The 800,372-nt window shown below is 41.3% G+C and carries 635 protein-coding genes, 9 tRNA genes, 2 rRNA genes and 11 pseudogenes (2 of these 657 cut by a window edge); 335 read left to right on the top strand and 322 right to left on the bottom strand.

Going from position 1 to position 800,372, the window contains the following annotated elements:
- Positions 1-14 carry the end of a serine/threonine-protein kinase gene (locus tag NOS7524_RS14805; RefSeq protein ID WP_015139285.1) on the top strand. It extends 1,777 nt beyond the left edge of the window, so 14 of the gene's 1,791 nt are visible here — the last part of the coding sequence; its start codon lies beyond the left edge, outside the window; the stop codon is at positions 12-14.
- A 2-nt stretch (positions 15-16) separates the two neighbouring features.
- On the opposite strand, the gene NOS7524_RS14810 is transcribed toward NOS7524_RS14805, so the two are convergent.
- Positions 17-1,486, bottom strand: coding sequence for a S8 family peptidase (locus tag NOS7524_RS14810; RefSeq protein WP_015139286.1), 1,470 nt, complete (start codon positions 1,484-1,486; stop codon positions 17-19).
- 697 nt (positions 1,487-2,183) lie between these two features.
- Here NOS7524_RS14810 and NOS7524_RS14815 point away from each other — a divergent pair.
- A complete protein-coding gene (locus NOS7524_RS14815; RefSeq protein WP_015139287.1) occupies positions 2,184-2,414 on the top strand; it encodes a DUF433 domain-containing protein in 231 nt (76 codons plus the stop codon).
- On the opposite strand, the gene NOS7524_RS30750 is transcribed toward NOS7524_RS14815, so the two are convergent.
- Positions 2,411-2,641, bottom strand: coding sequence for a hypothetical protein (locus NOS7524_RS30750; protein WP_235622346.1), 231 nt, complete (start codon positions 2,639-2,641; stop codon positions 2,411-2,413). The two genes, NOS7524_RS14815 and NOS7524_RS30750, sit on opposite strands and share 4 nt — an antisense overlap.
- Here NOS7524_RS30750 and NOS7524_RS14820 point away from each other — a divergent pair.
- On the top strand, positions 2,547-2,786 hold the full coding sequence (locus NOS7524_RS14820) for a DUF5615 family PIN-like protein (protein ID WP_235622455.1): 240 nt from the start codon (positions 2,547-2,549) through the stop codon (positions 2,784-2,786). The genes NOS7524_RS30750 and NOS7524_RS14820 overlap by 95 nt on opposite strands.
- A 436-nt stretch (positions 2,787-3,222) precedes the next feature.
- On the opposite strand, the pseudogene NOS7524_RS14825 reads toward NOS7524_RS14820, so the two are convergent.
- Positions 3,223-3,483: pseudogene (locus NOS7524_RS14825) on the bottom strand (tetratricopeptide repeat protein); the annotation flags it as partial.
- A 29-nt stretch (positions 3,484-3,512) separates the two neighbouring features.
- The gene (locus NOS7524_RS14830) at positions 3,513-3,704 is read right to left on the bottom strand and encodes a hypothetical protein (RefSeq protein ID WP_041555336.1); all 192 of its coding nucleotides are present in this window, start codon (positions 3,702-3,704) and stop codon (positions 3,513-3,515) included.
- A 101-nt stretch (positions 3,705-3,805) separates the two neighbouring features.
- On the opposite strand from NOS7524_RS14830, the gene NOS7524_RS14835 reads away from it, so the two are divergent.
- Complete coding sequence (locus NOS7524_RS14835) at positions 3,806-4,099, top strand: hypothetical protein (protein ID WP_235622347.1); 294 nt, start codon at positions 3,806-3,808, stop codon at positions 4,097-4,099.
- A gap of 171 nt (positions 4,100-4,270) precedes the next feature.
- Here NOS7524_RS14835 and NOS7524_RS14840 read toward each other — a convergent pair whose 3' ends face one another.
- The 4 genes from NOS7524_RS14840 to NOS7524_RS14855 form a co-directional block, all read right to left on the bottom strand.
- Positions 4,271-5,032 (bottom strand): choice-of-anchor W domain-containing protein, encoded by a 762-nt coding sequence (locus NOS7524_RS14840; protein WP_015139289.1) that lies wholly within the window; start codon positions 5,030-5,032, stop codon positions 4,271-4,273.
- 882 nt (positions 5,033-5,914) lie between these two features.
- Positions 5,915-8,596, bottom strand: a complete 2,682-nt coding sequence (locus tag NOS7524_RS14845; protein WP_015139290.1) for a peptidase domain-containing ABC transporter — start codon at positions 8,594-8,596, stop codon at positions 5,915-5,917.
- A complete protein-coding gene (locus NOS7524_RS14850) occupies positions 8,545-9,303 on the bottom strand; it encodes a peptidylprolyl isomerase (RefSeq protein WP_015139291.1) in 759 nt (252 codons plus the stop codon). Before NOS7524_RS14850 ends, NOS7524_RS14845 begins: the two co-directional genes overlap by 52 nt.
- 243 nt (positions 9,304-9,546) lie before the next feature.
- Positions 9,547-10,344, bottom strand: a complete 798-nt coding sequence (locus NOS7524_RS14855; protein ID WP_015139292.1) for a TIGR00297 family protein — start codon at positions 10,342-10,344, stop codon at positions 9,547-9,549.
- A gap of 422 nt (positions 10,345-10,766) precedes the next feature.
- On the opposite strand from NOS7524_RS14855, the gene NOS7524_RS14860 reads away from it, so the two are divergent.
- Positions 10,767-11,198: a VOC family protein gene (locus NOS7524_RS14860; RefSeq protein WP_015139293.1), complete on the top strand. Its 432-nt coding sequence runs from the start codon at positions 10,767-10,769 to the stop codon at positions 11,196-11,198.
- Here the strand turns inward: NOS7524_RS14860 and NOS7524_RS14865 are convergent.
- Positions 11,128-11,796 (bottom strand): esterase/lipase family protein, encoded by a 669-nt coding sequence (locus NOS7524_RS14865; RefSeq protein WP_041555784.1) that lies wholly within the window; start codon positions 11,794-11,796, stop codon positions 11,128-11,130. The genes NOS7524_RS14860 and NOS7524_RS14865 overlap by 71 nt on opposite strands.
- Before the next feature lie 395 nt (positions 11,797-12,191).
- Between NOS7524_RS14865 and NOS7524_RS14870 the strand changes: the two genes are divergently transcribed.
- A complete protein-coding gene (locus NOS7524_RS14870) occupies positions 12,192-12,617 on the top strand; it encodes a hypothetical protein (protein WP_015139295.1) in 426 nt (141 codons plus the stop codon).
- A gap of 58 nt (positions 12,618-12,675) precedes the next feature.
- Here the strand turns inward: NOS7524_RS14870 and NOS7524_RS14875 are convergent, their stop codons facing one another.
- Together NOS7524_RS14875 and NOS7524_RS14880 are read right to left on the bottom strand one after the other, a co-directional pair.
- Positions 12,676-13,755 carry a tetratricopeptide repeat protein gene (locus NOS7524_RS14875; protein WP_015139296.1) on the bottom strand — a complete coding sequence of 360 codons (1,080 nt, stop codon included), beginning with the start codon at positions 13,753-13,755 and terminating at the stop codon, positions 12,676-12,678.
- A 32-nt stretch (positions 13,756-13,787) separates the two neighbouring features.
- A complete protein-coding gene (locus tag NOS7524_RS14880; protein WP_015139297.1) occupies positions 13,788-14,495 on the bottom strand; it encodes a 16S rRNA (uracil(1498)-N(3))-methyltransferase in 708 nt (235 codons plus the stop codon).
- Positions 14,496-14,721: 226 nt separating this feature from the next.
- Between NOS7524_RS14880 and NOS7524_RS14885 the strand changes: the two genes are divergently transcribed.
- From NOS7524_RS14885 to NOS7524_RS14900, 3 genes are all read left to right on the top strand, one after another.
- Positions 14,722-16,011, top strand: a complete 1,290-nt coding sequence (locus NOS7524_RS14885; protein ID WP_015139298.1) for a sensor histidine kinase — start codon at positions 14,722-14,724, stop codon at positions 16,009-16,011.
- 431 nt (positions 16,012-16,442) lie between these two features.
- Positions 16,443-17,594 carry an FIST signal transduction protein gene (locus NOS7524_RS14895; RefSeq protein WP_015139300.1) on the top strand — a complete coding sequence of 384 codons (1,152 nt, stop codon included), beginning with the start codon at positions 16,443-16,445 and terminating at the stop codon, positions 17,592-17,594.
- A 15-nt stretch (positions 17,595-17,609) separates the two neighbouring features.
- On the top strand, positions 17,610-18,647 hold the full coding sequence (locus NOS7524_RS14900; RefSeq protein ID WP_015139301.1) for a sensor histidine kinase: 1,038 nt from the start codon (positions 17,610-17,612) through the stop codon (positions 18,645-18,647).
- Positions 18,648-18,762: 115 nt separating this feature from the next.
- Here NOS7524_RS14900 and NOS7524_RS14905 read toward each other — a convergent pair whose 3' ends face one another.
- Both NOS7524_RS14905 and NOS7524_RS14910 read right to left on the bottom strand, forming a co-directional pair.
- Positions 18,763-20,325, bottom strand: a complete 1,563-nt coding sequence (locus NOS7524_RS14905) for an NAD(P)H-quinone oxidoreductase subunit N (protein WP_015139302.1) — start codon at positions 20,323-20,325, stop codon at positions 18,763-18,765.
- 179 nt (positions 20,326-20,504) lie between these two features.
- Positions 20,505-22,949, bottom strand: coding sequence for an ATP-dependent helicase (locus tag NOS7524_RS14910; RefSeq protein ID WP_015139303.1), 2,445 nt, complete (start codon positions 22,947-22,949; stop codon positions 20,505-20,507).
- A gap of 133 nt (positions 22,950-23,082) precedes the next feature.
- Between NOS7524_RS14910 and NOS7524_RS14915 the strand changes: the two genes are divergently transcribed.
- Positions 23,083-25,746, top strand: coding sequence for a U32 family peptidase (locus NOS7524_RS14915; RefSeq protein ID WP_015139304.1), 2,664 nt, complete (start codon positions 23,083-23,085; stop codon positions 25,744-25,746).
- A 45-nt stretch (positions 25,747-25,791) separates the two neighbouring features.
- Here the strand turns inward: NOS7524_RS14915 and NOS7524_RS30755 are convergent.
- Positions 25,792-25,983: pseudogene (locus NOS7524_RS30755) on the bottom strand (transposase family protein); the annotation flags it as partial.
- Positions 25,984-26,189: 206 nt separating this feature from the next.
- Entirely contained in the window at positions 26,190-26,510 is a 321-nt protein-coding gene (locus NOS7524_RS14920) for an ArsR/SmtB family transcription factor (RefSeq protein ID WP_015139305.1), read from the bottom strand.
- 80 nt (positions 26,511-26,590) lie between these two features.
- On the opposite strand from NOS7524_RS14920, the gene trxA reads away from it, so the two are divergent.
- From trxA to NOS7524_RS14945, 5 genes are all read left to right on the top strand, one after another.
- Entirely contained in the window at positions 26,591-26,923 is a 333-nt protein-coding gene (trxA, locus tag NOS7524_RS14925) for a thioredoxin (protein WP_015139306.1), read from the top strand.
- Positions 26,924-27,162: 239 nt separating this feature from the next.
- Entirely contained in the window at positions 27,163-27,828 is a 666-nt protein-coding gene (locus tag NOS7524_RS14930; protein WP_015139307.1) for a nitroreductase family protein, read from the top strand.
- Positions 27,829-28,071: 243 nt separating this feature from the next.
- A complete protein-coding gene (locus NOS7524_RS14935) occupies positions 28,072-28,770 on the top strand; it encodes a glutathione binding-like protein (RefSeq protein WP_015139308.1) in 699 nt (232 codons plus the stop codon).
- 290 nt (positions 28,771-29,060) lie between these two features.
- On the top strand, positions 29,061-29,552 hold the full coding sequence (locus NOS7524_RS14940) for an orange carotenoid protein N-terminal domain-containing protein (protein ID WP_041555786.1): 492 nt from the start codon (positions 29,061-29,063) through the stop codon (positions 29,550-29,552).
- Positions 29,553-29,984: 432 nt separating this feature from the next.
- A complete protein-coding gene (locus tag NOS7524_RS14945; RefSeq protein WP_015139310.1) occupies positions 29,985-30,512 on the top strand; it encodes an orange carotenoid protein N-terminal domain-containing protein in 528 nt (175 codons plus the stop codon).
- A 150-nt stretch (positions 30,513-30,662) separates the two neighbouring features.
- Here the strand turns inward: NOS7524_RS14945 and shc are convergent, their stop codons facing one another.
- A complete protein-coding gene (gene shc, locus NOS7524_RS14950; RefSeq protein ID WP_015139311.1) occupies positions 30,663-32,579 on the bottom strand; it encodes a squalene--hopene cyclase in 1,917 nt (638 codons plus the stop codon).
- A gap of 181 nt (positions 32,580-32,760) precedes the next feature.
- On the opposite strand from shc, the gene NOS7524_RS14955 reads away from it, so the two are divergent.
- From NOS7524_RS14955 to NOS7524_RS14970, 4 genes are read left to right on the top strand one after another with little or no spacing between them, the layout of a single operon-like run.
- Complete coding sequence (locus NOS7524_RS14955; RefSeq protein WP_015139312.1) at positions 32,761-33,990, top strand: glycosyltransferase; 1,230 nt, start codon at positions 32,761-32,763, stop codon at positions 33,988-33,990.
- Between the two features lie 29 nt (positions 33,991-34,019).
- Complete coding sequence (locus NOS7524_RS14960; protein WP_015139313.1) at positions 34,020-34,847, top strand: DUF4351 domain-containing protein; 828 nt, start codon at positions 34,020-34,022, stop codon at positions 34,845-34,847.
- Positions 34,848-34,882: 35 nt separating this feature from the next.
- Positions 34,883-35,710 carry a DUF4351 domain-containing protein gene (locus tag NOS7524_RS14965; RefSeq protein ID WP_015139314.1) on the top strand — a complete coding sequence of 276 codons (828 nt, stop codon included), beginning with the start codon at positions 34,883-34,885 and terminating at the stop codon, positions 35,708-35,710.
- A gap of 34 nt (positions 35,711-35,744) precedes the next feature.
- Complete coding sequence (locus NOS7524_RS14970; RefSeq protein ID WP_015139315.1) at positions 35,745-36,590, top strand: DUF4351 domain-containing protein; 846 nt, start codon at positions 35,745-35,747, stop codon at positions 36,588-36,590.
- A gap of 17 nt (positions 36,591-36,607) precedes the next feature.
- Here the strand turns inward: NOS7524_RS14970 and NOS7524_RS14975 are convergent, their stop codons facing one another.
- From NOS7524_RS14975 to NOS7524_RS30060, 11 genes are all read right to left on the bottom strand, one after another.
- Positions 36,608-39,226: a chloride channel protein gene (locus NOS7524_RS14975; RefSeq protein ID WP_015139316.1), complete on the bottom strand. Its 2,619-nt coding sequence runs from the start codon at positions 39,224-39,226 to the stop codon at positions 36,608-36,610.
- 132 nt (positions 39,227-39,358) lie between these two features.
- Positions 39,359-40,666, bottom strand: coding sequence for a TldD/PmbA family protein (locus tag NOS7524_RS14980; RefSeq protein ID WP_015139317.1), 1,308 nt, complete (start codon positions 40,664-40,666; stop codon positions 39,359-39,361).
- Positions 40,667-41,022: 356 nt separating this feature from the next.
- Entirely contained in the window at positions 41,023-41,886 is an 864-nt protein-coding gene (locus NOS7524_RS14990) for a Tab2/Atab2 family RNA-binding protein (protein ID WP_015139318.1), read from the bottom strand.
- Between the two features lie 71 nt (positions 41,887-41,957).
- Positions 41,958-43,337: an IS110 family transposase gene (locus NOS7524_RS14995; protein ID WP_015139319.1), complete on the bottom strand. Its 1,380-nt coding sequence runs from the start codon at positions 43,335-43,337 to the stop codon at positions 41,958-41,960.
- Between the two features lie 310 nt (positions 43,338-43,647).
- Positions 43,648-43,899 (bottom strand): hypothetical protein, encoded by a 252-nt coding sequence (locus NOS7524_RS15000; protein WP_015139320.1) that lies wholly within the window; start codon positions 43,897-43,899, stop codon positions 43,648-43,650.
- Positions 43,892-44,551, bottom strand: a complete 660-nt coding sequence (locus NOS7524_RS15005) for a hypothetical protein (protein WP_015139321.1) — start codon at positions 44,549-44,551, stop codon at positions 43,892-43,894. Before NOS7524_RS15005 ends, NOS7524_RS15000 begins: the two co-directional genes overlap by 8 nt.
- Entirely contained in the window at positions 44,548-44,781 is a 234-nt protein-coding gene (locus NOS7524_RS15010; protein WP_015139322.1) for a hypothetical protein, read from the bottom strand. The genes NOS7524_RS15005 and NOS7524_RS15010 overlap by 4 nt, the downstream gene beginning before the upstream one ends.
- A 118-nt stretch (positions 44,782-44,899) precedes the next feature.
- Positions 44,900-45,088: a hypothetical protein gene (locus NOS7524_RS15015; RefSeq protein ID WP_015139323.1), complete on the bottom strand. Its 189-nt coding sequence runs from the start codon at positions 45,086-45,088 to the stop codon at positions 44,900-44,902.
- Positions 45,089-45,515: 427 nt separating this feature from the next.
- Positions 45,516-45,749 (bottom strand): hypothetical protein, encoded by a 234-nt coding sequence (locus NOS7524_RS15020; RefSeq protein ID WP_015139324.1) that lies wholly within the window; start codon positions 45,747-45,749, stop codon positions 45,516-45,518.
- Complete coding sequence (locus tag NOS7524_RS15025; protein ID WP_015139325.1) at positions 45,746-45,928, bottom strand: hypothetical protein; 183 nt, start codon at positions 45,926-45,928, stop codon at positions 45,746-45,748. Before NOS7524_RS15025 ends, NOS7524_RS15020 begins: the two co-directional genes overlap by 4 nt.
- Positions 45,929-46,200: 272 nt before the next feature.
- Entirely contained in the window at positions 46,201-46,359 is a 159-nt protein-coding gene (locus NOS7524_RS30060) for a hypothetical protein (protein WP_015139326.1), read from the bottom strand.
- Positions 46,360-46,430: 71 nt separating this feature from the next.
- On the opposite strand from NOS7524_RS30060, the gene NOS7524_RS15030 reads away from it, so the two are divergent.
- The 4 genes from NOS7524_RS15030 to NOS7524_RS15040 all read left to right on the top strand — a co-directional run bounded on the left by NOS7524_RS15030 (position 46,431) and on the right by NOS7524_RS15040 (position 48,428).
- Positions 46,431-46,832 (top strand): hypothetical protein, encoded by a 402-nt coding sequence (locus NOS7524_RS15030; protein ID WP_015139327.1) that lies wholly within the window; start codon positions 46,431-46,433, stop codon positions 46,830-46,832.
- Between the two features lie 130 nt (positions 46,833-46,962).
- On the top strand, positions 46,963-47,292 hold the full coding sequence (locus NOS7524_RS28755; protein WP_015139328.1) for a hypothetical protein: 330 nt from the start codon (positions 46,963-46,965) through the stop codon (positions 47,290-47,292).
- A 42-nt stretch (positions 47,293-47,334) separates the two neighbouring features.
- Positions 47,335-47,988 carry a hypothetical protein gene (locus NOS7524_RS15035; RefSeq protein WP_015139329.1) on the top strand — a complete coding sequence of 218 codons (654 nt, stop codon included), beginning with the start codon at positions 47,335-47,337 and terminating at the stop codon, positions 47,986-47,988.
- On the top strand, positions 47,985-48,428 hold the full coding sequence (locus tag NOS7524_RS15040) for a hypothetical protein (protein ID WP_015139330.1): 444 nt from the start codon (positions 47,985-47,987) through the stop codon (positions 48,426-48,428). The genes NOS7524_RS15035 and NOS7524_RS15040 overlap by 4 nt, the downstream gene beginning before the upstream one ends.
- 160 nt (positions 48,429-48,588) lie before the next feature.
- Here NOS7524_RS15040 and NOS7524_RS15045 read toward each other — a convergent pair whose 3' ends face one another.
- The gene (locus NOS7524_RS15045) at positions 48,589-49,167 is read right to left on the bottom strand and encodes a tyrosine-type recombinase/integrase (protein WP_015139331.1); all 579 of its coding nucleotides are present in this window, start codon (positions 49,165-49,167) and stop codon (positions 48,589-48,591) included.
- Positions 49,168-49,384: 217 nt separating this feature from the next.
- Here NOS7524_RS15045 and NOS7524_RS15050 point away from each other — a divergent pair, with 217 nt between their 5' ends.
- From NOS7524_RS15050 to NOS7524_RS15085, 8 genes are all read left to right on the top strand, one after another.
- Complete coding sequence (locus NOS7524_RS15050) at positions 49,385-49,714, top strand: hypothetical protein (RefSeq protein ID WP_015139332.1); 330 nt, start codon at positions 49,385-49,387, stop codon at positions 49,712-49,714.
- A complete protein-coding gene (locus NOS7524_RS30460; RefSeq protein ID WP_015139333.1) occupies positions 49,714-50,157 on the top strand; it encodes a hypothetical protein in 444 nt (147 codons plus the stop codon). Before NOS7524_RS15050 ends, NOS7524_RS30460 begins: the two co-directional genes overlap by 1 nt.
- A 12-nt stretch (positions 50,158-50,169) precedes the next feature.
- Entirely contained in the window at positions 50,170-52,278 is a 2,109-nt protein-coding gene (locus NOS7524_RS27850) for a hypothetical protein (protein WP_015139334.1), read from the top strand.
- A complete protein-coding gene (locus NOS7524_RS15065; RefSeq protein WP_015139335.1) occupies positions 52,279-53,139 on the top strand; it encodes a hypothetical protein in 861 nt (286 codons plus the stop codon).
- A gap of 130 nt (positions 53,140-53,269) precedes the next feature.
- Positions 53,270-53,848 carry a hypothetical protein gene (locus tag NOS7524_RS15070; RefSeq protein ID WP_015139336.1) on the top strand — a complete coding sequence of 193 codons (579 nt, stop codon included), beginning with the start codon at positions 53,270-53,272 and terminating at the stop codon, positions 53,846-53,848.
- Positions 53,848-54,111 (top strand): hypothetical protein, encoded by a 264-nt coding sequence (locus NOS7524_RS15075; protein WP_015139337.1) that lies wholly within the window; start codon positions 53,848-53,850, stop codon positions 54,109-54,111. Before NOS7524_RS15070 ends, NOS7524_RS15075 begins: the two co-directional genes overlap by 1 nt.
- Positions 54,112-54,116: 5 nt before the next feature.
- A complete protein-coding gene (locus NOS7524_RS15080; RefSeq protein WP_015139338.1) occupies positions 54,117-54,602 on the top strand; it encodes a hypothetical protein in 486 nt (161 codons plus the stop codon).
- Positions 54,603-54,604: 2 nt separating this feature from the next.
- Entirely contained in the window at positions 54,605-55,036 is a 432-nt protein-coding gene (locus NOS7524_RS15085) for a hypothetical protein (RefSeq protein ID WP_015139339.1), read from the top strand.
- 279 nt (positions 55,037-55,315) lie between these two features.
- On the opposite strand, the gene NOS7524_RS28760 is transcribed toward NOS7524_RS15085, so the two are convergent.
- The 5 genes from NOS7524_RS28760 to NOS7524_RS15110 form a co-directional block, all read right to left on the bottom strand.
- Complete coding sequence (locus tag NOS7524_RS28760; protein ID WP_015139340.1) at positions 55,316-55,633, bottom strand: DUF6464 family protein; 318 nt, start codon at positions 55,631-55,633, stop codon at positions 55,316-55,318.
- Between the two features lie 103 nt (positions 55,634-55,736).
- Positions 55,737-57,830 carry a response regulator gene (locus tag NOS7524_RS15095; protein WP_015139341.1) on the bottom strand — a complete coding sequence of 698 codons (2,094 nt, stop codon included), beginning with the start codon at positions 57,828-57,830 and terminating at the stop codon, positions 55,737-55,739.
- A gap of 4 nt (positions 57,831-57,834) precedes the next feature.
- Positions 57,835-58,407 carry a chemotaxis protein CheB gene (locus NOS7524_RS15100; RefSeq protein ID WP_015139342.1) on the bottom strand — a complete coding sequence of 191 codons (573 nt, stop codon included), beginning with the start codon at positions 58,405-58,407 and terminating at the stop codon, positions 57,835-57,837.
- Positions 58,407-59,237, bottom strand: coding sequence for a CheR family methyltransferase (locus tag NOS7524_RS15105; RefSeq protein ID WP_015139343.1), 831 nt, complete (start codon positions 59,235-59,237; stop codon positions 58,407-58,409). Before NOS7524_RS15105 ends, NOS7524_RS15100 begins: the two co-directional genes overlap by 1 nt.
- Positions 59,238-59,338: 101 nt before the next feature.
- On the bottom strand, positions 59,339-62,968 hold the full coding sequence (locus NOS7524_RS15110) for a response regulator (protein ID WP_015139344.1): 3,630 nt from the start codon (positions 62,966-62,968) through the stop codon (positions 59,339-59,341).
- 585 nt (positions 62,969-63,553) lie between these two features.
- Between NOS7524_RS15110 and NOS7524_RS15115 the strand changes: the two genes are divergently transcribed.
- Both NOS7524_RS15115 and NOS7524_RS15120 read left to right on the top strand, forming a co-directional pair.
- Positions 63,554-64,258, top strand: coding sequence for a CAP domain-containing protein (locus tag NOS7524_RS15115; protein ID WP_015139345.1), 705 nt, complete (start codon positions 63,554-63,556; stop codon positions 64,256-64,258).
- A gap of 152 nt (positions 64,259-64,410) precedes the next feature.
- Positions 64,411-65,064, top strand: a complete 654-nt coding sequence (locus NOS7524_RS15120; protein ID WP_015139346.1) for a CAP domain-containing protein — start codon at positions 64,411-64,413, stop codon at positions 65,062-65,064.
- Positions 65,065-65,324: 260 nt separating this feature from the next.
- Here the strand turns inward: NOS7524_RS15120 and NOS7524_RS15125 are convergent, their stop codons facing one another.
- A complete protein-coding gene (locus NOS7524_RS15125; RefSeq protein WP_015139347.1) occupies positions 65,325-65,615 on the bottom strand; it encodes a DUF5132 domain-containing protein in 291 nt (96 codons plus the stop codon).
- 222 nt (positions 65,616-65,837) lie between these two features.
- Here NOS7524_RS15125 and NOS7524_RS15130 point away from each other — a divergent pair, with 222 nt between their 5' ends.
- Positions 65,838-66,683, top strand: coding sequence for an alpha/beta fold hydrolase (locus tag NOS7524_RS15130; RefSeq protein WP_041555793.1), 846 nt, complete (start codon positions 65,838-65,840; stop codon positions 66,681-66,683).
- 62 nt (positions 66,684-66,745) lie between these two features.
- Here the strand turns inward: NOS7524_RS15130 and NOS7524_RS15135 are convergent, their stop codons facing one another.
- The 5 genes from NOS7524_RS15135 to carA all read right to left on the bottom strand — a co-directional run bounded on the left by NOS7524_RS15135 (position 66,746) and on the right by carA (position 70,771).
- Positions 66,746-67,048, bottom strand: coding sequence for a DUF1816 domain-containing protein (locus NOS7524_RS15135; RefSeq protein WP_015139349.1), 303 nt, complete (start codon positions 67,046-67,048; stop codon positions 66,746-66,748).
- Positions 67,049-67,146: 98 nt separating this feature from the next.
- A complete protein-coding gene (rlmB, locus tag NOS7524_RS15140) occupies positions 67,147-68,109 on the bottom strand; it encodes a 23S rRNA (guanosine(2251)-2'-O)-methyltransferase RlmB (protein ID WP_015139350.1) in 963 nt (320 codons plus the stop codon).
- A 98-nt stretch (positions 68,110-68,207) separates the two neighbouring features.
- The gene (locus NOS7524_RS15145) at positions 68,208-68,687 is read right to left on the bottom strand and encodes a Mini-ribonuclease 3 (protein ID WP_015139351.1); all 480 of its coding nucleotides are present in this window, start codon (positions 68,685-68,687) and stop codon (positions 68,208-68,210) included.
- A gap of 331 nt (positions 68,688-69,018) precedes the next feature.
- On the bottom strand, positions 69,019-69,420 hold the full coding sequence (locus NOS7524_RS15150; RefSeq protein WP_015139352.1) for an STAS domain-containing protein: 402 nt from the start codon (positions 69,418-69,420) through the stop codon (positions 69,019-69,021).
- Positions 69,421-69,604: 184 nt separating this feature from the next.
- Complete coding sequence (gene carA, locus NOS7524_RS15155) at positions 69,605-70,771, bottom strand: glutamine-hydrolyzing carbamoyl-phosphate synthase small subunit (protein WP_015139353.1); 1,167 nt, start codon at positions 70,769-70,771, stop codon at positions 69,605-69,607.
- 444 nt (positions 70,772-71,215) lie between these two features.
- Between carA and NOS7524_RS15160 the strand changes: the two genes are divergently transcribed.
- Positions 71,216-72,298 (top strand): retropepsin-like aspartic protease family protein, encoded by a 1,083-nt coding sequence (locus NOS7524_RS15160; RefSeq protein WP_041555340.1) that lies wholly within the window; start codon positions 71,216-71,218, stop codon positions 72,296-72,298.
- Here NOS7524_RS15160 and trpD read toward each other — a convergent pair.
- A complete protein-coding gene (gene trpD / locus NOS7524_RS15165; RefSeq protein ID WP_015139355.1) occupies positions 72,228-73,310 on the bottom strand; it encodes an anthranilate phosphoribosyltransferase in 1,083 nt (360 codons plus the stop codon). The genes NOS7524_RS15160 and trpD overlap by 71 nt on opposite strands.
- Before the next feature lie 80 nt (positions 73,311-73,390).
- Positions 73,391-74,278 (bottom strand): DNA adenine methylase, encoded by an 888-nt coding sequence (locus NOS7524_RS15170; RefSeq protein WP_015139356.1) that lies wholly within the window; start codon positions 74,276-74,278, stop codon positions 73,391-73,393.
- 61 nt (positions 74,279-74,339) lie between these two features.
- On the opposite strand from NOS7524_RS15170, the gene NOS7524_RS15175 reads away from it, so the two are divergent.
- Complete coding sequence (locus tag NOS7524_RS15175) at positions 74,340-75,035, top strand: cytochrome b/b6 domain-containing protein (protein WP_015139357.1); 696 nt, start codon at positions 74,340-74,342, stop codon at positions 75,033-75,035.
- A 50-nt stretch (positions 75,036-75,085) separates the two neighbouring features.
- On the opposite strand, the gene NOS7524_RS15180 is transcribed toward NOS7524_RS15175, so the two are convergent.
- The 5 genes from NOS7524_RS15180 to NOS7524_RS15200 form a co-directional block, all read right to left on the bottom strand.
- Complete coding sequence (locus tag NOS7524_RS15180) at positions 75,086-75,493, bottom strand: type II toxin-antitoxin system VapC family toxin (protein WP_015139358.1); 408 nt, start codon at positions 75,491-75,493, stop codon at positions 75,086-75,088.
- Positions 75,490-75,753 carry a hypothetical protein gene (locus tag NOS7524_RS15185; protein ID WP_015139359.1) on the bottom strand — a complete coding sequence of 88 codons (264 nt, stop codon included), beginning with the start codon at positions 75,751-75,753 and terminating at the stop codon, positions 75,490-75,492. The genes NOS7524_RS15180 and NOS7524_RS15185 overlap by 4 nt, the downstream gene beginning before the upstream one ends.
- Before the next feature lie 33 nt (positions 75,754-75,786).
- Complete coding sequence (locus NOS7524_RS15190) at positions 75,787-76,905, bottom strand: hypothetical protein (protein ID WP_015139360.1); 1,119 nt, start codon at positions 76,903-76,905, stop codon at positions 75,787-75,789.
- 78 nt (positions 76,906-76,983) lie between these two features.
- Entirely contained in the window at positions 76,984-80,379 is a 3,396-nt protein-coding gene (locus NOS7524_RS15195) for a virulence factor SrfB (protein WP_015139361.1), read from the bottom strand.
- Between the two features lie 58 nt (positions 80,380-80,437).
- Positions 80,438-82,990, bottom strand: coding sequence for a dynamin family protein (locus NOS7524_RS15200; RefSeq protein WP_015139362.1), 2,553 nt, complete (start codon positions 82,988-82,990; stop codon positions 80,438-80,440).
- Between the two features lie 800 nt (positions 82,991-83,790).
- On the opposite strand from NOS7524_RS15200, the gene NOS7524_RS15205 reads away from it, so the two are divergent.
- From NOS7524_RS15205 to ylqF, 3 genes are all read left to right on the top strand, one after another.
- Positions 83,791-86,589 carry a GAF domain-containing protein gene (locus NOS7524_RS15205; RefSeq protein ID WP_015139363.1) on the top strand — a complete coding sequence of 933 codons (2,799 nt, stop codon included), beginning with the start codon at positions 83,791-83,793 and terminating at the stop codon, positions 86,587-86,589.
- A gap of 47 nt (positions 86,590-86,636) precedes the next feature.
- Positions 86,637-87,014 carry a VOC family protein gene (locus tag NOS7524_RS15210; protein WP_015139364.1) on the top strand — a complete coding sequence of 126 codons (378 nt, stop codon included), beginning with the start codon at positions 86,637-86,639 and terminating at the stop codon, positions 87,012-87,014.
- A 91-nt stretch (positions 87,015-87,105) separates the two neighbouring features.
- The gene (gene ylqF / locus NOS7524_RS15215; RefSeq protein ID WP_015139365.1) at positions 87,106-87,990 is read left to right on the top strand and encodes a ribosome biogenesis GTPase YlqF; all 885 of its coding nucleotides are present in this window, start codon (positions 87,106-87,108) and stop codon (positions 87,988-87,990) included.
- A 13-nt stretch (positions 87,991-88,003) separates the two neighbouring features.
- On the opposite strand, the gene NOS7524_RS15220 is transcribed toward ylqF, so the two are convergent.
- Positions 88,004-89,488, bottom strand: coding sequence for a VanZ family protein (locus tag NOS7524_RS15220; RefSeq protein ID WP_015139366.1), 1,485 nt, complete (start codon positions 89,486-89,488; stop codon positions 88,004-88,006).
- 543 nt (positions 89,489-90,031) lie between these two features.
- Here NOS7524_RS15220 and NOS7524_RS15225 point away from each other — a divergent pair.
- Positions 90,032-91,672 carry an adenylate/guanylate cyclase domain-containing protein gene (locus NOS7524_RS15225; protein ID WP_015139367.1) on the top strand — a complete coding sequence of 547 codons (1,641 nt, stop codon included), beginning with the start codon at positions 90,032-90,034 and terminating at the stop codon, positions 91,670-91,672.
- A gap of 167 nt (positions 91,673-91,839) precedes the next feature.
- Here the strand turns inward: NOS7524_RS15225 and adhE are convergent, their stop codons facing one another.
- The 3 genes from adhE to pflB all read right to left on the bottom strand — a co-directional run bounded on the left by adhE (position 91,840) and on the right by pflB (position 98,257).
- On the bottom strand, positions 91,840-94,512 hold the full coding sequence (gene adhE, locus NOS7524_RS15230; protein WP_015139368.1) for a bifunctional acetaldehyde-CoA/alcohol dehydrogenase: 2,673 nt from the start codon (positions 94,510-94,512) through the stop codon (positions 91,840-91,842).
- An 82-nt stretch (positions 94,513-94,594) separates the two neighbouring features.
- Positions 94,595-95,398 (bottom strand): pyruvate formate-lyase-activating protein, encoded by an 804-nt coding sequence (gene pflA / locus NOS7524_RS15235; RefSeq protein ID WP_015139369.1) that lies wholly within the window; start codon positions 95,396-95,398, stop codon positions 94,595-94,597.
- A 630-nt stretch (positions 95,399-96,028) separates the two neighbouring features.
- Complete coding sequence (gene pflB / locus NOS7524_RS15240) at positions 96,029-98,257, bottom strand: formate C-acetyltransferase (RefSeq protein WP_015139370.1); 2,229 nt, start codon at positions 98,255-98,257, stop codon at positions 96,029-96,031.
- 279 nt (positions 98,258-98,536) lie between these two features.
- Here pflB and NOS7524_RS15245 point away from each other — a divergent pair, with 279 nt between their 5' ends.
- From NOS7524_RS15245 to NOS7524_RS15260, 4 genes are all read left to right on the top strand, one after another.
- Entirely contained in the window at positions 98,537-99,079 is a 543-nt protein-coding gene (locus NOS7524_RS15245) for a DUF1622 domain-containing protein (RefSeq protein ID WP_015139371.1), read from the top strand.
- A 261-nt stretch (positions 99,080-99,340) separates the two neighbouring features.
- On the top strand, positions 99,341-100,705 hold the full coding sequence (locus NOS7524_RS15250; protein WP_015139372.1) for an NAD-dependent succinate-semialdehyde dehydrogenase: 1,365 nt from the start codon (positions 99,341-99,343) through the stop codon (positions 100,703-100,705).
- A gap of 99 nt (positions 100,706-100,804) precedes the next feature.
- The gene (locus NOS7524_RS15255) at positions 100,805-102,448 is read left to right on the top strand and encodes an acetolactate synthase large subunit (protein ID WP_015139373.1); all 1,644 of its coding nucleotides are present in this window, start codon (positions 100,805-100,807) and stop codon (positions 102,446-102,448) included.
- Between the two features lie 630 nt (positions 102,449-103,078).
- A complete protein-coding gene (locus NOS7524_RS15260; RefSeq protein ID WP_015139374.1) occupies positions 103,079-104,029 on the top strand; it encodes a class I SAM-dependent methyltransferase in 951 nt (316 codons plus the stop codon).
- A gap of 25 nt (positions 104,030-104,054) precedes the next feature.
- Here the strand turns inward: NOS7524_RS15260 and NOS7524_RS15265 are convergent, their stop codons facing one another.
- Positions 104,055-105,587, bottom strand: a complete 1,533-nt coding sequence (locus NOS7524_RS15265) for a phytoene desaturase family protein (RefSeq protein ID WP_015139375.1) — start codon at positions 105,585-105,587, stop codon at positions 104,055-104,057.
- 134 nt (positions 105,588-105,721) lie between these two features.
- Here NOS7524_RS15265 and NOS7524_RS15270 point away from each other — a divergent pair, with 134 nt between their 5' ends.
- A complete protein-coding gene (locus tag NOS7524_RS15270; protein WP_015139376.1) occupies positions 105,722-106,915 on the top strand; it encodes a serine/threonine protein kinase in 1,194 nt (397 codons plus the stop codon).
- On the opposite strand, the gene NOS7524_RS30465 is transcribed toward NOS7524_RS15270, so the two are convergent.
- The 3 genes from NOS7524_RS30465 to NOS7524_RS15280 form a co-directional block, all read right to left on the bottom strand.
- On the bottom strand, positions 106,899-107,087 hold the full coding sequence (locus NOS7524_RS30465) for a hypothetical protein (protein ID WP_216087493.1): 189 nt from the start codon (positions 107,085-107,087) through the stop codon (positions 106,899-106,901). The genes NOS7524_RS15270 and NOS7524_RS30465 overlap by 17 nt on opposite strands.
- 75 nt (positions 107,088-107,162) lie before the next feature.
- Positions 107,163-107,831: a peptide-methionine (S)-S-oxide reductase MsrA gene (msrA, locus tag NOS7524_RS15275; protein WP_015139378.1), complete on the bottom strand. Its 669-nt coding sequence runs from the start codon at positions 107,829-107,831 to the stop codon at positions 107,163-107,165.
- 132 nt (positions 107,832-107,963) lie between these two features.
- Positions 107,964-110,141 (bottom strand): hypothetical protein, encoded by a 2,178-nt coding sequence (locus NOS7524_RS15280; protein ID WP_015139379.1) that lies wholly within the window; start codon positions 110,139-110,141, stop codon positions 107,964-107,966.
- Positions 110,142-110,234: 93 nt separating this feature from the next.
- Between NOS7524_RS15280 and NOS7524_RS15285 the strand changes: the two genes are divergently transcribed.
- Positions 110,235-111,629 carry a proton extrusion protein PcxA gene (locus NOS7524_RS15285; protein ID WP_015139380.1) on the top strand — a complete coding sequence of 465 codons (1,395 nt, stop codon included), beginning with the start codon at positions 110,235-110,237 and terminating at the stop codon, positions 111,627-111,629.
- Between the two features lie 105 nt (positions 111,630-111,734).
- Here the strand turns inward: NOS7524_RS15285 and NOS7524_RS15290 are convergent, their stop codons facing one another.
- Positions 111,735-113,027 carry an RNA-guided endonuclease InsQ/TnpB family protein gene (locus tag NOS7524_RS15290; protein WP_015139381.1) on the bottom strand — a complete coding sequence of 431 codons (1,293 nt, stop codon included), beginning with the start codon at positions 113,025-113,027 and terminating at the stop codon, positions 111,735-111,737.
- A gap of 30 nt (positions 113,028-113,057) precedes the next feature.
- On the opposite strand from NOS7524_RS15290, the gene tnpA reads away from it, so the two are divergent.
- Entirely contained in the window at positions 113,058-113,471 is a 414-nt protein-coding gene (tnpA, locus tag NOS7524_RS15295) for an IS200/IS605 family transposase (protein ID WP_015139382.1), read from the top strand.
- Between the two features lie 102 nt (positions 113,472-113,573).
- Here the strand turns inward: tnpA and NOS7524_RS15300 are convergent, their stop codons facing one another.
- The gene (locus NOS7524_RS15300) at positions 113,574-116,756 is read right to left on the bottom strand and encodes an efflux RND transporter permease subunit (RefSeq protein ID WP_015139383.1); all 3,183 of its coding nucleotides are present in this window, start codon (positions 116,754-116,756) and stop codon (positions 113,574-113,576) included.
- A 334-nt stretch (positions 116,757-117,090) separates the two neighbouring features.
- The gene (locus NOS7524_RS15305) at positions 117,091-118,449 is read right to left on the bottom strand and encodes an efflux RND transporter periplasmic adaptor subunit (RefSeq protein ID WP_015139384.1); all 1,359 of its coding nucleotides are present in this window, start codon (positions 118,447-118,449) and stop codon (positions 117,091-117,093) included.
- A 308-nt stretch (positions 118,450-118,757) separates the two neighbouring features.
- On the opposite strand from NOS7524_RS15305, the gene yhdJ reads away from it, so the two are divergent.
- Together yhdJ and NOS7524_RS15315 are read left to right on the top strand one after the other, a co-directional pair.
- Complete coding sequence (yhdJ, locus tag NOS7524_RS15310) at positions 118,758-119,645, top strand: adenine-specific DNA-methyltransferase (protein WP_015139385.1); 888 nt, start codon at positions 118,758-118,760, stop codon at positions 119,643-119,645.
- Positions 119,626-120,780: a hypothetical protein gene (locus NOS7524_RS15315; protein ID WP_015139386.1), complete on the top strand. Its 1,155-nt coding sequence runs from the start codon at positions 119,626-119,628 to the stop codon at positions 120,778-120,780. The genes yhdJ and NOS7524_RS15315 overlap by 20 nt, the downstream gene beginning before the upstream one ends.
- Positions 120,781-120,845: 65 nt before the next feature.
- Here the strand turns inward: NOS7524_RS15315 and NOS7524_RS15320 are convergent, their stop codons facing one another.
- Positions 120,846-121,238 (bottom strand): hypothetical protein, encoded by a 393-nt coding sequence (locus NOS7524_RS15320; protein WP_015139387.1) that lies wholly within the window; start codon positions 121,236-121,238, stop codon positions 120,846-120,848.
- A gap of 146 nt (positions 121,239-121,384) precedes the next feature.
- Here NOS7524_RS15320 and NOS7524_RS15325 point away from each other — a divergent pair, with 146 nt between their 5' ends.
- The 10 genes from NOS7524_RS15325 to NOS7524_RS15370 all read left to right on the top strand — a co-directional run bounded on the left by NOS7524_RS15325 (position 121,385) and on the right by NOS7524_RS15370 (position 135,975).
- Positions 121,385-122,059, top strand: a complete 675-nt coding sequence (locus NOS7524_RS15325) for a response regulator transcription factor (protein WP_015139388.1) — start codon at positions 121,385-121,387, stop codon at positions 122,057-122,059.
- An 84-nt stretch (positions 122,060-122,143) separates the two neighbouring features.
- Positions 122,144-123,421: a sensor histidine kinase gene (locus tag NOS7524_RS15330; RefSeq protein WP_015139389.1), complete on the top strand. Its 1,278-nt coding sequence runs from the start codon at positions 122,144-122,146 to the stop codon at positions 123,419-123,421.
- A gap of 117 nt (positions 123,422-123,538) precedes the next feature.
- Positions 123,539-125,056, top strand: a complete 1,518-nt coding sequence (locus tag NOS7524_RS15335; RefSeq protein ID WP_015139390.1) for a dolichyl-phosphate-mannose--protein mannosyltransferase — start codon at positions 123,539-123,541, stop codon at positions 125,054-125,056.
- A 567-nt stretch (positions 125,057-125,623) separates the two neighbouring features.
- Entirely contained in the window at positions 125,624-127,927 is a 2,304-nt protein-coding gene (locus NOS7524_RS15340) for a sensor histidine kinase (protein WP_015139391.1), read from the top strand.
- On the top strand, positions 127,875-128,321 hold the full coding sequence (locus NOS7524_RS15345) for a response regulator (RefSeq protein WP_015139392.1): 447 nt from the start codon (positions 127,875-127,877) through the stop codon (positions 128,319-128,321). Before NOS7524_RS15340 ends, NOS7524_RS15345 begins: the two co-directional genes overlap by 53 nt.
- Before the next feature lie 168 nt (positions 128,322-128,489).
- Positions 128,490-129,647, top strand: coding sequence for a hybrid sensor histidine kinase/response regulator (locus tag NOS7524_RS15350; RefSeq protein ID WP_015139393.1), 1,158 nt, complete (start codon positions 128,490-128,492; stop codon positions 129,645-129,647).
- Positions 129,648-130,291: 644 nt separating this feature from the next.
- Entirely contained in the window at positions 130,292-130,996 is a 705-nt protein-coding gene (locus tag NOS7524_RS15355) for a helix-turn-helix domain-containing protein (RefSeq protein ID WP_235622348.1), read from the top strand.
- Entirely contained in the window at positions 130,890-133,595 is a 2,706-nt protein-coding gene (locus NOS7524_RS15360; protein WP_171815376.1) for an ABC transporter transmembrane domain-containing protein, read from the top strand. The genes NOS7524_RS15355 and NOS7524_RS15360 overlap by 107 nt, the downstream gene beginning before the upstream one ends.
- A 31-nt stretch (positions 133,596-133,626) precedes the next feature.
- On the top strand, positions 133,627-135,150 hold the full coding sequence (locus NOS7524_RS15365) for an HlyD family efflux transporter periplasmic adaptor subunit (RefSeq protein ID WP_015139396.1): 1,524 nt from the start codon (positions 133,627-133,629) through the stop codon (positions 135,148-135,150).
- A 69-nt stretch (positions 135,151-135,219) separates the two neighbouring features.
- Positions 135,220-135,975 carry a peptidylprolyl isomerase gene (locus NOS7524_RS15370; protein WP_015139397.1) on the top strand — a complete coding sequence of 252 codons (756 nt, stop codon included), beginning with the start codon at positions 135,220-135,222 and terminating at the stop codon, positions 135,973-135,975.
- A 190-nt stretch (positions 135,976-136,165) separates the two neighbouring features.
- On the opposite strand, the gene NOS7524_RS30070 is transcribed toward NOS7524_RS15370, so the two are convergent.
- The 10 genes from NOS7524_RS30070 to NOS7524_RS15405 form a co-directional block, all read right to left on the bottom strand.
- Positions 136,166-136,318 (bottom strand): hypothetical protein, encoded by a 153-nt coding sequence (locus NOS7524_RS30070; protein ID WP_015139398.1) that lies wholly within the window; start codon positions 136,316-136,318, stop codon positions 136,166-136,168.
- A 38-nt stretch (positions 136,319-136,356) separates the two neighbouring features.
- Positions 136,357-136,512, bottom strand: a complete 156-nt coding sequence (locus tag NOS7524_RS30075; RefSeq protein ID WP_015139399.1) for a hypothetical protein — start codon at positions 136,510-136,512, stop codon at positions 136,357-136,359.
- A 543-nt stretch (positions 136,513-137,055) separates the two neighbouring features.
- The gene (locus tag NOS7524_RS15375; protein ID WP_015139400.1) at positions 137,056-137,688 is read right to left on the bottom strand and encodes a PEP-CTERM sorting domain-containing protein; all 633 of its coding nucleotides are present in this window, start codon (positions 137,686-137,688) and stop codon (positions 137,056-137,058) included.
- 492 nt (positions 137,689-138,180) lie between these two features.
- Entirely contained in the window at positions 138,181-138,345 is a 165-nt protein-coding gene (locus NOS7524_RS30080) for a hypothetical protein (protein WP_015139401.1), read from the bottom strand.
- A 24-nt stretch (positions 138,346-138,369) separates the two neighbouring features.
- The gene (locus NOS7524_RS15380) at positions 138,370-139,620 is read right to left on the bottom strand and encodes a nif11-class peptide radical SAM maturase 3 (protein WP_015139402.1); all 1,251 of its coding nucleotides are present in this window, start codon (positions 139,618-139,620) and stop codon (positions 138,370-138,372) included.
- 87 nt (positions 139,621-139,707) lie between these two features.
- The gene (locus NOS7524_RS15385; protein WP_015139403.1) at positions 139,708-140,055 is read right to left on the bottom strand and encodes a Nif11-like leader peptide family natural product precursor; all 348 of its coding nucleotides are present in this window, start codon (positions 140,053-140,055) and stop codon (positions 139,708-139,710) included.
- A gap of 14 nt (positions 140,056-140,069) precedes the next feature.
- Positions 140,070-140,510: a hypothetical protein gene (locus tag NOS7524_RS15390; protein ID WP_015139404.1), complete on the bottom strand. Its 441-nt coding sequence runs from the start codon at positions 140,508-140,510 to the stop codon at positions 140,070-140,072.
- Positions 140,511-140,548: 38 nt separating this feature from the next.
- Positions 140,549-140,815, bottom strand: a complete 267-nt coding sequence (locus NOS7524_RS15395; protein ID WP_015139405.1) for a hypothetical protein — start codon at positions 140,813-140,815, stop codon at positions 140,549-140,551.
- A gap of 358 nt (positions 140,816-141,173) precedes the next feature.
- Complete coding sequence (locus NOS7524_RS15400) at positions 141,174-141,392, bottom strand: hypothetical protein (protein ID WP_015139406.1); 219 nt, start codon at positions 141,390-141,392, stop codon at positions 141,174-141,176.
- A gap of 453 nt (positions 141,393-141,845) precedes the next feature.
- Positions 141,846-143,885: an elongation factor G gene (locus NOS7524_RS15405; protein ID WP_015139407.1), complete on the bottom strand. Its 2,040-nt coding sequence runs from the start codon at positions 143,883-143,885 to the stop codon at positions 141,846-141,848.
- A gap of 279 nt (positions 143,886-144,164) precedes the next feature.
- Between NOS7524_RS15405 and NOS7524_RS15410 the strand changes: the two genes are divergently transcribed.
- The 3 genes and pseudogenes from NOS7524_RS15410 to NOS7524_RS30760 form a co-directional block, all read left to right on the top strand.
- The gene (locus NOS7524_RS15410) at positions 144,165-145,091 is read left to right on the top strand and encodes a tetratricopeptide repeat protein (RefSeq protein WP_015139408.1); all 927 of its coding nucleotides are present in this window, start codon (positions 144,165-144,167) and stop codon (positions 145,089-145,091) included.
- 168 nt (positions 145,092-145,259) lie between these two features.
- Positions 145,260-145,544: pseudogene (locus NOS7524_RS15415) on the top strand (phosphate-starvation-inducible PsiE family protein); the annotation flags it as partial.
- Between the two features lie 129 nt (positions 145,545-145,673).
- Positions 145,674-145,931: pseudogene (locus tag NOS7524_RS30760) on the top strand (phosphate-starvation-inducible PsiE family protein); the annotation flags it as partial.
- 37 nt (positions 145,932-145,968) lie between these two features.
- Here the strand turns inward: NOS7524_RS30760 and NOS7524_RS15420 are convergent.
- The 5 genes from NOS7524_RS15420 to NOS7524_RS15440 all read right to left on the bottom strand — a co-directional run bounded on the left by NOS7524_RS15420 (position 145,969) and on the right by NOS7524_RS15440 (position 155,906).
- On the bottom strand, positions 145,969-146,340 hold the full coding sequence (locus NOS7524_RS15420; protein ID WP_015139409.1) for a hypothetical protein: 372 nt from the start codon (positions 146,338-146,340) through the stop codon (positions 145,969-145,971).
- A gap of 88 nt (positions 146,341-146,428) precedes the next feature.
- Positions 146,429-146,692, bottom strand: a complete 264-nt coding sequence (locus NOS7524_RS15425; protein ID WP_041555343.1) for a hypothetical protein — start codon at positions 146,690-146,692, stop codon at positions 146,429-146,431.
- A gap of 256 nt (positions 146,693-146,948) precedes the next feature.
- A complete protein-coding gene (locus NOS7524_RS15430; RefSeq protein ID WP_015139411.1) occupies positions 146,949-150,224 on the bottom strand; it encodes an alkaline phosphatase D family protein in 3,276 nt (1,091 codons plus the stop codon).
- A gap of 212 nt (positions 150,225-150,436) precedes the next feature.
- Positions 150,437-153,817: an alkaline phosphatase gene (locus tag NOS7524_RS15435; protein WP_015139412.1), complete on the bottom strand. Its 3,381-nt coding sequence runs from the start codon at positions 153,815-153,817 to the stop codon at positions 150,437-150,439.
- 538 nt (positions 153,818-154,355) lie between these two features.
- A complete protein-coding gene (locus tag NOS7524_RS15440; protein ID WP_235622349.1) occupies positions 154,356-155,906 on the bottom strand; it encodes a mechanosensitive ion channel family protein in 1,551 nt (516 codons plus the stop codon).
- Here NOS7524_RS15440 and NOS7524_RS29515 point away from each other — a divergent pair.
- The 4 genes and pseudogenes from NOS7524_RS29515 to NOS7524_RS15460 all read left to right on the top strand — a co-directional run.
- Positions 155,875-156,474 carry a hypothetical protein gene (locus tag NOS7524_RS29515; RefSeq protein ID WP_235622350.1) on the top strand — a complete coding sequence of 200 codons (600 nt, stop codon included), beginning with the start codon at positions 155,875-155,877 and terminating at the stop codon, positions 156,472-156,474. The two genes, NOS7524_RS15440 and NOS7524_RS29515, sit on opposite strands and share 32 nt — an antisense overlap.
- Positions 156,475-156,529: 55 nt before the next feature.
- Complete coding sequence (ahcY, locus tag NOS7524_RS15450) at positions 156,530-157,807, top strand: adenosylhomocysteinase (RefSeq protein WP_015139414.1); 1,278 nt, start codon at positions 156,530-156,532, stop codon at positions 157,805-157,807.
- Between the two features lie 509 nt (positions 157,808-158,316).
- A complete protein-coding gene (locus NOS7524_RS15455) occupies positions 158,317-158,964 on the top strand; it encodes a hypothetical protein (protein ID WP_144050874.1) in 648 nt (215 codons plus the stop codon).
- Between the two features lie 15 nt (positions 158,965-158,979).
- Positions 158,980-159,423: pseudogene (locus tag NOS7524_RS15460) on the top strand (tyrosine-type recombinase/integrase); the annotation flags it as partial.
- A 9-nt stretch (positions 159,424-159,432) separates the two neighbouring features.
- On the opposite strand, the gene NOS7524_RS15465 reads toward NOS7524_RS15460, so the two are convergent.
- From NOS7524_RS15465 to NOS7524_RS15480, 4 genes are all read right to left on the bottom strand, one after another.
- Positions 159,433-159,741 carry a hypothetical protein gene (locus NOS7524_RS15465; RefSeq protein WP_015139415.1) on the bottom strand — a complete coding sequence of 103 codons (309 nt, stop codon included), beginning with the start codon at positions 159,739-159,741 and terminating at the stop codon, positions 159,433-159,435.
- Positions 159,742-159,753: 12 nt separating this feature from the next.
- Entirely contained in the window at positions 159,754-160,056 is a 303-nt protein-coding gene (locus NOS7524_RS15470; protein WP_015139416.1) for a hypothetical protein, read from the bottom strand.
- 209 nt (positions 160,057-160,265) lie between these two features.
- Positions 160,266-160,460 (bottom strand): hypothetical protein, encoded by a 195-nt coding sequence (locus NOS7524_RS15475; RefSeq protein WP_015139417.1) that lies wholly within the window; start codon positions 160,458-160,460, stop codon positions 160,266-160,268.
- Between the two features lie 329 nt (positions 160,461-160,789).
- On the bottom strand, positions 160,790-161,158 hold the full coding sequence (locus tag NOS7524_RS15480) for a hypothetical protein (RefSeq protein WP_144050875.1): 369 nt from the start codon (positions 161,156-161,158) through the stop codon (positions 160,790-160,792).
- A gap of 74 nt (positions 161,159-161,232) precedes the next feature.
- Between NOS7524_RS15480 and NOS7524_RS15485 the strand changes: the two genes are divergently transcribed.
- Positions 161,233-162,048 (top strand): hypothetical protein, encoded by an 816-nt coding sequence (locus NOS7524_RS15485; RefSeq protein WP_015139420.1) that lies wholly within the window; start codon positions 161,233-161,235, stop codon positions 162,046-162,048.
- Between the two features lie 239 nt (positions 162,049-162,287).
- On the opposite strand, the gene NOS7524_RS15490 is transcribed toward NOS7524_RS15485, so the two are convergent.
- On the bottom strand, positions 162,288-164,285 hold the full coding sequence (locus tag NOS7524_RS15490) for a plasmid replication protein, CyRepA1 family (protein WP_041555348.1): 1,998 nt from the start codon (positions 164,283-164,285) through the stop codon (positions 162,288-162,290).
- A 76-nt stretch (positions 164,286-164,361) separates the two neighbouring features.
- Positions 164,362-164,526, bottom strand: coding sequence for a hypothetical protein (locus NOS7524_RS30085; protein ID WP_015139422.1), 165 nt, complete (start codon positions 164,524-164,526; stop codon positions 164,362-164,364).
- 248 nt (positions 164,527-164,774) lie between these two features.
- On the opposite strand from NOS7524_RS30085, the gene NOS7524_RS31200 reads away from it, so the two are divergent.
- Complete coding sequence (locus tag NOS7524_RS31200; RefSeq protein WP_015139423.1) at positions 164,775-165,431, top strand: hypothetical protein; 657 nt, start codon at positions 164,775-164,777, stop codon at positions 165,429-165,431.
- Between the two features lie 834 nt (positions 165,432-166,265).
- On the opposite strand, the gene NOS7524_RS15500 is transcribed toward NOS7524_RS31200, so the two are convergent.
- Positions 166,266-166,778 carry a hypothetical protein gene (locus NOS7524_RS15500; protein ID WP_015139425.1) on the bottom strand — a complete coding sequence of 171 codons (513 nt, stop codon included), beginning with the start codon at positions 166,776-166,778 and terminating at the stop codon, positions 166,266-166,268.
- Between the two features lie 634 nt (positions 166,779-167,412).
- Here NOS7524_RS15500 and NOS7524_RS15510 point away from each other — a divergent pair.
- The 6 genes from NOS7524_RS15510 (at position 167,413) to NOS7524_RS15535 (ending at position 172,863) form a co-directional block, all read left to right on the top strand.
- Positions 167,413-167,844 (top strand): hypothetical protein, encoded by a 432-nt coding sequence (locus NOS7524_RS15510; protein WP_015139427.1) that lies wholly within the window; start codon positions 167,413-167,415, stop codon positions 167,842-167,844.
- Positions 167,845-167,905: 61 nt separating this feature from the next.
- Positions 167,906-168,412, top strand: coding sequence for a hypothetical protein (locus tag NOS7524_RS15515; protein ID WP_015139428.1), 507 nt, complete (start codon positions 167,906-167,908; stop codon positions 168,410-168,412).
- Between the two features lie 157 nt (positions 168,413-168,569).
- Complete coding sequence (locus tag NOS7524_RS15520; RefSeq protein ID WP_171815377.1) at positions 168,570-169,607, top strand: hypothetical protein; 1,038 nt, start codon at positions 168,570-168,572, stop codon at positions 169,605-169,607.
- A gap of 15 nt (positions 169,608-169,622) precedes the next feature.
- Positions 169,623-171,140, top strand: coding sequence for a hypothetical protein (locus NOS7524_RS15525; RefSeq protein ID WP_015139430.1), 1,518 nt, complete (start codon positions 169,623-169,625; stop codon positions 171,138-171,140).
- 375 nt (positions 171,141-171,515) lie between these two features.
- Positions 171,516-172,097 carry a hypothetical protein gene (locus NOS7524_RS15530; RefSeq protein WP_015139431.1) on the top strand — a complete coding sequence of 194 codons (582 nt, stop codon included), beginning with the start codon at positions 171,516-171,518 and terminating at the stop codon, positions 172,095-172,097.
- A 25-nt stretch (positions 172,098-172,122) separates the two neighbouring features.
- Positions 172,123-172,863: a phage major capsid protein gene (locus NOS7524_RS15535; RefSeq protein ID WP_015139432.1), complete on the top strand. Its 741-nt coding sequence runs from the start codon at positions 172,123-172,125 to the stop codon at positions 172,861-172,863.
- Between the two features lie 93 nt (positions 172,864-172,956).
- Here NOS7524_RS15535 and NOS7524_RS15540 read toward each other — a convergent pair whose 3' ends face one another.
- Entirely contained in the window at positions 172,957-174,192 is a 1,236-nt protein-coding gene (locus tag NOS7524_RS15540; RefSeq protein WP_015136751.1) for an IS110 family transposase, read from the bottom strand.
- 228 nt (positions 174,193-174,420) lie between these two features.
- On the opposite strand from NOS7524_RS15540, the gene NOS7524_RS15545 reads away from it, so the two are divergent.
- The 14 genes from NOS7524_RS15545 to NOS7524_RS15615 all read left to right on the top strand — a co-directional run bounded on the left by NOS7524_RS15545 (position 174,421) and on the right by NOS7524_RS15615 (position 185,763).
- Positions 174,421-174,666: a hypothetical protein gene (locus NOS7524_RS15545; protein ID WP_041555349.1), complete on the top strand. Its 246-nt coding sequence runs from the start codon at positions 174,421-174,423 to the stop codon at positions 174,664-174,666.
- Positions 174,667-174,673: 7 nt separating this feature from the next.
- The gene (locus tag NOS7524_RS15550) at positions 174,674-175,018 is read left to right on the top strand and encodes a hypothetical protein (protein ID WP_015139434.1); all 345 of its coding nucleotides are present in this window, start codon (positions 174,674-174,676) and stop codon (positions 175,016-175,018) included.
- Positions 175,019-175,025: 7 nt separating this feature from the next.
- Positions 175,026-175,343 carry an HK97 gp10 family phage protein gene (locus tag NOS7524_RS15555; RefSeq protein ID WP_015139435.1) on the top strand — a complete coding sequence of 106 codons (318 nt, stop codon included), beginning with the start codon at positions 175,026-175,028 and terminating at the stop codon, positions 175,341-175,343.
- Positions 175,340-175,816, top strand: coding sequence for a hypothetical protein (locus NOS7524_RS15560; RefSeq protein WP_015139436.1), 477 nt, complete (start codon positions 175,340-175,342; stop codon positions 175,814-175,816). Before NOS7524_RS15555 ends, NOS7524_RS15560 begins: the two co-directional genes overlap by 4 nt.
- Positions 175,813-176,460: a hypothetical protein gene (locus tag NOS7524_RS15565; RefSeq protein WP_015139437.1), complete on the top strand. Its 648-nt coding sequence runs from the start codon at positions 175,813-175,815 to the stop codon at positions 176,458-176,460. Before NOS7524_RS15560 ends, NOS7524_RS15565 begins: the two co-directional genes overlap by 4 nt.
- 8 nt (positions 176,461-176,468) lie before the next feature.
- Positions 176,469-177,197 carry a phage tail sheath protein gene (locus NOS7524_RS15570; protein WP_015139438.1) on the top strand — a complete coding sequence of 243 codons (729 nt, stop codon included), beginning with the start codon at positions 176,469-176,471 and terminating at the stop codon, positions 177,195-177,197.
- A complete protein-coding gene (tnpC, locus tag NOS7524_RS15575; protein ID WP_015138459.1) occupies positions 177,115-178,587 on the top strand; it encodes an IS66 family transposase in 1,473 nt (490 codons plus the stop codon). The genes NOS7524_RS15570 and tnpC overlap by 83 nt, the downstream gene beginning before the upstream one ends.
- Positions 178,588-178,719: 132 nt before the next feature.
- Entirely contained in the window at positions 178,720-179,820 is a 1,101-nt protein-coding gene (locus NOS7524_RS15580) for a phage tail sheath subtilisin-like domain-containing protein (RefSeq protein WP_015139440.1), read from the top strand.
- A gap of 21 nt (positions 179,821-179,841) precedes the next feature.
- Entirely contained in the window at positions 179,842-180,303 is a 462-nt protein-coding gene (locus tag NOS7524_RS15585; RefSeq protein WP_015139441.1) for a hypothetical protein, read from the top strand.
- A 12-nt stretch (positions 180,304-180,315) separates the two neighbouring features.
- Positions 180,316-180,729: a hypothetical protein gene (locus NOS7524_RS15590; protein WP_015139442.1), complete on the top strand. Its 414-nt coding sequence runs from the start codon at positions 180,316-180,318 to the stop codon at positions 180,727-180,729.
- A 222-nt stretch (positions 180,730-180,951) separates the two neighbouring features.
- On the top strand, positions 180,952-182,970 hold the full coding sequence (locus NOS7524_RS15600; protein ID WP_015139443.1) for a hypothetical protein: 2,019 nt from the start codon (positions 180,952-180,954) through the stop codon (positions 182,968-182,970).
- Between the two features lie 64 nt (positions 182,971-183,034).
- Positions 183,035-183,823, top strand: a complete 789-nt coding sequence (locus NOS7524_RS15605) for a hypothetical protein (protein WP_015139444.1) — start codon at positions 183,035-183,037, stop codon at positions 183,821-183,823.
- Between the two features lie 3 nt (positions 183,824-183,826).
- Positions 183,827-184,321 (top strand): LysM peptidoglycan-binding domain-containing protein, encoded by a 495-nt coding sequence (locus NOS7524_RS15610; protein WP_015139445.1) that lies wholly within the window; start codon positions 183,827-183,829, stop codon positions 184,319-184,321.
- Positions 184,318-185,763: a septal ring lytic transglycosylase RlpA family protein gene (locus NOS7524_RS15615; protein ID WP_015139446.1), complete on the top strand. Its 1,446-nt coding sequence runs from the start codon at positions 184,318-184,320 to the stop codon at positions 185,761-185,763. Before NOS7524_RS15610 ends, NOS7524_RS15615 begins: the two co-directional genes overlap by 4 nt.
- Here NOS7524_RS15615 and NOS7524_RS30090 read toward each other — a convergent pair.
- The gene (locus NOS7524_RS30090) at positions 185,760-185,897 is read right to left on the bottom strand and encodes a hypothetical protein (protein WP_171815344.1); all 138 of its coding nucleotides are present in this window, start codon (positions 185,895-185,897) and stop codon (positions 185,760-185,762) included. The two genes, NOS7524_RS15615 and NOS7524_RS30090, sit on opposite strands and share 4 nt — an antisense overlap.
- 45 nt (positions 185,898-185,942) lie before the next feature.
- On the opposite strand from NOS7524_RS30090, the gene NOS7524_RS15620 reads away from it, so the two are divergent.
- The 15 genes from NOS7524_RS15620 to NOS7524_RS15690 all read left to right on the top strand — a co-directional run bounded on the left by NOS7524_RS15620 (position 185,943) and on the right by NOS7524_RS15690 (position 199,959).
- Positions 185,943-187,310 (top strand): IS4 family transposase, encoded by a 1,368-nt coding sequence (locus NOS7524_RS15620; RefSeq protein WP_041555549.1) that lies wholly within the window; start codon positions 185,943-185,945, stop codon positions 187,308-187,310.
- A gap of 25 nt (positions 187,311-187,335) precedes the next feature.
- A complete protein-coding gene (locus NOS7524_RS31100) occupies positions 187,336-188,814 on the top strand; it encodes a peptidoglycan DD-metalloendopeptidase family protein (protein ID WP_015139447.1) in 1,479 nt (492 codons plus the stop codon).
- Positions 188,814-189,545: a phage baseplate assembly protein V gene (locus NOS7524_RS15630; RefSeq protein WP_015139448.1), complete on the top strand. Its 732-nt coding sequence runs from the start codon at positions 188,814-188,816 to the stop codon at positions 189,543-189,545. The genes NOS7524_RS31100 and NOS7524_RS15630 overlap by 1 nt, the downstream gene beginning before the upstream one ends.
- A gap of 5 nt (positions 189,546-189,550) precedes the next feature.
- Positions 189,551-190,297, top strand: a complete 747-nt coding sequence (locus tag NOS7524_RS15635) for a D-Ala-D-Ala carboxypeptidase family metallohydrolase (RefSeq protein ID WP_015139449.1) — start codon at positions 189,551-189,553, stop codon at positions 190,295-190,297.
- A gap of 436 nt (positions 190,298-190,733) precedes the next feature.
- Positions 190,734-191,066 carry a lysozyme gene (locus NOS7524_RS15640; RefSeq protein WP_015139450.1) on the top strand — a complete coding sequence of 111 codons (333 nt, stop codon included), beginning with the start codon at positions 190,734-190,736 and terminating at the stop codon, positions 191,064-191,066.
- A gap of 6 nt (positions 191,067-191,072) precedes the next feature.
- Positions 191,073-192,254, top strand: coding sequence for a baseplate J/gp47 family protein (locus tag NOS7524_RS15645; protein WP_015139451.1), 1,182 nt, complete (start codon positions 191,073-191,075; stop codon positions 192,252-192,254).
- Between the two features lie 22 nt (positions 192,255-192,276).
- Positions 192,277-192,957, top strand: coding sequence for an NUMOD3 domain-containing DNA-binding protein (locus NOS7524_RS27860; RefSeq protein ID WP_015139452.1), 681 nt, complete (start codon positions 192,277-192,279; stop codon positions 192,955-192,957).
- Positions 192,957-193,565: a phage tail protein gene (locus NOS7524_RS15655; protein ID WP_015139453.1), complete on the top strand. Its 609-nt coding sequence runs from the start codon at positions 192,957-192,959 to the stop codon at positions 193,563-193,565. Before NOS7524_RS27860 ends, NOS7524_RS15655 begins: the two co-directional genes overlap by 1 nt.
- A gap of 35 nt (positions 193,566-193,600) precedes the next feature.
- Positions 193,601-194,989 (top strand): hypothetical protein, encoded by a 1,389-nt coding sequence (locus NOS7524_RS15660; RefSeq protein ID WP_015139454.1) that lies wholly within the window; start codon positions 193,601-193,603, stop codon positions 194,987-194,989.
- Between the two features lie 20 nt (positions 194,990-195,009).
- Positions 195,010-196,149 (top strand): phage tail protein, encoded by a 1,140-nt coding sequence (locus NOS7524_RS27865; RefSeq protein ID WP_015139455.1) that lies wholly within the window; start codon positions 195,010-195,012, stop codon positions 196,147-196,149.
- A gap of 11 nt (positions 196,150-196,160) precedes the next feature.
- Positions 196,161-196,556: a hypothetical protein gene (locus tag NOS7524_RS15670; protein ID WP_015139456.1), complete on the top strand. Its 396-nt coding sequence runs from the start codon at positions 196,161-196,163 to the stop codon at positions 196,554-196,556.
- A 5-nt stretch (positions 196,557-196,561) separates the two neighbouring features.
- Entirely contained in the window at positions 196,562-197,908 is a 1,347-nt protein-coding gene (locus tag NOS7524_RS15675; RefSeq protein WP_015139457.1) for a WD40/YVTN/BNR-like repeat-containing protein, read from the top strand.
- Positions 197,909-198,007: 99 nt separating this feature from the next.
- Positions 198,008-198,871 carry a hypothetical protein gene (locus NOS7524_RS15680; RefSeq protein ID WP_015139458.1) on the top strand — a complete coding sequence of 288 codons (864 nt, stop codon included), beginning with the start codon at positions 198,008-198,010 and terminating at the stop codon, positions 198,869-198,871.
- Between the two features lie 46 nt (positions 198,872-198,917).
- Positions 198,918-199,415: a hypothetical protein gene (locus tag NOS7524_RS15685; RefSeq protein WP_015139459.1), complete on the top strand. Its 498-nt coding sequence runs from the start codon at positions 198,918-198,920 to the stop codon at positions 199,413-199,415.
- An 88-nt stretch (positions 199,416-199,503) separates the two neighbouring features.
- Entirely contained in the window at positions 199,504-199,959 is a 456-nt protein-coding gene (locus tag NOS7524_RS15690; protein ID WP_015139460.1) for a hypothetical protein, read from the top strand.
- Positions 199,960-200,255: 296 nt separating this feature from the next.
- Here NOS7524_RS15690 and NOS7524_RS15695 read toward each other — a convergent pair whose 3' ends face one another.
- Complete coding sequence (locus NOS7524_RS15695; RefSeq protein WP_015139461.1) at positions 200,256-201,281, bottom strand: hypothetical protein; 1,026 nt, start codon at positions 201,279-201,281, stop codon at positions 200,256-200,258.
- 42 nt (positions 201,282-201,323) lie between these two features.
- Positions 201,324-201,473 carry a hypothetical protein gene (locus NOS7524_RS30095; protein WP_015139462.1) on the bottom strand — a complete coding sequence of 50 codons (150 nt, stop codon included), beginning with the start codon at positions 201,471-201,473 and terminating at the stop codon, positions 201,324-201,326.
- A gap of 450 nt (positions 201,474-201,923) precedes the next feature.
- Here NOS7524_RS30095 and NOS7524_RS15700 point away from each other — a divergent pair.
- Positions 201,924-201,996, top strand: a tRNA-Ala gene (locus tag NOS7524_RS15700).
- 34 nt (positions 201,997-202,030) lie between these two features.
- Here the strand turns inward: NOS7524_RS15700 and NOS7524_RS29520 are convergent.
- A pseudogene (locus NOS7524_RS29520) lies at positions 202,031-202,117 on the bottom strand (DUF2887 domain-containing protein); the annotation flags it as partial.
- 92 nt (positions 202,118-202,209) lie between these two features.
- Between NOS7524_RS29520 and menB the strand changes: the two are divergent.
- Positions 202,210-203,043: a 1,4-dihydroxy-2-naphthoyl-CoA synthase gene (gene menB / locus NOS7524_RS15705; RefSeq protein WP_015139463.1), complete on the top strand. Its 834-nt coding sequence runs from the start codon at positions 202,210-202,212 to the stop codon at positions 203,041-203,043.
- A gap of 129 nt (positions 203,044-203,172) precedes the next feature.
- Here menB and NOS7524_RS15710 read toward each other — a convergent pair whose 3' ends face one another.
- Together NOS7524_RS15710 and NOS7524_RS15715 are read right to left on the bottom strand one after the other, a co-directional pair.
- The gene (locus NOS7524_RS15710; protein WP_015139464.1) at positions 203,173-203,487 is read right to left on the bottom strand and encodes a hypothetical protein; all 315 of its coding nucleotides are present in this window, start codon (positions 203,485-203,487) and stop codon (positions 203,173-203,175) included.
- A 508-nt stretch (positions 203,488-203,995) separates the two neighbouring features.
- Positions 203,996-204,568, bottom strand: coding sequence for a DUF721 domain-containing protein (locus tag NOS7524_RS15715; protein ID WP_015139465.1), 573 nt, complete (start codon positions 204,566-204,568; stop codon positions 203,996-203,998).
- Positions 204,569-204,692: 124 nt separating this feature from the next.
- Here NOS7524_RS15715 and NOS7524_RS15720 point away from each other — a divergent pair, with 124 nt between their 5' ends.
- From NOS7524_RS15720 to NOS7524_RS15745, 6 genes are all read left to right on the top strand, one after another.
- A complete protein-coding gene (locus tag NOS7524_RS15720; RefSeq protein ID WP_015139466.1) occupies positions 204,693-205,904 on the top strand; it encodes an SPOR domain-containing protein in 1,212 nt (403 codons plus the stop codon).
- A gap of 132 nt (positions 205,905-206,036) precedes the next feature.
- Entirely contained in the window at positions 206,037-206,762 is a 726-nt protein-coding gene (locus tag NOS7524_RS15725; protein WP_015139467.1) for a PspA/IM30 family protein, read from the top strand.
- A 144-nt stretch (positions 206,763-206,906) separates the two neighbouring features.
- The gene (locus NOS7524_RS15730; protein ID WP_015139468.1) at positions 206,907-207,686 is read left to right on the top strand and encodes a PspA/IM30 family protein; all 780 of its coding nucleotides are present in this window, start codon (positions 206,907-206,909) and stop codon (positions 207,684-207,686) included.
- 708 nt (positions 207,687-208,394) lie between these two features.
- The gene (locus NOS7524_RS15735) at positions 208,395-209,948 is read left to right on the top strand and encodes an efflux RND transporter periplasmic adaptor subunit (RefSeq protein ID WP_015139469.1); all 1,554 of its coding nucleotides are present in this window, start codon (positions 208,395-208,397) and stop codon (positions 209,946-209,948) included.
- A 154-nt stretch (positions 209,949-210,102) separates the two neighbouring features.
- On the top strand, positions 210,103-213,294 hold the full coding sequence (locus tag NOS7524_RS15740) for an efflux RND transporter permease subunit (protein ID WP_015139470.1): 3,192 nt from the start codon (positions 210,103-210,105) through the stop codon (positions 213,292-213,294).
- A gap of 171 nt (positions 213,295-213,465) precedes the next feature.
- Complete coding sequence (locus NOS7524_RS15745; RefSeq protein ID WP_015139471.1) at positions 213,466-214,284, top strand: SirB1 family protein; 819 nt, start codon at positions 213,466-213,468, stop codon at positions 214,282-214,284.
- A gap of 51 nt (positions 214,285-214,335) precedes the next feature.
- Here NOS7524_RS15745 and NOS7524_RS27870 read toward each other — a convergent pair whose 3' ends face one another.
- Positions 214,336-219,081: an NB-ARC domain-containing protein gene (locus tag NOS7524_RS27870; protein WP_015139472.1), complete on the bottom strand. Its 4,746-nt coding sequence runs from the start codon at positions 219,079-219,081 to the stop codon at positions 214,336-214,338.
- Between the two features lie 238 nt (positions 219,082-219,319).
- Between NOS7524_RS27870 and NOS7524_RS30100 the strand changes: the two genes are divergently transcribed.
- From NOS7524_RS30100 to NOS7524_RS15775, 5 genes are all read left to right on the top strand, one after another.
- Entirely contained in the window at positions 219,320-219,457 is a 138-nt protein-coding gene (locus NOS7524_RS30100; protein ID WP_171815378.1) for a hypothetical protein, read from the top strand.
- Between the two features lie 356 nt (positions 219,458-219,813).
- Positions 219,814-220,254 (top strand): hypothetical protein, encoded by a 441-nt coding sequence (locus tag NOS7524_RS15760; protein WP_015139474.1) that lies wholly within the window; start codon positions 219,814-219,816, stop codon positions 220,252-220,254.
- Positions 220,255-220,329: 75 nt separating this feature from the next.
- Positions 220,330-220,701 carry a hypothetical protein gene (locus tag NOS7524_RS15765; protein WP_015139475.1) on the top strand — a complete coding sequence of 124 codons (372 nt, stop codon included), beginning with the start codon at positions 220,330-220,332 and terminating at the stop codon, positions 220,699-220,701.
- Positions 220,702-220,836: 135 nt separating this feature from the next.
- On the top strand, positions 220,837-221,325 hold the full coding sequence (locus NOS7524_RS15770; protein ID WP_015139476.1) for a hypothetical protein: 489 nt from the start codon (positions 220,837-220,839) through the stop codon (positions 221,323-221,325).
- Positions 221,326-221,362: 37 nt separating this feature from the next.
- On the top strand, positions 221,363-221,860 hold the full coding sequence (locus NOS7524_RS15775; RefSeq protein WP_015139477.1) for a hypothetical protein: 498 nt from the start codon (positions 221,363-221,365) through the stop codon (positions 221,858-221,860).
- 58 nt (positions 221,861-221,918) lie between these two features.
- On the opposite strand, the gene NOS7524_RS27875 is transcribed toward NOS7524_RS15775, so the two are convergent.
- Positions 221,919-223,001: a hypothetical protein gene (locus tag NOS7524_RS27875; protein WP_015139478.1), complete on the bottom strand. Its 1,083-nt coding sequence runs from the start codon at positions 222,999-223,001 to the stop codon at positions 221,919-221,921.
- Positions 223,002-224,148: 1,147 nt separating this feature from the next.
- On the opposite strand from NOS7524_RS27875, the gene NOS7524_RS15785 reads away from it, so the two are divergent.
- The 3 genes from NOS7524_RS15785 to NOS7524_RS15795 all read left to right on the top strand — a co-directional run bounded on the left by NOS7524_RS15785 (position 224,149) and on the right by NOS7524_RS15795 (position 227,848).
- Positions 224,149-225,573 (top strand): HlyD family efflux transporter periplasmic adaptor subunit, encoded by a 1,425-nt coding sequence (locus NOS7524_RS15785; RefSeq protein ID WP_015139479.1) that lies wholly within the window; start codon positions 224,149-224,151, stop codon positions 225,571-225,573.
- 205 nt (positions 225,574-225,778) lie between these two features.
- Positions 225,779-226,957: an ABC transporter permease DevC gene (gene devC / locus NOS7524_RS15790; protein WP_015139480.1), complete on the top strand. Its 1,179-nt coding sequence runs from the start codon at positions 225,779-225,781 to the stop codon at positions 226,955-226,957.
- A gap of 156 nt (positions 226,958-227,113) precedes the next feature.
- Complete coding sequence (locus tag NOS7524_RS15795) at positions 227,114-227,848, top strand: DevA family ABC transporter ATP-binding protein (protein ID WP_015139481.1); 735 nt, start codon at positions 227,114-227,116, stop codon at positions 227,846-227,848.
- Positions 227,849-227,917: 69 nt separating this feature from the next.
- Here the strand turns inward: NOS7524_RS15795 and NOS7524_RS15800 are convergent, their stop codons facing one another.
- Complete coding sequence (locus NOS7524_RS15800) at positions 227,918-228,730, bottom strand: hypothetical protein (protein WP_015139482.1); 813 nt, start codon at positions 228,728-228,730, stop codon at positions 227,918-227,920.
- A 105-nt stretch (positions 228,731-228,835) separates the two neighbouring features.
- Between NOS7524_RS15800 and NOS7524_RS15805 the strand changes: the two genes are divergently transcribed.
- The 4 genes from NOS7524_RS15805 (at position 228,836) to NOS7524_RS30105 (ending at position 231,765) form a co-directional block, all read left to right on the top strand.
- Positions 228,836-229,648: an HAD family hydrolase gene (locus NOS7524_RS15805; RefSeq protein ID WP_015139483.1), complete on the top strand. Its 813-nt coding sequence runs from the start codon at positions 228,836-228,838 to the stop codon at positions 229,646-229,648.
- A 247-nt stretch (positions 229,649-229,895) separates the two neighbouring features.
- Positions 229,896-230,354 (top strand): orange carotenoid protein N-terminal domain-containing protein, encoded by a 459-nt coding sequence (locus tag NOS7524_RS15810; protein ID WP_015139484.1) that lies wholly within the window; start codon positions 229,896-229,898, stop codon positions 230,352-230,354.
- Positions 230,355-230,643: 289 nt separating this feature from the next.
- Entirely contained in the window at positions 230,644-231,582 is a 939-nt protein-coding gene (locus NOS7524_RS15815; RefSeq protein WP_015139485.1) for a phosphoribulokinase, read from the top strand.
- 24 nt (positions 231,583-231,606) lie between these two features.
- Positions 231,607-231,765, top strand: coding sequence for a hypothetical protein (locus NOS7524_RS30105; RefSeq protein WP_171815379.1), 159 nt, complete (start codon positions 231,607-231,609; stop codon positions 231,763-231,765).
- 414 nt (positions 231,766-232,179) lie between these two features.
- Here the strand turns inward: NOS7524_RS30105 and NOS7524_RS15820 are convergent, their stop codons facing one another.
- Positions 232,180-233,043 carry a DUF6671 family protein gene (locus NOS7524_RS15820; protein WP_015139487.1) on the bottom strand — a complete coding sequence of 288 codons (864 nt, stop codon included), beginning with the start codon at positions 233,041-233,043 and terminating at the stop codon, positions 232,180-232,182.
- Positions 233,044-233,194: 151 nt separating this feature from the next.
- Between NOS7524_RS15820 and speB the strand changes: the two genes are divergently transcribed.
- A complete protein-coding gene (gene speB / locus NOS7524_RS15825; protein WP_015139488.1) occupies positions 233,195-234,235 on the top strand; it encodes an agmatinase SpeB in 1,041 nt (346 codons plus the stop codon).
- 120 nt (positions 234,236-234,355) lie between these two features.
- On the opposite strand, the gene NOS7524_RS15830 is transcribed toward speB, so the two are convergent.
- Complete coding sequence (locus NOS7524_RS15830; protein WP_015139489.1) at positions 234,356-266,623, bottom strand: tandem-95 repeat protein; 32,268 nt, start codon at positions 266,621-266,623, stop codon at positions 234,356-234,358.
- Between the two features lie 1,112 nt (positions 266,624-267,735).
- On the opposite strand from NOS7524_RS15830, the gene NOS7524_RS15835 reads away from it, so the two are divergent.
- The 4 genes from NOS7524_RS15835 to NOS7524_RS15850 all read left to right on the top strand — a co-directional run bounded on the left by NOS7524_RS15835 (position 267,736) and on the right by NOS7524_RS15850 (position 271,428).
- Positions 267,736-268,476 (top strand): hypothetical protein, encoded by a 741-nt coding sequence (locus tag NOS7524_RS15835; protein WP_015139491.1) that lies wholly within the window; start codon positions 267,736-267,738, stop codon positions 268,474-268,476.
- A gap of 128 nt (positions 268,477-268,604) precedes the next feature.
- Entirely contained in the window at positions 268,605-269,252 is a 648-nt protein-coding gene (locus tag NOS7524_RS15840) for a cohesin domain-containing protein (protein WP_015139492.1), read from the top strand.
- A gap of 695 nt (positions 269,253-269,947) precedes the next feature.
- Positions 269,948-270,391, top strand: a complete 444-nt coding sequence (locus tag NOS7524_RS15845; RefSeq protein ID WP_015139493.1) for a hypothetical protein — start codon at positions 269,948-269,950, stop codon at positions 270,389-270,391.
- A gap of 695 nt (positions 270,392-271,086) precedes the next feature.
- Positions 271,087-271,428, top strand: a complete 342-nt coding sequence (locus tag NOS7524_RS15850) for a helix-turn-helix transcriptional regulator (RefSeq protein ID WP_015139494.1) — start codon at positions 271,087-271,089, stop codon at positions 271,426-271,428.
- 105 nt (positions 271,429-271,533) lie between these two features.
- Here the strand turns inward: NOS7524_RS15850 and NOS7524_RS15855 are convergent, their stop codons facing one another.
- The 3 genes from NOS7524_RS15855 to NOS7524_RS30990 form a co-directional block, all read right to left on the bottom strand.
- A complete protein-coding gene (locus NOS7524_RS15855; protein ID WP_015139495.1) occupies positions 271,534-272,214 on the bottom strand; it encodes a polysaccharide deacetylase family protein in 681 nt (226 codons plus the stop codon).
- Between the two features lie 109 nt (positions 272,215-272,323).
- Positions 272,324-273,616, bottom strand: a complete 1,293-nt coding sequence (locus NOS7524_RS15860; RefSeq protein ID WP_015139496.1) for a glycosyltransferase family 4 protein — start codon at positions 273,614-273,616, stop codon at positions 272,324-272,326.
- A 628-nt stretch (positions 273,617-274,244) separates the two neighbouring features.
- Positions 274,245-274,376: a hypothetical protein gene (locus tag NOS7524_RS30990; RefSeq protein WP_268742014.1), complete on the bottom strand. Its 132-nt coding sequence runs from the start codon at positions 274,374-274,376 to the stop codon at positions 274,245-274,247.
- On the opposite strand from NOS7524_RS30990, the gene NOS7524_RS15865 reads away from it, so the two are divergent.
- Together NOS7524_RS15865 and NOS7524_RS15870 are read left to right on the top strand one after the other, a co-directional pair.
- The gene (locus NOS7524_RS15865) at positions 274,351-275,484 is read left to right on the top strand and encodes an ISAs1 family transposase (RefSeq protein WP_041555354.1); all 1,134 of its coding nucleotides are present in this window, start codon (positions 274,351-274,353) and stop codon (positions 275,482-275,484) included. The genes NOS7524_RS30990 and NOS7524_RS15865 overlap by 26 nt on opposite strands.
- A 414-nt stretch (positions 275,485-275,898) precedes the next feature.
- A complete protein-coding gene (locus NOS7524_RS15870; RefSeq protein WP_015139498.1) occupies positions 275,899-279,828 on the top strand; it encodes a DUF2157 domain-containing protein in 3,930 nt (1,309 codons plus the stop codon).
- Between the two features lie 292 nt (positions 279,829-280,120).
- Here NOS7524_RS15870 and NOS7524_RS15875 read toward each other — a convergent pair whose 3' ends face one another.
- The 5 genes from NOS7524_RS15875 to NOS7524_RS15895 form a co-directional block, all read right to left on the bottom strand.
- Positions 280,121-281,356: an LL-diaminopimelate aminotransferase gene (locus tag NOS7524_RS15875; RefSeq protein ID WP_015139499.1), complete on the bottom strand. Its 1,236-nt coding sequence runs from the start codon at positions 281,354-281,356 to the stop codon at positions 280,121-280,123.
- Positions 281,357-281,413: 57 nt separating this feature from the next.
- Positions 281,414-282,802 carry a hypothetical protein gene (locus tag NOS7524_RS15880; RefSeq protein ID WP_015139500.1) on the bottom strand — a complete coding sequence of 463 codons (1,389 nt, stop codon included), beginning with the start codon at positions 282,800-282,802 and terminating at the stop codon, positions 281,414-281,416.
- Between the two features lie 152 nt (positions 282,803-282,954).
- A complete protein-coding gene (locus NOS7524_RS15885) occupies positions 282,955-283,659 on the bottom strand; it encodes a PEP-CTERM sorting domain-containing protein (protein WP_015139501.1) in 705 nt (234 codons plus the stop codon).
- 254 nt (positions 283,660-283,913) lie between these two features.
- Positions 283,914-306,962, bottom strand: a complete 23,049-nt coding sequence (locus tag NOS7524_RS15890; RefSeq protein ID WP_015139502.1) for a PKD domain-containing protein — start codon at positions 306,960-306,962, stop codon at positions 283,914-283,916.
- 234 nt (positions 306,963-307,196) lie between these two features.
- Entirely contained in the window at positions 307,197-307,943 is a 747-nt protein-coding gene (locus NOS7524_RS15895) for a hypothetical protein (protein WP_015139503.1), read from the bottom strand.
- A gap of 662 nt (positions 307,944-308,605) precedes the next feature.
- On the opposite strand from NOS7524_RS15895, the gene NOS7524_RS29530 reads away from it, so the two are divergent.
- The 6 genes from NOS7524_RS29530 (at position 308,606) to NOS7524_RS15925 (ending at position 316,438) form a co-directional block, all read left to right on the top strand.
- Entirely contained in the window at positions 308,606-308,770 is a 165-nt protein-coding gene (locus tag NOS7524_RS29530; protein WP_235622352.1) for a hypothetical protein, read from the top strand.
- Between the two features lie 359 nt (positions 308,771-309,129).
- Positions 309,130-310,131 (top strand): helix-turn-helix transcriptional regulator, encoded by a 1,002-nt coding sequence (locus tag NOS7524_RS15905; RefSeq protein ID WP_015139504.1) that lies wholly within the window; start codon positions 309,130-309,132, stop codon positions 310,129-310,131.
- A 149-nt stretch (positions 310,132-310,280) separates the two neighbouring features.
- Complete coding sequence (locus NOS7524_RS15910; RefSeq protein WP_041555356.1) at positions 310,281-312,872, top strand: TonB-dependent siderophore receptor; 2,592 nt, start codon at positions 310,281-310,283, stop codon at positions 312,870-312,872.
- Positions 312,873-313,001: 129 nt separating this feature from the next.
- Entirely contained in the window at positions 313,002-313,991 is a 990-nt protein-coding gene (locus NOS7524_RS15915) for an iron-siderophore ABC transporter substrate-binding protein (protein ID WP_015139506.1), read from the top strand.
- On the top strand, positions 313,984-314,370 hold the full coding sequence (locus NOS7524_RS15920; RefSeq protein WP_015139507.1) for a DUF1636 family protein: 387 nt from the start codon (positions 313,984-313,986) through the stop codon (positions 314,368-314,370). The genes NOS7524_RS15915 and NOS7524_RS15920 overlap by 8 nt, the downstream gene beginning before the upstream one ends.
- A gap of 271 nt (positions 314,371-314,641) precedes the next feature.
- Entirely contained in the window at positions 314,642-316,438 is a 1,797-nt protein-coding gene (locus NOS7524_RS15925) for an ABC transporter ATP-binding protein (protein ID WP_015139508.1), read from the top strand.
- A 122-nt stretch (positions 316,439-316,560) separates the two neighbouring features.
- On the opposite strand, the gene NOS7524_RS15930 is transcribed toward NOS7524_RS15925, so the two are convergent.
- From NOS7524_RS15930 to NOS7524_RS15945, 4 genes are all read right to left on the bottom strand, one after another.
- Complete coding sequence (locus NOS7524_RS15930) at positions 316,561-317,559, bottom strand: ABC transporter substrate-binding protein (protein ID WP_015139509.1); 999 nt, start codon at positions 317,557-317,559, stop codon at positions 316,561-316,563.
- Positions 317,560-317,740: 181 nt separating this feature from the next.
- Entirely contained in the window at positions 317,741-318,715 is a 975-nt protein-coding gene (locus NOS7524_RS15935; protein WP_015139510.1) for a sucrase ferredoxin, read from the bottom strand.
- A gap of 227 nt (positions 318,716-318,942) precedes the next feature.
- A complete protein-coding gene (locus tag NOS7524_RS15940; RefSeq protein ID WP_015139511.1) occupies positions 318,943-321,156 on the bottom strand; it encodes a TonB-dependent receptor in 2,214 nt (737 codons plus the stop codon).
- Between the two features lie 25 nt (positions 321,157-321,181).
- Positions 321,182-322,549: an IS4 family transposase gene (locus NOS7524_RS15945; protein WP_041555549.1), complete on the bottom strand. Its 1,368-nt coding sequence runs from the start codon at positions 322,547-322,549 to the stop codon at positions 321,182-321,184.
- Between the two features lie 45 nt (positions 322,550-322,594).
- Between NOS7524_RS15945 and NOS7524_RS30110 the strand changes: the two genes are divergently transcribed.
- Positions 322,595-322,732 carry a hypothetical protein gene (locus NOS7524_RS30110; protein ID WP_171815344.1) on the top strand — a complete coding sequence of 46 codons (138 nt, stop codon included), beginning with the start codon at positions 322,595-322,597 and terminating at the stop codon, positions 322,730-322,732.
- 252 nt (positions 322,733-322,984) lie between these two features.
- On the opposite strand, the gene NOS7524_RS30115 is transcribed toward NOS7524_RS30110, so the two are convergent.
- The 7 genes from NOS7524_RS30115 to NOS7524_RS15975 form a co-directional block, all read right to left on the bottom strand.
- The gene (locus tag NOS7524_RS30115; RefSeq protein ID WP_015139512.1) at positions 322,985-323,161 is read right to left on the bottom strand and encodes a hypothetical protein; all 177 of its coding nucleotides are present in this window, start codon (positions 323,159-323,161) and stop codon (positions 322,985-322,987) included.
- A 72-nt stretch (positions 323,162-323,233) separates the two neighbouring features.
- The gene (locus tag NOS7524_RS15950) at positions 323,234-324,253 is read right to left on the bottom strand and encodes a helix-turn-helix transcriptional regulator (protein ID WP_015139513.1); all 1,020 of its coding nucleotides are present in this window, start codon (positions 324,251-324,253) and stop codon (positions 323,234-323,236) included.
- A 51-nt stretch (positions 324,254-324,304) separates the two neighbouring features.
- Positions 324,305-325,123 (bottom strand): ABC transporter ATP-binding protein, encoded by an 819-nt coding sequence (locus tag NOS7524_RS15955; protein ID WP_015139514.1) that lies wholly within the window; start codon positions 325,121-325,123, stop codon positions 324,305-324,307.
- Positions 325,124-325,190: 67 nt separating this feature from the next.
- Positions 325,191-326,231, bottom strand: coding sequence for a FecCD family ABC transporter permease (locus NOS7524_RS15960; RefSeq protein ID WP_015139515.1), 1,041 nt, complete (start codon positions 326,229-326,231; stop codon positions 325,191-325,193).
- Complete coding sequence (locus NOS7524_RS15965; RefSeq protein WP_015139516.1) at positions 326,228-327,259, bottom strand: FecCD family ABC transporter permease; 1,032 nt, start codon at positions 327,257-327,259, stop codon at positions 326,228-326,230. Before NOS7524_RS15965 ends, NOS7524_RS15960 begins: the two co-directional genes overlap by 4 nt.
- Positions 327,260-327,748: 489 nt before the next feature.
- A complete protein-coding gene (locus NOS7524_RS15970; RefSeq protein WP_015139517.1) occupies positions 327,749-329,575 on the bottom strand; it encodes an ATP-binding cassette domain-containing protein in 1,827 nt (608 codons plus the stop codon).
- Positions 329,576-329,690: 115 nt separating this feature from the next.
- The gene (locus NOS7524_RS15975) at positions 329,691-331,472 is read right to left on the bottom strand and encodes an ABC transporter ATP-binding protein (protein ID WP_015139518.1); all 1,782 of its coding nucleotides are present in this window, start codon (positions 331,470-331,472) and stop codon (positions 329,691-329,693) included.
- Between the two features lie 324 nt (positions 331,473-331,796).
- Between NOS7524_RS15975 and NOS7524_RS15980 the strand changes: the two genes are divergently transcribed.
- The 20 genes from NOS7524_RS15980 to NOS7524_RS16070 all read left to right on the top strand — a co-directional run bounded on the left by NOS7524_RS15980 (position 331,797) and on the right by NOS7524_RS16070 (position 357,784).
- Entirely contained in the window at positions 331,797-332,840 is a 1,044-nt protein-coding gene (locus tag NOS7524_RS15980) for a helix-turn-helix transcriptional regulator (RefSeq protein ID WP_015139519.1), read from the top strand.
- Between the two features lie 426 nt (positions 332,841-333,266).
- Positions 333,267-335,855 carry a TonB-dependent siderophore receptor gene (locus tag NOS7524_RS15985; RefSeq protein ID WP_015139520.1) on the top strand — a complete coding sequence of 863 codons (2,589 nt, stop codon included), beginning with the start codon at positions 333,267-333,269 and terminating at the stop codon, positions 335,853-335,855.
- A gap of 29 nt (positions 335,856-335,884) precedes the next feature.
- Positions 335,885-336,856 (top strand): iron-siderophore ABC transporter substrate-binding protein, encoded by a 972-nt coding sequence (locus NOS7524_RS15990; protein WP_015139521.1) that lies wholly within the window; start codon positions 335,885-335,887, stop codon positions 336,854-336,856.
- 300 nt (positions 336,857-337,156) lie between these two features.
- A complete protein-coding gene (locus NOS7524_RS15995) occupies positions 337,157-338,170 on the top strand; it encodes a helix-turn-helix transcriptional regulator (protein ID WP_015139522.1) in 1,014 nt (337 codons plus the stop codon).
- Positions 338,171-338,345: 175 nt separating this feature from the next.
- Positions 338,346-340,931 carry a TonB-dependent siderophore receptor gene (locus NOS7524_RS16000; protein WP_015139523.1) on the top strand — a complete coding sequence of 862 codons (2,586 nt, stop codon included), beginning with the start codon at positions 338,346-338,348 and terminating at the stop codon, positions 340,929-340,931.
- Positions 340,932-340,969: 38 nt separating this feature from the next.
- Positions 340,970-341,974 (top strand): iron-siderophore ABC transporter substrate-binding protein, encoded by a 1,005-nt coding sequence (locus tag NOS7524_RS16005; RefSeq protein ID WP_015139524.1) that lies wholly within the window; start codon positions 340,970-340,972, stop codon positions 341,972-341,974.
- 501 nt (positions 341,975-342,475) lie between these two features.
- The gene (locus tag NOS7524_RS29535; protein WP_144050878.1) at positions 342,476-342,685 is read left to right on the top strand and encodes a hypothetical protein; all 210 of its coding nucleotides are present in this window, start codon (positions 342,476-342,478) and stop codon (positions 342,683-342,685) included.
- A gap of 72 nt (positions 342,686-342,757) precedes the next feature.
- Complete coding sequence (locus NOS7524_RS16010; RefSeq protein WP_015139526.1) at positions 342,758-343,759, top strand: helix-turn-helix transcriptional regulator; 1,002 nt, start codon at positions 342,758-342,760, stop codon at positions 343,757-343,759.
- Between the two features lie 207 nt (positions 343,760-343,966).
- The gene (locus NOS7524_RS16015) at positions 343,967-346,591 is read left to right on the top strand and encodes a TonB-dependent receptor domain-containing protein (protein WP_015139527.1); all 2,625 of its coding nucleotides are present in this window, start codon (positions 343,967-343,969) and stop codon (positions 346,589-346,591) included.
- Positions 346,592-346,684: 93 nt separating this feature from the next.
- Complete coding sequence (locus tag NOS7524_RS16020) at positions 346,685-347,614, top strand: iron-siderophore ABC transporter substrate-binding protein (RefSeq protein ID WP_235622353.1); 930 nt, start codon at positions 346,685-346,687, stop codon at positions 347,612-347,614.
- Between the two features lie 8 nt (positions 347,615-347,622).
- On the top strand, positions 347,623-348,612 hold the full coding sequence (locus NOS7524_RS16025; RefSeq protein ID WP_015139529.1) for a sucrase ferredoxin: 990 nt from the start codon (positions 347,623-347,625) through the stop codon (positions 348,610-348,612).
- Between the two features lie 757 nt (positions 348,613-349,369).
- Complete coding sequence (locus NOS7524_RS16030; RefSeq protein ID WP_041555359.1) at positions 349,370-349,900, top strand: hypothetical protein; 531 nt, start codon at positions 349,370-349,372, stop codon at positions 349,898-349,900.
- Between the two features lie 2 nt (positions 349,901-349,902).
- Entirely contained in the window at positions 349,903-351,333 is a 1,431-nt protein-coding gene (locus NOS7524_RS16035) for a chlorophyll a/b binding light-harvesting protein (protein WP_015139531.1), read from the top strand.
- A 15-nt stretch (positions 351,334-351,348) separates the two neighbouring features.
- Positions 351,349-351,861 carry a flavodoxin FldA gene (fldA, locus tag NOS7524_RS16040; protein WP_015139532.1) on the top strand — a complete coding sequence of 171 codons (513 nt, stop codon included), beginning with the start codon at positions 351,349-351,351 and terminating at the stop codon, positions 351,859-351,861.
- 180 nt (positions 351,862-352,041) lie between these two features.
- Positions 352,042-352,794, top strand: a complete 753-nt coding sequence (locus NOS7524_RS16045) for an alpha/beta fold hydrolase (protein WP_015139533.1) — start codon at positions 352,042-352,044, stop codon at positions 352,792-352,794.
- Positions 352,795-353,100: 306 nt separating this feature from the next.
- Positions 353,101-354,135: a chlorophyll a/b binding light-harvesting protein gene (locus tag NOS7524_RS16050; RefSeq protein WP_015139534.1), complete on the top strand. Its 1,035-nt coding sequence runs from the start codon at positions 353,101-353,103 to the stop codon at positions 354,133-354,135.
- A gap of 131 nt (positions 354,136-354,266) precedes the next feature.
- Positions 354,267-355,229 (top strand): photosystem II protein, encoded by a 963-nt coding sequence (locus NOS7524_RS16055; RefSeq protein WP_015139535.1) that lies wholly within the window; start codon positions 354,267-354,269, stop codon positions 355,227-355,229.
- A gap of 117 nt (positions 355,230-355,346) precedes the next feature.
- On the top strand, positions 355,347-355,631 hold the full coding sequence (locus NOS7524_RS16060; protein WP_015139536.1) for a hypothetical protein: 285 nt from the start codon (positions 355,347-355,349) through the stop codon (positions 355,629-355,631).
- A 94-nt stretch (positions 355,632-355,725) separates the two neighbouring features.
- Complete coding sequence (locus tag NOS7524_RS16065; protein ID WP_015139537.1) at positions 355,726-355,962, top strand: DUF7219 family protein; 237 nt, start codon at positions 355,726-355,728, stop codon at positions 355,960-355,962.
- Positions 355,963-356,173: 211 nt separating this feature from the next.
- On the top strand, positions 356,174-357,784 hold the full coding sequence (locus tag NOS7524_RS16070; protein ID WP_015139538.1) for a WD domain, G-beta repeat-containing protein: 1,611 nt from the start codon (positions 356,174-356,176) through the stop codon (positions 357,782-357,784).
- A gap of 6 nt (positions 357,785-357,790) precedes the next feature.
- Here the strand turns inward: NOS7524_RS16070 and NOS7524_RS30120 are convergent, their stop codons facing one another.
- A complete protein-coding gene (locus tag NOS7524_RS30120; RefSeq protein ID WP_171815344.1) occupies positions 357,791-357,928 on the bottom strand; it encodes a hypothetical protein in 138 nt (45 codons plus the stop codon).
- A 45-nt stretch (positions 357,929-357,973) separates the two neighbouring features.
- On the opposite strand from NOS7524_RS30120, the gene NOS7524_RS16075 reads away from it, so the two are divergent.
- The 3 genes from NOS7524_RS16075 (at position 357,974) to NOS7524_RS16085 (ending at position 361,331) form a co-directional block, all read left to right on the top strand.
- A complete protein-coding gene (locus tag NOS7524_RS16075; protein ID WP_041555549.1) occupies positions 357,974-359,341 on the top strand; it encodes an IS4 family transposase in 1,368 nt (455 codons plus the stop codon).
- Positions 359,342-360,133 (top strand): WD40 repeat domain-containing protein, encoded by a 792-nt coding sequence (locus NOS7524_RS16080; RefSeq protein WP_015139539.1) that lies wholly within the window; start codon positions 359,342-359,344, stop codon positions 360,131-360,133.
- 418 nt (positions 360,134-360,551) lie between these two features.
- Complete coding sequence (locus NOS7524_RS16085) at positions 360,552-361,331, top strand: exosortase-dependent surface protein XDP2 (RefSeq protein WP_041555360.1); 780 nt, start codon at positions 360,552-360,554, stop codon at positions 361,329-361,331.
- Positions 361,332-361,464: 133 nt separating this feature from the next.
- On the opposite strand, the gene ftnA is transcribed toward NOS7524_RS16085, so the two are convergent.
- The 9 genes from ftnA to NOS7524_RS16130 all read right to left on the bottom strand — a co-directional run bounded on the left by ftnA (position 361,465) and on the right by NOS7524_RS16130 (position 367,453).
- Positions 361,465-362,019 carry a non-heme ferritin gene (gene ftnA / locus NOS7524_RS16090; RefSeq protein ID WP_216087494.1) on the bottom strand — a complete coding sequence of 185 codons (555 nt, stop codon included), beginning with the start codon at positions 362,017-362,019 and terminating at the stop codon, positions 361,465-361,467.
- Positions 362,020-362,264: 245 nt separating this feature from the next.
- Entirely contained in the window at positions 362,265-362,486 is a 222-nt protein-coding gene (locus tag NOS7524_RS16095) for a FeoA family protein (protein ID WP_015139542.1), read from the bottom strand.
- 1 nt (position 362,487) lies between these two features.
- A complete protein-coding gene (locus tag NOS7524_RS16100) occupies positions 362,488-364,002 on the bottom strand; it encodes a ferrous iron transporter B (RefSeq protein ID WP_235622354.1) in 1,515 nt (504 codons plus the stop codon).
- Positions 364,003-364,026: 24 nt separating this feature from the next.
- Positions 364,027-364,560, bottom strand: a complete 534-nt coding sequence (locus NOS7524_RS16105; protein WP_235622355.1) for a FeoB small GTPase domain-containing protein — start codon at positions 364,558-364,560, stop codon at positions 364,027-364,029.
- A gap of 235 nt (positions 364,561-364,795) precedes the next feature.
- Positions 364,796-365,209 (bottom strand): putative toxin-antitoxin system toxin component, PIN family, encoded by a 414-nt coding sequence (locus NOS7524_RS16110; protein WP_015139545.1) that lies wholly within the window; start codon positions 365,207-365,209, stop codon positions 364,796-364,798.
- A complete protein-coding gene (locus NOS7524_RS16115) occupies positions 365,206-365,445 on the bottom strand; it encodes a hypothetical protein (RefSeq protein WP_015139546.1) in 240 nt (79 codons plus the stop codon). Before NOS7524_RS16115 ends, NOS7524_RS16110 begins: the two co-directional genes overlap by 4 nt.
- Positions 365,446-365,665: 220 nt before the next feature.
- Positions 365,666-366,163 (bottom strand): molybdenum cofactor biosynthesis protein MoaE, encoded by a 498-nt coding sequence (locus NOS7524_RS16120; RefSeq protein ID WP_015139547.1) that lies wholly within the window; start codon positions 366,161-366,163, stop codon positions 365,666-365,668.
- Positions 366,164-366,220: 57 nt separating this feature from the next.
- Positions 366,221-366,658, bottom strand: a complete 438-nt coding sequence (locus NOS7524_RS16125) for a cupin domain-containing protein (RefSeq protein WP_015139548.1) — start codon at positions 366,656-366,658, stop codon at positions 366,221-366,223.
- Between the two features lie 3 nt (positions 366,659-366,661).
- Complete coding sequence (locus NOS7524_RS16130; protein ID WP_015139549.1) at positions 366,662-367,453, bottom strand: cysteine hydrolase family protein; 792 nt, start codon at positions 367,451-367,453, stop codon at positions 366,662-366,664.
- An 81-nt stretch (positions 367,454-367,534) separates the two neighbouring features.
- Here NOS7524_RS16130 and NOS7524_RS16135 point away from each other — a divergent pair, with 81 nt between their 5' ends.
- From NOS7524_RS16135 to NOS7524_RS31000, 5 genes are all read left to right on the top strand, one after another.
- Positions 367,535-368,932: an amidohydrolase gene (locus NOS7524_RS16135; RefSeq protein ID WP_015139550.1), complete on the top strand. Its 1,398-nt coding sequence runs from the start codon at positions 367,535-367,537 to the stop codon at positions 368,930-368,932.
- Between the two features lie 336 nt (positions 368,933-369,268).
- Positions 369,269-370,477, top strand: coding sequence for a NupC/NupG family nucleoside CNT transporter (locus NOS7524_RS16140; protein ID WP_015139551.1), 1,209 nt, complete (start codon positions 369,269-369,271; stop codon positions 370,475-370,477).
- Between the two features lie 148 nt (positions 370,478-370,625).
- A complete protein-coding gene (locus NOS7524_RS16145) occupies positions 370,626-371,150 on the top strand; it encodes a GrpB family protein (RefSeq protein ID WP_015139552.1) in 525 nt (174 codons plus the stop codon).
- Positions 371,151-371,574: 424 nt separating this feature from the next.
- Positions 371,575-372,186 carry an IS110 family transposase gene (locus NOS7524_RS30995; RefSeq protein WP_216087495.1) on the top strand — a complete coding sequence of 204 codons (612 nt, stop codon included), beginning with the start codon at positions 371,575-371,577 and terminating at the stop codon, positions 372,184-372,186.
- Positions 372,186-372,809, top strand: coding sequence for an IS110 family transposase (locus NOS7524_RS31000; RefSeq protein ID WP_268742009.1), 624 nt, complete (start codon positions 372,186-372,188; stop codon positions 372,807-372,809). Before NOS7524_RS30995 ends, NOS7524_RS31000 begins: the two co-directional genes overlap by 1 nt.
- A 383-nt stretch (positions 372,810-373,192) precedes the next feature.
- Here the strand turns inward: NOS7524_RS31000 and NOS7524_RS16155 are convergent, their stop codons facing one another.
- Positions 373,193-373,387 (bottom strand): hypothetical protein, encoded by a 195-nt coding sequence (locus NOS7524_RS16155; RefSeq protein WP_015139553.1) that lies wholly within the window; start codon positions 373,385-373,387, stop codon positions 373,193-373,195.
- A gap of 296 nt (positions 373,388-373,683) precedes the next feature.
- On the opposite strand from NOS7524_RS16155, the gene NOS7524_RS16160 reads away from it, so the two are divergent.
- Positions 373,684-375,498 carry a tetratricopeptide repeat protein gene (locus tag NOS7524_RS16160; protein WP_015139554.1) on the top strand — a complete coding sequence of 605 codons (1,815 nt, stop codon included), beginning with the start codon at positions 373,684-373,686 and terminating at the stop codon, positions 375,496-375,498.
- Here the strand turns inward: NOS7524_RS16160 and NOS7524_RS16165 are convergent.
- The 3 genes from NOS7524_RS16165 to NOS7524_RS16175 all read right to left on the bottom strand — a co-directional run bounded on the left by NOS7524_RS16165 (position 375,493) and on the right by NOS7524_RS16175 (position 378,042).
- Positions 375,493-376,458, bottom strand: a complete 966-nt coding sequence (locus tag NOS7524_RS16165) for a hypothetical protein (protein WP_015139555.1) — start codon at positions 376,456-376,458, stop codon at positions 375,493-375,495. The two genes, NOS7524_RS16160 and NOS7524_RS16165, sit on opposite strands and share 6 nt — an antisense overlap.
- Positions 376,445-377,359 carry a hypothetical protein gene (locus tag NOS7524_RS16170; RefSeq protein ID WP_015139556.1) on the bottom strand — a complete coding sequence of 305 codons (915 nt, stop codon included), beginning with the start codon at positions 377,357-377,359 and terminating at the stop codon, positions 376,445-376,447. The genes NOS7524_RS16165 and NOS7524_RS16170 overlap by 14 nt, the downstream gene beginning before the upstream one ends.
- Positions 377,360-377,553: 194 nt before the next feature.
- Complete coding sequence (locus tag NOS7524_RS16175; protein ID WP_235622356.1) at positions 377,554-378,042, bottom strand: hypothetical protein; 489 nt, start codon at positions 378,040-378,042, stop codon at positions 377,554-377,556.
- 401 nt (positions 378,043-378,443) lie between these two features.
- On the opposite strand from NOS7524_RS16175, the gene NOS7524_RS16180 reads away from it, so the two are divergent.
- The 3 genes from NOS7524_RS16180 to ftsH3 all read left to right on the top strand — a co-directional run bounded on the left by NOS7524_RS16180 (position 378,444) and on the right by ftsH3 (position 382,105).
- On the top strand, positions 378,444-379,232 hold the full coding sequence (locus NOS7524_RS16180) for a hypothetical protein (protein WP_015139558.1): 789 nt from the start codon (positions 378,444-378,446) through the stop codon (positions 379,230-379,232).
- A 155-nt stretch (positions 379,233-379,387) separates the two neighbouring features.
- Positions 379,388-380,176, top strand: coding sequence for an aminotransferase class IV (locus NOS7524_RS16185; RefSeq protein WP_015139559.1), 789 nt, complete (start codon positions 379,388-379,390; stop codon positions 380,174-380,176).
- An 87-nt stretch (positions 380,177-380,263) separates the two neighbouring features.
- Positions 380,264-382,105, top strand: a complete 1,842-nt coding sequence (ftsH3, locus tag NOS7524_RS16190; protein WP_015139560.1) for an ATP-dependent zinc metalloprotease FtsH3 — start codon at positions 380,264-380,266, stop codon at positions 382,103-382,105.
- 230 nt (positions 382,106-382,335) lie between these two features.
- Here the strand turns inward: ftsH3 and pgeF are convergent, their stop codons facing one another.
- Positions 382,336-383,106 (bottom strand): peptidoglycan editing factor PgeF, encoded by a 771-nt coding sequence (pgeF, locus tag NOS7524_RS16195; RefSeq protein ID WP_015139561.1) that lies wholly within the window; start codon positions 383,104-383,106, stop codon positions 382,336-382,338.
- A gap of 69 nt (positions 383,107-383,175) precedes the next feature.
- Here pgeF and NOS7524_RS16200 point away from each other — a divergent pair, with 69 nt between their 5' ends.
- A complete protein-coding gene (locus NOS7524_RS16200; RefSeq protein WP_015139562.1) occupies positions 383,176-383,988 on the top strand; it encodes a biotin--[acetyl-CoA-carboxylase] ligase in 813 nt (270 codons plus the stop codon).
- A 100-nt stretch (positions 383,989-384,088) separates the two neighbouring features.
- Positions 384,089-385,819 carry a peptidoglycan DD-metalloendopeptidase family protein gene (locus NOS7524_RS16205; RefSeq protein WP_015139563.1) on the top strand — a complete coding sequence of 577 codons (1,731 nt, stop codon included), beginning with the start codon at positions 384,089-384,091 and terminating at the stop codon, positions 385,817-385,819.
- 86 nt (positions 385,820-385,905) lie between these two features.
- Here NOS7524_RS16205 and NOS7524_RS16210 read toward each other — a convergent pair whose 3' ends face one another.
- Positions 385,906-386,583: a riboflavin synthase gene (locus tag NOS7524_RS16210; RefSeq protein WP_015139564.1), complete on the bottom strand. Its 678-nt coding sequence runs from the start codon at positions 386,581-386,583 to the stop codon at positions 385,906-385,908.
- A gap of 337 nt (positions 386,584-386,920) precedes the next feature.
- Here NOS7524_RS16210 and NOS7524_RS16215 point away from each other — a divergent pair, with 337 nt between their 5' ends.
- The 5 genes from NOS7524_RS16215 to NOS7524_RS16235 all read left to right on the top strand — a co-directional run bounded on the left by NOS7524_RS16215 (position 386,921) and on the right by NOS7524_RS16235 (position 392,661).
- Positions 386,921-387,418, top strand: coding sequence for a bifunctional nuclease family protein (locus NOS7524_RS16215; protein ID WP_015139565.1), 498 nt, complete (start codon positions 386,921-386,923; stop codon positions 387,416-387,418).
- A 178-nt stretch (positions 387,419-387,596) separates the two neighbouring features.
- Positions 387,597-388,727 (top strand): aldo/keto reductase, encoded by a 1,131-nt coding sequence (locus NOS7524_RS16220; protein WP_015139566.1) that lies wholly within the window; start codon positions 387,597-387,599, stop codon positions 388,725-388,727.
- Between the two features lie 356 nt (positions 388,728-389,083).
- Positions 389,084-390,232 carry an AAA family ATPase gene (locus NOS7524_RS16225; RefSeq protein ID WP_015139567.1) on the top strand — a complete coding sequence of 383 codons (1,149 nt, stop codon included), beginning with the start codon at positions 389,084-389,086 and terminating at the stop codon, positions 390,230-390,232.
- A 2-nt stretch (positions 390,233-390,234) separates the two neighbouring features.
- Positions 390,235-390,885, top strand: coding sequence for a DUF3226 domain-containing protein (locus NOS7524_RS16230; protein ID WP_015139568.1), 651 nt, complete (start codon positions 390,235-390,237; stop codon positions 390,883-390,885).
- Between the two features lie 102 nt (positions 390,886-390,987).
- Positions 390,988-392,661 carry a glycosyltransferase family 39 protein gene (locus tag NOS7524_RS16235; RefSeq protein ID WP_015139569.1) on the top strand — a complete coding sequence of 558 codons (1,674 nt, stop codon included), beginning with the start codon at positions 390,988-390,990 and terminating at the stop codon, positions 392,659-392,661.
- A gap of 113 nt (positions 392,662-392,774) precedes the next feature.
- On the opposite strand, the gene NOS7524_RS16240 is transcribed toward NOS7524_RS16235, so the two are convergent.
- On the bottom strand, positions 392,775-393,860 hold the full coding sequence (locus NOS7524_RS16240) for a RuBisCO accumulation factor 1 (RefSeq protein WP_015139570.1): 1,086 nt from the start codon (positions 393,858-393,860) through the stop codon (positions 392,775-392,777).
- 231 nt (positions 393,861-394,091) lie between these two features.
- Here NOS7524_RS16240 and NOS7524_RS16245 point away from each other — a divergent pair, with 231 nt between their 5' ends.
- From NOS7524_RS16245 to NOS7524_RS16255, 3 genes are all read left to right on the top strand, one after another.
- On the top strand, positions 394,092-395,048 hold the full coding sequence (locus NOS7524_RS16245) for a response regulator (protein WP_015139571.1): 957 nt from the start codon (positions 394,092-394,094) through the stop codon (positions 395,046-395,048).
- Between the two features lie 67 nt (positions 395,049-395,115).
- Positions 395,116-395,802 carry a bifunctional demethylmenaquinone methyltransferase/2-methoxy-6-polyprenyl-1,4-benzoquinol methylase UbiE gene (gene ubiE, locus NOS7524_RS16250; protein ID WP_015139572.1) on the top strand — a complete coding sequence of 229 codons (687 nt, stop codon included), beginning with the start codon at positions 395,116-395,118 and terminating at the stop codon, positions 395,800-395,802.
- Positions 395,803-395,983: 181 nt separating this feature from the next.
- Entirely contained in the window at positions 395,984-397,219 is a 1,236-nt protein-coding gene (locus tag NOS7524_RS16255; protein WP_015139573.1) for a DUF445 domain-containing protein, read from the top strand.
- A gap of 84 nt (positions 397,220-397,303) precedes the next feature.
- On the opposite strand, the gene NOS7524_RS16260 is transcribed toward NOS7524_RS16255, so the two are convergent.
- Complete coding sequence (locus NOS7524_RS16260; protein ID WP_015139574.1) at positions 397,304-398,788, bottom strand: hypothetical protein; 1,485 nt, start codon at positions 398,786-398,788, stop codon at positions 397,304-397,306.
- 339 nt (positions 398,789-399,127) lie between these two features.
- Here NOS7524_RS16260 and NOS7524_RS16265 point away from each other — a divergent pair, with 339 nt between their 5' ends.
- From NOS7524_RS16265 to NOS7524_RS16275, 3 genes are all read left to right on the top strand, one after another.
- On the top strand, positions 399,128-400,525 hold the full coding sequence (locus NOS7524_RS16265; protein WP_015139575.1) for an amidase: 1,398 nt from the start codon (positions 399,128-399,130) through the stop codon (positions 400,523-400,525).
- A gap of 909 nt (positions 400,526-401,434) precedes the next feature.
- Positions 401,435-402,331 (top strand): bile acid:sodium symporter family protein, encoded by an 897-nt coding sequence (locus NOS7524_RS16270; RefSeq protein ID WP_015139577.1) that lies wholly within the window; start codon positions 401,435-401,437, stop codon positions 402,329-402,331.
- Between the two features lie 338 nt (positions 402,332-402,669).
- Positions 402,670-403,392 carry a TerC family protein gene (locus tag NOS7524_RS16275; protein WP_015139578.1) on the top strand — a complete coding sequence of 241 codons (723 nt, stop codon included), beginning with the start codon at positions 402,670-402,672 and terminating at the stop codon, positions 403,390-403,392.
- Between the two features lie 272 nt (positions 403,393-403,664).
- Here NOS7524_RS16275 and ndk read toward each other — a convergent pair whose 3' ends face one another.
- Entirely contained in the window at positions 403,665-404,114 is a 450-nt protein-coding gene (gene ndk, locus NOS7524_RS16280; protein ID WP_015139580.1) for a nucleoside-diphosphate kinase, read from the bottom strand.
- A gap of 219 nt (positions 404,115-404,333) precedes the next feature.
- On the opposite strand from ndk, the gene speA reads away from it, so the two are divergent.
- Positions 404,334-406,346: a biosynthetic arginine decarboxylase gene (speA, locus tag NOS7524_RS16285; protein WP_015139581.1), complete on the top strand. Its 2,013-nt coding sequence runs from the start codon at positions 404,334-404,336 to the stop codon at positions 406,344-406,346.
- A gap of 121 nt (positions 406,347-406,467) precedes the next feature.
- Here the strand turns inward: speA and NOS7524_RS16290 are convergent, their stop codons facing one another.
- On the bottom strand, positions 406,468-407,634 hold the full coding sequence (locus NOS7524_RS16290) for a sugar phosphate nucleotidyltransferase (protein WP_015139582.1): 1,167 nt from the start codon (positions 407,632-407,634) through the stop codon (positions 406,468-406,470).
- A gap of 234 nt (positions 407,635-407,868) precedes the next feature.
- Positions 407,869-408,699, bottom strand: a complete 831-nt coding sequence (locus NOS7524_RS16295; RefSeq protein WP_015139583.1) for a segregation/condensation protein A — start codon at positions 408,697-408,699, stop codon at positions 407,869-407,871.
- Positions 408,700-409,185: 486 nt separating this feature from the next.
- On the opposite strand from NOS7524_RS16295, the gene NOS7524_RS16300 reads away from it, so the two are divergent.
- The gene (locus NOS7524_RS16300; protein ID WP_015139584.1) at positions 409,186-410,358 is read left to right on the top strand and encodes a baeRF7 domain-containing protein; all 1,173 of its coding nucleotides are present in this window, start codon (positions 409,186-409,188) and stop codon (positions 410,356-410,358) included.
- An 11-nt stretch (positions 410,359-410,369) separates the two neighbouring features.
- On the opposite strand, the gene NOS7524_RS16305 is transcribed toward NOS7524_RS16300, so the two are convergent.
- Positions 410,370-412,688, bottom strand: coding sequence for a putative PEP-binding protein (locus tag NOS7524_RS16305; protein WP_015139585.1), 2,319 nt, complete (start codon positions 412,686-412,688; stop codon positions 410,370-410,372).
- Between the two features lie 551 nt (positions 412,689-413,239).
- Between NOS7524_RS16305 and NOS7524_RS16310 the strand changes: the two genes are divergently transcribed.
- The gene (locus NOS7524_RS16310) at positions 413,240-413,716 is read left to right on the top strand and encodes an MgtC/SapB family protein (RefSeq protein ID WP_015139586.1); all 477 of its coding nucleotides are present in this window, start codon (positions 413,240-413,242) and stop codon (positions 413,714-413,716) included.
- Between the two features lie 58 nt (positions 413,717-413,774).
- Here the strand turns inward: NOS7524_RS16310 and NOS7524_RS16315 are convergent, their stop codons facing one another.
- Positions 413,775-414,704 (bottom strand): DMT family transporter, encoded by a 930-nt coding sequence (locus NOS7524_RS16315; protein ID WP_442789478.1) that lies wholly within the window; start codon positions 414,702-414,704, stop codon positions 413,775-413,777.
- 206 nt (positions 414,705-414,910) lie between these two features.
- Between NOS7524_RS16315 and NOS7524_RS16320 the strand changes: the two genes are divergently transcribed.
- The 3 genes from NOS7524_RS16320 (at position 414,911) to NOS7524_RS16330 (ending at position 415,987) form a co-directional block, all read left to right on the top strand.
- Positions 414,911-415,261, top strand: a complete 351-nt coding sequence (locus NOS7524_RS16320; RefSeq protein WP_015139588.1) for a hypothetical protein — start codon at positions 414,911-414,913, stop codon at positions 415,259-415,261.
- Between the two features lie 182 nt (positions 415,262-415,443).
- A complete protein-coding gene (locus tag NOS7524_RS16325) occupies positions 415,444-415,653 on the top strand; it encodes a DUF2281 domain-containing protein (protein WP_015139589.1) in 210 nt (69 codons plus the stop codon).
- Positions 415,640-415,987: a type II toxin-antitoxin system PemK/MazF family toxin gene (locus tag NOS7524_RS16330; RefSeq protein ID WP_015139590.1), complete on the top strand. Its 348-nt coding sequence runs from the start codon at positions 415,640-415,642 to the stop codon at positions 415,985-415,987. The genes NOS7524_RS16325 and NOS7524_RS16330 overlap by 14 nt, the downstream gene beginning before the upstream one ends.
- 38 nt (positions 415,988-416,025) lie before the next feature.
- Here the strand turns inward: NOS7524_RS16330 and NOS7524_RS16335 are convergent, their stop codons facing one another.
- From NOS7524_RS16335 to hemW, 7 genes and pseudogenes are all read right to left on the bottom strand, one after another.
- Positions 416,026-417,588, bottom strand: coding sequence for a phytoene desaturase family protein (locus NOS7524_RS16335; RefSeq protein WP_015139591.1), 1,563 nt, complete (start codon positions 417,586-417,588; stop codon positions 416,026-416,028).
- An 821-nt stretch (positions 417,589-418,409) separates the two neighbouring features.
- Positions 418,410-419,966, bottom strand: a complete 1,557-nt coding sequence (locus NOS7524_RS16345; RefSeq protein ID WP_015139592.1) for an alkaline phosphatase D family protein — start codon at positions 419,964-419,966, stop codon at positions 418,410-418,412.
- A 132-nt stretch (positions 419,967-420,098) separates the two neighbouring features.
- Positions 420,099-422,720, bottom strand: a pseudogene (locus NOS7524_RS16350) (amino acid adenylation domain-containing protein); the annotation flags it as partial.
- Between the two features lie 162 nt (positions 422,721-422,882).
- The gene (locus tag NOS7524_RS16355; RefSeq protein ID WP_015139594.1) at positions 422,883-424,268 is read right to left on the bottom strand and encodes an ATP-grasp domain-containing protein; all 1,386 of its coding nucleotides are present in this window, start codon (positions 424,266-424,268) and stop codon (positions 422,883-422,885) included.
- Positions 424,269-424,271: 3 nt separating this feature from the next.
- Positions 424,272-425,105, bottom strand: a complete 834-nt coding sequence (locus NOS7524_RS16360) for an O-methyltransferase (protein ID WP_015139595.1) — start codon at positions 425,103-425,105, stop codon at positions 424,272-424,274.
- Between the two features lie 82 nt (positions 425,106-425,187).
- Positions 425,188-426,429: a sedoheptulose 7-phosphate cyclase gene (locus tag NOS7524_RS16365; RefSeq protein WP_015139596.1), complete on the bottom strand. Its 1,242-nt coding sequence runs from the start codon at positions 426,427-426,429 to the stop codon at positions 425,188-425,190.
- A 1,083-nt stretch (positions 426,430-427,512) separates the two neighbouring features.
- Positions 427,513-428,691: a radical SAM family heme chaperone HemW gene (gene hemW, locus NOS7524_RS16370; RefSeq protein ID WP_015139597.1), complete on the bottom strand. Its 1,179-nt coding sequence runs from the start codon at positions 428,689-428,691 to the stop codon at positions 427,513-427,515.
- Between the two features lie 251 nt (positions 428,692-428,942).
- Between hemW and NOS7524_RS16375 the strand changes: the two genes are divergently transcribed.
- A complete protein-coding gene (locus NOS7524_RS16375) occupies positions 428,943-430,019 on the top strand; it encodes a PIN/TRAM domain-containing protein (RefSeq protein WP_015139598.1) in 1,077 nt (358 codons plus the stop codon).
- Between the two features lie 231 nt (positions 430,020-430,250).
- On the opposite strand, the gene NOS7524_RS16380 is transcribed toward NOS7524_RS16375, so the two are convergent.
- Entirely contained in the window at positions 430,251-430,868 is a 618-nt protein-coding gene (locus NOS7524_RS16380) for a PAP/fibrillin family protein (protein ID WP_015139600.1), read from the bottom strand.
- 111 nt (positions 430,869-430,979) lie between these two features.
- Here NOS7524_RS16380 and psb34 point away from each other — a divergent pair, with 111 nt between their 5' ends.
- Positions 430,980-431,150 carry a photosystem II assembly protein Psb34 gene (gene psb34 / locus NOS7524_RS29540; RefSeq protein WP_015139601.1) on the top strand — a complete coding sequence of 57 codons (171 nt, stop codon included), beginning with the start codon at positions 430,980-430,982 and terminating at the stop codon, positions 431,148-431,150.
- A gap of 394 nt (positions 431,151-431,544) precedes the next feature.
- Here psb34 and NOS7524_RS16390 read toward each other — a convergent pair whose 3' ends face one another.
- Both NOS7524_RS16390 and NOS7524_RS16395 read right to left on the bottom strand, forming a co-directional pair.
- Positions 431,545-432,828: a vWA domain-containing protein gene (locus NOS7524_RS16390; RefSeq protein ID WP_015139602.1), complete on the bottom strand. Its 1,284-nt coding sequence runs from the start codon at positions 432,826-432,828 to the stop codon at positions 431,545-431,547.
- Positions 432,829-434,082, bottom strand: a complete 1,254-nt coding sequence (locus NOS7524_RS16395) for a vWA domain-containing protein (RefSeq protein ID WP_015139603.1) — start codon at positions 434,080-434,082, stop codon at positions 432,829-432,831. It abuts the gene before it with no gap.
- Between the two features lie 250 nt (positions 434,083-434,332).
- On the opposite strand from NOS7524_RS16395, the gene NOS7524_RS16400 reads away from it, so the two are divergent.
- The 3 genes from NOS7524_RS16400 (at position 434,333) to NOS7524_RS16410 (ending at position 436,709) form a co-directional block, all read left to right on the top strand.
- Positions 434,333-434,995, top strand: a complete 663-nt coding sequence (locus NOS7524_RS16400) for an ATP-dependent Clp protease proteolytic subunit (RefSeq protein ID WP_015139604.1) — start codon at positions 434,333-434,335, stop codon at positions 434,993-434,995.
- Positions 434,996-435,234: 239 nt separating this feature from the next.
- Positions 435,235-435,828 (top strand): ATP-dependent Clp protease proteolytic subunit, encoded by a 594-nt coding sequence (locus tag NOS7524_RS16405; RefSeq protein ID WP_015139605.1) that lies wholly within the window; start codon positions 435,235-435,237, stop codon positions 435,826-435,828.
- A 251-nt stretch (positions 435,829-436,079) separates the two neighbouring features.
- A complete protein-coding gene (locus NOS7524_RS16410; RefSeq protein ID WP_015139606.1) occupies positions 436,080-436,709 on the top strand; it encodes a J domain-containing protein in 630 nt (209 codons plus the stop codon).
- 97 nt (positions 436,710-436,806) lie between these two features.
- Here NOS7524_RS16410 and NOS7524_RS16415 read toward each other — a convergent pair whose 3' ends face one another.
- A complete protein-coding gene (locus NOS7524_RS16415; RefSeq protein ID WP_015139607.1) occupies positions 436,807-438,138 on the bottom strand; it encodes an aromatic ring-hydroxylating dioxygenase subunit alpha in 1,332 nt (443 codons plus the stop codon).
- A 245-nt stretch (positions 438,139-438,383) separates the two neighbouring features.
- Here NOS7524_RS16415 and NOS7524_RS16420 point away from each other — a divergent pair, with 245 nt between their 5' ends.
- Entirely contained in the window at positions 438,384-438,644 is a 261-nt protein-coding gene (locus NOS7524_RS16420) for a MoaD/ThiS family protein (protein WP_015139608.1), read from the top strand.
- Between the two features lie 49 nt (positions 438,645-438,693).
- Here NOS7524_RS16420 and NOS7524_RS16425 read toward each other — a convergent pair whose 3' ends face one another.
- The 5 genes from NOS7524_RS16425 to NOS7524_RS16445 all read right to left on the bottom strand — a co-directional run bounded on the left by NOS7524_RS16425 (position 438,694) and on the right by NOS7524_RS16445 (position 450,088).
- Positions 438,694-441,462 (bottom strand): isopeptide-forming domain-containing fimbrial protein, encoded by a 2,769-nt coding sequence (locus tag NOS7524_RS16425; protein WP_015139609.1) that lies wholly within the window; start codon positions 441,460-441,462, stop codon positions 438,694-438,696.
- A gap of 82 nt (positions 441,463-441,544) precedes the next feature.
- Positions 441,545-445,285, bottom strand: coding sequence for a hypothetical protein (locus NOS7524_RS16430; protein WP_015139610.1), 3,741 nt, complete (start codon positions 445,283-445,285; stop codon positions 441,545-441,547).
- Positions 445,282-446,811, bottom strand: coding sequence for a DUF11 domain-containing protein (locus tag NOS7524_RS16435; RefSeq protein ID WP_015139611.1), 1,530 nt, complete (start codon positions 446,809-446,811; stop codon positions 445,282-445,284). Before NOS7524_RS16435 ends, NOS7524_RS16430 begins: the two co-directional genes overlap by 4 nt.
- A gap of 150 nt (positions 446,812-446,961) precedes the next feature.
- Positions 446,962-447,528: a DUF11 domain-containing protein gene (locus NOS7524_RS16440; RefSeq protein WP_041555813.1), complete on the bottom strand. Its 567-nt coding sequence runs from the start codon at positions 447,526-447,528 to the stop codon at positions 446,962-446,964.
- Positions 447,529-447,535: 7 nt separating this feature from the next.
- Entirely contained in the window at positions 447,536-450,088 is a 2,553-nt protein-coding gene (locus tag NOS7524_RS16445) for a beta strand repeat-containing protein (RefSeq protein ID WP_015139613.1), read from the bottom strand.
- An 811-nt stretch (positions 450,089-450,899) separates the two neighbouring features.
- On the opposite strand from NOS7524_RS16445, the gene thrC reads away from it, so the two are divergent.
- Together thrC and NOS7524_RS16455 are read left to right on the top strand one after the other, a co-directional pair.
- The gene (gene thrC / locus NOS7524_RS16450; protein WP_015139614.1) at positions 450,900-452,204 is read left to right on the top strand and encodes a threonine synthase; all 1,305 of its coding nucleotides are present in this window, start codon (positions 450,900-450,902) and stop codon (positions 452,202-452,204) included.
- A 95-nt stretch (positions 452,205-452,299) separates the two neighbouring features.
- Positions 452,300-452,575: a MoaD/ThiS family protein gene (locus tag NOS7524_RS16455; protein WP_015139615.1), complete on the top strand. Its 276-nt coding sequence runs from the start codon at positions 452,300-452,302 to the stop codon at positions 452,573-452,575.
- An 879-nt stretch (positions 452,576-453,454) separates the two neighbouring features.
- Here NOS7524_RS16455 and NOS7524_RS16460 read toward each other — a convergent pair.
- The 4 genes from NOS7524_RS16460 to NOS7524_RS16475 all read right to left on the bottom strand — a co-directional run bounded on the left by NOS7524_RS16460 (position 453,455) and on the right by NOS7524_RS16475 (position 458,202).
- Positions 453,455-453,895: a hypothetical protein gene (locus NOS7524_RS16460; RefSeq protein WP_041555059.1), complete on the bottom strand. Its 441-nt coding sequence runs from the start codon at positions 453,893-453,895 to the stop codon at positions 453,455-453,457.
- A 33-nt stretch (positions 453,896-453,928) separates the two neighbouring features.
- Complete coding sequence (locus NOS7524_RS16465; RefSeq protein ID WP_015139616.1) at positions 453,929-455,464, bottom strand: tyrosine-type recombinase/integrase; 1,536 nt, start codon at positions 455,462-455,464, stop codon at positions 453,929-453,931.
- On the bottom strand, positions 455,454-456,503 hold the full coding sequence (locus NOS7524_RS16470) for a tyrosine-type recombinase/integrase (RefSeq protein WP_235622358.1): 1,050 nt from the start codon (positions 456,501-456,503) through the stop codon (positions 455,454-455,456). The genes NOS7524_RS16465 and NOS7524_RS16470 overlap by 11 nt, the downstream gene beginning before the upstream one ends.
- Positions 456,504-456,831: 328 nt before the next feature.
- On the bottom strand, positions 456,832-458,202 hold the full coding sequence (locus NOS7524_RS16475; protein WP_015139617.1) for a cytochrome P450: 1,371 nt from the start codon (positions 458,200-458,202) through the stop codon (positions 456,832-456,834).
- Between the two features lie 109 nt (positions 458,203-458,311).
- On the opposite strand from NOS7524_RS16475, the gene NOS7524_RS16480 reads away from it, so the two are divergent.
- From NOS7524_RS16480 to NOS7524_RS16490, 3 genes are all read left to right on the top strand, one after another.
- Positions 458,312-458,944 (top strand): ParA family protein, encoded by a 633-nt coding sequence (locus NOS7524_RS16480; protein WP_015139618.1) that lies wholly within the window; start codon positions 458,312-458,314, stop codon positions 458,942-458,944.
- Positions 458,944-459,504: a hypothetical protein gene (locus tag NOS7524_RS16485; protein WP_015139619.1), complete on the top strand. Its 561-nt coding sequence runs from the start codon at positions 458,944-458,946 to the stop codon at positions 459,502-459,504. Before NOS7524_RS16480 ends, NOS7524_RS16485 begins: the two co-directional genes overlap by 1 nt.
- 212 nt (positions 459,505-459,716) lie before the next feature.
- Positions 459,717-461,420, top strand: coding sequence for a hypothetical protein (locus tag NOS7524_RS16490; protein ID WP_015139620.1), 1,704 nt, complete (start codon positions 459,717-459,719; stop codon positions 461,418-461,420).
- A gap of 295 nt (positions 461,421-461,715) precedes the next feature.
- On the opposite strand, the gene NOS7524_RS16495 is transcribed toward NOS7524_RS16490, so the two are convergent.
- On the bottom strand, positions 461,716-462,522 hold the full coding sequence (locus NOS7524_RS16495; protein ID WP_015139621.1) for a M15 family metallopeptidase: 807 nt from the start codon (positions 462,520-462,522) through the stop codon (positions 461,716-461,718).
- A 101-nt stretch (positions 462,523-462,623) separates the two neighbouring features.
- On the opposite strand from NOS7524_RS16495, the gene NOS7524_RS16500 reads away from it, so the two are divergent.
- Together NOS7524_RS16500 and NOS7524_RS16505 are read left to right on the top strand one after the other, a co-directional pair.
- The gene (locus tag NOS7524_RS16500) at positions 462,624-463,550 is read left to right on the top strand and encodes an AEC family transporter (RefSeq protein WP_041555364.1); all 927 of its coding nucleotides are present in this window, start codon (positions 462,624-462,626) and stop codon (positions 463,548-463,550) included.
- A gap of 50 nt (positions 463,551-463,600) precedes the next feature.
- The gene (locus NOS7524_RS16505; protein ID WP_015139623.1) at positions 463,601-464,065 is read left to right on the top strand and encodes a hypothetical protein; all 465 of its coding nucleotides are present in this window, start codon (positions 463,601-463,603) and stop codon (positions 464,063-464,065) included.
- A gap of 1 nt (position 464,066) precedes the next feature.
- Here the strand turns inward: NOS7524_RS16505 and NOS7524_RS16510 are convergent, their stop codons facing one another.
- Positions 464,067-464,465: a nuclear transport factor 2 family protein gene (locus NOS7524_RS16510; protein ID WP_015139624.1), complete on the bottom strand. Its 399-nt coding sequence runs from the start codon at positions 464,463-464,465 to the stop codon at positions 464,067-464,069.
- Positions 464,466-464,687: 222 nt separating this feature from the next.
- Between NOS7524_RS16510 and NOS7524_RS16515 the strand changes: the two genes are divergently transcribed.
- The 4 genes from NOS7524_RS16515 (at position 464,688) to NOS7524_RS16530 (ending at position 468,155) form a co-directional block, all read left to right on the top strand.
- On the top strand, positions 464,688-466,049 hold the full coding sequence (locus NOS7524_RS16515) for an aromatic ring-hydroxylating dioxygenase subunit alpha (RefSeq protein WP_015139625.1): 1,362 nt from the start codon (positions 464,688-464,690) through the stop codon (positions 466,047-466,049).
- Between the two features lie 119 nt (positions 466,050-466,168).
- The gene (locus NOS7524_RS16520) at positions 466,169-467,356 is read left to right on the top strand and encodes a class I SAM-dependent methyltransferase (RefSeq protein ID WP_015139626.1); all 1,188 of its coding nucleotides are present in this window, start codon (positions 466,169-466,171) and stop codon (positions 467,354-467,356) included.
- A gap of 2 nt (positions 467,357-467,358) precedes the next feature.
- Complete coding sequence (locus NOS7524_RS16525; protein WP_015139627.1) at positions 467,359-467,721, top strand: hypothetical protein; 363 nt, start codon at positions 467,359-467,361, stop codon at positions 467,719-467,721.
- A gap of 8 nt (positions 467,722-467,729) precedes the next feature.
- Positions 467,730-468,155 (top strand): YybH family protein, encoded by a 426-nt coding sequence (locus NOS7524_RS16530; protein WP_015139628.1) that lies wholly within the window; start codon positions 467,730-467,732, stop codon positions 468,153-468,155.
- 82 nt (positions 468,156-468,237) lie between these two features.
- On the opposite strand, the gene NOS7524_RS16535 is transcribed toward NOS7524_RS16530, so the two are convergent.
- The gene (locus NOS7524_RS16535) at positions 468,238-469,038 is read right to left on the bottom strand and encodes an aspartyl/asparaginyl beta-hydroxylase domain-containing protein (RefSeq protein WP_015139629.1); all 801 of its coding nucleotides are present in this window, start codon (positions 469,036-469,038) and stop codon (positions 468,238-468,240) included.
- A gap of 292 nt (positions 469,039-469,330) precedes the next feature.
- On the opposite strand from NOS7524_RS16535, the gene NOS7524_RS16540 reads away from it, so the two are divergent.
- Positions 469,331-470,824 carry an amidohydrolase family protein gene (locus NOS7524_RS16540; protein WP_015139630.1) on the top strand — a complete coding sequence of 498 codons (1,494 nt, stop codon included), beginning with the start codon at positions 469,331-469,333 and terminating at the stop codon, positions 470,822-470,824.
- Here the strand turns inward: NOS7524_RS16540 and NOS7524_RS16545 are convergent.
- Complete coding sequence (locus NOS7524_RS16545) at positions 470,821-472,269, bottom strand: NHLP bacteriocin system secretion protein (RefSeq protein ID WP_015139631.1); 1,449 nt, start codon at positions 472,267-472,269, stop codon at positions 470,821-470,823. The two genes, NOS7524_RS16540 and NOS7524_RS16545, sit on opposite strands and share 4 nt — an antisense overlap.
- A 101-nt stretch (positions 472,270-472,370) precedes the next feature.
- Between NOS7524_RS16545 and NOS7524_RS30125 the strand changes: the two genes are divergently transcribed.
- Positions 472,371-472,514 (top strand): hypothetical protein, encoded by a 144-nt coding sequence (locus NOS7524_RS30125; protein ID WP_015139632.1) that lies wholly within the window; start codon positions 472,371-472,373, stop codon positions 472,512-472,514.
- A gap of 97 nt (positions 472,515-472,611) precedes the next feature.
- Here NOS7524_RS30125 and NOS7524_RS16550 read toward each other — a convergent pair whose 3' ends face one another.
- From NOS7524_RS16550 to NOS7524_RS16555, 3 genes are all read right to left on the bottom strand, one after another.
- Positions 472,612-472,938 carry a PMC2NT domain-containing protein gene (locus NOS7524_RS16550; protein ID WP_015139633.1) on the bottom strand — a complete coding sequence of 109 codons (327 nt, stop codon included), beginning with the start codon at positions 472,936-472,938 and terminating at the stop codon, positions 472,612-472,614.
- Positions 472,935-473,102, bottom strand: a complete 168-nt coding sequence (locus NOS7524_RS30130; protein ID WP_015139634.1) for a hypothetical protein — start codon at positions 473,100-473,102, stop codon at positions 472,935-472,937. Before NOS7524_RS30130 ends, NOS7524_RS16550 begins: the two co-directional genes overlap by 4 nt.
- A 192-nt stretch (positions 473,103-473,294) precedes the next feature.
- Positions 473,295-475,436 (bottom strand): NHLP bacteriocin export ABC transporter permease/ATPase subunit, encoded by a 2,142-nt coding sequence (locus NOS7524_RS16555; RefSeq protein WP_015139635.1) that lies wholly within the window; start codon positions 475,434-475,436, stop codon positions 473,295-473,297.
- A gap of 307 nt (positions 475,437-475,743) precedes the next feature.
- Here NOS7524_RS16555 and NOS7524_RS30135 point away from each other — a divergent pair, with 307 nt between their 5' ends.
- The 4 genes from NOS7524_RS30135 (at position 475,744) to NOS7524_RS31005 (ending at position 478,080) form a co-directional block, all read left to right on the top strand.
- Positions 475,744-475,896, top strand: a complete 153-nt coding sequence (locus NOS7524_RS30135; protein WP_015139636.1) for a hypothetical protein — start codon at positions 475,744-475,746, stop codon at positions 475,894-475,896.
- A 481-nt stretch (positions 475,897-476,377) separates the two neighbouring features.
- Positions 476,378-477,334, top strand: a complete 957-nt coding sequence (locus NOS7524_RS16565; protein ID WP_015139638.1) for a terpene synthase family protein — start codon at positions 476,378-476,380, stop codon at positions 477,332-477,334.
- A gap of 46 nt (positions 477,335-477,380) precedes the next feature.
- Positions 477,381-477,551, top strand: coding sequence for a hypothetical protein (locus tag NOS7524_RS30140; protein ID WP_015139639.1), 171 nt, complete (start codon positions 477,381-477,383; stop codon positions 477,549-477,551).
- 406 nt (positions 477,552-477,957) lie between these two features.
- Positions 477,958-478,080 (top strand): hypothetical protein, encoded by a 123-nt coding sequence (locus NOS7524_RS31005; RefSeq protein ID WP_015139640.1) that lies wholly within the window; start codon positions 477,958-477,960, stop codon positions 478,078-478,080.
- 334 nt (positions 478,081-478,414) lie between these two features.
- Here the strand turns inward: NOS7524_RS31005 and NOS7524_RS16570 are convergent, their stop codons facing one another.
- The 6 genes from NOS7524_RS16570 to NOS7524_RS16595 all read right to left on the bottom strand — a co-directional run bounded on the left by NOS7524_RS16570 (position 478,415) and on the right by NOS7524_RS16595 (position 486,457).
- Complete coding sequence (locus NOS7524_RS16570; protein ID WP_442789479.1) at positions 478,415-480,547, bottom strand: NHLP family bacteriocin export ABC transporter peptidase/permease/ATPase subunit; 2,133 nt, start codon at positions 480,545-480,547, stop codon at positions 478,415-478,417.
- 358 nt (positions 480,548-480,905) lie between these two features.
- A complete protein-coding gene (hisS, locus tag NOS7524_RS16575) occupies positions 480,906-482,294 on the bottom strand; it encodes a histidine--tRNA ligase (protein ID WP_015139642.1) in 1,389 nt (462 codons plus the stop codon).
- Positions 482,295-482,429: 135 nt separating this feature from the next.
- The gene (locus tag NOS7524_RS16580) at positions 482,430-482,876 is read right to left on the bottom strand and encodes a DUF3598 family protein (RefSeq protein WP_015139643.1); all 447 of its coding nucleotides are present in this window, start codon (positions 482,874-482,876) and stop codon (positions 482,430-482,432) included.
- 139 nt (positions 482,877-483,015) lie between these two features.
- Positions 483,016-484,434 carry an aldehyde dehydrogenase family protein gene (locus NOS7524_RS16585; protein ID WP_015139644.1) on the bottom strand — a complete coding sequence of 473 codons (1,419 nt, stop codon included), beginning with the start codon at positions 484,432-484,434 and terminating at the stop codon, positions 483,016-483,018.
- Between the two features lie 182 nt (positions 484,435-484,616).
- Complete coding sequence (locus NOS7524_RS16590; RefSeq protein ID WP_015139645.1) at positions 484,617-485,660, bottom strand: nitrilase-related carbon-nitrogen hydrolase; 1,044 nt, start codon at positions 485,658-485,660, stop codon at positions 484,617-484,619.
- A 26-nt stretch (positions 485,661-485,686) separates the two neighbouring features.
- The gene (locus NOS7524_RS16595; RefSeq protein ID WP_015139646.1) at positions 485,687-486,457 is read right to left on the bottom strand and encodes a Red chlorophyll catabolite reductase (RCC reductase); all 771 of its coding nucleotides are present in this window, start codon (positions 486,455-486,457) and stop codon (positions 485,687-485,689) included.
- Between the two features lie 150 nt (positions 486,458-486,607).
- Between NOS7524_RS16595 and NOS7524_RS16600 the strand changes: the two genes are divergently transcribed.
- Complete coding sequence (locus tag NOS7524_RS16600) at positions 486,608-487,468, top strand: isocitrate lyase/PEP mutase family protein (protein WP_015139647.1); 861 nt, start codon at positions 486,608-486,610, stop codon at positions 487,466-487,468.
- Between the two features lie 183 nt (positions 487,469-487,651).
- Here NOS7524_RS16600 and acsF read toward each other — a convergent pair whose 3' ends face one another.
- Together acsF and NOS7524_RS30145 are read right to left on the bottom strand one after the other, a co-directional pair.
- The gene (gene acsF, locus NOS7524_RS16605) at positions 487,652-488,728 is read right to left on the bottom strand and encodes a magnesium-protoporphyrin IX monomethyl ester (oxidative) cyclase (protein WP_015139648.1); all 1,077 of its coding nucleotides are present in this window, start codon (positions 488,726-488,728) and stop codon (positions 487,652-487,654) included.
- Positions 488,729-488,793: 65 nt separating this feature from the next.
- The gene (locus NOS7524_RS30145; RefSeq protein ID WP_015139649.1) at positions 488,794-488,958 is read right to left on the bottom strand and encodes a hypothetical protein; all 165 of its coding nucleotides are present in this window, start codon (positions 488,956-488,958) and stop codon (positions 488,794-488,796) included.
- A 249-nt stretch (positions 488,959-489,207) separates the two neighbouring features.
- On the opposite strand from NOS7524_RS30145, the gene NOS7524_RS16610 reads away from it, so the two are divergent.
- From NOS7524_RS16610 to NOS7524_RS16630, 5 genes are all read left to right on the top strand, one after another.
- Positions 489,208-489,921 carry a biliverdin-producing heme oxygenase gene (locus NOS7524_RS16610; protein WP_015139650.1) on the top strand — a complete coding sequence of 238 codons (714 nt, stop codon included), beginning with the start codon at positions 489,208-489,210 and terminating at the stop codon, positions 489,919-489,921.
- Positions 489,922-490,360: 439 nt separating this feature from the next.
- Entirely contained in the window at positions 490,361-491,743 is a 1,383-nt protein-coding gene (hemN, locus tag NOS7524_RS16615) for an oxygen-independent coproporphyrinogen III oxidase (RefSeq protein WP_015139651.1), read from the top strand.
- Between the two features lie 330 nt (positions 491,744-492,073).
- Complete coding sequence (locus tag NOS7524_RS16620; protein ID WP_015139652.1) at positions 492,074-492,346, top strand: GlsB/YeaQ/YmgE family stress response membrane protein; 273 nt, start codon at positions 492,074-492,076, stop codon at positions 492,344-492,346.
- Positions 492,347-492,468: 122 nt separating this feature from the next.
- Positions 492,469-493,161, top strand: coding sequence for a manganese catalase family protein (locus NOS7524_RS16625; protein ID WP_015139653.1), 693 nt, complete (start codon positions 492,469-492,471; stop codon positions 493,159-493,161).
- 158 nt (positions 493,162-493,319) lie between these two features.
- Positions 493,320-494,048, top strand: coding sequence for a DUF3891 family protein (locus tag NOS7524_RS16630; protein ID WP_015139654.1), 729 nt, complete (start codon positions 493,320-493,322; stop codon positions 494,046-494,048).
- A 424-nt stretch (positions 494,049-494,472) separates the two neighbouring features.
- Here NOS7524_RS16630 and purH read toward each other — a convergent pair whose 3' ends face one another.
- Positions 494,473-496,011: a bifunctional phosphoribosylaminoimidazolecarboxamide formyltransferase/IMP cyclohydrolase gene (gene purH / locus NOS7524_RS16635; RefSeq protein WP_015139655.1), complete on the bottom strand. Its 1,539-nt coding sequence runs from the start codon at positions 496,009-496,011 to the stop codon at positions 494,473-494,475.
- Positions 496,012-496,304: 293 nt separating this feature from the next.
- Between purH and NOS7524_RS16640 the strand changes: the two genes are divergently transcribed.
- The 4 genes from NOS7524_RS16640 (at position 496,305) to NOS7524_RS16655 (ending at position 504,339) form a co-directional block, all read left to right on the top strand.
- Positions 496,305-497,480 (top strand): GNAT family N-acetyltransferase, encoded by a 1,176-nt coding sequence (locus NOS7524_RS16640; RefSeq protein WP_015139656.1) that lies wholly within the window; start codon positions 496,305-496,307, stop codon positions 497,478-497,480.
- 155 nt (positions 497,481-497,635) lie between these two features.
- Positions 497,636-498,550 (top strand): DMT family transporter, encoded by a 915-nt coding sequence (locus tag NOS7524_RS16645; RefSeq protein ID WP_041555815.1) that lies wholly within the window; start codon positions 497,636-497,638, stop codon positions 498,548-498,550.
- 296 nt (positions 498,551-498,846) lie between these two features.
- Positions 498,847-500,544: an alpha/beta hydrolase gene (locus NOS7524_RS16650; RefSeq protein ID WP_085999912.1), complete on the top strand. Its 1,698-nt coding sequence runs from the start codon at positions 498,847-498,849 to the stop codon at positions 500,542-500,544.
- Between the two features lie 1,611 nt (positions 500,545-502,155).
- The gene (locus NOS7524_RS16655; RefSeq protein WP_015139659.1) at positions 502,156-504,339 is read left to right on the top strand and encodes a GumC family protein; all 2,184 of its coding nucleotides are present in this window, start codon (positions 502,156-502,158) and stop codon (positions 504,337-504,339) included.
- A 1,197-nt stretch (positions 504,340-505,536) separates the two neighbouring features.
- On the opposite strand, the gene NOS7524_RS16660 is transcribed toward NOS7524_RS16655, so the two are convergent.
- Positions 505,537-506,121, bottom strand: a complete 585-nt coding sequence (locus NOS7524_RS16660) for a J domain-containing protein (RefSeq protein WP_015139660.1) — start codon at positions 506,119-506,121, stop codon at positions 505,537-505,539.
- Between the two features lie 26 nt (positions 506,122-506,147).
- On the opposite strand from NOS7524_RS16660, the gene NOS7524_RS16665 reads away from it, so the two are divergent.
- The 3 genes from NOS7524_RS16665 (at position 506,148) to NOS7524_RS16675 (ending at position 508,151) form a co-directional block, all read left to right on the top strand.
- Positions 506,148-507,245 (top strand): tocopherol cyclase family protein, encoded by a 1,098-nt coding sequence (locus NOS7524_RS16665; protein WP_015139661.1) that lies wholly within the window; start codon positions 506,148-506,150, stop codon positions 507,243-507,245.
- Between the two features lie 33 nt (positions 507,246-507,278).
- A tRNA-Arg gene (locus tag NOS7524_RS16670) sits at positions 507,279-507,352 on the top strand.
- A gap of 295 nt (positions 507,353-507,647) precedes the next feature.
- A complete protein-coding gene (locus NOS7524_RS16675) occupies positions 507,648-508,151 on the top strand; it encodes a YdcF family protein (protein WP_041555365.1) in 504 nt (167 codons plus the stop codon).
- Between the two features lie 105 nt (positions 508,152-508,256).
- On the opposite strand, the gene NOS7524_RS16680 is transcribed toward NOS7524_RS16675, so the two are convergent.
- From NOS7524_RS16680 to NOS7524_RS16715, 8 genes are all read right to left on the bottom strand, one after another.
- Positions 508,257-508,550 (bottom strand): DUF2288 domain-containing protein, encoded by a 294-nt coding sequence (locus tag NOS7524_RS16680; RefSeq protein WP_015139663.1) that lies wholly within the window; start codon positions 508,548-508,550, stop codon positions 508,257-508,259.
- Positions 508,551-508,649: 99 nt separating this feature from the next.
- Positions 508,650-509,687 (bottom strand): AI-2E family transporter, encoded by a 1,038-nt coding sequence (locus NOS7524_RS16685; RefSeq protein ID WP_015139664.1) that lies wholly within the window; start codon positions 509,685-509,687, stop codon positions 508,650-508,652.
- Between the two features lie 94 nt (positions 509,688-509,781).
- On the bottom strand, positions 509,782-510,420 hold the full coding sequence (locus tag NOS7524_RS16690) for a lysophospholipid acyltransferase family protein (RefSeq protein WP_015139665.1): 639 nt from the start codon (positions 510,418-510,420) through the stop codon (positions 509,782-509,784).
- 103 nt (positions 510,421-510,523) lie between these two features.
- Complete coding sequence (gene fabD, locus NOS7524_RS16695) at positions 510,524-511,405, bottom strand: ACP S-malonyltransferase (RefSeq protein WP_015139666.1); 882 nt, start codon at positions 511,403-511,405, stop codon at positions 510,524-510,526.
- Between the two features lie 184 nt (positions 511,406-511,589).
- The gene (locus NOS7524_RS16700) at positions 511,590-512,582 is read right to left on the bottom strand and encodes a beta-ketoacyl-ACP synthase III (RefSeq protein ID WP_015139667.1); all 993 of its coding nucleotides are present in this window, start codon (positions 512,580-512,582) and stop codon (positions 511,590-511,592) included.
- Between the two features lie 117 nt (positions 512,583-512,699).
- Positions 512,700-513,725, bottom strand: a complete 1,026-nt coding sequence (plsX, locus tag NOS7524_RS16705) for a phosphate acyltransferase PlsX (RefSeq protein ID WP_015139668.1) — start codon at positions 513,723-513,725, stop codon at positions 512,700-512,702.
- A 337-nt stretch (positions 513,726-514,062) separates the two neighbouring features.
- Positions 514,063-515,544, bottom strand: coding sequence for a leucyl aminopeptidase (locus tag NOS7524_RS16710; RefSeq protein WP_015139669.1), 1,482 nt, complete (start codon positions 515,542-515,544; stop codon positions 514,063-514,065).
- A 150-nt stretch (positions 515,545-515,694) separates the two neighbouring features.
- Positions 515,695-516,369 (bottom strand): ABC transporter ATP-binding protein, encoded by a 675-nt coding sequence (locus NOS7524_RS16715; RefSeq protein WP_015139670.1) that lies wholly within the window; start codon positions 516,367-516,369, stop codon positions 515,695-515,697.
- Between the two features lie 280 nt (positions 516,370-516,649).
- Between NOS7524_RS16715 and NOS7524_RS16720 the strand changes: the two genes are divergently transcribed.
- From NOS7524_RS16720 to NOS7524_RS16730, 3 genes are all read left to right on the top strand, one after another.
- A complete protein-coding gene (locus NOS7524_RS16720) occupies positions 516,650-517,594 on the top strand; it encodes a Sll0314/Alr1548 family TPR repeat-containing protein (protein ID WP_015139671.1) in 945 nt (314 codons plus the stop codon).
- 117 nt (positions 517,595-517,711) lie between these two features.
- Positions 517,712-518,164, top strand: coding sequence for a DUF3531 family protein (locus NOS7524_RS16725; protein ID WP_015139672.1), 453 nt, complete (start codon positions 517,712-517,714; stop codon positions 518,162-518,164).
- Between the two features lie 8 nt (positions 518,165-518,172).
- Positions 518,173-518,604, top strand: a complete 432-nt coding sequence (locus NOS7524_RS16730) for an NUDIX hydrolase (RefSeq protein WP_015139673.1) — start codon at positions 518,173-518,175, stop codon at positions 518,602-518,604.
- Positions 518,605-518,804: 200 nt separating this feature from the next.
- Here NOS7524_RS16730 and NOS7524_RS16735 read toward each other — a convergent pair whose 3' ends face one another.
- The 8 genes from NOS7524_RS16735 to der all read right to left on the bottom strand — a co-directional run bounded on the left by NOS7524_RS16735 (position 518,805) and on the right by der (position 528,982).
- Positions 518,805-521,486, bottom strand: a complete 2,682-nt coding sequence (locus NOS7524_RS16735; RefSeq protein WP_015139674.1) for a DEAD/DEAH box helicase — start codon at positions 521,484-521,486, stop codon at positions 518,805-518,807.
- A gap of 135 nt (positions 521,487-521,621) precedes the next feature.
- The gene (gene proC / locus NOS7524_RS16740; RefSeq protein WP_015139675.1) at positions 521,622-522,434 is read right to left on the bottom strand and encodes a pyrroline-5-carboxylate reductase; all 813 of its coding nucleotides are present in this window, start codon (positions 522,432-522,434) and stop codon (positions 521,622-521,624) included.
- Between the two features lie 91 nt (positions 522,435-522,525).
- Positions 522,526-523,119, bottom strand: coding sequence for a cell division protein SepF (locus NOS7524_RS16745; RefSeq protein ID WP_015139676.1), 594 nt, complete (start codon positions 523,117-523,119; stop codon positions 522,526-522,528).
- Positions 523,120-523,492: 373 nt separating this feature from the next.
- The gene (locus tag NOS7524_RS16750) at positions 523,493-524,161 is read right to left on the bottom strand and encodes a YggS family pyridoxal phosphate-dependent enzyme (RefSeq protein ID WP_015139677.1); all 669 of its coding nucleotides are present in this window, start codon (positions 524,159-524,161) and stop codon (positions 523,493-523,495) included.
- Positions 524,158-524,436, bottom strand: coding sequence for a transcriptional coactivator PipX (gene pipX / locus NOS7524_RS16755; RefSeq protein WP_015139678.1), 279 nt, complete (start codon positions 524,434-524,436; stop codon positions 524,158-524,160). Before pipX ends, NOS7524_RS16750 begins: the two co-directional genes overlap by 4 nt.
- Positions 524,437-525,038: 602 nt before the next feature.
- A complete protein-coding gene (locus tag NOS7524_RS16760; RefSeq protein ID WP_015139680.1) occupies positions 525,039-526,475 on the bottom strand; it encodes an anthranilate synthase component I in 1,437 nt (478 codons plus the stop codon).
- A 146-nt stretch (positions 526,476-526,621) separates the two neighbouring features.
- Positions 526,622-527,545 carry an energy-coupling factor transporter transmembrane component T family protein gene (locus NOS7524_RS16765; protein ID WP_015139681.1) on the bottom strand — a complete coding sequence of 308 codons (924 nt, stop codon included), beginning with the start codon at positions 527,543-527,545 and terminating at the stop codon, positions 526,622-526,624.
- 75 nt (positions 527,546-527,620) lie between these two features.
- Positions 527,621-528,982, bottom strand: a complete 1,362-nt coding sequence (gene der, locus NOS7524_RS16770; protein WP_015139682.1) for a ribosome biogenesis GTPase Der — start codon at positions 528,980-528,982, stop codon at positions 527,621-527,623.
- Between the two features lie 214 nt (positions 528,983-529,196).
- On the opposite strand from der, the gene NOS7524_RS16775 reads away from it, so the two are divergent.
- Positions 529,197-530,072, top strand: a complete 876-nt coding sequence (locus NOS7524_RS16775) for a metallophosphoesterase (protein ID WP_015139683.1) — start codon at positions 529,197-529,199, stop codon at positions 530,070-530,072.
- Positions 530,073-530,361: 289 nt separating this feature from the next.
- Here the strand turns inward: NOS7524_RS16775 and NOS7524_RS16780 are convergent, their stop codons facing one another.
- Positions 530,362-531,447, bottom strand: coding sequence for an aromatic ring-hydroxylating dioxygenase subunit alpha (locus NOS7524_RS16780; protein WP_015139684.1), 1,086 nt, complete (start codon positions 531,445-531,447; stop codon positions 530,362-530,364).
- A gap of 318 nt (positions 531,448-531,765) precedes the next feature.
- On the bottom strand, positions 531,766-531,960 hold the full coding sequence (locus tag NOS7524_RS16785; RefSeq protein ID WP_015139685.1) for a heavy-metal-associated domain-containing protein: 195 nt from the start codon (positions 531,958-531,960) through the stop codon (positions 531,766-531,768).
- A gap of 220 nt (positions 531,961-532,180) precedes the next feature.
- Here NOS7524_RS16785 and NOS7524_RS16790 point away from each other — a divergent pair, with 220 nt between their 5' ends.
- Positions 532,181-532,759, top strand: a complete 579-nt coding sequence (locus NOS7524_RS16790) for a thioredoxin family protein (protein ID WP_015139686.1) — start codon at positions 532,181-532,183, stop codon at positions 532,757-532,759.
- A 310-nt stretch (positions 532,760-533,069) separates the two neighbouring features.
- Here NOS7524_RS16790 and NOS7524_RS16795 read toward each other — a convergent pair whose 3' ends face one another.
- The 4 genes from NOS7524_RS16795 to NOS7524_RS30150 all read right to left on the bottom strand — a co-directional run bounded on the left by NOS7524_RS16795 (position 533,070) and on the right by NOS7524_RS30150 (position 534,877).
- Entirely contained in the window at positions 533,070-533,597 is a 528-nt protein-coding gene (locus NOS7524_RS16795; protein ID WP_235622359.1) for a cytochrome b, read from the bottom strand.
- Between the two features lie 281 nt (positions 533,598-533,878).
- Positions 533,879-534,124, bottom strand: coding sequence for a DUF6737 family protein (locus tag NOS7524_RS16800; RefSeq protein ID WP_015139688.1), 246 nt, complete (start codon positions 534,122-534,124; stop codon positions 533,879-533,881).
- Positions 534,125-534,163: 39 nt separating this feature from the next.
- The gene (locus NOS7524_RS16805) at positions 534,164-534,640 is read right to left on the bottom strand and encodes a hypothetical protein (RefSeq protein WP_015139689.1); all 477 of its coding nucleotides are present in this window, start codon (positions 534,638-534,640) and stop codon (positions 534,164-534,166) included.
- Positions 534,641-534,733: 93 nt separating this feature from the next.
- On the bottom strand, positions 534,734-534,877 hold the full coding sequence (locus NOS7524_RS30150) for a hypothetical protein (protein WP_171815380.1): 144 nt from the start codon (positions 534,875-534,877) through the stop codon (positions 534,734-534,736).
- A gap of 504 nt (positions 534,878-535,381) precedes the next feature.
- Between NOS7524_RS30150 and NOS7524_RS16810 the strand changes: the two genes are divergently transcribed.
- On the top strand, positions 535,382-536,146 hold the full coding sequence (locus tag NOS7524_RS16810) for a D-Ala-D-Ala carboxypeptidase family metallohydrolase (RefSeq protein ID WP_015139690.1): 765 nt from the start codon (positions 535,382-535,384) through the stop codon (positions 536,144-536,146).
- Positions 536,147-536,486: 340 nt separating this feature from the next.
- Here the strand turns inward: NOS7524_RS16810 and coaE are convergent, their stop codons facing one another.
- Together coaE and NOS7524_RS16820 are read right to left on the bottom strand one after the other, a co-directional pair.
- Positions 536,487-537,077 (bottom strand): dephospho-CoA kinase, encoded by a 591-nt coding sequence (gene coaE, locus NOS7524_RS16815; protein ID WP_015139691.1) that lies wholly within the window; start codon positions 537,075-537,077, stop codon positions 536,487-536,489.
- Positions 537,078-537,328: 251 nt separating this feature from the next.
- On the bottom strand, positions 537,329-541,027 hold the full coding sequence (locus tag NOS7524_RS16820; protein ID WP_015139692.1) for an NB-ARC domain-containing protein: 3,699 nt from the start codon (positions 541,025-541,027) through the stop codon (positions 537,329-537,331).
- A gap of 261 nt (positions 541,028-541,288) precedes the next feature.
- Here NOS7524_RS16820 and pgr5 point away from each other — a divergent pair, with 261 nt between their 5' ends.
- The 6 genes from pgr5 (at position 541,289) to NOS7524_RS16850 (ending at position 546,503) form a co-directional block, all read left to right on the top strand.
- Positions 541,289-541,486, top strand: a complete 198-nt coding sequence (pgr5, locus tag NOS7524_RS16825; protein ID WP_015139693.1) for a cyclic electron transport protein PGR5 — start codon at positions 541,289-541,291, stop codon at positions 541,484-541,486.
- A gap of 92 nt (positions 541,487-541,578) precedes the next feature.
- Positions 541,579-542,286: an NADH-quinone oxidoreductase subunit NuoB gene (nuoB, locus tag NOS7524_RS16830; protein ID WP_015139694.1), complete on the top strand. Its 708-nt coding sequence runs from the start codon at positions 541,579-541,581 to the stop codon at positions 542,284-542,286.
- Between the two features lie 30 nt (positions 542,287-542,316).
- Positions 542,317-543,270: a hypothetical protein gene (locus NOS7524_RS16835; RefSeq protein WP_216087496.1), complete on the top strand. Its 954-nt coding sequence runs from the start codon at positions 542,317-542,319 to the stop codon at positions 543,268-543,270.
- Positions 543,271-543,312: 42 nt separating this feature from the next.
- On the top strand, positions 543,313-544,365 hold the full coding sequence (locus NOS7524_RS16840; RefSeq protein WP_041555817.1) for a class I SAM-dependent methyltransferase: 1,053 nt from the start codon (positions 543,313-543,315) through the stop codon (positions 544,363-544,365).
- A 77-nt stretch (positions 544,366-544,442) separates the two neighbouring features.
- Complete coding sequence (locus tag NOS7524_RS16845) at positions 544,443-545,096, top strand: Coq4 family protein (RefSeq protein WP_015139697.1); 654 nt, start codon at positions 544,443-544,445, stop codon at positions 545,094-545,096.
- Between the two features lie 24 nt (positions 545,097-545,120).
- On the top strand, positions 545,121-546,503 hold the full coding sequence (locus tag NOS7524_RS16850) for a cytochrome P450 (protein WP_015139698.1): 1,383 nt from the start codon (positions 545,121-545,123) through the stop codon (positions 546,501-546,503).
- A 71-nt stretch (positions 546,504-546,574) separates the two neighbouring features.
- Here NOS7524_RS16850 and NOS7524_RS16855 read toward each other — a convergent pair whose 3' ends face one another.
- Together NOS7524_RS16855 and NOS7524_RS16860 are read right to left on the bottom strand one after the other, a co-directional pair.
- Positions 546,575-547,066 carry an LOG family protein gene (locus tag NOS7524_RS16855; protein ID WP_015139699.1) on the bottom strand — a complete coding sequence of 164 codons (492 nt, stop codon included), beginning with the start codon at positions 547,064-547,066 and terminating at the stop codon, positions 546,575-546,577.
- A gap of 90 nt (positions 547,067-547,156) precedes the next feature.
- The gene (locus tag NOS7524_RS16860) at positions 547,157-547,759 is read right to left on the bottom strand and encodes a hypothetical protein (protein WP_015139700.1); all 603 of its coding nucleotides are present in this window, start codon (positions 547,757-547,759) and stop codon (positions 547,157-547,159) included.
- Between the two features lie 116 nt (positions 547,760-547,875).
- Between NOS7524_RS16860 and NOS7524_RS30155 the strand changes: the two genes are divergently transcribed.
- A complete protein-coding gene (locus NOS7524_RS30155) occupies positions 547,876-548,031 on the top strand; it encodes a hypothetical protein (protein WP_171815381.1) in 156 nt (51 codons plus the stop codon).
- 40 nt (positions 548,032-548,071) lie between these two features.
- Positions 548,072-549,250, top strand: coding sequence for a phosphoserine transaminase (locus NOS7524_RS16865; protein WP_015139701.1), 1,179 nt, complete (start codon positions 548,072-548,074; stop codon positions 549,248-549,250).
- 149 nt (positions 549,251-549,399) lie between these two features.
- On the opposite strand, the gene NOS7524_RS16870 is transcribed toward NOS7524_RS16865, so the two are convergent.
- Positions 549,400-550,659: an FAD-dependent hydroxylase gene (locus NOS7524_RS16870; protein ID WP_015139702.1), complete on the bottom strand. Its 1,260-nt coding sequence runs from the start codon at positions 550,657-550,659 to the stop codon at positions 549,400-549,402.
- Between the two features lie 143 nt (positions 550,660-550,802).
- Here NOS7524_RS16870 and NOS7524_RS16875 point away from each other — a divergent pair, with 143 nt between their 5' ends.
- Positions 550,803-551,642: an Rpn family recombination-promoting nuclease/putative transposase gene (locus tag NOS7524_RS16875; protein WP_015139703.1), complete on the top strand. Its 840-nt coding sequence runs from the start codon at positions 550,803-550,805 to the stop codon at positions 551,640-551,642.
- 280 nt (positions 551,643-551,922) lie between these two features.
- Here NOS7524_RS16875 and NOS7524_RS16885 read toward each other — a convergent pair whose 3' ends face one another.
- Entirely contained in the window at positions 551,923-552,678 is a 756-nt protein-coding gene (locus tag NOS7524_RS16885; protein WP_015139704.1) for a YebC/PmpR family DNA-binding transcriptional regulator, read from the bottom strand.
- Between the two features lie 293 nt (positions 552,679-552,971).
- Here NOS7524_RS16885 and NOS7524_RS16890 point away from each other — a divergent pair, with 293 nt between their 5' ends.
- From NOS7524_RS16890 to NOS7524_RS16895, 3 genes are read left to right on the top strand one after another with little or no spacing between them, the layout of a single operon-like run.
- The gene (locus tag NOS7524_RS16890) at positions 552,972-554,267 is read left to right on the top strand and encodes an ABC transporter substrate-binding protein (protein ID WP_015139705.1); all 1,296 of its coding nucleotides are present in this window, start codon (positions 552,972-552,974) and stop codon (positions 554,265-554,267) included.
- Positions 554,268-554,289: 22 nt separating this feature from the next.
- Positions 554,290-554,481: a hypothetical protein gene (locus NOS7524_RS29555; RefSeq protein WP_144050881.1), complete on the top strand. Its 192-nt coding sequence runs from the start codon at positions 554,290-554,292 to the stop codon at positions 554,479-554,481.
- 35 nt (positions 554,482-554,516) lie between these two features.
- Positions 554,517-556,385: a tetratricopeptide repeat protein gene (locus NOS7524_RS16895; protein WP_041555367.1), complete on the top strand. Its 1,869-nt coding sequence runs from the start codon at positions 554,517-554,519 to the stop codon at positions 556,383-556,385.
- A gap of 293 nt (positions 556,386-556,678) precedes the next feature.
- Here the strand turns inward: NOS7524_RS16895 and NOS7524_RS16900 are convergent, their stop codons facing one another.
- Positions 556,679-557,515 (bottom strand): fasciclin domain-containing protein, encoded by an 837-nt coding sequence (locus NOS7524_RS16900; RefSeq protein WP_015139707.1) that lies wholly within the window; start codon positions 557,513-557,515, stop codon positions 556,679-556,681.
- A 731-nt stretch (positions 557,516-558,246) separates the two neighbouring features.
- Here NOS7524_RS16900 and NOS7524_RS16905 point away from each other — a divergent pair.
- The 4 genes from NOS7524_RS16905 to rpiA all read left to right on the top strand — a co-directional run bounded on the left by NOS7524_RS16905 (position 558,247) and on the right by rpiA (position 563,461).
- Complete coding sequence (locus tag NOS7524_RS16905; protein ID WP_015139708.1) at positions 558,247-559,038, top strand: glutathione S-transferase family protein; 792 nt, start codon at positions 558,247-558,249, stop codon at positions 559,036-559,038.
- A 77-nt stretch (positions 559,039-559,115) separates the two neighbouring features.
- A complete protein-coding gene (locus NOS7524_RS16910; RefSeq protein ID WP_015139709.1) occupies positions 559,116-560,855 on the top strand; it encodes a helicase HerA domain-containing protein in 1,740 nt (579 codons plus the stop codon).
- Positions 560,856-561,451: 596 nt separating this feature from the next.
- On the top strand, positions 561,452-562,435 hold the full coding sequence (locus NOS7524_RS16915) for an RNA polymerase sigma factor, RpoD/SigA family (protein ID WP_041555821.1): 984 nt from the start codon (positions 561,452-561,454) through the stop codon (positions 562,433-562,435).
- 315 nt (positions 562,436-562,750) lie between these two features.
- Positions 562,751-563,461: a ribose-5-phosphate isomerase RpiA gene (gene rpiA / locus NOS7524_RS16920; RefSeq protein WP_015139711.1), complete on the top strand. Its 711-nt coding sequence runs from the start codon at positions 562,751-562,753 to the stop codon at positions 563,459-563,461.
- A gap of 63 nt (positions 563,462-563,524) precedes the next feature.
- On the opposite strand, the gene NOS7524_RS16925 is transcribed toward rpiA, so the two are convergent.
- Positions 563,525-564,247 carry a type 1 glutamine amidotransferase gene (locus NOS7524_RS16925; RefSeq protein WP_015139712.1) on the bottom strand — a complete coding sequence of 241 codons (723 nt, stop codon included), beginning with the start codon at positions 564,245-564,247 and terminating at the stop codon, positions 563,525-563,527.
- Between the two features lie 307 nt (positions 564,248-564,554).
- Between NOS7524_RS16925 and NOS7524_RS16930 the strand changes: the two genes are divergently transcribed.
- The 3 genes from NOS7524_RS16930 to NOS7524_RS16940 all read left to right on the top strand — a co-directional run bounded on the left by NOS7524_RS16930 (position 564,555) and on the right by NOS7524_RS16940 (position 567,779).
- Positions 564,555-565,826, top strand: a complete 1,272-nt coding sequence (locus tag NOS7524_RS16930; RefSeq protein ID WP_015139713.1) for a serine hydrolase — start codon at positions 564,555-564,557, stop codon at positions 565,824-565,826.
- 654 nt (positions 565,827-566,480) lie between these two features.
- A complete protein-coding gene (locus NOS7524_RS16935) occupies positions 566,481-566,843 on the top strand; it encodes a four-helix bundle copper-binding protein (RefSeq protein ID WP_015139714.1) in 363 nt (120 codons plus the stop codon).
- Between the two features lie 138 nt (positions 566,844-566,981).
- Positions 566,982-567,779 (top strand): hypothetical protein, encoded by a 798-nt coding sequence (locus NOS7524_RS16940; protein WP_015139715.1) that lies wholly within the window; start codon positions 566,982-566,984, stop codon positions 567,777-567,779.
- A gap of 224 nt (positions 567,780-568,003) precedes the next feature.
- On the opposite strand, the gene NOS7524_RS16945 is transcribed toward NOS7524_RS16940, so the two are convergent.
- From NOS7524_RS16945 to NOS7524_RS16955, 3 genes are all read right to left on the bottom strand, one after another.
- The gene (locus NOS7524_RS16945; protein WP_015139716.1) at positions 568,004-569,113 is read right to left on the bottom strand and encodes a glycosyltransferase family 4 protein; all 1,110 of its coding nucleotides are present in this window, start codon (positions 569,111-569,113) and stop codon (positions 568,004-568,006) included.
- 125 nt (positions 569,114-569,238) lie between these two features.
- A complete protein-coding gene (locus tag NOS7524_RS16950) occupies positions 569,239-570,024 on the bottom strand; it encodes a PIG-L deacetylase family protein (protein WP_015139717.1) in 786 nt (261 codons plus the stop codon).
- A 460-nt stretch (positions 570,025-570,484) separates the two neighbouring features.
- Positions 570,485-572,578, bottom strand: a complete 2,094-nt coding sequence (locus tag NOS7524_RS16955; protein ID WP_442789480.1) for a hypothetical protein — start codon at positions 572,576-572,578, stop codon at positions 570,485-570,487.
- A 1,057-nt stretch (positions 572,579-573,635) separates the two neighbouring features.
- On the opposite strand from NOS7524_RS16955, the gene NOS7524_RS16960 reads away from it, so the two are divergent.
- The 3 genes from NOS7524_RS16960 (at position 573,636) to NOS7524_RS16970 (ending at position 577,300) form a co-directional block, all read left to right on the top strand.
- A complete protein-coding gene (locus NOS7524_RS16960) occupies positions 573,636-574,805 on the top strand; it encodes a glycosyltransferase family 4 protein (RefSeq protein WP_015139719.1) in 1,170 nt (389 codons plus the stop codon).
- Between the two features lie 92 nt (positions 574,806-574,897).
- Positions 574,898-576,028: a glycosyltransferase family 1 protein gene (locus NOS7524_RS16965; protein ID WP_015139720.1), complete on the top strand. Its 1,131-nt coding sequence runs from the start codon at positions 574,898-574,900 to the stop codon at positions 576,026-576,028.
- Positions 576,029-576,145: 117 nt separating this feature from the next.
- Complete coding sequence (locus NOS7524_RS16970; RefSeq protein WP_015139721.1) at positions 576,146-577,300, top strand: glycosyltransferase; 1,155 nt, start codon at positions 576,146-576,148, stop codon at positions 577,298-577,300.
- 317 nt (positions 577,301-577,617) lie between these two features.
- Here the strand turns inward: NOS7524_RS16970 and NOS7524_RS16975 are convergent, their stop codons facing one another.
- The 6 genes from NOS7524_RS16975 to NOS7524_RS17000 form a co-directional block, all read right to left on the bottom strand.
- A complete protein-coding gene (locus tag NOS7524_RS16975; protein ID WP_015139722.1) occupies positions 577,618-578,907 on the bottom strand; it encodes a Glu/Leu/Phe/Val family dehydrogenase in 1,290 nt (429 codons plus the stop codon).
- Between the two features lie 184 nt (positions 578,908-579,091).
- Complete coding sequence (locus NOS7524_RS16980) at positions 579,092-580,591, bottom strand: carotenoid oxygenase family protein (protein WP_015139723.1); 1,500 nt, start codon at positions 580,589-580,591, stop codon at positions 579,092-579,094.
- 176 nt (positions 580,592-580,767) lie between these two features.
- Complete coding sequence (locus NOS7524_RS16985; protein WP_015139724.1) at positions 580,768-582,177, bottom strand: folate/biopterin family MFS transporter; 1,410 nt, start codon at positions 582,175-582,177, stop codon at positions 580,768-580,770.
- A 122-nt stretch (positions 582,178-582,299) separates the two neighbouring features.
- Complete coding sequence (locus tag NOS7524_RS16990; RefSeq protein ID WP_041555822.1) at positions 582,300-583,460, bottom strand: beta-ketoacyl-ACP synthase; 1,161 nt, start codon at positions 583,458-583,460, stop codon at positions 582,300-582,302.
- Positions 583,461-583,569: 109 nt separating this feature from the next.
- On the bottom strand, positions 583,570-584,352 hold the full coding sequence (locus NOS7524_RS16995; RefSeq protein ID WP_015139726.1) for a peptidylprolyl isomerase: 783 nt from the start codon (positions 584,350-584,352) through the stop codon (positions 583,570-583,572).
- 127 nt (positions 584,353-584,479) lie between these two features.
- Positions 584,480-585,076, bottom strand: a complete 597-nt coding sequence (locus tag NOS7524_RS17000) for a photosystem I assembly protein Ycf4 (protein ID WP_015139727.1) — start codon at positions 585,074-585,076, stop codon at positions 584,480-584,482.
- Between the two features lie 562 nt (positions 585,077-585,638).
- Here NOS7524_RS17000 and psbD point away from each other — a divergent pair.
- From psbD to NOS7524_RS17015, 3 genes are all read left to right on the top strand, one after another.
- Complete coding sequence (gene psbD / locus NOS7524_RS17005; RefSeq protein WP_015136834.1) at positions 585,639-586,694, top strand: photosystem II D2 protein (photosystem q(a) protein); 1,056 nt, start codon at positions 585,639-585,641, stop codon at positions 586,692-586,694.
- Positions 586,678-588,066 carry a photosystem II reaction center protein CP43 gene (gene psbC / locus NOS7524_RS17010; protein WP_015139728.1) on the top strand — a complete coding sequence of 463 codons (1,389 nt, stop codon included), beginning with the start codon at positions 586,678-586,680 and terminating at the stop codon, positions 588,064-588,066. The genes psbD and psbC overlap by 17 nt, the downstream gene beginning before the upstream one ends.
- Positions 588,067-588,362: 296 nt before the next feature.
- The gene (locus NOS7524_RS17015; protein ID WP_015139729.1) at positions 588,363-588,548 is read left to right on the top strand and encodes a PCP reductase family protein; all 186 of its coding nucleotides are present in this window, start codon (positions 588,363-588,365) and stop codon (positions 588,546-588,548) included.
- A 91-nt stretch (positions 588,549-588,639) separates the two neighbouring features.
- Here the strand turns inward: NOS7524_RS17015 and NOS7524_RS17020 are convergent, their stop codons facing one another.
- Both NOS7524_RS17020 and NOS7524_RS17025 read right to left on the bottom strand, forming a co-directional pair.
- Complete coding sequence (locus NOS7524_RS17020) at positions 588,640-589,476, bottom strand: SWIM zinc finger family protein (RefSeq protein WP_015139730.1); 837 nt, start codon at positions 589,474-589,476, stop codon at positions 588,640-588,642.
- 81 nt (positions 589,477-589,557) lie between these two features.
- Positions 589,558-592,812, bottom strand: coding sequence for a DEAD/DEAH box helicase (locus NOS7524_RS17025; protein ID WP_015139731.1), 3,255 nt, complete (start codon positions 592,810-592,812; stop codon positions 589,558-589,560).
- Positions 592,813-592,935: 123 nt separating this feature from the next.
- Between NOS7524_RS17025 and NOS7524_RS17030 the strand changes: the two genes are divergently transcribed.
- The 3 genes from NOS7524_RS17030 (at position 592,936) to NOS7524_RS17040 (ending at position 596,252) form a co-directional block, all read left to right on the top strand.
- Complete coding sequence (locus NOS7524_RS17030; protein ID WP_015139732.1) at positions 592,936-593,481, top strand: GNAT family N-acetyltransferase; 546 nt, start codon at positions 592,936-592,938, stop codon at positions 593,479-593,481.
- A 101-nt stretch (positions 593,482-593,582) separates the two neighbouring features.
- Positions 593,583-595,739 carry a polyribonucleotide nucleotidyltransferase gene (locus NOS7524_RS17035; RefSeq protein ID WP_015139733.1) on the top strand — a complete coding sequence of 719 codons (2,157 nt, stop codon included), beginning with the start codon at positions 593,583-593,585 and terminating at the stop codon, positions 595,737-595,739.
- Between the two features lie 249 nt (positions 595,740-595,988).
- A complete protein-coding gene (locus tag NOS7524_RS17040; RefSeq protein WP_015139734.1) occupies positions 595,989-596,252 on the top strand; it encodes a DUF3146 family protein in 264 nt (87 codons plus the stop codon).
- Positions 596,253-596,422: 170 nt separating this feature from the next.
- On the opposite strand, the gene NOS7524_RS17045 is transcribed toward NOS7524_RS17040, so the two are convergent.
- Positions 596,423-596,899 carry a Fur family transcriptional regulator gene (locus NOS7524_RS17045; protein WP_015139735.1) on the bottom strand — a complete coding sequence of 159 codons (477 nt, stop codon included), beginning with the start codon at positions 596,897-596,899 and terminating at the stop codon, positions 596,423-596,425.
- Between the two features lie 422 nt (positions 596,900-597,321).
- Between NOS7524_RS17045 and NOS7524_RS17050 the strand changes: the two genes are divergently transcribed.
- Positions 597,322-597,669: a hypothetical protein gene (locus NOS7524_RS17050; RefSeq protein WP_015139736.1), complete on the top strand. Its 348-nt coding sequence runs from the start codon at positions 597,322-597,324 to the stop codon at positions 597,667-597,669.
- A 57-nt stretch (positions 597,670-597,726) separates the two neighbouring features.
- Here the strand turns inward: NOS7524_RS17050 and NOS7524_RS17055 are convergent, their stop codons facing one another.
- From NOS7524_RS17055 to NOS7524_RS17075, 5 genes are all read right to left on the bottom strand, one after another.
- Positions 597,727-598,230, bottom strand: a complete 504-nt coding sequence (locus tag NOS7524_RS17055) for an FHA domain-containing protein (protein WP_015139737.1) — start codon at positions 598,228-598,230, stop codon at positions 597,727-597,729.
- 200 nt (positions 598,231-598,430) lie between these two features.
- Positions 598,431-600,932, bottom strand: a complete 2,502-nt coding sequence (locus tag NOS7524_RS17060; RefSeq protein ID WP_015139738.1) for a heavy metal translocating P-type ATPase — start codon at positions 600,930-600,932, stop codon at positions 598,431-598,433.
- A 136-nt stretch (positions 600,933-601,068) separates the two neighbouring features.
- Positions 601,069-601,239 (bottom strand): hypothetical protein, encoded by a 171-nt coding sequence (locus NOS7524_RS17065; RefSeq protein ID WP_235622360.1) that lies wholly within the window; start codon positions 601,237-601,239, stop codon positions 601,069-601,071.
- Positions 601,240-601,369: 130 nt separating this feature from the next.
- Positions 601,370-601,645, bottom strand: coding sequence for a TM2 domain-containing protein (locus NOS7524_RS17070; protein WP_015139740.1), 276 nt, complete (start codon positions 601,643-601,645; stop codon positions 601,370-601,372).
- Between the two features lie 806 nt (positions 601,646-602,451).
- Positions 602,452-604,029 (bottom strand): CPBP family intramembrane glutamic endopeptidase, encoded by a 1,578-nt coding sequence (locus NOS7524_RS17075; protein ID WP_015139741.1) that lies wholly within the window; start codon positions 604,027-604,029, stop codon positions 602,452-602,454.
- Between the two features lie 276 nt (positions 604,030-604,305).
- Here NOS7524_RS17075 and NOS7524_RS17080 point away from each other — a divergent pair, with 276 nt between their 5' ends.
- The 3 genes from NOS7524_RS17080 to NOS7524_RS17090 all read left to right on the top strand — a co-directional run bounded on the left by NOS7524_RS17080 (position 604,306) and on the right by NOS7524_RS17090 (position 608,866).
- The gene (locus NOS7524_RS17080; RefSeq protein ID WP_015139742.1) at positions 604,306-604,671 is read left to right on the top strand and encodes a hypothetical protein; all 366 of its coding nucleotides are present in this window, start codon (positions 604,306-604,308) and stop codon (positions 604,669-604,671) included.
- A 416-nt stretch (positions 604,672-605,087) separates the two neighbouring features.
- Positions 605,088-606,863 carry a WD40 repeat domain-containing protein gene (locus tag NOS7524_RS17085; protein ID WP_015139743.1) on the top strand — a complete coding sequence of 592 codons (1,776 nt, stop codon included), beginning with the start codon at positions 605,088-605,090 and terminating at the stop codon, positions 606,861-606,863.
- A 287-nt stretch (positions 606,864-607,150) separates the two neighbouring features.
- The gene (locus NOS7524_RS17090) at positions 607,151-608,866 is read left to right on the top strand and encodes an alkaline phosphatase D family protein (RefSeq protein WP_015139744.1); all 1,716 of its coding nucleotides are present in this window, start codon (positions 607,151-607,153) and stop codon (positions 608,864-608,866) included.
- A gap of 49 nt (positions 608,867-608,915) precedes the next feature.
- Here the strand turns inward: NOS7524_RS17090 and NOS7524_RS17095 are convergent, their stop codons facing one another.
- Positions 608,916-609,500, bottom strand: a complete 585-nt coding sequence (locus NOS7524_RS17095) for an alpha/beta hydrolase (protein WP_015139745.1) — start codon at positions 609,498-609,500, stop codon at positions 608,916-608,918.
- A 74-nt stretch (positions 609,501-609,574) separates the two neighbouring features.
- On the opposite strand from NOS7524_RS17095, the gene NOS7524_RS31010 reads away from it, so the two are divergent.
- Positions 609,575-609,706 carry a hypothetical protein gene (locus NOS7524_RS31010; protein WP_268741965.1) on the top strand — a complete coding sequence of 44 codons (132 nt, stop codon included), beginning with the start codon at positions 609,575-609,577 and terminating at the stop codon, positions 609,704-609,706.
- On the opposite strand, the gene ftsH is transcribed toward NOS7524_RS31010, so the two are convergent.
- A complete protein-coding gene (ftsH, locus tag NOS7524_RS17100) occupies positions 609,703-611,640 on the bottom strand; it encodes an ATP-dependent zinc metalloprotease FtsH (RefSeq protein WP_015139746.1) in 1,938 nt (645 codons plus the stop codon). The genes NOS7524_RS31010 and ftsH overlap by 4 nt on opposite strands.
- A 191-nt stretch (positions 611,641-611,831) precedes the next feature.
- Here ftsH and NOS7524_RS17105 point away from each other — a divergent pair, with 191 nt between their 5' ends.
- Positions 611,832-612,023 carry a hypothetical protein gene (locus NOS7524_RS17105; RefSeq protein ID WP_015139747.1) on the top strand — a complete coding sequence of 64 codons (192 nt, stop codon included), beginning with the start codon at positions 611,832-611,834 and terminating at the stop codon, positions 612,021-612,023.
- 89 nt (positions 612,024-612,112) lie between these two features.
- The gene (locus NOS7524_RS17110) at positions 612,113-613,252 is read left to right on the top strand and encodes an AI-2E family transporter (RefSeq protein ID WP_041555824.1); all 1,140 of its coding nucleotides are present in this window, start codon (positions 612,113-612,115) and stop codon (positions 613,250-613,252) included.
- Positions 613,253-613,257: 5 nt separating this feature from the next.
- On the opposite strand, the gene NOS7524_RS17115 is transcribed toward NOS7524_RS17110, so the two are convergent.
- Positions 613,258-615,033 (bottom strand): SWIM zinc finger family protein, encoded by a 1,776-nt coding sequence (locus tag NOS7524_RS17115; protein ID WP_015139749.1) that lies wholly within the window; start codon positions 615,031-615,033, stop codon positions 613,258-613,260.
- A gap of 275 nt (positions 615,034-615,308) precedes the next feature.
- Here NOS7524_RS17115 and lpdA point away from each other — a divergent pair, with 275 nt between their 5' ends.
- The 4 genes and pseudogenes from lpdA (at position 615,309) to NOS7524_RS17135 (ending at position 619,000) form a co-directional block, all read left to right on the top strand.
- Positions 615,309-616,736 (top strand): dihydrolipoyl dehydrogenase, encoded by a 1,428-nt coding sequence (lpdA, locus tag NOS7524_RS17120; RefSeq protein ID WP_015139750.1) that lies wholly within the window; start codon positions 615,309-615,311, stop codon positions 616,734-616,736.
- 145 nt (positions 616,737-616,881) lie between these two features.
- Positions 616,882-617,772 carry an indole-3-glycerol phosphate synthase TrpC gene (gene trpC, locus NOS7524_RS17125; protein WP_015139751.1) on the top strand — a complete coding sequence of 297 codons (891 nt, stop codon included), beginning with the start codon at positions 616,882-616,884 and terminating at the stop codon, positions 617,770-617,772.
- Between the two features lie 166 nt (positions 617,773-617,938).
- A complete protein-coding gene (locus NOS7524_RS17130) occupies positions 617,939-618,166 on the top strand; it encodes a DUF5340 domain-containing protein (protein ID WP_015139752.1) in 228 nt (75 codons plus the stop codon).
- Between the two features lie 107 nt (positions 618,167-618,273).
- A pseudogene (locus NOS7524_RS17135) lies at positions 618,274-619,000 on the top strand (pyridoxal-phosphate-dependent aminotransferase family protein).
- Between the two features lie 215 nt (positions 619,001-619,215).
- Here NOS7524_RS17135 and NOS7524_RS17140 read toward each other — a convergent pair.
- The 6 genes from NOS7524_RS17140 to petM form a co-directional block, all read right to left on the bottom strand.
- Positions 619,216-619,443: a DUF2949 domain-containing protein gene (locus NOS7524_RS17140; RefSeq protein ID WP_015139753.1), complete on the bottom strand. Its 228-nt coding sequence runs from the start codon at positions 619,441-619,443 to the stop codon at positions 619,216-619,218.
- Positions 619,444-619,943: 500 nt separating this feature from the next.
- Positions 619,944-620,465, bottom strand: a complete 522-nt coding sequence (locus NOS7524_RS17145) for a DUF192 domain-containing protein (protein ID WP_041555368.1) — start codon at positions 620,463-620,465, stop codon at positions 619,944-619,946.
- A gap of 326 nt (positions 620,466-620,791) precedes the next feature.
- A complete protein-coding gene (gene nblR, locus NOS7524_RS17150; protein WP_041555369.1) occupies positions 620,792-621,478 on the bottom strand; it encodes a response regulator transcription factor NblR in 687 nt (228 codons plus the stop codon).
- A 198-nt stretch (positions 621,479-621,676) separates the two neighbouring features.
- Entirely contained in the window at positions 621,677-622,594 is a 918-nt protein-coding gene (locus NOS7524_RS17155) for an NAD(+) kinase (protein ID WP_015139756.1), read from the bottom strand.
- A gap of 167 nt (positions 622,595-622,761) precedes the next feature.
- Positions 622,762-623,745, bottom strand: a complete 984-nt coding sequence (locus NOS7524_RS17160) for an SDR family oxidoreductase (protein ID WP_015139757.1) — start codon at positions 623,743-623,745, stop codon at positions 622,762-622,764.
- Between the two features lie 198 nt (positions 623,746-623,943).
- Positions 623,944-624,048, bottom strand: a complete 105-nt coding sequence (gene petM, locus NOS7524_RS17165) for a cytochrome b6-f complex subunit PetM (protein ID WP_015139758.1) — start codon at positions 624,046-624,048, stop codon at positions 623,944-623,946.
- Between the two features lie 267 nt (positions 624,049-624,315).
- Here petM and pdxA point away from each other — a divergent pair, with 267 nt between their 5' ends.
- Together pdxA and NOS7524_RS17175 are read left to right on the top strand one after the other, a co-directional pair.
- Complete coding sequence (pdxA, locus tag NOS7524_RS17170; protein ID WP_144050951.1) at positions 624,316-625,389, top strand: 4-hydroxythreonine-4-phosphate dehydrogenase PdxA; 1,074 nt, start codon at positions 624,316-624,318, stop codon at positions 625,387-625,389.
- Between the two features lie 240 nt (positions 625,390-625,629).
- On the top strand, positions 625,630-626,076 hold the full coding sequence (locus tag NOS7524_RS17175; protein ID WP_041555370.1) for a hypothetical protein: 447 nt from the start codon (positions 625,630-625,632) through the stop codon (positions 626,074-626,076).
- Positions 626,077-626,484: 408 nt separating this feature from the next.
- Here the strand turns inward: NOS7524_RS17175 and NOS7524_RS17180 are convergent, their stop codons facing one another.
- Positions 626,485-627,189 (bottom strand): response regulator transcription factor, encoded by a 705-nt coding sequence (locus NOS7524_RS17180; protein WP_015139761.1) that lies wholly within the window; start codon positions 627,187-627,189, stop codon positions 626,485-626,487.
- 537 nt (positions 627,190-627,726) lie between these two features.
- On the opposite strand from NOS7524_RS17180, the gene NOS7524_RS17185 reads away from it, so the two are divergent.
- Positions 627,727-630,126, top strand: a complete 2,400-nt coding sequence (locus NOS7524_RS17185; protein WP_015139762.1) for an NACHT domain-containing protein — start codon at positions 627,727-627,729, stop codon at positions 630,124-630,126.
- A 212-nt stretch (positions 630,127-630,338) separates the two neighbouring features.
- The gene (locus NOS7524_RS17190; protein WP_015139763.1) at positions 630,339-630,794 is read left to right on the top strand and encodes a rhodanese-like domain-containing protein; all 456 of its coding nucleotides are present in this window, start codon (positions 630,339-630,341) and stop codon (positions 630,792-630,794) included.
- Between the two features lie 235 nt (positions 630,795-631,029).
- Here NOS7524_RS17190 and NOS7524_RS17195 read toward each other — a convergent pair whose 3' ends face one another.
- The 4 genes from NOS7524_RS17195 to trpB all read right to left on the bottom strand — a co-directional run bounded on the left by NOS7524_RS17195 (position 631,030) and on the right by trpB (position 634,694).
- Positions 631,030-631,659: a ribonuclease H-like domain-containing protein gene (locus NOS7524_RS17195; protein ID WP_015139764.1), complete on the bottom strand. Its 630-nt coding sequence runs from the start codon at positions 631,657-631,659 to the stop codon at positions 631,030-631,032.
- Positions 631,660-631,728: 69 nt separating this feature from the next.
- On the bottom strand, positions 631,729-632,274 hold the full coding sequence (locus NOS7524_RS17200; RefSeq protein ID WP_015139765.1) for a CAP domain-containing protein: 546 nt from the start codon (positions 632,272-632,274) through the stop codon (positions 631,729-631,731).
- 187 nt (positions 632,275-632,461) lie between these two features.
- Entirely contained in the window at positions 632,462-633,190 is a 729-nt protein-coding gene (locus NOS7524_RS17205) for a CAP domain-containing protein (protein ID WP_015139766.1), read from the bottom strand.
- Positions 633,191-633,452: 262 nt separating this feature from the next.
- Complete coding sequence (gene trpB / locus NOS7524_RS17210; protein ID WP_015139767.1) at positions 633,453-634,694, bottom strand: tryptophan synthase subunit beta; 1,242 nt, start codon at positions 634,692-634,694, stop codon at positions 633,453-633,455.
- A 212-nt stretch (positions 634,695-634,906) separates the two neighbouring features.
- Between trpB and NOS7524_RS17215 the strand changes: the two genes are divergently transcribed.
- Positions 634,907-635,254 carry a translation initiation factor gene (locus NOS7524_RS17215; RefSeq protein ID WP_015139768.1) on the top strand — a complete coding sequence of 116 codons (348 nt, stop codon included), beginning with the start codon at positions 634,907-634,909 and terminating at the stop codon, positions 635,252-635,254.
- 120 nt (positions 635,255-635,374) lie between these two features.
- Positions 635,375-635,533 (top strand): YqaE/Pmp3 family membrane protein, encoded by a 159-nt coding sequence (locus NOS7524_RS28035; protein WP_015139769.1) that lies wholly within the window; start codon positions 635,375-635,377, stop codon positions 635,531-635,533.
- A gap of 266 nt (positions 635,534-635,799) precedes the next feature.
- Here NOS7524_RS28035 and NOS7524_RS17225 read toward each other — a convergent pair whose 3' ends face one another.
- Positions 635,800-636,411: a class I SAM-dependent methyltransferase gene (locus tag NOS7524_RS17225; RefSeq protein ID WP_015139770.1), complete on the bottom strand. Its 612-nt coding sequence runs from the start codon at positions 636,409-636,411 to the stop codon at positions 635,800-635,802.
- On the opposite strand from NOS7524_RS17225, the gene NOS7524_RS31015 reads away from it, so the two are divergent.
- The 4 genes from NOS7524_RS31015 to NOS7524_RS17240 all read left to right on the top strand — a co-directional run bounded on the left by NOS7524_RS31015 (position 636,396) and on the right by NOS7524_RS17240 (position 639,318).
- Complete coding sequence (locus NOS7524_RS31015) at positions 636,396-636,518, top strand: hypothetical protein (RefSeq protein WP_268741966.1); 123 nt, start codon at positions 636,396-636,398, stop codon at positions 636,516-636,518. The genes NOS7524_RS17225 and NOS7524_RS31015 overlap by 16 nt on opposite strands.
- 452 nt (positions 636,519-636,970) lie before the next feature.
- Positions 636,971-637,456: a hypothetical protein gene (locus NOS7524_RS17230; RefSeq protein WP_015139771.1), complete on the top strand. Its 486-nt coding sequence runs from the start codon at positions 636,971-636,973 to the stop codon at positions 637,454-637,456.
- Positions 637,457-637,638: 182 nt separating this feature from the next.
- On the top strand, positions 637,639-638,040 hold the full coding sequence (locus NOS7524_RS27880) for a hypothetical protein (RefSeq protein ID WP_015139772.1): 402 nt from the start codon (positions 637,639-637,641) through the stop codon (positions 638,038-638,040).
- Between the two features lie 93 nt (positions 638,041-638,133).
- Positions 638,134-639,318: an AGE family epimerase/isomerase gene (locus tag NOS7524_RS17240; RefSeq protein WP_015139773.1), complete on the top strand. Its 1,185-nt coding sequence runs from the start codon at positions 638,134-638,136 to the stop codon at positions 639,316-639,318.
- A 121-nt stretch (positions 639,319-639,439) separates the two neighbouring features.
- On the opposite strand, the gene NOS7524_RS17245 is transcribed toward NOS7524_RS17240, so the two are convergent.
- Positions 639,440-641,641: an HAD-IIB family hydrolase gene (locus NOS7524_RS17245; RefSeq protein ID WP_041555371.1), complete on the bottom strand. Its 2,202-nt coding sequence runs from the start codon at positions 641,639-641,641 to the stop codon at positions 639,440-639,442.
- 653 nt (positions 641,642-642,294) lie between these two features.
- Between NOS7524_RS17245 and NOS7524_RS17250 the strand changes: the two genes are divergently transcribed.
- Positions 642,295-643,554, top strand: coding sequence for a cation:proton antiporter domain-containing protein (locus NOS7524_RS17250; protein ID WP_051039202.1), 1,260 nt, complete (start codon positions 642,295-642,297; stop codon positions 643,552-643,554).
- 379 nt (positions 643,555-643,933) lie between these two features.
- Here NOS7524_RS17250 and NOS7524_RS17255 read toward each other — a convergent pair whose 3' ends face one another.
- The 3 genes from NOS7524_RS17255 to NOS7524_RS30165 all read right to left on the bottom strand — a co-directional run bounded on the left by NOS7524_RS17255 (position 643,934) and on the right by NOS7524_RS30165 (position 645,938).
- The gene (locus NOS7524_RS17255) at positions 643,934-645,535 is read right to left on the bottom strand and encodes a TROVE domain-containing protein (protein WP_015139776.1); all 1,602 of its coding nucleotides are present in this window, start codon (positions 645,533-645,535) and stop codon (positions 643,934-643,936) included.
- 37 nt (positions 645,536-645,572) lie between these two features.
- Positions 645,573-645,714: transfer RNA gene (locus NOS7524_RS30160), tRNA-OTHER, on the bottom strand.
- An 83-nt stretch (positions 645,715-645,797) separates the two neighbouring features.
- Positions 645,798-645,938, bottom strand: a tRNA-OTHER gene (locus NOS7524_RS30165).
- Between the two features lie 624 nt (positions 645,939-646,562).
- On the opposite strand from NOS7524_RS30165, the gene NOS7524_RS17260 reads away from it, so the two are divergent.
- Entirely contained in the window at positions 646,563-647,306 is a 744-nt protein-coding gene (locus NOS7524_RS17260; RefSeq protein ID WP_015139777.1) for a hypothetical protein, read from the top strand.
- A 67-nt stretch (positions 647,307-647,373) separates the two neighbouring features.
- Here NOS7524_RS17260 and NOS7524_RS17265 read toward each other — a convergent pair whose 3' ends face one another.
- A complete protein-coding gene (locus tag NOS7524_RS17265; protein ID WP_015139778.1) occupies positions 647,374-648,522 on the bottom strand; it encodes a quinone-dependent dihydroorotate dehydrogenase in 1,149 nt (382 codons plus the stop codon).
- 85 nt (positions 648,523-648,607) lie between these two features.
- Between NOS7524_RS17265 and NOS7524_RS17270 the strand changes: the two genes are divergently transcribed.
- Positions 648,608-651,499 (top strand): GAF domain-containing protein, encoded by a 2,892-nt coding sequence (locus NOS7524_RS17270; protein ID WP_015139779.1) that lies wholly within the window; start codon positions 648,608-648,610, stop codon positions 651,497-651,499.
- Positions 651,500-651,721: 222 nt separating this feature from the next.
- On the opposite strand, the gene NOS7524_RS17275 is transcribed toward NOS7524_RS17270, so the two are convergent.
- The 3 genes from NOS7524_RS17275 to ndhC are packed head-to-tail and all read right to left on the bottom strand — an operon-like array spanning position 651,722 to position 653,332.
- Positions 651,722-652,249 carry an NAD(P)H-quinone oxidoreductase subunit J gene (locus tag NOS7524_RS17275; protein ID WP_015139780.1) on the bottom strand — a complete coding sequence of 176 codons (528 nt, stop codon included), beginning with the start codon at positions 652,247-652,249 and terminating at the stop codon, positions 651,722-651,724.
- The gene (locus NOS7524_RS17280) at positions 652,242-652,979 is read right to left on the bottom strand and encodes an NADH dehydrogenase subunit K (RefSeq protein WP_015139781.1); all 738 of its coding nucleotides are present in this window, start codon (positions 652,977-652,979) and stop codon (positions 652,242-652,244) included. Before NOS7524_RS17280 ends, NOS7524_RS17275 begins: the two co-directional genes overlap by 8 nt.
- Complete coding sequence (gene ndhC / locus NOS7524_RS17285) at positions 652,970-653,332, bottom strand: photosynthetic/respiratory NAD(P)H-quinone oxidoreductase subunit C (protein ID WP_010997983.1); 363 nt, start codon at positions 653,330-653,332, stop codon at positions 652,970-652,972. Before ndhC ends, NOS7524_RS17280 begins: the two co-directional genes overlap by 10 nt.
- A 195-nt stretch (positions 653,333-653,527) precedes the next feature.
- On the opposite strand from ndhC, the gene NOS7524_RS17290 reads away from it, so the two are divergent.
- The 6 genes from NOS7524_RS17290 (at position 653,528) to NOS7524_RS28805 (ending at position 655,861) form a co-directional block, all read left to right on the top strand.
- A complete protein-coding gene (locus tag NOS7524_RS17290; RefSeq protein WP_015139782.1) occupies positions 653,528-653,863 on the top strand; it encodes a rubredoxin in 336 nt (111 codons plus the stop codon).
- A 152-nt stretch (positions 653,864-654,015) separates the two neighbouring features.
- On the top strand, positions 654,016-655,038 hold the full coding sequence (locus NOS7524_RS17295) for a photosynthesis system II assembly factor Ycf48 (protein WP_015139783.1): 1,023 nt from the start codon (positions 654,016-654,018) through the stop codon (positions 655,036-655,038).
- A gap of 103 nt (positions 655,039-655,141) precedes the next feature.
- Positions 655,142-655,390, top strand: a complete 249-nt coding sequence (gene psbE, locus NOS7524_RS17300; protein WP_015139784.1) for a cytochrome b559 subunit alpha — start codon at positions 655,142-655,144, stop codon at positions 655,388-655,390.
- A gap of 9 nt (positions 655,391-655,399) precedes the next feature.
- Positions 655,400-655,537, top strand: a complete 138-nt coding sequence (gene psbF, locus NOS7524_RS17305) for a cytochrome b559 subunit beta (protein WP_015139785.1) — start codon at positions 655,400-655,402, stop codon at positions 655,535-655,537.
- 9 nt (positions 655,538-655,546) lie between these two features.
- Positions 655,547-655,666, top strand: a complete 120-nt coding sequence (locus NOS7524_RS28800) for a photosystem II reaction center protein L (RefSeq protein WP_010997988.1) — start codon at positions 655,547-655,549, stop codon at positions 655,664-655,666.
- 72 nt (positions 655,667-655,738) lie between these two features.
- Positions 655,739-655,861 carry a photosystem II reaction center protein J gene (locus NOS7524_RS28805; RefSeq protein WP_015139786.1) on the top strand — a complete coding sequence of 41 codons (123 nt, stop codon included), beginning with the start codon at positions 655,739-655,741 and terminating at the stop codon, positions 655,859-655,861.
- Positions 655,862-656,040: 179 nt separating this feature from the next.
- On the opposite strand, the gene psaI is transcribed toward NOS7524_RS28805, so the two are convergent.
- The 10 genes from psaI to NOS7524_RS17355 form a co-directional block, all read right to left on the bottom strand.
- Positions 656,041-656,151 carry a photosystem I reaction center subunit VIII gene (gene psaI, locus NOS7524_RS17310; RefSeq protein WP_015139787.1) on the bottom strand — a complete coding sequence of 37 codons (111 nt, stop codon included), beginning with the start codon at positions 656,149-656,151 and terminating at the stop codon, positions 656,041-656,043.
- A gap of 108 nt (positions 656,152-656,259) precedes the next feature.
- Positions 656,260-658,797 (bottom strand): hypothetical protein, encoded by a 2,538-nt coding sequence (locus tag NOS7524_RS17315; RefSeq protein WP_015139788.1) that lies wholly within the window; start codon positions 658,795-658,797, stop codon positions 656,260-656,262.
- A 216-nt stretch (positions 658,798-659,013) separates the two neighbouring features.
- Positions 659,014-659,673: a flagellar motor protein gene (locus tag NOS7524_RS17320; RefSeq protein WP_015139789.1), complete on the bottom strand. Its 660-nt coding sequence runs from the start codon at positions 659,671-659,673 to the stop codon at positions 659,014-659,016.
- 34 nt (positions 659,674-659,707) lie between these two features.
- Positions 659,708-661,321: a hypothetical protein gene (locus NOS7524_RS17325; RefSeq protein ID WP_015139790.1), complete on the bottom strand. Its 1,614-nt coding sequence runs from the start codon at positions 661,319-661,321 to the stop codon at positions 659,708-659,710.
- Between the two features lie 64 nt (positions 661,322-661,385).
- A complete protein-coding gene (locus tag NOS7524_RS17330) occupies positions 661,386-664,643 on the bottom strand; it encodes a tubulin-like doman-containing protein (RefSeq protein WP_015139791.1) in 3,258 nt (1,085 codons plus the stop codon).
- Positions 664,644-664,659: 16 nt separating this feature from the next.
- The gene (locus tag NOS7524_RS17335) at positions 664,660-665,805 is read right to left on the bottom strand and encodes a hypothetical protein (protein ID WP_015139792.1); all 1,146 of its coding nucleotides are present in this window, start codon (positions 665,803-665,805) and stop codon (positions 664,660-664,662) included.
- A 338-nt stretch (positions 665,806-666,143) separates the two neighbouring features.
- A complete protein-coding gene (locus NOS7524_RS17340) occupies positions 666,144-666,389 on the bottom strand; it encodes a hypothetical protein (RefSeq protein WP_015139793.1) in 246 nt (81 codons plus the stop codon).
- Between the two features lie 2 nt (positions 666,390-666,391).
- Entirely contained in the window at positions 666,392-667,240 is an 849-nt protein-coding gene (locus NOS7524_RS17345) for a hypothetical protein (RefSeq protein ID WP_015139794.1), read from the bottom strand.
- Positions 667,241-667,399: 159 nt separating this feature from the next.
- Positions 667,400-668,176: an RNA polymerase sigma factor SigF gene (locus NOS7524_RS17350; RefSeq protein WP_015139795.1), complete on the bottom strand. Its 777-nt coding sequence runs from the start codon at positions 668,174-668,176 to the stop codon at positions 667,400-667,402.
- A gap of 753 nt (positions 668,177-668,929) precedes the next feature.
- Entirely contained in the window at positions 668,930-669,763 is an 834-nt protein-coding gene (locus NOS7524_RS17355; protein WP_015139796.1) for a photosystem II manganese-stabilizing polypeptide, read from the bottom strand.
- 390 nt (positions 669,764-670,153) lie between these two features.
- Between NOS7524_RS17355 and NOS7524_RS17360 the strand changes: the two genes are divergently transcribed.
- On the top strand, positions 670,154-670,516 hold the full coding sequence (locus NOS7524_RS17360; protein ID WP_015139797.1) for a hypothetical protein: 363 nt from the start codon (positions 670,154-670,156) through the stop codon (positions 670,514-670,516).
- 37 nt (positions 670,517-670,553) lie between these two features.
- Here the strand turns inward: NOS7524_RS17360 and NOS7524_RS17365 are convergent, their stop codons facing one another.
- Together NOS7524_RS17365 and NOS7524_RS17370 are read right to left on the bottom strand one after the other, a co-directional pair.
- Positions 670,554-675,539 carry an nSTAND1 domain-containing NTPase gene (locus NOS7524_RS17365; RefSeq protein ID WP_015139798.1) on the bottom strand — a complete coding sequence of 1,662 codons (4,986 nt, stop codon included), beginning with the start codon at positions 675,537-675,539 and terminating at the stop codon, positions 670,554-670,556.
- A 235-nt stretch (positions 675,540-675,774) separates the two neighbouring features.
- Positions 675,775-677,106: an ATP-binding protein gene (locus tag NOS7524_RS17370; RefSeq protein ID WP_015139799.1), complete on the bottom strand. Its 1,332-nt coding sequence runs from the start codon at positions 677,104-677,106 to the stop codon at positions 675,775-675,777.
- A 376-nt stretch (positions 677,107-677,482) separates the two neighbouring features.
- On the opposite strand from NOS7524_RS17370, the gene NOS7524_RS17375 reads away from it, so the two are divergent.
- From NOS7524_RS17375 to ftsZ, 3 genes are all read left to right on the top strand, one after another.
- The gene (locus NOS7524_RS17375) at positions 677,483-678,337 is read left to right on the top strand and encodes a cell division protein FtsQ/DivIB (protein WP_015139800.1); all 855 of its coding nucleotides are present in this window, start codon (positions 677,483-677,485) and stop codon (positions 678,335-678,337) included.
- Between the two features lie 713 nt (positions 678,338-679,050).
- Entirely contained in the window at positions 679,051-679,308 is a 258-nt protein-coding gene (locus NOS7524_RS17380) for a hypothetical protein (RefSeq protein WP_015139801.1), read from the top strand.
- 331 nt (positions 679,309-679,639) lie between these two features.
- On the top strand, positions 679,640-680,929 hold the full coding sequence (ftsZ, locus tag NOS7524_RS17385; protein WP_015139802.1) for a cell division protein FtsZ: 1,290 nt from the start codon (positions 679,640-679,642) through the stop codon (positions 680,927-680,929).
- Between the two features lie 495 nt (positions 680,930-681,424).
- On the opposite strand, the gene gshB is transcribed toward ftsZ, so the two are convergent.
- From gshB to cofG, 10 genes and pseudogenes are all read right to left on the bottom strand, one after another.
- Entirely contained in the window at positions 681,425-682,405 is a 981-nt protein-coding gene (gshB, locus tag NOS7524_RS17390; protein ID WP_015139803.1) for a glutathione synthase, read from the bottom strand.
- Positions 682,406-682,534: 129 nt separating this feature from the next.
- A complete protein-coding gene (gene grxC / locus NOS7524_RS17395) occupies positions 682,535-682,798 on the bottom strand; it encodes a glutaredoxin 3 (RefSeq protein WP_015139804.1) in 264 nt (87 codons plus the stop codon).
- Between the two features lie 386 nt (positions 682,799-683,184).
- Positions 683,185-683,898 (bottom strand): hypothetical protein, encoded by a 714-nt coding sequence (locus tag NOS7524_RS17400; RefSeq protein ID WP_015139805.1) that lies wholly within the window; start codon positions 683,896-683,898, stop codon positions 683,185-683,187.
- Positions 683,899-684,150: 252 nt separating this feature from the next.
- Positions 684,151-685,737 carry a GTPase HflX gene (hflX, locus tag NOS7524_RS17405; RefSeq protein WP_083882618.1) on the bottom strand — a complete coding sequence of 529 codons (1,587 nt, stop codon included), beginning with the start codon at positions 685,735-685,737 and terminating at the stop codon, positions 684,151-684,153.
- Between the two features lie 275 nt (positions 685,738-686,012).
- Complete coding sequence (locus NOS7524_RS17410) at positions 686,013-686,561, bottom strand: DUF4334 domain-containing protein (RefSeq protein WP_015139807.1); 549 nt, start codon at positions 686,559-686,561, stop codon at positions 686,013-686,015.
- Positions 686,562-686,756: 195 nt separating this feature from the next.
- On the bottom strand, positions 686,757-687,119 hold the full coding sequence (locus tag NOS7524_RS17415; RefSeq protein ID WP_015139808.1) for a type II toxin-antitoxin system PemK/MazF family toxin: 363 nt from the start codon (positions 687,117-687,119) through the stop codon (positions 686,757-686,759).
- Positions 687,120-687,139: 20 nt separating this feature from the next.
- Positions 687,140-687,430 (bottom strand): DUF2281 domain-containing protein, encoded by a 291-nt coding sequence (locus NOS7524_RS29565; RefSeq protein ID WP_015139809.1) that lies wholly within the window; start codon positions 687,428-687,430, stop codon positions 687,140-687,142.
- A gap of 53 nt (positions 687,431-687,483) precedes the next feature.
- Positions 687,484-689,049, bottom strand: coding sequence for a tetratricopeptide repeat protein (locus NOS7524_RS17425; RefSeq protein ID WP_015139810.1), 1,566 nt, complete (start codon positions 689,047-689,049; stop codon positions 687,484-687,486).
- A pseudogene (locus NOS7524_RS17430) lies at positions 689,046-690,370 on the bottom strand (ATP-binding protein). Before NOS7524_RS17430 ends, NOS7524_RS17425 begins: the two are co-directional and overlap by 4 nt.
- 391 nt (positions 690,371-690,761) lie before the next feature.
- Positions 690,762-691,751 carry a 7,8-didemethyl-8-hydroxy-5-deazariboflavin synthase subunit CofG gene (gene cofG / locus NOS7524_RS17435; protein WP_015139811.1) on the bottom strand — a complete coding sequence of 330 codons (990 nt, stop codon included), beginning with the start codon at positions 691,749-691,751 and terminating at the stop codon, positions 690,762-690,764.
- 223 nt (positions 691,752-691,974) lie between these two features.
- On the opposite strand from cofG, the gene psbA reads away from it, so the two are divergent.
- From psbA to NOS7524_RS17450, 3 genes are all read left to right on the top strand, one after another.
- A complete protein-coding gene (psbA, locus tag NOS7524_RS17440; protein WP_015139812.1) occupies positions 691,975-693,057 on the top strand; it encodes a photosystem II q(b) protein in 1,083 nt (360 codons plus the stop codon).
- A 229-nt stretch (positions 693,058-693,286) separates the two neighbouring features.
- A complete protein-coding gene (locus tag NOS7524_RS17445; RefSeq protein WP_235622362.1) occupies positions 693,287-693,970 on the top strand; it encodes a hypothetical protein in 684 nt (227 codons plus the stop codon).
- 4 nt (positions 693,971-693,974) lie between these two features.
- Entirely contained in the window at positions 693,975-694,835 is an 861-nt protein-coding gene (locus NOS7524_RS17450) for a hypothetical protein (protein WP_015139815.1), read from the top strand.
- Between the two features lie 148 nt (positions 694,836-694,983).
- Here the strand turns inward: NOS7524_RS17450 and NOS7524_RS17455 are convergent, their stop codons facing one another.
- Entirely contained in the window at positions 694,984-695,484 is a 501-nt protein-coding gene (locus tag NOS7524_RS17455) for a hypothetical protein (protein ID WP_015139816.1), read from the bottom strand.
- A 168-nt stretch (positions 695,485-695,652) separates the two neighbouring features.
- On the opposite strand from NOS7524_RS17455, the gene aroC reads away from it, so the two are divergent.
- The 5 genes from aroC (at position 695,653) to NOS7524_RS17480 (ending at position 699,696) form a co-directional block, all read left to right on the top strand.
- The gene (gene aroC, locus NOS7524_RS17460) at positions 695,653-696,741 is read left to right on the top strand and encodes a chorismate synthase (RefSeq protein WP_015139817.1); all 1,089 of its coding nucleotides are present in this window, start codon (positions 695,653-695,655) and stop codon (positions 696,739-696,741) included.
- 211 nt (positions 696,742-696,952) lie between these two features.
- Entirely contained in the window at positions 696,953-697,207 is a 255-nt protein-coding gene (locus tag NOS7524_RS17465) for a SemiSWEET family sugar transporter (RefSeq protein ID WP_015139818.1), read from the top strand.
- Positions 697,208-697,386: 179 nt separating this feature from the next.
- Positions 697,387-699,024, top strand: coding sequence for a B12-binding domain-containing radical SAM protein (locus NOS7524_RS17470; RefSeq protein WP_015139819.1), 1,638 nt, complete (start codon positions 697,387-697,389; stop codon positions 699,022-699,024).
- Between the two features lie 11 nt (positions 699,025-699,035).
- On the top strand, positions 699,036-699,224 hold the full coding sequence (locus NOS7524_RS17475) for a CPXCG motif-containing cysteine-rich protein (RefSeq protein ID WP_015139820.1): 189 nt from the start codon (positions 699,036-699,038) through the stop codon (positions 699,222-699,224).
- 19 nt (positions 699,225-699,243) lie between these two features.
- Positions 699,244-699,696: an SRPBCC family protein gene (locus NOS7524_RS17480; protein ID WP_015139821.1), complete on the top strand. Its 453-nt coding sequence runs from the start codon at positions 699,244-699,246 to the stop codon at positions 699,694-699,696.
- 104 nt (positions 699,697-699,800) lie between these two features.
- Here the strand turns inward: NOS7524_RS17480 and NOS7524_RS17485 are convergent, their stop codons facing one another.
- From NOS7524_RS17485 to NOS7524_RS17510, 7 genes are all read right to left on the bottom strand, one after another.
- Positions 699,801-700,307 (bottom strand): YceD family protein, encoded by a 507-nt coding sequence (locus tag NOS7524_RS17485; RefSeq protein WP_015139822.1) that lies wholly within the window; start codon positions 700,305-700,307, stop codon positions 699,801-699,803.
- A 126-nt stretch (positions 700,308-700,433) separates the two neighbouring features.
- Entirely contained in the window at positions 700,434-700,955 is a 522-nt protein-coding gene (locus tag NOS7524_RS17490; protein ID WP_015139823.1) for a Jag family protein, read from the bottom strand.
- Between the two features lie 3 nt (positions 700,956-700,958).
- Positions 700,959-702,101 carry a membrane protein insertase YidC gene (gene yidC / locus NOS7524_RS17495; protein ID WP_015139824.1) on the bottom strand — a complete coding sequence of 381 codons (1,143 nt, stop codon included), beginning with the start codon at positions 702,099-702,101 and terminating at the stop codon, positions 700,959-700,961.
- Positions 702,102-702,267: 166 nt separating this feature from the next.
- Positions 702,268-702,651 (bottom strand): PH domain-containing protein, encoded by a 384-nt coding sequence (locus NOS7524_RS17500; RefSeq protein WP_015139825.1) that lies wholly within the window; start codon positions 702,649-702,651, stop codon positions 702,268-702,270.
- On the bottom strand, positions 702,638-703,060 hold the full coding sequence (gene rnpA / locus NOS7524_RS17505; protein WP_015139826.1) for a ribonuclease P protein component: 423 nt from the start codon (positions 703,058-703,060) through the stop codon (positions 702,638-702,640). The genes NOS7524_RS17500 and rnpA overlap by 14 nt, the downstream gene beginning before the upstream one ends.
- Before the next feature lie 25 nt (positions 703,061-703,085).
- Positions 703,086-703,220: a 50S ribosomal protein L34 gene (gene rpmH, locus NOS7524_RS28810; RefSeq protein ID WP_015139827.1), complete on the bottom strand. Its 135-nt coding sequence runs from the start codon at positions 703,218-703,220 to the stop codon at positions 703,086-703,088.
- A 127-nt stretch (positions 703,221-703,347) separates the two neighbouring features.
- Complete coding sequence (locus NOS7524_RS17510; RefSeq protein WP_015139828.1) at positions 703,348-703,860, bottom strand: DUF2808 domain-containing protein; 513 nt, start codon at positions 703,858-703,860, stop codon at positions 703,348-703,350.
- A 762-nt stretch (positions 703,861-704,622) separates the two neighbouring features.
- Here NOS7524_RS17510 and NOS7524_RS17515 point away from each other — a divergent pair.
- The 5 genes and pseudogenes from NOS7524_RS17515 to NOS7524_RS30170 all read left to right on the top strand — a co-directional run bounded on the left by NOS7524_RS17515 (position 704,623) and on the right by NOS7524_RS30170 (position 709,044).
- The gene (locus NOS7524_RS17515) at positions 704,623-705,780 is read left to right on the top strand and encodes a Re/Si-specific NAD(P)(+) transhydrogenase subunit alpha (RefSeq protein WP_015139829.1); all 1,158 of its coding nucleotides are present in this window, start codon (positions 704,623-704,625) and stop codon (positions 705,778-705,780) included.
- A 106-nt stretch (positions 705,781-705,886) separates the two neighbouring features.
- Entirely contained in the window at positions 705,887-706,180 is a 294-nt protein-coding gene (locus NOS7524_RS17520; protein WP_015139830.1) for an NAD(P) transhydrogenase subunit alpha, read from the top strand.
- Positions 706,177-707,583 (top strand): NAD(P)(+) transhydrogenase (Re/Si-specific) subunit beta, encoded by a 1,407-nt coding sequence (locus NOS7524_RS17525; RefSeq protein ID WP_015139831.1) that lies wholly within the window; start codon positions 706,177-706,179, stop codon positions 707,581-707,583. Before NOS7524_RS17520 ends, NOS7524_RS17525 begins: the two co-directional genes overlap by 4 nt.
- A 326-nt stretch (positions 707,584-707,909) precedes the next feature.
- Positions 707,910-708,632, top strand: a pseudogene (locus NOS7524_RS17530) (IS1 family transposase).
- A 247-nt stretch (positions 708,633-708,879) separates the two neighbouring features.
- Positions 708,880-709,044, top strand: a complete 165-nt coding sequence (locus tag NOS7524_RS30170) for a hypothetical protein (protein WP_171815382.1) — start codon at positions 708,880-708,882, stop codon at positions 709,042-709,044.
- A 273-nt stretch (positions 709,045-709,317) separates the two neighbouring features.
- Here NOS7524_RS30170 and NOS7524_RS17535 read toward each other — a convergent pair.
- The 12 genes from NOS7524_RS17535 to NOS7524_RS17595 form a co-directional block, all read right to left on the bottom strand.
- Positions 709,318-709,389 (bottom strand) — tRNA-Thr (locus NOS7524_RS17535).
- 59 nt (positions 709,390-709,448) lie between these two features.
- Positions 709,449-709,531, bottom strand: a tRNA-Tyr gene (locus tag NOS7524_RS17540).
- A gap of 242 nt (positions 709,532-709,773) precedes the next feature.
- A complete protein-coding gene (locus tag NOS7524_RS17545; protein WP_015139832.1) occupies positions 709,774-711,591 on the bottom strand; it encodes an ABC transporter ATP-binding protein in 1,818 nt (605 codons plus the stop codon).
- Between the two features lie 109 nt (positions 711,592-711,700).
- Positions 711,701-712,519: a DUF6816 family protein gene (locus NOS7524_RS17550; protein WP_015139833.1), complete on the bottom strand. Its 819-nt coding sequence runs from the start codon at positions 712,517-712,519 to the stop codon at positions 711,701-711,703.
- A 112-nt stretch (positions 712,520-712,631) separates the two neighbouring features.
- Positions 712,632-713,036: a ChuX/HutX family heme-like substrate-binding protein gene (locus NOS7524_RS17555; RefSeq protein ID WP_015139834.1), complete on the bottom strand. Its 405-nt coding sequence runs from the start codon at positions 713,034-713,036 to the stop codon at positions 712,632-712,634.
- A 39-nt stretch (positions 713,037-713,075) separates the two neighbouring features.
- On the bottom strand, positions 713,076-714,035 hold the full coding sequence (locus NOS7524_RS17560; protein WP_015139835.1) for a PhoH family protein: 960 nt from the start codon (positions 714,033-714,035) through the stop codon (positions 713,076-713,078).
- Between the two features lie 339 nt (positions 714,036-714,374).
- Positions 714,375-714,551, bottom strand: coding sequence for a 30S ribosomal protein S21 (gene rpsU, locus NOS7524_RS17565; RefSeq protein WP_015139836.1), 177 nt, complete (start codon positions 714,549-714,551; stop codon positions 714,375-714,377).
- Positions 714,552-714,738: 187 nt separating this feature from the next.
- Positions 714,739-715,164 (bottom strand): KH domain-containing protein, encoded by a 426-nt coding sequence (locus NOS7524_RS17570; RefSeq protein WP_041555374.1) that lies wholly within the window; start codon positions 715,162-715,164, stop codon positions 714,739-714,741.
- Positions 715,127-715,387, bottom strand: a complete 261-nt coding sequence (rpsP, locus tag NOS7524_RS17575; protein ID WP_041555828.1) for a 30S ribosomal protein S16 — start codon at positions 715,385-715,387, stop codon at positions 715,127-715,129. Before rpsP ends, NOS7524_RS17570 begins: the two co-directional genes overlap by 38 nt.
- Positions 715,388-715,758: 371 nt before the next feature.
- On the bottom strand, positions 715,759-717,228 hold the full coding sequence (ffh, locus tag NOS7524_RS17585; protein WP_015139839.1) for a signal recognition particle protein: 1,470 nt from the start codon (positions 717,226-717,228) through the stop codon (positions 715,759-715,761).
- 182 nt (positions 717,229-717,410) lie between these two features.
- Complete coding sequence (locus NOS7524_RS17590) at positions 717,411-718,796, bottom strand: aminopeptidase P family protein (protein ID WP_015139840.1); 1,386 nt, start codon at positions 718,794-718,796, stop codon at positions 717,411-717,413.
- A gap of 21 nt (positions 718,797-718,817) precedes the next feature.
- Positions 718,818-719,069, bottom strand: a complete 252-nt coding sequence (locus NOS7524_RS17595; RefSeq protein ID WP_015139841.1) for a hypothetical protein — start codon at positions 719,067-719,069, stop codon at positions 718,818-718,820.
- Positions 719,070-719,214: 145 nt separating this feature from the next.
- On the opposite strand from NOS7524_RS17595, the gene NOS7524_RS17600 reads away from it, so the two are divergent.
- From NOS7524_RS17600 to NOS7524_RS17625, 6 genes and pseudogenes are all read left to right on the top strand, one after another.
- Positions 719,215-720,015 (top strand): PhzF family phenazine biosynthesis protein, encoded by an 801-nt coding sequence (locus tag NOS7524_RS17600; protein ID WP_015139842.1) that lies wholly within the window; start codon positions 719,215-719,217, stop codon positions 720,013-720,015.
- Between the two features lie 112 nt (positions 720,016-720,127).
- Positions 720,128-720,442, top strand: a pseudogene (locus NOS7524_RS17605) (DUF4332 domain-containing protein); the annotation flags it as partial.
- A gap of 159 nt (positions 720,443-720,601) precedes the next feature.
- Positions 720,602-720,853: a hypothetical protein gene (locus NOS7524_RS17610; protein ID WP_015139844.1), complete on the top strand. Its 252-nt coding sequence runs from the start codon at positions 720,602-720,604 to the stop codon at positions 720,851-720,853.
- Positions 720,854-721,178: 325 nt separating this feature from the next.
- On the top strand, positions 721,179-722,351 hold the full coding sequence (locus NOS7524_RS17615) for a phosphotransferase (RefSeq protein ID WP_015139845.1): 1,173 nt from the start codon (positions 721,179-721,181) through the stop codon (positions 722,349-722,351).
- Positions 722,352-722,479: 128 nt separating this feature from the next.
- Positions 722,480-723,583, top strand: coding sequence for a T3SS effector HopA1 family protein (locus NOS7524_RS17620; RefSeq protein WP_015139846.1), 1,104 nt, complete (start codon positions 722,480-722,482; stop codon positions 723,581-723,583).
- 392 nt (positions 723,584-723,975) lie between these two features.
- A complete protein-coding gene (locus tag NOS7524_RS17625) occupies positions 723,976-725,211 on the top strand; it encodes an IS110 family transposase (protein ID WP_015136751.1) in 1,236 nt (411 codons plus the stop codon).
- A gap of 433 nt (positions 725,212-725,644) precedes the next feature.
- Here NOS7524_RS17625 and NOS7524_RS17630 read toward each other — a convergent pair whose 3' ends face one another.
- The 15 genes from NOS7524_RS17630 to NOS7524_RS29575 form a co-directional block, all read right to left on the bottom strand.
- Positions 725,645-726,427, bottom strand: a complete 783-nt coding sequence (locus NOS7524_RS17630) for a peptidylprolyl isomerase (RefSeq protein WP_015139847.1) — start codon at positions 726,425-726,427, stop codon at positions 725,645-725,647.
- Positions 726,428-726,595: 168 nt separating this feature from the next.
- Positions 726,596-728,140: an HlyD family efflux transporter periplasmic adaptor subunit gene (locus NOS7524_RS17635; protein ID WP_015139848.1), complete on the bottom strand. Its 1,545-nt coding sequence runs from the start codon at positions 728,138-728,140 to the stop codon at positions 726,596-726,598.
- 130 nt (positions 728,141-728,270) lie between these two features.
- Positions 728,271-731,396: a peptidase domain-containing ABC transporter gene (locus NOS7524_RS17640; protein WP_015139849.1), complete on the bottom strand. Its 3,126-nt coding sequence runs from the start codon at positions 731,394-731,396 to the stop codon at positions 728,271-728,273.
- Between the two features lie 80 nt (positions 731,397-731,476).
- Entirely contained in the window at positions 731,477-732,076 is a 600-nt protein-coding gene (locus NOS7524_RS17645) for a helix-turn-helix domain-containing protein (protein WP_015139850.1), read from the bottom strand.
- Between the two features lie 1,248 nt (positions 732,077-733,324).
- Entirely contained in the window at positions 733,325-734,068 is a 744-nt protein-coding gene (locus NOS7524_RS17650; protein WP_015139851.1) for a peptidylprolyl isomerase, read from the bottom strand.
- A gap of 1,402 nt (positions 734,069-735,470) precedes the next feature.
- Positions 735,471-735,950, bottom strand: coding sequence for a HetP family heterocyst commitment protein (locus NOS7524_RS17655; RefSeq protein WP_015139853.1), 480 nt, complete (start codon positions 735,948-735,950; stop codon positions 735,471-735,473).
- Positions 735,951-736,004: 54 nt separating this feature from the next.
- Positions 736,005-736,265, bottom strand: coding sequence for a hypothetical protein (locus NOS7524_RS30480; RefSeq protein WP_015139854.1), 261 nt, complete (start codon positions 736,263-736,265; stop codon positions 736,005-736,007).
- Positions 736,266-737,188: 923 nt separating this feature from the next.
- Positions 737,189-740,353, bottom strand: a complete 3,165-nt coding sequence (locus NOS7524_RS17665; RefSeq protein ID WP_015139855.1) for a cysteine peptidase family C39 domain-containing protein — start codon at positions 740,351-740,353, stop codon at positions 737,189-737,191.
- A gap of 995 nt (positions 740,354-741,348) precedes the next feature.
- Positions 741,349-742,029, bottom strand: coding sequence for a hypothetical protein (locus NOS7524_RS17670; RefSeq protein ID WP_015139856.1), 681 nt, complete (start codon positions 742,027-742,029; stop codon positions 741,349-741,351).
- A 216-nt stretch (positions 742,030-742,245) separates the two neighbouring features.
- The gene (locus NOS7524_RS17675) at positions 742,246-747,900 is read right to left on the bottom strand and encodes a hybrid sensor histidine kinase/response regulator (protein ID WP_015139857.1); all 5,655 of its coding nucleotides are present in this window, start codon (positions 747,898-747,900) and stop codon (positions 742,246-742,248) included.
- Positions 747,901-748,015: 115 nt separating this feature from the next.
- Complete coding sequence (locus NOS7524_RS17680) at positions 748,016-750,913, bottom strand: methyl-accepting chemotaxis protein (RefSeq protein WP_015139858.1); 2,898 nt, start codon at positions 750,911-750,913, stop codon at positions 748,016-748,018.
- Between the two features lie 16 nt (positions 750,914-750,929).
- Positions 750,930-751,460: a chemotaxis protein CheW gene (locus NOS7524_RS17685; RefSeq protein WP_015139859.1), complete on the bottom strand. Its 531-nt coding sequence runs from the start codon at positions 751,458-751,460 to the stop codon at positions 750,930-750,932.
- 13 nt (positions 751,461-751,473) lie between these two features.
- The gene (locus tag NOS7524_RS17690) at positions 751,474-751,839 is read right to left on the bottom strand and encodes a response regulator transcription factor (protein WP_015139860.1); all 366 of its coding nucleotides are present in this window, start codon (positions 751,837-751,839) and stop codon (positions 751,474-751,476) included.
- A gap of 213 nt (positions 751,840-752,052) precedes the next feature.
- Positions 752,053-753,207: a response regulator gene (locus tag NOS7524_RS17700; protein WP_015139862.1), complete on the bottom strand. Its 1,155-nt coding sequence runs from the start codon at positions 753,205-753,207 to the stop codon at positions 752,053-752,055.
- Positions 753,208-753,372: 165 nt separating this feature from the next.
- Positions 753,373-753,573, bottom strand: a complete 201-nt coding sequence (locus NOS7524_RS29575) for a hypothetical protein (RefSeq protein ID WP_144050885.1) — start codon at positions 753,571-753,573, stop codon at positions 753,373-753,375.
- Between the two features lie 34 nt (positions 753,574-753,607).
- On the opposite strand from NOS7524_RS29575, the gene hmpF reads away from it, so the two are divergent.
- Positions 753,608-755,359 carry a pilus motility taxis protein HmpF gene (gene hmpF / locus NOS7524_RS17705; protein WP_015139863.1) on the top strand — a complete coding sequence of 584 codons (1,752 nt, stop codon included), beginning with the start codon at positions 753,608-753,610 and terminating at the stop codon, positions 755,357-755,359.
- 41 nt (positions 755,360-755,400) lie between these two features.
- On the opposite strand, the gene tilS is transcribed toward hmpF, so the two are convergent.
- From tilS to NOS7524_RS17735, 6 genes are all read right to left on the bottom strand, one after another.
- A complete protein-coding gene (tilS, locus tag NOS7524_RS17710; RefSeq protein ID WP_015139864.1) occupies positions 755,401-756,408 on the bottom strand; it encodes a tRNA lysidine(34) synthetase TilS in 1,008 nt (335 codons plus the stop codon).
- 79 nt (positions 756,409-756,487) lie between these two features.
- Positions 756,488-756,817 carry a KGK domain-containing protein gene (locus tag NOS7524_RS17715; RefSeq protein ID WP_015139865.1) on the bottom strand — a complete coding sequence of 110 codons (330 nt, stop codon included), beginning with the start codon at positions 756,815-756,817 and terminating at the stop codon, positions 756,488-756,490.
- A 250-nt stretch (positions 756,818-757,067) separates the two neighbouring features.
- Positions 757,068-758,129, bottom strand: coding sequence for a c-type cytochrome biogenesis protein CcsB (ccsB, locus tag NOS7524_RS17720; protein WP_015139866.1), 1,062 nt, complete (start codon positions 758,127-758,129; stop codon positions 757,068-757,070).
- 156 nt (positions 758,130-758,285) lie between these two features.
- Complete coding sequence (locus tag NOS7524_RS17725) at positions 758,286-759,974, bottom strand: DUF3352 domain-containing protein (protein WP_015139867.1); 1,689 nt, start codon at positions 759,972-759,974, stop codon at positions 758,286-758,288.
- Between the two features lie 626 nt (positions 759,975-760,600).
- Positions 760,601-761,230, bottom strand: coding sequence for a chorismate lyase (locus tag NOS7524_RS17730; RefSeq protein WP_015139868.1), 630 nt, complete (start codon positions 761,228-761,230; stop codon positions 760,601-760,603).
- Positions 761,231-761,435: 205 nt separating this feature from the next.
- Positions 761,436-761,516, bottom strand: a tRNA-Leu gene (locus NOS7524_RS17735).
- 399 nt (positions 761,517-761,915) lie between these two features.
- On the opposite strand from NOS7524_RS17735, the gene accC reads away from it, so the two are divergent.
- Positions 761,916-763,259 carry an acetyl-CoA carboxylase biotin carboxylase subunit gene (gene accC / locus NOS7524_RS17740; RefSeq protein ID WP_015139869.1) on the top strand — a complete coding sequence of 448 codons (1,344 nt, stop codon included), beginning with the start codon at positions 761,916-761,918 and terminating at the stop codon, positions 763,257-763,259.
- Between the two features lie 201 nt (positions 763,260-763,460).
- Positions 763,461-764,087, top strand: coding sequence for a Uma2 family endonuclease (locus NOS7524_RS17745; RefSeq protein ID WP_015139870.1), 627 nt, complete (start codon positions 763,461-763,463; stop codon positions 764,085-764,087).
- A 187-nt stretch (positions 764,088-764,274) separates the two neighbouring features.
- On the opposite strand, the gene NOS7524_RS17750 is transcribed toward NOS7524_RS17745, so the two are convergent.
- Positions 764,275-764,568: a YggT family protein gene (locus tag NOS7524_RS17750; RefSeq protein ID WP_015139871.1), complete on the bottom strand. Its 294-nt coding sequence runs from the start codon at positions 764,566-764,568 to the stop codon at positions 764,275-764,277.
- Positions 764,569-764,862: 294 nt separating this feature from the next.
- Here NOS7524_RS17750 and psbX point away from each other — a divergent pair, with 294 nt between their 5' ends.
- Positions 764,863-764,982 carry a photosystem II reaction center X protein gene (gene psbX / locus NOS7524_RS17755; protein ID WP_015112477.1) on the top strand — a complete coding sequence of 40 codons (120 nt, stop codon included), beginning with the start codon at positions 764,863-764,865 and terminating at the stop codon, positions 764,980-764,982.
- On the opposite strand, the gene NOS7524_RS30175 is transcribed toward psbX, so the two are convergent.
- Positions 764,941-765,156: a hypothetical protein gene (locus NOS7524_RS30175; protein WP_171815333.1), complete on the bottom strand. Its 216-nt coding sequence runs from the start codon at positions 765,154-765,156 to the stop codon at positions 764,941-764,943. The two genes, psbX and NOS7524_RS30175, sit on opposite strands and share 42 nt — an antisense overlap.
- 77 nt (positions 765,157-765,233) lie before the next feature.
- On the opposite strand from NOS7524_RS30175, the gene NOS7524_RS17760 reads away from it, so the two are divergent.
- The 3 genes from NOS7524_RS17760 (at position 765,234) to NOS7524_RS17770 (ending at position 767,378) form a co-directional block, all read left to right on the top strand.
- Entirely contained in the window at positions 765,234-766,139 is a 906-nt protein-coding gene (locus tag NOS7524_RS17760; RefSeq protein ID WP_015139872.1) for a Ycf66 family protein, read from the top strand.
- A gap of 54 nt (positions 766,140-766,193) precedes the next feature.
- Complete coding sequence (locus NOS7524_RS17765; RefSeq protein WP_015139873.1) at positions 766,194-766,754, top strand: TolB family protein; 561 nt, start codon at positions 766,194-766,196, stop codon at positions 766,752-766,754.
- 99 nt (positions 766,755-766,853) lie between these two features.
- Positions 766,854-767,378 carry a TolB family protein gene (locus NOS7524_RS17770; RefSeq protein ID WP_015139874.1) on the top strand — a complete coding sequence of 175 codons (525 nt, stop codon included), beginning with the start codon at positions 766,854-766,856 and terminating at the stop codon, positions 767,376-767,378.
- A 102-nt stretch (positions 767,379-767,480) separates the two neighbouring features.
- Here the strand turns inward: NOS7524_RS17770 and NOS7524_RS17775 are convergent, their stop codons facing one another.
- Positions 767,481-768,470 carry a succinate dehydrogenase/fumarate reductase iron-sulfur subunit gene (locus tag NOS7524_RS17775; RefSeq protein WP_015139875.1) on the bottom strand — a complete coding sequence of 330 codons (990 nt, stop codon included), beginning with the start codon at positions 768,468-768,470 and terminating at the stop codon, positions 767,481-767,483.
- A 1,362-nt stretch (positions 768,471-769,832) separates the two neighbouring features.
- Here NOS7524_RS17775 and NOS7524_RS17780 point away from each other — a divergent pair.
- Both NOS7524_RS17780 and NOS7524_RS17785 read left to right on the top strand, forming a co-directional pair.
- The gene (locus tag NOS7524_RS17780) at positions 769,833-770,270 is read left to right on the top strand and encodes an AbrB family transcriptional regulator (protein WP_015139876.1); all 438 of its coding nucleotides are present in this window, start codon (positions 769,833-769,835) and stop codon (positions 770,268-770,270) included.
- Between the two features lie 253 nt (positions 770,271-770,523).
- Entirely contained in the window at positions 770,524-771,321 is a 798-nt protein-coding gene (locus tag NOS7524_RS17785; RefSeq protein ID WP_015139877.1) for a CPBP family intramembrane glutamic endopeptidase, read from the top strand.
- 81 nt (positions 771,322-771,402) lie between these two features.
- Here NOS7524_RS17785 and NOS7524_RS17790 read toward each other — a convergent pair whose 3' ends face one another.
- Both NOS7524_RS17790 and NOS7524_RS17795 read right to left on the bottom strand, forming a co-directional pair.
- The gene (locus tag NOS7524_RS17790) at positions 771,403-772,347 is read right to left on the bottom strand and encodes a heme o synthase (RefSeq protein WP_015139878.1); all 945 of its coding nucleotides are present in this window, start codon (positions 772,345-772,347) and stop codon (positions 771,403-771,405) included.
- Positions 772,348-772,851: 504 nt separating this feature from the next.
- The gene (locus NOS7524_RS17795; protein ID WP_015139879.1) at positions 772,852-773,835 is read right to left on the bottom strand and encodes a COX15/CtaA family protein; all 984 of its coding nucleotides are present in this window, start codon (positions 773,833-773,835) and stop codon (positions 772,852-772,854) included.
- 403 nt (positions 773,836-774,238) lie between these two features.
- Here NOS7524_RS17795 and NOS7524_RS17800 point away from each other — a divergent pair, with 403 nt between their 5' ends.
- The 3 genes from NOS7524_RS17800 to NOS7524_RS17810 all read left to right on the top strand — a co-directional run bounded on the left by NOS7524_RS17800 (position 774,239) and on the right by NOS7524_RS17810 (position 777,871).
- Entirely contained in the window at positions 774,239-775,321 is a 1,083-nt protein-coding gene (locus tag NOS7524_RS17800) for a cytochrome c oxidase subunit II (protein ID WP_015139880.1), read from the top strand.
- Between the two features lie 93 nt (positions 775,322-775,414).
- Positions 775,415-777,133, top strand: a complete 1,719-nt coding sequence (gene ctaD / locus NOS7524_RS17805; RefSeq protein WP_015139881.1) for a cytochrome c oxidase subunit I — start codon at positions 775,415-775,417, stop codon at positions 777,131-777,133.
- A gap of 117 nt (positions 777,134-777,250) precedes the next feature.
- Positions 777,251-777,871: a cytochrome c oxidase subunit 3 gene (locus tag NOS7524_RS17810; protein ID WP_015139882.1), complete on the top strand. Its 621-nt coding sequence runs from the start codon at positions 777,251-777,253 to the stop codon at positions 777,869-777,871.
- 216 nt (positions 777,872-778,087) lie between these two features.
- On the opposite strand, the gene NOS7524_RS17815 is transcribed toward NOS7524_RS17810, so the two are convergent.
- From NOS7524_RS17815 to NOS7524_RS29090, 3 genes are all read right to left on the bottom strand, one after another.
- Complete coding sequence (locus tag NOS7524_RS17815) at positions 778,088-779,158, bottom strand: WD40 repeat domain-containing protein (protein ID WP_015139883.1); 1,071 nt, start codon at positions 779,156-779,158, stop codon at positions 778,088-778,090.
- Positions 779,159-779,272: 114 nt separating this feature from the next.
- Positions 779,273-779,569, bottom strand: a complete 297-nt coding sequence (locus NOS7524_RS17820) for a hypothetical protein (RefSeq protein WP_015139884.1) — start codon at positions 779,567-779,569, stop codon at positions 779,273-779,275.
- 315 nt (positions 779,570-779,884) lie between these two features.
- Positions 779,885-780,055, bottom strand: a complete 171-nt coding sequence (locus tag NOS7524_RS29090) for a chlorophyll a/b-binding protein (RefSeq protein ID WP_015139885.1) — start codon at positions 780,053-780,055, stop codon at positions 779,885-779,887.
- A 310-nt stretch (positions 780,056-780,365) separates the two neighbouring features.
- On the opposite strand from NOS7524_RS29090, the gene ald reads away from it, so the two are divergent.
- Positions 780,366-781,457, top strand: a complete 1,092-nt coding sequence (gene ald / locus NOS7524_RS17830) for an alanine dehydrogenase (RefSeq protein WP_015139886.1) — start codon at positions 780,366-780,368, stop codon at positions 781,455-781,457.
- A gap of 294 nt (positions 781,458-781,751) precedes the next feature.
- On the top strand, positions 781,752-783,119 hold the full coding sequence (locus tag NOS7524_RS17835) for a DNA cytosine methyltransferase (protein ID WP_015139887.1): 1,368 nt from the start codon (positions 781,752-781,754) through the stop codon (positions 783,117-783,119).
- Here NOS7524_RS17835 and NOS7524_RS17840 read toward each other — a convergent pair.
- Together NOS7524_RS17840 and NOS7524_RS17845 are read right to left on the bottom strand one after the other, a co-directional pair.
- Complete coding sequence (locus tag NOS7524_RS17840) at positions 783,116-783,922, bottom strand: TdeIII family type II restriction endonuclease (RefSeq protein WP_015139888.1); 807 nt, start codon at positions 783,920-783,922, stop codon at positions 783,116-783,118. The two genes, NOS7524_RS17835 and NOS7524_RS17840, sit on opposite strands and share 4 nt — an antisense overlap.
- A gap of 8 nt (positions 783,923-783,930) precedes the next feature.
- The gene (locus tag NOS7524_RS17845; RefSeq protein WP_015139889.1) at positions 783,931-784,167 is read right to left on the bottom strand and encodes a helix-turn-helix domain-containing protein; all 237 of its coding nucleotides are present in this window, start codon (positions 784,165-784,167) and stop codon (positions 783,931-783,933) included.
- A 408-nt stretch (positions 784,168-784,575) separates the two neighbouring features.
- Between NOS7524_RS17845 and cynS the strand changes: the two genes are divergently transcribed.
- Together cynS and NOS7524_RS17855 are read left to right on the top strand one after the other, a co-directional pair.
- Entirely contained in the window at positions 784,576-785,016 is a 441-nt protein-coding gene (gene cynS, locus NOS7524_RS17850; RefSeq protein ID WP_015139890.1) for a cyanase, read from the top strand.
- Positions 785,017-785,049: 33 nt separating this feature from the next.
- A complete protein-coding gene (locus NOS7524_RS17855; RefSeq protein WP_015139891.1) occupies positions 785,050-785,955 on the top strand; it encodes a DNA-methyltransferase in 906 nt (301 codons plus the stop codon).
- A gap of 62 nt (positions 785,956-786,017) precedes the next feature.
- Here the strand turns inward: NOS7524_RS17855 and NOS7524_RS17860 are convergent, their stop codons facing one another.
- On the bottom strand, positions 786,018-786,230 hold the full coding sequence (locus NOS7524_RS17860; RefSeq protein ID WP_041555376.1) for a hypothetical protein: 213 nt from the start codon (positions 786,228-786,230) through the stop codon (positions 786,018-786,020).
- Positions 786,231-786,830: 600 nt separating this feature from the next.
- Here NOS7524_RS17860 and NOS7524_RS17865 point away from each other — a divergent pair.
- Both NOS7524_RS17865 and NOS7524_RS17870 read left to right on the top strand, forming a co-directional pair.
- Positions 786,831-787,991 (top strand): SGNH/GDSL hydrolase family protein, encoded by a 1,161-nt coding sequence (locus tag NOS7524_RS17865; RefSeq protein ID WP_015139893.1) that lies wholly within the window; start codon positions 786,831-786,833, stop codon positions 787,989-787,991.
- 46 nt (positions 787,992-788,037) lie between these two features.
- Positions 788,038-788,400 carry a DUF4864 domain-containing protein gene (locus tag NOS7524_RS17870; protein WP_015139894.1) on the top strand — a complete coding sequence of 121 codons (363 nt, stop codon included), beginning with the start codon at positions 788,038-788,040 and terminating at the stop codon, positions 788,398-788,400.
- A gap of 72 nt (positions 788,401-788,472) precedes the next feature.
- Here the strand turns inward: NOS7524_RS17870 and larE are convergent, their stop codons facing one another.
- Together larE and hrmK are read right to left on the bottom strand one after the other, a co-directional pair.
- Positions 788,473-789,303, bottom strand: coding sequence for an ATP-dependent sacrificial sulfur transferase LarE (gene larE / locus NOS7524_RS17875; RefSeq protein ID WP_041555831.1), 831 nt, complete (start codon positions 789,301-789,303; stop codon positions 788,473-788,475).
- Positions 789,304-789,381: 78 nt separating this feature from the next.
- Entirely contained in the window at positions 789,382-791,187 is a 1,806-nt protein-coding gene (gene hrmK, locus NOS7524_RS17880) for a hybrid histidine kinase/response regulator HrmK (protein ID WP_015139896.1), read from the bottom strand.
- Positions 791,188-791,378: 191 nt separating this feature from the next.
- Here hrmK and NOS7524_RS17885 point away from each other — a divergent pair, with 191 nt between their 5' ends.
- Positions 791,379-792,245: a branched-chain amino acid ABC transporter permease gene (locus NOS7524_RS17885; protein ID WP_015139897.1), complete on the top strand. Its 867-nt coding sequence runs from the start codon at positions 791,379-791,381 to the stop codon at positions 792,243-792,245.
- Positions 792,246-792,266: 21 nt separating this feature from the next.
- On the opposite strand, the gene NOS7524_RS17890 is transcribed toward NOS7524_RS17885, so the two are convergent.
- Complete coding sequence (locus NOS7524_RS17890; RefSeq protein WP_015139898.1) at positions 792,267-792,401, bottom strand: photosystem I protein PsaX; 135 nt, start codon at positions 792,399-792,401, stop codon at positions 792,267-792,269.
- Positions 792,402-792,589: 188 nt separating this feature from the next.
- Entirely contained in the window at positions 792,590-793,492 is a 903-nt protein-coding gene (gene lipA, locus NOS7524_RS17895; RefSeq protein WP_015139899.1) for a lipoyl synthase, read from the bottom strand.
- 219 nt (positions 793,493-793,711) lie between these two features.
- On the opposite strand from lipA, the gene NOS7524_RS17900 reads away from it, so the two are divergent.
- Entirely contained in the window at positions 793,712-794,344 is a 633-nt protein-coding gene (locus NOS7524_RS17900; protein ID WP_015139900.1) for a response regulator, read from the top strand.
- A 149-nt stretch (positions 794,345-794,493) separates the two neighbouring features.
- Here the strand turns inward: NOS7524_RS17900 and cydB are convergent, their stop codons facing one another.
- The 3 genes from cydB to nadC form a co-directional block, all read right to left on the bottom strand.
- Positions 794,494-795,507, bottom strand: coding sequence for a cytochrome d ubiquinol oxidase subunit II (gene cydB, locus NOS7524_RS17905; RefSeq protein WP_015139901.1), 1,014 nt, complete (start codon positions 795,505-795,507; stop codon positions 794,494-794,496).
- A 139-nt stretch (positions 795,508-795,646) separates the two neighbouring features.
- Positions 795,647-797,092 (bottom strand): cytochrome ubiquinol oxidase subunit I, encoded by a 1,446-nt coding sequence (locus NOS7524_RS17910; protein WP_015139902.1) that lies wholly within the window; start codon positions 797,090-797,092, stop codon positions 795,647-795,649.
- Positions 797,093-797,141: 49 nt separating this feature from the next.
- Complete coding sequence (gene nadC, locus NOS7524_RS17915) at positions 797,142-798,008, bottom strand: carboxylating nicotinate-nucleotide diphosphorylase (RefSeq protein WP_015139903.1); 867 nt, start codon at positions 798,006-798,008, stop codon at positions 797,142-797,144.
- Positions 798,009-798,317: 309 nt separating this feature from the next.
- Here nadC and NOS7524_RS17920 point away from each other — a divergent pair.
- The 4 genes from NOS7524_RS17920 to NOS7524_RS17935 all read left to right on the top strand — a co-directional run.
- Positions 798,318-799,805, top strand: a 16S ribosomal RNA gene (locus NOS7524_RS17920).
- Between the two features lie 119 nt (positions 799,806-799,924).
- Positions 799,925-799,998 (top strand) — tRNA-Ile (locus NOS7524_RS17925).
- 86 nt (positions 799,999-800,084) lie between these two features.
- A tRNA-Ala gene (locus NOS7524_RS17930) sits at positions 800,085-800,157 on the top strand.
- A gap of 174 nt (positions 800,158-800,331) precedes the next feature.
- Positions 800,332-800,372: ribosomal RNA gene (locus NOS7524_RS17935) — 23S ribosomal RNA — on the top strand; it runs 2,779 nt beyond the window's last position.
- Together the 16S and 23S rRNA genes with 2 tRNA genes alongside form the textbook arrangement of a ribosomal RNA operon.

Raw genomic sequence — 800,372 nt, forward strand, 5'->3', positions numbered from 1 at the left:
CTAAAAAGTGTTAAAATTAGAGGCTGGGGTTAGAGGGTAGTAAGTTTTGATAGTCTTGTAATTGTTTGACAATTTCACGGATTAATCTGCCAAAATCCAGGTTATTGTCACCATTATTAATATCGGTGGGGCTGTTAGCGAAGATGTGAACAGGTGTGCTGTCATAATACTGGAATGCAAACTGAACTTGGGAAGTTGTTGTTGTGTAATTGCCTCCCAGACTTGAGTTATTTGTGATAGTGTTCCCATCTGGGAAAGACTTAATGTAGAAACTAAAATTATTGGTGAATGGACTATTTGCCGGGAAAGTTTTAAAGAATTCGTCGAGAAAAGGATTGAAGTTGAACCCAGAGTCTGTGGTTGGTGTATTGTTGCTACCGTTATTACCTGCTGTGCCTGTAATGATTTGTCGTATTTGACTTTCAGTCAGAGTGGGATTAGCACTGAGCATCAAGGCAACGACACCAGCAACGAAAGGAGATGCCATAGATGTACCGCTATAATTAGCGTACTCATTACCGGGTATGGTGGAATAAATACTTTTCCCTGGAGCCGTGACATAAGCTAGTTCATTGCTACCAGCACGGTTAGAGAAGTCTGTAAAATTAGCATTTTTATCTACAGCACCAACAGCGATTCCTGATTTATCAGCATAGCGGGCAGGATACCCTGGTAATGAGCCGCCATCATTGCCTGCTGCCATGACAACAATTACCCCTTTACTGCTGGCGTATTCAATGGCAGATTTGAGAGTTCGACTGGAAAAATCACCGCCCAAGCTGAGGTTAATTACATTTGCGCCATTATTGACAGCGTAGTATATACCATCTGCGATCGCGCTATAGGAACCCGAACCAGAACTATTCAAAACTTTCACAGGCATAATTTTGGCGTTGTAAGCCACACCAGTCACACCATAACCATTATTCTCCCCCGCAATAACCCCAGAAACGTGTGTACCATGTCCGTTATCGTCTAGGGTGTTGTTATTGTTACCGTCAAAGTTCCATCCTTGAAAATCATCTACATAGCCATTGCCATCATCATCTATGCCATTACCAGCAATTTCTCCACTATTAGTCCAGATATTATTTCTTAAATCATTGTGGTTGTAGTCCACGCCAGTATCAATAACTGCAACCACAATTCCATTGCCTGTATATCCATTTCCCCACACTGCCGGGGCATTGATCATATCTAATCCCCAATTATTACCCCCAAGGTTGGGAACATCACTAAAGGGACTCTGCCCAATCGCGCCAGAGACTGCTTTAGAAGCATCAATTAAACCAAAGCCATTGTTGGAGTTATAGTTGCTAGTGCTGGTAGCGGTAGCACTAGCATCTGTTGCTGCCACAAAGCTACTACGATTATTCAGTTGTGAACTATAGTTATTCTGTGTATTAAAAGTATCTAATGAGGAGAGATATGTAGAACTTTGCCCGTCAAAAGAATTAGATTTTATGCTCACATCATCATTGGGCATAGGTATTTTCTCCTCAAATAGAATGTCTGTTTTTTGGCAGCATTAATTTTTAAAACCTTATGTCACAGGTTTTAAGGAATAAATTTGCCCTCTTAGCCCATAATTACTATGAAATAAATTAGTAAAATGCTGTGTTTTTTACCAAATCTTATTCAATAACTTTTAATAGTTTATTCGCTTTAATTATGTTTCATCTATACAGAAGTACCACTAATTAGATATAAACTGAATTTCCGGCTTTATGCTGATTGTCTTGAGTGTTGTTTTGAGGGTTGTAACAGCTAGAAAAAGTCAACATTTCAAAACAAACAATGTGCATCAAATATCCAGATAATAGACTATATAAAATGTTGGATAAAAAATTGTCATGGCAACTACAAATAACCACAAGCCGATATTCATATTGGGTTACGTTGCGCTTAAACCGAGCTACATTTAATGTATAAAATTAGCTGTGATAATTTACTACGAATACGTAAGCGATCGCAAACAGTACAATCACTGTCAGGGATATCTGAGGACAAGCCGCTTTTCTACGTTCGCGCAGCGTCAGCTTTAGCATAGCTTACAGTCTGTAGTCATCTCTCACCCTTCACAGGCAATGTCTCTGAAACACGCACCTCATTCTATAATTTAGAGAGAGTAATAACCTTCACAACACTACAGATCACAATCTATACAACTACAAGATAATTTTATGTTAGGTCTGGATAGAATTAGCTTTGATCGTAATATTATGGCTGGACAAGCCTGTATTCGTGGGATGCGGATTCCCGTTTCTCTTATCGTTAACTTGGTAGCTAATGGCAAAGCTATGGACGAGATTTTAGAAGAATATCCTGATTTAGAACCAGATGATATTCGTCAATCTCTACTTTACGCAGCGTGGTTGACTCAAGAGCGAGTCTATTCCTTCCAAAGTGCTTAAAATTTAATTATGAAGTTTTTGGCTGACATGGGAATTTCATCACGCACTGTAATTTGGTTGCGTAGTCGTGGTGATGATGTGGTGCATTGACGCGATGAAGGTTTACAAAGACTACCAGATAATGAGATTTTAATTAAAGCCCGTACAGAAGAAAGAATTTTATTAACTGTAGATTTAGATTTTGCCCAGCTTTTAGCTGTTAGTGGGGATAATTTACCCAGTGTCATTTTGTTTAGATTGGGTAATGAAAACTACGATGCAATCAATGAACGTTTGACACAAGTTTTACGTGAATGTGAGGAAGATTTAGAGTTAGGTGCAATTATTTCTGTAAGTAATGAAACTTTCCGCGTTAGAAGATTACCAATATAGGCACAATTAAACTGATATCAGATTTAGGTTCAGCCTCACCACACTATAGCAATCCGATTTGATTACTAAAATTATCTGCGTGGTGCGCTTCGCGCAGCGCCAGCGCAGGCTACGCCAACAAAAATCATATAGGAGTCCTATATCATTCTCATTTGAAACAGGAACATTCTCACTTGAAACAAGAACATTCTAGTTTGGAACATGAAACTTTGAGTTCAGAACATGAAACTTCGAGTTCAAAACACGAAACTTTGAGTTCAGAGCATAAAACTTCAAGTTCAGAACGCGGAACTTCAAGTTCGGAACACAAACGTTCTCACTTGCAACAGGAAACTTCGAGTTCAGAACAGGAAAGTTGGAGATGAGAACATCAAAGTTTGTGTTTGAATGTAGAAAAGCATCGCCACCAGCATCGCGTATTCAAGAATGAACCTGATTATTCTGGCTGTGAGTTTAAACGCTCACACAAATCTGCTAAATTTTTACGACAAGTAAAAGTATTAGGATGATTTGATCCTAAATTTTGCTCATAAATATTCAAAGCTTGCTTTAATAGGTGTTCAGCTTCCCTGTGTCTTCTTTGGGAGTTGTAAAGTACAGCCAGATTGTTAAGGTTGAGTGCCACATTAGGATGTTCCTCACCCAATCTGTGTCGTTGTAATTCTAACGCTTCTTGATATAAGGGTTCTGCTTTGTTGTATTCACCTTGAGATTCGTAAAGTCCGGCTAAGTTATTATTTTATACACCTGCGCCATGCGCTTTGTGAAGGCTTCCTCACCAATATCAATATCGCTTGCTAGTTTTGCTTCACCTTTATCTGTGTTTTCAACTTTCAACCGAGCTAAAAAGGCTGCTGTTTGCTCTGGGGATAACTCATGAGTAGCAGCTTCTTGTCGTAAAAACTCATCCCATTGCATACACAGCCTGAGAAAACTTTGCTTGATTCTACTTATCTTACACCTTGCTTCTACTTCGTCTCTATTTTTCAGGAATCTCCGGCTTTATGGGCAGAAATACTATGAAAACAGTTAATCAAACCGAGGTTCACGCCATGAATACTACTCTTGCAACTGCTACCAAATCTCAGCCATCTACCCAAACCTCCCAGTTAATCACCACATCTTCGCCAACTATTGAGCAACCTTCTGCTTGGATGCGCCATGGTTATAGCCCTACGGAAATCATCCTCGCAGCCGCAATTTTGACTTCTTTGTTGATGGGGGGAGTTGCAACTGTAATTATGGCGATGACTGGGTTAGTCAAAACTTTAGCCCCAGAGATAGTTAATCAAAGCAACCAAAAAAGAAAATAATTTATTTGTCAAGTCCAACATTTTCACGCTGAACCCTTATCCCGCCTAGAACTTAAGTTCTAGGCTAATAGCAAAAGTCCACTATAAGTGGACTAGATGGAGTCTTTCTTTTAGTCCTCTTTTATAGGACTTGCGCTATTAGACTCGGAATTAATATTTACCAGAAATCTCTTAATTAGTAAATTTCCTTCGATAAATTGCAAAAGCGTGTGCCATCATACCTGTCAACACTACACCTATTGTGCTAGGTTCTGGTATTGGTGTATAGTTACCTACTTTAATTTGAGCAGCTAATTGAGAACGTCCTGGTGCAATACCTGTCCAACTTAATTGTGTTTGACCAGTTAGGGTAAAAGAATTTGATATACCTTTAATGGCTAGGTAATCAACATCACTAATGGTTGAACCTGAAGAAGATAAATTACCTATAGATATGTTATTCAATTTAAGGTTACTCAGTGATATGGAACTACTATTACTATTATTCCTTTGATTAGCAAAGGTGCGGATAAACATAGAATTCACGTTACCACTAAATTCTTCAGATGTTAAGGTGAAATTTTGGGATGTATCAAAAACTTGGTAAGTCACTTTGTTGCCTGTGTATTCTAGGCTGAAATTCCATGTTTTTCCATTACCCCAATTCAAATTCTCCGCATCAACAGGTGTACCATTTTCGTCATTGATACCTAACTCTCGTTCAGCAATATTAATGGAATTATTACCGATGCGGCTTTCAGCTACGAATAACTCTGTAAATACATTTTGCTGAATTAGTGATCTAAAATCGTGATCATCAAAATCTGAGTCAGCATCTTGAGAAGATAAAGGAATGATGCTAATTGCTTTTGCTGGCTGGGGTGCTATCAATAATCCCAAAGTCAGTAAGCCCAAAACAAAAGATATCTTTCTAGAAATGTTGAAGCTTGACATTTTTTCCTAAGTTCCTGCAAACACATAAAAATTGTGTTAACTGAACATTCAAACACAATATCAACAGCACACAGATATTAGTTCACATTCTTACCTAGGGTAATAAATACTTACACACAGCCAGACTGTGATTATCGTGTTTAATATGAGTATTTAGCCGAGCCACAAAATTAGAGAAATAATATACAGTTGAAGTTAGAACAAATTCTCATAGTTTGTCAATAACATTTTTTTAATTTTATAAATACTTGATATAAATATGTTATTAGCTGGCTGATAAGTAAGTCAGGGGTAAAATTCATAAGTAGATAACAAACAATTTAGAAGGATAATTAGAGTTTAATCTATACATTGGGAAATACAAATATAAGCTGTGTAATAGCTAGCAATACACAGCCTCTTTCCTCAATTGAGAGGATAAAATTATCGATTTTATTTCATATTGAGAGAATAAAAATTCTTGAACATAGGTTGGGTTAATCACAGCGCAACCCAAAATAGATAGAACTTATATAGGACTCGTATTTGATTTCTGAAAAAAACTCAGTACACCCCTACTCTCTCCTTTCCTATTGCCTATTGCCTATTGCCTATTGCCTGGCTACGCAGATAATTTTAGAAATCAAAGCGGATTCCTATACCAATTTAAAATTCAAAATTAAAAGTTCTGAGAAATCTTGACTTTACAGAGGTTTCAGGATTTGGATCTGTTTCATAGTTTTGATGAATCAGTATTACATAATCGCAAAGGCTTTATGTTCATTGCGATCAAAGGAGTGCGATCGCAATGACAAAAATAGGGTATTGTGGGGTAATCTTTGCTTAAGTCTTGACGAATATTGGTGTTGGGTCTCCTTCCGTCAACCCAACCTAAACCTGATATTACACGTTTGCTTGCTGGCGTTGATACAGTGACCAGTACAAACCCTTTTGCTGCAATAATTGTGCATGAGTACCATGTTCAGCAATGACACCGCGTTCCAAGACTAAAATCTGATCTGCTCGTTTCAAAGGTGCAAAGCGGTGAGCAATCAAAAATACAGTCCGGTTAGCGGAAACTTTTTGCAGATTTTGCAATACCTGCTGTTCAGTTTCACTATCTAAGGCACTGGTGGCTTCATCTAAGATTAAAATCGGTGCATCCGAGAGAAACAACCTTGCCAAAGCAATCCGTTGTCTTTGTCCCCCAGATAAAGCTGTACCCCGTTCCCCAACGTTAGTTTCGTAACCATAAGGTAGTTGACTGATGAAGTCATGGGCTACAGCCATTCTGGCAGCTTCTACTACTTGTTCAGCAGTAATGTTGGGATTGCCCAGGGTGATATTTTCCAAGATAGAACCGTTAAATAAAAAGTCTTCTTGGAGAACTACACCAATTTGTTGTCGCAGTGAAGATAAATCTGCACTCTTAATATCAAATCCATCAATGAGAATCCGTCCTGATTCAATTTGATACAGTCGTTGCAATAGTTTAGAAAGGGTACTTTTACCAGAACCACTACGTCCGACAATGCCCACAAATTGTCCTGGTTCGACATGAAAGGAAATGCCCCTTAACACAGGTTCAGTATTAGCTTTATAACGGAAAAACACCTGTTCAAAAGTAACTTGTCCTTTCAGGGGTGGTAATACTAACCCTGTCCCCATTTCGGCTTCTGGGGCGACGTTGAGAATATCGCCAATTCTGTCTACTGAGAGTAGAACTTGTTGCAGATTTTGCCACAATTGGACTAAGCGCAACAGTGGACCTGTTACCCTTCCAGATAACATTTGAAAAGCTACAAGTTGCCCAACTGTCAGCTTTTGTTCAATAACTAATTTTGCGCCAAACCAAAGGATTAATAGGGAAGAAAAATTAGTAAGAAAGTCACCAATATTACTACTAATATTGGAAGTAGTAGAAGCTTTAAACCCAGTACGTACAAATCTAGCAAATAACCCTTCCCAGCGATCGCGGGCTACGGATTCAGCCGCATGGGCTTTGACAGAATGGATACCAGTGATTGTTTCTACTAAAAATGACTGACTATCGGCACTCCGGTTAAAGGTTTCGTTTAACCAGTTCCGCAAAATCGGTGTCGCCACTATCGTCAAGGTAGCGAACAATGGCAACACTGCCAACGCCACAAAGGTAAGCGAAATATTGTAGTAAAACATCAATGCCAGATAAACCACAGCAAAGATGCTATCTAAAATTACCGTTAATGCTGTACCTGTAAGAAACTGGCGAATTTGTTCCAGTTCTTGGACTCTGGCGACGGTATCCCCCACGCGCCGTGACTCAAAATAAGCCAAGGGCAACCGCATCAGATGGCGAAATAACTGGGCTGATAAACTTAAATCTAAGCGCCGGGCTGTATGGGTAAAGATAAATAGCCGGAGAATTCCGAGTATAGACTCAAATAAAGCGATAAACAACAGCGCGATCGCCATGACATCGAGAGTGGGTAAACTCTCTTGCACCATGACTTTATCAATCACCACCTGGGTAATCAGTGGTGTGCCTAAACCCAATAGCTGCAAGGTAAAAGAAGCCAGTAAAACTTCTCCTAACAGTCCCCGGTATTTCCAAACGGCTGGAATAAACCAACTCAGGTTGAATTTTTCTTGCTGGGATATCAGTTCTACTTGCCACAACCTACCATCCCAGAATTGATCAACCACCGATTGGGGCAGACTTTCACAAATACTATCAGGATGGAGGGGATTAGCGATAATTAAGCGATCGCCTTTGACACCATAGGCTACCACCCAAGTAGGTTTATCAGGTAAGTCCGATTGCCACTGTAATAAAGCCGGAAACGACAATTGCCGCAATTCTTCCCAACTGACTTGCAACCGCCGCAGCACTAAACCCAACTTTTCCCCTGCTTCTACCACCTGCTTCGGGTTCTGCCCCCGCAGTTGGCGTTGTACCCATTCCAGTTTGACAGGGTTATCTAACTGTTGGGCTGCCATTGTTAAACAAGCAGCAGCCGTATTCCACCCAGCTACAAAAGGATAATTTTGGGCAACTGGCGTAGGAGTTTGGGGAATTGCTCCCGGTTCTGGCAAAGGCTGCTGTGAAACATAAGGCTGGTATTCTGTCCCCTCAGTAGCGATTTCTGGATTTTCCTGTTTTACCGGATTTAACCAAAAATTTTCGATCTCCGGGGTAGATATTTCTGCCCACAGTTTCGTATCCCAACAAACTACTACTACCTCTTTACTAGCCGCTACAGCCTTATAATCCCCTGGTAATTTTTGTAAATCGCCAAACCAGTCTCCCGCCTGTAAGGCTGCTAAAGGTTGACCGGTATCTTCTTCCCGTAAGCGCACCTTACCAGCAATAATAAAAAACTGATAACCTCCCGTTTCATTTGACCAAATTTTTTCACCGAGTCGATATTGGCGGGTTTCTAAACGATGTTCTAATTGGGATTTTTGCTCAGGATTGAGCAGGTTCAGAGGTGGTTGATTCCAGGGTATAGCAGCTAGCAATTTTTTTCTTAGAGATTCATTATCCTGAAGTTTTAACTCACTTGTAATTTGACTGTCAGCTTTTGAATTTTCTCCGCTAGCCATTTTTCAAATAATTCGTTTTGTAGTGCTTGTTTTAGTTGAGTATCTTCTAGAGACGCTGGTAAAAATTGTTCTACGCGAAACAAACCATAACGTCCGTCGAGTTCTATCGGCCCTACGACTTGCCCAGGATTGGCAACATCAATAGCAGCCCTTAAGACATCTGGCATCGTTCCCCGGCTAATTGGTCCCATCATGCCGTTGACAATGCGATCGTCTGCTAGTGAATATTCCTTAGCTAATTGCTCAAAATTTCCTCCTTCTTCGATTTGTATTTGTAACTCCTCTGCTAGTTCTCGACTATCAACAACAATCCGCGAAATCACCACCCGATCTAAAAAGATTTTCCGTTCAATAAAATATTCTGAAAGTTTCGCTGCTGTCACTAAAGTTTTGAGTTTTTCTACCTTAAAGTTGAAAGCAATTGATGCGTGGAATGTTGCGTAATCTGTACCATTTTGCTGTAGCCATGCTTGAAAAGCTTGGGGGTCAGCAAGTTGATTTTTTAGGCGAAAATCAATCACGGTCTGTTCAGTTGCGGCTGGATTAATTTCAATATCATCTCGCGTGCTAATTTCTTGCTCAATCACATACTGACGAAGGACATCACCAATAAATTGAGCTAGTTTCCCTGAAGTTTGCAGATATTTTACTGTCTTTTCTACAGAAATTGGCTGGTCATCAATGCTCAAAAATGATAAAGTTTCCATGAACTAACCTGGTAAAAACAGCTAAAATTTTATAAACTAAAAATAAGGAATGGCAACTGTTAACAATAAAAATTGTTTTATTAATACAATTTTCTATTTTGACTGATATTTTTTGCCATAGGCATAACAGTCAAATTCAGCCATGAAGCCGAAAGTGACTCTCAAAATAATTGGGTAAACGCTAAGAAAATTAACGATTCAAGAGTGCTGAGGAAAAAATACTAGCCTCTAGCCTTGATCTACTTATGCAGTCACACTCATCCAAATAAATGCGAATAACATAGCGGCGATCGCACCAATAAAAGTGTTAATAATATTAACTACTTCATTCGTCAGCCAAGTATATTTAGCTTGCAGAGTTGCCCCAATCACACTTTCTAAATTGGTAGCAATGAAAGCTGCCAAAATACACCAAGCAATTCCCAAGGGTTGTAGCAAACCGACACCCCAACCTACAATAGCGATCGCAATTGAAGCCACCACACCCGCTAAAGTACCCTCTAAACTTACCGCCCCCTCTGTACCTCTCGGCACTGGTTGCAGTGTCGTAATTAAAAAGGTACGTTGACCATAGGCTTTACCCACTTCACTAGCACAGGTATCAGACAGTTTGGTGCTGAAACTGGCGACATAGCCTAATAAAAGCAGGGATTGGGGATTGGGAATTGGAGATTGGGGATTGGGTAAGAGGAGTCCGGCATTAATTAATCCGAATCCTACAGCACACAACGCGCCAGTCAAAGCAGAACCCCAGACATTTTCCGGGCCTCTTGCGCCGGAACGCTTCTCGGCAATGCCTTCCGCTTCTTTTTGTGCCATGCCAATGCGTGTCACACCAGAACCAACTAAAAAATAGAACATTACTACTACATATCCCTGCCAACCTAGAGTTCCCCAAATCAATACGCCCAGTAACCAAGCGTGGAGTAATCCCGCAGGGGTCAGCAGCTTTTTAGGAGCAAACCATACTAAACTCAATAAAATTGTGTTCAGTCCTACTCCCACTAACCAAGGATTGGCAGAGTTTAAAAATGAGAACATCAGCCGTGAACCAAGAGTAGTTTTGCCAAGATATCAACAGAATAGCGAATTTTAGACCTGACGGCAGAATTTAGCATTCAGAACTCAGAATATCCTGCTGGACTAGCTACAAGCTGTATATCTCGAAGTTTTCGTTTCTGTAACTTACTCAGTGACAAACTACTATATTTGCTTGATTGTCTTTACCCCCTCATCCCTCAAGTGCATTGTTTATATTCACTTTACGGGTAGAAAAAGAAATCAACAGGCAAAACAGCAAAAAAATTATGTTCAGGTTTTACACTTCTCGTGAGGTTTTATGAATCTTTACAGCATCATCTGATCCCAACACCGTCACCAGAATATAAGTTAAGTTAATCTAAAACTGTATTCCAGTTAACTACCATCAGGAATACAGCATTTTTCCCTACTCCCCAAACCCTATGAATCAAACTTTATTTCACCTCGCATTTCCCGTCACCGATATTGCTCAGGCCAAAGCATATTATGTTGATGGCTTAGGCTGCATACCCGGACGTGAAAACCCCCAAGCCCTGATTCTTAATCTTTATGGTCATCAATTAGTAGCTCATCTCACCAAAGAACCTGTAACACCTCAGCGTACTATCTATCCCAGGCACTTTGGTTTAATTTTTACTCAAGAAACAGACTGGGAGGAACTCTTACAACAAGCACAACAAAAACAGCTTTTGTTTCGTGAACTCCCGAAAAATCGCTTCGTTGGTTCTCCCTTAGAGCATCGCACTTTCTTTTTAGAAGATCCGTTCTATAACTTAATGGAGTTTAAATATTATCGCCACCCAGAGGCGATTTTTGGTAGCTATGAATATACGCAGATTGGTGATAGGACTTAACTGGTTCTGCCAAGGCTGCTGCTACAGATGCTATACACCGGGAGTCTGTCAACATCCATGAATGTAATGCTACGGGAATGATGACTTCTTTACCTACGGGCATTTTAGAACTATGCGTAGGAATAATCATTAAATCATAAGGTGTCCAAATAGAAGTAAAGTTCAACTGCTGCAACATCACAGCATCAGTATTTAAATCTTTGAGAAAATCACTGTTCGGACGCATTTGCACGCATCCAGGATTCTGGGAAGCGTAGGCAACGACAGTACCATAATGTGGTGAAGAAATTGTAATGAACCGTTGCACACGGTTAATTCCTCCCAATCGTTGGATATAGTAACGGCTGACAATTCCACCCATACTGAAGCCGACTATATCTAGGGGTTGTTCGGGTGGAAAAGTTTTGGCAATATAGTCAGCTAGTTGCTGTGCCAATACATCTAGACCAACTTCACCCCTATTAGGTAGTAAATCCAGTGAATACACAGGCCAACCCTGTTGTCCTAAAAAAATAGCCATTTGATCAAATACAGCTTCTGTATCGGTAATGCCATGTACCAACAAGACGGCATTACGCTGCTGGTTTTTCGTTTTCATTTTCCAATTCATCTACATCAAGCCTGTAGAAAATGTAACTGAGTCTAATCCCCGTCTGTAAGCGGATTATGACACTCTTTTGACTGGTTGAGAATACTACCATTGATATTAACCATTGATACCCATCCAAGAAAGCAATGTTAAATTTTGTTAAGCATTCTTTCAGAATCTTGCTCTAAGTTAGGGTAAAATTTAATAATTAATCTTCAGTAGTTGCAGCTTGTAAGTGCTGGTAAGCAAGAGTCCGAAACCTTTACTTTTAGTATTAAGCTGGATTAAAAACAAACCAATCAAGTTTGTTGAATGAATAGCTAATAGTCAAAAAAGTTAGTATTCTGACGTAATTTTTAACATTTCAGTCAACTTTACAAATACAGAACTCAGGAGCTAGTCTAATGTTCGGTTTTCTCAAAAATTTATTTGCTGGCATCGTTAGTTTCATTACTGGTTTGCTACCTGGTAAGAAAAATGGTGGTTATTACTTACAAATCGATGATGAAACTGTTACTGAACCAAAACCAGCAGCACCTAAGACAGAAACAACCAATGGTACAAAAGCTACTCTAGCCGCAGAACCTGCTACACCAGCCCCAACTCCTAAACAGCCAGCTAAAGTAGAAGCTGCCACAAATGGCAAAGCTGCTCCAACTGAACCTACACCAGCACCAGTGGCTAGTACCAAAACAACTGCACCAACTGAAACGACATTTGCACCTAAATATTTAGCGCCTTCAGGTGCTGGCTCTAATGGTCGTCGTCGTCCGGGAGCAAATATGAATAACTTTTTGGACATGGCCAGTCAAGTTAAAACTCCTGGCTAGGATTTCTCAGTAAAGAAATATCTCTTCACTGTTAAAGATGCCCTACGCCCTTACATCCCTACACCCCCATACCCCTTTTCATAAAAATTAGCCCGCTATAGAGATGAAATGCTGAGTCCCAATTAGTCTTATCCCTACGAAACAGACGGATATGAGATTGGATGTTACTCAGCATTTCTGTTTGTTCTAGGACTGTTTCGGCAAAGGGTGTGAACTCTGACAAAAGTGGAACTTGTGATAGATAGTGTTGCATCCAGTCTAGTAAGGCATTCCAATTAATTCTGATGGTATTTTGGCTCGCTACAGAAGTAATTTCTATACCTCTCTGGAATTCATAGCTATGATCAGATATGCGTAAAATGCAGCGTCTTTCTGGTAAGTGTAAATCACAAAATTGTGCGTAGTCCTGTGTTTGGGTTTTGCGTTCTAGTTTGCGGTTGGCATTGACATCTACAACTTCTTCAAAAATCGGCAATAACCCCATGACTCGCGCTGTTACTTCTGACCAATCAAAGGTCAGAGTACCAAGTTGATTTAACTGGTTGCAGCAACTAACGGTAGGTTTGGGCTGAGATTCTAAGAAATATTGAACTTGAAAAACTTGTATTTGTGCGATCGCAGTTAGACTTGTCCACAAGCAAGGAATCCCCGCTTGCTGTAACTGCATACCGTAAAATTTGAGTTCGCCGATTCTCCCTGTCCGATAAAATTTCCAACTGCGGCTAGGGAGTAACAATTTAGCAGTGTAGGGGTCTAACTGCATAACCTGGGCAAATTTTGGTGCTAGTTGGTTTTTTTGGTCATGACTGAGGGGTTCTAAAATTAATACCCCTGGTTCAGTATCGTTTGGTGTGGCTGTGGCTTGGGCGATCGCTCTTTGTCTTTCCTCTCGCTCAATTTCTTGTAGTCTTTGTAACCCTTGCCGCGCTTGCGCCACAATTTTGTTATTCGTGGTACTCAAAAGTAGTTGCCGATAAGTTTTATCTGCATCTCGGCGTTTCCCTGAAACTTCTTGTAGTCTGGCTAGATAAAACTGCACCCAAGGGTTGTCCGGAGATTCTCTGAGGAGCTGTTTGAGTAATTTTGCAGCTGTTTGATAATCCTTACGCTCAAAAGCGATCGCCACTTGCTCAATCATGAAATATTTTCTGCACGCTGGAGATAAATCCTTTATACTTCACAGACTGCGGTAATTAGGGATAATGCGACGATGGGGGCGGTGACTGCTCGTAAGATGCGACGACCAAGGGATACTGGTTGAAATCCAGCTGCGATCGCTCCTTCCACCTCTGCGGCTGTCCAGCCCCCTTCCGGCCCCGTAGCAATTACAATCTCTCCACTAATCTGAGTCAGGGCATTTTGGAGATGCACCAACTCACCCCGCGCTTCACAAATATAGCGGTGAGTGGCTGTATTATTAGTGACAGCGTGACTAAAAGCCACAGGTTCTAAAATTGTCGGCACAAAAGCCCGTTCTGATTGTTCTGCGGCTTCATTAGCGATGCGTCGCCAACGTTCCAGTTTTTGGGGGCTAGGGTTTAGTAAAGTGCGATCGCTCAACACAGGTGCAATACAAGCTACTCCCAACTCTGTACAACACCGCACCACTTCATCAAAGCCGCTACCTTTAGGTAAGGCAATCATTAAAGTAATGGCTACAGGTAACTCAGTCTCCACAATTAGCGGTTCTAAAACCTGTGCTTGTTCCCCTGCTATCTTTGCTAACCACCACTTACCCCGCCCATCCATAGCAATGAAATGCTCACCCTCATATAAGCGCAACACCCGTCTTAAATAGTGTTGTTGCTCCGGTGTGAGTAAAATTTGCTCTTGCTGGATTTGAGTAGGTGCGATCGCAATTCGTTGTAGTTGAGCCATGTTAGCAGTCTGCTGAGATTTCTGGAATTATTAGCGTAGTTAGGTGACAGGTTACAGTTTACAGGGGACAGGAAAGGAAGAGGATCAGGTGTAGTGAATTTTGATGCACTAGCGCAGGCTACGTCAAGAAAAATCAACTGATGAATATTTTGGAAATTAGCTGCTCAAACTGTTGTTTTGGCTGTTTTTCTGGGCAAGATAACTATAAACTTGAATTTCTATAAAAATGCTGCCTACATCAACCGCAAATAACTTAATTTTAGTTGTAGATGATACTCTTACTAATCTAGAAATTATCTCTATTGCACTGACTGAGGAGGGATTTGATGTAGCTACAGCGATTAATGGAGAAACAGCTTTACAGCAGATTGCATCGCGATTACCAGATTTAATTTTATTAGATGTGATGATGCCCAGAATGGATGGCTTTGAGACTTGTAAAAACTTAAAGAATAATCCAGTTACTCAGGATATTCCAGTTATCTTCATGACTGGAATTACAGATACAGAAAGTAAGGTGAATGCTTTGAGTTTAGGAGCAGTTGATTATATTACTAAGCCTTTTCATAAAGCAGAGGTCTTAGCTCGGATCAAAGCACATTTACAATTGAGTATTTTAACTAAAAATTTAGAACAAAGGGTAGTAGAACGAACGGCTGAACTGGATCAAGCATTGCGAGAATTACAAGATTTTCAAGTCCAGTTGATACAACAAGAAAAAATGTCTGTGTTGGGTCAATTAGTTACAGGAGTGGCTCATGAGATTAATAACCCAGTTAGTTGCATTTATGGCAATTTAGGTCATGCCTTCACATATTTCCAAAATATGATCAATCTCATTGACCTTTATCAATATTACTATCCTGAACCAGTGACAGATATTCAAAACCAAATGATAGAAATGGATTGGGAATATGTGCGTTCTGATTTACCCAATGTAATTTTTGCTATGAAAGAAGGGATTCAACGCATTCGAGATATTAGTAGTAGTCTCAGAATTTTTTCGAGGTCAGATACAGAAAATAAAGCGGAGTGCAATATTCATGAATGTATCGATAGCACTCTGTTAATTCTCAAACATCGTCTTAAAGGATCTGAAAATTGTTCACCTATTGAAGTTATTAGAAATTATGGTGATTTACCATCTATACAATGCTTTCCTGGACAATTGAATCAGGTATTTATGAATATTTTGGCTAATTCGATTGATGCCTTGGAGGAGCCTAGTTATAAATATAGTGTAGATAATCCCCGGCAAATTTTTATTCATACCTTCCTAAGTAAAAATAAAAATCAAGTTTTTATTAAAATTAAGGATAATGGTATTGGAATGTCAGAGGAAATTCAGCAAAAGATTTTTGAGTATTTATTTACTACTAAAACTGTCGGTAAAGGTACAGGATTAGGATTAGCGATCGCTCGTCAAATTATTGTGCAGAAACATCAGGGTACTTTAGAGGTAAATTCTCTCATTGGTAAGGGTTCGGAGTTTACAATTACAATCCCGACAGCATAGCTTTTTCATAGCTCAACATCTACATACAGTAGATTCGATGTTTATGAGGTACAGCAACTAATTGAAAAAAGTAATGAGTAATAAGTAGTGAGTAATAAGTAAATTTCTTACTCATTACTCATTACTCATTACTCATTACTCATGATGTACCTCACTTACTTCAAAAGTGCTGTAGGATTTCTGCACTATCTAGACTTCGCTTTCATCAAAAGTGAATTTTCTCCCCAAATTTGGGAACTCTATGCTTATATAGGAATCCTATTTGATTTTTGTTGGCGTAGCCTGCGCTGGCGCATACAAATTCAGTACCAATTGAAAAGGTTGATTCCCTACTCCCAGCCTACGCAAGTCAGTATGGCTACACTTCTGGTAAGGGATACAACAATCAAAGCGGATTACTATAAAGGCTGATTCACCAGAGAGCTAAATTGATGTTTAAGATAGTAGTTGGCCATAGCAATGACCCAGACTCATTAGCAGGAGTTGAGGAAGTAATTCAGCAATGCAATAATTCCCTAACTGGAGATATTCCCCAAGCCGGAATTCTATTTACTGCGATTGACTTTAACCATCCTCTCATCCTGCAACAAATTTATCAGGCTTTTCCAGGAATTGAGTTAATTGGTGGAACTACGGATGGAGAAATTTCATCGGTATTAGAGTTTCAACAAGACTCAATTACTTTAATGTTGTTTTGTTCAGATGAAATAGAAATTTTTGCAGGTGTGGGACAGAAAGTTTCTCTAGATCCCATTATCGCTACCCGGCAAGCTGTAGAACAAGCAAAAGCCAAAACGACTAAAGTCCCTCAACTTTGCTTAACCCATCCAGAAAGTCTGACTACGAGTGGAGTTTCCATATTAAATGGCTTAAAACTGGCTTTAGGAGAAAAATTTCCCATCTTCGGTGGTTTAGCAGCCGATCAATCAAAATACCAAAATACTTATCAATTTTTTCAAACACAAGTCCTCAGTGATTCTGTACCAGTTCTATTGTTTTCTGGGAATGTTCTATTTTCTTACGGTGTAGCTAGTGGTTGGTTGCCCATTGGTAAAACTAGCAAAGTTACTAAAGTAGAGAAGAATATAGTCTATGAAATTGATGATAAACCAGCTTTAGACTTCTACCGCCATTATCTAGGTACGCTACCACCTTCAATGGAATATCCCCTAGCAGTATTTGATGAAGAGGGAGTAGGTTTCTATCTCAGAGCGCCAATCGCCCATGATGAAACAACAGGTAGTATTACATTTTTTGCAGATATTCCTGAGCAAGCAACTATCCAAATTGCCGAAGCAGGACATCAGGATATTTTGGCAGCTACGAACGCATCATTTATGAATGCCATAAATAATTATCCAGGAAAAGAGCCAGCAGGTGTGCTATTTTTTTCCTGTGTAGCGAGGCGGCAAATATTGGGTATGAAAACTCAACAAGAATACCAGAACACTAAAAATTATTTTGATAAGTTTATTCCTGCTTGTGGTTTCTATTCTAATGGCGAAATTTCCCCGATAAATTACACTGGCAAAACGCAATTTCATAATGAAACATTCGTAACTTTAATTTTAGGCAATCAGTAAACATTTACTAAAATTATGAATTGCGAACAGGAAATCCAAAAGCTGGAAAAAGCTAATAGAATATTACAAAAAAAAATAGAACGATCAGAAGCAGACCGAATCCAGTTAGAAGAAACCAATAGAAAAAAAGAATCATTACTCAAAAAAGTAATTGATGAACTGCAAGAGTCACAAACCCAGTTAGAACAAAGAACTATAGAACTAGAAAAGACATTAATTAACCTTCAGACAATGCAGGACAAAATGTCTGTTTTAGGTAGCCTAGTTTCAGATGTAGCTCACGAGATTAACAATCCTGTGGGTTTCATTATGGGCAACATTACTCCTGCTATGGAATATATTGGTGATTTGTTATATCTCATCGAACTTTATCAACAGTGTTATCCCGACCCACCAAAAGTAATCCAAAAACAAATTGATCTGATGGATTTAGAATATGTACGTGAGGATCTACCCAAACTCATTACTTCTATGAAAGAAGGTACTGATCGCATTAACAATCTCAGTGCTAGCTTGCGAAACTTCGCGCGATCCGACACAGAATCCACACTGCTTTTTAATATACATGAAGGAATTGATAGCACTCTTGTAATTTTGAAACATCGGTTAAAAGCTAATCAGAATCGCCCAGAAATTCAAGTAATTAAAAACTATGGAAATCTTCCGATAATCAAGTGTTTTCCTGGGCAATTGAGTCAGGTATTTATGAATATTTTTGCTAATGCAATTGATGCTTTAGAAGAGTCTAATCATGGGCTAAGTTTTGCAACAATTGAAGAAAAACCAAATAAAATTATTATTCAAACCGATTTCAATTCTCAGAATAATTTTGTTGTAATTCGCATTAAAGATAATGCTTTAGGTATACCGAAAGCAGTGAAGACCAAAATTTTTGAACATTCATTTACTACTAAACCTGTAGGCAAAGGTACGGGTTTAGGGTTAGCAATTGCTCATCAAATTATTGTGCAGAAACACGGCGGTACTATAGAAGTTGAATCTACATTGGGAGAGGGTTCGGAGTTTATCATTACCCTGCCTATGAATTTGTGAAAATTAAGTTCGTAGTGAGGACTTTATTCCTCTCTACGAGACGCTGCGCGAACACTACAAACAAAAATGGCTAATAGTCGCAAGCTATTAGCCATTTGTGTAACAGCAGATAAATCTACAAACCTTCTGCTGGATCAGCAGGTACTGCACTTACCTTTGTACTGACTACAGATGTGGTTTGTAAGATAGGGGTATTGGTGACAGAATTATTTGCCAAAGTAAATAGAGGATTTGACAAAATTCCGGCGAGGGAAGTAGCAATTAAAGTGACTATCAACCCTACTTGCAAAGGTCTAAATCCAGGCAAATTCCAACGTATTTCGGGATAGTTTTTCACTACGTCAGACATTTCTTGGGGTTCTTTGACTACCATCATCTTAACTACGCGGATGTAGTAGTAGATGGAGACAACACTGGTAACTAGACCTAGTAAGACTAACCAGTAAAGACCTGCTTGCCAACCAGCCCAGAATAGGTAAATTTTGCCGAAAAATCCAGCTAGAGGCGGAATACCACCCAAGGATAACAGGGAGAGACTCAGTCCGAGTGTGAGCAGTGGGTCTTTTTGATATAACCCAGAGTATTCGGCAATTTGGTCGGTTCCTGTCCGTAGGGAGAACAGAATTACGCAGGTAAAGCCGCACAGGTTCATGAACAAGTAAACCAGCAAGTAAAAGATCATGCTGGCGTAACCTGCATCAGTCCCAGCAATCAAGCCAATCATCACAAACCCAGCTTGGGCAATGGATGAATAAGCTAGCATCCGTTTCATACTGGTTTGGGCAAGGGCGACAACGTTACCCAAAATCATACTGAGAACAGCTAAAGCTGTGAACACAAACTTCCATTCCTCAGCGACGAGGGGGAAGGCTGTAGTTAGTAAGCGGATAGCAAGGGCAAATCCGGCTGCTTTGGAACCAACGGATAAAAAGGCGATCACTGGGGTAGGTGCGCCTTCATAAACGTCTGGTGTCCACTGGTGGAAAGGTGCAGCAGAGATTTTAAACCCAATACCTGCGATGACAAATACTAGGGCAATCACCAAACCCAAGGATTGACCAACATTAGCTTGAGCAATACCGTTGGCGATCGCACTTAGTTCTGTTTGACCACCGGAGAGTCCATACAGCAATGATACACCGTACAAAAATACTGCTGTACTGGAAGCTCCAATCAACAGATATTTGAGCGCCGCTTCATTAGAGCGGGGGTCACGCTTGGTATAACCTGTCAACAAATAAGAGGAAATACTCAGGGTTTCTAGTGAGATGAAAATCATCACCAATTCACTAGCTCCAGAGACAAACATCCCTCCCAGAGTAGCGGTCAACAAAATTGCGATGAATTCTGCTAAAGCGGTGCCACTCTGTTCAATGTAGCGAATTGACATCAGTATAGTGACTGCGGCTGACAAAGCAACGATACCGCGAAAAACAATACTGAGGTCATCACCGTTAAAGCCACCGCTAAAAGAGATGGGATTAGTAGCATCCCATTGGAAGCAAAGGGCGACAATCGAAGCAAGTAAACCTGCGATCGCTAGATAACCAATCCAGCGTGAGGATGTGCGCCCTAAAATCAAATCAACGATCAAAACCCCCATGAGGGTGATAATGACAATTCCCTCTGGTAAAATCGTTCCCGCATTTAATTGGGATGCAAGATTAGCAAAATCCATGAGATATATAGGTTTTGGCGATTAGACATCAAGGCTAACTGTGTTCACTCTAGCAATTTTTCTTGGCCAAAGTTGCATTAACTTATATTTTGGGGGATTGGGGACAAATCAATTCAAAATTCAAGAATGCTTGGGGATTGGGGACTGGGGACTGGGGATGGGGGAAAACTTCTACACGCCTACACCCCACTCTCAGGAAACTGACGCTTCAAGGCTGAGAAAACTGGACACGCAGCTTGTTCTTGTAGATTTTCTGGTTTACTCCAAGTGAAGGGGGCTTTTTGTGCGGCGGACATCCACAATAATTGTTTGGCTCTGGTCATGGCTACGTAGAGTAAACGATACTCCTCGGCGGTTTTGAGGTGCTTGGCTTGCTCCCAGGCTTGGGTGACTTCGGGGATGCTGTCTTCACCGTGGAGTGCAGCCCGAATTTGGGCGCGAGCTACTTCTGATAGTGTAAAGTCACCTAAAAACTGGCTTTGGGGAGGAACCCAAAACCGTCCAGGAATTAGATTTTCATGGAGAAAGGGAATAAATACATAGTTCCAATCCAATCCTTTGGCTTTGTGCATGGTAATAATTGTTATTTGACCAGCACGGGTGTAACGGGCTTCTGCATCTTCGGTTTCCACTGGTTCAAATCTTTCCGAACTGACAATTTCACTTAAAACGGCCAGCATTGCCCCCATTGAATTATTACCAGCTATTTGCTTGTTGACTCGTTCTGAGAGTTTGTCAGCAGTCGCTAGTTCGGCTTGATCATAATTTAATGTCAAAGCCAAGAAGGAAATTAACTGATACAAAGGCAGTTCCAAACGAGCGCGGAGTAAGCTACGACAGAGGTGAGAAGCTTTTTGGACTGGTTCTGGCTGGGGTGCAGCTAAGGGGCCGGGATAGAGAAATTCTTCTGGGAGACTAGCGAGGGCGTTCAAGTCTTGGGTGGGAATTAACTGACGCTGTACCAATACTTCCAAAGCGGCTTTTAGATAATCGGGGGAATGGGGGCGATCGCAAAATTGTAGCAGTGCCAAAATTTCCTGGGGAACATGGGAACGGCGATCGCTTTCTCCCACATCAAAGATTGTAATTTTATGCTCTTGACATATAGGCTCTAGTGCTTCAGCTAACCACCGTCCCTGACGATTTTCTCGCACCAAAACCGCCGCACTTTTACTGAAATCTTCGGTTAATAACTCAATCACTCTTTGACCAAGTAATTCCACTGTGTGATGAATGTCACGGGGCGTATATAGTTCTAAGCCTCTACCTACTGGTGCGGGGTTGACATCAACTTGGTTGACTGGGCGGATAGTTTGTAGACTAAAAGGACTAGGGAGATGGGGAGACTTTTGATTTTTAGCCCCATAAAAACTATTTACCCATTCCAGAGCAAAATTAGCGGCTGCAATAATCATGCCGGTACTGCGACCAGCTTGATCCATTGTTGCTAGTCTGGCAGAGCGATCGCACTGTTGGCAAAATTCCCGAAAATAAATCGGATCAGCCGGGGTAAAAGTCGAGTTAATCGCTTGGTTAGGATCACCGACGCGGATAAGGTTGATGGGGGAGTGGGGACTGGGGATTGGGGACTGGGGAGTTGGGACTGGGGATTGGGGATTGGGGACTGGGTAAAAGTTGTTCTCCTCGGCTCCTCTGCTCCCCTGCTCCCCTGCCCCCCTGCTCCCCTGCTCCCCTGCTTCACTGTGACTGGCCAAAATCTCTAATAGCTGCGTCTGCAATGGACTAGAATCTTGGGCTTCGTCTTCAAAGACGGCGAAGACTTGGCTTTGCTCGATACGGCGGGCGCTGTCGTTTTCTAGGACGCGCAGGGCGGCTAAAATCATGTCGTCGTAGTCAATGAAGTCACGCGATCGCATCAGGTTTTGATATTCCTCATACAATCCGGCGGCTATAGTTAAAATTTCATACGCGTCTGTGGTTTGTTGACTCCATTGCCGCAATTTTTCTGGTAAAATGCCCGAACTTTTGGCTTCATGAATGACTGTAGTTGCTAAGTCTGGTAAAACTTCGGTTCTTAGCACCGATTGACGACGTAACCTTTCAGTTTCTTCGCCGTCAAATTGCTGTCCTTCCAACAACTGAGCATAAAGCCTGGGGTGATTGGCAATCCATTGTTCTACGGCGGTGCGAATAAAGCGGTGGCTTTGATTGGGTGTAATGAGGGTGACGTTTTCTAACTCTAAACCTGATAAATCAGGGTGACGATTGGCAATATTTAAAGCTAGACCATGCAGGGTATAAACAGCAAAACCAGTTTGAGGTAAAGATAATTTTTTTAAGTAATCACGAATTTTTAATTTAATATTAGCAGCCGCCGAGCGCGTAAAAGTTACTACCACTAACTGACGGCGAGCCGATGGGCGTGATTGAGTAGCATTTTGATATTGCCGAGCGATCGCGATCGCTGCTGCTGCCGCCATCCCCGTAGATTTACCAGCACCAGGAACCGCAGAAACAGCCAATGGCCCTGATTGCCAATCAGCCATCTGTTGTTGTCCAGGGCGCAAAGTCTTGCGAATGTCTAAAATTTTCTCTTGTAAAGCCGCCACCAGTGAAGGTTGAGCCGATGGCGATGCAGTAGCAGTAACATTACTTTCTAGCATAGCTGTATGGAGCGAAGAAGCAAGGGATAAAAACTAATAACTATTGACTGTGGACTATTGACTATTACCCACACCTAACTGTCTTTAATTTAGATAAAATCACTATGGTGATACTTAACCTAATCTAAACCTAATGGAAATTGCCCGCTCACAAAATCCCCAATCATCGTTTCAACGTCCTGAAATCCTTGCACCTGCTGGTAACTGGGAGTGTGCTAAAGCGGCTGTAGAAAATGGGGCGGATGCAATTTATTTTGGTTTAGATCGGTTTAATGCCAGAATGCGGGCGCAAAATTTTACTGAGGCGGATTTACCTCAATTAATGGCATTTCTGCACCGTCGAGGTGTAAAGGGTTATGTCACTGTCAATACCCTAATTTTCCCTAAAGAATTAGCCCAAGCACAGCAATATCTCCGGACAATTATTGCTGCTGGGGTGGATGCGATCATCGTTCAAGATGTGGGGATTTGTCGTCTGATACGTCATCTATCACCGGATTTTCCGATTCACTCCTCTACGCAAATGACAATCACCAGTGCGGCTGGAGTAGACTTTGCTAAGTCTCTCGGTTGTCATTTAGTGGTGCTGGCGCGTGAATGTTCCCTCAAAGAAATTAACAAAATTCAGCAGCAGATTGCCCAACGTTCAGCGACTTTACCGCTAGAGGTATTTGTTCACGGTGCTTTATGTGTGGCTTATTCCGGGCAATGTTTAACCAGTGAAGCTTTAGGTGGACGTTCCGCAAATCGGGGTGAATGCGCTCAAGCTTGCCGGATGCCCTATGATTTAATCGCTGATGGGGAAATTGTAGACTTAGGCGATCGCAAATATTTACTCAGTCCCCAAGATTTAGCCGGGTTGGAAGTATTACCAGAGTTAGTCAAGTCCGGCGTAACCAGTCTCAAAATTGAAGGTCGGCTGAAAGCGCCAGAGTATGTTGCTAATGTCACCCGTGTTTATCGCCAAGCATTAGATCGGGTGATGGAAAAATTGCAAAAACCTAACCCCTTAACCCCCTTCCCTACTAGGGAAGGGGGAATAAAAGCTACCCTGGCTGTGTCGGAGAGAGAGCGGAGGAGAGGTCAAGAAAGCTACAACTTGGAGATGGCGTTTTCTCGTGGACTTTATACGGGTTGGTTTGAGGGGATTAATAATCAAGAGTTGGTTCATGCGCGATTTGGGAAAAAGCGGGGGGTTTATTTAGGTGAAGTTATCCGCATTCGCAATGAACAGGTGATAGTGAGGCTAGAAGCACCCCTGAAAGCTGGGGATGGAGTGGTGTTTGACTGTGGTCATCCAGAGGCTAGGGAAGAAGGTGGTCGAGTTTATGGAGTCATACAGAAAGGTGAAGATGCAGTTTTAACCTTTGGACGAGGTGATTTGAACTTCCGCCGGATTCATGTCGGTGATAAGCTGTGGAAAACCAGCGACCCGGAATTAGATAAACAACTGCGTCAGAGTTTTGCCGGGGATAATCCCCAATTTCAGCGTCCGATTGACGTGGAAGTTTATGGAGAGGTGGGTGAGTTATTGGTGGCGATCGCACGCGATGAACTTGGTAACATCATACAGGTACAATCAGAAATTTTACTGGTAGAAGCACACACCAAACCTCTAGATACAGACCGCCTCAAAGAACAGTTTGGTCGTTTGGGTAACACCCCTTTCTGTTTGGGAACATTAACTAATCATCTCAGTGGCGCTGTGATGTTACCCGTGAGTGAATTAAACCGGATGCGCCGAGAAATCGTCACCCAGTTAGAAGACTTACGCAGCCAACCCCAACGCTGGCAATTAAATCATCACGCCTCCTTCCAAGACCTACTTCCCCCTAAATCCCCCACATCCCCCACATCCCCCACACTCATCGTCCTAGTCCGCAACCTCAAACAACTCCAAGCCGCCCTCAAAACTGGTGTAGAAACCCTTTACTGTGAATTTGAAGACCCCCGTGCCTATCGGGAAGCAGTCAGGTTAGTAAATGAAGTGAGACAAGGGCGACAAGGTAGCACTTCCCCCACCTTGCGAGAAGCTAACACTACATCTCCCCCCTCCCCACTCCCCACTCCCCACTCCCCACTCCCCAGCATCTGGGTCGCTCCTCCCCGCATTACCAAACCTGGGGAAAACTGGATTTTGCAACAAGTCCGGGCTTCTCAAGCAGATGGCTATCTGGTGAGGAACTACGACCAACTAGAGTTTTTCGCCGCAGACCATTGTATTGGTGATTTCTCTCTTAACGTTGCCAACCCCTTAACAGCAGGCTATTTCAAACAGCATTTTGGTTTGGAACGGCTAACAGCATCCTATGACTTGAACGTTAACCAACTGGAAGATTTACTCACAAGTTGTTCACCCCAATGGTTTGAGGTGACAATTCATCAACATATGCCAATGTTCCATATGGAACACTGCGTTTTTTGTGCTTTTCTCTCGGCAGGGACAGACTATACAAACTGTGGCAGACCTTGTGAAAAACATGAAGTGAAATTAAGAGACCGAGTAGGCAGTGAACACATTTTGCTAGCAGATACAGGTTGCCGCAACACTGTATTTAATGGTACTGCCCAAACTGGAGCAGAATACGTACAGCGCCTGATAGACTTGGGATTGGGTCAGTTCCGCATTGAATTTGTCAATGAAACCCCAGAACAGGTGAGTAAAATCATACAGCGTTATCAACAATTACTCCAAGGTGAAATTACAGGTTCTCAACTCTGGCGCGAGTTGAAATTACACAATCAACTGGGTGTCACTCGTGGCCCTATGGGCGTGGCTACGGCTGGTATTCATTAGGTGACAGGTGATAGGTGACAGGTGACAGTAGACCTCTTGCACGAATCAAGAAAACAGGGCAAGTTCATAGTTGAGAAGCCAGGCAATCAAGTTGCAACGTAGACCAAAACGTTTTCTGCGATTACGATATTATTCTTTGAGGATGCGAAAAATCTTCAATCGGCGGTTGATATGTTCACCAACAACACGTAGTTGAGCTAAATTGCGATTATGCTGACGTTCAGGAGTGGATAAATTACGTAAATTTCTTACTCATTACTCATTACTCATTACTCATTACTCATTACTCATTACTCATTACTCATTACTCATTACTCATTACTCATTACTCATGATGTACCTCACTTACTTCAAAAATGCTGTAAATCAAAACATTACATAAAACCATGTAGAGATGTAGCAATGCTATGTCTCTACATGGTGTTTCGGAAATGCTTATTTGTCTATTGACACACCAACATCGGTGGAGCCGATCGCAATACTGCATCTAGTAACCCTGGAAACAGTGCTTCTAAATCTTCTTTCCTTAACTTGTTAATGTGCTGTGTCCCTTCCTTACGGCTCAAGACAACCCCTGACTCTCTGAGGATTTTAAAATGATTAGACATAGTAGACTTCGCGATCGCAAAATCAAAGTCAGCACAACATTGTTCTCCCTTGGTGGCTAGCAATCTCACAATCTCTAGCCGTACAGGATCACCAAGTGCATACAGCACTCCTGGTAAAGATATATTTTTTCGGTCTGGATGATATAAAAATTTCATATTTGCATTATCTCTTAAATTGACGTATATTTTAATTATTCGATATTATCGAACAAATGAATTAAATCAGGAGGACAACTATGTCATCCGTCACAAATGTTACAGAAGCCACATTTAAACAAGAAGTGCTGGACAGTGAAATTCCAGTATTGGTGGATTTTTGGGCCCCTTGGTGTGGGCCTTGTCGGATGGTAGCCCCAGTTGTCGATGAAGTTGCTAGCGAATACGCAGGACAGGTAAAGGTGGTGAAGCTGAACACAGATCAAAATCCCACTGTTGCCAGTCATTATGGAATTCGTAGCATTCCTACACTAATGGTATTTAAGGGGGGGCGGCAAGTCAGTACAGTTGTGGGGGCAGTTGCCAAAACCAGTCTGACTAAAACTTTAGTACAGCATATTCAGCAAGAGTAATACATCTGGTGGGCAATGCCCACCTCTACAAAATGAAAGGCAATAGGCACTCTTGCAATAGGTAATAGGCAATAGCCAATTGTGACTAAATTGCTATACTCTACTGGCAGAGCAGCTGGAATTAAAGAAGTTTTCACTACTGAATATGAAACAAGATGCTGAGGCTAGTGTTTTGACTAAAAACTCAGAAATCTTGCAGAGCTTCATGTCGTTAAATCCAACAATCTTAGGAGAATCTCATGAGTACAATCACCCAAATTCAACCTCTAGATGTACCTAAAGCTATTATTCAACGTCGCTCAATCAAAACTTTTAAAACCGATTCCATAGCGCCAGAACTGCTCAAACAATTAGTAGAGTTAACCGTAGCTGCACCTAGTAGTTTTAATATCCAAGACTGGCGGATCATTCTGGTTCAAGATGAGGCGCAAAAAGCGGCTTTATCAGCTGCCTCTTGGAATCAAAAGCAAATTATTGAAGCTCCAGTTACCTTTGTTTTCGCAGCCGATCCCACCGTTGGAGAAGGAGACTTAACCCCAGTATTTGAAAAAGCGTTGCAAACTGGCGCGTGGAACGAAGGCACTGTCAATTATTTTAAAAATGCTATTCCCCAATTTCAAGCAGGCTTAGGAGACAAACGCCGAGAATATGCCATTAAAGACGCAATGATTGCCGCGACTCATTTAGTCCTAGCCGCAGAAAGCCTGGGACTATCTACCTGTTTTATGAATGGTTGGATTGAAGAGAAAGTCAAAGAAGTAATTGGTGCAGCCGAAAATCCTGATTTAGCGATCGCAGTTTTAGTTCCTGTAGGCTATGCTGCCGAACCCCGCTTAGATCCCGGTCGCTTGCCATTATCTTACAACGTTTCTATAGACACAATTAATCATCCCTATCAAGGGTAATTTGCGAGTGCTGAGTCGGGAGTGGGGAGTATAAGGATAATTTCAATTATTATTTGTTCTCCTCATTCCCAGTCCCCAGCGCCCTTTCAAGGGACTTCCAGAGAAAACAATATTCCAAATGTAGGGTGCGTCAGTATGAATAATTTTTCGGTGTAGTTAGGTTTTCTGACACTGACACACCCTACTAAACTGTCAATTCTGGATAATTTATTTTTTGGTATTCCCCAACCAGGAGACATCACCATGATTGACCTATATTATTGGACAACACCTAACGGCCACAAAATCACTGTTTTTTTAGAAGAAGTCGGTTTACCTTACAACATCATCCCTATCAATATCGGCGCTGGCGACCAGTTTAAGCCAGAGTTTCTCAAGATTTCCCCCAATAATCGTATCCCAGCCATTGTTGACCATGAACCAACAGGAGGGGGTGAACCAATTTCTGTGTTTGAATCTGGTGCGATTTTGTTGTATTTGGCGGAAAAAACCGAGAAATTAATCCCCCAAAACCTGCGGGGACGCATGGAAGTTTTGCAATGGCTATTCTGGCAAATGGGGGGTTTAGGGCCGATGGCTGGACAAAATCACCACTTTAGCCAGTATGCGCCTGAAAAGATTGAGTATGCTATTAACCGCTACGTCAATGAAACAGCACGTTTATATGCCGTGTTAGATAAGCGATTAGCAGATAGAGAATTTGTTGCTGGGGATTACTCCATTGCAGATATCGCGGCTTATCCTTGGATAGTACCCCATGAGCGTCAAAGCCAAAACTTGGATAATTTCCCCAACCTCAAGCGTTGGTTTGAAGCAATTCAAGCGCGTCCAGCCGTAATTCGCGCCTATGAGAAAGCAGAAGCTTTCAAAAATCAGGCACTAGATATCGAAAAGTCGAGGAATGTGTTGTTTAACCAGTCTGTCAACACAGTCAGGTCATAGACATCTTTGAAAAATAATGTAGAGACGTAAAATGTAGAAACTTAGTAGTGCTGCGTCTCTACTAAATTCATCTATCCTAATCAGGATAATATATATTTTTTTGTATTACTTCACGAGTAAAAGTATTTCTGAATATTGAGCAAATAGTCTGAATAATCAGTTTATTTCAATCCTACATTCTGCTGTATGATTATGCTTTTTGATTAATACACCTATATCCCTAGTAGGGTTCAAAACCTCATTTATTCTTGTTACGGTTGCTAATGAAATTAATGCCAACCGTAATCATTATGACTTATACACAAACCAGCGATCCCACTATTCGTGAATATGTCCAAGCATGGCAAAAATTAGATGTAGATGAACAGCTTGCTTTGTTTTGGTTTATTTACAAAGAAATGGGTGGTGCAATTACACCAGCAGCCCCTGGTGCTAGTACAGTTTCTCCAGAAATTGCTGAAGGTTTATTTAATCAAGTCAAAGAATTAAACCACGAACAACAATTACAATTACAACGTGACTTGATTAGAGGTGTAGATAACCAAATTAGTCGTGAATACGGCTCTTTAAGTGATACCACCAAACTATTATTTTGGTATCGTTTAGCTCAAGGTATGGAAAATACAACTATTGTTCCCATGCCTCCTAACTACCAACTTTCATCTCAAACAAAACAACTGCTGGACAAAATTAAAGCATTGTCTTTTGAAAAGCAAATCAATCTTTTCCGTGATTACATTTCACCAATGGGTGCAGAACCAAAAGCCGGGGCAGAGATTTAGGTAAGCTTGCCTAGTTTTTGAGAAACACAGGGGATAGGTGACAGGTGACAGGTGACAGGTGACAGTGAAGAGGGAATAGGAGTGTTTCTTAGGAGATAAATAAGTAAACACAGAGAAAGATTATTATTTTTCTCTGTGTTTAATAGGTTGCTCTTTAGTTTAAATGCACCCTAAATAACGCCCTTTGCTTTGTATTTCATAATTTAAGTTGATTAACTTATTAATCCATCTGTCTTTTGACTGGTTTAATAATCCTAATTTTTGGAGTAATAGTCTATCTTTTTATAGTGTCTCAAATACACCTAAAATTTTTAACCTAAACGAAAGTATAGTTAATTTCTATTACATTGATTACGCTGTGAATTTTGTTACTCAATAAATAGCAATTAATTGTGTTTTTTTTAATAAAAACCTGACATGAAGGAGAGATTTATGACTTCTACAAATGTTAATCCTGTAGCACAAGCGGTATCTAGTTTTAAAAATTTAGATATAGACGATCGCCTGGTAGTATTCGGTTCATTGTTTGGCAAAATTTCCGAGACAGTATCTACCACTGATATAGACAAGTTATCAACACAAAAAGCTGCGGATTTAGTAGCCCAAATTCAGCAACTTTCACCTGAAGAACAAGTCTATGCCTTGCGTGATTTGTTACCAGCCTCTAGAAATGATCAAAATGAAACCATGCTTGACCCCCATCCTAGTAAAGCAATGGTAGAACTGGCTCAAGGTGGTAGTAAAATTCCCACTGGTGAGTATGGGGCAATGAATGCTGAAGGTAAATTAGCTTTTTGGTATTTCTTAGGGCAAAGATTAGGCAGCACTATCATTGACATACCACGGGATTACACACCTTCACCACAAGCCACGGAATTAATTAATACCGTGAAATCTTTAAATACTAATGATTTAGTGTCTTTCCTGAAACAAGTTTTACAAACTAAAGTCAAAGCATAAAGAATTAAGTGTTGCTGATTGGGGGGACAGGGATTTTGCCTTGTGTCCCCTTTTTTTAGGGCAGAGTCAAGAATAAATATCCACTCCCCACTCCCCACTCCCCACTCCTCCGAACTTCTGAGCGGAGGAAACCTCCGCTCAGAGTTCTCTCTACTCCCTACTCCCCATCCCTTGATACTTACCTAGGGCAATCAATGGAAAATACTGCTGATAGAAGTGATATTTCAGATAAAAGTGGCAAGGAAAACCTGTACCTGTAAAGTCTGCCTCAAACCAGCTACCATCGGGTTTTTGAGTTGATACCAAATAGCTAATTCCTTTCTCAATCGCTTCATGGGCAAATGTACCAGTGGCTTCACCTGCTGCTATTAATCCAATTAACGCCCAAGCTGTTTGAGATGCGGTACTGCGTCCTTGGCCTTTGAGGCTGGGATCATTGTAACTGCGACAAGTTTCACCCCAACCACCATCTGAGTTTTGACAGCTAACTAACCAAGCTGCACCTTGTTCGATGTTACGTCTATACTTTTGGGGTGCGATGACAGCTAAAGCTGAGAGAACGCCACTCGTACCATAAATGTAATTTACTCCCCAACGTCCAAACCAACAGCCTTCCAGTTCTTGTTCGTTAAGAAGATAATTTAATGCCCGTTCTAGGTTATGAGGTGCAATGGATAAGTTACATATACCTAGCATTTCTAAGACTCTGGCGGTGACATCGGCGGTGTTGGGGTCAATCATGGCTTTCAAGTCGCCGTAGGGTATGGCGTTGAGCCAATCTTGGTCATTATCGATATCAAAAGCCGCCCAACCGCCGGGTTTACACTGCATAGATGCCACCCATTGGATAGCGCGATCGCACGCCTTCTGTTTTAATAATTCATTAGGTAACTTCGCCGCATATAGTGCCATCACCACGACAGCCGTATCATCCACATCTGGATAAAAACGATTGTCAAACTCAAACGCCCAAGCTCCCGGCTTACCTTGGCGATTTTTTACCGTCCAATCCCCATAATCGAGGATTTGCTTTTGTAATAACCATTCTCCCGCCTTGACTATCGCCGGATGATCCGGTGACATCCCAGAGTCAACAAACGCCCGCATCACCCAAGCTGTATCCCAAACTGGGGACACACAAGGCTGAACCCGGTAACTATCTTCTGTTTCGATGGCAAAATTATCAATGGCTTGCAAACCCCTTTCAACTATGGGGTCACTAGATTCATAATCCAGACACCGTAAAGCCAGCATCGAATTCAGCATGGCGGGGATAATTCCTCCCCAATCGCCTGTAGCTTCTTGCCGTTCTAAAATCCACTGTTCTGCGGCTTTGATACCTTCTGCTCTAAAAGGAATGAAATTTAAACTTTCTGCAAACTTAAATCCTTCATCTAGGGTGAGGAATAAATCTGTCCAGTCGCCATTGCGGGGTAATTCCCACCGGACATTTTCTCTACCTTCAGCGTATAACTCATCAAGATTGATGCCGGGTTTAGTGACAAAAACAGGTTTACGGTCAAAGACAATCAACAACGGCACAGTGCTAGACCGCGCCCAACTAGACATTTCGTAGATATTGACGGGGAATTCTTTCGGTAATAGCATCACCCAAGCTGGGAGAGAAGGCAAACCACGCCAGTCATAACAACCCAATAAAGCCAGGTGAAACTTTGTAAAGATGCGGGTTTTGCTGATGCCGCCCCGTTGGATAATAAAATCTCGCGCCCGGATCATATCTGGGTCAGTGGCAGGGACACCCAGTAACCTCAGCGCCATGTACGCCTCAACCGATGTGCTGAGTTCTCCGCCATCGTCATAGAATAATTCCCAACCGCCATGCTGCCGTTGTTGGGAACGCAGATATGCTGCAACTTTGTGTAGAGGTCTAGTTTTGTCTGTACCCCAAATTTTATGGAGTAAAACCACCTCAGCCGTGATGGTGACATTAGACTCTAGCTCTGCCCACCAGTAACCAGCCGGATTTTGCAGGGATAACAGATATTGTTGACTAGCTGCGATCGCTTCTGCAAGTTGATTGACTTGTACCCTGTCTTGTGTTTGCATCAAATACTACTCAAGATTTAGCTATGAACACAGCAGTACGGTGAAAAAATTTACCGCAATTATGAAATATTGTATGGTGTTTGAGGGATTTGAGGAAGGAAGGGGACAGGTGACAGGTGACAGAGGGAGCAGGGGAGAAAATCCCATGCCCAACGACTATTGACTATTGACTAGGAGCAACATGGGTGCATTTATCTTGGGAATAACATTATTATCTTTATTGATTTGGTTGGGATTGTTAACTTTGCGGGGGCAGTTTTGGCGGGTAGATCAGCAACTTGAGACGGTTGAACCTGTATTAAAATCCTTACCTACGGTGTGTGCAGTAGTTCCGGCGCGTAATGAGGCGGAATTGTTACCGATGACCATGCGATCGCTTTTACTGCAAGACTACCCTGGTGAGTTTCATATCTTCTTAGTAGATGATCATAGTACAGATGGTACAGCCGCCTTTGCTGAAGGTGTTGCCCACGCTGTAGATAGAGCCAAACAATTACAAATTATCCCTAGCGCATCCCTACCCCCTGGTTGGTCTGGTAAACTCTGGGCAGTTGAACAAGGCATTCAAAACGCTAAAACATTATCACCTGATTATTTTTTCCTCACTGATGCCGATATTGAACATGATGTCAATAATCTGCGGCGACTGGTTGCTAAAGCTGAACAAGAAAATTTAGATTTAGCTTCAGTCATGGTAAAACTCAGATGTCAAAGCTTCTGGGAAAAACTGTTAATCCCTGCATTCGTGTTTTTCTTTCAAAAACTCTACCCCTTTCGTTGGGTAAATAACCCCAAAAAGAAAACTGCGGCGGCGGCTGGAGGTTGTATTTTAATTCGCGCCACAGCCTTAGAACAAATCGGCGGTATCCAAGTCATCCGCCAAGCTTTAATTGATGACTGCGCTTTGGCTCAAGCTGTTAAGGGGACTGGGGATTGGCGATTGGGGATTGGCGACTGGAGACAAAGTAGAGTCACTCCCCCATCTCCCCCCACTCCCTCCCAAAAAATCTGGCTCGGCTTGAGTTCCCTAACGCGCAGCCTGCGTCCTTATCCATCTCTGCAAACAATTTGGGATATGGTGGCGCGGACTGCATACACGCAATTAAATTATTCTCCTTGGTTACTGTTGGGAACTGTGGCGGCGATGACTTTGATTTATTTGCTTCCGCCTGTGAGTTTTATCATAGGTGTATTGTTGAGTAATCAATTAATTGCACTCACAGGTTTATGCACATGGTTATTGATGACTTTGGCTTACTTCCCGACGATTCGTTTTTATAGATGTTCACCTATGTTTGCTTTTAGTTTACCTGCGATCGCATTTCTCTACACCCTGATGACAATAGATTCTGCATTACGTCATTGGCAAGGACGCGGCGGCGCGTGGAAAGGTAGAGTTTATCCAGGATAATCAATCAAAATCAGGTGTAATTTTGAGCAATGGCTGACTATGATAATCTGTGTAAAATCCTCGCCGAAACCTACCCCCGTGATTTTGCGCGGTGGCTATTAAATCAAGAACCACAAAAGATTAGTATCCTCAAAACCGAATTGAGTATCGAACCCATACGCGCTGATGCTGTGACATTTCTGCAAACAGACAATCGCCTTTTACACCTAGAATTTCAAACTACAATTAAATCCCGAACACCAATTGCTTTACGAATGCTTGATTACTACGTCAGATTAACTCGTAAATATCAAGTTCCAGTGACACAGGTAGTGATTTTCTTGCAAGAAACAAGGGACGAAATCGCTTTTACCACAGAATATATCAGCGAAGTCACCACCCACCGATATCAAGTCATCCGAATGTGGGAACAAGATTCAGCAATATTTTTAGGTAATTTGGCACTATTACCGTTAGCACCGTTGACACGAACAGATTCAGCCCAAGTGTTGTTATCCCAGGTAGCACAGGAAATTGCTAAAATTCCAGATATCGAGACGAGAAGAAATACAGCAGCTTACACAGAGATTTTAGCAGGGTTGAAGTTTGAAAAAGATTTGATTCATCAATTATTGAGCGAGGATATTATGCAAGAGTCAGTCATTTATCAGGATATTTTGCACAAGGGTGAACAAAAGGAAGCCTTGCGTTTTTTGCAGCGTCAGTTAACTCGGCGATTTGGAGAAATAGATTCATCAATAATTGAGCAGATGCGGGTTTTATCTACTGAACAGTTAGAAGTATTGGGAGAAGAGTTTTTAGATTTTGTTAATGTGTCTGATTTAGTAGCTTGGCTGGAGCAGAATATTAGCAATTGAAGATACTCAATCAAAATCAGGTGTAATTTTGAGCAATGGCTGACTATGATAATCTGTGTAAAATCCTGGTCGAAACATATCCCCGTGATTTTGCGCGGTGGCTATTAAATCAAGAACCGCAAAAGATTACCATCCTCAAAACCGAATTGAGTATCGAACCCATACGCGCTGATGCTGTGACATTTCTGCAAACAGAAAATCGCCTTTTACACCTAGAATTTCAAACTACAATTAAATCCCGAACACCAATTGCTTTACGAATGCTTGATTACTACGTCAGATTAACTCGTAAATATCAAGTTCCAGTGACACAGGTAGTGATTTTCTTGCAAGAAACAAGGGACGAAATCGCTTTTACCACAGAATATATCAGCGAAGTCACCACCCACCGATATCGAGTCATCCGAATGTGGGAACAAGATTCAGCAATATTTTTAGGCAATTTGGCACTATTACCGTTAGCACCGTTGACACGAACAGATTCAGCCCAAGTGTTGTTATCCCAAGTAGCACAGGAAATTGCTAAAATTCCAGATATCGAGACGAGAAGAAATACAGCAGCTTACACAGAGATTTTAGCAGGATTGAAGTTTGAAAAAGATTTGATTCGTCAATTACTGAGCGAGGATATTATGCAAGAGTCAGTCATTTATCAGGATATTTTGCACAAGGGAGAACAAAAAGAAGCCTTTCGTTTCTTACAGCGTTTATTAAGTCGGCGATTTGGGGAAATAGATTCATCAATAATTGAGCAGTTGCGGGTTTTATCTACTGAACAGTTAGAAGTATTGGGAGAAGAGTTTTTAGATTTTGCTAATGTGTCCGATTTAGTAGTTTGGTTGGAGCAGAATATTAGCAATTGAAGATACTCAATCAAATCAGGTGCAATTTTGAGCAATGGCTGACTATGATAATCTGTGTAAAATCCTCGCCGAAACTTATCCCCGTGATTTTGCGCGGTGGCTATTAAATCAAGAACCACAAAAGATTAGTATCCTCAAAACCGAATTGAGTATCGAACCCATACGCGCTGATGCTGTGACATTTCTGCAAACAGAAAATCGCCTTTTACACCTAGAATTTCAAACTACAATTAAATCCCGAACACCAATTGCTTTGCGAATGCTTGATTACTACGTCAGATTAACTCGTAAATATCAAGTTCCAGTGACACAGGTAGTGATTTTCTTGCAAGAAACAAGGGACGAAATCGCTTTTACCACAGAATATATCAGCGAAGTCACCACCCACCGATATCGAGTCATCCGAATGTGGGAACAAGATTCAGCAATATTTTTAGGCAATTTGGCACTATTACCGTTAGCACCGTTGACACGAACAGATTCAGCCCAAGTGTTGTTATCCCAGGTAGCACAGGAAATTGCTAAAATTCCAGATATCGAGACGAGAAGAAATACAGCAGCTTACACAGAGATTTTAGCAGGGTTGAAGTTTGAAAAAGATTTGATTCATCAATTATTGAGCGAGGAAATGATGCAAGAGTCAGTCATTTATCAGGATATTTTGCAAAAAGGTGAGAAACAAGGAGAAAAAAAAGGGGAACGAAAGGAAGCCTTGCGTTTCTTACAGCGTTTATTAAGTCGGCGATTTGGGGAAATAGATTCATCAATAATTGAGCAGTTGCGGATTTTATCTACTGAACAGTTAGAAGTATTGGGAGAAGAGTTTTTAGATTTTGCTAATGTGTCTGATTTAGTAGCTTGGCTGGAGCAGAATAGTTAGTCAATAAACATTCATGCCTAAGTGTCAATTGCCCCTCTGACTAAAATTACTGTACTATCCACACCGGAGGCGATCGCTTCTGGTATATTACCTTTGATGGCCTGTTGCAATAAGCCGTCACGGGAAGCACCCAAAACCACCACATCAAAGCCTTCATTTTCTACTAAGTTAATTACTCCCTCAGCTACAGAATCAGCTTGTACTGGGGTTGCAACCACTGTACTCGCCAATTGACGGCGACGCATCAATTGACGGATGGCTTGTTCAATCACTTGCATATCAGGCTTAAATTCTAATGGTTTAAACACCCGCGTCAAACAAATCTGCGGGTGTTCTCCCAAAGTGACTAAAGCTGGTAATAATTTAATGGCTAGTATGGCGTTGGGGCCTCCAGCCATTGGGACTAGCCAACGGTTGAATTGGGGACTGGGGACTGGGGACTGGGGACTGGGGACTGGGGGCTGGGGACTGCTACCTAGTTTTACTAGGACTACATCACAGGTGGCTTGACGGATGATGGTGTCTACAACATTGCCGAAAATTCTTCCGGGGGTGGAGGTGTTACCTTTCCAGCCCATGAGAATTAAGTCTATGTGGCGTTCGTTGATGGTTTCTAAAATGGCTTGGGCGGTGTCGTGGGCGACGCGAATTTGAGTGTGTAGGGGAATGTGCCATTTTTTGGCTAAGACTTCTGCTTGTCTGAGGAGGCGGCGACTTTTGGTGGTTCTGACTGGGGTTTCGGCGGGGGAACTGTGGCGGGACACTAGGATAACTTGGACGCATTCTATTTCATAATGGCGATCGCGGGCAATGGCGGCTGCCATTTGTAATAGTGTCTCTGCGGTTTCGGGGTTGGCTACAGGAACTAATAATCTACCTCTGCCAATACTAGGCGATCGCGTCTGGTAAACTACATAGGAAGGTTCTGGTTGTGGCCCTGGAATAGCGTTTTTACAGTTCAGATGATCTGCTTCAGCGCGGATAATGTCTGCACGGGTGATAATCCCAATCAATTTTCTCCCTTCAACTACTGGTAAGCGACTGAGTTCATATCTATCCAGTAAATACAAGACATTACTTAAATTGTGCAGAGGTGTTACCGTCATGGGATTGGCGGTCATAATCTCTTTTAAAGCAGTATCTTTTTGTAAGTGGCGATTTTGGATTTTTGTTAAATCTGATTGGGTAACAATTCCTACCAGTCTGTTATTGTCTACTACCGGAAAACCGCGATGATGGGATCTAGAAAAGGCTTGTGTGGCTTCCTCTAAAGTCATGTCTGCGTCGAGAGTTTCTACCCGTTGCTGCATGACATCTTTAGCTGTTAATTTGCTGACAACTCCTTCTACGGAAACTGTTTTACTCAAGGTGATGCCATTGAGTTGCAATAGTTTTTCATACAATGAACCAGGAAAGACTTTATCTGCAACTAAATAAGCCGTCACCGCCACAATCATCAAAGGTAGCACCAGATTAAAATCGGTGGTCATCTCAAAGACAATTACAATGGCGGTGATTGGGACTTTAGAAACGGCACAGAAAAATCCTCCCATCCCCGCTAAAGCATAGGTAATGGGAGAACCTTGATGTAAAACTTGCTGAGACAACACGCCTACCAAGTGACCCAAAACTGAACCTAAAATCAGACTGGGAGCAAATAACCCTCCAGGCGCGCCAGAACCAAAGGCTACTAAGGTGAGGATAAACTGAGAAATAAAAGCGATCGCGGCAATGGTAGGTTTGATATCACCAGTAATGATATACTCTCGTAAGCCAGTATAGTCGCGGAAAGATGCAGGTAAAAAAGACACAACTAATCCGGAAACTAAACCAGCCAACGCCATCCGCAAGGGTAAGCTGATGTGCAAACTGCGATAAAATTTGATACTAAAAATTAAGCCCCGGTTAAATAAAGCTCCCAGTATCCCCGCCAACACACCCAACAGCAAAAAAAAGGGAATTTCTGGCAAGTAGAATTGGCTGGAATAGTCCATCAATTGAATACTTAAATCAAAACTGCCACCACCCAACAGCCGCGACACCACCCCACCAATAAATGAGGCAATAATGGCAGTACCCAAGGTTAGCCCGGATAAATCTTGCAGTAATTCTTCAATAATAAATAGTACACCAGCAATGGGAGCATTAAACGCTGCTGCCAAGCCCGCACCTGCACCAGCCGCAATCATTTGCCGCCGATGATCAGGAGAAGTAGGTACTAAGCGACTCATACCCCCCGCCAATGCTGCCCCCACCTGCACTGTCGGCCCCTGCCTACCCAAAGTCATCCCTGAACCAAGGGTAATAATAGCAGTGAGTAGCTTCACTAATGCTACCCGCCAAGATAATTTCGTCGGAACATTTGCCAGAGTTGCCTTGACTTGAGGGATACCACTACCAGCCGCTTGGGGTGCTAACCTTTGTACCAACCAGCCAGCCAAAAACCCAAAACTTACCCCAACTAGAGGTAGTGCCACCCAAGCCGGTAAAACATGGGAACTCTGAACCCGTAACGCTCCCAGGGAACCCGAACCCACCTTCAAGCATACCGCCGATAAGGCAGCCACAACCCCGATAATACAAGCTTCTGCGATCGCTAAACCCTTTCTTGGCTGCAACCAGCTACGAAAGTGCATAAGAGTTAATAGGCAATAGGCAATAGAAAATAGGCAATAGGCAATAGGCAATAGGCAATAGGAAAAAATTCTCCCTCATCTTCCTCATCTCCCTCATCTCCCCCTGTAACCTGTAACCTGTAACCTGTAACCTCAATTCCTCCCCGTTGTCGATAGTCCTTCAACTATCAAAGAAGGAGTGTAACAAGAACCGTTCCAGTCAGCATCACTACCTAATTCTACTTCTTTGAGAGCAGTGTAGATGTTACCTGCCACCATCGTATCTTTAATACGTCCGATTACTTCACCTTTTCGGACGCGATAACCTAATTCAATGTTGATGGAAAAGTCGCCAGAAATACCACCACTGCCACCCAGCATCTGATCGACAATTAAGCCATCATCCATGTTTTGGATTAACTGTGCTAGTGAAACTGTACCAGGCTGAATGAGAAAATTAAATAAGCCGGGGGTGGGATAGCTACCTAAACTAGGACGGAAGCCATTGCCTGTTGTACCAGTATCTAGCTTACGTCCGGTGGTGCGATCGCAATAATAATGCTTTAAAATGCCGTTTTCAACAAACACTAAGGGTGTAGTTGGTGTACCTTCATCGTCAAAAGGGCAACTGTAAGGCCCTGCTAAGGGATCTTGATAAAGGGTAAGACTAGAAGCAATGACTGGTTTACCTATGCGTTCTGCCCAAGGGGAGGCTGACTCTAACACTCGCTTGCCATTTAAAGCGGCTTGGGCTGTTCCCCACAGCATATCAGCTGCTTTAGACGTGAATAAAATCGGTAGGCGGCCATTAGGGGAAGGGACATTTTCTTTAGCCCAAATCAATCTCTGTAAAATTTGCTGGGCTAATTTTTCTGGTTCGAGAATATCACGCTGAGTTTGACCATCGGAAACACTCAGAAAATCATCACCCCGTACCCACTCGGCTGACATATAACAGCTCAAAGTCGTATCGCTGTAATAGCAATCTAAACCTTGACTATTTACCAATCTTGTGGTTTCAACATCACATTCCCAGTCACTATTACAGAGAACATCTGGATAAGCATCGCGGATTATAGCGATCGCTTCTTTACCCCAATTAACCAACACTTCTATAGGTACAGCTTGACCTAAATCTGGGTAAGATGGCTGAGAATTGCTCACCAATTCTACTGGTTCGGCTAGATTTAGCCGACTCAAAGCGATTGCTTTTTCCACCATAACGTGAGGTTCCACAGCACCATAAGCTACCGTGAGTCCTGGACAACCATTGCACCATAGCCGCAGTGCTGTGCCTTCAGATTGACTGGTTTCTAGCTGCTTGAGTCGGTTAGCCTCAAAAAACACCGGACGAGAAAGCGATCGCGACTGATACACCTCAGCTGCTTCCGCTCCTGATTTGATGGCTAGTTCCAGTAGCTGTTCTGCTAGTGTATCCTGTGACAAATTTTCAGAACCCATGACTCTCGGTGAATTGTGGATTTTGGATTGTGAACCGCCGATCAACGCAGATCATTATCCCAAATCATTAGCTATTATCCGCGTAAATTAGCATTTGACTATTGGCAATGCAGACGGACGCAGATAATTATCCCAAATCATGGGTCTTTCTCATCATTTATTGCTGGGGAGTGGGGAGTGGGGAGTGGGGATTGGGGACTGGGGATTGGGGACTGGGGACTGGGGACTGGGGACTGGGGATTGGGGAGTGGGGATTGGGGACTGGGTAAAAACTTCTCCCTTGTCTCCCCTGCCTCCCCTGCCCCTCTGCTCCTCTGCTCCCCTGCCCTCTGCTCCTCTGCTCCTCTGCCCCTCTTCTAAGGCAAATTAACCTCTTGTAATAGCCAAAATCCAGCGAAAGCTTCCGCTTGGGGATCAGATTGCACACCTATAAAATGTACTCCGTTGGCATTTTGCTTGGCTGCTTCAAATCCTTGGGCTTCTGCTAATGTGGTGGAATTTTTGATATTGGCTAAAATCCAACTTTCCGCAGTACCTGTTTCTAAAACAAGTCTCGTTCCTTGACTTTGATCAACTCTCAAAAACGCCAACTCTAAACCCGACATCCACCCAGCTACAGGTAAGGCTCTGGGTGAAAAAATTAACACGCCAGGGATGCGGGTTTCGGGTGATAATTGCGCCAACTCTAGGGGAAAAGCTTCCCTAAAGCCAATATCCCACTCTGGCATTTCTGCTAATTCCGCCGCCGACAAGGAGACAAATACCCATTTTTGCCCTTCTAAAGCATCAGGTAATCTTTGAGGTAAGGGATTTTCTAGCCGCACCGAGGGATTTGCCCCTCCTTGATAGCCAGGTTCTTGAGGATACACCTCTATCATGCGTTGCTCTAGCCATTGATTGAGTACCAAAGTCCGACGACTAGACAGAGCCGGAATGCCCAAGTCTTGGCAAGCTTTGGTAATCATATTATTCATTTGGCGACGGAAAAAGCGAATTTTAATTGGTGCTTCCCCGGCTTTATCGATAGCTTCCTGTAAGGCTGTCCGTAACCAGCCTGAGTTTACCTGTGTACTAGGACAATATTGTGCATAGCGGAATAAAGAATCTAAGTTTGTGCGGATATCTAAGGGACTTTCACAGACTAAGACTTCCCAAACTTTTTTTTGATTTTCGTCCAAAATCGGACGGGAGTAAAAATCTATTTCCCAAATACTGCCCATGTTGTGCCGTAAAAATCTGGCGAGTTTATATTTTGCTTATACTTTCAGGGTAACTGAAAGTTTGAGACATTTTATAACCTTTCATTGGGGCGAAAGGTTTTACACAATTCATCAAACAGCAAATTGACGACTTTGCTCATTAATTTTTCTTGTATGTGCTTACCACCCAAAAGCTTTTCCCCTCGTTCACTGACGTTAGATTTAAGCGAATCGCGGTAATCAATTAATTCTTTGGTTAAATGGTTGCTGGGGAGTCTGCCAGTTTCTACAGCAGTTAACACATACTGCCACAAGCTGATCCGACAAAGTGAAGAACCGCTAGCTTTTTCAATTAGTCCATCACCTGACTGTTCTAAAACTGTTCCCATCCCTAGGCGCATTTTGAAGGTGTCGCGGCTGCGGTTGCGTTTGATGCGTTTGGTTTCCCCAGCGAGTCGTTTAACAATGGTTTCTCCATTTTTACGATCGCGCTCAGTCTTTTTGACTTCCCTAACCTCGTACTCAATGAGGGGCCGGCCATCAACCCCTAAAAATGACTCGAATGGGTAAATCCTGGTGAGTAATCGCGATCGCACTCGCAAGCCAAAACCAAATTGATCAAACACGTTCATGTAAGGCTTAAATGCTGAATCAGTCAGCATTTCACTAATTTTCACCTCTAGGTGCTGCTCATAAAGTGAAATATCACACATCCATTGAGCGTGTAATTTTAAAATTGGGTCAATCTCAATTCCATAGTCTTGAGCAATGGATTTTTGATAGCGATTATCCATCCTGGTTTTACCACCTGGGGAAATTTCACTACTACCAGCTAACCATCCCCATAACGGAGGGACAAATCCAGGCTTATAACTTGAGCTTTTAGACTGCGCCACCTCCGGGAATTGCCAAGCCAAAAGCTGACGGGCGTAATTCATGATTGGCGATTGAACACGGTTAAGGTGTTCGAGCTGTTGACACAAATCCCGTAGCTCATCAATTGGTTCTGGGCGGTGCATGAGAAAGTATCTCATGTTTAATTCCCCTGTTTCTAATCGATGGTCTGGGTCATGCCCATAAGCGGCCATAGCCAAAGCATCTGCGGGGTCACTTTTATTCGGTAGGTTTTTACCACCGCGATAACGCCGCAATTCAACGTGACCAACCCACAGAATTTTTACTTCTAGCTTTTTGAGAATAGAAGCCCATAACCTTGAGTAGTGATTTCCGGTCGGTTCTAGGATGGCATAATCAGGCTTAATTTCTGTTAGGTAATCTGCAAAATCAAAAGCTGATTTTTGCTTCTTCTTAGCATCTGGATTGGAATAAAAAGCAGGATATAAACTTGACAATTTATTTCTTGTTTTATTCCAATAGTTCTGCAATCCGCCTTTAGGATACTGTGTTAAAATGTGACAGGTTACGCTTGATTTACTAACATCAATTCCTAGAATTGTTAATTCATTTGTCATGGTTCTGCGTTACAAAAGTAGGTGTAGTTGAGGACTGGCATCCTTGGGATTACCCGAACTAGATAGCGCACGAATCACCCTAACGCCCCACACTTGAGGGGCGCGATTCAGGAGTAAACGCATTCGGGGAATTAGCGAGAGAAAAGCCGCGCATGAAAGCATGAACGCCATGATGGCGCAATTCACTCTGAACGCTGCATTCTCTCTTACTAACTGGCGAATTGATGTGGACTCAACCCGCGACTACGGCAAATTGCCGTAGTTTCGGCTACTGAGTCAGGTAGCCAATGGCTAGAGCCTCATCAGGCGGTTATTCTTCGTTCTCATCGTCATCGGGTAATGAGTTGATGATATCTATGAGTTTTTCGGAAGCTGGATCAAGGTGATTTTTGATTTCTATATCAATTCCAGTATTGGCATATTCCTCACGCATCATTATTCCTAAAGCTGCGTCGATTTTGGCTTTAATGTGGTGTAATGAATGCCAAAGTATGTAATAGTCCCAACTTGGATCAGGTTGGTGAATGTTGTTGTTAGTTATTTCTAAATTTTCACTACTCATAAACTTCGTCATCCTCAAAATCTTCGTCATCTGACCCAACAAGTGAATAGACATTATCAGGGTCAATGATGTTGAGAGCATCAACCATTGCCCGACCTGTTAACACATCAAAAACTGAGTAACCAGCCATTGCTTTGTTGACTTGGTTCATCTTCATGCGCTGCTCAAGTTCTGGAGTTCTCAAGCGCGGGTCGATATCCTCAATAGTGTTGATTGGTGGCGGTTCTTCATTCCCTTCAATCCAACGTTCGACTTGACCAGTCACAAATTCTGCCCAAGCTAGTTTGCTTGGTGGTTGGGGTGCAGTTTCAAAAAAATCAGCTAGTTCTTTACTTCGTTGAAAACCTTCCGGCCCACACTCTAAAGCCTCAACCCACTCATGGCTCATAGCAAAGCCACCTTTTTTCAAGGCTTCGGTGGCGACTTCTAGAGGATCTGCACCGCGATGAGTAGCAATAATTTGGGCTAGGGCATTGGCTTGTAAACTGCTGAGTCGTTCTAGGTCAATTATCCACAGGTTGGCTTTTCTGTCTTTGGATACCTCCATTGGGAAGGGGTCATGCACGGGAATCATGCCGTCAGGGAATAAGTTTAAGATTGGCTCATAAGGATTGCCGGGTTTGAGTTTTACCCAACTGTCGTGTTTATTCATGGTTTAAGGTGTTGTAGTTGTCGGGTGCTGGCTTCTGATAAAGCAGTGATAATAGCTTTGGCGTTTTCACCGTGAAATACTTGGTTATCTCCGTTTTGCCATGTGATCATGACCACGGGCTGATTGAAAACCTCTTCTTCTACTTGGACTTGTCGCATTTGGGCTAGATTTAACCAGCCGGCGGTGGGTAATTTGCAAGTGAACACTGTAGGAACTGATATGATTTGCATGAGCTATCTACGTCGCTGTGGATTGGCAATTTTTACAAGCGATGGCGTAACCGCCCGCCGGAGGCGATCGCACCAGGAGCATTACTGATTGCGATCGCTTCAAAAAAAATATCAGTAGCTAGAAACTGCCAACGGTATCGTTATCCGGGGACGTTGCCCCAGAGTCAAAAGGGATGTTATCAATCTCCGATACGGGTGATTTAACTGCGGTTACTTGTTTTTGAAGTTCGCGTAACTCCTGTCTAAGCTGCCTGATTTCCTGCTCAATTTTTTGGCTAGCATCTTCTCGGATTTTGCGCTCAACCATTTCCGCAAGACGTGAGATTGATTCTTCTACGTCATCTGTCTCGAAAACTTCAGCAAACAGTTCTAACCGCTTGCTTTCGTAGTTCCCCAGGTTGAGAACTCGTTGATAACTAATGGTTTTGATTTGCTTGAAGAAGGCAGGAGGCAGGAGGCAGAGGGCAGAAGGTTTTGTTTAGAAGGGGATTCCGACCCCTCCTAAACAAGAGCCACCAAATTGAAAATTTGGTGGGGGTCTTAAACCCTTGCTCCCTACCCTGCGGGAACCCCTTCGGGGAATGGTCGCGGCAGAGGACAGAGGCCAGTATTCCTTCTGCCTCCTGCCCTCTGCCCTCTGCCTTTCTTGATAATCTTTGTGCTAATTTTTACTTGGTAGATGATTCCTCGAATCAAGCGATCGCCTCCATGTTCCAGGTGATCGCTTTCGAGTTTTACTCCTGTGGCATAAATTTCTCTTTGGCCATCTGACGGAAGCTTTCACGCAATTCAACCGTCTCATGGAGTTTTTCGGGTAAGACTTGTAAAATGACCCCACACATGAAAGTGGCTCTTGTTACAGGCAACTCATACTCTAGGGCTAGGTATGCTACAAAATTGGCTGTAGTTTCAGCTAATAATTCATTGGCCTGTTGCTGATCATCAAAGTCGTATTCTCGAATTGTCATGATTGGGTAACTTCCTCTTGATGGTCAAACATGACTTCAAATTTCCCGCCACCCAGGCGCAGAATGCTCGCGTAAGCATCGGCATCGGTGCGCGTGCGAAGTCGAGCAACGCAGATATTGTTGCCGTTGGGCAAGTATTGGAAAATTGCCCACGGTCTAATTTCGTCGCGGTAAGACATCTATAAAAATCTCCTCAATTTTTAAAAAAGCCAGCACAAGCAACGAGCTAGTGCTGGTGGGGCTACTAACGTCGTTTATCCGGGCAACGGGTTTTAGGAATCGCCAGCAATACACCCTGCTGGCGAAATGCAATAACCAGTGAATATGGTGTTGTCAGTTAGTTTGATATGCGTCTAATTTGTCTCCTTTTCTAAACAGCAAGACTTTGGGCGCGGTGGTGAAGCGAGTGCGCCAGGATACTCATGACTAATTACCAATGACCAATAACTGATCACTGACAGGTGGCTTTTAACTGAGGGTGTTTCCGCACCGGGGCGTTAAGCAGTGGTGCGGGTGCTTGCTCCATATTTGCCCTCACAGGCACATTGGCAAGGGTGAGGGGGGAGCAAAAATAGTTTTCTATATGAGAAACTAATGTTATGTTAATCATATAGAAAACTTCCTGTCAATGGTTTTCTATATGAGATTTAGTTTTCTGTATGTAAAATAGGTTTACTGTGTATGAGTAAAAAGAATGGCGAGACCGAAAAAACTGCCGGAAGACGCAAAGAACGTGTCCCTATTTCTGAGTCAGAAAGACTGGGAACTATTCGACCTGAGAGCGAAAACGATGGGACTGAGCAGAGCGGATCTAGTAGCAAAGATAGCCAGAGGGGAGATACCGCTAGGACAGTTATCACCCACAGTGGAGAAAGCGATATTGGAAAAGTTTTAGAGCGCCTTGAGTTACTAGAAAATGGTTTTAAAGAATACGTTGGTTCTCATCGCCAGCGTCTTGAGGCGCGGTTAGACGAAAACAAGAGATTTGCAGATTCCTTTGATGAAGGAATGAAACTGATCAAGGCAGAACTTTATGAGATAGCTGCCGCTCAAAAACTAGAAAAACCTGAAGATTCTGAATAACCGTCCTACCTACGGGTAAGGGCGGTTTTGTTTATGAAATAACCGTGAAGATTGAAATGCGAGGCTTTACCGATGTGTTTAAGGTAACATTCCTCGCATAGTGGAATTGAACATCTACCATTCAATTCCTATGGAAATTCTAATTCAACTACTCCTCAATCTTCTGATTATTTATTACTGCATAGTCGCCTTGATCAACATATTTCGGTATGTTCGTTGCGAGTGGCAAGCGTTTATTTACAAGTGGAATCGCAGACCACAGGGGAGAGTCTCCCATTCATACCGCACCGACCCCAGAAACAGATACTTACAAAGTGATTTACTCACCTTGCTCAAAGGTGACGTTCCCACCGCCAAGCGACTTTTAGCACAACAGAGGCGAAAAAATCCCGGTCAGTCAGATAACTGGTACTTAGAGAAAGTTATTCACGACCTGGAGCGCGATCGCCGGCGCAGTTAAAACCACCCAACGCTGGGTGGCTTGCATCTATCTACTCGGATTATGACAGGAAAGCCAAAATTACAAAACACCCAGTGCAACTGGACAGAGGCACATGACGCTTACTGTCTCGAAAACAAAATCACCCCCGCCGCCAAACTCCTATGGCAATGGCTAATTCGCCAGGGGATAGGGGACGAGCAAGAACCAGACCTGAAAGAATTTAACCAATGGGTAGAAAAGCACCGGGGCAAAGGATACACCAGACCAACTCTCAAAGATGCCCTAGCCCAACTCGTTGATTGTCGAGTGGTGCAGATAGTCAAACAATTTACGTGGCGAATTGTACGAATAGTTACACGTCCCCTTGATTGGCTCAACCCGAAAAAAAATTTACGCCATCAACATAAAAATTGCGATTCACCACCCTCAAAACCGCAATCAGCCGACGACACCCCTAACAGCAGCAGCAATTCTTCTAATGACACAGCTTCCCGTGAGGAGATTATTGAGGTTTGTGCTAAAGCTGGTATTTTTTATCACCCAGACAAACCAGCAAAAGTATTTAGCTACTCGCTTGATGATGTGCTGTTAGCCATCGATGTCTATAAATTGCGATCGGCCCAGGAGCGAATACGTAACCCTCAAGGATGGCTGATTGACTGCTTAGAGTGGCGTTACTGGGAAGACATGACTTTGGCTTGGGGTGGATTATGAAACAACAATCATTATTCGACCTCAACCAGTTCACCCATTCCCCAGTCCCCAATCCCCAATCCCCTATTTATGATCCAGCGTGGGATGAAACCGATACTCAGCAGAAAACTACACACACTGTTCTGGAGCAAACTAAGGGAACACCGAAACCTGATTCTAATGTTCTGGAGCAGGATAAACAGAATACAATCAAATCTGCTCCAGAACAGTCACACTGGGTAGAAAAGTACACTGTGGTTAGATATGGCAGTGAGCATTACTATTACCGTTACCTGTGGATGGAGGGGCGGAAGCTGCACCATGTTCATATACCCGGTGGGAATGTGAGGAGCGCGATCGCAACTGCCAGGAAACAGGAAATTGAAATTGCGATCGCGGATGGGAAATCACCAAGGGAGATTGAGAAAATGATTCACTCCTGGCGTAATCATCAGAGCTAGCTAAATCATCGGACGTGTCTAGATAAGGACTGTACTACTGTCCAGATAACCTGTCCCCCTGTCCCCATTCCCTATTCCCTCCATGAAAAATGCGATGGGCTACGCAATTTACCCAATTGCAGCTGAACGTAGAATTCCTCAATTTGTTGAAAAAGCTGGTTCATAGTGAATTGATAGCTCCCTTAATGCGATCGGCCGAAATTTCCACATAACGTCCCAAACATTTCAAATCACGATGGCCAGTGATTCGCTGTATGGTGTAAAGGTCAACACCTGCGCTGTGTAACTTGGTGATAAAAGTGCGGCGGGTGCTGTGGGTGCTAATTCCTTTAGCATCCAGTCCAGCCCGCGAGACAGCTGCGCGCAAGATTTTATCTGCCCATCTAATACTGATGGGCTTATCACCTTCCCGGCTGGGAAACATCCAAACTGAATTTTCAGTGGTGTAATTCTGCAAAGATTCAGCCAAAACAGGATGCACCGGAACTTGACGGGTTTGGCGTTTACCGTCAGGGCTAGCTTTGCGAGTATTAGCCTTGAAAGTAATTTCACTCCTGGGAGTTCCATCTGGGTTGTAGCAATCAGCAATAGTCAGCTGTACTAAAGCTCCCCATCTTTCTCCTGTGTACCAAGCAAGGTCTAGCAGTAATTTGTATTTTCTACTTTGAATTTGCTTGCGTATTTTAGAATAATCAACATCTGACAATACAGCCGATTGTCCGTTACGATTATTTTTCATTCAGTCTATTTCCTCTTTAGTCGTTCCGGTTATACCTACTGCCAAGGTATAACCGGAATATTTTTGTTTTTAGCTATTAGCAAAAGTATGTTTAATCCTACTCATAGCAATACTTTCACGCCATCAGTGTAAGTTCGTGATTTACATAAAACTGGAAGATTTACGCTAACTTGAAAAGCGCATACAACGGATTTATTCACCTCAATAAATCTGACTTATGGCGGAACCAACTTTAGTCCAAGTATTCGGCGAGAACGCGTCTCAAACATCCACCACTATCACTATTACAAAAGCTGACCTGACAGGATTAACAGCATCAGCTAACAACACAGCAGAAAGCTTGTTAGTAGCGATTAATTTAAAAGCGAAGGAATATCTAACTCAAACTAATTTCGATGCAAACATTGACCAAAGTATTGTGGTAGCTGATGGATTCTCAAGCCTGACCACGCGCGGAACTAATAACACGCCATATAGAACAGACCAAATAACAGTAAGTTTCTCAAAGGTTGATAGCAACGCCACAATTGACCCGGACGATTATTAATGTCTAATACGTGGACGATTCAAGTAGACACCCCTTACAGTACTAGCCAAAACCCCGGAACAACAATTCCCTTTACTTATTCGCCGAGTGGTTGTTTTAGGGGTTCTTATTCTTATAGGTTCGGTGGCACGAATAACGCAAATTTGTATTTAATCCATGCAGGTGGAGAAACGCTCTTAGGAGGTAATTGGCAAAGTTCAATACTTCGCGGTTTTACTGTTCGCCAGATATCGCTATGTGCGGGACAGACACTTACATACGATTGCATTAATGGTGAGTGCATCCAATCTTCACAATTCAATACCCCAGGCATTTATACATCACTTGCACAATGTGAATCTCAATGTGGTGGAGCTACTTGTAAGGGTAAGTGCCTGAGTAATTCCGATTGGGCGCAAATCGAAGGATTAGCAGCCCAATTAAAAAATAAAAGTTGTAGTTGATGAGGTTTATTTATGTCAACTGCCAGCACAATTTCTAATCTCCAGCAAGCTTTAAATTGTGCTGGTAAATGTGATTGTTGTAATCAACTTAATCAAAGAATTAATCAGCTTGAATCAAGGATAAATGCAATCAAACCTGTTGATGAAAATGCAATTGTCAAGCGAACCGAAGCGGCAATAATGCCTCAACTTAACCCTCTTGTGCAGGCGATCGCCGCCGGCGTAGTGATAAAAGAACTAAAACCTGTAAAGCAAGCAGTTGGCTTATTAGACGATGCAATATACACCCTACGAGGTCAGGTTTACAACGTAGGCGTAAAGGCTGCTAATGCCGTATCTAAAGCAGAGGGCGCTGTAAAGACTGCTGGTAGTGCATTAGGTTTATCGAATCAGGCAATGAGTCAAATCGGTAAGCTTACCGGACAAGTAGCGCAGTTATTTTCTTTGATCGCAACAATTGCAAACTTAGCTTTATTAATAGGAACTATCAATACTCTTGGTGGACGTGTAGATGCAGTAGAAAAAACACAACAAGGGCTTTCCGATTCTATTTCTCAGGTTATAGGGCGTATCATTCCACCCATCAGAGGCACTGCCAATGAAGCGAAAGCCACAGCACAATCAGCTTTTGCGACTGCAAAAAACGTAGACGGCAAAGCCAATACAGCAATAAACCTTGCTACCAATGCAATAGGCACAGCAAATAGTGCTAGTGGTACTGCAAATATTGCAATCACCAACGCATCTACAGCCCAAGCAACCGCTAATAAAGCAGACCAAAAAGCCGGTACAGCACAACAAGCAGCAATAGCAGCCAATAAAACATCCAATAACGCGCTAGAAAAAGCGGGTCTAGCATTTGGATTGGCTACAACCACTTATGGACTTCTAAAACTCCTACAAAACAGACCCGGCATACCGGGTAGACCGGGACGTGACGGACGCAACGGAGTAAATGGTAGAGACGGAAGACCCGGTAGAGATGGAGCCAGAGGACTGCAAGGAATACCCGGTAGACCCGGCATTAACGGGATAAATGGCATTGATGGTAGACCGGGATTACAAGGAATACCGGGCAGGCGTGGCGAGCCTGGATTTCCCGGCGCTAACGGTAGACCCGGCATTAACGGGAGGGATGGTAGAGACGTGAACCCAGCTGACTTAGCGGATATTAAAGCAAGACTGGCGGCAATTCAATCAGGAGTTAATAACACACAGTCCCAGCTAGCACTAGGCTTTGCTAATATCCTGGCGAAGCTTAAGGCGCTTGCAGATTTGGCATTATTAAAGCCAATATACGCAGTTGTTCTAGCCATTCAAACTGTACTGGGAGGTTTAATTACATTCAACAATACTACCTATACCATTTCAGGGTTTTTATTACTTGGTTTTACTAAGTGCTTCACCTTCTTTAAATGGGCGATATTAGACCGGGTATTGAATTTAATGACAACTGCTGCAACGATTCATAACGCCCTCATGCTATCGAATGACATCGGTCAAACTTTAGCAGCTTCCATTGCTAATGTTCTAGTTATTTTTGGCATCAAAGATAGTGATGGTCAAGCGTACAATATTTCAGAAATAATCGGAAGTAACATTGAAAATTTTATAAAAGGTTTAGTGGGTGAAAGCAACTACGCTGCATTAAGCCTAGTTTGGGCGAAAGCGAATAGAATTTATCAAGCTACAACTAATGTTTTAAACAGCTTCTTAAGCTTATCCCAGGTAATTTTGCAAGCTAATGAATTAATAGCAGCTTACACAGGGAAGATAGGGAATGCTTTAAAAAGAGGTGGCGTGGTTCTCGAAAACGCCTATGGCTGGATGAATCCTCAGCCTAAATTTAATCGAGTCAGTCGATTCTTAGAAAATGTTCAAAATGCAGCATCAACAGTTCAAATGGTGACGCAAGTCCCATTAGACATGGTTAATGCAACTACAGAGCTAACAAACGCATCAACAGAGTTTGTTAAAGCCATCAAGGAAGATGATAAGCCAGAGAATAAATCTAATGATGCTCCTGACCCGGATGTATTAAAAGCACAAGAATTACTGAGTAAAAATAATTCTCAACCGATAGCTTTTGACTTCTCGGATTTATTTGATGGAGATGACTAAATGACAGATTTACCAGATGATTTTAATCCGTTTGAACATTTACAACAGACTTATAGAACTGAATTTAACAGACGAGTTGACAAATTTTTTGCAGACGTTCCTGGTACTGGTGATTTATCTGGTACCCGCCCATCATTAAAACTGGCCTGCCGAATGACCGATAATGACAACGATGCAATGATGAATATGCGTCACAATTTGTTTTTTAATGTCATTGGTTACAGTCGTAAGAATTTAGCTATAGTTTATGGCTCAAAATTCGATACTGCTCCCCCAGTCGCAGGACATCCACAATTATTTTTGACCTTCTCGCAAGATTCAGCCGCCACACCATCTGAAGAGTCGCCTATAGAGCATGAAAAATCAGTAAGGTTGATGAAATTCTCTTGCGCTGGTGGTGACGATGATGGCAGTACAAAACCAGCTATTACCAAGGCGAACATGACAGAAATTGCCAATGAAATAAAAACTCTGTTTATTTCTGGCGGTAGGGGGATAGATTACACCTGTGGCAATAAATCAGCATCATACACTGACCCTGAAAATGGCTTTGCTAGAGGCAACTATATGCTGGTTAATAGTCGTGCTGATGCTATGGAAGTTTACCAAAAGCTTTGTAATGCAATTGACGTACCCTTTAACCAAGAAAAATTAATAGTTAACGACCCAGATAAACCCAGTACAACTACGGCAGCCGCAGGGAAAATAACAATATTGGGGAAACAAGTACAAAATCGCAGGTATAGACCTGTAGCAGTTCTTAGATTCAGAAGTGCTTATATTTCTCTAGGTAATCTCGTACCACCAGTAATTTTGATAGATACTACTCTCAGACATACGGGATTAGTTAAGTACCCGTAATTTTAGAGAATGTTTAAAAGCTGTTTCCTGCAAACAATAAAGGTAAAAACCTGTTAGGTTTCGCCCCAAAATTCTAAGAATTTTAAAGGGTTAGATTGGGTGAAAACTTTCACCAACACGAATAAATACTATGGGTTTCAGAGACCTGAACCGTTATCCAGCTCAGAAAGCTCGATACGACAAATATAAAGAGTGGCTGGAATCGACCCCCGAACAGCGTCAAGCGAAATTTGCTGCTATTACTGATGAAACTAGGCGGGCGAGGGCAGAAAGAGAAATTGGCTATGTTTCTCCGTTTGGCACGACTGGTAATACTAAGGTTTATCTTCCTACTCGAATCATTGCGACTAATCAATCCGGCTCAGGGGCTGCGGTAGCTGGCACACTGCGCGGATTGCTTGCCAACTACACCCTTACTGGGGATGACTTCCAAGCCTTAACAGATCCAATTTTAATTGAGGCGAAAAAGTTTAGATTCGCCAAACTCACATTAACATCTGTTGTAGCTGGGACTAAAAGGGCTAGCCGCATCACTGGTGCTATGTACTCGAAGCCAGATGTCGATTCTGTTACCTGTCCTTTTGGTCAAAACACAGGTGGTCAAGATTACGATACAGCTGTTGTTGCTATTAAAACCGAATCGGCTTACGCTAATTTTTTGCAAGATAACAACGGACGAAACCGCGCACGATTCACGCCTGAAGGCTAATGAGCAAGATAGCAGAACGAACTGGTATTATTTGGACTCCAGATGACACGCTAGACCTGCTATCTGTTGATGTTGATGGCAACTGTTCTGAGGCTGAGTTTCAGGGAATGCTTGCCATCAATCAAGCCGGTAGAGATTGGTTAACTGGGAAGATTGACACGGTTGAATACCTGGACAAATTAGAGTTTTATGGCGTTCCCAACCCGTTTGAGATTGTGGACGAGTTTGCTGATCATGTTGAGTTTGTGATTTCTCACGGATAAAAACAGTGAGAGTAGTTGAATTAAGCAATAGTAATAACTGGGAAAGCATTTATTCGACTAACATTTATGCTGTCTCTGTTCCCATGCAAAATGGTACTTCTTTAATTAGTCCTATTCCTGAAATAGTTGTACCTTTTGTTCTGGATAAATTTATTTTGGCTGTGAGTGTTGATACGGATGTTCCGACTAATTCAGTTTGGAGATTTGCAGGGTATATCAATCAAAAAATCAGTACAGGAATTGTCATAGGTGGTGGACAGGATGCGACTGCTGTTAATGGTCGTTCCTTGTTTTTAGACCGAGTTAACTTAATTCTTTTTCAGAAAATATCTACTTCTTACGCTGTTAGTATCAGAGTTCCTAGATGGTTTCCTCGTGCTGGGGTAAATGTTTGGCAGTACACAGGCGTAGATGACACTTCTGAGGAAATATTGCTGACTCAGGAATTTGCAAATATTAATTTTAAGCTGGATCAGCTATTAAATAATTAATAATGAATACTTCAAAATCGGTAATAGCTGTTAATCCTGGCAATTCATCAGGATTAACATTAACTCTTGAAAGTACAGGTATATTTTTAGGAATACTTGTCAGTGCTTCGGTTCTTGGCACGTTGGCCGTGAGCGTTATCTCTAAAATGAACCGGATTAGCACTTCAATTGCACAAATTGAAGAAACCCTAAAAACTCACGCTAGTAATGCTGAGAAAATTAGGGATTTAGATAAAAGGCTTGAATTGCACCTAATGGAGTACGTTAACCGCAAAGACATGTTGCAGATGCTTCTTGGACAAATAAACGAGAAAATTGATCACAAATTTAAAAGAAGCCTATTTTACACGCGGGAAATTCAGCGATTCTTGCAGCGAACGACAGAATACCAGATTAGGGAATATGAGGAGCAGACTAGCAGCCCGAATGAGTAATTAACTATTTACCCCAGTGAAACCCACACTTAAAGCATTCAAACTGATTTTCACGGCAACCATACTCAACCTCTAGTGAATGGCAACGAGGGCAACCTTTAGCGATGATTGCTAGTATTTCTGATAAATCCTGATTTTTATTGCTGTCCATACCAGTTTTTTTTTGGTACAGCTTAACTTGCTGGGGATTCACTCTACTCCTTCGGGGAATTCAAAATTCAAAAATCGTCATTAGTTATTAGTCATTCTCCCCCATCTCCCTCATCTCCCCCATCTCCCCTACTCCCCTACTCCCCACTCCCTAGCCTCATAATACCGACACCCCTGACAAGGTCCACTGGGGTTGATAGCACAACGGAGATAGCCGGAACGAGCATTAAATTTGCAACTGATGTCACCAATGAGGAAGCCTACCCCTTCTAGATAATAGCGATCGCCTTCTATGGGTCTGAGATTTTGCCTTATTCTGACTCTGGAGGCATTTATGGCTGCTTGTCTTAACCTTGAACGTGTCCGTAAGCGGGTTTTACGGATCACCCACAGAGAAAACAGGGACGGTAAGAAACCGATGGTAATTACCAAAAGTGTCTTGAACACGGAAAACATTACAACTGCTACCTACCCCAGCATAACTGCTACAGCCTTCTTAGATAAAGCCTAGTCAGAAACCTCCCTTTGGGTGGCTACGTGCGTAGGTAGTTCAGATAACTGGTAATGAGGGCGATAAGTGTAAAAGATTTGTCACCACAGCAATCAATTTATGAGGATCAACGGGTTTAGATAGATGTTGCTGAAATCCTGCTTGAATAGCTTGTAGACGGTCTTCCTCAAGGGAATATGCTGTTAAGGCGATCGCCGGAATATTTTTGCTTCCCTGTTGTGCTTCTAAAGAGCGCAATTGCCGGATGAAGCTATAACCATCTGCTTCGGACATCCCAATATCACTAATGAGGAGATCCGGTTGTGATTGGGCAATCAGTGCTATTGCGGTATCAGCTGAGGCTGCAACATTCACATTTGCTCCGTATTCCTCAAACAAGAAGGCCAGAAAATTACGGGTATCGGTTTCATCATCGACAATTAGCACTTTTAACCCTTCCAAGGGTGTGGAATGATTGCCAGAATCCAATGATTTTTCCTGGTTGATGTCTGTAGTATTCATGTTGCTATACATCAGTGGGAGACGCACAGTAAAGGTTGCCCCTGTTCCTTCTCCTTGACTATCTGCTGTGATTGTACCGCCGTGCAACTCTACTAAATGTCTGACGATCGCCAATCCTAATCCTAAGCCATTGTGCGATCGCGTTGTGGTGCTGTCTGCTTGTCGGAAACGTTCAAATACTTTGGGGAGAAAGTCGGGATCAATACCAATTCCTGTATCGATGACTTGGATTTGAGCGTAAACAGACGATGTAGGAATATTCGGGGGAATACCAAGGGCAGATGCTTGATGTTCTTGGGCAACTTGATGTTCCTGGTGTACAGCCTCTAATCTCATTTCTACCTTCCCACCTTTGGGCGTGAATTTAATCGCATTGGTGAGGAGATTCCAGACAATTTGTTGCAACCGAGCCGGATCACCACAAACTGAACCCAGGGTAGCATCAAGGGCAGTATATAGTTGAATTCCTTTGCTATCTGCCAGGGGACGCACTATATCTAAGGCAGTTTCTATGACTGTGATCGGATTAACAGCGCAGAGATTGAGGCGGAGTTGACCCCGGATAATCCGCGAGACATCCAAAATATCTTCAATCAGTTGCCCCTGTGAATTGGCATTGCGTTCGATGGCTTCCAAGGCGCGAGCTGTGGCTTTTTCGTCTAATTTTTTGGCACGGAGAATTCTCGACCAGCCCAGCATAGCTGTTAAGGGTGTGCGGAGTTCGTGGGAAAGCACCGCCAAAAACTCATCTTTCATCCGATTTGCCGCTTCTGCTTCTTGTCTGGCGGTTTGTTCACGAATGACTTGAGCGCGAATTTCTTCTGCTTGTTTACGATCAGTGATGTCTTCTATCGTGCCAACATAACCCAGTAATTCACCTTGATTAGACAGCATTGGTGAGGAATGTACCCGCACCCACCGCAGACTATCATTGGTTGTTAGAAACCTAAATTCTGCTGAGTATTCGCCACCTTGGTCAATAAACTCAGACCAACTAGCGATCGCCCGTTCTCTATCTTCGGGATGAACTGATTCTAACCATCTGGTTTGTAGACTTTCAGCCGCACTCAAACCACAAATGGCTTGATAACGGGGATTGGTATATTTACATTGTCCTTGATTATCGGTTTCAAAAATTCCCACAGGTGAGCAGGTACTTAGGGAACGGAAACGCTCTTCACTTTGCCTCAGTTCCGCATTAATGGCCGTGAGTTGAGCCGCTTGACGCTGGACGGCTTGGGTTTTCTTAAACAATTCCACAAATACTGTCACTTTGGAAGTGAGAATATTCGGGTCTATGGGTTTGAGGAGATAATCCACTGCCCCTAAAGCATAGCCCTTAAATAGCATTTGGTCGCTGGTACTAAAGGCCGTTAAAAAGATAATGGGAGTCTGACGCGATCGCCCCCGATTGCGAATTAGGGTGGCAGTTTCAAAACCATCCATCCCTGGCATTTGCACATCCAACAGAATGACTGCAAAATCTTGATGCAACAGACACCGCAAAGCCTCCTCTCCAGAAGTGGCTCTGACTAGATTTGCGCCCAGCCGCTCCAGAATCGCCTCCAGTGCCAGCAAATTTTCCAACTTATCATCCACTAGGAGGATGTTGACTTTGGGTTCCAGCTGCATGAGTTCAGTTCTCTATAGAATGACAAAGTTTTACCAGTAAAGGAGAAATTTCTAAAACTGACACAACCCAGTCTACGGCAACCGCAGAAATTGCTGCTGTTGGCATAATGGCACTTTCAGCAGTAGTTGGCTCTTGTACGATAGTAATACCTCCCCGTGCTTTGACTGCTTTGAGTCCTTGCTTACCATCTTGATTTGCTCCTGTTAATATTAAACCAATGACTTGTTGTCCATAGACATCAGCTGCTGATTCAAATAACACATCTATTGATGGTCTGGCATAGGAAACAGGCTGATCGGTAGAAAGAGCAAAATGACCAGGTTCAACGAGTAAATGATAATCTGCTGGTGCTATATATACCTGTCCTGGGAGGATTTCTTCTTTATCTTCCACTTCTTGAATTGGTAAAGCACTATATTCTTGTAACAGTGCTATCAAAGTATCATCAGAATCTTTATGACGATGTTGGACGATCGCCATCGGCACTAAAAAATCAGCAGGTAAATTGCCTAAAATTTTTTGCAGCGCCCATAAACCTCCTAAAGAAGTACCAATAACTACTATTTTAAAGGACACTAATTGAGCCTCCGGTAGAGCTTTTCACCCTTGGCTATCTCCTCATAAGATTTTTCATAAGGAGTAAATCTGAGGGACTCTTGCTTACCTAAACCCAGGATACCAAAGTTACATAAACTGTTATGAAACAGTGTATGTACTCGCTGTTGTAGTAATTGATTGAAGTAGATTAAAACGTTACGACAAAAAATCACATTAAACTCATTAAAAGAACTATCAGTGGCTAGATTATGTTGAGCAAAAATCACATTTTCTCGTAACGAAGTCCGAAAAATTGCATGATCATAAGCTGCGGTGTAGTATTCCGAAAAAGAACGTTTCCCACCTGCTCTTAAGTAAAGCTGAGTATAATCCTGCATCAGTTTTAAAGGAAAAATTCCACTTTTGGCATTTTGTAAAACTTTTTCGTTGGTATCTGTAGCATATATCCGACAACGGTGATACAGGCCTTCTTCCTGTAGTAAGATTGACATCGAGTAAACCTCTTCTCCCGTGGAACAGCCAGCGTGCCAAATGCGAATAAAAGGATAAGTTCGCAGTATTGGTACAACTTGCTTTCTCAAGGCAAGATAAAAGCTAGGATCACGGAACATAGATGTCACATTCACCGTGAGACTCAACAAAAACCTCTCCAAGTAGGAGCGATCGTGTAATAACTTTTCTTGTAACCCAGAAATATGCTCTAAACCTTCCACACGCATAAAACTATGAATGCGCCGTTTCAGGGAAGAGAGAGCATAATTGCGAAAGTCATAACCGTAGTATTGGTACAACCCTTCCAATAACAACTGGATTTCAATATCCTCTAAGCTGGGTTTGGGCAGGATCATAGTGGGGAGTGGGGAGTGGGGAGCAGGGGGAGATGGGGGAGCAGGGGGAGCAGGGGGAGCAGAGGAGAATAACTATGTGCCTATTGCCTATTGCCTATTGCCTATCGATACAACCACACCCTTAGTAATGACAGCAATTGCTCTGTGTCTACGGGTTTGGTGATGTAATCAGATGCACCGGCTTCGATGCACTTTTCGCGATCGCCTGGCATGGCTTTGGCTGTTAAAGCAATAATGGGTAGTGTCCGAAACTTTGATTGCTGGCGGATATAACGTGTAGCTTCGTAGCCATCCATTTCTGGCATCATCACGTCCATTAATACGGCATCAATGTCAGAATTGTCTTGTAGTGTTTCAATACCGTCTCTACCATTTTCAGCAAATAATACTTCCATTTGATAGCTTTCTAAAAAGCTGGTGAGCGCAAAAATATTTCGTAAGTCATCATCAATGATTAAAATTTTGCGATTAGCTAGTATGGGATCGGTTTGGTGTAGTTGCTCTAGTATCTGGCGTTGTTGTTGGGGTAAAGTTGCCTGTACCCGATGCAAAAATAGGGCGGTTTCATCTAACAACCGTTCTGGCGATCGCACATTTTTGACAATAATTGATTCTGCTAGTCTTCTGAGTTGGGTTTCTTCTTGGCGGCTGATTTCTTTGCCTGTGTAGACAATGATTGGTAGTTTCACAAGCTGAGGATCTTGCTTGATTTGTTCAATTAGTTCTAAACCTGTCATATCCGGCAAACCCAAATCCAAAACAACACAATCAAAGTGCTGCGATCGTAAAATCTCTAATGCGGCTGTTCCCGTATCCACGGCTGTACTCTGCACGTCACTGTTACCAATGAGTGCAATAATACTTTGCGCTTGTACGTGATCGTCTTCGATTACTAAGAGATGTTTCACTTTACGCTCAATAAAGCTTTTTGTCTCCGTCAATATTTGATTAATGACTTTTGGTGAGATGGGTTTTTGTAAGTAAGTGATTGCTCCTAGTTGCAAAGCTCGTTGTTTTCTCTCATCCACAGACAGTATATGCACAGGGATGTGTCGAGTTCTCGAATCATGCTTTAAACGATCTAGTAATGTCCACCCATCCATGTCTGGCAAATGAATATCTAAAGTTATAGCATCAGGCTGATACTGTTGTGCTAAGGCTAAACCTTGTTTACTTCCTAAAGCCACAATTACTTTAAAACCCTGTTGCTGTGCCATTTCTAGTAAGATGCGGGCAAATTTATCGTCATCCTCAATAATCAGTAAAACTTGCTCCCCTGGTTGAATTGTTTGGCGATCATCGATAATTTCATTAACGGCATTAGTGGGAAGTAAATTACCGATAGGGGCTGCTAATAAGTTTTCTTGACAGCTAGTTGGCGGTGATGAATAGACAATTTTTGCTGCGGTATTTGATGGCTGAGTTGCTGTTGTTTTAGCTCCTGAATATGTCTGAGGTAAGTAGAGAGTAAAGGTACTTCCCTTTTCTGGTTGACTGACAAGTTCTAGGCTACCACCCAACATTTGTGCTAGTTCGCGGCTAATTGACAAGCCTAAACCCGTTCCTCCATACTTACGGCTGGTTGTACCGTCTGCTTGTTGGAAGGCTTCAAAAATAATCTGCTGTTTATCTGTTGGAATGCCAATACCTGTATCTCTAACAGCAAAAGCAATCATTGGATTGCTGTTTTGATCATGGGCATTTAGTGGGGCTTGATTAATATTTAAAGTTACACCCCCTTGCTCAGTAAATTTAAAAGCATTTGCCAACAGATTTTTCAAAATTTGTTGCAAGCGTTTGCCATCATTCACAATGAATGGGGGTAAATTCTCGTCTAGTTCAATAGCAAAACTTAATCCTTTATTCTGGGCAAATTGCCGGAAATTCTGTTCTATATAATTATGTAACTCTATAAAATTTATTTGATCTAACTCTATCGATAGAGTTCCCGATTCAATTTTTGCTAGGTCTAGAATATCATTGATTAATTCTAGTAAATCATTACCTGCTGAATAGATTGTCTGGCTGTACTCGATCTGCTTGGTAGTTAAATTACCTCCAGAGTTATCTGCCAATAACTTGGCTAAAATCAACAAGCTATTAAGTGGTGTGCGTAACTCATGGGACATATTGGCAAGAAATTCTGACTTGTATTTGGAAGATAAAGCTAATTGCCCTGCTTTTTCCTCTAAAGATTGCCTAGCTTGCTCAAGCTCCTGATTTTTATGAGCAACTTCTCGATTTTGTACTTCTAATAATTCGGCTTTCTCTTCAAGCTCTTCATTGAGTTGCTGTAATTCTTCATTAGATTGTTGTAACTCCTCTTGCTGCTGTTTCAGGAGTAATTCTGATGTTTCTAGCTCATGTGTTTGCTGTTCTAAGAGTTGATTGCTTTCTTTAAGTTCATCTGCTAAAGCTACAGATTCTGCCAATAATTGCTGAGTTTGTAAGTTAGCAGCAATACCATTTAAAAATACACCCAGAATTTCACTAAACTGTTCTAGAAATGTCAATTGCAACTCACTAAACTGATGGAAAGAGGTAAGTTCTATCACAGCCATGATGCGATTTTCAAATAATATGGGGAATACAATAATGTTGAGAGGTAAAGCTTCCCCTAATCCAGAATTGATGGGTATGTAATTACTAGGAACATCTGTTACTATAATTCTCTGTTGTTCTAAGGCACACTGTCCTACTAATCCTTCCCCTAAATGCAGCTGGTTAGCTTGCTTTCGGCGCTCATTGCCAGCATAGCTACTCGTTAATTTCAGTACAGGCTCTTGATTGATTTCATCCATTAAGTAAAATACGCTTTGTTGTGCGCCCACCAATGGCGTGAGTTTTGATAAAATCAACCGAGATACACTTTCGAGGTTACGCTGTCCTTGGAGAATTTGGGTAAATTCAGCTAAGTTGGACTTGAGCCAATTTTGCCCTTCGTTTTTTTGCGTTGTAATTCGCAGATTAGACACCATTTGGTTAAAGGTGCGTGTTAGGACACCAATTTCATCTAGGCGATCGCTGTTTGGTAAACTAACTGCTAAATCTCCACTAGCCATTTTTTCGGCTGCATCTGAAATTCCTTTGAGTGGTGTTGAGATATGTCTGGTAAGAAAGTATCCGATCACAGCCAAGATAACAGATAGCAAAGGAATACTGTAAATAATGCTAGCGATCGTTCTATTAGCAGCTGCTTGAGCTAAAATGGTTTGTTGCTCTAGTCGCCTCAATTCCTCAGATTTCATTTCCCGGCTCAGGTTCCTGATTTGCTCCATCAGTTCCCTACCTCTATCAGTTAGCATGGCTTTTTGAGCTACTGCAAAACCCTGCTGCTGCCGTAAATTAATCACCTCTTTTAAGATAGTTCTTCTCTCATCAATCAATGGTAGTAACTTCTCTAGCAACAGCTTTTGATTAGGATTATCTACCGTTAATTTTTGCAGTTCTGTGATTTTGTTATCTAACACTCTGATAGCAGCTAAATAAGGCTCCAGATAGCGTGGCTCTCCGGTAATGATGTAGCCCCTTTGTCCAGTCTCAGCTTCAGTTAATTGCACACTGACGGATTCTAACTGGCTGATTACCTGATATGTACGTTTTTCATTATCTGAAGTTGTTATTAATTCTTTGGTACTTTTGTAAGCAATGAATCCTATTGTACTCAGAATCACTATACTTAAGGCAAAACCTGCTCCAATTTTAGAGCCAATTTTTAATCGATTTAACATTATTACTAGGGGTTTAAAGTTATGCTAATTTTGAGAATGCTTGAATCTTTTGACAAACTTCTAGTGGTAGATTAAGTAATTCTATTTATTCCTATTCTAGGATAATGAAGTTGTTTATTAAGTATGGGGTTATGCGACGAAGTAAGTAATTATTCTTGTTTAATTACTATATTATCAGTAAATATATTCATGTTTTTATTTATTCTTGTTTAAAAGTTAAATATATGACATTTTTTCTAAAAAGTACATAAAGATAGATAATTCCAATATTTTACTGCCAATAATTTTCTAATTGCGTTTTACTTTAAATATTTATCAATGAAGTTTTTGATATTTGTCTTTCGCTTACAAGTATCATAAAGCGCCTATTTTAAATCTGACATTTAATTTCTAAAATCTCTTTAATTAATCAATTTTAAATTTAATTGCAAGTATCATTTAAACTTTGCACTCCTGGTAGCTATTTACAGCTACAGTATTAAATACTACAATATTTGATGTAAGCGATAAAATTTTTTTGCGAAAAGCTAGAAAAAGCAACATATTCAGCAAAATAGTCTCTAAGTATAAAATTTTAATGTAGTTATGCAACGCTCAAAATTTTACGTATTCATAGCTAGTAGTATCGTTACTATTTTTGCCTCTCCTTTGGTAATATCTCATGTTACTGTCGCACAAACTCCTTTAGAAGTAGTTGCAACAGACACTCCAACTTTGTTAGCACAAGCAAATTACCTTTCACCTTTAGAACAACAGGTGATTCAAGAAATGAACAAAGTCAGGATAAACCCCAAAACATACATTCCCATCATAGAAAATTATCGAAAACGCTTTCAAGGCAACCGAGTAAAACTTTCCAGTAATTCCTATCTCATCACACAAGAAGGGATTAAAGCTGTTGATGAAGCGATCGCTTTTCTGAAATCAGCCCGTCCTGTAGGAACATTAAAAATATCCAAGGGGATGTCTTGGGGTGCTAGAGATCATATCAAAGATCAGGGAACAAAAGGTTTAACTGGCCATAATGGTAGCGATGGTAGCAACCCCTCCACTCGCATCAACCGTTACGGTAAATGGCAAAAAACTGTTGGCGAAAACATCAGTTATGGCCCCAACACCGCCCAAGATATTGTTATGCAATTAATTATTGATGATGGTGTGCCATCACGCGGTCATCGCACCAATATTTTTAACCCAGCATTTCAAATTGCTGGTGTTGCCTATGGTAGTCACAAGGTTTATAGAACAATATGTGTGATTACCTATGCTGGTGGGTATCAAGAAAAATAGGCAATAGGCACTCTTGCAATAGGCAATAGGCAAGAGTTATTAGTTTTTCTCCTCTGCTCCTCTGCTTCCTCTGCTCCCCTGCTCCCCAATCATTCCGAAATATTTGGCTTAGGCTTTGGAGCTAGATATATCTTGATGATTAGCTCCCAGTTATGAAATTACTTAAGCAAAGACTACAATTGTGGAGATTTATCCCGGATTTACCGCCAAACGGTGCTGAAAAATTGACACAGCCAAACCCTCTCTCAGCCTTAGAAAAACAAGTGGTAGAGGAGATGAACAAAGTACGGACAAATCCCCGCACATACTTACCAATCTTAGAAAATTATCGTCGGCGTTTTCAGGGTAATCAAGTCAAACTGGCTGATCATGTTTATTTGCAAACCCAAGAAGGAGTAACAGCAGTAAATGAGGCGATCGCTTTTCTTAAATCAACCCATGCTGTGGGATCATTAAGTATCTCTCAAGGTATGTCTTTAGCTGCTAGGGATCACGTTAAAGACCAAGGTAAAACAGGTGCTACAGGTCATGATGGTAGTGATGGTAGCAATCCCTTGACTCGGATGAGTCGCTACGGTGATTGGCAAGTCACAGCCGGAGAAAACATCAGCTACGGTTCTCACACTGCCCAAGATATTATTATGCAGTTAATTATTGATGATGGCGTGCGATCGCGGGGTCATCGTACCAATATTTTTAATCCTAACTTTCAAGTCACCGGAGTCGCTTTTGGTATTCACGCCACATACAGACAAATATGTGTCATTACTTATGCTGGGGGATATCAAGAACTATCAGTTAAGTAATCTCAGACGATTTAGGGAACACCAAAAATTAAATGAGTAATGAGTAGTAAGTAATAAGTAATAAGTAATGAGTAATGAGTAAGCGTCAGTATGAATAATTTCTGAGTGTAGTTAGGTTCTACCACACTGACGCACCTGCCACCTGTCACCTGTCACCTATCCCTTATCCCCTGTCCCCTGCTATAATTTTGAGTTAAAAAACACAAAAAAGGATGGATATCTACACCACCCTCAAAATTTTTATTCGATTGTTCACACAATTATTTACTTTCTCCTTCCACTGCGCCATGCTCTACATTTTGCATCTGTGATTCAGCTAATTCAGCTTTGGCTTCAGCAACAATATCTTCAAATTTTTCACCAACTTCGGCAACTACTCCTTTACCCTTTTCATAAAGGACAATTCCACCTTTGATAGTAGCTTTAGTTAGGGATTTGCCAAAGCCTCCTACTGCCGGAACCAGCACAGGTAAAAGAACAATGGCAGCAATACCAGGAACACCAAGACCTTCAACTACTTCATCCAGTTCAGGTACAATTTTCGGTGTCATAGGATTTTTAGCCTCATTTCTACAACTCTATAATATATAGTTGCCCAAAAATTACATTCAAACTTTTTATAGATATTTTGGTTAATTTCAACACCATTTTTTGGTTGATTTCATATAATTTATCTATCTATAGTTTTATTTTTTCAAAGAGTTTACCTAAAAAAATAACTATTTTTATTGATGCTAGAGAAATTACATCATTTTCGCCAACCACTGCACACAATGAACCATATGTTTGCAAAGCCTACCAACCTCAAACTTGATATTCAAGGTCAAGGATTTCCGATTTTGGCATTACATGGTCATCCTGGTTGTGGTCGGAGCCTTTCTGTTTTTACTAATCACTTATCACAACGCTTTCAAACTTATGCCCCAGATTTACGTGGATACGGCAAAAGTCGCTTTAATGACAGTTTTACCATGCAGGATCATTTAACCGACTTAGAAGCCCTTTTAGACCGTTTTCAGATGGAAAAATGTTTGGTACTGGGATGGTCATTGGGTGGGATTCTGGCGATGGAATTGGCGTTGCGTCTACCACAACGTGTCACGGGTTTAATTTTAGTAGCAACAGCCGCGCGACCTCGTGGGAATCATCCCCCAATTACTTGGCAGGATAATCTTTATACGGGTGTAGCGGCGCTGTTGAACTATGTCAAACCGAGTTGGGGTTGGAATATTGAGACTTTTGGTAAGCGATCGCTATTTCGTCACCTCATCCAACAACATACACCCACAGCCTATAGTTATATTGCTAAAGAAGCAGTACCCGCCTATTTAAAAACTTCTACTGCTGCTACTCGCGCTCTGTACAGTGCTATACGTTCAGGATATAACCGACTGGAAGATCTAAAACAAATTAATTGTCCTAGTCTGGTGATGGCTGGGGATCAAGACCGCCACATTACGGCTGAATCAAGTTTAGAAACTGCTCAACATCTCAAAAATAGCCATTGGCGATGCTACCCCAACACAGCCCATCTGTTTCCTTGGGAAATACCCGAGCAGGTGCTGAGTGATATTGACCATTGGTTAGTCAAGCATCCCCAAGTCATAAATAGTTCATAGTCCACAGTCAAAAGTCCAAAATCATAAACTATTGACTAATGACTATTGACTAATTGCCTAACTTACATCTGACCGCCAAAGGCAGGCGTTACTTTGCGGTCAAAACGTTCCCCCAGGTCATCAGCAATGGTCAAATCATCTGGCTTACAACGCTTGACGTTTACTAAGATTCCTTGCGCTCCTTCCGCTTCTAAATCTTCCACGTAGCCTTTGATTGCTACTTTGGCATCAGTAGAACTGAGAAATGGCCCAAAATAGTAGGTGCAACGGGGGTTTTGAGTTTCAATCTCTACCCACCAAGCCAAGCCAAAGGTATTGAAAGTATTAATTAAAGCTTCCTTCAGGTTTTGCCAAATTGTTTTCATGGTTGCCGCCAAGTTGATCAAAGTGGTACTGAATGTTAAATGATTTTTGTTGCTGTTTGTTCTTGTTACATTTCTTTATACTCTTTTACTCGATATTTTCAAAGAGGTTTTGGTAATTTATCTAGGTATAAAGTGTTAACAGCACGTTGGCGAAAAATCTCGTACAGTGCCATACCCGATGCTACAGAGGCATTTAGGCTAGGGGTCTTACCCAGCAGAGGAATTGATACCAACACATCACAGGATCGCTGTGTCAACATACTCAGACCTTCGCCTTCGGAACCGATGACTAAAACAATAGGCCCCCGGAAGCTAACGGTGTGTATGGGTTCGCTACCATCTGCCGCCGTCCCATAAATCCAAAAGCCGGCCTCTTTCAATTCTTCTAAGGCACGGCTGAGGTTAACTACTCTGGCGACAGGGAAGTTTTCTAAAGCACCTGCTGCTACTTTCATGACTGTGGAAGTGATTCCCGATGCTCGTCTTTGGGGAATTACCAAGCCTTGAGCGCCTATAGCTTCGGCTGTGCGAATAATTGCCCCTAAATTATGGGGGTCGGTAATGCCATCAGCGACGACAATTACAGGATCAGTGACTGATTTTGCTTGGTCAATTAGCTCATGTAACTCGATGTAGCTATAGGGCGCAATTTGGGCGGCGATGCCTTGGTGATTGGCTTGGTCTGTGATTTGGTCTAGGCGCTTGGGTTCTACCTCGTCAATAACTGTGCCATTTTCTTTCGCCCGCAGAACCAAGTTGTGAAATCTGGGATCATAGCGCAGACGGGAGGTGATCCAGATGCGGTTCAAATTGCGCTGATTTTCCAAGGCACTTAATACTGGATGCCGACCATAGATAATGTCGTTATCTTCTGTGGGCGTTGGCAATGGGGGCGCAACAGAAACTTGACGGCGTGGACGTGGGTGATTAGAAACAGAGTCACTCTCACCATGTTTGGCACGACGTACAGGATTAGGAAGTACGCGCTTGCCCTTGATTTTCAGGGCTGGGCCACGTTTTGGTTCGCCAGCAGTCTTGATTTTTCTAGCTTTATTAGTCATAAAAGTTTTGGGTATAACGCATGGGTAAACAGCCCAATTTCTGAACTTACTGAACCTCAATGTACTGATTGTCCGATCATGGAGATAAAACCGTTTAATTATGTCTCTAGATGGATTTTTTGCAACAGTTCGGTTAAGCGTGGGAAATTAGTGAGATACAGGTAGCCAATTAAAGTTTCTAAACTTGTCGCCTGTTGATATATTTCGGGGTTAACCCGCTTAGGTCGTCCTGTGGCGGCATTACGGCCCCGGCGGACAATTTCTAATTCGTTTGGGAGCAAGTAAGGAGTTAGCGATCGCAAATGTAGCGCCTGGGTTTCTGCCCTTACCTGTGCTACTACCAATCTATGATAAGCTTCTGGCTTCTTTAGCGGTAGCAGGTAATACATTCTAGCATGAAGTTCATAAATTGCATCCCCTACATAGGCTAAAGCGGCAGGGGAGATCTGTTGTATTTGCGCCTGGGAAATTTGTTGTGTTAGTTGCGCTGTATTTGCCAAGAGTGATTGATGCCAAGACTGATCTATCAGGGGATCTTCATCTTGTCTCTCTAATAACTCTTCCTCCTTTGAATTCACCAGTTAGATATTCCTTAATGCGCTAAATTTGGGAGGCATATTTACAATAGATGATGATTTCCTCAAACTATGCTGTGTTTTTATACCCAGCATAATTAACACTATCAGAATTATTTACTAAATTTTATCTTTTTGATTGTCAGTTGGGCTAAAAAAATTATTTATAAATTTAAAATACTCTATCGGCAAAGTATAGCTTTACCAAATTTTTATAGATTTTGGTGGCTTTTACCTCTCCCCCAAGGAGAGAGGTTGTTGCCATCCTGTTTGTAGACTTAAGCTATGCCGACCAAACATTCAGATAGCTTAATAGTTGAATTTGGCCAAGCGATCAAGACTCCTTGATGTTGTCTAGAGCTGCTTCAACAGAGGTTTGCAGCGAGAGAAACTTCTCTAAGCGCACAAGCTTGACCGTTTGAGTTACACGGGCGTTGGTGACAATTTGCAAGGTTCCGGTGGCATTTTGAGCTTGCTTGGCTAGCTGCACCAAAGCACCTAAGCCAGAGCTATCAACAAAGTCAATTTGCGAAAGATCCAGAATAATATGCTTTGGGCCTTCTTCAATTTTTGTGCCAAGAACCTTGCGAAACGTCGGTTCAGAAAAGGCATCTAACAAACCTGTGAGGCGGAATAGCTGATAATTATCCCGTGCTTCACGAGTACCTCTCAGGCTGACGGTTAGATTCAGTGGTTCAGCAATAATTCCCTCCTCATGGTTAAAGTAAACGCTCAAGTATAGATGGTTTTTAGGGTTGTTGTCTACAGCCTGTTGGGTTAGTGGGGGTTGGGGATTGGGGATTGGGTACTGGGGATTGGAGATTGGGTACTGGGGATTGGATTTCCCCTTCTGCTTCCTTGTCTCCCCTAACTTTAGTTCCCAGTCCCTAGTCCCTAGTCCCTAGTTCCCAATCCCTTTTTTAACTCACTTCGGCTGTAGTTGCTTGACGTGCGGTTTGCATGGCTTGGACAAACTGCTCAAACAAGTAATCAGCGTCGTGAGGGCCGGGACTGGCTTCTGGGTGGTACTGCACTGAGAAGATGGGCAGGGATTTGTGCCTTAACCCGGCTACGGTGCGATCGTTCAAGTTGAGGTGGCTAATTTCCACAACTGTATCCGGTAAAGAATCGGGATTGATCGCGAAGCTGTGGTTTTGGCTGGTAATTTCTACCTTTTGTTGTAACCCAGCTGGCTGATTTAAACCCCGATGGCCAAATTTCAGCTTGAAGGTTTCTGCTCCTAGTGCGTGACCCAAAATTTGGTGTCCCATACAAATACCAAAAATGGGTTTTTCACTGGTAAGCAGGGCTTTGGCTGTGGCAATACCTTCGGCAACTGCGGCTGGATCGCCTGGCCCGTTAGAAAGGAAGATACCATCTGGATTGTATTTGAGAATTTCTGCTGCTGGTGTATCGGCAGGTACAACAATTACGCGACAGCCATAACTAGCCAAGCGGCGTAATATATTGCGTTTTACGCCAAAGTCAAGGGCGACAACAGTCAAGGATTCCTGATGATTGGCCGTAGCTTCTGAATTGAATTCCCAGGCTGGGATTGTGGGATCTGACCATTCGTAAACTTGGGGAGTGGTGACTTCCCGCACTAAATTTAGGCCTGCCATGTTGGGAGCTGCTAGTACCTGCTCTAACAACTCTGCCTCATCCAAGATTTCTGTAGAGATACCACCGTTCATGGCTCCGTACATCCGAATTTTGCGGGTAAGGGCGCGGGTATCTATACCGTAGATCCCTGGTATTTGGTACTGTTTGAGGTATTCAGGTAAGGATTGTACCGATCGCCAGTTACTGGGTTGATGACAAATATTACGGGCGATCGCACCCCGGACTTGGGGTCTTGTCGATTCTTCGTCTTCTGGATTCACGCCTGTGTTCCCCAATTCTGGATAGGTGAACACGACAATTTGACCGCAGTAACTAGGGTCGGTTAAGACTTCTTGGTATCCAGTCATACCAGTGTTAAAGACTACTTCGCCAATGGTGGTTCCCGTCGCACCGAAAGACCAACCACGGTAAGCTGTTCCATCTGCTAGGACAAGTAGAGCAGGTATTGCGTCAGACAGGGGCATAAGCGATAAATGGGGATTGGGGATTGGGGATTGGGGATTGGGGACTGGGGATTGGGGACTGGGGATTGGGGATTGGGGACTGGGTAAAAATTCTACCTTGTCTACCTTGTCTCCCCTCACTCCCACCCTACGGGTAGGCTTACGCCATCGTAAGAGAAGCAAGCTACATCTTCCCCTACTCCCCTGCTCCTCTGCCCCTCTGCTCCCCTGCTTCTTCCTAGTCCCTTGTTAGCAGTGAGCAGTCTTTAGTCCCCAATTTAGTTAATACTGCGACTGTTAATTATCCCATGAGTTGGCAAATTAAACGTTACCAAGGAAATTAATTAAAAATTAAAATGAAGAAGTGATTCGGAAATTCTGGGTTTTAAATTCTTCATTGGGAAATTAAATCTACAATGGGAATCGGTGGCAGGAGTCCTGGGACAGTTAAAATCGAAATTAATTATGCTTCAGCCCTTTTTTTCTCGTGCAACCCTAATTGTTCTCTCTGGTGCGATCGCAGTTGTGAGTGTTGGTTGTAGTGGAGGTAAACCAAAGACGGCTATTCTCCGCAATCAACAGTCTGTAGTGACTGATGATTTAGCAGTAGTACAATCTTCAGTTGAAACTACGCCAGCACCAGATATCGCAACATCAACAGACCTGCCATCGGTAATGGAACCCAGTACGTTTGAACTGGGACTAGATAAAGCCGCAGGTGCGACAAGTATCAGTCAATCGGCGCAATCGCCAGATGATTGGTATTTGGTGGCAAGTCAGTATCATGATGCGATCGCTCTGATGCAGAAAGTGGATAAAGAAAGTTCAGAGTTTGCGATCGCCCAAACGAAAATTTCTGAGTATGATCGCCAGATGAAGTTGGCAATTCGGCAAGCTAATACTGTGGCTCGTCCTGCGCCTAGATCGGTAGTTGTAGCATCTCAAAAGAAAAGCGTGGCTGTTGTCCGTCCATCCTCAAGCGCGCCTGCCAATTCAACTCCTCAATCTAGATTTATTATTCCTGTGCCTCCACCGGGAACGACGGAAATACCTCCAGAACCAAGCACTTTTGGGTTATCAGCAGCAATCACTCCGGAGAAAGTATATGTTGCCCCAATTAAACGACGGGTTGGGGGTACGCCTGTGGTGTCTGTGACTTTTAATGGCAGACAGCAATTTGACATGATTGTGGATACCGGGGCCAGTGGGACTGTGATTACTCAGCAAATGGCCAGTGAATTGGGAGTTATCCCTGTGGGAAAAGCTAGAGCTAACACGGCTAGTTCTAAAGCTGTGGAATTTCCGATTGGTTATGTGGATTCGATGACTTTGGGGGGTGTGAGAGTGAATCGCGTCCCGGTGGCGATCGCGGGGACAGAACTGGAGACTGGGCTGCTGGGACACGACTTTTTTGGTAATTATGATGTCACCATTAAACGCAACGTGGTAGAGTTCCGTCCCCAATCGCACGCCGAGGCTAACTCTGAAGGAATTCAACTAACTGTTCCAACTTTGTCCAGGCAGTACCAGTCTGTAGGATCTCCTTAGCAACTGTTACACCTTGGGCATGATCCAACAATGGAATTGCACCCGCCACCTGTAGTGCTAAGGAAGCATTAAGGGCTACAGCATCTTGTTGTGCCTGAGTGCCTTTACCTTGTAGCACCGCTTTTAAAATCACAGCGTTTTCTTGGACATGGCCACCTTTGAGGGCTGTAATGGGTGCTGGTGTGACACCTACTTCCTGGGGATTGACTGTAGTCAACTTGACTTCACCGCCAGATAACACTGCTAAGTCAGTTAAATCGCCTAACCCAGCCTCATCAAGTCTTTCTCGTCCGTGTAAAACAATCGCCTTTTCTTTGCCTAAATTATGTAATGCTTGAGCAACAGTTTCTAGAAGTTTCGGTGTAAATAACCCTACCACTTGCCCAGTCGGGCGCAAGGGATTTACCAAGGGGCCAAGCAAGTTAAACACTGTGCGAATTCTTAAAGTCCGGCGTAATTGTGCCACTGCTTTGAGTGCAGGATGCCAGCCAGGGGCAAATAAGAAAGTGATCCCGACTTCTTGCAGTGCGGCTTGGACTTTTTCGCTGGGAGCAGTCAAATTTACACCTAATGCTTCTAAGACATCAGCACTACCCGTCAAACTAGATGCGGAACGATTACCATGTTTGGCTACAGGTACACCATAAGCAGCCACCACAAAAGCCACAGCTGTAGAAATGTTGAAAGTGGAAGAACCATCTCCACCAGTACCACAAGTATCAACTATGGGGAATGGGTAAGATTTTTCCCCACTGCCCACTCCCGACTCCCCACTCCCCGATTTAGATTGAGATTGTAAGACTTCCGCCATACCGGTGAGTTCGTCGGCGGATACGCCTTTAAAGTTGAGTGCGGTTAAGATTGCGCCGGATAACTCTGGGGGGACGGCTTCAATCAGCCAACCTTGCATTAACTCGGCAGCTTGGGCGCGACTGAGGGATTGACCATCGATTAACTGTTGTAGGATCAGATAGGGTTCGGTGGAGGCAGGTGCAGCAGCAGAAGTTGTCATATTAAATTGATAACTGTTGGGGATAATTACATTAATTGTGTATCGCAGTTATCGTACCGGAAAATTGGACGGGATTAAAGTTAAGTCAAAATATTAATTTGCAACTGCAAAGCAGAATTGGTAAGACGATTTTGATTGATTTTTTTCTCGCCATTAAAATTAATTTCGTAGTTAGTGATGAATAACTCTTTGCCTTTTGCTGCTCTTCCTTGGTTATAGTTATTCATGCCATATTGTAATTCCCATTCGTAGATATTCGCATATTTAAAGTTTTCCCTGATTTGCGGTGAATCATCGTAAGTAATTAACCATTGATGGGGGCAATTTTGTAATGATTTAGCAAATCTATGATGGTCGAAAGATGTATGTAAATCTCCATTTTTACCATAAAGTTTAGATTTAGTTGCACTAAAATATGGTGGATCTAAAAATAAAAACACATTTTCGCCTTCTGCATTTATTAATTCGCTGTAATCTAAATTAGTAATTTGAATATCTTTAGTTAAAATAGTTTCTAATTTTCCCAATCGTTCTATAGAAGAGTATGTAAACCTTTTATGAAAAGCTTCTTGAGAAAATCCCCCTGATTCTACAGTTCCACTGAAGGTAATTCTATTGAGTACGAAAAATCGGACGGCTCTTTCTAAATCAGATAGACTATTAACCTCAACACTCGTTAATTCTGTGAATAGTAATTTACCATCTGTATATTTATTTTTGATATAATGTACTTCTTGAACTAATTGAGATATATCAGTCTGGGCAATTTCCCAGAATAGAAATAGCTCTTGATTTAAATCATTAATCCAAAACTTTAAATCAGGAAACTTTTGCTTTAAGTAAATAAAGACTGATCCACCGCCTATAAATGGTTCACGAAATTCTGCAAAACTTTCTGGTAGGTATTCAACTATCTGATTGATAGCTTTTGATTTACCGCCAGGATAGCGGAGAGGACTTTTAAGCATATATTTACAAATAATCAAATAATTTTATAATATAAATTAATTTTATACAGATTTAATTACTATGTCTCGTTCTGCTCCCTATCAACCTTTATTGTTGAGGATTCTGCATGGTGTCAGTGGCATTTTAGCGATCGCTGCCATCATTACGGGATTTTTAGTTTACAATACATTCGATGGCAGATTCGGTAAAATCCTGATTCCTCGCATCGATGCCATTATCGATATTCACGGGACATTTGCAGTTTTTTTCTTGGTTGTGTTTCCGGCGATCGCGCTTTATAGTTTTCATGCGGGAAGTAAAAAACTATTACAGCCAGATTCTTTACAAAAGTTAACTGAGATTGGTAGGCCGATTTGGTGGGTAAGTTTGCAGAGAATCACTAATACTCTGATGTTGATAGCTTCTGTGTTCGCGTTGATTTCTGGCAGAATGATGCAGGAGGAATGGCTACCGACAGGAGAGTTAGATCACAGTTGGTATTATCTGCATTTGCTTAGTTGGGGGGTGATGATTGTTTGTGTGGCTATTCATGTTTTGATGTCTAGTAAGGTGGGTGGTGTCCCTTTATTAGTTTCGATGTTTTTATTGCAGGTGCGTCCTGAAGATACTCCTAGTAATTGGTTGCGTGGTTTACGTGATTGGTGGGGTAATTTTGGGATAGGAAATAATTTGGTTTTGAGGGTTGTGGAGGTAATTGTGTTGCTGGGAATTGTGGCGGCGTTTATTTTACCTTTGGTTGCTGGGGGTGGAGAGTAATTTTTTAAACGCAGAGGAGAGCAAAGGTTAACGCGAAGGAACGCAAAGTTTTACAGAGGATATATAGAAATAACCTTGATGCTTTTAGTTCGATGAATTGATTTTTCGGGTTTTTCATTAGTGATAAACTCTGTAGCTCCTACAGAGATAGCTGCTGCTATGTGAAGTGCATCCATGACTCCTAAACCTGACTGACTTGCTTGTTGATAGGCTCTTTGAATAATCTGATCAATATCATTAGCCCAGTAAGTTACTGAATCAAAAAAGACTTCATAAAATTTAATTTCACTGACTTGTTGATTGTAAATCGCTTTTGGAAGAACCTCAAATTTAAGAAAGATACTAGAGGCAAAATCACGCTGAGGATCTTCGATAATTTCTAAGGCTTTTTCAGCAATTGAACCTACACCTCTAGCTGCATAAATTAAGACTCCTGAATCAAGAAAAGTGCGAATCATTCATCGTCTCCTTGATAGCCACCTCTGCGTTCTGCTTTTTCTCTCTCAACTTCTTCTGCATTGAGTAAAGGAATACCAGAGTCAACAATCTCTTGACGAATTTGACGCAGTTTTTGTCCTAAAATAGATATTGGTTTAGATAAAGAATTATTGCTTTGAGTTGCTGGAGTAATCACCAATTCTACCTCATCCCCTTCTTGGAAAGAGTCTGGTAAATTTTCTAATAAAATAATATTGCGTCCTTGGATATAACCTTTCATACTTATGACTCCTGATAGTAGAAATCAGTTTTTCTAGCGTGATGAACGAAAGATAACGCGTCCGGGAATTTCTTCGTTGTTAATTTTGGCATAGACTCGTAGACAGGTTAAAACTTCGCCTGGGATTCCGCCGCAGTCTAGTTGTAAATCATCTTTGGTTAATGCACAAATGTCAGCATAAATTCCTGTGAGTTGACGGATGCGTACTTCGTAACCGGCATTAGTGGCGATCGCCACAATTTTCTTTAAAGCGCGGCGTGATTCTTGTTGCAGTTTACCCCACCAGGAATAACGTTCGGCTGGGGGGACAAATGTTAAGGAATGTATGGCTTCATCCATGTCAATCCAAGCGCGTAAAATTAACAATGGATCGGCTATTTCTTCGGCTTTTTTGGTGCGCTGGAAACGATCTGTTAATGCTTCAATATATTGTGTTTTTTGTTCTGGTTGAGAAGATAATGGGATGACATCAAAGCTAAATACACTTTTTAGAGCATGATATAACTCTGGTTCAATTTCAATAAATTTAATGAATAAAACTAGAAAACCTGCGAGTAAAGTTAATTCTTCTGAAGCATATTCTGAAATAATATTTGTCTGTTCAAAGGCTTTGTGAGATAAGCATAATCCAGGAGAAATAACAGTTCCACTTAGTCCAGGGTAGATAATTTCGTCTCTGATGAAGGGTAAATGATAGAGTCGCGAATTATCTGCGATCGCACCCACTTCTTGCACTAATTCTAAAGCCCGTTGTCGCCAAAATTCCGCCAAATCTTCAGGAACTCGCAACAGTTTGCGGTGGATTTCGTGCCATAAATCAGCATCTGTTTCACTATATAACGGTGATTCTCCTAAATAAAAACTGAGTTCTGAGTCAGAATCAAATGCAGCGCGGAGATAATCTAGTTTTGATGTAGTGGGAGGTGGTGTAAAAGCAATTACTTGTTCCTGCTTTTCTTCCTTCACTTCCTCCTTTACCTGTAACAGATAGTGAATCTCACGCAGCACCTCATCACACACATCAGCACCAGCATCATGCGGATATTCTGCTTGCGCCTTTTTCAGCGTCGCCTCCAATCCATGCAGACTATACCGCAATACCTGAGCTAATGTTGAGTTTTCTATTGCTAATAATTTTTTGAAATGCTGCATGAGTATAACCTTACTTTATATCTCACGCAAAGATCCTCAGAAAACTCTCTGCGTCTTTGCGCCTTTGCGTGAGGTTTCTCAGTGTATACCGGAAAAAGGATCGCGTTCTTTATCAACCTCATTCGGCTGTAAATCCAACTCGCCACAGTAGACGCATCCTTCCTGTGTCAAACATTCTAAATCTGGTGATGTCCAGTAAGGTACATCGCCTGCATGGATACGCAGCATACCGCGATCGTCAATAGTGACACGATATTGACAGGGATAATCTGTGTTGACATCAGGTTTTTTCAATGCACCAATACGTATCCACTTTTTAGTATTAGTTTCCATATCGGTTTGGTACATATAAAACGTGTGCTGATTAGCGTAGGGAAAGGGAGGCAGAGGATTACTAATTAAACCGCTTCCTGGTTCGCGCATACCATCACGTAAATAATGGAATTGTTGCAGAGGTTTGCTACCATCTTTATCGACTTCAAATACCAAATGATAAGCATCGGGATGATCAACGGTGGCTGATTCGATGACGTTGACGGCGATATCACCATCGTTTAAGTCTTTATAAGGACGTTCGACGGCGATATTCCATTGCAATTTCCCGTTAGCAAATAATGATGTTGCTGAAACTTGTGATAATGCTGCGCTAATATCAATTCCGGGAACATCTATTAAGTAATGGGGATTTCCTTGACACAATAAAACATTAAATTGCAGGGTTTGGTCAATCTCAAACTGGACTTTGATTTTTTTCAGGAACTCCCCTTCCTCCATTCTCAATTGTTCCATCAGGTGTTTACCGTCGAAGCTACCCCATAGGCGTAAGTCTCCATCCTCGTAGTCTTGGCGGTAAATGATGTTAGTTAACTGTATCCCTAACCAGTTGGTTCGCACTTTGGCGACGTTTTCTGAGGGTGAGAGTTGATAGAGTTCCTGTCCAGCTTTGAAGACTGTCAGGAGTTCGTTGCTTTGGGTTTTGCGTTTAAAGTTGCAGGGTAGGTAATAAAATAGGTTTTTAACGTCTATTTCTAACTGGTTTGCGCCTTTACGTAACAATCCTTTCGATTCTTCGGGGTCAAATCTTAATCTTCGTAATTTCTCAGCGTAACAAGCACCGGCTGAGGTGGCGAGTTTGGTGTACTCCAAAACAAAGGTGATGCGCTCAGGATTCCAAACAAAGTAAGGAGATTTGCTAAATTCTTGGTAAATCTGGCGTTGTACTAAGTCGAGATTACAAGTTTTACCGGAGAGAATTAACCAATCAACTTTATGGGTATTCCAGGGATCTATATTGTTGCTGTCAGGACGTAAACGGCTTTCCATTAAACCTTTTGCAATCCCAATTGCTTCTTTGATAGCGGAGGAAGCGGCGCGTTCAAATTGTTGACTATCTAAAGTGACGCAAATACTTTCAGAGTTTCTTACCTGGAATTTAATTGCACTTTGGGTGAGAAGTTCCGCAATTTGCTGTTCGGAAATGTTGAAAGTTAAGAGGGAATTATCAGGTTTCTGACCAAGTTTAAGTTTAGCAGTTTCCGCATGATCCCAAAGGGTGTAAAAGGTTTGCAGGCGTTGGGGTGCTTGTTGCCAACGGGTGGGGATGACTTTTTCGGCGGTATCTAACGCGTCTTTATAAGCTGCATCACCTTCGGGATTTTCTTTATCAACACATTTTAATAAACTACCGCTTTTGAATTTACCTTGTTCTAAAAAGCGTTCATTTAATTCAGCGTTGATTAAGTCTTCTAGTTTGTCGCTTTCGATGTCGCCTCTGGTAACGGCTGTGAGTAAAAAGTCAGCGATCGCAACTTTCAATAATCTAAATATTCTCAGGGTAATTAACTCACCACCTAACTGTAAATGTCCCGAAGAACCTAACAATTTCGGAGTCAATTTATAATAACGTCCTCCTAAACCCCGGTCTTCATGATTAGCAAAGTAGGGAGTATTATCTTCTAAGGTAAGTTCAATTAATGCTAAATCTGTTGTGCCGCCACCAATATCTAGAACTAGAACATTTTGTGACCATTTATTGTTTTCTTGGCGACAACGGGTTTTAAAAGATTCAATCCCAATATTCAAATTCCCGCCAAATTCTCGCCATAAAAAGAAGATGGCAACAGAAACAGCTTCATCGTAAGCTGTTTGTACGTCATCAATCCCCAATTGTTCGACTAATTGTTTAACTTCTTTCCTGACTACAGGCGGTGCGACGGTGGGATAGGTGACAACGGCTGTTAAAAAATCTCCTTCGGAAAATCTGCGTCTAGCGCGTTGACGATAATCTTCTGTTAATTCGATTAAATGCGCCCATGCTGCTTGGATGAGTTGGTTAACATTAATAATATCTTCTTCGCCATCCAATATCACGGAAAAATTTCTATCTTGTCCAAAATAACGTTTGGGTGAATGGTGAAATCTGCTAATAATTTCTTTTAAAGAACTGCTGGTTCCTTGGGCAATCGCTTTCTTTCTGTTATCCCTAGCTTCCCTACCCATGCGAAGTTTTAACGCTTCTAAACTAGAAACTTCTAACTCACTAGGTATCTCCGTATCCCGACGATCAACATCTAAAACTACGGGAATTAAATTCTGGGATTCTAATGTCGGGACGCGGAAGACTTCATGATAAATTTGGTACAGTTTTTTGCTGACGGCGCGACGAAATCTATCACTGTTACCTAAACATAATTCAATTTGGCGAATTGCTTCTAAAAATCTTGGTTTATGATCACTGCTAAAAACTTCACTTAAATTACTCGGTTCAATTTCTAGGTTTTTACTAATATCAACAATAAACTTTTCCCACTCACTGCCATTCACTTCTGGTAACGCTACAGCAGCCGGAGAACTCAACCACTGGGAGAGGCGATCGCGTAATCTAATTTCCTGTTCTCTAGGTAAAACTTCCGCAATTGGCACTTCAATTGGGTCGAACAGTGTCACTGTAGAATTTGATGTGCCGAAATCTACCGCCAACCATCCCGGAAATCGTTTTTTAGGTTTACCGTTGCCATTGCTTGGCTTTTCACTATAGTTACGAATTTCAAACGGATTGCTCCCTGAATTATTTGGTATTTTTTGTTCCATAGGTAGTGACCACAGATGACAATAAGCTGCTACTTTTTGTCTTACAGATAATAGTGGATTACCTGAGTGATCAGAATCGAAATATTCCACCATTACCCGTAAATGACAGTTGATTGCTTGTATTAATGGTTGATCTAATTTACAAGGATATTGTTCTAATTGACCAATTTGAGAAATTTTTGGTGTATCAGAATCAAACTTTTTATACGCCTGTTGAATTTTAGTTGCTAATTCACTTGGTATGCCTTTGACAGTGCAGTTGATACGGGAAATATGAGGTACATTGTTACCAGAAGCAAGTAGTTGAATACTTGGTAATTCTAAATACTTCCTATGATTAACTCGCACTTGAAAGCGAGGCACAAGTTGAATCTCTACAGGCATTTTTTATCTTCCTTAACAGGCCAAACCAGTCAGCAGTAAATTTAGGGCTAATTACTGATTACTGATTAGCCGTTAGAGAATCAGAAATATTAGCAATTTCTGTGAGATTCTGTAGCCAAGTGGGAACGGCTACACCCGATTGGGAGTCACCAGCCGCAATAAATCTCAGCAAGCTATCTTTTTTCGAGAGGTTTTGTAAAGTGGGAATAATTTGATCCAAAATACCCTCTAATTCTGAATTGACTTGTTGATTAACTTCGCTGACATACTGTACCAGATGTAAGCTAGCACTGGCAGTAATTTCATCACGTAATCGTAATACAAATAACTGGTGATTAGCTGCCCTTGGTAGACCTTGATTTTTTTCTGGCGACCAATCAAAGATTTGACCAATATTGTGTTTTTCATCCTGACGCGCCAGAGGAAAGATAACTTCCGGGAGAAGAGATTTATCTTGTTGATTTATCTCCTCTAAAATTACGTCTTGCCATTTATTGGGGTCGCATCCTAACAGCAATTGATAAAATAAATCGGCTTCTTCCGGGCCAAATTTTGCCTCAATCTCTTGTTCCATTTCTGGTGTCAAAATTGTCAAGAGTTGATCGCGCTCTGGGGCAATGTAGTGAGATAATTGACTGAGTAAGTCTACTACAGCCTGACGGATGCGATCGCGAGCAAATTCTTCTAATTCTTTGACTGTCTTGGCAAAGGCTGGATAAAAATCATCGCTTTTGGTCGGGATGCTGTTATTAGTCCTATTACCCCGGTCAAATAACTTACCTGCTGCACCTTTTGATTCTGCTAATGTAATTGTGCCATTGTTGACTTTGTTAAATAATAAAGTCCACTGACTCCAATTAATCACGCTAAAAGTCAATTCGTCTTTGACAACATCACTAACCACCGTTCCGCGACGGTCTTTAAGTGGTTGTGTCCCTAAATCTTTTTGAAAATTACGGTAGATTTTATCTAAACTTTCAATGGCATTTCGCAAGTCAATTAAAGCCTGACTGTCGCCGGTGGGAATCCCTTGGGCATGAATTTCAGCAATAATGCTTTTGAGGTTTTCTTGTTGTAGTTGTAAATTCTCAGCTGCACGACGGGTATCTTCATACAGTTGCTTCAATCCATGAGTGGCGACGTGATTTTGAATCAATTCCCGCAGTTTGGCAATGCCCCCATCTTGAGCGAAGTAACCCAACTTCCGCCCTAAATGGTGACGTGCATCTGATTCTAACAGGCGATCGCTCAACCTGCGCCATTTTTGTTGTAGTCGCTTTGACCTTTCTAGATACTCAGGATAATCCAAGTTCGCTAAAAACTCCGGTGAACCAGCTTTCACACTACTTGAACGTTTGGCTAATTCCGCTAACCCCAACAAAGGAGATAGTAAAACGATGCGGTCTTGATTAATCGTAAATGCACTTGCACCGTCGATGGTGGTTTGTAAAACCTTGAGCTTTCGCAACACCATCTCAGCTGTGAGGTGGGGAGTGTGAGTGTCATCGATGAGTAAATCTAATTCCCGTTCACCACCTTCACTTTCTAAAGGTAACTGGTCAAACCGTCCCACACCCACGAGAATTAAATCCTTGAGTTCTTGTCCCGGACGCTGTTGCTGCATCATCGTGAAAATTTTGTTGGCGCGATCGCTCCCCGGTGATTTACCATTCAGAAGAACCAAAATTGTCTGGACTTCCGCCAATTCCCGTAGCGATAAAAATGTATCCCTCGCGCCAGAGTTCGCTGCCCCCAAACCCGGAAAATCTAGCAGAATAAATTTATTAGCACCTGTAACATCCCAAATTTCTTGAGAGATTTTAACTTCAATATCAATACGCCGAATTAAGGGAAAACTATTTTGTAATAACTTGGTGAGTAGCTTTTGGGGTGGACTTGGTAGACGAATATGTGCGGACGGTAAATCTTCAAAGCGCAGGGTTTGGATAGCCATTGGCTGTTCTGCTAACTGTAACCCATCACGCGCCGTTGCGGCATCAATTTCGTAGCGTTTACCACACAAAGCTTCGCCATAGGAACTGTAGGCGCGGACAAACAACACCAACTCTCGCAGCAGATAACGCAATTCTAAGTTATTGCTGCTCTTCCAAGTTTCTTCACACCAGCTAAGAATCTCTTTCCCAGAATTGAGTTTAGCGACTGGGATGGGGGGAAGTCCGGCTGCTATGGTACACTGGTTAGCTTCCCCCAACATGAAGCGCAAGCACTCATTCACCCCTTCCCGACTCAAATAGTCCACAGTAAAGTTGCCTACCTGTGTTGTTGAGTAACCCTCTTGGGGGATGATATGAATAGCGGTGACGTTCCCCGTTGTAGGATTTTCACTAATGGGTAAAGCATCGCCATAACCAATTAAGCTGCCTAAAAGTAAAGTTTTGCCACTACTAAACTCTCCCATTACCCCAATTTTTACAGGTGAAGTAGCAAGACCTACAGTTTTCTCAGCAGCTTCTCGGAGACGCAAAATACATTCATCTAAGCTAGTAGGAACCCAATCTTCTTGTTTAGAAGGATTTTGAGGTACTGAATCAATTTTTTGCAGAATTAGTTCACCGTATTCTTTAAAACGTCGCAGTTTTTCTGGCTCCATAGCGTAGCCTTCCGCTAAGATAATTTTCTGTGAGTTTTATAACACAAAAAAACGTCGGCAAGTGCCTATTTTGCCAGTTGTATAGTAGTCTACTTTAATTTTCAACCTTAAAGGGTGTTTGAAAAGTGTTCGGCTGTGACTTTAAGTACATTCAGATCCCCCCTACCTTAAAAAGGGGGGAATAAGAATCAAAGTCCCTCTTTTTAAGGGGAGCCACTGCGTTGGGCGGGTTCCCCAACTTATAGCAAGTGGCGTGGATTTAGGGGTATCTAAAAATATTTGCTACATCATTAGAGACTTTTCAAACATCCTCTTAATTGTGTAGTCAGGTAATAGGTAATAGGCACTCTTGTAATCAGAAATAATCCTGTTTGATTTGTGTCTAGTTTTGCAAAAATTAACTCTGAGAAATAACTTTTTTGCATATTTTAGATAATTATTAGTTGATTCATCACTCATTACTCGCTACTCATTACTCATAACTCATTATTCACTACCCATTTAATATCTGACTGACGCACCCTACTAACTAATTTACGTATTTTCACTAATACTTTATTAATTAGCATGAATTAATATAATGTAAAATCTTCAGATTAGTACATTTAATAATATAATATAGCGATCCGATTTTATTCCTGAGATTATTTGCTTAGGCAGGCAATAGGCACTCTGACAATTAAATAAAATTCCCGGATTAAATCAAGATTTATATATTTTCTGAAGGATGTTGAATTATTTGAAAAAAGCCTTGCTTCAGATGTTATTAAAAATCATTAATGAATTAGGTTTTAAATTAAGTGATAAAATCAAACTCCGAAGTTACTAAATTAACCAATGCCCTGGCAAAATTGCAAGTTGAAATCTTAGAACATGAGCAAACTAAACAACAGCTAGTCCAAAAAACATCAGAATTATCAGCTATCTTACAATTAATACCAGACGCATACTTGCTGCTAGATGCCAATGGCACTGTTTTAAAATATCAGCCTGGAAAGACGCAAAATCCCTCCAGTCTGCCAGAAATGATTCCTGGTAGGCAAATCCTGGAATACCTGCCAGAACAGGCCAGAGATGAATTTCAGCAAGCGATCGCTCAAGCCTTGCAGACACAATCTCCAATCAGTTTTACTTATACTGCAACTAGCACATTTGTAGTCAGATTATTATCCTTGTCTCCACAGCAAGTTATAGTTTTAATTCGTGAAAGTTATCAACCTCTAGAAACAGAATTTAGTCATAGTCATATTAAGTTTCAAGACATTGTAGAAAATGCCAAAAACATTATTTTTACATTAACAACTGAAGGTATACTATCTTATGTCTCTCCCAATTGGAAGGATATATTAGGACATGAATTAGCGGACGTTATCGGTCAATCTTTTGTCCCCTTTGTCCATCCTGATGATGTACCACTTTGCTTAGATTATTTATCAAAAATTATCCACACTGGCCAAAACCAAGAAGCTATAGAATATCGTGTAAAGCATAAAAATGGCAGTTGGCGATGGCATACAAGTAATGCCTCAACCATTAAAGATGCTAATGACAATATTTTGTACTGTCTGGGTATTTCTCATGATATTACTGCCCGTAAACTTGCAGAAAAGGCACTAGCAGAGAAAGTCAAGTTAGCTAATTTTCGGGCTGAAGTTGATGCTTTGCTCGCGCATAGTTCCAGCTTACAAGAGATTATGCACGGTTGCACCGAGGCTATAGTTAAACATCTAGAAGCTGCCTTTGCCCGCATCTGGATACTGAACAAACAAGAAAACATTCTAGAATTACAAGTCAGTTCGGGAATGTATACCCATGTTGACGGCCCCCATAGACGTGTACCAGTTGGTCAATTTAAAATTGGTTTAATCGCCGAAGAAGGTAAACCCCATTTAACAAACTCGGTACAAACAGATCCGCGTGTAGGTAACAAAGAATGGGCTAAAAATGAGGGTATGGTGGCTTTTGCTGGCTATCCCTTAATTATAGACGGGGAAACACTAGGGGTAATAGCGATGTTTTCTCGTCACATACTTAGCGAATCTACCTTTGAAGCGTTAAGAATTACTGCCCATGAAATTGCTATTGGGATTAAGCGCAAACAAACTGAAGCAGCATTGAGAGAATCCGAGGCTAAATTTCGAGAAATTGCTCAAAAAGAAGCTTTACTTAACCGTCTTGCCAGTCAGATTCACGCTTCTTTGGAACTCAATGCCATTGTAGAAACCGCAGTCAAAGAAATATGCCAGTTGTTGCAAATTGATCGTTGTGCTTTCTGGTGGTACAGACAAAATATCGATGTACCTTATTGGGAAATTGTGTATGAGGTACAAACTTGTCCTGACAAATGTTTGTTGCCCACTCAAATTAATGATGTGGAAGCTAAACTCATAGCCGCAAACACTTTAAATAAACAGATGATCCGCATCAATAACCTAGAAACAGTGACAGATGCGACTGCCCAGAAGTTTTTGCGTGATTTTGGCCTTACCGCCTTTATGTCTTTGCCTGTACACACCCAATCCGGTGAGATTGGTGCTTTTAGTTGTGGTTCTTGTAGTGGTTTTCGACTTTGGTTAGATAATGAAGTAGAACTACTACAAGCCGTTACTAATCAACTTGCGATCGCAATCGACCAAGCTAAACTTTACAGCCAAAGTCGCATCGCTGCCCAGGCTGCCGAAGAAAAAGCCCAACAATTAGAAGCAGCTTTACTAGAACTACAACAAGCCCAAGTGCAATTAATTCACTCAGAAAAAATGTCCAGTTTGGGACAATTGGTAGCAGGTATTGCCCACGAAATCAATAACCCTGTAAATTTTATTTACGGTAATATCAACCATGCCCGTGAATATGTCAGAGACTTACTGCACTTGGTAGAACTTTATCAACAGCACTACTGCCCACCATTACCAGAAATTCATGAGCAAATCTACGCGATGGATTTAGATTTTCTCAGTCAAGATTTGCTCAAAGTTTTAGATTCTATGAATGTAGGCGCTGAACGCATCCGCCAGATAGTTCTCTCATTACGCAATTTCTCCCGCTTAGACGAAGATGGCATGAAGCCAGTAGATATCCATGAGGGTATCGATAGCACTTTGCTGTTGTTACAAAACCGCCTAAAAGCTAAAGCAGAATATAGCGAAATTCACATTATTAAAGAATACGGCAATTTACCAAAGGTTTTCTGTCACGGTGGACAGATGAATCAGGTATTTATGAATTTGTTGACTAATGCGATTGATGCGTTAGAAGCGGGAATAGGGAATGGTGAGTGGGGAGTAGGGGAAAAATCACATCCTATTCCCCATATTCTACCCCCTACTCCCCAAATTCTGATTCGGACTGAACTCACTGCTGATCAGCAAGTCCTGATTCGCATTGCAGATAATGGCCCAGGCATGACTGAAGAAGTACGCGATCGCTTATTTGATCCCTTCTTCACCACAAAACCAGTAGGTAAAGGTACTGGCATGGGCTTATCAATTAGCTACCAAATTATTGTTAACAAACACCAAGGGAAACTACAGTGTATCTCTGCCCCAGGGGAGGGAGCAGAGTTTATAATTACAATTCCACTATCAGAATTAGGGAGCTAGGGGATTGGGGAGATGCCCAATACTCAATACCCAATACCCATTGACTAATGACTATTCAATATACCGATGCAATTGTGACAATAGCAACGCTAAATCTAGATCAATTAGCGAATTTCTACACTAATTTTTTGGGAGAAAACCCAATAAAATTTATACCGAACGTATATGCTGAGTTCCAATTTACTGGGTTGAGATTGGGGATTTTTCAACCCAAAAATACACATAATTCAGAATTTCAAGACTCAGCTAAAAGTAAGATGAGTCTGTGTTTAGAGGTGAGTAACTTAGAAGATGCGATCGCCCACCTGACAGATTTAGGTTATCCCCCACCAGGAGAAATTGCCGTAGCTTCCCACGGTAGAGAAATGTACGCCTATGATCCTGATGGCAATCGCCTGATTTTACATCAAAACCATAGGGGATAATAATAAGCAGAGGGGCAGAGGAGCAGAGGAGATATTTTACCCCAGTCCCCAATCCCCAATCCCCAATCCCCAATCCCCAATACCCAAATCTATGGGCTTAACAGATAACTATAAATTAAACCTAATCCAGTGGTATCCAGGTCATATTGCCAAGGCGGAAAAGAATCTCAAAGAACAGCTATCACGGGTAGATGTGGTATTTGAGGTAAGAGACGCGCGGATTCCTTTGGCAACACACCACCCCCAAATCGATGATTGGGTGGGAAATAAAACGCGAGTTTTAGTATTAAATCGGTTAGATATGATACCGCCCCAGGTGCGATCGCTGTGGGTGGATTACTTCCAAAATCGGGGAGAAGAACCATATTTTACCAATGCTCAACATGGTCAAGGTATTACCGCCGTTGCCAAAGCAGCGCAAGCAGCCGGGGTAGAACTGAATCAAAGAAGACGCGATCGCGGGATGTTGCCTCGTCCTGTGCGGGCTGTGGTGATTGGTTTTCCTAACGTTGGTAAATCAGCCTTAATCAACCGTTTATTAGGCAAGCGAGTTGTCGAAAGTGCCGCCCGTCCCGGTGTAACGCGTCAACTGCGCTGGGTACGCATTTCCGATCAGCTGGAATTATTGGATGCCCCTGGAGTCATCCCGGCTAAGTTGGGAAATCAAGAAGCAGCAGTGAAACTGGCAATTTGTGATGATATTGGTCAAGCCTCTTACGATAATCAGCTAGTAGCGGCGGCACTCGTAGATTTACTAAATTCTCTCCAAGAGCAAGCAGGTGAATTACTACCAAAATCACCCTTGTATTCCCGCTACCAACTCGACCCCATACCCCATACAGGAGAAGCCTACTTACACGCCTTAGCACAGCATCGTAATCAAGGTGATGTAGAACGAACAGCTAGGCAACTTTTAACCGATTATCGCAAAGGTTTATTAGGAACCATGCCTTTAGAATTACCACCTTACATATAAACAGCAAAACAGATTAACTTCTCATTTTTAATTGAGAAGCTCTCACTTTTAACACCAGTATTGTCCCTGCGGTAAATGTTATTCCTAATAACAAGTGTTTCAGATTGAAAGTCTTGCCGCTTTCACTCACTAAAATACCTTCTAGGATTAAAGAAGGTATCAAGATTCCACTGTAAAGAACAACTTGAGAGAAGATTAATCTGCCTTTTGCCAATAGGCTTAATATGGCTAAACCAATTCCTAAAGGAATAAAAGTAAGTGCATAATAAAACACTCGTTGCTGTTGAGGAATTAATTCTATGAGATTAAAAGAGTAAGCATTCTGTAACTGGTCTACATACACTTGGATTGTAGCTCTAGAGTAAGTAATAACTAGATGATGTGGTTTTGTATCTAAAAATATATTAGGTATATGCAGGTTTAACTCTGTCCCATTTTCTCCCGTAATCGGTGTTCGTAAGCGAAAATCTAGGCTATTTCCCTGTTGTCCTAATGTCCAGTTACGGCGTAAAGAATTACCAGAAACAGAGAGAATCCGCGCCGGGCCATTCTGTTCTAAATTAGCAGTGGCAACGGTGGTACTGATGGTAAATTCTGATGTTTGACTAATTCTGTTACTCAGGTAAGTCACAGGAGTTGATGTTTGTAGCCAATGTTCAGCACTTAAAAACACACCTTTGCTTTCTTGCTGATTTTTAGGGTTTCCTTTCCAGATTAATTTGGGTAGCTTTCCTGTTTGGTCTTGATAGCAGCATTTCCCAGTTAATTGGTAGTTTGCTAGTAAAGAATCACCAAATTTTTCAAAATAACCTGGCTCATCTAAAATTTTTCCTACCTCACTTATTGATATAGCCCTATCGGCAATTTGCAACTCAGATACATATCCTTGCCAGGGTTTATCACCCGTTCTCTCATTACCAATGATGAGGGGATAGTTAATATCCCAATTACTTAAAGTAGTAGTAGTTTGCCATAAAAATGAAATTAAAACTGCCAAAATTATGTATCCAACACAAAATCCTATTATTTTTTGAATAGATTGGCTAACTCTACTATTTTCTATTTGTTTGACTGTAGAGCTAAAGCTGGGATTATGCCAGATTTGAAAACAAATTAACCCTAAGAAGCCACCCAATGTGTTGTTTATTAAATCCGCAGGTGTCGGCATTCTTGAGGGTAAAAATATTTGGGAAAATTCTACTGTTAATGACAAACTAAAGCTTGCTAATATGACAATTAAAATTTGCCGTATCTTTTTTATATTTAAGTTTTGCAAACCGCTAGCTAAACTAAAACCTAACGGCATAAATAACAAGATGTTATTTACTTGGTCTTGAAAAGAACTAGCATTTTTAAAACTGATGATAATTTTAGATAAGGAAAAACTATCGAAGCCTGAAAAATCAAATGGATAAAGGGTAGCTAATAAGACAGCTAAAATGCTGATAAGGCAAAGTAGCCAATTATATTTTTGTCGTAATTTATTGTTTCTAGTCATATCTGAAATAGTTACTAATAACTATGCTAAGTGTAAATTAATGCTTGCCAATTAATTATTGATAATTAATTGGCTTCTAAAGCCCGACGAGGTATCAGAGTAAATACAGCACTTTTGAAGTAAGTGAGGTACACCATGAGTATTAAGTAATGAGTAATGAGTAAGAAATTTACTTATTACTCACTACTTATTACTCATTACTTTTTTCAATCAGTTGCTGTACCTCATAAACATCGAATCTGCTGTAAATGCCTTTTTTATGTTATTTACTCAAACAATTTTAGAGCCAAGTATTTGATGAAGTTCTGATAAAATCCATTTTGTTTTAGCACAATTTAATCAGAAAAATTGTGTAAGCCCATACAGGCATAAATCGAGTAACTAGGATTCTCCTAACCGAATTATATCTAAATAAATATATTTTACGTATATTTTTATACATATAGTTGTCGATCGCCATGAACAATGCCATAAAGAAATGGTAAAGAGGATATCCCTTACTGAAATCAGTTTGCACTCCCAACCCCCAGACACATCACACCCATGACTGAACTGACTTTACGCTTAAAACAGGGAGATACGGAAACCACTGTCACAGTGAATTACGACGTATTTACAATAGGTCGGTTGCCGGAATGTAACTTATACTTACCTTTTGGGGGAGTGTCCCGCAAACACGCCCAAATCGTCAAAAAGGCTCATGACAGCTGGATAATTGAGGATTTAGGCAGTAAAAACGGGACACAGGTTAATCAAACGTTTATTAACAAGACTCAACAGCTACATCACGGTGATGTCATTTGCTTGGGTAACGTGGATATAGTCGTGTTATTTCACACTCCGCCACCACCGCCACCTCCAACTAAACAAGTAACTGTAGTGGAGAATTCTGAGCAAAGAACCATTTTTCGTAACGTCAAACAATTACAACAGCAATGGATAGATGCTGATAGTAATAATGGTGATATTGGTAATAAGAATAAAACTATTGCTCGTCTAAAAGATTTAGTAGATATAGCTAAAAATCTTTGTGCAGCAGCATCTATAGAAGAGATTTTTTATCAAGTTGAGCAAGTTGTATTTCGCTACCTCAGCAGCATTGACCGTTTAGCATTATTAATTGATGTCAATGGTTGCGGTCATTTAGAATTAGTTAATGCTGGCACTAGAAGTAAAACCCAACAGAAATATTTATTGGCTGATGCCAGTTGGATTAGTCGGAGTATTTGCCAAAAGGTATTTGAAGAAAAAGTAGTAATTCAAACTGCTGATACTCATAAAGATGAGAGATTTTCTTGCGAACATAGCATTTTGCTCAAAGGGATTCGTAGTGCTATGGCTGTACCCTTATGGGATGAAAATAAAGTAGTAGGTGTGCTGTATGCTGATGCTCATCTGTCTTCTTACCACTGGGCAAATGAAGGTGAGGAAGAACTGAGCTTTTTTTCAGCTTTAGCAAATCTTGTAGCTTCGAGTGTCCAACGTTGGTTACTAGCAGAAAAACTAAAAACAGAAGAAGTTATTCGCCATCGCTTAGAACGTTATCACTCACCGGCGGTTGTCCAGCAGTTGATAGCTGTGGGTAGTTCACCAGATGGACGTTTACCGCCCGCAGAAAGCGAAATTAGTATTTTGTTTGCAGATTTAGTTGGTTTTACAGCTATTTCTGAAAGGTTAACACCAACCGCGATCGCCCAATTATTAAATAAGTTATTTGAAGAAATGCTACAGGAAGTGTTTGCTTGTGGCGGCACTTTAGATAAATACATCGGTGATTGTATCATGGCATTTTTTGGCGCACCCGAACCGCAAGCAGACCATGCCGATCGCGCCACAACCGCCGCTAAAGGTATGCTAAATCGTCTAGAACATCTCAATGCCAATGGTTTCTGGCAAGAACCCTTACAATTACGGATTGCGATAAACAGTGGTAAAGCAGTTGTTGGGGATGTGGGGAGTTCCCAAAGGGTGGAATACACAGCATTAGGCGCTACTATTAACCTAGCGGCAAGAATGGAAAGCATTTGCCCTCCTAGTGAATGTGTGATTAGTGAAGCTACATATCACTTACTTTCACACCCTGATGATTTTCAAGAAATGGGAGATTACCGCTTTAAAGGTATTGATAGATTAGTCAAGGTTTATCAAAGAAAATTACAGTCGGTAACGACGTTTATTCATTAGTCATGGGGCATTTCCAGAAATTATAGTAGGTGACAGGTGACAGGTGATAGGTGACAGGGATAGGTGACAGGTGAGCTTGATGTCTATTGGGCATGAGGAAGAAGACTTTCCCCTTTTCTCCCTACTTCTCTGCTTCTTCCCAATCCCCAATCCCCAATCCCCAATCCCTACACCCCTACACCCCTGAGAATTGCCGCATCACTGTTGTGATATAGTGCTGCGTCTATCCGACAACCTTGATAGGCTAAGACATATAATTCTTTCAAGTCGTTCATTAGTGGATAGCGTGGATTTGCTCCGGTGCATTGATCATCAAATGCTTGTTCTGCCATCTCTTCCAACTTGGCGTAGAACTCTTGATCTTCGTCTCCTAAAGCTTGTTTAATTGTGGCAGGAATATCAATTTGACGTTTGAGATTTTCAATTGCAGATACCAATAATTCCACTTTTTCATCGGCTGTATTGCCACCTAAATGCAGGTGATCAGCTATTTGAGCATATCTGTCTTTAGCATTAGGATATTTGTACTGGGGAAAAATTGCTTGCTTGAATGGAATATCCGTAGCGTTGTAGCGGATGACGTGGGAAATCATCAAGGCGTTGGCGAGTCCGTGGGGGACGTGGAAGGTTGCACCGAGTTTGTGTGCCATTGAGTGACAAATACCCAAGAACGCATTCGCAAAGGCCATACCGGCAATTGTGGCGGCATAATGGACTTTTTCCCGTGCTTTCGGATCATTAGCACCATTTTGGTAAGCACTGGGTAAATATTTAAACAATAGTCTAATTGCTTGCAATGCCAAACCATCTGTAAATTCGCTAGCCATTACGGATACGTAGGATTCTAAGGCATGAGTTAAAGCATCAATCCCACCGTAGGCTGTGAGTTTTTTGGGCATATTTGAGACGAGTTCCGGGTCGGCGATCGCAATATTCGGAGTTAGGGCATAATCTGCTAAGGGGTATTTCACGCCTACTCTGTCATCTGTCACCACAGCAAAGGGTGTCACTTCTGAACCAGTCCCGGATGTTGTGGGAATCGCCACCATGATGGCTTTTTGTCCCAAGGGTGGTAATTCATAAACTCGCTTGCGGATATCCATAAACCGCATCGCCAAGCCTTCAAATTCCACATCGGGATGTTCGTACATCAACCACATGACTTTGGCTGCATCCATTGGCGAACCCCCACCAATGGCAATAATTACATCTGGTTGATAGCTTCTGAGTAAGGCTAATCCTTTATTGACGTTGGATAATGTGGGATCAGGTTCAACATCGTGAAACACGTCATGTTTTACGCCAATTTCGTCTAACACCTGGGTAACTTTATCGACTATTCCTAAATCAAATAATTGTTTATCTGTAACGATAAAAGCGCGTTCTTTCCCTACTAAATCACGTAAAGCTACAGGCAAACACCCATATTTAAAATATACTTTGGGTGGAACACGAAACCACAACATATTTTGGCGACGTTGGGATACCGTTTTAATATTGACAAGGTGATGGGGTGTGACGTTATCGGAAACTGTATTACCTCCCCAAGTCCCGCAACCTAAAGTTAAAGATGGATCAAGTTTAAAGTTATATAAATCACCAATTGCACCTTGAGAAGATGGGGTATTAATCAAAACACGCCCGGTTTTCATTTTGTTCTCAAAATAGGCAATATCATCCAGATTGGCGGGATTTGTATACAAAACTGATGTATGTCCCAATCCCCCAAATTCCACCAATTTTTCAGCTTTATCTACTGCTTCAGGAAAATTTGCAGCCCGATACATAGCCAAAATTGGCGATAATTTTTCATAGGCAAAAGCTTCACCTTCTCCCACTGTTTCAACTTCACCAATTAAGACTTTATAAATCTTTGGGGCTTGGGAAGCATCGGTATCATTTGGCAGTGAAATTCCGGCTAATTTAGCTAAATTATCGACTGACTGTCCGACAATAGCGGGATTTAATCTGCCCTCTTTCAAAATTACACTACCCAGCTTTTGTTTTTCCTCATCATTGAGAAAATATGCGCCCCGGCAGATAAATTCCTGTTTGACTTTTTCGTAAATATCATCAACTACAACAACTGATTGTTCCGAAGCACAAATCATGCCGTTGTCAAAGGTTTTACTTAATAAAATTGAACTCACAGCAGTTTGAATATGTGCGCTGCTATCAATGACTGCTGGAGTATTACCAGCACCCACACCTAACGATGGATTTCCAGAAGAATAAGCAGCACGTACCATTCCTGGCCCGCCAGTGGCTAAAATTAATTTAATTTCTGAATGCTGCATTAAAGCTTTGGATAACTCTACCGTTGGCTCATCAATCCAACCAATAATATCCTCTGGCGCACCTGCGGAAATTGCAGCTTTCAGAATAATTTTTGCTGCTTCTACAGTACATTTTTTAGATTTGGGATGGGGTGAAAAAATAATGGCGTTACGAGTTTTTAAAGCAATTAACGCTTTAAAAATTGTTGTAGCAGTAGGATTAGTTACGGGGACAATTCCGGCAACAATCCCTACAGGCTCAGATATCTTTTGAATGCCAAATGTATGGTCTTCTTCAATGATCCCGCAGGTTTTTTCATGCTTGTATTTATTGTAGATAAATTCCGAAGCAAAGTGATTTTTAATCACTTTATCTTCGACAATCCCCATACCTGTTTCTGCTACTGCCAATTTTGCTAGGGGAATCCGTTCGGCATTAGCAGCTAATGCCGCCTTTTTAAAGATGACATCGACTTGTTCTTGAGAGTAATTTGAGTATTTAGCTTGTGCAGTTTTAACTCGTTGCACAAGTAATTCTAATTCTTCGATATTAGTGACTTGCATATTTTTATCCTGTTGCGGAGTTTACTACAGAGATTTCACTCGTTCATCAATTAATCAAACTTCATCCTAGAGGATTTATTTATCAAATAGCAAAAATTTCTCTACTACGAAAAATATCTAATGCGGCTTGTACTTGTTCTGGAGTTGGCGGAGGGGTATTTTCTAATAGGTATTCTAAACCCAATTCTTGCCATTTGTATTCACCCATTTTATGAAATGGCAAGACTTCTAATCTTTCAATATTATTGAATGGAGCGATAAAATCAGCTAAACCAGTAATATTCCCTGGATCATCAGTTAGACCTGGAACTAACACAAATCGCATCCAAGTAGGCTGATTAATTGTGTTGAGATATTTCGCTAAATCCAATGATGTTTGGATATTACATCCTGTAACTTTAGCATAAGTTGCTGGGTCAAATGATTTAATATCCAGCATGACTAAATCTACAAATTCTAATACGGATTTAGCAGATTCTAAGTTACAAAATCCAGAAGTATTTAACGCTGTATGAATACCTAATTCTTGACAACGTTTAAATATTTCTCGCACAAACCCAGGTTGCATTAATGGTTCACCACCACTGATTGTCACACCTCCACCAGAAGATTTCATATAAGATGTATACTTCTGAATTTCTGTCACCAGTTCGTCAACGCTGACTTGTTTACCATTTTCCAGGTAGCGACAATCAACATTGCTGCAATAAAGGCAACGCAGAGGACAACCAGATGTGAAAATTACGAATCGAATCCCAGGCCCGTCAACTGTTCCACAGGTTTCTACTGAATGTACGTAGCCAGAATTAATTATTTCTGGAACTATATGACTATTTTCTAGTGTGTGATGTTCGATTTTAGGAATTGGGAATTGTACATTTTGCATGAAGTTTACCTAATTTGACATCACTCATCAATTTGTCTTTTGCATCTAACTATGAGTTATAGATAAAAAATGTGAGGAAGTTGTGGGGATTTATTGTTATACACAATCAATTTCAGGAATTAGTTTTTATTTATAGTGATCCCTCTTAGATATTGATCAAAATAACAATGCTGTATCTTTAAATTTTGATTAAGGAATCATGATATTTTTAATTCATGATGATACTATTCACATCTCTTTTGAAGAAAATTAGTGATTTGTTTGGTTTTTGTTATTTAAGATATCCAAATATATACCTCAAGATTATAAATATACATAATTTTTTAGCAACTCTTAAGAAATACAGGTGACACAGAAAAGTAAGCTTTTTTATTTTTATTGGTTTTGTCTGATTTCAAGTCATAAAAAAATCTCCCTAACTGTTGAGATAAGTCAGGGAAATCATAGGTTTTAAGACGTGATTTATCGCGTCTCTACAAGTGGGTTATGAATCAATTCAAAATAGCCTACGGCAAGGCTTGCGCCTACAAAATTCAAAATTAAGAGGTTGTTTGAAAAGTGCTTGGCTGTGATTTTAGAGACTTATTGATCCCCCCTACCCCCCTTAAAAAGGGGGGAAATTGAATAAAACTAAAATCGTTCGTGGAATGTCCGCTTAATTACGTCAAGTTGTTGTTCTCGCGTCAATTTAATAAAGTTGACGGCGTAACCGGAAACTCTAATGGTTAGCTGCGGATATAACTCAGGATGTTCCATTGCATCTAGCAACATTTCCCGCTTCAAGACGTTAACGTTGATGTGGTGTCCACCATCATGGAAGTAACCATCCAGCATTCCCACAAGGTTGTTGATTTGGTCAACTTCTAATTTACCTAAAGCCGATGGTACAACTGAGAAAGTGTTGGAAATTCCATCTTGTGCGTATTCGTAGGGAATTTTGGCTACTGATTCTAAAGAAGCGATCGCACCTTTACTATCCCTTCCGTGCATGGGATTTGCACCAGGCGCAAAGGGTTCACCGGCTTTTCTCCCGTCGGGTGTGTTACCGGTTTTCTTCCCGTAGACAACGTTTGAGGTGATGGTTAATACTGATTGCGTCGGTGTAGCTTGGCGATACGTTGGATGTTTACGCAGTTCTTCCATGAATTTAGTAACTAAATCGACTGCGATTACATCAACTTGATTGTCATTGTTACCGTATTTGGGGAAATCGCCGGTAATTTCATAATCAACGGCTAATCCTGTCTCATTCCGTAATACTTTGACTTTTGCATACTTAATTGCCGATAAAGCATCTGTCACCACCGATAAACCCGCAATCCCGCAAGCCATTGTCCGTAAAATATCGCGATCGTGCAGTGCCATTTCGATGCGTTCGTAACAGTATTTATCGTGCATATAATGGATGACGTTGAGGGTGTTGATATACGCTTTTGCCAACCACGCCATCATGATTTCAAGTTGATCCCACACCTGTTGGTAGTCAAGATACTCAGAAGTGATAGGTGCGATCGCAGGCGCAACTTGTTCCCCTGATTTTTCATCTCTACCGCCATTGATCGCATACAGCAAGCACTTAGCTAGATTGACTCGCGCACCGAAAAACTGCATTTGTTTACCAATTCGCATGGCGGAAACGCAACAGGCGATCGCATAATCATCTCCCCAATATGAACGCATTAGATCATCGTTTTCATACTGAATAGAGCTAGTATGAATTGAAACTTTGGCACAGAAACGTTTAAAGTTCTCTGGCAAGCTTTCCGACCACAACACGGTTAAGTTTGGCTCTGGTGCTGCGCCTAAATTATACAAAGTATGCAAAATACGGAAACTATTTTTAGTTACCAAAGGTCTACCATCTTCACCTATACCACCCACACATTCTGTTACCCAAGTGGGATCACCAGAGAAGAGTTGATTATAGTCCGGTGTCCGCAGAAATCTCACCATGCGTAATTTCATCACAAAATGGTCGATGAGTTCTTGCAGTTCAGACTCGGTGATTTTGCCTTGTTGTAAGTCCCGTTCAAAGTAGATATCCAAGAACGTAGAAACTCGTCCCAAGGACATCGCCGCACCGTTTTGTTCTTTGACGGCGGCGAGGTAGCCAAAATATAACCACTGCACAGCTTCTTTCGCCGTGGCTGCGGGTTGACTAATATCAAAGCCGTAGCTTGCAGCCATTGTCTTCAATTCAAACAGTGCTTTGATTTGTTCCGAAATTTCTTCACGCAGGCGAATTGTACCTTCATCGATGACATCTAATTCTAACGATGTGAGTTGTGCTTTTTTGTCTTCAATCAGAGCATCAACACCATACAAAGCTACTCGTCGATAATCCCCAATAATTCTGCCGCGTCCGTAAGCATCTGGTAATCCAGTGATAATACCATAGTGGCGGCATAAGCGCATTTCACGTGTATAGGCATCAAATACCCCATCATTATGGGTTTTGCGGTATTTGGTAAATATCTCTGCGGTTTGGGGATTGATTTCGTAACCGTACGCTTGTAATGAATCTTTAACGACGCGAATCCCACCTAACGGCATAATGGCGCGTTTCAGGGGTTTTTCAGTTTGCAATCCCACTATTTGTTCGAGTTCGCGGTTAATATAACCCGGTTGATGGGAGGTAATTGTCGAAACAACTTCTGTATCTGTATCGAGAATGCCCTTTTCGCGCTCAACTGCCATTAAGTCTTTGACTTGATCCCAGAGTGCTTGAGTTGTGGGAGTTGCACCTGTTAAAAAAGATTCATCACCATTGTAAAGGGTGTAATTTTTTTGGATGAAGTCGCGGACGTTGATTTCTTCCATCCATGTGCCACTTTTAAAGCCTTGCCATTGTGCCAACATTTTAGATTTCCCCCAGTTGATGAAGCTGATGATTGACTGCGGTATCTTATTGGGGATAACGTAGCACATTTGACTTTGATGTTAACCCCAGTGATGGGTTATGAACCTCCATGAGTAAAGCAAGAGGCCAATAGTTACAGGGGTTTTGGACGACTATTAAACCTTTATGTATATGACGTGATGTGTCAAATCCCCTGAGTCATGTTTTTGGTGCTTTTTTCCACCCGTCGGACTCACCTTAATTTAATATTTGCTTAGGTCTTTTCGTTGTGAATCAACATGAAGCGGGAGTCATTACTGGAATCATTGGTTAATCTGTTGCTCCCTTTAGGATTAATTTTTGGATTGGTTCTACTTTTAAGTATTAACATCGGACAAATTGACACAACAGCAGCCGCTAAAAATCCCTTGGAATCATGGCTAAAGTTAATTATTGGTTACTTAGCAGCCACAGCAGAAATTGCAGCAGCCGTAGTCATTGGCATGGCAGTAATTCGCGGTATTATGCTTTACTTTCTGCAAATATTTTCTCGTTCCAGACAACATCTTGATTCTACAGAATTGGTGCGTCTGCAATTAGGGAGAGCTTTGGCTTTAGGATTAGAATTTTCTGTTGCAAGTGATATTTTGCGGACAGCAGTTGCACCAACACGCCAAGATATTCTCAATCTGGGAGCGATTGTATTGTTAAGAACTCTGCTGAACTACTTCTTAGAAAGGGAGATTAGGCAGGTTGAGCAAGCACGTTTCAGCAGTAGAGAAAATATTCATAGTTCAAGCTTGGAAACATTAGATACATCTGATTTTCATCAAGATGAATAGAAATAAATATTTCTTTGTGTTTTTGCATCTTTGTACTACAAAGATGAATTATTAACCACACAGGCACGAAGATATATGAGGGAATTTTAATGATTATTACTGAATGAATTAGTGTAATTTTATTCAATTTTAATTGCGAGATTTTAAGATTGAGCAACTCCATCTGAATTCAAAGACTACAATTTGTGTGGTAGCTGACTTCAGAGATATGTGTAACACTAAGAAGCTACCTCAAGCTATTTTGAAACGGGAGGTCAGGCAATGGCGATCGCCACTATCAATCCCGCTACTGGGGAAACGCTCAAAACCTTTGAGCCACTCAATGATACAGAAATTGCCGCTAAATTAGATGCGGCACAACAGGCTTTTGAACAGTACCGTCAGACAAGTTTTCCAGAGCGATCGCAGTGGTTAAATACAGCTGCGTCAATTTTAGAGCAAGATCAGGCTGATTTTGCCAAAATCATGACTATTGAAATGGGCAAGCCTTACAAAGCCGCGATCGCAGAAGTGGAAAAATGCGCTTCAGTGTGTCGCTACTACGCTGAAAATGCTGTTGATTTCTTAGCTGATGTTTCAGTCAAAACTGATGCCAGCCATAGTTTTGTGCGCTATCAACCCTTGGGTATAATTCTCGCTGTCATGCCGTGGAATTTTCCCTTCTGGCAGGTGTTTAGATTTGCTGCGCCAGCACTGATGGCGGGGAATGTCGGCTTACTCAAACACGCTTCTAATGTGCCGCAATGTGCTTTAGCAATTGCAGATATCATGCAACGGGCTGGTTTTCCTGAAGGTGTATTTCAAACTCTATTAATAGGTGCAGCGAAAGTTGCCGATTTAATGGCGGATGAGAGGGTAAAAGCTGCTACCTTAACAGGAAGTGAGCCAGCCGGCGCATCTCTAGCGGCGGCGGCGGGCAAACAAATTAAAAAAACCGTGTTGGAATTGGGAGGAAGTGACCCCTTTATTGTTTTAGAAAGTGCTGATTTAGCAGCAGCCGCTACGACAGCAACAACAGCACGAATGTTAAATACTGGTCAATCTTGCATTGCTGCCAAACGCTTTATTATTGCCGAAGCGATCGCTGATCAATTTGAGAAATTGCTGTTAGAAAAATTCACGGCGTTGAAAGTTGGTGATCCCATGCTGCCCGACACCGATTTAGGCCCTTTAGCAACACCTGATATTCTCCAAGATTTAGACCAACAAGTACAAACTGCTGTCAAAAGTGGGGGAAAAGTCCTCACAGGTGGACATCCTTTAGATATGCGTGGCAACTTTTATCCGCCAACAATTATCATAGATATTCCCATTGACTCACCCATTGCCCAAGAAGAATTTTTTGGACCAGTGGCGTTGTTATTTCGTGTGCCAGATATCGATGCTGCCATTAAACTAGCCAATGCTACACCCTTTGGTTTAGGCGCAAGTGCTTGGACAAACAACGATCAAGAACGCGATCGCTTAATCGCAGAAATTGAAGCTGGCGCAGTATTTATCAACGGCTTAGTTAAATCTGATCCCCGACTACCATTTGGTGGTATTAAGCGTTCTGGGTATGGCAGAGAACTAAGCATTCAAGGCATACATGAGTTCATGAATGTTAAAACCGTTTGGGTGAAATAAATAGGAAATAGGGAGTAGTAAATAGTGAGTAAGGATTTTCTTTCACTACTCCTAACTCCCGATTTCCTACTCCCCAAATTAACTAATGAGGAATTTAAAATGAATACGGCAGAACTATTAGTACAGTGTTTAGAAAATGAAGGTGTAGAATATGTTTTTGGTCTTCCTGGTGAAGAGAATTTACACGTTTTAGAAGCAATTAAACATTCATCGATTCAATTTATTACCACGCGTCATGAACAGGGTGCAGCGTTTATGGCTGATGTCTATGGACGCTTAACCGGCAAAGCTGGGGTGTGTCTTTCTACCCTTGGCCCTGGGGCAACAAATTTAATGACTGGTGTAGCAGATGCTAACCTTGATGGTGCGCCATTAGTAGCCATTACTGGGCAAGTGGGAACAGATAGAATGCACATTGAATCCCATCAATATTTAGATTTGGTGGCAATGTTCGCCCCTGTAACTAAGTGGAATAAACAGATTGTTAGACCGAGTATTACACCAGAAGTAGTGCGAAAAGCCTTCAAGCGATCGCAAACTGAAAAACCCGGTGCAGTTCATATAGATTTACCAGAAAATATTGCTGCCATGCCCGTAGAGGGTAAACCATTGCATAAAGATAACGTTGAAAAAACCTACGCTTCTTTTGCGAGTATTCGAGCCGCCGCCGCCGCCATTTCTCAAGCAGTTAACCCACTAATATTAGTAGGAAATGGGGCAATTCGCGCTCAAGCTAGTGATGCAGTAACGCAATTTGCCACCCAGATGAATATCCCTGTGGCTAATACCTTCATGGGTAAAGGTGTAATTCCCTACACTCATCCTTTAGCCTTGTGGTCAGTAGGATTACAACAAAGAGATTTTATTACCTGCGGGTTTGATAATACAGATTTAGTCATTGCGATCGGTTATGATTTAATTGAATTTTCCCCTAAAAAATGGAATCCCGAAGGTAAAATTCCCATTGTGCATATTGGGGCAAGTTCTGCGGAAATTGATAGCAGTTATATTCCCAATGTAGAAGTAATCGGGGATATTTCCGATTCTCTGATGGAAATTTTAAAAGTAGCAGACCGACATGGTAAACCCAACCCCTACGCTATTAGTTTACGGGGAGAAATTCGGAGTGATTATGAACAATATGCTAATGATGAAGGTTATCCAATTAAACCGCAAAAGTTAATTTATGACTTGCGGCAAGTCATGGGGCCAGATGATATTGTGATTTCTGACGTAGGCGCACATAAAATGTGGATTGCTCGCCATTATCATTGTCATAGCCCCAATACCTGCCTAATTTCTAATGGCTTCGCTGCAATGGGTATTGCTATTCCTGGTGCTTTAGCGGCAAAACTCGTCTATCCTAACCGCAAAGTTGTAGCAGCTACCGGTGACGGTGGTTTTATGATGAATTGCCAGGAATTAGAAACAGCATTGCGTGTTGGTACGCCCTTTGTCACCTTAATTTTTAATGATGGTGGCTACGGTTTAATTGAGTGGAAACAAGAAAATCATTTTGGTAAAGGAAAATCATCTTTTGTCCATTTTGGCAATCCCGATTTTGTCAAATTAGCTGAAAGTATGGGCTTAAAAGGTTATCGAGTCGAATCAGCTTTGGACTTAATTCCTGTACTAAAAGAAGCCCTGGCTCAAGATGTACCTGCTGTCATTGACTGCCCTGTAGACTACAGAGAAAACCGCCGCTTTACCCAAAAAGCCGGTGAGTTAAGTTGTGAAGTTTAGAAAGTTATCAGGTATCTAGCATAAGTAATGAGTTAGGGTTTATTTATTTCTAGCTCATTACTTATCAATTTCTAAGAGGTTGTTTGAAAAGTGGTTGGCTGTGATTTTGGAGATTTATTGATCCCCGCTACCCCCCTTAAAAAGGGAAATTGAATCAAAGTCCCCCTTTTTAAGCTATCCATTATAAACATATTTACTTAACATTTCGAGAGTATTAACTCATGTCTCTAGAACCCTGATTCGTTCGTTTTTTATTCTCAATAAAAACACTGTTTTAGCGAGAAGAATAAATGGTGATTTGTCAAGTAGGCTTAAAGGTTCAGTCCTTAAGATGCCTATAGAGCAAGGGCTTTAAGATTGTAAAGAAAGATGTGGGTAACGCATAGCTTTTTAAGGGGGATTTAGGGGGATCTAAAATGTTTTGATACCAACAAGAGAACTGTTAAAATCGGGTTAGTTGCAGTCACAGCAAAGGTTTATAAAATAGCCCATACAAAATACCGGACGTAATTTGGAACTTGAACCAGATCCTATGGTTTAATTCACATTAGGCTGAATAAATATCCCTGTACCCCGCGTCAATTCTACAATAGAGTCAGTTGCAATTATCGCCTCACTACATTCACGCTGATGAACACAAAAAACAAACCAGACTGGGCTGGTGAAAGTTTACTCTCCAATTTCGTTAATTTGTTAATTCAAACCAAACCTATTTACGGTGTGATGAAACACCAAGCCAGACAAGTCCTCATCAAAACGGCTGAAAAAAATGGTATTCCCTGGCGCAAAAATTATGAGGCGCTGCAAAAATCGGGAGCAAAACAACTGTTATCAGCAGTGACTAACCCGCGTGTTGTTTACCCCGATTACTACAACGTACCCTTCCATGCCTACTCTGAGGGGAATCTGTGCTGGGAGGCTGCTTTTGAAACGGAATCAGCTACCTATGCGATGGCATTACGGGTATGGCCGCAAGAAAATCTGACTTGGGAAGATGCCCATGCTAGACTCAGAGGCACTTTTCATGATGCCCTGGAGACATACGGGCCTCGGCAAGTCAGGGATATTTTAGATATTGGTTGTTCTGTGGGTGTCTCTACCTTGGCGCTACACCGCTATTACCAACGCCGGGAAAGATATCCAGTTCGCACGGTGGGTTTGGATTTGTCGCCCTATATGCTGGCTGTAGCTAGGACTAGAGATGTTAATAGTGAGATAGCCGAGTGGATTCATGGCAGGGCAGAAAATACAGGCTTACCAGATAACTCCTTTGATTTGGTAACTATCCAGTTTGTCACCCATGAACTCCCAAGTTATGCCAGCCAAGACATTTTCGCCGAGGCTAGAAGGTTACTTAGACCGGGTGGTTATATTGCCTTAGTAGATAATAACCCGCGATCGCCTGTCATCCAAAATCTCCCCCCCGTCCTCTTCACTCTCATGAAAAGTACTGAGCCGTGGAGTGACCAATACTACAGCTTTGACATAGAAGCAGCACTACAAAAAGTCGGTTTCCTAGAACCTGTAACCGTTCCCAGCGACCCCCGACACCGCACAATTATTGCTAGAAAACCAGAGTAAACAAATACTCCGCGCCCCTGTGCGTTTAAAAACTAACTCTATTCAGCATCCCCAAATGCTCACTCACAGGCGCAAGAGTATTAGCTACAATCATCCCACTAGCAGCGACAGCAGGTAAACCAATACCTGGAAACGTCGAATCACCACAGCACATCAACCCAGTTATGGGTGTGCTGTGTCCCGGAAATAAACCCACGCCTGCGGAAATTGCTGGCCCATAAGAACCATGATGACGACGCAAAAATCTTTCATGGCTAAGGGGTGTACCTACCAATGTAATTTCACAACGGGAGCGAATATCGGGAATAATTCTTTCTAAAGCTTGCCACATAACTTCAGCCCGCGATCGCTTCTGCTGCTCATATTCTTTACTTCTCCTGTCCATCCCTTCCCAGAGCATGTAAGGTTCATTACCTGGGGTGTAAACATGAATTACGTGTTTTCCTGGGGGTGCTAGGGATGGGTCGATAATGGAAGGAATTGATACTAATACGACATTTTGAGGCGCATTAATCCCCAATTCCCAATCATTGACTACTATATAATGACAAGCTAAATCTGCTGGTAAACCCTGAGCGTCAATCCCTAAATGCAGGTGCATGAAACTATCACACTCAGGTATGACTTGGCGTTGGGTGCGGAATTTTTCGGGTAATGCTCCCTCTGGTAATAGCTTCAGCGTATCCCAGACCGAAGCATTAGAAACAACTGCTCGCCGCGCCCGAATTTCTTCACCATTTCGCAGCCTCACACCTACGGCGCGTTTACCTTCTAATAAAATTTGCTCAACATGAGCGCCTAATATTAATTCTCCACCATGTTTTTTTAGTCCTTGTACTAAGGCATCCACTAAAGCACCACTACCACCGACAGGGTAATCTAACATTACTCCTGGTTTGTACCAGTCAGCAAACATAAATGCTACTTCGGCGGCATTAGTTCCCGATGCGGGTAGTCCAGAGAGGAGAAAACACAGCAAGTTGAGCCAGTTATAAATAAACGGGTCACGCACCACACCGTTCATGATACGGTCAAAAGACCCTGTTAACTTGAGAACATTGGCAGCGTGTTTAGCTAACGATGGGGCAAATTTACCGACAGTCACAGCTGCACCTATATCTAAGCGTAATGCAGCCGGAGGGAGAGCGATCGCTGCTTGGGCTAGTGGTGTCATCACCCTTTGCAGTTGTCGCCATTCCTTGACTGCATCCTGTCCCCGCAGTCTAGCCAAAACTTCACAAAATTGGTCGCCTCCCACTGAGGTATCAAAATCACCTTCGGGCAAGCAACAGCCCCAGGTATCGTAATTAACACAAGGTAAATCAACACCAATTGCGTCTAGAACTTGGCGTAAAGGATTAACAGAAGGACTGTAAGACAAACCAGAGTAGAGAGAAGGCCCTGAGTCAAACTTAAATCCCTGACGCTCAAAAGAGTGCGCCGCCCCACCTGCTATAGAATGACTTTCACAGACAGTCACCTCCAACCCATAGCGAGCCAAAAGAGCCGCACAACTCAAACCACCAATACCACTACCAATTACGATTACGTCAGTCATTAGTCATTAGTCATTAGTTATTAGTCATTAGTCAAACTCCCCCCAATCCCCAATCCCCAGTCCCCAATCCCCCAAATTTTTTGTCTATCCTAAGAATAGGGGAATCCTTTACGTAAATTGCCAGCAGGTGTCAAATGCTGCAAGTAGAACAGATATTGCATGACCGTTATCAAGTCTTACGACAATTGGGTAACAATGGTATTCGTCAAACTTGGTTAGCAAAAGATTTACAAGCTAATGATACAGAAAATTCGCAAGTTGTAGTTAAGCTTTTAGCTTTTGGTGGTACGGTACAGTGGGATGATTTGAAACTATTTGAACGGGAAGCCCAAATTCTCAAACAGCTAAATCATCCTCGTATTCCCCAATATATAGATTACTTTTGTGTCGATGACCGCAGCCTTTGGTTTGGTTTAGTCCAAGAATATATTCCTGGAGAATCACTCAAGGAAAAACTCACTGCTGGTAAAAGATTTACTGAAAAGCAAGCTAAAAAAATCGCGGTTGAGGTACTAAAAATACTCATGTATTTACATGAGTTAAACCCTGGTGTATTGCATCGAGATATTAAGCCCAGTAATTTAATTTTGGGTGAAGATAAACATATTTATTTAGTAGATTTTGGTGCAGTTCAAGATAAGGCTGCTAAAGAGGGTGTGACTTTTACTGTTGTGGGTACTTACGGTTACGCACCTATGGAACAATATGGCGGTCGTGCCGTTCCAGCCTCCGATTTATATGCACTTGGCGCAACTCTAATTCATCTTTTAACTGGTGTTTCTCCGGCTGAATTACCCCAGCAAGATTTACGCATACAGTTTACAAATTTTGTTAATCTTAGCCCCGGTTTTGTGAAATGGTTGCAAAAACTGACAGAACCAGCACCAGAACAACGTTTTACTGATGCTCATCAAGCTTTAGATACACTGAGAAATGGTTTAGTGGTGAAATCTGCAAGCTTAACCCGACTAGCACCTAGAAAACCTTTTATTAATAATTCTGGTTGTGGAATTAATAATACTACAGAGCTAGTACCGGAAGAAATTCAAGGCTGGAATTGGGGGGCTTTTTTATTACCTTGGTTTTGGTTGTGGAGTAATCAAGTCTGGTTTGGCTTATTTTGTTTTGTACCCCAAATTGGTTGGATAATGACGATCGCACTCGGTGCAAAAGGCAATGAATGGGCTTGGAAAAGTAGACACTGGCGCAGTATTGAACAATTTAAAGACCATCAAAGAGGTTGGGCGATCGCCGGGATTTTAATTGGCGCACCCATGAGTATTATGTTATGGGTGGGTGCGATCGCTTTACTCAAATCAGTTTTTTAAATTGGGAGTAGGGACTGGGGACTGGGGACTGGGGACTGGGGATTGGGGACTGGGGACTGGGGATTGGGGACTGGGGACTGGGGACTGGGGATTGGGGACTGGGTAAAAATTCTACCTCATCTCCCTCATCCCCCACCCTACGGGTAGGCTTACGCCATCGTAAGAGAAGCAAGCTAAATCTCCCTCATCTTCCTCATCTTCCTCATCTCCCTCATCCCCCTCATCCCCCCGTTCCCCTACTTCTTCACTATCCATTCACATTTGATTCAATCAAACCCACAGGACAAGCCACATTTGTCCCACCTAAACCGCAATATCCATTAGGATTTTTAGCTAGGTACTGCTGATGGTAGCCTTCTGCGTAGTAGAACTCAGGAGCATCCAGAATTTCTGTAGTAATTTTCCCGTATCCAGCTTTGCTGAGGGCTGCTTGATAAGCATCCCGTGAGGCTTCGGCTAGCTGTTTTTGCGCTTGTGAATAAACGTAAATCCCTGAACGGTATTGAGTGCCAGCGTCATTACCTTGGCGCATTCCTTGGGTGGGATCATGACTTTCCCAAAATACTTTGAGTAATTCGGTGTAACTAATCACCTTGGGGTCAAACACCACCAACACTACTTCATTGTGTCCAGTCAAGCCAGAACAGACTTCTTCATAGCTAGGGTTAGGAGTGTAACCAGCCGCGTAACCAACAGCCGTTGTATAAACCCCCTCTTTTTGCCAAAACTTCCGTTCCGCACCCCAAAAACAACCCAAACCAAACACTGCTTGTTCCATACCTTCAGGAAACGGTGGCTTCAGTGGGTTTTTATTAACGTAATGATGAGCAGGTACAGGCATAGTTTGCGTCCTTCCTGGCAAAGCCTTCTCCGGAGTAGGCATAACCAACTTTTTGCCAAATCCAAAAAATCCCATTGATTTCAACTCTGAATTCTTATACACATTACTTAATATTCTAATGACTCTCCCTCTCAAAATCAGACACCCAACCCAATTACCTCTCCGCGCTCCTCTGCGTTTCCCTCCGCGCTCCTCTGCGTTAAAAACCTACCCCCCTGGCACACAACCATGAACCAACGGTAACAAAGGCCCCAATTGCTCTTGCCCATTCACCGCTAAATCGCTGTGACACAAATAAATTCTCTCAGACACACGCCCAAGTAAATCTTGCAAAATCCTCTGCAATCGTTCCTCCTCAGCCAATTTCTCATCTTCTGCCGTCCAAGGCTGCCCCAGCCTATCTTGCAGGAAAAACGGCGCACCAAACAAAGTCGCTGCCCCACCTTTAGCCCATAAGGGTGAACCAGCATCCAGCCAAAAGTGCCAACGGTGAAATCTTCTACTAGCACGATATTGGAAGATAGTAGCTAAAGTGATAGCCTTCCTAGTTGTGCCGATGGAACGCAGGGGATAGGGGTTAGCGGTAATTGTCCCTCGTCGCAGCAGTTGAATGAATTCAGCGATGGGAGTGCTGAGTGGGGAGTCAGGAGAGTTTGAAGTGGTTTGTTTTAACCTCGTGTCAATTTCCCAGTAGTGTTGGGCAGTTTCGAGTAATTCTCTCAGGGCTGCTAGTTGCTCGTAGGGAAGGTTACTACCATTCCATAAAAAGCGTTGAATTGCCCTATCTAAGAGGGATATGGGGCTAGGAATCAAACGCAATTCTTGCTGCGATCGCTGCTGTTCTAACCATTGTAAAATCTCGGTGTAAGCTGTAGTAGCAGCATAACCAATACGATCCCAACGCTCAAAGGTTGTGACTGGTAGCAAGTTAGGATGTTCTGGATGGGGGACAAAGCAGTAATCTGCTATTAATCCTGCTCTAACTGGGTCAATTTTAGTGCTGAGTGGAGAGTGCTGAGTGGGGAGTTCTGAAGGGATGTCTGATGGTTCTGATTGTCTACTCAAGACAACTAACATCTCAGCTACAGCATCCCGGTCTACCAAGCGTCCTAAACCGGGGTAGACTAAGGCCAGCATGGTGAGTAATGCCCGAATGACTGGGGAACTAATCAGGGGACGTTGGTCATTAAGTGACTCGACAGGGATATTTTGCTTAGTGAGAATTTCTACTAGAGTATAACGAGCGATCGCATCTAAACCAGGGGCAATAATTGCTACATCTTCTGCTGCTACTTGTCCTGATTTGATCGCATGACCAATGACTTCTGCTGTTTGCCGTAATAGTTGCGAACGCGATGTGGTTTGAATCGATTGCACCACTGTTGGTAAATCCGACAATACCATTTGTGTGGTGATTGATTCTACCATTGGTGCAGCTAGTCTATCAGCTAGAGAGTCCGCCGCCGGACTACTCAAATGTTCTACTTGACAGCGACTCGCTAACCCTGCCATATAATCGGGATCTGCCCCTAATCCCAATCGCACCCCACCATCAGGATTGTAGCTAAACGCGCCTACTGCCCCTTGATCTAGTAGCAACTCTAACAAATTCCGCACCACCCCCGGATATTCATCCACATCATCCGCCAATACTGCTTGATAACGGCTGGCTAGATGCTGTTGGTAATGCTCATTGGTTAATAAATGCTGAGTGTAAAGTTCCGTGATAATTCCATATGTCAGAAATCCCCTTTCTAAACACCAATTCCGCCAATCTATGAGTAAAGATGCCAGAAATTCCGGCTCTAGATTCACAGATGGTTCATTTATAGCTGATTGTAAAATCCCAGCAATACCCTCACAAGCTGTACCACTGTAAGCCGCTAACTGCATCAAGTCTAAAATGCGCCTAACTAAGCGGTACTCATTCACTCCCGCACGACGTAATGTTTCTTCGTCTAAGTGCGCCTTCCAGAGTTTTGTTGCTAGTTCTTGCTCAGTTTCAGGACGCAAGCGTACAGGAAATTGTGCCTTTAGATTCAACAATTCAATTAGTAAAGGCCAAAATAAGATAACGTCGTCTTGAAAAAAACCTAATGGAGTTTTCACCCGCACTGGATATTTTCCTTGGGTATTGGTAACAATTTTATCACCTAATTCTCTGCGATTATCATCATTAGCAGCCAAACACAAAACCCCTGGTTTTGCGTGCTGAATCAATAAAGATGGTAGCGTGTAAGTGCTTGCATTCAATTTTGCTTTTTTAGTATAAAATAATTCATATATTTGCTTTTCATTTTGTAGCCAATGACAAAATTTTGTCACTAAGCGGGTAGTCTTACCACTGCGACTACTACCAACAATCCAAACAGAATGACCAACCACCAACTCTCTCCTTAACAGATTTATTTTTATACCTTGCGTTAATTTAAGGATAATCATCAAAACGCAATCAAGAATATTAGCTGATTAACCCCGATGAAAAATTCTGTCTTTGACCAAAAAATCTATCCTTTTTTACTGTCTACTTACCGATGGTATTTACGTACACCAGAACGTTCTCTAGAAGAAGCTCACAAAGCAGCTTTAAAAATTAAAGCTATAGAAGATGAATATTTTCAAGGTAATAAAATAGACTTCGATTCAGCCATCTATAGCAGCAGTGTGATGGATTATTTCGAGTCTGATTTAAAGAAACAATTAAAATTAGTCAGGATGCGTCTGACTGAATTTAAGTTCAGTCGTTGGTTTTCCAACGAATCTCACCAAAAAGCTGCCCATAAAGCTGGTATAGAGTATCCTAGCTCTACTATAATTCTTGAAAAATTAAAATTTATTGATGAAGTCACCTCAAAATACACTAATTTTGAGCAAGGAACAACTTATTCACCTGTTAGCAACCAGTCGCCAACCCTTGCCACTGAATCCGTTCAGAATCAGAACAAGTCAATTACCGCTTCTCCAGAGATTACCCAATTCAACAAAAATGATTTGGTTGAACGCATATACGCACCGACATCACCACCACAATTAGCCAAACAGAATATAGAACCTAATAAAAAAACACGCCGAAAAGCTGATTCAATGGGTATCTTACCCCGTTCGATTTTAAGCACTATTGGTCGGCTGCAAATTGAATTAGATCCCAACTCCGAACAAGATGTTGTGCAGAATTTTCGGCAAGCTCAAAGAAGAACTATCATATCTATTAGATTTATATTATTACTTATTATTATACCTCTTTTAACCCATCAGTTATCAAAAGCATTAATTGTAGGGCCACTTGTTGATCGCTTTAGAAGCTCTCAAGCAGAGCAAATATTTCTCAATGCTGAAATGGAAGAAGAAGCCCTCATTACCCTGCAAAGATTTGAAGAACGAATGAAGTTTGAAAACTTCATTAGTAATGCTCCTCCTCTTTCCCCAGAAGAGATGGAAATTAAAATGCAAGCCAAAGCTCGTGAAGTTGCCAATGAGTTTCGAGGTGAAAGTGCCAATGCTATTAAAAATGTTTTTTCTGACATTTTTTCTGTAGGTGCATTTATTTGGTTGCTGCTCGTTAGCAAGTCTTCCATTATGGTGCTAAAAGATTTTTTTGATAATGTTGTGTACGGTCTAAGTGACAGTGCTAAAGCATTTATTATTATTTTGTTTACCGATGTCTTTGTGGGATTTCACTCACCTCATGGCTGGGAAGTAATTCTGGAAGGTGTATCTCGTCACTGGGGTTTACCAGCAAATCGAGACTTTATTTTCTTATTTATTGCTACTTTCCCAGTGATTTTAGATACCATATTTAAATACTGGATATTCCGCTATCTCAACCGGATATCACCTTCCGCAGTTGCTACCTACCACAATATGAACGAGTAGTCACGCCAGTAGGGTGCGTCAGTGAGAGAAAACCTAACTGCACCAAGAAATTATTTGTACTGACGCACCCTTGTATATTGAGAGAAGTAGTGACGTTCTCTCCCGTTAACCTTGCGGTATAACGGTAGCTTCTAATCTAGAACCAGATAGTTGAGAACCATCAAATTCTAAAAAAGCTTCGCGTTTCACAGGCTGGGCAACCCCGAAGCCTCCACGCGCAGGCAAGATGAGTCCCACCTCGCTAATTGCCCGATCTAAAATGTTGACTGCGGCGTTTTCATCTCTATCCATCAATAATCCACATTTCGGACAATGATGCAAGCGAACAGAGAGAGTTTTCGGGACTTTTTGGCCACAGCCAGAACAATTCTGCGAAGTAGAATGAGGATTAACTTTAACTACTCGGACACCGCGTTTGACCGCCACTGCCTCCAAGATATTGATAAATGCCCCCCATGCAGCATCCAGAATTGATTTACTCAATTTTGTTCTAACAAGACCTTTGATATTCAGGTCTTCTACTGCGATTAAGTCAAAATTTTTAACTAATTTGTGTGCTGCTTTGTAATGAAAATCTTTTCTCTGACGCTCAATTTTTTGATGAATTCTGGCTATGTGGTTTTTCTTTTTAGCTTGTCGCCGAGAACCTTTTTGTTGACGAGCTAGTTGACGTTGTTGTCGTGCTAAGTGATGTTGAGTGCGACGATAAATCTGTGGAATAGGCACTGTATCACCGTCTGATGTCGTCAAAAATTCTTTTAGCCCAACATCAATCCCTACAGCAGATTTAACCTCATCCAGTGGTAATAATTGCGGCACAGAATCATCTTGCATAGAAATGCAGCAGTACCATCCATCAGCTTTGCACACAATCGTACAAGTTTTGAGTACAAAGCCCTGTGGTAATGGTCGGTGTAAGATGACTGGCATCTCACCAATTTTACTCAACTTTAATCTACCATCTTGAAGTTTAGCACCTGCCTTTGGGCAATTCACTCGTGGGAAAACAAAAGACCTTAATTCCCCAGGTTTTTTAAATCTAGGGCGACCACCGCGTTTTCCTGATGCGTCAGGAATTAACCACCTTTCCCACGCTTGATTTAAACGCTGCAAATTGATTTGCTGAGATTCTGCCCAGATATTTTTGTACTCAGGAAATAGTATTTTCGTTTGCTTTAAATCTGCTTGTTGAGTATAGTAATTAACTCGCTGTGGGATTTCTCCAATTGGTTCACTAACTATTGAACATCGGTCAATTTGACAATGACTTCTGTTAAGTGCATCTAACCTCTGCCCCAATGAGTAATTCCAATGACGGCGTAGTAGCTCTAATGTATTTGACATCAAAGCTATTTGCGCGGCACTGGGTAAAATTCGGTAACAGTAAGTTAGAATCATATTGATAATTATATTACTTATTGCTAACAAATGGAAGAGTTATATGATAAAGGTTTTCGCTCAGTTTACTCTCTTACTGCTCATATAGTTTTTGTGACTAAATACAGAAAGAAAGTTATTAATGAGGCTATGCTGTCTAGGCTGGCAGATATATTTAAAGATACCTGTGCTAAATGGGAATGCACATTAGTAGAATTTAACGGTGAAGTTGATCATGTACATTTACTCATTCGTTACCATCCACAAGTTGAACTCAGCAAATTTATTGCTAATCTCAAAACTGTTTCTAGTCGATTAATTCGTAAAGAGTTTGAATCTATTTTGAGCCAAGTGTATACAAAATCTGTGCTGTGGACAGGTTCTTACTTTGTTGCTAGTTGTGGTGGGGTCACAGTTGAGCAGTTAAAACAATATGTGCAGCAACAACAATCACCTCAAAAATAAGGATTCACTTTGTTCAGTTACAAAATGTTTGCCTCAATTCCCCACCCATCAACCTTTGGTATGATGGGCGACCCCTTGAGGCTTTTGGTTGGTATTCCCTAATCAGACCTGAACCCGATCTTTATTGGCTTGTGTCGTCATATTTTTGTGAATTGTGTGTGATTTACGTCCAGAAATATCATGTAGCAAACCCATCAATGCGGGGACAACTGTAGGAGTTAAAACCGTGGAAAATGCTAAACCACCAGTGAGGACGATACCTAATCCCTGATACAGTTCTGAACCTTGTCCTGGTAGCACTGCCAAGGGTAACATTCCTAACACACTTGTTCCAGCAGACATGAAAATTGCTCGCAGGCGATCGCTGGTAGCATTATACAGAGATGTATCATAATCCTCCCCTGCTTGCTGTAGTTGTAAGGCTCTATCGACTAACAGAATGGCGTTGTTGACGACTATACCCGTGAGAATTACAAACCCTAACGCCGTAATCATATCTAACGCTACATTCATTCCCGGAATGTTGTTAGCAATCACTAGACTCAACAATGCGCCACTCATCCCCATAGGTACAGTCGCCATAATTACTACTGGGTAAAGGAATGAACGATACAACGCCACCAGTAATAAATAAGTAATGAAAATCGAAAACACAAACGCTAAGGCTAGTTCGGTGACAGTTGTCGCTAATTGGTCGGCTGAACCTGCCAATTCTAGACTGTAACCTGGGGGGAGACTTGCACGTAAAGGTGCTAAAATTTCCGCTTCGGTACGTTCCACCAGTGTACCCAGAGGCGCATCGGGTGCAACGGAGACAGTCAGGCTAATTGAACGTTCTAAATTAACGTGATTAATGACATCTGGCCCTGTGGTTTCTTGAATTTCTGCCACGTCACCGAGTTGTACCTGTCGCCCTTGGGCATAGAGTGGTAATTGTCGCAGTTGTTCTGGGGTTTCGACGGCTGTGTTTTGCAGTTCTACTGACACGTCGAGTTCTTCTTTGCCATCAATATAATTAGAGGCGATGCGTCCCCCTAAAGCAGCCTCTACCATTGAGCCAATTTCGGCTTCTGAGAGTCCTACTTCCGCTAGACGTTCACGGTTGGGAATCACTTGGAGTTCTCCGGCACCGGCTACGAAGTTAGAACGGACATTCTGCACGCCAGGAAGTTGGCGTAATTGGGCTGTAATTTGCTTTTCTAAATCACCCAACTGATTTAAGTCAGCCCCCACAATATCCACTTCAAATTCCTTACCAGGGTCGCGGAAAATCGATATCCGTGTTGGTACGATAAAACGATAACCAGCAAAGTTACTGCTGGCGGCGCGTAACCGATTTACCATTTCTGCTAGACCTGTAGTAGTGGCAAATTCTGGTTTTAAGATAGTGGCAATTCCCCGTAATGCCCCTGGACGGTCAACGTATAAAATACGGTCTACTTCTGGTTGCGATCGCAAAAATTCCCGTATCGGTTCAGATTGGCGGATGGCTTCCGGGATGCTTGTCCCCGGTAAAGGTTCAGCCCTCACTACTACTAAGTTACGATTGCCTTCCGGTAAATAATCAGCAGGTGGTAGTAATAAAACACTGATGACTAATAACACTACAGGAATTGACAGCACCAGCAACCGTCTACCAACCCGCTTACGTCCTAATGACCAACTTACCGTAGAGGCGAGAAAGTTTTCTAATTTGCCCTGGAAATGTCGAAACACCACAGAAGTTTGAGCAACGGTACGTTCTAACCAATTACCGCCCCGATATTCTCCCCCTGCCATCATTTGCATTGCTTCTGATTGCTTGAGGAACAATCCCGACAGCATAGGAACTAGGGTTAAAGCAGCAAATAGGGAAAAGAGGGAAGAAGCAGAAAGGGCGATCGCCATATCAGCATACAGTCGTCCGGCTTCACCCGTAACCATAATTAGAGGTGCAAATACCACCACGTTGGTTAAGGTAGAACCCAGCATTGCCCCCCAAACTTCCTGCGTTCCCTCAATTGCTGCCCGCATGGGACTTTTACCCTGTTGCATCTGGGTGAAGATATTTTCAATCACCACGATCGCATTATCGACAACCATACCCACAGCAAAGGCCAGCCCTGCCAAACTGATAATGTTGAGGCTTCGTCCTAACGCAGACATGACAATAAACACCATTACCAGGGTTGTAGGAATGGTAATTGCTACTACTGCCACGGTACGCATTGAGCCGAGGAACAAAATCAAGACGATGGTAGCGAGTAACGCCCCGGTGACTAAGTTACCTTGGACAAAGGCTACTGATTGATTAATATATTGACTTTCATCGTAGTTGTAAGCAAAGCGAATCCCTTGATTTTGTTGATCAAACTCCGCTTGCAGTGCAGTGATCTCCTTCCTTACACCCTTAGCCACCTCTGGCACATTCGCCCCGATTTGGCGAATTACCCCAATGGCTACCCCTGGTTTCCCGTTAAATATCAAAGCACTATCTTGGGGTTTGCGTCCCATCTGTACCTGTGCCACATCCCGCAGGTAAACTGTACCTGATTCGTCACGACGCAAGACAAAACCCTCAATTTCGGATAAATCTTGTGAGCGGCTGACGGTGCGGACTCTGTATTCTCTGCGTCCTAAAATTAAGGGGCCGCCCCGGATATCACGGTTATTATCTCTGAGTACCCGGACGACATCACCGATAGTTAAATTGCGATCGCTTAATGCCTTCGGATCAACTTGTACCTCTACTTCCCGTTCTTGTCCACCCACTAACAAAAATTGTCCTGTTCCCTGCACTCGCCGCAATCTGGGAATCACCACTTCTTCAGCTAAATCTCGATAGCGGTTAGAATCTGGCTCAAAACCGTCCTTGGTATCAAAAGGAATCCACATCATTGGGGAACTATTTGCACCCACCATTTCCACACTCGATTCTTGGGCTTCTGGGGGTAAATTGTTCACCTGCTGCAAACGGTTGATCACATCAATCATCCGTTCCTGGACATTAGCATTTTGGGCAAATTCCAGAGTAATGCTACTACGTCCCGCACGGGAGTTACTGGTAATTTCCTGGACTCCCAGCACCTCTTCCATCTGTTCCTCAATGGGACGGGTGATTAAGTCTTCTACCTCTGATGGCCCTGCCCCTGGATAAGATGTAGTAATAGTAATTTCCGGGCGATCGCCTCCCGGTTGCAATTCCAAAGGCAACCTAAGTAGGGAGAATACACCCAAGATTGCCAATAAGCAGAATAAGACAAAAGTACCGTGTCGCCAACGTACAGCAGTTTCGATGAATTTCATATAGGGGATTAGGGATTGGGGACTGGGAATTGGGGCATAGGTGCAGTATGGTTTTAACCTCTCTCCAAACCTCTCTCCTACAAGGAGAGAGGCTTTGAGTATTACTCCCCTTCCCTACAAGGGAAGGGGTTGGGGGTTAGGTCTGTATTGGAATTAACTGTAAACCACTACAAGGAATGTGTATTGGGCATTTAAGTAAGTCGGTGGGAAAAAATACAACTATGTTAAGAAAAATAAACTAGGCTCAAACCCTCTTCCCTCCTGCCTCCTGCCTCCTGCCTTGCCATAGCGATAATTTTTAACACTAAGCTACTTACTCTACCTCTGTCACCTGTCACCTGTCACCTGTCACCTCCTTCACCGGCGCACCATCTTGCAACCCATCGCCGCCACGTAGGACGATGGATTGACCTGGGGTTAAGGTAGGATGATAGATGGCTACTTCTTCACCCATGTCTGCAACCATCTCTACAGCGATTTGTTGGGCTTTGCCATCAGCAACAGTGAAGACTAACCACTGATCCTGTCGTCTAGTTAGGGCATCTCTGGAGACTACAAAACTAGAGCGATTTGAGGGCATAGTGAGATTACCTGCGATCGCCATTCCTGGTAATAATCCGGGCGGCGGATTGTCAATTTGGACACGTACACGCTGACGGCGGGAGGCTGGATCGGCGGCGGGAACGACGGCTGTAATTCTGGCGCGTTGTTGCCACTGGGGTAAGGCGCGGGCTGTGAGGTCGATTGTCATACCGGGGCTGACTTGACTACTGAGTGCTTCTGGTAACTCTAAGAAAATATCGAAGCGATCGCTTGCTACTAGGCTGACGATAGGGCTAGAACTTTGGACTAAATCACCGTTGCTGATGTGTCGCATCTGGATCACGCCGGATTGTGCTGCGACAATCCGGGTGCGTTGCTGTGCTAGTTCTGCTTGGGCTAAGTAAGCCTTGGCCGCTTCTACATTAGCTTTTTGGGCAGCGATTTCTTCCCGAATTGGCCCAGCTTTGGCTTCAGCGAGTTGGGCTTCAGCTTCTAACAGTTCCCCCCGGATATCATCTAATCTGGCTTGTGCTTCCACTAGCAATCGTTTTGATAAAGCCCCCTCTTTCACTAAGTCGCGGGTACGCTTGAGGTTATCTTGTGCTTCCCTCTCCCGTGCTTGAGCTGATGTCACTGCCGCCTGACGCTGGGCAATAATTTCGGGGCGCGTCCCTACTTCTAAACGGGCTAAATTGCTAATTTGCTGTGCTAATTGTGCCTTAGCTTGGGAAATTGCCAGTTTTTGATCAGAGTCATCTAGAACAGCAATTACCATTCCTGAATTGACGCGATCGCCTGGCTGCACTAAGATTTGTCTCACAACGCCACCAGTTTGAGCGCGGAGCGTAGATTGCTGGGTTGCTTCTACCTGTCCCAAAAGCTGTACACTTCTGGTAGCAGTTCCCATATCTAAGGTAATAGTTTCAATCGGACGTGGCGGTTGTCCTTGTCGCTGTTGGGCAACAGAAGGTTGCGACGTACCACCAGGAATCAGCATCCGCCACAGAATTATGCCCCCAGTTAGCAAACACAAAATTAGTATTGTCTGCAACCACGGTTTACCAGAACGTGCTGGTACTAACTCGGAAGCAGACACAGAACTGTCTGACTGGGTTTCAACTGTTGAAACTTGAGTTTCAGAAGTATCCATAGTGTTTGACGGCAGGCTATTGAGGGAACATGATCAGAATTGCTAGAAATTAGCTCCTTTGTATTTTGGCAAAGAAAGGTGACGAAAAAATGACAAATTTTGTATTTAGATTAAAAAATATTGCAGAAAATCAGACTTTGATGCGATTGAGTGTTATTTAGCTCTACGTGATTCATTGGGAAAGTACCTCACCATAAGGTAAAACCACTAAATACTTAGTGGCACCTCAACTTGAATATCTAGTGATGTAATAGTTTAAGATATCAAGTCTGTTGCCTAAACCACAGCTCATTTTATAAATAACAGTTATGTTTGAGAGATATGAAACCAGAGATCATATCATATTTCACGGTGATGCTCTGTATATTTTGTCTAGTGAAATTACCTCTGAATCTGTAGACTTGATTTTTCTTGATCCTCCGTACAACATAGGAAAAAGATTTTCCAATTTCTATGACAAGTGGGAGTCTGACGAAGAATATGCAAAGTGGGCATATAAATGGCTAAATGAGTGCATTCGTATCCTCAAGCCGAACGGAACTTTATATGTGATGGCAAGTACGCAAGCCATGCCATATTTTGACCTTTATTTAAGAAATAAATTGACAATTCTGAGCCGTATTGTCTGGCATTACGACAGTTCTGGAGTTCAAGCAACAAAATATTTTGGTTCAATGTATGAGCCAATACTCCATTGCGTAAAAGATAAAAATAGTTATGTTTTTAATTCAGATAATATCAAGATAGAAGCCAAAACTGGCGCACGGCGTAAGCTAATTGATTATAGAAAAGCTGTGCCAACACCATACAGTACCGAAAAAGTTCCTGGTAATACTTGGTACTTTTCTCGTGTTAGATATCGAATGGTAGAATATGAAAATCATCCTTCACAAAAGCCAGAATCATTGCTGGAAAGAATTATTCTTGCAAGTAGTAATCAAGGCGATATCATACTTGACCCATTTGCAGGTACTTTTACAGTTGGTGCTGTTGCTAAAAGATTTGGTAGGAGTTCAATTAGTATAGAATCTCAAGAAGAATATTTGAAAATTGGACTGAGAAGGGTTTTAGAATTACAGGAATACAAAGGAGAAAAACTTTTATCCATACAAAAGAAGTATACTAGAAAAAATAAATGTGAACAAAAGTTAGATATTATACAGAGAAATTTGTTCGATGCCGATAGTACAGCATGAATTTACTAAAAAAATAATTGAAATTCTAGATTATTATTACCCAAATCAGGGAAATCAAGTTTTAGAATCTAGTGAATTATTGCAGTATCTCAATATCAAGACAAAAGCTGCAAATAGAGGTTCTAAGTCAAGAGCAGGATTTGCAAATCATTATGCAATTTATGTTTTAGTTGAAGACTATTTAAATCATGAATTTCATATTAATAATAACTATGAGAATTATGCAGGCGCTCAGTTTACTAACCTCCTAAGTAGACAAAGGGAACTTCCTTTTGGCAGTAAATTGCAAAATCATGCACTAAATCATAGGCTAAACGAAGAATTTAGGAAATATTTTCCTACATCTTTGCACTTACCTATTATCAGAGATGCTACAACAAATAGATATTGGATTAATGAAAATCTGATCAAAATTATAATCGATAATAATCAGATAAATATTGCTACATCTGTTAAAGATATAATTGATGCTTATGTAAAAGCAAGAAGCGATGCTTTTAACGAATTTTTGCTTTATTGTCAACAGATGATAGATATTCAACAACAAGAGCCTACACGTTCTATAGAATTTATTCGAGGTTTACTCAGACCAAATATAGATGCAAGAGTTTTTGAAATTGTAACTTACGCAATTTTAAAAGAGTATTATGCTGAACAGCAAATATATTGGGGTTGGTCGCCAGATGAACTTAATACTGAATATTTAATTCTCTATAAAACAGGACGTACAAATGCAAATGATGGTGGTATAGACTTTGTAATGAAACCCCTTGGTCGCTTTTTTCAAGTGACAGAAAATATAGATGCAGGTAAATACTTCTTAGATATTGATAAGGTGCAAAGATATCCAATTACTTTTGTTGTAAAAACCGAGGACACAGTACAGAACATCTTGAAAAAAGTAGAAGAACAGGCAAAGGAAAGATACAAGATTAAAGCTATTGTCAATAGATATCTGTCATCTGTAGAAGAAGTTATCAATATCCCAGAACTAATGCGCCGTTTTGATGCAGTTTTAGTATTAAATAAAGGTGCAGCAGTAATTGAAGAAATAGTTATACAGAGCAGAGTTGAGTTCAATGTAGAAGCCGAGGAACAGGATATTCTCACCTACGAACAAACATTTGAAGAATAAAATTTCTAGGCTATCAATTAATTATCCCATAAATAATTTCACGGGAATCTTAGCTAAAATATCACCTACTGCTGTACAGTTTCATAACGAATCAGTTCCTTAACTCGTTCCTGAGATAAGCCCAACTCCCGACTAAGTTTAGCTTCTAGTCGCTGGGGTTCAATGATGGAAAACTCAAAGATCATCGTTTTGAGAACGACATGATTTGTTGTCACCTTCACCAGTGAAATCCCTTGTGGCTGACGAATTTCCGCCTCAATTGCCACTACCTTTTTCATCATCTGGCGTGTTAAGCGCGTGTCGGCTTGCAAATATTTTTTGTGGTTGTGGGTACGACTGAGTATTTGATCACCTATCAAACCACTTCCGAGCCAAAAAACTAGCCCAATCAATGGCAAAGATAACCAAAAGACAAAACCCAAGTTGCGTAATACTTGCAAAAATTGAGGTTGGTACATGAGATATTGGGGATTGGGGATTGGGGTAAAAATCCGTCCTCTGCTCCTCTGCTCCTAGCCTGACTGCCTCGTGACATTTTTGCGTCACCTTTTGAGCTTAATGTAAAAATTAATAGGTACAAATCATAGTAACTTGAGTAAGTGCGATGCTGATCTTACTTGTAGAAGACGATCCAGAGCAATTAGAGCCTCTGCGAGCAGCATTGTTGAAAGGTGGACATTTAGTAGATGCGATCGCAGATGGGGATATAGCCCAATGGTACGCCTTTCGCAAAGACTATGATTTACTGATTTTAGATTGGATGTTACCCAAAGTCAGTGGGGTAGAACTGTGTCAGATATATCGCCGGGCTGGTAAAGTCTCGCCAGTGCTGATGTTGACAGCCAAAGACACAGTAGCAGATAAGGTGATGGGTTTAGATGCGGGAGCTGATGATTACTTAGTCAAGCCCGTGGATGTGCTAGAGTTATTGGCGCGAGTTCGGGCATTGGGTAGGCGATCGCCTATGTGGCAAGGTGATACTTTAAGTTTAGGCGATTTGCACCTACATTTAGCCAGTTTGACTATTGAACGAGGCACAGCCACAACTCAACTTTCTAGTCGAGAGTTTCAATTAATGGAATATCTCATGCGCCATCCTCGCCAAGTCTTATCCCATACTCAAATTGAGCAAGCCCTCTGGAGTTATGGCGAAGAACCCGAAAGTAACGCTATCACCACCCTAGTGCGCCGCCTCCGCCAACGTCTGCAAATCGTAGACGCGAGAGATTGTCTAGAAACAGTCCATCGTGTTGGTTATCGCTTGAATCCTCCTAGTTAGGGGTGTAGGGGAGCAGGGGGAGCAGGGGAGCAGAGGAGAAAAACTATTGCCTATTGCCTATTGCCTACTAACTAATGACTAAAAATGTTTGAATCTAGCCGCCGTAATCTTGCTCACTGGTTTGCTTTATCGATGGGGGGGATTTTGTTTGCTTTTGCGGGGGTGGGTTATTGTCTGAATGTGGAAGAGCAATTACGGTTTTTTGACGATGAACTCTTTCAGCACAGTAAAACCCTTGCTACAAAAAATCAGTATTATTTATATCAAAGTCAATGGCAAAATCAGCCAGATCAACCTCTGTCAGAAAATGGTGTTTCCTTGAATGGTGGACTGATGTATGCCCGATGGTATAACCCAAACAAGCAACTTGTGCAGTTTATTGGCTCATCGGGTGCTAAGTCCTTAACTACAGAACCAGGGTTTCAAACGATACAATTACCGCAGGATGCTGTACGGTCTTCTATAGCTAAGTCATGGGTTCGCCAAGTTACTATTCCTATGGTGCAAGATAAGGAGTTAATTGGCTACTTTCAAACAGCCGCGCCAATGGACTCTCTACGGAATAGTCTCAATCAAGCTCGTTTGTTTTTAGCTGTAGGTGTTCCCATTACTTTCGGCGTGATTGGAATTACGGGTTGGTTTTTAGGTGCCTTGGCTCTGCGCCCATCTCTGCGTGCTTATCAGCAATTACAGCGATTTACTGCCGATGCTTCCCATGAACTGCGGACACCTGTCGCAACTGTGTTGAGTAATGCCCAAGTGGCTTTAATGCCACCGGAAGACATCTTAGAACAAAGACAGCGATTGCAAAAAATTGCGGAAACAGCTAAGTCAATGAGTTTACTGATTAATAACTTGCTGTTTCTGTCACGTAATGATGGTTCTCTAGCCGAAACTACATTACAGCTGATTGACTTACGGGAGCTATTGCGATCGCTCACTTTAGAATTCGCCCCCCAAGCCGCCGAGCAGAACCTCAATTTCACTGCCGAACTACCAGAACAATCGGTAATGCTACGCGCTGACGTGAATTTGCTCAAACAAGCTGTAATTAATCTCTTGAGTAATGCCTTCAAATACACCCCCGCAGAAGGTAAGGTAAAATTACGCCTATTCACCCACTCCCACCGCGCCATGATTCAGGTTGTAGACAACGGTATAGGCATTCCCGCCACCGATTTACCCTATATTTTTGATCGGTTTTATCGAGTAGACACCGTTCGTTCTCGCCAAACAGGAGGCTTCGGATTAGGACTAGCGATCGCTCAACAAATCATCCAAGCTCACCAAGGGCAAATTTCTGTTAAAAGTATAGTTGGTCAAGGCTCAAGCTTTCAAATTGATTTACCGTTGAAGGGATAGGAGGGCGAATGTAGGGGAGCAGGGGAGCAGGGGAGCAGAGGAGCAGAGGAGCAGAGGAGAAACACTAATGACTAATTACTATTGCCTATTGCAAGAGTGCCTATTGCCTATTAACTAATGACTAAAAACTTTTATCGCTTGGGGTTGGTGGGGATATTTTTGATATCGCTTGCCTTACGTTTTTGGGGACTTGATAGATTTAATACTTTGGTATTTGATGAGGTTTATTACGCTAAGTTTGGTAATAACTATCTTACCCATACACAATTTTTTGATGGTCATCCACCTTTAGGTAAATACATGATTGCCTTGGGAATGTGGCTGAGTAGTCATTTTCCTTTTTGGCAAGAACCTGTAAATGGATTGAGTGGTTCACTGCGATCGCCTTGGAGTTATCGTTGGATCAATGCACTCTCAGGTGCATTTATCCCGTTAATTATCGCTAATATTGCCTATCAATTAAGTTATCGCCGCAGCTTTGCTTTAATTGCAGGTTTATTCGCTGCTTTGGATGGCATATTTATTGTTGAGTCTCGCTATGCTTTGATTAATATTTATATAGTTTTGTTTGGATTATTAGGGCAATTGTTGTTTTTGTTAGCATTAGCCAAACAACGTCAATTTTATTTGGTATTATCAGGTATAGCTTTTGGTGCTTCGTTAGCCACCAAATGGAATGGTCTATTTTTCTTAGCTGGTATTTATCTCATTTGGAGCATAGGTTGGATATATCAGTTACTCACATCAGGAAATCAAGCCAGAAATATTATTAAACAATTATTTTATTTTTCTCTAAAAAGCTTACCTCGACAGCAAGCAATCAATAATTCCAGTCTTGTACCATTACAAAAACTTACACAAATTAATTTTTGGCAAATTATATTTTTTCTAGGAATTATCCCCAGCGCAGTCTACAGTCTGTTGTGGATTCCTCATTTACAAATTAATACCAAATATGGATTTATAGCAGTACATAAAGAAATTTTGGCATTTCATGAACGCCTTGGCGGTAATACTCCCACCGTTCATCCTTACTGTGCGGCTTGGTACAAATGGCCGTTGATGACTCGCCCAATGGCGTATTATTTTCAGACAGCAAAAAGCATCAATGATCCCCTACCCGTTTTGGGGCCGCCTTTACCTAGCGGTACGGGGAAAGTGTTTTATGATGTTCATGCAATGGGTAATCCCTTTTTGTGGTGGTTTGGTGTCGCCGCTTTATTATTTTTGTTGGGGATGCTGTTAGCACCATTCATCATTTCTATAGTGCAGCGCAAGCGGTTATCTTTACCTGCAAAGCTTTCTGTTGATACGTGGATAGGTTTATACTTAGTGTTGAATTATGCAGTTAACTTACTACCTTGGGTAAGGGTAACACGCTGCGTATTTATCTATCATTACATGACAGCTGTAGTATTTGCGTTTTTAGCGATCGCCTGGTTTGTAGATCAATGTTTTCGCAGTCATTATCTCAGACTCCAGTATCTAGGTATAACCATTTCTCTGCGCGATATAGGTATCACGATTTCTTTGCTAATTATTGCCGCATTTATTTTCTGGTTGCCTGTTTATTTAGGTTTACCCCTTTCTCCTCAAGGCTATCAACTGCGGATGTGGTTTAAATCTTGGATTTGAATTAATTACTAGGCAATAGGTAATAGGCAATAGGCAATAGGCAATAGTTATTCTCCCCACTCTAAGAGGTTGTTTGAAAATGGTTGATCTGTGATTTTAGAGACTTATTGAGGACATCAACTAATCATAAAACCTTTACAATAAAAGGCTTTCAAGTCTGTCACCTATCACCTGTCACCTATCACCTGCTATACATTACTAAATATAAACTGACTTAATCAATCACCCATCTTTCATATTTCTTATCTGTATGTATGATTACTGCTTGTTAGACTGTAAAGCGCAAGCAGTGTAAAGAAAACTCTGCATAAAACCACTGAGGAGTCAAACGGTTAGAAGTCTGAAATAGTGAATTGGGGTAGAAATAGCAAAGAATGTGCGAAATTCGACCGAATCTATAAGAACAGTATGTAATTTTTATCCTTGAATTGTTCTTATGCCAGAGTAATATTGATTGCTGGATTTTTATCCTAAAAACCATAATGAAATATTGTGAACAAAACTAAACATCAAAAGACTTCTATCAACTCTAATTTTGATGTTGTTAGACCATAAAAGAGGATATTTATGACAATAAGCCTAGATTTACCAACTATTAATGTAAATAGCTTAAAAGAAGCTCCTATTCATCTTTCTAGCCAAATTCAACCTCATGGCATTCTTTTAGTTTTAGACGAGCCTGATTTAAAAATATTACAAGTCAGTAATAATACTTGGAATATTTTTGGCATGAATGCTGAAGACATTTTGCAGAAAAATCTCGATGATTTGCTCGATTCTTTTCAGATTGAGAGAATTAAAACAGGCTTATTAGAAGGGAATATCGAATTTATTAATCCCACAAAAATTTGGATACGCAAGAAGGGTGATGATTACATAGTATTTGATGCGGTATTTCATCGCAACTCAGAAGGGTTTCTGATTTTAGAATTAGAACCAGCCATTTCTCAAGAAAATATTCCCTTTTTGAGTTTTTATCATCTAGCTAAAGCTTCTATTAATGAGCTAGAAAAAACAGCAAATCTCCGAGATTTTTGTCAGATTATTGTCAAAGAAGTCCGAAAGGTAACTGGTTTTGACCGGGTGATGTTATATAAATTTGATGATGATGGACATGGTTCTGTCGTCGCCGAAGAAAAAATAGATAACCTAGAATCATATTTAGGATTGCATTACCCAGAGTCAGATATTCCTAAACCAGCGAGGAAATTATTCATATCTAACTCAATTAGAATTATCCCAGATGCTTATGTGCAGCCTGCACAAATGTTACCTGTGCGAAATCCGGTGAGCGATCGCCCGGTTGATTTAACTAATTCTATCCTCAGAAGTCCGGCATCTTGCCATTTGGAATACTTGCACAATATGGGTGTCGGTGCATCTTTAACTATTTCCTTAATTAAAGACCAAAAACTCTGGGGATTAATTGCTTGTCACCATCAAACACCTAAATATGTGTCCTATGAATTACGCAAAGCCTGCGAATTTTTAGGACGAGTGATATTTGCTGAAATTTCCGCCAGAGAAGAAACAGAAGATTACGACTATCGCATCAATTTGACTCATATTCAATCACTTTTAGTTGAATATATGTCCCAAGAGGACAACTTTATTGATGGTCTAATCAAACATCAGCCCAATCTTTTAGACTTAACCAGCGCCCAAGGGGCAGCCATATGTTTTGGTGATCATTTTACTTTAGTTGGGGAAACTCCCAAAGAAGAAGATTTAGTTTTCTTGGTGCAGTGGCTAAAAAATAATGTTGAGGAAGAAGTGTTTTACACTGATTCTTTAGCACAAGTTTATCCAGATGCAGAAACATTTAAAAACGTTGCTAGTGGATTGTTAGCCATTCCCATTTCTAAACGTAATTATGTTTTGTGGTTTAGACCAGAAGTCATTCAAACCGTGAATTGGGGCGGTGATCCGCACAAAGCTTTTGAAGTCAATCAGTCAGAAGGAAATGTGCGTCTTTGTCCCAGAAAATCCTTTGAACTGTGGAAAGAGACAGTACGCCTGACCTCATTGCCTTGGCGATATGTGGAAATTAAAGCCGCATTAGAATTGAGAAAAGCAATTGTCAATATCGTCCTGCGCCAAGCTGATGAATTGGCTCAATTGGCTCACGATTTAGAACGTTCCAACGCCGAACTGAAAAAGTTTGCTTACGTTGCTTCCCATGATTTGCAAGAACCACTCAATCAAGTAGCGAATTACGTACAGTTGTTGGAAATGCGCTATGAAGATGAACTAGATGAAGATGCTAAAGAATTCATCAACTTTGCCGTTGAGGGTGTGAGCCTGATGCAGACCTTGATTGATGATGTTTTAGCATACTCCAAAGTAGATACCCAAGCGATCGCCTTTCAACTAACCGAAGTTGAGAAAGCTTTAGAACGCGCTCTCGGTAATTTACGGCAACGTATCCTAGAAACAGGCGCGATCATTACCCATGATCCCTTACCAACCGTCTTGGCTGGTAGTACCCAACTCATGCAGCTATTTCAGAACCTGATCGCCAACGCCATCAAGTTCCGTAGCGAAGAACCACCACGCATTCATATCAGTGCCGAAAGGTTAGAAGACGAGTGGTTATTCTCAGTTAAAGATAATGGTATTGGGATTGACCCACGATTTAGCGATCGCATTTTTGTGATTTTCCAACGCCTGCATACACGAGACGAGTATCAGGGTACGGGTATGGGTTTAGCCATCTGTAAGAAAATTATCGAATGTCATCGAGGGAGGATTTGGGTAGAATCACAACTTGGTGAAGGCGCAACCTTCTACTTTACGATTCCAGTCGGAGGGCGAGAGCGTGAGCTTAGAAACGGAAGAAAAACACAAAACCATCTTTTTGGTCGAGGATAACAAAGCCGATATCCGCCTCATCCAAGAAGCTTTTAAAAACAGCTTAGTCCCACACCAAGTAGTGACAGTCAGGGATGGTATGGACGCAATGGCCTATCTCCGCCAAGAAGGCGAATATACCGATGCGCCACGTCCAGACCTCATCCTGCTAGATTTGAACTTACCTAAAAAAGATGGTCGAGAGGTACTAGCAGAAATTAAAGCTGATCCCCTACTCAAACGCATTCCCGTAGTTGTGTTAACCACTTCTAGAAACGAGGATGATATTTTTCACAGCTACGAATTACACGTCAACTGCTACATCACCAAATCCCGTAACCTCAGCCAACTCTTCCAAATCGTCAAAGGAATAGAAGAGTTTTGGCTAACTACTGTGACGTTACCACCGGAGTAGGGGAGCAGGGGAGCAGGGGAGCAGAGGGGCAGAGGGGCAGAGGGGCAGAGGGGCAGGGGAGGCAGGGGAGAATTTTTACCCAGTCCCCAGTCCCCAGTCCCCAATCCCCAATCCCCAATCCCCAATCCCTATTGCCTATTGCCTATTGCCTATTGCCTATTGCCTATTATGATTGGAAACTCAGTCAAAATTTTGTTAATTGAGGACAACGTAGCAGAAGCTAGGTTGTTGCAAGAGTATTTGCACCAAGCTGAGTCCAAACAATTTAGTCTGGTTCATGTGAAGCGATTACAGGAAGCACTCAACGAACTCAGGCATACTAGCTATGATGTGATTTTGTTAGACCTGACGCTACCTGACAGTCAGGGATTATCATCTCTATCTTTATTAATAGAGCAAGACCCTAGTGTACCGATTGTTGTCCTCACAAATACTAACGACGAAGATTTAGCTATTGAAGCAGTGCGCCAAGGAGCGCAAGATTATCTAGTTAAACGGCAGGTAAATGTTCAAGTATTGGTTCGCTCTTTATGTTACGCAATTGAGCGCAAACAAGCTTTAGAAACATTACGTACACTCAATCAATCTCTAGAAACCCGCGTTGAAGAAAGCACGGCTGAATTGGTAAAAGCTCAAGAAATCAACCAGTTTAAATCTGAGTTTGTTTCTATGCTCTCCCATGATATCCGCAATCCCCTAAATACAATACTTTTGGCGGCTGGATTACTCCAAAATAACGAAGATAAATTGAGTCAAGAGAAAAAACGCTCTCATTTACAGATGATTCGTTCTGCAATCAAAAATATGGCACAACTATTAGATGAAGTGTCATTAATAGGTAGAGCTGATTCTGGGAAACTCCAGTGTGACCTCATATCTATAGATTTAGAAGCATTCTGTCGTCAATTAGTAGAAGAAGCCCAATTAAGCATCGGGGAAAAGGATCTGACAGTAGTTTTCACCAGTTCGGGAAAAATCGATGAAGCTTTACTAGATGAAACTCTGCTGCGTCACATTTTGGGAAATTTACTCGGCAACGCCATTAAGTATTCCTTACCGGGTGGTAGAATCCAGTTTGATTTAATTGCTCAAGAACACGGGATAATTTTCAAGATTCAAGATTGGGGAATTGGTATTTCCCCAGAAGATCAGAAGCAACTGTTTCAACCTTTCCATCGTGGCGAAAATGTTGCTGGAATTTCTGGTACTGGTTTGGGTTTAGCAATTGTGAAAAAGTGTGTCGATGCTCACGGGGGGGATATTTGGGTGAATAGTGAGCTAGGGGTGGGTACGACGTTTACTGTCATCTTACCGTTAGTCACTTGAATCAATTCAAAATAGCCTACGGCATCTCTACGAGAGGCTAACGCCAACGCGGAGCGTGTCGTAGACAGAGGTTTAGAACCTAGCTTTTTCCGATAAATTCTGTAGAGACGTTGTATACAACGTCTCTACAACAACCTATAAATTGCATCTTCATAAAGAAACGGTATAACGTCTCTACATCTGGGGAAATGGGAAAAATCGTTGGAGTATGGGCGTAAAACCAGTATCACCACCTATACTCACTTATTAACTTTTCTGAAAAAATAAAAATAAAATAAAAAATTTATACGTAAAATTACTATTTATTAACCGAATCTTTACTTAAGTAAATTTAAATGGAGGTGTTGTTACTAGCACAATGCTGGAAAAACAACATTTGAATGCAAAATTTAATCTGAAAAAGTATAAAATTACCGCAAAATTTCTGCGTCTCGTTTGCGTGCAATATTATTGGGTGATACTTTTTCATCCCCCAATGATAAACCAGTATTTTGCTATCCAGCAAGATAACTGAATATTGTCAGAGGTTTGTCTGAGACTATTTGGAAGTGGCTGTGTTTTGCTTAAACATAAGTCACATTTTGAGATGCTTACTGTTCAGTTAGTGTGTTAATTTCCCGTTTATGTCTCAATATCAATCGACAATGCAATCGAAAGTTGCAGACACTCACACTGGTAAATTTTTAACGCCCTTTCAACGTAGGCTTCTGCAAAAAAACTTACAAGAAGATTTACCGGAGTCTTATCGCCAGCGTATTGAAATCATGCTGCTAGCAGACCAAGGAAAATCACAAACTGCTATTTGTCAAATCTTGGGCTGTTGTCCAGCGACAGCTAGACATTGGATGCACATAGCCCGGACTGGTATGGCGCATCAATGGCAAGATTGTCCTATAGGTCGTCCTAAAGCAGTTAATGAGAAATATTTAGAGCGTTTGCAAGAATTAATTAGTCATAGTCCCCGTGATTATGGTTATTCTTTTAGGCGTTGGACAGCCAATTGGTTGCAGAAACATTTGGCGAAAGAATTAGGGATTGAAATTAGCGATCGCCATATCAAAAGACTACTCAAACAGATGGGGTTATCCACTCGTCAGAAAACCGATCAAACCCAAGTTACAGCAGTACAAAATCATAGTAATTCCAGCATATTGATTCACGACCTGAAATCCGAAGAAATCCCCGAAAGTAACGGATTTATATCTTTCAATTTAGCCCAATTAGGTACGGAGTCAGAAATTCATGGTGCAAAAACTATCCGATCAGTTGATTTCACTAGAACAGTTGCACAATGTTTTGGGTTATTCTCTACCACCAGCAGAATTTCAACGCTGCTACCCCAAGTTTAAATTTCTTAACCCAAAAGTCGGGAAGTTTTGGACAGGAAAGAATGTTGATCCTGGAATATATATTGCGATCGCTGGTAAGGTACGTTTACTAGATGAGGCTGGAGAGTTAATTACCACTTTGGAAGTTGGGGAATCATTTGGAGAATTTACCCTGTTTCCAGAGAAGAAATTGCCGCCTTATGGGGCGAGGGCGAGTGTTAATTTGCAACTATGCTTTATTCCCGGTGATGTGATGGCATCATGGATGAAGCAGTATCCCCAAATTGCAGAACATTTGTTAGCCAAGGCGCAAGCCCGCAATTTATTATTGGGGAACTCTCCTCAGACAACGGAAACCAAGACTGATTACCCATCAATACCAGTTACAGAGTCAAAACCGAAGAAAATCAGCAAAGCCTACTTTCCCCATCCCACCCAGAAAGTAGGCCATTTATTACAAAAGGTGACTCGTCGTTATCCATTTTTTGCCCAACAAAGCGCATCAGATTGCGGTGCAGCTTGCTTAGTCATGGTGTCCCGCTATTGGGGGAAACGGTTTAGTGTCAATCGCTTGCGAGATATCGCCAATGTTGATCGCAATGGCGCATCATTGCGGGGTTTATCGGCGGCGGCGGAAAGTCTTGGCTTTGCTACACGACCGGTTAAAGCCAGCTTAGATCAATTAGCAAAACAAAATTTACCTGCGATCGCCCACTGGGAAGGTAAACATTATATTGTTGTCTATGAAATAACTTCTAAACACGTCATCGTCGCCGATCCTGGTATCGGTCAACGCACCCTCACCCACCAAGAATTTAAAGCAGACTGGACTGGTTACACACTACTACTACAACCAACAGTTTTCTTAAAGGATTCTAAAGAAGCAACAACACCATTCTGGCAATTCTTTGAATTAATCAAACCTCATGGCTTAGTCATGCTAGAGGTTTTTATTGCTTCTTTATTCATCCAAATATTTGGATTAATTACTCCCTTATTCACCCAATTAATCTTAGACCGAGTAGTAGTACAACGTTCAGAACTCACTCTATTTGCTGTGGGGTTAGGATTGCTGATTTTCAGTTTATTTCGTGTAGCAATGACGGGTTTAAGGCAGTATCTCCTAGACCACACAGCACAAAAAATAGATGTAGCTTTAATAGTGGCATTTATTCGCCATACTCTCCGCCTACCCTTGAGTTTTTTTGAATCACGTTATGTGGGAGATATTATCTCCCGTGTCCAAGAAAACCGTAAAATTCAACGCTTTCTTTCCGGTGAAGCTTCATCTATACTGCTAGATTTACTCACGGTTTTTGTCTATGTGGGATTGATGTTTTGGTATAGTTGGAAAATGGCATTATTAGTATTAGTAATTGTGCCACCTTTCTTTATACTGGCATTAATTGCCACCCCATTTTTACGCAGAATATCTAGAGAAATTTTCAATGCCTATGCCAACGAAAGCAGTTATCTAATTGAAGTTCTTTCTGGTGTGCGAACCGTTAAATCCACAGCAGTAGAACAGACAGTACGTTGGCATTGGGAAGACTTATTAAATAAAGAAGTCAAAACCAGCTTTTCTGGACAAATTATTGGCAACCGCTTACAAATTTTTAGCAACACCATTCAAGCCATTATCAGCACAGCCCTGCTATGGTTTGGAGCGCATCAGGTAATTCATAATCAGTTAACTATTGGTCAATTGGTAGCCTTCAATATGCTACTTGGTAATATTATTACCCCCTTTCAAAGATTAATAGTTTTATGGAATGAGTTACAGGAAGTGACAATAGCAGTGGAACGCATTAATGATGTGTTAGATGCAGAGCCAGAAGAAGATTTACAATATCAAGCACGTCAAGGTTTACCACAAATTAAAGGTCACATTCGCTTTGATAATGTGACCTTTCGCTATCATCCAGAAAGTGATATCAATATTTTAGAAAATCTCACTTTTGAAATTAAACCAGGGCAAATGGTTGCTTTAGTGGGACGTAGTGGTTCAGGTAAAACCACAATTTCTAAATTAGTTTTGGGTTTGTATCAACCTACTGATGGCAAGATATTTATTGATGGACAAGATATTACCGGTATTTCTTTAGCTTCCTTACGTCAACAAGTGGGAGTAGTTGACCAAGATACCTTTCTCTTTGGCGGCACAATTAGAGACAATATTAGCTTAGGTAATCCAGGTGTAACCTTAGACACAGTAATTGAAGCAGGTCGATTAGCTGGTGCTGATGAATTTATTAAAAAGTTACCTCTAGGCTATGAAACTCAAATTGGTGAAGGTGGAGGAATGTTATCTGGTGGACAACGCCAACGGATAGCTATTGCTAGAGCATTATTAGGTGATCCAAAATTGCTAATTTTAGATGAAGCTACTTCCCATTTAGATGCAGAGTCAGAAAGAATTATTCAGCGAAATTTTAACACAATTCTCAACAGTAGAACTACCTTAGTAATTGCTCATCGTCTCTCTACTGTACGTAATGCAGATTTAATTTTAGTTCTCGATAGAGGCATATTAATTGAACAGGGAACTCATGATGAGTTAATGAGCAAGAGGGGTCATTATTTTTATCTCAATCAACAGCAATTAGACGCTGGAATTTAAAGTCAAACAATAGTACAAGTCACTCATAGTCATGCCAAACATATTGAATGGATTTGTTCCTCCTCCAGTACATGAAGAGATACTTCATGAGCAACCACACACATTACAAAAGCCTCCTACATCAACTGATGATTGGTCTAACGTCACCAAAGAATTACTTGATAGCTTACCGCAAACTTGGACAAGAGGACTGCTGTATTTTTTAGTAATCTTTATCTCTATTGCTTTGCCTTGGGCAATGTTTTCTCAAGTGGATGAAACTGGTACTGCTAGAGGCAGATTAGAACCTGAAGGTAAAACAGTGAGATTAGATGCTGCTGTAGCGGGTACTGTGGAAAAGATTCTGGTGAAAGAAGGGGAATCAGTTAAGGCAGGACAGACTTTATTATCGTTGGAGTCCGAATTAGTTAATACAGAATTACGGCAAGCACAAACTAAGTTAGAAGCACAATTAAATCAGCTATCACAGCTAAATTTATTGAAAAATCAATTAGTCTTAGCTTGGACGATTCAGCGTCAACAAAATCAAGCCCAAGAGTTAGAAAAACAAGCTCAAATTGATCAGGAAAAACAAAACCTAAAAACTATTATTAATTCAAATAATTTTCAAGAAGAGGAAAAATTAGCTCAGGTTAATCAGGCACGCAAAGCTTTAGAACATAGCCGCATCAGTCATAATCTAGTAGAGATTAGTTTAAATAGCGCCCAAAGAGAAGTAGAACGTTACAAGCAAGCTTGGCAGGAAGGAATAGTGCCAGAGATTAATCTTGTAGACAAGCAAGATATAGCTAAAGAAAGAAAAAAATTACTAGAACAAACAAAATCAGATATTGAGCAGTCAAAATTAAGGCTAGCAGAACAACAAAATAGTTATGAAAGAACTATCAGGCAAGCTAAAGCAAACATTGAGCAGTCACAGTTACGAATTCAAGAGAAAGAACGTAGCTACCAGAGTTTGAATCATGCCGGAAAGTTGGCCGTTCTCAGAAGTGAAGAACAACTCAAGAATTTGGATAGAGAAATTACTCTCCTGAAAGCAGAAATATCTCAAAATAAGAGTCAAATCGCAGCATTAAAATTCCAGTTAAGCCAAAGAGAACTTAAAGCTCCTGTAGATGGTACAGTATTTCAATTACCTATTCAAAGGGCTGGCTCTGTGGTGCAACCAGGAGCAATGATAGCGGAAATTGCACCTATCAATTCCCCTCTAGTAATTAAAGCCCAAATGGCAACTACTGAGAGTGGTTCTTTGAAAACAGGATTACCCGTAAAACTTAAGTTTGATGCCTATCCTTTTCAGGATTATGGAGTAATCGAAGGCAAATTATTAGAGATGTCACCTACCACCTTTGAGGTAGATACACCTAACGGTAGAGTAGCAGCATATCAATTAGATATTGCTCTCAATCAGCATTGTATGCCTACAGCTAATCAGTGTATTCCTCTACGTCCCGGAGATACTGCAACGGCAGAAGTCGTTGTGCGACAACGCCGGATTATAGATTTTCTTCTAGATCCATTTAAGAAGTTAAAAACAGGTGGTTTAGAACTATAGATTTTCAGACTAATTGCGATGAAATCAGAGACTTTTGCAAATGTATATTCTTATTAAGAGGAAAGTTCAATGGTACAGACTATTAAGATAACTCAAGAAGATATTATCGAGCAAATCAGAATATCTTGCAAAATACCTGAGATTACTAAAGAGATTATTAGCCGTAAAATTATTGAAAATACTGCAAGGGAGTTAGGTGTTCAAGTTGAAGTAGAAGAACTCCAGAAAACAGCAGATCAATTACGGGTAGCTAACAAACTCACCAGTGCTGATGCTACTTGGGCATGGCTAGAAAAGCATAATCTTTCTCTAGACGAGTTTGAAAAAATTGTTTATATCAGCCTAATATCTGGAAAGTTAGCAGATCATTTGTTTGCTGATAAAGTAGAACCTTACTTTTTTGAGCATCAGCTAGACTATACTGCTGTAGTGATGTATGAAGTTATCTTAGATGATGAAGACTTAGCATGGGAACTCTTCTATGCTGTAAAGGAAGGTGAGATGAGCTTCTATGATGTTGCTCATAAATATGTCAAAGCTACAGAGTTGCGGCGCTCTGGTGGATATCGGGGGATACTGAAACGCAAGGATTTAAAGCCAGAAATTTCTGCGGCTGTTTTTGCAGTTCATCCTCCGCAAATTCTTAAGCCAATAACTGGTTCTCAGGGATTTCATCTAATTTTAGTCGAAGAAATTATCCAAGCACAATTAGATACTAAATTACGACATCAAATTATGTTTGAATTATTTACTGAGTGGTTGAAACATCAAACTGGGAAAATTGAAATTGACACATATTTTCAATCCATTGATCATACGAGTTGATAAATTATGTCTTTTTAGCGTATATCTGTTTTCATTTTAACTAATAAAAAGCCTCCTTGTGTTGCATAAGGAGGCTTTTCAAGTTATCGAATGTTCTTCAAACTATTTCCTAACTCCTACTGAATTTTAGATAAACTATATCTAAAATTCAGTAACACAGGACTTGAAATAGTAATTTCAACTATGTTTACTAACTTCTCTCTAGCTTACGTTGTGCTTGAGAAATCATTGCACCAATTGTTACACCTATCCAAAACCAACCACCACGGATAGCTTCAATTTCATTTTCGTTTACATCAGTGATGTAATCTTCATTCAAATCTTTAATGGAAATGACAGCCATGTTGATACCTCTTATGACAAAGACTGATTGATTATTAATTATGAATTAGCCCAACGATCAAACGCGTAGCCTACTGCTGCTCCGAGTATTAGGAGACAAACAGGGCAACCACCCTTAACTTCGTTGATTTCATCATTACTTAAATCAATAACAGAGATTTGAGTATTTAAGTCTTCAATTCTGATGGTAGACATTTCTTATCACTCCTGAATTTGAAAAAGGTTACTTGTGGAATATTTTTTTGTTTTGCAATCCACGATATATATGATGAAATTTAATTCATATTAAGTCAATATTTTTGAGGCTAAATCTATGCACTTAAATAATACATTTATGTCATAGTTTAAAACTTAAAATTTTAACTATGTGTAAACAAAAGCAACACCAATTGTGAATTAAAAGTGACTTTCCATTGATAAAGATATTTCAGCACAATAACTTATATTAAACAGTTAAAATTTGAAGTGAGTTAATGACAAAAATGATCTAGTTATGTCAATTTTTGTTATAAAAAATAATATTAATATTTAATTTATAAAAAAATAAAATAGAGTGCATCAATTATGCACTCTATTCTTGAATTAATTTATCTCTATTATCTTTGAGCTAAGTTCTCTTTTGAGAAACAGATGAAGTAGGTAGTTTTGTCAGATGGGTGATGCGGACAATTCACTCAAGCTCTGATTTTTCCTCTTTCGACTTCTTCATACTACGATTATTGAGAATGGTGCAAGATATCAAGCTCTCTTGTTATCTGACTTAAATTTTCTGAAATAGTTACCTAACCCCATAGCTACAAGTGAACCAAAGAAAGTAGAAGGTTCAGGAACAGATGCCACAGGAACCGAGCCGAAATAAACACCACCTACTACTAAAGGCCCATTATCTCCTGGTACTGATGGTCTGAGATCAGGTTGGGTGATAAACTGGACGACAAAGCGATCGCCTGCTGGGATTACCCCTCCTGCAAGGTCAATTCTGGGAGCGCGTAATCCTTGGAACGTAAACCCTTGAGCAATATTAACATTAGTAAAAATGTTAGAAAAACCTATCTGACCATCACTATTGACATCTCCCCAGATCACATCATCTGCAAGACTATCAAAATCAGGTAGCAAAACCAGAGAAAATTGATCTATATCTAATCCTGTACTGTTTAAAAAGTTTTGTTCACCAGTAGTATCAGGAGCATTCCAAAACGTTAATTGTCCTGGTGGTAAACCGAATGGAATTTCTACTCCGGTGGGAAAGCTTAGGTTAGGTGTTGTCACTATTGGCTCTACTAAGATAGCAGCAGTAGCAGGAGCTAAAGCAAGGAAACATCCTCCTACTGCACCTGATATTAAAATCCCTATGTTTTTAGGTTTCATAATTGTTATAAGAATGTGACTACACCTGGATTTTTATTTTGCTACGTCAGTCTTATTGTAGTTTTACATAAACTTGGATAAACTATATATCTTTTTATGGTGTTTTGGAACAATAAATAAAATATTTATGTCACAAGTTTGCGGAATTATTTTAATACTAAAATATAAACCTTACTTTACTTTTAGTTAACCAAAATGTTGTATTGAGTTTTAATTATTCTTAAAAGATGAAATAATCATGTTTATTTAACGTAAATTACAATGTATTGTGATGTTTAAGCCCCCAATCTCTGGAGAAAATTAGGGGTTGTTTGAAAAGTGGTTGGCTGTGATTTTAGAGACTTATTGATCCTCCCTAGCTTAAAAAAGGGGGAAACCCTCTTAAAGTTCTCTTTGGGGGATTTAGGGGGATCTAAAATGTTTTGTTACCAATAAGAGGACTTTTAAAACATCCTCTTAGGGGTCTGAGTTCTCATTAATTTTCTAGGATTACTATATCTTCTGCAATCCTGCTGCTTCTTCTATCCTATCTAAAGCTTTCTTCGCTTTAAAAAGTAGTCTCAGATAAGCTATTTGACTATTCCAAGCTGAACGGGGTAACAGGATTTGCGGAGAATCTACTTGATTTTGATCAGAAATATTAGAGTTAGTATCCATAAAATTCTTTTGTGATCCAACAGATTAACTAATTAAGCTTGCTAGTTCTGGTTTTTCCTGCCAACTTTCTGACCACTGAATCTTATCGGCAGTAAAATGCAATGGATCATTTTCTGGCCAAGGTGCATCAATTGCTTCTTCAATTAGACCAAATTCACCATTGTCAAAGGGCTGTCCATCGGCTCGACGCTGAAGAAACACTCGTTCTCGAATACCGTGTTTAGCTTGAGTTAAAGCGCGATGATGACAATAGGGATTATTACCGCGTTTATCAAAAAAGACGTGGGCAGTCCAACTGCAACCACCCCGACACAGTTCAGCAAATTCACAAGTTTTGCAGAAACCCCATAAATGGGCTGTACCTTTGGGTGTATCTGCATCTAAATTAAACCGCAGTTCTTCTGTCTCTTCAATGATGGTTCGCAGCGAGTAGTCACGGATATTACCGCCAGTGTAAGCTGATGTTGGTAAGGAAGGACAACCTTTAATTGCACCATCAGCTTCAATACCTAATGTTGATAGCCCAGCATTGCATCCTTGCCAAAATGACCAAGCAGTTCTACCGCGCAATAATCGCTCATAGGGGCCAAAGTAGCCGATGTTATTCCCTGGCTGTACCTGCACTCCTTCTTGGTGTGCGCGTTGAGCAACACGGGCAATCATCGGATACACATCTAAAAGTTCATAAGGTTGCAGCAGAATTTCACTATTATCGGCAGCATTGCCCATTGGTACAGTTAATTGCAGTTGCCAAGCAAACACACCCGCGTCACGGATATGTTCGTAGATGCTGGGGAATTCTGGTGCAGAGAGGCGATTGATTTGGGTATTGCAACCGAAGGGAATACCGACTTCCTTGAGGTGACTCATGGTTTTAAAAGCCCATTGCCACGAACCTTGTCTTCCCCGGAGTCTATCGTGAGTTGCTTCTAAGCCATCCACAGAAACAGACACTACCTTAATTCCCGCCTCTTTCATGCGGCGTGCTGTTTCTAAGGTGATGCCATAGCCACCGGTAGTCATACCGCAGTGCATTCCAGCTTGATTAATAGCTTGGGCAATTTCTAACCAATCTGGACGCAGAAAAGCTTCACCGCCAATGAGAGTAACTTCGGTAATGCCCACATCTGCCATTTGTTTGACTAAATCCAGGGCTTCTTGGGTGGAAAGTTCCTTTGCTCTTGTATGCCCTGCACGGGAACCACAATGCTGACAAGCAAGGTTACACTTTAATGTGATTTCCCAAACAGCATAGCTAATTCTGCGATCGCTCATGAAGCATTACCCCTATTCAAATTATGGAAATAGGGACGGTTACTTTGTTATCCGTCCCAAAAAATTAAAATGCTAGTTGGAAATTTTCTAGAACCGTTCGCTAATTACCACACCATACATAGGTTGAGCAGCAATTGGAGGCCATTCAATCACCCCATACAATGGCTGAATGCGGATTTTATCAATTAATCTAGAAGCACCACCAAATACAGCTTCTAATTCTTGTGCATTTAAATCTCTGAGTTCACCCTCACCAGCAGCTGACTCTAACAATTGAGTTGTATATTCTTCAAACTCTGCTGGGGTAAAATCAAAACCAGCAGCTTTTACTACTTGACTACACTCATCTTTGCTTTCAATTTGTTGCATTTGGGTGCGGAAAGCTTCATCATTAGCAAGTCTTTCATAGAAAGCTCTAACGTTTTCAAAAGCCATAGTTTTCTCCTGAGTTAAGTGGTTATTTCAGTTAGGGCAACTGTTTGTATTAATTGAGATGGGCTGTAATTGTCTGTGATAATTTGTGGACAACGCATACAAGCTGCTTTACCCTCTTGTTGCCACCAACGGCAATCTCTGCGTATAGAGCAAGGGGGCAATTCTTCTACTACAGCAGGTAAGTTGTCAGCCACACGAGTGGCTAAACGGCAATCTTGTCCATTAAAGTGCTGACAACCTTTTTCGACACAGGGGGCGGCGGTGCGAAAAATTTCCGTTGGTGTCGCTGGGCTAGCTTTTGCTAACAGTTCATCTGTAACAGGTAGTGGCTGTTTCAGATAATTTACGCGTGCTTCTGTGACATTACCACCAATCACACCAAAGACTACGCTTCCTGCTATTTCTGGTCTAGCACTAGGACAAAGTGTAGTTTTTTCGGCAGGAGTTTCTGCCATGATTTGAAGCTCCAGGAAGGTGATGTTTGCAGCAAAATTTAGGACTTGAAGTAATCTGGTGGTGCGATCAGCCCTACGGTAATATAGCCTAGAGTAGTAGGAGGCCAAATAGGTTTATAACCTGCGATCGCAATCGATTTAATAGATGTAATCTGACCCCCTGCAATGTTTCCAGCTTCATCATCAGATAAAGCTGCCTCGACATCTAGATTTTGGTTTCTACGTGCCAGTGCATGATTCACTGCATCGTCAATTAAATTATTAATTTCAATTTGAATGTTTGAGCTTTTCTGATGTTTTTCCATTGTGATTACCTAGCTAATGCTGAATTAAGACTATGGATTCACTTATGATTCTAAAAGAAAGTAAAATTATCAAAACATCAACAAAAATTTTACATGAGACAGAAATAAACTATTTATGTCACTAGATGAAACCGTAACAATTTAAATACTTGTCAGCTATAAATACAAAGTATTGTTTCATTAACTTTGTTATTCTAATTAATGAAACATTTATGTCCCAAAAATATTTGTATTTACTCAAAACTTATAGTTTTTTAATTGGAGATTAAAATAATCTAACCCTAGCTATTACTGACTAGGGTTAAATGGATGAATAGGCAATCACGCTACTCAATGAAAACAAATTACTAAAATAGTCTTAGATGCTATCATCGGATGCAATAATAGCACCACCCGCACCAATTAAAGCAGCACCTATACCCACTGGAGTTGTGAAGGCTCCAGCTACTATCAATGCAGCGCCAATTAGCACTTTCAACCAACCACCGCCATTAATATCAAGCATTTCTGAGTCGCTGAGATCATGCAAAAGTTCAGAATCAGATGGGTTTAGGTCAGCAATTTGAATACGAGCCATTGGATACATCCTATTTAAAGTTGTTTTACTGGAAATTAGATTTTGAATTTCGCTTCCAGCTAAGTTAAATAATCAATGATTTAACTTATTTTGACAATTCTTATATATTGTTTAAAAGTGACAAAAAAAATACAGTTAATAACTTAATTATCTGCGAAAAATTATTAGGACTTACGCGACTGGCATATTTCGTAAGGTGCGTCAGATTTAAGTTTTTCGTTATTCTCAAAAGATTTTTGGCATCTGACGCACCTTACAAGATAGGTTGAGTGTGACACCTGCACAATTCCTAACTATGATATTTTTCTTCAAACTAAAACAGTTATGTCCCGAAAATATTGCTGAAGAATCTGTGCTTTGTATTCATTCTGCAACTTTCTTATACAAAAATTGGAGTGACAATTACAGCCACTCCAAGATGATGAATTATAGGAGATGTTTCCTATATGAAAATTACTTGCTGTTACCACCATTACCGTTGCTAGCAAGAACGCGTTCAGCCAGTTTTTCTGGGACTTCTTGCAGGTGATCATATTCCCAGTGGAAAGAACCAACACCGAGGGTGAGCGATCGCAGCTCTACAATAAAGTTCTGCATCTCGGCTTGTGGTAAGTAAGCAGAAATACCATCCCAACCTTGCCAGTCTTGTCTGCCTTCATAGCCTAAAATCTGACCCCTTCTACCACTCAACAGTTGCAGTACCTTAGAGGTAAATTCGCTGGGTGTGGTCACTTGTACCCGCAAAATTGGTTCTAGGAGGGTAGGTTGCGCCTGGGGTATACCTGTTTGCATCGCTAACCGCGCAGCTTGTTTAAAGGCTTGTTCGGAACTATCAACGGTGTGATATGAACCATTAGTAAGTGTCACCGCCACATCTACAATTGGGAAACCCAAAGGCCCGTGGGAGAGGAACTCCCGCACACCCATTTCTACACCGGGAATGTACTGTCTAGGAACTACCCCACCAACAATAGTTTCCTTGAAGTTAAAGCCTTCACCCCGTGGTAGGGGTTGAATATCTAGGAAAACATCCCCAAATTGGCCATGACCACCGCTTTGGTGCTTGTAGCGTCCATGTACTGAGTTTACAGGTTTGCGAATGGTTTCTTTATAAGGGACTTGTGGCAGATGGGTAGACATGGGCAAGTTATATTTGCGGCGCAGTCTATCCAAAGCAACTTGCAAATGAATTTCACCTTGTCCCCAGAGAATAACTTCGTGGGTGTCGCCGTGCTGTTCCCAAGCTAAGGAGGGATCTTCTTCCAATAACTTAGTAATAGCCGCGCTCAATTTCACTTCATCGTTGCGCTTTTCTGGCGTAATGGCCAGGGCATACACTGGTTCTAACTGTTCAGCTTTCGGTAGTGCCATCGGCTGTTCTGTAGAAATGATATCCCCTGTTTTAATACCTTCTAATCGGCTCAAGGCCACGATTTCACCAGCGCCAACTTCATTGACTGACTGCTGTTGTTGTCCCATGAGGCGATAAATTCCACCAGCACGCACACCGTTGAGGACAATACCATCGGTTAATTTGCCTTGCCAAACCCGCACGAGGGAGAGTTTACCACCTTGGGGAGTGTAATAGGTTTTCAATACCTGGGCTATCGGTGTATTGCTGGCTTTACTACCTTTGAGGCGGCGTTCTACGGTGGCTTCTGGCGCTGGTGCTTCCCGTAGCAGTGCATCTAATAAGGGTCTAACACCATAATCTTGTTCAGCTATGCCAAAGAAAACGGGGACTACTAAATCAGCCCCTAATTCCATTTTTAAATCTGTGAGGATTTCTTCTTGGGGTGGTTCGATGTCTTCTAAAAGTTCTTCGAGTAAATGATCATCAAAATCTGCTAAAGCTTCGAGCATTTCGGCTCTGGCTGTATGTTCTTCTGCTTTTAAATGTTCGGGGAAGGGAATTGGATCAGCTGGTGCGCCTGGATGATATTGATAGGCTTGTTCGCTCACCATGTCAATAAAGCCAGTCAGCTGTTCCCCTGTCATAATGGGGTATTGATGCGCTACTAATGGACGACTAGAAACAGCTTTGAGGGCGTGTAATGTTTCGAGTACATGAATATTAGCCCGATCCATTTTATTTACAAAGACCAGATGGGGAATTTCCCAGTCGTCTAGGAATTTAAATAGCGGCGCAAGAGTGAGGACACGATCGCGTATAGGTTCACAGACTACAATTGCTGCATCAACCCCGATTAAAGCGTTGTAAGTTTCTTGGGCAAATTCCACACTGCCGGGACAGTCGATAAAGGTAAAGCGAGTCTCACTATACTCTGTACTAGCGGTACTCACTTCTACACTCATCCGGCGATCGCGTGCTTCAGCTGCACTATCTCCGATTGTGTTACCATCCTTAACGCTGCCTTTGCGAGAAATCGCTCCTGTGACAAATAACAAACTTTCTAATAATGTTGTTTTTCCACTTAAATAAGGGCCGACAATGGCAACATTCCGCGAACCTGATATGACTTTTTCGCTCATAAAACCTCCTTTGCAGTAAGTCTCTCTTACCGCATAGCCCTGTGTTTTACAGGGGATGAATAATTGTTCTCTTGCTGGAGAATTATCACCCCTTTAACTTGTAATTATCCTCTCTTTAACTAAAGGCAAAAAAAATTGTAGCCTGTCGTAAGATTTACCTTAAGAAAGGTTAAGCAAAACTAACTTTAATGCCAAAAATAAAAGTTTTGTTAAAACCTAACTTTTAATAAAACTTTTTATGAATAACGGTGACAACAATTAGTTTGAGTCAATATATCAATGAATTTATCTATCTATAACTATCGTTTTGTTGGGATGCTGGGTTTAACATTACTATGGGGGAGTATGCTGCCAGTATCAGCAAAATCTCCTACCCCCCTATCTCCACTCCCTATTCAACTAGCACAGTCTAGTGTACCAACAGCTACAAGCTTTTTAAATCAAGGCTTACAAGCAATTCAAGCTGGGAGAGTACCAGATGCGATCGCAGCTTTTCAAAGTGCTACTCAGTTAGATCCTAACTTAGCCGCAGCCCATTACAATTTAGGTCTAGCACTGCGACAAACTGGACAATTACAACCAGCCGCTAACGCCTTTTATCGCGCTACCCAAGCTGATCCTAATTTTGCCCTCGCCTTTGCCAATTTAGGGGGAGCATTGTTAGAAGGTAATAATTTCCAACAGGCTAGTGAATATTTACAACGCGCTTTAGAACTCAATCCCCAATTAGGTTTTGCTCACTATAACTTAGGATTAGTCAGACAACAGCAACAAAATTGGGAAGCAGCGATCGCTGCTTTTAAACAAGCAGTCATATATAGTAACAATGCCCCAGAGCCTCATTATCATTTAGGTCTATGTTATTTGCAGCAAGGTAAAATTAAGCAAGCTCAAGCAGCATTTACACAAGCTATCAAAATTAATCCTAAATATCCAGATGCTCACTACAATTTAGGTGTAATTTCATTTAATCAAGGTAAACTTCCAGAAGCTTTAGCCTCCTTTAGAAAATCAGCAGAAGCCAATCCTAATTATCCTCATGCTTATTATGGTGCAGGGTTAGTCTTTATGCAGTTAAAACAGCATGGAGAAGCTGCAAAAGTATTCAACTTTGCCAAAAATTTGTATAATTCCCAAGGCAACCCTCAATGGGCAAGCAAGGCTGAACAATTGTTGCAACAAGTACAAAAATTGCATCAACAATAGTCAATATTGAACAGTTAATCAATTATAAAAATGATAGCTATTAATAAATAATAACTGTAGAATGGCGAATTTTGCTGATGAAATCAATTTTAATATTTAAGTGGAATAAAAATGCAGGATAGATTCACTAGGGTGGTCTGAAATGACCTTATAGAAACGGAAATGTACATGAAAAAGCGCGTCAAGAGCCGATTTTTATTTTGCGATCGCTGGCTAGATCGTCATGCCATAGTCCGTAATATGGAAGCTTTCCAAGACTTACTTGTAATTGTCTTATGTTTAGCTTTGTTTGCTGTTATGGTTATACAGTTGTGGGGAATATTTATTGCTATTACGCAACTAATAAACTATAAACAAATCACAGCAAAACTACTTTTTGTTTTAATTTTAGTCGAGTTATTTCGCCTATTAATGGTCTACTTGCAAGAGCATAGTATTTCAGTAGGAGTAAGTAAGTCGGTGGGAAAAAACACAACTATGTTAAGAAAAATAAACTAGGCTCAAACCCTCTTCCCTCCTGCCTCCTGCCTCCTGCCTCCTGCCTTGCCATAGCGATAATTTTTAACACTGAGCTACTTAGCTGTAGAAGTAGCAATTGTTTCTGTATTGCGAGAAGTAGTTGTTCACGGAGTATTAGACATTTCTGGGGTGCAAACAGCAGCAATTTGCGGGTTGTTATTCATCTTGGGTGCTTTACTAATAGTGTGTGCAAAAACCCCACATATGGATTGTATAAGTGCTAATACAAAGTTATGTCCGACTATTTATCAAGGAGGGAGAGACACAGAAAGTGAACTAGAATTTCGTTGTTCACAGAATTATGAAGACACTCAACTATGAAGAAACCCCAGACTTCAATCTGGGGTTTTGGGTATGTCTACAAGCCGACTAGCTCCCGTGATTCAAAATCAGTAAGTTGTCGAGCGATCGCTAATCGTGCTTCTAATTTAGCCACACTAAATTGGTTACGCAGATATTCTACATGAGCGATCGCATTGGCTTTTTCCGCAGTTAAGCGAATAAACGTGTCCATTGCTTTTTGATATTCCTGATTCACCAACAGGACTTCAGAGCGCCGAGCCTTGCGTTGAGCATCGTTCTTCAAATCCATCTCAAAGGCGGCAACACGATCAGCATTACCTTCAAATCGATTAATTTGCTGCTGCACTGCCATCAACTGCGAGTCTATTTCATTCGCCCGTTGAGCAGCCTGTGCGATCGCATCTGGATAATGACTCAGTTGCATCATTAAATAGTCTTCCTCAGCCCAAACTGGCTGTATAATTGAAATATCAGCGTCAACAAGCTCAAAGTTGGCAATTTCCGTGATGAATTAATTAAGCTACTTCCCGCAGTTGGGTTGTGATACTTACCTCTGGTAATGGCAAAGCTAATTGTTCTGTTTGAGGTACAGCAGCTTGTTCTAACACCTGAACTTCGATATTTACACTCACTAAATAACTGCCTGTATCAGCACCCACTGCTTCAGCTATTAACTTAGCCATGTCTGGACGCTTTGCAGTTAATGGATCTCTGAGGATGCACCGATCCCATTCATGTTTGGCAGTGGGGTTGAGATTGAGAATGTAATGCTTAATCATCTGACTATACCCTTGAATCCCTCTTCCAGAAGACCGTGACATAGCTGTTCTTTGGCTGTACTAAGCTTTGTTGACGCTATATCTATTATAGTACATTTGTACTAAATTGGGAATAGGGAACTGCGGTATTGGGAGACAAGTTTGATCTGTACCCCTCCCAATACGGTATCGTTGTGAAATAATGTATTGAATTTAGTAGGCGTAATTTCTCATGGACAATTTGAGTTTTATCACGCCACGACCACAAACAAGTAAATTACACACCGGAGAAATTTATTTTAACAATTATATCGTTGTAATCTAAATCGCCACCGTTAGGTAAGTCTTCAAACCCAAAGGTATTATCTCCTAGTAAACGGATATGATCAACACCATCTGAGTTAACTCCCAAGTAGGGGAAATAGACTTGCGGGTCATTATTGGGATTGCTATCGGTTAGTTGCGATCGCGTACCATTGACAATAATCATCGGTGCTAAAATACTACCGCCTGCAATTGTCGCTTTACCAGTTTGTGTTCCCTGGTTGGCAACAGCAAACCTAACTACCTCACCAGTCAAAGCATCTCTGACAAGATTATTCAAAGCCGCTTGGATATAATCTCTCACACTACTAGTATTGGGGTTAATATTACCAATCAACCCATCAACATTGTTAACGTTGTAAAAGTAAACTTCATTATTAAATGCAGCTTCCCGAAAAATAGAAAAATCTGCATTGACTAAACCCGATACATCACGCAAATCAATTAACTCTGAGGGGTTGGCGATTTGTAATTTAGTACCAATGACTGGTGAAATGGGGGTTCTCTCTAAACTTAAGACCATTTGTTCACCACCCCAAGCCAGACTCCACTTATTATCACCCAAACTGGTAGTCTGTAATTGTGATAAGTTACCGCTACCAAAGTTAGAACCTAAGGTGACACGACTAGCAGGAATCCTACCCCTGACTACACCATCGGTAGTGCCATTATTAATTAAGTAGAAGACTAAGCGATCGCCTGCTTTGGTGTTAATAATCCGGTTGCTATTCGCATTACTAAAACCATTGGGTAAGTTAGTAATTGCGGAAAGCAAAACCTGAGATTGTCGCAAAGCCGCTTGAATATAAGCATCTCCAGCCCCAGGCGTTAAAAGATTACCATTGACATCAGTAATTGTCCCGACATCATCCCTGACTACAAAAAAACCAACCTCGTTAACTGTGTTCGCTCTGACCCCAGTAAGTTGTATTTTTAAATTGCTGTCAGCAGAGACATTGAGAATATTATTGTTATTGAATTCTAGTGGTACTAAAGGTGGGCGTGGAGGTGGTAAGGGATTACGGAATTGAGGATTAACTACAAACTTACTGACAACCTTGGGAGATAAGTTAGGAATGGTATTGATATTTAACTCCTCTTCAGAGTAAGAATTAATACCGTACGTAGTTACAGTTAAGGCTTGCGTTGTCGGGTTAACATCAAATTCTGTCCAACCGTAGGTATGACCAACAAAATAATCGCCCTCAAGCAAAGTAGCATTAATTAAACCCTCAGCCTGTGACAAATTCTGATTTAAACCCAAGGGGTCAAAACCCAAAGCAGCCAGATTATTATTAATAGCCTGTTTGACGAAGTCATCCTGATCATTAGGCTGATCATCTAAATCAGGGGCGATGGGTAAGGAATTATACAAATTTCTTTGGGCTGCATCATTCAGCCAAAATCTTTCGGCTAACAACTTACCTGTAGGTGGGTCGAAAGCCACAGCACCAGTGGTAATTTCCCACGCCCTAGTAGCAATTTGTGTTCCTTGTGGTTGTTCTTGGTAAGTCAGGTTGTTGACGAAAGTTCCGTGAACATCCGCCGCCACAAACACCACATTGTCAATATTGTTTTCTTGGATAAACCTGAGTAATTCTGTGCGTTCCTTACCGTAGCCCTCATAACTGTCTACCGCCACGCCAGGAAAAATATTCTGGATGGGTTGAGGAGTCATCACAAACTTCCAAGTGATACCCCCAGCTTGGGCTGCTAACAAATCTCGCTTTAAGTCCGCCAGTTGTACACTACCCAACAAAGTGCGATTTTGAGTTAAAGACTCATTGAGGACACGGTTAATTTCGTTGGGGTTGTTGATATCACTAGGGGGTTGTAGTGCTTTATCCCGAAAGGAACGCCCATCTAAGACAAAGACAGCCGCATCACTACCGTATGTATTGTAGCGATATAGTTTACGCTCATTGTTAAAGCGATCGCTGCCTACATTCCCATAAAACTCATCCCGTAGCGGATTATACTCTTGGAAAGCTTGCAAGCCATTTTCATAAAGTGGCGTGTCATTGATGAAACCACTACTTACACCAAAGCGGGGGTCAGTTGACGCATCAGCCCCACCAGCAAAATCATTGATAACTTCGTTGTCGTCAATAGTAGCTAAAATGGCAGTAGATGCACGTAAGTCAGCCCAAGTATTCCGTCCTAAGCGCGTACTATAAACTTCGTTATGCTTGGCCCGATACTCATCAATGGTTTCGGCTTGACTCTTGCGGCTACCATCAGGATTAAGAACGGCATCAGAACCAACATCTGCATAAATCGTATCACCATGAGCCACAAAAAAGGCTAAATCCCTTTCAGGGACATTACTAATAGCCGGATAGGGGGCTAGTTCTCCCCGCCAGTCCCCAGCCACGCCAAACCGCAGACCTGTACGACTTCCCAAGGTTGCAGCCGTTTGGAATTGACCAACAGCCGACACACCCACAGCATCGGTAACTCGATAGTAGTATTTAGTACCCGGATTTAGACCAGAGATATCTACTTTTACAGGTACATTAATGTTAGTCACCGTTGCCGTTTTCACCCCGGCAATAGTATTAAAATTGCGGTCGGTAGAATATTCAAAGGTCACTTGACCAAGGAATGTACTCCGCGCCCACAACACACTAGATGTTTGCGTTGTGTCTCCGCTAGCAATACCATTAGCCAAACCAAGAATATTATTTTGAATAATTGCTAACTCTCTACCGTTAGCACTAATTAAAGTATCGTTTTGTTGTTTGGTAAAAGTTAGACCACTTAATTGTTTAATGCCGTCTACATCTACCAGTAATTCATCTTCTGACGGATTAAAATCAGTAATTATATTGGGAATTTCTAAAAATTCAACATTGGCTAACCAAAATATATCTTCACCCGCGCCACCTGTAAAAGTATTCCCTCCCAAACCGGCGTAAATTACGTCATTACCCGCATCACCAAATACTCTGTCATTGCGGTCAGGAAAAATTTCATCATCACCATCTCCACCCGATAAATTATTATTACCATTACCATCAGAGTAAAGAAAATCATTGCCTTGTCCACCTAAAGCTAAATCATCAGTTTTAGCAAATATTTCATCATCACCAACACCACCATCAAGGGTGTTATTTCCTAACCCAGTAACGCCATCAATAATATCATTATCTTCTAACCCCAGTAGGGTTTGACCACTTCCTGTTGCCAGTAATTCATCCTTGCCAGCAGTACCGTTAATAGTTGTCATCTTTGGATTAAAAAAAATTAACTAAAGTGAATATTAAAATATTGCAGAAAAAATCACTAAATTACTACAGATTTTTGCGAATAAATATGAGTCCAAAAAGACTCATATTTATTGATGAATAAAAGAGTTAAACATTGACACCAACAACAAGATTTATTGTGGGATAAATATATTCATCCCACAAAATAAATAATTATTGGTAGATTACTTAACTACACAAACACAAAATTAGTGTTGGCATCCAAGCCAGTCACACCATTGACGATCGCCACAGTTTGACCACCTAAACCAATTTCGGTGTTACCGTTGATGACATTGAGAGTTAAAGTATTGCGAGAAATACCTAAAACTCCAATCACATCCACACCCTTTTCAAAGTCAAGGATGGTGTTAGCACTGGTTGGTAATTCAACATTGGCAATCCAGAATTGATCAGCACCAGCACCACCAGACAGCAAGTTAGCGCCGCCAGACTGGACGTAGAACTCATCATTACCATCACCACCAAGGGCGCGATCGCCACTACCCAGCCTGAAGATATCATCGCCAGCACCGCCAGACATCCGATTACCACCTTTGCCATCGGTAGCATCAAACTCGTCATTACCCGCACTACCAAAGACGCGATCATTTCTGTTGACAAAGATAGTATCGTTACCACTACCTAAATTCACGCGGTTACGACCGGCGATTGGTAAAGATACAGTCTGTGCATCTACTTCATCGTTACCCGCACCAGTAAAGACAGTGTCATTAATACCGTCAAATGGCGCATCAACCGCAGCAATTAAGGTATCAGCACCAGCCGTACCAGCGACTAACTCAGTTTGTTGCTGTGCCGCAGCTACTTCTGGTGTCACACCAAATAGTGTCTGATACATCAGGTCATAAATTCCGGTGTTGTCCACGGTGCTGGGTAATTTATCCGCGTTCATCCCGTAGGCTTTGGAAACAATACTCCCAGGGAAGTCAGGAGTACCTACCCAAGCCACACCAAAGTTACCCATCGGCCCATCTATGCTGTTTGGAGATGCGAATGGTACCCAAGGTCTTTCGGCGCTGGCGGTGCTACCGTTTACCCCATCCAGGAAAGCCCTGTTGTTGTTAGTTGTTGTGGGGTTAACGTTGATAAATGGCACTTCTGGTTGATTATTAGCAAGGTTGGGATTACTAGTGTCAAAGTTACCAGAAGGACGGACATAAGGTGCAAATTGGAACACCTGCAAGCCACCAGCATCACTATCAGCAGCAGTAATTACCAAGGTGTTGGGGTCTTGATTATTGACATAATCCATCGCCACACCAATCGCTGCATCAGCACGTCGTACTGCCTCAATCGTTCCTACAGCATTATTGTTGTTAGCAAAGTTATCTGTACCCTCTTCTTCAATGACGACAAAGAAGCCATCTGGATCTGTAGAAACTATCTTTAAAGAAGCCTCTAACATCTCGGCTACTGTGGGAGCAGTAGCAACATAAAGAGGTAGAGGGTTGTCAGTATTAAGTCCTAGTTGTTCTTCGCGGCGATCGTCAAAGGTGTCTTCAGCAGCAAATACACCAAGGAGCTTAGTAGGTGGGTTATTGCTATTTACCACCTGATTCATTTGCTCTTCAGTGTAAACCACAGTGTAACCCAAGGACTCAGCCAACTCAATTAGGTTGATATTGGGGCGAAACGCTGGGTTGGTTTCTGAGGCATCTATTTCCGCAGTCACATGGAAACCTGTAGTGCCTATGGGCAACATATACAGTTCCCCACCACCCATGATCACATCTGTACCAGAACGGATTACCTGTTCAATAATTTCTGCATACTTATCTCGCGCTCTGAGATTATTACCATCACGGTTGGTAGTTTCCGCCGCAAAGGCTGCCGTTCCTGGTTCTGCCATTTGACCAGATTGAATTAGGGCAGTGGCTTTTCCGGCGGCAATGGCTTCTTCAAGAATGGTGTAACCAGTTTTTCCAGAAGCTGGAGTGATACGAGAGTTATCTTCGTTCAAACCAAAGGATTCATTGAACACCTTCACTCCATTAGCATGGGTGACTGCTCCGGCGTTGGATGTCCCCGTCAACTGGTTTTCCATGTGTCCCAAATAGACACCTGCATTGGTCATCTTATCCCAGTTGAGACGACCATCAGGCCCCTTATCCACATTACGTAGTGCCATAAAGTGCGATGGGCTAGTACCGTCTGGGTGAATAAAGATGACGTTACCTGTTTGTCTTGTGGCTTGTGGCGCGGGTGTGGGTGCTGGATTGCGGGGAGCAAGTTCGGTATTAAACAGAGTTTCATACATCAACTCATAGATACCGGTGTTATCTACCGTTGCCGGTAGTTTGTCGGCATTTAAACCATGAGCTTTAGCGACAATCGAACCGCTAAAGTCTGGTGTCCCAGCCCAGCCCACAGCAAAGTTAAAGACATCACCATTAGCATCGGGTGCAGACACAAAAGGCAGAGTGTTAGCCCCTGTTGTACCGTCTAATGGTACGTTACGGGAAGAGGTAGCGGGGTTATTGTTAATATTGCCGACATTTTGACCCGCAGTGCGAGGATCAACTACTTGTAAACCACCCGCATCACTATCAGCTGCGGTAACTAACAAAGTATTGGGATATTTCTCGATGAAGTCCATTGCTACACCAATGGCTGCATCGGCGCGGCGCACACCTTCTAGTGTCCCAGCCGCATTGTTGTTATTACCGAAGTTGTCAGATCCTTCTTCTTCAACGATGGTAATTGAGCCTTTGCTAAAGTTAGGATGCTTCTCCATCAGTTGTTGGGTAATTTCCAACATCTCAGCGATGGTTGGTGCTGTTTCTCGATAGAGAGGTAATCCGTTCTGTGCTAAGACTTCTTCAGGGCGATCGTTAAAGGTATGGACAGGCGCAAATACACCCAACACTTTAGTTGGTGTTACGGGAGTTATGGTTGTGTCGAGTAAGTTACGCAGTTGTTGCTCAGTATAAACAACGGTGTAACCTCTGTTGATTGCTAGTTGAATCAGGTTTACTGTAGGACGTTGGAGAGGATTGGTACTGATAGCATCATATTGAGCAGCAGTACCGTGGAAGCCATCAGTACCTACAGGTAAAAGGTTGAGTTCACCACCACTGAGGATAAAATCAACCCCAGACTCAATTACTTGTCTGGCAATCTCTGCAGCTTGGGCGCGAGGTACAGTGCGACTACCATTAGAGTTAACAATCTCTTGTGTCTTAGCAACAAAGGCGGCTGTACCAGGCTCAAAGATAGCTCCAGATTGTACTAGAGCTGTGACTTTTCCTGCATCTCTCGCTTCTTCAACAATGGTTTTGTTAGACCCTGAAAGGGAGGTAATCGGTAGATTATTTAGTTCATAACCAAAGGATTCTGCATAGACTTTAGCACCAGTCGCATGGGTGACAGCACCACCATTGGATGTCCCACCCAGCTGGTCTTCCATGTGACCCAGATACACACCAGCATTGGATAGTTGATCCCAATTTAAGCGTCCGTCAGGACCTTCATCTACAAACCGTGCCAACGCGTAGTGAGATGGACTGGTTCCATCTGGGTGAATGAAGATAACGTGATTACCGTTTGTCATAAAACCTCTGATTAACTTGCGTTTTGCCAGCTATTTCTAAGAAAACAGGTTACGTTACAAAATTTTGCAAAGCAATGTTTAAAAGAAGTTTAAGTTTTAATTAATTACAAGGTTTTGCTCTTGAAAATTTATTAGCCATCAACAATACTGTTGCCAAAACAAGACTTACTTTCAATTGTTCACTGTTTTAGCTCACGACTTTACGGGTTACGCAAATATAAATCAAAAGTAAAAAAGATTGTAGAAGGTGTTGATCCGTGTACAAAATAAAAGTTGTGGGCATACTCAATGTAGAGACGAAAATGCGTCTTCTAACCTTGAGAATGCCCTTAACAATAAAGTAAGGTGGGCTTCCCCCTAACTAAACGCCTGTGGACAAGAAGTAGCCGTCTACCTTGGTTGAAACAGGAAGAAATCGCTAAACCAATCAACAAGCTTGAGTAAGTTTAGGTAAGTATTTTGTAGCAGTTATTGTCTCTCACAACGACAACTCAGAAACCATCGCCCTATCTCAAGGTAAGTGAATCTCAGGTCTTATCTACTCGTCGTTGGGTCTGAGGTCGTTTAGTTTATTAACCCAAATGGTTTGTTGAGGTACAGGAATTTCTACTCCGGCTTGGTCGAAGGCAATTTTCAGACGACGACGGTATTCTCTGGCTACGTCCCATTGTTTGAGAGGCTGAGTTTTAATCCAGACGCGAATCATCAAACCGCGATCGCCAAAATGATCTATACCCAAAACTTGCGGTGCTTCCAAAATTTGCCGTTTCCATTGCAAATCTTGATTCATCTTCATCGCCACATCTTTAATGAGATGCAAAGCTTGATCAATATCAGTTTGATAGCCGACAGGAATCGTTAAATCGGCTCTTGACCAGCGACTAGAAAGATTCGCCACCACTTTAATTTCACTGTTGGGGATTGTAATCAAGCGTCCTTCTGCGTCTCGTAATTGGGTCATCCGCAGATTGAGATTTTCTACTAAACCGCCAACATCTCCCACCGCAATCACATCGCCTAAAGCATACTGGTCTTCGATGATGATCAAAAAGCCGTTAATCGCATCTTTAATCAGGTTTTGCGAAGCCAAAGATACCGCCACGCCCACTAGACCAGCACCAGCTAACAAGGGAACAATATCTACCCCAAAGAAAATTAGGGCCATGAGGATACCAACACCTACCCAGATCACAGTCACAATACTTTTAGTTACCCCAGAAAATGTAGAGACTCGTAGTTGTAAGCGTTCAGAAGTTTCTGAGTTGAGTAAAGCACCACTGCTGATCAAAGTAGAGGTGAAGCGGTCAATGAGGGCAAAACTGAGGCGAATGACTACATAAGTTCCCAGAATCACAACTCCCAATTTGAGTGGAATTTGGGCAGCTGTGAGAATCCCTATTTGTAGTACCCGTGTGTAGGGAAACAGACCTAAAACTACAAAACTACCACCGCCCCAAATTCCTGCTTGGGTAATTTGAAATAAACGTTTTTTGACTTCTTGAAAATGCTGATGTTGTTGTTGATTCAGCTGAGTGGTGATATGTTCAGCGTCTTGTGAAACTGGGGAAACAGGCTCTATGGGATCTCGTTTGGTACGACGCTGCCAACTATAAATTCCCCAACTAGCTACGAGCATAGCTACCACAATACCAGCCGTAATTTTACCTTGATTAATAAGAAATCGCGGCTGTCGCTCTCTTTTCGCCCGTTCTAGCCCTGTTTTTAAATTATCAGCAATTTGTTGTGCCAATGTTGCTGGATCTACCTGTTGCAGTCTGGCATCTGCGGTGGTAACGGTCATCAAGTATTTATCATTGACCTCAATCACAGGTAATCCATTAACGGTTCGGGTATCTACTTTAACTTGCTCTGCATCTGAGAGAAAAAATCTTGTACTGATTTGTGACAGATTGTTCTGGATGTTTTGTGAACGATCAGAAAAATTGCTTCTGGATGCGGCAATTTGAAATAATCGGCGACCATCTAAATAAATCCAGTCGGACACAGTTCTGTCATTGGTTTCGTTACTCAGACTGCTGGTTGTTGGCAGTTGAGGTATGAGAGGAATCTGGGCTGTAACTTTCGGCACAGAAACAACTGCGATCGCAGGTTCCAGGCCGATCGCCGCAGATCCACTCACCACGGGTTTAGTACCCAAAAAGCCGGAACTTGTGAGGCAAGAACCTGCTGTTGCTGCTGTTGTCGCCGCCATAGCTATTGTGCATCGAGCGATCGCCCAAAATTGTAAGCGCACTCAAATACCTCCTTTAGCGAAATTTACTGTAGTCTGCTCCTCAAGCCACCTTTCACAATTAACCTGTTACTTGGGTGAATGTACCTATCAAAAGTTAAGTTTTATTCCCATACAGTTAAGTCGGGACATTTTCTTCCTAGAGATAGATAACAAATTAGTTCATCTGTCTTCAGTAATGAGCAGGAGTGTGATTAATCTATTTACTCTTACCAGAAATAAATACAAAAGTAAAAAAGCTAGTTATGAAGAGATGAGGGGGATGGGGGAGATGGTGGAGATGGGGAAGATGAGGGAGATTATATTATTCACGCCCAGTCCCCAGTCCCCAGTCCCCAATCCCCAGTCCCCAGCGCCAAAACTGTCTGGTGATTGCAGCCAAAAATCCTTAGTCATGGCATACTAAAGTAAAGCACGTAATAAACTACGTAGCTTTTTTTACTTTTTTGAGGAACTTGTAAATGACCGCAACTTCTCCCCGATTAAAGCACGAGGTTAAAGACCTCGGCCTCGCTCCTTTGGGAAGACAGCGTATTGAATGGGCTGGACGCGAAATGCCGGTTTTGCGGCAAATCCGCGATCGCTTCGCCAAAGAAAAACCCTTTGCTGGGCTGCGCCTTGTAGCTTGCGCCCACGTTACCACAGAAACCGCACACCTAGCGATCGCACTGAAAGCTGGCGGTGCAGATGCCCTGTTAATTGCCAGTAACCCCCTATCCACTCAAGATGACGTAGCAGCTTGCTTAGTCACCGATTACGAAATTCCCGTATTTGCGATTAAAGGCGAAGATGCACAAACTTATAACCGTCACGTCCAAATCGCTTTAGACCACCGCCCCAACATTATTATTGATGACGGTAGCGACGTAGTGGCAACTCTGGTACAAGAACGCCAACATCAAATCGCTGATTTGATAGGTACTACAGAAGAAACCACAACTGGGATTGTGCGCCTCAAAGCTATGTTTAACGATGGCGTTCTCACTTTCCCTGCCGTCAACGTTAACGACGCAGACACCAAGCATTTCTTTGATAACCGCTACGGTACAGGTCAATCTACCTTAGACGGTATTATCCGCGCTACAAATATCCTCTTGGCTGGTAAAACCATCGTTGTAGTTGGTTACGGCTGGTGTGGTAAAGGGACAGCACTCCGCGCCCGTGGTTTGGGTGCTAACGTCATCGTCACCGAAATCGACCCCATCAAAGCGATTGAGGCGGTGATGGATGGTTTCCGTGTATTACCAATGGCGGAAGCTGCACCCCAAGGTGACTTGTTTATTACTGTGACAGGTAACAAGCACGTTATTCGCGCTGAACATTTTAACGTGATGAAAGACGGTGCGATCGTTTGTAACTCCGGTCACTTTGATATTGAACTTGACCTGAAATACTTAGCTAGTCAAGCTACAGAAATCAAGCAAGTACGCCCCTTCACAGAACAGTATCAACTCCCCAGTGGTAAATCAGTCATAGTTCTGGGTGAAGGACGCTTAATTAACCTAGCTGCGGCGGAAGGACATCCTAGTGCTGTGATGGACATGAGCTTTGCCAATCAGGCTTTAGCTTGTGAATACCTAGTGAAGAACAAAGGTAATTTAGTACCTGGGTTACATTCAGTTCCTACCGAAGTAGACCAAGAAATTGCTCGTTTGAAGTTGCAAGCTTTGGGTATCTATATTGACAGTTTGACTCCTGAGCAAATCGAGTACATTAATTCTTGGCAATCTGGAACTTGATTATTGAGTAGTTGATTTTTATTGGGGATAGGCTGTTGGGCTTATCCCTTTTTTTGTTTATTGCAAAGGGGTAAAAGAGTAAAAGAAGAACGCAATACTTTCTATAATAAAATTTGCTAATGTCAGAGATTAAATCATACTAAAGATTCTCAATATGGGCTGCGAACGTTGTTAACTTCCAGCATCTCCAATGATTCATGCTTCTCTTCTAGGTCACTCTGGAAGGGGTAATTTTTCATGTTTATATATTTAAACTGCAAATTTATTCACTGCTTCATATTTCTTAATATAGGTGTCTTGACTTAATTTGCATAAACTTGCATACTAATAAAGGTGAAAATACTTTTATAGAGTTAATAAATAAGCTAGAAAGCTTGCTCTATAAAGATTCTGGGGTTATAGCTCAGTTGGTAGAGCACTTCAATGGCATTGAAGACTATTCAGCTATATATTCCGCTCTGTATAAGGTTTTCAGGTGTCTCCTGCTGTGGCATAAAAGGCAGGAGTATATGCAAGCTATTACCGTCCGACGTAATGGTGATAATAACATTATCAGGTGGACTTATCAAGGTATAAGATATTCCCTAACCTGGGGTAAATGGAATAACCAATTAGATAGAGCTAGGTTAAGTATCTGTGCCCAGATAATTTATCAGGATTGTCTAGCAGAATTACTAGATACAAGTCTTAATAAATATAGACTTTGGTTGTCTGGAATAGTCACTCCTAATGGTAATGGAAATGGTCACTCTACAGTTAAGAAATTACCCCCAATCACTAAACTATTAGAAGACAGAATTCAAGAGAACTATAACGATGCTGATGCTGCCTTACTCAAGTTAGTAATTAAGTATGGCAAGCCTATCAATACTCCCTCAAATGCTAAAGAATTTATGAAGTGGTTGAGTGATAGAGGGCTTAAGGATACCAGTAAGAAGCGATACCTAGCTATTCTCCAAGTTATTAGGAGAGACTTGTTTGGTGAGATGGAGGTCAAGGTTGCAGAGAAACCTAAGCCCAGACCCTTCACTAAGAATGAGGTTGATAGAATACTCCACTCCCTCAAGAATGACCCACAGTATCACCATTATTATGACTTCATCCTATTCCTCTTCAATTCAGGATGTAGAACCAGTGAAGCTATCGGTCTACTCTAGAGAGATGTTGACCTAACTAACAGACAGATACATATCTATGAATCATTGGGCAGGGGTAATGGTAGCTCTAGTAAACGGGTGAGGAAGTCTACTAAGACTCGTAAGTATAGAATTATTCCAATGAATAATAAACTATATCAAATGTTTAAGGAGAGGGGTCTACAAGACCCAGGAAGCTCTATCTCGAAACTCGATAGAGATTCGAGCCTTGTATTCACCTCTCCAAAGGGAAATGTATTAGACGACCATAACGTGTCTCAAAGGGCCTGGAGGAAGACGCTAGAGAAATTAGGAATTCCTCATAGACCCTTGTATAATACTCGCAGTACCTATGTTAGTCATGCTATCGCTAGTGGTATGCTTCCTGCTGAAGTTAGTAGGATCACAGGTCATACCCTTGAGGTACTGTATGCTCACTACTTAGGTAGTGTCCGACCACCTAACCTACCAGAACTCTAGGAGGAAGGACTATTCCCAGCTTTCTTCTTCCTCTTCATCAGAATCAGTAATGGGAGGTAGATAGCCTGCTTCGCGTAGTAAAGGGTACATTGCTTCTTTACTACTTTCTATTAGGTCATCTGGTGTTACATAAACCCTTATACCTACTCCGTGATCCTCGTACATATTAAGAGACATAACATCACTATCTTTTGTCTCATTGATGTAAGTCTCAATCAATTGCTGGATCAAAAGGAATGTTCTTAACCTCTCCTGGGAATTGGTGTTGGGATTATTCCACTGAGGTAAATAGGCTACGTTATTTATTGCCAGTACCATCTTTCTTCCTCTTTATAGCCCTAAATGTCCAGGATTGGTATAAGGAAGAGCAAGAGGTTGACCTGATCTTCTATTTAATGATGGTATGATAGTATCAGTCATAATACCTAACAGATCTAGTGCTGTCGTCTCCACTAGAACTTCTCCATCAGACCCTGTAAACTGAACCCGACAGGATTCCGGTTCGTCTAGGTAGATCTTCTCCATCGCTTGAGCAATCAGCTTCCTTCCCAGCTCTATCTTCACTAGCTCTAAAAGTTCTAGGTTCTGAGTTAGCTGTGAAAAGCTATTTTGATTTGATGCCTTTCTGGGCATACAATTCTCCTTTTAGGATTTTAACATTACATTTTTTTTGCTCCTACAGTGAGACCCTTCAAATATTCCTCTGAATCTGAGCGAAGGGGATTATGGAAGAGGAACAACCCAGTAAACCGATCCTAGCCCACCAAACTCGGAATGACTACAACTTATTTATGATGCTTATCTATGAATGGAGCTATAAATAATAAGGTTTATTTATGGAACTAAGTTTCTGGTTCTGTCGTCTCATCTTGGTTGCCCTTCATAACAAAGTCAAGTATCAACTCAGCATATTCAGGAAATTCTTTTAAAAGAACTTTAGGATCTTCTCCCCTATTTAATTCATACCTAATTGCTGTCTCTGCTATAAGTTGAGCTAACGATCTACTGCTTGGTACATCCTTCTTCCCTCTAGGCATAACCTATCCTCAACTCTATATAAAGTACCTACTTAGAGATTGTAGATGATTTATGAATTCCTACCATATCTGAGAAGTTATTTATAAACCCCACATATATAAAGAAAGAGGGACTAATTAATTAGTCCCCCACAAGGTTAAAGAGAAATGAAACTTTATTTACTTTTCTGTAGGTTTACTCCTAGGATTCTTTTGTAGCTGCTCTAGGAGTTTCTGTATTTCTAATACTGAGGTCTTTACCTCATTCAACTCTACTTTTAATTTATTTACCTCTTTTAGAACCGCTTCTGCTGTATATATTACTTTAATTGACATATATTTATTATACCTTATTTGATAAATTTATCTTCAATATCTTCTAACTTCTCTTGAATCTTAAGTACCTCAGAGAGTAGAAAGCTTTGCTCTATTTTAATATCTAATACAGTATCTACTAAATCCTCTACAGTGAAGGGAACTAAATCCCCATTTGGATTTCTAACTGAAGCTAGCTCTTCAATATAATCCTCAAATTGATCTAAAGCATCCAGCTCTTTATTAAAAGCATTACATTCATCTACAAACTTACGTCTACCTGATAGGTTGTACTTTAGCTCAGAGAGTTTTGATTTAATAGTTTTAAGCATTTCTTTGTGTCCTTTATTTAACTCTATGTTTCTAATATATATAAAGTCTGATGGTAAATAGTGGGCATTCATCAATATACCCAACATAATTAATTCAGTATTTTCCCTATTGGGATATCTTGTATAAGCGAGTTACAAAGGGGTTAATGTCTCTTAAGCAAGGTAATTCTATTATTATGACCACTGCATCTAAGGCATTTGATTTCTTAAGAATGCTCTCAGTGCTTTTATCCTATAGGATAAATAGGGCAGAAGAATTATTAATATCCAATAACTCTGATATAGCTGTAGGGGAATCTATTAAAGCCTCCATAAAAGAGTTAATTATACCCAACTTAAAGAAACTTCTAGCTTATGTAATTGAGCTAGGGAGTAATACAGAATTAATTAATAAGAGTTCTATGCAATCATTGTTCATTGAACTAAATCAATTAATTAATAATGATATTGCAGATATTAATATACTAAAGAATCTTACTAATGATCAATATATTCTACTTGGTTTAGAAATGATGAATGAAATATATACTGAAATCATACAAGAAATGTTAGGAATACTAAATTATTTAAATAATCAAGTACAACAAGAAATTCAAGAAGTAATTAATCACTTAGATAATTTACATAATAATTCCCCAGAGAAAGCTAATAATTCTAATCAGAATCCTCCCAAATCAACTCCCATACAAACTAAACCAACCCAGCATACCACTACTAATAAAGTTAATAATCAAGCTTCTGTTAAATCAGCTACTACACAGCACCATAATCAGAGTAATGGACTACCTAAAAAGCCTACACTCAAGGATGATGATCACCCTATATATCCTTGGTTAGGTTGTTTGACATTTATATTATTATTTGTATCAGGAATTTATTTATTCTCTTATTTATCAACATTCGTTAATCCTCTTACCCTTTATTTCATTTTAATGTTAATTGGCCTTTTATTTAGGCAATAAAAGAGGGAGAGTTTGCCTCAATTCTCCCTTAAGAAACCTCCTTCTAGTTAATAGGAAGGATACTAAACATCAACTTAATACTTACCTGAATAATAATCTATAAAGAGGGTGGCAACCCTTTATTCTTTATCTTTAAGGATTACTAGAAAGGGGGTTGCCACCTTCACCTTCGGTAAAGATGTCAACACTCATTTAGTGAGGGTTGCCACCTTAAAGAGAGAGGGTTAATTCCCTCTCCCTTAGGCAAATGGATTATCATCTAACTCCTCTTCCTCCTGCCTAGCTCTCTTAGCATCCATTATCTTATTGATTACATCTGCACTATCTTGATTGATATGGTATTCCCTAACTGTCTTACCACTTACCTTCTTCTTCTGTGCTTCTATCTCTATACCTAGTGATTTGAGAACTATCTGGATCAATTGCATAGGTTTCTTGTGGACATCTTTCTGCACTGTGATTCCTAGTAATTGCTTAATCTCACTTTTATAAAGTTTAGCCCAGTCAATTATCTTCGTACACGGCTCTATCTTTTTACCCTTAAGGCATTTATCATATTCAATAAATTCTAAGAAGTATTTTAATATCTCCTGTCTAGTAGCTCTATGCTTCCAATCAACTGCTAACCTCTTAACCTTATCTTCCTCATCCTTCTTCTCTAGCTCTTCTGTATCTGTATTAATCGCAGTCCAATTAGCTACAGCTTTAAAGTATTTATCCTCATCACCTACCACTACTTTTAATAATTCCTCATCCCCTTCTACCAAATCCAATAGTTTATATCTCTTGACCGCTAACCTTTGCTCTCTAGTCAAATTCTCATTATCCTTGAGGTATAGATAATCGAGCGTATTTAATTTCTCAGCATTCAGAACAGCTTGATTCTCCTCTTCTTTAATAGCTGCCCTGGTAGCCTTTAGTTGCTCTTTTATCTCCCTCTCTTCCTCTTCAGTAATGGTACTTTTGTACTCTACTACCTCACCTTCTAACTCAGCCTTCTCCTCAAAGCTCTCAGATAAGTTATTCAAGCTAGCTCTCTCTAATGCTGTTAGCTCACAGCACATATCAAAATATGGTCTTTCATTAACTGTAAATTCCTGAGTAAATGGATTCCATTTATGACTCCATATCTCTCCACCCATTACCTCTAGAATTGATTTAGGCACCATCCCAAAGGTAAACATTTGTAATTCTGCTTTAATTACCTCAGCATCACATTCCTCAAACTGTCTTTTACTGCTAATCCAATACTCCACTTCCTTAACACTTCTAACTCTAGCTGATGCTTGCAATAGGTCAGTAGCAATCGCATACCCAACATCACCAATCAAATAAACCTTCTCAAAATAGGGTGTAGATATATCCATTCCAGTAAACCCACTAGGAGATACAATCACTACCTGATATAACTTCTGTTGATTGTTAACATCCTTCATGAATGCCTTCTGCTTCGCATCCATTGAGTTATCCCCGTGAATGGATAATATCTTATTAGGGCTTATGACACCTCCTAAATCCTTAGCCAAATCCTTAACCCTACTTCTAGTATCACAGGCTACAAATACCTTCTTACCAACCTTAACCTGCTCCCTAAGATTCTTGATTAGCTCTTTATCATTCTCATACTTAACGAAGGTTTTATCTTTAGGGTTCCAGTTGTTCTCTACTAAGGTAATGTCCCCATCCTCTAATCCCATTACCCCTCTGAAGAATTTGATTGTCTCCTCATTCATATCTGCATCTAGGATAATGAGTTGCTTACATTGACTAAGTACAACTTGTAGGGTGGTATATATCTCCTGTCTCTTACTTCTACAAGTCTCTCCCTTAAAGTGTCTGAGCATTTGGGTAGCTTCATCAATCACTACCACTTCTCTATTCTGATAGCAGAACATTAAATTAGAGAGTGAATCTATGCAGATAGCTAGTCTATCCTCAATCAAACTACCTTTGTCTTTATAATAGGCAGTACCTAATCTACCTGCTAATTCTGCTGTCAATAATACCCTATGGCTAATAACTAATAAGCTTGTTTCCTTAAGATTATCTGCTAACCATTTGGTCTTACCCGTACCCTTACCACTTTTAACAACAATCATTCTACTATCTACTCTAGAGAATTGTAAGTATTGTTGATTAAGTGCTATAATATTATTAACTTTATTTTGATTACTTTCTGAGGAGAGTGGGCCGTTCCCCTCTCCTTCTTTATTAAGAATATCCAATACTTGTGTCATAGTCATTTCTCTAACCTTTTATTTAATGATTTATTGTCTTTAATATAAGAAATAAGTAATAGTAAGATGTGGGATTTTATTCGCCAACTTCCTTAATCTTGTCTCTATAATATTGCTCTAGAATGAATCTCACTTGAGCTGTTGCTGACCTCTCATTATTAGCCGCATCTCTCTTAATTGTATTATATAAATCAATAGGCATTCTGACAGGGAATACAGGGTAATCTGGGTTATTTGCCATTAGTTAATTTCCTTATTTATATCTCTCTATATATTTAATATAGCTAGTGAATTAGTATTTGGCCACTCCTTTAGTCTTATTTTAAATAAATATTTCTTATCAGTGATACCTATTAGGAGGTTTTGTGTTAAATATATCTTATGTAATAATCTGTCAATCCCTCCCAAGGGGGAAAATTTATATAAATCTCTTATAAATTTAACAATTAACTAGACAAACTTCTTATATGTAATCTCAACTAATTTATTATGAGTAAAGATCGCATAACTTCAACTTATAAGCCCGGTCAAGGTGATCTTGGGTGGTCTCAAGTGCTACACAACTCACCACCCCTACTAAAGAATTCTCCAGCAGCTATTATACAGGGCGCTATTGAATTACTCAGACATAAAATTGAATTATTCCTATCACTACATACCACCCTTCAATATGATTTAGATTACCTACTTAACTACCTTGATAGAAACATCTTTACTCTAGCTTCCTTTTGCTATTTAAAGGCAGATACAGACAAGCATTTACTACCTTGTGAAGCCTTAGATTGGTTGAGTAATAGGGTAGCCGAATTAGAGAAAGAATTAGGTAGCTGTCCAGATTTCCTTTACCATAAACACCCTAAGTTAGTCTGTTTGGATGGTGTTAGGATTCAGGTTAGAGAACTAGAAAGAATCTATATTAGTTGGAGGTATAGCACCGAGATAATCACACACCTACTGGTCAATCCTCAACTAACCTATAAAGTAAACTATCATTCAGCAATCCTTAATCGTCTCTCTAGCTATCTATTCTGGACTATTAGGAAGGAAGGTACCCTACTGCGATCTAAAGGGTTAGATATTGAGGAGAGGTATTGGTTATCTCAGGTAGAGGATTTTAATCCTCCAAAGGAATCTCTATTGACGTAGGAGATAGAAGCCCAATTCTTCTATCGAAGAATGAGATAGAAGCCTTCTAGTCAATAGGAATGATTAATTAACCCAATCAATAAAATTAATAATTAATCAAACCTATATAACTTTAAAAGGTGGCAACCCTTTATCCTTTTATATACATTTTACTAGAAGAGGGGTTGCCACCTCCACCGAAGGTGGAGATGTCAACACTCACTTAGTGAGGGTTGCCACCTCTACTTAAGGTGATTCATTCTTTCTATTGTCCCATCCCAACCCTTCTAGTTAGAGGGGGATGATTACTTAAACTCAGTATTGAACTATCCTAATCAATTAAATAATAAAGTTAAAAGGTGGCAACCCTTTATTCTCTATATATATAGTTATCTAGAAGAGGGGTTGCCACCTCCACCGAAGGTGGAGATGTCAACGTTAACCTAGTTAAGGTTGCCACCTTACAAGGTTAGGTGAAACTTCGTCCACCTCTACTTTACAGATATCTGATTAGAAAGGGAACATACATTGCCAGCCCTTATGGAAGTTGCCTTTACCTACTGCGATCGCATTCATACGCTTAGAATTTAAATTATATTGCCTACAGAATTCGGATAATCCTCTAATCCTATATTCATTACCTTCAGGATCAATGCAGATATATTCTTTAGATCTAGGATGTTCAGCACCCCTTAGTCTGCCTTTATTAATAATACTCATATAATTCTCTTAATAACTAATATATAGATTCTATTATAAAGGAGTCCATATAGGCTATAGCATCCTTCCTCTTGCCCCTACAGACTCCTAAATTATCCTATTTTTATTATTAATTTATATATAATAAAAGGTGGTCTATGCCACCTTCATTTCACCTTGTATGTAATCGTAGTAGGCACCTATCTTAGGTAGAATTGTAGACCTAGAGGATAGACCTTCCTTAAGTATCCATTTAAAGAGGGCTTGGATTAATAGCTCTTTATAGGGGTATTCTTGACCTATTCTGAAGTCAGTAAAGTCTACATGACAGGAATAGAGCTTTATATCTTCAATCATCTTCTGCTTATTAATATAGGCATATGATTGGGGTAGGGGTATTTGATTTAACTCTATCTCATCTACTAGATTAATATACACTAGCTCATCATAATTGCATCCGGATATATCCATTACCTCCGGGCTTAAATCCATATCCAGAGCTACTAGATTATTATTACCCTCTTCTAGTTCTTCTTTAAATATCTCCCAATCATCACCCATACAAGCCCCTATCTTGAGGTATACATTACATGAATCTCCTAACATTTCAGCTATTAGATTAGCTTCTGTTTGATTAATAGTTGAAATGTAAATTAAACGGCTTGTCATTGCTTTACCTTCTTTCTCTTTAACATTTAATTTATATATTTAATATAACATATATACACATAATTATCAATCAAAGGTAAAGCAAGAAAGGAGCATTTTAAAGGTAATTAATAGGCATTAGTGGAGAGAAAGTTGCCCATAATTTACCTTTAAATATAGATAAGAATATAAATATAGATAATTAATAAATCAGGTATAAATTTACATAAGTGAAGAAGAGTAAGAGAGGTAGAGGAAACCTCATTAAAGTCCCCGATAGAGCATTTATTCTCTATACTTCTGGGTATAGCTTAAGAAAGCTAGAAAAGCATTTCTGTATAAGTAAGGATACGATTGCTAATCATTTTAAGAAGACCTATGGGCCTAATTATAAAAATATAAAGAATCGTAATGGTATCCTACCTATTATCCAAGAGTATTTAAAATCTAATATCCTTAACACTAGACAAAAGGAAGTAGTAAGAAGGTGGTTAGATAATCCCTCCACTACTCAGCTAATAAGTAACTCAGATAGGCAACATTTAGACTCTAAATTATATACAAAAGATTACATAGATAAGCTAACAAAGCTGGAATGTAATCATTATGAGAAAGACTGGCGAGAATTATTAATTAATAATTAAAGGTAAATATTATGCTTATTTATAAATATCAACCAGGACAGGATAAATTATATCTTCCCTGTTATGACAATACTAAGACACGTAAGACTGGGTATGTAGATATCTATGATTTATTAAAATGTCTAAGACTTTATTACCTAGGTCAGTTAGATAATGTAGATGATTTCCTTGATAGATTTTATCTACCTCCTCACCTATTAGATCCTAATAACACTTTGTTTGGTAAGTTGGATACTAACACTCTTCAGAAAGCTTTGAGTAAGTTATCAGATCTAGATCAAGCTGCTATTGAACTCCACTATACATCTAACCCTACTATTAGTGAGAGAATGCAGCATTATTATAATCACAATCCTACTTTACTTAAATTTAACCAATGGGTAGAGGAAGCCTATGAGGAGGCATTATTAAACTTAGCAGACACCCTTATAATCCTAATTTAGACAAATCTAATAGTTAGATATATATAAAATATTTTAAAGGCACTCCTTAGTGCCTCTTTTTATGACTAAATTAAAGACACATCATAGGGAGTTTGTAATATTATTAATTGCATCTAACGCAGGAATATCTATAGAAGAAATAAAGAGCAAGTTTAGCGATAGATATCCTCAGCAATCTATAACAGACATCCAAATAAATAATATTAAAGCTAAATACAAAGACAGAATTAATAACTTTAGAGAAGACTCTAGGTTAGCTTTAATCAAAGCATTTGAGCTAGGTATGTTTAAATATGCTCATAAATTAAATCGTCTATTAGCTTTAGAAAGATTAATTGAATTAGGTCTGAATGGGTATGAAGAGCAAGTTCAGACTGCTAAAGGAGAAATAAGAGAAGTCCGTAAGGTTGATCTGTATGTAGTGGCTCCAGCTATTAAAGCAATCAAAGAAGAGGTAGAGGAGATAACTAAATCTAATGATGCTAACTACCAGATAAATATTGAGTTAACTGAGCCTACGTCAGATGTAGAGGAGGATCATGAATCTAACCCTCAAGCTACATCATAAGCAAGCTCAAGTATTTAGCGATCGCAGTAGGTTTAAGTTAGTAATTGCAGGTAGGAGACTAGGGAAGTCTCGCCTTCTCCTAACCTCAGCTATTTATGCTGCCTTATCCTTTAATCAAGCTATTGACCCTGCATCCCCTCCAGTTTGCTTAATAGTAATGCCTACTTTAAAAGCTTGTAGGCAGATTCATTGGCAACCCTTACTCAACCTATTAGAAGGTCAGCCATTTGTTGAGAATATATCTAGGACAGACTTCAGAATCAAGCTCAAGGGTAATAAGCCAGATATTCTCTTAAGAGGTGCTGATAATAATGGAGATTCTCTTAGAGGTTTAAAGTGTTATTACGTAGGGGTAGATGAGTTTCAAGACTTCTCACTTAAAGCTTGGGAGGATGTAATCTACCCTACCTTAGCTGATACTCCCAACTCTAAAGCTCTTTTAATTGGCACTCCTAAAGGTAAATCACATTTCCTCTATAAATTCCACCAACAAGCTAAATCTAGTAAAGATTGGAGTTACTTCCATTTTATTACAGAAGACAACCCATTTGTACCTAGAAGATATCTAGAACAAGCTAAATTAAGCTTACCTCCTAGAGTATATAAGCAAGAGTTTGAAGCATCCTTTGAGGACTTCGAGGGGCAATTCTATACTCAATTTAATAATCACCATATAGTAGATAATTTACCTAACTTTGAGTTTACTTATCTAGGGATTGATTGGGGAGATATTAACCCTGCTCTATCAGTAATAGGTTTTACTAAAGACCGTAAATATTACCTAATAGATGCTTGGGAGAATAATAGTCAAACTCCAGTAGTTATAGATGATTTTATTAATAAAGCTGTATATTTCTGTAATAAATACAATATATGGAGAGGATTTGCTGACCCGTCTAGACCCTCCAGTATTATTGAATTTCAGAAGGTGGGTAGGAAGAAGGGTATTAAAGGGTTAGCTAAAACAATAGCTGGGTTTAATAAAGTAAATGAAGGTATACAGATAGTAGATTCTTTATTTTATCAAGATAGATTCTTTGTACATTCTTCCTTATTAAATACTATAAATCAGATTAGAAGTTATCACAGAGAAGTTAAGGATGGAATCATATTAGATATAGAAGCCGCTAATCAACAAACACACGTTTTAGATTGCATTAGATATACCTTAGCAACCTTAGAGAAAAGAATATAAATAAACTAAATAAATATGATTGAATTTCCACAATCCTTGAAGCTGGAGGTATTAGAGGCTGTACATCCTGAATACCAAGCTCAATTACCCTATCTCCAAAAGATAGATTTATTAGTAGCTGGGGGTCATAAGTTAGAAGATAAAATTAAAGAATTCTTACCTCAACGTCCAGGGGAAGATGATTTATTGTATGAAACCCGGTTGAAGAAATTCACCTACAATAATATTCTAGGTTCTGCTATTAGTCAGCAGACATCTAGATTATCTAACGGTACAATCTCTATCTCTGGTATTGAGAATAATGTTGAATTCTGGAATGCTTTTAGAGAGAATACTGATTTAGCTGGAAGGGCCGAATCCTCTCTCATCTCTTATATCTTTAGGGAATGCCTTAAATTTAAGAGGGTATATCTGCATATAGATAAGCCTAAAATGGATTCCTTACCTCAGAATAAGTTCCAAGAGGAGTTATTAGGCATTAGACCTTATGTAGTTGTATACTCTGCCCTACAGGTAACTAATTGGTCAGAGAATAGAGGTAATCTAAAATGGATTAAAGTTAGGCAGGTAGTACAAGACACCTCCAATCCTTTAGCTCCTCCTTTAACTCAAGTAGTCTGGACATTTATTACCAATACTTATATAGCTAGATACAAGGCCTACGTAGAGTTAGCTAGAGATGGTTCTATTTCTAACATACTTAACAATAAGGGTGAGAAGGTATCTACTAAGGATGCTGATATTCTCTTAGATTCGGTAGTAGCTCATGGAGTAGGGAGCATACCTGTTATTAAAGTAGAGATACCTAATGAGTTATGGGCTTGTGATCAAGCTGCTCCTAAAGCTCTAGAGCATTTAAGAACAGATTGTTCTAAATATGACCTTCAGACAATGGCATACTTCCAGAGAACCTTTAAGAGAGTAATGACCCCTGATGGTGATATTAATGCCACCTATCAAGACAGCATGGAGGCAGAGATACCGACAGGATTACAGCACGTATTAGAGTTAGATAAATTTGAGTGGAGTGAACCTCAAGGACATATACTAACCCACCTAAGAGATACCCTCAACCAGATAGAGAATCAGGTTCGAGACATGGTTGCATTAGGAGGGGTATCTGCTGAGAAAGGTGTCATACAACAATCTGGAGTCTCTAAGCGAGTAGATTTCTATCATCAAGAGAATGTATTAAAGCAATATGGTAGGGTGCTGACTGATGCTTACCAGGATTTATTACAGCTAATAGCTAGGATACAGAACATCTCTGATGAGATTTCAGTATCAGGTTTAAATAACTTTGATTTAGATAACATTGATTCCTTACTGGAGAACTTTAAAATCCTTTCTGATATAGACTTTAGTCAATTAAGGGTTAACCTACCTCCTACAGCTTTCAGACTTAAATATCAGCAATTATTGAAGTTGATGTTAGGTAATATATCTGCTGAGGATGAAGAGCTAATTACTCAGGAGATAGAAACTAACTTATATTCTCCAACCATTGTAAATACAGGTGACAACCTTAACTAGGTTAACGTTGACAACTCTACTTCATAGAGGTGGCACGAAGTTCTACCGAACCTCGTGAGGTAGCAACCCTCACTAAGTGAGTGTTGACATCTCCACCGAAGGTGGAGGTGGCAACCCCTCTTCTAGTAGATCTTAATAATGAAGAAAAAGGGTTGCCACCTTTGAGATTATATTTAAGTTTAATTATTTATCTTTAATATTAAGGTTAAGTAAAACACCCTTTTACTAAAGAATATCTCTCAAAGCCATTTCTAATTAAATTAGACAAATTTATATATTAGATAACCAATAAAGCCCCTACTGAAGGGGCATTATAAATATTCAGATAACCTAACTGTAAGGTGAATTACAGATACCATTAAACATTTTATAAATATGGATAAAGAAGAAGTATTAAGTCTCATTCAAGAGTCCTTATCAGCCCTTAAATCTGAACTTCTAAGTGAAGTTGATAAAAAGAATTCTGGATTAGGTAGTTCCTTAACTAAAGAATTCAAGAAGACTATCGAATCATTAAAATCAAATCCTATAGAAGAATCAGAGGAATCTAAAGAGAAGTTAACTTTAAAGGCATTACAGCAGCAGTTAGCAGATTTAAATAATCAATTAAAGGCTAAGGATGAAGAGGCTTATAGAGCCAAGAAATCTCAAGTAGTAACTCAAGAGATAGCTAAAGCAGACTTACTAAATCAGTCAGCTTTTTATAAGTTATTCATGCTTGAGAATGGGGATTATCTCAAGGAAGAGAATGGTTCTTGGTTCATTGATAAAAGTGGTGAGATTTCTACTTTAGGAGACTCTATTAAGAATTACCTAACTACTGATGAAGGTAAGTTGTTTATTCCTGCCAGTAAAGTACAAGGTGCCTCCTCACAAGAAACTAAACCTATTCCTCAAGTAAATAATAATAAACCCTCTGCTGGTGAAGCTTTAATGAGGGCTTTCTCAGATATTTAAATCAATAAATTAACTAAATTCAAATATGAATATTACTGATCGTGTAAATTCACTTCGATTGCTTATTGAAGAAGAATTAGCTGAATTACAGCTTCTTAAGTATCCTATGTTAAATAGGGTAGCTAAACGTACTATTAGTCAGAAAGATATTAAGTGGAATGTTAACGTAGGTGGAGCTGCTGTAACTGGTGAGGCTACAACTGCCGATGTCACTACCTTCTCTGATGATGATGTAATACCTGCTAGACTACCTATTGGCTCTGCTCGTTTGAGACATTCTTTCCAATTACAAAAAGAAGATATTGCTGAAGCTGCAACTGCTGGTGTAGGAGTCCTCCGTGATTTATTTGCTGCTGATGTTAGAAACGGTATTAGAGTTATCATGGAAACCCTCAGTGGTAGACTTTATACCGGAGATGGTACTAATGCTCATGGTGGTGTAGTAGGTCTTAATCTAGTAACTGCTGCTCCTAATAGCACTTATGCAAACATTGATAGCACTACTTATACTGATTGGGTAGCTTATAGAAACACCAATGCCTCTAACAGAGCGTTGACTCAAGCCCTCCTACTCAACATGGAAGTAGGTATGGCTACTAGAGGTAGCACCTTTACAGCTATCTACACCACACCTGCCATTGTTGCTAAGTATAAAGAGCTATTTACTACAAATGCTCAGATTCAATTAGCTCCTGCTGGAGTAGCTGACCTGGGTTATACAGGTGCTACTTATGCTGGTAGACCGATCATTCAAGATCCCTACTGACTTGAAAATCAAACTTTGGTAAAAAACTAAAGAAAGTATGTGGCTATTGTCGTTGAATGGCGACACAGCCGAAACAAAATATTGATTACAGGTTTAAATTGCGACCGGAACAGGTTCAACACTAACTTGATAACCAAGTTTTTCTAGGCGTTTAATCAAACGTTTCTTGACACTTACATGTCGATGTTTGTCGAAATAATCAGCTCCTAAATCTTTATAAGGTTCTTGACGTGATATGAGATGGTAAGCGATCGTTAAAATAGAATGTGCAACAGCAACCGCAGCGCGTTTTTTTCCGCGTCGTGCCGACAGACGACGAAACTGTGCAGCAAGGTAAGTTTTAGTTCGAGCCAAAGCATGGGCAGCTTGAACCAAAATAGTTCGTAAAACTCGATTACCTTTGCGAGTGCCGTCACAAAGCTTCTTACCGCCACTTTCATAGTTTCCAGGGGCAACCCCAGCCCAAGCAGCCAAATGTTCGGCACTTGGGAAGCGACTCATATCCGTGCCAATTTCCGAGACAATGATCTCAGCAGTTCGACGAGCAACACCAGGTATGGTGTCAACTAACTCAACCGCTTGGTCGAAAGGGCGGCAATATTCCTCAATTTGTTGGTCAAAACATTTAATTGTTTCGTCTATGCTATCAATTTGACACAGTAGCTGTGCAAGAATGAATCGTTGATGAGGACGAACTCTACCCTCAAGTGCTTGAATCAGTAAATCGTGCTTTTTTCGCATGGTTCCTTTTGCCAAGTCCGCCATCAGTTCAGGACTAGCGCTACCTTCAACAATCGCAGCTAGCATTGCTCGTCCTGACACACCCATTACGTCACTGGCAACTGAGGCAAGTTTGATATTAGCAGCTTCCAGCACTTTTTGGACTCGATTCACTAAGTTAACTCTTTCGCGAATAAAATTGCTACGATGACGAGTTAAATCGCGCAAATCTCTTTGCTCCACAGGGGGAATAAAACTCGCACGTAACAACCCATGTTGTAGTAGTTCGGCAATCCACTGCGAATCTTTGATGTCTGTTTTGCGTCCTGGCACCGCTTTTATATGACGGGCATTAACTAACATAACTTCAAAGTTTCCTTCTAGGATATTAAATACAGGTCGCCAGTACTCTCCAGTACTCTCCATTGCTACATGAGTACAATTGTGACTTGTTAACCAGTCAGAAAGTTTTAACAAGTCCTGAGTCATTGTAGTGAATGTGCGTATTTCCTTGTGCCATCCGGACGAAGACTTCGGGGTAATTACACAAGCTACCACCGTCTTTTTGTGTACATCTAGTCCTGCACAACGATTGTAGACTACCTGCATATCTCTTGAGCTACTACAACTTTCAAAATTGATAGGGGGCTAATACGTGGATATCTAAATAGTAGATTCTGACTTGCGTGCTCACTAAAACCAAAAAATTGCTCAGTGGCGACAATTGGTAATTCCTCTCGATATCCAGGTTAGACTGCCCTTCAGGCTCTGATGCTCTAATAAGGAAACAACCTCGCTTGTATCAGCCTTATCTTGGAAGTTACCACATTTTCATTCATGGTGATGAAATTTTTTCATTGGGACTGCCCTGCTAACACTATGTACTTCGTAGATGAGAGCGATGTAACTCTTTATACCTTTGCTCAGAATAACACTGAATCCCGTGATGGTATGCAGATGAGCATTGAAGCTCTACCCTCCAGTAACCCTGATGCTGAACGTTATGTAATCTACGTTAAGCCTCAATTGAAGGTTCATAACAGACGTAAGGCAGTTGGTCTTTTAAGTAATCTTACTGAGTAAAATCTTTATGCCTCAATTTAATAACCAACAGAAAGAGCAAATATTATTAACCCTTGGTTATGCTAATCCTGACAGTTTGGTTAATAGTCAATTGAGCCTGGAATATACTCAATCAACAATAGATAGATGTGCAGCTATTCTCTCAGAGCTTAATAGTATAGATAGTTTAATAAAAGAGGCTAGGGATAATAGTTTTGTAAGAGAGTCTAGGAATACTAAACTCTCTTATGCAAATCATCTAATTCACCTTAGATCGGATGCCACTAAACTGCTAAAAGAATTAGCTCATTTATTGAGTATAGATGTTGAATATAACAGGTATTTAGGGCATAGACAATATAACTACTGGTAACTAAATTATGCTTATTACTAATGTAATAAAAGAGGGGCCTTTATTTGAGAAGGGGATTATCAGTAAACTTAGTGGTAATGCTCTAAATAAAACTATGAATTGGGGTATAGGTAGGATTAGAGGTAGGACTCCTGTAGTAACAGGCAGATTAAAAGCTGGATGGTATAATTCTACTTCTAATAAGTCTTTAAACTTTGAGATATCTAACCCAGTCTTCTATGCTCCATTTGTAGAGAGAAGGAGAGGAATGATATCTAAGACCTTACCGGAGATAGAGAGTAAATTATTAGAAGAGACTCTAAAGGAAACTAATAAGCTTAAATGACTTCATTATATCAAAAGCTATCTCAAATAGAAGGAAAGATGGCAGAAATTGATATTAGATTGGGAATACCTCAGCGCAGAAATTTATTAATAAGGCATCAGAGTTTAAACCCAACTACTCGTCAATTAGAGATAGTAGATACTCTCGTTCAACCTAAACCTCTCATTACCTCAATTCCACCTAAATTCGTTAATTTACCTGTATCAATTGAAGGTGCTGATTCTATATTTCTATCTATTAATGATATTCAAGTAGAGATTCCTAGAACCCACCCTAAAAGATTATTTATTCCAGAAGGTAATACTAGAGCCATATTTATTTTAGAGCCTCCTATATCCAATAATCAGGTTGTATATATTAATCCAGCTACTAAGACTATTAACGGTGCCGATATTTATAGGCTAGTTGTATTAATGGAAAATGATCCTACCCTTTGGAAGCTTATTCTCAGAAGAGATAAAGATAAAAAATGAATATACAAGAAATAAGAGAGAAGATTAATGATTTCTTACTACAGAGGGTAAGGATTGATTACTGGGGTTTAGATTACCCTAGTGAAATATATACTCCCATTTCCTCAACCACTTTTCCAGCAAATTCAGCCTTATCTCTACCCATTCAAGAAGTAGTTCATTTTAGGGAAGCTTATAACCAAATTAAGACCTCAGCTAGGTTCCCTTATAGAATTGCTTATAGATTTCCCGGTGAACTCCCCTATCATGAGCTACCTATAAAAGCTCTAGAAGGAATGCTCTCTTTTATTCATATAGTGTCTTTAATTCAGTCTCCTGATCCTGATATCGAATCATTTACTCCAGCCAATATAGAGGACTCATTAACAGTAGCTAGGGTGGAGGAAGTAGAAAATGACTGGTTAGTATATCTTAACTTTGCTTTTGATGTTAGGTTTAACACTACATTATTACCAGACCTAGCTGAACTACAGCCCTCTAATTACTATAATCTCGAAGATCCTCCCTCCCTACAAGAATTAAATTTAAGGGTGTTTAGGGCTAAATCTGGATTTAAGACAAAAGAGGAAGAAGTAGCTTCCTTAATTCCTATTATTAATGACCCTACTAAATACACCCTTGATTCAGAAATTACAATTAATTAATAATAAATATGTCTAGTACAATATTTAGTTCATTTAGAAGTCCTGGTGTTCGTATTAACGAAACAACCCAAGGCTATAGAAGCTTAGATATTGCTTCCCACCAAGCAGTTTATATGATTGGTTCAGGAACTAATGGAGATGCTTTTATACCAACCCAAGTAACTTCTTTAACAGATTTTACTAATGTATTTGGCTCTTCTCCCTCAGAGAATTCTGTTAAGTTATTCTTCAGAAATGATAGAAGAGGGATTCTCTACTTTGTTAGAACTTCACCTGCTTTAAGAGTAAGAGTAACAGTTAGCTCCGCTACAAATGGAGAATATCCTCTCTCCATTGCCTCTACAAGAGGTGCTGTTAATGTTAGCTTCACTGCTTCCAGTAGTACCACTGCTCAAATAGCATCTGGGTTAATAGAAGCTATTAATAACTCTACTTTATCCGCTCATGTTAAAGCCGGAGCTGGTTCTTCTTCTAACCAACTCATAATTAGTATGAGCAATCCTACTGACCCATTTCTAGCAGTTACTAGCACTAATAGTAACTTAGCTATAGTTAATCATAATGATACAACTAAAGACCGTAGGGAAGTAATTAGTAAGGATTCAGGTGGTAGAGTATTGACAAAGGTAACACTTGAGGGAGAGTATCACAAATATGAACCAAAACCTGCCTCAAGAATTAGAGCGAGAAAGCTTGAACCAGTTGTCAAAGGAAGAACTGGTAGAGATAATTATTGAGCAGAGCAAGGTAATACGTGAGTTACAGAAAATTATCCTAGAACTAAAGCAAGAAATAGAGCGTTTAAAAGTCAGCAGAGATTTGGATAGTTCTAATTCATCGAAACCACCATCACAAGACATTCACAAAAAGAGCGAAAACAAAAAAGCTCCTCCTCAAGACCAATCAAACGAGCCGAAAAAGAAACCAGGTGGGCAGGCAGGACATCAAGGTAAGACTCGTAAGGGTTTTGGGAGAGTAGATCGTTCTGAAATTTTACGTCCTACAGATTGTGTCTGTTGTGGTCACAAAGCATTTGCTCCTTTTGCATTAAAAGTAGAAAAACACGTCGTAGCGCAATTAGTGGAACGTCCTATTGAAATAGTGGAGTATCAACGCCACACCTGCGTGTGTGAGAGTTGTGGCAATGTACAAGCTTCTCAGTGGCCAGAAGATATCATCCCAGGACAAGATTTAGGAATCTGTTTACAGGCATTTTTAGGGTGGGCAAATAATTACGCACATATGCCCTATGAAAAACAACAAGAAATGTTGTGGGAACTGGGACAGATTGAAATTGGGTTAGGAACTTTAGTCGCCACCAATGAACGAATTACCCAAGCAATAGAACCGACCGTTAGGGAGTTAAGTAGTTGGGTAAAACAGACACAACCTAACATTCATGTAGATGAAACACCTTGGTCTGTCAAGGGAGTGAAAGAATGGTTGTGGGTAGTTGCCAATTCTGATTTCTGCCTGTTTACTGCGGCTGATACTCGTTCTAGAGCCGAACTAGAAACAATTTTAGGAGCTAAATATACAGGGGTACTCAGCAGCGACGATTTTAGCGTTTACAATGGCTATCAAGCTGTAGCCCAGCAGAAATGTTTAGCACATCTACGCCGTCATTTCAAAAAATTAATTCAGCTTCCAGGTCTTCACAACCAAGCCATTGGCGAAACGTTTGTTGATTTAATTGATGAAGCTTTTAGACATTACGCCCTATGGTTTGAGACTCTTGACTGTGCTAGTTACAATGATTGGGTCAATCAATTCAAATCCAAATTGCAACAAACACTCGATTGTTGGATTAACTTAGCAGGGGCTACAGCAGGCAAGCTTTTACGTTCTTTGCGTGATAAAGCACATCAATGGTGGTATTTTCTTGACTACCCTGAAGTTCCCCCTGATAACAATCAGGCTGAACGTTCGCTACGTTTGGCTGTCACGAAACGCAAAGTTAGTGGTGGTTCACGTTCGATGGAGCGATTTCAAAACACTGCTAATTTGTTGACGGTGGTGCAGACTTGTCGCCGTCAAGGTAGGTCTGTAATTGATTTTTTTGCACAAGGTCTAATTGCTGACTCCAATAATACTCAGTCTCGCCCTTCTTTACTTCCGCAATATTAGACCTGAATCCTTACAGTAATTATTACTTCTGCTATTGCTAATAGAACTTACTCTCTCAACTTCCATGCTACCTCTACTATTATCTCCTTTACCTCAAGCTCTTCCCCTACAGTTCAATCAATTAGAGATGGGTTGATTGCTGCTATTAATGCTAATACAACTATTAATACCTCAGTACAGGCTGTAGTTGGAGATGGTAACGATAGAATTTATATAAATAACATTAATACAACTACTCCTATCAGGGTATTTGTTCATACCTCTGGGGATGGAATGAGAGTTATTAATAATTCCTTAGATCAACCTAACAGAGATGATTATATTTATGCTATTGAGAATAGCTTTGATTCAGAGGATGGTTGGAACCAAGGATTCCTGATTGCTCCCGAAGCTTTCCAGAACTTATTTACTCAAAGCGATCGCATTGCGGTGGGTTCTGCAATGGAAGCTTTAGCTAGTGACCCTCTATTTGATTGGGTTGCTTTAGTTGATTGTGGTACTGGTAGGACTAGAACCCAAGCACAAGCTGAAGGATTACTTTATATCTCTCCTCAAGGTCATACAGGATTCTACTATCCTTATGTAATTGATTTAGAAGGTAATTTAGTTCCACCTTCTGCGGGTGTTGCTGGTATAGCTACTCGTAGATTTAAGGAAGAAGGATTCCAACAACCTCCTGCTGGGTCTAAATTTCCTATGCTAGGAGTTACTGATGTAGTTACTAAGGTTAGCACACAAGAGCAAGAAGAACTCAACCCTCTAGGAATTAACATCATTCGTAACCTGAGAAATAAGGGTGTAGTCGTTTGGGCAATGAGAACTCGCTCTAATAATGAGTTTTATACTTTCCTACACACTAGGGTCATTATGAACGTTCTAAATGGAACACTTCGTAGTGGGTTTGATAATGATTTATTCTCCGCAATTGATGGCCAAGGGTCACTGTTAAATGCCATCTCCCTAACTGCTAGTGCTGTATGTTCTCGTCTATGGAGAGGTAAGGCTCTGTTTGGAGCTACTGAAGCTGAAGCATTTGAGGTTAAGTGTGACTTCGAGAATAACCCTCCAGAGGAATTAGAGAGAGGAAATGTAATCTTAGAGGTTTATGCTGTACCTGCTCCTGCAATGGAGAAATTACTAATTAACACAATCAGAGTTTCTATTGGTACTTTACCACTTAATCAAAATCAAGTAGAAGCTCAATTAATACAATCAGCTACTACTACCATTTAATTAAATATTAGGAATATATAGATGAGATTACAGGACATTAACCCTCAAAGTAACAGTGATTATCATATTACTATAGAGGGTCTTAATAATATTTACTGGACTCAATTCTCAGGAATTAAAGTTAATTACAGTAGACCTAAATATAATGACGGACTTTCTAATGTAATGCGTAGTGCTGATGGAGGTACTAAAGAATATGAAGTAGTTACCATCTCTAAACCCTACGACCCTGAGAAAGACCAACCTGCCCTTGATTTTATTAAACAGAGGGAAGATGGTTCTCCTTTCAATATGAGATTACGTCCAGTTAGAAGAGTAACCAATGCCCAAGGTACTAATACTTTTAGAGGTAATAAAGCTTGGGATTTATTTGGATGTAGAATTTCTAGCTGGTCTTGCCCAGGTAATGTTGACACTTCTGATGGTAGTCAAACTTCTACCTTAGAAATTCAATTTACTATAGACAGTGCAGAATTTAAATAATAGGTGATATTTATGGCTAGAAAAGTAGTAATGGAAGAGATGAAGCAGATATCATCTGAACATACCAACAGCTTGGTTAGTGAAGGTAATAATAATGAATTCCAGGTAGAGTTTAATCAAGAAGAGGGAATAGTTAGGTTTCAATTAACTGATGGTACTCTTATTCAATTAAACTCTCCTAAAGCTAAACAATTTCTCTTATTAGATAGTTATCTAAAAGTGGCTGAAGAGGAGTTTAGAACTGAATCTTTTATTGCCTTAAAGCTAGCTTCCCTTTGCATAACTAAATTTGGAGATAGAGATAAAATCTCCTTTAATGAGCTTTTAGATATATTAGAAATTGAGGATGTAGAGAGGATGGCAGCTAGCCTAAATTGCTTTCGAGATAAGCTTGAATATTTGGCAAGAAAGTCAGATACTATTTAGTATTCAGTCTCAACCAGCATTAACCTGTCAAGAACTACTCCAATCCTTAATTCTAGCCTGTGGAGGGAATATAAATCCCTCCTATTTCTATTTATTAGATATGGAAATATCTGAATGTTTGTATCACCTGTATATCTTTATAGAATTGAGTAAAAGGCAACAACCCTCTTCTGAGAATAAACTACAAGAGTGGGGGATGATGGGAGAAATTGAATTTAAATAATGAACAGCAATAATGTAATTATCACCCTCCAAGCCAACGACCAAGCCAGTGTAGTTATTAGAAGATTATCTTCTCAGTTAGATGGTGGTTTAACGAGGTCATTAGGTAGAGCTACATTAGGGGCTAACCTAATGACTCAAGCAATCACAGCAGGTTTACAGGCTGTCGGGAATATAGCTTCTAGATCTGTCTCTTTATTTAGGGAGGCAGCTACTACCCAAACCAGTATTATAGCTACTGCTGGTAATGTTATGAGGCTGGCTGGATTTAACTTCAGACAAGCTACTGCTTTTGTAGAAGATTTTCAGACTGAGATGGCTAGAGTAGCAGCATCTCTCCCAGGGATGGCATCTGATTTTACAACCTTTGGTAGAGGAATAATAGATGATGTTATCCCTGCTTTTGTAGGTTTAGATGGTAGATTAGACTCAATTGAAAGGAGAGCGGCTCTTGATAGATTAGGTGAATTATCTAAGTTTGGTACTTTATTGGGGCAAACTGCTGGTATAGATTCAACTAGGGCATCCACTCAAGCTGCTTTATTTTTATCTGGCTCTAGAACCCTTAATGAATTAAAACAATTAGATTTATTTGAAAAGAATACTACATTTAGAAATGAAGTTGAGAGGTTATTAGGGGGAAGGGATCTTAGGAGATTATCTGGAGAAGAAAGGCAGAGAATATTTCTACAAGCTGCTAGGTTAGATGAGGAAGTATTAGAAGCACTCTCGGAATCCGTAGAGGGTGTATTTGGTCTAATTAATGATAGAATCTTCGGACTGGAAACTGGATTCTTCGGTTTTATGAGGGATCTGGATAAAAATACTGAGGGTAGACAGACCGCTTTAAAATCTATCAATAGAACTCTCCTAGCCGTATTTGGAACTAATGGATTCTTTGATACTTTATACATATCTCTTAAGAATTTAGGAATCTCTATAAGAGATCCAATGCTAGCTTTAAGTAATGCTGCTGATAGCTTCACTAACACTATCAATTATGTAACAGGAATTCTTAGAGACTTTAATGTTAGCAGGAATATTGATTCTTTAAAGGGAAGCTTATTTAATTTCTTTAATAATTTAATTAACTTTGAGGGTTTGGGTGCTTGGTTAGCTGAGGCTACAAATCAAGGGTTAGATTTCCTAAGTAATTTAGATTGGAGTTCAATACTTGGTTTTGTAGGGGTTAAATTAGCTGAGATATTTAATGAAATATTTAGATTCATAATCAAGCTAGATTTCACTAAAATATTAGATTTAATTATTAAGATTTTAGGAGGCTTGTTTATTGGTCTAGGTAAATTTCTCTCTACTATTGATTGGGGAGCGTTACTTTTAGCTTTAGGTAAATTATTAGGATATGCTTTATTAGGGGCTGTTGGAGCAGTATTATCTATTTTGGTAGCTCCAGTAGTAGCTAGTATAGGAACCCTAGGGTTAGCGATCGCAGGAGCGATAATTGGATTATTAACTATAGTAGCGGCACATTGGGATAAAATTGGTATAAATATAAGAAGAATCCTTGGCAATTTAGTTGAAAGGTTTAGAAATCTACAGACAAATATACAAGGGATATGGAATACAGTAGTTGATTCCGTCACCAGTTTCTTCCATAAATTAGTAGATTGGTTCCAAGATTTAATATCAAAGATACCTGGATTTAACTTAAGAGTTAATGAAGGTTTAAGCTCTGGGATTATTAATAATATTCCTCAATCTGTACCTAACTCAGCAGGTGGTAGATTAGATGGATTAATTGCGGCTGCTATTAGGGAAACTAAAGCAGCCCCTCCTGGTTCTGGATTAGTAGTAGCTAACACTTCAGAAGCCATCCTTAATCGCAAACAGCAAGCTGCCTTACTTAATAACATTGGTAGCAGGGGAGGGATTAATATCAACTCTCTTATAATCAATACTAAAGCTCAAGATGCTAGAGGAATCGCTAAAGATATCATGAGAGCTATTGCAGATGAATATAGAAATTACTCTCAGAATAATCTAGCGATTGCATTCTAAATTTAAATGATTCATTCCCCTATTGATTAATCAGTAGGGGATTATTTTTATATGTATGTAAATTATGGTTAATCAAGCTGTTCTTAATGGACTAAATCCAGCTAGGAAGGTAGCTGATGTTTATGCCTACTTAATAGATGATTTAAATAAAACAGTCTTTGTCTTTCTATATAATCCTGAAGAAAAAAGATTCTCTAGACAGTCAATATATAACGAAGGGATTACTGCCCTTACCTCAACTCCTTCTCAACAATATAACTACACTACAGGCAGAACTCTTAATCTATCTAACCTTTTATTAGAAAGTTATTCTAGCGGTAAGACTTGTAAGTTATTACTAGATAGACTACAAGCCTTAATGGTAGCTAATCCTAGTAATCGTAAGTTTAATCTTTCTCCAGTCTACTTTAAATGGGGTGCTGATACCTTTGGTCCTGCTGTTATAACTGACCTTAATTGGAATGAAACTAGCTGGCTAAATGGTCAGGTAGCTTCAGCTAGAGTTAACCTAACCTTATTAGAAATACCTCCTAGTCAACTACCCAATAAAGCCTTAATAGAAAGCTCCGATAATCGTCAACAAGCTGCCCAAAATACTTCAAAGGTAGTAACAGATAGACAGAAGCAAGATGCCACCTCTAAGACTAGAGCATGGCTAAATCAGAACGTTAAAAAGATGTCTATTTCTACAGGTAATTTAGTTAGATCAAATAAATATAAATTAAATATTTCTTCTCAAGGTGTAATCACTTTATTAGATTCCAAAAGTAAGTTAATAGGAACAGTAGGAACCTATAAGGATGGGAAGATTGATCATACTAAAGAGGATATTGCATTCGAGAATAGGATTTAAGAAATGAGTACCCAACCTTTAAATTCCTCCGTATTTAGGTCTATTCAGATAATGCCCGGAGATTCCCTATCTAGCATTGCTAATGAGATATTAGGAGATGCTTCTTATTGGAGAGAAATAGCCAGTACCAATAATATTGACATATTCACAGCTATTGAGATAGGGCAGAACATAACTATACCCTCTAAGGAAGTATTAGAAAGAAGAGCTAGAGATGCTGCTGCTAAAAGAATTCTTAATGTCAACCAAGACCTTCAGAATAGGATTAAGGAAATAATAAATTCTAGGGAAGCTAAAGTAATTAATAGATTAATGGGATTTGGAGATGAGAATAGGCAGAATTTACTGCAATCTTTAGATTTATCTCCTCTAGCTAAAGGATTATTAGCTCCTACTAGAAATGAAGAATTATTAGACAGTATTAAGAATAGTCAGTTTGATGACAATAGTAGCTTTGATCAGCAATATGAATTCAGATTAGTGGAGTGGGTATTATGAATAATATAAACCCATCACAACAATTAATAGCTCCTTACGTTAGGGTAACTATAGGCCCACTACAAAATACTAATGGTGATTCCTTCACTATCGGTGATAGTAAATTAATTAATTGTTCAGTTACTTTAGGTGAGGGAGAAGTTCAATCTAGCTATAGATTCACTGTAAGGGATAAAGATAGAACTTTATTAGACAAATACTTTGGTTATATTGAGAAAGCAGGGGGATTAACTCCTATAGAACCTACCAATAACCCCCCAAGAGAAGAGATTACTTCCCCTACTCTCACTCCTCCTGAACCAGACCAGACAAGTAGAGAAATAGGACTACCTGTATTTAATAATGTTCAAGCTACTACCTACGGGTATGGAGAACCAACTCAAGGAGGACAAATAGGAGCTTATGGAGACAGAATTAATTGGGATGGTATGTATGCGGCTATGTATGACCGCAAATATAAATATGCCAGGATGAAGGTTACTAACTTAGCTAATGATAAGCAAATAATAGTAAAGATAGTAGATAGAGGGCCTTTTGCGGTTGTTAATGGTAGAGCAGCTAGACCCCTGAGAGAACACCCTACTAGAAAGATTGATTTAGTCCCCGGAGCTTGGAAAGCTTTAACTGATAATGCCTCACCTGGAGTTATCAATGTAAATATCGAATGGCTAGAGGCTGAGACTACTACTGCTAGCTCATCAAATAAGAATAAATCTCTTCAAGAGGTAAATCAAAAAGCCGCTCAGGCCTCTAAAGGAGCTTCAATCAATAATAATAAAATACTTGATTGGCCCCTTCCTGCTATAGCTGCCACTAAATCTATTATCCTCACTCCTGGTCATATTGCTGATGGCAGTAATAGCTCTGGGACTAATGGTACTCATAATTCCTCAGTTACTTATAAAGGGGAGACCCGGACTCTAGAATTTGTAGCTAATGATATCACAGTAGAAGTATTTAGAATTGAATTACAGAAAGCTGGTTATAACGTTATAAATGCTCCTACTCCCCCTACTGAAAGAAGTGATGCTGCCCGTAGAGCTTATTTAGATCAAGTCAAAGAGTTAAAAGAGAGGAATAATGCTTACGCTCTAGAAATACACTTTGATAGCCCTAATGGAAGACCAGGGATTATTGCTGGAGCTAAATATGAACCTAGTGGTAAATATCTCAGCATAATGGATGTAGCCCTAGCTAAAGAGTTTGGAGCATTCCCTTTCAACCATAGAGATAGCTTAAGTGCGCCCAGTAGAGGAATCACTATATTAGAAGTATCTCCTCTAAATAGCACATTAACCAACATAACCCTTAATGCTGTTAATAGCGGTAACTACCAACCCCTTAGAGATGTTCTACTCCCTTTTGCTCAGAGGGCAGTAAAAGCACTCAACACGGTAGCACCTGGAGCTAATACTGCCTCGAATGGCACTAAGAAAAGCTAGAAGCCATACATTTCAGGGGCTACAGCTTTTAATGCCCATTTAGCAGTAATAGCCTGAGTCAGGCGATCGCTCTGAGAAAGATGATGTATGGTTGGCCAAAAATTTTTGTCGGTAGAAAAAGCTTGCTCGCTCATGAAATACTTTTTGAAGACGAGCAAGCCAAGATCATAAACACTACTGTGACACTACGAGTACAAATTCTCAAGGATAAATTTAGCCAAAGTTTAGGGCTACCCTTTAAAGAACTATTGCCAGAATCGGCAATTAGACAAGCAATATCTGAATTAAATATTAAATACAAAAAGCGATTATTTGACCCGCTAATAACGTTGTGGGCATTTTTATCTCAGGTTTTGGATACTGATAAAACTTGTCATAACGCTGTAAGTAAAATAATTGCACATTTGGCAGAATCAGAAGTAGAAATTCCTTCAACAGATACAAGTGCTTATTGTCAAGCTAGGGCAAGGTTGCCAGAAAAATTATTAGAAAAACTTTTTAATTTCTCTGCACAAAGCTTAGAAGAGAAAGTGAACCAAGAAAATTTATGGTGTGGTCGAAATGTGAAAGTAATAGATGGCTCAACTGTATCTATGCCTGACACACAAGAAAACCAAAAAGAATATCCTCAACCTAGCACTCAACAAGAAGGATGTGGGTTCCCAATTGCCAAAATCGGGGTAATATTCAGTTTAGTTACTGGAGCCGCTGTTGCACTGTGCATAGACGTTTTGAACACTCATGATATTAAATTAGCGAGAAAAATGTACAGTTTTCTCAAACCAAATGATGTACTTTTAGGGGATAGAGCTTTTTGTGCTTACGCCGATATCGTTTCTATTACCAAACTTGGCTGTGATGCTGTATTTCGCAAGCATCAATCTCGGACAACAACCATGCGAAAAGGCAAAATTGTTGGCGATTGTGACAAGTTAGTTACTTGGCATAAGCCTAAAAGTTGTCCAAAAGGATTGAATAAAGATGAATTTAATGCTCTACCTCAAACCATAACTTTGCGAGAGATTTACTATTACATCGTTATTCCTGGTTTTCGCACTCAACGAGTTAGCTTGATTACTACTCTTTTAGATAAAGCAACTTATTCTACTCTAGAAGTTGTTGGACTTTATGGTAAACGTTGGGATGTTGAATTGGATTTGAGACATCTGAAAACCACATTAGGGATGGATGTTCTACGGTGTAAAACTCCTTCTATGATCCGCAAAGAAATTCATGTTTATTTACTCGCTTACAATCTACTTCGTAGCTTAATGTGGCAGGCTGGAACTACTTATAATACTCCTCCCTTACGCTTATCGCTACAAGGTACTCGCCATCATTTAATTAACTTTCTTCCCAAATTATTAGCTGCTCATTCAACAAAACGTCTTCAAATTTATCGTACTTTACTCAAAGTTATTCCTCACAAGGCTGTTCCCTACCGCCCAGGTCGTAGTGAACCACGAGTTCGTAAACGTCGCCCCAAAATTTACCCCTTGATGACCAAACCCCGGCATGAATTACGTAAACAATTGCAAACTGCTTAATTGATCAGCGTTTCGGCTTTTCTTAGTGCCATTCAATACTGCCTCCAAAGCAGCAGCAGATTCTACCTCAACTACTCCTCAGCAAGAGAATCTACCTCAAGCTAAAACTTATACTGGAGGTCAGATTACTATTGAGATGGGCTATGACGGTAACACTATAGCTGCCTATTCATTCATCCATACAGGTCTTAGATATTCTTTATTTGAACCAGATGCCTTAGAATTCACTGGTCAAGCTGCCTCTTGGGTACTAACACAGAGGATTAAGAATACTGTTTATACTAATATGAGCTTTAAGAAGATAGCTCAAAGGATTACCTCAGCTTATGGTATGAAGCTAGATATGTCAGAGGAAGGGCCTACTTATACCTACTTCCCTCAGAGAGGACAGAGTGATTATGAGGCTCTACTAATAGAAGCTAGAAGAATAGGTTACAGAGTACATACTAAAGGAGCCACCTTATCTATTAAGCCTAGAAAGGATGTAATGGCTGATAAGGAAGTATTTGTATTGGAATATGGGGATAATTTAGGCACTATCTTTGAAGTTATTCATGAAGCTCAGAGAGATAGTGAAGATGGAGCTAGATCCTCTAGTCCTGGAGCTAATAATTCAACAGGTGAGAGGAAGTTTGAGATTGACCCAGACTCAGGTAAGGTAGTACAGAAGAGAAAGGAGAATGTAGTAGGTACTGGTAGAGATGGTGCAGTAGCTACTACAGGGTCTATTCTACCTAGACCTATACCTAAGACTATAGGTAATACTGATAAACAAGATGCTGATAATAGAGCTAATGAGACTAGAATTAAAGGATTACAAGCTGATGCCCAATTCCCCACTACACCAGAAGCTTTAACCTTAGACCCAGACACTCCCTTACTCACTAAAGGTATCAGTACCTTCTTAGATAGGATGTGGGTAATTGATACAGTCACTCATGATTACGATGGTAGGTTTATCACCAGAGTTAGCTGTTTTAGTCCTATATCTAAAGCTAAAGAAACTGCTGATATTATTACTGCTACTCCCAGCTCTACAAATATAGTAGGTCAGATTATAACTGCTGTATCTTCCTTTTATAGTGGATATATCATCCCAGCTAAAGGAATATTCTCCTCACCTTTTGGTATGAGAACTCTTAGAGGTAGGACTAGAATGCACAATGGGATTGATATTGCTAATGCTGTAGGTACTCCCATCTATGCTGCTGCTAATGGAACTGTCTCTTTTGCTGCATTTGGTACTAATGCAAATCAAAAGAATGGTTACGGCAATGTAATAGTAATAGACCATGCTAATAATGAGCAGACTCTATATAGCCACCTAAGTCAGATAGTAGTTAATAATGGTCAACAAGTTACCCAAGGTCAATTAATAGGAAAGATGGGTAATACAGGATTCAGCACGGGGCCGCATCTGCATTGGGAGATTAGGGTCAATGGCAAACCTATTAATCCAGCATCTAGAGTTAAATTACCTCCAGTAAGGGGAAGGATTCAATAATGGAAGAAATATTTAAACTATGGAAGCTCTCAGAGAAAGCTACTCAAATATCTCTAGATAATGTGGGTAGAATTCCCTTTGGAACCTTAGCGATCGTTACAGATAATAATGACCCAGAAGGTAGGAGAAGGATTAAGGTAGCATTACCTAATACCCCTTCACTTAATAGCGATTGGTTAAGGAGATTACTAGCCTACCCCAACATAGATCCACCTCTACCTAAGATTGGAGAAACTGTTCTAGTTCTCTATGCTAATGGACTCGAATCTAATGGTTGGTACTTATCTCTCTGTAATGACACTAACCCACCTAGAGATAAACAATCACCTCTGAATGACCTATCTCAAGAAATCCCAGGTAATAGGGATATTGAGGTAAAAGGTAATGATGATTTAGTTATAGGAGGTAAGTTAACTACCAATGCAGATGATATTGAATTTAATTCTGAGAAGGATATTACTGCTGAGGTGAAGGGTAATATCTTCATGAATGCTTTACAAGCTATCACCCTACAAGCTGCTCAGTATGTGATGTTCAAAGTAGGTCAGTGGACTTTCAAACTATTTGCAAATGGTACTTCTGAGGTAAGAGGAGGTGTAATAACTATCGATATGGGTGGTCACGGAATACGATTCACGAATGTAGGCACTATGGAGATTAATGGTAGCCCTATTGCTGTTGAAGGTGCTGTTGACTCAGATGGAGACGTAATAGTAGATGCTGGGTGGTAAATAATATGAATAAATTCCCTAAATTAAATGAAGTTGTAGATAGAAATCTAGTAATCGAGCTGGATAAAGCTCCTAAAGAGTTAGTTAAAGAAATCCAAACTAAGCTTAAATTAAAGGGGTTATATAACTATGAGGTGGATGGTATTGTAGGTAATCTAACTAGAAAGGCATTTGCTGAATTTAAGGAATCTGTATGGTTATCTCACCCTACCTTAATAGGTTCAAGTGTAGCGGCTAACTTATTAGAGATAGGTGAACATAGAGTTAGTGAACAAACTCAAGTTAGTAACTATAGCCCCCTAACAATATCTAGAACGGGTAAATCAATGAGATTGCCTAATGGTAATACCGTTTTTGAGAACGAAGCTGTTATAGAAGGTATTTCACTAACCTGGGGTGAGGTGACTAAGGGTTGTACTAGAGTCCCTGAGAATAATCAAATTGTCAGTAATATTATTGAGACAGCTAAACTGTTTGGTGAAATTAGAGATAAATGGGGCAGCCCTATTATAATTACCTCTGGTTATAGACCTCCTGCTATTAATCGTGCTGTTGGAGGAGCTAGCAAAAGTCAGCATATTATTGGTAGAGCATTAGACATACGGAACTCTACCGGAGATATTTATAAACTATATGACCTAATCCTAGGAGTTATGAGAGCTAGAGGTACAGGAGGGTTAGGCAGGGGTATGCGTTTATCCTTCTGTCATATTGATACCCGTAATAATTCTCTAGTTATCTTTGATTATTAAAGTGGGTTAGGTGGCAACCTTAACTAGGTTAACGTTGACAACTCTACTTCATAGAGGTGGCAACCCCTCTTCTAGTTAACTGTATATATAATAAATCAAGGGTTGCCACCTTACATCTCAGTATAAATTAAATTAAGTATTAAGTTTATGCTTATTATCTTTCCCTTTAACTAGAAGGATTCCTCCTGAGCATGAGGTATAGTTACTACCCCTTAATTAATAAGGTAACAACCCTAACTTAGTTAGTATTGGCATCTTCACCTTCGGTAAAGGTGGCAACCCCCTTTCTAGTAATCCTTAAGAATAATAATTAAGGGTTGCCACCTTATTTTAGATAATTATTATTGTTAATAATAAAGTTCAATATTTAGGTTAGGTATATTACCCTTTGTACTAGAAACCAACCTTAGACAAAATTATATATTAGATAAACAATATGACAACAGGCATAGCATTTCCCCTAACTTTAGATAAATCTAGGGGCAATTTATTAATGGCTTCTGAAGGGGAATTGATTAAAGGTCATATTCTTTCCTGGTTACAAACTCAGCCTAGAGAGCGTGTAATGAGACCCCAATATGGAATGAGAGATCCATTATTTAATTCCGCATCAGATATATCTATCTTTGCTAGTGAAGTACAGGAAGGATTGAGAAGATATATCCCAGATATTGACTTCCAGGTATATGGATCTATTAATGATGCAGGAGAGGCTGTCTTAAGTATCTTTTGGGAAGATGAGAGTATTACTTTAAGAGTATCTTTATAATTAAATATGACAACAGAACCTTTAACATCAATAATTTTAGATCCCCAGGCAGAGGAGGAATTAGCTCTAAGATCCCAAGCCAGAGTATTTAATGAATCTGGGGGTTTATTAAATGACTTCTCAGAGAATTCCCCTGTAGCTGCTTTAATTCAAGGTCAAGCTTTTGCAGGAGCAGAACTTTTATACTACATTAATCAGTTACCTTTAGCTTTAGTTATAGATTTCCTCAAGATAACTGGAGTAGAGAGGAGTTTAGGTACTAAAGCTACCACTACACTAACCTTCACCCTAATAACTCCTCAATCCACTACCTTCACAATACCTGAAGGCTTTGAGGTAGTAGATTTATCTGGTAGATATTCATTCTTCACCGATGCTCCCTTACAAATACCTCCAGGACTAACTTCCGGTTCTGTAACTGCTACTGCTGAGGAAGTTGGTAGTGCTTATAACCTAGCACCTTACACGATTGTAGGAGCTACTCAACCTCTTACTTTCCTATCTCAGGTAGTTAATACTGAGCCTTCCTCTGGAGGTACTGATGCAGAGACAGTAGAGGAGACTATCAGTAGGGGATTAGCTCAACTAAGGTTAAGGAACCTAGTATCTGCCAATGATTATGAGCAAGCTGCTGAGAATATTCTAGGACAGGGTTCAGTAGCTAAAGCAATAGGACTACTCTCTCAGAATAAATTAAATACAGAGGAATTAGGTGCGGTACATTTATTCCTCCTGAATGCTAACCAAGAACCTGCTAATCAGGCTCAAATCTCCCAAGTAAGAAATCAATTAAGCTCTAGGATTCAGTTAGGTACTCGGCTATATATCAGCCCAATGGAGCTATTACCTATTAGTGGAGACTTAATAGCTAAATTAGTACCTGGAGCTAAATTAGATGAAGTTATTAATGACCTTTGGGAAGCTTATCAGGATTATCTAAATCCCTCTACTTATCCACCGGGTCAGGATGTAATTATGAATGAGGTAGAGTACCATTTAAGATTAACTGGGGGAATAAAAGATATTCAATTATTATCGTTAAATAACCAACCCGTTAATGTACCCTTACCTAATTTATATACCCTTCCTACACCTTATAGTCTCTTTATTCAATTAGTAGATGTTGAAGGTAATATCTATCAACAAGTAATGGGAGAAGGTGAATCTCCTGATTTCTTTATAAATTAAATTATTATTAAATATATTTAATATGACTACAGGTATATATGCCATCATCAACAAGATTGATGGTAAATCTTATATTGGAAGTGCTACTAAAAGTTTTAATCATAGGTGGTATAACCATAAATACTATCTAAGATTAAATAAACATCACTCCCCTTATCTTCAAAGAGCTTGGAATAAATATGGTGGGGATAGTTTTGAATTTAAAATCTTAGAAATAATTCCTAAAGAAGAATGGATCTATAATAAGTATGTAACAGACTTTGAGCAAATTTATTTAGATACCTATCAGCCCGAATACAATATATGCCCTACTGCTGGTAGTAAAATAGGTTATAAACATTCTGAGGAAACTAAAAAGAAAATTGGAAATTCCAATAAAGGTAAGACTCGTTCAGAGGAGGCTAGAAAGAGATTCAGTGAATCTTATAAAGGTAAATCTCCTTCTCTAGAAACAAGGGAGAAGATTAGATTAGCTAATACAGGTAGGATTAAATCAGAAGAAGAAAGGAAGAAACTTAGTATAGCTAATTCAAAGAAGAAGTGGGTAGTAACCTCTTCTCTTATGGAAGAACAAATTGTTACAAGTCTATCCGCTTTTTGTAGGGAGAATAATATTTCTGTTTCTTGTTTACATAGAGTCGCACAAGGAAAGAGAAATCACCACAAAGGCTGGAAATGTAGACCTTTTGGGGGTGAGGTTTAATGCAAACGCAAATCGCGTGGCAGACAGGTAGACCTATCTTCTCAAGACTTCCAGAGGTTTATCAAGAGAATGCGATCGCTAACTATCTAACAGCATTCTGGGATGAATTATTAGTTAACAATAAAGCTAGAATTGATGATTTACCTCGACAGCTTAATCCTCTTACCTGTGATGCTAATTGGTTAGATTTCTTAGCACCTTTATGTGGTTTTACGGGAGAGTATTGGGATAGAAAATGGCAAGATAACTTTAAAAGAAACTTAATAGCTAGTTCATACCAAAGGATATGGTCTAACAAAGGTAGTAGGGAATGTTTATCTACTGTATTAATTTGCTTTAAAATCCCTCATAACATTGCTACTATGGGTGATTTCATATTAGGTCAATCTAAATTAGGAGTAGATCCATTAGGCAGTTTGGCTTTTAAATATATCATTTACCTACGAAGTTCTTATCAAGGAACTCCTGAAGTCAAGTTAGTAGAGAAATTAAATAAACTATTCGGTCCTTGTTGGTGTAAATCCGAAGTTATATTTGATGATTCTGTAGTTTCTATGAATATAGAGCAGGAATTAAACTCCCTACTTCTGTCATTAATGCTTACTTAAATTCTTAAATTAAATTTTATATTAATTAATACAATATGACTCAGATTTTAGGAACACTCTTGGATTCAGGAGGTAGTCCTGTCACGGGTAAATTAAGGGTTACTCTTACTGGCAACCTAATAGATATTGCTGCTAATCCGGACTCCATTCAATTAGTAGAACCTAGTTTATTTGATATTACTAATGGGGTTCTAAATATTACTTTAAATGAATCAGAGACTAAGAAGGTAACTTATAGGTTTGAATTCTTTAAGACTGATGCAGAAGGTAACTTAATAGAGCCTGCCCTTTTAGATTTCTATGCTATAGTACCTAACTTAGCTGATGTACAGTTTGCTTCTCTAGCACCTACTGGAATGGTAAATGATGTACTAGATACTGGAGCATTAAGGGTAGCTCAAATTATTGCCAATAATCCTAATTTAGCTCAAAGTATTGGTGGACCCTTCCCTCAAGGTAATTTTAACCCTGCCTCTACTTATAAATATCGTGATTTAGTTAATTACTTAAATAGAACTTACATCTCAAAAAGTATAACCCCTATTACTGGAGTTTTACCAACAGATACTAATAACTGGATGCTCATTCCTGTGGAACCTGATGGTAATTTAATCTTGGGGGATGATACTCCTTATGGGGTTGCCTGGGATGGTTCGGGATTGGCAGCTTCTCAAGATGCTATATATGATGCTATCCAAACTGTTAACTCTAATATCAATTTAAAAGCTAATATTGATAGCCCTATTTTTACAGGCAATGTTATAGTACCTAACCAGACTGCTGGAAGCAATAATAATAGGGCAGCTAATACATCTTATGTTGATGAAGGTTTAGCTCTAAAGGCTGATACAACCTATGTAGATGCTGGTTTAAATTTAAAAGCTAATTTAGCTAGCCCTAATTTAACAGGTAATCCTATTGCTCCTACTCCATCTTGGGGTAGTAGTAATACTTCTATTGCCACTACTCAGTACGTAACACAAGCCTTTACACCCAAGTTAATTGTTGGTAAAGGTACTACTCAGACAATACCAAACAATGTAGCTACTGCTGTTACTAACTACGCTTCACCTACTTTAGATACTAATTCTATATTTAACGCGAGTACAGGAGTAGCAGTAATTCCTGTAGGTAGGTCTGGAACCTACATAATTAATGGTCTGGTAGGCTGCATTGTTGATGGCTCTAGTACGGGATACGGTAGAGTTTCTTTGTATTTAGGTGTATCTGGTTTAGGTGATGTACTTCTTGACGAAAAGCAGCTTACTAATTTTGATGAAACTGGGATGTATGCAACAGGTAGTGTCATGCTTAATTTAGTAGCTGGTCAACAACTTAACCTGTGGGTTAGCGCATATCACGATACTCCACCGACTAGCCATTATATTACTGTCGCTAGGTTTGAATTACAAAGAATTCCCTAATAGTATTTAACCAACTTAATATGACAAGAAAAGTATTCCAAAATGGACAACCCCTCTTTGCTGAGGATGTTAATGCCATTGCATATCCTATACCAGATGGACAGGATTTTATAGGCAGAGGCCCCAAAGTAATTGATGAGTATTTAGACGATGCCCCTACTCAAATAAAATCCAGATTCTACAGCTTCTATGACAGATTAAAAGTCAGCCACACTACAGGGTTGGCTTTTTCTTATTTAGGAGGGGCTGTACTTCTAAGTAATGGTGTTGTGACTACCATTAGCCCAGGTACTATTTCAGTTGCTAATAATGCTACTAACTATATATTTGTAGGAAGTAATGGTGCTGTTCAATCCTCCACTCAATTACCTAATGAATGCTTTCCTCTAGCTATAGTTACCACAAGTGGAGGAACAGTATCAGGTGGTGTAATTGATTTAAGAGACAAAATAATAGATAGAGTCAGCCCTGGAACCATCCCCGTTGAACAGATAGTTCCTTCTGGTACTGGAATGGAATTCTGGGGTAGTGTTCTCCCTTCTGGTTGGTTATGGTGTGATGGTAGTTTATATGAACCTTCTCAATACCCTACATTGTTTGCTGCAATTGGTTACACTTTTGGTCAATCTGGTACTAGGTTTAGAGTGCCAGACAAGAGAGGTAGAGTTAGCGTTGGTGCAGGTCAAGGTAGTGGCTTAACTAATAGATTACTTGGTCAGATCTTTGGTGAAGAAAGCGTAACCTTAAACGTTGCTCAACTACCTTCTCACTCTCATGGAATTAATGATCTAGGACACTCCCACTCTGTTAATGATCCAAGTCATAGTCATGGAATAAGTGATCCAGGGCATTTTCATAATATATATGCTTGGATTGGTAGACCTGGAGTTTTTGATGATGGGCTTACAGATGCCTTTACTACTAATAAGAACGTAGCTATTGCAGGGGAAGACCAGAATAATAAAGCTTATATTGCAACTAATGCTAATGGTGTTCAATTAGTAGCAAATTCAGGTACAAATATAGGAATATTCGGAAGTAGAACTAATATTAGTATTGCTTCTCAAGGTACTGGAATCACTATTAATCCTCAAGGTGGTAACGGCTCTCATAACAATATTCAACCTAGTATTGTTTGCAACGCTATTATTAAAATCTAATAATAATAAATATGACTAATATACAAGTTAAAGATGGCTTAGGTAAGAATATTTATCTAAAAGCTACAGGTACAGGAACTCTAGCTGACCCTTATATTACTGAACAGAGAGTTACTATAACTAATGAGCCATTCCCTCTAGCTACAGAGACAACTGTAGATTCAATTAAAACCTTGAATGAGGTATCTCTTGGACAAAAAGGGCATACCTTTGTAGATACAACTTCCCCTCAGACAGGTTTGTGGGTAGCTATTCAAATATTAGAACTAGCTAGATTTTCTAACTTAACTTGCAGTGATACTACCTCCCCAGCAGTAAATGTAAACTTACCCATTGGGTTTGTTCTTTATGGAAATATTACTGCATTCACATTAAGTTATGGAAAGGTTATAGCTTATAAAGGTTAATTTGAATGAAACTATCAGTAGGATTGGGATTAATTTCCAATAAGTTTAATCCCAAGGAAGACTATAAATCAGATACAGTTCTTATAGGTGCTGGAGGTTTTGTACTAGGCTTAAGGAGTCACCCACTGGAGGCTGATTTACTTTACTGCTTTACTGATGTCGGTGGAGCCTATAGATTTGATCCTATAAATGAAAGTTGGATTCTGATTACTAAATTTCCTTTCTTTGAGGGGAGTCCTGGGCATCAGTATGGTATTGAAGATTTAGCCTTAGATCCCTCTAATCCTGATATTGTATACATCTCTTCAGGGAAGTATGCTACCCAAGGAGTAAAGGGTGACTTTTTAAAATCAACTGATAAGGGTAATACCTGGACTAAGTTAGGGTTAGATGTCTATATAGGGGCTAATCATTCTCATAGACGCACTGGCCCAATGATTCAAATATCTCCTCATGATAATAATCATATTGTTGTAGCTACTCACCATGAAGGGATTTGGATTACTTTTAATGGAGGGCAGAATACAGGGGATTGGGTTCAAGCTAACTTAATTCCCTGTACTCCTTATATTCAATTTTCTTCATGGCACGTAGCTAAAGCTATTAGAGCTATCTGGATTGATTTAATAGATCCTGATGTAGTTTATGCTTGTTTATCAGATTTAACTTATACCTTATTTAATGGAACAGTTGTAAGACCTTATCTCACAGAGGATGCGGGGTTATATAAATCAACAGATAAGGGGATAACTTGGACTAAGGTTCCTTCTCAACCTACTGGGCTTACCAGGGTTAATAAGATTACTCAATCCCCTAATGGAACTATTTGGATAACACATACCACAGGATTCTGTAAATTTAATCCTACCACTGGTGAATTTACTGATTATAATAATACTACTTTAGGGATTAATTCTACTGGATTTGGAGGTATTGCAGTCTCTCCTTTTGACCCTTTAGAAGTTACTGTATTTACTTTAGGTAATTGGGGTAAGCAGAGAATATTTAGGACTACTGATGAGGGTTCTACCTGGAATGAGATAGTTTACACTTATGAAACTATGCCTTGGTCTACTCCAAGTCCTAATGCTCGTTATACTCCTACCGAGACAGCAGACTGCACCTATAACAGGCATATTCCTAGTAATAAGCCTGATGAGCTTTATTTCTCTACTTGGTTTGCGGTTTATAAATCAACAAATACTAGAAGTAATTCTCCCCACTTTAATCTATTAATTAAACATATAGAGTTATTAGTAACTTTAGGTTTATTCTGCCCTCCTAAACAAGAGGATTATAATATTCCTCCCCTTATCTCAGGTCATGCTGATTTAGGAGCTTACGTCCATTAACAAGGATTTAATAACTACCCTTTATTCGTAGATGATTATTACAATACTCTAGGGCAGCAGGAGAATAGAACTAACTACACTCGTACTGTAGATTTCTGTATGCAGCAACCTAGATATATGGCTCTATCAGGGACTAGGAACTTTAGCCCCTTTGGTAATATTCTTTTAGTTAGTTCTGATGCTGGTAGTACTTGGTCAATTACTCCAACACTACCTCCAGGAATATTTGCATCAACTCCTAACATTAATGGAAGTTCTCAATGCCCTAGAATAGCTTACTCAGCAACTACTCCTGGAGTATTCTTAGTCAGTAGAACTAATGGAGAACCAAGCTTAACTGTAGATAATGGTAATAGCTTTATTTTAAGTTCTTCTACAACTAAACCAGCAGGAGACACCTATGCTGATTTCAGTTGGAAGTTCACCTTAGTACCAGATAGAGTAAATGGGAATAAGTTCTATTACGTAAGGAATACTCAATTATGGGTGGCTACTTGGAATGGATCAACCTCAACTCCTGATTACACTTGGCAGTTAGTCAACAATTCAATAGGGTTAAGAAATTATTACGAATATCAAGGTGTATTATCTTCCCCCACAGAAGAAGGACATATATGGATATACTCAAATTCTACAGAAAGCGGAGCAGTTAAATTGTCTAAATCCTTAAATGGAGGGACTACTTTTACCCCCATAACCGGGTTTGATAGAGTAATAATTGCAGCTCTTGGTAAAGGTTCAGAAGTACCCGGAGATGCCAGCTATTCTGCCTATGCTTTTGGTTCTCGTAATAATATATGGGGTATTTATCAGTCTGTTGATTTAGGAGATACTTGGGAACTGATTGATACAAATGACCTTTATATAGCCAATAACCCTAACTGTATGGGTGCTAGTTTACAAACTTTTGGGGAAGTTTTCATAGGCTCTAATGGTAGTGGAATCTATTGGGTAAAGTCCTAAATATCCTTATATAAATAAAATTCATTTAAATAAAATACTAAAATTTATGAGATATCCTTTAACAAATGGCCGTTATGCTGATAGTGTAATCCTAGTTAGAGAGAGTGGCACTCCTCAAAGTGATTGGGTTGCTACTGTCCTTAATTCCTCATCTGATAGCTATACCTCACTAAACAATAGTGATAGGGTATTTACTGTTCCTGTTAATACTGAATGGAGAGTAAATTTAATTTATGCCCAATTAGTTAGTAGTGCTGTGGCAGGTAGTAGAAGATTGATTTGTAGGGTAGAAAGTCCTCTCCTCAATCCTATCTGTGAAATGGTTACACAAATCCAGCAAGCTGCCTCTACTACCCTAAGATACTCTTTTGCAGAAGGCTTACCTGATGTTTCTTCAGTTAGAGCAACTAGCTATGTAACAGCCCCATTCCCTCCAGTAATTATTGGAGCAGGATGCAGGGTGAGAGTATTAGATTTATCAGCAATAGATTCCTCTGGGGACAACCTAACAGTTAGATTAAATATTAGTCAAAGATCTATTTAATAAATAATTTAACCCCTCTACTTCATTAGGTAGAGGGGTTTGTTTGTATCCATTTAAATTATATATTTATTAGAATAAACTTGCTATCATGTCCAATACTAATACAGGAGTAAATGAAAATCAATTAGAAACTCCCAATAAACAGACATTTATTAGTGCTAGTCCCACAACCCAAGATAGGATAATTGACCAAGTAATTCTACAAGCGGGTGGAGTAGGATTAGGAATCATACTATCCCTAATAGGGTTGATATTATTAGCTAAGTGGTTAGGTCTAAGGGAAGCGTTTCAGGAATGGGTACATAAACAAAAGATAGAGGCTGAAACTCTTAAAAGCATTTCTGATACCTTAAATAGATTGAATACTGAATATGAATCTCATCGCACTCAATCTAATGAGAATACATCTAGGATTATTAAATCTATTGAGAATGTAGACCATAAAGTAACTGTTCTTAATGAGGAGTTTAAAGACTTTAGGCAGGAGGTTAGGTACTCTCAGAACCTCTCACTAAATAAAACCTATAATAAGAATTCTAGCTAAAGAAAGAGATACTTAAACTAAGATAATAAACTTTACTATTTAACTGAACTATTAATCAATAAAGGTGGCAACCCTTTTTCTTATTATATACAGTTATCTAGAAAGGGGGTTGCCACCTTTACCGAAGGTAAAGATGTCAACTTTAACTTAGTGAGGGTTGCTACCTCACGAGGTTCGGTAGAACTTCGTGCCACCTAGTTTAAGACACTTGACCTACCACCTCAATGATTAACTAAATATAAACCCTCCCAGTTAATGAACTAGGAGGGTCTTTTATTGTTTATAGGTATTTATTCTTATGCGATCGCTTTATTGCTAGTAGGTAAGGTAGGTAAGGTTAATAACTTTTTAACCAAATCCATTTGAGGTAGTATCCTTTCAACAAAGTACCTATCTCTGGGATGGTATGTTTTAACTTTCTCTAGCAGGAAATAAGACATCTTTTGTGCTGTCCATATTTCTACATCTAAGTATTGCTGAACTTTCTCAAAAGCTCTACCAGTGCCACCAAAGGGTGCTACAAAATAGAATTTAATATTATCAGTATTGAATCTGTCTTTAAGTAGTTGAGTATATCTCTTAGCTTCTATAGTGGTAATAACATTGCATAAATCTATAATATCTTTCTTTAACTCAAAGCAATATACTATTTTACCCTTGGTTTTATGGGGTTGGACTCTTAATAAATCGAACCTTCTAACTTCAGTCTTACTATCAGGATAATCTTCTACAGCATATTCAGGGGTTAACTTAAAGGGACTATGAGAGGCTAAATAGGTTAAAGCTATTTGTAAATCTAATTCATTACTCCATCCAGATTTATATATGATATCTCTAGTTACTTTATCTATTGAACTTATATCACTCTCTACTGCTTTAATAACCGACTTAGCACCTAATGATTGAAACTCTTTAGCTGTATTTGACTTACCTTGTACTAAATAGCTATAAGCGTGTTCCCAATCCCCAACCCATAATGAATTAATCCTGCCTAAACTCTCCCCCCATACTTCCCGCCAAGTTATTTTAAACTTAGCTAGCTGATTACCTTCTAATTTGAAAGCCTTACCTGCTAAGGATTCTAACGAGGTCTGTGAAAAAGACCCTGTTAAATTAACCCAGTTCTTCTTATAATCATCTGAATCCAATCCCTTAATTATACTAAGTTGGCTCATAATAAAGTAAGCACCATTACCCTCATTACTAGGAACCCATTTAATATCATGCTTCTCTACTAATTGAATTAATTCTTCTAGAGTTGTTAGGTTAGCATTAGGATAGCGATCAATAATCTTAGTTCTTAATTTAATTAAATTATTCATTTTATTTCTCCTTTAAAGGGGACTATTTCTAGTCCCCTTTATTTATATAATCTGTTCTTTAATATATTTATCTACTGCTAAGGTAATCAGACTGGTGAGGGTAATTCCTCTCTTAGAAGCCTCATAGAACCATAGATGCTTTCGACCAGTTTCGATATTCATATCTATACGGGATTTCTTTGATTTAGTCATATCAATTTACCTTTATATATACACATCTAATATATCAATAAATAATGGTAGAAAGTAGGCATCTTCTCTTATCCTTGAAGATGATGAGAGCAAACTCTCTTGTTAGAGAATCTGATAAGAGTGAATTACTAATAAAATCCCTCCTTAATTAGAGAATATTAAGGAGGGATTTTATTTGAGTGCTTTTATATAGATTTTAATATATTCTCCTATTAATTCCTTAACCTTATTACACTAATTTTAAGGTTAATAATATTGAATTCATACCCTTTATTTATAATCATTTCCACTATATCTATTTGTTATTTATATACTAAGTATGACAGCAATATATATAAGTAATCTCAATGGTTTGATGGTTATAGATAAGAAATAGTTAGTAGTGGCATATAGCTTTGTGGCATAAAGTGGCATAGACTATTTCAAGTGAGATAACTGAATATCCTTGATGGGGTTATAGCTCAGTTGGTAGAGCACTTCAATGGCATTGAAGGGGTCAGCGGTTCGAATCCGCTTAGCTCCATGTTGTACATTAAATAGTCATTGTCAGTTTTGCGTGCTGCTTCTGGTGGTTGTTCAACCAATTCAAACAGCAAACCTGGAAATTGCTGGAATAATTTGTACAAAATCGAATCACGTCGCACAACCTTGATTTTAAAGCTTTGAGATCCTCAAGCGATCGCAATACCCTAAGTCCGCGATAAAATTCTCAAGCACCAGAGTATACTTCACTTCCATGCAAATCAATTGGCAGACAGCTAAAACCTACGAAGATATCCTTTATCATAAAACTGACGGTATCGCCAAAATCACCATTAACCGTCCCCATAAACGTAATGCTTTTCGTCCCAAAACAGTCTTTGAACTCTATGATGCTTTTTGTGATGCTCGTGAAGATACCACCATTGGCGTAGTTTTATTTACGGGTGCTGGACCTCATACTGATGGCAAATATGCGTTCTGTGCGGGTGGTGATCAAAGTGTGCGTGGACAAGCTGGTTATGTAGATGAGGCTGGTGTTCCCCGGTTGAATGTCTTGGATTTACAACGCCTGATTCGTTCCATGCCGAAAGTCGTGATTGCCCTTGTTGCGGGGTATGCGATCGGGGGTGGACACGTCCTACACTTAATTTGTGATCTAACTATTGCTGCCGATAATGGCATTTTTGGGCAAACTGGCCCGAAAGTTGGTAGTTTCGACGGTGGTTTTGGTGCTAGCTATTTGGCTCGGATAGTTGGACAAAAAAAAGCACGGGAAATTTGGTTTCTCTGCCGTCAATATGATGCTCAACAAGCTTTAGAAATGGGTTTAGTCAATTGTGTTGTCCCAGTTGAAGAATTAGAAGCAGAAGGAATTAAATGGGCGCAAGAAATTTTAGAAAAAAGCCCAATCGCCATTCGCTGTTTAAAAGCGGCATTTAACGCTGATTGTGATGGACAAGCTGGCTTACAAGAACTAGCAGGGAATGCCACCTTGCTGTATTACATGACAGAAGAAGGTTCTGAAGGTAAGCAAGCCTTTTTAGAAAAGCGTCCGCCGAATTTTCGGGAATTTCCTTGGCTACCTTAAAGCGAAAGAATCGCATCTCTAGGTAGAGTGCGATTCTTTCCGAGGTTGAACTGTACAGCACTAGAAATTTTAAAAGCAAATCTTAATCTTACGCAGACTGCTAACTGAGTCAGGTAATATTATGGGTGATTAGATAAATACTGTCTCGGCTTTTGTTTGTTCAGAAGTGGAGGCAGTCTTTTCCTGAGTAGGAACAAACGCAGCATTGTCTAAATTGGATATTTGGCAATCAGATGTATTTAAAACTGGTGTAGCATCTGGTAAACTCCAAGCATCTTCCAAAGTTTCCCAAGAAGGCGCAAAAGGTGGTAACGCTAGAGAGCAAGCTTTCCAACCTGCTTGCACTGGAGCGCCCAACTGTTGGCACATTCCGCCACGGCGGCCTTCTGGCTTGTAATGGCGACAATATCGACAGGCAGATGTCAAATAATTAATGGGTTTCATTTGGGTTCATCTTTAATGCCGTTTAGGGCTAATTTCTGTCCCTATATTTTCCTTCTAGATATAAATACGTAGAGAACCCAAAATCCGTGATTATATCTAGGTCATAGCCTTTTATTGCCAAAAATAACTTTAGATTGTTTTTATATTTGTGTTATATTTTTCAATGATATCTGTAGTGGTTACATATAAATTATTGCCTATAACTAAATGGGGATCAACGGTAAATTGAAAAGTTTATATTTATAGGAAAGTTTCAATTAATCCCTCAAACGCCTAATTTTAGCTCATTAATCTGCTTAATTAATCTAGATACGAGCAAATAGATAGGTAAATTTGAATACGAAAAATAGATTATTTATACACAATACATAGCAGTTTGCTTTGATTTCTGATAGCTTACGTGGCGTAAGCCAAACTTACTTGCGTAGGTAGGACATTGGCATTGGGCAAAAACTTAACTATTAGTATTCTCCTCTGCCCCTCTGCTCCCCTGCCCCTCTGCTTCTCCCTAGCCTCTGCCCTCATACAGATTATGAGATGACTGTTTAGCACTACAAAGAGCGCAAACACTCCAACGCTGAAGTTCACCGGGGGGTGTGGGACACTGGCATTGAGGGCAAAGAGGTAAGCTTTGCGATCGCACTTGGATAGTTTTAGCCCAAAACTCAAAAGCTTGATGGGCATTTTGTCCAGTGGGTTGAATATCAGTATGGTAGCTGTCGCTATCACCTAAATAACTGGGATGTTCTGTAGGTAATACTGTTGATTCTGGCTTTACTATCTCTGGAGAATGTTGCCATCCCGCAGTAGAGAAGCGAATATCCAGCAAAGACACAGACAGTTTGGTATTGAGCTTGTTAAGTAGTGTTCTCCGACTAAATGTCAAATTTTGCGCCCAGGCTGCGCTAGAAGTTGCCACGCGCAAAACATCACGCTGCATGGATAATGGACGAGAGTGTTTAGCCGCCGCAGTGCCAACAATTTCTGCCCAGCATTGCAGCACAAGTTGAAATGGTTCTTCCCGCCATTTAGCTTGCTGTTCTAGAACACCTAAAATATCATTAACTGATTTCCAAGACATCTTGCCAAACCATAGCCACAATAGAAATTGGTTCTGGGATCTATACTAATCAACTATTTTCGTTAGGATTGGCACAAAAGTATTTACAGTTAATCCAGCAGTCTACGTTGGAGGCACAGAGGCAATGAGTCAAAACCCCCTGATGGATTCCGGTACGCGATCGCCTAAAACACCCACACTCAAGCCGGCATTAGCCGCAGCACTAGCTAGTTTAGAAGTGCAGTTAGATCAAGAATTAGCCCGTTACCGACGCACACGCATGGGAGTGAGGGCAGCCAGCCAACCTGCCGTGAATAGTTACATCAATAATCATCCTCAAGAGGTGACTCCCAAAAATACCACAGTGGCTAATACTCAGGCACCAATTGTAGAAATTAGAAACCATACAACCCCTACACCTGTTACTGAAACCCCAACCGCACCACTACCACCAGAACCACCTCAGATTCCTACTGCGGCTGAGTCGAATACACAAATTCCCCTACCTCCCCCCGATGCCGCTAGTAGCATAGTTCCTGCCACTAGCCAAACTCATCAGAATGACAAGCTGCTAGCCGATGACACACCTACCCAACCAGATGACTACTTAGAATCAAGTGAAGCATTACTACGTAGTTTGACGGATGAACAACCACAAACTGAGAACCAACCCAGCAATTCTAACGATAGTCTGCTATCACCCTTGGGTATAGGCTCCATGTTGCTGTTACTACTAGCAAGTTTGACATTGGGATATGTGGTATTTAACCCAAAAAGCTTACCCCAGTTTAATTTCAGTCGATTATTTAACAGTAACTCAGCACCCAGTGACGAAAATTCAGAGGTAGTTAGCACCAACTCCCAGCCCCAACCACAGCCAGAACTCACACCTATACCTAAGTATCCCAACCTAGCTGCTCAAGAATTTCCACAAGTCAGAGATCCTAACGATATAGTTGGCTTACAACCTAAAATTCAACCAACACCTATAGCCCCATCTAACCCTGTTACTATCCCTACACCAGTCATTCCCCCAGCTATCAATCCTTTACCACAGTTGCAACCTTTACCACCAATCGATCTATCTCCTACCCCACAACCTCCGCCAACACCTACCGCTACACCAACCCAGGCAAATACAGAAATCAAACCAGCAGCAGATGGACGTTACTACATAGTGGCAGACAATCAAGGGGCGAGTTCTTTGGCGGCTGCTAGACAGGTAGTTCCAGACGCTTACCTATCAAATAATCAAAAATTAATTTATCTGGGCGCTCTTAAAACAAAAGCAGAAGCGCAACAACGGCTCAAGCAATTACAAGCCAAGGGCATTCCAGCTAGGGTACAGCAGCCATGAGGGACAAAAATTTAAGATAGGATGGGTAAGACGTTGACAATCTAGCCTGCCTGTTAACCGTCGCTACCCTGAATTCGACATTAATTTTTGTAAATTTTCAATTTCCCAAAGGGATCTGAGTGGAGAGCCGACATGGAATTGATCAAGCGGATCGTGAGAGTAGTCAACGCTAATCTCAATAGTTTGCTAGGCAGTGCCGAAGATCCAGAGAAAGTTCTGGAACAAACCGTCATGGAAATGCAGGAAAACTTGCTGCTATTGCGCCAGGGAGTAGCCCAGGCGATCGCTACCCAAAAACGCACTGAACGCCAAGCCGCATCCGCCCAGTCAACCGCCGAAGAATGGTATCGTCGCGCCCAACTGGCTCTACAACAAGGCAATGAACCTCTAGCCAAAGAAGCCCTTACTAAACGCCACGCCTATCTGGAAACTGCCACAGCTTTAACTAACCAAATCCAACAGCAAAATGATATTGTAGTCAGGCTCAAGCAGGATATGCGGACACTAGAGTTAAAAATTTCTGAGGCGAAAACTAAAAAAGATATGTACATTGCTCGCGCTCGTGCCGCCGCCGCCTCCTATAAACTCCAAGATATGCTCAGTGAAGTTTCCGCTACTAGCAGCTTGAGTGCATTTGAGCGCATGGAAGAAAAAGTTTTACAAATAGAAGCCCAATCAGAAGCAATTAGTCAACTTGATAGTAACGACTTAGAAAAACAATTTGCCTCCTTGGCAACTGCTAATGATGTTGATGGCGAACTAGCAGCGATGAAAGCCCAGGCGTTGGAGGATGCCAACAAGACACAGCCACAGCAACTACCTGAAAGTCAAAACTCTGAAAAATTGGGCAATCCTTAAATATAGGATATATCTTAACAATTAGGGGGTGTTGGCAGGTACCGAACCAAACCGGAAAGATTACATTAAAAATGGAAGTTATTAAATAGTAAAAAAGCGAACTACCCAACCAAGCGCGTAAACTTCACAAGGGAAAACAAAGTTATGGGATTATTTGATCGCATTAAGCGAGTTGTCGGTGCAAACCTCAATGATTTAGTTAGTAAAGCTGAAGATCCAGAGAAAATGCTGGAACAAGCCATCCTGGAAATGCAGGAAGACTTAGTTCAGTTGCGTCAGGGAGTAGCCCAAGCGATCGCTGCCCAAAAACGGACTGAGAAACAGTATAACGACGCTCAAAACGAAATTAATAAGTGGCAACGCAACGCCCAACTCGCACTGCAAAAAGGCGATGAGAACCTAGCCAGACAAGCCCTAGAACGTAAAAAAACTTATACCGAAACCAGTACAGCCCTCAAAACTAGCTTAGATCAACAAAGCACTCAAGTTGAAACCCTCAAGCGCAACTTAATCCAGCTAGAGAGCAAACTTTCTGAAGCTAAAACCAAGAAAGAAATGCTCAAAGCGCGGATTACCACTGCCAAAGCCCAAGAGCAACTCCAAGGCATGGTGCGGGGGATGAATACTAGCAGTGCCATGGCAGCCTTTGAGCGCATGGAAGAAAAAGTCCTGATGCAAGAAGCCCGCGCCCAGTCAGCAGCCGAGTTAGCAGGCGCAGACTTAGAAACCCAATTTGCGCGGTTGGAAGCGGGTAGCGATGTTGATGATGAACTAGCAGCCTTGAAAGCATCTCTAGCACCTGCAACCCCACCCAATCAACCCCAACTCCCCCCCCAACAAGAACAACAATCGACTGCTCCCAAATCTAACGAAGTGGTTGACAGTGAGTTGGAAGCCCTACGCAAGCAATTGGATCAAATGTAATATTTGCAGAATACTAACTATAGCTAGTCCCACGCCTCTCGGTTGTGGGATTTTGTTTTTTAGTCAACAACAGGGTGTTGGGGGTAGGGTGTAGGGTGTGGGGTTGTCGTAGACAGAGGCTACGGCAACCCCACACCCCGCCCCATCTAGGATAGTTTTTATTTATCTAAAAATCTGGTTTTTTGACTTTTAATCAATATTTCAATAAATAAATCTTATTTTTTAGCCCGCACATTTCACAATAATTTTAATTTTCGGCTTACGTATCATAGGTTTTGAGCATTTTTACCCTTGATCAGCCTAATTTATACAAAACTTATAAGTATCTGTATATAATGCAAGCAATTACTTGCATTTACAAGCAAGTTCTTACATAATTTTCAAGAACAACTAAGCCTCAAAAACAGCACCAACCAGTGCGCGTTTTTTCGATTGCTGGCAATTCATATCTTTATCGTCTCCAGTCTGCATAAACATATCTACATTCAACTGAAAGCTGATTATTCTCAAGAAACAAGGCAGTCGCGATGGAACAGATTTCACAGCCAAGAATCAAAGAGGGACTAGGATTTTTACGCAGATCAACGCCCCGCTACCACTAACCGTACTTACAAGACAGCTATTCATGAGCGATCGCCCACAGTTCAAGCTATAAAAAATATCACACAAATTTCCCTAGTTAACATTATTTGGACAAGTCAACAAAATATGTCTCAATCAGATAATTCTCAATCTTCAGTACCTGTTGATATAGAAAACTCTACAGATGACGAAACTCAAGAAAGCTCCTTGGTAGAGGCAGAAAAACAATCTATACCTAATCCTCGCTGGCCTGTGATTGTCGGCATTATCTTAGTAATTGCAGGTGGTGGTTTTGGCTGGAAGTGGTGGCAAAGTAGCATGGCTGGGAATGCACCACCAGGGATGGCTGCGGGGAAACCGATGGGGATTCCCGTAAAATTAGCGACAATAGAGACAGAAACATTACAAGAAAGCTCTGTATTTGTCGGTAGTTTAGAAGCTCCACGTTCAGTGGTATTGAGTCCAGAAATTGATGGACGAGTCAGCCAAATTTTAGTGAAAGAAGGCGATCGCATCCAAGAAGGCCAAGTAGTAGTTCGTCTGGAAAGTGATGATGTTCAAGCCCAGTTATTGCAAGCCAAAGCCTCATTAGAACAGTCCCGCGCCCGCCTAGCCGAACTTAAAGCCGGCACTCGCTCTGAAGAAATTGCCCAAGCCAGAGCGCGTGTAGCCCAAGCCCAAGCACGGTTAACAGATGCCCAAACAGGAGCGCGTCCACAGGAAATTGCTCAAGCAGAAGCACAAATCGAATCAGCGAAATCTGATTTAGAGTTAGCCCAATCCAGAGCCAAACGATACGAACAATTACGAAAAGAGGGAGCAGTTTCCCAAGACGTTTTAGAAGGATATCTCAGAGAACAGCGTAGTGCCGAAGCGAGATTACGGGAATCCCAGAAAAGGTTAGAACAACTGCAAAAAAGCCGTAGCTCCGATATTACAGAATTAGAAGCTGCCCTAGAACAGCAAAGACAAAACCTCAGACAACTAGAGAACGGCGCACGCCCAGAAGAAATAGCCCAAGCGCGATCGCAAGTTACCCAAGCCGCCGCCCAAGTCAAAGCGGCAGAAGTACAGGTGCGTTACACCAACGTCCTAGCACCATTCACAGGGATTGTCGGTGATATCCCAGTCAGAGTTGGCAGCTTTGTCAGCCAAGGTGATCAACTCACCACACTGACGAGAAACAGCGCCTTAGAACTGAATATATCCATTCCCATCAACCAAGCCACACAATTGCGGACAGGATTACCCGTCCAGATGTTAGATGCCCAAGGCAACCCCACCGCCACAGGTAAAATTAGTTTCATCGAACCCAACGCCAATGCTAATTCCCAAACAGTCTTAGCCAAAGCCACCTTTAGCAATGGCACGGGACAACTACTCAATCGCCAGTTAGTCCAAGCCAAAGTAATTTGGAATGAACGTCCAGGGGTGTTAATTCCCGTCACAGCCGTATCTCGTTTAGGTGGAGAAACCTTTGTATTTGTCGCTCAAGCCCCTGAAAAACCCCAACCAGGAGCGCCTCCATTAGTAGCTGTACAAAAATCAGTGAAATTGGGAGCGATTGAAGGTAACAATTATCAAATTCTAGAAGGACTAAAAGCCGGTGATCAAGTTGTAGTTTCCGGCATTCTCAACCTCACCAACGGCGCACCCATTATGGAAGGGAATAGGGAGTAGGGAGTAGGGAGTAGGGGATAGGGGATAGGCAATAGGCAATAGGCAATAGGCAATAGTTATTATCCTCCACTCCCCTGCTCCCCTGCTCCCCCATCTCCCCCATCTCCCCCATCTCCCTCATCTCCCCCACTCCCCACTCCCCACTCCCCAAATTATGTTTGTTGATTTCTTCATTAAGCGGCCAGTCTTTTCTACAGTCTGCGCGTTAATTATTTTACTCATCGGAGCAATCAGTATTCCCACTCTCCCTATTGCCCGCTTCCCAGATATTAGTCCTACTCAAATCAACGTTGCTGCTAACTATACTGGCGCGAGTGCAGAGGTAGTTGAAAGTGGCGTAACGAATATCTTAGAACGGCAAATTAACGGTGTTGAGGGTGTTAAATATATTACTTCCAGCAGCAGTAACGATGGCTCTAGTAACATTACAGTTACTTTTGAGGCCTCGCGGGATAAAGATATTGCTGCCGTCGATGTCCAAAATCGTGTTTCTGCGGCTGAAGCCCAACTACCAGATGTTGTGCAACGTACAGGGGTACGGGTAACTAAGCAATCTAATAATATTTTGCTAGCGATCGGCTTGTACACCGATAATCAGGAATATGACAATATCTTTCTCAGCAATTACGCAGACCTTTACTTAGCAGATGCTTTAAAAAGAGTTAAAGGTGTAGGTAATGTGCAGATTTTTGGCGAACGTCGCTATGCGATGCGTCTATGGCTAGATCCCAATCGCCTCGCTAGTCGGGGTTTAACTACAGCCGATGTCTCCAGGGCGCTGACGGAACAAAACTTGCAAGTTGGTGCGGGAAGAATTGGCCAAGAACCAGCACCCAAAGGACAACAATATCAACTTGATGTACGTGCTGTTAGCCGATTAACGGATACAAAAGAATTTGAAGAACTTGTCCTAAAAACTGAAAATGATGGCACTTTAGTTAAACTCAGAGATGTCGGTAGAGCCGAACTAGGGGCAGAAAATTACAATACATTTTTACGATTTCGCGCCAAAGATGCCGTTGGTTTAGGGATTTATCAAGTTCCTGGGAGTAACGCCTTGGATGTAGCCAGGGGAGTGAAAGAGGAAATGGCGCGATTAGCTCCGAGTTTTCCCCCAGGGATGAAATATCAAGTAGCTTTCGACACCACAATGTTTGTTGAAGAATCTCTGTCAGAAGTAGTCAAGACGCTATTAATGGCAGTGGTGCTGGTGGTGCTAGTGATTTTTGTGTTTTTACAAGACTGGCGCACTACCTTAATTCCAGCATTAACAATTCCTTTGGCTTTAATTGGGACATTCGCTTTTGTCAAAGCTTTTAACTTTTCGATTAATAGTTTGACCTTGTTTGGTTTGACTCTGGCATCGGGGATGGTGGTAGACGATGCGATTGTTGTAGTTGAACAAATTAGCCGTTTTATTCAAGATAAGGGTGTCAATCCTCGCCGTGCTGCTAGTGAGTCAATGGCAGAACTGTTTGGTGCAGTTATCGCTACTTCTTTAGTATTGATGGCGGTGTTTATTCCTGTGGCATTCTTCCCCGGAACTACTGGCGCACTTTATCGCCAATTTGCCTTAACTATCGCCTTCTCGATTGTCATTTCGACTTTTTTGGCTTTGACTCTGACACCATCTTTGTGTGCTTTGTTACTGCGTCAAGGACAAAAACCATCAGGCTGGCTGGGTTGGATGTTTGATCAGTTTAATCGCTTTCTTGATGGGGTAAGGGAAAAATATAGGCGATCGCTTGTTTTCCTCACCCACATCAAAGGCATTATCATTGGTCTATTCATTGTTTCCTTGGGCATGACAGCATGGCTTTATACCTCAGTTCCCACAGCCTTTTTACCCGATGAAGACCAAGGTTATTTCATTACCATTATTCAAGGGCCGCAAGGGGTTTCACTGCAATACACTAGCGATGTGATGGCACAGGTAGAAAAAGAAATCCTGCCACTACCTGAAGTTGTCGGTACCTTTGCTGTCGGAGGCTTTGGTTTTAGTGGTAGCACTGCCAATACTGGGGTTATTTTTACTACCTTAAAGCCTTGGGCTGAACGTACTAGACCCGATCAATCAGTACAAGCAATTATCGGGAAATTGCGCGGAAAACTATTATCTATCCCAGAAGCCAGAGTCTTTCCTGTTAATCCCCCAGGAATTCAAGGTTTGGGCAACTTTGGCGGTTTTACCTTTCAACTCCAAGATCGCAGAGGGAATAGCGGCTTAGAAGATTTGGTGCAGACAATGGGGCAATTACTAGGACGCGCCAATCAAACACCAGGATTACAAGCGGTGTTTAGTACCTTTGCGGCGAATACACCACAGCTATTGGTGGAAGTAGACCGCAACAAAGCCAAAGCCCTACAAGTTGCTATAGATGATATTTTTAGCACCTTACAAACTGCGTTGGGTTCTCAATATGTAAATGATTTCAATCTGCAACAGCGTAATTATCGAGTGTATATACAAGCAGACAAACAGTTTCGCGCTAACCCCAAAGATATTGAACAATTGTATGTGCGATCGCAAACTAATCAAATGATTCCCCTCAGCAACTTAGTCAAAATTAGTTCTGTAGTGGGAGCGCAAACCATCAACCACTATAATCTGTTCCGTTCCATAGAAATTAATGGTGCTGCTGCTCCTGGTTTTAGTTCCGGGGATGCCCTCCAGAAAATGGCTCAATTAGCCCAAGAAATTTTACCCCCTGGCTATGGTTATGAATGGTCTGGTACTTCTCTAGAAGAACAGGAATCTGGTGGTTTAGCACCTCTGATTTTTGGATTAGGACTGGTCTTTGTATTTTTGGTACTAGCCGCGCAATACGAAAACTACATAGACCCGATGATTATTCTCTTATCAGTGCCTTTAGCAATTTTTGGCGCACTGGTAGCGCAATCAATGCGAGGTTTTGCCAATGACGTTTACTGTCAAATTGGTTTAGTAATGTTGATTGGTTTAGCCAGTAAAAATGCAATTTTGATTGTGGAGTTCGCTAACCAACTGCATGAACAAGGACTTCCCATTGCCAAAGCCGCAATTGAAGCCGCCCAAGAACGTTTACGCCCAATTCTCATGACTGCCTTTTCCACCCTCATCGGGATTTTCCCCTTAACCATCGCCACAGGTGCAGGTGCAGGGAGTCGCCAATCTTTAGGAACAGCCGTGTTTGGCGGGATGCTGATTGCTACTTTTTTAAGCTTGTTTGTCGTGCCTGTCTTGTATATTGTAATTAAGACAATGACTGAAGGCTTGTTCAAATCAAATCAGAAGCCAGCCTTAGAAACAGGTGCAACCTCATTGGATAGAAAAACTGCGGCTTCTGTTACTAAAAACCATGATTGAGGGAGTGGGGAGTAGGGAAGTAGGGAGTAGGGGAAGATGAGGGAGTGAAGGGAGACAAGGTAGACAAGGTAGACAAGGTAGAATTTTTACCCAGTCCCCAATCCCCAATCCCCAATCCCCAATCCCCAGTCCCCAACCCCCAATACCCCTACTTGTCATCAGGTGTTGCTTATGAATTTTTCTCTGCCACGACAATATTTTTACCAAGAGATTCAGCATTCCGATGAACATATCGACTTGGCCAAGGCAGCTTTGTACATTGCTAAAGAAGAATATCCGAAAATTGATATCGAAGAATATTTAAATGTTTTGGATACAATGGCAGATGAAGTGCAAGAACGCTTACCATCTCCGCGTTATCCATTGAAAGTTATTCAAACTATCAATCAATATCTCTACGATGACTTAGAATTTGCTGGGAATCAGAGTAACTATTATGACCCCCGCAATAGTTTTTTAAATGATGTAATTGACCGACGCACGGGTATTCCTATTACTTTGGCGCTGGTTTATTTGGAGATTGCCCGGCGTGTAGATTTTCCGATGGCAGGTGTAGGAATGCCTGGACATTTCCTGATTCGTCCTGCGATTCCAGATATGGAAATTTTTGTCGATGCCTTCAATCGCGGCGAAGTGATGTTTGCTCAAGATTGTCAAGATAGGCTCAATCAAATGTTTCAGCAAAACGTGCCTTTACGCCCGGAATTTTTAGCTACAGTCAGTAAGCGGCAATTTTTGGCACGAATACTGGCCAATTTGAAATATATTTATCTCAGACAGCAGCAACTAGAAAAAAGTTTGGCTGTAGTAGAACGGATTTTGCTGTTATTTCCTGATGCTACCTCAGAAGTGCGCGATCGCGGACTACTCAACTATCAACTAGGTAACTACAACCAAGCATCTGACGATTTGCAAAGGTATCTAACCCAAACTCCCAACAGTGAAGATGCAGCACTCATTCGGCGCTTACTGGGTGATTTGGAAAGTTGAACATAGGAATCTTAGATTTATGTGTATACAACAGTCAAAAACTCTTGAATATTAATCACTGTCCATCACTGCACCCAAGGTTATTAGTGTAGCCTTTTGTTGTTCATTTAAGCCTTTAATGCCTGTAATATTCATACCTTCATACGGCTGTACTCTCAGAATTAAGGGGTCAGAATATGTTTGAATATTCCACAACCTAATAGTTTGATCTGAACTACAACTAGCAAGATAGTTACTATCAGGACTAAAACCCACAGACCATACCCTATCATTATGAATTTGCCAATTTTGGAGCAGAGAAATTTTTGATAAATCTTTTACATCCCAGAGTTTTACTGTGTGATCATCATCGCAGCTAACAATATACTTGTCATCAGGACTAAAATTAACTTTCCTGACTCTACTTGTGTGTTCTGTTAGAGTTTTTAGACAACTACCATTAATTGTGTCCCAAATTTTCAATGTCTTATCTGCACTACTACTTGCAATGTAGTTACCATTAGAGCAAAATGAGATTGACAATATTTCATTGGTATGTCCTTCTAATATTTGAAGATGTTTATCTTCTACCAGATCCCATATTATTACTAAATTATTAGCACCACAAGTAGCAATGATGTGGTTATGTTGGGGATGAAAAACTACTTGTCTGATCAATCCAGAATTTATTGATAATGTCTGACATGGTTGATATTGGTTTCCTGGCAAATTTTTTAGATCCCAAATTTTTACCGTTTGGTCATTACTGCTACTAGCCAAAAATTTACTGTCATGACTGAATGCAACTGACATAACCCATGAACTGTGTGCAGTCAAAACCTGACTGGTGTAATCATTTAAATTCCAAAGTCTAACTGTGTTATCTTCTCCACCACTCGCAATATATTGATCATCAGGGCTAAAAGCAACAAACCAAACCCATGAACTATGTCCAGTAAACGTTTTTACACATTTGTTTGTCGCTCTATTCCATAATCTGACAATTCCATCACTGCTGCCACTAGCAAAAAATTGATGATCTTGACTAAAAGAAACAGATAAAAACGAAATATTATGTGACTGTATACTTTTTAAATTTTGGCTATTATTTATATTCCAAAACATTACTTTTCTATCTTCTCCAAGAGTAATAAGAGTTTTGTTATCAGAAGAAAAAACTAATTTTGTTACTCTTTGGTTATGTCCAGTAAATATTTTGATACATTCCTGGTTTTCAAGGCTCCAAATCCTCACATTTTTGTCTTCATGTCCAGTGGCGATTAATTTACTATCATTACTACAAGCGATAGACCAGATACTTGTGGAATTTTCTAATAAAATTTGTTCTTCATAATCTTGTAAATTTACACTATTCCACAGTCTTAATGTTCCATCATCACCGCCACTGACAATTGAACAATTACTATGAGGGATATAAGCAACAGATAGAACCCAGCTTGTATGTCCTTGTAAAGTTTGACATTTGTTAGTTTCAATATTCCAAATTTTTACTGTGCAATCTCCACCACCACTAACAATGAATTTATTATCAGCACTAAAGCAAACCGAGTTAACTTGAGCCGTGTGTCCTTGTAAAATTTTCCGACATTTACCAGTTTCAACATCCCAAACTCTGACTGTTTTATCAACACTGCCACTAGCAATTAATTTACCATTATTACTAAAGACAACTGCTCTTACTCTTCCTGTATGTCCATAACAAGTCCTTAAATACTCATAGTGATTGGTTTCATAATTCCATTGCCAAATCTTTACTGTATTGTCATAACTGCTACTAACAATTAATTGAGAGTCGGGACTAAAAGCTAATGAATAAATCCATTCACTATGTGCTAGGATATTGGTAATATACTGATAATTCTCCAATTGCCAAATACTAATGCTGCCATCACCATTACCTAAAGCGAGAAGCTTGTTATCATGGCTGATTGCAATTGACAATGAAAAATCAAGATTTTGAGTAAAAACAGACTTAGTTAGATCAGAATAAGCAAAGTTGACATCCAGTAAATCCACATTTTGGAGGTCAGCTTGCCAAACAGTCAAATCAGAAAAATCATAGTTACTCACAACAGGTTGTTCATTTTTCAGATTTTGTTCCTGAATCAACAAATTTAGAATATTACCAGCACCATATCCTGATTTTTTATCTTGTTGTCGTAAACTATAAAGAACAGGAATTAGCAGATATTCTAGATTGACTTGATTACATAAATTATCTATTTGTTTACGTATTTTATGTATGATTTCCAACTGATTTTCAGAGATAACTTGGGATATTTTGCTTAAATCATCCTCAATACGTTGAAATTCAAATTTGCAAATTAATTCCTCAATAATTGCTTTGATAATTAAGCGAATCTGAATATTTTTAATAAATTCTTTTCCTTGAGCTTTTAAAAGAGCATGGCTAGTAAATAATTGCAGTGTATTATTTCTAATTTCATTTACAATCTGGTTGATAAGTTGCTTAGTTATATATTCAATCAAAACTGGTTGTAGTGTATATTTGCGAATGTTGGTAGAAAATTCTGTTATTTCTTCTAGGGGAATTTTATTTTTTAAAGATTGTATATTTTGCTCAATTTGTTGGAATTTAAATGTTGATAGTAAATCTTCTAGTAGTTCTGACGCGGAAACAGCTTCTCGGTTAATTGCTAACCAGTAAATTATTTCTTTTTCTGCTAGACTTAATCGTTGAAAGTGCCATCTCAATAAATCATCTTCCATGCTCCTTGCTAAAAGATGTTGTTCTTTCTTTAAAAGAACAGCAATCTCTCCGTTATGTTGTTCTTTGATGAAACCTGCACTTAATTCTAAAAACAGGGGATTGCCACCATAAACTTCTATTAAGTTTTCCCAATCTTCATCTGTAGCTGTAAATTGACCGATTTGCTGAAATATTTTCTTGACTGCTTCTATTTCTCGTAAACCTGTTAATTCTAAAATTCTGACTCCACCATCCTTATACCTTGTCAATTCAATTTCCGGTGGGATAACTCTGCTAGTCAGCAAAACACAACTTTGATGTTTTACTTGCTGCAATTGCTGTAACATTTCACCGTAATCACTATAACCATCTCGATATTTTCCATCTGTTAAAACTGACTCCAGGTTATCCAAAATTACAAGACAACGATGTTGTTGTAAATATGCAATTAATCTCTGAATTTGCAAATTTGCCGATTCCAGTAAACTGGTTTCTTGTTGGTGAGAAAGGAATTTGATGATATCAGTGATTATTTCTGTAAATGGTGGAGCATTCAGGAGCGATCGCCAAATGATATAATCAAACTCACCTTGAATACCCCTGGCTAATTTCACAGACAAATCTGTTTTACCTATCCCACCTTGACCTAACTTTACAGAAAGTCCAGTTTTACCTATTCCTCCACTACCAACTATAGCCAACACTCGACAGCGTTCATTAACTATCCATTGTTTTAATTTTTGTAACTCCTGTGTGCGTCCAAAAAAATGGTTAACAGGAGGTACATCACCCCAATCAGAATGACAACCTTGAAGATTTCCAGCACGTAAATTTTCCCAGGTGAGAGGTTCTACCACTGCGGGATTTGTACAAAGAGCAGGTAAAAAAGATGCTCCCGGATGTTCTAAATCATGTTTTTTTAGCTTATTCCTAGCTTCTTGAACTGCTAAAAACACAGGATATTTTTCCTGAGCGAAAAACTCTAAAAAATAACGAAAAAATTCCTGAGCAATGAAATTTGACACCTGCTCTTTCATGACAATTACATAAGATATATTCAATTTTGCTAGGTCATTTGCTAATCCCAATCCATCACAAGAATTAAAAATTGCCAATTTCAATCCATTATCAATGGCAATTTCAAAAGCATTGGTTAAATCGTTAATTGTGAGACTTTCCTGGTCATTAATATATATATGTCCCGACTCACCTTGAGTTTTGCTATGTCCAGCAAAGAATAAAATATCACAGCCTTTTTCTAACCTTTCTTCTAACTGGTTACGGTCGAAAGGAAAAGGCATAAAGTCTATTTTAGCATCCCAATCATTAACCAACTTTGCAAAAAGACTGCGTTCCTGTTGTAAGTCAATTCCTTCGTCATCACACAAAACTGCGAGAATTTCCACTTGATTGCTAGATTTTAAACCGACAAATCTACCTTGGTAAGAAAGAGAACCAAAACCATGAGTAGCTAAGGGATATTTATCAAAAAAATCCCACTGATGCCAAGGAAGTTTGCGGATTAAATGATCTTGAATTTGGAAGATAACAAAAATTTCATCATTGATATCTAAAAATTCATTTTTATCCCATTGATAGCGGCAATTAACAAATTCTTGAGATTGCAGCCAAATATTAAAACGTTCTTCTAGTTTCTGCTGTGCTAATACTAAATTTTTATTGATATCACTCTCATCAACATTTTCACATAGGTCTAATAGTCCTGCATCAAAACGAATAAAATCATCTAATTGTTGTAATACGTTATCCTGGTGAGGATAATTAAATAAATTATCTATACTGTGCCACAAATCATCAAAATTCCATTGAGGACATTTGCGGTTATAAGTCTGAGGAGGCTTTTTCGGTAATAAAGTTAAAGATGAACGACTGCGGACAGTTTGATAGCGGATATCATAAAGCCTTTGCCAAATTTTGTATAGTCTAGGAAGTATGGTATCTGGTGGTAATTTGGCGTTATATTCATCTGGTCTTCTTTGCTCTGGATGCCACCATAACTTGACTCTAACATGGGTGTCTTGCTCTAAATTACCCAGCCCTAAGTCAATAATTACTGATTTACTCATAATCTCTGGAAACTTTTTTAATGTGTAGATTATCACAGGTTAAACATAAAGCAATCAGAAAATCAACATAATATAATCATTAGTCAGACAGAAATTTCAATTTCTGATTTTATAGTGGTATTTAGTTATTAAATTTTATCTTTAAAATTTGTGGATTTTTTGTCCTTGTACTTACAAAAGGAGTTCAAAAATGAGTGTGTGGGATATTTTTAATAAAGGGCTTGAGATTGCGGCAAATGTGCTACAGTACCAGGCAGGTTGGGATGCTGCAATGGCGGGAAAATCGCTTGACAAGACACGTTACGATAGCGAACCATCTTATAAGTTAGGATATGACAACGGCTTATTTGCTAGAGAACAGCGAAATATAGAATAGTGGTAAAAAAATGTAATCGCCGATGCTGAATTTAAAGCTCTTCCAGCCTCTGTTCAAGGATGTGATCTCAACACAATCTGACTAGGCTTGGTAGGGTGCGTCAGTATGAATAATTTCTGGGTATAGTTATTTTCTATCGCACTGACGCACCCTACATTTTGGATATTGTTTATCTGGAAGTCTCTTAGTCTGAAAAAAGATTATATTGGATGATGCTTGTGTATTTTATCAAAACTTAAGCATTAGGAAATCATAAAACAAACAAAAGATAATCATTACTCAGACAGGATTGGATTTATTTGGGTTTAACCTGAAATCAGCCAAAATTATCCAATCTATTTTCAAAGAAAAAAATTATGGCTTTACCATTTTTATTTGGTGTCGGGCTTTTAAAAGCATTTGTTGGCAAAGGCTTATTAGTTAAGTTGGGTCTTACCAGTAAGATAACGGTAGCATCTATTGCTTCTGTTGCCGGTGTCGCAGCCGGAGCATCTGCCTATAAATATTTAATGCCAAAAGCCGTGGATGCAGTTAACAAAGCATTAAAAGAACATCAATGGAGTTTTACAATTACACAAAATCAGGTTGAGCAAGCGCATAATCTATTAATTTCTATCGATCCTAATTTACCACTTGTAAAAAGCATGGAAAAAATGGTGTTCAAGTCAATGCCTGAATTGTATCAGGCACTCTTGGTCAAAGTTCATGGGTGGAAAGAAGAATTAGCTTATGCAGTATCAGTGGCTTTATGGTACTGGATCGAGTTAGTTAATGAAGAGCAAGAAAATCCAGCCTAGAACTGTATTATAGTGCGGTTCGTTTTAATTTCTAGTAATCAATAACAACTGACAATTTTTTTTGAGTAAATTACAATGAAATTCCATAAATTGCTGATGACTACTACAGCTATAGCCTCTGTTTTTGGTGGAAATATGAACATAGCTCAAGCGCAATCTCTACCAGCACATTGCACTGGAGCAGCGATCGGTTCTTTACTGGGTTTAGCGATTACAGGTAATGCGAGAGCAGCAGAAAACGCAATTCCCGTAGAATGTAGGCAAAATCAATATGCACCCCAAGATCCTGCTTTCCGAAGGGAACAATACTATAGACAGAATCCTCCTCGCACGCGATCGCAACGAAGATTTAAAGAAGAAATGGATTCTTTTTGGCAAAAACAAGGAGAACTTGATCTAGAAAGTCTACGTGAAAGCAATTGTCTTGCTTCATCTGAGGGATGCTAGTAGATTAAGCGCGATCGCCTATCTTGTAGGTTGGGTGATATGGGGTTTTTCTTCACTCCAACCTAATTTATATGAGTTTTTTCGTCTGTTAATTTGCAAAAACTCTCTTAGTGTTTAATAATTAAGGAGATTACCATGAAAAAGCTGCATAAATTACTGATAACCACCACCGCCATAGTTTCTATATTTGGGTGGAATATTCACAGCACTCAAGCACAAAATAGTCCAGAATTTAATACTATAGATTCTATAAAATATAAAAGTATCTTAATTGCTCAATCTCAACCTAGTATTAGTAATACGGTTCAATTTGCCGTTGATGCAATCCACAAACTTAGACAACAAGGAAGGATTAATCTTCGTCGAAATGGTAATTACACTTTTGGTGATATTAGGATAGAGATAGATAATGTAAAACCAGAGTTGCTTAATCAAAACCCATCTTCTGGAGGAAATTTTAATCCTTTTGTAAATTGGATCACAATTAAAAATCTCAAACACGACATATCTGTAACTGTTCAAGTAGTGGGTTCTAACTCTTATAAATCCATAGGTTACAGTACACCCAAGCGTCTTCCTGGTAAATCTATTGATTTGTGCTGTACAATTTACAATCCTAGATAAAACATTCTCTTCCTGTGTAGTAAATTAAGACATTATCATGAAAAAGTACCATAAATTACTGATTACTACCACCGCTATAGTCAGAGTGTCAAAATTAATTGCAATTAGTTTACTGTGCTTAGTAGGCTGTTCGGCAGAATCTAGCAATCAGAGCAATTCCGATTTGCAAAGCAGTGAAGTTTCGAGTTCACCCTCATTTCTCGGTTGTTGGCAAGGCTTATCTCCCGATGGAAATATTAAAGAAAGGCATTATTTTGATGCTAATAAGGAATACAAAGTTACGAGACGGCGAGACAATCCTCAACCTGCTTCAGGCGGAGGCATTACAATAAGAGATCGAGATTGGCATTTTAAGAATTATTCTGGAAAATGGTCTTCTGATGGTAAATCTATCCAGGTTCAGTCCGATGGTTTGGGAACCTTTTTGCTAGAGATTGTATCTGGTTATCAACTTAAATTTGTAGAGTCTAGTGGTAACTATGGGCTTTACCAAGGAGAACAAAGCCCAACATCATTTTTAAAATGCAGTGAATAATTTTGCAATTTATAGTGCAGTATATTAATTAAATACTATTGCCATAATTTAGAATTATTTATAATACATATAACCCTTTTTCAATCGTTTCTTCACCTAGTTTAATTTCGATATAAAACGGAACTTGTGATTCAATCATAAAACTAGAACGCAGGGTTTTTTTGCCTGTCTTTTTTTCATCTATCATTTCTCCTGATGCTTCATAAAAAACCAAAATTTTCAGATTTTCCGGTAATTTATCCTCAGCATTTGTGGTAGATACTTGTAAAGTTATACTATATAAACCGTCAACTTTAGTTTCTTCTATCTCTTCTTTTTTAATTTTTAGAAGTAGCGGTGTATTGATTTCACTTATATTAATAATTTTACCGATTTCGTTTTCCTCATTATCCCGACTTCTGGTTTGAAATAATAAACTCTGCTGTTTTTGAGTATTTTTTTTATTTATGAATTTTCCTGGAATATCCCAACCTACTGGAAAATTGCGTCTATCAAACTTACCAGATAAAGAAATTATGTTATTCCGTTGATTATCTCTACTTTCATCTGTATCCAACATTTGAATACTTTGAATAGGAAAACCATTTAATTCTGTGAGTGTTTTTGCTTGAATAAGATTTACAATTCTTTCTATATCCGCTTGCGAACCTTCTATAAATAACTTGATACTACCTGATTTGATATCAATAATTGTAATGGTATCTCCTGAATATTCCCTTAAAATAGTTTGCAGAAGCTTCACATTATCCACACAATTAATATCACCTTCTAAAGTAATAATTGCTTTTTTTGTTTGATTCTGAATATCTATAACAGTTATTTGACGGTGAAGTGTTTGCATTATTCCTTCCTCGTGATTAGTTGCAGAAGTACAGCAATATTTTATTGTTGATGTCACAACAGATTCTTTTTCTTTTGTTGCTACAAAATCTTGCCAATTCAAGTTTAAAGCTGCACATATTGTTTTAAAGGAATCAATTTGAATAGATTGACCCTGAAAAAATTTGGTAACTGTACTTCGAGATATCAATGTAAACTTAGCAAAATTAGATTTTGATTCAAATCCCAGTCTAATCAAAGATGATTCTGCCTGTTTGATCAATTCAGGAGCAGCAGCAACAGTAATTCTTTTTTTGATCATACTGAGAGACTATCGTATAGATGTATTTAATTATTTAATCACAATTAAGTATATGGCAATCATACAATAATTATTACTCAGACAGGAGTTTAGGTATCGGTAGAACGACTTAAAAAAAAACAAACTATGTAAAGTAATGTAATGTAAAAAAATTGCATTTAGTTCGTAGTAAGGACTTAAGTCCTACGTTCGCGTAGCGTGTCATAGACAGAGGCTGCGCTTTCGTGGAGCGTCCCGCAGGGAAGAGGGTTTCCCCCATGTTGGCGTTAGCCTTCCCGCAGGGTGCAACTGCCGTGCATGGTTTCCCGTCATAAGCAAAGTGGCGAAGCCGGAGGGGGTTCCCCCCGTTGTAGCAAGTGGCGTGTGTAGGAGAGAAAAATTATTGACTATTGACTACCCCAACCAGCAATTTAGAATACTTGTATAGTATCCTGTTTAGGAAAACGTATTGTTAGAAATACACCATTTAGAATACGTTTTTTCATCATTGACCAATTGCACAAAAACTTGCTATTTTTTGCTAGTGTCATTAGCTATGATTTTTGTTGGTAAATTTGTGTCAATAGTTTTAGGTAAATGTTATTCTAGAGTACCAAATTTAGCTGCAAAAATTGAATTTTGATGATATTTTGGGTAAAACATCTGCAAAAACACCCAATAAAGTCATCTAAGTTGCAGAAAATTTGAGCGCAGTTTGGCAAACTGAAATCTATCTGCAAAATCAGATTGTCTGACTCAGAACTTACGCGCTCAAACCCTCAACCCTTGATTCCCCCGTCTCTCTGTTGTTAATGGGGAACATCAAAATCTACCTTGTATCAGGGTTGAGGAATTTTTTGCATCAAAGTGTTATTAAGCTCAGGTTGCTACCAAAAATAATATCTGAGGGAGATAGATATTTAACATTATCAAATTTGCATCTCACCCTCCTAAGCTGCTTGTCAGCCAGCTGTGGAGCACTCTCAATAATCGTAGAGTGGACAATGCCAACGATGTAAAAATCAGGGCTTGAGGAAATTTTCAGCATTGCCCACCTGGCTTTGATTGCAATAAAAAAACTGGTGCAAGATGTAAAAATTCTTTTGTATTTATTTCACTTGCTTTTTTATTTTCATCAGCACAATTTCAGATAAACAGGCAAAAAACCATGTCAAGGGTGAGTGAGCAGCCAAGGTCAAGAGAGCAGCCACTGGAGCTAGAACAACCTAAGATTTGGTGGGGTCTTGCTGTCGCGTTACCAGTAGCAGTTGCGGCTGGGTTACTAGCTACAGCAAAATTCGAGCAAATCAGAAATAACCCAGCTGTCCCCATCAAACCTGTTGCTAGCAGTATTAGTGCTTTGGGACGTTTAGAACCACAAGGAGAAGTCATTAGACTTTCAGCTCCTATGGGGGGATTACAATCAGCGTCACGAGTGAAGCAACTATTTGTGAAAGAGGGAGAACGCGTCAGGAAAGGTCAAGTGATTGCCATTTTAGATAACCACGATACCCAACTAGCTGCTGTGGAGGAAGCAAAAGCAAAACTCCAAGAAGCCCGTGCTAGTTTGGCGCAAGTCAGAGTAGGTTCACCAAGAGATATTCAAGCTCAAACAGCAGTTATTGCTCGCTTGCAAGCGCAATTACGTGGAGAAAGTGATGCTCAACAAGCGATGATTACGCGCATAGCGGCTCAATTAAGTGCAGAAAAAATTTCTCAACAAGCAACAGTCAATCGCTTAGAAGCTGAACTCAGAGGACAACAAGATAGTTTAAGGGCAACACTTGACAGAATCAAAGCCGAGCAACGTAATGCTCAGGTTGATGCTGGACGCTATGATTTTCTCTATGGACAAGGTGCAATTTCGCAGCAAGAGCGAGATAGAAGGCGACTAAGTGCGATTACAGCTAATCAGCAGGTAATTGAAACTCAAGCCACCCTCCGGCAAGCGGTAGCGATGTTAAGACAGCAAATAGCTGAGGCCAGAGCTAACCAAGTCAAAACTTTAGCCAGCTTACAACAGCAGTTAGTAGAAGCTAGAGTTAACCGTGATAAAACCATAGCCACCTTGCAAAGACAAATCGAAGAAGAAAGAGCCAGACTCAAAAGACTGGTAGAAGTTAGTCCTACTGATGTGCAGATGGCGCAAGCTCAAGTGAGTAATGCGATCGCTAACGTTAGAAGAGCCGAAGCCGAACTAAAATTAAGCTATGTCCAAGCACCATCAGCTGGCGAAATTCTCAAAGTTCATACCAAATCAGGCGAAGCTATCAGTTCTCAAGGCATTGCTGAAATGGGTGAAACTGAGCAAATGATAGTGATTGCAGAAGTCCCTGAAGACAGCATTGGGAGAGTGCGTTTAGGTCAAAATGTCAGTGTCACCAGTGACAACGGCGCTTTTAGCGGTGAGTTAAGGGGAACTGTCACCGAAGTTGGTAGAAAAATCGGTAAAAAAGACGTGCTAAATACAGACCCCGCAGCTGATGTTGATGCCAGAGTCGTTGAAGTACAAATCGCCTTGTCACCAGAAGATAGTCAAAAAGTTTCTGGTTTAACCTACGCCAAAGTCTTGGTCGAAATTAATAACCAATAAAGCGAGGGAACAGTGAAGAGTAACTAATAACTCTTTCACTAATGACTAATAACTAATGACTATTGACTAATGACTAAGTAAGTCGGTGGGAAAAAACACAACTATGTTAAGAAAAATAAACTAGGCTCAAACCCTCTTCCCTCCTGCCTCCTGCCTCCTGCCTCCTGCCTTGCCATAGCGATAATTTTTAACACTGAGCTACTTAATGAATGAATTACTAACAACAATCACCCGAAAAAAAATCCCTCTTGCCTGGCTACAATTAACACGAGAAAAAACTCGTTTAGCTGTAGCTTTAGCAGGAATTGCTTTTGCTGATATCCTGATGTTTATGCAGCTTGGTTTCCGGGATGCTCTCTACTATAGTAATGTCCGGTTACATAGCAGCTTACAGGGTGATATTGTCTTACTTAACCGTCAATCTAATGCTGTATTGGCAATGAAAGGCTTTTCACAACGACGGTTGTACAAAGCTTTAGAATTACCATCAGTACAATCTGTACATCCTATCTATTTAGATTACTCGGTTTGGAAAAATCCTGATACTGGTAAAACTAGAAGCATTCTGGTATTTGGCATTAACCCAGAAACAAACGTCTTCAATTTGCCCGGAGTGCAAGAAAATTTAGATAAGCTCAAACTTCCAGATACGGTGCTATTTGACCGTTCTTCCCGACAGGAATATGGCCCTATTGCTAAATATTTTGAGCAAGGGAAAGATGTCACAGCCGAAGTACGTAGGCGACGGGTGAGGGTTGGCGGGCTATTTACTTTGGGTGCCTCCTTTGGAGCAGATGGTAATTTAATTACCAGCGATGTTAACTTTCTGAGGCTATTTCTGAATCGGCAAAAAGGATTAATTGATATTGGTTTAATTAGATTAAAACCAGGATATAATGCCAATACTGTTGCTCAAGAGTTACGGAACTATTTACCCCAAGATATTAATGTTTTAACTAAACAGGAATTTATTGATTTTGAGCGTAATTATTGGGCAAGTAGTACAGCAATTGGTTTTATTTTCACTTTAGGTACAATCATGGGTTTTATTGTTGGTACCGTGATTGTTTATCAAATTCTCTACACAGAAGTTGCTGATCATTTATCTGAATATGCCACTTTGAAAGCCATAGGATACACCCATAAATATCTGTTATCAGTTATTCTACAAGAAGCGTTAATATTAGCTTTTCTAGGTTATATTCCCGGATGGGCTTTTTCACTGTTAATGTATCAAACTGCTAGAGATGCTACACTGCTACCTGTTTTTATGAGCTTTGAACGTGCTATTACAGTGTTGATTTTAACATTTATTATGTGCGTTGTTTCTGGCACAATTGCTGTGAGAAAATTACGTTCTGCTGACCCAGCAGATATTTTTTAATGTCTTGAAAACAGAGGAAATAAATTATAAATTGAATATTAATCAATAATTGAATTTGATTGAGAGAATTTATAATTTAGTAATAATAAACTTTCATTCCTTCACTGCACCACAGTTCCGTCTCGGAACTAATCACTCCTAGCAAACTAATTAATCATGAGACAAGAACCTGTAATTGCCATTAGTAATCTCAATCATTACTATGGCAGAGGCGCACTCAGAAGGCAGATTTTATTTGACATTAACCTAGAAATTTATCCAGGGGAAATTGTGATTATGACGGGGCCTTCAGGTTCAGGTAAAACCACATTACTGAGTTTGATTGGTGGTTTACGCTCTGTGCAAGAGGGTAGTCTAAAATTTTTAGGCGTAGAATTATTTGGTGCAAGTCAAAGTCAGCTGGTACAAATTCGGCGCAGCATTGGCTATATTTTTCAGGCTCACAACTTGCTAGGGTTTTTAACAGCTAGACAAAATGTGCAAATGGCGGTGGAATTAAACGATTATGTTTCCCAACAGGACGCGATCGCTAACGCCGAAGCTATGCTCAAAGCTGTAGGATTAGAAAACCGGGTTGATTACTATCCAGATAATATGTCTGGTGGACAAAAACAAAGAATTGCGATCGCTCGCGCCCTAGTCAACAATCCCCCACTGGTGCTAGCCGACGAACCAACAGCCGCCTTAGATAAACAATCAGGACGGGATGTGGTAGAAATCATGCAGCGTCTAGCCAAAGATCAGGGAACATCCATTTTGCTAGTAACACACGACAACCGGATTCTAGACATAGCTGATCGCATCGTCGAAATGGAAGATGGACTTCTTGCCCGTGATTCCCAAAGTGTAGTGATCAGTTACGATTCGGGAGCATGGAGCGAAAAACCATAAATCAGGGAGTGGGGAGTGGGGAGTGGGGATGTGAATTAGATTTGGTATGGCTACACCCTGAAAGCAAAGTTACCTACCTGATTGTTTGACTCCAGACTCCTTCTGTGGTGTTGATGAATTTTGTTGGCGTTGGGTGCGAAAAGTCACATTTACACCATCATTGGATTGCTCCAACACCAGTAATGGTGTTGGTTTTGCTTTTTGATCCCAGTGCATATGAGCAATTCTTCCTTGAATGGTTGGTTGCCAATTACTCTCTTCGTCTACTGGACTAAGATAGGTTTCAACACAGTCAATAATTTGGCTAATAGTGGTAGAAGTGGCTTGTGTCGGTAACTTCATTAACCGAATTTGAATGCGAAACAGCACTCGTTTAGCTATGTTTGGCGGAGTACCTGATTCATATTCAACATCAAAAATTTCATCTACCTGTCTTCCCGCACTATTGGCAATTCCCACTGTTCCCTGCTGTGACTGATTGGGGCGTAAAGCTTGGGAAATTTTATCTTTAACTCTGATTTTAATTTGATTAACGATCGCAAAATGAAACACATCCTCAGACATCCGCATCCGTAGATAATCTAGGTTAAAGTCCCGCGAATTCACCAAATCGGGATTAGTTTCCATCTTGCGAATTGTTTCTAGTGCTAGTTTAAATTTTTTCTCTAATTCTTTAGCGCGGAATTGTTCAAATTTGATTTTTTTCTCCAGTTTAGTGACTTGGAGCTTACCAAAAATCATCAAAGCAACCAATGCTACAAATAAGCCTCCAGAAGTCATCATTAAAACTGGTGGAATTTGAGTATCATTGGCTGACGCTTGCTGTGTCACCTTTTTCGTTTTTGAGGTTTGGGTTTGGGCAAAGAATATTGGAGTTAGCATAGGTAGTCAACAAAAACACTGGACTAATTATTTTTAGGATGCCCAGATTTAGGCTGTCACCTTACTGTATGATTGGTATTTTTTACAGCTTTTGACAAGCCGCATATGTACATAAACCCAAATGATGCTATTGGGCATCCTCAAAGTCTCAGACCACTAGCAAAAGATAGCTCTGCCGCCTTGGGTAATATTCGCCTGATCGCCACAGATATGGATGGTACACTGACACGTCAGGGAAAATTTTCTACAGGGTTACTCCAAGCTTTAGAAGATTTACAAGCAGCTGGGATTAAAGTCATCATTGTTACCGGACGTTCTGCTGGTTGGATGAACGGACTCAATAGCCTGATGCCCGTTGCAGGTGCAATAGCAGAAAATGGTGGTTTATTCTATCCCTCTGGAAGTGAACAAACTTTAGTATTAACACCAATTCCGGATTTCCCAGCCCATCGTCAGCACTTAGCCTTAGCTTTTGAGCAATTAAAACGCAAATTTCCCCAAATCCAAGAATCAGCCGATAATCGTTTTCGCATCACCGATTGGACATTTGATGTAGCTTCCTTGAGTCTGGATGAACTGCAAATGATGGGTAATCTTTGTCAACAAATGGGCTGGGGATTTACTTACAGTAACGTTCAGTGTCACATTAAACCCCAAGGACAAGAAAAAGCCATTGGTTTATTAAAAGTTTTACAAGAATACTTTCCAGAATATGCACTAGAACAAATTGTGACTGTTGGTGATAGTCCCAATGATCAAAGTTTATTTAATCAGCGTGATTTTCCGATTTCTGTAGGCGTGGCAAATGTCGTGAAATATGCTAATCAATTACAACATCAGCCTACTTACATTACCTCTGCGGCTGAGGGAGAAGGATTTTGTGAGTTGTCTAGATATATTTTAACAAATTTCGCGTAATTCCCCTTCCGGGAGCGTTGCAGCCAGGGGTAGTTCATAAGGCAGAAGTTAGGAAGTAGGGGAGACAGGGGAGACAAACTAATGACTATTACCCAATCCCCAATCCCCAACCTCGACATCTGTCATGAGTGAAGGTTGCCATTTATGTCTTTTGCAAGGTTAATCTCCGCAGTTAATTTCTTAAATTTTGTTAAGCAGGTGTTAGTAATCACTCTGGCAACTGCTCAACAGTAATCGGAGAAAAGTTATGACTTACACTACCAACGAACAAGCAAGACAATCAGTAGAACAATTCCGTCGCTTTGATGCTGATACACAGTTAGGCTTGTTGTGGTATGGCTATTTAGACATCAAAGATTCCTTAAGCCCAACAACGAACCAGTCATCTGTAACCAGTCCTGCAAATGCTTTTTTTGATCAAGTGCAAGCATTGCCCCAAGAACAACAACTGCAAGCACAACGTGATATCGTTGCTTGTGCAGATACCGAGATTAGTCATGCCTATAGAGCTTTGAGTTCTAGTGCCAAGCTAGAGTTATGGCTGAAGCTGGCACAAGGGATGGAAAACGGCACGATTATTGGTGTTCCTGATGACTATGAATTGCCATCTCAAACAGACAACTTTGTTAATACAGTGAAGGGATGGGATTTTAACCAACGGGTTGACTTTTTACGTAGTGCGGTAGATGAGATGGGCGCTAAGTAAATAGTGTAATCGGTGAGCCAATTTGTAGTGTGAGACAGTGTAGTATTGGTGGTTCCCCAAAAGAGGAGCTACCGAAAATAGCGGCGTTTTAGAAAAGGCGTTCTCCTAGGGTAGCGATCGCATATACTTTGTGATTGCTTCTCTTTTTTAGATTACCGAAATGCCGATGTAATGTATAGAGATGTTTCACAAATGTGTCTGCTTGATTTACTTAGTCAAAACCCCTCTAAAATAAAAAGACAATTCTCTGCGAATTAATTACTAAACTTGCTTGTATCGGGGGGTACTAATGAGCCGTCCAATCATTCTTGGTATTGTTGGTGATAGTGCTGCTGGCAAAACCACACTGACTAGAGGAATTGCTCAGGTACTTGGCCCAGAAAATGTCACGCTTATCTGTACAGATGACTATCACCGTTACGATCGCAAGCAACGTGCAGAAATTGGGATCACAGCTCTCCACCCCGATTGTAACTATTTAGATATTATGCAGCAGCACCTATCGCTGCTACGTACAGGACAGTCAATTCTCAAACCAGTTTATAGCCACAAAACTGGAACTTTTGAGCCACCACAGTACATTAAACCGAATAAATTTGTGATTATCGAAGGCTTGCTGGGTTATTCTACTCGCGCTGCCCGTGAATGTTACGATGTCAGAGTTTACCTTGCTCCTCCGGAAGAGTTGCGTGCCAAGTGGAAGGTGAAACGGGATACTCAAAAACGTGGCTATACTCCAGAACAAGTATTAGCAGAATTAGAAAAACGAGAACCAGATTCAGAACAGTTTATTCGTCCCCAAAGACAATGGTCTGATATAGTGGTGAGTTTCTATCCCCCTGATGGCGCAGATGATGAAACCAACGGACACCTCAACGTGCGTTTGGTATTACGTCCTACCATTCCCCACCCAGATTTTACACCGATTATCAATGTAACAAATGGTGATTCTGGGTCAGCGATTCGCCTAGGATTAGATCGGGATATGAGTAAACCCGTTGATGTGTTAGAAGTTGACGGTCATGCTACCTTAGAACAGGTGAACAAGCTAGAACATATTATCTGTTCTGATATGCCTCACTTAAGAGCGGTATGCGATCGCGATAGCAACCCAGAAATTGGTAAAGTCGCCGGCACAACTGGGGAAACACTGCAAAGTCACCCCTTGGCACTGACACAATTAATTATTACTTACCATATGCTCAAGGCAACGCAGATGTATCAGTAGGGCTTGAGCAGTAGGGGTTTTGCATTGCTAAACCGATTAGCGGTGAAACAATTTGGTGTGAGTATCAAGAATCTGATTACTTTGCCTATGCGAGAAATTGGTTTACCTGCTAAACGTCCTCCTTATTTAATGCCTTGTCTTGATATTGCTATGTCTCCTTCCCAATGTAATGCCCTACATTAGCAATGTATCCCTCTGCATTAACAATGTATCGCCATACATTAGCAATGTATCTCTTTGCACTAACAATGTATCGCCATACATTAGCAATGTATCTCTCTGCACTAACAATGTATCGCCATACATTAGCAATGTATCTCTTTGCACTAACAATGTATCGCCATACATTAGACATCTCCAAAAAAGAATGTAGAGACGTTCCATGGAACGTCTCTACAAGGTTTCTGGAAAACGCATATTTAATTTCTGGAGATGTCTATTAGCAATGTATCTCTGTGCATTAACAATGTATCGCCATACATGAGCATGAATCAATTCAAAATTTAAAATACCCTACGGGTTTGCGTAGCGTTCTCGTTCGCGGAGCGTCCTGAAGGAAAGAGTAGGCAAGCCTACAAAATTCAAAATAACAAAAACTTAGGGATTACAATACATACATTGGGCTGGATCAGCAAACTCTCTACCATGAGGAAATAGTTTTTCTTGACTAAAATCACATTTTTTACATTGATAAACCACTTTATAGGTTAACGTAGTGGGCATATGACACATTTCACAGAGTAATCCCTGAATTCTTTCCGTAATTTCAAACCCTGGTGTATGGCATCTTGGACAACAACTGCTGATTTTATCTATTAAATTAAGGGTAGCTTTTTCTATATTTTTCATCCGCGTCGGGTTGTACAGCGCCCGCATATCTGTTTCTAGCTGCACTTGGCCATCTGGAGAGTTTTCTAAAGCAAATTTCACAGATTCTACTAACTTTTGTTCTGTGGTAATACCTTTGATAATTTCTACGCCTTGGTGTGCTGATTTCCCACACCAAACGACTAAGCCATGTTCAGGGAATCCGACTTTATGAGCAAATTCATAAGCCTCATCTAAATTTGCCACCACTTGATGATTAAAGTTGGTTTCTGTAGAAAATTCTTCACCAATAATTTCGATATCGTTGACTTTATCTAATAAAATGACTATTTCCCGATTAGCTTGAATATAGGGAACTAACGGATGTGGTGCAAAATTACCTTCGCTAGCGATCGCTAAACCTGTACCTGTGATTTCTAAAGCTTTTTCTGCTTTTAACCTAGCAGCAGCAATTTGTGTGCCTGGGCGTTTTACTTCTCTGGTAAATGTGCCGAATACATCTGTATTAAAATTTTGGGGGACTACAACTTTAATCCCTAATTCTTGTTCTAACACAGGAGCAATTACCTTTTCTTTGTGGTGCATTGTGGCGATGACAGCCGCGCGATCGCGAAATAATTCCTGATATGTCATGATCACCTCACTTCCTTTGCTTATCCCAAAATACAGCACTTTTGAAGTAAGTGAGGTACATCATGAGTATTAACCCAACCGGATTGCATCGGTTGTGGCAATGTGGATATAGGTACAGACACATATCTGAAATTGTAGGAAATAAGTATAGATGAGTAATCAACTTCAAGACTATAATCCTAGCGGCGTAGGTGAAATCAATGGCAATCTCTTAGGTTTGCCCTGCGATTACGAGTCTGCAAACTTGATTGTCTTTGCTGTCCCTTGGGAAGTCACAGTTTCCTATGGTGCAGGTACAGCCAACGGCCCGCAACGTATTCTTGATGCTTCCATTCAACTGGATTTATTCGACTTTGACAATCATGATGGTTGGAAACAAGGAATTTTTCTAGTAGAAATTCCCCAAGATATTTTAGAAAAAAACAACTACTATCGTGACTTAGCAGCCCAAATTATTGAACGACTGGCACAAGGTAAAGCATTAACCGATACACCAGATTTAACTCCTGTTTTGACAGAAATTAATCAAGCTTCTCAACAAGTAAATCAATGGCTATTTACCCAAAGTCAGGCAGCAATGAACAAGGGTAAACGAGTAGCAGTGATTGGTGGTGATCACAGTTCACCATTGGGTTATTTTCAAGCATTAGCTGCAAAATACCCCAACTTTGGCATTCTGCACATTGACGCACACGCAGATTTAAGAGATGCCTATGAGGGATTTGAATTTTCCCATGCGTCTATCATGTTTAATGCGATGAAGATACCGCAAATTAGCAAATTAGTGCAGGTAGGTTTGCGGGATATTTGTCATGATGAAGTGGAAATCATTGACCAATCAAATCATCGCATTGTGGCATATTATGACCCAGCTATTAAACAAAAGCTGTATTCAGGAACAACCTGGATAGAGTTATGCCAAGAAATGATCAGCCATTTACCCGAATATGTTCACATTAGCTTTGATGTGGATGGTTTAGATCCCAAACTGTGTCCAAATACGGGTACTCCTGTTCCTGGGGGATTGGAATTAGAGCAAAGTTTTTGTCTATTTCGAGAATTGGTGAATAGTGGTAGAAAAATCATTGGTTTTGATGTCTGCGAAGTTGGTGACGCTGAGTGGGATGGTAATGTCGGTGCGCGAATTGTTTACAAACTGGCGAATTTTCTAGATTTGTCCCAACGTGAGTAGTGGGGAGATGAGGAGATGAGGGGGATGAGGGAGATGAGGAGATGAAGGAAGATAAGGTAGACAAGGTAGAATTTTTACCCAGTCCCCAGTCCCCAGTCCCCAATCCCCAATCCCCAATCCCTAACCCTGAGAACGGATAATCAAAGCTAGTTTCCGTGCATCAAGGACTGTAATCATGCCATCACCATCTAAATCGCGTGCATCAGTTTGAGTACCAAACAGCGTTGCTACACCAAGGCTATCATCGAGAATTGCACCGGTGACGTTACCAATATTGAGGGAGAAATCCTTGTTGGTTGGCTGTGGTGCAGTGGCTGGTTGATTACGTGCTGCTAATAACAAATTCATATCAGCTTGATCTATCTTGCCATCACGGTTAATGTCTCCGGCTTTCGGTTGATTCAACATTACCTTAATTGTCTGGATTGTTTCTCCGGCGGCAAAGGTGAGATTACCAGTGCTAGCAGTATAATCTACGCCTGCTTTGGCTGTGCCATCGCTAGTGTTGAAGTTGAAGGAGACTGGTTGATTGCTGGGTGCTGATAATCTGACAGTAAATAAGGCAAAGGTATTGTTTTGCTCATCTGTGTTAACGGTGACATCATCAACTGTGAGTTTAGGAAGTTGAGTATTCACAATTACCTGTAAAGTATCTTGAGTTCTACCACCATCTTTGTCAGTAACAGTTAGGGTGACTGTATAGCTACCATCACGTTCATAGCGATGGCTGGGGTTAAGTGTACCTGTGGCTGTATTACCATCCCCAAAGTCCCATTCAATTGTATGGGTATCTAGGATACCAGGGTCGGTGAATTGACCTGCAAAACTGACTAATGAACCTTGAGTAACTGTTTGATCTGCCCCTGCATTGACTATAGGTGCAATGTTGGCAACTGTCACAGTAAAGGTTTGAGTCGTAGTTGCACCATAAGCATCAGTGACGGTTAGGGTAACGATATACTCACCATTGTCTGCAAAGGTATGTTGTACAGTTTGACCCGTGACAGTTTGATTATTATCGCCAAAACTCCATCTGTAGGTGAGAGTGTCGTTACCTGGGTCGGTTGCAATGACGCTAAAGATACCAGTGTCACCTTCATTGAGGTTGGTGTCGCCAGTAATCTCAGTGATGACTGGGGATAAGTTATTTACCTCAATGCTGACAGTGGCGACATTTGAGATTGCACCTTGGTTATCTTTGACGGTGTAGGTAAAGCTATCATCGCCAGCAAAACCTGTGTTGGGGGTGTAGGTAACGGTGCCGTCATCGTTGACTATGACTGTACCGTTGCTGGGAGAAGAGGCGATCGCTACACTACTGCTATCCAAAGTACCATCGCTATCAGTGTCGTTGTCTAAGACAGGGATATTTATAGATGTACCTTGATTGACGGCGATGCTGTCATTGCTAGCAACTGGTGCAATGTTATTGCTGGGGTTAACCGTGATGCTGACAGTGGCGAAATTCGAGATTGCACCTTGGTTATCTTTGACGGTGTAGGTAAAGCTATCATCGCCAGCAAAACCTGTGTTGGGGGTGTAGGTAACGGTGCCGTCATCGTTGACTATGACTGTACCGTTGCTGGGTTGTGAGGCGATCGCTACACTACCCATATCCAAACTACCATCACTATCGCTGTCGTTATCTAAAACAGGGATATTTATAGATGTACCTTGATTGACGGCGATGGTGTCATTGCTAGCAACTGGTGCATCATTGACTGGGTTGACTGTGACTGTCACTGTTGCTGGGTTAGAAATTGCACCAGCATTATCTGTGACGGTGTAGGTGAAACTGTCACTGCCGTTAAAATCGGCGTTGGGTGTGTAAGTGATTGTGCCGTCTGGGTTGACTTGGATGATTCCATTTTGGGCATCATCTACGATCGCTATAGTTGTTGTATCTAAAGTGCCATCACTGTCACTATCGTTAGCTAGGACGGGAATGGTTACTGCTGAGTCTTCATTGGTGGTTACTTGGTCATTGACGGCTACGGGTGGTAGGTTGCCACCAGTAATAAAGGCTACGTTGTCAATGGTAACTTTGGCATCGCGATCGCCAAAACCTAACAGGTCAAAGTATAAGGTGGCGGGGGTAGAACCATTCACAGCGAAACTGCTGAGGTTGATATTAACTGTGAGTGGTGTGTTGAGAGAGATGACACTACCAGATGCACCTACGCCACTAATTTGCACAAAGTTGGCGTTGTAGTAAATCTTGCCTTGGTTCTGCCCAAAAGGTTGGATATTCAGCAGTGCATCGGTGTTGCTGAGGTCATTGAGTTTGATGAGTGCAGTCTTACTGGTGGGGTTGAGTAAAGCCACCTCGAAAGCATCAGCCGGATTGTTAGCTGTTTGCTCCAGGTTGACATTGAGTAACTGGAATTGCAGAGTTTGTGAGCCTTGGGGGATGGTGAAGGTTTGGGCAAAGCGAGATTGCTGGAATGCCGATTCTTCTAGGACACCTTGACCGTTGACTACACTAGCTGCGCCTTGGGTTGTCCAGCCGAAACCGTTGCCATTGGCGATCGCAAAGTCACCGTTGATGATAGTATTGGCGATCGCAGAGTTAGCAGTAGTTGTAGTTTGGGTATTAACAGCTACAACCTGCGGTAAATCCAGTTGTTGTTCAACGGGTATGGGTGACTCAGATACAGAAGTCACAGGTAACTGAGTCAAATTTGTAACAGTGGGCAGGACATTAGCTACAGGCTGAGAACCACGTACACTTTGAATTACCTTAATATCCAGTTCACCAGGAAGACGACGCACGCCAGGAGCCAAGTAAGCATTCATTAATTGCTCTGGGTGTGCGGTGTCGCTGATATGATTGCCATCAGCAGAGAGTGTAACTTTTGTGCCGTCGGCTGTGGTAAATACAGGAGAACCGTTTTCTGTAGTGAGGAATTGCTGGAAGCGGTTGTTATTTGCGTCAAAGCCGAAGATATGGCCTAGTTCATGCAACAAAACTGTGTAGAGGTCATATTTACCATAGGCAGCAGAACCTGCAAGTGCCTGGGTGACATTACTACCCAACTGTCTACTAAATTCGACTCCTGCATAGGGTTTGGTATCTACAAACCAGCCAACTCCCGCAGCATCATTGTCTAACAATATTGTGCCTGATGTTACCCATCTCAATTGATTGACTTGCTTAATCTCAGCCTGTCCAATCGAGTTTTCAGGTAGTTCTTGGACTTTAACTGTTAATTGCAATGGACTAATAAAATCAATAATTTTTGTCCAGGTATCAATGGCTGCAATTAGTGTAGAGGAATCCAGATTAAGAATACTAGCTTCTACTCCAAGTACACTTCCCTTTTGATCAGCAATCATCCTTCGTCCCATTGCAATTTCTTCTGGAGATAGATTGCTACCAACTATTCTGATAGGTAAGTTATTTCCAGATTCTGGAACCAATCTATACCAGAACCTGCCATCTGGAAACTGTAATCTTTCAACAGCCGTTCCAGGGAGAGCTTCAAAATCAATGTATTGTCCACCAACTCCTGGTTGTCCTGCTTCCCAAGCGTAGACTCCTTCACCATAGTGAGCCTTTGCACCTGTTGATAGGCGCATACCTTCCTTTTCGATTCTTGCATAAGATGCCATAGGCATATCTGAGGTGAGGCGATGGCGAAACTGTCGCGGAGCAGTCAAAAATTCCGCTACTCTATCAACCTTCATGTTTTGAAGATTACTTTGGGTTTCAATAAGTCTCACTAAAGATGGGTCTAGAGGCTCTGGAATATTTGCTAGTGTTGTGGGGCTAGAAGTCTGATTAATAGGAGTAGATATTCTTGATTGATTGGGAAGGTTAGGTTTATCGGTAACTTTTAATACTGTACGACTTTCAACTCCTTCAAAAATCTGGGATGCTGCTATCTTTTCACCTACTGTTGTTGTTTTCCTACCTATTTGTTCAGCTACTTGACTAACTGCTTGGGTGGCTGTACGAGTGATAGGAGCTACTTTTTTAGCGATCGCTGTCGCTAACTTAGGCGCACCAATAATGGTTGTAGCAATATCCACAACATCTAATGCCGCTCCTAAATAATCCCAGAAGGTTGCCGCTTCACCTGCGGGGGTGTCGAGTTTACCCCATAATGTACCCGTACCCTTGCCTACATCACCGAATAACCAGAGTGCAATTCTGGCAGGCCCCGTGGCAATGTCTACAGCAAACGCCCCAAAAGCTTCTAATGTTCCGGCATTCCCAGATAAGGCTACACTATTTGACCAGCCATCTAATACAGAGATCAATTGCTCGCCTACAGTCCCTTCTCGTTTTTCTTTCTCACGCTGTTGTTCTTGCCAAGTGGCAACTAATTCTCTGTGGTTGTATTCATCGATTTTTCTTTGATAATCCAATTTCTGTTGTTCGCGCCAGTGATCGTAAAGTAACCGTCTGCCTGGGTTAGATTCTGTGTTGAAATCTTGCATAAACCAAGGCTTGGTATTGGCTTCTACTGAGCTATATCCGGTTAAATCAACGTAGCGCAGAGGGTTGGCATAGGCGTATAAGTAACGGTGTAAACTCGGTGGTGTGTTGATATCACCTAAATATGGGTCTTGGCTAATAAATAAGCCGGTGTCTGCGTCGTAGTAACGCGCCCCGAAGTAATGTAAATCTGTTTCACTGTCAAAATAGTGACCTGTGTATTGTTTCCGGTTCACCGACTGACCTACTTGAGTGCGGATGTTGCCCCAAGCGTCATACTGATAGCTAATTTGCAGGTTGCCCGACTCATTAGTGAGGTTGGCTGTGCTGCCTAAGCCATCGTAGTGGTAAAACTGGCTTTGACGATCGCTAGCATTGGTGCTACCGGGAACAGTTACATCTGTCAAGGAGAGCAGCGCATAGCCGTAGTTGTATTTAACTGTGGTGTTGCGGTTGCTGTCGTACTCAACTAATGTGGCATTTTGGTCGTAGAGATAGCGGGTTTCTCCTGTGGCTGTTTTCTTCTTCACCCGTAGGCGATCGCTGTTGTAATCAAAGGTGACAAAACCACCATTTAAGTTAGGAGTACGCAGCAATTCGTCGCGGATACCGTATTCATAGGTCAAACTCGAACTGGGATTGAGAATTACTGTAATCGGGTTGCCATTGCTATCAAAGGTTGTGGCGACTGTACCAACTGTTTTAGAAATGCGGTTGCCGTTGTCATCGTAGTCAAAGGCAACGCTTTGAGCAGCATTGGTACTATTGGTTATGCTCCGCAGACGATTGATCCGGTCATACGTGTATGTTTGCGTAACTGTAGCATTAGTTGCTAAATCCTGGGTAGTTTCTGTGAGACGGCTACCGTTCTTAGCATAGGTGTAGCCAACCTTGCTCTTACTGCCATAGGTTACTTCTACTAAGCGGTTGAGACGGTCATAGGTGTAAGTTGTTACTTCTGACTGTCCAGCGTTGATATCACGCTGGGTTTCTACTTGGCGAATCCGGTTACTGTTATCGTCGTAGGTGTACTCGTACTGGGAAAGTATGCCCGACACATTGCCGACTGTGCCAGTATGGTTAACGAAACGGGTGAGGCGGTCGGCTTTGTCATAGGCATTGGCGAAACTGTAATCAGCGATCGCGCCATTGGGATAAATAATTGCCTTGAGTAAGCTGTCGGGATGGTACTGATAAACAGTTGTGCCATCTTCCGTAATGGCTGCAATTAAACGGTTACGTTGGTCATAGTTGTAGCGGGTAATGATGCCGTCAGGATCAATGATTTGTGTGCGGTTGCCTTGTTTGTCGTACTGATACTGAATCGTTTTGTTGTCGTAATTAGTCGAACTTTGCAGACGATCTAATTTGTCATAGACATAGTTGTAAGTTTCCGTAATATTTGTGCCACCAACCCGTTTCACCTCTGTCTTTGTAATCGGATTGTTATTGGCATCATACTCGTAAGTCAATGACTGCATCTGGTAGTCCAGATTCGGGTTGAGATGATTGCTGTAGATAACACTACGGAGGCGATCGCGGTAATCGTAGATGCTCTCAACGCGTTGACTGTTGGCATCAATGGTCAGAACTTGGTTGTTGTTCGGGTCATAACCATACTGCCAGTGTAGTGCTGTAGCCTGATTGCCACCTGGGTTAAAGTTAGTGCCACGGGGGTTGTTACCGCGCACCGTATTAGTATCGATTGTGCCGGGTACATAGTGCTGGTAGAAATCTGTCAGGCGGTTAAGAGCATCATACTTATAGGTGACGAGATTGCCATTGGCATCCTGTTGAGCAATCTTGTTGCGGTTGCCGTCGTAGAAATAATAGGTAATGCCGCCAATACCACCGCGTTGTTCATCAACTGACAACAGGGTATTGAGTTCATCGTAGCGGTAGAAGGTGGTATAATCTTGACCCAATGGTTCAGTAATGCTACGAACGTTATCATTACCATCAAAAGTATAGGTAGTTGTTTCACCTTCAGCATTGGTTTGGCGAATCCGGCGATAGCGAGAATCGTAAGTGTACTGTACGTCAAAGCTGCCACCATGCTCACGGGCATCTTTCACGGTCAGTAAATTATTTACTCGGTCGTAGGTGTAAGTTGTTACTGCTGCTACTGGAGAATTGAAGCCTTCCGTCATACGAGTCATTCGGTCTGCACCGTCATACTCGTAGGTGGTGATATTACCCTGAGCATCAATTGACCTAACTTTGTTGTTGTTGCCGTCGTAGGCATGGGTTGCTAGAACAACAGTATTTGTGTTGTAGCGGTCTAAAAGGTCGGGATGCTGGCGACTTAATTCAACTAAACGTCCTCTGGAATCATTTTGGTTAATGGTTGTAATACCGCGACGGTCGATGTTAAGTATGCGATTCTTCTCATCTTCATAAACCGTTGTTACTCGTGTTTGGAATACGCCTTGGTTGTCATATTCATCAATGCGAGTTGGACGGTTAATTGCATCGTAGAAGTATTCCGTCACATGACCTTTTTTATCAGTTTGGCGACGCAGATTCATACCATCGTAGGCATAGGTGACGGTAAATCCGAGAGGATCAACTAACTTACTGGGGCGACCTAGTGCGTCAAAGAATTTCTCAGTCCGGTTGCCATTGGCATCAATTTCTACAACCTTGTTTTGTGGATCATTGTATTCATATTTTGCCAGGGCTAACCATTCGCCACCATTGCTAATAGTTTCGCGGACATTTTGCTGAAGGACACGATTGAGGTTGTCGTATTCCGAGGTAAATGTGATGCCGCGCTGATCAACATATTTAATCAGGTTATTATTTTGATCGTAAACAAAGGTTTCCGTCAAACCTAACAAATATGCGGCTTGAATCCGGCGGTTGAGTCCATCGTAGGTGTAGGTAACATCAACATCACGCGCTGTATTATTACCTTGCTCATCATAGCCTTGGGGGTCTTTGATTGTGACGACATTGCCGTTGGCATCGTAGGTATATTCAGTGATTAAGTTAAGTCCGCCAAAATCTAGTACCTGACGGTAGAGGCGATTAAGTCCGTCGTTGAGAATTTCGGTTTTAAAACCACGGGGATTAGTCACAACCAGACGATTATTCTTGTCATCGTAGAGATAACTGGTTGTATAGGTGACAGTGGGGGTATTAGGATTGCTGGGGTCGCCTAAGTAAACAAGTTCTTGCACCGTAGTAGGGCGATTTAAACCATCAGCAATGGTTTTACCATCGTCAATCGTGACAATATGGGTAACAACATCGTTACTCTTACGGATAGTTTGGACAATGTTGCTGTTGGCATCGTAGCGATATTCGATGCTGTTGTTATCTGCGTCGGTAGTGCTGAGGAGACGGTAAATCTGATCGTAGGTAAAGGTAGTGGCGTTACCATTAGCATCAGTTTGCCGCAGAATATTACCCACGCGGTCGTATTGAATATCAACTGTGGCTTTGCCTGTACCGAATTGGTTATCGGTAAAGGGTAACTCAGTCGTCACCACACGATACAGACGATCATAACGGAAGTCAGTGCGATCGCCGTTCAGATTGACCTCAAATAATCTGTTATTAAGTAGGTCATAGCCGTAGGAGGCAATCACGCTGTTAATACCTACACCTGTGCCTGATGGCCTGCCAAGAATGCGGATATTTTGCAGGCGATTGAGCGCGTCATAAGTGTACTGACGCACGACACCACGGGGGTCTGTTTGCAAGACCATATTACCGACGGCATCGTAACGATACTCAATAGTTAAATTTTGCTTAGAACCGTCTGCTTGTAGAATGTCTAATTCAGTTTGACGGATACGGCGGTTGAGGGCATCGTATGCGTATTCTGTCACCTGACCTAAACCGTCAATGACTTGCCGCAGTTGACCTTGTGGTAAATATTCATACTGTTCTATCTGGGAGGTTAAGCCGTAGAGAGTATCAATTTGCCGTTTTTCTATTTGCCGATCTAGGGAATCGTAATCATACTCTACCTTCCGTCCAGAGGTATCAGTAATGGACTTTAAGCGACTGCGATCGTCAAATACCCTTGTGACCTGATTGCCTTGAGCATCTTCAATGACAATAGGATTGCCATACTGGTCGTAACGTAAATATTTTGTCACTCGGCCGCGTGGGTCGGTAACACTAATCAAGTCACCTGCACCATAGACACCGTTATAAACTCGACCGCGTTCAGCGTATTGATATTGGACAAAATTACCTTCGGCATCCACAACAGCCAGCAAATTACCTGTGCGTCCAGTTGGTAGAGGCACGCTTGTAGGTAGTTCGACCCCATCCGGCAAGGCAAAAGCCGGACTATCGATCACAAAAATGGTTGTATTCTCTTCCGCATCGGTCTTACTGGTCATCTTGTTGAAGATGGGGTCGTAAGTGTAGCGCGTGATGATGTGATCTACAGGCTGACCTTGTTTGTTGAGAACAGGAGTGTAACCCGCCATAGCGGAGAAGTCGATCTTCTCCTCAATCACATTGCCTTGCGCGTCATAGCGATAGGAAATTTTACGTCCTAAAGCATCGGTTTCGGAAACAAGGACAACATCCACACCAGGACGGAAGCGGGTTCCTGGAACAATAGTTGGATCTTGAGGATTATCCGGTGTTGCCCATTCCCTGAGAGTTACTTTACCCAGAGGTTCTTCAATCTTCACGGCTGCGCCGTAGCTGTTGAGAGTATAAACTGTTGGGGCAACATTTAGTCTGGGGTCGGTAACGGTGCGCTTGTTCCCTAATAAATCGTAGGTGAATTTAATGATGGGAGATGAATGATCATTTGTGCTGGGTTCTCTGACCTCCTTGACAAATTCATAGGGACGGATGCTGAAGGCCGAATCAATGTCCCCAAAGCTCAGGGAATCTCCAGTTTCGTAATAGCTGTATTCAACTGTGTTGCCGTTGGGGTCTGTATAGGCAATTAAATTATGTCCTGTGCGTGCATCGCCTGGGGTATATTTATACTTCTCAATGCGGGTTTCACTAGGCAATGTACCCACACGTTCAACTTTGGTAAGATTACCAAAATTATCGTAATCATAATCGATGTATAAATCGTACAGGTCGATATTATTGGGGTCGGGGTTGTAGCCTGTGACGCTAGTGATGCGTTGGTCAAAGAAAATGGTGTCGTATTTGAGAATTAAGGCGCGACCGGAACTATCACGGATCACATCTAGGGTGTTGTAGTCGCTATCGATTTTGTACTTGAGGGTATCGGGAAGACTGTTCCAATTATGGTCGGTGCGATCGTAATACAATTCAATGCGATTACCATTGGGGTCTTCAATAAACTTGAGGTTAAAGTTTAGCCCAGAGAGGAATGGTTGAATGTCATTTTGCTCGAAACGATAGCGGATGTGAGATTTAGTGTAGAAGTCAAAGACATTAACTGTGGGGTCAGGCTGTACTAAGAGTGAGTGGTAGCCTGGTTGTGGGTCAAAGAATCGCGCACCTTCTGGTAGTCCGAGTAAGCGGGCGCGTACTGGGTCAAAATGTCCACTATTAATTGCAAAGGTATTACCTGAACCATCTCCACCGACTACGGTGAGGTTGCCAAATTTGTCTCCAATTAAACGCACATTGTAATTGTGAGTCCACCCAGCACCAAGGGGGCCGCGACTAGAATCACCTGCACTGCTATATGTGCGCGAGAAGTCAAGAGATAAACCCCGTCCAGGTATGACCACATCTTGGGAGGTGGTGGTCAGATGTCCACTCCACAGGTTGACACCTTTAACAACAGTTTGACCAATGGGGAAACTGTTATTGATTTCTACTTCGTGGTCAATGACTCCTGTGGTTGTAACTGTGTTACCATCTTCATCTGTAGCGGTGAGGACAAAGTTATATTCTCCTGGAGTGCCAAATTGTCCAATTGGTTGTATTAACAGGTAATGCACACCTGGGCCAAATTCGACATTATCTAGGGAATTGATGGTTGTAGTGTTACGGGTTACGGGGTCAATGAGTTGCAGACCTTGAGCCACAGCACCTTGAATGCGGAGGCTGACACGCGCTTTCTTATTCACAGCAAAGGTGAAGTAACCTTCCCCGATCGCCACTTGGCGATTCACTGGATCAATACGGGTGTATAAATGAATGCGACGTGTACTATCTCCAGCTATGGGTGTTCCTGGGGTGGGTGTGGGTAGGGGGGTTGGTAGTTGGGGCGGTAAGGGGTTGCGGATGCTGTATAACTGGAGTTCTAGGGGAACAACTGGTTCTGATTGGGTAGACAACCCTCGGACATTACCCGTACCAATGGGGCTGAAGGCAGAGGCAAAGTTTCTGAAGACGAGGGGGTCGTTGGGTCGGTTGGGCGGTCTGAAGGGAATGTCTAAGCGGTAATCAGCGTTGATATCTATGGTGTAATTGGGCTGTTCAAGGACAATAATTTCTCCATTGTTGACAGTTGTGGTTTGGTTGTTGATGGGTAACCGAATCAAGTTGAGACGAGGATCTACCTTACCTTCAAAGTAGAGGCGTTCATGCAATCCAATATCTGTAATGATTTCTTTAACGTTGTAGACAAAGACGGAATTTACACCCCCATAGGCAGCAAATAGAAACTGTCCATCTTCAGAGAGAACTAGGTTATCCATGAAGCCCAAAGGAATAGGACGAGTAGCAGCGACTACCTGGGTCGGGCCTTCACCTGGATTACCAAAGGGGTTGGAAATGATGGCAATATTGCTACCGCCAGGAACCCCTAGCCGGCGACGAGGATGGTCGGGGTTACGGCTGGGAGAGTCAGGGGCAAACAGGTTAAAGGCGCTGACAAAGGCAAAGGTGGGATGGTTGGGGTCAGCGTCGGTGAATTTTAAGGTATTGGCTGGGAGAATGGCGATCGCTTGGGCGCTGTTGACATCAAAGGAGTCGAACAACAGGTTTTCGCCTGGTGGGCTAAACAGGGGTGCTAAGTCAGGATATTGTTTTGGCGGTAGGAGGTTGAAGGGAATGTGACTAACGTTAATATCACTGACGTTGCCATTGACATTTTTGAGAATGCCTACCCCGTAATCATCTAAGCGTCGATTGGTGAAGGTGATGATATTGGGGTCATGGGTAGCCTGAATTTCCATTACCTCTGTTCCCGCTACCCCAGGAGGAGCCGCCAAAATTGAACCTATCAACTGGCGATAGTTATCGCGGTCGTTGGGATTAATGTTGAAGACATGGATGTAGTCTATGTTGTTGGGTTGAGTACGGGTATTACCGAAGGCGGTACGACCAGGAGCCGCTACAAACAGGCGATCGCCAGCCTTGTTAACTGCTAGTCCACGCAAACCAACAGGGGCAGTGGTAAAGATATCGCCAATATTAGCCAGAACGCTATTGTATTTGGCAGAGTAGGGCTGGGTATCATTAGGATCGATGTCAATTTGGTAGATAGTACCAGCTTCCTCATCGGAGACAAAAGCAAAGCGTCCTTGAGGATCAACGGCGATACGGTTGGGACGATTGGTTGTTCCCAAGGAGATGACATCGATTGCGGCAGTGCTGGGATCGACATCAATTTGTTGCAGGGCGATCGCATCAATGACTGCCACCCCAGAACTAAAGCCGGCTGGATCGTAGAATGGTACATACACCCGTGTACCATCTGGTGTAACGATGGTGTCTTTGGCAACAACAAATGTCGAATTAGTAACAGATATGGGAATCCGGGCTACTTGTTGACGAGTAGTTTGATTAATGGCTACTACCTGTTGATCAACACTCACCAATGCCCCAAAGATGTAACTGGGACGGGCGGCAATCTCTACAGTTGGGCTAAGGGCTGGAGGTGCGATCGGTGGTAAACCTTCACGCAAAGAAGGCTGAGTGCGTTTAACTTGGATTGTTGAATTGCCTACAGCTAACTTTTGGGGAATGATAGCGCGGAGAACTTCTTTATCACCTTCTACCGAGAACTGCACTTCATTACCCGTTTGGATTACCTGAGTACCTGTATGTTTTTCGGTAAAAATGACATCGCCAATAATATTTTGATACCGGAAGCGTTCACCTACCAGCTTCACCACTGAACGAGTCACCCCGTTAACTTCGGCTATCTCTACGGAAATTTCGTCAATTTGTGGAGCAGCACTGGGATGATCTGGCCCCAAAACTATGTTATTGAATGAGGTAGCAAAGGTATTAACTGCATTGGGTTGAATTTGTACTTCTGTACTGGTGACACGGGGTAATCCTTCTAGGGGAACTTCCGTTAGTTCTATCCTGCGAATATTCTGGGGTAAGGGCAGTTCAAAATATTCTCCTCTGAGGAAACCGACAGTAAATTGAGCAAATCTGAGTTTGAAGTATAGTTTTTTCTCGTCGGGGGTTGGTTCGACTTCAACATCCGTTGCTAATTTACTAAAAGTGGCAAAGGTCTGGATAGTTTGTGGGGTATCGTCTCCTAGTGAAACCTCTGCGCCAATTTGGAACTCTTGGGTAGTAATGGCAAAGGGATTAGCAAAAGCAATTCTACCCCGGACTTTGCCTATGGTATTTGGTGGAGCATAGGCAATTAAATAGTCACCTGATTCATAAATACCTGTGGAGAAGGGATTAGTACCAGTTTGGGCAAAACCATCTGCCCCTACAATTGCCGTATCAACTAGGAACCAAGTAGGAACAAGAGTACCATTGGCATCTGGTGAAGTGCCGGCTTGATAAATGAAAAGTTCGGAATTTACTGGAATTGTTTGAGGAACGGCGACTTTCAACTGCGCGGCTTGGCGGAAAATTTGATTGCCGAGATTTAGCCGGAAACTATCAACATAGCTAAAAGGTTCAACTAGGGGCAGATTAAATTGATTGAGGGTGAGGGGTGTAATGGCGATATTGGTAGTTGCGGCCAGGGCATTAATTGGAATCGCTAGGGTTACGCCACTATTATCGGTGAGGATACCGCCTTGGCTACCAATGGGTGAGGTTGAGCCTTGAGGTGCTTCCACACGCACAGGAATGACGGCTTCGGCTGCACCACTAATGATAGTTACTTCCGCACTACCTAATCCTTTGGCGATAATTTGTCCATTTTCCTCGACTTGGATGACGTTGGGGTTACTGGAGAAATAGCGAGTGCCTTGGGTAGCAGTGGTGAGGTCTGTTTCCCCAAAGAGAACTTTGAGTTGCTGTGTAGCACCGATACCACTGAGTAAAACACTATCGGGTAGGGGATCTATACCTTGCACCAAAAGTAACTGCTGATTACGGGTGCGGGGGAAACCGGAGACTAGATTGGTAATTGCAGAGATGCCGTTCTTACTGGCTTGGATGGTGGTGACACCTTGGCTAAGAGTAGTGATGATACCTTCATTTAAGGTAGCGATCACACTATTTTCTACATTGAGATTTAGATAAGAGAAGGGTAAGGCAACATTTTGTTGATCGGCAAAATCGCCAAAGAACTGTAAACGCTGACTATTATTGGGTTCTAGTTGGATTTGGCGTTGTCCAAATCTAATTCTCTGTAAAGGTTCGTTGCTAACATTAACAGCAATAACTCCCGATGCAGAATCATTAAACCCTTCATCAGCAATGAAACTAAAGCTGGCTCCTGTGGCAGAGCTAAAATCCTTTTCAGGGGTAAAGATGATACTCTTACCATCTGGACTGAGGCGAATAGTACCTCGGCTGAAGGCATCTGTGCGGAAGTAAATCGGATCACCTTCGGCATCTGTCACCAAGTTGCTCAGAGGTACGGTAACTTCTAAATTCGTGTGGGTGAGAATCTCAGGCAGATCTGCAACTATCCTTGGTGGGGTGTTGGCAACAAAACCAAAGTTGCGTCCGAGAATTTCCAGGTCGGCTGCATCTACCTCACCGCTAGCATCTAGGTCATAGCGTAGGTTGTTACGTATATCGTTGTTAGTTGTACCCAAAGCATTGAGTAAAGCTTGGTAGTCCCGTCCATCAACTGTTTCGTCGAGGCTATTGTTACTACCTGTGACATCCCCAGCAATAAATAACTTCAGGCTGTATGCACCTGTGGTATTGTCTGCACCTTGAATGTTGATGGCGTATAACGCTTCACGGTCGATGGCATACAAGGCATAGACACGTTTACCATCTGCAAAAATTCGAGGGGTGGATAAAGGTGTGAGACCATTAATAGTTGGTGCGGCTAGTTTCAGGTTGCCAGAGGTCGCTGTAATTTCTATGCCCACTAATACCAGTCCGCTTTCGGTGGAACGCAGTTCGGAATTACGGATGGTAAAAGTAAACTGGTCTACTTCCCCAGCTGTTGTGATTTCGCCAACTTTGGCAGGTGCGTTGTTGAAGCGGTACGCTGTACCCAAATCTGTGGGGCTGTTGGGTTCGGCGATCGCAATTAATTCATGGGGACGGGTGAGAGAATACCCATAACGGCTAGATGTACCTGCATACAGTTGGCGCACATTTACCAACGCGCCGTTATTGTCGTACTGGTAAATTACTTCACGCCCGTTGGGGTCGGTAATCTTGGCGATGCGCCCTGCGGCATCACGGACAAAGCGCACAGTTTCACCTGTGGAACTAATGATACCGCTATCACTAAAGAACAACCGTTTACCATCGGTGATTTGTTCGGTGATGCGTCCCCTACCATCTAACTTGTAGATGGTGCCGTTGGCAGCAGTTAAGGTATAGGCTGTACCTCGGAGTGCGGGGTTGGCTGGGTTGTATGGCTGACCTGAGTTGATTTCGTAGAAGCGATCGCTTGCCCGTATTAACAAGGTATCGGTAGATGCTAGGGTATAGTTCACCCCGTTATCAGCTACCCAAACAGGTTTGTAGTATTTAACGCCAGCAATATCTTGTGCTTGGGGTCTGAAGGTGAAACCACCGCGAGTGCCGTTGGGCAGGTTGAGGTATAAACGTGTACCAAGTTTGAAGGGATTGTAATTACCAAACTCTTCTCTGTTGGTTACGGGGAGATTGACTTGTAGATTGGTGTCAATGTTGCTTAAACTCCAACCGTAACCAAAGCTACCAAATTTATCAACGTTGAGGGCATCGTATACCCGCACTAAATTAACATTGACACCACCGAGGCTAATTTGTGCTAAATCTGTGCTGGTGATGGGTGACTGAAGTTTGTTAGCACTGTTGACTTCAATGATCACTTCCTGCTGGCTGGTGCGTCCACCGATATCTGCGGCAGTGAGGCGCAGACGATAGAAGCCATTGGCTAAGGTTTCAGGGTTGATGGTGGCTAAAGTGGTGTTTTGCCGTTGCTCATCATCTGTAGCCAGGGTGACAAAGTTATTGCTGTTGTAGGGAGCGAGTTCTACTTGCCATGTGTCGAGGTTAGTGTCGGCGATCGCCCCCCTAATCTCTTTTGTGCTGATAATTTTCAATCCTGCCAGTTCGGGATCTAATGCCACAACTGGGGCGGTGGTGTCGTTATTGTCGCGTACCTTCAAGATGGCTGTGGCTTTACCTGTGAGTCCGTCGCGGTCTGTGGCTGTGATTTCAATGGTGTAGGTTCCCGGTGCATCGGGTACATATACTGCTCTACCCAAGGCTTGGGAGTTGATGGGATTCCCATTCACCTTGATGACTAAATCTTCTCGCGCCACACCAGCCAGACTATCTACTGAAGCTTGAATTAACACTTGCTGCTTGGGTACGGCGGGGAAGCCGGGGGTAACTACTACCTGAACCGGTAAATCAGTGCTGGTGGGTAGACTACGAATCAGAATGGTTTGGGTAGTAGTGGTTTCACCGTCGGAAACATTGAAGACGACGGTGTAATCTCCTAGCTGTCCTGGGGTGGGTTGCCAAGTAAACTTACGGCTGGTGCTGTTAAATATCGCACCTTGGGGTAGGCGTTCTGCTTGGTAGGTGAGGGTTGTACCGCTATCTGGGTCTTCTCCTTCTAGAGTAAACTCTAGTGTTTTACCAACTACAGCCGTCCGATTAAACAGATCCTTGAAACTGGGCGGACGATTGACGTTTTCAACGTTAATTTCTACGTCTACAGTCCCTCTTGCTTGCTGAGAATCAATTACCGCAAAGGTGAGGGTGTATTTACCTGCTTGCCCGAATCCTGGTGTCCACCGGAATTGACGGGTAGTGGCATCAAATACTGCCCCTGTGGGTAATTGGGAAACCACAGTGTAGTTGAGCGGATCATTATCACCATCTGCACCGACTAAGGTAAATTGCAGGGGTGCGCCTTCGCGGATTTGTTGTGGTGGTAAAGGTAGGAGAATCGGCTGTTGATTAACGTCTGCAACCGTAATCTTTAACGCACCTGTAAATGTATTGCTACCATCAGTGATAGTTAGTTGTAGCGGTACTTCTCTGGTAGAGGCGAAGCTGGGTGTCCATTGTAGGCGACCAGTGAAGGGATTGAGAATCGCACCAGCAGGTAGGTTAGAAATGGTATATGTGAGGGCATCCCCGTCAGGATTGCTGAGTAATTCCCCTAGGAAGACATCTAATGGTTGCCCTTCTGTTGCAGTTAAGTTAATTGGCGAGAAGCTAGGCGCAAGGTTATCGGCGGTGCGGGCGTTGATGGTAAAGGTTTGTGTATCTAGTACCTGGCCGTTGGGGTGTTTGAGGGTTAGGGTAATGGCTGTACTACCTGCGGTGTTTGGTGTCCAGTTAAAGAGACCTGTTTGTTTGTCGGCACTGGTAGTAAAGCTAGCACCTGGGGGTAAGGGTGAACTCAGTTCCCAAGTGTAGTCTAGGGATATATTCGTCGGCGCAATGACGGGAATCTCAAAGCTGAGGTTACTACCTACCTTCACAGCTTTGGCACCGATGGGACTCATGTAAGGTAGTAGGGAAACAGTAAAATTAACTGCCTCGGTGAGATTGTTGAGTCCGTTGTTGACTTCTGCCGCGCTTAAGGTGAAGAGGTAATCTTCGGGGCGATCGCTAAAGTTAGGATTTAGGATCAGTTCACCTCTGCGTTTGCCATCAACGATACCCAAATCAATGAAGTTGGCAAAACCAGGGAAGACTCGACCTCTGCTATCTCTGGCTGTTAATGCTAAGGTGTCGCCATCAGCATCAGTTGCTTCAAATACCAGAGTGCGCGACTGGTTACGGGTGAGTGCGATCGGCTGATTGATGTTGACTGGTTGACCATCTGCTGTCTTCAGGGTGACAACAGGACGGCGGTTGGTGTTCAGGACAGTGATGGGAACAATCATCTCACTGGTGAGACCGTTGCCGATTTCCTTGGCGATGAATTTCACCGAGTATGTCTGCGTTGAAGCATTAAAGCTGGGTGTCCAAGTGAAGATACCTGTGTCTTCATCGAAGTCTGCACCTGTGGGCAGATTTACCGCTTCATACTCAATAGTGGCTTCTGTACCTTCGAGGGGTGTGAGTGTGCCATCGTCGCGCCGTTCTTGGGGGATGTAACCAGGGTTGTCTGGGTCTAGGGCGAAGACACGGAAGCGGAGTTGTTGCCCTTCTTGTACCTGTAATCTACCAATAGTGTCAAAGACAGGGGCAGCATTGACATCGATAATTTCAATGTTGACGGTTTGGGTGGTGGTGAGTTGCCCATCACTGACACTGAAAGGAATCCTGAATATTCCGGTTTGGTTGTAACCTGGTGTCCACTCAAACACACCAGTCACAGGGTTGATAGTAGCTCCCGCCGGCAGATTGTTACTAAAGTAGGTTAGGGTTTGCCCATCGGGGTCGGTGGCGGCTAGACGCAGGATGAATGTTTCTCCTTGGCGGATGGAGCGTTGGCTTTGCCCGCCGTAGGCATTGCCTGGGTTAATTAATGTAGGTGCTTGATTTGTTGGAGCAATGGCAAAGGTGACAGATTGGCTCACCTGTTGTTTGCCATCACTGACGACAAACTGCACGTTTTCGTAAGTACCCGCAGCCGTTGCGTCTGGTGTCCAGGTAAATAAGCGGGTTTCTGGGTCGAAGACTGCGCCTGGTGGTAGGTTATTAATCCAGAATAATAGGCGATCATTATCTGGATCAGATGCACCTATGGGAAGTTCTATGAGTTGTCCTTCCTGTCCGTTAATTTGGGTGGGTAGAGGTGAGAGGATGGGTGAACGGTTAGCCCCTTGGACTTGTAAGTTAAAGCTTTGGGTCGCGTAGCCGCCACGAGTATCGTAAACCCGCAAGGTAACTCTAGTATTGCTGGCTGTGCCGGTTGGTGGTTGCCAAGTAATTAAGCCCTGAGAACTAACGGCCATGTTGGCTGGTGCTTGAGTCAGCAAGTAGCCTGCAATTGTGCCATCGGGGTCTGTGGCTTGGACTTGATACTGATACTGTTGACCAACTAAGGCGGTGGTGATGGGTTGAGAGTTGATAACTGGTGCTTGGTTGTCGCCTGGTAGGGTGTAGATACCAGCAGCAAAAGCTATTCGCAGCTGATCGGGGTTATTGACGGTGATAACTTGGGCGGTGGTGGTTGCTCCGGCTCTGAGGATGCCATTAGTAGGTAGACTAGCACTCAAATCGAGGAGGTAGCCCAAATCAGTACGCTGTCCCGGAATTACCCCGGTGAAGGATTGGGCAGGATCAAGGAGTAAAGCCAGAGGTACAACTAGGTCATAGCTACCTTTATTCTTGACTGTGACATCCCAGGAGGCGGTTTCCTGGTTGCGATCGCTGCGAGTGTTAATAAACTGCAAGTCTACATTGGCCAGGAAGTCAGAAATAGCAGTGAAATCAGTTACATAATCCTCACCTATGGGCTGATTTCTCTGGCTCCTGACGCTACCGTTGACACGCAATTGATACTGGGAAGGAATCAGGTTATCAAATACCAGTTGGGCGGTGCGGGTGGTGGCGTTATAGCTGACGCTGGTGGGTTGGATGTTGCCTTGAATAACGTTTTCGCTATTCAACCAAGTCAGTTGATAGTTATTGGGGTTTAACACTGAGGCGCTATCTGTGGCCGCCCCTACAAACATAGCTTGGTCGAAGGTGACAGTCAGGGTACTGTTGGGTAAGGTGACACGGGCATCATCTGGGGGATTGGTGGCTGCTACCCTGGGTTGACGAATGGGGGAAAGGATATCAATTTGGGCAGACTGGCTCAGTAGTATCTGACCATCTTTAGTGGTGCGGATGATGTCACCACGGCTACCACCCTCAGCTAAGGTGAGGGTTCTCATACTATCGAGGTCAATTACTTCCAGGTCGCCGTTGTTGGTGGAAATAAACAACAGTCCTGCTAGTTCAGTGTTCAGCTGACCAAAGGCGATGGAATCGACAGCATCATTAAACCGCGCCATCAATTGCGGTGTGGTACGGACTAGCCTACCTGTGATATCCCGGATTTCGGTGAAGTTGACAATTTCACCCCGTTGTGGCCAGACTGCCCCCCAGAGCTTGTCATCTGGGCCAAATGCTAAGTTACCCACCCGTAAATCACTGTAATGGCTGAAGGTTTTACTGTTTGGGTTAAATACTTTAATACCATCGCCAGAAGATACATAAATCTCGCCAGTGGTGGGGTGAATTGCTAAGGCTTGGGTGATACCTGTGGAGTAGGCATAGGACTCAATCAATTCTCCTGTGTTGGCGTTGAGTTTCAGTAAGGGGCCGCCGCCTGTGGTTGCCCAGAGGAATTGCCGGTTCTTATCAAAGGCGAGGTCAAAGATGGGATGGGGTAAGGTGATCAGGGGTGTACCGACTTGACCACCTGCGGGGGAGAGGAGGAATAATTGGTTACGATTAACACCACCACTGGCAATGACAAAGCCATCATTGCGAATTGCGATCGCCATCGGCCCAATATTGCCATGACTTTGAGGAATACCCGTTGCAAAAGATTCCGCCTGGAAGGGACTTAAAACTCTGTCAAATTCCGAGGGACGAGTGCTGGAATTAGCACTGGGTGTAGTCTGAATTTGCTTGAAGAGTTCGTTGGCGGGGATGGCGTTGGGATTTCTGGGGGGTAAGGTACCCAGGTCAATGGGTGTGGTGGAAACATCAGGTAAGCTACCCAGGTTGGTTGTATCCCCGGTATCTGGCAATCTCACACCTGCGGGTGGTGCTTCTTGGTTGCCGGCTCTATCGGTGGCTAATACCAAGAAATTATATTCTTTACCTGCTTCCCCTTGGAAAACGCCAGATGTTTCAGTAGTTTGTCGCAGCCAAATTGTGTAATTGCTACTGCCTTTTTCAGCTACGTAGATGTTGTAGGATTGCACCCCAGAACCTTCGGTTTCGTCGGTGGCACTCCAAGACACTTGATAGGTGCGGCTAGCAGCGTTGGGTTGTAAGTCAATCACCTGGTACTGTGTTTCAGGCGATCGCACATCTAGGGTATGGGTGAGGGTAGCGGTGTCATCCGGGGGCAATGTGTTGAATGTAACTCTTGCTTGGGCGGAAATGGAGATAGGTTGAGTCTGATCAGTCGCCGGTGTCTTGGGTAAGATTGTATAGCTGACGAAGCCTTCACCCGCACCATTTTCGTTATTGGGCAGCAGTAAGCCAATGTCACCAACGGGAATTAGTAAGCCTGTGGCTGGGTCGATAGCACGGAATACCCAACTAGCTATAGTTTCATTATTAACGACACTCACACCCGCACTCACTTGCAGGATGTAGCCCTGGCTTTGGCTGAGGTCAATGTTAGTTTGGTAGTTGGTAACGTTGTCAGGTACTGGGATAGGAAGACCACCAATCTGAATATCACCAAGGCGGAAGGTACGGGCATCTAAATTGTTATCCAGAATGCTACGGATGATGATTTCCCCTGGTCTGTTGCTGCTGTCTGCGGGGTTCTGGAAACCGATGACGTAGGGTAAAGGTTTGCCTAATGGTAAAAACTGCTCGCTACCTGCACCAAAGGGACCAATAATTGAACTAATCTCTCCCGCAGTGCTGGCTGTTCCCCTAAAGAAGTTGGAGAAATCAACGCGAGTGGTTTCCACAAATCCCGGTAGGTCGAGGCGGGTACGGTGTGGTACATAAACGTTAAACGCCTCGAAGCGGGTAGGAGAAGACAATCCTAAGTCATATTCAGATGGTGCGGGGGGTTCTTCTCTACCCAGTAAGTCGGCTTGGTGTCCGTACCACTTGCGGATTTGGGTGAAGAATTCTACGATGTTTGCGTTAGTGACATAGGGAACACCTTGTTCATTCAAGGGAATACCCGATGCCAGCACTGCCATTGCACTGACAACATAGGGTTCGGTGTCGATATTAGGTGGCGTGTCTTCCTGTCTGAGAATACCTGCTTGGCCTAAAGCTTTGAGATATAAATCACTCCAACCGTTTTCATCAGCTGCCAGCAAAATCAACCCCGATGGGGCGTTGGGGTCTTGGAGAATCGCTAGCCGTAACTTATTGGCATCTCTGCGTTGAGCATCCTTGAACTCTTGGGGAGTCATGGGGGTGATGGCTGCCAAGATGTGGAACTTGAAGGATAAATCCACATTCGGGTCGGATAGTACGCCATCTAAGGCGCGGGGATTCCTGGCCAAGATTTCTTCAATCCCCTTGAAGATATGGGCAGTAAAGTTAAATCCTTGAGAACCCTTGGCTTCCCAATCAATTAAATAGCCTGGGGCGAGAATTGTGCCGTTGGTGTTGACTGATGAATCTAAGCTTGTCCAGTTAATATTGGTGAGGTTATTCGGCTGTCCCCCTAGGTTAGAACTAAAGCTGACTTTGGGTGTGCCGAGTAATCCCCCTCCCAGTTGGGGTAAGCCAAACTGGAAGAAGGCATAGGGCGCGTCAAAGTTAGCTAAGTTGCGGAGGGCGACTTGGTAGCGTCCCACGTTACCGGGCGGGAGGAAACTCAAGATGCGGGGGCCACCCATACCGATGTCTGCATCGAGGGGAGTGGCTGGTTCAATTAAGTAACGGTAAGGTGCGATCGCCTGCCGTCCATCAGGATTGATCACTTTCACGTCATACAATCCTAGAGGGGCGTTTCTAAAGTCAAAGGTAGCAATTAAATGTGTACCGTCTACGTACTTGAAGCTAACGGGAGCATATTCCCCAAAGCCGGGGCGCACTAATTTCACAATGGCATTGGGGCTAAACTGTGCGCCATAAATATGGGTGGTGACGTAGCGAGTATCACCGCCCCTGTCAGTGGCGACGTTGGTAATACTGAAAGGTAGCAGTTCCGCCAGTAAACTGAGTTCGGTTTCTTGGTTGTATAGTCCCCGTACCAGGATGTAGTAACTACCAGCTTGGGTATTAGCTATAACTAGGGATTGGTTTCCTGGCTGTTGACTTTCATAACTCGCGTCAACGTTTTGGCCATTGGGTAGGTCGTTGTAGCGAATATACAACTCGTTGAAGATGTTGGGGCGATCGCTAGTTAAGTTAACTTTCAGGGTTTGACCGAAGCCAACATCCACTCTGTAAAGCCGTTCTTGAGTGACTATCTGTTGATCAACTCTCTTGGGCGTGAGTGTTGCTTGGGAGGTGACACCCAACTGTAAGGTATCTGCACTGACATTAAACGCATCTGTAGAAGCTGTAACGTTGTTGTTGTCTTTGATATCTTCATAGATTTCATTGAAGATATCGGTACGTACAATGATGCGGTACTGGCCAGGCAGAACACCAGGAAGGGTGACGTTTTGGCGGTTGGTGTAGGTGGCGTTATTTTCTAAGCTGCCATTAATTATCGATGGTTGGTCAAAAGTACCGAGGAGACGGTCATTAATATCCAAAATACCATCGGCGGAAAGGTACAGTGCATCCCTCCATCTACCTTTAGCTAAGTTGCCAAAGTTCTGGACTGTCCACTCAACGGCAATTTCTCCCCCGACTTTGCCACCGGGGGCGACGGTGACATTGGTGACTTGTAAGTCGGCTGGTGGTGGGACGGTGATGTTAAAGACAGTGCTAGCCAGACTGTTATTATTATCGTCAGCTTCGTAAACTGCACCCGCAGGACTGGAGCGATCGCCATCGGCTAAGACGATGATGTAGTAAGGGCCTGTTAAATCTGTGGGTAATTTGAAGGTGACGGTGTTGGTGTAATTATTAGGGTTGCCTACTAAAGGTTGATTGAGGCCAACATCTACAGATGTAAGATAGCGATCGCTATTTAAATCCAAATATCTATCCGCCGATAGATAGACTAAATCACGCCAACGTCTTTGATTTGGTGGTACTTCCCCAACACCTGTGTTAGTTACGGTGTAATTAAAGTTGATGGTTTGCCCAATGTTGATATTTTTGTCAGTGGGTAAGTCTGCAATGGTGATGTTAGTAACTTCTAAATCCGGTGGTGGAGTGAGGGTAATATTCACCGGCACTACTTTAATATTGTTGCCTTCATACTTAAATTCCGGCACACTATCACCCAAATTCCGCAACCCAGGCTCTAACGGTGGTAATTGTCCAAACAAGTTGGCATCAGTAAAGAAGATGAGGTGATATTTACCACTGATGCCATCAGGTAGGCGGAAGTCGTTAATTGTGGCTGAATAACTGCTTTCCTTCAACAGAGCGCCCTTACGGTTGTAAAAGGCAATCATCTGATCGCGACTATCTAATGTGGTATCCTCGGAGAGATATACCCGTTCCGTCCAAATACCCTCTCTGGTGTCTCGTCCCTCACCGTTGGTGTCTGAGTTTTTAACTGTCCAACCCAAAGATACTGGCTTACCAGAATTCAATTGCGGCAAGTTAGCCAGAGGGGTATTAGTAGAGGGGAGATTGTTAACATCAAATACCTGATTTGCAATCCGCAGTTGGGTAAACTGTAAATCTGGTTCGCGGTAAATAACGGGGAAGGAGTCGCTACGTTTTCTGTTATTAGTTAAGGAGTTTTCAAAGGCGCGATCGCGGTAGGTACGTTGATTAACAGTAGGATTCGAGCCACCGTAGGCATTGGTAATTACATAGATATAGTAATCACCGTATATCCCTCTGGGTAGTGTTACCCTTTGTGTTTGGGTATATTGATTGTTTGCAACTTCCTCTCGCCGAATCGTAAATCTACTTAGCAGCGTCCCTTTATGGGGTTCAAAATCGTCAGGATTCCCTTGCCACAAATAAACTTCATCTGTCCAAGATTGTGTACCCGTCCAAATGGGGTTGTTATAGTTCTGGACAGTCCATTTGACATTCACCCCTTCCCCAGAATGGAATGGTCGCTGAGTATCGGCGACTGTAACGGTGACACTGTTAACTCGCAGATCCGCAGGTAAGGGATCGATTTCTACTGTCGTGTTGGCTGAGTTATTATCTATCTCAGATGTACCGCCGCCTTCCCACACTTCACTGGTACCAAACCAAGGATCAGCTGTGACGATTACTTGTACAGCCTTGGCGGAGGTGGGTAGTTGGAATTCCGCCGAGTTGTTATAGGACTGATAGACTGGGCTACTACCAGTAGTATCAGCTGCTCCTAGCTGTTGACGAGAGTTAATTCGCGCTAGTCCTACGCGATCGCCTGTGTCTGTCACCAAATATACAAAATCTTGCCAGTTAGCGGCAGATTCTGCCCCTAGGTTAGTCACCGTCCAGTCAACTTTTAAGGTGCGGTCGCCTCCGGGTACAGTTACTGGTGCCGATGTCAAGACGGCGGTGACATTGCTCACAGCTAAATCTGCGGCTATCTTGGGTTTAATCACCAACCTATTTGGTGAGGCTTTATAGTTGTTACTATCTAGTTGGTTGGGGTCGTCTGGGTTATTGTAAATTGCTGATGTTACTTCCCTAACTGCATCGAAGGCATCGATCCAAGGCGTGACGTACCACTGACCTGTCACCCGTTGTGGTAAGGTGATAGTTTCTCTAAAGTATTCACTTTGACCGGGATTCAGGGTAATGTTCCGGTTACGCTGTGTTGACAGTAAAATATCCTGTAGTGGGAAGAATCCATCTGCACCTTGCGCTATAGGTGAGGGTCGTTGTCTGGTTTTGGCTAGCCAGAAGGTATCTATCCAGCCACCTGTGCTGCTAATGGTTCTCTCTGAGCCAACGTTGGTGACTTTGTAGCGGACAGTGAAGCTAGTACCTTCATCCACTTCGATTTGTTCTACCACCACATCGGAGACTAGCAAATCCGCCGGTGCTAATTCTTGGATATTAAATAGTTGGGAACCTCCCAGGTTGTCGTCTTCTTGGGGATACTCTTGAACAACATTCCCCCCATCAGCTTCCACAACTATATAGCCTGGACCACTATAGTTGTCGGGAATTCTCAGATTAGTAATTTCCCTGGTGTAGCTTTCACTGGCTGCTAAAGCTGAGGCATTATCAATCGCACCTAAAAAGATATCTTTGGTAAAAACACCTTGTGAGTTTCTGCCATAGGAAAGATAAACGTTATCCCGCCAGCGTGGCGTTTTGGTTGCAACAACGCCTTCATTTGTCACCGTGTATTTAACGGAGAACACACCACCAGCTTTGAGTTCACCGATGGGTTCTACCTGGGAGACTGTCAGGTTGGGATAGAAGGGGAAGTTGATTTGGATAGCGTCGGTATCAACGGTAGTGTTGTCAGTGATATTACCCTCATAAATGAGGTTGGTACTGTTGGGGTTGAGTAAGGCATTGGCGTTGGTGATTACCTGAATTTGATACAGTCCTTGTAAACCTGTAGTGCCAATAAATTCCGGTACGCGTAAGCGTTCAGTGCGGGTATAACTACCGTTTTCATCCAGGGAATTATTGTAGATAAACGAACCCAAAACAATAGGCGCAGCGTTGGGTTGATTTTGGGGGACTAAGGCAATCCGATCTACCCAAGTCCCTGTGGCTGTACGACCTTTATTTTCTACCTTCCAAGTAACATCAATGGTTGCACCAGCTTGGACGGTTTGCGGTGCGGTAATTTCTGTTACTTGCAAATTAGGCGGATTGCGATCGCCAGGAATTTGGATCACAGACGAGATGATTCTTCTATTGTTGTTGGTGTAGATGAATTCGTAGGGATTCCCGGCTGTTACTACTACATACACCGGCCCGGCGTAACCGTTGGGAACAGGCAGTTGTACAGAACGGTTATAAGTGTTTTTAACATCTAACACGCCGAAATTCTGGAAGGTTCTGGTAGAGATGATCCCTGTACCATCGCTGTTACGGGCTAGTTGTACAATATCAGTCCAGGTGTTGGTGTTGGTCGGGCCGATCCCTTCGTTTTTAACTGTCCAGGAGACATTGAGGAAGTTGCCACCTGGGGAGCTAGTATCAGGAATGACTAAATTGGCATTAGCATCGGTAATGACTAAATCTGCGTAGCGGCTAGTAGCGACATCCAGATATTGCTCGGCTTTGCCTCTGTTATTATTCTCGCCTGTTGTGGTTTCTGCTACTTGGTTAGTAGCATCTGTTTGCACATATAAGTCATACCGTTCAGAGAAGAAGCCGATGGGTAGATTAACGGTCACATCACGAGTGTAAGATTCACCTTCACTCAAGAAGCCTGTATGGGTATATTCGCCAATTACCCGTTCAATCCCAGTTCTAGAGATGGCAATGATCTGGTCTACCCAGGTATTACTTGAGCCAATGCCAGCAACACTATTAGTTACCTTCCAACTCACCTTAACCGGTACTTGGTTAGGAATGGTGACAAAGGAGGAGCGACCAGTGTTATCCGTTGGTTCAACGGCAATCTCTGTGCTGATTTCAACGTCAGATACAACTAAATCTGCGTGACTGATAATAATTTTCCGACCCGAAACTAACAGGCGATTATTATTCTCATTGCTTTCTATGACTGTATTGTCAGCATCGGTGACCACTAGCAACTCATACTCACCATCTGCTAAGTTTTCGGGAATGGTGATTTGGCGAGAAATTGTCCCCAAGGATGCTTGATTGCGGCTAAAGCTACCAATTTCAATTAAATTACCATCTTTGGACAGGTAAACTTTATCTACCCAAGTTTGATTGCTAATCCCATTACCTGTTAAATCTGCAACTCTCCAAGTGAGGAAAAATTGGTCTTTTTGCGTTAAGTCTGTGGGGAATGTCGGCTCAATTTCGACTACTGTTAAATCTGGTGTGGGTGCAGGGTTGAGGGTGATTTCATCACTAACTATCTGGTTGTTAGTTTCGTTGGTTTCCCCTTCGGTATTGCCGACATCAGTCTGGATGATGATGTAGTATTTACCTGCGATGAGTTGGGCGTTAGTTAAGGGTAGGGGGATAGTGCGGGTGTAGCTTTCACCACCTGCTAATGGTACTTTGACGGCAGGAAGGTTGATTTGGATATCATCATTACTGATGGTTTTGTCTTGGGAAAGGTACAGGCGATCGCTCCACGCCACATTTGAGGTAGTCTCGTTACTGTTATTAGTAACAATCCAACTAACATTCAGGGTTTGACCCAAAAATGCTGATGTAGGTAAGGTTAGAGCCGGGTTAAAGTCTACTTGTAAATCAACGTCGGGGGCGTTGAGGAGGTTAATTATAAAGTCTTTGACAAAGGTTAATCCCCCGTTATCCGTTACCTTGACTTGAATGGTGAACTGAGGATTAGATGTAGCTTCATAATCTAGTAACGTGGAGTCGGCTACGACTAATCTATTGCTGTTGAGGGCAAAGCGACCTCCCGCATTATTCAGCAGTTCATAAGTGAAACTACTGCCTCTATCTTGGTCTGTAGTGCTAAAAGTACCAATAATTGTGCCGTTCGGACTGTTCTCCCGAATGTTGTTAGCACTTAAGGTAATATTACTAGGTGCTTCATTCTCGTTAGTCAGATTAATCGTCAGGTTGCTGTCAACACTCAACCCACCCGCATCGGTACTGCGGACATTAATTACATAGCTAGTTTGACTTTCAAAGTCGAGAACTGCACCCTGAGCTACCCGAATTTCGTTACCATTCACCAAGGTAAACCATTCATTACCTGAGAGTAATGTATAGCTATGGCTATCTCCCACATCCGGGTCAGTGGTGGTTAATCTCCCAACTAAAATTTCTGGTGCGCTGTTTTCTGGAACACTAATTGGGTTGAGAGTGATGTTTGTAGGCCTCTCGTTAACATCTTGAACGGTGATTGTGAAGGGAACTTCTACACTCAAGCCACCAGAATCTGTCACCCGCACACTAATGTTATAGCTGGTTTTGGCTTCGTAGTTAAGGACATTTGCTCTAGCAACTACTAATTCATACTGACCTGTTTGTAGATTCCTTTGAATGGCGAAGGGTCTGTCAGCGTCTTGATTGACTATAGCCAGAGTGTGGGTATCAGTAACATCCGGGTCAGTAATGGTAAATCTGCCTACTACAGCACCAACAGCACTATTCTCTGCTATCTGGGTGCTGTCTAAGCTGAGATTGGGGGAGCCATTGGCTGGTAGACTGACTTGAATTCCCAGTGGGCGGGAAGTGTTATTATATGTTCCCGTTAATCCTAAATTTCCTAGAGGAACGCCCCTGAGACGAATAGCATCCAGGTCTTCTTTAGATAAAACCGTGTTGTAGATGAATACGTTATCAATTAGACCTTGGAAATAGCCGCCAAATGTGGGGTTGCTTCCGATATGTAAGTAATTTAAACCTTCATTAAAAATTCCTGTCTCAGTCAAAACTTGATCATTAACATACAAGCTAACTAGACCTGTAGTTTGGTTATAGGTAGCTGCGATAAATGTCCAATTCTCTGTATCTATAGGTATTTCTGGGGCATTCGCTACATTTGTAGTATTTAAAAGAGTGCCGCTTCCAGAAAAGGTAGACCAACGAAATGTATTTGTTGTCGTACTGTTGGTATTGCGATTATCAATAACTAAACTGCGATCAAAGCCCCCATTATCATGGGAAATGATCGCCATTTGACCTTGTGTGCTGGGTTTGACCCAAGCACCCCAAGACATGAGGGGATAATGGCTAGGGTTGACATCCAAATTCACCCGGATAACTTGCGGATTCAGTCCACTACCGTTGAAAGAATATGCCTGACCACTATATCCTTGATTGCTTAGGGCTGCGCCTGTAACAATGCCGTTATTACCACTACCACTGACATCGACGGCATTACCCTCAAAGGGGAAGTAAGCTAACAGATTTGAATGTTGCAGTCTGCTAATTTCCACTCCTGATGTCAAACCAGTCGTTACAGCTATGTAGTAGCTGCCTCGCAAGTTGGTTGGTAGGGTTACTGTTTCAGTGCGCTGGAAGCTATCAAATACTGAATTAGGAATGAGTGAGCCTGTGTTGGTAAATTCCGAACCAAGAAGCAGATCATCACTATCACCGATAGTTTCGTTTTGGCTTAAGATAATGCGACTGCGCCAGGATGTAGCGGTGGCTGTCCCTTGGTTTTTCACTTTCCAAGTGACTTGGACAGATGCGGGATTACCGATGAGTTGGCTATTATCAACGCTGACATCAGTAACTACTAAATCAGGCGCAACAGCTGGAACTGGGGTATTTGTTACCTGAATTTCTTTAACAACAACGTTATTGGTTTCGTCGCTTTCAAATTGTTTGTAGCGGTCATCAGCCACAAATAGTAGATATCCTGTTCCGGCTGCGACTCTGGGAAAAACAAATTTAGCACTTGTCAGGTTCTCTGCAATACTACCATTGCTGAGGATTGTTGTTTCTAGCGATCGCCCTAAGAAAATATCAGTGATATCTAACTGGTTATCTGTAGAGAAGTAAACCCCACTACTCCAAGGCTGGTTGGCAGTGGCTGCATTGCCTCGATTACCAACGCGCCAGTTGACTGTGATGGTAGAACCAGGATCAACCTGACTAGGAGCATTAATTCCTTCTGCAATAATGTAGAGGTCTGGTAATGATGGATTTGTAACTTGTGTAGTGTTGTTTACATAAGTAATGCCGCTAGCAGGTAAAGTTCCTGTGTTAACAACTCTAGCTTCAGTAAAGGTCAGATTGCCTGATGAGACGTTGGCTGTACCACTGTTATTAAATGTAACTCTTTGAAAGGGAGTGCTATTATCCAGAGTGTTACGATCCAAGGATTTGGTTACAATGCCAGTGTTGGTTAAAATACCATTCACCATGCCTGAACCATTGGTATTAAAAATATTAAAATTACCTTGGTTGTTAATTACACTGCCCTGACCTGCGGAAATACCGCCAACTCTCCAGTTAACTGTACCCCAATTGTTCAGAGTATGACCAGCACCTAAAGTGCGACCACCGGAGATCAGATTCAGAGTTCCTTGAGGAGCTATATTTGTCACACCATTGCCACTCAGGGTGCCACCACTCCATTCAAAGGTATTAGTGGCTGTGAGTACACCATTTACATATAGGGTACCGTTTGACAGTGTTAAAAAGGCGATCGCTCCATTCCCTTGCAGATTCAGGGTACCGGCACTCATCGTGAGTGTGCCACCTCCTTCAAGGGTGGCAGAGGTGGCAAAGTTGTAGATGTCTATCCCTTCATTCCCCAACTGCAAACTGCTACCTTCTTTGATGACAACGGTGTTATCGAAGGTGCCATTTCCGAGCAGGTACAAGCCACCACTGTCAATAGATACAATCCCGCTACTGCTGAGACTACCAAAGAAGTTGTTGGTACCTGTGCTGTTTCTTTTGATGAGACTACCTTGGTTGTCTAATGTGCCACTAAAGGAGTCATTGGTTTCGATGTAAAGTTGCCCTTGGTTAATCCATTTGGCTCCGTTAGATGTGGTGACATTTCCGCCTTGCCATGTGGCTGTGTCTGTGTTGGTTAACTGCCGACCGGAAAGGGTTTTGCTGAAGTTAGCATTGGGATTAGTGTTGCTGATGTTGAGGGTGCCTACACTCATCGTGGTGTTGGCACTGCCACTGAGTGTGCCTGCTCTCCAGTTATAGGTACCGACTTGAAAATTATCCTGACCTTTGAGGGTTCCCCCTGCCTGATTCAGATTAGTGATGACAATGGTATCTTGCGGCGTATTGAAGTTGACTTCACCACCATTGATGTTCATCACGGCAAATGGCTGTGTGATTGTGGCATTGAAGTTGGTGGTACCGCCATCGAAGATAGGACTGTTACTGAGTTGATAATTCCCTTGCAGATTCAGGGTACCGGCACTCATCGTGAGTGTGCCACCTCCTTCAAGGGTGGCAGAGGTGGCAAAGTTGTAGATGTCTACCCCTTCATTACCCAACCGCAAACTGCTACCTTCTTGGATGACAACGGTGTTATCGAAGGTGCCATTTCCGAGCAGGTACAAGCCACCACTGTCAATAGATACAATCCCGCTACTGCTGAGACTACCAAAGAAGTTGTTGGTACCTGTGCTGTTTCTTTTGATGAGACTACCTTGGTTGTCTAATGTGCCACTAAAGGAGTCATTGGTTTCGATGTAAAGTTGCCCTTGGTTAATCCATTTGGCTCCGTTAGATGTGGTGACATTTCCGCCTTGCCATGTGGCTGTGTCTGTGTTGGTTAACTGCCGACCGGAAAGGGTTTTGCTGAAGTTAGCACTGGGATTAGTGTTGCTAATGTTGAGGGTGCCGACACTCATTGTGGTGTTGGCACTGCCACTGAGTGTGCCTGCTCTCCACTCAAAAACGTTGGTGTCAATGTTGCCACTACCTGTAAGTGTTCCACCGCGAAGCCACAATTGATTTAGGGATGCTTCGTTACTTATAGAAAGTGTGCCGCCTGTAATCTCTAATATTTCCTGGCTAACGATCGCACCAACTGTGGTGTTGACCGCGCTATCAAATTTAACAATGATATCCTTATTAGGATCGTTATCATCAATGACAACGATATCGCCTTGTCCTGGTAATCTGCCTAGGTTCCAGTTGTTGACATTAAACCAAGAATTATTTTCTTCCCCCCCTCCTGTCCAAAAGATGGTTCCTACTAAGGCAGATGCTCCCACTAACGGCCGTGTGGAATCTCCTGTGAGAGATTTGGTGGTAAGTGCCGATTCATCAATATCATCAATAGATAATGTGCTTACTTCATAATTACTATTAAGTTGTGCCAATGTGGGCATTGGGTAATCAGTAGCACCGTTGACTACTAAAGTCGTAATTCCCAGATTCTCATTTGGCAAATCAAAAGGAGAATTTTTCTGTAAATCAGGAATGTTAGGAATTGGGCTACTATTTTCCGTGAACATATCTGCTTTTTACTTAAATAAATTAATCAGGTTAAATAAAGGCAATAAAAATTTATGTAACGACAAGGTTACAGTCGCAAAAAATAGACATATCGACAAATTCGGTAGAAAATATAAGTAAAATTTCAACCGACTCATCATTTATGTCATGAATTAAATATTTAGTTTCTTGCTAAGTTTTGGTAATTAGCAATTACCCACGAAGCTGATATTAAGTAATTGCTCAAAACTTGGCTGATTATGTTATTCAGTTAACCTCGTGACTACAATTCAGTAGCGTTTTTGGTCTTGTAGTTTCATCTACGAAGCTCCTGTAAAGTGAAATATATCAGGCCAATTTCAGTGGTTGTTCTTGATTCTACACGAAATTTTAGATTTTCATTCATTAAATTTACTTAAAAATTACCATGACAATGGTGTACCTGTAAAGTTGCTGGAATAGCTATGGTTACTGCATTAGAGGCTAATTGATGGATCAGCTTGCTTGCTGTATAGAGACATGAATAATCCCAGTACAAACTATACTTTCAATAGATTTTTATCTATGCTTGCTACAGCCCCACTTTAAATGATGGCGTTCTGTCTACCTAGGTGATGACCAACGGTCAGAGACTATTACATTTTCAAGCATCCTAAGTTTTAATGATGTATTAAGACGAAGTTATACTGAGCTTTATCTAGATTGTCAAAAGGTATGCTCACAAGTAACGTAGATTTACTTGGTATTTTGCTAGACTATGCTGAGATCAAAAAAAGTGTAAAGTTATCATTAAGGGTGTTCAAAAAGTAAGACACACCTGTATGATATACCTAGATTACCGTAGAAATACCCAATAAGGTATCTTAAAATAACTCTCCAAGTTATTTTGTAATTTCTGCTAAACATCTTGTTTTTCAGGATGCAAATATAACCAAGAGTAGTATTATGACAAATGTTTTAGGTTGTGTTGACTCTCTCAAATTAATTAGAGATAAAAAGTACCAATTATTAGTGATTTTCCAGAATATGGAAGAACGCTAATTTAATGGATAATGACCTCAATTTTGGTCATTAATTTATCAACAACACACAACTTTCTAAGAAAATTTCAGATACAAGTAAAGGGAAGATAATGAGCCAAAGTTTTGCAGCCCAAGAACTTTTGATTGCGATCGCAGTAAAACAGCAAAACCCGACAATTTTGACTGCGGATTTCTTGAAATATACTGGTATTATCCCTGGTGACTGGGAATTAGCTAGACCACCTGTATTAACCAACACTGCGGCTCAAGTAGTTTTCCAAAACGGCGTGAGCCTAATTGCAGAGACAAACAGAATTATCTTTGCTGAGGCTATTGCTAACAAAGATCCTCAAGATGTCCAAGTCCCTGCGATCGCTCACAAATATATTGAGACAGTTAAACAAGTAAGCTACCAAGGAATTGGCATTAACTTGAGAGGCTTTGTCCTGTGTGAGCCAAAAAATCAAGCTGCTCGTAACTACATTTTTAGTAACTTACTGCAATCCGGCGCATGGCAAGATTTTGGTTCAGCGCCTATGCAAGCTTCTATGCGGTTTGTGTACACCCTGGATGATACACAACTATATCTGGATGTGAATGAAGCTGAGTTGCAATATCCAGACCAAACATCTAAGCCAGCTGTACTATTCTCTGCTAATTTTAGCCGAGCGATCGCTCAAGAAGAAACCGCAGAACGTTTAGCTGCTATCGGTACAGTCATTGACAAGTGGCAAAGCGATTTAGCGACATTAACACAACTTGTTGATACCAAGTTTTTTAGTGGCGAAAACTATCCCATCAATGCTACATCCAATGAACCAATTCAGTTTCCTGCAATGGTAGGAGAATAGGTTAGTAGTAACTAAACAATGCACAATTGCTAGCAACTGCAATTGTGCATAAATATATTGTTGCTTGGGTCTGTATACCATTCTTACATAAAGAATTTTTGGAAATATAATCTCTTAGCTTAAGGTTGATGAAAAAAAACTTTGTTTTAGGTTTAGCGGTTGGATTATTATCAATCCTGAATGTGGATGCAGCACAAGCGGTATCACTCAGGTTCACACCTGAATCTCAAACAGTAAATTTAGGCGACAATGCAGTAAAAGTAAAAGTTGAAATTTTTGATCTAGCAGTTCCTGGCCAATATGATAATGACTTGGGGGGATATAATTTTAGATTTGAGTTTGATCCTAATATTCTTCGGTTTGCAAAGGTTGATTTTGGTGATCAACTGAGTAATAGTTTGTTTCCATCTATTAAAGATGTGCAACCTTTAAGTAGTAGTTTAATAGATATATTTGAAGTTTCTTTATTGACTCCTGATGAACTAATTGACCTGCCACAAGCTAATAATTTTACCTTAGCAACTTTAACTTTTAACGCCATTGGTTTGGGTACAAGTGACTTAAGGTTCCAGACTTTTCCTTTATATCTAGCAGATGCTAACGGAATCGATTTATCCGATGGTAACGGCAATACATTAATTCCTACTCTCGGTGATGCCTCTGTTACCGTCATCCAACAAGTGGCAACTATTCCTGAGCCTGCCAATATGCTCGTATCTATGGGCGCTTTAACAACATTGTTTGTGATGCAACAACTTAAAAAGAAAAAATCATGAGTTTGTTGAGTCATAGTTAAAAAGCTCCTGCAAAAGTTAATAGGGTGCGTCAGTCAGATAAAATCTTGCAACACCAAGAAATTATTTGTACTGACGCACCCTTGTATGTTGAGAGAAGTAGTAGATCGTCGCACCCTTGGTCATACTAGACCGCTTTGTAGCAAGGGTCACTACCTCAATCTTGGTAGTAGCAGGATGTTTGCTGTTTAACAAATGCCTTATTCCTAAAATTGCTTATACAATACCATGTTTTTGTAAAAAATAATCACTTAAAAATACTTGTTGTCGATTGGAACTATCAGAAATAATCTATCGTCATTTTGGGAATGCTAATCGAGTGCTAAGTCTGTGTCAAACAATGTAGGTAGTTAGGCAAATAAACTCCTTCTAGAGATTGAAGAGAGGAAGTGATTAATGCCTTATTATTTACAATACTGTTTTGCTGCCTTGGTCTGTGATTTTCCTAAAAGTTTGGTTTTTGACCGGAATATGATTCTTTAAGGTTGTATCTACTGATTTATTTGCCTTAGTTGAGACAAGTTGGTATGGGAAGATTTTCTGCCGCCAATTTTTGTGTGTCTGCGTGGACAAAAGAAAAACTACTAAGTCATAAAAAACATTTCTAGTGATATTGCAGCAATGTATTGCTAAGACTATTTATCACTAAAATTGATGATGAAAAAGAGGGGTTAAAAGTGTTCAGAATTTTATGTGATGCTGATTTAATATTAGAAGCTTTGATGAATTGTACTGAATTCACAACAGATGTTAGACAATTATTAGAAAGTGTACATCCATCAATTAAAATGCACTTAACGGATGTGGGCTTACAGAAAATTTATGCTTATACCTCTTGTTTAAAAAACCCTAAGATTGCTGATATAGTAGTCGCTTGGTTACTAGAGAAAGTACAAATTTGTCTGGTTAATCAGAATATTTTGCAAACAGCACGTATGTCACCAGTGAATAATTTTGAATCTGCTGTAGAGTTGGTGTGCCTGGAAAATTATCAACTAGATGCGATTGTTACTAACAAACCAGAAGATTTTCAAGAAACTGCTAGTCAGAGCTATGTCTGGTCGTTTGCCGACCTGTGGTTGCGTGTCAATCTAGAAAATCAGTTACACGTAACACGCTAAAATGCCTTTGGCGATATTTTTAAGTCAACAGAAATATCCTATAGTAGAAGGCAATAGGCACTCTTGCAATAGGCAATAGGAAAGAAGGGGGGTAGGGGTATACTCAATACCTCTCGGTTAAGGAATTAGGAGTGACTTTTACTCACGAAGTTATCATGGTTTCAGGCGTGTAACCTGTTCCATTTTTGAAAGGATTAGGGCTTAACCGAAAAGTATTGGGGGTATACTGAGTTTTTATGCGCTAGCGCAGGCTACGCCAACAAAAATCAAATATGATTCCCATAGCTTCATTTCAGTTAAAGTACCTTGACAATTTGTCAGCATTTGTAATGCCGCTCACTGTTTTGGTAAAGAATAGCTAGGGACTTCCAGATAAAAAAATATCCAAAATGTAGGGTGCGTCAGTGCAAGAAAACCTAGCTGCACCAAGAAATTATTCATACTGACGCACCCTTGTATATTAAGAGAAGTAGTAGACCGTCGATTTGGAATAAGTTATTTTTTGATGTTCCCCTACCACTCAAGCAAAATCTTTTTCTGTATTTGCTTTGACCTTGCAAGAAATTTTCATCGGGGTAAGTCTGGTATGTAAAATAATTTAACGATACAACAAAAGTTTTTTAGTAATTTTATAGGCGCAGGTTTTCTTTGATGATAGGATCTACGACTATAGATAGATATAAAGTGCTGTAGCTGTGAAACAAAAGCCAAAATCAAGGATCGCTTTGCTTCGGGAAAAAGCAGGGCTAACCCAGCTTGAACTTTCCCGCCTTGTCGGCGTGACTGAAAGCACTATCCAAAACTGGGAAAGCGGCCGAACTGGGACTGATCATATTGAAAGAATCATTAGGTTTTGTAAAGCCTTAGATTGCCAAGTACAAGACCTAATTGAGTATGCAAGTGAGCCAACAGAAGATTCTGTAATTCAACCAACTTCATTAAGTGAAATACATCAACTTTTAGGTAATCAGGAGGTGGCTGTAGCTACTACTTCTGATGCTGAAGTTGCTCAACAGTCACAAGCTAAAAGTACCTAGCAGTCCGCTTTGATGTTTGAACTTACTTCACATAGGGAGGAAACAAGGTACGAGAAGCAGGATTATGAGGTGTACTGAATCTTTTTTAAAATCAAAGTATTCTTGTTAAGGGTTTGTTTGAACTTGCTGCCATAGTGCATCAACTGTGACAAACTCATAACCTTTTTGTAACAGTTGAGGAATGAGAATTTGAATTGTGGCAGCGACATCTTGTCCACCACAAGCACCATCATGTAGTACAATCAATGAGCCGTTTTGGACTTGGTTGAGAACTCGTGTTACGACTTTAGTTACTCCAGGTCTGACCCAATCTTCTGGGACAACACTCCACATAACTGGACGGTATTGCCATTGTCGGAATAATTGGAGAGTTTTGGGTGTAAATAAACCGTTGGGAGGTCTAACGTCACGTACTTGTGTAGGTACAAGATGACACGCACCATAGATGGCGCTTTGGGTTTTTTCTAAACTTTGTTTGAGGTCGTTTGGTGAGAGCATGGTAAAAGAGCGATGATCGTAACCATGCAATCCTATCCAGTGACCACGATCGCTGATGGCTTTAGCAATTTCTGGAGAACGATTCACACAAGCACCCAACCAAAAAAAGCTAGCTTTGATGTTGTAGCGGTCTAAAACTGTTAGCACCTGGGGAGTGTATTGGGGATGGGGACCATCATCAAAAGTGAGGGCGATCGCTCTAGAATGAGAATTGCCACTCCAAAGACAGTTGGAAAAAGTAGGTTTGAGAATGCGGTAAGCGATCGGTAAAAGGGGCGCAAGTGCCATGTTGATAATATTTTTGGGATTTTAGGGATTGTGCTGTGAGCGAAATGGCTAACCCTAGGTTAACAAGTCAGCTAATCATCGGAAAATTCCACACTCCCCAATCCCTTGCTTATCTGAAAATATCAACCACCGATTTTTGGGAGTTTAATTTCTCTACACTACCCAAAGTTGATTTGCCTTTGCCCGTTACCTCAAAGAATAGCTCCTCATACTGCTGAAGTGCCTGCTCAAACGAGAATTTCTCTAAAGCAAATTGTCTACCTTTGTGTCCAAGTCTTGCCCCTAAATCCGAATTATTGTATAGATCCAAAACTGCTGTTGCTAATGCTTGTGGTGACTCTGGCTCTACAATTAGTCCGCCGCCACTCTCCCTGATTACTTTAGCAGCTGTGCCAGTTGCAGGTACTGAACCCACTACCGGACGACCAGCTGCTAACAACAGTGGAATCTTAGAAGGCATATTGAAAGAGATCACATTACTTTTTTGGACAATTAACCCCACATCAGCAGCTGCTAACATTTGCGGTAATTGTTCTCGTGGTTGCAAGGGTAATAGTAAAACGTTATCTGCACCACAAGCTAGGCAATATTTCTGCAATCTAACTAAAGCTGTGGATTCACCAATAATTACAAAGGTGATGTCTGGTATGTGACGCAAGTAGGCGGCGGCGGCGACTACTGTTTCTAAACCTTGGGTTAAGGCAATATTCCCGGAGTACATCACCACAAATTTACCGTTGAGGTTATGGGTAGCTCTCCAGGAGTTGTTTTTGGCTAAGGGGCGAATAAAATTCACATTCACCCAATTGGGAATACAAACAATCTTTTGGGGATTAACTCCCTTCTTCACTAAATTTTCCCAGAAGCCATCGGCAATCACACTAATTTTAGTGGCACGACGGTAGGCAAATTTTTCTATGGCTTCACACACCCGAATCATCGTTTTATTGGTCATCAACCCTACACGTACAGCTGCTTCGGGCAGAATATCTTGTACGTTTAGCACTACTGGGCATTTAAACAGACGACCTAGTAAAGTTGCTGGTAGTGAAACTAATAGTGGTGGCACTGTCAGGAGGATGACATCAGGCCGTTTACCGTTGAAGGCTTGCGGCAAGCTCGTTACTATAAAACTTAATTCTAAAAGCAACCGATCTATCAGGTTGGGTTTGGATTTAATTCGCAGGTAACTGCGTTGGATAGTCACGCCATTCTTTTTTTCTGTAACGTACCACTTACCCTTATATCCATCGTAAATTTCCCTCTGGGGATAGTTAGGCATTCCCGTAATCACCCGCACTTGATGACCTTGTTCTACTAGCCCTTCTGCTAGTTCGGTGATCAGGGGTGCGATGCCAATAGGCTCTGGATAATAGTTGTAAGAATAAATCAGAATGTGCATGAGCTATGAATAAATTTTGTGGTTTCAACCTGATAATCTCTAAGTCCTGGAGTCATTAACTTATAAAAACTTTTTCATCACGATATTCGTATATTTATTTATCAACATATACGTTGTTAAATATTACTGGCTGTGCAAGATAAAGCACATACAAGTAAAAAACTCAATCCGTATCAATAACTTGAGATGATCAGGTTTTATCTCCTTATTTCTGAAGTCATCAAAACAGCAGAATCTTTAAATATGTTGAGACTTATGCTTTAAATGGGTTGGGATATATCGCATTGTAGCTTTATAGTCCAATTTTTTGAGGGTTTTTACTGAGGTTTTATCAAATCTTTAAAGTTTAACCGAATCTTTACCTTCTAAGTTAAGAGTTTTATTTATACTCACTTACTTAATCTTTTCGCTTTATCATCAAGTTATTCTTGAGTTAATTTTTATGAAATGTCCATTAGTAAGTTCTAAAAACTAGGAAAATTAAATTAAATTAAAATGCTTAATTCTTCATTTATTGAGGCTCTATTGAACATTAATAGGGACTAGAGACTAGCATTTTTGACACCGGGAAGCTATCCTAGGCGGTGTCTACAGCAGGGCGAACGCATCTAAATATAGTACGCATATACTAAGAGACTGAGAAAGGTAGCGATCGCTCTTTGGTATGGAGGTTGAGCAATGAGGCTTTGATGGTAAAGTCATTGTAAAAGTAGAAGAAGAAAGTATCAAAAAGCGTGAAGCTCAAGCCCAAAATCACCATTGCTGATCACTTCGTACAAATGTCAGACCCACGAATAGATCGTACAAAACTACACAAGTTAATTGACATTTTAACCATTGCCATCTGTGCAGTGATATGTGGAGCAGATAGTTGGGTGGCAATAGAATTGTATGGCTGTACAAAATATGAATGGTTGAAAACATTTTTAGAGCTAACAAATGGAATACCATCACACGATACATTTGCGCGAGTATTTGCACAGTTGAATCCACAGCAATTTCAGGAATGCTTCTTAAATTGGATGAAATCAGTACATAAGATAACTGATGGTGAAGTTGTGGCAATTGACGGGAAAACTTTATGTGGTTCTTATGATAAAAATAGTGACCAGAGTGCAATCCAAATGGTAAGTGCATGGGCAACTACAAATAAATTAGTGCTGGGACAGGTGAAGGTGGATGAGAAATCAAATGAAATTACAGCAATTCCTGAATTATTAAAGGTTTTAGAATTAGCTGGATGTATTGTAACGATTGATGCAATTGGATGCCAGAAAGAGATAGTGAAGTTAATTACGCAACAAAATGCAGATTATGTAATTACTTTAAAAAAGAACCAAGGCAATCTGTATGATTCAGTAGAACAGCTATTCAAATCAGGGATAAGTACAGATTTTCAAGAGTTTCAACACAGCACATATAAAACCGAAGAAACAGGGCATGGTCGGCATGAAATCCGCAATTATGTGATGTTATCAGAAATACAATCTCGGCTTGACCCTGATTCAGTTTGGTCAAATTTTAATAGTATTGGGATGGTAGAATCCGTCCGGCAAGTAGATGGTAAAACAACAGTAGAAACTCGTTATTTTATTAGTAGCCTTGGAGTTAATGCCAAACAATTTGCTAATTCTGTTCGGAGTCACTGGGGAATAGAAAACTCATTACATTGGGTATTGGATGTAGCTTTAAACGAAGATGACTGTCGGATTAGAAAAGATAATGCTCCACAAAATTTTGCAGTAATGCGGCAGATAGCAATCAATCTTTTAGGCAAAGAAAAGCGGGTCAAACGGGGAATTAAAAATAAACAGTTCCTAGCAGCAATGGACAATAACTATTTAGAAAGAGTTTTAGCTTTAGCGTAAACTAGTTTGTCAAGAATCTAGTTAATATTGTTGTTTATTTCAGGAATAAGCTTACTTATTCATGGCTAAATAGTTAGCTAATTTATCCTTAAACAAGAGGTTTTTTATTAGAGATAAGTCAATTTATGAGTCTGCAAAAAAATCGATTTATTTTGTTTATCTTTTTGTCAAATTTTGCACTTATATAGATGACTTTGAAATTCTTATTAGTTTTTATTAGGAAATAAGGTGCGTTTCCCCTGGTGTCTACAGTACGCTGCTCACGCCCCGCTACCGCTAACAAAACTCGGAAGTTAAGTAATGAGAATTTACATGAATAATTACTATCGGTCAGTAGAATAACTGGCATAGCGATCGCATAAATATACTTTAATCAAATGAAGATTAAGGTATCTACCGAACCCCTTGCGGCTTATGTCATCACCTTTTGAGCATCCGCCTCAAAAAATTGAGTTAAAAGTATCCTCTAGCCATCCTGAGTTATTAGCAGGGTTGGATATATGGTTGCGCTTGGGTTTAATCTCCGATATCCAAGTTAGGCAAATATGTCGAGATTTTCTTACCTGTCGAGTGGAGTTACAACCCCTAGTTGAGCCTGAGCTACAGCGCGTAGCTGCATCCCCTAGGAGATTAGAACAGCCATTAATTGCCTATCTACCGGAAGAACCAAAACAACCAAAACAACCAGCACGCCCCAATGTTGTCAACCAAATGTTGCAATCTTTGGGGGCAGAATTAAGTGTCCGTTGGCTGCTGTTTTTGGGTGTATTTTTAGTAGTCTTATCTTCTGGAGTCTTGGCGGCTAGTCAGTGGGAGAGATTCCCGGCTGCGGGACAATATGGGGTGTTATTTGCTTATACTTTGAGTTTTTGGGGTTTGAGTTTTTGGGCGGGGAAACAACAGAACTTGAGATTAACAGCTCAGACATTGTTGATTGTCACCCTGTTGCTAGTGCCGGTCAACTTTTGGGCGATGGATAGCTTTGGATTGTGGGGTAATCCCATCGACTGGTTGACAGTGGCGATCGCAGCTCCGATATTAACAATAGTGACAGTTTTGTTATGTAACAATCGCACAGTTATCAACCACACACCCAGAGGCAAATTACCTCTAATAAATATTCTGGGTTTAATTTATCTACATTGGGGTTGGCAATTACCATTATTTCCCCTGGCGGCGATTTACGTGGCAATGGTAGGTACAACTATCCTGACTCTTTATCAATATCGTCGCCAGCAACCCACACCCCCCGTAAATGAAGGTGAACATCTGCCAGAGTTAGGGATTAATTTATATGCGACTGTAATTATCTATGCTTTACTACTCCTACTGGGAAGAGGAATATTTGTTGCTAGAGTTGATGTCACCCAATTAGGTTTAGCCATTGGTATCTGCGGCTGGTTAGCAACTTGGCTAGCACAACAGAGAAGCAGGGGAGCAGAGGCGCAGAGGAGCAGGGGAGAGAGTGAAACTAATGCTCCTGTATTGCAACTTGATGTACTTTGGCAAAGACTCGGCGGTATCTTACTCTTTTTAGGGTGGTTAGTAGCAGTGTTCAATCATCCAGCCCAAGCTTTAGCCGTGAGTGGCTTGGCTTTGTGGGTGGTGACAGGGCGGTTGCAGAGATATAGTTTACAGATTGACTTATTCTTATTGTTTTTGATTGGCTTACAGGGGATTTGGTTGGGTTGGCGGTTAGTTCCCTCTGGGTTACAGCAATTGGCTATCACCATAGGAACACAACTCACTCAATCGCAAAATGAACCTTGGGCTTTATTAAGTGTGGTGTTATTTCCCTACCTGGTGTTTATGGTAGTGGTGACAGAAAATTTATACCGAGCCAACAAGCGAGATTTGGCACACTTTGGCGAAATTTTAACTCTGTTATTTGGAACTTGTTTAACAACGATCGCTACTGTTAATCCTACCTTGCGATCGCTCAATTTTCTTGGTTCTACTCTTACCCTGATAGTTGTTAGTAAACGTCGTTCTCCTCTCCCTCTTCCCTTGGTGTATCTGACACACACAATGGGAGTGCTAACATTCTGCTCAGTGATTAATTGGTTCTTACCGAATCTAGCCTGGCATTTGTGGGCAAGTATTTTATTAGTGCTGATGTTGGCAGAGTGGGGATTGAGCCTGGGTGATGGCTTGTGGCAACAGAGTGCATGGCACATGGGATTTGTGCTTGCGGCTGTGAGTTTTGTGTTGCTGTGGACAAATGCTGAATCTGCTTGGATAGGAGAAATTAACAGCCCAGACTATTGGGGGGTGACTTGGTTAACAACACCTGTAGCACTCGCAGTTATGGCTAGTCGGACAACTCAACACCGTACTGCCAATAGTTTGTTTAGTATCTTAGCCATAGGTACAGCGCAGTTACTCACTTTACCCCTACCAGGAATTAGATTAATTGGCTTGGCGGTGGGTACTGGTGTCATGTATGCTAATTCGCGGTATTTACGTAGCTCACAAGTTGCGGGTGTTACTATAGGTTTTGGTTTAAGCTTGATTGCGGCGCTGCTGTGGGAAGGTATCCCCGGTTTATCGCGCCTAGCCATACCAGGGTGGTTTGTTGTAGGTGCGATCGCTACTTTCAGCTTATGGTTAGGACGTACAGCACTGTCACGCCGGAATGATGAATTAGCAAGGATATATGCAGTTGCTAGTGATCAATGGGCGATCGCACTATGTACTGTAGAGTTATTGTTGATGACCCTACATTCCTCCTTAGTGTATCAGGGTAATGTCACACCTGGATTTTGGTATTTAATTGCTACAGTCATCACCTTAGCTGCAATCATTTATCGCAGTTGGCAACAACCCACAAACTGGGCATTTTATGGTATCGGTTGGTGTGTAGAGTTATTAGTTGCCGAGGTATTGGGCTTTGGGGAACGTTCAATTATCCGAATCGCCATTGCTAACATTGCCTTGGGTTTATTCTCGCAGATTTTAGGCGAATGGTGGCGGCGCAAATTCCAATTAACAAAGCTTCCCAGCAGTTTCCACGTTCTACCCCTGATGTATGGTGCATTTAGTGTACTGCTCAGAGTAAATACCTTTACCGATTGGTCGGGCTTGGCTTCTTTGGGTGTAGCATTAATCTTTGTTGGGGTAGGACGACGCAGCCGTGATTTAAAATCCTTGCTGTACTTGGGGATTATCGGCATTTCCATCTCTGCCTATGAACTCCTGTTCTACCAAATGTTACAAGCCTCCGGCGGTGGCTTGGGTGACGGCTTAATTGCAATGGCTGCCCTAGGGACTGGAATCATGTCAGTCTACCGCGTCCTCGCCCCTTGGCTGGCAACATGGTTACGCCTCACACCCCAAGAACTCAAAGGTATTGCCCATCTCCACTGGGTTTGGAGTAGCAGCTTACTCATGGCGGCAATTGCCCAGCCAATTCAAGTTAATCGCATGGTGGGCTTAGGAACGGGGGCATTTTTGATTACCTATGCCATCTTGCAAGGGAAACAAACCGCTAACGACAATGAACCCCTCGTATTTGGGCGCATCCCCGCAGCCGACTTGTGGGTTTACCTCGGCTTCTTCTTAGTAGCGGGGATGCGGATTTATTGGCGAGAAACCGCCGTAGGACAATGGTTAGCAGGCCCCTTAGTACCTTGGAATGGGGCGATCGCCTGCGTATTTGCTTACTTTTTATACATCTTACCTTGGGAGCGTTGGGGTTGGTCTAAACAACCTTGGCAATTAGCCGCCTACATTTTCCCCCTAGTAGTTCTCGCGGAAAATAGACTGCAAGTTTACCCCATTACCTTGGTAATAGCGGCTGGGTACTATGTTTTTCTCGCCAAAATTGGCGCAAACATTCGGTTCACATATATAAGTGTATTCTTGGTAGATGGGGCGTTGTTTTTGTGGTTTGACAGCTTACGTCTCAATGATTCTTTATGGTATGTGACAGTAATTGGTTTATCACTCCTGTATCTCGCCCAAGTAGATCCTCTACTGCGACAGCCAGAAAATAAACTACCTCGTCATACTTTAAGATTAATCAGCAGTGGTCTTATTTGTGGCTGGGCAATTTTATTTCATCAGCACGCCCCCTTGATACCAGGAGGTTTTGCCCTCATTACCATTTTTGCTGGGTTAGCTTTGCGTGTGCGGGCATTCCTGTACGTTGGCACAACCGCTTTCTTCATCACCAGTATTTATCAATTAGTGATATTTAGTTTGCGCTACCCCTTCTTAAAATGGGTAGTTGGTTTACTGGTTGGTATTACGCTCATTTCCATTGCTGCTAACTTTGAAACTCACCGCACTCAAATTACTTCCCTGCTGCGTCACACCAGTAATGAGGTTGATGAGTGGGAATAGGCAATAGGCAATAGGCAATAGGCAAAACTAATACCATTTCACGAAAAACCTGATACAGATGTAAACCCTAAAAGCTTTGCTGCATCTAAGTTTTTTAATTGCGTTAGCGTTCGCGTAGCGTCTCGTAGAGAAGCGGGACGTTAGTCCATTGCGTTAGCGGAGCGGGACGTTAGTCCATTGCGTTAGCGGAGCGGGACGTTAGTCCATTGCGTTAGCGGAGCGGGACGTTAGTCCATTGCGAATTGGTTTAATCTTCCCCTATTGCCTATTTGCCTATTTGCCTATTGCCTTTTTACACCTTAAAATTCCCAGTAATCCGCTTCATGGCTTCTTCCACATTCTCCCGGCTGTTAAAGGCGGAAATACGGAAGTAGCCTTCACCGGCAGCACCAAAGCCAGAACCAGGCGTACCAACAACATTGCAAGTATGCAGCAATTTATCAAAGAAATCCCAACTGGAAAGACTATTGGGAGTTTTTACCCAAACGTAAGGTGCGTTTACGCCACCATACACGGCTAGTCCGGCGGCTGTGAGTTGTTCGCGGATGATTTTGGCGTTTTCTAAATAGAAACTTACCAATTCGTTGATTTGTGCTTGTCCTGCTTCTGAGTAAACTGCTTCTGCTCCTCGTTGTACGATGTAAGATACACCGTTAAACTTAGTAGACTGGCGACGATTCCACAACTTCCACAATTCCACATCGGAACCATCGGCGGCTTTTGCTTTTAGGGTTTTGGGTACGACAGTTAAGGCGCAACGGGTGCCGGTAAAGCCTGCATTTTTGGAGAAGGAACGGAATTCAATAGCGCAATCTCTTGCACCTTCAATTTCGTAGATAGAATGAGGTAGTGAAGGGTCTGTAATATATGCTTCGTATGCTGCATCAAAGAAAATAATCGAGTTATTCGCTTTGGCGTATTCTACCCATGCTTTGAGGTGTTCTTTGGTGGCGGTTGCACCGGTGGGATTATTGGGGAAGCAGAGGTAAATTAAATCAACTTTTTGGCTGGGGATTTCGGCGGTAAAGTTGTTTTCTGCGGTAATGGGGAGGTAAACTAAACCTTCAAACTCGCCTTTATCGTTGGCAGCACCAGTATGTCCTGCCATAACGTTGGTATCTACATATACAGGGTAAACGGGGTCAGTAACAGCGATGACGTTGTTATCACCGAAGATGTCGAGAATGTTACCTGTGTCGCACTTGGAACCGTCGGAGATGAAGATTTCGGAAGCATCAATTTCGCATCCCCGTGCTTGGAAATCTTGAGCCGCAATTTTTTCCCTTAACCAAGCATACCCTTGTTCTGGGCCGTAGCCTTTAAAGGTGTTGCGATCGCCCATTTCTTCCACTGCTGTGATCATCGCCTGACGGCAAGCTTCCGGTAATGGTTCGGTGACATCACCAATACCCAAGCGGATGATTTTAGCATCGGGATTGGCTTCTGCAAAGGCATTTACCCGCCGCGCAATTTCGGGAAACAGATAACCAGCTTTCAGTTTCAGGTAGTTGTCGTTAATCGTTGCCATAATCAAGTTGAAAAACAGCCTAGATAAAACAGCTTATATGATTCCATCTAATGTGAATTAGTTTGATCTATTTTTCTGAATTGCACCTTGCCAGCTAATCGTTTGCTTGGCGGAACGTCCTCCTAGAGAGCGTGTTGCCACTACTTCTATATCAACGTTTATACCTGATCTGAGGGCTTCAGATGGAATTTTGAGCTTGCCTAACGCTAAGGTAAAACGGTTATAGTCACGGGTAACAAGTTCGCTGGGGATTTCTCCTTCGTATACAGTTCTGTAGTCAGAGAAGCCACCAAAATTATCTCTAGCTCGAAACTTAACGCGAAACTGAGTTTGCAGTACATCAGATTTCGCTGCCAAATCAACGATTTTTAAGTTGAGATTTTCTCCTGCATCAGCAAATTCTGCTACTGCTAACCTTGTGACATCTTTTTTAGGAATGGCATGATTCACCGTAAATGTTGTCAAGTTAGCTTGACTACTGGTAGTACCTGCAAGCCAAACATCTTCAGGAAAAGTTAGGTTTACTTGCTTATCATCATTTAAACTTACTGTCAGAGTTTGATTAGCAAAACTGTTGATGGGCTGCTTCTCCTGCCAAACTATTTGAAAGTTTTGTTCCAAACGCTGTTCAAATTCTCGGTACTCATCGGCAATAACGGAACCAGGCGCAAGTAAAGAAGTTGCACCTTGACGAAGAATCCACTTATTTTTGGAGAGGGTTAACTTTTTATCTGCAAGTTCAGCAAAATTGAGTGTCACAGTAGGAGTTTCAGCTGCTAAAGGTTCCTTACTGTTAACAATACTCAAAATACCTAAACGCCCTCTTTCGCCATCTTGTCCATCACTACCATCACGCCCATCTTTACCGTCATAACACCTGTAGCGTTTCTTGGTACATTTATAATCAGCAGTACCCGGAGTTCCTTTACAGGTTTCTATTTCCCAATTACGCTGCCGACACCTACAACCAACGCTACCATTACCACCCCGACCGCCTCGTCCACCTGCTCCGGGGTTTGCACGCACCAAAATTGTTTGCAAGTCTGCCAAATTTGTGTAGTATACAGTCAGGGAACCGCCATTACCCCCATTTCCACCTCTACCACCATTACCACCTGCGCCACCATTGCGTGCATAAATGTCGTGCTTGGGTTGATGGGGTTGATCTCTGCAATAAGGTCTGTCACCGCGATCGCCATCTTCACCGTCTTCGCCATCTTTACCCGATAGATCAAGATTTATTGGTGAACTATTAACAAATATAGTTTGGTTGTCACCATCACGGCCATTTCTACCGCTTCGCCCATTAGTACCGTTTCTACCTGCTGTCTCATATCTCTCATAGGCAACAGCAGAACATAAAACTGAGCCAGAAGCAGGCAATAAGCTTGTCGATAAGCAAAATGTTAATAGCAGTGGTAGCTGGCTTCTTATACCTTTGAGCATCGGAGTTAATCTAGATGTTGCAAGTGGGCTGAATAATCCTCTTAATATACAAGGGTGCGTCAGTGCGAGAAAACCTAGCTGTACCAAGAAATTCTTCACACTGACGCACTCTACTAACCGTCAATTTGGAATAATTTATTTTTTGGTGTCTCTTAACATTGTTTACCAAAACGCGATCGCATAACTAAGCCGCAACCCAATCCTGTAAATATACCCAAAAGAGTCAAGGGTTCAGGAACTGGTTGAAGTTTACCATTACTCACTATTAATTGTGATGTACCACCAGCATCATTTATATCGACGATACCAATACCAACCAAGAAATTACCAGCACTCGAAAAGGTATACTCGTACTTTCCACTCAAAATATCATTTCCATTAATATCCTTTGTATTCAAAGGCTTGATTAAGACTTCTATGCCTTTTATCGTCACAAAAGCTTTGTCAAGGTCAAAAGTGTTGAGTTCATTATCAAATGCGAGTGTAAGATCCCAGTTAAAACTTAACTTATCACCAGCTTGTACTACTAAATTTCTCCTGATAGCTGAACCAAATGTAGCAGCAATAATAGGAAAAGGATCATTTGGATCATACTCTGGATCAAGGATATCGAGACTACCAGCATCAATTTCCAGGAACTCTTCTAGAGAGTCATCACCACCACCAATGAAAGCAGTCAAGCTAGTACCTGAATTAGCTTGAGCATTTGGTTTTACCTGCGTAACATCACCAATTTTGTCCCAACTAGCGAAATCAAGGGTGATAGCATAGCTAGGACTTGCAAGCAACCAATTACCAAGACTCAATAAACTAGCAGCGCCTGCGGTCAAAAGTGAATGTTTGAAAGTAATAAACATAGGTGTAGTTAGTGGGTAAAAACAGTTTTGAATTCAACAAACAGAAACTATGAAATTGGGTTTGACCTGGCATTTTAGTCTCACCATTCGCGTGATTCAACATTTTCATGATGGATTACGCGAATAATGAGTTCGGTATTGAGAATACCAACACAGAGCCTTGTTTTCATTAGTCATTCAGGGGAGGGCTAAACTATTAGCCCATTCACCCTGAAAACACAATCAATTACATTTTGGTAATGTAACTAAACCTATTAGATACGTTTACTAACAGTAGTGCTGGTAGTATCTTCACCACCATCATCATCAGTCACAGTCACGGTAACAATGTAGTTATCCACATCGTTATAGATGAAATTGTTGGGATTATTCATAGCCTCCAGAGCAACATTATCGATGATTAAGAATGAACGGAAAATAGCTGTTCCCTGACTACCATCACGGTCAATTTGGATAGTGGTGCTATTAGCGGTGGGGCCTTGAACCAGGCGCACATAACCATCAGCAATAGCATTTGTACCCTGATAACCGCCAATCACCAAACTATCAAGTAGTTGACTCAGATTGATTTTGTCTTTACCAACTTCAAAGTCAGTAATACGATGACTCGATTCTCTGATGTCGGTATAAATAAACTCATCATTACCCGCACCACCAGTAAGGGTTTTAGCACCAACACCACCAAAAATTCGGTCATTACCGCTAGTACCATTTAAAGCAGAGCGGCTACCATCACCACTGATGACTGTGTATTCATAGGTAGCTGTGAATGCGCCTGTGGTCGCATCAACTACTGCATTGGAGGTAGTACCGTTACCCCAATCGATAGTCACAGTGTGGGTATCGAGTAGTCCTACATCATTGAATTCACCAGTAATAGACACCAAGTTGCTGCGATTGAGTTTTGTTTCAGTGCGTTGGAATGCCGTAATCACTGGAGCAACATTAGTCACAGTCACAATCGTGCTAGCAGTGCCACTGTCACCATCATCGTCAGTGACCGTAGCAGTAATGGTGTAGTTATCGATAGCTGTACCAGTGGGGTTATCATCTGCGTAGCGACGGGAAGCTGTGAATGTCCGGGTGCTGGCATCAACTGTGGCCGCAGAAGTGAAACCATCACCCCAATCAATCACTACAGTATGGGTATCTCCAATTCCTGCATCTGTGATTCTGCCGGTAACTACGACTAATCCATTTTCTGTTACAGTTGTGTTTGCTAATACCAGAGCAGCAATGCTGGGGGCAGCATTATTGATTCTGGCTATAGTCGTAGCAGTATTACTAGCATTATCTTTGTCAGTTACTGTGGCAGTAATGACGTAATCTTGATTATCTCCATACTGATGGGACAGATCAAAATCACTGGTACCAGCAGCCAAATTAAATGTCTCTGATGAGCCATCACCCCAATCCACTACCAGAACGAAACTATCTTGAATACCAGGGTCAACAATCCTGCCCGTCAAGCGGCTAGTACCACCTTCTAAGGCGGTTGTCGCTGACAAGTTTTGCAGTTGTGGTGCGGTATTGCTCACCGTCACAGTCTTGGTTGCCGTGTAAGTGCCATCTTCATCAATGGCTGTCACCACAATCACCCGTGTACCATTGTCTGTAAATCGGTGAGTCAGAGATTGGGTAGCCCCAGCAAAAGTTTCGACTGTGCCATCATTCCAATCTACAATCCATTGACTAACTGTGTCATTACCAGGATCAGTGGCACTTAAATTGAGGATGTATGGCGCTCCCTCTACGGCGCTATCTGCACCACTGATTATTAATGTCGGGGAAACTTCCAACAGTGTCACCTCAGTGAACAATTCCGTGGCACCGCCATCCTGATCCTGAATTACACCCCGGATAGTCTTAATGCCACTATCACTGAGGAATTGGGCAGGAACTACCACAGAACTAGAACTGCTGTTGATAATTTCAAACTGACCATCATTGTTAAAGTCGTAGCTGTAGAGGAAACCAACCGTTGTATCACTGAGGGATGGATCAAATTGGTCGATGAAGGAGACGGTGGTGGTACTACCTTCATTGACTGCACCACTATTAACTAAGTTGGCTGTGGGGGCTGTGTTCATCACCCGGAGATTGACGGCGTTCGATGTGGCTTGTTGGTCGGTGCCGTAGTTGACTCGCACACGGACATTGTAAGTACCGTTATTCTGGATGGGATTGGCAGCTAGTTGTTGTAACTGTGTCCATGACAGGGTGGGATTTTCATCTGTGGCATCCCCGAAAATACCATCTCCGTTAATATCCCAACTATAGGCTGTGGGTGTGCCGACGGCTATGGCATTGAGTGTGAGGGCTTCACCTTCCGCAATGGTATAGGGGCCACCAGCATTAACTTGATTGGCTGAAACTATAACGCTGACTGTCTTCGGCGCGGCAAAGGTGGCATTGGGTGCGGAATCTTCATCAACTGCACCGACTAGGATTTGGGCTTTGCCTGGATTTGTGTAGATATGAGTAGCTGAAGTGGTGTTACTACCAAAGATTTCGATAGGTGTGCCATCGCCCCAATCAATGCGCCATTCAAACACGCGGTCATTACCAGGGTCGGTAGCAGAGAAGTTAATTGTATAGGGTGTGCCTACTGCTACTTCATTGGCACCACTGACTTGGATGGTGGGTGGTGTGTTGATGATGGTGAGGTTAGTCAAGGCATTACTAGAGAAACCATCGCTGTTAGTGGCTCGGACACCGATTTGGTATGTACCGTTGTCCGCTAATCCTAGATCCACCAGTTGCGCCCAACTAAGTATCAAAGTTGCCCCATCAGCTTCACCAAAACTGCCGTCCCCATTAATATCCCAAGCGACTGGCTCGGACAGTGAGTTACCCAATCCTAGGGGTGTAACATTGACCCGCAAAGTGACTGACTGACCTTCAGCGATTTGGTAAGGCTGATTCAGGAAGTTAATGATAGGTGCGGCAATAACAATGACATTTCCCTCAAAGGTATCGTACTGGAGTACACCCCTATTGGTGACGTTGATATTACCTGCACCTGGAGTGGGTGGGGCTGGTGTGTAGTTGGGGGTATTGGGGTTGGGATTTTGGGGATCGAAGATGAGGATGTCGCCTTGGTTTTGGGGTACGCCATTGGGGTTGTCTCCGTGAGCAATGGTAGTAGCAGAGGTGGGGAGATTGGCTCCAGAGACGCGTACAGTGTCACGGTTATCACCACCAAAGACTTCAGTCCGGCTAAATTCTCCGACTCGTTCGATGTTGATGATATCGTCCCCAGTCTCACCCCGGACAATCAGGTTAGTACGAGGAGTGTTGGCACGGAGTTGAGCTGTGTCATTGCCTGCACCTAGGTTCACTACCGTCGCAGAACTTAAAGCTTGTAAGGTGACAATATCATCTCCATCTCCAGTGTTGATGGTGGTTGTGACTACTTCTGGGGAGGGAGCTTGGCGCAGGGTGATAATGTCTTCACCACTGGCTGTGCTGACTGCTAAGGCTTCGATGTTGTCGAATGTGGTGAGTAGGGTGACTGGTTCGGGGAGGAGTGTATTAGTGTTGAAGACTGCCAATCCCCCATTAATGCCCGTAGTTCCTAGGCTACTGATGAATGTCTTGTTGCCAGTGGCGTTGGTGGCTATGGCTGTGGGTGTCCGCAATCCGACAGCACCGCCGACATTATTCCGTAGCAATTGCACGAATTGCAACTTGCCGTTGCTGGTGTCATGCTCAAACACAGCGATCGCATTGCTGTCTGTACCGCTTACCATGACGTACCTGCCATCTGGTGTTACCGTCACATCACTAGCACCGAGCAGACCACGGATACCATTGACCCCGTTCTGGAGTGTTTGGACACGGGTGAGGGTTTGAGTGGTGGTGTCGCGTTGGAAGACAGAGAGTGTATTACCGTCTTGACCTGTAACGTAAACAAAGCGATCGTCTGGGCTGGTTGCTAGACCTTTAGCTCCGTCTAGTCCGTTGGCTGTTCCTGATATTCTCTGGATCAGGCTCAGGTTACTAGCGTTGAGAACTACTAAACTGTCGCTGCTACGACTGACTGCATAGATTAGTGAACCATCACCACTAACTTTTAGGTTGCTAAAGTTACCGATACCATCAGGATTTGTGACTAACGTACTCTGTGACAATCCACCAGTCGCGCTGTTACGGGAGTATCTGACTATGCCATTGGTACCAGATGTATAAAGGGAATTACCATCTGGACTGAGTGCTATGGTCTCAAATACTCCTTGTCCTGAACCGAATGGGAATGTAAACACTCCCACTGTATTCACAAATGTTAAGTTACCGTCAGCCGCATTTCGCTGGAATATGGCGATTCTTCTATCGCCTGGGCTGGTAACGTAGGCATAATTGCCGTCACTACTCATCACAACGTCAGTTGCTCCTGCTAGCCCATCGACACCTTCTAAGCCGTCTTTGAATAACTGGCGCTGAGACAGGTCATTGGCATTCACAACTACTAAGGCGTTTTGTGTGGGGTTGACTCCGTAGATTTGTTTGCTGTCTGGGCTGAGTGCAATTGATTGCAGTCCGGTGATATTGGGTGTCACGCTCAAGTCTGGACGGGCGGCTCGGATGTAGGCTACTTGTCCATCAATTAGGGTGGTGTTGTTGATGGATGTGATTGGCCCAGTAATCGTAGCGTTGACTTTGACGGCATCATTGGGTATGAGTGTTGCCCATACTGCTCCGGGGTTGAGTGCGGTTAATGTTTGCGCTCCTCCTGTGCCGCCGAATATCGGGTTGGTGTTGATGCCGGCAGTGAGCAAGTTTTGGGAAATGGTTGAAGTGAGGTTTGTGGGTAAGATTCCTAGTGTTGGGTTTGTTAATACTGTGTCTGTCAGGTTGATGAACAACAGCATATCGAAGTCGGCTGTTTTGGTGCCGTTAACACCATAGGTGCCGTAGTCTTGGTTGAAGCCCGTTGGTCCTAAGTCTAGCCTGTAAACTGCTATCAGGGCATCTGCGGGTGGTTTGTCAATGATGCTGGAGGTACTGAGGTCATAGTCTAATGATCTACCATCTAATCCTGAGAGTATGCCGTAGGTGTTTGCTCCTCCTGCTACACCAGCGATGAATGGCGTACTTCTTTGGGTGCTAGTAAAGGAATTTAGATAGGGGTTGTCTGCACGCTGACCATTAAAGAAGGATGTGTTTGCTCCTGTTCTGGTTCCTGGAATGCTACCTGTGTGGGTGTTACTACCAATAATTAGCCGTCCATTACCTCCAGTTTGAAAACCGCTACCCCCGGAAGTATTGACTGTGGCACTACCTGCATTTACCGTTGTGCCGTAGAGCTTGACTGTACCGCCAGCACCACCGGCACCAGTACCGCCAGCACCACCCAAGCCGCCAGTACCTCCGTCTCCACCATTGCCACCATTACCACCATTGCCGCCATTACCACCGTCGATTAAACCTCCATCTTCGCCATTGCCACCATTTGTCCGCCCATTATTCCGGTTAGCATTTTTAGTTCCAGGCGCACGGCTGCTAGTGTCAGCAGCACCAGGATTCTGACCATTACCACCTTGAGCAGAGAATGTGGAGGATGGAGTATTTACTCGACCTTGGGCAATGATTTCAAAGGCTCCACCGCCAGCACCACCATTACCACCAGGAGTACCATTGGCACCTTTTCCACCTTGACCACCATCTCCACCGCGTCCACCATTGCCACCATTGCCGCCTTGTAAAACGACAACCGCAAAGGGAACGGCGAAAGAGCCTGAGCCGCCGCCGCCGCCGCCACCACCACCGCCGCCGCCAGCGCCACCACTGCCGCCGGAGCCACCGCCACCGCCAGCACCAGCACCACCACCACCACCACCGGAGATGGTCAGGCCACTACCGCTATTCTGACCTAAAGACCCACTACCTCCGGGTTGACCAGGGTTCCCGTTGAAGCCATCTAAATTCACACCGTTTTCGCCGTCGCTACCGCCACCACTGCCATCATTACCACGTCCTCCACTGGCAAAGTCACCTAGTGAACCACCTGTACCACGAGTGCCTCCGAAACCACCAAAGCGTCCGGATACACCAGTGCCACCATTACCGCCAGTGCCACCATCACCACCACTGTTAGGTGAATTGATGCCACTGATGCCATCACCACCATCTTGACCCCTATCAGCCGTGATACTTCCAGAACCAAGCACACCACTGTCACCAGATATACCATTTTTGCCGTTTTCTAGTGTTGAACTCTCGAATACTGAAAAGTCTCTCCCCGTACCGCCAGCACCACCGGCACCACCGGCACCACCGGCACCACCGCCACCACCGTTACTACCATTACCACCACCACCAGCACCACCGCCAGCACCACCACCTATTCCGGGTGTTGTACCGTTAGCGGAGAAGTTGAAGGTGACACCAGCACCAACATTGACATCATTACCAGCCAGTAAGGAGAGTCCACGACTACCAAACCCTGAGACGATGCTATTACCCGGAACGGAGGTATTGTCAGCAAAGTTGATGTTACCTCCGAAGCGGAATTGGGCAATGTTGCCATTAACTACAGATGTCAGCAATTTGGCTCCATTAATGGAGTCATTGTTACGGATAACTTGCTCATAGTTACCATTCTCGTCTGAGTCAATGTAGATCGCTAGATTATCTGTGTCGAACAGAATATCGCCAGTTAGATTTAAGGTGGGTGTGGATGTGGTGATAGTTGTCGGCGCAATGTTGGCGAACTGTTCTCTAGCAACGATGTTGTCTACTAAGGTTGTACCCGGTTGCCAAGACACAGACCTCAAAGCCCCGAAACTGGTGGGTAAATTGAAGGTTTGAAAACCAGTATTACCTGCTACTGAAACTACGTGTGTGACTGTTGCACCATTCATGGTGGTGCCAGTGAAGGTTACAGACTGGGTTGTGGGTGCAGCCAGGGATAAAGAATAAAGTGCGAAGCTTCCACCTGTGGCTGATGTGAAAGTGAATCTATCTTCAATGACTTGATCGTTAATGGATTGAACCTTGGCTGCTGGACTAATGGTATCATCACGCAGAATTGGCAAGGGAACTGTAATCGGGCCAAGAGGAAGAGGAAATGAAAATGTGCGGGTACTCGCAATTTGGAAGCCATCTTCTGTGTAGCTAGAAGCATTACCTTGCAACTTGTCGAAATCAATCACAGTGTCATAGTTGCGGAAACTGTCAAAGTCCACAGGCTCCAGTACAGTCAAACCAGAGCGCAGTTCGACGCGATCGCCATCAATTAATCCTTCAATATTGTTAGTCGTCTCACTCACAACATTCAAGGTATCAGCCTGAGTACCACCGATAATCCGCGTCAGTTCCGCACCCTCGGTATTAATCACGGAAATGGGTAATGTACCAGGAGCAAGTTGAGCTTCCAGAATTTCCCCATTCTTGAGTGTCCAGTCTAAAGGCTGGCTGCTATTACCGCTATTGTCTACCACCAGAGTCTCAACATCTAACTTGAGATTCGTAAACTGGTTATCTGTGGGTACACCATCGATAATCACGGTGACTGTATCGACACCAAGTTCACCGGAGATGTTGGTTTCAGGACTACCGATGCTGCGGACAGTAATGGCATCATCGCCGTCGCCACCTTTGACTGTGACCACCGTGTTGGCTAGGGTGGTGTCAATGGTGAGGTCATCGTTACCTGTGCCGAGTTTCATTTCTACTTGCTCAATGGCACGGAAGCTGATATCACCAGGTGTTAAGTTCTCAATGACACCTGTGTCAGCTTGTGTATCATCCCTGAGCAGTCCGCCAATCGTCGCCGCAGTTTGGCTGGAGCGATCTATAATCAGCCTGTCAACATCGCTTCCTTCACCATTAATCGCCAGTGCAGCATTGGCATTGAGAACGGTTACTTGATCATCGCCATCACCAAGGTTGAGATTTACCGCCGCAGTAGTATTGACGACTGTTACTTGGTCACTGCCTCCACCTGTATTTAAAGTGAGTGGTGTTGTGGTATCCAGGAGGGTGAATTGGTCATTACTATCACTTTGGGTAATAGTCAGGGCTGTGATTTGCTCAAATTCGATGCGTCCGGGTACATCTGAGCCGGTGATCACACCACGGTTGAGGGTTAAATCGCTGGCAATGTTGGAGTTGACTAATAGAGTATCTACTCCTAATCCTCCTTGCACCAGTAGGCGTGCGGCAATTCGTGGTAGTTCATTTCCTACCGTGATGCTGTCATCCCCTGCACCAGTGTTGATGGTTGTCTCAGTATCAATGCCATTGACGGTGAATTGATCATTGCCGTTGCCTAGATTGATCTGTATGCGCTCCAAGCCACTGTAGACAATACCTCGTTCTAAATTGCTGGCTGTTTGGTCTGTTGCACCCATGCCCAAACCTGTGATGCGTTTGCTGTCTAGGATACCTGCGTTGGTAGTGGTGTCGCCTGTATCGTTGATGTTAAGGGTATCAGTACCAGTCCCACCGCGAATCTCTAGCAGTCCATCAATCTCGTTAACTTGGTTGTTGGTATTGCCGACATTGATAGTGTTTGTACCTGCGCCTATATTCACCAAGGTTGCCGTGTTGTCTTGGGTACTGTGAATATTGACTGTATTGGCATTTTTACCCAAGGATATCTGCATAGCTTCAATATCTGCATATTGAATGCCTAAATTCATACCGAAACCTGTAACACGGTTGTTGGTGATGGTGCCTGTGTTGATTTTGCTGTCGGCAGAGTCATCTAGTTCTATGCGGTCAGTACCTGTACCACCGCGAATAATTACCTGTCCCCGAATATTGTCTAGGATGCCATCGGTGTTGGCTTGTGGTGTGGCTTGGCTACCGATGTAAATTATGTCGTCGCCACCGCCTGTTTCAATGGTGGTGGTAACTCCGGGGTTAACGTTGCGGAGGGTAATCACATCACCGTCTACTTCCCCTGTAATTAGTACAGAACTAGCTGCGATCGCCCCAGCTAATTCTATGACTGTACCCTCTAGATCGGCGTTAGTCCAATCACCAGTAATAGTGACTGTTGACCCGGCTGTGACTGTACTACCGGCTGCTAATACTACATTGTCACCTACTAGCAGGTTGACTGTTCCCTGATTTGCCAAAATCTTACTACCATTACCCAAGACTAAATCTTGTCCTTGGCTGGCTAGGTCTGGTAGTGTCAGTTGGACATTGCCTGCAATGGAGGTGACATCATTAATACTTAAGCCACCCTCAATGTCGCTAATCACGATGTTTTGCTGTGCCAAAGCTGTGAGTCCAGCCGTGGTAGCAGTCGCATTCACTTCTAGGGGATTGGCATTACTACCAATACTACCGTTGAGGGCATTGAGTTTAATTTGTTGGGCGGTGATGTCTGCGGTGGCTGTATCGTTACCATCTAAGATTGAGCCTTGGGCTTGCAGGTCTACGTTACCATTGCTGGAGGTGACTTGGTTGATGGTTAAGTCGTCGGCAAATTCGTTGATGAAGATGTTGTTGCGAGCGATCGCACTCAATGCACTAGACTGAGTTTGGATACGGTTACTAGCTGTACCGATGCTGCCGTTGTCAGTCTGCAAAGTTAAAGCGGTTGTTTCTATTTTGGCTGTGGGGTCGGAGGTGATGATATTACCGCCGTTGTTGAGGATTTGTGTGCTGCCGAAGGGGTTGTCAATAAATCCATTGAGGCGGATATCTGCGTTGCTGGTGTTGGTGATGCTAATTGCTGTATTGCCAGGGTTGGTTGTGGTGGTGTAGTTAAAGCCAGCTTGATTCCTGACGTTGACGGTAATATTGCTGTTTAACTGCCCTGATGTGTTGAGGACATCAATATCATTGATTTTCAGATGCTTGGTGGAACGATTGATGATGTCTACACGCTCGAATCCAGTGATAAACTCTACTGTGGCGTTGCCTCTAATCACAGCCTCGTCTGCGATCGTTACTGGTGTAGTTGTGGTGTCATAGACCGATTCCTGCATCGAGAAGATGATAGTTCCCGCTAGAGTATTGGTGTTGGTAATATCATCAACAATAATCTCGGTAGGTGTTTGCTGGACGTTGACGTTGACTTGGCGCACTACATTACCGTTAGCATCAATCTCTAGGGTAGGGCTAGGCGCACCCAACATGACTATCTTGGAGTTGAAGTCGATTGTCCGGTTGAGGGATAAGGTGCGGTTTCCTGTAGCTTCCCCTGTTTCGATGACAGCGCCGTTCTGCTCTGGGGTTGCAGCAAAGCTGATTGTCAATGGGGTGTTGGCTTCTACTAACAAACTTCTGGTAGCGATTTCCGAGCCAGTACCAGTATTCACGTTTGTGGTTGTGGTTTGGGTAGTAGTTGCGGTGGAATTGGTGTCTGCGCCTAAACCTTCCGTTGTCGCACTGGTTTTAGAATTGGTCTTGAGTTCATCGTGTCTAGCACTAATTTTGACTTGGTTTGTGCCTTTAATCTTGGCTTGGGCGGCGATATCGACTTGGGCTGTGGAAGTTGTAGTTAGGGTAGCAGTCGCATTAGAAGTAGCGCCGATGACGTAGGAAATAGCCGTAGCTGTGGGAGTGAGATCAATTTTGGTGACAACAGCTTGCAGAGTGACGACGTTAGCAGTCAACTCAACGGCATTGCCAATATTAGTTTTAGTTTCGTCAATCAGTGTAGTGGTGATTTCGGTGCGCGTATCAGCTCCTAATCCTCCAGCTTCAGCTTTGGCTTCAGGAGAATTAGCAGTGGTACTCATTTTCGCTGTGACTTCCAGATTATCACCTGCGGCGATCGCGCTTCTGTCGTCCACGGATGCCGTAGTCTGATCATTGATACTAATGGTTGAATTCGACCTGTAGATGGGGACTCCACCACCACCAGTATTTTTCGAGTCAGCGTCAGCTTCGTTGGTGGAATCTGCAATTAACTGGAAGTTACCCCCGGCAATAATTACTACATCTTCGCCGACTGAGGCTGTAATCACAGGGGTGATGCTGACTTCTGATAGGGAGAAACCAACTGCGATACCAGCCACCGTAAAGCCATCCGTATTGACAGTAGCCTTGGTAGTAGAAATCGCATTAACTTTGACATCACCCGTAGCATAGATGCCAGCAGCATTGCCAATGAGAGCATTAACTTTGACGTTGAGGGTGGCTTTGGCATCGTTACCCGTACCAGAACCAATACCCGCCGCTACGGCTTTAGTTTTCGCCATCCATTGATTGTCCAGGGGTCTAATCTTGGAATCGGCTGTGACTATTAAGCTGCCAATCTTCGGCCCATCGGCTTGTCCCATTTGGACGTTGAAGCCGGACGTGCCATCACCTATGTAAGCACTGGTTTCACCACCAATATTAACTCTAGCGATCGCCGCTCCAGCCGCTAATCCCCCAATATCTAATCCAAAGTTCTCTGCCGATACCTTCCGGTCACTGGTGGCTGTAATCTTAACTTCATCAGCTTGGAGGATTTCTGCCCCGGCATCAACATAGGCTTTTTGTTCACTGTTGTCAGTTAAAATTACTACCTGCGCCCCCAAGGACACCGCACCAATTCGACCTCCCACAGCGAATCCTTTCAGGGATTCGGTGAATTTGGCTGATACCAGGACGTTATCACCTGTTTGTGTCCCGGCTGTCACCCTAGCATTACCACCAAGAGCCGCATCAGTAACACTCTTGATGTTGGCAACTACCACAGAACCACCCAGCCCCACTAATCCAGCTGCCCCACTACCAGCCGTATTATTTAGGTGGAGTTCTTCATGGGCGCGGACATTGACATCATCACCAGCAGTCACAACACCGTCAATCCAGGCCACTGTGCCTAACCTTATACCTGTAGGACTACCACTACCAGATAAAGCCACACTCGTCGCTTTCAGGTTGAGGGTGAGTTGGTGAGTCCCGGTGACATTAGCCGCCGAGGTGAGGTTAATAGCTATCCCTTGCTGGGCATCGGCTTCAGTTGCCGCTAGCTGAATTTGATTGTTTTCTTTGAGAATCACGTAGTAGACACCACCATCTACTAGGTTGCCGATACTGCCAGCAGAGTTGGCATCTTTGCGATAGACAACGGCATCACCAGTAGCAAAACCTGGGGCAGACTGGAAGGTAATGGTGTCTGTGGTGTAGTCTACTGCCTGACTGACATCAAAATTGCGTTGAATTGTACTGCCGAAGGCACTAGAAACATTAGCAGCTTCCGTCAGGGTTTCGGTGAGTTTTTGCAGGGCATCACTACTCAATCCACCTTGGGAATCTAAAGCCGTGCCGAACGACCACACTGAAATTGCACCTGTTAAAGCTCCCAGACCCACAGCACCGCTAATAGTGAGGCTGTTAATATTCTTGTAAGACAGGGCATTCACATCAACACTTTGAGCGGCGGTGACTACCGCACCTGTACCGATAAAGGCATTAGTATTATTGTTGACGTTACCTACATCAACGCTACCACTGATGCCACCTGCACCACCCGCAAAGCCTAATGCTTTAGCCTCGAAAGTCGCCTTGTTAACTGCCGAGACGTTCACTGATTGGGCAGTGTTCACAGTGGCACTCGCACCAATATAAGCCACAGTGTTAGAAGCGATATCTTCCACGGTGACAGCACCCGCCAAGCCGAGGAACTTACCAGCCCCAGCCGCTACGATAATGCTGACGATTTTCTCTTGGGAAGATGCCTGGACATCCAAACCTTTGAAGCCTGTCTGAGTGGTAAATCCACCGTTACTGATATCTCCATCGTACACACCGTTACTGAGAGCAGCATTATTACCCTGAGCGTTAATTTCGGAGAAATGACCGACAAAAGCTTGAGTATCTTTTTTGATGACTGAGACACCAACAGAACCACCAATACCTGCGGCTCCAATACCCACACCCAGTCCACCTGTACCTGTGGTCATGGTGGTGGTATCATCTGCCGCCACTAAGATATTGCCTCCAGCAGTGGCTTTAGCACCCTGCTGATCTTGAGCATTATTATCACCGATGTAAGCATAGGTGGTGTTATTCAGGGAGATGACAGACACCGCACCACCCACAGCCACCTTACCAGCACCAGCCGCACCTGCCACTACATTCAGAATATCTTCTGAGGCGATCGCTTTGACATAGATATCCCGGTCGGCGGTGAGTTCAGCATTATCACCCACATAAGCCAGTGTATTGTTATTCACTACTAATACATCGGCACCAGGTACTACCGCTACAGCCCCCGCACCTCCTACTGCTACTACTATCCCCAGGTGATGGAAGTCGTTACCAGCCGCCACTAAGATTGAGGGTTCTTGGTTAGGAACATTAAAGACGTTGCTCGCTGTGACTTTTGCGCCATCACCAATGTATGCTGAGGTGTGATTGGTCAGGACATTGACGGAACCACCGATATTTACTGCTACTGAACCCGCACCACCACCGCTAACGGTGACTCCCAGCAGCTTATCGCTGTTAATGGCTGTCACCGCTACACCCCGATAGCCTTCCTGTTTTTGGGCTGTGGCGGTGCGAGAGGGGATAGCCGTGAGGGTGTGGGCTGTGCCGGTGGCGGTGGTGGGATCTATATCAAGGGCAATTCCCGCCGCCGCATTGGCTTGGCTGCTAGCTAGTTTTATGCGATTTGTCGCGTCTTTAATGACGTAATATGTACCACCCTTGACTAATGAACCAATACTGTCTCCACCACCGTTGTCATAGATGACTGCTTGTCCTGTTTGCAAGTCAGTATTGAGAGCAATTGTGTTGTTGCTGTTGTTCACAGCCGTGGCAGGATTGAAAGTTACAGAGGCGATCGCAGGTAATGATGGATCATCAGCATTGAGAATTCCCAAATTGCTGTTTGTATCGAAGTTACCTGTATTGACGGTGATGCCGCTACCAAAGCCTTTGGCTGTTACCTCTGCCTGAGAACCAATAAAGGATTCTGTGGTTTTGGTAATCACAGGTACACTCACGGCAGCACCAATGGCGGCTGTGCCACCACCAGTAATACTGCCTGCAATGGTGGTGATGTCTGTATGGTCTTCTGCTGCTACCAACACACTACCATCAGCGTTAATGGTGGCTTTTCCTGATGGTGTTACTTCGTCTTTAGGATCATCACCGATAAAGGCTCTGGTGGTGTTATTAATCACATGAATACCAGCAGCCCCGGCTATACCAGCTGTCGCCCCGCCACCACCAGCGATAGAGACGGAGATAATCGTTTCTTCCGAGAGTGCCTGGACTTTCACATCGCCGGCAGCTTGCACCTCAGCATTGCCGATGTAAGCTTGGGTATCTTTGGTGATATTGCCTACACCAATGCCAGCACCAATACCTGTAGTACCACCACCACCTACACCACCGGCAGTGTCAATCAGTCTGGTGTAGTCTACTGCTTTGACGTTGACACTTTGACCAGGGTTGGCTGTGACACCAGTTTCAATATTAATTTTGGCTCCATGACCAATACTAGCGGTGGTGACTTCTTTCAACACAGTCACAGGAGCAGAACCTGCCACACCTGCACCCTTACTACCTTGTCCAGCTACAGCCAAACTCAAGATATCTTCTGCCGAGGTAGCTGTGACTGACACACCCCGCACAGCTTCTTTTTGTGCTTGTCCAGCTAGTGCCAGATTACTATCTTTTTTGCCTGTGAAAATCTCAAAGGTTGCCCGATTACCTCGACCAATTACCGTGATGTTGTCGCCAATTTTCGCTGTGGTCTGGTTGTCGGTGACGATGGTGGAATTAGAAACGCCAAAGGAGGATGTACCACCGCCACCAAAAGCACCCGTACCTGTACCAATCTTCACATCGTCATAGGCTTCGACAATCACGTTGCCATCGGCCACAATGCGATCGCCTGCATCACCTGTGATATAGGCTTCAGTGGTATTTTTAATGACCTCAACCACTATAGAACCACTGATGGCTGTACCGAGGGCAGGACTACCACCCAAGGCAGCAGCGTAAATGTCGCTAGTAGATAGCGCCTGTACTCTCACATCGCCTGTAGAACTGGTGACACTGGAATTATCTATGTATGCCTTGGTGGTGTTGATAATATCGTTATTTGCGATCGCTGCCCCAACGGTTGTCCCGGCTGAGAAGGCGATACCACCAGCACCGGAGTTAATTTGCGTTTCATCTTTCGCCACAACGCTCACGGTTTTTGATGCCTCGACTGTTGAGCCGGAAATATGGGCATCAATCGTATTTTTCACGACGTTGACACTTACTGAACCACCCAAGGAGAAGCCACCGGCGGCTGCACCACCAAGGGAAACAGTAGTGATATCGGCTTTTGATAAAGCGAGGACATCGACATTGCCCCCAGTGGTAGTAACTGTAGAGTTCTCTATAGCGGCTGTAATTTCATTGATGATGTCACTACTACCCAACGCCGCCCCAGCTGCATCTTGTCCCAGACTCAAACCCCCAGCCCCAGAACCGACGGTGGCGTTGTCAACGGCATGAACAATGATATCTCCGGCTGCCGTTACCTGGGAGTCTTTAATCTTGGCCTCAAAGGTATTCTTAATGATGTTAATGGGAACTGAGCCAGCGATCGCCGTCCAGTTGGCTACCCCTACCCCAATGCTGACGGAGACTACTTGCGATGTCACCTCAGAGGGAATTTCTGGGACGGCTACGGTTGTTGTTCCCAGGTTGATGGATGTGGGTGGTGCATCGGTGGGAATCTCAAAGCCTGATTTCACCTCAATTTGCCCTAAGACGGAGGTGACAATGGAGTTGTCAATCTTGGCGGTTGTGGTGTTGAGGAGGTTATTAGTAGATACCGAGCCACCAATGGCTGAGGAATTGGTAGACACACCTACAGCCCCGGAGATGACAATCATTGTGGAGGAGTCGGCGGCGGCTACCCGAATTGATTCTTGGGCTTGGACGTGGGATTTATCTTTCGTGCCATCACTATTGAGGTCGGTGTCGCCTGTAATTGATGCCTCAATGGTGTTTTGAATCAAGTTAATGGTGACAGAACCAGCACCAGCAAAACCTTGTCCACCACTACCAGCTAAAGCTACAGCAATCAGTAATGATGAGGAATCGGCTGTGACTTCTAAGGTGGATGTGGTGGAATGTACCGTTGAACTATCAATATTGGCTTTGACGGTGTTAGTAATTACCTGGGAACTGAGGGCTGCACCTATTGCTACACCTTGTCCACCAATCGCTAGTGAACCGGAGACACTACCAACGGTAGAATCATCCTGGGCTTTAACTGCGATCGCTCCTTTGGCATACACATTGGAGCCACCTTTGATATATGCCTCAGTGGTATTAGTAATCACATTCACTGAGACATTACCAGCAATGGTGGTGTCCTTAGAACCTGCTGCGCCAACTGTACCACTACCAATTACAGCCCTGTTATCAGCTTTCACCAACACGGAACCATCATAGGCTTGAGTAGCAGTCCCTATGTCTGCGTTGTCGAGGTAGGCACGGACGGTGCTATGAATGCCGTTATAACCCACAGCCGCCCCTAGTCCTACACCCTGCCCAGCCGCACCTACAGCCCCACCAATGCCAAAGATCCAAGAGTTATCCTCGGCTGTCACAGATAGACTTGTGCCGGTGGGGTTAGTGAATGTCGTATTTTTAATGTAAGCTTCGGCTTCATCTGCAATCACATTCACCCCAATCATCCCAGCTAAACCAGAACCTTGGGATGATACGCCTACTGAGCCGGTAATGGCCACAATCTTGGCATTACCAGGGCCAGGGTTGTCAATGCTAGAAGTGACCTCGAATTTGCCACCTTGCTGAGTAATAGTTGAGTCTTCAACATAGGCTTTCGTGGTGTTGTCAATCACGTTGACGGCGATAGCTGCCCCGACACCATTCTTACCACCGAAACCTACAGCCCCCGCTACACTCACAATCAAGGTTTCATCACGGGCATTAATTTTTGCATCACCCATCAGCATAGCGGTGAGTCCGCCTAAGTAGGCTGTGGTGGTATTGGTGATGACGTTGACGGAAACTGAGCCAGCAACGCTATTAGCTTGCACTCCTGGTGCCACACTTGCACCAGCCGTCAAGGAAGCAATCACACCAGTCCGAGTGGCTTCTACTGTCAGATTCTCTGTCTCAATGACAGCATCATTAATGTATGCTTTCGTCTCTCCAATTAGTGTATTTTGAGTAAACGAACCTGCGATCGCTATATCATTCCCAGCCGGAGATTTAGCAGCTGCGACTGCCCCTGCAAACGCACCTAAACCTGTGTCATTATCGGCAGTGACGGTGATTTTCTTCGCCCGGATGTTCTTGCCCCCGTTAGTTTGCGCCTCTTCATTAATGACGGCGTAGGCGAAATCCTTCACTACTTCGTTTAAAGCTGCATCGGCGGAAACTCCTATGCCATAAGTTCCCTGATTGGCAGCGTCTCCTGATGGGGCAGCTTGATTGGCTTGTTGGACTGCGCTATTAGCCTTACTATTGCTGCTTGAGGTTCCTGGTGGAGAAGCAGCACCAGGTGCAACTATTGCCGCCGCAAAGGAGGCAGAAATTAATGCCCCAGTGTTAAATGCTTTGACTTGTAATTCCCCACCTATATCAATGGTAGAAATGCGCTGAGTTTCTCCGGGTAAGGCACCAATCACTGCATAGGTTTCACGGTTGAGAACGTTCACTGTCCCCGTAAAGCCCATACCCTTACGCTCTCCTTTCATGGTAGAACCAGCCAAGTTAACCATGACTGTGGTATCAGTGGCATCAACATAAATATCTGTCCCAGCTACAGCCGCGCTCGTGATGAGACTCCCGCCTTCAATCTGGGCTACAGTTTCACTAAATATCGTATCCACGTTGACCATGCCAGCAAAACCAAAGGTCTTAGCTGCACTACCTGATTGACCTAAAGCTATGTTGAGGATGGCAGTATTGGCTGTAACTTGCAACCCACCCGTCTTAGCTGTTGGATCATAAGCTTTGGTGAAGTATATTTGAGTGTCATTTTCGATTTTCGCCTTGGTGGTGTTATCAACCACTAAAACGTGGACAGCGCCGCCAATCCCTGTACCGCCAGATTGGGTTCCCGATGCGTTATATAAATAGCTAAGACTGCTTTTACGTCTACTCTTAAGAATACCTTCTGGGCTGAGGTCAATATCAAAGTTACCCGTGTGGTGAACTAACTCATATTTGGTGTCAGCTGTGACTGCTACCGCCTGATCACTACCCCGGAAGGCGGTATCTTGATTAATCTTCGCGCCAGATTCAATGATTGCTTCGGTGATATTGGTGTAGCCTAAACCAGCTAAGGACAAACCCAAGGCAAAATCAGCAGTAGAGGCGTTAGTTGAGGAGCTTTTATTGGTTGTCCGCACCCATGAGTTGAACAATAAACCCGTCAGTCCCAGTTTGCCATCTAGGAATGAGGCAAACCTACCCACTGGATCTGAGCCAAAGAAATTTTTCGCATCTGTTGCTGCTGTATTAGGATCGCGGATGGGGAATACCCAAGGATAGCTGATATTAGAAGTAACGCTGAGTGTCTTCTTGGCGTTAATAACTGCACCTGGCCCTGTAGTTTCTTGGCTGGAGATGTTATTTTTACCTCGCACTAACGCCTGGGCTTTGTTTTGATAAGCACCAATGACTAAACCAACGCTGATTGATGTGTCTGGGGTGGCATCGTCGGCACGGGAGATGGTAGCTTCAACGTTTTGTTGGGTTTTGTGTGTCAGTGTGGCGTTAACAGCAACGTCACCATAGGAGTTAAGGATGGCATTGGGGCCGACTTCTGCCAGTACCTCGTTAAAGGTGAAGTGAAAGACTGCCGAACCAGCAACTTCAAACTGGGGTGTGGTGGAACCTTGGGGGAGGTTGTTCTTGATGTTGTCGCTAGCGGGGTTTTTATTGGGATTGGAATTTTTGGTAGTAATATCTTTTCTAAAAAATACAAATGGGTTGAGGTTGGCAAGATTTCTGACAATGCCACCACCAGCCCCTAGTAACTCACCTTTAGTGAGGAAGTCTTTGATTTTTGGTTCGCTACCAATACCACTCTTGGTTTTGCCACTGTTCTCAGCATTTAATGTGGCAGAAATGGTGATGCCTTTAGCACCTGGATCAAAACTATGTGTTGTTCCAATGAGAATTTGATCATTCAAGTCAAAGTCAATCACCAGAGATTGACGTGTGTCTCTATAGGGACGCTGATCTTCTCGTGGTGTTTCTAACCATAGGGTAGTCTCGTTACTGCCACTGGTAATAGCTATAGCAGGGCCATCCTCGGCTGCGGCTAACTGAATTTGGTTAGGATCTGTACCTGTGATGACATAGTAGGTTGCGCCAATTGTCAATTCGGGAATAACGGCATCTCCACCTGTACCCCGATAAATCACCCGCTCATTCTGGGTGTAAGGCCAGCTGCTAGCTTTGGTGATGGTGTGATTTTGGGAATCGATGGTGACAGCTAGAGGTTCCTTGGTGAAGAAGATGGCTGTGGGGGTGGTGATACCATCCAAAGCGATCGCCGCACCTGTTTGGGCGTTGGCGTAGCTATTGGCTAGTTGAATCTTAGCGGCGTTTTGGGTATCAGGAATTACATAGTATACCTGCCCCTCGGTAAGTCCGTTAATTGTACCACCGACTGCACCCCGATAGACGACGCGATCGCCTCTTTGGAAAGTCTGGGGAGTATCAAAGACGAGTTTATCGCTGGCATCTTCAAGAGTGACGCTGCCTGTGACAAATGTTGTGCGCGCTAGGAATAAATCTGTGTTGGCAACACCACCAATATCAACGGCTCTGCCAAAGATAGCATCTTCTCTGGTGGCGGCTAATTGCAGTCTATTGGCGTTGTTGACATCGGGCAGAATGTAGTAAATTCTCCCAAGCTGCAAGTTATCGATACTACCGCTACTCACCCCGTTATACACAACAGCATCGCCTAGTACAAATCCGTGGGCGAAGGTGAATGTCAAGGTATCATTGGCAGCATCGAGGGTAACGGCTGTACCGCCTGTAGGTGGCTCTACCCCAGAACTAGCAGTACCAGAACCCGCCCAGAACCAATCTGCACCTAAGACGGTGGCAGTAGCATCAGCGACAGCCGTAGCGGCGGCTAATCTGGCTGCGGCTTCATCTTGTCCATTGTTAATGGCTTGTTCGTAAGCATCATCATAGACAGTTTGATATTCTGGGGCAATTGTGCCATGTAGGGCTTGCTGTTTAATATTTTCATAGGCATCGTTATATGCTGTCTGTCCGGCTATTTGGGCTGCGTTGGCATCTGCTGAAGATGGCGTTAAGCGAATGGCTAAATTGTCATAGGGATTCACCAAGGCGTAATAGGTTTGGTTTTCGACTAAGCCGATGAGAGTTAATCCTAATGCCCCTTGATAGGTTAATGCTTCACCGTTGGTTAATCCATGTGCGCTATCGAAGATGATGTTATTACCCGCCACTTCTACACCACTGGGCGTGATTGATTGGCTATTGGCGCGGATAAATTGGAAGTCCAAATTCAAATCTACATCCTGCCCACCTTGAGTTTTCAGATATAGGCGGTTGGGGTTGCTATCATTGACAACTGCTAAATAGGTGACTCCATCAACTAAGCCGCCAATACGTTTACCAGGGACAGCAGTAAAGGTAAACTGTTGATTGTTGTAGGCTTTAACATCAAAATCAAATTCAATATAGTTCTCAGTTTCGTCAACTTTGGTAATCGGTAAGTTGAGATTAGTATTACTCAGCGTTGGTAAGTCTGTAGTTAAGCTAGTCCAGTCAACCAGGGGATCAAGTTCTAAATCGATGCCTACGGGTGTGGTGGCGGAGGCATCTTGGAAGTTACGCGCTAACTTAATTTCGGTGTCAGAAACTTTAATGATGTAGTAAGTTTGAGCGATCGCATTATTTAACCCTAAAATTGGCTTATCGCTGACTGGGTTGAAGCGTACTAACTCCCCATTAGTTAATCCGTGAGCTACACCAAAGTTAATGCTGTCGTTAGCAGTATCGATATCAGTAATCTGCCGCTTGAGTCTGCCCGTCTCTAGTGTGGGATAGTCACCAAACCGAATGTAGAGATTGTTTTGCGCGTCTGTCTTGCTACTGGCAATCCGAATTTTATGCTCATCAACCCTAATCACTGAGTAAGAGGTGTTGTCCTCTAGCCCAGGGATGGGAGTACCTACACCACTGGAGTAAACTACTCTATCTCCAGTCTGTAAATTATGTGTAATCGCCTGGCCGTTTGCATCTACAAAAGAAATCGTATCATCGGCAAGGTTCAGGCGTGTAAAAGGATTAAATGTCAGTTTGACAGGAACTTGGCTAGCGGGATCACTGGCAGTCTCAGCTGTAATTTTTCCGTCTACTGTGGCTTTGACATCACTTTCTGAGACTCCTACTGATACTGTGATTCCGGCTTTACCATCGTAGTAAGAAGCCGTTTCGACGTTGCTTTTGTCTTTGTATTGTGCTTCAGCTATGATGGCGACACTCTTACCGGCAATAATTTCTGTATCTTTGGTAGTGATGGCGTGGGTGAAGCTGCGTGTCACATCTACAGCCCCAGCAAATTGCACGTTCTTGGGGTTAGTAGGGCCAACGCCAAAGTTCTGTGTTACACGGGCAGTACCAGCCGCAACGTTGTTAGTTTTGGCGGTGACGTTGACATTGCCACCGTTCATGGTGCTGGTGTCAATGAGTGTAGAGCCTTCGATGCTAGTTTTGGCTGTTGTCTGTCCAAAGTTAAACGAGAAAGCAATTCCCACACCTGTAGAAGCATAGTAAATCGCTTCACCGGTAGCATCTGCATTAGCTTCGGTTGTGATATCTACATCACCGCTAGCGATGATTTTGCTGGCTCCTTTGACGGTGACGTTAGCATCCGCTACCTTCACCATGACGGAAAGCGGCAGGCTGAGGAAGTCGTCTAATGGCCCTACAATTGACTGAATCAATCCAGAGAAAAATACCCCGTTGCCATTGAGTTCTTGATTCAACTGGTTGATGAGGTTCACGTCGCCGGCTTTAGCACTGAGGGTGATATTGTTTCCTTTGATAGTTGCTTCTTCTACGGTGACACCTGCGTTCTGCACCATCACACCAATATCATTAGCGACGAGATAGTTAAACACCAAATTGGTGATGTCTGCTGTTAAACTAACGTTACCAGGGGTAAAGGTGCCAGTGGAGTGCGCCAACAATTTTGCACCACTCTTGACTTCAATCCCACGAGTCCCACCGCCAAAAATGAAACTGGGTTCACCTGTAGCATTGAAGGTAATGTTTCCAGAGTTGCCAATTGATACTGCTGTTTCCGGATCACCACCACTGGTAATTTGCCTGGTAGAAATAATCACATTTTCTGAAACTTCAATGGTGTCGGCAGTCACCTCTAGTTTGTTGCCATTGAGATTGAGGTTGCCTTTAAATACAACTTTTTCTGGCCCCAAACCACCATTAATGATTAAGTCCGCGTTGAAATTATCTAGTGCTTCTATATATACGTATTCGTCACTGCCGACAGCATTTAATTCTGTATTAATTGTCAATGAGCTTGCGGGATCATTAAAGGTGACACTTTCAAAGGTGCTATTACTGCTTTCAATAGTAATTTTTCCTGGTGCTGATCTATACACCCGCACCTGATCGGCAATACCTGTAGCTGTAAAGACGCGATCGGGGGTATTAGTATTATCTGTAATCGGCTCCATGCCGATATAGGTAATAATATCACCGTCACGGTTAATCGTGCCGGAGTCTCGATTGGTAGAGGTGTAAACTACGCTATTAAAACTACCACCATCTAGCACTACACTATCGAAACCACCGTCGCCACCTGCAACTGTGCCACTAATCCCACCATTGGCACTAAAGATAAATGTATCTTCGTTGTTAGTTCCACCTGTGAGGTTTTCAACATTCCTAAAACTAACAACGTCAAAATTTCCTATGTTTAGTCCTGTGATATACCATGTAGTATTTGCGTCTGGGCCAAATAATGTGTCTTGCCCATCTCCACTATCAAAACTCAATGTACCATTCTGTTGTTTGAGGGCATCAACTAAGGAAGTATCAAGATATAGTTTGTCATTACCTTCCTGAAGATTGACTTCGATATTAACGCCAGCAAAGGCACCTAAAACGTCTGTTTGTGTGGTTGCTAGGTTAAGATCATTGAAAAAATTAGTGCCATCAATGCTGTAAGCTAATTGATTGTTTTGATTTAACTTTAGGTATAGTTCATCCCAGCCATCACTACCAATAAATGTAATTTTATTGTTAACTAATGGATCAATAGATATTGATGGTGAAGAATTGAGTGGATCTATCCCTAACGTTGGTAAAGAACCAAGTTCAATAACGAAGCCTTCCATGAATTTTATTCCTTAGCTTAATCTGTAATTGTTGATGGGCGAGTTTTTTTCAAACTCAACTACGCCATTTAATTAATTGCTTGGAGATTTATCATAATTAGCAAATCTATGCTCATGGGTAATTAGCGATTTATCTATTACCCATGAGCTATAGCAGTCCTAAATGATTTATGAAATGTTTCAAATATCAAATAGGAGTTATGTTTCTATTAATCAGCAAAGCCTAGCTATTTTTTAGGGCTGAGATATCAATAACTCAGATGCGTCTTTTCCGAGTTCTGGCGCATCTTGCACGATAACTCCAGATTGCAGAAATTTGGTATCGATGATATCTTTATATGTCTCTAATGCTGGTTGCCAATTATCTATTAACTGATGTAGAGATTGTAGCTGTTCCTCTTTATGATTACCTGTGACGCTATAGCTAAAGTTGCCTGAAAATAAGACAATGGGAACAGTTTCTTCTTCAGTTATATATAGTTTACCTTCATTAATACTTAAGTTAAGTTGTCCTGCTTCGAGGGTAAAACCTAATTGCAGTGATACTTGAACAGGGGCATTCCCGACTTCTTGCCAAGGCGCTGGTGCTAACAAAGATTGCAGATATTTTTGGATGTCGCCTTCTGTATCTGCTTGAGTTTCCGTGATGTAACCTCTCAAATCTATGCCTAATGCTTGATAATCTGAGTTGGGTAAGGCTTGAATGTATCTGTGAGCAATTGCTGGTATCTGGATTTCTGAGATATCTTTAGAGCCAATTACTTCTAAGAAACTCAAGATGCCTTGTTGAGCAGTAATACTCACGCCGTTACGGAAGATCACTTGAGAACCTTGATTACTTACAATAGGTTCTCTGGCTAGCTCCCAATCTAAGGGAACGATATCACCATACTTCAGAAAATCATAAGTAAGAATACTGCAATTATAGTTTTTAACTGCGATCGCAATCCCTAGATTTTGGAGTATCAAAGATTTTTGCATTTACTACCTCAAATAAACCTGGTCAAAAGACTGTTTCAACAAAAAACAGACATCCTGCTAATTTTTCTAAGGAAAAAATACTTAAGGATGTTTCTAATGCGTTGCTTAAGCTATTGAACCCATTGCCTATAAATTCGTAAATTTTAAACTTACGAAATTGCTAATAGGTTGATAGTAATAATCTATCTATGTTCAAGTATTTTATTGTCCAATGTGTAGATTATCATAAATATTCTTATCTGTAAAACTACCTTATTATTAAAGATTTATATAATTTTCAGAGAGGATAAGCATAATTTTATTGAGTTGACTTTCTTTAAAATAAAGTTAAGCCAAGATTAATTAATACATAATTTTTGAGGTGTTTGGCATAGAGCAAGCTTATACCAATTCAAAATTTAAAATACCCTGTGAGTAGGCTTAAGTCCCTGGAAGGAAAGCAAGTTACAAAAATCAATATTAAGAAACTTAGATACTATCTAGATTTTACGGTTTGCATATATTATTTTATTTTGGTAAATTAGTATTAAATAATGTGGCGGCAATCATATTTTTTCAAGTAGAAAAAGCCTTTCTTTTATTACTATTTAGGCAATTTATTCGAGTTATTGCCAATGTACTATATTTAGATGCGTTTGCCCTGACATACTACACCAAATTAGATGAGCTTACCCTGGCTCAAACAAAACCCTTTGTGGTCACAACTTGAAGTTGTACAAAAAAATAAAGTTTATCTCGTCGGAACGCATTGGCATAATTCAGGTATTTTTGCTATCAATGCCATTCTTGATGATTTGGAGAAATACCTTGTTAACAGTTATCAGTAAACAGTGAACAGTTATCAGTTAATTTCCAAGTGCTTCCAACCAAGCATCTAAATCCGCCATGCTGGTAAAAAACTGGGAGATTGTTGAAATAATTTATAAAATATCGAATCTCGACGCATGGAAAATTGGCTTAAACCTTGGGAAGAATTTTAGTAGTGATAGGTGTTGCCGTAGCGATTTTTCTGGAGCGATAAGCCGGAGGCTTATCGCAATTCAACTTCCAATGATGAGGGTTTGCCTAGTGACTTGGAGCGATCGCTACCATCATACAACTGCCATAATTACGGTATAGCCAATTACTTATTGCCAATAAATGTCATTATAATCTATTAAGTGACATTATTAACCAAGCACCTACCATGACTCTGACCTTAAAACTGCAAGAATGGGAAGAGGAAATTTGGGACACAACAGCCCAAGATATTACATCTAGCTCAGATGTGCAGCTATTTGAGTATTTATCCCAATTATCCCAGAAATTTGGTCAGGGTGGTGTAAAAAATATTGAAGTGCATCCAGAAATTTGCTTATCAATTTTTGATTATGAGCTGTGTGAAGATGTAGTGGTAAAATTTCCAGAGTCAGAACACCCGTTACAGTTCAGTGTTTGTCTGTCTGGCACATCGATCGATGAATATGGTGGAAAGTTGGGAGCAGGGTATACTTGCATCTCTGGGGGTGGTATGCAGCGTCAAATGTTGGTGAAAAGTTCTAAATCTAGACATACGGGTATTGATATTCATATGTCTGCTAATTTGTTGCAAATTTTTTTCCCCAATCGTGATGGCGAAATACTTCCCCAATTGCGTTTACTAGCTAAGGGCGATGACTGGCAAACCTTGATTTACCCAGAAATTACAAATGCTATAGAACAAATAGTCAAGCAAATGATTTGCTGTCCCTACCAGGGAATCACAAAACAAATGTATCTGCAAGGAAAAGTCATAGAACTTATGGCTTTACAGTTAGCTCCGATTTTAAATAACCAAGGCGAATTACCGCCATCACCACAGCTTAAACCCACAACTGTTAACCGCGTTCATCATGCTAGGGAAATTCTGCACTTTCGTTTAGAAAATCCACCGTCATTAGCGGAATTAGCACAAATGGTAGGCATTAGTGACAGAACTCTGCGCTACGGATTTAAGGCATTATTTGGTACAACTGTATTTAATTATCTCACACAGAAGCGTTTGGAGAGAGCCGAACAGCTTCTGCGAAATGGGGGGTTAACTGTAGCGGAAGTGGCGAATTTATTAGGTTATTCCCATTTGGGACATTTTGCTGCGGCTTTTAAACGTCAGTTTGGGATTACACCCAGCGAATGTTTGTTGGGTAAAAAATCTATTTCTGCTTTGTAATGCCGTTTTGGGATACTAACGCCATTTTTGGATAGACGCGATCGCACCGACTTCTCTAAACTACCTCTAGATACAACTGAGAAGTTTACGCAATAATTTCATTTACTGGTGTGGAGAGTGGCGTGAATAATTTGACATTTCTACCAAATATGTGTTTTTGGTTAGGTATTAGTTTATTAGGATATTTTATTAATTGTGCCATCGCTCAATCAGCTATGGCTGAAGTGGAAGCAAAAGGGAAAAATCCAGAAATCATCGAACTAGGTGAGTTTAAAGTCTCAGGTACTACTATTGATGGTTTGTTGTCTCAGTCACCAACACCAATTAATTCTCCTGCAACTCAAAGGGAAGCGATCGCAATCACGGGTGTAAAAGCCAATCCCACAGACAAAGGTGTAGAGGTAATTTTAGAAACAACCCAAGGAGAACAACTACAACTCACAAATCGCAATGAAGGTAATAACTTTATTGCAGATATTCCCAATGCTCAGTTGCGTTTATCTTCAGGAGAAGCGTTCACATTCCGTTCGGTAAAACCAATTGCGGGAATTACTGAAATAACAGTTACGAATATTGACGCAAATACTGTACGAGTAACCGTGAACGGTGAAACGGCTTTGCCCACAGTTGAATTATTTGATGGGGATGAAGGACTGATTTTCGCAGTTGTATCTACGACAACAGCATTGCAGCAACCCCAAGAACAGCCAACAACTGAAACACCACCAGAAGAACCAACAGCGCAGCAGGATGAACCAATTGAATTGGTGGTGACGGGAGAGCAAGACAGATATCGTATACCAAATGCTTCAACTGCAACGCGGACAGATACTCCTGTGCGAGATATTCCCCAATCGATTCAGATTATTCCTCAAGAGGTGTTGCGGGATCAACGCGCCGATATATCTAGCGCGCTGCTGAATGCTCCTAGTGTGCGTAACGCCGCACCTTCTAATTTTGACTCGTTGCGATTGCAAGTGCGAGGCTTTTTTAGCCAATCCACATTGAATGGTATTAAAGAGACTAACGGTTTAGCCTCTAATGTAGGGCCTGATTTGACAGGAATCGAAAACATCGAAATTCTTCTAGGGCCAAACTCCGTTTTACTTGGTTCAACATCTCCAGGCGGAACAGTCAACTTTGTCACCAAACAGCCTTTACGAGATCCTTACTACTTTATTGAAGCAACTGTGGGTAGTTTTGATTTTTATCGTGGTGAAGTGGATTTATCGGGGCCTCTAGATGATGAGAAAAAAGCACTATATCGGCTGAACGCATCTTACAGAGATCAAGGGTTTTTCACTGATCTGAGCCAAACTAGAAACTTAGTGATTGCGCCAGTTTTGAGTCTGGAACTGAGCAAGAATACGAATCTGAGCATTGAAGGAATTTATAAAAATCTAGAGCAAGAGAACAATAACTTAGGCTTACCTGCGATTGGAACGATATTTTCTAATCCTAATGGTAATATACCTCGTACCCGCATTACTAATGAAGGTGATCTGGATGTCACAACTGCCAGGATTGGGTATAGATTAGAGCATAAATTTAATGAGAATTGGTCATTAAATAATTCTTTTCGATATGGATACCTTAACTATGACGGTACTGGACTCAACGTTGGAACAAGGCTTTTAGACGATAATCGCACCCTATTAAGAACAGCTAATGATTTAAACGATCGCTATCGTGACTATAGACTAACGACAAATATTATCGGCAAGTTTACAACAGGTGCAATCAAGCATCAATTACTATTTGGTATTGATCTAGGAAGGCTGAACAATAACTTAAAATTTACGGGTAGATCAGGCGCACCCATTGATTTATTTAATCCCATTTACGGTCAACCAGTGGGAGCAATAACATTTGAGAGTGATACTAATACCGTCACTGATGAACTTGGCATCATCATACAAGATCAGGTGGCGATCGCCGACAACTTAAAATTACTCGTCAGTGGTAGATTTGATACTTTCACCCAAACCAACAGAGATTTGCTCACCGCTACAGAAACAAGTCAATCAGTAAGTGCCTTTAGTCCCCGTGTGGGGATTGTATATCAGCCAATCCCGCCCATTTCCCTGTATGCTAACTACAGTCGCTCATTCGAGCCAGCCATTGGTCAAGCCTTTGATGGTAGTGACTTTGAGCCTACAAGGGGTACGCAGTACGAAGTTGGGGTGAAAGCAGATTTAAACCAGAGGCTTTCGACAACACTGGCGTTTTATGATATTACCCAATCGAACGTTTTAACTGACGATCCAAATAATATAGGCTTTTCTGTGCAAACTGGAGAACAGCGCAGCCAAGGTATTGAACTGAGTCTTGCAGGTGAAATTTCACCAGGATGGAATATATTTGCTAGTTATGCCTATAACGATGCTCGTGTCACCGAAGATAATAGCATTCCCATAGGCAACCGCGTACAACGGACAACTCCCCATGCTGCCAGCTTATGGACAACCTATGAAATTCAACGAGGAAATTTACAGGGTTTAGGCTTTGGTTTAGGATTGTTTTATGTAGGCGATCGCGCTGGAGATACTGGAAATACATTTGAAGTACCTAGTTATTTAACAACTAATGCTGCTATCTTTTACAAACAAGACAGATTCCGGGCGGCGATTAATATCCGAAACCTCTTTAACGTAGACTACTTTGAAAATGCTTTCAATCGCTTGCGCGTCTCTCCTGGTGAACCATTTACAGTCCAAGGAACTATTTCTTGGACATTTTGACAATTGCATGATTTTCTAACTCATACTGGAGGATAAAAGCTAGCAGGATTTATTTACACATCTTCAGAAACAATAATCTTCTCAATTTCTGGAGATGTGTATCAATCCTGTTTCATAAAGCACAAATCTATGAAAATAATTTCACGTCACTTTATTGTCATATTCTTATTAGGAATGTTGATATTTACTGCCATTTGGGCTGGTAATAAAAGTTTTACCTATGAAGCGACAAACCCAATATCTCCACAACAAAACGCAAAATGTCGAGTGGTGCAACACGTCCAAGGAGAAACTTGTATTCCCCTCAATCCGCAACGAATTGTCACCTTAGATTTTAATAGCTTTGCAACAGTTTTGGCTTTAGACACCAAACCCATAGCCACTTGGATTACAACTGAAATAGAAGATGACTTTCGTTACTTTCAAGGAAAAGCAGATGGAGTTGAAATTTTACATAGTTCTAGCGGACAAATTAATTTAGAAAAACTTGTATTACTCAATCCCGACTTAATTATTGTTATCTCCCATCCAGGATTTGAAGGAGTTTATAAATATGCGTCGCAAATTGCACCAACAGTAATTCTCCCTTGGATAGAAACTAGAGGCAATTGGAAACAACACATTAAAGATGCTGCCAGAGTTTTGAACAAAACAGAGACAGGCATTCAACTTATAAATGACTATAACCGACGTGTTAACCAGTTAAAACAAGCTATTGAAAATAGTTATAGGGAAATTCGCATATCATTTGCTTTTGTTGCTTCGGGAAGATTAGTTATTACTCGTGAAAAATCTTTTGCTGGTGGAATTTTAGATGACATTGGCATATTAAATCCTATATTTGCAAAATCCGGTGACAATGATTTACCTCTTTCTGAAGAACTCTTACCCAAGATTGACAGCGATATCCTATTTATTGCACCACTACGCAAAGATGATTACTCCGTTATCAAACAGCTTCAGCAAAAGCCTTTATGGTCTCAACTCAAAGCTGTGCAGCAAAATCAAGTTTACATAGTGGATTTTTCTGTATGGCGTGGACTCAATATTCTGGCGGCACATGAGATGCTCAATGACCTTGATAAATACCTCATTAATTTTCTTGAAAATAATGCCTAAACATACCATATTTGTCTGCAAATCTTGTCACCGTTCTTCTCAAGAACGACCAGAAAATCCCCCTTTTGATGGTGCAATTTTACTTGACAAACTAAATGATTTATGTAATGAAAAATTATCACTGAATGAACTGGAAATTAAACCCGTTGAATGTTTGTGGGCTTGTAATCAAGGCTGTGTTGTAGCAGCTTCGCACCCAGACAAACCCACTTATCTTTTTGTCAATTTGACTCCAGAAGAAGGCGCAGCATCATTACTGGAATTTATGCAATTGTATATCAAGAGCCGCAAAGGCAATATAGCTTGGAAACAATTACCTGAACTGTTGCAAGCTGCTATTTTCGCGCAAATCCCACCAGGAGAAAGTAGCTTCGGTTAGGTTGTCAGGGAGCATCTCACTTTTTAAGGAGGGTCAAACAGACAATAATCTTTCGTATTATAAAGTCTTCTCAGAACTGTCATATCATCAACTTCTGATTATCTTTTGTATATAGGTATTGCCGAAATTAACTATAAATTGCCGTTTTTATATAGAAATTTTCCGTTTTTGGATAGAATTGACTTGTTAAAGAATAGTACAATTTACTTATTTTGGTCAAGTACAATTCCAATTGCTCAAAAACATCAAGTCTTGAATTAAAATTCTGACAATGACATCAAAATTTCATCCTTTATCAAACAAACGCTCCCCACTCCAACGGTTACTCAACTACGGACAAAAATATCGTGGGAAAATTTATCAAGCCTCTACTTATTCAGTAATAAATACTATTTTAGATTTAGCACCGCCTTGGTTAATCGGTATTGCTGTAGATATATTAGTCCAACAACAAGATTCTTTTATTGCTAGATTTGGTATTAAAGATGTAATATGGCAATTTGCTCTACTTTCATTAATCACCGTTATTGTTTGGATATTTGAATCACTTTCTCAGTACGCTTATGATAGACTTTGGCGAAATTTGGCTCAAAATATCCAGCATAGTTTACGTTTAGATGCTTATAATCACTTACAGCAATTAGAATCAGCTTATTTTGAAGACAGCAGTACAGGCGGTTTGATGTCTATTCTCAGCGATGATATCAACCAACTCGAAGACTTTTTGAATGGGGGAGCAAATGAAATTATTCAAGTGACAACTTCATTGCTAATTTTAATTGGTGGTGCGTTCTTCATTTTACCTATCAACATTACTTTAGCCGCAATGTTGCCGATGCCGTTTATTCTTTGGGGTTCATTGGTATATCAAAAACGGCTTGAACCTCGTTATGCTGATGTCAGAAAAAAAGTTAGTTTTCTCAACTCACGCCTTGCTAATAATATTAGTGGAATTACGACAATTAAAAGTTTTACATCAGAGAGGTATGAAAGTGCCAGACTAGCAGAAGAAAGTGAAGCTTATAGAAAAAGTAATTCCAAAGCAATTAAACTTTCTGCTGCTTTTGTTCCTTTAATTAGAATGCTGGTTTTAGCAGGGTTTACGGCTTTACTATTTTTGGGAGGTATGGCTGCACATTCTGGAGCGATATCTATAGGTAATTACAGTGTTTTACTGGTTCTCGTGCAAAGATTATTGTGGCCATTGGTGTTTTTAGGAGAAACTTTTGACCACTATCAAAGAGCAATGGCTTCTACTAAGCGCGTGATGGATTTATTAGATACTCCTATCCAAATTACGACGGGAGATGTGCCTTTAGTTGTGGAAAATGTGCGGGGTGAAGTTGATTTTAAAAATGTTACCTTTGCCTATCGAAACAGTGAAGTTATTATTAAAGATTTATCTTTACATATTCCCGCCGGAACAACTATTGCTGTTGTTGGTTCGACGGGTTCGGGTAAAAGCACTTTAGTGAAATTATTATTACGATTCTATGACGTTTCTAGTGGCGCAATTACGATTGATGGCATTGATATTCAAAAATTGAAATTGTATGATTTACGTCGTAGTATTGGCTTAGTTAGTCAAGATGTATTTTTATTTCATGGTACGGTGGCAGAAAATATTGCCTACGGTACTTTTGACACTACTGATGAAGCCATTATTAATGCAGCAAAAATAGCTGAAGCACATGATTTTATTATGCGGCTTCCCGAAGGTTATGAAACAATAGTTGGGGAACGAGGACAAAAGTTATCTGGGGGACAACGCCAACGTATCGCGATAGCTAGAGCAGTTTTGAAGAATCCACCGATTTTGATTTTGGATGAGGCGACATCTGCGGTAGATAATGAGACGGAAGCCGCAATTCAACGCTCTTTAGAAAAGATTACCGTGAATCGGACTACGATCGCGATCGCTCACCGTCTTTCCACAATTCGTCACAGTCATTGCATATATGTCATGGAGCATGGTCAAATTGTGGAACAGGGTAAACATGAAGATTTAGTTGCACTTGATGGAATTTATGCCAGTTTGTGGTGTGTACAGTCTGGAAGTATTACATGATAATTTACCTCATTTGCGGGATAAGTATGCGGGATATCTGCTCAATGTGAGACTTCACTTGAACAGATATATTCCTACCACTCTATACACAGATCATGGCTAAAGCAAAGTAACTGGTATAATTACTTGATTAAATATTTGAATAAATCATCCAAAACTAAATTAGCTCCCTTGATTCCCCATGCAGCAATCCATGTATCACTTGTAACTGGATAAACGCGATTTTGTTGTACGGCTTGTAAACGCGACCACAGGGGATGATTTGTGAACTGTTTCAATCTTGATTCGTTGTGTCCTCCGAGAATTAAGAAAATAACATCACCACCAATTTGAGGAATCAATTCTAAAGAGATGTTTTCCTGACTTTTATCTTTATCTTCATATTGAGGACGGGGTAAACCGATTTCTTGAAGGATTCCTCCACTAAATGATCCGTGCATATAAAGACGAGTATAATTAGCCCAAAAGTTGACTAAAGATACTTTTGTTTGTGAAAGTTTTTCTCCCATCTTTTGACGCAGATTGTCTATTTTTTGTTCATATTCTTGCAACAATTTTTCAGCTTGTGTTGTTTTACCAAGTGCTTCTGCATATTTTTTTAACCAATTTTTCCATTCTCTTTCTTCATCAGCTAATACTGTTGGGGCGATTTGCGATAGTTGATTATACAATTGAGCATCCCAAGAGAGACCTAAAATTAAGTCTGGCTTGAGATATAAAATCTTTTCTAGATTGGGTTGACCATTAACACCGATTTTCTCAACTCCTGTTGTTAAATTTCTTAGGTAAGCAGGAAATTGATTATCACTTAATGTTGTGGCTGCGATTGGTTTTACCCCTAGAGCTAAAACATTATCTAAACCACCTAATACAACTACTCGCTGTGGATTTAAATTTATTTTTGTTTCACCCATAGCGTGTTTAACAACTCGCATTTCTGAAGTGATATTTGCAGTCTTGTCAGAGAAATCTTTAGGTTTACTTAATCCACAACCAATAACTATTAAAGCTGTGAATATACTAAATAAAATCAATCTGATGTAATGATAATTAAGTAGGAGATACACCCATCTAATTACCTGGGTCAATAAATCATCAATACCATGCTTTTTAATTGGCATTTTCTTGAAAAAATAAATATAGTAATTCGATTTGATGGTTGAAAAAATCTAAGTATTTGTAGAGTGTGTTAGCTGTAAGCTGTAACACACCAAAAGCTTTGGTGAAGGTGCGTTACTAACGCATCCTACGTATATTTCCCCAAGCTATAAAATAACTTAGGGAATCAGGTTTGACTCTTGATTAAACTGTAATTAGTGATGTTTCAAGATGAAATAGTTCTGTAACTGTAAACTGGGAAAAAGTTACTAGTTGATTCACCCCACATTCTCCCCGAAAACTAATACTTTTACTCGGATCATCAATCACATTACATCTATAAGTGTTAACTTCACCATCCGGTTTTGTAAAGGTGATTTCTACTTTATTAAAAGTCTCATCTTCGTTTTGCTCAATTACATGACCTTCAACTTGGTAATTAAACCAGTCCCAATTATAATGAAGCATCAATTCTCTTTCTAAGATTTGCACCTGCCAAGGTAAAATACCCCAACCACGATAGACATTTTTTAAACACTGAATATCACCACTTCGTATCAAAATGGCAGTAAAAGATTGTTGGTTTAACCTAGCATAATATCTCCCTTCTGGAAGGTCGATCATCGTTGGTGCAAAACGATGTCCACCAAAATGGCTACTTTGCCACACTCGCACATGAGACAATGATAAATTCTCTACTGTTGCTAATGCTTGACGATAAAAAGGATTGCCATATTTAGCACAGCATTTATCATGACTACCATGAGTACATACTAAAAAATCTCTGGTTTGAATATTTGTTGTTTCAACTCTTGCTGGCGTTTCATTTCTGATACACTTTTGGATGATGGGTACTGCATCATTAATATCTGATAAGATATATTCTTGCTTGCTATACCCTGAAGATATTTCTTCTGTCTGGTAATAGATAATTAAGCGAGTTCGTCCACTTTGATAATAATTGGCATTGTAAATAAATACCAACCTTACATAAGAAGCTGCTTCCTCAATAGCTGATTGCAAATCTTTTAATTGATTGGGAATATTTTTGGAATCTAAGGGTTGAGATGTCCAAGGTAGTGGCACTTCGAGCAAGATATAATATTGGCGATTTAACGCAGTCCCAATGGGGTCTTCTTTGGCTTGACAAGATTCCTCAGCACAAAAAATATTGTTCATAATAAACCACTAAATCGGAGTTGCCAACTTCAGTTAATTAAAATTATTAGCAATAAGCAAATAGGATTTGTGTCTGTTTGGGTACAAGTTTGGAGTATTTTTGCGAACTGTGGATTTTGAATCTCAAATTGCTCAAATAATTCTACAGTTGGTCAGCCTTCTTCAGCAGGTATTTGTTATGGGTGAGCAAAATACGCACCCATCAAAAGTGGTAAGTATTTAAATTTTTACCAATTAATTCGATATCCAATACTGAGAGTTCTACCTTGTCCAGCATAATTAGCACTATCAAAGAAAGGTGCAAAGTATTGGGAGTAAACTGGGAAATATTGGTTATTGAATAGGTTTTGAATACCTATTTGTAATTCCCCTTGACCCAGTTTGATACTGCTGATGTAGTCTACTGTGATGTAGCTGTTAATTTTACCATCTTCTACACCATCATTAAAAGCCCGATCGCGATCGCCTGAGTAAAGCAATTGTAATCTATTCCGCCAACCCTTGAGGGTTTCATTTTCTACATAGGCTGTCAATTTCAAGGGTGGAACTGTAATACTGTTGAGTGCTAAATATTCACCATCATTGTCTTCGTCATTTTCCCCTTCTATCCAAGTAGCTGTACCCCCAACTTTCCAGCCTTGAGTCGGTTGGACATCAATCGCAGCTTCTATACCGTAAACTTTTTGGGGAGCGCGAACAGTCTCTAAGAAGTCAGTGTTAGGGTTAAAGTTAAAAGCTGAACCTAAATCAGAATAGTTGTAGAAACCAGATAAGGACGCTTGCACATTATTCCATTGACCCCGAATACCGATTTCATAATTGTCTACTTTTTGCGGTTCTGTCAGTTGTAGAGAGTCCAAAATATTGACGACTCCTGTGGGGGGACGGCGGAAAACACGACCTAAATCGGGAACTGAAAAGCCTTGAGAAAAGCTAGCAAATATACTAACTTCCGGTGTAAATTTGTAGACAATTCCGGCATTAAATACTGTAGAATCAAAACTGCGATCGCCACCTTGAATATTACGCCGGGGAAATTCGGCGGTGATGTAGTCGTCTAAACTCACACCAATATTTACATAACGCAAACCACCACTCAAGCGTAAACTATCAGATACATCCCATTGCAATTGACCAAATACACCCAGTTCTCTAAAGTCGTAATCTGGGACAAAAACCCGCTTCTCAATCTTACGAAAGATGCGACCACCTGATGCGTCAAATTCCCCAGAATCGAAAATATTAAACCTTTGAGAACTACGCTCATTTTGATAGTCCACACCCCAAAGTAAGCTCACAGTTTTATCTTGATTGAAGGGTGTTTCAACTTGTAATCTTCCTCCCAACTGTTCAGAATCTCCTTCTGATTGAGTAATTGCTCTTAATCTTCCACCCCGGTTATCAGTAGGAAATCCACCACCAAAACCATAATTACGATAGTAAGCTTGAGCTTGCAGCTTGCTACCAAAAATATTGTCATTATTGTAATTTAAGCTGAATAAAGTGTTTTTGATAAAACTACCATCATCAGCATCAATTATATTTATGCCATCTGGTTTCCTCAGAGCGCGAGATTTTTGAATTCCGGGTATATTATCAACTGCTTCATCAGAAATAAAATCAGTATTTTGTTTTTGATCAAAATGGTTAAAGGTAAATTGCAGACGTTGATCAGGTGCTAATTCTACTCCTACTTTTGCCAAAGCATTGATTTTTCTGCTATCATCATCACCTGCAAAGTTAGCAATGCGATCGCCTTCTGCATCATATAATCCCGCAGTTGTCACCAGAGAAAAACCTACAGTGTAGTCAAATTTACCTTCTGTCCCTGTAATTTGATGGGAAAGGTTGTAACCAAAACTATCTGCGGAACGAGTTAAAGAAGTGTCTAAACCAATATTTGTTGTAGAAGTTAGTCTTTGACCGCTTGGCCTCTTAGTAATAATATTGACGACACCACCAGTTGCTTGACCACCATAGATCGCATTTGGGCCGCGTACAATTTCAATGCGTTCGATTGCACTGGGATCTATAGTTGTTAATTGAGCAGGAATTGATTGTAAATTACTATTTTGGGGAACACCGTCAATCAAAACTGAGATATTGCGACCCCGCAAATTTTGCCCAAATGTATTAGTGCGATTAGTTGGTGAACCAAAGCCAGGAACGGTTTTCGCCAAGATATCAGCTAAGTTAGTGGTTAATTTTGCTTGTTCCTCAATCTGTTCACGAGTAATCACAGTTACAGAACGCGGGATATTCTGGATATCTTCTTCGGTACGCGTTGCTGTCACCACCAGTTCAATTGATGGGTCACTTTCAGATGTCGTTTCATCTGGTGTTTGTTCACTGGTTGGCTGTTCTGGTTGTATTGGTGTTTGTGTCGTTGAAACAACAGGTGTGAAGCTAAAAATTAGACTTTCATCACTATCGAATGGCACTAAGAAAAGCCGAAACGCTGATCAATTAAGCAGTTTGCAATTGTTTACGTAATTCATGCCGGGGTTTGGTCATCAAGGGGTAAATTTTGGGGCGACGTTTACGAACTCGTGGTTCACTACGACCTGGGCGGTAGGGAACAGCCTTGTGAGGAATAACTTTGAGTAAAGTACGATAAATTTGAAGACGTTTTGTTGAATGAGCAGCTAATAATTTGGGAAGAAAGTTAATTAAATGATGGCGAGTACCTTGTAGCGATAAGCGTAAGGGAGGAGTATTATAAGTAGTTCCAGCCTGCCACATTAAGCTACGAAGTAGATTGTAAGCGAGTAAATAAACATGAATTTCTTTGCGGATCATAGAAGGAGTTTTACACCGTAGAACATCCATCCCTAATGTGGTTTTCAGATGTCTCAAATCCAATTCAACATCCCAACGTTTACCATAAAGTCCAACAACTTCTAGAGTAGAATAAGTTGCTTTATCTAAAAGAGTAGTAATCAAGCTAACTCGTTGAGTGCGAAAACCAGGAATAACGATGTAATAGTAAATCTCTCGCAAAGTTATGGTTTGAGGTAGAGCATTAAATTCATCTTTATTCAATCCTTTTGGACAACTTTTAGGCTTATGCCAAGTAACTAACTTGTCACAATCGCCAACAATTTTGCCTTTTCGCATGGTTGTTGTCCGAGATTGATGCTTGCGAAATACAGCATCACAGCCAAGTTTGGTAATAGAAACGATATCGGCGTAAGCACAAAAAGCTCTATCCCCTAAAAGTACATCATTTGGTTTGAGAAAACTGTACATTTTTCTCGCTAATTTAATATCATGAGTGTTCAAAACGTCTATGCACAGTGCAACAGCGGCTCCAGTAACTAAACTGAATATTACCCCGATTTTGGCAATTGGGAACCCACATCCTTCTTGTTGAGTGCTAGGTTGAGGATATTCTTTTTGGTTTTCTTGTGTGTCAGGCATAGATACAGTTGAGCCATCTATTACTTTCACATTTCGACCACACCATAAATTTTCTTGGTTCACTTTCTCTTCTAAGCTTTGTGCAGAGAAATTAAAAAGTTTTTCTAATAATTTTTCTGGCAACCTTGCCCTAGCTTGACAATAAGCACTTGTATCTGTTGAAGGAATTTCTACTTCTGATTCTGCCAAATGTGCAATTATTTTACTTACAGCGTTATGACAAGTTTTATCAGTATCCAAAACCTGAGATAAAAATGCCCACAACGTTATTAGCGGGTCAAATAATCGCTTTTTGTATTTAATATTTAATTCAGATATTGCTTGTCTAATTGCCGATTCTGGCAATAGTTCTTTAAAGGGTAGCCCTAAACTTTGGCTAAATTTATCCTTGAGAATTTGTACTCGTAGTGTCACAGTAGTGTTTATGATCTTGGCTTGCTCGTCTTCAAAAAGTATTTCATGAGCGAGCAAGCTTTTTCTACCGACAAAAATTTTTGGCCAACCATACATCATCTTTCTCAGAGCGATCGCCTGACTCAGGCTATTACTGCTAAATGGGCATTAAAAGCTGTAGCCCCTGAAATGTATGGCTTCTAGCTTTTCTTAGTGCCATTCCATCATGGCACTTTGCTGGACAGAATACCGGATTAGGCTTCCAGTAGTGCCGCCTTTTCACCCCGCTTCAGGCGTTGATGACTATTCGCTAACCTGGGGGTGATGCTTTCACCGTTGCACCTACGGGGTAGGATTCTCACCTACATGGTCTATCAGTTGTCAGGGTTTTTGTTAAGGTTTTCCCTTTTCTTATTACCCTGCCTGTTATCCCTAAGCCGTTCTAGGTTACTTGGCTTATTTCAACAGAACGATTCGCACTTGAAATTCCTTGTCGAGAAATTCATAAGGACGTTCCCAGTTAATTAGTGCGGCTGTTTGGGGGAAGAAAAACTGCATTGCTTGGGGAAAGTAGGCTTCTAAAATTTCTTTCCACGGTGAATCATTATCGGCTCTTTCTCTTTCCTCGCTCATGGGTTAATTGCTAGATTTATGTTTTGCATCATCATGTTAAAACATCATGGATTTTGAGATTTTGTAGATTAATTAAGCCGTTTTTCTTCCTAATCTACACACTTTCGGACTCATGCCAAATTTACGCTTGAATGCGGCTGCAAAGTGACCAGGGTTAGAATATCCAACATGAGATGCTACCTCCGCTACACTTTGCTTACCTTCCTGTAAGAGCATTTGCGCCATTTCCATGCGGTAGTTATGTAAGTAGCCAAAGACTGTTGTACCAAAGACTTCCCGAAAACCTAATTTTAATTTATTGTCATTGACACCTACTTTTTTTGCTAAATCTAACAGTGTAGGCGGATTATCGTATTGACTAATTAAAATGTCTTTGGCGTGATAAATTCTTTCAATGTCAGATGCTTTCAGGTTAATTAAACTTTGGCGATTTTGTTCAGTCTCCAATATTTGCGCTAATTGCAAAGCCAGCAGTTCCAGCACCTTGCTTTCTAGATAAATTCGTTGCACCATACCTTGATAGGGTGCATTTAAAAGCTGTGATAATATAGTTTGCATTGTGGGCGTGATTTTACCCACAGGCAGATGAAAACGCGGTGGATGATCACTGTCTAGCAAAGGTTGTAATTGTTTGGGGACAGGTGTAAACCCAGTAGCAAAATTTCTCAGGAAATCGATATCAAAAAGAATTCTGATTATATAATAGCGATCGCCTGCAAAATATTGCTCGATTTCTTCAATATCTGGCAAGTAAAATAAATAATTATTTCCTGCTGTTTCTTGATATTTTTCCCTAACTCCCGCAACCCCAGGACAAATGACACTATGATTCCCCTCTAGATAAAATTTTGCGATCAGTGGATATTCCTCATCATGATTATTCTGAATATTTACTTGACGATATTGAGTTTTATCAAAAATTTCTAGAGATAATCCCGGACGTAGCTGCATTTCCTGATAGGAACTACGAGTAAAGTTACTTTCCCATTTCTCTACAAAGTCGAAGGACTGACTAGGATCTACAGCCTGTAATATCTTCAAACTTGCTTCTACAACTTCATCGTACTGTTCTTTCGTCAGAATTTCCAACATTTTTGAGTAGGATTTTTCAAGAATTAATTGCTAAAATTTTCCATTTATTTACTAAAAATTAGAAGAATTTGCTTGCAATTGCTTTTCTCCCTTGCGTCCTATTGGTACACACATGGGTGTTCCCACAACTGGGTCAGGAACAATACGACAATCTAAACCAAAAACCTCTCTTACCATTTCTTCAGTCATTACCTCTTTTGGTTCTCCAGCCGTGAAAATTCGGCCTTGTTTCACTACAACTAGATAATCTGCATAACGACAAGCCTGATTTAGATCATGCAGCACCATGACAATAGTTCTCTGTTGATGCTGATTCAATTCATATAACAAATCTAACACTTCTATTTGATGTGCTAAATCTAAAAAAGTAGTGGGTTCATCTAACAGTAAAATATCTGTATCTTGTGCCAGTGCCATTGCTATCCAAGCACGTTGGCGTTGTCCACCAGATAAAGTATCTAAAGCTCTATCTGCTAAGGGCAATAAATTAGTAATTTCTAGTGCCTGTTGGACAATTCTTTCGTCTTTTTCTGACCACTGCTGTAACCAATTTTGATAAGGATAACGCCCTTGTCCTACTAAGTCTTTGACTGTTAATCCTTCTGGTGCAACTGGGCCTTGAGGTAAAATTCCTAACTGCTTTGCTACTTCCTTTGTTGCCAGATTAAAAATAGATTGCCCATCAAGATAAACTGTCCCACCATAGGGTTTAAGCAATCTGGCTAAACCTCGTAATAAAGTTGATTTACCGCAACCATTTGCACCCACCAAAGCACTAATTTTTCCGCTAGGAATTGCCAAATTTAGGTCACGAATAATTGGCGCACCATCGTAAGCTAAAGACAGACTTTTGGTTGATAAACCTTTCATATTTTTTACCCTGTTAAACTAATCAAAATTCAATTTTTTCCCAGTCCCCAATCCCCAATCCCCAACACTATTTCTTCCGATTACGAATTAACAAATAGAGAAAATAAGGCGCACCCACAGCAGCCGTCACCACCCCACAAGGAATTTCGATAGGTGCAAAGAGGGTTCTGCCGAAGAAGTCTGCCACTACAACCAGCATTCCTCCCAACAATGCAGAGGTAGGGATCAATCCTTCATGATTTGTACCTACTAACTGTCTACCTAAATGTGGTGCAATTAATCCCACAAAACCAATCATTCCTGCCGTAGCGACTCCTGCACCGGCTAAGGCTACACCCACTAGCACCAGCAAACCCCGTTGCCATTCCACACGAGTCCCTAAACCTTTGGCAACATCATCTCCCAAATTTAAGGCATTCAAATGTCTAGCTAATGTCAACGCCATCGGAACAAAAACGATTAACCAAGGTAAGAAGGAAAATACTTGTTCCCAGGTGCGTCCGTAGACGCTACCCGCTAACCACACCAACGCATCACTGACGCTGTAAATATCGCCAAAGGTAATTAATAAGCTGGTGAAAGCACCAGCGATCGCAGACAAACCCACACCCATTAAAATAAACAGAACGGGAGAACTCCCATTGTTCCAAGCCAGGGAGTAAATTAAACCAGCCATCAATAAAGCACCGACAAAGGCTGATACAGGCAAAGTGTAAATGGGTGCTGATGGAAATAGGACAATGACTGCAACTGCTGCTAGACTTGCTCCCGCATTGATGCCAATAATGCCGGGATCAGCTAATGGGTTACGTGTGATGCCTTGAAAGATAGTCCCAGAAACAGCCAGTGCCATTCCCACCATGAAAGCGACAAGGGTACGGGGTAGACGCAGGTTATGAATGACAAAAGCATGATCTGGGTTGCCTGTATCTATACCCAATACAGTTTTGACGATATCTAAGGGAGAAATCGGATATTCACCCCGTCCTAAATTCATCACCATCGCCACCACAACCGCCACTGCCAAACATAGCAGTATTGGTGGTACACGGCGGTCAATTCGCAAAGATATCGTTTCGGAACGGAATACAAGCCAATCAACCTTCATTTCTTCACCTTTGATTTAGCCAAGTAGACAAAAAAGGGTGCGCCAACCAATGCTGTCATTACTCCCACAGGTAATTCCTGGGGTTTGAGTAATATACGCGCCGCCACATCTGCAACTAAAAGTAAAGTTGCACCCACCACTGCGGAGTATGGCAAAATCCAACGGTAATCAGCTTTGATGAAAAACCTCACCATGTGGGGAACGACTAAGCCAATAAAGCCGATTGGCCCAGCTAAAGAGACTGAACTTCCCGCCAGTAAAACCACACTGATGGCAGTCGTAATTTTGACCCAAGCTGTCTGTTGACCCAAGCCTTTAGCCACATCTTCGCCCAGACTCATGGTTGTAATTTGTCTACCCAGGGCAAAGGCTACTACTAAGCCAATGACGACGAAAGGTAATGCTGACAATAAGATGTCGAAATCCCGTCCAGCTAAAGAACCAGCTAACCAAAATCTAATTTCTTCTAAGGTGCGTTGACTGACGATGAGAATAGCCGTGGTGAGGGAAGAAATCAGAGCCGTCAACGCTGCACCTGCTACGGTGATATTTAATGGTGTAGCTCCTCCCTTTCCTAGCGAACCAAGGAGGTAGACTAATATAGCTGTCGCTCCTGCACCCAAAAAGGCCATAATCGTTAAAACACTCAAAGAGGAGCTACCAAACACAAAAATTGTAGTAACTACAGCTAATGCTGCTCCTGACTCAATACCTAAAATTCCTGGATCTGCTAAGGGGTTACGTGTCAAACCTTGCATTAATGCACCGGCGACTGCCAAGGATGATCCTACCAGTAGCGCGACAAGCGATCGCGGTAATCTCACCGTCTGAATCACTAAATGTTCATAAGAACCATCAAAGGTGATAAAGGATTCCAGAATCTTGTTTAACGGTATTTCTGCTGCACCCAATGTAACACTATACACCAAGCAAGTTAGCAGAATCAGTATGCCCAGAATCAGACCTACTAATGGCGAGATTGTTGGTGTATTCCAATTTCTAGGTGATGCTGTGGTTGCTCTTGTCATTATCTTCTAGTTAATTGAAAAATATACTCATTTAGGTAAGCTAGTTGTGCCTTCTTTGACATTTGCAACTGCAACATCTTAATTGAGAATTAATCTAAAAATATCAAGTGTTTAAGCAAGGTATATTCTCGCATCATTGAGATTTGCAGCCTAATGTAAGCGAAAAGGTTCAAGATTATACTTTATCCTTATTAGTATATTTTTTCAACTTTTTGTAGTGTTGTTTGATGAAAAAAAGAAATAATTGTCAAATAGCCATGATAAGCATTTAGTTGCTGTGCATTGGGAGAAACTTGTGTTCCCCTGTAATACCATTTCACGAAAAACCTGATACAGATGTAAACTCTGAAAGCTTTGCTGCATCTAAGTTTTTTAATTGCGTAAAGCCTACGGCATAGCTGCGCTTAGAGTGGAGCGGGAGCATCGTTGCGTAGGCGTTAGCCTTGCCGTAGGCTATTGTGAATTGGTATAACCTGTGTTTCTCAGAAGCTAAAAAATCCAATCAGCTTGCTCATCAGCTAAAATATCTTCAAACTTACCTTGAGCTACAACCCTACCAGCTTTCATCACAATAATTTGATCAGCGCGTCGTAAAACAGAACGACGATGAGATACTACTAAACAGGTTGGTGTCCAACAATTTTCCTCAGTTGTATTGGCAAATATCCGCGACCATAATGTTAATTCTGTTTCCACATCTAACGCACTAGAAAGGTCATCAAATACCAGCAATTCTGGCTGACGTACAAACATCCGCGCCGCCGCTACCCGTTGCATTTGTCCACCAGAAAGCCGGACACCTTTTGTTCCTACTAAAGTTTCTAACTTCTCATTCATAGCTGCTAAATCTTGCTCAAATACAGCCATTTTTAATGCTGTTTCAATTTCAGAATCATCCTTAGACAATCCCAGTAAAATATTTTCCCGTAAGGAATAGCTGAACAGTTGGGGAATTTGCGGAGTGTAAGCACTGCGAGGTGGTACAAAAAAATTAGCAGGGTCTTCAACTATACACCCATTCCAATAAATTTCCCCGGCTTGTTTGGGCAATAATCCTAATAATACTCTGAGCAATGTAGTTTTTCCTGCACCGATGCGTCCAGTAATTACAGTCAAACTACCGCGCTGTATTTGTAAGTTAATATCTACAATCCCTTGATTAGTACCAGGATAAATATAAGTTAAACTTGTTAGTCTTAATGATTGTAGTTGATGACTTGCATTATTTGTTGGTTGTTCTAATCGAGGTAAGTTTTTTCTACTTTTACCCAATTCTTGCAAATAAAGTTGATTTGGAGCTACCAAAGTTTCTGCTGATGCACCAGAAATTAAAGAAGTCATGCGTTCAAATGCAACTTCTGTTTGCTTATACAAAGCCATAAAGCCACCTACAGAAGCAAAAAAACCTGTGACAAATGATAGATTATAAACAAATAAAGCAAAGTCACCTACTGTTAATTGATTAACGCCGCTTTGCATCAAAAAAGAAGCCATCACCAAAATCAAACCTGTGCCGAAATTCACCATGTTTTGAAATAGTGAACTGAGAATGGCTTTTAATAAGCTGTCTTTAACCATCCTCTCGCGCCGCTTGTCATTCAAAGTGCGAAAGTAAGTGAGGACATCTTGTTCTGCACCAGCAACTTTAATCGCTTGTACAGAACTAAAGATTTCTCCTAAAATTCCGGTCACTTTTTGAGTTGCTTGACGGCTAGCTTGGCGATATTTTTTAATACGTGTTTCTGCTTTTTGGATAATTACTATCATTCCCACTAGGGGCAGGAAAACGAATAGTGTCATGGGTACATTGACACTTAATAAAATAACTAAAGAAAGAACAGCAAATATTCCTTCTCCAAATATTTCTGATACCCAGGCTACATTATCTTCAATGTGTTGGGTATCATCTCGAAAGTAGCTAATTACTTCACCTTGGGATACAGATTTATCAGTATCATCCTGAGTTACCTTAATTTGAGCATGAGGATTATTTAAGAGACGTTCTAATAAATTTCTTCTCAGTAATGACCTCATGGTAAAACGGTGTTGAGTTTTGGTGATGCGTCCTATCAATATCACCAAAATATGCCCCAAATTCAAAGCAACAAAACCTGCAATAAATGCCCAAGGTGATAAACCAAATTGAGCTTTACCTGTGAGACTATTAAAGAATTCTCGAATAATCAGTCCAGGTAGGGCAGGTAAGCCCATAATAAAAATCCAGAAGCAAGTATCAATTAAGTAAAGCTTTGGTTTATAGCAAATTAGTTGCCATAATAATTGCCAACCAGCAAGTTTTTTTGTTGATAAAATCATAATATTGGGGATTGAAGATTGGGGGTTGGGGATTGGGAAAGGTCTAAAAGTATGGGTGATGAGTTAGGAATAAGAAGAGGAGTCTACTTTTAATACCTAGTTCCCAGTCCCTGATTTAAACTAATAAATCTGTTAAACCGGCTTTTAATAATTGGGTAAAACGTGAATTAGGATTGTTTGCTAGTTCTTCGCGTTCACCGTATTCACTTACTTTACCTTTGTCTAAAATTAAGATTTGATTGGCTCTTTCTACGGTGGCTAAACGATGGGCGATAATAATCGCGGTTCGTCCCATCAATAATTTATCTATAGCTCTTTCAATGAGTTTTTCTGTCATCGGATCGAGGCGTGAAGAGGCTTCATCTAGAATGACTAAACCGGGGTCTTTGAGAAATACGCGGGTAAAGGCTAATAGCTGCGCTTGTCCTGCTGACAAACCGCTACTATCTGGGCCTAAGTTGGTTTCTAAGCCATTGGGTAAAGAGTGCAACCATTCTGACAAGCCCAACATTTCTATTGTTTCATAGATGCGATCGCTAGTAATATCAGGGTTGAAAAAAGTCAGGTTATTGCGAACTGTGGTTTGAAAAAGTTGCACATCTTGAGTTACTAACCCGACTTTCCTCGGTAATTCTTTGAGTGGGGTTTGGTCGATAGGTACACCCCCCAACCGAATTGAACCCAATTGTGGGTCATACAATCTCAAGAGTAATCGCGCTAAAGTTGTCTTACCGCTTCCTGTACGTCCCAGTAACCCCAAAACCTGACCCGCAGGTAAATTAAAAGATACATCTTGCAATACCAAATCCCCAGTCCCTAGTCCCCAGTCCCCAGTCCCCGCTCCCCGGTCATTGTACCCAAAAGAGACATTCTCAACAGCTATAGACAGCGCACCTGGAGGAAGTGATTTTTCGCCGCTTGTACGCAATTGAGATTGAACTTGCAATAAGTCTGTAATGCGGTAAATACTCGCATCTGCTTGCTGGAGGTCTTCAAATTGGTTGCGAATCTGTTCAATCGGTTCGCTGAGAATATTGGTGTAGTAATACAATAGGTAAACTGTACCGATGGTAATTGTCTGTTGACTCCACAGGTAAGCACCAACTATGAGAGCAACGACACTGCCTAACGTAAATATACCGTTAGTTGTCACCCAAAGAATTGTATCGGCAAAGCGGGCTTTATGAAAGATGGGTAGCCAGTTACGAATAATTGTATAGAAGCGGTGCATGACATAGTTTTTTGCACCATTAGCACGAATGTCTTCCATCCCTGTTAGCTGTTCACCTAAGAAGCCAAAAAACTCAGCACTAAATTGGCGATAACCTCCCCAATGGAAAACTGAAATGCGACGCAACTTAATCAGAGTAGATAAGGCGATGAGAGCAAACGATAAAATAGCTACACCGGCTCGCCAATCTTCTATAAACAGCACTATGATTACACCCAACACCATGAGCAAATTACCCAAGATGTGAATAGTAAATTTTGAGAAAAATTCTGATAAATTCTGCACATCGCCGTCTATGCGTTCGACTAATTCGCCTGGTGTACGGTATTTGTGGAAGGATAAATCTAGTGTTAAACAATGCTCTACTAAATCTGCACGCAAATTATTAGTAGCTGTCCAGGCGACGTTTTCACCGTAGAATGTGGCGGTAATTGACATTGCTTGGGTGATTAAGGCTACAACTATAAATAACAAGGCCGCTAGTAGTAATTTTTGGCTATCCCCACCAGCAACAGCTGTATCAATGAAATAGCGTAAAATTTGGGGGTTGAGGATTTGTAAGGCGATGCTAACGAGGAGTGCGATCGCAAATTTAACTACTCTACCCTTTTGCGGCTTGAGATAGTCTACAAGTAAGTTCCAATATTGCTGTAGTCCGATTTTCATAAAACTTTAGCTATAAACAAGCCTGATTTTGGAGGCTGAGATCAGAAGCTGTCTGAGGGCAGTAGAGAATTTTTCTCAGCTAATTCTCGTATTTTACGGCTAATTATGCCTATTTATTGCATTTTTATCTGCTCTTCCCCCAATAACTGAGAAAAATATGCAAAAATTTTGTATTGTCCACCACAAAATACAGGTATAAAAACAGTTTATCCTTATTATTTAGTGATAATTAATCTAAATAAATGCTTATTTGCTGTATTTAATCACAAATACGGCTCATCCTGACTTGGTATTGAGAGACACCAAAATATATTGCTTATAGTTATGACAATCACAATTTCACAACAAGCATTTTGGGATTTATTTGTAGATATACCAGAAACAGAAACAACTGCGCCGATACTCCGATCCACATTAGGAGAATCCTGGAATATATTTGATACTTTTTGTTCATTTCCACCAGAAATAGGTACAGGTTTTTGGGGAGAAATAGAATTACGGGATGGGTTACACTTAGCAATTTCAGAACATCAATTACATGACGATTTAGTTATAAAAAATCCTGAACGACAACATCCTTTAGAATACAGTTTTTATCTAGCAAAATATTACCAAGAACAAAATTGTTTTGTTAGTAAAGGACAAAACAGATTATTTGGAAGTGGACTAGCACCAAAAGAGAGAGTTAAAGCATTTAAATCAGAAAAAATCATTGAAATCAATGTCCACATAGAACCAGAGATATTTTACCTGTTTATGGGTAAACAAGAAAATCAGCTACCACAGAAATTAGCTCATTTAGTTAGACAATGCCATCAAGAATATTACTCTCGTGCTGGCACTAATACACCAGCAATGGAAGTAGCATTACAACAAATTTTAAATTGTCCCTATCAGGGAATGATGAAAAGGATGTATTTAGAAAGTAAAGTTTTAGAACTTATGGTATTACTGGTTGAGGAAGATGTAGCCGCACGCCAAGGTAAACATGACACATTTTCTCTCAAGCCTGATGATGTGGAACGGATTCACTATGCTAAAGAAGTTTTATTGCGTAATTTAGACAATCCTCCTTCCTTAAGGGACTTATCTAGACAAGTAGGCTTGAATGATTGTACTCTCAAACGAGGGTTTCGTCTGGTATTTGGTACAACGGTATTCGGCTATTTACATCATCATAGATTAGAGCAAGCAAGAAAATTATTAGTAACCGGAGAAACCAGCATTTCTAAAGCAGCCCGTAGCGTTGGTTTTGCTAGTCGTAGCTATTTCGCTACTGCTTTTAGAAAAAAATTTGGCATCAATCCCAAAGAATTTTTGCTAGCTAATTCCAGGTCATCCATAAAAGTTGATGAGTTGATAGGATAAGCGTAAGCACAATAAAAAGTTTGATTTGTAGTCTCAAAAATTTATGTAGAAATCTCAATCTACAAAAATAATAATAACCTGATTCCATCATTGAAAAAAAGAAAAATTCCGTCTAGCGTTCAAAAAATTCCGTCTAGCGTTCAAAGCACTTAACTATAAACTAGAGCTTTCCTGTAAGCTTCTTGATAGTAATTATTAATTACAAACATAACGGCTATTGGAGATGAGGCATTGGGTAGTTAGTCAGGTGCGTCAGTACCAATACTAGATGTGTCTATGGTTAATCTAACTGACGCATCCTACAGATTTAAAAATCTCTAATAGGATTTCCCAGTCACGCCAGTTCGCTCAACGGAGGGAACCTCCGCACGCGACTGGCTCCCCAATACCCAGTCCCCAGTCCCTTATTTGCGTGTGAGTAGAGTGATGTCAAATCAATTGCAAAAACTAGCTTGGATGACAGGATTGAGTTTGGTATTAGTTAACTTCCCTGCGTTAGCAGAAGATAACCAAAAACCAATAACAAAAATTTCTCAATTAAGTGATATAGAAAAACCTGCAACTACTATTCAACAATGGCTGGCTCAATCTCTGGTTCAAGTAACAGGTGTCCAGTTGCAAACCACCGAGCAAGGGATAGAGGTAATTTTAGCCACTAATCAATCAGATAAACTGCAACTGACCAACAAGAGTGAGGGTAATAGCTATATTGTTGAAATTCCCAATGCTCAACTGAGCCTATCTAGTGGCGATACATTCCGCCAGGAAAAACCAACTGCGGGAATTAGTGAAGTTATAGTCACAAATTTAGATGCAAATACAATTCGTGTGACAGTAACAGGTGAAAGTGGTGCGCCGCAAGTCGAATTGTTTGATGGTGACGAGGGTTTAGTTTTCGGGGTTGTCGCAACTGTAAGCACTACTCAAACACCACCGCAACCAGAACAACAACCAAGTAACGAAACCCAGCCAGAACAACCATCTGCACAAAATGAAGCACCTATTGAACTGGTAGTTACGGGTGAACAAGATACATATCGTATCCCAGAAGCATCAGCAGCCACTAGAACCGACACCCCAATTCGGGACATTCCCCAGTCAATTCAAGTAATTCCTAAACAAGTTTTAGAAGACCAGAAGGTTATTCGACTTACTGATGCAATTCGTAACGTGAGTGGTATTGTCGAAGGTGATACTTTTGGCGGGACAAATGACAACTTCAATCTTAGAGGCTTCGATTTTATTTCTACTTTTCGTAATGGTTTAAGAGAAACCGGCTTTGTATTGCGAGAGCTTGCTAATATCGAGCAAATAGAAGTTCTTAAAGGCCCGGCTTCTGTTTTATATGGAAATTCTGAACCAGGAGGAATCATTAATTTAGTAACGAAAAAACCTCTTGCTACTCCTTATTACTCTGCCGATTTATCTGTAGGTAACTACAATTACTATCGTTCTACCATTGATTTATCAAGTCCTCTTAACACAGATAAATCATTACTATATCGACTAAACGTTGCCTACGAAAATGCTGGTAGTTTCCGAAATTTTGTCAATAGTGAGCGAGTCTTTTTTGGGCCAGTTTTTGATTTAAAACTGGGTGAGAACACTAACATATTGTTTGATGTTAGTTATGTCAACGATGAGCGCACAATGGATCAAGGTATAGTTGCTTTTGGACGGGGTATTGCTGACATTCCTACTAGTAGGTTCTTGGGTGAACCAGGAGATGAACGCACAGTAGAAGAGGTAAATGTTGGATACCGCTTAGAGCATCGTTTTAGTGACCAATTAACCCTCCGCAATGCTTTTCGCTATACTTCACAAGATACCTTTGATTATCGCGCCCAGCCTCTGGCAGTTGACGAAGCAACTGGTGAACTCTCGCGCAACTTCCGTTCTAATGATGATTACCGTGAGACATACTCTCTACTAACAGATATTGTTGGTAAATTTAAGACAGGTTCAATTGAACATACACTCTTGTTTGGATTTGATCTGGCTCGACAAAAGAGCGATGGTTCTCAAAGACGGCTACCTGGGGGACTCACTCCATCAATAAATATTTTTAACCCGGTTTACAACGTTATCCCCAGACCTGCGCTGTCTGAATTAACCAATGTAGTTAGAGATGGTAAATCTACAACTGATTCATTGGGTATCTATTTGCAAGATCAGATAGCATTTTCAGACAAATTCAAGTTAATGCTAGGTGGTCGTTTTGACGTTGTGGAGCAAGACCAGTTTGATAGGCTTTCAGATACTCGTACTCTTCAGTATGACGAAGCTTTTACTCCTCGGATTGGTGTTGTTTACCAGCCAATTAAACCGATTTCACTTTATGCTAGTTATAGTCGCTCGTTTGTTCCCAATTTTGCCCAGCGTGCTGACGGGACATTTTTACCCCCTGAACGTGGTAATCAATATGAAGTCGGAATCAAGGCAGATTTGAATGAAAAATTTTCAGCGACATTAGCAGCTTATGAAATTACTAGAACAAATATTGCTACACCCGATCCCAATGACCCTGATGGCTTTAGCATTCCTGTTGGGGAACAGAGAAGTCGAGGAATTGAACTGGATATATCTGGTGAAATTTTGCCGGGATGGAATATTATTGCTGCTTATAGTTATACAGATGCCACAGTCACAAAAAGTAATGATTTAAGGGTTGGTTCTAGAGTACCCAAAGTACCTGAACACAAAGCAAGTTTGTGGACTACTTATCAATTTCGACAGGGCAATTTGCAAGGTTTGGGCTTTGGTTTAGGGTTGTTTTATCTTTCCGATAGAGTAGGTGGTGATATTCCTACCCCTGAGTTTGACGATACTTTCACATTACCTAGTTATCTGCGAACTGATGCTGCAATTTATTACAAGCGAGATAATTGGAAGGCTGCTATCAATATCGAAAACTTGTTTGGTGTCAGATATATTGAGTCATTTAACTTTGGTAGAAATACAGTGATTCCGGGCGCACCATTTACAATTATCGGGTCAATTACTTTTGAGTTTTAATCAAGACATAAAGAGGAGAAAGTATTAAAGTGTATCGTCACCTAAAATCATTTTTGCTAGGATTTGTTACTATTATTTTGCTTTTGGCTTGCCATAGTAATATTTCACAAAATGCAACTCAAGGTGACAATACCTTACTGACATCTCCTCTACCGATAGCTACAAAAGTAGTCAAACACGCTTTGGGTGAAACAATAATTCCCATCAAGCCACAGCGAATTATTGTATTAAATGATATTGGTCTTTTAGACCCGGTATTGTCTTTGGGTATCAAACCAATTGGTACAGTCAGTTATTTTCCAGAGTACGACTTTTTATTCCGTGGTGTAACTAATGAGGAAGCGGCTGGTATCGAGATAATTGGTACTGGAAATCAGCCTAATTTAGAAAGTGTTCTTAAGCTCAAACCAGACTTAATTTTGATGCGTGAATACCAGAAAAGTTTGTATAAAGAATTATCTGCGATCGCACCTACGGTTATGGTAGACTTGCCGGGTCTAAACTACTCTTTTAAAGAAAATCTCCGCTTTATTGCTCAAGTGCTGGGTGAGTCTAAAAAAGCTGAACAAGTTATTACTCAATACTACGCAAGAGTCAAAAATTTGCAACGTGTCATGGGTGAACGACTCAAAGAAATAGAAGTATCTGTCATTTATCTATTTGATGAAAATTTACTTGGTACATTTGCTGACAATGAAACATTTAATCAAGTTTTTCAGGATATTGGTATTCAACTTATACCTGTACTAGCAAATCAAAAAGAAGATACTTTAGTATCAAGTGTTGAGGTATTAAATAAGTACGATGCCGATATTTTGTTTGTTATGAATAGTAATAAACATTTGTCAAGAGCTTTTTTCAAAAATCCTCTTTTAACTACGCTCAAAGCCACAAAAAAGAATCAAGTGTATGAAGTCCAAGTAGATAGATGGTGGACATTCGGCTTTTTTGGAGTCAATAAGCTACTTGATGATTTATTTAAATATCTGGTGCAGCCATAGCCTGAGTGACAATTCAACACCCAGAGTTCGGTTAGGGACTTTCAGATAAAAGAATATCCAAAATGTAGGGTGCGTCAGTATGAATCATTTCTGGATATAGTTAGGTTCTATCGCACTGACGCACCCTACCAAACCGTCAGTTTCGGATAATTTATTTCCTGGTGTTCCCTTAAAGGTAGATGAATTTTGTAAAACATTTTACATTGTTTGCTATCTAGCCTACAGACATAGTAGCATAATGAGAGATAATCTCAATAAATACCAAAAACTGTAGCTGTAAGATATTAATTGCTGAGAACTATGACAATAGTGTTTTGTGACCAAGATTGGGAAGAAATATTAGAAGAACATCAAAAGCATCATTTCTGTAGCTCAAATTGCGTTGTTGATGAGAACTATACACAAGCAGATACAAAATATTTTGCTTGGCGGGAATGGTATATGCCACTTCGTTCTGGTTTAAAAATTAGAATTTATGAATTTAAACCTACAGATAATTTTATTCAAATTGGCAAGCATGGTCATTCTAATACCACAACATTAAGTTTTTTTATTAAGGGTAACTCTCAAACAATTTTACAAGGTATAACAAATTCGGCAAATGAAATTGTAGGGCGTAATTATATAGAATATGCACCCAATATTCTAGAAAGTGATGAATATGTAGCCAATCAGCAGGTTGTCAGAGTACAAATTTGCCTTGAACCTGCAAAATTTTTTCAAGATTTTGAGCCTCATCAGTTACAACAACTTCCCTCAGAATTACAAATATTTGCTGCGAGTGGTGAAATACAACCTTATTATCGTCAGGGAATTACAACACCAGAAATGCAGATAGCTCTACAGCAGATTTTAAATTGTCCTTTTCAAGGAATAATGAAACGTCTGTATTTAGAAGCTAAAGCAATTGAATTGATGACACATCAATTTAGCCAGTTTACAAAATCTGTATCAAATTCTGATGATAAATCACTTGTAAAAACTGATGATGTTGAAAGGATTTATCAGGCTAAAGACATATTAATTAATAACTTTAAAAATCCACCTTCATTATTAGAAATAGCCCGACAAGTAAAACTGAATGATTGCAAATTAAAGCAGGGTTTTCGTCAAATCTTTGGCACAACAGTCTTTGGTTATTTACACGATTATCGAATGCAGCAAGCATATATGCTGTTAAATACTGGTTGCATGAAAGTCCAAGAAGTAGCTAAAGCCGTTGGCTATGCTAGTCCTAGTTCCTTTAATTCTGCATTCAAGAAAAAATTCGGCGTGAATCCAAAAGCATATCAAGTTAAAAGATACAAGGAATAAATTTACAATTTATCGACATCTCACTTCAGCAAAAAAAAACTCCGTTTGGAAGAAGAAAAAAATCCGTTTGGAACAATTTTTAGTCTTCAAATAGATTTTGTAATCACGGTAAAGTTATTGAGAAAGATTTTTAGTTACTTTTGGCAAAACTGATTTTGACTGGTGGGTGAGGAGAATGATCAAGTTGCAACAACTGCTTTGGATGGCCAGTTTGAGTTCGATTTTAGTTACTATACCTGCTATTGGCGAAGAAATAAAAAGCACCAGTACAGAGGAAAAATCAGATTATCTTAACCCTGGAAACAACGTTAAACAACTGCTAGCTCAATCACTTATTCTGATTCCAGAAATCAGATTACAACCTACAGATAAAGGGCTTGATGTAATCTTAGAAACCAATCAAAGTGACAAGCTTCAACCAGTAGTGAGAAGTGAGGGCAATAATTACATTGTAGATATAAGCAACGCACAACTGCGTCTATCTAGTGGCGATACATTCCGCCAAGAAAAACCGACTACGGGAATCACTGAAGTTATAGTTACAAATTTAGATGCAAACACGATTCGTGTGACAGTAACAGGTGAAACGGGTGCGCCGCAAGTCGAATTGTTTGATGGTGATGAGGGTTTAGTTTTCGGGGTTGTCCCAACTGTAACTACTACTCAAACACCACAGACACAACCAACCCCACCGCAACCTAGTAGCGAAACCCAGCCAGAACAACCATCTGCACAAAATGAAGCACCAATTGAATTAGTGGTAACAGGCCAGCAAGATAGATACCGTGTACCCAATGCTTCCACTGGGACTAGAACTGATACCCCGATACGAGATATTCCTCAGACTATTCAAGTAGTTCCTGAAGAAGTGATTAGGGATCAAAAAGTCACCCGTTTAAGAGACGCACTGCTGAATGTTGGTGGTGTACTTCAAGATGGTGGGTTTGCTGGTACAGCAGACCAAATTGGTATTCGAGGATTTTTTGGCGGAGGTCTTTTTGGTGGTGGTATTTTAGTTGATGGCTTCAAAGATGGACGAAGTGGTATTAGAGAAACTGCAAACGTTGAGCGTATAGAAGTCCTCAAAGGGCCAGCTTCAGTTTTATATGGTGGCGTTGAACCAGGAGGAGTCATTAATTTAGTTACAAAGCAACCTCTGAGAGAGCCATTTTTTAATGCTGAATTGTCAGTGGGTAGTTTCTCCACATTTCGCCCAAGTATAGATATTTCTGGGCCACTAAATTCCGAGAGAACTCTATTATATAGGCTCAACTCTGTTTACGAAACTTCTAATGGATTCCGTGATTTTAATCAAGATACTCAACGATTTTTCATTTCACCCATTTTAAAATGGGAAATTGGCAAAGCCACTAACTTAACGTTGCAATTTGACTATCTCAATGATGAGCGTCCATTTGATCGGGGATTTTTGGCTTTTGGTGAGGGTATTCTTGACACTCCTCTAGAGCGTTTTTTTGGTGAACCAGATGATGTGAGAAAAGTTGAAGAAGTCGGATTGAGCTATCGTTTAGAGCATAATTTTAACGATAATTGGAAAATCCGTAATGCTTTCCGATATCAGAGTTCCGATACATTTGATTATCGTGCTGAACCTGTGAGTTTGAATGAAACAACAGGTATTTTGTCACGTAATTTTAGATCCAATGATGACTATCGAGAAACTTATACTTTACAAACTGATTTAGTTGGTAAGTTTACTACAGGCTCGATTAATCATACTCTATTATTTGGTATTGATTTAGCTAGAGCTACACAAGGCGGAACTCAAAAGCGATTACCTGGAGGACTTACACCAAGTATTAATGTATTCAATCCAGTTTACAATGTCATACCCAGACCTGGTTTAGAAGCATTAACCAACGTTGTGCGCGATAACCAAGATACCAGCGATGGTCTAGGAATTTTCTTGCAAAATCAAATAGCGTTTGCAGATAATTTAAAATTTCTCGTGGGTGGACGGTTGGATATTGTAGATCAAAATAGTAAAGATTTACGAGATGGTTCTGAATCGAATCAATACGATACAGCTATTACCCCAAGATTGGGTATTGTGTATCAACCTATTGAACCTGTTTCTCTTTACGCTAGTTACAGCCAATCATTTCAACCAAATTTTGGTATAAGAGTAGATGGTTCAGTTCTACAACCTGAACGGGGAACTCAGTACGAAGTGGGAGTAAAAGGTGAATTTTTAGATGGTAGATTAGCCGCGACTTTGGCAGCTTATCATATTACTAAATCGAATATTGCTACAACTGATCCAGCGAATCCAGACTTTAGCATTCCCATAGGAAAACAACGCAACCAGGGTATTGAGTTCAATGTTGCAGGACAAATTAGTCCAGGTTGGAATGTAATCGCATCTTATTCTTACATTGATGCCGAGATTACTGAAGATAACAGTGGTTTGGCGGGGAATCGTCCAGCCAATGTCCCATTTAATACAGCTAGTTTGTGGACAACTTACGAATTGCAACGCGGTAGTTTGCAGGGTTTAGGTTTTGGTCTAGGCTTATTTTATGTAGGCGATCGCCTAGGTGATGCAGACAATACCTATACCATCCCCAGCTATCTGAGAACAGATGCAGCAATTTACTATCAACGTAATAATTGGCGGGCTGGGATTAATATCCAAAATCTGTTTAATGAAAAATATTTTCAAGGATCAAATTTTGGTAGAGTTGCCATAGAACCTGGCGCACCATTAACAGTGATTGGTAGTTTTTCTGTGACATTTTAATTCTGAGTAAACTCAGGTTTGAGGTATGAGATTCCATCATGAATGACATTTATATCAAAATCAAAAGCTTAACTCGTTGGTTACGATTTGGCATAGCAATATTTTGCAGTTTATTGCTGGCTGTAGCTTGTCATCGTGGTGGTTCTCTACCTATTCGTGATTACACTACCAACGCAGCTTGTCGTCAGGTTGAACACACTGCGGGAATCGCCTGTATTCCAGAAAAGTTTGAGCGAGTTGTCACTTTAGATGGAGTTTCCTTAGAAAATGCGATCGCACTAGGTATTAAACCCGTTGGTAGTGTGATTTCCGATTTCTCATCATATTGGCAAGAGTATCTGACAGGAGTAAAAAACATCGGGGTTGACGAACCTAATTTAGAAAGTATTCTCGCACTCAAACCAGATTTAATTTTAGGTCTTGACTATCGACAAGACATTTATAATATTACTTCTAAAATTGCGCCAACAGCTTTGTTTAAATTTGAAAATAGTGGTCAATGGAAAGAGATATTTACAAATTACAGCTTGGCATTAGGTAAGCGGGAAGTTGGTGAAACAGTGATGAAAAATTATTACCGTCGTCTTGAGGAATTTAAGCAAAAAATGGGTAATGATTTATCAAAAATCAAAGTATCTGTAGTGCGGATATACCCTAATAACATTAATATATATTTACTCGATTCTTTCTGTGGAAAAGTTTTGCAAGATGCAGGATTATCTCGTCCCGAATCCCAAAATATCAAGGAATCACAGGCAATAAAATTATTTGGCAACTCTGTGCAAGTTTCTATTGGTAATGAACTAATTGAACAAGCAGACGGTGATGTTATATTTATTTGGACTGGTCAAAATACCAGTCAAGGCAATGAAACAGCTAAAAAGAACTTAGAGCAACTGCAATCAAATCCCATTTGGAAAAATTTAAAAGCTGTCAAAAAAAATAAGGTTTATCTAGTTCCAAGTTACTGGATTGGTAGTGGTATTTTAGCTGCAAATGCAATTGTTGATGATTTATTTAAGTACCTCATAAATACACCATAAATCCCTTGTCAGAGTTTGCTGTTTGCTGTTTAGTATTTAATAATTTGCTACAGTGAGGATGATCCCGCAGTGAGGATTAGCCAATGGTTAGAAATTACTCTTTACATGATTTTTTCTCTTGTTGTTGCTGACAAGAATGTAGACGATAAGCAATAAGAATGAACTACTGAACTCATATTTGGCATTTCTTGACGACAATTGGGACAAAACCAGTAAATTCTACTACTACGAATATGTTGTAGTAGTTTTTCATTACAACAAGGGCAATCACTCATACTTAAAAATTCATTATTTGTGTTGCTAAATTTGCCATTATATGGTGTGTAATTATGGAAACTTAAGTCAATAACTAGCTTGACTGATGAAGATTTTTTCAATTAGAAAAATGTGCGGGAGAATTTCATCTCCCACAAGAAAGCTTGATAATGGAGGTAATGGATTTGTACAAGCATAATCTAACAAATTATCTTAATAATTGCAATACTTTATCAATAGTGTTAATTGAGTGATCGCGATTCGCCAAGCATTCCGTACTGGAATTGGGGGGCTTTTGGTTTATGCTATTATTTGATTTTTCACCTGTTATGGCGTGCGGCTACTGGGATGACTGCTTATACAAGTCAGGTGATGGGCTACGCTTCACCGGAGGCGATCGCCATCGGGAAGCAATCATCAGTTGGGTGTGCGATCGCTTGCAATCCTTTACACTAGATTTATTGATATTATTTTGCAATAATTTGTATTGCTTGCAATCTTAATTTTGATACATACCAGATAGAGATAATGTCAATTACGATTTCACAACCAGCTTTCTGGGAACTTTTTTCAGAAATCGAAGAAATCCAAAACCAGTGTGCAGATAAGTTTGAGATGTTTTGCCAATATCCCCAGGCGTTGGGGGAAGGAAACCTCCGATATATTCACTTGCGGGAAGGGTTAGATTTAACAATTGCTGATTATCAGCTTCATGACTGTCTGATTCTCAAATCTCCAGAACGCCGACATGGTATAGAGTTCACTTTTTATCTATCTGGTGGTCACAAAAATCAATTTAACTCTGCTTTTGCTGGACAATACGCTATTTGTAGTAGCGGTATTGCACCTAAAGAATGTTATGAATGGTTAGCAAATCAGAGAACTCTGGCAATTAATCTTCATATCGAACCAGAGTTTTTTTGCTCATGTCTAGACCTTAAATCTGAGCAAAAATCGGCTCAAATCGCTCATTTACTGGGAACACCAGAAAAAAAGTATTATGTGCGTTCAGGTAAGACTACCTCTGTGATGACAATGGCTTTACAACAAATTCTCCAATGTCCCTACCAGGGTGTTACTAAGCGTATATATTTAGAAAGTAAAGCTTTAGAGTTAATGGCATTGTTAATAGCAGACGAGTTAGCACTAGGAGAAAGTAAAAAAGGTGCCTATTACCTCAAATCAGATGACATAGACCGCATTCACTATGCAAAAGATATTTTGTTACAGAATATAGACAATCCTCCTTCCCTAATCGAACTAGCGCATCAGGTGGGTTTGAATGACTGCACTCTCAAAAGAGGTTTCCGTCAAGTGTTTGGTACAACGGCTTTTGGCTATTTGCATCACCAGAGATTAGAGAAAGCCGGACAACTTTTGGCAATAGGTGAAATGAGTATAGGAGAAGTAGCTCGTGCAGTTGGTTTTGCAGACCGCAGCTATTTTGCAGCCGCATTTCGTAAGCAGTATGGGGTAAATCCTAGTGTGTATTTGCGAACCCACCAAAAACCAATGAGAAATTCCGCCTAGCCATCAAGAAATTCCGTCTAGCCATCAAGTTTATACTTCACATTTTCAAGCTTTCCTGTAAGCTTCTTGATAGTAATTACTAAATGCTGCACTGATGACAATGACCATGTTCCCGCTATTAAGGAAGTCTGGGAGTTAAATTTTGCAGTTTGCAAGACCATTTACGTAGAAAATTTCTCAATCTTTTGGATTTGGTTGTGTGGAGTTATGGCTAGTCAACTGCAAAGGCTTGTTTTGATGACAATATTAGCCTTGGTGTTCATTAATTTACCAGGGCGGGCAGAAGATAAACAACACGAAATTGAAAAACCTGCTACCAGTATTAAAAAATTGCTTTCCCAAGCACAAATTCAGATTACCAATGTCAAGTTACAAACCACTGACAAAGGGATAGAGATAATTTTAGAAACAAATCAAGGAGAAAAGCTAAAACCCATAAATAAAAGTGAGGGGAATATCTATGTATTAGAAATCCCCAATGCTCAATTAAATCAGGAATTTCGCCAAGAAAATCCTGCTAGTGGAATTAGAGACGTAATTGTTAGCAATCTGGATTCCAACACTATCAGGTTGACAGTTACAGGTGAAACAGAATTACCCAAGATGGAGTTGTTTGACAGTGACGAGGGTTTAATTTTTGGTGTAGAAGTTGTTGCATCTTCTGTTCCCACATCTCCGCAACCAGAAACACAACAGCCACAGACAGAACAACCATCTGCGGAAGTTGATGACTCAATTGAATTGGTAGTGACAGCGACACGAACAGAGGAAGCGATCGCCAACGTACCGCGCAGTATAACAGTTATTACCCGCGAAGAAATCGAGAAACAATCAACCGTCACCAATGATTTAGGAGACATCTTAGGGCGGACAGTTCCAGGCTTAGGGCCACCAAACTCCCTGAATCGCGCTGGTAATGCTCAAACTTTGCGGGGTCGTCCGGTGTCGATTTTGATTGATGGCATACCACAGCAAGGTAATTCCTTTGTCAACACTCAGTTAGAGTATATTTCCCCGGATGCCATTGAACGGATTGAAGTTGTACGTGGCCCTACAGCCGTCTTTGGTCAAGGTGCATCTGGTGGTGTCATTAATATTATTACCAGAAAGCCTACGGAAGAAGGATTTACTTCCACTGCTCAAGTCGGGATCAGTGCGGCGGCTGGTGGCGATGCTTTCTTGGGAGAAAATAGCTTTGGGAATTACCTGCAATATGGATTTTCCGGTAAAGATGGAATTTTTGATTATGTATTTTCCCTATCTCGCAATAGCGTTGGCGGTTTCTTTGATGCGAATGGCGATCGCATTCCTAGCAATAATGCCACATCAGACGATACTGTATCTACCAATATTTTAGGCAAGATAGGAATTGATGTTGGGGAACAACAACGCTTACAATTTACTGTCAATCATGGTAATAATTCCCGTGAAATTAATTTTATTGGTGATCCGATTACCCGGACAATCCCTGGATTACAAACAACCCGTGCCTTAAAACAAAATCAGGTTTACGAAGGCACTAATGCGCCTAGAATTACCAGTACATCTGTCAACCTGAGTTACAGTAACGATGCAGTTTTTGGTAGTAAGCTGCAAGCTCAAGCCTATTATCGCAGTTCCGAAGAGTTAGGAGTTGGCAGAGATGATCGGGGTCGGTTTGCAGATTCCATCAATCGCTTTCGTTCTTCTGAAGAAGCTTTTGGTGGTAGATTGCAGATTCAAACACCCTTAGCTGCGTCTGTATCCTTATTATGGGGAGCGGATTACGAGCAACAACAAGAAGGGGATACCCTGCAAGAGATATTTGACCCCGTAGCTTTTGATGGCAGCAGTAGCGATCGCCGAATTCTTCGGAAAACTAGAGAACAAGTCTATTATCCAGCCTTTGATTTGAGTGGATTAGGATTGTTTGCTCAGTTGCAATGGGATGCAAGCGAGCAGTTAATTCTCAGTGGTGGTGTGCGTCACGAACGCTTTAACTTTAGTGTGGATGAATTCACGCCGTTGTTAGACAACAACTTTGATCCCTACGTAGGGCCGAGTGTAGCAGGGGGTGAATTAGACTTTAGTGACACCGTATTTAATGTTGGTGTCGTTTATAAAGTCACACCTGAAGTTAGCTTTTTTACTAATTTTGCTCAAGGTTATTCAGTACCGCAATTGTTCCGTGTCCTCAACTTCCTACCCCCTGGATTCAGCATTGACAGAGATGTTCGCTTCCTACAACCGCAAAAGATAGATAATTACGAAATTGGTGTCCGTGGTACTTGGAATAATGTCCAAGCAACTTTAGCCGGATTTTTTAACTATTCTGCTCTGGGTCTATCTTCCAGAGGTCAACCAGATGGTACGATTCAGTATATTCGCGCTCCGCAAAGAAACTATGGGATTGAGGCGACTTTAGATTGGCAAGCAACAGAAAAATGGCGGCTTGGTAGTAGTCTTACTTGGACAGAAGGGGAAGATGATCAAAATGAAGATGGTGATTTCAATGCTTTACGAACATTAGAAGTTCAGCCATTAAAGTTAACAGCTTATGTCGAAAATCAAACTACTCCAGGCTGGCGTAACCGTTTGCAATTACTCTATGTTGGTAATCGCGATCGCGGTTTTGAAGCTGGTAGTGATTTTGTCAAGATTCAAGATTATCTGGTTGTCGATTACATCAGCAGCTTTCAAATTGGTGCGGGGAATTTAGAAGTAGGTATTCAAAACCTACTTAATAATAAATACTCCTCTGTATTTTCTCAAGCAGGTGGTGGACTTGATGAACTTTTGTATAACTTAGAACGCGGTAGAAGCATTAGTGTTAATTACCGCATTAGTTGGTGATTAGGTATTGGGGACTGTGAATAGGGAATTTATCACTTTTTCAAGGAGGAAAAAATTAAAATAAGAAGTTACATTAATCTATTTTTATTGGGTTTGGTTTCTATCATTTTTTTCTGGAATTGTCAGTATATTACTGATAATCACGCCAGTCAATTTGATAGTACCTTACCTATTTCTAAATTACCAGTAGCTACACGAATGGTGAAACACGCTGGAGGAGAAACAAAGATTCCTATTAAACCCCAACGGATCATCACTTTACATGATTCGACTATCCTTGATCCCGTTTTGGCTTTGGGTGTAAAACCAATTGGTATAGCTACCTATGCTCCCGAACAAGGAGTTTTATTTCGTGGCATAACTGAAGATGAAGTAAAGAGTATTCAACAAGTGGGTAGTGCTTTTCAGCCTTCTCTTGAAAAAATACTCACGCTCAAACCTGATTTGATATTAGGGCGAGAATATCAAAAAAATATTTATACTCAACTGAGTAATTTTGCTCCTACGGTATTAGTTGACTGGGGGAGTTTCACTTCTTTTCAGGATAATTTTCGCTATATTGCCCAAATATTAAATGAGGAAGAACAAGGGAAGTTGGTATTACAGCAATACCAAAAAAGAATTCGGGATTTCCAAGATAGGATGGGTGAGAGGCTACACAAAATAGAAGTTTCTGTGATTGGATTTTCTGGACAAAGTATCAAATCCTTAAATCGTGATGCCGTATTTAACCAAGTTTTAGATGATGCGGGTGTTAAACGTATATCAATTCAGAAAAATCAGCAAGAAAGATATTTAGAAATAAGTATAGAACATCTCAAGAAATATGATGCAGATGTTTTGTTTGTAATTAATGAATCTAAAGAGCAACTATATCATGATTTAAAAAATCCTCTTTGGCAGCATTTACGAGCAGTCAAGAATCAACAAATATATGTAGTAAATCAAAGTGATTGGTTTGCTGGTGGCCCTTTGGGAGTTAATAAAATTATTGATGATTTGTTCAAATATTTAGTGAGGTAGATTGGAATATGTCAATTAACAAGACTCAAAATCATTGCCGTTTTTGTTCAGAAATTTCTCAAGCTAACGGTGAAGACCCAATTGGAACAGCGATCGCTGTGGAACAATATTTAATTATTGAAGCTGCACAACCTTGGCCGATTCCAATTTGGATTGAACCTGATCCTATGCCACAGGGAGTATTAGACGCTTTAAACTTTGTTTGGGAAGTTGGACGGACGATCAGACAGTTGGCGATCGCACCAGATAAAGAGTATTCTATTCCAGGTTATAAACACGTATTTCACTATCGCCGCCCAGCCGGGTTATTTGCTGAGTATGAGAAACAAGCATTTCTGGTACCTGATGCTGAAATTGGTGATTTAGCCTTGGCTTTAATTAAAGAACCAGAAAATTTACCAGATTTTGAACCATATCGACAAAACACTACACATATTAGAGAATTACTTGTCTGCACACATGGTAATGTTGATGCTGCCTGTAGCAGATTTGGTTATCCTATTTACAAAAAATTGCGTGCTGAATATGCTGCAACTCATGTAAACCTGCGCGTTTGGCGATGCAGTCATTTTGGCGGACATCAGTTTGCACCTACCCTAGTTGATCTACCAATAGGACATTACTGGGGTCACATCAAGCCGGAAATTTTAGATGTATTAGTATGGCGTAACAGTTCTGTCCAAGAACTTTATCCCTACTATCGGGGATGGGGTGGTTTATCCAAGTTTGCACAAATTGTAGAACGAGAAATATGGATGCAAGAGGGTTGGAGTTGGCTGCAATATCCAAAATCAGGGCGAATATTAGCTCAAGATAAAATTAATCAAGAATGGGCAGATGTTCAGATTGATTTCACTGCAATTGATGGCAATAGATGCGGCACTTATAAAGCCAAGGTAGAAGTAAGCAGTTATGTGATGACCGCTTTTTCTTCAGGAGAAAACGAACCTTTAGAACAAATTAAACAGTATCAGGTTAGCCATCTAGTAGCAGTTTGATATCATGTTGGCTACAGCACGTCAGTTAGATGAATTTCAGGGGAGCGATCGCCACCCTCATAAAATCTGTATTCTTTTCTATTAGTGAACTAATTAATAATTATTTTCAATTGTTTGAGCATAAGTATTTAGTAAAATACTGATATTTTTCAGATACTATTCCTGTGCTGTGAATAGGACGATCAGCCTAACAGCATGACTACGCTTACCTCAAACTTCAAGATTCTGAGCTAGAGAGTCATATCATGTTTGCTTGATTGCTTAATAAAGCCCGAAGAACCCCACCCCGCAGTTTGCATCTTACCCTCCCCGTTTACCTACGGTGTACACACAATTCTTGGCGCAGTATATCTATCACACCTCGGAATCAATTCCGAGTCTAATAGCGCAAGTCCTCTTGAAAGCACTCAATAAAAAATTCTATCCAGTCCACTTCAGTGGACTTTCGCTATTAGCATAGAAATTAAGTTCTAGGCGGGATATAGGTTCAGCATGAAAATTTTTGACTTGTGTGTACACTGTAGTCCCGTTTACGGGGAGAGAATTAAGGGGAGCCAGCCGCGTGGGCAGGTTTCCCGACTTGTACCCATGCGGGGAAGCGATCCTGACTTTTACAAAAATTTTTCTTCATTTACTGCAAAAGTATTGCAATAAATCTGATAAGATATGCTCGGAGCTTATTGAATATCTATCTCAATAAGTATTTCCACATCACAACCATTTCAATCTATTCTTAGGAAATGACACGATGACGAGCATGGCTGTGCAAACCCCAGACTCAATTCCTTGGTGGTCAGGGAACGCTCGGTTAACTAATCTTTCAGGGCGACTGTTAGGCGCTCATGTGGCTCATGCAGGTTTAATTGTACTGTGGGCAGGGGCAACAACCTTGTTTGAAGTCGCCCGTTTTCAGACATCGCAAATCTGGCACATTACCAGCGAGCCTTCAGATTTTGTCAAAAGTCTCTTTGTCTGGTCAGGTGAAGCATATCTTTCCTACAGCTTAGGTGCGTTGAGCTTAATGAGTTTGATAGCAGCTTATTTTGTCTCTATCAACACACTGGCTTACCCTGTAGAGTTTTTCGGGCCAGCTTTGAGTATTGGGTTTGACCGCTTCCCTTACTTCCAAGGTGCAGATTTACTCTCCTCTCGCGTGTGGTTAGCAAATGCTCACTTTTGGCTGGGCTTTTTCTTCCTGCAAGGGCATCTTTGGCACGCCCTCCGCGCTGCGGGTTTTGATTTCCGTACCGGGAAAGTTCTACGTCCAACCCGTGGGGAGGTAATTTAACTATGACTACGGCAACAATCAGCCCTCAACAATATGGATGGTGGGCAGGTAACGCTAGATTTATTAATCTCTCAGGTCGGCTATTAGGAGCGCATATTGCCCATGCAGGCTTGATTGTTCTGTGGGCAGGGGCAATGACTTTATTTGAAATCACCAAATACAACCCCTCCCTACCAATATACGAACAAGGGTTAATCTTACTGCCTCATTTAGCCACCCTAGGATTTGGTGTTGGCGACGGGGGACAAATCATTGATACTTATCCCTATTTCGTGATTGGTGTAGTGCATTTAGTCAGTTCGGCTGTACTCGGTGCTGGCGGCATTTATCACGCCTTGTTGGGGCCGGAAGTATTGGCCGAAAACAATCAATTTCCTGGCTTCTTTGGTTACGACTGGGAAGATGAAGACAAGATGACCACAATCATCGGCATTCACCTACTTCTATTAGGTGCAGGTGCTTGGTTGTTGGTAGCAAAAGCTTTATTCTGGGGTGGTCTTTATGATCCCGCAGTTGCATCTGTCAGAGTCATTACCGAACCGACTATCAGCCCGACTCGAATTTTTGGCTATCTCTTTGGTGCATTTGGCAAGCAGGGAATGGCGGCTGTCAATAACTTAGAAGATGTTGTTGGTGGTCATATCTGGGTAGGTATTCTCTGCATCGGTGGCGGATTTTGGCATATCTTCACTCAACCTTTTGCTTGGGCGAAAAAGGTACTTTTTTGGTCTGGTGAGGCTTACTTATCCTATAGTCTGGCTGCTCTAGGATACATGGGTTTATTGGCAGCATACTTTGTGACTGTCAATGACACCGTTTATCCGACTGAGTTCTATGGGCCTTTGGGATTGAGTAGTACATCAGGGGTGATTTCGGTTCGCACTTGGTTAGCAACCAGCCATTTTGCTTTAGCAATTGTGTTTCTATCTGGTCATATCTGGCACGCTTTAAGAGTGCGTGTCTTAGATGCTGGATTGAATTTTGAACAGGGAGTAGTCAACTATCTGGATACGCCAGAATTAGGAAACCTGCAAACCCCAATCAATACTTCTGATTTGACGCTGAAGTTTTTGGTAAATCTGCCAATTTATCGTCCGGGTTTGTCTTCCTTTGCGCGTGGTTTAGAAATTGGCATGGCGCATGGCTATTTCTTACTTGGCCCCTTTGTGAAATTAGGCCCTCTGCGGAATACAGAGTTTGCCAATCAAGCTGGATTACTCACAACGATCGCTCTGTTGTTGATTTTATCAGTTTGCCTGTGGCTGTATGGTGGCGCATGGTTTAAAGAAGGCAAATCTCCCCAAGGTGAGTTACCAGAAAATCTCAAAACACCTAAGTCTTGGAGTGAGTTTAATGCTGGGTGGATAGTTGGTAGCTGTGGCGGAGCTTTATTTGCTTACTTGCTCATCACTAATAGCAGTTTGTTTTTCTAAATATTAGGTGTGAAAATGGCGAAAAAAATTGGTTTATTCTACGGTACTCAAACGGGTAAAACTGAATCGGTAGCAGAAATTATTCGGGATGAATTTGGTGATGGTGTGGTGGAATTACACGACATTTCCCAGGCGGATACTGCTGATTTTGATGAGTATCAATGTGTGATTGTTGGTTGTCCTACTTGGAATATTGGTGAACTCCAAAGCGATTGGGAAGGCTTTTATCCAGACTTAGATGAAATAGATTTTAATGGCAAGATGGTCGCCTATTTTGGCACTGGTGATCAGATAGGCTATGGCGATAATTTTCAGGATGCGATCGGCATTTTGGAAGAAAAGATTTCCCAACGCGGTGGTAAAACTGTAGGCTATTGGTCTACTGATGGATATGATTTTAACGATTCTAAGGCTTTAAGAAATGGTAAGTTTGTTGGTTTGGCGATTGATGAGGATAATCAATCTGATTTGACTGATGAACGTATCAAGGCTTGGGTGTCTCACTTGAAGAGAGAGTTTGGTTTGTAGTTTGATTATTTGTACCTGATGTTTGACTACTGATGCACACAGAGAATTTGGTTTTTAAACGCAAAGGTGCGCTGAGGTTTACGCAAAGGTACGCTGAGGTTTGAAAACTATCTGTGTGTATTTGTGGTTAAGTTTTGAGTGTTTATTTCTGTTCACTGTCACCTGTAACCTCTGTTTATTATGTCTGATGCTATTGATGTTGTGTGGATCAGTTCTAGTCCTGTATTACAGCGTTTTGATAAGCCTTTACTACAATATTTATCACAATATGTGAATGTGGCTCAGTGGGAATATCGTCATGGCAAAGATGAAGGTGGTTCGATAGATGAGGCTGTAGATTTATTGGCTGAGTTTTTGTCACAGTGTCCTCATCCAATAGATTTAGGAGGTCATGGTGCGGGTGGTGCGATCGCTTTAACTTATGCGCGGCGATATCCTGAAAAAGTGCGATCGCTCATTCTCTTAGCTGTAGCCTCTCAACCTGCAAATACTTGGCACGCTCACTATTATCTGCAAAGACAAGTATTTACCATGAGTCGTGAGCAGGTACTAGCAAGTAGTGTTCGTCATCTGTTTGGTGAGCAACCACATAATACTACTAAAAAGTTAATAGCGGTGTTAGATAGAGATTTAGAGCAAACTCCCTTGTTACACTCTCTTTTTAAGTTGGTTGATTTACCTACAGGTGGGGTTTCGATGCCGATGCTGGTATGTGGTAGTAAGAATGATACCATTGTTAATCCGCCTGCATTACAAAACTGGTTGCATTGCTTTAAGCCAGAAGATCATCTCTGGGAATGTCCCAAAGGACATCATTTTTTTCATTACTTCTATCCTCAACAAGTCGGCGAACAAATGTTGAACTTTTGGCAACTTTATTATCCACAACCAAGGGACACAACTGTACTCTTTTCCAGCACTTTGATCAATTAACAAGTATTTTTTGGGGGTGTAAATACTCCCCTACTTAATTTATTATCCAACTGTTTGACAGCGACGAAATTAGCTCTTTTCGTCTGTTTTTTGCTGTTAAATTTACCGCAATCAATAATTGTTAAGTTTTATTAAAATAACTATTAATTAGGAATAATTTTCAATAAATTAGATTTGTAATCAACAAAATCAACTATTAACTTCAGGCATTAAATTGACTCTAGTTATTCTCTCGACTGTTTGATGCTGAAGTTAATCAGCCAATACTTGAGTATTTCTAGCAACAACTCTATAAATTAGAAACCAATGCAGATATACGATAATCCCAATGTCAAATATGATTGGTGGGTTGGTAATGCCCGCTTCGCCGACCTCTCTGGCTTATTTATCGGCGCACACGTAGCTCAAGCTGCGCTCACAACCCTGTGGGCAGGCGCGTTTACATGGTTTGAAATCTCTCGTTACCAACCTGATATTCCAATGGGTGAGCAAGGACTCATCTTGTTACCGCATTTAGCTACTTTGGGTTTTGGTGTCGGTGCAGGTGGTCAAGTAGTCAATACTTACCCTTACTTCGTCATTGGAGCTTTGCATTTAATTTCGTCTGCCGTTTTGGGAGCAGGTGCGCTCTTTCATACTTTCAAAGGACCGCGCAATTTAAAAAACACTACTGGTTTTGCTCGTAAATTTCACTTTGAATGGAACGACCCGAAACAACTGGGTTTGATTTTAGGGCATCATCTCCTGTTTCTGGGCATAGCAGCTTTATTACTGGTAGGAAAAGCTGTGTTTTGGGGAGGACTATACGACTCGACAATTCACGCTGTCAGAGTAGTAACCAACCCCACCCTCAACCCCTTTGTTATCTATGGCTATCAAACTCACTTTGCCACTGTTAACAATTTAGAGGATTTGGTTGGTGGTCATATCTATGTAGGTTTAATCCTCATTGGCGGCGGTATTTGGCACATCGTCAAAGAGCCGTTACCTTGGGCGAAAAAACTCTTAATCTTTTCTGGTGAAGCTATTCTTTCCTATTCTTTAGGTGGTATTGCCTTAGCTGGATTTGTTGCCGCTTATTTTTGTGCAGTCAACACCTTAGCTTACCCTGTAGAGTTCTATGGTGCGCCCTTGGAATTAAAATTTGGTGTCACTCCTTATTTTGCTGATACAGTCAAGTTAGCCAATGGCGGCTACAGTGCTAGAGCATGGTTAGCTAATGCCCACTTCTTCTTAGCTTTCTTCTTCTTGCAAGGTCATCTCTGGCACGCCCTCCGCGCTATTGGTGTTGACTTTAGACAAGTTGAAAAGTCATTGAATGCTATTAGCAGTGAATCATAGGTAGTGTTGAGTTTTGAGTGATGAGTTGTGCTGAGTTAGTTCAGAACTCACTCGGCACTTTCCTAGAAAGACTGCCCATAACGTGACTTGATTACAAAATTTCACATCTAGAAATCCAAAGTTGTATAACTGTGACAATTTCTACTGATAGAACCTTCGCCGCAAACACACAATTACCTTGGTTAATTGGTAATGCTCGTTTGACTGATTTATCTGGTCAATTATTAGGCGCACATATTGCCCATGCAGGCTTAATTATGTTTTGGGCAGGAACAACTACCATCTCAGAAGTGCTGCGTTTTGTTCCTAATGTACCAATGTATGAGCAAGGTTTAACTTTATTACCACACCTAGCCACTTTAGGTTGGGGAGTAGGTGCTGGTGGTCAAGTATTTGATACCTATCCCTATTTTGTGATAGGTGTTTTGCATTTAATTGCCTCTGCGGTGTTGGGTGCAGGGGGACTATTTCATGTGTTTCGCGCTCCAGCAATTTTATACAATAATGGTGGCAGGACAGCGAAATTTCATTATGAATGGAATGACCCTAAACAATTGAGTTTAATTTTAGGACATCACCTAATTATTCTGGGTTTAGGAGCATTCTTGCTCGTGCTAAAAGCTATGTTTTTTGGCGGCATTTATGATACTCATTTGGGAGATGTACGCCTCATTACTAATCCTAGCCTCAACCCAGGTACAATCTTTGGCTATTTAGTCGGGTTGAAAGATCATATCTGGCATCCTTTAGGATTAGCCAGTGTTGACAACTTAGAAGATGTCATCGGTGGTCATATTTGGATTGGTGGCATTTTAATTGTGGGGGGTGTATGGCATATTATCATACAGCCCTTTACTTGGGTAAGACGCATTTTACCAATAGAACATGGTGAAGAAATCCTGTCTTACAGTTTGCTGGGTTTAGCCTTGATGGCTTGGATTTCTGCCAGCTTTGTAGGATATAACACTACAGTTTTTCCACCAGAATTTTACGGTTCACAACGTTTAGTTGCAGCAAATATTCAATTTTTTCTAGGGATATTAGCCTTCTTAGGTTATGTTTGGCACGCTTGGAGAGCGCGGAGCATTTCCTAACTAATCATTTCTAGTTCCCTCAACACTAGCTATTCTCAAGTTCCTTCCCCTGCCTGCGGTTGAAAGTAGTTGACTGTGGGCAATTTCCTAAAACTTTTTGTGGAGTAACAAATAGTTATGGCTACAATTTTCTGTGCCTTATCTGCATGGGCAATAATGATTTTATTGCTTTGGAGTATTTGGAGGACTCTCAAAAAAGGGATAAGTTTTTTGTGGAGATTACATCAAGTTCCTTGTCATAATTGTGAGTTTTTTACTAATGATTATCGCTTAAAATGTACGGTGCATCCTAAAAAAGCTTGTTCTGAGCAGGCGATTGAGTGTATTGACTTTGAGCCGAAAACTGCTGCTTGTAATGCTTGCCAAAAGGGTCGAAACTGGAAGTTAGGCAAGAGAAGTTGATAATTAAATTCAATTTCAGCTAGGCAAGAAATGTTATTTATTACTGTTCAATTATCTGATTATTAAATATTCAACCTATTCCTGATTAAATCCCATGAATACTAACTCTGATTTCCTCTCTGAATTATGTGACTTTCTCTATCCTCGTAATCCATATCATGGACAATTCAATGCTGAGTATGTAGCTTTTAATGCCCATCTGCAAGAGTTTTCTCAACGTGTCAACTATATTTGTAGTCTCCAAACAGGTGGAAAAATTTCTCCCGAAGAAGCCTACAAACAAATTCACCAACTTTGGAAGCAATTAAAACAAATGAAAAAATCTCTATAAGCAGTGAATTAAAGAAGGAAAAATTAAATTTTGTTAGGGTGCGTCAGTATGAATAATTTTTTGGTAAATCTGGTTTTTCTTGCACGGACGCACCCTACTAACCGTCTATTTGAAATAATTTATTTTTTGGTGTTTCCTAAACACAACACTTACACCCTGATACATCCTGTATTGTCTAAGTCTATGTTATTCATTTAACAGGTATATCCTGATGGAGCAAGGATTAAAATTACTAACTAAATTGGTGGTAGAGTTTGCACCAATGGTTGCGAACTTAATACAAAATCAAGCAGAAAATAGTCTGGCTACCAGTAATTATCAACTGCCAAAAATTCTTAAAGAATTCTCTCAATTTATCAATGCTCCTCAAGCAACTAAAAGTTTTTCTATAAATTCTGAAACAGCAAAAGTTCAACATCAACTAGCAGTTGATCAGCGTGAAACACAACTACAAGTAGTCAACCAAGAACAAGAAACTAGACTTAAATTACCAGAAGTTTATAAAATCCTGGATAATTGGCCTTTGAGATTATATCCTGCACAAATTTTAGACTCTCATACCAATAATCAACGCAAGCCACTTAAAATTTTTATTGTGCCTCTACAAGTTAAACTTGACCAATTTAATATTCTCAATAATAAAACTTCAGAAATAGAGTTAATTTTGGCTGAGGGTTTACGAAAATTTCTGACTCAACATTATTCTCTTCAAAGTACAATTAGAGCAACGGAATTTTTAGCAGGAGCTTGGTATAGTAAAAGTTTTCACGATGAATCTAGTATTAAAGCTTTATTTAATGTACTGAAAACAGAACCTATTTTAATCTTAGAGTCAGAAATTGATGGAGATTATCTTAATTTTCGCATTGCTTACTGGGGCATAGGACAAGAAAATTACCACTCTCAACAAATTACTCGATTACCATATAAAGCAATTATTCAGGAATCTGTCAAAAGTCGGGCATTAGCATGGAAGGAAATTAGAGATAAGCTATTAAATTTAGGAGAAAATCTCGAAGATATTCAGCAAATCGGTCAAGATAATATATATAATTTGGAAGTTTTAGAAAAAATTGAACACTGGGAACAAGAAGGTGTAGATATTAGTAAGCTATCTCTAAAATATCAAGCTAATCATCAAGACTTAGAAAAACTTTACCCAACATTAATTACTTGTCATTCTCTCGTTGCGGCTTGGATAGCTGATGTTTATTACTTAGTTAACTATGATGTACCTCCCCTTTTACCAGAATTGCTCCCTAGTTTGTCGGCAGATAAACTAGATTTACAGTTATTACAAACAATTGTTGCAGGTTATCAACAGGCTTACCAAGGATTAGACAAAAACCGACGTGATTTGATCCCAGAGTTGACTTTACAGTTAGCCTACAGTTTATCTCATTTAAGCGATCGCACTTGGGTACAAGCACAAGTTGATTACTCTATAAGCACATGGTTGGAGTTACGTCAAGTCTCAATCCAGGAATTCTCTCACCCTTTAGAAGCGATCGCATCAGTCATCAAAATCGCAGATGAGCCATACGTGCAGAAGTTGCAAGCATATTTTCAGGCTATAAGCGATCGCCAAAGTATTTTAGCAGTTGAAAAACTCTTAAATATCATTGCCCATCTCAAACAGCAACCCACTCAGGCAATTGCTCATTATAGCCATACCTTAACTGCACATTTCAGCCCAATTATCGCCATCAGTGCGAATGCAGAGATATTAGTCAGTGGATGTGCAGATAAAACCATCAATGTCTGGAATTGGCAAACTGGTAAACAAATCTGCACTCTTGGGGACAAGATAGAATGGCACTAAGAAAAGCTAGAAGCCATACATTTCAGGGGCTACAGCTTTTAATGCCCATTTAGCAGTAATAGCCTGAGTCAGGCGATCGCTCTGAGAAAGATGATGTATGGTTGGCCAAAAATTTTTGTCGGTAGAAAAAGCTTGCTCGCTCATGAAATACTTTTTGAAGACGAGCAAGCCAAGATCATAAACACTACTGTGACACTACGAGTACAAATTCTCAAGGATAAATTTAGCCAAAGTTTAGGGCTACCCTTTAAAGAACTATTGCCAGAATCGGCAATTAGACAAGCAATATCTGAATTAAATATTAAATACAAAAAGCGATTATTTGACCCGCTAATAACGTTGTGGGCATTTTTATCTCAGGTTTTGGATACTGATAAAACTTGTCATAACGCTGTAAGTAAAATAATTGCACATTTGGCAGAATCAGAAGTAGAAATTCCTTCAACAGATACAAGTGCTTATTGTCAAGCTAGGGCAAGGTTGCCAGAAAAATTATTAGAAAAACTTTTTAATTTCTCTGCACAAAGCTTAGAAGAGAAAGTGAACCAAGAAAATTTATGGTGTGGTCGAAATGTGAAAGTAATAGATGGCTCAACTGTATCTATGCCTGACACACAAGAAAACCAAAAAGAATATCCTCAACCTAGCACTCAACAAGAAGGATGTGGGTTCCCAATTGCCAAAATCGGGGTAATATTCAGTTTAGTTACTGGAGCCGCTGTTGCACTGTGCATAGACGTTTTGAACACTCATGATATTAAATTAGCGAGAAAAATGTACAGTTTTCTCAAACCAAATGATGTACTTTTAGGGGATAGAGCTTTTTGTGCTTACGCCGATATCGTTTCTATTACCAAACTTGGCTGTGATGCTGTATTTCGCAAGCATCAATCTCGGACAACAACCATGCGAAAAGGCAAAATTGTTGGCGATTGTGACAAGTTAGTTACTTGGCATAAGCCTAAAAGTTGTCCAAAAGGATTGAATAAAGATGAATTTAATGCTCTACCTCAAACCATAACTTTGCGAGAGATTTACTATTACATCGTTATTCCTGGTTTTCGCACTCAACGAGTTAGCTTGATTACTACTCTTTTAGATAAAGCAACTTATTCTACTCTAGAAGTTGTTGGACTTTATGGTAAACGTTGGGATGTTGAATTGGATTTGAGACATCTGAAAACCACATTAGGGATGGATGTTCTACGGTGTAAAACTCCTTCTATGATCCGCAAAGAAATTCATGTTTATTTACTCGCTTACAATCTACTTCGTAGCTTAATGTGGCAGGCTGGAACTACTTATAATACTCCTCCCTTACGCTTATCGCTACAAGGTACTCGCCATCATTTAATTAACTTTCTTCCCAAATTATTAGCTGCTCATTCAACAAAACGTCTTCAAATTTATCGTACTTTACTCAAAGTTATTCCTCACAAGGCTGTTCCCTACCGCCCAGGTCGTAGTGAACCACGAGTTCGTAAACGTCGCCCCAAAATTTACCCCTTGATGACCAAACCCCGGCATGAATTACGTAAACAATTGCAAACTGCTTAATTGATCAGCGTTTCGGCTTTTCTTAGTGCCATTCGGGACAAGATAGGAGAAGTTTCATCAGTAGCCGTTAGCCCTGATGGTAATTTTCTAGTTGTCGGTAGCTATGAATATCCTAGAAGTTATGTCAAAATCTGGGATTTAAAAACGGGTAAACTCATCCACAGACTCTTAGGACATAAAAAACCAGTCAATGTTGTGGTGATTAGCCGAGATGGACAAATTTTTGCCAGTGGTAGTCATAAAATTAAGGTTTGGAATTTGCATAAAGGTGATGCCTACGGCGGGCTATGCCAGCGCATTTCTACCCTTTGGCATACATCTGCTGTTCATGCTATTGCTATTAACTCCAATAATACAGTTTTAGTCAGTGGTAGTGCTGATACCAAAATTCGGTTATGGAATCCCCAAACAGGCGATTTGTTAAACATCTTTCATGGACATGAGGGAGAGGTAAAATCCTTAGTCTTAAGTCCTGATGGACAAACATTAATTAGTGGTAGTGCTGATCAAACTCTCAAAATTTGGCACTTAACCACAGGGAAGCTACTACAAACACTAACTGGACATACCGACGAGGTAACATCTTTAGTTTTAAGTCCTGATGGACAAACCTTAATTAGTGGTAGTGCTGATCAAACTCTCAAAATTTGGCGGTTGTCTACAGGGGAAGTCCTACAAACAATTACTAGACATTCAGGAACGGCTGATTCTGTGGTTTTAAGTTCAGATGGTAACTTCCTCATTAGTATCAGTGCTGATCAAACTATCAAAATTCGGCACATAGAATTATGAGTTAATACGGTTCGGTTTATGCCGAGTTGCAGTCCAATATCTTAACTTATGCTGGATTTGATGTTAACTGAATAGTATTGTCTTTTCATTCATTAGACATCGCCAAAAAAGAATGTAGAGACGTTCCATGGAACGTCTCTACAAGGTTTCTGGAAAACGCATATTTAATTTTTGGAGATGTCTATTATAGATAATTGCTGAATCCAGTTCAAAAATCATACAAAAATATATAAATTAATCAACAATAAACAGTAAATACCACAGTATTTTTATTTTTGTAAAAAATATTTACTTGAGGGCATTTACGGTAAATTCACTATTTATAAAGCTGGAAAATAATTTATGGTAAACCGTCTGTCAACTATATTTTGCTTGTGACATGATTGATTCAGCAAAATTGTTATATATCTTGAGAGTCATGAAACGTCAAAAAGTTTCTGTTTTTGCTGGGTTAATGGGTGCTAGTCTTTTAGCTTTATGGTCTGCTCCTGCACAAGCTTTTACATTTACAACTAATTCCACTTACAACAACAATCCTAAAGATGATATTTGGTTGCAATCAGTAAAGCTGAATGATGGAACCATAATCAAAGACTTTGCTTTAGTTAATCAAGCTCAGATCATCCATAATGACAAGCATACAGGAGGCAATACTGGTGCAGCCAGTGCTGATAGAGGAGACAATGCCCAAGGTGTAAAAGCTGAAAATCCTAGTAATAATGACATAGCTGCTGCATTAGGAAATCTCAATCTCAACAACATCATCGATACTGAAGATAGTGGTTCATTTACTATTAACTTAGAATTCAATAAAGCATTAGATAAATTGTTTTTCTGGGAACGAGGAAGGAATAGTGACTTAACAGTTCAAGCTCTTGATTCTACTGGCAATATGATTGGTAATTCCATAACTCTGCTTCGGGCTAATTCTAAGGATGCAGGTTATAAAATCGACACTACAGAAATTGGTGGCGCTCAAACAGTTGGCTCTTGGGGTGTTAGCCTGGCAGATTTAGGTCTTTCGGGTTCCATTAGCCGTATTCAAGTAAAAGCTGAGAGCAAGTTTAGTGGTCCCGATTTCAAAGTTGTGGGAGCTGCGGCACAAAGTGTACCTGAGCCAACTAGCTTACTAGGACTTGCTCTAATGGGTGGAATGTTTACTTTATCTCGTCGCCACCAAACTACTAAGAGATGTTAATAAGCTCCATAGTAAGTATAGAAATTCTATTTGAACTGTGAAAATATTCATGCTTAGAACCCGGATTTCTCAATGAGATCCGGGAACTTTTTGTGCAAATTATGATCTAGGCATACTAAGAACTTCTTTATCTTCATGCAGATGCAGTTATGGAAGTTGCTTCTTTGCCTTTGGTAGCTGCTAGACTGGCGAGTTCTCGGTCAATAAAAAATATACCCTGTCCTTCCGTGCCAATCAGGTTAATTTTGTCGAGAATCCCTTTAAACAAATATTCTTCTTGGTGTTGTTCTGCAACATACCATTGCAAAAATTGTAGGGTAGAATAATCTGGTTCTGTATTCGCTAAATGTACCAAATCATTAATCTTATGAGTAATGGACTGTTCATGCTCATAGATTTGTTCAAACAGTTCCCTCAAAGAAGTGAAATGACTAGGTGGAGCTTGCATTCCAGTAATTACCGCTAATGAGCCGGTTTCATGCAAATAATTGAGCAAGCGGCGCATGTGCATCATCTCTTCATCGGCGTGTTGACTCAGAAATGTAGCACATCCATCTAAAGCTTTGTAGGCACACCAAGAACTCATTTGTAGATAAAGATGGGAAGAATACATTTCCAAGTTGATTTGTTGATTCAACCGATCAATCATTGCTTGAGATAGCATATTTCTGACTCCTTGTAGTACCATTTTGAATTTTTGATTTTGGATTGGGCATAAACAGTCAATCGAAGGCAGAAGGCAGGAGGCAGGAGGCAGGAGGCAGAAGGAGGAAAAAGCCACCCACAAGGGGGAGCTAGTCTCGTGGGCGGGTTTCCCGACTTAAGAGAACTGGCGTTGGGGCTTGAACCTTCCCCCAAAAACTGTCAAAATTCAAAAATATTATTTTCTATTGCCTTGAACCCAATCCCCAGTCCCCAATCTCTAGACAAGACTCAACGCGATTCCACAAAAATAGTTTGGGCTGTTTCCCGATCCAAGGCGGTGCGGGTTCTGCCAACCATGATGATGTAGGATGGAAAGCGTTGTTCCAGCACTAAGTTACTGCCTGGTAATATGCCGAATGCCATCAGCTTTTGTAAAATTGCATCATCTTGAGTTTGCAAACAAACTACGGTTTGCGGTTGCCCGATTTTGACTGTTGATAAGGCGTTCATATTAAAAGTTGACTCCAAATAAGGTTAAGCCGAGGTTGACAAGATATCCCATCAGGAAAGCGAAGGGGAAAATAAACAGTACGATCGCTACAGTAGTTTTAGTTCCCCGTTCTTTAATCAGCATTTGCAATTGGGCAATGCAGGGTAGAAATAACGTCAAGACAATTGCCGCCACCACTAGCTGATTACCTGTGAGGGTTCCTTGTTGCTGCAAATCAAACAATCCGGCTGCACCATAATCTCTTCTAAAGAAGCCATAAAGGAATATTGGTGCTGCTTGTGCTGGCATTCCTAACGCCAAGGTGATAGGTTCAATTGCCCGGATAATCGCATCAAATAATCCGGTTAATCGTCCTGCCCAAATCAAGACTGAAGCCCAAATAAACAAGGGTAAGACTTCCAGAAAATACCACTTCATCCGCACCCAGGTTTTAATCAGGACGTTCTGCAATTTAGGCAGACGTAAAGGTGGAACTTCCATGTAGAATCTGCCAGAAGTACCGGGTAATAATTTGGCGGTGAGATAGCCAACTACTATAAAGATTGCAGAAATAAACCCTCCCCAAAACAGTAAGGCGGCTGGTTTTTGCGCTAGTAATCCCACAATCACACCCCACTGTGCTGCACAGGGAATGGCGAGAGAGAGTAAAAAGGTGGCAATTAATCGTTCACGTTTGGTTTCTAAGGTGCGGGTGACAATCGTTGCCATTGTGTCACAGCCTAAACCCAATACCCTTGGAATGACTGCTCGTCCAGATAAGCCTACAGATTTAAATAAGCGATCAAGCATTAAAGACAGGCGTGGGAGATAGCCGCTATCTTCTAGTAACGAGAACATCAAGAAGTAAGTGGCAACTACAGGTAATACAATCGCTGTAGCGTAGCGAATTCCCAAGGTGATGATGCCATAATCGTGAGCAATCAAGTCTTGAATTGGTTGCCAGGGGATGACTTGAGCGGTAATTTGGTTGACTACTGGGTTAATTTGCTCCTCAAAAAAGGTTTCGATGTGATCAACTAATTCCCCTGCGCCAAATTCACCGACAAATTTGTAAACTCCGTAGTAAAGGATGACGACAAGGATGGGAAATCCTGTAATGGGGTTGACAGTGAGTTTGTGCAGTATATCGGTGAGTGACGATCGCGCCTGTCTCGTTTCCTGTAAAACTGCTCTTTCTATAGCATGAGACTGACTTTGACGAGTATTGGCGATCGCCAATCCAATAGGTTGTCTGAGTTGATTTTGCGTGACGGTAATTAATACTTCCAGATGACGGCACTGTTCTTGATCCTGTTGTAAGGTTTGCCATAGTCCTGGGTCTTTCTGTAATAGTAATAAAGCTAGACTCCGGGGTGAGAGCGAGTATTTATTAAATAAATAGCGATTGCCTAATGTTTGCCACCACGATTCGAGTTGTGCGATCGCAGCTTCAATCGGTTCTGGATAAATAACTTGGCTAATCATGGCCTTTGACTGTTGATTATTGATTTTTGATTGTTGACTGTAACCTGTCACCCGTCACCTGTAACCTGTCACCTCTCAAGCCATGATCATGGCAGCCTGAACTGGCAGGAATGGCGCAATCCTGTGTTTCAATTCATCTATACCTTGGTTCAAAGCCGCGGCCATGCAAACTACTGGAATTCCCAACTCCATCTCCAGGGTGTCTTGTCGCAAATCCAATCCCCAACGATGCGCTTCATCCATCATGTTGACGGCGAGTATAACCGGCAGTTCAGCCTCGATCAGTTGAAAGGTAAGAGGCAGCATTCTTCCCAAGTTTTTGGCATCTACGACATGAATTACAGCTGCTACAGGTTCAACTAACAATAAATCTCTGGCAACCTTTTCTTCTTCAGTGATGGGCAGCAGTGAATACATCCCCGGTGTATCAATCACTGTTATGCTTTGCTCACCTATCTGTACTAATCCCCGACTCACCTCTACAGTTGTACCGGGGTAGTTAGAAACAGTGACATAAATTCCTGTTAAAGCATTAAAAAGTACACTCTTACCCACATTGGGCATTCCTACCAGGGCAATGGGGGAACTAGAAAAAACTTCTCTATCCAAAGACTGCTTTCTTTTACGAAAAAATGGCAATCCGCGCGATTTCTTTCCACAAGATTTTCCCTGTGATTGACATTTGTGGCATTCCATAGAAAATTATTGTTGAGCTTTACTGCAACTTATTCTCAAATTAAAATGTGAGGATCTTGTGAGGAAATATACCTAATTCCCAAAAGCAGTCTCTATCAAACAACTGTACGAGGCGATCGCTTATTCCTTCTTAACAATTTTCTCCTGACTATTTACTCACATCACAAACTAATCTTTTAAATAAAGACAGAGAAATAATCGTTGTATTCAACAGAGTTTGCGCTTCATTAAAATCAGCATCACCTGTAATAAAAAAATCTGCCTCTGCGGCAATAGCACAAGCTAAAAATTTGGCATCTTTCCTATCTCTAGGAAAATCAACCTCCATATTTACATTAATTAGTGTTGTTACAGAATCAATTAAATAAACCCATCTTTGGTATTGTGCCTCAGTTAACTTTAAACGAGGACGCTTTAAAACTTCCTTATACTCTGCTAGAATCTCTGCTGAGACAACCCACTCAAAATCCGAATTAGCAACCACAAATAAAATTACTGCCTCTGGATTTTTATCAGCTATAGCAGCAGAGACTAGGATGTTAGTATCAATAATAACCTTCATTCCCCTCGCCTATATGCTTCAATTTCTGCTGCTATCTCTTCCTCAGTCAAGGGATGATCTGCGTGTGTCGCTTGTATTTCTTTGAATAACTTTTTTAATTCTGCTGCTAAAGTAGCCCTTTGATTATCCTCAGCTAAAATAATCACCTCAACTTTCTGTCCTGGTTGAAATGGTAAATCAGATAATACTAACTGTTTTGGATCTGCAATGGTGACGTAGGTTTTATAAGCGTTCATGATTTATCCTGTTACTTAACTTTGATCTACCCTTGTTCTAACAACTTCGCCACATTCTCAGCAATTCTCTCCTCTAACATCCTCGCTTCTGTATTCAAAACTTCAATTTCTCTGTAAAGTCAAAATTTTCTACTACTCGTTCCGCAACCCCCACATAACAGATGAGTTTTTAGCTTGCTCCCTAGACAAAACACGAGCATATGCGATCGCTTATTCCTTCTTAACAATTTTCTCCTGACTGTTCACAAGCACCAATACTTACCCAGGTGCTAGAGCCATCTTGCCAGTGTTCCTTTTTCCAAATAGGTGCATTGTGTTTGAGGGTATCAATAGCATAACGACAAGCCTCAAACGCTTCACTACGATGAGGACAACCTACTGCCACTAAAACGCTAATCTCTCCAATCTGCAAGCGTCCGATACGGTGGTGAATTACCACCCGTTTGACATCAGTCCATATAACGCGAATATCAGCAGCAATTTGATAAAATACTTGTAACGCCATTGGTTCGTATGCTTGGTATTCTAGAGAGACTACAGGTTTACCATCAGTTTGATTACGAACCATACCACTCATCACTACAATTGCACCATTGCCTGGGTCGTCAGCTTTGGCGTAGATTTCTTCAAGAGATAATGGTGCAAAGGTAATGGCAAAGCTATCTTCAACTCTTGGTTTAATGGCAATAGTAGATTGATTTTGCACAATTGAATTCATAGGGAGTAGGGATTAGGGAGTAGGGCAGAAGACAGTCAGCCGTTGCTATTTATCAGCTTATATTCTTCCTAATACTGCCATATCTTCTGCATCTAATTCCATTGGCGTACCACTACGAATTAATTCCGAAAAATCTTCATTGGGAACCATAATTGTCAAAGTATATAAGCGTGTTGAACCTATATTTTTAATCAAATGAGTGCCAGTTGGAGGTACTAATAAACTATCTCCAGCAGCAATTGGTACTTTCTTTCCATCACAAATTGCTACACCTTCACCTTTGAGGACGAAAAACATTTCTACTGCCCATTGATGGCGATTTGGTGGGGTTTGTCCGCCAATATCAAAAATTTCTACGCAGCACGTTAGAGAAGTATTAGCATTTGTGGAATCAAAGATAATTGCTAACCGATTGGTATCGTGGGGACTGATGCGGTAAACTTGATAATCTTTGGGAGATTTAATAATAGGAATTACACAACGAGTAGCATACATTGACTATTCCCCTCCTGTTGCTTCAGGATGATTTAGGGCTGTTAAAATCGCTGACGAATCTGTAACAAAACCAAAACATTGTTTGACGTTATACAAGGTCGCTAGCCAACAGTAATCAGGAGATGTTGTAGCAGTGCAGTCTTTAATTAAAATACAATCGTACCCTAGGAAATTAGCATCACATAACGTAGTTAATACACATTGATCAGCGTTGACACCAGTAAAAAATAATGAAGTTATGCCCAAGTTTCGCAGGATACTATCTAAAGCTGTATCCCAAAAGCCACTCATGCGGTACTTATCCACACGGATATCTTCTGGTAACTGTGGGAGTTCGTCTACAACAGCCGCCGCCCAACTACCTGCCATTAGTACCTTAGCACCGTTTTTTGGTAATGGATCGCCCAAGCCTATACCTTCTCCTGTGGGGTTGTAGACATGACGTAAACCAGCACTAATATTGAGTAAATCGGGACGATTACCCCAATTTAGCCAAATTACAGGCACGTTAACAGCACGCAGTTCTGGTAGTAAACTATTTAAAGGTTCGATAGGTTTGCGGGCTGGAGTGACATCTACGCCGATATGCGCCAACCACCCATCAGGATGACAGAAATCATTTTGCATATCTATGACGAGGATGGCAGATTTTGCTAAGTCAAGGCGCAGTGTTTTAGTTTCTGTTGGTAAAATCACAGTCTGTGGATTCTTTTGAGGACGTGTGATATCTGCGATCGCCTGATTCACCATCCACGCATTTGGCCTAACTCCCAATGTCCGCAAAGACTGATTCATAAATTTCTATACCCAACACAATTACTATTTTGTACCTTGAAATTATATTGAGCGTTTAATTACTTAATTAAGGTTAAAATCATGGGTTTTACAATCCAAAATGTTTTGATTGCTACCGATGAGGGTTATACCACTACAGATGTACAGATTGTAGATGGTAAAATTGCCGCCATAGCTCCCAATTTAGCTACCGTTGGTACAGCCATTGATGGTAAACATAAACTTTTACTACCGGGTTTTATCAATGCTCACACCCATTCTTCCGAAAAATGGCAACGGGGTGTGATTCCACCTTTACCCCTAGAATTATGGCTAGCACACTTATATGATTTTGCTCCCCTAGATACTGAACAAGTTTATTTGAGTGCATTGGGTACGGCGGTGGAAACCCTGTTATCTGGTGGTACAAGTGTTGTAGATCATTTGGTGTTAATTCCGGGACAAGAGTTAGAAACCATCGCTTGTGCGGTACGCGCCTATCAAGAAATCGGGATACGAGCTTTTATCGCCCCTCTCATTCAAGATGAATCCCTGACGGCTGGGATACCTGCCGGGGAATCAAACCCAACCCATGAACCATTTTTTCGTTCCACTGCCGCCACCCTCGAAATCATTGAAGCAGCAATTAAACAGTTCCACCGTCCCGATGAGGGTGTGAGTCTTTTAGTAGCACCAACAGGAATTCAGTTGTGTACCGATGCTTTATTTGAGGGGTGTATTGACTTAAGCGATCGCTATCATATTTGTCGTCACTCTCATTTACTGGAAACCAAAGCCCAAGCCCTACTCGCCCAAGAAAAATACGGTTGTAGTGCTGTCACCCATCTAAAACAAATTGGTTACTTGAGCGATCGCACTTCCTTAGCTCATTGTGTCTGGTTAAATGATGCAGATATTGCTATCCTGGCAGAAACTCAATCAACAGTTGTACACAATCCCCTCAGTAATCTGCGCTTAGGTAGCGGCATCGCTCCGATTTTAAAATATCAGCAAGCTGGCGTAAATGTTACTTTTGGTTGTGATGGCGCTTCCAGTAATGACTCTCAAGACTTGTTAGAAGCCGTCAAAATTGGCTCTATTTTACACAACGTTACAGATTTAGATTATCGCTACTGGATTACACCCCGAAAAGCCGTAGAAATGGCATCATTAGGCGGTGCCAAGGGGTTAAATATGGCAGATCAAATCGGTTCCCTCACAGTTGGTAAACAAGCTGATTTGGTACTTTATGACCTGACTAACTTATCATTATTACCCCGGACAGACCCCATCGGTTTATTAGTATTAGGTCGTCCCACCAATGTAGTAGATAGTGCTTGGGTGTATGGCAAACAAATTATTGCCAATGGTAAAGTTACTACTATTAACGTAGATGAACTGCGACAAGAATTATTTAACCGCAGCCAGTGGGAAACCAAGCGCCAATCCCAAACAGTAGCGCAAATAGAAACTCATTATCGTCAGATTATGGGTTTGTAAAACGCTTCAGGGACGCAGTTAGTAGTGGCGTGGCAAGCCTTAAATGTTGCAATAAAACTCTCTTGTGGGATGGGCTTCTAGCCCGTCCAGTGCGGGCAAGATGTCCACACCACAATAACTTATTTTTGCACTACTTTAGCCTTGCCGCACCCTTGTATAGCTGTAGACAGGGCGATTAGGACACGACTAAAAGCTCAAACTCATTCATGGCATGGATCTTACTATTGCCTATTGCCTATTGCCTTCTGCCATATATTGAGCCTCGGCGTTGGAAATTTGGCAGATTATTGTGTATGCTTTGTGACCAAATATCTTAACGGTCATGAGGGAGTACATATGGAACGCGCTATTTCTCTATTAGGCATTCTCGTGTTTATTGGTATATCTTACGCCATCTCGGTTAAACGTGAGGCTGTGCGTTGGCGAACCATCGCTTGGGGGCTGGGATTGGAGTTCGTTTTTGCCTTGGTGATTCTGAAAACACCTTGGGGATTAAATATTTTTAAGTCGTTGGGGGATATTGTTAGCAGTTTTTTAGCTTTTTCTGATGAAGGAGCAAAATTTGTGTTTGGAGATAATTTTAAGGAGCATTTATTTGCTTTTCAGGTGCTGCCTACGATTATCTTTTTTTCTGCTTTCATTAGTGTTTTATACTACTACGGCATTTTGCAACGGGTAGTGTATGGGTTGGCATGGGTAATGATGAAGACAATGAAAACATCTGGCTCTGAGTCTTTATCTTGTGCCGGTAATATTTTTTTGGGGCCGACAGAAGCCGCATTAATGGTTAAGCCATATGTAGCAAAAATGACTCAATCGGAACTCCATGCGGTAATGACTGGCGGCTTTGCCACCATCGCCGGGGGGGTTTTAGGTGCTTATCTTTCCTTTGGTATCCCCCCAGAACACTTAATTGCAGCCTTTTTTATGACTGCGCCGACTTCCTTAGTGGTATCAAAGCTGATGTACCCGGAAACGGAAGTATCTGAAACAGGTGGTAATGCCAACATGGATGTAGAAAATACTTATGTTAACGTCATTGACGCTGCTACCAGTGGAGCCATTGACGGTGTAAAGCTAGCAGTTAATGTTGGGGTGATGATTATTGCCTTTTTAGGATTACTGGCTTGTGCCAATGCTTTACTCAGATGGTTGGGAGGGTATATTGGTTTACCACAGCTATCCTTAGAGTGGATTTTATCTTTTGTGATGGCTCCTGTGGCATTTTTAATGGGTGTACCTTGGGCTGATTGTGGGCAAGTTGGGGCTTTATTAGGTAAGAAGACAATCCTCAATGAGTTTTTGGCTTATTTAGATTTAGGAGAACTGATTAAAAGTCAAAAAATTTCTCAACGAGGAGTAATTATTGCCACTTATGCTTTATGTAATTTTGCTAATATAGGTTCTATTGGTATTACGATTGGCGGTATTACCGGGATGGCTCCCCAACGCCAACATGATTTAGCGCGTATGGGCGTGAGAACAATGATTGGGGGATTACTAGCAAGTTTTATTACCGCTTGTATTGCTGGGATATTAATCTAGTTGATGGTGTGAAACTCCCAACTTGAGGGCAATGATTGTGATCGCCTGAGTAGGACTGAGTAAACTAAACTCAATCCCATTAATTAATATTTACATTTATCATAATCAGGGTTTCATCTCACCTACATGACTGTTAGGAGCCATATCAATGACAGTAAATGTTTTTAAAGTAGAGGTTGTTCCACATAATCCAAACTGGCGTAGCGAATTTGCTAGTGAGTCGCAGCAGATTGCACTTGCACTGAGGGAAAATCTAGTTGCTGTACATCATATCGGCAGTACAGCCATCCCCCAAATTTATGCCAAGCCGATTATTGATATTTTAGTTGAGGTGAAAGAGATTACGAAAGTTGATGAGCAGAGTTCAGCAATAGAGGCATTGGGTTACGAAGTGATGGGTGAGTATGGAATACCAGGCCGCCGTTATTTCCGCAAGCACAATAAAGCAGGTGTAAGAACACATCATATTCACACATTTGCAGTGGGTTCAGCAGATATAAAACGTCACTTAGCATTTCGAGATTACATGATTGCTCATGTTGAAGACGCGCAAAAATATAGTGAACTCAAGCGCGAACTCGCCAAGAAATATCCTGATGATATTGAGGGGTATATGGATGGCAAGGATGGGTTTATTCAAGAGATGGAGAGGAAAGCATTAGAGTGGCTTTGAGATGAGGACTCAGTACAGTAGGGCATACGGGAACTGACGCTACAGGAGATTTGCCACGCCACTTGCTTCTCTACGAGACGCTACGCGAACCAACTGGGAAACTCTTCCAAGGCAGTCCCGATGAAGCAAGTTTCACTTTAAGAAGGCAGAAGGCAGAGGGCAGAGGGCAGTCCCAATGAAAAAATTTCATCACCATGAATGAAAATGTGGTAACTTCCAAGATAAGGCTGATACAAGCGAGGTTGTTTCCTTATTAGAGCATCAGAGCCTGAAGGGCAGTCTAACCTGGATATCGAGAGGAATTACCAATTGTCGCCACTGAGCAATTTTTTGGTTTTAGTGAGCACGCAAGTCAGAATCTACTATTTAGATATCCACGTATTAGCCCCCTATCAATTTTGAAAGTTGTAGTAGCTCAAGAGATATGCAGGTAGTCTACAATCGTTGTGCAGGACTAGATGTACACAAAAAGACGGTGGTAGCTTGTGTAATTACCCCGAAGTCTTCGTCCGGATGGCACAAGGAAATACGCACATTCACTACAATGACTCAGGACTTGTTAAAACTTTCTGACTGGTTAACAAGTCACAATTGTACTCATGTAGCAATGGAGAGTACTGGAGAGTACTGGCGACCTGTATTTAATATCCTAGAAGGAAACTTTGAAGTTATGTTAGTTAATGCCCGTCATATAAAAGCGGTGCCAGGACGCAAAACAGACATCAAAGATTCGCAGTGGATTGCCGAACTACTACAACATGGGTTGTTACGTGCGAGTTTTATTCCCCCTGTGGAGCAAAGAGATTTGCGCGATTTAACTCGTCATCGTAGCAATTTTATTCGCGAAAGAGTTAACTTAGTGAATCGAGTCCAAAAAGTGCTGGAAGCTGCTAATATCAAACTTGCCTCAGTTGCCAGTGACGTAATGGGTGTGTCAGGACGAGCAATGCTAGCTGCGATTGTTGAAGGTAGCGCTAGTCCTGAACTGATGGCGGACTTGGCAAAAGGAACCATGCGAAAAAGCACGATTTACTGATTCAAGCACTTGAGGGTAGAGTTCGTCCTCATCAACGATTCATTCTTGCACAGCTACTGTGTCAAATTGATAGCATAGACGAAACAATTAAATGTTTTGACCAACAAATTGAGGAATATTGCCGCCCTTTCGACCAAGCGGTTGAGTTAGTTGACACCATACCTGGTGTTGCTCGTCGAACTGCTGAGATCATTGTCTCGGAAATTGGCACGGATATGAGTCGCTTCCCAAGTGCCGAACATTTGGCTGCTTGGGCTGGGGTTGCCCCTGGAAACTATGAAAGTGGCGGTAAGAAGCTTTGTGACGGCACTCGCAAAGGTAATCGAGTTTTACGAACTATTTTGGTTCAAGCTGCCCATGCTTTGGCTCGAACTAAAACTTACCTTGCTGCACAGTTTCGTCGTCTGTCGGCACGACGCGGAAAAAAACGCGCTGCGGTTGCTGTTGCACATTCTATTTTAACGATCGCTTACCATCTCATATCACGTCAAGAACCTTATAAAGATTTAGGAGCTGATTATTTCGACAAACATCGACATGTAAGTGTCAAGAAACGTTTGATTAAACGCCTAGAAAAACTTGGTTATCAAGTTAGTGTTGAACCTGTTCCGGTCGCAATTTAAACCTGTAATCAATATTTTGTTTCGGCTGTGTCGCCATTCAACGACAATAGCCACATACTTTCTTTAGTTTTTTACCAAAGTTTGATTTTCAAGTCAGAAGGAAATCCCCATAAATCAATTTAGGGGATTTAACAAGGACATCGTATTTTTTGGGCTGCGCGTCTCAAAATACATTTCCAATTTTTGTTCATAAATGAATTTAGGAGCCAGTTGTGTGGGCGGGTTTCCCGACTTGAGCAAACTGGCGTGGGCTTGTGACCCTTTTGGCAGAGGGCAAAAATTGCATTTTCCCCCTTCTGCCTTCTGCCTCCTGCCCTCTGCCTTTCTTTGGTCAAATTCACGGGGTTGTTAAATATAAATATATTCAGCTAGTTATTAGCTAGTTAATATAACTCAGTTTTGACTTTGATTTTGCCAACCGCCCTCCCGACTTTCTCCCATTCTCTAGCAGTTTCGGGGTCTTGCCAATTGGCTCTCAGACTTTCAGCTTTTTCATAACAAACTTGAGACATGATTCTTAGCACATCCGACACACTCATACTATCGAGCATTGCCTTGATGTCGTCTTTATCGTACATATTTAAATCTCCATCCCCAAAATATAGTTAAATTTCTGGGAAATATAGTTATCTCTACTACTTTTAGTATTTGTGATGATACCTGGATTTTTACTGTCTGCACATATTGCAAGGGAATGAAATAAAAACTGCCTTAAACACATCTAGATATATATCTCATGACTAACTTAATTGTTTAATGAAGACAAACTATCTTACTCTAGTAGTAGAGTCTTGAAAATACTTCAACTATGATCGGGAGTTAGCCCTACCTCAATCATAGTTTTAATGGAGTACAAAAAACCAAAAAAAGCTAGATGGATGCTCAATATTATTACAATCAGGCAGTAAACGAAAATTTGCCAAAAGAGTACCAAGGAGCAATTACAGATGCACCCCAAAAAATCGACCTAAATGCTGATGCAGAAACTTACTGTCATCGAGGACTTATTCTCAGCAGTGAACAGCAAGATTATCTGGGAGCGATCGCCTTTTTTAATTTGTCTGTAGAAATTAATCCGCATTTTGCGGAAGCTTACTATCACCGGGGCAATGCCCGTTACTGTTTAGCCGATTATTCTAGAGCGATCGCTGATTATCATCAAGCATTAGACATTAATCCCACATTTGCCGAATCATATTACTGCCGGGGTAGAGCCTATTTTGCGGTGGGAGATTACGACCAAGCGATCGCTGACTACATTAATACCATAGAAGTAAATCCGCAATTAGCCAGTCATATCAATCTCGATATTGCTAACGCCTATTATCATCGGGGTATAGTTCATAATGGGTGCGGTGATTATCCAGAAGCGATCGCAGACTTCCAGCAAGCCTTACAATGGCATCCTTATCTTGCCGCCGCTTACAGTAGTCGCGGTGTTGTCTACCATAATTTAGGGGAATATCAACAGGCGATCGCTGACCACAAACGAGCCATCCAGCTAGATCCCAACCTAGCAGAAGCTTACCATAACCGAGGTAATGTCTACTATGTCTTAGGAGATTATCCAGCCGCAATCAGAGACTATAATCACGCCATAGAAATTAACCCTAACTTAGCCACAGCATACTATAACCGGGGTGCAATTCGTTCTCGACAAAAAGAATACCACCTCGCCCTAGAAGACTTTAACCAAGCCCTCAAGTTAAACCCAGAAGACGCACAAGCATATGCGGAACGGGGTTTAATTCGAGAAGTTAGGGGAGACTATCAAGGAGCGATCGCTGATTATAACCAAGCATTACAAATAAATCCCTATTTAGTTTTAGTTTACGGTTTTCGCGCCAATGTCCGCCGCCAACTAGGTGATTATCCCGGCGCACTAGCCGATAGTAATCAATTATTAACACTACATCCCCAACTGGCAGCAGGATACTGCGATCGCGCTACAGCTCGCCGTCATTTAGGAGACTATCAAGGAGCTATTAGTGACTACAATCAAGCATTACAGATTAATCCCAACTTAGTAGAAGCATACTACGGTCGAGCTATTACCCATGAAGCCCTACAAGATTTCCTGGGAGCAATTGCAGATAACACCCAAGCTATCAGATTTGCACCCGATTTTGCCCCAGCTTATTGTAATCGCGGTAATGTCCGCCGCCAACTAGGAGATCACAGAGGGGCATTAGCCGACTATAATCAAGCATTAGCAATTAATCCCAACTTAGTGGAAAGTTATTTTAATCGGGGTGCGCTGCACTATGCCCAACAAAACTATCAAGAGGCGATCGCTGACTACACCCAAGCTTTAGAAATTAATCCCCAGTCTGCCCTATTTTATAGCCATCGCGCCAATAGTTACTATGCCCTCAATCAGTATCACCAAGCCATAGCAGATTATACCCAAGCCATTTTGATTGATTCTAGTGACGTAGAAGACTGGTATAACCGAGGACGTAGCCATGCCCAATTGGGAAACTTTCCAGAAGCCTTAGCTGATTTAAACACAGCCTTACAACGTCAACCTTATTGGGCTTCAGCATATCTTTTAAGGGCTGAGATTCGCCGGAATTTAGGAGACAAAGAAGGTGCAATCAGTGATTTCCAGCAATCGGCTGAGATTTATCAGCAAGACGGTAATACGCAATACCATCAACAAATTCTCGATATAATCGCTGCACTATAAAACACGACGCAAAATAAGTTTGATAATTTGCACCCAAATCAACCGGAGACTGTGCTGCATCACTAGAGGAGCTAAAGCAGAAATAACTAAGAATAATATAGTATTAATGAAATTAAAATCTTTAGTAAAACTCATAGCGATCGCAGGGATAATACAAGTGATGCCCCACGCTAACCAATTAATATATTCATAATTAATAGCAATAAGCTTTTGGAGTTGTTGAAACAGTAGATAGCGACAAGCAGCAAGCAATAAAGTTGCTCCTAATAGACACACAATAAACAACAATACACCATTGATAGAATGAATTATATTTACAGGATATATTTTACTAATTACAAAAACAGTAGGAAATAGCGCCGCTAATTCCCAAATCAGCACATTTAACTGATTTCTTAAACCACCTAACAATTGATTTACTAGCCAATAATGAGCAGAAATAATCATGGAGCAATTAGCATGATTTTGCAGAAAATTTTGCTGAATTTTGTGAATAACATCCCCATGAAACAAAACAATACTTTGCAAAACACAGTCTGGCTCTTGATATTCATTGTCTGATGATTTCTCTTGTTGATAGTAAGAATTAAACGTACAGCCAGTCTGTAAAGTTGTTTTATCTTGTAAAGATTTACTTCTAAATATTTTGAATATATTCATCAAAAACGCCAGATATGACTTAGTAGTTTTCTGGCGAATTTTTTTTGTAAAATCTTCAGGGACAAAGTTATACTGAAAAAAAGTACAATACCAAAGTTGGAGCAGCAACTTTGGTGGAATATATAAAGAAAGTCCTGATTTTTTAGCTTGTTGAATCTGTTCTACAACTTTTTGGTTGAGGTAAAAATTATAATGAGACTGCTCAACCTGAAGTTTCACATGATTACCTTGAGGAATTTGTAATACAAAAGTCAGGTTAACATCAGCTAGAGTATTTATTTGTGTCTTATCTTTTACCATTGGGAGCTAAGTTCGCCAGACTTTGTACCAGATTAATCATGAATTCTAAGATTCCCCGCCACTGTTTTTCGCCAGCAACTACCCCTTCATTATGAATTTGCAGAATTAAATTTTTTGCATCTTCCGATAAATCAAATAAGTCTTTATGGTATCTAGTAATAATATCTCCATCTAGCTGCATCACAGTTTGAGCATAAATCGTATCAATTTCGGTACTGGCGACATTACCACCATCTAAAGCGGCTTTTAATTCAATAATTTTACGCAAAGTACGCACAAATTTATCATTATTCAAGAGAGTCTGAATTTCTGCACAATTTCTTTGCCATTCTTGTCGCCAGTTCTTTTGTTTTTCTGGACTAACATCATCTATTACAGGCGCAGGTGCAGGTAATATTGGTCTAGCTAACTCCACATATCTGGGATCAGATTCAACGATTTTACCCTTTTTAATTTCTTTTAATAAACGTAGACGTTTATGATATCTATCTACTTTATCGTTATGGGATTTATTTAATGTGTAATTAGCATCTTCAATGAGAATATAAAAATACTCACACTCTAATTGTGCGAATAAACTTTTATAGCGATCGCGTAGTTCTGGAGATGCGGGAATTTCCATCATTTCAAAGTAATCTTTATCATGTATGGAATAGATTTCTTGGTATGCTTCCCAAGCATTAAACTTTGAACCACTAATCCTTGTAACAACCATAGTATTCACTTCTAAGGCTGTAATATCTTCAATTAACACCTGCACCGAAGATACTAAGTTATTCAATAAGCATCTAGCTTTAAATGGAACATCAATTTTGCCTTGCTTCTCCTCCGATGGCTGATTATTATTTCTATTTGGGTTGGCAAGACTGCCTCCAGTTTGAGTTTGAATCTTATTAACCATAGTAAGCAACCCTCCAATCTTGGCTAAATATCTACTCGATAATTGTACATTTTCATCTGCAATCAACAGCCAGAATAACTACAGACCAATCAAAATTACTGTAGATATATGTGTTACAAATTCACTGATTAAATAACTCAAGAACTGATTAAACTAGATATGTAAAAATAAATCTTTTATCCTCCTACTTCTATTTATAATGTTCTACGAGAATTAGCCATTTCCTTGAGAATTCTATAGACCTTATGCACACTTTCTATATTCTTTTGCATAATTTCTCGGCTATCTTTAACTTGTTCTAAATGAAAACCGAGCAGTTCTGCATAAGGGCCGCTAGAAAGAAATTGACTGCCAACCTCATTTTCGATATCACCATCAATTAAATTTATTTTGGTACAAATTCTGTTTCCTGGTTGAGCAGCCGTACTATTTTGTAAATCATCCCCTAACTGAGTAGATGGTTCGGCAACCCAAGTAGTAATTTTTAATTCCACAACATCAGCTAAGGCTGCTTTCATCACATCAAAAACGTTGTCAGCATTCAGGTTATTAGAATTAAGCTGCTTGATTATTTCTTGAAAATTTCCACTTTCGGCTTTGATCAGTTGACCGTTTTGAATAGATTCTTCCTTCACAGTAAATCCCATGATGTAACTAGAGGTAAAAGGTTGCAATGTAGACAAGATACAATTTTAAGTGTTGTGGAAAATTTGACTAGCCTTACTTAATAAAATTAAGTAAAACGAACAAACAATTGTAGTGTATACTCTATAATTCCTTGGCGCTAGCAGTATAACACAACACTTATTAAATTAGATTTACCTTAACTTATCCCACAATCTCCCACGCCTGGGGATGTATCGCATACTCGTTATAGATTGTTCAGATTTGTTAAAAAGCTGGGTTTGATCTAAAGTTCGCTAAATGATTTGCTAAGGTAACTTTAAACTCTGGGTAGTCATAAGCGTCACATCCTAATGAATGGCTGAAGCTTTGCTATTTCATCTAAGTGAGTGATACCAAGGGGGATAGTTACGGGCAGACTACTATATACAACGAATACCTTACGAGGAAGACAATCAAAATGATGCTGTTGTCTCGTCAAACCCTCATCACGCCTGTGATAGTCTGCCTATGTATATTAGGAATTAGCTCTATGCAATTTCCTAGGTTGCAAAAGCTGTTAAATAGTCAACAATATACTGCTTTAGAAACTCTAGAAAAAGAATTACAAGCAGAACAATTACGGCTGAAATTACTCAAACAAATGCCCAGTTTTGGTTACGATAACTTAATAGCAAATTGGTCGTATTTGAACTTTTTACAATACTTTGGTGATGATGAAATCCGAGCAAGAACTGGCTATAGTCTTAGCCCCGAATATTTTGAAGTAATTATAGAACGTGATCCAAGATTTTTAATGGCTTATTTAAGTCTTTCTACCAGCACTTCCCTATATGCTGCCATGCCAGAACGTGCAGTAGCTTTAATGGACAAAGGTTTAAAATCCTTATCGCCCAAGGTTCCCGAAAGGTCTTATTACGCATGGCGTTATAAAGGAATTGATGAGTTACTATTTTTAGGAAATGCCCAAGCTGCCCAGCAATCTTTTCTAACAGCAGCAAATTGGGCGAGTCAATACCCAGATGAAGAAAGTCAACTTGTAGCTTTAACTTCTCAAAAAACTGCCGAATTTCTTAGCCGTAATCCTAATAGCAAGTATGCACAAATTGCGACTTGGGGAATGATTTTAAGCAATCCACTTGACGACAGAACTCGTAAACGAGCTATTAGCGCCATTGAGAAATTAGGAGGAGAAGTAATTACCAACCCAGACGGCACTAATAGAATTAAATTGCCACCACAAGATTAAATATTAGGCAATAGGTGACAGGTGACAGGTGACAGGTGATAGGTGACAGGTGATAGTCAATCTCTACCTTGTCTCCTCTGCTCCCCTGCTCCTCTGCTTTCCCAGTCCCCAATCCCCAATCCCCAATCCCCAATCCCCAGTCCCCAATCCCCAAAATGTTCTGGTACAACGGCAAACTCATCCAGTCCCAAACTTTGGAATTAAATATTAATGATCCAGGGTTACTTTATGGTGCAACAGTTTTTACAACCCTACGGGTGTATGGCAACTCCCTAGATAGTAGTTTAACTAACTGGCAGGCGCACTGCGATCGCCTACTTTTCTCCCTCAAATCTTTTGCTTGGACACAACCAGACTGGAAACGTCTGCGTCAAGGTGCAGAAATGATGCTGGCTCACTTCCCAGTTCTCAGAATTGCCATCTTTCCCGATGGTAGGGAATGGATAATTGGCAGACTTTTACCAGAGGATTTGTTAGCTAAACAACAGCATGGTGTAATTTGTGCCGTTGCCAATGCCGAATTATTTCGTAGTCTAGCTTCTCATAAAACGGGTAACTATCTGGGTGCATGGTTAGCCATCAACCAAGCCAAATCCCACGCCCAAGAAGCAATACTTGTAGATACTACAGGTAATTGGCTAGAAACCGCCACAGGCAATCTTTGGGGGTGGGGTGACGGGAACTGGTGGACACCGCCATTAACTGCGGGTATATTACCTGGAATTAGCCGTCAGCAACTAATTGGCTGGCTGTACAACCATCAGCAGATAGTATGTGAACAACCTTGGACACCAGAATTAGTTAAAGGCTTAGAAGCGATCGCCTACACTAATAGTGTGATGGAAATAATCCCCATTCATACAGTTGTTCAGCCCACAGGCTCGCTACAATATGATCCCTATCATCCTCACTTTCAGCAACTTAAAGAGCTATTCCTAACATGACAGACCAGCGATTTTGTTATACCTTAAGATAAGTTAACATAATTCTAATAATGCCCTACGCACAAAAATACGGGAGGATAAACCTCAGTGAATAAAAGATGGAGAAATGCGGGGCTGTACGCGCTGCTATTTATTGTTGTAATTGCGCTTGGCACAGCTTTCTTTGATAAACAACCCCAAAGTCGGGAAACATGGCGTTATAGCCAGTTTATTCAAGAAGTTGAAAAAGGCAGAGTAGAAAAAGTTAGTTTAAGTGCAGACCGTTCCACAGCGTTGGTAACGCCCAAGTACGACCCTAGTAAAAAACTTGTTACCTTAGTCAACGACCCAGATTTAGTAAATACGCTTACTTCCAAAGGTGTTGATATTTCTGTGCTGCCCCAAACCGACGAAGGATTTTGGTTTAAGGCACTCAGCAGCCTATTCTTCCCTGTATTGCTTCTAGTCGGCTTATTCTTCTTGCTCCGTCGCGCTCAAAGTGGCCCAGGTAGCCAAGCCATGAACTTTGGGAAATCCAAAGCGAGAGTGCAGATGGAACCCCAAACTCAAGTCACCTTTGGGGATGTGGCTGGGATTGACCAAGCCAAACTAGAACTAAATGAAGTCGTAGACTTTCTGAAAAACGCTGACCGCTTTACCGCAGTCGGTGCCAAAATTCCCAAAGGTGTACTGTTAGTAGGCCCCCCTGGTACTGGTAAAACCCTCCTAGCTCGTGCTGTGGCTGGGGAAGCAGGTGTACCATTTTTCTCCATCTCTGGTTCTGAGTTTGTGGAAATGTTCGTTGGTGTGGGTGCGTCCCGCGTCCGCGACTTGTTCGAGCAAGCTAAAACCAATGCGCCTTGTATCGTATTCATCGATGAAATTGACGCTGTAGGTCGTCAACGCGGTGCAGGTTTAGGTGGTGGTAACGATGAACGGGAACAAACCCTTAACCAGTTACTTACCGAAATGGACGGTTTTGAAGGTAACACTGGTATCATTATTATCGCTGCCACCAACCGTCCCGACGTACTCGACGCAGCCCTATTGCGTCCCGGTCGTTTTGACCGTCAAGTTGTCGTAGACCGTCCCGATTATGGTGGACGCAGTGAAATTCTCAAAGTTCATGCCCGTGGCAAGACCCTAGCCAAAGACGTAGACTTAGATAAAATCGCTCGTCGTACCCCTGGCTTTACCGGTGCAGATTTATCTAATCTGCTCAACGAAGCCGCAATTTTGGCAGCCAGACGCAACTTAACTGAAATTTCGATGGATGAAATCAATGATGCCATCGATCGCGTCCTTGCAGGCCCAGAGAAGAAAGACAGGGTAATGAGCGAAAAACGCAAAACCCTAGTAGCTTATCACGAAGCTGGTCATGCTTTAGTTGGTGCATTGATGCCCGACTATGACCCAGTACAAAAAATCAGCATTATTCCCCGTGGTCGTGCCGGTGGTTTAACTTGGTTCACCCCCAGCGAAGACCGCATGGATACAGGCTTATACAGCCGCGCTTATCTTGAAAATCAGATGGCTGTGGCTTTAGGTGGTCGTTTAGCTGAAGAAATTGTCTTCGGTGAAGAAGAAGTTACCACTGGTGCTTCCAACGACTTGCAACAGGTAGCGCGTGTAGCCCGTCAGATGATTACCCGATTTGGCATGAGTGACAAACTCGGCCCCGTCGCCCTCGGTCGCCAGCAGGGTAATATGTTCCTCGGTCGCGATATCATGTCAGAGCGTGATTTCTCTGAAGAAACTGCCGCTACCGTTGACGAAGAAGTTCGCAAACTTGTAGACACAGCCTACAACCGCGCTAAAGACGTGTTGGTAAGTAACCGCCACATCTTAGATCAAATCGCGCAAATGCTGGTTGATAAAGAAACCGTAGATGCCGACGAACTGCAAGAAATCCTCGCAAATAACGACGTGAAAACCGCCGCTTTTGCCTAGTTTTCCAGGTTTATAGTCGGCACTTGAGTGCTGATAAACATCAAAAATAATCATAAAAATGGGGTAATTATTACCATAATTACCCCATTTTTTTAACCACAATCACAACCTCGTGATTTATGTAGCAGAAGGCAATAGGCAATAGTCATGAGTTTTTCTCCCCTGCCCCTCTGCCCCTCTGCCCCTCTGCTCCCCTGCTTCTTCCCTGTCACCTGTCACCTGTCACCTGCTTAACTACTAACAATCCCTGACCACTGGACTTTTTTCTGTTGTTCACGACGATAAGAAAAGAAATGTTCTGGAGTTTGGTAGGTACAGTAAGGCGCGATCGCTATTTGCTCTACACTAATCCCTAAACTCGTCATTTGCAAAGCATTCACTCGTCTGACATCTAGCCTCACCCTTCCCGGTTCTGGGTCAGCTAACAATGGTGAATGGGGTAGCTCATGTAATATATGGACAATTTTTTGAGTATCATCATGTGATATAATACTGGCTCCAATTTCTGCTGCTACCTCTACAGCAACTTGGTAAACCTCCCCAGCAATGGCTGGCCCCATAGCAATCCGCAAGTCGGCTAGATTACTACCTTGGGCTTGCATCCGAGCGATCGCTTGGGGGACAATCTTCTTTGCTGTCCCCCGCCAACCTGCGTGTAGTGCAGCTACCTGTCCAGTTTTCATATCCCCAATCAATACCGGTGTACAATCGGCACTCGCTACCCAAACAGCTTGTAATGGTTGCTCACTCATTAAACCATCTGCCAAAGCTAGCGCATCTTCTGGATCAAGATTGCTGTCAATTTCCTTGGGTGTGAGAACTGTGTTGCCATGTACCTGTTTTAAACGATATGCTGATGCTTCTGGGTGCAGCACCTTTGTTAATTCCTGGGGCGATCGCGGCCAAAACTGTTGGGTAAAAAAGCCGTGCTGCCAATGTCCTAAGAGACTACAAGTTAGGTATGGTAGTCCCTCCCAATTATGCCAATGCCAAGTGTGCATCTTGAACCAAACCTAAACAGAAACTTATCAGCCCATTAATGCTAACTTGAAACAACGGAATTTCGGTCAATGGCTGTAGCACTTGATCAGCAAAAGTTAGAAGCAGCCCTGCAATTGGGGCATGATTCTACATATTTACCCTTTTCTCTGCATATCTTTGACAGCGTAGCCTCAACTAACCGCACCCTTTGGGACTTACTCAACCAAGGTGCTAACCCAGGTACTGTAGTTATTGCCACACAACAAACAGCCGGACGGGGACAATGGGGTCGTCAGTGGGTGTCTCCATCTGGAGGACTATACCTTTCTGTCGCCATTGCTCCCAATGTAGAAGCTAACACCAGCTACCAGCTAACTTTAGCTAGTGCTTGGGGTATTGCTCACCAATTGCGTCAATGTGGTATCAATGTAGGGATTAAATGGCCTAATGATTTAGTATTAGATGGTCGCAAATTAGGCGGCATTCTAACAGAAACTAAAGTCAACCAAGGCATGATTACACAAGCAGTAATTGGCGTTGGCATTAACTGGAGTAATCCAGTACCGGAGACAGGAATCAATTTAAAATCCTGGCAAGCTCATCAATCAAATCAGCCTATTTCTGGGCTGGAAATGCTCACCTGCCAGGTTTTGCAGGGAATAGCATCCGGTATGAGTTGCCTTTGCCAAGCAGGAGTAAACATACTCCTGTCACGCTATTTAGAATTACTGGTGAATCTGGGCGATCGCGTATCCGTCAATAATCTGGCTGGAACTATAATTGGCGTTACGCCGCAAGGTAATTTACGGGTGGCTTTAGAAACAGAATCCATAAATGATATAAAAACACCAGAAATTTCTTTAGAACCCGGTACAATCAGTTTGGGTTATCGTAGGTCTTGAGGTACATATTTAGGTTTGTTTAAAATATTGCTATTAGGGCAAGACAAACCATTAGCATCATCCTTTAGGCAAATAAGACACAACTCAACTGAGAGAAAAAATGACGCAGCGCAATCACTCTGCCCATAATCCGCAAAAACGCCTAGCATACACTATACCAGCACAAGGTCTGTGTTGGTTAAGTAGCGTTAGCCTCCTCAGTGGCGGCCTGGTGTTTGCCCAAACGGAAACATCAATAGATAACATCGTTCCTACTATTGAAAATGCCCAGCCCTCAGCCGGGACAAATTTTGTAAAAAAAGATATTGTTGTACCAGCAGCATCTCCAGCCCAGCCAAAAGCATCTCAAAGACAAGCCACTCTGAGGCAAAGGCTACGTAAGTCCGAGGTTTCCCAAACACAAGCGCCTGTTAGACAATCTCAACCCAAAATGGCGGTTGAGTCTAATAAGCCAGTTGTGAACGTCAAAAAATCACAACCTCAAGTAGAAACTTCGCGGGTGACTCCATCTCCAAACTCAGAGGTGAAACCCAAACTAGAAGTAGCTACTCCTGTGAACGTCAAAAAGTCACAACCTCAAGTAGAAACTTCGCGGGTGACTCCATCTCCAAACTCAGAGGTGAAACCCAAATTAGAAGTCGCTACCCCTGTGAAAATTAAAAAGTCACAGCCGCAAGTGGAAACTTCGCGAGTAGCCCCGACTCCAAACTCACAGGTCAAACCCAAACTAGAAGTAGCTACTCCCACTCGCTCTTTACCTGAGCAAAAGCCGACAGCTACCCAACCATCAAATAACTCTGAGAGTAATAACAGCGTCACAGCACGACCACCCAAAAAGGATTATAAAGACGCTTATATTGACCGCAACGATTACAGCAACGATACTGCGACTTATCAAGCACCAAATTCTGTAATTCTCACAGAACGCTCTAGCGGTTGTCGCACAACTCTGGCCACAGGACAAGGGGTATCTGGTAGTGCCTGCGCCAAAACATCTAACGAACGAGTAGCCAATTCTAGTAACAAATCAACGCCCACATGGCTGAGAAGAAGTCAAACTGCTCAGTTAGCTACTCCATCACCTGTACGTTCACTGGCTAATGCTGACAGCCCCAGCAGATGGCGGAGTTCTCCAGTGGCTACTGGTAGAACGACTAAAACTGCATTTCACTCAAATCGGTTTATTCCTAACCCCAGTGAATTCGCCACCACCAGAGTCAGTGCTACACCCATCGCCCCTAGTGGTGGTACATTGCCCGCACCAATGGCAGAAGGTAACATTGCCCCTCGTGCCAGCACGGTAGCTTATGACATCCCCTTGGCATCAGTATTGCCGCAAATCCCCTACACGGGTACTTTAGCGTATCGTGGTGGCTCTGGCATGGTGTATCCCCTAGCTGTAGCAGCCCCGATTACATCCGTCTTCGGCTGGCGAATTCACCCCATCACAGGCAATCGCCGCTTCCACGCCGGTGCTGACCTAGGTGCGCCTATGGGTACACCCATTTTGGCAGCAGCCAAGGGTCAAGTAGAAACTGCTGATTGGGTAGGTGGTTACGGTCTAACCGTCATTCTCAACCACAGTTCTGCTCAACAAACCCTCTACGGTCATATGTCAGAAATCTTTGTTCGCCCCGGACAGTGGGTAGAACCAGGAATGGTGATTGGGAGAGTGGGTAGCACCGGTAACTCCACAGGCCCCCACCTGCACTTTGAAGTCCGCCACATGACACAAAACGGTTGGGTAGCTGTTGACCCAGGTGTACAATTACAAATTGCCCTCAGCCAATTATTGCAAGGCGTACAGACAGCGCAGGCGATTAGGGAGTAGGAAGGAGCAGGGGAGCAGGGGAGGCAGGGGAGGCAGGGGGAGAGAAATCCCATTATGACCAATCCCCAGTCCCCAATCCCCAGTCCCTACAAATACCCGTGTTCTGCTAAAAATGCGGGTGAAACTTCACTTAGACTGGAATCATCTGTGGTTGTGAGATATCTTTTGCCAGGGTGAAGAAACTTTTCTACATATTTACCTAAAATATCCCCTTCTAGGTTTACCAAACTGCCAGCAACAAGATAGCGGAGATTTGTATCAGCATAGGTGAGAGGAATAACGGCCAAGGTAAACTGAGATAATTCCGGCTCGTAAGCAGCTATCGTGAGACTAACGCCGTTGACAGCAATACTGCCTTTGGGGACAATGTAACGGGCGATCGCTTCTGGTGCAGTAAAAGTCATTTCCCATGAACTTTTAGTCTGTTGAGCTTCTACCAATTGACCTACACCGTCTACATGACCCATCACAAAATGACCGCCAACTTTGCCACCTACTCGTAATGAGGTTTCGAGGTTAACGTATCCTTGTTGTGTTTGCTCTGTCCCTAACGTTGTGCGGCGTAAAGTTTCCGGTGACGCTGAGGCGATAAACCCATCTTTTAAAATTTCTTCCACTGTCAGGCAAACACCGTCTACGGCAACACTATCACCATAAGCCAGATCCTGCATAATTAATGATGACTGACTCACACAAGTAATTTGCCAAGAATCACCCCCTAGGGGTTTGATTGTTCCTAATGCTTGGATTAATCCTGTAAACACGGCTCTTTTGTAAAACTAACTCTATTTATTGCCTAAAAATGCCGAAAAACCACTGGTAATTCTCACAAGAATGCAGGAAATTTTGAGTATATTTTCTGACTGTTTCTATTATAAGTTTATTAACACAATGACATCTTTCACAAGGCATACTTGGTTAAGGAGGTGATTGTCTATCAAGACCAAATTGACTTACTCTGGTGTTCACAAGCAGTTAGGAGTTTAATAGAAGCAATTATAGAGAACAATGCCTATGTTTATTTCTGCTCCTACTTACCCAATTAAGGGTAGTATTTATCACTTAACATTAAGCGAACAAATGATTTTAGAGGCATAGCCAATGATTGAAATGAAAGTCGCTGGCATAGCATTAGATGCCATTACCCGCAGCCCGATCGTACTATTAAAAGATGCCACAGACCGACGAGCTTTACCAATTTATATTGGTCAAGAACAAGCTAGGGCAATTATGGGCGCATTGGAGAATCAAAAGCCGCCTCGACCATTAACCCACGACCTGATGGTAAATATTCTGGAAGCATGGGATATGACTTTAGAAAAAGTCATAATTCATTCTTTGCAGAAAGATACATTTTATGCAGCTTTGATTGTTCAGCAAGGCGAAGTCAAAAAAGAAATTGACGCACGTCCTAGTGATGCGATCGCAGTTGCTCTCCGTACAAATACTCCTATTTGGGTAATGGAAGAAGTGATTGCAGATGCTTCTATTCCTGTTGATCGTGACGCTGATGAAGCAGAACAACAAGCTTTCCGGGAATTTATCTCCAATCTTCGTCCTGAAGATTTGATCAAGCGTTTCGGTAATGGTGATAGTTAGAAAAGTCACGAGTGCTGAGTGTAGAGTTTTGAGTTTTGAGACAGAAAAAGTAGAAATTCCAGGGAAATAACGACTCTTGTGTTGCTTATTGCTCATATTTCACGCAATCATGTTTTACTCAGCACGCGGCTCATCGCCCCGCTACCCCTAACAGCACTTTTGACTCAAAACTGAACTTATGCAGTACCGACGCTTTGGGAAAACGAATCTACATCTTTCAGTTTTTTCTTTAGGAACAATGCGCTACTTAGCTGATGCTGAAAATGTTCAGCAAACTATCAACAAAGCTTTAGCGCAGGGAATCAATCATATAGAAACAGCCAGAGGATATGGTAACAGTGAGGAGTATCTTGGTAAAGCCATCAAAACTGGATTGTCACTACCTCGTTCCCAACTGTACATCACTACCAAAATCCCACCTACAGCTGATGCTGATAGTATGCGTCGGTACATCAATGAATCCCTAGAAAGATTGCATATAAATTACTTAGATTGTCTAGGAATTCATGGCTTAAATACTTGGGAACATTTAGAGTGGGTGCAAAGCCAAGATGGCTGTATGAAAGCGGTAGCAGAAGCTATTAACGATGGTAGAGTCAGACACGTTGGTTTTTCCACCCACGGTGCATTAGAGGTAATACAAGCTGCTATCAATACAAATTTATTTGCATTTGTCAATCTACATTATTACTATTTTTTTCAAAGAAACGCACCAGCAATTCAGTTAGCAACTGAAAAAGATATGGGCGTTTTTATTATTTCCCCAGCCGATAAGGGAGGAAGATTATACACGCCTCCCCCAACTCTCAAAGATTTATGTCAACCGTTTTCACCTTTAGAATTAAACTATCGATTTTTACTCAGTGACAAACGCATTACTACTTTGAGTGTAGGCCCAGCAAACCCAGAAGAATTAATAGAACCGTTAAAGGTTGCTGATAGTGATAGTGAGTTAACATCAGCAGAAATTTCAACTTTTAAACGTTTAGAACATCATCAAAAAACAGTTTTGGCAACTGAAAAGTGTAGCCAATGCTATGCTTGTTTACCTTGTCCAGAAAAGATTAATATTCCAGAGGTTTTGCGCTTACGGAATTTAGCAGTTGCATATGATATGAGCGATTACGGGCAGTACCGTTATGGAATGTTTGAAAATGCTGGACATTGGTTTCCAGGAATGAAAGCCAACCGTTGTACAGAATGTGGTGATTGTTTACCTCGGTGTCCAGAAAATTTAGATATTCCAGCTTTATTAGCAGATACTCACAATCGATTAAATGGTAAAGCAGGTAGAAGATTGTGGGGATAATTAATAATGGAAAATTTACATAAATTCTGAAGGAATAGCGGTAGCATATCTTGCCGAACAACTGCGTTAAACTCTTTGGTAAGATAATTAGATAGGACTTTCGCAACTAGCAAACTAAAACAAAAGTGCAGGTATTTAATGGTTATTAGTTCTACTTTTGACTAGGGACTATTGACTGCCACAAAGAAAAATGTATGATACCTACCTAAGTCCCGTTGAGGTTGTAGAAACTGAAGGGGAAATTGGTAATGTGGAGTAGTGGAGCGATCGCTCCTTACTACTACAGCGATAAGTGTCAAGACTGCTTACACTAAATACAAATCATGAAGTCTTTGTCGTCTTTGGCGAGTAAGATTATGTTTACAAAAGTAAAAATAGAGAATTTTCGGGGTTTTCATTCTTTCCAACTGGAACAACTTGGTAGAGTCAACCTGCTGGTGGGTAAAAATAATACTGGTAAAACATCAATACTAGAAGCTATTCAAATGCTGTGTTCAAGAACTAATCTTGAGCCAATGCGTGAAGTCATGATAAATAGAGGTGAGTATTTTTGGAATTATAATCCAACAGAAATAGAAGAACGTGAGCTTGATATTTGTCATTTGTATCCTGCACATAAACTTCAATCTGGAAACAAATTTAGTATATCTGGAATGAATGACAATATTGAAGAAAAAATTGTTGTAGCTATAGGAAAACATAAATTACGTTTAAATGACAATTCAAGTCAAGCATATATGCAAGTAGATAGTGAATTAGAGCCATCTTTAATAGAGATAGAAGCTTTTAATTTACAAGTAAATTGGATTTATGGTAATAAAAGCAAAGAAATTTTAAATATACCTTTATCAGAAAATAATGGCTTACCTTTAAAGTATATTCATCATTTCAGTCAAGATACTAATTTAGCACCCAGAACCATATTAGTTACATCATCTTCTTTAACAACCGCAAAAATGACTGAGTTGTTTGAAAGAATTGTATTAACTCCTGATGAAAAATTAGTAGAAGAGGCACTTCATATTATTGATGGTCGAATTGAACGTATTGCATCAGTTAATCTGCAAAACGTCAGATCATTAAGAGTCAGAAATACTTTTGATTCACGCAGTGGTTTTTTTGTAAGTTTGTCTGATAGTGAGCAGCGCGTACCAATTGGCAGTATGGGTGATGGAATTTGGCGTATTTTGGGACTGGCGCTAGCTATTATATACGCTAAAGATGGATATTTGTTTGTAGATGAGATTGATACTGGACTTCATTTCACTGCTATGTCTAATATGTGGCAGATGATTTGTAAAACTGCACAAAGATTGAACGTACAAGTTTTTGCAACTACTCATAATAGTGATTGTTGGATGAGTTTAGCCAGTATTGCACAACAGGAAGATGTCACTGAGGATGGTATTAGAATTCATCGAATTGAGAAAGGTAAAGAAAAAAGTGTAGTCTTCACAGAACCGCAAATTGTCATTGCTGCTGAAAGAGAAATTGAGGTACGTTAGCAATGACAAAAGGTTACGTAACTAAGAAGCTTTTAGTTGAAGGAAAAGATGATCTGAGAGTTATACCAGAATTGATAGAAAAGAATGGAATCATTTGGGTTGCACCAAACGGTAAACCTGTGGTTTACATACAAGACTGTGACGGTTATGAAAATATTAATGCAGACCTTATAACTACCGAATTGCAAGCATCAGGACTGACTCATCTGGGTTTGATCGTAGATGCTGATGCAGATTTATCTGAACGATGGATCAGCATAAGAAATGCTTGTTTATCAAGTATACCAGACATTCCAGAAGACATACCAAACACAGGACTAATCCATGTCACAAACACAGGAATTAAATTTGGTGTCTGGATTATGCCGGATAACCTAATGCAAGGAATGTTAGAGACTTTTTTAGCTTATATGATTCCAGATGAGAGTGAGCCACTCTGGAAATATGCTCAGGAAGTCGTAGGAAAAGCAAAAGATAAAGGAGCATCATTTATAGATGCTCATCTTGATAAAGCTACAATTTACACTTGGTTAGCTTGGCAAGAAGAACCAGGAAGACAATTACATCAAGCTATCAAGTATAAAATTTTAAATCCCCAACATCCAAAAGCACAGATATTTGTGAATTGGTTTAAGGTTTTGTATGATCTCTGATTTTTTGATGGCAAAAAACAGCGATTAAATAATATAATTATGCAGCTATATTGAGAGTTTAGCTATTAATTATGATTAAAGGATTTTGTTTCAAATTGTAATATGAACAATATTTTAAAGGTGAAAAATTTTAGCCATTATGTTTTTTTATTGGGAGCGATCGCACTCGGTGCTATTTTGCGTTTTTGGCATTTAGATTTAAAGTCTCTATGGATGGATGAGGTGATTACTGCCATATTCAGTTTAGGTAAAAATTATCAGGATTTGCCTTTGGATGTGGTTTTTCCCCTGAACCGGATACAGGAAATTTTTACTTTTAAGTCTGGGGTTAGCTGCTCAGAAATTGCTCATAACATTGCTACTCAATCTACTCATCCACCGTTATTTTTTTGTGGAATGTATCGTTGGTTGGGGTGGCTGACTCCTTTAGGAAACGATTGGGTGACAAAATTGCGATCGCTACCGGCTTTATTTGGTGTGGGTGCGATCGCAGCTATTTATGGTGTCAATCGGATCGCCTTTTCACGAACATCAGGAATTGTCGCTGCATTCCTCATGGCTGTATCCCCCTTTGCTGTATACCTTTCTCAAGAAGCACGACACTATACCTTACCCATGTTCCTGATAACTTTATCATTGCTGGGACTCATGCAAATTCAGCAAGATATTGTTCAAGGCAGGATGAGATTTTGGGTTTGGCTATTCTGGGGAGTTATTAATATTTTTGGTTTGTACGTCCACTATTTTTTTATTCTGGCTTGGATTGCGGAAATTGCTACTTTACTGATAGTCACTTATAGGGGAGAATTTCAGCAAGTAAGTAAGCATAAAATTTTGCTAGCTTTAACTATCTCTACTGGTAGTGTGATTATTGGTTTTCTACCTTGGATACTGGTAACTTTTAGTCATGCTCAACGTTCAGAAACTCACTGGCTACCTTCCCCAATGATCATTGCACCTTTTTATCAAACTCTAATTAATTGGATGTTGATGATCATAGCTTTACCTGTAGAAAATCAATCATTAATAATTACCATATTCTGTGGATTATTAATGTTAACCTTTGCTATTTGGGCTGGGTTAATAATCTTTCAAGGTTTAAAGCAATTGTGGTTACAAGATACAACCCATTTAGCTACATTCACACTAATAAGCTTTACAGGTTTTATATTATTACAGTGCTTTGGTATTGCTTATTTATTTGGTGAAGATATTACTGCAATTCCCCGTTATAGCTTTGTCTACTATCCTAGCTTCTGCACTCTTTTAGCAGCCAGCATAGTTAAAAGTAAAAAACTACAAAGTCAAAGGAAGAAGATAATTACAATTTTTATATTTGTGGGTTTATTAAGTAGTATCTTCGTTGTATTTAATTTAATATTTCAAAAGCCATTTCAACCTGAAAGAGTGGCTCAAAATATGAATCAAAAACCTTCTATTTCTCTCATGTTAGTGGTGACATATGAAAATTATCAAGATGTAGCTTTAGGACTGAGTTTTGCTTTGGCGTTAGAACAAATCAGAAGTCAAACATCTGAGTTTGATAGTTTTGCTGCTTTACAGAGATATCCTAGTTTATCTGCTGTTTGGGAAAAACTTTCACAACTATCCATATCAGTAACATCCCCGCTCAATTTATGGATAGTTGGCCCAGGTATGCGGCGACGGGATTATCCTCAACAGTTGACGCTATCTGAGCAAAGAACTTGCACAATTGATCCTAAACAACACTACCGCATCGGTATTCCTTATCAGCTTTACCGATGTGGTAAGTAGTTGGGGATTGGGGACTGGGGACTGGGTAAAAGTTCTTCTCCTCTGCTCCCCTGCTCCCCTGCTCCTTCCTACTCCCTACTCCCTACTCCCAATTCCCTACTCCCTACTTATATTTATTCATCAATTTGCCAGGAATCTTTAGTTACTTCTTCATCCAAGATTCTGCGAGGGCGAACGATGATAATTACTTTTCCTAAGATGGCAAATTCTGGTTCTGTTTCAAACCACTGAAAATCTAATTCGCCACTGTTATCAATCACAAAGTAACTAAAGTCATTCCATTGACGCTGGGAACGATCTACAACCACTAATACAGGCCCTGGTTGGGTTTGGGACTGGCTAGGGAAGCGATCGCTAGTTGCTAAAATCACTACTGGATCTTCTGCACTCAACAGCACTTGCCAACCTGGTAAGGCTACCCAAGCTTGATCTCCAGCAAATTTTACGATCCGGAATGGTTCAATCTCTTCTATCAGAGGAACTGCTTGTAGTTCTTGTGGTTTTAAAGGTAACTCACCCACTACAGGTACAATCCGGGGTAATTCTTCTTCGGAATCGCAACGAAAAAAGGGAGGAATGGGAGCCGGACGCTGGGAAACAACGGTAAAATCAGTCAGCAACTGTTCGATTTGTTTCCTAGCTGTTTGTGTATGGGCAAAGCGTAAACCCTTAGCAATTAAACGCGATCGCTCTTGCAAATCAGTGTTTTGCCGTGCTAATTTCCACGCTTGATAAGCGACGGCATCCCCAGGATGGTTAGAAAATCCTTCTGGTAAAGTGCGGAAGCGAGAAAAATCTTTCACAGCTTTGGCGACTTCTCGCGCCTCATCAACATCGAGTTTATGTTGGTAAGTCAACTCAGCCGCCGCCGCCCGTTCTTCTTGGGTGAGTAATCGCAATTCATATAAAACATCGCTACCACGCATAGCATAATGCGATCGCGTAGCTGCCGATGCACCAGATTTTTCTAGAGAACTATACACTTGTGCGCCAACAATCACCTGATTTTGTTGAATTGGCTCAAATCCAGTGGCTTCAAAAATTTCTTGGGGGTTGTAACCGTTTTTTTGCAAAGCAGCGATCGCTAATCCCCATTCCACCCAATTACCTTGTTTTTGTCTTAGCTTGAGTAGTAACTCTTGTGCTGAATCATTAGCAGCATTCTCAGAATTGGGTGCGTTGGGTGGTAGGTCAGTCATAATCTAAAATGTAAGCTTCTACTTGAGAGGCTAATTGATACCGCATTGGCAAATATTATTGTAATCTTTTACCGCTCAATATCTCTACACTCTAGCGCCATAGAAAATTTTGCATTATCACTATGACTCATTAAACCAGCAGTAATCATATCAGTACATTCCCGCAAGGCTTGATAGCCATAATCTACTAAGCTGGTTAGCAATATAAATAATTCTTACAAGCAATATCTTATGGCTGACACCATTTCCGACATCCAGATGACTCACCGTCCAATGGCAACTCTAGAAAGACCAAAAAAACTCAAAATATTGGTAGTTGACGATGAGCCAGATAATCTTGACTTGCTTTATCGGACTTTTCGCCGAGATTTTAATGTCCTCAAAGCTGATAGTGGCATCAATGCCTTAGAAGTCTTAGCAGTAGAAGGGGAAGTAGCGGTAATTATTTCCGATCAACGGATGCCAGAAATGAAAGGTACGGAATTTCTCAGTAAGACTGTACCCCAGTTCCCCGACACGGTGAGAATAATTCTGACAGGATTTACTGACATAGAAGACTTAGTAGAAGCCATTAACGCCGGGCAAGTCTATAAATATATTACTAAGCCTTGGGACCCTGGTGAACTCAAGGCAGTTGTGCAGCGTGCAGCCGAAACCTATGACTTACTCAAGCAGAGAACCGAGGAACTACGCCGCGCCAATGCTCAAATGTCCCTACTGACTGTTTTGGTACAGGTAACTCAAGCATCCCAAAGTTTAGAAGCAACCCTCACACCAATCGCCACAGCATTTAATGACAGTTTTGCAGCTGACACTTGTATTTTGCAGCTAGTTGAGGGTAAGGCACTGACTGCAACACAAGGGTTTTACTGTAGTGAAGGTACTGTCCAAAATTGGTTAGAGCAAGATCCACTGACACAGGAAGCGATCGCCACCGGTCAAATTCAAGTTTCCCTAAATATCCCCAAAGACGCTAAATTTGCTAATGTGGCTCATTACCAACACAGTGGTATTCAAGCTCATTTAGTTATACCAGTTACCTACCGTGAGCAGATGTTAGGAGTGTTGTCCCTGCAATGGAAACAATCAATCTCCTTACGAGAAGATGAATTAAACCTGATTCACTTATCAGCACAACTGGTAGCGATCGCCTTAGCTAGTAGTCTCTGTCTTGAAACAAAAGTTTAGTTAACAGTCAATAGTCAATAGTCCACAGTCCATAGTTAAATAACTAATGACCATTGACTAATGACTAATGACTAACGAAATTCGTGCCATTTTTGACCGGATTGCTCCTGTGTATGATCAATTCAATGATTGGTTGAGTCTCGGACAACACCGGATATGGAAAGAAATGGCCATTAAATGGAGTGCAGCTAAACCAGGAGATACCTGCCTAGATTTATGTTGTGGTAGTGGTGATTTAGCCTTTAGTTTAGCCAGACGTGTCAAAACAGGCAAAGTTTACGGAGTGGACTTTTCCGGCAATCTGCTAGCAATGGCAAAAGAACGTTCCCAAACCCAATACCCTCAATTTGAGATTTCTTGGGTAGAAGCCGATGTGTTAAATTTGCCTTTTGATGACAATCTATTTGATGCTGCGACAATGGGCTACGGTTTAAGAAATGTTACAGATATTCGCCGTAGCCTTCAAGAATTACACCGTGTCCTTAAGCCGGATGGTAAGGCAGCCATATTAGACTTTCATCGCCCCAAAAACCAGCAATTTCGCGCTTTTCAGCAGTGGTATTTAGATCATATAGTTGTGCCTATGGCCGAGCGTATGGGGATGAAGGAAGAGTACGCTTACATCAGCCCCAGCTTAGATCGCTTTCCTCAAGGACAAGAGCAAGTAGAATTCGCCCATCAAGCTGGTTTTGTCTCAGCCACCCACTACCCCATTGCGAACGGTATGATGGGAATATTGGTAGTTAGTAAATAGGTAATTGGTAATTGGGCGTAGGGCATGGGGTATTGGAAAGAGACAAGGTAGACAAGGTAGAGGGTGAAGATAGGGTAGAATTGCTTCCTAGTCCCCAGTCCCTAATCCCTAATCCCCTGCTTCCCCAATCCCTAATCCCCTGCTTCCCAATCCCCAATCCCCACTCTTAACCCAAAAAACTGTGGATTGGTCTCATCTGTTACTGTATGTATCTCCCCCTATCTTGGGTGGAATTATTGGCTATTTCACCAATGATATAGCCATCAAAATGCTATTTCGTCCTTACCGAGCAATTTATATTGCTGGGCGACGAGTGCCATTCACCCCTGGATTGATTCCTCGCAACCAGGAACGTTTGGCTAAGAATATTTCTGATACGATCATGGGGTCGCTACTGACACCAGATGAATTGCAAAAACTGGCACGCAGGTTATTAGAAACTGAACGGGTACAGTCAGCAATTTTGTGGTTATTGCGACTAGCTATTGATCAAATTAAAATAGACAAAAATCAGAAAAGTGCCAAAGTTGTGGCGGGGATTCTGCGCGATTTATTGGGGGAATCCTTACCGCGTCTACTGAAAGTTTTGGCGAGACAGGAAGATTTTTTAGAAGCACAAATTAACCAGATTTTTGACCAGATATTACTGGAATTACAATTAAGTGAAGAGCAATCAACACGGTTGGCTGATTGGTTTTTAGAAGTAGTTTTGCCGCCAGATGTATTACGGCAGGCAATTGTAGATTTTTTAACCGATCGCACGATTCAAATTATTGATGAAAGCTTTCGGGAAAAAACCAGTGGTACTTATTGGGTAGTAGCTAATCTGTTTGGTTTGCGGAATACGCTTACAAGACTCAGAACTTTTTGCCTAGATGAAAAAGAAGCAACTAACGCCCGATTGCAGGAATTAATTCAAGATTTGCAGATGCGCGATCGCCTCAAGAAAATCTTGCTGAATTTATCATTGCAAAATTTACCCATTGGTACAGTCCGCCAACTGCGAAAAACCACGCGGGAAACAGTCCGCCAGTATATTCAAACCAGTGGTAGCGATTTGTTACAAGGATTAACTGAGTCTGTCAATTGGGACAATATCGCTAAATTACTATTAAATCGTCTGAGCAATTCACCTGTAGTTCTTAATTCTTTAGAGGTTGTCAGTCAAGAATTGGCACTAATTTTAGAGCGATATTTAGAAAAGGATTTAGAAATTATTGTAGCTCAGGTAATTCCTATTTTATCTATAGATCAGGTAATCGTTGACCGGGTAAAATCAACATCCCCGGCTGATTTGGAAGCAGCAATTGAAGGAATTGTGAAAAATGAATTACAGGCAATTGTCACCTTGGGTGGAATATTAGGGTTTATTGTTGGTTTATTCCAAACAGGATTCTTATTTTTTACTCAACAGTAGAAACGTTGTAATAAAACTGAGACACCACAAGGTTTTTAACCCAATCCCCAGTCCCCAATCCCCAATCCCCAGTCCCTCATCCCCCTAATTAACCGACTGAAATCTATTTTTCATAATTGCATTAATAGCCGTGTAATTTGTTTTATAGTTGGGTAAAGTTTCTTGAGCCTGTTTATAGACAGAACTACTTTTAGGAATAGCTTCTAATAGCTTAATAGACTGCTGCCATTTATCTTTTGCTTGTTGCCAAGCTAATAAAGAAGTAGGAGAAGTTTCCATCAGGTAATTAGCTTCTGTAGCTAATTTTCCGGCTAACTCTAAGTTGCCTACAGCTTGCTTTTCAGTTGCGGCTCTTTTTTTGATGGCAAGATAATTAAGTTGATAACGAATTAGTCTTTCTTGGGCTTGTGCAGATACAGATGTTCCATCAGGAATGGTTTTTAATATTTGTATGGCTTCCTGCCATTTAGATGCAGCTTGTTGCCAAACTGAAAGAGGATGAGGGGGATTTTGTGCGAGGAAAGAAGCTTGCATACCCAGTTTTAAAGCAGATTTAAAATTGCTAACTGCTGTACTTTCCTTAGTAAAATTGAAACTGAATGACTGATTTTGTGGAATATTATCTTTGATTAGCCAACCACCAAAACCCAAGACAGCTAAACTGGAAGCCATAACTAAAGTTCTACGTATAATCTTCGGTGTGTCGAAATTCTGCTTTCTTGTTTGGGTAGGATGATTAATAACTATTGTTGGAGGCTTTCTTGGCTGATGTTTTTGCTCTTTTATTTCTTCACTAAATAAATCAATTTTATTTTGATAATTTTCACAATCATTGAGAATATCAGTCAACTCTCGAAAATTATTATCACTGGATATAATTAATTCATGAGCATCATCTAACCATTCTATAGCAAAGCCAGATTGACCACAAAATGATGAGACAGCTAGTATTATTGTTAATAGATTTTGGCTGTTTTTAATGGTATCAATGACGTAAGTAAGTCGATTTTTAACTTGTAAAACTTCCTCGCTAATATTATTTAATTTTTTTTTGAAAAACCGATTTTTACCTGCTATATTTTGTTCTAAATATTTTTTTATATCTTGAATTTTAATCAACAAACTGGGATATTTAATATTCAAATTAATTTGGTTAACTAAATTAGCATCCACTAAAATATCTGCGGCGATCGCTTGCAACAAATCACCCCATTCCAACCAGCAATTAATTTTGGATTTTAAATTAACTAAAGATATTTCTGTTTCTGGATTGCCAAACTTTTCAGCAATTAATCTGGGGTTGCCAGTAATCGCAGGATTAACTTGTAAAATACTAGGGATTATCAATCCTGTTACCTTATGCTCATCAGGTAGCATACTGATAACAGCACTTTTACTAGCCACAAGACTTAAATTCTGGGTAATCGCTTGTTGAATCTGACGTAGTTGTTCCTGAGCATTATTGATCAGGATAACCTGCTGCATAATTTCCTGAGAATTGCCAATCGTCAGTTTGAGGTGATAAACAATTTTTGGCAGTTCATTAATCAGTGATTCTAAGTCAGCCATAAATATCCCTTGGGGATTAGTTGCAAGTAGATGTAATTAGCCAGAGGTTAGGGGCTAGAGAGATTGAGTAATTAAACTTGAGTTTTATAATCAAAATGGCTTGACAAAACCAAAAACCCCTTATTTGTAGACATTCTGCCCGTATAAGTCTAAAAAATCACAGCAAAGAGATCATAAATCCCATCAACAACAGATTTATAGTTCCCGGAAACTTTGCTAAAGTAACAAGCTCTCCCTCCCCTGCTCCCCCTGCTACCCCTCGCGATTGTATATTTTTTTAGTTGGAAGTCCCCTAGTCCCCCATCCCCAATTGCCCCTTATGCCCAAACCCCAAACCTTATGAATGAAACTGATTTAGCTTTTACCCCAGCATTAGAGTTAGCGCAATTGATTCGCCGCCGGGAAATATCACCGTTAGAGTTGGTTGAAATATATTTAAATCGGATTCAGCAATTGAATCCGCAATTGGGCAGTTATTTTACAGTTACAGCAGATTTGGCGATCGCTGATGCTACAGCCAAAACAGAATTACTCACAACGGCTGCTGAACTACCAGCATTTTTTGGTGTACCAATTTCTATTAAAGACCTCAATGCTGTAGCCGGTGTACCTTGTACCTATGGCAGTCCAGCATTACTGGACAATATCCCAGAATTTGATGATGGAGTTGTCACACGTATAAAACAAGCTGGATTTATTATCCTCGGAAAAACAGCTACTTCCGAACTAGGTTCATTTCCTTACACTGAACCTACAGGATTTCCCCCTGCCAGAAATCCCTGGAATTTAGAATATACCCCTGGTGGTTCCAGTGGTGGGGCAGCCGCCGCAGTCGCCGCCGGATTATGTGCGATCGCCCAAGGTTCTGACGGTGGTGGTTCAATTCGAGGTCCTGCTGCTTGTTGCGGGTTGGTGGGGATTAAGCCAGCACGAGGTAGAGTCAGTAAAGCACCCGTAGGCGATCGCCTCGCAGGACTTGGTGTCAATGGCCCTATTGCCCGTACGGTTGCTGATGCGGCTGCTATGTTAGATAGTATTTCTGGCTACATCACAGGTGATCCTTACTGGCTACCCGATCCAGAACCATCATTTTTAACGGCTGCACAAACCCCTCCAGGGAGTTTGCGAATTGCCTTTGCTACGGATATTCCGCCCTTGGGTGCAGCAGACGCTAACTGTCAACAGGCTGTGTTACATACCGTTAAATTATTAGCAGAATTAGGTCATCAAGTTGAAGAAAAAAGTCTTGATTTTAGTGCGTTAGTCGAACCGTTTCAAATTGTTTGGCAATCTGGAATTGCAGCTGCTGGTATACCACCAGAGGTATTACAGCCTGTAAACCGTTGGCTATTGTCACGGGTTGGAACTGTGGGCGAATACATCCAAGCAGTTTATAAAATGCAGATAGTTGCTCGGCAAATTGTGGCATTTTTTGATACCGTGGATGTGGTGATATTGCCCGTGTACTTACACTCACCTATTCGTGTGGGGGAATGGGCTAATTTAAGTCCTGAAGATACATTCCAACAAATTGTTAACTGGGTTGCCCCTTGTCCTCCAGCCAACGCTACTGGACAACCTGCGATCGCTTTACCTGTAGGTTTTGATAGTAATGGTTTACCCATGAGTGTGCAGCTAATTGGCAAACCTGCGGCGGAAGCCACCATTATCAGCCTAGCTGCCCAACTAGAAGCTGCTAATCCCTGGATTCATCACCGTCCAGGTTTGGTAGTCTAGAGAGACAAGGGAGACAAGGGAGAAGTGTTTACCCAATCCCCAATCCCTACTCCCTACTCTGTAAGTTTGCAACCTTATTCTCCAGTGCAAGGTTACGGGAAAGGGGAGATTATTTTTCATGAAGGCGTTAATCTGTCAAATTTTATACTTTTGTTAGTGACATAATTCAAGTCACCAAAGTAGCAACTACAAGTAAAGAAACTATTGTGCGGTATTTAAATTATTGATAGTCAAAAATCAGAAGCGATCGCATCTGGTGCAGTATCCTCTGAACATATTTAAGACCTACGAAATCCTCTAAAATGTAGGGCTATGTTCCTCATCCCAACATTTATTTTCATGCCAATTACGTCCAGTCTCTTGACAACTGGATTGATTATCAAGCCAAGGAATTGACGTAGCCTGAAATGAAGTATCATTTGTGGCAGCTAGGCAAGATATGAGAAAAGGATAGATAGCCGTAACAGTAGCAACTGTACACGCCATTAATGTGATTGACAATCCACAATATAAAACAGCGTTGCCAGCACGGTTAAGATTTTTCTTTTTATTTGTCAGACAAGTATTTTTTGTAAAACTGGAATTTTGTAGAAACATTATGCAAGCCCTATGAATGTTAATTACTTCATGGGATGCACCCTGAGATTAGTTCCATTTTGTGTTTTAATATATACAATTAACAGGTAGAGATTACTTATTTAAATAATTCGTCTCTAATGAAAGCAATCATCCAATCTCAATCAGTTATTCCACTATGAAATTGTCAAGATATTATCTAGACTTCATGTAGTTTTTATAATTATGCAGTATCTATTAATACTTGAATAGATTATTTTTGTCTGCATACACTGGATGACACACTAATGTAAACTTCTGATGTATCCCGGATATATGCTTTAATCCAGCTTTATGCAAGCAAATTTGTTGACTAACGTGATTTTACCCCTGTCCTTGGCTATTATCATGCTAGGAATGGGTTTATCTTTGCAACCAAAAGATTTTCAACGCGTCACTAAGTATCCAAAAGCAGTCTCAGTAGGCTTGGTAAGCCAGTTAATAGTTTTACCAATCATTGGCTTTTGCATTGCTAAAACTGTACCCATGCAGCCTGTCATCGCGGTGGGATTAATTATCTTGGCATTATGTCCTGGGGGCGTATCATCAAATATGGTGACATATCTAGCCCGTGGTGATGTGGCGTTGTCGGTTACTCTCACTGTGTTGAGTAGTATCATCACAATATTTACCATTCCCATATTTGCTAATTTGGCACTGCAACATTTTTTAGGGCAAGGTGCAGCGATCGCACTACCAATTGGTTCGACAATGTTACAAATATTCCTAATTACAATGGTGCCGATTGGGTTAGGAATGTATATACGCCAGAGGTTTACAGATACGGCTTTGCGCTTAGAAAAAGTAACTAATCGCCTAGCGATCGCCTTACTTGCCCTGATTATTTTGTTAATCTTGATTCGAGAGTGGAATCGCCTCCCAGAATTTATTGTGCAAGTGGGTATTGGGGTGGTGATGTTGAATCTGATTTCAATCTTGGCAGGATTTTTTCTTAGCAAACTATTCCAACTCAATATTGCCCAGCAAATATGTATTGCCATTGAAGTTGGGTTTCAAAATGGCACGCTAGCGATCGCTATCACTGCGGGGCTGCTGAATAATCCAGATATGGCAGTTCCTGGTGCGATTTATGGCTTGTTTATGAATTTTACTGGTTTTGCCATCATTAGCTATGGCAGAAAATTATTTGCCACTAATTCCATGAGTAGAGATTTAGTAGGTAAAGTCTAAGGGCAGCATCAAAATACACAGGTATTAACTACAAACTGGGCGATCGCATAGATAATATTTGTGGAATCCCCAGTCAGGTGCGTCAGTCAGATAAACCCTTAGCAGACAGAAGACATCTCCAAACAAGAATGTAGAGACGTTCTATAGAACGTCTCTACAAGGTTTCTGGAAAACGCATATTGAATTTCTGGAGATGTCTAGAGAAATTATTTGTACTGACGCATTCTACCTATACCTCCAGCACGTTAAGCTGGATGAAGGTAGCAATTCATTGCACTTTTTAGATTAAATTGTCTATCCCTGTTATTTTTAGATTTTCCCTGCTTGAGAAACCTGGAATGCTAGACCAAATTTTTGACTACCTGCACTTTCATCTCAGCATTGAAGCTTCTATAGTCCTGCTGATATTGATATTTTTAGAAGCAGTGCTATCTGCTGACAATGCGATCGCTCTTGCAGCCATTGCCCAAGGACTAGAAGATAAAAAACTGGAACGTCAGGCGCTGAACATTGGTTTAGTCGTTGCTTATGTGCTGCGAATTACCTTGTTGTTGACTGCTACCTGGGTACAAAAGTTCTGGCAATTTGAACTCTTGGGTGCTGCATACCTTCTATGGTTGGTATTCCAACACTTTACCTCGGAAGAAGCTGAAGGCGAACATCACCACGGGCCGCGTTTTACTTCTTTGTGGCAAGCAATACCAGTAATTGCCTTTACAGATTTAGCCTTCTCTTTAGATAGTGTCACAACTGCGATCGCAGTATCTCAAGAAAAGTGGTTAGTGCTAACGGGGACAACCATAGGCATTATCACCCTGCGCTTCATGGCTGGCTTATTTATCCGTTGGTTAGATGAATTTGAAAACCTAGAAGATGCAGGATACATCACCGTTGCCTTAGTGGGGTTACGCCTGTTATTGAAGGTAGTAAACGAAGATTTTGTCCCACCAGAATGGGTAATGATTACCGCGATCGCTCTAATTTTAACTTGGGGATTTGCCAAACGCACTCTCACAGAAGCACCCCAAGTAGAAGCAGAAAAGAGTGAAGTAACGAAGTGAGGGAATGGGGACTGTTAAGAAGCAGGGGTGCAGAAGAGAAAAATCCAATGCCCCACTCCCTACTTCTAGGCTGTTGACTTGGATGAGATTTACCCATGTCATCATCGGTGAACCAAATTAAATGAGTAATGAGTAATGAGTAATGAGTAAATACCCATTACTTATTACTCATTACTTAAAGAAGGAAAGGATTAGGCATGAATTTTTAACCCCTGAAAAGGTACAAAGTCAACACCCTACTCCCTACTCCCCACTCCCCACTCCCTACTCTACTATTCGTGCAACCAAGGTGTTAAATGAGGTTGCCAATTAACTAATTCTGCATCTGTGAACCACAGGCTGACTTCTCGTACAGCAGTTTCTGGTGCATCAGAACCGTGGATCAGATTACGACCAATATTAATGCCGAAATCGCCCCGAATGGTTCCTGGTTCTGCGGTTAGGGGATTTGTCGCACCAATCATTTTTCTGGCAGCAGCAATTACACCATCGCCTTCCCATACCATCGCTACCACTGGGCCAGAAGTGATAAATTCAACTAGACTGGGAAAGAATGGTCTTTCGCGGTGTACATCATAGTGCTTTTCAGCCAATTCGCGGCTGACTTGCAAAAACTTCAAACCAACCAGGGTAAAACCTTTGGTTTCAAAACGACGGATAATTTCACCTACCAGTCCACGCTGTACGCCGTCAGGTTTAATTGCTAAGAATGTGCGTTCCAAAGCTATCTCCCAAAAATTAATAAAATTCTTATTTAGTCAATAGTCAAGAGTCTATAGTTCAAAGTCCATAGCTTCAGAGTCTTGCCTAATGACTAATAACTAATCACTAATGACTAATGACCAATCAGAGTTTATCTCAGAAATTATCTCTGAGTGCATATACGTTGCCAAATTAATGCGTTAAATTGTTTATTCGTGGGTGAAACACAGAGGTCAGACATGGGTGTTGAGTCAACTGCTACATCAGATGAGGTGGTAAAAGTACCCTCCAACGGCAACAAGCTAGAAGGAAAAGGTCATAAACAGAAAAAGCTGTTACCATCCAGTACCGGAGATGTATCTCGCGCTTGGAAAATTGAGGATAGTGAAGCTTTATACCGGATTGAAGGTTGGGGACAGCCTTATTTTTCGATTAATGCTGCCGGTCATGTGACTGTTTCTCCCAAGGGCGATCGCGGGGGTTCTCTGGATTTATTTGAGTTGGTTAACGCTTTAAAACAGCGTAATTTGGGGCTACCCTTACTGATTCGCTTTTCGGATATTTTAGAAGACCGCATTGAAAGGTTAAATGCTTGTTTTGCGAAAGCGATCGCCCGCTACAATTACCCTGGTGTATATCGTGGCGTGTTTCCTGTCAAGTGCAATCAACAACGGCATTTGATCGAAGATTTGGTGAGATTTGGCAAGCCCCATCAGTTTGGTTTAGAGGCTGGTTCTAAACCAGAATTAATGATTGCCTTAGCTTTATTGGATACCCCAGGCGCATTACTCGTTTGCAACGGCTACAAAGACCGGGAATACATCGAAACGGCAATGTTAGCCCAAAAACTAGGGCAAACGCCAATTATCGTCTTAGAGCAGGTAGAAGAAGTCGATTTGGTGATTGCGGCTAGTCATCAGTTGGGAATTAAACCAATTTTGGGTGTACGTGCCAAATTAAGTACCCAAGGGATGGGACGCTGGGGAACATCCACAGGCGATCGCGCTAAGTTTGGGTTGACAATTCCCGAAATTATCCAGGCAGTTGACAAGTTGCGGGACGCTGATTTGCTGGGTTCTTTACAGTTGTTGCACTTCCATATCGGCTCGCAAATTTCTGCAATTAATGTGATTAAAGATGCCATTCAAGAGGCTAGCCGCATTTACGTGGAACTAGCAGCCCAAGGTGCAGATATGAAATATCTCGATGTGGGCGGTGGCTTGGGTGTAGATTATGACGGTTCTCAAACCAACTTCTATGCCTCGAAAAACTACAATATGCAGAACTATGCTAACGATATCGTGGCAGAGTTAAAAGATACCTGTGCAGAACGGCAAATACCCGTACCTACCCTGATTAGTGAAAGTGGTCGAGCGATCGCTTCCCATCAATCGGTGCTGATTTTTGATATTCTCAGTACCAGTGATGTCCCCCTAGATGTCCCAGAACCACCACAAGAGGGCGAGTCCCCAGTCATCAAATACCTGTGGGAAACCTACCAATCCATCAATGTAGAGAACTATCAAGAGTTCTACCACGACGCAGCCCAATTTAAAGAAGAAGCCATCAGCCGCTTTAATTTAGGTATTTTGCGTCTCAGGGAACGAGCCAAAGCTGAACGTTTGTACTGGGCTTGCTGCCAGAAAATACTAAACATTATTCGTCAGCATGATTACGTACCCGACGAATTGGAAGACCTAGAAAAAATCATGGCTTCCATCTACTACGTCAATCTATCGGTGTTTCAATCAGCACCAGACTGTTGGGCGATCGATCAGCTATTTCCAATTATGCCCATTCATCGTTTAGACGAAGAACCAACACGGCGAGGTATCTTAGCAGACCTCACCTGCGACAGCGATGGCAAAATCGACCGCTTTATTGACTTACGTGATGTCAAATCAGTTCTGGAACTACACCCCTTCCAAGCAGGGGAACCCTACTACCTGGGAATGTTCCTCAATGGTGCGTACCAGGAAATCATGGGCAACTTACACAACTTATTTGGCGATACCAACGCTGTTCATATCCAATTGACCCCCAAAGGCTATCAAATTGAACACGTAGTTAAAGGCGACACCATGAGCGAAGTTGTCAGCTATGTGCAGTATGATTCCGAGGATATGGTGGAAAACATCCGTCAGCGTTGTGAGAAAGCCTTAGAAGAAAAACGTATCACTCTAGCTGAATCTCAACGACTCCTGCAAACCTACGAACAGAGTCTTAGAAGATACACATATCTTAATAGCTAGGGACTGGGGACTGGGGACTGGGGACTGGGGACTGGGTTTTAAGAATAAATACCTCCCTTATCTCCCTTGTCTCCCTTGTCTCCCTTGTCTCACAGGCTTCCTAGCTGCTCACTTCTATCTTCTAACCGGAAGTTCCCAGCAACTCTTCAATCGCTTGCCGTTCCACTGGGGTAGTCTCTGGTGGTGTCTGTCTTGCGTCGGTAATTAACCAGTCTAAAGCCGCAGCTTGGACATCAATGGCTGCACCTGTTTTATCTACGCAATAACGTCCAAACACCAACTTATCAACCAGTCTCACACCTGCGCCCAAACGTGACCATTCAAAGATGACACTGTTATCCACAGTCGCGCCACTGCATATCCAGCAGTTAGGGCCAATCATCGCCGGTCCGACGATTTTCGCTCCATCTTCGATTCTGGTCATACCACCAATATAAACGGGGCCTGTGATATCCACTTTGTCCCAATTCACCGCCACATTTAAACCAGTGTAGATACCAGGCGCTACTTCATGGCCAGGAATCTGCACGTTTTTGATTTCACCCAACAATACACCGCGAATGGCTCGCCAGTAGTCTGGGACTTTACCGATATCCACCCATTCAAAATCCATCGGAATGGCGTAGAAAGGCGCACCAATTTCTACCAATTTGGGAAATAATTGACCACCAATGTCATATTCCACACCAGAAGGTATGTATTTAAATACCTCTGGCTCAAAAATGTAAATACCCGTGTTGATATTGGTGCTAAGTGCTTCCTCTACAGAGGGTTTTTCTTGGAACGCTTTTACACGACCTTCTTCGTCGGTGACGACTACACCGTAACTAGAAACTTCTTCTAAGGGGACAGTTTTGGAAATGATGGTTGCAATTGACCCTTTTGATTTGTGCCACTTGACTGCTGCTGTCAAATCCAGGTCAATTAAGGCATCGCCGCACAATACGACAAAGGTATCATCAAAAAATGGTGAGAAGTCTTGGATGCGGCGCATTCCTCCGGCTGAACCAATGGCTTCCCCTACGAGTTTACCGTCGTCGTCGATTTTTCCTTCAAAGGAATAGGCAATCTGTACTCCAAAACGTTGACCGTCACGGAAATAGTTTTCAATTTCCTCCGCCAAATGGCTGACGTTGACCATAATTTGGTCAAAACCATGTTGGCGTAAAAGTTCCAGTAAAAACTCCATCACTGGCTTTTGCAGGATGGGAATCATCGGTTTGGGAATTGTATAGGTAATCGGACGGACACGAGTACCTTTACCTGCTGCGAGAATCATCGCTTTCATAAAAGTTTATTCCTCAACCACCAGCCAGTTTACTTTTAATGAGTGATACTTAATCATCAGTTTTAATTTCTGTTCTAAGTTACCCCTGACAACAGGGATAACAGGAATTTACCGATTATTGCAACCAAGAGACAAGTCATAGTCATCTTTTTAATTTAATCGGATTTTTGCTGTGACTGAAGTACAACTGGTAAATTCCCCGAATATTTTATCTTGCTTTTGCTAGAAATTCTTTTAGCTCGTCGATTGTGGCAAAATTGGGTCGGTGTGATTGGCATCTGTAATTAACCGAATTTTGATATCTTGGTAAAATTCTTCTTGAAACAGCTCTACTTTAGATTGTGCCGATAGCAGTAGTAAAGCCCAGAAAACGCTGACTATATGACTATTTTCTGATTCATGGTGGGAAGGATCTTGTTGTGCTGGCTTTGTCTGCGTCCACAATTGCACAAGCTGTTCCAGATTCAGGAAATTTTGTTCTAACAGTATTTCGCTCGCGGAACTACGCAATACTTGTTCTAGTTCACCAGCCACTTCCGTCAAATTTTCCTGGTGTGCTAACTCCAGCGCCTCTCGCATAGTTTTGACACTGGGCTGACGCTTGATACGAGCAGGTTTACTGACTTTCTGCACCAGTTTTAGCTGGTTCGCCATGATTTGTAGTTGCTCGATTAACTCTGGTAGAGTCACACGGCGTTTTGGTGGTGGCATGGCGGCGGGGCGACGACGCAAATATCGCTCTAGTTGTAAACGATGACCTTGATGCAATAATCCGTTTTCAATATCTAGGAGAGTATCATCTATGACATCTTCTAGTTCTTCGGTTGCTGTTGACAATTGCATCAAAGTATTTGCTTTGAATAAAACTAACATTGACGCTGATAAAAAAGCCTGTCCAGATTGTGACAAATCAGCTTCGTAGCCTCTAGCTGTTGTCTTTGGTGTCATTAGTTCTAAATAATTGTCAATCACCTCAATGACTTGAACATCCCAAGGATCTATTTCTCCCCGTTCAGCTTGCTCAATTAAGAGTGTGATTGTTTCTAATAGCTCGGAAGTATCCATTCTGATTTCCGATTGTAGAAGTTTAGGCAGGGGACTGGGGATTGGGGATTGGGGACTGGGGATTGGGTGTTAAGAATAAATTCTTGTTTGTCTATCCTTGTCTCTAAATTCCTACTTCCTCTTCCCTACTGACAAGTTTGATAGCTATGTAACCACATTATGTGGTTTAAAACCAGCTTTATATTATCACATAATATTTTTATACATTATATTTCAGTAAATACTCGATATTAAAAGTTTTTCTAAGTTGGAAATATTGACCAGGAAAATTTTTGGTATCACAAACAGACTGGTTTGAGAAGATGGAAAAGTTTTGATCAGTTGTTTTTAGGGAAGCAGATTTTTGGTGAGGGTATTTCTCTCTCTGAAGAATGGTGTACACATAGGCTAATTTCTTATCAAAAGAAAGATGTATTTTTTGGCTGAAAGCTTTGCAATAAAACTAACTTCTTTAACTTTAATGACCAAGGATAGGAATTTAATAATATGACACTACTATCTATTGATGAATTAAAAACTTTAGTCGCTAACTCTCAGTTGCCTTGTGTTTCTTTGTATATGCCTATGCAAAAAGCAGGGCCAGAAGTTCGACAAAATCCCATTCGCTTTAAAAATTTAATGCGTGAGGCTGAAGAACGTTTAGATGGGATGGGTATGCGTCATACTGAGGCTGTAAATTTGCTTCAAGCAGCGAGGGAACTTGATCAAAACGATTTCTGGGAACACCAAGAGCAGGGATTGGCAATCTTTATTTCTCCCCAGGTATTCCGTTATTACTGTCTGCCAACTGAGTTGCCAGAATTGGTAGTTGTGGGCAATCAGTTTCATCTTAAGCCATTGCTGCATTTACTCAATAGCGATCGCAAATTTTACCTCCTGGCTCTAAGCCAAAACAATGTCCGCTTCTTTGAGGGCAACCACTATGGTATTCAAGAAGTGGAAGTAGAAAATATGCCGCAGAATTTAGACGAAGTTCTGCTGATACAGGATAGCTCAGAAAAAGGTGTACAGCACCGAATTGCCTCACCGAGAGGGGGAACTGCTAATTCTTTTCAGCAACCAGGCCAGTTTCATGGCCAGGGAAGTCCCGAACAGGATAGACATCAAGTCGGCATTTTACAATTTTGCTATGCCATAGATAAGGCACTACATGAAAAACTGCGGGATGAACAAGCACCTCTAATTGTGGCTGGAGTTGAGTATCTCCATCCGCTTTATCGGGAGGCGAATACATATCCTCATTTACTAGCAGAAGGTATTACTGGCAATCAGGAAATTATCCAGCCGGAAGACTTACATCATCAGGCTTGGCCAATTGTGTCTCCTCTGTTGCATGAACATCAGCAGGAGGCGATCGCACTTTATCAACAACTATCCGCAGAGGATACCGCTAAAGCCTCTAGTGATATCAAAGAAATTGTCCCAGCCGCTTACTACCAAAAGGTTGACACTTTGTTGGTACCTTGGCGGCAGCAAGTTTGGGGTAAGTTTGACCCCGATACGATGAATGTGGATTTACACTCAGAACCAGAGCCAGATGATGAAGATATGTTAGATGTGGCAGCTGTTTATACCTTTTTAAACGGTGGTCAGGTTTATACTGTTACTCCCGAACAAATGCCCAATGGTCAAGCAATAGCAGCCATTTTCCGATATTGATTTGGATGAGTCTAATTACTCAGTTGACGCTGTGCTGCTGCCAAAAGCAAACGCTGTTCAGCACGAGCGATCGCTTGATATGTTCGCTCTAGGGCTTCGGGTTCTACGGAAATAGCAGTAATACCCCATTGCACCAGTTGATCAATAATTTCTGGATAGATAGCTGGTGCTTGTCCACAGATGGAACAAGGGATACCGGCAGTTTTAGCCATCTGGATGAATTGGGCGATCGCACCCATGACGGCTGGATGCCGTTCATTCAGTACCCTGGTTAATTGTGGGTGTTCGCGATCTACTCCCAAAAGTAGTTGTGTGAGGTCATTTGTACCTATGGAAATGCCTGCTACACCTGCTTTTACGTATTCTGGCAGTAAAAACAGGACGCTGGGAACTTCTGCCATGATCCACAGTTGAAACTGCGGTATTTGGGTGAGTCCCATTTGTTCTACTTTTTGCCGACAAAAGGTAAATTCTGGAACACTGCGAACAAAGGGTAACAACAGGTGAATATTGCTATAGCCAGCCTTTTGGACATTGGCTAGGGCTGTCAATTCTAAATCAAAAACCTCTGCATTTTGGATGTAGCTGAAGGTGCCGCGATCGCCCAAAATTGATTTTGCTGATGGCGGTGAGGGATGAGTAGATAATTCATGCGATCGCCAATCTAAGGAGCGATAAAACACTGGTCTGGGGGCAAAACCGCGAGCAAACTGTATAATCTGCTCAGTTAATTTTTCTAATAATTCTGTTTGTTTTCCTTCTAAGAGCCAAAGATGAGGATGTTGTCCTTTCAATAGCGGGATGAGCATGAGTTCTGATCGCAATAATCCCACCCCATCCACAGGTAATTTTTGTACTTGCTCGATTAAACTGGGTTGGCTCAGATTTACTAATAGTTGGGTAGCAATCATGGGGAATTGAGGAGCAACAACAGTTTCAGGTGTTCGGGTGAGCTGAGGTACATGGATGTGTGGAGTTTCTTCTTGATTCGCTTCATCTGCCCTCATCCGATAAACTTCACCGCGATCGCCATCTAGAAGGAGTCGTTCACCATTTTGAATCAGCAGTGTGGCATCTGTGGCACTTACCACGGCTGGAATGCCTAATTCTCTAGCCAAAATCGCCGCATGGCTAGTTAATCCTCCCTGTGTTGTGACTACACCCGCAACTTGTTGCAGTAGCGGCAACCAATCAGGTGTAATCTGTGGTACTACTAAAATTATTCCTTTGGGTAATTGTTCTGGTTTTGATTGCGTATTGACTACTACATGAGCGTTGGCGGTGACTCTACCTCCGGCTGCTCCTACTCCTTTAATGAACTGTAAGCTGGGAATTGCTAATTGGGGAGTGTTGACTTGGGTGATGTAGAGATGGGGAACTGAATTGTGTTCTGCAATTGTCCACTCAATGGTAAAGTGTCTACCTAGTTCACTGACAAGTTGATGCCCCAGAGTAATCATTTGTTGTAGAGATGCTTCTGGTAAAGCGTATTGTTTTTGCTGGGTTTCCTCAAGTAAGTACGCACTGAGGCAATTGTGATCAATGGTTAGTATTGATGGGAGTATGGGTTGGTGAGAATCTTGAGGTGTACCATGATTCAAGCGATAAGCCAGCATTTTATTACCCAAGTGTCTTTCTAGAACTACACCTGTGTGCTGCTGCACATGATATGTATCCGGTAGTACCTCGCCTTGAGCGATCGCTATTCCCAATCCCCAAGTTGCTTCAATTTTCCAGCCGGAAGTGTTCACCTTGAGTAAGCCACTAGCGATCGCATTCTCCACAGGCTGCACTAAGATGGCTAAATTCACTTGTTGCAGATTAATTCCCATCCGCCGCCAATAAAACAAGCTTTTGGCACGAAACAGTTGACTCCAGACTTCTTTTAAAGCTATTGCGATCGCTTCTTCGTTACAGTTGCAGAAAACAGACTCCAGCAATCCAGAGGTATTCCTGAGTTTCGGTATTGCTAGAGTTGGACGCAAAATTAAATGACTTCCTTGCCATTCTTGAGCAGCAGTAAAAATTGTACTCACCCAATGGGGTGGTACGGGTGCATTCATAATTTCCTGACGCAAACGAAAAGCCACCTGCTGGAGTTGTCGCCAGTTTCCTACATCCAAGTGCAAGGAAGAATCAGGTAAATGAGCGACTAACAAGTCTGAACTGTTGATAGTTGCTAAAAATAGTCGCAAAACTTCCTCTGGAACCACAAAACCAGGAACAACCGGGTAGCCACGCTGCCTGATTTTGCTTAAGTAAAACGCTTTGTCACCTACTTTGGTGCGGTCTTGCAGTTTAATTTGGTCAAGCCAGTAGAGTCTATCCACTCAATTTTTTTAATTGCTCAGTTGTTATTTTACAGCTATAGCTATCCGCTTCTCAGCAAAATTTCCAGGATAATATTTGCCAGGAAGTGTTTTTAGTATTTACATTTGATTATTGTGCCAAATTATTCATTTGGCTAATTCCTCACGATATTAATGACTGTGATCATCCCCCCTGCAAATGTCTATATTTTTCATCCCTACCTCAAATCCATAATTGAAAATACTGGTTCAATGTAATTATTGAGTCTTTATTATGACTCCATCTATTGATTTAAGTAAAAATGCTAGCGTTCGATGATTTTGGAGATATGTCTTTACTCCTACAGTTGAGATATGAATTAATTAATATTGCCATATATTCTTGGAGAAATTCTACAGACCTGCAAACAGTTTATATTGACTGTTGTATAAGTTTTATTTAGCATAATTACTAATTAAGTTAATTTTTTTAGGAAAATATTTGCCGCCAAACCAACACTCAATTCTAGACTGTTTGGATACTCAGCTATAAGCTCACCCAAAATATAGTATTATTGATCTAAACCATAAGATTGTTAAAGTTTTATCACCTGGAAATCAATAATTTTTGGCATCTCATCTCTAGACTTGGCTTGGCTGTGCTAATTGGCGCAATTATTGGTATAGAACGTGAATTTCGCCAAAAACCAGCAGGTTTAAGAACCCATATGTTAGTAAGTTTGGGTTCAGCTTTGTTCATTATTATCCCTCTACAAATAACTACATTTCAAGATAATCCTGATGCTCTGAGTCGGGTAATTCAAGGTATTGCTACTGGTGTAGGATTTCTGGGTGCAGGAGAAATAGTCCGTGAGTCTTCGAGGCGATCGCCTACTGTCGAGTCTAATTCATCGCCGCGCCTGGAAGTTCATGGACTCACATCCGCAGCCGCTATTTGGGTGTCAGCTGGGTTGGGAATTACAGCTGGGTGTGGTTTGTGGCAATTGGGGTTAGTTGGTGCTGTGCTGACTTTTGCGATTCTCAACTTATTTAAACGCTTAGAAAGATAATGTTTGGGGATTGGGGAGAATTTACTTGCCCTACACCTTGATATCCTTGCACCCTTGACTATTTGAGGTAAAACAATAAGCCAATCCCGATGATTGCCATGATCACACCTGCGATCGCTCGCCAAGTGACTTTTTCCCCCATAGCAACAGCAATGGGAATAACAAATAAGGGGCTAGTCTGTAACAGCGTAGAAGCAATTCCAGCCGCAGTCAATTTGATGGCTGTCTGTTGTAGCCAGATTCCCAAGTATGTACCACAAAAAGCTGCAAAGCAGGTAACAAAAACGACACGCCTAGATTGCCAGTAGGGATATAAAAATTCTGCTGGTTGGCGTTTGGGAAACAAAATCCAGGCTAAAAGAATTAACTCGGCTGCACTGAGGCGCAATAAGGCAGCCCACAAAGGGGTAACACTACCTGTAGTAAAGGCGGCGCGAGAGATAACTGTAGCGATCGCATTGGTAATTGCTGCTAATAAACCAAAGCCTACTCCTACCCATAGGTGTTTCGGGGAATCATTGCTGGTATTGGGAACCCGTTCTGTGATTACCCAAGCGACTCCTAAAATTGTCAGCAAAATCCCACACCACGCCCTAATGTTCAGTTGTTCTTGCAGGACGATATTAGCAGCGATCGCTGTTAAGGCGGGGGAAAGCGTGCCGATCAGTAAAACCCGCCGCGCCCCTAAGTAATTGATCGCCCGCAAAAAAGCTGTATCACCCCAACTAATACCAATAACCCCACTCAAACACAACAGCAAAATCGGCATGGGGGCAGAAATAGGTAAGGATTCTCTGGTGAATAGGATAGTCAGAACTAGAAAGGCGATCGCTACTATCCCTTTAATGAAATTCAACTTTAAAGGCGGGATACGTTGCCCGACAATCCCGTACACCGTTGAAGCGATCGCCCACAAAGCAGCAGCCAATAAAGCCGCTAGTTCACCCTGACTATTAGTAAGTATAAAACTTAAAGAATTATTAAAAATCGAATCTCTCCCTAAATTTATGCCTGAAACTCTTTAATAATACATCAAACAAATACATAAAAAATTAGCACTCACAGCTAGCAAGTGCTAATTTATCTAGAACCTTAAAAGCCTAATAAATAGGTAAAAATCTTGATTTTCCCAGGTGATGTTTAGGCATTTTCAACAAGAAATAAAACCAGACAACTAACTATTGGGAGGAAGGTATGCAATATACTTTTGATATTGTTGGCGTGTCTCCGATATTGCAATTTTTCAATCATCAACAGCAAAACTGGAACAAACCAGAACTTCAAGCTATAGAATATTTAGGAACCCATAAATGCACCCTTGACGCATTACTAGAAACTGTGGAACCAGTACCAATAAAATGGGGTTGGAATACTGAGCAAGTTATAGAGACAGTCGTGCAGTTTTGGATGAATAATGCTGAAAGTATTCGTTATTGGAAAACCCGTTTGAGTGATGCCGGGAATGATAATATTCTCGTTGCTAGGTTAGCTGATATCACAGCTTTGCAAGCTGAATTTGAGTCTCTACTAGGGAAGAATTGGTGAAGATTCCAGCAAGTATCAGGGAGAGCGATCGGGGTGACAGGTGATAGGTGACAGGTTACAGGTTACAGGTTACAGGTTACAGGAAGAAACGATATGAGGTGTACCTAACTTCGTAAAAATCTAATAGGAGACTTGTAGATAAAAACCGTTAACCTTGTAGACAGACAATAATAGTTCTCGTGATGGAAACCGATAACTCTTCTGAACAAAGACTACTGAATAAAATTCGCAGACTACCTCCTGAGAAAGTGAGTGAAGTTGAAGATTTCATAGATTTTCTCTATCAGAAAAATGCAGACCATTCCTTGGTAATAGCAGCAGCCAAGCTGTCAGAATCAGTTCTGCACGAAATTTGGGATAATCCGGCTGACGCTGAGTATGACAACTTATAGTTTTGGTGATGTTGTTTTGGTTCCTTTTCCCTTTACAGATCAAACAGCTAGCAAGAAACGTCCCGCAGTGGTTGTCAGTTCAGATGAATACCATCGTGAGCGATTTGATCTCATTTTGATAGCTGTTACCAGTCAATTCAATCCAGGCAATGTATTTGGTGAACTGACAATTACACACTGGCAAGCTGCTGGTCTTTTGAAACCTTCAATCATTAAGCCTGTTCTTACTACAATTGAAACAAGTATGGTATTCAGGAAACTTGGTCAACTTCAGGATTTAGATAGGCAAAATCTTCAGCACCTCTTACAAATAATTTTGGGTGTATCAACTTGATGTAGATTAATATATTAGGTTGCATGAGTCAGATAAACTTAACGAGCTGTTACTAACGGCTGAGTTCGAGAAACTGTGCGCCGCACTGATTCCCCAGTCAACAGTTCCACAACGTTCATGCCATTGCCAATCACACCTGGAACACTAGGATAACCAGCAGTTGCACCCACTAAAAACAGATTGGGTAATTCTGTTATGTATCCTATGCGATTTAACCCGACTTGCGACGGTACTAATTTGGCACCGTAAATATTACCTTGTGGTTGTCCTAAATAAAACTCGCTTGTCGTGGGTGTCCCGAACACTTTCATGCGGATGTAATTGTCTACATCAGGAATCAAATCCCTGACACTGTTCATGATTTGTTGGTAAACTTCCCGCTTTTTAGCTTTGTAAGCTTGTGAGTCTGTTTGGTGCAGGTGTGCAAATGGTTCGTAAGGGCAGACAGTGGCAATTTCTAAGATATGATGTCCCTCTGGAGCCATACCTGGTGCATCAGATTTCATTGTCGGACAGGAGAGGAAAATCCACGGACTACTGAAGTCACCTTGCAATTGTTGTTGATATTCTCTGTTTAAGTCCCCAGTGGGATAATACCAGAGATTCCAGTTACCAATGCCATAGCTTTGCGGATCAAAGCGACTATCTAAACCCAGGTAAATATTAAAAGCACTAGCTGAGTATTCATAGCCAGTTAATCGCTGACGTTCTTTGTAGCTGATGGCTTCTGCATCGTGCATCAACTCTACTGTTAATTTAGGGTCAAGGTCACTAATATAAGCCTTAGTAGCGCGATAGGTTTTACCATCGGCCAGTACACTATGTACACTACCGTTGCTGACTTGAATATGATTCACTGTGGTTGCGTAGGCAATGACACCGCCACCTGCGGTAATTACATCAACAATAGTGTCTACAAAGTCCTTAAAGTGATGTTTGGGATAGTACGCACCTTCCGCATAGTCCCAAACTAGGGAAGTGTGGGTAATTAAGGCAATTTCGTCAGGCGGTAAGGCATAGTCACCACTCTGCCCCGCTAAAATTGCTTGTACTTTCGGTGATAATCCCACATAGTTATATAAATCTTGTAGTGTCCAATTCCGCTTACGGAAGAGATTGAAATATTTGGGTAACTTTAACCAATCAGACCACTTTTGATCATACCAATGTACTTCATTACCTAAACTGCGAATTTCTTGGTGCAGTTGTTGAATTTCATCACAGTAGCGGTTGATGGCCTTAGCTTCTTCTGGAAATGTAGACAACAAGCGGTAACGCAGACTTTCCCAACCTAGGGGAATTCTAAAATCTGCCTCTGGTGTGATGACACGATCTATACATTTGGAGTCAAGGCTATTAAATGCGACATCCCGACCAATATAGTTGAGAAATTGCCCTATGGTCTGACCAGAACCACATTGAGAAATATAATGCACGTCAGCACAAAAACTGTATTCACCATAGTCAAATGTGTGGCAACAACCACCCGGTAAATAGTGTTTTTCTAAAACTGCTACGTTATATCCTTGTTTAGTTAAACAGGCGGCAGTTGCTAATCCACCTAATCCAGCACCTAAAATTACATAATCAAAGATTTCCATATGCCTCTCCTCTGGTAATCTTGATTGCTCTTGATTTAATTAGTGATTTTTTATGAATGTTTTGGGTAAATGCTAAAAAACTCAAAAAATCAGTATCCAGTTTTGCAGATTTTGACTAAAAAATTTCAAAACTCGTGCAGAAGACTTGGCTATTTATTGGTGTTTAATCTATTGGTAGTAACAATGGGGTAGTAGCAATCAGCTAATATGCAATTACCCTGATCATCTAAAAGTATAGAACGGGTTAGCTAAGAAGTTTCTTAAGTGGTAGATACTGGCTACCTATTTGATGATTATCAATCTAGGTACTTTTTCTTTGTGAATGTGATATGAATATATTTTATCTAAAAACTCAATATTTAGACATTAAAATTTGTTTTGCTAGAAAAAATGTATCAAAAGTTATAAAAAAATGCTCTCGAAGAAATCAATCTTATGGATGATATTGATGCAACTGGGAAAAGATTTTATTTTTAATAGTTGAAATAGCAAAAATGTATGTTGCATGACAGAAAATTATGTTAATATAAAAGTGGGATTGCAAAGAACCTCTGACATAAAAAGAAGTGGCAACACCCTTGGTAACAGGCATCGCCCAAGAGTAAGGCCAAACCAGGATCTAAAGAAGAGGCGACTATGGGAGGTTCGGGTAAAGATTGCAAGACCAGCAAACCAAAGTGCGTGATGGAGGATACATTGCACCAAACAGAAAAGCAGAACTGAGGGGTCTGGTTGAACGCAACTAGACCCCTTAGCATTATCCTTTAATTACAGCAAGCAGAAAAAGGACTAAAGTCCTTACTACAAACTTTAGTTTATTTTTAAGCTGTTTGTGCGCCTGGTTGACCGTTTTCCACTACAAAGGAAGCTAGGGTACTAACGGTAGCATTTTGGTCAAGAATACTGGAAACAACGCGATAATCACTTTGCCACTTATCTCTAGTCAATTTGCAACGCACATAACCCCGGTTAGCACCATCAAAGAATTTTGTATGGGGGTTATCGCTGAGTGCGGCTTGCACTGGTGCAATAAATTGGGTGGGAAAGTCAGAAGAAATGGAAGTACAAATAAATTCAGTACCGATGGTTGCTGATAGGGGATTATTAAAATCAGCTTTTAAATCATGTACCCAACTGGAATGAATATCTCCAGTAATCACCACTGGGTTAGAAGGTTGGCGCTGTTCTAAAAATCTTAACAGGCGATCGCGCGCAGCAACATAACCATCCCACTGATCTACATTAAATAGTCCTATCCCTGGTCGGGGATCAAAATCAAATTGCGCCAGCATGGTTTGTTGTGCAATCACATTCCACCTTGCTTGTGATTTGTCTAATCCCCTCAACAGCCAAGCTTCCTGTCTTGCACCTGTCATCGTCGCCTTGGGATCTACAGCCGCATCACACAGGGGTTTGAGTCCGTCACCACAAGGTTGATCTGTACGGTACTGGCGAGTATCTAGGACGTTGAACTCAGCTAAATCACCGAAAGTAAACCGCCGATACAGCAGCATACTAGATTTTTTTGGTAAGGAAGATAGGCGCAATGGCATATGCTCATAATATGCTTGGTAAGCATTGGCTCGTCGAGTGATAAATGCTTCGCGACTTTGACTATCTTCTGGTATGACGTTGGCGTAGTTGTTATCTACCTCATGATCATCCCAAGTAACTACCCAAGGGAAGTTAGTATGAACCGCTTGTAAATTTACGTCGGTTCTATACAACGCATAACGGTTGCGGTAGTCATCTAGAGTAATAATTTCTGGGCCGATGTGTTGACGTGGCGCACCAGTTTCGGGGCCATATTCGTAGATGTAGTCACCCAAATGCACAACTAAATCTAAGTCTTCTTCAGCCATGTGTTTGTAGGCTGTATAAAAGCCGTTTTGCCAATCTTGGCAGGAGGCAAAAGCAAAGTTTAGCTGTGTAATAGAACTATAGAGTGCAGGGGCTGTACGAGTGCGGCCAATAGGACTGACTTCATTACCAACTTTAAATTGATACCAGTACCAACGATGAGGTTCTAATCCCCGCACATCGACGTGTACAGAGTGTCCCAGTTCTGGTGTTGCCAAAACTGTGCCTTTTTGTACAACCTGAGTCATGTTTTCATCCCGTGCAATTTGCCATTGTACGGGTACATTTACAGGACGCATCCCGCCACCATTGAGCGGTTCTGGTGCGAGACGAGTCCATAACACCACACTATCCGGTAGAGGATCACCAGAGGCGACACCAAGCTTAAATGGATAGTCAGAAAATCTACCTTGCGCCATTACAGGTCGCCATTGGCTAGTAACGGCCAACCCTGAAACAAATCCAGCACCTATTAAAAAATTACGCCGTTTGAGCAGGCGATCGCCTATAAATTCCATACTCACCCCTACTAAGATTTAAATTGGCTAGCTGTAACTTAATTTGCAACCAAGCACAAAGACGCTAGCAACCTAGAATCAAAACAGGATTAAGAAATTGTTAAGACAACACCAAATTATTCACACTACTCATTAATTCAGACAAGCTTTTAAACATTCTGCTAAAACCTGTACATGAGGTTCTAAAACAAACGAATAATGATTTCCTGGCACATCAATAATATTAATTTCCTCTGCTGCCATTACAGAAAATAACTCCACCCAAACTAAAGTGGGATCAGGAGCCATAATATGTTTCTCCCTAGCTCTAAAAATTGTTACTTTTCCAGGATATGGCTGTCTTTTATAGGAATAAGTTGCTTTTAAAGTTCCCACCAATACATCTAAAATGCGGCGATTATTTTGACGTTCCACACCAGGAGGAAAAATTTTCGCTTTTCTGGCTTTGTCAATGATATAATTAATTTTTTCTTCTAAACTTAAATGCTGGATTTCTTCTGGTGTAACTAAATTATCTTGACCAAACATTCCCCCGAAGACTCTAGAAAGTACACCCACGAGATAAACATCATCAATTTGTTTTTGTTTATCTAATAAAATGGGTACGTAAGAATCAAGTATGGCTAACAAAGATACTTCTTGTCCTTGCTTTATTAGCTGCTGTGCTACCTCATAAGCAACCACTCCCCCAAACGACCAACCCCCTAATTGATAAGGCCCTTGGGGTTGAAATTCTCTGATAGTTTTCACATAGAGGCTGGCCATATCTTCAACTTTAGTTAAAGGTTCCTCTTTCCCATAAAAACCCTGAGCTTGCAAACCATAAAACGGTTGTTCATTGCCCATGTTATGGGCTAATTTGAAGTAACATAAAACATGACCACCGGCAGGATGTATACAAAAGAAAGGTTGCTTCTTACCTTGTGGCTGAATGGGAACTAAAGGAGAATTCTGAATCAGATTACTGGAATCTTGAATAACTGCTGCTAAATCTGTAATTACTGGGTTCTTTAATAGTGTTGCTAGAGGGATTTCTTTTCCAAAATCTTGTTCAATTTTAGAGATTAAATGTAGTGCTTTAAGTGAATTTCCACCTAACGCGAAAAAGTTATCTTTTACTCCTATTTGTGGTAAATTTAGGATGTCTGACCAAATTTTTACTAATTGTGCTTCTACTTGATTACGAGGAGCGACAAAATCATTAATTTCAATGAAATGAGAAATATCAGGTTGTGGTAAAGCTTTACGGTCTACTTTTCCACTAGGAGTTAAAGGTAGTGCTTCCAGCATGACAAAAGCGGCTGGAATCATAAAATCAGGTAGCTTTGCTTTCAAAAAATCACGTAGGCTGTTAAGTGTTGGTTTTTCTGAATCGTAGGTAATGTAAGCAACAAGTTGTTTTTCTAAATTTTGATGATTACGCGCAATAATTACAGCTTCTCGCACTTGCGAATGTAAGCAGAGAGTATTTTCAATTTCGCCAATTTCAATCCGATAACCTCGGATTTTTACTTGATAGTCTACTCTGCCAATATATTCAAGATTGCCATCTGGTAAATAACGAGCTAAATCACCAGTTTTGTAGAGACGTTCCGATACTAATTTTGATTTTTTAAAAGGATTGGGAATAAATTTTTCATTAGTTAATTCTGGACGATTCCAGTAACCACGTGCTACGCCGACACCACCAATATACATTTCACCGATGACACCGACATCTACAGGCTGCAAGTGTTCATTAAGGATGTAAATTTGGGTGTTAGCAATGGGACGACCAATTGGTACAGTTTTTAAATTACTGTGCTTTTGACACTGCCAAAAAGTGACATCAATAGCTGCTTCTGTAGGGCCGTACAGGTTATATAATTCGCAGTCCAAACGCTCAAAAAATCTATTTTGTAAATCTACAGGTAAAGCTTCACCACTACAAATTACTCTTTGAAGAGAAGTACATTTTTCTATACCACGACTAGCTAAAAACATTTGCAGCATGGAGGGGACAAAATGCACAGTAGTGATTTGCTCTTGAATAATCAGATTAATTAAATAATTACTATCTCTATGTCCACCCGGTTGAGCAATTACTAGGCGCGCGCCTGTTAATAAAGTCCAAAAGAATTCCCAGACAGAGACATCAAAGCTAAAAGGTGTTTTTTGTAAAATGCTATCTGTAGAATTTATTTGATAAGTTTCTTGCATCCACAGCAAGCGATTACATATACCTTTGTGGGTGTTCATTGCACCCTTGGGTTTACCAGTAGAACCAGAAGTGTAGATGACATAAGCAAGATTATCTGCTTTTACTTCACTTTGGGGATTAGTCTTTGGTTGTGTAGAAATTTTGTTCCATTCTGTATCTACACAAATAGTATGTGCTTGATGGTGGGGAATTTGATTTAGTAATTTTTCTTGGGTTAGTAATACCTGAATTTGGGAATCTTCTAGCATATAAGCTATGCGTTCTTGGGGATATTCTGGGTCAATGGGTACATAAGCACCACCAGCTTTGAGAATTCCCAATAAACACACAACCATTTCTAAGGAACGTTCTAGACAAACACCAACTAATGTTTCTTGTTGAACTCCTAGTGTGTGTAAATGATGTGCTAGTTGATTGGCTCTATTATTTAATTCTTGATAGGTTATTTGTTGCTGTTCAAACTTTACAGCTATGGCGTTGGGGGTGCGTTCTACTTGCGTTGTAAATAACTCATGTAAACCTTGAGAAAGGTCGTAATCTCTGTGTGTAGCGTCGGGATTTATTTGTGTGGTTTGCATTTTTAAATCAGGGAAAAATGTCGGTTAATGGCTTTGTGGAATGGGGGTGATTTACTCACCCAGAGATGCAAAGACGCAAAAAAACCTAATCTTTTCTTCTTTGCGCCTTTGCGCCTTTGCGTGAGATAAAAAAAATCCTTAATCTCCCCCGAATTCGACTAATTTACCGATGTTGAAATCTATCCGCGTCCAGCCTTTGAGTTGACGGAGATTATTTAACAACAACAGAGGAATTTGCCAGTGATGTACCATCAAAAATGGTAGGGGATCATGTAGCTGTAAAATTGCATCTGTTCCGCGCCAAATGTTTTTCAGCCATGTCTTCAACTGGGTGAAGGAACGAATACCAGTCAAGCGCCAAATTTCGTGATAAGTCCAATAGGTTGGTTTGCTGGTTGCTAATGGTTGTAAGGTTTCCGCCATTGGTTGTTTACCAATGTAAGCTTCTGCAACTTGGGGGTGGTTGTAGAAGGTGGTAATAGCTGAGTGTGTGCGGGGGTTACACTCGATCGCGTATACTTGTCCGTCTTCAGTTTGGATGAAGTCGAAGGATATCTGTCCTGTGAGTTTGAGTTCTTTGACAAAGTGTCTCACCCATTCCAAGATTTGCGGGTTTTCTATGTTCTCATAGTTGACTTGGAAGGCTGATGATTCGCAACAACAGTGTAGTCGAATTTCTCCGTCCCTAACTGTGCTGTGGGTGCAGAATTCTTTTCCTGGGATGAATTCTTGCATAATCCACGGTTTTTCGGGACTGATGGGTAGTTTTCTGACGAAGGCTGCTGTTTCCTCTGGGGTGGCGCAGGGGAGTTTGGTTAAGTCCAAACGCCGCACTGAGTCGTAAGCAATGCTTTTGAGGATGTATTTGCGAGTCTCACGGGAAAAGTCGAAGTTGATGACTTGTTCGCCAGAGGTGATTTTAAAGGATTTGGGTACTGATAAACCAAGCGATCGCGCTTTCTCTGCCATTGCAAATTTATCATCCAACATTTGGGTGATCTCTGCATCAAAATGAAACACTTCGCAATGGTGAGATAACTCTGGTTTGGCTAAGGAGTCGTAATAACTCCCGACAGGACTGGTAACGGGAATGTATACATCAATGTTTTCCCGTTTGACTATATCTACTAAAGCTTTGATATAGTCTTCTGGTTTTTTTTGCGGTGCGGGAGTTGTGTAAAATTTATCGACCGCTTGGGAAAATCGATGTCCCGTTAACCAATATTTATGTGTTTCCAGCAATACCACCCGATGTCCATCTGCGTGGAATGACCTTGCTAGTTGCAAAGCTTTGGTCATTTTTCCGCCACTGATCAGGATATTTTTGGGGTTGCTGGTTTTTGTAGTTTGGGGACGGAAGATAGTACCCAAAACCAAAGCTATGCAAACAATAATGGCGTTGATGGGCAATGCTAATAGTAGCAAAGCCAAAGTCAGAATATTTTGGATAATTGCGGCTATTTTTGTCTCTAAACCTAGAGACGGTGTAGCAGGTGAGGAGTCAAAGGAAATAGATTGTGCCATAGTTTACACTCGGCGGATAATCGTCAAACCGTCGCGCAGGGGAAGTAAAACCTGTTCTACACGGATATCAAGGGCTACGGTACGATTGAAGTCAGCGATCGCTTGACCGTTAGCACTGCGTTTTTGGGGAGGTAAATATACCTCTCCTTGTAGGAGTGTGTTATCAACACAAATAAAGCCTTGCGGTGCTAACAAATTAGTATCTAGCAGCATTTGCAAGTAAGCTGTGTACTCTTTTTTATCGGCATCAATAAATACCAAGTCAAAAGTTTCTCCAGCCGTTGCTAATTTCTCCAAAGTTGCTAAAGCTGCACCCAATTCCACACGTATCTTTCCACCGTGGGGAGATTGGTTAAAAGCCTTCTGTGCAACTTCCGCCGCATAAGGGTCTACTTCACAAGCCACCAATACCCCATCTTCTGGTAAAGCTTCCGCCATCGCTAAGGCTGAATAACCCGTGAACATCCCAATTTCCAGAACTCTTTTCGCTTTAGTCATGTGAACAAACATCTTTAAAGTTTGTCCTTCGATATGACCAGAAAGCATTTCCTGTTCTAGAGGACGCACAGTTGCACCGGCTGTAAAATGCTCACCCCAAGCCTCTTTTACAGTTATCTTAGCGAGTGCTGCTAAAGCCTCTGATTCTGGGGTAGTACATTCCTCTAAATAAGGGTCAATACCTGCTGCTAACTCCCAAGCTTGGGTAATCTCAGCTACCAAATCAGCAGGTAAATCTTGGCGTTGTTTAACCTCTCGAACAACAGCTTCCAACTTCTTAGTTAAAATTCCCAAGGGTGTGACAGGTCTAGCTGTCGGTATGTCTATCAAATTCGTCATGATTTAAAGGTGTAGCCACATAAATTAGAAAATTGCTGATTGCTCAAAGCCTGAAAGCAACTGAATTAAGACTCAGCACTCATCACTTTCCTACAGCACTCCCTACAAGTTCCTTCTGACTGCTGAGAGGATACATATCTACACCCTCACCACCACGAGGATATTGACTACAAAGTTCCTTATGTTCAGCTAAAGCTGCGGCTGATTCGGCTTTTGTCAGGTCATTGACGAAGAAACATTCTCCAATAGGTCTTGGCATAGCAGCTCTGAGTAAACCATCTCTAGTTAGGGTGATAGACTCAGTAGCACGCCATAATAACTCCTCATCCAACAGAGGATGGTCGAGGGCTAGACCTATACGACTCATCAATCCTAAAATGCGATCGCGCTCTTGAGTAGTAATGTAGCCTCTCCGTGCTGCAATAGTCGCAGACAAAGCCATATCAATATTGACTGCGTGACCGTGGAACATAGGTATATGTGGCGCAAGTTCCAAGGTCGGACTCCAAGTATGACCGTAAGCAATTACCCTATCTAGGTCTAATTCGTGGAGGTTGGGTACTTCCAACTCCAACATCTTTTTAATCGCTTTGTAGGTCACTTCATGGGCTACATCTTTAATTTCTGGCATAGCGTCAATATTGCCAAAATGCGTATGCAGTAAGTCTTCCCCGTACTTCTCCAACAACTCAAATACTTCTTTGTGAGCAACTACGGCGATTTTGACTAATTCCGCCATACCGTTACGTACTTGGTCAGTTGGTAGAGTCCGTAAAAAGGAGAAATCTAAGAAAACTTGACGAGAAGCATGATATGCACCCAAACGGTTTTTCAGCTTCTTGTGGTTAACTGCGACCTTGATGGCAACACTAGCATCAATTAAGCCAATTAATGTAGTAGGAATACGGATATAATTACTGCTGCGACGGTATGCAGAGCAAGCAAAACCGACAACATCTGTAATCAAGCCACCACCAACTACTAATACTGGTTCTTTGCGAACTAATTTGAAATCTGCAAAGACATCTACCACTTTCTCAAATGTTTGAATGGTCTTGTTTGGCTCAGTAATAGTAATGGGGAAAAGAGTCAAGTCAATGCCGTGATACTGGAAATATTTTTGAATTTGTGTACTGTAGAACTGACTCACATTAGCATCTACAACAGCCAAGCAACGTCCAAAATTTTTGTAGATATCTGCTAATTGGTGATTTTTAATCTCAAAAACTCCATCTACATAAACTAAGTCGTACTCAATTTTTTCGTAGCCTTCAATGTGAAAAGCTGCTGCTTGCGCTTCAAACTTTGCTTGGACGATGCTCATATTCTTTGACCTTTAGTGCAGTAAATGACTGTATGTGTTGACTGGAATATTTGACTCAAGCCAAAATTGAATAATTCTAGTCCTAGAATTAAACCGATTGATTGGCATACCAAATAACTCTAATTTCTCATCAAGAAATAGAGGTAATCGCTGGCAGAATTTGAGGTAATCAAAACTTGATTGTAAAAAGCAGAACGTTGATTATATATAACGTACAGCTTTTTAAATATAGTGAATGACTTGTGAGTCTTGGTTGAACTGTAAGACTCTGCAAATACGAGCAAACTACATTAAGTTTCTACTGTTTTGCAGTGATGGTACTAAATGAAGTCCATCATGATTGATCTGATTGTAGACAGATATAGTATGCCAGAAGTTAGTAGAAATTTGCTCAAAAATCTTAAGATTTTCTTCACGATTTTAAAGATAACATTATTTGCGAAATATTTGTACATAATTATGAGATTTTTCTAAGAAATCTCATAACTATAAGCTGCAACTTAGTTTATATAAGCATCATAATTTTTGATCTGAACTGCAAACCAAAGAAATTAGAGGAGAGTTTGATATTAATTTTTATCATAAGTATCAGCACTACTAAAAACCATGAATTTTAATCAACACACAGCAAATGTTTCCCCTAATTCTGAATCAAGAACAGGAGTATGGAAGGAAAATTTACAGCAGATTGTTGTTAATTAGAAATACAAAAATGGAGTGCTAAAGATAAAGCACATCTACTTTTATGAGCGCAGCAGAAATGTCATTGGCATTGGCTAAAACTTAAGGCTTCTACCAATACTTGTAACAAAACTTAACTAATTTGCTCTCATTTTTAAGTTAGTGACACTAATGAAAGTCCTAAGCAATAGCGGACTTTTTGCAGTTGGGCAGAAGATTACAAGCTAGCTAGAGCAGTTATCTAATCCGCTCAAATGCTTAAGCTTAACTTTACATTTCTCAATGTAACATCCTTTGTAAAATAATGCACCTAGACTAAAGATACATTTTAAATAATCTATAAAAGGAAGCTAATTTTTCTATTTGTTAGTTTAAGCAAAAATACTTATTGACAAAATGGATTTATCCTAAATTACTAAATAAATCAGCCAATACCACATTAGAAAATAAAAATCCCTCTGGGTCACACAGGCGTAATCTTTCATTGACCACTTCTACCCAACCTTTAGCTAGATAAGGTTTTAGACATTGGTAAACTGCTGCGATTTTCGCTTGACCAAATTTTTCCCTCAATGCTTCTACATTTACACCCTCAGCCAAACGCAACCCCAACATTAAAGTTTCTAATAATACGTCTTCTGGGGGTGTGACTTCACAATCAATCACACAGCCAGCTTGTATCCATTGGTAATATTCTTTAGTGGTACGGGGACGAGTAAAGCGTTTACCTTCTATGTAACTCGCTGCACCCATACCAAAGCCATAATAGGGTCGATTTTCCCAATAAACTCGATTATGTTGGCATTGATGCCCTGTTTGAGCATAGTTAGAAATTTCATAATGTTCATAACCCGCAGATGTTAAGACTTGTTGCGCTAGTCGATACATTTGGACTGTGGTTTCATCTGTGGGTAAGGGTTTGTCTCCTGGTTTGTAGTAACGACCAAAAGGTGTTCCTGGCTCAATGGTGAGATCATATATAGATATGTGATTGGGTGTAATCGCTACTGCTTTAGTGAGAGAATCCTGCCATTGATCTAAAGACTGATGCGGCAACCCAGAAATCAAGTCTAAGCTAAACTCTGGAATCTCGGCTTGGTGAATTAATTCTACAGCTGCAAAAATATCTTCTACCGAGTGCGATCGCCCAGCTACTTTTAACAATTCGGCTTGAAACGCTTGTACACCCAAACTCACCCGATTCACACCTGCGCCACGATAGCCTGCGATATGTGCGAAATCAAATGTTCCTGGGTCTACTTCCATAGAAATTTCGGCACCAGATAACACACCAAACTGCTTCTCTAACACCTGTAAGATGTGTTGTAATTGCGCTGTAGATAGCAACGAAGGAGTCCCACCACCAAAGAAAATTGTCTGGAGTGGTTGACCATAACTTGGTGTCATGGTGATTTCTTGACACAGCACATCAACATATTGAGAGATAGTACCAGATGTTTCTCCCCGCAGGCGATCGCCCACCACAAACACCGGGAAATCACAATAAAAACACCGTCGTCTACAAAAGGGAATATGTACGTAAGCAGAACTCGCAACGCCAAAAACATTAACTTTTTGCATGATCGTGAAAAATAATAAACTTAACTAACAGAAAATTAGAAATAATGAAAATAAGTAGTTTATTTACAGTTATTATCTTTTTCTGACGAAACTATGAGAAATCTGAAGAGAAAACACTTTAGTTATAATGTTTGCAGACATTGCCTGCATCAAACCCTAGTCTAAGTCAATATAGGTTAGTCTCTCTGACCGATAAAAATTCAAATTCTTGATTTTATCGGGTAAAACAGTCGCAGGAATACATCACAACCATGCTTGATGCCATTATTATTTTTTCATTCATCCTGGCAGCAGCAGGAGTAGGATTCTACAGTACCGATCTCTTACCCAATGGTACGTTAGATCGAGTCACGAATCTAGAAGCTTTACGCTTAACTGTTGCTGTCTTCGCCGCTATTATTGGCGGTGCGATTGGCTTGAGTTTCCAAACAACATACCGTCGTTTAGAAGCACAAGTCCGAGAAATGCCACTGGAAGTAATTCTCACCCGTGCCATTGGCTTAGTGATTGGGTTATTGCTAGCTAACTTAATGTTAGCGCCACTATTTTTATTGCCCATTCCTACGGATTTTAGTTTTATTAAACCACTGGTGGCAGTGGTGGGTAGTATTATACTTTCTGTTACAGGCATGAACTTAGCCGACACCCACGGACGCGGCTTATTGCGGTTCATTAATCCTAATACCGTAGAAACTATGGTAGCAGAGGGAACACTCAAACCCGCCAGAACCAAAGTTTTGGACACCAGTTGTATTATTGATGGTCGTATTGAAACACTACTAGAAACCGGATTTTTAGAAGGGCAAATCATCGTACCACAGTTTGTCTTACAGGAATTACAACAAGTCGCTGATGCCAGCAAAGACCAAAAACGGGTACGGGGAAGGCGGGGACTAGAAATTTTAAACCGCATTAAGGAAGCATATCCAGATCGGATTATCATCAACCCATCCGACTATGATGATATTGCCACGGTAGATGCCAAATTAGTGCGCTTTGCCCAAGACATCAACGGTACATTGCTCACCAACGACTACAACCTCTCTAAAGTAGCTAGCGTGCAGAAAGTACCTGTTTTGAATGTGCATGATTTAGTGAATGCTGTCCGTCCTAGCTATTTGCCTGGAGACAACCTGGACTTGAAAATTCTCAAAGAAGGTAAAGAACCCAGTCAAGGAATTGGCTACCTTGATGATGGCACAATGGTCGTCGTTGAAGAAGGTAGCAGTTATGTAGGCGGTGAACTCAGGGTAGTAGTCACCAGTGCCTTACAAACCTCAGCAGGACGAATGATCTTTGCCAAACCCCAAGCTTCAGCATTGACGTGAGGCCAATGTCTGGTAAAAGTAGAGTTAAACAATGCTATCGGTGCAGCTTGACTGCACCGATTTTGTATAGAGTCAAATTTGAAGAAAACAATCAGTGGGTTTTTGTCTGTCCTGAATGCTGCACTGCTGTGAGCGCAAATAACCCATTTTATATTTATGGTGGAACGTGGAAGACTCAAAAAAGTAGGAAGAGGCGATAAGCCAGATTTCCCACATAGGAATCTGGTTGGATTACATCATACGGCGAAAGACGAACAGATTACCTGTTGCACCTCTCCCTACCCTGATGTCTTCATCTAAATATGAGGTTATCCATACAGCCTCTTGGCGTAAAAATTCTAATACCGGGATTTTTAATGGCGGTAAGCTCAAGCTAGATATCCCAAAGGGTTTAATAGCTTGCACAGCAAAGGAATGAAAGCTCACTTTTGCCATCTGCTCATCATCACCCCAACTCCAAAATCCCTCAGTCCACAATTGCCAGTCTCCTAATAGTGGTAATTCCAACTCAGCACCATTGGTAGCAGAGATGTTTCCGGTATCACCTGTAATCAACCTTTGCCACACACGTTTAATTTTTATTCCACCCCAAACATCAGCAACTGATGCCAAAGGGCGAGTAATTACCGTTCCGCGAGAAGCATACACCAATTGCCAGTCACCTCTTAAATCAGCTAAATGATTGACACTCAGAGGGTTGGGGATGGGATTGATGTTCTCTAACTGCTGCACGATTTCATCAATCTTTGGTTCTGGAGATGGAAACAAGGCTTGCTGTACATCTAAGGCTTCTAATTGCTGCCATAGCTCATGCTTCCAGGAAAATCTCGCGCTCTCATTCCCCATCATGATAAGTAAATTCTATTAGCGTCATCAGCCTTTTATTGTCAAGTTAGGTTGACACTTCGTAACAAAATTGTTAAATTTATTTACATAAGTTAACAAACACAGAAAAAAACTATGTATACCACCATTAACGAAAACGGCATTCTGAATAACTACGCCAACGAACCTGAAATGTACTATGCTAACTATCCCACCCAAGAGGAACAACGCCGCTACGCATTACAAGGTGCATACGCTACATTACTCGTCACTACTTTGATTTTGGTTGCCTTGGGCGTTAGCTAAAATTTTTAATTTCGGTATCAGCTTCTCATCGTCATTCGGACTTCTCCTCATCACCTCAGCTTGGCGGCTGGGGTTTTTTGTTGCGGATGAGTGGAATTACAAAGGACATGAGGTAAAAGTCATTTATATAGCAGAAGGCAATAGGCAATAGGCAATAGGCACTCTTGCAATAATAAAATCCATGCCATGAATGAGTTTGAGCTTTTAGTCATGTCCTAATCGCCTTGTCTACAGCTATACCAATTCACGAAAATATTGAAACAGATCCAAATCCGAAAACTCTTGTCAAGTCAGGATTTCTCAATTGCGTAAAGCCTACGGCATAGCTACGCTTAGAGCGGAGAGGGGCGGGAGCATCGTTGCGAATTGTGATTTTGCTGGGCTTTTTGTGGGATCAAGAACTCTGTAAAATTGTCTTAGCAGCAATCCGAGTTTTCTTCAGTTCTGCATCTGAGAGTTCTTGCCCAGATTGCAGGCGGGTGGCGGAAGTTTGTAAAACTGTGGCGGCGTTCTTGTCACCGATTTGTAAAGCTGTTTTGGCAGCTGTTTGTAACATTGTCGCGGCACCGGAGCGATCGCCTTGTCGTAATTTCGTCTCAGCTAACTGTGCTTGGCGATATTTCGCTAAGGTTAAAATCCATTGATGGACATGGGAATTAAAATCTGGTTGATATACCTGTAAAACGTTGGTATAAACAGGCCAGCTAGAGGACAGCAAGCCTTCTTCACTAAATGCTGGGTTATCGTAGCGGATTTGCATATTCCCAATTAACTGTTGTCCTGGTGGTAACTGTCCTAAGTACAAATTAGCCAAAACCACCCGTTCCACATCTTTCATTAAGTCGCCCAAGCGGATAGCCAAACTACCATCGGCGGCTGTCTCCACGGGTAACTCAATAATGTCTGGGGAAACTTGCGCCATAGGCTTGAGTTCTGCCAACCTGACATGAGGTGCTAAAGACAGCAGCAAGTAAGCATTGGTAAGTCCTATCGACTGCACCCGCGTAAACAAACGATTAAATTGATGGGTTGCTTGTTCAGGACGCTCAATATGGGTGAGAGTCCCGCCACCAGCATCAGCAATTTTTTCGAGTAAATCTTGGTTCCAACGATCGCCAAATCCCAGAGTATTAAGAGTTAAGTTGATTTTTGCCGCTTTTTTCGCCAGTTCCAAACAACGCTTGCTGTCATCCGTGCCAATTTCCCACCTCAAAATCTTCAGACTGCTTTCACCGTAACCATCGGTAAGCAGAAACGCCTGAGAAACAGCGCCCCTTGTCCCCTTCATTAATTCTGTAATTCCCAGTTGCAAACCCTCAGCAATGGTTGTACCACCGCTAGCAGTTAATTTTTTTCTAATTTGGGCTTTGATGCTTTCGGGGTCTAAAACTTCTTGGTTGGGGATAATGACCTGGGCAGACCCCGCAAACGCCACAACTGAGAGGCGATCGCCTGGCTGTAATCGGTCTAATAATCGCTCTACAGCCTCAATCACCGTTTTTAGAGGTTTCCCGTGCATGGAACCACTTTGATCCAGAATCAAGCATAAATTAAGCGGCAAATTATGCTCAAACTGCTCGGCGATCGCAGAAATGGAAATTGCCAATTGACGCTGGCTGCTGACTTGCGCCGCATCAACATTGTGGTCACTTAAAGCTGAGAGCAATTGCACTTTCATCTAAGAAGAAGTATCCTGCAACACGGTTTTAGAGACGATTCTGGTTTTCTTGCGATCGCTTTCCGATAAATCTTGTCCAGCTTGGAGTTGTGTAGCTGAGGTTTGTAACACCGTCGCCGCCCCTGTATCACCCATTTGCAGAGCAGTTTTCGCAGCCGTTTGTAACATGGTAGCCGCACCGACGCGATCGCCTTGCTGTAATTTTGCTTCTGCTAATTGGGTTTGGCGATATTTAGCTAATGCCAAAATTGACTGCTGCACCTGGGGATTTAGTTCTGGTTGGTATACCCTGACAACGTTGGCATAAATGGGGATATTCGGCGTGAATAAACCGATTTGATTTTGAGAAGGATCATCGTAGCGCACCTGGACATTAGCAATCGGCTGTGTACCTTCTGGTAATTTGCCCAGATAAATGTTAGCCAAAATTACCCTTTCTACATCCTTCATCAAATCTCCCAAGCGGACAGCAAAGCGGCCATCAGTTTCTGGTTGCACAGGTAACTCAATCGTATCTGGAGCAACTTGGGCAATGGGTTTGAGTTCCGCTAGTCGGACATTGGGCATGAGGGAGAATAGCAGATAAGCATTAGTCAAACCCACCGTTTGAATCCGACTGAACAAGCGACCAAATTCATCCACAGCTTGTTCCGGTTTTTGAATATAAGATAAAGTCCCCAACCCAGCATCAGCGATTTTTTCTAAAACATCTTGATTCCAGTTATCGCCAAATCCCAGAGTATTCAAAGTCAAGTTATAACCAGCCGCCAACTGAGCAAATTTTAAACAGCGATTGTTATCACCGTGTTCATTTTCCCCATCGGTTAATAAAAAGGCTTGAGAAACCGTGTCTTTTTTCCCTTTGGCTAACTCCTCAATCCCCAACCGTAAACCTTCATCTATGGCTGTACCACCATCAGCCGCCAGACGGTTAATTTGTTTTTTGATTTGTTCTGGATCTGTAATCACCTGATTCGGGACTAAAACCTTAGCACGATGATCGAAGGCTACCACACTCAGGCGATCGCCCGCCTTGAGCCTATCCACCAAACGATTCGCCGCTTGTTTGACAATTTCTAAAGGTCGCCCATTCATCGAACCACTATGGTCAAGAATCAGGCATAAATTTAAGGGAACAGTACGGTCTTGTGGTTCTGCACCGGCGGAAATAGAAATCGACAGCTGACGCTGAGAGCTGGCTTGGTTCGCGTCGAGATTGGCATCATTGAGAACAGGTTGCAAATTAACTTTCATAACCCAAACATCCTAGTCAGGATATATACATTCATGAATAACTTCAAATCGCTACATCAATGCTACGGAAAACTTAAATAAAGCCATCCATTAAGATATTTCAGATAATATATTCAGAATATCTTAGGAGCCAAACATTGGCAGATGCCCGGCTATCTTGTCCATGAGCGAGAAAACCGCACTTGCAGATAGCTAGCATCGCGCTAGGATGTATTACAGTTAACGGCACAATATCAGGCGATCAGTTGCTATGGACATTTCCCCCATCAAGGCTGTTCAAGCCCCTTACTACGGCGATAACTTCTACCGGACACCGCCGCCAGATTTACCTTCCTTACTATTAAAGGAGCGAATTGTCTATCTGGGGATGCCACTGGTACCTGCTGTCACGGAATTGATAGTTGCCCAACTATTGTATTTGCAGTCCGACGACCCCGAAAAGCCGATTAAAATTTATATCAACTCTACTGGCACTTCTGGTTATAGTGGTGAACCCATCGGCTTTGAAACCGAAGCCTTCGCCATCTATGACACCATGAAATATATCAAGCCCCCCATCCACACCATTTGTATTGGTTCCGCGATGGGTATGGCAGCGATGTTACTGAGTGCTGGTACAAAAGGTTGCCGTGCTAGCTTACCTAATGCCAGTATTATCTTGCACCAGCCCAAGAGCTACGCCCAAGGCCAAGCCACAGATATTCAAATTCGAGCTAAGGAAGTTCTAGCTAACAAAGCCTCAATGGTTGATATTCTGTCTCGTACTACAGGACAGCCGCCAGAAAAAGTTACCAAAGACATGGATCGTCTCTTCTACATGACTCCATACCAAGCCAAAGAATACGGCTTAATTGATCGAGTCTTTGAAAAAGAAGAACTCGCCAATCCCCCACTACCAGCTAGTGTTCTTTAAGAAGGCAGAAGGCAGAAGGCAGTCCCGATGAAACAAGTTTCACAGCCAAGCATAAAAATGTGGTGCGGGACTGAGCTATATAGATACTCATCTAAATAGCATTTTCAAGTCAGAAGGCAGAAGAGAAGAGGAGACAAGGAAGAGGTTGAACGAATCCCCAATCCCCAATCCCCAGTCCCCAATGCCCCATGCCCTATGTTCTATGCCCCATACCCAATTAACTATTAACGGAGTCAAATATGCCTATAGGAGTTCCTAAAGTTCCTTATCGGATGCCCGGAGGCCAATTTACAGATTGGATTAGCATCTACGATCGCCTGTATCGGGAACGGATTATTTTCCTTGGGCGTGATGTTGATGATGAAATTGCTAACCAAATCATCGCTGTCATGCTGTACTTGGATTCCGAAGACCCAGGTAAGGATATTTACTTATATATCAATTCCCCTGGTGGGATGGTAACATCCGGCTTGGCTATTTATGACACCATGCAGCACATCAAGTCAGATGTGGTGACAATTTGTGTGGGTTTAGCCGCTTCCATGGGTTCTTTCTTGTTGGCAGCTGGCACAAAAGGCAAACGTCTAGCATTGCCCCATTCCCGGATTATGATTCACCAACCCTCTGGCGGTACTCGTGGACAAGCCACCGACATCGAAATCGAAGCCAGAGAAATTCTCAGGATTCGTAGCCAGTTGAATCAGATTTATGCCAACAATACCAGTCAACCCTTAGCCAAAATCGAAAAAGACATGGATCGCGACTTTTTCATGTCTGCCCAAGAGGCGAAAGAATACGGCTTGATTGACCGTGTGATTGAAGAACGGATTTAGGATTTAGGATTAGGGACTGGGGACTGGGGACTGGGGACTGGGAAGAAGCAGGGAAGTAGAGGATAATATTCTCTTATATGCTAAATGTCCCATTAGCAGTACCCAATACCCAATACTCAATACCTAGTCCCTAATCCCTTACAAATCTGTCAAATATGAACTATAAAATATAAGATTATTATTTATTATTAAAATTTTCAGTTGGCAGCTAGTAGCTGATAGCTGAGATATTCAACCACTGATATATCAAGATGGATCTCGGAGATTGCTACCGTTTACTGGGTTTAAGGTCGGGTGCTTCTTTTACCGACATTAAAGCCTCTTACCGACGACTGGCCCAACAATATCACCCTGATATTAATCCAGGGGACAAAAAAGCTAAAGATAAATTTATTGCCTTGACTGAGGCATATAGATTTTTATTGACAGTTGTACCACCAGAGGAGACTGCCCAACGGCCGCAACAGTCGCCTACACCTACCTCTAGCCACCAAGAAACTCAAGCTGCCCGTCCAAAAACAGCACCTAAAGCCACAGTTACAACAGAAAAGCCACCAACAAGCCAACCTCCTAACATTGCGGAAATTGAGCAAAGGCTGAAGTGGAAGACGTATGAGCAACTACAACGGTTTTTAAGAGAACGAAGATTTCCCCAAGCGATCGCCTTAGCCGAAGCCTTAGCAGCACGTTTACCTAAAGACGCAGAAGTACGCCAATGGCAAGCGATCGCTTATCAAATTTGGGGACGCGCCCTCATTAATGAAAACCAACTCCTCAAAGCCAGAGTTTATCTCAAAAAAGCCTTAAAAACTGACCCCCATAACAAAGCCTTGTGGGAAGAAGTACAGCGCGACTTCCAAAAGTTGGAGCAGGTTTTTTAGAAAAAGGCAATAGGCAATAGGCAATAGGCAATAGGAATTAGTTTTTCTCCCCTGCTCCCCTGCTTCTTCCCACTCCCCACTCCCCACTCCCCACTCCCTACCTTTCAGCGTGAATATAGTCTACGAAGTAAAATTTTGGAGTTAGCCAGAATTTTAGCCAAGCGTAAGTAGCAAGGCTTAAGAGTGCCGTGATGATGAGGGGTAAACCTAGCTGAAGTCTGAGGGTGTCGGGTAGGATGGCAGCACCAGCTATAGTAATGGCAGAATATGCCAGCAGTATGATTTGCGATCGCTGGATATTTTTCAGGGCATTACGGCAGCTACTACAATGTTGGGTATGCTGTTTGTAACGATCTAAGATGACAGAGCGATCGCTATTAATGGTTGAGTATTCTGCATGACTAATTCCCACTTCTGACCAAGGTAATTGACCACGACAATAAACATCAAACCATTTGCGAAACTCAATTACTAAGCGATCTGCACTGGTAGGTAACTGGTAGGCAGTTTTCCAGCTTTCAGTTAATTGTTTTTGTTGAAGAAAATACTCTTGCTGCTGTAAAAGTATCATATCTCCATCCAGAACTGCATTACGGTTAGTGATGTGATCCCACCAACGGGGTATGAAACGATGCAGTGTTTTCGCAAAGTTACGAGTAAATTGAGCTACAATTCTTGATTTACCAGGAGCTACAGGAATACAATAAGTTATCAGTCCTACCTGTTTGCCTGCATCACCAAAACTAATGGCATACTCCAAACGACAAGGCGGTTCAAAGGTAATTTTGGTTTGGAAACCTCCAGTAGTCACCGCTTCAATTAAATTGGCTGTGGATTGCACAATACTAATGGGTATAGGCCTGGCTTTTTCTCGATTACCCTGTACCCCATGATGAGCAAAAGGAACATGACTAGGATCTGCCACATTCTCTACTAAGGTTTGCCAGTCATATTCCAAATCACGGACAAAAGAACTCCAAACAAAACCTTTATTCGCATCTACTTGCGGTGATAAAGGTAGTGCTTGAGCAGCAGCTAATTCTGGTGATTGAGCATCCAGCCACACCCAAAGCAAATCATTGGCTTGGCGCACTGGTAATGTAGTTACACAAAAGTTGTTTTGATTTTTAGTAACAAGTTCTGGATTCTCAGCTTGGGGAATCTGGGTACAAGTTCCCTGAGCATCAAATTGCCAACCGTGATAGCTACACATTAAATTCCCCGTTTGCTCATCAATACGTCCCTCACTTAAGGGAGCTAGACGGTGGGGACACTGATCTAAAAATACTCGGTAAGTCTCAGAAGACTTGGGTTTCCAAATTACCAACCGCAGTCCTAAAACCGTAACTGGGGTTGGTTTTTGGGGATCTAAATCTTCAATAGGTGATACCGGATACCAGTTTTGAAAAAAATTGAATTCAGCTTGCATTTTGTCCAAAAATTAAATAAATTTTAAGAAACCGTATATAACCATAGGTAGAGTTAAGAGTCAAATTTTGTGCCGATCTGAGTCAGCAATTAACCAGTTACTGCTTACATCCAAGTTTAATCATGACCTAAATTGGCGAAATATTTTTAGTGTAATCTGTGTCTGTGAAATCAAACCTCTTACCGTGTTAGTCTGCGTTTTTGAACAAAAATCCTCATACCGTCAAATCGGTATGAAAAAATTTTATGTGCGATTCTGCAATCACCATTACCGTCAAATTATTTGCCGCTTATCAAGAGGCTTATGGAGTGTCAGAACTAAGATTACAATTTCCTGATAGTACACCTGTGAGTGCAGTGTGCGATCGCCTCATCATGGAACACCCAGAACTAGCTAAATGGCGAGACATCACCCGCTTTGGCATTAATTTAATTTTCGTCGAACCCGATACAGTCTTAAAAGATGGTGATGAAGTAGTGTTAATTCCCCCCGTAAGTGGTGGTTAGAGCAGGGGAGCAAGGGGAGCAGGGGAGGAAAACTAATTCCTATTGCCTATTACCTAACCTGAACGCGGAAGCGAACAAAACCATAGGAATTAGTTGGTGTACCAGAGCCAGTTGCTTGGGGTAGATTGGGTAAATCTGGATTTCTTGTGATGTTAACTACTACAGCACCGTTAGTGTTGCTGCTAGGACAAAAGCTGGGTGTATTGGGGTCATTGGCTGGGTAAAAAGTGCCGCGATCGCTATCTGCAATACTACTCAGAAATACTGTATTCGAGCCTACAGCCAAAGCAATACCTTGATCCGCCCCAGCTAAACCACCATCGTTAGGAGTTTGATTATTAAAAGCAGCAGGCAGAAAAGTGACATTATTAGGTACTAAATCACAGACTTTCACATTAGTTGCATTACCTTGACCATTGGAGAGGAAATAGATTGTATACTCTAAATCATCTCCGGGCTTAACATTTCCACCATTGATTAAACCCCGTAAATAACCAATTGGCCATTTGAAATCATTGTCATCAGTCTCCCGTAGTGCTGCTACATAGTTACTAGCAGTAGTAGCTACATCACTCCGCCCATCTACAAGATCGGTTAAATCCTGACTGTTAATACGGGTAATACGTTTGACTAATAATAAGTTAGGTGGATTGATAACAGCTGTAAACAGTGTAGGCTCATCATCATCCGTTTTGCTGGGATCATTACCTAAATTGGAACCATCATCAGCAGTTTGAGCAAAGTAATTTCCTACAATTGGCGGATTAGTCGTAGCACCAGCCGAATCTGCGTCTGTGTACGCTGTGCCTACTGTTCCAGTAGGATTGTCAGGGGTTGTAAAGTTAGCATTGGCTTGGTTAATAATCGGATTGCCAGCATTGGCATTGTTAATTGTGGCGGTAATTCTAATGGTGATGGTGTCTCCGACACGCAAAGTACCAGAATTAGTTAAAGCACCAGTGCCAGTGTAACTAGGATTCAAAGTGATATTATTGCCTGATGTCTGAGTCACAATAGTTGCATTTACAAAAGTTATTTGTGATGGCAAAGTATCATTAATAACAAAATCTACAGCGTTGCTATTACCAGGATTTAAATTAGAGTAGGTAATCGTATATTCAACCGTATCCCCTACAGTCACAGTTCCACTACTATCATTGTCTGCTGAGAAGCGAACAGATTTAGTTCCTCTAACATTGGCCTGAGTATTGGTAGTAATTACCAGGGGTGTAAAGACAGCCTGACTAGGGAAATATGTCCAAGTATCTATGCCTTTAAAATCACCATAGTTATTACTAAACTCGTGTTCTCCCATAGCACTATTTATACCTCTGGCAGCATTTCGCGGGTTAGTAGCTCCTGTACCATTTAAATTTACAGATGTGCCATTAGCGGTAACATAATTGCTGTCATTGTAATAAATAGTGGTAGGCCCAATGTTTTGTCCGTTTACGTCTTGGATGGCAGGAAAAGTAACAGGCGGGTTTTCCATAGTGATTATAAACCCGGAAGTATTATTCTCCGCATCCAACATCGGGAAGTGATATTCACCTGCTCTAGTAGTCATTTGGGCGGTGTAAGGTGCATTTTCTGAGCGCGGTGGCAAATTTAACCCGTTAGCATCCTTGCCATCCCAACTTACTACATTGAAGCCAGAAGGCATGATATTTTGTAATACCCGGTCTACGCTGGGGTCAAAGATGCCATCATTATTAGTATCAATAATAATTTGATAACTACCACTAGAACTAACATTAAAACTAAAGTAGCCTCCCACACCGACAAAAGTTTGATTACCGCTACCACCTGTTCCACCAGTAAAGAGAAAATTTTGGGGGATTGGTGGTGGTGTAGCTGTTAGAGGAATTCCTAAACCAGTTAGCGTTTCTGGAGCGGGACGATTAAAGAAAACTAAGTGGGTAATATCTGTAGCCGTATCGGGAATACTGGGATCTTGAACACGGATGTTACCATTGAATAGCAGATCGTTATTGGAAGCAACGGCACTCCGGTAAAGCGTACTATTGTTAGTTTTATCAAGATATCCCCGGTTATTAGCAAAGAAGATGAAACCATAAGGATCGATTCCATTCATATCGGTTTCATAGAGATATCCGTCTTTCGTTTGAATATACAATTTAGATTTAAGAGCCAGGCCATTACTACCCATATTCATGGCTATATAGTTAGTAAATACGCGTCCTTTTTGAGCCACACCATTTCGAGCCACTGTAATATCCCAAGCAGCAACACCCATACCTTGTGTACTATCTATGGGGAATTGTGCGTTTTCAGACACCACAGTGGGATCACTATTAGTGGTAGGAGCGCGAAACTCAACTTTATAAATACCAGTTTCTGTAGCAATAAAGCTACAAGGAGTGTAACCACCAAGTGCTAGGGGAGCAGGTCCTAAATTTTCTTTAGTTATTGTGTCAATATGACCGAAAGCACCATTGATGACATCACAAGAACCATTTTGGCTACTAAAGGGGCTACGGTAGACAATATCTTGAGTTCCGTTAGCACTACTGTGAACACTAGAACCAAGATAAACTGTTTCTCCAGCTTGTACATAAACTTGAAATGTAGTCTGCCTAGGAATACCTGCTGTGGAGCGTTGTGACCATTCCACATAAGGCCTGTTTCCATCATTTGCCACTAATTCTTTACTACCCTCTGCCCAGCTAGGTTGTGTGCAATAACCTAAAATGCCTAGCAAAAAAGCAAAGCTACTTAACCATTGTTTTTGGTAGCTTTTTGATAACGACGTTTTCATAGTAGCGATCGCTTGTAAATAATTAAATAAAAATTTCATTAGTTAGGTTTTAAATTTTCCAAACACTACATCCATAAAGTCATAGAATTATTTTTATTTTGAATTTTGAATTGATTCATTGTTAACGCGCTACAGGTTTTTGTAATCCAAACCCATCAAATAATTCATTAAGCTTAAGCGTCAAACCCAAATACACCCCCCCCGCCGATCGCGTACCAGAAAAATCTCGGTCATCGACCTTACCAAACACATAACCAGCTGCTAGACGCAGATTAGGACTTAAATAATAACCAGCTTCCACCACAAAGCCTGTCTCAGTATAGTTAGCTTGACCTATGACACGCGCCTCACCCACCAAATCCCAGCTATATCCCAAGCGATAAGTAGCACGTAATTGTCCGAGATTTACGCTACTTGTACCTGCTAAATCACTAGCTAAGTAAGAAGTGCTATTACGCAACGCATATTTACCATAAAATTCCCATTGCCAATTCGGTGCATAAATAGCCTCGACAGCAAAGGTATGGTCTTGAGAACCCGTACCGCTACCTAAAAATATGGTGTCAGGAATAGCTGCGGGGTTTTGGCGATATTCATAACGCAATAAGGCGTTAAATTTATCGTTGTTAGGATCACGGTAAGCTAAACCTAACTTCAAGTTCACTGTGTCACCCAGTCCCGACAGCTTTTGATTAGCAGAATTGGCTTGTTGATAGCGCACTAATGCAGTCAATGCAGGCGAAATTTTACCTACGGCTGCGGCGGAAATCACGGTGTTAGAACCACCGGAAGAAGTGCGGTGTTCATAACGGGCGCTGGCTTGAAATTCAGGATGATCAGAGTATTCTAAGCCGATACTGTAACTATCGCCGCCATTAAAACCGATGGCTGAGGCGCTTTGTCCAGGTGCAAATGGTTGGGGAAATTGTTGACCTGCGGCGGTGCGGTTGAAGAAGTTACCAAAGACACGTTCGTAAGCTAGATTCAGCCGCAATCCTGGTGCAATCATCCAACGGTTATTGAGACCGATCGCACCTTGGGTAGTCAGTTCGTTAGCCCCACCGATAATTGAGTAACGCGCCGTTAAGGTGGTATCTATACCCAGTTTATGTTCGCCGTTGATATTTAAACTGGTGATGGAGTTGCCAGCTAACTGACCACTACTGTAAAACTGTTGGGCGAGACTAATGTTAACACCAGGAACAACCGCCCAATTTAAACCCAGTATGGTGCGGTCTGGATAGACAGTATCTTTCTGGGAAGATAATGTGAGTTCATTTTGGGCTTGGAAAGTCAGGTTATTAGTAAGGGGATAGGTGAAACGACTCCGTAATTGCTCAGATGTACTATTTAAGGAGTTAGTCGCAATTCGGTCTTGGCGATCGCGGTGAATCCAATCTACATCTATGGTGGCTTTCCCAAAACGTTGTTGAATCCCCGCCGCAATGGTGGTGAGGGAATTATCTACTTGACTACCGGGTATGGCTTGCGTTCGTGGGGAAAATAATTCTTCAAATGTATCTAGAGGTTGGGGTGCAATGCCAAAATTATCTTCATGGTCGTACTGCACCCGAATATTTGTAGTTGTAGAAACTTTTCCTGTTAACTGTCCACCATAGCGAGTCTGACCAGGAACAAAGCTAATAGTAGCGTTATTCGCAAAACCCGTATCTGCATAACGATAATAAGCACGACCTTGTAAGCCTCTAAAAATCTCCCCTTGGGCTTCTAAACGGTAAGCTTCGCCACTGACGTTTCCGATAACGTCCGAATCATTGCTGGAATGGGCATATTCTGCCGTTAATTTACCTTGAGAACCAAGGGAAATCATGGCATCTGCGCCGTAAAGTTCAAAGCTTCGTACCCCCTGGTTTTCCCGGATGTAGGTAGCCCCTAACCAACTTTCTTGATTGAGGGTGCGGGAAAAGTGGTATTGCAAACGACCTGCATAGATGTTGCTATTAGAGTCTTGAGAGTCGTACTGATAGCTAACAATAATCCGTCGGACGAGGATTTGTCCTGTGGCATCAATATCTGTACGCAGAATTGGTTCTCGAAATAAAAGAGTACCGCGATCGTAATCAATTTCGTAGTCTGGCCCCCGATTTAACTGCTGACGTTCCAGCACTGTACCAGGACGATTTAATTCTTCTAACTCAATGAAGACATTTTCACTACCAGGAACTACTAACCGCCGCGACAGGAAATAATAGCCGCTAGTACCATCAGGTGCAATGGTATCTCTTTGAAAAGCGTCTAAATTATTACCGTAGAAGCCTGTAATTTGCAGATTTCCTAAGTTGTAGTTAGCTTTAAAACCGTGGAGTTGGCGAGTAACGGCTGTAAACTGCTGAGAAGCACGGGCAAATTCTTCTGTGTTGTAATCACCCCACATCGCGTAATCAGGTGCAACTCCAGGGATGCGAGTGGAACGTTCAAAGCGCAGATAGACGCTATCAATTGAAGGTGCAACAACATCAACTCTGGAACTATCGCCATAGACGGGATAGTTTTGTTCACTAAATTGATAACTCCTAAATAGACGATTATCACAGTTGCAATCTTCGTTGAGGCTGCGAGAACTGTTATACGCACCTGTAAATAACCATTCGCCAAAAGAACCCGTAGCAAAGATAGCTGAGTGAAAATCTAATTGGGTGCGTCTATCTCTATCGGGGCGGAGAAAATCACGAAAACTGCCGTAATAATTCGTCCCTCTCGCGCCTAAACGCAAATCAATCACCCCAGTCACTAGGCTAGGACGCAGGGCAGTTTCAAATTGTAGTTGAGTAAAGGCTTCTAAATCATTTGCTACTGCCCGAATCCTTACGGTTTGGGCTTTCAGATCAGAACGTAAGGTAGCTGTAAATTCCCCTGCTTTAGCTTCTACCTGAAATCCCGGTTGTTCGGGTTTGAAGTCAGTTCCTACTAACTCTCCCGCCGTTGGAATGATAGTAACTACAGCATCTTGATAAGAACGATTGCCATTTGCGTCTAGGAATTGTCCTTTGATGGTGGCGGTAGAACGTCCATCAGCAGGTATACGAGATTCAACGGTTTCTACAGTTAATTTGCTGGCTGTTCCTCGTACCACTACCCGCACTGTTACAGGTGGTTCTGAACTGCCTACAATTTGTGCAGAGATATTATTGTCACCGTCTTTTAATGGAACTCCGTACCATGTCTGCGTTACTAAATCAGTATCCGCATCGGTGGCTGTGCGTCCCAGTAAAGAAGAGTCTACTAATTCCCCATTGACTCGTAGTTCTAGTTGATTACCAACGGGAAACTGCACCGTTATCTGAGTGGCGGGGATATCTGCAACGCTGTCAGGAGTGGGGGTGAGGATTTTTGGGGATTGGGAACTGGGGATTGGGGATTGGGGATTGGGGATTGGGGATTGGGAATAATTTTCTGGTTCTGGCTCTGTTGTGATTAGCTTATGTAAGCGATTGGGTAAGGGTGTATCTGTTGCTGGTTTAAAGGGTGCAATTTCTGTAGGCGTAGTTGGGGCTGGTTCTGTGAGTCTGCTTAAACCTTTGGGTACTTCAATATCAGTCGATGGCTGAAATGGTGGGATGGCATTTGGCGAAAGCTGAAAATTTTCGTCTTGGGGTGTAGGTGCTTCTTGATTGCTTGACTGTATGGTTAATTCGGTTGTTTGACCTAACCCCCTAACCCCCTCCTTCTCTACTATGGAAGGGGGAATAGTTGAAGGTTCTTGTGTTATCTGGGGAGAGGGGTTTTCTAAGTCGGAGTGATTATTAGTTTCAGCATGAACTATAGCTGGATACAAAACACAGCTAACAGCCCCAGCCATTACTCCCATCAACCTCAAATTAAAATTAGTTACAGGTTTCATGGCTTAACTGCCTCCTCGGAGATGGGAGTGACTGCAAAATTCATGCGGACTAAGCCCCCAGGTTCTAGACGCACTAGGCGCGATTGGCTATTGCGATCGCGGAATTTCTTGTTGGGCGCTAGTTTGTAACCGGGAACACTGCTAAGGTCTAATACTCCTGTGTGACTTCCAGGTAAGACATTCCCTAGGGAGAATAAACCATTGGGGTCTGTAGTAATACGGTTGCCGTCTTGTAGGAAAACTACTGCATTAGGAATTCCTGGTTCTCCGGGTTGTTGTTCTCCATCAAAGTTTTTATCAATAAACACCCGCCCGATGATTGTGCCGCAATCGGAAACTATACCTGGGTGAATCCTAAGTTGATGGGTGGCTGGGCCATCTTTGATACTAAAACGGTTGTCAGCACGTAGGGCATTGACAATGGCACTATTACGACCAGTACCACGCAAGGAGTCAGTGGTTAATTGTGCAGCGTAGGCAATATTTAGCACTTGCCCAACGGGAATATTCACATCTGTGCGGAAGGTGACTGTGCTACCGTTGCGTGTAGATGTGATGGCGACTGACTGACCATCAATTTCACCACGTACAGATTGAGGTATAAAGTTAAATCCTAAAGGTAAATTATCGGTGACAACTATATTATTGAGAGCCGCATCAGAGAGATTTCTGAGTGATAGGCGATAGATGACAGTATCTCCTGGTTCAGCCGCAGCGCGATCGCCTGTCTTGATGATCTGCATCTGATTGGCTTGACACATATTAGTGGTAAATTCAAAAGCTAATAAGTCCAGTCCCACTATTTCTGCATTGGGAACTAAAACAACTGTGTCTTCTACTCTAGTCTCGCCAGAGAGACTAATTGGTTGACCATCTAAAGAGGTAGCAATGTAACGGACAACACTATTATTAGCTGTACCTGTGCGGTTGAGAATTTCAATTTTGATGCGTCGTTGCTGATAAACAGAATTAGCCGGAGGATTGACTACTAAAATATAAGTTCTACCTGGATCGGTTTGACCTCTATTCGGATCAAGTAGAAAATTATAAACACCAGGCGGATTATTAGTAATGAAATAGGGATTAACATTCTCACTATTTGGAGCTTTACCACCAGGAATATTATTATTAGGAATATCTGGAACTTCTGTAGGGGTTAAAGAAACCAATTGTCCTAATTCTGTCCCCGTTGGATCATTAGGGTTAGGTTCATATACACCCACAGAAAAGCCTGTATAGTCTGGTAAAAGTGCGCCTGCACAACCTAAAATCCGCCCTAATGGGTCAACTAATGGGCCAGGATTTAAATTTAGCTGGCTGGTAATGCCTTGATATCGATTATTGCTAGCAGTATCTATATAAGTATAAGTAGCTTGATTGGTGAGATTAACCACACGGGTTTCTTGAGCAGTTGCCGGGGTAGGCACCATAGTCTGCAACCAGCTACCCAGGAGAATAGTTGCTGTTAACTGTTGATACCAGTTATTGCCATGAGTGACTTTTTTTCGTTGACGAAGACGGATCACTGAACTTATCTCCTCTGAAATGCCTTTGCTAATCAAGGCATTCATTTAAAGTAAAAATTATGACCAGTCAACCGATGTCATCCAATAAACAGATAAACAACGGCTGACTATTGAGTACACTTTTCCCAAAACCAGTACAAAAGTCATCAACTAACGCACTTGAGTTTGATAAGTTGCTGTGACAATGCTTTTGGCGGCTAGTGCAGGAAGTTGCAATCGGATATGAGTGTAAGCAGTTGCTGGTGCTGGTTTAGTTTCGACTTTGCCACCAGGAAAGGTGACTGTAATTGTGGGATTGGCGACAAAACTACGTCCACCGTCGATGCTGTAGGTGATTTTGGCAGCTTGATTGTTGATATTGGCAGACTTCAGTACATACACCATACCTTTGGGGATGGGTTGATTGAGCGTGACATTTTTGAGGGTGCGATCGCTCTTATTTTCTCCACTCAATGTATAACGTAATACATCCCCTGGATTAACTACCGCTTGCCCTTTCAAAGCTTGCCATGTAACTTTTTGCTTACCTTGCTGATCTTTAGTCAAAACCTGCTTTTCTGCTTCTAGGCGCAACTGTAAAGCTTGTTGCTTCTGCGGACTTTGTGCAACTGCACTGTTAGATTGCAACCAACTGGCTACCCCTGAGACATGAGTGGTAAAAGAGTCTGTAGCTAGCAGTAGACTTGTTCCTATCCCGGCAATCAATAAATATTTCATCTTCATGCTAGTTCACCTTACGTTGGAAGATAAATGTTCCTGTCTGACCAGGTGTAACAGGGTTAGTCAGGGTATGAATATACCTAGTGACATCATTAGCCGCAGTAGTACCACTTTGTTCACCACCCAGAAGATTGGTAGCAGGGTCGCCACTGAAGTATTGAATTGTTCCTGCACCTTGAACCGAGCCAAGAACGTGGCTGGTATCAATTGCACCATTGCTATCATTATCTCTTGCCCAGTTATTTGGTAATACTGTGCCATCTTCAGTAATTACCACACTACCAGCCCTTAAAATCACATTATTTGTACCCACATCTGGTTCAGAAATATTTCTGTATTGAATTACGTACTCAATAATATTTCCAGGTGCTGGTGTCTTCGGAACTGTACTTAAAGTACCATCTGCACCTTGAACTGCTGGACCTGTTCCTTGTAAAATCCGTGACTGCTTGAGCAGTTGCAAGTAGCCAGTGTATACTCGGTTAATGGAAATGTTAAACGCTGCATCATCAGCCAAACCATTAGCATTGGTGTCAATGAAAGCGGTGATGGGTACAGGGAAACCACGTTCAAAACCAGGATCGGTTGAAAGTGGTGTGCCAGCAGGTACGTCAACATCCACAGTATAGTTAGCTGTACCATTCGCTGCTACATTATCAATTCGTACTGGGTTATTAGCACCAACTGGGTTTCCTCCTACAACACCATTACCATTAGTGAATGTAAAAGCTCCGTTATTGTATGTATAAGTAGCAGTTGTAGCACCATTGTTAGCAGATATAGTCACAAATGTACCGTTAGGCAAATTACCTACATTAGCTGGTGGTGTAGGTATTAAAGAGATATTTTCTGGTTGAGAACTATCATTTCTAACGGTGTTAGTGAAATTCACTACATTTGGATCAATTAGTGTCCCTGGAGTAGTATTGGCCGGAACATTGGAAGATTTATTGGTAAAGTCGTCATTGTTGTCAGTTGGACCAACCGCCGCCGGAAACCCATCTGGACCATTGAGAACTGCGGCAAAGCTGATTGTAAAGACGTTAGCTTCACCACCAGGGTTGGCACCAGGATTGTTAGCATCACCACCGTTATTATTGTTAGTATCTGTTCCGGTTGTGTTGAGGTCAGTTGGATCGGTTTTTGGGTCAGTGATATAACCATCAGGCACAGTAGGCGGTAACTGATCTGGTACACCATCCCCGTTAGTATCTGTTGTTGGTGGGGGTGTCATGTTACCTGTAGGCCCATCAAAGTTACTGGGATTTGGATCACCTGACTCATCCAGTACAGGTGCGTTTGTTTCGGGTGTTTTACCAAATACTTGAGCGATATTGGCTATAGTTAGAGGTGCAGTCTGTCCTGTTCTCACTGCTACCCGAACGGAGAATTGGGTTAACTGTGCATCAGCAGCAGGCAGGTAAGTAGATGTATCGCCATCTGTAGTAGGTTTAATAAAACCAACACGAGTGACTGAAGACAAAGCTGGGGCTGTGGTTATCCAGGTAGCAGCGTTAGCAGGTGTGGCTACAGGAGTCGTAGAATAAACTACAGTCCAACCACTGGGTGCTGTTGGCGCTACTGCTAATTCTGTCCCAAAAGGAATCGCATCAGAAACTAAAATATTTGTGCCGGTAAGACCAGGTATAACCGAACCTGCTAAAGCTGAGGGAGTAATATTCTGCCCTGTGTTATCAGTAGACCTAACCTGCAAACTCAAGCTGTAATCAATAGTATCGCCTGTGAGATCGCTTGGCGTACCGTTATTGTTATAGGTGCCGCGATTTTTCAGGATGGTAGCCAAAGAATAATACTTCGGAGCAATAGTTATAGAGGCTGCTGCACTACCTTCTACTACACCGTTAGCTGGTGAACCTGTAACTTCTCCTCCAGGCGTGCCATCTGGATTGTCTACAGTGTAAACATCTCTAGCATCATTAATTGACCCAGTGCGTGGAGAGTTAACATTAGTTTCAGGAGGTGTAGTTTCCCCTAAAGTCACGTTAATTGTTTGACCAGGTGTAACACCTGAATTTACTGTGACTGGGACTCGTACTTGTATGTTTCCATTGACTGGTATGGACGGTGTAGTAAAGCCACCCAGAGGAATATCTATCCATGTATTCCCATCAGTGCTGTATTGTAATGTACCTACTGTGCCTGGGCCTGTAATACCAGCTTGGGTGGGAAGTTGGAACCGTGTGGGGTCGTTACCTATGTTGGTGATAGTGAAGGGATAGTATATGAGATCGCCTGCTTGAATAGTTCCGCCATTACTATCTGAAGGTGTTCCTGCAACAACGGAAATACCAGCTACTTCTGCTACGGTGACAGTTACCGTGTTGGAAGTGCTATTGATTGGCACATTGGGATTATTCGGATCTTCGTAGGTGGCTGTTGCTTGGTTGTTGATATCTGTACCTGCGGCAGTTGGAGTAGTTTGAGCTAATGCAGGGGAGACAAATTGGAAAAACCCGCTTGCTAGGAGTGCTGTTGTGACTAAAGCACCGTAAAGCCTAGATTTCCTGGACTTATTCATTTGTTGATAGGATTTCATGGGATGTAGTTACTTGGTAGATGCAGCTTGGTTTTGAGCAAAATCAATGAAAAATTTGCTGATTTTACTAAATTCCTAGATGTGCTGTATGTTTCATATGTTTTTCTGCTAATTAATTAGTTTCAAAGCAATAAAAATTACCAAGAAATATAAAACCCAGCTTTGAATAAACATTTGCTTTACTGGGTTAGCTGTTAGCAGTTTCTGGGTTATGCAGTTTGATTTACTGATATAGAGTTGATGATTTGGCACATAGCGATCGCTCAACAATAGAACCTTAAATCACAAAGTTCTTATATAAAATCAGTTTAAATACTGGTATTAAAAAATTTGATTAATTTTTTGTTTAGCAGAATTACTTAAGTGCCTATACATTTAAGCCGTAATTTTTTGTACTAAAAAAATGAGTGTGATTTAGTGTATTCCGATAGTAGATGGTCAAAAAGAAGGGTGTGGGGTATGGGGGGTAGGGTGTAGGGGAAATCAGTGGGGGCTTTGACTCGAAGGTGGTTTCGGGGCAGGGTGTAAAAATAATATAGTTTTCTCTTCTTCCCCCACACCCTGCACCCTACACCCTGTTTTAGTCAACTCCTTCTCCAAGCAATTTCAGGATTGGTATCAATTTCTCCTATTTTCAAAAATTGATTTTAAATTGGGAATTTTGAATTAGAGCATAGAAACGTTCATAACTCCAGTATTTTCAATACTTTAGGTAAACCCGATAAAAATTGTCGGGTATGTTTGACTGGTATTTTTACTCGTGATACTATTCAGCCAACAGTTGACAGACAAACAGGGAAAGATAGTTACTATGACTCAGGCAGTATCCACACCTACCAAAGCCAGCAACGCCGCTTTCAGTGCATTGAAATGTAAAGAATGTGGCGCGGAATATGAACTCAAAGCTAGTCATGTATGTGAATTATGCTTTGGGCCTTTGGAAGTGAAGTATGACTACAATGCTTTGCGTTTGTCTGTCACCCGTGAAAAAATTCAAGCTGGGCCGAATTCCATTTGGCGTTATCGTTCCTTTTTGCCTGTCGCCACTGACAATGTAATTGATGTGGGAACAGGGATGACTCCCTTGGTGCGTTCCCATCGTCTCGCCCGTCGCCTGGGTTTAAACAAACTATATATAAAGAATGATGCGGTAAATATGCCCACCCTGAGCTTTAAGGATCGGGTGGTGTCAGTTGCTCTTTCCCGCGCTAGAGAGTTGGGTTTCACTACAGTTTCTTGCGCTAGCACCGGAAACTTGGCTAACTCCACCGCCGCGATCGCAGCTCATGCCGGTTTAGACTGTTGTGTATTCATCCCCTCAGATTTAGAAGCTGGCAAAGTCTTGGGTAGCTTGATTTACAGTCCTACCCTCATGGCTGTGAAAGGTAACTACGACCAAGTAAATCGCCTCTGCTCGGAAGTTGCTAATACACATGGTTGGGGTTTTGTCAATATTAATTTACGTCCCTACTATTCTGAAGGTTCTAAGACATTAGGCTTTGAAGTAGCAGAACAACTAGGTTGGGAACTACCTGATCATGTAGTTGCACCTTTGGCTTCTGGTTCACTATTCACCAAGATTTACAAAGGCTTCCAAGAATTTGTAGAAGTTGGTTTAGTAGAAGGTAAGCAAGTCCGTTTCAGTGGCGCACAAGCAGAAGGTTGTTCACCCATCGCTCAAGCATTTAAAGAAGACCGCGACTTTATTAAACCAGTTAAACCGAATACAATTGCTAAATCAATTGCGATCGGCAACCCAGCAGATGGAGTTTATGCCGTAGAGATTGCCAAGAAGACTGGCGGTAATATTGAATCTGTCAACGATGCAGAAATCATCGAAGGCATCAAATTGCTAGCTGAAACAGAAGGTATCTTTACCGAGACAGCAGGTGGAACTACCATTGCTGTACTGAAAAAATTAGTAGAAGCTGGCAAGATTGATCCAGATGAAACTACTGTGGTTTACATCACTGGCAACGGTTTGAAAACCCAAGAAGCTGTACAAGGCTACATTGGCGAACCTTTGACAATTGATGCCAAACTCGATAGCTTTGAACGTGCATTAGAGCGTTCTCGGACTTTAGATCGCTTGGAATGGCAACAAGTTCTTGTTTAGTCATGAGTCATGAGTCAATAGTCAATAGTCGTTAGTATCGGACTAATGACTATTGGCACTGACGACAATTTACAACTGATCACTATTAATTAACTATGGCTGTAAAAGTTTTAGTACCTACTGCTCTGCAAAATTTAACGAACAATCAAGCTGCTTTAGAATCAAGTGGCAGCTCTATTGCTGAACTGTTAGACTCTTTAGAAAAAAGCTTTCCTGGCATTAAAGCACGCTTGTGTGATGAAAATGGACAGCCACGGCGCTTTTTGAATTTGTATGTCAACAGCGAAGATATCCGCTTTTTGGATGGAGTAGCGACACCTTTAAAGGATGGTGATGAGGTAAGTATCGTTCCTGCTGTAGCGGGTGGTTGATAACGTATATTTACCTACAAATGATTTTTAGTCTCTCCTCCCTCCGCAATCAGGAGAGACACAGATGTCAACTGTTTTGAGCATGAGTAGTTTATATTACTCATGCTTTTTGTGTATTAGTCAATAGGGGACAGGTGACAGGTGACAGGTGATAGACTGTGACATACTCCCACACTGATGCAAGCATACAGTGTGGGCTTCTCATCCAATCCAGCTATTGCTTCTCCTGACGGAGACGCTACGCGAACGGAGGCGATGAGCTTTGTTTTGAGTCCACGAGATGCCCCTCCGCAGACTTGAACAAGTACAAAAATGTTCAATCCTTTGTACTGTCAGAGTTTTACCTACCCACAGAAGCGACAAACAAATGTCTGTTACTGGGTAGAACCCCATACTCTGAGTTGTCAAGGTTCGGCGCACAGGAGAGCCACTGCGGTCTTGGGGTCTCCCCAAGTAGAGCAAGTGGCGTAGCGGTTAGCTATTAATTTGATTAAACCTGTACGACTTAAGTATATCATGGTTACGGTGATTTGTCGTAATTATGTCAAGAAAACACAGGATTGAAACAAGACTTAACGACAGGGAATTGGGACTTTTAAAAGAGTTCGCAGAGACTCTGCATATCCCGATGTCTGAAGCGTTGAGAACCTTAGTCCAAAGTTTGGCGATACCCTTTCAGGGAAGCAAGCTACGTCGCCCACCCCACTCCCTCAACGAGTGATAGTCGTTATTGGTCGGGGGTGGGACTCCGACGCTCGATGACTCGCTACCGCTTCGCTATCACCGCCCTGCCATTCATCTCATCACTTCCGCTGAAATTATCTAAACCACAATGTACACAACGTTGACTGTATAAGCATTTAACATTGTGAATACTTTCTACAACGTTGACAGTGGATATTTTACCAACATCTCTTGGAAAGATATCCACTGCTCGTCCTGTGTGTAAACAATGATACCGTCTTTGGTGTTTTGGCTGGCAAGAATTAATTTCTTCTTGTAGGCTAATGCGTACCATTCCTTAAAAACATCCAATTCAGATTGTTGTCCAATTTCTTCATTCTTGATCCAACCCTCTTCTATAGCTTTTTTAAGCCATGCACCTGGTTTTTCAATATTGCTACTAGCCATTGCTTCTTTAAAAGCTTTTATTGCATTTAAAACAGTATCTTCCTCTGCTGACTTAATTGTTTTAGTTAAGGTTGGATTCAGTTTAATTCCAATTAAGTCAAGTTGCTGTTTAACATGATCACTGATATCAGAACGTCCAGCCCTTTTCTTATCTAATGAAGTAACCTTTGAATTTTCATCATTGCTCATTCTTGTTGCCCTCCAGAGTATTGATGATATTTTCTAGATTTTTTTAACATCTTCATTAACTTGAATTTGACGTTGCCAACCATTAGTTTTAGCTACTTCGAGAACTTTATTAGTACGCTCTAAATGTTCCTTATGTTGGTCTAAAAACTCAATGGTTGTACGAAAATCACCGCAGGTTAGGCAGGCATTGCCCTTACTACAGGTAAGCTGTGCGGGTAGTCCACAATATCCATTTGCTAAAGTTTCAGCCAAAACTTTTTTCTTCATCCATTGCAGACCACTATCATTGTCTAATTCTGGATGAAGTGATTCAATAACTTCGCCATTAATATTGACTACTTTATTATCAAGATATTTGTCTATTTCTTTTCTTAATGTCGCATCATGAATATGAGCATAAACCATAGTCATGTGAGGTGAATCATGACCTAAATATCGTTGGACAATATGCTGTGGCACTCCATTATTAATCATTCTTGTCCCAACAGTATGGCGAAACTGATGAGTCTGAAAATTCCATCTCTTGCCCGTGCTATCGCAAATATTAAATTCCTCTGCCAAGTGTTTTAAATGATTAGCAAACGATTGGTCGGTCATAACTTTAGGTTCAGGAATAAATTCTGGCGATGCTTTTCTACCGCAGAAAAGATATTTATAGTCTTTACCAAAATGTTTTTGAATGTAAGCTTGCTGCTCTTTAATAGCCTGGGCAAGCTCTATAGATATAGGCAAGGTAGTTTCAAACTTCATCTTCCAACGCATAAATTGAATAAACCATCCACCTTTACTATCTTGCTTAAGGCAATCTAAAGGTAGTTGACATAATTCTCCTACTCTCAAACCACATTCTTGAATAACCAGCACCATTCTTGTTATTGGCTCAGGTAAGGCATCTAGGTGTTCATTTAATTGACGAATCACTTCATCTGGAATATAACGAGGTAATGATTTTGGGCGACTAGGATAATCCTCTTTACGAATTAAGTAAGGTTCTACATTAAACCATTTATTAGTAACACCAGTTTCAAATAAAGAAGCTATAGCAGAGATACGTTCACCTTTAGTTGCTGGAGCTAGATGTTTTTGATTAAGATAATCTAGGTAGTCGATAATTACAGAGCGAGTTATATCTTCTATTCGATTTACTATTTTATTTTGAGATATAAATCTTGAAAAATTCCTGAAACAAGACAAATATTTTTGTAGCTTTTCAAAGCTAGTTGTTGTCGTAGCAATATATCTAATAAATCTTTTAATATCTTGTTTTAGCCATTCCTGTTGAATAGAGGAAAAATTTAGTTTATCTCCATCATTATGGTGTGGGCTAACTTGTAATCCTAATTCTGAAGCAGTCCAATAATCGTCTAGTATTTTTATATGACTAGCCGATGGATTTATTACAAACTTGTGTTGACATTGTTTGCAACGATATTTTTGTTTTCCTGTTGGATTAATGCCAGCTTTATGATAATCTATGCTGCCACATTTAGGACAATTTATAGTTGATTTTTTAACTGCCTGAAGTTGAGTCTTTTTTTCTTGAGTTTGTGGAATATAGTCATGATTCATTGAAGCCATCTCTCTTTGTCAAATATTTTTGATATTCTTTCTGTAAGTCATCATCTGTTAGATGAACATAAGTGTTAATAGTAGTTTGAATGTTTGCGTGACCCAATCGCTTTTGGACATACGCCATATCCCATCCAGACCTAATTAACTCTGTAGCATGAGTGTGTCTAAGTAAATGAGGTGTCGCTTGAATACCTGTTTTCTTGGCTAACCTTTTAAACAGTCCATTCACAGCACCATAATCCATCGGTTGACCTATTTCACCGTCCCAACAGTTAACAAATACATAATCACAGTCAATATCGTCTGGATATTCTTCAATCAGATAATTAGAGTAGAGTTTCATCAAATCTTTGGAAACATGAATTACTCTTTCAAATCCTGCCTTTGCCCGACTAATATTTATATTGTCAGTTCTGGGTATTACATGAATTTCATTTACTCCTTGTGAACGAATATCCTCATGTCTTAGTCCTAATAACTCACCAATTCTCATGCCAGTTTCATAAAGTAAACAGATAATAAATTTATCTCTAATTCTTTTACAAGCATTAACTAATTCTTTAACCTGCTCCGAAGTTAAACATCCTGGGAAAGTTTTTGGTTCTTTAATTTTCAGTAATCGTGTTTTAACTTCCTTCCCTTTGCTTATGTGGTGTAAAAATGGCTTGTATTTTCGTCCTGGTTGCATCTGATAGCGATAAGCATTAACCCCTTCAGTTGCTCCCAATCGCTCATGAAATTCATAAAAACCACAGACAGTCGTTAGAGCATGGTTAATTGTCTTTTCTGACCGTTTAGACACTTGTGGTTGAATGGATACTACTCCTGGTTCTGGACTTCTTAGCCAGTGAATAAAATCCGATAACTGCTCTAGATTTATTTCCTTCCAATCAATTTGCTTATCTCGTAAAAACTCCCAGAATAACTTTAGGTTGTTGGCGTAAACCCTAACTGTGTTGGGTGACTTTTCTAAACTGTCTAAGTAACGTAGGTATTTTTGGATTGGCTCGATGGGTAAGTAGTCGTCATCTAGCACGATCCATATTGGGCGATTTGAATCCAGTAGCTGACCTTTTTGAACTAACATATCCTCATTGTACACGTTGTGTAAAAGGTGTAGTTAGTATTAATATAGCTTAATAAAAAGAACTCATAAATAATCGTTGTTGTTGTTGTGTAAGATTATTTATGAGTTATAGATAACTATTGCGGTAAGTGAGAGGCTTCTGTCAGTTCAAGCTAAAGCTTCTTGGTATAGTTAGGTTTTCTCACACTGACGCACCCTACAGATCCTCTGCCTCCCCATCTCCCCCATCTCCCCCCACTCACCACTCCCTATTCCTAACCTAAGTAAAGATCTGTGGCTACGTGCGTACAACATTATGCTGCGGTGTGGGGATCATTTGCATTCCGGCTGGTGCGGCTAAAGTTAAACCACGACGCACAGGACGCACGGGACGTTTATTCACCAGAGATAATTGATACTGCAATAAAATCGTTGCTAATGCAATTTTCATTTCATACTGAGCAAAGGCTAAACCTATACAGCGACGATTCCCCCCACCAAAAGGCAAATACTCATAGGGGGAAAATTGCCTTTCTAAAAAGCGTTCTGGTTTAAATTGTTGAGGCTGTGGGTATACCGCTTCGCGATGGTGGGCTAAGTAAATACTCGGTACTACAAATGTTCCCTTGGGCAATTGATAGCCCATAATTTCAATTGGTGCTGTGGCAGTTCTTAAAAATCCACCGATAACAATGGGGTATATTCTTAAGGTTTCTTGACAAACGGCTGTTAAGTAAGGCAAACGAGCAATATTACTTGGTTCTGGGTTTACACCAAGGGTAGCTAGTTCTTGTAATAACTTGTCGCGGACTTCTGGTAATTGATCAAGCCAATAAAAAGCCCAAGTTAATGCAGAAGCAGTGGTTTCATGTCCTGCAACCAACATTGTCATTAATTCATCACGTAATTCTACATCTGACATTGGCTGTCCGTCGTCATAACGGGCAGAAATTAATAAACTGAGAATATCTTGGCGATTTTCCCCAGACTCAGCCCGACGTTCCGCAATCAAAGCATAAATTAATTGGTCGATTTGCTGAATCAAACGTACCACTCGCCCCCAAGGACTCCATGCACCTAAGTCTGTTTGCATGAAGTTAAAGAAGAAAGCGGTAGACATGAGGGGAGAACTGATAAAGTCTAATACAGAAGTCAGCAATTCCCGCAATTTTTGAAACATTTCCCCCTCATCTACCCCAAACACTACCCGCAAGATGACACGCAAGGTGATTTCTTGCATAGAGGCGCGGATATTAAAAGGTTTGCCAATCTCCCATTCGTCGGTGACTTGTTGCGTGATTTCCTGAATTGCTTGGCCGTAAGCCCGCATTCTTTCACCATGAAAAGGTGGAGTTAATAATTGCCGTTGACGCTGATGGCGATCGCCATCCAATAAAATTACAGAATGATCACCCAATAAAAATCTTAAAATGCCGTTGCCTCCTCCAGTCTCAAAACATTTCGCATCAGATGTAAAAATCTGCTCTAAGGCTTGGGGATGGCTGAAATAGACAATTTGGTTTTCTCTATTCTTTCGCCACACTGTGAAGTTATCACCGTAAATCTTGGCAAAATCTTCCAAATACTCCACTGGCTGAGTAATGAACTTGAACACTCGGAGTAAGTAATGCTTTCTCGGCCCGTCGGGTAAGTTATGAGTTACTGTCATAGAAACCTGTAGGAGTTCAGGGCTACTAAATTTTATTTTGGCAAGTTTTTCTGCTACTGCTGGCGACACAAAGCGGTATATTCATGTAAGGCAGGGTCGGGAGTTAGTAGTGCCAAAAATCATCGCTATTCTTAACGGTAAAGGAGGAGTCGGTAAAACGACTACCGCAGTTAATTTGGCTGCTCAGTTTGGGAAGAAGAAAAAAGTTATTCTTGTTGATACAGATATTCAAGGTTCTGCTAGCTGGTGGTTTGGGCGGAATCAGAATGGTATGGGATTTGACTTATCTCAAGAAACAAATCCCCAACTTTTAAGTCAGCTGCAAGCGATCAAAGGTTACGATTTAGTAGTAGTGGATACGCCGCCGGCACTCCACTCCGAAGCCTTAGCGACAGTAGTAGCGATCGCAGATTATCTAGTGTTACCTACACCCCCAGCCGCAATGGATTTAGCCGCCCTAATTGAGACAGTTAAGGCAGCTGTCGTTCCGGCTGGTGTTCCCCATCGGGTACTACTCACAAAAGTCGATACACGGAGTATAAATGAAGCAATAGAAGCCCAGAATACTCTCCAACGCTTAGGAATTCCGGCTTGCAAGTCTTTCATTCGGATTTATAAAGCCCACGAACGGGCAGCATTGGAGGGTGTGGCAATTAATCAGTGGCGAGGCAAAAATGCTAGAGAGGCGGAGTCAGACTACCGCCGCGTAGCTGAAGAAATACAGCGTGATTGGAGAAAATAATGGCTAGAAAACAAAGTCTTTCCGACTTAATTCAAGAAGAAGCACAAAAATTTAACCCCTCCGAAGGTGAACCTGCAATTGAAGTCAATGCTCAAGCCGTTGTAGAAGAAGAAGCTACAACCCCAGATGAAACTTCTCAGCAGCCATTAGAAATACCGACTAACAAGCGTACAAATCCCACCAAAGCAGATTTAGAAGCAACCATTAAAGAACTAAAAGCCAGTTTAGAAACATCCCAACAAAGCGAAACAGCCCTCCAGCAGCAAATAGCTGACTTGCAATCAGCTTTAACTGAACAACAAGCTTCCGTAGAAAGAGTTACAAAAGAGCTTGACGACGCGAAAAAAACTGTACTGCAACTGGCTGAAGCTAATTCCCAACTCATAGAAGAAAATAAATCCTTAAAAGAAAAACCGCAACCTCCAGTTCATAAACCACAACCACAACCAAGTTATAAGCCAGTTACTTACAGAAAATCTCACCGCATAACTGAAAATCTACCCACACAACCAAATGAGTCCCCAGAGGATTTTTCTGCTAATACTTGGTTGTACGACTAGGTGAGTTGATAGGGGACAAGGGAAGGGAAGGTAGAACTTTTTCCTCTCTTCACTCCCTACCCCCCACTTAATACTGGATTACAATTTAAAGGTGCTAGAAGATTAGTGATTGCGAGCTGCTTCAGTGGTAAACGGGTAACTGTGCAGATATTTTCAGAACTGAAGACTCGCTAGTTCGATACATATTAGCTTCTAACTCCTGAGAATTGTTCATGAAATATTGGATACTTTCCTGTTTGTTGCCTGTGATGGTGGTGTCTTATCCTGTTAAAGTTCAGGCTGTTGCCAGCATAGTTGTAGATGCTAGTGATCAACCTCTCAATATTACTGGTTGGTTGGGTGAAGAAAGTCCTTTAATTGGCAATCTTCGCCTGACTTATCAGGGAGAAAATATCGAGAATTTGGTGTTTTTACCTTCAGATTTACGACGCAAAGAAGGCGGGGAAATGATCAGCCGCCAGCAAATAGTCATCGCAGGTGAATCAAAACTGTCAGTTGGGATTCCGCAAGACTTTCAAATACGGGTAACAAATATTCGTCTACCTGGAACTTATGAAGGTACAGTACAAATATTTCTTCCCAATCAATCCCCACAGCCATTAAAAACTATTCCTCTGACAGTCATTGCTAAAGTTAGACCAAATCTTATACCTATAGCGGGTACAGAACAAATTCAACTGCGCTTAGTCAACTGCAACGGATTATTAGGCTGGTTTGACTGCTTGATTGCTCAAGGTTTACTTCCAGCGAGTGCATTTTTAAATCAATGGCAACTCCAATTTGATAATCCTACGCAAGCACCTGTAACTATCATTGATACTAAAGTCATCCTCAAAGGCGAGCAAACTGGATATCAATTAACAGAACAGACGGTGAGTTTACCCCCAGGTGTCATCACTTTACCAAGCGATCGCATCATGGGCATACCTCTAACTGTAAATCGCTCTGTCATCCCCCCAGATCGTTATACAGGCGCTATCTACCTGACTTTATCCGGACAAACGCAAAGATTAGTTATCCCAGTAGATTTAAAAATGCGTTCTGGACCAATTTTGCCTCTGATGGTGTTAATCTTTGGTGTGACTTTGGGACGTTTATTGAAATATATGCAAGAGTCTGGTGGTGAGATTACCAGAGCCGTCAAAGCATTATATCGCCTCAAATCTCGCATTATCAAAGAGGTGGAAAACCCAGAAGATCAGAAAATATTAGAACGGATGCTTGACTGGGTAGAACAGTTAATTAGATGGGAAAAAATCGATAAAGCTTTAGCAGAAATAGATGCTATTGAATCTCGATTAGAAGCACTAACTAAACTGCGACAAATAGAAAATCAATTAATGGAAGTTCAAGAGCCATCTCATTTAGGTAAAATTGCTCTTGAGTTGCAAAAAGATATTGCTAAAACACGTAATTTAATAGCACAAAAGAACGATCCCGCAGCCAACAAAATGATGACAGCGATTATGAGAGATTTAAGTAATCTGCATCAAAAGATGAATATCAACAAGAACCTGATGCAAAATCAGTCTTTTTTACCTCTGGAATTAGCCAGCAGCATCAATGATTCATTAATTCGGGCTGATAAACTTACACCTCACGATTTACCCCAGCAGTCTAACTGGGAAATCCATGTACAAGATTTCTTAGTATTACTCTCTGGTGTATCGGATGATGTTCGTATTGGTGTTACAGTTTGGATGATCCGACCATTTTTATCGCTCACTTTATTAATTGGATTGTCTTTAGTCGGTCTTGGTTCACTTTATGTAGATAACGGCATGACCTTTGGTTCTAAACCTTTTTCTGATTATTTAGGATTAATTTTATGGGGGATTAGTGCTGATATAGCTAGCCGTAATCTCAGCAGTTTACAAAATCGCAGTACAGATAAAGACTCGAATCTCACTCCTTAAAAATAAGTGAATTTTGTCAATATATATCCGGATATAAGTAGAACGACTTGAAAAAACCAAACTATGTAAAGTAATGTAAAAGGTTGTATTTATTTCGTAGTAAGGACTTTAGTCCTTACTACAAACCTTTAATTATTTACAACGTTCCACTTAAATAAATCTGCATTAATAATGATTTAGATACGGTTTTTTTGATATTTAATTGCTGAAGATTACAAAAATTAAAAGCCCAACTTCTCAAAAAAGTTGGGCATCTAGTTATTCAGAAATGATTTGTGTTTAATAAATAGTAATATTATCGAGCTATTTTAGCTGGTTTAATATTTCTAGCTTTGTAGAATGTTTCTAAGCTATCGCGATCGCCTACAAAACGCCAGTGCCAAGGTTCATAACTCACCCCTTGGGGATTATCCTTGGGAAAGGACATCTCAAAGCCAAAACGAGCAGCATTAGCTTGTAGCCATTGAAAAGCTCTGGTATTTTCAAAGATAACTTGCAGATTCGTAGCTGGTGCTGCCCCATCCCCAATATCCACAGCATAACCAGTATGGTGTTCACTATGGCCAGGCGGCGCACTCAAAGCTGCTCTTTGCGCTGGGGTTTGATTGCGTTGAGCGCCAATGGTAAAAAATAATTGCTCCTGTTCTCTCGCAGAACGAAAGCCCGAAATAGGTACTAAAATTACACCCGCACTTCGCGCTGCTTGAGCCATCGCTTGATACCTGGCGGCTGCGGTTTTTCGCAATCTGATGCGTCCATCGGCGCTAATGGGTATCAATTCAGACGCAGGTGCTTCAGGGTATGCCAAATGTCCCAATACAACGTCACTATTATTGGGAGAGGTAGTCGGCATTGGTGTAGGTAGAGAACTATCTGGTAAAGATTGAGATTCGGCGGTTTTTTTCGGTGCGGTGAGGGAAAACAAAAAACCGCTAATAATAGCCAGCAGCACAAATGTTATTGTTCCCCCCAGCAGTAACACCAAGGGTTGCAACTTTGACTTAGGCGCGACATCAGGAGTATCGCGTAAAGCTACTGGAATATCATCACTAGGTTCACCGAATGAGTTTTGCGGTTTTCCAGAATATCCAGCTTTATTCAAAGGACAACTCCTGCTTATATTCAATATTCATCACAGATTGTAGACTGGATAGAAATAAACTGATTGGGTAGCATTTTACATCTATATCCCCAGACACAACATTGATAAATCTTCTAGAACTATACGTCAAACTTGTGGGATTAGTCCTCATTGGCTTTATGCTGGGACGTAAACTACCGACTACAGTTCCTACTCGTTTAGCTCAATTCCTGTTTTGGGTGGGAGTACCGATTAGTATTATCGCTTTTTTACGTCAAGCTGACTTATCTGGGAGGATTTGGATTGCTCCGGCGATCGCTTATCTTGCTATTCTACTAGGAGCATTGTTAGCATGGCTGGGAATCAAAGCTCAAACTTATTTCAGCCGCACCATCCCCCAAAAGCCAACTCAAGGTAGTTTGCTACTAGCTGCCATGATTGGTAACACAGGATATCTAGGCTTCCCCATCACCTTAGCAATGATCGGCCCAGAATACTTTGCTTGGGCTTTATTCTACGATTTACTGGGGTCTTTTCCTGGTGCCTATGGTTTGGGTGTAGCTTTAGGCGCTCATTTTGGCGACAATGGTCAAAATCAAAGACAAATTACTCAAGTAGCTCAAGCCATCTTCATTAACCCCGCCATCTGGAGTTTTGGCTTTGGCTTATTACTCCGCCAAATCGCCATTCCTGATGGGGTAGCATTCACCTTAGATAAATTAGGTTGGACTACAGTTGCTTTATCTTTAGTTTTAATTGGGATGCGCTTGGCAAAACTCAATACTTTAGTCAACTTACCCCAGGTAGGAATGAGCTTAGTGATTAAAATGCTGATTGTTCCCTTGATTTTGGGCTGCACTTTGCCATTTTTAGGATTAACTGGGCCAGCCGCCAAAGTGATTATATTACAAATGGCTATGCCTCCTGCCTTCGCTTCCCTAGTCATTGCCGAAACTTTTAATCTAGACCGCAATCTCGCAGTCACAACTTTAGCCGTAGGAGCTATGCTGTTATTACTGACATTGCCGATATGGTTGTGGTTGTTCTGACTCCATTGTCTGTAATAGACTTGAGAATAAGAACCTCACTCCATCCATCGATGAACAAAGAATTGGATCAAGAACTGTCCATCCAAATTGCCCAAAGCATTAAAAGCAAGGCGAAAAAACCCTTCGATAATGCTTATAAAGCAGCCTTGGCGACTGAGGGAGCAAGGTATATCCAGGGTTTTGTAGTTGGCGCGGGTAGACCGTACCAACCCAGAGAACATGGTTGGATTGAGATAGACAACCGTATTGTTGACCCCACATTACCACACCTGCATAAAAACTCTCAACAACTGTGGTACTTTGCCGCCCATAGCTTTAGTGTGAAGCAGCTCAAGGCAATCATAGAAGAATCAAAAGAAGATTATCCAGAAGATGATCCCCTACCAATCTATGGTGATGCACCTTATGAATATTATGGTGATGTCATGTTGGGAGGTAAAGAATACTTAGAAGCTTATCAAGCAGCAGAGGCGAAGTGTAAAGAATTGCAAGCAATTACAGCTACCAATAATTAACTCAATAAGATTTGCCATCGCTACCGAAGTATTCTCGATAGCCACAAATTTTGTCGCCTCGCACATCCAAAGAAACTGCGACGCGATTTTTATAAGGCTGTCCTAGTAATAGTCCCTCATCTCGAAATTCAAAGACCACTGTTGTTGCATTGCTGGTAACGTGGTCTAGAGATGCTAGCTTTAGTCCGGGATGGAAAGATTCAGAAACGTATTGCAAAAACTCTTTGGTTCGTGCTTTACCCACATTTAACCCGTGATATTTTCCCTTGGGAAACCAAAAGGTAAAATCCTCTGTCAGCATATCGAGAAATGGTTGCCATTCTCCTGTGGCTAGTCCTTGAGTTAAGTATTCAAATGCCTGTTGAGCCACTTTTAAAGTATTTTCTGAGTTTTTTACCATGATCAATAACTGGATATACACTAGGTTTAATTATCTTGTGGTGTATGCTATCCAAGCTCATCAATAAATTAGTGATATCTGCTCATAAAGTTATCATCCTCAAGGCATAACATTAAACATCCAAAGTTTGAACGTTGCTTTGGCAGTATTACCACACAAAATAATTTAAGTTTGAGGTCTGCTGTTATCGCATCTTCCTAGCTACAAACTGAGGAAAAGTATATGACAATAAGCCCTAACCAGCAAGAGACAGAACCAACAATCGTCCCCTTGCCCATACCAACAAATCACCAAGATTTGGATTGGAAAAATTGTTGGTATCCTATCACCTTCCTACAAGACTTACCGAAAAACCGTCCTTACAGCTTTTCTTTATATAATCAATCCTTAGTTTTATTCAGAACGCCAGATGGGAAACTGGGATGTTTAACAGATATTTGTCCCCACCGTGCGGCTAAACTCTCCGATGGACAAATCATTGATGGCAGAATTGAGTGCTTGTATCACGGTTGGCAATTTGGTACTGATGGTAAATGTCTGCACATTCCCCAGTTAGCCCATGATGCTAAAATTCCCCAAAATACTTGTGTTAAGTCTTATGTAGTTGTCGAACATCAAGGTATTGTCTGGATATGGGCTGGGGAAGCAGCAGCAGTTGATGAAAAACGCATTCCCAACTTACTAGAGTTTGATGATCCCAAATTTTTTAGCTTAGATTATGTGTTTGAAGTACCTTATGATGAAACCTATTTTATAGAAAATGCCCTCGACCCAGCACACGTTCCCATCAATCACCACGGTTCTGAAATGAATCGCCAAGATGCCCAACCGTTAGAAATTGAAGTTTTGGCAACCTCAATTACGGGGATTAAAGGCCGATATCGAGATACTAGAACACCTGATGCCAAATGGGTAAAGTTGGATTTTTTGGCTCCCAATAGTGTTGTCTATGGATTTTATGATTTACCAAAGCCAGGGTTTCATTCTGGTTTAGCTCTTTATTTGCTGCCTAAAAATCCCACCCAATGCCGTGTTTTGGCAAGATTTTTTCAAAACTTTTCTACTAGGAGAAAAAATCAGCTAGAGCCGCGTTGGTTATCTCACTTATTTCGTAACCGAGTAGTGGAGGAAGATAGATATATGATCAAAGGAGTACAAGAACAAGTCGAACGTTCGGGGCAGAGTCTAAAAGAATTATATTTGCCACTTAAAACTTCAGATATGTTAGTGATTGAGTACCGCAAATGGCTAGATAAATATGGTGCATCGTTACCATATTATCAAGGCTATTCTACCTCGAAGCCTCATATTCACATGGATGAGAGCAATCCTAGTTCATCTTTAGGAGATAGATTTGAACGCCACACCAAAATCTGTAGTTCCTGCTATCGAGCTTATCAGGTGACAAACTTACTTAAACAAAGTTTTTTGGGGGTAGCGATCGCACTGGCAGCTTTAGCTATACTTACAGATAACTCTTGGGTTTCACCTGTAGCTGTTGCAGGTTCTTTATTAGCAGTCGCTTTAGCATTTGCAGCACAGAAATTAAAAACCAAGTTTGAGCTTCCCTACACTCGTCATTAGGTCGCAGCAAGGCATTAAAATTTTTTGTCAGCCTGTTCAGTAATTTTTGCCATCATTCTCCAGCCAGTCTTCAGTTGAAAATTGTAGCATCATCAGAAAATTCTGCACTAGAAATTACTATGAGTAATAATCTACCTCCTGTTTGGAATAAAGTTAAAAAGCACGCGGTATTTCCAGAAGCAAAGCATGACGAAATCGCTCGCTATAATTTTTTAGCCAATTTAAATTATTATTTGGCAACAGTTATATCTCCTGGCAACAAGATTGTATATGAAAAACGTGTGCGCCCAAATTTTCAAAAGGAAACCGGACGAGACTTTCAAACACGCGAAGAAGTGCATCAAGCCATGAAACAAGACGATTACTATCAGGCTTGGAGTGCTTTACGCAGATGTGCAATGGAAATGAGACAACAAGCAGGACGTTCACTGGTGTTACGTCAAGCCGATGCACTAGCACAAAAAGCGCAGCGTTTAAATCAGGGAAAAGATACACTTAAACTCAATCCAGACTTGAAAATTCCCCATTATGTTCAAGTAATGGATCATCACTGTATGCCTGGTAGTTATTATACAGAAATCATCGCAGAAGATGTGACAGCCGCAGCCAATTATGACTCTGGGCTATTTGTGACTACTGCGGGTTTACTAGGAAGATTGAACGATGGCGGAGGTAGAGCTATTACACAATGGCTGAAAAATGAGGTTCCCAAATTTCAGCCCCAACGCATACTTGATATAGGTTGTGGATTGGGTCACAATGTAATTCCCATAGCGCAAGCTTATCCAAATGCGGAAGTAATTGCCATTGATATAGCCGCTCCCATGTTGAGATATGGACACGCTCGCGCTCAAGACTTGGGGATAAAAAACGTAAAATTTATGCAGTTGGATGGAGCAAACACAGGCTTTGCAAATGAGTCATTTGATTGGATACAAACGACGATGTTTTTGCATGAAACTTCCGATAAAACCCTGCACCGAATTATGGAAGAGATTTATCGTATGTTGGCGTTTGATGGTTTAACTCTTCATATTGAACAACCACAGTACACCAAAGACATGGATTTATATGAACAATTTATTCGCGATTGGGATGCTTATTACAACAATGAACCGTTTTGGTCTAAGATGCACGACATAGATGTGAAAGACATTATGCTCCAGACTGGTTTTAAAAATGATGCTTTCATCCAGATTGGGATTAAAGCAGTCAATGACATCCCCGAAGCTCAAACAATCGATGAAGTAGTAGAAGATTATGGACGTTCTCCTATTTGGAATGTATTTGGAGCTTGGAAGCAGTAATTATGCAAGATATTGATGACATATTGTTAGCAAGCAATAAGAGTAAGGGTAAACGTCCTTATTTCTTTGCAGATCCTGCTGTTGAGAGATTACTCAATATTACTATGGCGATCGCGATGGAACACGCAGTTACACGCGAACGTTTGGATACTATAGAGCGTCTTTTAGCAGATAAAGGCATACTCAGTCAATCTGAAATAGATGCCTACGAACCTGACAAAACCGCAGCCGAACAACGCCAGCGATGGCAAGCAGAATATATTTCTCGTATACTTCGGATTATTCAACAGGAATTAGAGGCGCTAAAATATCCAGAACAAAACCAGGATATAGAAGAGATTGCGGAAGAACTTGGACATACTTAAAAATTACAATGGCCAAATCATTAGAGCAAATAAATAGCTTTTTTCACGCAATTATCAGAAAAGAAGTAGTTAAAATTTGTCAAAACTATGTTCCTCAAGAAAATACTTACGTTTTTATAGAAGGGCCTCGTTACTCTACTATTGGTTATACCAATATTGCCAAAGGATGGCAGGATTTTTGTGATTCTGCGCTCAAGTTAGAAAAAATTGAGTGGGTGGAAGGCCCCTTCATCGAGGAATATGAACAAATGGCTTGGATTGCCGGAATACTACTAATAACAGTGGACTTACAAGATAAACTGATCAAAAAAGAATTCCGTGCTACATTTGTTCTGCACAAAAATGAGTTTGATAGCTGGCAGATACGACACGAACACGTATCTGCTCCTTTGCCAGACCCTTATGGTATTGGAGATTGGCTGAAAAAACATTAGAATATTGAATATTACATTCCGCACCCAGAATTGACAAACAGAAAAATTATAAACTGTTCATAAATCAAATGAAAGTCCTATATTAAACTGATAAAGCCTTATCCCATTCTAATTGATGAGCTAAACCATACTTGATAAAATCTTCTTCTTTCGCTTGATCACTCTTACCAAAAACACCTAAACTGTAAGGATTATCTTGCATACGTTGTGCCACTTGCTCCTTTTCAAATTGGATTACTTCTGCTCTCGGCTGATCCGGTTTAAAAAAGTCTACAACTAAAACAGTTCTATCGTAATTAGTATAATTATGGGGGCAGTGTGGATAGCTATGATCTAAAACCATGAACTGTCCTTCATACCAATAAAGCTGCTCATGGCATATTTTCATAGCCACATCTCCCTCCGGTACAATCAATCCTAAATAGCCACGATTCATGTGAGGGTTATAGTTAACATGGAGCTTAATATCTAAGCCTGGATGGAATGTCCCAAAATACACGTTTCTGATGACATTATCATTATTTAAGTTGACTTGTTTTATTACCTGAGCCAAATTAGGAAAATATTTCTCTCTTAGGGCAAGTGCTTTTGCTGATGCCTCATCTGTGCCATAATCTGGATATTTTATTTGATGTAACTGAATATATTCTTCAATCAAAAAACCTTGGAATAAAATCCCAAATGCACTATATTTTGAACTACCTTTGGTTTTAATAGTTTTACTTTTAGGTCCCAACACATCATAAGTAAATTTTAACTCTGCCTCAGATGCTTGCTGAGTAAAGCTGGTAAACTCATCTCTAATGATTTGCCATTGCTCTTGAAAAGGTTTAAGAAAAGTAAATGCTTCTGGGTTGAGATGATACTCATTAAAACTTGCCATTGGTTTTTATCCTGAAGGTAATTTAATAAAAAACTGACTTTTCACGGGATCTGGAAAACCCCTCTCCAAACCTCTCCCCTACAAGGAGAGAGGCTTTGAAATTTCTCCCTTCCCTACTAGGGAAGGGGGTTAGGGGGTTAGGTTTTACGTAAACTTTTCCACATAACGTGAAAAGTCAGAATAAAAAACTGTTACATATTAATGGGTTTTAGCTGGTCTTCCGATAGGATGTGGGAATTCCTGACTAAAGTTTTACTTTAGCTCCTGTAATTATTTTAGTGTGAGGTCTACTGTGTCTGAACCTCCTGTATTAGATAAAATTATCAAAAATGTGCGGGTAGTTCGTCCCCATGATCATGCTGTCGAATTACTTGATATCGGCATTAAGGATGGGAAATTTGCCCAGATTGCCCCTTATATTAGCGCAGACCAAAGCCAAGAAGTATTTGATGCGAAAAACTTATTAGGCTTTCCTGGGGTTGTAGATGCCCATATGCACATCGGTATTTATCAACCCTTAGACAAAGATGCAGTGACTGAAAGTAAAGCGGCGGCAATGGGAGGAGTCACGACTAGCCTAAATTACATTCGTACAGGACAATATTATCTCAATAAAGGTGGTTCCTACCGCGATTTTTTTCCAGAAGTATTAGCGTTATCCGCAGATAATTTTTTTGTAGATTACAGTTATCATGTTGCACCTATAGCTAGTCAACATATTGAGGAAATACCGCTACTGTTTACAGAACATGGTGTAACTTCATTTAAAATTTTCATGTTTTATGGCGGCTATGGGTTGCATGGTTTGTCAGATCAGCAAAACCTGTTTTTGATGATTAATAAAGAGGAACGCTACGACTTCGCCCATTTTGAGTTTATTATGCGGGGTATAACTCGCTTGATGGCAGAACATCCGGAAGCGCGAGATACTATCAGCTTAAGTTTGCACTGCGAAGTTGCAGAAATTCTCAATGCCTATACCAAAATCGTGGAGAATGATTCTAGCTTGAGTGGACTACACGCTTACAGTGCAGCACGTCCCCCTCATTCTGAAGGGTTAGCCGTTTGCATTGCTTCTTATTTAGCCCATGAGACTAACTGTGTAAATATCAATTTATTGCATCTGAGTTCGCGTAAAGCAATGGCAGCAGCTTTGACGATGCAAACTGCTTTTCCTCACATCAACTTTCGGCGAGAAGTTACTGTAGGACATTTATTATTAGATGTTAATAGTCCTAATGGTGCTTGGGCAAAAGTCAATCCGCCTATTCGTCCCCGTGCTGATGTGGAATATTTATGGCAAGCGGTACTCAACCATCAAGTAGATTGGATAGTTAGTGATCATGCTTGCTGTTCTGCGGAACAAAAAATCAGTGCGAAAAACCCGAATAATATTTGGTTAGCAAAGTCTGGTTTTGGTGGTACAGAATATTTACTTTCTGGTGTGGTGAGTGAAGGTAGTAAGCGGGGAATGTCTTACAACCACATGGCTAAGTTACTATCGTGGAACCCATCGCGGCGGTTTGGGGTGCTAGAAAAAGGCGATATTGCTATTGGTTACGATGCTGATTTGGTACTGTTAGATCCCAATGAAACCTTTGTGGTGCGTGCGGCTGAGTCGGAATCACAGCAAGGTTACACACCATTTGAAGGCATGGAGTTAACAGGAAGGGTGAAAAGTACGTTTTTGCGGGGAAATTTGATTTATCACAACGGACAGGTTCTAGGTTCACCCACAGGACGTTATTTAAAAAGGGGCGTTACTCAACTAACCAATTCAGTTTAGAGATTTTCGATTCCACTCCATTCTGAAAGAATGGGTAAAACAAAAGTAATCGGCGATCGCTCTTCTACTGTGACTCTGACAGTGGTAGTTGTTCCTGGTGAAATTGCCAATTTTGGCCCATCAGAAGATGACCACTTGTAACCGCTAAATGTCTTGGGGTCTAGTTTTAACTGTGCGATCGCTTCTATTTTACCTCCTTCCCGATCCATTAATTTTTGGACTAATTCCGGGTTTCCAACTACAGAACTCGCACCTTCAGAGGTAATAGGAAATGCAGATACCTGCGTAAGTTCCCCGACAATTCCCCCAAATCTTGCCCGTTTGACTGTATCTGGTGTAATTAAAATCGGCATTCCTGGTTTAATTTGTTTGCCATCTTGTACAGTAAAATAGGCAACACTCATCATGGTGTTGGCTTGTCCTGATGTTTGCAAAGTTCCTAAACGGTTGCCAGGAATGAGATACTGCCCCACAGTAGCGGTGATTTCTACAATACAACCAGCGTGGGGACTTTTAATGGTACTATTCTCTGCGACTTCTGTTTCCAAACGAGCGATCGCTTGCTGCAATTCCTGAATTTGATTTTTATCAGTATTAGCAGTTTCTAAATTATTCTGTTCTAGTTGTTTGCTACGGCTATTTAACTTTTCTAACTCAGCATTAATTTGAGTAATATTATTGTTATTTTCTAAATATTTCTGTTGTTGTTCTGTTTCTTGGACTCGTAATTGCTGTAACTGTGCTTGAATCTCCGAGATATTTTGACGGGTTTGGCGATATTCTTGTTCTGCTTGTAATACCCGTTCTTCAGAAATTGCTCCTTGCTTTTGTAATTCCCGTTGCTTTTCTACTCTGGTTTGGAGTACAGGGGTTAATTCCTCTACATCTTTGAGACGTTCTTGGAGACTGCGACGCTGTTGAGAAATACTATTTAATCCTTCATTTTGCAGGCGGGGAGCTAATTTTTGCGTATCTTGCAACCGTTGTTTTAAACTTGTTCGTTCAGCAATAATCGTTTCTGTTTCTAACTGGGTGCGTTGTTGTCGCAGTAAAGTAGTTTGTTGGATTTGTTGTTGTAATTGAGCTAGTTTATCCCGTTGTTGCTGTAATTGCTGTTTTTGTTGGGAGGGATCGATGGAGGCGAGAATATCATCTTTGGCTACACATTGTCCGTCTTTCACATTGAGCGATCGCAACTGTCCCGATATAGGAGACTGCAACTGCACCACCCGCCTGGGATTGATTAGCACTCCCTTACCTGTAACTGTCATGGGAATAGTACCAAACACGCTCCAGAGTCCACCTAAAACCCCAAACACAGCCAATCCACCCAAAGATAACCAATCTTTAGGGTTGACAACTTGCATTAAATGATCTAACCGTTCTGGGGAAGATAGGCGATCGAGTGCTTGTTGACGAAAGATACTGCGTTGTTTATCAGACATTCATTGTAATTTAAGATGTAAAAATCTTGAAAATTGACATTGAATCAGTATACGATACCAAAAATTTATACTCTCATTTCTGGAATCGGAGGTATCTTTATATGAAAAAAGCCAATTGTCAACCTCAGCCCAAGACAAGCAAATCATCAAGAATTGACGTTCAGGCTCTCTCCCAACTCTCACTGGAAGAATTGAAAAATGTAACCGGTGGTAGAACAGGATGTGGCGGTACTGGTATCGCATGAAAATTTTCTTGGGGGATAAGCTCTCTAGCTCGTCTAGTGCATTCGCCACACTACAATAACCATATTTTTGCGCTATTTTAGCCAGTCCACACCACCGTTAACCTTCGCTCTGACCACCTGATTGTCGGATCAGGTAGTCTAAAACTCTATCAACTCTCTCTAAAGCAGCGTTAGTTGTACGTTGAAACTCTTGGAACTGTCTTTCAGATTGCCTCAAGGCTTGCTGGTGTAAACGTGCAATATCAGCCAAGTTTGTAACTGTTCTCTCCAGTCTTGCTAGTGCCTGACTGTTAGAACGGGTTTCACGTCTTACACCTTCTTGGATGGTGCGGACTAAATCAATTTCATCACCAAGCTGATCTAAACGCTGGTCAATATCATCCACTCTCGCGGTTATGTCTTCTAGTGGCTGTGAGTTGGTCATGCTGATTTTTCCTGATTGGTTTGTTTGTTTTCGGCAATTGCTCTTTTAACGATGACCTTAGTTAACTGAGGTACAGATAAAAATTCCCTGGTTGCCCAATCTTGTAAGTATCTATACTCATCTGGTTCTATACGTATCGTCATCTGCGGTTTTTTAGAAGGCATATATAAGAATCAATCACTCTATCTAAAATTATCATTCACAATAAATTTTAATCACTAATTTTGATTCAAAGTATTTACAGGTGATGCACCTTTAATTACCATAGCAACAGATGAGTAAATCAATCAACCATCAGATACCGATTGATACGCGATCGCAGGCAATTGATAAGCTATGCTCTCGGACTGGACAAATTACGTCTTCTGTCGCGCCATCAAATCAGCAAATAACCCCTCAACGGCAGCTAATTCTTCAAAACTTCCCTGCTGTATTATCTTCCCTGCTTGCAGCACATAAATTACATCTGCATGACGAATCGTACTCAAACGATGGGCAATAACTACACGAGTAACACCCAATTGAGCTAAACTTTGAGTCACGATCGCCTGAGTGTAATTATCTAACGCCGATGTTGCCTCATCAAACAGTAAAATCTGCGGTTTATGTACCAATGCACGGGCAATAAATAACCGTTGTCGCTGTCCCCCGGAAAGGTTGCCGCCGCCTTCAGAAATAATCGTATGTATCCCCATCGGCATTGCTGCCACATCATCGGCTAATCCAGCCATCTGCAATGCTAACCAAGCTTCATCTTGGGTAACAATTGCACCTCCGGCAATATTCTCCCAAATCGAACCACTCATAATGCGCCCATTTTGCAGCACTACCCCTAATTGTCGGCGCACGGCTGCAACATCCAACCCAGATAAATCTCTGCCATCATAAGAGATTGTTCCCGTCTCTGGAGTTTCAAATCCCAACAACAATCGCAAAATAGTAGACTTGCCACTTCCCGATGGCCCGACAATAGCAATAAATTCTCCGGCTTTGGCTTCTAGGGTGATATTATCTAGAATTAAAGAACTATCTGAGCGATAACGAAAGCTAACTTGATGTAATTTCAGTTGCCCGGAAAGCTTGCCAGGATGAAATTTTTCCAGATCTACTTCCGGTGTTGTTTTTAAAATAGGTTGAGCGCGTTCCCATAAAATTGTGATATCTAAAATCTCTATGACGGTGTTGCTTAATCTCGTCGCGCTCGTGATAAATGTCGCAAAGGCAATATTAAATGCTAGAAATGTGCCGGTAGATAATTTTGTTTCTCCCTCAGACTGTTCAATTAAGGAAACAGCCAAAGTAAAAACTAGAATTGAACTGACTGTTGGCATCATCACATTAAAGACAGTCAGCACATCTTCAATAAATTGGGTACTCAACATCAGTTTTATCTGCTGAGTGTATTTTTTCGCCCAGCAAGCAAACGCCTCTGATTCAGCAGCCGCAACTCGCAGTTTAGATACGCCACCGATTAACTGCACTGTTAGTCCCAGAATTTCCCCCGCAAGCTGCTGGAGGGGACGGGATTTTTGGCGGGTGATGAGACTAATGATAGTAGTAACTAGAAATATGAGCAGAGCGATCGCGATCGCCACTAATGCCAGAGTAGAACTATAAAATAGCAGTAGTCCCAAATTTAACAATGAGAAGACACTGGTAAATAAAATTCGCAAAATTGCACCGCTTAGTCGGTTGCGAATTTGACTAATAGCAGAGACGCGGTTATATAAATCCCCTGTGGAATAGGAGCGAAAAAACGCAGGTTTGAGTTTCAGCAATCTATCCCAAACAGCCGCTTGGGTATCATAACTAACTTTAGTTTGTAATCTGAGCAGGGCAAAAGCTTGAGCTAATTGAAATATCACCACTCCAAAGCTAGCCGCTAACAATCCCAAACCCATCTGGATTAATAATTTGCGGTTTGCATCAGGAATGGCATAGTCGATAATAATACCCGTAATTTGCGGGGTAAACATTGTAAACAAAGTTGCAATTACTCCCACCACGAGAATTTTTAGTAAGTCTGCGGTACTGACTTGCAGAGTAAATTGCAGGATATCCACCAGAGTAATTTCTTTATCTGGTAAAGGACGATAAAAAGTATAGGCGATCGCAGCGAGTTTAGCAGCAGTTTGACGGTTAACAGGAGTGCGCGTCAATTCTACAGGGTCAAGTATTTCATAGCGAGTAGATTTAACTTTTAGTAAAGCAACAGGTTGATTGTCTTCTTGAGTAAAAGCCACAAGAGTTCCACAATCATTTTTCCACCAGTTGGGGGTGAGGGTAACTCGACGGATACGGAAACCAGAAGCACGGGCTATTCCTTCCAAGTTTGCATCGTGTCCACTCAGATTTTCGGATTTGGCGGGAGGACGAATAGTTATACCCAATGCTTTCCCGACAGCACCCACAGCAATTAATAGGGGCGTTTCTCCTAGGGGAATGTTGGCGGTGGGATTCAGGATTGATGCTAATTCCTGTAAGGCTTTTTCTGTCATGGGACAGGGTGTATTATCGTGTCCTGAATTTTACCAGATGGATGAGTGATCATGCCCAATTAAGTAGAACGGTGTAAATAATTAAAGGTTTGTAGTAAGGACTTTAGTCCTTATGAGAGGACTAAAGTCCTTACTACGAACTAAATGCAATTTTTTTACGTTACTTTACATAGTTCGTTTTTTTTCAAGTCGTTCTACTTAAATATTTTTCCATTCATCAACGGCAGATAGTGCATAAAAAATTTTGACTGTCGTATGTAGCGAGGGAAGGGGTTAAAACCCAACATTACACTCAAGGATTAAAAACATGAAAAACAAACAACTGCAAACCAAACAACAACCTACAGAAAAACTGTCACTGGATGAATTGAATCAGATATCTGCTGGTGCGGTTTCAGGAAGGCCTCGTCCCGATGATTTAGTAACTCCCACTATACCAGAATGGAGAGGAGCTTACTAAATTTCCAAAATAAAGCATGGCAAGTATTGAGTAAATCAATGAAACTCTACCATGCAATTTAGCCCATTTTAAATATTCTTAGAAATGGGCTTTTTATATATTTTATCTGAGTGCAACGGCATGAAAATCAACAAACGAAAGCCCACAAATCCACAACAATTAAACTGCAATAAAGCACAAATTCAATTACTCAATTTGAAACAGCTAGATAGCGTAACTGGTGGACAATCTCAAACAGCCTACTTTGTCAGGTGTGACAGAAGCACTATGTAAAAAAATCAATATATTTTATATGGACTCTGGATACACAATCTATTTTCGATAAACATCGAAAACTCATTTTGACAGGATAACTCAAAGAGCCATAAGCTAATGAGTATTTAAGTTGCATAAAAACAGGGCTAAAGCCCTTACTACAAGCTAATGAGTCTGGAAAAATGAATGACGATTAGCTTGGCTAAAAAAATTACAGGACAAAAATATGGAATTATTTACAATCCCCACTTTCACTTATCCTTTCTCATCCTCTATTAATACAAATGCTCAAGATGCAGAATTACACTTCTTAGAATGGCTAAATAGTTTTAGTTTAGTCAATGATTCTACAATTCGCAAAGTCTTAGCGATTAAACTTCATCTCTTAGCAGCCTATACTTATCCTACTGCTTCTATAACGTCTTTGGAGATAATTACAGATTTTCTAGGTTGGGCATTTATCTATGATGATAAAAGCGAAGACATGGCAATACAGGAAAAAATTGACTATCTCTGGCAACTTAATCATCGCTTGATTGAGATTCTTAAAGGTATTAATCCTGTAAAGGAAGATGAACCACTAACTCATGCTTTGGCAAATATTCGTCAGAGAGTGAAAAGGCAATGCTCAGTGAATTGCTACAATAATTTTATCCAAAACGTTGAAGGTTTTATTCATGGTTCAGCTTGGGAGTCCAGAAACATTTGTGCAAGGATAAAACCAACTCTTAACACTTATCTGAAGATGCGTGCTTACATTGGAGGAGGTTATCCTTTATTAGATTTAATTGAGTTGGTTGAGGAAATGGAGTTTGGTTCAGAGTTTGTTAATCATCCCACTATACAAGCTCTCAGGTTAACGACTAATAACATCGTATTGTGGTCAAACGATATCATTTCATGTCAGAAGGAATATGAAGCAGGACAATACCATAATTGTGTGATCATCCTGCATCAGACTCGTAACTGCACTTTAGCAGAAGCAATTCAACAAGTAAAAGAAATGCACGATGCTGAAGTAAAATCATTTTGTGAATTAGTTTCACAGCTACCTTCTTTTAGCTTGTTAGTAGATGCCGAAATGCAGCGTTATATAGCTGGATTGCAATCTTGGATAAGTGGTCATCGTCATTGGTTTTTTATTTCCGAACGCTACAAAACTGTTGTTACTAATTACAAGTAACTACTACAAAACTTGAGAATCATTAACCATTGGAGGAATCAAAGCAATGCAGCTAAATAATATTAATTCCAATCAAGAGCAAAAAAATCTGGATGTTATCCTTGATAAACTCGATGCGGAACAACTAAATCAAGTCATTGGTGGTACAAGCGTTAGTAAAATACCAGGTGTACACAAATTTAGCAATGTGACTTTGAAAAGAGGTGTGATTAGTTAGAGCCTATTTATAAAGTAAATATTAAGCAGGGTGTGTTACTGCTATGTAAGGATTTGTGGATTTTACCAAATGATATCTAGCCGTAACGCACCGTATAATATTGGTGCGTTACGCGTTGCTTGAATGCACCCTACAATTTAAGGCTTACTATTTAACAGAAAATATTCCAATTCAAATTCAAGGTAAGTGTGAACAGAAGAATATATTTGAAAGTTTAATTCGAGCAGCAACTTAGAAAGATAGGATTGAAAACACAACCAAAGTCTTAAAAAATGTTCCGACAAGCAATGATAAAAATTTTGTAACGGCATTCAAAATTTCTGCAATAACGTGATTTAATTTAAATTAATCCACTACGGCATAATTAAAAGAGTAGAGCATTAAACAACGACCACGGTTAAACACTATGAAAACTAAAAAGCTAGAACAAAAAAAGCTAGAACAAGCCAAAAGAGAGTTAAAGAAAATTGACAACCTGGCGGAAGTCAGTGCTGGAGGTAACGTCGTTCTTAATCCACATCATTTGTAACCTCCGGCAACCTTAACCTCGCAATCGTAACCTGCCGATTTGGCCGATGCTGTTGCGAGCCAATAAATTTTCCATTGAATTTACCACAGTCTATTAACAAAGGTCAAAATCCTTTTTTAGTAGACTGTAAGATTTGGTTTACCTCGATGAATTGACGTATCGGCAATTCCCCCAGTCACCCGGTCAACATTAAAAGCACTGCATCGCTATTTTGGGGTCATAACAGTTAGCAGTTACAAATTTTTGGGCTACCTTAATGACCTTTTTTAAATTCAAAAGCAAAAACTTTTAACTCTATCACCTGTCACCTATCACCTGTCACCTGTCACCTGCTCTAACTTTCCTCTGAAGAAATCAAACGCTGATATACTCCCCCTTGCTGCCATAATTCCTCATGAGTTCCGCGCTGCACTACTTTACCGGCTTCCAAAACAATAATTTCATCACAATCCCGAATGGTACTCAAGCGATGCGCTACTAAAATACAACTACAGTTGCGCTGATGCAAATTCTCCATAATAATTTGTTCTGTCTGGGTATCTAAAGCAGAAGTCGCTTCATCCATCACCAAAATTGCCGGATTCTTCACTAAAGCACGGGCAATTTCTAGGCGTTGTTGCTGTCCGCCACTGAAGTTTACACCACCTTCCAATAGTTGACCATCATACCCTCCTGGAAGTTGTGCGATCGCTTCATGAATTGCTGCATCCTGACAAGCTTTTATTAGCTGCTCATCTGATAAAGTATCATCCCATAAAGTTAAGTTATCCCTGACTGTACCCCCAAACAGAAAAATATCTTGTTCCACCAGTGATAGAGAACTCGCCAACACCTCTCTTGGAATCTCGCTTCTGGGAATCCCATCAAAGAGAATCTCCCCTTCCCAAGGTTGATAAAGTCCACAAATGAGTTTAGCTAGGGTAGATTTTCCTGAACCACTTGCACCTACTACAGCTATCCTTTGTCCTGGTTGCAAAGATAAACTGAAGTTCTCAATCAACGGCGGATCAACATGGGAGTAACCGAAAGTGATATTCCGTAACTCTACATAACCTTGCAGCTTTGTGAGTGATATTTTAGACTGATGATTAGGGATAACTTGCGACTTCTCCACCTCTGGATCAAGAGAATTACCTAAAACATCATCTAAACGATTCAAATCCCCTTCTAATTCTTGGACGGTACTACCGAAATCAACTAAAGTATTCACAGGCTGCTGAAAACTCAGCATTAAACTTTGAAATGCCACCAACATCCCGATGCTGAGGTTGCCATCCATGACTCGCCAACCCCCAACCACTAAAATGAACATGGAAGTTAACGAGTTGAGGAGAATTGGCAAAACTCCTAATATCTGGTTCGTAACTGCCAAATCTTGCTGGGCGTTGATGGCTTTGGCATAATAACCAGACCATCGGCAAAAGAAATCTGACTCCAATGCCGATGCTTTCAAGGTTTCTATACTTTGGAGTGCGGCAATACTGACTCCATCTGCTTTCCCCCAATCTTGTACTAAGCGGAGATTAGCATCCACCCGATATCGTGCCACCCACTGCAAGGTTAACCCATTGATAGCAGCAAAACAGATGCCTATTAACGTCAGTACCCCGTCATAGGCGAACATTACTAAGGCATAAAATAATACCATCACCGCATCAATGACTGTAGTTGCCAATTGACCGGAAAGCACCTGAGCGACTTTATTATTCAAACTGGCGCGATTGCTGATTTCTCCGGCATATCTTTGGGCATAAAATCTAATAGGCAATCTGAGAATATGCCATAGGAAGCGCGTAGACATTGCTGTAGCCAGTTTAATCCTCAGCTTCCGCAAATAACGCAGTCGCAACAGTGTCAGTAATCCTTGAAATACCGTGGTGAGAAACATCCCTAAAATCAGAGGACGCAACCATTCGGTACGATTTTCCACCAACACCTGATCCACAAACACCTGACTGAACACCGGAATCGCTAAACCGGGCAGTACCAACAGAAAGCCAGCTAAAACACAGTAGAGAATGGCAGCAAATGAACCCTGTAATCGGTCGATTAATCCTGAGATGACATTGGGTTTACGTCCCCCTTCAGCAAAATCTTCTCCGGGTTCCATCACCAACACAACCCCGGTAAACCCCTCGTCAAATTCTTCCCAAGAAATTTTGCGGGGGCCAGTAGCAGGATCATTGAGGAACACCCAATGTTTATTCCATCCTTCCACTACCAGGAAGTGATTGAATTTCCAAAACACAATGTAGGGAGGATACAATTTTTGCAGTTGTTCTATGTCTTCTGCCTTAAAGCCATCGGCTTCCATGCCGTAGCGTCTAGCAGCCAAAATCAAATTAGAAGCTTTACTTCCATCACGGGAAACCCCACACTCAATGCGGAGTTCGGCTAAGGGGACAATGCGATTGTAGTAGCCAAGAATAATCGCTAAGGAAGCTGCACCGCATTCGACTGCTTCCATTTGTAAGACGGTAGGGGTTCTAACACGCACTTTTGGCAGGTATAGATTTAGTTGAATTCATAGTATCAGAAACCTTGCTGACTGAAGAAAGGCAGAAGGTTTAAGGATAATGACAAGTCGCTTCTCTACGAGACGCTACCGCGAACCCGATAGGGTATTTTGCATTTTAAATTCAAAAAATGTCAAGACGGAAGCTGCTACAGCCTGCGCGTAACACGGAAACGTGAACGCTGTAGCTCTTGCAGCCTGCGCGTAATACCAATTCTATGAGAAGCTGCACCAAATAAATTCTGTAGAGACGTTGCATGCAACGTCTCTACAACAACTGTTCCCTTTCTCCTGTACCCTATTTCCTGCTTTATACCAATTTCTGTTTAATTACTTCAGCTAAATCTGCCAATGCTACCTCTACTTGTTCACCTGTTTGCAAATCCTTGAGTGATGATTTTTGTGCGGCTGCTTCATCAGCACCAATAATCACACAGAAGCGAATCCCTTGTTTATCTGCTGCTTGGAATTGTTTACCCAAGGGACGTTTATCAAAGTTAGTCACAACATTAATACCTGCTTGGCGTAATTGCTGCGAAACTTTTAAATAAGTCGGCATTAAATCTTCTTGCATATTTACTACCACTACCTGCGCTGGTGTTGCAGGTAAGGTATTGAGAATACCAGCTTTCAGTAAGCGACTAATTAAGCGAGTTAATCCAATAGAAATGCCAACTCCCGGCATTTTCTCACCTAAAAACATCCCGACTAATTCTTCATATCTGCCACCGGAGCAGATACTGCCTAAAGCTTCATGTCCTATGAGGGTAGTTTCGTAAACTGTGCCAGTATAGTAGTTTAAACCACGGGCAATAGACAAATCAATACAAAAACGTTTATCCGGCACTGCCAGATTCCGCACACCTGCAATTACTGTTTCTAATTCGCCGACACCTAAACTAAATTGTTCACATTCTGGCAAGTTTCGTGAGAGGTGTTTAAGTTTATCTAACACTTCATCAACATCACCATCGATTTTGATAAAATCAACAATCTTTTGTGTTTGCTCTGGATTAATCCCTTCTTTCTCTAATTCTAGCTTAACTTTAGCTTCGCCAATTTTTTCGAGATTATCAATAATGCCAATACAAGATTTAATTTGAGTTTCTGATATCGCTAAAGACTGGAAAAATCCAGTTAAAATTTTGCGATTGTTAATGCGAATTACAAAGTCACCAATATTAACTGCCTCAAAGATTTCTGTGATAATTGCTGGCATTTGGGCATCATACAATAGGCTGAGTTCACGCCGCCCTACGACATCAATATCACACTGACGAAATTGGCGAAACCGCCCATCTTTAGCTCGTTCCCCTCGAAAAACTACATCCATTTGGTAACGAGCAAAGGGAAAGGTTAAGTCATTTAGGTGACGGGCAATATACGCTGCTAAAGGCACAGTTTGGTCAAATTTTAAAGCTCTAGCTTCTGAACCTGTTTCACCTGATTTATCTTTTTCTGCTTGGCGATTGGGTGGCAGAATCGGGTCTATACCATAAATAATATTGTCGCCTTGATTGCCTTTAGCTTGCAAGACTTCTAACCTTTCTACTGCGGGAGTTTCAATAGGTGTGAATCCATAGCTTTCATAAACTCTACGGATGGTATCTAGTAAATATAATTCTAAGCGTTTTTCACTGGGCAGAAATTCAGGAAAGCCACTAGGAGTAGAAAAGTTTATTTTGTCACTTTTTGCCATGCGTTTACCTTATCAAGTCGCAACTTGAAATTATTACCAATTATTTAAGAATAATATGTTGCTATTTCAGTTTTACAGAAAATTGTGCGATCGCTCATGGAACGCACCTCAGATTTATCTGAAAATAGCAGCTTACTATTTTAGCCTTTCTTCCTGGATAATAGTACGTTGGTATATTTGATGATTTTTGAACCAATGCCATGTGCGAGCGCGATGATTATTATCTGGACTAATTTGAATCATTTCATATAAGTACATTTCTGGTACTGTTTTGTAAGCAAACCACAAAATTACTGTAGAGTCGTCTATTTCCCAAGCTTTGCCTTGAATGCGTTCTGTATCAAACCACAGGGTTTGATCACGATAAGTTCCAGGAAATTGATGTTCTTCCTGTTTACCATTAGCCCACTTGTAGCGATTAATTTGGTAGTAAGGATAGGGGCTATCTTCTGGGAATTGACAACTTAAATGAGATTCATGTTGATCAAGAATTTTTCCTGATGTATCGATTAAAGTGTATATCCCAATCCAATCACCTTCATGACGGGCAAGTACAGGCATTCCTTCTTTAATGTTAGACATTTTTAAATCCTGATAATATTCGGCTTTAAGTCGTCGTTGTAGGGTGTGTTAACGCGACAGCGTAACGCACCTTGTATAAATCTAGGTGGTGCGTTAGGCTTAACGCCATAATGCACACTACATGACAACTATTGAATTATCACCCATGATCAAACCACCAAGGGTCATGGGCAGAGTTAGTTTTAATTAAAAATGCCTGTTTTCGCATAAATCGCTTGAGGGCTGCTGCACCCATGCGGGAACCGCCCAAACCTGAGAATTTGAAGGCGTTTTTCTCTCCTTCATACATGATCGCAGTCAGAGCCGCATCATTAATACTAATAGCACCTGCCTGGATTTGCCGAGCAACGGGTAGGGCTTCTTCTTCCGAACCAGCAAACACGGCTGCACTGAGTCCATATATGGCATCGTTGGCTAAGTATACCGCTTCTTCAACACTGGGAAATGGCATCACAGGCATAATGGGGCCGAAAGTTTCTTCGGTCATTACTTTCATGGAATGATTGACTTGGGTTAGCACCGTGGGACGACACCACCAACCACCGCCTAATTCCTCAACTTTACCACCGCAGTGGATGACTGCACCCTTGTCTACTGCATCAGTAAGATGATTTTTGATAATTTCGGCTTGCTTTTCGGCGATAATAGGGCCAATTTGTCCACTTTCAACGTTGGGGTAGGCTAGCTGAAGACGATGAGCTTTAGCTATAAGTTGATGATAAAACTCCTCAAATATAGATTCAGCAACGTAAATTCTCTCAATGGAGAGACATGATTGCCCAGTATTGACGACAGCACCCCACAAAATCGCTGATGTAGCTAAGTCTAAGTCAGCTGATTCTAAAACGATCGCTGGATCTTTCCCTCCCAATTCTAAAAACGCCGGGATAAAGCGTTTTGCTGCGGCTTCTGCAACTTTTCGTCCTGTAACAACACTACCCGTAAAACAAATCACATCTACATAGTCAATTAAAGCTGCTCCCGTCTCCCCTGCGCCCTCAAGAAAAATTAAGACATCTCGTAGGTTGGGAACGTTATTGAGTGCTATTAATAAAGGCGCAACAAAACGAGGAGCAATTTCACTAGGTTTAACAATTACAGCACAACCCGCCAGCAACGCCGGGATGGTATCAATCATCGACAGCAACAAGGGAAAATTCCACGGACTAATTACCCCAACTAAGCTGTAGGGAACTGATGTTTGTTGCAAGGCGATAAACGGGATGCTGGTATTTTTAGCAGATTCTTGCAGTAAATCGGGTGCTAAATCACACCAACGGTCAATACTGGCCAGGAAAGAATCAATTTCTAATATTGATATGGATAATCTACCGGTATCATTAACTAAAGCTTCTGTCAGTTGTTGGCGTTCAGACAATATCGCTTGCTTCCATTCCTGTAAGGCTGCAATTCTACCTTCTACACCCAGTTGATACCAGCGAGTTTGCGCCCGCCGCGCCCGGTTACATTGCTGTGCTAGCAACCTAGGTGGAGGCGGGATAATTACATAATCAAATTTGCCAGTACGAGGATTGCGTACTTCTATGGGGTTAGTCATTGGGGACTGGGGACTGGGGATTGGGGACTGGGGACTGGGGACTGGGGATTGGGGATTGGGGATTGGGGACTGGGGATTGGGGATTGGGGATTGGGAACTGGGAACTGGGTAAAAATTCTCCCTTGCCTCCCCTGCCTCCCCTGCCTCCCCTGCCCCTCTGCCCCCTGCCCCTCTGCTCCCTATCAAATTATCCCCAACTCGCTCAAACGTTTAATAGTTTGCTCTTGGGTTTGGATAAAATGTTTGCGGTCTACTGCTGGATTTAGCATGGTGTTGGGTGGGTAAAATTTTGACTGGTTGTAACTTTGAGCATATAATTCCCATCGCTGACGGGAAAGTAAATTATTTAACCCTGGACGGTGGCGATCGCGCCTTAATCCTACTAAATCTATCTCTGCAAATGCTGCCATACTTTCCCCTGCACCTGTCTCTGCTAATACTATCCCACGATGGTCGATGATTTTTGAGCCACCATCTACTGAACCACTAGGGATAGAACTATTACTTAGTCCACCAGTATTTGCTGACACTACATAAGCCATATTTTCTACGGCGCGGGTGATTTTGGCTGCGTCTTTAACGCTGAGATTTTTACTATAAACTTCGGAGGTGGAATGCAGAAAAATTTCTGCACCACGCATGGCTAAACACCTCGCAACTTCTGGGTATAAAATTTCCTCTGAAGCTAAAGCCGCTAAGTTACCAATGGCAGTTTTCGCTACGGGGAAAACTCCTTCTAAGCCGTAGCAATCCAGGTATTTATCCCAAACATCATGGGGTGTAGGGGCAAACATGGAATTTAGCCGCCGATATCTCAAGACAACTGTACCAGATGGATCAATGACAAAGCAGGTTTGAAAGTACAAACCCGGAAAATTGGGATCAAGTTCGTAGGCGTTACCAGCTAAAAATATTTGATATTTTTGGGCAATTTTACCAAGGGCTTCATATTCAGCACCGTCCATTTCTAAACAGGCTTTGTTTGCCCATGCTTCCATAGATTCCCCCATAGGAAAACCTGTGAGGAAGTATTCTGGTAGGACAATTAAACGACAGTCAAAACCAATAAATGCAATACTGGCGGCGATTTGTTGTGCCAAGCGGGTGATAGTTTTTTGCATCAGTAACCCGACTTCTTGGCGATCGCGTGCTTGATTGACGGCATGACAAGTAACCTGCAATGCCAAAGCACGAAATGATTCGATAGTATCAGTATTATTCGCCATGCTCGCTGCTGTATTAAGATTGCCTATCAAGTAAGTATACGATCGCCACCCCAAAGCGATCGCACCAGTTTATCTGTCATTGCTTCGCCAAAGAACCGCACAGCCACTTGATTATCTGGATCACGTTCTGCGATCGTTCGCCTTACAAATAAGTCCCGTTCAGCTAATGCGGGGCGTTCCGACTCTGCTACAACTTCGGCTGTATCTACCCAAGACAACCACCGATCCAGCATTTCATGGGCAACTGTGCGAACTAAAGCTAAGGTTTCCTCATGTTCTGGAAATGTGTAACACAAACTGGTGTGAGATTGGGCTTGCCGGATATATAAAGTTTTACTAATAAATGGTTCAAAACGTGAATCGGCCTGTAGTCTCAGGTATGTTTGGTTAACGGGTTCATAGTAGCGATCGAGATATTCTATGTCAATAAATAAATCAGTACGCGGAATGTAATCCATGTAAAATAAAATGCCTAGTTGCGGAAACGTACTAAAGGCACAAGCCAAATGAGGGACGCGGATGTGTGGTTTTAGCCAAACTGTTAGGTGCATATTGCTAAAGCCAGAAATCGGATCGCGTAGCCATGAATGCACTAACCAATCGATTTCTGCACCAGAAAAAGTATTGAGTGAGCCGTGAGCAGCGCCCACCTGAGCAGAGTAACTGTGTAATTCTTGGGTAGAAGAATCGGGATGTGTCTCAAACCGAGCATCTAATTTCTGCCGCAGTTCTTGTGTAATATTCCATAAATACTCAAATACGACTGTATTATCTAACATAGTTTGCTGTTCCAGCATAGTTTGCACAGACTCCCTTAGTGTGAATGCCAACAAGGTTAACTGAGACGCAAAACCTGCACATCTCACTTGCGCCAGAATTTATCTTGACCTTGATTTTTTGTTCTCTGTGTTCTTAAATTACGAATTACGCGTTCAAAATTACTCACCATGTCTTCTAGCCAAACACTGCGACAGTTACTAGCACGTCCTGAAATTATCGTGATTCCCGGTGTCTATGACTGTCTCAGTGCCAAGTTGGCTCAAAAGATAGGTTTTGAGGTAGTGGCTACCAGTGGTTTTGGGATTGCGGCTTCTACTTTAGGTTTACCAGATTATGGTTTTCTCACCGCTACCGAAATGCTCTACAGTATAGGGCGAATTGCTCAATCGGTGAGTGTTCCCTTAATTGCAGATTTAGATACCGGTTATGGCAATGCTTTAAATGTGATGCGGACTATCAAGGATGCTGTGCAGTTGGATGTGGCGGGTGTGTTGCTAGAAGATCAAGAATGGCCGAAAAAGTGTGGTCATTTTGAAGGGAAGCGAGTTATCCCCACAGCCGAACACGCCGGAAAAATTAGAGCCGCAGTTGAGGCGCGGGGTGATAGTGGTTTAGTAATTATTGCCCGTACTGATGCCCGTGCGCCACTGGGTTTAGAGGAAGCGATCGCTCGTGGTCGTGCTTACATTGCCGCCGGAGCCGATATACTCTTTGTAGAAGCACCGCAATCTGTAGAAGAATTACAAGCGATCGCAGCAGCTTTCCCTGATGTCCCATTAGTCGCTAACATCGTTGAAGGTGGTAAAACTCCCTCACTTACGGCGGCTGAGTTACAAAATTTAGGTTTTAAAATCGTCTTTTTCCCCCTCACTGGGTTATTAGCAGTCACCGAAACACTCACCAATTGTTTAACTCATTTGAAACAACAGGGAACTACAGCTAATTTGAATAATTTAGTTAATTTTCAAGATTTTCAAGAACTCGTAGGCGTTCCCCGATTTCTGCAAATGGAAAAAAAGTTTAAGTAAGTTAGCATCAGGAAAACGCATGATCTCTGGCGCTCTTCTTTGCGCCTCTGCGTGAGCTTTTAAAATCTGAATAAGCAACACCAAAGTATTAATACAAAAAACTCAAAATAAGAAGTAGCAATTTACGCAGAGATTTACAACCTTATATGGAAGCGAAAATAACTGAGCAAAGATTCCGATTAATTACATAACTGTACCGCGTGTAGCTTCAGTATCAATTGGCTTGATGAGATACAACCGCAACATATTCCAAAAGATGGCGATCGCGGGTGGGATTCTTTGGAAAAATTTCACAAATTTGGGCAATTTATTCTTTTGAATTGCCACTAATTTCAAGTTATTTTCCGAACACTGTTCTAATCGCCAGAAAAATTCCGGGTGATTGGTATTCAAGATGATAGGAAATGCTCTGGCTGAGGTATTATTAGTTTCTTGAATGACTCTGTTGTTGTACTTGCGGGGATGGATACCAATGGCTTCGTAAAAGCTAGCCCGTTCAAATACGGTCATTGTATGGGTAGCAAACACAGTTAATAAAAAGAAACGCACCCATAAGCGAGCCTTCCAACTTTTCCATAATTTGGGCTGCGATCGCAACACTGCTTTAAAGAAATCCCCGTGGCGATTCTCATCTTGACACCAACTCTCAAACTTACGGAATAGCGGATAAAACTGATATTCTGGATGCTCCTGCATATGCTTATGCACCAAAATATACCGCCAGTAACCAATTTTCTCCGATAGGTAGACTGTGTAAATTACCCACTCTGGCGGGAAAAAGGTATATGTGCGGTTTTTGGTTAAATAGTTTAAGTCTAGGGAAAGATTTAAATCCGCCATTGATTTATTCAAAAATCCCGCATGGCGTGCTTCATCCCGTGCCATATAATTAAAGGCCTCTGCCAACAAGGGATTACGGTCTTTAATACGGCGTGATAGCTCTTTAAACAACAGAAATCCAGAAAACTCGGAAGTACAAGAACGCTCTAAAAAGTCAATAAAAGCCCGGCGCTTTTCCCCAGTAATGTGATCCCAATTTTGCTTAAACTCATCATCACGCACAAAGTGATGACGGTTGTAGTCCGCCCGCAGTTCTTCGACAATTGCCCGAATCTCCGTCTCATTGGCTAAAATATCCAAATTTGCCACTGCATCAAAGTCGGTGGTGTAAAACCGGGGTGTTAATAATGTTTCCTGAACAGGTGCTTTCACACCTGGCTTTAGCGTCTGAGGCTCTGGAGTTGCAAGAGTATTAACCATGAGACTCCTTGATTTTTAAGGTTTTAATAACTATATAAACATAAAATTATATTTGGACACATCAGTTAAAAAATCTGGGGATTGGGATAGATAAATACAGGTGACAGGTGACAGGTGACAGCAAAAGGTGTTGCTTTTAATTGTTGCTCAAACAAAATGGTTGCAGAGACTTGCTGCAAGAGATGTTGCTCAATCCCCAGTCCCCAATCCCCAGTCCCCATATATTTCATTAAATGAAGAGAAATATAAAAAAATATTAATAGCTATGTAGTTATACAAGCATTAATAGTTAAATGAGTTTGGGAGATATGAAAACAGCCAAGATCTGTATCGAGAGTGATAGTTGCTAGATAGTGTCATACAGATCCTTTCTAAACCCAGAATAACAATCCTTTCACCTTGACATTGACTGTTAATTGGCAGCCATCGTGCGTCTGTCAGCGTGACTGCCTGAAAACTGAAAAATTAAGGAAGCAACAATGAGTAGCAATTTAGCTGTCAAACTGCGTTCTGGCACTCAAAAAGCTCACACAGCAGCAGAAAACGTGGGATTCATGAAATGTTTTTTGAAGGGAGTTGTAGATAAGGAGTGCTTTGCCAAGTTTTTGAGCAATTTGTATTTTGTCTACAGTGAACTAGAAACTGCTATCCAAAGTCATGCTCGTCATCCGATAGTTGGTGCAGTTTACTTCCCCGAACTCAATCGTCAAGCTGCTTTAGAAACAGACATGGTATTTTACTATGGTAGTGAGTGGCGCAGTCTTATTACACCCTCAACCAGCGCCCAGGCATACATCAACCGCATTCGAGAACTTTCTGCTCATGATCCTGCCTTGCTGATTGGCCATAGCTATACCCGCTACATGGGGGATCTATCTGGGGGGCAAATGCTGCAAAAAATTGCTCAGTCAACTTTGAGGTTGTCAGGCTACGAAGGCACATCTTTCTATAATTTTGAGCAAATTCCTGACAAGAAAGTATTTAAAGATCAGTATCGTCAGGCATTAGACTCATTAACTATTGATGATGCCACAGGCGATCGCATCGTTGCAGAAGCAAATATTGCTTTCCAATTCAATATGCAAATGGCTAGAGAACTAGAGGGAAGTTTAATCAAAGCGATTGGTCAAGTAGTGTTTAATAGCTTAACTCACAACAGTAACCCCGGTAGCACTGAAGCACCTGCAATGTGAGGAAAGCAGGGGACAGGTGACAGGTGACAGGTTACAGGCAATAGTGAAGAAAAGGGAGCGTTTCTTTTTCTCTACACCCTTATGCCCCCACTCCCTACTCCCCACTCCCCACTCCCCACTCCCCACTCCCCACTTTTAGTTTAAATCGACACATCACACTCTAGCATTGATATTTAAACTAGAAAACAGCTAGGCTGTCACAGACTTTTAAGCTAACAACGAAAGCATGAAAGTCTTTGTCTTTCTTCCCAGTCCCCAATCCCCAATCTCATATATCCTTAAGACCAACCACCAGTCAACGATAGCGGAAGTAAAAGTAAATCAGCAAAATTTAAAAACTTAGTAAAAATGAGTTTTTAAATTGTGTAGGTGTGCCTTTATGTAGGGAATTCCGCAAAGTAGCACTAGGTGGTGTGGTCAAAGTACCCTGGAGGCTTTGATGGTTTTTATTTCATCTGGTGTCAAATTTGATTTGGATTTGATTCAAAAGTATGACACTCCTGCACCTAGATACACGAGTTACCCACCAGCTACACAGTTAGCGGAAGGATTTACCGAGAAAGATTTTCGCAACGCGATCGCCGCCTCAAATCACAGAAAATCACCTCTGTCTTTGTATTTCCATATTCCTTTTTGTCAGAGTGCTTGTTACTTTTGCGGTTGCAATACAGTAATTTCTAACAATAAGAATATTGCCAAACCTTACTTAGAAAATTTGGCGCGAGAAATTGCACATACAGCATCATTGATTGATCACGGTAGAAAGGTACTGCAAATTCATTGGGGTGGTGGTACACCCAATTATTTAGATTGTGAGCAAGTAGAATTTTTGTGGCGACAAATTACTAGCAATTTTAACCTTGATCCACAAGCAGAAGTTTCTATTGAGATTAATCCCCGCTACGTTGATGAAGATTACATTTTCTTTCTCAGAGAAATAGGGTTTAATCGGATTAGTTTTGGTATCCAAGATTTTAACCCCCAGGTGCAATTAGCTGTTAACCGCGTCCAGCCGGAAGAAATGTTATTTGATGTCATGAGTTGGATTAAAGCGGCTAAGTTTACAAGTGTAAATGTAGACCTAATTTATGGTTTACCCTATCAAAGTTTACAAACCTTTCGCGACACGGTGAAAAAGACTATTGCCTTAGATCCTGACCGGATTGTTGTGTTTAACTTTGCCTATGTACCTTGGTTAAAACCAGCCCAAAAAAATATTCCTGTGGCAGCTTTACCGCAACCACAAGAAAAGTTAGAAATTCTCAAAATGACCATTGAAGAACTGACGAATAGCCAGTATTTATTTATTGGGATGGATCATTTTGCTAAGGCTAACGATGAGCTAGCGATCGCACAACGTCACCGCACCCTTCAGCGTAACTTCCAAGGCTATACCACCCACGCAGGTACTGACCTCTTTGGTTTTGGTGCTACATCTATCAGTATGCTGCATGATGCTTATGTCCAAAATCATAAGCATTTAAAAGATTATTACCAAGCGGTTGCAGCAGATGTTTTACCTGTGAATAAAGGAATTAAACTTACGCCCGATGATATTATCAGACGCGATGTCATCATGTGCATCATGTCTAATTTCCAACTGCACAAGCACGAAATAGCAGAAAAATATCACATCAATTTTGATCAATATTTTGCCCATGAACTAAATTTATTAGAGCCATTAGCTGCTGACGGACTTGTGCATTTATCTACTAACCACATCCAAATTACAGATATTGGTCGGTTATTGGTAAGGAATATTGCTGTTGTCTTTGATAACCATAATCAAATGCAAGAAAAACAATTCTCCCGCGCCATATAATACTGATGATTTTAAGTTCGTAGTCAGGACTAAAGTCCTGACTTGTTCGCTTAGGGTTTCGTTCGCCTAGCATCCCCTACTCCTATGGTAAAGCAAGCCATAAGACTCATATTTGATTTTTGTTGGCGTAGCCTACGCTGGCGCATCAAAATTCAGTATGCCTAATAATCTGTTAGATATATTAATTTGTTTATATATAAATTATCGGAAAACTTTTCACATTGATTCACTATATCTATCTTTTGACTTCAAAAGTTACTTCATCTGGCAGAAATAAGACTAAATTAAAGCTGTTAATCTGAGTAAAGATAAAACTTTTGAGGAGATTATATGAATATTATTGCGTGGGTAATCTTAGGACTATTGGCTGGTGCGATCGCTAAGGCGATTTATCCAGGACATCAAGGTGGTGGTATCCTTGGCACAATGATTTTAGGTATCATCGGCGCATTTATCGGTGGTAGTTTGTATAGCCTATTTGCAACAGGAACGTTACAACTGACGGCGACTGGTTTAAGTATTCCCGGACTGTTAATAGCCATCATTGGGGCAATGATTGCCATCTACCTATGGGGATTAATCAGCAGAAGCCGCAGCGTCTAGTTGCATAAGTCAATAGTAAACAGACAAGGTGTCAAGGAAAAGTTTTTTGCAAGAAATCAAGCTGGCAAATTGCAACGCTTGATTAATTTTCTTGCTGTTGAAATTAATTGCAGAGGCAGCTCATGTTTTTCCATAAAAAAGAGCCTATTCATACAGTAAAGATTGATGAAGCTAATCCACGTTTTGCTCAGTTACTTTTAGAGCAATTCGGGGGAGCAACAGGAGAATTATCAGCAGCGTTGCAATATTGGGTACAATCATTTCACGTTGAAAATGCTGGAATTCGCGATATGTTGCAAGACATTGCCATCGAAGAATTTGGGCATTTAGAGATGGTTGGTAGACTCATCGAAGGTCACACTAAAAATGTGGATCAAACAGAGGCTTATAAAAGCACTCTCTTTGCTGTCAGAGGTATGGGGCCTCACTTTCTTGATAGTCAAGGTAATGCTTGGACAGCAAATTACGTCAATGAAGGTGGCGACGTTGTGCGAGATTTGAGAGCTAATATTGCAGCTGAAGCTGGCGCTCGTCAAACCTACGAAGAGTTAATTAAACTATGTCCCGATCAAGGAACTAAAGACACTTTAGTTCATTTGCTCACAAGAGAAGTGTCTCATACCCAAATGTTTATGAAGGCTCTAGACTCATTGGGTAAGTTAACAGATCCCTTATTTGGTAATATTCAGCCAGATGAAACTGTAGATATTTACTACAATCTGTCTACTAATGGCAATGGTCATGATGAACGTGGCCCTTGGAATTCAGAGCCTACATTCAAATACATTGCTAACCCATTGGAAAGACGTTCTTAATTGCAAGCAGATAGAGGAAGTAGGGGAGTAGGGGAGGATGAGGGAGTGAGGGGAGACAAGGGAGACAAGGTAGAAGTTTTTGCCTAGTCCCCAATCCCCAATCCCCAATCCCCAATCCCCAGTCCCCAATCCCTTACCTAACATCGGGAGATGAATTTGTGATTGTTAATGCAACACAAAATGGATGGGAAGTTATCTACCATCGCGCTCATGCTTTGTTAGCAGCACAATTAGCAGGACAGTGGCGACGCAAAAATTCTCCACTACGAATATATGAAACACTCGCCGCTATTTCTCATCACGATGATTTAGAAAAAGAGTGGGAGGAAGATAATCTAACTGAAGCGGGTGCGCCCAGGGACTTCACTATGAGCAAAGACACCTCAGTCGAGAAGCTGGCTGATTTGGTGAGTAATGCTCGTTATCGAGGCCGTTGGGTAACTTTATTAATTTCCAAACACCTCAGTCGTTTAAATGAACCAAAACGTGGTGAGTCTCCTGAACTAAATCAATTTCTGGATGAACAACTGCACAACCAACAGCGTTGGCGAGAGGAACTAGGCTTGCAGACAGAAGATGTAGATGCAGCCTATGCTTTTATGCAGTGGTGCGATCGCTTATCTTTGATTCTATGTCAGCATGAACTACCTGCCGATGAGAGATTTTTAGAAATTAGTCAGGGGCCTGACGGTCAACGTTATGACATCATGCAGCGTAGTGATCATTTGGTAACTGTGCAACCTTGGCCATTTGAAGATGATAAATTTACAGTCAATATTGAGGCTTATAACTTAGAGCAAGTCAAGTTCGATAGTAACGCTGAACTGACTCAAGCACTGCAACAAGCACCGATCAAAGTGCTGGAGTGGACTTTTATCAAAAGCTAGTAGTGTGGCTAAATTATTCCGGTTGTGCCAATAAAATTTTTGACTCAGCACTCAGAACTGGCTAAACGCCGCGCTACCGCTAACAGCACTCACTTTCAACCACAAATTAAAAAGCACCTGGGAGTGTTGCCGTGTTTCCACCCCAAGTGCTTTTTGCTTTCAAATTGCTCCTCACACACAACTGGAGAATATCACTTATTTTCTTGAAGGGCAAGTATATTGTGTGACACTTTGTGAACTGCACAGACAATAGTGTTTTGTCAATCAATTAAAAAGCGCCTGGGAGTGTTGCCGTGTTTCCACCCCAGACGCTTTTTAGTTTCAACTTGCTCCTCACACACAACTAGAGAATATCATTACTTGGATAATATAGCTAGTCTGGTGAGTGACAGTTTGCAAACTGCACTAGCTCCAACATAAAAATTTAGTGTAAAAAGTGACGTACACCAGTCAACACCATTACTAAACCCAGTTCGTTGGCGGCTTTGATGGAATCTTGGTCACGTAAGCTGCCCCCTGGTTGGACAATAGCAGTAATACCTGCGGCGGCGGCGGTTCTGACGGTATCATCAAAGGGGAAAAAGCCGTCACTGGCGAGTGTTGCACCTTTAGCTTTGTCGCCAGCTTGTTCTAGGGCGATTTTTGCTGAACCGACGCGATTCATTTGACCTGCACCAACACCTAGAGTAGTGCGATCGCTTGTGATCACAATGGCATTAGATTTAACGTGTTTGCAAACTTTCCAAGCAAACAGCAATTCTGCTAATTCATCGGGTGTGGGTTGACGGTCGGTGACAACTTGCCATTTACTGGTATCTGCAACAATGTCATCGGCAGTTTGCACCAGAAAACCGCCAGCAATTTGTTTGACTAAAGTTTTCGGGCCACTGCTTAAATCTGCTAAAGTCAAAACCCGCACGTTGGTTTTTTTGGACAGAATTTTTTGGGCTTCGGCATCACAATCAGGTGCAACAACACATTCTAAAAATGTCTTAGTTAGTTCGCTGGCGGTAGCGGCATCAATTGGTTGATTGAGGGCGACAATTCCCCCAAAAGCAGAAGTAGAATCAGCATTAAAAGCCTTTTGGTAAGCTTCCACCAGGGTATTACCTAACGCTGTCCCGCAGGGATTGGTATGTTTGATGATGGTAGCGGCTGGTGTATCGGGAAATTCGGCAATAATACGACGGGCGGCTTCTAAATCAACTAAGTTGTTGTAACTGAGTTCTTTACCTTGTAGTTTTGTCGCCGCAGCCCAGCCACTGGCAGTAGTGCCGATTTGATACCAAGCCGCAGGTTGATGGGGGTTTTCGCCGTAACGCAGAGATTGTAATTCTGTGCCACTGAGATTGTATTGTTGGGGTAGGGATGCTTGAGATTGTTGACTGAGGTAGGAAGCGATCGCTTGATCGTAACTCGCTGTATGTAAAAATCCTTTTAAAGCCGCCTTTTGGCGAAATTCTAGGGATGCTTCCCCGCTATTTTGCCGTAATTCCTGCAAATATTCGTCATACTGAGCCGGATCACATAATACCGTCAAATGAGCAAAGTTCTTGGATGATGCCCGTAACATTGCTGGGCCGCCAATATCAATATTTTCAACAGCTTCTGCTAGTGTCACCCCTGGTTTAGCAATAGTCGCCTCAAAGGGATATAGATTTACCACTACCAAATCAATCGGGCGAATTTGGTTATTTTCTAAATCTGTCACGTCTTGAGGTACATCCCGCCGGGCCAAAATGCCGCCATGAATCCGGGGGTGTAGAGTTTTCACCCGTCCACCTAAAATCTCTGGTGAACCCGTGTAATCAGAAACCTTGGTAACTGGTATTCCCGCATCTTTAAGGGCTTGGGCTGTTCCCCCACTGCTGATTAAATCAAATTCAAATTCTTCAACCAAGCTACGGGCTAGGTCAATCAAACCAGTTTTGTTAGATACACTCAGCAGTGCTAGACGCGCCATGTCTCAATTCCTCAGATGCGAAAGACCCCAATTTTTGCATAACCCTTGGTTCACTTCAAGCCCATTCAGGTTAACGGGGTTGTTGAGTGGGTATATAAATAGGGAAATGAGGAAGATGTAGCTTGCTTCTCTTACGATGGAGTAAGCCTACCCATAGGGTGGGAGATGAGGAACAATATATTTTTCCAGTCCCCTATCCCCATGCCCAATGCCCAACTCCTGCTATCGGGTGAAGTGTGCAAGCAACACTCGTTGTAGTATGATGTTCATTCGTGCTACTTAAGGTAGAGGCAATGACACCTCGATTCAAATACACCAGGGCAGAGCAAGAGGATATTCAACAACTGGGATGTATCCTCGAACAGTGTTTTATTATGTCAGCTGGTGACAGTGAGATTTATGCCAAACGGATTGGTTTAGAAAACTTACGTGTTATCTATCGAGAGCAACAACTTGCTGGGGGACTGGCTATTCTCCCGATGGGTCAGTGGTGGGGGGGTCAGCGTGTACCGATGGCGGGAATTGCGGCTGTGGGTATTGCTCCAGAATATCGTGGTGATGGCGCTGCGATCGCACTAATCCAGCACACCCTTGCAGAAATTCACGCCCAGGAAGTCCCAATCTCAGTTCTCTATCCAGCTACGCAACGCCTATACCGCAAAGCCGGCTATGAGCAAGGCGGAAGTTATTGTACTTGGGAAATTAGCGCCGACAGTATCCAGTTACACGGGCAATCTTTACCTGTGCAACCTGTAGCTGTGACAAGTCAAGATATTTTTCAAGATTTATATCAGCAGCAAGCACAAGTCACTCATGGCTATTTAGACCGACATCCCGCTATTTGGAATGGCATAATTCACACAGATGATCCAACAACTGTCTACAGTTATTTAATTGGAGACAAAGACCAACCCCAAGGCTACATGATTTTTACTCAAGAACGCACCAAAGATGGCTCAATCTTCAACATTAGAGATTGGACAGTTCTTTCCAGTGCTGCTGCACAAAGTTTCTGGGCGTTTCTCGCCAAGCATCGTTCCCAAATTGATCAAGTACGCTGGAAAAGTTCTCTAGTCGATGCTCTGACATTGTTGTTACCAGAGCAATCCGCCAAAATCCGTCAACAGGATCGTTGGCTGTTAAGGATAGTTGATGTGTGCAAAGCACTGGAAGCACGGGGTTATCCACAGGGTATTGCGGCGGAATTACATTTAGAAGTACAAGATGATTTATTAATTGCTAACCACGGTAAGTTTATTTTATCTGTTGCCAATGGTCGGGGTGAAGTGACTAAGGGCGGTAAAGGTGAGTTAAGGCTAGATATTAGAGGTTTAGCATCTTTGTACAGCAGTTTATTTACACCCCATCAGTTGCAGTTAACAGGGAAACTAGAAGCAACCGCAACAGCACTCTCCACAGCCACACAAATATTTGCAGGTGCATCCCCTTGGATGGCGGATTTCTTTTGATTAGGGATTGGGGATTGGGGATTGGGGATTGGGGAAGATGAGGGGGATGAGGGGGATGAGGGGGATGAGATGGAGGCGTAAGCTTACCCCAGGGTAAGAGCAGAGGAAATAACTATTGCCTATTGCCTACTAAACTAATGACTAAATTATTTACTATGCACCAAAGTTCTGGTCGCTGGCGTTTAGGGCTGGCGTTATCATTGTTGACGGTTTTCTTGTGGGGGATTTTACCTATTGCCCTCAAGGTGGTTTTGCAATCGCTGGATGTTTACACGATTATTTGGTTTCGTTTTTTGGTGTCGTTTGTTGTACTGGCGAGTTATTTAGGTTTGCGCGGTAAATTGCCGAAGCTAGGACAATTAAGTGCTAACGCTTGGAAGTTGTTAGCGATCGCTACTCTGATGTTAGCAGCTAATTATTTTTTGTTTATGCAGGGGTTGGCGTTAACATCACCTGCTAACGCGGAAGTGATTATTCAATTAGCTACCCTATTGTTAGGCTTTGGGGGTTTGGTTGTTTTTCAAGAACGGTACAATTTGCAACAATGGTTAGGTGTTGGTGTCTTGACTTTGGGTTACATTTTGTTTTTCAAGGCTCAATTCACAAGTTTAATTACTTCCCAAGGTATCTATATTCTGGGTAGTGCCTTAGTAGTATTAGGCGCAGCAGTTTGGGCAATTTATGCTTTGGCTCAAAAGCAATTATTACAATCTCTATCTTCTGCCCATATTATGTTAATGATCTACGGGGGATGTGCTGTATTATTCACACCCTTGGCAAAAGTGGGAACAATAATTACACTCAGTAATTTGCATTTATTAACGTTAGTTTTTTGTGGTTTTAATACTCTGATTGCCTATGGTGCTTTTGCAGAATCTTTGGAACATTGGGAAGCATCAAGGGTGAGTGCAGTGTTAGCTTTAGCGCCAATTGTGACTTTAATTGCCGTAGAATTAACATCCCTAATTGCACCTAATTTAATTCCTCCAGAACGGCTGACAATTGTAGGGGTATTGGGTGCGTGTTTAGTAGTAGGTGGTTCGGTAGCGATCGCTTTAAAGAAATATTAATCATTTAGACTACATCAAAAATACTGAGGCAGACGATTTTAACATTTGTTATGATTGTATCGCTAGTAGCAATTTTGAGATAAAATCTCTTACAGGGTGAATTTTTATCTATCTCAGTATCTGCGAAAAAAATTAAATTTTCATCTTTGAATCAAGCAAAAAAATTATGCGGCTTGAATTCGGAATTCTCAGAATAAATCTATAGGACTGAAACGAATAGAACTACTCAACTGGGGTGTCAGCATAACTACCAAAGCCAACGCATCTTGCACTCACACCACCAAAACAGTTGAAAAATGAATGTTTTATGGAATCATTGGACTAGCACTATGAGTAAAAATTTGCTCTTGCTAGTCTGTTCAATCTTGCTGCCAACATCTGGTATTAATAATTCTGTCATTGCCGCAGAGAGAGTTTATACTTCTTATTCAGCTTTAGAATTATCTATTTCTGTCGCTACATTAGAAGAGTATGCTAACAAAGGTATCGTTAATGCAGAGTTAGCAATTTATCAGGAATATTTAACAGCGCAAAAATTTCAGGAATTGCAGCAGATTTTACGCACTCCTTTAAAAGTTAGTCCGGTGATATTATCGCAATTTCTGCACACACCTCAAGGAGAATTACTGCTACGGCGGTTAGCAGATGTTATTCAACCAAGATTTAGGCAAGCACAACCAGGATTTAATGCTTTACGTTCAGCGTTAATATTAGCGGCTGGTGAACCAGAAGGGTTAACCTTATTAAATCTATTACGTAAATATCCTAGTAATGGTGTCTATATTAATTTAGTGCAGAGCCTATCTATAGCGGCGGAATTAGCACAAGTAGTCAAGGAAACCCATCGTGCGATCGCAGTTGTCACTAATCAATCTAAAATAGAAGCCGCTACTATTCAAAATACTCAAGGTGTATCCCCATTACCAGATTTAAGTAATCAGGGAAAAATCACCTCACAAAAGTATCAACTACGGTTTTTTGACTCCACACGCCACCGATTATTATTAACTGATATCTATGTTCCCAATCACCAAAACTCTGCACCAGTAATTGTTATTTCTCACGGCTTAGGTGCTGATAGCAGCAACTTTCAATATTTAGCGACACACTTAGTTTCTCACGGATTTGCTGTAGTCGTTCCCAACCATCCAGGTAGTAATGCTCAACAAGTGCGATCGCGTGTTAATCAGTCAGATCATGATGTCATATCACCACAGGAATTTCAAGACCGACCTGGGGATGTAAAATATATCTTGAATCAACTGGAAACCATGAACCAGTCTGATTCTAACTTTCAAGGTAGGCTGAATCTGCAACAAGTCGGCGTTTTTGGACAATCCTTGGGAGGTTACACTGCTTTAGCATTGGCTGGCGCGAAGATTAACTTTGAGCAATTGCAACGAGACTGCAAACCAGAGACACTGCAAAAAACCTGGAATATGTCTTTATTATTGCAATGTCGGGCTTTAGCATTGCCCAACAAATCAGGACAACTAGCTAATTTACAGGATAACCGAGTTAAGGCAGCGATCGCAGTTAATCCCATCACCAGTTCTATTTTCGGTAAAGCTGGCTTCAACCAGATGAAAACCCCTGTGATGCTCATTGGTAGTAGTGAAGATACCATTGCACCGGCTTTATATGAGCAAATCTTACCTTTCTCTTGGCTGGCAAGTTCACAAAAATATCTTGCTGTGTTAGTAGGTGGAACCCATTTCACAACTATTGGTAATAGCAATCCTGACAGTCAGCAAATATCTTTACCTGTGGATGTAGTTGGGGATGCAGTGCAAGCACATCGCTATATGAATGCTTTGAGCTTACCTTTCTTTCAAACATATGTCGCCAATAATTTAGAATACTCACCCTACTTGAGTGCAGCTTATGCCAAAACTATTTCTAGTCAATCTTTAGGTTTAAGTATAGTTAAATCTCTCAGCACTACAGAATTAGCACAAGCACTAGGAAAGCAATCTAAAAATATCCAACCATAAGGTTTTGGCAATTTGGCAACCAAAATTTTACTTTTGCCATTTTAATGAATAATATCAACGGGAATCACGGGACAAAATTCCAATCCTACTTAAGTCCCATGAACCCATCGCCAGTTGTTGAAAAAGTGCTGTAGATTTACTCTACACAGAAGCAGACAATTTACAGCACTTTTTCACCGCTTCACGACAACTGGCTAATTTTGATAACCATCATCAATATATTAATCTGTTTTGATTGTTGTTCGCACAGCGTGGCGTAGCCATACTGACTTGCGTCGGTTGGAAATAGAAAATAGGAAGTGGGGAATTAGGGAATTCCAGATAAAAAATATTCCCTATGTAGGGTGCTTCAATTACAAATAATTTCTTGGTAAGTAGAAAGGTGTAAATCATTAAAGGTTTGTAGTAAGGACTTTAGTCCTTACAGAAGGACTGAAGTCCTTACTACGAAATCGATAGCAATAATTTTACATTGCTTAACATAGCTTGATTTATTTCTGCCGACTTACTTCTTTCCAGATTTTTTCTCACTGACGCACCCTATTAATTACACTAAAATCTGATTGTAGAGACGCGATCAATCGCGCCTAAATGATGATATTTCTCCACGATAATTTTTCCATAAAACTCAGTTAACACAAATTTATAAGCTCAACCGAGAACTAATAAATAATTTTACTAAACCTTTAATTATGCAAGCTCAAATAATCCCAAAATAGGTATCAATTACATTTATGAATTACAGTTAATACTTAATATGTGCAACTTTTTATACATATCATTTTTTACGTTTCATATAAAAAATATATTCAAATAAAGTATTCTAATTTGCACATTTTTTATAGAAACAAATAATTAAATAATTGCTGGTGACTATTTTATCAATCACTGATTTTTACAAAAAAACGAGATTATCAAGTATTGAGAAATTTATATTGACTTTCATGATTATTGCCAAGCAATACAAATCACTCAAGACATAATCCTTAGATTTTGATAAGCCGGAATTTATAAATTTATATACATAAATATTTTTATGCTTCTCTGTATTCTCAGCAAAATGAGCCACTGTAACTATTAATAAATACAAACTTTAAATGACACCATATTTGGATATTAAGGATATAGTAAAAATCTCTAGATATGGTTGACATAAGTAAGAAAATTATCTTAGGCTCTATATTCTTAATCTCAATTTTTAAACAAATGAAAATTTACCAGAAAAGAGTAATTAATTCCATTATGTTCAACATGAACAATGTTTGTATAATACAAATCAGAAAATTCAGCCAAAAGTCAGATATTTTTTTGCTGTTATCTAGCTTTTTTATAAGTATAAGAATGTAAGCAATTTATATATTTACTTTTTCATTCTAGGCACCAGCAAGAATAAAATTATTGTTCTGACTTTAGTTACTGTAGAGATTAATGGAAAAATCAATCTGTAGGAATTTTATTTTATTTTTGAAAAAAAACTACACCTTATAACCACAAGTAAGTATCGCTACGCCTGCCGTAAGAGATACAAAAATCGCAGCAGACTACTATATATGTTTTATCTATAAAAACTGCTGCCAAAATACTCTGTTGCCCTATTTGAGGAATTTACTAATGTCTAATATCAGCCTTAATCACGAAGATTTTGTTACTGACTCTTCACAAAACCAGGTAAAGTTTAGACATATATCTAAAATTTTACTCCGCCGACGCTTTATAGTCTTGGGGGTTTCTTGTGTAGTCATGTCAATGACTAGCTTATTGGCTGTTATGACTAAACCTACTTACAAGAGTCATATGCAAATTTTAGTAAGTTCTAATCTTCATCAAGGGGCAGAGGCTACTCAAATTGACAGTCAAAATAGTAAATTAAATCAACAATTTATTGACTATTACACGGCACAAAAAAACGTCATGCTTAGTTCTAAATTAATTGAACAAGCAGTAAATTCACTCCGTCCTGTCTATCCTAATCTGACTGTAGAAGATATCAAAGGTCAAAGTAATGACAGGCAGACATCTCCTCTTTTAGTAACTCAATTAGAGAGAAAAATTGGAACCAATAAGTATGTTAGTCCAGTTTTTGAAATTTCCTTCAAGGATAATGATCCAGTTAAAGCTTACAAAGTATTATTAGCTTTACAGAAAGTCTACCAAGACTATAATACAGAGCAACAACAGGAGCGATTGAATAAAGGTTTAGCTTTTGTGAATGCTCGCTTACCAGTGATTAGAAAACAGTTAAGACAAGCTGAAAGAAATTTAGAAAGTTTTCGTAAAAAGCATAACTTATTAGATCCTCAAGTACAAAGTCAAGTCCTGGTAAAATCTCTGGGTGATATTCAAAAACAAATCCAAACTACTCGCGCACAGTTGCAAGATGTACAAACTCGCCACAAAAATCTAGAAGAAAAAATTGCGGCTTCCAGGCAACAAGCAGTTATTAATTCTCGATTACATGAATCACCTCGCTACCAAACATTATTGAGTGAGATTCAAAAAACTGAGCAAACTCTAACTCAAGAACAGCTACGCTACACAGATGACTCTCCTATTATTGAAAGTCTCAAGCAGCAACGCCAGAATCAATTACGACTATTACAACAAGAAGTAAAACAGGTGGCTGCAAATACTCAAAAAGCAGCAGCATTAACACAAAAACAGTTAGTAGGAGTTGAACCCCAGTTAGTTGAGGAATTAATTCAATTACAGACAACTGCTTTAGGACTCACAGCTAACGAAAAGAGTTTGTTGGAGTCAGAACAGCGAATTCGTGCAGAGTTGAAAAAATACCCTAGTTTAATCGCAGAATATCAACGCCTACTTCCAGAGGTGGAAACTCATCGCCAAGCATTAGAACAAATGCTGCAAGCACAACAATCTCTGGGATTGCAAATTACTCAAGCAGGCTTTGATTGGCAAGTTATAGAAGCACCAACCCTGGGAACTGATAACAGTAATAACAGACTTTTATTGGTGTTTGGGGGTATGGTTATCGGCCCTGTGTTGGGTGTGATTATCGCTTTAATTTGGGGAATGCGTCATCGTGTGATTCATTCTACACGGGATTTGCAGCGAGTCACACATCTGAGATTACTAGGTTCTGTGCCAAAATTAGCAGCTCATGGGATGGAAAAGCGGCTTCCTAGTTTGGCTTGGAACTGGCGACGCAATACAGCACCTCCTGTAATAGAAACCAGTTCTTGGCTACCTTGCCATGAAACCTTAGATATGGTTTATCAAAATACGCAAATCTTGAAGTATCCTTTTCCCTTTAATTCTTTGATGATAACTTCTGCAATACCAGGAGAAGGAAAGACAACTTTGGCGTTGGGATTAGCGGCGAGTGCAGCCCATATGCACCAACGGGTACTACTAATTGATGCTAACTTGCGATCGCCTAAACTACACAAAGTTCTACAATTATCTAACGAATGGGGACTATCTCTACTCTTAGTTGATGAAACAGACACAACTATACAAGATTACATTCAACCCATTCACCCCTCAATTGATATTTTAACAGCCGGCCCTGTACCAGAAGATCCTGTCAAATTACTCAGTTCTCACCGCCTCAAAGAACTTATCGAGATATTTGAGCAAAGCTACGACCTAGTGCTGATAGATGCTCCAGCTATTTTAGGTACAGTTGATGCCAGAATTATGGCATCCTTATGCAATGGAATTATGATGGTGGGACGTATTGGTTGGGTAACTCAAACTGAAGTAACTCAGGCTGTAGAAATTTTGAATCAGTTGAATTTAGTTGGCATTATTGCCAATGAAGTCAGCAACTAATTTGGGGACTTCCAGATAAAAAAATATCCAAAATGTAGGGTGCGTCAGTGCGAGAAAACCTAGCTGTACCAAGAAATTATTTATACTGACGCACCCGACAAACCGTCAATTTGGAATAATTTATTTTTTGGTGTTGCCTCGTTGAGACATTGTAATGCAGTAAAAAAAGGCTTGGTAAGGCCAAGCCTTTATATACCAAGCATTTACTACACCAAGATTAATTTAACCCCACTCTTACTTTAGTTCATCTCTCTATAGAGTGTATACAAATAATTTCAAACCTGATATGAGCTAATTTCGCAAATGATAAAAAAGGTTTGGTCACCAACCAAACCTTGATAATTGCTGTGCTTAACAACTTATTAAATTAATTTAAACTTACTTTCTTTACATATCATCTTCCTTAAGTATGTAACTATTCATCTGTACATATGATATTTAACTGGCTTGGCAAAATTTGCCTTCCACATAAATGAGTAAGTGAACAAATAAAAAAGAGGCTTAAGCAATAACTCAGCCTCTAGTTATACCAGGTGTTTACCATATATTTTAAATTTATTCCCTATTTGACAATAGTTCATCTGTCAAAAAGATGTGTACAAATACTTGAAAATCTGATATGTGATTTCAATTGAGATCTAACAATAAGCTTAATTATACAAATATTCACAAAAGAAGACCCTGGGTTACAATCCAGGGCCAACACACGTTTTTCAGGCATTAACAGGCTAGATTCTAGCTGATTATAAAAAATTTTTCCCCCATCTATAGAAAGATGATAAATAATTGCTTTGTATGATAAATAACTTAAATTAGGTTGCAAAATAAGGCAAAAACTCACTAGTTAACAAAATAGGCTCGGTGATTAGCCAAGCCCATACATACCAAGAGTTTACCATATGTAATCAGTTTAGTTACACTACTACTTTAGTCCATCTATCTATAGATATGTACACACCCCCCATAGTTACTGTAGAGAGTTTCTGATGATACAATATTTAGATTAAATATCTGATGCTAAATCCCAGTCTGACAGTTAGAAACTTACACCTAAAGCCCTATCCAATATGTAGGGTGCGTCAATCAGATAAACCCTCGGCATACTAAAAAATTATTCATACTGACTTACCTTACTAACAGTCAATTTAGGATAATTTATTTTGAATTTTGAATTTTGAATTAATTCATATACATCTCCTAATACAGTTTCAGAAATTTTTTAATGTTTTGACACAATTTAGTGATCAAATTTCTTGGTTGAGATTTATATTTTATCCGTGAAAAAGAAGCAGATTTTGGAATTTTCCCCTCTAGCTGTGCGGCTTTATTTAAATCTGATGTGGCTCTATATTCATAACCCAATTGTGAGCAAACTAATCCACGGGATTTATAAGCTGCAACATAGTGAGGGTTGAGGCGAATTGCTTGGGTGAAATAGGCGATCGCTTGTTGATATTCTCCTTGAGCGACGCTCTCCAAACCATAGTTATAGAAAGTTTCTGCATCCCAGCGATGGGCGGATACTTTTGATTTCTTTTGTTGCCCCACTGATACAGTCTTTGGCTGTGTAGCAGGTGGATATTCTGATTTGAGGAGATTATAAGCAGCGTTGATTTGTTTAATTTTTACTTCTGCTTGCTGTTTCTGTTGGGGATTGGTAAAGCGATCGGGATGCCAAATTTTCACCAACTGGCGGTAGGCTCGCTTGATCTCTATCTGCGATACACCAGCTTTTAACCCTAAAATTTCATAAGCATGATCGATATCAAGGCAATCGCGCATACTGAGAACTAGAAATATATAAATCTATGTTAACTATTCCAGTCAACTCTCTTCAATCCACTCAAACACCCCATAGCGGATACCATTGGGATGGCAGCAATCGCCGTTTCTTTGAAGGCTGGTATTACCGTGTTACTTTACCGGACTGTGGTCAAACCTTTGCTTTCATGTATTCCATCGAAGATCCTATTGGTGGCAAATCTCACAGTGGTGGTGCGGCTCAAGTCCTCGGCCCGGATGATGAATATGTTTGCCGGACTTTTCCTGATGTGACTAAATTTTGGGCTAGTCAAGATGTTCTCGCTTTAGGTCATTGGGGTAAAACTCACCTCAATATCGAACCCATTTACCTTTTGCCAAAAGAGTTTACACGCCATGTCTCAGAAGGTTATCAAGCTACAGCCAAGTTGAACCAGGGTTTTATTCAAGATCCCGCCACTGGTTTTTATTGTCGTTGGCAGTATGAAATTCAGCCTATATATGGTTGGGGTAATCAAAATAGTCTTCAGCAATCAACGGCTGGCTGGCTGTCGTTTTTACAGATTTTTGAACCGGGATGGCAAATTTTGATGGCGCACGGTTTAGCTAGTGGTTGGATTGACTGGAACGGCAAAATTTATCAATTCCAGAACGCACCAGCCTATGGAGAAAAAAATTGGGGTGGTGCTTTCCCGCAAAAATGGTTTTGGCTTAACTGTAATAGCTTCGATGGCGAACCAGATTTGGCATTAACGGCTGGTGGTGGTAGGCGCGGTGTGTTGTGGTGGATGGAATCTGTAGCGATGGTTGGCTTGCATTATCAAGGCAAGTTTTATGAATTTGTTCCCTGGAACTCAAAAGTGACATGGGATATTCAGCCTTGGGGTAGATGGCAAATGACAGCCACCAATCTAGAGTATGAAGTTGAATTAACCGGAACTACGCATCTACCGGGTACACCTCTGCGTGCGCCGACAGCCAACGGTTTACAATTCTGTTGTCGGGATACTATGCAAGGCAAGCTCAATTTAGAGTTGCGGCAAATAAGGGGTAAATACCCTCTAGTCATTCTCCAAGCGCACAGCTATCTTTGTGGGTTAGAAATTGGTGGCGGTTCTTGGCACAATTCTTGGCAGTCCAGCTAAAACTACTGCTATCATTATAGATGCTTCGTAGTTGGGGCTGTAGCTCAGCTGGATAGAGCGAGCGCCTCCTAAGCGCTAGGTCGCCGGTTCGAATCTGGCCAGTCCCGTCATCAATTACGCATTTGCCCACACCAGCGATAAGCTACGCTCCGCCGTAGGCGATCGCAATGCCGATCTCTGGAATAATTACCTTATTTGCTAACTCCTGCTAATACGTGCTTTATTGCATATTAGCGAAATATGCAAATATCTGTTTGGGTGAATTTGCTCGGTTCAGATTGTTATTTTTCTTATTTTTAGAGAAAATTATTCCACAATAGACGAAGTTATAGAGCCTTGAAGAATAATCTATTGTTTAGAGGTAAGTCATTTCAGTTTGTGGTTCTTTTTCTACCACTACTAATGTTTTTGGGATACCAAGAAGCAAAAAATAATGACACACAGCCCCAAGCAATTATAGTTTTGGGTGGATCAACCAAGAACTTAGAAAGGGAGAAATTTACAGCCAAATTTGCCCGACAGCATCCAAATTTACCTATTTTGATTTCTGGCGGTAGTCCACCTACATTCACCAGACAGGTTTTTGCCAAAGCTGGCATCAATTCCCAGCGATTACATTTAGATTATGAAGCAGTAGATACTGTTACAAATTTTACTACATTAGTAGATGATTTACAAGCTCGCGGTGTAAAAAATGTGTATTTAATCACCTCAGATTTCCATATGCGCCGCGCCTGCGTCATTGGTGAGATAGTGCTGGGTAGTCGGGGAATTGGCTTTAAACCAATATCAGTCCCTTCCGAAAATACACCAGAACCGATTGAAAAATCTGTCCGCGATGGAGCTAGAGCTTTGTTGTGGGTAGCAACTGGTTACACAGGGGCGAATGACAGTAAACATCGCTAGTAAGAAAGAGGGGTGTAGGAGTGTAGAGGTGTAGGGATTTCAAAACCTATACTTGTCAGTCACTCTCTACTTTCTATTCCCCACTTCCTACTCTCTGGTTTCAAGTCAGGCGGCTATTTCTTGTACTAGAACATAAGGCTGGAGGATCAGAGTATTAAATCGCTTTTGGCGATCGCTATTCCATTCTCCCATTTGGATAACTGAAGGTTTGGCTAACAATTGTTCATCTATCCATTGTTGCACTGATGAGATATTATCAGAGGCGATCGCTTCTCCCACATCCAGTAAATCTAAGTCTTGTGACACCAAAATCACCGCATCTCGTTGGACATGAGGAATCAACCATTCCCACTCTGCTTCATCCAAGGTTTCTCTTAATTCGTCTCTTAAATCTGACATGATTTGTTTATTTTCAGGTGTATATGTTGATTTTACAGTAGTTAGCTATTAGGCATAGGGAATAGGGAAAAACAAAAAATGTCACTTATGTCGTAATCACTAAACTTCGGATTTCATAGCATTAATTTCAAACAAAGATACAATTACGCCTGTAATGGGAATTGAAATAAAAACTCCTAATAATCCCGCAACTCTTGCACCTACTAATAATGCAAAAAATACCACTACCGGATTCAGATTGAGTGTGCCTTGCATGACACGGGGAGCAATGATATTATCTTGTATTTGCTGAAGGATAATGCAGGCTATTAATACTTTGAATGCTAGCCAAACATTTTGAGATAACAAAAAGAAAGTAATGGTGCTGATGCCTAAAGTTGCACCAATACCTGGAATAATGTCAAGTATCCCAACGATGAATGCTAATAACAAAGCAAAAGGTACTTGAAATAATATAAAAACAATAAAAGTTGAAGTTGTCAAAAATAAAGTTAATAATAATTGTCCTCGAAAAAATCCTAAAAAATTACGTTGGATAATCTGTGTAAATTGATCACGACGGTTTCTTGGCAATATTCTGAGAATCAAATTCCAAAGTTTTTCACCATCCAAGAGCATAAAGAAGGCGACAACTGCAATCACTATAAAAGTAATAAAATTAGTCAGCAATTGTTGCACAATAGCTAAACTTGTAACTAAAGTTGATATGGCTTGATTACGTAACTGTTCTTGAATGACGCTTAAATCTATTTGCAGATTACGATTACGCAATACTTCTTCAACTTTTTCTAGTAAAGGAACGAAAGAAGCTAAAAAAGCAGAGATACTATCAATTAATTGTTGTCCTTGAGATAAAACTGCTATACCCACTGTAATCAGTAATCCACCAAGAACCACAATACTAATTAGGAAAACTACGACAACTGCTATACCTTTAGGTAAAAATCGCCGTAGCCATTTGACGGGGTAGCTGAGTAAAAAAGCCAAAATTGTGGCGAAGGTAAAAATAATAATGATGGTTTTAAAATACTCTAGAAGTTGAACAATAGTCCAACCGACAGCAACTAATAACAAAAAGCGGACTAACGCTAAATTATGCAAGCGATTCCACAGGTTTTTGGCTTCAAAGCCACTCATAGATAATGGAGATAGGTTGAGTAACTGATTTTGAATTTACAAAAACCAAATGGCGATCGCCACCTTCTTAAAGCATATTTACTAGATATTTTCTTTAACGCCCTAAATCGTGCATCTCGTTGATGACTGTGGTACATTTGTGCGTCACCGCCTCCAATTCCTCTTTGTTAGTAGAACCAGGAGTATCAATTAATTGACCAATTCTGATAGATAGGGGAACTGCACGAGGAAGGGGTGAGCCTGGTTGTAGAATTTTCTCGGAACCCCACAAACATACGGGTAATATGGGCGCTTTGGCCTTAGCAGCTAACAAGGCTGCACCCCTTTTAGGGTCTTGAATCCGACCATCGGGGGTACGAGTACCTTCTAAAAACACACCTACAGCCCAGCCATTATCAAGATATTCTAGAGCTGCACGGATAGCATTGCGATCGGCACTGCCCCGACTGACTGGGTAAGCACCATACAATTTAATCGCCTGTGCCAAAACAGGGACATCAAATAATTCTTCCTTAGCCATGTAAGCCACTGGCCGACGGACACAATTAGAGACAATCGGCGGGTCAAAATAGCTAGCATGATTACTCACAACTACCAACGGGCCAGATTGGGGGACATTTTCCACACCATAAATCCGTCCCCGAAAGTAAGCGTGAAGCATCGGACTAACAATTGACCACTTAAAAGCGTGGTAGAGTGCCAGACTAATCAAAGGTTCGCGGCTTCGAGACATAATAACTGGGGGAGTGGGGAGTGGTGAATGGGGAGTGGTGAATGGGGAGGGATGAGTAATTAATCTTAAATCGCCCTACTCCCTAGTCCCTATTCCCTACTCCCTAATTTGGTAATTCCGCAACATTACGGACGTTTTCTAAAATTAAATCAGGAGTGGTACGTTTAATCAAACCAGTGAGGACGTTACCGGGGCCAATTTCTACTACTTTCTCAATGCTGTTGACTGGTAGTTGTAGGGCAATTTCTCGCCAGCGTACTGAACCAGTCATCTGTTGACTGAGGCGTTGCTTTAAAATTTCGGCATCAACGGCGGGGACTGGTTCAACATTAGATAATACTGGGACTGTAGCAGGTTGAAAGTCTACAGAGTCGAGAATTGCTTGAAACTCTGTTGCGGCAGATGCCATTAAATGTGAATGAAATGCGCCGGAAACTTTCAGGGGAATAGCACGTTTAGCTTTCACTTGAGACATGACTGTTTGTACTGCCTCTGGTGTACCGGAGATGACTACCTGTGCTGGACTGTTGTCATTGGCTAAAACTACATCAGCAGTTTCAGCAATCACTTTTTCCAACTGTTCACGGTCAAAGTTCATCAAAGCTGCCATCATTCCCCCGGCTGCACTATCCATAAGTTCAGCACGTCGCTTGACTAGCTGTAATCCAACTGACCACTCAAATACATCTGCAACATACAGGGCAATATATTCTCCTAAACTGTGACCGGCAACTAAATCTGGCTGGTGTCCTTTTTCCCGAACTAGGTCGGCTAGGATACTCTCAACCACGTACAGACAGGGCTGGGTGTAAAATGTCTGAGATAATTTTTCTTCTTCATTTTGGCAGATATCTGTCACCGACCAGCCGAGGATTGCCTCAGCTTGGGCAAACTTGTCTTTCACACCTGGTATATCTAATAAGTCTGTTCCCATGCCTAGGGCTTGAGAACCTTGTCCGGGAAACACCCATGCGGTTTTAGTCATTGGTCAATGGTCAATAGTCATTGGAAAAGGGACTGGGGACTGGGGACTGGAGACTGGGGAGCCAGCCGCGTGGGCGGGTTTCCCGACTTGTAGCTTGCTTCCCCGAAGGGGTGCGGACTGGCGTGACTGGGGACTGGGTGAGACTTTTCCCAATCCCTAATCCCCGATACCCAATCCCCAATCACTACCGTCCCCATTGGAAAATTGCTGCGCCCCAGGTGAGCCCGGCTCCAAAGCCGGATGTAGCAACGATGTCGTTGGGTTTGATTTTGCCTTGGCGCACGGCTTCATCTAAAGCTAGGGGGATGGAGGCGGCGGAGGTATTGCCGTAGTTAGCAAGATTACTGATGACCTTGTGTTCGGGAACACTGAGGCGTTGGGCAACAGCATCAAGAATGCGCTGATTGGCTTGATGTAGTAGCAGCCAGTCGATTTGGTCAACGGTGAGGTTAGCGGCAAATAATGCTTTATCGATGATTTCTGGCACTTTTTGGGCGGCAAAGCGGTAAACTTCTTTACCATTCATGGTGATGGGTTGATAAGTACCTTGAGCCACATTTACGCCTGGGATGATTTCTTGGGGAGTATCTTGGTAGGCTAGATTGAGGTAGTGGTTTTGCGTACCGTCACTTTTGAGGGCAAATCCTAACAAGCGATCGCTATCATTGGCTTGCAATACAACTGCTCCTGCACCATCCCCAAACAAAACGCAAGTGCGTCTGTCTTGCCAATCTACCCAACGGGAGAGGATATCTGCCCCAATTAACAGTATATGGCGATATACTCCAGTTCTAATGTATTGGGCGGCTGTGACTAGCCCAAACACAAACCCAGAACAAGCAGCAGTGAGGTCAAAAGCAACTGCTTTGGTAGCGCCTAACTGAGCTTGAATTTTACACGCACTACCAAACAGATCATCTGGGGTGGAAGTGGCTAGTAGAATCAGATCCAAATCAGCTGGTGTAATCCCAGCCGAGGCGATCGCTTTTAGCCCAGCCGCAGTAGCTAGCCCACTCAAGGAATCAGTGGGATCTGCTAAACGACGCTGACGAATTCCGGTTCTGGTAGTAATCCACTCATCTGATGTTTCCACCAGTTGGGTCAATTGTTGATTGTGAAGGGAAGTTGCTGGTACTGCCGAACCACTTCCTGTAATTGCTATACCTAAATTTTGCACTCCTTGTCTCCCCAGCTATCAGCTTTTAGTCATTAGTCATCAGTCATTAGTCATTAGTCTTCAACTGCTAACCAATGACTTTCACTAGCTATTAATTGCTAGTCTTGTGGCTGATTGCTAACTACTCTCACTCTGTAGCATCTCATATTGGGATCGCAGTTGTTGCATTACCTGATTATCTACAGCTTCTTTAGCCATGCGAATGGCGTTGAAAACTGAAGGAGCTTGAGAACTACCATGACCGATTAAACAAACTCCTGACACCCCTAAAAGTAATGCACCGCCATGTTCGGCGTGATCCATACGCTGTTTAATGCGTTTGAGGTTGGGTTTTAAAAGAGCTGTACCAATTTGACCGTGCAATCCTTGGGGTAATTCTTCCCGTAAGATTTGTAAGATCACTCCACCGATGGCTTCAGCAAATTTGAGTAAAATATTGCCGACAAAACCATCACAGACTATAACATCAAATTCACCGGAAAGTACATCTCGCCCTTCCGCATTACCAATAAAGCTAATGTAAGGATTTTCCCGCAATAGCTCATGAGTCCGCAAGGCTAGTTCATTGCCTTTGGTGTCTTCCTCGCCAATATTCAATAAACCTACTTTGGGTTCATCAGTACCGAGAACATATTGGCTATAAATTGAACCAATCACAGCAAATTGTTCTAAAAACTTGGGACGACAATCTACGTTTGCGCCCACATCCAGTATTAAAACTGGCTTACCTGCCTTAATTGTGGGAAAAACTGTACCAATAGCTGGACGGTCAACCCCTGGCAATCGTCCCAAACGGAGTAAGGCTGATGCCATTGCTGCCCCCGAATGACCAGCAGAGAATACTGCGTCTGCCTGTTGCTGCTTTACCAAATCCATCGCCACATTGATAGAAGCCTTGCGTTTGCGTCTGACCGCATTTAAAGGCTCTTCATCCATAGCGATCGCATCCTCAGCCGCTACAATCTCTACCCCTTCCACATTAGTTTTTGGGGGCAAGGCAGCTTTAATTTGTTGGGGATCACCCACCAATAAAACTTTCACACCTAATTCTTCACTGGCTCGTACCGCGCCAGTAACGATTTCACCGGGAGCGTTATCCCCTCCCATTGCGTCAATTGCTATCCGCACGCCAGTCGATCCCATTGCTTAGAGCTTCTTAGAAACCTTACAAATTTTACCAGATGGCTTTACTGAAAAACCTTAACTTTCTGGCTGCCGAATTACTGTTGTGATTTTTGCAACAGATGATGACAGTAAGCCAACGATAGCACGAATTATTTGGGAATGGGGAATGGGGAATGGGGAATGGGGCATAGAGCATTGGGATACGAGGAATTGGGGCAAGGGTGCAGGGTGCAAGAAGTGCGAATTTTCCCCCTCATCCCCCTCATCCCCCTCATCTCCCTCATCTTCCTCATCTTCCTCATCTCCCTCATCTCCCCTGCTTCTTACCCAGCACCCAGTCCCCAGTCCCCAATACCTAGTCCCCAGTACCCAATACCCAATTAACCAGCATTCTCACACCAAAGCCGGTGGCACCAGTGCCGTTATAGCCACTGTCTTTGTCTGCCCAAACTGGCCCAGCAATATCTAGGTGCGCCCACGCAGTGTCTTTGACAAACTGTTTGAGGAATAAAGCGGCGGTAATTGATCCACCAGGACGGGGTCCGGTGTTTTTCATGTCGGCAATGCTAGATTTTAAGCCTTCAAAATATCTGTCTTCCATTGGCATCCGCCAAATTTTTTCACCTGAGCTTTCTGAAGCTTGTTCTAGTTGTGCTACTAAAGCATCGTCAGGAGAGTATAATCCGGCTATGTCGTCACCCAAGGCAATCACACACGCGCCTGTGAGGGTAGCTAAATCAACGATCGCATCTAATCCTAATTTGTCGGCAAAAACTAAGGCATCTGCTAGAGTCAAACGCCCTTCAGCATCGGTATTATTCACTTCAATGGTTTTGCCGTTGGATGCTGTGAGGATATCACCTGGGTGCATGGCGTGTCCGCTAATCATGTTTTCCGTCACAGCCGAGATAAAGTGAACTTCCACATCTGGCTTGAGTTGGGCGAGCGCTTTGGCTGCGCCTAAAGTAGCGGCTGCCCCACCCATATCGATTTTCATGGTTTCGATACCGCTACCCGCGCCTTTGATGTTGAGTCCACCAGAATCAAAGGTTAAGCCTTTACCGACAATCCCTAGTTTGCGTTTGGGTGTACCTTCTGGTTTGTAGGTGAGGTGAATAAATTTTGGTGGCAAATCAGAAGCTTGAGCAACTCCTAAAAAAGCACCCATGCCTAATTTTTCACAGTCTGCTTGTTCCAGAATTTCAATCTGCAAACCATGATCTTGGGCAATTTGTTGGGCGGTTTCTGCCATCGTAATCGGTGTCACAGAGTTGGCTGGTGCTGCTACTAATTGCCGAGCCAAGATTACCCCGGAAACGATTTGGTTAGCTTTGGTGATTGCGGCTTCTTGTCCCGCAAAGCCAAGAAATTCGATAGTTTCGACTTGTGAGCCTTTATCTTCTGGATCGGATTTAAAGCGAATGTCTTGGTATAGGGCTAGTTGTACACCTTCTGCTAGTGCTTGTACAGTGGCGGCTGGATCATTGTTCCACAAAGGAAAACTAAAGCCTAAAACTTTGGTTTTTTGTTTTTTGGCGACTTTGCCTACAGCCGCAGCCGCACGTCTAAGGGTGTCTGGTTTGAGGTGATCAGCTTTTCCTAAACCCACCAAAATGATTTTTTTGATGGGGCTAGCACCAGTCACACGAGTAAAAATGGTGCTGTTGGCTTTGCCTGTAAATTCTTCTTCTGCAATGATGTCTTTTAAAATGCCAGCAAACTGCTCATCTAAAGTTGCCAGTTCACCGGTTAACTCTACTGCTTCTTCAAATAATGCGATCGCTAACGTATCGCCAGCCCACTCTAGCAAGGGCTTGTCACTCAGTTGAATTGCCATTTTTGAATTTTGTGTAAATATCCCTTCTTGTACAAGTATTGCTCAAAATTTTCGTTTCAGAGTGGGGGGGTTGGGGACTGAGAAGCAGTTTTATGATTGATAGTTTAAGAGCGATCGCTAGGAAAAAAATACGAGAAATTGATCAAATATTCATACTGCGGCTTGAGGTTTTTTCACTTTAGCCTCTAGCACAGCAGGCTCTACTGATTGTAGTTGACCATGATTCAGTGTCCAACAACGGTCTGCGATCGCCAGCATATCACCCGCATCATGTGTGACTACTAACAATGTCCAGTCTTGTTTGAGTTTCGCTAATAAACTCACTAATTGCTGACGCATTGACCAATCTAAACCTGCTGTCGGTTCATCTAATAATAATAGATTGGGTTGGCGAATCAGTTGAACTGCTAGGGCTAAACGGCGTTGCTGTCCTCCACTTAAAGCATGAGGTGCAGCAGAGAGGGATAAATGCTCTAATCCTACTTCCCCTAGTGCTTGTCTAACCCGCTCAGTTCCTAGTTCGGGATGCCCTAAACGTAATTCTTCTAAAATCGTACCACCGCAAAAGTGCCGTTCGGGAAACTGAAATACTAAACCAGCTAATTGTTGTAGCTGTTCAGAGATGAGTTCTTGTTCTCGCCAAAAAACTGCTCCTGATGTGGGTTCAGCCAGTCCAGACAAAATCTCTAGTAAGGTACTTTTACCAGAACCACTAGGGCCAATTATCAACCCTAGCTGTTGGGGTGGTAATTCCAAGTTGATGGATTTGAGAATTGCTGTAGGGCAAGCTGTGGGATGATAAGTTAGATTTCTGAGATAGAGCATTTGTTAAAATTACCGAAAATTTGGCGGTGATTGGGGATTGGGCAATAGGCGTAAACCTATAGATAAATCCAACGTTTAGCAGTTAACATCCGCTTGTTTTACTATTTTGACCAATTTGTCCATTAGTAATAGCTACAACAAATATAGGAACTTGTAAAAATTACTCAAGTCTAGTTGAAGAGAGTATTTTAGCCGCACAAGATGCAATTTTTAGTTACATATTTACTGGTTTTAAGTAACATATAAAACAATTTTAACCGCAATATTTCTGAGGCTGGTAATGACTAAAAAGTTTTTTTCTCCTCAAATGCTGAGATTTTCTCAATTAACTAAGCTCGCGCAGACGACTTTTGGAGTAGCGATAGCCATCGCTCTCAATTTGTCGATAAATCCAAGTTTAGCTGGTGATCCCTTTCGCACTAATGAGCCTCGTAAAATTGGCGACAATACGGAAGCCGCTTTTAAAGCCGTCTTTTACAAAGGTGATTATCCAGCCGCAGAGCGTTATCTCAAACAAGCAGTATCTACCGAATCCGATGAACCTCTAGCTTATGCGATGAAGGCATCTTTAGCATACATTAATGGAGATTTGGCAGGACTAGACAAGTACAGCCAAAAAACCCTAGCAACTGGGCAAAAATTGATTGCTACTGACGAATTACGCGGTAATATCTATGCTGCTGTCGGACATTTTTTAGAAGGTGCATTCATTCTCACCCGTGAAGGTACAATCAAAGGCGCACCCAAAGCTTTAAGTCGGCTAAGACAAGTCTATCAGCATCTAGATAAAGCTGAAGGAATTTCCCCTAAAGACCCAGAATTGAACTTGCTCAAAGGTTACATGGATTTGATGCTGGCGGTTAGCCTACCCTTTGCTAATCCAGATGAAGCAATTGAACGTCTAGAAAACAATGCAGCACCTGAGTATTTAGCACATCGAGGAATTGCGATCGCCTATCGTGACTTAAAACAATATTCTCAAGCCTTAGATTACGCTAACCGTGCCATAAAAGTTGCAGCAGACAACCCAGAGTTGTATTATCTAAAAGCCCAAATTCTCAAAGAACAGGGTACAAAAGACAAAAGCCAGCAACTAATTCAAGAAGCGATCGCTAATTTTGACACAGCCTTAACCAAAAAATCCCAACTCCCCAGAGATTTGGTAAAACAAATTGAACGCGAACGCAATAGTGCAGTAAATAGTTTAAATAATTTAGGTGGGTGATCAAGACAAAGGCATAGGGAATTGGGCATTGAGCAGTTAAAGAAATGCCTTTTCCCCCACTCCCCACTCTCCACTCCCTACTCCCTACTCCCTACTCCCCACTCCCTAATAACCAAGATGTACATTCAATTTCGTGAATTTAACCCTTTTGATGTTTGGATTTGGCTGAAATTCAGTACAGTTCCTTCTGAACGCGAGAAACAGTATATAGAAGAGGTGTTTAATTCCTGGTTTTACTTGGGAAAATTAGGTGCTTTTAATGCTGAAAATCTCCAAGTTCAAGAAACCGGATTAGATATCAGCTATATGGATTACGATTCCCAAGGTTACGACAAAAGCCTAGTGGCATTAATGCACAACATGGGAGAATTTGAGTATGAAGGACAGTGGGCGCGTTGTTGGTTTGATTTGGGAACCAGTGATGCGATCGCTTTAGATATTTTAATTAATGCCCTCACTCAACTTAGTGAAGAATACGTCACTATTGAAGGCTTGTATATTGGCGGCGAAAATGAAGATTGGCCTGTCGCAGATAGTGAAAGTCGTGCTTACTCTATTTACGATAATTAATCACAAAAATGAGTAAATACAATGAAATTAGGGTAATAGCCTTGGGACTCATTCGGGATGAAAACAGAATTTTTGTTTCTGAAGGCTATGACCCTGTAAAACAATCAACATTTTATCGTGCTTTGGGTGGTGGTGTTGATTTTGGTGAAACTAGCTTAGTAGCTTTAAAACGAGAATTTCAAGAAGAGATTCAGGCAGAGTTAACTAATATTCGCTATTTAGGCTGTATAGAAAATATATTTATATATAACGCTCGCAAAGGACATGAAATTATTCAACTTTATCAATGTGATTTTGCCGATTCTGAATTTTATCAATTAGAAAGTCTAATATTTTCTGAATCTGAGCATCATCAGCATACAGCATTGTGGATAGATATTGCCCGCTTCCAATCTGGTGAACTCAGATTAGTGCCAGGAGAATTTTTCAATTATTTGTAAAATTTATAATTCCCTAGTCTACGGCTCGATTACTGTTTTGATTTTGAATTTTGTAAGCGCAGCTTTGCCTGCGGAGGTGTAAGCCTATCCGTAGGGTATTTTGAAGTTGCGCTCAAATATAATCTTCTTACTCCCTACTCCCTACTCCCCACTCCCAGCCCAAGTTACTATCTTTGACTGCAACTCGGTATTCTAATTGATTACTCCACCACCTCATTGACAGGGAATCGATCAATAAGTTGCATGGCACGGTAAGCGTTACGCTGTAAGGCATCTGGTAAATTGGGGACATGGGGTATTTGTGATAATAAATCCAATGTCCGGCGTAAAATCCGTACTACATCACCTTCATCTAAGGTGGTGTTTTCGCACAGTTCTACCCACTCTGTTCCTAAAGCCCACTGTTCGACAATGGCGATTAAGCCAATGTAGCGATTCTCCAAACCTACGGGCAGAGCTACGCCATGACGATACTGCACCTTTAACACAGCCCGACGGATTTTTTGTAACCTTGACCAAGCTTCGTCTATCTCTGGGGAAAGGTTAAAGTTAACTCTACTATCTGGACGGGGGGTTTCTGTGACTAAAGCGGCAATAACGGCGGCTAAATGCTGGGGATCTAAGTTGTTCAACTCACCACTAGCTAAAGCTAAACCTAACCAGAGTTCGTTCTCTCCCCGAATGGCGGCAGCGACTTGTCCTAGTTGTGTTGGTACTAAGTTATCTAAGCAATCAAATTGTTGCAAAATCGTAATTAGGTTGAGAAATTCTTCCCAATGTCTTTGCGATTGTTGCTCTACTTGTGCTTCTAACTCTTGTAGTTCTTCTTGAATTTCGGCGTAGCGTTCCCGGCGCTTGAAAATCTTGGCCACATTACCTGATTGATACAGGGGATTGGCTTCAAGTTGGGCTTGTACAGCCGTCACACGATGCAATTGTTCTGCTACTTCTGGGGGTAGATGTAAAGATTCATCAGGTTCAGGGATATTTTGCGCGATCGCATCTGTGATGGCATTCCCCCGGCACGATTGCCCAGGTTTAAAAATCAACTCTTGGGGCGGTAGAATATCCTGTGGTACTTCTACGCGCGGTAATTCGGCATATAAATCTACGACATCTTCTGTAGCAGCCACATACCAGCGATTATCTTGACCTAAACACACCAAATAGCTAGATTGACCAGCTGTAGGCGACTGACCGACTAAAACGGCGGTTATCGGTACAGATACTGCAATATTTTTGCCCTTGAGACTTAAAAGTGTGCCACAAACAGCAAAGTCCAGGAGCATTTTAATTTGTTCTTGTCTAGCTTCCTGGGCTTGTTCTTGTAGCGTTTTCAATAACTGGCGTTCTGCTTTCAGGCGTTGCCGCAATTTTTCATAAATAGCCAGTTCATGTTCACTAACGGAGGCGATTTGCTCGTCTATTTCGGCTAATTGGGCTTTGAGTTCGTCAATTAACTCATAGTCTGGTCTTAAGTGTAATGTCGCCATGTACTGCCCAAAACTGCGTTCTATCAGTTCCCTCGTTTCCTCTAAGGTGTGGGTTTGGAGTAAGTTCAACACCATGCCGTAGCTAGGGGTAAACTGACTAACTAGGGGATCTGGCTTGGATGTGGCTAAATATGCCGCTTCTTTAGCTCCTTCAAAGGGAGTTTGCACCGTGACTACATGACCTTGTTTATCCATCCCCCGCCGGCCTGCCCTACCCGCCATTTGCAGAAATTCGGAAGCGTTCAACAGGCGGTGTCCGGTGTCGGTACGTTTGGACAGGGTGGAAATTACTGTTGTCCGGGCAGGCATATTAATCCCGGCTGCTAAGGTTTCCGTAGCAAAGACGACTTTAATTAAGCCTTGTTGGAATAATTCTTCTACTAAGAGTTTCCAAGCAGGTAAAATTCCGGCGTGGTGGGCAGCAATTCCCCGATACAGAGGGGCAATTTGTCCTGAACGTCCTGCTTCGGGGTTGCGGCTTAAAAAGTCATCGATTTGTCGCCGCAGTACCTGAGACTCATCATTATCTACCAGCCATAAGTCACCCACCTCTGCCACAGCTTTATCACATCCCCGGCGGCTGAAGATAAAGTAAATCGCCGGCAGCATATCCCGTTGCTGGAGGTGGTTCAATGTATAGATGAGGCTGGGAGCTTCTGGTCTGCCATTTCTACCTCTATCCCCTTGTTTTCTTTTACCTCTATTAGCCAGACGGGGACTAATTTTGGTTTTGCTGTCGTTTAGTAGGGGAAACAATCCCTTGGGATTACAGTAGTGAAATTCCAAGGGTACAGGGCGAAAATCAGAGTAAATCAGATCGGTAGGGCCGTGAACCCGATTTAACCAGTCGGTAAGTTGGTCACTATTGGCAACGGTGGCTGATAGGGCTACCAGTTGTACTTCACGGGGACAATAGATAATCGATTCTTCCCAAACTGTACCCCGTTGGCGATCGTTCATGTAGTGGCATTCATCCAACACTACTGCTTCCACATCTACCAAGGAGATACCAACTTGTCCTATGGGTGTACCATAGAGCATATTGCGAAAAATCTCTGTGGTCATCACCAAAATTGGTGCATCTCTGTTAATGGAGGCATCCCCCGTTAACAAGCCCACCAAATCAAACCCAAATTTTTCGCGGAAGTCACGTAATTTTTGATTGGACAGTGCCTTTAGGGGAGTGGTGTAAAACACCCGTTTCCCTCGTGCGAGGGCGCGATAAATGGCGTATTCACCAACTAAAGTTTTGCCCGAACCTGTGGGCGCACATACGACAACAGAGCGCCCCGCGTTCAGGGACGCGATCGCATCTTTTTGAAATTGATCCAGATCAAAGGGAAATATCGACCCTAAGTCTAGTTCTTTTGATGGCGCGGGATAATTCACTCAATCACTATTTGCAACCGGACTGTTTACTATATTAACGAGTCTTTTGTCAACTTCGTTAGTGGGAATAGGGAATCAGGAATAGGGAATAGGAAAGAAAAGGGTTTTGATAACTCTTACACCACTCCCAACTCCTCACTTCCCCAACTCTTGCGATCGCAATGCAGCTGCTTTGACTGCTTCAATTAAGGCGGAGCGAAATCCAGCCTGTTCTAATTTGGCTAGACCTGCTATTGTAGTGCCGCCAGGGCTGGTAACGCGGTCTTTTAGTTCGGCTGGGTGCATTTTGCTCTCTTGCAATAATTGGGTTGTCCCCAACACGGTTTGTAATGCCAGTTGATTGGCTATGGCTCTAGGTAATCCGGCGGCAACTCCTCCATCGGCGAGGGCTTCTACTAACACTGCTACGTAAGCCGGGCCACTGCCAGATAAACCGGTAACTGCATCCATCAAGGATTCAGCAACTTCTACAACTTGCCCTACGGCTGAAAATATTTGCTGTGCTAGCTGTTGGTGCTTAGGGTTGGTATATGCACCAAGGCACATAGCTGTCATCCCTGCCCCGACGGTGGCGGGGGTGTTAGGCATGGCTCGAATGACTGGTAATTGAGGAAATGCTGCTTCTAGCTGACTCAAAGACACTCCCGCCAAAATGGAAATGACTAGGGGTGAGTGTTGTCTTAATACAGTATCTGCTAATTCTTGGGCGATCGCAGTAAATACCTGTGGTTTCACTGCCAAAAACAAAACTTCTTGGGCTTGACTAAACACCAGACTGTTATCTGTGGTGACAGTCACATCATATTTTTCCTGTAAAAAAGCTTGGCGTGTTATTTGGGGTTCGCTGACTATAACTTCTGATGGGTGATAAATTCCACGCACAATAAGGCGGGATAACAGCGATTCTCCCATTACCCCACCACCAATTAAACCAAATTTTTTAGTCATGAATTATATAGTCATTGCTCAATAGTCAATAGTCAATAGTCGAGATTTTGATCTTTGGACTCTTGACTATGGACTATTGACTAATTTAATTCTATTGTGCCATCCGGTTAGGTTCACTGCCCCAATTGGGAGTAGGACTGGCAGGGCGAGATGGACGTGCTGGGGGTTGGGGTACTTCATGAATAACTCCACCTTGGGTGCTAACTTGCACGCAACTAGGCGTAAACAAAAAGATACTTTCTCCGATGCGCTCTTGATGTCCATCGAGGGCGTAAGTTCCACCTGCAACAAAATCAACTGCCCGTTGAGCTTGATCAGGGTCCATGATTGTCAAGTTCAACACTACAGACTTACGCTCACGTAATGCTTGAATTGCCTGGGGCATTTCTTCAAATGTACGAGGTTCAAGCACTAATACTTCCGAAATCCCGTTAATTGCTCCTGGCATACCAATCACATTCCCCATCGTGGATTTTGTTCCTGTTGCTACTTCATCACCAATTGTACTCATGGGTTCACGCCAACGTCGATTGGCTGGAGCAGCTTCTGCCGGGGCTGGTTGGGGATTTTCTTGTTGATACAGGTTTTGGTAGTTATCTGTATCTGCCTCTTCTTCGTAGTATTCATACTCTACTTGCTCGTTGAGACCTACAAAGTCTCGCAGTTTAGAAAATATGTTGTTCATTTAGCTGCACTCCTTCTGCAAATTGCCTTTATATATTCGGTACTTGGTTGATGTAGCCAATGGGAACGCTACAAAGGGCAAACTGGCCAATTAATTTTATCGCTATTTGTAGCATCTACTACTGTTATTGGCAATGAACTGGCTCTACTGGGAACGCCTGTACATTAACCTAGATACAATAATTGAGTCAAGATTATATCTCAACAGATATCCGAACGGAAGTTAATTTTACCGCTCATTTCTAAGTTTTTACTTTTCTTAATACCAAATTTTTTGTATGTTATTGCACCAGTATGCCTGAGTGGGGCATTGGGTATTGGGGTAAATTCTGATCTGATCCCCTGCTTCTTTATGGTGCCTATTGCCTATTCCCTTAACTGCGGTTGCCAAACAAAATAGTCCCTAATCTTACCATCGTTGCCCCAGCTTCTACTGCCAATTGGTAGTCCCCTGACATCCCCATAGACAACTCTCGCATTTTGATGCGAGTCCAATTTTTAGCAGCTATTTCTTTCGCTAATTCTTGAGTGCTATTAAATACATGAGATATTTCCGCATCTTTTAAGCCGAGTGGCGGAATTGTCATTAAACCCTGAATTTGTAAATTTTTACACTCATTGAGTGCAGGTAAGTCGGTTAGTAGTTCTGGTACACTCCAACCTGACTTACTGGGATCTGGAAGAATTTTCACTTGCAGGCAAACTTGGGGGCTAACTCCTAGCTGTTGCGCCAATTCATCTAGACGCTGTGCCAATTTCAAGTTATCTAGGGAGTGAATCCAGTCAAATAGTTCCAAAGCTTTTTTTGCTTTGTTACTTTGCAAATGGCCAATAAAGTGCCAAGTAATATCCGATAAGTCGTGTAACTCGGCTTGTTTAGTAGCAGCTTCTTGGATACGATTTTCGCCAAAGTCACGGATACCGGCTGCATAAGCAGCGCGAATAACTTCAGACGGTACTTGCTTAGTTACAGCAATTAACCGTACTGAAGGAGGAATTGATGCACGAATTGTAGTAATACGTTCGCTAATCGAACTAATCATTGGAAGGTGCGTTGGAAAACACTCTGAAGCTGATCGTACTCCTGTAACTGACCATTGCGACGCAAAGTCCGCAAGCGATTTTCCAACAACATTCTCGCTTCAGTACGTCCTATGGGCTGGAACTTAACGCCTTTAATGTCGTTCACTACTAAAAAAAACAAGCGTTGAGCATAAAGTGTAGTGAACAAATCCTGGGCTTCATCAACCATGCAGATCCGATATAGCAAGCCCCAAGTTGGGTGATTTATGTAGGTTTCTACGATTTCTGGATTCATCAATTCATCAAGTTAGGAGAATAATATATTTATTTGCAGTCAAATACAAACATTCAGGACGATAATGTCTCTCTTTCGCCGGAATATTTGTGCAAATTCATTTGAGAATCAGCAGATTTTACCCTTTAATGTGGCTAATAAAGACCTGATTTTAGTTCGCATGGGGTAGATGAAGCTAGCAGTAGCGAAGCAGAGAGGCTCAACAATGGCAAGAACCTAATTTTTTCTTAACCTAATTATCGAGTAGTTAGGCGATCATACTAGCAAAGCGATCGCCTAGTGACTGAGTAGGCGGCACAGAAAAGTCATCACCCGCTTTTGGGAATTTGTCACTAATGATCATGGGATGCGCCCTGTGAAGTTGCTTAGGGCAGAAGCGGACTCTCATACTGCTGTTTACTCTAACTTCTCTCTATGCTGCCATAATTATCGCTTGATAGAGCAAAATAGCCAACAGGGGAATTTTCCTAATAACTGTTGGTGATAACAGTCTGTATTGTTACAGTTTGGGAAAATAGTTATTAGGCAATAGGCAATAGGCAATAGGCAATAGTTATTCTCCCCTGCTCCTCTACTCCCCTACTCCCCTGCTTCCTCATCTCCTACTTGACTATTTTCAATGCGGCTAGCTGCGCTTGGGCTTTGTGCAGGGATTCGTACCATTCTTTTTCCGGATCGCTGTCGGCGACTATGCCAGCGCCTACTTGTCCCCAGACGGTTTTGAGTTCTGAGTGGGTGGTTAGTAGTAGGGTGCGGATGAAGATATTTAAGTCTAGATTGCCTCGCCAATCTAAATAGCCACAGGAGCCATAGAATAAACTGCGGCGCATGGGTTCTAGTTCTTCGATAATTTCCATACACCGGACTTTAGGACAGCCTGTAATCGTACCACCGGGGAATAAGGCACGAATTAAGTCAATGGGGGTGCGATCGCTTCTCAAGTTTCCTTTAACGTTGCTCACTAGGTGCATTACATGACTATATCTCTCTATGGTCAATAATTCATCAACTATAACCGAACCCCATTCACAAACTCGCCCTAAATCATTACGTTCCAAATCTACTAGCATGATGTGTTCGGCTCGTTCTTTGGTGTTGCTGAGGAGTTCTTGAGCTAGTTGCTGATCTTGTTCTGGAGTTATGCCACGCGATCGCGTGCCGGCGATGGGCCTAGTTTCGGCTTGTCTATTTTGCAGCATGACTAACCGTTCTGGTGAACAGCTAATAACTTCTCCCCAAGGGGTTTGCCAATAGCTAGCGAAGGGGGAAGGATTGATTTTATGTAAAGCTTGGTAAATTGCCCAGCCATCAGCTGAGGTTGTAGCCGCAAAGCGCAAAGATAGGTTTGCTTGAAAGATGTCTCCTGCCTGAATATATTTTTTGGCGCTGTTAACGGCTGTTTCGTAATCTGCCTGAGAGGTAAAAAATTCCGGTGTAACAGGATGATAGGCGGCTGGGGTTATGTACTGGGGTGAATTTTCTGTATCTCTGTTTGCTAACCGCAGTTCTAACTCATCCAAATCAGAGATATCGCTGGCAGCTAACCACAGAATTTGTTTTTTATGATCCAACACGGCAAAAGCATCTGGTTCATACCAAAAAGCTACAGGAAACGGCAAGGGATCAATTTTTTTCTGGGGTAGCTGTTCAATTTCCCAGGCGACATCATAGCCTAGCCAGCCTAGCCAACCGCCGGTAAAGGGGAGGTGGGGAGGTGGGGGAGATGGGGGAGATGGGGGAGATGGGGGAGTGGGGGGAGATGGGGGAGAATTGCTACTTTGTCCCCTACTTTGCAATAAGTTATCTAAAAAAGGCAAAACTCCCCCCAGTTTTGGTGTCCACATCTGGGGGACTCCATTGACTATCCTGGGTGCGCCTGCACAGATGGAATAGCGGCTGAGTTGGGGTTGGTTGGTTGGTGTGGGGTAGGGACTTTCTAAAAGGGTAGCGATTCCGGGTGTAGTTTTGGGGTGAAATAGAGCAGAGAAAATTTCTGAACCAGTACGATTTTCTAAGGGAAGCGATCGCCAATACCACATAAAAAGTCAACCCCTTTGGGGAATTCAAAATTCAAAATAGTCTACGACATCTCTACGAGAGGCTAACGCCAACGCGTAGCGTCTCGTAGAGAAGGCTTGCGCCTACAAAATTCAAAATTTTTAGTACAAAACTCTCGCCGTTAAGTTCAAACTTGATTTCCTAGAGCTAGTCGGACTCCCCAAAATAAGGTTAAAGTAGCGATCGCTAGCCAATCCCATGATTTTAAACGCAGATCATGCCAAGGAACTCGGTGTTCGTTAGGGCTGGTAAAACCACGTACCATCATGGCACTCGCCATTTGTTCGGCGCGTAAAAGTAAATTTTCTAATAATCTCTCTGCTACAATCATCCAGACTTTAAAAGCACCTTTTAAACCTAATTTTTTCCAATTGATTGCCCTTGTCATTACAGAACGCACTAAATTCTGTACTTCTTCTAAAACTAGGGGAATAAAGCGTAGGGATAAAGTTAAAGTCAAAGTAATTTCGGTGACGGGTATTTTAAATCGCCGCAGAGGTTGCATTAAACTTTCTATACCAGCCGTGATTTCTTCCGGTGCTGTTGTGAGTAAATATAAGTTGGTGCTGTAGATGACAGTAAATAAAATCGTACTCAAGCGCGTTGCTAAATCTAGAGAACGGCGAGTTACTTTCACAGGGCCTTGGTGAAATAGAACATAGCTATAGTTTTTACTACTTTTTACAGCTTCTGGAACGGCTGGGGAATTATTAGTATCGCCTGGCTGGAGAACTTGGGAGTTAACAGGTAGGCGCGGCTGATAATTTACACCCAAGCCATCGGGGCTGATAGCTGCGATCGCAAACACGAGAAATCCTAGTGTTAATAACCAGCCCATCTGTTGCTGCCACACTCTTCGGGGAATTCTCGCAATTAAAGTAAAAATAATTAATAGTGCTACCAGTAATACACGCCATTGATTATTAGCAAAACTGTAGCTTGTCAGAAAACTCATCAGCCAAATAAATTTGACGCGGGGATCGAGTTTGTGTAGCCAAGTTTGCGGTTGTTCTAGATAAAGCCCCAGAGGTAGCGATCGCAATAAATCCATGTTTAGTCAATAGTCAACAGTCAACAGTCAATAGTTATAGCTCACTAACTACTGACTACTGACTACTAGCCTATATTAAACACGAGTTGCTCGGTTGGCACTACCAATTTCCATATCCCGAACTTTTTTGCTGCGCCACAACAGACGAATAGGAGTCCCTTTAAAACCTAGCTGTTGGCGGAATTGTCTTTCAATGTAACGGCGATAGTTGTCGTTAAAGCGTTTAGCTTCGTTGACAAATAGGGCAATGGTTGGCGGTTGGGTGGTGACTTGTGTACCGTAATAAATTCTGCCTTGTTTGCCACCCCGTGAAGTTGGGGGAGAATGCCATTTCACCGCATCTTCTAAGACTTCGTTAATTACTGATGTACTGACACGGCGTTTGTGTTCCACCGCCGCTTGATTGACTAACTCTAAAATCTTTTCTACCCGTTGTCCCGTTAAGGCGCTGACAAAGATGGTATCTGCCCATTCCGTAAAATGTAGTCTGGCTTCCAGATTTTTTTCGTAATCGTAGATAGTATAGGAGTCTTTTTCGACTGCATCCCACTTATTGACGACGATAATACAAGCTCGTCCTTCTTCAATAATTCGTCCTGCTAATTTTTGATCTTGCTCGGTGACACCATCCAAAGCATCTAAAACTAGTAAAACCACATCGGCGCGCCGAATTGCTTTGAAAGCTCGATTAATGCTAAAGAATTCGGGGCCATATTCCACATTTTTCTTTTTGCGAATGCCGGCGGTGTCAATGAGGCGGTAAGCTTGCCCATCCCGTTCCAGAAAAGTATCAATTGCATCGCGGGTTGTGCCAGAAATTGGGCTGACAATTACTCTTTCTTCACCCACAAAGGCATTCAATAGGCTGGATTTACCAACATTTGGCCGTCCGACGATCGCAATTTTGATTTCATTGCTTTCTGGTACTTCCGTGACGGCTGGGATATGTGTAATGAGTTCGTCTAATAACTCCCCTGTACCGTTGCCATGAATCGCAGATATAGGGTATGGTTCTCCTAACCCTAGTTCCCAAAATTCGGCAGCTTGAATTAGTCCCTGTTCTGGGGATTCACATTTATTCACTGCCAGTAACACGGGAACTGGTTGTTGGCGTAACCATTCGGCTATTTCTTCATCTGCCGAGTTAGGGCCAGTTTGACCATTAACAACGAAGATAGCGGCACTAGCTTCTGTCAGGGCTGCTAGAGCCTGTTGACGAATCAGGGGCAGAAATTCCGTGTCATCGTTAAATACTAAACCACCTGTGTCTACCACTAAAAACTCGCGATCGCCCCAGTAGGCAGGCATATAAGTGCGATCGCGCGTTACACCCGGTTCATCGTGGACAATCGCCGTTTGTTCCCCGGCGAGTCGATTAACCAGGGTGGATTTGCCCACATTGGGGCGACCGATAATTGCAACAATTGGCAGTCCCATAAACCAAGGGTAATTGAGAGAGAAAGGATACTATATCACATCTCTCATTATAGGTGACAGGGATAGGGGACAGGGGACAGGTGACAGGTAACAGGGGAAGAAAAATCTGAGAACCAATGCTCAATAAATCTTCTCTCTCCCAGATGATTTACCGTCCAACTTTAAAAAATAGCATAGCAACAGAACTGGCAGTTACCTCACAGGAGATTACAGCTTGAAAAATCGTAAGTGGCTGCTTGAGTCCAGTGAATTAGTTCTGCAATACTTTCGCTGGTTATGTTTATTAATATTCTGTATCCTAATATACGCCAAGTTCATTGAACCAAATTGGATTGAGATCAATTCTTTACAACTGACTCTACCCCATCTGGCATCAGAATTTAATGGCTATCGGATTGTCCAAATCAGCGATATTCATCGAGATGAATGGATGACTACGCGGCGGTTGCAGCATATTGTTCGCTTAGTCAACGAACAAAAACCGGACTTAGTAGCGATTACCGGGGACTTGGTAACTCGGAACTCACCCCAACTTATCCCTTCACTCAAGCTAGCTTTGGAACAGCTGACACCGCGCGATCGCACTGTTGCTATATTGGGTAATCATGACCACGAAAATGATACCCAAGCCATTATCAAAATACTCAAACAAAGCGGCGTATTTGACCTGAATAATACTGTATACACACTACAACGGGACAATGCCATTTTAACTATCGCTGGTGTTGATGATGTGGGTATGGGTAAAGCCCGCTTAGATTTAGTGTTGCAGCAGTTACCCCAACAGGGAGCAGCCATTTTACTAGCCCATGAACCAGACTTTGCCAATATCAGCGCCGCGACACAAAGATTTGATCTGCAACTGTCTGGACATTCCCACGGCGGACAAGTCCGACTACCGATTTTGAAACCTTTAGTTTTACCACCTTGGGGTGAAAAGTATTATTCAGGAGAGTATCTGATAGAGAAAATGCTGTTGTACACCAACCGAGGTTTAGGAATGACGGGCTTACATCTGCGTTTATTTTCACGTCCTGAAATTACCGTCTTGAACTTAGTTACCTCAAACCCTAACCTTCAGACACGGTAAATCAAGCCTCTATATGAGGCTACTGTGTTTTAACATCTAACTAACCGCTTACTTACCCTGCGGTTTCACGGGCGGGATGCGTTTACCTTGATGTCTCTTTGCATTTAAACATTCTCTCAATAAATTGGTGTCAATTTATACGATTTTAATTCTCTCTAGTCGTTATACTCATTTCTAGGTTCTACCTGGGAAATGTGAAGTGGCTTTGCCACTTCTTTTTATGGGTGCAATTGGTTGCTCACAAAAAGTAAAAAGTCATGCTGTTTAACTTTTTACTTTTCACCTTTATTTAGTCATTAGTCATAGAATCGCGCCATTTTTCCTGATTTTCTTTCATCTCTGCTTCCGGCGATCGCGCTAATAACCAATTCTTCCAACGTAAAGGTTTTTGCTTTTCTACATGATTGATTAACTGCATAATCGATACATCTGCTTTGATTGGAGTCTTTAAATCAAAATTAATCGTCTGTAAAATTTTTATATCATCCTTGATAAAATGCTGAATAAAAACATTAGTCAGCCACAGCACTAAGCGATTTAATAACCAACCGTTCAATCCTTTACGTTTCTTAGTTAAGAAAATAGTTTGAATTTCCGAGTTTCCAGCATCAATCATCCGCAATGTCAGCATGATATGTAGATGTAATAAATCTGGACCCACGCTTACGGTAAAGGTACTACCATACCAATAAGAAATACTGTAAAAATTATTTTTATATAAAGGACGCAGCAATTTAAATAACCAAGCATCTTTATGGTTACGTCTCTGCTTAGTAAAAATAATTGCATTTTGATTGATTTCCTGTTTTTCAAAAAGAATATCTAATGGCAGCTTATGAACAGCATAAAAGTGTTGAATGTCAATAGCATTGATCATGATTACATGAGGGTGACACTTCATCACAAACCTTGAGCCAAGGACACTTTCACACTCATGAAACTCTAATTCTGGTACAAAGGGTATGGGTTGTCTGGGACTTTCACCAGTCCAAACCCAAATTATGCCGTATTTTTCGGCTGTAGGCCAGGTTTTTAATTTTAAGGGTAGGGGTTCTTCTAAACAGGGAATTTCTACACATATTCCCTGATCGTTAAACTTCCAGTGATGAAAACCACAACGCAGTTCATTACCTTCTACTATGCCTTCTGATAGATCCGCACCCATATGTGGACAGTAAGCATCTACAATCACCGGTTGTCTATCTTCACTACGGTAAATTACTAATTTCCTACCCAAAATTGTTAGAGATTTTACTTCACCTATAAGTAAATTATGAGCAGGCATTACCCAATACCATCCTTCAATAAACCGCTCTGGATTATTGAAGTTTTTAGGTTTACGATTTGATTTGACAGGTTGAAAATTGGCATCCATTTTTAAGGTTTCACTGATAAGTGAAGCGGTTGCCCTACAAATAACATGAAGATATTTACAAAACAGTGATTTTGAGTACCATCAGCCAATATTTCAAGCCTGAATAATGATGTTATGTATAGATTACTTATTCTTTTAACAAAGGATGTGCTGCTAAGTTTAATTAAAAATATTATGTGATTTTACTGATTCAATTAATATTGAATAATCACTTCATTTCCAAATTTAAGTAAAATGCAACTCTTTCTATTTAAAACAACCCCGATTGATGGAAGACATCGGGGTTATGGAAGATGGAATAATTTTCTGTAGAGAAAATTACGCGGCTGGATATCCAGCAGCAGCTAAAGCATCCTTAATAGTTGTTTCTGATGCTTGTGATTCCACAACGACTAGCTTAGTTTGAGGATCAGCCTGGATAATCGCCTCAGCATCAACTGTTTTTACTGCATTAGTAATCTTGCTGGCACAAACAGAACAAGCCATGTTGGGAACTGTAAGGTTGATTGTCATAGATTTACGGAAATTCAAGCAGTCTGCGCTTTCATCATAGCTAGGAAATAGTTCACACTAAAGCTCAAATGGCAACATAAACTGAATATTTGATGGAAAAACTAGAGTTACCGAGTACCAAAGCATTGGTTTTTCAAACAACCTCTTAGTCAGTGCTTCCTCCCTCCCCTCCTCAGTTACACTAAAAAAGAGATTACTTAATAACTTTTAATAAAACGTTATGACTACAAATTCACCTGTCAAGCCGGAAACTACTACTGGGACTAGATTGAGAAATTTTTTGATTGTTATAGTAGCGATCGCTCTCAGCGTTGCCTTATTCTTGGGATTGCGGACTGAGAAAACTTCTGTTTCTCTTGCGAGTTTAGATGAAGCATCTACACCCTTAGAAGTAGCTACTACCAACGGTAAACCCTCTATAGTAGAGTTTTATGCTAATTGGTGTACTGTCTGTCAAAAAATGGCTCCAGATATTTCTAAATTAGAACAGCAGTATACTGACAAAGTGAATTTTGTCATGCTGAACGTAGATAATACCAAGTGGTTGCCAGAGATGCTGAAATACAGAGTAGATGGTATTCCCCACTTTGTATTTTTAAATAAAGAAGGAGAAAGTGTTGCTCAAACCATAGGTGATCAACCCTATACAGTTATGGCGAGTAATTTAGAGGCTTTAGTGAATGGTTCCGCTTTACCTTATGCCCAAGCTAGTGGTAAAGTTTCTCAATTTTCTACACCAGTAGCGCCTACCGCTAGCCAAGATGATCCGCGCAGTCACGGTAGTCAGGTAGTCAATTAAGGGACTTCCAATTAACAATATTCTCGGAACCCCACCCCGCATTTGCTAACGCCAAATTTCCCCTCTCCGCTTGCAAATAAGTGATTAAGGGATGGGGTGAAATCTATGTGTAACAAGCGTTTGATCTTAGGGAACACCAAAAAATAAATTATCCAGAATGGACAGTTTTTTAGAGTGCGTCAGTGTTATAAAACCTAACTACACCAAGAAATTATTCATACTGACGCACCCTACATTTGGAATATTTTTTTCTCTGGAAGTCCCTTAATTTCACATCAGTGGTGTGAGTTATTCCCCTTTTATATTGGAATTAAATACTTTTACTCTGCTTCCTATTAGTAAAAAAGCTATTAAAACGCCGCCAGTTTGCCCGCACAACTTTCCACTGTTGTAGAGTATGCAATATGATGAAAGCTAAAAATATATACGCTATCCAAAAATGAATGCTTCTACCCAAATCTACTAAATTAGAGTTTTGTGGAAAAAAATCGGGTAACGTCAACCCAAACAAACGAACGTTGTTACTTTTAAAAGAATTAGAAAAAAAGAACCCACTCACTGGAACTGCAAACATAAATAGATACAGCAAAGTATGCAGTACAAATTTACGCTGCCATTCAGGTGTGAACTTGGGCAAATTTTTAGTGTATTTTCGCCACCATACCTGCAACAAAACTAAAATACGCCAAGTCAGCAAAGCCACTACTAAAGCTCCCATTGACTTGTGGAAATCATACAATTCACTTCTGAAAGGAGTTCCACGGGATAGACGAGCCATACCTGAGCCAGTAGTAAACAAAACTAAGTAACAGGCGGCCATGATCCAGTGTATAGACATTAGTCGCTTAAAAGCTGAGTTAAGCCTACCTTTCCTAACTACTGGTGTTGCATTCATATAAACACACCTTATTTAGCTATAGATTTGTATCTCAACTGCAAGATTTATAAACAGATATATATAAAAATTAAGAAATATTTATGACAGAGTTGTGACGTAGGCAATATTTTTCGGTTACTGTTTTGCAAGTGCTGTTAGGGGAGCGGGGCGTGAGCAGCGTGCTGAGTAGGGTGTAATGCTCTTAAAGTTCAGTATTGAAAAGTTCAGAGTAGCAGCAATATCTAAGGTTGTATTTTCTCTTGTTGATCAGACTCTAAAACACCACTACGAATCATTAGTTGTGGCCAAATTAACAGAAAAAAAGCCATCCATACTAACACAGGCATAGAGATAATAACTGTTAGCCAAATAGTATGAAAGATTAACCAGCTACTACTAATTATAGTTATACCTGTAAGCAAAATTGACCAAGGTTGACACCACCAAGGCTTATATCTCCAAGGATTGAGAGGCTGTTGTTCAGACATTATTTTCTAATAAAATCAATCAAAATATAGTCAGGATTATTAGCGTCTGCGCCTAATTTGCGCTCTCCATTCTTCCAATGAGACGTACTTGTTTTCTATAATATCTAAAGCCTCAATCATGCCATTAGAACTGAAGACACGAAACCAATAAATTGTGTAATTGTAATTCCCTGGATCATCTTCAAAAACGCGCACTGTGTAGTAAGGTTGAGTGGGAGTAGGAACGCTATCTATGATGGCTGAAACTTGAATTTTTCCTTGAGATAGGCTTTCAATTTCTTTGGCTTTACGTTGTACTAGCGGTAGTCTCCAGACTAAGTTAAGTGCTGTTTTTTCATCAATTTCTTTGCTAGTCTGAGCAACATTGATAATTTTATGTGTTTCTAGTCCAGTTGATAGTTGAAGCACAGCTAGCTGCTTGTCGGCTTTGTTTCTAGTAATTTGAGCGATCGCTAGATGTCCTGCTACTCCTATGAACAAAACAGTCATGAGAGGATACCAGATGATTCTTTTCATGTCGCTGTCCTTGAGGATTGTAGTTACACTTACAGTCCGGTTTGAAGTCACTAGAACATTTTACATTTATTTACAATTTAAGACAAAAGTAGATTAAAAGATAGCGATCGCATCAACGATGTCAGATATGAAGAGAGCCGTTAGTGGTAGTAGGATCTTGAGCAGCGTGCTGACTTGAAATACCCCACCCCAAGAGCCTTTGACAGTTTCAAGTTCCGAGTGGGAAATCTCACTCATTACTTAGCATTCAGTGAAGCAATCTGATGTCAAGGTATTGTAGTAAAAATTAATACTAATTAAGTTATCATATATATAGTGATTAATGATGATATCACCTAATTGTAACGGTTGATTTAGGAATACTTTATGTATAATTCATAGCGTTATACTAATGGCTAGTCAAAAATACGAGTAGCGAGATGAACCATATTCAACCAGATTATGACTAAGGCCACGGAGAGCCTATGCTTGTAGATATAGCAGTCCGCTTTGATTTCTGATAGCTTATGTGGCGTAAGCCATACTTATTTGCGTAATTAAGCTACAAAGTACAGATAAGAAGAGTATGAGGTGTACTCGATTTTTTCAAAAAAAAAGAGGAATCCTATATTCACAATAAAATTACTTGCCAGTCTAGTCTAGTCCAATTGAAAAATTAGCGATCAATTTACCTTCGCTGATTCATTAAAAACAATAACTTAGTCTGCCAGGCTTCAACTCATAACCAAAGGAGACGCATCTATGCCAGATTCTGCTGTGGAATTCTCTAACTTAGAAAAGTTTCAGTCTACTAATACTACCGTCAAACTCACTGAAGCTGATCCTGAAATTATCAAAGAAATTCAAGCTTTACTCACGACCAAAGGCTTGTATAAAAGTAAAATTGATGGCATTCCAGGGGAGTTAACCCAAAAAGCATTTGCAGAATTCAAAGAAAATGTTTGGTTAGATTCTCCTGAATTGTTAGGGCCAACTACTGCGGCTGCTTTGTTAGAAATTGCAGAAAACCATCAAACTAATGAAGAACAAACTCAGCAATTAAAACCATTAGCTACATCAATCATAAATACTAAAACTGGACGTTCTTTGAGGTTAGTTACTGGAGAAACAGTTTACGAAAATGAACTAATAGTTGCAGGGATTCCTCTAACTTGGGGGGAAGTGACTAAAGGATGTGACCCAGAAAGAAATCCAGAGTCAAAAACAATTATTAACAACATTATCAAAGCAGCTAGAGGCTTTGGCAAAATTCGTGATAAATACGGCCTTCCCATTGCTATTAATTCTGCCTATCGTCCGCCATCTGTAAATCGGCGGATAGGAGGCGCACGTTATTCTCAGCATATAAACGGTCTAGCACTGGATATTGCTCCATCAGACGGCAACTTTGGCAAACTGTTACAAATTTGTCGCGCTTCTGATTGCACAGGATTAGGTAGAGGAATGCACAGAGGTTTTATCCACTGTGATTGGCGGCCAGGTGGTCGGGTGGTATTTGACTATTGACCCTCCGAATTTTAGATTTTAAATTTTGGATTTTGGATTGTCTTTGGTACAAGCCCCGTCCCACAGAATTTTGCATTTGAAATTTTGGATTTAATCTAAAATCGCAAATCCAAAATCTAAAATTGATGAATCTCCAAGCTGCACCCCTTTATGGGTGCAGTCAATCTAAAATCTAAAATCTAAAATTGATTGACTATAAGTAGTGTCCGATAAATTAAATAATAGACATCTTCCTGATTAAAGTTATGACATTTTTTGTACTCATAACTTCAATTTTTGAATCTAATTTCGATACAAAACTCCAATTTGATTTTTGTTGGCATAGCCTGCGCTAGTAACTTCAGAAACCAGATCTGATTGCGACATCTATTTGTTTTAGTAGTGCTTCTAAGGTGCTGGAATTATCTAATACGATATCAGCGTGAGACGCTTTTTCTGTGAGGGATAATTGACTATTGATGCGGGCTGCGGCTTGTTCTTTTGTGAGATGATTACGCTCGATTAATCTTTGCAATTGTTGTGACTCAGAACAAGTAACAACCCAAATTTCTGTGACTAAATTGGTCATCTGAGCTTCAAATAACAAAGGGATGACTAATACTATGGTTGGTGCAGAAGATTCTGCGATTGCTTTGAGAAAGCGATCGCGCACATAGGGATGAATGATATTCTCTAACCAACGACGTTCTTCTAGATGCTCAAAGATAATGTTTCCTAGTTGTTGACGGTTGAGGTTGCCATCAGCAAGTAATATTTGTTCACCATAACGGTGAGCGATCGCATCTAAAATCGGCGAACCTATAGATACTGCGTCTCTAGCATAAATATCTGCATCCAAAATCGGTAGATGATAAGCACTAGCTAAATAATTAGCTACAGTAGTTTTGCCTGTAGCAATTCCTCCAGTTAAGCCGATGATGCGTTTAGTCATTAGTCATTCTTCCCTGTGCAGCTAGATAGGTACAGACACAATTTATTTTTGGCTATGACTGCAAATAAATTCTCACTAAATCAAAAAAATGTAAAGTTTCAGCAGTTAAATTACTGATACTCAGTTAAGTTTCCTCTAAAAAGGCTAAGTTTGTTTGCTAACTGGGTTTTCTCAGAATCAAATTCATACTCATGTTAGTCGTTGATACATTAAGTATCGCAAGTGTCGGTCATAGTGAGAGAAATAGTGGTTTAGCACTTAGCACCCAAAGTCATTAAGGCAGATTTTTGAGGCGTTGTTAAACCTGTTACTGCATAGATATTCATCTGTTCATAAATCTGCTCGGCTTTGAAAGTATTGATACGCTGTTTTGTGTTCATATCCCAAATTGTGATAGCAGCATAACCATCACCAGCCGCGAGAAGATTACCTTCTGGGTTGAAGGCAGCGCACATTACCCAAGTGTCATGTCCTTCTAAGGTAGCTATACAATTACCACTGCCTACATCCCAGAGTTTAATTGTATTGTCGCTGCTGGTACTAGCTAGGGTACTACCATCAGGACTAAAAGCGATCGCCCACAGCATATCTTCATGTCCTTGCAGTGTGTGGAGACATTCCCCTGTTTCTACATCCCATAACTTGATGATTCTCTCTACACTACTACCAGTAGCCAAAGTCCGACCATCAGGGCTAAAAGCCACCCACCATACCCAGTTATGATGTCCGGAAATTGTGCGGTAGCACTGTTTGGTGGTGATGTCCCAAATGTTAACGGTGTAGTCAAAACTACCAAATGCTAACTTTGTGCTATCGGGACTAAAAGCAACTGACATTCCTAGGTGTACGGGGAAGGTATCTAATAATTGTCCCGTAGCCGCATCCCACAATTGACTGGCTTTGTCATAGCTAGTGCTAGCTAAAAATCGCCCATCAGGACTATAGGCGACTCCTGTCACCATGCCTACGTGTCCTTGGAGGGTTTTGCTACACTGACCTGTGGTGACATCCCATAACTTAATGGTGGTGTCAGCACTGGCGCTGGCTAGGGTGTGTCCATCTGGAGCAAAGTCTACATCAAAAATCAAATCTGTGTGTCCGTATAAAATACGACATTCACCGTCTAATGTCCAAAGTCGTACAGTCCGGTCTTCATTCCCACTTGCAACGATCGCTGTCATGGGACTCCAGGCTACGGATTTTACCCAGTTATTTCTGCCCTTAAATGTTCTAAAACACTCACCAGTGGCGACATCCCACAACTTGAGAGAGAAATCATCTGCACCAGTAGCCAGTAAAATACCTTGGGGGTTAGCTGCGATCGCATCTACTGAATTGGCGTGTCCTTGCAAGGTTTTCAGGCATTGAAAAGTAGTAATATCCCAGAGGCGAATTGTACAATCTATACTGCAACTAGCGAGGATTTGATCGTTGATGAAGGCGATCGCTAGTATGCCATTAGAATGTCCTTCTAAAACGCCGAGGCCAACACCTTGATCCACATCCCAAAGTCTAATTGTTTGATCTAAGCTCCCACTAGCAAGTATTCCTGATGAACTAAAAGCAACAGATTTGATCCAATCTGTATGTCCTTGTAAGGTATGAATACAAGAACCTGTAGTTATATCCCATACTTTAACTGTGTGATCTCCACTACCGCTAGCGAGTATATTACCTTGAGGATGCAACTTTACAGACCAGACTTTACTGCTATGTCCACGCAGAATTTGAGTACATTCCCCCAAGTTGATATCCCAAAATCTAATAGTAGATTCAGCGTAACTACTTATTAAAGTAGTTCCATCGTGATGAAAAACAACACTAAGAACACCACCATGATGACTGGCTAGAGTTTGCCAACACTGGCCGGTTTTGACATCCCACAGCTTAATATTGCCATCTTGTCCCGCAGTGGCTAAGGTACTACCATCAGGACTAAACGCCACACACCAAGTCAAACCTATATGTGCCTGACATTCAATTAATTGCTGACTACTGACGACATCCCAGATAATTAAGTAACCATCGAAATGACCGGTGGCCAAGGTTTTACCATCAGGACTGAAGGCTATAGTCATAATATTAGAAAAAGTGGTAGCAAATACAGATTTCGATAAATCCGCATGAGCAAAGTTCACTCTTTTGAGAGGAGTGTCTTGGAGATAGACTTGCCAAATTGTTAAACCAGAGAAATTATAACCAGTTAAATCAGTTTTGAGGTGGCACAGAAGATTTAAGATATTACCGCCTGCGTATCCTGGTTCTAGAGGAGAAGATGGATTTTTGATTGTGTGTAAAATCTGTGTGAGTTGAGTTTCTATTGCTTGTTTAGTTCGTAGATTTTGCAATAAATACTCAATGATGGGTTGAAGAATGAGCTTGGTTTGAGCAATGCGGATGTAATCTTTAGCAGTGGCTTTAATTACAGCGTGGCTGTTAAACAGTGTGGGAGTTGTCTGTTGATGCTGGAGAATTTCTGTACATACCTGCTGTATAAATTGGTTTGCCACATATTCCATCACCACGGGTTGCAGCGTGAAATGAACTGATGTTTCTGGAAGAGATTTTTTTTCAATCAGATTACGCCGACTCAGAGAATCTAGAGCCTCAAGGAGTTTCATTGATGATATTGGTAAGACCAAATCGCCACGTAAATCTGCTAAAGTGACAGCCTCGCGGTTAATCGCTAACCAGAAAATTAGGTCTTTTTCTAAAAGTGATAGACGATAGAATTGCTGCCCTAACAAGTCGTAAATACTACCAAAAACTGTAGAACCTTGAGCGAAAAATTCCGCGATATTACCATCAAATAATTCTTGAATCGTAGTAGCGATAATTTTTAAAGCCAGGGGATTACCAGCGTAGTGTTGAATGAATTTTTGCCAATCAGCATCAGAACCGCAGAAAAAGCTTTTCGTTCTAACTAATTCTAAAGCAGCGATCGCACTCAAACCTGGAAGTTGCATTGATCGCACTGGCAGATTCTCACCTTCTAATCCTGCTACTTCTTGGGGTTTTTCGCGGCTGGTGAGGATGACACAACTTTGATGAAATGTTTCACCGATTTGCTTGAATAAATTGCCGTAGTTTTCGTAACCCAGTTGGTAACGCCCAGAATGATCGCCACTAGCTAAGATTGATTCGGTATTATCTAGGATTACCAGACAACGGTGCGATCGCAAATGCCCCATGAACTGTGAAATCAGATGAGTAACATTCTCTGATAAACTCACAGGTTGTCCGCAGGCGAAGAATTGCAGCAAATTCGCTAGCAGTTCCCCCAAGGTGGGACTATTGCCCAGACTGCGCCATACCACAAACTCAAACTCCCCTTGAATTTGCTGTGCTAGCTTCACCGACAGAGAAGACTTACCAATTCCCCCCATGCCTAATAATGCTACCAACCGACAGCGATCGCGAATTATCCAATGGGCTAATTTACTAACTTCCTCTGTACGTCCGAAAAAAATTGATACATCAACAGCTTCACCCCAGTCTGTGTGGGGAGTGGGGAGGAGCCACTGCGTTGCGGAGGACAGTTGCGTGGGCGGGTTCCCCGACTTGAGCAAACTGTCCGTTGGGGTTTCCCCCGTTGTAGCAAGTGACGTTGGGGAGTTGGGAGTAGGGGAAGATAAGGTAGTGAGATTGCTTGCTTGTTGCTCCGTGTTCCTATTGGCTTCTGTGGCGCGAACATAATCTTGGGGGGTTAAATCTAAACCAAAGGCTCGAAAAAAATAGGTCAGAGTTTGCTTATCAACCCCTTCTTCCCGTGACAAAACCTTAGAAATAGTGAAAGGAGCTAACTGAGTACGGTAACTCAATTCTTCGATGGTGAGCCTAGCCCCATCGTTTTCCAACATCTCCGCTTGATGCCTAGCCTCCTGAAGCTTGCTAAATCCAGAAAGACTGAGGATAACACCACGCCTGCGTTTTTGCTTGTGCAATTCCATGAAATTTTCAGGACAAGGACAAGTTAAGGTTAATTTTATTGGTTTTAAGAAAAATCAAGCTGCCTCTAAACTTGATACAAATCAATATACGACATAATTCTGAGGCGTTGCAGAGTGCTGATCGACTAGCAAAGCGGCACTTGATTGGTTACAAAACTTAAGTTAGTGCTTAACGCCTTGATCTTGGCTGGTGCAGATGGGGTGGAACAGACAAACTGGGATTGTCAGCAATAAAACACTGAAATCACAGGACTAAATATCATGTTTGCATCAATTATTCTGCTAATGCGTAACCATCTGGGTAATACCAAGTTTAATCAACTGCGTGGCAAATTGATTGCTATGCACGCTCAGACTATCACTTACTTTTGCGATCGCTTTCATATTGACAATGCTACCCGTCAGCATCTCATCCGTCTAGCTCGTGACAACGGCAAACGTTTGGGGTTACTTGCTTAACTTAGCACCTTAACACCTTTATCTTTACTGGTGCAGTTCTACAAGTCATCAGAAACTTGAGTTATCAAGATTATTCTTAGGTACTCAAACTTATGACAAACACAATTATCAATCCCGCAGAAACTCCCCAAGTTACCCAAAACCTATCAGAAAACTTCATTCTTACCACCCTAGACGACCTGTATAACTGGGCGAGAATGTCCAGTTTGTACCCGATGATGTTTGGTACAGCCTGCTGTTTCATGGAATTTATGGCCGCTTACGCTTCCCGCTTTGACATGGAAAGATTTGGCATGATTCCCCGTGCTACTCCCAGACAAGCCGACTTAATGATTACCGCCGGCACAATCACTATGAAGTATGCACCAAATTTAGTGCGACTTTATGAACAAATGCCCGAACCCAAATATGTTATTGCAATGGGAGCTTGCACCATCACCGGCGGAATGTTTAGTGTTGATTCTCCCTCGGCTGTCAGAGGTGTAGATAAATTAATCCCCGTAGATGTCTACATACCCGGTTGTCCTCCCAGGCCAGAAGCCGTCATTGATGCAATTATCAAACTGCGGAAAAAAATCGCTAATGACAGTCTGCAAGAAAAGCAAAACACCCAACAGACTCACCGTTATTACAGCACCACTCACAAAATGAAAGTAGTTGAGCCAATTCTCAACGGACAATATCTCAGAAGCTCAAAGCGTGAAATACCACCCCAAGAACTACCTCCCTCATCCTCATTCCAACTTGCACCAAACACAAAACAGAAAACTTCCGTAAAACCTCCGTGTCCCTCCGCGTAAACCTCCGCGCCCCTTTGCGTTGCTATGAATATGTTTGTCTTCTCCCCTCAAGAACTCCCCTTTGTCTTAGCAACACTCACCACAGTAGCCGCTCAACCAAAAACACTCTCACCCCTAGAGCAGCAATTTTTACAGGTAGTGAATCAACTACACCAAGGTAATGTAACAATTGCAGACTTATCCCCCATCACACCTGCACAGATAGCCGAAGTAATTCCTCATCCCCACCAACGCAAAATCTTACTACAGATGGCGATGGTGATGGCGATGGTAGATGGGGAGATTACACCCATACAACAAAAAGCATTGCGATCGCTAGCTGATATCCTAGGTGTGAATGAACAAGGCTTAAGAGTATTACACAAAGCAGCCAACGGTCACAAACTCCTCGCCCGCATCGATATGATGCGGCGGATTATGGGCAAATTTATGGGTGCTGCTTACCAACAAGAAGGATTTCTTGGCATTAAGAAAATGCTAACTCCCTTCTTCAATGGTGGCGAAGATGCAGAAGTCGCTTGGAAGTATCGCCAATTAGGACTACTACCACAAGGAACTCTAGGCCGTATCTTTTGGGAACACTGCACCCAACACCACTTTAGTTTTCCTGGTGAAGCTGGCGGTATTCCTGAACGCTTAGTATTTCATGATTTTGGGCATATCCTCTCAGGTTATGGCACAGATCCCCAAGGTGAGATTCAGCAGGGAGCATTTCAAGCAGGTTACATCCGCGAAGATGGCTTTGTATTTCTGCTATTTGTAATTTTACATTTCCATTGGGGGATGCAAATCACACCTGTTGCAGATGCCAATGTGGGACTGTTTGATATTCCCTTAGTCATGCACGCACTGCAAAGAGGAGCAGCTTGTAAAGTAGACCTTTCCGATAATTGGAACTTTTGGGAAGTAGTGGATGTGTCTGTAGGTGAGTTACGCGATCGCTATAGTATCCCTTCCCTTGAGCTTAAAGGCAATAGGGAGTAGGGAATGGGGAGTAGGGTAATTTTCAACACAGGAGAAATTCCCATGAATGAAAAAAAACTGCAAGCATTTGTAGGACAGGTTGTTGCTGATATGGCAGCCAGTATGTCCGCAGCGATGACAGATATTGGACACAAACTTGGTTTATATCAAGCAATGGCTGGTGCAGGGCCAATGACAGCGATGGAACTAGCTTTAAAAACTGATATCCATCAGCGTTATGTGCTGGAGTGGTTAAATAACCAAGCCGCCGGCGGTTACGTCACTTACGATCCAGTTAATCACACCTACGAGTTACCCGACGAACACGCAATGGTGCTGGTGAATGAAGCTAGTCCTGTATTTATGGCTCCAGGGTTTGATTCTGTGGCTGCCATGTGGCTGGATGAAGAAAAAGTTATAGATGCTTTTCGTACTGGCAAAGGTATTGGTTGGCATGAACATCATCATCGGCTGTTTTGCGGTACTGAAGCATTTTATAAAACTGGCTACCGCAGCTTTTTGACTACAGAATGGATTCCGGCTTTAGAAGGTGTAGAGGACAAATTAACAGCAGGTGCCAAGGTTGCTGACGTTGGTTGCGGTCATGGTGCATCTACAATCATCATGGCTCAAATGTACCCAAATTCAACATTTTGGGGTTTTGATTATCATGATCAATCCATTGAAGTCGCTCGTCAACGAGCCGCAACTGCCGGAGTTGGAGACAGAGTAAAATTTGAGGTAGCAACGGCTAAGAATTTTCCCGGCTCTAACTACGACTTAGTTTGTTTCATGGATTGTCTGCACGATTTGGGAGATCCTGTAGGTGCAGCCAAGCACAGCCGAGAAGCATTAGCGAATGATGGTACTGTACTGCTAGTTGAGCCATTTGCTGGCAATGAAGTTGAGGAAAACCTGAACCCCGTAGGTAGGCTTTTTTATGCTGCTTCTACGGCATTTTGTACTCCTAATTCTCTCTCTCAAGAAGTGGGTTTGGGACTAGGCGCACAAGCAGGAGAAAAGAGACTGGCACAAGTGATGTCTCAAGCTGGTTTTAGCCAGTTTCGACGTGCTACACAGACACCGTTTAATCTCATCTTAGAAGCCAAGGTGTGAATTTTAGCCAGAGCGATCGCTAGTTGGGAGAATAAGATTAAAGGCGATCGCCTCACCCACAATCAGGGTAACTGATTATGCTCAAACAATTACACAAAATCAAGGCTCTTTTGGCAGCTAAAAACTCCGGTCATTTGGGTGATTTTGCCATTCTCAAGTCTGATTTATTTGGTGCTAAAGTCGCACCCGAAGTAGCTACCAGAATGCAACCATTACAGGGATATCATCCGCCGATTGATTTAGAGAAGTTAAATCAATATCCTCCAGGCACATTTGGCCGGGAATATGCCACTCATATGCAAGCAAATCACCTCCAGCCAATGAATGTTAGCCCAGAATTAGAGGCTGTGGCTAGGCGCAATGTCTTTGCTTTACGCTACGTCGTCACCCACGATATTTTTCATGTTTTACTTGGCTTTGATACTACCTACGCAGGTGAAATTGGCGTATTAGCTTTTGCTGCGGAGCAAAATTTTAGTAAATCTCTTAAAATCAGCTTACAGTTAGCTAAATTTCTTTATCCTTTACTGGCTCCTCAACAAACCAAGATGATTTTCGCCAACCTCAAAAAAGGTCAAAAACTAGGTAGAAAAGTAGATTTTTTGTTAAGTTATCCCTTTGAAGAACACTGGCATGAACCCATTGAGGAATTGAGAAAGCATTTAGGATTATTAGAATTGATCATAAATCCACCAATTACAGATAATATTCTTTCTCAAGATTCCATCTAAAGCTTTAGATAAGGAGCATTACTGATGATTACAGCACAAGAAAATTCCACCAATCAAATTCTTCCTAAGTTACCAATTAAACCACCCATACCTAGATGGCTACAAACTTTGAGGGTGCTGATAAATCCTATCTATTATCTCCAGAAAACACAACAGGAATATGGTGATATATTCATATCAGAATTTGGTGGCTTTCCTGCACAAATAATTATTAGTAATCCCCAAGCTATTCAAGAACTATTTACTGCTGATGCTCAATTATTTTATTCAGGTGAAGGTAATAATACAATTGAACCGTTGGTAGGGACTAACTCGTTGATTTTGTTGGATGGCGATCGCCACTTACAACAGCGTAAACTTTTAATGCCTTCTTTCCACGGTGAACGAATGCGGGCTTATGGTGAGTTAATCCGTGATATTACTAAGCAAGTCGCCAGTCAATGGAATATCAAAAAGCCATTTGTTGCCCGTCCTACTATGCAGGATATTTCTCTGCAAGTCATTCTCAGGGCTGTATTTGGACTCAAGGAAGGTGAACGTTACCAACAAATCAAACAAGTTTTAACTGAGATGTTGGATAGTTTTAATTACCCTTTGAGTGCTGTTTTTCTATTTTTCCAATTTTTGCAACATGATTTAGGTGATTGGACTCCTTGGGGAAGGTTTGTACGCCGCAGAAAGTTACTGGATAAATTGCTTTACCAGGAAATTAATGAACGTCGCACTCAAGTTGAGAATCAAGGTGAAGATATTTTGAGTTTGTTATTGTCTGCGCGGGATGAAAATGGTCAACCCATGACTGATGTCGAGTTACGGGATGAGTTAATGACTATGCTATTTGCTGGGCATGAAACTACAGCGATCGCTTTATCTTGGGCATTATATTGGGTGCATTATATTCCTGAAGTTCGCGACAAATTACTGCAAGAACTCAACTCGATTGATATAGCAAATGCAGACCCTACAACAATTACTCAATTACCTTATTTAAATGCTGTTTGCTCAGAAACCCTAAGAATTTATCCGGTAGCTTTCTTTAGTTTTACCCGCATTCTCAAAGTACCGATGAAATTCATGGGTTACGATTTATCCCCAGAGATGAGAATTTCTCCCTGTATTTATTTGACTCACCATCGCCCAGATATTTATCCTGAACCTGAACGATTTAAACCAGAGCGTTTTTTAGAACGTCAGTTTTCACCTTATGAATTTTTCCCCTTTGGTGGTGGTAATCGTCGCTGTTTAGGTATGGCATTTGCCCTGTTTGAAATGAAGTTAGTTTTAGCAACAATCCTCTCAAATTATTCCTTGGAATTGCTAGACAAAGTGCCGCTCAAACCTGTGCGCCGTGGTATAGTATTTGCTCCCAATGGTGGCGTAAATTTGATGGTAAAAGAGAAGAAATAGCAGGCAAGCATAACTCAAGACTTAGCCCGTTGATTCTAAATCATCGGGCATATTTGCTTTTATATTTTAACTTACCCTGAAATAAGAGTTTTAACAGTAGCGATCGCATCCCCTACACTCTCAACAATATAAACATTTTCTGGTGATAATCTCTGAAAGAAAATCTGGCTTTCTATGTCATCATTGAGCAAAATTATTGGCTTATTTGCTTTCACTGCCAAAGCAATTTCAGATGCAGTTCCCGCACCCATACCACAGGCAATCACTACATCACTAGAGAGAACATTAATATTATTACGAGCGTTCCCCATATCTGTAAAAATTGCAATATCAACCGCTTCAGAAATCCCATCTTGTTGATATCTGGGGAGAATACCTAAAGTTAAACCATTAGCAGATTTTGCTCCCTTACTGGCTGCATCCATCACTCCTACATTTCTACCACCAGTTAACAAAATCCATCCTTCTTGAGCAATTAATTGCCCTAATTCATAAGCATTTTGGCTATCATAATTTGTTGCTCCTTCACCAGCACCCATTACTCCAATTACAGTTTTTTTCATTATGTTTTTTAAGTGGGGAGTGGGGGGATGAGGAAGATGAGGGGAATAAATAACTCTTGCTCGCTGCTCCCTGCCCCTTGCCTTTCTTAATTACCATGTCTCAGCCCAATAGACAATTTCCGAGCTTGAACTGTCAATGGCTACGCCGTAGCTATCTCCATGATTCCACTTAAAGCCGGGTTGACCTTTATCTTCAGCATTTAATACTAATATTTCATAGGAAGGCGGAAAAGCTACTGCCCCATCTGAATTACTGGTATAAAAAAAAGTGGTTGGTACACCCTTGGGTAAATTCACATGGTCGTTAGTGTCACCGCCTCGGTATTGGCGTTTAGCTACTTGTCTGTATTGCGTCAGTAATTGTTGAATCTGTTCCGGGGACTTTTTCAGCCTGGCCTGAAAGAAACTACCACCTTGCATAACTCCTGGAGAGTAAGCGATACGAACTATTTCACCATCAATAGAAGTCTCAGAGGGAAAGTGTGTAATTTCGTCATGACTAGACCAGAGTTGGTTACGAATTTCTTCGTAGCGTGAGGTATCAGTAATTATCTGGGGTTGACTGCTGCTACTAACAGCTTTTCTGAGAAAGTAACTTCCCCCGACAACACCAACACCGCCCAGGGAGAATAAAACTATCATGGTGAATTTAACTAAGTGCGATCGCTTCATAGAGTTGGGTAGCTCTAACATCTATAGCTATATACCCAACTACTAAACTAAATTCGTAATCTTTCGGAGATGTCTGTGAATATATTGATAAAAACTTTGTCTAACTGAGGAAAATACGGCTAAATTGTAAAATCCTGATGAAGATTGCTAAAGGCTATCTAGTAGAAACTACGGTGGTAGAGGCAGGGGAGCAGGAGAGCAGAGGAGAGATTTTCTTTCCCAATCCCCAGTCCCCAATCCCCAATCCCCAATCCCCAATTTTGCAACTATGTACCAGAGATCCGGTAATGTAGTATCTACACTACTTACTACTTAAAGCCACTAGCTGCAACCATGTCAGAGCATCTTACGCCCCCAACTAATAAGCCTCAAGTTCCTCATTTTTCTTCCGGCCCTTGTGCAAAACGCCCTGGTTGGTCGGTTGCTAATTTGCAAAACGCCTGTGTAGGTCGTTCCCATCGCTCTGAAGATGGTAAAGCCAAATTAGGAGAAGCTATTGAACGTTCTAAACAAATTCTCGGTATTCCTGCTGATTATCGTTTAGGTATCGTTCCAGCTTCTGATACTGGTGCTGTCGAAATGGCATTATGGTCACTGCTGGGACAAAGACCCCTGGATATTTTGGCCTGGGAAAGTTTTGGTCAAGAATGGGTCAAAGATGTTGTAGATGAGTTGAAATTGTCTGATGTGCGTTTGATGAAAGCGCCCTATGGCAGTTTGCCCAATTTAGAAGAAGTTGATTTTAGCCATGATGTGGTGTTTTTGTGGAATGGCACAACTTCCGGTGTAAGAGTCCCCAATGGTGACTGGATTAAGGACGATCGCCAAGGATTGACTATCTGTGATGCTACATCAGCTGTGTTTGCAATGGATATCCCTTGGGAAAAAATTGATGTCCTCACCTACTCTTGGCAAAAAGTCTTGGGTGGTGAAGCACAGCATGGTGTGATTGTTCTCTCACCCCGCGCCGTGGAACGTCTGGAAAGCTATCAACCAGCTTGGCCAATACCTAAAATCTTCCGTCTCTCACAAAAAGGTAAGCTCATTGAAGGTATTTTTAAGGGCGATACTATCAACACCCCATCCATGTTGTGTGTAGAAGATGCCCTGGATGCTTTAATTTGGGCAGAAAGTATTGGTGGGCTGTCTGGCTTAATTAATCGCAGTGAAGCTAACCTAGCAGCAATTACTAAGTGGGTTGAGCAAAGCAGTTGGGCAGACTTTTTGGCAGAAAGACCAGAAACTCGCTCTTGTACCTCAATTTGCTTAAAAATTGTCGATGCCGGTTTTGCTAGCCTCAGTCCAGAAGATCAGGCTAAATTCGCTAAGAAAATGGCGAAACTGTTGGAAAAACAACAGGTAGCTTACGATATCGCTCCCTACCGTGCTGCACCCCCCGGACTGCGAATTTGGGGAGGTGCGACAGTAGAAACTGCAAATATTGAGGCTTTACTGCCTTGGTTAGATTGGGCATACGCCACAGTTAAAACTGAGTTTGCGGCTGTGGCTTGAGGATTGGGGATTGGGGATTGGGGATTGGGGATTGGGGACTGGGGACTGGGGACTGGGGACTGAGAAAAATCTCCCCTGCTCCCTTACTCCCCTACTCCCCTGGTCCGAGTAACCTGCCAAATAGCAAAATGCGATCGCCCAATAATGTCCTAACGCTTTGCTAGTTCTGGTGTTCGTCCTTTCAAGCCAATCATTAATTTGAGCATGAATATTTTCAACACAGGTACACGCCCTAAAAACCATAAACCTAAGCGACGCACTAGCACTACAGGTAGGAATTGATTAGAAAACATCCGATCTAACAAGTCGGTGAACCCTAAAATCGTTAGGTTCTCGCGCTTGCGCCAACTTTCATAGCGTTTGAGTACCTGGAGTTTCCCAATATCTTCACCTGCTTGATGGGCGGTTTGAATGATTTGCGCCAAGGCTGCTGCATCTCGAATGCCCAAGTTTAAACCTTGTCCACCGACGGGATGACAATTGTGGGCGGCATCTCCCAGCAATGCCAAGCGGTGTAGGGCATAACGATCGCTTTGCATGAGTTGTACCGGAAAAATAAAGCGATCGCCTAGCAATTCCAACTTACCCATTTGATTACCGTAGCGGCGGGTGAGTTCTTCTAAAAATTGCTCGTCATTTAAAGCACACAAGGCTTTGGCTTCCTCGTGGGGAGCTGTCCAAACGATGCGGCAACGGTTTCCCGGTAAAGGTAAAATCGCAAAGGGGCCACTCGTCCAAAATCTTTCGTAGGCGGTGTCGTTGTGAGGTTTTTCCGGTTTGACGAAGGCGACAATACAAGACTGCCAATATTTCCAGCCGTGAGTTTTAATTCCAGCCGCTTGGCGAATAGGCGATCGCGATCCATCGGCGGCTACAACTAACTTACTTCGCACTACATTAATTTGCCCGGCAATGTTGATTTCTATTACTGCTTCCTTTTGTTGATACTGTATATTTACCACTTCTGCCGGACACAGATAAGACACATTCGGGCAATTGTGGACAAACTCCTGCAAAGGTTGCAATAAAGCTTGATGTTCTGCCACATAACCCAACTCTGGTGTCCCTAAATCGCTGGTTTGAAATTCCACCACATCAGGATAATCGGCATCAGATAGGCGGACTTGGCGGTATTTTGCAATCTGGGGTAATATCTTATCCCAAATGCCAATGCCTTGGTAAATAAGGGCTGAGAGCATATGCACTGCGTAGGCTTGCCCTTTGGAGACTGCGGCTGATGTCACTTTAGCTTCAATCAGCAGCACACTCAAGCCCGAATCTTTTAAAGCGGCGGCGAGAGTTAACCCAACAATTCCACCGCCGACAATTACCAAATCATAATCATATCCCCGCAATTCTGGCGGTGTCGGTTGGGGGGAAATAGTTTGATTAAGCTGCTTTAGCGCCATTGTTACGAGAAATTAAGCCATGATAGTTCTTATTGTGACGCGATCGCCCCATCTAGGGCAAGTTGAATGAAGTAAGAAGGCGATCGCGTTTCTAGATTAAAATCTCTCTTAAGCACCCCAGGAAAAAATTTCTGAATCAACCGGTGAAAACTGACACCCTGTTTTATAGCCTCTTCCAAGCCTTTCCCAAAATATTTTTTGAATTAATTGGGCAGCCTGAAACTGATGCTAATACCTATCAATTCACCTCCATTGAACTGAAACAACAAGCATTTCGTCTTGATGGCGTATTTCTACCGACAGCCGCTCATGTAAACCAATCAATTTACTTTCTGGAAGTGCAGTTTCAGAAAGATGAAGCTTTCTATCATCGCGTGTTTGCAGAAATATTCCTTTATTTATACCAATATCAACCTGCAAATGACTGGCGTGCAGTTCTTATCTTTCCTCGCCGCAGTCTAGAACCCCAAGAATCTAAAGCGTATAGTTTATTACTTAACAGTCCCTTAGTGCAGCGTGTCTATCTAAACGAATTAAGTGAAAGCGACAATACTTCAGTAGGAGTTGGTATTGTGCAGCTTATTGTGGAAAGCGAACGTAAAACAGCCACAAAAGCTAGACAGTTAATTGAGCAAACGCAACAGCAATTAACAGACCCACTTACCCAAAAAGAAATTATAGAATTTATTGAGACTGTAGTGATTTATAAATTTCCTCAACTTAGCCGCGAGGAGGTGGAAGCTATGTTAGGGTTAGATGCCATTAGAAACACCAAAGTTTATCAAGAAGCCAAAGAGGAGGGCAAACTTGAAGGCAAGCTTGAAGGCAAACTTGAAGGCAAACTTGAAGGCAAGCTTGAAGCAATTCCTGGGTTTTTAAGACTGGGATTGAGTTTGGAGCAAATTGCCGAGGCTATGGGATTAGATGTGGAGTTGGTAAGACAAGCCTCAGCAGAACAATCTTCCAATGGGCTTGATGTATAAATTTGATTTGTGAAAATCAAGATGCTAAAAGCCAAATTTTTTCAAAAAACTGGCTTTTATTTTGTTTTTGTCCCCATGAGGGGACAGAACATTTATAGTAAATTCAAGGGTTTAAGACCCCTACATCTACACGTAGTATCAGTTGAGTTGGGGTTTAAATCCCCGACTCCAAGTGTCTTTAATTTTAAAGTAATAAGTAATAAGTAATAAGTAATGGGTATTACTCATTACTCATTACTCATTACTCACTACTCATTACTCACTACTTATTTATGTACACTTATACAACACTCACAGCTAATAACTGCTCTGACATATCAAAGTTAGATGTAACATTCTGCACATCATCGAGACTTTCTAGGGTATCAATTAACTTGAGGAGCGATCGCGCCTGATCTGCATCTGTCACTTCGACATTGTTACTAGGAATCCAGCGTAATTCCGCATCACTGACTTGAAAGCCTTGCTCTTTTAAGGTTTGGTTGAGGGTTTCTAAATTAGCAACTTCCGTCAACACCTCCGCCGTTTCATCTTCCGTCATCTCATAGGATTCCGCGCCACCTTCTAAGGATGCTTCTAAAAGCTGGTCTTCATCTACTACACTTTGAACAACGCACACACCTTTTTGATCAAACATCCAGCTTACACAGCCAGTTTCACCCAAGTTACCACCATTTTTACTAAATGCTGCTCGCAAATCAGCCGCAGTCCGATTACGGTTATCAGTGAGAGCTTCAATTAAAATTGCTACACCACCAGGCCCGTAACCTTCATAGCGAATTTCTTCCAAAATGGCATTATCACTAAAAGTACCTGCACCTTTAGCGATCGCCCTTTCAATGTTGTCATTAGGAATACCCGCAGCTTTGGCTTTTTCTATAGCTGTACGTAGTTGAAAATTCCCGACTGGATCTGGGATGCCATTTCTCGCAGCCACAATAATGGCTCTAGACAATTGGGTAAAGGTTTTACCCTTTTTGGCATCAACTACTGCCTTTTGGCGTTTAATATTTGCCCATTTACTATGACCTGCCATAATTTGAATGATTTATGCTCTCTCCACAGATTAGGATATACATAGCTTCTGCCCAGATGCAAAGGGAAGATTGGGGATTGGGGGCTGGGGATTAGGTATTAGCTAAGAAGATTAGCCTTTAGGGTGTTGGGTTTTGTCCCCGTTTAGGCGTAGTCTCTCTGTAGAGAATTATCAATTCGTCAGAACTCAGACAGAATTAATTACACAAAATTATTTTCCTGTCCCCTGTCCCCCGTAACCTAAATATGCAGTCTTTTCCTCACTCTCACAAATCCAGATCCAAACGTAAGAAGATGAAATCTTTCCTGCGCCGTTTACTGATGTTATTGGTGGTAGGACTATTAGCTGTGACCGGTTGTCAAACGATACGTTCTGGAGTCGAAGCAGGAAAAGTGATTCATGTAACTTTATGGCATGGGGTGAACCCACCGCCGAATCGGGATGTGTTGCAAAAGCTGGTAGATAAATTTAACCAAACTCACCCCGATATTCAAGTAGAGTCACTGTATGTTGGGCAACAGGATCAGCAAATGCCCAAGATTTTGGCAGCCGTAGTAGGTAATGCACCACCTGATTTGTTGTGGTTTAACCCCACCATCACCGGACAATTAGTAGAACTGGGGGCGTTGATTCCTATAGATGAAATGCTGGCAAATTCCCCAGTGAAAGAGGAAATTGACCCAACTTTATATTCATCGATGGAATACCAAGGTAAACTTTGGTCAGTTCCATTTGCTACAAATAATGTCGGGATTTTTTATCGTCCAAGTTTATTCCAAGCAGCAGGAATTACACAGACACCCCGCACTTGGGAGGAATTTCGGCAAGTTGCCAAGCAATTAACTCGTGACCTTAATGGTGATGGCAGAATAGATCAGTATGGAATGTTTTTACCTTTGGGTAAGGGAGAATTTACCGTCTTTACTTGGTTGCCATTTATGTGGAGTAGTGGCGGTGAATTGGTGAGTGGTGATGGACACAATGCCGCAGCCGTGATATTGCAAGATAATCAGGGAGCGATCGCGGCTTTACAATTTTGGCGTAATTTAATTCAAGATGGTTCGACGCTGTTATCCAGCCCGGAACGGGGTTATGAGACAGATCCTTTGTTATCAGGACAAGTAGCTATGCAAATCAATGGACCCTGGAATCTGGGACAATTCCAAGCTACTGATATTGATTTTGGTGTGTTTCCGTTGCCTGTGAACCAACAACCCTCTACCAGTATTGGTGGTGAGAATCTCTTCTTTTTTAAAACCACGTCAGAAAGGCAAAAAGCAGCTTTTAAGTTTGCCGAATATACAATGAGCGAAGAATTTCAAACAGCATTAGCCTTAGAAGCGGGTTATTTACCTATCAATTTAAAGTCTCGTGAAAGTTCAAAATATCAGGAATTTGTGAAAAAACTGCCACAAGTGCAAGTATTTTTAGAGCAGGCTAAACATGGGCGCAGTCGTCCAATTTTCCCAGGTTATAATCGCATCTCTGATAGTGTAGGTCGAGCCGTCGAATCTGTCTTACTGGGTGAAAGTTCCCCGGTTGAGGCATTAACAGCATCACAGCAACGCTTGGATCTAATTTTTGACTAAGGGGAGATGAGGGAGATGTAGCTTGCTTCTCTTACGATGGCGTAAGCCTACCCGTAGGGTGGGAGATGAGGGAGATGAGGGAGATGAGGGAGATGTAGCTTGCTTCTCTTACGATGGCGTAAGCCTACCCGTAGGGTGGCAGACAAGGAAGAAATTATCCCCAATCCCCAGTCCCCAATCCCCAATCCCCAGTCCCCAATCACCTGTACACTAAAATAAAAATTGTTGTGACTTTCCCAAGTAGTGCCAGTGTCAGACTCTTTACCATTGCGCGATGGGCAAAGCCCCGCCATAGGCGATCGCTATCTCGCCTTGATTGATGAAATTGTCCAACTCACTCTCCAGGGCAAAATTAGCTCTGTGGAAATGGTGTATCAAATGCTGCAAAAAGGTATTGTAGCTGGCACTGGAGAAATATTTGAGGTTGCTTTGAGCAATCGCGCCAGTGCAATCCAAACTCAGGTGGATCATGAAAGCGATGAAGTGAAAAAAGCTAAGGCTAACCGGAGTTTACGAGCCATTAAAACTGTTCAAAGTCAATGGCAAAGGTATAGAGAACAAAATCAAGCCACAGAAGCGATCGCCTCTGCGTCGCAAGCAATTACAACAGCCGCAGCAGATGAACGTCTTGCCACATTCTTACGTCTGACTGATCCAAATCTGAAAAATCCGCTTAATTTATCCCAATTACAGCAATTATCTAAATCTTTACAACAATTTGCCCAGTTTGACGCAGATATCGCACAAATATCACAGGGGATTACCCGTGGTTTAACTGCCTGGCAAAGGCTACAAGAACATCTAGTTAGCTGGATGTATGAGCAAAACCAAACCTTGGGATTTGGTGGTGTCCCTGGCGAAAGTGGCCCTTGGGCAACTTGGGCAAAAAAAGTGAATAGTGATGTACCCCATGCTTTACTTCGCACTTTAGCTGTAGAGCAATCTGCCATTTCCTTTGCAGAAAATCAACGTGATTTAAGTTTGAGTGAGTGGGTAGAAATAGCCTTAATTTTACAGTATTTGCAACGAGGTTTAGTTAGTTGGTTTGACCAACAAACATATAACATTCAAGCAGGTTCAAAGTTGTCGATTTCTACCTTTTTGACCTTTGCTGTAATTTGGAGTCAGTTGGCTAATGGTTGGCAAAGTCAAGTCGTGTACAGTAATGGAGCTTCTCAAATCATGCTCCAAATTCTGCGAACCTTTGCTCAACGTCCCTATTTTCCCCTTTATGGTGGGATTTTCGCTTCCTTTTCTGGTAACTATTTGCGAGATGCACTAGATTATCTCGATGAACCATTACGCAAAGTTGCTAGAACTCAGGAAAAAGCCAGAATTTTAACCCTGCTAGGCTATTCACAACGCGCTTTAGGACAATATCAACGCTCGATAGATTTTCATGAGCAAGCCTTGGAAATTGCCAGAAATGCAGGCGATCGCCCCTGCGAAATTGCCAATCTCAATCACCTTAGCCGTACCTACGTGCAGGAGCAAAACTACACTGAGGCGATTAATCAGAGCCAAAGAGCATTAATGCTTAGTCGTCAAGCAGGCGATCGCACAGGAGAAGCTAACGCTTTGGTGAACTTAGGTTACAGCGAAGTCATGCAAGCGCAACAGCTAGAACAAGTCGAACCAGAAACCTATGAAATGGCAATTAACTATTTAGAACAGGGTTTAAATTTATCAGAAAAATTAGCTGATATTCAAAGTAAAGCTTTATGTCTCAGTAGCTTAGGTATTGCCTATCTAGTGATTCAAAAACCAGAAACTGCCATTAAATATCTAGAAGATGCTTTTAAAACAGCACAAATTGCGGGTGATTTATATCTGCAAGGACGGAATTTAGCTTATCTGTCCGAAGCTTATTATCAATTACAAAATTATGAAAAAGCCATTTACACTGGTAGCTTGGGAATGTATCTTTTAGAGCAGATCACTTCTCGTGAATGGCGACAACCAGCAGGTTTACTAATAATTGTACAAGGAAAAATAGGCGTAGAAAATTTCCAAAATTTACTTCAACAACACCGCCCCAAAATTATTGCCATTATTGGTGTTGATGGGTATGATTATATTCCCAAATTGCTAGCACAATATCAGGAAGAGATGTATTAAAGACGGTAAAAGAAGAATCAGAAGGGAATTATCAAGCCGTCTTTGGTGGCAAGGCAGCTATGCGGGAGGCAATTCGCGGAGCGTGTCGAAGATAAGGCAGAAGGTAAACCTCTCCCATAAAGGGAAAAGGTTTAAACAAGGACATATCTTTTCTCTCTGCAAGACACTACACGGATGTGCTGTGCATATCGAGAAGAATATTTTTACTTTTTTGCCCACAAGGGGCAAGGTTTGTACCTTTTCTGCCTTCTGCCTTCTGCCCTCTGCCTTGCTTCTATCAAGCGGATATGATCTTACAAATCAGGAGGTAAAATTACTTGATCAATAGCATGGATCACGCCATTACTAGCTTTGATGTCTGCTTTTATTACCTTGGCATCATTGACGGTAACACCCGTTTTGGGATCAACTTTGACATTGATTGCGCCGCCTTCCACACTTTTGACTTCGCCAGATTTTAAATCAGTTGATAAAACAGCACCTGGAACAACGTGATAAGTCAACACCTTGACTAATACTTCCTTGTTCTCAGGCTTCAGCAAATCTCGTACAGCGTCTTTTGGTAATTTAGCAAACGCATCGTCAGTAGGTGCAAAAATTGTCAAGTTATCTTTGCCTTGCAGAACTTCAGAGAGTCCTGCGGCTTCGATAGCTTTGGTTAGCACTGTAAATGAGTCACTAGACGATGCTACCTCTAACAAAGTTTTGCCTTGAGTATCTGTAGTTCCCGCCTCTGGTGTCTGAGTGGTGGGTACTTCCGTATCCGTTGTAGGTGTAGTGGGTTTTGTTTGTGGGGTGGTAGTAGTTGGGGTAGTGCGACGACTACGATTATAAGGAGCCTCATTGAAAATACTTGGTCTAGGATTGGTTGTCCCACTACCTGAATTCTGTGCAATCTGCTTTTTATTGCTATTATTGCCTTTTGTGATGGCGGTAACAGCTTCAACCGGTGTGTATTGAGCGTTTACCTGGACACGTTGACTCCGATTATAAGAAGTTTCTTGGAAAACGGAGGGATTGGGATTTAATGCTTCTTTGGCTCCAGATGGTAGGATAGTGAGAAGACTTACGCCTGCAATACTGACTACGCCTGTCAAAGAGGTCAATAGTTTGCTGTAATTTACTTTCATAAATTTTGTGTTTTCCGATTTTACAGCTGTTACATAAAGACTTATAACACTTTGTTACTAATAAATGCTAACTATCATTTCGATATTTTTGGTCAAAAATATGATCAGTGGTATAGAAATTGAACTTGATAGCAAACTAAGCTGCAAAAAAATTGTAATTTTTTTGTGTTCTGGTTTACCAAAAGTGACTTTAATAACCATTCCTTATAATAATTGTTGATTTAACTCCCAAAAATTGACTAAATTATTAATTTATCTAAGAATTTTCATTTATTTGGACAACAGAATATATAGCATTAGCATCTGGAAAAAATAAATATTTTAGGGGATATTAGGCTGCCAATACGGCAAGCAGGTGCAAGAGAAACAATGTGTGATTTAGTTCTGTAATGGTATTTAAAATCCCATCTTTTCTAGTATATGGATAAATAACTATATAATATTAAACATATGTATTATCAGTGGAAAAACTGAGAATTTATGTTTATAGTGGTAATAATTACAAGTTAGGTTATGTCTGGACTTTTACCTAAAGTATTGTGTGATTTGATATTCTCATCAATTAAAAAATAAGTTTTTGCCAAAATATGTAAATCTCTCAAAACTCACCATGAGATTGAATTTTTTTGACAATAAATTTGTCCCCAAATTCATTGTTTGTTCAGGAAAATTACTTGAACTGAAGATACAATTAGAAAGTTGCTCAACTAATCAGTGACAAGGGATGCAATATGTTGGAATTATACCAATGGGAACTATCGCAATACTCAGAAAAAGTGCGGTTGATTCTAGATTATAAGGGTTTAGAATACCGCAAAATTGAAGTCACACCAGGGATTGGGCAGGTAGAGCTATTTCGCTTAACGGGACAGAAGCAAGTACCAGTTTTGAAAGATGGTAACAAGTATATTGCTGATTCTACAGAAATAGCTAAGTATTTAGACTTAGAATACCCTGAGCGTCCATTGATACCAACAGACCCCAAAAAAAGAGGTCTGACTTTAATGATGGAAGAATGGGCAGATGAATCCATCGGTATTAAAGGTAGAAAGGCGCTATTTTCTGCCATTAGTCAAGACCAAAATTTCCGCAAGTCCTTATTACCTACCTCCACACCAGACATTTTAAAAACGTTAGTGGAGGGTGTTCCTAGCGATTTTCTAACAGTTTTGGGGTTTGGTGTAGGTTATAGTCCAGATGTGATCAAGTCAGCGATCGCAGATTTAAAACAAGACTTAGAAGCATTAATTTTATTATTGGCTGATAGTCCCTACTTAACTGGGGATGAACCCACTTTAGCTGATTTAGCAGTCGCAGGTTTATCTATACTGTTAAAGTTCCCGGAAGGAGCTTATCTAGATTTACCTGCCAGTATCAGAGGTAAAGGTGTACCATCAATAGCTGATAACCCTGATTATGCACCGTTTTTTGCTTGGCGCGATCGCATTTATGCTCAATTTCGCAAACCCCTAATCGGTGTTCCGGCAACTGGTTCAGCGCCGACTTCTATTCAAATTGAGTAGGTGAGGGAATAGGTGACAGGTGACAGGTGACAGGTGACAGGGGGGACTAATGGCTATTAACTCATACTCAATTCCCAATGACTAATGAAAATTTGCCACAACCATTAGGTTCAGTAATCCAAGGTTCTCTGACTGGGGGTTTAGAAGTACGTTTACACCCTGATATTTCTGTTGAGGATATGCGGGTGGGTAAATTTTTAGTCGTGCAGGGGATGCGATCGCGCTTTTTCTGTATGCTGACAGATGTAGCATTAGGAGCTGCTAACGCTCGCATCATCGCTAACCCCCCTAGTTGGGAAGACACTTTTTTACGGGAAGTGTTAGCTGGTAGTGGCACTTATGGGACGATTAACCTCGCACCCATGTTGATGTTCACCCCTGAATCTAATGAGTCTTTCTCATCTACAGATGGTAAATCTGTCAACCCCTTTGTGCCATCGTCTACTAATTTGGCTTCTTTTCAACCCCAAACTAGCACCACGATGGAATTACTCCCTGTCAAAACCATCCCCAGCCACTTTAGCCAAGTTTACGAAGCCAGCGAGGAAGATTTTCGACGGGTATTTGGTTGGGAAGATGATCCCCAAAGGCGCAACTTCTCTATTGGCAAACCCTTAGATATGGATGTGCCGGTATGTATTGATTTAAACCGCTTTGTGGAACGTAGCAATGGGGTTTTTGGTAAATCTGGTACTGGTAAATCCTTTTTGACACGGTTACTGTTAGCTGGTGTAATCCGCAAAAATGCAGCAGTTAACCTGATTTTTGATATGCACTCTGAATATGGCTGGGAAGCGGTAGCCGAGGGTAAGAACGTTAACACTGTAAAGGGACTTAAGCAGTTGTTTCCTGGGAGAGTGGAAGTCTACACCCTTGATCCCGAATCTACTAAGCGCCGGGGTGTAAGGGATTCTCAAGAACTCTACCTGAGCTATGAGCAAATCGAAGTCGAAGATATTAAATTATGTAGTCGAGATTTAGGCTTATCAGATGCGGCTTTAGATAACGCCAATATTTTATATAGTGAGTTCGGCAAGTCTTGGATTGTCCAATTGCTAAATATGACAAATGAAGAAATTGAGATGTTTTGTGACGAGAAGCGGGGACACAAAGGCTCAATTATGGCATTGCAGCGCAAATTATTGCGTTTAGATGGTTTAAAGTATATGCGGGCAGTTTGCCCCCAGAACTACATTAATAAAATCTTACAATCCTTAGAGGCTGGCAAGAATGTAGTGGTAGAATTTGGTTCCCAGTCGAATATGCTCTCGTATATGTTGGTGACTAACATGATCACCAGACGGATTCATGAGCATTACGTCAAAAAGGCCGATAAATTCTTGCAAAGCAAAAATCCCAGCGATCGCCCTACCCCATTAATGATTACCATAGAAGAAGCCCACCGCTTCCTCGATCCAGGTGTGGTACAAAGTACCATCTTTGGGACAATCGCCCGCGAACTGCGGAAGTATTTTGTCACACTTTTGGTAGTTGATCAACGGCCATCGGGCATAGATAATGAAGTCATGTCCCAAATCGGGACTCGCATCACCGCCTTGCTCAATGATGAAAAAGATATTGATGCCATTTTTACGGGTGTATCGGGTGCTGGTGGTCTGAGGTCTGTACTAGCCAAGTTAGACTCAAAGCAACAAGCCTTAATTTTAGGTCACGCTGTCCCTATGCCTGTGGTAGTAAGAACTCGTCCCTATGACTCCACCTTCTACGCAGAAATTGGCGATCCAGCCTGGGAAGAAAAACCAGATGCAGAAGTATTCGCAGCTGCGGAACTAGCTAAAGCTGATTTAGGTTTTTAGAGGGAGTGAGGGAAGCAGAGGAGCAGAGGAGCAGGGGCGCAGGGGCGCAGAGGCGCAGAGGAGAAAAACTATTGCCTATTGCCTATTGCCTATTGCCTATTGCCTATTGCCTAAGTAGTACCTTCCCACCATTATTTTGACCTATTCAGTTCGGTTATCTCCCTACTTCCGAGCAACAGCAGAGTGGTTTTTCGCGTCACTATAGATCATAGTTAGGTTGCTCAAGGAAAATAAACTTTTTTTAAAAAACGAACAATTCTGCACTATAATTTATATCCTTCTTCAGGCTACTTTACTATCTGCCTGATTTGTTTTACTATAAAATAAGTGGAACTCATACTGACTTCGGATTGAACAGTTGCTGCCAGCAACGAAGAGAAAGAATTCTTGAAAACAACCCAGATTGCTTGTAAGAGATTCAAAAATTGAGGGATGGTAGGGGAACCTATCGCCAGGACGCGACTTCTGAAAAACGGATAGATGACATTGATTAAGTTTAGTAGCGTCTTAAGTACCGTGATATGCGTACTACCTTCCCCCATCGGACTGATTTACTCAAGATTGATTGTGTTTACGGAGTAGAGGATAACGCACCAATGCCTACTGTTAACACCCACAATGAAGACCTGAACACCAAATTCACGGCTGATATGGTGCGAACCTATCTGCGGGAAATTGGTAGGGTACCCCTGCTCACCCGTGAGCAAGAGATTGTTTACGGGAAGCAGGTGCAACAAATGATGTCACTTCTAGACGCTAAGGAAGCTTTAGCGAAGAAGTTGGAACGCGAGCCGAGTTTACCAGAGTGGGCGGATCATGTTCACCAGTCTGAAACAGAAGTGAAGCAGACGGTAGCCCAAGGTAAACGCGCCAAGCAGAAGATGATTGAAGCGAACCTGCGCTTGGTAGTGGCGATCGCCAAAAAATACCAGAAACGTAACATGGAGTTTCTGGATTTAATCCAAGAGGGAACTTTAGGATTAGAGCGAGGTGTGGAGAAATTTGATCCCACACGGGGTTATAAATTCTCAACCTACGCTTACTGGTGGATTCGCCAAGCAATTACCCGTGCGATCGCTCAACAAGGTCGTACTATCAGATTACCCATTCACATCACCGAGAAACTCAACAAAATCAAAAAAGTACAGCGCGAACTAGCTCAAACTTTGGGGCGATCGCCTTCTCCTGCGGAAATCGCCAAAGAACTAGAACTAGAACCTGCTCAGATTCGGGAATATCTGAACATGGCGCGTCAACCAGTTTCTTTAGATGTGCGAGTTGGTGACAACCAAGATACAGAACTGCAAGAAATGCTCGAAGATGAAGGCCCATCTCCAGAGTATTACACCACCCAAGAATTCTTGCGCCAAGACTTGAACACCCTGTTAGCGGAACTTACACCCCAACAGCGAGAAGTGTTAGCACTGCGCTTTGGTTTAGAAGATGGTAACGAAATGTCTCTAGCAAAAGTGGGCGAACGATTGAATCTCAGTCGTGAACGCGTCCGCCAGTTAGAGCATCAAGCTCTGGCTCATTTGCGTCGTCGTCGAGCCAATGTGAAAGAGTATGTTGCTAGCTAAAAATATAGACGTAGCAGTGCTACGTCTGTATAGGGTGAATCGCCTCCTGAATTCAGGGGGCAATTTTTTTGGTCAGAATTCAACGCAGATGGACGCAGATAAATTTGTAACTTATTAGACTAGAAAACGCTGTGTATTGCACCCAGCTAAGAACCGCTATAAGCCAGAATCAGGGTTTTGAACACCTACACCCCAGCCTAAACGCCCTTAATTTTCAGGAAATTGTGCCTGAGTGAATTTTGAAGTGTCAAGGATTGTAGTATAGTCGGCCGTGGTAAAGCCATCTATTTATTCGATATTTTAGGAGTTTTGGGAATGACAGGAACAACAGACCCCGTTACTTTGATGAAGCAAGAAGTTGGTAAAGCAGCCGCAGCTTTGGTAAAATCAGGCTCAATTGTGGGGTTAGGTACTGGTTCAACTACAGCTTACACGATTCAATATTTAGGCGATCGCCTCAAATCTGGGGAACTGCAAGATATAGTCGGTATCCCTACCTCATTTCAGTCTGAGGTGTTGGCGAAAAAATACGGCGTTCCTCTCACTACACTAGACGCTGTTGATCACATTGATATTGCCATTGATGGAGCTGATGAAGTTGACCCCAAAAAGAACTTAATTAAAGGTGGTGGTGCAGCCCATACCCGCGAAAAAGTAGTTGATTACTTGGCGAATCAATTTATTGTTGTGGTAGACAGTGGTAAATTAGTAGACCGCTTAGGTTCGGTTTTTGCTGTCCCAGTAGAAGTGATTCCAATGGCAATTACTCCTGTTACCAATGCAATTAAGGCACTCGGCGGTAAACCAGAACTGCGTATGGGTGTGAAAAAAGCCGGGCCTGTCATCACTGACCAAGGTAACTTTGTCTTAGATGTCAGATTTGACTCAATCGATGACCCAGTTAACCTAGAAAAAACCTTGAATAATATTCCTGGTGTTCTAGAGAATGGTATCTTCGTCAACTGTGCTGATGTAGTTTTAGTTGGCGAAGTTGTAGATGGTCAGCCAGTAGTGCGGCAACTATAAAGCATGGGGTATGGGGCATGGAGAACTAATTGACCTTGTTATTAATTCCCCATTCCCTACTCCCTACTCCCCACTCCCCCAATACATATGCAGCTTTTGATTACCAAGTCCATCTAGTATGCTGCTCATCATAGTGTTAATCTTGTTAAAATTATCTTCTGCGCCCAGCATCTGTTCTGGCTGCTGGATGTATTTCCCTTCAAGAAGTTCATTAGCACAATTTTCAATTATCTGCTGTACACTTTCCTGAGTTGATTCCAAGTGAAACTGTAAAGCTAATACATTCTGTCCATAAATAAACGCCTGATTTTGACAAGCTTCACTATAAGCTAATTGAATTGCGCCTTGAGGTAGATCAAAAGTGTCACCATGCCAATGAAACACGGTAAACTCTGGCGGTAAAGCATCGAAAATCGCTAAATCTTGGGCTGCTTTTGTAAGTCTAATCGGGAACCAACCTATTTCCTTATATCGTCCTTGGTAAACTGTTGCACCTAAAACATCTGCGATTAACTGCGCTCCCAAACAAATGCCGACAACTGTCTTATTTGCTGTGATTGCTTGTTCTATAAATCGCTTTTCTGGAGTTAACCAAGAATACTTGTCATCCTCATAGATATTCATGGGGCCACCCATGACAACTAGCCAATCAATATCTGCAATTTTAGGTAAAGAGTCATCATCATAAAATTTAGTTACTGATAGAGAATGCTGATTTCTGATTGCCCACGCTTCAATACTCGCAAGGTTTTCAAAAGGAACGTGTTGCAAATAATGGATTTTCATGTCTGTAAAAATAGGCAAATTGGCAATTTAAATGTTCAGGATTCATTGTAATGTTAGAACAGCTTGTTTAGTCTGTTTCATTGGGTTGAATACTTATCTATTGACAAATGTCTTAAACCATGTTTTCGTGGCTTTGACTAATTGGTGTCAGCTTTCTTGAATTGGCATTGGAACTATTTAATTATATGAACGTCTCGGTGTCGGTTAAGAAAAATAATGACCTCCTTGTTAAATATTTTCCGGAAAATATTTAACCGTCTCAGAAAATCTTGCAAACGCACTATATCGCTGTTCACACCTCACACGCATGAAATCACCTGTTTTATTTCTCGGCTTACTCAGCAGTATCCTTGTATCTTTCCCAGCCAACGCAGCTCGCTTACAATCGTGGAACTTTAACCCAACTAAAAATCAATTAAGTATCACGACAGATTCAGGAGTTAAACCAAAAGCCTTTTTAATTAATAACCCTACTAGACTTGTCATTGATCTGCCACAAACAAAACTGAATAGTAGTACAGCACGTCAAAATTTCGGATCAGGTATACAAGAAATTCGGGTAGGTAAATTTGATGGGCAAACTACTAGGATAGTCGTTGAGTTAGCCCCAGGTTATACAGCTGATCCTGAAAAATTAGTGATTAAAGGAGATTCTGCTTCACACTGGATTGTTGATTTATCTGCTATTGAGCGAGGTATTTATCAAGCTTCATCTAGTGAAGACAAAGTTTTTATCCCTATACAACCTGTAAATTTTGCTGGTGTTGTTCCCTTAAACCGAGAGATATCACAGCTTGATTCTCAAATTAAAAGTTTAATGGCTCGCTACCGTTCTCTTTCACCAGGAATGTTTTTCTTAGATATGGAAACAGGTGAATATTTAGATATCAACGGTGAAAAGATATTCCCTGCTGCTAGTACCATTAAGTTCCCGATTCTTGTGGCTTTATTCCAAGAAATTGAGGCTGGTAGAGTCCGAACAAATGAAACATTGGTGATGCGCCGTGATTTGATGACTGGTGGTTCAGGCAATATGCAGTATCAAAAGCCAGGAACTAAGTTTAATCTCTTGGAAACTGCTAATAGAATGATGATTATCAGCGATAATACCGCTACAAATATGATTATCGATCGCTTGGGTGGTAAGAATCGACTCAATGAGCGTTTCCGCAGTTGGGGATTGCAAAATACTGTCATTCGTAATTTGTTAGGAGATTTTAAAGGCACTAATACAACCAGTGCTAAAGATTTAGTACGACTAGCGGCATTAATTTCTAATGAAAAGTTGCTCGGCTCTAGCGGCTACACACAGGTGATGAATATCATGAGTCGCTGCAAAAATAGAAGTTTGTTACCAGTGGGTTTGGGTAAAGGTGCAGCGATCGCTCATAAAACAGGTACACTGGGAAGAGTCTTAGGCGATGCCGGAATTATCCAAACACCATCAGGAAAACGCTATTTGGCTGGTATTCTAGTAGCCAGACCTTTTCGTGATGCCAGAGCCAGGAGTTTTATCAATCAAGTTTCCCGTCTAGTATATGGCTACATCGAACAACCAAGAGCAGTCAGCCAAAAGTAATTTTTCTATCCAGAATTAAAGTGAAGTACCGGCAGTGATTTATTCATTCACTGCCGATTTTTAATTTATAGCAGGTGACAGGTGACAGGTTACAGGCTCCAAAGCCTCTTAGTGTAACGGTTTTATGATTGCTTGATGTCCTAATCTATATGGCGACTGCTATAAATTAAACAATACCTATCAAAAGATAGATGATACATAGTTAAAATCTAAGCGGTTATCTATTTTGAATTATGATATTTATTTAGTCCTGATATTGAAATGTTTATTATTTTTGTCAACTATTTTAGTGAATATTTACAGATAGATTTATATAAGTTAACAGTCATCATTTTGATGGATTTATCAAAAAAAAGGACTTAAATCTTAATAGATTTTGAAAATTAATAATTGATCCCCGCAGGACACAATAACAAACTTAAGAAACCCCAGTTATTGACTAGGGTTTGTAATCCTTAACTGGCAATAATTATTGATAAAACTACCAAAAAAATATGTGGATTGTTGTGATATTTCCGGTAATTATATCGGAAAAGTAGTCTTATAAATTTGTAATCAAGAACACTATTGACTGTTGAAAAAGTTAGGATTAGCGTTATAGGTAAGTCCTGCAAAGGACGTTCTCTAAGCATCAGCAAATCGGAGATATTTCCTATGATGATGATGATGACTGAATCCATGACTGCGGAAATGCAAGCCTGCATGAAAGCTTGTATGGACTGTCAGAAAATGTGCATGGAAACCATGACTTACTGCATGAGCCAAAGCGGTAAGCAAATGGATATGAACATGATGGGCATGATGCGCGACTGTGCGGAAATGTGCATGATGTGCATGAATATGATGATGGGCGGTTCTGAGTTTATGGGACGCACTTGTATGCTATGTGCAGAAATGTGCGATCGCGTGGCTATGGCTTGTGAACAAATGAGCAATGATGAAATGATGATGCAATGTGCTGCCGCTTGCCGCAAGTGTGCAGAATCTTGCAGAAGTATGCAAATGATGCCCGCTTAATTTCATCAACTAGCAGAAGTTTATCTGCAACCTATGATTCAAGCGCCTAGACTTTTTTGTCTGGGCGCTTGAAGTTTTAATAGCAAAACATTAACTTTAAATTTGGCGCTAAACTTTGGCCAAAATGCCTGACTGTAGATGAAACACTTAAAATCCCGTTCCCAAGACTTACGGAGTTTATTTGAGAACAATATCACCATTGAATATGTCGCCGAAGCTCTCAAATCTGTACCAGCAGAGGCAAACGTGGCAGAAGTGCTGCATTGGATGCAGGTACAAGATTTTGATGTGGTGGGAATTGAAACGGGAAATACGATCACCGGTTATATTGAACGCTCTCATTTAATAACAGCTAAATCCGGTAAGTGTGGAGACTATCAGTGTGTGTTTCATCCTAGAGAACTCATTGCCATTTCTACACCACTCATGAAGTTACTACCTATATTGCAACAAAGTCCTAGATTGTTTGTTCTAGACTGCAATCAGGTAAGTGGAATTATTACCTGTGGCGATTTGCAAAAAGCACCAGTCAGAATGTTGCTTTTTGGTTTAGTAACTTTATTAGAAATGAATTTGCTGCGATTGGTAAGGCTTTATTATCCTCAAGATTCTTGGCAGAAATTTCTTAAACCTGAACGTTTAGAAATTGCCCGCAGACTATGGCGAGAAAGCCAAGAAAGAAACGAGGCTACAGATTTGTTAGATTATCTCCAGTTTTGTGATAAGCGAGAGTTAGTTTTACATCATCCAGAACTGTTGCAACAATTGGACTTAAAATCAAAACGTTCTGGTGAACGATTTTTCAAGTCTGCCGAACAGTTACGCAATAGATTAGCCCATGCTCAAAATTTAGCCAGTGGCTCCTCTTGGACAGATTTGATTTCTTTAGCGGAGAATATGGAACAGCTGTTAATCCGTTGTGAGGAAATTGAGTAAAAAGGCAGTCCCAATGAAATAGGTTTCATCCCTATTTCTAAGCCGATATATAGGACTCCTATTTGATTTTTGTTGCGTAGCCTGCGCTGGCGTATAAAAAACTCAGTACACCTCTACTTCCTTCTTTCCTATTGCCTATTGCCTATTGCCTATTGCCTATTGCCTAGCTACGCAGATAATTTTAGAAATTAAATCGGATTGCTATAAGTATGTTTCTTCAGAATCTATCTACCCACTAACACTTCTTCTTTTACCACTACTCTATGAACTTTGTAGTTAGTAGCTAATTCGCGGTAGACATTTAGGGTTTCTTCATTGACGCGTGCAGCTTTGAATCTTTCTAAATGTTGTTGAGCGCGACATTTCCATTTATACAGTTGTTGAGAATCTCTGAGTAATTGTGTCAAAGTGTCTGCTAACGTTTGACTATCTTGGGGTGGAACCAGAATCCCAGCCTGTCCATGATCCAAAGTTTCGGGAATACCATCTACATCACTAGCGATGATCGCACAACCAGCTTCTCGCGCTTCTGTCAGCACTAAACCAAAGGATTCGCAATGGGAAGCGAGGACAAAGATATCCGTTCCTAGCATATAGCGTTGTGGCTCTGGCTGGAACCCTTCAAAATGAATGCGACTACTAAAGGGTGTGTTGTTCACCATTGTCTCAAACATGGGGCGATCGGGTCCGTCCCCGACTAAATATAAGTGTGCTTGGGGAAATTCAGCCGCAATTTTGATGAAAGCTGTGATTAATTCGGCGATTCCTTTGCGGGAATACATCCCCGCTACAGTGCTAATGGCTGGATGATGTAATGGTAATGGTTGATAATCTTGCAGCTGGCGATGGCGAGGACTACCCAATGTGCCGTTAGAAACGATTCGTAGTTTGATTTTGGGGATACCACGTTGCACCATTGAATGAGCTACGGCATGACTAACTGCAATGACTCTATCAGCTAATCCCATCAGCACTGCACTACGTTGAAACTCATTGTGGACTGTAGAAACTAAACCATAATCACAGCCGTTTCTTAAAATCCCTGCTAGCACAACTCCTGTCATCATATGTGCATGAACGATATCTGGCTGGAATTTTTGGATGATCTCCCGAAACTGCCACGCAGCTTTGATCATATTCAATGGTTGTCTAGACTGATCTAAATCAAAATGTCTGACACCATAACTGCCTAGTAATGCTTCGTATTCGCCTCCAGCAGAAGCCACAGCAACCACATGACCATTTTGTGCTTGTAAACAGGCTAAATCTACAGCTACATTAACAATTCCATTCCCGATTTTTTGTACATGATTAGTAATATGTAATATTTTCATTTAAATGTCTCCAGAATATTTAGAGATAATTAAAAATACCAATTGATTGCTTTATTAAAACTTTGGAATTTAATTGTAGTTTGGGGATGCGCCCTAATAATTTTAATATGCTCAGTAATTTGTCTCTAAACCTGAGTTTTAAAGAAAATTTCATAGGAATTCAAAAACTGCTTAACAAAGCCTGAAGGCAAGCTTTGGAGTTGTGAGTTGTAGGAAGCGATCGCCTGACTTTTCTTCTCTTGTACCGACGTAATAGAGAATCTATAAGCAGCAGCTATATCCTGAATTTTCAGCAGAATAAATAACGGCGCTCGCCAAAATAACCAAACGGGATACTGAAGCAGTTCCACTTTGATTTTAGCCTCATTAATTGCTGTCTTGACTAATTCAAATGTTGCTTCATGGTCTTTATGGCAATCTTTTTTATGGGGAACATAAACTTCTTCTGGCTGATAAGATTTTAGCAGTCCGGCTAACTGTTGAATTATCTGTTGATACTCTTCATTTTTCAACGCATTTAAACTTCCATCTGGTTTAGCTAAAAAGTAAATATCTGTTGCAGCTACACCCAAAATTTGTAATGCTGTTATAGCTTCTTGTTTGCGAGTTTCAACGATGTGGTTTTGGTCATCTGGATTTAACCATCCTAAACCTTCACCATTAGTCAAAAATACAACTATAACTGGTATTCCAAGTTCGCGTTTGTGAGCAATCATCCCTCCACAGCCAAAAGTTTCATCATCTTGATGAGGAGAAAATACCATTGCTGATTTGTGACTCAAAGCCAGTTGTTGACTACCACCTAACAAAAGCCATTTCCATAGTAATTTAGAGTGCAAATATTGGATCTTTTCTAGCCACTGATTAGGCATTAGCTTTTGTAATTGTTGTAGATAACTTTTAATGAGCATACTTTTGGGTGTTGTACAGAATCAAAGCTATAATTTTTTCATCATAATATTATTCTCTGGAAAACAATTAAAGCTATAAAGTCCTAACCATCAAGAATCAGTAAATTTTGCTTAGGAAGAATAGTGCTTGATTCTTGATGAGATTGTTAGATCCCCGACTTCTTCAAGAAATCGAGGATCTAATTTGTATAGCTGTAGCCAATGAGATTAGGACATTAGGAAATCATAAAACCATTACCATCACAGGCTTTTAAACCTGTAACCTGTAACCTATCACCTGTCATACCAATTCACAATTCGCAATTCGCAATTCGCAATTAAAAAACTTAGATGCAGCAAAGCTTTCAGGGTTTACATCTGTATCAGGTTTTTCGTGAAATGGTATCACCTGTCACCTGTCACCTGTCACCTGTCACCTATCCCCTGCTATACAACAATTTATGAATTGACACACAGAAACTTAAATCTTAGAAAAGCGATATAAAATCACCTTTCCTTTCCAATTTTCTTCAACAAATACTAGATATTCGCCATTAGAACGACGCACAGCACGGATACCTTGAGGTATATCAATCCAACCGCTTTCATTTGCCACTTCTGGTCCAGGTTTTAAGGTTTTTACTAAAGTACCTGTCTTGGCATTATAGACATTAACTTCGGCAGTTTTAGATGTCACTGAAAATACATAATCTCCCGCTACACTCATGGCTGCGGTGACAATTTCTCGCTTACCTGTGGTGTCGTGAGGGACAACAATTCGCCAACGGGGTTGGCGATCGCCTTTACTCCAGTTATCAAATCTGGCAATCTCCGAGCCGGCAGCTTTGGCATCGTCACCAATTGATGGATGTTCAGCTGTGAAGCCTGACAAATACATGGTGTCGGTTTCGGGAAAATACTCGATGCGTCGCAAGTCTGTAAAGAAGCTGGGAGTTTTGTCCTTTTTCATGGCACTGTAACTATAGATAGGATTGCCATGAGTATCTAGTCCTTGAACGGGATAGTGGCGGATACCATCTTGAGTCCGCAAGGTTTTCCAGACATCGCCTTTACTGTCTACCCACCAACCACCCATGTAAGGATAGTCTTGGCTGTTTTCATATTCACCTTTGTCAAAAGCGCCGTTACCATTGCGATCGCGCCAGATCCATTCTCCTTTTTGGGGTTGATATGGTGGCCAATTGCCACTAATTGATTGTTTTCCATTGCCATTTGTACCCACAAACATCCCAGCAGGAATTGCTATTTTGCCATCCTTAGCAGGATTAAAACGATAAACTTGCAAAAAGCTGGTGTACATATCTGTGAGGAATAAGAAAGGCTTACCCTTGATGCGGCGGAAAAAGCTAGCATCTGGTGAGGTATGCAAACGGGGATCTTGGGGATATTTGAATGGATTTAAGGTGTAGGCTTTGTAAGTCCACTGCTTACCAGCCGGTTTACTATAATCCATTGCAAATTCTTCTTGCTTGGTGAAAACACTTAATCCGTCACTTTTGGGATCAGCATCAGCATTTTCGACAAAGAATAATCCTAATAATTGCCAAATTTGCTTACCGGATGGCGAAAATTTTCTTAAATCTGTCCCAGAATTATTAAACCCGTTACTATTAACGTAAATATTGCCTTGATCATCTGCACCTACACCAGTCAAACCATAAAATTTTAAGCTTTGCACTTCCCCAGGTACACCGCTATAGATACCGCCTTTGTTACCGAAGCTTCCCACCTGCACAGGCTGGTTTTTGATGTCGTAAATTAATACTTGCTGGCGAGTGCTGTTGTCTGCAACTAAGAGTCTGTTTTGGTTATCGATCGCGATCGCCCTTGGTACACTCACATTAGTAATCTGTTGTGGCAATTGCTTGCCGGCTGGGGTGTAGCGCACAATCTTAGCAGGGTTACTAGCATTTTTGCGTTGCATAATCCAGAGATTACCTTGTTTATCAACTGCGATCGCGCCTGGATTAGCAATACTAAAACTGCGTTTTTCCTGCATAGTTTCAGGGTTGTAAACGCGAATTTTGTTAGTAGCAGAATCACTCACAAATAACTCATTACCTAAAGTTGCTAACCCAGTAACTTCACTTTTGTTACTGACAATTAACATACTTTTATCCCAACCACGTCCCTCAGCAAAAGGTGCGGGTTTACCTGTTAAATCATAACGTCTGACACAATACCAAGTTGTGCCTTCGGCGGGATAATCTTGATCGATTTTACCTACTGCGCCTTGACGCATAGCCATGTAAATATATTTGCGATCGGCTGTGATGGCTTCGCCACCTGCACGACTCCAACCATGAGTATCACGCAGAATCCCAACAATATCGCCATCCTTATATATTGATGCTTCTGCTCCTGCTTCATCCCAGTGACTATTAGTATAAACTGTGCCGTTAGGAGCAACATACATTGCTTCAATATAATTCTGTACCCACTTATTACCACCACCAAAACTATTACCAATCCAAGATGTTTGATAAGTATTGGTAGGAACGCTACTTATCGTCCCGTCTATGGGCATACAAATAGTAGCCAGAACTAATCCCATCATCACAGCTAGGGAAAAAAGCAAAAATTTCAATTGGCGAAATTTTCTCTTTGATGAGAACTTTTTGATGCTTTGTTCTAATTGTTGCTGAAATCTACGTAAATGCTGGAATATTTGGTTTTTCATGCAATCAATTTCCCAGAATTTTATCTTTTTATAGCTGTGGTAGATTTATCTGATAAATTCATGATGAACAGATAAGAATCTGTCACATCCAGTAGTTAATATCTATATAAATGAACATATTTAAAATCTTAATTGGTTATTTTGATAACAATAGTCTACGTAAATTCTAAGATGTCATAGATTGAATTGAATTTATAATCATATTTTTGAAACTAGGACATATACATAGATAACAAATAGTTGTTGATAAAAATTCCATGTTCACCAAATTTTTATCAAACCCACATACTTTTTAAACTATAAAACTCCTATTTGATTTTTGTTGGCGTAGCCTGCACTGGTGCATAAAAAACTCAGTACACCCCTCCTCTCTCCTTTCCTATTGCCTACCTAAGCAGATAATTTTAGAAATCAAATCGGATTGCTACATAACAGTGATTTCGCCAAGAAATTTTTATTTAGTATTAATATTTACTTGAATTTAGAAAATCTAGGTAAATATTAATACTAAACCAATCAAGATTTTATTAGTGATAACTTTTTGCTACATAATTATTATTCATGCTTGAGGCTGAAAGTTTTATTGATCACTATTTTTACTCTTACTGGATTTATGATTCTCAGTAGTTGATTGTTGCTATCAACACACAATTGACAAAGGTGTTTAAACCAGTTATAAATCAAAGTCTTGTGAAAACAGATAATTCATATCTAATTTTGCCATTTTAAAGTTTTGATTAATAAAATTTTTAAACCGTAGATAATTTCATACAAAATCTCCATTTGGTAAGAACCGAAGCTTACTGATTAACTAGAGAATAACAGAATATAAATACTAAACAGTATTCATATACTGTTATATGTAAAAAATAACCTTAGCTTGGTATAAAAATAAACTTATCCATGCCAAATACCAATTAGGAGATAAGTAGTGGAAGATAAAAAAACTAATTTTAATTCACAATCTGCTTCTATTCTGACTCTAGGAACAGGCTGGTTTCCTAAAACACCTGGAGGATTAGAAAGATATGTTTATGAGCTAATTCATACACTAGCAAATCATCAAGACCAGGTAGAATTATGTGGAGTTGGTCTACCAGAAACAGAGGTAAATTTGCCAATTAGGCTGACTAACTTAGCATCACCAGATAGTTCAATTTGGCAACGACTTTGGTCTATTCGTACTAATTTCCAAAAGACTAGAATCAGCAAACCGGATGCGATTAATTTACATTTTGCATTATATAGCTTTCCGATTTTAGATATTTTACCCCAAGGAGTGCCGATTACATTTAACTTTCATGGGCCTTGGGCTTCGGAAAGTAAACAGGAGATGGTTAATAATCAACTGAGCATTTTCCTCAAGCGTCGGTTGATAGAACAAACTACTTATAATAGCTGCGATCGCTTCATAGTTCTTAGTAAAGCTTTTGGCAATATTTTACATAAACAATATGAAGTTTCATGGAATCAAATCCATATTATTCCCGGTGGTGTTAATATCGATAAATTCCAACCGAAACTGCCACAAACAGTAGCACGTCAGCAGTTAGGCTGGCCAGAGGATCGCCCAATTTTATTTACATCCCGGCGTTTAGTTAATCGTATGGGACTAGATAAACTGTTGGCAGCTATAGCAATTATTAAACCAAAAATAGCTGATGTTTGGTTGGCGATCGCAGGTCGAGGTCATCTACAAACTATCCTAGAACAACAAGCTAAAGAATTAGGTTTAGAGAACAATGTCAAATTTTTAGGCTTTCTCCCAGATGAACAGTTGCCAATAGCTTACCAAGCTGCTAATTTAACTGTTATGCCTAGTCAATCTTTTGAAGGGTTTGGATTAGCAATTCTGGAATCTTTAGCTTGTGGAACTCCCGTATTGTGTACACCAATCGGGGGTATGCCAGAGATTTTAAAACCCTTCTCACCAGAGTTAATCACCACTTCTACCGAAGTCTCAGCTATTGCCAAAAAATTAGAGCAGATATTGCTAGGACAAATACCAACGCCTTCACGACAAGATTGTCGTCAGTATGCTGCGACTCATTTCAATTGGCAAAAAATCGGTCAACAAGTGCGTCAAGTTATCTTGGCTTAAAAAGTAATTGTCTCAATCACAATTTAATAGCTAAGTAACATCTCTGGAATTTTCACCAAGTAGCTGAATTTTACACTGGAGATATAATCCCTATGCCTGTGAGAAATACACTTGCGAATCAATACTATATCTATCTCAAAAAAGGTCAAACCCCAATTCCTTGGGATATATACGACAACAAGCCACCAGTTCAATTTGGTTTAACTGATTATTTTGGTAAAGTATTTCAAGCTATAGAACAAAGTTCAGCTATTAGTGATTTAATCTTTTATGTCACCTGGGATGAAATGGATGAACTCCCATCATACGGTCAAAATGTAGTAGTTTTTGTCATTGGAGACGAATGGTATCGTACACCAAAGTATTTTCATAAAGTCAGAGCTGTATTTAAGTGCATAGGTACACGTCCAATTTTAGGATGCAATCCTTTACTTCAGCCTTCTTTATTGAACTTGCTCACATTGATGCAATTTCTCAGAATCTTAGTTGTTTCCTTCCCTGGAGTAGCCAATTACCAATTCCAAAAGTTGAAAAGTTGGTTACTAGGTAAAGGTAAAGTTACACCAATTTATGACCTTCCTTTAGGGTACAACAATTCCAAAAATTTACCAATTAAGCCTCTAGAAGAACGTCTTTACGATACTTATTTTTCTGGTAGTGTTGTACACGTACCTTACCCAATTTGGTCTTTAAAATATTGGTTAGGAACTCCTAAAAGCTTGGCGCGAAAACTCATGATATCAAATATCAAGAAATTTCAGCGCCGCCATCGCCATTTTAATGTTGAATTAGCAGTCACGGCTGGTTTTCACAATAGAACCAGTGAAGATGAACGCAGCTATTGTGAAATTATGATGGATACAAAAATCTGTCTTGTGCCGAGAGGGACATCTTTTGAAACAACTCGTCTGTTTGAAGGGATGAAATATGGTTGCGTTGTCGTCACAGAAGCTTTACCTTCACGGTGGTATTTGGATGGAGCGCCTGTTATTCAAATTAAGAATTGGCGAGAGTGGGAAAAAGTTTTAGAAAAGCTATTACGTAATCCACAATTTATGCAAGAAATGCACTATAAATCTCTCAATTGGTGGCAGAATAAATGCTCAGAAACTGTTGTAGCAGAATATGTTGTTGAACAGTTGACTGGTAGTATTACACTCAGAAATCAACATACAAACAATAGAAATTTAACTCATTTGTCTATGTCTTTAACTCCACCCTAAGAGAGATTGAGGACTGGGGATTGGGCATTACGGTAAAATTCTCTCCCCTCTCCCCTGCTCCTCTACTTCTTTCTTTCTGCCTCATTTAATAATGAAAACATCAATAATTTATTTGGTATGAAAATTTTATTTCTAGACCAAAGTGGTAAACCAGGTGGTGCAGAATTATGCTTAATTGATATTGCCAAACCTTACCGCGATCGCGCTTTAGTTGGCTTGTTTGCTGATGGCTCTTTTAAAACCTTACTAGAACAGAATCATATCCCAGTTGAAGTTTTAACAACCCAAAAAATTCAAGTTCGTAAACAAAGTAATTTATTCCAAGCATTTAGCAGCTTGGCACAACTTGCCCCCCTCATCATCAAGGTAGCCGAAAAAGCTAAAAAATATGATGTAATCTATGCCAATACTCAAAAAGCATTAGTGATTGGAGCGATCGCCAGTTTTTTAGCTCGTCGTCCTTTGGTTTATCATTTACATGATATTCTTTCATCAGATCACTTTAGCCAAACTAACCTTCGCATTGCCATTAATTTAGCTAATCGTTTTGCTGCATTAGTCATCGCTAATTCTCAAGCTAGTCAAACAGCATTTGTCCAAGCAGGAGGACGGGCAGAACTGACTCAAGTCGTCTATAACGGTTTTGATTTAAAAAATTATCAAACCTGTGAAGATGATATTCAAAAACTGCGGCAACAATTAGGAGTAGAAAATAAATTTGTAGTTGGACACTTTAGCAGGCTTTCACCTTGGAAGGGGCAGCATATTTTAATAGATGCACTTGCCCAATGTCCATCTCAAGTGACAGCACTTTTAGTTGGTGATGCTCTGTTTGGTGAACAAGATTATGTTAAAGAACTACATCAACAAATTGCCAAACTAGGGCTAGAAAATCGGGTGAAATTTCTGGGATTCCGTTCTGATATTCCTCAGTTAATGGCAGCTTGTGATTTAGTTGCCCATACTTCCACTGCACCAGAACCTTTTGGCAGAGTGATTGTAGAAGCGATGTTGTGTGGTAGGCCTGTAGTTGCCGCTCAAGCTGGCGGTGCTACAGAATTAGTAGAACATGGGGTTAATGGTTTTTTAACTACGCCTGGAGATTCTCAAGAACTGGCACAAATTATTAATACTTGTCTACAAGAGAAACAGACAACTGCAACTATAGCTAGTAATGCCAGAACTAACGCTAGTCAGCGTTTTGATGTAGCTAATATCAATCAGCAAATTGCTCAACTTTTATTAAGCACATTATCAAGGCCTGCCAATTAAAAAGGGGGGAAATAGAATCAAAGTCCCCCTTTTTAAGCTATGCGTTACCCACATCTTTCTTTACAATCTTAAAACCCTTGCTCTATAAGCATCTTAAGGACTGAAACTTTAAGCATACTTGACAAATCATCATTTATTCTTCTCGCTAAAACAGTGTTTTTATTGAGAATGAAAAACGAACGAATCAGGGTTCTAGAGACGTGAGTTCATACTCTCGAAATGTTAAGAAAGATGTTTATAATGGATAGCTTTTTAAGGGGGATTTAGGGGGATCTGAAAGTATTTGATACATCACCAGGGACTTTTCAAACAACCTCTTAAGGATAGAGACCCCTATCATTTAGTGCTTGGGCTACTCTACCTACTCCCAGAGTATAGGCTGCTAACCTTAAGGGAACTTGCCGCACCTGAGATTGTTCAATCACCTGCTGATATGCTTGCACCATCAAGTGTTCCATTTCGCGGTTGACACGGATCTCATCCCAAAATAGGTAAGAAAGACCTTGCACCCACTCTAGGTAACTCACCACCACACCGCCAGCATTTGCCAGAATGTCGGGTAATACAGTCACACCACGCGCTTCTAAAATTCGGTTAGCTTCCAAAGTTACTGGGCCGTTGGCTGCTTCTGCAACAATTTGCGCCCTTACTTCGTGGGCATTTTCTTCTGTGATTTGATTTTCTAAGGCGGCTGGGATTAAAACGTCACAACGCAAAGTTAGTAACTCTGCATTGCTAATAGCCGATGCTTTGGGGAAGCCTACTACACTTTTACGATTATCGGCAGCATAAGCTTTTAATGCGGGAATATCCAGACCATGAGATGAATATACACCACCTGTAGCAGTTGAAACGGCAATAATTTTAGCGCCTGCTTGGTAAAGTAATTCAGCTGCTGCACCTCCCACATTCCCAAACCCTTGGATAACTACTCGTATTCCCTCCAGAGATTTGCCCATGTCCGCTAGTGCTTCCCGGACAATAATCATCACACCCCGTCCAGTAGCCATTTCCCGCCCCAGTGAACCACCGATAGACAACGGTTTACCAGTGACAACTCCGGGTACAGCATGACCTACATTCACTGAGTAGGTATCCATCATCCAAGCCATTTCACGGGCGGAGGTTCCCATATCTGGTGCAGGTATGTCTACTGAGGGACCAATATCTTTAATTAATTCGCTAGTATAGCGGCGAGTTATCCGTTCTAATTCACCTACACTGTAGTTTTCTGGATCGATCGCAATACCTCCCTTAGCACCACCGTAAGGTATACCCAACAGCGCACATTTCCAAGTCATCAGCATAGCTAAAGCTGATACTTCTCGTAGCGTGACAGCCGGATGGTATCGAGTTCCGCCTTTGTAGGGGCCTAAAACATCAGAATGTTGTACTCGATGTCCTGCTAGCACCCGAATGTCGCCATTGTCTAGCTTCACAGGGATGGAAACTGTCACTACCTTACGCGGGTGGCTGAGAATTTCTAGGACACCTTGATCTAGCCTTAATTCTTTCCCTGCTGCTTCTAAATAACTACAAGCTTGGTCAAATGGACAAATATGTGCTGGAGTAGCAGCTTCTAAAGGAGTGATAGGGGTTGAAACCATAAGATTTTCTCCTAATCGCGGTTTTTAGCGAACCGGATACATATATGCCTAGCCTACCTTGTGTTTTTGAGAAAATTCGGAATTTTGTAGTTTTTGTTACAATTTTATTTTGTGTTTAGAAAACCACAGATCCCAGCCAAAAATGATTGTTGGCTTTTATCTATGGTGCGAAATCATCAAGGGATCAATTTGGGGTAAAAATTTGTGAGGTAAAGTTACCGTGTAGACCATAGGGGATATGATGTTTTAGGTGTAGTCGAGCGATGGCACCTCTGTTCAAATCACGAGCATCTAAAATCACCACATCTGAGCGATGATGAGCAGCATCATAAACTAAAGCTAGTACGCAGCCATCATCTTCTGTTTGAGCATTGGGACGTGGTACAAAAATTGGCTCACCCATAAAACCACGGGGTGCAGCACTCCACAGTTGTCTTTCTCCAGACTCTAAATCAATTTTCAGCACTGCTTGCAGTGGTGCATTACCCATCTCTGCATGAGATGCCCCTATATACATATATCTATAGGTGCGTCCCACATGAGCCGGATGTATACTAGGAAACTCGCAGGAACGAGCCTCAATTAAATGACGTTCTACTTTCCCATCCTGAAGATTGACACGAAAACGCCAGAGTTGACCAGGAGAATTCGCATCAAAATCAACTTGGCGAAAATCGCTTTCTGGTTCTACTTCTGGTAATGAATCATAGCAAATGGAGTCAATAAATATTTCATTCCCCACAGTAAAAGCGTTAACGTGGTGAAATACAAAACCTGATTGTGTTTCTAAAATTTTTACTCCCGTATTTTCACCATTTGGAAAGCGAGGAATGATGATAATTTTAGTTGGTTGATTAGGCTGAAATTTAATACATTCCCCTGCCGCACGTATCCCTAAAGCAAAAGGTATAGGATTGAAAACTACAGGGTTTTGAAAGAAGATGCAGTGATGGGGAGTAATGACAAAATCGTGAATAAAACAAAAACCCGGAACGCTATGGGCTTGCTTTCTGATAACTTTACCACCTGGGTCTAACTCAAAAATAGTAATGGTAGTAGATAATCCCGGTTTAATCGAAAAATTGACTAGACAAGGGGAGCCGCCATCTTGAATGCAACTAGGATCAAAGCGGGGATGGGCGCTAAACGCTTCACCCTCTGCCAAAACTCCATCGAAATGTTCTTTCCCTAAAGTTTCGAGGGTGTAAGGATCAAGCAGGTGGGGTTCAGCAGCTTCCCACAATGCCAAAAGTTTATTCCCCCAATAAATAACATTTGTATTGGCAATGTTTTTGATTTGAAAATCAAAGATGTTAGCTAACAAACCACCAGGTTTTTGCGTACCAAAGACACCACGATAGAGAATTTTCCCAGCTTTTTGTTCTGCCAAATAACCTGTAGTTCTGACAAAGCGATTACGAAAATGAGCGCGTCCATTCACAAAAGTAATACGGCTAATCATCCCATCACCATCAAAAGGATGATGGATTGGTTGCCCATTGACATCAAATAATCCCGGCCCATTTCTCAACAATGTGCCTTGCAGTTCAGGAGGAATTTCTCCTTCTACCTCATCAATCCAATAATCAAATTCTTGGGTAAGGGATTCATAGCCTCTCTGCCAATCTTCACGAGTATATGATTTTTCTAAAACTGCTGTTTCTGAATTTTTCAAAGTTTGCATATTTTTAATGACAATCCATCAGAAGGTGTATCGTGTCTTTACAAGTGTTTAATGTGTGATTTTTTCAAATGGCTATAAAAAACAATCCATGAATATTGAGTTTTGCCAGCTTTATTGGCAAATTATGCACGGTGATATTTTTTTGATAATTCCCCTCTTAAGATGTTGAGATATCCTTACTCAACCGCTTCTGATTCTGCCTCTCTCACCATCAACCCAGAGATTAAATTGGATGTTAATTTCGGTTCTTCAGTGATTGATGTCTGGGTTTGTGAATCATCACCTGGTAGCCAATTCAGAAACGGTAAGGGTAACAGGGTACTAAGATTAGTAATCAATACCAAAAGCCATAGCAAATCAAAATTGGTTTCGGTAATTCCCAACCAGTGCATGATGATAGCTCCAAATTCGTAGGAAACCATCCCCGCTAAGTTAGATACTGACATCAACAAAGCAAATAGGGTGGCTTCTACTCCAGGGGGGCAGAGTCGCGCTGCTAGGACTAACACAGGCATATAGGCAATTTGCCCCATCACAGTGAGAATCAAGCTATCACCAAGACTAAACCAGTGATCATCTATGCCCAAAGCTCGGTTTGTATGTGTCACCAACAGTAGCATTGTCATGCCCAAAACGGCGGAGATGACTGTACTCCAAGCAAAAATGACTCTAAATGGCACACTTTTGAGGAAGCGTTGAAAAATCCAAATGCCAATTAAAGAAGCAATACTGGTTACTAAACGCACCCGCCCTAAAAATTCTGGCGCAAAGTGAAGTTCGTTAGTGGTGAAGAAGAAAAAGGCAGAGTCAGCTGTTGGGGTGGCTTGCCAGATAAAGACAAATGCGGTCGGTAGCCATATAGTTTTTTGGGTAATGGCTTGACGTAGTTGTCCTATTTGATGCTTGATGCTTAATGTGTTGGTGTTGCCGTTGCTATCTTTACTTACGGGAGATTCAGCAATTAACCAAGCGATACAGGAGACAATCAGGGGAAATGAAGCAGTAATCCCAAAGACAGTGCGGGTAGTGAAGTGTTCGAGAAGCAGACCGCTAAAATATGCTGTGATTAATCCGCCTACTGCGGAAGCACCCCAACATAATGACTGTAGAGAACCGGCATCTGCTTGTGATTCTACCCTTGCCCGTTCGACAACTAGGGAATCAACAATCACATCACTAACGGCGACGGAGAGAGAACCGAGAGCGATCGCGATCGTTGCCGCCCAGCGATCATGTACTATGGTGGCCAAACTCACCCAAGAAATAGTACCTAATAATCCCGATAGGATTAAGTAAGGACGGCGACGGTAGCCAAATATGGGCAAGCCATCTGAGATAAAGCCAAACATTGGCTTGATAATCCACGGTAAGGCGACAATTCCCAATAGGGCTGACACCTGAACTGGACTCAGTAACAATTCATCTTTGAGGAAAAAGCTGACAGCTAAACGCGCCAACCCTAAAATTCCTTGCACAAAGTAAACGGTCAGAATAGCAATTAACTCGGCAGTTGGTTCATTGCCGAAGAAAATTTTTTCTGTTACTGAGTCTTTCACCTTGGACAAGCCAGAGGAGTCAATCAGCATTTGATGAATATTTTTTAAGTTTTATCGACTTTTCTATCATATCGATTTCTTCTAATCTCGGTTTTGTAAAAAAATTCTTAAATTCCCAGATTTTTGTGGGATTGATGACAAAACTGTTAAAGTTAAGATTTGCTTAACACAATCACTGCATTTTGTCCACCAAAACCAAAGCTGAAACATAATGTTTGCCGGATAGGATGGTGAAGTGCTGTCCTAACTATATTTAAATCAAATTCTGGCTTATGTAATCCTACGCAGGGAGGCAAAATTTGCTGTTGCATAGCTAACAATGTAAAAGCTACTCCTAAAGCTCCTGATGCCCCTAGAGTGTGACCTGTAGCTCCTTTAGTAGAACTAATTGGTACTTGATCAGGAAATAGCTTTTTTATGACTTTGCTTTCTACGCGATCGTTGAGTGGGGTAGCTGTACCGTGAGTATGAATGTAATCTATATCCTGGGGTGTGAGGTGAGAACGTTCTAAACTTTGCTTGATAGCAGCGATCGCACCCCTACCTTCCAAGTCTGGCTGATTGCTATGATATGCGTCTGCGGTGAAACCAAAACCCAGCACTTGACCATAAATTTTGGCTTGACGCTGCTGGGCTAACTCTCTTGATTCCAAGACAAACACAGCCGCCCCTTCACCTAATACCAAGCCTTCACGGTTGATATCAAAGGGATAAGCTCCTGTTTTAGCTAAAGCCCCCATCTGTTGAAATCCTGAGATAGTTAGGGGTGTAATTGGTGCTTCTACAGCCCCAGCGATCGCTCGTTGACATTGCCCTGTCTGAATCAAAAAAGCTGCTTGGGAAATCGCCCAAATTCCTGTAGCACAAGCTGCCATCGGTGCTAACACTATTCCTGTTGCCCCAATTTGCCTTGCAGTTGCGATCGCATTCATATGGGGTAAAAATTCTAACCAATCCTCTAACTTCTCTTCCGTAGCCCATGAGTATTGGTTGAGATATTTCTCATTTGTTTGCCGTGCCAAATTTTCCCATGATGCCTGATGGCTACGACTTGAGCCAATAACTACAGCACAATCAGGCAAAGGTAAAGATAAACCAGCATCTTCAATGGCTGCAACTACAACCTGTTGGGTTAATGTTTTCAACTTAGCTGGTTTCGTACCAATCAAGCCTAGAGGGATAGGTGCTAACTCTGGAAATATTTGATGCTGTTGAATTCCAGATTTACCAGCAATTAATTTTTGCCAACTCTCCTCTAAGCTTTTACCCAAAGCGGAAACCAGTCCAATACCGGTGATAACAACTTCAATCAATTTTAGATTTAGGGAATGGGGAATGGGGAATGGGGAATAGGAAATTGACAAAAATTGTGATATTACTTCTCTCACAACTCCCTACTCCCTACTCCCTATTCTCCAATCACTATTGCGGAGTTTTTAAATTTTCAGCCCCTTGAGTGACTTTCGCCGATTCAATGCGATCGCCTTGCTGAATCTTGTTAACTACATCAAAGCCATTGGTGACATAACCAAAAACCGCATAGTTACCATCTAAAAATCCTAAGTCAGCTAAAGCAAAATAAAACTGAGAAGAAGCAGAATCTGGTTGCTGCGATCGCGCCATTGCTACCGCACCTTGTTTATGCTGTAACTCTGGTTGCTTGGTCACACGAGCCGATTCAAAGGTTTTACTATAGATTGGGTTTTGTTCTCCTTTGGGCTTAATTTCCAAAGGAATATAACGTGCGCCAGTTTTTGGGTCACTATAACCACCAGTTCCCAAAAGTTGCACAGGAGTTTTCGGGTCTTTACTTTGAGGATCGCCCCCCTGCACTACAAAAGGTTGGGGATCTCTGACAACTCTATGGAACATTGTGCCATCGTACACACCCTTCTGCACTAAATCAACAAAGTTGCCGGCTGTAATCGGGGCATTAGTACCGTCTACTTCGATAGTAATTGGCGAGCCATTCACCCTCATCTCCACGGTAGCTTTGCCATCGAGGCGTGGTAGATTGTTCATTCCTGGAATACTCTCACTTATTGTTTCCGATACAGATGTTGCTTCAGTATTTGTTGTGGTTGTTTCGGTTGTTGTTGATGCTGGGGAAGAATCAGAGCTTACTTGCTGTGGAGAACAGCTTCCCAACATCAAAGAACCAATCATCAAAAGCGCAACTAAGAATTGTGAAACTTTTAACCGCATTGCCAGTTACTGACTCAACCAGTGTATCTTAGCCTCTTTTTGATGTTAGGGATTGGGGATTGGGGATTGAGGACAATATTCTCCTCTACTCCTCTGTCACCTGTCACCTGTCACCTGTCACCTGTGCTTACAACCCTTCCAACGGTACACCCAAAAAACGAGCTAACTCTGCACCTTGGGTTTCTAACTCTGCTATGGGTAACGGTTGTCCTACCCTTGTCAAGGGAATATCTCGGCGACCTTTAACACGGAGATATAGGGCGCGACGAGGATTTAAACCTTCTTGGATATCTATCCGCACAGCTTGTGCATCTTGAATGCGGGAATCAATTTCAATCCGGCGATTTTTGCCAGGAAAGCCCCAACGAAAGATTTTGATGTAACCAGTTTCTTTATTGAAATCGTTGTAACCGCCGCCTAAGTCCCAGAGGATAGCTAGCCACAGGTACAATGCTAAAAGCAGACCAGCCGAACCATATAACCCCATCACCAGCCCTTGAGGGACAAAGACTAATTGAGATGGATCGGTAACTATGAGTAAATTTACGTTTAAATAACTCGATATCCCAGCCAATAAAAAGCCACTAGCTCCCATTGTGACAATAGTTGCCCACCAGTAGTTGCTAAACCGACGAGAACCGAGAACCTTTTGATGTAGGAGGCGTGAAGCGGAGCTATCGCCGTTAGGTGAATCGCCTTTGTTAACTGTTGTTGATGCCGTCATTGAACTACCTTGGCCTGTGAGTGCTTCCCTTTTCTAAAAGTCTGCCATTTGAACAGGATGTCTTGCAAGTTAAATGTTGGGCATAAATCAATTCAAAATTCAAAATAGTCTACGACTAGGCTAACGCCTCCGTAGGGAAGGCTTGCGCCTACAAAATTCAAAATTAAAGAATTCTTGCCAAAAAATCTCCTCTGCTCACGTACTCCCCTGCTCTCCTGCTCACCCACTTCCCACTCCCCAGTCATAAGATTTCTGAGAAAAGGTGTGTCAAATTGTTAAAATTCTGATATTGATAGTATTTAATAGGTTCGTGTTAAATACTGGATTCCTCTACGTGAATTGAGCGAAAACCCGAACAATGTGATAAGTTAAGAAACATTAAGTTACCACAAGCTAGGTAACTAGCTCGTGATACGTGTAACGATATATCTCTGAGAAATGCCAACTTGATCAGGCGGTAGCATCTCAGGAACTCAGCAATTATAAACCTGCTGAGGGTGTCTAAAAAAACGTTATTTCCTCGGAAACGTTGCAATTTTAGTAAAAAGAGGATTTTAGTTAGATGACCATCGCAGTAGGACGCGCCCCCAGTAGAGGGTGGTTTGACGTACTAGACGACTGGTTGAAGCGCGATCGCTTCGTATTCGTAGGTTGGTCAGGGATATTATTATTCCCCTGCGCCTTCCTCGCACTAGGCGGTTGGCTCACCGGCACAACCTTCGTCACCTCCTGGTACACCCACGGACTAGCCTCATCCTACCTAGAAGGCTGTAACTTCTTGACAGTAGCAGTATCTAGCCCCGCCGACAGCATGGGACACTCCCTGTTGTTGCTGTGGGGACCAGAAGCCCAAGGGGACTTCACCCGTTGGTGTCAACTAGGTGGATTATGGCCCTTCGTAGCCCTACACGGAGCCTTTGGTTTAATCGGCTTCATGTTGCGGCAATTTGAGATTGCGCGGTTAGTAGGCATCCGTCCCTACAACGCCCTAGCATTCTCAGCCCCCATCGCGGTATTCGTCAGCGTGTTCTTGATGTACCCCTTGGGACAATCCTCCTGGTTCTTCGCACCCAGCTTCGGTGTAGCAGCCATTTTCCGGTTCTTGTTATTCCTGCAAGGTTTCCACAACTGGACACTCAACCCCTTCCACATGATGGGTGTAGCGGGTGTACTCGGTGGGGCGCTATTGTGTGCGATTCACGGTGCCACCGTAGAAAACACCCTATTTGAAGACGGCGACGGTGCTAACACCTTCCGCGCCTTCAACCCCACCCAAGCAGAAGAAACCTATTCCATGGTGACAGCAAACCGTTTCTGGTCACAGATTTTCGGGATTGCTTTCTCCAACAAACGCTGGTTGCACTTCTTCATGTTGTTCGTACCAGTAACTGGTTTGTGGATGAGTGCTGTCGGTATTGTCGGTTTAGCACTCAACCTGCGGGCGTATGACTTCGTATCGCAAGAATTGCGTGCGGCAGAAGACCCCGAATTTGAAACCTTCTATACCAAAAACATTTTGTTGAACGAGGGTATCCGCGCTTGGATGGCTCCTCAAGACCAACCCCACGAAAAATTTGTATTCCCCGAAGAGGTACTACCCCGTGGTAACGCTCTCTAATAGAACTGCCGTCATGGGCGGCGGACGCGACCAAGAATCCACCGGTTTTGCTTGGTGGTCTGGTAATGCTCGTCTCATCAACTTATCTGGTAAACTACTGGGCGCTCATGTTGCTCACGCTGGTTTGATTGTATTCTGGGCTGGAGCGATGACCCTGTTTGAAGTCGCTCACTTCATTCCAGAAAAACCAATGTACGAGCAGGGACTAATCCTGCTGCCTCATATTGCTACCCTCGGTTGGGGTGTTGGCACCGGTGGTGAAGTGATCGACACCTTCCCTTACTTCGTAGTTGGTGTACTTCACCTGATTTCTTCCGCAGTCTTGGGCTTCGGTGGTATCTATCACGCTGTTCGTGGCCCAGAAACCTTAGAAGAATATTCCTCTTTCTTTGGTTATGACTGGAAAGACAAGAACAAGATGACCAACATCATCGGTTTCCACCTGATCATCTTGGGCTGTGGTGCATTGCTGTTAGTCCTGAAGGCTATGTTCTTCGGTGGCGTGTACGACACCTGGGCCCCTGGTGGTGGTGATGTTCGCGTTATCACCAATCCAACCCTAAACCCTGCTGTTATCTTCGGTTATCTGATCAAAGCTCCTTTTGGTGGCGAAGGCTGGATTGTCAGCGTAGATAACATGGAAGATGTCATCGGCGGTCACATCTGGATTGCCTTAATTTGTATCTCTGGTGGTATTTGGCACATCTTCACTAAGCCTTTTGGTTGGGCGCGTCGTGCGTTCATCTGGTCTGGTGAGGCTTACCTTTCCTACAGCTTAGGCGCTTTGTCCTTAATGGGCTTTATCGCTTCTTGTATGGTTTGGTACAACAACACCGTTTACCCCAGCGAATTCTTCGGCCCCACTGGCCCTGAAGCTTCTCAAGCCCAAGCTTTAACCTTCTTGATTCGTGACCAACGCTTAGGTGCTAACGTTGGTTCTGCTCAAGGCCCCACAGGTCTAGGTAAATACTTGATGCGCTCTCCTACCGGTGAAATCATCTTCGGTGGTGAAACCATGCGCTTCTGGGATTTCCGTGGTCCTTGGTTAGAGCCTCTGCGTGGCCCCAACGGTCTTGACCTAGAAAAAATCAAAAATGACATTCAGCCTTGGCAAGCTCGTCGCGCTGCTGAATATATGACTCATGCTCCTCTGGGTTCTTTGAACTCTGTAGGTGGCGTGGCTACTGAAATTAACTCCTTCAACTATGTGTCTCCTCGTGCATGGTTGGCAACTTCTCACTTCGTATTAGGTTTCTTCTTCCTCATTGGACACTTGTGGCACGCTGGACGCGCTCGTGCAGCTGCTGGTGGTTTTGAGAAAGGTATTGACCGTGAGAATGAACCAGCAATGTCCATGCCTGACCTTGACTAGGTTCTAAAGTTTATTTCATCACTGACAATCGAACGCTTTTGAGGCTCTTGTGTAACAACAAGAGCCTTTTTTTTTGAGGTAATAGGAAGTAGGGAATGGGGAATTTGCACAGAGGAAGCTTTTGATGTCGATGAGCGTTATGCGCGTCTAGTTGTGACACAATCAGATATATATGAAAAAATTTAGAAGCTTTGATTGATGAAATAATTCACAGGCATCTGAATTAAGTTTTGTTAAGAGCTTGGTGTGATCAAGGCTAATCGAAAACTTCGATTCAATAAAGGGGGATAAGTAATATGAGAGAATCTGATTTTACTGATGCTTTGCGCTGGACATCTGAAGCTAAAGTAAAGTTAAAAAATATACCCTTTTTTGTCCGCGCTCAAGCTAAAGCTAGAATTGAGCAATTGGCGCGTCAAGCAGAACAAGATATTGTTACAGCAGATTTAGTTGAACAAGCTAGGCTGGAGTTTGGCCAGTAAAATTTGGGCTAGGTTTAACCTAATTGATTAAAATGGCGATCGCTAACATTCTCTCAGATAGTGGTAGGCGATCGCTTAATGATTGGCTAAATCAACCGCCTCCCACATTCATTGCTGCTAACATAGCCTTCTGACTAACTTCTTTGTACAGCGTCTGCAAATAGTTCGTGACTACATCACCAGAAGTGACATTTTTCACCTCATCTTCCGTTTTACTAAGCGGAATTGGCCCCAATACATCTAAAACTGTTTCACTCATAGATGGCGTAATTACTACCAAGGAAGACTCTAGCGGCTCATGATATTGCCAGAAAGAATCCAGATTGACACTATATTGGGGATGGGAAATCGGCTTTTGTTCTTCGGGCTTGACAGTGGTATTAACTTCTAGTTTCTCACCACGTAGCTGACGTAAATCAGTGATAATCTGTTCTTTAGTACATCCCCGTAATTGAAATAATACAAATGGGTCTTCACTGAAGCGATCGCCTAATTGATAGTAAACTGCACCAATATGTTTACAAGGGTTGGCTTTATCAGGACAAGAACATTTACTGTGAACATCACCTAGGGTAAATGGAAACAAAGACAGCCCATTTGATGTGAATACTTCTTCAATATTTTGGGGCATTTCTCCTGCTAATAATTTAGCCGGAAAAACAGCTTTTTTTGACATAGTTTCAATTACATATCCCCATTCTTCATCAGTAAATGAATCAAGGTAAAGTGAAACTGTGTAAGGCTCTACTTCACTACCTTGGACTTTGGCTAATACTTTCGCGCCTTTGAATTCAATGCTGAGAACATTTCCTTGACGCGAATAATTTCTAGCACGTTCTAAGCGTTTTTTAAAGCGGTAGGAATCGAGTAATTCTAGCCATCTTTGTGACCACCATTCACGGCTTGCTTGTAATGTTGTGTTTGTCATAATTAGGGACTGGGGATTGGGTGAATAACTTATGATTATTGTTTGTTTACCTAGTCTATTTTCACACCCTGTATTCTGTTTTTATTCTGAATCTTCTTCGATGACGGCGCTACGATCTAATATTAGTAAGTTACGAAGTTGGTCTGTATCTAGTTCTGTTAACCATTCTTCCCCTGCATCAACTACTTGTTCTGCTAGTTGTTTTTTGCTTTCAATCATGTCATGAATTTTTTCTTCTAATGTGCCGGTGCAAACGAATTTATGTACTTGCACATTACGGGTTTGACCAATGCGAAATACCCGGTCTGTGGCTTGATTTTCTACGGCTGGATTCCACCATCTATCAAAGTGGAATACATGATTAGCTCTGGTTAAATTTAAGCCGACACCACCAGCTTTGAGTGACAAAATCATGATAGGTGGCCCTTGGGGGTCGTGTTGGAAACGGTCAATAATTTCCTCTCTTTGCTTTTTGGTGGTACTACCATATAAAAACAATATTTCGCGTCCGAGTTGCTTTTCTAAGTGAGGTTTGAGCAGTTTACCCCATTCAGCAAATTGGGTGAAGATTAAAGCCCGTCCTGCTTTAGCAGTGCCGTAGGCATCGCCTTCTGCTAAAACTATTTCTAACATCTCTTCTAACCGTTGTAATTTAGCTGAATGATGTTGTGCTAAATTTGCTGCTTTCAAATACTGGGCTGGGTGATTACAAATCTGTTTCAGCTTCACTAATAAAGCTAAAATCATTCCTCGGCGTTGCAATCCTGTCGATGAATCGATTTCTGCTAAAGATGCTTCTACTACTTGTTGATAAAGAGTAGCTTGTTCCGTAGTCAAGCCACAAAATACCGTCATTTCTTGCTTTTCTGGCAAGTCTTGAATAATATTTCTGTCAGTTTTGAGGCGACGTAAAATAAAAGGTTGCACTAAAGAACGTAATTGATTTAAGGAAGCTGCATCACCATACTTTTCAATTGGCATAGCAAAACGCCGTTGAAAGAATTGCCGATTGCCTAAATAACCGGGATTGAGAAAATCTATAATAGACCACAATTCTTGTAGTCTATTTTCTACTGGTGTACCCGTTAAAGCAATGCGAAATGTGGATTCTAATTGCCTGACTGCTTGTGATTGCTTGGCTTCGGAATTTTTCACATTTTGGGCTTCATCAAGCACAATTATTTGCCAATCAATCCCCTGTAAAGATTTCAAATCACGATGAATTAATGAGTAACTGGTGATGACTAAATCATGCTTTTTGACTGCTTCTTGAAAGGCCTTACCTTTAGGTCTTTTATCACCGTGATACTGCATAGCTTTTAGCGTGGGAGCAAATTTTTTAACTTCTCGTTCCCAGTTACCTAAAACAGAAGTTGGGCAAACAAGTAAAGTTGGTTTTTCTATTGCTTCCTGTTCCTTCAGGTGTAGCAAAAAGGCAATGAACTGAATCGTTTTGCCCAGTCCCATATCGTCCGCGAGACACGCACCTAAACCCCAACGTTCTAAAAAAGCTAACCAAGCCGCACCCCTTTCTTGATAAGGGCGTAACTTTCCTTGGAAACTGGCTGGTGTAGGTAAAGGTGCAATAGCCTGATTATTAGTTAAAGCCCCAATTAATTCTTGTAAAGCTCCAGAGGCTTCAAAGCTGACTACTGGTAATTTTTCAATCACCTGAGTATCCCCGGTACTCAGACGCAAAGCATCTTCTAAAGACAGGGACATTTGTTCTTTGCGAGAGGCGAAAAAGTTTTGGGCTGTCTTAATATCTTGGGGACGCAATTCTACCCACTCACCGTTAATTTCTACCAATGGGCTATTTAAAGCCACTAAGCGATCAAATTCAGCTTTAGAAATTGTCTGCCCACCAATAGCTAATTGCCATTGAAAATTCAGTAAACTTTGCAAACCCAAACGCCCCTGCTTTTTCTTAGAGGTTTCAGCAGAAATTTTTAAACCCAAGCGGTTTGCCCAACCTTCCCGGTTTGCCAAACTCGGAGGTAAAATTACCCCCAACCCACTATCTTCTAAACGCCAAGCTACAGACTTGATAAATTCATAGGCTTGGATAGGGGTGAGGCGACAAAATTGGGGAGATTCAGTTTCTAAACTGGGTGCAATCGCAGGATACAATCGAGAAGCTAAACCCAAACCCCGCAAGAAAGTTTCTTGGGGTTGTTCAACGATGCGATGTTGATAAACTAATTGCTCAACTGGATTTTGCCAAATTGTCGCCCCATCTACTAAAAATTCTGGATTATCAGCTGCTTGCAAAAAATAAGCCAGTATCCAATCAGTTTCTCCAGAATCAGGCTGTGGCGATCGCAACTGAAAACAAGTACGAAATTGATTTTTGCTAGCTAACTGATATTGTAGCGGCATTGTCCAAGCTTTCAGCGCCGCTTCTAATCGCTCTACACCAATCACATCGGCATTTACTGCACCGGATGTACCAGTCAACCCTTGTAACCACTGACGCACAGCCAATGGTAAAGAAGCCATTACCCTAGGTTCTAACAAAGTTTGATTACTTAACATCTCCCGCACTTGGGTATCTATCACACTGTTGAGGAACGATAAAATTAATTCTTGCGGGTTAATCGGAAAATCCACATAATTCGGTGAGTAGCTAAATTTTCCCCCAGTTTCTAGTCCCCGATATGTCCGACAAACCAATGGCATTTTCGCCGCAAATTTTTCTAAGCGAGTTCCATCTATAGCACTGTCTAACAACACTTGCCATTTAGTATCAAAAGTACCATGATCTTGGCGTTGGATAATTGGTAAAAACTTAGATCTAGAAATTAAATCTAAACTCCAACGAGCAATTTGTGACCAAAAGCCTAAATCTCCACCTAAAAAACTATTTTCCCCATTCACAATGTTTAAGGGGAGAGAAGTTAGAAATTTAATAGTGTCTAGGGGATTGAGGCAAAAACCTTCAATTCGCCAAGGCTGCAAATATTCTTGAGCTTCTGTTTCAGAACCTAATGCCGCAGAATGTACAGGGGCAATTAATATTTCACCTGCTTTTTTCCCTCCTAATATGTAAGTTGGTAAAGTAACTATTTGGGAATTAATTGACCACTCCAATTCTTTAGCATTACCTGCTTTAGTTGCTTTAGGTGATGACTTTTTCGCTGGCTGAGGTAGAAAATTAGCAATTACCTGATTCTCTGTACACAAACACTCACTTAACTCAGACTGATTCATAGAGAATGGATTGAGGGGAATTTCGTTATATTCCCAATTTATTTGTGATGGTCGCCAAGTCTCACCCCAAATAAATAAATTACTACCCTGTTCTTTGACTAACCAACTACCATGTAAAATTGCCATTTTCAAACTACTCAGACTTTAATGAAATTATTAATCTTGCTTACAAGAGCTTAATGTTTAGATTGAAATAATTATGCACTAGAATCAATATATGCAATTAAAAAATATTCAATACTATTAATAATGAATTTTCCTGTGTATAAAATTCTTAAAAAGGGAATAACAGTAGAACTAGATTATATAAAACCTCAAGAATATGAAAATGTCAGAACACTACTCAACTTGATAATTGATGAAGGTAAAACCTATCCGCAACAGCATCCATTATCACAAGCAGAATTTGCAGCTTACTGGTTGAGTCATGATACCTTTGTAGTCAGGTTATCGGGTCAGGATACCATACACAAACCCCCAGAAGTATTGGGATCATTTTATGTGAAACCAAACTTTCCAGGGCGGTGCAGCCATATTTGCAATGCTGGTTTCATTGTACAACCAGGGTGGCGAGGTCAGGGCATAGGTCGCTTGATGGGAGAATCAATGCTAGAGATAGCAGCTAACCTAGGCTACGCAGCCGTGATGTTTAATTTGGTATTTGAAACTAATATACCCTCAATTACCCTGTGGCAGTCTTTAGGTTTTGATATCATGGGAAGCATTCCACAGGCGGCAAAACTAGCTGATGGGCAGATGGTGAATGCGCTGATGATGTATCGCGCTTTGCGTTGAGCAACTTGTTGCTCTTTGTATGTAACAGAAGTCAGCCATAAGGCATAAATGTTAGGATTGCCACAGAGAGAGAATAAAGAAAGAGAAGGAAAAAAAGCTGAATGGCAGAAGTTGATAAGTCAATATCCTTCGATGGTAGGGATATTCGACTGAAGGTAGGCTTACTAGCACCCCAAGCTGGTGGGTCTGTGTTGATAGAATCAGGGGATACAGCTGTTTTGGTGACAGCTACGCGATCAGCAGCCAGAGAGGGCATTGATTTTCTTCCCCTAACAGTAGACTACGAAGAAAGACTATACGCGGCAGGGAGAATACCTGGCGGGATCATGCGCCGGGAAGGCCGTCCCCCAGAAAAAGCAATTCTCACCAGTCGTTTGATTGACCGTCCCTTGCGTCCTTTGTTCCCTTCATGGTTGCGGGATGACTTGCAAGTTGTGGCATTTACCCTGTCGATGGACGAGTTAGTACCACCGGACGTGTTAGCGGTGACAGGTGCTTCGATCGCTACTCTAATTGCTAAAATTCCCTTTAACGGGCCGATGGCAGCAGTCAGGGTAGGCTTAGTTGGGGATGATTTCATCATCAATCCCACCTATGCAGAAATTGAAGCTGGAGACTTGGATTTGATAGTAGCCGGTTCCCCACATGGCGTGATCATGGTGGAAGCAGGGGCTAACCAATTGCCAGAGCGAGATATTATTGAAGCGATTGATTTTGGCTATGAAGCTGTACGCGATTTAATCAAAGCCCAGCAAGATTTAGTAGCAGAACTTGGTCTAGAAATTGTGCAGGAAGCACCACCAGCAGTAGACCAAACTCTGGCAAATTATATCCGCGATCGCGCCAGCGATGAAATTAAGAAAATCTTGGCTCAATTTGATTTAGGCAAAACCGAACGCGATACCGCCTTGGATGCCGTAAAAGAAAATATTGCCACAGCGATCGCCGATCTGCCAGAAGATGACCCCATTCGGGCTGCTGCTAGTGCCGATAATAAAGCCTTGGGCAACACTTTTAAAGACATTACTAAGCACTTTATGCGCCGTCAAATCGTTGAAGATAACGTGCGCGTGGATGGCCGCAAACTTGATGAAGTCCGTCCCGTATCTTGTCAAGTCAGTGTCTTACCCAAGCGCGTCCACGGTAGCGGTTTATTTAACCGGGGACTAACCCAGGTATTATCTGCTTGTACCCTCGGTACTCCCGGAGATGCCCAAAATCTCAACGATGACCTGCAAACAGACCAATCCAAACGCTACCTACATCATTACAATTTCCCTCCCTTCTCAGTGGGAGAAACCAAGCCACTCCGCGCCCCAGGTAGACGGGAAATCGGTCATGGTGCATTGGCAGAACGAGCCATCCTACCAGTGCTACCACCGAAGGAGCAATTCCCCTACGTGATTCGCGTAGTCTCGGAGGTATTATCATCCAACGGTTCCACCTCGATGGGTTCTGTGTGTGGTTCTACCCTAGCTTTAATGGATGCTGGTGTACCAATTATCAAACCCGTCAGTGGTGCTGCTATGGGTTTGATTAAAGAAGGGGATGAAGTGCGAGTCCTCACAGACATTCAAGGCATTGAAGACTTCTTAGGTGACATGGACTTTAAAGTCGCCGGGACAGATACGGGGATCACTGCCTTACAAATGGATATGAAAATCTCTGGTTTGTCTTTGGATGTGATTGCCCAAGCCATCCACCAAGCTAAATCAGCAAGATTGCACATTTTAGACAAAATGTTGCAAACTATTGACACACCACGCACGGAAACCTCACCTTATGCTCCACGCCTGCTGACTATCAAGATTGATCCAGAAATGATTGGTCTAGTCATCGGCCCTGGTGGTAAGACAATTAAGGGCATTACCGAAGAAACCGGAGCCAAAATTGATATCGAAGATGATGGCACCGTCACAATTTCTGCGGTCGATGAAAATAAGGCTAAAAGGGCGCGTAATATTATCCAAGGCATGACCCGCAAGCTCAATGAAGGTGATGTCTATGCTGGACGCGTGACTCGGATTATCCCCATTGGTGCTTTTGTCGAATTTCTCCCTGGCAAGGAAGGAATGATTCACATTTCCCAACTCGCTGACTACCGTGTTGGCAAGGTGGAGGATGAAGTAGCCGTGGGTGATGAAGTCATTGTCAAAGTGCGCGAAATTGACAATAAGGGACGAATTAATCTTACACGTTTGGGTATTCACCCAGATCAGGCAGCTGCGGCGCGGGAAGCTGCGGCAGTAAATCGTTAATACGATTTGGATTTTAGATTTTATCTAAAATCCGCGATGCCTTTTAGGTAGGCATCGCCGTCAAATTTTTATTAATTTTGAATAGAAGACGCTCAAGGACTGGAGTTGTAGCTACCTAGAGTTAACCACACTCAAAGTAGCTAAGACGAAAGTTGCAACTTTGCTGATTTGTCGATCGCGGTGAAGTTTGGTAAATAAAAGAAAGAGCCTACATAGTTAGGACTGGTTCCATACTTAACACCAAGCATTGTGAGTGCTAAACGTTTGCCAGAAACTACCGCCCATGTCAAAATTACCCGCCAATCCTGGCAGCAAGGCTTCCTAGAAGGCGAAGTCAGTGCAGGGGATTTTGAGTGGCATTTTCAATGGAACTTTCGCTTAGGAGAACTTTCCGTTAAGCCATCTCAAGGAAGGGCGCTAATTAAAGAACCCCTTGGTCGCTTCTTGGAACAGCAAGATTACCAGCTAGAACCAGGCGGTGACTACGCTTTTACAATTCGAGCGCAGTTATGATTTTGATAGGAAATACGGTCTTTGACCCTGATTAGAAAGAAAACACCAGAAAATAAGTTATCCAGAATTGACAGTTTAGTAGAGTACGTCAGTGTCAGAAAACCTAACTACACCAAGAGATTATTCATACTGACGCACCCTACATTTGGAAGTTTTTTTCTGGAAGTCCCCTATCGGTTGATTATCTCATTTTTTAGTTCATTATCTCCCTGGGGGTCACGATAGCCATAGAAGTTAATACTATATTCGGTAATTTTGACACCTGTTTTTTGTTCAACTTCACGGATAAATGCTTCTGGTAGTTCTATGTGAATGTCGAGAATTTGATTGGTGTCTAGACAGTTAACGTGGCTGTGAGAATCACTAATATTGCCGTATAAACGTCCATCACAGCGTTCGATACACTCAATGATCCCCTGACTAGATAATGCTTCTAAATTTTGATAAACAGATGTATGACCAATTTCTTTGCCTTGTTGGTTGAGGCGATCGTAAATCTCCCTGGCAGAAAGGTGTTCATTAGCTTGCCATAACAGTTCTAGAATAAAGCGGCGTTGGCGGCTAACACGCATACCTAGTAGTTGACACCGCTCTAGTGCATCTTCTAAAGAACGAATCGGTTTTGTTGATACTGCCTGTTGTTGCATATTTAAGTCTATTTACTATCGGGGTAATTTTCCCAGTTCTCTGTTTGTGGCTGCTTTGTATATGCAAGGAGATTCGATACTGCTATTACACCTTTGTCACCCTTACTGTTGCTTTTGATTGTTGCGAAATTAAAGTCTGAGGTGATGTTTTATTTCGTTTTTTGACGTTTGCTTTGCCACACTTTACTCTAAAACAAACTCATTACAACTTTAGCTTAAAATTACTAGAAATGTCCACCTCAAGGATTGCTGTTAGCAGAGCGGGGCGTGAGCAGCGTGCTGAGTAGGGGTGTAGGAGAAAAGGTCTTTGCCCTTAACATACTCTGTCATCAATGTTTTTGTTTAAGGAATCTATAATGACTTGGCGTTTAGCCGCTTGGGTATTATAGGATGGACGGAGTGTTGTAAGGGGTGGGGCTATTATGGCTCGCTATACCTGTTCATTTACTCTTTCTATTCATGTTGACCATCTCCAGCCATTAGTTCTAGACCTTCTCCAGGACTGTGATTTGGAAATTCAATACTATACACCCGATTACATTCTGGCGCGTGAGATTCCAGGGAATGTTCCTTTTTCTAAAATGGTGAAAGTGGAAGTGCTGATTGATAAATCAATGGCTACTGAGACAGAAAGCCGCATGAGTATTGTTATTAAGAATGAAGAATTACCACTCCAAGTTTATAATCACTGCCGACAAATGTTTGATTTTATTAAACAGTCCATTGAAGAGAGTCGCCATTGGCATTTAATTGAAAGTCTGGCTGGATAGACGCGATTTATAGCGTCTATACATGAGGATTTTGGGCTGATTCTACACAGTATTTGGCTACAAATCCTCTATATCCTCTGTCATACCTGGATTGATGAGTGTAATGTCATATTCACTGGCATCTGTTTGCCCAGAACGCTGAGAGTTTTTCAACAGATAATAAATGGCACGAACTTTAGGGCCAAAAACGATTTCATCTTCGTTTTTTAAATCGTGGGCTAACATTTTGCGGCCGTTAATCATGAAACCATTGGCACTAGGTTTTCCTTTACCATCACCATCGACAATCCGATAATAATAGCTATGACTGTTAGGGTTTCGTGGCAATCTTACCAAAGTAGCATGGCGACGGGAAACGAATTGAGACATTAAACGAATACTACATTCCCGTCCTCTGCCGATAGAGTAGAGAGAACTTTCTAAAGTAAATTCTTTACGACCCTGATCGTCTTCAAGAATTAGTAAATGATTTTCATCAGTTTCTGGTGCCATTGATAAATTGTTACCACAATTGTTGAAATTTTGATTAATCCCAATTTGTTGAATATTGTTGCCTGCCATTCTCGCCCACTGTTATCTGTGATATTCGATGTTATGCAGCATGAAAGTCAATAAAAATTTATATACAAGAGTAGAACATTTGGCTTCTACTCTGTAACTACAGTTACTCCAGTCGGAGTTACATCAGACTTGATGAGATGCCTAACATCTAACTAACGATATAGTTTAACCTGAGATTGGCAAAACTAACATTCATAATTTTACCAACGATTAGCCGCTCTACGTAATAATACAGAGTTTGTCACTACACTTACTGAGCTAAAAGCCATTAAGGCCGCAGCACTAGCAGGACTGAGGACAAAACCGGAGTTTGGTAATAAAACACCTGCGGCGAGAGGAATACCAATGGTGTTATAGGCAAAAGCCCAGAATAAATTTTGCTGAATTTTATTGAAGGTGGCTCGACTCAGTTGAATGGCTTCCACAACGTCACTGAGGCGATCGCGCATTAGGACGATTTGAGCTGTTTCCATGGCGACATCTGTACCTGAGTGTAAAGCAATGCCAACATCTGCTTGTGACAAAGCAGGAGCATCATTGATCCCATCGCCAACCATCGCCACTTGCTGGGCAGATTGTGCTTGCAATTCTTGGATAATACCGGCTTTTTTGCTGGGGGGAACGCCTGCCATGACATCAGCACTATTTATACCCAATTTTTGTGCGATCGCACTGGCAACTTCTGGGCGATCGCCACTGAGTAGCATCACCCGCAAACCCATCTGACGCAACCTTTCTACGGTATCGTGGGCATCTGTTCTCAAAGTATCTTGCACACCAATCAGTCCAGCTAAAGTGCCGGCAATTGCCACACCCACAACTGTTTTCCCCTCTGCTGCTAGCTTGTTTGCTGCTTGTTGGGCTGTTTCCGCAATCGCAATGCCATGCCAGCTTAACCATTCCCAGTTACCCAAAAGTACCGTTTCACCTGCCACCACCGCCGATACACCCAATCCTGGCTCTGTGTGGAAGTCTACAGCCTCTGGGATAGATAACTCCAGGCGTTTTGCTTCTTGCTGAATCGCTTTAGCTAAGGGGTGATATGTACCGCTTTCTACAGCCGCAGCGAGTTGAATGAGGGAGTGCTGAGTTGTGTTAGCGGAAGCTGGGCGTTGAGCAGCGTGCTGAATGCTGAGTGGGATATTGGATTTTTCTTCCCCTGCTTCCCTTGCTTCCCCTGCTTCTTCCCAGTCCCCAATCCCTAAACAATCAGTAACTTTGGGATTACCTGTGGTGAGTGTGCCGGTTTTATCGAAAACAATTGTGTCGAGCTGATGTACCTTTTCTAGAACGTCGCCGCCTTTAATCAATAAACCCCGTTCTGCACCAATGCCCGTACCGACAAGAATGGCGGTTGGTGTAGCTAATCCTAAAGCGCAGGGACAAGCGACAACCATGACGGCGATCGCTAGTTTTAAACTAATCACCAGTGGGGAGTGGTGAATGGAGAGTTGGGAATGGGACATAGTATGGGCGGCGTGACTCATCATGGCTAAACCCTCTGAGAGAGTGGTATGAGGCCAAATATGAGTGCCGCAAAAGTACCAAAAGATAAATGTCAAGACAGAAGCAGTCAATACACCATAGGTAAAGTAACCTGCTACGGTATCTGCTAATTTCTGTACAGGGGCTTTGCGAGTTTGGGCGGCTTCTACTAGGGCAACAATATGTGCCAATGTGGTATCGCTGCCAGTACGGGTGGCTTGAATAGCGATCGCACCTGATTGATTAATCGTACCTGCTGCCACTGCATCGCCTACTTGTTTGATGACTGGCACTGCCTCCCCTGTCAACATCGATTCATCTATCGTTGTTTGCCCAAAGCGCACCTCACCATCAACAGGGATTTTATCTCCTGGTAGCACTTGCACCCATTCTCCCACTCGTACCTGTTCTGCGGGAATTTCTACACTATTTGTTCCCAATCCCACCTTTTCTAAGTCTGGGTTAGGAATCAATCTCGCTACTTGTGGTTGGAGTGCCAGCAATTGCCGAAATGCTGCGGCAGCCCTACCTCTAGCTTGTTGTTCTAAAGTCCTACCCAACAAAATAAAGCCCAGCATCATGACTGGCTCATCAAAAAAGCACTCCCAACCCAGTTGGGGAAACAGTAGTGCTATCAAGCTGGCTGTGTAAGCGGTGACAGTTCCCAATCCCACTAACGTATTCATGTTGGGGGCATTACGTCGCCAACCTAGCCAACCATCTACTAAAATTGAGCGGCCTGGAATTAATAGTGCTACTGTTGCCAGTCCACAGTGGAACCAGATATTAGTTAACGAGGATAAGATGGGACTGCCAAAATTACCCAAATGTCCAACACTAGAAAACACTAGCAGCAACCCAGCAATGATCAATTGCCGCCATGCCGCACGCATTTGTTGTTGCTGTCGTTCTCTGGGATCTGCTAGTGGAGATTTGTCTGTTACTTGATGATTAGCTTGCCGGAGTTGAGTAGGGAATCCGGCAGCTGTTAATTTCTGGGCTAATCCCTCTGGATCTACAGCACCAGTTTCTGACTCTACCACTGCTACCTCTGTAGCCAGATTCACACAGGCACTCTTGACACCTGGATATTGGGTTAACTGTCGCTCTACGGCACTGACACAGCCAGCACACTTCATACCCCCAACATCCAGCAAAATTTTTTCTATAGTCGGGGTTGGTTCTGGATCAAGCTGAGTTTTCGGGACAAGTTGCATGGCAAGTGTTTTAGATTCGCTACGAAGATTCTGACGTTTGATGAAAAGCGTCTCTTATTTGAGCGTAGGCGAAATCTGAAGCAACGACTGTATGTCAAGAGATTAATTTTATTAATTTCTAGTAATTAGTTCGGTTTTAACTGCGATTCCAGCGTTGAAAAGTCACATACATAACAGTTCCTATCTGGATTGGCATGAAGGCAATTAGACTTTTCCAAAAATAATGGATTTCTAAGTTAGACATAGCACTGAAGTAACCCACACCTACCAACAGGAAAATTATCCAGGCGAGCTGTTTACGTTTCATAGTGAGCATATCAGTTTGGATAAATCGCAAGTATTTGGTTAGGGAGCAGGGGAGCAGAGGAGAGATTTTCTTTCCCAGTCCCCAGTCCCCAGTCCCCAATCCTCAATTCCCAATCCCCAATCCCTATCTTCTAAAACCAACCCTGCTTATTTACTATATAAGTATCAACAAATTCTTCGGGGGATTTGTTTAAATAAATCATGCCTTCAATCAAGCCGACGAGTTGCATAATTAGCAATGTAATTCCGTAGGAAAAAGAACCACCAACTAAAGTTATGACTAGCATAATAAATCCTTCGGGAGCGTATCCCAAAATGAATTTATGTATCCCAAAACCTCCAAAAATAATGCCACAGTATCCAGCTAGTAATTGTTTGTTAGTTTGACTAGGATTGAGATTTGCCATATGGTTGCTGCTCCTTGAAACTAATTATAGAATTAATTTTTTTTAGGTGATGAAATAACATCAATATATTTACTTAGTAAATATATTTTTATTCCTAATTTCCAGGCGTAAAATCAAATTTTTACAATTACAATTGTAAATTCAACAATATGTAAGATAAAGAAGTTTATCTCAATATTGAAAAAACTTATGATGTGCATTGCTGGCTACTAAATCATTGTGATTACATAACCTTAGACAAGAGTATTACAGACTTTTAGGAAATATTCCTCTTTCAAGAGAATTATCCCCCAACTATGGTGAAAGTGGTACTAGCATACCAGTTTCTACGATTACATCAGTGTTATCTCCGGATTTTTCGAGGAGACGGTTACAGTCTTCAAGATATCTTTAATGGAATTTACCTATTTTAAACATTCAGGTAATTTTTCTTCTAGCTGCAAAGAAAATTACCACTACTTAAACAGGCAAAAATTACTCAAACGACACTTATTTATTTGCCGATCGCAGTTCCCATCCATCAAAGTGGAATTAGCTTGTGAGTAATTCCGGTTTGGGAATGTTAATGAAGGCAGTCAAAATTGCAAAAACGGTTCCATTTCCCCAAATGATACTAAATTTTTACCTAAAATTTTTGTAATTTAGATGACAGTATCATTGGTTATTCTTTTAAAGATGGCATATTTGCCATAAAGCTACTATTGATTTTATCTATGTTGGTCATTGCAATTAACCAACAAATTAATCTGTATAGGCAGATATAACCAAATATTTTAATGATTTGCAACAGTGTGGTTAACGTTGTCTTAATTACTGCTACCTAAGAGAAACAGACTGAGTAGAGTACCACTATTCCAGAGGCTGTGGAGTAGCATCGGTGCCAGGAGATTGCGCGATCGCGTGTATACTACTCCGAGAACGATCCCCAATGCTGTCAGAGGTAAGATTTCCGATAAACTTAGGTGAGCGATCGCAAACAACAAAGCACTGGCTAGAATCGATCCCCACACTGGTAAATAGCGAGTCAACGAGGGCAGTAAAAAGCCGCGAAACAGTACCTCTTCAAATAAGGGAGCTGCGATCGCCGCAGTCAAGTAAAATATCCCCAAGGCTATAAAGTCTTGGCTTTCCAGAGCTAACTGTAATAAGGGGTTACTACCACCCTGTCCTTGCCATAGCTGCTGATTAATCAACGACACGAGGATAACTATTGGTAGAGCCGCGCAATATCCCCCCAATCCCCACCACAACCAATTATCCAGCCATTGCCAGCGAAACCATAATCTTGGTAAGGGAAAAAATCGTTTAATGGAGAAATAAAGCACTGACAGCGCACCGGATGCTACCAAGATGTAACTGATTAACACAGCAACCGCTTGCAGGCGTACACTGGCAATGGGACGGGGGATAGGAAGTAGCAAGAGCAAAGAGGGTACAATCACCTGTCCCATGAAGAAAAAGCCGACGACAAAAACCTGTAAAATGGTTTCTCCATCCCAAGGTGTTGTCCAAGCTAAATCAGCATTTTGAGCTAATAGAGCTTCTTTTCCCTTCAATAAGCGTTGAGCAACTAAGAAAATTAACAGCACCAGCCCAATGAAAGCGGCTAAAGTCGGGACTGTACCAATGACTGCTAACTTAATCACCGCTTGGCTAGCAGTTTCTTGTTGTGCGGCTTGCACTGTTGATAAAGGTTCTTGTCGCTGCTGGAGTTGGTAAAGTTTAGTTAAGGTTGTAGAGCGAAACCAACCATCTAAATTTTGCGTAATAAATTGTTGAGCATCAGGCAAAATGCGTGGGGGATCACTCCATAATCCACTCAACACAGTAGCAGTTGTCGCAATTTCTGGTTGAATATCCGAGCGTTGTTGTAATTCGCTCCAAGTTTTGAGGGCTGTATCCGTCTGTCCTTGCTGTGCTTGTAAAATGCCTAGTTGTAAGTCTAGTTCCCCCAAGAATTTTTGCAGTTGCTTAAGGGACTGCTGCAACTGTTGTTCTTTTCCGGAACTAGAGATTTGAGTTGTGGGAGATTCTGTTGGTAATGGTTTAGGAGGTGCGGGAGTGGGAGGGACAGAACTTAGTTGTGCAATACGGTTCTGCACTTTTAGCAAATTAGTTTGTACGGATTCACGGGTTTGCTGATATTCCTTGGTAGCACTTTCTAGAGGTTTTTCCCCTAGTATGGCGGCTCTAATTACCTCGTAGCTTTCATCATCTTGACTATCTGTTGGTTGCCAAGCTTGTGCTTGGAGAGCCAGATTAGTTTGGTACAGTTCCAAGCGAGTTTGAAACTGTGGTTCTTGCCAACTACTGTATAGAGATGAAACTGCTAACAAGCCTGCTACCAGCGTCAGAAATATTAAAACCAGTCGCTTAATTGTCATCTGTCCCCCTTTGACAAACCAGTGAAGAGCGCATCCCCTTGGGAATTATCGCAAGAAAAAGCTAAAGGTGGATCAATTTTCTAGGTCTGCGATCGCTTTTACCATCCTAAAAGGGTGTAGGGGTTTTGGTAAAAGACTTTTTCATCCTTAATCCCAACTCAGCACGCTGCTCAACGCCCTGAAGCTCAAAGAGCAATTATACTTAACTCTAACGTAGGAAGTAATTTTGTTAGCGATCGTGCGAATCTAATTAGGTAAATCCTCTAACGTAAACCTATGACTCAACAACCACAGCCAGATTTGAGAGTTGCCGCTACCACTAGAATTTGGGGAATCACAGTTGGGATTTTAGCAATTTGCATTCCACTCTCAGCTGTCACCAGAAGCGGCCCCATTCTACCTTTAGCAGCTCTTGGCGGTGCAGCTGCTGGGACTTTTGCCGTTTGGCGTTCTGATGATCAAAAAGCTCCATCTCCCTACTTATCAGGGCAGAAGGTGGAACTATTAGAGCAAAGAATTGCTAATTTAGAAACAATCATCAGTAGTGATGAATTTGATTTACATAGAAAAATTAAGCAGTTAGAATCTAGCGATACTCACGGTGTACAGACTCTACCTACGACACCGGAACATAAAACTTGAAATTTGCCGATACATATCATTGATCACAAATTGCAAGTATCACCATCAGCTTCTGTAACACTACGTTACTATTAAATAACTTTTTTAATTTAGCTGTTCTACAACCTTGGCAGACTTTTTTAAATCATAATCTTCTTTAGGAGGATAACTGTTTCCTAGAAACAGTATCTCATTGGGAAGGTTAGTTAGAATTGACGGACATCATTATAAATTCTCAATACCTCAGTCGCATCCAGCAATCAAAGGTTTCAATCCTAGCCTCTACTGGTGGATATTCTCTGCAAACTATATCTTTGATTGTGTTCTATTAGACTGCGAGGATTACGGAATTTTTAATTAACTAGAAGTTATAAACTTGAGTCATTGCATTGGTATAACCTACCTTAAGTATGCAACATTGTGCCGCAGGAATGCAGATGGATTGGATTAGCTTACTCAAAGCTCAACAGGCTGACTTCCTTCAACGTGTGAAAAAGCCCAAAACTTACGATCTATCTTTGTTAGAAAGTCAAGTCAGAGGGTGTCACAGTGAAGTGATGGCATTTTGTGGAGAGCAATTGGCAAAAATTCTGGAATTGTCTCGCCAACAAGCCGAAATTCTTGCTAAAAATCCGCCTCCCATACCCCCTGAATATCCAGAACCCCCTGATTGGACGATTCCTTTCCCTAAATACTTCCAGCAGCAAGCAGAAGACTATATTCTGCGGGAGCAAATTGTTGAGCGCATCATCACAACGCGCTTAGGCAAGTTACTCAAGAAGTTTCCCCAAGACACCGTAAAAAATATGGTGTTAGATGATGAAGGTAACTTGCGCGGGGAAAGTAAATTTACTTATTTGCTGGCAGACAACCCTAAACTGAGTGTGCAAGTTTATGTAGCAGATGGAGAAAGTTTTAATGGGATCAAGAAAGATAAAATTAAATGGTCCGTTACTTTAGATGATTTAAGAAAACACCAAGTATTAATTTTTTTGTGTTTATTTTATCCATCTACAGGTAAGTTGGGTTATGAAAAACAAGCTGTTATTGCTGGCTTTTTACCCACAAATCAAGTCGGATTGACAGAACCCAAAATGCACGTCACCCCCAGTCATTTGTTGTATTGTGGTGGTTTGAGTTGGTATTTAGAATCACTAACCATAAAACAAGATATCCAAAATGATATTTTGCCCATCGTGGTTGAAAGAACCATACCAGAAACAATTCAGACTGTAGCATCAGACCATCCGAAAAAAGAAATTATTGGGGATTGGGAGTGTTGGCAGACATTAAAAGGACACACCAGAGGGATTAATTGTTTAGCTTTTAGTTCCAAGTGTGACAACGACACAATTACACCCATATTGGCAAGCGGTAGTCATGGAGAAACGAAGCTCTGGGATTTAAGCAAGGGTGATTTAATTGATACGTTGTCAGAATATCCTTGGGTATTGTCTGGATTAATAGATGAAGTCAGTTCCTTAGCCTTTAGTGCTGACGGACAGATGTTTGTAACTGGTGGTGCAGACTCCACAATTAAACTTTGGCATACAGGTGCATTAGATTTAATAGATATTCTGCACAAACATCATGGCGTGGTGCGTTGCGTTACTTTTACTCGTGATGGCAGAATGCTAGCCACTGGCGGCGATGACAGAAAAATTTTGTTTTGGGATTTGATGAGTCGTCAGGTAAAAGCCATCTTGTCTTTAGATGATACAGCTGCACATTCCTTACTTTTAAGCCGCGATGGACAAACTTTAGTGACTGGCAGTTATCGCAAAATCAAAGTTTGGCACACGACAGAACCGTGGGGTAGTAAGAATCTCAAAGACAAACAACCATTGCATACTCTCATGGGTCATTCTCACATTGTTCGGGCTTTAGCGATGAGTGCAGATGGCCAATGGTTAGTGAGTGGTAGCTGGGATCAGACAATTAAAATTTGGCACTTGGAGACTGGTAAATTAATTCGCACACTCAAGGGACATACAGATAAAGTGTATGCGATCGCTATTAGTCCCGATGAACAAATTATTGCTAGCGGTAGTGCTGATCAAACGATCAAATTATGGCATCTTGACTCTGGTGAGTTATTGGCTACCTTTACAGGCCATACTGATATTGTGACAGCACTAACTTTTACCAGTTCTGGCGATATGTTGGTGAGTGGCAGTCTAGATAAGACCATTAAAATTTGGCAGAGGAGTTAAGAGTCATCAAAATTTCTTTTTCCCATTCTCTGCTACCCATAGTCATTGCTGAATGGGAATTTCAATGAAAAGGTCGGTTTTTTCTACCCATGAAGAACGAAAAATCAATCTACCTTCGTGTTGTTCTAGTACAATGCGGATCAGGATGATGTTGTAGGTATTTACGCCTTAACCGTTACACAACAGCGATTTCAGGTTCAGAGTTTTAGCTAGAGTATCTGGCTTATCTAGACCATAGCAATGTAAACCTTATTTACCTGCAATCTGCTGTATTTTGATCAAGAATTATGGGTAAGCGATTTAGTAGACGAAATTTCTTAAAGTATTCACTAGCTACCAATATTGTTATATGGACAAGTGAAGCAATTGCTAGGAAGCTGAATATCAGTTTAAAGGAAATGCAAATATTTGATATTGCTGCTGCCTCTGCACCTTCAATAACTACATTTCCACAAAGCGTAAGCTCTGGAGAGCCTCAAACTCATGGCATTACTTTATGGACACGCATCATAGCTAAATCGGAAGTTGCTAAAGTTGCCTTTGAAGTGGCTGCTGATTCTGCTTTTAGTCAAGTAGTTTTACAAGGTTTTGCTAATACTAATAGTCATTGTGATTATACCGTTAAAATTCCATTAGAATCAAATGTTCTGAAACCTTACACAACTTATTATTATCGATTCATATTTAACAAAGCTGTTAGTCCTATTGGTCGTTTTAAAACTTTACCATCTCCTCAAGATCAGACATTAGATAAAATAAAATTTGCTTATATCAACTGCCATGATTATATTAATGGCTATTATAATGCCTATGAATTTTTAGCAAAAGAGGATATAGATTTTGTTGTATTTTTAGGTGACTATATTTATGAGACGGTAAATGATACTACTTCTCAAAGAGAAATACGTTCTCTGAATTTGCCTAGTGGTGAGTTAATAGCATCAACATTAGAAGATTATCGATTTCTCTACCAAACTTATAATTCTGATCCACAGCTACAAAGACTGCGGGAAAAATTTGCCTTTATTACTATTTGGGATGATCATGAGTTTGCGAATGACTGCTTTCAAGCAAATGCTCCTGATCAATTCCCTTTCTATAAACCCGAATTAAGGCAAGCAGCCACTCAAGCATGGGCTGAATATACACCTATAAGTATCCCTTTTAGTATTAACAATAAAAATTTTAACTCATTACAAATTTACCGTACATTTAAGTTTGGAAATTTGCTTGAGCTTGTGTTGACAGATGAGCGTCTATATCGTGATGAACCTCCATCTTGCGATGATTCTGTCACACAAAAACAACGTTATGAGACTAGAAAACGTTATCTTGTATCGGATAGTCCCCAGAGGAATGACGCTCATCGAACCATGCTTGGACACAGACAGCGTGACTGGTTGATCAAACAAATTTGTAATTCTTCCTGTATTTGGAAGATATGGGGCAACGAAGTGATGACAATGCAATTAAAACTTCTGTCAGTCTTTGCAACCCTATTTTTAGGGCAGAAAACTCCAGATTTGTTCATTAATCTTGATCAGTGGGATGCTTATCCTGCGGAGCGGACTTTACTATTTAAAGCGATAAAAGCAGCTAAAGTTAAAAATTTCGTCACTATTACTGGTGATCTTCATACATTTGTTGCAGGATATCAAAAACTAGATTTTGATGATCAGAGTGATCAACCTATGGGTGTAGAGTTTGTAGTTGGTTCGATCACAGCCTCTAATCTGGCAGAAAGAATTAATTTGAACTCATTTAATCTACCTTTACCTTCAATTGAAACAGTTACTACTTTAATTCAACTCAGTAATCCACACATTTGTTATTTCAATTCCAATACCCACGGCTACAATATAGTAGAAGTAACGCCAGAAGCGTTAATTTGTACTTTCAAGGTAGTCAGTAATATTATCAAACCAGGAGGGAGAGTTTCTACTCTAAAAGTTTTTCGTGTTCCCCGCGATCAAGTATTAATTGAAGATATAACACCTACTTAATCAAAGCAAATTAAGAGAATCTTTTCAATGCTCAAACAACCTCTAAAATCTATTTGGGAATTATATATTTGCAAGCTTCATTAACATTTGTATCTTCATTCAACAAACCTGTTTTGTTTAAAATTTCTAAAGCTACTGGTAAATTTATAACTATTCGTTCACTGGGATAAGCTTCTAAAAGAGAGATAATTCCTAAGCCTTTTGGTGCTTTTGCTCCTAGGACGATAGCGGAACGTAGTGCTTGTATACCGGCATGATCACGTCGTGCGATCGCGGGGGCAATAAAATTTAGAGCTTTTTCCCCAGTCTCTGAGTTTACTAGCTGATCTATCGCTACAGTACCTAAAGGTATTTGGATCTGAAGTACCTCTAGTAATCTCTGCTTTTGCTTTGGGCTTAAGTAACCTAAAAACGATGCTAAATCAGAAGAAACTTGCTGTGTTTGTGCATACTTACGGATATTGGCAACTGTAATTGATTGTTCAAATAATCCATACCTCATAACAACTTGCTCTGCTGCCAGACTAAAAGATGAATCAAAAATACTACTAAAAATTAAAAATATTGAAAACCTAGATGTACAAAAAAGGAGATGACGGAAATAATTGCTAATTGCAGATTGTAAACCTAACATTTATAGTTGTTACGAGCTTTTTGTAATAAATTTACCACTAATGAGTAAATACAGAGGCTTTAAAAAAGCTAACTTTGGCAAAGCTTTTAAACTACGGTAAGGTGATTGATCACATATTGATCACATTGTCGGATGCGATCGCACATAAAAAAGCGATCGCTCTGGTATCGGGCGATCGCTTTTTTAATTCAATCTACAATTGTTAAACCAGAAGTGTTTGCAATAATGGTTTATCTGGTGATAGCTTACCTGTCCGTAACCATTCTGCTAGCTCCTCTGGTACTTGAGCTTGGTTAAGACGTTCTCGCAGTGCAGCACCTTCGAGGATTTCTTTTTGTAACAAGTCCTGGGCTGTCTCTTCTAACAACTCACGGTTATGTTGCAAAATACTCAAGGCGATGTGGTGAGCATTATCCACAATCTGCTTCACTTCGCGGTCAATTTCCTCAGCCACTTTCGGACTAATAGAACGGCGAGGATTACCGTAACCTTCAATAAATTGCTGTTGAATCTTCTCAAATGCTACGGGGCCGAGTTGATCACTCATGCCGTATAAAGTAACGTAGCGTTCTGCTAAATCGGTAGCTTTTTGAATGTCGTCACTTGCACCTGTGGAGACTTTACCAAAGATAATTTCTTCGGCGGAACGTCCACCCAAAAGAGTAGCAATCCGGCCGCGAATTTCATCTTCAATCATCAAAAAGCGGTCTTCTTCAGGCATTTGCAGTGTATAACCCAAAGCGCCAACACCACGGGGAACTACGGATATTTTTTCAACTCTTCCAGTACCAGGCATCAATGCACCGATAATGGCATGACCAACTTCGTGATAGGCTACGGTCTTCTTCTCAGTTTCATTCAACACACGAGAGCGTTTTTCTAAACCAGCCACAACCCGTTCAATGGCTTCGTTGAAGTCTGCCATCACAACGGCTTGGCGATTTTGTCTAGCTGCTAACAGTGCGGCTTCGTTAACTAGGTTAGCTAAATCTGCACCAGCAAAGCCGGGAGTTTTGATGGCAATGTTACCCAAATCCACATCATCAGCTAATTTGACGTTTCTGGCGTGGACGTTAAGAATCGCTTCTCGACCAATTTTATCAGGGCGATCAACCACAACTTGACGGTCGAAGCGTCCAGGACGGCGCAAAGCCGGATCAAGCACTTCGGGACGGTTAGTAGCAGCGATGATGATTACCCCTGTGTTGGCATCAAAGCCATCCATTTCTGTGAGTAACTGGTTGAGGGTTTGCTCACGTTCATCGTTACCACCAACGAAACCACCAGCACCACCGCGTGACTTACCGAGTGCGTCTAACTCATCAATAAAGACAATACAGGGGGCTTGTTTTTTGGCTTGTTCAAACAAGTCACGTACACGGGCCGCACCTACACCGACAAATAACTCGATAAATTCAGAACCAGAGATACTGAAAAATGGTACACCAGCTTCACCTGCGATCGCTTTCGCTAACAGTGTCTTACCAGTTCCCGGTGGTCCTACTAGCAACACACCCTTGGGAATTTTTGCCCCTAATGTGGTGTATTTTCCGGCATTTTTGAGGAAATCAACAATTTCTTCTAATTCCACTTTGGCTTCATCTACCCCAGCCACATCGGGGAATTTTACCCCAGTGCTACCTTCGGAATAAATTCGGGCTTTGCTTTTACCCACAGTCAAAGCAGCCGGGCCACCACCTTGACGATTGATTAAAAAGCCCCAAATACCGAAGAAAATTAATGGCGGAGCCACCCAACTCAGTAAAGTCCCAATCCAACCGTTTTGGTTTGGTGGTGGTGCGGCAAACTCAACATGATTCTCGCGGAGAATTTTGGGTAAGTCTAAATCAATAGCTACAGGTGTAGTAGTAAATACCTGCTCAATGGGATTGCCTTCTGGTGTTTGAGCCTTGATAGCATACTGAATGCGATCATTCCCGACAACTGCCCGGTCTACCTTACCTGCCTGGACTTGAGCAATAAATTCACTATAGGGAACTTGTGGCAACCGGGGGCCGAAAAAACTAGGAACAATAAAATTAAGCAGTAACAGCAAGGTTAGCAAAATCAGGAAACTGCCGCCAAACTGCCTTAATCTAGGCGGTTTGATTGGGTTTTTATTATTAGTTTCTACAGGCATTTTGATTTATCCTCAAATGAATTAGTCAATAGTCATTAGTTCTTTTCGGTTACCTCCCAGTCCCCAATCCCCAGATTAAGACAGAATGTGAATTGTAAAGGTTTGTGTAGTTATAGGTATATTGTAGAGACTGGGTATTGCAGCTTAAATTAGTGGACACCCTACCGAAGAATGTGTATTGCCGTACTTTTATGGAAAATCAGCTAGGTTTTATGGGGAAATTACTTTTAGTCTCAGCGTTGCTATCGGGAGTCATTAAGTACGCGGCTCCAAGTTTCCCGATTCCCGCTACAGATGCTAATGCCTTGATAATAGTTTTGTTACCTACTGTGATCATAGCGATCGCGCTGTTGTGGCGATTCCAAGCACAAAAACAAAATTAACTAAAAACCCTAGGCGGAAGAGACAAAAATCAGCTAACCTAACTGCATTGTTAGGAATTAGCATCACGCCAACAGCTGGGAGACAACCTGTGAATCTTGGTCAATGGATCGGCTTAATCGCCATAGTTCTGTCTTTATACATCCTGTGGCAAATTCGAGAAGTGTTGTTGTTGATGTTTGCCGCAGTTGTTTTAGCTACTACTTTAAATCGGTTAGCAAGGCGTTTCCAACGGACAGGTGTCAAGCGAGGATTTGCTGTTTTCCTATCAGTGGCTATATTTTTTGCTGTGGTAATCGGCTTTTTTTGGTTGATTGTCCCACCTTTTGCCCAGCAGTTTAACGAACTTACCTATCGTGTACCCCAAGGCTTTAACCGTTTTAATACTTGGTTAGATGAATTTAGAACCCGGATTCCACCACAGCTAGTTCCCTACATACCAAATATTGACAGCCTCATCCAAGAAGCACAGCCGTTGATTAATAGAGTATTGGGTAGTTCTTTCGCCTTTGTCTCTGGTTCCTTGGAAGTTGTACTGAAGGTGTTGCTAGTCCTGGTTTTAACAGGAATGTTATTAGTTGATCCTTTGGCTTATCGGAGAGTTTTTGTCAGGCTATTTCCCTCTTTTTACCGCCGCCGAGTCGATGGGATTTTAGATAAGTGCGAACTCTCTTTAGAAGGATGGGTAACAGGCGCACTCATCGCTATGGGTGTAGTGGGACTGATGAGTGTTGTCGGGTTATCTATGTTGCGCGTGAAAGCCGCTTTAGCTTTAGGAGTTTTAGCGGGATTTTTAAATCTAATTCCCAATCTTGGCCCCACATTGAGCGTAGTTCCAGCAATGGCGATCGCGCTCCTAGATAATCCTTGGAAAGCTCTGGCTGTCTTGATTCTCTACTTTATTATTCAACAGGCAGAAAGCAATTTTATTACACCTGTTGTCATGGCGCAACAAGTATCTTTGCTCCCCGCAGTAACGTTAATTTCTCAATTATTTTTCGTGACTTTCTTCGGCTTTTTAGGACTATTTTTAGCCTTACCTTTAACTGTCGTTGCTAAAATTTGGGTGCAAGAAGTATTAATTAAAGATGTTTTAGATGAATGGGGACATAACCATGATCAAGATACAGAGTTAGTCATAGTTTCTCACTCTCCTGAAATTGATGAAAAATGGTCAGAGGAGAAACCAGATAATTATCTGAATGATGATGCTTTGTCACCAGAAGATTAGTTAATTTACTCCATGTACTGTTCTTTTAACATTCCCATTAATTTCCGCTTACGTCCGTGAACTTCCATCAACCGTTCTCGATAACTTACCCAATCTGCTTGTCGCCCAGATGCTATATAGGCGGTGCGTGCTTGTTCTAACCATTCAATAGCTTCACTATAATATTCAGCTTTACCCTCATCCATAATTCTTTCGGCGCGGCGGCTGGCGTTGACAATCACCCAGTCAGGATTGTGAGCAATAGCAGCTTTCATAACACGGTGAATTAAGGGTGCATGATAATGACTCAGTTCGCTCACAGTCGTAATAGCATCATCAATTAGCCCTTCATGTAAAAATATATCCACCTTGGCTGATTGTATGCTCCAATTGTCAGAGGTACGGATTATTCTTAATAAGTCTGGTTTGATCCTCTCCCAATCTTCCCCAGCTAATTCTGCTATTTTTTGATAATCAACAAAGTGGGGCTTGACTTCAAAAGCTGCTTTAAGTGCTAACAAAGCAGCTTCATGATTACCCAATTCTAGGGCTAAATCACTTGTCCAAATTCCTAATTCGTACTGACAATTACCCCATAACCTAAAACCAGTTTGAGCAATTTCCAAAGCTTGGGGTAATGAACCTTGTTCAGCCAAGGTTTTGCCTAAAGCGAAAGCTTCTTCCATCGAACTCATCTCAGTTTGGGCAGCTGTAACCGCATCTTCTACCCTACCTAAACGTCCTAGCATGGTGAGATATGCTTGAGTTTGTCCTTCTGCCTGGGCTAAATACAGGTATTCTTGGTAACGTTCCTGACGTTCCAGAATTTTCAGGCGAATTAGGGCTAAATCATCAGCATAATCGGGGATGTCTTGCGCCCAAACACCTTTTTCACTGATATACCCCTGGAGAACTCGCACCAGTTGCGGATCATCCCAGCCTTGGCGTAAAGCTTCTAAAGCCATACTAAATTCAGTATTCCATTCGTCTTGCCAAACTTCCAAATTCACTTGAATATCAACTTTTTCTTCTGCGGTGAGTTCGGCTGAGAGAATCACCTCACACCAAGCAATGTTTAATTCCCAGGCGATTTCATCGTTATCAGCACCGTATTCTAATACCTCGTCCCAATTTTCTGCACAGGTAGAGGTAATGGCTTCGAGAATAGCGATCGCATTATCACTTTCTCCGCTTTCACTAAATTCTAAAGCCGCTTGTACTAAACTAAATAACTGTTCTGTCAGGGGATCTTCTTCATATCCCTCCTCAAAGTAATCCACCGCATCCCGGAGAATTTGCTTAATTTGTCCCCGAAAAACAGCCAAATTCACGGTAATTTGTCGTCCAGTTTTAGCCGATAGAGGTTTAGATGCAGGGTTAGTCATCCAACTGACGTGCTGATCGATAATATCCACCAGTTGGGGTTGTTCTGCGACTAATTCCTTTACCAGCCTTTGAGTCTGGACATGATCAAGACGATTTAATAAATGTTCTAAAGTAGGACGCTGTTCAATGATCTCTGGTTGACGGGTAAATACCAAGATCGTTGCCACAATATGTTTACACCAACCCTCGAAACTGTAAGCACAATTACAGTTTGCCGCAGCTATACCTTGATCATCAAAATCCAAACAAACATGATAAGGCTTGGCTTCATGACCTTCAACCTCAGCCTGTATCTGTTTGCCACGTTGAGTAATTTTAGTAACAGCACCCGATTCAAAATATGCCTCACCGCGCTGAAACGACTTAGAGTTAGCGTAGCGGCGGACTGTAAATTCACTAATATTCGGAAAAGACATTAAGCGATCGCCCGGCAAAATCCTATAAGTGATTTTAATTCCAGATTAAGTGTTCAGTCATGAAGCTGCAAATACTTTTATGGTCATAAGGAGGCTGGGGAGCAGATGGGCAGGGGAGCAGAGGGGCAGGGGAGGCAGGGGAGGCAAGGGAGAATTTTTACCCAATCCCCAATCCCCAATCCCCAGTCCCCAGTCCCCAATTCCCCAAAAAGGGGGTTGCACTCATGGCGAGTGAAGTTGAGAATAGATAATGCGAAGCACACGGGGAAACTAACGTGAGTCATGACTTTGATTACGATTTAGTAATTATAGGCGCTGGTGTAGGGGGACATGGCGCAGCCCTACACGCCGTAAGTTGCGGCTTAAAAACAGCGATTATCGAAGCAGCTGATATGGGTGGTACTTGTGTCAACCGAGGCTGTATTCCATCTAAGGCGCTGTTAGCCGCATCTGGACGTGTGCGGGAATTGCGCGATGCCCACCACCTGAAGTCTTTGGGAATTCAAATTGGCGGCGTGGAATTTGATCGCCAAGCGATCGCTGATCACGCCAATAATCTTGTCTCCAAAATTCAAGGGGATTTAACAAACAGCCTCAAACGTCTGGGAGTCGATATCATCAGAGGTTGGGGTAAAATCGCCGACACGCAAAAAGTGACAGTGATTGGCGATGGTGGTGAAAAAACTATCACCGCTAAGGATATTATTCTTTCTCCTGGTTCTGTACCCTTTGTACCTCCAGGGATTGAAGTAGATGGCAAAACCGTTTTTACTAGCGATCAAGCGGTGAAGCTAGAAACTCTACCACAATGGATAGCCATTATTGGTAGTGGTTACATTGGTTTAGAATTCTCGGATATTTACTCAGCTTTGGGCTGTGAAATCACTTTGATTGAAGCCCTCGATCAACTCATGCCTGGGTTTGATCGCGATATTGCTAAACTCGCAGAACGGGTACTAATTACACCCCGCGACATTGAAACCAAGGTGGGAATATACGCAAAAACAGTTATTCCCGGTTCCCCTGTAGTGATTGAATTGGCAGATTTCAAAACTAAGGAAGTTATCGATGTCATCGAAGTGGATGCTTGCCTAGTAGCAACAGGGCGCATTCCCTCCACCAAAAATCTCGGTTTAGAAGCTGTTGGTGTAGAACTTGATCGCCGTAATTTTATCCCTGTTGACGATCGCATGGCAGTGTTATCAGCAGGGGAAGTTGTACCCCATTTATGGGCAATTGGCGATGCTAACGGCAAAATGATGCTGGCACACGCAGCTTCCGCACAGGGCATCGTCGCTGTTGAAAATATCATCGGACGGGAAAGAAAAGCAGACTATCGTAGTATTCCCGCCGCCGCATTTACCCATCCCGAAGTCAGCTATGTCGGCTTAACAGAAACAGCCGCAAAGGAATTAGGACAAGCCGAAGGTTTTGAAGTCGCCACCAGTAGAAGTTACTTCAAAGGCAATTCCAAAGCTTTGGCAGAAAACGAAGCCGATGGTATAGCCAAAGTCATCTACCGCAAAGACACCGGAGAAGTTTTAGGCGTACATATTTTTGGTTTACACGCCTCCGACTTAATTCACGAAGCGTCCGCAGCAATGGCTAATCGTCAAACAGTCCAAACCCTTGCTCATTTAGTCCACGCCCACCCAACATTATCAGAAGTATTGGATGAAGCATATAAACGAGCAATTGTTTAGATAGGGGTGTAGGGGAGCAGGGAAGCAGAGGAGCAGGGGAGCAGAGGAGAAAGACTTTTACCCAATCCCCAATCCCCAATCCCCAATCCTCAATCCCCAATCCCCAGTCCCCAGTCCCCAATCCCCAGTCCCCAGTCCCCAAATTATGCAAATCCGCCGCCGTCAACCAAGTCCATCTGTAAATGTCTCCATCCTGTGTTATCAAGTTGCGGTGCCAGATGCCCAACCGCAACATATCCTAGAGGAAATTGTCTGGCACAAGGAAATAGAAGTTACACAAATGCGCGACAGAGTGCCTTTGCGAGAGTTGCAAAAGCAAGCACTCTCAGCACCACCAACTCGTGATTTTATCGCAGCTTTAAGACATGGTAGAACTCAGCCAGCATTGATTGCGGAAGTGAAAAAGGCTTCTCCCAGTAAGGGCATATTTCGGGAAGATTTTGACCCCGTAGCGATCGCTCTATCCTACCAACAAGGTGGTGCTAGTTGTCTTTCAGTTTTAACTGATACTAAGTTTTTTCAAGGTAGTTTTGACAACTTAGCTAAAGTCCGTGCTGCTGTAGATTTGCCCCTACTGTGTAAGGATTTTGTGATTTATCCTTATCAGATGTATTTAGCTCGTTTGCAAGGTGCAGATGCAGTTTTATTAATTGCGGCTATTCTCAGTGATCAAGACTTGCAATACTTCATCAAAATTGCTAAATCTCTTGATATGGCTGCATTAATTGAAGTTCACAATCTAGAAGAACTTGACCGCGTATTGGCTTTAGATGGTGTATCTTTAGTAGGCATCAATAATCGCAATTTAGAAGATTTTTCTGTGGATTTACAAACAACTTGCCAACTTTTGGCGGCTAGGAGTAGCCAATTACAGGAAAAAAATATTCTCGTTGTGAGTGAGTCGGGATTACATACCCCAGAAGATTTAAGCTTAGTTTCGCAAGCTGGCGCGGCTGCGGTATTGATTGGCGAATCTTTAGTTACACAACCAGATCCAGAATTAGCGATCACTAGTCTATTTTCCCAGTCTCCTTAAAAAGAGGCAAGGGAGCAGGGGGACAAATAAAGATGAGGATTCAAGGGCATCTGATTTGATACACCCCAACCCTAATATTTAAGGTAAATATTTATTTATTGTGTCAAAATTAACTTGACAGCCAAGAAAAATTAGGCGTTAAAAAAACTACCAAGTTGTTAACTACATGGAGCAAATTCCCCTACCATCACCGATTCACTACGAACTTATACTACAACTATTAGAAAGACAAACTATGTCAGCAGTCAGTAATAACCCTGAACTGCGACATCAGGTTAATCAACTAATTATTACTCTGCGTAAAGCCGCAGCCCAACAAAAGCAATTAGAAGAAGCTTGTCAAGGTTCTTCTGCACTTGTAGAACACCGTTGGTCAATTAATCATAGTCAATAGTTATTAGGCAATAGGCAATAGGCAATAGCTCCACTGCTTCCTTGTCTCCCCCTACTCCCTCCTCTCTCGTGTTCTCTAAACCAGAAAATAACTGTAAGCGGATGTTAATGATGCCTGGCCCAACACCAGTGCCAGAAACTGCTTTACTGGCATTAGCCAAAGAACCAATTGCACATCGCACCAGTGAATTTAGTCAAATTCTGCTAGAGGTGACAGCAAACCTCAAGTGGTTACACCAAACCCAAAATGATGTCCTGCTATTAAATGTCAGTGGTACAGGTGCGGTAGAGGCGGGAATTATTAATTTTCTTTCGGCAGGCGATCGCGTTTTGGTCGGCTCTAATGGTAAATCTAGATTTAGGCAAATACCGCCAAGCCGCAGCGAACAATACTACTCCTTTTAGTCCACCTGTAAATTTGATAGTGGCATTGCAAACCACCTTACAGATGCTGCAAAAGGAGGGTTTAGAATCAATATTTACTCGCCATGAACGGCTGAAAAATGCTACCCGTGCAGCGATGAAAGTGATGAATCTACCTTTATTGGCGGCTGATAATTATGCCAGTTCCGCACTGACATCTGTAGCACCACAGGGAATTGAACCGGATAAAATTCGCTATGCGATGAAACAACGCTTTAATCTTGAACTTGCAGGCGGGCAAGACTATCTCAAAAATAAAATCTTTCGGATTGGTCACTTGGGTTTTGTAAGCGATCGCGATATTCTTAGCTGCATAGCATCCCTAGAAGCCGTCCTCCCTGAACTCGGTTACGAAAATTTTACTTTGGGATCTGGTGTAGCGGCAGTAGCTAGAATATTCACATCGAGATGAACTACTACATCCCCTCCGTGCTAATGCTGTTAGCGTAGCGTTTCCCACAGAGGAAGGGGAATTACACGAAATTTGTTAAAAATAAAAGAGCGAGTTAACTAATTAACTCGCTCTTTTATGGAATTTATATTGCAATGAATCTCTATCTGTCAGCCCTGACACAAGACAGAGTAAATATGGCATATTTTGATTCTCCTGTATGAATCTCTCATACTCTACGCTGATTCCATCCAATCGTAAATTTGTTCCAACTGGTCTAAAGTAATCAAACCGTATTGCCAAAGAATCATGGGTAAAGGGCCTGGGTCTTGTTCCCGATGGCGTAACGCTACAGCCAAAGATGCTGCTGAAATAGACAAATCTTCCTGTAGGAAATGAATTAGCCGTGAATAAGTTGATGGTGACATTTGTAACTCACCTCCTTGCTTAGTATGTATGGTCATATGTTGGTTTCCCATTGCTGTGTAGGCTGCAACTATTACTTCACCCGTGAATATACGATTACCGGATAAACGACTTTGTAAATCTACCTAATAATCTGAAATAAAACGCTCTAACGCAGAAAACTAGAAAAAATCTAGCTGATTCTAGCTATAACAGTATTTCTCTGCTGAATTCTCAAGCTGCAAGTTATTTTCAGGCAATGGGCTTGATATTTCTTACTGATGTGAGCTATCTAGTGTCACATCTAGTAATAAAGATTCCATAGCTAATACTGCCTTATGAGCGACTAATTACACTTATGTCAAAAGGAAGATTTTCAGCAACTAAATTCATTAGGATGTGATTTTACCTGATAAACAACAGATTTGACTATTTTTGACATCATATTAAATAGTAACCTCAGAATTTACTATTTTACGTACATTTGATATTTTTTTTACGCAAACCTCATGAATTCACAATGCCTCTAGGCTGACTCCACAAGCAATACAAAGATTTATTACCGCGAAGCTTCTGTGTCTAAAAACTCAATTTTTATACTGTCACCTATTTTGAGATTTAATTCCGCAGCTCGTCCTGAGCGTAGTTCAATCACTTTGTCGATGGGTACATTAGGGCCATAGGTAGGGCAAGGCTCGCTAGCACAAGGAGGTGCAGCAGTTTCAATATACTTAACTACGCCATTTTGTAAAAAGACCATATCGAGAGCTACAGGTACATTCTTCATCCAAAACCTCGCAGGTTGTGCTGTTGGGAATGTAAATAGCATTCCCCGATTGTCTGGTAGGGCTGGGCGATACATCAAGCCCATTGTTTGCTGTTCAGGTGTCTTTGCTACTTCCAACTCAATCTCTATACCATTAGGAATTTTCGCCTTGGCAGAAATTGGTAGAGTTTGCCCAGATGGTGCTTTTGTCTGGGAAGTAGCAGTTTCTGTAGGAGGTTTAGCCGTTGTCTGCATTGAACAGCCCATCAGTAAAATACTCAGCAGCATGGGAATTAAATTTAACCAACGCATCATACAATTCTGAATTTGGTAATTTAGATTTCGATTTTACAGAAATTTCCGGAAAATGGCTGGTGGTACATACTGGGGATTGGGAGCAGAGAGAAGTCCGAGCAGAGGCTTCCTCCGCTCGGAACTTCGGAGGGAGCAGAAAAGAGAAAATAAATACTCCCTACTCAGCACGCTGCTCACGCCCCGCTTCTCAAAATCCTCAAGCGGAGATAGGATAAATTATGTCTCTACTTGACTTGATGAAAACATCAATAAAATAAATACTTCCACCCTTTATAGGATGGAAGTATGCAATTTGTTTGTAATTTTTGCTACTTTATTTTGAGCTTCTAGGATTCTCTGAGGACGTAACCTACACCCCGCACTGTTTGAATAAGCCGCTTTTGACCTTCATCTTCTATTTTTAAGCGTAGGTAACGAATATAAACTTCGATGACATTAGATTCACCCATGAAGTCGTAACCCCAGACATTTTCTAGAATTTGTTCACGGGTTAAGACTTCACGGGGATGTTCCATTAAGAATTTTAAAAGTTCAAATTCTTTCATGGTTAAGTCAATGATTCGCCCGTTGTAAACAGCACGACGGTTAGCGATGTCTAAAATCAGTTCCCCAAAGCGTAACTGCTCTGTTGTATCAACCTCTGGCTTAAGGTAGAGGCGAATCAATTTTAAAAAGTCTTCGGAGCGATAAGGTTTGAGGATATAATCATCAGCCCCAGCTTCTAGACAAGCTACCCGATCATCAACTGTATCCCTAGCCATAAGTACCAAAACAGGCGATCGCATTCCAGCATTTCTCAGATTTTTGCACAACGACAGTCCTGACTCGCCGGAAAGCATTCTGTCTAGAACTACTAAAGCAGGCTGGCGATCGCGACAATATTGTAAACCACTGGCCGCATCATTGGCCAAAACAGCCTCATAACCAGCTTCTTGCAAATCAAAGGAAAGCTGAGTGGCTAGGCTATCATCTGTTTCGATTACCAAAACACAGGGACTGTGAGCAGATGTCATAACCATTGGATATTGGGGGCTGGGGATTAGGGATTGGAGACTGGGATTCAAGCCTTAACCATGAGAGCTATGTCAGGCATGATCTATTGCAATTTTAATTATTAATACCAAATTCCGTACCTGTACCCTCAATTCTGGAAAGAAATCACCAAAATATTTAAAGACGTTGTATGCAACATCTCTACGTATGCAACGTCTCTACGGCAATTCTACTGAGGTTGGTTTGGCGATATGTGGTAAACCCCAGCCTAATTTTTCTCGGAGAATGCGGAAAAATTCTGGTGGTTGTAGGCGCATAAATTTGACGCTGTAGGGCGATCGCTCCAAATATACCCGATCCTCTGGGAAAATGTAGCAACCGCCATTACCATCCACTACCATGACTAACCGAGGAATATTCACTGGATAAATATTCACTGGTTCAGTGTCTGGAAATACTAAAGCCCTGGAAGCTAAAGAATGGGGACAAATTGGTACTAATTGCAATACAGGTACACCAGGAGTCACAACCGGGCCACCTGCACTTAAAGAATAAGCTGTAGAACCAGTAGGTGTAGAAACAATCACACCATCAGCAGCAATATCCACGGGTGCGTGGCGACCTACAGCAATTTCAAAATGGCACATCGAGGTTAATGGTTCTCGATGTAACACCATTTCGTTTAAGCAAAGGGCTTCCCACAGCACTGAATCGCCTCGCAGTACCTTAACGGTGAGCATGGCGCGTTCTTCAATTTCATATTCACCCACCATCGCCTGTTCTATGGCTTGAGGCAATTGATTCAGGTAAGTTTCTGTTAAAAACCCCATGTGTCCAGTATTCACTGCTAATAGTGGAATACCACAGGGAGCGACCTGTCGCGAGGCTGCTAAAACAGTGCCATCTCCCCCTAGAACTATGACAAACTTCATTTCTGAGTCAAATCCAGGGGGTGTCAGACCATCAAGGGGTGTGTGACATACAGGGCTTTCAGGATTAGAGTAGCCCAGTATACCACCGATACTTGATGTCATACATACATCCCAACCGGCTGCGGTTAGCTTGTCTTTCAGCTCGATAGCCACACGAACGGCTATCGGTTTCACGTCATTGTAGATAATGCCTGCTTTCGGCACACTCAAATATCCAAGTATAGTAGGCGGTGCTTTTTCTTATGTAATCCTTACACATTTTGGATCACGAGTCATTAGTCAAAAGTCAAAAAGAAAGGCAGGGGGCATGGGAGCAGAGGAGAAAAATTAACGACTATTGCAAGAGTGCCTATTGCAAGAGTGCCTATTGCCTATTGACTATTGACTTTCTTAAACGGTGTTTTTTTGGATTTCTGTTTTTTAGTTTTTTCGTAATCTAATTCCTTCAGCTTTTTCATGATGCGGCTGAAATACTCTTGTAGATAGCCTTCTAAAGTAGTCGTCTGTTCTTTTTCTAACCCAAATACCTGATATACCTCGTCCATTGGGGCGTTGAGAGGGTTACCACTGGCCAAAACTTCTGTAAATGCTAGTCTATCTGCAACATTCAATCCCCACTGAAAGAATCGCGCAATTCGGCGCACGGTACGCAGGAGGTTAATTGGCATTCGTCTGACTTTTGCTTCTTTCCCAGATAGGCGCTCACACAGATTAATAATTTCTTCTGCACTCCAAGCACGAGTTCCTACTACTGGGAAAGTCTGTTTTTCGGTGGCTGGTACACTTAAAGCCCGCACAGCAAACTTGGCTATGTCTTGGGTGTCCATGTAAGCTACAGGCGAAGATTCACCTGTCACCCAAACTGGTTGTCCTTCTAAGATGGGTATGCCATATTGACCGATTAATCCTTGCATGAAGCCAGCCAATCGTAAGATTGTATAATTTAGTCCAGACTCGGCTAAAAATAGTTCAGTACACCGCTTAATCTCCATCAGTGGGACTTCTGGGTACTTGTCAGCATCAATAATAGAAAAGAATATAAAACGTTCTACACCAGCAGCTTGCGCCGCTTGAATTAAAGCTACTTGGCCTTGCCAATCTACTTGTTTGATTGTCAATGAATCTGTAGCACGGGATGTAGCCACATCAATTACAGCTGTTACACCTTCTAAAGCTGCTGTAAGAGTTTCGGGGTAACACAAATCCCCTCTGACAAGTTCAGCTCCCCATTCTTTGAGAAAAGCGGCCTTTTTAGCACTGCGGACAAGACAACGTACTTTATATCCCTCATCGATCGCACGACGAGCTACTTGTCTTCCTAAAGTGCCAGTGGCACCAACTATTAATAATGTCATGAGGTTTGTAATAATTATTTAACTTTTATGAAAAGAATCTTAACAGAATTATCTTCTCTCAACAAAACTTTACTTTTTTTTAATGCTCTCGATTGAGATCGAGGGAATGTTGGAAACAGCGTTGTCCGGTGTGCGGACACGCTATTTTTCTAGGGAGAGTAAAATTTTTTGTCTCTCGCCAAAGGTTCTTTCTGAGGATTATTCTTCTGAACCTTGGATTTTCAGTAATAAAGCACCCAAAGCCCAACCGACGAAGATTAGACCGAAAGACAACAGAGCTGCATTGAAAATTTCGCCGCCCATTGATTTGATTCTCCTTTGCGAATGGTGGATCTGTAGATTTTTCTTTTGAAGTTGTTTCAGCAGACTAGACTCAATGACTCAAACCTAATCTTTACTAATCCTACGACTCAGGCAAACTCAGATAAACTATGTCTACCAGAAGCTCTGTAACGGCTACTGTTGGATTAGACCCGTGTAAATAATTCTAAACCAGTTTGATGGTCAATAATATTGGAGAGTGGGGAATAGGGCATGGGGAATTCTGAGTTTGACTTCATCAAAATAAATATGTATCAAGTTCATTTACATCAGCAACAGCGTCCGCGTTTAGCGATTAGTTTGGGAGATCCAGCCGGAATTGGCCCAGAAGTGATTTTGAAAGCTTTGGCAGATCCAGAAATCATTCAACAATGTGACGTTGCTGTGATAGGCGATCGCAATGTGTTGGTACAAACTTATCAAAAACTGAGTGCGACTGAGAATTTACCACTCTTGGCAAATCCTGATCAATTCCCAATTATTGATGTACCGGGGAATGGGGATACGAAAGGGGAAATTATTGTAGGAACTGGGAATGCAGCTAGCGGTGCAGCGAGTTTTGCTTATATGGAATATGCGATCGCTCAAACTCTAGCAGGTGAATTTGATGGGATTGTTACCGCCCCCATTGCTAAATCTGCGTGGAAAGCCGCAGGATATCATTACCCAGGACAAACGGAACTGTTAGCTGAAAAGGCTGGTGTTGATCGATTTGGGATGTTATTTGTGGCGCGATCGCCTTACACTGGTTGGACACTGCGTGCCTTATTAGCAACTACACATATTCCCCTTTGTCAAGTGGCTGAGACGCTGACACCCCAGTTATTAACAAAAAAATTAGATTTGTTGGTGGAGTGTTTAGAGCAAGATTTTGGTATAACTCAAGGAAGAATTGCGATCGCGGGCTTAAATCCCCACAGTGGTGAACAGGGACAATTAGGAACTGAAGAACAGGATTGGTTAATTCCTTGGTTAAATACAGAACGACAAAAACGCCCCAATTTCCATCTAGAGGGGCCAACTCCACCCGATACAATGTGGGTTAAGCCTGGTCAAGCTTGGTATGGTAATTCTCATGTTCAAAATCCTGCCGATGCTTATTTGGCACTTTATCACGACCAAGGTTTAATTCCTGTCAAGCTAATTGCCTTTGACCGTGCTGTTAATACTTCCATTGGTTTACCTTTCGTTCGCACTTCCCCCGACCACGGAACAGCATTTGATATTGCAGGTCAGGGAATTGCTGATGCTACGAGTATGAAAGCAGCGATAAAGTTAGCGGCTGAGTTAGTGAATCAACGGTTAGTGGCTAATAAATTATGATTAGTTATTCATTAAGAATTGCACTTTTTAGTAGCTCAAATTCGCTCTTTTAAGAGTTGTTATAGGTTTGATGAAATTAACATCAAAGCTGTTTTTTATTTAAACTCAAGGTAATATTCCCTCCTCAATTACGTGTTTACTCGGTTATGTACAATATTTCAGTTATGTTAAGTTTGCTGAATATATTCTTCTTAAAGCAGTTCCGCCTGAAGTAAAACTACAAATATTTATTAGCATAGAATGAAAAAATTCTTAATAAGTATCCCTATTATTCTTATAACCTCTAGTATTTCATCATTCCATGCTAATGCTCAATTTTCACAGTCAGTAATGAGAAATATGAGATTTTTTATTACTAGGGAAAATTTATTGATTGCTGCAAATATTCAAAGTGGCTCTGCTTGTTCTTTAAATCGAGGTATTTCTGTAACAAAAATGTCTGGATTTACAACTATAAACACACGTAATAGTAATGTAAAAATTTCAGGCAGAGTAGAAAGTTTTCTATCAATGCACAAAAATGAGATATCAACAGTTTCTGGGAAATTTCAGAGTAATGCTAGAGTCCGTAGTGCTGACTGGTTAATAAGAAATACAGAGTTTTACCCAGAATTTCTGAGTCAAATGGCAGATTGCACAACTGAAGGAGGATTAAAAAGAATGCAGTTGAATGCTCCTTCACCTTGAAAAAATGATGTACACCGTCAGTGAGGCACGCATGCAATACTACAATTAGGCAGCCATCTCCAGAATTTTGTTACCTATTTTTGTAGCTGATTGCTTGATATAACTTTGTGCTTCTCCCACGTTTTTCATACAGGGTCAATATCGGATAAATTAAAACCCACATATCTATTGTTAGAGGCTTGAGCAGACACAATTTTCCCTGATGCTTTTGGTATTAAAACCTCAAACCAACACCTATCTAAACACCCAAGCCTCAGTAAAATTCTTTATAACCAACTTATCCAATTATTTGCTAATTTATTGCAACTATCGACTGCAACTATACTGATAGTATATAGCAATGAGCCTGATAATAGTCACGTTGCAATAATGGAATCTGATTTAAATTTCGGATATCTAAACTGTAGATTATTCAGGAATTTCAAACTTGTAGCCGTAGCCGCGAACAGTTTTAATAAACTCCGGTACACTGGTATCGGCTTCTAGTTTCTTACGTAGCTGACCGATGTGTACGTCTACTACCCGCCCATCTCCCACATAGTCGCAACCCCAAATCTTTTGGATAAGTTGGGGACGACTCCAAGCTTGTCCGGGGTGACTTGCCAAAAAATGGAGAATATTAAATTCTAAAGCCGTTAAATTTAGGGGTTTATCGTTAAGTGTTACTTCCCTACCATCTGGGTTAATAGCTAGGTGTTTAAATATGAGGCGCTGTGAAGGAGAAGGTTTAACAGAGCGGATGCGTCTTAGCAGAGCTTGGACTCGAACTTCAATTTCAGCTAAACTAAACGGTTTAGTAATAAAGTCATCAGCGCCAGCTGCCATGATCCTGATTTTATCGTCTTCCTCTGTCCTGCCAGTCAGGATCATCACCAAGACATTATTCCGATTCTGCATTTCTTGGCATAGTTGATAGCCACTGGTATCTGGCAGATTCCAATCCAGAATGACTAAAGCTGGATCAAATTGCTCAAATAACGCCAGAGCAGTTTTACCATCTGGTGCAGACTCTATTTGATATTTTCGGCTTAAAAACCGATACATAAGATTACGGACACCAAAGTCGTCGTCTACAACAAGAATCTTGGGATTTGAAGCAGGAAGCATCACCATAATGTTTTAGCCTATTGTTAATTGAGCGATTGATTTTCTGTAAAGCTGCCCTGAAAGAAGTTGCTCTTAAAGCATCTGTGCTACACACACTTCTTTTGCGGAGTGTTTATTCCTGTCTACTTCAGAAATTGCGTAGACCAGCAACTAATCGCCTGATATTGCCGTTGTTTTACTTAGCTACACCTAATTTTCCATTAAATTTATAAAAAGTTCAGCTATTACACTGCCTGCCAAAGGCATAACTTTTGTATGAGTTTGGTATGTTTTGCTAATTAGTGGTAGAATTAGAACTCTTAACAGTTGAGAGATATCTCGGTTTTTCAGTGTGTTCCCCAATTTGTCAATAATTCTCTAACTGGAAATGGCTGGTTTATAAACTCAAGCCACAAAACAATCCTAGAAAAAACATCTACCATATCCTTCTCTGAACTACCCAAAGCAGCAACTGCCTCTGGGTATATACGAATATTTGTTCAGAGTGCGTCTACGTGCCATCAAAATATTACAAGTATATAATCAAACATTTGTGCTGGGAGCATGACAAGCAAAGGATTGAAAGCCTCACCAGAAGGTATTAGAGCTGCAAAAACAGCTTTAACCGACAAAACCTTAAGTCAGCAAAAACTGGCAACTGCTTTAGGTATAACTCGCCAACCAGTATCCAAATTTTTTGCGGGTGAACCCATTTCTCGCAGTTGTTTTGTGCAAATTTGTCAACAGTTAGGACTTTCTTGGCAAAAAGTCGCAGCTTTACATGAAGAGTTAGCATCTGAGACTACTTCTCAAGTAAAGTCCCAGATAGTTGATCTGGATGTATTAGTACGAGAAGTGCGCCAAAAGCGCCAAGATAAAATTCAAGACCAGTGTAACACTCTGCAAATGTTAGATATTGCACGGGCAATACCACTTGAGGATATCTACACCCATGTCAGGGTTTTAGAACAGATCACCAGTCAACAATGGCGAGAGATTTCTGATTTGTTGTCAGACTATGGCTGTGAGTTTAATTTTTATCGTTTGGGACACAGCCACCATCAGCAAACATTACCAGGGTTAGAAGCAGTGTTACGCTACCCGAAGTTGATGGTGTTGGGTAAACCAGGATCTGGTAAAACCACATTTTTACAGCATTTGGCTATTGAATGTAACCAAGGCCAATTGCAACCTCATCATGTAGCGGTATTTATTAGATTGAGGGAATTTGCTGAAGACGCAAAAGGGGAACAAGAATTTAATCTTGTGAACTACATCAGCCAAGAATTTCACTGTTGTGGAATTCCAGAGGAATCAACGTTGGCTGTACTAACTCAAGGTAGAGCCATGATTTTACTTGATGGTTTAGATGAAGTGCCATTAGATCATGCAGATCAAGTTATTAGGGAGATTCGCAAATTTACTCAGGCTTATTACAAAAATCAGTTTGTGATTAGCTGTCGAATTGCCGCCCATAAATATAAATTTCCGGGATTTACTGAGGTCGAGTTGGCAGATTTTAATGACCAACAAATAGAAGTATTTGTGAAAAACTGGTTTTTAGCCGTTGCTTCTCCAACGAGCAATCATGGCGAAGCAATGAGTAATTTATTTGTGCAGCAACTGAATTTATCAGAAAATTTACGTCTCAAAGAATTGGCGAGAACACCAATATTATTACATCTGTTGTGTTTGGTATTTCAGGTTAAGGCTAAATTTCCATGTAAATTAGCTAACTTGTATGAGCAAGGATTAAATATTTTATTGGTTCGATGGGATGAAGTACGAGGTGTAAAGCGAGATGATTTTTATTCTAACTTGACATTAAATAATAAGAAAAAGTTACTTGCTCATCTTGCTGCTAACACTTTTGAGCAAGGAGATTACTTTTTTAAGCAAGAAAAAATTCCTAAAATCATAGGGGATTATTTATTAAGAAATTCACAGGGTATTGGGCAGTTCGCACAGCATCCAGTAGGGAACGTAGAGAAGGTAGGAAGGCAAACTCTTTCCCCTGAATTTCCCAACTCTCTGACGATACAACAAGATACTGAAGATGTTTTACAAGGTATTGAAGTGCAAGATGGTTTATTGTTAGAACGCGCCCAGGGAATATACTCATTTTCTCATTTAGCATTACAAGAGTATCTCACAGCAAAAAATATTATTGAAAATGACCAAGAAGCAGCTTGGCAATCATTAATTCCCTACTTGAGTGAGGAGCGTTGGCAGAATGTAATTTTGCTAACTGTGAGTATGTTAACAAGTGCTGATGAGATAATACGGACAATGAAAAACCAGATTGATACACTTGTAGCTGGGGATGAAAAAATCCAAAATTATCTAATTTGGCTGCATCAAAAAACAAATTCAGTTTCTATTGGCTATAAACCTGCTGCTGTTCGTGCTTTTTATTTAGTTTGTGCTTTGCCTTTTGCGTATACACCTAATTGCAGACTAGAATGGGATTTTTTAGAGCATCTAACGGTTAACTCTGAACTTGCTGTTGATCAGTTGCTGTTTAATATTATTCACTGTACTAATGATTTGGAAGTTGCCTTTGAGCATCATCTGAGCGATTCTCATCTGGTTAACCATGCTCGCGCCCTGAGTATTAATTTTGAAGAGGCAATTGATTTGGTATGGAATGTTGATTTAAGACAAGAGATGCAACAACTCAAACAACAATTACCTAGTACAGAAGGCAATTTTCATAATTTTTATGCTTGGTGGCAAAATAATAGTAAAAATTGGGTACATCAATTAAAGGATTCCCTAATTAATCATCGAAATATTGGTTATGACTGGCAATTTAATCAGCAACAAATAGAATTATTATACAAATATCTCTATGCTAATAAATTATTGATGAATTGTCTCAATATTGCTGCCAATCTTCCTTCTGGTTTGAAACAAAAAATAGAAGATGACTTATTTCTGGCGATCGCCGAAATCAAGCCTTAAAAAATCTGGCTATTTTCTTAGTAATAAAAAACGTGTTTATTTACCCAGAAAAACAATTAATAGTTGAGTGAAAAATAGGTAAAAATCTACTAAAATGCTAATCTACCCCAAGAAAGAATTTGTGGTTTTTCATACCATAGCCAGAGAAATTTAATGAAGTTCATTAGTTAAATTGCTGTTATATAGCAGTTAAAAAGAGCAATCATTAAGTTATGGATAGCAATCTACTAGGTGGTATTATTCCCTCACAACCGCCCATTGAGCCACAATCTGATGTTTATGCACTGAAGTCTCGTTTAGAATGGGGTGAACCTGCCTTTACCATACTAGATGTACGCGATCGCCCCGTTTTTAACGATGGTCATATTATGGGTGCAATGCCCATGCCAATGGATGAATTGGTAGAGCGCGCTGCACCATCTTTAGATAGAAGCCGTGATATTTATGTTTACGGTGCTACTGATGAACAAACCGCCACAGCCGTGAAAACGCTTCGTTCTGCCGGGTTTGAACACGTATCAGAACTCAAAGGTGGTTTAGCTGCATGGAAAGCAATTGGTGGCCCCACAGAAGGCATTATTGAATCTAAAACCCCAGCAGGTGCAGATGATTATAATGTAGTGTCTCGACTCCAAGATTTCTCGGAGACTCAACATAAAGATGTGTGAGTGATTAGTCAATAGTTATAGCAGGGTACAGGGGACAGGGAACAGGTTTGAAACTCTCTTGCTATATGACTTGGTTCTTAAAACTTGTCTCTCATACCGATTCAAAAAATGTTTGCGACAGATACCCCTCCCCAATCTTCCCCTTGCCAAGGGGAGGGTTAGGGAAGGGTATTTTCCATGTGTCGCATTCTTTTTTCAAAGTGGTATCTTTACCTTTAACTATTGACTCTCAGACTTAATGTTCAAATAAGTCCTTGAATTGTAATAAGTCCAAAGACACAATTGTTGGTAGAACTTGAAAGCATTCTTGCGCCAGTTGCCAACGTTCTTCTCGTTCTAGCATGGCGGTTAACTTTTGCTGAACGCTGAGTAAATAGCGCACATCATTGGCGGCGTAACTTAATTGCGCTTCTGATAAGTTAGCGGCGTTACCCCAATCGGAACTTTGAGCAGTTTTATCGAGTTCTATCTTTTCTAACTCTTGTACTACATCTTTAAGTCCGTGACGATTGGTATAAGTACGGGCTAACTTACTGGCAATCTTGGTGCAGAACACTGGTTGGACATGAATACCCAGATGATAACGCAAGGTGGCAACGTCAAAACGAGCAAAGTGAAATACTTTCAGGACATTTGTTGCCTCTAGCAGTGTTTTTAAATTTGGCGCTTGAGTTTGTCCTTTGAGGATGCGAATCGCAGTCACTTTACCTTCGGGATTACATAGCTGAACTAAGCATAGGCGATCGCGCTGCGGTAATAACCCCATCGTTTCAGTATCGACTGCGATCGCTTCGGATGCTAGGTACTGGGTTAAAGCAGCGTCACTCAGGTCGCGATCGCTCACTTGAAAGTCTTGTAATGTCATGAATATTGTAATAATAAATGCAGTATCTTCTCAAGAAGCTACCATCAGACACTACATTATTATGCACATCTACCGAGTCCGCAGGAAAATTTGTGTGAGATAAACTTCGCCTTGCTGATTTGTCGCCACACCAATCCCTGTGAGATTGTAATTGCCTTGGATATTCTTCAAATGCCCAGGACTTTCGATCCAACCAATTACAGCTTGATTTGCAGGATCACTATACCCCCGATTGAAAGCGAGATTTTCCGCCGCACTCTTGTAGCGAAGGGGAATAGCATAAACTCGCTGCTCAAATCCCTGATGACTAAACGGTGCTTTCCCTCTAGCCATATTCTGACTGTGGATTCTGGCTTGTCGAGTAATGTTGGCATTCAAAGTCAACTTTGGCAGTTTCTTTGCTGCTCGATAACGATTAATCTGCTCAAACACTGATTTTTCTAAAGCAGTAGTTTGAAAAATCGTCGAGCTAGCAACCTGAGTAGAACCCTGTGATAATTGCTGATCATTAGTAGTTGTGTTTGTAGAAGTATGGCCTGGTATGGGAGGAGCCATTAATCCTCCAGCAAAGACAAGCGTACTTAAAGCGATGCCAAAAGCAGTTTGTCGGGACATGAAAAATTACTTTGTGTACATACTATTAAGACCTATACTCTAACTTCTCCCTCTTAGAATACATAACAGGATACTTTTAGAGATTCATCAATAAAGGTTGGGGAGTGGGGAGTAGGGAGTAGGGAAGCAGGGGAGCAGGGGAGCAGAGGATAACAACTTTTACCCAGTCCCCAGTCCCCAGTCCCTTCTATGATTTCATGAAAATCTGTGTGAGGTAAACTACACCTTGACCGTTTACTGCTACACCAATTCCGGTGATGTTGGAATTGCCTTTAATGTTCCTTAAATGTCCTGAACTGTTCAGCCAACTTTGCACAGCGCGTGTAGCAGGATCTCTATCTTGGTTGTAAGCAACATTTTCGCTAGCTGATTTGTGAGCCACACCACTTGCTTTCACTCGCTCATTAAATCCCTGATGGCTAAATGGAACTTTACCGCTAGCCATATTCTCACTGTGAATCCTGGCTTGCTCATCAATAGCAGAATTCCGTGTTAGTGCTGGCAAGTTTTGAGAAGCTCTGTATTGGTTAATTTGGTCGAAAACTGACTGTTCTATAGAAGCAGTATTGGAGTTGGATTGTCTACCGGAAGAGCCAGGATTTGATTGTCCAAGGGAAGAGTCGGGATTTGATTGTCCACTGGAAGAGCCGGGATTTGATTGTTCACCGGGATAGCCAGGATTTGATGTTCCTCGATTATATGGTCTTTGAGGAGAAGATTGTCCTGGACGATTGTATCGTCTGGGACGACGATTATATTGTCCAGGAAAAGATTGTCCCGGAAAATATTGTGCTAGATGATTTTCTGTTGTTGAAGACTTTGGCTGAATAGATGGAGATTGTAGAGAAACAGCACTCGCTCCACTGGCGAGAACAAAACTGCCTAAAGCAAGACTGTAGAGTGTTGTTTTAATCATTTTTCAAGCCATGTAGTTGTTGCAACCATCTAACCAGACTGTAATCAATTGAACAACTTGGCTCTTTGGTCATATATCTTTGGTTATAGTCTTTTGGCTATGAATATTCTCTGCTCACGTTTAAATTCATAGATTTTCATAAATGAATAGGCGATCCCTTTAGGATCGCCTTCTATCATTGGTGTGATTTTTATTGATATTACCTTGCCAAAGGCTCACCAGTAATGGCTTTGCCAATGACAACTTGTATCAGGAGATAGATTTATTCGTGGGTTAAAAATTTAGCCACAGTTTGTACATCTTTGTCGCCACGTCCAGAGCAGTTAATGATAATCTTGGGACTACCGCTCAGTTGAGGACAGAGGGTTTCCAAGTAAGCGATCGCATGAGATGTTTCTAAAGCTGGGATAATCCCTTCCAACTTAGATAATCGCTGGAATGCTGCCAAAGCTTCTGCATCTGTGACACTGTAATATTCAGCACGACCCATATCTTTTAAATAACTATGTTCCGGGCCGACACCAGGATAATCTAACCCCGCACTAATTGAGTGCGCCTCAATCACCTGTCCATCTTCATCTTGCAACAGATAACTCATTGCTCCGTGTAGTACACCAACTTGTCCTTTTGTCAAGGTAGCAGCGTGTTTTTCTGTATTAACACCTTCTCCGGCTGCTTCCACCCCAATCAATCTGACAGATGACTCATGGACAAACTCGTGGAATAATCCCATCGCATTAGAACCACCACCCACACAAGCCATGAGAATATCGGGTAAACCGCCCCACTTTTCTAAAGCTTGAGCGCGAGTTTCTTGACCGATGATTGCATGGAAATCACGTACCATCATCGGGTATGGATGGGGGCCAGCTACCGAACCCAGAATATAGTGAGTTGTTTCGACATTTGTCACCCAGTCCCGGATAGCCTCAGATGTGGCATCTTTAAGCGTACCTGTACCTGCTGCTACTGGACGAACTTCCGCACCCATTAGCCGCATTCTAAATACATTCAACGCTTGACGTTCCATATCGTGAACGCCCATATAGATCACACATTCTAACCCAAAGCGAGCGCACACTGTGGCTGTAGCTACACCATGTTGTCCAGCACCAGTTTCAGCAATGATACGCTGTTTACCCATGCGCTTCGCCAATAACACCTGACCAAGAGCGTTATTAATTTTGTGAGCGCCTGTGTGATTTAAGTCTTCTCGCTTTAAGTAAATTTGCGCCCCTGTACCATCTGGCCTAGCATAATGAGCAGTCAAGCGTTCAGCAAAATATAACGGTGTGGCGCGTCCTACGTAGTCCTTAAGTAATTGTTGGAGTTCTGCTTGAAAATTGGGGTCATGGCGATATTGCTGATAAGCTGCTTCTAATTCTGCTAAAGCAGGCATTAAGGTTTCCGGGACGTACTTACCGCCAAAGCGTCCAAAGCGTCCTTGTGTATCGGGAACAGTCGTAGTAGAGGGAGAACTTGGAGAAAGGGGAGTGGTAGTCACGGAAATAAATTTTATGATGGGATAGCTTAATTATTATATTGAAAGTCTGAATCAGAGAGAATATAGGTTTTGATATTAGCGATCGCCATACCCCTAGGGAACCGCAGGAAAGGCGGGGCATCGTCGCACTCTGGGATATGTGATGTTAGTCTAGAATTTGATTCTTAAACCCATGTGCTATTGCCGCTAAAGTATTTCTCCATCAAAATTTTATGTCTTCTTCCAATTCCAATTCATCTGACAAGCGTTTCGCTTACCGCGAGTTTGGTAACGACAACTCCGCCGCCACAGAAAGAGCAACTCCAGAATTACCTCCAAAACAACAAAATCTGAGAGTCCAAGCTACCCGTACTGGGCGCAAAGGTAAAACTGTGACGGTAATTACTGGTTTTCAAGCCAAGCCAGAAACCTTGGCAGATTTAGTGAAGAAGTTGAAAACTCAGTGTGGTACAGGTGGTACAGTCAAAGATAATGAGATTGAAATTCAAGGCGATCACAAACAAAAAATTTTGGAAATCTTAACTCAGTTGGGTTACAAAGCTAAAATTAGTGGTGGCTAGTGCCACTTCTCGGAATTCAAAAAGTTGAAAAAAGTAATTCAGGAATCAGCTTCATTTTTAGAGTAGTAATATATCTGAGCAGTAGTAATCTAGTTAGTGTATCCTCACCAGGAGGTTGACATGGATTTAGTGCGGATTTTATGTGCGATTTTCTTTCCACCTTTGGGAGTCTTTTTGCAAGTAGGAATAGGCAAAGATTTTTGGATTAATATCCTGTTGACATTCTTGGGTTATATCCCTGGAATTGTTCATGCTGTGTGGGTAATTGCGAGAAAATAATTATTCACATCTGGGTCAATTTTGAGTTTCCCTATTTACTGATACTGTTGGCAATAAAATAATACTTCAAAGCTCGATTTTTTGTAATTTGGCTTGATGACAGTAAACCCAAGAGTCTCAACCAAGCAGGGTTTATGAGAGATTTCAACATTAAGCACTCATGCGCCAACAGTATCCTTAATTACTGTATGAATCCTGTTCTATTTTTGCGAAGCTAGTTAAATCTCATCTCCCTTCTTCCCAGTCTCCAGTCCCCAGCCCCCTACCTACTTGGTAGCAATACCTTTGTAAAAATATCCACCTATTTTTGGGGTTTTTGGTGCGTAAAATTGCTCAACAGTTAAACTCTCAAACTTGGTTGCAACTAGCTGTTTGATGTCGCGGTTGATATTACAACCATCACCAATAACTTTATTGATAGGGTTGAGGCGATTCTGCCAAACTTGAATATTTGGCTCATCACTCAATCCATGTTCCAGAAAAAAGAACTTACCACCAGGTTTCAAAACCCGATGAATTTCTTGGAGTGCCTGGGAGACATTAGTAATACTGCACAAACAGAAGGTACTGACTACACTATCGAAGGTGTGATCAGGCATTGGTAAATTCTCACCATTGAGAACTCGATTATCGACTTGAATATTCGAGGATGCAATCCGTTTTTGAGCTAGTGCATTCATCCCTGGATTGGCATCAACTGTAGTCAGTTTTTGTAGATGCTTTGGATAGTAAGAAAGGTTGATTCCAGAACCAAAGCCAATTTCTAGAACTTCTCCGGTAACATCGGCTAAAATTTCCCGACGATATTGAGAAAATAGGGGTCGAGACATTGCAACATCGATTAGTCGTGGAGCAATAAGCTGTGAATAGAAACCCATATACTATACCTCTAAACGGAGCGATCGCCATTAACTACGATGTTACTTTGACCCAAATCCATAACACTGCACTTCCTCCAATGGTATTACCCAGATGGGTGAAATAGGAGTTTAGGCGTGTTCCCACTCCCCACTCCCCAAAAGCTGCTGTAAATACAATTACCATTTCAAGTAGAGAAAAAGCCTAGAACAATAGTCTTTTACACACCTGTTGCTTTAAGTATCATTCATACTTACTGGAATTTCATAAAGGTTTCATATAACAAGTTTTACCAACAGCAGAGTTGACATCTGTTGCTTGATGTTGATAATACCTGACAGGCTAAGATGGCAACTCAGACTATACCTGATTTTCATATTCATTGAGTCTTTCTAAAGTTTTTAATTTAGTCTGGATGAAGATATAGGTAAATTTCAGCCTAATCAGTTGATTATTAATACCTTTACAATATCATCTATCCATAAGAATAACTGGATAAAAAATAAGTGAATTCATCCAAGAATCAGTCAGAAAATTCTGTTATTCTGGCGTAGTTTAACTAAATAACCACATTTATTCATGAAAAGCTTATCGCCAGTTGATCCTGTTTTTAGAAAACGTTTTACTCAAATGACTCCGGAAATAAAATATAGTTTTACGGAAGAGCAGTTAGTAGCGATAGAAAGGGTTTTTAGCTCTAATCCTTGGACTCGCAATCATCCGTTAGATATGCGAATAGCCATTCCCATTCCAGGGATGAAATTTTATATGGTGTTATTAGCAGGTTCAGAAAGTAGAGCAAAAGAGCGTTTACGAGCTGCAAAAAGCTTATACCCTATTTGGACTCCTAGCAACATCATATTTTTAATAGTCTTTGCCATCACCCTATCACTCTGTAGCTTCTCTACGTTCTTATTTATAGCAAATTTGTTTCCTTCTCACCCCAATTTTTCCTCGTCCCCAACATCTATTCCCTGGATTTTTGAGCAATCTGAATGTGAATACACAGGGAGAACCTGGAGTGAAGGTAAATGTTGGGACAAAGAACATAATTCCATGTTCTGAAGTGTACTGATAGCAATCCCTAGCCTCTGAAAATAGCCATATTAAAGTGACTTATAAAAGCCTAATTTATAGCAACAAAATTTTTGCTCTTCTCTATATATCTCCGTATATCTGTGGTTAAATTCATTATTTTTTACCACAAAAAACAGCGATTACCTCACTACAACTAAAAACGCCACAATATGCCACCAAAAGATTTTGCTCAAACTGATCCTTTCGTCAAAAAATTCTTGGCACAGATGCCTCCACGCACAGCAGCAACTTTTAATGAATCCCAATTATTGGAACTCAAAAGAGTATTTCATGATCGGATAGATAGACGGCATACTGTAGATATGAGGATTTCGTTCCCATTGCTACAACGACGTTTTTATCTAGTTTTTTTACTGGGTAAAGACAAGCGATTATCTCAGCGTGTGGTCAATCCAGGTGTGAAATCTACAAATAGAATATTACTTGCAATATTGGGTTTGGTACTCATCACTTCTGTACTGGGTGCGCTACAAAAAGTTAATAGTCTGTGGGAAATCAATACCTTACCCAATAAAGGCAATAAGGAATTGGGAATTGGGAATTGGGAGTAGGGAGTAGGGAGGTAGTGCGTTGCGTAAACCATGTACTTGTAGTCCATCCCCAGCAAGGCGATAATTGACGCTGTTGGTTTTCATCAGGGCAACATGGGACACAACTTTTCAGCACTGGCAGCACTTTATAAAAATACCCTTCTCAACAACGTACTCCCATTTTGGGAAACACATTCCCTTGACTGGGAACAAGGCGGCTACTTCACCTGCTTGAATCGGGAAGGCCAGGTTTATGACACCGACAAATTTATCTGGTTGCAGAACCGCCAAGTCTGGACTTTTTCCATGCTGTGCAACCAATTAGAAAACCGCGAAAATTGGTTAAAAATCGCCAGTAATGGGGCTAAATTTCTTGCCAAACACGGCAGAGATGCTGAAGGTAACTGGTACTTTGCCCTCACCTGTACAGGACAACCATTAGTCCAACCCTACAATATATTTTCTGATTGCTTTGCCGCCATGGCATTTAGCCAGTATGCTTTAGCCTCTGGTGAAGAATGGGCCAAGGACGTAGCAATGCAAGCATATAACAACGTTCTGCGCCGCAAAGACAATCCTAAAGGCAAGTATACAAAAACATATCCCGGTACACGTCCCATGAAAGCCTTAGCCGTACCGATGATTTTAGCCAACCTCACCCTAGAAATGGCCTGGCTACTACCTGAAGAAACCTTAGAAAGCGTCTTAGCTGCCACTGTTGAGGAAGTTATGACCGATTTTCTCGATCAGGAACGGGGATTAATGTATGAAAATGTTACCCCTGATGGTTCTCACATTGATTGTTTTGATGGCCGGTTAATTAACCCTGGCCACGGTATCGAAGCCATGTGGTTCATCATGGATATCGCTAACCGCAAAAACGACAGCAAAACCATTAACCAAGCTGTTGATGTGGTGTTAAATATCCTCAATGTTGCTTGGGATGATGAATATGGCGGCTTGTACTACTTTATGGATGCAGACGGCCATCCCCCGCAGCAATTGGAATGGGATCAAAAACTGTGGTGGGTGCATTTAGAGACTTTAGTAGCCTTAGCAATGGGTTATCGCCTCACAGGTAGGGGCGAATGTTGGGAATGGTATCAAAAAATGCACGATTATTCCTGGACACACTTTGCTGATTCTGAATACGGTGAGTGGTTTGGCTATCTGAATCGTCGCGGAGAAGTATTATTAAATCTCAAAGGCGGTAAATGGAAAGGATGTTTTCATGTTCCCCGTGCCATGTACCTGTGTTGGCAACAGTTTGAGATGTTGAGAGTGTTGAATGACTATTGACCCTCAGAATTTTAGATTTTGGATTTTAGATTTTGGATTGAATCTAAAATCTAAAATCCAAAATTGATTGACCCTTCCTCTACGCTGTTGGAGGAAGGGGCATTTCACGAAATTTTTTTAATTACACTAATGCCATTTCTGGCTGTGTGGGAGACAGATTACCGAAAAAGTCGTAATGATCTAAAGCTTCTAAAATTCCCCAGGCATAGTTGCCTTGGGCAAAGTAAATCTGGGAATAACCCCGCAATTTTTGGATTTCTTTACTGTAATTACCTACAACCACAGCTAATGTATTACCAGTTAGCATTGTTTCATCGTTGCCTGATGCCCCTGCTACTAAGAACCGCCTGACGGGTAATCCCCATTTCAAAGCAATATAACGCAGGGCATCACCCTTAGAAGCGCGAATTGGCAACAAGTCAAGATACATATTATGGCTGTAAATGCCCTTGACAGGAAGTTGCTGGCGACGCAAATGCCGGACTATTTCCCGGAAGCTTGGCGCTTGGCTAGGATCTACAAAGTAGCTAATTTTAAACTTGCTTTGAGCATCTGGTGGTTGCAATTCTACCCCAGGGATACGTTCCATTGCATTCCGAATTGCCTGCGGTTGCCAATTGTAACTAATGTGTTTTTGCCAACTCGTATCTGTGACAATCTGAGGTCCATAGTAGATTTCGCTACCAGTGGAAGTGATGAGCAAATCTGGCATCGGAAATCGCCATTCTTCCAACATACTCAAGGTGCTTTTGAGACTGCGACCTGTAGCAATACCAACACCTGTGGTGTGTCCTTCGTTACGGATGCGCTGAATCAATTTTTCTAAGGCTTCGCGATCGCCTAACAGTGTATTATCAATTTCTGTCACCAAGAAGCGATCTGCTGTAGGTAGGCGGTTAGTCTTAGGTATATTCCAGTCTGGATGTTCCGCACCTGGAGATGTTCCCAAAGGACTTAGTAGAGATTGCACTTTTTGTTGCGGAAATAGGCGTACTTTCTCTAAATATTGCTCTACATGACTCTCCCATGAGAAATGTTTGCGGACATTTGTTAAGCCATTGCTAGACCAGGTTTGCCATTGTTCAGGATCGGTTAATGTCCTTCGCAGTGCATTCTGGATATCTTGAATATTTAGGGGATTAACCAACAATCCATTTTGACAAGCGGCGATAATATCCTGTGGACCACCGTCAGAGGTAGCAACAATCGGTACACCACAAGCTGTAGCCTCAATTAAAGTCAGTCCAAAGGGTTCGGTGAGGGCTGGATTAATAAAGACTCCTTTGGTTTTTGCTGTCATTCGATATAAATCAGGTACATCGTCAGATGTATGGTGTTTAGGATAGGCAATATGACCATACAGATCATAGCGATCGATTAATTGCAAGATTTCTAGCAATACTTGGCGTGGGCTTGATTCCATCGTGGTGATGTCATCTCGGTTTCCTAGTACAATCACCAAGTTAGCCAGTTTCCGAAGTTCTGGATCTTCACCATAGGCTTTGACAAGACGGCTCACATTCTTACGAATAGCCGGACGAGAAATCGCCGTAATCATGGGCTTGTGCGGATATTGAAGAAATCTATCTAATTGCTTTTGAATAGGTGGATTTGGCCAATTATCAGGTGCTGGGTAAAAACGCTCCAAAGTCACACCAGGTGGAATCACCACCATCCTTTGGGGTTGATAGCGGTCATAAATGCTGTATTGTTCTTCAACTTCTTGATGGGTACTGGCGATGACTAAGGCTGCACCGCCAAGGGTGATTTCTTCAGCTTCGATACGTGTACTGATATGAAAGTTTTCTTCAATAGCTTCTTGTTTAGTGCCATGCTCTAGTAATCGTTGTAACTTTACCCGTCCGAGGGAATGGCCTGTATGTACAAGAGGTGTACCTAACCAACCAGCAACACGACTACCCACATAGCCAGCGTCAGCATAATGTGTATGAATCACATTCGGTATTCTACCGACCTTGCGAATGTGTCTGAGCAATTCATCTGCAAAAGTATCTAAATACGGCCAGAGAACTTCTTTGCGGAGGTAACGACGAGGGCCACAAGCCAAGCGAATAATTTGGGCTTTATCTGAAAGCACTTCTACTGGTTGAGCGTAGTCAGTGCTGACTTTTGGATCTTGTACTAAGCGAGTTACTAAGTCAACTCTGTCTACTTGTGGATGTTTAGCTAATGTAGAGGCGAGTTCGACTACATATTTTGTTTGTCCACCCGTGTCAGCATCTCGTCCTAATTCTAAATTATGGCCCCTAATCAGGCCATGAACGCTGACCAGTAAAATATACAACCCTGAGCTTTGTGACATCATGTCTTCCTCTGTAGTTGACTTCATATAGTGCTATGTTTAGGTTTCTGACACTAAATGACTGTTGAGAGTTATAGACGAGATATCTATAGGGTAGAACAAATCTACGCCTTGCCAAACATCTAACGCATCACCAAATTCAGCATTCATTGTGTGAATACTTTCTCAGATGCCAATCAACGTCATCGACCTAAATTAATTAAATTAATTATTTTTTATATGCAATAAAATTGCCCTCCTGATAACAAGCAGGCTCTTGTATATGTTACCAGCAAGAGGTACCTTGATGAGATTTGATAATGTGTAAATAATTGAATTTAGGCTAATAACAATATTAAACAGTGTGAGTTATGTCAGCATTTAAAGACACGATTAACTAAGACAATCAAAGGTTTTCCCAGCCTGGGTGACGCATTTAGTTATATATTTTTGCAATGTTTATGGAATATCTCAACAATGTAATTTATCTATCTTTAGGATTAGAAATTTAGATAGGTCATCGCATTGAGTCTAGATAGAGGCACTCATCATTTTATCCATCAGATAGATGCAATGGAGAATGCGATCGCCTATATCTATTGATAACTAGATACTGTTTGTGGCAACCCAGACAACAAGAAAAATGATATTTATTGATCGGTCGGCTAGAGAAATTGAATGAACTCAATATTGTAATAACGGCAATTGGTGCGATTGTCTTATTTCTCGGACTACTATCAGACTATTTTCGCCGTCATTGGTGGACTAGCGACCCCTTAACAGCCATGCTGTTGGGGATATTACTGAGTCCCATCGGTCTGGGATTAGTTAACCCCACTGGTTGGGGAACACCAACAGAGGATCTTTTAGAACAAGCTGCCCGGTTGACACTAGCGATCGGATTAATGGGGGTAGCATTGCGTTTACCCAGGAACTATTTTCTCAATCACTGGCAGCCCTTAGCCGTCCTTCTGGGCTTGGTGATGCCCCTGATGTGGGGAATGAGTGGATTACTTGTGTATGGGATTTTAAAAATACCTTTTTGGCAGGCAATGCTAGTTGGTGCTACTGTAACCCCAACCGATCCGATTGTGGCAACTGCGATCGTCACAGGTGTTATTGCTGAAGAGCATCTTCCTAACAGGTTACGACATATTGTTTCTGCTGAGTCAGGGGCGAATGATGGTTTAGCTTATCCATTTGTACTATTGTCTATTCTCATGCTGAAGCGTACACCCACAGATGCACTATCTCACTGGTTTATTCATGTCCTTCTGTGGGAAGTAGGCGGAGCTATAGTTTTTGGGGTAATTCTAGGTTATGTATCAGGTCGCCTTCTAGAATGGGCTGAACGCAAACAAACAATCGAAAATTCTTCTTTTTTGGGTTATAGCATTGCTTTGTCACTTACAGCACTCGGTACTGGTAAATTAATCGGTACCGATGGCATTCTAGTTGTATTTGTTACTGGCATGGTTTTTGGTAATGTGATTCGAGGTAACGAGCGAGCAGAAGAGGATAACGTTCAAGAAGCAATCAATCGCTTTTTTACCTTACCAGTTTTTATCTTGCTGGGCTTGACAATCCCTTGGCAACAATGGTTGGCGCTGGGATGGGGAAATTTAGTGTTACTGGTAGTGACAATACTACTACTACGCAGAATACCAGCCATTTTGCTACTCAATCGCTACATTCAGCCTATTAGAAATATTCCAGAAGCAATGTTTGTAGGCTGGTTTGGCCCAATTGGTGTAGCTGCCATGTTTTACGCTGGTTATTCTCTGCGGGAAACTGGGGTAGAAGAAGTTTGGTCAGTTTGCAGTTTGATGATTTGTACTTCTATTATTGCCCAAGGCTTAAGTGCGACTCCCTTAACCAAGCTCTATGGTGAATACATTAATCAACAGCAGTATTCTCAAACTACAAATCAGTGATTAGCAAATTATTATTAATGAAGTTCTTTTTTAAACAAAAAATTAAACAACAAGCTCAACAATATAGTATATTTTTTAATCATACAAAAAACTAACTCTTAAGATAGAAGGCTGTAACAAATAACAGCATTAATCATAATTCATGCCTTCTTCCTGTGATATGACGATAATCTGGAACTTGTTGCAACTGGTCTATCAGATTCATACCTGTACAGCCATAGATGTTTCAATACTTTTATCAGTATTTTCATTTTTCTACGGCTGTATGAAACCACCCTGCTATTCTGCGTCCCCGAAGGACAAGTGACGAATAAGGATAACCCACCAAGAAAAAGGATAAAAGATTGTTACCCCTTATCCTCAAGCTATTCAACTATTTTTACAACTCGCCCGTGGCTAACATCTGGATGATGCGAGGTGTACCAGGGTCAAATCCTGCCAAGTCCCAAGATAGGGGATCTTTGGGATCTACTAAGGTAATTTGGTAAGGTGTCAGGGTGACATACACAGCCTTAACATCAGGATTAACCTTTTTACGGTACTGCGCCAATGCTTGACTAGGATGTTTATAACCCGCCCAGCTTTCGGAGTCAGTCCAAAAACAGACGACATCGGCTTTGAACTTATTTTTAATCATCCACTCATAAGCCACAGACGCATCTGTACCACCGAAGTTTTGGTTGCTAGCTTTCCGCACCGCAGAACTAAAACTATCTTTAGCAGTGATATTTAATTCCCGAAATTCGGTAGCAAAACCGCGAATCATGTAGTTTTTCTCAGCTTTGGCTGTAACTAATGCCATTGTGGTGGCGATTTCACAGCAGCTAAGTCCCATGTCTGCAACCAAGCTACCCATAGAACCAGAAACGTCTACGGCGTGCATGAACACTTTACCTGTGGGTTCTACCACATCAAAGGACAACTCAACGGCTTTTTCTAAGATGTCCACGATGCGGGGAACTGGACTCCAGGTTTTCTTACTGCGTCCCAGCCTTCCCCCAGACTCGTAAGTTTTGAGTGCTTTCAAAACATCGATGGGATGAATACGACCTTTACGCAGATGTTCTTTGTTATTGAGAACAGCTTCTACCCGTGACAAGTTAGCATCTTCATCAGCCCGCAATACACCCAGTTCAGTTAATGAACCCAAGTTACGCAACATCGCACTGATGGGCATTTCCTGAAATAGTAATTGCCAAGCTTCTTTATCCATCTTCCCCACAGGTGCAGCCATTTCGTGGGTTAAACGTCCTTGCAAAATGGCTTGGTGGGTTTCGCTGGGGTTGCGCTTGAGCCATTCGTACCACCAAATCTGCGCCAACGCCTCAGAAGGTATTGCGGCGGGTAAATCTGCCCAACCTTTCACTACCCACTCATATAGTTGACGGTGATTTTCTGTAGGTGGTTTGACGTGAAACAACCGTAAAGCGTCCCGGTTAGTAAAGCCTTGACGTTGTTGATATTTCAAAAGTTGATAAGCCAAACTTTTGACATCTTCACGAGATAGCCAGCTTTTACCAGCTTCCCGCACTATCTTACCGAAACCTCGTAGAGATTTGGTGTAGTTCAACCATTCATAAAAATGGCTACCTGTGCGAACAACTTGGGGAAATATTTCACCAAAAGCCTGTTTTGCTTCTGGAGTTTCACCCATTGACAGTAAAACCAAAGCAAAGATAGGTGCGCTGTTATTGATGGCGCGTCCGTCGCTAGCGTACAAAATTTCTTCCGCAACACGGCTGGGATTTTCAGCAACAGCTTGTTTCACCACCGTCACAAAATCTTCTGTGAGTTCTTGTTTACCAGCATAGTACGTGCTTTGGGCTGTGCCGACCAACAGACAACGCCGTAGCATCTGCCAAATACCAGCATTGAACATCCAACCGCCGGAACGTCCTTTCATCATCTCAGCTTCCCGTCCGGGGATGGGTTGATTTTGTGGTGTGGTTGTCTTATTTTTGGTGAAAAAATTATAATTCATAGTTTCATCTCCCAGCCCTTGCGGGCAAAAATGAAAGGTGGCAGAGCGGGACTCGTAGCTTGCTTCCCGTAGGGTACCCGCAACCTCTCGTTTTGCAGACGATAACCCTCGATTCTTCGGCCTATTCAGGCAAGTTGCGAATAAGGATAATAGCGTTCTTCCTTTTGAACTACCTGCCACATGACAATTCAAAATTAGTCTGGAAAGGTTGGGTGTGACGGAAAACGACAACGCCCAATTTCTACAAACTCTGAACTTGTTTTGGCGCGAGGAGCAGGATTTGAACCTGCGTCCGATGAATTAACGATAACCCTCAATTAGTTGGCCTTTTCAGGCAAGTTTGTAAACTAAGGACTATGGGTTTTAACCCTTTCACTGCTCTACCAATCTGAGCTATCCCCGCTTAATAAATAAAAATTCTCAATTTCAACTCAAGCAGGGGCTATGCCCTGCTTCCCTAACAGCACGAATATTGGTAGCAGAGCAGGATTTGCACCTGCATCTACAGAAATTTAATCAAGGGATTGTGAATTAAGATATTAGTTGTTTCGATAACCCTCGATAGTTCGGCCTTGACAGGCAAGGTGGGTGTTCTGGTATTTGAACTATCCGCTACACAAATTAGTTACAAGTTTTGCTTAACTCCTTTGGGAATGCCAGCTTGTATTATCAATGTAGTATGTGTAGTTTGTAGTGTCAAGAGTAGAACTAAATTTTTTTGCTGATTGTGTTTGGCAAGTTCGTAGTGAGGGCTTTAGCCCTCAAGGCAAGGACTAAAGTCCTTACTACAAAATTATTCATCAAGCAAAGTTGCCTGTTCAGACGACTAGAAGTATCAGCTAGAAGATTGGAAAAAGATTTTGCCGATTTTTGCCTATCTGATGAGCCTTTGGAGCTTTGGCAAATTTAGGTTAATGATGATTTTGCTTATTTTTTCCGTAACTTTGCCAAACTATACAAAAACCTGTGCCGATTTTTGCCAATATAATATATTATTTCCCAAAAAATTCGCTTGGCAAAAATCGGCATGAGTGAAAAAACAATAGAAGGTAGCGGGAAAGGCTTTCTCGTTCTCCTTTTGCCAATATCGTTTGTGATCATTTTCCTGGTTACTACCTGGAAATTTTTGCTGGCATTTCTGGTGTTGCTGATTGGGTTAAATGTTTGGCAACAATACCAATGGCAACAGTGGTGTCAGCGAGTTAACCCGGTTTTTAGTCAATTGGTTCGAGAAAATCAGGGCAAGATTACACCAGTAGATTTGGCAATTCGGGGCAACTTTCCCGGTACACAAGCAAAACGCTATCTAGATAGTAAAGCATCAGAATTTGGTGCGAGCATACTACCTGCTGGAGAAGGTGGCGAAGTATATTACTTCATCACTGGCAGTATTCTGGGTAATATTCTCGACAGTAGTGAGCCTGTCAAAGAACTAGCTGCACCACAAATAACCAAGGAGGCGCGATCGCTCCTAGCACCACCACCGCCACCAGAACCAGTTACGGTAGAACCAGAACCAGAACCAGAATTACCACCACCAGTAGTTACTGAAGAAGCAAAACAAAATTTAGCAAAACAGCTAGTTTTTGGCTCTCTGATTCAATCAGAACTGGCAAAACGGCTAAACGTTTATTCCAGCACTGTATATAAACGGCGCAATGATCCCGACTTTCCTGAATGGACTCGCAACCGCGATCCTGATGGAATTGCTTGGACTTTTTCAGAAAAAACTAAGGAATTTTTTCCACTGGAGGAAAACGAAGGTAACTAGAGTGGGGAGTAGGGAATAGGGAGTAGGGAATAGGAAATCTATATTTCTACTTACAATTTCCCTATATTTAATGTTCTTTTAGTTGACTTTTGAATTCAAAGCCTACAGCTTCCGAGATGGAACTGAGGCTATTTTGCTCTAACTTAGCCAGCAAACCCTGAAGAATGCGGCGTACCATCATTGGGCCTTCGTAAATCCAGCCTGTATACACTTGAATCAGGCTGGCACCAGCAGTAATTTTTGCCCAAGCATCATCTGGGGAAAAGATACCACCTACCCCAATAATCGGTATTTGCCCTTGGGTTTGCTGCCAAATAAACCTGATTACTTCTGTGGAGCGATCACGCACTGGCACACCACTAATTCCCCCGGCTTCTTGCTCAGGTGATTTGCCAGTTTTGTCAATCACCTGAGTTTTTAATCCCTCACGGCTAATAGTGGTGTTGGTGGCAATAATCCCTGCTAGCTGGTAGGTTTTCGCCAAATTAATAATATCCGCGATCGCTTCCCACTCTAAATCAGGGGCTATCTTGACAAACAATGGTTTATATGGATTATTTTCTTTTTGTAGTAAATCCAAGATAGAACTGAGCATTGTTGCATCTTGGAGCGATCGCAGCCCTGGTGTATTGGGTGAAGACACATTAACTACAAAATAGTCTCCTAAATTTTTCAGTAAGCGAAAACTATTTAAATAATCTTCTGCGGCTGCTTCTAGGGGAGTTACTTTCGATTTACCCAAATTAATACCGATGGGTATAGATGGGGTTAACTCTAGTTTTTCCTGAGATAACCTTTGTGCCATGACTGCCGCACCACTATTATTAAACCCCATGCGGTTCAGGACAGCTTGATCTAAGGGCAAGCGAAATAACCGAGGACGCGGATTTCCAGGCTGTGCTACAAATGTCACAGTTCCCAACTCCGCAAACCCAAAACCCATGCTTGACCAAATGCCAGATGCTACGCCATCTTTATCAAACCCAGCTGCTAAACCTACGGGATTGGGGAAGTGTAACCCAAATAAATTTTGTTCTAGGCGGTGATCTTGCAGACAGAGAGATTTTTGTAATAGTTTTGGCAGCCAGCTATTACCAGCGTAATGTTGATGTGATAGCCAACTTAAAACACCAATTGCTTGGTGATGTGACCACTCTGGATCTGCCTTCAGTAAATTGAATAAAACCGGACGAACGGCAAGTTGATAAATATCCATTGCAAATTTTACCCAGAAATGTCAAGAACTATTGGTAAAAATATGAGTCGGGGTAATTTTCTGGGCATCTTATATATTACAAGCTATGTTGATTAATCATCAGATGGGGCAGCCACAACCACCTATAGCCGCCGAACAACATATTGTTGCCTTGGGAAATGTTTTGCAACGTCTCAGGGAAGCAGATGATGTTGAAGTTCTGATTGAAACTACTATTTCTTATATTAAACAACAGTTTAATTACAGCCTGATTTGGATTGCTTTTTACGATCGCCTCGAACACACATTGTTGGGTAAAGGCGGTGTCACCCCTGGTAATGATGCAAGCATTTTAAGGAAACGGGTTGTTCTCAATCCCGGTGACTTATTAGAGCAAGTAGTGATTCAACAGCGTCCTGTGGGATTAGCGGACATTCACAACGAACCTAGGATTGGCGAATGGCAAGAATTTGGCAAAAAACATCATATTCAGGGAACAATTATTTTTCCCATCCGCTACAAAGACCGTTGTTTAGGTTTACTGTTAGTTGCTGCTGAACGTTGGGGTTATCTCATCCCAGAGGATGCTAAAGCTAGGTTGTTGATTGTGTTGGGGGAATTGGGGGCAATCCTTTATCAACATGAGATATTGTTGCTGCAAAAGCAAACCAAGCGTCCTGATGAACCGTTATTAGAATTACTGGAAAATTTACGCAACCTCAATAATTTAGAGGAAAGACTCAAAGCCGCCATCCAAGCAACCCATGAATTTGTGGCTCCTAGTCGTACCAATGTTTACTGGTTTGAGAGGCAAGGACGCTATTTTTGGTGTCGCATGAGCAATCAGCTAGTCAAAATGGGACGCGATTCTCAGCGTGAACAGCCAGCAGCCGGGATGACAGTACAAGAATTAAATGACTTTTATTATGCTTTGTCGGTCAATCAAATTGTTTGGATTGGTGATGCTCGCAGTTCCTTAAAAAGCCATTTTACCGCTAAGTTGCTACAACGCTGGCGAGTGCGATCGCTCTTAGCCGCTCCCATCATTTGGCAACAAGACCTCTTGGGTTTTCTAGCGGTAGAAGGTAATGAACCACGCATTTGGACAGAAGCAGACAAAAATTTTGTCCAAGGTGCGGCAGGTTTACTCTCCCTGGTAGCTCCAACTGAAAAAATGGAAAGTACCATTCAACAAATTCAAGAGGACTCCCAACTCACCAGCCAAGTTGCCCAAGCTATCTATAGTCACCAAGACCTGAAAGAAACATTACGTATCTGTGCCGCCAAAGTTTTAACACGACTAGCAGCTAGCCGCTTTTTAGTCTTACAGTACGACCCTGATCGCAATAACTATCAAGTTGTCTATCAAACCCAGCCTCATAATCGCCGACCTTTGACCTTTGCTTTTAGTTTATTGACAGAAACCGACAGACAAATGTTGAAGACGGCAAAAACTACAGTAGAAGTTGAGAACTTAGAGGAAGACTTACGGTTTTTTAACTGGCGGCCACCCTTGATAGAAAATGGGGTGCGATCGCTTTTAGTTTGTAACTGCGCTCAAGGCCATCGACCAGATGCCATACTGCTCATTACCCACACCAATCATCGCACTTGGACAACTCTCGAAAAAGAACTACTGTGGATTGTCAGCCAACAAATTGGTGTAATCTTACGGCAGTGGCGATTACTGACTAACAGTGAACAGCAGCAACAAATTTTGCAGGGCATTCAACAGTGCCTTTGCATTTTAGAAGAAGCCCATAGCGAAAATTCGGAAACCGAAAAATATTATCTAGAAACTACAGCACTGAGACAAATTGCATCTATTCTGGGCTGTCCTATGGCATTTATGTTGTCTTGGTCATCTGCACAGGCCCATGCAGAAATTATCCCTGGAGTGATTACAGATAGTCGGTTTAGTATCGTCACTCATGCCCAAATATCCGTACAGCATGAAGCATTGATTCAGTGGGCATTAGCCAAAGATGGTTTCTTAAATTTAAAGGTAGATGATTTACCAGCAGAAACCAAAAAATGGTTAAATTGTGCAGTAATTGGTAAAGTGCTAGTCATAGCCTTACGTACTGCGGCCATCCATCAACCTACAGCAGTCATGGTATTGGTAGACCAAGCAGAACGTTACTGGCCACAACAAACCGTGAACGCCTTAGAAACTCTGATTGAGCAATTAGCTTGGTTGCGTCGTCAACAGCAAGTCAGCGAAAGTCTAGAGTCTACAACCGAAGAATTACAACAACTCAATTGGTACAAACATCGCCGTCTGGAAGAAATTCACAGAACAACAACACAATTACTCAATCAAATTAATGATTTAGGCATTCCTACTAATGAACTAACTCAGACACGCTACCAATTATTGTGGCGGCAGTTAGGTCATACCACGACTGCCATGACGGCACTCATAAAACAGGAACAATGGCAGTTACACAAAAACTGTGAATCTATGCCCATAGCCAGTTTACTCAAGCGATCGCTCGAACGCATTGACAACTTACTCCAACAACAAAAACTTTGGATAGGTGTACATGGCTTGGGACAATCCACTCCAGAATCAGAGACAAATCATACGTCTGCCTTAGTTAAAGGTATGGTATCCCAAAATCATCCCTCCCCGATGGCGATCGCAGGCGACATTGTGAAATTTGAATTAGTCCTGCACGAATTACTACTTGCCGCCTGTCACCGTTCTCCCACTGGCAGCAGAATAGATATTTGGTGTCGTCGCTTAGATGAGCAATTCTTAGAGGTGTCAATCACCGATAACGGCACAATTGAATCACAGCTACTGACTAAGTTACAGTTACAGCCAAAGACACGTAAAGATATTTTAGCTGTTGATCAGTTTGAGAAACCACCACATTTACATTTACTCATCTGCCAACAAATCATCCAGCAACTCGCAGGCGAATTACATTTCTATCAGTTACCAGATCATCGAGTAGTTAGCCGTTTGCTATTACCATTAGCTGTTTCTTGACTGAAGAAAGGTATTAGGAATTGGGTATTGGGATAAGAGGAATTGGGGCAAGTCTGTGCTGAGTGCAAGGGGAAAGACTTTGTGAGCATCCAGTTTTGGCAGAAACACTCAAATGGCAAGTAAACTCCGTCCTTTGCCTTGAAAAACATTACCCCCCTCCGTCACCGGAGAGGGGTTAGGGATGAGATATCAAAATTCTCACTAACTGGCACTCAGCACTTTTTAATAAGCATCCTGCAACTCGTAGAAATCAGGCGAAATGTAATCCTTCCGCAAAGGCCAACCCACCCAATCCTCTGGCATTAAAATTCGCTTTAAATTGGGGTGTCCTTCGTAGATAATGCCGAACATATCGTAAGATTCGCGCTCCTGCCAGTCGGCTGTCTTCCAAATCCAGTAAACAGAAGGTACTACAGGATTTTCCCTGGGCAAGAAAACCTTCACCCGTACTTCTTCAGGCTTATCAGCATTATCACCAACTTTAACTAAGTGATACACACTGACTAAATCTTCTCCTGGGCCAAGGTCAATACCCGATTGAAACTGGAGATAATTAAACCCGTAAGCATACAGGGCTGTGGCGATGGGAAGCAGAAAATTTGCCTCCACTTTAATTATCTCTACGCCGTTTTTATCGGCTTCCAAAGACTCATGAGCAAAGCCATTTTCTGCTAACCACAGGGAAATCGGCCCAGCTTGAACTATGGATTCTGCTGCTGCTGGTACTGGTTTTAATTCTTCATCAGCCACGGTTTTGTTCCTCTTTCTGTGTCTTTGCTGTCAGCAGTGCAGGTGGAACTGGTAAACCAATTGCTTCTGTTAATTCCTTGGGTGGGTTGAAGCGGGTTTCTGACTGCATATACTTACCAGTTAAAATTTCTGGCACTGGCTTCAAATTATGAGTCGTGCTGTAGAAACGGTGGGTTTGCTTAATCTGACCCCGTTCTTGCATCGAATCATTAGCAATCTTTTTCCGCAGCTTGATAATTGCGTCAATAATTGCTTCGGGGCGGGGAGGACAACCAGGCAAATACACATCCACAGGAATCAACTTATCAACTCCACGTACAGCCGTAGGAGAATCAACGCTGAACATCCCGCCTGTAATTGTACAAGCACCCATGGCAATTACATACTTTGGTTCAGGCATTTGTTCATAAAGACGCACCAATTGAGGAGCCATCTTCATAGTGATTGTTCCAGCTGTAATAATTAAGTCAGCTTGACGGGGACTAGAACGAGGAATTAACCCGAAACGGTCGAAGTCAAAACGGGAACCAATTAAAGCTGCAAACTCAATAAAGCAGCAAGCTGTGCCGAATAACAAAGGCCACAGACTAGAAAGCCTAGCCCAGTTGTAGAGGTCATCAACCGTGGTTAAAATCACGTTTTCTGAAAGGTCTTGAGTGACTGTAGGACGCTCAATGGGGTTGATGATTCGCTCTTTGTCCTGTGTGGTTAAATCAGAATTCAAGACCATTCCAAAGCTCCTTTACGCCATGCGTAAACTAGGGCGACTACAAGAATTGCAATAAAAATCAGCGCCTCAATGAATGCCAATAGCCCTAGACGGTGAAAAGCAACTGCCCAAGGATACAAAAAAACAGTCTCCACGTCAAAGACAACGAAGACTAGGGCAAACATATAGTAGCGGATGTTGAATTGAATCCAGGCTCCGCCGATTGGTTCCATCCCAGATTCATAGGTGGTGCGACGTTCCAGGCTATTACCAGTAGGTCTGAGTAGCTTGGACGCGGAAAGTGCTAATGCAGGAACTAGGCTACAGATAATGAGAAAGCCTAGAAGGTACTCGTAACCGCTAAGAACAAACACAATGAGTTTCTACCGCTTAAGGTGTAAATAAGGCTGTTACTTTCTTTTACATTATATCTGTTTAGTTTTTCTGAAATCTGGGAAACAGACGGATTTCAGGTATTTGATTCGTTTGTCAGAGTGATAGAAAAGTCTAACAGTTATGTCATAATTTTTAACGTATATTTAATATTTCTTCTCTGCGAGACCTTAGTCATGAGCGAACCAGCTGTTGAAACTACAGTGTTAGACCGCTACGAGTGTCGCGCCTGCGGTTATGTTTACGAACCTGAAAAGGGTGACGATAAGCATGACATCACTCCAGGGACACCCTTTGCAGAACTGCCGATTAATTGGCGTTGTCCAGTCTGTACGGCGAAAAAGGTAGCTTTTACCAATATTGGCCCGGCTGGTACAGCATCCGGTTTCAAAGAAAATCTCGGTTATGGTTTAGGTGTAAATACCCTTACACCCAGTCAAAAGAATATCCTGATTTTTGGGGCTTTGGCTCTGGCTTTCCTGCTCTTTATGAGTCTTTACGGCTTACAGTGAGGCTGGAGGTAGAGGAGCAGGTGAGAAAATCATACTCCGCACTCAATAACTCAGTCCTCACAACTCAATGTGCTTTTTGGACTTGATAGGTAAAGATTCCAAATAAACCTTACACGAATTGAGAAATAGCTAAAAAAAATCTGATGCAATCAATGGTTATTTTAAAAAGTTGGCAAAAAATATTTGCTCTGTTGTTAGTCGTCTTCATGTGTATTGGGTGTAGTAAAGTTCCTTCTACCAGCTACAACCCTTGGGCGGTAATTTCTTTGCCAACAGAGGCTAACCTACTAGATATTGCCTTTACTAACGATCCTCAGCACGGCTTTTTAGTTGGTAGCAACGCTACCCTGTTAGAAAGTCATGATGGTGGTGATACTTGGCAGCCTCTAACATTGGCACTTGAAGACGATCGCTATCGTTTTGACTCAGTAAGTTTTGCTGGCAAAGAAGGTTGGATAGTGGGAGAACCTTCTTTACTACTGCATACCACTGACGAAGGTCGTTCTTGGTCGCGTATTCCCTTAAGTGAAAAACTACCCGGTAATCCCATTTCGATCCATGCTTTAGCCGAAAATCAAGCTGAGATGGCCACTGATGTGGGCGCAATCTATACAACTACAGACGGCGGTAAAAACTGGAAAGCACAAGTAGAAGCAGCAGTAGGTGTAGTCCGTAACTTGAAACGTTCTGCTGATGGGAAATATGTTGCTGTTTCTGCCAAAGGTAGCTTTTATTCGACTTGGGAACCAGGTCAAAATGCCTGGGTTCCTCATAACCGCAATAGTTCCCGTAGGTTAGAAAACATGGGATTTTCCCAAGATGGACAATTGTGGTTATTAGCACGGGGAGGTCAGGTACAATTTAGCGACCCTGCTAAACCGGATGAATGGCAAGAAGCCCAAACTCCTGAACTGTCCACCAGTTGGGGTTTACTGGATTTGGCTTATCGCACACCCCAAGAAATCTGGGTTGGTGGCGGTAGTGGTAACTTATTACTAAGTACCGATGGCGGAAAAACTTGGGAAAAAGACAGGGATGTAGAGGCTGTGGCTGCTAATTTTTACAAAATTGTCTTTTTACAGCCTGATCAGGGATTTATTATTGGCGATCGCGGCGTTTTATTAAAATATCAACCCGATGGTGCCAAAACAGACAAGACAGAAGCATCTGCCTAATACCTCACTGAGTTTTCTGAGAAGAAAGTTGCAACTTGTAACTCTTTCTAAACTTTGTAGGATAATAAACTCAATAACGTCTTTGTTGAAGGTAGGGATCTAAATGTCAGGTACCACGGGAGAACGTCCGTTTTCCGATATTATTACCAGTATTCGTTACTGGGTAATCCACAGCATCACCATTCCAGCACTGTTTATTGCAGGTTGGTTATTTGTCAGCACCGGTCTGGCTTATGATGTGTTCGGCACACCTCGTCCCGATGAATATTACACACAAACACGGCAAGAATTGCCCATTGTGAATAATCGCTTTGAAGCTAAACAGCAAGTTGAACAACTTATCGGCAAGTAATTTGAAATCATGACTAGCGGTAACAATATCAATCAACCAGTTACTTATCCAATTTTTACGGTGAGATGGCTTGCAGTTCATACATTAGCTGTGCCTACCGTATTCTTTTTGGGCGCGATCGCCGCTATGCAGTTTATTCAACGCTAGGAGCTAATCATGGAAAGAACGCCCAATCCCAACAATCAGCCAGTAGAATTAAACCGGACTTCTTTGTATCTGGGATTACTACTCGTTTTTGTATTGGGAATTCTGTTTTCCAGTTACTTCTTTAACTAACTGGAAATATTTTAAGAACCTTTGTTGATCTCAATTCTGCGTTGATTTTTTATTAAGGGAGGAGGAAAATCTGTGTCTGCTGGAACTGGGAGAATTCCCCTGTGGGTCGTCGCTACGATCGCAGGTTTAGGTGTAATTACTGTTGTAGGCATTTTCTTTTACGGAGCCTACGCTGGTATCGGTTCTTCGATGTAATTTTGATCTAAATCGAATACCGAATAATATTTCTAGAGTTTGTTGAGAAATCAGCATAAAAAAAACCGCCTGTCTCTTAAAGATAGGCGGTATATTAATTACTGATTTAATTACAAATCAGGTTAATCGAGAATTAGCTACAGATAATTTGGTAAAAACTGTAGCAATGAATTACTTAATTAACCAATATCATCGCGTTCAATGTATAGCAACATAAACGCCATTGCTACAGCTGGAAAAACTAATCCAGTCAGAGGCACAAAGATCGAGGGCAAAAATGAAGCTGCCATAGTAAAGTTTCCTGTTAAATCACACTACAATTCAAGACGAGCTTACTGCAAATTCAGGCAGATTTTTTTAAATTCTAAAGATTTTTAACACACCCTGAAAAGGATTCTTTACAAACCGAATAACTCATCTAGCTGCAAAGAAGGCAAGTCTGGGGGAATGACAGTCCGCATTACAGTCACTTTATGGCTTTCTTGCTGAGTCACCAGATTGAGAGCGATCGCCTCAATGCGAATTTCTAAGCAGCCAAAGGGAATGTTTAATTGGATCATCACCTCTACTCCTCCAGAGGTGTTGGGAAGTAAATCTTTCAGCAAGTGAGGCCCATCTAATAGCCAGCGAGTTTGACAATCTTCTACCCATAACTTAACTGCTACTTGTGCTGCTACTTCAGGTAGTTCCACGCGTACCCGGATAGAATTACCAGCTATTAGCTCTCCTTCTGGCACATGAAGTTGAGGGATGGGTAAAGGCTCAATGATCATCCCCGTTATATCTGGGGAACTAAATACATCTGTAATTGCTGTATAGTCAGCTTTTGAGCCATAATTCTTGCTTAAATCTACATCTGGTTCGTTGTAAATATCATCTACAACAATTTCTTCTGCTAACCAAGCTAAGGGAGTCTTAATTTGTTCAACAGGTGATTCTTCTGACACTGGAACTAATGCCGAGGATTCTAGGGCAATTATTTGTGCCTCTTCATCTTCCTGATTTTCTAATTCCTCGGCTACTACCGTGGCCATCTCCACAGTTACTATGACAGCATCTGGGGATGGCAAACTGACTTCAACATCAGAAGCGCCTGCTACTTCATCCGGTATTGTCTGGTTTTCTACAACATCATTATCTGTATCCAGATATGGTGTATCTGCCAATTCCGGTAAAGAGTATCCTTGACTCTGCATCCATTTTCTAATCAGAGGAGATGAGTAAAAACTGGGTGGAATTGGTGGTTGACTCACAGAATCATCAATGCGCTCTTGGCTGGAAGTATCCGCCATTTCTGTCTGAGGCTCATCACTTAATTCTAGAGTGGGTGAAGCTTCTAATTCTGCAACAGCCTGATCATCTGCCGATTGTATGTCATCACTGACAACTGCTGGGGTGTTTTCATCCTCAATTATCGGTACATTTATCTCTAGCAAGTCTTCCCCAACTTGGACATCCAACCCTTCAGACACCTCGTCTGTCATAGACTCGCTTGTGCTAGACACGCTGGATAGGGGTTTCAAGTAGGGAAAAGTTCTGCCAAGCAACTGCCCTCGGCGATTTTTGATCACCAGCTGCTCCAAGTTAATGGGAGCTGGGATTGTTGGTACTATTGCTTCATCCTGTTCTACAGGAGTTGCTAAAGTGATTTCTGTAACTAAATCAGCACTAGCCGCATCAGTTGGAGTTTCTGGCAACTTTGGTAGTTGTAGCCCACGGGAATCAGTGGATTTTTTGAGTGATATCTGGTCAATTTGCTCTGGTAAAGGCTTGTTTGGGGCTGGAGAAAGGGGCTGAGATTTTCCTGATGTCTGGGTTTTCACCAGGTTAAACAGCTCTAAATCAATGTTAGTAGCTGCTTCTGCCGTTGATGTTGTTGCTGTACTAGGTTCCTCTGGTATTTCTACAGCTTGAGATTGAGCAGCTGTTACTGCCAATAACTCTGTGACATCTGCCGTAATTGTAAAGGACTGCTTAGCTAATAGGACGACTTTCCCAGCTTTAGTAAACGCGCCATATAGATTAATATCTGCCAAAATCAGCTTCGATTCGCAGTCAGCTGGAATATCTATGGTAGAGCGAATCGAAAAAGGCAGTGATTTATCTGTTAAAGTTTGGCGTATCTGGGTGAGTATCTCCGAACTCAGAGGCGATCGCAGTTCAATACTGAGTTCTAAAGCGTAGAGATTGTTTGAGAGTGAGTCTTGACTATGCTGGGAATTTTCCTCTAACTCCACACACCCATGAATTGTCAGGACGTGACCCCAACGGGTAATATAGGTTTCTTTATCCAGCCTCAGTGATAGGGGCAGTGATGCTTGGGGAGTAGGAGTATCTTCAACTTTTGTTTCATCTTCTAGTAAGTTGGCAGAGCTGGGTAAAGCTAAATCAATCAAATTTTGTAAGATTTGCTCTGCTGTTTCACCTTTCACCCAAACTGGACTAACAGGCTGATCAATTAAGGCTTCTTGATCACTATCTGTAGTTACAAAGTGCTTCTGTTGGGTAATTGATAGTTCTGAAGAATTCAGGGAGATTGATTCTGAATCATCCTCTATACCTAACTGCCCATCTGCCCCGTATACTTGCTGGGACATTACTTGTAGATAGACACCATACTGCCAAGATTGACCCAGCATATCTGACATCAAGTCACCGGAGCAGCGTAACTCCCACATTCCCGACTTGAGGTAGGTATAGGGAATCACCGCCATTAAACCTTCCGAGTTAGTGCGGCGCAATCGCTTTTGAATGCGTCGCTTTGGCGGTACTTCCTGAGTTGATAAGTGTATGACTCGCACTTCCACATCTGTATTAGGAAGGCTTGAACGAGCCAAAACCCTATACCGTCCTTCCTTAATTTCTGTGTTTGGCGATTCCAGTGGGTACCACGAGCGATCGCCCTGCTTCTGAATCAGAAATTGCCAGTGTTCCATTGTGAGTGATGCCCAGACCGAAGAGCTAGCTGAGTAGTAATAATTTGCATTATCTTGTTTGCAAGTTTACCTCAGCAATCCTTATTTGCATGATTGTAATGTAATGTTTTGATTTAGACACTATAAAGTTCAGCTTTAGAGTCTCAGTAAATACCCAGGCTATTTGATGCTTTCAATTCATGGCTCAATCATAATATCAAGTTATGAACCAGTTGCTTACTTTACTTGTCGTACTTCACCTAGGCGTGTGAAGCGAATTTCCATCCGCCGCCGTGCCACATCATCTTGACGAGCGATCGCTGCCAATTCTCCACTTGGTAAAATCAACTGAGCCGCAGAGTAAGCGCGAAACTTCAGTCCCCGCAGTCTTCCCTGTTGAGTTTGAAAATCGCGTAGTACCTTGACTACTGCTAAAGCACGCATTAATCCTAAATCAGCGTTAGAGCCAGCTTGCAGATTAGTAATTGGTAGTTTACCACTAACTACTTTTTCTAAATTCAGGTCTAGGTTACTAACAACTTGACCATTTGGTTGACCATCGGTATGACCAATGATTTCGACAACATTAATTTTGTATTGTTTTGTTGTTTTTTCTATTTCTGGGACGATTCTCCTCACGATATAATTCAACATTGGTGGAGGAATGTTTGCACTACCTGAACTAAAGCGATAAGCTCCTTCATCTTTGATTTCGATAATTGGTGGGGTATCATTATTAGTATTTTGTTGAAATATTTGTTGTGATATTGATGATGTCACAATAGTCAGCAATAAAAACAAAATCAATATCAAAAAAGCATTAGACATTAAATCTGTAAATGCCGTCCAAATATTTAATTCTTCATGATTTTCTATCTTCCTTAAATGACGAGCCATAATTCATGTGTTTTGATGATCTACAAAAGATAATTTACTCTGTGGGGAATGCTTGCAAAAAAGCTTCATCATCCTTAATATCTAAAATAGTTCTTTCTTGTCTGCTCAAATTAAAATCTTGACCATTTTTATCTGTTAATTTATTCATACCTTCTTTTAAGCTTTCACCGACCATATGGTATTCTTTAATTAAGTTAGTATTGCCTTTATGTATTAACTGCATTTCTATAACTAATGTTTCTAGTTTGAGGCTGATCTGATTTGTCAAAACTTCAATATTACTGCTGACATTCTGCAAATTTTTACTATTACCATCTAGTTGGTCTGATACATTAAATAAACCTGAATTTACCCTTTCTGCATATTGATTGACAGAATTTATGAGTTCCTGTAAGCTCATTTCCACTGTATTCAAGCTATCAGCTTTATCTACAATTTTTTGTTCTAATTTATCCAGCTTCTTAATTGCCCTCGAAAAACTATTCGCCCCTTGTTTCATTTGGGGGATAATGTTTTCTAGATTGCTTTGATTAGATTGATTTAGATCGAATACTTGCACAGAAGTTTGCGTCAGATTTTTAATATCCACCCCTAATTTAATTAATTCTTGATTACAAGACTGCACTTCCTGCAATAGTGTAGAGAAAGATGCCACTGTAGCAGCCAAACTTGCAGCTGATTGGGAAAATTGCGATTGTGTACTACTCAAATCTGCCGTAGCGGTTGACAACTGTTGAGGAAATTGACTTCTTTCAAAGATTTCCGCAGATTGTTTAAATATTTGAGATTTTGCATTCAGTTCAGCAATTGTATGCTCAAATTCATTAGCAGCACTTGAAATAGTACCTGCCGCATGATAAAAACTCTCATAAACTTGTCGAGCTAACTTAATTGTTTCTTGATTCCCTTCAGCAATTTGTTGAGCTACTTTTCCTATAGATTGTTCAACTGCATCCCGGACTGTAGAACCAAATCTAGTTAAAAACTCATCCTGCTGAGTTACCATTTTCTTCACGATTTTGTCGAGACGAGTATCACCCTGTACTTCAGGTTGATAAACGTTATCTAAGTAATCTTCTAGAGAACTTATCAATCTATATTTAAGCAAGCCAGTATTTTTGAACCAATTAAATACTGTTAAAGCAGCACTAAATAACAGCCCAATTAAACTGGTTGTAAAAGCAATACTCATACCTGCTAGTGGTTTTTGTAATTGAGCAACTAAATCACTAACGTTACTGGCATTTGTTTGATTGATTGTTTCACTAAGTGCTGTTAAGTTTATGGTGATACCTATAAAAGTTCCAAGTAAACCAAACGCTAACAGCAAATTAGGGAGGATTCGACAAAAATAATCAATTTGTTCACAGGTTAATAACCAAACTTTTTCGCGACTATAAATGTGGTCTATTAATGCTGCTGTATTCACTTGGTCTAAGTCTTTACTGGCCTGCTTAAATCTGCGTTGTAATTTCTCTAATATTCTTGGCTGTTCTCCAGGTGATTCTCCATCAATTAACCGTCTGACACTCTTTTCTAGAGATAACAGATATCGATAGAGAGCTAAACGGAGAATCATCGTCCCGATAGCTGGGATAACAACAAGTACAAAAGTGAAAAAAATTAAATAATGTAGTATTGATGGCATGAAAGTAATTAGTATGTGCAGAGATATTTAAGATAGATTGGCTGATGACAATTCACAAAAAAATTTAAAGTGGATATTGAATAAATATTCTTTGTTTTTCTCGCTCATATTCACTCTCAGTAATAAAACCTTCAGCCAAATCTTGTTTTAACTGCTCTAATTCTAAGCGTCGTCTGGCTCTATTATCATTAGTATCAACAGGTACATCAACAACTATTTCTCCAGTAATTACTTGTTGATTTGATGTTTCACTACTTACGGTTAGAGAGCGGTTTTGAGATGTTCTAAATCGCTCATTCATCTTTTTACGAAAGCGATTAATAATTCCTTCTTTGGCTGTAGGATCTGTGTTGACAAGAGTTCCCACGACAGCAACTTTATAGGGATAATTGGGACTATCTTCTGGTAATTCATCCACTGCTTGCACAAATCGCCGTAGTTTTGGTAAATATTTATTTTCCCAGAGTTCAGGTTGTTCAGCGATTACAGAAATTTCCTGTTCTAAAAGCTGTTTTAAAGCTTCAGTCATGTCACGACGGTTAGCTAGTTCTTCCAAAGCTTGATTCCACTCTGGACTCAACGCAGCCGTGTTGTAACTATCTCGCAAGGAATCATAATATTGAAACTCTAATTGCTGATTTTGCTGGTTTTCTTTTAGCAATTCAAATGCTAAACAAGGATAGAAAGCATCTTCCAGTTTTTCTAGTGCGATCGCATCCGGTGGGATAATATCTGGAAATGCCCTATGATGCTCGTTATGTAAAAAAGATGTAGCAGCATTTTGTTCGCGTATATACGGGTTTCTCATTTTCTCCAGACTACTAATTAATCTGAGAGGAAACCCAGCATACTCATTAACAATTAAAATTTCGTCGTTAGCTTGTGTCGCTTTTAAAATACTTGGTTCAATTCCCAAATCTTGAGCCAATAAAGTTTTAAACTGTCGTACTTCTAATTCATCAGTATCCTTGAAACCAATCAACTTACTGCTTTTAGCGGGATCTTCCCGGAAATAAGGATCACTTAAATTCAGCCTCAGTAGTGGTTCAGCTTCTTGCAACACTTGTGCTAAACGAGTTGAACGCGCTGCTAAAGGATACTTTTGCATGAAACGCTTAATAACAGAGTTAACAATATTAATCACACGAGAAGCAAATAAACTATCAACATTGAGATCAATTTCTGTTTGTAGTTGTTCGAGAGTAGCTCTTTCTCTATCGATAAAACTTACTAAAGATTTTCCCCTACCAGCAGGTTCTGTAATTTCAGAACTCGCTAACACTAGCTGTCTACGAAAATCATCTTCTGGTAACATAGTTTGGTAACAGCGATCAATATCTTCACTATCAAATATTGCTTCACCGCTCATTTCATCAAAGTTCAATTGTCTTAAATCACCATCTTGCTTCTCATAGACAGTTTGTAAATCTTCAATCAGTCTGCTGAAAGCCGTAACTTGATTACCTCTTTCCTGAACGTATTTTTGTAGCTCATTCACAATTTTTAGAGCTTCCTGAAGCACAGTCAAATCAAAGTTATGTTTAATAAGTCTGCACACTTCTTGCACGACTCTTTTAGATTCTGCCTGTGCTTGGTTATTTTTAGTATTGATTAAAGGAACACTAAATTTATTCTCAACATCTGCAATTATTTGGTCAGCATCACGCCATTTTTTATCAATATCCTCTAAGCGTTTCATCCCGCCAAAATCCGTAATTGATTCTTGTAAATCTCGCTGATAGTTATTAAGTTCATGTTGCAGAGCATCCAGCCAGTCCCGGCTGCTTCTAATAGAAAAAATAGATTCACTAGGATTCAGTAATTGGCTCAAATAATCATCAATGTTAGTCTTCAATTCTTTAATAATGTTAGGACAGGATTGTAGTAGCTTTGTTAGCCAAATACCTCTAATATTTTCGCTTTCTCCTGGTTGCACCTTACGAAATTGCTCTCGAAATTCTCTTGGTAATTGTTGACGAATGCTATTCCGATCATCTTTGTTTTGACACTCAGTAACTGCACGTTCTAATTTATTTTTCCAGCTACTAATAGTATTACTAAAATTTTTATTAGCATCTTCTACTGACTCAGCAATTTTAGTAATTAATCCATTTTTTCTTGCTAAGTCATTATGCCAACGATACTGAATTAAAAATTGCTCCAGCAGTTTCAGAGGATCTGGACTTTGACCTTTGCCATTTAACCAAAATCTGACTAGCGATAAACTCACACGGGTTAAAGCAATTTCCACAATAGTATCACGAGGAAAATAAATAGCTGCCAAGCCAAATGTTAGATATCGCTGACTATTAGGACGTGGATGTTTATCCCACTGAATCATGTGTTGTAAAAAATTATCTCTATATCCTTTAATAATAGGAGATAATTCCCCAGAAAAATCTAGGGCAATCTTGTGAGCAATTACATTACATAATTTACCTTGGTCAAGAATTTGATATTCTCCTCCTGTCTGATGAGAAACTAAATAACTATAGTCAAATGGTGGACGTTTCTCTTGAATAAATACTAAATTTTGGATGTCATAACAAACTTCAAATATTGTACTGGGGTTACTGTAGTAATCTAATTCTTTGAGAGCCGCATAAGTATTGGCACTCATATTAGGAGTATTGCCATATAATTCTGGACTAATTACTAAATAGCTGGCAATTTGAGAGCCTTGTTCACCATAAAGATGTCTGAGACTATAAGCAACATCCAAAAACATCCCGCTTCCTGTACCACCACACAAAGAACCAATCACAAAAATATTTAAACCTGGTTCAACTCGCATCCCTTTTCTGAGTAATAGAGAATCATGTCCTCTAGTCAGTCTTTCTGCGGTTTCAATTGCTGTTTTTATCTTTTGATAGTTATGAAAAAAAGCCAGTCTACCTACCGGTCTAATTCCTTTTGCACCTTCTTCAACTGCTTTAATATTTCGTAATAATTGCGGAGGAAACCATCTGGAAATATGGTCATAGGGGCCATAGCGAGTATATTCTGAACGTCTTTCTAGTCCTTCCACAAACATCGTTACTTCTTTGGAGGACATAGTGGCACTAACTTTTTCTGCTTCTCGAAAACTGAGGTCAACACCATGATAGGTACTACCTGTACGAATACCAGCTACTTGTGTTGCAGCTTTATCAGTATCGATATGAACAAAACTCACAATTGGCAGATTACTTAAATCTCCATAGCGGTCAACAATTAACCGTCTAATTCGCATCAAAACATCTCTGCCAGTACCACCTAAACCAATACAAATTGTGCGGTTAATTCCTCGATATTGCAGGTCATTTACAGTTGCTTGGCTCATAGATGCACCTTTTTGGCTATTTTTTCACTTTAATGATGATCTCGTAGTCGCGCTTACGAATATCGGGACAGTTTAAACGAAAGAAAGAACTAGATATTAGAGTACGTGAGGTAATTTCTCTATCTTGATAGTAAATAGGGGCAGAATTAGTTGGTACTAAGTAAAGCTTCTCACCTTTACGCTCCAAATATGCTCTGACTTCTACACCAGGACAATCAATAGAATCTACACAAGTAGCATCATATTCACCAATAGCAATACGTTTTTGATTAGGTAGTCGGCATTTTTGATCTTCTGGTTTGGCTGTTGCTTCAAAATCTATCATTAATTGCCATTTTTTCTGTAAGCGATAAAATTTCCAGGTAATTCCTCCGAAAGTCATTAATATTAACAGTAAAATTAATCCTGGTAGCCATAATTGTTTAGTTAAATAATGATTAACTAAACAAGTTTTTTCTCCACCTGGCGCTGGTGTACAAAATTCCTGTACAGTAGGGGCAATATCTACAACAGTAAGTTTATATTGTTTGTTATTTTGAGTTGTAATAGACTGCGATCGCGCTTGCAATGGTAAAGCTCTTAACCAGGCTTCTCGTTTTTTACTTTCTGGAGATCGCACTATGCGAAAAGCACTATCAGCAGGTGTTTCTACCCAAACTTGAGAAGTAATTCCTGGTTGGGTAAATAAAGGTGCATCACTAATCCAAACAACTGACTGCGCCTTAATTGGTTGTTGCTTTCGCAGGCGTACTTGATTAATTTGAGCAATACTTTGATAAATATTTAATTCTGCTCTTTGAATATCTGTGCCATAGCGATTAGGGTCAGAAACCAAAGGTATTCTTACTAAGATTTTATCAATACTTTCTTTGCTTTTACTGTTAAAGTAAATCGGTGTTCCTAATGGATTATTATCTGATGTAATCTCATTTAAAATTACATTCCTCGCAAAAGGTACAATGTAGGCTAAATCTCCAGGTTTAAGGCTATCTTCTACTATCTGACGTAAGCGGATACGACCTTCATCATTTAACCCCACGCTTTCCGTCATATCTATCGCTAAGACAACATCTCTTCCGCCACCCAAAACCGCAACCAATTCTAAACCAGTTTTTTGTAAAGATGTAAGCGGTTGTCCAGGAACAATTCGTGTAATTGTCACAAGTAACGCAGCCTATTGATTAACAGGATTTAATCCGCATATATACTTAAAATATTTTAATTTATATAATCGATACTGGTTTGTGTTAACCAGAAATAATAATGTTTAAAATATTAATGTAAGTTAAGTTAATACATAGTGACTTTACCCTGCAATATATGCCGAGATATGTAGCTATTATAACTGAGTGATGCAGTGTTTCCTCTAAAGAAATGTAAACTTAAAAATTCTACCTACATATTAAATTTCCCCAACATTCATCTTTAATGGGATCTGCTGGGGTAAAAATAATATGGTGTTCAAACTAACTCAGCCTCAGTTTGAGTTAACTTCAGTCTTCAGCAACCATAGCGTTTTTGATAGTAAGCCAAAATTTCCTGAACGCGTTGCCGACTCTCGGAGTTGGGTTTGCCGCTCCAAGAAATACACAAGCCTTCTATTTGACTTTGATCGTAATCAAAATGTTGAGAAGATTGGGGTATTAACTCCACTGCAACCCCCTCAACTTGACGCAAATGAGCAACGATCTCTCGATATACTGCCAAAGGTAAACCAGCAAATGCGATTTTTTCTTGAGTATCCATCCTTATAAAGCTCCCAGCAAGACGGTACTTGAGGGTGGTGTTGTTACCGAAACCGGAGTGCTAGGAGGATTTGTAGTTGACGGTGTGGAACCGACATCTGCTTCCCCTACCATTCTGGCGACCTCAATACCGTATTGTTCCAGAATTACAATCGGATTGGAACCTTCATTCATTTCAATTCTTTTAATCAAAAGACCATTTGCCAGTCGTTGTCCTGCTTGTACATAACGGCTAGTGGTTTCGTTTGGTATTTTGATAATTGCTTGGGGTTCTTTGCCTACAATCACGACACCAGTGACTACAACAGCCTTGGCTAAATCAGGTTGGACTGGCGGTGGTAGTACGGAAACTAAAGTGGGATGAGGGACAACTTGCGGCAACACTTTAGGTAAGACAGCAGTTAATTTAGGTGGTTTTGCTACCTGTGTTACCTTGTTTGGGTTGACAGTATTTTTATTGGTGTTGGCATTGACATTCGACACCTGTGGTTTGGTAGCCACTGGTAGAGGCGGCAAAGATGGAACTTGTCTAGCAGGTGCATTTTGCTGCATTTCCGGGACTGTTTGCCCCACAATTTGAGCAAATGGGTCATTCCGCCCTTTGGAAACCATAACTGCCCGTTCTGTGGCATTGGTAAGCTGAATCAAGTTAGGACTAGCTGTGGTGCGTTTTGTGTCTTTGTTACCAGACACCACAGGGTTATTAAAAGATTGAGCTGCTGGTGGAGGGGTTTTAGCAACAGGTGCTGCTGTAGAAACAGGATTTACAACTTGTTGAGTATCTTCCGCAGCGCATCCAGCGATCGCTACAGTAACAATAGCTGCAACTATAATTTTGGTTTTTCTGCCCATTAGCTGTTCTCAAAAGCTATAGGAAAATTGATTGGTGGAAATTCACAATACCTATGTTTAAGGCAAAGCGTTGTTACCTTTATAACCTAATTTTCTAAAATTCAAGGGTTGTCTTTAGCACTAATATTTCAGCATAAATGCTGTGGACTTAATCAAAACTTAATCATCCGCCACACACATCAGATGTTTCAACAAGTCCAGCCCTTTTTTAACTCTTCGGGAAACTGTAACTACACTAATCCCCAAGTGTTCTGCTACTTGCTTTTGGGTTAGATCCTGCAAAAATACACACTCCAAAACCTCACGGGTGCGTTGTTCTAGCTGAAACAGTGCTTGTTGCAGACGAATTTGGTCTTCTTGTGCCAACTGAAAACTACGGTAGTGGTTGTCAGGAACTAATTCTCCCAGACTTGTCGCTCCTTCTTCGCCCTCTTGTACTGGTACATCCAGACTGAGAGGCGAACGATTCACCCATGCTAATTTGATATCCTGCCATTCGTCTGGGGAAATTTCTAGTGCAGCTGCTAATTCGGAGTCTGTGGGTTGGCGATTATATTGTTCGCGCAAAGACCGGGAAACCCCTATAGCCCGTTGTTGTATGGCTAAATAGCGTCTGGGAATTCGTACCGTCACACCCTTATCTCGGAGATAGTGTTGAATTTCACCCCGAATATAGGGAATAGCAAAAGAACTGAAAGCGTGTCCTTTAGCAATTTCAAATCTTTCAATTGCCCGAATTAAACCCAGACAACCAACCTGAACTAAGTCATCATAACTTTCACGACATTGATTCATCCAATAGTGAGCTTCTTTTCTTACCAGTCCAAAATTAAGTTGTACCAGTTGATTGCGAACAGTTTCTGAGCGAGATTGTTGATATTCTCGCAATAACTGCCAAATTTCATACTTTAGTTCGTTGGTAGCTGTGGTAGGCATAGCACCGGGTTTATTGACTAAACAATCAACTACTCGCTTTTAAACCAGGCTGCGATCGCGCGATATCAAAACAAATATCATGCTATATGCCCCAGACAAATTTATAGTTAAGTTACATTTTTGATGAGCAAAATGCTCAGGGGCAGACAATCGAGCAAAATTTAAATCAGCGAAAATGGTTTTGTATTCTAATTTATTGTGGTTGTTTGATGCAGCTTTGATTAAACTACATAGAGCCAAAATATAAAATTTTTGGCGAAATTTAAAACCGCGATTGTACCTAACTTAGTTTATGAATAATCAGTTTGACTCCTCACTATATTTTGGTAAGTTGTAGGACATAATTTCTCAGTAAAGTTACTAGCAATTCATCTAATCTTTAAATCTACTCAGTGGATTCGGCGTAAATCAACATAGTTATTTCAGTCTCTTGTAAATCTTCAAGAGTAGCCAGAACAACTTATGACTAGATCATGATTACTGAGAAATGAAAAAAAATTTACCTTCTTTAGATTGGCTGAAATATTTAGTGGTCATTCAATTGGTAACTAGGAATATCAGGAGTAATTTCAGTTAATAAAAAAAGGGCTAACAGCCCTTTTTTATAGATCAGTCTATTTTCACTTAGATCGAAGGAGTAAAAACCCATTTACCCCCAAGTAACTAGGGGATAAACGAGTGAATTCTCAAGACGTAAGTTGCTAGGTACAGAATTTTGTCCTGAATGCTAACCACTGGCAGCAATCAGAAGATTTAGCCACGGTTGGGTTCGACCCTAGCGTAAAATAGACCGCGAATTTTGACTTCTTTGGGTTCATCTGCACCTAAATCGGTATCAGATGGTTGATTGCTCTCGAAAGTACCAGCAATTTCACCACTAGAGCTATCCACTTTAGCTACTTGGAGAGAAATTTTGCCGTTGAGAATTTCAGCGCGCTTAACGTTAGCACGGGTTAGTTCTTCGTCATCGGCCTGAGCTGGAAGAGCGACAGCATTATCATAGCCGCTAACAATACCACGACCTTTCGGATCTAAGAAAGCAGCACCACGATAGGAAGGTACTTTAAAAGAGCCTTCAAAGTCTGTGGAAGTATTCACACTGGTTAAACCAGGTTGTGTTTGAGCAACTAAGCCTTTAATGGTGAACAGGAAAGGTACTCGCTCACCACCAGGTAGCTGCACGGTAATAGCTTGGAAATCCAAACCATCATTTTCTACAAAAGTCAAGCTGTTATCTGGGTTAATCTTCAGATCACCGGAAACTTGGTCAATGGTAGAAGTGTATCTGGTTAACAACTTGCCAGCCACAAATTCTGCTGCTTGGCGTTTATTTGCAGGTTCTTCTTTAACGAAGAAATTGGTTGGTTCCAAGCAGAGTTCTTTAATGGCATAGGATTGGCTAGAATCCAGAGGAATTGAACCACGGCTTGTTTCTGCCAGTTGGGGGCATTTGTTAGCCAAGCCAGTGCCTCGGATTTGTTCATAAGTGAGTACATCTCTACTGCTAGCGGTGGGAGCATCACTACAAGCAGTGATTAGCCCCAAACACAAAGCCAAGAATGCAACAATTAAAGCGCGATACCTCATGGTCAACCTCAATGTCAAAAATTATTAATATCTAAAGGGTTTGGGCTGGTGAATGAACAAATTTGTTTCCAGAGAGAAGTACGTACTCTCATGAACACGAAACTGGTTGTGCTTCGCGTTTTGCCAGTGCTGTAGGCATTGGCAGCGTCGCTCCAGTCGTTTTGTATTATGTATGTGTCACTACTACATACAGCCCATAGCTTTATAGGGAAATCAGCCAGATCATACGATTTTTTTTAACTCAAAATCAAAGCTCTCTAAATCTCAACCCAGTAGCTTTGATCTCATCTAGCTATCGTTGAGTCTGTGGGAAGCGTCACTGCTCATCTAATTGACAGCCCACAATCTCCGGTAAATTTGAGGAGACATAATTTTCACGGAGTAGATTGCATGAACAAAAACAATGGTTCCGAATCAGCACATTTGCCCGAAAAACTGCACAAAATTGCTGCTGTGGTGCATGATGTAGCCCAGGGCTATCAAGGAGATGTTATGGCTCTTTTACAATTGCTACGCCAGTTAGAGCAGCTACACCGGGAAATCCGAGATGGTGCTTTTCAGGAGAGTTTGCCTAATAATCGTCAGCACCTTTACGCACTACTGAAAGATATTGAGTCTGAGGGTGGTTGGCCTTATATTGAGCGCATGAGGCTACAGGCGTTTTTAAGGAATTTTTTACTAGAAGCAATTGATGAAGACAGCCCACAGGACAATAGTGATGATATGTTAAGTGGCGATCGCTCCTTCACTTAGCTATCTAAATACATGAGTTGACAGTGGAATAACTGATCTAAATTCTGTGGCGAAAATCATCACAAAGTGAGCGATCGCGCTCTTCTAAATTGCTGTTATGTTTCAGGTAATTATTTACCCAAATGCAACTACGAGATAGTAAGTCATCAATATCTAAATTCCACAAAATGATCGTGTTGTCATCACTAGCTGATGCTAGGGTTTGACCATCAGGGCTAAAACTGACACTTAATACGGGGGAATGATGACCGTTGAGGGTCTTAATCAATTTACCCTCACGACTCCATAACTTGACTGTGCTGTCCCAATTAGCAGAGGCGAGTATTTCACCATTGGGACTAAAAGTTACACCATTGACACTATCACTGTAACCTTTTAATAAGGTTTGTAACAAAGTTCCATCTCGTCGCCATAATCTTACTGTATTGTCCCAGCCCGCAGAAGCTAGCAATTGCCCAGTGGGACTAAAACTCACACCTAATACCCAGCTATCATGAGGGGCAAGAGTTTTGATTAAAGTTCCATCTCGTCCCCAAAGTTTAACTGTTTTGTCATCACTGGCAGAAGCTAAAACCTGCCCATCAGGACTGAAACTCACACTGTTGACTCGTTCCTGATGTGCTACTAAGGTTTTGAGCAAAGTACCATCACGCTTCCACAGTTTGACTGTCTGATCTCTACTCGCTGATGCTAATAAATCACCATCAGGGCTGAAAGCAAGACTCATCACACCATCATTGTGTCCTTGAAGAGTCTTCAAGAGAGTACCATCAAGACTCCACAGTTTTATAGTTCGGTCGTAACTTCCAGAGGCTAAAATTTCCCCTTTGGGATCAATACTCACAGTATTAACAACATCCGTATGACCCACCAAAGTTTTGTCAAGGTGTGTTTTGGTCTTACCGTGACTAGAAGCTCGTCGCCACAGTTTCACGGTGCGATCGCGACTCCCAGAAGCTAACGTCCGACCATCAGGACTCCAAGCTACGCTCAACACCCGATCTTGATGACCCCGTAACACAGGTAGAGCAGCAGTTTCCAAACTCCAGATTTTTACACTTTTGTCATAGCTACCTGATGCTAGGGTTTTATTATCGGGACTAAACACCACGCTAACAACAGCATCACTATGTCCTTTGAAAGTTTTGATGAATGTGCCAGCTTGGCTCCAGAGGTTGATGGTATTGTCATCGCTGGCAGAAGCTAACTTTTGACTATCCGTGCTAAAATTGAGGCTCCATACTGTGCTGGTGTGCTGCTGGAGGGTTTTATAAGCTTGGACTTCCAGAACATCTTGATTAGTGCTATCTACTTGCCAAAGTTGGATGGTCTTATCTCGTCCAGCTGAGGCTAGCATCTTACCATCTGGGCTGAAAGTCACTACAGTCACACCCAACTTATGTCCATGCAAAGTGTTGACTAAACTACCATCTCGTCGCCAAATTTTCACCGTTCTATCTTCACCAGCTGAAGCCATAAATCGGCCATCAGGGCTGAAGCTGACCCAATTCACCGCTCCTTCATGTCCCTTGAGTGTTTTGACTAAGCTACCGTCTCGTCGCCAGAGTTTAATGGTTTTATCTTTACTGGCAGTTGCTATTAACTCTCCATCAGGACTGAAAGTAACGTTATAAACCCAATCTCCGACTGTGGTGAGGAGAAGAGATGGTTTTTGGTCAAACAAACCCGTTGTCGGGTTCCTGCGCCATAGTTGTACGGTTTTGTCGAGGCTGGCTGAAGCTAAACTCTGACCATCCGAGCTAAAACTAACGCTGGTGACAGCACTTTTATGACCTGGAAGAGTTTGCACTAAAGTGCCATCAGGATGCCATATCTTGACGGTCTGGTCGGTGCTTGCTGATGCCAATAACTTACCGTCAGGGCTAAACGCCACACCCCAAACAATATCAGTGTGACTTTCCAAGCGATTTAACTCTGCCACTCCATAAACTGCCTGTTGTAATGCTGTCACCACTCGCATTTGGGTTTCTGGGAGAATTTCGCGTGTTTGTTTCAGTTTTTTCCAAGCCCGCAAACTTTCTAATAGGGCATCAAATTGTTGATTAGAAGTGTATAGGGCTTCACTAGATGCAGCGATCGCACTGATTTGCAAATTAATTTCGCTGCGTTCAGCCCGTACTGTTTGCATTTGCGCTACTCTTTTTTGCAAGTCAGCCTGCCACCACAAGGAAGCAACTGTACTCCCCATAATTGCCAGTAATACCCCTGCTATGCGTGCTTCTCGCAATCGCTTCCGTAAAACTAAATTGAGTTGCTCTTGAGACAGTTTTTGAGCTACTTCAGCTTCCTTTTTTTCACATCTCACTTTCTCTAATTCGGCAACTATCCCGTAATTATTTCTTCGCCGAATTGGTTCTACTAAATAGTCATGTACTAACTGGTAGTGAGAACCTGATGCTTCTCGCCAGTGTAATATTAAACCTGAACCAACTAAAATCTCTAAAATTAACTCCCAAACCGCATCAAACTCTGATGTGACATCCAGATGCTTTTTGATAGCGCCAACAAAATCAGATTTATTTTTTAACGGACGTGTACCTTTTTCATCAGTTAATTCAAATAATAATTTCCAACTTAAATCTTCGTTTTCTGAACCACAATCTTGAATAACCTCTTCCAGCCATCGTTCTACTAATTTTTCTGAACCACCAGAGAGTTTGTATTGTTCTAATGTAGTAATGTTTTCCGCTTGTAGTTGCGCCCCAACTATTTGTAATTCAATAGGATGAATTTCTCCCCGTTCTCCTGCTAAATCTTGTACCAATGTATTAATTAATTCTTCTCCCATTTTATAGTGGGAATATTGAGTGAAACTACGAATTATTCCTAGGGTATCTTGAATCGAAAAATTACCTAAATAATAACGAATATCTTTATCTAAAATATTTTCATTAATTATTCCCAAATCATATAAATCATCTTGGCTAATTTGACTTAAACGTTCAAACTCTAATAGATAATGCAAATAATCCTCTCGCAATGAAATAATGGTTTTGATATAGGGAATATTTAAGCATTCACTCAAAAAATGATAAAAATTAATTCTTTGGCAAGAACCACTGAGAAAAAAGAATTCTTCAAATTGGTCAAAAATCAGAATGATAATGTAATTGCGTTCAGCAGCTAATCGAAGTTTTTCCAGAAGAATCATAGGCGTAAATTCTGTAGCACTCGATATATCTGTCTGTGCTAATGCCTGATTAATGCAATGCCCTAAAGCTGTCACCCAATCAGTATATACTGATAAAACTATGGGTACAGGAATCCGTTCACCGATCACTTTTCCTCTTAAAGCTGGTACTAAACCTGCTTTGAGAATGGAACTTTTGCCAACTCCTGAAGGCCCATGAACTACTGTAAGTTTATAATCAGCACGGGTAATTCTTTCTATTAAGCGATTGATATCTTGTTGCCGTCCTGATGCAGCTATTTCTTGGGCTATCTCTTCTGGAATAGATGTAATTTGTTGTGGTTCTACTGCGGGGTTAATTCTATAGCGTTGTGGTTGTAATTGACTAGCACCAATGAAAGCACGAAAGCCATACTGGTGTTCTAATTGAATTTTTTCTTGCTTCAGTTTAAATGCTTCTAGATAGTCATGACGCGCTGTAAAATAAAGCGATCGCAGTTCTTCTAAAATTTCTAAATATAGTGCAGGTTCGTATTGGAGTTCACAAACTACTTTTGCCCATTCTAAATTATTAATAGCTTCTTCTCGCTCTCCTAAATTCAACTGTGTTCGTGCCAGTAATAACAGATACCAACTTTCCTGATGTCTAGGTATATCTGTTGCTTGTTCTGCGATCAAAAGAGCTGTATTAGCTAGTTCATGAGCTAGTATCCAATTCGATTCGGCAATGGCTACAGCTGCTAAAAAACCGTAATCTTGAGCAATTTGTGCTGATTCACCATAAGTTTTATGTAATTGTAAGGACTTTTGGCTTAAATATTTTAATTTATCCCAGACTTGTAAACGTTGCAATATTTCACAAGCAGAGACAATAAATTTAGCAACCAAATCCTCTCTTTCTGCCTTTTCTAATATCTCCAGACATTGCTGAAACCACAGTAAGGAATGTTGCCAATAGCTTAGATTAGAACCACGATGTAAATCTGCCATCCGGCGATAACATAGACCAATGTGAAATAAGATGATAGATTGCCAAATCTCATGAGAATAATTAGGCTGAACAGTTCCTAATTCTATTATTTTTTTTGCTTCCTGCTGCCATAATGATAGGCTTTTTTGATAATGCGATAAGGCACTATTAATTTGATCATTAGCATATTTATCTCTTCCCAAAACAAATTCTAAGCTAGCTTCTAGACCAGGTTCTAATTGCACACCATACAAACGCAGCAAATCATTACGAGCTGATTCAATTTCATGACGTTGTTGAGATTTGGGATCGAGATCAAGAGCAGCATTAGAGATAAATTTGTTAGCACCTATTTCTAAAACTTTCGCAAATAAAGATTTTGTTTCTTGTCGAATCAAGGCAATTAAATCTTCTTTGTCCATTTCAATTTTGATAGTGGTTGCAGCCCAGCTTTTAAAATCTGGTGCTAACCTAGAAAGTAATGATGCTACTTCATCTTGTAACCATAAAACTACTGGGAATGGGAAACTAGCTGCATAAATATCTCTGGCTTGGTTAATACCAATCAATAAATCATCAAGAGCAATAACTGATTCTAGACCAAACACCATGACGGCTGATGGTAAGGAATCCATAGCCACAGAAGGATGATCTAAGAATAATTGTGAAATAATTGTTGTATGTAAGGCATTAGTTGATGGTTGCAGAAAAATTTCTCTAATATTGATATCTTTGCTGAGAGAGCGTACTTCATCTAGCATTCGCTCTCGTAAATGACTATAGTTACAACGAATTAAAATGAGAGCAAATTGGTTTTGAGAAAGATTGATAGACCGAATCAATCTTTGTAAAGATTGTTGATTATTATTGGCGATCGCTGTTGTTAATTGGCATTGAGTCATAAAAACACAATTAAATAGATAAAAATCATTACAGCATAATTTAAAAGGCATATTATGCCTTTTAAATTGCTATTACCCATATGTTGCAAATATGAGAATATGTATTACCAAAAAACCAGATATTTGCTTTTTAGCGTATCTATATCAATTTAAAAACATCCTCTTTCAAACTTCCATAAAGTTTAGTCCTGTCAGTTTGAATTTTGAATGTTGAGTTGCCAAAGTTATTGTTTTATTACTGATGTTGTCGCCATGCAATAACTTTTTCAGTTTCTGCCAAAGCTGGACTAATGCCAAACCAGCGTCCACGAGGATCTCGGTATTCAAACAAATACATACTTCTGAGTAAGCTCTGATAATCAGACTCGCCTTTAACACTTTGTTGCTGTACAACTTCAAATAATAATTCCCACTGACATTCATCAATAGCTAATAGCAAATCATCACGATAATCTTTAATGACAGCTTCTAAACAATCTCTGGAAAATGGCGGATCTTGTCGTTGGAGGCAGCTGTACAGTAAACCTAATAAATTACGTATATGTCCACCACTAACACGGCATAAACGGTCTAGGGTGTCTGGGTGATCAAATAATTCTGTAATAAATTGCTCCCTTTCATTACAGGGAACTTCTGGAAAAGCTCTTGCTAGCACTAACTGACGCAGTAAAGACATTCCAGGTTCGTAGTCACTACCATCTCTTTGGCGCACTAGCACCATTGGCAATACTTTGGGAGCAATACCGCCTCCCAAACGGTTTTTCAGTGTTTCGTACTCATTGGAAAAAATTAACGCCAGGGGAATTGTGTAAACCAAATGGCATTTGAGTCTACGTAACTGTTCACCTCTATCAATGAATAGATATTCTGGTTGCGTCCGTCCAGATGCCATAGGACGCATATCAACTCGGTCTAAGTTATCTACGATGACTACTAATCCTTTTTGACCCCGCAACTTTAGCTGCTCAATAGCTTTTTCTAATATCTCTTCATTAATTGCTTGTAGAATGCTGTTGGTGCGAGGTTCTAAATACTGCCTAAGTTGATTGCGTAACTGAGTGCTATCTTTAGTTTTAGCCGTAATTTTGGCAATACCCAAGGAAAACTCTGCTTCTCCCGAAAGTTCTATCGGTGTTTGCAAGAAATCGCCGATTTCTTTAAACAAAGTGCTAAAGTAACCAGGTTTCTGTTTGACACCGATCGCTTCCAAACTCACACTAACTTGACGAGCGACACTCAACAAAATATCACTAATATCAATATCTGCCATATCCAGGTCTTGACTGGACTCAAAATAGACTACATGAAACCCCGCTACTTCTAACTCGGCTTTGAGGCGCTGCAACTCTGTTGATTTACCACAGCCAATATGACCTGTAAATAATTGGCAGGTAGGCTCATCAGGAGAAATACGACTGATAGTACGTTGTAATTCTTCGACAATTTTGCATCCACGTACATCAGCAAAATCTATATAATACTGCCGATCTAGCATCACACTCATATTTAGCGTATAGCTAGGGTTACAAGCTTTGTAAAAGCGTGACAAGTTTAATGTATTGCCCATTTTGCAGATAGTAGATGCTGTTTTTTGTCTGATTAGATACTAATTATCTCTAACCATTTGTTTTGGTGCGTATGTATTTACTCGTAATTTAACAACTAAATACTACAAAAATCGTAATTATTTTTAAAATTGGCATGGTAAGCTGTATGGACTCTAGCAAAGGGCTTGCTAACGGTGTCATGATGCTTAATCCATTGCCAATCCTGTTGGTAAAGTTCATCACTAATGCCTGAATTCCAGTAAAGTTGCTGTAAAGTATGACTAGAAATAAAGTCCCCGTTGGAGAGGACAGCTAGCCAATCGCGGTAATTCTATTGAAATTAAACAATTAGTCAAGGCTGGCAATGAATTGGACTGCAAACGACAAGAGGGATCAATGCCTGGTATAGTATATATTTCTCGTAAGGAGTTAGCTCAACGTCGCCAAAAGTTACGCCGACAGCGCCAAATGAAAATTTTGCAAGCTATTTGGCGAACTGTGGCAATTACTGGACTGGCGGGTGGTTTATTGTGGGTGACAATCCAGCCAATTTGGATACTCAAAACGCCTAAACAAATATCAATCACATCAGGCAATCAATCATTGTCACAAGAGGCAGTGCAGTCACTATTGGTGCTGTCATATCCGCAATCTTTATGGCGAATTCAACCAGCAGCTATCGCCGAATCCTTGAAAAAACAGCCAGCTATTGTACAAGCAACTGTTAGCCGTCGGCTTTTTCCTCCAGGTTTAATGATTGAGATCCAAGAAAGAGTACCTGTAGCAATAGCTCAAAGGACTCGATCCCAAGGCAATAACACTAACAAGACAGAAATATCTACAGGCTTATTAGATGCCCAAGGGGTTTGGATGCCTTTAGAAAAATACACAATGATTAACCCCGAAGTTAAATTACCCAGCCTGAAAGTGATCGGTGTTCCCGAACAATATCGTCAATACTGGAGTACACTGTATTCCTCTATTAGCCGAAGTTCTGTAAAAATTACAGAAATCGATTACCAAGATCCAACTAACTTAAAGCTGAAAACGGAACTAGGAATTGTCTATCTTGGCGCTCTAAGTCCCCATTTACCTCAACAAATCAGTGTACTGGCAAAACTACGCCACTTACCAACCAAAATCAATCCTACACAAATCAATTACATCGACTTGAAAAATCCTGATTCTCCATTAGTACATATAAACCAAACAAAGGAAATGGTTAACTCTCAAACTCCTTCACAAAATTAAGTATGTCTTATGTTTTAAAGACTCTTACGTGAATCAATAAAATTTATTTTTATAGAGAAATATATTTAGCTGTTTTGCTAATTTCTAGAGAGCTACAAGAAAACTAGCTTTGAGTTTCAACCCTTTAAGGCTAGGGAGCAACGGTAATTATTTGCGATTAATCAATAAGACGCAGATAGCTAGATTGTCCACACAAAGAAGTCGCAGGTATAATCAAGGGTTTGAACAGGGACTATAGGGTAGGGTGTTGACTCTGCGCTTTTTAGGGGTTAGAAAATCTTGGAAAAGATATGTAGGACTTGCGAGTGAAGCAATCGTCTGGGATTGCTTCGCTCGCCATGACTGTAAATATTCTTGTCTATCTACATAGACAGAGATTTTGCACTGCTACAACAACTGCATGAACCAAAAACCCCCAAATTTCATCAAACTTCATACCCCTAGTATCTGCTGCTTCCTGTCGAGTATCTCCCTTTCATTGCCTTCTGCAAAACTCTACTACTGAGCAGTTTATAAACACAGGCTTAAATATTACTACTATTCAGCTTTTCTTTAGTTACAACAAACAATACAGCAAGCTGAGTGTTCCATAAATCATCAGCAGATTCTTTATTGCAGCAAATTTCATTGTAAACAACCCGTGAAACTAAATTTTTGTTTAAAGTAGCAATTATCCCCAATTAAGAAACATATCAACTATATTATTAATTCAGATGAGACGTGCTGTAGCTGATACTGACAGATTTAGTGATCACCTTGAAATTTTTTATTGTAGTATTACTTGTATTTTTATTAAGTCTATGTTTAATTGCTTAGAGTTAGCCGCTAAAACTAATCATCAAGGAATCAAGAAATACTATTTTCAGTATATTCTTCCTAAAGAGTGTAGTAAAGAATACAAAAAAATCTCAGAATTAATAACAGGAAGTGATATAAAAACCAAGAGTGTGAGTAGTAATATCAATAACTAATTACAATGATTAACAAAATTAGAGAGAATGTATCGGTTATGCCAGAGATATACTATGCAAAATTGGCAATGTAGTGACAATATTAATATCACATTGAAGTTATACAGATCAATTTTAGTTAAATATAGGTATACTTCTCTAGAATTAGCCGTGTGATCGGCTGCTTTGATGGCTGATCCCATAGCAAGATGTCACACTTGTAATCTACTTGTGGTTAGAAGTAGTGATCACAGTAAAGAGCAGTGCCATAGATTTTAGCAGTGGCAAACCATAGTTGACTCTTAGGCAAATAGCATCTGAATAAAGTCGTTTATCTACCTTTCTGAATCCAATGACACTTGATAATAACCAAGAGCTTACCTATAAAAATTCCCAATCTTTGGGGCAGCCGAGCCTCTCACTAGCAGTTAACTCAACTAACCCCTTTAATCACTCTGGGCTGAATTTTGGACAAAACCACGATAATAAGAAGATTATTACGGAAAATAGCCGCATTGGCGAGATTGTCCCAGGACGAGTTGCTAACATCAAAGTTATCGGTGTCGGTGGCGGCGGTGGAAATGCGGTGAACCGCATGATTGAGTCTGATGTTTCTGGGGTAGAGTTTTGGTCAATTAACACTGATGCTCAAGCTTTAACTTTGGCAGGCGCTCCCAGTCGCTTACAAATTGGGCAGAAGTTGACACGAGGCTTAGGGGCTGGTGGTAATCCTGCTATTGGTCAAAAAGCAGCAGAAGAATCCAGAGATGAAATTGCTACAGCTCTGGAGGGTGCTGATTTGGTGTTTATTACTGCTGGTATGGGAGGCGGTACTGGTACAGGTGCAGCCCCAATTGTCGCAGAAGTCGCTAAAGAGATGGGCGCTCTGACAGTGGGTGTGGTGACACGTCCTTTTGTCTTTGAAGGTCGTCGTCGCACCAGTCAAGCAGAGCAAGGTATTGAAGGGCTAAAAAGCCGGGTTGATACTCTGATCATCATCCCTAATAATAAATTGCTAGAAGTTATCCCTGAGCAAACACCTGTGCAAGAAGCTTTTCGCTATGCAGATGATGTGTTACGCCAAGGTGTGCAAGGAATTTCAGATATTATTACGATTCCTGGTTTGGTAAACGTAGACTTTGCTGATGTGCGGGCTGTTATGGCAGATGCAGGTTCGGCATTGATGGGAATTGGTGTGAGTTCCGGAAAATCCAGAGCCAGAGAAGCCGCGATCGCCGCTATCTCCTCACCATTGCTAGAATGTTCTATCGAAGGCGCTAGAGGGGTTGTATTTAATATTACAGGTGGTAGTGACCTCACCCTACATGAAGTCAATGCCGCCGCAGAAACTATCTATGAAGTAGTTGATCCCAACGCTAATATTATTTTTGGCGCTGTAATTGATGACAGACTGCAAGGTGAGGTAAGAATTACCGTCATTGCTACTGGTTTTACCGGCGAAATTCAAGCAGCGCCCCAGCAGAATGCGGCCAGTGCGCGTGTAGTACCTCCGCCATCGAAACGCACACCCTTACAACAACCAGCAGCTAATCAACCAGCACCATCTCCTATTCCTGAACCAAAAGAAAAAACTGGATTGGATATTCCTGATTTTCTCAGAAATCGGCGACCACGGAATTGAGCGGTTTTAGATTTGAGATTATTAAAAATTTGTAGTCTTAGGTCAGGCTGATTGCTATATAAAATCTGCTAGTTCTCAAGTTGCACCAGAGGTAGAAGTCAGCAATGCTGTTGCTATCTCATGTAATGGCTGTTGTTGTCACAAATAAATCTATACCACACAAAAACAAAATCAAGTTATACATAATTCTGCCGACTTGGATGTCCATTTATGTTTTTGGGACGGAAGAGAAGCAGAATTTTTTAAGATGCTGATTTACCTCCTAAAGTCTGAGCAGCACCTGTCTTGAATCTGAATAGACAGTTGATGACAGGTGCGATCGCAATTTATAAGTAAAAGGGCTTACATAAGTATCATAAATTGCTTATTGAGGTATTCAGTAGTCCTTAGTCCATAGTTAAAAGTAAAACGGTGAAGTAAGAAACTCTAGAGACTTAATCAAAACTACTTTTACAGAAAGGTAGTTGGAAGTAGAAATCCGCAGGTAAGTGAAAATTATTTTAGTTTTTTATTTGTTAAATTCTGCTCAACCCATTGAATTACCTGATTACCAAGGCGAGTGCCATCTAGCCTGTCGATTTCCCTGACTCCTGTAGGGCTAGTGACGTTAACTTCTGTGAGGTAGCCACCAATCACATCAATACCTACGAAAATTAAGCCGTCTTGGCGTAGTTTTTCGGCTAATTGGGTGCAGATTTCATACTCTCTGGGGGTAATCTCAGTTTGAGCAACTGTACCACCAGTTGCCATGTTATTACGAAAATCGCTCCCACTCGAAAGTCGATTGAGAGCGCCAATTGGTTCGCTATTAAGGAGGATAATGCGTTTATCTCCTTCTTTAGCCTCTGGTAAATAGGTTTGTACCATAACTGGTAATCTGCCTTGGTAGGTACTGAGTTCGACAATCGAATTGAAATTGCGATCGCCTGATTGTAAAAATAAAATCCCTTCCCCGGCTTTGTTACCCAATGGTTTAAGAACAGTTGCCCCTTTAGCTTCGACAAACTGACGAATCAACTGTTTATCGGCACTGACAATGGTTTCTGGAATGGCGTTGGTAAACTGGAGAGCATACATTTTTTCGTTTGCTGCTCGGATACCACTGGGACTGTTGATTACCAAAGTTTTGTTTTGGTCAATGTAATCCAGGATGTAAGTAGCATATAGGTAAGCATCGTTAACAGGTGGATCTGTCCGCATAAATACGGCATCCATGCTTTCCAGGGATAGAAAGGAACGTTGGCTCAACTGATACCAAGGATTGGCTGCGATCCAACGTCCATCAACTAACTGTATTGGGTCTAATTCCACCTGTTGTAAGATAGCCCAAGCTTTACCTTCTACTACACTCAGCCAATTGGACTGAGTTATCCAGATTTCATGACCCAAAATTTGCGCTGCTTCCATCAAAGCCACGCTAGTATCATGACATGGGTCAAGCTGATGGATGGGATCAATAATAAAAGCCAGTTTCACACTTTTTGCCTCAATCGCCAGGACATTTTCAGGATAGTCAATTTAGATTATCCCCTGACGCTATGATTGATTCACCATCTTTACGACTGGAAAACAATCCCATGCGGATCATTTGGATATGGTGCGAAATTATTGAGCGATTAATAACTCATCTAGCTTGCCTTGAGCTTCTAGAGCGTGGATATCATCACAACCACCAACATGGCGATCGTTGATAAAAATTTGTGGTAAAGAGCGTCTGCCATTTGCTCTTTCAGACATTTTAGCCCGTGCTGCTTCGTCACCATCGATACTGTATTCGATAAAATCAACACCCTTGCGATTCAGCAAATTTTTAGCTCGGATGCAAAAGGGGCAAGTTGCCCAAGTGTAAATCTCTACCTTAGCTGCCATAAAGTCCTCAATGTGGTGCAATACTTATTAATTTTAGAACTTTAGCACTGGCTGTTAAGCAACTATCCTGTTGTCACCCAAACTCTCAACAACCATAGGTATAGTTTGATGGATAGCTAATAAGTAAAATTAGCGGCGAAATATAGAAGCTTTCACCGCCAATATGAAATTGATAGTTTTTTGGCTCTTCATCACTTAATTATGCTAAATGCGTCTGTAAATAAGCTTAAAACCCTTACTGGGTAATCGTAACAGCCTTTAGTCGTAATTTTTGAGCGTGAATTGTGAAATTGACGCTACATAATGACTATAAGGCTCTACTTTCAAGGTAAGTTACGGACTTGATTTAAAATTCCAGCATAATACGTACTGAAGAACCAGTTTTTTTAATGGATGTAAATATTTTCTGTTTTTTTTGAGAGCTTTAAAGCACTGAGAGCAAATAAACCAAGGGCAGCAATTGCAGTAGGTTCAGGTACTTTTTTCGGTGGTGGTGGCGGTGGCGTGTAGTAAGGTGCTTGTCCTTTAAGTTTGCTGCTACCGTTACGGCTACCATTTTGAGATCCAACACTCATTAACCTAGCGCCAAAGTTTTGCTGAGAAAACTGCTCTAAAGTGAGAGCCTTGGAGGTATGGTAGAGCGTGAAAGTAGTTGTTTGAAAATCGTCTCCTCCTCCGATTCCTTGTTGGCCAATTTCTACGCCAGCATCAAATTTTCCGCCGCCACCATTCAGATTATTACTACTACTACCGACAGATTGAATTGTTCCAGCAGGACCAAATTTACTAGCTGTGATATTTGCACCAGTTACTTTTAGGTCTTTGAGGAGAGAATCGTCTAAAATGTTAAAGAATAGTCCCCTAAGATCAGCAATTGTGTTGCTACCAGTAGGTAGATAATCTACCTTAAATTGAACTTTACCAGATCCTGCTATTTGGTCATCCAAGGTAATCTGTACTCTTGCATCAGAACCTGTGAATTCCTCGATTATGAAACTTAAGGAAGCAGCATTAGCAGGGGCAAATACAGATGAGGCCATAACAACAGCAGTAGCCGCTAAACAAGAAGGTGCTACTGCGCTTGACCAGAGATTTTTCATAATTAATTGTGCTGACGAACAAGAATTTTGAGATGTATCTGTAAAGTGGAGAGTTTGTTTAAATCACTACCCATCTTGTAGCCAGAAGCACCTAAATTGATAGACTTAACAACAGTTTAAATAGGTGACTAAGATTTGTCTATGATAAGGTTACTGTGTTCAAGAACTCTTCATTTAGAACTTTAAATAAAGAAAAAACCCAGTATAAATCCTGGGTATATATAGAACAATAATTTAATTTAGTTTCTGTGTTTACCGTAAGTCTACAGCATATTGAATTAACTGGCTCAGGCGATGACGTAGGGTTTCTAATCCTAAACGCTGACTGGCAGAAATAAACACTGCTAAAGGAAACTCTTCCCGTGCTAAAGCTAGAGTTTGGCTATCTACTTGATCAATTTTGTTAAACGCAACTAACGCTGGGCCGGGAGTAATTGGCATTTGCGCGAGGATTTCCCGGACTGAGCGAATATGACTCAACCAAGCAGGGTGTGATAAATCTACTAAGTGTAGTAAAGCATCAGCCTCTGTAACTTCCTCTAGGGTAGCGCGAAAAGCATCCATTAACGATGCTGGTAGTTCATGAATAAACCCTACTGTATCTGTAATCAGAATTTCTTGGGTTTCTCCATTCTCAGCACCAGGAATGACTAAACGGCGTGTCGTAGGGTCGAGAGTGGCAAATAATTGGTCGGCAGTGTACACTTCCGCGTTAGTAAGGGCATTTAATAAGGTGGATTTACCTGCGTTGGTATAACCAACCAAAGCCACTGAAGGCACTTCTCGATGTTGCCGTCGTTGTCGTAGCCTAGAACGGTGAGCTTGTAGCTGATTGACTTCTTGTTGCAAGCGAGAAATGCGTCGCTGAATGGCACGGCGTTCGGTTTCTAACTTAGTTTCCCCAGGGCCACGAGTCCCGATACCACCCCCTAATCGAGACATTGCCTGTCCCCTACCTGTGAGTCTAGGCAGCATATATTCTAGTTGTGCCAATTCGACCTGTAATTTACCAGCACCGGATTGAGCGCGTTGAGCGAAGATATCCAAGATTACTTCTGTGCGGTCAACTACTCGAATACCAATTTGCGCTTCTAAGTTACGAACTTGGGCTGGTGAGAGGTCGCGGTCAAAGACGACAAGATTACATCCTAGAGTTTGGGCTGTGAGGGCGACTTCTTGGACTTTGCCTTCACCGATAACAGTTTGCGGGTGAATGCGCGATCGCTTTTGTTGTACTGTCTGTAAGACATCACCGCCAGCTGTATCCACTAACCGCGCTAATTCTGCCAAGGTATCATGGAATTGCTGGAGTGACATTTCATCAGTCATCACACCTACAATTAACACACGGTCATGGTCTGCATCGACTTCTTGGGCAACGAATTCCCGACGGAATTCCTCTTCTAGTCCTTCCACCAAATCGATGAAATCCTGCTGTGCCAGGTCATCTAAATTTAGAGGTGGTGATACACTCCAGCTAGGAGATTGGACATTTTTTGAACCTGAAAACGCTGCACTAGGAATCAAAGCACGGGCATCTTGAGGGACTAGGTGCGCTAAATAAGCTTCTTTAACGTAGCCCGTAGCCCCACCACCGCGCCGTGTAAAGCCTGTTCCCGTAATATTAATGACAGCTAAGGCATCTAGGCGTTGCATTGCCATTGCTGTTAAGGCTGCCTCATTTGGCGGTTCTGCCTTGAGATGGGTAGCGATGCAACGAATACCACTGAGACGTTCCGCTCCATAACGAGGCAATTCCATTGGCGGAATTTGCGTTTGACGCGGAGTGCCTACACCAACACGAATCACTTGTCCGCGACGGTTGACGTAGGCACACACAGGGAGATTAATTTCAGTGCTAATGGCTGCCAGACGCTGGGAGAACTCAGGCGTAGTGATGCGATCGCCTGGGATGCGTTGGTGGTACAGTCGCTGTAGTTGTTTCAGCTGACTGGACTTTAAACCCTGAAGATTTCCGAAAATAGTTTCTATAGGCGTTTCGACCAGTAAACTGGCCCCCCGAATCCTTCTATTGTCTATTTTACAACAGTGCTAGGACTGCACACTCTGTCTTTTGGGGGTTGGGTGGTTAATTTAAGGCTAGAGATGAGAATTTACACTTTACGCGATCGCTTGAGCATAAAAAAGAAAGGTTGAGTTAGGTTTTTATAATCCATAATTCCTAAGACAGTGTTATCATCTACTTTTCTAAAAAAATCATTGATTGGTAAATAATCATAAATCATTGTAGCCGCAACTTTGCCTCTATACTCCATCATGCGTAGTCTTGCTTGGCTGTTTTCGGTTTTCATTAAATAAATTATTGGCATGAATAATGGTTTTAGAGAATTATTTTTGGGTATGGATACTTTTAAAAACCAGTCCATTAAAGTGGGATTAGGTGCGACCCGAAAAATCTTTTCTTGACTATCTAAAAATAATAAAGGATGAACGTTTTCAGAATCTATAAATTCCTTGCCATACCAATTGGCAATTTCCAACAAACCATCCATTGGATGATTTGTATTTAATCCAGACCCTTGCCAACGACCAAACATAAACTCTAAATTTACAGGTTCGAGAGCGTCAAAAATTTCTAAAGCTTGTTCTGTTGTAGTGTGACCTGTGTTCAAAATTAACTGATAATTCTCTAATGTTTCCATTGTTATTCTCCTGATAAGTGCTATTTTGCGGGAACGAACCTTTAATTATGAAATTCTATCAGGACTTACGCAAGTGTCACAATTGGTGGTTGGTGCGTGACGCTATAAGTCTGATGACTACGTTCAAATAATCTTGCTGCGTCAAGCACCCTACAGAAAAAATATGCCTACAAACCTTTCATTATTTACCCTGTTCTACTTAATTTCAGGATTGTAATCAACACACACTATTAGCCCAGTGAGTAATTCTTGCATAACATCTGCCGAAACTTTTCCTAAACATCTAACAAATCGCTCAGTTGTGATACTACGAACTTGTAAAACATTGCCTGCTGAGTCTGAATCTAAGCCGTTTTGATCAGTTCTTGGAATAGGAATCATAAAAGGGCGATTTTGAAATTTAGGTTGCCATGTTGCTACAGGAATAATCATTCGCATAGGTATAGAGGTAAAAATATCAGAACTAATCACAATACCAGGGCGAGTTTTTTGAATTTCCTGTCTTCTAGTTGGGTCAAGTTGCACTAACCAAATCTCTCCTCTCTTGGGATTAGTCATTTTCTAATTCCCAATCTTCACTATGCTAATACAGAAAACTCGGTTAATTCTGGGTCTGTTAAAAAATCCTCGGCTGTAGCCACCATATAAGGTTCTAGTATTTTGTGCCGTTCTGCTATAGGTAGCTTGGCGATTTCTTTAAGAGATAACCGTTTTTCTGGTTGCAGTGATTTGTCCCTTGCTAATTGGTGATTTGTTGTGGTTTTTTGAACAAGAAATTCAACAAAATCTAGCACTTCCTGCTGTTTCTCATGGGAAAGAATGCTTAGATTATTGATCACAGCCTGTTCAATATTTATTGTTTCTGACATTTTATTTGCATTCCCTGAATATATGAATATATCTCTCTCGCATTAAAAGCTATTTATTTTTCCATCAATTCTTGAAACAGTTCATCGTTTCTAATGCTATCAAAATCTGAATCTGTTTTTGCCCATGTGCGACATTGTTCAGGATTTAAATTAATAGCTATTTGCAAATTTTCTATTGCTTTTTCAACATTATTTTGCAGGGCATAACAGCAAGCTTTATTGTACCAAGCTTGGTGTAAATCTGGTTGAAATTTCAGTGCTTGGTCGTAGGATGATATCGCCTCTTCATTGCGTTCTAAATTAAATAGCGCAACGCCGCGATTGTTCCAAGCTTCGTGAAAATCTGGTTGAAATTTCAGTGCTTGGTCGTAGGATGATATCGCCTCTTCATTGCGTCCTAAATTTCTTAGCGCATTGCCCCGATTGTACCAAGCTTCGTGAAAATCTGGTTGAAATTTCAGTGCTTGGTCGTAGGATGATATCGCCTCTTCATTGCGTCCTAAATTAAATAGCGCAATGCCGCGATTGTTCCAAGCTTGGTGTAAATCTGGTTGAAATTTTAGTGCTTGGTCGTAGGATGATATCGCTTCTTCATTGCGTCCTAAATTTCTTAGCGCAATGCCGCGATTGTTCCAAGTTTCGTGTTTATCTGGTTTAATTTTCACAGCTTGGTCGTAGGATGATATCGCCTCTTCATTACGTCCTAAATTAAATAGCGTATTGCCGCGATTGTTCCAAGCTTGGTGATCATCTGGGTTAAATTTCACAGATTGGTCGTAGGATGATATCGCTTCTTCATTGCGTCCTAAATTTCTTAGCGCAATGCCGCGATTGTACCAAGCTTCGTGTTTATCTGGTTTAAATTTCAGTGCTTGGTCGTAGGATGATATCGCTGCTTCAAATTCTTTTGCTGCATAGAGCAAATTACCTAGTTCAAATAGTAAACCTACCTTCCTATCTTCTGTTTGATGTTGTTCTGCTAACAAGTCTTGAAATTCCAGAACTTTTTCAATTTTTTCTTCTTGGCTAAGTTTTAAATATGCCTCATAATTTCCCAACAATATCAAACGATTTGATTCCCGTTCAACTAATTCTGGAGTAGTTGGTAGTTCAAATACTCCAGAACGCCAATCAAAGAAATCTGGGGCGCGATGAATTAAATAGTTGATGGAGAAGGAACGCAATAGAAAAACAAAGCAAAATGGGAAATCATCTCTAAACCTTTCTCGCTGTTGGTTTAAGTGATTTAAAATATGCGGCACGCTGGTTAAATTGCTAAATTGTCCTTCGGTTATTTCACCAAAGGTTCTTTTCTCATATTTATATAAGGAATATTCCAGACCTTTAATTAATAAAATATCTATTTGCTTGTTTTGAACAAACTCAGCCACTCGCTGATATAAATTATCAATCGCCTCAACTAAGCGCAAAACTTCTATATGCTTGTGGGGAATATCCTGGGGAAGTTTAATAATTAAATTATCTGCTTCCACAGGAGTACACTGGACAAAATACAAGCCAAATCCAGATTTGCGTTTCAGGGCGCGGACTAAATCTTGATAGGCTGCTTCCGGTTCAGGGGGTAAATCATCATCCCAGTTGTTGAAATCTGAGTTCATGGAAGTTTTGCTACGGCTTCTTTAAATTCTGTAACTCCTTGAATTAATGGATGAATATCATACCAACGCTGCATCTCGCCTTCATCATCTAGATAGCGATATTCTAAAAGGCATCGGTTATACATCAACTTTCTATACTCATCATCATTAATAATACGTTTAGTACGGGAAACTTCTGCTAACAAACACCATTGAGAATTTTCGACGGCGCGGCGGTAAGTATCTCTAGCTTGAGTAATTCTCTGCGTACAGCATTTTCTGTAATTGGTAAGTCTTCAGTCCGTCCAATAGCGACTTGAGTTAACAATAGCAAATTCCTCACATGACCTCCACTCATTAAGCAGAGTCTTTCTAAGGTTTGGGGACTGTCAAAAATTTCCTGCTCTAATGATAATTCCGGTGCAATGTGTCGGACTCGCCTGTTAATTACTTCCTTAACTTTCTTGATTCCTGTCTGGTAAACTTCACCTTGGATAGTTTTCACCATAATCATCGGTAAAGTCAGACATTCACCATATATATCCCTAAGATCAGTTGCCCTTGTAGAATACAACATGGAAATAGGGAGGGTGTAAACTAAATGACAGTCTAAAGCTTGAAGTTGTTCGCTGCGGTCTAGAAATACTTCGTCATAATTGGTACGTTCTCCATCTTTAACTAACACCATCCGGTCTAAATTATCAACAATTACCGCCAGTTTTGTGTAGCCGTTAGGTAAGTTTTGTTTAGCATCCCCAAGAAACTCATTTAAAACCTGAATTAATGTAACAGTGTGGGGGTTAACTTTTTGGCGAATCTTCTGGCGTAATTCAGGAACAGCCCTTAAATTTGCTGTCAGTTTGGCAAATTGACTCAGTTGTGCTTCTATTGCCAGGCTGTCAAATTCTATGGGAGTCTGCACTAAGTCTTTCACATCATCCCACCGATTTTTGAGCCAGTCGAGTATGGGACGAGGACTAGCGATTTCTTTCAAATCTTTGAGTAAGCGGCGAGTACAGGCCAGGAGAATATCTGTATATTGAGCATCTTCTGAGTCGATATCTTCCTCATCAGCCGCAAAATAGACGACGTAAAATTGGCGATTTTCTAAATACTTTTTTAACCTGAGTAGTTCTGTAGATTTACCCGCACCCCGATGACCAGAATACAATTGATAAGTATTTTTATCTGACAGTCGCATCCGATTTCCCAACTCTTGGAGAATATCCGCATCTCCCCGCACATCCTGACAATCTACATATTTGGGATCACCTGCTGGTAAAGGTTCAAAGGGGTTAAAGGCGTTGTAGAGTTGACTGAGTAAGTCAGGACTATTAACCATATGTAAAAAATATAGCAATGTTGCTCACAATACCAAAGATTATAGAAAATGGCAGTGCTGGGGAAAAGAAAAAAATAGTAAAATGAGGCTCTGATACTCATCAATGGAGTTAAAAGACTCGTTTATGAGTATCTGAGGTAGATCAACGAAGTTCAGATACTCGGCGACGAGTATCTGAGGTAGATGAACAAAGTTAAAAGACTCGTCGCCGAGTATCTGAGATAGATAAACGGAGTTCCAAGACTCATTCACGAGTATCTGAGATAGATGAACAGAGTTCCAAGACTCATTCACGAGTATCTAAGATAGATGAACAGAGTTCCAAGACTCATCGCAAGCAATCATCAAACTTTTACAATACAAGGCTTTATAACCTGTCACCTGTTCCCTGTCACCTGTCACCTGTTGTAGAAGTTGGCGTTAAAGTTGTTCGCCATTGCTGCACCGCTTTTTGTAATTCCCCATACAAGCAACTATCAAACTGGGGATATACAGGTAACCGCGGTACTAATTCCCACCCCGTAGGCTGTAAAATTTCTCTTAATTCTTGCTCCTGAAGATGGGGATAATCTGGATTTACTTCATCTTTTGGGCTGATTCCGCCTAAATCTCTTGCACCAGCTTCTATACAAGCTAGTAACCATTGTTTATCTTTAACTAAATTCGGCGGAATTTGAATTGTAATATCTGACGGTAAAATCTGGCGTGCTTTCGCAATGACTACTGGTAGTTGATGAGGATCAAAAGGTTGTGCGTTAAAGGTTTGCTGATTCCCTGGACTGTGAGGTTGTAAGATGACTTCTTGAATGTGGTGGTAACGTTGATGAATGTGAGAGATAGCTGCTAATGTTTCCCACCAATCATTAGAGGTTTCCCCAATTCCCAAAAGTAAACCAGTGGTAAAGGGTATCTGCAATTCTCCCGCCCATTCTAATTGTTGCAGTCTGAGTTCCGGTAACTTACTCGGTGCATGGCGATGGACTGTCTTTAATAATGTTGGGGTTAACTGTTCTAGCATTAAACCCATTGAAACGTTGACATTCTTTAGTTGTTGCATTTCTGCAAAACTTAAAGGACCTGCATTGGTATGTGATAAAAAACCCATCGATAGTGTTAATTCACACAAATCATAAATCCTCTGAAACCATTCCTGACGTTGGGGTGAGTGGGGATGCACTTCACCACTAAGGATGAGAATTTCACAGACTTGCTGATTTTGCAGTCGGTTTAGAATATCTTCTGCTGCTGATAAACTCAGCCAAGGGCTTTTACCGGGGTCGGTGCGGAAGTTACAGTAGGTGCAGCGATTGAAGCACTCGTAAGTGGGAACGATTGTGTAAGCAGGGCTATAGGTGACGATAGAAGAGTTTGCCACTGGCATAAAATAGAATGCTTTGAAGAATTGTAAATGATTTAAGTTAAATAAAAATTATTGCCTCTGTAGACTGAAAACCTTACAGGAACTCAGTATTAGAGGTTTCTACAGGGTAATGTAAAAAATTGTTTCTCAGAGTGCTTTACAAATCTAAACATCTTAGTTAAGATATGTAACAACAGGTGAAAACACCTGATACATACATAAATTCAACCGTAATCATAAAAACATGACCGCAACCTTACAACAGCGCCAAAACGCCAACGTATGGGAACAGTTCTGCAACTGGATTACCAGCACCAACAACCGCTTATACATCGGTTGGTTCGGTGTCCTGATGATTCCCACCCTGCTAGCTGCAACCACCTGCTTCATCATCGCCTTTATCGCTGCTCCTCCTGTGGACATCGATGGTATCCGTGAACCCGTTGCAGGTTCTTTGCTCTACGGTAACAACATCATCTCCGGTGCAGTTGTTCCTTCTTCTAACGCTATCGGTTTACACTTCTACCCCATTTGGGAAGCTGCTTCCTTAGATGAATGGCTGTACAACGGTGGCCCTTACCAATTGGTAATTTTCCACTTCTTGACCGGCGTATTCTGCTACTTGGGTCGTGAGTGGGAATTGTCCTACCGTTTAGGTATGCGTCCTTGGATTTGCCTAGCTTTCTCTGCACCCGTAGCAGCAGCAACCGCAGTATTCTTGGTATACCCCATCGGTCAAGGTTCCTTCTCTGACGGTATGCCCTTGGGTATCTCTGGTACCTTCAACTTCATGATCGTGTTCCAAGCGGAACACAACATCCTGATGCACCCCTTCCATATGTTAGGTGTGGCTGGTGTATTCGGCGGTTCTTTGTTCTCCGCAATGCACGGTTCTTTGGTAACTTCCTCCTTGGTGCGTGAAACCACCGAAACCGAATCTCAAAACTACGGTTACAAATTCGGTCAAGAAGAAGAAACCTACAACATCGTAGCTGCCCACGGTTACTTCGGTCGCTTAATCTTCCAATACGCGTCCTTCAACAACAGCCGTTCTCTGCACTTCTTCTTGGCTGCTTGGCCTGTAATCGGTATCTGGTTTACCGCTTTGGGTGTCAGCACAATGGCGTTCAACCTGAACGGTTTCAACTTCAACCAATCCGTGATTGACTCCCAAGGTCGCGTCATCAACACCTGGGCTGATATCATCAACCGCGCTAACTTAGGTATGGAAGTAATGCACGAGCGCAACGCTCACAACTTCCCCTTAGACTTGGCTGCTGGTGAAGTTGCTCCTGTTGCTATCAGCGCACCCGCTATCAACGGCTAATCTTCAACCGAGTTTAATAGACTCAGTTAAATAAAAAATACCCTCCAGAAATGGGGGGTATTTTTGTTTGGTTCAAGAAAGTAGTTGATATCGAACATGGTATAGTAATTAACGAAATAACCCCTAATGCAGATGTTACTTGACGGCAAAGAGGATTCAACTACAGGCTAATGAGATTAAACCCAGGTTACAACTTCTAAAAAAGAAATCTTTATTGATAGAACCTAAGTTGGCAGGTAAGATTAAAGAAATTGGAATTACACTATCTAAGTATAAAAATGAACTTATTGATAAAAAACGATTTTTAATAGAATTTCTCAATGAATTTTATTACGATATTCAGGCTTATATATATGAAATAAAACCAATTGTAAATTTATCTGAAGCAGAAATAGAAAAATTTTGTCAACAAAAGAACCTATCTGTAACTGAGTATTATTGGTACAGTGTCATATTCCCTAATTGGTTGAGTCAAGAAGATCCAAAATTTTCTTACTGGGTTGAAAAGCTTATACAAGAAAAGTATAGTGGCAGCGATGAAAATTTAATTTTAGCTCTAATTCAAACCATTAATGCTAGAACTGACGGCAGTGCTTCAGAACGTTACATCCTAGATTTATCTATGGCTACAGATTTACTTGTTAGTCATTTTCCTACTAAACTTGAGCCTGTGTTTGTTCAGCTTACAGGTATTTCTAACTTGCGGGATGGACAGCTTAACCCTGACTTTCTGAATAAGCAGCAACGATGGAGTAATACTTTATCATGCTGGAGTATTAAACGGGCTTTACTGGTGGCTCATGATGCACGAGTGAACACTCCAGACAATCTACTCAAGTTAGCAGATGTTATGCTTAAAGAAAGTAGCGATCGCCCTGCCAATTTTGTTGATATGATAACCTTCACTGGATAGTATTATGACTAAAGATGTAAAGATTTATAATCAGTCCAGTTCTGAGGTAGATGCTGATTATCTGGCAGCATCCCAGCAATTGCAGCTAGATAAACAAAATTATGGTGCTGATTATATTCATCTTTATGTTGATGATATAGAAGGTGATTGGCTAGAGAATTGGGCTTGGGAAGAAGATTTAGCAGACTATACTGAGGCTTTTTATCATCATTGTGAGCAGGAAAATTATCAATTTGCTTTTGATACTTTGAAAGTTTGTGATGATATTTTAAATCAGCCAGAAAATTATGAAAAATGTTTAGAACTCTATAGTTATTTGGTTCAAAAATTAGAATCATTAGAAATTGCAAAACTGGCTGAGATAAATAATCAAGATATTTTGGCACAAGCTAAACAGAGTGTTTTAAACTTGAAAAATAATAGATCAAGAGAAAATATGTCAGAAGAAATTACTTTTACTATAAACGAGAGAAAAATCACTCGTATAGAATATATACGAAAACTTTTAGAAAAAATTCACAATGGAGTGATTAGGAAGACCTGGAAATTTCAAAGTGAATTTATAAGGCAAGATAGTGAACATTATTATAATCTAAAAGCAACGGCTTATATTGCTGATTTTTTGGTAAAATTCGGAGTATGCGGCACTTGCGATGCAGTATCTTATTACTTAACTATAAAAAACTCTGCAAATACAGAAGAAAAAATAGTTCATGAAAGATATGATAATTGTGAATTTTATAGTGGGTGGAGTAATCCAAATTTTAGCTATGAGGAATTTAACTTAATAAAAGAGTATTTAGAAAAGATTGAGCAAGCAAATTGGCAGTCTAAGTTCTCTGATTTAGACGCTTTACCTGAATAAAATATTGTAAATTAGCTATTGCCTCGACTACATCCGATAGGCAATTAACAAAATAAGTCTTATTCTGATTAATATTGATTTAAAGTAATAAAAAAGCATCTTCTGAAAAAAAAGATGCTTTTTTAATTTTATGAGAAGCCGTAGTTGGTTAGATACCGTGTGTCGTAAAGAAATCTTCCCATGCTAATACTACCTGATCTGCCCAGGTTAGAATGTCATATTGATTTCCTTCTGCTGTCTCAATTACAGGTATAAACCCTGTCACAGGAATACTACTAGAACAAGTAATGCTTGTCATACTTACCTTTAGTGGAGAATTTCCAGTACCTGTTGCTGTTGATCTTGGATTATGTTTTTCGTCATCAAAGTTTCGATGTTTACTACCATTACATAGGTCAGCACAGATACTTAGAACCTTATTATTATTCACATACTCTTCAACATCTCTAGGAGTAAAAGTTTTTGTCCCTTCCTGCTTTAACCAATCTTTTACATGATAGGCGGTTACTGCAAAATTGAATACGGCATCAGCTATTCTCTCCTGATCTTGGCTGCTAAGAGAGTCACTCAGTTTCTCTTTGTCTCTGCATACCTTACCAAATAGGTCTTGTGCTGATTTATACCAATAATTTAGACCAGGAACAATCATAATTCTTTTAATAATATTACACAAACTATTATAAGCAGTATTTTTACGGTTTACAAGATGGTCGTTGTATGGTTCGACAGATATTCGTTCTTTTAGACTATTGGCAATTAATTTTGACTGAAACTCTAGGTAGAATACATAAGCTTCATCCTTTTTCCTCTAAATATTATGGGTAGCACTTTTGGTCATCTTTTCCGTATTACTACTTTTGGTGAGTCTCACGGCGGAGGCGTGGGGGTTGTGATTGATGGTTGTCCTCCGCGATTGGAAATTTCGGCTGAAGAAATTCAAGTAGAGTTGGATAGAAGACGACCAGGACAAAGTAAAATTACGACTCCCCGCAAGGAAGCAGACAGTTGTGAGATTTTGTCTGGGGTGTTTGAAGGTAAAACTTTGGGGACACCAATATCAATTTTGGTGCGAAACAAAGATACTCGTCCCCAAGATTATGACGAGATGGCGCAAAAGTATCGTCCTTCCCATGCGGATGCTACCTATGATGCAAAGTATGGGATTCGTAATTGGCAAGGTGGGGGCAGGTCGTCAGCCCGTGAGACAATAGGGAGAGTAGCAGCAGGTGCGATCGCTAAAAAAATTCTTCGTCAAGTTGTGAATGTTGAAGTTATCGGTTACGTCAAGCGCATCAAGGATTTAGAAGGTGTAGTTGACCCCAATACCGTTACGTTGGATGAAGTCGAAAGCAATATTGTACGCTGTCCTGATGGGGATTGCGCGCAAAAAATGATTGAATTAATTGAGCAAACTGGTAGACAAGGTGATTCTATCGGTGGTGTTGTGGAATGTGTAGCGCGCAATGTCCCCAAAGGTTTGGGTGAGCCTGTATTTGATAAATTAGAGGCTGATATTGCTAAAGCTGTGATGTCTCTCCCTGCTAGCAAAGGGTTTGAAATTGGTTCAGGTTTTGCAGGGACACTATTAACAGGAATTGAACATAACGACGAATTTTATATAGATGAAAACGGGGAAGTTCGCACCGTAACTAATCGTTCTGGTGGGATTCAAGGCGGTATTTCTAATGGGGAAAATATCATTTTGCGTGTTGCATTTAAGCCTACAGCTACCATTAGAAAAGAGCAAAAAACAGTGACGCGTGAGGGTGAAGAAACATTATTAGCGGCGAAGGGAAGACATGATCCCTGTGTTTTACCCCGTGCAGTTCCAATGGTAGAAGCGATGGTGGCGTTGGTGTTGTGCGATCATTTGTTACGCCAACATGGTCAGTGTAAAGTGCTGTGATTGTGATAGCGATCGCCTAATTTCAAGTATCAATGATTTTGGCGATCGCTTATTATTAAACTTGCATAATGGAGAGTTAAGAGTATTATCATAATTGCAGCGATCGCCTGTCTCAATACCTCTCTAAAAACCTATCGTATTGTTATCTGAAAATGAAGGTACTTTTGAGTATCTTCTTTATTATTTTTATACAATCTATCTCTAATATTATATGAATTTTATCACAATTTTAGGATTATCAGCCGCTATATTAACTACCATTGCTTTCTTGCCACAAGTGTTGCAAACATGGCGCACAAAATCAGCAAAAGATGTTTCTTACCTCATGCTGATTACATTTATGAGTGGTCTTTTTTTATGGTTACTATATGGAATTTATCTGCAAGCTTGGCCGATTATTTTTGCTAACGGCACAACTTTGGCTCTGAACTTTGTAATTCTATGGCTTAAAATTAAATATAGATAATATTTTGAAACGCAGAGGTACGCAAAGTAAAGCGCAGAGAGAAGTATGAGCGGCGGCTTCCGCCGATCATAACTTCGGTGGGTACGCAGAGATTTGCACCTCAGTAGACTAGGAAACGCTATATCGTTATCAAAACATCTTCTAACCTCAACCCTGTTACCTGATTTAATTAAGCACCTGTGACATCTTCTTTATTTACTGCTGAACGCCTGTTATTTACTCCTGCTACGCCGGAAACTAACGCCATACCATTGATATTCGCTTTCCCTAATGAGTATACAGTAGGTATCACTAGCTTGGGCTATCAGGTAGTCTGGGCAACTTTGGCAATGCGTAATGATGTGGAGGTGAGTCGTTTATTTACTGATATTTCGGAATCACTTCCTAGAAATCCAGAAATTGTCGGATTTTCGATTTCTTGGGAATTAGATTATGTGAATATTTTAAATTTGTTGGAATCTTTAGAAGTCCCCATTCGCGCCATTAATCGTGATGATTCTCACCCTATTGTTTTCGGTGGTGGCCCAGTTCTCACTGCTAACCCTGAGCCTTTTGCTGATTTTTTTGATGTAATTTTATTAGGGGATGGGGAAAATTTATTAGGGAATTTTATAGAAGCTTATAAAGAGGTGAGAAATGCTTCTAGACAAACTCAATTGCAAGCACTTGCACAAGTACCAGGAATTTATGTGCCGAGTTTGTATGCAGTAGAGTATCAAGAAATAAACGGGGAAATTAGTTCTATTCAACCTATTTCTTCAGAAATTCCTGCCGTGGTGCAGAAGCAAACTTATCGGGGAAATACTCTCTCAGCCTCAACTGTGGTGACTGAAAAAGCGACTTGGGAAAATATTTTTATGGTGGAAGTGGTGCGGAGTTGTCCAGAAATGTGCCGCTTCTGTTTAGCTAGTTATTTAACTTTACCTTTTAGAACGGCGAGTTTAGACGGTTCTTTAATTCCAGCTATTGAAAAAGGTTTACAAGTTACAAATCGCTTGGGTTTATTGGGTGCTTCTGTTACACAACATCCAGAATTTGAAAATCTATTAGATTATATTAGTCAGCCAAAATATGATGATGTGCGGCTGAGTATTGCGTCAGTTAGAACTAACACAGTGACAGAACAGTTAGCGAAAACTTTGACGAAACGAGACACGCGATCGCTTACCATAGCTGTAGAGAGTGGTTCAGAAAAATTACGCCAAATCATAAATAAAAAGCTACATAACGACGAAATCATCCAAGCAGCCATTAATGCGAAAGCTGGCGGTTTAACAGGCTTAAAACTCTATGGAATGGTAGGTATTCCAGGGGAAGAACCGGAAGATTTAGACGCAACGGTGGCGATGATGCGGAGTATTAAAAAAGCCGCACCGGGGCTGCGCCTCACCTTTGGTTGCAGTACCTTTGTACCGAAATCCCATACACCATTTCAATGGTTTGGGGTGAATCGTCAAGCAGAAAAGCGGTTGCAGTGGTTACAAAAACAACTCAAACCCCAAGGTATAGATTTTCGCCCAGAAAGCTATAATTGGTCGATTATACAAGCTTTGATATCGAGAGGCGATCGCAGAATTTCCCAACTACTGGAACTTACCCGCAACTTTGGTGACTCCTTGGGAAGCTACAAACGTGCTTTTAAGGAACTCAAAGGTCAAATTCCTGATTTAGATTACTACGTCCACAATAATTGGTCACATGAGCAGATATTGCCCTGGAGTCACTTGCAAGGGCCACTGCCACAGTCTACACTACTAAAGCATTTGGCTGAGGCTACCAGTCATTTTTCAAAGCAACTTCAGCCATTAGATTTATAGTTAACAAGTGAATGCAAAACACAGCTGAGTTTTATTGCGCCTACTGCGGTGAACCCAACTTAACCTTTATTGACTTAAGTGCTGGGGGACAACAGTCTTACGTTGAAGATTGCCAAGTTTGCTGTCGTCCCAATATCTTATATATTCGAGTGGATGAAGACACCCTAGAAATTGAAATTGATACCGAATACGAAGGCTAGATTGTAGGTTTTCCTTTCCATGCTACACTTTCAACATTCCTCCGTCATTAACGCGCCAGTGGAAGTAGTTTGGCAATTCCACGAAAGACCAGATATTTTACAGCTATTAACTCCACCTTGGCAACCTGTGCGGGTAGTTCGCCGCGAGGGAGGATTAGCAGTAGGTGCGACTACGGAGTTTAGACTGTTTCTTGGCCCTTTACCTCTAACTTGGTTGGCGCGTCACACTGAATGTGAAAAGTATCATTGGTTTACTGATATCCAGATATCGGGGCCTTTTGAATCTTGGATACATCGCCATGAATTTGTAGCAGAAGGGAATAAAACCAAGCTGACTGACAATGTTTCGTACGTTATGCCTGGAGGGGAAACTGTAGAATTTGTTAGCGGTTGGTTAATACAAGTGCAATTAGAAGCAATGTTTCGCTACCGTCATTTTGTGACTAAGCGCGAGTGTGAGTCAAAATCATAAAATTCTCGTTTTTTAGACTTGTTTAACGGTTAAAACTTGTGTTCGTCTGTATGCCTACGCTACAGGTTCACAGGCGGGATAGGTGAGCTTTTAAAGCAGATAACCTATCCTGGAAGTTGCTTTTTCAGTGCCTCTAACCCCGCCCAACGGTTATCAACAGGTTTCTCTGTATTCTCACCAGCACTACTAAGAATACCTGGACAATTTAAATCACACAACTGACGCTGAGGCAATTCCAAACACATCTGCTCATATAGCCATTCACTTGGATAAAAATAACCATTGGGTGACAAAGTTTCCACCAAATCTTCTATAGCCACTTCCCGTTCTAGCGGCAAGTCTTGCTCTTGATTAGCAGTCTCATCTAACCAGATAACTTCTTGAGTATTCACCACCAAACGGTGATTGTAATTTTGTAAGCAGCGATTACAGGTACAAGTAATAATGGCTTCTGCCTGTGCTGACACATCCAGATAATTACCATGATGCTGCACGCGGACGTGACCACGAACTGGTGTCAGTGTTTCTAGACCAGGCAGAAATTCTTTAACTTGAACTTCCTCGGTACGCTCCGGGGCCTTAGTTAGCTGCGGAATAAAAATTGCGTCCATCGGATTTGTGAGACATGATCATGAAAATTTAGATCAATCATCAGCTATTCTGCTGACAATCCATTTATAGTTTAGCCCCAACCAAGAACAAATATCCTTTGTTGAGTAAGTAAGTGAGTGAGCTTTTCATAGTTCATCAACTATCGCCGGACGAACAACCAAATGACGATGAGGTTCCTTCCCGCGACTGAAGGTTTCTAAATCCCCAAGCTTTTGGAAGAAAGTATGTACCAAACGCCGTTCCGCAGAACTTAAAGATTTGATTTCCACTTCTTGACCTGTGGAACGCACTTGCTCGGCGGCAGTTTCTGCTATGGCTTGAATTTCAGCCTGTCTTTTGACTCGATAACCGTTCAATTCGACTGTGTAGGAAGCTTGTCCTTCCTGGGGTTGGTTGATGTTGAGCGTCGAATTAGCCAAATACTGAATTGCATCCAACACAGACCCATCAGCACCAATCAAAATATGAATTTGTTCTGAAGTCAAGGTGGTTTCGTCTATTGTCAACCAGTAACTATCTATTTCTGGGGAATCTTCTTCTGGAGCATCGAGAGTTTCTAAACTACCTCGAATCTCAGCTGATATCCCAGTGAGTTCCAGCAGTGATTTTAGCCACTGCTGACCTCGCTGCATGGGAATATTGCTCATCTATTAACCTGTGGTCTTTTTCTTGGAACTTTTTGGCTCGAAAGGTAATGTTTTTTGTTCTGCCACTACTTGTTTTTCCTGAGTTTCTACAATTTTTTGTAGTTCTTCTGGTAAAGGTTCACGGGAGAGGATATAAGTTTGCAAGGTTTGAAAAACATTCCCAATCACCATATACATCAACACCCCGGCTGGCAAGGGAAAGAACAAGAACATCCCAGAAAAGATGACAGGGGTGATTTTGTTGACTGTATCTTGTTGTGGGTTGCCGCCACTGGAGTTCTGCCCGGAAAGAATTTGGCTGACATAAAGGCTGATCCCAAAAAAGACAATCATGGCGACAATATCCCAGTGGACTGTACCATCTGGGTCTACTGCTCCCACTCTGCCCAAGGCATCAATAAACAGGAATCCTTTATCTGCTGCCAAGCCAGGGATTGTACCCTGAATTGTGACATCGCCTGGCTGTAAGGCTTCTATATTGCCTTCTGCATCAATTTTGATCCTATCTTCCCCTTTAGTAATTTTCCATTCAGGGGTGAGCTTAGTTTCTGGATGTTCTGCCAGTAGAACTGGGAAAGGCTTACCTTCCAGGGTTTGATATTCAATCTTGGTTTGTTCCCCGACTGCCAATTTGCTACCACCAGGGAGAATTGCAGTGACTTTGAGATGTTCCCCATCAGCAATGTAAACATTCTGAGGAGGAGTAGCGAAGGCTTGGGGTTGAATTCGTTCGATTTGTTCGGCGGGGAAGATTTGGAGGTTAACGGAATAGTTAACTCCAGCAAACGGCGAACCCCGCAAGGTGGCAAACAGTGCCAACAGCACTGGCATTTGCAGCAGGAGGGGCAAACATCCCGCCAAGGGGTTGCCGAATTCCTTCTGCACGTTCATCATCTCTTCCTGCTGCTTTTGCGGGTCGTCCTTATAACGTTCTTTAACTTCTGCCATCCGCTTTTGCATCAGAGGTTGCACAATTCGCATCCGCCGCATATTGCGAATTGAACCAGCACTCAGGGGGTAGAGCGCGAAGCGGATTATCAATGTCAAGGCAACGATCGCCAATCCATAGCTAGGCACAATACCATAGAACAAGTCTATGATTGGCAGCATGACGTTGTTTGAGAGAAACCCGATACCAAAATCCATTATTCTGAATTCAACCTGAGTTACTGTAAACTGAACTGAATCTAATTTATCTAAAAAAGGGGGAGTAGGGAGTAGGGAGTGGTGTTACTACTTTGTTAACGGGAATATTGCCAATTTTTTTGTATATGAGCAAATGCAATAGTCCCTATTCCCTATTCCCTATTCCCTACTTAGCTGTATATTGCGGATTTCTAGCAGCAACTTTTTCATTGATGTAGTCATAAACTTGGCGGAAATTCGGCACTGCTCGCATTTCCAAACGACTACCATTTCTGAGAGTAACTACCATATCTCCCCAAATACCTAGACCACGAGGAACTTTGACAATTTTGACAATTTCTGAGTAAATTACGTCAGTGCGATCGCGTCCCATCCAACCACCCATTACAGATATTCTGCGATCGGTAATGCGGTAACGCAACCACAAAGCTCTGACTACTGCACCAACTGTCAGTGGTATACCTACAACAGTGAAGCCAATCAGGATATTTAAAATCAAATCCCCAATGTGGGGGCCGCCTTCATAATAAATTTCTTCACGAATGCCCATTTAATACCTCAGCTTGTGCCAACAACTGCTCTAATTCTTGCAGAAATTGTTGGCTTACGCACTTAGATTCTGCTGCTGTTGGTTTGACGATCACTACCAATCTCCATCCTGGAGTGATTTTTGGTAATAATTTATGCAATGCTGCTGCAATTTGGCGTTTAATGCGGTTACGCACCACTGCCTTTTTGCTGACTTTGGTGCTAATGGAAATAGCAATTTTCGTGCTAGTGAGATTTTGCAGGTTAATCGCTGGTGGGATTTTAGGGGCAGTGTCCCCAGAAGATGCTTTGGAAGGTGACGGTCTTAAAGCTCTCAATGTGAAATGGGAGCTATAACGCCGAGTTCCTTCCCGGAAAACTGCCTGAAAATCTTGGCGGGACTTTAATCGATGTGCTTTGGGCAATGCCACAGCTGTTCTTTTCGCTTAAAATACCCTAGACACTCAGACGATGCCGTCCTTTCTTCCTTCTTGCTCTAATAACGTTTCTACCGTCTGGTGTCCGCATTCTGGCACGAAAGCCAGAGGTTCTTTTTCTCTTGCGGTTAGTTCCACCCAAAGTTCTCTGCATACTGTTCTCCTTTTAGGCGATTTTTTATAAAAAGTCACAATCTAAAAATATATCATTGTTAGTAGTCAATAGTCCAGAGTCAACACTAGAGCAAGGTAGCAGGTTAGAAGAACTATTGACTATTGACTTAACTAATAGTCAAAATCCAAGACCCAATGTAACGCAGTAATGGGACTTCTCCTGGAGAGAGAACTTGGCAGTTGAAATAATACGTGCCACCAAAGGCTGGATTTCTCACATTAGAGAAAACTAGCTCTACTCCGGTAGCTGCTGGTACTGGTTCTTCGGGGAAAATTTCAATTAAACCGCTTTCTTGATTCCATTTGACTTCAGATAGGGGTACTTTCTTACCTTTAACTCTGACTTCAATCTGTTGAGGGTCAAAACTGCCTTTGTAGTAGTTAGGATAGGTGACAGCAAATTGGGCAACTGCCAATTTCATCTTGTCAGCAGGAATACGTAGTGTATATCTATCTATACCCCTAGCCTGCCCACCAAAATCAAACCGGAAGGGCAGTTGGTGTTCCCTTTTAACGCCACTAAATAATACTAATCCCTGACCGCCCTGTGCCAATACCATAGCTGGTACCCCAGTGAGTACACAACCAGTTAAAGCTAAAACGGAAAGTAAACGCCGCATGATTTTGACTCCTCCACCAAAAAAACAGGTCTGTGATTTGAGCTTCTGTAACTAAACTTTACTATTGTCGTGCTGACATAGAGACGTGATGTAGCAACAAAAAGTGCCTTATATGGGATTAGTGGTTAGTAATTTTTACTCATGTTGCAGACAGACTTACGCTCCACTACGCTCATAGCAGTTAATTTCTCTTATTTCCTCAATTCTCTTGCCTATAGCCCCCAAACCTAATTTTCTATAAACACTGTTGATATTTGATTATGTTGCTAAATATGTATAAGTGTATCGTAATTTAGGCTTTTTGTTATAAAAATTGAGCGATGTAGTTAGCGATCGCCTGTTAAGTTGAGATAGATTGAAAAAATAGGCTAGTATCTCATCAATAATCAATTAAACAATTATTGGAAAAATCTCAAGCAGAACAATTGAAGAATTCGTTGAAGATTGCAAGATGTAATAAAAATATAAACAAAAATTTTAGATCCCTAAAAAAAACTAAAGACATAGATAGAAAATAGGGTATTAAAATTAAGATTTCCCATAAGTAAAGTAATTAACACCTATCAGTAAAAGCAAGACTTGTAGGAATCAAAGTGCAGCTTTGTCAGTCGTAAAGCCCGAATAAACGGAAAAATTCAAGGTTCTATCTAAAAGAAAAAGCCATAACTCATACTTGAATGCAGTAGCTATGAGTTCATTACATAGCTAATTGGAACAGTGGCGCATTGTGCAGAGATTAGGTATTTATCTCCAGGAGATTTCATGAAAATAGCAGTTGCTAAAGAAATTGAAGTTTGTGAACGGCGTGTAGCACTAAATCCTGACACCGTAGCGAAATTAGTCAAACAAGGTTTGGAAGTTTGGGTAGAAGCAGGTGCAGGAGAAAGAGCATTTTTTAGTGATGCTGCCTATGAAGCAGTAGGCGCTCAAATTATTCACAATTCTGACCAATTATGGGGCGAAACAGATATTTTATTGAAAGTTAGCCCACCGCAAGAACGAGAAGATGGACGTGTAGAAATTGACTTACTACGGGAGGGGGCAGTTTTAATCAGTTTCCTCAATCCTTTAGGAAACCCTGTGGTAGCGCAGCAACTAGCTAACCGTCGAGTAACAGCTTTGAGTATGGAGTTGATCCCCCGTACTACTAGGGCGCAAAGCATGGATGCTTTGTCTTCTCAAGCTTCCTTGGCGGGTTATAAATCAGTCTTAATTGCCGCAGCTGCATTACCGAAATATTTCCCCATGCTGACAACGGCTGCTGGCACAATTGCCCCAGCAAAAGTATTTATTATGGGGGCTGGTGTAGCAGGATTGCAAGCGATCGCCACAGCTAGACGTTTGGGTGCAGTAGTAGAAGCCTTTGATATTCGTCCGCCTGTCAAAGAAGAAGTGCAAAGCTTAGGCGCGAAATTCGTGGAAGTGCAGCTAGAAGAAGAAACAACCGCCGCCGGTGGTTACGCCAAAGAAATCTCCGAAGCTAGCAAACAACGTACCCAAGAAGTTCTTGCCGAACACGTCAAGAACTCAGATGTAGTGATTACAACTGCTCAAGTCCCCGGTAGAAAAGCACCACTGCTAGTTACAACCGAAATGGTGGCACAGATGAAACCTGGCTCAGTAATTGTAGATTTAGCCGCAGAACAAGGTGGTAACTGTGCTTGCACTGATCCCGGTAAAGATATCGTTTGGAATGGTGTGACAATTATTGGGCCGATTAATCTCCCTTCATCCATGCCAGTTCACGCCAGCCAACTGTATTCCAAGAACTTGACATCTTTATTGCAACTGCTAATCAAAGATAAAGCTTTGAACATAGACTTTGCTGACGACATCATCGATGCAGCCTGCATTACCCACGTCGGTGAAATTCGTAATCAGCGCGTCAAAGATGCGCTACAAGATGCAGTGCTGAGGTAATGGGGATGAGGAACTGGGGATTGGGTGAAGAAGTTAGATTGAGTATTTTTCCTTGTTTCTCCTACTCCCCTACTTCCTCTAGCCCCTCAATAATAAGGAGTTTTAAATGACAGAAGCATTAATTGCAGCTTTGTTTGTATTTGTGTTGGCATCTTTCACAGGCTTTGAAGTCATCAACAAAGTACCCCCCACTCTCCACACCCCCCTAATGTCTGGTTCAAACGCCATTTCGGGTATCGCTGTAATTGGGGCAATAGTAGCAGCCGGTGAGAGAAACACGAACCTATCTGTAATTCTTGGTTTAATTGCCGTGGTTCTCGCAACAGTTAACGTTGTTGGTGGGTTTTTAGTGACTGACAGAATGTTACAAATGTTCAAGAAAAAGGAGATTAAAGCGTGAGCGACTTTATACCAACTGGGATTCAGCTGACGTATTTAGTCGCTGCGTCTTTATTTATCTTGGGTTTGAAAAAACTGGGTTCTCCTGCTACTGCACGCAACGGTAATGTGATTGCGGCTGTGGGGATGTTGCTGGCTATTGTCGCCACAATGCTAGACCAGCACGTATTAAACTATGAGATGATTTTGTTAGGTTTAGCAATTGGTTCAGCCATTGGTGCGATCGCCGCCTACAAAGTTCAGATGACAGAAATGCCCCAAATGGTGGGCTTACTCAACGGTTTAGGTGGTGCGGCTTCGGCATTAGTCGCTGTTGCCGAGTTCTGGCGATTGTTGGATGCTGGCGCACCTGTACCCCTAGATGTCAACATTTCTATGTTGTTGGATGTGTTAATTGGTGGTGTCACCTTCACAGGTAGTTTTCTCGCCTTCGCCAAATTGCAAGGATTAATTAGCGGTTCGCCAATTACATTTCCGTTACAGCAACCATTTAACCTTTTGCTGTTGGGTGCTTATATAGCAGGTAGTGCCTACTTAATTATCACACCCGATACCTTACCTGTATTCTTGGCAGTAGTTGCAGTATCCCTAGTTTTGGGTGTGATGTTCGTCATCCCTATTGGCGGTGGTGATATGCCAGTAGTAATTTCGCTGCTGAACTCCTTATCAGGTATCGCGGCGGCGGCGGCGGGTTTTGTGGTGATGAACAATATGTTAATTATTGCCGGCGCATTAGTGGGGGCTTCCGGCTTAATCCTCACCGAGATTATGTGTAAAGCCATGAACCGTTCCCTTTTCAGCGTGCTGTTCAGTGCGTTTGGTTCAGGGGGAAGTACTGCTGTTGGTGGCGCGACTGCTGGTGCAAGTGATCAAAGTGTCCACAGCATCGATCCTGAAGAAGGGGCGATGATGTTAGGTTATGCGCGTTCTGTAGTAATTGTCCCTGGTTATGGGATGGCAGTAGCCCAAGCACAACATAGTGTAAGAGAATTGGCAGATCAATTAGAACGCATGGGCGTTGATGTCAAGTATGCCATTCATCCCGTCGCAGGTAGAATGCCGGGACACATGAATGTATTGTTAGCAGAGGCGAATGTGCCGTACACCCAGTTGTATGACATGGAAGATATCAATCCGCAGTTTGAACAAGCAGATGTAGCTTTAGTAATTGGGGCAAATGATGTAGTGAATCCGGCGGCACGTAGTGATACCAATAGCCCAATTTACGGTATGCCGATTCTGGAGGTAGATAGGGCGAAGCACACCATCGTAATTAAGCGTGGGATGAGTGCAGGTTTTGCTGGTGTAGATAATGAATTGTTCTACAAAGATAAAACCACAATGCTTTTTGGTAGTGCTAAAGATATGGTGTCGAAGTTAGTTTCTGAAGTAAAGCAGCTTTAGGTAACTAAGAATAATTTATAATAGTTTGCTTGCCTTGGGGTTGTGATGCTTCTGAGGCAAGTTTTTGTACATTAAATCGATAGAAAAAGTTAAAAGACTTGGTTATGGCTTTCGTAACTTTAATAATTTGGTAGTGGTAAATATGTAGTGAAACCTGATAATTTCTAACTCAAATTACTCATTTTTTGCTATGGGAATTTTGAATTATATTTAACTTGCTGATTGAATTGTCTCTCAAGGATAAGATTGCTAAATATATCGTTAAGCCAGAAAATGTTAAAAGTAATCAAGTACAAGTATTTTGAAATTAGAATATTGCAGCCTCGATGTCAACCAAAACACCTAATTGCCCCAGTTGCGGTTCTCAACACACTGTCAAAAACGGTAGGATTCATAATCAAAAACCAAAGTATCAGTGTCAAAACTGTAAAAGACAGTTTATATAAAATCCCACTAATAAATTTATTACTAAAGATACTATAGAACTAATTGATAGACTTTTGCTTGAGAAGATACCTCTGGCAGGTATTGCTCGTGCTGTTCTTGTTTCAAAAACTTGGTTACAAAAATACGTTAATAACAAATATGCTCAGATTCCTCAAGAAATAAAGGTTTCAGAGAAACCTAAAGGGAAGTTGACTATCGAATGTGATGAGGCTTGGTCATTCGTAACTAGTAAAAATAATAAGCAATGGATTTGGTTATCCTTAGACAAAAATACTAGAGAAATAGTCGGCATTTACATTGGTGATCGCAGCGAAGATGGAGCTAGGGAATTATGGAATTCTCTACCACCAGTTTATCGTCAATGCGCTGTTTGTTATACAGATTTTTGGGCTGCTTATGCACAAGTTATTCCTCACAAACGTCATTAGGCAGTAGGGAAAGAAAGTGGCAAGACTAGCCATATTGAATGTTTTAATAATACAATGCGCCAAAGAATGTCTCGTTTGGTTAGAAAGACTTTATCCTTCTCTAAAAAGCTAGAAAACCATATTGGTGCTATTTGGTATTTTATTCATCATTATAACTCTTGCTGTTGCGCCTAAATTTATTATCACTACATATTTACCACTACCTATGATTCTTATTTTTATTCTGATGATTTTATTAGAATAGGACTAACTAAGTAGGATATTTATCAAGTTAGAGATGCACCTTAGATATAATAAAAATAATGCTAATGCTGTCTATAATATTCTATATATTATTATCTATACTGAAACTGTACTATTCTTTGAAGTTGATAGTAATTACTTGAATTAGTATTATCTGTGCTGAATAATTTTTATCTTAATGCCACTAAATCAGAAAACTTTAGCTGAAAAGAAGGTTAGAAATACTTCTAAACTGACTCATCAAAAGTGCATACGATCGCCTGACTTAAAACCGCCAATCCTAACAATCACACAATCAGAATTAATGGCAATCTTAACCCCAATGCACGCGATCGCCTTCTAATGAGACTGAAGGTTGCATTACATTACACCTGAAACTAAAAATAGATGGATTGTTGGCGAATATAGCGAGGCTTCTTAATCTGGAAATCTTTAGAAGCTACTTAATAAAACATAAGTGCATTTCTATAATTAAACTTTATAAATAAATTCATATTAAATAAGAAATACTGTTATGCAACTTCTATGCAACTACAGTTATATAAAGCGATACTGGTAGAGTACACACCAGTTTATGCAACTAGCTAGAACTGCTGATATACAAGGATTTTTGCAAAGCCCGTGACGAGGATTGAACTCGTGACCTCACCCTTACCAAGGGTGTGCTCTACCACTGAGCCACACGGGCGAAATTTTGACAAATTCTAGATTTTGAATTTAAGTAAATCCAAAATCTAAAATTGAAGGTGGGCCGGGCTGGATTTGAACCAGCGTAGGCGTAAACCAACGGATTTACAGTCCGTCTCCATTAACCACTCGGACACCGACCCCTATGTCCCACGATTTACAATATTAGCAGCAGATTTTAGAAAGTGCAAGGTTAGTTAGAAAAATTTTTAGTAAGTTCGTAGTAAGGACTTTAGTCCTGAATGGTTCTCAGCACTCAAATGCTTACCCTTTGGTTCGTTAGTCGCACCCTGCGGGAAGGCTAACGCCAATATGGGGGAAACCCCCTTCTCTACGTTCGCGTAGCGTGTCGTAGAGAAGAAAGTGCTAACTCACTACAAACCTCCTAATCTAGAAGTTCTCCGGTTTCTTGCAGAGAGTGCAAGCGGCGGTAAATACCTTCATGACGCAAGAGTTCATCATGGCTACCGACTTCTACAATCTTTCCTTGGTCTAAAACCACAATCTTATCTGCTTCCCGTACTGTACTCAGGCGGTGAGCAATGACAACTGTGGTACAAGTCCCTTGAATTGATCGCATGGCTAGTTGAATGGAACGCTCAGATTCGTAATCTAAACTAGAGGTGGCTTCGTCAAAAATTAGGACATCGGGTTGTACTAGCAAGGCTCTAGCAATCCCCAAACGCTGTCTTTGTCCACCAGATAATCTGACACCACGTTCCCCCACAACGGTGTAATAGCCTTGGGGTAGCTGTTTGACTACTTCGTCAACCCTCGCAATTCTACAGGCTTCTTGAACTTCCTCAAAAGTAGCTTCTGGTCTACCGTAGGTGAGGTTATCCAAAACAGTACCGTTGAAAACGTCTACTTCTTGGTGAACGATCGCCAGTCTGCGTCTATACTTACCTACATTCAAGGTGCGAATATCTTGACCATCAATCAGAATCTGTCCGTCTTGGGGTTCAAAATAGCGCAATAGTAGTTTCACGAGTGTAGACTTACCAGATCCAGAACGTCCGACTAAAGCGACGGTTTGGTATGGCTCAATCAACAAGTTGATATCTTGCAGCACTTTCCGGCTAGCATCATAACCAAAGCTGACATGAGAAAATTCCAGTTTACCTGTGAATTTATAGGGTGATGCTGTCTCTTCTTCCTCTACAATCCCAACTGATTCATTACCAATTGGTTCCTGCAAAAATTCATGAAACCGCAGCATAGAAGAATAGCGACGAGCAAACACTTCAGCTAGTGTGCTAATTGGTTCTAGCTCGGAATATGCCATGCTAGAAAGAGTTAAGGTCATGACAAAATGACCGAGAGAAATTTGACCGTTGACTGTTGCAGCTAAAGTTAAACCCAGGATAGCAAACACGCAAAACTGAATCACAGCTTTTTGCCAAGTAATCAGATTCACATATCCTTTATGGATACGATAATCGACTACTTTTAGTTCTCTATCCAAGCGTTGTGTTTGCCTTTTTAATTCTTTGGCTTCGGTAGCAAAAGCTTTGACAGTTTTGATATTGGTGATTAGTTCGGAAGTCCGGCTTTCGGTGTCTTCCATGTATTTATCTAAACGCTCTTCATGCCAAATTATGCGCTGTAATTTCTTCAAGCTAAAGCCGAGAATGACTACAAAGGAAATCAAATATAACAGCGCAATTCGCCATTCAATCAACAAGATAACTACAAAAATTCCCAATACCCGAAACAGTTTTGGAACTAACTGTCCAGCGATTTCAGGATATGTCCAAGTGTGGTTAGAAAGTCCTCTGGCGACTCTACCAGCGATACGTCCAGGGTTATTGACATCATAAAATTCTAGGGGGAGAGTGAGGATTTTGGCGATCGCTGTTTGGGTTTTATCTCGACGCGCTCTTAAAGCTATATCCCAGTGAAACCAGGCGGTTAACCAAGGCTGTGTAGGCGCTCTCACTACGGTGACAAGAAAAATTAAACCCAGCAATACACTTAAAGTTAGAGGTTTATTGACTGGGTAATTGGTAACGTTGGCAATAATTGCGATCGCTTGTGTTAATGGTTGATCCAACGGTTGACCAGACAGAACGTTCAAAATCTGCCCAATCGCATAAGGAACCACCAAATCCACAATTTCATAAATACTAGACGCTGTAATACTGAAAATACTCAGCTTCCAGTCAGCACGAAAATAATTAATTAGGTCTTGAAATTTAGCCATGATGCACACTGCCCAAGAGTGCGAGTGTTAGCTGGGAGTTATCATACTACACATATATTACAATTATGGTCAATAGTTAAATGATAAATCACCCATTTGGGTGAATTGATCATTTTGCGGGGAAAAATTCCAGACGATAGCGATAAAGGGCTACTGGTCGAGAACCTGCGGTAAAGTAATCTGGATCTTGGGGTGAAAGATAAACAGCAGTAACTTGATCTGCCTCAATTGCTGGATTCGATGTAGGAAGTTGATGATAAGCTGTGGTAGATTCAACCGAGTTTAAATAAGGTCTAGAACCACCTTTAAATAATTGTTGAAATACTTCTGCTGTGATGAATCTACCATCTGCGGTTGTTTCTGTAGCGCGTGCGGTGATGATAGAAACTAATTGGCGTTCTCCGCGTAAAAAGGTAATCTGGCGATTAGGCGAATCTGGATCTACTTTGACTGACAATACAGCTTCGTCACCTAAATAAGCTCTAGCTAGATTTAAGCTATTAAATTCTCTATCTGCTACTAAAAATTTTGCTGGTTTTTCTATTTTAGGAATGAATTTTAAATTAGAAATAGGTGTATCTAGTTGCGCTTTCACAAAGCGAACTAAAAAACTTATAGGCTGATTGAGTTGTTGGCGATTACCTTCAAATCCAGGCGTAATAATATCTGGTGCTAGAGGTGCTGCTAAATCTACTAAGGTGCTTTTCACTTGCCAATTCCCAGCCATCCATTCAGGATAGACTAAATCCCCTTTAGCTGGCTGTACGGAAGTTAATTTTTCCCATTGGGGAAAGTTATCTAAACGCTCAGATAATTCACCTGCGATCGCTAAAGGTGGGGCGTAGCCCATCGCTTGTTCACTCCATCCCAATAGGAGAAAAATAATTAAACAAATACTAGAAATTACCCTGATAGTAAACTTAGTCATTAGTCATTAGCAATTAGTTCTCTCTTTCTTCCTCATCTTCCCTCACTCCCCACTCTCTACTCACTACTCCCTATGTTTCTTGAAAGGGCTAAAGCCCTCACTACAAACATTTCTAAATCTCTACTGGTATGGGTTGCCAAACTTCGCCATATTTTTCTTTTAATGCTTGCCAAGCTTCTACCTGTCCTGGCTCATATTCTCCGGGTTTACCCCACTGTAAAAATGCACTCAAAGCAGGCTCTTGATTCTCATCTAAAAACCGAATGGCATAAGTCGGAAAATTACCTCTTTTGGCTTCACCTGTTTCAAATTTTACTTGTGTAATTTTATCCATATTCAAGTGAAATTCAAAGCCTTCAGTGTGCATATTGGCATATCTACCTTTGGGCAATACTGCATAAAATAGTTTTTCAATTCTACCCCTTGCTTCTAATACAGCAGCACTGCTAGTTACAATTAATCGTAGAGTTCCCAAAGTTTCACAAGCTTCTAAAAAATCTTTTAAATTAGTACTCATACCCGCTATCCTTTTTAATTATTGACTAATGACTAATAACTAATGACCACTTTCATGCTTATCGTAAGCACTGACAATTCTCTGCACTAGGGGATGACGGACAACATCTTTTTGATTAAATTCACAAAAAGCTATGCCTTCAACGTGCTTTAAAATTTGCAAAGCTACTGTTAAACCTGATTGTTGATTCATGGGTAAATCAGTTTGTGTGATGTCGCCTGTAATCACCATGCGAGAACGGAAACCCAAACGTGTTAATACCATTTTCATTTGGGCTGGTGTGGTATTTTGTGCTTCATCTACAATCACAAAAGCATGGTTTAAAGTCCGTCCTCGCATATAAGCAAGTGGTGCGACTTCAATAATGCCCCTTTCTATCAAGTTATTGACTTTTTCTTGGTCAATGAATTCATAAATTGCATCGTAAAGTGGGCGGAGATAGGGATTAATTTTTTGCTGCAAATCTCCAGGTAAAAATCCTAATCTTTCACCAGCTTCTACTGCCGGACGTGTCAAAATCAGCTTTTCTACTTGGTTAGCAAGGAGTGCTTGCACAGCGATAACTACGGCAAGGTATGTTTTACCAGTTCCAGCCGGGCCAATGCAGAAGGTAAGATCATGCTTACCGATAGCTTCGATGTACTGGCGTTGTCTAAAGGTTTTGGCGCGGACTTCTTCACCTCTACGAGTTCTGGCTAAAATATCTCGCTGTAGTTCTCGGAGTTCGTCTTCTTGATGAGTATCTAAAGCTTGACGGGCTGTTAATATATCAGCACTGGAGATATTATTGCCTTGAATCCAAATATTTTCTAGCGATCGCACTAATTTCGCAGCCAAGTTTTTTTGATTGTCTGTCCCGGAAATATGTAATTCTTGCCCACGCAGTACCAAGCTAGCGCCTGTTTGCCGAGATAGGATTTTGAGATTTTCTTCTCTATCACCTGCTAGAGCGATCGCACTGGGAATGTTAGGCAGCTGAATGATTAAGGCATCTGCCATAAGTATTTGTTAATTTGTTACGAGCAATTTTTACAAAAGGTCGAGTATTTGATTTTTCCTAACTCATTTTGTTCAGGTTTGTTTTTATACTATTTTATAATAAAAAATGTTATTAATACGAAGCGCGGTAAAGCTTTTATTGATTTTTATTGTCGAAAACTATGAATAATTGTTTAACTATAAAATCTCAGATTATATTTCAATATTTACTTTTGAAATTATAAAGTAGAGATGCAATGGCATCTCTACTTTGGTTAAGGTTTGAGCTAAAAATACTACAAACCCTACATTGACTCACTCAGAAGGTTAAGCACATTCATCAAAGACTTAGCTTTGATGTTAGTAGCGTCCTACTTTCCGTGCTGATTCTGCCTTACGTTTACGGCGCAAACTGGGTTTTTCGTATCTTTCCCGACGTTTGACTTCCGATAAAATTCCGGCCTTTTGAATCTTCTTTTTAAAACGTCTTAATGCCGAGTCAATAGACTCATTTTCACCCAAACGGACTTCAGCCACTCCCTGGTTTCACCTCCTGGCAGAGATTATCAGAGTTATGTACAACCATCACTAAATGTATATAGTGGGTAAATTTTGTAGGTAGCTCCAAAAAGATTTCACAATCTTTCTACTGCTTCCCGCATGAATCTGAAGTTTCTGAGCAGAGGTGACTACAACCGCTCAGACTTCTTATTTTATTTTTAACCTAGCGGGAGCGGGGTTTAACAACAGGTCTAGATGAGTTGGTGCGCCGTTCTCGCATTTTGGGGGTAGGCGATCGCTCTGGTTGATCTTCATCAAAAGACATCCCGTCTCGGCCGGCATTGGTACTACCGTAGATATCCAGGTAAACCGATTCTCCAGCTAGTTGTGCCGCAGCAGCCATAACTGTCCGAATCGCCTGAATATTACGTCCTCCTCGTCCAAAAACTTTCCCTTTATCTGTACTTTCAAAGGCGATGCGAACCCAAACCCGTTTCAGGGTTTGAGAAATTTCACAATCGACGCTTAAAGATTCTGGAAATTCTAAAAACGGCTGCATGAGAAACTTCACTAGCCCAACATAGTTAGGGCTAGCTGTTGGTAATTTTGTACTAAGATGCGGTTGTGGCACTGACCTGTTCAAAGACATTGGCTTTTTGTAGGATGCGACGTACTGTGTCAGTAGGTTGAGCGCCTTGCTGTAGTCGCTTGACGATGCCGGGAACATCCAATCGCACTTCATCGGTTCTGGGGTTGTAGAATCCCAGTTCTTCTAAGGGACGACCATCGCGGCGAGAAAGGCTGTTCATAGCGACAATGCGGTAGCTCGCTTCCCGCTTTTTACCGTATCGCTTCAAGCGCAGTTTGATCATGATTGAAGAAACATTCTCCTGTTTGTAGGTAATTTCAGGAAGTACCTGTCTTGGTTCATCCTGTACTGAAATGCTAATTTTAGCACTTGCTCTGGGTTTACCGCTATGGTTACTAGGGGCAAATTGGGGATTGGGCATGGGGGAGACAAGGGACTTCCAACTAAAAAAATATCCAATCGCTTTGGTGAGCAGGGGGAGCAGAGGGAGCAGGGGAAGCAGGGGGAGAAAGAATCTTCTCATCTTCTTTGCTATCAACATTGGATAATTTATTTTCTGGAAGTCCCCAAGGGAGATAAGGGAGACAAGGAAGCAGAAGGGGAAATCCAATCCTCAGTCCCCAGTCCCCAGTCCCCAGTCCCCAGTCCCCAACCTCAAAGATTCCCAAACCCTTTTTTCTTTTTATCTTTGGGTTTTTTCTTCTTCGTGCCAGCACCGCTATTGTAGCCGCGCCAGCCTGGGGGTGTGGGACGGTTGCCCATGCCTGCATAGGCATTGCCGCCACCACCGCCAAACATTCCTGGCATTCCTGGCATTCCTGGGAAGCGACCTTGACCCATTTGCTGCATGAGCGATCGCATTTTTTGGAAATCAGCCACGAGTTTATTCACGTCTGCTTCTTTGTAGCCAGAACCATTAGCAATCCGCCGCCGTCGGTTAGGGGAGCTAGCCAGTAAATCTGGATCACGACGTTCTTGGGCAGTCATGGAGTTAATCATGGACTCACAGCGTTTCAACTGTGTTTCGCCTTGCTTGAGTTGATCATCGGAAAGCTTACCCATCCCTGGAATCATTTTGAGGATGCCCCCTAATGACCCCATGTTCTTCAACAGGCGCAGTTGCTTGAGAAAGTCGGTAAAGTCAAATTTCGCTGACAGGATTTTCTCCTGCATTTGTTCAGCGTCTGCTAAGTCAATTTCTTCTTGGGCTTTTTCTACCAAAGTCAGAACGTCACCCATGCCCAAAATCCGTGAGGCCATGCGGTCTGGGTAGAAGGGTTGTAGGGCTTCGACTTTTTCACCCACACCAACAAATTTAATCGGTGCGCCTGAAATCTGCCGTACTGACAGGGCGGCACCACCACGGCTGTCACCATCTAACTTAGTGAGAATTGCCCCGGTAATACCGATTTGCTCATGGAAGGTACGAGTCAAATTTGCGGCTTCTTGACCCGTCATTGCATCGACGACTAACAGAGTTTCGTCAGGTTGGACTGTGGCTTTGATCCGGGCTAATTCCGCCATCATGTCTTCGTCAATTTGCAGACGACCAGCAGTATCAATGATGACTGTGTTTACTCCTTCAGCTTTGGCACGTTCCACACCTTGGCGGGCAATTTCTACGGGATCTGCATCGCTTCCCAGTTCAAAAACTGGTACATCAATTTGCTTACCTAGGGTGATTAACTGATCAATAGCTGCTGGACGATATACGTCTGTTGCTACCAACAAGCAACTACGCTCTAATTTCCGTAGATGTAAGGCTAACTTGGCGGTGGCTGTGGTTTTACCAGTACCTTGTAAGCCTGCCATCAAGACGATTGTCGGCTTTTGTTCAGTTTCTGTTAGGGGAACATTCTCTTCCCCCATCACCTGCACCAGCTCATCGTAAACAATTTTGATGAACTGTTGGTCAGGTCGTACACCTTTAATTACTTCGGCTCCCTGGGCCTTGGCTTCAACTTCGCTAATAAAATCTTTGACTACCTGGAGGTTGACATCTGCTTCCAACAGGGCGCGGCGCACTTCCCGCAAAGCATCTTGAATGTTACTGTCAGTAATTTTATCTTGCCCGCGCAGTGTCTTCCAGGCGGATTCTAAACGGTCAGCTAATGCGTCAAACATATCTTAGTTACAGTTATTGAGCCAATGGGGATGTCCGAATCAGCGATAATTGTGATTCAGAAATTTTATATTTAATGTGCTATTTACCAGCTTAGTAGTTTTTCCCACGACTTGGAATGGGGAATGGGGAATGGGGACTGGGGATTGGGGATTGGGGATTGGGTAGAAGAACTAATGACTATCTAGCCTTGCGTTACTAAATCTTCTATAGCACTGGCTTGATTTTGTAATGCGGCTGTTAAGACTTCACTACCTACATCAGTCACTAAAACATCATCTTCTATGCGGATGCCTCGGACATCGGCAAATTTAGATAGACTTTCCCAGTTGACTATATTCTGATATTTGGCACGATTATTGGCATCATTTAAAATTGCTGGTACTTGATAGAATCCTGGTTCAATGGTGACTAACATTCCTGATTGTAGGGGACGATTTAAACGGAGGTAGCCTAAGCCGAAGCGATCGCTTCTTTTCCTTCCTTCTTCATACCCCGCTAAATCCCCCAAGTCTTCCATATCATGCACATCTAAACCCAGTAAATGCCCGATACCGTGGGGAAAAAACAGCGCATGAGCATCAATTTCGACTAAATCCTCTGGATTACCCTGTAAAATGCCTAAATCTACTAAACCTTCTGCTATGACTTTCGCTGCCAACAGATGAATATCCCGATACTCTACACCAGGGCTAATTTTGGCAATACAAGCATCATGAGCCGCTAGCACAATATCATAAATATCCCGTTGCGTAGAAGAAAACTTACCAGAAATAGGCCAAGTCCGGGTAATATCAGCAGCCCAACCCATTGGCGTTTCTGCACCGACATCAGCTAGTAGTAAATTACCTGATTGTAGAGGGTGGTGATATTCCTCGTTGTGCAGAACCTCACCGTGAACTGTGACAATGCTGTTGTAGGAGGTAGTCATATTATGGGCGATGATTACCCCTTCCATGGCGGCGCGGACTTCTGCTTCTAGTTTGGCTTTGGGTGTGGCGGCCATGCCAACTTTGTGCGCCTCAACACTAATAGCAGCAGCCTTGCGTAACTCAATTAATGCCTCTGCATCGTGGGTAAGGCGTAAAGTAGCGATCGCCTTTGCCAACTCTAGATCTATTCCTTCCAGATCATAGGGTGAAGATATTGGTCTTTGTAAGATTTGTGACTGTACCAGGGTAGTCCGATAATTCTGTACGGGAATTGATGCTGCACCTGTCCCTCGATGTTTTAATTCCGACATGGTTCGGGCTGTATCAGCGCCAATTTTCTCCGCTATTTCCTCACGTTTGGGCATTTCTCCATGCCACAGGGCGCTACTAGGTTCGGGGTTGTCCATGAACAGTTCTAGTTTGCCTGCTTCTAGGCAAATTGCGGCATTAGGTAAAGGCAATCCAGCAAAGTAGAGGAAATGACTACTAGCCCGAAATGGATAGGGATTGGCAGGAAAGTTACGCGGACTGCTATGTCCTGACCAGAGAATAACAGGAAAATCAATCAATTGGGCTAGTCGTTGCCGTCGATGCCGTAGTGTATCAGCTAGGGAAATAGATGTGTTGTGAATAAGCATAAATTTACTGTTAAACAACCTCTAGCTTTTATTCTGTTGCTCAGTATCTTGTTCTTCATCACCCTCATCTTCTCCATCTTCCTCATCTTCCTCATCTTTATCTGCCGGGTTAGGTGATGGTTCAGAATCTATGGTGGGTTGTTCTATTTGAGGCGGGGAGGACTGTTGGTTCAAATTACAACTAACTAAACCCAGGGAAATTAAACCTATGTTGATAGCTATAAAAATACTTTTAATGATTGTGAGCCACACATTACTATTGGTATTTAACATCGACTCAAACCTCTAAAGATAGTTTGCCACATCATACTATCGATAGATTAAGACAACTGGTCATTGTGGTTGCATAACTTTTCAACCTATCTTTGATAAATAAACAAAACTTTGAATTTGCCGGAATCATTACCGGCGTTACTCTATGGGACAAATAATTACTCAGGTTGATGCCTTTACCGATAAACCCTTTGCCGGAAATCCTGCCGCAGTTTGTGTTTTGCCTACTCCTCAATCTGATGAGTGGATGCAGAATGTAGCACAAGAGATGAACTTATCAGAGACAGCTTTTTTAGTGAAGCAGGATGATGGTTTTAATCTACGCTGGTTTACGCCGACGACAGAAGTACCGCTTTGTGGTCATGCAACTTTAGCTAGCGCCCATGTGTTGTGGTCTGAGGGGCATTTATCGGCAGGTGAAACCGCACAGTTTCACACTAAGAGCGGGTTACTCATTGCTAAACAACAAGGTGAGTGGATTGAGTTAGATTTCCCGGTGACACACTCACAAGTTACTGTTGCGCCCCCAGAACTCAGCGAGGCGTTAGGAATCCCCTTAAAATCAGTGTTGCAGAATTATTTAGGTTATTTGGTAGAAGTAGAATCTGAAGATTTAGTCCGGCAAATGCAGCCGAATTTTCAACAACTAAAAACATTGCCGATGGCGGATGTGATCGTCACTAGCACCACGCACCCTGATTCCAAATATGATTTCGTTTCACGTTTCTTTGCCCCTGGGTTGGGGATTAATGAAGATCCGGTGACTGGCGCTGCTCATTGCTGCTTGGCTGCCTACTGGCGCGATCGCCTGGGCAAAGATGAATTCTTAGCTTATCAAGCATCAAGCCGTGGTGGAGTGGTAAAAGTGAGTTATTCAGGAGGCGATCGCGTCTTGCTCGCAGGTCAGGCTGTTACAGTTTTACGGGGAGAGTTAATTAGGCAATAGGCAATAGGCAATAGGCAATAGTAATTCTCCCTTGCTCTTTTACAGATTCAGTCCCCTGATGAATGATGAAAGAGCCAAAATATAAAAAGTAACTTATGTTTATTTATTAACAATGTCTGCTAAAAAACCGGTTATGCAAAACCGCAATTCTATCCCGTCTTGTGACTGGCCGATTGAGCAATTACCGGGATTGAGTCAAGAAGAACAGTCCCAACTGCAAAACTATGGCATTAAAACCACAGGTGGGTTAGTGAAACAAGGGAAAACTCCGCAAGATAGGCTGATTTTGGCTAATAAATTACAGGTTCACCTTCAGTATGTAAATAAGTGGATAGCCTTGGCGGATTTGGCGCGTGTTCCTAGTGTGGGAACACAGTATTGTGGGTTACTACTACACGCAGGGATTGGTTCAGTTGCACAGTTAGCTTAGCTATTTCCTTCAGTGATGCTGGTTATTAATCTAAGTTTTTTCTAATTGAATCTTGAGCTAAAAAGCTCTATTGCATTAGTGGCATAAGCGATTAAGCAATATAAAGTTTAATCGCCTATATATTATTAAAAACAACTTTTGTTTGAGAAATCAATTATGGCATCCATTAATCTGACCGAATTACAAGCCACTGGTTCTGATTTGTTCCAAGATTCCGAAAGTTTTTTGCAGGAAATGACAAGTCTGGAAGACTCAATTTATGGTGGTTATGATGGGGGTTATTCTCGCTCTACAGATAATATTGTAGCGTTTACTGTCAAAGCATTTGAGTTTGGCATCATCACTTTTGGTATTGATGCCATTGTGCATCTATCTAAATCATTCAGTGACTATAATTCCCAAGCTTAACTTTTAATTAATTATTGGGTTGGGTGAAGCAATTTATAAGGGAACACCAGAAAATAAATTATCCTAAATTGATGGGTTAGTAGGATGTGTCAGGACGATAAAATATAACTCTACCAAGAAATTATTCATGCTGACGCATCCTATATTTTGGATATTTTCTATTTGGATATTTTTTATCTGTAAGTCCCTAACTGTTTCTAGCACCTATAAACGTAGTTCTTAAATTCTGCTGTTAGAAAATATTGTTTTTGCATATAGAAGATATATCTATCCTATTGTAATTTTCTAAAGTAAAAATTATTAATGTTCTATCTGATCTAAAACTATGCCACCATTTATCCTAAGTTCTCAGAATGTGTTTGAGTACCTAATTTCTCTGAATTTGTGTACTCCTGATGAGCAGTCATTAAGCAAAATTGAGCTAAAACCTGCTAAGAATTTTAATTTATTAGTTACGTTCCCTGAAGATAGAAAATTACTGGTTAAGCAAGAACGTCATAACCCCGAAGGCAAAACGGCTGGTGAGTTTTTGCTGGAATGGCGGATTCATGATTTTGTACGCATATTTCCAGAACTAAGTCACATCCGCCCCCAGCTATCAGAAGCAGTACATTTTAATTGGGAAAATTCGATTATTATTTTCAACTATCTTGATAACTATCGAGATTTAATGGATTTTTACATCAAAGAGAATTTAAGTTCATTTCCCATTAAAGTTGCAAGAGCCGTTGGGACTACCTTGGCATCGATTCATCATGTTTCGATTAACCGTGAAGAGTATCGAGAATTTTTTGAAGTTCCTACTAATAATACATCTAATCACAAATCTCTTAATATAAATCGCGGATTAGATAGACTCACTCCAGAAATTTTTGGGAAAGTTCCGGCTGATGGCATCAAATTTTTTGCATTATATCAACGTTACGATAGCTTAGGTCAGGCGATCGCAGAATTAATCAGTGCCTTTACTCCATGTTGTCTTGCTCATAATGACCTGAAGTTAAATAATATTCTTCTCTCCCTCGATTGGGAAACAGCAGAGGATGACAACATTATCCGCTTAATTGATTGGGAGAGAGGTAACTGGGGAGATCCCGCTAATGATTTGGGAACAATCATCGCCAGTTATCTACAAATCTGGCTATACAGTATGGTGACTGGTAAAACAATTGCCATTGAAGAATCTTTACGTCTAGCAGCCACCCCCTTGTATGTTCTTCAGCCTTCTATTAGAGAGTTAGTAACTGCTTATTTAAGTAATTTTCCACAGATTTTAGAACATCGTCCTGATTTCTTACAACGAACAATGCAATTTTGTGGTTTAGCTCTCATTACCGGCATTCAAGCACGACTTCAGTACGAAAAAGCCTTTGGAAATGTAGGTATTTGTATGCTGCAAGTCGCCAAAAGTTTGTTGTGTCGTCCAGAAGCATCTATCGCCACGATTTTTGGTGTCGAAGCCGCAGAACTTTTACCTAGCAATTTATCTCCTGTATAGAAAAGGGGAGTGGGGAATGGGAAAAAACCCCTCATCTCCCACCCTACAGAAAGCAAGCTACATCTCTCTCATCCCCCCCATCCCCCGCATCCCCCTCATCTCTCCCTATCATTCACAGGCTAATCTCTATGCAACTATTAGATTCGCTGTCTGTTCAATTATCAGGTCTTTCAGAGTCATTGCAAGTATCACTGCAAGACATCATTCATAAGATTGAGATTCAGTCCCAGTATTGTATCAAGCATCCAGACTACAAACCTTTAGAATTACCAGAGTCTTCAGTCTCTCGGTTTCAAAAATTATCTTCAGATTTACAAGATAAGTATTTAAGTCAGCAACTGCGTAGTTTTCTCTACGGTATCTATTACAATGGCTCTTTAAAAAGTGTTTTGGCATCTGATGCAGAGATATCTAATTTAGCTGTCAACCAAAATTTAGAGAATAATACCTTTTTGGGTGTAGACATAGCTTTTTACGATCGCCTGCATGAAAATAACAGAGGTAAAGGCTACTGGAGCTATGGTTGGCGGGTAGTGAAAGAAGAAATAGATGGTGCTTTAGCAGTGTTTCGAGATGGTTTGACATTATATGTAGAACGTGATGCGCTGCAACTACCTGCTAGCTTAGGTGACTTGATTGCGATCAAAATGCCAAAAAATCTAGTGCAGAACGGATTTTATATGGCAGTTGCTGATGCAGGTGCATCGAAACAACATCAAACACAAGAGCAAACTCTGGTGCGTGTTTACTTCAACCTCACTCCAGATGGTGCGGTTGCAGTTATGGATAGTTTGACTACACAACTCAATGCTCTCTCTATTGCTTTTAGCTTTAAGGCTTTATACAATCCTTCCGATTATGGGCGCTACGATTCAGCAGTGCTGTATTTTGACAAAAATGACTATGAACAGGCGCTTCCTGTCTTACAAACGATTTATACAGAGCATCAATCGCATTTTGAAGAACAAGTTCCCCTATTTACTAAGCCTATCGCACCAGGGTTGGCGATCGCAGAAGAACCAAAGCATAGATTTGCGGAAACTGAGAGTTTTGGCACACACCGTTGTCAAATTGTCGCCAATGGTTTATTAGAAGCTTGGCAGCAGGGTAATGACACCCCAGATGGTAGGATGGCATCCATTCTCAAACATTTCGCTTCACTCAACATTGAGTTACAGCGTCCTTACCTCAATCCCAATTCTCAAGATATTTATCTTCCATTAAAAGGATAGTTTGCGTAGACTAAAAAGTCTTAGGGTGTGTTACGCTGTCGCGTCAACACGCCTTTTATTAGTTATTAATCATTAATTTAAAGCAGTAATTAATACCAATTTAATTGAAGAAGGCAGGAGGCAGGAGGCAGAGGGCAGTCCCAATGAAAAAATTTCATCACCATGAATGAAAATGTGGTAACTTCCAAGATAAGGCTGATACAAGCGAGGTTGTTTCCTTATTAGAGCATCAGAGCCTGAAGGGCAGTCTAACCTGGATATCGAGAGGAATTACCAATTGTCGCCACTGAGCAATTTTTTGGTTTTAGTGAGCACGCAAGTCAGAATCTACTATTTAGATATCCACGTATTAGCCCCCTATCAATTTTGAAAGTTGTAGTAGCTCAAGAGATATGCAGGTAGTCTACAATCGTTGTGCAGGACTAGATGTACACAAAAAGACGGTGGTAGCTTGTGTAATTACCCCGAAGTCTTCGTCCGGATGGCACAAGGAAATACGCACATTCACTACAATGACTCAGGACTTGTTAAAACTTTCTGACTGGTTAACAAGTCACAATTGTACTCATGTAGCAATGGAGAGTACTGGAGAGTACTGGCGACCTGTATTTAATATCCTAGAAGGAAACTTTGAAGTTATGTTAGTTAATGCCCGTCATATAAAAGCGGTGCCAGGACGCAAAACAGACATCAAAGATTCGCAGTGGATTGCCGAACTACTACAACATGGGTTGTTACGTGCGAGTTTTATTCCCCCTGTGGAGCAAAGAGATTTGCGCGATTTAACTCGTCATCGTAGCAATTTTATTCGCGAAAGAGTTAACTTAGTGAATCGAGTCCAAAAAGTGCTGGAAGCTGCTAATATCAAACTTGCCTCAGTTGCCAGTGACGTAATGGGTGTGTCAGGACGAGCAATGCTAGCTGCGATTGTTGAAGGTAGCGCTAGTCCTGAACTGATGGCGGACTTGGCAAAAGGAACCATGCGAAAAAAGCACGATTTACTGATTCAAGCACTTGAGGGTAGAGTTCGTCCTCATCAACGATTCATTCTTGCACAGCTACTGTGTCAAATTGATAGCATAGACGAAACAATTAAATGTTTTGACCAACAAATTGAGGAATATTGCCGCCCTTTCGACCAAGCGGTTGAGTTAGTTGACACCATACCTGGTGTTGCTCGTCGAACTGCTGAGATCATTGTCTCGGAAATTGGCACGGATATGAGTCGCTTCCCAAGTGCCGAACATTTGGCTGCTTGGGCTGGGGTTGCCCCTGGAAACTATGAAAGTGGCGGTAAGAAGCTTTGTGACGGCACTCGCAAAGGTAATCGAGTTTTACGAACTATTTTGGTTCAAGCTGCCCATGCTTTGGCTCGAACTAAAACTTACCTTGCTGCACAGTTTCGTCGTCTGTCGGCACGACGCGGAAAAAAACGCGCTGCGGTTGCTGTTGCACATTCTATTTTAACGATCGCTTACCATCTCATATCACGTCAAGAACCTTATAAAGATTTAGGAGCTGATTATTTCGACAAACATCGACATGTAAGTGTCAAGAAACGTTTGATTAAACGCCTAGAAAAACTTGGTTATCAAGTTAGTGTTGAACCTGTTCCGGTCGCAATTTAAACCTGTAATCAATATTTTGTTTCGGCTGTGTCGCCATTCAACGACAATAGCCACATACTTTCTTTAGTTTTTTACCAAAGTTTGATTTTCAAGTCAGAAGGTTTTGTTTAGAAGGGGATTCCGACCCCTCCTAAACAAGAGCCACCAAATTGAAAATTTGGTGGGGGTCTTAAACCCTTGCTCCCTACCCTGCGGGAACCCCTTCGGGGAATGGTCGCGGCAGAGGACAGAGGCCAGTATTCCTTCTGCCCTCTGCCCTCTGCCTTTCTTGATAAATGCTATTACAAATAAAAATTTTGTAGAGACGCGATTTGTTGCGTCTCCATGATTAATTCTTCGACTAATAACCTCTTTCAGATTATCCTTTTATGCCTCCTCCTGCTCCCTGCTCTCTGTTGCCAGTCACTGAGCGTAGTGGAGTTGATGCCCCTTCTTAAGCTGGTTGCTGTAGTTTTGGAGATAAGTGAGAATTATCATTGGTGGGTAAATCCGCGATGATTTCTACTGCATTTATTTGTTGCTGTAACCACTCGGTAAATAAATCTCTTAAAATTTGCATTCGTCGTTGTTCATCTAATTGAGGTGTAATAATTTCTTCAACAGTAATTATATGCACCCCCTTGGGAGTAATTATTGGTTTGAGAATCTGGGGAGGAGTAGCAGCAAAAATAGCAGATGCAATTTCTGGTCTAAAATCACGCCGATAGCGAATTCCTTGATAACCACCAGCACGACGAATTTCATGATTTTGGATATATTGGCGAGCAATTTCTTGGAAACTGATTTCCCCTTCTTGCAAGGCATAAAATAGTTCTAAAGCCAAGTCTTCATCATCTAAGATAACTTCATAAGTTACGGCTCCAGTATATTCAATTTTATGGGCGTAAAAAAATGGTTCAACTTTATCTGCAAATAAATGATTAGCCAATTTAGCAGATAATAAGTTAGTTTTAGCCATTTCTTCAAAATCATCTAAAGAGATGTAATGTTTATTCAGCCAATTCCAAGTATCTTCTGCTTTTAACAATTGGTTAGCTAATCGCATACTATCTGCTGCCTGTTGTAGTTCAGTAACACTGATTTCTATTCCTAATTTTTCGGCAGTTTCAGTAATTATTTCTTTGGTAGCGATCGCTTCTAAAATTGTCGGAACTTCACAGGACAATTTTAGATGTTCAATCATGTCCTCGGTAGAGATTTTAATGGTTTTTGACATGATATTACCCCCTAGTTTTTAATGAATTGGTGGCAGTAAATACTCTTTGCTAAAAATTGGTATGCAAATTTAGGTAAACATAATTAACTTTGGTAAATCAACATGATAGTTGGGTTTGGCACTCGCTCAACCCAACCTATCAATCATGTCTGAATTTTTCTGCAAAAATTAAAGCTCTAAACCGCCTTTTTGCAACTTTTTGAATGGGTCTAAGATAAAGTCAATGACTCGACGCTGACGAATAATTACCTCTGCTGATGCTGTTTGTCCTGGAGTTAAAGGAATGCGTTTGTTACCAGCTTGGATATATGGATTATCTATGGTGATATCCATCTCGTAGGTTTCTACACTGCCTTGATTAGTTGTTTGGATTTTTGAGTCTGGCGAAATCCAACTCACACGTCCTTGCAATACTCCATAATCTTGGAAAGGATAAGCATCGAACTTGATTTTGACTGGCATTCCTACCTGCAAGAAACCACTGTGTTGACTAGGCATTTGGGCTTTTAATATTAAAGGTGTATTGTTCGGTGCGATTTGAGCAACTAATTGTCCAGCTTCTACTACAGGCCCTGGTTTATCGATAGGTAACTCAAAAATTGTGCCATCAATAGGCGATCGCACTACCCTTTGCTGCAACTGAAGCTGGAATGATGCTATCTGGCTCTTAGTTTGATTAATTTCTGACTGTAAAGTAGCCAGCTGTGTTTGTAAGTCTTTAAGTTGTTCTTGGCTCTTTAAAACTGCCAGTTTGCCAGCTTGGACAATACTCTGATAACTATTTAGTTGTTCTTGTAAACGTAGTTTAGCTTGTTGGATATCTGCTCGAATTTGACTAATAGTAGCGTGATAGCGGCTCATTTCCTCTTGTAAACGCAGTTGCGCCTGTGCCATCTCAGATTGGGTTTGTAAAACAGAACGCTGGCTGTCTTCGGCGGTGTTTTCTAGTTCCACAATTTTGATTTGGGGAATGGCACCCTGTTTTAAAAGTTGGCGATAGCGTAAGACTTCTCTTAAATCTCTTTGCCAACGACTATGGGCTAACTTCTGGTTGATTTGGGTGGCATTGATTCTCTGTCTAGCTTGCTCTACTAAAGCTTGTTGTTCTAGTTTTTTTAAATTATACGTACTCTGTGTAGCATCCAGAGCTTGTTGGGCTTGATTCACCTGAGCCATTTTTTCCAATTCCTGGGCTTGGTTTTGCTGCTCTTGGATGTTAATCGCTAGCATCAGTTGGTTTTTGAGTAATTCCTGCTGTGCCTGACGATTAATCAGTCCTTCTAACCGAGTTTGTGCTTGTTGTAGCTCTGTTTGCAGAACGTCAGCATCCAGTTCTAGTAAAACCTGTCCAGCTTTAACGGTGCTGCCTTCGGAGACATTAACCATCCTCACCTTGCCAGGGACTGGAATCCCTAACTTTTGTGTTGCTCCTTGTGGTTCTAAGCGTCCCCTGGCGGTTCCTGTTTCATCAACTTTGCTCAACATCGACCAAGGTAAGACAATGAGCGCAAAGCTAATCAAAAAATACAGCGTGGCGCGTGTCCAACGTTGGGGTAAGGCATCTAAGAGTTCTTCTGTACCGTAAAACCAATCGTTGGAGTCCGCTTGAGAGTTTTCCTCAAGAAGATGATCAGGTTGTTCGACTGGTTGCAGCTGTTGTGGCTGTGGTTTAACGAGTACAGAGGATGAATTGTGGGATATTATCTGTGGCATAAATTATCTAACAGTGAACTGTTAACTGCTCATTTGCAGCAGATACGGAAAAAGTTGTCTCGGTGGTAGTCTGCACTCCCCAATCTGGGGGTGTTTCTCCGTATCTGTTCTGTGGCAATTTCCCAGTTACTCAACCTGTTGTTGCCAGCTGTTGTTGGTTGAGATAGTAGTAATGACCTTTTCTGGTAATTAACTCATCATGAGTACCGCTTTCGACTAATAAGCCGCGATCTAACACCAGAATCAGGTCAGCATGACGCACGGTGGACAGGCGATGGGCAATAATTAAGCTGGTGCGTCCTTGAAGAATGGTTCTTAGGTTGTGTTGAATAATCCGTTCGGATTCCGAATCTAGATGGCTGGTGGCTTCATCTAAAACTAATAGGCGAGGATTTCCCAATAAAGCACGGGCGATCGCTAGGCGTTGGCGTTGTCCCCCAGATAACATCCCGCCACCTTCACCAATTTCTGTTTCGTAGCCCATTGGCATTTTTTGAATAAATTCATCTGCTCCGGCTAATTGTGCCGCCGTGATGATTTCTTCTATGGTGGCTTCTGGGTGAGCAATGTTAATATTTTCGCGGATAGTGCCGCCAAATAAAAAGGTATCTTGATCCACAACGCCGATTTGAGAACGCAGCGATCGCAAGGCAATGCTAGTCACATCGTGGCCGTCAATTAACACTTTGCCATCTGTCGGCAGATATAACCCCAAAATCAATTTAGATAAGGTGGTTTTACCTGAGCCACTCCGCCCAACTACAGCCACCGTTTGCTCAGGCAGAATTTCAAAGCTGAGATTCTCCAGCACGTTAATATCACTTTCGGCATGATAACGGAAGGTGACATTTTCAAAGCGAATATGTCCGCGTAATTTGGGCAAAAACTGCCGGGGGTGAAGATGTAAATCTTCTTCTGGTTCGGCTTCTAAAACGTCGTTGATGCGTTCTGTGGAAATCACTACTTCTTGCAATTGATTCCACAGCACCACTAATCGCTGGAAAGGGCGAATAATGTTGCCCAACAACATATTAAAAGCAACTAATTGACCAATTGTCAGTTGATTTTGAATCACCAACCACGCCCCCAGCCATAGCAATCCTGTAGTTACCAGTGTTTCGATAGTGGAACTAAAAATCTGTAACTGATTACTAATGATCTGCCCGTTGAAGGTTTTTCTGATCACCTGATTGAGCAGTTCTTCCCACTGCCAGCGCACTGTCTGCTCAATCGCCATCGAGCGAATTGAGCGAATCCCCGACAAGCATTGAATTAAATAACTGTTTTCATTAGCTGTCGCACTAAAAACTTCCCGACTAATGCGGCGCAAAAACGGTGTAGCCACCAATGCCAGGATAAAAAACGGCGGCACAATGGCTAAACTCACCCATGCCATAGCCGCACTGTACCAAAACATCAATCCTACATAGATAAACACCGTCAGCAAATCCAAGATGATTGACAGGGCTTCCCCCGTCAAAAATCGCTGAATTTTCTGATTTTCCTGGACACGGGAGACAATATCGCCAACGTAACGCGACTCAAAAAACGCCAAGGGTAAGCGGAAGGTATGTTTAATAAAACCTACCAATAATGAGATACTAATGCGGTTGGCTGTGTGATCTAGCAAATATTGCCGCAATCCATTAACAGCAACCCGAAATAAACCAAAGATGACTAAACCTAAACCGACGGCGTTTAATGTCAGTGTGCTGCCTTGGACAATTACACGGTCTAGTAACAATTGGGTAAATAAGGGTGTAATCAGTCCAAATAACTGAATTAATACCGAAGCACCAAACACTTCTAGCAGTACCCGCGAGTGGGGTTTGACTAATTCCCACATTTGCCAAAATGGGGTACTGGCTTCTTCGGTTTCCTTCAGTCCAGATGTGGGTTGCAATAATAAAGCATAGCCAGTCCAACCAGTTTTAAATTCGCCAATACTCAGGGTGCGTTGCCCAATTGCCGGATCACCAACAATTACCCGCTTTTTAGTAATCTCGTAAACTACAATGTAGTGCTTATTTTCCCAATGAGCGATCGCTGGTAGGGTTTGTTGTGCTAATTTATCCAAACTAGCTTTTACTGGCCGGGTAGTAAAGCCTATGGTTTCGGCGGCTGCTGTTAAATGCCTGAGTGATGCACCACTGCGGCTAACATTGGCTAAATCCCGCACCCGATTGACACTCAAACGCTTACCCCAATAGCGACTAATCATCACTAAGCAGGCTGCACCACAGTCTGTAGCACTTTGTTGAGCAAAAAACGGATACCGCTTTGTCAAGCGTCCCCACCAATGACTCACCTGAACTTGCGGGCTGGGAAAATAGGCTCGGCGTTGTTTGGGTTGAGGATTGGGGATTGGGGATTGGGGACTGGGGATTGGGGAGCCAGCCGCGTGGGCGGGTTTCCCGACTTGAGCGGACTGGCGTGATTGGAGATTGGGGACTGGGAATTGGGGACTGGGGATTGGGGACTGGGGATTGGGGATTGAGGATTTGGGGTTTGTCCCTGTTTCGGAGTTGACGAGTTCTAATAACTTGGGCCAGTATTCTATGGCTATTTGCCAATTAGCATTCTTGAGAATGTAAATGACTGTTGATTGTGTTACCTGCCAGTTGTTGAGGTTGGTAACAATGGAGATGGTTCCGGGTGTGAATGTCTGCCCTTGATGATCAACTAATTCACCCCGACATAATAGCCACAGTTTGGCATCTGGAAATGGGTGATTTGGGGGGGAGTTAACTTCTAAGGAGTGTCGTTCAAATAAAAATAAGGCTTTGAGTGTGTCCTCAACTGAGCTATTTTGCGGTAATAAGGAGTTTTGACAACAGAATATCAGTAAGTCCCAAGTTTCGGCTTGTTTCTGGAGGCGATCGCGAATATTCGGGTGTTCGCGCATCAAATATGCTAAAACTGATTGACGCACATAAGCCAGTTTTAAGTTTGCAGAGGCTCTAGCCACATAAGGGCTAAACTCTACTTCTGGAAATAAAGTCAGTTCGCCAAATGATGATCCTGTTGAGAGGGTGGTAATTAAGTTTAAAAAACTATCTAGGAGTCTAACTTTACCCCCAAGAACGATGTAAATTCCCGCCGATGCTGTAGTAGCCTGCCAAAACTGCTTGGCGATCGGTGGTTCGATAATTTCTAGTGATTGAATACACTTTTGAATTTCTTGTTCTGACAAAGACTCACCCAAGGTTTGGGTGAGTTGTTGAGCTAAATATTGCTGAGAAAACCCTGATGGCATTTACCTACGTCCTTGCAAAACTGAAATGTATCCACCAATGGTCAGGATGCTGCACAATAATATTCTTCATGTTGAATTGATTATTGGTTGCTCTGCATCAAATTTAATGACCAATTCACATTGGTTTCAGACTTGGATTGCAAGTCAGAGATGGTAATGCTATTATCTGGTGCCGATTCAATTTCTTTGGGGGGAGAATTTTTGCGTTTGGTAGAAAGTCCCATTTGTTTGAGCAAGCGATTAATGTGGCGATCGCTAATAGTAATCCCTAGTTCTGATGCTAGATGTTTGCTTAACCATTGTGCTGTCCAATGACTAAAAGCATAGCCATAATCACGAGGGCTATTACTGACTAATTCTTTTAATCTTTCAATATATTGGTTATTGACAATTTTAGGTCTTCCTATGGGTCGCTCATTCCATTTGTGTGCTAAACCTGCCTCTGCTATACCAATCCAGTAACGCGCCATCTCTTGGGAGCAACCCAATTTTTCACAGATTTGAGTTTGTGATTTACCCATATCTGCCAGTAACATAATTTCAATGCGCCGCCGATATTCTGGCTGTAAATTAGCTTGTAAATTTTTTAGTAAAGCCTTGCGTTGAAACGGTGTTAAAAACTTACTTTCTTGCAAGTCATAACCGTCAAAAGCTAGATCGTGTTGAGAATAGTCTGCCATAGTGATTATTAGGTATTATCTAAATGAATTGCCTGATGTCTATACAAGAGAGAGTGTTTATTTTCTGCTAATTTGTCATTGATGAAAATTCATGATTATCAAAAAAATGTAGATTTTTCTATTATTTTGAAGCACAAAAATACTAATCATGAATTATTATTGTCTCTGATACTTGCAGAGTAAAAATATGTAGATATAGCCAGTAAACTTCAGTAAATATGACAACATCTGCTGTGAGCATATTATTTTATTTCCCTAGATAAACAGCAGTATCTAATAAAACACCTAGTATGATTGGGCGTTTTATCGATAAATCTCAAGAATCTAGTAAAGTTACACAAAGTTCAAAAATTAAAACTCAAAAGGACTCTTTCTTAGGTTTATTTTTGTTGGCGTAGCCTGCGCTGGCGCATAAAAATTCAGTACGCCTGATAATCTTGCTTACCTGTCACCTATCACCCTTCGGGTTCGCAGGTCGCTCATGGGGGAAACCCCCAAGACCGCGCCGGCTCACCTGTCACCTAGGATGTTACTGAACACTGCAAATAGGTTCAGAGGTAAATCTCTAAATATCTAAATTGGGTATACCTCAATTACCAAACAGAAAAGAGGTTAAAGCCTATTATGCACTGGAATATAGAGGGATATGTGGTTAGGTGTAATGACAAATACCTGCTTGCATCAGCCTAACACTAACTATCTGTCTCATCAGCAGACTAAGATAAATCTGCATTCACCTGGAAGAAATATTTAACAGAAAAGTGACATTCCCTCGGTTTCGTTTGTTAACCCACTGTTCTTTTTTTAGAAATTTTCTGAAATATAGTCAATAGTTTTTCCTCTAAAAAAGAAAAGTTAACCAAATCTTTATAATAGATTCACTAAAAATTTACTATCAATTTTATTTTTAGTAAAATCGTTAGAGCCTATTAGCTGTTTTGCAAGACGAATCAGTAATAGTCAAATTTACTGTTTTTATTTTTATCCGCAAAAACTCGGATCAAGTATTATGTAGTGATGAATAATTCTTCTGTATAAAACATCTATCTTCAGTTAGAAATTAAATCATTAACTAAAATTTACTTAATTAAGATATTCAAAGCATATTGTGTTTATTTTTTTATATTTTTAGGCACTAAAATACAGCAGGGCATAGGTAACAAGGAACAGGCTTGAAAGTCTCTTAGTATCTTGTTTTATTCTTAAATTTTGTATCTCATTTACCTGAAATCTGCTGTAATTAAACTCTCAACAAGTGAACAATGAATTCAGTCTAGTATTTAACTCTATATCCAGCCATTTATGAAACATATTATTGAGAAGTTCTCGATATTTTTCAGGAGTTAATTCAGCAGGTAAGAGTTCTTTGATCATTAACAGATGATAACCCTGCTCAGTTTGAAGCGGTCCAATTAATTCTTGAGGTTGTGACCTAAATACAACAGAGGCTATATTTAATTGGAGGTTAAAACGGTAAATTTTACCCTCGTAACCACATTTTTGTCTACGTGTATAATTAATATCATAAAGGTGAGCAGCTTCATAAAAGCTAATTTCCCCATCTTCAATTTGATAGTAAATTTCTTGTGCTAGTTTTTCAGAATTAACGATGATTTGATAGAGAATGACTTGTTCAAAATCTAGTTTATTTTTGATAAAAAAAGCTTCGACTTCCTCAGCAAACAAGACATGAGCTAATTTCTGAGACAATAAGCGATCGCGAATACCTATTTCCCAATCATCAGGAGTAACTAACTGATCCGCTAACCAAGCCATTGTATCGGCGGCTTTCTCCAAACGCTTCTCACGACGCTGGCGGTTAGCCTCAGCTTCTATTTCCTCTGTTGTTACAGTAATTCCGCGTTCCTCAGCTACTTGCCCAATCACCTTATTAAACAAAATCTTTTGATAAACTTCCTTGAAATTCATCTCTTGTTTCAGGAAGTTAACAATCTCTTCTGGTGCAATCAATGTTTTGCTCAAGTCACTCATCGATTTTGATAATTGTGTCGGTGCAAACAGAGGTAAAATTGATATTTTTGATTTCCCTAAACCAAATATCTAATATATCTTCATAAATCCATAAAATCGGTAAAATATATCCATTTCTTAACACATACATATCAGTTCGCTTTGATTTATATATCCCTGACGGGAGGCGTAGCCATATTTACTTGCGTAGTTAGGAGACTGGAGACTGGATATAAGTATGACGACTTGAAAAAAAACAAACTATGTAAAGTAATGTAAAAACATTGCATTTAGTTCCTAGTGAGGACTTTAGTCCTCTCATAAGGACTAAAGTCCTCACTACAAACCTTTAATTATTTACACCGTTCTATTTATGGTCTATTGAGTAGGTATAGCTGTAGACAAGGCGATTAGGACATGACTAAAAGCTCAAACTCATTCATGACATGGATTTTACTATTGCCTATTGCAAGAGTGCCTTCTGCTATAAATCCTGACAGAAAAAAGCTGGAGGCTAACCAAGTTTGTTCGCTTCCAGCTTTTTGGGATTGGCTGTATAAATTGTAAGTTTATCAAGTAGAGGTAATCCTATCTGGGAGGACAAGGATTACACACCATAAGTTCTATCAGCTATGACAATAATTAAACGATTACTGTTGCTCATTCTACTTTTACTGATAGTGCTAATAGTTGAGCCTATTTAGCTCTAGCAAAACCAGTTTTATGTAAGAAAGTCACCGAAATTTCCTCCACCACAGGGAAACTCGACATAGAGCATTCAAGTTAAAATTTGGAGGAGGCCAGCACTCCAATTTCTCTTGACTCTAACTTTCTCAAAGCCAGAACTACTAATAGTAATGGTTAATTTGTCTGGATTTCTGGAGGAGTCAATAACTCCTACAGCCACTGATTGCTTCAGCAACAGCAATCAGTTAGATAGGTCTCATAGTCAGATAATCATTGATGTATCATTGAAAATGAGTTTGCCAGCTAATTGCCCCTGTTTGAGTAGTTATCTTTAATGTATAAGATTTAATTGCTGCATATTTGCCATTTTGGCAGAATTTAGTGATCCATTTATTGAAAATTATAGGAACATCACTGAGAGGCGTTACATTTTAATCTGCTCATTCTGCTGTTCATTGGTGATGGAAAAGTGCTGTTAGCAGAGGGGCGTTAGCCCATGCTGTTAGTCTTTGCTGATTAAAAACTCTAGCCTCTAGCTTCTAGAGTAATCCGCTTTGATTTCTGAATCACTCGTAGAGATAGGGAACAGGGAACAGGTGACAGGGAACAGGGAAGAAAGAATAAATGTGTACTGAGTTTTGTATGCGCCAGCGCAGACTACACCAACAACAATCCAATAGGAATCCTATAGTTCCTTTTTAATTACTTATTGGTGTACGCAGTTCATGACGGCTACTTAATTATTAATCAGATTGAGTTCGCGCAATTTTAAGGAAGTATCTTGATTATTGATTGGTTGTGCCTCAAGTTCTATCGATTGATAATCATAAAGTTTCTGGGATAAACATTGCTCCAAATGACCACCACGAATTTCGGTTTTTTGCTTACCCACTACTTCAAAATAAGCCAGGTCTTTAATTTTACTCAAGCAACTGGATGAGGAATTAGTATCAGTTCTGTTGGCAACAGAGGGCTTATTTATGTTGATATTTTCATGATGCTGCTGTTGCACTCTGCTGCCTTCAGAGTTTTCTTTCAGTAATCGGTTATAGGTACGGTAAGGAATGTAATGTAAAGGATTATAACCAGCAATGCGTAGCATTAAAACACAAGCCCAAGAGTATTTTCCAGCCAGAATCGCCTCAACTACTTTGTCAAATTGCTGAGGATTGACTGCTTTATTGAAGTTGCTCATACCTGTAACGTCTTGATTCATAGTGTTTTTTGTTTGCGATAGTAATATTTCTGTTCTGCGACGTTGATGTTGTAATTAAACAAATGTGTAAATTACAACATTAAACAATAAAATTAGATAATTGAATAAAACTATATACCCAAGGGTTGATAATATCTGCCAAAAAGAGACTCTCTGTTGTGTAGTTAATACCTGATAAATGATAGATATGCCAATTTCGATATTTTTAGATATCTCTGTCAAAGCAGATATGGATGTTGCAATGTAATTACTGCTATTAATTGATGCCATCTCAAGAGCTAAATTGCAGTCAGGGTAAAAATTATCTTGTTTCATCTTTTAACTGCTCCTTGTCATTTCATTTGACTAGCAGACAAAAGTCTTCCTTCGGGTCTTGGTAGATACAGTCTTGTTATTTAACTGTGTATACGCTTCATTTATTTCCCCCTGATAGATTTATTGTATGATATTTTTCTATGACTTGGCTTTAAAAGGTCAGTGGTATTGAATGTGCTTTAGTATGGCTTAGAAAAACTATTCATCCACACTATATCAAGAGCAATATTCGTATTTATACTAATTCTCTTCATCAATGTCACCTACTAATCTGGAATATTAATCAATAATTTTACGGAATATTTCCAATGTTGACTTTTTTGCTGTACGGTTTTTCATTTTGACAATTTTCCGCTAGGTAATGAGGGGTCAGACCCCTCGCCTACTGTGCATTTGAGACTTTGAAGTTACTAAGCAAATTTACCACTAAATAAGTTGATAAGCAATCTTTCAAATAATAATTTGATCCTCATGAAAGCCTAAATTATCTGTGTGATGTGAATGGTAAAATGCCTTTACATTTTTTCTCTAATTTAGATCTGGAGAGTTGGCAGCAAATGCTTGATTGATGAGGATTGTAGCAATTGTGTATCTAGAATAATTACTGAAGCACGGTTATGAAGATTACGGAATAACAACTAAGCAATTCTCAGAAATGATTGTGAAAAATACAATTTTATGATAAATCTCTATCACGAATGTTATTTTGCAGAAAAATAAAGAAAACCTTAAGAGTAAAATTCACACTATTAATAATATTTCCGTAACTAAGGTTACTAAATTTAGCCAAAGAAATTATTGTAAATATATTGGGTTTTCACTCACGGATAGAAGTGAAAAAGTAGAGACGTTCCATGGAACGTCTCTACAAGGTTTCTGGAAAACGCATATTTAATTTCTAAAGATGTCTAGCGGATTACCACTTATAGATGTAGTTGTAATTGAGTTAAGTGCTGATATAAACCAGTCATGGCGATGAGTTCTGGGTGAGTACCTTGTTCTACAATCATCCCTTGGTCTAAAACCAGGATATAGTCGGCATGGCGCACATTAGAGATACGATGCGAGATGATAAAGGTAGTGCGCTTTTGAGTAATTAAAGCGAGGTTTTGTTGAAAGGTTTGTTCTGATTCAGCATCTAAACCGATAGTAACTTCATCCAAAACCAATATTTTGGGATTCCTAATCAATGCGCGGGCGATCGCAATTTTCTGTCGTTGCCCACCAGACAACCCTAAACCCCTTTCTGCTACTGGGGTGTCATAACCTAGAGGCAATGCTTGAATAAAATCATGTGCGCCAGCTAATTTAGCAGCCGCTACGGCTTGTTCCCGGATCAACTCTGGATCATATAAGGTGATGTTGTCTAAGATTGTTCCTGAAAAGAGGAAAGACTCTTGTGATACCAACCCCAACTGACTCCGCAACGACTGGGGAGACATCACAGATGTATCATGGCCATCGATCATCATTCTCCCCTGTTCAGGATGATATAAACCAGCTAATAAATTGGCTAAAGTGCTTTTACCTGAACCACTTTGACCAATAATGCCAATAATTTGTCCAGGTTGAACTCGGAAAGACAGATTTTGCAGGGTGTAACGCTCTTGCAGGTGACTATAACGAAAACACACATTTTCTAACTGCACCTCACCGCGAATGGGCGGCATAACCAACAGTGTGGTTTGTGAACTTTCTTCTGATGTAGAAGTAAAAACATCATTGAGTCGTTCCACCGAAATCAGCACTTGTTGGAATTCATCCCATAACCCCACCAAAGCTAAAACTGGATTAGTCACACTACCAATCAGCAGATTAAATGCCACAAACTGTCCCAAGGACATCTGCTTACCAATTACCAAACTTACCCCAAACCATAAAATCAGGGTGCTACCGACATGGTTAATTAGGCTGCGAGTTAGCTGCAAACGATTAGCCAGCTTCTGCCCCCGTAACCGCGCCTTTAACATCTTTAAGAAATGCTCCTCCCAGTATTTCTGTAAGGAGCGTTCCGCCGTGGCAGTTTTGACTGTGACAATCCCAGTCATCATTTCCGCGATCGCAGATTGTTGTCCTGCTGATTCTTTCCAGATTTCTCTAGATGCTTGCTTAATATACGAACTCACCCCCACAGTTAAAAACACAATTGGGAGAATCCAACTGATCACCAAGAGAGTGAGTTGCCAGTTGTAGTAAGTCATTAACCCCAGGTAAATCAGTACCATGAAGCTATCTATTGTGGCTCCAATGGCCCGCCGGGTAATAAATAGTTGAATTTTGTGATTTTCTTGAATCCGGCTAAGAATATCTTCAACTTGGCGGGAGGCAAAAAATTGCAGTGGTAACTGTAGGGTGTAGTTAACAAAACTAGCGACTAAATTCAGATCAATCCGGCTAGCAAAATAATCTAGTAAATATTGATGCTGTGCAGTTAAGACAATCCGCCAGATACCTAAACACAGGTAGCCGACTGCAAACATATTGAGGGTTTCCAGATTTCTTGCAGGTATCATTTGGTCGATAACTACCTGAGTACATAAGGGAGTTACCAACCCAAACACCTGTACTAATAGGGAGGCAAGAATAATTTGTTTGAGTAATTTCCGGTAGTGCCACAATGTTTGTCCGTAGCGCCCCAGAGATACTTTTTCACTCTTGAGGGTGTAAAAAATTTCCGTAGGGTTTAATAATAGAGCGTATCCTGTCCAACTAGCTTCAAATTTAGGACGTTTCAGCCAGCGTCTACCCAAGGCTGGATCAGAAATCAATAGGCGATCGCCTTTTACCTGCCAAACTACTACATAGTGAATTCCTTGCCAATGGGCAATCCAGGGGTTAGTTTGCCACTCTAACTTATCTAAACTGGCTCGTACTGGCAGCACTTGATAACCCAGGCTTTCGGCTGCTGTCGTTAATCCTTGGAGAGTTGCACCTAATCTATCTATCTGTGCTAAGTTCCGCAGAGTAGGCAGACTCAAACGTTTACCCCAGTATTGGCTAATCATTGCCAAACACGCTGCGCCGCAATCCGCTAAACTTTGCTGCTGAATAAAGGGATAAGAGTACCAAAACTTTGGTTTTATAGGAGGTTGCAATCCTCCTTGGGGAAAGTCTATTGTTTCTGTTTCTGATGTCTCTGATGTGGCTATAACCGAGGGGGGGTGATCTGCTTGGGAGTCACGTTGTGAGACATGAGTCAGCTGGGGTAGGCGGATCTCTGGCTTACTATTAATAGTCTTAACTGTTGGTTTTGTTTCTGTAGGTTTGTAGTTGGTGGTAAATAAATGAGGTGCGATCGCTTTAGCTACGTCCCAATTTTCCGGTGATAGGTGGTAGACTAACAAATCACTTTGGGCATTGCCATCGGGGGGTGTGAGATCAGGATATCCCCAACTATCTCCCCGCAAGGGCGGTGAACTTCCTACCGATATAGACTGGACTTGACCACTCGCTAGCCAAAAGCGTCCTTTTTCTGGTGGAGTCGCTTCTAATAGGGATGAACCAACTGGAATCTGCTGGGCGACAAACAAAGGTAGTAATTCTCGTAGTTTCCCACTGGTGAGAGATTGCAAATCGCTACAACTTTTAAAGAAAATCAATGCTTGTCGTTCATTAGTTAACTGTCGTAAATAATTTTTTAGTTGGGGTAGGCGTTGCAACCATTGTTCCAAGTCAGAAACTGTGATTTGTGCCACATAGCCAGGACTAGCTGCGATCGCCTGATACGCTAAAGGTTGATGAAAAAATAAATGATCTGCTCCAAAAGTTTGTCCAGCTAACAATAACTGAGTAGAAACTTCTCGCCCTAGCTTGGGATTAAAACCCAACAGGCGGACTCTACCTTGACAAACCAAGTAAATAATATTATTACTATCTTCAATTTCTTGATTCAAACCATAGCTAGTCAGCTCATCACCTAATTGAAACTCATGAATTACCCAAGCTTGGCTAAACTCTGGAGCTAGACTTGTATCCCCTGCAACTAGCCTCACAAGTTTGAGAATAGGTGCTGTTGGAGTGGGAAATGGCTGATCGCTAGCATAGTTTTGCAGCCCTCCCTGAACTCTTAACGACGAAGAGGGGTTCATGGTTTATTTCGGTTGAGTATGTAAAGTTTTGGGTTGATTAAGCTAGGAGTTGCAACACAAAAAAGTGGATGTTGATGACAATGATGGAATTTTGGATTATTCCAAAGCCTCTGAAAAAGATAATTATTGGTTCTTTTCAGCACCAATTGCTTCATGAGTACTTTTCAGTAGCTTTTCCTGTGCGACTATTTGACAGCAGTATCTACCTAGCAAAAAACAAGTTATTTTGACATCAGAGTTTTTATTACCTGTTGATGCACATCCATATGTAAAAACTTGATAATTTACCAGCAGTCTATATATATTTTGTTAATCAATCGCAAAGATATAACAATAGTATTTCTACTAAGTAGATAAGAACATTAATTGCCACACTCCCAAGAAGCTAATGATGAACTAACTTAGTCATTGTTTTGGATAGTCATATTCGCACTACTATTTAAGCGCAAAACATTATTTGCTTTTGAGGATTTAGAATTTTTCTTAATCTAGTTACTTTTTCCCTTAGTTGATTAAACAACCGGAAAATAACCCCAAAAAATGTTAACGCTTACTTTTTGTTTGATGCAAAATGCCACCCAAGAGACAGATACTAGAGCATCTAAAAGCATGAATATGTATTTTATGCTACAGATTTTCCATAGTTTCTTTCTAAAAAAAATCGCAATATTGCCAAGGTAGTTGACACCCCTCATTGGTATCGTAAACGTCTAAAACCTAGTCATAAAAAGCTACTCAGAGTAAAAATATTTTTATTAAAACTAAATTGAGCCATTCTCAACCTTGATTTTTGGTATCAGCATAGCTGCAAAATTTAAAAAAATTTTAGAGTCGCTAAAGTTAAGAATAAATGTGAGTTTTCCAAGTGGATTTTTCTTTCATACCTATCTCATCATGAAAACCCCGGTTTCTTCAAGGAACGGGGGTTTTCATGGTTCATAACTGTTTTGATTGAGGTTTATGCTAATTGAACTACGAAAAAATGATAATTGTTATCAGTTAGAACTACTATTTGATTCACCTTGTGGTTGCTCTATGCTTTCAGGTGAAGTGCTTGAAGAAGGATTAGCTGGTGTACTGGTTGCAGGGCTTCCCGTAGAAGTGTCGTTTCTGTTCTCTAGATTAGGAGTATTACTTTGACTTGGCTGCTGATTATTGGGTGTAACCGCAGGTGATCTTCCAGGTGTAGATTCTTGGGGTGGAACCGTGACGTTAATCTGTGGTGAAACTGGTGCAGATGTTGCTGTGGCTTGTGGTTGTGGAATCACAACAGGTACTTCTCTGGTTCTTTCAATGATTGTGGTTTGTGGTTGAGGAGACAAGCTAGGTGTGGGATTGGCATTAGTTGGTATAGGAGTTTCTACAGGTGTAGTGTTATCAATAGTTACATTTCTCTGATTAGAGTACCAAAACGCACCAATAGCCAAACCCACGAGGGATGTGAATAAAATACCCATCAATAAAGCACTAGCGGTATTTTCATTATCACGTTCAGCTAAATTAGCTTGCTGATATCTACGCTCAGTATAGCGACCATTGGCATAACCATTTTGGTAAGAATTATTGTCTGTTGCAGTGTTTCGCTCTAAGTGAGTATGATGACGACCAGTAGCATCTGTGTAAGATTCTTTTCTAACTTCTTGGTTATAAGTTTCACGTTCATTGGGGTTAGACATAGCTTTAAATTCCCTCCTCAACGTCATATCAACAAAATAAAGCTTTGTAACAATAAGAAGTTTTACCAGTGTAGAAACAGGTTTCTATACATCAAACCTGTGTAGTTTGATTTGTTACTGAGCCTGAGATATGTTTCAGAATAACTTCTGTATTGTTTGACAAGTCTCTATCTTGAGGAGAAAAACTTATAAATCAAAAGAGAGAATAAATGTTAATTAACCATTACTACCGCTATTAACAAGTTTTTCCCCTTTCAACATCCGCACTGCGGCTTCTAGGAGAGCTTCTTCTAAGTAGGGTTTAGTAAAGTAGCCACTAGCACCGAGTTGAATCGCCATTTGTCTGTGTTTATCTGCACCCCGTGAGGTGAGCATGGCGATGGGTAAGTGATTGAGATTGGAGTCTTTTTGAATGCGTGAGAGTAATTCTAGACCGTCACAACGGGGCATTTCAATGTCACAGAAGACAATATCGCAAGGCAACCCGGAACGGAGTTTGTCCCAAGCTTCCTGACCATCTCGTGCCTGTTCCACACGATACCCGGCTTTGTTAAAGGTGAGAGATAGCAATTCTCGGACTGTAATTGAGTCATCCACAATAAGTACAGTTGGATCAATTTTCTCAGCCGGAGTTTCTGGGACGCTAGGCGGAGCTGATTGTTGCCAAGGACTGCTACCAGTATGTTTAGACATCCGTCCTTGGAAGATGTCAATGAGTTCTAGCACATCAGCAATCGGCATGATGCGACCATCACCTAAGACTGTAGCACCCGCCACACCTATGGGTTTCGGTGCTGGGCCTTCAAATTGCTTAATTACTATTTCCTGTTCGCTTAAAACCTGGTCAATCTGGAGACCTAACAGCGTATTTCCCGATCGCACAACGACCACGGAAATCATATCATCATCTCTGTTACCACCGTAAACACTACCGCGACTTAATTGGCGATTGAAAGTTAACAGTTCTTTGAGGGGACGGAATGGTAGCACTGTATCGCGCCAGGAAATAAAGGATTGTCCATCAGCACTGTTTTGGACGTTTTTGCTGGGAATATCTAAGGTATCCTCAACACCATCCATCGGGAAGGCAATCCTGGCTTTATCGGAGACGCAACACAAAGCCTTACAAATACTTAGGGTGAGTGGTAAACGAATTGTGAAGGTAGTTCCCTTACCTAAAGTAGAATCTGTGTTGACTGTGCCGCGAATTTCGCTAATTTCGGAGCGTACCACATCCATGCCGACACCACGACCAGAAATTTCGTCGGCTTCATCTTTGGTGCTAAACCCAGCATGAAATAGTAGATCATAGATTTCCAGGCGGGAAATAGTTTTTGCCTGTTCTGGTGTCATCATCCCTAAATTCACAGCTTTGGTTTTGATCCTTTCGGTATCAATACCTGCACCATCATCACCGACAGAAATTACAGTTTGGTTGCCTTGGTGGAAAGCACGGATGGTAATGATCCCCACCGGTGGTTTACCTGCTGCTTCTCTGATATCTGGTGTTTCTATGCCGTGAGCGATCGCATTGTTGAGCATATGGGTCAAAGGATCGGTGAGATGATCTAAAATCATCTTGTCGATTAAGGTATCACCGCCTTCAATCACTAACTCTACTTGTTTACCGTACTTGATGGCATTATCACGCACACCACGGCGCAAGCGATCAATGGTTTGAGAGAACGGCACCATGCGAGCGCGTGTGAGTCCTTCTTGGAGTTGAGTTGTTACCTGACGGAACTGTCGTGCTACTCGTTCTGTTTCTTCTGTCACGAAATCAATGTCACTAGCTGATTCACGTACTCTCACAATCAGTTCAATCATTTCCTGAGAGAGCGTATGGAAGGGGGTGAAGCGGTCCATTTCTAATTCACTAAAACCCCTATCCAAATTAGAATCTGACATGGGGACAGGAATCTCTTTAGTTTTGCGACTAGCTAACAAAGATGCTTCTAAAAGCGATCGCTCATACAATTCTTGCATTCTCGCTCCCACATCTGAAAGCTGTTGCACCTGAATTAATAAGTTATCTAAAGACTGTCGCAACCGTTCGTGATCCTGTTCTAAGGTGTTGCGATTTACTACCAATTCCCCCACCAAATTGCTCATATCGTCCAGTTGCTTGACTGGAACTTTCATCGTTTCTTCAAATCTTGCCTGACGACGAGTAGAAGTACGTGGGGATCTGCCAACACTTGGTTTTACTGGTGTGGATTGGGATATGCTTTGATCCGCTTCTGCCAGTAGTTTTTCTAGATCACTAAATTCATCTTCTATAACTGGTAATGCAATATTACTGTTAGTAGTAGCTGGAATATATTGACGCACCACAGGTTGAATTTCAGCAGGCTGCTCATTAGTTGTTGTTTGTGCATTGTCTTCACCTAGTAATGCTTCTAACGAGGCAAAATCATCTTCCGGTGTAGAATTAACATTACTGCTAAGTGATGGTTCTTCCTCTAGTAATGCTTCTAAATCCGCAAACTCATCTAAGTTGGGAGTTTCTGAAGTAGGTTCAGGTTCATCAGCGATTTCTAAGCTACTGTCTTCAACCTCAGTATCTGTGAGTTCACTACTTACACCAGATATTTCTAGAAAACTCTCATCTAAATCCAGTTCTACAGTTTTCTCTACGGCTGTATCTAACAGTTCATCAGCGATTTCTAAGCTACTGTCTTCAACCCCAATAGCTGTGAGTTCACCACCTACACCAGATATTTCTAGAAAACTCTCATCTAAATCCAGTTCTACAGTTTCCTCTACGGCTGTATCTAACAGTTCATCAGCGATTTCTAAGCTACTGTCTTCAACCCCAATAGCTGTGAGTTCACCACCTACACCAGATATTTCTAGAAAACTCTCATCTAAACCGATTTCAGATTTTTCCTCTACGGCTGTATCTAACAGTTCATCACCGATTTCTAAGCTACTGTCTTCAACCCCAATATCTGTGAGTTCACTACTTACACCAGATATTTCTAGAAAATTCTCATCTAAACCGATTTCAGATTTTTCCTCTACGGCTGTATCTAACAGTTCATCACCGATTTCTAAGCTACTATCTTCAACCTCAATATCTGTGAGTTCACTACTTACACCAGATATTTCTAGAAAACTCTCATCTAAACCGATTTCAGATTTTTCTTCTACTGCTGTATCTAACAGTTCATCACCGATTTCTAAGCTACTGTCTTCAACTTCAATATTTTCTACTTCACTAATAGGAATAACCCATTCACCCATAGATATTGGTAATTGAGTGTCTACTGCCAGCAGATTATCAACTGAACTAAGCTCAGAAATTTCCTCAATATCTGCGAATTCATTATTAGTTTCCAGAGTAGGATCATTATTTAAAACTTCTGTAGTTTGCTCTGGCTGTAAATTGAGATCATTAGCTGTAGCGAATAAATCATTAACTAAATTATCTATGTTTTCTAGTAGTTGCTCGTTACTGTCATCGTCGCCACCATTGAATAAATCAAATGGTAATTCAGCAAATGATAGATGAGAATCTTCAGAAGCTGTTTCTGGAAGCTGATTGGTAAATTCTGGAATAAAGTCTAAAGCTTCTGGTGATTGGGAAAAACCGTGTATTTCTGGTGGAGAAATTTCGCGATCGCTAATACTATGATTGATTCTAGATTCACTTACTGCTAACTCTGCAAATAAATCTTCTTCAGTCTCTTCTGATGGCGGCATTAAATCTAACTGCTGCTCTGGCTGAAGGAAAGTTGCATCCAAATCTAGCAAATCTAAACTTTCTAACCCAGAATTAGCAGAATGTTGACTCTCATCAAAAATATCATCAGAGGCTGCACCAGCAAATAAACTTTCTTCTAACTCTTTGGCTAGATCATTCTCAACAACAGATGACAAATCGTTATTTGGTTCTACTAGATCGTTTTGATTCCAGAAGTTACCTAAATCATCTTCAGCAGCAAAAAATTCTAATACTGTTGTGGGTTTTTCATCAAATAAATCATTAATTTCTGACTCATCTATAGATACTGCTGTAGTTTCATCTACCTCAGCAAATAAATTATCTAAAGTCAAATCTTCAGATGAGTTTACCTGCTTGGATTCTGAGAGGTTACTCAGGTGAATTTCCTCCAAGCCATCTGTATTTAAATCGGTTTCTACAAATAAATCATCAAACCTATTAGATATTTGGGCAGATGCTTCAATATGAGAAGTGTGATCGGTATCTATTTGATTAATGGAATTTGTATGTGAGTGACTTGCATCAACTTTCAGGTGCAAAAACTCTTCTAAATCATCATCAGAATAATTTTCATTATATTGTGAATCTTCCTGTAATAATTCATCAGAACTAGCGATAGATTTTTGTATTTCTTTTTCTAAGAAGTTATCACCAAATAATAAGCTTAAATCTTCTGTTTTATTTTTGGTAATTTGTGGCTCATCAGTATCACCATCTACTGACAGAAAATCAGCTAAATCACTATCAAATTCTTGAATAACAGTTTCATGAATATCTACTCCTAATTCACTAGAGTCTGCACCTTCTAGAATTTCCTCTTGCTGCCAACTGTCATCTAGTTCTGGTGTTTCACCTTCAAACAAATCAGCCAGAGTATTTAACTCAGCTAATCCTACCTCTGGCCCACGTGCATCTACTTTGGCACTATGAACAGATGTGTGTACTTCTTCTTCCAAGAAAATATGAGCAGCAATATCATTTTCAGATTGAGTGCTTTCTCTATTTTCTTGAGTATCTGGCTGCGAATCAATTTGTTCGGAAACTTCAGTGAGGCTAGTTACACTATCTGCTGGCAAATCAACAGTAGTATTAACATGAAAACCCTCAGTTGTGACTGAAGATGCTGCCTGAATTTTTTCAATAGAATTACTTGTTACTGGTGCAGTTAATGATTGCTTCACCGCATCTGGGACATCCCCCAGTAAATCTTGAGCTACTTCTAACAAAGCAGTTTCTGGAAAACCCCAAAGTGCTTCTAATTGTTGGCTAATTGTGATCTCCGCTTCTCTACCATGCAGCACTAACTCTTGCGATTGTTTAATTTCAGTAATGACAATCTTAGCTAAGGTGAGATAGCTATTTTCAGAATTACCAATAGCGACAGATGCGGCTTTACACAAATTACACCAATTAGGTAAATTCCATGTTTTACCTAATTGCACTAATTGGTTACAACATTGCTGAAGATTTTGACGGGATGCTGGTGTTGCTTGTTGTTTAAATAATTGCAACATTTCCCGCAATGTTTGTAACACCTGGGTTTGAAATTCACCCCAATGATCGTTGGCTGTGGCGGTGACTGGCTGAGATGTAGTTGTTGGTGGTGTGTTTTCTGCGGCAGTCGGCACATCTTGGCGAAAGAAAATTTCTGTGAGTGTGCCAACAGTTTCTACCAATGCTGGTTGTATATAAGTCGCGCTGGTATCACCCGTTGCACCACCTTGTTGCACCAGTAATTCTAAATGCTGATTCAGCCATTGAAAGACCGGCTCTGTCTCTGACATCAAAGTATTGGCAGTTTCTTCTGATAGACCAAATGGCCCACTCAACTGCTCTAAAAGTGCCTTGAGGGTATCAGAAACACCAAGAAATAATGACTCTAATTTTTGATCAACTCGAATCGGATTTTCTTTGAGAACTTTAAAGCAATCTTCTAGACGGTGGGAGACGTGCTGAATGCTATTTAAACCCAGCATTGCCGCCCCTCCTTTGATGGAGTGAGCCGCCCGGAAAACTTCGTTGACCATTTCCGGGTCGTTCAAGGTACTTTCGAGATTTAGTAACCCCTGCTCAATAGTGTTGAGGTGGTCTCTAGCTTCTTCAATAAAGTAGCCTAAAATTCGCTGTTGTTGTTCCGGCAGCATAGTTTTTTAGTCAATAGTCATTATTTATTAGTCATTAGTCATTAGTCATTAGCTGTTAGTTGTGAGTCATCAGTTTACGTAAACTTTCGACTTTGGACTTTGGACTATTGACTAATTACTTTGTTTCCATAGTTTCCACCCGGAAACGTTCTACGGAAGCAATTAAGTCGCGGGATACACCTACTAAGTTTTGCAGTGCGCCTGACACTCTTTGTGCTTCTTGGGATGTTTCTTGGGCTGTAAGTTCTACGGATTGCATTACCTGAGCAACAGCGCGGGAGGTTTCCGTCTGTTCTACGGTATCGCTAGTAATTGAGCGCACCAAACTATCAATCCGATTGGCGACTTGAATAATATTTTCAAGCGATCGCTTGGCTTCTTCTGCTAGTTTTGTGCCTTGAATTACCTGTTGTGTACCTTCTTCCATTGCGGTCATTACGGAGCCGGTTTCGCTTTGGATTTGCATGACGATTTGTTCAATTTCTTTGAGGGATTTAGCTGATTTATCCGCTAACTGGCGGACTTCGTCGGCTACGATGGCAAATCCACGTCCAGCTTCTCCTGCCCGTGCCGCCTCAATACTGGCGTTGAGTGCTAGTAAGTTGGTGCGGGAGGCAATCTGAGAAATTAACGCCACAATCTTAGAAATTTCTTGTGATGATTCCGCTAGTCGTTTTACCTTGCGGGTAGTTTCTGCTACGGTTTCCCGAATTTCCAAAATCCCCGCCACGGTGTTTTCTACAGCTTCACCACCTTTGAGAGCGATCGCGCTAGCATCACGAGCTACAGCCTCTGCTTCCCGTGCTGCTTCTGCCACCCGTTGAATTGAGTCAGTCATCACCTGTACAGAATTTAAGGTGACTGCTAACTCTTCGGCTTGGCGCAAAGCATCGCTAGATAAGGCTGTAGCAAATGTTTCCGAATTAGTTGCACCTTTGGTTACTTCTTTGGCTGCGACTTTTACCTGTTGTACAATGTCCCGCAGGTTTTGAATTGTTAAGTTAAAGGCATCAGCCACTGCCCCCAATACGTCGGCTGTGACTTCCGCTTGTACTGTCAAATCACCTCTAGCTGCACCTTCTACATCATCCAGGAGGCGGATTACTTGGCGTTGGAGGTTTTCTTTGGCTTCCTCTTGTTCATCTGCCTTGCGTTGGGCTTCAAAGGTGGTAGTCAAAATTACCCGTGCCATGTCATTAAAGCTAGCTGCTAGTTGCCCGAATTCATCTTCGGAATAGACTGTAGCTTGTACATTCAGATTGCCTTGGCGGACGGCATCAAATTGCGCTTGCAGATCCTTGGTAGTGCGTCTTACTTGTTTGAGAGTGACATTACCCATAAAGGCAGCTGTAGCAAACCCTGTAATTCCAGCTGCCAGTGACATTGTCCAACCCGTGTTTCGCACTGTTTCCCGTTGTTCGGGAGGAGAAAAGTTGGTGGCAGCAAAACTAACTGTTGCTACTACCAAAGCGGAGAATACACCAACAGCACCCGCAACTAACCAAGGTTTGGTATCTAGAGTAGCGTTTTCTAATGGTGCTAACCAGCCTTGCTCAATGTTGACTTGAGGTTCTACCTTAGCGACATCCGTTTGGGTAAAGACGGGTACTGATTCTTGAGAACCAGTGATGGTGAATAGTTCCTCATCGCGATCGCTACTTGCACCACTAGGCACATCTGCGGCCTTACTTTGGGGAATACTACCAATTTCCGGAGAGCTGGAAAGCATGACATCACTGAAGCTAGAATCAGCTTCTGCCAAATCAAACCCTGGAATATTGCCTAAATCATCAAATTCATCAAAATCATCTAAAAACTCGATATTACTTTGAGCATTGTCTTTGTGGAGAATACTGCTGGTTTCTTCATCTGCTGCCACACTCTCTGAACCAAAAGCTGACTCAAAGGCTTCAAAGTCAAAACTTTCATCAACATCAAAGCTATGTGTCTCCTGTTGAGCAATCTCTGGATATGGCTGTTCTTTTCTAGCCATATTGCCGTTAAAAGCTGAAGGAGTTTCTGATAATTGCTCTTGCTCGGCTATTTCTTGTAACCAGTTATTGGCTTTCGACTGAGCAAAATTATCTGAGATGCTATCTAGAGAATTATCGGATGGCATGGGATCATTGCTCAGTTCTGCTGTTCCTATCACCAAATTCTCATCTGTTTGACTCTGGCTACTTGATGCCAACTCGAAATTGCTAGGTGGTTCTTTCTCTGTTGCTTGCAGAAATTCTGCCGCAGTATATTCACCATTCAGATTAGTGGATGGTTCAAATTCTGCAAATGGTGAATCAAGACTATTGTGATCATCACTTGAAAAATTTGTCCCACTGTCTAAAAAGTTAGTCTCCACTTCTGAGTGTGCAGAACTATTTTCTGAGGAATCTTCTTGCCAGAAAGCAGGTAAATCCAACTCTCCAGATAAATCTAGAGAACTGGGCTGATCATTTAAGGCAAAGGGATCATCACTTAAAACTGGTATAGATGCTGATGTTTGATTCACAGCCATGCTATCTGTTGAAACAGCAAAGGGATTGTCCACAGACAAATCACCAGTATCTAATGATGGTGTTGATTCTTCTAAGCCATTTAAATCAGAACTGTTAATATCAAAGTTTTCTATTGCTCCTAAATCTTCTAGTTCTGATGCTTGAGCTTCTAGAAAATCATCCGTGTCCGTGAAATTAATTGGCTCATGATGCTCAAGATTATCTGTTACTTCTGTTTCTGTTTGTTGATAGTGGCTAATATTTTCTAGACCATTGTGAGCAAAACCAATAATTTCCAGGTCATCGCTCAATTCCAAAACTTTTTGATATTCTACTTCTGCTATATCGTATTGCTGCAAAACATAGTAGATGTGACCCCGCAATAAATGACAGTTAGGGTCATCTGGAACATTCTGCACCACCTGATCGACTAAAGTAGCGGCAACTTCATATTTTTGTTGCGCGTAGGCTGTACAAGCCTGTTTATATGTTTCGAGGTAATCTTCTATACTTGCTGCCATTTCCTCCCTCCCAATATCATCCTGCCCACCGCGCACTCCGTAAAATTGCTATTTGGTCGAGTAGTCTTAGACATTGATGATTTTTAGTTTCTAATAACCACTCTCCACGCAAAAAAGGAGTCATCGTATCCGGTATGTTCGTCGGTGGCATGAGATTTTGTACATCTAGCCAATCCATACCGCCTACCGCTTCTACAGCCAAGCCAACTATTGTGTCTTGCTCTTGTACAGCAATCACCGGAATCTCTGCTCGGTCTGTGTTTAATGGAGTTGCTTCCCCTAGAAATTGACCCAAATCAGCTACCCAAATTACTCGACCTCGTAGATTTAGAGTACCCAAAAGTAAGGGAGAAGCATTAGGAATCGGAGTGATTCTGTCTGGACTAAGTTCCATCACCTCTCTGATACCAGTTGCGGGTAGTGCAAACTCCTGATGCGAAGGAATGTAAAACCGCAAATGTAACTCACCTTCAGGACTTTCTACTTGTAATTCAGGACGAAAGTGGTCTTGACCACTGCCACTTAAAAAGTCCGGTTTGCTAACCATGATGTTTTCATCCTTATCCTCGCAGCAGTTGTTTGACTGTTCCTACCAACTCAGTTGGTTGAAACGGTTTAGCTATATACGCGTCCGCTCCCTGTTTCATGCCCCAGTAGCGGTCAAATTCTTCACCTTTAGAAGAACACATCACCACAGGTACATTTTGAGTTTTGGGATCAGACTTTAACCGACGGCAAACTTCGTAGCCATTCATTCGGGGCATGACAATATCTAAAACCACCAGATCAGGAGGTTCGGTTTGAATTGCCTCCAATGCTTCTAATCCGTCAGTGGCATGGGTGACTGTTAAACCACTGGCTTTCAGGAGGTCTGTAATCATCTCCCTCTGTGCAAGACTGTCTTCCACAATCAGAACTGTACTCATAAATAGCTATCTACCTCCTGATGTAGACGTTCCTGTTTGGAACATTCCCTGATCTCCCCGTAAATAATTAGTGTATAAATTAAATCTAAAATTTCACGAAGTTTACTGGATAATAACTTTGTCTGAGAATTGGTTGATTCTGTGATAACATTTTTTACCCCATCTTCTATGGGATCAACAAGTGTTGTATCAGGTTTATTTCGCCACACAAGATCAAATATTGATGTATTTCTTAACTAGCATCAGTAATTCAGCTTCACTAAAAGGTTTTGTTAACAAATCTGTTGCCCCGAACATCTTAGCCCTAACTCGATCTATAAATTTATCTTTACTGGTCAGCATTATCATCGGTATATGCCGAAATGCTGGCAATTGTCGTAGCACGGCACAAATTTGATTACCGTCTAATTCCGGCATGGTCATGTTGCATAAAATTAGATGGGGCTGGAATTGAAAAATTAGACTCAGTGCTTCTAGGGAATTGGTGAGGGAAATTGTTTCATAGCCTTGTGGCTGCAAAATAGACTCTACAGTTTCACAAATAGCCTTTGTATCGTCAATACATAGTATTTTCACCTGCTGCTGATCCGTTAGGTTTGCGATGTGAGGATTGGTTGTTTCTGGATAGATGAGCTTGAACCAACCCTGCTGTACGTAGGGATATATTGTTTTAGCGACTGTTAAAATGTCTCGGTCGAGATAACGACTAAGTTGACGCAAAGTGGTTTTACCATCGGCCCAGTGCTTAAGTTTATTGACGGTTGTCACTGGCAGTGAAGAGTATAGATGAGCTGTGTCAGCTAGGATGGGTAGTTGTTCTGGAGATTGGATGTATGGAGATAGCTGCTTCCACTCCTGTAATTGTTGGGTAATTTTGGAAATTAAAGGAGAAATTTCCCAAGTAGTTAACTGCGGTGCTAGTGCTATATCTTGATGGAAAATAAAACTACCTCGGTTTAAACTCAGCAAATCAAAAAGCGTCTCACAAACCAAACGATAAATGAGATCAGCAGCTTTATTGGGATTGATAATATTCTTCTCTAAAAGCATCCAAAGATAGCCATATTCTGAAGAATTTAGTTCACCTAAACGATCCATTTCCTGTTGATCCAAAGATATTTCCTCACGATACTGACGTAAGTAATCGTCAATGCGTGACAAATTATTATTCCCTTCTTGGCAATAAATAATTTGACCATTGAGAAAAAAGATTAACCACCCTGAGAGGTTGCATTCCCCAGTATTTTCTCTAGCTCCTTGCTGGTAACTGTAAAAATCGCTTTCTATGAAAAGTTGCCCAGTTCGCTGCCCTAATTCAATTAATTGCAGGATACTGCGAAGGTCAATTTCTTGTAAATTTCCCTGCATTTAGTTTTGAGTAGCTCCTTTTGATGCCCTTGTCATGATAAAAATTTGGCACATTGCTTTTCCCATGTTTATATTAGGTACGCAAGGTATGGAGTATTAAAAATATATTTTCTTTACAATTAGTTTTAAACAGGAAATATATTCCGCGACAAACCGTAAATTTTCTTAATAGTCTTTGACAAAGTTAGTGATAACACGGAAGTCATCATCACTGTCATCAGTACAAAATATAAAGACGCGACAAAATCGCTGCTTATAAATATCAAGACGCACAATGTAGCGTCTATAAATAGTTTTGTTTGTCTTGGTTGCCGCAATTTTAGGTAAATCAGACAAGTTAGCAGAATTATATAGGTATATTTTCAAACATGGTCATTAAGTACACAAGAGGACTAGCGGTGTGCTGTATTTAGCAGAAGTACAAAAGCAGAAAGGCGGCTTACTGGGTGGTAGTTCCAAAACCGAACTGAAACTGCTAGCTTGTCAGCGAACCGACCAGAATTGGAGTCCTGTGTCGGAAGATGTAATTGCTGCGGAGGAAGCCAGCAAGTTAAATGATGGTGCGCTGGTATTGGTGGAACTGACTCCTAATCGTCAAGTGCAGCGAATTCAAGAAGCTGGCAGACCACTTGTTAATATTTTGCAAAATTTTTCCCGTCAGGTAGAAAAATATAAGCTCAAGGAAGACGAAATTGATCAATGGAAGGAATCGCTGACATTTCAGGCGCAAGAGTTAAATCGCCGGGAAATGGACATGGAAGTGCGGTTGGAACAGTTGCAAAATATGGAAGAGGAGTTTCAACGCCTGGAAACACAGCAACAGGAAGTTGATACGTCTCGCACACAAATTGAACAATTACAAGCAGAAATTGAGCGCAATCGTCAAGAATTAGAAGGTGCTTGGGATCATCTGCGGGGTGAGCAGCGTCGCTTGGAGGAGCGCCTGCAAGAAGGGGGGGTTTTAGATGAAGAGCAAAGTCGTAAGATGAGCGAATTACTCGATCGCTTGTCTAGTCGCATTGCACCTACGGAACAAGTGCGTGAACATCTGCATTTGGCTTGTGAATTAGTGGAAAAGCAGCAAGCCGTTCTCAATCTCCACTGGGAAAAACTTGAACAGCAAAAAGCTGTAGCAACTCAACAGCAACAAGAAGTTGAGGGACTGGTGCAAACCTATAGCGATCGCCAAAACGCTTGGCAACAAGCACAACAGACTTGGGAGCAACAAAACGCTCAATTAAAAGTTAATACGGCAGCGATCGCTTGCAAGCAAGAATACATTAACCTACTTAAAGCCCAGTTACAATCTCAAGATGAGTTATACCAGCAAATTTACTCTTTGGCAGCGAGTTCTGGTGATGCGCTCCCCGGTCAAAAAGTTGATTTGCAGGCTCTAGAAAATATGCCTCTAGGTGAGCTGCAAAAGATAGTACAAGACTTAGTAGAAAAGTTAGAAATAGACTCTACCTTTGTTCATGATCAAGAACAAGAACTGAAATATAAACAAGAAACTATAGAAGAACTGCAACAAAAAATTAACCAAGCATCTGATCAAGATTTAATCAATTTGCAAATGGAACTTGCTGATGAGCAAGACCTTTATCAGATGCTTAACCAAACTTTGGTAGGACAAAGACGCAATTTGTTAATGCGGCAGAAGTTAATCAAGCAACATCAAAATGTGCTGCTAAGAAGACAAGGACAAACAGTTACTAATCTTGAGGAAGACAATAGCGTTGATTTCGCCCCAGTTATTTTGCAACTGGAAAATCAACGACAGCAACAATCCCAAGAACTGCAAAAATTGGAACGCGAGCTTGAGCAAATGCGTGCTGCTATTGAGCTAGACCAAGGTATGATTGATAACCAAACTCATGACCTCCAAGAACAGCAGCAAGAACTCAAAAAAATGGAGGAAAATCTAATTTCTCTGCGAAGAGCCAATGCTGAATGTTGGGGTCGCGTCAATCTCTATCAAGAAGCTCTACAACCTATTCAAGATTGCTTAGATGGGTTACGGCAAAAGTTGCAAAGTCTTGGGGAATCTGTGGCTCAAATCCAAGAAACTGGCGATTATCAACTCCAAACTATTACCGATATCCGCCACACTATCCACAGTTTGATTTCTCAGCCGGAGTTACTAGCTTCTTGAAAGTGCTGTTAGCAGTAGCGCAAGCTGAGTTTGTGGGTACTTCACCTCAGCACTATTGTATCGCCCTGAACTTGAGCGATCGCACCACCAGGAAAAGGATCGGTTTGTGAACGGTTGGGTGCGGAAATTAAAGCTGTTAATTTCTCGATATGCTCAAAATTAGGAGCTTCAGGAAGTATTTGTTGTAAAACTTGACGCATGACACGCCGTTGCAGAGCTAACGGTGCTTTTTGCAATACCCGGCGATTTAACCGCAGAAGGTAGGAGGATGAGGGAGACAAGGAGGAATTGTTATCCAGTCCCCAGTCCCTCATTGACTCTTCCCGCAACTCCTGGGCAGCTTGTTCTAAATATTCAACTTCTGCTTGCAATAGTTCAGCAGTTTGGGCTAAGGCTAATTCGGCTTGGGGATTAAATTTTGCTTGTAAATATGGGATTAGTTCTTGACGGATACGGTTACGGGCGTATTTTAAGTCTTGATTGGTGGAATCTTCCCAAATTGGCAAGTTAAAATCTTGACAAAATTCCTCTGTTTGTTTGCGGGTAATTTCTAACAGGGGACGGACTAAGAAAATATGATCACTCAAGGGACGTTGCCAAGTCAGAGCTTGTAAACCATCAGCACCAGTCCCACGAATTAAGTTGTAAAGGAGAGTTTCAGCGCGATCGCTGGCGGTGTGACCTGTAACTATATATTGATAATTATGAGCTTGAGCGATCGCACTTAAGGCTTGATAACGCCAATCACGGGCTGTAGCTTCACTATTTATCACCTCAGTTGCTGTTTTTAGATAAAAAGATACACCCCAATTTTGAGCTAAATTTTCTACATGATGGGCATTAGCTTGAGAATCATCACGCCAGTGATGATCGCAATGGGCAATACCTAACTGCCATTCCCATTTAGGTTGTAAATCTAACAGTAATTTAATTAAACACAGTGAATCTTGCCCACCAGAAACTGCTACCAATAACCGTTGATGACGCTCAAATAAGTGGCGTGATCGAATAGTCCGATGTATTTTTGCGTGGAGAGCAGTCCAAACCATTGTGTGATTTTTAAGATGTTAAGCGGTAAATCAGCTTAACTATATTTACGACGTTACTTACGAAATTTTGTATGGAATATTACCATGTTGAATCATTGGCAATTTGTTGGAGTTGCTGATGAATCTCATAAATTTCATCTAATGGTGAATCAGGTTCATCAGGACAAAACTCTAATGCTAGTCTAACTTTTCCCTTAATCCATCCTTGGGCGCTAAATTTCAAAACTTCACAACTTAGTCCTTCAGTATATAAGTTTGCTTCCGTTGTCCCTTCTGCCCCAATATATTCTTTAATGGCTGTAATCAAATCACGGACTTTAAAAGTTTTGGCAATCTCTAATTTATTGAAGGTGTCTGGTGGGATCGCCACAACTTCATCATGATTTAGTCGCTCAAATCCGTCTGTCATAATCTTCTCCCGCAACTAAATTTATAATTTCTGCTGATATAGTAGTTTATCCGTAATAAAATTATGATTTTCTGAATTGACCATGATTTGGTCTAAAATTTATAGCAATTTGTCTAATTTATCTATACTTTTGAGTAAATTTGATACATTTAATATTTGTAAAATTGCTGTAGTGTTATATCTGGAAAAAACTATAACTATCTATTTTTAATTTTGCCCCTCTCCACAAATGAAGAGGGTAATAATACTGTTAAAAAAACCATCCGTAGGAATGTAAACCTTTACCTAAAAGGTTCACACCTAGGTAACAAACCCAAACGACAACAAAACCACTAGCAGCTAAAATTGCTGGACGACGGCCTTGCCAACCACGAGTAATTCTAGCGTGGAGATAGGCGGCAAATACTAACCAAGTAATTAGCGCCCAAGTTTCTTTAGGGTCCCAACTCCAGTAAGAACCCCAAGCTTCGTTTGCCCAGACAGCACCAGCAATAATGCCAATTGTTAATAGGGGAAATCCTAATCCAATGATGCGATAGCTGATATTGTCAAGGGTTTCAGCAAGGCTGAGGCGTTGGGGTGAAAGGGTTTCGCTAGATGTGATAGTTGTAGATTGAGAGGTAGTGACTAAGTTTAAGACAGCAGTGCTACCTTTACCGTTACCGTTGTTATTACTTTCTAAACGAGCAACGCCATTATTTTCTACGGATGGTGTGGCAGATGCGGAAATTAGTTCACCTGCTTTATGCAAGCGATAGCCATTGGTACGATAGCCGCCGTTACCTACAGAACTACCCTGTAATTGTATGTTTTTTCCACGGGTGACGATCAGAAAAGCGATCGCCAGCAATGAACCTACCATCAAAGCGGAATAACTCAACATCATGACGCTGACGTGCATCATCAACCAATTGGACTTCAACGCAGGTACTAAGGGTTCTGCTACTTGCATTTCTGATGGGAGTGTCAAGGTAGCAAAAGCAGCGATCCCCATAGCCACAGGCGCTGTAAAAACTCCTACTAGGCGACTGCGGCTAGAATTTTCAGCAATCAGATGGATGGTGGTAATTCCCCAAGATAGGAAAAATAGAGATTCATACAAATTGCTCAAAGGAAAATACCCAGCTTCTAGCCAACGCGCACCCAAAAGGGTAGCTATACACAAATTAGCGATCGCCATCCCTGTTGTTCCCAACGCATGAGCTGCTGGTAAACTCGGAAACGCTGCTCCCACCCAATACACCAGCATGGTGAGAAACAACACAGCAAAAGAAGCATTATCCAACCAATTCTGGAGTAAAACCAGATCCATAAAGTGTTCTCCGCAGGGTATTTTTGAAAATATTTATTCTGACTTTTCTGATCCTATCTGCTTCAGGAATTCAAAATTCAAAATTCAAAATTTAAAATTGGGCATTGGGGTAAAAATTTCTCCCCTGCTCTCCTGCTTCCTCTACCCACTACTAAGCTACTTATCGGTTTTTTTCAATTTCAGAAAAATGTCATAGCGGGTACTGCGGTTGTCGCTGACAGCAGATGACACTCCAATAGTACGTATGGCACTTAGTAAGGTTGTTTGCTGGGGAATTAGTTTTGGTAAAGGAAAATTTTTCGTTGTCTGTTCTACATCTAAATAGAATTTACTATTGGCTGGATTGGTTTCTATAGGTACTGTCTGTTGAAATTCGAGATTACTAGCGAGGGTATTACTAGGTTTAGGTAAGATTTTATCGGTGATGGGAGCGCCTACTATCAGGAAAGCCACATTTTGCTCTAACCAACCGTGGGTAGCCGTGAGAGTACCAAATGGACTGATCCAATTAATTACAGGTTTACCTGCTACTGTTGCTGATTGGATTTGGAACTGGTACTGAGTTTTCATCACATCATCTAGCTGTTTCATTGATGCTTCAGCTTTTTGGCGATTGCTAGCTTGAATCATGAATACTAAAGCTGCACGAAAGTCTTCTGGCTTTCCTGGTTTGGGATGACTAGGAATCACGGATACAGCAAACTCACCTTGCATCCAACTGAGTAAATCTCGCTCTAAATCAAGATTAGTTAGAGATTTTATATTACTCCGCAATTGTTCTGGTGGAATTGGTGAAAGAGGATTACCTTGAGATGTTAAAACGTATTCACCCCATAAACGCCTTAAATTAGCACCCGATAGCATTATCAGAGTTTCTGCCGGTAGTCGGTTTTGCATACTTCCGACTTTGTTTTCCACCGCCAAGACTCGCTGACTATTAGGTTTGAGCCAAGAAACTCCTTTGATGCGTAACCCTTCTGACTCTAAATTCACACTTCCTGCTAAACCCTGGTTATTTTGCAGTTGGGTTAAAACTTGAGCGGGTAAACGACGCTGGGGAGCAGAAGCAGCTATTTTGGCAGCTTTGGGGACATTGATGTAAAACTGGGCTAGGGGTTGATAACTGGCAATTTTGGGGAAATTTTCTGCAAAGCCTCCTGTGGTTGCTAATGATGTTTTGCCTTGATAAGCATCAATTGTACGTTCTGTTGCTTTAGGGTTATCTGTAATTACAAGAAAACGTCCATCTATGAAGGCAGCAGAAAAAGTTTCTCCTTGATTTTGTTTAATTGTAATCCCCTGATAATTACGATCAACCCACGTACCTGGTTTCACAGTTTTTGGTTGGGCAAAAATACTTTTAGCTTTGGCTGGGTTTCTTACTGGTAAAACCATCACCATTGACTGCTGATTACTTGCAGTCTCTCTAGTGCTTGAAACTGGTTTGGCTGGTGATTTCGTGATCTCAGGGGCTAAAATTGCCAAGGTAACTTCATCGCCTACCCACGGTTGGATGTCTTTCTCGAAGTTATAACCGTGATTAGTGAGAAAGCGATCGCGCAACTGTACTAAGTTTTGATTAAGTTGTGCTTGAGTTTCTTTTGTGCCGAATTCCTGCAATTTTTGCCACTGCTTCGGATCTGTGGTGAGGGAAACAGCAAACAAAGCATCATGCGGAATAATATTTGCACCTGCTAATAAATTTCTGGAAAATAATTGCCCTTGGTTGAAAAACCAATATGCTCCTACACCACCACCAATCAATAATCCTGTAGCCGAAAGTGTCAGCACTAAAGATGATTGTTTAATTTTCTTCATGGGAACAGACAAAATAGGCGGTGTCATTGAGCCTTACACCTCACACTTACAAATTCGTGATAATTTTAATTAATTCTATAAAACTAAGGGTGTCTGGTTTCCAGCTAGCTAATTAGATATATTTTTCCGTCGTATATAATTTTGATACTGCGGTAATATACTGCTCTAGCTATTACTTTCTAAGTTGTATTTTTACTTTAAGATATATGGCAATCCGATTTAATTTCTGTATCCCTCACGGAAGGCGTAGCTAATTTACTTGCGTAGGTAAGTGACAGGTGATAAATGATAGGTGACATGAAGAAAGTAAGAGTATCAGGTATACTGAATTTTTTGCGCTAGCGCAGGCTACGCCAACACAAATCAAATACGAATTCTATATAACTACCTATTTATGACACTTTTATGACATCTACTTGCTTTAATCTCTGTAAGAGAGAATTAATTAAAATTTTTTAAGCTAAATTTAAGTTGATATTATGTAACAGTTTACCAAAAATTTAACTCATAAGACATAGGTAAAATTAAACACTCAAAGCTCTGTAATTTTCCCAAAACTTCTAATTAATTCATCGCAGTTTCTAATAGCACGAGGTACACTCTAGCTTCTCATCCTCACCAAAGCGAAAAACACTGTATATGTCCAATTAGTTTTAGACTTTACTATGGTTGCCACTTAGCTGCATAGGTCCCAAATATTTAGTTAAATAAGGTGAAAATACCTCATAAATTAATGTTAAAGGCTCCCCATGATGCCAAAACAGGTAATGGCGACCCCAAAAAGGCCCATCTACACCGAACCCTGTTTGTAGGGCATCTGAGTAACCATAGTGAATGCCTCGTACATCTCGATATAATTCTGTGCGGAGACGAGCTAGGCTAGCCCAAATAGTTAATGAACGATTTTGCAAATACTCATCTATGTGGCTAGCTTCCCACCATGAAGTAGCATAAGCCAATCGCTGACCTGATGCTGTGCGTAGCCACACTTGCCGCCGCAGTCTAGGACCAGGCACAGATTGTATTAATTCAGGAGCACTATCTAAATCCATGCCAATCAACGACATATCGATGACATCTACCTCTGTAGACTCACCTGTGAGTAATTCTAAGTGCCTTGTGGGTGAGCCGTCACCAAGTAGTAGTAGTTGCCAAGTTGGTGCTAGCTGTGTGTGAGGTAAACTTTTTTTGATTACTTCTTCCCCACCTTGCCAAATTGGCGTGAGGCGATGCCACGCTGCTGGCAGTATTGATTTGTTCCCTGAACTAAAAATGGCAGTCAATGTTCTTTACAAAAGTTTACTTATCTCTATGAAAGCACAAAAAATTAGAATTATGTCCATAGCCACTTAGTTGATAGTCAATAAATAAGTGTTTTAGGGGCATAAAGCTATAGGGGCAAGAAAGGATGTACCTCTATCTCCCCCACTAGCCCCAAAAATATCTATTCCAACAATCTCAAGCTGTTGACTATTGACTGGTAAAAAATGCGGATGGCGAGACTCGAACTCGCAAGGCAAAGCCACACGCCCCTCAAACGTGCGCGTATACCAATTCCGCCACATCCGCATGAGTTTCACGAATATTAAATATAGCATAAAAATGACTAATAAATAAAAACAAGCAGCAAATTAGCCAACTTTATCAAAACTTTAATTTTGCTGTATCACAAATTTCCCGAAGGCGGATACCAGACTGACAGAAATGTAGTATCTCCACAAGTGATATTAAAAGGGGTGTAGTTAGTGCTGAGTTGTGAGTCAAGATTACAAAGTGAATAACCCCACTCAGAACGCTGCTCACGCCCCGCTCTGCTGACAGCACTCTTTACTCAGAACTACGGTTGTGCATTCTACTCTAGTTGAGGCTGGTAAATCTCCTGTCATAATTTGAAATGAAGCAATCGCGCTGTTGCAAATTAGATGGGTGACAATTTCTATCTACTGGTACTGATATCAAAGCTCGAAAATGAAGTTTGACAAAATATTAATTGCCAATCGGGGAGAAATCGCCCTTCGCATTCTCCGCGCCTGTGAAGAAATGGGAATTGCGACGATCGCGGTTCACTCCACTGTTGACCGGAATGCGCTCCATGTCCAACTTGCTGATGAAGCAGTTTGTATCGGGGAACCTGCTAGCGGTAAGAGTTATTTGAATATTCCCAATATTATTGCTGCGGCTTTAACACGCAATGCCAGTGCCATTCATCCTGGCTATGGTTTTTTGTCGGAAAATGCCAAGTTTGCAGAAATTTGTGCCGACCATCATATTGCTTTTATCGGCCCGACTCCCGAAGCGATCAGGTTGATGGGGGATAAATCCACTGCTAAGGAAACGATGCAAAAGGCAGGTGTTCCTACTGTTCCAGGTAGTGATGGACTGGTAGAAACAGAGCAAGAGGGATTAGCGATCGCTAAAGATATTGGCTACCCAGTCATGATTAAAGCCACAGCAGGTGGTGGTGGTAGGGGTATGCGCTTAGTGCGATCGGAAGATGAATTTGTCAAACTGTTTTTAGCTGCCCAAGGTGAAGCAGGTGCAGCCTTTGGCAATGCTGGCGTTTATATCGAAAAATTTATCGAACGTCCCCGCCACATTGAATTTCAAATTTTGGCGGATAATTACGGCAACGTCATCCATCTAGGTGAACGGGATTGCTCAATTCAACGCCGCAACCAAAAGCTACTAGAAGAATCTCCCAGTCCTGCACTTGACTCAGACCTCCGGGAAAAAATGGGACAAGCCGCAGTGAAAGCTGCCCAGTTCATTAACTACACCGGAGCAGGTACTATTGAGTTTCTCTTAGATAAATCCGGTAACTTTTACTTTATGGAAATGAACACCCGGATTCAGGTGGAACATCCTGTGACAGAGATGGTAACTGGGGTGGACTTGCTAGTGGAACAAATTAGAATTGCCCAAGGGGAAAGACTGCGGCTAACTCAAGACCAAGTGGTTTTGAGGGGTCATGCGATCGAATGCCGGATTAACGCCGAAGACCCCGATCATGATTTTCGTCCCGCCCCTGGACGTATCAGTGGTTATCTCCCCCCTGGCGGTCCCGGTGTGCGAATTGATTCCCACGTTTACACCGATTACCAAATTCCCCCTTACTATGACTCACTGATTGGTAAATTAATTGTTTGGGGACCGGATCGCGCAACTGCGATTAATCGCATGAAACGCGCTTTAAGAGAGTGTGCCATCACCGGACTACCTACAACGATTGGATTCCATCAAAAAATCATGGAAAACCATCAGTTTTTAGAAGGTAATGTTTACACGAATTTTATTCAGGAAATGAAACTTTAGGGACTGGGGACTCGGAAGTAGAAAGGTAAAGGGTAAAGCGTAAAAGGCTGAGATCTTATTTTCAGGTGGGGTTGCAAAGTCATTTGTAGCCCCTTAACAGAAGCGTTAGTCCGTCCATCAAAATTAGGGGTTTGATCCATCACACATCCATCACATAATCGATCTGGTAGACTTAAGGCATTGATTGGGCTAAGTTGACCTATGACTATTACGATCAACCAACCAATACAACAGAAGCCACTTAGCTTTGACGAGTTTATCGGCCGTTATGGTGGTGATAACCGCTATGAACTCATCGATGGAGAAGTGTTTGACTTGGAACCAACAGGAAAGCATGAAGAGGTTGCAGCCTTCATTACCGCAAAGTTATGTGTCCAGATGGACGGAACAGGCTTACCTTGGTTTGTCCTTCAGCGAGGACTATTGCGCCCTTCTAACATTGGTATGACAGCATTTCGACCTGATGTTGCAGTTGTTGATCGAGATGAACTTAGCAAAGAACTGCTTTGGTCTGAGCAGTCGATCCTGACCCTGGGCAGTTCGATTAAATTTGTGGCGGAAGTTGTTAGTAGCAACTGGCAAAATGATTATGCCCGTAAGGTTGAAGAATACGCGGTTTTAGGCATTCCCGAATATTGGATTGCAGACTACGCAGGTAATGGTGGTACTCGATACATTGGGAAGCCCAAACAACCGACCCTCTCTATTTGTGCGCTAATGAATGGGGAGTATGACATTCAGCAATTTCGGGGAAATCAAACCATCAACTCTTTAACCTTCCCAAATTTAAAACTTACGGCTGAACAGGTTTTGAGGGCTGGTAGGTAAAATTGCCATGTTTGATTAACCTCAATGTGAGATCGATATGTATTAGAGCGATCGCTGCTTCTAAGCGATTTGCTCAGGCTGATCCTCTTCATGCAGAGAGTGATCGCCGCTTCTGTTGAGAATAAGGCGATCGCTTTGTTACCTGCACTAAGGCATCATAGCCATTCTAAAAACTGATGCCCAGTTTTTAACTGACACGAGACATCATAGTCAGTAAACCTTGCTGACCTAAGAGAATTTCTCGTAGCAAACTAAAGATACCCACCCAAATAATTGGGGTAATGTCAACTCCACCTATGGGGGATACCAATTTTCGCAAAGGAATTAAAAATGGTTCGGTTGGCCAGGCAATCAGATTAAAAGGCAACCGATTCAAATCCACCTGGGGATACCAAGTGAGAATGATGCGGAAAATGAATAAGAACGTCATTAACCCCAGCAAAGGGCCGAGAATCCAAACAGTCAGGTTAACAGCAGTCATGGACTTGATCTGAGCTACTATTTGTGGACAGAGAAAAAACTGCGAGCAGAAGCTGAAAGTTTTAAGCTTTGTAAAGCATTCTCTCTCTAAATTTTAACCAAATACTGTCACTGATCAGCGAGTATCAAAAAGCGACTAAACTCAAGACTTCATTCAATCTGGCATAGTTTTCCCTACTTTCTCTAAAACTATAGCCTGTAACCTGTCCCTATTCCCTTGCAAAATCATAGGCTTCTCAAGGATGTGATACACCATTAGAATTATGATGAAGTGTGTAAAAAAAGGTTGAGATCCATGACACCATCTTTAGCAAACTTTCTTTGGAGTCTAGCTTGGGGTACTGCTATTGTTGTTATCCCTGCCACCGTTGGTTTAATTTTCATCAGCCAAAAAGATAAAATCCAACGTTCCTAGTGGTGGTGAGAGTTTTGTTGACTCTCTCCAGTTTTTGTCTGTCAGCGATCGCCTGTACCAAAAGCAAAAATTTTGAGCATCGGGAGCAGGATATACTAAGCTGACAGACTTCAGCATTTTTAGCTTGCGGTAAATAGCTTCAGAGCTTCTTTGCCAGATGCTTTGAAGCTTCAATATTATTAATGTGATTGTTTAGAGTAGTGATTTTAAGTGTGACTCGTTAACATAGATTTGATATTGGGAAAAGAACAATGCTAAATTTTGGGCTGAACTCAGCCAGTGTTCTGGCTCAGGTGAATTTTGGGACGAACTCAGCCAGTATTCTAGGAATTTTCCTGGCTGTGGCTGGGGCAGCACTGTATTTTCTCCGGACTGTGCGTCCAGAACTGTCAAGGGATCAAGATATCTTCTTTGCGGCTGTGGGCTTACTGTGCGGCTTTATTCTCATCTTCCAAGGATGGCGCTTAGACCCAATTTTGCAATTTGGCCAGCTGCTATTAGTGGGGACAACTGTATTTTTTGCGGTTGAAAGTATTCGTTTGCGAAGTATTGCTACCCAACAAGCCAAGCGTAATACTCCGATTGTGGATGAAGAACGTCCAGTCAGCAATCGCTATTCATATAATCGGCGTGGATACGAGGCTGAAGTTGAATCAGACTTAGAACCACTGCCTTATCAAGAGGAAGAAGAGGAAGAACGACCTGTACGTGCTAGGATTCGCCCTAGTAGAGATGACCGCTCCTCTCGTGATGACTATTATGAGGAACAACCCCCACGTCGTGATCGCCGCCCCAGTAGTGACAGACAACCACCAACAGATAAAAGTCGTCGCCGTTCTAGCCGTTCTGCCAGTCGTCCTACTGACAGGTATGAACAAGAAGACTGGGGTGCTTCTTCTAGGGAAGTAGTGGATGATTGGGAAAGTTCCAGTCGAGAAAACAGAAAACCTTCTCGTCGCACTAATGACACTTCCTCACGCTCAGACATGAACGAGGATACCCCACCCAGACCAAGAAAACGCCGTCCACCAGCTGATACTACTCCTCGCAGACCCATAGAAGATGATGATGCAATCCCAACTGATTACGTACCGTATAAACCGATAGATGTATCAGATGAAGAATCTGATAATTCTACCGATTTTGAGGATGTATAAAGTGGTCGGGATAGATGTAAGCTTAGAGGCGATGGCAAAAAATAAATAGTTGAGGTGAAAAAGTTTACTTCTCAGTTTTGGCTCCAAAGACCAATTCATTGGAGCCTGGTTTTTACCTTGGTAGGGTTACTAGGCTCTTGTGGCTCAGGTGATATTCCTCTTGGCCCTACTTCCCTCAATAGTCGCTACACAGAAGAGCAACCAGCCTTAAGTGGTAATGGTCGCTTTTTAGCGTTTATTTCCAATCGCAATGGTAGTCATCAATTACTGGTGTATGATTTACAACAGCAAAGTTTTATGCCGACACCAGGGTTAAATCGGCGCGAGACAATTATTGAAAGTCCAAGTCTCAGTTACACGGGGCGTTATATTGCTTACCTTACCAGCGACCAAGGTAGGCCAGTAGTAGCACTTTACGATCGCGCCACACAACAATCACAAATTGTCACCCCAACTTATCGCGGTTGGGTCAGAAATCCTGGTATTAGTCCAGATGGGCGTTATATTGTTTTTGAAACTGCCGCCCGTGGACAGTGGGATATTGAAGTTCTCGATAGAGGGCCGAATGTTGAGTTAGATATTCCCAATGGTGCAACTGTAACTCCTGCTGAGTAGGGGAGTGGGGAGTGCGGGGAGATGAGGAAGTGGGGGGAGATGAGGGAGAACTAATAACTATTGCCTATTGCAAGAGTGCCTATTGCCTATTATTGACTAATGACTAAACGTATTTTTATTCCTATATTTGCTTGTGCAACTTTATTGAGTGGTTGTTTTGGCTATCCCCGGTTGGTGAGTTATCCCTTTGATCCGGGAGGGAGGGGTATCAACAGCCTTGCTTCGGAACTCAATCCACAAACTTCTGGTAGATATATTGTGTTTACAAGCGATCGCCGGGGTAGCCAGGATGTTTATATGTTTGATACCCTGACGCGCAATTTAATTGATTTACCAGGGTTAAATGCTTTAGATACAATTGCCTCTCATCCTAGCGTTTCTGATAGTGGTCGTTATATTGTGTTTGCGGCTAGTCGTCAGGGGCGATCGGCGATTTTTCTTTATGATCGGGAAACACGCCAATCACGAAACTTGACTGCTAACCTCCAAGCAGAAGTTCGCAACCCTACCATTAGTGCTGATGGTAGTAGGATTGCTTTTGAGTTTAGCAATAACGGACAGTGGGATATTTCAGTTTATGACCGTTTTGGGCAACCCCTGAATATCCCTCAAGATCCTCGATGAGGCTGGGGATTGGGGATTGGGGATTGGGGGCTGGGGATTGGGGACTGGGGGAAATATAATCTACCTGTCTCCTATGCTGTGGGAAGCTGACGCTACATCTCCCTACTCTCCACTCCCTTCCACCTGTTTTACAGCTTCAATAAGCGATCGCACTTGTTCTGTTCCCTCAGATGGCTCAAATGAGAGGGGGAATTTGCCTTTGGCAATCATGCGTAAGCCTAAAGGAACAAGACTGAGTAAACCTCTCAAGTCTTTGAAATAGTTACCGACTACTTGTACACCAAATTGTCTTTCATCAATCCAGCCACCTGCTTTGACTAACTCTACTAAGACTTTGCGGTGACGAATTGAGCGACTGTCACTAGCTTGCTTGTGGGTGAGAATTTCTTGTTTAATTTTGGTGATTTGTTCTAATGGTGCTACTTCCATTGGACACACGGCATCGCAGTAGAGACAACGGGTACAACCCCAAACTCCTTTAGTACCTTCGTTGTAATTTTCTAGGCGATTGGTGGTATCACTGTCCCGGGAATCGGCAACCATGCGGTAGGCTTTGGCGAGGGCGTGGGGACCGACAAAATCAGGATCAACTTCACGGGCATTGCATTCAGAGTAGCAAGCACCGCACATAATACAGTTACCAGTTTGATCCAGAAGCGATCGCTCTTGGGGTGTTTGCAAAAATTCTCTTTCTGGGACTTGTCTGGCGGCTGTACTCACATAGGGAGCCACGGCTTCTAAATTATTCCAAAAACTATTCATATCTACGACTAAATCCTTAATCACCGGCATATTGCCTAGGGGTGCGATCGTAATTTCTGGAATAGCATTTGTGGATTTTCGCAATCTGGCGAGTTCACTGCCGACATTTTCCTTACAAGCTAAAGCAGAACGGCCATTAATTCGCATCGCACAACTACCACAAATGGTATTACGGCAATTTTTGCGAAATGCTAATGTTCCATCTTGCTCCCACTTAATGCGATTGAGGCAATCCAAAATGGTATTGCCTGGTTCTGTGTCTAAGCGGTAAGTTTGGACAACAGGGGCAGAATTTTGTTGTTGTCGAATAATTTTATAAATAACTTCCATTGTCACCAACCAAAGTCTTAAAATTGCTTCATCAGCCTCATAAATCTTGAGTAAAGGCTGGTGGTTGCCAAAAATGAGCTATACTTGTTGCCTCTAATTCCCAGACTGGTGCTAATAGGCTGATCATCAAAGAGCAACTGATTATAGTCTAAGGATAACCATTAAAATTTTAGTTGTATTAAGTGCGGAGACAAGATTTATATTTCCATATCAGTCAAGATCCAAAAAACCATCGTCGATTGTGATTTAGTTCACTTGTTGAGGAGCCTCAGTAAAGAGAATTTACCAGACCATGAATATACTTTTATCTGCTATATGGGAACTATAGCCAAAATAAATGCTGTTTAGGTTAGCCTGACAACGTGCATCCAACCTCTGCGATCGCCACAGGTTGTAAAAAACCCTTCAATAGTTGCTAATTGCTAATTTTTTGGTTCTTCAGAAGCTTCAAAGCTGATAATAAACTTCTGGTCATCGAATCAAGTCCTTGACAGATGTGGAGAATTTTATTCTTCCCACAGACAGACGTACATAAAAGACAAAAGCTTTTGAGCTAGGGATAATCAGCCAGAAGGTTCATACCCATAGTTTTTTCTCTGGACTCAATCAAGAAAATCACAGGATATAACTCATTCATCAAAACTACTCATCTCAATTTTGATTAATTTTTATAAAAGTCATACAGCAATCATCACTAGAGTCATAAACTGCCAGGAAAATCCTCACCGCTTTTTGTCTCTAGGAGCTAGTGGATTTAGATAAAACTTTACCTGCAAGTTAAATTTAAAAATAAACAATTATTTTGCTATTATTAGTCCATGCTAGTATTTAATATAAAATTACGAAGTAACAAAACCAGAATCAATAGTCGTACAAGTGCGGCTAACACTGCTTAGTTTCTTCGTAATCTAGAGGCAATTTCATGTCTCGACAGGCAGGACAAAAGGGTGTATGTCCGTAAGACCATATTCAAATACCATGCTGTCCTCCGCTTAAGAGTAAGCTTAGGGAAAACCTGACACCTCAAAGGCGATAAAGGCAAGGACTGCAAGTGGGAAAGCTGCAATTTCTTTGGTCTACAACTTATTTGTAAAAGTAAGACCAAAAGAGAAAATAATCGCATTTTCCATAGTGAATCATGGTTTAAAATGCCGTAATATCACCGAAAATAATAGCTGTTAACCTCCTGACCTTTCAATTGTTATGGTCATCCATAGTAAAGGTACTTGGGGTTAATATCAGCAGAAATTCACCCTGAATATGTAAGTCCCCAGTAGCTTTGTACAGATGCGAAAAAGTCAAATACTGGTGTGAAACGACATAATTTATCAGTTTGGAGAGAGTAAGGAAAATTTGAGCATAATGACTGAAACTGCAACCGCGCCTTTAACTGGAAAAGCACTGCTGGCTAAGGTAAAAGAACTTTCTAATTTACCGCGTAGAGAAAGAGCCAAGCAGTGTGGCTATTACACTGTTACTAAGAATAATCAAGTTCGCGTCAATCTCACTGATTTTTATGATGCTTTGCTATCGGCTAGAGGAATTCCTCTCAGTCCAGAAGCACCAAAAGATGGTCGTGGTCGTGAACCGACATATCGCGTTAGTGTTCATCAAAATGGTCAAATTGTCATTGGTGCTACTTACACCAAAGCAATGGGACTAAAACCCGGTGATGAGTTTGAAATTAGATTGGGATACAAGCACATTCACTTGATTCAACTCGGTGAAAGTGATAAGAAAGAAATTTCAGCAGATATGGATGCTGAAGAATCCGAAGAAGATTTGGAAGACGAAGAGTAAATTTTCTGATGGTAGGGGTGAGTTGCGGCTGAATGCTGGATAACTTATCCCTAACTTCCGAGAAAACTTGTATTCCCAATTAAATAATTTTATCTAACGCAAAAATTACGATTAGACCCCTTGCAGAAGTCCCCAGTTTTGGTAGAGTCTTGATAAGTAAGCAAGACATTTATTCTGCAAGAAGTCTATCGTGCTTTTTTTGTATAGTCTGACAAATTTATTGCAGCCATCCATCAACAATCTACTGGCATTGATGCGAAATGCACCAGTAATAGTTGTATTGATGGCGTTTTTTATTGGCTGGATAGGTTTTTGGCTACCAATTGCCGTAATTTCCCTAAAACTCCTGCATTGGCAACCAATAAAACCGTTACAACCAGAGCAAAAATTACCATTAATTGTTTCACTATACCTATTAGCGCCTTTTATTCTGTGGGGAGTTATTTGGCTGACTAATAGCTCTTTTTCAGAATATGGATTTGCTGATCATCTTGCTATGGTCAGTTCCTTCGCGCTAGGTTTCAGTTTAGGGTTACTTAGTATAGCTATTTTATTTACTTGCCAATCTTGGTTGGGTTGGTGCAGTTTTGAAAAACCAAACATCAAGCAACTAGCAGCTATCTGTTTACCTATTTTATTGATAGCCTTGTTGGTTGGAGGTATAGAAGAATTAGTTTTTCGTGGTTTTCTGTTAACTGAACTCGAACGAGATTATCCTCTATGGTTAGCAGCAGTTATTTCTAGCCTGATTTTTGCCGTTTTACACTTGGTTTGGGAACAACGAGAAACTATCCCACAGCTACCGGGATTGTGGTTATTGGGAATGATGCTGGTGTTGGCGAGGATCAGCGATCGCAATAACTTAGGTATAGCCTGGGGATTACATTCAGCTTTAGTATGGGCGATCGCATCTATAGATACAGCCCAATTAGTCACTTACACAGGTACAGTCTCCGAGTGGTGGACTGGTAAAAATAAAAAACCCCTAGCTGGGGTGACAGGAATTATATGTATTTTAGGAACTGGTTTAATTCTGTGGTTATTATTTTGAATTTTGTATGATGCGACGATGCTCCGCCCTAGGCGATCGCGTCCTAAAATTTATCAACGCGATCGCTAATTTGTTCATTTCCTAACTAATTAAACCAATGACTGCATTAACCATACGATGGGTAATGGGCAAACTATCTACTACCATAGCCAAACATAACAGCATCATGTAAGAGATGGAGTAAAGAAATACATCTCTAGCTACAGTGCGATCTTCAGGGTTGTGTAACAAACACCAAGACTTACGGATAAATAATCCTCCCAATCCAGCAGCAAATGAGGCGTAGACAATCCCGCTAGCGTGTAGAGGAAAAACCAATAACAGTGTTGCTACTACTGTAATTAGTGTGTAATACCAAATTTGCTTGACGGTGACTGTAGCACCTTCCACTACAGGTAACATCGGAATGCCAACCTTAGCGTAGTCATCACGAATCATGAGTGCTAAAGCCCAGAAATGGGGCGGTGTCCACAAAAAGACGATTGCAAAAATTAACCATGCTGCCCAGCTTAAAGTACCTGTAACGGCTGCCCAGCCTACTAATGCTGGAATAGCACCAGCTGCGCCACCAATGACAATATTTTGGGTACTATGACGTTTTAACCAATGGGTGTAGACCAAAACATAAAAAATAATGCCGGATAATGCCAGCAAAGCGGCTAGGAGATTGGCAAATACTGTGAGGAGGGTAAAAGAAAGTATGGCCAGAGCGATTGCAAAAATCAGCGCATCACGGGGCTGAACCCTACCGGAAGGCATAGGACGATGGCGCGTCCGTTCCATATCATAATCAATATCCCGGTCATAGATACAGTTAATGGTTTGGGCGCTAGCCGCGGCCAAAGTCCCGCCAGTCAAAGTTACTAACAATAACAATGGATCTACTTGCCCATTGGCAGCAATCCACATACTCCCAGCAGTAGTAATTAACAGCAACGGGATAATCCGAGGTTTAGTGAGCTGATAATAGCTGTGAATTACCTGTAGAAAGGTTTCGTGGTGGCGAGAGACATTAGTCTCAATCATTTTCGATGTAATTCCTTATTTTTCAAGAACTTATGTACAGCCCTTGTTTGAGGGTTGCAAACCTTGCCTTTGCTACTACCATGTAGAGAATGTGGAGCTGAAAAAGGCAGGGGGTGATACCAATTCAAAATTCAAAATACTCCTACGGAGAAGCAAGCTACAAAATTAAGAATTTCAGATGCTATCTAGGTTTTACAGTTCGCATCTGTTGCTTGATTTTGGTGAATTGGTATGAGGGTTTTGTAGAGAGGGGTAGGGAGTTTACTTCTTCCTACTCCCTCTTTAGTTTTTCATGTTTTTTTGGTGTGTGCAGTTCATTAAAAACTGACTAGAAAAAGTTATAAGTGGTGAGTGGTGAGTCCTGAGTAAAAATTACTAGCCTCTAGTCTCTAGTCTCTAGCCATTTCATTACAGCACTAAATAATGAATGGCTAATGGCTAATTGCCATTAGTCATCAGTCACCATAGCGGTAATATCTAGGATGCAAACAAACATGAAGGGAGTTATGAGTTCGAGCCATTCGCTTGTGTATTGGTAGCAGTTGCTGTTACACCCACAGAGTAAGCATTGATTTCACGACTAGCAGTCCAGTCACGTAATGCTAGAACTGTAAAAGCCACTAAAGTACCCAAAAGAGCAGCTCCCACAGATTGGTGAGATACGGTTAGAGGCTCAACTTGCAAATGTAGCCTGAAAGTCGCAATTCCCAGCAAAATTTGTAAAATTAACAAGATGCCAGCCATATTAGCCAACCGTCTCAAAGCTGGGTGTAGTGCTGGTGTCCGCCAGGAAATCAATACTACTGCCAAGGTTGCCACTGTTGGCGGTACTAAGCCAAAAATATGGCTATACATGACACCACAAAGTTGAGAACCTGCAAAACACTGATGTAGCGCCCAGCGAGAGCCGACTAAAGCACCTAAGAGACTTTGCAAGTAAACTAAAATCGCGGCAGTTAAACCTATCCACGGCAGTTTACCAACATTTCCTGTTCCCTGGTAGGGAGTCAGGGCGATGCCAACAATCAGCAGAGTAGTGAAGAATAGCAACGCCGTTCCTAAGTGGGCAGTCACGATATCAAACCTTAACAATTCCGTAACAGTGAGTCCCCCTAAAATGCCTTGGAAGACGATGAGAAATAGGGCAAATGTCGAAGCCCAAGGCAACCAGTTTGGTAAAGCACGACGATGCCACCAAGATAAAACACAAAGGGCGATCGCACTCACACCAATCAAACTTGCATCCAAGCGGTGAAACCATTCCAGGAAAACTTGGAGATTCATCTGTTTGGCTGGCACCAGTTCCCCATAACAAAGTGGCCAGTCTGGACAAGCCAGCCCAGCATTCATCACGCGGGTAGCACTGCCTATCGCCATCAAAATCAAGGTAGCTATACACATCCGCCATACCAAGCGACGAATCACTTCCTTGGGCTTTTGCTGCTCTGCTGCCGATTCATTTTGTTGTTCTAGGACAAATTCATTCATGAAGAATACCTTCAGCCCGCTATTGGTGAAGCTTCTAAAATTTCAATTTTCTTTACTGGCCCATCTCCACCCTAGCTTATAAAACAGGGTTGATTGATTGGCTGTTACTTAATACTTTGAATCACTCTAGCCATTAATAGCCAGAAGCTTTAGGTATTTTTTAAGTTGTCAGGAATTGATGAATATTCATCAATTGGAGATTCCTAAATTTTCCTTAAATTTTCCTAATTATTTGATATCTACTTTTGACAAGTATCGAATACTTATCTTTTACTCAAGATTATTAATGTAATCGAAAAAATTAATAAAAATTTCAGACCTGCCGCTTCCATATCTAATAGCCTAGACTACCGTAGTAAGTGAGCTGCTTTTAGATAACGTAATCAATTCATTTAAGTGAGCCGTGAAAATTCCAAGTTCCATCTGGACATTACTAATTGGCATTGGGCTAACTCTGACAAGTCTGTGGTACGGTCAAAATCACGGTCTGTTGCCCACAGCCGCCTCGGAGGAAGCCGTGTTGGTAGACGGTCTATTCAATACAATGATGACCGTTTCAGCAGGTATATTTTTGATTGTTGAAGGTGTATTAATTTACTGTGCAGTTAAATATCGTCGGCGGGCTGGTGATCAAGAAGATGGCCCACCAATTGAGGGAAATGTACCTTTAGAAATACTCTGGACTGCGATCCCCGCCATTATTGTTATCGGTATTTCTGTCTACAGCTTTGAAGTTTATAATGACATCGGTGGCTTTGATCCCCATGCCATTCATGAAGCCCCAATTATGCAGGAATCGATGACAATGCCTGGGGCTGCCATTGCCGCAACTTTAAACGATACCCCTGCCACCAATGCACCCAACCTCAATCAAGAAAAATCTGATGAGGCCATGCAAGATCCAGCTACAGCCGCAGTCCGCAATGCTGATCAAATTCCGCAAAAGCAGAATGCCCCCGGTGTAGGTAGCGTTGCCCCAACTATTGGTGCTAGTCAGGATCGAGTTGGGCAACTACCGGAGTTAAAAGTTAATGTCACTGGTTTGCAATACGCTTGGATTTTTACCTATCCCGAAACAGGTATTACCACTGGTGAACTGCACGTTCCCATTGGGCGAGAAGTGCAAATTAATATGACAGCTAATGATGTTATACACGCTTTTTGGGTGCCAGAGTTTCGCCTGAAGCAAGATGCGATCCCCGGTAGGCAGAGTGAGATTCGCTTCACACCAAAAACAGAAGGCGACTATGCCCTCATCTGCGCTGAACTGTGCGGCCCCTATCACGGCGCGATGAGAACACAGGTAGTAGTTGAGTCACAAGCAGCATTTGAGAAATGGATGCAAGAACAGGTAGCTGCCAATTCTGACATCCTCAAAGAAGCGATCGCTCTCAACGCAAATCACCAATCTCCAGATGAATTTCTTGCACCTTACACCAAGGACATGGGAATTCACCCAGAAATGTTACATCACATTCACAAATAGTCAAAAACTCCACAGTCTACAGTTCAAAGTTACAACCCATAACTAATGACTAATGACTATTGACCATTGACTATTGACTATTGACTCTGAACCATGACACAAGCTCAGTTACAAGAAACTGCCAACATTCCTGCTCAGATTGAAGAACCAGGAACCAGAAAATGGCAAGACTACTTTAGCTTCAATACCGATCACAAGGTCATTGGACTGCAATATCTAGTCACTGCGTTCATTTTTTACTGCATTGGCGGCGTTTTAGCTGACTTAGTGCGTACAGAACTGCGAACCCCAGAAGTAGATTTTGTCAGTCCAGAACTTTACAACAGCCTGTTTACATTGCACGCCACAATTATGATTTTCTTGTGGATTGTGCCAGCTGGGGCAGGGTTTGCGAACTTTCTGATTCCCCTGATGATTGGGGCAAGAGATATGGCATTCCCTAGGCTGAATGCTGTAGCTTTTTGGCTCATCCCTCCAGCCGGATTGTTGCTGATTATCAGTTTAATTATTGGAGATGCCGCCGAAGCAGGTTGGACTTCCTACCCTCCCTTAAGTTTGGTGACAGGACAGGTAGGTGAGGGCATTTGGATTATGAGTGTCCTGTTGTTGGGTACATCGTCGATTTTGGGGGCGATAAATTTTCTCGTCACCCTGTTGAAGATGCGTGTCCCCAGTATGGGTGTTCATCAAATGCCCTTGTTCTGTTGGGCAATGTTGGCGACTTCCGCCTTGGTTTTACTGTCTACACCAGTATTAGCCGCCGGTTTGATTCTCCTGGCTTTTGACTTATTGGCAGGAACAACATTTTTTAACCCCTCTGGTGGCGGTGATCCGGTGGTTTACCAGCATATGTTCTGGTTTTACTCCCACCCGGCAGTATATATCATGATTTTGCCGTTCTTTGGGGCAATTTCAGAGATTATTCCTATTCACTCCCGTAAACCAATTTTTGGTTATAAAGCGATCGCCTACTCATCTTTAGCCATCAGTTTTCTAGGGCTAATTGTTTGGGCGCACCATATGTTTACCAGTGGTATCCCCGGCTGGTTGCGGATGTTCTTTATGATCACTACCATGATCATTGCCGTACCTACAGGGATTAAAATTTTCAGCTGGTTAGCAACTATGTGGGGTGGCAAAATCCAGTTCAACAGCCCCATGTTATTCGCGATGGGTTTCGTCGGGACTTTTGTCATCGGTGGGATTAGTGGCGTGATGTTGGCAGCCGTGCCTTTTGATATTCACGTCCACGACACTTATTTTGTCGTCGCACACTTGCACTATGTGCTGTTTGGTGGTAGCGTCCTAGGAATTTTCGCCGCCATTTATCACTGGTTCCCGAAAATGACGGGACGGATGTTCAATGAGTTTTGGGGTAAAGTGCATTTTGCCTTGACAATTGTGGGTTTGAATATGACCTTCTTACCCATGCACAAACTAGGACTCATGGGGATGAATCGCCGTGTAGCGCAGTATGATCCCAAATTTGCCTTATTAAATGAAATTTGTACTTACGGCTCTTACATCCTGGCTGTTTCCACATTCCCCTTTATCATCAACGCTATTTGGAGTTGGTTGTACGGCGAGAAAGCTGGCAATAATCCCTGGAAAGCACTCACCTTAGAGTGGATGACCACTTCACCACCAGCGATTGAGAATTTTGAGACTCTGCCAGTATTGACCACAGGCCCCTACGATTATGGGGTACAACACGCACCTGCAAACGTCTCCCCATCAGAGAATCCTGTCTTCAGGGCTGATCCTGATGAGCCATATCCCAGCATCGAGTCCGATATAGAGACTAGAACCTAGGAAGAAGCAGAGGCGCAAGGGAGCAGGGGAGCAGAGGAGAATAAATATTACCTAATCCCCCATCCCCAGTCCCCAGTCCCCAATCCCCAGTCCCCAATCCCCAATCTATTAAAATTCATGCAAAGTCAAACTATTGACCCAGCGAAAACGGAACTGAATCACCACCACACAACGGCAGTTGCTCATCATGAAGAACATCCCGATCACCGTCTGTTTGGGATATTTGTTTTCTTGATTGCAGAAGGAATGATTTTTATGGGGTTGTTCGGAGCTTATCTAGCTTTCCGTTCAACTTTACCTGTGTGGCCGCCAGCCGGAACACCAGATTTAGAACTACTTCTACCTGGAGTTAACACTGTCAATCTGATTGCCAGCAGTTTTGTCATGCACAATGCCGACACTGCCATCAAAAAGAATGATACCAAGGGTATGCGTATCTGGTTGGCAATTACTGCCGTGATGGGTGCGATTTTCTTAGTAGGACAGGTTTACGAATACACGCATTTAGAATTTGGTCTGACGACTAATTTATTTGCCAGTGCATTCTATGTGTTGACTGGGTTTCACGGTTTACACGTCACTATCGGCGTTTTAGCGATTGTAGCTGTGTTGTGGCGATCGCGCTCTCCCGGTCACTACAGTAGCGAAAAACACTTTGGTGTAGAAGCTGCGGAAATCTACTGGCACTTTGTTGACGTAATTTGGATTATTTTGTTCGGATTACTGTATTTACTGTAGGTATTCTTTATTAGTTGTTCACTCCACGCGGACAACTTAAAATTCTGCCCCCCCTCTGGGGGTTTTTTTATCGTAAATTCAAGGGTTTAAGACCCTTCGTCTACACTTAGTATCGGTTGAGTTAGGGTTTAAATCCCCGACTCCAACTGTCTGTAATTTTGAAGTAATGAGTCATAAGTACTGGGTATTACTCATTACTCACTACTCATTACTCATTTAATTACGCACCAAGATCGCTGGATTACCCCAAATATTTACTATCCCATCAAATCCGCCACTAGCCAGCATTTGTCCATCACGACTAAAAGCGATCGCACTCACCCAATCACTATGTCCAATCAGTGTAGTTAATAACTTCCCTGTGGTCACATCCCACACTTTAATTCCATCTCTACCAGCACTGGCTAGAATTCTGCCATTGGGGTTAATTGCGATCGCATTTACCCAATTGTTGTGTCCGGTGAGGGTGTAGACTGGTTGTTCAGAGGTGAGATTCCACAGTTTGATAGTGCGATCGCGACTGGCACTAACTAAATTTTGCCCATCGGGTGTAAAGGCAGCATTCGTAATAGCATCAGAATGTGCCGTAAATGCCCGAATTAATTTCCCGGTATTTAAATTCCATAATTTAATCACGCCTCTTTTGTCGCCACTAGCGATAGTCTGACCATCAGGACTCATCGCTAATGTATAAATCGTATTATCGAAGCGGACTAGGGTAGCTAGTGGGCGTTGCTGGAGTAAATCCCACATCCGAATTCCATCTAAAGCACCACTGACAAGCACTTTACTGTCAGGAGATACAGCCAAGGACAAGACACTAGCACCATGTCCCACAAAAGAACGTGTAAATTTATTATTTTTGAGATTCCATAGATTAATTGTGTGATCACTACCACTACTGGCTAAAGTTTGTCCATCTGGGGAAATTACCAAAGATTCCACAGTGTTGGTATGGGCTTTGTTAATATCACCTACTTTTTTGCCAGTGATGGGGTTCCACATTCGGATTATCCCCTCATTGTAAGCACCACCACTAACCAGAGTTTGACCATCTGGACTAAAGGCTAAAGATTTTACGGTTCCTCGATGTGCCATGAGGCTGTGGATGAGGCGGGGATCAGTAAATACTCCGGTTGCTTCTGGAGAGCTGACGACTGGGTTAGCATAAGCAGGCTTAATTTTTAACTCTTGCCAGAGGCTAATCGGTAGAGCGATCGCTGCAATGTATACCAAAATCAAATATGGGCGTAAACCATAGCCTCCATCGGTTCCCTGACTCCTCACTGTTCTTCCTCACCTAATTCAATAAACTGATCAGTAGTTATTAGTCATTAGTTTAGTAGGCAATAGGCAGTAGTTTTTCTCCTCTACACCTCTATTCTCCACTCCCTATCTTCCTTAAGAACGAGGTTTCTTCTTATTCACAGTCAACATGGGCAACGTTGGACTAGATGAACGAGAAGGCAAGTAATGTTGTACTACAGGCTCTTCCTCTATGGGAGGACGCTGTTGGCTGCTACGCCACAGCTTAAAGGCGAGGGTAAAGCCTGCTGTTCCCAAACCAACAGCGAACAATGACCAGCTATCATCTAACCCACCGATGAGAGCATCTACTACGCCCATCGTGATCAATACACTAATGATGGGTTCTTTTCTGTAGGCTGACTTCAAAAAACGAGGTAATACAGCATTCATCACAGCTTGGTTTGTCCTGTTCACCTTTTATATCAATTTACCTAGAATACCTAACCAGGGAATTGTTCTCTATAAACAAGGCACTTTACAAAGATTATAATTTTCTTAAGTATGAGAGTACGTATAGTAATTGGCTCTATTGCATAAAGTTTTTGCAAGTTTAAGATATCACTAACCCTCTCTAGTGTGCCTCATATTGATCAAGAAAAACTCCTGTGAGGTATTTCATTATTAATGAATACAGTCAAAACCAGCTGGATGTTCCAGCTGGTTAAAACTCTTCTAATTACTAGCTTACAACTTCAACACTAAGAACTACTTAAGGCCAAGCCAAGAGAGAACACCTTGATTGGTAACATATTCAATCACTACCATCAACAGAAAGCCAATCATGGCAGCTCGACCATTCAAGCGTTCAGCATATTCATTAAAGCCAAATTTCGGCTCCTCTAGTTTGGGGGTGACAGTAGGTTGTGTTTGTGACATCTTTGAAAAACCTCTTTTCGGCAAACGGGACTTGATAACGAGTTTTGAGCTGATTGCAAAGCTTGAAGGACAAGATAACTGGAAAAATCTAGTAGCTCCTTCATTAAAGAGCTTTGCAAAGGCTTTTTAACAATTTGTAATTATTCTTTATATATTGTAGAAATAATGCAGCAATCGTCAAGGGTCAGTGCTTTGAGGCTTAATTAATTTCAATTGGGAAACCTAATGTTGTAGATAGCTATCCCTAATACGGAAGTGTCAGTCTCAGACTGGCAGGCTAAATTAAACAAAAATTTATCTGAGGCGTTACATGGAAATCGGCGTTCCCAAAGAGACTAAAGATCAAGAGTTCAGAGTAGGTTTAAGTCCTTCTAGTGTGCGGGTATTGCGAGAAAATGGTCACACTATTTTCGTTGAGACTCAAGCTGGTAGTGGTGCTGGGTTTACAGATGAGGATTATCAAAGTGCAGGGGCTGAGATTGTCTCTACAGCAGAAGCGGTTTGGAATCGAGAGCTAGTTGTTAAAGTTAAAGAACCACTGGCTAGTGAGTATAAATTTTTGCGAAAAGAGCAGATATTGTTTACTTATCTGCATTTGGCAGCCGATCGCAAATTAACAGAGAATTTAATTGATTCTGGCACTTGTGCGATCGCCTACGAAACCGTAGAGCTACCTGGAGCTAACAGACTTCCTCTGCTTACCCCTATGAGCATCATCGCCGGTAGACTAGCCGTACAATTTGGCGCACGCTACTTGGAACGTCAGCAAGGTGGTAGAGGTGTACTTTTGGGTGGTGTTCCTGGAGTAAAACCAGGCACAGTAGTAATTTTAGGTGGTGGTGTAGTTGGTACAGAAGCCGCCAGAATTGCTATAGGCATGGGTGCGGCGGTACAAATTTTAGATGTTAACGTTGAGCGTTTATCTTATTTAGAAACTTTATTTGGTTCTAGAGTTGAATTGCTTTACAGTAACTCTGCCCATATTGAAGCGGCTGTGAAAGAAGCGGATTTACTGATTGGTGCTGTTTTAGTATTAGGACGCAGAGCGCCAATTCTAGTCAATCGTGAATTGGTTAAACAAATGCACCCCGGTTCTGTAATTGTTGACGTTGCCGTTGATCAAGGTGGTTGTGTGGAAACCTTACACGCGACATCTCACACTCAACCAACATATATAGAAGAGGGTGTAGTACATTACGGCGTTCCCAATATGCCAGGAGCAGTACCTTGGACAGCCACCCAAGCACTTAATAACAGTACACTACCTTATGTTGTGCAGTTGGCGAATTTAGGAATTAAAGCATTAGATGTCAACCCAGCTTTAGCTAAGGGTTTAAATGTCCGGAATCATCGCTTAGTTCACCCGGCTGTGCAAGAGGTTTTTCCTGATTTAGTGAGTTAAGATTTTTGCAATTCTGCCAAACTGAAGTTTGCAGTTCCACTAAACTTAACTGTGTTCGCGTAGCTTCCTGTAGGTTAATACATTGTGATAAAACATCAACCTACAGGAAATCCTTTAACTGTTCAGATTCAGAATTTTACTTTTAATTTGCTGCATTTATATAATCTTATAATTAAGATTTGAAATATTGCTCCACTTACTTCAAGCAAAAATTATAATCTGTCATAGTACATTATTTGGTATATTAATTATGTAGATAATAAATTATTGACTTCACTGAACTATTGAATAAAGATGAAAGGTGAATGCTCACAAACATCAATACAAATAGAATTACCTCTACGATTAGTAATTCACCAAAGTAAGTTCTCCTTTGTTGACTTGTTTGCTGGTATTGGTGGATTTAGAATTGCTTTAGAGAAACTAGGTGGTCAATGCTTGGGCTATTCCGAAATAGACAAACAAGCTATTCAAGTATATAAACAAAATTTTATCAGCTACCTAAATCAAGATGAAATAGAGTTGGGAGATATTACAAAAATTCCTGAACTTCCAGCAAATATAGATATAGTTGTTGGTGGTGTTCCCTGTCAACCCTGGTCAGTTGCAGGTTGTTTAAGGGGTTTTGATGATCCCAGAGGTAAATTATGGTTTGATGTAATTCGACTGGTTAATCAAAGTCAACCCAAATCTTTTATATTTGAAAATGTTAGTGGATTAGCTAGCCCTAAAAATCGAGAGAATTTAGAATTAATTTTACATGAACTAGAAAATATAGGATATTGCGTTAAATGGAAGATACTTAATGCTTATGATTTTGGATTACCTCAAAATAGAGACAGAGTGTTTATTGTTGGAATTAGAAAAGATATAGAAAAATGTCAAGAGTATAATTTTCCTGAATCTTTAAAAGTACATCCCAAGGTTTTAGATATTTTAGATGAATTGAAAAATATTAAAATCGTAAAAAAAGCTAAATTAGATGCAAATACCTTATTTAAAGGTGTGATTCCACCATCAAGGACTAGATTTCAAAAAGATGATGAATTAAATGATTTTTTCATTTTTTCAGATTTAAGAAATGGACATACAACAATCCACTCTTGGGATATTATAGACACTACTGATAGAGAGAAAATAATTTGTTTGACTCTTCTAAAACATAGAAGAAGTAAAAAGTATGGAAATAAAGATGGTAATCCTTTATCTTTTCAGAATTTTCAAGAAATTATACCTGATATCAAATTAAATGAATTAGATAATTTAGTAGATAAACAAATCTTTCGTTTAACTGATGATCACAAGTATGAGTTTGTGAATTCTAAGAATATGACAGGTATCAATAATATTTATAGAATTATACTTCCTGCTGCTGATATCGTACCGACTTTAACCGCTACTGGTGCCAAAGACTACATAGCAACAGTCTCGATTTCTGCAAGTCATCCAGAGCAATATAAAAGACTTTTTTTAGAAAAAATATATAAAAATAAACAATATATACCAATTACTGCAAAGCACGCTTGTAAATTACAAGGGTTTCCTAAAGATTTTAAATACCATGAAAAAGATGATATTGCCAGAAGACAGTTTGGTAATTCTGTTCCTATACCTGTTGTTGAGTATGTCGCCAAAGAATTACTTAATATTCTAAGAATCTAGTTTTTAGGTTTATAGAAAATATCATGAAATTCTGCTGCAAAGTCCTCTTTACCTAGTTCTACAAAAAGTGCTTTAAGATGTTGAAATGTATTTTGTTTTCCAGAGCAGAAGTCCCAAAACTCATTTTCAACCCATAGATCTCTAGTGATATCCAAGGGAGAACTAGACAATTTACTTTTTTGTTCTTCATACCAAGATTTTGAAAAAGGATTAAAAGGAATAGCAATACGAGCTTCTAAACTTGTATCAGGGTTTTCAGTATACCTATAAGCGTACCATTCCAAAAGCTGCTTATTAAATTTTTTAAAATCACCTTGATTTGGCTGTGTAGTTTTTATATCAAAAATATACTCAATTCCGTTTTTGCAAAAATGAATATCAACGCCAGTTCCAGATGGAGGAGATGTATATTGAATGATATCTTCTTGATTAGTTTTTAAAGCGGCCTCTTTTAATCTTTGAATACATTCTTCCGTGGGAACTCTCTTATTATTAGGCTTATTTTCACGTTCGGTAACTAATTTATTCAATTCATTCTCTAAGTCTCTAGGAAATGGTTCAGGACGTAATATTTTTTTGGTGACAATTTCAAATCCATTTATTTCTGCTAATGTTTTAGCTATAGGTTCCCAACAAGTTGTTCCTAAACTTGTTTCTAAACCACCAATCAAAGAGCGTATTCTTCTTTCAATTGGAAAAATATCATCTAACACTTGGTAATTTTTTACTTGTTTATTTTTAAAAAAATCTCTAATTGATTTTTTCAGATTATCCTTGATTTTTTGCTTAGTATCTTTATCCATACTTGACTTCAATTATTTGAATCTGGATGACAATTGGCAAATAAATCAGGTATGGATATATTTAGAGCGTTAGCTATTCTTTCTATATTGTCTAAGGAAACATTACATTTTCCTGATTCAATACTTGAAATGTAAGTACGGTGAAGTTCCGCCTTTTCAGCCAATTCTTCTTGAGATAAATCTAGTTCTCTCCTTCGCTTTCTTACATATCGACCAAAACGCCACTTTATATCTACCTCTTTCATTTGCTCTAGTTAGACATAATTAACAAAGTAAGAATCTAAATCTACAGATTATAATTTACATTTTGTGGATTATACTGGACATATTGAAGTTTTTTAAAAAATAGTTGATATTTTTGACATTTTTATGCACTATAGGAGTGATATTTAATTTTTGAAAAAAAAACTTAATATAACTCATAACCCTTTATTCTCTGTTACCTGTTACCCATTTCCTCTGTTCGCAAGTAAGTTTAAAACCCAAAACGGATTCCTATACAAATATTTAGAATATTTGCATCTGATATAAAATCTTAATCATCAATTAATTAATCGGCTAAATAATCGAGTGATCGCTGATTCCGCTTCAGTAATCCGAACAATATGATAGAATTTCCTCTGGAAAAATTAATTCACTAGGTAAGCGACTAAATGTCTGTTCCTGAAATTACGCAAACCCTACTAACAGCCAAGAAAGAGAAAGGACTAAGCTTTGCTGATCTAGAAAAAATTCTCGGACGCGATGAAGTCTGGATTGCTGCTGTATTCTATCGTCAAGCCAGTGCTTCTGAGGAAGAGGCGCGGTTAATTATAGACGCATTGGATTTAGCCCCAATCTATATTCAAGAATTGACAGAGTACCCAGTCAAAGGATTAGGGCCTGTCGTCCCAACCGATCCATTGATTTATCGGTTCTACGAGATTATGCAGGTGTATGGCTTCCCTATTAAGGAAGTTATACAAGAAAAATTTGGCGATGGGATTATGAGTGCCATTGATTTTACCTTGGATGTGGAGAAGGAAGAAGACCCCAAAGGCGATCGCGTTAAAATTACTATGTCTGGTAAGTTCCTACCTTACAAAAAGTGGTAGTCTTTCAGTCATTGAGATAATTTTAGATATCGCTTGAACTCACAGAAAACAACAACAACAAAATTAATCAAGTTAACACCCTATTACACACAACAGCACGGCCAAGCCTATTTGGGTAACAGCCTAGAAATTATCAGCAGTATCACAGACAATAGTATTAATTTAATCATCACTTCACCACCCTTCGCTTTAACGCGCAAAAAAGAATACGGTAACGAAAGCTCGGATAAATATATTGAGTGGTTTTTGCCCTTTGCCTACGAATTTAAAAGAGTTTTAGCAGAAAATGGTTCATTTGTTTTAGATTTAGGTGGCGCTTATCTTCCTGGTAATCCTGTACGGAGTATCTATCAATACGAATTGCTAATTAAATTATGCAAAGAAGTTGGCTTTTTTCTGGCGCAAGAATTCTATCACTACAATCCAGCAAGACTCCCTACTCCTGCTGAATGGGTAACAATTAGAAGAGTTCGTGTCAAAGATGCAGTCAATACAGTTTGGTGGTTGTCGAAAACGCCGCACCCTAAAGCCAATAATAGAAAAGTTTTAAAGCCATATAGCCAGAGTATGGAAAAATTACTCAAGAATGGCTACAAAGCTAAAATTCGTCCTAGTGGACACGATATTTCTGATAAATTTCAAAAAGATAATCAAGGTGCAATTCCACCAAATTTGATAGAACTTGCTAATACTGAATCCAATAGTGCTTATCTACGACGTTGTAAAGCAGCCGGGATAAAACCACATCCAGCTAGATTTCCTCAAGGTTTTGCTGAATTTTTCATCAAGTTTTTAACTGACGAAGGTGATCTAGTATTAGACCCGTTTGCAGGTTCTAATACTACTGGGTTTGTTGCTGAAACTTTGCAACGCCGATGGATATCGTTAGAGATTAATGAGGATTATGTGCTGGGAAGCCGTTATCGATTTAGTGAATAATCAAGAGTCAATAGTTAACTATTAGCTGTAGACTCTAGACTACTTAACTCTAGAAAGCAGATTTAAATTTCACCATTGACTTGCATTTGGTGAACTTGATCTGCTAACTCTTGACGACTTTGATCATCAAGTTTATCTATCGCTAACATTCCCATCAGAATTACCTCTTTTAGGGTTAAACGTGTTGAATGTGCCTGTTTTTGCACAATCTCCTTAATAATTGGACTGACTCCAATTGCTGTACTAGCTCTAGCCACAAAATTACAGGGAAACATCAATGACTTCGGATAAATCTTAGCATTTCCCACGGGCTTATTCTATATAAATTGCACTAAATTTAATTGGGTGATAACACATAAACCCTAAGTGTTAACCTATGAACGTGTCTAAGTAATTAGTAAAATTTATCACATTTACTCTCAATGTAAAAAAATATGAATGTTTTTAGCTAAAAACCTTCTTCCTTCCATTCATACCGACTCAATTAATGATCACAGTACATACTTTAGTATGGAAGCACTGTTGAGCGTCTTGGGAATTAGTCATGTGTGACATTACTGTTCCAATTAGTACAAAATCTTTACCACTCAAGATCATCCTAGCTTTGTGCTTACGGAGTCCATCACTTGGTAAAAAATGCTTCATAAATATAACCAACCCAATGGCGCTTCTGAAATCTGACATCAAGCTAGTCTATATACTAGAAAAGTTGGGTTTTAAAGAATTTGTAAATTGTCAAAGATAATCTTGTTAACCTAGTTTACAGAAATATACATTCTCAATAAGAATAATATTTAACCACAGTAAAATTTCCTGAATACGGATAATTAACGCTGTCAAAGAAAAAAGCAGTAACTTAGAGGAGAGAGAAAGCGATGAGGGAACCTTATCTGTTGGCAGCAGGCTTGTTAACAGGATTGGCAATACCAGCATCAGCTCTTCCAGAGATGTCACATATCTTGCCAAAAAAGCACATATCACATTTGGATACAAAACAAACTTTGCAGACAATAACAGATGTAAAAAACAATCTGAATAATGAAATATCTGCACCTGAATTTAGTAATCAAGTATCCCAGCCTGTAGAAAAATTACAACCAACATTAAGCGAAAAATTTTTCCCTAGGCTTTTGCATCTCTCCTTATCAGAATTGAGCAGCCAACTGTTACCCTCTTCAGAGGCTTCTGAACCAAAAACCAGTGAAAAACACCTTTCCAGTGAAGATGTTACCTTAAGGCGATTTAACACTCAAGAATTACCAAACCCATTAGAATCATTATTTAATCCCAACAACCAACCAACTAATCTGCCATTAACATCTGGTAATCAACTTTACTATCAAAGGTTATCAGCACTGAGAACAGGCCAGATTTATACACGTACAGATATTGATAGTTTGCAATTATTGCGAGAGTCAGGTCAAAAGCAACAATTAACTTATGAAGATTGGAAAATTTTATTAGCTTTAGAAGGGAAAGCGATCGCTCAAGGTCAAGGCAAAAATCGCTTGAGTATCTTAGTTGGTGATTCCTTAAGCTTGTGGTTCCCCAGAGAAAAACTACCTACTGGTAAATTATGGCTCAATCAGGGCATATCTGGAGATACATCTGGTGGTATCGCCACCAGATTGGCAGCCTTTTCTAAAACGCGACCAGATGCAATTTATATTATGGCTGGGATTAACGACTTAAGAAAAGGTACAAACGATGAAGTAATTTTGCGTAATTACCGCCGAATTATGCGGAGCTTACGACAAACTCACCCTCAAGCTCAGATATTTGTTCAGTCTATCCTACCGACTCAAATCTCAACAATTCCTAATAGCCGCATTCGTCGTTTAAATACGAGAATTGCTCAGATTGCTAAACAAGAAGGAGCTAATTACTTAAATATTCATCACTGGTTTGCAGATGCTGATGGTAACTTACGCTTAGATTTAACCACTGATGGATTACATCTGTCACAAGATGGTTATGATGTTTGGCGATTTGCCCTCCAGCAAGTAGAATTCAAACTCTCTCAAACTAGAAATTGAGCGATAGGCTTCACTCTGATATAGACGATCGCAAATTACAGGTTTTATGGAAGCTACTGAGAACGATTTTATTGCCATACGCTCTGTTGTAGAATGCCAACTAGCAGCATTTCAAAAGGATGATGCTCAAGCAGCTTTCACCTTTGCTAGTCCTGCAATCAAAGAGCAATTCCAAACCGCAGAGAACTTTATGCGAATGGTGAGCCTGAGTTATCCGGCAGTTTACCGTCCTCGCTCTGTATTTTTCGATAAAATTACCACAATCCAAGACAACATCACTCAGCCAGTATTGCTGCTATCACCTGATGGAGTTCCCCTAAAAGCCTTATATTTTATGGAAAAACAACCTGATGAGACTTGGAAAATCAATGGTTGTATTTTAGTCTCAGTAGAAGCGGAAACCATATAGGGTGATTAATAAATTCTGTAGTCAGAACTAAGCACGCGGCTCATCGCCCCGAAGAAAGCTAACAGCACTTACTCATACTTTAGCTCCCAAGGCTTCCCGATTTAAGACTTGGTTTAATTTGCCACTGCGATAACCTTCTAAATCAAGAGTTACATAGATAAATCCAAACTCTTGGAATGCTGTCACTACAGACTGCAAGTCTGTCATCATGACGAAATCTTTAATTTTTTCGGGTGATAATTCGATGCGTGCGGTATCGCCTTCAGAACGAACACGTAGATTCTGCCAACCTAGCTTTCGCAGATAAATTTCTGCTCTACCTACGCGTTGTAACTTAGCGACAGTAATTTCTTCACCGTAGGGAAAACGGGAACTGAGACAAGGTTGTGCTGGTTTATCCCACCAAGGTAAACCTAAGTGTTGGGAAAGTTGCCGGACTTCTAACTTGGTGACACCGACTTCAGCTAAAGGCGATCGCGCTCCTCTTTCTTTCGCAGCTTGGATGCCTGGGCGATAATCGTTTAAATCATCAGCATTCACCCCATCCACCACATAGGGATAGCCCAACTCTATAGCTAGAGGTTTGAGGTTGTCGTGTAATTCGCTTTTGCAAAAATAACAACGGTTGACAGGATTAGCTGTGTAATTAGGATTTTCCATCTCGTGAGTCTGGATGATTTGATGAGGAATCCCAATAGTTGCGGCTTGAATTGTGGCATCTTCTAGTTCTTCTGGTAACAGCGAAGGTGAAACAGCTGTCACAGCCAAAGCGCGATCGCCCAACACATCATAAGCAATCTTGGCAACTAAAGTGCTATCAACGCCACCAGAGTAGGCAATCAACGCCTGTCCCATCTCTGCAAATAAAACTTTTAATTGCTCAAGTTTTTCTGTCAACATCATTTCCCAATTCCTGCCATAAGCCAATAGCACCAGATAGATTCTATTGTAGTCATTGCCCATTGACCAATCACCGATGCTTTAACTCGGTTGACTATACTTTGCTACCAAACTAGCCAAAAGTGATAAGTCGATTGGTTTAGAAATATATTCATTACATCCAGCAGCCAGACAGATTTCGCGATCGCCTTTCATAGCCATGGCAGTTTGGGCAATAATAGGAATCTGTTGATATTCAGGTTTTTCTCGTAACTGCTGCACCAGATCCAAACCATTGGCATCTGGCAGAAAAATATCTATTAAAATAACTGCTGGCTGTTTTTGGGTGAGTGCTGCCCACATTTCCCCAGGATTTTTGACACAATTTACTTCATATCCCAACTTACTCAGATGAATTTGCATCAGTTTCGCGTTGGGTAAGTCATCCTCCACCAGCAAAATTTCTTGGCTGGTGCTGGGAGTTATAGGCAAAGATTTTGAAGATGTTGCTTCTTTATCTTCCTCCATATCCGTTGATAAAACTGCGCTTGTAGGTCTTAGCGGTAAGATGATAGTAAAATGGGAACCGCAATCAGCTTCTGATTCCACCTTCACAGAACCGCCATGAATTTCTGCCAGTTTTTGCGTTACTGTTAACCCCAAGCCAGTACCTTCATTTTGGCTAGCTGAGGAGTTAGAAACTTGGAAATAAGGATGAAAAAGTAGAGTTTGGTTTTCTTTGGATATACCAACACCTGTATCCCAAACCAGAAAATGCAAGCATGAGTCCTGCCGTGTCACTTTTAAACCTACAGTGCCTTGACTGGTAAACTTGACGGCATTGAACAGCAAATTTAAGAGCATTTGCTTGAGCCTTAAGGGATCTGCTACTAAGTTTATGACATCAGAATCTATTTCTAAAGATAACTTTAACCCCTTATTACTAGCTTTTTCTTTGATCAGTGCTAGAACATTGCGACACAATTCTGGCACATCAACTTTTTCCCATTGCACTTCTAATTGATTAGCTTCAATTTTAGAAAGATCCAAAATGTCATTGATCAGAGCTAGTAAATGCTTGCCACTAGACTGAATGATATTTAAATATTCACGATGACGTTCTCTAGTTGGATCGTAGCCTTGAGCTAGGAGCAGGTGGGTAAAACCAATAATGGAACTTAATGGTGTGCGAATTTCATGACTGGTGTTGGCTAAAAACTGATTTTTTAGTTGATTTGTTCGCTTCAGTTCTTGATTAGAGATCACTAAATCCTGAGATTTTTGTTGTAAAGATTGAAGTTGTTTAAGTTGCGTCAGTGTTTTAACACACTGCTCTGCTGCCTTAGCCATTAATAGCGGACTAAGTTTAACTTGTGATGTTGTTAACGTTTGGCTGTGAGAGTTTGGGGTAAGTGTAGCCATGAGTAACCAGCCAATTATAGTCCCGACTGCATCAGTTAATCTCCAAGCTGTTGGCGGCTGTTGGGTTTCTAAATCTTGTAAATCTTTAAGTTTGATTTCTGCTTGCAATTCCAACCGCAGTTTTCTACCTTTTTTCAGCCCCACCTCTGGTAGCAGAGATTGTGAACCAACAAGTAAAGAATGAGAAATATAGTAAATCTTACCAACTGCGTCTTGTGGTTGAAACAGGGCAATACCTACGGCAAAATGTGCGATCGCCACTCTATTCCCATTTAAAATCAGGTCGAGTTCATTCACCACAGTTTGAAAAATTCCAGTTTCTGTGGTTCTTTCCTGTGAGACATTGGTAAAAACAGCAAATAGACAATCATTCAGCCGAATTTGTAGCTGGTTCAAGCTGCGCTCCAGCCATAACTCAGCCTGAAGTTGTGAAGTTGTGGTATCTACCTGTGAGTTCTGTTCTGGTAAGCTTGAATACTGCTGCATGGTCAACTAGACCGTTGAACAATTGTGGTGTCGCAAAAAAAATGCGAACAAGATTCTATGTATATTAGCTCACAATTCTTTTTTGTTGACAAATTATCACCTATAGTGTCGAACAACACTGCAAAACCAGAAATTATTAATTGAAATCAGCCATTAAAAGTGATTAACAGACAATTTATTTAGGTGAAACTATGGACACACAAATAATTCAGCTAATTGTCAACGGTATTGCGGTGGGGAGTATCATTGCTTTAGCCGCAGTCGGACTCACACTTACTTACGGGATTTTACGGTTATCTAATTTTGCTCACGGTGACTTTTTGACGTTAGGGGCTTACCTGACTTTACTCCTCAATACCTTGGGGTTAAATATTTGGGTGTCAATGGTTTTGGCTGCCGCAGGTACAGTCTTGGCAATGCTGTTATCAGAAAAATTACTGTGGTCAAGGATGCGCTCTATCCGTGCTAATTCCACGACGCTGATTATCATCTCAATTGGACTAGCCTTATTCCTCCGCAATAGCATTATTCTCCTGTGGGGAGGTAGAAATCAAAATTACAACTTACCCATTACCCCGGCACTTGATATTTTTGGCATCAGAGTACCGCAAAATCAATTGTTGGTGTTGGCATTGGCATTGTTAGCCATCGTGGCGCTGCACTACCTGTTACAAAACACTAAAATTGGCAAAGCGATGCGAGCTGTGGCTGACGACTTAGATTTAGCCAAGGTATCTGGGATTGATGTTGATCAAGTAATTTTTTGGACATGGTTAATTGCTGGTACACTCACCTCCTTGGGTGGCAGTATGTATGGCTTAATTACAGCTGTACGTCCTAATATGGGGTGGTTTTTGATTTTGCCCTTATTTGCTTCCGTAATTTTGGGAGGCATTGGCAATCCCTACGGAGCGATCGCCGCCGCTTTTATTATTGGTATCGTCCAAGAGGTAAGTACACCCTGGTTGGGTTCCCAGTATAAGCAAGGTGTGGCGCTATTAATCATGATTTTGGTGTTGCTCATTCGTCCCAAAGGTTTATTCAAAGGGACGATTTGAGCAACACCATGAAGCTGCTAACTATTCAATAATGTGGAAATAGTATGCCGCTACTAAAAAGTTAACAGCCAGTAGTAGAATAGCCCAACCTGTGCGGAAAGCATAGGGTGGTTTAGCTCCAGAATCAGCAACTGCGGGATTTTTAACTTTAGCCATATGGCGGTTCTCCTAATGTCAGACTTTTTCAGAAATACCAAACAGAGGAGCCAATTATCAAAATTCTTTAAAAATATTTGTGAGAATTTAGGAAATTGGGGACTGGGGACTGGGAAACAGAGGAGCAGAAGAGAAAAGTTAATAACTATTGGCTCTTATCGGGCTACGCACCGCTACACTAACAGCACTCACTCCTCCCCCGCATGATATGAACTACGAACCAAAGGCCCGGAACGGACATGACTAAATCCCATTTCCCAGGCGAGTTTGCCGAGTTCATCAAATTCCTCTGGTGTCCAATATTTTTGGACTGGCAGATGTTCTAAGGATGGACGCATATACTGACCTAGAGTGAGGCGATCGCACCCTACAGCCCTTAAATCCGCCATTGCGGTGACGATTTCTTCCCTAGTCTCCCCATGTCCTAACATTAAACCGGATTTGGTGGGAATAGTCGCATCGAGTTCTTTGACTAGAGATAATACCCGCAAAGAGCGATCATACTTGGCTCCTCGGCGGACTGGCCCCGTTAACCGTCGTACCGTTTCAATATTGTGGTTAAAACAAGCTGGCTTGGCTGCCACAATCAACGCGATGCGATCGCGTTGTCCTACTTCTCCAGCACCTGCTCCACCCCAAAAATCTGGTGTTAGCACTTCAATTTGGGTGTTGGGGTTCAAATCACGAATAGCTGCGATCGTTTTCACAAAATGACCTGCACCCTGATCTGGCAAGTCATCACGGGCTACAGAAGTCAGTACCACATAACGCAATCCTAAAAGCTGCACTGCCTCCCCTACCTTTTGTGCTTCCTCTGGATCAATAGGCATTGGTGCATGGCCTTTATCTACTTGGCAAAAGGCACAAGCACGAGTGCAGGTTGGCCCCATCAGTAAAAATGTCGCAGTTTTTTGGGCATAGCACTCACCCCGATTGGGACAGCGACCTTCTTCACAAATTGTATGGATTTGACGTTGCTTGATAATCCTTTGTACGGTGGAGATTTCACTAGCTTTGCCAATAGGACGGCGTAACCAGCTAGGCATTGCCGTAATTTCTGACTTGATTTGGGCTGATTGTGAAGAAGTCATATCACTCCAAGCAATGGTACTGTAAGGCTTTAAATATCACCTTGACATAAAATTTTAAATACACAAGTAGAAGTTTTGTAAAGCACTACCTGCAACGACATTTATACCGAAATATACTATCCCCCAATTAATAACAATGTTGGATATAGTGGGAGCATTCTCACGGTCAATCGGCAAAGCCGTTATTTAAACTTAGATATTCTTTAAGAGCAATCAGTCGTGGTAAGTAACAAAATTCTAGTTATCGATGACACTACCGTCGTCAGGGTGAAAGTACGAGAAATGCTACCTCCTGGCAATTTCGAGGTATTGGAAGCAAAAGACGGTTTAGAAGGATTCAATTTCATCCGTCAGGAAAAACTCAGCTTAATTATGTTGGATTTCCTCTTACCCAAAATGAGTGGTTGGGAAGTTTTCCAACAAGTTCAGGCTAATCCTGATTTAAGAAAGATTCCTTTAGTCATTATGTCTGGCCGCAAGGAAGAGGTAACTGAAAAAATCAGTGAACCTTTTGAATATTTTGAATTTTTGGGTAAACCTTTTGATCAAAAACAGCTAATTAACGCCATTAAGTCAGCAATGACCAAGGCTAAACTACCACGCCCAGAACCTGTTGCCGTGGGTGTTGCTGTTAAAAATGGTACAGTAGCAACTGCCACTGTCACCAATGGGGCGATAGCCACCCCTACTGTTGCTAAAACCGCTACAGTACCAACTGCCGAGCCAGAAGTAACTTCAGCAGCAGAAATTCAAGCGTTGAATGACAAGATTGCCAAAATGCAAGCAGAAATTGATGGCTTGAAGAAACAATTAACTCAGGTGGTAACTTTTATTAAACAAAAAATCAAGTAGCATTGACGTTAACTATGATTATTGCCACCACTAAAAACAGCTATCTGATTCAATGTGGCTAAAAATAGTTAGCTTAAACAACATCAAAAATTTTAGTCCAAGTCCGCTCAAGCGGACTTATTTTATATTGTGGTGATTTTTAAGAAATTTTACTCCCCATATTGTCCACCAGTAACTTTACCCCGAAACACAATGTACTGGTAAAGGTTGTAAAACAGCATTACCGGAATCAGGAAGCCAATAAATATAATCATAATTACTAGGGAACTGGGGTCAGCTGATGCTTCATAAATTGTGATCTGAGTAGGAATAATGTAGGGAAAAACAATTAATCCCAATCCTATAAATGTCATTACAAATAACAGAATTGTCCAGACAAAAGGCGTTCGTTCTTCCTTACGTTCAAGACTTTGCAAAAGTTGCCAAATCAACCACACTCCCAACACAGGAATAGTTGCAAAGATATAAACTAGGGGTTGCTGAAATAAACGTGATCTAGCACTTTCATAAATGATTGGTGTGGTAATTGTGATCAAAATCGCACCAATTAGTGTTGTCCAAGCAGCAAGTTTAGCTGTTTGATAGTGCGTTTCCTGTAATTCTCCTGTAGTTTTCCAAATCAAATATGTAGAACCAATCAAAACATAGCCTTGAATTAAAGTTAAAGCTACCAACACCGACGGTATACTGAACCAATCCCAATTGCTACCGATAAAGTGTCCTGTTGCATCAACTTTAATACCTTTTAATACTGCACCCAACGCGAAACCTTGACCAAGTGCAGCAGCAAAGCTTCCAGCACCAAAGGCGAAATTCCAAAAAAATTTACGTCTGGATAATTCTCGAAATTCAAATGCTACACCCCGAAAAATAAACCCAAATACCATCACAAGAATAGGGATGTACAAAGCATTCAAAATTGTGCCGTAAGCCAGAGGAAATGCACCAAAAAGCCCTCCACCCATGAGAACTAGCCACGTTTCATTAGCATCCCAAATATTGCTCAAGCTAGTCATTAATATGCCTCGCCGTTCCTCATCAGAGGAAGTCAGAGATAAAATACCAACCCCTAAATCAAACCCGTCTAGCATTACGTAGAGGAATAAAAAGAGGGCTAAAATTACAAACCAGACTTGGGGGAGAAAATACTGTAGCGTCTCCATATAGTCTCCTATCAGTAAAGTAATAGGTGGTAATTTTTCCTAAATATTATGAAGAAGCACAGATAAATACAGACGATTTATGCTTGTTTCTCTGTGCTTCTTTGGTTTCAATCTTATGAGATTTTACGGTTTCAGTGACTTATTGTTGTGCCTCAACAGGACGTTCATCGGGAAGAAACTCACCAGGCGTTGTTTCTACTGCGGGTTTATTAATTTCTGTTCCTGGTATTAGTAGTTCCAGGTTTGGCCCTGTGCGGATAATGCGGCTACCAAAATACATAGCCGCTACAAATAAGATGATATAAACTACAGCAAAAGCAGTGAGTGAAGTTAACACATTACTAGCAGGTAAACGAGAAGCCGAATCAACAGTACGAATTTGTCCGTAAAGTGTCCAAGGTTGTCTACCCACGCATCGCACAATCCAACCTGATTCAACGGCGATGTATCCTAAAGGCGCAGCAAATACCCAAGCCAGCATTAACCAACGTTGCTGGGTAATGTTTTCTGCTGAAAGTTTGCCACGTAACCATTGCAGTGTACTCAAAAGCATTAAACCTGCAAAGAAAAAACCAATGGCGATCATTGTCCGGAAGGCATAGTAAATCAAACCTACCATGTGGGGACGATCCTCTGGTTTCCACTCTTTTAAACCTTGCACTGGTTGAGAAAGATTCTTTTTAAATTCCAGAATGTATCCCAAAGCATTAGGAATAGTAATTTCCCAATCGTTTTTCTCAGCTTTCTCATTAGGTATGGCAAGTAAACTCCAGTCAGCAGGTTGTCCGGCTGGTGTGCTTTTCCACTGGGCTTCCATGGCGGCTAATTTTGTGGGTTGATAGTGATAAACTTGTTCGCCGCTTAAATGACCAATGTATATTTGTAATGGTGCAACTGCGATCGCCGCTGCTAAGGCAATCTTTAAAGATTGACAAAAGAATTCTGTGTGGCGTTGTCGGAGAATGTACCAAGCACTGATTCCCCCAATCACAAATAAAGAAGTCTCTAGTGTAGCAAAGAACATATGCAGCACACTGTTGACCATAAAGGGATTTAAAATGGCTTGGAAATAATCGTGAACCACAAACTTGCCATTCACCAATTCCCCACCTGCGGGGGTTTGCATCCAAGAATTAGCTGTCAAAATCCACAGGGTTGAAAGATTTGCACCCACAGCCACCAAAATAGTTGAGAGATAGTGAATTGCAGGATTCACCCGTTCCCAACCAAATAACATAATCCCTAAGAAAGCAGCCTCTAGCATGAATGCCCAAGAAGCTTCAAAACCAATTACACTGCCAAAAAAGTTACCTACTGCTTCCGAAAAGGGAGCCCAATTTGTCCCAAACTGAAATTCCATTGGGATACCAGTAGCTACACCAATCCCAAAATTCAGGACGTAAAACTTTGACCAAAAGCGGGCATGAAGATAATAGTCTGGATTTTTAGTTTTTAGCCAGAGTCCCTCCACAATGACTAAGTAAATCCCCATCCCTGTAGTCAGAACAGGCCAAAGCATATGAAATATTGCAGTCAGAGCAAATTGCATCCGTGATAGCACAACGGAATCGGATAAAAATTCCACGAACTTTCTCCATTAGCTAGCCACAATATTTAGGGTATAGTATCACCCATTAAATTGGAATCTTCATACTCAAATCCAACCACCCGGACTGAGTAATCGGCGCACTACTAGAAATATAGTCAACCCCTGTCTCCGCTACAGCACGAATAGTTGCTAGAGTCACATTACCAGAAGCTTCGATTTTTACCCGTTTATCTTGCTGGCGAATTAGATGCACCGCCTCACGCATTAAATCCAACGGCATATTGTCCAACATAATGATGTCAGCTTTATACTGCAAAGCTTCTTGCACTTGATCTAAACTTTCTGCCTCCACTTCGATTGTCAAGGGATACGGAATTTTGGCACGAATACGTGTAATAGCTTCTCCAACTCCCCCAGCAGCAGCAATATGATTATCTTTAATCATCACCGCATCATCCAAACCCATGCGATGATTGATCGCGCCACCCACAGCAGTTGCATACTTCTCCAACAGTCTCAATCCTGGTGTAGTTTTGCGCGTATCCACCAATTGAGCTGATAAATCTGCAATTTGATCAACATATTTATTAGTTAGGGTAGCAATTCCACTTAAACGCATAGCCAAGTTAAGCGCCACTCGTTCCCCCATCAGTAAGGCATCCAAAGAACCATCAATTTCAGCTACTACTTGTCCTGCTTCACAGAACGAACCTTCATTAGCAGTAGCCACAAAGTTCACTTTTTCATTCAGAAGCTGAAACACCCTTGCAGCAATTGGTAAGCCAGCGATTATTCCTGGTGCTTTCACTATCCATGTAGCTGTTCCTGTAATTGCATCTGTGGCTAATAAGCTGTTGGTTGTGCGATCGCCTCGACCAACGTCTTCCAACAGCCAACTACTCAATAACGGATCTATTACCAGCCAAGGCGGCAAAACACCATATTTGCTCACGATTTAATCACTTCCCTATAACTTTCAGGAACACTATAGCCTAAAACACTGATTATCCAAGCTTTGTAGGGATAGGGGAAAAAAGAGGAGAAATATTTTGTGGAAAGAGTTGACACTGTGTTGAGAGTTAGCTATATTGGATAAGTGCCTGAGAGACGAGCGCGGCAAAGCGCAGTCCGGAGGCGACCGAACCTTGAAAATATTATAGTTTGAAAGCCAGTATACAACAAGACCCTGCGTCAAGAAAAAATCACACCAGGCTGGGGTGGATAAAGAGCAGCCAAAGAAAGAGCTAAAAACAAACGATTCAAAACGGAGAGTTTGATCCTGGCTCAGGATGAACGCTGGCGGTATGCTTAACACATGCAAGTCGAACGGTCTTTTCGGAGATAGTGGCGGACGGGTGAGTAACACGTGAGAATCTGCATTCAGGTCGGGGACAACCACTGGAAACGGTGGCTAATACCGGATGTGCCGAGAGGTGAAAGGCTTGCTGCCTGAAAATGAGCTCGCGACTGATTAGCTAGTTGGTAGTGTAAGGGACTACCAAGGCGACGATCAGTAGCTGGTCTGAGAGGATGATCAGCCACACTGGGACTGAGACACGGCCCAGACTCCTACGGGAGGCAGCAGTGGGGAATTTTCCGCAATGGGCGAAAGCCTGACGGAGCAATACCGCGTGAGGGAGGAAGGCTCTTGGGTTGTAAACCTCTTTTCTCAAGGAATAAGATATGAAGGTACTTGAGGAATAAGCATCGGCTAACTCCGTGCCAGCAGCCGCGGTAATACGGAGGATGCAAGCGTTATCCGGAATGATTGGGCGTAAAGAGTCCGTAGGTGGTTGTGAAAGTCTGCTGTTAAAGAGCAAGGCTCAACCTTGTAAAGGCAGTGGAAACTACACAGCTAGAGTGCGTTCGGGGCAGAAGGAATTCCTGGTGTAGCGGTGAAATGCGTAGAGATCAGGAAGAACACCGGTGGCGAAAGCGTTCTGCTAGGCCGTGACTGACACTGAGGGACGAAAGCTAGGGGAGCGAATGGGATTAGATACCCCAGTAGTCCTAGCCGTAAACGATGGATACTAGGCGTGGCTTGTATCGACCCGAGCCGTGCCGGAGCCAACGCGTTAAGTATCCCGCCTGGGGAGTACGCACGCAAGTGTGAAACTCAAAGGAATTGACGGGGGCCCGCACAAGCGGTGGAGTATGTGGTTTAATTCGATGCAACGCGAAGAACCTTACCAAGACTTGACATGTCGCGAATCTTCTTGAAAGGGGAGAGTGCCTTCGGGAGCGCGAACACAGGTGGTGCATGGCTGTCGTCAGCTCGTGTCGTGAGATGTTGGGTTAAGTCCCGCAACGAGCGCAACCCTCGTTTTTAGTTGCCAGCATTAAGTTGGGCACTCTAGAGAGACTGCCGGTGACAAACCGGAGGAAGGTGGGGATGACGTCAAGTCAGCATGCCCCTTACGTCTTGGGCTACACACGTACTACAATGCTACGGACAAAGGGCAGCAAGCTAGCGATAGCAAGCAAATCTCACAAACCGTAGCTCAGTTCAGATCGCAGGCTGCAACTCGCCTGCGTGAAGGAGGAATCGCTAGTAATTGCAGGTCAGCATACTGCAGTGAATTCGTTCCCGGGCCTTGTACACACCGCCCGTCACACCATGGAAGCTGGCAACGCCCGAAGTCATTACTCCAACCATTCGTGGAGGAGGATGCCTAAGGCAGTGCTGGTGACTGGGGTGAAGTCGTAACAAGGTAGCCGTACCGGAAGGTGTGGCTGGATCACCTCCTTTTGAGGGAGACCGAATCCACTCACAAATCGAAAGCGAAAGTGAATAGATTTGGAGATGGTCTACTCTAGGTCGGTCGCAGAGATTGTTGAAGCTTTCAAACTATGATTTGGTTCGAGTACGGGCTATTAGCTCAGGTGGTTAGAGCGCACCCCTGATAAGGGTGAGGTCCCTGGTTCGAGTCCAGGATGGCCCACCTGAAGAATTTTAGGTTGGCGATTTTAGATTTTAGATTGTATTTTGCAATCCGAAATTGCGAATCCAAAATCCAAAATTCGGTTGGGGGGTTTAGCTCAGTTGGTAGAGCGCCTGCTTTGCAAGCAGGATGTCAGCGGTTCGAGTCCGCTAACCTCCACCTGGAAAGACAAAAACGAATGGGGAAAAAAGTTCAGCAACTAACTATGGAGTTAGACTGCTGGGTGAGTACCAGCCAGAACCTTGAAAACTGCATAGAAACGCGATTGAAAGCAGGCAGACACAGACATCCGAAGGATAAAAGTGTTTGCAATGGAGAAACCAATGAAATTGTGGTCAAGCTAATAAGGGCTCATGGTGGATACCTAGGCACAC

This window comes from Nostoc sp. PCC 7524 (assembly GCF_000316645.1).
Taxonomy (GTDB): Bacteria; Cyanobacteriota; Cyanobacteriia; order Cyanobacteriales; family Nostocaceae; genus Trichormus.

What these genes read in the sequence shown, in the direction of transcription:
- NOS7524_RS15670 (WP_015139456.1), top strand. Translation starts at nt 196,161, where the DNA reads ATGACTAATATACAAGTTAAAGATGGCTTAGGTAAGAATATTTATCTA.
- NOS7524_RS16690 (WP_015139665.1), bottom strand. Translation starts at nt 510,420, where the DNA reads ATGTCTCGAAGCCGCGAACCTTTGATTAGTCTGGCACTCTACCACGCT.
- NOS7524_RS15005 (WP_015139321.1), bottom strand. Translation starts at nt 44,551, where the DNA reads ATGAATAAACACGACAGTTGGGTAAAACTCAAACCCGGCAATCCTTAT.
- NOS7524_RS17625 (WP_015136751.1), top strand. Translation starts at nt 723,976, where the DNA reads ATGCAGGTAGTCTACAATCGTTGTGCAGGACTAGATGTACACAAAAAG.
- NOS7524_RS16365 (WP_015139596.1), bottom strand. Translation starts at nt 426,429, where the DNA reads ATGAGCATCGTCCAAGCAAAGTTTGAAGCGCAAGCAGCAGCTTTTCAC.
- NOS7524_RS15020 (WP_015139324.1), bottom strand. Translation starts at nt 45,749, where the DNA reads ATGACAATTCGAGAATACGACTTTGATGATCAGCAACAGGCCAATGAA.
- NOS7524_RS15390 (WP_015139404.1), bottom strand. Translation starts at nt 140,510, where the DNA reads ATGGCAGAAACTCCTGCCGAAAAAACTACACTTTGTCCTAGTGCTAGA.
- NOS7524_RS17745 (WP_015139870.1), top strand. Translation starts at nt 763,461, where the DNA reads ATGACTATTACGATCAACCAACCAATACAACAGAAGCCACTTAGCTTT.
- NOS7524_RS15660 (WP_015139454.1), top strand. Translation starts at nt 193,601, where the DNA reads ATGACTCAGATTTTAGGAACACTCTTGGATTCAGGAGGTAGTCCTGTC.
- NOS7524_RS15250 (WP_015139372.1), top strand. Translation starts at nt 99,341, where the DNA reads ATGGCGATCGCCACTATCAATCCCGCTACTGGGGAAACGCTCAAAACC.
- NOS7524_RS15095 (WP_015139341.1), bottom strand. Translation starts at nt 57,830, where the DNA reads ATGCAGCTGGAACCCAAAGTCAACATCCTCCTAGTGGATGATAAGTTG.
- NOS7524_RS15045 (WP_015139331.1), bottom strand. Translation starts at nt 49,167, where the DNA reads ATGAAAAATAATCGTAACGGACAATCGGCTGTATTGTCAGATGTTGAT.
- NOS7524_RS15405 (WP_015139407.1), bottom strand. Translation starts at nt 143,885, where the DNA reads ATGAGCGAAAAAGTCATATCAGGTTCGCGGAATGTTGCCATTGTCGGC.
- NOS7524_RS16070 (WP_015139538.1), top strand. Translation starts at nt 356,174, where the DNA reads ATGGAGCAAGGATTAAAATTACTAACTAAATTGGTGGTAGAGTTTGCA.
- NOS7524_RS15605 (WP_015139444.1), top strand. Translation starts at nt 183,035, where the DNA reads ATGGTTAATCAAGCTGTTCTTAATGGACTAAATCCAGCTAGGAAGGTA.
- NOS7524_RS15510 (WP_015139427.1), top strand. Translation starts at nt 167,413, where the DNA reads ATGCTTATTTATAAATATCAACCAGGACAGGATAAATTATATCTTCCC.
- NOS7524_RS15380 (WP_015139402.1), bottom strand. Translation starts at nt 139,620, where the DNA reads ATGAGCGATCGCAGAATTAGCTATGCTGTTTGGGAAATCACATTAAAG.
- pflA (WP_015139369.1), bottom strand. Translation starts at nt 95,398, where the DNA reads ATGCAAAATGTACAATTCCCAATTCCTAAAATCGAACATCACACACTA.
- NOS7524_RS15435 (WP_015139412.1), bottom strand. Translation starts at nt 153,817, where the DNA reads ATGACAAACGGTAATCACGTTATCTTCATTCACCCAGATGGAACCAGT.
- NOS7524_RS15085 (WP_015139339.1), top strand. Translation starts at nt 54,605, where the DNA reads ATGAATACTTCAAAATCGGTAATAGCTGTTAATCCTGGCAATTCATCA.
- ftsH (WP_015139746.1), bottom strand. Translation starts at nt 611,640, where the DNA reads ATGCCTGTAGAAACTAATAATAAAAACCCAATCAAACCGCCTAGATTA.
- NOS7524_RS15985 (WP_015139520.1), top strand. Translation starts at nt 333,267, where the DNA reads ATGTCAAATCAATTGCAAAAACTAGCTTGGATGACAGGATTGAGTTTG.
- NOS7524_RS16295 (WP_015139583.1), bottom strand. Translation starts at nt 408,699, where the DNA reads ATGGATACTTCCGAGCTATTAGAAACAATCACACTCTTAATTGAGCAA.
- devC (WP_015139480.1), top strand. Translation starts at nt 225,779, where the DNA reads ATGAATGAATTACTAACAACAATCACCCGAAAAAAAATCCCTCTTGCC.
- NOS7524_RS14920 (WP_015139305.1), bottom strand. Translation starts at nt 26,510, where the DNA reads ATGAAATTTTTATATCATCCAGACCGAAAAAATATATCTTTACCAGGA.
- NOS7524_RS29530 (WP_235622352.1), top strand. Translation starts at nt 308,606, where the DNA reads ATGAGCTTACCCTGGCTCAAACAAAACCCTTTGTGGTCACAACTTGAA.
- NOS7524_RS17820 (WP_015139884.1), bottom strand. Translation starts at nt 779,569, where the DNA reads ATGAATGCTGTATTACCTCGTTTTTTGAAGTCAGCCTACAGAAAAGAA.
- NOS7524_RS15350 (WP_015139393.1), top strand. Translation starts at nt 128,490, where the DNA reads ATGATTGGAAACTCAGTCAAAATTTTGTTAATTGAGGACAACGTAGCA.
- NOS7524_RS16360 (WP_015139595.1), bottom strand. Translation starts at nt 425,105, where the DNA reads ATGACGAATTTGATAGACATACCGACAGCTAGACCTGTCACACCCTTG.
- NOS7524_RS16290 (WP_015139582.1), bottom strand. Translation starts at nt 407,634, where the DNA reads ATGAAAGCGATGATTCTCGCAGCAGGTAAAGGTACTCGTGTCCGTCCG.
- NOS7524_RS27875 (WP_015139478.1), bottom strand. Translation starts at nt 223,001, where the DNA reads ATGATCAAAAAAAGAATTACTGTTGCTGCTGCTCCTGAATTGATCAAA.
- NOS7524_RS15220 (WP_015139366.1), bottom strand. Translation starts at nt 89,488, where the DNA reads ATGACTAGAAACAATAAATTACGACAAAAATATAATTGGCTACTTTGC.
- NOS7524_RS15680 (WP_015139458.1), top strand. Translation starts at nt 198,008, where the DNA reads ATGCAGCAACCTAGATATATGGCTCTATCAGGGACTAGGAACTTTAGC.
- NOS7524_RS15930 (WP_015139509.1), bottom strand. Translation starts at nt 317,559, where the DNA reads ATGCCAATTAAAAAGCATGGTATTGATGATTTATTGACCCAGGTAATT.
- NOS7524_RS16870 (WP_015139702.1), bottom strand. Translation starts at nt 550,659, where the DNA reads ATGGCGCTAAAGCAGCTTAATCAAACTATTTCCCCCCAACCGACACCG.
- NOS7524_RS16065 (WP_015139537.1), top strand. Translation starts at nt 355,726, where the DNA reads ATGAATACTAACTCTGATTTCCTCTCTGAATTATGTGACTTTCTCTAT.
- ccsB (WP_015139866.1), bottom strand. Translation starts at nt 758,129, where the DNA reads ATGGATCTGGTTTTACTCCAGAATTGGTTGGATAATGCTTCTTTTGCT.
- NOS7524_RS16260 (WP_015139574.1), bottom strand. Translation starts at nt 398,788, where the DNA reads ATGGCTGACTTAGAATCACTGATTAATGAACTGCCAAAAATTGTTTAT.
- NOS7524_RS17785 (WP_015139877.1), top strand. Translation starts at nt 770,524, where the DNA reads ATGCGAAATGCACCAGTAATAGTTGTATTGATGGCGTTTTTTATTGGC.
- NOS7524_RS16950 (WP_015139717.1), bottom strand. Translation starts at nt 570,024, where the DNA reads ATGCTCATTAAAAGTTATCTACAACAATTACAAAAGCTAATGCCTAAT.
- NOS7524_RS30480 (WP_015139854.1), bottom strand. Translation starts at nt 736,265, where the DNA reads ATGAAACAAGATAATTTTTACCCTGACTGCAATTTAGCTCTTGAGATG.
- NOS7524_RS15115 (WP_015139345.1), top strand. Translation starts at nt 63,554, where the DNA reads ATGCAACGCTCAAAATTTTACGTATTCATAGCTAGTAGTATCGTTACT.
- NOS7524_RS15120 (WP_015139346.1), top strand. Translation starts at nt 64,411, where the DNA reads ATGAAATTACTTAAGCAAAGACTACAATTGTGGAGATTTATCCCGGAT.
- NOS7524_RS17590 (WP_015139840.1), bottom strand. Translation starts at nt 718,796, where the DNA reads ATGCTTATTCACAACACATCTATTTCCCTAGCTGATACACTACGGCAT.
- NOS7524_RS15040 (WP_015139330.1), top strand. Translation starts at nt 47,985, where the DNA reads ATGAAACAACAATCATTATTCGACCTCAACCAGTTCACCCATTCCCCA.
- NOS7524_RS30150 (WP_171815380.1), bottom strand. Translation starts at nt 534,877, where the DNA reads ATGAGTGAGATTTCCCACTCGGAACTTGAAACTGTCAAAGGCTCTTGG.
- NOS7524_RS29090 (WP_015139885.1), bottom strand. Translation starts at nt 780,055, where the DNA reads ATGTCACAAACACAACCTACTGTCACCCCCAAACTAGAGGAGCCGAAA.
- NOS7524_RS31005 (WP_015139640.1), top strand. Translation starts at nt 477,958, where the DNA reads ATGAAAACTAAAAAGCTAGAACAAAAAAAGCTAGAACAAGCCAAAAGA.
- NOS7524_RS17265 (WP_015139778.1), bottom strand. Translation starts at nt 648,522, where the DNA reads ATGGATATTTATCAACTTGCCGTTCGTCCGGTTTTATTCAATTTACTG.
- accC (WP_015139869.1), top strand. Translation starts at nt 761,916, where the DNA reads ATGAAGTTTGACAAAATATTAATTGCCAATCGGGGAGAAATCGCCCTT.
- NOS7524_RS16420 (WP_015139608.1), top strand. Translation starts at nt 438,384, where the DNA reads ATGTGCGATTCTGCAATCACCATTACCGTCAAATTATTTGCCGCTTAT.
- NOS7524_RS16380 (WP_015139600.1), bottom strand. Translation starts at nt 430,868, where the DNA reads ATGATGGGGAATGAGAGCGCGAGATTTTCCTGGAAGCATGAGCTATGG.
- NOS7524_RS15370 (WP_015139397.1), top strand. Translation starts at nt 135,220, where the DNA reads ATGGTACAGACTATTAAGATAACTCAAGAAGATATTATCGAGCAAATC.
- NOS7524_RS17415 (WP_015139808.1), bottom strand. Translation starts at nt 687,119, where the DNA reads ATGACTAATCCCAAGAGAGGAGAGATTTGGTTAGTGCAACTTGACCCA.
- proC (WP_015139675.1), bottom strand. Translation starts at nt 522,434, where the DNA reads ATGACTAAAAAATTTGGTTTAATTGGTGGTGGGGTAATGGGAGAATCG.
- NOS7524_RS29565 (WP_015139809.1), bottom strand. Translation starts at nt 687,430, where the DNA reads ATGTCAGAAACAATAAATATTGAACAGGCTGTGATCAATAATCTAAGC.
- ffh (WP_015139839.1), bottom strand. Translation starts at nt 717,228, where the DNA reads ATGTTTGACGCATTAGCTGACCGTTTAGAATCCGCCTGGAAGACACTG.
- NOS7524_RS15480 (WP_144050875.1), bottom strand. Translation starts at nt 161,158, where the DNA reads ATGAATGCCCACTATTTACCATCAGACTTTATATATATTAGAAACATA.
- NOS7524_RS15395 (WP_015139405.1), bottom strand. Translation starts at nt 140,815, where the DNA reads ATGGAAAAACATCAGAAAAGCTCAAACATTCAAATTGAAATTAATAAT.
- NOS7524_RS15855 (WP_015139495.1), bottom strand. Translation starts at nt 272,214, where the DNA reads ATGGCACTTGCGCCCCTTTTACCGATCGCTTACCGCATTCTCAAACCT.
- NOS7524_RS15690 (WP_015139460.1), top strand. Translation starts at nt 199,504, where the DNA reads ATGTCCAATACTAATACAGGAGTAAATGAAAATCAATTAGAAACTCCC.
- NOS7524_RS15375 (WP_015139400.1), bottom strand. Translation starts at nt 137,688, where the DNA reads ATGAAACCTAAAAACATAGGGATTTTAATATCAGGTGCAGTAGGAGGA.
- NOS7524_RS15110 (WP_015139344.1), bottom strand. Translation starts at nt 62,968, where the DNA reads ATGTTAAATCGATTAAAAATTGGCTCTAAAATTGGAGCAGGTTTTGCC.
- NOS7524_RS16235 (WP_015139569.1), top strand. Translation starts at nt 390,988, where the DNA reads ATGAACAATATTTTAAAGGTGAAAAATTTTAGCCATTATGTTTTTTTA.
- NOS7524_RS17280 (WP_015139781.1), bottom strand. Translation starts at nt 652,979, where the DNA reads ATGGTCTTGAATTCTGATTTAACCACACAGGACAAAGAGCGAATCATC.
- NOS7524_RS14905 (WP_015139302.1), bottom strand. Translation starts at nt 20,325, where the DNA reads ATGGATTTTGCTAATCTTGCATCCCAATTAAATGCGGGAACGATTTTA.
- NOS7524_RS15200 (WP_015139362.1), bottom strand. Translation starts at nt 82,990, where the DNA reads ATGGAGCCAGAAAAACTGCGACGTTTTAAAGAATACGGTGAACTAATT.
- NOS7524_RS16610 (WP_015139650.1), top strand. Translation starts at nt 489,208, where the DNA reads ATGAGTAGCAATTTAGCTGTCAAACTGCGTTCTGGCACTCAAAAAGCT.
- adhE (WP_015139368.1), bottom strand. Translation starts at nt 94,512, where the DNA reads ATGCAAGTCACTAATATCGAAGAATTAGAATTACTTGTGCAACGAGTT.
- NOS7524_RS15030 (WP_015139327.1), top strand. Translation starts at nt 46,431, where the DNA reads ATGAGTAAAAAGAATGGCGAGACCGAAAAAACTGCCGGAAGACGCAAA.
- NOS7524_RS17115 (WP_015139749.1), bottom strand. Translation starts at nt 615,033, where the DNA reads ATGTCTTTTCCGAATATTAGTGAATTTACAGTCCGCCGCTACGCTAAC.
- NOS7524_RS16590 (WP_015139645.1), bottom strand. Translation starts at nt 485,660, where the DNA reads ATGGCGAATAATACTGATACTATCGAATCATTTCGTGCTTTGGCATTG.
- NOS7524_RS16160 (WP_015139554.1), top strand. Translation starts at nt 373,684, where the DNA reads ATGGATGCTCAATATTATTACAATCAGGCAGTAAACGAAAATTTGCCA.
- NOS7524_RS15885 (WP_015139501.1), bottom strand. Translation starts at nt 283,659, where the DNA reads ATGTTTATTACTTTCAAACATTCACTTTTGACCGCAGGCGCTGCTAGT.
- NOS7524_RS15710 (WP_015139464.1), bottom strand. Translation starts at nt 203,487, where the DNA reads ATGAAACCCATTAATTATTTGACATCTGCCTGTCGATATTGTCGCCAT.
- NOS7524_RS17865 (WP_015139893.1), top strand. Translation starts at nt 786,831, where the DNA reads ATGAGGGAACCTTATCTGTTGGCAGCAGGCTTGTTAACAGGATTGGCA.
- NOS7524_RS15305 (WP_015139384.1), bottom strand. Translation starts at nt 118,449, where the DNA reads ATGGATACTTCTGAAACTCAAGTTTCAACAGTTGAAACCCAGTCAGAC.
- NOS7524_RS15695 (WP_015139461.1), bottom strand. Translation starts at nt 201,281, where the DNA reads ATGAATAATTTAATTAAATTAAGAACTAAGATTATTGATCGCTATCCT.
- NOS7524_RS16980 (WP_015139723.1), bottom strand. Translation starts at nt 580,591, where the DNA reads ATGCAAACTTTGAAAAATTCAGAAACAGCAGTTTTAGAAAAATCATAT.
- NOS7524_RS15025 (WP_015139325.1), bottom strand. Translation starts at nt 45,928, where the DNA reads ATGTCTTACCGCGACGAAATTAGACCGTGGGCAATTTTCCAATACTTG.
- NOS7524_RS30155 (WP_171815381.1), top strand. Translation starts at nt 547,876, where the DNA reads ATGAAGATTGCTAAAGGCTATCTAGTAGAAACTACGGTGGTAGAGGCA.
- NOS7524_RS17380 (WP_015139801.1), top strand. Translation starts at nt 679,051, where the DNA reads ATGAGACGTGCTGTAGCTGATACTGACAGATTTAGTGATCACCTTGAA.
- NOS7524_RS16515 (WP_015139625.1), top strand. Translation starts at nt 464,688, where the DNA reads ATGACAATAAGCCCTAACCAGCAAGAGACAGAACCAACAATCGTCCCC.
- NOS7524_RS15065 (WP_015139335.1), top strand. Translation starts at nt 52,279, where the DNA reads ATGACAGATTTACCAGATGATTTTAATCCGTTTGAACATTTACAACAG.
- NOS7524_RS14895 (WP_015139300.1), top strand. Translation starts at nt 16,443, where the DNA reads ATGTTTAAGATAGTAGTTGGCCATAGCAATGACCCAGACTCATTAGCA.
- psaI (WP_015139787.1), bottom strand. Translation starts at nt 656,151, where the DNA reads ATGGCAGCTTCATTTTTGCCCTCGATCTTTGTGCCTCTGACTGGATTA.
- NOS7524_RS16595 (WP_015139646.1), bottom strand. Translation starts at nt 486,457, where the DNA reads ATGCTGGAACAGCAAACTATGTTAGATAATACAGTCGTATTTGAGTAT.
- NOS7524_RS16095 (WP_015139542.1), bottom strand. Translation starts at nt 362,486, where the DNA reads ATGAACGCCTTATCAACAGTCAAAATCGGGCAACCGCAAACCGTAGTT.
- NOS7524_RS16395 (WP_015139603.1), bottom strand. Translation starts at nt 434,082, where the DNA reads ATGAAAGTTAATTTGCAACCTGTTCTCAATGATGCCAATCTCGACGCG.
- NOS7524_RS16475 (WP_015139617.1), bottom strand. Translation starts at nt 458,202, where the DNA reads ATGACAGTAACTCATAACTTACCCGACGGGCCGAGAAAGCATTACTTA.
- NOS7524_RS17515 (WP_015139829.1), top strand. Translation starts at nt 704,623, where the DNA reads ATGAAAATAGCAGTTGCTAAAGAAATTGAAGTTTGTGAACGGCGTGTA.
- NOS7524_RS14835 (WP_235622347.1), top strand. Translation starts at nt 3,806, where the DNA reads ATGAAAACAGTTAATCAAACCGAGGTTCACGCCATGAATACTACTCTT.
- NOS7524_RS15645 (WP_015139451.1), top strand. Translation starts at nt 191,073, where the DNA reads ATGACAACAGAACCTTTAACATCAATAATTTTAGATCCCCAGGCAGAG.
- NOS7524_RS16565 (WP_015139638.1), top strand. Translation starts at nt 476,378, where the DNA reads ATGGAATTATTTACAATCCCCACTTTCACTTATCCTTTCTCATCCTCT.
- NOS7524_RS15745 (WP_015139471.1), top strand. Translation starts at nt 213,466, where the DNA reads ATGAATTTTTCTCTGCCACGACAATATTTTTACCAAGAGATTCAGCAT.
- carA (WP_015139353.1), bottom strand. Translation starts at nt 70,771, where the DNA reads ATGCCCCTGTCTGACGCAATACCTGCTCTACTTGTCCTAGCAGATGGA.
- NOS7524_RS16785 (WP_015139685.1), bottom strand. Translation starts at nt 531,960, where the DNA reads ATGACAATCAACCTTACAGTTCCCAACATGGCTTGTTCTGTTTGTGCC.
- NOS7524_RS15530 (WP_015139431.1), top strand. Translation starts at nt 171,516, where the DNA reads ATGGATAAAGAAGAAGTATTAAGTCTCATTCAAGAGTCCTTATCAGCC.
- trxA (WP_015139306.1), top strand. Translation starts at nt 26,591, where the DNA reads ATGTCATCCGTCACAAATGTTACAGAAGCCACATTTAAACAAGAAGTG.
- NOS7524_RS17340 (WP_015139793.1), bottom strand. Translation starts at nt 666,389, where the DNA reads ATGGATACTCAAGAAAAAATCGCATTTGCTGGTTTACCTTTGGCAGTA.
- NOS7524_RS30095 (WP_015139462.1), bottom strand. Translation starts at nt 201,473, where the DNA reads ATGACTAAATCAAAGAAATCCCGTATAGATATGAATATCGAAACTGGT.
- NOS7524_RS17680 (WP_015139858.1), bottom strand. Translation starts at nt 750,913, where the DNA reads ATGGCAGCAAGTATAGAAGATTACCTCGAAACATATAAACAGGCTTGT.
- NOS7524_RS15335 (WP_015139390.1), top strand. Translation starts at nt 123,539, where the DNA reads ATGACTAAAAACTTTTATCGCTTGGGGTTGGTGGGGATATTTTTGATA.
- pgeF (WP_015139561.1), bottom strand. Translation starts at nt 383,106, where the DNA reads ATGCACACTTGGCATTGGCATAATTGGGAGGGACTACCATACCTAACT.
- NOS7524_RS16710 (WP_015139669.1), bottom strand. Translation starts at nt 515,544, where the DNA reads ATGGCAATTCAACTGAGTGACAAGCCCTTGCTAGAGTGGGCTGGCGAT.
- NOS7524_RS15540 (WP_015136751.1), bottom strand. Translation starts at nt 174,192, where the DNA reads ATGCAGGTAGTCTACAATCGTTGTGCAGGACTAGATGTACACAAAAAG.
- NOS7524_RS16225 (WP_015139567.1), top strand. Translation starts at nt 389,084, where the DNA reads ATGTTTACAAAAGTAAAAATAGAGAATTTTCGGGGTTTTCATTCTTTC.
- NOS7524_RS17000 (WP_015139727.1), bottom strand. Translation starts at nt 585,076, where the DNA reads ATGACGGCATCAACAACAGTTAACAAAGGCGATTCACCTAACGGCGAT.
- NOS7524_RS15655 (WP_015139453.1), top strand. Translation starts at nt 192,957, where the DNA reads ATGCAAACGCAAATCGCGTGGCAGACAGGTAGACCTATCTTCTCAAGA.
- NOS7524_RS30060 (WP_015139326.1), bottom strand. Translation starts at nt 46,359, where the DNA reads ATGATTAACATAACATTAGTTTCTCATATAGAAAACTATTTTTGCTCC.
- NOS7524_RS16585 (WP_015139644.1), bottom strand. Translation starts at nt 484,434, where the DNA reads ATGACTAACCCCATAGAAGTACGCAATCCTCGTACTGGCAAATTTGAT.
- NOS7524_RS30120 (WP_171815344.1), bottom strand. Translation starts at nt 357,928, where the DNA reads ATGAGCGAGCAAGCTTTTTCTACCGACAAAAATTTTTGGCCAACCATA.
- NOS7524_RS16485 (WP_015139619.1), top strand. Translation starts at nt 458,944, where the DNA reads ATGGCTAGAAAACAAAGTCTTTCCGACTTAATTCAAGAAGAAGCACAA.
- NOS7524_RS15070 (WP_015139336.1), top strand. Translation starts at nt 53,270, where the DNA reads ATGGGTTTCAGAGACCTGAACCGTTATCCAGCTCAGAAAGCTCGATAC.
- NOS7524_RS15400 (WP_015139406.1), bottom strand. Translation starts at nt 141,392, where the DNA reads ATGGCTCGTATTCAAATTGCTGACCTAAACCCATCTGATTCTGAACTT.
- NOS7524_RS30075 (WP_015139399.1), bottom strand. Translation starts at nt 136,512, where the DNA reads ATGTCTACCATCAGAATTGAAGACTTAAATACTCAAATCTCTGTTATT.
- ald (WP_015139886.1), top strand. Translation starts at nt 780,366, where the DNA reads ATGGAAATCGGCGTTCCCAAAGAGACTAAAGATCAAGAGTTCAGAGTA.
- NOS7524_RS15160 (WP_041555340.1), top strand. Translation starts at nt 71,216, where the DNA reads ATGCTTCAGCCCTTTTTTTCTCGTGCAACCCTAATTGTTCTCTCTGGT.
- NOS7524_RS17810 (WP_015139882.1), top strand. Translation starts at nt 777,251, where the DNA reads ATGCAAAGTCAAACTATTGACCCAGCGAAAACGGAACTGAATCACCAC.
- NOS7524_RS15255 (WP_015139373.1), top strand. Translation starts at nt 100,805, where the DNA reads ATGAATACGGCAGAACTATTAGTACAGTGTTTAGAAAATGAAGGTGTA.
- NOS7524_RS14965 (WP_015139314.1), top strand. Translation starts at nt 34,883, where the DNA reads ATGGCTGACTATGATAATCTGTGTAAAATCCTGGTCGAAACATATCCC.
- NOS7524_RS16985 (WP_015139724.1), bottom strand. Translation starts at nt 582,177, where the DNA reads ATGCTGATTGACTCCTCTGGCTTGTCCAAGGTGAAAGACTCAGTAACA.
- NOS7524_RS16120 (WP_015139547.1), bottom strand. Translation starts at nt 366,163, where the DNA reads ATGAATTCAATTGTGCAAAATCAATCTACTATTGCCATTAAACCAAGA.
- NOS7524_RS16005 (WP_015139524.1), top strand. Translation starts at nt 340,970, where the DNA reads ATGAATGACATTTATATCAAAATCAAAAGCTTAACTCGTTGGTTACGA.
- NOS7524_RS16900 (WP_015139707.1), bottom strand. Translation starts at nt 557,515, where the DNA reads ATGAAAGTAAATTACAGCAAACTATTGACCTCTTTGACAGGCGTAGTC.
- NOS7524_RS16795 (WP_235622359.1), bottom strand. Translation starts at nt 533,597, where the DNA reads ATGTCTATACACTGGATCATGGCCGCCTGTTACTTAGTTTTGTTTACT.
- NOS7524_RS17315 (WP_015139788.1), bottom strand. Translation starts at nt 658,797, where the DNA reads ATGGAACACTGGCAATTTCTGATTCAGAAGCAGGGCGATCGCTCGTGG.
- NOS7524_RS16680 (WP_015139663.1), bottom strand. Translation starts at nt 508,550, where the DNA reads ATGTCAGATTTAAGAGACGAATTAAGAGAAACCTTGGATGAAGCAGAG.
- NOS7524_RS17205 (WP_015139766.1), bottom strand. Translation starts at nt 633,190, where the DNA reads ATGATTAAAACAACACTCTACAGTCTTGCTTTAGGCAGTTTTGTTCTC.
- ylqF (WP_015139365.1), top strand. Translation starts at nt 87,106, where the DNA reads ATGGGCTTAACAGATAACTATAAATTAAACCTAATCCAGTGGTATCCA.
- NOS7524_RS16570 (WP_442789479.1), bottom strand. Translation starts at nt 480,547, where the DNA reads ATGGAAGCAGTCGAATGCGGTGCAGCTTCCTTAGCGATTATTCTTGGC.
- NOS7524_RS17615 (WP_015139845.1), top strand. Translation starts at nt 721,179, where the DNA reads ATGCCACCATTTATCCTAAGTTCTCAGAATGTGTTTGAGTACCTAATT.
- NOS7524_RS15555 (WP_015139435.1), top strand. Translation starts at nt 175,026, where the DNA reads ATGCTTATTACTAATGTAATAAAAGAGGGGCCTTTATTTGAGAAGGGG.
- NOS7524_RS15880 (WP_015139500.1), bottom strand. Translation starts at nt 282,802, where the DNA reads ATGCTCAAAGGTATAAGAAGCCAGCTACCACTGCTATTAACATTTTGC.
- NOS7524_RS16060 (WP_015139536.1), top strand. Translation starts at nt 355,347, where the DNA reads ATGGCTACAATTTTCTGTGCCTTATCTGCATGGGCAATAATGATTTTA.
- NOS7524_RS15195 (WP_015139361.1), bottom strand. Translation starts at nt 80,379, where the DNA reads ATGCCTGTAGAGATTCAACTTGTGCCTCGCTTTCAAGTGCGAGTTAAT.
- NOS7524_RS15260 (WP_015139374.1), top strand. Translation starts at nt 103,079, where the DNA reads ATGAACACAAAAAACAAACCAGACTGGGCTGGTGAAAGTTTACTCTCC.
- NOS7524_RS29515 (WP_235622350.1), top strand. Translation starts at nt 155,875, where the DNA reads ATGAGAGGAATCTGGGCTGTAACTTTCGGCACAGAAACAACTGCGATC.
- NOS7524_RS16725 (WP_015139672.1), top strand. Translation starts at nt 517,712, where the DNA reads ATGTACATTCAATTTCGTGAATTTAACCCTTTTGATGTTTGGATTTGG.
- NOS7524_RS17510 (WP_015139828.1), bottom strand. Translation starts at nt 703,860, where the DNA reads ATGCGGCGTTTACTTTCCGTTTTAGCTTTAACTGGTTGTGTACTCACT.
- NOS7524_RS17230 (WP_015139771.1), top strand. Translation starts at nt 636,971, where the DNA reads ATGAAAAGCTTATCGCCAGTTGATCCTGTTTTTAGAAAACGTTTTACT.
- NOS7524_RS16780 (WP_015139684.1), bottom strand. Translation starts at nt 531,447, where the DNA reads ATGGATGCCAATTTTCAACCTGTCAAATCAAATCGTAAACCTAAAAAC.
- NOS7524_RS16910 (WP_015139709.1), top strand. Translation starts at nt 559,116, where the DNA reads ATGACTAATGAAAATTTGCCACAACCATTAGGTTCAGTAATCCAAGGT.
- NOS7524_RS14845 (WP_015139290.1), bottom strand. Translation starts at nt 8,596, where the DNA reads ATGGCTAGCGGAGAAAATTCAAAAGCTGACAGTCAAATTACAAGTGAG.
- NOS7524_RS17690 (WP_015139860.1), bottom strand. Translation starts at nt 751,839, where the DNA reads ATGAGTACAGTTCTGATTGTGGAAGACAGTCTTGCACAGAGGGAGATG.
- NOS7524_RS17545 (WP_015139832.1), bottom strand. Translation starts at nt 711,591, where the DNA reads ATGGCTAAATTTCAAGACCTAATTAATTATTTTCGTGCTGACTGGAAG.
- NOS7524_RS30130 (WP_015139634.1), bottom strand. Translation starts at nt 473,102, where the DNA reads ATGCCTTCTAAAAAACCGCAGATGACGATACGTATAGAACCAGATGAG.
- NOS7524_RS16415 (WP_015139607.1), bottom strand. Translation starts at nt 438,138, where the DNA reads ATGCAAGCTGAATTCAATTTTTTTCAAAACTGGTATCCGGTATCACCT.
- NOS7524_RS16275 (WP_015139578.1), top strand. Translation starts at nt 402,670, where the DNA reads ATGCTAGACCAAATTTTTGACTACCTGCACTTTCATCTCAGCATTGAA.
- NOS7524_RS16915 (WP_041555821.1), top strand. Translation starts at nt 561,452, where the DNA reads ATGCCTACTGTTAACACCCACAATGAAGACCTGAACACCAAATTCACG.
- NOS7524_RS17725 (WP_015139867.1), bottom strand. Translation starts at nt 759,974, where the DNA reads ATGACACCGCCTATTTTGTCTGTTCCCATGAAGAAAATTAAACAATCA.
- NOS7524_RS17355 (WP_015139796.1), bottom strand. Translation starts at nt 669,763, where the DNA reads ATGAGGTATCGCGCTTTAATTGTTGCATTCTTGGCTTTGTGTTTGGGG.
- NOS7524_RS15810 (WP_015139484.1), top strand. Translation starts at nt 229,896, where the DNA reads ATGACTTACACTACCAACGAACAAGCAAGACAATCAGTAGAACAATTC.
- NOS7524_RS15765 (WP_015139475.1), top strand. Translation starts at nt 220,330, where the DNA reads ATGAAATTCCATAAATTGCTGATGACTACTACAGCTATAGCCTCTGTT.
- NOS7524_RS16110 (WP_015139545.1), bottom strand. Translation starts at nt 365,209, where the DNA reads ATGAAGGTTATTATTGATACTAACATCCTAGTCTCTGCTGCTATAGCT.
- ftnA (WP_216087494.1), bottom strand. Translation starts at nt 362,019, where the DNA reads ATGGTACTACAAGGAGTCAGAAATATGCTATCTCAAGCAATGATTGAT.
- NOS7524_RS16490 (WP_015139620.1), top strand. Translation starts at nt 459,717, where the DNA reads ATGAAATATTGGATACTTTCCTGTTTGTTGCCTGTGATGGTGGTGTCT.
- NOS7524_RS15590 (WP_015139442.1), top strand. Translation starts at nt 180,316, where the DNA reads ATGGCTAGAAAAGTAGTAATGGAAGAGATGAAGCAGATATCATCTGAA.
- NOS7524_RS17055 (WP_015139737.1), bottom strand. Translation starts at nt 598,230, where the DNA reads ATGGCAGGCAACAATATTCAACAAATTGGGATTAATCAAAATTTCAAC.
- NOS7524_RS17715 (WP_015139865.1), bottom strand. Translation starts at nt 756,817, where the DNA reads ATGACAGACGGATTTGAGCGACTAAATCATGATGAAGTTGTGGCGATC.
- NOS7524_RS16345 (WP_015139592.1), bottom strand. Translation starts at nt 419,966, where the DNA reads ATGGAATTTATAGGCGATCGCCTGCTCAAACGGCGTAATTTTTTAATA.
- NOS7524_RS17770 (WP_015139874.1), top strand. Translation starts at nt 766,854, where the DNA reads ATGACTAAACGTATTTTTATTCCTATATTTGCTTGTGCAACTTTATTG.
- NOS7524_RS16325 (WP_015139589.1), top strand. Translation starts at nt 415,444, where the DNA reads ATGGAAACCGATAACTCTTCTGAACAAAGACTACTGAATAAAATTCGC.
- NOS7524_RS27870 (WP_015139472.1), bottom strand. Translation starts at nt 219,081, where the DNA reads ATGAGTAAATCAGTAATTATTGACTTAGGGCTGGGTAATTTAGAGCAA.
- NOS7524_RS17270 (WP_015139779.1), top strand. Translation starts at nt 648,608, where the DNA reads ATGTTGATTAATCATCAGATGGGGCAGCCACAACCACCTATAGCCGCC.
- NOS7524_RS16510 (WP_015139624.1), bottom strand. Translation starts at nt 464,465, where the DNA reads ATGGTAAAAAACTCAGAAAATACTTTAAAAGTGGCTCAACAGGCATTT.
- NOS7524_RS16845 (WP_015139697.1), top strand. Translation starts at nt 544,443, where the DNA reads ATGCTCAAACAATTACACAAAATCAAGGCTCTTTTGGCAGCTAAAAAC.
- NOS7524_RS16140 (WP_015139551.1), top strand. Translation starts at nt 369,269, where the DNA reads ATGGAACGCGCTATTTCTCTATTAGGCATTCTCGTGTTTATTGGTATA.
- NOS7524_RS16425 (WP_015139609.1), bottom strand. Translation starts at nt 441,462, where the DNA reads ATGAAATTTTTATTTAATTATTTACAAGCGATCGCTACTATGAAAACG.
- NOS7524_RS17175 (WP_041555370.1), top strand. Translation starts at nt 625,630, where the DNA reads ATGAAAAAATTCTTAATAAGTATCCCTATTATTCTTATAACCTCTAGT.
- NOS7524_RS16545 (WP_015139631.1), bottom strand. Translation starts at nt 472,269, where the DNA reads ATGTCTGATAAACAACGCAGTATCTTTCGTCAACAAGCACTCGATCGC.
- NOS7524_RS15180 (WP_015139358.1), bottom strand. Translation starts at nt 75,493, where the DNA reads ATGATTCGCACTTTTCTTGATTCAGGAGTCTTAATTTATGCAGCTAGA.
- NOS7524_RS17555 (WP_015139834.1), bottom strand. Translation starts at nt 713,036, where the DNA reads ATGAGTACTAATTTAAAAGATTTTTTAGAAGCTTGTGAAACTTTGGGA.
- NOS7524_RS16945 (WP_015139716.1), bottom strand. Translation starts at nt 569,113, where the DNA reads ATGAAAATATTACATATTACTAATCATGTACAAAAAATCGGGAATGGA.
- NOS7524_RS15300 (WP_015139383.1), bottom strand. Translation starts at nt 116,756, where the DNA reads ATGAAATTCATCGAAACTGCTGTACGTTGGCGACACGGTACTTTTGTC.
- NOS7524_RS16535 (WP_015139629.1), bottom strand. Translation starts at nt 469,038, where the DNA reads ATGGCAAGTTTTAATGAGTATCATCTCAACCCAGAAGCATTTACTTTT.
- NOS7524_RS16675 (WP_041555365.1), top strand. Translation starts at nt 507,648, where the DNA reads ATGTTTTTGGGATACCAAGAAGCAAAAAATAATGACACACAGCCCCAA.
- speA (WP_015139581.1), top strand. Translation starts at nt 404,334, where the DNA reads ATGGGTGTTGAGTCAACTGCTACATCAGATGAGGTGGTAAAAGTACCC.
- NOS7524_RS17095 (WP_015139745.1), bottom strand. Translation starts at nt 609,500, where the DNA reads ATGTTAGGTTTACAATCTGCAATTAGCAATTATTTCCGTCATCTCCTT.
- NOS7524_RS16015 (WP_015139527.1), top strand. Translation starts at nt 343,967, where the DNA reads ATGGCTAGTCAACTGCAAAGGCTTGTTTTGATGACAATATTAGCCTTG.
- NOS7524_RS14860 (WP_015139293.1), top strand. Translation starts at nt 10,767, where the DNA reads ATGAATCAAACTTTATTTCACCTCGCATTTCCCGTCACCGATATTGCT.
- NOS7524_RS17190 (WP_015139763.1), top strand. Translation starts at nt 630,339, where the DNA reads ATGGATAGCAATCTACTAGGTGGTATTATTCCCTCACAACCGCCCATT.
- NOS7524_RS15785 (WP_015139479.1), top strand. Translation starts at nt 224,149, where the DNA reads ATGTCAAGGGTGAGTGAGCAGCCAAGGTCAAGAGAGCAGCCACTGGAG.
- NOS7524_RS17845 (WP_015139889.1), bottom strand. Translation starts at nt 784,167, where the DNA reads ATGAAAGAGGTAGATATAAAGTGGCGTTTTGGTCGATATGTAAGAAAG.
- NOS7524_RS17025 (WP_015139731.1), bottom strand. Translation starts at nt 592,812, where the DNA reads ATGGCAATTTTACATGGTAGTTGGTTAGTCAAAGAACAGGGTAGTAAT.
- NOS7524_RS14960 (WP_015139313.1), top strand. Translation starts at nt 34,020, where the DNA reads ATGGCTGACTATGATAATCTGTGTAAAATCCTCGCCGAAACCTACCCC.
- rlmB (WP_015139350.1), bottom strand. Translation starts at nt 68,109, where the DNA reads ATGACTAATAAAGCTAGAAAAATCAAGACTGCTGGCGAACCAAAACGT.
- NOS7524_RS16555 (WP_015139635.1), bottom strand. Translation starts at nt 475,436, where the DNA reads ATGACAGAAAAAGCCTTACAGGAATTAGCATCAATCCTGAATCCCACC.
- NOS7524_RS15820 (WP_015139487.1), bottom strand. Translation starts at nt 233,043, where the DNA reads ATGACATATCAGGAATTATTTCGCGATCGCGCGGCTGTCATCGCCACA.
- NOS7524_RS15815 (WP_015139485.1), top strand. Translation starts at nt 230,644, where the DNA reads ATGAGCCGTCCAATCATTCTTGGTATTGTTGGTGATAGTGCTGCTGGC.
- NOS7524_RS14870 (WP_015139295.1), top strand. Translation starts at nt 12,192, where the DNA reads ATGTTCGGTTTTCTCAAAAATTTATTTGCTGGCATCGTTAGTTTCATT.
- NOS7524_RS17425 (WP_015139810.1), bottom strand. Translation starts at nt 689,049, where the DNA reads ATGAACTCAGATTTCAACAACTGGGATGATGATTTACCCCCTGAACCG.
- NOS7524_RS17640 (WP_015139849.1), bottom strand. Translation starts at nt 731,396, where the DNA reads ATGCCATCAGGGTTTTCTCAGCAATATTTAGCTCAACAACTCACCCAA.
- NOS7524_RS15560 (WP_015139436.1), top strand. Translation starts at nt 175,340, where the DNA reads ATGACTTCATTATATCAAAAGCTATCTCAAATAGAAGGAAAGATGGCA.
- NOS7524_RS17145 (WP_041555368.1), bottom strand. Translation starts at nt 620,465, where the DNA reads ATGATGCGTTGGTTAAATTTAATTCCCATGCTGCTGAGTATTTTACTG.
- NOS7524_RS17775 (WP_015139875.1), bottom strand. Translation starts at nt 768,470, where the DNA reads ATGGAAGTTATTTATAAAATTATTCGACAACAACAAAATTCTGCCCCT.
- NOS7524_RS17835 (WP_015139887.1), top strand. Translation starts at nt 781,752, where the DNA reads ATGAAAGGTGAATGCTCACAAACATCAATACAAATAGAATTACCTCTA.
- NOS7524_RS16505 (WP_015139623.1), top strand. Translation starts at nt 463,601, where the DNA reads ATGAACAAAGAATTGGATCAAGAACTGTCCATCCAAATTGCCCAAAGC.
- NOS7524_RS16045 (WP_015139533.1), top strand. Translation starts at nt 352,042, where the DNA reads ATGTCTGATGCTATTGATGTTGTGTGGATCAGTTCTAGTCCTGTATTA.
- NOS7524_RS16940 (WP_015139715.1), top strand. Translation starts at nt 566,982, where the DNA reads ATGAAACACTTAAAATCCCGTTCCCAAGACTTACGGAGTTTATTTGAG.
- NOS7524_RS15610 (WP_015139445.1), top strand. Translation starts at nt 183,827, where the DNA reads ATGAGTACCCAACCTTTAAATTCCTCCGTATTTAGGTCTATTCAGATA.
- NOS7524_RS16180 (WP_015139558.1), top strand. Translation starts at nt 378,444, where the DNA reads ATGATGCTGTTGTCTCGTCAAACCCTCATCACGCCTGTGATAGTCTGC.
- NOS7524_RS16855 (WP_015139699.1), bottom strand. Translation starts at nt 547,066, where the DNA reads ATGAAAAAAACTGTAATTGGAGTAATGGGTGCTGGTGAAGGAGCAACA.
- NOS7524_RS16550 (WP_015139633.1), bottom strand. Translation starts at nt 472,938, where the DNA reads ATGACCAACTCACAGCCACTAGAAGACATAACCGCGAGAGTGGATGAT.
- NOS7524_RS16885 (WP_015139704.1), bottom strand. Translation starts at nt 552,678, where the DNA reads ATGGCAGGTCATAGTAAATGGGCAAATATTAAACGCCAAAAGGCAGTA.
- NOS7524_RS15330 (WP_015139389.1), top strand. Translation starts at nt 122,144, where the DNA reads ATGTTTGAATCTAGCCGCCGTAATCTTGCTCACTGGTTTGCTTTATCG.
- hemN (WP_015139651.1), top strand. Translation starts at nt 490,361, where the DNA reads ATGGTTTTTATTTCATCTGGTGTCAAATTTGATTTGGATTTGATTCAA.
- NOS7524_RS17295 (WP_015139783.1), top strand. Translation starts at nt 654,016, where the DNA reads ATGGTTATTTTAAAAAGTTGGCAAAAAATATTTGCTCTGTTGTTAGTC.
- NOS7524_RS14855 (WP_015139292.1), bottom strand. Translation starts at nt 10,344, where the DNA reads ATGTTCTCATTTTTAAACTCTGCCAATCCTTGGTTAGTGGGAGTAGGA.
- pflB (WP_015139370.1), bottom strand. Translation starts at nt 98,257, where the DNA reads ATGTTGGCACAATGGCAAGGCTTTAAAAGTGGCACATGGATGGAAGAA.
- NOS7524_RS15485 (WP_015139420.1), top strand. Translation starts at nt 161,233, where the DNA reads ATGTCTCTTAAGCAAGGTAATTCTATTATTATGACCACTGCATCTAAG.
- NOS7524_RS17485 (WP_015139822.1), bottom strand. Translation starts at nt 700,307, where the DNA reads ATGGACGCAATTTTTATTCCGCAGCTAACTAAGGCCCCGGAGCGTACC.
- NOS7524_RS15970 (WP_015139517.1), bottom strand. Translation starts at nt 329,575, where the DNA reads ATGATTTTATCAACAAAAAAACTTGCTGGTTGGCAATTATTATGGCAA.
- NOS7524_RS16050 (WP_015139534.1), top strand. Translation starts at nt 353,101, where the DNA reads ATGCAGATATACGATAATCCCAATGTCAAATATGATTGGTGGGTTGGT.
- NOS7524_RS28800 (WP_010997988.1), top strand. Translation starts at nt 655,547, where the DNA reads ATGGAAAGAACGCCCAATCCCAACAATCAGCCAGTAGAATTAAACCGG.
- NOS7524_RS16155 (WP_015139553.1), bottom strand. Translation starts at nt 373,387, where the DNA reads ATGTACGATAAAGACGACATCAAGGCAATGCTCGATAGTATGAGTGTG.
- hisS (WP_015139642.1), bottom strand. Translation starts at nt 482,294, where the DNA reads ATGGCAAAAAGTGACAAAATAAACTTTTCTACTCCTAGTGGCTTTCCT.
- NOS7524_RS16355 (WP_015139594.1), bottom strand. Translation starts at nt 424,268, where the DNA reads ATGGCACAATCTATTTCCTTTGACTCCTCACCTGCTACACCGTCTCTA.
- NOS7524_RS14815 (WP_015139287.1), top strand. Translation starts at nt 2,184, where the DNA reads ATGTTAGGTCTGGATAGAATTAGCTTTGATCGTAATATTATGGCTGGA.
- NOS7524_RS16935 (WP_015139714.1), top strand. Translation starts at nt 566,481, where the DNA reads ATGATGATGATGATGACTGAATCCATGACTGCGGAAATGCAAGCCTGC.
- cynS (WP_015139890.1), top strand. Translation starts at nt 784,576, where the DNA reads ATGTCTGTTCCTGAAATTACGCAAACCCTACTAACAGCCAAGAAAGAG.
- NOS7524_RS15520 (WP_171815377.1), top strand. Translation starts at nt 168,570, where the DNA reads ATGCCTACTTTAAAAGCTTGTAGGCAGATTCATTGGCAACCCTTACTC.
- NOS7524_RS16665 (WP_015139661.1), top strand. Translation starts at nt 506,148, where the DNA reads ATGTTAACTATTCCAGTCAACTCTCTTCAATCCACTCAAACACCCCAT.
- NOS7524_RS14995 (WP_015139319.1), bottom strand. Translation starts at nt 43,337, where the DNA reads ATGACAAATGAATTAACAATTCTAGGAATTGATGTTAGTAAATCAAGC.
- NOS7524_RS17320 (WP_015139789.1), bottom strand. Translation starts at nt 659,673, where the DNA reads ATGGCTCGTCATTTAAGGAAGATAGAAAATCATGAAGAATTAAATATT.
- NOS7524_RS16600 (WP_015139647.1), top strand. Translation starts at nt 486,608, where the DNA reads ATGTCTTCTAGCCAAACACTGCGACAGTTACTAGCACGTCCTGAAATT.
- NOS7524_RS17795 (WP_015139879.1), bottom strand. Translation starts at nt 773,835, where the DNA reads ATGAATGAATTTGTCCTAGAACAACAAAATGAATCGGCAGCAGAGCAG.
- NOS7524_RS15920 (WP_015139507.1), top strand. Translation starts at nt 313,984, where the DNA reads ATGCCTAAACATACCATATTTGTCTGCAAATCTTGTCACCGTTCTTCT.
- NOS7524_RS30080 (WP_015139401.1), bottom strand. Translation starts at nt 138,345, where the DNA reads ATGGATACTAACTCTAATATTTCTGATCAAAATCAAGTAGATTCTCCG.
- NOS7524_RS16410 (WP_015139606.1), top strand. Translation starts at nt 436,080, where the DNA reads ATGGATCTCGGAGATTGCTACCGTTTACTGGGTTTAAGGTCGGGTGCT.
- NOS7524_RS15000 (WP_015139320.1), bottom strand. Translation starts at nt 43,899, where the DNA reads ATGAGTAGTGAAAATTTAGAAATAACTAACAACAACATTCACCAACCT.
- NOS7524_RS17890 (WP_015139898.1), bottom strand. Translation starts at nt 792,401, where the DNA reads ATGGCTAAAGTTAAAAATCCCGCAGTTGCTGATTCTGGAGCTAAACCA.
- cofG (WP_015139811.1), bottom strand. Translation starts at nt 691,751, where the DNA reads ATGCCAGTGGCAAACTCTTCTATCGTCACCTATAGCCCTGCTTACACA.
- NOS7524_RS17790 (WP_015139878.1), bottom strand. Translation starts at nt 772,347, where the DNA reads ATGATTGAGACTAATGTCTCTCGCCACCACGAAACCTTTCTACAGGTA.
- NOS7524_RS16245 (WP_015139571.1), top strand. Translation starts at nt 394,092, where the DNA reads ATGGCTGACACCATTTCCGACATCCAGATGACTCACCGTCCAATGGCA.
- NOS7524_RS17550 (WP_015139833.1), bottom strand. Translation starts at nt 712,519, where the DNA reads ATGACTAAGTTTACTATCAGGGTAATTTCTAGTATTTGTTTAATTATT.
- NOS7524_RS16010 (WP_015139526.1), top strand. Translation starts at nt 342,758, where the DNA reads ATGTCAATTACGATTTCACAACCAGCTTTCTGGGAACTTTTTTCAGAA.
- NOS7524_RS14875 (WP_015139296.1), bottom strand. Translation starts at nt 13,755, where the DNA reads ATGATTGAGCAAGTGGCGATCGCTTTTGAGCGTAAGGATTATCAAACA.
- NOS7524_RS16265 (WP_015139575.1), top strand. Translation starts at nt 399,128, where the DNA reads ATGAATGAAACTGATTTAGCTTTTACCCCAGCATTAGAGTTAGCGCAA.
- NOS7524_RS15075 (WP_015139337.1), top strand. Translation starts at nt 53,848, where the DNA reads ATGAGCAAGATAGCAGAACGAACTGGTATTATTTGGACTCCAGATGAC.
- NOS7524_RS16270 (WP_015139577.1), top strand. Translation starts at nt 401,435, where the DNA reads ATGCAAGCAAATTTGTTGACTAACGTGATTTTACCCCTGTCCTTGGCT.
- NOS7524_RS15935 (WP_015139510.1), bottom strand. Translation starts at nt 318,715, where the DNA reads ATGAACAATATTTTTTGTGCTGAGGAATCTTGTCAAGCCAAAGAAGAC.
- NOS7524_RS17620 (WP_015139846.1), top strand. Translation starts at nt 722,480, where the DNA reads ATGCAACTATTAGATTCGCTGTCTGTTCAATTATCAGGTCTTTCAGAG.
- NOS7524_RS15225 (WP_015139367.1), top strand. Translation starts at nt 90,032, where the DNA reads ATGACTGAACTGACTTTACGCTTAAAACAGGGAGATACGGAAACCACT.
- nuoB (WP_015139694.1), top strand. Translation starts at nt 541,579, where the DNA reads ATGACAAACACAATTATCAATCCCGCAGAAACTCCCCAAGTTACCCAA.
- NOS7524_RS16750 (WP_015139677.1), bottom strand. Translation starts at nt 524,161, where the DNA reads ATGATTAGTTCGATTAGCGAACGTATTACTACAATTCGTGCATCAATT.
- cydB (WP_015139901.1), bottom strand. Translation starts at nt 795,507, where the DNA reads ATGGAGACGCTACAGTATTTTCTCCCCCAAGTCTGGTTTGTAATTTTA.
- NOS7524_RS15860 (WP_015139496.1), bottom strand. Translation starts at nt 273,616, where the DNA reads ATGCACATTCTGATTTATTCTTACAACTATTATCCAGAGCCTATTGGC.
- NOS7524_RS15775 (WP_015139477.1), top strand. Translation starts at nt 221,363, where the DNA reads ATGAAAAAGTACCATAAATTACTGATTACTACCACCGCTATAGTCAGA.
- NOS7524_RS16525 (WP_015139627.1), top strand. Translation starts at nt 467,359, where the DNA reads ATGCAAGATATTGATGACATATTGTTAGCAAGCAATAAGAGTAAGGGT.
- psbD (WP_015136834.1), top strand. Translation starts at nt 585,639, where the DNA reads ATGACCATCGCAGTAGGACGCGCCCCCAGTAGAGGGTGGTTTGACGTA.
- NOS7524_RS15265 (WP_015139375.1), bottom strand. Translation starts at nt 105,587, where the DNA reads ATGACTGACGTAATCGTAATTGGTAGTGGTATTGGTGGTTTGAGTTGT.
- NOS7524_RS17130 (WP_015139752.1), top strand. Translation starts at nt 617,939, where the DNA reads ATGGAGCAAATTCCCCTACCATCACCGATTCACTACGAACTTATACTA.
- NOS7524_RS15685 (WP_015139459.1), top strand. Translation starts at nt 198,918, where the DNA reads ATGAGATATCCTTTAACAAATGGCCGTTATGCTGATAGTGTAATCCTA.
- NOS7524_RS27860 (WP_015139452.1), top strand. Translation starts at nt 192,277, where the DNA reads ATGACTACAGGTATATATGCCATCATCAACAAGATTGATGGTAAATCT.
- NOS7524_RS17840 (WP_015139888.1), bottom strand. Translation starts at nt 783,922, where the DNA reads ATGGATAAAGATACTAAGCAAAAAATCAAGGATAATCTGAAAAAATCA.
- NOS7524_RS16025 (WP_015139529.1), top strand. Translation starts at nt 347,623, where the DNA reads ATGTCAATTAACAAGACTCAAAATCATTGCCGTTTTTGTTCAGAAATT.
- NOS7524_RS15245 (WP_015139371.1), top strand. Translation starts at nt 98,537, where the DNA reads ATGAAGCGGGAGTCATTACTGGAATCATTGGTTAATCTGTTGCTCCCT.
- NOS7524_RS16970 (WP_015139721.1), top strand. Translation starts at nt 576,146, where the DNA reads ATGAAAATTTTATTTCTAGACCAAAGTGGTAAACCAGGTGGTGCAGAA.
- NOS7524_RS16000 (WP_015139523.1), top strand. Translation starts at nt 338,346, where the DNA reads ATGATCAAGTTGCAACAACTGCTTTGGATGGCCAGTTTGAGTTCGATT.
- NOS7524_RS15915 (WP_015139506.1), top strand. Translation starts at nt 313,002, where the DNA reads ATGAAAATAATTTCACGTCACTTTATTGTCATATTCTTATTAGGAATG.
- thrC (WP_015139614.1), top strand. Translation starts at nt 450,900, where the DNA reads ATGACTCAGGCAGTATCCACACCTACCAAAGCCAGCAACGCCGCTTTC.
- NOS7524_RS15960 (WP_015139515.1), bottom strand. Translation starts at nt 326,231, where the DNA reads ATGAAGGTTGATTGGCTTGTATTCCGTTCCGAAACGATATCTTTGCGA.
- NOS7524_RS14980 (WP_015139317.1), bottom strand. Translation starts at nt 40,666, where the DNA reads ATGGGTTCTGAAAATTTGTCACAGGATACACTAGCAGAACAGCTACTG.
- NOS7524_RS15015 (WP_015139323.1), bottom strand. Translation starts at nt 45,088, where the DNA reads ATGGTTGAGCGCAAAATCCGAGAAGATGCTAGCCAAAAAATTGAGCAG.
- NOS7524_RS16165 (WP_015139555.1), bottom strand. Translation starts at nt 376,458, where the DNA reads ATGGTAAAAGATAAGACACAAATAAATACTCTAGCTGATGTTAACCTG.
- NOS7524_RS15910 (WP_041555356.1), top strand. Translation starts at nt 310,281, where the DNA reads ATGTGTTTTTGGTTAGGTATTAGTTTATTAGGATATTTTATTAATTGT.
- NOS7524_RS17080 (WP_015139742.1), top strand. Translation starts at nt 604,306, where the DNA reads ATGACTCAACAACCACAGCCAGATTTGAGAGTTGCCGCTACCACTAGA.
- NOS7524_RS14975 (WP_015139316.1), bottom strand. Translation starts at nt 39,226, where the DNA reads ATGCACTTTCGTAGCTGGTTGCAGCCAAGAAAGGGTTTAGCGATCGCA.
- NOS7524_RS15735 (WP_015139469.1), top strand. Translation starts at nt 208,395, where the DNA reads ATGTCTCAATCAGATAATTCTCAATCTTCAGTACCTGTTGATATAGAA.
- NOS7524_RS15740 (WP_015139470.1), top strand. Translation starts at nt 210,103, where the DNA reads ATGTTTGTTGATTTCTTCATTAAGCGGCCAGTCTTTTCTACAGTCTGC.
- NOS7524_RS15800 (WP_015139482.1), bottom strand. Translation starts at nt 228,730, where the DNA reads ATGCTAACTCCAATATTCTTTGCCCAAACCCAAACCTCAAAAACGAAA.
- der (WP_015139682.1), bottom strand. Translation starts at nt 528,982, where the DNA reads ATGGGACTGCCAATTGTTGCAATTATCGGTCGCCCCAATGTGGGCAAA.
- NOS7524_RS16865 (WP_015139701.1), top strand. Translation starts at nt 548,072, where the DNA reads ATGTCAGAGCATCTTACGCCCCCAACTAATAAGCCTCAAGTTCCTCAT.
- NOS7524_RS16580 (WP_015139643.1), bottom strand. Translation starts at nt 482,876, where the DNA reads ATGTCTAACATTAAAGAAGGAATGCCTGTACTTGCCCGTCATGAAGGT.
- NOS7524_RS14935 (WP_015139308.1), top strand. Translation starts at nt 28,072, where the DNA reads ATGATTGACCTATATTATTGGACAACACCTAACGGCCACAAAATCACT.
- NOS7524_RS14945 (WP_015139310.1), top strand. Translation starts at nt 29,985, where the DNA reads ATGACTTCTACAAATGTTAATCCTGTAGCACAAGCGGTATCTAGTTTT.
- NOS7524_RS15355 (WP_235622348.1), top strand. Translation starts at nt 130,292, where the DNA reads ATGCAATCGAAAGTTGCAGACACTCACACTGGTAAATTTTTAACGCCC.
- NOS7524_RS15905 (WP_015139504.1), top strand. Translation starts at nt 309,130, where the DNA reads ATGACTCTGACCTTAAAACTGCAAGAATGGGAAGAGGAAATTTGGGAC.
- NOS7524_RS17465 (WP_015139818.1), top strand. Translation starts at nt 696,953, where the DNA reads ATGAATTTTATCACAATTTTAGGATTATCAGCCGCTATATTAACTACC.
- menB (WP_015139463.1), top strand. Translation starts at nt 202,210, where the DNA reads ATGCAAATCAATTGGCAGACAGCTAAAACCTACGAAGATATCCTTTAT.
- NOS7524_RS14900 (WP_015139301.1), top strand. Translation starts at nt 17,610, where the DNA reads ATGAATTGCGAACAGGAAATCCAAAAGCTGGAAAAAGCTAATAGAATA.
- NOS7524_RS30115 (WP_015139512.1), bottom strand. Translation starts at nt 323,161, where the DNA reads ATGAGCGAGGAAAGAGAAAGAGCCGATAATGATTCACCGTGGAAAGAA.
- NOS7524_RS16715 (WP_015139670.1), bottom strand. Translation starts at nt 516,369, where the DNA reads ATGCTCTATCTCAGAAATCTAACTTATCATCCCACAGCTTGCCCTACA.
- NOS7524_RS15475 (WP_015139417.1), bottom strand. Translation starts at nt 160,460, where the DNA reads ATGCCTAGAGGGAAGAAGGATGTACCAAGCAGTAGATCGTTAGCTCAA.
- NOS7524_RS16650 (WP_085999912.1), top strand. Translation starts at nt 498,847, where the DNA reads ATGAATGTTTTATGGAATCATTGGACTAGCACTATGAGTAAAAATTTG.
- fldA (WP_015139532.1), top strand. Translation starts at nt 351,349, where the DNA reads ATGGCGAAAAAAATTGGTTTATTCTACGGTACTCAAACGGGTAAAACT.
- NOS7524_RS15210 (WP_015139364.1), top strand. Translation starts at nt 86,637, where the DNA reads ATGACTATTCAATATACCGATGCAATTGTGACAATAGCAACGCTAAAT.
- NOS7524_RS16330 (WP_015139590.1), top strand. Translation starts at nt 415,640, where the DNA reads ATGACAACTTATAGTTTTGGTGATGTTGTTTTGGTTCCTTTTCCCTTT.
- NOS7524_RS17180 (WP_015139761.1), bottom strand. Translation starts at nt 627,189, where the DNA reads ATGGTGATGCTTCCTGCTTCAAATCCCAAGATTCTTGTTGTAGACGAC.
- tnpC (WP_015138459.1), top strand. Translation starts at nt 177,115, where the DNA reads ATGAACCAAAACCTGCCTCAAGAATTAGAGCGAGAAAGCTTGAACCAG.
- NOS7524_RS17050 (WP_015139736.1), top strand. Translation starts at nt 597,322, where the DNA reads ATGGCTCGCTATACCTGTTCATTTACTCTTTCTATTCATGTTGACCAT.
- NOS7524_RS15325 (WP_015139388.1), top strand. Translation starts at nt 121,385, where the DNA reads ATGCTGATCTTACTTGTAGAAGACGATCCAGAGCAATTAGAGCCTCTG.
- NOS7524_RS17325 (WP_015139790.1), bottom strand. Translation starts at nt 661,321, where the DNA reads ATGCCATCAATACTACATTATTTAATTTTTTTCACTTTTGTACTTGTT.
- NOS7524_RS16520 (WP_015139626.1), top strand. Translation starts at nt 466,169, where the DNA reads ATGAGTAATAATCTACCTCCTGTTTGGAATAAAGTTAAAAAGCACGCG.
- NOS7524_RS17160 (WP_015139757.1), bottom strand. Translation starts at nt 623,745, where the DNA reads ATGACATTATTAATAGTTGGTGCCACTGGCACTTTAGGAAGACAAGTA.
- NOS7524_RS15835 (WP_015139491.1), top strand. Translation starts at nt 267,736, where the DNA reads ATGAGCCAAAGTTTTGCAGCCCAAGAACTTTTGATTGCGATCGCAGTA.
- NOS7524_RS16805 (WP_015139689.1), bottom strand. Translation starts at nt 534,640, where the DNA reads ATGAAAAGAATCATCTGGTATCCTCTCATGACTGTTTTGTTCATAGGA.
- NOS7524_RS15535 (WP_015139432.1), top strand. Translation starts at nt 172,123, where the DNA reads ATGAATATTACTGATCGTGTAAATTCACTTCGATTGCTTATTGAAGAA.
- NOS7524_RS15760 (WP_015139474.1), top strand. Translation starts at nt 219,814, where the DNA reads ATGGCTTTACCATTTTTATTTGGTGTCGGGCTTTTAAAAGCATTTGTT.
- NOS7524_RS16955 (WP_442789480.1), bottom strand. Translation starts at nt 572,578, where the DNA reads ATGGGATTAGTTCTGGCTACTATTTGTATGCCCATAGACGGGACGATA.
- NOS7524_RS14990 (WP_015139318.1), bottom strand. Translation starts at nt 41,886, where the DNA reads ATGGGCAGTATTTGGGAAATAGATTTTTACTCCCGTCCGATTTTGGAC.
- NOS7524_RS17065 (WP_235622360.1), bottom strand. Translation starts at nt 601,239, where the DNA reads ATGAAACGTAAACAGCTCGCCTGGATAATTTTCCTGTTGGTAGGTGTG.
- NOS7524_RS15455 (WP_144050874.1), top strand. Translation starts at nt 158,317, where the DNA reads ATGCAAGCTATTACCGTCCGACGTAATGGTGATAATAACATTATCAGG.
- NOS7524_RS16445 (WP_015139613.1), bottom strand. Translation starts at nt 450,088, where the DNA reads ATGAAATCCTATCAACAAATGAATAAGTCCAGGAAATCTAGGCTTTAC.
- NOS7524_RS17240 (WP_015139773.1), top strand. Translation starts at nt 638,134, where the DNA reads ATGGGACACAACTTTTCAGCACTGGCAGCACTTTATAAAAATACCCTT.
- NOS7524_RS16640 (WP_015139656.1), top strand. Translation starts at nt 496,305, where the DNA reads ATGACACCTCGATTCAAATACACCAGGGCAGAGCAAGAGGATATTCAA.
- NOS7524_RS15385 (WP_015139403.1), bottom strand. Translation starts at nt 140,055, where the DNA reads ATGGCTTTTGAAAACGTTAGAGCTTTCTATGAAAGACTTGCTAATGAT.
- NOS7524_RS17290 (WP_015139782.1), top strand. Translation starts at nt 653,528, where the DNA reads ATGAGCGAACCAGCTGTTGAAACTACAGTGTTAGACCGCTACGAGTGT.
- NOS7524_RS15840 (WP_015139492.1), top strand. Translation starts at nt 268,605, where the DNA reads ATGAAAAAAAACTTTGTTTTAGGTTTAGCGGTTGGATTATTATCAATC.
- NOS7524_RS30125 (WP_015139632.1), top strand. Translation starts at nt 472,371, where the DNA reads ATGAAAAAAGCCAATTGTCAACCTCAGCCCAAGACAAGCAAATCATCA.
- NOS7524_RS15010 (WP_015139322.1), bottom strand. Translation starts at nt 44,781, where the DNA reads ATGCAAATCATATCAGTTCCTACAGTGTTCACTTGCAAATTACCCACC.
- ahcY (WP_015139414.1), top strand. Translation starts at nt 156,530, where the DNA reads ATGACCGCAACTTCTCCCCGATTAAAGCACGAGGTTAAAGACCTCGGC.
- NOS7524_RS16765 (WP_015139681.1), bottom strand. Translation starts at nt 527,545, where the DNA reads ATGGATTTATTGCGATCGCTACCTCTGGGGCTTTATCTAGAACAACCG.
- NOS7524_RS16965 (WP_015139720.1), top strand. Translation starts at nt 574,898, where the DNA reads ATGCCTGTGAGAAATACACTTGCGAATCAATACTATATCTATCTCAAA.
- NOS7524_RS16820 (WP_015139692.1), bottom strand. Translation starts at nt 541,027, where the DNA reads ATGGAATTGCACAAGCAAAAACGCAGGCGTGGTGTTATCCTCAGTCTT.
- msrA (WP_015139378.1), bottom strand. Translation starts at nt 107,831, where the DNA reads ATGGGATTTTTTGGATTTGGCAAAAAGTTGGTTATGCCTACTCCGGAG.
- NOS7524_RS17490 (WP_015139823.1), bottom strand. Translation starts at nt 700,955, where the DNA reads ATGAGCAATATTCCCATGCAGCGAGGTCAGCAGTGGCTAAAATCACTG.
- NOS7524_RS15720 (WP_015139466.1), top strand. Translation starts at nt 204,693, where the DNA reads ATGAGTCAAAACCCCCTGATGGATTCCGGTACGCGATCGCCTAAAACA.
- NOS7524_RS15270 (WP_015139376.1), top strand. Translation starts at nt 105,722, where the DNA reads ATGCTGCAAGTAGAACAGATATTGCATGACCGTTATCAAGTCTTACGA.
- NOS7524_RS17400 (WP_015139805.1), bottom strand. Translation starts at nt 683,898, where the DNA reads ATGAAAAATCTCTGGTCAAGCGCAGTAGCACCTTCTTGTTTAGCGGCT.
- NOS7524_RS15600 (WP_015139443.1), top strand. Translation starts at nt 180,952, where the DNA reads ATGAACAGCAATAATGTAATTATCACCCTCCAAGCCAACGACCAAGCC.
- NOS7524_RS17455 (WP_015139816.1), bottom strand. Translation starts at nt 695,484, where the DNA reads ATGATTGTTCCTGGTCTAAATTATTGGTATAAATCAGCACAAGACCTA.
- NOS7524_RS30995 (WP_216087495.1), top strand. Translation starts at nt 371,575, where the DNA reads ATGCAGGTAGTCTACAATCGTTGTGCAGGACTAGATGTACACAAAAAG.
- NOS7524_RS16085 (WP_041555360.1), top strand. Translation starts at nt 360,552, where the DNA reads ATGAAACGTCAAAAAGTTTCTGTTTTTGCTGGGTTAATGGGTGCTAGT.
- NOS7524_RS15315 (WP_015139386.1), top strand. Translation starts at nt 119,626, where the DNA reads ATGCCGATAGTACAGCATGAATTTACTAAAAAAATAATTGAAATTCTA.
- NOS7524_RS15465 (WP_015139415.1), bottom strand. Translation starts at nt 159,741, where the DNA reads ATGGTACTGGCAATAAATAACGTAGCCTATTTACCTCAGTGGAATAAT.
- yidC (WP_015139824.1), bottom strand. Translation starts at nt 702,101, where the DNA reads ATGGATTTTGGTATCGGGTTTCTCTCAAACAACGTCATGCTGCCAATC.
- NOS7524_RS16170 (WP_015139556.1), bottom strand. Translation starts at nt 377,359, where the DNA reads ATGGTTAATAAGATTCAAACTCAAACTGGAGGCAGTCTTGCCAACCCA.
- NOS7524_RS14970 (WP_015139315.1), top strand. Translation starts at nt 35,745, where the DNA reads ATGGCTGACTATGATAATCTGTGTAAAATCCTCGCCGAAACTTATCCC.
- NOS7524_RS17020 (WP_015139730.1), bottom strand. Translation starts at nt 589,476, where the DNA reads ATGACAAACACAACATTACAAGCAAGCCGTGAATGGTGGTCACAAAGA.
- NOS7524_RS14955 (WP_015139312.1), top strand. Translation starts at nt 32,761, where the DNA reads ATGGGTGCATTTATCTTGGGAATAACATTATTATCTTTATTGATTTGG.
- fabD (WP_015139666.1), bottom strand. Translation starts at nt 511,405, where the DNA reads ATGACTAAAACCGCATGGGTGTTTCCCGGACAAGGTTCTCAAGCCCTA.
- coaE (WP_015139691.1), bottom strand. Translation starts at nt 537,077, where the DNA reads ATGACTAAACGCATCATCGGCTTAACTGGAGGAATTGCTACAGGCAAA.
- NOS7524_RS15725 (WP_015139467.1), top strand. Translation starts at nt 206,037, where the DNA reads ATGGAATTGATCAAGCGGATCGTGAGAGTAGTCAACGCTAATCTCAAT.
- NOS7524_RS16375 (WP_015139598.1), top strand. Translation starts at nt 428,943, where the DNA reads ATGCTTGATGCCATTATTATTTTTTCATTCATCCTGGCAGCAGCAGGA.
- NOS7524_RS15875 (WP_015139499.1), bottom strand. Translation starts at nt 281,356, where the DNA reads ATGGCAACGATTAACGACAACTACCTGAAACTGAAAGCTGGTTATCTG.
- NOS7524_RS15050 (WP_015139332.1), top strand. Translation starts at nt 49,385, where the DNA reads ATGGCGGAACCAACTTTAGTCCAAGTATTCGGCGAGAACGCGTCTCAA.
- NOS7524_RS28755 (WP_015139328.1), top strand. Translation starts at nt 46,963, where the DNA reads ATGGAAATTCTAATTCAACTACTCCTCAATCTTCTGATTATTTATTAC.
- NOS7524_RS17365 (WP_015139798.1), bottom strand. Translation starts at nt 675,539, where the DNA reads ATGACTCAATGCCAATTAACAACAGCGATCGCCAATAATAATCAACAA.
- NOS7524_RS16130 (WP_015139549.1), bottom strand. Translation starts at nt 367,453, where the DNA reads ATGAATCAGTCTTTGCGGACATTGGGAGTTAGGCCAAATGCGTGGATG.
- NOS7524_RS15895 (WP_015139503.1), bottom strand. Translation starts at nt 307,943, where the DNA reads ATGCAAAAATCTTTGATACTCCAAAATCTAGGGATTGCGATCGCAGTT.
- NOS7524_RS16625 (WP_015139653.1), top strand. Translation starts at nt 492,469, where the DNA reads ATGTTTTTCCATAAAAAAGAGCCTATTCATACAGTAAAGATTGATGAA.
- NOS7524_RS16125 (WP_015139548.1), bottom strand. Translation starts at nt 366,658, where the DNA reads ATGTATGCTACTCGTTGTGTAATTCCTATTATTAAATCTCCCAAAGAT.
- trpD (WP_015139355.1), bottom strand. Translation starts at nt 73,310, where the DNA reads ATGACAACTTCTGCTGCTGCACCTGCCTCCACCGAACCCTATCTGATC.
- NOS7524_RS16455 (WP_015139615.1), top strand. Translation starts at nt 452,300, where the DNA reads ATGGCTGTAAAAGTTTTAGTACCTACTGCTCTGCAAAATTTAACGAAC.
- lipA (WP_015139899.1), bottom strand. Translation starts at nt 793,492, where the DNA reads ATGACTTCTTCACAATCAGCCCAAATCAAGTCAGAAATTACGGCAATG.
- NOS7524_RS15125 (WP_015139347.1), bottom strand. Translation starts at nt 65,615, where the DNA reads ATGACACCGAAAATTGTACCTGAACTGGATGAAGTAGTTGAAGGTCTT.
- NOS7524_RS30110 (WP_171815344.1), top strand. Translation starts at nt 322,595, where the DNA reads ATGAGCGAGCAAGCTTTTTCTACCGACAAAAATTTTTGGCCAACCATA.
- NOS7524_RS17560 (WP_015139835.1), bottom strand. Translation starts at nt 714,035, where the DNA reads ATGGCAGATGCCTTAATCATTCAGCTGCCTAACATTCCCAGTGCGATC.
- NOS7524_RS15490 (WP_041555348.1), bottom strand. Translation starts at nt 164,285, where the DNA reads ATGACACAAGTATTGGATATTCTTAATAAAGAAGGAGAGGGGAACGGC.
- NOS7524_RS15955 (WP_015139514.1), bottom strand. Translation starts at nt 325,123, where the DNA reads ATGAAAGGTTTATCAACCAAAAGTCTGTCTTTAGCTTACGATGGTGCG.
- NOS7524_RS15635 (WP_015139449.1), top strand. Translation starts at nt 189,551, where the DNA reads ATGAATAAATTCCCTAAATTAAATGAAGTTGTAGATAGAAATCTAGTA.
- NOS7524_RS30170 (WP_171815382.1), top strand. Translation starts at nt 708,880, where the DNA reads ATGCCACTAAATCAGAAAACTTTAGCTGAAAAGAAGGTTAGAAATACT.
- NOS7524_RS14830 (WP_041555336.1), bottom strand. Translation starts at nt 3,704, where the DNA reads ATGCAATGGGATGAGTTTTTACGACAAGAAGCTGCTACTCATGAGTTA.
- shc (WP_015139311.1), bottom strand. Translation starts at nt 32,579, where the DNA reads ATGCAAACACAAGACAGGGTACAAGTCAATCAACTTGCAGAAGCGATC.
- NOS7524_RS17060 (WP_015139738.1), bottom strand. Translation starts at nt 600,932, where the DNA reads ATGCAACTTGTCCCGAAAACTCAGCTTGATCCAGAACCAACCCCGACT.
- NOS7524_RS17665 (WP_015139855.1), bottom strand. Translation starts at nt 740,353, where the DNA reads ATGAACCCCTCTTCGTCGTTAAGAGTTCAGGGAGGGCTGCAAAACTAT.
- NOS7524_RS15340 (WP_015139391.1), top strand. Translation starts at nt 125,624, where the DNA reads ATGACAATAAGCCTAGATTTACCAACTATTAATGTAAATAGCTTAAAA.
- pipX (WP_015139678.1), bottom strand. Translation starts at nt 524,436, where the DNA reads ATGAATCCAGAAATCGTAGAAACCTACATAAATCACCCAACTTGGGGC.
- purH (WP_015139655.1), bottom strand. Translation starts at nt 496,011, where the DNA reads ATGGCGCGTCTAGCACTGCTGAGTGTATCTAACAAAACTGGTTTGATT.
- NOS7524_RS15615 (WP_015139446.1), top strand. Translation starts at nt 184,318, where the DNA reads ATGAATAATATAAACCCATCACAACAATTAATAGCTCCTTACGTTAGG.
- NOS7524_RS17255 (WP_015139776.1), bottom strand. Translation starts at nt 645,535, where the DNA reads ATGAATTATAATTTTTTCACCAAAAATAAGACAACCACACCACAAAAT.
- plsX (WP_015139668.1), bottom strand. Translation starts at nt 513,725, where the DNA reads ATGGGATCGACTGGCGTGCGGATAGCAATTGACGCAATGGGAGGGGAT.
- NOS7524_RS17350 (WP_015139795.1), bottom strand. Translation starts at nt 668,176, where the DNA reads ATGCCTACCACAGCTACCAACGAACTAAAGTATGAAATTTGGCAGTTA.
- NOS7524_RS15980 (WP_015139519.1), top strand. Translation starts at nt 331,797, where the DNA reads ATGACAATCACAATTTCACAACAAGCATTTTGGGATTTATTTGTAGAT.
- NOS7524_RS15365 (WP_015139396.1), top strand. Translation starts at nt 133,627, where the DNA reads ATGCCAAACATATTGAATGGATTTGTTCCTCCTCCAGTACATGAAGAG.
- NOS7524_RS15290 (WP_015139381.1), bottom strand. Translation starts at nt 113,027, where the DNA reads ATGATTCTAACTTACTGTTACCGAATTTTACCCAGTGCCGCGCAAATA.
- NOS7524_RS16215 (WP_015139565.1), top strand. Translation starts at nt 386,921, where the DNA reads ATGATTGAAATGAAAGTCGCTGGCATAGCATTAGATGCCATTACCCGC.
- NOS7524_RS17475 (WP_015139820.1), top strand. Translation starts at nt 699,036, where the DNA reads ATGCAAAACACAGCTGAGTTTTATTGCGCCTACTGCGGTGAACCCAAC.
- NOS7524_RS15975 (WP_015139518.1), bottom strand. Translation starts at nt 331,472, where the DNA reads ATGAAAATCGGACTACAGCAATATTGGAACTTACTTGTAGACTATCTC.
- NOS7524_RS16810 (WP_015139690.1), top strand. Translation starts at nt 535,382, where the DNA reads ATGCCAGATTCTGCTGTGGAATTCTCTAACTTAGAAAAGTTTCAGTCT.
- ctaD (WP_015139881.1), top strand. Translation starts at nt 775,415, where the DNA reads ATGACACAAGCTCAGTTACAAGAAACTGCCAACATTCCTGCTCAGATT.
- NOS7524_RS16975 (WP_015139722.1), bottom strand. Translation starts at nt 578,907, where the DNA reads ATGGTTTCAACCCCTATCACTCCTTTAGAAGCTGCTACTCCAGCACAT.
- hrmK (WP_015139896.1), bottom strand. Translation starts at nt 791,187, where the DNA reads ATGCAGCAGTATTCAAGCTTACCAGAACAGAACTCACAGGTAGATACC.
- NOS7524_RS17410 (WP_015139807.1), bottom strand. Translation starts at nt 686,561, where the DNA reads ATGGAAACATTAGAGAATTATCAGTTAATTTTGAACACAGGTCACACT.
- NOS7524_RS17630 (WP_015139847.1), bottom strand. Translation starts at nt 726,427, where the DNA reads ATGTCAAAAACCATTAAAATCTCTACCGAGGACATGATTGAACATCTA.
- NOS7524_RS17105 (WP_015139747.1), top strand. Translation starts at nt 611,832, where the DNA reads ATGGAAAATCAGCTAGGTTTTATGGGGAAATTACTTTTAGTCTCAGCG.
- NOS7524_RS17870 (WP_015139894.1), top strand. Translation starts at nt 788,038, where the DNA reads ATGGAAGCTACTGAGAACGATTTTATTGCCATACGCTCTGTTGTAGAA.
- NOS7524_RS15640 (WP_015139450.1), top strand. Translation starts at nt 190,734, where the DNA reads ATGACAACAGGCATAGCATTTCCCCTAACTTTAGATAAATCTAGGGGC.
- NOS7524_RS17570 (WP_041555374.1), bottom strand. Translation starts at nt 715,164, where the DNA reads ATGTCTTTGAACAGGTCAGTGCCACAACCGCATCTTAGTACAAAATTA.
- pdxA (WP_144050951.1), top strand. Translation starts at nt 624,316, where the DNA reads ATGTATCAAGTTCATTTACATCAGCAACAGCGTCCGCGTTTAGCGATT.
- NOS7524_RS17090 (WP_015139744.1), top strand. Translation starts at nt 607,151, where the DNA reads ATGGGTAAGCGATTTAGTAGACGAAATTTCTTAAAGTATTCACTAGCT.
- NOS7524_RS30090 (WP_171815344.1), bottom strand. Translation starts at nt 185,897, where the DNA reads ATGAGCGAGCAAGCTTTTTCTACCGACAAAAATTTTTGGCCAACCATA.
- NOS7524_RS17650 (WP_015139851.1), bottom strand. Translation starts at nt 734,068, where the DNA reads ATGAGTGACTTGAGCAAAACATTGATTGCACCAGAAGAGATTGTTAAC.
- grxC (WP_015139804.1), bottom strand. Translation starts at nt 682,798, where the DNA reads ATGGCAGCTAAGGTAGAGATTTACACTTGGGCAACTTGCCCCTTTTGC.
- NOS7524_RS17345 (WP_015139794.1), bottom strand. Translation starts at nt 667,240, where the DNA reads ATGGGCAGAAAAACCAAAATTATAGTTGCAGCTATTGTTACTGTAGCG.
- NOS7524_RS15805 (WP_015139483.1), top strand. Translation starts at nt 228,836, where the DNA reads ATGTACATAAACCCAAATGATGCTATTGGGCATCCTCAAAGTCTCAGA.
- NOS7524_RS17185 (WP_015139762.1), top strand. Translation starts at nt 627,727, where the DNA reads ATGACAAGCAAAGGATTGAAAGCCTCACCAGAAGGTATTAGAGCTGCA.
- NOS7524_RS15500 (WP_015139425.1), bottom strand. Translation starts at nt 166,778, where the DNA reads ATGACAAGCCGTTTAATTTACATTTCAACTATTAATCAAACAGAAGCT.
- NOS7524_RS15995 (WP_015139522.1), top strand. Translation starts at nt 337,157, where the DNA reads ATGACAATAGTGTTTTGTGACCAAGATTGGGAAGAAATATTAGAAGAA.
- NOS7524_RS16905 (WP_015139708.1), top strand. Translation starts at nt 558,247, where the DNA reads ATGTTGGAATTATACCAATGGGAACTATCGCAATACTCAGAAAAAGTG.
- NOS7524_RS16320 (WP_015139588.1), top strand. Translation starts at nt 414,911, where the DNA reads ATGCAATATACTTTTGATATTGTTGGCGTGTCTCCGATATTGCAATTT.
- NOS7524_RS16440 (WP_041555813.1), bottom strand. Translation starts at nt 447,528, where the DNA reads ATGAAATATTTATTGATTGCCGGGATAGGAACAAGTCTACTGCTAGCT.
- NOS7524_RS16995 (WP_015139726.1), bottom strand. Translation starts at nt 584,352, where the DNA reads ATGCGGTTAAAAGTTTCACAATTCTTAGTTGCGCTTTTGATGATTGGT.
- larE (WP_041555831.1), bottom strand. Translation starts at nt 789,303, where the DNA reads ATGATGTTGACAGAAAAACTTGAGCAATTAAAAGTTTTATTTGCAGAG.
- NOS7524_RS16655 (WP_015139659.1), top strand. Translation starts at nt 502,156, where the DNA reads ATGTCTAATATCAGCCTTAATCACGAAGATTTTGTTACTGACTCTTCA.
- NOS7524_RS15870 (WP_015139498.1), top strand. Translation starts at nt 275,899, where the DNA reads ATGTCATCACCTTTTGAGCATCCGCCTCAAAAAATTGAGTTAAAAGTA.
- NOS7524_RS14850 (WP_015139291.1), bottom strand. Translation starts at nt 9,303, where the DNA reads ATGGAAACTTTATCATTTTTGAGCATTGATGACCAGCCAATTTCTGTA.
- NOS7524_RS17780 (WP_015139876.1), top strand. Translation starts at nt 769,833, where the DNA reads ATGACTGAAACTGCAACCGCGCCTTTAACTGGAAAAGCACTGCTGGCT.
- NOS7524_RS16840 (WP_041555817.1), top strand. Translation starts at nt 543,313, where the DNA reads ATGAATGAAAAAAAACTGCAAGCATTTGTAGGACAGGTTGTTGCTGAT.
- NOS7524_RS15175 (WP_015139357.1), top strand. Translation starts at nt 74,340, where the DNA reads ATGTCTCGTTCTGCTCCCTATCAACCTTTATTGTTGAGGATTCTGCAT.
- NOS7524_RS16145 (WP_015139552.1), top strand. Translation starts at nt 370,626, where the DNA reads ATGACAGTAAATGTTTTTAAAGTAGAGGTTGTTCCACATAATCCAAAC.
- NOS7524_RS15830 (WP_015139489.1), bottom strand. Translation starts at nt 266,623, where the DNA reads ATGTTCACGGAAAATAGTAGCCCAATTCCTAACATTCCTGATTTACAG.
- NOS7524_RS14880 (WP_015139297.1), bottom strand. Translation starts at nt 14,495, where the DNA reads ATGGCTCAACTACAACGAATTGCGATCGCACCTACTCAAATCCAGCAA.
- NOS7524_RS17015 (WP_015139729.1), top strand. Translation starts at nt 588,363, where the DNA reads ATGAGAGAATCTGATTTTACTGATGCTTTGCGCTGGACATCTGAAGCT.
- NOS7524_RS15105 (WP_015139343.1), bottom strand. Translation starts at nt 59,237, where the DNA reads ATGATCCTGCCCAAACCCAGCTTAGAGGATATTGAAATCCAGTTGTTA.
- NOS7524_RS16465 (WP_015139616.1), bottom strand. Translation starts at nt 455,464, where the DNA reads ATGAATCATGACTATATTCCACAAACTCAAGAAAAAAAGACTCAACTT.
- NOS7524_RS17450 (WP_015139815.1), top strand. Translation starts at nt 693,975, where the DNA reads ATGACTAAAGATGTAAAGATTTATAATCAGTCCAGTTCTGAGGTAGAT.
- NOS7524_RS17375 (WP_015139800.1), top strand. Translation starts at nt 677,483, where the DNA reads ATGCCTGGTATAGTATATATTTCTCGTAAGGAGTTAGCTCAACGTCGC.
- NOS7524_RS15565 (WP_015139437.1), top strand. Translation starts at nt 175,813, where the DNA reads ATGAATATACAAGAAATAAGAGAGAAGATTAATGATTTCTTACTACAG.
- nblR (WP_041555369.1), bottom strand. Translation starts at nt 621,478, where the DNA reads ATGACATCTGCTCACAGTCCCTGTGTTTTGGTAATCGAAACAGATGAT.
- NOS7524_RS16230 (WP_015139568.1), top strand. Translation starts at nt 390,235, where the DNA reads ATGACAAAAGGTTACGTAACTAAGAAGCTTTTAGTTGAAGGAAAAGAT.
- NOS7524_RS17595 (WP_015139841.1), bottom strand. Translation starts at nt 719,069, where the DNA reads ATGTTAAATACCAATAGTAATGTGTGGCTCACAATCATTAAAAGTATT.
- psb34 (WP_015139601.1), top strand. Translation starts at nt 430,980, where the DNA reads ATGTATACCACCATTAACGAAAACGGCATTCTGAATAACTACGCCAAC.
- NOS7524_RS16200 (WP_015139562.1), top strand. Translation starts at nt 383,176, where the DNA reads ATGGCTGTAGCACTTGATCAGCAAAAGTTAGAAGCAGCCCTGCAATTG.
- NOS7524_RS16645 (WP_041555815.1), top strand. Translation starts at nt 497,636, where the DNA reads ATGCACCAAAGTTCTGGTCGCTGGCGTTTAGGGCTGGCGTTATCATTG.
- NOS7524_RS27850 (WP_015139334.1), top strand. Translation starts at nt 50,170, where the DNA reads ATGTCAACTGCCAGCACAATTTCTAATCTCCAGCAAGCTTTAAATTGT.
- psbA (WP_015139812.1), top strand. Translation starts at nt 691,975, where the DNA reads ATGACCGCAACCTTACAACAGCGCCAAAACGCCAACGTATGGGAACAG.
- NOS7524_RS15420 (WP_015139409.1), bottom strand. Translation starts at nt 146,340, where the DNA reads ATGATGCAACTGAGTCATTATCCAGATGCGATCGCACAGGCTGCTCAA.
- NOS7524_RS16135 (WP_015139550.1), top strand. Translation starts at nt 367,535, where the DNA reads ATGGGTTTTACAATCCAAAATGTTTTGATTGCTACCGATGAGGGTTAT.
- NOS7524_RS17225 (WP_015139770.1), bottom strand. Translation starts at nt 636,411, where the DNA reads ATGGGTTTCTATTCACAGCTTATTGCTCCACGACTAATCGATGTTGCA.
- NOS7524_RS17330 (WP_015139791.1), bottom strand. Translation starts at nt 664,643, where the DNA reads ATGAGCCAAGCAACTGTAAATGACCTGCAATATCGAGGAATTAACCGC.
- NOS7524_RS15425 (WP_041555343.1), bottom strand. Translation starts at nt 146,692, where the DNA reads ATGATTAAGCATTACATTCTCAATCTCAACCCCACTGCCAAACATGAA.
- aroC (WP_015139817.1), top strand. Translation starts at nt 695,653, where the DNA reads ATGGGTAGCACTTTTGGTCATCTTTTCCGTATTACTACTTTTGGTGAG.
- NOS7524_RS16300 (WP_015139584.1), top strand. Translation starts at nt 409,186, where the DNA reads ATGACACTACTATCTATTGATGAATTAAAAACTTTAGTCGCTAACTCT.
- NOS7524_RS16530 (WP_015139628.1), top strand. Translation starts at nt 467,730, where the DNA reads ATGGCCAAATCATTAGAGCAAATAAATAGCTTTTTTCACGCAATTATC.
- NOS7524_RS15185 (WP_015139359.1), bottom strand. Translation starts at nt 75,753, where the DNA reads ATGAAAGGTTATATCCAAGGACGCAATATTATTTTATTAGAAAATTTA.
- NOS7524_RS30460 (WP_015139333.1), top strand. Translation starts at nt 49,714, where the DNA reads ATGTCTAATACGTGGACGATTCAAGTAGACACCCCTTACAGTACTAGC.
- NOS7524_RS16685 (WP_015139664.1), bottom strand. Translation starts at nt 509,687, where the DNA reads ATGAGTGGCTTTGAAGCCAAAAACCTGTGGAATCGCTTGCATAATTTA.
- NOS7524_RS17195 (WP_015139764.1), bottom strand. Translation starts at nt 631,659, where the DNA reads ATGACATTACAAGACTTTCAAGTGAGCGATCGCGACCTGAGTGACGCT.
- NOS7524_RS15135 (WP_015139349.1), bottom strand. Translation starts at nt 67,048, where the DNA reads ATGAAAACAATTTGGCAAAACCTGAAGGAAGCTTTAATTAATACTTTC.
- NOS7524_RS15545 (WP_041555349.1), top strand. Translation starts at nt 174,421, where the DNA reads ATGGTGATGAAATTTTTTCATTGGGACTGCCCTGCTAACACTATGTAC.
- NOS7524_RS16930 (WP_015139713.1), top strand. Translation starts at nt 564,555, where the DNA reads ATGAAATCACCTGTTTTATTTCTCGGCTTACTCAGCAGTATCCTTGTA.
- NOS7524_RS17215 (WP_015139768.1), top strand. Translation starts at nt 634,907, where the DNA reads ATGTCTTCTTCCAATTCCAATTCATCTGACAAGCGTTTCGCTTACCGC.
- NOS7524_RS15320 (WP_015139387.1), bottom strand. Translation starts at nt 121,238, where the DNA reads ATGTACCAACCTCAATTTTTGCAAGTATTACGCAACTTGGGTTTTGTC.
- rpsP (WP_041555828.1), bottom strand. Translation starts at nt 715,387, where the DNA reads ATGATCAAACTGCGCTTGAAGCGATACGGTAAAAAGCGGGAAGCGAGC.
- tnpA (WP_015139382.1), top strand. Translation starts at nt 113,058, where the DNA reads ATGGAAGAGTTATATGATAAAGGTTTTCGCTCAGTTTACTCTCTTACT.
- NOS7524_RS17260 (WP_015139777.1), top strand. Translation starts at nt 646,563, where the DNA reads ATGAGTGAAAAAACAATAGAAGGTAGCGGGAAAGGCTTTCTCGTTCTC.
- NOS7524_RS17045 (WP_015139735.1), bottom strand. Translation starts at nt 596,899, where the DNA reads ATGCAACAACAGGCAGTATCAACAAAACCGATTCGTTCTTTAGAAGAT.
- NOS7524_RS17860 (WP_041555376.1), bottom strand. Translation starts at nt 786,230, where the DNA reads ATGTTTCCCTGTAATTTTGTGGCTAGAGCTAGTACAGCAATTGGAGTC.
- rpiA (WP_015139711.1), top strand. Translation starts at nt 562,751, where the DNA reads ATGACAGGAACAACAGACCCCGTTACTTTGATGAAGCAAGAAGTTGGT.
- NOS7524_RS15130 (WP_041555793.1), top strand. Translation starts at nt 65,838, where the DNA reads ATGAACCATATGTTTGCAAAGCCTACCAACCTCAAACTTGATATTCAA.
- NOS7524_RS16430 (WP_015139610.1), bottom strand. Translation starts at nt 445,285, where the DNA reads ATGAAACCTGTAACTAATTTTAATTTGAGGTTGATGGGAGTAATGGCT.
- NOS7524_RS16660 (WP_015139660.1), bottom strand. Translation starts at nt 506,121, where the DNA reads ATGCGCGATTGCCTTGATATCGATCATGCTTATGAAATTTTAGGGTTA.
- NOS7524_RS17360 (WP_015139797.1), top strand. Translation starts at nt 670,154, where the DNA reads ATGAACAAAAACAATGGTTCCGAATCAGCACATTTGCCCGAAAAACTG.
- NOS7524_RS30070 (WP_015139398.1), bottom strand. Translation starts at nt 136,318, where the DNA reads ATGGCTGTCATTTCCATTAAAGATTTGAATGAAGATTACATCACTGAT.
- NOS7524_RS16925 (WP_015139712.1), bottom strand. Translation starts at nt 564,247, where the DNA reads ATGAAAATCCATTATTTGCAACACGTTCCTTTTGAAAACCTTGCGAGT.
- NOS7524_RS15430 (WP_015139411.1), bottom strand. Translation starts at nt 150,224, where the DNA reads ATGACAACTATTAACGGTACTGCTGGCAAGGATGAATTACTGGCAACA.
- NOS7524_RS15550 (WP_015139434.1), top strand. Translation starts at nt 174,674, where the DNA reads ATGCCTCAATTTAATAACCAACAGAAAGAGCAAATATTATTAACCCTT.
- NOS7524_RS16115 (WP_015139546.1), bottom strand. Translation starts at nt 365,445, where the DNA reads ATGAACGCTTATAAAACCTACGTCACCATTGCAGATCCAAAACAGTTA.
- NOS7524_RS16035 (WP_015139531.1), top strand. Translation starts at nt 349,903, where the DNA reads ATGACTACGGCAACAATCAGCCCTCAACAATATGGATGGTGGGCAGGT.
- ubiE (WP_015139572.1), top strand. Translation starts at nt 395,116, where the DNA reads ATGACTAACGAAATTCGTGCCATTTTTGACCGGATTGCTCCTGTGTAT.
- NOS7524_RS17685 (WP_015139859.1), bottom strand. Translation starts at nt 751,460, where the DNA reads ATGGTTAGCAAACCGGACTTTTTAAGTGGCAGTGGTCAAGACCACTTT.
- NOS7524_RS17885 (WP_015139897.1), top strand. Translation starts at nt 791,379, where the DNA reads ATGGACACACAAATAATTCAGCTAATTGTCAACGGTATTGCGGTGGGG.
- NOS7524_RS15965 (WP_015139516.1), bottom strand. Translation starts at nt 327,259, where the DNA reads ATGACAAGAGCAACCACAGCATCACCTAGAAATTGGAATACACCAACA.
- NOS7524_RS17085 (WP_015139743.1), top strand. Translation starts at nt 605,088, where the DNA reads ATGGATTGGATTAGCTTACTCAAAGCTCAACAGGCTGACTTCCTTCAA.
- NOS7524_RS15715 (WP_015139465.1), bottom strand. Translation starts at nt 204,568, where the DNA reads ATGTCTTGGAAATCAGTTAATGATATTTTAGGTGTTCTAGAACAGCAA.
- NOS7524_RS14810 (WP_015139286.1), bottom strand. Translation starts at nt 1,486, where the DNA reads ATGCCCAATGATGATGTGAGCATAAAATCTAATTCTTTTGACGGGCAA.
- NOS7524_RS16745 (WP_015139676.1), bottom strand. Translation starts at nt 523,119, where the DNA reads ATGAACAACATATTTTCTAAACTGCGAGACTTTGTAGGTCTCAACGAG.
- NOS7524_RS16720 (WP_015139671.1), top strand. Translation starts at nt 516,650, where the DNA reads ATGACTAAAAAGTTTTTTTCTCCTCAAATGCTGAGATTTTCTCAATTA.
- NOS7524_RS15525 (WP_015139430.1), top strand. Translation starts at nt 169,623, where the DNA reads ATGATTGAATTTCCACAATCCTTGAAGCTGGAGGTATTAGAGGCTGTA.
- NOS7524_RS17370 (WP_015139799.1), bottom strand. Translation starts at nt 677,106, where the DNA reads ATGGGCAATACATTAAACTTGTCACGCTTTTACAAAGCTTGTAACCCT.
- NOS7524_RS15035 (WP_015139329.1), top strand. Translation starts at nt 47,335, where the DNA reads ATGACAGGAAAGCCAAAATTACAAAACACCCAGTGCAACTGGACAGAG.
- NOS7524_RS16405 (WP_015139605.1), top strand. Translation starts at nt 435,235, where the DNA reads ATGCCTATAGGAGTTCCTAAAGTTCCTTATCGGATGCCCGGAGGCCAA.
- NOS7524_RS17760 (WP_015139872.1), top strand. Translation starts at nt 765,234, where the DNA reads ATGCTAAATTTTGGGCTGAACTCAGCCAGTGTTCTGGCTCAGGTGAAT.
- NOS7524_RS30140 (WP_015139639.1), top strand. Translation starts at nt 477,381, where the DNA reads ATGCAGCTAAATAATATTAATTCCAATCAAGAGCAAAAAAATCTGGAT.
- pgr5 (WP_015139693.1), top strand. Translation starts at nt 541,289, where the DNA reads ATGTTTGCATCAATTATTCTGCTAATGCGTAACCATCTGGGTAATACC.
- NOS7524_RS17675 (WP_015139857.1), bottom strand. Translation starts at nt 747,900, where the DNA reads ATGCTGCCGGAACAACAACAGCGAATTTTAGGCTACTTTATTGAAGAA.
- NOS7524_RS30135 (WP_015139636.1), top strand. Translation starts at nt 475,744, where the DNA reads ATGAAAAACAAACAACTGCAAACCAAACAACAACCTACAGAAAAACTG.
- NOS7524_RS15675 (WP_015139457.1), top strand. Translation starts at nt 196,562, where the DNA reads ATGAAACTATCAGTAGGATTGGGATTAATTTCCAATAAGTTTAATCCC.
- NOS7524_RS16400 (WP_015139604.1), top strand. Translation starts at nt 434,333, where the DNA reads ATGGACATTTCCCCCATCAAGGCTGTTCAAGCCCCTTACTACGGCGAT.
- NOS7524_RS15630 (WP_015139448.1), top strand. Translation starts at nt 188,814, where the DNA reads ATGGAAGAAATATTTAAACTATGGAAGCTCTCAGAGAAAGCTACTCAA.
- NOS7524_RS16030 (WP_041555359.1), top strand. Translation starts at nt 349,370, where the DNA reads ATGGCTGTGCAAACCCCAGACTCAATTCCTTGGTGGTCAGGGAACGCT.
- NOS7524_RS16460 (WP_041555059.1), bottom strand. Translation starts at nt 453,895, where the DNA reads ATGAGCAATGATGAAAATTCAAAGGTTACTTCATTAGATAAGAAAAGG.
- NOS7524_RS30145 (WP_015139649.1), bottom strand. Translation starts at nt 488,958, where the DNA reads ATGAAATATATGGGGACTGGGGATTGGGGACTGGGGATTGAGCAACAT.
- NOS7524_RS16205 (WP_015139563.1), top strand. Translation starts at nt 384,089, where the DNA reads ATGACGCAGCGCAATCACTCTGCCCATAATCCGCAAAAACGCCTAGCA.
- NOS7524_RS17670 (WP_015139856.1), bottom strand. Translation starts at nt 742,029, where the DNA reads ATGTCTAACCCCAATGAACGTGAAACTTATAACCAAGAAGTTAGAAAA.
- NOS7524_RS30990 (WP_268742014.1), bottom strand. Translation starts at nt 274,376, where the DNA reads ATGGTGATTTTGGGCTTGAGCTTCACGCTTTTTGATACTTTCTTCTTC.
- NOS7524_RS15770 (WP_015139476.1), top strand. Translation starts at nt 220,837, where the DNA reads ATGAAAAAGCTGCATAAATTACTGATAACCACCACCGCCATAGTTTCT.
- NOS7524_RS17075 (WP_015139741.1), bottom strand. Translation starts at nt 604,029, where the DNA reads ATGACAATTAAGCGACTGGTTTTAATATTTCTGACGCTGGTAGCAGGC.
- NOS7524_RS15570 (WP_015139438.1), top strand. Translation starts at nt 176,469, where the DNA reads ATGTCTAGTACAATATTTAGTTCATTTAGAAGTCCTGGTGTTCGTATT.
- acsF (WP_015139648.1), bottom strand. Translation starts at nt 488,728, where the DNA reads ATGGTTAATACTCTTGCAACTCCAGAGCCTCAGACGCTAAAGCCAGGT.
- NOS7524_RS27865 (WP_015139455.1), top strand. Translation starts at nt 195,010, where the DNA reads ATGACAAGAAAAGTATTCCAAAATGGACAACCCCTCTTTGCTGAGGAT.
- NOS7524_RS17035 (WP_015139733.1), top strand. Translation starts at nt 593,583, where the DNA reads ATGGCAGAAGTTGATAAGTCAATATCCTTCGATGGTAGGGATATTCGA.
- NOS7524_RS15925 (WP_015139508.1), top strand. Translation starts at nt 314,642, where the DNA reads ATGACATCAAAATTTCATCCTTTATCAAACAAACGCTCCCCACTCCAA.
- NOS7524_RS14915 (WP_015139304.1), top strand. Translation starts at nt 23,083, where the DNA reads ATGGAAATTGCCCGCTCACAAAATCCCCAATCATCGTTTCAACGTCCT.
- NOS7524_RS16860 (WP_015139700.1), bottom strand. Translation starts at nt 547,759, where the DNA reads ATGTTAGAGCTACCCAACTCTATGAAGCGATCGCACTTAGTTAAATTC.
- NOS7524_RS17140 (WP_015139753.1), bottom strand. Translation starts at nt 619,443, where the DNA reads ATGACCATACATACTAAGCAAGGAGGTGAGTTACAAATGTCACCATCA.
- NOS7524_RS15950 (WP_015139513.1), bottom strand. Translation starts at nt 324,253, where the DNA reads ATGTTGGAAATTCTGACGAAAGAACAGTACGATGAAGTTGTAGAAGCA.
- NOS7524_RS15285 (WP_015139380.1), top strand. Translation starts at nt 110,235, where the DNA reads ATGAAAAATTCTGTCTTTGACCAAAAAATCTATCCTTTTTTACTGTCT.
- NOS7524_RS17600 (WP_015139842.1), top strand. Translation starts at nt 719,215, where the DNA reads ATGGGACAAATAATTACTCAGGTTGATGCCTTTACCGATAAACCCTTT.
- NOS7524_RS17645 (WP_015139850.1), bottom strand. Translation starts at nt 732,076, where the DNA reads ATGGCAGACTATTCTCAACACGATCTAGCTTTTGACGGTTATGACTTG.
- trpC (WP_015139751.1), top strand. Translation starts at nt 616,882, where the DNA reads ATGCAAATCCGCCGCCGTCAACCAAGTCCATCTGTAAATGTCTCCATC.
- NOS7524_RS14940 (WP_041555786.1), top strand. Translation starts at nt 29,061, where the DNA reads ATGACTTATACACAAACCAGCGATCCCACTATTCGTGAATATGTCCAA.
- NOS7524_RS17655 (WP_015139853.1), bottom strand. Translation starts at nt 735,950, where the DNA reads ATGAATCAAGACGTTACAGGTATGAGCAACTTCAATAAAGCAGTCAAT.
- NOS7524_RS15470 (WP_015139416.1), bottom strand. Translation starts at nt 160,056, where the DNA reads ATGCCCAGAAAGGCATCAAATCAAAATAGCTTTTCACAGCTAACTCAG.
- NOS7524_RS17700 (WP_015139862.1), bottom strand. Translation starts at nt 753,207, where the DNA reads ATGCAGGGAAATTTACAAGAAATTGACCTTCGCAGTATCCTGCAATTA.
- NOS7524_RS15360 (WP_171815376.1), top strand. Translation starts at nt 130,890, where the DNA reads ATGGTGCAAAAACTATCCGATCAGTTGATTTCACTAGAACAGTTGCAC.
- NOS7524_RS17070 (WP_015139740.1), bottom strand. Translation starts at nt 601,645, where the DNA reads ATGGCAAATCTCAATCCTAGTCAAACTAACAAACAATTACTAGCTGGA.
- NOS7524_RS15585 (WP_015139441.1), top strand. Translation starts at nt 179,842, where the DNA reads ATGAGATTACAGGACATTAACCCTCAAAGTAACAGTGATTATCATATT.
- NOS7524_RS16790 (WP_015139686.1), top strand. Translation starts at nt 532,181, where the DNA reads ATGACTACAAATTCACCTGTCAAGCCGGAAACTACTACTGGGACTAGA.
- NOS7524_RS15190 (WP_015139360.1), bottom strand. Translation starts at nt 76,905, where the DNA reads ATGCAGCATTTCAAAAAATTATTAGCAATAGAAAACTCAACATTAGCT.
- NOS7524_RS30085 (WP_015139422.1), bottom strand. Translation starts at nt 164,526, where the DNA reads ATGGCAAATAACCCAGATTACCCTGTATTCCCTGTCAGAATGCCTATT.
- psbE (WP_015139784.1), top strand. Translation starts at nt 655,142, where the DNA reads ATGTCAGGTACCACGGGAGAACGTCCGTTTTCCGATATTATTACCAGT.
- NOS7524_RS15515 (WP_015139428.1), top strand. Translation starts at nt 167,906, where the DNA reads ATGACTAAATTAAAGACACATCATAGGGAGTTTGTAATATTATTAATT.
- NOS7524_RS17200 (WP_015139765.1), bottom strand. Translation starts at nt 632,274, where the DNA reads ATGTCCCGACAAACTGCTTTTGGCATCGCTTTAAGTACGCTTGTCTTT.
- NOS7524_RS14865 (WP_041555784.1), bottom strand. Translation starts at nt 11,796, where the DNA reads ATGAAAACGAAAAACCAGCAGCGTAATGCCGTCTTGTTGGTACATGGC.
- ftsZ (WP_015139802.1), top strand. Translation starts at nt 679,640, where the DNA reads ATGACACTTGATAATAACCAAGAGCTTACCTATAAAAATTCCCAATCT.
- NOS7524_RS16760 (WP_015139680.1), bottom strand. Translation starts at nt 526,475, where the DNA reads ATGTGGTATTGGCGATCGCTTCCCTTAGAAAATCGTACTGGTTCAGAA.
- NOS7524_RS28035 (WP_015139769.1), top strand. Translation starts at nt 635,375, where the DNA reads ATGGATTTAGTGCGGATTTTATGTGCGATTTTCTTTCCACCTTTGGGA.
- tilS (WP_015139864.1), bottom strand. Translation starts at nt 756,408, where the DNA reads ATGGTTTGGACTGCTCTCCACGCAAAAATACATCGGACTATTCGATCA.
- NOS7524_RS31200 (WP_015139423.1), top strand. Translation starts at nt 164,775, where the DNA reads ATGAGTAAAGATCGCATAACTTCAACTTATAAGCCCGGTCAAGGTGAT.
- NOS7524_RS14840 (WP_015139289.1), bottom strand. Translation starts at nt 5,032, where the DNA reads ATGTCAAGCTTCAACATTTCTAGAAAGATATCTTTTGTTTTGGGCTTA.
- NOS7524_RS17610 (WP_015139844.1), top strand. Translation starts at nt 720,602, where the DNA reads ATGGCATCCATTAATCTGACCGAATTACAAGCCACTGGTTCTGATTTG.
- psbX (WP_015112477.1), top strand. Translation starts at nt 764,863, where the DNA reads ATGACACCATCTTTAGCAAACTTTCTTTGGAGTCTAGCTTGGGGTACT.
- NOS7524_RS17480 (WP_015139821.1), top strand. Translation starts at nt 699,244, where the DNA reads ATGCTACACTTTCAACATTCCTCCGTCATTAACGCGCCAGTGGAAGTA.
- NOS7524_RS16835 (WP_216087496.1), top strand. Translation starts at nt 542,317, where the DNA reads ATGTTTGTCTTCTCCCCTCAAGAACTCCCCTTTGTCTTAGCAACACTC.
- rpmH (WP_015139827.1), bottom strand. Translation starts at nt 703,220, where the DNA reads ATGCAGAGAACTTTGGGTGGAACTAACCGCAAGAGAAAAAGAACCTCT.
- NOS7524_RS14885 (WP_015139298.1), top strand. Translation starts at nt 14,722, where the DNA reads ATGCTGCCTACATCAACCGCAAATAACTTAATTTTAGTTGTAGATGAT.
- NOS7524_RS16620 (WP_015139652.1), top strand. Translation starts at nt 492,074, where the DNA reads ATGAATATTATTGCGTGGGTAATCTTAGGACTATTGGCTGGTGCGATC.
- NOS7524_RS17030 (WP_015139732.1), top strand. Translation starts at nt 592,936, where the DNA reads ATGAATTTTCCTGTGTATAAAATTCTTAAAAAGGGAATAACAGTAGAA.
- hemW (WP_015139597.1), bottom strand. Translation starts at nt 428,691, where the DNA reads ATGCAAAAAGTTAATGTTTTTGGCGTTGCGAGTTCTGCTTACGTACAT.
- NOS7524_RS17520 (WP_015139830.1), top strand. Translation starts at nt 705,887, where the DNA reads ATGACAGAAGCATTAATTGCAGCTTTGTTTGTATTTGTGTTGGCATCT.
- petM (WP_015139758.1), bottom strand. Translation starts at nt 624,048, where the DNA reads ATGGGCGGCGAAATTTTCAATGCAGCTCTGTTGTCTTTCGGTCTAATC.
- speB (WP_015139488.1), top strand. Translation starts at nt 233,195, where the DNA reads ATGAGTAATCAACTTCAAGACTATAATCCTAGCGGCGTAGGTGAAATC.
- NOS7524_RS17245 (WP_041555371.1), bottom strand. Translation starts at nt 641,641, where the DNA reads ATGTCACAAAGCTCAGGGTTGTATATTTTACTGGTCAGCGTTCATGGC.
- NOS7524_RS17500 (WP_015139825.1), bottom strand. Translation starts at nt 702,651, where the DNA reads ATGGGCATTCGTGAAGAAATTTATTATGAAGGCGGCCCCCACATTGGG.
- NOS7524_RS16730 (WP_015139673.1), top strand. Translation starts at nt 518,173, where the DNA reads ATGAGTAAATACAATGAAATTAGGGTAATAGCCTTGGGACTCATTCGG.
- NOS7524_RS14930 (WP_015139307.1), top strand. Translation starts at nt 27,163, where the DNA reads ATGAGTACAATCACCCAAATTCAACCTCTAGATGTACCTAAAGCTATT.
- NOS7524_RS17635 (WP_015139848.1), bottom strand. Translation starts at nt 728,140, where the DNA reads ATGCCACAGATAATATCCCACAATTCATCCTCTGTACTCGTTAAACCA.
- NOS7524_RS16800 (WP_015139688.1), bottom strand. Translation starts at nt 534,124, where the DNA reads ATGTCTGAACAACAGCCTCTCAATCCTTGGAGATATAAGCCTTGGTGG.
- NOS7524_RS16220 (WP_015139566.1), top strand. Translation starts at nt 387,597, where the DNA reads ATGCAGTACCGACGCTTTGGGAAAACGAATCTACATCTTTCAGTTTTT.
- NOS7524_RS16335 (WP_015139591.1), bottom strand. Translation starts at nt 417,588, where the DNA reads ATGGAAATCTTTGATTATGTAATTTTAGGTGCTGGATTAGGTGGATTA.
- NOS7524_RS27880 (WP_015139772.1), top strand. Translation starts at nt 637,639, where the DNA reads ATGCCACCAAAAGATTTTGCTCAAACTGATCCTTTCGTCAAAAAATTC.
- NOS7524_RS15170 (WP_015139356.1), bottom strand. Translation starts at nt 74,278, where the DNA reads ATGCTTAAAAGTCCTCTCCGCTATCCTGGCGGTAAATCAAAAGCTATC.
- NOS7524_RS16390 (WP_015139602.1), bottom strand. Translation starts at nt 432,828, where the DNA reads ATGAAAGTGCAATTGCTCTCAGCTTTAAGTGACCACAATGTTGATGCG.
- NOS7524_RS15890 (WP_015139502.1), bottom strand. Translation starts at nt 306,962, where the DNA reads ATGGAAGGCTTCGTTATTGAACTTGGTTCTTTACCAACGTTAGGGATA.
- psbF (WP_015139785.1), top strand. Translation starts at nt 655,400, where the DNA reads ATGACTAGCGGTAACAATATCAATCAACCAGTTACTTATCCAATTTTT.
- NOS7524_RS30750 (WP_235622346.1), bottom strand. Translation starts at nt 2,641, where the DNA reads ATGACACTGGGTAAATTATCCCCACTAACAGCTAAAAGCTGGGCAAAA.
- NOS7524_RS17750 (WP_015139871.1), bottom strand. Translation starts at nt 764,568, where the DNA reads ATGACTGCTGTTAACCTGACTGTTTGGATTCTCGGCCCTTTGCTGGGG.
- NOS7524_RS15795 (WP_015139481.1), top strand. Translation starts at nt 227,114, where the DNA reads ATGAGACAAGAACCTGTAATTGCCATTAGTAATCTCAATCATTACTAT.
- NOS7524_RS15410 (WP_015139408.1), top strand. Translation starts at nt 144,165, where the DNA reads ATGAATTTATCTATCTATAACTATCGTTTTGTTGGGATGCTGGGTTTA.
- NOS7524_RS16850 (WP_015139698.1), top strand. Translation starts at nt 545,121, where the DNA reads ATGATTACAGCACAAGAAAATTCCACCAATCAAATTCTTCCTAAGTTA.
- NOS7524_RS15730 (WP_015139468.1), top strand. Translation starts at nt 206,907, where the DNA reads ATGGGATTATTTGATCGCATTAAGCGAGTTGTCGGTGCAAACCTCAAT.
- NOS7524_RS16240 (WP_015139570.1), bottom strand. Translation starts at nt 393,860, where the DNA reads ATGACTGACCTACCACCCAACGCACCCAATTCTGAGAATGCTGCTAAT.
- NOS7524_RS14910 (WP_015139303.1), bottom strand. Translation starts at nt 22,949, where the DNA reads ATGCTAGAAAGTAATGTTACTGCTACTGCATCGCCATCGGCTCAACCT.
- yhdJ (WP_015139385.1), top strand. Translation starts at nt 118,758, where the DNA reads ATGTTTGAGAGATATGAAACCAGAGATCATATCATATTTCACGGTGAT.
- NOS7524_RS16890 (WP_015139705.1), top strand. Translation starts at nt 552,972, where the DNA reads ATGAAATCTTTCCTGCGCCGTTTACTGATGTTATTGGTGGTAGGACTA.
- NOS7524_RS16185 (WP_015139559.1), top strand. Translation starts at nt 379,388, where the DNA reads ATGTTCTGGTACAACGGCAAACTCATCCAGTCCCAAACTTTGGAATTA.